Source organism: Thiothrix winogradskyi (assembly GCF_021650935.1).
GTDB classification, from domain to species: Bacteria; Pseudomonadota; Gammaproteobacteria; order Thiotrichales; family Thiotrichaceae; genus Thiothrix; species Thiothrix winogradskyi.
Genome location: NZ_CP091244.1, coordinates 2,157,844 through 3,080,589 on the forward strand (window position 1 = coordinate 2,157,844; position 922,746 = coordinate 3,080,589).

Below are 922,746 nucleotides of genomic sequence, written 5' to 3' on the forward strand. Positions count from 1 at the left end.
AATTCCCCGCTGCTGAAGCCGAAAACAAATGGCTGGGTTACGCCTTCGACGCTTATTACCGCGCTGATGTCGGTGTCGCTAAAGGCATCCAGCAAGAGGAGCGTAATGGTCATAAACTCGCCTGTGCGAAAGGCTGTTCCAATTGTTGCAAGAGCCACACCACTATTCCGATTTTTCCGCTGGAATTGCTGGGGCTGTATTGGTATGTCACTAAAATCATGCCCGCTGAAACACGTACCCGTTTGAAGCCGCAACTGGCGAATCATGTGGCAGGGCAACCTTGCCCGTTTTTGCTGGAGGGCGCTTGCAGCGTGCACCCGATGCGCCCGCTGGCGTGCCGCCATTTCAATGTGTTTGGCAAAACGTGTGTGGAAGGCGAGGATGCTTTCTATACGCGCCGCGAGGATGTGTTGACCCCGCTCAAAGTGCATCAGGATGCGGCTTATGAGGCGATGTTGCCGTTTCATGGCATGGTCACGCCGGAGCAGAAACAGGCAGCGATGCAGCATGGTTACGTGCAACAACAAGCGCGGGTCTTGCAGGAAATTGATTGGGCGCATTTAGCCGCACGGATTACCGAGTAAAAAACATGACAAAAACACCTGAAACCAAGGGCTTCGACGAATCCCTGTTGTGGGATACGCGGGAAATTTGGGGGAAGTGTCTGCCGATACCTTTTTCAAGGAATTGACCAGCGCGGATATTGCCGATACCTATCACCGTTGGCGTATGGCTGATACGTGTGAGGATGGTGGGTGTAAGGGCGGTTCGCGAACCGCCCCTACGGGGTATGTGGATATTGCGGGGTTTTGTAAAGCGGCGACATTGGCTGACATCAAAGCCAACGATTATGTGCTGACGCCGGGGCGCTATGTCGGCGCAGCAGAAATCGCCGACGACGGCATCGCGTTTGAAACCAAGATTCGCAAGAATTTGGCGGTGTTGGGGTATGGGGAATAAGCAATGGCTTTTATGCTATGTTTGGAACTGGTAAAACCATGCGGAGAAACGGAAAAATGAGTGCAGCACAACAGTTACAGGAACTGTACACCTACGCTGATTACGCAAAATGGCCGGAAGGTGAACATTGGGAACTGATTGACGGTGTGGCGTATGCAATGGCAGCACCGTCAAGGCAACATCAGGATGTGGTATTGGAATTAGGCTCGCAAATTTTGCAACATCTACGCGGTAAACCTTGCCGCCCTTATGTCGCCCCGTTTGATGTCCGTCTGCCACGCCAACAGGAAGCTGACGACAAGGTGGATACCACCGTGCAGCCTGATATTTCGGTGATTTGTGAGCGTAGCAAGCTTGATGATAAAGGCTGTCGCGGTGCGCCGGACTGGATTATTGAGGTCGTGTCGCCGTCTTCCGCGATTATGGACATGGAAAAAAAGCGCAGGCTTTACGAACGGCACGGGGTCAAAGAATACTGGATTGTTCACCCGTCTGACCGCTGGTTGATGGTGTATACCTTGGGCGAAGACGGCAAATACGGGCAGTTCCAACTGTTTGGGTTGGATGAGCCTGCGACCGTTGGCTTGTTCCCAGAATTGAGCATTGACTGGGCGTTTTTGAATGATGATCAAATAGGGTAATAGCTATGTCACGCAACACTGCAAAGACTACAAGCTCATGGCGAAACGGCATAAAGATATGGAGAAAGTACAAACCGTCATTGGGCTGCTGGCGAATGACGATGAGTCGCTGGAATTGCACGATTTAACCCTCGCCAGGACGGGTACGCACGCTGACCTGTTTAAGAAATAATGGCAAATAATGATGACTGAATCCAGCCGTATCGAATACAAACAAACCGCTGTTTTAAAGAAACCTCTCCCCAACCCTCCCCTTATCAGGGAAGCAAGAAAGACACAGCACCCTCTTGTTCCTCCCCTGACAAGAGGAGGTTAGGAGGGGTTTCTTCAGCTATCGCAAATTTTGCGACAACTCAACCACTAACACATTTACTGGCGAAGGAGTCGTTATGAACAATAACCCCGACTTTCACACCCTGATCAACGCCATCCAAAACATCAACACCGAGCTGACCAAACAAGCCAGCCATGCGGTCAATCTTTCCCCGACTTTGCGCAATTGGTGCATCGGTACCAAGCAGTTACCAACCCCGTTACTGATGAGCCGTGCAAGAGTGCCTACAGTGTCGGCACAATCTTCTCTCCCGCCTGATATGCTTGCGGATTCCAGAGGCGGAGCGGTTAGTGGAGGAGGCAGTAACATGATCTTCCAGCAGTTGTATGAACCGTTGTGCGGAAAAGGGCAGACACATAGGTCTGCCCCTACAGATGATCGTGCCGTTGTAGGGGCGAACCTGCGTGTTTGCCCTCTTAATGACCCTGATTCCGAAAAGGTGGTGCTTGCATGAACCTAACCTTCATCTCCGACACCCATTCCCTGCACGACCGCTTACCCGCTATCGACGCAGGCGACGTGCTGATCCATTGCGGCGATTTCACCGGACGCGGCACACTGGACGACACGCTGAATTTCGCCGAATTCATCGCAGCGCAGCCTTTCACCCATAAGATCGTGATTGCCGGAAACCACGACTGGTGCTTTGAAGACAAACGCCGCAAAATCGCCGAACACATCCTCAAAGAATACGGTCTCATCTACCTCAACGACTCCGGCATCGAAATTGATAGCGTGAAATTCTGGGGTTCGCCTGTGCAACCCGAATTCTGTGACTGGGCATTCAACCGCGAACGCGGCGCAGACATTCGCCAACACTGGGACAAAATCCCCACCGACACCGATGTACTGATTACCCACGGCCCCGCGTCCGGCATCCTCGACCAGTGTTACAACGGTTTCAACGCCGGGTGCGAAGACCTATTGCACGCTATCAAACGCATCAAACCGCGCATCCACGCCAGCGGGCACATCCACGAAGGCTACGGCAAAAAGAAAGTCGGCAAGACCGTGTTCATCAACGCCTGTGTTCTGGATGAACGCTATCAGGTGCGGAATCCACCGATTGTGGTGAAGTTATGAGCCGTTTTACCGAACAACGCTTAGAGCAAGCCATCATCACCCTGCTGGGCGAACAAGGCTACCCGCACGTTCCCGGTGAATCCATTGCCCGTAGCCCGCAAGAAGTCCTGCTCAAAGACGACCTTCGCGCCTACCTTGCCAGCCAATACCCTACATTCTGGGATAACCGTGACGACATCAAAGCGGAACTCAAAGTGGATTTGATTATCCTGCTGGCGCAGCACGGCTATCCGCCGGTTGACTGCGATGAGGTGTACAAGGAAATCTTTGAGCAGGCGACGAATTTCAAGAAATACCGGGGGCAGGCGTAGTGGTGGCGCAACGCATTCGTATCACTGGTTTGGTGCAAGGCGTCGGTTTCCGCCCCAACGTTTGGCGCTTGGCGCAGGCGTGCGGCATTGCAGGCACGGTGCGCAATGACAGCAGCGGCGTGCTAATCGAAGCGTGGGGCAGTGATGCTGCACTGGCTGATTTTCAACAGCAATTACGCACGGATATTCCCCCGCTGGCACGCTTGGATAGCCTGCAAGTGATGTTGTTGGATGCGCCTTGTCCGCATGACGATTTCCGCATTATCGCCAGCGAATCCGGCGAGATTCATACCGGGGTGGTGGCGGATGCAGCCATGTGTCCGGCTTGTCGCGTCGATATTTTCGAGGCGAGCAATCGTCGTTACCGTTATCCCTTCACCAATTGCACGCATTGTGGGCCGCGTCTGAGCATTGTGCGCACCATTCCCTACGACCGTGCGAATACTAGCATGGCGGAGTTTGCGCAATGTCCCGACTGCTTGCGCGAATACACTGATCCTGCCGATCGGCGTTTTCATGCGCAACCGAATGCTTGTCCGACGTGTGGCCCCAGCGTTTGGTTGGAAGACATGGCGGGGCAGGGGATTGAACCAACTGCTGCGGAGCGTGATTGCATCGACACTGCCAGCCGCTTGCTACGTGAAGGTTGTATTATCGCGCTGATGGGTTTGGGGGGCGTGCATCTCGTTTGCGATGCGATCAATGAAACTGCTGTAGCAACCTTGCGTCAGCGTAAACACCGTTATCAGAAACCGTTGGCGTTGATGGCACGGGATATAGAGGTTATTCGCCAATATTGCTACGTAAGCGATGCAGAAGCAGCATTATTGCAAGGTAGGCACGCGCCGATTGTGTTGTTGGAACGCAAGATCCCCCCCATCCCCAGCCCTTCCCCCGCAAGGGGTGAAGGGAGTAAGAGGCAAGAATCTGGCGGTCTTTCTTGTTCCCTCACCCCTTGCGGGGGAGGGTTAGGGTGGGGGGTATCTTCTGCACTCAATACCCTCGGCTTCATGCTCCCCTACACCCCCCTCCATGCCCTGCTACTCGAATCGTGGGACACGCCGCTGATCATGACCAGCGCCAATCTCAGCGAAGAACCGCAATGCATCACAGTTGACGAAACCCGTCAGCGAATGCAGGGCATCGCCGATTACCTGCTATTACACAATCGCCCCATCGTAAACCGCGTCGATGATTCCGTTGCACGGATTCTTGCAGGCAAACCGCGCCTATTGCGCCGTGCGCGTGGCTATGCCCCCGAACCCCTCACTTTGCCAGCAGGCTTTGCGAATGCACCGCCACTCCTCGCTATGGGGGGCGAACTCAAAAACACGTTTGCACTGCTACGCGATGGGCAAGCCATTCTTTCACAACACTTAGGCGACCTCGAAGATGCTCGTACTGGGCGTGAATATACCCACACCTTGCGGCTCTACCGCGACCTATTCCAGCATCAACCGCAAGCCATTGTTGTCGATAAACACCCCGGCTACCGCTCCACTCAACTGGGGCAACAATGGGCGCGGGAACAAGGCTTGCCACTGATTGACGTGCAACATCACCACGCCCATGTTGCGGCTTGCATGGCAGAAAATGGCTGGTCGGTGGAGGGTGGCAAAGTGCTAGGCATCGTGTTGGATGGCTTGGGCTACGGCGATGATGGCACACTCTGGGGCGGTGAATTTTTGCTGGCAGATTACAGCAATTATGAGCGGATAGGGCATTTCAAACCCGTTGCCATGCCCGGCGGTACGCAAGCCATTTTGCAACCTTGGCGCAATACCTGGGCGCATTTGCACGCACTCGGTTGGTCAGAAGTCAGCACCTGTTTTGCCAATCTGGAGCTGATTCAATACCTGCAACAACAACCGTTGGCAACGCTGGAAACCATGTTGACGCGGGGGCTGAATTCCCCGTTGAGCAGTTCTTGTGGGCGGTTGTTTGATGCGGTGGCAGCAGCATTGAATTGCAGCCGCGACGGCATTAGCTACGAAGGGCAAGCGGCGCTTGAACTCGAAGCGCTTACGCCCGTGTGTTTGCTGAATATCGTACCTGCTTATCCCTTTGGTCTGGAAAAGAATGCGGCGGGTTGTTGGGAAATCGACCCCGCGCCGCTGTGGTATGAATTGCTCAAAGACCTGCAAACTGGCTATTGCCGCGAGGCGATTGCGGCACAATTCCATCAAGGTTTGATTCACGTTATTAGCGAGTTGGCACAACGTTTGTGGGTGGAATACCCGGAGATTCAAGCTGTCGCGTTGTCGGGTGGCGTGTTCCAAAATGCCATTCTGTTTAACGGCATCAGCCAGCGCCTGCAAGGGCTTGGGCAACAGGTACTTACCCACCAATACGTACCCACTAATGACGGTGGCATTGCCTTGGGTCAGGCTGTGATTGGCGCAATGCGTCAGAAGCAGGCATACTATGCGCCCTGAACCCCCTGCTGCCTGAGGAATTGCATGTTTGCGCGAATCCGTGAAGACATTTACTGCATTTTTGACCGTGACCCGGCTGCTCGCAATGTATTTGAAATCGTCACCACTTACCCCGGTTTGCACGCTATTTTCATTCACCATATCAGCCATTGGTTGTGGCGACGTGGCTTCAAATGGTTAGCGCGGGTATTGTCGAATGTGGCGCGTTTATTTACCGGCATTGAAATTCACCCCGGCGCAACCATCGGGCGGCGCTTCTTCATCGACCACGGCATGGGCGTGGTCATCGGCGAAACCGCTGAAATCGGCGACGATTGCACCCTTTACCACGGTGTGACCTTGGGCGGAACCAGTTGGCAGAAAGGCAAACGCCACCCGACTTTGGGTAATGATGTAGTCATTGGTGCGGGCGCAAAAATTCTCGGCCCGATTACGCTAGCTAACGGTGCGCGGGTTGGTTCCAATGCAGTCGTCGTGAAAGACGTACCGGAAGGCGCAACCGTGACGGGCATTCCTGGGCGTATCGTTACCCCACGTAAACAGCAAGAAAAACGCCGCGAGGAAATCGCCCAGAAAATGGGTTTCGATGCTTACGGTGCAACCCAAGACATGCCCGACCCAGTGGCGAATGCCGTCAACCGCGTACTCGATCACATTCACCTTATGGATGAGCGCATGGACAAGCTGTGCGAAGAAGTACACCGCCTCGGCGGGCAATTGGAAATGGTGCCGTTGCCAGAATTAAAAACAGAAGGCTTTGGTGGTATGGAGGGTGGTCGTGAAAACTCTGCCAAAAGGGATACATAAAACCTTAATACTTGACTAGTTTTGTCGGGTATTGGTAGGATGCACTTAGCTTGAATGGAGAGCATCAATATGAAACTGACTACCAAGGGTCGCTATGCAGTGACAGCTATGTTGGATTTGGCCTTGCACAATGGCGGAGAGCCAGTATCGCTGGCGGAAATTTCTGAACGGCAGGATATATCACTTTCCTATTTGGAACAACTGTTTGCCAAATTGCGGAAAGCCGGTCTGGTGGTTAGTATGCGTGGCCCCGGTGGTGGCTACCAACTGAATGGCTCTGCCGCTGACATCGTGATTGCGGATATTATCAGCGCTGTCGATGAAAACGTGGATGCTACCCGCTGTGGTGGTTTAGGCGATTGCCAAGACAATAAACGGTGCCTTACCCACGATTTGTGGATGGACTTGAGTAACCAGATTCGCGTTTTCCTGTCAGACATAACCCTCGCTGACATGACCGCCAAAATGGAAGTACAGGAAACCGCCGCGCGTCAACATAATAAGCGCATTGACTTTATCCATTCACATTCCCATTAATGCTAGTGCAGGACAAGCCCCATGAGTGAAATGAAAATGCCCATTTACTTCGATTACGCCGCAACGACTCCCGTTGACCCGCGTGTTGCCGAAAGAATGATGCAATACCTGACCCCTACCGGCATGTTCGGCAACCCTGCATCCAAAAGCCATGCATTTGGTTGGGCAGCAGAAGAGGCGGTGGAACAGGCACGCCATGATGTTGCAGCCCTGATCAATGCGGATGCTAAAGAAATCGTCTGGACAAGCGGTGCAACCGAATCCAACAACCTAGCGATCAAAGGTGCAGCGCATTTCAATGAACGTCGCGGCAAACACATCATTACGTGCAAAACGGAACACAAAGCGGTGCTGGATACGTGCCGCCAACTGGAGCGCGAAGGTTTTGACGTCACCTACCTTGACCCTGAATCTAATGGTCTGATCGACTTGGATAAGCTTAAAGCAGCCATGCGTGCAGACACCACCGTGGTTTCCATTATGCAGGTGAATAATGAAACCGGCGTGATTCAGGACATCGCCGCGATTGGTGAAATGTGCCGCGCCAACAAAACAGTTTTCCACGTGGATGCCGCGCAAAGTGCCGGTAAAGTGCCGATTGACATGGAAGCTTTGAAAGTGGACATGATGAGCTTTTCGGCTCACAAGATTTACGGCCCAAAAGGTATTGGTGCCTTGTATGTACGTCGCAAGCCGCGTGTGCGTATCGAAGCGCAAATGCACGGTGGCGGTCATGAGCGTGGAATGCGCTCCGGTACCTTACCTACCCACCAAATCGTGGGCATGGGTGAAGCTTTCCGCATTGCCAAGTTGGAGATGGATACCGAGAAAGACCGTATCCTAATGTTGCGTAATCGCCTGTACAATGGTCTAAAAGACATTGAAGAAGTGTACGTCAACGGTGATTTGGAACGGCGGGTTGCTGGGATTCTGAACATTAGCTTCAACTATGTCGAAGGCGAAAGTCTGATGATGTCGTTGAAAGATTTGGCGATGTCTTCCGGTTCGGCTTGTACCAGTGCCAGTCTCGAACCCAGTTATGTGTTACGTGCCTTGGGGCGTAGCGATGAATTGGCGCACAGTTCTTTGCGCTTGTCGATGGGACGTTTTAGCACCGTCGAAGACGTGGATTACGCCATCGGACGTATTCGCACAGCGGTCGAAAAACTGCGCGAACTTTCCCCGTTGTGGGAAATGTTCCAAGAAGGCATCGACATTAGTAAGGTCGAATGGGTTTCGCATTAAGATTTCTACGAGGAATAGATCATGGCATACGGTGAAAAGGTCATTGACCATTACGAAAATCCCCGCAACGTGGGCAGTTTCAACAAGGCAGATGTGAATATCGGTACGGGCATGGTCGGTGCTCCGGCTTGCGGCGACGTAATGAAGCTGCAAATCAAGGTAAACGACCAAGGCATTATTGAAGATGCCAAGTTTAAAACCTACGGTTGTGGTTCGGCGATTGCGTCTTCCAGCTTGCTGACCGAATGGGTCAAAGGCAAAACATTGGAAGAAGCCAAGCTGATCAAGAACACTGACATCGCGGCAGAACTGGATTTGCCACCCGTGAAAATCCACTGTTCGGTATTGGCAGAAGATGCGATCCGTACCGCGATTGAAGACTACCAAAAGAAACAGCAAGAACAAGTAGGTGCATAAGATGATTACCTTGACTGAATCCGCTGCTACCCGCGTTAACAAGTTCATTACCAACCGTGGTAAGGGCTTGGGTTTGCGCTTGGGAGTGAAAACTAACGGTTGCTCTGGCATGGCTTACGTGATGGAGTTCGTGGATGATCTGCAAGCAGAAGACACAGTGTTTGAAAGTCTGGGTGTCAAGGTAATTGTTGATCCAAAAGCCTTGGTGTACTTGGATGGCACCGAGGTCGATTATGCTCGCGAAGGCTTGAACGAAGGCTTCAAATTCACTAACCCCAACGAGAAAGCGCGTTGTGGTTGTGGTGAGAGCTTCACCGTCTGATGGCAATGTCAGCACTGCAACAGGATTATTTTGCCCTGTTCGGTTTGCCGCAGCAATTCGAGGTGAATAGGGCGACGCTGAGTCAGCGTTTCCGTGAATTACAATCGCAATACCATCCTGATCGGTTTGCCAGTGGCAGCGATCAGGAGCGGCGCTTGGCAATGCAGATTACATCGTTGTTAAATGAAGCACATGACACTTTGCGGCAACCGCGTCTGCGTGCACGTTATTTGTTAGTGCTGGCAGGTGTCGCGATTAACGATGACCGCGATACTTCTTCCGACCCTGAGTTCCTGATGGAGCAGATGGAGTTGCGCGAGGCGATTGAAGACGCTGAAACAGCGGAAGAGCCGTTTGAAGTGCTGGATGCGTTAGCCACACAAGTACGCCAAGCCATGCACGATTTGGAAGGCGATTTCACCTCAGCATGGGCGCAGCAACACCTGCCTGCCGCCAAAGATGCTATGCTTAAAATGCGCTTTTTCGAGCGCCTGCTGGAAGACATTCGCCAGCGCGAAGAACGTCTTGAAGAAAGCTTCTAGGATTACTCATGGCATTACTGCAAATTTCCGAACCCGGCATGTCCACGACCGCGCATCAGCATCGGCTCGCGGTGGGCATTGACCTTGGGACAACCAATTCATTAGTCGCTGCCGTGCGCAGTGGGCAAGCCGATACGTTGGCGGATGCGCACGGTAGACATTTATTGCCTTCCGTGGTGCGTTATCAAGCCGCTGCTGCCCCACTGGTGGGGTACGATGCCAAAGCTGCGATTAGCCAAGATCCTTACAACACCATTGCTTCTGCCAAACGCTTGATGGGGCGCGGGGTGGAGGATGTGACACAGCTTGGTGGACATTTGCCGTATCACTTTGTGAGTGGCGAATCGACAGTGCCGCGCATTCATACCGTGGGCGGTGATGTGTCTTCGGTAGAGGTGTCGGCAGAAATTTTGCGTGTCCTCAAGCAACGCGCGGAAGATACCCTCGGTGGTGATTTGACCGGTGTGGTGATTACCGTTCCGGCATATTTCGATGATGCGCAACGTCAAGCCACCCGTGATGCCGCGACGTTGGCGGGTTTGAATGTATATCGCTTGTTGAATGAGCCAACCGCAGCAGCCGTTGCTTATGGTTTGGATCAGGATGCTGAGGGCGTGATCGCGGTCTACGATTTGGGCGGTGGCACGTTTGATATTTCGATTTTGCGTTTGCATAAAGGCGTGTTTGAAGTATTGGCAACGGGTGGCGATTCAGCACTCGGTGGCGATGATTTCGATCATGTAATTGCGGAATGGCTGTTGCAAGCTTCTGGTTTGCAAGGCAGTGCCGAGCAAACCGTGTTGCGTGGTGCGTTGGTGGTGGCGCGTGATGCCAAAGAAGCGCTGACGACGGTAGAAACCACGGTGGTAACGTTAGGCGAGTGGCAGGGCGAATTCACGCGCAGCCAGATGAATGACTTGATTGCGCCCTTGATTAAAAAGACTTTGATGGCGTGCCGCCGTACTTTGCGTGATGCAAATCTGAGCAAAGACGAAGTGAAAGATGTGGTCATGGTCGGTGGTTCGACCCGTGTATTGGCGGTGCGCGAACAAGTCAGCGAATTCTTCGGTAAGCCGCCGTTGGTGAATATCGACCCTGATCGGGTGGTGGCACTTGGGGCAGCGATTCAAGCCGATATATTGGCGGGCAATAAACCCGATTCCGATATGCTGTTGTTGGACGTGATTCCCTTGTCCTTGGGGTTGGAAACCATGGGCGGTTTGGTGGAAAAAGTGATTCCCCGCAATACCACGATTCCTGTGGCTCGCGCTCAGGAGTTCACCACGTTTAAAGATGGGCAAACAGCGATGTTTATCCATGTGCTGCAAGGCGAGCGGGATACGGTGGAAGCTTGCCGCTCGTTGGCGCGGTTTTCACTGCGCGGTATTCCGCCGATGGTAGCGGGCGCGGCGCGTATCCGCGTGACTTTCCAAGTGGATGCGGACGGTTTGCTGAATGTGACCGCGCAAGAGCAAACCACGGGGATTACATCGGGTGTCGAGGTGAAGCCGTCCTACGGTTTGAGCGATACTGAAATCGAAACCATGTTGCGCGATTCCATGACGTATGCCCGTGATGACATGGAGGCGCGGCGTTTGCGGGAACAGCAAGTGGAAGCAGATCGGGCTATCGAAGCGCTGGATGCGGCGCTGCAAGCCGATGGTGCGGTATTGTTGAGTGCAGCCGAACGTGAACATATTCTCGGTTTTCGCACGAAATTAGCTGAGTTGCGCCCCAGTAATGATTACCAAGCGATTGAAGCGGGAATCAAGGCGTTGGAAAAAGCCGCTGAAGCCTATGTAGAACGCCGTATGAATGCGAGTATTCGTGCCGCGATGACCGGTCACAGTGTTGATGAATTCAAAGGATAAGCGAAACCTATGCCAAAACTGATCTTTTTACCGCACGAAGACATTTGCCCTGAGGGTGCAGTGTTGGATGTAGAAGCGGGGACGACCATTTGCGATGCGGCGTTAGCGCATGGCATTGCCATTGAACACGCTTGTGAGAAGTCGTGTGCGTGCACGACGTGCCACGTTTACATTCGCGAAGGCTTTGATTCACTGGCAGATGCCACGGATCTGGAAGAAGATTATCTGGATAAGGCGTGGGGTGTCGACCCCGATTCACGCTTGAGTTGCCAAGCGAAAGTCGCCGCTGAAGATTTGGTGATCGAAATTCCCAAATACACCATCAATATGGTCTCTGAAAATCATTAAAGGGGAGTAGGAAATGGATGAACTTAAATGGATAGACACCTTGGAAATTGCCATCCAGTTAAATGATGCTTACCCTGATGTTGATCCACGCTATATTCGCTTTACCGATTTACATGCGTGGGTGCAAGCATTGGATGGGTTTAATGATGACCCGGAAAAGTCCAACGAAAAAATCCTAGAAGCCATTCAAATGGCGTGGATTGAAGAGGCTGAGTAGGTGAACTTGGCTTGTTGCTGCTTGCAACAAGCCATCTTGTGGAATTTACCCGCCGTTTTGTTGGCGATCAGCTTGGTCGGCTGAAGCCAATTTGCGCAAGTCCGTCAGGTCTCGCACCATTGCGGTCGCGATACTTTTAAACGTTTGCATTTCCTCGGCAGTCATAATGCCGACTTGTGGGAGTTCAACTGCCATTGGATTCTGCGGCTCACCACTGACCCGAAATTCGTAATGCACATGGTTGCCGGTGGATGTGCCGGTTGAGCCGACATACCCGATGACATCGCCACGTTTGACTTTTTGACCGGATTTTAAGTCGTCTTTGAAAGCCGACATATGCCCGTACAGGGTGGTGATGCCATTAATGTGGCTCAATTCAATGACGTTACCGTAGCCACCTTGGCGACCGATGGATTTTACGCTACCGTCGGCGGTGGCATAAATCGGTGTGCCACGGGGTGCAGCGAAATCCGTACCGGCATGATTTTTACGTAAACCGAAGACGGGGTGACGACGCATTCCAAAGCCAGAACTCATGCGTCCATCTGCCAGCGGCTTGCGGTCAAAGGCAGCCCGTTTGAGTTCAGTGTCGCCATCGGGGCGGAAGTAATCCGTTCTGCCTTCAGCTAAGGTGAAACGCACCCGCTGATAAGACTTTTTGCCGGTGTCGTATTCGGCTGCCAACACTTTATCCGTGTAGATACTTTCGCCTTGGTAGCGGAAATCTTCAAAGATAACCCCAACTTTATGACCAACCTTGACACCTTTCTTGAAATCGACATCTTTCTGGAACACTTGACTGAGCTGGCGGATGACGGAGTTACTCAAACCGGCGGTTTTGCCATCCTTTTGTATTGAGTGCTTGACCGTAAAAGCGATTTTGGCATTGCGGGTTTCTAATGCACCGGTTTCCCATTTGCCGACGTAGCCGTCATCAGTGACGGAGACGATGTAAACGTCTGTTTTGTTTTTGGCGTAAATGAGTTGCTGGAGGCTGTCATCAACCACTTGGGTAAACAGGCGGGCATCTGCTTTTAGGTTGCCAAGCGCCTGCTTGATGGTGGTATTTTCCAACAGCTTTTGCGATGTTTTGGTGAGTTCGAGCCTGCCTAAGATAGATTCCAAGGTGTCGTCAGTTTCTACCGTGTGTGCTGACCAGTTACCTTGCGTGGCATCTGGCAGGATGTCGATAGCGTACCCTGAGAATGACTCAACCGCGACTGCCGGTAAATTCAAATCTTTGACGACTTGTGCGGGGGATGCGCTATCCAGCAATGGCTCTGTTAAATGAATGAGCTTGCCATCTTCCGTGCTGCTGATCATCGAGTAAACGGGGACGTTACCCAGCGTGGCAAGCCCGCAGGCAAGTAACAGTGAGCGGGTTGCCAGATAACGCAGCGGTTTTTTTGCAGACAGGGAAGGCGATGCAGGCGGAGCTTTGGGTTCTGCTCTATTTTCTGTTTTGTGCTCTACTCTGTTTTTCGCCGGTTTCACTCTAGCGTTGACAGGGGCGGGCTTGAGAAGGCTGTCCAACAGTTTAGAGGAGGAAGTCTTTGCTGACCCAGATTTGTGATCCACAGGTATGTAACATCCTGGGAAATCAAAGCCTTTCATAGTCTCATCCCAGCTTTTTTTGGGCTGCGACTTTCGTGTAAACGATGACAAGGGTTTTTACTCCATACTTGTTATCAAATGATGTATTTCTGTATGTTTTTAATACAAAAAACTGCAATTGAAGCAGAGGTTAGCGAGTATGTACTGAATCATTCCTGAACTCAATAGTGGTTGACTCACTACGCTTATCAGCCAAGAATTACGACACTCTCTATGCTTGTTTAACCTTGCATCTGAGAAAACTGATAAACTTGTCTTTCTATGTAGATCAAAACTAAAGAATTGTCAATTCTGGAGCATGTTAAATGGATGATGTTGCTGACCTGATGCAAGAGCTGGTACGCGGGTGTGAAGAAGTATTGGTCGAAGCCGAATTGGTGGCGAAACTTAAAAAAGGTAAGCCACTCAGGATAAAAGCGGGCTTTGACCCGACCGCGCCTGATCTGCATCTGGGGCACACTGTGCTCATTAATAAGATGAGACAGTTTCAGGACGCCGGACACCAGATTTTATTTCTAATCGGTGACTTTACTGGGATGATCGGTGATCCGACTGGCAAATCCGCCACGCGACCTGCTTTGACAGCCGAACAAGTACAACAAAATGCGGTGACGTATCAGGAGCAAATTTTCAAGATTCTTGATCCTGATAAAACAGAGGTTATGTTTAATTCAACGTGGATGAATCAGTTGGGAAGTGCAGGGCTGATTCAGTTGGCGGCAAAGCATACCGTGGCACGGATGTTAGAGCGCGATGATTTCACAAAACGCTATAAGTCAGGGCAGCCAATTGCCATCCATGAGTTTTTGTATCCTTTGGTGCAAGGTTACGATTCCGTGGCGATGAAGGCCGATGTGGAATTGGGTGGCACAGATCAAAAATTTAACTTGCTAGTCGGGCGTGAATTACAGCGTCAATACGGGCAAGAGCAGCAGGTGGTGATGACCATGCCGTTGCTGGAGGGCTTGGACGGCGTTAATAAGATGTCAAAGTCATTGGGTAACTACATTGGTATTACTGACGCGCCTAACGAGATGTTTGGCAAGATCATGTCGATTTCGGATGAATTGATGTGGCGTTACTTTGAGTTATTGAGTTTCCGCCCACTGACTGAGCTGAAACGTTTTAAGCAGGATGTGGGGCAGGGTGCGAATCCGCGTGACCTAAAGTTCCTGTTGGCGGAAGAGCTTATTGCTCGCTTCCACAGTCAGGCTGCTGCGGTAGGGGCGCGTGAAGACTTCATTGCACGTTTTCAAAAAGGTGCAATGCCGGATGAAATGGATGAAATTAGCCTCGTTGCCGAAGGATCGGGGATGCCTATTGCCTCATTATTGAAAGCCGCAGGCTTGATCGGTAGTACCTCGGATGCGTTGCGCATGATTCAACAAGGTGGCGTAAAAATCGATGGAATCAAAGTCGAAGACCGTAATCTTTTGATTGAAAAGGGAATCACGGCTGTCTTCCAGGTAGGTAAGCGTAAGTTCGCTAAAATAACCTTGGGGTAATGCAAAAAACAGGTTGACGGGCTTAATCCAGCCTGTATAATGCGCCGCTCACTCAGGGCAAAAACGCTCTGAAACAAAAGCAGAATCAATAACTTAGGGAGTTGCATTTTGCTTTTGGAGTCGACAAGATTTTTGAAAAAGTGTTTGACACGAAGTTCATAAATCTTTAAGATTCGCCCCTCTCTGCTTACGGAGCAGAGCGCAGATTAACAAAAGAAGCCAGAAAACTTGTGTGGGGGCTTGTGATTGTGTCGAGAGGCACAGAAGCAAGCAACCATTGAGTTCACGTTAATGTAATATATACGTAATTTCGATGGATTTGCTCTTCAATTTCAAAAGATAAAGATTGAACTGAAGAGTTTGATCCTGGCTCAGATTGAACGCTGGCGGTATGCTTAAGACATGCAAGTCGAACGGAATCTTCGGATTCAGTGGCGGACGGGTGAGTAACACGTGGGAATCTACTGAGTAGTGGGGGACAGCCCGGCGAAAGCCGGATTAATACCGCATACGCCCTACGGGGGAAAGGCGCAAGCCGCTATTTAATGAGCCCGCGTAAGATTAGCTAGTTGGTAAGGTAAAGGCTTACCAAGGCGACGATCTTTAGCTGGTCTGAGAGGATGGCCAGCCACATCGGGACTGAGACACGGCCCGGACTCCTACGGGAGGCAGCAGTCGGGAATATTGGACAATGGGCGCAAGCCTGATCCAGCAATACCGCGTGTGTGAAGAAGGCCTGCGGGTTGTAAAGCACTTTCAGTTGGGAAGATAATGACGTTACCAACAGAAGAAGCACCGGCTAACTCCGTGCCAGCAGCCGCGGTAATACGGAGGGTGCAAGCGTTAATCGGAATTACTGGGCGTAAAGCGTGCGTAGGCGGTTTTTTAAGTCAGATGTGAAATCCCCGGGCTCAACCTGGGAACTGCATCTGATACTGGAAGACTAGAGTGTGGGAGAGGAGAGTGGAATTTCCGGTGTAGCGGTGAAATGCATAGAGATCGGAAGGAACATCAGTGGCGAAGGCGACTCTCTGGACCAACACTGACGCTGAGGCACGAAAGCGTGGGTAGCAAACAGGATTAGATACCCTGGTAGTCCACGCCGTAAACGATGTCAACTAGCCGTCAGGCTCGCTTTAGAGTTTGGTGGTGGAGCTAACGTATTAAGTTGACCGCCTGGGAGTACGCTCGCAAGAGTAAAACTCAAAGGAGCTGACGGCCCGCACAAGCGGTGGAGCATGTGGTTTAATTCGATGCAACGCGAAGAACCTTACCTGGTCTTGACATGTAGTGAACTTAGCAGAAATGTTTTGGTGCCTTCGGGAACACTAACACAGGTGCTGCACGGCTGTCGTCAGCTCGTGTCGTGAGATGTTGGGTTAAGTCCCGCAACGAGCGCAACCCCTATCCCTAGTTGCCAGCACGTAATGGTGGGAACTCTAAGGAGACTGCCGGTGACAAACCGGAGGAAGGTGGGGATGACGTCAAGTCATCATGGCCTTATGACCAGGGCTACACACGTGCTACAATGGGTGGTACAGAGGGAAGCAAGACCGCGAGGTGGAGCAAATCCCAGAAAGCCATCCGTAGTCCGGATCGGAGTCTGCAACTCGACTCCGTGAAGTCGGAATCGCTAGTAATCGCGAATCAGCATGTCGCGGTGAATACGTTCCCGGGCCTTGTACACACCGCCCGTCACACCATGGGAGTTTGTTGCACCAGAAGCAGGTAGTCTAACCGCAAGGAGGGCGCTGCCACGGCGTGGCCGACTGACTGGGGTGAAGTCGTAACAAGGTAGCCGTAGGGGAACCTGCGGCTGGATCACCTCCTTTACGAGAAACGTCGCTCACACGATCACAAGTTCCCACACAAGTAGTCTGGCAGACCGCATTTATTGCAAGCGCTCTAGTACCGAACACGGGTCTATAGCTCAGTTGGTTAGAGCGCACCCCTGATAAGGGTGAGGCCGGTGGTTCGAGTCCACCTAGACCCACCACTCTTGCATCGCAAAAGGTTTTCAGGGGCCATAGCTCAGCTGGGAGAGCGCCTGCCTTGCACGCAGGAGGTCGTCGGTTCGATCCCGTCTGGCTCCACCACTTTCTGGTCAATGTCACAGTAACATTAGTCATAATGACACTAAGCACATAACACCAAAAAGGCATTGCAATAAATGCACACACCACGGTAACTCCAAAAGTCACCGCAAAGCGAACTGGCTTCCCCAAAGGACACAGTTTATTTTGCACTGGCTTTTGTCGGTTCAACCTAAGTCGATAGGTCGTTCTTTAACAACATGGAAAAATATCAAGGCGAAATGTATAACTGAGAAGATTATATATCTCAAGATTGATCGTTACGAGATTATAGACACTCTGTAACCCGAGTCTACCAGCACAAAAGGAAGTAGACTGTTTCGGGTTATAGGATCAAGTGACTAAGCGTACACGGTGGATGCCTTGGCAGTCAGAGGCGATGAAGGACGTTATAGCATGCGATAAGCTACGGTTAGCCTGCAAATAGGCATTGACCCGTAGATTTCCGAATGGGGAAACCCACCACTTTTGTGGTATTCCGAAAGGAAGGCGAACGCAGGGAACTGAAACATCTAAGTACCTGTAGGAAAAGAAATCAACCGAGATTCCCCCAGTAGCGGCGAGCGAACGGGGAACAGCCGAATCTTTTAGTGTTAGTGGAATGGTATGGAAAGGCCAGCGATACCGGGTGATAGCCCCGTACACGAAAATGCTTCAAGGACATATTAAGCAGGCGGGACACGAGAAATCCTGTCTGAAGATGGGGGGACCATCCTCCAAGGCTAAATACTCCTGACTGACCGATAGTGAACCAGTACCGTGAGGGAAAGGCGAAAAGAACCCTGGTGAAGGGAGTGAAATAGAACCTGAAACCGTGTACGTACAAGCAGTGGGAGCCCTTTGGGGTGACTGCGTACCTTTTGTATAATGGGTCAGCGACTTACTTTCAGTGGCAAGCTTAACCGATAGGGGAGGCGTAGCGAAAGCGAGTCTGAACAGGGCGTTCAGTCGCTGGGAGTAGACCCGAAACCGAGCGATCTATCCATGGCCAGGTTGAAGGTGCCGTAACAGGTACTGGAGGACCGAACCCACTCCCGTTGAAAAGGTAGGGGATGAGCTGTGGATAGGAGTGAAAGGCTAATCAAGCTCGGAGATAGCTGGTTCTCCTCGAAAGCTATTTAGGTAGCGCCTCGTGTATCACTCCTAGGGGTAGAGCACTGTTATGGCTAGGGGGCCCTGACCGGCTTACCAACCCATTGCAAACTCCGAATACTAGGAAGTGCGAGCACGGGAGACAGACAGCGGGTGCTAACGTCCGTTGTCAAAAGGGAAACAACCCAGACCGCCAGCTAAGGTCCCCAAGTTGTGGCTCAGTGGGAAACGATGTGGGAAGGCACAGACAGCCAGGAGGTTGGCTTAGAAGCAGCCATCCTTTAAAGAAAGCGTAATAGCTCACTGGTCGAGTCGGCCTGCGCGGAAGATTCAACGGGGCTTAAGCCACACACCGAAGCTGCGGACTTGCATTTTATGCAAGTGGTAGAGGAGCGTTCTGTACGCCTGTGAAGGTGAACTGGAAAGTTTGCTGGAGGTATCAGAAGTGCGAATGCTGACATAAGTAACGACAAGACGGGTGAAAAACCCGTCCGCCGAAAGCCCAAGGTTTCCTGCGCAACGTTAATCGGCGCAGGGTTAGTCGGCCCCTAAGGCGAGGCAGAAATGCGTAGTCGATGGGAAACAGGTCAATATTCCTGTACCGGCACTAACTGCGATGGGAGGACGGAGAAGGCTAGGACAGCAACCTATTGGATGGTTGTTTAAGCGTTTAGGTGGGATTCTTAGGCAAATCCGGGAATCTATTAACACTGAGGCGTGATGACGAGGTACTACGGTACTGAAGTGTTTGATGCCCTGCTTCCAAGAAAAGTCCCTAAGCTTCAGGTTAGTGCTGACCGTACCCCAAACCGACACAGGTGGGCTGGATGAGAATTCCAAGGCGCTTGAGAGAACTCGGATGAAGGAACTAGGCAAAATGGTACCGTAACTTCGGGAGAAGGTACGCCCACGCAAGTGGGCCGCAGAGACCAGGCCGCTGCGACTGTTTATCAAAAACACAGCACTCTGCAAACTCGAAAGAGGACGTATAGGGTGTGACGCCTGCCCGGTGCCGGAAGGTTAATTGATGGGGTTAGCGCAAGCGAAGCTCTTGATCGAAGCCCCGGTAAACGGCGGCCGTAACTATAACGGTCCTAAGGTAGCGAAATTCCTTGTCGGGTAAGTTCCGACCTGCACGAATGGCGTAACGATGGCGGCACTGTCTCCATCCGAGACTCAGTGAAATTGAAATCGCTGTGAAGATGCAGTGTACCCGCGGCTAGACGGAAAGACCCCGTGAACCTTTACTATAGCTTTGTATTGAACTTTGAACCTACTTGTGTAGGATAGGTGGGAGACTATGAAACCGGAACGCCAGTTCAGGTGGAGTCGTCCTTGAAATACCACCCTGGTATGTTCGGAGTTCTAACCCAGATATCACAATATCGGGGACAATACATGGTGGGTAGTTTGACTGGGGCGGTCTCCTCCTAAAGAGTAACGGAGGAGCGCGAAGGTGTGCTAATCACGGTCGGAAATCGTGAGGTTTGTGTAAAGGCATAAGCACGCTTGACTGCGAGACAGACAAGTCGAGCAGGTACGAAAGTAGGTCTTAGTGATCCGGTGGCTCTGCATGGAAGGGCCATCGCTCAACGGATAAAAGGTACTCCGGGGATAACAGGCTGATTCCTCCCAAGAGTCCATATCGACGGGGGAGTTTGGCACCTCGATGTCGGCTCATCACATCCTGGGGCTGAAGCAGGTCCCAAGGGTATGGCTGTTCGCCATTTAAAGTGGTACGCGAGCTGGGTTCAGAACGTCGTGAGACAGTTCGGTCCCTATCTGCCGTGGGCGTTGGAGATTTGAGGGAAGCTGACCTTAGTACGAGAGGACCGGGTTGGACGAACCTCTGGTGTTCCTGTTGTCACGCCAGTGGCATTGCAGGGTAGCTATGTTCGGACGGGATAACCGCTGAAAGCATCTAAGCGGGAAGCCCCTCCCAAGATGAGATCTCCCTGACCCCTTGGGGCCTGGAGGCTGTTGGAGACTACGACGTTGATAGGCTGGGTGTGGAAGTGCAGTAATGTATGCAGCTAACCAGTACTAATTGCCCGTGAGGCTTGATCCTATAACCCCAAACGGTCTACTAGAGATGTATGAATCGAAGACAGGCAACTGTCAGACCTCAGTTATTAAGTATCCCTGATATTTTTCCAGATTAGGTCGAGAAGACTACGGCAGAAGAGAGCATACCCGCCCTCACTGACCAACAAACCTTCCCAACCTTGCCAGTTTGCTTGGTGTCCATAGAGCTGTGGAACCACCTGATCCCATCCCGAACTCAGAAGTGAAACGCAGCATCGCCGATGGTAGTGTGGGGTCTCCCCATGTGAGAGTAGGTCAACGCCAAGCACTATTCCAAAAGCCCTGTATTAGTTCACTAATTACAGGGCTTTTATTTCCTCGCAGCATTAGGTTTTCTTAGTGTTTCGAGCAAATAAAAACTGAAACTTAAATGTCTTGACAGCTAGTCCTGATTCATTTAAGATTCGCCCCTCTCTGCTTACGGAGTAGAGCGCAGATTAACAAAAGAAGCCAGAAAACTTGTGTGGGGGCTTGTGATTGTGTCGAGAGGCACAGAAGCAAGCAACCATTGAGTTCACGTTAATGTAATATATACGTAATTTCGATGGATTTGCTCTTCAATTTCAAAAGATAAAGATTGAACTGAAGAGTTTGATCCTGGCTCAGATTGAACGCTGGCGGTATGCTTAAGACATGCAAGTCGAACGGAATCTTCGGATTCAGTGGCGGACGGGTGAGTAACACGTGGGAATCTACTGAGTAGTGGGGGACAGCCCGGCGAAAGCCGGATTAATACCGCATACGCCCTACGGGGGAAAGGCGCAAGCCGCTATTTAACGGCTCCGCGTAAGATTAGCTAGTTGGTAAGGTAAAGGCTTACCAAGGCGACGATCTTTAGCTGGTCTGAGAGGATGGCCAGCCACATCGGGACTGAGACACGGCCGGACTCCTACGGGAGGCAGCAGTCGGGAATATTGGACAATGGGCGCAAGCCTGATCCAGCAATACCGCGTGTGTGAAGAAGGCCTGCGGGTTGTAAAGCACTTTCAGTTGGGAAGATAATGACGTTACCAACAGAAGAAGCACCGGCTAACTCCGTGCCAGCAGCCGCGGTAATACGGAGGGTGCAAGCGTTAATCGGAATTACTGGGCGTAAAGCGTGCGTAGGCGGTTTTTTAAGTCAGATGTGAAATCCCCGGGCTCAACCTGGGAACTGCATCTGATACTGGAAGACTAGAGTGTGGGAGAGGAGAGTGGAATTTCCGGTGTAGCGGTGAAATGCATAGAGATCGGAAGGAACATCAGTGGCGAAGGCGACTCTCTGGACCAACACTGACGCTGAGGCACGAAAGCGTGGGTAGCAAACAGGATTAGATACCCTGGTAGTCCACGCCGTAAACGATGTCAACTAGCCGTCAGGCTCGCTTTAGAGTTTGGTGGTGGAGCTAACGTATTAAGTTGACCGCCTGGGGAGTACGCTCGCAAGAGTAAAACTCAAAGGAATTGACGGGGGCCCGCACAAGCGGTGGAGCATGTGGTTTAATTCGATGCAACGCGAAGAACCTTACCTGGTCTTGACATGTAGTGAACTTAGCAGAAATGTTTTGGTGCCTTCGGGAACACTAACACAGGTGCTGCACGGCTGTCGTCAGCTCGTGTCGTGAGATGTTGGGTTAAGTCCCGCAACGAGCGCAACCCCTATCCCTAGTTGCCAGCACGTAATGGTGGGAACTCTAAGGAGACTGCCGGTGACAAACCGGAGGAAGGTGGGGATGACGTCAAGTCATCATGGCCCTTATGACCAGGGCTACACACGTGCTACAATGGGTGGTACAGAGGGAAGCAAGACCGCGAGGTGGAGCAAATCCCAGAAAGCCATCCGTAGTCCGGATCGGAGTCTGCAACTCGACTCCGTGAAGTCGGAATCGCTAGTAATCGCGAATCAGCATGTCGCGGTGAATACGTTCCCGGGCCTTGTACACACCGCCCGTCACACCATGGGAGTTTGTTGCACCAGAAGCAGGTAGTCTAACCGCAAGGAGGGCGCTTGCCACGGTGTGGCCGATGACTGGGGTGAAGTCGTAACAAGGTAGCCGTAGGGGAACCTGCGGCTGGATCACCTCCTTTACGAGAAACGTCGCTCACACGATCACAAGTTCCCACACAAGTAGTCTGGCAGACCGCATTTATTGCAAGCGCTCTAGTACCGAACACGGGTCTATAGCTCAGTTGGTTAGAGCGCACCCCTGATAAGGGTGAGGCCGGTGGTTCGAGTCCACCTAGACCCACCACTCTTGCATCGCAAAAGGTTTTCAGGGGCCATAGCTCAGCTGGGAGAGCGCCTGCCTTGCACGCAGGAGGTCGTCGGTTCGATCCCGTCTGGCTCCACCACTTTCTGGTCAATGTCACAGTAACATTAGTCATAATGACACTAAGCACATAACACCAAAAAGGCATTGCAATAAATGCACACACCACGGTAACTCCAAAAGTCACCGCAAAGCGAACTGGCTTCCCCAAAGGACACAGTTTATTTTGCACTGGCTTTTGTCGGTTCAACCTAAGTCGATAGGTCGTTCTTTAACAACATGGAAAAATATCAAGGCGAAATGTATAACTGAGAAGATTATATATCTCAAGATTGATCGTTACGAGATTATAGACACTCTGTAACCCGAGTCTACCAGCACAAAAGGAAGTAGACTGTTTCGGGTTATAGGATCAAGTGACTAAGCGTACACGGTGGATGCCTTGGCAGTCAGAGGCGATGAAGGACGTTATAGCATGCGATAAGCTACGGTTAGCCTGCAAATAGGCATTGACCCGTAGATTTCCGAATGGGGAAACCCACCACTTTTGTGGTATTCCGAAAGGAAGGCGAACGCAGGGAACTGAAACATCTAAGTACCTGTAGGAAAAGAAATCAACCGAGATTCCCCCAGTAGCGGCGAGCGAACGGGGAACAGCCGAATCTTTTAGTGTTAGTGGAATGGTATGGAAAGGCCAGCGATACCGGGTGATAGCCCCGTACACGAAAATGCTTCAAGGACATATTAAGTAGGGCGGGACACGAGAAATCCTGTCTGAAGATGGGGGGACCATCCTCCAAGGCTAAATACTCCTGACTGACCGATAGTGAACCAGTACCGTGAGGGAAAGGCGAAAAGAACCCTGGTGAAGGGAGTGAAATAGAACCTGAAACCGTGTACGTACAAGCAGTGGGAGCCCTTTGGGGTGACTGCGTACCTTTTGTATAATGGGTCAGCGACTTACTTTCAGTGGCAAGCTTAACCGATAGGGGAGGCGTAGCGAAAGCGAGTCTGAACAGGGCGTTCAGTCGCTGGGAGTAGACCCGAAACCGAGCGATCTATCCATGGCCAGGTTGAAGGTGCCGTAACAGGTACTGGAGGACCGAACCCACTCCCGTTGAAAAGGTAGGGGATGAGCTGTGGATAGGAGTGAAAGGCTAATCAAGCTCGGAGATAGCTGGTTCTCCTCGAAAGCTATTTAGGTAGCGCCTCGTGTATCACTCCTAGGGGTAGAGCACTGTTATGGCTGGCGGCTGACCGGCTTACCAACCCATTGCAAACTCCGAATACTAGGAAGTGCGAGCACGGGAGACAGACAGCGGGTGCTAACGTCCGTTGTCAAAAGGGAAACAACCCAGACCGCCAGCCGAGGTCCCCAAGTTGTGGCTCAGTGGGAAACGATGTGGGAAGGCACAGACAGCCAGGAGGTTGGCTTAGAAGCAGCCATCCTTTAAAGAAAGCGTAATAGCTCACTGGTCGAGTCGGCCTGCGCGGAAGATTCAACGGGGCTTAAGCCACACACCGAAGCTGCGGACTTGCATTTTATGCAAGTGGTAGAGGAGCGTTCTGTACGCCTGTGAAGGTGAACTGGAAAGTTTGCTGGAGGTATCAGAAGTGCGAATGCTGACATAAGTAACGACAAGACGGGTGAAAAACCCGTCCGCCGAAAGCCCAAGGTTTCCTGCGCAACGTTAATCGGCGCAGGTTAGTTGCCGCTAAGGCGAGGCAGAAATGCGTAGTCGATGGGAAACAGGTCAATATTCCTGTACCGGCACTAACTGCGATGGGAGGACGGAGAAGGCTAGGACAGCAACCTATTGGATGGTTGTTTAAGCGTTTAGGTGGGATTCTTAGGCAAATCCGGGAATCTATTAACACTGAGGCGTGATGACGAGGTACTACGGTACTGAAGTGTTTGATGCCCTGCTTCCAAGAAAAGTCCCTAAGCTTCAGGTTAGTGCTGACCGTACCCCAAACCGACACAGGTGGGCTGGATGAGAATTCCAAGGCGCTTGAGAGAACTCGGATGAAGGAACTAGGCAAAATGGTACCGTAACTTCGGGAGAAGGTACGCCCACGCAAGTGGGCCGCAGAGACCAGGCCGCTGCGACTGTTTATCAAAAACACAGCACTCTGCAAACTCGAAAGAGGACGTATAGGGTGTGACGCCTGCCCGGTGCCGGAAGGTTAATTGATGGGGTTAGCGCAAGCGAAGCTCTTGATCGAAGCCCCGGTAAACGGCGGCCGTAACTATAACGGTCCTAAGGTAGCGAAATTCCTTGTCGGGTAAGTTCCGACCTGCACGAATGGCGTAACGATGGCGGCACTGTCTCCATCCGAGACTCAGTGAAATTGAAATCGCTGTGAAGATGCAGTGTACCCGCGGCTAGACGGAAAGACCCCGTGAACCTTTACTATAGCTTTGTATTGAACTTTGAACCTACTTGTGTAGGATAGGTGGGAGACTATGAAACCGGAACGCCAGTTCAGGTGGAGTCGTCCTTGAAATACCACCCTGGTATGTTCGGAGTTCTAACCCAGATATCACAATATCGGGGACAATACATGGTGGGTAGTTTGACTGGGGCGGTCTCCTCCTAAAGAGTAACGGAGGAGCGCGAAGGTGTGCTAATCACGGTCGGAAATCGTGAGGTTTGTGTAAAGGCATAAGCACGCTTGACTGCGAGACAGACAAGTCGAGCAGGTACGAAAGTAGGTCTTAGTGATCCGGTGGCTCTGCATGGAAGGGCCATCGCTCAACGGATAAAAGGTACTCCGGGGATAACAGGCTGATTCCTCCCAAGAGTCCATATCGACGGGGGAGTTTGGCACCTCGATGTCGGCTCATCACATCCTGGGGCTGAAGCAGGTCCCAAGGGTATGGCTGTTCGCCATTTAAAGTGGTACGCGAGCTGGGTTCAGAACGTCGTGAGACAGTTCGGTCCCTATCTGCCGTGGGCGTTGGAGATTTGAGGGAAGCTGACCTTAGTACGAGAGGACCGGATTGGACGAACCTCTGGTGTTCCTGTTGTCACGCCAGTGGCATTGCAGGGTAGCTATGTTCGGACGGGATAACCGCTGAAAGCATCTAAGCGGGAAGCCCCTCCCAAGATGAGATCTCCCTGACCCCTTGAGGCCTGGAGCCGTTGGAGACTACGACGTTGATAGGCTGGGTGTGGAAGTGCAGTAATGTATGCAGCTAACCAGTACTAATTGCCCGTGAGGCTTGATCCTATAACCCCAAACGGTCTACTAGAGATGTATGAATCGAAGACAGGCAACTGTCAGACCTCAGTTATTAAGTATCCCTGATATTTTTCCAGATTAGGTCGAGAAGACTACGGCAGAAGAGAGCATACCCGCCCTCACTGACCAACAAACCTTCCCAACCTTGCCAGTTTGCTTGGTGTCCATAGAGCTGTGGAACCACCTGATCCCATCCCGAACTCAGAAGTGAAACGCAGCATCGCCGATGGTAGTGTGGGGTCTCCCCATGTGAGAGTAGGTCAACGCCAAGCACTATTCCTAAAAGCCCCGTTAACGGTTTCCGTTGCGGGGCTTTTTTTTGCCTGTTGTTTTTACTTAACCTTTATGAAAATGCTCACCTTAGTGAGCAAAGTTTGTGAGCCATTTAGATACCCGTTTTAATGTCTGTTGAAACTGTTCATGTTGAACGGGTTTGGTCAAATACGTAGATGCGCCAGCAATAACGCCTTGGACTTCATCGAGGGGGGAGGTTTTACCACTTAGCATAATGATTGGGGTTTTTTTCATGGTTTTGCTAGAGCGCATTTTGCGGCAGACTTCGTAGCCATCAATGCCGGGCATAATGACATCTAGGAAGATCAAATCGTATTGCTTTTGTGCTGATTTTTCTAAGGCTTCTTCACCTGTTTCGGCAAAATCGGCTGCAATATGGGCGTGGCGTAACTCAATCTCTAATTGTTTACGAATAGCAGCGCTGTCATCGACGACAAGTGCGGTATAGCGATAGGACTCTGGCTGTTCAGTCGTGTTTTCTGGCACAGCCACCGTCGCAATAGGTGTTTCCGGTGCAACTGGTAGGGTTGTTTCGGTAATCGCCGGGCGTGATCTGAGTAATTGTGCAGCGTCGTCAATAGCTCGCATAACACGAGTTACTAATAGTGGTCGTTGCAATAGTATGTCATACGGCAGATCAGATTCACCAATGCGAATATTGATAGCAGTATTGTCGGGTATTTCAATTTCATCCAATGTAATAACAATGTCAGCATAAGTTATATCGGTTTGCAGGCTGTAATGTTTTCCTTGCGATGCACCAAAGGTAACGACACGTTGAATAACTGCCTGATCTTTTTCGGGAAGCTCGAATAAACAAATGCCAATTGTTTCTTTTGTTGTGGTAAGCATGTGATTTCTCTCTTTGTCAGGCTGCAAGTTGTGTTTTCAGCCAGCGTTGTAATTGTTTGTTTAGGGTGTCATGGTCAACAGGTTTGGTGAGGTATGCATCGACCCCAGCTTGTTGTGCCATATTGCGGTGTTTTTGTGTGCCGCGTGACGTGATCATAATGATCGGTAAGTGGCTTTTCTCCGGCCAGATGCGGATGGCTTGGGTCATTTCCAAGCCATTCATGCGCGGCATTTCTAAGTCGGTTAACACCAGTTCTATCGTATGTTCGTGCAATTGTTGTAGCGCTTCAAGACCGTCAATAGCAGTCAGGGGTTGATACCCCATTTGTTCGACCATAAGGCTGAGCGATTTACGGTTGCTGAGTGAATCGTCAACGATGAGGATGCGTGGGCGTTGTGTCGTTTTGTCGGTGTGGTGTGTTTGGTTGCTCTTTAAGGTGAGCTGACCATTTTCCAGATGGCGCAAGATACGCAATACGTCTAATACTGGCGCAACTGCGCCATTGGCGAGGATACAGGCACCACTGACGCCGTGGGCTAAATTGAGCCAAGGGGCGAGGCTTTTGACTACGATGTCACGCGGTTGTTGGATTTCATCGACATACATGGCATAGCTTTTCTGCTCACTGGCAATGATCAAGAGTGAATGACCTTTGTGCAAATCGGGTGATGGCGCTTGCCAGTCCAACAATTGTGCCAACGGCAGCACTTCCAAGGATTGTTCTTGGTGTTGAATAAACCAGTGTTCACCTTCAAACCGGTATTGATCGGGGGCAACATAGAGCAATTGTTGGATGGTGTTGCTGGGAATGGCGACTAAATTGCCGCCTGCACGTACTAATAACGCATGAGTTGCAATCAGGGTGAGCGGGACTTGAATGTGAATGGTTGTGCCTTGCCCCACTTGGCTGCTGATATGGAGTAATCCTTGCAGGTCTTCAACAGCGGTTTGCACTACGTCCATGCCCACGCCACGCCCGGAAATATCGCTGACTTGATCGCGAGTGGTAAAGCCTGGCTGTAGGATCAGGCGTAAGGTGTCGGCTTCACTGAGTTTACTATCAGATTTGATCATGCCGCGTTCGATAGCACGCGCTCGAATTTGCTCAGAGTTTAACCCTTGACCATCGTCGCTCAAGGTGAGATGAATTTGGTTGCCTTTTTGTTCAAAACGCAGCTCAATTTGACCTTCTGGGGGTTTGCCTGCGGCTTGACGGGCTTCAAGTGTTTCAATGCCGTGGTCAACTGCATTGCGCAACATGTGCAACAGAGGCGCGTTTAACCCTTGCAAGATGTCGGTATCCACTTGCAGGTTTTGCCCGATGATGCTGATGTTGGCTTGCTTGTCGGTACGGCGGCAAGTTTCCCTCACGGTGCGTTCCAAGCGCGTGACGATGGATTGCACCGGAATGAGACGGGTACGCAAAATGGTTTCACTGAGTTGCCGCTGCAATCGTTGTTGCTGATAAACCTGTTCGGAAATTTGGCGAATTTGTTGTTGTAGATTGCGCGTCAATTCACGGTTGTCCGCAATGGATTCGGTTAGCAAATTCGAGGTGCTGTGTAAGTCGTTATAGGCTTCCAATTCCAGTTGGTCAAAACCATCTGCCTGACTCAGGGTTGCAAAAGACTGATAGGTGGATGGTGAATGTAGGTTGATGGATTGCTGGTCGATGGTTTCACTGAGTTCCTCCAGCATCTGGCGAATGTGTTCGTCTTGCTGTTGGAGTTGTTTGCCAAACGCCAAGGTATGCTGGGCTTGTTCGGCAATTTGGCTGGTGGAGGTGATTAGTTCCCCAGCTAGGTTTAGTAAACGTTGTACGGTTTCCAGCGGAACACTTAAATGGGTGGAGGTGCTGCGCGGTACTTCGGTATTGGGGGGGCTGTCAGTGTTATTGGTGTTATCATCGGCGGCCAAACCCGATTGAGTGATGAAGTCAGGCAGAATCAGGGGTGTTGACGGCAATAGTTCGGAAATATCCGGCTTGGCAGATTCTGCTGGCGTTGCTTCTGCAAGGCGTAATTCCCAAGCATCCATCTCTGCCAGCAAACCATCGTACTCGTCTGGTAGTGGTTTGTGTTCTTGCAAATGGTCAAACAGGGTTTCTAGGCAATCGGCACATGCGGCGAGGGTTTGACCTAAACCATTGGGTAAGTGCGGGTTGATATCGAGTTCGAGAATATCTTCCAGCCGGTGAGTGAAGGCAGCAAGAGCCTTTACACCGACGACCCCACTGGCCCCTTTAACCGTATGCGCTAGGCGGGCGGCATGGCGTTTTTGTTCTGGGGTGTTGTCACCTTGAGAAATCAGGTGAATCAAACGGGCGGCCTCGGCGATTTGCCTAGGGGTTTCTTGTAAATAAGCTTCCAATAGTTCGGGGTGAATGTCTGCATCCCAAGCCAGTGGGTTGGGTGCTATGGCGGTGGTGCTTTGTATCGGTGACTCAATAGCTTCAACGGTTTCAATGGTTGTGCTGGCTTCTGCTTCAGTCGGTGCTACTTGCAGTGTGTTAACGCGCAGGTTAAGCAGCAAGTTTTCCATGATGTCGGCAGGAATTGGTTCTGGCCAAGCTTCATTCATCAATTCTGCGGCAATGGCTGGCAGATGCGAGTGGTCTTCCGGTTCGCGCAGTGCAAAGGCGGCGAGTTCGATCCAGCCGAATAGTTGCCCGCCTTGTAGCAGTTCGAGAATGGCTTCCGGTAGCATCTCCTGAAAGCTGAGGAGTTGGTGGTGTATCCACTCGGCGGTTTGGGCGATGCCAGTCATGCCGTATTGATGGGCGGTTTCAGACAGGCGCTGGCATTCGGTAACTACAGTGGAGGCAGTCGCCGCAATGTCTTCTGGCTCTTCAGTAAGCGGGTTGAGGCTGGAGAGTTGCAGGGCAACATCTTCCAGTACTTCGGCAAAGGCGCTGACATCATCCATAGCTTACGCATCCAGTTTGAAAACGTTAACCGATTTCACCAGACGTTGACCGTATTCCGCCATGTTTTTGGTCAATCCGGTGAGGGACAACAATTCTTTACCGGTGGATTGGGTGGCTTCCACGATGCGTTCGGCGCGGATTTGCAGCGATTTACTGATAGCAACCTGTTCGGCTGAGGATTCGGCAATTTTCTCTACCGAAGCAACCAGTTGGTTGGTGGCTTCGAGTGTGGCTTGCATTTGCTGCGAGGCTTCGCTGGCAAGCGTCGAGCCGTTGACTACTTGTGCGATGGTGTTATCCATCGTGGCGATGGTGGTGTTGGCTTCTTGCTGGATGTTGCGTACTAAGGTGGAAATCTGGTTGGTGGAATCACGCGAGCTTTCCGCCAAACGTTGGATTTCTTCGGCGATCATCGAGAACCCGCGTCCGGCATCACCGGCAGCCGTGGCCTGCATACTGGCGTTGAGTGCGAGTACGGTGGTGCGTTCGGAGAGGTTGTTGATGAAGTCGATGATCTGGCTGATTTCTTGGGAACGTTCACCGAGGCGTTTCAAGCGTTTGCCGGTTTCTTGTACGGTATCACGGATATTGGTGATGTTTTCCATACTACGCGATACGGCTTGCTGCGCGTGACGGGTGGTGTTTGATGTGGTGTCCGCAACCTGATTGGCGTGTTGTGCAAAAGCGGCAATGCTATCCAAACGTTGTAGGATATTGCCTAATTGCGCGGTGGTTTCTTCTGCTTCAGATTGTTCCAATTGTGCCAGTTTGTTGACTGCCAAGGCGTAATGGTTAACGTCTTGTGACGTGGTTTCAACGGAAGTGGCAACGTCGCGTACTTGTTTGAGTACGTCAGCGGTATCTTCAGCAAGCTGGTTAATCGCATCAGCTAACGGGCCAGTCGCATCTTCGGTAACTTTGGCACGAACAGTCAGATCGCGTTCGCTCAGGTCGAATACCGCATTCAGCAATGCGCTGACCGATTGGTTGAGTTGTTGGTTTTCTTCATCGATACGCGCTTGAGTGGTAATACGGTCTTCGATCATTTGGTCAAAGTTTTGTCCGAGTTCGGCTAATTCATTTTTGCCTTCAAGTTCTACACGGGCATTCAAATCACCGTCCGAAATTTTACGCATTGTGCTAATGAGTTGCTCGATAGAATCCGCAATGGATTTGTAAATAAAGAAGCCTAAGGCTGCGGCAATCAGTGTGCCTAATAAAATCAAGGCAATGCTGGTAATCAGGAAGGTGCCAACATTCTTTTGCGCCCCGACGAAAGCGTCTTCTGCTTGTTTAATGTCACGTTCCACTTCCTGATGGATGCTGTCACGCAATGGTTTGGTGTCGGCATCGAGGTCGTTTTGCAGGTACAACTCAAGTTTGCCACGGTCTTCTGTTTTGAGCAGTTCGTCAGCGCTACGGATCGTGCTTAGCAGGTTATCGACTTCTTTAAATGCTGTTTGGGTTTGCTCATCCTGCATTTGTGCCGTTTTTGCGGCTTGATAACTGGGTAAGATGCTGCTGCTGAGGTCAGCTTCGAGCTTTTCAAGAGTTTTTCGCCCATCCTCCCAAGTGCGGCTGCCGATCTGCACTTCGTGCAGCAATGCCACGTAATCACGTTGCATCCGGCGGATAACTTTGTTGCCTTTGTCGATGGCGACAACGCGCAAGTTAATGTCTTCCAGCGCTAAACGGTTTTGGTTTAATGCAATAATCGCGAAAATACCCGTGATGAATAGGATGGCTAGTGGAACCAGAATGAGTGCATAAATGCGGCGAGCAACGGATAAGTTGCCCAGAAAACCGGTGCGTTTCTTTGCCTGAGTGGTCATGATGATTTCCCTCGCTTAATCTTTCGTTGGTGTTTTTTGTTGTTGGTCGAGCCAGTCACTCCAGGTGCTATCTTGCATGGCTAGCCATTTATCGTTGGTATGGCGTGTCATCACGACCAGATCCGAGCCTTGATTGTCATTGCTAAAGTCCATCGTTAAACCGTCGAGGTCAAATTGTTGGCCTTTGAACGTGGCAAGTAAATTGGTACGGGTGATGGTTTTTGCCTCTGTTTCCAGTTGCTGTAAGCCGTGCAAGAGTAATTTGCCCACAATATAACCTTCTTGCGACACATAACCGTAGTCTTTGCCGAGCGCGGTGCGGGCTTCTTGCACAATAGGCAGGTCACTGTCCGGTAGTGGTACTACTTGAGTCATGATTACTCGATCAATTATGTTAAATTTATTCAAGGTCTTGCGGAAATCATCAGCACCAGTGAAGGAGACGGCGCTGAAGACCCATGGTTCATTTTTGCTGTGTGCATACGCAATAAAGCGGGCAATCGCTTCATACGTGCCAACAGTTACCACGAGTTTGCAGGTACTGCCTTGCTGTTGCTCCCACGCTTTTAGCGAGTCGTAACCGTCACGGGCGATGAAGGTATTACGGGTATAAACGCCTACCGGGCCTTGGTTATTACGTTCCGGTTCCGCACCACTTGCTGCGATGATCTTATCTAACGCGGCGATGATAGTATCAACTTCTGAACTTTTTTGCAGGGCTGAACGAATACCGCTGACACCTGCCATGCCGTATGCATCATTTTGTACATAGGCACACACTTCGTTAGGCTTAACCCCATGTTGCAGTGCCGCATCAATAACCGCTTTCGTTTCCTGCACATAGCTGGCACGGAAGTTGATGATGTCACCTTGTCCGGGTCGCAGCAAACCTGCACCGGTGAAAAAGCCGAGTGCCGGGATTTTTTGTTGTTCTAACAGGGGTAACACGACCTGAGCGGTAGGCGTGCCGACATTGCCAGCGAACAATAGGACTTTTTGTGCAATGAGCTTTTCGGTGGCAGCGACGGCTTTATCGGGCGTGTAAGAGTCATTTTCGGTGATGAAACGGAGTTTGCGTCCCGCAATGGTTTGGTTGGCTAAGGCTGCTTCGATACCCGCTTTCATTCCCAAGCCTAAGCCGCTGGAATGTCCTTCTAAATCCATAACACCACCGATGGTAATTTCAGTGGCGCTTACGCCGTCTTCCGCGTGCACAGCAATGGGCATACTGAGTGACAGGCTTAATAATATTGCGGTTAATAGGCTTTTGTTGTTGTTTTTCATGCTTAACGACTCCTTGTTGGGGGTTAACTTCCTTGTGTGCGTTGAATATGACGCAGTAATTTACCGTGGTCTGCGGCTAGTAAGCGAATGCCTTGATGGTGCAGGGTATGCGGAATCCAGCTTGGTAGATTGTCTTCTGCCTGCGGGGTCAAATCGGCTGCCGTTAATTTCAGTGAGCGCGGGTAGCCGTCACAGGTTAAGGCAATAGGGGGAAATTGGGGGTGTTGTATCAACAACAATTGAGGTTTGCCTTGATAGCTCTGACCTTGCACAACCTGATGCATGTTAATGATGGGAAGCAAATCCCCACGCAGACTAATGAGTCCCGCACACCATGCTGGTGCAAACGGCACGGGGTAGTTGGTCTGGTCAGTTAACACTTCTGCCCTGATAGCGCTTTCGAGTAACAGGGTGTGTGTGCCTACGCAATAACAGAATCGGTTTTCGACCACATCAGATGGTGTTGTCACCTGTTTCCTCCTTATTTATTGTTGACTATTTTTATGGCTAGAACCGCTATTTATTATGGGCTGTCGTTACAACTGGGCTATTTGGGCGAGTACATCCGCATCCGTATAGGGCTTGACGATGTAATTGGTTGCGCCTAGTTTTTGCGCCCATTGCTTATCCACGGGATTGGATTTGCTGGATACCATTATTACGGGAATTGCTTGGGTCGCAGGGTTGCGTTTGATCGCACGGCACGCCTGATAACCATCGCCGTCATCCATGATAATGTCCAACAGGATCAAGTCCGGTTGTTGGGTTTCGGCTAAGGCTTTCGCTTCATTGCCAGATTGCGCTGCTATCACTTGATAACCAGCGGATTCAAGGATATGGGTAAGGTTCAGGCGTTCAGTATTGGAATCGTCAGCGATCAATATCTTGCGGATCGTCATGGGTATTTCTCTATAAGTACACTCAACAGGGGGCAACGGCTGCCAGCATTGTTTATAGTCAATCATCACCTATTAAGCAATCAAATTTCTATGAATGGAGCGGGTTTGCTGACGCTTGCGTAAATGCCTTGTTGTTGGCGTGTAATTCAGTCATAATTCCGCGTTCTTCGCAATGGTGGCCTGCATCGGTTCTCCCGCGACGGTAGGTAGTGAACCTTGTCAGGCCCGGAAGGGAGCAGCAACAGCTACTGATTCGGGTGCCGGGATGTGGCTGGTGCAGGCTGCCACCACTCTAAAATTCTACGAATACCTCATGAGTTATCAAGTACTTGCTCGAAAATGGCGGCCTCAGGACTTCCAGCAAATGGTCGGTCAGGCACACGTATTGCGAGCCTTGATGAATGCCTTGGAAGGTGATGATGGTCAGCAACGGCTGCATCATGCCTATTTGTTCACCGGCACTCGCGGGGTAGGTAAAACCACTCTTGCCCGAATCTTTGCCAAATGCCTCAACTGCGAAACCGGTGTTACCGCCAAACCGTGTGGGGAATGCCGCAGTTGCCGCGAAATTGCCGAGGGTCGTCACGTTGACCTGATCGAAGTCGATGCGGCTTCACGCACCAAGGTCGAAGATACCCGCGATTTGTTGGACAATGTGCAATACGCGCCGACCCGTGGGCGTTTCAAGATTTACCTGATCGACGAAGTACACATGCTCTCTGGTCACAGTTTCAACGCGCTGTTGAAAACACTGGAAGAGCCACCGCCGCACGTCAAATTCCTGTTTGCCACCACTGACCCGCAGAAATTGCCGGTCACGATTTTGTCACGTTGCCTGCAATTTAATCTGAAACGAATGCCGGTGGATATGATCAGTGGGCATTTGGCAAATGTGTTGGAGCAGGAAAATATCCCCTTCAGCGAGAGTGCTTTACGGTTATTGGCGCGGGCGGCAGATGGCAGTATGCGCGATGCGCTGAGCTTGACCGATCAGGCAATTGTTGCCGGTGGCGGGGCAGTGAGCGAAGACGAAGTGCAGGATATGCTGGGCTTGTTGCCCCACGAGCATTTACTCGCCTTGTTGCAAGCCATCGCGGATGACGACGGGGCAGGGATGCTGGCAACGGTTGAGCAAATGGCACAACTCACCACCGATTTTACGGCGGCGGCGGATGGTTTCATTGCCTTGTTGCATAGCATAGCAGTGCAGCAAGTCGTGCCAGCCGATGAGGCAGATGCCGATATTGCGCAGATGGCGAAATTACTGTCACCAGCAGATGTGCAACTGTATTACCAAATGGCATTGTATGGGCGGCGCGATTTGCCCCTAGCGCCTGATCCGCGTGGCGGGTTTGAGATGTTGCTGTTGCGAATGTTGGCGTTTCGGTTAGATGATGGCAAATCTCAGGCACACTCGACGCAGGTTGAGAAAAAAAAAATTGTAGTTGAAGTACAAAGAACCTCACCCCCCGCCCCCCTCTCCTTGACAGGAGAGGGGGAGGAAGAGGAAGAAAAGACTCCCTCTCGTCCCCCCTCTCCTGTCAAGGAGAGGGGGCTAGGGGGTGAGGTTCTTTCCACGTCCGTTTCCACTAACGACTGGCACACCATCTACCCCCAACTCAACCTTTCCGGTATGGCGCTGCCTCTGGCGCAACATTGCCTGTTGGAAAGCGTGACAGATGATCAGATTACGCTATTGCTGGATGAAAGCGGCGCAACCCTGCAAAGTGAATCTGCCGAAGCACAATTGGCGGCGGCACTGGCAAAGCATTACGGGCGTTCGCTTAAACTGAATTTTCAAGTTGGTGTCGTAACCGAAGAAACCCCTGAAAAGCGTACCTTGCGCGAAGCGGCGGAACAGCAACAGGCAGCCGAAGCAGCCATTAACAACGACCCGTTTGTGCAGCAATTGCAAGAGGCTTTTGGCGCAGTTATCGTACCGGGCAGCATCCGCCCGCGCACAAATGCCAGTTAGTGTAGTAAACTGCCAGCTATTGAACACAATGAGGATACACATACCATGATGGGTAAAGCCGGACTTGGCGGCCTGATGAAGCAGGCGCAAAAAATGCAAGAAAATATGCAAAAGGCGCAAGAAGAAATTGCGGCGATGGAAGTGCCGGGGCAATCCGGTGGCGGTTTGGTGTCAGTCGTGATTAACGGCAAGCACGAATGCAAGCGTGTCACCATCGACCCCAGCCTGTTTGAAGACGATAAAGACATGGTGGAAGACTTGGTAACAGCCGCGTTCAATGATGCCGTGCATAAGCTGGAAGAAGCCTCGAAGGAGCGCATGGCAGGCGTAACCGCAGGAATGCCGATGCCGCCCGGCTTCAAGATGCCGTTTTAAGATGAGCGAATCCTCGCTGCTGAAAGAATTGGTGGATGCGTTGCGCTGCCTGCCCGGTATCGGTTCGCGTACCGCGCAGCGTATGGCGTTCCACTTGCTGGAAAACGACCGGCGAAGCGGTGAACGGCTTGCTGATGTCATGGGGCGGGCAATGCGTGACATTAAGCGCTGTTCGCGTTGCCGCACCTTGACCGAACACGATACCTGCCGCATTTGCGCGAATCCGGCACGGCAACCGCAATTGCTGTGCGTGGTCGAACACCCTTCCGATGTGGTTGCGATTGAGCAGGCGACCGGGTATCGTGGCTATTATTTCGTCTTGGGTGGGCGGCTGTCACCACTGGATGGTATTGGCCCCGAAGACATTGGGCTGGACATGCTGGAAGTCCGTTTGGATGAAGGCGAGGTTAAGGAGCTGATCCTTGCTACCAACCCGACTGTGGAAGGCGAAGTCACCGCGCATTACATCAGCGAACTTGCCGCCAAACGTGGCATTCCGGCGTCACGGATTGCGCACGGCGTACCAATGGGTAGCGAACTCGAATACGTCGATAGCGGAACCCTTTCCCACGCCTTTGAAGGACGGAGAAAATACTGATGAGCAACTGTTTATTCTGCCGCATTGTGGCAGGTGAGATCCCGGCAAAAATTGCCTATGAAGACGAGGATGTGCTGGCTTTCCACGACATTAATCCGCAAGCACCGCTGCATGTACTGATTATTCCACGCAAGCACATTGCTTCCATCAATGACATTCAGCCGGAAGATGCTGCGTTGGTGGGCAAGCTATTTCTGGCAGCACAAAAAATTGCGGCGGATGCTGGGTATGCTGAAAACGGCTATCGCGTCACCATGAATTGTGGCGCGGATGCGGGGCAAACGGTGTTCCATATTCATTTGCATTTGTTGGCGGGGCGTGAGTTGGGGTGGCCACCGGGCTAGATGCGAGAGAAGGTGTCGGGCTGAAGCCCGACCTACTAAAGGGCTGAATATGAAAATCCATTTAGGCATTGTTTTGTGCCTCTTTTCGCTGTGGCTTGGGGGCTGCGGCGAAGATAAACCGCAATCGGTGACGTTACCGACTGTTGATAAATTCACCGATACCAGCCAGTTGGCTGCGCAAGTGCCGCGTGAGCAGTTGCAGGCGCAAATCCCGGAATTGGCGGCGTATTTCCAGCGGGTGCAGGCAGCTTTGCAGGCTGATCCACCGATTTTGCAGCTTGATACTACCCAATTGCCGGATGCCAAGGCACAAACGGCGCAACAATTGGCGGTCGCTAACCCCGAATTTCGTAAATTTACTCGTGATGACAAGAGCGGTGCGGCGTTGCGCAATGAAATCATGAATGTGCGCAAAGCATTGCCGGGAGATTTCAACGGCGGTAATGCCGGACCGTGTGCGCAAGCAGAGTGTTGGCGAGTGGAGATGTACAGCCATTTCCATAATGCTTCGACGATTGCGTTTGTGGATGTTAGCAAGCAGCAAGTGTTGGGGGTGAGCCGCCAGAACTTTGCCCAGCCGGATTTGCCGCAACATTTGATCGATCTGGCAGCAAAAATCGCCGGAGCAGCACCGGAAATCCAAGCCATTTTGCAGGATCGCAAGCGTGAGCCGGACAAGAAAGAATTCAAGACCGCGTTGCAGAATTCCATGTGCGAACGTTCGCATCACTTGTGTGTTGCCCCAACCTATGTGTTTGAAAACGATGCATTGTGGGCAATTGTGGATTTAACCGAGGGCAAGCTGGTGGGTTCGCGCTGGACGGATTTGGGTAGCAGTGGCCCGAAAACCGTGGTGACGGAACGCAGTCTGGAAAATGAAACCACCTTCCGTAATTTCTGTGAAAAGGTGAATTCGCTGGCGCAAGATGGCTGGAACATGGATTACGTGATTACGGGGTCGGATGGTTTACAGCTTACCAATGTCAAATTCAACGATAAACCGGTGTTAAAAAATGCCAAATTGCTGGATTGGCACGTGAGTTATTCGACGCGGGAAGGCTTTGGGTATAGCGATGCGATTGGTTGCCCGTTGTTCAGTGCGGCGGTGGTGATTGCGTATGATGGCCCTAAAGTGGAGCCGATTGTCAATGATGGGCAAGAAGTGGGTTTTGCGGTGGTGCAGGATTTTCGTCAACCGCCTTGGCCTACGCCGTGCAATTACCGTTACGTGCAACGCTTTGAGTTTTACAAAGACGGGCGGTTTCGGGTAGCGCAAGCCGATTTCGGGCGTGGTTGCGGGACGGATGGCATGTATCGCCCAGTGGTGCGGATTGATCTGGAAACCGGCGCGGAACAAACGGTAGCAGAATGGAATGGCAGCGATTGGCAAACCTGGGACAAGGAACAATGGCGCTTACAAGATGATGACAAGCTGACCTCGGAAGGTTATCAGTACAGGGTAACGGGCAAGGATGGCATGGGCTTTTTTGTTGAACCGGGGCGCGGGCAATTTGGTGATGGCGGGCGCGGTGACAAGGCGTTTACGTATTTCAGTGCCTATAAACCTGAAGAGGGTGAGCAGGATACGGTGACAATTGGTTCGTGCTGCAATAGCGATTACCGTCAAGGTCCTGAACAATTCATCGAACCTGCCGAGCCGTTGCAGGGCAAGGATGTGGTGTTGTGGTATGTACCGCAGATGAAAAACGACGGTAATCCGGGCAGTGAGTATTGCTGGGCAGATACGAGGGTGAAAGATGGGGTGGCAAATATCGAGGTTTGGCCTTGCTGGTCGGGGCCGATGTTTACGCCAGTGAAGTGATACAGCAATATATTGCGGAGATAGCCGTTATCTTTCTATCAATATTGCTACTATAATGCAGAAATGGATAACGAAATCACTTTTGAAATTTTTCAGGCAGGGCAATGGCGCACGGCTGGCAGCATGAGCTTGCTGGATGCGCCGGATGCTGGCTGGAAGAGCCGCGCTTACCTCGGCTATGTGGTGGATTACGCGCTGGAGCAGGCGGGCAGGCGTGATGCCGCCGCGTTGTCTTGGACATTTCCGGTGGGTTTTCAGCCTTTGCAGGCTAACACTTGGCCTGGTTTCATTATGGATTTGTTGCCACAAGGCTATGGGCGGCAGGAATTGTTACGCCAATTGGGGTTGCCAGCCCATGTAGAAGCAACGGCAGATTGGCGATTATTGCGCAGTGGGGCGGCGAATCCGGTGGGCAATTGCCGGGTGCGGGAGGCGTTTGACTGGTTACAGGAACGCAGCCCGCTACAACAGCAAGGTTTCAGTTTTACGGAAGTGGCGCATCGAGGTGAAGCCTTTGCCGAATATCTCGCACAACACGGTCTGTTTGTGGCTGGTTCGTCGGCGGTACAGGGTGAATGGCCCAAAATCCTGTTGACCGAAGATGCCAACGGCAAGCTGTTCCTTGACCATGCCTTGCCGGATGCGTTGGCACGGCGGCATTGGCTGGTGAAATTTGCCCGTGGGCAGGATGCCGCATTGAACCGCATCCTGTCGCTGGAGGCGGTATGGATGGAATTGGCGCGTTTTTTAGGTTTGCGGGTATACGATCGCTTGTTGTTGGAACAACGCGCATTGTTTGTACCGCGTTTTGACCGCGAATGCCATGCTGGTCAGGTGGTACGCCATGCGCAGGAGAGCCTGTATGCCTTGTGTGGATGCAGTGGTTTTGGGAGGAAACTGAGCCATAACACCGCCTGCTATTGGCTGGGCAATGCTGTTACCGATCCGCTAACAGAAATACTGGAATACCTACAGCGTGATGTTGCCAATGTGGTGTTAGGCAACAAGGATAACCACGGGCGCAACACGGCGCTTCAACGGCGGGCAGATGGCTGGGTGGGGTTGACCCCGGTATTTGATTTTGCACCGATGCTGTTTCACCCAGATGGCATTGCCCGCAACATGCGCTGGGAACAGCAGGATGACGGTCATCCCGATTGGCGGGCAGCCGCCTGTCAGGCAGCGGAGGCTGGCAAGGTTGCATTGCCTTCACTCTTGGCAGGTTTACGAGCAATGGCGGATAAGGTATTGCAGTTGCCGGAGCAGATGCTGGCATTGGGGGTGGATGAAGCAACTATCCAGACCTTTGCGCCCAGCATCCGGCAGGCAGGGCGCAAGTTGCGGGAATGTACTGATGGATAAGCGTTATAAACCCCTGTCAGCGGCCGAACAATTGCGCCAACGGGTAGCCTTGTTGGACAGTATTACCATGCAGCCTAGAATGGTATTGCCGCAGGCGGTGCGGACATTGCGCACGGGAATGCGCTTAACCGTGCCGGAATACGCCCGCTTGACCGGTGTGGCAGTGCGGACTATCCATGAAATTGAGGCGGGCAAGGCGAACCCGTCCCTCTCGACAGCGAATAAGCTCTTGTCACCATTTGGCTTGGTGTTGGGGGTGGTACAACAAGGGGAACAACATGAAGGCTAAAGGGTTAAGTGGGTTGGTGGTGCTATTGCTGCTGAGTGCTTGCAACGAACCGGACATGGGCAATTTCAAACCCGGTGTGGCAAACGCGTGTCAGGCAATGCCCGCGTTCATCAGTCAAACCGGGATTGGGCAGGCGGTGGCGATTGATACCCAGCAGCGCGGTTACACCGGCTTGCGTTTGCTGAATCCGCAAACCCGTAAAACTTGGCAGCATCCGACGTGGGACGATGCGGGGCATGTGGGGGCATTTACTCGCGATAAGGATGGCAATATTTACGTTGCGCCGACACCCGAAGTGAGTCTGGCAGATAATCCGCCCGCTTTGCAAAACCGCATTTACCGGATTGATGCCAAAAGCGGGGAAATGGCGTTGTGGTTGGAATTGCCAGCGGTTGCACTGCCTTCACCCGCGAATCCGTTTGGGACGATGGGGCTGTTTTACGATTGCGATACCCATAGTTTGTATGTCAGTTCGCTGGCGGGGTCGGAGCCGCGTCAGGCACACGGGCGCATTTACCGCATTGAAATTGCTAGCCAACAAGTGAAAGCGCAGTTGGAAGCAACCGATGCCATTGGCGTTGCGGTGTTCAACGGAGTGCAGCACAAGCGCTTGTATTTTGGTTCGGCGCGTTCTTCGGATGTGTATTCGGTGGCATTGGATGCTAAGGGTAATTTTACCGCTGATGTGCGTCACGAAACCGCACTGGCAACACTGCCTGACGGTAACAGTACCAGTGTGCGCAAAATCCAGTTCGGACAGGATCGGCAAGGGCAATTCCTGATGCAATTGAAAGAAACTGAGTTCGGCTTTCGGCTCTTGGCAGAAAACAATCTGCGCAAACGGACATATAACTTTGTTTACCAAGCTGATAAGGATCAGTGGCAGTTTCGTGGGGCTACTCCAGAGTCCGGGGAATAAAACGACCGCTCTTCGGGTTTAAGTTGCCGTTGTTCTGGTGCTAACCGTAGAATCCCAGATAATAACGAAAAATTACGCTAACCACTCAGGGGCATTCCATGCAGAACAACAAACAACTGTGGCTAGGAGTTTTAGGGGCAACGCTACTCATCCCGAACGCCGCATTTGCGGATATTTCCGGTAAGGTCTTCCGCGATTTCAATGCCAATGGTGTGTTTGATACCGATGCAAACCTCAACGAAGTGGGCTTCGCAGGTGCGACTGTCAAAGCATTTGATGCCACGGGTACACAGGTAACAACGACGACTTCAGGAGTAGATGGGTCGTATACCCTGACAGGCTTAACCAGTGGTGCGGATTACCGCATAGAGTTTTCTTGGGCAGAAAGTTGGTTAAAACCGGGAACTGCCGGTGGTACGGTGGCTCAGTTTGTTAAAGATAGCTCTACCAATATCAACGTCGCAGTCAATAACCCTGCGGATTACTGCCAAGCTAACCCCAAACTGGCTAGCCCAGTTTACGTCAATGGTAATGCTACCAGTGCCACTGCTGCCATGTTCTCACTGGATTACGATGGCGCTGCTAAAGCAACGATTGCCAAACAATCCGACATTGGTTCGACTTGGGGGTTGGCTTATCAGCGTGAAACCGGGAAGCTGTATGCGGCGGGTGTGATCAAGCGTCATGCTGGGCTGGGTTCGCTGGGTCTGGGCGGGATTTACGTATTCAATAGTCCTAACGGTGCAGGCGATGCCGTTCCTTTTGTCGATCTTGACGTTGCCCCGTTCAACCTCAATTTTGGTACGTTGGGCGATAATGCCGCGCGGGGTTTGCCTGCTGGTCTAACCACCATGAATCATGACGCAAGTGCTTACAGTGCGGTAGGGATGCAGGGTATCGGGGATATTGACCTCAGCGAAGACGGTAAAACCTTGTGGGTAACGAACCTGAATGCGGTTAAAAACAACCTCGGTTAACTGGTCAAATTGGATGTAACCAAGGGTGTCGCGCCGACCAGTGCAACAGAATACCCGTTGGCGGATATGAGTGGCTTGCCAACCTGTACGGGTGGGGTGTTGCGTCCGTGGGCGTTGAAGTTTTATCAAGGAAAAGGGTATCTCGGTGCGGTGTGTTCGGCGGAGACCAGTAAAAGCCGCGCCGATTTGCAGGCGTTTGTGTTGTCCTTTGACCCGAATGCGCCGACCAGCGTGGCGGTTGAACTGAATGTTCCCTTGAATTACGCCAAAGGTGCGGTGAATACGACCACGTTTGCGCCTGTCGGTAATCAGTGGAATCCTTGGTCAAATAATCCGGCAGATTTCTTTGTGGGCAGCAACTTTTACGGTAAACCTGTTCCTGTATTGACCGACTTGGATTTTGACGAGAGCGGGTCAATGGTACTGGGGTTCATGGATCGTCATGGTATGCAATTAGGTGCTTACAACCTGATGCTTACCGGATCTGACCTAATCGTTTACCAACAAGGCGGGGATTTGTTGCGGGCTTGCCCAGATGCAGCGGGGATTTTCCAATTGGAAAGTGCGGGCAAGTGTGGTGGTGCGACTGGTTTTAGCACCAACAATAATAAAGGCCCTGGTGGTGGTGAATTCTATAACGATAACATTCCTATCGCCCCGATTAACCACGAGGAAATGCCCTACGGTGGTTTGGCGATTAAGCCCGGTTCTGGCGAAGTGGTATGGGCGGGGATGGATCCGGTCGCTTATAACAGCGGTGGTCTCTTCTGGTCGAAAAATGCCAATGGGTCGCGTGTTCGCGTGACTGAGTTGTGGCGCGGGATGCAGGGCGGCACAGATGGCATTGGTACGCCCAATGGTTTCTCTGGCAAAACTGTCGGTATGGGGGATCTCGAAGTCTTGTGTGACCCTGCGCCGATCGAAGTAGGCGACCGTGTGTGGCTGGATAAAGACGGCGATGGTCTTCAGGATGCCGACGAATCTGGCATTGATGGTGTCGCTGTGAAGCTGGTTTGCGGGGCGGATGAGGCGACTGTGACGACTAGCAATGGTGGGCAGTTTCTGTTTACCAATAAAGCCGGTGGCAATGCCGCGTTCATGGAGTATGGCGAAAGCTGTGTCCTCAAAGTAGACAGCACCCAAACTCCGGTTAAGGATTATAAATTGACTGCTGCCAATGCTGATGGTGTTACCAGTAATAATGCCCTCACCGATTTGCGTGACGCGGATGCGGTGGACAATGCAGGCACGGCAGAAATTGCCTTTACCGCAGGCGGGATAGGGGAAAACAACCACTCTTTGGATATTGGTTACAAAAGTGCGCCGGTGATTACCTTTGACCCACCGCCAGGTCCTGATGCTTTCAGTTGTGCTGCCAATGTGCGTTTAGCCACTTCCGTGCAAGTCAATGGCGACAGCCAAGCCGCAGGCAGCACGGGCGCGGGTGTCAATGGTTTAATTTTCAATCACAAGGTTTAAACCACCGGCTTTAGCCGGTCAGCTTTAGCTGCGATAATGCGCTGTATGAACGAAGCGAGGTGCAGCATGGATTACCGCTATGGCAGTCACACGGTCTATCAGATTGAGTATCACTTTGTTTGGGTGACGAAATACCGTTACAAGGTGTTGACGGGAGAAGTAGCGCAGCGTGTGCGTGAGCTTGTTCGGCAGACTTGCGAGGCATTTGAGATCAGGATAGTCAAAGGCGTGGTGAGCAAAGACCATGTGCATATCTTGGTGAGTTGCCCGCCGGAACTAGCACCGAGTGAAATCATGCGTCGGATCAAGGGAAGGACATCCAGTCGGCTGTTTGAGGAGTTCCCCCATGTGAAGAAACGTTACTGGGGAAGGCATTTTTGGGCACGCGGGTATTTCTGCGCCACCGTGGGTCAAATGACGGAAGAGATGATCAAACAGTATTTGGAGCATCACTTTGAGCCAAATCCAAACGACCATTTCAAGATGGAACCGGAGTAAGCGTACCGACACGTCGTTTAGCCGACGTGTATCCGGGACTTTCAGTCCGTAGCAAAAAAACCCACCAGCTTTAGCTGGTGGTTGTTTAGTACCTTCGATTATGCAGCAACGGGGGAGTTGGCTGCTCCGTTCAGTAAAGCAACAGCAGGTCAGGTTGGTTCCGTCTGGGGTTTGTCTTATGACGTGTCCAGTAAGAAACTGTATGCCGCTGCTTTCCTCAAGCGCCATGCGAGCTTTGGTCCAAATGGCATAGGCGCGATTTACCAAATGGATGGCACATCCGCCACTCCAACGCCTAGCTTGCTGATTGATTTAGTCGCTAATGGTGTCGATGTCGGTACGAGTTCACGGGTTGCTTCCAGCGGCGCGGTGGATGACCCTAACGAATTGCCTGCTGATGCGTCGCAACCTTCATGGGACAGGGATGCGTTTGCCCAAATTGGTAAAATCTCCCTTGGTGACATCGACATCAGCGCGGATGGTAAAACCCTGTGGGCGGTCAACCTCAAGCAACGCGAATTGGTGGAAATCAATCTGACCAACACTACTGTCACTGCCAAACACGCAATTACTGACCCCGGCTGTAGCAATGGCGAATTCCGCCCTTGGGCAGTCAAAGTGCACGATGGCAAAGTGTGGGTCGGTACAGTCTGTTCCGCCGAAACTTCACAACAGGCAGCGGATTTGAAAGCCTATGTGCAAGCCTTCGATGGCACAACCTTCACTACTGCGACCAGTTTTGCGCTCAACTATTCCAAAGGCAGTATCGGGAATGGTCCCGGTGATGAAAAATGGCAGCCTTGGAAGGATACTTTTACAACGTTGGCAAGTGGCGATTTTGCGATTTACCCACAACCGATCTTGTCTGACATTGAGTTTGACATGGATGGTAGCTTGATTCTCGGTTTTATGGATCGCATGGGGCATCAGGTGGGTGGCGTGAATTACACACCGAATTACCCCGATGATGACACCATGATTCAAGGGCAAACCGGCGGCGATATTATCCGCGTGTGCAATAACGGCGGCAAATACGAACTGGAAAACAATGCTACTTGTAGCAGCGGCAGCACGACAGGCAAGGATAACGGGCAAGGTCCCGGCAATGGCGAATATTACTGGGGTGAGATGTGGGACTTTAACCCCTTTAACGCCGATGGTGGTTATCACCAAGAAACCAGCTTTGGCGGTTTGGCATTCAAAGCCGGTTCGGGTGAAATTGCGGTTACGGCGATGAATCCGCTAAACCCGAATGCCAATGCTGGCGGGGTCATCTGGTTGGATAATGCCACGGGCGGACGTGCTGCCAATGCCGGTGTGCAAGTTTACCGCCAACAAGACGGCACTAGCCCGTACTTTGGGAAAGCCTCTGGGATGGGCGATGTGGAATTGTTCTGTGCCGAAGCCGCGTTGCAACCCGACGTGAGCTTGACCAAAGTGGTCGATAAGCCGACGGCGAAACGTGGGGAAACCGTGATTTATACCCTGACACTGAGCAATACCGGCACGGGCGCTGCTACCGGCGTGAGCGTGACCGACTCGTTACCGGCTGGAGTCGTGTATGTCAGTGATGATGGCAGCGGCGCTTACGTAGCATCGAGCGGGGTTTGGTCAGTGGGCAGTTTGGCAGCAAATACCGCCAAGACGCTAAAGATTACCGTCACCGTGAAATAAGCTGCTTGGCAGGATTAACTACCGCTCTTCGGGGATTGATGGAGAACCACCACGATGAGCGGTATGCTTGACTAGATAAGATTGGGGCAGTTAACAATAACAACGAGCTGAATAATGAAAACTAGAAAAATACCCTATTATGCGCGATATGCAGGTGTTGGGCTGCTGCTATCTGCCGCTGTTGTACAAGCCGATATTTCCGGCAAAGTTTTTCGCGATTTCAATGCGAATGGCACGTTTGATACCGGTGCAAGCTTCAATGAAGTCGGCGCGGCAGGCGTCACTGTGAAAGCATTCGATGTTACCGGCGCAGAGACAGCCGTTGCGACGTCGGGTGCAGATGGTGCTTATACGCTCACTGGTTTAACGGCTGCGGCTGATTACAGGGTAGAGTTTTCTTGGGCTGAAAGCTGGTTGAAGCCGGGTGTTGCTGGCGGTACGTCGGTACAATTTGTTAAGGATGGAGCGACGGGTATTAATGTTGCTTTGCAAGCGCCCGATGAGTACTCATCTTCTGCTGATCCGCGTATGGCCATTTCCACTTACCGCAATGGTTCGGGTGTTGGTTCCACTGATGGCGCTATCCAATCTTTTCAGCGTTCGAGTTCGGGGCTGAATTCCCAGTTTACTGCCAGTGACGGAAATCAGGGTACAGGGCCGCAACCCGATGATGAAGCTACGTTAGGCGAGGTGGGTAGTACTTGGGGAATTGCTTGGCAAGCGAACAAGAAGCGGATTTATGCTGCCAGTTTCCTGAAGCGCCATGTGGGGCTTGCGAAAGGGCTTGGCTCTGTTTATGTAGTCGATGCGAGTACTCAACCTGGAAGCCTAGTCAAGGATTTTAACTTACAAGGTATTACCCCTGCCAATGGTGGCGCAGCAATTGATCTTGGTAACGTTTGTCGGGATTCTACGTGTGCATCTGAAGCAGGCAAGACGGGAATTGTCGCAGATTATGAGCTGCCAGCCTCCAAAACTTCACCCAATGTTGATATGGATGCTTTCTATAAGGTAGGCAAAGTAGGCTTTGGCGATATTGATATGCAGCCCAATAGTGATTGGCTATGGCTGGTAAATGCTAACCAGCAGGCATTGATCTCCGTTAATGTGGGAATATCTGATGTTGCTGCATTACCGGGGGAAGTTAAACAGTACCCTATTGCCAGTTTGCCGGGTGCGCCCGTTTGTGAGGGTGGTGCATTACGCCCCTGGGCTTTAGGTTTTGCTCACGGCAAAGGTTATTTGGGGGTGACATGTGATGCGTTTGATAGTCGACAAGCCACAGACTTAAAAGCAATAGTATTGTCTTTCGAGCCGAATAATATAAGCACGGGTTTTACCACACTATTGAATTTTCCATTGGCATATTCTCGTGATACAGGCAAACCTTTTCAACCTTGGCTGAATGAAACTGAGGTAACGACAGGTTATTTGAGCCAAAGCAGTACTCAGGGTCAAGTTGATATTCCTCAGCCTCTTCTGTCAGATATTGAGTTTGATGATAATGGCAATCTGTATCTCAATATTGTCGATATTTTTACACATCAGACCGGAAGTAATAATTTCAAACCTATTTCTGGTGGCAGTGCCGAGCTGATTAATGGTATCGCTAACGGTGATTTTCTGAAGGCTTGTAAAGTACCCGCAGGATTTGTATTGGAGGGTCATGCAGATTGTCCGGTGAATTTCGCTAACGGTGTAGGGCCTCATGCAAATGGTGAGTTTTTTGAGGATAGCGCAGGAGATGGTCGACAAGAAAGTGCTAGTGGTGCAATGGCGGTGTTGCATGGTACTGGGCAGATTGATGCTATTTTAATGGATCCGCATCCTACCGGGCAGGTGGGGCAAACATGGTGGACGACTCAAGGTATAAATAGCTATAACTTGAGTGATGGCAAAATCTCTAATTGGTATGCGATTCACCATGCAGGTGATGCAAGTTTATTTGGTAAGGGTACTGGTTTTGGCGATATTGAGTTATTGACCGATCCCGCGCCTATTGAAGTCGGCAACCGCGTGTGGAATGACACCGATGCAGACGGTATTCAGGACGCGGATGAAGCCGGGATTGACGGCGTAGACGTTATCCTAACCTGTGGTGCTGAGACTGCTACAGTGACAACTGGAAATGGCGGGCAATTCCTCTTTTCCAGTGCAACTAATGCAACTTTCATGGGGGGCGGTGAAAGCTGCAAAGTAACCGTTAGCAGCGCGGGGCAAACAGAACTCGATGGTTTGAGTGTCACCCAACAAAACGCCGATAATGCCAGCGATAACAATCCTGTGACCGATGTACGCGACTCTGATGCGAATACCGACGGAGAAATCGGTTTCACCGTCGGTGGGGTCGGTGAAAACAACCATGCGTTGGATATTGGTTACAAATCAACACCGGTGGTAACGCTGGATTTCGGTGATGCCCCCGATTCTTATAAAACGTTAGCAGCCACTACGGGTGCACAACACACGATTGTTGCCGGATTGAATTTGGGTGCAGTCGTCGACGCGGAAACCGACGGGCAACCCAATGCAGCAGCGGATGGCGATGGTGCGGATGAAGATGGCGTGAATTTCATGACGCCACTTGCACCGGGCAAACGCGCCATTATCGGTGTGGCAACTACGCAGCCGCGTACCAGCGATGCGAAATTGGATGCTTGGATCGACTTCAACGGTGACGGTGATTTTGAGGATGCAGGCGAACAAATTGCCACCAACCTGAATATCAAGGGGATTACGCTATACGATCAAGGCAGTGCCGTGTTGGATATTGAAGTACCAGCCACTGCGAAACCGGGCGTTACTTATGCGCGTTTCCGTCTGAGCAGTGCGGGTGGCTTGTTGCCTAACGGTGCAGCACCTGATGGTGAGGTGGAAGATTACGCGATTACGATTGTTTCGGGCGCAACCTTAGGCAATTTCGTGTGGCAAGATACGAACAAGGACGGTATTCAAGATGCGGGAGAACCCCCCGTTGCCGGTGTGCAGGTCAATTTGATTCGGGTTAGTGATGGCGCAGCGGTTGACTCGTTATTTACCGATAGCAATGGCGAATATTTGTTTACTCATGTCGCACCGGATACTTACCAAGTGGCGTTTGTTGCGCCGACAGGCTATAGCTTCACGACTGCAATGCAAGGCAGTGATGATGCCAAAGATAGTAATGCCGATGTGTCTGGACTTACGTCTAGCATTACCCTTGCGGATGGCGATGATCAACGCCAGTGGGATGCGGGGTTAGTATTGGCTGACAATACGCTGGTGTATTGCGCGGCAGTGCCAAGACAGCCGACAGAAGTGAATACTACGTTTACCTTGCCGAAATTTGATAGCACACTGGGCACGTTGCAAACCGTGAATGTGTCGGCTTATGCCTCGACACAGCAATTTGTGGCGCTGGAAAACTATGCGGCTCAAACCCAAAAAATCAAGATTACGACTAGCGTTGATGGGGTGCTGATTTTGCCGGATGCGAATATTGTCGATACGACATATGCCTATAATTCTGGCTTTAAAGACCTGACGGTAGCAGATGGTATTCTTGATTATCAGGGGACTTCTGCCTTGGCATTTGCAGATTGGCAGTATGCCGTTGATAGCAGCAATGTGACTTATGCTACCCCTGCGGATTTCACCACGGCAACCGCAGGTGAGACGATTGCCCTGCCTTATGAAACCATGTCTGGTTACTCTATCACGGGGGGCGGTGGCAATAATCAATCGTTCCAGCGGACTTTTGCGAATGCCGGTGCTTGTGTTGCGTATGTTTATGAAAAGAAAGCGCTAGCCGTCGATGTAAGTCTCACTAAAGTGGCTAATAAAACCGAAGTTAAGCGCGGTGACACGGTGGTGTATACCCTGACCGTCACCAACGAAAGCGATGTTGCAGCAACGGGTGTAGAAGTCACCGACGAGTTGCCAGCAGGTGTCCAGTACGTCAGCGATGACAGTGCGGGTGCTTATGCCAGTGCCACCGGAATTTGGACTGTCGGCGAGTTAACAGCAAAGGCAAGCAAAACCATTGCCATTTCCGTGCTGGTTAAATAGTTTGGTTTTAGATCATGATGTTAGTGTGAGGAGCCGTTGATGAATGTAACGGCTTCTTACCTAAATTTTTATATTGTGATCATTTATACCTTTCTTCGGGTTTGATTTGTCTGTTGTGAGTAACTGGAAGTACAATGTTCGATTATTAAATATAATAAATATTAATTATTGGTGTGGTATCTATATGAATAATAACAAGTCGCTTTTTCCGCAGTTTTCCCCTAAGCAGCGTAAGTTACAGCAGACCGCTCAACGTACAGCATTAACCCTCTCGATTATGGCTGTTTCTGTGTTGGCGGGTGTCAATCCTGCATGGGCTGATTTGCCGCTATTGCAAGGGCAAGCCATTACCACCCATTTTTCAGGCACAAATAACAATACATGGTCTCCCTTATTGGGCGGCAAGGTATTGACCGTACTGGACATCCGCGATCCGGTTGCCAATGGCGCACCCTTTGCCCTGCCTGGGCCAACTAACTGGACTGTTCCGCGTTACCAACATGCGTCTTGGGATGCCGCTACCTTAGGGGAAGTCTTCGGTCTGGCACTGGATACCAGTAAAGCCCAGCCCGACATCTATGTGGTCAGTAGCTCTAGTACATACTTTGGTATTACCGCTTTTAACATGACACCCGGCTCATTGGCCAGCGGCTATGGTGCTGTATTTAAAATTGACGGTATCAGCGGGGCAGCCACGCTCTTGGCGAACCTACCTAGTACCTCATTCTCAGCATATGGCTATACCCGTTATGCAGGCTTGGCACAAATTGCTGCCAACCCAACGTCCAGAATGCTGTACGTAGCGAACTATGAGGATGGCAATATTTACGTCCTCAACATGGATACGGGCGCAACCGTAGAAACCTTTGACCACGGTACACAAGCAGCCAGCCCCACGATCACTGATGATGGCACGGCTGGGTTTACCCAGTTAGGTCGACGAATCTCTGCGGTTCAATACAATGCGGTTGAGCAACGTTTGTATTATTCCGTATGGGCATCTGATGGCAACAAAATCTGGTCAGTTCCAGTCGCTAGCAATGGTGCCACCAACGGTGCGGCACGTTTTGAATTATCTTATGCATCAACCAGTTGGTCAGGGTCAAACCACGCGGTTATTACCGATATTGCTTTCAGTAAAGACGGGCAACGGATGCTGGCAGCAGAAATGCCTATCATGGATGGAAGCTACGCACGTAACTCCCATTATACGACAGGTATTGAATGGGTCGGATCAGGTGGGAGTTGGGCATTAAACAACAGCTTGGAAAGTGGAAACGGCACTATTCCTGTCGGATTATACGGTGGCAAAATTAATGCGGCTGGTTCAGTCGCCTACGGTCACAACAACTATGCTACCAATGCCGGGGCTAGTGAACCGTGTGAAGATTCCTTCGTCCTGATGGGTGATGCCCTGCACTTTCCCTCACCATTCATTTACGGCTTACAGATTACGCCGTTGACAGGCTCGACAACAGCCACTTTAGGACAAGATGATCACGTCGTAGACTTGGAAAACAATGTTGGTCCTAATGAAAATATGGACAAGACAGGTTTGGGTGACGTAGAAGTTTTAAGTGGTTGTTCTGCACCTCCTCCACCTACCCAAAGCATCGGCAACCGCGTCTGGTTTGACTCCAATAACAACGGTAAAACTGATGTAGGCGAACAGCACGCCGGAACCGGTATCAAGCTGACGTTGAAAGACGACAAGGGTGCAGTGTTGCAAGACACTACCACGGATGCGAACGGACGTTACTTGTTCCACGGTTTATCCGCTGGTAGCTATCAGGTGTGTGTGACGGCTGACAATTTTGCGTCGGGTGGCAAGCTGGATAAATACCGCTCCAGTACCGGGCAAGCCAACACGGAAGTTTCCAGTGAAGATGGCGCAGACCGTGGCGATGATGATCTTGCGGATGGCAGTTGCTCAACCATTATGGTGCTGAATGACCAAGAACCCACAGAGGAATCCGGCATTACTGACCAGCAAGATGGTGACGATGGTCAAAGCACGCCAGATGCCAACTCCAACCTGACGGTAGACTTTGGCTTTGTGCCACCGGCTGACCTAAAACTTACCAAAGTCGCTGATAAGACCACGGCTAAGCCCGGTGAGACCGTGGTGTATACCCTGACCGTCACCAATGAAAGCGATGTTGCAGCAACGGGTGTAGAAGTCACGGAGCAATTGCCAGCAGGTGTCCAGTACGTCAGCGATGACAGCGCGGGTGCTTATGCCAATGCCACCGGAATTTGGACTGTCGGTAGTCTTGCAAAAGATGAATCGAAAATCTTGAAAATTACTGTAACCGTTCAGTAACGACCAATAATAAACAACAAGTTAAACAAAGAGAGCGATAACAATGAGAAAACTTACCCATACAAAAACCTTGCTGATGTCTTTTTGTGCCATTGGCGTGTTGATGGCAGCCAACCAGTCTTGGGCAGACACAACAGTCACTAACTGTGCGCAAGTATCGGCGACTGTTGAGCAAGACACGGACTCTTCACCCGCTAACAAAGCCAGTCAAGCGGATTTGTTGGATGCTTTTAGCAAAGGGACATTGGAAGATGATGAAGCGTGCGCCCCCTTAACCGTGCAATCCATTTTCGATTTCGGTGATGCACCTACGTCTTACGGTACAGATGGCGCAACCGCAGCCAAGCACGAAATCATTCCAGGCTTGATGTTAGGCGGCACGGTTGATGAAGAAGCCGACGGTCAGCCAACCCCAGCGGCTGATGGTGACGGTGGCGATGAAGACAGTTACAGCGTTCCAGTCCTGACCGATGGTCAGGCAGTAACCTTGAAAGTGACTGCGACCAATACTACCGACAAAGCCGCTACGTTGGGTTGCTGGATTGACTACGACGGTAATGGTACGTTTGATAGCGCTGAGTACGGTGGTGCGCCGGTCGCGATTGGTGCAGCGGGTTCGATCATTGATGTGGTAATGCCTGCGGCTCCTGCCGATGCCAGTACCAATGCGAACACTAAAGACGGTACGTATGCCCGTTGCCGTTTGAGCACTGATACCATTGACGGCACGAAAGCCACGGGTGCGCTGGTGGACGGTGAAGTTGAAGACACCAAAGTGACCTTCACTTCTAAACCTGTCTTTGACTTGGCTCTGATCAAACGTCTGGCAGTCGATCAGGCAGCGAGCGTTAAAGCGGGCGACACCGTGAAGTTCACGATTGAAATCACCAACCAAGGCAACGTTGATGCGAAAGATGTTACAGTAACTGACTACATTCCAGCCGGTTTGACCTTGGCAGATGCGAACTGGACAGCAGCAGCCGGTGTGGCAACCTTGAATACACCGATTGCTGCATTGGCAGCGGGCGGTAAAACAACCGTAGACATTAGCTTTACGGTAGATGAGGGGGCAACCGCAGGTAAGGTTCAGAACGCGGCTGAAATCAGCGGCGCAACCGATAAAGACGGCCAGCCAGTGACAGATACAGACTCTACGCCGGATACCAATAAAGCGAATGAAACCGGTATCGTTGATGATGTGATCGACAATACCGATGGTGACGAAGACGACCACGACATTGCTGAAATCACTATCACAGTTGACCCGAAAGTGGATATTGAACTGATCAAAGCGGTGACTGATGACGCTGGTGCAGCGGTAACGACAGCACGTCGTGGCGATACCGTTGTCTATGTACTGACGGCAACCAACAAAGGCCCGGACAATGCAACCGGTGTAACCGTTACTGACCAGTTACCTGCCACGTTGATTTATGTCAGTGATGACAGTACCGGCAACTATGTGTCAGCAACCGGTCTGTGGACAGTGGGTGATTTGGCAAATGGCGCTAATAAGGTGCTAAAAATCACTGCAACCGTGAAGTAAATAAATCATTTGGTAATACGGTGCATGGGGATGATTCCTCATGCACCAGTAGTGCCATTCGGCGGCTTATTGCTGACGTTTGGCGAATAAGCCGTTATCCTTGGATAATTAATAAAAAACATCCATCAAAACTTAATTGATCAGGGCACTATAGATGAAAATAATAAAGCTCTCCTTGTGCATCTCTATGGTTGGGGCATTTGCGACTTTGCCTACAGCCTATGCTAACGAGGTTGTCACCAACTGCACGCAAGTTGTCGAAAGTGGTGGCAGCGATAGCGATGCAACTAATAATGAATCTTGTGCGGCGGTTTCGATTCCGTTCGACTACGGTGACGCACCAGACCCTACTTTCCCGGTACTGCTCGCTAACGAGGGTGCACGTCACCAGCTTGGCACAGATGTGTATCTGGGCAAGTGTGTGGATGGTGATTCCGGTGCATTGCAGGGGGGCGGTAGTGCTGATGATGCTGATGAAGGTCAGTCTGTTTACGGCGTATGTGCAACCGATGAATTCGGTAAAAAAGATGATGAAGATGGCGTCGCGATTGAACCGCTGCATGTGGGTGATACCAAGAGTGTGGTACAAGTAACGGCGAGTGCCGCTTGTAAATTAAACGCTTGGGTCGACTGGAATCAAGATGGCAGTTGGGGTGGTGCAGGCGAGCAAGTTTTCATTGATCAGGTGCTCTCGGCTGGCGTCAATGACCTGACGATGGATGTTCCCGCCTTTGCAGCAGAAGGCACGATTTATACTCGCTTCCGTTGCTCTACAGCAGGTGCTGATGGCATCGGTGGCGAAGCGGCTGACGGCGAGGTCGAAGACTACGCTCTGAATATTTTGCCAGCCGTTCCAAAAACGCCGGTTTCTGTCGGTGACATTATTTGGGACGATACCGATAAAGACGGCAAGCAAACCGCTGGTGAAAACCCATTGGCAGGCGCAACTGTTAGCTTGCTGGATAGCACTGGCGCTCCTGCTAAAGATTTGACTGGCACGATCGTTGCCGAAATTACTACTGATGCGACCGGCAAATACCTGTTTGATAATCTGCCAGAAGGTGATTACAGCGTTAAAGTTACTCCACCGAAAGATTATATTCCTAGCCCAAGTGCGGGTGATGTGGATACCGTTCCGGCGAATGATGACAGCAACTGTGCGGTGCGAGGCGATGGCAGCATTACCACGGAATTGTTTACTCTGACGGCGGGTGGCGAACCGGTTGACGATGGTGATACGGATGCGAACAGCAACCTGAGCGTTGACTGTGGTTTCTATAAGCCGACCGAACCCGTGTACAGCTTGGGTAACAAGGTCTGGATCGACGATGGCGCGGATACCCCAGCGAATGTCAACAACGGCACACTGGATGAAGGCGAAGCCGCCGTAGCCGATGGTGTTGTGATTGAGTTGCGTAATGCCGAGGGTGCGCTGCTGACCACGACCACCACCAGCAAAGGTTTCTATTTGTTCAGCGGTCTGGCCGCTGGCGATTACAAAGTGTGTGTTGCCGCCAGCAATTTTGCAACAGGCTCAACGCTCGATGGTTTCAGCGCCAGCACGGGTGGTAATGAAACGGATGCGAATGCAGGTGTGGATAGCAACGACAATGGCAGTGATGTCATTGCCGAGGGCTTGTGTTCCAACGTGATCACCTTGGATGGCAATGCGCCAACCGGTGAGTTGGATACTGCTAGTGGTGTTGCGGGTGAAGACGGTGTTAATACCCCGGATGCCCTGTCTGACCTGACGGTGGACTTTGCGGTGATCCCACCAAAACCGGCAATCCCTGTTTCTGTGGGTGATACGGTTTGGATTGATGCCAATGAAAACGGCAAGCAAGATGAGGGCGAAGCTCCACTGGTTGGCGCAGTCGTGACCTTGCTGGATAAAGATGGCAACCCTGTGAAAGATTTGGATGGCAACAATGTTGACTACATCCAAACGGGCGTAGACGGTAAATACCTGTTCAGTGATTTGCCGGAAGGTGAGTACATTGTGCGGGTGAAAGCACCGGATGGCTACGTGGTGACGCAAGGGGGCGCGGCAGTCGATACGGATTCCGCTAATGACGACAGTAACTGTGCGGTAGTAGGCGGTAATGTGCAAACGCTGCCATTCATGCTGACCGCCGGTGCTGAACCTGTCAATGATGGCGATACCGATGCGAACAGCGATCTGAGTGTGGATTGCGGTTTCTATCAACCTAAAGAACCGACCCACAGTATCGGCAACCGCGTCTGGATTGATACCAACAACAACGGTTTGGCGGATGGGGGCGAAATGCCAGCCAGCGCAGGTGTCAGCCTAGATCTGAAGGATGCCAACGGTACAGTCATTAAATCCACCACTACCGATGCAACCGGTCGCTACTTGTTCAGCGGTTTGGCGGCAGGCAGTTATCAAGTGTGCGTTGTCGCTGACAATTTTGCGGCGGGCAATATTTTGGAAGGCTTCACCGCCAGCACGGGTGGAAATGTCGCTGATGCCAACACCGATATTGACGGTGACGACAATGGTACGGACGACATTGCCAGCGGCTTGTGTTCCAACCTCGTGGTGCTGGATGACCAGGAACCCACGGGTGAAAACGGTGTTAATGATCTACCCGGTGTTGACGGTGTAAACACAGACGACAACCGTTCCAACCTGAGCGTTGACTTCGGTATCGTAGCACCTGTTGTCGCACCAAAAGTGGTTGCTGTTGGTGATTACCTCTGGATTGATGCCAACCAAGATGGCAAACAGAATGCAGGTGAGCTGCCACTGGCAGGCGCTACTGTCACCTTGCTGGATAAAGACGGCAACCCTGCGAAAGACGTGGATGGCAATGCCATTGCGCCATTTACGACGGGCGCAGACGGTTTGTATGGCTTTACTAAATTGCCGGAAGGTGATTACAGCATTCGTGTACAAGCCCCTGAAGGCTATATGCCTACCACCAATGCGGGTGATGTGGATGAGGTTGTTGCCAACGATGACAGCAACTGTGCAGTGATGGGCGACCATGTACAAAGCGCACCGTTCACCTTGATGGCAGGTACAGAACCGGCTTCCGGCGTTGATGGTGATGGCGACAATAGCAACCTGACGGTTGACTGCGGTTTCTACCAGCCAAGCACAGCGGTGCACAGCATTGGTAATATGGTCTGGGTCGATGATGGCGCGGGCGATAACACCAAGGCAGACAACGGTCAGTTTGATGAAGGCGAAACCTTGCTTAACGGCATTAAATTGGAATTGCGTGATACCACAGGTGCAGTTCTTGACAGCACCATGACCGCCGGTGGTTACTACTTGTTCAGCGGCTTAAGTGCGGGCGAGTACCAAGTCTGTGTGTCAGCGAACAACTTCAGCGGCATGGGCAAACTGGTGGGTTACACTGCTGGCGTGAATGGCAAAGAAGCCGACGCTAACACTAATGGCGATAGCAATGATAACGCCGGTGCAATGACCGAAAATGGTCTCTGTTCCAACGTGATCGTGTTGGATGACCAAGAGCCAACCGGTGAATTGCCAACTGCCAGCGGCACTGCTGGCGATGATAGCATGGGTACGGAAGACAGCCGTTCCAACCTCACGGTTGACTTCGCGGTATTGCCACCAGCCGTAGCGCCGAAAGCCGTTTCCGTGGGTGACAGAATCTGGATTGACACCAACGAAGACGGTCAGCAGGACGAAGGCGAAACCGGTTTGGAAGGCGCAGTTGTTACCTTGCTGGATAAAGAAGGCAACCCTGTCACCGATCTGGATGGCAAACCGGTTGCACCGAAGACTACGGCAACTGACGGCATGTATTTGTTTGAGAATTTGCCACAAGGCGAATACTTTGTCCGTGTGGTAGCGCCAGAAGGTTATATCACCACTAAAGGCGGCGCAGCGGTTAACGATGACCCCTCCAACACGGACAGTAACTGCCAAGTGGTTGATGGTCAGACCCAAACCGGCGCATTCAACCTCACGACGGACATTCTGACCGTAGACTGTGGTTTCTACCTGCCAAAAGCCCCGATGCATAGCCTCGGTAACGCGGTGTGGGTCGATGCCAACAACAACGGTTTATTCGATAAGGATGAGCAGCCAGTCGTTGACGGCGTAGTAATGGAATTGCTGGACAAAGATGGCAAAGTCATGAAGTACACCGAAACCAAAAACGGTTACTACTTGTTCAGCGGTCTGGAAGCTGGTGAATACCAGGTTTGTGTGGCACACGGCAACTTCGACGAAGGTCTGCTGAAAGGCTATACACCAAGCACCGGCGGCGATGAGGCTGACGTTAACACCGGAACCGACAATGCTGACAATGGTGATAACAACACCCAAGACGGCTTGTGTTCTGAAGTCATTATTCTGGATGATAAGAGCCCAACGGGTGAATTGCCAACCGCCAGCGGCACTGCCGGTGAAGATGGCATGGGTACGGACGATAACCGTTCCAACCTGACCATCGACTTTGGTGTGATTGCGCCGGTAGCGCCAAAAGCCGTTTCCGTGGGTGACAGAATCTGGATTGACACCAACGAAGACGGTCAGCAGGACGAAGGCGAAACCGGTTTGGAAGGCGCAGTTGTTACCTTGCTGGATAAAGAAGGCAACCCTGTCACCGATCTGGATGGCAAACCGGTTGCACCGAAGACTACGGCAACTGACGGCATGTATTTGTTTGAGAATCTGCCACAAGGCGAATACTTTGTCCGTGTGGCAGCGCCAGAAGGTTATATCACCACTAAAGGCGGCACAGCGGTTAACGATGACCCCTCCAACACGGACAGTAACTGCCAAGTGGTTGATGGTCAGACGCAAACCGGCGCATTCAACCTCACGACGGACATTCTGACCGTAGACTGTGGTTTCTACCTGCCAAAAGCCCCGATGCACAGCCTCGGTAACGCGGTGTGGGTCGATGCCAACAACAACGGTTTATTCGATAAGGATGAGCAGCCAGTCGTTGACGGCGTAGTAATGGAATTGCTGGACAAATCCGGCAACGTCATGAAGTACACCGAAACCAAAAACGGTTACTACTTGTTCAGCGGTCTGGAAGCTGGTGAGTACCAGGTTTGTGTGGCACACGGCAACTTCGACGAAGGTCTGTTGAAAGGCTATACACCAAGCACCGGCGGCGATGAGGCTGACGTTAACACCGGAACCGACAATGCTGACAATGGCGACAACGATACCCAAGACGGCTTGTGTTCTGAAGTCATTATTCTGGATGACAAGAGCCCAACGGGTGAATTGCCAACCGCCAGCGGCACTGCCGGTGAAGATGGCATGGGTACGGACGATAACCGTTCCAACCTGACCATCGACTTTGGTGTGATTGCGCCAGTAGCGGCGAAAGCCACTGTCAGTGGTACGGTTTCGGTCGATACCACTGGGGATAGCGTCGGCGAAACCCCACTGGAAGGCATCCTCCTGTCGCTGTTGAACAAAGACGGCACACCGGTATTGGATAAAGATGGCAAGCCAGTGACGACGCTGACTAATGCTAACGGCGAGTACGTGTTTACCGATGTAGAGCCGGGTGATTATCTGGTCGTGGAAACTCAGCCAGAGGGTTACGATTCAGTCATTGATGGCGACACCACATTGCCAGAAGACGACGCTGCTAACACCAACACCACCGATGACAGCATTCCTGTCAGTGTGACAGCGGGCGAAACGGATGACGGCAACAACTTCGTAGAGCGTGCGCCAGTGAAACCTAACACGGTATCCGTGGGGGATTACGTCTGGATCGATGCGAATGAAAACGGTCAGCAAGATACGGGCGAAGCGCCGTTGGCGGGCGCAACCGTGACCTTGATGGATAAAGACGGTAAGCCAGTGGTATTGAGTGGCGACATGGCGATTGCGCCGATTGTCACGGGTGCAGACGGCAAATACCTGTTCAGCAATCTGCCAGAAGGTGAGTACAGCATCAGTGTGGCTGCGCCAAAAGACAGTGGTTATCTGCCTACCAAAGGTGGAGCCAAGGTTGACAGCGATCCATCCAACACCGACAGCAACTGCTCAGTGGATACGGGCAAAACCAGCCTGTTCACCTTAACAGCGGGCGCTGAGCCAGATGTGGAGGCAGACGGTGATGGCAAAGATGGCAATATGACCGTGGATTGCGGTTTCTACTTGCCTAAAACACCAACCCACAGCCTTGGTAATATGGTTTGGGTCGATAACGGTGAGGGTGGAAACGCAGGTAATGGTCGTTTTGATGCGGGCGAAACCTTGCCGAGCAACGTGGTGATGGAACTGCGTGATAGCACGGGTGCGTTGGTCAATACCACACAAACAGCAAGCGGTTATTACTTGTTCAGTGGCTTGACCGCTGGTGAGTACAAAGTCTGTGTGGCTGGCAGCAACTTTAATGAAGGTGCAGCACTGGATGGTTACACCGCCAGCACAGCAGCGAAAGAAGCTGATGCTAACGCGAATGGTGATAATAACGACAATGGCGACAGCACCGCTTCGGATGGCTTGTGTTCTAACCTGATTGTGTTGGATGACAAGGAACCAACCGGCGAGCAGCCAGTTGCCAGTGGTATTCCAGGTGATGACGGCATGGATACGGAAGATAACCGTTCCAACCTCACGGTTGACTTTGCGGTCGTGCCGGTTGAGCCAGTTGATCCGGGTACGCCGGTCTCCGTGGGCAACCAAATCTGGATTGACAGCAATGCCAATGGTCAGCGTGAAGAGGGCGAAGGCTTCCTTGAAAATGCAGTGGTGACACTCACTGATGCTTCCGGTCGTCCGGTGACAGATGTGGATGGCAATACCGTTGCGCCGCACACCACGGGTGCTGATGGTCTTTACCTGTTCGATAACTTGCCGGAAGGTGAGTATATTGTGACGGTTGAACCACCAGAAGGGTTCTTCCCTACCATTGGCGGGATTGATGTCGATGCTGATGCCAGTGATATTGACAGCAACTGCCGCGTGAATCCGGTCAATACCACGATTGAAACCCATCCGTTCACCTTAACAGCAGGTGCTGAACCTGATGCTGACGGTGACGATGCTAACGGCAATATGACCGTTGACTGTGGTTTCTACGGCTCCGTGTCTTTGGGTGACAAAGTATGGCTGGATAGCAATGCCGATGGTCAGCAAAACAATGCTGAGCCGGGTATCGGTGGCGTGAGCGTCAGCTTGTGGGAGGAAGATGGTATTACCCCGGCAACCGATGCCACTGGTAAGCCAGTCGCAGCGGTCATGACGGATGCTAGCGGTAATTATCTGTTCCAGAACTTGAAACCAGGTAATTACATCGTGGTCATGAATCCGGGTAAGGATTCAGGTTATAGCCTCACGAAAGGTGGTGCTGACCCGGATACTGATCCATCCAATACCGACAGCAACTGTAAGGTTGTCGAAGGGCGCTTCCAAACCCCAGCGGTCACGTTGACACCGGGAACGGAGCCTAACGCTAACGGTTTCAGTAACTTGACGGTTGACTGTGGTCTGTTCCGTCCTGTCAATCTGGGTAGCCGCCTCTGGTTAGACTTGGATGGCAACGGCAAACAGGATGGCGGCGAACCGGGTATTCCAGGCGCAACAGTGACCTTGTTGACAGTCGATGGCAAGCCAGTCACGGACGTCTTTGGCGATGTGCTGAAACCACAAACCACTGACGCTGATGGTAAGTACTTCTTCGGCAACCTGCGTGAAGGTGATTACATCGTTAAAGTTGTGCCACCGGTTGGCTATTTGCCGACTCTTGGTGGTAATGACCCGAACGATGATAATGCGACCGATAGCAACGGTGTGTTGGCACCAGATGGTAGCATTGTCAGCAAGCCGATCAGCCTCAAGTGGGGTGATGAGCCAGCAGATGGTGGTGCAACCAATACCACGGTTGGTTTCGGTTTGGTGGCGAACTTGCATGTTCCAACCCTGAGCCAATGGGGTGTGATGATTATGAGCATGTTGCTGGCAACGGCTGCATTCTTCCGCCGCCGTCGCGAAGACTAAGAGACCGGGGATTCCCCCCCTCCCTAACCCTCCCCCCGCAAGGGGTGGAGGGAACAAGAACAAAGGTCAGCTTTATGCTGGCCTTTTTTTGTGGATGATGCATAGCAAAAAAGTGTAGTATGTTCCCCTTTTCCAACGGCAGTTTTGGGGATTTATGGCAGGCAAAACGCTCTACGATAAGGTTTGGGATGCGCATGTGGTACGGCAAGAAGCCGACGGCACGGGCTTACTCTACATCGACCGGCACTTGGTTCACGAAGTCACCTCACCGCAAGCCTTTGAAGGGCTGCGTCTGGCTAACCGCCAACCTTGGCGCGTCAATTCAATGGTGGCAGTCCCCGACCATAACGTTCCCACTATCGGGCTGGAACACGGCATTACCGACCCCGTAGCACGTTTGCAAGTCGAAACATTGGATGCGAATTGCCGCACGTTTGGCATTACTGAGTTCAATATCGGCGACATTCGTCAAGGCATCGTCCACGTTATTGGCCCTGAGCAAGGCGCAACTTTACCCGGTATGACCGTGGTTTGTGGCGATTCGCATACATCTACGCACGGCGCATTTGGCGCACTCGCGCACGGCATCGGCACCTCCGAAGTCGAACACGTCATGGCAACCCAATGCCTGATCCAGAAAAAAATGAAAAACATGCTGATCAGTGTGGATGGCAAAGTTGGTGCAGGCGTGACCGCCAAAGACATTGTGCTGGCGATCATCGGTGAAATCGGCACGGCAGGTGGCACAGGTTACGCGATCGAATTCGGCGGTGAAGCCATCCGCGATTTGTCGATGGAAGGGCGCATGACGGTGTGCAATATGGCAATCGAAGGCGGCGCACGCGCTGGCATGATTGCCGTGGATGACACCACCATTAACTACGTCAAAGGCCGTCCGTACTCGCCTAAAGCAGAAGATTGGGAAGCAGCCGTTGCTGCATGGCAAGATCTACACTCTGATGCGGACGCAGTATTTGACCGGGTGATTCGTCTGGATGCTGCGAGTATCCAGCCGCAAGTGACGTGGGGAACGTCGCCTGAAATGGTGTTGCCTGTCGATGGTAAAACTCCAGACCCGGCGAACGAAATTGATCCCGTCAAAGCCAGTGGCATCCGTGCCGCGCTCAAATACATGGGCTTGGAAGCGAATATGCCGATTACTGACGTGCAAATCGACAAAGTATTCATTGGCTCATGCACCAATTCGCGCATCGAAGATTTACGCGCTGCGGCGGAAGTCGCCAAAGGCCGCAAAGTCGCGGCGAATGTAAAACTGGCAATGGTTGTCCCCGGCTCTGGTTTGGTCAAACAGCAGGCGGAAAACGAAGGCTTGGACAAAATTTTCATCGAAGCAGGGTTTGAATGGCGTGCGCCGGGCTGTTCCATGTGCCTTGCGATGAATGCCGATCGCCTCGAACCGGGCGAACGTTGCGCCTCCACCTCCAATCGCAATTTTGAAGGGCGGCAAGGGCAGGGCGGGCGTACCCATTTGGTTAGTCCAGCAATGGCGGCAGCAGCGGCTGTTACCGGCCATTTTGTCGATGTCCGTACCCTTTAAGGAGATGATCTCATGCAAAAGTTACTAAGTGTTTTATCCCTGATGGCATTATTGCTGCTGGTTGGTTGTAGCACAATTGAAGGTGTCGGCAAGGATTTAAAATCGCTGGGCGGTACGATTGAAAAAGAAGCAGCGACAGACAAGGCTAAATAACTGATGGAAAAATTTACTGTACACACGGGTTTGGTGATTCCTCTTGATCGTTCTAACGTCGATACGGATGCCATTATTCCCAAGCAATATTTGAAATCTATCCAGCGCACCGGTTTTGGTCCCACGTTGTTTGACGACTGGCGTTACCTTGAACCGGGCGAACCGGGCATGGATCACAGCAAACGTACCCCGAACCCCGATTTCGTGCTGAATGCGCCGCGTTATGCCGGTGCGTCTGTGCTATTGGCGCGTGAAAACTTTGGCTGTGGTTCGTCGCGGGAACACGCGGTATGGGCGTTGACCGATTACGGCATTCGGGCGGTGATTGCGCCGAGTTACGCGGATATTTTCTTCAACAACAGCTTCAAGAATGGCTTGTTGCCGTTGACCTTGCCTGCTGAGGTGGTTGATCAGTTATTCGTTGAGGCACAAGCCACCGAAGGCTATCAGCTCACCGTGAACTTGGAAGAGCAGCAAGTGGTTACGCCGAGTGGCACAACATTCGCGTTTAGCATTGACGAGTTCCGCAAGTATTGTTTGTTGAACGGGCTGGATGATATTGGGCTGACGTTGCAACATGCCGATGATATTCGGGCGTATGAAGCAAAGCGTAAGCAAGTCGCGCCTTGGTTATTTTAAGATTTGATTTGGGTTAGATGGTTATGACACACAAAATTTTGGTATTGCCCGGTGATGGCATTGGCCCGGAAATCGTGGCAGAAGCAGTTAAAGTCCTCAACGTGTTCACCGCTGAAGGCAATTTGTCGGTAGAGCTGGAATACGCCAACATCGGCGGCATCGCTTACGACAAAGAAGGGCAGCCGTACCCTGAAACCACCAAGGCACTGGCAAATAAGGCAGATGCTATCTTGTTAGGTGCAGTCGGTGGCCCGCAATACGACGCGCTGGATCGCCCGTTACGCCCCGAACGCGGTTTACTGGCAATTCGTGCTGACTTAGGTTTATTTGCCAACCTGCGCCCCGCAATTCTGTACGAAGAACTCGCATCGGCTTCCACCCTGAAACCCGAAGTGGTGGCAGGTCTGGACATTATGATCGTGCGCGAATTAACTGGCGGCATCTACTTCGGTCAACCGCGTGGTATTCGGGTGTTGGAAAACGGTGAACGCCAAGGCTTCAACTCTGCCACTTACACCGAATCCGAAATCGAACGCATTGCCCGCGTCGGCTTTGAAACCGCGATGAAGCGCAACAAACGTTTGTGTTCCGTCGATAAAGCCAACGTGCTGGAAGTGTGCGAACTGTGGCGCGAAATCGTCGAAAAGGTCGGCAAGGAATACCCCGAAGTCGAACTCAGCCACATGTACGTCGATAACGCCGCGATGCAATTGGTACGTGCGCCGAAGCAATTTGATGTGATTGTAACCAGCAACCTGTTCGGTGACGTGCTGTCTGACGCGGCGGCGATGCTGACCGGCTCTATCGGCATGTTGCCATCTGCTTCCCTGAATTCCTCTGCGTGCGGCTTGTACGAACCAATCCACGGTTCTGCCCCCGACATCGCAGGCAAAGGCATTGCCAATCCGTTGGCAACCATTCTGTCCGTGGCAATGTTGCTGCGTTACAGCCTCAATCGTCCAGAACTGGCTGAGCGCATCGAAGCGGCAGTGAAAACAGTACTGGCATCAGGCGTGCGCACCGGCGACATTTATACCGAGGGCGACCGTAAGGTCGGCACGGCAGAAATGGGCGATGCGGTTGTGGCAGCTTTACAAGGGTAATCATGACTAAGACTTACAATGTAGCAGTCGTTGGTACGGGCAGTCTGGTTGGCGAAGCCATACTGGACTTGCTGGCTAAACGTAAATTTCCAATCGGCAAGATTTATGCGCTGGAATTTGCAACCGATGGCGAACAATACGTCGATTTTGGCAATAAAACGCTGGATATTGAAGCGGTCGAAGATTTCGATTTTTCCAGCGTGCAATTGGCTTTATTTGCCAGCACGGAAAGCGTAGCGGCGGATTATGTGCCAAAAGCGGTAGCGGCTGGTTGCATTGTTATTGATGACAGCGCCTGTTTCCGTTTCGAGGCGGATGTACCGTTAGTCGTACCGGAGGTGAATCCAGACGCCATTGCGGGGTATAAGCAGCGTGGGATTATTGCCAACCCCGGCAGCATGGTGAGCCAGATGCTGGTGGCATTAAAACCCTTGCATGATGCTGCTGAAATTACCCGCATTAATGTGGCGACGTATCAGGCAGTTTCTGGCACGGGGCGGGTAGGTATCAATGAGTTGGCGCGTCAGACGGCGCAATTGCTCAATGCACGACCGGTCGAGCCGGAACTGTATGCCAAACAGATTGCGTTCAATCTTTTTCCGCATATTGGCGCGTTTCAGGAAAATGGCTATACGTGGGAAGAAATGAAAATGGTGCAGGAAACCCGTAAAATCATGGGCTTGCCTGAGCTTGGGGTGAATCCAACAGCGGTGCGTGTACCCGTGTTTTTTGGACATGCGGCAGCTCTCCACATAGAAACGCAACGCAAGCTGACGGCTGCTGAGGCGACCGGGTTGTTGCAGCAAACGGCTGGTGTGGTGGTGTTGGATGAGCGGGTAGACGGTGGTTATCCAACCCCTGTCACCGAAGCGGTCAATACGGATGCAGTGTATGTTAGTCGTATTCGTGAAGATATTTCTTGTATGTCTGGCTTAGATTTATGGGTGGTTGCTGATAATGTCCGTAAAGGTGCTGCATTAAATAGCGTACAAATTGCCGAAATATTAGTGCGTGATTATCTGTAGGTGTGGTTAAGCGGGAATTAATTCATTCTTGTCCACAATGAGCCACAGATAGAATGGGTGTAAGCACCTGTTCAATAGCTAATATTCGGGGCAGCATTGCTTGGCATAATGTACTAATATATATTCCAGCGCTAAGAAGCAATAACTAGAATCGCTATTCATCATAATAATTAAGGGCGGAATAATGCTTACACAGGTGATGAATCGGGAATGCCACAATCTTATACAGATAAAGAATCAATTGAAGGGGAATTGCAGTGAATAAACAAGCCTTGAGCTTAGCTATATTCATCGCCGGAGCATATCCAGCGGCTTCCAGCGCTTTGGGGCTTGGAGACATTGAATCCAACTCTCACCTGAACCAGCCGTTACGCGCAAAAATTGACTTATTGTCTGCTGCCCCGGCAGATGCCAGTAAAATTCAGGTTCGTTTAGCACCACCCGAAGTATTTAACCGGGTCGGTGTGGCACGTCCTGAGTTTCTGGGAAGTTTGCGTTTTACACCAACAGTGCAGGGCGGCAAGCCAGTCATTCTGGTGTCGTCCGATGCGCCGATTCAGGAACCCTTTGTTAATTTCCTGCTGGAAGTAAGCTGGCCCCAAGGTCAGTTGCTCAAAGAATATACGGTAATGTTAGACCCGCCAGTGCTGATGCAACCTGGCAATACGGTTGCGGGCGAGGCTGCCGTGCGGGCAGAGCCTAAAGCAGCGGGTAATGTACGCCGTCAGACATCTCCAGCACCCGTGGCTAATCAAGCAGCACCACAGCAGCAACAGGCGGAAGCTCCGGCGCGGAACCGTACTTACCGTGTCAAATCGGGCGATACCCTATTCTCGGTCGCTTCACGTCTCCAGCGTTCCGGTGTTAGTAATGATCAGATGATGATGGCCTTGTTCCGTGCAAATCCGGGGGCATTTGTTGATAAAAACATCAACAACCTCCGTGCCGGTGCGGTGATGAAAGCGCCAAGTAGTGGCGATATTAAAGCGGTGTCGCGTGCTGAAGCTCGGCGTCAGATTCGCCAGCAAAATGCGGAGTGGCGCGAATTAAGAAAGTCACTGGCAGGTAATACTGTACCGCAACAAACGTCTGCTAAGTCCGCCGCAAAGCAGCCAGACCAGAAAACCGCAGCACCTGAAACCCCAAGCCAAGCAGCGAATAACGCTACCGATAAAGCGCGTCTGGAAGTATTGGGTGCAAAAACAGGTCAATCAGCAGCCAACGATGCCGCAGTAGCGGCAGGTACGGCGAAACTGGCGGAAATTGAAAAGCAATTGGCGCTGGCGAATGAGTCATTAGCAGCCCGTCAAAATGAAAACAATGAACTCAAGTCACGTGTTACTGACCTTGAGTCCATGCTGAGCAAGAAAAATCGCTTATTGGCATTGCGTGATACCCAACTTGCGGATTTGCAAAAACAGTTATCCGCTAATGGTGTGCAGGTAGCGCCGCTGACTGATACGACTGATGCTACTGATGCTGACGGGCAGCCTGGGCAACCAGTTGCTGTTACGCCTGATCAAGGCAAAGACATTCAAACACACATGGCGAATGTTGCAGGTCAAGACAACAACACGGTTATCAGAACAGAGCCACCAGCGGCGCAGCCTGACGCACCACCTGCAACCGATAGCCGTCCTACTCCGGCAGGCATGTCGACGGGCAATGCGAATGCAGTGCCGTTAAAACCGCCAGCCATTGTACCCGTTACCCCAGCACCAGAGGCTCAAGCGGCACCTAAAGCACCGCCGGTATTTGCTGATCAGACCGGTGAGGGTAATGACCTGCTGAGTTTGCTGACCTCACCATTGGCACTGAAAATTGGCGCGGGTTCATTGGCGTTGTTATTGTTACTGTGGTTGCTGGGGCGTCGGCGTAAACCGGATGAGGCAAGCCAGGCAAACAACCGTGTTGCCAATTTGGATGATGATTTCGACACACCTATTGAGAAGGAAGCCGAAGCCTTAACGCTGGGTTCTTTGGAACGTGAGTTGGAGCGTGCAGAGAAAACCTCTGGTGTCCGGGCAGGTAATGCCGGTACGCAGTATTCGCGAGACCCGTTTGGGCTTGATGTGGACGATGAGAATGAGGAGACTCGCGGTGTGGCGGTTGCTTCATCTGCTGCCGCCGATCCAGCTGAGGATGATTGCCTGACCGAGGCGAATGTTTACATCGCTTATGGTCTGTATCAACAAGCCGAGAGTGAGCTAAAGAAATGCATTGAGCGCTCCCCTGAAAAGCTGGAGTACCGCCACAAGTTATTGGAATGCTATTTCGTGGCGAATAATCGCGATTCCTTTGATAATCACGCACAACAGTTCGCGATGATGCAGGGTGCAGGTCGGGATGCGTTGTGGCAATCGGTTGCTGAGTGGGGTCGTAAGATCAGCCCTGATAACCGTTTGTATCAGGGGAATGGGCATTCGGCAGTGCCGTCTGCGGCTACCGCACCTTCTGTTGCAGCCACGGTGGCGACGGCGCTGGGTGGTGTTGCGGCGGCAACGGCTGGGGTGGCTTTAGCGAAGTCCCCTGAGGTGGCTAAAGCGTCTGTGGCTGAGCAGCCCCAAGCGCTTCATCATGCGACACCACCGGAGTTGCCTGAAGATGATTTCAGCGATTTGGATTTGGGTGAATTGGATTTCGATGATATTGATCTCGATAAACTGTTGCAAGACGGTAATGATGCAGAGTCGCAGGCACAGCTAGCATCCGTCCCTGAATTGCCGGAACTGGCTACCGATTTGTCGCATAAGGCTAAAGAGGCGATGCCTGAACAAGATGACTTCGAGCTGGACGATTTAGACGATAACTTCGATCTGGATTTCGATTTGGAGCCGGAGGGTGCGCCACAAGCTCAGATCCAGCCGCAACCTGTTATGGTAGCTGCTGCGCAGCCGCGCCAACAAGACGATGAGTTTGACGATCTGTTGGATTTTGATCTTGATGATTTTGATAGCAACACGGCAGTTGCCGCTCCTCCAGCAGTGGCGGCTGTGCCTGAAACGGCAGCAGTGGCGGCTTCGAGTGCAACGCATCTGAACCTGCATTTGGATAATGAAACCGGCATCAAGCGTATTTTGCCGAAAGACACATTCTACGCGCCTATTAGCGACGAAGATAAAGATTGGTTGGGCGATATTGATGATGCGCTGTCATTCCTCGATTTCCCGGATGAGGAAATCGACTTGCACGAAGCGCACATCAGCACCAAGCTGGATCTTGCCCGTGCTTATCTGGATATGGGCGACATCGAAGGCGCTCGGAGTACCTTGGAAGAGGTCATGGTCGAAGGCAACGACGATCAGCGCCGTGAAGCCGAAGTATTGCTGCACCAGACAGGTTGAGGAATCCTCACTTTCACGTTATAAAGGTCGGTTAACCCGACCTTTTGTGTTTTTACTGCCCTGAGATTAAGTGTCATGAAGTTTGCAGCCTGCATCGAATACGACGGAAGCCCTTTTTTCGGCTGGCAGCGTTTGAGCCACGGGCCGACGGTGCAGGGCAGTGTGGAACACGCGCTGTCCACCGTAGCGGCGGAACCGATCGCGGTAGTCTGTGCAGGGCGTACTGATTCGGGTGTCCACGGCATTGGGCAAATTATTCATTTTGAAACCCATGCGCAGCGCCCCTTGCGTGGTTGGGTGTTTGGCAGCAATGCGCATTTGCCGGATGGCGTGGCAATGCGTTGGATTCAGCCGGTGTCGGATGATTTTCATGCACGGTTTTCGGCACGCTCCCGGCGTTACCGGTACGTTATCCTCAATCGGCAGGCGCGTCCGGCCTTGTTACAGAAACGGGTGTGTTGGCAACATGGCGCGTTGGATGCGGATGCAATGCACCAAGCCGCTCAAGCATTGCTGGGTGAACAGGATTTCTCCAGTTTTCGGGCGGCGGGTTGTCAGGCGAATCATGCCATGCGGGAAATGCTGGCAATCAGCGTGCAGCGCGAAGGTGAATTTATTTACCTCGATTTGGTGGCGAATGCGTTTTTGCATCACATGGTGCGCAATATCGCCGGTTCCTTGCTGATGGTGGGGGCGGGGGAGCGTCCAATGGCATGGATTGGGGAATTATTAGCGCAGCGGGATCGTACTTTGGCAGGGATGACAGCCCCGGCATCGGGTTTGTATTTTGTGCATGTGGATTACCCTGAACGTTTTGGCTTGTCGTCAGACTACACCTTGCCCAGTTTCATCTTTTAAACAAATTGATTAACGGATTAGCATTTTTGTCAGCATTTTGAAATCCAGCCGCTATACTTAATGGTCAGAGTGTTGCGAGGTGACAAGGAGTGTCATTTATGAAAGTTAATCATCAACTTACCCCACCTGCCAAAGGTTATTTCATGTCGCATGTGCGCCAACCCGGTTATCAACATCTGGGAATGCGGGCGTTGGCATTGGCGTTTGATTTGCTAATGATCAGCTTATTGCTGGTGATGGTGCTGTTGTTTGTGTTTGGGCAGACTTGGCTGCTGTATCACGCTTCGTATGAAAGCACGGCGTTGCATGGCGTATTGGTGCTTGTGCCGCTGGTGTATTTCCTTGGGTTTTGGAGTCTGTTGGGGGCAACCCCCGGCAAATTGTTGTTGTGGCCTTGGTTAGTGGAATAACCGCGAATAACCTGCCAATTTGACCTGCATCTGTATTTCCTGCGCTGGCTTTGCTGTAGTCTTGCTGCTGAATGAATCTGAAAAAGGATGAAAGCGATGCAGGTGCAATACGATGTCATCATTGCGGGCGGCGGCATGGTCGGTGCAACATTAGCTTGCTTATTAGGCAAGTTGGGTAAGCGCGTCGCAGTGCTGGAAGCCTATCAACCCACGGTATTTTCCCCGAATGACCCCTATGATTTGCGGGTGTCGGCACTCAGCCGCGCATCGCAGCGGGCGCTGCTTGACACAGGCGCATGGGATGGCATCGCGGCGCGTCGCGCTTTTCCTTACGAAGCCATGCAAGTCTGGGATGCCACGGGGTCGGGCGAGATTCGTTTCGATGCAGCGGATTTGGGTGAACCAGACCTTGGGCATATCGTCGAAAACCGTGTGATTCAACTGGCGTTGTTGGATACCTTGCAGGCATTGGATACCGTGGATTGGTACTGCCCCGACAAACTCGCGGCATTGGTGGTGAATGAACAGCACGTCACCGTCACCTTGCACAGCGGGCAAACGCTGCAAGCACAATTGCTGGTGGGGGCGGATGGGGCGCAATCCAAAGTCCGTGAGCTTGCGGGTATTGGCATGGCAATTCAGGATTACGGGCAAAAAGGCTTGGTGTGTGTGGTGCAAACCGAATTCCCGCATCAATTTACTGCTTGGCAACGTTTTATGCCGGGTGGTCCGCTCGCATTCCTACCGTTAGCGGAAGGCTTTTGTTCCATTGTGTGGACTTTACCGGCGGATCAGGCTGATGCGATGTTGCGTCTGTCAGACAGTGATTTTTGCCGTGAATTGAGCCAAGCGCTGGATTACCGTTTGGGAGAAGTGACGGCGGTGGGGGAGCGTGCTGCGGTGTCATTACGGGGTCGCCACGCCGATAGTTACAGTCAGGAGCGGGTGGTGTTGGTGGGTGATGCTGCCCACACGATTCATCCGCTGGCGGGGCAGGGGGTGAATTTGGGGATCAAAGATGCGCTGGAATTAGTGGCGCAAATTCGCCAAAGCAGCGGTGATTGCGGCAGCACTAAGGTTTTGCGGGCCTACGAACGGGCGCGGCGCGGTGACAATATTCTCACGCAAAAAGCGATGGACGGCTTCCGGCTGTTGTTTGGCAATACGCTGACTCCTTGGAAAATCCTGCGAAATTCTGGGTTGACTATCGTCAATCGCATGGGCTTTCTAAAATACGAAATGGCAAAACGTGCCATGGGCATTTGAAACTATTACCTGACCTTGGAGGATGACATGAACTTATTGACCCGCGTTACCAGTACGCTAGCCTTTTCACTGTTGGCTGCGGTTGCAACGCTGCAAGCGGATGAAGTGACCGTTAAGCAGGGTGATCTTGAATTGCGTGCTGATCTGACCTTGGCAGAGGGCAAAACCGCAAAAGACGGCGTAATCATGCTGCTGCATGGCACACTGGCGCACAATAAAATGGAAATCATGCAGGCGCTAGGCGACTTGCTGAAAGAGAGAGGTTACAACACGCTCAATGTGAACCTGAGTTATGCGTTGGATAAACGCCCTTCCGAAATGTTGGATTGCACCATCGAACACCAGCACAAACACGAAGATGCCGTGGCAGAACTCGATACTTGGATGAATTGGTTGAAAGCGCAAGGCGCAAGCAAAGTGGCGATTTTGGGGCATTCACGCGGCGGCAATCAGGTGGCGTGGTATGCGTCTGAAAAAGATTCCGATTTGCTGGAAAAAGTGATTGCGGTTGCACCTGCTACTTGGGATGCCGCTGAGTCTGCCAAGGGATACGAAGAGCGCTATCAAAAGCCGTTGGCTGACATTATGGCTGAAGCGACTAAGCTAATTGACGAGAGTAAGGGCGCAACCGCAATGGACGTTCCCGGCTTTGTGTATTGCGAAAAAACCAAGGCAACCGCCGATAGTCTGGTGTCGTATTACAAGGATGATGAGCGTAAGGATACCCCTAAGTTGTTACCCAAGATCAAGAAGCCCGTGCTGATTGTGGTGGGGTCGGCGGATGAGGTGGTGGCAGATTTGCCCGCGAAACTGGAAGGCGTCAAGCAGGATAACCTGACCGTGGAAACGGTCGACGGAGCCGACCATTTCTTCATGGATTTGTACGCCGATGAAGTGGCGGATAAGGTTGCCACCTTCGTCGACTGGAAGTAATTATTTGTGGTTTTCCAACATGCCTAAGCGGGTGAGGACTTTTTTGTAGGTGGTGAGCATTTCGGGCATCAGTACCCGCTGGATATAGTCTAAAACCCATTTGCGGTCACGCGGTCCCAAGGCTTCGGCAATGAAGTTGCCGAATGCCAAGCTCATCGAAAAGCCCGGCTCTTGCCCGACTTTTCCCCATGTGGTGTCGGCGTAATCTGCCATGCGTTGGTTGAGTTTGTTGATGAAAGGGTTGCGGTAATCGCCGGGGCCGCCAAAGTCACGGGCATTGTCTTGTACATGGTCGGCAATTTTCAGCGCAAAGGTCGTAATGAGGGCGGCACGGTCTTCGTCATTCAGCACATCGTGGGCAATGCGGTCGAGGACGTGAATCATGAATGCCATGATTTCTTCCATGATCATCACGCGCTGCATCTGGGTATCGGTCTGGAAATTCTCGTTTTCAATTTCCAACAGCGTCTTCATGCCGATTTTCCAGGCGTTGAAGGCGAGGACACTGACAGTTTCTTCTAATGAAACTTCACGTTCCTGTTTGTTCCATTTGGTGTTTAGGCGAATGCGCACGGGGTTTCCTCTCTCAAAGCTAAAACAGTGCGGCATTATAGTGGCAGGGGATGCGGGAATGCGAATTATCGGGGAGATTGAGGGGATGGCATCTTGCGTGGACTACACTGGATCAAATACCTTAGGAATGCTGCTATGTACGCTACCAATGTCCGTGAACTCAAAAAAAATCCTTCACTGGCATTACGCCACGCCCGTGAAGCCCCCGTGTTGGTGCTAAAAGGGGATGAGCCTGACGCACTGTTGATACATCTGGATAAAACCCTCAGTGACACTACGACCGGTTTGCGCCCGGCACTCGCTGCCAGTTTGTTTCGTGATGGTTTGATGTCATTAGGCAAAGCAACTCGGATCAGCGGCTTAAGCATGAGTGCTTTCATCAAGCATTTGGGAAGCTTGGGCATTGAGATTGCTCGACCTGACGAAACTACCGCACACGAAATCCAAGACCTTTCTGCATGGCTGTCATAATCAGTGACACTGGTCCGCTATTGGCATTTGCGGGCATCAATCAGTTAACGATTCTGCAACAACTGTTTAAAACGGTGTGGATACCGCAGGCTGTTTGGCTGGAATCCCAAGTACACAGCGACTCAGCCGCCCAACACATTGCTGCCGCCCTGCAACAGGGTTGGTTGCAAGTAGTGACAGTACCTACGCCGCAGGATTTTCCAGTGAGTTTGGGTGATGGGGAACAAGAAGCTATGCAGCTTGCTATCTCTAACCCTAGTGCCTTACTTATCATGGATGATCGGTTGGCACGACGTGAAGCCTTGCACCGCAATTTGAGTTTTGTTGGTACGGTGAAAGTGTTATGGATAGCAGAGCAGCGGCATTTGATAAGTGATGCAGCCGTGCTGTTAGATGCGATGGCGGCAAATGGTTATTACTTGTCTCGCCAATTGTTACAGCAAATCAGCGAGTGAGGTTAGTGAGATTCTTGCCAACTGCAACTAACGTAGTCGGGCAGTGTCATTGGGTATCTGTTGTGATACGGCGCGGTGGTGCTTCGAATTGTGGTTCTGAACCTCCCGATAAAGCGAGGCGATGGGTACTCTCACGTTCGATCAGCGCTTTGAGACTTTCGTTCAGTAGGCTGGTTGTTTCGGTGATGCCGGTCAGTTCAACGGCTTGGTGTAGTAAGTCATCATCAAGGTTGAGTGTGGCGTGCATGACAAATTCCTTGCCTCAATATGGTGGGAATAGTCTATGTGGTGTTTGCTGTTTTTAACAAGTTGATAGTGTGTAATTGCTGATTTTTTGTGTGCAATCAGGTATACATAAGCCACGATAATTTTGGGCTATACCTTATGATGACTCCTACCCCGCTTTTTTCTCATGCCATCCATCTGTCTTGCTGGACGGTAGATATTGTGCAGGAGTACTGATAGCTTGTGTGAAGACAATGCTGAACTGATTGTTGTGCAGTGAAAATACGTGATTTGCTCCACTAACATTACATTGAGCGTAACTGCTGAAAATGGGATTGAGGCGCAAGAACGGAAAATTAATATGTTGGTTTATGGGATGTTTGGGTTGATGCGGAAAGAAAACTTACAGATGGAGTGGGGGTAAATATGAACTCAGAAGAGCAAGAGAATAATCAGTCGCTACTCATATTTGAACAATGGTTGAAAGATCATTGGTTAATATTTTTTATGATGGGCTTGTTAATAATTGCAATCGTAGTTGTCGGAACAGTTGCCTTTTTTTATTTTCAACAACAATCCAGTATTTTTCCTATAAATAATAATCGTGCTGACTGGGGAGTCACTGGCGATTTTTTTGGTGGAATTCTCAATCCAGTTTTTGCATTTCTAGGGTTGATAATGTTGCTTGCTACGCTTTATCAATCTCAGAGGGAACTGGCTTTGACTCGTGAGGAATTGACAAGATCAACTGAAGCATTAAAAGATCAAGCACTAACACAACAGCAGCAGAGATTTGAAAATACATTTTTTTCATTATTAGCTCATCATAACACTTTGTTAGATGTTGTTCGTAGAAGTAATTACGAATTTGATTGGAGCGCAGTTAACTCTCCAGAATGTGCAAGAAAAAAACTTTGGGACGATGTGCATGAAAAGAATTATGAGGTGAAAGTATATTTTCGCTTTATTTACCAAATACTAAAGTTTATAGATGCTAGTGGGATTGAGGATAAAAAAACATACTCTAGTTTGGTGCGTTCTTTTATTGATAGTTATGTTGGCGAGCTTATATTAATCAATGCTTTGTGTTTCGATGATCATGATAACTGTAAAAAATTTAAGCTTCTTATTGAAAATTATGCTTTTTTGGAACATGTTCAAATTGATACGCAGGAAGAAAAGATGTGTACAACACCGGATTATCTCAAGTCTGCCCATGACTACGACGAGATTCAAGGAAAAAGAAGAAGTGATCCTAATCGTGAAAATCTTCGTAATCAAATACAAAATAGATTTTCTTTTTATTCTGAAATAACCAAAGATGATAGAGGTGGAAGATACTATAGTAAGGATGCATATGGGGATCGTCACTATTATGATCGTGTTCGAGGGCTTGTCAAAAAGGGGTTAATCTTAGTACGACCAAATTGATGGCAATTAAGTAACGCTGCATCCACCAACCAAACCCAGCACCTGTCGGTGATTTTTGCCTAGATTTAAGGAATTACCGCTTTGATCGGGAGGAAGCCAATGCCCGCTAACCAACGCACGTTAAGCATCCCTGAACTCCGCGCTCTGCTGTCTGCTTTCAAACAACAGCACGGCGCGGAATACAGCGCACTGCTTTTAGTTCAGACATAACCTATTGGTGATGTGCTGCACCCGCGCTGCACAGAATGCTATACTTCCCGCATGGGAAACAAAGACATCATCAGTAAATCAGTGCTAGGTCATTTGGCAGCAGACATCGCCAATCTGCTGTTAGGCTTAGGCGTGGATATGGATGCGGTGGAACTGCTCGACACCGAACAGCAACGGGTAGAGCAACGCCGTGCCGACTTAGTAGCACGGATGCGCCGCCAAGCCGACGGTGAACACTTCATCCTGCACATCGAAATCCAAAACCAGAATGACAGCACCATGCCGTTGCGGATGCTGCGTTATTTCACCGACATCCAGCTTGCCTACCCGAAAGAAGCAGTGCATCAGCACCTGATCTACATCGGCAAGGAACGCCTGACCATGCCGGACTATTTTGCCGCTCCAGCGTTCACTTACCGCTATGCCCTGCTCGATATGCATACCGTCGATTGCAGCATCCTGCTGGCACAAGATACGCCCGACGCGCTGGTCTTGGCGATTTTATGTGATTTCCGTGGTAAACCTGTGCAGGAAGTGGTTAACCACATCGTGCTGCGCCTGCGTGAACTCATGGGCGACGACGAAAGCGGCTTTCGCAACTACTTCGAGATGCTCGAAACCCTTGCTGAAAACCGCGATTTGCAACCCAACATCAAAGAGGCTGAAGAAATGTTGACACAAGTAGACGTAACCAAATTTGCCTCCTATAGCTGGGGCATGAGGGATGGTATCGAAAAGGGTATCGAGAAAGGTATCGAGAAAGGCAGATTGGAGGGTGAGTTAAAGAAAGCCCAAGAGGTTGCCCGTGGTCTGTTGCAGTTGGGGGTTATCGCTGAGGCAGATATTGCCCGCATTGCTGGTTTGTCTGTGGAAGAAGTCCAGAAGCTGCGGGTTCAGCACTAGGCTTATTCTTTTCTTACCATCCAGCAACTTGTGGGGGATTTTTTGACGGATGTAGAAGAACAACGGCGGCAATCGGCAAAACCAGCATCGATTTTTGCCTAGACTTAAGGAATTACCGCTTTGATCGGGAGGAAGCCAATGCCCGCTAACCAACGCACATTAAGCATCCCTGAACTCCGCGCTCTGCTGTCTGCTTTCAAACAACAGCACGGCGCGGAATACAGCCTACGCGCTTTAGGCTATTTCGGCTCTTACGCCCACAATACCGCCACCCCAGACAGTGACGTGGACATCGTATTCGAGACCGACAACCCCAACCTGTTCCTGACCGCCATGATGAAACAAGACTTGGAAGCCGTGTTGGAAAAACCCGTGGATGTATTGCACCTGCGCGGACTCACCAATTCACGCCTGAAAGCCCGTATCGAACAGGAAGCCGTTTATGTATGACCGTGAACTGCTGATTGAAAAGCTGCAAACCTTGCTGGCAGCACTGCGCCGCATCCCTCGCCGTTTTGCTTCAATCACTGAACCTTCCGATTTCTATCTGACGGAAGACGGCGAGGATAAGCTGGATGCCATTTGCATGATTTTAATTGCAGCAGGTGAAGAGCTGAAAAATATCGACCGTAAAACCGAAGGCAAACTTTTCCCGCAATACCCAGCGGTAAGATGGCGCGGCGCAATGGGAATGCGGGATGTGCTGGCACACACCTATTTTCATGTTGACGCAGAACAGTTGTTCAATATCTGTAAAAATGACATTCCCACCATGATTGCCACATTGGAAACTATGCTCGGTGATCTTCAGCAGGCTGAACGCAATTGAGGACGGTGAATATTATGGGCGACGACTTGCAACCAAACATCGAAGAGGCTGAAGAAATGTTGACACAAGTAGACGTAACTAAATTTGCCTCCTATAGCTGGGGCATGAGGGATGGTATTGAGAAGGGTATCGAGAAGGGCAGATTAGAGGGTGAACTCAAGAAAGCCCAAGAAGTTGCCCGTAGCCTGTTGCAGTTGGGGGTAATTCCTGAGGTAGATATTGCCCGCATTGCCGGTTTGTCTTTGGAAGAAGTCCAGAAGCTGCGCGTCCAGCACTAGTATGATACGAATTCGCCTACCGTAAACTATCTGAAAGCGCGTGCGGGAATGCGCGTCGTGCTGCGAACCTTGTTATGATCGGGCAAAACGCACGAGGTAGGTTTATGCACACACAGCACCACGATCTGATCCAAACCATCCAACGCAATTGCCACATTGCCGACGCCCGCCACGCGGGTGATTACACTTTATGCGTATACCTCCTGAAAATGCGCGAATTTTACCGTTGGGAGAAAGGCATCCGCCTCAGCGAAGTCGTGACCAGCGACGATGTAGGTGAATGGCTCACCCAACGTGAAGCGATATGGGATGCGCTGGATGAGCAAGATTACGCCCCGTTACCGCTCAATGGCAGCGGTGAACACGACCCGTTTGCCAATGAAGCCATCAATGCCGCGTTGAATAGCGCAGGCTTGGTTTACAGTGCGGGCTACGGTCGCCGTTGCCGTCCGCTGTTTTTTCTGGCGGAATTGGAACAGGTGATCGAGCAAGACGATTACACCATTTTGGTTGCAGGGCGCGAATTAGCGCGGGATGTCGAAGCCCCACCCGCCATGAACCAAGGCAAACAGGTCTTCATCCGCCGCGAATCCTTGCGCCGCATGGTATGGGAAAAAGTCGACGAATGGCGTTGGAGTGGATTGGATAACCCAATGGGGCGTGCCTTGGCTTGCTACGATTTCGACGCTGATATGGAGACAGCATTGGATGAGCTGGCAGCGGCTGAAACCCAAACGGTGGTGGCGCACGAAATTGGCGAGGTGAAAGCAGGTCAGGCTTTGGGGGATGCCGAGTGGCAAGCGATGCTGTTTGCGTTGCCACCGTCGCACGCCGACATTATGTTACGGGCGGTGCGTGATTTGCTGGCGGATTGTTTGCATACCCTGCCGGAATTGCTGGCGCGAGGGAATGCCGCTTCTATCCATTTTTATTTCGGCAATCTGTCAGCAATGCGCAAGAAACTCGCGCCGCAGTTGGTGGCTGCATACCAGCATTGGCACGAAACGGGCGATGCGGGGAAAATTACAGCGTATGCGGCGTGGGGGCGTGAGCATTGGGCAACGGTTGGGCGAAAAGCCTTGGCGTTATTCCAAGTCAAGGGTGCTGGCGCTTTGCAAGAAATCGAGGGGATGATTCAGAAGCCTTGAGAGTGGTATGAATCGAACGAATCGTTTAATATGAGCGCCAAGTGAGAACCTAATACGAGGCATTCCATGCAAACCATGACTGCGAATGAAGCCAAAACCCATTTCGGTGAATTTATCGACAAGGCACAAAGAACACCCGTCGGCGTAATGCGGCGCGGGCGCTTGGTGGGTGTTATGGTGTCGGTGGAGGATTACGAACAAATGCGCAAGTTCTATGCCGATCGTTTGCGCCAAACGGTACGCGAAGTCGGCGCATACGCCAGCAGCCAAGGCTTGACTGACGATAAACTGGAAGCGTTGTTGGCTGATGAAAGTTGAACTAGTCGTCATTGATACCAATGTGTTGATCAGTTACGCGCTTAAGCCCGATGGTCTTGCGGGTAGGGTGGCGGATTTTTTTATTGAAAACAGCCGACTCCTGTTTTGCCAAGAAACCTTTACCGAATTGGAAACCCGTTTGTGGCGACCCAAGTTCGATCGTTACATCACCTTGGAACAACGCAAACAAGTCTTGCACGATGTCGGTATGAGTGCTGTGTGGGTTGAAATCACCGGAAAACCCAGCTATTCCCGCGATCCTGATGATGATAAGTTCGTGGAAACGGCGTTGCTGGGGCAAGCGGATTTGCTCGTCAGTGGCGACAGTGACCTGCTGGATCTGGAATCCGTCGATGGTTTGCCTATCCTGTCGCCACGTGCTTGCTGGGAGCAATTTCAACATTAACGAAACGGCGGGAAGTCCCCAAAAAACGGATCAAAATCCGGTTCTGGAATCCGATAGCTTTTTAACCATGCCTTGAGCTGTTTCACATCCTGAAACAGCCGTAGATCTCTCTGGATGCGCGTAATCCCATCCTGCATGGTGCGCACATCTTCCTTAATCATCATTACCAAACGCTTGGGCGAAAGTGGTTCAAACGGTGCAAGGTGCAACATCATGCGGATTTGGTCTTCCTTGAGAAATACTTCTTCCTGCAATTCGCATAGCTGGTCGCTGAGGATTTTGTTGTAATGCTTGAGGCGGTCAGCCGCGATATTGTTGAGCTTGGTCTGGTCGATTTGCTCAACAGCAAGCTGCAATTCCAGCAGTTTCAGCAAGTCTTTATTGCCGTAAGCGACAGTCACTTGCTGCATCAATTCGGTTTTGCGTTCACGTTCTACGGGGTCTTGTTCGCGGTCAGGGTGTAAGGCGCTGGTGAGTTGGCGGTAAACAGCTTGGATGGATTTGCTGACATTGGCGGCTTCTTCTGCCTCTTTCGCTTCTTTGGCGAGTTGTTTGGCGGTTTTTTTGCGTTGCGGGCGGGGTGGTGCTGCGGCTTCTGCCTGTTCCTGTTGTTGTTTGAATTTGGCAAATAAACGTTCAGCACTGGCTTCGGGTTCGTTGGGGTCGAAGTCGCCATCCTCTAGCGTAATACCTAGCTCGCGTTCCATCATCTGCTTGAGGAAATCCGCAGCCATGTCCTGCTCTTCTTGTGCCTCGGCATCGTAATCGCCGCCGCTGTATTTGTTGTACAGCGTTTTTAGCTCATCACTGTCATCGCGTTGCAGCAAGTCTTCGCACGTATCGGTAATCAGGTGGCTGAGCTTTTCCTGCTGGTTGGCGGTGAATTTGTGGCTGGTGAACTGTTGGTCGAGTAGCTTGATCATCGCCAATTGCTGTTCTTCTAACGTCTTTTTCAACGGTTCTAATTTGGTCACGGCATCTTGTTGGCAGCGCGAGAACGTTTCTTGCCATTCCGCCAGCAATTTCTTTTGCGCGTCGATCTTTTTGATCAAGTTGTTGAATTGCTTTTGGGTGGCGGAAAGCGGCGCTTGTGCGGGCGCGGTTTTGATGTGGACAACTTTTTTAGCGGACATGGGGTCTTCCTGACAGGGTTTTGCGCTTAGTGTGGCATTAGGCGCGGCTTTGTTCCAGCAGGAAATCGACGAAAGCGCGGTTCGCACGTGACAAGTAGCCTTCTCGCCGCCAAGCGATGCACAAATCCAGCCACAGCGGTTGTTCAAACGGTAAATCGACCAGTTCAGGGTCTTCCTTTACCACCATCGTCAGCAGGGTGGAAATGCCGAAACCTTGTTTGATAATCGACTTAATCAGCGGCAACAGGTTGGTTTCAAAACCGATATTCGGGGTAACACCTGCCTCTTGTGCGAGTCGGTCGATGATTTTGCGGTGAAAATAGCCGGGACGGAACATCACCAGTTCTTCAGCGAAAAATTCTGGCAGACTGACGCTGGTTTGGTGGGCGAAAGGGTGTTCTTGTGGCACGATGACGCGCATTTCTTCACGTTGAATCGTGACTGCTTCGAGTTCTGGCGGAACAAAATCGCGCACGATCACCGCTAAATCGAGTTCGCCGCCTTCTAGCATTTGTTGCAATTGCCATGTGCCGCCCTCGACCACTTGCAGGCTTAAATGCGGGAAACGGTGACGAAACGCCATCAAAAGCGGTGGAAAATAATACGAACCCAACATGCCCGGAATGCCGACACGCACCATGCCTTGCGTTAGTCCTTTGAGCTCCTGCATTTCCAATTGTGCATCGCTGACGGCTTGCAGGATGCGTTGCGCGTGAAGCAATAGGCGTGCGCCTTCATCGGTTAGGGTCACTTTGCGGTCGTTGCGGTGGAACAGGGTTAAATCGAGTTCGGCTTCGAGTTTGCGGATGGCGACGCTGACGGCGGGTTGTGCGACGTATAGGGCTTCTGCCGCGCGGGTGAAGCTGCCTAAGCGGACAATTTCGTGAAAATAGCGTAGTTGTTTGAAGTCCATACCAGCCTCATCGGTAAACAAACGTTATCGAAACCATTCTTAGTATATATTTTATCAATTGTTGCAGTGCAATTATGCTGTGGGGAAATTCAGGAGATTGCCATGATTGAAGCGAATACCCGTGCTTTTCGTGCTGCGACGTTGGCCTTGTGCCTTGGTTCGGCGATGATTTTTGCTAATTTGCATGTGGTGCAGTCGTTGTTGCCGACGTTTGCGCAGCAATTTCAGTTGACGGAATTGGAAGCAAGCTGGAGTTTGACGATTACCATTTTGACGCTGGGCTTATCGTTGTTGGTGTATGGGCCATTGTCGGATGCGATTGGGCGCAAGCCGATCATGGTGGTGACTATGGCGGGGGCGGTATTGACGACCTTGGCGTTGTCGCAGGTGGAAAGTTACACGAGTTTGTTGGTGTTGCGCGGGTTGCAGGGGTTGTTTTTGGGCGGGCTACCTGCGATTGCCATTGCTTACATGGGTGATGAGTTTACCCGCAAGGCGGTGGTGTTGGCGGTGGGGGTGTACATCAGTGCTAACAGTCTCGGCGGGGTGACGGGGCGGATTTTGGGCGGTTTCGTGGGGGAACATTTCGGTTGGGCGGCGGCGTTTGGGGCAATGGGTGTGTTGAGTGCGGTATTGCTGGCGGTGTTTGTGTGGCTGTTGCCGAAGTCGCAGAATTTCCACCCGAAACCCTTGAATCCGGTACACATTGCGCGGGACATGGGCGGGCATTTGCGTAATCCGGTGCTGCTGGCGGCGTTTTTGATTGCGGGTGGTAACTTTATGATTTTCTTGAATCAGTACAGTTACATTACGTTTGTGTTGGCGGCTGAACCGTATCATTTGTCGCCTCATGCGCTGGGTTTGCTGTTTTTGACGTATTTGAGCGGTACCTTGGCAGCGGCGTTGTCGGGGCGGGTGACGCAGTATTTTTCTGCGCCTGTGGGAATGGGCTTGGGGATTGTATTGTTGATGGGCGGCACGTTGTTGACGTTGATTCCGCACCTGTATGCGATTGTGTGGGGGTTTATGGTGAGCAGTTTGGGCTTTTTCCTGACGCATTCACTGGCGAGTAGTTGGGTCAGTCATCATGCGTTGCAGGCGCGGGCGAGTGCGTCGTCGTTGTATTTGGTGTTTTATTACATGGGAGCGAGTGTGGGCGGGTTTGTGCTTGCGCCATTTTGGGCATGGGAAGGTTGGTTAGGTGTGGTGGTGGGGTCGTTGTTGGTTTATGGCCTGACGTTAGGGGGGAGTGTGTGGTTATACCGGTGGCAGGTGCGGGCAGAGTCGCGTAAAGTTTGGGTATGATTCCTAAGTGTACGGATAGGTTGTGTTATGCGTGAATTAGTGCCGAATTCATTTATTTTTGAACAGCGCGATGCGTTGCCGGGTTTTTTGTGTGACAACATGGTGGCGCGTTTCGAGCAGAATTTGGCGGATCAATACGCGGGGCGTATTGGTCAGGATATGGGCAGTAACCAAAGTGTGAAAAAAACCACCGATATTTTCGTCAGCGGCGATGACAAGCCGCATTGGAAAGATGTGGATAATAATTTGCACCGTTCGCTGGCGTTGGCATTGCGGGAGTTCCGCGAAATGTTTCCGTATTTCAAAGGCTCGTTTAAAGACATGGGCTATAACTTGCAACGTTATCAGCCGGGCGAGTATTACCATTGGCACATTGACGGCGGCAGTCATCAGTTTGCAATGCGTCAATTGGTGGCGTTGTGGTATTTGAACGATGTGCCGGTGGAGGCTGGCGGTACGACCGATTTCCTGTTTCAGAACCTCAGTGTGCAGCCGGAAAAGGGTAAGTTGGTGTTATTTCCACCATTTTGGACGCACGAACACCGTGCGGGTGTGGTGAATACCGGGGCGAAATACATTGCCACGACGTGGGTGATTTTTGCGTAATTGACGACTTTTGCATTAGATTAATGCTTCATGATTTATATCAATTTGCAGCGCCGGATATTGCCTAGAATGGGCGCATGAAAACTGTAACCACCCTGATATTCCTGCTATTTGTTAGTACTTCTGCGTCGGCGGCGGAGCCAGAAGGTGTCCCGCCACCGCCGGAAGCGTACTGCAAATGGGAGATGACCAATTATTCCATTCCATCCCCCCTGTGTGGGCTGAAAGGCGAGGTTCCGCGTGGCGAAAAGCTCGTCTCGGATGCCGCCAAGGGGAATTGTCTGGCCTGTCACGAATTGCCCATTAAAGGTGTGGAAGCCTATGGCACGGTTGCCCCACCATTGTCGGGTATTGCCAACCGGTTGTCGGAAGCGCAATTACGGCTACGGGTGGTGGATTCGCGCCATCTCAATCCCAATTCGATCATGCCGGGTTTCTACCGTGACCCCAGCCTGATTAATCGCCCCGGCAAAGGCTACGAAGGTCGGACATTCCTTGCCGCGCAGGATGTGGAAGATGTTATCGCTTACCTGGGGACACTGAAATGAAATACTACCTCGCCCTCAGCTTGCTGATTACCGCTGGGATGGCATGGGCAGATGCCCCCAGTCCTGCCAAGTCCGGTTACGAATTCGTCAAGGAGGAAACCCGTGCCATGCAGGACGACGAATTCCAGAACCCCGGTTTTATTGCGGTGGAAGAAGGGCGTGGGTTGTTCAACAGCCAGCCTGCTTCCGGCAAATCCTGCGGTAGTTGTCACGGTGATGACGGTGCCAAGCTGGAGGCAAAAAATCTGGCTCGTTACCCCATCTACGACAAGGAATTGGGGGGTATTGTGCGTCTGGATGACCGTATCAATGTCTGCCGTGAAAAACAGTCGGGTGAAAAACCGTTCCCGGCGTATTCCAAAGAATTGCTGGCATTGGAAACCTTTGTGCGCCATCTGGCGATTGGTGAGCCGGTCAATGTGCAAACCGACGGCGAAATGGCAGATTTGCTGAAAAAAGGCGAAGATCTGTACAAAATCCGCTTTGGCTTGATTGATATGTCGTGCGCCCATTGCCATGACAGCTATCCGGGGCAATTTATTCGCGGGCAGAAAATCAGTCAGGGGCAGGGCAATGGTTTCCCTGCTTACCGGTTAGATACCGGTGAAATGGCAAACCTTGATTTGCGTATCAAGCAGTGTCTGGTGTTAATGCGGGCAGAACCGTTTGCCCCTGATGCCGAAGAAAGCAAACTGCTGGGCGCTTACATCATGTCGCGTTCCAATGGGCTGAAGATCGAAACGCCAGCACTGCGGTATTGATCATTTCAGACTAAATCATGCCCTAGCATATCGCCTTCCGTATTCATGTGGATTTCGCGTACTTGCGGCATCCGCTTGAGGATGTAAGCTGCCATTAGTGTGCCGCTTTTTTGGTTGCCGTTGGAAAGTGCAGTCAGAATTTTATCCGCTACAATTTGGCAGCGTTGTTCTTGATCCGGCTTGTCGACCCACTTGCGGCTCATTTGATAGCCTTTGCTCATGTCCTGATCCATCTGTGCGAAAAAGTCTTCGCCTTCTGCCAGCATAAAATCCGGTACGTCAATATCGCGTGTGGTGTCGTTGATTTGTATCCGTAATTGCATCACTCTTTAACCTATGCTTCTGTTTGGTGGGCAGATTACCCGATTCCGGCTTTGAAAGGAAATGCCATGCTCTTACTGATTAAAAATGTCCTTGATGCGCAACGTGTGAAAGAAGTGCAGGAATTGCTTGCCACGGGTGAATTCGTGGATGGGCGCTTTTCGGCAGGTATGGAGGCGGCAAAGGTAAAATACAACCAAGAGCTTTCCCCGAACAGCCCCTTGCATCGGCGTTTGAATGCGATGGTGATGTCACCGCTGGTGCAACACCCGGAATATCAGGTAGCGGTGATGCCACTACGGGTTGCTACGGCGTTTTATGCGCGTTATTTACCGGGAATGACGTATGGTTTCCATGTGGACGATCCGGTCATGGGGCCAATGTCAGGGCGTTACCGTACCGATGTGTCCACGACGGTGTTTCTTAACGATGATTATGACGGTGGAGAAATCGTCATCCGTACCGCTTATGGGGAAGAAAAAATACGCGGGGAAGCGGGTGATGCGGTGGTGTATGATTCTGGCAGTTGGCACAAAGTCGCGGAAGTGACCAAGGGTATCCGTTTAGTGGCGGTGACATGGGCGCAAAGTTTGGTGAAAGACCCGCAGCAACGCGAGTTACTCTACCAATTAGCCAAAGCCCGTGAAGGCGTCATTGCAAAGTTACCCCAGTCCGAAGAGGCTGCCAGCGTCAGCACCGTGCACATTAATTTGCTGCGGATGTGGAGTGAAGTGTAGTTACTCATGCAAATTCACCACTAAGCTGAAAATTCCTGTTCTTTATCTGGAATGTAGTTTGCATCCCCCCATTTTTAGTGGAAAAAGGAGGGATAGTGTAGATGCAACTACAAGGAGTTTTGCATGGGGCAACTGGTAATTAAAAAAGCGTCATGGCTGGAAAGCCATGCCAAGCAGCTTGTGATTTGGGGGCCGATCGCCGCCGTACAAGCCAGTACCTTGGTCGGTTTAGGTTATTTTTATCAACGTCTTAATGCATTGGAAACCAATGAGACACCGCAGCAGTCGCCATCTGTCTTGGCAGTCAGTACTTTGCAAGATGTGAAGCCGCCCACGCTGGTGCGAACCAGTCGTATCCCTCTGCCGCCGCCACCTGCTGCGCCAGCCGTTGTTAGCATTCCCGTTGCAATGAATAGCCCTGCCGTGATCAACTTCATGCGTGTGGGGCAAGATTTTTCTGCGGTAACAGCAACCAAGCCGGTCGCCGTAACGAAAAATGTTACGCAAAAACCGGCATCGGTAGCAAAGCCAGTGGTGACACCGGTTGCTGTTGCTAAACCCAGCGATGAAGAGCGGGTGGCACAAGCTAACCTTGCAAAAATTCCCAGTAAACCGGAAGCGAATGAGATTGGCTTTGAGGTTGCAGATACGAGAGTTATTGATCCTGTGGTGATTCCTGAGGAAATGCCGCGTGGCAAACCACTGCCTGTCGGTATTGTTGCATGGGTTTATTTGGGTGAGTTACGTGAACAAGGCTGGCATGGGCAGCGTTTACATATTGCGTCGGATAGTGGTTTGCCCGCTGTAGGCGAGCAATACCGTACTCAAAAAATCCACGGGATTTATGATCAGCCTTATGGTAGCCGCACGATGGGCGGTTTCCAAAAGGGTGATATGGTCAAGATTTTAGACGTGCGCCATGAGGCGAATTTTGGTGTCTGGGCTCAGGTGCGTAAAGTGAGTGCGGTGGGGAAGCCGGGATGTGTAACGTGTACTCAGTAAGAGCATTGAGCCGTCATTGGCACTGAAAAAGCCGCTATGTAGCGGCCTTTTACGCATTTGAAGCTTTGCAGCTTACTTCCAGAAATTCGCTTCTTTGGAGGCAAGTTCACGGACTTCGTTAGTCAGTTCCTGATAACGCTCACGGTAAGCTTTCCACTCACCTACGTAGTATTCTTCTGCGTTGAATTGACCAGATTGTTCGTATGCGATGAATTTCTTCTGCATTTCCAGCATTTCGCTAATCAGCTCTTGCTTAGTGCTCATGTTCGGTGCCTCTTCAAATTTAACCAAATCCTGAAAGTAGGATAAACGGATTCAGGTAAAAGGGGGAATACCCCCTTTCGGGTAGAAATCAATAGCCGCCTTTGCGGTTAGTCGCTGGCAGACCTGCGACTTTCAGACCTTGCTTGCTCGGTGCGCGTGGGAACAGGGTGTACATGTCTTTACTGGACAGCTTTTTGTCGCCCCACTGATCAGCCATGGCTTTCTGGATAATACGTTCCATTGGCTGTGTGCCGCCGTTGTTGATGTACTGGTCGCGCAGGTAGTTAATGACATCCCAGTGACGTTCAGTCAACTCACCAATGCCTTCTTCAACAGCAATAACTTTAGCAACTTCTTCGTTCCAGTCGTTCAGGTCTACCAAGTAGCCTGCTTCGGTGGTTTCGATGGTTGTGCCGTTTACTTCGTAAGCCATGTTTAATTCCTCATGCAAAAGTGAATGTTGCCATCCGATGAAATTCTTGACCGCAAAATTATACGAAAAAGTAGTAAACCGCCCATTCCTCCAAAGGGATACGCCATTCTCGCTCCCCTCTACCCTTGAGGGAGAGGATCTGGGGGTGAGGGGTTCTTTACTCGGTGGGCTTCAAGGTTTTGATGCCCTTGTGAGGCATAAAAAGCCCGCAACCGAGTTTGCGCCCGTCACCCAGCCCGTATTGCTGTAAGCGGATTGACGGTTCGCTGTCTAAGTCCGCAATCATTAAATGACGGGTATGCAATACGCCTGTCGGGGTGAGTAAGGTGTGGCTCTTGCCGCACAGCATTTTTTTTACTTTGAAATCAGCGACCCGTTTTACTTCTGCCGCCATGCGTTGCAGAAAGCTGTTTTCGTCTTCTGCTGCGTCAGAGAGCACGTAGCGGGCGAACACCACCGAGGTGTGGATGAACGGTTTTTCCTTCATGTCCCGCAAGCCGACAGCATAGCCATTCACATCCAGCGTTGTGCCGGAGAGAGTCTTGGTCTCAGGGATGCGGATTTTGGGAATGCGTAAGAACAGCCGTGTGCGTCGCGAAGGTAGCAGGAATTGATTAGCCGCATCATCGGGGCGTTCCCAGCCATTGCCACTTTCAGCAACGTGAATGGGGTGGACACCCGCGACGTTTTCACCAGCAAACCAAGGCAGGGCGCGTTGGACGGCTTGTGCCAAATCCCAGGCATGATCCAGCGGCAACTGCTTGCAGTCGATGGCGAAACTAACATCCAGCACCTCATCGGGTGCTTGATAGGGGAGGGTTTTATCCTCGTCTTCCTGCCAAAACATCGTGTTTACCTCGCCGACGAAAACGTGATTTCCAATTGGTCGTACCAGTCTTCCGGGCGGTCTTTGTAGCCGGGCGGCTCAATGTCAATCTGGAAGAAAATCGCGCCGGTTTCCAAGGCGCGTTGTTGCACGATTTGTTTCAACTCCTCGAAGTTGCTGATATTGTGACCATCTGCCATCAAAATTTGACTTAAACTGAGCATATTCTCTCCTCTGTCTTGTTCCCCTCACCCCTTGCGGGGGAGGGGTTAGGGGTGGGGGGTATCCGTGACCCGATCAAAATAACGCCCGCGATATAGCAAGCGGGTTTGTGCCGGGTCTTCACTGTCTCTAAATGCGGTGCGACAGTGCAGAACGTTATTGCACAACAAGCCTTCGCCTGCCTGCAATGTGTACCTTATTTTGTAAGGTGAGTCCTGTTGCCATAAATTCAATAGGAAATCGGCGGCTTCCCGTGTCATCGGGTCATCGCGCCAGATTACATTGCGCTGGCGGGCGGAATAGCGCATGTGCAAATGCCCCGCCGCAGTGACGCTAAACACGGGGCCAGATTGTTCGGGGCGAATGATTTCCCCGTTCAAGACATTGGCAGGAATGGTGAAAGCATTCGGGTGCATCAGGGCGTGAATGTAATCAGGGTTAGTATCGCGTAATAAAATGTAGGCAATTTCATGATCCATCAACCAGCTTTCACCACCTTCGAGTGCGGGTTGGGCACAATGCAACAACATGCCATGAATTTGCTCTTCTGGTCGGTTGTAGTATCCGTCAGTATGCCAACTTAGCGGTTTATTGGTGTAGGGAATGTAATCGTGCTGCCCCGCGTGCGAGGTAACGTGCAAGGAGGTGAGGCTGTCTTCATCAGCACACAGATTGCTATCCAGCCGAAACAAACCGACTTTTTGTCCTAAACGATGGACATGGCGTTTGCTGCGCACGTCGCCTTGCGCAAAATGATACAACGCGAGATTGTGTTCACGGCAAATGTGCTGGAGTTGCGCTATTTCGGTCTCACTGGGATTTTCAGGGTCTGCAATCGTGGTGAGCAAGGCTTCTGGTGCTAATGGGTAGGCGGATAATTTTTTGTTGCGCCACGTTTGATACGTTACTAACGCATTGAAATTAAAAGGTGAGTCGTCCATTTTGTAGGTCTCGATAAAAATCAATGATTACTATAGTTATTTGCAATATTAAAAAATCCGAATATGCTATTGTACCGCTGCAAGTGGACTATTTTTGATTATGTTGAGCGTATATCTCCTTCGGGATATGCGCCGGTTTCAAGCAACACCCCATGGGTGAGATTCTTTGTTAGGGATATGACGCATACACTTAGCCCACTCGCAAATAGCAGCGAACACAGTTACGTGACCCGTTTTTGATTTGATATTTCCCTTGGCTTTTGATTTGTAGAGCAGGTCAAGAGGAATCGCCATTGCAATCGTTTTACTGAGGAGGCAGGTATGGCAACGAATAATTATCCAACACCTATGCTGGATGTGCTGGAAGAAGGCCCATGGCCTAGCTTCATCACTGGTTTCAAGAAACTGCGCGATGAGCATCCAGATGAGCGCATTCGCAATGTAATCAATGGCCTGATGGGTCAGTTGGAGCATTCTTACGAAACCAAAATGGGCTACTGGAAAGGTGGCACCATTTCTGTCTTCGGTTACGGCGGCGGCATTATCCCGCGCTTCTCTGAAGTCGGTCACATGTTCCCTGAATCCAAAGAATTCCACACGCTGCGTGTACAGCCGCCTGCTGGCAACTACTACACCACTGATATGCTGCGCCAATTGGCTGATAGCTGGGAGAAATGGGGTTCTGGTTTGCAAACCTTCCACGGTCAAACCGGTAACATCATGTTCATCGGTGCGAACAGCGTTAACTTCCAACACTTCTTTGATGAAATCAACGAATACGGTTGGGACTTGGGTGGTGCAGGCCCTTGCGTGCGTACCGGTATGTCTTGCGTCGGTGCAGCACGTTGCGAAATGTCTAACTGTAACGAACACGCGATCCATCGCCGTCTGATGAATAACTTCACGGATGACGTGCATCGCCCGGCTCTGCCTTACAAGTTCAAATTCAAGGTTTCTGGTTGCCCTAACGATTGCCAGAACGCGATTGAGCGTGCGGACTTTGCTGTTATTGGTACTTGGCGTGATGAGATGAAGGTCAACCAAGAAGCCGTTAAAGAAATGATCATGAAGAAAGCCAAGGAAATTGGCAAAGAAGGTGATCGTTCTGCGGGTCGTCAATACATGTTCGATAACGTCATTAGCCGTTGCCCAACGCAGGCTATCAAGCTGAACGACGACGACACCATTACCGTTGATAACAGCAACTGTGTACGTTGTATGCACTGCCTGAACGTTATGCCAAAAGCCCTGCAAGTCGGCGACGACAAAGGCGTAACCATCCTGATCGGCGGTAAGCGTACCCTGAAAATCGGTGACTTGATGGGTACAGTCGTTATCCCATTCATGAAACTGGATAACGAAGAAGATTATGAGCGCATTGTTGAGTTGGCTGCTTCCATCATCGACTTCTGGGCTGAAAATGGTCTGGAACACGAGCGTTGCGGTGAAATGATCGAACGTATCGGTCTGGTGAACTTCTTGGAAGGCATCGGTATCGACCCGGATCCAAACATGATCAAACAGCCGCGTAACGTTTCTTACGTGCGTACTGATGGCTGGGACGAAGCTGCTGAAGCTTGGTTCAACCGCAAGCGTGAAGAAAAAGCAGCGGCGTAATACCGCACTTCCAACTGGGGCAGGCTGGCTTGCCTCAGTTGTCTGATACTTAACGAATTTTGAGTTTACTCTGACGGAGGCTTCACAATGGCCGCACCAGAAATGCGCGATCCTATTGAATCTGGATGCCCGGACGGTTTCCAGTACATGCACCCTGTTATGCGCCGCAACTACGGTTTGTGGGCATATCATGAAGACCCACGCCCAGGCGTTTTGGTTCACGTTTCCAAAACTGGCGAAAAGATTTGGACAGTTCGTGCCGGTACTCAACGTATCCTCGACGTGTTCACGCTGCGCAAGCTGATGGACATCGGTGATACTTATGGTGATGGTTATGTCCATTTCACCATTCGTTCCAACATCGAATTCCAGATTGCTGACGGCGCGAAAGTAGAGCCACTGGTAAAAGCATTGGAAGATGCGGGTTTCCCAGTCGGTGGTACACGTAACTCCGTGACTTCACTGTCTCATACTCAAGGCTGGTTGCACTGCGACATTCCGGGTACTGACGCATCCGGTGTGGTTAAGTCCATGATGGATGAGTTGCTGCCTGAGTTTAAAGCATGGAACATGCCTAACCGCGTTCATATCACCACGTCTTGCTGCCAGATCAACTGCGGCGGTCAAGGTGACATCGCGATCAACGTCCAGCACGTTAAGCCACCAAAAATCAACCACTCGCTGGTTGGTAATGTGTGCGAACGTCCTACCGTTGTAGCCCGTTGCCCGGTTGCGGCGATTCGCCCTGCTATGGTTGACGGCAAGCCTTCCCTGGAAGTTGATGAGAAGAAGTGCATTTGCTGTGGTGCTTGCTATCCGCCATGCCCACCTATGCAAATTAATGATCACCAGTACACCCAATTGGCTATCTGGATCGGAGGTAATCACTCCAACGCACGTGGCAAGCCTACTTTCCAACGTTTGGTGGCAGCGGGTATCCCGAACAACCCACCACGTTGGCCTGAAGCGACCGCGATCGTTAAGAAGATTCTGGAATGCTACAAAGCAGGTGCGAAAGACTGGGAGCGTATCAATGAGTGGGTTGAGCGTATCGGCTGGCCGCGTTTCTTTGAAGTGACTGGTTTGCCATTCACGAAGTACCACATCGACAACTGGCGTGGTGCGCGTGCGAACCTGAACTCTTCAACGCACATCCGCTTCTGATCGACCACGATACGAGGAATAGCACGGAATGAAATACACAATCCTGGTTAACGAAGGTCCGTATCAGCACCAGTCTGCTGATACTGCCTTGCAGTTCACCCGTGCCGCGCTGGAGAAGGGACACGAGATTTTCCGTGTGTTCTTCTACCACGACGGCGTAAATAACGGCACACGTCTGAGTGTTCCACCGGCTGATGACCGTCTGATCCAGAAGTCTTGGTCAGAATTGGCTGAAAAGCACGGCTTGGATTTGGTTATCTGTATTGCAGCGGCACAACGCCGTGGCTTGATGGATGCCGATGAAGCCAAGCGTCAAGGTCTGGACGCTAACAACATTGCCCCTGGTTTCCGTATTTCGGGCTTGGGTCAGTTGGTTGAAGGCGGTATCCAGTCTGATCGTTTAGTCGTGTTTGGCGATTAAGGAGCTGAAGAAAATGTCTACAAAGAATTTTTTGTTTGTCAATCGTAAAACTCCTTACGGCACAGTCTACGCACTGGAGGCGTTGGAAGTCGTGCTGATTTCCGCTGCGTTTGAGCAAAACGTTAGTTTGGCATTCATCGACGACGGTGTTTACCAGATTACCAAAGGTCAAAACAGCAAAGAAACCGGCATGAAGAATTTCTCGCCGACTTTCCGCGCATTGGGCGACTACGACATTACCAAGTTGTATGTCTCTACCGAGTCTTTGGCAGAACGTGGTCTGACGGTTGATGACCTGATGGAACTCACTTACGAAGACGCTGACGACGATTACGCTGAAAAGCCTTCCATTATTCTGGTCAACCGCGAGGAAATGGCTGCAATGATGGCAGAGCAAGAAGTGATTTTGAGCTTCTAACGGAGGATTTGAACATGTCTATGTTACATATTGTCAACAAGTCCCCGTTTGAACGTGTGGCTTTTGAGAGCTGCTTGGCTCATGCCAAGGCAGGTGATTCGATCCTGATGATTGAAGATGCCGTGGTTGGTGCAGTCGACGGGTCAATCTTTTCTGGTAAAGTAAAGGCTGCGATGTCTGATAAGACGGTGTATGTGTTGGGTGCAGACCTAGCCGCACGCGGTTTGGAAGGCAAAGCAATAGACGGGATTGTGAGCGTTGATTACGCGGGTTTTGTAGACCTGACGGCAAATAACGACACCACCCAAAGCTGGCTGTAAGTTTTAACATTTTTTGACAGGAGGCCACACAATGGCATCAATTAACGTTGGCGGTAAAGACATTCCGTTAGATGAAGAAGGCTATCTGGAAAACCTGAGCGACTGGACTCCAGAAGTGGCAGAAGTTTTGGCTAGCGGCGAAGATGTGACGCTGACTTCTGAGCACTGGGAAATCCTGAATTTCCTGCGTGAATACTATGAAGAGTACCAAATCGCTCCAGCGGTGCGCGTTCTGACTAAAGCAGTTGGTAAGCGTTTGGGTGCTGACAAAGGTAACTCCAAGTACCTGTACAGCCTGTTCCCATACGGCCCTGGCAAGCAAGCTTGTAAATACGGCGGTCTGCCTAAGCCAACTGGTTGCGTATAATTTAATTATATGTCGCTAGTTAGGTCGTAAGACACGAAGATTGCTCCGGCTCGCCGGAGCCTCTTCTTAAGCCCTGTTGTTGACAGGTTTTCAGAAGAGAGACTAATGACTTCAGGAGTACGCAGTGACATTCGTAAGTATTCTTTACGGACTGTTGTTTTGGGCGGCAACGTTGATTTTGATTGGCGGTGTGGCTATGAAGATCCGCCAATACTGGAACACCCCAGCCCCATTGAAGATTCCGACCACACCCGCGCCGGTTACGCAGGGCGGTGTTGTATGGCGCATGTTCCGTGAAGTGGTGTTTTTCCAGAGTTTGTTCCGTTCCAACAAAACCTTGTGGTTGTTTGCGTTCCTGTTCCACATTTCCTTGTGGTTGGTGCTGATTCGCCATACCCGTTATTTCATGGAAATGGGGGCAGTGCTGACGTTCCTGCAACCGTTTGGGAAGTATGCCGGTTTCACGATGGTGTTGGGTCTGGCAGGTTTGTGGGCGCGTCGCTTCCTTGTGGATCGTGTGCGTTACATTTCCGCGCCTTCTGACCATTTGATGTTGGCATTGCTGATTGCCATTGGTGGCAGCGGTTTACTAATGACGTTTGTAACCCACACGGATGTCACTCAGGTGAAGGCATTCTTCGGTGGTTTATTGACCTTCGGTTTCTTTGGTGACGCAGGCGGCTTGCCAGCCGATCCGATTGTATTGGTGCATTTGTTGTTGGTGGCATTGCTAATGATCATTTTCCCGATCAGTAAGTTAATGCACGCTCCGGGTATCTTTTTCAGCCCGACCCGTAACCAAGTGGATAACCCGCGTGAAAAACGCCATGTATCCGGCTGGGCATTGGAATTGGAACGTCAAGGTAAAAACTACCTCGACGAACTGAAGAAATAATGAGGTAAGCACCGTGGCTGATTACGAAGTTCCAAAATTGACGGGTGAAGGGTATTGCGAGATTCCCGCAGTACGCGAAGGCGTGATGGAGAGCAAAGGCCCTTTTATCGCCAAGCCAGACTTTCAGAAGGCACTGCATTTCCCGAATGATTTTGATGCAGCAGGGTCATTAGTCCCTAACTGGAAAGAACGCGCACTCGACAAAATGGCTGATTTGAAAGGTCGTTACCGTTCGTTGCAAGTGTTCTTGGATATTTGTGTCAAATGTGGCGCGTGTACTGACAAGTGCCACTACTTCATCGGAACATCTGACGCGAAAAACATGCCAGTGGCACGTCAGGACTTGTTGCGTAAAGTTTATCGCCGTTACTTCACGTTTGCGGGTAAGTATTTCCCCAAACTGGTCGGTGCAACCGATCTGACCGAAGAGGTATTGGCGGACTGGTATAACTATTATCACCAGTGTTCACAGTGTCGCCGTTGCTCCGTATTCTGCCCATACGGCATTGATACGGCTGAAATTTCAATGGCAGCGCGTGAAATTCTTGACCACGTGGGTTACGGTCAAAAGTATTGCAACGAGATTATCGGCAAGGTCTTTAAGATCGGTAATAACCTCGGTTTACCGGGTCCGGCACTGTTCGACACAGTGGAAGGTTTGGAAGAAGACGTTGAGATGGATACCGGCATTAAAGTCCGTTTCCCGCTCGACGAAGACGGCGCGGAAGTGTTGTTGGTAACGCCATCAGCGGACTTTTTCGCCGAACCGCATATCGACGGTTTGATTGGTTACGCGAAAGTATTCCACGAAACCGGCGTGACCTGGACGATGAGTACCATCGCGTCAGAAGCAGGTAACTTCGGTATGTTCATTGGCTCTTATGAGACCATGCGCCGGGTTTCTTTGCGGGTTCGTGAAGCCGCGATCAAGCACAAAGTTAAGCGCATTGTGTTTGGGGAATGTGGACACGCATGGCGCGTTGCGTACAGCTTCCTGAATACCTTGGCTGGGCCGTTTGATTTCTTGGATCAGCGTTACCCTGTGCCACAACACATTCTGGAGTTCACTTGGAGCCAGATCCAAGCTGGTAACTTGCAGATTGATAAGACTGAGAATGACGACAAAGTCTTGACCTTCCACGACTCGTGCAACGTAGCGCGTGGTAGCCGGATGGGTGATTACCCCGGTGGTCAGTTCGACATTCCGCGTCACGTTATTCGTGCCGTGTGTAACAATTTTGTGGACATGCCAGCCGATACCATCCATGACGCGACTTTCTGTTGCGGTGGTGGCGGCGGTTTGCTGACCGACGACTTGATGGAAATTCGTGTGAAAGGTATTCAGCCGCGTGCGGAAGCCCTCAAGCACGTCACCACGCACAATGGTGTGACGCACATGGCTGCGATTTGCGCGATTTGCAAATCACAATTTACGAAAGTGTTGCCGTATTATGGTTTCACGATGGATCAAATTGTTAGTGTTCACCAGTTGGTGAGTAACGCGCTTGTCCTGCAACGGCAAGTGTCCGTGCAGGCACGTCCCGACGATGAAGACGGCGACGAAGACTAATTACGACATTTATTTCCGCGTGGCATAGCCGCGAGTGGACTGAAATTAACAGGAGATAGGCATGGCAACCGCAGCTCACGACAGCAAGCTTAAAGGTAATGGTCACACGTACCGCCGTTTTAAAGATGGCGATAACGAATGGGGCAGTATGCACGATAGTATTTTCGTGCAGGATACAACCCATAAATGCCCTACCTACATTCACAAAACGCCGCCTTGCCAAGGTAGCTGCCCGTCGGGTGAAGACATTCGTGGCTGGTTGCAGATCGTGCGCGGCATTGAAAAGCCCCCCGTTGGCATGACCATGCAAGAATATGCATTCCGTCGCTCCACCGATGCTAACCCGTTCCCGTCGATGATGGGTCGTGTTTGCCCGGCTCCTTGCCAGACAGGTTGTAACCGTAACGACGTTGACGATTTCGTCGGCATTAACGCGGTCGAGCAATACATCGGTGATAGCGCGATTGCGGCTGGTTTCAAGTTTGATGCACCTAGCGAGCTGAGTGGTAAGAAAGTGGCTATCGTTGGCGGTGGGCCAGCGGGTATGGCGGCTGCTTACCAATTGCGTCGTATGGGTCATGCGTCTACCGTATTTGAACAGCACCCTGAATTGGGCGGCATGATGCGTTACGGTATTCCGGGTTATCGTGTACCACGCGACAAGCTGGGTGCGGAAATGCAACGTATCATCGACATGGGTGAGATCACGATTAAGTGCAACACCACCGTCGGTAAAGACGTAAGCATCGAGCAACTGGAAAGCGATTTCGACGCAATTCTTTGGACGGTTGGTTGCTGGAATGGTCGTGGTCTGTTCGTTGATAAGTTTGCAGAAACGCCAAACTGCGTGTCTGCGGTTGACTTCCTCGAAGCCTATAATAAAGGCACGATGAAATACACCGCGCCTCGCGTCGTGTGTGTGGGTGGTGGTGATACTTCCATCGACGTGGTTTCCGTGTCGCGTCGTATCGGCACATTGGCGAACTACGCAGAAAATGCGGAAGATTCCGCGACTGGCAAACTGACTCACGGTGATGTAGGCGAGAAAGTACCTGCAACTGTTACCTTGACCACTTTGTTCCCGTTGGATCAAATGACGGCTGCGGAACACGAAGTACAGGATGCGCTGAAAGAAGGCGTGACTATCCTGACGCAAGTGATGCCAAAGGAAATCATTTTCGGTGCTGACGGTCGTGCGATTGGCCTGAAAGTGGTCGAGTGCGCGATGAAAGGCAATATGCCGCAAGCGTGCGAAGGCGGCAAAGAAACCATTATCGAAGCGGACATTATTGTTTCTGCTATCGGTCAGTTCGGCAAACTGGATGGTATCGAAGCCCTGAACAATGGTCGTAACCAGATCAATGCTGACGCACTGTACCAAGTACCGGGCAAGAAAGGTCATTTTGCAGCGGGTGACGCAGTACGTCCTCACTTGTTGACGACGGCTATCGGTCAAGCGTCTATCGCATCTGAAACGATCAATCGTTATTTGCTGGCGGCAGAACAAACCAAGCGTCCGAAAGTGGATAAGCACCACTTTGACCTGATGGCAAAACTGCAAGAGGCAGGTTTGGAACCAGCAGGTTATGAGTCAAGCCGTGCAGAAGACATGCGCGGTACAGACGGTGCGAAATACGCGGTACATAACTACGATGACCGTTCTAAAAACGTGATTGTGCCTTCCAAAGATTTGTTCTTGGGTCACTTCAACAACGTAGCACGTAACCTGCGTACTGAAGACGTACCAACGGCTGAAGAAGTATTGGGTCACTTTGCAGAGCGCATGAATCCGCTGCCAGAAACCGACGCGGTTAACGAAGCCAAGCGTTGCATGAGTTGCGGTATGTGCTTCGAGTGTGACAACTGCGTTATTTACTGCCCGCAAACTGCCGTTTACCGCGTGCCTAAGAAGCAGGCGACGCTGGGTCGTTATGTTGCAACCGACTACTCCAAATGTATCGGCTGCCATATCTGCGCAGACGTTTGCCCAACTGGGTACATCGAAATGGGTCTGGGCGAATAATCGCCCTTTCCATGAGTGCAGGCTCGACAGGAATCAGCATGACTAGCAAGTTTTCTAACATCTTTTTGGCTTCAGTGTTGGCATTAGCCACGCTGTTGTCGGGTTGTGATTCAGCACCAGCAGCGGGGACTAACCTCGAAACAGCTAAGCAAAAAGCTGATCAGTGTGTTGAACCAACCGACAAAATGCGTAGTAATCACATGAGCATGTTGGATCACCAGCGTGATGCTACGATGATTGAAGGTATTCGTACCAAGCAACACAGCTTGAACGAGTGTATCAATTGTCACGTTGCGCCGACTAAAGATGACGGTACGCCGTTGCGCTACGGTGATGATCAGCATTTTTGTACCACTTGCCATGCGGCGGTGGGACAGAAGATTGATTGTTTCCAATGTCATGCTGACCGCCCGGCAGGTGATGAAAATTACCAGCATAAAGTAGGCAGTGCGGATGCACATCACTTTACCCAAGGTGTTGTCAATGCTGCTATGCCTACGGCTGCTGAAGTGCAAATGGTAGCTCAACCACAACAAGGAGCTGCGCAATGAATCAGAACCGTGTTGATGAATACCGCCGCAATTTTATGACAGCCTTGGGTGGTGTCGCGGCAGTCGCTGCGGTTGCGCCTAGTTTTGTGTTGCAGACAGCACACGCTGCTGGTGAAGTCGCTGCGAAACCTGCGGATCAAGCTGTTACCGATGCGAAGCGTTGGGGCATGTTGATTGACGTGACTAAGCTGACCGATGGTGGTGCAGCTATGGTCGCCGCGTGTAAAAAAGAACACGGATGGGGTGATGAGATACATTCTGACGCTACCCAAAAAGCGCATTGGGCGCGGGTGGTGAAAGTCACGGATAAGCTGACCCAGAATAGTTTCAGCCTGCCAGTCATGTGCCAGCATTGCGAAAATCCACCGTGTGTTGATGTTTGCCCAACGGGTGCATCCATGAAGCGTGCGGATGGGATTGTGCAAGTTAACAAACATACTTGTATCGGTTGCCGTTATTGCATGATGGCTTGCCCGTACAAAGCACGTAGCTTTGTGCATGAGCATTTGATTGATCAAAAAGCACATTCACCGCGTGGTATTGGCACGGTTGAATCCTGCAATATGTGCGTACACCGCGTGGATAATGGTCAGTTACCAGCCTGTGTGGAAGCAGCACCGGATGCAGTGACCTTCGGTGATTTGAATGACCCTAACAGCACGCTGAGCCAAACGCTGAAAGCTATCGGTGGGAAGCAAATCCGTGCTGATCTTGGTTTAAATACTGGCGTGCGCTACCACGGCATCTAACGGAAAGGACGAACAGCAATGGCTAGTCAAGCAATCATTTTCCGCGAAACCAAAGACGGCAAGGGTTTTTATATCCTGTTGGCGGTTTTGGGTGCATTCCTCGCACTGGGTGCGCTGGCATTTTTCAATGCTGAACATCATGGTCATCATGTAACAGGCATGAACAACCAAATTGTTTGGGGTTTGCCGCACGTTTTTGCGATTGGTTTGATCGTCGCAGCTTCCGGCGCATTGAACGTCGGTTCAATCGGTACTGTATTCGGTAAGAAAATCTATCAACCCATGGGGCGTTTGTCGGCATTACTGGCGATTTCTTTACTGATTGGTGGTTTGATCGTGTTGGTGCTGGATTTAGGTCGACCTGACCGTTTGATCGTGGCGATGACCACCTTTAACTTTAAGTCGATCTTTGCGTGGAACATTATCCTCTATAACGGTTTCTTGGCGTTATCAGCGGTATATATCTGGACGATGATGGATCGCCAGGTGAAGGGCTATTACAAGATGGCGGGTATTGCGGCATTTACTTGGCGTTTGATCCTGACTGCTGGTACTGGCTCGATCTTCGGCTTCTTGGTGGCGCGTGATTTTTACAATTCAGCGGTCATGGCTCCGTTATTTATCGTCATGTCATTTGCAATGGGCTTGGCAGTTTTCATTCTGGTCTTGCACTTTGCGTATTCTTGGACAGGTCGCCAATTGGGTAATGCGGTGATGAACCGCTTGCGTTATTTGTTGGCAGTGTTCATCGGTGGCGTATTGTTGCTGGAAGCTGCGCGTCATTTCACCGGTTTGTACATTGCACAGAAGGCTGGTGTGGAAAATTTCATTTTGTTTGAAGGTGGTGTTTACACGCAGTTATTCTGGGTTGGGCAAATTCTGCTGGGTAGTTTGCTGCCTTTGTCGCTGATTTTCTGCCGTAAGCTGGTAGATAATCGTGTGGCATTGCTGTTGGCGGCGGCGTTTACTATTGTGGGTGGCTTTGCGCAATTGTATGTAATTTTGATTGGTGGGCAGGCTTACCCGTTGACCTTGTTCCCCGGTGCTGAAGTTTCCAGCGATTACTTTGATGGTGTGATTAATAGCTACGTGCCAAGCATCTGGGAGTTGATGTTAGGTTTGGGCGGTGTGGCACTCACCTTAGTGATGGTGACTATCGGGGTGAAAGTGCTGCGTTTCCTCCCGGATTCTTTGTCGGATGCGGTAGCTGATCCGCACAGCAAGTAAGTAGCAACATTTACGTACTTGAATCTTAATAGAACCGGCTTTTTGCCGGTTTTCTATTTTTGTGGTTAAAAACGCATACGCAATGGCAATGCGTTGCCGATGTTACGGTTTCAATGCTTCCAGTAGCTTAGTAATGCCTTGGTTTGTTCCAGTAAGTACTGTTTGCGCCAGTGATCTTCCGCTGTTGTTTTGAGAGTGGATTCCAGTTGGTGTAGGCAGGCACTTTGGCGTTTATTATGATGCTTAGACCAGTCTTTCAGTAAGGCGAGTAAGTGACTGTCCAGGTCCAAATCGAGATAACTCGGTTTGGCATATTCGAGTAAAATTCGCTCAAAAAGTGCTTGCTGGCGTTCGTTGGGTAATACGCTGTAACACTCCCACAACGTGGTACAGGATGTCTGCATCAGGCGATAAAGGTGTTCATCCGGGTCTTCCATTTTGTCTGCTAACAAAGGTAGCCAGCCAATCACGGCTAAACATAAGTCCAGTGTTTCGCGGGTTGGGGTGGTGGCCTTACGTGCAACATTGAGTAAGTGATGGATTGCTGTGGTCAGATGAGTGGCACTGGCAACATGAATATACCCATCCGCATTGGCATGGCGTTGCGTCATATCTGCCAGCATTTGCCGGTATTTTGGCTCACTTGGCTCGTCGCTACCCAATAGATCGGCAAAACAGATTAGCAGGGTGTCGCGGAAGTCAGCATCCTGCAAGGCTTTTTCTCGGACAAACGTTTGCAGTTCCTGATGGGAAAGTTGTTCGAGGATATAGTCAATTTGCCCAATGCGGGTGGTCGGTTTCACTCAAAAAGCCTGTTCTTTGAGAATGTCGGGGCGATCAGGGTTGCGGCGATACAATACAGCGACATTTCCTACCCGTTGAATCAATTGGGACTGTGCGTGTTGGGTAATTTGCTCAATCATTTCATCGCGCAAGTCCCGATCACCGACACTTAATTTAATTTTAATCAGTTGATGGTAGTCAAGTGCACCCGTGATTTCTTCCAGTACAGTGGGTTTTAAGCCATGCTGACCGATTAAGACGACAGGATTAAGAGCGTGAGCACGGCTCCGCAGGCGTTTTTTCTGAGTTTCTGTCAATGTTCCGGTCATTTCCATGATACGCTTCCCTAAATTGACGAAGTGTAATGAGTGATAACACGGCATGGCAAGAAGCAAAAGCAGTCAAAGGTGGCTGGGCGAACATTTTAGTGACGAATACGTCAAAAAAGCACAGCAGGAAGGATACCGTTCCCGTGCAGTGTACAAGTTGCAGGAAATTCAAGAGAAAGATCGTATTCTCCAACCGGGCATGAAGGTGGTGGATTTGGGCGCTGCTCCCGGTGGGTGGAGTCAGTATGCTACCAAGTTCGTCGGGCAAAAGGGGCGGATTGTGGCAAGTGATATTTTGCCATTGGATCCCTTGCCTTTTGTCGAGTTTGTGTTAGGGGATTTTCGCGAGGAATCTGTCCTGATGGAAATGCTGAATTTACTCGGTGGCGATAAAGCTGACCTTGTTATTTCAGATATGGCACCCAATATGAGTGGTGTCGATGCCGTTGATCAGCCGCGCTCCATTCATCTGTGTGAACTTGCATTGGATATGGCGCGTCAGGTATTAAAGCCTGGTGGCACTTTTCTGGTGAAACTGTTTCAAGGCGATGGCTCAGAAAACTTTCTCCGCGAGGTGCGCAGTAGCTTTAAAACAGTAAAAGTAAGGAAACCGGCTGCATCAAGACCACGTAGTCGGGAGGTTTATGTATTAGCGCAAGGTTTTGTGTTGTAATATCTCGGTAATAGGTGTTACACGTGGATAACACCAGTTGATAGTGGAGAAGTCACTTGAACGATTTAACCAAAAATTTGCTGATTTGGGCTGTCATTGCTTTCGTGTTGATTGCAGTGTTCAGCAAATTCAGCGTGCCAGCCCAACCAATGACCACAGTGCCGTACTCGGACTTTTTAAGCAATGTGCGTAGCGGTGGGGTCAAGGATGTTGAAATCAGAGGCCAAAAGATCATTGGTACAGACGGTAGCAATGCGCGATTTGTGACGTATAGTCCGCCGAATGATGCGAAGTTGGTGGACGATTTGGTCGCCAATAAAGTTAAATTCCAGGCATCACCGCCAGAAGAGCGCTCGGTGTTGTGGGATATTATCATTAGCTGGGTACCGTTCCTGCTGATCATTGGTTTGTGGATTTACATTATGCGCCAAATGCAAGGAGGCGGTGGCGGTCGTGGGGCAATGTCCTTCGGCAAGAGTCGCGCCCGCATGATGACCGAAGATCAAGTCAAAATTAACTTCAACGATGTGGCTGGTTGCGAAGAAGCCAAAGATGAAGTAGCTGAACTGGTTGAGTTTTTGCGTGATCCCGGCAAATTCCAGAAGCTGGGCGGTAAGATTCCGCGCGGCGTATTGATGGTGGGTTCACCGGGTACGGGTAAAACCTTGCTGGCTAAAGCCATTGCGGGTGAAGCTAAAGTACCATTCTTCAGCATTTCCGGTTCCGATTTCGTGGAAATGTTTGTTGGTGTGGGCGCTTCTCGTGTACGTGACATGTTTGAGCAGGCCAAGAAACACGCGCCGTGCATTATTTTCATTGACGAAATTGATGCGGTAGGCCGTCAACGTGGTGCGGGCGTAGGCGGCGGTCACGATGAACGTGAGCAAACCCTTAACCAATTACTGGTTGAGATGGACGGTTTTGAAGGCAGTGAAGGCATTATCGTGATTGCTGCGACTAACCGTCCTGACGTGTTAGATGCTGCTTTGTTGCGCCCCGGTCGTTTCGACCGTCAAGTGGTCGTGCCATTGCCTGATGTACGGGGTCGTGAGCAAATCCTTAAGGTTCACATGCGTAAAGTCCCGTTGGGCGATGATGTTAGACCATCCCTGATTGCACGCGGTACGCCGGGTTTCTCAGGTGCTGATTTGGCGAACTTGGTGAATGAAGCGGCATTGTTTGCGGCGCGTGGTAACAAGCGCACCGTCGATATGAACGAGTTTGAGAAAGCCAAAGACAAGATCATGATGGGTGCTGAGCGTAAGTCAATGGTCATGAAGGAAGATGAAAAATTAGCAACGGCTTACCACGAAGCGGGTCATGCCATTGTGGGTTTGAGTGTTCCTGAACATGATCCGGTCTACAAAGTCAGCATTATTCCACGTGGTCGTGCGTTGGGTGTCACCATGTATTTGCCGGAAGAAGACCGTTACAGCGCCAGTAAGCAGCGCTTGGAAAGTCAGATTTCTAGCTTGTACGGTGGTCGTATTGCTGAAGAGCTGATCTACGGTTTAGAAGGCGTTACCACGGGTGCTTCTAACGACATCGAACGTGCGACCAGTATTGCGCGTAACATGGTCACTAAGTGGGGCTTATCCAGTCGTATGGGGCCACTGGCTTATTCAGAAGACGAAGGCGAAGTATTCTTAGGGCGTTCAGTCACACAGCATAAGCATGTTTCTGATGAAACGGCTTTCGCGATTGACGGTGAAATCCGTGAGGTGATTGACCGTAACTATAACCGTGCCAAGCAGATTCTTACGGACAAAATGAGTGTGTTGCACGCAATGGCTCAAGCGCTGATGAAGTATGAAACCATTGATCGTGGGCAGGTGGATGCATTGATGCGTGGCGAAACGCCACCACCACCAGCCGATTGGACAGATGATGATTCTTCTGGTGGTAAAGGTACGCCAACTAAACCACATTCCGTTAGTGGTAACAAAACCGATGATAGCGTGATTGGTGGAACTGCCAGTTCGCATTAAGGTTCGTTAGAACATTATTTAGTTGGTTAAGGCGCGAGCATTTTACTCGCGCCTTTTGTTTATCAGGAATAACGTAATGGCATGGCAGGTTCCTCAATTTTCTGTGCAGGTAATGGGCATTCTGAATATCACCCCGGATTCGTTTTCTGACGGTGGTCGGTTTCACTCGCGTGACCAAGCTTTGCGGCATGTTGAGCAAATGCTGTCAGAAGGCGTCGATATTATTGATGTGGGGGGGGAGTCCACTCGTCCTGGTGCTGCTTCTGTTCCTGTTGCGGAAGAGCTGGAGCGGGTTATTCCGGTGATAGCGGCGATTCGTGAGCGTTTTGCTGTACCGTTGTCGGTAGATACCAGCAAGCCTGAGGTTATGCTGGCGGCAGTCAGTGCGGGCGTTGATTTAATCAATGATGTGTGTGCCTTACAGCAACCCGGTGCATTGATAGCTTGTGCGCAGCTTACCGTGCCAGTGTGCTTGATGCATATGCAGGGACAGCCACGTACCATGCAGCAATCCCCTCACTATGAGGATGTGGTGCAGGATATTGCGCAGTTTTTTCAGGAACGTATTGCGGCTTGTGAAACGGCTGGAATAGTGCGGGAGCGTTTGATTCTCGATCCGGGGTTTGGATTTGGTAAAACTTTGTCGCATAATGTGGACTTATTACGTAAATTGGCGGCATTTTCTGATTTGGGTTTGCCTATACTCGTGGGGCTTTCACGCAAATCCATGATTGGTGCTTTGCTAGATAATCGCCCAGTGGAGGGGCGTTTGTATGGCAGTGTGGCTGGCGCGGTAATCGCTGCCATGCAAGGTGCCAATATTGTGCGGGTACATGACGTGGGTGCAACGGTTGATGCACTGAAAATCGTCAATGCAGTCATGAATAGATAATATTTTGAGGTAGATGGGCGAATGGCAAGAAAATATTTCGGTACAGATGGGATTCGCGGCAAAATCGGGCGTTATCCGATGACCCCTGACTTTGTATTAAAATTAGGTTGGGCGGCAGGAAAAGTGCTGGCAAGTAACGGGCATCCCCTAGTGTTGATTGGTAAGGATACCCGGATTTCCGGTTACATGCTGGAGTCTGCATTACAAGCCGGTTTAGTGGCAGCAGGGGTCAATATCCGTTTATTGGGGCCGATGCCTACACCGGCGGTAGCGTATTTGACCCGTGCGTTCCGCGCTTCTGCGGGCATTGTGATCAGTGCTTCGCACAATCCGTATGATGATAATGGACTGAAGTTTTTCTCTGGTGACGGCACAAAATTACCCGATGAAGTAGAAGAAGAAATCGAGCGTTGGCTGGATATGGATTTTAAAACCGTGTCTTCTGATGAGCTGGGTAAAGTCGAACGTGCTAAAGACGCGGCTGGGCGTTACATTGAATTTTGTAAACGTGCATTGCCGAATAGTGTTTCACTCAAGGGTTTGCGGATTGTCGTCGATTGCGCCAATGGCGCGACTTATCACGTAGCACCCGATGTGTTCGGGGAGCTGGGCGCAGAAGTCATTGCAATAGGCAACACGCCTGATGGCATCAATATCAATGAAGCGTGCGGCGCAACCCATGTGGATGGTTTGTGCGATGCCGTTTTACGTTATCGTGCTGATCTTGGCATTGCCTTGGATGGTGATGGTGATCGTTTGATCATGGTGGATCAGCGCGGCGATACGGTCGATGGCGATGAAATTCTCGCGATTATTGCGCACCACCGTCATGCTGAAGGCAAATTGCACGGCGGAGTGGTTGGCACGCTGATGAGCAATCTTGGTTTGGAAAAATCCATTCAGGCGTTGGGCGTACCGTTTTACCGCGCTAAAGTCGGCGACCGCTACGTGATTGAGCAAATGACCCAGCACGATTGCGATTTGGGTGGCGAATCATCCGGGCATATTATCGTGCGCAATTTCATCACTACGGGTGACGGCATCATTGCCGCGCTGCAAGTGTTACGGGCGATGCGCATGAGCGGCAAGCCCTTACATGAGCTGAAAAGCGTGATGGCAAAATACCCGCAAACCCTGATTAATGTGCCGACCAAGCACAAGATTAATCTGGATGAATCCGTTGCGATTCAGGATGCAGTGCGTCAGGTTGAGCAACAATTGGGTAATCGCGGACGGGTATTGTTGCGTGCCTCCGGCACTGAGCCATTGATTCGGGTAATGGTGGAGGGTGAAGATCCTCACGAAACCGCTGAATTGGCAGAGCAAATCGCCAGTGCGGTGCGGGCTGCCGCCTGACCTACCCGGAATGAAGATTGATTTCCAACGCTTATGCAGGTAATCTTTCGCCCTTGCTTGAAAGAGAGGTGGAGTTATGCGTCAGAAATTGGTTGCAGGTAACTGGAAACTAAACGGGTCAAAGGCGAGTATCGAGTCTTTGATGGGTGGCATTCTAGCCGGGCTGGAAGGCATGGATAATGTGGCGGTGGCAGTTTGCCCACCTTACGTCTACATTCCCATGACTCAAACGCTGGTGGCCGGAAGCCGTATCGGTCTGGGTTCTCAGGATATTGCTGATCAAGACGCAGGGGCTTTCACTGGCGAAGTTTCCGGGGCAATGCTCAAGGAATTTGGCTGTGACTACGCGATTGTCGGTCATTCTGAACGCCGTGCGATTTACGGCGAGCAGGACGCTGATACTGCACGTAAGTTTGCTGCTGCACGTAAGTACGGTCTGAAACCAATTCTGTGTGTGGGCGAAACGCTGGAAGAGCGTGAAGCAGGCATTACCGAAGCGGTTGTGGCACGTCAACTGGATGCAGTGATTGCGCTGGAAGGCGTGGAAGCACTGACTGACGGTGTGATTGCTTACGAACCGGTGTGGGCGATTGGTACGGGTAAAACCGCTAGTCCGCAACAGGCGCAGGATGTCCATGCTTTTATTCGCGGTAAATTAGCGACGCTGAATGCAGTGGTCGCGGCGAAGGTACAAATTTTATACGGTGGCAGCGTCAAAGGTGCGAATGCTGCTGAATTGTTTGCAATGCCGGATATTGACGGTGGCTTGATTGGTGGTGCATCTCTGGATGCCAACGAATTTCTGGCTATTTGCAAAGCCGGTAACTAAGGTTAATAAAAACGCTATGTTATACAATGTCTTGTTGATCATGTTGATCGTTGTTTCTGTTGCCATGATTGTGTTAATTCTGATGCAGCAGGGTAAGGGTGCGGATGCGGGTGCTGCGTTTGGCAGTGGGGCGTCAGGTACGGTATTTGGGTCGCAAGGTTCTGCCAACTTTTTGAGTCGCACGACGGCGATTTTGGCAACGCTTTTCTTTTTACTGGCATTGGCATTAGCGTTTCTGGCTTCAGGGCGTACTATTCAATCGGGCAGTATTATGGAAGCGGTTACGCCAAGTGGTCAAGCGGTGGAAACCGCAGCACCGGTGCCAAACAGTGACGTACCGCCTACACCTGCTGCGCAAGAAGCTGCCACGAGTGACGTGCCGCCTGCACCAGCCGCTAAGACTGAAGAAAAATCAGAAGAAGTGCCTAAGGACGCAGAAAAACCCGTGCAAGAGTCGAAGTAATAGCATAGAATATGCGCCTGCTTTGCCGACGTGGTGGAATTGGTAGACACGCTATCTTGAGGGGGTAGTGGCGCAAGCTGTACCGGTTCGAGTCCGGTCGTCGGTACCATACATAAAAAGCCTGTCATCGTAAGATGATGGGCTTTTTGCTTTTATGCCTAATTCTTGCTAAAACCTGACAATACCCACTTTGGGGAATTAATCTGTGGTTCATGCGCCGTTATATTCGACTGCATAAAGAAATAATGATACAAACAGTAAGTGTTTGGAATCATGCATCACAGACGACCGGGTGGTTTGGAGAGAACGCCACGGTTTGCACCAGGAGTTAGTATGCTAGGAGAATACCTTCCCATTCTCGTTTTTCTGGCAGTCGGTTTTGGCTTAGCAGTGGTATTGCTAGGTTTGGGGTTGCTTGCAGGCCCGCGCCGACCAGACGCAGAAAAAGATTCACCGTTCGAGTGCGGCTTCCCCGCGTTTGAAGACTCTCGTATCAAATTTGACGTGCGCTACTACCTCGTCGCCATCCTTTTCATCATTTTCGATCTTGAAATCGCCTTTTTGTTCCCTTGGGCCATTGTGCTCGACTCCATTGGGGTGTTCGGCATCGTGGCGATGGGTATTTTCCTGACTATCCTGATTGTTGGTTTCATCTACGAGTGGAAAAAAGGGGCATTGGAATGGGAGTAGAAGGGGTTCTGGAGAAAGGCTTCGTCACCACGACAGCCGATGCCTTGATCAACTGGGCGCGTACTGGCTCGTTGTGGCCGATGACCTTTGGTCTGGCGTGCTGCGCGGTCGAAATGATGCACGCGGGGGCTTCACGTTACGATTTGGACCGTTTCGGTATTGTGTTCCGCCCCAGTCCGCGCCAATCGGATGTGATGATCGTGGCAGGAACGCTGACCAACAAGATGGCTCCGGCGTTGCGCAAGGTCTATGATCAAATGGCGGAACCGCGTTGGGTGATTTCGATGGGGTCTTGCGCCAATGGTGGCGGTTACTACCATTATTCCTACGCGGTGGTGCGCGGATGTGACCGGATTGTGCCGGTGGATATTTACGTACCCGGTTGCCCGCCAACCGCTGAAGCCCTGCTGTATGGCATTATCCAGTTGCAGAATAAAATTCGTCGAACCAACACGATAGCGCGGTAATTCATGGCTGTATCACTCGAATTTGTTAAGGATTACGTTCAGGAAGGACTCGGCGATAAGCTGTCAAGCAGCGTTCTGGCGCACGGCGAGTTGACCTTGGAAGTGGCCGCTGAACATTGGCTGGAAGTGGCGCGTTTCCTGCGGCACGATTCCATGTTGGATTTTGCGCAACTGACCGATTTGTGTGGGGTCGACTACCTCACGTATGGTGATGTCGAATGGGATGTGACCATTGCTTCGCGCAGTGGCTTTAGCCGTGCGGCACAAGCCACCGAAGCGGATCCGTTTGATTTTGATGCGCAGGAAGAGAGTGCTCAGTTCGCGGGTAAACGTTTCGCGGTGGTAATCCACTTGTTATCGGTGAGCCGTAATCTGCGTATCCGGGTGCGCACACGCTGCGATGACAACAATTTTCCGGTAGTGGCATCGTTGGTGGACATCTGGAGTTCGGTGAATTGGTACGAGCGTGAAGCGTTTGATCTGTTTGGGATTATGTTCAGTGGACACCCGGATTTGCGCCGCATCCTCACCGACTACGGTTTTGTCGGACACCCCTTCCGTAAAGATTTTCCGCTCATCGGGCAGGTTGAAATGCGTTACGATGCTGAGCAAAAGCGCGTCATTTATGAGCCTGTATCCATTGAAGCGCGGGTGTTGGTGCCGCGCACTATCCGCGCTGACCAGCGTTTTTCCCCAGCCGTGGAGCGTGATGACTAATGCCTGAAATCCGCAATTTTACGCTGAACTTTGGCCCAGCTCACCCTGCCGCGCACGGTGTGTTGCGTCTGGTGCTGGAAATGGACGGTGAAACTATCGTCCGTGCTGACCCACACATTGGCTTGCTGCACCGTGGTACCGAAAAGCTGGCAGAAAGCAAACCGTATAACCAAAGCATCGGCTACATGGATCGCCTCGATTACGTGTCAATGATGTGCAATGAACACGGTTACGTGCTGGCGATTGAAAAGCTGTTGGGAATTACCCCGCCAGAACGTGCGCTCTACATTCGTACCATGTTCGACGAAATTACCCGTATTCTCAATCACTTGCTGTGGATTGGCGCACACGCGCTGGACGTGGGTGCAATGACCATGTTCCTGTACGCTTTCCGCGAACGTGAAGATTTGATGGATGCGTATGAAGCGGTGTCTGGTGCACGTTTGCACGCCACGTATTACCGTCCGGGCGGGGTTTACCGCGATTTGCCGGATTCCATGCCGCAATTTTTACCCAACCGTTTCCGCACTGAAGCCGAAGCCAAGCGTTTGAATGCCAATCGCGGCGGTTCGTTGCTGGATTTCTTGGAAGATTTCACCAACCGTTTTCCCGGTTATGTGGATGAATACGAAACCCTGCTGACCGATAATCGCATCTGGAAACAGCGTCTGGTCGGGATTGGCGTGGTGTCACCGGAACGTGCGCTGCAACTCGGTTTCAGTGGCGCAATGCTACGCGGTTCGGGCGTGGAATGGGATTTGCGCAAGAAGCAACCGTATGCCGCCTACGACAAAATGGATTTCGATATTCCGGTGGGAACACACGGCGACAGTTATGACCGTTACTTGGTGCGGGTCGAGGAACTGCGCCAGTCCAACCGCATTATCAAGCAGTGCATTGACTGGCTGCGCGTGAATCCCGGCGAGGTGATGCTGGAAGACAGCAAAGTTGCCCCGCCAAAACGCGCTGAGATGAAGCAAGACATGGAAGCGTTGATTCAGCACTTCAAGCTGATGACCGAAGGCTATTGTTTGCCGGAAGGCGAATCGTATGCAGCGGTGGAACATCCGAAGGGTGAATTTGGTTGCTACATTGTGTCGGACGGCGCGAATAAGCCGTATCGCTTAAAAGTTCGTGCGCCAGGGTTCGCGCATTTATCGGCTCTGGATGAAATGACCAAAGGTCACATGCTGGCTGACGTGGTGGCGATTATCGGCACCCAAGATATTGTTTTCGGGGAGGTTGACCGTTGATGACTGAACATCCTATCACGATGCTCAAGCGCAAAAGCGACTTGCTCAGCCATCACGAGCGTGAAGACATTGATAGCTGGTTGGCACGCTATCCGGCGGATAAAAAGCAATCGGCATTGCTGGCGGCGTTACGTGCGGTGATGCACGAAGATCACTATTTATCCCGTGAAAAAATGGATGCGGTGGCAGATTATTTAGGCTTGCCCGAAATTGCAGTGTATGAAGTTGCCAGCTTTTACTCCATGTATGAAATGGATGCAAAAGCAGCGGCGAAGTACAGCATCTCAGTTTGTACCAATGTCTCCTGCATGTTGTGCGGTTCGGATGTGATTCTCGATCATGTTGAGAAAAAGCTGGGCATTAAGCTGGGCGAATCCACGCCAGATGGTAAATTCTTCCTCAAAGTCGAAGAAGAGTGCCTCGCCGCGTGCAGCAGTGCGCCAATGATGCAGGTCAACCACGTATACCACACCCATCTCACCCCTGAAAAAGTGGATGAGATTTTGGACGGACTGGAGTAAGCACATGGCAAATCAAGTCTGTTTCATTACGACCCAATTTGGCGACCAAGCTCACACGCTGGAAAGCTACCTCAAAGTAGGCGGTTATCAGGCATGGCGTAAAATTCTGGCTGAAAAAACACCTGCTGAAGAAATTATTGATACGATTAAAGATTCTGGTTTACGCGGGCGCGGTGGTGCGGGTTTCCCCACCGGCATGAAGTGGAGCTTTATGCCGCGCACTATGCCGGGGCAAAAATACATCGTGTGCAACTCGGATGAATCCGAACCGGGTACGTGCAAAGACCGCGACATCTTGCGTTTCAACCCGCACGCGCTGGTCGAAGGCATGGCGATTGCGGGTTACAGCATTGGCGCGACAGTGGGTTACAACTACATGCGCGGCGAGTTTATGGATGAACCGTTCATCCATTTCGAGCAGGCTGTGAAAGAAGCCTACGAACTCGGTTTGCTTGGCAAAAATATTCAAGGCAGTGGCGTTGATTTTGACCTGTACGGCACGCTCGGTGCGGGTGCCTATGTGTGTGGCGAAGAAACCGCTTTGCTGGAGTCGCTGGAAGGCAAAAAAGGTCAGCCGCGTTTCAAGCCGCCATTCCCTGCCAGTTTCGGTTTGTACGGTCGCCCGACCACGATTAATAACACTGAAACGCTGTCTTCCATTCCGGTGATTATGCGCAATGGCGGCAAGTGGTTTGCCGATTTGGGTGTGAAGAATTCCGGCGGCGAAAAGCTGTTTTCGATGTCTGGGCATTTGAACAATCCGGGCAATTTCGAGATTCCAATGGGAATGCCGTTCCCTGAACTGCTGGCGCTGGCTGGCGGGGTGCGCAACGGACGCAAGTTGAAAGCGGTGATTCCGGGTGGTTCGTCCGTTCCGGTGTTGCCGGGTGAGGTGATGATGGGTTTGACGATGGACTACGACACCATTGCCAAAGCGGGTTCGTACCTCGGTTCGGGCGCAGTCATCGTGATGGATGACACCACCGATATGGTCAAAGTGTTGCAACGGATTTCACGTTTCTACTTCTCCGAATCCTGCGGGCAATGCACACCTTGCCGCGAAGGCACAGGTTGGTTGTACCGGATGTTGACCCGCATTGTGGAAGGCAAGGGCAAGATGGAAGACGTTACGCGGCTCGAAGAGATTTCCCACAATATCGAAGGCCGTTCCATTTGTGCCTTGGGTGAAGCGGCAGCGATGCCGGTGTGGAGTTTCGTCAAGCATTTCCGTGAGGAATTTGAATACTACGTCAAGCACGGTCGTAGCATGGTGGGACAGGGGTAACACATGGCAGAAGAATTCGTCACCATCGAAATTAATGACCAGCCGGTTCAGGCTCGCAGAGGTGCGATGCTGATTGAAGTGGCTGATAATAATGGAATTTCCATCCCGCGTTTTTGCTACCACAAAAAGCTCTCGATTGCTGCCAACTGCCGCATGTGCTTGGTGGAAATGGAAAAATCGTGGAAGCCGGTTCCCGCTTGTGCCACGCCCGTGAATGCAGGCATGAAATTCTGGACGCGCTCCGACAAAGCCAAGAACGCGCAGAAAGGCATTATGGAATTCCTGCTGATCAACCATCCGCTGGATTGCCCGATTTGCGACCAAGGTGGCGAATGCGAATTGCAGGATGTCTCAGTCGGTTACGGTAGCAATAAATCGCAATACGCCGAAATCAAGCGCGTCGTGCAAGACAAAGACATTGGCCCTTTGATCGAAACCGAAATGACCCGCTGTATCCAATGTACTCGCTGTGTGCGTTTCGGTGATGAAATCGCCGGAATGCGCGAAATGGGCGGGGTAGGGCGCGGTGATCGGCTCGAAATCGGCACGTATATTGAGAAATCGCTCAAATCGGAACTTTCCGGCAATGTGATTGACCTCTGCCCTGTGGGTGCGCTGACTGCGAAACCGTCACGCTACAAAGCACGGGCGTGGGAAATGGTGGCGCATGATGCGATTGCCCCGCACGATTCGGTTGGCTCACACCTTCAGGTACACACTTTCCGCAAAGAAGTGGTGCGTGCAGTGCCGCGTGAAAGTGATGTCATCAACGAGTGTTGGATTTCTGACCGTGATCGTTTCAGCTATCAAGGTATTGCCAGTGCTGACCGTATTACCAAGCCAATGCTCAAACGCGACGGGCATTGGTATGAAGTCAGTTGGCAGCAAGCGTTGGATGCGACGGCGGAAATTTTGCGGGCGGCTGACCCAGCGCGTACCGGTGCATTGGCAAGTGCGACTTCCACTGTGGAAGAACTGTATTTGTTCCAGCGTTTAATGCGCGGTTTGAACATTCGCAATATTGATCACCGTGTACGCCAGACTGATTTCAGCGACCAAAGTGCTGCACCGCTTTGCCCTTCCTTGGGAATGCCTATTGCGCAATTGGAACAGCAAAATGCGGTATTTTTGATTGGCTCTAATGTGCGCCAAGAGCAGCCGTTACTGAATCACCGCATCCGCAAAGCGGCACTCAAAGGCGCGGCGGTGATGGCATTGAATCCGCGTGCATTCGATTTCAACTACGACGTGGCGCAACAAGCGGTTGCTCCGGCAGATATGTTGCAAGCCTTACAAGCGATTGCGAATGATCCTGATAATGCGGTGATGGCAACGCTTAAAAATGCGGAACACGCCACGGTATTGCTGGGCAATGTCGCCGTTCAGCATCCCGATTTTGCGGCATTACGCGGCTTGGCTTACACGATTGCGGAACAAACGGGCGCAACCTTTGGCTATTTGGCGGAAAGTGCCAACAGTGTGGGTGCGTGGGTTGCGGGTGTTGTGCCGCACCGTTTATCGGCGGGACGCGAACTTAAACAAGCAGGCGTGCCGGTTGGTGAGTTCCTCAGTGAAAATACTCGCACGTTTGTCTTGCTGAATACCGAGTTGGCAGATTTCGCGAATCCGCAACAAGCAATGAAAGCCTTGAGTGCAGCGGAGAACGTGATTGTGATTGCGCCGTTTGCGGATGATACGACACGCAAATACGCGACGGTGTTATTGCCTAGTTCGACGTTTGCCGAAACTTCCGGTACGTTCATTAATGCAGCAGGACAGTGGCAAAGCTTTAAGGGCGCGACTGTGCCACCGGGTGAAGCGCGACCTACTTGGAAAGTGCTGCGGGTGTTGGGTAATACGGCGGGTGTACCTGAATTTGATTGGGTTGCCACCGAAGAAATTGTTGCCGAGTTGCACCTTGAACTCGACGGTGTAGAGGTTTGTAACAACCGTTATGCTGGCACTGTGGGTAGAGACGCAAAATCTTGCGTCTCTACGACGGCAGATGGGGCGTTTCAGCGCATCGGCGACGTAGAAATGTACCGTGTTGACTCGCTAGTACGCCGTGCGAAAGCCTTGCAAGCCATGATTCCTCCGGCGGCGGTGCAGTTGAATCCGCAAGATGCGGCGAATATGGGTGTCGCGGCTGGCGATACGCTTAAAGTGTCGCAAGGTGCGGTGACGATCACGCTGCCAGCACAACTGGACGCGGGTATTCCAGCAGGTTGCGCCGGTTTGCAGTCGGGCATTGAAGTATCCAACGTGTTGGGCGCGGCTTTCGGTGCGCTCCAAATAGCAAAGGCAGGTTAGGGGAATGATGGAAGTACTCGCAAATTTCTTCGGTGCCTTCCTCCCTGAGTGGATGGTGACGCTGCTAATCATTCTGATCAAAGTCGTGGCAATTGTGCTGCCGCTGATTTTGTTGGTGGCTTACGCGACTTACGCAGAACGCAAAATCATCGGTTTTATGCAGGTGCGTGTGGGGCCGAACCGGGTTGGGTTCAAAGGCTTGTTGCAGCCGTTTGCGGATATGTTCAAGCTGATTTTTAAGGAAATTGTTATTCCTGCGAAGTCTAACCGTTTTCTGTTTTTGATTGCACCCTTGTTGGCAATGGGGCCTGCGTTTGCGGCTTGGGCGGTGATTCCGTTCAGTGACGGCATGGTGTTGGCGGATGTGAACGCGGGGTTGTTGTTCCTGTTGGCACTGACTTCCTTGGGAATTTACGGAGTCATTATTGCGGGTTGGGCATCGAATTCTAAGTATGCGCAACTGAGTGCAATGCGTCTTGGGGCGCAAATGGTGTCGTATGAAATTGCAATGGGATTCGCGCTGGTCGGGGTGCTGATGGCAGCCGGTAGCTTGAATCTGGGCGATATTGTGCGGGCGCAATCCGGTAGTATTTTTAGCTGGTTTGTGTGGCCGTTGTTTGGCTTGTTCTTGGTGTATTTCATTTCGGGTGTGGCAGAAACCAACCGTGCGCCGTTCGACGTGGCAGAAGGTGAGTCCGAGATCGTGGCGGGTTTCCATGTGGAATATTCCGGCATGGCGTTCTCGATTTTCTTCCTCGCGGAATACGCCAATATGTGGCTGATTGCCGCACTGACTTCGTTGATGTTCTTGGGTGGGTGGTTGTCGCCGTTCCAAGGGCTGACTTTCTTGACGGATATGCCGGTATTGGGCTGGGTGTTTGGTGATGGTATCCATTGGTTACTGTTGAAAGCCTCGTTCTTTATGCTGCTGTTCTTTTGGTTTCGCGCCACGTTCCCGCGTTACCGTTATGACCAAATCATGCGCTTGGGATGGAAGGTTCTGATCCCGATAACCTTGGTGTGGATTTTTGCGGAAGGGCTGGCGATCGCGCTGGGCTGGAAACCGTGGCTGTAAGGAGACTGATATGAGTTTCAACTGGAAACATTATTTCAAGACGTTCAGCCTGAAAGAATTAATGCAGGGCATGGGCGTGACGGGGAAGTATTTCTTCGAGCGTAAGATCACGATTCAGTACCCGGAAGAGAAAACGCCGATTTCTAACCGTTTTCGTGGGCATCACGCGCTGCGGCGTTACCCGAACGGCGAGGAGCGTTGCATTGCCTGCAAATTGTGCGAAGCGGTTTGCCCCGCGCTGGCAATCACGATTGATTTGGAAGAACGCCCGGATGGTACACGCCGTACCACGCGCTATGACATAGATATGTTTAAGTGCATTTACTGCGGTTTCTGTGAAGAAGCCTGCCCGGTGGATGCGATTGTGGAAACCAATATTTTCGAGTATCACTTTGAAAATCGTGGTGAAAATATTCAAACCAAAGACAAATTGCTGGCAATCGGTGACAAGCACGAAGCTGAGATTGCCAAGATGAAAGCCGCTGATGCGCCGTACCGTTAAGGGGATGACATGACATTTGAGCAGATTATCTTTTACCTGTTTTCCGCTGTATTACTGGCAGCGGCAGTGGGGATGGTGACGGTACGCAACCCGGTGTATGCGGCGTTGTGCCTGATTTTGAGCTTTTTCACCAGTGCCGCGTTGTGGTTGCTGTTGGAAGCGGAATTCCTCGGCTTGGTGCTGGTATTGGTGTACGTCGGGGCGGTAATGGTGCTGTTCCTGTTCGTGATTATGATGCTGGACTTGAACACAGACCCGGTGAAAGAGGGACTGGTGAAATACGCGCCTGCTGGATTTTTAGTGGCGGCAGTGATTGCGGTGGAAATGATTATGGTGCTGCAAAGTGCGCCGTTTCAGATTGCGACACCGCTGAACCCGCCTCCGGCGAATAATACCGAAGCCTTGGGTTTAATTTTATACACTGATTATGTTTATCCGTTTGAAATTGCAGCGGTAATTTTGTTGGTGGCAATTATTGCGGCGATTACTTTGACGCTGCGCCGCCGCCCGGATTCGCGTAAACAAGACATTAGCCAACAGGTGCAGGTGAAGCGGGAAGACCGTGTACGTATGGTGAAGATGAAATCCGAAACCAAGGAGCAAGCATGATCCCTTTGTCGCATTTCCTGATTGTGGCGGCCTTGCTGTTTGCGATCAGCATCGCAGGCATGATTCTTAACCGTAAGAATGTGCTGATTTTGTTGATGTGCATCGAGATGATGTTGCTAGCGGTGAACCTGAATTTTATCGCGTTTTCCCATTATTTGGGGGATATGGCAGGGCAGGTGTTCGTGTTCTTTATCCTCACGGTGGCGGCAGCGGAAGCGGCGATTGGTTTGGCGATTTTGGTGGTTTTGTTCCGTAACCGGCGCACGATCAATGTTGAACAACTTGATGCGATGAAGGGGTAAGCGATGGAGGCAATTTATCTGGCTATTCCGCTTGCACCGTTGTTCGGGGCGATTGTTGCGGGGCTATTTGGGAAAAAGATTGGACGCGCAGGGGCGCATTGGGTCACGATTTTGGGCGTGGCGGTGGCATTTTTGCTGTCGGTTTACGTTGCCTATGATGTGATGGGTAATGGCAATACGTATAACGGTACGGTGTATACGTGGGCAGTGATTGCGGATATTCGGTTTGAAATCGGTTTCATGCTGGATAACCTCAGTACGATGATGATGTTGGTGGTTACGTTTGTGTCGTTGATGGTGCATATTTATACGATTGGCTATATGCACGAAGATCCCGGTTATCAGCGTTTCTTCAGTTATATTTCGTTGTTTACCTTTTCGATGCTGATGCTGGTGATGAGTAACAACTTTTTGCAGTTGTTCTTCGGCTGGGAAGCGGTCGGCTTGGTGTCGTATTTGTTGATTGGTTTCTGGTATAAAAAAGACACCGCGATTTACGCGAATATGAAGGCGTTTTTGGTGAATCGGGTGGGAGATTTCGGGTTTTTGCTGGGGATTGCCGTGGTGTTGATGCACTTTGGCACGTTAAATTATGTGGAAGTCTTCGCGGGCGTACCCGGTTTGGTGGGAGCGGAGATAGCGATTGTTGGGGATACTAAGTGGAGTGTGCTGACACTCGCTGCTATTTTATTATTCATCGGGGCAATGGGTAAATCGGCGCAAGTACCTTTGCATGTGTGGCTGCCCGATTCGATGGAAGGCCCCACACCTATTTCAGCATTGATTCATGCGGCAACGATGGTAACGGCAGGTATTTTCATGGTGGCACGGATGTCACCGATTTTTGAAATGTCGGATACTGCGCTGAATCTCATTCTGATTATTGGCGCAACCACTGCGTTCTTTATGGGGCTGATTGGGATTGTGCAGAATGACATTAAGCGGGTGGTGGCGTATTCCACCTTGTCGCAGCTTGGTTATATGACGGTCGCTTTGGGGGCGTCTGCCTATTCAGCGGCAGTATTCCATTTGATGACCCATGCCTTCTTTAAGGCATTGTTATTCTTGGCGGCTGGTTCGGTGATTATAGCGATGCACCATCAGCAGGATATTCGCAAAATGGGTGGCCTGAAAAAGTATATGCCGATTACGTATTGGACGGCTTTAATTGGTTCCTTGGCATTAATTGGCTTCCCTGGTTTCTCTGGTTTCTTCTCTAAAGATTTAATCATTGAAGCGGTGCATGAATCACAGTTGTGGGCGGCTGGTTACGCTTATACGCTGGTATTGTTGGGTGTGTTTGTCACGGCTTTTTACAGTTTCCGTATGTTCTTCTTGGTGTTCCACGGTAAAGAGCGTTTTGACACGCATGATCATGGACACGGTCATGATGATCACGGGCATCATGGGCACGGTGGTAAGCCGCATGAGTCACCGTGGGTGGTGACGATTCCTTTGATTGCTTTAGCGATTCCGTCGATATTTGCGGGGTATCTGTTGGATCCAATGGTAGTTGGTACATTTTTTAAAGATGCAATCTTTGTCAACGATGCGGCACATAACTTTGATCCGGGTTTGAAGAGTTTGCTGTCAGCGCATTTGGCGATTGAGCATATCAGTGCTGCGTACCATGGGGTGATCGGTTTCATTGTACATGGTTTGATGATGCCGCCTTTCTGGTTGGCAATGGCAGGTTTGGCTGCCGCTTGGTTTATTTACCTGAAAGATGATTCACTGGCACGCTGGGCTTATGACAAGTTCCGTTGGCTGCATACCTTGTTGGATCGTAAATATTATTTGGATGATTTTAATCAGAGTGTGTTTGCGAAAGGCTCTGTCAGTCTGGGGAACGGGCTGTGGGCTTTCGGCGAGCGTGTGATGATTGATGGTTTTGTGGTGAATGGCGCAGCAAAAGCAGTCGGATGGCTTTCGGGTTTGATGCGTCATCTTCAGACCGGGTATTTGTATCACTACGCCTTTTCGATGGTGGCAGGCATTCTGTTGATGCTTACTTGGTTTTTGTTTTTCTAATCCCGTTCTGTTGGCTTTAACTGGAATTGCACATGCTTGATTTGCCAATACTGAGTTTGTTGATCTGGTTGCCGATTATCGGTGGCTTGGGTGTATTAATTGTGGGCGATCGTTCTGGCGCTAAACAGTTTGCACTGGGAATTGCGTTACTGACGTTTGTGATCAGCTTGCCCTTGTATACACACTTTACCCCCGGTACTGCTGAGATGCAGTTTGTGGAGCTTATCCCTTGGGTTGAGGCGTTTAACATTAATTACCATCTGGGGGTGGATGGCATTTCCATGCCATTGATTCTGCTGAATACCTTTATTACGGTGATGGTGGTGGTTGCGGGCTGGGAAGTGATTACGTATCGAATTTCCCAATACATGGCAGCTTTTTTGATTATGGCGGGGATTGTCAACGGGGTATTTGCGGCGCTGGATGCGATGCTGTTCTATATCCTGTTTGAGGCAATGCTGATTCCGCTGTTCCTGATCATTGGGATTTGGGGTGGTGCACGTCGGGTGTACGCCACGATTAAGTTTTTCTTGTATACCTTCTTGGGTTCAGTATTTTTGCTGATTAGTTTGATCTACCTGTATCAATTGGGCGGCAGTTTCGCGGTGGCGGATTTGCATAAATTGCCGATTGATATTGTGCCGCAAACTTTAATTTTCTTGTCATTCCTATTGGCTTTCGGGGTGAAGGTACCAATGTGGCCGGTACATACCTGGTTGCCGGATGCGCACGTGGAAGCACCAACGGGTGGTTCAGTAATTTTGGCAGCAATTACGCTGAAAGTAGGTGGTTATGCCTTCTTGCGATTTGCCTTGCCAATCGTGCCTGATGCGGCAGCGCAATTGGATTGGCTGGTGATTTTCATGTCATTGACAGCGGTGGTGTACATCGGCTTTGTGGCATTGGTGCAGCAGGACATGAAAAAGCTGGTGGCTTACTCGTCTATCGCGCACATGGGGTTTGTGACGTTAGGCTTTTTTACGATTTATGGCATTGCCAAGAGCCAGAATGTTGAAGGTGCGATGAGTAGCGCGATCTTGGCGATCCAGGGCGGTATGGTGCAAATGGTTTCGCACGGTTTTATTTCCGGCGCGATGTTCTTGTGTATCGGGGTTTTGTATGACCGGATGCATACCCGTGACATCAATGCCTACGGTGGGGTTGCTAATCAAATGCCGACGTTCGCGGCTTTCTATGTGCTGTTTGCGATGGCGAATACCGGCTTGCCGGGTACGTCGGGGTTTGTGGGTGAATTCATGGTGATTTTGGCAAGTTTCCGCGCGAATCCGTGGATTGCGTTTGCGGCAGCAACGACCTTGATTGTGGGGGCTGCTTATACGCTGTGGCTGGTCAAACGGGTAATGTTTGGTGAAGTGAAAAACGCGGAAGTGGCTGCTTTGCAGGATATTGGGCGACGTGAGTTTTGGATGTTGGCAGTATTGGCGGGTGCGGTATTGTTACTGGGCTTATGGCCTCAACCTTTGACGGATGTGATGGAAGTGTCAATTGAAAATCTGTTGTCTCAGGCGTTGCAGAGTAAGTTGTGCGCTGGGCTTGCGGGGGGGTGCTAATCATGAATATTGCAATTGCACTGCCGGAAATTTTTCTGCTGAGTACGATCTGCCTGATTTTGCTGCTTGGCGTGTTTCTGAGCAAAGATTGTCGCATGGTGACGTATCTATTGACTCAGGTAGCGTTGTTGGCGACTGCCTTATTGGCTTACGGCGCAATGGATGGTCAGAAAGTAACTGGCCTGAATGGTATGTATGTGCGTGATGATTTAGGTGGTGTCCTGAAAGTCAGCATTTTGCTGCTAACGTTTGCAGTATTTGTGTATGCCCGCAAGTATCTGAAAGACACTAATACGTGGATTGGGGAGTTTTTCTTCTTGGCGTTATTTGCCGTGCTTGGCATGTTGGTGATGGTTTCTGCCAATCATTTGCTGGTGATGTATTTGGGATTGGAGTTGCTGGCGTTGTCGATGTATGCCTTGGTGGCATTTAATCGTGATGATGGGCGTTCCTCTGAGGCGGCAATGAAGTATTTTGTGCTGGGGGCGGTTGCTTCTGGTTTGTTGTTGTATGGGATTTCCATGCTGTATGGCTTGAGCGGAAAGCTGGAGTTTGCTGAGGTAATGGTTTACGTCAGTGCGCAAAATGTGCTGGAAAATATTCCGTTGTTGTTTGCGCTGGTCTTTATTGTGGCGGGTATTGCCTTTAAGTTTGGTGCAGTGCCTTTCCATATGTGGGTTCCCGATGTGTATCAGGGAGCGCCGACTGCTGTAACCATGTTTTTGGGGAGTGTGCCGAAACTGGCAGCGTTGGCAATGTTATTGCGGGTACTGGCGGAGTCTATGGGTGCTGCCCAGCCCGGTTGGGCGCAACTGCTCTTGGTGTTTGGGTTGTTGTCGGTATTTTTGGGTAATCTGATCGCGATTGCGCAGTTTAACCTTAAGCGGATGTTGGCTTATTCTACGATTGCGCACATGGGGTTCATTCTGTTGGCGGCGCTGACAGGGACATCGGAAGGTTATTCTGCCGCACTGTTTTACACCATTACTTACGCGATGATGGCTGCGGGTGGTTTTGCTATCCTGATTTTGCTGGGGCGTGAAGGCTTTGAGGCGGAAACGCTGGATGACTTGAAGGGTTTGAACGAGCGCAATCCGTGGTATGCCTTTCTCATGATGGTCTTCTTGTTTTCGATGGCGGGGATTCCGCCAACAGTGGGCTTTTATGCGAAATTGTTCGTCATTGAGTCTGTGATGCAGGCGGGTTATTTGTGGGCTGCGGTGTTCATGGTGTTGATGTCGGTGATCGGGGCGTATTACTACTTACGCGCGATTAAAATGATGTACTTTGATAAGCCGGAACAAACCGCACCGATTCAGGCTGAACTTGATTTTAATGTGCTGATCAGTCTAAATGGCGTACTCATGGTGTTGCTGGGAGTGTTCCCTGGAACGCTAATGGGAATTTGTTCAGCAGCAATGGTCGCTAGTCGTTTATGAGTTTATCCGTTTTGCAGTGGGGCTTTCTAGGTCTCGCGTTGTTATTGGCTAATTTGCCGTGGTTAAGTCAGCGTTGTTTTCTCATTTTGCAATGTGAACGCAAGTCAGCTTGGTTACGTTTGTTGGAATGGTTTGTATTGTACTTCGTCGTGGGTGCTTTGGCATTGTTGCTGGAGCAGCGTGCGATGGGAACCATACACGCTCAGGATTGGGAATTTTACGCCGTTACCTTGTCTTTGTTTTTGGTATTCGCGTTTCCTGGCTTCATTTATCGCCATGTACGTTAATTTCAGGTTTTGTTTCGATAAGGCTTGCAAGGGTTAATCCTTTGCTTTATAGTTCGCTCCTCTGATGCGGGGTGGAGCAGTCTGGCAGCTCGTCGGGCTCATAACCCGAAGGTCGCAGGTTCAAATCCTGCCCCCGCTACCAATTATAAGAAGGCCCCTATCAGGGCCTTTTTTATTATGTGCTACCCAAGAAGGTACCCAAGACGTAATGCAAGAAAGATTAGATACGCTGATTCATACCACTGTCACCGGCCTCGGTTATGATTTGTGGGGTTATGAGTACCGTCCACAAACGGAAAGTGCGTTGTTACGTATCTTCATCGACTCTGAGCAAGGTATTACGGTAGATGACTGCGGACGTGTCAGCAACCAGTTGAGTGCCGCACTCGATGTGGATGACCTGATTCCCGTTGCCTATATTCTTGAAGTATCTTCGCCCGGAATTGACCGGGTGTTATTCATCCCCGCACACTATGCTCTGTATGTAGGCAAGCACATTAAAGTGCGTACCCGTCTGCCGGTGGAAAAACGCCGCAACTTCGTCGGGAAGTTGAAGGATGCGAACGACACCCACATTTCCATGGAAGTGGAAGGCACAGTCTTTGAGATTCCTTACGATGTTATTGATCGTGGGCGAGTTGTTCTGGATATTCGACCTCAGCGCAAGGGCGGTAAACACGCATGAATAAAGAAATTCTCTACGTTGTTGATGCAGTCTCCAATGAAAAAAATGTCAGCAAGGAATTAATTTTCCAGGCAGTAGAAACAGCGTTGGCAATGGCTACCCGTAAACGTTACGGCATGAACATCGATGCACGTGTCTCGGTAAACCGTCAAACCGGGGATTATGAAACCTTCCGCCGCTGGAAAGTGGTGGATGATGAAGCCCCCGATTTTGAAAGCCCTGAACGCCAAATTTTGGAAAGCTATGCCAAAGATCGTGGCTTGAGTGTGGCTATCGGCGATTACGTTGAAGAAGCCATCCCCTCGGTTGAGTTTGGTCGTATTGCGGCACAAACAGCCAAGCAAGTCATTGTTGCCAAGGTGCGTGAGGCTGAGCGTGAGAAAGTGGTTTCCGCGTATCGGGATAAAGTCGGGCATTTGATCATGGGTGTGGTCAAACGTGCTGACCGTAAAGGTATCGTGCTGGACATGGGGGAAAACGCGGAAGCCTTTATTCCCCGTGAAGAAATGATTCCCGGTGAAATGCTGCACGTTGGCGCACGGGTTCGAGGTTATCTGAAGGAAATTCATCAGGACATGCGCGGCCCGCAGATTATTGTCAGCCGTTCGGATGTGAATTTCCTGATTGAGTTGATGAAACTTGAAGTTCCTGAAGTCAGTCAGGAAATGATTGATATAATGGGTGCTGCCCGTGATGCGGGTTCCCGCGCTAAAGTTGCCGTTCGTGCTAACTTGCCGAACATTGATCCGATTGGGGCTTGCGTGGGGATGCGTGGTTCACGTATTCAAACCGTCACTAACGAACTCGGTGGTAAAGAGCGCGTGGACATCGTGCTCTGGAACGAAGACATCGCGACCTACGTGATGAACGCGATGGCTCCTGCTGAAGTACTCTCCATTGTGGTGGATGAGGACAGTAAAAGCATGGACATTGGTGTGGATGGCGAAAAGCTGTCACAAGCCATTGGGCGTGGCGGGCAAAATGTACGCCTTGCCAGCGAACTGACTGGCTGGACACTGAATGTCATGAGCGTGGAAGAAGCCGAAGCCAAGACCCAAGCGGAGCAACAATCCATCATCAACCTGTTCATGGAAAAACTGGATGTTGATGAGGAAGTGGCGGTAATTTTGGTGGAAGAAGGTTTCTCTACACTGGAAGAAGTGGCTTACGTGCCAATTGAAGAATTCATGGCCATTGAAAGCTTTGACGAAACGATTATTAATGAATTGCGTGACCGTGCCCAAACAGCGTTGTTATCGCAAGCCATTTCTCAGGATACCCACTTGCCAGCAGCAGATCTCCTGCACATGGAAGGCATGGATGATACCTTGGCCTTTAAGTTGGCAACCCAGGGCATTTGCACGATGGAAGATCTGGCAGAACAATCCGTGGATGAACTCACGGAATTGGCTGGCATTGATGAGGCGCGTGCTGCCAGTTTGATTATGAAAGCCCGTGAGCCTTGGTTTACGGACGATAAAGCAGAAGCTTAATTCTGCGGGAGGAAGAAATAGATGTCGGACATAGCAGTCAAAAAACTTGCCGAGATAGTCAATGCTCCCGTTGAAGTTCTGCTCAAGCAGTTACAGGACGCAGGTATTCATGTGAATGGCCCTGATGCTTGGATTACTGATGCACAGAAACTGAAATTGTTGGCACATATCCGTCAAGGCACCGCCCCAGTCAGTAGTGGTGGCAACAAAATTACCATTAAACGGCGCTCAACCAGTGAAATGAGCGTGGGTGCAGGTGGTGCGCGTAATAAAACGGTGAACGTTGAAGTTAGGCATAAGAAAACCTTTGCTCCCGGTTCCGTTGCCAAGCCGACCGAGCAGCAGCACGGTGCGGTTGAAGTGCCGCCCAGTAATGGCGCACCTGCTACTGGCGGAGCGCGTTTGAGCCGAACCGAAGAATTGGCGCGTCAGTTATCGGCTGAGCGTCAGGCTCGTGAGTCTGCCGTGCACAAATCCGGGCAGGAGCGTCGCCAAATGGACAGCAAGCGCATGGAGCAACGTCAGGCAGCGCCAACACCATCATCAGCGCCAACACCATCATCAGCGCCAGTACCCCCTGCGTCAGCAGCACCAACACCATCAGCGCCAGTACCCCCAGCGTCAGCAGCACCAACGCCGCCAGCACCAGTCCCTACAACAATGGTCGGTGACACGGTTGTTACGCCAGTGAAACCCGTCACGCCACCTGCTCCAGTTGTTAAGGCTGAGGTGCTTACCCCAAAACCTGAGGTGGTCACTCCAAAACCTGAGGCTATTGTACCTGTTGTCAAGCCGGTAGCGGCATCCCCCGTTAAAGTAGCTGCACCACCTGCAATACCGGTCGCTGCCAACCCTTCCGGTGCTGAATTAACGGAAAATTTAAGTGCGCGTGAGCAACGTGACGTTGTTGCTGCTGCTGCACGTGAAGAAGCAGCAACAGCGCTGAAGCGCCGCCCTTCAAAGTTGAAGCCTAAGCCAACGCTTGCGCCGCGAGAAGTGGCTGATGTTAGCGAGCCTGAAGCAGAAAAACCGATTGTTGCCGATGTCGTTGTTGAGAAATACACAGAGACGGTAACGCCTGATGATAAGCGTATTGACAAAAAACCCTCCAAAACTAAAGTGGCAGGGCGTGGCGGACGTGAAGAGTTGCATGTTCCCGCAGCAGGTGGCGGTCGTCCCGGTAAAAAGAAAGGCGGCGGCGGGCGGCGTGATGCTTTCAAGCCTGATCCACGGCAGCAGCAAAGTAACGCCAAACACGGTTTTGAAAAACCAACCGCGCCGGTTGTCAAGGAAATCGAGATTCCAACGACTATCGTTGTATCTGACTTGGCGCAAAAGTTAGCTATTCGTGCCACCGACATCATCAAGGCGATGATGAAAATGGGCATGATGATGACCATCAACCAGGCCATCGACCAAGATACCGCGATTCTGGTGACAGAAGAGTTAGGCCACAAAGCCAAGCCGATGCAGGAAATGGATGATGCGGCATTGTTGGCGGCGATGATCGGGCAGGATGCCACCGAATACAAAGCAGAGCCGCGCCCACCTGTCGTTACCATCATGGGTCACGTTGACCATGGTAAGACATCCTTGCTCGACTATATCCGTAAAACACGGGTAGCAGCCGGTGAAGCGGGGGGGATTACCCAGCATATTGGCGCTTACCACGTCGACACGGATCATGGCACGGTCACTTTCCTTGATACACCGGGGCATCAGGCGTTTACCCAAATGCGTGAACGTGGTGCAAAAGTCACCGATATTATTATCCTGATCGTTGCCGCCGATGACGGTGTAATGCCACAGACCAAAGAAGCCATCAAGCACGCGAAAGCGGCAGGTGTGCCAATGGTGGTGGCGATTAACAAAATCGACAAACAAGGTGCAGACATTGACCGGGTACTGAGCGAGCTTTCCCAGCATGAGGTGAATACCGAAGCGTGGGGTGGTGATGTACCGGTTGTGCAAATTTCTGCAAAAACCGGGCAGGGCATTGACGCTTTGTTGGAAACCTTGTTGTTAGTTGCCGAAGTGCAGGAATTGACTGCGCCTGTGGATGCGCCTGCTACCGGTCACGTGATCGAAGCCAGTATCGAGAAAGGTCGCGGTGCGGTTGCTACCGTTTTAGTGCGTAGTGGTACTTTGCGTCGCGGTGATTTGCTGCTGTGCGGTTCCGAATACGGCAAAGTTCGGGCGATGTTCGACGAAAACGGTCGTCCGGTGAAAGAGGCTGGACCATCCATTCCGGTTGCGGTACTTGGTCTTTCCGCTGCACCTGAAGCGGGCGATGAAGTCGTGGTGCTGAACGATGAGCGCAAGGCGCGTGAAATTGCGGAATTGCGCCGTGAAAAACAACGTGATACCCGTTTTGCTGCCCAGCATGTGAGCAAGTCAGAAGACTTCTTCACGCAAGTGAAGGCGAGTGAACGTGCGCAGGTTAACGTGTTGATCAAAGCGGATGTACAGGGCAGTGTGGAAGCATTGCGTAATGAATTGCTCAATCTTTCAACCGATGAGGTCGAAGTACGGGTGGTGGCTGCTGGCGTGGGTGGCATTAGTGCCAGCGACGTTGATTTGGCGATGGCATCCAAAGCGACCATGATTGCGTTCAATGTGCGTACCGATGCTACCGCGCGTAAAACCGCTGCGGACAACGGTGTTACGATTCGTTATTACAGCATCATTTACGAAGTCATCGACGACATTAAGTCGGTCATGAGTGGTCTGTTGTCGCCGGAAGTGCGTGAAGTCTTTGTCGGTTTGGCAGAAGTGCGCGATGTCTTCCGTTCTTCGGCATTGGGTCAGGTTGCCGGTTGCTTGGTGGTCGATGGTGCCATGCGCCGTAGCCTGCCGATTCGCGTGTTGCGTGATAATGTGGTGATTTTCAACGGCGAGTTGGAATCCTTACGCCGCCACCGTGATGACGTGAAAGAAGTCCACATGGGGACAGAGTGCGGTATCGCGGTCAAAGACTACAACGATGTGCGCAAAGGCGATAACATCGAATGTTACGAACGTGTCGAAGTGGCGCGGAAGATTTAAGCTATGCCCAGTCATCATTCACGCCCTCAAGGTTTTGCCCGTGCTGATCGGGTCGGCGAACAAATCCGCCGCGATTTGGCTATCCTGATTCGCGATCGGGTGAAAGATCCGCGCGTTGGGATGATAACGTTGCTGGATGTGGAGGTTTCCAAAGATTTCGCCCACGCTAAAATCTGGTTCGATGCTTTGCAAGCCGACCAGGGTTTAGAGGCGCAGGAAGCCCTGAACCATGCCGCCGGTTTCTTGCGGCGTGAATTGGGGCATTTGCTGAAATTGAGGATGACCCCGGCATTGCACTTCTTTTACGACGATACCCAAACCAAGGGTAATGCCTTGTCGGCGCTGATTGCTAAAGCCGTTGCTTCTGACCGTCATGATGATGACGCGGCTGATGCGAATAATGGCACGGCTACCCCTTGAGTAAGCGGCGTTTTCGCAAACTGAATGGCATTTTATTGCTGGATAAGGGCTTAGGCGTATCCAGCAATAAAGCGTTACAAGATGCACGTTTCCTGTTTCAGGCGGAAAAAGCTGGGCATACCGGCAGTCTCGATCCGCTGGCTTCCGGTATGTTACCGGTGTGTTTTGGTGAAGCCACCAAAGTGTCTGCTTTTCTGCTCGATTCTGATAAGCGTTATCTCACCACAGCAACCTTGGGGTATGTGAGTACCACGGGTGATGCGGAAGGTGAAAAGCTCAATCCGCGCCCCATTCCTGAGATTACCGATGCGTTGCTGGAAACGGTGCTGGCGCAATTCCGTGGTGAGATTAGCCAAATTCCACCGATGTATTCCGCGCTGAAAAAAGACGGGCAACCGCTTTATAAGCTGGCGCGTCAAGGTGTGGAAGTGGAACGTGCCGCACGTGCCGTGACGATTCATGCCTTGCAAGTGCTGTCACGTACCCCCGATTCGCTGACGTTGGATGTGACGTGCAGCAAAGGCACGTATATCCGCACACTGGTGGAAGACATCGGTGAAAAGCTGGGGTGTGGGGCGTATGTTTCGATGTTGCGGCGTGAAGCGGTTGAGCCGTTTGGGGCATTGCGCATGTACACGTTGGAAGAATTACGGGCATTGGCGGAACCTGACCCTGAGGCTTTGGATGCGTTGCTGTTGCCGTTGGATGCTGCCTTGCCGCACATACCCGCTCTTACCTTGGCTGAAGCCGTGATTGTGCGCTTACGTCAGGGACAAAAGGTGCGTACCGACGATGCTGATGCCGAACTGCTGCGTTTGTACAGCGAATCCGGCGAATTCATCGGCTTGGGTGAAGCCAGCAATGGGGTGATTATTCCCCGGCGTTTATTGGCGTACACGCCTGCCTCACCTGTTGCTTAAGGTTGTCACGCTCATCACTTTTTGCGAATATTGACGATGGTTTTGCAATGCGGGAAGCCACTGCATCCCCAAAATATTCCGTATTTACCTTCACGTTTGACCATGTGCTTGCCACAAGCAGGGCAGATCTGGCTTGCGCTAACGGTTTCCTGTGCAGGCGTAGCTTGAGGCGATGGCGTTTCCGGTGAGGTTTCCGGTAATGTGCCCACGCTGGCTTTGGCACGTGCCAGCACTTTGTGCAGCCAGTTTTGCTGCTTTTCCATGAATTGTTCCAGCAACATCTCGCCGCTGGCGACGGCTTCGAGCGCTTGTTCCCAGGCGGCAGTCAGGGCGGGGTCTTTCACCGCATTGGGTAACATGCCGATCAGGGAAATGCCTTTGGGCGTGGCGCGTAGGTTTTTCTTTTTGCCTTCGCGCTCCAGCAATTTGCGTTGTAACAGCGTTTCGATAATCCCAGCACGAGTGGCTTCGGTGCCAATTCCGGCGTTTTCTTTGAGAATCGCTTTGAGTTTGGGGTTCTCAACGTGTTTGGCAATGCCTTTCATGGCTTGAATAAGTGTGCCTTCGGTGTAGGGCGCGGGCGGTTTGGTTTGGCGTTTGAGGCATTCGGTGTCTTGAATCAACACCGTATCCCCCACGTTCAATTGGGGTAAGGCTTGCGTGTCGGCATTAGCGGTTACGTTGCTGGTGTCACCGGGTTCTTGGTAGGCAATTTTCCAGCCTGCTACACGGTCAACCCGCCCCGATGCGCGGAATTTATAGCCTAAGCATTCCAGTTCGATCACGCTTTGGTCGTATTCGTAAGCAGGGAAAAATTGCGCCAAATAACGTTTGCGAATCAAGTCGTAGATAAAGAATTCAGTTTCTGACAGGCGTTCAATGCTGCCTTTGGCGGCGGTGGGAATGATGCCGTGGTGTGCGGTAATTTTGCTGTCATCCCACGCTTTGCTTTTGCGGTCAGGGTTGGCTTGCGCGACTAATTCGGAAAAATTGCGGTCTGTTTGGGTCAGTGCTTGGAAGACTGCTACGGCATCCGCGTGTTGGGACACGGGTAAATAGCCGCAATCGGTACGTGGGTAGGTGGTGAGTTTGTGGGTTTCGTATAAGGCTTGTGCCACATCCAGCACTTGTTTGGCGCTCATGCCCCAGCGTCGTGACGCTTCCACTTGTAAGCCGGAAAGCTCGTAGGGCAACGGTGCATTCTGGCGTTTGCGTTCAGTGTCGCAGCACAGCACCTTGGCATCCTGCCCCTTACAGCTTGTTGCCACCTGTTCGGCTAACTGGCTGTCTAGGCAGCGTCCTTCCTCGTCAATGCTTTGCTGCCCTTTTTGCGGAAGCCAGTTGGCTTTGAAGGTTTGTTCAGCAGCATCGGGCAGGCACGCGGCAGTCACATCCCAGTAATCCAGTGGCACGAAATGTTTAATCTGGGCATCGCGATCCACCACCAACCGTAGCGTGGGGGTTTGCACACGCCCGACACTCAACGCCCCGCTTTTTCCAGTCAGTTGCCCGTTGTATTGCGCGGCTAAGGTATAGGCACGGCTCAAATTCATGCCCACTAGCCAGTCTGCCCGGCTGCGTGCCAAGCCTGCTTGATACAGGGATGCAGTTGCCTCGCCGGGTTTGAGTTGCGCTAAGGCTTTGCGAATGCTGGCATCATCCAGAGCGGATAACCACAGGCGCGAAATTTGACCGTAATAACGGCACATTTCGAGCACTTCACGCGCAATCATTTCCCCTTCGCGATCCGCATCCGTGGCAATGACGACGTGTTGGGTTTTGGTGAGCAGGGTCTTGATGACTTTGAACTGTTTTGCACCGGATTTTTTTACATCCAGTTTCCACTGTTGCGGCAAAATGGGCAGGGAGGCAAAATTCCAGCGCTTGTATTGCTCACCATAAGCATCCGGTTCTGCTTGTTCCAATAAATGACCAAAGCACCAAGTGACGATAATCCCCTGACCTTGTAAAAAGCCATCACCACGCCCACTTGCACCCAACACGCGGGCAATATCCCGCGCTTGGCTAGGTTTTTCACACAAGTACAGCATGGTTATTAATAGTTAAGTGGTTCATCGCCTGCATCATAGGCATTTCCGGGGACTGCGGCAAACGTGTTGTTAAATTATTGTTAAATGAATTTTCTGTGAAGACTTTTATTTTGTGGTTATGCCTGTTATCCTGTCAGCACATCCCGCTGATCCGGCTACGTCCATTAATCCGTATAGTTTCCGACGATTTTTGGATTAAATGCATCCAATAATATCAAAAGCTGAATTCAGCTAAGCGCAATCATGAATAAGTCGCAATATAGCGTCCCTGTTTAAATATGTCAGTTGAGGCAATGAATGAGTAAGAAACCTGCTTCAGGAAGTTTCGATATTATCCTGGATATGGAGCACGTGGGCGGTAGAGATAATCTGTGTTTGTCCTTTGGATCTGGGCTGTTCAGAAAGTTAGGCTGGGGATCGGGGGACTGGCTGGCGTTTGATACCAGTGAAACCGGGCAGATTTCTTTTAAGCAAGTGGCGGAACCATCGGAAACCGCTTTCAATCTGAGAAAAATCAAACTTCAATCAGGCTTTTATAAAATCTGCTTTTATTCACCCTTATATACCTTTCCTAAAGCAGTCGAATTATCCAAAGAAAAAGCCTCATTTAATGCCAATACCTGGACACTAACCCTGCATATTCCAGATGACTATCACGTTTCTCAAGTTCCAGAGATTCCGCCGGTGCGTACTTTAAGTGTTGCTGATATAGCGGCTGCTTTTAGTAAGTTATAATACGCGGGATTATGCGCAATAAATCAACGTCGTTTCAGAATGACGAGATGTTGCATATCCAGCTCGAAACACACCGTTTCCCCAATGGCGTATTCTTGATGACTGGGTGCCAGTGCGAGAATTTGGCTGTTATCGGCTAAACCCAACACATACAGGTATTCTGCGCCGCGAAATACACGTGAAACCACCTTGGCTTTACGGGGTGCATCGGCAACCAATTTCAGGTCATCAGGGCGAATCAGGACATCAACCGGACAATTAGGCACACAGTCGAATGGCACTTCACCCTTGACAGCACCCAGTAAGGTGGAAACGGTGTCATGATTCAACACTGTGCCGGTAATCAACGCCCCCTGCCCAATAAATCCCGCCACAAATTGATTCACAGGGGTATGGTATAAATTATAACCTGTATCCCATTGCTGCAAACGCCCGCTTTGCAACACGCCAATTTCATCTGCCATTGCAAACGCTTCGTGCTGGTCGTGCGTGACCAGAATCGCCGTCATGCCTTCGCGCTTGAGAATATCGCGCACTTCCCGTGCTAACATTTCGCGCAATTCCACGTCTTGGCTACCAAACGGTTCATCTAGTAACAGTAAGCGTGGTTGTGGCGCAAGGGCGCGTGCCAAGGCAATTCGTTGCTGCTGTCCGCCAGAAAGTTCGTGTGGGTAACGCTTTTCATATCCCGGCAAGTTCACCAACTCCAGCAATTCCGCCACACGCCGCACTTTATCTTTGCCCGACTGTTTGCGAATCCCGAAGGTGATATTGTCAGCAATGCTCAGGTGCGGAAACAGCGCGTAATCCTGAAACACCATGCCGATATTGCGTTTTTCCGGCGGCAAATGTACATCGGGCGCACTGATTACCTGATCTTTGAGCGTGATCGTGCCACGAGTAACAGGCTCGAAACCGGCAATTGCCCGCAGCAAGGTCGTCTTGCCACAGCCACTTGGCCCTAGCAAACAACCGATTTGCCCGTCTTCCACCGTCAGATTGACATCGTGTACCACCGCATTGCTACCGTATTCGATGTGAATGTTTTGTAGGATTAACTTGCTCATCAATGTTCCCCAGCCCGCGATTTGCTAATCGAACGACTCAATAAAATCACCGGAATAATCCCCGCCGCCACAATCATTAGCGACGGCAAACCCGCATCCGCCAGCCGTTCATCCGAAGCCAATTCATACGCCCGCACTGCCAGCGTATTGAAATTGAACGGGCGCAAAATCAGCGTGGCAGGCAATTCTTTCAGTACATCCACAAACACCAGCAAAATCGCGGTGAGTAACGAGCCTTTCATCAACGGCAAATGCAGCCGCCGCAACACACCCAAGGGACTCAAGCCCAGCGAACGCCCCGCATTATCCAGCGTCGGTTTGATCTTGCCCAAACCCGCTTCCACCGTTTGCAGCGACACCGCTAAAAAGCGCACGTTGTAGGCAAATAGCAGCGTAAACAGCGTGCCACTCAGCAACAATCCCACGTTGCTGTCGAAAAATTGCTTGCTCAGATGGTTGAGTTGCGTATCCGCCCACGCAAACGGAATCAGCACCCCAATCGCAATCACCGTCCCCGGAATTGCATAACCCATTGCCGCAATCCGCGACGCAATGCTGACCAGCGGATCATTATTCAGCCGTTTGCCATAACCCAGAATCAATGCCAGCAATAGCGCGAATACCGCCGCCAAACTCGCCAGCATCAAGCTGTGCCATACCAGATTAATGAAATCGCTATCCAGCCCCTTGCTGGCAACTTTAATGCTCCAATGCAGCAATTGCCCCACCGGAATCACAAACCCCAGCAGCAAGGGCAGGGCGCACACCAACACCGCCGCCACTGCCGTCCAGCCGCGCAAACGGAATTTCGGAATGCGCGAATATTTGCTGGAGGTATGGTGATACCGCGCCCGACTCCGCGACCAACGTTCCAACAGAATCAGCACAAACACAAACCCCATCAGCAACGCTGCCAATTGCGAAGCCGCCGCGTGATCGCCCAAGCCAAACCAAGTACGGAAAATGCCTGTAGTAAAGGTCGATACGCCGAAATATTGCACCGTGCCAAAATCTGCCAACGTTTCCATCAACGCCAACGACAAGCCGGTAATAATCGCCGGACGCGCCAAGGGCAACGCCACCCGAAAGAAACTTTGCCATTGGTTTGAACCCAAGGTGCGGCTTACTTCCAGCACACAAATTGACTGTTCCAGAAACGCTGCCCGCGCCAACAAATACACATACGGGAACAGCACGAGTGAAAGCATGGTGATTGCGCCACCAAGGGAACGCACATTCGGGAAGTAATAATCGCCGTAACCCCAACCCGTGAGGTCGCGCAATAAGGTTTGTACCGGGCCGGAAAAATCCAGCATCCCGGTGTAGGTGTAGGCAATAATGTAAGCGGGCATTGCCATTGGTAATAGCAATGCCCATTCAAACAGCCGCCGTCCCGGAAATTCGCACATGCTGTTTAGCCACGCCACTGGAAGCCCTAGCAGCAATACACCAAACCCCACGCCCAATACCAGCCACAGCGTATTTAGCAAATAATCGGTGAGGACTGTTTCGCGCAAATGCTGCCAAACGTCGGGCGCAGGCACGAACACATAGCCGAATACCGCGAGGATCGGCAAAGCAGTAAGGAGTGCCATGCTTAGCAGCACGGCACGCCATAACAGAGGTTTTATTTCCAACCAGCTTTATCCAAAATTTTGACCGCTTCTGCGTTGTTTTTTCCAAGTTCGGACAAGTTTACGCTATCCGCTTTGAATTCGCCCCAGCCTTTGAGCATTTCGCTAGGCGCTATATTCGCTTTCACAGGGTATTCCTGATTGGCTTCTGCGTACCATTTTTGTGACTCGTCATTAACCAAAAATTCCATCAGTTTGATCGCGTTGTCCTTATTTTTGGCCGTTTTAGTCACTGCTGCACCGCTGATATTGATGTGTACGCCACGATCACCTTCGGCTTGATTGGGCCAGAAGATCGCGACTTTTTCCGCAGCAGCTTTTTCTTCTGCTTCGTCACTGACCAGCATTTGCCCGTAATAATACGTGTTAGCAAGGGCGATGTCACATTGTCCTGATGCTGCCGCTTTGATCTGATCACGATCACCGCCTTCGGGGGGGCGTGCGAAGTTTTTCACGATGCCGTCTGCCCATGCCTGTGCTTTTTCTGTTCCTACAGTGGTAATCATGGAACCGATCATGGATTGGTTATAGATATTGTCGGAAGAACGTACACAAATACGACCTTTCCATTTAGGGTCAGCTAAATCTTCGTAGGTGGAAAGTTCTTCTGGTTTTATGTTGTCTTTTGCATAGAAAATCGGGCGAGCGCGAGAGGTTAAACCAAACCATTGATTGTCAGGGTCACGCAAGGCTGCGGGAATATCTTGTTGCAGTATAGCCGATTCCACAGGCTGCGTTAGTTGCATTGCGACTGCACGGTGGAGGCGTCCGGCATCAGCGGTCATGAGTAAATCAGCGGGAGTATTTTCACCTTCGAGTTTGAGGCGTTCCAAGAGCGCATCGTCTTTGCCGGTAACGAGATTGACGTTGATGCCGGTTTGTTCGGTAAATTTGTCAAACAGCGGCTTGATCAGTTGTTCCTTGCGAGCGGAATAGACATTGACTTCACCACCAGCCAGCACGGGAGTAGCAATGCTGGCAACCAGTAATGACAGGGCGATTTGCTTGAACATGGGGTCTGCCTTCGATTTGAATAAGAAAGATTCGCATTATCCACAATGCACATGATAATGCAAGCAGTTCTCATTTTATTGTGTACTTGGGTGTTGTATTATGAAGTTGGCTTCTTAGTGTTATGAAAGAGGAAAAACAATATGATTTTCAGACAGCTTTTTGAGCAAGACTCCAGCACTTACACCTACCTACTGGCTTGTGAACAGTCGGGCGAGTGCGTGCTGATTGACCCGGTGATCGACACGGTTGAGCGCGATCTGGCGGTATTGCAGGCATTGGGCTTGAAGCTGACCTACACGTTGGAAACCCATATGCACGCCGACCACCTGACCGGGGCGCGTAAATTTCGGGCTTACACCGGCAGTAAAATCGTCGTTCCAGCGATGGATAAACTGGCTTGCGCAGACTTGGGGGTAGAGGAAAATCAGGTGTTCCGGGTGGGGCAAATTGAGTTGCACCCGCTGTTTACACCGGGGCATACGGGGCATCACCACGCTTACCTGCTGGATAATGGGATGCAAAAAATCCTGTTTTCAGGTGATGCGCTGTTGATTGAAGCCTGCGGGCGCACGGATTTCCAATCGGGTGATCCCGTCAGCTTGTACCAGAGCATTACCGAGAAATTTTTTACCTTGCCCAATGAAACCTTGGTCTACCCAGCGCATGATTATGAAGGTCGGCAGATTACTACCATCGGACAGGAAAAAAATCGTAATCCGCGTGTGGGTAACAACACCTCGCAGGAAGCGTTTGTCGCCATCATGAACGGGCTGAATTTACCCTACCCACGCAAGATTGATTTCGCCGTGCCGGGTAATGAGTTGTGTGGGGAATGCCCTGACAATGTGCCGGAGCAGTATCGTGGTGCTTGTGAGATTGTGCAGTTGCCGCCGGAATTGCGTCGGGCGGTGAAAGCGGGCGATCAGGGGTAATGCTACGATATGATGCATTATTCATCTGATTCATCCTGAATATGTTCCGTGATGCGATGAAATATTTTGCTAGAATGGCTGGACATTGATGGAAATAAGGATGTAACACCCAATGAAAATAGAAATTGGAGAGTCGTTAGTTTTATCGTGGCTCAGGCATACGAAAAAATGCCAACTTGTGCAAATGAATTGGAAGCCATCAGTTGAGTCTTGGGACTTGATGAATAAAAGCGTAATCGAACAAGTAATGCGTGAGTCTGATGATTATTTTAAGCATGAGCATGATTACGGAATATATAAGAAAAACACCTCGCTTAGTCAATTAATCAAGCAGGCGGAAATTGATGTTATGGGTGTTTCATATGCAGGGGGGCTTCGGAGTATTTACGCTGTAGATGTTGCTTTTCATGAGTACGGGCTTAACTATGGCTCTAAAGATGAAACTATCATGAAAATAGTAAAAAAACTATTAAGGACAGCAATGTGTGTTCATGGTTATTTTGATTGTTCCGAAGGCGATATAATTTTTGCGTCCCCTAAAATAAATTATAATATAATTGAAAGTCTTGATTCTTGTTTGATTCAGGTTGAAAAAATTCTCAGAAAAAATGATCTTAATTTTAACATTAAGTTGATTGCAAATAATTCTTTTAATAGGGAAATACTTCAGCCTGTCCTCGAGGCTACATCCTCTGTTGCGGATACTTCAGAGTTATTCATGCGTAGCATACAAATGTATCAAATGTTTTCAGAAAGCAACAATTCTAATAAATCTTCAATGAAAGTTTCTGTTAAAAATGATGATGTGTTGCAAAGTCAAACAAAAATTGGTGAGTGGGTGCGAAAAAATTTGATCCAGATGTTTGAGGAAAATAAAATATCAGTAGAAGAAGTTGAGTTAATGGAATCAATTGAGTATTCTAAAAAAACATTCGGCATTCAAATGCCTTTGTTAAAAAAGAAGTTGCTGCTTGATGAAGGAAAACCTTTAAGGTATTGGGCTAAGCCTATTATTAATGCATATGGTTCTGAATATTTTATGTGTTCCGAATGGTATGAAAAAAGAAATAAAAGCTATTTTGAGAAATGGGTTGGACTGAAAAATCAATCGACTCATTAATCTATTGATAGATGTGCTATAATACTTCCTTTAATACAATACATGTTTGTTATTATGATTAATACTATCCAACAACTGATCACCCAAGGTGAAAACGCCCAGCTTGAATTCAAGTCGGCTGACGTTCGCCCCGATTCTGTGGCACGGGAAATCGTGGCGTTTGCCAATACTTTGGGTGGAACGTTACTGATCGGTGTTGAGGATGATGGGGCAATTTCAGGTATCCACGCGGACAATCTTGATACGTGGATTGCCAATATCAGCCGTAACAACATCATTCCCGCCTTGCGTGTGGACGTTACGCACGTCGCTATCGAAGGGAAAGTCGTGTGTGCTGTGACCATCCCCAAAGGCAAGGATAAGCCCTACCAAACGTTGGATGGCAAGTATTGGCTGCGGGTCGGTTCAACCAATCGCACCGCTACCAAGGAAGAATTGAGCCGTTTATTTCAGCAAGCAGGGTTAGTACATTTCGATACAGCACCCGTTGCCGATACCGGTATCGAAGGCATCGACTTCCGCTTAGTTGATCATTACTACCGCACCTACTACGACACAGCCTTTATTGATTTGCCAAACGACGAACAGCAAAGCCTGTTGTTGAATGCGGACATCCTGACCGAACTCGAAGGTAAACAGGTGGCAACCGTCGGTGGACTGCTGATGTTCGGTAAACAGCCCCAGCGCCGTCTGCCACACGCTTCCATCATGTTCGCCGTCTTTAAAGGCGATGACCTCACCGATGACCTGTTGGACAAAAAGGAAGTGCTGGGCACATTGCCGGAACTGATCGACAAAACGGTGGCTTTGCTCCAGCTTTTCCTGCCAAACCCATCCACCATTGAAGGTACACGCCGCACTGAAACCGTGCTGATTCCGCTCAAAGTCTTGCGTGAGGCGATGGTGAATGCCGTTGCTCACCGCGATTATTCCCTCAGCCAGCGAAAAATACAGGTGCATGTCTATAGTGATCGGATCGAAATTACCTCCCCCGGCAAGTTGGCGAATACCCTGACGTTGAATAAAATCCGCTATGGCAACTCTGCCCCGCGTAATATTTTCTTGATGAAATTCCTCGATAACCTGCGTTACTTCGACGGTTTGGGCAGGGGAATTCCAATGATGCTGAAGCTAATGCAGGAACGGATCACGTTTGATGAAATCGGTGAATTGTTCCGTGTAACCCTGCGGTTTGCCTGAATTCTCAGCTTTGTCACTACCTTTTATCAGTTGGGGATTGCATTTCATCGGTTATCTGTCAATATTGCTCATATATAAAAATAATAATTAGTGAATAGGGCATACAATAAAATGAGATAAAAAACCGATGTTAACCCCCAAGCATCTCCATCTATGCGCCATCGTATTGGCTATTTCTACTGCTGTATCTGCTCAAACTGTATTGGCGAACGTGCCAGATGCGCCCCCTGCCAACAAAAAAACGGTTATGTTGCCTGCCCCCGCTCAGCCTGATACCGATCAGTTGATTATTCGTTTCCGTGATAATGCCAGCTCGGTTGCTATCGATAAGGCGTTGTCACGTCTGCGTACTGAGAAGGGTGAAAAATTCACTTACACCAAAACCACGCATGATAAAGCCGATGTTTTTCGTTTTGAAAAGCGCAAAAAGAAAGCGGATTGGGATAAATTGTCTGTTTGGCTGAAGCAGTTGCCGGAAGTGGAATACGTCGAGCCGGATTTCATTATGAACCGCATGGAAGTGCCAGCACCGGTTACACCGAATGATCCTTACCTGAGTTATCAATGGCCATTGTTGGATGCGATTAGTGGTATTCGCGCCGATCAGGCATGGGGTTATACCGCTGGTCAGGGTAGCGTGGTGGCTGTCGTTGATACGGGGGTCTTGCCGCATGTGGACTTGTTGCCGAATTTGTTAGCAGGTTATGACATGATTGCCGATGCTGCTGTCGGTAATGACGGCAACGGGCGTGACAGTGACGCGACGGATGCGGGCGACTACGTGCTGGCTGGTGAATGTGGCAGTAGCACGGCAATCAATAGCAGTTGGCACGGCACACACGTAGCTGGCACGATTGCAGCGGCTGGGAATAATGCCGAAGGCATTGCTGGGGTTGCTTATGCTGCCAAAGCCTTGCCGGTGCGCGTCTTAGGCAAGTGCGGCGGTTATACTTCGGACATTGCGGCGGGTGTTATTTGGGCAGCAGGCGGCACAGTATCCGGTGCGCCAGTGAACCCGAATCCGGCGCGAGTCATTAACCTGAGTTTGGGCGGCGCATCCGCGTGCGGTTCAACCATGCAAAGTGCCATCAATGCAGCGCGTAGCAAAAATGCCGTGGTCGTGGTGGCAGCGGGCAATAGCAATACCGATGCCAGCCAATTTTCACCCGCCAACTGTGCAGGTGTTGTGACCGTGGCGGCGACCGGCAAAAACGGCGGACGTGCTTATTATTCCAACTACGGTACGGTCGTTGATTTAGCCGCGCCGGGCGGTTCGATGAATACGGGTATCGCCGCCGATGGCATCGTTTCCACCCTGAATACGGGGACACAAACCGCGCTTGCTGACACCTACAAATATTACCAAGGCACGAGCATGGCAACGCCGCATGTGTCCGGCGTAGTCGCATTGATGTTAGCTGCCAAACCCACCCTGACACCGGATCAAGTCGAAAGTCTGCTGAAGTCGAGTGCGCGAGCCTTCCCGCAACCTTGCGCCAGTTGTGGCACAGGTTTGTTGGATGCCGCCGCCGCTGTGCAAGCAGCCATCAATTTAGCCGCACCCGTTGATCCTTACGCCGTCTTACTGAGTGATTTGAAGAAAAACCGCGACCTGTGGCGTGCGCAAAATCTGTTGAATTACACCTATGTATTGGAGCAAAAAACCGGTACGAGTGCAGCCTTGCGTTTGAAGCTGACGGTGAAAGCGGGTGTGTTGACGGCAGGCGTGAATCTGGCAACCAATAAAGCCTTGTCTTCCAAAGATTTGAAAGCCAAAGGTAAAACCATTGAACAGTTGTTTACGCAAATCGAAACCGCCCTCAACAGCAAGTACGCCATCGTTAAAACGGCGTATGACACTGCACTCGGCTACCCGCTGGACAGTTTCTTGGATAAAAGCACCAGCATCACCAGTGATAATGTGAGCTTGAAAGCCTCCAGTCTCACCAAGCTATAAGCCACTACTAAACCGTAAGAGAGGGATTTCTCATGAAAAATACTAGGCAGTGGACGCTACTCGGCGTAGCTATCGCTGGGCTTCTCTCAGTGAGTGCGGCACAGTCCGCCACCATGCTGGGAGCGTATATTGACAATGATGGTTGGAATACTGCGCCAATTGATCAATTCAATACCGATGCCGCCAAGCCATTGGCGGTGGTCAATTTGTTTTCCAGCTTTGGGCAAGATTGGGGGAGCTTGAATGTGCAGGCATCCAATATTGTGTCACGTAAAGCCACGCCGCTGATTACGTGGATGCCGAGTATCAGTAGTCGCCCTGATGCTAATTTGCTGGGTGAAATCAGCAACGGGCAATGGAATGGTTACATCGACGGTTGGATCAATAGCCTGAAACTGTGGCAAGCATCGTACCCCGCCGATCAAAAACCCACGGTGTTATTACGCTTTGCGCACGAATTCAACGGCAATTGGTATCCGTGGAGCAATGACCCCGACGGTTTGAAAACCGCATGGCGTTACCTACACAATCGCTTTGCTCAAGCGGGTGTGACTGGCGTGGAATGGGTGTGGTGTGCGAACAATGTCAGTGTTGATAATTACAACGACATTACCCGCTATTACCCCGGCAATGACGTAGTGAATTGGACAGCTTTGGATGGCTACAATTGGGGCAGCAATTACAGCTTTACCCAGTGGAAAGGCTTTGCTCAAGTGTTTAGTTCGCCTTACACAACGCTCGTGACGAATTACCCCGACAAGCCGGTATTGCTGGCAGAAGTCGCCTCCGCTGAACCGCAGGATTTACCGAATGCCGACTATGGCATGACCGGCAATGACAGCGATGCAGGGCAAAGCAAAGCCGTGTGGGTGCAGGATATGTATACCCGTATGCTGGCAGAATACCCCGCTATCCGCGCTGTGGCATGGTTCAATACCAATAAGGAATTGAGCTGGGCATTGAATGGTGCAGGCAATACCGGCTTGGCTGCGTATAACACCGTTATCGCTGACAGTCGTTACACGGGAACATTTACCCCGTTGGTTGCACCGTCCACAGTGACTGAACCCACCAGGACCAAACCGACTAAAGGTGGTGGCGGCAAGCGTTCCACCACAACCAGTACCACCCTGATGACGGCAGAAAGCATGGCATTGGAAAGTATTCAACAGGAGCGTGAAGTAGGCATACAGCGTGCTTTAGCCGTGAGCAAAATGCCAGAGGTAGTCGGTACAGCACTGTTAGCGCGTGAAGCACAAGGTTTCCGCAGTTTGCCCCCGGCGGCGCGTGCGGTGTTACGCAAGGATATGGCTGACTAAATTACCGAACAGCAGGCGTGAGTGGTAGATGGATTTCCACCCGCAAACCACCACTGTTGAGGTTTTTGGCGCGAATTGTCCCGCCGTGACTTTCAATCGCCCGCCGCGCAATCGCTAAGCCCAGCCCGTAACCGTTACGGCTGGGGTTGACGTTACTGCTACGCTGGAACGGCTCGAAAATACTCCCCAATTCCGCTTCCGGCACACCCGACCCTTGATCATCCACCGTCAGATGCAGGCGCGACGCGGTAACATCGTGGTGAATCGCCAGCGTTACCGCCGTGTTTTCGGGCGTGTGGTGGATGGCATTGCGCACCACGTTTTCCAACGCGCGATAAAGCAATTCACCATGCCCTTGAATGATCGGATTACCCTCAACATCGCATTGAAACATGACTTGGCGTGACAGCGCATTTGCCTCAAACCGCGCATCATCAATCACGGCATCGGCTAATTCCAGAATGTCGATGTATTCATCCAACGGCTGCGGTACGCCGGATTCGAGGCGCGAAAGCGTTAGCACTTCGCCCACCAGCGTATCTAGCCGTCCGGCTTCGTGTTCGATGCGGGCAAGGCTGCTCGCCACTTTTTCCGGCTGCTGATGCGCTAGACCGATGCTGGCTTGCAAGCGTGCCAACGGCGAGCGCAGTTCGTGTGAAACGTCGTGTAACAAGCGGCGTTGCGAAGCCATCAGGATTTGCAGTTTGGTTGCCATGTCATCGAAATCGCGCCCCAAATCAGCGATTTCATCACGCCGTGACCCAATTGTTGCGGTGACACGCTGGCTCAAATCGCCTTTGGCAGCGGCACGAAAGGCTTTACGCAAAATGCCGATGGGTTGCGAGAAATACCAGGCCAGCAGGAAGCTGGATAAAAAGCTGACGGCAATGCCGGAGACAATCAGGGTTGGAGTAGAAATCCGGTGCGGTGGCGGCAGCCGTCGTTCTTGCTGGAATTGCGGGTATTGCCCCGCCAGTGGTGCGAACAGCAAATAACTGTCTGCGCCAGTTTGGACTTGGCGGACAATAGGCAATTTGAGGTTTTTCCCAAGGCTGGCGCGAACACGCTGGAGGGTGTCATCCGATACGGTGCGCTCCAGCAACTCTTTGCCGTTGGTATCGACGGCGTAAATTTGCAAGTCTTGGAGGGCATCATCGCGTTGTTCCTGCAACATATTGCGCATCGCTTCCTTCCCGCCATAAAGGAAAGTATTGGCGACGGCTTTGACGGCAATGATGGAACTGGGGCGAATCACCACATCTTTTTCCATATCCTGTAAATCGTTATGGTGTAACCAGACGGCAATGCCGGTAACTCCGCCCGCCACCAGCAGCGTCAGCCAAAACGTGAGGAGGATTTTCCAGAACAGTCTGCCCATGTTTATTCCCCAATCAATTGGTAGCCAATGCCGCGCACGGTTTGGATACAGGAGCGCCCATCCGCAAGATTGCCGAGTTTGTGGCGGATGCTGCTCATGTGTACGTCGATGCTGCGGTCGTAACGGGTCAGCGCTCGCCCCAAACCGTGGGTGGAAAGATCGGCTTTGCTGACGGGTTGACCGGCTTGGCGAGCCAATACTTCCAGCAGGTTGAATTCGGTGCTGGTGAGTTCTAACGGTTGCCCGTGCCAGAGGGTTTGGCGTTTTTCGGGGTAAAGCGTGAGTGCGCCGGTTTGCAGCGGTTCGTGATTCGTGGTGGCAGTGTCGTTGCTGGTGCGGCGTAGGATGGCGCGGATGCGGGCAACCAATTCACGCGGCATACACGGTTTGGGGACGTAATCATCCGCGCCGAGTTCCAAGCCGATAATGCGGTCGATGTCGTCGCCACGGGCGGTGAGCATGAGCACGGGCATTTTGCTGTGGGTGCGGATGCGGCTGAGGGCTTCGATACCGCTCATGCCGGGCATCATCACATCCAACACCACTAGCGCGTAATCGCCGTTGAGGGCTTCGCGCACCGCCGTGTCACCGTTATGCACAGCGGTGATGTCGAAACCTTCGCGTTCCAAGTATTCGGTCAGCATGGTGGTGAGTTCGATGTCGTCGTCGACCAGTAATAGCTTGCTCATGGTTGTCTTCTGAGTGGTGTCATACCTTGAATCATACGGTGATTGAAATGCAAGGGCAGGGGGTTTTACATTTCTTTACACGGCTTTACACGCCCAGTGCTTAGGCACAAGTTCCGGTATGCTTCTGCCCAATGTGTAGCGGCGCAATTGTCGGGGCAACCTTCGCGCTGCCACAGGTAATACGCCGTTTCGCGGATCAGGGCTTCGGTCGGTTCATTGCTGTGGAAATAGTCGCACGTTCCGCTGACGGCATCGTAGGGCAGGGCAGCGAATCTGTCCCGCCCCGGTGTCGGTTGGGTATGCCGATAGCAGTCGGCGCGTAGTGGGCATAAGTCGCCGTAGCAATACAACATGATTCAATTCCTGACGGGTCAATAGTGCGCAGAGTGTATACTGACGGCGCGATGGACGTACAAGGAGAACAAGAATGACGAAGGTAAAACCGTGGTGCTGGCAACTCGCCGCGAATGGCAATGGGCCTGATTGGTTGCTGTTGGCGCACGTTACCTCTGACAGTGTTGCAGCATTGGCGGCAGCACTCGCAAACACTACCCTCGACGGCTACCGCCTGTGTGCCGATACCCCCTACACTTTGATGGATAGCGCGAATGCAGTTACCTATTTGGGCAATTTGACGGGCAACGAACCGCGCAATATTTGGGTGTACAACCTTGTCGAAATCCAAGGTGATTTGATCAAAATTGAGAGCGGTTACGGGGGGCGTGGTAGTGTTAATAGTCAGGTGGAAACCGACTTTTTGCTGCATTTGTTCGCCCTGCCAAACATCACCTTACAATCTTGGCAAGTGCTGGCTGGGGGCGAGGGTTACGATTACGTGGTCAGTGCGGCGGGGACGGATGTGGGGAGTTTTATGGCGTATCTCTCCCCGGATTAAGTTATTTCGCGGCAATCACGCTATTCAACACTTCCACCGGATTGCGCTGATTCTGCTTAGCCACTTCATCGAGCGACACCATTGTTGCGTCCAGTTTTAAGCCTTGCGCCTGCAATTTCGCCTGCAAACCTTCCAAGGTATTGCCCGTGATACCCGCCAGTTTATCCAGCGGTGCATTCATCAGCACGTTGCTGGCTTGCGCACCCGGCGGCCCTCGACGTTCTTCTTCACCCGGAATCAGCATGGAAGCAACCGTCAATATCGCAAATAAGCCGATCACCCCAAGCGCTGCTTTTTGCGAAAAATAACGTGCAAACATCTTCCAGTTCGTTACCAGGTGCAAGCCCACACCGATGACCATCGCCCAACTCAGCCATTCGTGTGCCACTTTGCTAATGCCCGGATTGATGTGGAAAAACATTAAAATGCCGGTAATCGACATCAGCATAAACGCGCCAATTGTCAACGGGGTCGCCCAGCGGCGTAGGGTAGCGATGTCCATGTTTAAATCTCCTGTAGTCGTAAAAAACGCATCGATGATGCAATGATTACGGACATTGCCACACGGAAACAGCGGTTTTACATATCTTTACATGGCGTTTACCCACCTTTACTCGCCGCTAGGCCACACTTGTACTATGCAAAAACGCTAAGGACAAAATTCGGCATGATCGTTTATAAACCATTTACCGTGTTCGCCAGTGTGGCAGTCAGCCTATCGCTGTTTGCCTGCACACCCGCCAGCAATGTGCGTGATGTTGCAGCAGCAAGTACAACCGCTACACACCAGTCAGCAGCCAGCAACCCCCGCAAACCCGTGCAAGCCGCATGGTGGCAAACCTTCAACGACCCGCTCATGACCGCGCTGATCCAAGAAGCGCTGCAAGCCAGCCCCGACATCAAAACCGCCCAAGCCAGCCTGCGAGCCGCCCGTGCGCAACGTGCGATTGCCGGAGCAAGCCTGTTGCCCAGCCTTTCCAGCGGCGCATCTGCCCGCCGCAGCGGTGGTAATGACAGCTACGGCGCAAACCTCGATGCCAGTTGGGAAGCCGACATCTTCGGCGGCAACCGTTTAGCCGATAAAGCCGCTGCGGTCGACTTGCAAGCCACCCAAGCTAGTCTTGAAGACGTAAAAGCCTCACTCGCCGCCGAAGTCGCCAGCAGCTACGTCAACCTGCGGCTGGCACAAGCCCGCCTCGCCGTTTCGCGCCAAAGCCTTGCCTCGCGTGACGAAACCGTGCGCCTGATCGGTCTGAAACAGCAAGCAGGGCTTGCCAGCGGCTTAGAAGCCGATCAAGCCAACCTGAGTTTGGGGCAAACCCAAGCACAAATTCCGGCGTTGGCAAACAGCGTGACCCAATCGCAACACGCCCTCGCAATCCTCACTGGCAAAGAACCGGGCGCACTCAATACCCGCCTCGCCGCTGCCAAACCCATTCCCACGGCGGGCGGGCAACTGCTGAATAACATTCCGGCAAATGCCATCCGTCAACGCCCCGACATCCGCGCTGCCGAATACAAAATCACCGCCGCCGGATTACGAGTCGGCGAAGCCAAGGCCAACCTATACCCCAGCTTCAACCTCGGCGGTTCACTCAGTCTCAGCAGCCTGAGTTTGGCGGATTTGCTGGATACCGGCAGTATCGCCCGTTCCCTCGCTGCTTCCATCAGCGCACCCTTGTTTGACGGTGGCAGGCTGAAACAGCAAGTCGAAGCCAAAGATGCCGCCCGCGAACAAGCCGTTGCCAGCTACCAAAAAGCCGTGTTAGGGGCGTTACAGGACGTAGCAAACAGCTTTTCCACCCTGCAATCTCTACGCGAACGCCAACCGTTATTGGCGCAAAACGTCGCATTGGCACGCAGCGCCGAACATCTGGCGCAACTTAGTTATGACGCAGGCACTGCCGATTTCCAAAATGTGCTGGATGCGCAACGCAGCGTATTAAGCGCACAAGAAAGCCAGTTGTCCGCACAAGCAGAAAACACTCAGGCAATGATCAGCCTTTACAAAGCCATCGGCGGCGCGTGGTAGGAGAACCTTATGAGCAACCCAATCAATTCAACCACCAACGATTCCGTCAAAGCGGTATTGGCAGCAGGCGGCAAAAAGAAATCCCAAGGCAACAAGGGCAAGTGGCTATTAGCATTACTGGTCGCGGGGCTAGTGTCAGGCGGCGCGGGCTATTACTTTATGGGGCAATCTCAAACCAAAAGCCAAGCCAGCTACAAAACCACCCCCGCCAAAACCGGCAACCTCAGCGTCACGGTGACGGCGACGGGCAATTTGCAACCCAAAAATCAGGTGGACATTGGCACAGAACTCTCCGGCACAGTCGATGACGTGCTGGTGGATGCCAACGAAGTGGTGACAAAAGGGCAGAAGTTGGCAAGTCTCAATACCACGCAATTGCAAGATACCATTACCAAAGGCAAAGCCTCGCTGGCTTCCGCGCAAGCCAAGGTCAAACAATCTGCCGCCAGCGTCAAAGAAGCGCGTACCAAGCTCAACCGTTTGCGCGAGTTATACAGCGCCTCCGGCGGCAAATTGCCCGCTAAATCCGAGTTGGATACCGCCGAAGCCACGTTGGAACGTTCCCAAGCCGATGCCGAAGTCGCCAAAACCACCGTGACATCAGCCACTGCCGAATTGCGTTCCTCTGAAACCAATCTCGGCAAAGCCACGATCACCTCACCAATTAACGGCGTAGTGCTAACCCGCACCGTCGAACCGGGGCAAACCGTCGCCTCGTCCTTGTCCGCGCCGACCTTATTCACACTGGCGGAAGATTTGGCACAAATGGAAGTCGAAGTCGGCGTGGATGAAGCTGATGTCGGGCAAGTCAAAGCCGGACAAAAAGCCGAATTCAGCGTGGACGCATGGCCGGGGCGCAAATACCCCGCCGAAATTACCCGCGTCAGTTTGGGGGCGGATACTTCCGAAAACGTGGTGTCTTACCTCACGGTGCTGGCGGTGCAAAACACCGACCTGACCTTGCGCCCCGGCATGACCGCCACCGCCACCATCAAGACCGAATCGCGGGAAAATGTGTTGCTCATTCCCAATACCGCCCTGCGCTTTGCTCCTGTGGTGGCTGCTGCACCTGCGGCGGCGAGTGCCAATAGCAGCTTCATTTCACAATTGATGCCCCGTCCGCCGGGTATGGGAACAGCCAAAAAACGCCCCAACGGCACGCCACCCGTCGCCAGCCCCGACGGAATGCAAAAAATCTGGGTATTGGAAAACAATGCGCCCCTAGCAGTCGCAGTCAAAACCGGCATTAGCGATGGCAAGCAAACCGAAATCGTCAGCGGCGACTTGAAAGAAGGAATGGCGGTGATCACCGAAAGCACCGGCGGCACAACAGGTGGCAAGCCATGAGTGCGTTAATCGAATTACGCGGCATCACCAAAATCTACGGGCAAGGGCAGGCGAGTTTCAAGGCGCTGGATGGGGTCAATATGACCATTGAGCAAGGTGATTTTGTGGCCATCATGGGGCCGAGCGGTTCAGGCAAATCCACCGCCATGAATATTCTGGGCTGCTTAGATGTACCCAGCGGCGGCGAATACTTGTTCCGCGATGTGCATGTGGAACAGTTGTCGCGCAACGAACGCGCCCTGTTGCGGCGGCATTATCTGGGCTTCGTGTTCCAAGGCTTTAACCTGTTGGCGCGGACTTCCGCACAGGAAAATGTGGAATTGCCACTGCTGTATCGGGGCGAATCCACCGAAGCGCGTCATACCGCCGCCCAAGCCGCGCTGAAACAGGTAGGGTTGGAAGGCTGGGGGCATCATACTCCGGCGGAACTGTCTGGCGGGCAGCAGCAACGGGTAGCCATTGCACGGGCGTTAGTCACTAACCCGACCATTTTGCTGGCGGATGAGCCGACCGGCAACCTCGACACCAAAACCAGCAACGAAATCATGGCGTTGCTCACCGACCTGAACGAAAACAAGGGCATTACCGTGCTAATGGTGACGCACGAACCGGATATGGCGGAATACGCCAAACGCATCATCCACTTCGTTGACGGCAATATCGACAGCGACGTGCGCAAACGGGAGAGCACCTGATGTTATGGAGCAGCTTTTTACTCGCCCTGCGCGAAATCCGCCGCAATTTATTGCGTTCCTTCCTGACGATTCTGGGGATTGTGATTGGCGTATCGGCAGTCATCACAATGGTGACGCTGGGCAATGGCGCAACCCAAGCGGTGAAAAATCAGGTATCCAGCCTTGGCAGCAACCTACTACAAATCCGTAACGGGCAACGCATGATGGGGCCAAGCAGTGGCGGGGGCGGTTCACCACCGTTTTCGCTGGAAGATGTCGCCGCTATTCGCAGTCAGATTACCGGGCTTGCAGCGGTTGCGCCGGAGGTGAGCAAGAGTGCCACGGTCGTTTCCATGTCAAACAACTGGTCAACCAGCGTCACAGGTTCGACCACCGATTTCTTTATTGCCGGAAGCTGGAAACTGGCATCTGGGCGCAACTTCAGCGAGGCAGAAGAAAAAGCAGGGCAAACGGTGTGTTTGATCGGGGAAACCATCCGCCGTGAATTGTTCGGCACGCAACAGCCGGTGGGCGAAAGTTTGCGGGTCAACAACTTTTCCTGCGAAATCATCGGCATTTTGGTATCCAAAGGGCAAGCGTCGATGGGGCGTGATCAGGATGATACGGTGATTATGCCGATCAAAGCGGTGCAACGGCGTTTGACGGGTAATCAGAACGTGTCCAGCATCCAAGTATCGGTCGCGGACGAAAACGACATTACCAGCGTCAAAGAGCAATTGACCAACCTGATGCGCGAACGCCGCAGGTTGGGGGATGATAAGGACGACAATTTCAATGTGCAGGATACGCGCCAGATTGCCGAAGCCTTGTCCGGTACGACGCAAGTCATGACCACCTTACTGGCAGCGGTGGCGTCGGTCAGCTTGCTGGTCGGTGGGATTGGCATTATGAATATTATGCTGGTGTCCGTGACCGAACGTACCCGCGAAATCGGTATCCGGCTGGCAATTGGGGCGTTGGAACGTGAAGTGTTGCTGCAATTTTTGATCGAAGCAGTGGTACTGGCGTCCCTTGGCGGCTTGGTTGGGATTGGGTTGGCAACATTGGCATCCATCGGTTTGTCGCAGGTGATGAATGTGCCGTATGTTTTCAACGTGGGGATTAACTTGCTGTCGTTTGTGTTTTCGGCGGGGATTGGTGTGCTGTTTGGGTATATGCCTGCGAAACGTGCGGCACGGCTAGACCCGATTGAGGCGTTGCGCCACGAGTGAGGCAACGCCTGCGGTGCTTAGAATTCGTAAGCCACTTGCAGCGTGATTACATCTTCTTTGCTGCCATCGTAGGCTTCGTTGTTCATGTATTCAGCCGCGAAACTGGCTTTTTCGTAGACGGGCATACTGTAGGCAATACCCGCTGCTTTTTCGGGCAGTTCCAGCGACTCAGCCGCGTCGGTTTGCTGGTAAGCAACTGCGACGGTGCGATCATTGCCCATGTCGAAACCGACTTCGAGGTTGGTAGCGCTGGGTTCGACGCTGCTGTCATCTTCCAGTGTGATGGCATCGACTTGAATGTGTTCGGCAATCACGCTGGCTTTGCCGACAGTAGCGGAGGCATGGATACCTAGCCCTGCCGCTGCTTTATCATTCACGTCAGAAATGTAGCTCACACCCGCGCTGACGTTATCCGTGCTGTAATCGAGATTCACGCCGTAATCATCAATTTTGTCGCCGCCATCTTCGTCATCTTTGAACAGGTAAGCAGAGCCGGAAATATCGCCGGAACTGACGCCCAGTTGCACGGCTTCTTCTTGTGTTTCTGCCATTTCCAGCGTCAGTGGGTCGGACACCATATTGCTATCGAATTTACCGAAAGGCACGTACATGCGCCCAGCGGTGACATCCAGACCTTCACGCGGTTTGAAGGTGAGGGTGGCTTCATCCACCGCAATGTTGTCGTCGTTTTCGCCTTGTTCGTAGAGGAATAAGACGTGGCCATCGAGTTTGTCATTGATCTGGTTGTCGATACCGAGTTCGATAGTGGGGACACTGAGGTCGCTGCTATCGCCGTCAGCATTGCTGACAAAACCGGCTTCGACTTCCACCATACCGCTGAGGGTAGTGGTGGCAAAGGCAGGGTTAGCTAAGGCTGCACCAATCAAGATGCTTAATAGGGTCTTTTTCATGTGAAAGCTCCAGATAGTTCATAAGGAGCAGTGGCTTGTCTGTGATCATGCTATCACCAGATGGTTATCCCAGCGCTGGTCGGGGAACTGGTGCAACAGACTGGCTGGTGCGGGTTGAAGGGTTGAGGGAAAACGGTGAATGCCGCCGGTCGCATCCGAGACTAAAAATTGCTGCTGTTGTGGCAAAAACGCGATGCCGCTGGGTTCCGGCAGGGAATGCGCGTGCAGAAAACGGCGTTCGCGGGTACTCCAAAAACTGGTGTGATTGCCGCGTGGTGAGGATACCGCCAGAATCTGTTGCTGCGGGTCATAGGCTAAATCCGCCATGTAACCGTTGAACCGCGCCACGTCAGCGGTGCTAATGTCGAGCAATTGCAACTCACCGCCGTGCGGCTGCCAAGCGACTAAGGAGGCGGGTTGTTGGCGGTATAAATCGCCTTCGTATTGCAAGGCGACGCCAACACTGCCATCCGCAGTGGCTATCAGGTGGCGAATGCTTAAATGGTGATCGGGCAGGCGGTATTCGTCGATTTTTTTGCCGGTTTGCGTATCAAGATAGACCAGCGAGGGCTGCATGGTGTCAATGTTGAGTTTACGCCGCCCGAAATCGGGGTGCTGTTCGATCCCGCCGTTAGCGACTACCAAGGTTTTGCCGTCGGGCATGAGTTGTATATCGTGCGGATCGAGTCCGAAGGTGTCGTATTCGCCGAGGTGTTGGAAGGTTTTGCTGTCGCGGATACCGAGTACGCCGCGTTTTTCATCGTAAGCGTTTTCGGTGGTGAACAGCACATCACCCGCAGAGGATAAACAGCCGTGACCGTTGAAGTGTCGTCCGGCTGTTGCGGGGATACCCCTCACCCCCAGCCCCTCTCCCGCAAGGGGCGAGGGGAGAAAATCTACCAAGGCGCATTCAAAGGCGGGGCGGCGTCCGAACAGTAGGGCGGTGTCGTTTGCTAAGGGCAGCACCGCATGACCGCGCATGGGTACGGCGCAGGATTGCAGTTGCCCGCTTGCTATGTCTAAGCGGGTTAGAAAGTGTCCGCCGTGTGGGTTGTCGCTGGCGGAATATAAATGGGTGAGGTTGGTATCTGCTTCAACAGGTGTTCCTGCGGCGCGTTTCATGAGGGCGTTGACGCCTAATGCCGCACCGAAGGTTCCGGCAGTGGCAAGTAACAAAAACTGGCGGCGATTCATGGCTTAATCCCCATCGTTGTCGTTGAAACCGAGTTGCACGCCTAGCACTTTGGCAAGCTGGCGTCTGATTCCCATTTGGATGTCGTTACCGAGGTAGTAATAACCATCGAGTTCTTTACCTTTACCCGTCTTGATTAGCTCGAAAGGGTCAGCACTGGGCAGCGGTAACTTGAGGTAATTGTCGAGGCGTTGCTGCATGGCATCGGCGACGAACTTTTCAACTTCGCGTTCGTTGTGGTCGCGTAGCCATTGCAATACACCGCCTTCCCGCAGAATACGTTGCATCCCCTCAACATTGGCGCGAATGATTTGGATGGAATAGCCACTGCGCCAAGCTTCCAGTTGGTAGGCGTTGGAGGTATTCAGCACTTCCTGCTTGCCTTCGGTATTGAGGTCAATGCCTTTGCCCAAGGGGTTGCCGATGCGGTTTTTGGAAAACTTTTCGGCGGACTGATACAGCTTGCCCACCAGCAAATCCACCGCTTGGCGGGCGCTGGCGAAGGTGGCATTGCCCTTATGTGCATCGCGGAAAGCGCTGGCGTAACCGTTGCTGTCTTGCAGCCAGCCATTCGCGATGGTTTGCACTTGGGTATGCAGCAAGGTGCTGGCAGCTTGCACGTAATCACAGCGGCGTTTGCCCGTATCGCCTTGGAAGCTTGCCAGTTGTTCGGCTTCGCTTTTGTCACGATCAAACAGCAAGAATTCCAGCGTACTTAAGCCTTGCCCGCCCACTCCGGCTTTCGCGATGATGTCGGGTGTCAGGGGAATTTCATCGGTTAGCAAGCGGCTGATGATCATTTTTTTCGGTGGCGTGAAATTGATGGTGAAATCGATCTGATCGGCAATCGCGGGGCCAAACATGAGCGCGTCGGTGCGATGCCATGCGAGCAAAGTTTCGCCCCAGCCTTCGCGCAATACTTTGAAGGATTCGGCGGTGGGGGCGCTGCAAAACGCCGTGCTGCGCTGTGCCAAGGTGTTGGCAGTGACTTGCAATTCGCGATACAGCGGGATGATTGCGCCATCCACAATTTGCACCAGCAATTTATCGGCATCCGGTAACGGTGTGGCTGGGGCGACGTTGGGAGTGGCTGCAAATAACAGCGAAGGCAGCAGGAGCAAGCAGCAAAAAATCTGTTTAAACATCAGCGTTCTCATTACAGTGAGTTGAGGAAACGTAACAGCGCTTCCCGTTCGGATTTGTGCATCGACAATACGTGTTGCTTGGCGGATTCGGCTTCACCACCGTGCCAGAGAATCGCTTCCAGCGGATTGCGGGCGCGTCCGTCATGCAGAAAACGGGTGTGTCCGCTGAGTTTTGCGGTTAAACCGATACCCCACAGTGGCGGGGTGCGCCATTCGTTGCCGGATGCCGCAAAGTCGGGGCGCTTATCTGCCAGCCCGTCGCCCATATCGTGTAGCAACAGATCGGAATAGGGCTGGTGCGGCTGGTTTGCCAAGGCTGGAAATGTTGAGATGTGGCAGGCGACACAACCCGCTTGATTAAACAGTTTCTGCCCTTGAATGACTTGCGGATTGTCGGTATCACGGCGTGGAGGAACGGGTTGGTGGGTAACATGAAACACGACTTTTTCCAGCAAATTATCTGGGATTTCCGGTTTGCCGCCCTCTGGCAGGGTGTGGCAATCTGTTTGCGCTGCGGTACAGGGTTGTTCTGGGAAGAGGGTGGAGGTAATGCCAATGTCATTGCGGAAGGCATCCGCCGTTTGCTGGAGAATACTCGGTTGATTGGCTTTCCAGCTAAAGCGTCCTAGTGTGGTTTGCTGGGTGGCAATGTCCCAGACCTGATTAGGTTTGCCGGAAATGCCGTCAGCATTGTGGTCATCAGGATCGGCATTGGCGAGGATTTCTGCATCGGGGATGCTTTCCAGCAAACCCATGCCAAACAGCGGCGGTGCAACCCGTGCGGAGAATTGGGTGTCAGGGTGCAATGCGCCGTAGTTCAGCCCGTCAATGTGCAACTGCGGTTGTAACAGCGTGTAGGTTTCGCCATCTTTGAATTGCCCGTGGACTTCGGTGTAGGTGAAGCGCGGCGTGCCTTCACCGGGTAAACCTTTGATACCTAAGGTTTGCAAATGATCACCGTAAGTCGGTTCAGGGGCAATGCCTAAGGTTTTGGCGACCGCTAATTGTTCGGTTGTGGTGGCGGGGACGCTGAGTTTCACCAGTGTAGACAGGAACGGCTCGGTGTCCGTCAACGGCGGATGCCCGCGCCCATGTTGCACATGACAAGCAATGCAGCTATTGGCTTTGAACAGCGGCCCCAGCCCATCACGCGCAGTGGTGGATGCGGGGGAACTGACCCACGGTTGTTGGAAGAATGCGCCACCGATGGCGAAGTCTTCGTGTTGTTGGGGTGTCCCTTCGGCTACGCTCAGGGAACTGCTGTTGGCTATCCCTGATGTCAGTAACACGCAAAGGGTAATGGCTAGAGTTGCTTGCATAGTTATCCTTTAAGAACCCCTCACCCCAACCCCGCACCCAGCCGCTTGCAGCGTCGTCCCTCAAGGGGAGAGGGGCTAAGAGGTCATCTTTCTTGTTCACCCTCGCCCCTTGAGGGAGAGGGGGCTAGGGGGTGAGGGGTAATCTTGCATTTACCCACCAAAAGAGTCGCTGTTCTCCGGTTTCAAGTTGTCGATACCCACGGCTTTTGCCGCCGCTTCGATGTCGCCGGTTTGGCTGCGTAGGGCAGCAATCGCAGCTTTGATGCGCTTATTGCCGTCCTTATTGTCGGGCAGAATTTGCTGGTCGAAATTTTCGCCGTTTTTCGCCGCTTCCACAATGGTTTCGACTTTTTGTTGGGTATCGGCGAGTTTGCTGACCAAGGTTGCGCTGATTGTCGCGTCCTTGCTGGCAACCAATTGCGCGAGGCTTGCACCTGTTACCGTTGTGCCATCGGTGCGGGTGTACGTGCCGTTGAAAATGTTTTGGATGCTGCGGGCATTTTCAGCGATGTCGTTGTGGGTGTTGTCGCTGAAACAGGAGTGTTCGTCTTCCTGCGAATGCGCCAGTAATGCCACGTTCATGCGTTCGCCTGCGAGTTCGCCCAGGCTTAGGCTGCCCATGCCGAATAACATGCGGCGCAACGCTTCTTTTTCATCGAGTGCGAGGAAACCGCTGCGGTAGTTACCGGTTTTGCCATCCGCCCAGTCGTCTGCCATGTATTGCAGGTCAGCGACCAGTAAATCGGTGGCGGCTTTCAAGTAGGCGGCGCGGCGTTCACAGTTGCCATTGGTACAAGTCTCACCTTTGGCGTAATCGGTGTGGGGGCGCTTTCCAGCATCTTTGGGATCTTCGTTGAAATCTTGCCCCCACAGTAGGAATTCGATGGCATGGTAGCCAGTGGCAACGTTGGCTTCGGAGCTGCCTTTTTCATGCAGCGATTTCAGCAATTCCACTGTGATCGGGTCTTTGCCTGCAATGATATTGGCGTTGGCAAACTGATTGCCTTCCTCATGATCGTAAGCGTCAGTTTTGACGTAATCAATCAAGCCTTCGTCGAGCGGCCAAGCGTTGACTTGACCTTCCCAGTCATCCACGTTTTTATTGCTGAAGCGGAAGGCTTCGGTTTGGTTGTAAGGTTTACGTGCGGCTAACCAAGCGTCTTTCGCGGCTTGCTGGGTTTCGGCGGTGGGGTTGGCAATAAAGGCATCGACTTTTTCTTGTAAGATTTTGGCGGTGGTGAATGCGTCACTGAAACCAGCATGGGCAAGATTCACGTAGGTTTCCATCACCGCTTTGGCAGTAACGGTTTCAGCGCTGACTAACAGGGGTGTGGTGCATAATACGCCACCGAGTAGGGCGGCTGAGACGATGTGGGAAAGGGATTTCATGGGTAGTCTCCGAAAAAACAGGTCTGGCTGGGGCAGTGGCACTGACTGGCTTGACTGTTAAAGGTGTTGATGAATCGTTATCGGTCAGATTCTTCAGACGAACGGTCAAGAGAGAGTGGCTTGTCTGCGTCATCATCTGCCGAGGTGAGGATCAAATTGCCCCGGCGGGTAATGGTCAAACAATAAGGACGCTTGCCGTGCTGAAGAATGATTTTTTTGCAGCCGCGCATCAATTCTTCCAGATTGATACGGTGTGGTTCTACATCCGTCATTCTCAAAGCTCCAGACATCATGCGAATGCACCTTGCATTAGGTTAAAGGAAAAGGTATCAGGGTTGAGGGTTTCTTCGATGACTTCACAGGCATGACCTTTGCAGCGCCCACAACACGTACCCACTTTCAGCTCCTGCTGAATGGCTTCTAGCGTTTCATGACCTTGGTTAACGGCTTTCTTGATCGCTTTGTCGGTCACAGAGTGGCAAATACAAACGTACATGGCATCACCTAAACAGTAATCATTCTTAAACGTTTGGAGATGATAATCATGATCAACTGCAAATACAAGTGGTTCTCAGTTATTTTTTGAAATGAGAAAAGTTCTCAAAAAGTGCGTAATTTTATGGAATCAGTATGCCAATCGCGCCAATTCTTTGGTGAATACTGCGCTTTGCATGGCTGCTTCTGCGGGTTTTTCAACCAGATTGAACACGCCACATACTTCATGCCAGCCAATGCCTTGCAGCCAATCCGGTAAACTTACTGTGCCTTGCCCTTTGCGTGGCAAGATGTAACAACTTTCACCCCGATACAACAGATTGTAAGGTTGGTTAGCCTGATGCAATGCGACAATGACTTCCCACGCCGCTGACGCAGAATCCGCCCGCCAGCAGTGCAGCGGGTAGGTTTGTGTGCCGCCGTTATGCTGCCATTGCGCTGCTTCCACCGGAAAGCGTGATGGGCGAATAAATCCCTGAAAATGCAGTTGATTGACCGAGGCATACGCACCGACACTATTGAATGCTATCCCAAATCCCGGTAGGTAGGTGGCGGTGCTGGCAGCCAGCGCCATGATGCGTTCATGGTAGGGTTGCGTCAGGAATTGCGGCAGGGTGGCTTGCGGTTCTGGCACGATCAGCGTATGCCAAGGTGCAAACGGGAACTTGTTATAAAACACCCGCAAATTCATGCCTTCCGCCGTGCCTTCCCACAAGATTTCGGGGCGCAGGAAGGGTTTGTTGAAGTGAAATTTGTCCGCTGCAAATGCTTGGTGCAATTCGCTGAAGACTTCGCCCGATACTCTTGCAGGGCGCAACCCCCGTAATGGGTTGATCACCAATTCCCACGGTTCAGCGCGTGCGTGTTCCCAGCCGGAAAAAATTTCGATGCCGGTTTTTAGCAGTGCTGCAAAGGTGGCGACATCATCGACAGGGCCGTCAGGCTGGCGTTGTTGCAGTTGTGCAAAGGTCTCGCGCAAAGGTGTGGCGAGTTGTTGGCGCAATGTTGCGTCTTGCATACTGTTGGCGAGTACCAAGATAAATGCACCCAAGCCGTCGGGCGTGAGCATGTTTTGCAAACCGTCGGTAAAGCGGGTTTTGAAAGCGTCGGGGGAGGTGGTGAAGAGCATAGTAATTTGCCTAAATTCTGGATGTTATAACGTTTGCCACACGACTCGATCAAACCCTAATGCCACCACTGCGAGGCAATGCAAGCGCTGCGGTTCTTGGTATTTTTCTGTCAATACCGCACGGTAATGCTGCAATTGTTGCAATGCATCGTTTAAGGCGGTTTGCACGGCAGGCAGTTGCGCCAGACTTTCGCGGGATTGTTCACGTATCTGTTCGCCGCTCAGTTTTAGGTCGCTCAGTGATAGGTATTTGAATTCCAACACAATGTCTTTCAGGGTGGGGTACTGGCGCATACTGGGGCGAATGATCAGCACCAGATCGGCGTAACGGCGTTGTAGCGCGGTTTCCGAATCGACCACGTAATAAATGTCATTGAACAGCAAGGTTAGGAATGCCGTTTTGATGGTAAGTTCATTGCTCCACGCATAATCACGGTTGCTGAAGGCGGCGAAGTATTTTTGCTCCAGATAATCAGCCAAAGGTTGCAGATCGGCGGATTGGTAAAATTTTTCCGCCATATTGGCAACGGCAATGCGATCTTTGGGGGCGGGGAGGATGCGCTGGCGCAATTCGTCCACATACAAAGCGCGGGTCACGAGGTTGGGGATGCCCAGTGTCAGTTTGCCCAAAATATCCGTATCAACAATGGTCAGCACGCCGAAGTAATACAGCAGGGATAACAAGTAGCTTTCATCCTGCTGTAAATCAGTGAGTTTTTCCACGCCGAAACGGTTTTCCAGTACATCAAGGGTGATGGTGCTTTCTTCATCAAGAATGCGTTCCACCACACCTGTGCCACTGGGTTGGCTGGCGAGGTAACGGATACGCGCCGCGTCCATCATCAGGTTGCCGTCGAGCATTTGGCGTGGGGCAGTGCATTCATCCTGATAGTGACGCAGGAAATAAAAACACAGAATGGGGTTGTATAACAGCGGCTTGTCTAGTTGGTCACAGAAACGGTAGCCGTTGTAAAATTGTTTCAAAGTTTGCAGCAAGCCATCGCGTTGATTTTCATCCTGCCAACAGTGTTGCAAAACACCTGTTACCAGTTCGCCCAGCTCCGGTTGGGTAATGCCGCATAGGGTATTGAAACGTGGCATCAGGGAAATGTCGGTGGCGACGTTATAACCGCTAGTCATATCCGCCAGCACCAACGGTGAGACACCCGTGATAAACACGCGCCCGATACTGCCTTCGGCGACGCTGCCCTTAACAATCTTGAATAACGACTTGAGAATGCCTTCGCCTTCGAGCAAATCCTGATAACGGCGGCTGTTGTGCGGGTCACGCACTAGCACTTCGTTGGCGAAGTTGTCGTATTCGTCGATCAGCAGGTAAATTTGCTGCCCGCTGCTGCTGACGATATTGCACAGCGATTGGAACGACGCTAAGGCATCGTCATCTTGTATCCGAACCTGAAAGCGCAGCATATCCTGATAAGTTTGGATAAAGCCTTCTATGCTGGCATTCAAGTGATTGAACAAACTGCTTTTAATATCATCAATACAGCCTTGTGCCGATACTTTGGAAAAATCCCAGCGCAGGATCAAGTAACGGTTACGCTCCGGGGTTGGGTTACGTCCCACTTCCAGCCCACCAAACAAGGTTTCAAACTGATTCGTCGTTTTAACATCGTAATAATTGACGAGTGTGGAAAGCAGTAGGGATTTACCGAAGCGGCGCGGGCGCAGGAATACGAGTTGCTTACCCGCTTCTTCCAGCAGAGGAATGTGTTGAGTACGGTCAAGGTACAAATAGCCCTCCGTGCGGATGGCAGGGAAATTACTAATGCCGTAGGGAAACCGAATCATACTGATAAATACCGGAGTTTGGATTTCTACAGAATAGCATAATTGGGTTGTGGGTCGCTGCATGGCGTGTTATTTGACCGCGATAAAGTGGCACGTTAGCATGACCACTCGCCCATCAATATCAACAATATGACAAGGAGATCCGATGAAAGGCAACCCCGACATTAACCGTGCGTTGAATCTGGCACTACGCAGCCAGTTGACCGCGATTAACCAATACTTCCTGCACGCCCGCATGTGTAAAAACTGGGGCTTGGAAGGTTTTAACAAGCACGAATACAAGCGTTCCATTAACGCCATGAAACAGGCGGACGAGCTGATCGAACGCATTCTGTTTCTGGAAGCACTGCCCAATCTGCAAGACCTCGGCAAGCTTTACATTGGCGAAGACGTGCCGGAAATCATCGCTAACGATTTACGCCTTGCCGGAGAAGTGGTGGCGGAATTGCGCAGCGTGATTGCGGCGTGTGAACAAGCGCAGGATTACGTGAGCCGCGACATGCTGCAAGAAATCCTTGAAGAGGAAGAAGAGCAAATCGACTGGTTGGAATCTCAGCAATGGGCAATCCAGAATGCCGGTTTGCCCAATTATTTACAATCCATGATGAACGCATAAGGAGACGACATTATGAAAGGCAATGACCGCGTTATCAACGTGCTGAAAACCCTGCTGGCGGGGGAGTTGGCAGCACGCGACCAATATTTCATCCATTCGCGCATGTGTGATGATTGGGGTTTAACCAAATTGTTTGCGCATTACGAGCATGAACGTCAGGAAGAAAGTGCTCATGCCGATGCCATTATTCGCCGTATCCTCTTCCTCGAAGGTGTGCCGGATCTGAACAATCAAGACAGCCTGAATGTGGGTTTCGATGTGCCCAGCATGTTTAAGAATGACCTTGCGCTGGAATACCACGTGGTGGGTGCGCTGAAGGCGGCGATGAAAATCTGCGAAGAAGAGCAAGATTACGTCACTCGCGAAATGCTGCGTAGCCAACTGGATGACACCGAGCAAGATCACGCCTATTATCTGGAAAAGCAACTGGGTTTGATTGACAAAATCGGCTTGCAGAACTATTTACAGTCACAGATGTAAGTTCCCTCCGATCTCTGTTGAGGCACACGCGGTCTTCGGATGCGGCGCATTACCCAAACAGGGATTTTCCATATTGTGATGTAAAGCATTCTCATTTATATTGCAGGCTTTGCAATCACTGAAAGCCACACCATGCGCCTTCTTTTTTTCTGCTTATTGTGCTTGGCATCAACTGCCATTGCCGCTAATCCTCCCTTTAATACCAAAGCCGCCTTGGGCGAAAAGCTGTTTTCTGACGTGAATCTGTCGAAAAACCGCACGCAATCTTGCGCCACTTGCCACAATCCTGAACACGGTTTTGTGGATAATCGCAGCACAGCGGTGGGCAAAGCGGTTTCCTTGGGCGATGACGGCAAATCCTTGGGGGATCGCAATGCACCGACGGCAACTTACGCCAAATTCAGCCCGGATTTTCACCAGAACAAAGCGGGTAACTATATCGGTGGGCAATTTCTGGATGGGCGCGAGGACGATTTAGCCGGGCAAGCCGGTGGCCCGCCACTGAATCCGGTGGAAATGGGGATGCCGGATAAAGCCGCCCTGGTGGCGCGTTTGCAAGAAAATCAGGATTACGTCAGCGCCTTCAAGCAGCTTTTTGGCGCAAGTGTTTTTGATACGCCAGAAACGGCTTACGCGGCAATGGCGGAAAGTTTGGGTGAGTTTGAAAAAACCGAGCTGTTCGCGCCGTTTGATTCCAAATATGACCGCTATTTGAAGGGTGAGGTCGAACTGACGGATCAGGAATCGTTGGGTGAATCCTTGTTCTTTTCCCAGCAGTTCACCAATTGCAATCGCTGCCATCAGGTGAAAGCCTTTCCCGGTAGTGAGGGCGAAACCTTCAGCAATTACGAGTACCACAACTTGGGAGTGCCGACCAATCACGCAGTGAGGGCGGCGAATGGCAAGGCTAAGGATTTTGTCGATCAAGGTTTGTTGGCACACCCCGATATTAGCGACCCCACAGCGGCGGGCAAATTCAAAGTGCCAACCTTGCGCAATGTCGCGGTGACTGCGCCGTATATGCACAATGGCGTGTTTGCCGATTTGCGTACAGTTGTATTGTTTTACGACAAGTTTAATAATGCGCAGCGCACTCTCAACCCGGAAACTAGCAAACCGTGGGATGTGCCGGAAGTCGATAGTCATCTGGCTTTGGATGAAGAGGAATTTCAAGCGCCCGCTCTGAAGGATGCGGAGGTGGATGCGTTAGTGGCGTTTATGCGAACACTGACAGATCAGCGCTATGAGGCGTTGTTGAGCCGTCCGTGAAATAGTTCCTTTTCTCTTGCTGTTTATCCACCCCACAATTACAATTCACCCCGTCATTGGGGAGTAGCCTCCTTTCACTGAAAAGGGTCTGTATCAACATAATTGACCGCCCGGTCATGGTGCAGACAACTCCGGTTTGGCAAGACCTTTGACCATATGCCCTCGGTAAAGCCGGGAGGGTGTGTGGTCATTGGAAAACGCCCGGCTTTGGAGTTCTACATGGAAGCTTTTCTGGTTTCAACCGGTATTGTTGCTCTCGCTGAAATCGGCGATAAAACCCAACTGCTGTCACTGGTGTTGGCGGCAAAATTCCGCCGCCCGGTTCCTATTATCCTAGGGATTTTAGTTGCAACCTTGCTGAATCATGCGTTGGCGGGTGCGGTCGGTGCATGGGTCACGACGGTGCTGGGGGCAGAGGCATTGCGCTGGATTTTGGGTTTGTCGTTTCTGGCAATGGCGGTGTGGATTATGATCCCCGATAAGCTGGATGACGATGATGTGAAGGTGGATGCGACGCACTACGGGATTTTTGGTGCGACGGTGGTGGCGTTTTTCCTCGCGGAAATGGGCGATAAAACCCAGATTGCGACCGTGGCGTTAGCGGCGCAATACGCTTCTTTGTTCTGGGTGGTAGCTGGTACAACCTTAGGGATGATGCTGGCGAATGCTCCGGCAGTGTTGCTGGGCGATAAAATGGGCAGCAATTTGCCGTTGAAGCTGGTGCATGGAATTGCAGCGGCGATTTTTGCTGCCTTGGGTATTGCGACGTTGTTGGGCATCGGGTAATGGCGTAATACTGAAAAAAGCAAGGGAGTCACATGACTCCCTTGCTTTTTGATTACTGATTTATTTGTTAAATGGATTATTTGGCATGATTCGTTCGGTTTTCTGGTTTTTTCGGGTGAGTCGTATTTTATTGGATAGTCACATGACCTAAGTATCTTGCGTGGATACATGCCGTGGACTACACTGACTAAAATATTTTAGGAGCACTGCGATGTATGCTACCAATGTCCGTGAACTCAAAAAAAATCCTTCATTGGCACTGCGCCACGCTCGTGAGGCTCCCGTGTTGGTGTTAAAAGGCGATGAACCTGACGCATTGTTGATACATTTGGATAAAACGCTCAGTGACACCATGACAGGTTTGCGCCCAGCACTCGCCGCGAATTTGTTCCGCGATGGTTTGATGTCTTTAGGCAAAGCAACCCGAATCAGCGGATTAAGCATGAGTGCTTTCATCAAGCATTTGGGAAGTCTGGGTATTGAGATTGCTCGACCGGATGAAACTACCGCCCACGAAACCCAAGATTTGTCTGCATGGCTGTCATAATTAGCGATACCGGTCCGCTATTGGCATTTGCGGGCATTCATCAGCTAACGATTCTGCAACAACTGTTTAAAACTGTGTATATACCGCAGGCTGTCTGGCAAGAATCTCAAGCGCACAGCGATGACGCTGCTCAACAAATTGCTACAGCTTTGCAACAAGGATGGCTGCAAGTGGTGACAGTATCCCCGCCACATGATTTTCCGGTGAGTCTCGGTGATGGGGAGCAAGAAGCTATGCAGTTTGCTATGGCTAATCCCAGTGCCTTGCTTGTTATGGATGATCGGCTGGCACGACGCGAAGCTTTGCAACGCAAGCTGGCATTTGTCGGTACGGTGAAAGTGCTATGGATAGCAGAGCAGCGGCATTTGATCAGTGATGCCGCCGTGCTGTTGGAGGCAATGGCGGCAAATGGTTATTACTTGTCCCGCCAATTGTTGCAGCAAATCAGCGAGTGAGATTCTTGTTACCCTGATGGTAGTAGCGGCAGCGTAACGGTTTCAGGCGGTACGCTGCTCGCCACTAATGCACTATTTCCAACCCACCTTATCCATGATCATCACCGCTTGCGCGTATGTATTCCAGCAATTTAATGGCTTTGATTTGGTCACGGTCGCCGCCGCTGGGTGGTTTTGCCAGATTGGCTACCAAGCCTTGCGCCCATTGTTCGGCTTGCGCCGCGCCTTTGGCGGCAATCATTGACGCCAGCAACGACTGGTTATAAATGCTGCTGGAAGAACGCACACACACGCGCCCTTGCCATTTCGGATCAGCCAAATCTTCGTAGGTGGAAAGCTCATTCGCCTGCACTTTGGCGGGATTGTAGAACAGCACCCGTGCGCGGTAAGTCAGCCCAAACCACTGGTTGGCAGGGTCACGCAAATTCGCCGGAATTGCCTGATTCAGCTTGGCGGACTGTATCGGTTGCAAGGTGCCAGCCTCCACCGCACGGTGGAAACGCCCCGCATCGGCGGTAATCAGCACATCAGCGGGTGAATTCGCACCTTCGCGTTTCAAACGTTCCAGCAATGGGTCATCATCGCCGGTAATCAGATTGACCTTTACGCCATTGTCTTTGCTGAACGCATCCAATAGCGGCTTGATCAATTGTTATTCGCGGGCGAAATACACATTCACTTCATTAGCCAGCACTTGTGTGCTGCACAGCAGCAGTAAACTGGCAGTCAATTTTTTCAACATAATGATCTCCTTCTTACTCCCCTCGCCCCTTGAGGGAGAGGGGGTGAGGGGTAAAACTACGTATCCGCCCAACGGCGAACCAAATTGTGGTAAATCCCGGCGAGTTTGACGGTTTGCGGATGCCCCACGCCGAGTTCCATGGTCAACTCTTGGATACTCTGGTCGAGGTCGTAGAGCAGGGTGCGTTGCCCGTCATCACGGATCATGCTTTGCATCCAGAAGAACGAGGCGATGCGTGCGCCGCTCGTAACGGGAAGTACTTGATGCAAACTGGTGGCGGGGTACAGCACCATATCGCCTGCCGCGAGTTTGACTTCCTGTGCGCCGAAATTGTCTTCGATCACCAGTTCGCCACCTTCGTACTCTTCCGGTTCGGCGAGAAACAACGTGGCGGAAACGTCGGTGCGTACTCTGACAATCGTACCCGGCACGTAGCGGATGGAATTATCGACATGGACACCGAAATTACCGCCGCCTTCGTAACGGTTGAACAGCGGCGGGTAAATTTTCAGTGGCAGCGCGGCGGAAATGAACTGAGAATTGTTGGCGAGTGCATCAAGGATAAAATCGCCTAGCTCTTGCGCCAGTGGCGAAGTCTGCGTCAGTTGCAGGTTGTTTTTGGCGGTGGCGGCTTGTTGACCTGCCGTCACTTTGCCATCGACCCATTCTGCCGCATCCAGTTGAGCGCGACATTGGGCAATTTGTTGTTTGGTCAGGACATTGGGTATACACAGCAGCATAATTAAAAGTCGTAGGTTAGGCTAAGGTTAGTGGTGCGACCCGGTGCAACGTAAGTAAATGGCGCACCGCTGCGGTATAACGCTTCGTAGATGGTTTCATCGGTAGCGTTTTTCATATTCAACTGCGCTGACATTTTGTTGTTGATTTTGTATTCACCCATTAAATCGAGGCGGTTGGAGGCTTTAATGATGTTACCCGTGGTTGCCGCAAATGCACCGCCGCCCACTTCGCCCGTATGGATCACGCTGCCACCGACGGCGATTTTCGGTGTGATCTGGTACTTCGTTTGCACACTGGCGCTCTTTTCGGCAATGTTGGCTAACGGTTTGCCGAGGTTCGCCGGTGTTGCTGAGCCGGTGATTTCGCTATCCATGTAGACCGCGCCACCGGCAAGGCTGAGTTTTTCGGTTACATTGCCGGAAACGCCCAGTTCCATACCCTTGATGCGTACTTCACCCTGATTGCTGGTGTTGGATTCGATTTTGTTGCTCTTATCCAACTGGAATACTGCCGCACTGACCGCGAGGTTATCGTTGGCTAGGTTCCATTTGGTGCCGAGTTCCACGCTCTTATTGCGCTCAGGCTCAAATGCAGCGACTGAGGCATTCAAACCACCGTAGGCAACATCGCCCACGCCATCGTACATTTCGCCCGGTACGTTGGATGAGGTACTGACCGAGGCATAAACGCTGCCGTTTTCCTTTGGCTTGTACACGACACCGGCATGACCGTTGGTAAAGCCTTCGTTGTATTTGACCGGTGGCGCAACCCCATTCACCGCGCCACTGGTTGTACCCGCACCGTAAGTAAGCGATTCGCTGGTAATATCAAAGGTGTCGTGACGGATACCGCCGAAGACTTCCCACTTGGGATTGAGTTTGACGGTATCCATGACATAGACCGAGTTCACATCGGCACTAATGTTCGAGGTGCGGCTCACACCATTGATGCTCGGTGCGGCAACGTTATTGTTCGGGTTGATAATGTTCAGTACGGGAGCGGGAACGCCGCTTGGATTGGTCGTCGCGTTAAACGCATTCAAGCGCGGTATATCGTTCTTGATTTTTTCCTTACTCACCTCAAAACCGCCGACCACAATATGCTCAACATCACCTTGATAAAACTCGTGGGTGATTTGGGTGCTATTGCCGGTGAATTCATTGGTGAAATCGGCGGTGTTCACGCTGTTAGTGATGGTCGCATCCGGGGTTAAACCCGTTGCTGGTACGCTCCCCGGTTTGGAAACGATGTACTTATTGGTGGTTTCGCCCACACGGGTTTTGCTGTTGATCGTGGTGTTTGGAGAGACTTTGTAGTCCACCGTACCCGTTAAAATATCCGCCCCCGTGTCGTGGAAGTCACGCCCGACAATCACGTAAGAATTGCTACGATCAACCGCTGCCGGTGCGCCGGTTGTCCGATCCCACGGATGCCCACGGTCTGGCATGGCTTCGTTGCGCAGGTGGTAATAATCCAAGGAAACGTCCATTTTCTCGCTGGCTTGGATGTCAGCCGCGATGGCGGCACCGTGACCCTTTTTGTACAGGTGATCCCGTCCGGCAATTTCGGAATCTTGAATCATCAGGTTGCTGCGTACTTTCACTTTGTCGTTGACCACGCGGTTAGCGTCTAGGGTCGCACGGTTGTCATCGCCCACGGTCAAGGTGCCGCGTGCAAAGTTAGCATCCTGCGGTTTTTTGGAAACGCTGTTGACTGCGCCGCCTGTCGTACCACGCCCTGCGAAGGTAGAGCTTGGGCCTTTGGCAATTTCGATTTGCTCAGAGGCGAACACATCACGGGTAGTGGAACCGGGGTCACGCATTCCGTCGACGAAAATATCGTTACGTGTGTCGAAACCACGGATCAGGAAACGGTCGCCTTCCGCATTACCGCCTTCGCCGGTTCCCATTGTCACACTCGGTTGGGTACGCATCAGGTCTTTTAGCGCCATGACACCCGCGTCTTCCATCTGTTCTTTGCCGACCACGGTGATGGTTTTGGAAACGTTCAAGAGAGGTTCGGTGAATTTGGTGTTGGCGGATTTGTCGACTTTGTATGGGGCTTCCGGGTCAGCGTTCGGGTTGGAACCGGGGGCGGCTTGTTTGGCTTCTGCGGTCACGCCTTCGAGTTGGGTAATGTCAGCTTTCGCATCTTTGGTTTTTTTGGTGTCATCCGCCGCTTGGCTAGGGACAGCAATAGTTGCCATCATCACAAATGCAGCGGAGGCAAGGGCAATAGCGGGGGATTCGGCACGGTTAACACTGCTACGGATAGCAAGGGGTTTTTTCTGACAGCTCACGGGATACTCCTGATAAAAATGGTACGGGAAGAAGCATCTGTGGCTGTCAGGTCGTTGGCTATACGATGCGTACTCTTTGGGTTGCAGATGATAATCATTCTATTTCACAGGTCAAGACTTTTGTGGTAAAAATGCGAATAATTTCTATTTGAGCCGCAAAAAATGTCACAGCAAGCTTATTTAACGCAAATCCCCCCCGAAATTGCAGCCGTTAGTGATTACGAAGTGTTTGCCCGTGCGCGGCTGGATGACAATGCTTGGGCGTATGTACACAGCGGTGCGGCGGATGAAATAACCTTTCATAACAATCGCTTGGCATTCGATATGTGCAGTTTGCGGAATCGGGCATTGGTCGATGTGCGGGGTGGGCATACGCGCTTGGAGCTGTTTGGGCAAACCTTGCAGCACCCGATATTACTAGCACCTGTGGCTTATCAACGCTTGTTTCACCCCGAAGGTGAATTAGCCAGCGTGCGGGCAGCGGCAGCGATGGATGCTCCAATGGTGGTGAGTACCTTGGCAAACCATACGCTGGAAGACATTGCGCGTCATGCACACGCACCCTTGTGGTTTCAGCTTTATTTCCAAGCGGATAGAGAGTTTACATTGGGGTTAGTACGGCGGGCGGAAGCGGCGGGTTATCAAGCATTGGTGGTAACGGTGGATGCGTCGCTTGCTGGGGTGCGCAATCGCGAGCAACGTGCCGGTTTCCATTTGCCAGCGGAAATTAATGCGGTGAATTTGCAGGGAATGCCGCAAGCGTCGCTGGCATTGGCGCAAGGGCAAAGTCAGGTATTTGACGGTTTGATGGCACATGCGCCGACATGGCGCGATATTGAACGCTTGCGCCAATTGACGGATTTACCCTTGCTGTTGAAAGGGATTACCCACCCAGAGGATGCCAAACTGGCGCTGTCGCTGGGAGTAGATGGTTTGATTGTGTCGAATCACGGCGGGCGCACCTTGGACACCGTACCCGCATCCCTGCATCTGTTGCCAGCGATTGCCGAGGTGGTACAGGGACAAATTCCCTTGCTGTTGGATGGGGGCATTCGGCGCGGCACGGATATTGTCAAAGCGCTGGCATTGGGGGCAAGTGCGGTGCTGATTGGTCGCCCGCTGATTTACGGTTTGGCAACGGCGGGGGCGCTGGGCGTGGCGCATGTATTGCGCGTGTTGTGGGAAGAATTGGAGGTGGCGATGGCATTGACAGGTTGCCGTACTTTGACAGACATTCAGCAGTGCACGGTATTAACTGAGATTAATGCTTGAAAATGTAAATAGTAACAATTACCATCTTGTGCAGATTTACTTGACATCATTAGCCATCCGCCCCAACAGCCACGGTAGCCAAGGTTCAGTAAAACCCTGCGCTTAACTTTACGAGGTTTTACTAACACAATGGAATTTCTCAAACTGTATCTGGATCACATGGTGCTAGGCACGTTGGGCTTTATGAGCTTTATTATGCTGGCGTTCGCGGTGGAGCGTTACATTTACTTCTGGCGCATTAAACTGACGGATTTCAAGCACATTGAGCTGTTGAAAGTCGCGCTGACCCGCAATCTGACCACCATTTCCAGCGTGGGCGCGAATGCGCCATATGTGGGGCTGTTAGGCACAGTCTTGGGGATTTTGATTACCTTCCACGAAATGGGGCAAGGCAACAAACTGGATGTGAATAGCATTATGCTAGGGCTGGCAATGGCACTGAAAGCCACCGCTGCCGGGCTACTGGTCGCGATTCCCGCTATCTTGTTTTATAACGGTTTAATGCGCAAAGTGGACGTGCTGGTATCACGTTGGACTGCTTTGCAGGATGGGCATTCATGAAACGCTTTGACCAGATTAACATGATCCCCTTCATCGACATTATGCTGGTGTTGCTGGCGATCGTGCTGACCACGGCAAGTTTTGTGTCGCAAGGGCTGATTCCGGTCAATTTACCCACTGCCGAACAAGTCAGCGAGCCATCGAAAGATGAGGAGCCCTTGGAAATTGCCATCAATGAGCACAATGAGTTTTTCCTTGGTGAAGAAAAAGTCACGCTGGAACAAATGGCTGCAAAGCTCAAGGTGCAAGCCAAGCCAGAAACCTTGATTGTATTGCGCATTGATAAAGCCGCTGTGTTTGAGCATTTCGTCAAATTGATTGATTTGCTGAAAGCACAGGAGTTGAGCAACCTTTCGATACAGGCACAACAAGAGCCATGAAAACCAATCATATCAGCGGCTTTGGTATTTCCACGGCTGTGCATATTGGGTTGGCATTGTTCCTGATGCCGCTCCTGTTTGCCGCAGAAACCAAGCCGGAAGAACCCCCCATTCTGCCGGTGGAATTGAGCATGTTCGAGCCGCAAGCTCCCGAACCTGCCCCCGAACCCGTGCCGCAGGTAGCGCCGGAACCACCGCCGCCGCCACCCCCACCACCGCCGCAACCTAAGCCCAAGCCAAAGGAAAAGCCGAAACCGGAAAAACCCAAGCCGGAAAAGAAGGTGGAAAAACCCTTACCCAAACCGGAAAAGGATTTGCGCCAAGAGCAGGAGCAACGCGAACGCAGTGAAGCAGAACGTCGTGAGCGTGAGGAACAGCAACAGCGTGAGGTCGCCGAGCGTCAAGCACGCCAACGAGCGCAACAGGAAACTGCTGCGCGTGCGGCTGCCCAAGCCCAAAACGCAGTGCCGGTGATTACCAACCCGCGTTACCGCCGCCCACCGCGCCCACCGGAGTATCCACGCCGTGCGCTGGAATCGGGTATGGAAGGCACTACCATTGTGCGTGCTAACGTTAGCCCCAGCGGTAGCGTGCTAGCCGCTAAAGTCCAGAAATCTTCTGGGAATGCATCACTGGATTCTGCTGCTGTCAAAGCGGTACGCGGTTGGAGCTTTGTACCCGCGACCCGTGGCGGGCAAAATATTGAGTCGATTGTGCAAGTGCCAGTCAATTTCAAAATCAATTGAGGAAAACTAGCGTTAGTGAGCGTGTAGTGTTATTTGTATCTGTTACTCGCTTCCGGCATCCTGTTAATTCTATTGATTATCAGGAACTGAGCAATGGACACCATCAACAGCCAGCGCCGCCGGGTATTACTGTCAATGGGCGCAGGCGGGGTTGCTTGGCTGGCATGGCGTGCCACATGGCAACCTGCCAGCGCTGCCACTTCCCCCGCCTGTGTCATTACCCCCGAACAAATGGAAGGCCCGTATTTCGTCGATGAAATGCTCAACCGTGCCGACATCCGCACCGATCCCGCCGATGGCACAACCGTATCCGGCATTCCCTTGCAACTGCAATTACGGATCCATGCCGTCAATGGCACAACTTGCACGCCGTTGCCCAAAGCATTGGTAGACATCTGGCACTGCGATGCCAACGGTGTGTATTCCGGGGTGCAGGATTCCAGCTTTGACACGGTTGGCAAAAAATTCCTACGGGGGCATCAAATCACGGATTCGGAGGGCAATGTCACCTTTACCACCATTTATCCCGGTTGGTATCCGGGGCGCACCGTGCATATTCACGTCAAAGTCCGAGTAGACACTGCCGATGGTAAGGCGCAGGAATTCACCTCGCAATTGTATTTTGATGATGCTTTTACCGATGAAGTGTACAAGCTTGCCCCGTATAACAGCCGCGAAGCCCGTTTTCCACGTAACGATGGCGATGGTATTTTTCGGCGTGCTAATGGGGATAAGTTGTTGCTGCAACTGGCTGGGGATGCATCAGGTTATATCGCAAGTTTGGATATAGGCATGGCAGTCGGCTAAACACTGTCGCTATTTTTGATAAAAAATAGAATGATACGTTCGTTTTAATCATCTGGATAGATCAAAGCTAAAGGACTATAACGATAAGTATGAGTGAACAATGTAACTATCAAGAGGAGAAACGCCATGAGTGACGTAAGCAAATGTCCTGTCATGGGACACGCCAATACACCCGCCGCCAACAACGCTGGGCGTGGCACATCCAACCGCGACTGGTGGCCTAACCAGTTGAAACTCAATATCCTGCACCAGCACACGGCCAAATCTAACCCACTGGGTGCGAATTTCAATTACGCTGATGAATTCAAAAAGCTCGATCTGGTAGCCATTAAACAAGACCTATACGCGCTAATGACCGATTCGCAAGACTGGTGGCCTGCCGATTACGGTCACTACGGGCCAATGTTCATCCGCATGGCCTGGCATAGTGCAGGCACGTACCGCATCAGCGACGGGCGCGGTGGGGCTGGGCATGGTAATCAGCGTTTCGCCCCGCTCAATAGCTGGCCGGATAACGTTAACCTCGACAAGGCACGGCGTTTGCTGTGGCCGATCAAGCAGAAATACGGCAACCAGATTTCGTGGGCTGACCTGATGATCCTCACCGGCAACTGTGCGCTGGAGTCGATGGGCTTCAAGACCTTCGGTTTTGCGGGTGGGCGCGAAGACATCTGGGAACCTGAAGAAGATGTGTATTGGGGTTCTGAGGCCGAGTGGCTGGGAGGTGACAAGCGTTACAGCGGTGAACGCGATTTGGAAAACCCCTTAGCAGCAGTGCAGATGGGGCTGATTTACGTGAACCCCGAAGGCCCCAACGGCAAGCCTGACATAGTGGGTTCGGGTCGTGATGTGCGTGAAACCTTTGCTCGCATGGCGATGGACGATTACGAAACCGTTGCCCTTACTGCTGGCGGACACACTTTCGGCAAATGCCACGGCGCAGCGAGTGCTACCCACGTTGGTGCTAAGCCAGAAGCTGCTGCTATCGAACAAATGGGTTTGGGTTGGAAAAGCAGCTTCGGCAGCGGCAAAGGTGGCGACCAAATCGGCAGCGGCTTGGAAGGTTCGTGGACACCAACGCCGACTCAGTGGGACAACAGCTATCTGGATATGCTCTTCAATAACGAATGGGAACTGACCAAAAGCCCCGCCGGTGCATGGCAATGGACACCCAAAACCGCCACCGAAAGCAATCTTGCCCCAGCAGCGGATGACCCAGCTAAACGTGTGCCGATCATTATGACCACGGCTGACATGGCAATGCGTTTTGACCCGATTTACGAACCGATTGCGCGGCATTTTCAGCAGAATCCTGATGAATTCGCGGATGCATTTGCACGGGCATGGTTCAAACTGACCCACCGTGATTTGGGGCCGCGTTCACGCTATCTTGGCGTTGAAGTTCCAGCCGAAGATCTGATTTGGCAAGACCCAGTTCCGGCGGTTGATTATACCTTGATCGACGCGCAGGACATTGCTGACCTCAAAGGTAAATTGTTGGCATCAGGACTTTCCATTGCTGATCTGGTGACAACGGCGTGGGCTTCGGCATCCACCTTCCGAGGGTCGGATAAGCGCGGGGGCGCGAACGGTGCGCGGATTCGCCTTGCTCCGCAAAAGGATTGGGCAGTGAATAAACCTGCGCAACTCGCCAAGGTATTGCAGGTTCTCGAAGGTATTCAAAGCGCGTTCAATGCAGCACAGTCAGGTGGCAAACAGGTGTCGCTGGCGGATTTGATCGTATTGGGTGGGTGTGCAGCAGTGGAGCAGGCGGCGGCGAATGCCGGATTCGCGGTTGAAGTACCGTTCACAGCAGGGCGCACCGATGCCACACAAGAGCAGACCGATGTCGAAGCCTTCGCTGTGCTTGAGCCAGTGGCAGACGGTTTCCGCAATTACCTCAAAGGCAAATACGCCGTGACAGCCGAGGAAATGCTGCTTGACAAGGCGCAATTGCTGACCTTGACTGCACCAGAAATGACCGTGCTAGTCGGTGGGATGCGGGTGTTGAATGCTGCCTTTACCCAACGGTCTGAAGCACTTACCACCGATTTCTTCGTGAATCTGGTCGATATGAGCACAGACTGGCAGGCTACCGCCGATGAGAATGTGTTTGAGGGACGCGACCGTGCCACGGGTGCGGTAAAGTGGACAGGCTCACGGGTTGACTTGGTGTTTGGCTCGAATTCCCAGCTTCGTGCGGTGGCAGAAGTGTATGCGCAGAATGATAGCAAGGAAAAATTCGTCCGCGACTTTGTGGCGGCATGGTGCAAGGTGATGAACCTCGATCGGTTTGATACCGATTAACGAAAATATTATCTTTTTTATCATCATTCTTTAAGATTTTTCTGCAATTAATGCTACTACACTATCTATTGGATATTTCATGAATGATAACCAAAGGATAGTGTTATGGAAAAAAATAGCTCGTGCTGTTGTGGTGGACTCCCAGCAATGTGGTGGTGGTTACTGACATTGCTGGGGTTGCCCCTGTTATTTTTCCTGATGACGGGTTCGCGTCAGGGAGCCGTTGAATCGGATTTAACGACGCGCAGTACTGCGGCATTAAAAGCGGCAGGTATGGACTGGGCGACGGTGAATCTTGATCAGCGTGGGCGTGACGTCTTGCTTAACGGGATGGCTGCCTCAAAGCAGGAAAGTGACGCTGCCCTCAAAGTTGTCCAAGGTGTGTATGGGGTACGGGAGGTGCAGAATAAGGTGGAAGTGGCAACAGCCAAAGCCCCGGAACCTGCTTCTGCTGCTGCGTCAATGCAAATGCCTGATGCTGCCCCGGCGTCCCCGCCTGCCACCCCTGTTGAGCAAACAGCGCAAACAGCTCAAGCATCTCCGCAAAACCCTGCTGAGCAAACAGCGCAAGCATCTCCGCAAAACCCTGCTGAGCAAACAGCGCAAGCACCAGCACCCGCCGAGCAAGCTGCCCCACCTGCTGAGCAAACAGCACAAGCAGCGCAAGCATCTCCGCAAAACCCTGTTGAGCAAACAGCGCAAGCACCTGCCGGGCAAACGGCTCAAGCTCCCGCTGAAGCCGAGCCTACGCAGGAACAGCAAGCCGTCATGAATTGCCAGCAGCAGTTAAACGATGCCATGACCGGCAAAACCATTCTGTTTGAAACCAATAAATCTGCCATCAAGCGGGATAGTTTGGCATTGCTGGATTCCCTCGGCGGGATTATTGCCAATTGCAGGGATGTGATCGCCGGTCGGGGAATTCAGGTGAGTGGGCATACCGATAATGTTGGTAATGATGCTTATAACCAGAAGTTGAGCACACAGCGTGCCGATGCGGTGAAAGGTTACCTCGTCAAAAAAGGTGTTGATAGTGCTTTGATCAATAGCGCCGGGTTTGGTGAAAGCCAGCCGATTGCCTCAAACGATACGGAAGCAGGGCGCTCGCAGAATCGTCGAATTACCTTTGATATCAACCCTGAGTAAAGGAGAACGTTATGATGTATTTATTTTCAGAATTATTCATGTGGCTCTTGCTGACGTTTGTCTTCGGCTTGGTGATGGGTTGGTTTTCACGCTCAGGGAAAGAGGATTAAATCATGACAATGTTTTTGTTACAGGCATTGCTCTGGCTGCTGGTTGCGTTTTTGCTGGGGTACGGTATTAGTCGTTTTCTGAAATCATTATTCTGCCGTCCTGATGAGGATGCAGAGGTCTATCATTATAAAGACCCTAATGCGCGGGTGAATGTGCCAGCGGCTGCGACGGTGTTGGGTGGTGCTGCCGCAGCGGCTGGCGCTGTAGCCGTGGCTCGCAATCAGTTTGATACCAAGGTGGATGCGCCCGATGTGTCATTGAAGATGCCAAAAGTAGATGCGCCGAATGTGTCGCTGCACGCCCCGAAGGTTGATTTACCTGATATGTCGTGGAAGATGCCGAAAGTAGATGCGCCAGATGTGTCGCTGCACGCCCCGAAGGTTGATTTACCTGATATGTCGTGGAAGATGCCGAAGGTAGATGTGCCAGAAGTGTCGCTGAAAATGCCCGACGTTGATTTGCCAGACCTGCCGTCGCTTGATGTTGACCTTCCAACGATGGAAGTGAAGGCTCCGGGCATGAATTGGAGCGGCATTGACCCTCACAAACCAATTATTGACCCGCCGGACATGGATATAAGCCTCCCAACGGTTGATGTTGACCTGCCGGAAATGTCGCTGAAAATGCCGGATGTTGATTTGCCGGATATGTCACTGCAAGCGCCGGATGTCAGTGTGGATACGGGTAGTGGTTTCTTGGATGCAGCGAAAGTGGCAGTGATTGCCGCCGGAACCGGTTTGGCAGCTAAGGCTGCATCAGCCCTGAGCATCGACGACAAGGAATTGCCCAAGGTTGATATTGACCGGCCGGAAGTGTCACTGAAAATGCCTGATGTTGATTTACCCGACGTGCCGTCGCTTGATGTTGAACTTCCAACGCTGGAAGTGAAGGCTCTTGGCATGGATTGGAGCGGCATTGATCCTCACAAGCCAATTATTGACCTGCCGGACATGGATATAAACCTCCCAACGGTTGATGTTGACCTGCCGGAAATGTCGCTGAAAATGCCGGATGTTGATTTGCCGGATATGTCACTGCAAGCGCCGGATGTCAGTGTGGATACGGGTAGTGGTTTCCTAGATGCGGCGAAAGTGGCAGTGATTGCCGCCGGAACCGGTTTGGCAGCTAAGGCTGCATCAGCCCTGAGCATCGACGACAAGGAATTGCCCAAGGTTGATATTGACCTGCCGGAAGTGTCGCTGCAAGCGCCTGATGTTGACCTGCCGGAAGTGTCGCTGAAAATGCCCGACGTTGATTTACCCGACGTGCCGTCGCTTGATGTTGAACTTCCAACGCTGGAAGTGAAGGCTCTTGGCATGGATTGGAGCGGCATTGATCCTCACAAACCGATTATTGACCTGCCGGACATGGATATAAACCTCCCAACGGTTGATGTTGACCTGCCGGAAATTTCGTTGAAAATGCCCGAAGTTGATTTGCCAGATATATCACTGCAAGCGCCGGATGTCAGTGTGGATACGGGTAGTGGTTTTCTGGATGCGGCGAAAGTGGCAGTCATTGCCGCTGGAACCGGTTTGGCAGCTAATGCACTCGCTGCCGATGATGTTTCCCCTGATGTATCCACCGACGCTGATTGGCTATTGCAGTTGGTACAGCAAACCAAGGAAGCTTACCGTGGGCGGAATGCGCGGGCAGTCAGCCGCTTATGGGGCAGTGACAGCCACTATGATTGTTCAACCTTGGCTGACTACGAGTCCATCAGTTTGGAACCCGCGACGTATGACAAACTAGGCTCAAGCCATTGTGGTGTGCCACGGGCAGGGTTTGTCGCGGTTGGTGGTGATGTTGGCAATGTCGAAAGGGGTAGTGGCATCCTGTTCCATTATTGCAATATCGTGGTATGCCGTGGCGCTGATAACACCCATCATTTTATCCGTGTCTTGGCTGATTAAGCCGCCTTAACGCGCCCGCGTTGCCCCTCTCTGTTAGTGTAAATCTCCCGCTTTTGCGGGAGATTTCCGTTGAGGCTCTTCTAAAAAACCGATCATGATGACCTAAAAACCCTATGATGTTGCAGGGAATTCCTTGACCTGTATCAAGTAGCTGAACCAGCATGAGGCTAACATGACCCCTACAAGATTTACTCATAAAGGTAGGAGATACTCATGAAAGCACAAGCCTTAGTGATTTCATTGCTGACACTTAGCGTTGCAAGCGCGGTGTGGGCAGAAAAAGCCGAAAAAGCCGAGCCAGCAAAAGCGGTTGAAGCCAGCGTTGTTAAAGATGAACCGATCAAACCCATTGCCACTTACGTGCCGAAAGAAGCCGTCGTGGAATTGGGTAAGAAACTGTTTTTTGACCCACGTTTGTCCAAGTCCGGTTTCATTTCCTGCAATTCTTGCCATAACTTGAGCATGGGCGGCACGGATAACCTCACCACGTCCATTGGCGATAAGTGGCAACAAGGCCCGATCAATTCGCCGACCGTGCTGAATTCCAGCATGAATGTGGCGCAGTTCTGGGACGGTCGTGCCAAAGACTTGAAAGCCCAAGCCGGTGGCCCGATTGCTAACCCCGGTGAAATGGCATTCACTCACGAATTAGCCATTGGTGTGCTCGACTCTATTCCAGCTTACAAGGAAGAGTTCAAGATGGCGTTTGGTAAAGACACCATCGACATTGATATGGTGACGGATGCGATTGCCGCGTTTGAAGAAACCTTGGTCACACCTGATTCCAAATTTGACCGTTGGTTGAAAGGTGATGAGACTGCGATGAATGACAAAGAACTGAATGGTTACAAGTTGTTCAAGGACAGTGGTTGCGTGGCTTGTCACAATGGTCCCGCTGTCGGTGGCTCAAGCTTCCAGAAGATGGGCGCGGTTGAACCGTACAAAACCGATAACCCAGCGGAAGGTTTATCAGCAGTTACCGGCAAAGACGCTGACCGTTTCAAATTCAAAGTGCCTACTTTGCGTAATGTTGAGTTAACTTACCCGTATTTCCACGATGGCGCTGCTAAGACCTTGGAGGAGGCGGTCAATATCATGGGTCAAATTCAGTTGGGTAAGAAATTCTCTGATACTGAAACGGCTGACATTGTAGCCTTCCTGAAAACCCTGACCGGTAAGCAGCCCGACATTAAATTGCCTATTTTGCCACCTTCCACCAATGAAACCCCACGCCCTGATCCGTTCGGCAAGGGTGATACTGCCAAGGCAGATGAGGCTGACAAGAAATCTTGATTAGCACCTGCTGAGTGACTGATGCCCAGCGCTGTGGCGGCGGTGGGCATTTGTTATGATGCGCGATTCGTTGGCATTTCAGGAAATCGCGTGAACCCTAACCCTTGCATGACTTGCGGCGCGTGTTGCGCCAGTTTCCGCGTCTCGTTTTACTGGGGCGAAACCGACGCAGCCCCCACAGGCTCTGTACCTGCCTACCTGACCGAGGCGATTGCCCCGCACCACGTTGCTATGTTGGGCACGAACCAAGCTAAACCCCATTGCATCGCACTCGAAGGCGTGGTTGGTGAATGTGTCAGTTGCACTATTTACTCGCTACGCTCTTCGACGTGCCGAGAATTTACCGCTTCGTGGGAATACGGTGAACATAATCCTACCTGTGACCGCGCCCGCGCTAAGTACGGTTTAGCACCGCTGCTGCCGACTGTTGGCTGATTTGTATGCTAAGCGGGAATTAAATCACTAATTTTCAGGTCAATAGCATCTGAGGGCATGGAATTATAGTATATGTCAATAACAGCGTATTCCAGCAGGCACTTTGCTTAGCCTGTGCCTGCGGAACACCGGAGGAGTGAGCTATGCGTTTCACCGACTGGTTATGGAAAAAGGGTATTGGCTGGCTCAATACCGTCCCCCGCGCAGAAGATTTCAGCGCCCTGTGTAATTTTGAATTCCTTGAACGCGAAATCCGTCCTGCCGATGTAATCCTGTTTGCGGGTCAATCCCGTGTCAGCAAAGTCATCCAAACCGTGGTGTTGTCGCCTTGGACTCATGCCGCTTTGTACGTTGGGCGATTGAACGATATTCGTGATCCGAAAGTCCGTTCCCGCCTTGCTGCTTATTACGATGGGGATTTGAGTGAACCCTTGGTGATCGAATCCCTGCTTGGCAAAGGCACGATTGTCACCCCCTTACGTCAGTACCGCAAAGAACACCTGCGCATTTGCCGCCCTGCCACGCTGACTTGGCAGGATGCGGATAAGGTGGTGAATTTCGGGATCGAACACCTCGGCATGGGGTATGACGTGCGTCAATTATTGGATTTGGCACGTTTTATTTTCCCCTATGCGATTTTACCGCGTTGCTGGCGCTCAAGCTTGTTTCAACACAATGCAGGGCAACCGACGCACATTGTGTGTTCCAGCATGATTGCGCGGTGTTTTCAGCAAGTGCATTACCCGATTTTGCCGATTGTGCATAACGCGCAACAGGATGAAGTGCGTTTTTACGAACGCAACTTCCGCCTGATTACCCCTAGCGATTTTGATTACTCACCCTACTTTTCGGTCATTAAATACCCGGCATGGAACACGGGGCGCGAACCCGCGTACCGGACCTTGCCTTGGCATCAAGATAAGGAGGCTTCCCATGAGTTGGTTAACAAAATACCGGCAGCACTACCTGAGCCGCCCGATCATGCGTCTGATGAAACAGCAATTACCACCGATCTCGCAGACGGAACAGGACGCACTGGACAGCGGCAACGTCTGGTGGGACTCCGAACTCTTTTCCGGCAAGCCGGATTGGGGACGTTTGCACGCTCTCTCCATTAGCAAGCTGACGGCGGAAGAACAGGCGTTTCTCGATGGCCCGGTGGAAGAGTTGTGCCGCCGTTTGGATGACTGGCAGATTACCCACGAACTTCTTGATTTGCCACCGGATATTTGGGAGTTCCTCAAGCAGCAGCGTTTTTTTGGCATGATTATCCCCAAAGCATACGGTGGTTTGGGCTTTTCTGCTTTGGCGCATTCGCAAGTGGTGATGAAGGTTTCCAGCCGCAGTGCAACTGCTGCTGTCACGGTGATGGTGCCGAATTCACTTGGTCCCGGCGAATTACTGATGAAATACGGTACAACCGCGCAAAAGGATTATTACCTGCCACGTTTGGTGGATGGGCGCGAAATTCCGTGCTTTGCGCTGACCGGCCCTGAAGCGGGTAGCGATGCCAGTTCGATTCCCGATAGCGGCGTGGTGTGCCGTCAGGATTTCAACGGGGAAACGGCGGTGTTGGGGATTCGTCTGAATTGGGAAAAGCGTTACATCACCTTAGCGCCAGTCGCAACCTTGCTGGGGCTGGCGTTCCAGCTTTATGACCCGGAACATTTGCTGGGGGATAAGGAGGAACTGGGGATTAGTGTGGCGCTGATTCCGACCACTCACCCCGGTGTGGAAATCGGTACGCGGCATTTTCCGTTGAATATTCCGTTTCAAAATGGCCCCAATTACGGGCGCGATGTGTTCATTCCCATCGACTGGCTGATTGGTGGGCAAGCGCAGGCAGGCAAAGGTTGGCGGATGTTGGTGGAATGTTTGGGTGAAGGGCGCGGTATTTCCCTGCCTGCGTTGTCGACAGGCGCGGCGAAAGTGGCAGCGTGTTATACCGGCGCGTATGCACGGGTGCGCCAGCAATTCGGAATGCCGATTGGCTATTTTGAGGGCGTGGAAGAACCCTTGGCACGGATTCTCGGCAATACTTACCTTATGGATGCGGGGCGCATTCTCACCGCCACCGCGATTGATCAGGGGCAACGCCCGGCAGTGATTACCGCGCTGTTGAAATACCAGTTGACTGAGCGGATGCGGCGACTGATCAATGATGCAATGGATATTTCCGGTGGGGCAGGGATTTGCATGGGGCCTTCCAACTATTTAGCACGGGCGTATCAGTCGATTCCGATTGGGATTACGGTGGAAGGCGCGAATATTCTTACCCGTTCGCTGATTGTGTTTGGGCAGGGGGCGATGCGTTGCCACCCCTGGTTGCTGAAAGAAATACAGGCAGCCAAGGCGGATGATTTGGCGGCGTTTGATAGTGCTTTCATGGGGCATATTAAGCACATTGTAAGCAATCTGGGGCGCAGCGTGTGGTATGGGTTGAGCAATGCACGGTTTGTGGTGTCGGGTTCGCCGTTGACACGCGAGTATTACCGGCATTTGAGCCGCTTGAGCAGCCAGTTTGCGCTATTAGCCGATTACGCGGCGCTGTCATTGGGCGGTAATTTAAAACGACGCGAACGTTTATCGGGGCGCATGGCGGATATTCTTGCCAATCTGTACCTGTGTTCGGCAGTCCTCAAGCATTTTGAGGAGCAGGGCGAACCGGAAGCCGATGTGCCATTGATGGAATACGCTTGCAAACTGACGATTCACCGAGCGCAACAGGCGATGTTGGCAGCGTTTCACAATTTGCCGCATCCGTGGCTGGCAAAGACGTTGCGTACTTTGATGTTCCCGTATGGCAAGCCGTTTAGCCCGCCGGATGACCACTTGATTCATCAGGTGGCACGCTTGGCACTCGAACCTTCTGCAACGCGGGATCGTTTGACGGCGGGGATTTACATTACCAACGACCCGGCGGATCGGATGGGGCGGATTGAGGATGCGTTGCACAAAACACTGGCAGTCGCCGAGTTGGAAAAGCAGTTACGCAAGCTGATGAAATCGGGGCAGTTAGTGGCGCATACGGTGACGGAAGCGATTGTCGAGGTGGGGAGCAAAGGCTTGCTGGATAAATTTAGCGTGGAAAAATTGCTGGCAGCGCGGCGGGCGACGGCGAATGCGGTGCGGGTGGATGATTTTCCGGCGGAGTATTTTCGGCAGGCGCAAGTAGCGCCGCTCCTGAATGCTTCCTCAGCAAGGATTAAGGCATAAGCGGGAGTAAACCCAGGACATTGGGGTAGAGACGCAAGATTTTGCGTCTCTACGGGATGCCCAACAATTTGTGGGTTTGCACACTCAGTTTCCATTGCGGGTATTGCATACAATACGCAATCGCCGCTTTGGTATTTTTTGCTTGTGCCGCGCCATCCATTGCTTGCAGGTAGAAGTGCTGGAAATCCAGCCCTGCAAAGCGTTCGGGCATGGCGAGCGGTTGCGGGTATACCAACTTCAGTTCATTGCCATGCGTTAGCACGATCTCGCTGTCGGCTTTGGGGCTGACGCAGAGCCAGTCGATGCCTGCGGGGGCGGGTTTTGTGCCGTTGGTTTCTACGGCAATCTCGAAGTTTTCTTGGTGTAAAGCGTCGATCAGGGCTTTATCCAATTGCAACAGCGGTTCGCCGCCGGTGAAGACGATGAAGCGATTCATGTCTTTTTTTACGCCGATCCACCATTCTTGAATGATTGCCGCGACCAGTGCTTTGGCATCGCGGAATTTGCCGCCGTTGATGCCATCCACGCCCACAAAGTCGGTGTCGCAGAAGTTGCACACGGCTTTGGCACGGTCGGCCTCAACCCCCGACCACAGGTTGCAGCCAGCAAAGCGGCAAAAGATGGCGGGGCGTCCGGCGTGGAAGCCTTCGCCTTGCAGGGTGTAGAAAATTTCTTTGACGGAATAAGTCATACAGGCAACCCCGGTTCGTGTGCGCCCCATGATAATACCACGCCACAGCCCGGTGTTTCGTAGAGGTCGATGCGGTCGAGTTGTGGCAAGCCTGCGGCGGCTTGGGTGCGTATCCAACGGGCAACGCTGGCGGGGTCGGGTTCGTCTAGCCCGGTTAGGTCGTTGAGGTTGTGGTGGTCGAGCTGTTGGTAGATCGGCTTGAATTGGGCTTTTACGTCGCCGTAATCGACTGTCCAGCCCATCACGGTGTCGAGCGGGGCTGTTAGGTGCAGGCGCAGTAAGTAGCTGTGTCCGTGCAGGCGGCGCACGCTGTCAGAGGAGTCGGCGCGGTTGAGGGTTAGGGCGCTTTCAAAGCGTTGGTCTTTCCAGATGCGGTAATATTGCCCGTCGTAGTGGCAGCCTGCGGTGACGGTTTCGTAGACGCTGACCCATGAGAGCGCGTCGAGTTCGGGCTTGAGGCGTTCCCACAGCCATGCGGCGAGGGTTTCGCTGGTGGGGTTGTCTAAGCCTTGGATGTCGTTGAGGCAACGGTGGTGCAATTGGTCGTGCAAGGGTTGCCAGACGGCGGCGAGGCGGTCGAAGTCTACGCCCATGTCTTGCGCTTGCAGGTTTTGGTTGGCGTGGAGGATGACCTCGAAACCGTGACCGTGCATCCGTCCGCATTGGTGTCCGGGGGCGACGTTGGGGAGGCGGTGCGCGGCTTCAAAGCGGAAACGCCGCCAAATGTGGGCGTTGTCGGCAAGGTCGAGGTCTGCGCCTTGGTGCAAGGTGCTTTGTACGCCGACCGAGGCGACGCTGGGCAGGGCGAGGCGGGCGCGTATCCAACGGGCGAGGTTTTCATCCGTGGGCATTGGCAGGAATTGGTTGAGGTCGTTGTAGTCGAGGGGCGCAACGCTGTGGGCGAGTTGTTGGCGTAGGGCTTCGACGGAGCTTGCACCGATGGCGCGGACTTTGGCGAGAAAGCTGTGTCCGTGCAGGCGACGGGCGGGGTGTGCGGCGGAAAGCGGCGATTGCCCTAGGGCATTTTCGACGCGGCAGGCGGCTTCAAAGGGGGCGGCGGCGACGTAAAACAGGGTTTCGTTCATGGGGTGGAGGGGGCTTGCTGGGAATCAAGCGGGAATTATGGCGTAGGCGGGGGCGTTGCGCTATGTTTTCGGTATATTTGTCAGGCTGCCATCTTTATAGGAATGACGGGATAAAGCCCTTTGTTGGCTCAAAATCATTATCACCAAATAATTTGGACAGGATAATGCTTGAAAACCCCATCACCACTCAGAAACACCATTTCCTCAACATTGGCTTGGGCAATCAGAAGACGGTCAAACGGGTCTTTATGAACATCAGGTAAAGCAGCAACCCCTAACACATGGGCTGTCTGTATCGGTAAAATCTGAATGGCATTTTTTTGCACTTGTTCGGAGATCAGCCTATCCAACGGCAAATGAAGCTCCAATTTGCCTAATTGATGCTTTATCTGCATCTCCCAAATGCTGGCAACGCTCAAAAATATCTCATTTTGAGTATCTTCACACAGTGCCAACACCTTGGCTGGAAGTTTGTTTGGTTGACTGTCCCACCATAAAAATGTGTGGGTATCTAACAGCAGCCTCATTCTGTACCCAGCCAGAAATCGTCTGATAAGGGCGCATCAAAATCAGCAGCCATCACCGCACAACCAGCGTGTAAGCCAGCCTGACGTGTTGTTGGCACAGCAGATCGGGCAAGGGGCGCACTGTATTTATTGAACAGAAACTCAACAAAATTAAGTATTTCTCGTTGAACACTCTCCGGCAAGCGGCGGGTGTGTTCAGTGATTAGCTCTACTGTACCCATAATGGTATCACTCCAGTTATTTCTCTTGGGTCAGTATAGCTAAGGATGCCGCTGTTGACTATTTTCGGTGTAGCACGAACCTTCCCGCGTATCAGTGCGGCGCACGAATCCAACGGCGGGCGAGGTTTTCATCCGTGGGCATCGGCAGGAATTGGTTGAGGTCGTTGTAGTCGAGCGGGGCAACGCTGTGGGCGAGTTGTTGGCGTAGGGCTTCGACGGAGCTTGCACCGATGGCGCGGACTTTGGCGAGGAAGCTGTGTCCGTGCAGGCGACGGGCGGGGTGTGCGGCGGAAAGGGGCGATTGCCCTAGGGCATTTTCGACGCGGCAGGCGGCTTCAAAGGGGGCGGCGGCGACGTAAAACAGGGTTTCGTTCATGGGATGGAGGGGGCTTGCTGGGAATCAAGCGGGAATTATGGCGTAGGCGGGGGCGTTGCGCTATGTTTTCGGTATACTCGACAGACTTGCATAAAATTAACTGTAACCTGTTGTGTTACATTGCTTGGCGGATTATAGTAGCTAAAAGGAAGCAAGATGATCATTAGCTTTATTCATAAAGGTTTAGAACGCTTTTACCTGACAGGTAGTAAAGCAGGTATTCAACCTGAACACGCTCCGAAATTGCGTCGAATTCTGACCGTTTTGGAAACAGCCCAGATACCAGATGATATGGATTTGCCCGGCTACCGACTTCATCCCCTGCAAGGCAATAGACAAGGAACATGGTCTGTTAGGGTCAGCGGTAACTGGCTTATTACGTTTCAATTTACTGAGCAGAATGTTGAACTTGTCGATTATGAAGACTATCACTGAGGAAATACGATATGCCGATGTATGATCCTGCCCATCCGGGTGAAATCCTTGGAGAAGATATTCTCAAAGAGTTAAATATAACCATTACCGCAGCCGCTGAAAAACTTGGCATTAGCCGGAAAACACTTTCTGCTATCGTTAATGGTCATGCCCCCATTACAGCAGAAACCGCTATCAAATTGGAGAAAGTATTTGGCAAGCCTGATGCTGAGCATTGGCTACGTATGCAAATGACTTATGATTTGTATCATGCTCGTCAGAAAATGGCGGCATAATGTCAAATCTGGCGGGTGCGGTGGTGGGTAATATCAGTATATTCGACAGGCTTGCAAAGCTGATCTATCGGCACGGGTGTGCCTGTATATTGCAAGAAACCGCGCAATGATTTTGCTGGATAAAGTCCCTTTTCTTTGGCTTCGAGTATGACAATCTGGACGATATTGCCGTCTTTATCGTAGCTGATATTGATATTCCAGCTCTGCGAGACTTCACGGACAATCGGGTTATTGTTGAACCGTTGAACAAGGATGTCATCATCTTCGTAGTATTTAATGTTCATCGTTTAACTCCCAGTTGATCATAACTGTCTTAATAATCAGGTTATTACGCTTAATCGCTGCTGCACACAGCATATTGTCCTGACGGGCAGGGTATGTTTTGTAAATCCACAGATGCTGCTCGTCTCTGTACTTGATATCACCGGATTCTATCAGGTCAGTATTAGTCCCTACTATAGGCTATTATTACCATTGGGAATTTACGCTCTGGGTGCTTAACTTTCCATTGAAAATTATTATTTAAGTATCGTGGTTTTTATAGATGATATCTGTTTATTGAGATAATTTTTGATAAATCCAATTTCTTATGGAATATTTATCGTCTGACTCTTCGTAGCTCCCTCCGTTCTTTTCAATTAGTGTTTTTTTATCTACTAACTTTACTGTTACTTTCTTTTGTTTATGGTCGTGAGATAATAAACGAAATAATTCATTGCAATTAAAGTCAAAAAATACAGGCGTGGAAGAGTTAGCCCATCGTTCAAATAATTTACTGGAATCCCAAGCAAAAGTTATTATTAATGGCTTTAGTGATTCAACTATAGGGCCGAGCATGACAATGCTTATGTTGAAATTGGCTCCATCCAAAGTTCCTTTTCTATCACCATTGACAATCCAAAACATATTTTTATAAAAGATTTCGCGTGAAGCGACTTCTTCTGGAGTTATTGATGAGTTTTGAAACTCTATTACCATGTTGTTTTGAGTTTTTATATCAGCAATGTGTTTTTCATTCGTTCGTGAGTCGATATGTATTATCTCTTGAAATGCTGGTGGGAAATAATTCTTCCACTTTCTATGCCATTCGGTTTCATTTTCCCACCATGGATCGCATTTTGCTTTTGATTTATGTGCCCAGTGCCATATTTTATATTTTCCGCACTTTGCTATAGTCAATTCGCCACAAAAAATGCAATTCCCTTTAATGCTAGGGCTTGGCTTTGATTTAACTCCTTTAACTAAAGAAAATTGCATGTTGACTGTGCCTTTATTAAGCCTAGCGTTTTGTGTGACGGACGGGGTGTGGAATAAGCTGTGTACATTTGCGAGTTATCGGCGCGTTTGTCATCGATTTAATTGCGAGGTAATTAATTGCAAGATTTTTGATCTATAATGATAAGAGAATTTCTTTAAAGCTTACTTGTTATTTTCTTGAGCACCATGTGATATTAAGAAGTCTTTAATTGTGTTGTTTTTACATATATTTGCAATATCTAATGCTGTTCTTCCATCATTGTCGAGTTTGTTAATGTTTTCTCCATTCTCTAATATGTTTTTGATCATGTCGTAATCTTGAAGCCAAACTGCATTGTGTAATCGCTCAATTTTATCAGCATTGTTTTGTTTTTCAATTGATATGAAAGTCTCTTTTTTATGCATAGATTCCTCTGGGCTGTCCCCATAGTATGTATTTTTAACTCTTTTTGATTTTTTTAGATATGCAATCCATATTAATGTGCTAATGGTCGAAATTAACATTGGAGTGACTGAGGTTGATAAGGTATTGCTCAAAGAAATTTTATCAAATGAAGTTATTGGTAAAATTATGCTCAGTATGAATGAGGCAATTGGTCCAGATACCCATAAATATGATATAGCATTCTCAACGGCGGTAGGTTTTTTCTCTTTAGCTAGAAATATTCCAGATGCAATACCATATATACTAATACAGATGACTATAAACCAATATATTTTTTTAAATGTAATCCATTCTTCTGAGTTTGATAAAAGAGGATTTTGTGCTTCTACAAGAATGAAATCACTAGTCGTACTACCTATGTTTCCTAGTGGTGCAATTACAGTTATTGCGATAATGAAAAATAAAAGCCAACCACCGATACCCTTTGGGGAGCAGCAATTCCCGCCGATCTTAAAATGACTGTATAATCATGGTCTTGTAAAACGAGTCACTGTGCAACGAAATGCCTGCAAAACCACCTCCCCTGCCTCTTGTTGGTAGCCTGAAGCTACGCAAGACCCTCTCAGTCCCCGGATTGCTGGAACGTGTGCGCGGCTGTTTCAGTGAAGTCACTGACCACCGCAAAACCAAACCCGACTATCCCTTGGTTGACGTGCTGATGTCAGGGCTTGCCCTATTTTCGTTGAAAGACGGCTCACTGTTGCAGTTTGACAAACAGCGCGGGGACAAGGCACGACGGCACAACCTGAAAACCCTGTTTGGCATCCCCGATGCTCCTGTGACAGCCAAATGCGCACGGTATTGGACGGGTAAAACCGCAGCGTCTGCGCCCGGTGTTCCGCGCCATCCATCAGGAACTGCAACGGCAAGGCATACTGGAAGGCTACCGTTTTCTCAGGAAAGTATTTAGTCAGTATTGATGGAACAGGTATTTTTAGCTCTGGGGCTATCTCTTGCCCGGATTGTTGCATTAAGACACACAAGGACGGACGTGAGGAGTATTACCACCAGATGCTGGCGGCAGTGCTGGTTCACCCTGACAAGAATACCGTATTACCCTTTTTCCAGAGGCCATCACCAAGCAGGATGGCAGCAAGAAAAATGATTGCGAACACAATGCCTCTAAACGGCTCATCCCCCAGTTGCGCCAAGACTTCCCGCGCATGGAGATGATCCTGCTGCAAGATGCCCTTTCCTGCAATGCACCGCACATCCGTCTTCTGAAGTCAAACGGTTACAGCTTTATCATTACCGCCAAAGCCCGTAGTGGCAGCCTATTACTGAAGACGGTATTGGACGGGTTAGCCAATGGCAGTACCCAAGAATTGGCAGGCACGACGAGCAAAAAGTTACGGTGTGGCTACCGTTATGCCAACGACATCCCGCTCAACCATGCCAACCAAGACGTGCGGGTCAACTACATCGACTATTGGGAGGAACGCCCCGACGGTACAACCTTTATCTATGACTGCGTGACTGACATCCCCTCACCGCCGACAACGTGGCGGATGTGGTACGCGGCAGCCGTTCCCGCTGGAAGGTGGAGAACGAAACCTTTAACACCCTTAAAAACCTCGGTTACAACCTCGAACATAATTACGGTCATGGCAAGCAACATCTTTCCACTGTGTTCGCCACCCTGATGATGTTGGCCTTCCTGATCGACCAGATTCAGGAAGCTTGCTGCCAGTACTTCCAAGCCGCCCGCACCCGCTTACAGAGCCGTACCGCATTGTGGGAGAAGATGCGTGGGATGTTCCGTGAGCATCTGATTAGCGATTGGGAGTCCTTCTATGCTGCCATCATTTGGGGTTATGAACATGCTGACCTGACACCCAAAGGCATTCGCAGCGGATGAAAATCAGGCTTGAGGGTACGCTGGGGTTTTCCAACAGGGTGTTGGGTTATGCAAAAGTCAGGCGGTATTCGGGCAGGCTTTCAGGGCTTGGAGGGTATGGTTGTGCCCGTAAAAATCAAAGCCCTCGCAGGTCTGCGAAGCTCTGATTACCGATGGATAGCGGGAATTGCTGTTTGGGGAGTCTTTTTTTAGTTGTTTTGTAGCAGAACTCTCAGTAAGAAATGAAATTTTCTCTAAAGGATAACCACAATGAATACACTGATTAGACAGATTACTAATGTTGCGATGACATTCGGGACATTTTATGATTGACATAAGTATTATATTTAATGTTGATTGGTTAAGTTAGTTAGTATGAAATATTCTAAAAATTTATTAATTGGCGTTCTGGAATGTCGGGTTATACCGCTTTTGACTAATTGCTGCGCACACGTAGCATGTCGGATCGCTGACACGCTACCGCCCTGCCACGTTGAAACCAGCATAGGGTCGGTTGCGTGTTTTTATGATTGGTATGGCATAAGTTAAGTTATCGGCAGTATTTGACGAATTGCCCGAAACTCTATCATAAACTGACGAAAAATACCCACTTAATAATGCGCTGACCCAATCACGCGGACATTCGCCTCAAGAAAGCCCTTGGCGCATTCTAGCGGGCGTTACGCTTCCGGTTCAGCAGGCTGGGTGAAATCAACGCCTTCGTAGATGTCCGCGAGAGTCAGGGTGGCTTCCGGGCAAGGCAGCGTAATCGTTTGTTCCAATGAGTCAAACCGTGCCACATCCCAAGCGCCTTCTGCATCGCGGTAAAACAGCGTTACTTGCGGCTGATCTTGCGCCACGATCAGGTAGACCTGCAACGATGCCAGCTTTTGGTAAGCGATCAGCTTTTCGGTGAAATCCTTCCACTCCGTGGATTTGGAGGTGACTTCCACGATCAGACACGGTTTTTCCAGATAATACTCATCGGCTTCATCGCGTTGGCAACCGACGATCACATCGGGGTAGTAATACGCCTTGGAACGTTGCGCCCGCACTTTGACATCGGAAGTATTGACCTTGCAGGGTGTGCCACGTGTTGCGGCGCGTAATGCAAAGGCTATATGTAAGGCAATATCATTGTGCCTGATGGATGTACCCGCCATCGCGTATATCTGTCCATCCACGTATTCATGGCGAAATTCGGCGGTTTTCTCGCCTTCCAGATAATCCTGTTCGGTAATGTACGCAGTGTTTTCGGCGGTATTTTTTATTGCCAGCATGGTATCGTTCCGATGGCTACTTTAGGTTAGATGGTTCGATCATAGTGTAGCAAGAAATGACACGTACACGGGGATGCCATGCTGGAATTCTGGAACACTGTCCTGTTTTCCTTTGCGGTGACGGGGCCGATTTTTTTATTGCTGGGCTTGGGCGCATGGCTGGCGCATCTGCGGGCGGTGAATGACAATTTCGTGGAAGTCGGCTCGCGCTTGGTGTTTACCTGGGCGTTGCCTGCCTTGTTGTTTGTGAGTATCGCGAAAACCTCGATCAGCGCCACCACGAATCTGGAACTGATTGCCTACGGTTTGGTGGCAATGTTGGTGCTGTTCGTGTTGACGGAATGGGCAGTAACAGCCTTGGTGCAGCCGCCAGAAGATCGCGGCGTGGTGGTGCAGGGTATTTTTCGTTCCAATATGGCGATTATTGGGCTGGCGTATTGCGTGAATGCTTACGGTGAGGTGGCGTTGGCGGCAGCGTCGTTATACGTGGGGATTTTGAGCATTTTGTTCAATATTCTGGGGGTGATTACCTTGAGCCGTTCTCTGCATAAACACCAAGGCGTGGGGCGGATGTTGCGTAATATTGTCACCAATCCCTTGATTATCGGCATTGTATTGGCATTGCCGTTTGCATGGTGGGATGTGCGCCCGCCTGCGCTGGTGATGAAAGCCGGTGAAACTTTGGCGGATATGACCTTGCCGTTGGCGTTGCTGTGTACCGGCGCATCCTTGGATTTTCATACCCTGAAACAGGAATTCAGCAACACCATGCTGGCGAGTCTGAGCAAGTTGATGGCGATTCCGTTCTTGTTTACGCTGGGTGGCTGGTGGTGGGGCTTTCGCGGCATGGATTTGGGCATTTTATTACTGATGTCGTCCGCACCCACGGCGGCAGCGAGTTACGTGATGGCTCGCGCCATGGGCGGCAATGCCACATTGGCAGCGAATACGGTGGCGTTGACGACCTTGGGTTCATTGCTGACCACGAGTGTGGGGATCATGGTGTTGCAAGGGCGCGGCTTGATGTGAGAGGCAACGGGCGTTACGCAACCGAACGTTGATGCAGCAGCAATAACGGGTCAGCCAGGTCCGCCTCAACAAAGCCTTTGGCGCGGAGCAGGCAGGAATCGCATTGCCCGCAGGGTTTGCCGTCATCACCGGGATCGTAGCAACTGCTGGTGAGGCTGTAATCCACGCCGAGTTCCATGCCCTTGATGATAATGTCGGCTTTGCTCATCTGGATTAACGGGGCGTGGATGGTGAGTTTATTGCCCTCAACCCCGCTTTTGGTGGCAAGGTTTGCCAGCGTCTCAAACGCGCTGATGAATTCCGGGCGGCAGTCGGGGTAGCCGGAATAGTCGAGCGCGTTGACTCCCACGAAGATGTGGTTGGCTTGCAGCACTTCCGCCCAGCCGAGCGCAAACGAGAGGAAAATGGTATTGCGGGCGGGGACGTAGGTGATCGGGATGTCAGTTTCCATCACGGCAGTGTCGCGCCCCTTGGGAACCTCAATGTCAGCCGTCAACGCCGAGCCGCCAAAAGCACGCAGGTTGATGTCGGCAATGACGTGTTCCTTGACCTGCATCGCGGCTGCAACGCGCTGTGCGGAGGCGAGTTCGACGCTGTGGCGTTGCCCGTAGCGAAATGAGAGTGCGTAGGGTTCATAGCCTTGCGCTTTGGCAATGGCGAGGACAGTGGTGGAATCGAGTCCGCCACTGAGAAGGATGACTGCTTTATTCATGGGCTGGTGGGGCTTGGTTTGGAATCAAGCGGGAATTATGGCGCAGGCGCGGGCGAGGCGCTATGTTTACGTGATATAGGTCAGACAAGCTGACGCTCTGCGGCGTAGAATGTTGGGAAAACCTATACTAAAAGGAGTCAGCGTGCATACTATCCAAGACATCCGCAATATTGTCTTCACCGGACATACAGGCGCAGGCAAAACCAGCCTGATTGAAGCCCTGCTGTTTCAGGCAGGCGAAACCACCCAACAAGGCGTGATTGAAAAAGGCAATACCGTCACTGACTGTGACCCGCTCGAACAACAACACCAACATTCCCTGTATATTTCTGTCGCTACTGCCCACCATGCCGGTTGCCATATTAACCTGATCGACACACCGGGATACCCTGACTTTCAGGGGCAGGTGCTGAACGCTTTGTCAGCCGCTGATACCGTCGTGGTAGTGATCAATGCCGTAGCCGGTATCGAACCCATGAGCCGCAAAGTGATGGAATGGGCAAGCCAGCAGCATTTGCCGTGCATGGTCGTGGTCAACCGCATTGATGCTGCACCCGACAAGCTGGAACAGTGCCTTCAGGAAATTACTGAGGTGTTTGGGCGCGAATGCCTGCCGCTGGAATTGCCCGTCAACCAGGCGGCGCAAGTGGTGGAAGTGTATGAACACGAATCCGGCACGGCGGATTTTTCCTCGGTAGCGGCAGCCCATACCGCGTTGATCGAGCAGGTGGTGGAGGCGAATGAAGCGGCGATGGAACATTATCTGGAGGAGGGTACTGTCCCAGCGGCTGAATTGCATGAAGCGTTTGAACAAGCGTTGCGTGAAAACCATCTGGTTCCCGTTTGCTTCACGTCAGCTAGGACTGGTGCGGGCATTCCTGAATTGCTGGATATTATCGCCAAACTGGCACCCAACCCGTTGGAGGCGACGCCGCACCCGTTTATCCGTCACCAAGGTCAGAAAACCGTGGAAGCATGGGCGGTTCCCGACCCGGATAAGCCATTGCTGGCACACGTTTTCCATATCGAATTCGACCCGTTTGTGGGCAAGTTGGCGTTGCTGCGGGTACATCAGGGCAGTCTGAAACTGGGCAGTAAGGTATTGGTGGGTGCGGAAGGCAAGCCCGTCAAAATTGCGCATTTGTATCGCTTGCAGGGTAAGGAACGTATTCCTGTTCAGCAGGCGGTCGCGGGCGATATTTGTGCCGTTGCCAAAATCAACGAGATTGAACCGGATACCATTTTGCACGAACGCCATGAAGATGATGGCATTGAAATGGTTGGGATGACCTTGCCTACGCCATTGGTGGGTTTTGCCTTGCGAGCCAAAAAACGCGGTGACGAACAGAAACTGTCGGAAGTGTTACACAAACTGGTCGCGGAAGACCCTTGTTTGCGCATTGAATACGATACGGCAGCCAATGAAACAGTGCTGCGTGGTCTGGGTGATTTGCATCTGCGCATTGCGCTGGAACGCATGGACAAGCAGTATCACGTCGAAGTGGATGCTGCCCCGCCCCGGATTCCATATCGGGAAACCATTACCAAGTCGGTGCAAGCGCAATACCGCCACAAAAAGCAAAGTGGTGGGGCAGGGCAGTTCGGTGAGGTGCAACTTGAAGTCGAACCGCTGGAACGTGGTGCGGGCTTTGAATTCGTCAACCGCATTGTGGGTGGGGCAATTTCTGGCTCATTGATCCCGGCAGTGGAAAAAGGCGTGCGGCAATTATTGGCATCGGGGGTAGTTAGTGGGCATCCGCTGATGGATCTGCGGGTTACGCTGCTGGATGGCAAAATGCACTCGGTGGATTCCAAGGAAATTGCCTTCGTGGTGGCAGGGCGCAAAGCTTTTATGCAAGCCGTTGCCGACGCCAGCCCCATTATTCTGGAGCCGCTGGTGGATTTGGAAGTAACGGTTCCCGCCAGCGCAATGGGTGACATTTCCGGCGATTTGGCGACTCGGCGGGCGCAGATTCGTGACGCGCAAGCCGATGCAGCGGGCAATATGGTCATTCAAGCCAAAGTCCCGTTGGCAGAACTCGACGATTACGCCTCACGCTTGAATTCACTGACGGGCGGCGAAGGGAGCTGGGCTATCCAGTTCAGCCACTATGAGCCGACCACGGAAAAGACCCAGCAGGCATTGATGGCGCAGTACAAGGCTGCTGACGACTGAACAACTACCCTCAAAGCTCGGCAATGTAGGACAAGGTTTCAGGATGCCGTTGTACCAAACGTAATGGCGTTACCGCTTGACCGCCCCTGTTCCCAACTTTCGAGCGTTCGGGCAGAGGTGTGTAAGTGACGAGCAAACACGCCTCGTGACATGACATGGGTGCGCGAGGTGAGTTTCTCAAACAAATGCGTCTTGCTGCGGCTATCCATTGGTATACGGCGGGTAAGGTGTCGCAGGAAAAAGCCGCCTTGATCGCAGGGCTGGACCGCGTGGATTTTCTGGCGGCATTGGCGGCGGAACAGGTGGAAGTGTTCGCCGTGGATATGGATAGCCTCAAGTATGAATCCTAGTTCAAGACAGTCATCCCCAACACTTTGGCAGATTCATTCAAATGCTTGTCAAAACAGGCAAACATCAACGGCTGCGGCATGATTTGCAAGCTAATCGCTTCCGCCGCCGCCAAATGAATGCTGTCGTAACCCCGCAAGCCAAACTGATCCGCCAGATTGCCCGCCCGTTTGACCAGCATTTCAGTGGGCAAAATCACATTCAGCGTTTGCCAATCGTTGTCGATGACGGGCAACAGTTGGGCTTTTTGGGGGGCATTCAGACGTTGCATACGCTGCGCTTTTGCCAAGGCTGCGCGTAATTCGGCATAGGCAATCAGGTGGGTGCAAGTTTGTTCCGCTTGTTCAACCGCTGTATGGACTGCTTCTGAACCGTCTTCTTCCACATACAGTTTCAGCCATGCGGAGGTGTCGAGATAGAGTAGGGGGATGTTCATGCCCGGTCTTCCAGCAGCAAATCACTCAACGACGCACCTTCGGTTAAGCGGATACGCTGCGCAGCAGGTAAGCCCAGTTTTTTGCCAGCTTGCCCACGCCGTACCCATGCTAATTTATCCAGCGGTTGTGAGACGCGAAGTTGCAAGTTGGGTGCTAGGCGCGTCAAACGTGCTACCGGATTGCCGTGGGTGGTGACGATGATTTCTTCACCTGCTTGGGCGTATTTCAGGTATTCAGAAAAGCGGTTTTTGAGTTCGCGGACAGCAACGTGCATAACGGTTATCTCATTTGTGGCTATATTTTAAAATTGTAGCCACAAGTGAGAGTGTTTACAAGTGCGGAGAATCGCTGTAGTTCAGACTGATTTGCGGCAAGGTCTTCGACGATTATTGTGGCTGGATGCGTGGTTTACGCGGCATACGGGTGACGGATTTGCGGCCTGCCTGTGTTTGACGCTGGCGCATTTCTTCACAGATTTTGTGCAGGTCGTAGTCTAACCGTTTGGCGTATTCTTCACGGATGTGGTGCATTTCTTCCACAATTGTGTCTTGTAACATGGTTAGTCCCTCATCAAACCGTATCCAAACTGATTCCCAAAAAGCGGAAGTCTTTCAGATTGAATGTGAACAGCGTCAGGTTGTGGCGTTGGGCTGTAGCGGCAATGAGTGCATCGGCCAGCAATTTTTGGTGTTGCTGGAGTTCGCGCTTGTTGCGTACCTCGTAGGCAATTTCCATATCCGTGACGGCAGAAATGCACATTCAGGATCATAGGGTGTAACGCGGTTTTCTGGCGTTGCGCAGGTATTCCTCAGTGCGGGGCATATCCTGACGGTTTGCCCACATACCGAAACCGGGCAGGGGTTTTTCTTCTTTGCTTGGGGTTTCCTCAGCGGTAGCAGCCAGTTTTTTCAGTTTGGCTTGCAGGTATTCAAGAAAATCCAGCACTTCCCGCGCTTGTTCTTCCGGCAAGGTTTTGGCGCGTTCGTAGATGAGGTCGGCGGTGGTTATGGTGTTCATGGTTGCCTCCTTGGGTATCTTGTTGCCATTGTAGCGGTTTTGAATGCTGCCGATGTAGACATATTAGGTTACTTTGGGCTGTGAAATGTATTTGTGGAGGCATAACCCTTCAACAACTTCAAAGTGTTTGGCATTTCCCGTTGCCAACGCCAGCCCGTATTCCAACGCGGTTGCTGCAATCAGTGCGTCGGCAAGTTGCATGGAATGGCTATGGAAATAGCGGCGAACCAAGGCTACGGCGCGTTCTGAAATACTGTCATTGATAGACAGGCGCGATACCGCCATGTTTTTGAGTGTTTTGTCGATGGCTTGTGCTTCACGCTTGTTTTTCGCACCCTGAATCAGTTCCATGTAGGTCACATCAGAAATGGCGAGGTCATCGAAGCTGTCCAGAAATGCGCTGGCGTGCGGGTTTTTGCGTGTTACCCAAATCAGTACATCGGTATCAACCAAAATCAAAAGCGTGACCTCCGCAGATGGCGGACGTAGGCGGCGGGGTCTGCCATTTCTGCGCGGTCTTGCCATAAGCCGTAGAGTGGCGTATCGCTCCAACTGGTTTTGCGTTTCCCAGCAGTTTTGGTGGCTGGTTTGACAGGGTAGCGGCTGCGAATAAATTCGATGTAGTGCAATACTTCGCGTTGAGCACTTTCAGGCAAGCCGCGAGTCTGCTGGGCGATTTGTTGCTCCAAGGTTTGCATGGTGTCGTCGTCCCGAAAACTGTGTTGACAGTTAGTATAAGGGGCTTTTTAGGAATTGCCAAAAGCTAAAGGATTTAGGCAACTTCGCTGGAAATGTCCAGTTCCGGTAAACTTTTGGATGGCGGCAAGCCTGCGTTCGGCTGCATTTTCAAAAAATGTAAATTTTTATGGCAAATTGCTGGACTTTACATCAAATCTTTTCGTAATATTCACCATTCATTCATTTTATTGAAGCTGCCTTGTTGGGCTAAACAGGTAAGCGGCTGACTCTACCAGTTTTTCAGTAGATTTTTGTTTTTAGGGGCTTTCATGTCATTTGCTGATTCGTTTGAACGCAAGTTTTTGTTCGTGCTTACCCGTGGGCTGGCATTGCTGTTTATCTTTGGCTTATTGGCAGCGATCGTGATTGGGGGAATCATCGTTAGCGATAAGTTGATGCCGAAAGAGTCAACAAGCGTTTCAGCGCAAGAAGTCGTGGATGCTATTGCGCCGCCTCTGCCAGAGACACCTGTCACTTCTGATGCTTCTTCGGCTGTGGCTTCACCCCCGCCAGACCCCATGATCTTACCCGGTATCAAGCTGCCATTTGTTTTGCAGAAACATTTCAGTGCGCCCGAACGTATCAAGGTGTTACGTGACTGGTTATCAGGGTTGGATACCAGTCAACGGCAAGTTTTTCTGGAGGAAATGGCAGCAGCCGTTACGGAAGCGGAAAGCCGGGGTGTTGATGCGCTGGAAGCGGTCAACAAATACAAGGAAATCAAGTTTGACAAGCTGAAGCAGGAAGAATTGGCAGCGGCTAAATTGGCAACGCAACGGATGACTTATGCGGGTGTAGCGTTTGGTGCCATTTTGTTGATTGCCTTGTTTAGCCTGATTCTGGTGTTGCTGGCGATTGAGCGTAATACCCGTCGGGGGCAAGCATGAAACGGATCGTGATAGGCTTGTTGTTGGGCACGGTATTGGTTGCCTGCAACGAATCAGCCGAAAACAAGCAGGCAAATTCAACCGAGCGTTTCCCCGGTTTTACCCAAGTTGGCACGGATGGGGCGAGTGCTCGTTTGTATATCGACCTGAGCAGCATCAAGCAATCCGACAATCTGGTGCAACTCAAACTGGTGAAGGCACTGGATGCTGGGTATGTGATTCAGGATGCGATCACCAACTGTAACGACAGTTTCAAGGCGTTGGAAGGTGTGCAGTATCGGGATGACGGTACAAGCGACAAGCAATATCCGGGCGATGAGCAGCCGTTACCGTTTGCGAGTAAACCGGATATTGCCGCTTTGGTAAAAAAGGCGTGTGACAAGGCGGGTGTAGCGCAGCAGGTGGCTACGCCTGCGGTTGAAAAACCAAGGTCTGAGGACAAGCCAAAGACTGCGGAAAGTGCTTTGCCCGAAGAAACACCCGATAAGCTGAAAACCCGTGCCGGGTTGCTGGAAATAGCGCGTAGTGACTTCAATTCACCGCCTGATTCGTTGGCGTTGAACGGGAAGGTGATCTTCAAAGACGAAGGCTCTTATCTGTCGTTATACCGAGTATTTAGTTTCGCCGACCATGATGCGGTGTTGTTTGCATCCAACTGTGGTGGTTCGGGATGTCCAATGAATGATTTTGCTTTTCTGGTGGTGAAGCAAGGGGCTGAACCAACGGTCATCAAGGCAGATGATTTTTATGCGTATCCGAGTGCGGTTAAAACGGCGCAGGACGGTAATACGGTCAAGTTGGATTTGGGTTTTTCCGGGGGGAAACGCAAGCGGGCTACGCTGGAAGGGGAGCAAGTGACGGTTCGGTTGGAAGACGTTCCCCCGCAGCCGTTGGAGGAAGCGCAATGCAAGTGGTTGTATACCGATATTATGCCCGCCTGTGTGGAGGCGCGAAGCAGTAATTCTGATTGTACTGAGCCGCAGGGGAATTTTGGCGGGTTTGCAATGCGGGGCGTGGCGGCAGTCTCCGATTATCCGGGCTTTGTGCAAAGCGGGTTTGATCAGCAGTGCCAACAGATCTGTCGGGATGGCAAAGCCAGTGATTACGCCGTGTTTGGCGGCGAAGTGTGTTCCAAGCCTAAACCAGCAGGCGCAATGCCTGCACCCTCTACCAGCCCAGCTTCAGCCGATAAGGTCGATGCTTTAAAAGGTTGTGAAAACCTGATGAATACAGCAGGGCAGGCGTTGGAGTGCATCAAAGGCAATTTGCAGCCGGAAAAAGATCGGCTGAATGCGGCGTATAAAACCCTGTTTGATGCGCTCCCCGTGGAAAAACAGGCGCAACTCGAAGCCGAGCAAAAAGCATGGTTGGCAAAGCGTGATAGTGAATGCGGCAAGCTGACCGATGAAACACCCGCCTCCGATGGCATGGGTATGGCGGAATGTATTTTCAAATTCGTCAGTACACGGGCGGATGAACTGGCAAAGATGCCTGTACCTGCGGCTAGTGCTGTCAAGAATGACGGATTGCCTCGTGTTAAAGAAGGTGATGATTATGCCAACGTCCGCAAAGCCTTATTGGCGGATGGCTGGCAACCGTATCACGCGCCTAATGCTGATACTTGTATGGAGGGTGATACACGTTGCCAAGGCAGACCTGAAATGGAAGCCTGTGCGGGAACGGGTATGGCTAATTGCAACTTCCTCTGGAAAAAAGACGGCAAAACCATTGCGGTTCACACCATTGGCGAAGGCGAACCCGGTGTGACGGGTTTATCCCTTGTGCCATCTGAAGAAAAACCAACGGCTGCCAATACGCAAGGCGAGTGGTATGTCAGCACTGCTAAGCCTGTTTTGGTGGTGCGTAGTACTCCCGATGTCACGGGCGAAAAGATTGGGACTGTGCCAGAAGGTGGCAAAGTCAAAGTGCTGGAAAAGAATATCAAGGCGGATTCTATCAGTGGTCGTTCGGGTTCGTGGGTGAAGATCGAATGGCAGGATACAGTTGGATATGTTTTTGATGGCTTTTTAGTTCATATTTTGTGAAACAATATTTAAGATTGAGTTTGTTTTTTTAAAGGATTATTTATATGAGTGTGAAGGTTTTGTTGGATGATCAGATTGATAAGTTATTTGAAGATAATCCTGAATTAAAAATCGTTAATAAAAACCAATTTGAAGTTGCCGTTGCTTTTTTCTCAAACTTAAAATATTTACACGGACTTGATAGTGATGATTTGATTGATGGTATAATGGGAGATGGTGGTGATGAGGGCATCGACCATTGTTATGTATTCTGTAATGGTTTTTTGATTTCGGATGAAAATTTTCCAATTAATAAAGAAAGTCATGTTAAGGTTAAATTTTTTCAAACAAAAAAAGAAAATGGATTTAAGACAGACGGGTTTAGAAAGTTAAAAGAAGGCATTGAAGAAATTTTTGATCTTGAGTTAAGCTTGGATCACTTAGAAAATATAGGTGCTAATAGAGATTTTTTAGAAAAAGCTGAATTGATCAGGAAGATTTTTAGAAAAGCCAGTCGAGAGAGGGCAAAATTTAGTTGCGAGGTTTTCTATGTGACTGCTGCATCTGATAAAAACATATCGGAAAAAATAGAGCAAATGAAAAAGCAGTTGCAAGCTCCCTATGTGTCAAGCTACCCTGAGACCACCCCGATAGCGAAATGAATGTATAATCGGGTCAAGACACAGGAAGCAAGACGATGCCGAAACCAACCAGTGAATTACCGGACAACCACGTGATGCCAAACCCACGCCATGAAAAGCGCACCTACCGCTATTTCAGTGCAGCAGACAAGAAACGCATCCTTGCCGAAGCTGATGCCTGCGCTCACGGTGAATTGGGTGAACTGCTACGCAGAGAGAAGATTTACAGCACTCAACTGCAAACATGGCGCAATCAATTGGCAACCGCAGGCGAAACGGGCTTGGAGAACGCCACGGTGGGACGTAAACCGTCAAAAGACAGCAAAGATAAAGCGATAGATGCCCTCCAACGCGAAAACGCCAAGCTGGAACAACGTCTACAGGTGGCGGAAGGCTTATTGGAACTCCAAAAAAAAGCCTTCACGCTATTGGATCACCTGAACAACGTGAGCCGCTCATGAGTATCCTACTGGAAAGCCGTCCCCCCGGATGTCTCCGTGCGTGCAGGTTGTGCCGCCTTGGCGCTATCACGTGCCAGCTATTACCGCTACAGTAGCAACCAGACGGTCATTGACGTGGTGGCAAACGACGCAGTATCTGACGCTGTGCCGGTGTCTGATGAACCGGCACCGATGGCGGAAACCACCGCAGCGGTTGAAGCCATTGCTATCGTTGAAACCGTTGCTGCCGTCCGCCCGATCCCGGACAATGCTCTAAGTGCCGCCGAACAGGAACAGGTACTGACGGTACTCAACAGTGAACGCTTTGCTGACCAACCACCCGCCGAAGTGTATGCCACCTTGCTGAGCGAAGGCATCTATTACTGCTCCGTCAGCACCATGTACCGCCTGCTGCGCAAAGCTCGGCAAATCGGGGAACGCCGTCCCCAACGTCAACCTCAGACGCACGCCATGCCGCGCCTGCGAGCCACGCGCCCCAACGAAGTGTGGACGTGGGACCGGAACGTGTCAAGCAAATTGAGACCGGTCTGTTAAAAAATAAAACTACAAACAGGCTTTTTTGGCAGCCGATAATGTAGGGAAATTCACTGCTATGTTTTCATCCGCTTCGTCAGGATGTGCCGGATTAATCCACACTTCCTTGGGCGGCAACTTAACGACGGGCGCACCGTTGATGAACCGTTTTGGGTTGGTTTCATAGGCGGTTTGCAATGCCGTTTGGCGGCAAATAGCCACGTCGCCCACCCGATTCGTGAACACTTGTTCGGGGGTGAAGAAAGCCAAGCCACTGTGTTGGTGGTCGAAGTTGTACCATTCCACGTAGTCGGCAAACCATTCCCGCGCATGGCTGACACTGGCGAAGCGTCCGGGGTAATCGGGTTGTTGCTTGCAGGTCTTGAACTGGCTTTCGCTGAACGGGTTGTCGTTGCTGACTCGTGGGCGGCTGTGGCTACAGGTGATCTCCAGTTCTGCCATCAGGTCGAGGTAGCCGTGAGCCGTCATGGGTGCGCCCCGGTCTTGGTGCAGGGTGAGTTCCCCCAAGCCAATGCGGTAACGGGTGCTGGCTTCTTGCATCAGTTGTTTGGCTAGGTGGCTGTTCTCCTTGCGGGAGACCATCCAGGCGACGATGAAACGGCTGTACAAGTCCAGCACCACGTACAGTGACAGGTAAACACCGCGTTGTTCAGTCGCTAACTTCGTGATGTCCCACGTCCACACTTCGTTGGGGCGCGTGGCTCGCAGGCGCGGCATGGCGTGCGTCTGAGGTTGACGTTGGGGACGGCGTTCCCGATTTGCCGAGCTTTGCGCAGCAGGCGGTACATGGTGCTGACGGAGCAGTAATAGATGCCTTCGCTCAGCAAGGTGGCATACACTTCGGCGGGTGGTTGGTCAGCAAAGCGTTCACTGTTGAGTACCGTCAGTACCTGTTCCTGTTCGGCGGCACTTAGAGCATTGTCCGGGATCGGGCGGACGGCAGCAACGGTTTCAACGATAGCAATGGCTTCAACCGCTGCGGTGGTTTCCGCCATCGGTGCCGGTTCATCAGACACCGGCACAGCGTCAGATACTGCGTCGTTTGCCACCACGTCAATGACCGTCTGGTTGCTACTGTAGCGGTAATAGCTGGCACGTGATAGCGCCAAGGCGGCACAACCTGCACGCACGGAGACATCCGGGGGACGGCTTTCCAGTAGGATACTCATGAGCGGCTCACGTTGTTCAGGTGATCCAATAGCGTGAAGGCTTTTTTTGGAGTTCCAATAAGCCTTCCGCCACCTGTAGACGTTGTTCCAGCTTGGCGTTTTCGCGTTGGAGGGCATCTATCGCTTTATCTTTGCTGTCTTTTGACGGTTTACGTCCCACCGTGGCGTTCTCCAAGCCCGTTTCGCCTGCGGTTGCCAATTGATTGCGCCATGTTTGCAGTTGAGTGCTGTAAATCTTCTCTCTGCGTAGCAGTTCACCCAATTCACCGTGAGCGCAGGCATCAGCTTCGGCAAGGATGCGTTTCTTGTCTGCTGCACTGAAATAGCGGTAGGTGCGCTTTTCATGGCGTGGGTTTGGCATCACGTGGTTGTCCGGTAATTCACTGGTTGGTTTCGGCATCGTCTTGCTTCCTGTGTCTTGACCCGATTATACATTCATTTCGCTATCGGGGTGGTCTCAGGGTAGCTTGACACATAGGGCATCAAGCGTGCTACCGGATTGCCGTGGGTGGTGACAATGATTTCTTCACCTGCTTGTGCGTATTTCAGGTATTCGGAAAAGCGGTTTTTGAGTTCGCGGACAGCAACGTGCATAACGGTTATCTCATTTGTGGCTACATTTCTCTATTGTAGACACAGTTTGAGGTATTTGCACGATCAAGAAACGGGAAGATGTTACCCCCCAATCTCCCCCATCAACTTAACCACCCACTCCTCCCGTTCCTCCACCGTCGGCAATTCCACCTCAAACCGCAATTTATCCTGCCCATCCAGCTTAAACACCCACGGGCGTTTCTGGATCAGGGTAATCACCTTCATCGGGTCAATATTCGGCTTGTCGTCGAAGATAATCCGCCCGCCCTTGATGTGCATATCCAGCTTGCGGATGCCCAGTTCCTGCGCCAGCAACTTGATCCGCGTGACGCTGAACAGCGTCTTGGTCGGCTCTGGCAGCAGCCCGAAGCGGTCGATCATTTCCACCCGCAATTCGTCCAGTGCCGCCTGCGATTCCGCGCTGGCAATGCGTTTGTAGAGGATCAGCCGCGCATGGACATCCTGCAAATAGTCGTCCGGGATCAGCGCAGGCGCACCTAATTCCACGGTAGTATGGTTACGATGCCACCGTAAGGGCGGTTCGCGAACCGCCCCTACATCACCGGATTTCAACGCCTTCACCGCCCGTTCTAGCAGGTCGTTGTAGAGGTTGAAACCGATCTCCTGAATCTGCCCGCTTTGCCCTTCGCCGAGCAATTCGCCCGCGCCGCGAATCTCCAGATCGTGCGTCGCCAGCGTGAAACCGACCCCCAGTTCTTCCAGCGATTCAATCGCTTCCAACCGCTTGACTGCATCCGGCGTGAGCGCGGATTTCGGCGGCGCAATCAAATAGGCGTAAGCGCGGTGGTGCGAACGCCCGACCCGCCCGCGCAACTGGTGCAATTGTGCCAGCCCCAGCTTGTCGGCACGGTTGATCAGGATCGTGTTGGCGGTCGGCACGTCGATGCCGCTTTCAATGATGGTGGTGGCAATCAGAATCTGGAAACGCTGGTGGTAAAAGTCGCTCATGATGCTTTCCAGATCGTGCGCCCGCATCTGCCCGTGGGCATGGCGCACCGTCACACCGGGCAACATCGCGCTCAGTTCCTGCTCCACTTTGTCGATGGTTTTGACCTCATTGTGCAGCACGTACACCTGCCCGCCGCGTGACAACTCCCGCGCACACGCCTCCTGAATAATGGTCTTGTTCCACTCGCACACAAAGGTTTTGATCGCGTGGCGTTGGGTCGGCGGGGTAGCAATGATCGACAAATCGCGCAAGCCCGACAGCGACATGTTCAGCGTGCGCGGAATCGGCGTGGCGGTCATGGTCAACATATCGACATTGGCACGCAGCTTTTTCATCTGCTCCTTGTCGCGCACCCCGAAGCGGTGTTCCTCGTCGATAATCACCAGCCCCAGTTGCTTGAAATGTACATCGTCCTGCAACAGCTTGTGCGTGCCGATCACGATGTCGATCTTGCCGGACGCGAGTGCCTCCAGTGCCTTGCTGGTTTCCTTGCCGGTCTTGAAGCGTGACAGCGATTCGATATTGAACGGCCAATCGGCAAAACGGTCACGGAAATTGTTCAAATGCTGCTGCGCTAGCAAGGTGGTCGGCGCAATCATCGCCACCTGCTTGCCCGCATTTGCCGCCACGAACGCTGCCCGCATCGCCACTTCGGTCTTGCCGAAACCCACATCACCGCACACCACCCGATCCATCGGTTGCGCGGAACGCATGTCCTTGATCACGTTTTCAATCGCCAATGCCTGATCCGGCGTTTCCTCAAACGGGAACGCGCCTGCAAACAGGCGGTAATCGTTGTCGTCAAACGGGAAGCTGTGCCCCTGTTGCGCGGCACGCCGGGCGTGGATGTCGAGCAATTCCGCAGCCACATCCCGCGCCTTTTCCGCCGCTTTTTGCCGCGCTTTGTCCCACTGCTCATTGCCGAGGCGGTGCAAGGGCGCGTGTTCGGGGTCAGCCCCGGTGTAACGGCTGACCAGATGCAGCGCGGCAACGGGGACGTACAGCTTGTCGTGGTTGGCGTATTCGATCAGCAAATATTCCGCCGTCACCCCGCCCGCCGTGACCGTTTCCAACCCCAGATACCGCCCGACCCCGTGTTCCTCATGGACTACGGGTGCGCCTTCGTTGAGGTCGGTGAGGTTGCGGATAATGGCATCGGCATCGCGGGTGGCTTTGCGGCGACGGCGTTGCTGCTGGATTTGCACGCCGTGCAGCAGGTTTTCGGGGATGATCGCTATCTTCGCATCGGGCAGCCAGAAACCATTTTCCAGCGGCGCGACCGTGACCGCCATTTCCGCTTTGCTACCGAGGAAATCCTGCCAGGTTTCTAGGACTTTGAGAGGGGATGTCGGACTAAAGTCCGACCTACGGGAAGCGTCATCTTGTAGGTCGGACTTTAGTCCGACAAACTGCTCCCGCAATAACGTCATCAAGGCTTCTCGTCGCCCGGCAGATTCGGCGGTGAATAATACGCGCCCTTGCAGGTCTTTGAGGAAGTTGAACAGCAGGAACAGGGGCTGTTCTTGGCGGGCGTGGATGAGGAGCGAGGGCAGAGCAGCGATGGGGTAGTTGATCGAAGAAACCCCTCCTAACCTCCCCTTATCAGGGGAGGGACTGGAGAGGGGAGCTTCTTTCTCCTCCCCTGATAAGGGGAGGCCGGGAGGGGTTTCTTTAAATCTTTGAACCTCAATCCGTGGATAATCCCCCACCCAGCTTTGCAGCATCGCCGCCGTCAAAAACAACTTCTCCGGCGCAAGCAACGGTCTTTCCACATCATGCCGCCGCTGCTCATAGCGATACTCCACCGTCTCCCAGAACGTTTTGACGGCAGCATCCACACCCTCAGCGAGTACCAGCAGCGTCTTCTTCGGCAAGTAATCAAATAACGTCGCGGTATGCTCAAAGAACAGCGGCAAGTAATATTCAATCCCCGCTGGTGGCTTGCCCTGACTCACGCCTTCGTAAATGCGGCTACGGCTCAGATCGCCTTCAACTTGCGCCCGATAATTCTGGCGGAAGGTGCGAATCCCCGCCTCATCCAGCGGAAATTCCCGCGCTGGTAGCAGTTCAATACTGTTTACCACATCTTCAGTACGCTGCGTTTCCGGGTTGAACGTGCGGATCGAGTCAATTTCCTCGTCAAACAAATCAATCCGGTAGGGCGTATGGCTGCCCATCGGGAACAAGTCGACCAGCGAACCCCGCGTTGCGTATTCGCCATGTGCCATTACCTGACTGACGTTGCGGTAGCCTGCTTCTTCGAGTTGCTTGCGTAGCTTGTCGATATTGAGCGGCGAACCTTTGCGCACCACGAAGGTATGCCCGTGTACATAACTGGTCGGTGCAACCCGGTGTAACAGCGTGGTGGCTGGCACGAGCAAGATGCCGCGTTTCAAGTTTTGCAGCGTTGCCAGCGTTTTCAGGCGTTCGGAAATAATGTCTTCGTGCGGCGAAAACACATCGTAGGGCAGGGTTTCCCAATCCGGGAAAATGTGGCGCGGAATTTCCGGGGCGAAGAAGTGCAATGCGGAATCCATCTGGTAGGCGGTATGCACATCCGGCACTGCCAGCAGCAGCAAACCATCAAAGCCTTGCGCGGCTTGGGCAATCAGCCAGTCGAGGGATGCGCCGTACAACTGCCTCCAGCGGACGTGACCGTTAGAGGATGTGGGGAAGTGGGGCTTGAGCAATGCAGGCATGAATTCGGGCTTTTATTCTGGAAAGTCCCGGATTCTAGCGGATGGCGGCGTGTTTGTCCTGAACCTGTATAGCTTCTGTGGCAGTTTTGAGGCGATGGGCTAATTCGTCACGCTCCTGTTGGGTGAGGTGTTGCAAGACGTAATCACGGTTAGCCATTGCCCCTTTGTGCCCTTGTGCGGCAGCACGCGATAGCCAAAATGCAGCGGTTGGAAGGTCTTTGGCAGTGCCAATGCCGTGTGCTATATGCGTCCCTAAATTAAATTGGGCGCTGGCATTACCGGCTTCAGCGGCTTTATGAAACCATTGATACGCTTCAGCGAGGTCGGTTTTGACGCCTTGACCGTGGGTAAACATAATCGCCAAGCCCAGTTGTGCATCGGTATAGCCTTGCGCGGCGGCTTGGCGATACCAATGCAGTGCCATGTCGGTGTCTTTGGGGATGCCTGAACCTTGCTCATACATAAATCCTAAGGTGTATTGCGCTGCCGGATTGCTACCCTGAGCGGCTTTGCGTATCCAGTCAATGCCGGTATCACGGTTTTGGGTGATACCCTGTCCGGTCAGGTATTTGATGCCGAGATTATATTGTGCGCCTGCTTCACCTTGTTTGGCGGCTTTGCGATACCAGTGAATCGCGTCACTGAGGCTCTGGGTTAAGCCTTTGCCTTCTTCGTACATCAGCCCCAGATTAAACGCAGCGGCTGCATCGTCTTGTTCAGCGGCTTGGCGAAACCAATGCGCGGCTTGTGCGAGATTTTGGGGTAGAGCCGTGCCTTGCAGGTAACGCACCCCCAGATCGAACTGGGCATTGATGTGTTGATTTTGCGCGGCTTTTTGATACCAGTAAGTGGCTTCTTCTGGGTCGGCGTATTCGCTAGTGGTGAAATCGTGCAACAGGGCGAGATTGTATTGCGCTTCTGCATCCTGTTGCTGGGCGGCGCGTTCCAGCCAATCACGTGCTTTGCTGATGTCTTTGAGGGTGCGTAAGTACAGCAGCCCTAGGTTATATTGCGCGTCAACATAACCGAGTTTTGCCGCTTGTTCGTAAAAACTCACCGCTTTGGCAGTATCTGGCTTTACATGGATGCCGTTTTCGTAAAGATTAGCAAGTTCAAAGAGTGCGGGTGAATAATCCAACGCTGCTGCACTTTCGAGTGATTTCAGCCCATTGGCAATATCGGGTTGTTTGCCGTTGTTTGGCGCTAACAATGCTTGCGCAGTAGCAAAGTGCTCAACCGCTTCTGCGGATGTTGGTTTCGCGATAACAGTGCCCGGCAAAGCCAATGCGAGTAATATCGAGGCAACTATACCCAGACGTAAAAAAGCCGTACTCACGTACATGATAATGTAGCCCCCACAGTAAGAAATCAGGAAAAATCTTGAATTTTGTTCTAAATATAGTTTGATTATAGATTGGCGAGACTTTCAGATAAACAGTTTTTATGGAAAATCGTGCGTACAATGTTGTACCTTGTGTCGGTTAAGGTTAGTGTCAGGTTCAAATGTTTTTTAGTCAGGAGTTAGGGTTGTGGCGGAAGAACCAGTTGAGATAAAGGGTGAAATGACCCTGCTTAGTGTGTTGCGGCTGGCATCTGTCGATCTGAAGCTTATTCAGGAAACGGTCAAAAATAAACAGAACAGTTTGCCGCAGTTGTTTGATAATAGCCCTTTATTGGTCGATTGCAGTCGCTTGGGTGAAGCCTGTGCAGCGTTGGATTTTACCGCGTTACGCGACCTATTGCTGGAATTGGGCTTCATTCCGGTGGGGATACGCAATATTGCTGAAGAATGCCGTGAATTAGCGCTTCAGGCTGGCTGGGCGGTATTGCGATCGGGGAGAGCCACGGGAGCACCGAGTCGTAGCGAGCGTCCGGTTGAGCCAGCATTGGAAGAAGTGCCAACAGAAGATGCACCTTGTCATCCCATGACGAGTGTGAGAGTGGTGAATCAGCCGTTGCGTTCCGGTCAGCAAGTGTATTTTCCTGAAGGTAATCTGGTTATTTTAAAGCAGACCAGTGCAGGTTCAGAAATTCTTGCTGGCGGTTCAGTGCACGTTTACGGCTCATTACGTGGGCGGGTGCTGGCAGGCATTGGTGGCGATACCAGTGCGCGAATTTTTTGCCAGAAGCTGGAGGCTGAACTGGTGTCGATTGCCGGGCATTACCGTTTGTTGGATGATATTGACACTAATTTGAAAGGTTCACCGGCAATGGTGTGGTTGGATGGTGAAAAATTGAAAATCACCGCAATGTTCTGAAAACTTCCCATTTCTATACTAAATAATAGCGGTCGCATCTGTTAATATCATTAAGGTGTTATAAGGTCGATACTCGTCACGCGATGTTAATAAAAAGGAGCATCTTTTGAGCAGAATAGTTGTCGTTACCTCCGGTAAAGGTGGGGTTGGCAAAACCACAACCAGTGCGGCATTTGCGACCGGGCTTGCTATACATGGTTATAAGACCGCTGTGATTGATTTCGATGTCGGGTTGCGTAATCTTGACCTGATTATGGGGTGCGAGCGCCGCGTGGTGTACGATTTCGTCAATGTTATCAATGGTGAAGCGTCACTGAATCAAGCCTTGATTCGTGATAAACATGTGCAGAATTTGTATGTTTTGCCCGCTTCCCAAACCCGCGATAAGGACGCTTTGACCCCCGAAGGCGTGGGTAAAGTGATGGATGAGTTGCACGCGCTCGGTTTTGATTTCATTGTGTGCGATTCCCCCGCCGGTATTGAGCGTGGTGCACACATGGCGATGTATTATGCTGATGATGCGATTGTCGTGACTAACCCCGAAGTTTCCTCAGTGCGTGATTCCGATCGCATCCTCGGCTTGCTGCAAAGTAAAACGCATCGGGCGGAACGCGGCGAAGGCGTGCGTGAACATTTGCTAATTACCCGTTACTCCCCAGCACGGGTGAAGGCAGGCGAAATGTTGGGCATGGAGGATATTCTGGAAATTCTTGCCGTGCCCTTGATCGGCGTGATTCCTGAATCACAAAGTGTCTTGCAGGCATCCAACAGCGGTGCACCCGTTATTCTCGACAAAGCCAGTGATGCCGGTCAGGCATACGATGATTTTGTACGCCGCTTTTTGGGGGAAATGGTGCCGCACCGCTTCCTAGAAGTGGAGAAAAAGGGTTTCTTTAAAAAGCTGTTTGGGTGATCTATGGGATGGTTTAATTATTTTACGCAAACGAAACAAACCAGTGCCAAGGTTGCCAAAGAGCGTTTGCAAATCGTTATCGCGCATGAACGGCTTGACCGCAATGGCCCGGAATATTTGCCACAATTGCGCCGCGATATTATGGAAGTGATTCGTAAATACGTATTGATTACGGAAGATCAAGTGACGGTTCAGTTCGAGAAAGGCGCTGATTTTGATGTGTTGGAGCTAAATATCGCCTTGCCTGAACGCGACCATCCGTGAAGTATCTGTGGGGCAAGTCATGCTTCCCCACAGATAAATCCCTTATGACGCCGGTTGCGCGGGTTGTTCCGCTGCTGATTGTTGTTTCTGGATGAAGGCACTCAAGGCTTCAGCAGTGACAACCCCCGGCTGTACCGCCAGTAATTTGCCTTGTGGGTTGTACACCATGAATGTGGGTGTGCCGATGAAGCTTTCTTTGGCGGTGGTGTACAGGTACTTGTCGACTTCTGAGGGGTTGCTCAATAAGTTGCTAAAGGTTAAGCCCTGTTCGTCGATGAATTTTTCTGCATCAGCTTTGCCGCTGGTGTCATCCAGTGAAATGCCGATCACGTCAACTTCGGGGTTGGTCGCCTCAAAATCCACGGTATGGTGAGCACTGGCGCGGCAAGCGCGGCAATCGGATGCCCATACCTTCATTACCGTCCATTTGCCTTTGCCGACGAGTTCTTCAAAGGTAACGGTTTTGCCGTCCAGCTCGCTCAAGGCGGATGCGGTCGTGGAAAATAGCGCCCCGTGTGCGAATAGTGCGATAATCAGCGCTTGTTTGATTGGTGACATAAAATCATCTCCTGAAATTAGTTGATTGCTGGTTTTGTTTTACGTAACCGCTGATTGTATGGATGCATCTGATGCCGACAAGTTCTTTTTTACCGATAAAGTGTGTGTTATTCGATTTGGATGGCACGCTGCTGGATACGGCTCCTGATTTATTAGCCGCATTAAACGCGGTATTGGTTGCCGAGGGGCGCGAACATTTTACTCTTTCTCAAGCACGTCACACCGTTTCCCACGGCAGCATTGGGATGTTGGAATTGGCGTTTGGAATCGAACAAAGTGCCGCCGACTTACAGCGTCGCCGCGAGATTTTTCTCGATTATTATCAGGCGAATATCAGTCGCCATTCGTGCTTGTTTGAGGCAATGCCTGCCGTGTTGGAAACCTTAGAGTCGGGTGGAATTCCGTGGGGTATTGTTACCAATAAGCCGGAATACCTGACGTTTCCCTTATTGACCGCCTTGGATTTGGATACCCGTCCGGCGTGCATTATTGGCGGGGATACTTTGCCCGTGGCGAAGCCGCACCCGGAACCCTTGCTGTTGGCGGCGCAACGCTGCGGCATTCCACCCGCGCAATGCCTGTATGTGGGCGATGCGGAACGTGACATCTTGGCAGGGCGCAATGCCGGGATGCAAACGCTGATTGCCGAGTGGGGCTATTTGAATGCAAACAATGAGCATCGTGCTTGGCCTGCGGATGGCAGCGTGACGCATCCGGCTGAATTATTGGCGTGGTTGACTTGATGGAGAGTGCTTCGTTTCAATTGGGCGGGTTCATTGACGACAATATTGTGGTATTCACGGCGCTGATTATGTTTGCGTTGGGGGTGTTGCTTGCTCATTTTATTTACAGCGCACCGTTGCGGCAGGCGCAGCGTGAAGTCGAGCGTCTGCAACTGTTGCGGCAAACCGAAGAGCAAATCAATGAAGAACGTTTGCGGATGTTGGATGATGCGCAAGACCGCTTGCATCATACTTTTGCCTCGTTGTCGCAGCGGGCATTGCGCGATAATAATACCCAGTTTCTGCAATTAGCACATGAAACGCTGGGGCGGTTTCAGGTGGAATCGCGCACGGATTTAGAGCAGCGTCAGTTGTCGATTCAGCATTTGGTTGACCCGATCCGGGATGCACTGGCAAAAACTGAGGCGCAAATTCAGCAGATTGAAAAAGATCGGCTCACCAGTTTTGGGGTTTTGAGTCAACAGATTCGCGGCATGATGCATGACCAAACCGCCTTGCGCGATGAAACCGGGCGATTAGCATCAGCGTTGCGTACTCCGGGGATTCGTGGGCAATGGGGCGAGTTGAGTTTGCGGCGCATTGCCGAATTGTCTGGCATGGTCGAACACTGCGATTTCGTTGAGCAAACCCAGCGCAGTAATAGTGACCGCACCATTCGCCCGGATATGGTGATCCGAATGCCGGATGCACGCGAAATGATCGTGGATGCGAAAGCGCCGATGGATGCTTACCTTGACGCGGTGAATGCTGATAACGAAGACAGCCGCAAGCGCCATTTGCAACGCCATGCCCGCCATGTGCGTGATCATGTTAAAGTGCTGGCAGGGAAACGTTACTGGGAGCAGTTTGAGCAATCGCCGGATTTCGTGGTGCTATTCATCCCCGGTGAACAATTTCTCGGCGCGGCGTTGGAGCAGGATAAAACCTTATTGCACGACTCCCTGAATGACAAGGTGATTCTTGCCACGCCCTCGACCTTGGTGGCACTGTTGCGGGCAGTTGCCTTTGGTTGGAAACAGACGGTTCTGGCCGAAAATGCAAGTAAAGTCCGCGATTTGGGTGAAGAATTACACAAGCGCTTGACGGTTTTTCTTGACCATCTGGAGCGTTTGGGGCGTAATCTCGGCAGCAGCGTGGATACCTACAATAAGGCGTTAGGTTCGCTGGAACGCAGTGTGTTGCCGGGGGTGCGCAAACTGTCGGAGCTGGGGATTTCTTCGGGGCGGAACATTACCGAGCCGGTGCCGGTCGAAGCTGTGCCACGCCATCCGTATATCAAGGATACTGAAACTGATGCTGAAACCGATTAAAACGCGCTATTACCTGACTTTGTTACAGATGTTGGTGATCCTGTTCCTATTGGGTTTAGTCGTGCTGCTGAACAAAGAACAAGTGGCACAATTTTTCTATTCGACGCAAGCAGGACAGTTGGGGCTGGTGCTCAACGGGATTATTTTGCTGATTTTCCTCGCCGGATTGGTGCGCATGATTTTTATGTTCCTAGGGTTTACCCGCGAGCAGGATGTATTGCAACGCTTTTTGAAGCGCGTGGAGGAAAATGCACCGAATCCCGCTTACGGTTTGCCGGAATCCGCGATCATTGTCGATCGTTATCATGCCATACACACGATTGCCCGCCAGCACGCAGCGGTGAATCAGGCAGCATTGGCTTCTACCTTGGCAGCGGGCATGTCGACGCAATTTACCTTGGTAAGATTCGTGCATAACATTTTGATTTTAGCGGGCGTGTTTGGCACGGTGGTGTCGTTGTCGATTGCCTTGATGGGGGCAGCAGGCTTGCTGGATTCGCCGGAAAACATGCAGCAAATGGGGACGATTATCGGCGGTATGTCGAATGCTTTGAGTACCACCATTACGGCGATTGTGTGTTATGTATTCTTTGCGTATTTCCACTTGCGCCTGCAAGATGCGCGGACGCAATTGCTGGCAAACGTTGAAAACGTGACCACGCTCTATATTCTGCCGCGCTTTAAACATGCCGAAAATAGCTTGATGCATGATGTGGCAGTATTAACAGCGGAATTGCGCAAAGCCGCTGAAGCTATCCATGTGATTCAGGATCGTTTCTTACACGCGGGCGAACGCCTGCAATTGGCTGCCGATGATTTGCAGGTGGCAGTGAGCCAGAGTGGGGACAATATTCGGGTAATCCGCGATTCAGTTCGGGAAGGTTTCCGCCTTGACGATAAACCGAAGGGGTAAGGCATGAGTGACGGGCATTTTTCCTTCGCCTCGCTGATCAGTTCGCGGGATGAATACGAGGAAAGTTTCTGGCCATCCTTCACCGACATTATGATGGTCATTACCATGATTTTCCTGATTATCACGGTAGCGGTGGTGCTGACCAATACGCGCTTGCTGGACAATTTGCGCAATAGCGTATTGGCTGAACAGGCGGCGCAAGTCGACGCCCAAAAATCCGCACTCGAAGCGCAGCGTGCCGCCCAAGAAGCGCAACGTGCGGCGTTTGAAGCACAAAAAGCTACCCAACAAGCCGAATTCCAACTTCAGGCGAACGCCACCCTAGAAGAGCAGCTTGAGTATTTGCAACAGCGTTCCTCCAGTTTGGAAATGGAATTATTGCGCAGTCGGGCAGAAACCGAAGCTGCCCACAGTACCAGCACCGAGAAAGATGCGGAGCTGGCACGTTTGCAAACCCTCAGCCGTGAACAGGCGGATACGCTGGGCTTGCGCGACAAAGCGATCATTGAATTGCAAACCAATTTAGACGAGAAAAGCTCACAAGTGGTTGGTTTGCAGACCAAAGTGGATGAAAGCGAGAAGAAGTTGCTGAGCCTGCAAGGTGAATTCACCGAACTCGATCAGAAATACCAAAAATTGCTCAAACCCGCCCGTTCTGCCAAAGGCAAACAAGTGGTGGAAGTGGTGTACAGCAAAAACGGTTACAGCATCCGCAAGCCGGGGGAAGCGGCGGTGCGTGGCGTCAACCGTTCCGCTTTGGACAGCGAGTTAAGTGCGCTGAAAGCCCAGCATGGCACGGAGTTGTATGTGAAGGTCATTATTCCTGACAATAGCGGCTTGTCGTACAACGAGGCATGGCGGTTTACCAGCGAAATGCTGAAGAAATACGACTACTATTCTGAACCATGAGTTACGACATTTTCCGCTGCCGCAAGGCTTCGTACAGGCACACGCCTGTGGCCACCGACACGTTCAAGCTCGACACTTGCCCCGCCATCGGGATTGAAATCAAGTAGTCGCACGCTTCTTCGGTCAAACGGCGGATACCAGCCCCTTCCGCGCCCATGACCAGTGCCATTGGCCCTTTTAGATCGGCTTGATACAAGGTTTGCTTGGCTTTGTCGCTTGTTCCCGTCAGCCAAATACCGCGACTTTTCAGTGTTTCCAGCGTGCGAGCAAGGTTGGTGACGGGGATAAACGGAATGATCTCTGCCGCACCGGAGGCGACTTTACGCACGGTTGGGGTGATGCTGGCAGCATTATCCTTCGGGGCAATGACTGCGTGCACGCCAGCACCTTCGGCGGTACGCAAACACGCGCCCAGATTGTGCGGGTCTGTGACACCATCCAATACCAGCAGAAACGGCGGTTCGCTCATGCCGTCGAGCATGTCGTAGAAGTCATTTTCTGTCCACGCTTTGAGTTTGTAATACTCGGCAACAATGCCTTGGTGGCGGTTATTGCCTGCCAGCTTGTCGAGCTTGTCAGCTTCGGTCAGCAGGATACGCATTCCGCTTTCTTCCGCCATCTTTTCCAGTTTTTTCAGGCGGTCATTGCGGCTGCGTTTGTCCAGCCAGATTTGTCCGAGGTTTTCGGTATCGTTGCGCAAGGCGCTTTCAACGGCATGTACGCCGCAAATAATCGATTTTGACATTAGGCGATCGGTTTCTTCTTACGGGGTTTTTTGCTTGCCGGTTTTTTAGGGCTGGCTGGTTTCTGGCTGGTGGTCGGGTCAGACTTTGACGCGCGTTCCGCTTTGCTTTTGCCGGTGGGTTTGCGGCTTTTGCTGCTGGGCTTTTTGGTGCGTGTTGCCGCAGTTTCACCATCGGCTTTGGCGAGTACGAAGTCGATTTTGCGTTCGTCCAAATCGACCCGTGCCACGGTGACGTTGATGGTATCGCCAAGGCGGTAAATGCGCCCGGAGTTTTCACCCGTCAATTGGTGATGCGCGGCATCAAAGTGGTAGTAGTCGCTGGTCAGGGCGGTGATGTGAATCAAACCTTCCACGAAGATGTCTTTGAGTTCGACAAATAAGCCAAAGCCCATGACGCTGGTAATGACACCGCTAAAGGTTTCACCAATGTGTTCTTGCATGTATTCGCATTTGAGCCAAGCGGTCACGTCGCGAGTGGCATCATCGGCACGGCGTTCGGTCATGGAACAGTGTTCGCCAAGGGCTACCATGTCTTTGTGCGAATAGTGGTAGTCTTTGACCTTGCCACCGCGCACTAAATGGCGAATCGCACGGTGTACCAGCAAATCGGGGTAACGCCGGATCGGTGAGGTGAAATGCGCGTAATACGGTTGCGCCAAGCCGAAATGTCCCTCTGAATCAGGGCTGTAGACCGCTTGCGACATGGAGCGCAGCAATACGGTCTGGATCATGTGCCGGTCAGGGCGGTCGCCGAGGCTATTCAGCAACGCGGTGTAATCGTTTGGCTTGGGTTCGTCGCCGCCACCCAAACTTAAGGCGAGACTGGCGAGGAATTGACGCAAATCCGCGAGCTTTTCCGGTGTGGGGCCTTTGTGGGCGCGGTGAAGTGCAGGGATTTTGTATTTGCTGAGGTAAGTTGCCGCGCACACATTGGCGAGAATCATGCACTCTTCGATCAGTTTGTGCGCGTCGTTGCGTTCGGTCGGGACAATCGCTTCGATTTTGCGCTCGGCATCAAACACGATGCGGGTTTCGGCGGTTTCAAAGTCGATAGCACCCCGACGGTCACGCGCTTTGCGCAGGACTTTGTACAGGGAATAGAGGTCGTCGAGGTGTTCGCAGAGTTCTGGCGAATGGTTGCGACGTGCATCCATGTCGCGGTCGACCACGATTTTTGCCATCTCGGTGTAGGTGAGACGGGCAGCGGAATGCATAATGCCTTCCACGAATTGATAGCTGATCAGCTTGCCGCGTGCGCCGATTTGGATGTCGCAAATCATGCACAGCCGGTCAACGTGCGGGTTAAGGGAGCACAAGCCGTTAGACAATATTTCTGGCAACATCGGGATGACTTTGCCGGGGAAATACACCGATGTGCCGCGTTCGGTGGCTTCGCGCCCAATCGCGGAATCGGCTTGCACGTAATGCGATACGTCCGCAATCGCTACCAGTAAGCGCCAGCCGTTGCCGTCACGTTCGCAGTAAACCGCGTCGTCGAAGTCTTTGGCGTCTTCGCCGTCGATGGTGACGAAAGGCGTATCGCGCAGGTCTTCGCGGCGCGAGTCGGCTTTATCAGCTTCGGGTACTTCGTAGCCGAATTTGTCGGCTTCTTCGGTGATGTCGCTTGACCAGCCATGCGGCAGTTGGTGGCTGCGGATGGCGACGTCGATTTCCATGCCGGGAGCCATGTGGTCGCCGAGTACTTCGACGATTTTGCCGGTGGGCTGGGCGCGTTTGGAAGGTTGTTCGACAATCGCAGCGACGACGATTTGACCGGGTTTGGCGTTGCCTGCGGCATCCTGCGGAATCATGATGTCTTGGCTGATGCGTGAATTGTCAGGGGTGACAAAGCCGATATTGCCTTCCATGAAATAGCGCCCGACGACTTGGGTGGTGCCACGTTCCAGTACTTCGACCACAGCACCCTCACGGCGACCTTTGGGGTCGAGACCGCGCACGCTGCACAGGGCGCGGTCGCCGTGCATCAGGAGTTGCATTTGCTTGGCGTGGAGGAAGAGGTCGGGTGTGCCATCATCCGGTTTCAGAAAGCCGAAGCCGTCGGGGTGCCCGATGACGCGCCCGGCAATCAGGTCGGTGCGTTCAATGGGGACGTATTGGCGGCGGCGGTTATAGAGTAATTGCCCGTCACGTTCCATCGCACGCAGGCGTTTTTTCAGGGCATCGACATCACGTTCGTCGTGCAGGTGCAACGCTTCGGTGAGGGTGGCAAAGTCCAGCGGCTGCCCTTGTTCCGTCAGCAGTTGCAGGATGACCTCGCGGCTGGGGATGGGGTTTTCATACTTTTCGGCTTCGCGCTGACTATGGGGATCGTTGAACTTCAAATTGTGTCCTTGTGTGGTTTGTCTTTTCGTATGGGTGCAGTGTACCAAAAAAATGTAATAAAAACGCGGTTTGGTGTTTGACAAGATGCGGTGAGCGCTATATATTTCGCGTCTCGCAAAGCATTACTGTTTTGTGAATTGCCGAGATGGCGGAATTGGTAGACGCGCTAGTTTCAGGTATTAGTGGGGGCAACCCCGTGGAGGTTCGAGTCCTCTTCCCGGCACCAAATTGAAAGGCTAGTCAGAAATGACTGGCCTTTTTTATTTCTAAGCTCAGATCCACAACGCTGTCAGCGAAATTTCTATCGCATCGAACGGTGGAATACGCGCCGTATCGTCATTGCCCCATGCACCCAGCAAAATCCAGTGACCGCCAGATGATTGGTAGGCTTCTAGGGTTTTGTGTTCGGGGTCTACTATCCAGAACCATTCTACGCCTTCGGCGCGGTAGATCGGCATCTTCAGGATTCTGTCTTTGCTGGCAGTGGAAGGGGATAGCACTTCACACACCCAGTCGGGGGCAAGTTCCAGCCATGCGGTATCCGGTAGCGTTGGCAGGCGTTCACGTCGCCAGCCTGCCAAATCGGGAACAAGGATGTGCGGTTTGCTCCCCAGATGAAGTTCAGGTTCAAACAAGATTAGCCAGCCGTCAGTGTCCTTATTTCCTGAGTCGAAAGAGCTGCCGACTTGGCGATCAAGTATGGAGGATGCGCGTGCATGGCGAATGGCAGGGCGGGGCATGGTGTGCAGTTCGCCGTTGAGGATTTCACCCGTTAAGTGTTCGGGCAGTTGCAAAATATCTGCATAGGTTGCAGGTGGGGTGCCACGCTTTGCTGCTTGAGCCATTGCCGGATGTCCTGTTGTCGTGTGCCGTCAGTATCTTGAGGATAGCACTCACGTCTGTGTTTTCAAATAGGGCTTGCCGTGCCAGAATTGCTGCCGATACCCCTCCATCGGAATATGATTTGATCACTTATAACCCTCCCGCTCACGCCGGTTTGCACATCCTCTACCTCGATGATTCCATTATCGTGGTCGATAAGCCTGCTGGTTTGCTCTCGGTTCCTGGTCGTGGTGACGGCAAGCAAGATTGCATGGTTGCTCGTGTACAAGCCGAATTCGCTGATGCACTCATCGTGCACCGTCTGGATATGGGAACGTCAGGCATTATGGTGATGGCGCGTGGCAAGGCGATGGAACGTGCCTTGAGCATCCTGTTTCAAACGCGGCAAGTGCATAAACGTTATGAAGCAGTGGTGGCAGGGCAGGTTACACCGACCCGTGGTGAAATCCATTTACCGTTGTTGACGGATTGGCCGAACCGACCGCGCCAAATGGTGAGTTTTGCGTTAGGCAAGCCGTCGTGTACGCGGTATCAGGTGCTGGTTTACTATGCGGAAACCGATACCAGTCGGGTGGCACTTGAGCCAATTACGGGGCGTACTCACCAGTTGCGGGTGCATTTGCAGGCGTTGGGGCATCCGATCTTGGGTGATGAGTTATACGCGAGTGCGGAGGTATGTGCCAAAGCGCAGCGTTTGCTGTTACATGCGGCGTGGATTAGCTTCCCCCACCCCTTGACCGCAGAGGTTTTGAGTATTAACAGCCCAATTCCTTTCTAAATGCTGGTATCCTCCACGGGATTGCGTCAAAATCTGCGCAACCGTCAGCGGGAACTCTGTGGGCTAACCGTGTTCTAACCCGTGACGGTATATTATAAATTATTGAGGTGCTTATTATGAAAACTTCCATGCGTACTTTGTTGATTGGTGCTGTGTCTGCTGCATTACTGGCTGGTTGCAGTCCTTCTGGTGAAATGACCCGTGCACAACAGGGTGCGATAATCGGTGCGTTGGGTGGTGCGGTGATCGGTAAAAATACCGCGAACAAAGACGACAAACGTGCCGTAGCAGGCGCTATTATCGGTGGTGTGGCAGGTGCTGCTATCGGTAATTACATGGATCAGCAAGAAGCGGCATTGCGTCAGCAAATGCAAGGCACGGGTGTCGAGGTAACTCGTCAGGATAATAATATTGTCCTCACCATGCCGGATGCGATTACCTTTGACTTCGGTCAGGCTGGGGTCAAGCCACAGTTCTATGGCGTGTTGAATAATTTGGCGACCACCTTGAACCAATTCCCTGAAACCCGTGTGCAGATTGCCGGGCATACCGATAATGTCGGTAGTGATGCCGCCAACCTGCAATTGTCACAGCAACGGGCTAACAGTGTGCGTTCTTACATGGCGAGTAATGGCGTGAATGCACAACGTATGCAGGCGGTGGGTTACGGTGAAAGCCGTCCTCTGGCGGATAACAGCACTGATTATGGTCGTGCGCAAAACCGCCGTGTTGAAATTACGTTGATCCCTGTTCAACAGTAATTCAACCACAATAGTCGGAAATCCGGCACATAGACTATAATCCGTTATATTATGAAGGCTCCATAGGGAGCCTTCTTTGTATAAAAAAATGGACTTAACGTGCGGGAACAAATTCCAAACATCATCACAGTGATTCGTATCCTTTCTATTGCGCCGATTTGTTGGTTGCTATGGAAGGGTTCTTATGGTCTTGCCCTGACATTATTGGTGCTGGCGGGTTTGTCGGATGCCTTAGATGGGTTTTTGGCACGGCGCTATGGCTGGTTTACGCGCTTAGGGGCGATTCTTGATCCGGTGGCAGACAAGCTATTTGTGGTTTCCGTGTTTATCGTGTTTGGCTTGAAGGGCAGTTTGCCTTGGTGGTTAATAGCGTTGGTGATCGGGCGCGATGTGGTGATTGTGTTAGGTGCCATTGCGTATCGCTTAGTCATGGGTGCGTTGGATATGCGCCCGCTGGTGATCAGCAAGCTCAACACCGGGTTGCAGATTTTTCTGTTGGCAACCACGCTGTTGCACGTGGCAATCTATGCATTGCCGGATTGGTTTAATTTGGGCTTGCAGTGGGCAGTGGGCGTGACAACGGTGTTGAGTGGGTTTGCCTATGTGTTGCTGTGGAGCCGTTATGCGTGGAGGAAACGTCGAGTATGATACTCAGTGGACGCTGGTTTTGGTTAGTGACAGGGAGTATTGCCGTCGCATTGCTGTATGTGCTTGCTCCGATTTTAACACCTTTTTTGGCTGCGGCATTTTTGGCTTATTTGGGCGACCCGCTGGTTGACCGCTTGGAGTCGTGGAAGTTGTCACGTACCTTCTCGGTGGTGGTGGTCTTTTTAAGTATCTTTCTGTTGCTACTGCTATTTTTCTTGTTTTTAGTGCCCGTGCTGGAAACGCAGATGAAGTTGTTTATCAATAAAGTCCCCGCTTATCTTGATTGGGTGGTGACTGTTTTGGGACCTTATCTGCACCAAAAGTTTGGGGTTGATACCACTGTTTTGGAAGTCGACCATATTAAAAACGTGATTGCGACACATTGGAAAGAAACGGGCGGGTTTATTCGTAATGCGATTCAAACCATTTCTAAATCTGGTTTTGTGGTATTGGGTTGGGTGGCAAATCTGGCGTTAATTCCGATTATTACGTTTTATTTGTTACGCGACTGGGATCACATGGTGGCGTATATCGACGATTTATTACCGCGTGCGGTCGAGCCATTGGTGGCTAAATTGGCGCGTGAATCCGATGATGTCTTGGGGGCATTTTTGCGCGGGCAGTTGTTGGTGATGCTGGCGTTGGCGGTGATTTATTCCATTGGATTGTCGCTGGTGGGCTTGGAGTTCGCTTTGCTGATTGGTTTGATTGCTGGGGTGGTGAGTTTTGTTCCTTACCTCGGTTTGATTGTCGGTGTGGCGATTGCAGGCATTGCTGTCCTGTTCCAAACTCAGGATGTCTTTGATCTGTTTTGGGTATTCGCCGTATTTGGGGTTGCACAGATGATTGAAGGCACTATCCTAACCCCGTTATTGGTGGGGGAACGGATTGGTTTGCATCCCGTGACCGTGATTTTCGCCGTGTTGGCAGGCGGGCAATTGTTTGGCTTTTTTGGGGTGTTGTTGGCATTGCCGGTGGCTGCGGTATTGGCGGTGATCATGCGGCATCTCCACGATTCTTACAAACAGAGTCAGATTTACAGCATTAATCATCCTGAGCCATTGGGCGTGATTGATTTGGACGATGGCAGTAATGAGGTGAAAGAACAGGCATGACGCAACAACTGACCTTGAATGTGGGAATGCGCGAAGGTCATCGTTTCAGTTCATTTTTTGTGACGCCTGAAAATGCTGAGTTGCTGGGGATTTTGAAAAACGGTTTTGAACGTGAATTCCCACAAATTTTTTTGTGGGGCGATACCGAAGCTGGGAAATCGCATTTACTGCAAGCTTATTGTGAGCGCTATTATCAGCGCGGTTTAATGGCAGCTTATGTGCCGCTGGGCAGTTGCGCCCAATACGGTCCCCGCGTGTTAGCCGGTGTCGAGGGCAAACATCTGGTCGCGGTGGATGAACTCGATGCGGTAATTGGGCAACGTGATTGGGAAGTGGCGTTGATGAACCTGATCAATACTTGCCGCGCTAATTATCAGCCGCTGATGATGGCAGCACGCCTTAATCCCCGTGAAATGGCTTGTGTGTTACCCGATTTTTCCTCACGTTTGCTGTGGGGCGCGGATTATCGGGTGCATCCGGTGCAGGGCGGGCAATGTTTGCAAGCGATGGCATGGCGTGCCCATCATCGTGGCTTTGAATTATCAGAACACGTCATGAAATATATTGAGCGGCATTATCCACAAAATATGACTACCCTCATGGCAATGCTGGATCAGTTGGATGTTGCCAGCTTAACGAGAGGGCGTAAAATTACGCGCGAATTTATCCGTGAAGTGATGCAAAAAAATGCCAATGCATTACCGTTAAAACCAGGAGATTGATATGGATATGAAAATTTTCTTAGATCAAATGCTGCAATCCGGCAAAGAACTGGCGCAAAAAGGTCAGAATGTGGCGGAACAAAAACTCGGTGTTCCGGCTGAAGGTGAACAGCGTGAACAGATGTTGTCTGGCATGAAAACGGGGGCAGCTGCCGCTGGGGTATTGGCCTTATTGCTGGGCACCAGTGCGGGGCGGCGGGTCACGGGGGCGGCGGTGAAAGTTGGTAGCTTGGCTGCTTTAGGTGGCCTGGCTTATCAGATGTATCGTCAGTGGGAAACCAATGCGGGCAATGCCAGCACGGCGACGCCAAGTGACCCCGCGTTACTGGAAGCACCTGCCCCTAAGGCAACCGTCGAGATTCTGCTAAAAGCCATGATTGCTGCGGCTAAAGCCGATGGGCATGTGGATTCTGCTGAATTGGCGAGTATTCGTCAGCAATTAGCCGGTATTGAGACTGAAGCGGATGTCAATGATATGATTCTGCATGAGTTGGCTCAGCCTTTGGATGCCAAGCAAATTGCAGCGTTGGCGAATAACGACTTGGCGGTGGCGACGGAAATTTATTTGGTCTCAGCAGCTATTATTGATGGCGCTAATGAAGCAGAAAAAGCCTATTTAGAAGACTTGCGTGGTGCTTTGCGATTACCTGAAGAAGTTTCCGCGCAGTAAGTTGGCACTGTTGTAGAGACGCAAAATTTTGCGTCTCTACAGAGGCTGTGTGCCTTTCAGGATTTGTCATCATCCTCAAACACGTCTTTCAGACGGCGCTCCAGCGCTTTGCGCTCTAAGTAGTCTTCGAGATTACGCCGTACCACGTGAGGTTTAATTTTCTTGCCATCTGTGTGTACGGCTGTTTTTTCTAACTGGAAAAGTTCGTCTTCTTGTTCCGTGTAATAGTCTTTGTTATCACGCATGAAATAACTCCTTTTGTCGTTATTTATTTGATTTTCATCAGTTTTATATGGGTGACAATTGTATGCAGCATTAACTTAACTCATGCTGATTATTTTACCGCTTGTTGCCTGAAAGTCGCTGCTTGTGCGCGTAATTGCTCTGGTGTTATATCACCAACAAGGCGCAATGCCCGTAACTCTTCTCCGGCATTGTTGAAAAATACAATAGCAGGAGGGGCTACGACATCGAAGCGTTTTTGCAGTGCCAAGTCATGGTCATTCTGGTCAGTGACATCGACTTTCAAAAAGAGCGTATTACCCAAGATTTTGATGGATTCTGGATCTCTGAAAGTGGTTTTTTCCATCGTATGGCAATAGCTGCACCAATCAGCATAGAAGTCCAGCATCACAGGGCGTTGTTGCGCTTTCGCTTGTTGCAGTGCAGTTTCTAGCGCGGCAACGTTTTGAATGCGTTGAAACGAGATGGCGACCTCAGCGGCTTGACCAGACGCTATGCCCACGGAAAAAACACCTTTTAGTGGTTGCAGCAAGTTTGTGCTACCGGCAGCTAAACCGAGCAAGATTAATGCGCCGTAGAATAATTGCAGCATACCCGTGCTTTTCCAAAAGCGCCCCCAGCCTCCGGCATCTTCGTCAACTTTTTCCAATGCGCCCATGTAAACGCCGGATGAAACTAACAGAATGCCGGTAAGTGCCATCGTGATTTCGATAGAAACAATACGGCTGAGCATGTAAATCGCCACACCCAGCATAATAATGCCAAAGAGTGCTTTGACGGTATCCATCCAAATGCCAGCGCGTGGTAACAGATGCCCGGCAGACGTGCCAATGAGAATTAAGGGTACACCGATGCCCATTCCCAGTGAGAATAAAGCAGCCGCGCCTAACCATGCATTATGGCTTTGGGTAATAAACGTTAAAATACCGGCAATCGCTGGACCAGCACAGGGACCAACAATCAAGGTCGAGAGGAAGCCCATAATGGCAGCGCCAACAAAGCTACCGCTTTCTTGTTTATTACTGAGGTCATTTAAACGACTTTGCAGGCTATTAGGTAATTGTAAGTCGTAAAAGCCAAACATGGAGAGGGCAAGAGCGACAAAGAGTGCGCTCATTAAACCGATGGCAATGGGGTGTTGCAGCACCGCTTGGAGGTTTTGCCCAAAATATCCAAAGACAAAACCAACAATCGCATAAGCGACGGCACCTGAAACAACATAAGTGACGGAAAGCCATAAGGCTTTACTGGAGGAGGTGTTGCCAGACCCTGCAATGATGCCAGAAAGAATAGGAACCATCGGGAAAATACACGGGGTAAAAGCCAGTAATAAGCCTAACCCAAAAGTAATTGCCATGATTTGCAGAAACGAGCTATCTTCAAGGCGTTGCGTTAATGCATCTTGTTGATTAAGCGGGGCTTGAGTAGCGGAATTGCTTTCAGTGCCAGTGAGTGGTTTTGCATCTGCCAAGCCAGTCAGCGTCAATTCACGGCTATGTTTGACTGGGGGGTAGCAAATACCTGTGCTATCGGAACAACCTTGGTATTCGGTTTCCACCACCAGCTTTTGCAGACCAGTCGATTGCAGTATCGGGATTTTGACATCAATATCTTCACCGTAGACTTCTATCTTGCCAAAGTATTCATCGTCAACGATTTTACCTGTCGGAAAAATAGGTGAGCCAAGCGTGACACCTTGTGGTTCTTTAACAGTGAATTGAATTTTAGGACGGTATAAATGATGGTCTGGCTGGATAGTCCAATGTGCATTTAACATGCCTTTATCGAGTGCAGTGAGTTCAAATACGAATGCCTGCTCGACGGGAATGGCACTGCCAGCTTTGGGTTTCTGAGCCTGTTTAATAATGTTGGTCAGTGCTGTATCGGAAGCCGGTGTTTCTGTCTTGGCTACCGGTGCTGCGGTTTTATCAGTGGTATTATCTAGCGCAGCTAATTGTAATTTAGCGGTTTTTTTCTGAGGGGCATAACATAAACCCGCATCGGCACACCCCTGATATTTGACTTTGAGTGCCAGTTCCAGCGCTTGTGAAGCGGTTTGACCGCGCTCGACCGGAATCTCAATTGCTACCTGATTATGGTAAACCTCGGTCTGACCAAAATTAGGGTCGTTTTTACTTTCGCCAGTGGGAAATGCTGGGGCAGACAAGCTTAAGTTTGGCGTTTCCGCCTCAAACGTAAAGCGTTCACGATAAAGGTAATAGCCTTGGGCAATATCCCAGGTCGCTTTGATTTTATCAGGTGCAATGACTTCAGCCTTGAATTTGAAGGCTTGGTCTGGTGGCAGCAGGTCTTCCTGCTTGAGTGCATGAGCTTGCATTGAAGCTACCAGCAATAGCAGGAAGCAGAGTAGTTTTCTCATTGTTGGTCGCTCTCTAACCTGCACACGAGGGATGGGCTGTTAGCCTGATCCGGCAGGAATCTCATTACAAGTATGCAATCCGTTATGCAATCCGTCATCTTTCAGTGTGGTGTAATTGAATTCGGGTAATAGTAGAGTAAATGTCAGAGATCGGCAAAATATCTTCGCACCATTTTGCATCATATTGAGTGTTTTTGTGGGTCGACAGGGATGTGAGCCTAAAGTGGTCGCCTGAAGTTGTGCTTTGTGCAACAGGATGTGGTTTGAATGCAACAGGATGTGTGTGGATAAAACGAAAGCCTAAGGCACTCAGGCTTTCGTCATGGTTTGCGCTATTGGCAATTATTCAGGAATCAAGCAGTCGTTTAAGTCACGACCGCCAGAGATCCATTCTTCAACCCAACCTGGTTTTCTACCGCGCCCGCTCCACGTTTGTTCTGGGTTATTGGGGTTGCTGTATTTTGCTTTAACAATGCGTTTTTTAGCGGGGCGTGATTGCATGACTTCTATAACTTCTTCAAGTGTAAAGCCTGAACGCTCAACCATGTCTTCAATCGCTTCGCGTAAACTTAATAGCTCACCGTCACGGCGATTGGCAATAGCACTCTCAATACTGCCTTTGAGTTTTTCAAGTTCTAAAACACTGAGGTTGGAAATATCAACATTAGACATGAATAACACCTTTCCTTTTGCATTATGTTTAAAAAATATATTTTTATATATTCCCGTTATTTAATGAGTTTGTCAAGCAAGGTTTTTTATGAAAATAGACGTTAGTGTTTTAAATTGTACGGAGATGCCCGATGGTGGTTTGTTCTGTCAAAACGTAGTGCGATTGGGATGGCTATTTTTTATCAGACAGGCGGCGTGGCAATTGTCAAGTAAATTGGCTATAATTAAGGGCATTATTTAATCATAATTATTATAGAAAGACCTGTTATTAGGGGAATTTGATGCGATTTGTCGTTCCAATCCTGTCATTGGTTGCGTTGGCAGTCGTTTTTGTCTGGGTAGTGTCCAGCGGCCAGCTAAACAAGACGTCAATGGCAGATAAGTTGTCTGTTTTAACCAATCTTGTGCCTTATTTATTGTTCGGCATGTTTGTTGCGCAAGTCGCAGCCGTTTATCTGTTGGTGCGATTTAGTCGGCGTGCTCCTGTGGTAACGGCATTGGCAGTACATGATGCGGTAGATGAGGTTAAAACTCCCCAAGAGCAGGTAAATACCGAGTGGGTATTGGATGCTTTGGCTGGTGGGGTGATTGTTGCTAACCAACAAGGCATCATTACTTATATGAACACCAGTGCAGAAAAGTTAACGCTGTGGCAGCGTGATAAAGTATTGGGTGAACATGTTAGCCATGTATTGAAGTTAGAAGACTTACAAGGCAATCCATTGGGTGAAAAAGCCTTTGAAACCAATATGTTTCATCCTAATTATCCGCTGCAATTTGGGCAGGTGAAGCTGTACCCGCGTATTGGTGAAGAGCGTTTCGTCGAATTAAACACGACCTGTATACTCGAAAATTGTAAAGCGATTGTATTTATTTTTCGCGATGTTACCGCTGATCGGAAAGTCATTAACCGTTTGTACCGTCAGGCGTCGCGTGATGCATTAACGGATTTGATGAATCGCACCAGTTTTGAACAGTATGTGGAACAACTGGCGCATGATACCTCTGCGTTGACGCGCAGCCATGTGTTAGCCAGCGTGGATTTGGATAATTTCAAAATTATCAATGATACCTGTGGGCATTTAGCCGGGGATGAATTGCTTAAGCAGGTTGCGCAGATCTTCAGGCGCTCAGTGCGGGTTTCCGATAAGGTGGGGAACCTCTAAAAACCCGGCGTATTGCAACGGTTAGCGTTGGCCTATCGGCATTTTGTTAAAAAAACACCAACCCATCTCAATTTTTAGCACACCAAGCCACAATCAGGTTGTTTTTCCGCATTTTTGCTGTTTTTTCGGGAATTTCTCCATCAAATGGGCACAACTCCGCCCTCTCTGAGCGAACAGAGCCGACGCAGGTTATACACGGTTGCTTTGATGCTGAGGCCGAATACTGCCCGTGCCAACCCAATGCTGCGGATGGCTTTGCCACCCATCGCACAGATTGACCCAAACACATGCTCAACCCGTGCGCGGGGTCTGGCGATGCGGGTGTTGCGGCGTTTCTGGCAGTCGGATTGCGGCTTGCCTTTCTTGGCTTTGTGCTGGATGTGTAACCGCCAGCTACCTTGGTTGAGGCGTTGTTCACGGGATTGGTCTTCATAACCTTTGTCCGCCCATACGTCACGGCTGGTGTTGGCTCGGTCAAGCACCGCTTCAAAATGGTTGGTGTCATGCTCTTTGGCGGTGCTGATGTGGCGTTTGCGGATGAGTTTGTATTTCCGATCGGCACTGATACTGAGTTTGTAGCCGTGGTAGCTTTTGCCGTGTTTTTTCGTCCAGCTTGCTTCCGTATCCTTTTGGCGACGTTGGCAGGTGTCCAGCCAGCGGGTGTTGCCGCTTGTTCCAACAGCGCTTTTTCTTCTTTGTGGAAATGTTGTTTAGGGGCTTCCACCAGCGTGGCATCGACGATTTGACCACCACGGGCAATAAAACCGTGTTGTTGTAATTGCCGTTGGACGGCATCAAACAGGGCATCCGCACCACCTGCCGCACTGATCCGTTCACGGAATACCCACAAGGTATTGGCATCCGGGATCGTGCTGGAATGACGCAGGCCACAAAACCGTTGGAACGACAGCCGGTCAAGCAATTGGTATTCCAATGCCTCGTCCGACAGGTTGTACAGGTGTTGCAACACCAAGACCCGTACCATCAGTTCCGTTGGGTAGGGTGGACGGCCTCCTCGCTTGTCACTTGGGCGTGGGGCGATGTGGTCGATTTCTGCTGCCAAGGCGACAAAGTTGACGTGCTGGTTCAGCGTGGACAGCAGGTCGCCCTTGCGGTCGAGTTTCTGTTCACGCTCTTCGGCGGCAAACAGACTGGTTTTGATGGCACTTTTCTTGGGCATGGCTAGTAACGGGGCGGTGGCTCAGATGAGCATTTTCTCACATTTGTGTGGGTATCAGTGGGTTTTTAGAGGTTCCCGGTGGCGCGTATTGGCGGGGATGAATTTGCTGTATTTTTAGAGGGTTGCGGCTTGGAAAAAGGTCGTAGCATTATGGAGTCCATTTTAACGGAATTGCGCAATTTCCGCTTTAGTTGGGAAGGTAAGGTATTTTCTATTGGTGCGAGTGTTGGCTTACTTGAGTTTATGCCAGCTTCCAATCTTCAGATTAAGCAGTTGTTTTCAGATGCAGATAAGGCTTGCTATACCGCTAAAGCCTTGGGGCGTAACCAAGTCTTTGTCCATGCAGAAGAGAAGCGTGAACAAATGTCTAACCAACGGGTGCATGACTGGAGTAAGTTATTAAAAGATGCCTTGCGTGAAGACCGTTTCATTCTGTTTGCTCAGCCAGTAGTGCCGTTGCATTCGGAGCGTCATCAAAGTTTCCGCCAATACGAAATCTTGTTGCGTTTACCGTTTCGACAAGCATTGTTGAATCCCGGTAGCTTTTTGCCGGTGGCTGACCGTCTGGATTTGATGACGAGTATCGACCGTTGGATTATTCGTAAGGCGTTGGAAATGTTAGCGGGCTGTCGCCGTGATAACGCTAACGGCTCCCCCTGTCTGGAAACGCGCTTGATGATCAATTTGTCTGGTCAGTCGGTGCAGGATGCACGCCTATTTCCGTATGTGGAGGAGCAGATCAAACAGTTTGGGATTGATCCCGGCATGATTTGTTTTGAGATTTCGGAATCAGTGGCAATCAGTAACTTTGTCCATGCGAAACGGGTGATGAATGCCTTGCACAGCTTGGGTTGCCATTTGGTGCTCGATGATTTTGGCAGCGGTTTTTCGTCACTCAGTTATTTGCGTGAATTGCCGCTTAGTTACCTCAAAATCGACGGCAATTTCGTGCATAACTTGGTTTCCAGCCCGGTGGATGCGGCAATGGTCAAAGCCGTACACGAAGTGGGGCAGGTCATGAACTTGTTAACCATTGCGGAACTCGTGGAAGATGGTGAAACTTTGCAGCGTTTGCGTAAAATCGGCGTGGATTTCGCTCAAGGTTATTATTGCGGGCGACCTATTCCGTTGCTGCAATTGCGTGAACGTATCCACGGTGAGCAGGCGCTCAACACAAAAGCTGCCTGAATTGGTCTGATTTGGTGGGGTTGCCTTGAAAACACTACCTTCAGACCGATATAGTGATCATTATCGATTTGAATGGAATTTTGTGTGATGCGTCGTTTTCCCGTGTTTTCTGTGCTGCTTTTGGTAATTCCATTCTTTGAGCTGTGGTTGCTCATTAAAGTTGGCAGTGCCATTGGTGCACTGACGACGATTCTGCTGTTAATTCTCTCTGGTTTCTTTGGGATGTATTTATTGCGTCACCAAGGGCTATCTTCGCTGGCAAAATTCCAACACGATATGCAGGCAGGGCAGCGTCCGGCGAAGTCTTTGCTGGAAGGTAGCATGATATTGCTCAGCGGTTTGCTCTTCATCATCCCCGGTTTCTTCACTGATATATTGGGGTTGATCTTGCTGTTTCCGCCAACCCGTTACCTATTAGTCAAAGCGGTGCTCAAGAATGGTGTGGTGTCCGCTTCGGGTTTTCAATACACCCAAACGTCGCGTACTTCCGGCTCTGACATTGAAGGCGAAGTCATTCACCGTACCGATGATACAAAAAATTCACTCGACCGCCCTTGACTTTACTTTGCCCGCCCCTATTATTAGCACTCACTAGCCTTGAGTGCTAACAACAACCCTAATGTCCTAATCCTATTGGTTTGAGGAGAATACTGACCATGAATATCCGTCCATTGCATGACCGCGTTGTAGTACGCCGTATGGAAGAAGAGCGCAAAACTGCCAGCGGCATCATCATCCCTGACAATGCTACTGAAAAGCCTGATCGCGGCGAAGTCCTTGCGGTAGGCCCTGGCAAAGTTGGCGATGACAATGAGCGTATCGCGCTGCAAGTAAAAGTCGGTGACAAAGTTTTGTTCGGTAAATACGCCGGTACAGCAGTAAAAATGGATGGTCAAGAAGTCTTGATCATGCGCGAAGAAGATCTGCTGGCGATTATCGAAGGCTAATTTTAAGAGGATTATGAAATGAGTGCTAAAGAAGTACGTTTTGGTGATGACGCTCGCGTTCGCATGGTTCGCGGCATTAATGTTCTGGCAAACGCTGTAAAAGTTACCTTGGGCCCTAAGGGTCGTAACGTTGTGCTGGAAAAATCTTTCGGCGCACCGACTGTGACCAAAGACGGCGTTTCCGTTGCCAAAGAAATCGAACTGGAAGACAAGTTCGAGAACATGGGCGCACAGTTGGTTAAAGAAGTTTCAAGCAAAACTTCTGATGCTGCTGGTGACGGCACAACGACTGCAACCGTTCTGGCACAAGCGATTGTGCGTGAAGGCATGAAGTCTGTTACCGCTGGAATGAACCCAATGGATCTGAAGCGCGGTATCGACAAAGCAGTCATCGCTGCGGTTGCTGAACTGCACAAGATGTCCAAGCCTTGCGCAGATACCAATGCCATTGCCCAAGTCGGTAGCATTTCTGCTAACTCTGACGACGCTATCGGCAACATCATTGCTACCGCAATGGACAAAGTTGGCAAAGAAGGCGTCATCACCGTTGAAGAAGGCTCAGGTCTGGACAACGAATTGGACGTGGTTGAAGGTATGCAGTTCGATCGTGGCTACCTGTCCCCATACTTTGTGAACAACCAACAAAGCATGTCGGCTGAACTGGAAAGCCCGTTTGTACTGCTGTACGACAAGAAAATTTCCAACATCCGTGAACTACTGCCAGCCCTCGAAGGCGCTGCTAAAGCAGGCAAACCACTGATGATCATCGCGGAAGACATCGAAGGCGAAGCACTGGCGACGCTGGTTGTTAACAACATCCGTGGTATCGTTAAAGTGGCAGCGGTTAAAGCACCGGGCTTCGGCGACCGTCGTAAAGCCATGTTGCAAGACATCGCTATCCTGACTGGCGGCACTGTGATTTCTGAAGAAGTCGGTTTGGCGTTGGATAAAGTCACGCTGGACGATCTGGGTCAAGCGAAACGCATCAACGTTACCAAAGACAACACCACCATCATTGATGGCGCGGGTTCTCCTGATGACATCAAGGCGCGTGTTGACCAAGTGCGTTCACAAATCGAAACCACTTCATCTGATTATGACCGTGAAAAACTGCAAGAACGCGTTGCCAAACTGGCTGGCGGCGTTGCGGTCATCAAGGTCGGTGCTGCTACTGAAATCGAGATGAAAGAGAAGAAAGCTCGCGTTGAAGATGCCCTGCACGCTACCCGTGCTGCGGTTGAAGAAGGCGTTGTTCCTGGCGGTGGTGTTGCACTGGTACGTGCGCTGCAAGCGATTGCAGACCTGAAAGGTGACAACCACGAGCAAGACGTAGGCATCCAAATTGCTATGCGTGCGATGGAAGAGCCACTGCGCCAAATCTGCGCTAACGCTGGTGATGAGCCATCCGTTATCCTGAACGCGGTAAAAGCAGGCGAAGGTAACTACGGTTACAACGCACGTACTTCCGAGTACGGCGATATGATCGCGATGGGTATCCTTGACCCAACTAAAGTTACCCGTACTGCTTTGCAGAACGCGGCATCTGTTTCTGGCTTGATTATCACGACCGAAGCAATGGTTGCTGAGATGCCGAAGAAAGATGGCGGCGGTGCAATGCCTGATATGGGCGGCATGGGTGGTATGGGCGGCATGATGTAATCCTGCGGGAATACATTACCCCCATCCCCGACCCTTCCCCGCAAGGGGTGAAGGGAGCAAGATAAAAAGAAAGCCCCGCTGGTCGGGGTTTTCTTTTGTCTGTTATTTGTCTAAACCATGATTTACAAGATTAAAGGATTAACAGGATAAAAGATCCACCTACCGGCGCAAGTGTTCATTTCAGCCGTTACGGTGTTTGAATTGTATTATGGCGTTGAAAATAGTCAGGCTCACAAACGCAACTTGGCGGTGTTGGAAAAATTCCTGCGTCCGATGACTGTCCTCGATTTTACCTCTGAGGATGCAAAACAGGCTGCACGGATTCGTGCCGATCTCAAGCAAAAAGGTACGCCGATTGGGGCTTATGATCTGCAAATTGCCGCGACAGCGTTAGCCAATGGCTTGACGGTAGTGACTAACAACGCCGATGAGTTTAAGCGGGTTGTTGGGTTGAAGTTGGAGAATTGGGTTTAGGGGGGCTGTTGAATCCATTCGGTTGTCGGCTAACGCCTTGCTCACCGGTGAAGTAAATTGGCGCGTGTTTTTGTGTCTTTTTGCAAAAACCGAGACAGTTTAAGGCGCTCGTGTGCAGCAACTTGTTATGTGCTGACCTCATGCGGTTAAATATTCCAATCTGCATATATCTCTCACATATAGTTAAACTCCGTCAAACAGGCATAAAACTGGAACTTATGCTTGTTTGTTATCTTTGATAATTACCACGCGCCCCATTCACCACAACTTGGGCACTTGATATTAAATGGCTCGATGGCTCTAGTTGATTGATAAGTCCAGTAAGAGCCATTTTTGATTAACCGCGTGTCTGTACTTCTACAGTGATTAAAACTAATGAACTGTTCACAGTCGTTGCATTGCATCCATACCGAACGAGGGGTTCGGGTAACCAGCAATTCCCGCTATCCATCGGTAATCAGAGCTTCGCAGACCTGCGAGGGCTTTGATTTTTACGGGCACAACCATACCCTCCAAGCCCTGAAAGCCTGCCCGAATACCGCCTGACTTTTGCATAACCCAACACCCTGTTGGAAAACCCCAGCGTACCCTCAAGCCTGATTTTCATCCGCTGCGAATGCCTTTGGGTGTCAGGTCAGCATGTTCATAACCCCAAATGATGGCAGCATAGAAGGACTCCCAATCGCTAATCAGATGCTCACGGAACATCCCACGCATCTTCTCCCACAATGCGGTACGGCTCTGTAAGCGGGTGCGGGCGGCTTGGAAGTACTGGCAGCAAGCTTCCTGAATCTGGTCGATCAGGAAGGCCAACATCATCAGGGTGGCGAACACAGTGGAAAGATGTTGCTTGCCATGACCGTAATTATGTTCGAGGTTGTAACCGAGGTTTTTAAGGGTGTTAAAGGTTTCGTTCTCCACCTTCCAGCGGGAACGGCCTGCGCGTACCACATCCGCCACGTTGTCGGCGGTGAGGGGGATGTCAGTCACGCAGTCATAGATAAAGGTTGTACCGTCGGGGCGTTCCTCCCAATAGTCGATGTAGTTGACCCGCACGTCTTGGTTGGCATGGTTGAGCGGGATGTCGTTGGCATAACGGTAGCCACACCGTAACTTTTTGCTCGTCGTGCCTGCCAATTCTTGGGTACTGCCATTGGCTAACCCGTCCAATACCGTCTTCAGTAATAGGCTGCCACTACGGGCTTTGGCGGTAATGATAAAGCTGTAACCGTTTGACTTCAGAAGACGGATGTGCGGTGCATTGCAGGAAAGGGCATCTTGCAGCAGGATCATCTCCATGCGCGGGAAGTCTTGGCGCAACTGGGGGATGAGCCGTTTAGAGGCATTGTGTTCGCAATCATTTTTCTTGCTGCCATCCTGCTTGGTGATGGCCTCTGGGAAAAAGGGTAATACGGTATTCTTGTCAGGGTGAACCAGCACTGCCGCCAGCATCTGGTGGTAATACTCCTCACGTCCGTCCTTGTGTGTCTTAATGCAACAATCCGGGCAAGAGATAGCCCCAGAGCTAAAAATACCTGTTCCATCAATACTGACTAAATACTTTCCTAGAAAACGGTAGCCTTCCAGTATGCCTTGCCGTTGCAGTTCCTGATGGATGGCGCGGAACACCGGGCGCAGACGCTGCGGTTTTACCCCGTCCAATACCGTGCGCATTTGGCTGTCACAGGGAGCATCGGGGATGCCAAACAGGGTTTTCAGGTTGTGCCGTCGTGCCTTGTCCCCGCGCTGTTTGTCAAACTGCAACAGTGAGCCGTCTTTCAACGAAAATAGGGCAAGCCCTGACATCAGCACGTCAACCAAGGGATAGTCGGGTTTGGTTTTGCGGTGGTCAGTGACTTCACTGAAACAGCCGCGCACACGTTCCAGCAATCCGGGGACTGAGAGGGTCTTGCGTAGCTTCAGGCTACCAACAAGAGGCAGGGGAGGTGGTTTTGCAGGCATTTCGTTGCACAGTGACTCGTTTTACAAGACCATGATTATACAGTCATTTTAAGATCGGCGGGAATTGCTGTCGGGTAACCCATTTGCGTTGCTTGTCGTAATAACCTGAAGACTTTTCAATTTTGCGAAGATTTGAGGATCCACAACGGATACAAAATGGTTTTGATACTGTGCGATCATCAGAGCGTTCATTATCTATTGTGCTAGAGTTTTCAAGTTTATATTGTAAAAATAAACCGAGTAATCTTTGTAGTTCATCTGTATATAACTGCCTATCAATCGGGCTTAGAAATATTCCTCCATATTGATGCTTTATGGGGTCACCTCCTCCTATCGGTAACTCGCCTAGAAAGCTATATTTCCCCCAATCTTGAGATGTAACCCGTTCAGGAAGGGCTGTTTTACAAGGGTGAACAATAAATACTGGGTTATCAGTCGATTCTCTATAGTTCTTTTTGTTATAAAGCTGATCAGCAATCCCTATCAAGCCACCAAACCTTTCAAAGGTAGCTTTATTGTAAAACTTTGCATCCAAAACAAAGCGTTTTTTATGAGGCTGGTGATTTTGGGTATCACTTTCTGCATACCACTCAAGATCAATAACAAAATCCGGTCTTTTGCCACTATCCAAAGTTTTCTCATAAGTTAAGGTAATAAAACGCTTTGAATCAGCGTTAGAAAAATTGAATTCAATGTCACGTTCATTGGTTTTAATCGCATTGATTAATTGGTATTTCCAACTATCTTGCAATAAAAACCGAAATGACTCTTTCAGTACTTTAGGGAACCTCTAAAAACCCACTGATACCCACACAAATGTGAGAAAATGCTCATCTGAGCCACCGCCCCGTTACTAGCCATGCCCAAGAAAAGTGCCATCAAAACCAGTCTGTTTGCCGCCGAAGAGCGTGAACAGAAACTCGACCGCAAGGGCGACCTGCTGTCCACGCTGAACCAGCACGTCAACTTTGTCGCCTTGGCAGCAGAAATCGACCACATCGCCCCACGCCCAAGTGACAAGCGAGGAGGCCGTCCACCCTACCCAACGGAACTGATGGTACGGGTCTTGGTGTTGCAACACCTGTACAACCTGTCGGACGAGGCATTGGAATACCAATTGCTTGACCGGCTGTCGTTCCAACGGTTTTGTGGCCTGCGTCATTCCAGCACGATCCCGGATGCCAATACCTTGTGGGTATTCCGTGAACGGATCAGTGCGGCAGGTGGTGCGGATGCCCTGTTTGATGCCGTCCAACGGCAATTACAACAACACGGTTTTATTGCCCGTGGTGGTCAAATCGTTGATGCCACGCTGGTGGAAGCCCCTAAACAACATTTCCACAAAGAAGAAAAAGCGCTGTTGGAACAAGCGGCAACACCTGCTGACTGGACACCTGCCCAACGTCGCCAAAAGGATACGGAAGCAAGCTGGACGAAAAAACACGGTAAAAGTTACCACGGCTACAAACTCAGTATCAGTGCCGATCGGAAATACAAACTCATCCGCAAACACCACATCAGCACCGCCAAAGAACATGACACCAACCATTTTGAAGCGGTGCTTGACCGAGCCAACACCAGCCGTGACGTATGGGCGGACAAAGGTTACGAAGACCAATCCCGTGAACAACGCCTCAACCAAGGTAGCTGGCGGTTACACATCCAGCACAAAGCCAAGAAAGGCAAGCCGCAATCCGACTGCCAGAAGCGCCGCAACACCCGCATCGCCAGACCCCGCGCACGGGTTGAGCATGTGTTTGGGTCAATCTGTGCGATGGGAGGCAAAGCCATCCGCAGCATCGGGTTGGCACGGGCAGTATTCGGCCTCAGCATTAAGGCAACCGTGTATAACTTGCGGCGGCTTTGTTCACTCAAAGAGGGCGGAGTTGTGCCCATTTGATGGAGAAATTCCCGAAAAAACAGCAAAAATGCGGAAAAACCACCTGATTGTGGCTTGGTGTGCTAAAAATTGAGATGGGTTGGTGTTTTTTTAACAAAATGTCGATAGACCAACGCTAACCGTTGCAATACGCCGGGTTTTTAGAGGTTCCCTTTAATAATTTGAAGTAGACACCATCGTTCGTACAAGAGTGGCATATTGACAAGACCAATAGAGTCAATCTCTTCAAGGCTGACTAATAGCTCTTCATCAGCAAGGTTTGTAATTTCCCTCAAAATTTTATAGCCATTATGTATCCCTTGGTAATGGGGGTTCCCTATGTGTCAAGCTACCCTGAGACCACCCCGATAGCGAAATGAATGTATAATCGGGTCAAGACACAGGAAGCAAGACGATGCCGAAACCAACCAGTGAATTACCGGACAACCACGTGATGCCAAACCCACGCCATGAAAAGCGCACCTACCGCTATTTCAGTGCAGCAGACAAGAAACGCATCCTTGCCGAAGCTGATGCCTGCGCTCACGGTGAATTGGGTGAACTGCTACGCAGAGAGAAGATTTACAGCACTCAACTGCAAACATGGCGCAATCAATTGGCAACCGCAGGCGAAACGGGCTTGGAGAACGCCACGGTGGGACGTAAACCGTCAAAAGACAGCAAAGATAAAGCGATAGATGCCCTCCAACGCGAAAACGCCAAGCTGGAACAACGTCTACAGGTGGCGGAAGGCTTATTGGAACTCCAAAAAAAGCCTTCACGCTATTGGATCACCTGAACAACGTGAGCCGCTCATGAGTATCCTACTGGAAAGCCGTCCCCCGGATGTCTCCGTGCGTGCAGGTTGTGCCGCCTTGGCGCTATCACGTGCCAGCTATTACCGCTACAGTAGCAACCAGACGGTCATTGACGTGGTGGCAAACGACGCAGTATCTGACGCTGTGCCGGTGTCTGATGAACCGGCACCGATGGCGGAAACCACCGCAGCGGTTGAAGCCATTGCTATCGTTGAAACCGTTGCTGCCGTCCGCCCGATCCCGGACAATGCTCTAAGTGCCGCCGAACAGGAACAGGTACTGACGGTACTCAACAGTGAACGCTTTGCTGACCAACCACCCGCCGAAGTGTATGCCACCTTGCTGAGCGAAGGCATCTATTACTGCTCCGTCAGCACCATGTACCGCCTGCTGCGCAAAGCTCGGCAAATCGGGGAACGCCGTCCCCAACGTCAACCTCAGACGCACGCCATGCCGCGCCTGCGAGCCACGCGCCCCAACGAAGTGTGGACGTGGGACATCACGAAGTTAGCGACTGAACAACGCGGTGTTTACCTGTCACTGTACGTGGTGCTGGACTTGTACAGCCGTTTCATCGTCGCCTGGATGGTCTCCCGCAAGGAGAACAGCCACCTAGCCAAACAACTGATGCAAGAAGCCAGCACCCGTTACCGCATTGGCTTGGGGGAACTCACCCTGCACCAAGACCGGGGCGCACCCATGACGGCTCACGGCTACCTCGACCTGATGGCAGAACTGGAGATCACCTGTAGCCACAGCCGCCCACGAGTCAGCAACGACAACCCGTTCAGCGAAAGCCAGTTCAAGACCTGCAAGCAACAACCCGATTACCCCGGACGCTTCGCCAGTGTCAGCCATGCGCGGGAATGGTTTGCCGACTACGTGGAATGGTACAACTTCGACCACCAACACAGTGGCTTGGCTTTCTTCACCCCCGAACAAGTGTTCACGAATCGGGTGGGCGACGTGGCTATTTGCCGCCAAACGGCATTGCAAACCGCCTATGAAACCAACCCAAAACGGTTCATCAACGGTGCGCCCGTCGTTAAGTTGCCGCCCAAGGAAGTGTGGATTAATCCGGCACATCCTGACGAAGCGGATGAAAACATAGCAGTGAATTTCCCTACATTATCGGCTGCCAAAAAAGCCTGTTTGTAGTTTTATTTTTTAACAGACCGGTCTCAATTTGCTTGACACGTTCCGTACATAACGATTTTCAGAAACATTATATGAAGGTGTCGTAGCTCGGCTGGTTAAAAATCTTTGGTTGGTTTTACTGGCAAGCTCCATAAATGTGCGATTAACTGGTTTAACCGCTTTGCGGGGCTTTAAATTTTGTATTTCTCGAAGCTCCACTTTAGGAGTGTCTAGAACCTTTTCAGCATGTGAAATAAGGTGGTTAATACACTCAATTACCGTCTCATTAATACCAATGCCACCGCTGGGCTTATCCGTTTGAATAGCACTTGAGTCATCTAATATAAGTTCCCACAAATCATCCTTAAAACTAGACAGGTACGTTTCTAATTGGTCGCGGGTGAAATCCACTGAACCAATAAGTACATGACACGTTTGCTCTTGCAAAATAAGCTTTAGTGTACCAGCAGTGTTTATGTCGGTATGTCGCCAAAATTTATTCTGTTTTTCCCATGAATCTTTTACAATCCACCAGGTTTTACCAGTATCAATATCTTGAATTGGACTAAGATGCTGCGCCTCACCACTAGGTAGCTCAATGTATGGATTTACCTGCTTGCTATCTAAAAAGCGTATTCCAAGTTGTCCACGTAACCCTTCCGTATTGGGATAAATAGTGGTTTCGCATTCGAAAATTTTAATTTTATCATTATATTCAAGGGATAAACTGTTCAAAGACTCCGTTACTTTGGTAACAGTTTCTTTATCGTACCACTGCACTTCAATGTATTTGATTTCAAACTTTGGTTTCATGGTTATGACCAAAAATTCACAACGCCATCATTTGCCTTTGCATCACTAACTACACGTTCTAATGCGGCGACCGCAGAGAAAATCTCAGGCATTTCCTTATAAATTGGTAATAGTTGTTTAATACGCTCTGCAAATACCTTCTCAATTAAATCTAACTTTGTTTGCTGTCCTACTGTTTTGTTCCCATCAAAAGTAAATTTCGGCAGAACTTTATGAAGTAAAAAATTATTGATGGGTTGGAGTGAGTCATTATTTACATCTTTAAAAAGAGCTAAGTAATGGAGTCCCTGACGAATAGTACGCATCCCAAACTCTACACCTAATTTATGGAAAAACTCTCTAGGGCAGCACCAGAAACCATCGCCGCCGGAATTGAACAAGCCATTGAACGTAAACGTGATGTGGCTTACTTGCCGGGCTGGTGGTGGCTGATCATGACAGTGATCCGCGCCATTCCTGAAACCATCTTCAAACGCTTGGCGCTGTAATGCCATGAAACTGTTGTTATGGTTTGAACATTTCATTTTCCACACAGCGGTATGGAAGCTGGTGACGGTCATTCTATTGGTGATGCTGTTCAAAACCGGCATCTGGTACATCCCCAATCTGGAGATGTCGCTGGCACTGGCCTTGAACCCGTTTGCCAACCCATTCACCGACCCGAATGCACATTATCTGGTGTGGAACTGGCTTAGCCCCTTCATAGCGTGGTTATTGGGCATCAAGGCGTTCTGGGCATTTTTCCTGCTGCATCTGGGTTTTGTGGTGGCCTTTACGGCACTATTCATCCGGCAGATATTTGTCCGCTTGCCGGAACGCGAAGCGCGGGTAGCACTGATCGTGTTCGCACTGCTGCCGGTATCGGCAACAGCATATTTCTGGACAGGGCCAGATGCGCTGACACTGTTGTTGCTGTTGCTGGCGGTGGGAGAAATCCCCCCTAGCCCCCCTTTTGCAAAGGGGGGAACAGGAAACTGGCCTATTCTAGCCTCCCCCTTTGCAAAAGGGGGATTGAGGGGGATTTTCTTCCTCTGCATTGGCATCCTGTTGGGAATGCAGCATTTTGAGCAGGCATTATTCGCCATAGGAGGCTTGCTGTTTGCACTGCTACTCGACAAAAAATCACCTGTTTTCCCGTTATTTCTGCTGGCGGGGATTGTGGCAGGCAAACTGACACTGATTGGTGTCTTCAACCATGCGGATATGCAGGTGAACAGCGGCAGGACATTCTGGCTACAGGAACACCTCGACCTGTTGTTAGGTTCGTTCTTTTTCCACTTGCATCACATTCTGTGGTCGGTGCTGGGGCTGGGCTGGTTGGTGGCACTGAAATATGCGGATCAGGGCAGGCAGTCGTTGGCGTTTTTTCTCACGCTGGCGGGTTTGCTGCTGCTGTTACTGGTGTCGGCTGACCAGACACGGGTATTGGCAATTGTCACCTTCCCGTTACTGGCGGTTTACTGGCTGTTAAACCGGGAGTTCCTGACGCAATTCACTGACCGACAAGTAGCGGGGCTATTCCTGCTATGGCTACTGATACCGTGGAGCTGGGTGTGGATCGGAGAACCGCGCACCTCTGCCCTGCCTTACGACCTTGCCTGGCTACTGAACAACATGTTTGGCTGGTTTGACGTGCCTGCCAACCCTGCCTTATGGCCGTTTGCCGATGAGTTGCATAAGTGGTGAAACAACAATGAAAACAGAGAACTCCTATAACAATAGTTCATGTTTTTCTGCTGGATACGCCACAATATCCATGCAAATGGAACAGCCTTCCTGAAAGCGACGGATCACAGCCTCAATATCACATCCACAAAACTCCAGCTCATCCACACCCCGGATAATCGCCAGTTGCCAGCTATCATCCGGCAACAAGGCTTGCAGATAGTCTCGCATGGTAACGCCAGAAACACTTTGCAAAAAACCTTCCGACAATTCGCTGATCATGATGGGGCGATCCTGCTGGATAATACGCTTCATCCCTTGGATTGCCAGGTATTCTGCACCTTCAATATCCATCTTGATCAGATCAATAGGCTTATCGGATACCAGTACATCATCCAGCCGCACCGCATATACCAGCACTGATTCCAGTATGGCTTCGAGGTTTGCGTCCAATGCAAACACATTGCCGCTATTGCCCGCACTGTCATCGTAATTCAGGAAACCTTTTTTCTCCGCCAGCGCAAACGGCAATACCTCCACGTTATGGCAAGCGTTCAGCATCAGATTGAGGTTCAGTAGCTTGAGGTTGTAAGGGTAGGGTTCGACCGCAAACACCTTGCCGATTTCACCCACCAGACGCGACGCCAGCAGGCTGAAATAACCGATATTTGCACCAATATCGACAAAGTTCATACCCGGCGAGAGCACCTTTTTAACAATGGACGTGACCGCAGCCTCATAATCCCGGCTATCCCGCAGACTACCGCACACCTTATCATCCCGGCTGATGCAAATACGGAAACCTTCCAGCGTGTCGATGATGTCATGCCCGCTTTCCGCCAGCGAACTACTGCTCAACTTGCGGCTTTTGAACTCGTTGCTATGCAGGAATTTACTGACAATCTCAACCAGTGGTATACCAGCAGTCTGGCGATGCCCATGCCATTCCTTTTCCCCTGGATTACGGTTCAGCAGCAGACGGAAACAGGCAGCAATATCTTCCTCACTGGCTGTCAATAGAAAAGGACGAGAATAAACCTCCGCCTTTTTCACAACATCCTGTTGCCCAAACAACCTATTTAGCAGTTTCACTTTTTCACTTCCTCATTAATAAGTTTCTTGGCACAGTTACCTTTCAATACCGCGAGATGATGAAACCCGACACCCAACTTACGCAAATCTGTGTTGCCCTGATCCCAGTCTGCCGGGTATCCCGGTGCAGTTGGTTCAACTTCAATAATCGAAACTGGTTCTGGCAATATAAAATCAAACTGGTAGGTTCTTACTGCTTCTGTTTCAGGTAGCCATGACTGCGTTACGCCCCCCATGCGCACCCATATATCCCTACCTACTTGCTTAGGCGTAGTATGTGCTTTTATCACTAAGCAGACGTCCCCCAGGAGTGGTTCACGCATGGTGACCCTGACAGTTGGACTAAGAACAGCATCACTCCAACGCCCCCAATCCTCAACTACCGACAACCCCGTCGTGAATGCCACAAATTCTGGTATCCCCGGTCTAGAAAAAGTAAACCCATCCTCCAAAGTTGCAGGGTAATGCTTCGGACGCCAGGGAACCTCTAAAAACCCACTGATACCCACACAAATGTGAGAAAATGCTCATCTGAGCCACCGCCCCGTTACTAGCCATGCCCAAGAAAAGTGCCATCAAAACCAGTCTGTTTGCCGCCGAAGAGCGTGAACAGAAACTCGACCGCAAGGGCGACCTGCTGTCCACGCTGAACCAGCACGTCAACTTTGTCGCCTTGGCAGCAGAAATCGACCACATCGCCCCACGCCCAAGTGACAAGCGAGGAGGCCGTCCACCCTACCCAACGGAACTGATGGTACGGGTCTTGGTGTTGCAACACCTGTACAACCTGTCGGACGAGGCATTGGAATACCAATTGCTTGACCGGCTGTCGTTCCAACGGTTTTGTGGCCTGCGTCATTCCAGCACGATCCCGGATGCCAATACCTTGTGGGTATTCCGTGAACGGATCAGTGCGGCAGGTGGTGCGGATGCCCTGTTTGATGCCGTCCAACGGCAATTACAACAACACGGTTTTATTGCCCGTGGTGGTCAAATCGTCGATGCCACGCTGGTGGAAGCCCCTAAACAACATTTCCACAAAGAAGAAAAAGCGCTGTTGGAACAAGCGGCAACACCCGCTGGCTGGACACCTGCCAACGTCGCCAAAAGGATACGGAAGCAAGCTGGACGAAAAAACACGGCAAAAGCTACCACGGCTACAAACTCAGTATCAGTGCCGATCGGAAATACAAACTCATCCGCAAACGCCACATCAGCACCGCCAAAGAGCATGACACCAACCATTTTGAAGCGGTGCTTGACCGAGCCAACACCAGCCGTGACGTATGGGCGGACAAAGGTTATGAAGACCAATCCCGTGAACAACGCCTCAACCAAGGTAGCTGGCGGTTACACATCCAGCACAAAGCCAAGAAAGGCAAGCCGCAATCCGACTGCCAGAAACGCCGCAACACCCGCATCGCCAGACCCCGCGCACGGGTTGAGCATGTGTTTGGGTCAATCTGTGCGATGGGTGGCAAAGCCATCCGCAGCATTGGGTTGGCACGGGCAGTATTCGGCCTCAGCATCAAAGCAACCGTGTATAACCTGCGTCGGCTCTGTTCGCTCAGAGAGGGCGGAGTTGTGCCCATTTGATGGAGAAATTCCCGAAAAAACAGCAAAAATGCGGAAAAACAACCTGATTGTGGCTTGGTGTGCTAAAAATTGAGATGGGTTGGTGTTTTTTTAACAAAATGCCGATAGGCCAACGCTAACCGTTGCAATACGCCGGGTTTTTAGAGGTTCCCTCTATTAAGCTCAACAAAGAGCTGACAAAACTCATTTTCACGCTCAAATTTTGGATAATTCTCTCGAACACCTAGAGCTTGTATATCAATAAGCAATGGCTTTGATACATCGCTAAAGCCATACGTCTCTATTTCCAATAGAATTTGGCTCCAATCAGATAAAAGTGGTGATTCGAAACGCATTATATGAGCACGATCAAGAATCTTTGGCGAAAGGTAGTGTGTGGTTTCATCAATATTAATTGCGCCAATAATATGCACATTTGCAGGCATTTTTATTCGTGATGGCATTGTCATTACAGCAGACAGCATACGGCGAATTTCGCTGTGATACTTAATAAGTGAATTTTTATCACTAAATCCAAATGCTTGCCTTAAGTGATTGTTAAGTTCTTCATCTTTCAAGAGTTCAATAAAGTTAATAATGCCATCTTGGCTGTACTTCTCTTTACCCGCTTGAATGATTTCAACCACTGCCTTTAACTCTGAAAGCACATGGGCAGATTCATCCTCCGAATAAAGAGTGATTTCTGGCTCTTCATCTCGCGATTCTAAAAGAGATAAAAAGTCAGCAAAATAATACTCTACTCGAGCAAGGTTCATTTCATCAAGGCAGATAAAATATAAAATTTCTGGATTCTGTTGTGCTTCTAGTAATGCCTCTAAAAATGGAGTGGCAAGGTATTTTTTTTCAAGCGGATTGTAATAGCCAAGTAAATCTTCAGAACTTGTCAAGTTTGGTTTTACAGGGATAATAACAGACTTGCCACCGACCGCTTTTGCAAAGGACTTGATTAAGTTGGTTTTACCAGAACCTGAATCTCCTGCCAGCACGATCAAATCTTTAGTACGAAGTAATGTAATATAGTTTTCAATAATATGGCGAGGGTACAAAATATCTTTTTCAACTAAGTGCGCATGAATGTAAGACACCGCTTGCTGGTAATCGCTATCTAATTCGTCTTTAAAAGAAATGCCATCCATTCTCTCAGCTTGAGGCTTTGGCTCAAGTAAAAAGTGTTCAAGGTCTTCTTCATCTAAAAACTCAAAGGTTTTCAAAAATGAAGCTTTGTCGGATATATAGTTTTTAAGACGTTTCATTTTACGATTCATTTCTGCCTCTAACTGAAAAAATTGTGCTGTTAATTGAGCTATGCTTTCTTGTTTTTTCTGCTCTTGGTTCGTTAGAGACTTGATGGTCTCATTAAGTATTTTCTTATTAGAGACTAGAAGTTTATTAACCTCTATTGCGGCGTCTCGTTTTTCTAAATTTGATGAGGTCTCATTCTGAATATATTCGAGATGTTTTTCAGCATGATCGCGAGCATCAGATAGCTCTTTTTCTTGCTTTGTTTTTATGGTTTCAAACTCTTGCTTGATTTTTTCATCAGCTTGACGGTGGTAAAATTCGTAAATACTTTTAGAGATAAATAATCTTTTTTCATTATATGTCAAGAGCTCATGCAGACTTTCTTCTGGTAGTTCTTCAAGCAATGAGCAACTGCCAGGCAACACATTCATTTCAAAAGGAATATTGTGTTTTTCGCGCTCTGAGAGTGGAGATAACCCTAATTTACAGCGAATAAGACGGGGTGAATTCCGATCACCAAATTTTTGAGCATCATTGGGATTAATAAAGAACGCACAAATACTGCTAATGCCTCTTAATGGATAAGTTAGTAATTTATTATCACTTATAGTACGTGGGTTCATTAAATATCCCTAGGCTGTATCTTTTAATAGCGTTATCTCTCCCCAGACATCAAACTGACCATTTTTTATGTTCCAACTATCTTCTAAACATGCTTTGAGTTCTTGCTCAGATAAAGTTTCAAGTTCTTCAAGTTCATAAACTTTTTCTTCCATTATCACCCCGATGAGCTAGCCCTTAACAATCAGGCGGTGCTAGTGTTCTAACTTTTAGTGGAAGCACCAATTATCCCTAGCACCTAACTACTATTAGGCGAATTAATGTCGCCGTTAAAAACGACATCCTGTCGCATATACCTGACTGGATGCCAACGATTTCAAGGGATTGTAGCGTATTATTCCAACTAATACGACCTAAACGGAATGGGAAACGACATGATAAACCCGCCAGAAAAAAAACCACCCAAGCTACTCGACCAAGTGCGTGACCGTATCCACGTGAAGCATTACAGTCTGCGTACCGAAGATACGTATGTCGACTAGATCAAGCATTTCACCTTTCCCTCTGCCTGCCAGAATCGCATACTTGGCTAATCAGGAATTGAGGTTGTGATTAGCCATGGTTAAGCGTAACGCTGCGGATTTGTTGAAGAAATTGGCTGTGGGTTTCCCCCTGGTGTCAATTACCCGGCCACGCCAGAGCGGTAAAACGACCTTGGCGCAGCATTGTTTTGCGGAAAAACCTTACGTCACGCTGGAAGACCCCGATACCCGCGATTTCGCTTTGCACGATCCGCGTAGCTTTTTGGCGCAATTTCCTGGCGGCGTAGACCGTCCGCTGCAACCGATTGTTATACGACGCTCTCAACAATATAACGCTCTTGGACAAACCCGTTATCGGATGCCGTCACATGCGCCAGTTTTAACTTCTGCTCAGGGCCAGCACCCCCAAAGAGAGGGAGACCCGCCCCAAGCAGCACGGGAATGCGGGTGATTGTGAGTTCATTAATCAATTTGTCTTTCAGAAACCGCTGGATCGTAACCCCGCCGTCAATGTAGAGATGACGCATGTTCGCTTTGGCGAGCCGTTCAACAATTTCATTTGGTTCTCCTGACTCATGCCTGACCGCATCTCTCAAGTGTTCCGGGATTGCCAAATCAGTGCTGGAAAGAACCACCACCGGCATTCCTTCGTAAGGCCAAGCTTCAAAGGTGAGTACCTTTTCGAAGGTGTTTCTACCCATCACAAGCGCATCTACGGTTGAGATGAACTCGTCATAGCTCAGCCCTTCCATGGGCGCTGAAGAGTACTCAGGCTTTTCGAGCCACTCGATGCCGCCGTCGAGAGTAGCAATAAATCCGTCGACGCTTGCCGCAATGTAAACAGAGCACTTGATAGTCATCAGGTCTCCCCGGTCGTATAACTACTATTAGGTAGGGACTTAGCGTCGCCGTTAAAAACGACATTCTGTCGCATATCTCCGACTGGATGCCAATGATTTCAAAGGATTGTAGCGTATCCTTCCGTGGAATACGACCTAAGCATAAAGTGGGAGCGGGTATGTTTAACCCTTGAGTCGGGGTTTTCTTTTGCTTGCCGGAACTGCATACCTAGCTAATCAGGAATTGAGGTTGTGATTAGCCATGATTAAGCGTAACGCTGCGGATTTATTGAAGAAATTGGCTGTGGGTTTCCCCGTGGTGTCGATTACCGGACCACGCCAGAGCGGTAAAACCCCTTTGATTGTCTGAACCATGATTTTTAGGATTTAAGGATGAACAGGATGGAAGAGAAGAACCCATCTTCATCCTATTAATCCTTAAATCCTGCAAATCCCAGTTCAAGACATTTCCGGCAAACAAAGCTGCCAAGTCGGTAGCAAGCGCGTAAATCTTTCCATTCCCTCCAGTTCGCCGCGCAAGATTTCCCAACGTACCAAATCAAACGAATCCCGATACAAGTACGCCACCCAATCCGCAAGCCGCACGGCTGCATAGGTTTCTGCATCGTGAGAATGACTGCCATCCAATCCAGCACTGTACTGGTAGCCGCTCACAATGGTTGCCGCGTCATAGCCCCAACGATGCAGCGCAATCGCCGTCGTACCTGCGCGATATGTCACCTCTTCCGGCAAACTTGCTTCAGCAGCGGCGGCAATCGGGTCAAGTGCTGCGGGTAATTCTGAGAAATGCAGGTTGGCAAACAAGGCTTTAATGTGCGCTTCAAGTTCGGGCGTATTGGCGACATGCCAGAAATTGAAGACCACGGTTTGGCGCGGCTGGGTCACTTCGGTGACACCATGATAAGACTTCGGGTGCAGTAAAAAGCCAAAGGCTTTGTTGTGTTCTGGGTTAACCTTGAAGACGGCTTCGCTTTCTGGTGAGGCAAATAATTCCAGTACCCCGCCATGTTCAGCTTGCCAGTGCTTATTGAGTTGCAAGACCAATCGCGCAATTTCATAGCCCAAGAACGGGCGGTCGCTGTGGATACCAATGACGTGTCCGGGCAGCATCCGTTGCGCCGTGACCATAAAACGTTCCACGAGTGGCAATCCCGTAATCTCACGCATTCGAGCAAGTATGTCGGCATGAAACGTTGCCGGAATCTCCTCAGTAACATCGCGCAGTGAACAACGGTAAAACGCGCCATCGCGATGTTGCCACCCACTGTCTTGCACAAATAGCTGCTCAAGCGCCGCACACTGTTCTTCAGAAAAGGCGGCATCCACAGCAAAAAAAGGGAAGGGGTTTTGATGGTGGGTGGGTTGCAAGAGCAACGGCTAAACTCCTAAACCTTGAGGAATAATATCGGCGTAGGCAAACCCATCCCGCTCAATAACCGCACCAACACTCACCGGAATGGGTTTATTGAACATCGGGCCAGCCACAACTACGGTGTGAATTTCACCGTTTTCGCCGCAAGGGTGGCAGCCATCCGGGAAGCCTGCAATCACGTCTTTAGACCAGCGTTTGCCTGCCAAGTGTGCGGGAAGTTTATTCAGGTCAACGCTGCTAATGTGGGCGTGTAACCCCGCAGCCAGCATGGTTTCAACCAAATATCGGGTGCACATACCCCACAGTGGGAACAGCGGGCTGATGCCGCTGCCTTGTAATTGCCGTTCGCGGTATTGACGAATTTCACTCACAAACAAATCGCCAAACGCCATGCATTCCACCCGATTGCGGGCAGCGCTCGCGATGTATGCCTGCATAATCGCATCGTATTGCTCATTGCTGCATTCGTCGGGTAGCACGACCAATTCCAGTGGTAAACCGGCGGCATCCGCTTGATGTTGCAACATTTCAATGCGGGTGTCGTGCATCGAAGCGCGGTTGTGTTTCTGCTCAATCAAGGTAAACAGCCCAACCAGTTCAATGCTGGGGTCTTGTTGCAGCAGATGCAGCGCCCAAGCGCTATCTTTACCGCTGCTCCAACTGAGCAGGGTTTTGCGTTTGGTAAGCCGTTTGCGCTTGAGCATTAACGGTACTGGCGCAAATACCACCATTCAAACCCGCGTTTCGCCCAATGGAACACGCGGGAGTTCGGCAACATTAGGTTCTTTTGTTCGGTACGCGACACCAGCATTCCCTTGTTATTGGAATCGACGATACACATCAATTCAATCTTGAACGTCGCATCCGCAGTGCTGCCATTAAGTTCTGCCAGCACGTTTTTGGCGGCAGCTTCGGCTTGCAAGTCTGCCATGTGCGCTTGTTTCGGCATCCAGTCGGGGCCGGGGAAACTGCCAGAATCGCCCGCGACATACACCTTGTCGAAACCTTCCACTTTGCAATGTTGGTTGGCTTTGAGCAAACCGCCCGCAGAACGGGGCAGGGTGGTGTTATCAAACCACAGATTGCCCGTCATTCCCGGCATAAACAGAATCAAATCAGCCGCAAATTCGCCGCCCTCTGTCTTCACCTTGTCGGCTTCAAAGCCTTTCATTTTGTGACCGAGATGGGTTTCAATGCCGCGTTTTTGCATTTCATCCAGCAAGCCTTTCACCGCTTTTTCGCCCAAGCGGTTGCCGGGTTTGTCAGCAGGGCTGAAAAATACCAGTTTGAATTTGTCACGACGACCTTGTTGACGCAGCAAAGTATCCGTGCCGAATAGGAACTCGGGAACCTCTAAAAACCCGGCGTATTGCAACGGTTAGCGTTGGCCTATCGGCATTTTGTTAAAAAAACACCAACCCATCTCAATTTTTAGCACACCAAGCCACAATCAGGTTGTTTTTCCGCATTTTTGCTGTTTTTTCGGGAATTTCTCCATCAAATGGGCACAACTCCGCCCTCTCTGAGCGAACAGAGCCGACGCAGGTTATACACGGTTGCTTTGATGCTGAGGCCGAATACTGCCCGTGCCAACCCAATGCTGCGGATGGCTTTGCCACCCATCGCACAGATTGACCCAAACACATGCTCAACCCGTGCGCGGGGTCTGGCGATGCGGGTGTTGCGGCGTTTCTGGCAGTCGGATTGCGGCTTGCCTTTCTTGGCTTTGTGCTGGATGTGTAACCGCCAGCTACCTTGGTTGAGGCGTTGTTCACGGGATTGGTCTTCATAACCTTTGTCCGCCCATACGTCACGGCTGGTGTTGGCTCGGTCAAGCACCGCTTCAAAATGGTTGGTGTCATGCTCTTTGGCGGTGCTGATGTGGCGTTTGCGGATGAGTTTGTATTTCCGATCGGCACTGATACTGAGTTTGTAGCCGTGGTAGCTTTTGCCGTGTTTTTTCGTCCAGCTTGCTTCCGTATCCTTTTGGCGACGTTGGCAGGTGTCCAGCCAGCGGGTGTTGCCGCTTGTTCCAACAGCGCTTTTTCTTCTTTGTGGAAATGTTGTTTAGGGGCTTCCACCAGCGTGGCATCGACGATTTGACCACCACGGGCAATAAAACCGTGTTGTTGTAATTGCCGTTGGACGGCATCAAACAGGGCATCCGCACCACCTGCCGCACTGATCCGTTCACGGAATACCCACAAGGTATTGGCATCCGGGATCGTGCTGGAATGACGCAGGCCACAAAACCGTTGGAACGACAGCCGGTCAAGCAATTGGTATTCCAATGCCTCGTCCGACAGGTTGTACAGGTGTTGCAACACCAAGACCCGTACCATCAGTTCCGTTGGGTAGGGTGGACGGCCTCCTCGCTTGTCACTTGGGCGTGGGGCGATGTGGTCGATTTCTGCTGCCAAGGCGACAAAGTTGACGTGCTGGTTCAGCGTGGACAGCAGGTCGCCCTTGCGGTCGAGTTTCTGTTCACGCTCTTCGGCGGCAAACAGACTGGTTTTGATGGCACTTTTCTTGGGCATGGCTAGTAACGGGGCGGTGGCTCAGATGAGCATTTTCTCACATTTGTGTGGGTATCAGTGGGTTTTTAGAGGTTCCCACTCGAACATCGGTCCACCACGCATGGCACTTGGCTCATTCGGGTTGCCTGCAAAACCAATCGCAATCGTGCCGCCTTGCAAGGCATTCAAACGGTCGCGGATTTGTTCGGCAGCAGCAATGCCTTCACACGGTGTGATGGAATGTTCGATACCAGGGAGTTTTTTGATAAAACGCCCGCCAGAAGCAATGATTAGCGCATCATTGGCAACGTCGCCGTTATCGGTTTCGACAATACGCCCGCCATCGCGCAAACCAGTGACATTGCCCTTGTGAAAGGTCACATTCATGCGGCTGAAGAAATTGCCAAGGGGTACAATCAAGTCTTCGCGTTTGCGGATGCCGCTGGGAATCCAGATAATCCCCGGCAAATAGTGCAACTCAGCACGCGGCGCAATCACCGTGATTGCCACGTCTTTGTTATGTTTGCGCAATTCACGTACTGAACTCAGAGCAGCAAAACCCGCCCCAATAATCGTAATCTTATTCACAGCATCTATTCCATAGTTATCTTTACTCCCCTCGCCCCTTGAGGGAGAGGGGCTGGGGGTGAGGGGTTCTTATGCTCGTTTCCAAGTAGTGCCGCCTGCGTTATCTTCCAGAATCACGCCTTGGGCTTTGAGTTCGTCACGGATACGGTCAGATTCCGCCCATTGTTTGGCTTTGCGGGCATCCAAGCGTTGTTGAATGAGGGCTTCGATGCTGGCAGCGTCCAAACCGTCAGCATTGCTGCTACCTTGGAACCAGCTTTCAGGGTCATCTTGTAATAAACCGAGAATATTACCCAGCCGTTGCAATAAGGCTCCCAAACTGGCGGCAGTCGCATCACTTTGGGTTTTGCGAATGCGGTTAATATCGCTGGCTAATTCAAACAACACCGCAATGGCTTCTGGGGTATTGAAATCGTCATCCATTGCCGCGACGAAGCGATTTTCGTAGTCGGTATATGCCGCCGGAAACGCTTCCGGCAAACCACGAATCGCGGTATACAAACGTGACAGCGAGGCGTGTGCCGCATCTAACTGATCCGTGCCGTAATTCAACTGGCTGCGGTAATGGCTGTTGAGGATGAAAAAGCGAATATCCGCCGCTTTGTATTCGCGCAACACTTCGCGGATGGTGAAAAAATTGTTCAATGACTTAGACATTTTTTCATCATTGACGCGGATAAAGCCGTTATGCATCCAGTAATTGACGTGTTTGTGACCGATACAGCCTTCGCTTTGCGCAATCTCATTTTCATGGTGCGGGAATTGCAAATCGCTGCCGCCGCCGTGAATGTCGAAATGATCCCCCAGCAATTTCTGCGACATGGCAGAACATTCGATGTGCCAGCCAGGGCGACCTTGTCCCCACGGTGCATCCCATGCCGGTTCGCCGGGTTTCACGGCTTTCCACAGCACGAAATCGAGCGGATCGTCCTTTACCTCGTCGACCGCGACCCGTTCGCCTGCACGTAATTCGTCCAGCTTGCGCCCGGAAAGTTTGCCGTAGCCGTCAAATTTGGAGACATCGTAATACACGTCACCGTTTTTGCCTTGATACGCCATGCCTTTGTCGAGCAAGGTTTGAATCATTGCCAGCATTTCGGGGACATTGCCGGTGGCTCGCGGTTCTGAAGTGGGGCGGCGTACATTGAGCGCGTCTTCGTCTTCGTGCATCGCGTCGATGAAACGTTGGGTCAACGCATCCATTGGCTCATTATTTTCAGCGGCACGTTTGATGATCTTGTCATCAATGTCGGTAATATTGCGCACATAATCAACCGCGTAACCACTAGCTTTGAGGTAGCGGTATACCGTGTCGAACACTACCATGACCCGTGCATGACCGAGGTGACAATAGTCATACACCGTCATGCCGCACACGTACATACGTACTTGCTGTGGTTCGATGGGTTTGAAGACTTCTTTCTGGCGGGTCAGGCTATTGTAAATGTGCAACATTGAGGGTTCTTCAGCAAGTTAATCAATCAATTTAGTCAGGATACTAACACCATTGCTCAGGGTTTTGTGAACCGGGCAGCGGTCAGCAATATCCAGCAAACGTTCGCGCTGGTCGTCGGTTAACTCCCCCACCAATTGAATGTCGCGCACAAACACGCTTTGTTTGTTGGCATCGCGGCTGTGGCGCAGGGTGACGATAACGTTTTCGACGGGCCATTTTTTGCGTTCGGCATACATGCGAATAGTCATCGCGGTGCAAGCACCAAGCGCGGCTTTGAGGTATTGATAGGGCGCTGCACCAAGGTCATCACCGCCGAGAGGCACAGGTTCGTCCGCAACCATTTGGTGCTTGCCTGCATTAATGTCACAGGTGTAAGTACCTTCGGTGTCACGTAAGCTAACAATGACGGTATGGGGGTCTTTAGGTTGTGCGTCCATGTGTTTCCTTGTTCTGAGGTTATGGGGGGAATGGTAGCGGAAAGGTAGGCGGGCTGCCAGCCTGTCGCGTTATACTTAAGTTATCAAACAAAGCGATAGGGGATTTATACCATGAATAAAGCAATGCGTGGGATGGTGGGTTTGCTGCTGTGCTTAGGCGGTACGCCGTTAGTGTCGGCCAATGATTCGACGGCAGCGCTGGGTGCAGGTGGTTTGGTTTTCACCAAAACGGATGCGATTGCGATGGAACAGGAAGATTTATTCATCAGCGAAGACAAAATCCGCGTGGCTTATGTGTTTCGCAACACGACGAAGCAAGACATCAACACGCGGGTAGCGTTTCCCGTGCCTGCATTCCCTGAAGAGCCGGATATGGATATTGGGCTGGATGTGAAGTCAAGTAACCCGATGGGTTTTTCCGTGCAGGTGGATGGCAAGAAAAAGGCGTTTGACACCGAGATCAAAAAGCACGATGGCACGGTGAACATGACTCACCATTGGATGCAAACCTTTCCGGCAGGCAAACCGTTGAGGGTAGTACATGAATACCGACCAGCCACGGGGGGCGAGGCGATGCTGTGGTTTCAGGATGAGGAACGCGCCGCAAAAATTAGCAAATATTGCATCGAACCGGATTTTGAGAAGTGGTTGGATAAAACCAATCAGCCGGATAAAGGTATGGTTTTGTCGCCACGTTATGTCGATTATATCCTCACTACCGGGGCAAATTGGAAGGGGGCGATTGGCAAGTTTCGTTTGACGGTGCAAAAGGCAAAAGCAGAAGACAAAATTAGCTTTTGCGGCACGGGTGTGAAGAAAGTCGATGCGCGGACGTTTGTGCTGGAAAAGACAGATTTTACGCCGGAAGAGGATTTGGCGGTGATGTTTGTGCATCAGTACAAATTGAGTGAATAAGCAGGCTAGGTATGTCACGTTCATCAGATCGACATAAAACCCCATTGGCACTTACCCCCGAATTGCTTTACTATGATTGCTGCAATGCACAAAATTAGCGGAAGGGGTAACATTCGTGTTTCACAGCATCTACATAGCCGGGGCAGAGCCTCGCAGCGGTAAATCCATCATCGTCTTAGGCATGATGGAAATGCTTCGCGCCATGACGCCGAAAGTGGGTTTCTTTCGCCCCGTGATTCCCGAAAACAACGGTAATGACCCGCTGATTCACCTGATTTCCAAGCGTTACGGGCTGGATATGGTTGGCAGCGAACTCTACGGTTGCACCGAAGACGTGGCTCGCAAAATGGTGGCGGAAGGCAATCACGACGAACTGCTCAAGCTAATCCTCGCCAAATACCGCGCTGTACAAGAAAAAATGGACATCGTGGTGTGTGCTGGAACAGATTTTTCCGGGGCAAACACGGCGCTGGAGCTGGATTTCAACGCCAGTCTCGCCAATCACTTCGGCTGTTTGTTTATGCCGATTGTCAAAGGTCAAGGGCGCACGGCGGGGGAAATTGCCGATGCGGTACGCATGTTGGAAGAGCATCTGGAGGCTGGGCAGCATTGCGAATTGCTGGCAGCCTTCGCCAACCGTGTGCCACCGGCTGAAGTGGATGAATTGTCAGCGTTATTGAAAAATTCACGTTTCCCATTCTACGTCCTGCCAGAAAAGAGTTCGCTGGAACGCCCAACCGTGGGTGAAATTGCCCGCGCTTTGCATTTCGATTGCCTTTACGGTACGCCGCAGTCGATGAATCACGAAGTCTCGCGTTACAAAGTGGCGGCGATGCAAGTGCAAGATTTCCTCGGACATCTGGAAAATTGCACGCTGATTATTACTCCCGGCGACCGTTCTGACATTATTCTCGGCAGTTTGGCGGCGGATGCGTCCAGCAATTATCCGCTGATTGCGGGGCTGGTGTTGACGGGTGGTCAACAACCCGCGCCGCAAGTCAGCAAGCTGCTGGAAGGCATGAATCCGTTGCGCTTGCCGATTCTGTCTTCACCGCTGGATACTTTCGAGACAGCCCTCAAAGTGAACGAAGTGGAGGGCAGCATTCTACCCTCTGACGAGCGCAAGATCGCGGTGGCGTTGGGTTTGATGGAATCGTGCGTTGATATGCACCAATTACGCCAATTGATCATCCAGAATGTGGGGCAGCGCATGACCCCGCTAATGTTTGAATACGAACTGATCCAGCGTGCCAAGAGGCAGCGCAAGCACATTGTGTTGCCAGAAAGCAATGACGAGCGGGTGTTACGGGCGGCAGAAATTCTGTCATTGCGTGATGTGGTGAAAGTGAGCTTGCTGGGGGTTGAAGCCGATGTCCGCGCTAAAGCCTCGCATCTGGGGCTGAAATTGCGTGATGTGGATATTATCGACCCACGCCGGTCGCCGTTGCGTCAGGAATTTGCCGATGCTTACTTCGAGCTGCGCAAGCACAAGTGTCTTGCCCCGGAATTCTCGTGGGATACGATGGCGGATGTGAGTTATTTCGGCACGATGATGGTGCAGTTGGGCTATGCCGACGGGATGGTTTCCGGTGCGGCGCATACCACTCAGCACACGATTCGCCCTGCGTTTGAAATCATTAAGACCAAACCGGGTTGTTCATTGGTTTCCAGCGTATTTTTCATGTGTTTGGAAGATCGGGTATTGGTGTATGGCGATTGCGCGGTTAACCCTAATCCGAATGCTGAACAATTGGCGGATATTGCGGTAACGTCTGCTGATACTGCGCGGATGTTTGGGATTGAGCCGCGCACGGCGTTACTGTCGTATTCGTCGGGCGAATCTGGCAAGGGCGATGATGTGGAAATGGTGCGCACGGCGGTGCAGATTGCTCATGCGCGTCGCCCGGATCTGAAACTGGATGGTCCAATCCAATACGATGCGGCGGTTGACCCTGACGTGGCGAGTTCCAAAATGCCGAATAGTGAAGTGGCAGGCAAGGCAACGGTGTTTATTTTCCCCGACCTTAACACTGGCAATAACACCTATAAAGCGGTGCAACGTTCTGCCAATGCTGTGGCGATTGGTCCGGTTTTGCAGGGTTTGAACAAGCCAGTTAACGATCTCAGCCGGGGTTGTACCGTGACGGATATTGTGAATACCGTGGTGATTACCGCGATTCAGGCGCAGCAGCAGGAGACGGCAGCATGAAAATATTGGTGCTGAATGCGGGCAGTTCGTCGCTTAAATACCAAGTGTTCGATATGGAAACCCAGCAAGTGCTGGTCGGCGGCTTGCTGGATCGCATTGGTGAGGCGGGCGGTGAGATTGCCTCACATCAGGAGGCACTGGCGCGGATTGTGCAACATTTGCAATTCGCTGGCATTGCGCAGATTGATGCGATTGGACATCGCGTGGTGCATGGCGGTGAATATTTCAAGCAACCGGCGCTGATTGACGCGGAAGTGATGGCGGCGATTCGGGCAATGATTCCCTTGGCTCCGCTGCATAATCCGGCAAATTTGGCGGGGATTGAGGTGTCACAAGCGCTATTTCCGGGTGTGCCGCAAGTGGCAGTGTTTGATACGGCGTTTCATCAGACCATGCCTCCTGTGGCGTTTCGTTATGCAGTGCCTGCTGAATTGTATACGCAACATAAGGTGCGGCGTTACGGCTTTCATGGCACGTCCCACCATTACGTGGCGCAACAGGCAGCAGCGTATTTGCAACGCGAGTTAGCTGACCTCAACCTGATTACCCTGCATTTGGGGAATGGGTGTAGTGCGACGGCGATTGCTAAAGGCAAAAGCGTTGATACATCAATGGGCATGACCCCGATGGAAGGCTTGGTGATGGGGACGCGCTGCGGTGATATTGACCCGGCACTGCATTTTTACTTGCAACGCGAAACCGGCTTATCACCAGATGATGTAGAAAGCCTGTTCAATAAGAAAAGCGGTTTGAAAGGGCTGTGTGGTGTCGGTGATATGCGCGAAGTGCAGGCATTGGCGGATGCGGGCGATACCGATGCGCAACTGGCTGAGGCGATGTTTGCGTATCGGGTGAAAAAATACATTGGTGCGTACAGTGCGGCATTAGGTCAGGTCGATGCGGTGATTTTCACGGGCGGTATTGGCGAACATTCGGCACGCATTCGGGCGCAAGTGTGTGCCAATTTGCAGGCATTCGGTGTATACCCTGATCTTGCTAAAAATGCGACACACGCGACAGGCATTCTGGAATTTCAGCAGGAAACTGCTACCCTCAAGCTTTTGGTTATTCCAACCAATGAGGAGCTTGAAATTGCCCGTAGCACTGCCCAGCAATTGTTATTACGCCGGTCTTGATTTAGGCACATCTGGTTGCCGCTTGATGGTGATTGACGGCAATCGGGTGGTGCGAGCGGAGGCGCGGGTGGTTTATCCAGAAGAACCCTCACCCCCGTCCCCTCTCCCAGAGGTAGAGGGGGGAAAGACGGCGTTGTGGTGGGATGCGGTGCAGCAAGTCATGGCTGAAATTCCTGAAACTATCCGTGCTAATCTGCAAGGGATTGCAGTGGATGGTACGTCTGGCACGATTTTGTTGGCGGATGCAGAGGGCAACCCGACTACGCCTGCGTTGATGTATAACGATGCGCGTGCGCTGGAACAAGCCCGACGGATTGCCGCGATTGCGCCGCGAGACAGCGGGGCGCATGGCGCAACCAGCAGCCTCGCCAAACTGCTATGGTTACTGGAACACTACCCGGACCAAGCTCATGCTTATGCCCTGCATCAAGCCGATTGGATTGCCGGAAAACTACGTAGGGGCGGTTCACGAACCGCCCCTACACCCTCCCCTACGTGTGCGTCATTCGGTTTCAGCGACGAAAACAATTGCCTGAAATTGGGCTATGACCCGGTAAAGCGCGAATGGCCTGCTTGGGTGAAAAATCTAGTACCTGCCCATTTGTTACTGACAGTGTATGCGCCGGGACAGAAGGTAGGGGAGAATATTATTCATGCCGGAACCACGGACAGCATCGCTGCTTTCATCGCCACAGGTGCCAGTGAGTTAGGTGATGCTGTCACCTCGCTAGGCAGTACCATTGCTCTTAAAATCATCAGTGACAAGCCTGTCTTTGCGCCAGAATTTGGTATTTACAGCCACCGTTTAGGCGATAAATGGTTAGCCGGGGGCGCATCTAACAGCGGTGGAGCGGTATTGTTGCAGCACTTTTCCCGCGATGATTTGCAGCGTTTGACGCCGCAACTTCAGCCAGATAAGCCGATGGGATTGGATTACTACCCGTTGAGCAAACCGGGTGAACGTTTTCCTCATGCCGATCCGCAATGGCAGCCGCGCTTGACCCCACGTCCGGTGGATGATGTGCAGTTTCTGCAAGCGATGCTCGAAGGCATGAGCCGTATCGAACACGCAGGCTGGCAACGTTTGCATGAGCTGGGTGCGCCTTATCCGCGTACTTTGCGGACGGTTGGGGGCGGCAGTCGCAATCCGGCATGGATGCAAATGCGGGCAAAGCTAATGGGTGTGCCGCTTGTGCCGTCCTTGCATGATGAGGCAGCGTTTGGGGCAGCATTATTGGTTTTGCGTGCTAATTATGTCTAATTCATTAACTACCGTGCATTATAGATAGAAAAAATTGAATATGGTTTTGATTATTCAGTCCTCATTAAGGTTTAGAGTCATGCTATAACAGTCGCTGCGAGGTTTTTTAGTAAAGGACAAGTTTATGAACAAGAAAAGTGACGTGCTAGGACGCGCAGTGTTCTCGCCTAAATGCTTAAGTTATGCCATTGTAATATGTTCCAGTTTACTAACAGGTTGTTCAAATCTACCCTTATTGGGGATGGCAGATGATAGTGTAGAAATTAATCCCAGCAATCTCGATGATTATGTCCGCAATCAGGATGATGTTTATAAAGGGTTGCTACAGTTGGCTAGTCTTGCAGGTGAGCCTGCTTCTCCAGCAGAGTGGAACCAATTCATCATGGCGGGTGTACAATATTCCAACCAGAAGTGTGAGATATATTTAAATAGTGCGATGAAAGGTGATGCAGATATTGCTGCCCGTTATGTCATTCATAATCTACAACGTCAATACGTTGAAAAGCTAGTCGCTAATCAGTATAGCAATCGAGTTGCGGCATTTAGTGCTTTACAAGGCTACGGCAAACTTTGTTCACCAAACAATGTACAAGCCCTGAAAACAGGCAATGCCAGAATAGCTCAACCGGGCAAGGCAACGGATGGTGGTGTTAATTTGGTACCTTACGTGCGTATTGAACCGTAGTTTTTGCAGTGATGCGAGTGGGTTTGCTAGTTCAACTGCACCCGCGTCCCCCACGGCACGGGTGACTTGCCTTTCACCAACCAAATCACCGGATAATTCGGTTGCACCTTGGGGAAATACCCCTGCGCATCGGTGAAATACACCAAAATATCCGGCTGTCGGTCTTGGGTTTGCACCCACTCAAACACGGGGCGGAAATCGGTCGAGCCGCCACCGGGCATGGCTTGCGGTAAGGTTGCTTCTTCCCACGGCTCAAAGCGGCGCGGGAAACCTTCTACCACTTCGGAATCACACGCGAGCAAGGTGACGGCAGCGCGAACTTGCCCTTTGATCGCGTTGATTTCGGTGAGGCAATCCAGCAATTCTTTGTCGTTGACCGAACCGCTCACGTCCAGTGCTACTACCGCATTGATTTGGTAGCTTTTGAGTGTTGGGAAAATCGCCGGATCGCCACGGCGTGATGAAGGGCGAGCGTAGCTGTAATCGTCGCGTGCCACCGCCGTCATGTAGTGCGCCAGTAAGGTGCGCCAAGGTAGGCGCGGTTGTAGCAATTCTTCCACCAAGCGTTTCATGATGCCGCTGAGTTTTCCGGCTTGTTGCGCTTGTTGGGCGGCTCCGGCGAGGCGTTGTTGCCATTGCACGCTGAGATCTTCGGCTTCTTGCTGGTTCAGCGGGGGCGGGGGTGGTTCGCCATCTTCGCTGGGTTCATCGGGGGATTGTTGTTGGGTGTTGCCGTCGCCTTCATTGGCATCTTGGGGTTGGGATTCGGCTTCGCCGGATTCGCCCGCGTCTTGTTCGTCAGGCTGTTGCGGTGGGGTGTCGTTATCGGGTTCGGTATCCGTATTGGATTCTTCGGGTTTGTCGTCAGCATTGGTCGGGTTGTCTTGTTTGTCACGGTTATCCAGCGGGTTTTCGCTTTTGTCGCTGCTGCCTTCGTTGGGCTTGGTTTCCTTGTCGTACAGATGCTGATCCATCGTTTCGGTCATGTCGTTATCGTCGAGGAGTGGGTAAATCTCCTCGGCACTCATACCGACGTATTCGCGCATCATGATCATGCCGGGTGGCGGTTTTAGCCCATCCGCAATCAGGATGGGGTTGATGGCGTAATCGCAAGCCAGATCCCAGCGGTGTTTGACACGGTGGGCGCGGCGGGCGAAATGCGACAGGGCGCAATGCAGGGCTTCGTGGGCGAGGACGAATTGCGCTTCGTCGGTGCGTAATTCCTGCACGTATTCGGGGTTGTAGTAGAACTTACGGGCATCCGTACCGGTCGTCGGACACCATGCCGGATTTGCAACTTCTAACGGCAGACGCAGCACGAGTGCACCCAGAAACGGCTTATCCAGAATCAGTTTGGTGCGGGCGGCGACCAGTTTGTCTTCAATGGCTTTGATGTCGATGTCAGGCATGTTGGGCAGTTGTTGGGGAAAAATGCCATGGTAGGGGGAGCAGGGGTAATGTGCAAATGGGCATACACAAAGCCAATAAAAAGCCTCTTCCGAGTGGAAGAGGCTCGTGGGGCACTACACTGCTTTGTCAGTGACCGCTTTTTCCTTGCCCAGCAGTATTTGCGCATGAGCCGCAGCCAAGCGTGCAATCGGCACTCGCGGCCCGGAACAGGACACGTAGTTCAGCCCGATTTCATCGCAGAAACGGATGGAAGCCGGATGCCCGCCGTGTTCGCCGCAGATACCAACCTTGAGGGTGGGGTGTGTGCTGCGCCCCCAGCCGACTGCTAGCCCCATCAGCCGCCCCACGCCTTTCACGTCTAGCACCTCGAAGGGGTTGTCCTGCAAAATTTCGCGTTCGTTGTACATCGGCAGGAACTTGTTCTCGGCATCTTCACGCGAGAACGAGAACGTGGCTTGGGTCAGGTCATTCGTGCCGAAGGAGAAAAATTCAGCTTCTGCCGCCAAGCTTTCCGCCCGCATACAGGCACGCACCACTTCCATCATGCTGCCAAACTGGTAGCTGACTTTGACGCCGAAAGTGGCTTCGACCTGCTGATGTACCGATTGCACCAGCTTTTTGACGTGCTTCAGCTCTTCGGCGGTACAGACTTGCGGAACCATGATTTCGGGGGAAACCGGGATGCCCGCCTTGGTGCAGTCAGCCGCCGCTTCCAGCACCGCACGGATTTGCATGGTGTAGATTTCCGGGAAGGTGATACCCAGACGCACGCCGCGATGCCCCAGCATGGGGTTGACTTCACGTAGCGCCCGCACTTTTTTCAGGATTTGTTCCTTGCGGGTGATTACGCTGTCAACTAGACGGGTGTCGCCCAGTTCATGCACGCTGGAAGGCAGTGGTTCGCCATTGCTGCCAGCCAGCAGTTTAGCGGTTTCCACCAGCACTTCCATGCCTTGCACCGATAAACGCAGGTGGCGCAATTGCTCCAGCTCGTCGACCAGTTGCTGTTCGGAGGGCAGGAATTCGTGGATTGGTGGGTCTAGCAGGCGCACCGTGACCGGGCGTGGCGACATGGTTTTGAACACTTCCTTGAAATCGGCGCGTTGGATTGGCAACAGCTTGTCGAGGGCTGCTTGGCGCTGTTCGGCAGTGTCTGCCACGATCATGTCGATGACAATGGGCAAGCGTTCGGCAGCGTTGAACATGCGTTCGGTGCGGCACAAGCCAATGCCCATTGCACCGTATTTGAGGGCGCGGGCGGCGTCATTGGGGGTGTCGGCGTTTGCCATCACTTTGAGGCGGGCGGCCTTGTCTGCCCAGCCGAGCAGGGTGATGAGTTCGTCGGAAAAATCCGCTTCGACTTTGGGCACAGCGCCAAGGTAAATGCTGCCGCTAGTGCCATCGAGGGTAATGACATCGCCTTCCTTGATGACCGTGCCGCCGACGAATGCCTTGCGCAACTGCACTTCAACGTGGATGCCTTCTGCCCCGGCGACGCAAGGTTTGCCCATGCCGCGTGCCACTACCGCCGCGTGCGAAGTCTTGCCGCCACGGCTGGTGAGGATGCCTTGGGCTGCAAAGAAGCCGTGGATGTCTTCGGGCTTGGTTTCTTCGCGCACCAGAATGACCTTGAGACCCTGTTTGCCCAGAGCTTCGGCACGGTCAGCGTCGAACACCACTTGCCCGCTGGCAGCACCGGGAGAAGCAGGCAGCCCAGTAGCAAGCGGCGTACCCTTGAATTTGGGATCAAGCCGAGGGTAAAGCATTTGTTCCAGATGTTGCGGGTTGACGCGCAGCAAGGCCTGTTCTTCGCTGATCAGCCCTTCGTGCGCCATTTCCACCGAAGTGCGTACCATTGCGCTGGCGTTCATTTTGCCGTTGCGGGTTTGCAGGCAGTACAGCACGCCTTTTTCGATGGTGAATTCAAAGTCTTGGATTTCGCAGTAATGGCGCTCTAATTTGTTGCGCAGATCCAGTAACTGAGTGTAAAGGCTGGGCATTTCCTGCGCCATTTCTTGCAGCGGCTTGGGGGTGCGGATACCGGCAACCACGTCTTCGCCTTGGGCGTTGGTGAGGTATTCGCCGTACAGCATGTTTTCGCCGGTTGCCGGGTTGCGGGTGAAGCCGACACCAGTGGCGCAGTCATTGCCCATATTACCGAATACCATCGTGACCACGTTGACCGCAGTGCCGTTCGCCATGTCTGAGGTGATGTGGAATTCGCGCCGGTAATCGACGGCTCGCTTGCCAGACCAACTGTTGAACACTGCTTTGATGGCGATTTCAAGCTGTTCGTAAGGGTCTTCCGGGAACGGTCTGCCGGTATGATGGCGGACTACGGCGAGGAAGCGTTCGCTGATGTCCTTCAGGTCAGCAGCTTGTAAGCCAACATCGGATTCCGCGCCGACATTCTTTTTCACGGCATCAAACTGTTCGTCGAACAGTTCATCCGGCACGCCCAAGGCGACTTTGCCGAATAACTGGATGAAGCGGCGGTAGGAATCGTAGCCGAAGCGTTCGTTACGGGTGTGGGCAATCAGCCCCATCAGGGTTTGTGAATTCAGCCCAAGGTTGAGGATGGTATCCATCATGCCGGGCATTGACATGGCGGAGCCGGAACGTACTGAAACCAGCAAGGGGTCAGTGGCACTGCCAAAACGTTTGCCAGTGGCGGTTTCCAGCATTGCCATCTGTTCACGGGTTTGTGCCATGACGCCTTCAGGCAATTGGTGTTCAGGTTGGGCGAGATAATTCAGACAAGCATCGGTGCTGATGACAAAACCGGGTGGGACATTGAGACCGATCTGTGTGATTTCGCACAGATTTGCGCCTTTGCCACCCAGCAGTTGTTTGTTTTTGCCATCGCCTTCCTGATAAGAATATGCCCATTTGTTGTTCATGTGTTGTCACCCTGTAAGAATTAGTATTAGGGGTTAATCAATAAACACTACCCCCAGTTCTTCGGTGGAAAATGAAATTTCCCACCTCGGCTGATTCTATAGAATTTGGGCAGACCGTTTATTGCTATATGGCAAGAAGAGTGCAGGTAGGGGTGTGATTCATCACGCCCTTACGCTCAGTTCAACGGTGCTTGCACAATGCCCGTGCCTACATCGTCTTCTTCGCTATTCGGGGCAAGCGTTGCGTAAGTGCCGCTGGCGACCAGTTGTGCCATCAGGCTTTGGTTTTCGACACGCCCGGTCATTTCCAGTTGGCGTTGCGCCCATAACGCGGCAATTCCGGCAGCGTGTGGCGTTGCCATGCTCGTGCCATCCATGCTGGTGAGTTTATTACTTCCGGCTTCAGCGGAGAGGATACCGACTCCAGGCGCAGCAATATCGGCTTGATTATTAGAAAATTCGGCAACGATCAGCCCCTTGTCTGATTCACCGAGAGCGCCGACGGCAATAATGCCCGTGCCTGCGGCAGGAGGCGCAACGGAAATTTCATACTTGGGGCGCATACTTTCGTTACCGGAAGCCGCCACGATGATAGCGCCTTGCCCGAAGCTGCTGAATGCCTGCACAAAGCTGGCAAGTTCAGTGAAAAGATTGACGTTAGCGCGGTATTCTTCCAATGCCATCGAGGTGGCAGGGTTAACGTGCATCCCTTCGGTTTTGACCAGCCAATCAACGTAACCGGGAAAGTCGATCCCCACCGACATGGAAATGACGTGCGCACCTTCGTGCAACGCCCATTGAATGGCTTTGGCAAGCGTGGCCGAAGTGCCGCCACCTTCACCTAATACTTTACCGATGAGGGCGCGTTCGATGTGGCGGGCGATACCAATGCGCGTGCCATTAACATCCTGACCGAAAATGGTTCCAGCACAATGGGTACCATGACCATCAAGGTCGTTGGGGTCTTCAGTGGTGAAGTTTTGTTGTAGTAAGTTCACGCCTGCAAAGGCGGGATGATGAGGGTCGATACCGCTATCCAGCACGGCGACGGTTACACCCGTGCCATCAAAACGTGATTCGTGGGCGCGTACCGCTTTCACGCCCCAAGTAGCAGTGGTGTCTGCGGGGGGAGGTGTTACGCTATCTGCCGTTTGTCGTCTGACCGGGGTGATGAGTTTCAGTGGCATTGGCAGGGCAATTGCGCGGGTGCGTGGATCACGCCGTAAGTCATTGCGCTCCCGTTTGGTCAGGTCAGCTTCTTCCAGCCTGACCGTCGCGGGTTGACGTGCAAAGGGATTCATCCCCGCGCCGCGCGTTCCCATATCGCCCCGCGTGGGTGAAGACACTTCCCGGCTACGCAACACAATGTATTTTTCTGTGCTCATTTTGATCTCCCCAGTTATTTTCAATTGATCATAACTATAATCGCCTCGCAGGTTGCCCGTCTGTAATTTTTCTGTCGCTCGGATAACTTCAACAGCAACTTCATGCTTGCTGTGGCAAAATAGCCACTATGCAAACCGACCCCGTGAAATTTGACCCCCAAGACTTCCTCAAGACCGCCCCGCACAAGCCGGGCGTGTACCGGATGCTGGGCAATGACGGCACGGTGCTCTACGTTGGCAAAGCCAAAGACCTGAAAAACCGCTTGTCTAGTTACTTTCGTGGCACGTTGACCAATTCGCGTATTTTTGTGATGGTCAAGCAAATTTGTAACGTAGAAATTGCCATCACCAATACCGAAGCCGAAGCGCTGTTGTTGGAAAGCAATCTGATTAAACAACACTCGCCGCGTTACAATATTTTGCTGAAAGACGGCAAAGGTTATCCCTATATCCACATCACAGCGGGCGAATACCCACGCATTGAATTTTATCGTGGTTCGCGCAAGCAACCGGGGCAGTATTTTGGCCCTTATCCCAGCGTGGGGGCAGTGCGCCAGACCATGCATTTGATGAAAAAATTGTTCAAAGCACGCCAGTGCGAAGACAGTTATTTCGCCAACCGTTCGCGCCCATGTCTGGAATACCAAATCAAGCGCTGTAGTGCGCCTTGTGTGGGGTTGATCGACCAACAAGAGTACGCGCAAAGCATTCGCCATGCGGTTCAGTTCCTGCAAGGGCGTACCCAAGAGGTCATTGATGAGCTGGTGCAAAAAATGGAAAGTGCCGCGCTGACGCTGAATTTCGAGAAGGCTGCCGAATACCGTGACTTGATCGAAAGTCTGCGGCATATTTCCCAGCAACAATACGTTAGTGGCAGCAATGGCAATGTGGATGTGGTGTCAATTTGCCTAGGGTCGGGGGTTGCCAGCGTGCAGGTATTCACGGTACGTAATGGTAATAATCTCGGCAACCGCAACTTTTTCCCCAAACTGCCCGATGATGAGGCAAATAGTGCCGAAATTCTCAGTTCATTCTTGGCGCAGTATTACTTGGATCATGATGTGCCGGGCGAAATTCTGGTCTCGGAATTGCCCAGTGATGCGGATGTCTTAGCGGATATGTTGACCCTCAAACAAGGGCGCAAAGTGCTGATTCGCCAACCTCAACGCGGTGAACGCAGCAAATGGGTGGAATTGGCACAGCGTAATGCCGAACAAGCCCTGCAAATGCAAGTACTCTCACGGGCAGGGATGCAGCAGCGTTTATTTGCACTGCAAGAAGCGCTCGGCATGAGTGAATTGCCTGCCCGTATGGAATGTTTCGACATTAGCCACACCATGGGGGAAGCGACCGTCGCCTCTTGTGTCGTATTTGACCTGAATGGGCCGGTAAAATCCGAATATCGACGGTATAATATCGAAGGTATCCAGCCTGGCGATGATTACGCGGCGATGCATCAGGCGCTGACACGCGGGTTTCGTCGAGCTGTTGAGCAGGCAGGCAAATTACCTGATATTCTCTTTATCGACGGCGGCAAAGGTCAGGTCGCACAGGCATTGGCGGTGTTGCATGAATTAAACGTGACCGGTGTAGATGTCGTCGGTGTGGCGAAAGGCGAGGGACGCAAACGGGGGTTAGAAACCCTGATTATTGAGCAAGGCAGTGAACGTTTGGCATTACCTGAGCATTCGGCAGCCTTGCACCTGATCCAGCAAATTCGGGATGAAGCTCACCGTTTTGCCATTACCGGGCATCGGGCGCGGCGGCAAAAAGCGCGGACGCAATCGCCCTTGGAGCAAATTGAAGGTTTGGGCGCGAAGCGTCGGCAAGTATTACTGCAACAGTTTGGTGGCTTGAAAGCCATTGAGCGTGCCAGTGCGGAAGAATTAGCAAAAGTGTCCGGGATTAGCCTGTCATTGGCACGCAAAATTTATGATTTCTTTAACGGAGAAGAGAGTTGATATGGTGTTCAACCTGCCGGTGTTGCTGACGTGGATGCGGATTGCGTTTATTCCGCTGCTGGTCTTCCTGTTTTATCTGGAAGCGCCTTGGGCACCCTTGGCGGCGGCTATCTTGTTCGGTATTGCCGGTTTGACCGATTGGGCCGATGGTTATCTGGCGCGTTTGTGGCAACAGGAATCGCGTTTCGGGGCATTTCTTGACCCGGTTGCGGATAAGTTAATTGTGGCAGTCGCGTTGATTTTGCTGGTGGAACGCGAGGTAAATGTTTGGATTACCTTGGCAACGGTCATTATTATCGGGCGGGAAATCGTGATTTCAGCCTTGCGTGAATGGATGGCAGAATCCGGCAACCGTTCCAAAGTGGCAGTGGCTTTTATTGGTAAGCTGAAAACCACCGCGCAAATTATCGCCTTGATTTGTTTGTTGTATAACCAAGATTTGTTCGGGGTGTTGCCACTACGGGAAATCGGTTTGGTGGCATTGGCGGTTGCGACGGTACTGACCGTTTGGTCAATGGTACAGTACCTTCGCAGTGCGTTTAGTTCATAAGTTGTCTTGGTAGGCTTTGAGTTGTTCCCATTCACTTTGCGCGGCGAGTGCTGCTTGCTTCGGCCAGCTTGAGGTGTCGTGTTTGCTGAATTGTTCGTCTTCCACGATCAGCAGTGCTTGCAGTTTTTGAGGGGATGTTTCTGCCAATTGCTGATAGGTGTGGATGCCCGCGCGGTGTAAAACCGAAGCGAATGTGGGGCCAATGCCGGTGAGCTTTTGTAGATCGTCGTGTTTGATCGACAAGTTGCTGGCGAGCTTTTCAGTAAGTTCTTTGGCGCTGGCAGCGAGGCTGGCGAGTGTTGAGCTGCCTTTTACCAAGGTTTCAGAGCCGAGGGAACTGCCTTTTGAACTGAAACCGCTGCCGATTTCTTTGGCTTTGTGTAGCCATTCACCGCTGACCGGCGCGGCTTTTTCTTTGAGATGCTCTACGCTGTCTTTGGCTTTGTGCAGCCAGTCGCTGCTGACCGGCGCGGCTTTTTCTTTGAGGTGTTCTACGCTGTCTTTGGCTTTGTGTAGCCAGTCGTTAGCCGCTGGAGTGGCTTTTTCGGTCAGGTGTTCCACACTGTCTTTGGCTTTGTGCAGCCAGTCGTTCAAAATGTTGAGCGTGGCATCTTTGCCGGATTGAGCGCTGCTTGTTTCTGGCATATCAGGTGGATCAATAATCGGTTTGTGCGGGTCGATAGCATCGAGTAATGGATCCGTTTTCATGGTTATTTCTGGCATATCAGGTAGATCAATAATTGGTTTGTGCGGGTCGATAGCATCGAGTAATGAATCCGTTTTCATGCTTATTTCTGGCATGTCAGGTAGATCAATAATCGGTTTGTGCGGGTCGATAGTATCGAGTAATGAATCCGTTTTCATGCTTATTTCTGGCATGTCAGGTAGATCAATAATCGGTTTGTGCGGGTCGATAGTATCGAGTAATGAATCCGTTTTCATGCTTATTTCTGGCATGTCAGGTAGATCAATAATCGGTTTGTGCGGGTCGATAGTATCGAGTAATGGATCGGTTGTTATGGTTGTTAATTGATCGGGTAAGTCAATAATGGGTTTATGCGGATCAATCCCGGCTAACAATGGGTCAAGCTCCCATGATGCGGTTGGTATTGGTTCGTTATGCATGGTGATGATCTCCAGTGTGCTCTCTGGTTCTGGCACTTCTAGGTCAAGAATGGGTTTGTGCGGATCGATAGCAGCCAGCAGCGGGTCAATTTCTGGCAAAGGGGGCAGCTCGCTATGCAGCACAGGTATTCCCACGGTGGTTTCATGGGATATTTCAGGTGGCTGTGGTGGTAGTTTCGGTGTCACTTCCGGCACAGTAAGGATAGGTTTGGCGGTTACTTTGGGCACATAAACATCATCGGTGGATGGTTTCGAGGTGTATATGTTGACGTCACGGGTGTGGTATTTGCCCGCTGGAACAGGGGTAATGCCAAGCGGAACCATTTTTTTCCTGGGGCGGCAACAAATGCCCATTTGACGAAATAAGCGGCAGAGTAAGATGCCGATAACAAAGCTCAGTAACAGCAGTGAGATAATTTCCCCTGTTGCCATGCCGAATGTATAAGGGGTGTTGGCGGTATTCATGATTGTCATTCCTTATTCAATGCATGAGAAGTGTTGGCTAAACTAGCATCCTGCTAGCAAAAACCGGCGATTTGCCGGTTTTTGAAGGGCTGGATTTAGACGCGCCCGTTGATTAGCAGATTTTGGTATTCCTTGAGACGTTCCCACTCACCTTTATTAGCTAATTCTGCTTGGTAAGGCCAGCTTTTCGGATCGTGCATCTTGAATTGATTGCCCGCAGCTTCCAGTATCGGCTTGATTTCGTCCGGGGTCATGGAGGCGAGTTGTGCGAAATTACGTACTCCCGCAGCATTGAGCACTTGCTCCAGTTTGGGGCCGATGCCTTCCAGTTTTTTCAGGTCGTCTTTGTGACCTTGCCCGGTATTGGTAAAGCTGGGGGGGATGCTACTAACGCGGGCAGTACCTACATCGCTGACGTCATGGTGAGATGACGGGGATGGTGTGCTTGGCACGCTAGGCTCAGGGGTGCGTAATAAGCTGTTAATGTCAGCCGTATAGCCGCCACCTTTCAGATCCTTGCCCGGAAACTCGCGAGGGGGACGTTGACCTTCGCGTGTGGTGTTGACATGACTGGTATGACCCAAGGAAGGCTCTTTGGTGTTAATTACATGGTTGGCACAGCATATACCTAATTTACGCAATAGCCAGCACAGCAGCATACCCAGCAAGAATGCGCCCAGCAGCAATAAGACGATTTCCAGACTGGCAGTGCCAAAGGTGTAGTCGGGACTTGTTTGCTTCATGAATTACTCCTCATGACCTGAGCGGTTGCGGAAATAACAGAACAGGAAACCCAACAGGAATGCACCAGCGAGCATGAGGATGACATCCAGACTGGCGCTGGTCATGTCGTAACGGCTTGTAATGTCTTTAAACATGGTAACAACTCCAGTCGTTTATTTTACAGGGGTGATTTCAACACGGCGGTTTTTCTTGCGACCTTCTTCCGTATTGTTATCAGCAATCGGTTTATCAGCACCTTCAGAGGCGGCTGATACCCGGTCTTTGGGAGCGCCGAGGTCGATCAAGGTTTTTTGGAGCATTTCGGCACGTTTCAAACCGAGGGCTTTATTTTTTGCTGGATCGCCTTTGTTATCGGTATGGCCGACAATGGTGACTTTGGCATTGCTATTGTCTTTCAGGAATTGCGCGACTTTTTCAAAATAGGCTTTGGTACTCGCGGCTAACTGTGGATTAGCAGAGCCAGTTGGGAAGGTGAGGGTGGCAGGACCAATATCACCATTTTGATTGGTGCTAGTGGTTTCCATAGTGACTTTATCAGCATCAGCTTTTGCCTCAGCAGCGGCTTTGTCGGCGTCGGCTTTGGCTTGTGCATCAGCAGTGGCTTTGTCGGCATCAGCTTTAGCTTTTTCATCAGCAGCGGCTTTATCGGCATCAGCTTTAGCTTTTTCATCAGCAGCGGCTTTATCGGCATCAGCTTTAGCTTTTTCATCAGCAGCGGCTTTATCGGCGCCGGGTTTGGCTTGTGCATCAGCAGCGGCTTTATCGGTGTCGGGTTTGGCTTGTGCATCAGCAGCGGCTTTATCGGCGTCGGCTTTGGCTTTTTCATCAGCAGCGGCTTTGTCGGCATCAGCTTTGGCTTGTGCATCAGCAGCGACTTTATCAGCATTAGCTTTGTCATTCTTGGCGGCATCAGACGCCGAGCCAGACAGCGCCGCAGCACCTGTTGCTGCTGTACCCGCCGCGATTTGTGCTGAGCTTATATCAGCACCACAGAAGCCTTTCACTTTGCAGGTATACCACCACCAGCTACCCACTCCCCAGATACCGGCTAACAGTAGCACAATTAATGATTTTGCTTTCATGCAGGTGAAACTCCTTTTCTGGAACATTTTTGAATAACATTACGGGACACACTTTTTATAGTATGCAACACCGTGAATTACAACAGGGTTATTGTCCGCATGAAAATAGCATGAACGGTGGAATTTTGCTGACTTTAGCATTGCTCCCACGGTAAACCGTGAAAACGCCAGCCACCTAGCGTACCCCGGTGATGGTTGGCATCACGTTCACCCTCAAAGCCTTCGTCGATGTGCATGACGTGCTGGAAACCCGCTTCCAGCAAGGCACTAGCGGCTTCGCGTGAACGTTTGCCACTGCGGCAAATTAAAACTACCTGCGCTTCTTTAGGAGGCGTTTCTTTAAAACGGGTCGTGAGTACTTGTTCGATTTCGTCAGCAAAATTAGGATTAACATCCCAATCGGGTTCGTCGATCCACGCAATATGCACGGATCCAACCGGATGACCTACAAACAGGTATTCCATTGCGGAACGGATGTCGATCAAAATGCTGTGAGATGTGGTTTGCAATAAGTCGTAGGCGGCGATAGGGGAAAGGTCGTGTAATTCAGGCATGGGCTATCCTCTGGCGGTGTTATCATGGTGTTGACGTATCCTCTCAATGATAGCGCACATACCCGTGTCTCTGGGCTGACGATTGCCAATTAGCCAATCAAGAATTTCCTGATCCTTGGATTTTAATAAACGCTCGAAAGCAAATTGCTCACCCATATCGAGAGTGTGGAAACAATTCTGTAAGAAATTCCCTAAAGGCTGATCTAACACCTGCAAAGTACGGCGGCAAGCCCAGCGCAGGCGTACCAGCCGTTCAGCTTGTTGCTGTTCAGTCATGGACGACTCGCAGCTTGGCAATCAGCTCGGCGTATTCGTCGGGGAAGGGTATGGCGTCTAGCAACATGTCCCAGATGATTGGGTCTTGCATTGCCAGTAATTCGTCTAAGCGTTGCAATTCAGTGGGGCTGGCGCTGGTATAATGGCGTTCTAAATAGTGCTGGAAAATCACATCCAGCTCTTTCAAGCCGCGCCGACAGCGCATTTTTACGCGGGAAAGTTCACTCATGGTTATATCCTTGTACCCCTCACCCTAACCCCTCTCCCTCAAGGGGAGAGGGGCTAAGAAAAGGGAAAATATTATTTCTTGTCCCCCTCGCCCCTTGAGGGAGAGGGGGTGAGGGGTTCTTACCGCCGTTCGATCATCTTTTTCTTCAGTTCTGCAATGGATTTCGCCGGGTTCAAACCCTTGGGGCAAGTGTTGGTACAGTTCATGATGGTGTGGCAACGGTACAAACGGAATGGGTCTTCCAGATTGTCCAGACGTTCACCCGTGGCTTCATCGCGGCTATCCACCACCCAGCGGTTGGCTTGCAAGAGGATCGCAGGCCCTAAATAACGGTCGCTATTCCACCAGTAGCTAGGGCAAGACGTTGAGCAACACGCGCACAGGATGCATTCGTAGTGGTTGTCCAGCTTCTTACGGTCTTCTGGGGATTGCAGGCGTTCGCGATCCGGTGGTGCTGGGGTCTGGGTCTGCATCCACGGTTTGATCGACGCATATTGTGCGTAGAAATGCGTCAAATCCGGGATCAAGTCTTTGACCACTTCCATATGTGGCAAGGGGCTGATTTGCACATCGCCATCACAAGCTTCAATCGCCTTGATACACGCCAGCGTATTGGTACCGTCGATATTCATCGAACACGACCCGCAAATCCCTTCACGGCAGGAACGGCGGAAGGTCAAGGTCGGGTCAATTTCGTTCTTGATCTTCAGCAAGGCATCCAACACCATCGGCCCGCATTGGTCGAGGTCGATTTCGTAAGTATCCCAGCGCGGGTTTTCACCGCTGTCCGGGTCGTAACGGTAAATGCGGAAGTTTTTTACACGGGTTGCACCAGCAGGAGCAGCCCAGGTTTTGCCACTCTTAACAACCGAGTTGGCAGGTAAAGTAAATTCAGCCATGACAATGCTCCCTCTTAGTAAACCCGTTTCTTCGGTGCGATGTATTCAATTTCATCCGTCAACGTGTAAGTGTGGACGGGGCGATAGTCGATTTTGACTTTGCCGGACTCCTCTATCCACGCGATTGAGTGCTTCATCCATTCATCATCGTTACGATCCGGGAAGTCTTCACGGGCATGTGCACCACGGCTTTCTTCACGGTTTAAGGCGCATTGAATCGAGGTTTGGGCGCAATCCAGCAGGTTCGCTAACTCAAAGGTTTCCATCAGGTCAGAGTTCCACACCAAGCTGCGGTCGGTTACTGCGACATCATTGAAGCTGGCGTAAATCTCATTCATTTTGTCGACACCTTCCTGCAAGGTTTGCGCAGTACGGAATACCGCTGCGTGTTTTTGCATGGTGTGTTGCATGGCTTCACGGATTTGCGCGGTGCTGGTCTTGCCATTGCCCTGATGGATGCGCTTGAAACGATCCAGTGCTTTTGCCAAACCAGCCGCCGGGAGTTCGGGTTGGGTAAGACCGGGGGTCAGGATTTCAGCGCAACGGTTAGCTGTTGCCCGCCCGAACACCACGATGTCCAACAAGGAGTTAGAACCGAGGCGGTTCGCACCATGCACCGATACGCAGGCACATTCGCCAATCGCCATCAAGCCCGGTACCACGCTATCAGGATCACCGTCTTTCAGCGTGACCACTTCGCCGTGGTAGTTGGTGGGGATGCCGCCCATGTTGTAATGCACGGTTGGCAGCACTGGAATTGGCTGTTTGGTTACATCCACACCCGCAAAGATACGTGCGCTTTCCGCGATACCCGGCAGACGCTCATGGATCACTTCAGGACCTAAATGTTCCAGATGCAGGTGAATGTGGTCTTTTTTCGGACCAACACCACGACCCTCGTTGATTTCAACGGTCATGGAACGGCTTACCACGTCACGCGAAGCAAGGTCTTTGGCATTCGGGGCGTAACGTTCCATAAAACGTTCACCGTTGGCATTCGTCAGGTAGCCGCCTTCGCCGCGTACCCCTTCGGTAATCAGGCAGCCAGCACCGTAAATGCCAGTTGGATGGAATTGGGTGAATTCCATGTCTTGCAATGGCAAGCCAGCCCGCGCCACCATGCCATTACCGTCACCGGTACAGGTGTGTGCAGAGGTTGCCGAGAAGTAAGCCCGCCCGTAACCGCCAGTTGCCAGCACCACGGTTTGCGCACGGAAAATACGCAAAATGCCGTTAGCTAAATCCCACGCCAGCACCCCACGGCACACGCCTTCCTCATCCATAATCAGGTCGGTAGCGAAATGCTCAATGAAAAACACCGCATCGTGACGCAAGGATTGCTGGTACAGCGTGTGCAAAATCGCATGACCGGTGCGGTCAGCCGCTGCACAAGTACGGTGCGCAATGCCCTTGCCGAATTCGGTGGTCATCCCGCCAAACGGACGCTGATAAATGCGACCTTCTTCCGTGCGTGAAAACGGTACACCTTGGTGTTCCAGTTCAATGACCGCTGGAATCGCTTCGCGGCACATGTATTCAATCGCGTCTTGGTCGCCCAGCCAGTCCGACCCTTTTACGGTGTCGTACATGTGCCATTGCCATTTATCCGGCCCCATATTACCGAGCGCGGCGGACATGCCACCTTGTGCAGCCACAGTATGGCTACGGGTTGGGAAAACCTTGGTAATACACGCAGTGGATAAGCCTTTTACTGCCATCCCGAAAGTGGCACGCAAACCCGCACCGCCCGCGCCCACGACCACGACATCGTAGGTATGATGTTCAATTTTGTATTCAGTCATTGTGTAATCAACCTCTGTGTCATTAGCCCGCGAAAGCGACCCGTAAAATACTCAAAATGCTGCTGGTTCCCAACAACACCAGTACCAGTTTCATCCCGATCAGCGCGGCAACTTTATAGCCGTCATGATGGATATAATCTTCGATGATCACGGTCAATCCCTGCATCGCATGGAGAAAGGTGGTGAAGACGAATAGCGTCAGCATGGTGGTGGTAAAGGGCTGTGCAAACCATGCCGTCACTGTGGCGTAGTCCTCCCCGCTATGCGCAGCCACAGCAAATACAAGCCACAATGTCAGGGGGATGAGTGCAACCGCTGTGACGCGCTGCATCCACCAGTGCTTTACCCCATCGCTGGTAGTCCCCAGACCGCTGGCACGTTTGAAAGGTGTCAATAAACTCATGTGTAGCAATTCCTCAACAGGGTTCAGGCAATAAGCCAAAGCAGGATAGTGAGAGCCAACGACGCACCCACCGCGATTTTGCCGCTCAGGTAAACGCTGGGCAGATCGAAACCGTGTCCGCTATCCCACACCAGATGGCGGATACCATTAGACAGGTGATAAAACAGCGCCCAAGACCAACCAAACAACACCAGTTTGCCGAACCATGAGCCAAGAATGGCATTGGCATTGGCAAAAGATTCCTCACCCCCGGCAATCGCAGCCAGCCAATACGTCACTAACAATGTGCCGATAGCCAACACAACCCCTGTGCCTCGGTGCAGGATCGACAGTGCCGAGGTGAGTTGCGGCTTATACACCTGCAAGTGGGGTGAAAGTGGTCGTTTGTTCGCGGTCTTCATACAGTATCCCCGTTGATAAAAAGCTAGAAAGCGTGTGTGCGGTTAAGTGTCTGATGGCGGCATCTGTTCCAGCAGCTTGCAGGCATAATCCCGCGACGCTCGAATATGATGGCGCATCAGCGTTTCCGCCATTTCCCCGTCGCGCCGCTCAATGGCTGACACGATCAGGTTGTGTTCCTGAAAAGCCTGTTCGCTGCGGCTAAACCCGGACTTGAGGCGGAAACGGTAGAACCGTACCAAGTCATACAAGTCCTGACATAACATGCGAATCAGGCGTTTGTTCTTGCTGCCTTGGATAATCGAAAAGTGAAAATCCAGGTCAACGTCATGTTGTGAATAGCTTTGGTGCTGGGCAATTTCGGCGTGATGACGCTCCAGAATCTTGCGCAGGTGTACCAATTCCTCTGCTGTCATGTGTTCAGCGGCGAGCCGTGCCGCCATACCTTCCGCAGCCTCGCGTATTTGGTAAATTTCCAACAATTGTTCTGTGGAAAAGTCAATGATGCGTGCACCAATATTGGGCTTGCGTGTTACCAAATTGCAGTTTTCCAGTTTACCAATGGCTTCGCGTAGCGAACCCCTGCTTACGCCATAGGCTGCTGCCAGCTCTGGCTCACTAATTTTTTTCCCAGCGGGGATCTCACCCACCAAAATGGCACGCCGCAAATCAAGAAATAACTTGTCTGCAATCGTTACCGGATCCTGCAATTTGCAGGCAGTCAGAAAGGCCATGGTGCTACCTCATTTTGTCGACATCTTGTCTGTTGTGTTGACAATAATACCGCGAAATAGCGTTTTTTCAAGAAAAACATCCTGACATTGTTGACACTTTGAAGTTATAATGTCGACACTATAACCAAGAAATGACAGTGTTTACCCTGAATATGTGGGTAGCAGCGCACCTTAAGACACCAAGATGTCGACAATGCACTAGTTTGCTGCACTGCGTCAAGTCAGAAATGTTTGATATTTACCATCAATGTAGGTTGGAAACATGAACAAAGGAGAAGGACAGGCTGCGGCCTGGAATGCGGATACACAATTAGACGGTAACAGCCTGCTGTATCTGGAAGAAATGTATGAGCGTTATTTGCAAGAACCGGCATCCATACCCGCGAGTTGGCAGCACTATTTTGATGCATTGCCACAGGTTAACGGGCAGGAGCGTGACACGCGCCACTCACTGGTAAAAGACTATTTCCGCGCTTATGCGGCAAAGCCCCAAGCCTATGCTGCGCCCGCCGCTAATAGCGGTGTTGATCTGGAACATGAGCGCAAGCAAGTTAAAGTATTACAGCTTATCAACGCTTACCGTTTCCAGGGGCATTTCCATGCTCAAACAAATCCATTGGAGGAGAATGCCCCCGCGTTTGTTAAAGAACTGACATTGGCGTATCACTCCTTGAGTGAAGCCGATTTAGGGACGACGTTTAACACGGGTTCATTGTTTTCACGGGATCAGATGACGTTGCGCGACATCATTACCCAATTGGAGCAAACCTATTGTGCGCATATTGGGGTGCAGTACATGCACACCACGAATACCGAACAAAAGCGCTGGATTCAGCAGCGCCTTGAAACGGTGCGTTCTACAGCGACTTACAGCAATGAACAAAAACTCGAAATCCTTGATCGCCTCATTGCAGCGGAAGGTTTAGAGCGTTATTTGCATACCAACTACGTCGGTCAAAAGCGTTTCTCGCTGGAAGGTGGTGAAAGCCTGATCCCGATGCTCAATGGCTTGATTCAACATGCAGGCGCACTTGGCACGCAAGAAATGGTTATCGGCATGGCGCATCGTGGGCGTTTGAATGTGCTGGTGAATGTATTGGGTAAAGCGCCCGGTTTGTTGTTTGGTGAGTTTGAAGGCAAGTATTCCTACAGCGGTCGTACCGGCGATGTGAAATACCACATGGGTTACGCCTCTGACATGATGACGCCGGGCGGCCCGTTACACGTGGCGATGGCATTTAACCCGTCGCATCTGGAAATCGTCGGGCCGGTGGTGGAAGGTGCAGTACGTGCGCGTCAAGACCGTTGGCCAGAAGGTGGTGACGATAAAATTGTGCCAGTGGTATTGCACGGTGATGCAGCATTCGCAGGGCAAGGCGTTAACATGGAAATGCTGCAAATGGCAGATACCCGTGGCTATCGTACTGCCGGTACGGTGCATATTGTCATTAACAATCAGGTGGGTTTCACCACCAGTGCGGCGGCGGATGCACGTTCCACCTTCTATTGCACTGACATCGCTAAGATGGTTGATTCGCCGGTATTCCACGTCAACGGTGATGACCCGGAAGCAGTGTTGCTGGTTACGCAAGTCGCGATGGATTACCGCGCTACCTTCAAGAAAGATGTGGTGATTGATCTGGTGTGCTACCGCCGCCACGGTCATAACGAAGCGGATGAGCCATCGGCGACCCAGCCGGTGATGTACCGCAAGATCCGTGCGATGCCCACTACGCGCGAACGTTACGCCCAGCAATTGATTGCAGCAGGCGTTATCAGTGCGGAAGAGGCGCAGGCACGGGTGCAACGTTGCCGCCAGCAACTCACGGAAGGTGCGCCAACCGTGCCACATTTGCTTGAAAAAGGGCAAGTCGAAAATCCGCATCCGGTTAATTGGAAGCGTTTTGTTGGTGGCAAATGGGATATGCCGACCGATACCACCATCGACGCGGCAACCGTGCGTAACTTGGGTGAAAAACTCACGATTTACCCGGAAGGTTTCAAACTGAACTCCCGCGTGGCGCGTATTGTGGCTGACCGTAAGAAAATGGCGGCTGGCGAACAGTTAATGGACTGGGGCTTCTGTGAAAATCTGGCTTACGCAAGCTTGATTGAAGAAGGCTACCCGGTGCGTTTGTCGGGTGAAGATTGTGGGCGTGGTACCTTCTTCCACCGTCATGCGGTCTTCCATGAGCAGGAAACCGGCGAAACTTACGTGCCATTGCAACACCTCTCCCCAGCGCAAAAGCCGTTTGTGGTCATCGACTCACTGTTATCAGAAGAGGCAGTACTGGGCTTTGAATACGGTTACGCCACGACTGAGGCCAATACCCTGACCATTTGGGAGGCGCAATTCGGTGACTTTGCGAACTGTGCGCAAGTCGTTATCGACCAGTTCATCAGTTCCGGTGAACAGAAGTGGGGTTTGCTATGTGGTTTGGTAATGTTGTTGCCGCACGGCTTTGAAGGTCAGGGACCGGAACACTCTTCCGCTCGTTTGGAACGTTATTTGCAGTTGTGTGCACAAGACAATATGCAGGTGTGTGTGCCGAGTACGCCCGCACAAGCATTCCATATGTTGCGTCGGCAGATGGTGCGTGATTACCGTACCCCGCTGATCGTCATGACCCCGAAAAGCCTGCTCCGTCACCCGCTGGCAGTGAACAGCATGGAAGACATTACCGAGCGTGGTTTCCAGAATGTCATCGACGAAATCGACGCGATCGACCCGCTGAAGGTAACACGCTTGGTCATGTGCAGTGGTAAGGTTTACTACGATCTGTTGGAACAGCGTCGTAAAGCGGGTTTGGAACATGTTGCCATTGTGCGGGTTGAGCAATTGTACCCATTCCCGGAAGCGGATATGAATGCCATGCTGGATCGTTACCCGAACGTCGCGGTGAATGTGTGGTGTCAGGAAGAGCCATTGAATCAAGGTGCATGGTTGAGCATCCAACCCTCCTTGCGCACAGTATTAGGTGGGACGGCACGTTTGGATGTGTCGAGTCGACCGGCATCGGCTTCACCAGCAGTGGGTAGCGCTAAAGTTCATGCTGCACAGCAGCAAGAATTGGTGGATAATGCGCTGGGAATTACTATGTCGTAAAGGAAGGAAACGTTATGCCGCTGTTGAAGCATTACCATGATGCCATCAAAGAGGGTGTGATCCAGCAGGATCCTGCCCAAATGGAAGGTCTCAAGGTTTTGCAGGAAGTCTGGAATGGCTTGCTCAAACCACGAGAAAATGCGCCCGTGGCACGTTCGCGGGGCTTGTTGTCGGTGTTTTCCAAGCGGCATAACGTGATTGCGATTGAGCCGGTGCGCGGCGCTTACCTGTGGGGTGGCGTCGGGCGCGGCAAGACTTGGCTAATGGATATGTTTTACTCGCGCATTCCGCTGACGGAAAAGCGGCGAATGCATTACCACCATTTCATGTTCTTCATCCATGAAGAGCTAAAAAAACTTGCCCACCATCGTAGCCCCTTGGAGGCGATGGCGGCGCAATTGGCACAAGAAGTACACTTATTGTGCATCGACGAATTCCACGTCATGGACATTGTGGATGCCATGCTGTTGCACGGCTTGTTGGATGCGATGTGCAAACACGGCATTACTTTGGTGACAACTTCTAACCGTCCGCCCGATGATTTGTATTTGAATGGTTTACAGCGCGAACGTTTCTTGCCTGCGATTGCGTTACTCAAGAAGCATACACATGTGGTGGAACTGGATAACCAGATTGACTACCGCATGTTAAAGCATGTCAGCCAGGATAGCTTTTTGGAAGACGACGATGCGGTGTTGGTGGAACACGAGCTGGAAAAATGTTTCGCGGAACTCGCCAGCGGTGCGATTGAAGTGGGGCAGGATATTGAGGTGCAAGGGCGTTGCCTGCCAACGCATCGCTTGTCTGAAAACATTGTGTGGTTTGATTTCAAGACCTTGTGCGAAACCGCACGCTCTACCCGTGATTATATCGAGTTAGCAGAACGCTTTGATTACATTGTGTTATCAGGTCTGCATGTGTTGACTGAGGAACACGAATCAGCGGCACGGCGCTTTCTTAATCTGATTGACGAATTGTATGACCGACATGTGCAGTTTATTTTTTCCACGACGATTGCACCGGATAGTTTGTATCAGGGTGAGAAATTGCGCTTTGAGTTTCAACGTGCCTTAAGTCGCTTGAATGAGATGAAAGGGGACGATTATCAATCGGTGCGTTTGAACGGGCAAGGAACGCATTAACTGATGATACCGATGGTGTGAATAAAAAATAGCCATTTTGGTTTGTCACGGGTAAAATACCTCGAAATGCGAGGTGTTTATGATGAAGACTATAACGAAAGCGACAGCAGTAAAGGGCTTACTGATGTTGGGGATGCTGTTGAATCTCACTGCTTGTGGCACGGCATCTGCGCCGCTGTCTTATGATTCTATCCATTCGATTACCCAACCGCTTGCGTTGCGCACCAATGATATGCAGTTGCAGCAACGCCAGTGCACCAATAGCTATTTGCTGATGCAGGATTGTGACACGGTGGTGCGGCGTGATGTCCGCCTCAGTGAGAACGTCCGCGAGAATGTGTTCGATAACTTGTCTGATCGCTTGTTTGCGAATGGTCGTTCTAACGCTAAAGCACGTTGGCGGCTGAAGCGGGATCGGGTGGAGTGGCAATACCGCTTTTAAGCGCGTTAGGTGGGTTGAATTAAACGACGTATGGCACATTAACCTCGCAAGATTGGCGTAATCAGCACTTCATGGTTTTGTTAGGGTAGAATCAAGGCACCGCCGGAAGCGACCCGGCTTTGTTGCAATGGTGCTGAATGGATGTTTCAACGATTAATCTGCCGTTAACGGTATTGCTGCCTTTTGTGGGGGCGGCGGTAGTGGCATGGGCTGCCCGTTTTCATCGAGTGGCGGCGGCATGGCTTGCGGGAATCACGACGTTATTGGCGTTGGGGTTGCTGTACCCTGCATTGATTGCCGTGTTTGCCGGTGAGACGGTCATTCAATCTTGGGTGTGGATGCCTGCTATCGGCTTGGATTTCGCTTTCCGTTTGGATGGTCTGGGCGCATTGTTTGCCTTGCTGATCCTTGTCATTGGTCTGCTGATCATCCTCTACGCCCGTTATTATTTGTCAGCGAAAGATTCAATGGGGCGGTTTTTTGCCTACCTGCTGATGTTCATGGGGTCAATGCTGGGCGTGGTATTGTCAGAAAACCTGCTGCAATTGGTGGTGTTCTGGGAGCTGACCTCATTAAGTTCCTTCCTGCTGATCAGTTATTGGCAACACCGTGAGGATGCGCGGCAAGGAGCGCGAATGGCGTTGGCAATCACTGGCGGTGGCGGATTGGCATTGCTGGCGGGTATTTTGTTGCTGGGGCAGATGGCGGGCAGTTACAACTTGTCAGACGTATTGCTGGCGGGTGAGCAAATCCGTGCCCATGCGCTGTATTTGCCGACACTCGTGTTGATTGCGATTGGGGTATTTACCAAATCGGCACAATTCCCGTTTCATTTCTGGCTGCCGAATGCGATGTCAGCACCGACTCCCGTTTCCGCGTATTTGCACTCCGCCACCATGGTGAAAGCGGGGATTTTCCTATTGGCGCGGTTTTTCCCAGTGTTGTCGGGTACACCGGAATGGTTCTGGCTGATTGGTACGGTGGGGATGGCGACTTTGCTGGTGGGGGCGTTTGTGGCGTTGTTCCAGCACGATTTGAAAGGCTTGTTGGCGTATTCGACCATTAGCCATCTGGGGCTGATTACCTTGCTGTTTGGGCTGGGAACGGAACTGGCGGCGGTGGCAGCATTGTTCCACATTATTAACCATGCCACGTTTAAAGCTTCGCTGTTTATGGTGGCGGGGATTATTGACCATGAAACCGGGTCGCGGGATATGCGCCGGATTAATGGTTTGCTGAAATACATGCCGCATACGGCGGTGCTGGCAATGATTGCGGCGGCGGCAATGGCGGGTGTGCCATTGTTGAACGGTTTTTTGAGCAAGGAGATGTTCTTTGATCAGGCGGTGGTGGCTTCCAGTACGTCGGTTTGGGCATTGACTATTCCGGTGTTAGCAACACTTGCCGGGATATTTTCGGTGGCGTATTCCTTGCGCTTTATCCATGACGTGTTTTTCAATGGTGAACCGATTGATTTGCCGAAAACGCCGCATGAGCCGCCGCCGTTTATGCGGATTCCGGTCGATGTGCTGGTGGTATTGTGCATTGCGGTGGGAATGTTGCCGATGTTTACGGTCGCGCCGTTGCTGGCAGTGGCGGTGCAGGGAACATTGCAGGGCGTTCCACCCGAATACAGTCTGGCGATTTGGCACGGGTTTAATGAGCCATTGCTGATGAGTTTTATCGCGCTGGTGGGCGGGATTGCGTTGTATACGGTACGCAAGCCGCTGTTTGCTTGGTATGAATCGCGAGTGAGAGGCCAGCAGTTGCGGCGCTTGTATGACTGGAAAATCGACAAGTTGTTACAGGTGGCGCGTGGCGTGACCCGTGGGTTTGACCGGGGTTCGTTGCAGGATATGTTGTTCTGGGTGCTGGGTTTCACCTTGCTGATGGGGGCTGCGGGGTTCTTGTCGAGTACTGCGCCCTTGTTGGGTGAGCGGGCATTGTTGCCGCTGGATGCGGTGAGTCTGGCGGTGGGAGCAACGTTGATTCTTGCGAGCCTGTTGAGTGTGGTATTGCACCGCGAACGCTTGATCGCGCTGGTAATCTTGGGTGCGGTTGGCTTGGTGGTGTCGCTGGCATTTGTGAAATTTTCCGCGCCGGATTTGGCCTTGACGCAATTGTCGGTGGAAATTGTCACGATTGTATTGCTGATGCTGGCCTTGTATTTCCTGCCGCAATATACCCCACGTATCAGTGCAGTGTGGCGTAAGTGGCGTGACGGTGTGCTGGCGGGATTGTTGGGGTTGGGATCAGCGGCGTTGGCGTTGGCGGTGATGACCCGTGAGACGGCGAACTTGGCGGATTATTTCGTGACGCAAAGTGTGCCGGGCGGTGGCGGTACGAATGTGGTGAATGTGATTCTGGTGGATTTCCGGGGCTTTGATACCTTGGGGGAAATCGCGGTACTGGCCTTGGCGGGCTTGGGCATTTTTGCCTTGTTGCAGCAAATTAAATTGTATGCACCTGCGGAAGATAGCAGTGGACGCGCTTGGGCGTTGGAGGCGAATCCGTTCATTTTACAAACCTTTAGCCGGGTGTTGTTCCCGATGATGTTGATGGTGGCGGTGTTTGTGTTCCTGCGCGGGCATAACTTGCCGGGCGGTGGATTTATTGCTGGGTTGATTGCGGCCTTGGCGATTGTGTTGCAGAACTTGGCGAATGGGATTGGCTGGACGGCGCAACGGCTGCGTACTGACATGCATTCCTGGCTGGCGGCGGGTTTGCTGTTGGCTGCGGGCACGGGGATGGTGGCGATGGCGTTGGGGTATCCGTTCCTCACTTCGGCACACACGCATGTGCATTGGCCGGTGGTCGGTGGCTTTGAGCTGGCGAGTGCCATGTTCTTTGACGCGGGTGTTTTCTTGGTGGTCGTGGGAGCAACGGTAATGATTCTGGTGGAACTGGGCAAGCTTAACCGAGTGGATGCGCCCGCGCCTGTGCTGCAAGGAGAGGTGTAATGGAGTTATTGATTGCCTTGAGTATCGGGGTGCTGGTGGCTTGCGGGGTGTATTTGGTGTTGCGTGCCAGTACCTTTCCGGTGGTGATGGGGCTGACCTTGTTGTCGTATGCGACCAATTTGTTTTTGTTTGCGATGGGGCGGCTGGCCATTGGTGTGCCTGCGATTGTGAGCCAGGATGCCGCAGGGTATACCGACCCGTTGCCGCAGGCATTGGTATTGACCGCGATTGTGATTGCCTTTGGGATGACCGCGTTTGCCATTGTGTTGGCGTTGAAAGTCCGCAGTGAAACCGGCAGTGATCATGTGGATGGGAAAGGGGGTGAGGTGTGATGATGCACTTGCCGATTCTTCCGATTCTGTTGCCGTTGTTGGCGGGAATTCTCTTGCTGTTATTGCGTCCGCTGGGTTTGCAAGTACAGCGCATGGTGGGTTTTGCCGTTACGTTTGCCTTGCTAATGCTGGCGGTGTGGCTGTTTGATGGCGCACTGGTTGGGCAGCGGCAGGTGTATGCGCTGGGTCACTGGCCTGCGCCCTTCGGTATTACCTTGGTGTTTGACCAGCTTGCGGCCTTGATGTTGTTGCTAACGGCAATACTGGCAGTCGGGGCGTTGTGGTATGCGATTGTCACGGAGATTGACGCGCAAGGTAGCCATTTCCATGTGTTGTTCCAGATGCAATTGTTTGGCTTGAATGGGGCATTCCTGACTGGGGATGCGTTTAACCTGTTTGTGTTCTTTGAGGTGTTGCTGCTGGCTTCTTACAGCTTGTTGCTGCACGGCGGTGGCAAGGAACGCACGGTAGCGGGGCTGCATTATGTGGTGGTGAACCTGGTCGGTTCGACGGTGTTTCTGTTTGCGCTGGGAGCGTTGTACGGCGCATTGGGGACGCTGAATATCGCGGATATGGCGGCAAAAGTGGCGGAATTACCGGCAGAGCGTGAAGGGCTGGTGATGGCGGCAGGTTTGTTGCTATTGCTGGTATTCGGGCTGAAAGCGGCGATGTTCCCGTTGTATTTGTGGTTGCCTGCGGCGTATGCCAATACCTCCGCACCCGTGGCGGCACTGTTTGCGATTATGACCAAGGTGGGGGTGTACGCGATTATTCGGGTACATGGCACGGTGTTTGGTGAAGATGCGGGCAGTTTGGCGTATTTCTACGCGCCTTGGTTGCTGGGGCTGGGGCTGATTACCTTGGTGCTGGCGGCGTTGGGCGTGCTGGCGGCGTTTCGCTTGCGCATTCAGGTGGCGTATCTGGTGTTGGCTTCGGTGGCAATGTTGCTGATTGCGGTGGGCTTGCATTCTGAAACGGGGCTGGCGGCGGCGTTGTATTATTTGGTGCATTCGACCTTGCTGGCGGGCGGTTTGTTTTTGCTGGCGGATGTGATTGTGCGCGGACGTGGGGCGTATGCTGATCGTTTTGACCCCGGTATGCGCTTGCCGCACCATGCCTTATTGGGTGGTTTGTTTATGTTTGCGGCAGTAGCAGCCTTGGGTTTGCCGCCATTGTCGGGGTTTTTTGGCAAGTTGTGGATTTTGCAGGCGGCATTGGAACATCCTTGGCGTTGGGCGGTGTTGGCAACGGTATTGATTAGCAGTGCTATATTGCTGATTGCGTTGGCGCGTAGTGGTTCGGTATTGTTTTACAAGGTGAAAGATCGCCCTGATGCGGCTGATCCGGTATTGCCAGCGCAGATTTCGGCGTTTGCGCCCAGTTTGATGGCGGTGCTGTGGTTACTGGCTGCTGTGCCGTTGTTGGTGTTATTGGCGCAGCCGGTTGCAGAGATAATGCAGCAAATCGCCGCGCAAACCTTGGATACGGCAGGGTATCGGGCGGCAGTGTTTGACCCTGCGGTGGGAGGTAAATGAGTATGTTGAAACGATTGTTGCCGCATCCGCTGTTGAGCGTGTTTTTGTTGCTGATCTGGTTGTTGTTGAACAATACCGTCGCAATGGGGCATGTGGTGCTGGGTGCGGGTTTGGCGGTACTGATTCCGTTTTTGACGGTGGGATTTTGGCCGGAACGGGTGTGTGTGCAGCGTCCGTGGGTGTTGCTGAAATTTCTGGCGGTGGTGCTGTGGGATATTGTGGTCGCGAACCTGAATGTGGCAGCGTTGATTCTGGGTTCTACTCGCAAGCTTCAGCCTGCCTTTATGGTGTTGGAATTGGATATTCGTTCGCCGTTAGGGGTGAGTTTGCTGGCGAATACGATTTCGCTGACACCGGGGACGGTTTCGTGTGAGGTGTCGGCTGACCGGCGGCAATTGCTGGTTCACGCGCTGCATGTGACGGATGTGGAGGCGAGCATTCGGGAAATGAAGCAGCGTTACGAACAACCATTGATAGAGGTGTTACGCGAATGTTGAGTATGGTGTTGCCTTGGGCATTCGGTATGGTGTCGTTGGCGTTGTTATTGAGTTTGTACCGCTTGCTGGTGGGGCCGGATGTGCCTGACCGGATTCTGGCGTTGGATACCTTGTACCTGAATACGATTGCCTTGCTGGTGTTGTTTGGGTTGCTGCAAGGCAGTGCGTTGTATTTCGAGGCGGCGTTGCTGATTGCGGTCATGGGTTTTGTGGGCACGATTGCGTTGAGCAAGTATTTGCTGCGCGGCGATATTATGGAGTAGGGCGATGTTGGATGTAATCTTGGCAGTATTGGTGTTGGTTGGGGCGTTTTTTACGCTGGTGGGTTCATGGGGTTTGGCGAAAATGCCGGACTTTTTCATGCGCCTGCACGGGCCGACCAAGGCGACGACCATTGGCGTGGGGTCAGTGCTGGTGGCTTCGGCATTGTACTTTTCGTTCAATACCGATGGGGTAAGCTTGCATGAAGTGCTGGTGACGTTGTTTTTGTTCATGACCGCGCCCGTGAGTGCGCACATGATGGCGAAGGCGGCGTTGCATTTGCGGGTGAAGCAGGTGGAGCAGACACGTCAACCCTAATGCGATTCTGTTGATGCAAGTTGAATAGGGGGTGGCGAATTCGTATGATGCAGCCTACTTAAGGAGGAAATGATAATTATGCAATCCATCAGCACCGAACAGCCGTTTACTGAGTACGCCGTGCGTCAGGTCGAATTTGCCGATATTCCCAAGTGGTTACGCCAAGGGGGGCAAGACATTGCTGCTAACCCTTGGTCTAGCCTGTTGTATGGCATTATCTTCGCGCTGGTGGGGGCGGGGATGAGCCTCCTGTCAGCCAACAACCCCGGTTTTTTCATGGCAACCGCAGCGGGTTTCATGTTGTGGGGGCCGTTTCTTGCGTTGGGTTTGTATGACTTGAGCCTGCGGCGTGAACACGGTGATCCGGTCAATTTTTTGAAATCAACGCTGGCGTTAAAGCGTAATCCGGTCAATTTGCTGTTGTATTCGGCGATGCTGGGGGTACTGGTGTTGTTGTGGCTGCGGATGTCTAGCATTGTGCTGGATATTTTCCTGCAAGATACGGCAGCGGCAGAGCAGCACAGTTACATTGGCTTTATGGCGGCGTTACTGGGTTCAAAAATGGGCTGGTTATTCACGCTGTCATTCATGTCGGTGGGGCTGTTGTTTGCGGTGGTGTCCTTCGTGACGGGCGTGGCGACTGTGCCAATGTTGCTGGAGCGCAAGGTGAGTTTGGTGACGGCGTTGAATACCAGCATTCGCGCCATCCTCACCAACTGGAAAGTCATGTTGGTGTGGGCGGCGACCATTGCGGTGATTATTGGCGCGGGGTTGTTGCCGTTCAGCCTTGGGCTGATCATTGCCATGCCGCTGATTTCGTATGCCAGTTGGCACGCTTACCGCGATATGGTTGAGCTGGTATGACCCTTGAGGAACTCACCACCCAGATTGCCCTCGGCGAAGACAGTCGCCGTCAGTTTAAGCAAGATATTAGCAATACCGATGCGTTAGCCGCCGAAATGGCAGCCTTTGCCAATACGGATGGGGGGGTGATTTTGTTGGGTGTTGCGGATGATGGTGCATTGCCGGGTTTGAGTTTGACGGATGTGGCACGTTTAAACCAGATGATCAGCAATGCTGCCTCCCAGCATATCCGCAGCCCGTTGGCGGTACAGACTGAAAATATTGCGCTGGGTGATGATGGGCGTTTGTTGATAGTACTCAACATTCCCAAGGGTTTGGATAAGCCCTATTTTGACCGTAATGGCGTGATTTGGCTAAAAAGTGGGGCAGACAAGCGCCGGGTGAATTCTAAAGAAGAATTGCGCCGCTTGTTCCAAAGTGTGGATTTGTTACACGCTGATGAAGTGCCGTGCAAGGTAGGTGTTGAGGCGATTGACCGCCACAGTTTGGCAGAATTTTTGCATACAACTTATGGTTTGGAAATTCCCGAGCAGAACACGGATTTGTTACGTTTGTTGCAAAACATGAACCTTGCAACCGTTGAGGGATATGTAAACCTCGCCGGAGTATTGTTGTTTGGCAAGCGCCCTGAATGGGTAAAACCGGCTTTTATTGTCAAAGTGGTGGCATTTCCTGGTAATGTCATTGAATCCAGCAGCTATGTGGATAGTGAAGACATCGGTGGCAGGCTGCGGGATGTGTTCGATGATACTTTGCGTTTCATTATGCGTAACTTGCATAAGCGGCAAGGGCAACAAAGTTTCAATTCGGTGGGGGAACCTGAAGTGCCGCGTTTGGTATTTGAGGAGCTGCTGGTTAATGCCTTGATTCATCGGGATTATTTTATCAGTGCGCCGATTCGGGTGTTGATTTACGCTAATCGCATTGAGATTATCAGCCCCGGTCATTTGCCTAATAATCTGACCGTTGAAAAAGTGAAGGCGGGTAACTCGAATTTGCGCAACCCCATTCTGGCATCGTTCATTGCTAAAAAACTTTTACCTTACCGTGGCTTAGGTTCAGGTATTCTCCGAGCTTTGGAAGCGTGGCGGCAGATTGATTTCAAGGATGACCGCGAGGCGTGCTTGTTTACCGTCACGGTTTGGCGACCTGCGGATTGATCATTCCGCCCCGTGCATGACTTCCGTCAGCGTCAACCCTGCTAGTGAGCGGATGCTGCGGGCAAGAAAGTAAAACACTGCCAGCATCATCAGCATGGAGGGAATCGCAATCATTGGGTAACTCATCAGCGTCAGTTGCCCTAATTCCTCATTGAAAGCCGCCGTGCCGCTGGGGCTGGTGACGATGTAGGTGGCGAGGAAATAGTTCATGGTGGCGGAAAAAGCGAACGTGCCACCAAACAGCCAGTTCGCGGTTTGCAAACGCTGGTCGAATTCGCGCTGAGTTCCCCGAATCGCCAGTTGTTCCTGTATTTTTTCGACGTGCAGCAGGCGTTGGTTGAACAGCACGGTGCGGATCAACGGGTATTTGGTGTAAGTCGAGCCAATTACCGCAAGACCCAAAATGGCAGGAATAGCTGCTTCCTTGACTGCCAGCCATTGCGTATCCAGCTCCAGCACGCCAATACCGCCGGTCAGTAATACACTCACTAGACCCAATGCCGCGAATAGGTTGATTTTGCGGTTGCGTATCCAATCAAAGATTCCCCAGCCTAGTGGGAATGACAATGCCAATATTAGTGCATTCGTTGTGCCCAGTTGTTCCGGGGCGCTGAGTTTCATCAGGATGAGCGCAGGAATCACCAAAGTGAGAGCGATTTCGAGTAATGGGTTGGATTTGTGTGTGTTATTCATAGCAAGATCTTAAGCGTTTCAATTCAGCCGTTATTAGTGGGTGCTATTAGAACAGGAATGTTTGGCTGAGGGAATAAAACCGTTCAACTACCCCCGGACACCGTATCCGGGTCTTGCGCCCATTCATCGCTGATAATGGTTTCCCGATACCCGCGCCAGCTTGCATAACCAATCACCGGCAGCGTCACCAAAAACGCCACAAACAGCGTCAGGAAACCAACCACCACCGATGCAAGCAGTACCCCAGCCCATAGCAGCATTGCCGGTTTGTTTTTCAACACCGCATTGAAACTGGTCAGCATCGCGGTAATCGCATCGACATCCCGATCCATCATCATCGGCAGGGAAAACACCCCAGCGCAAAAGATAATCATGGCAAACACCGCCCCGACCAAGGAACCAACCCCCAGAAACATCAGCCATTCCACCGCCGTCGGCTCTGTTCCCATTGGCAGGAAAATATTGATGGCAGTGGCAGAACGCGCCCACACCAAAAACACGATCAGCAAAGCAAAGGCGAAAATCATCTGGTTGCCAAGGCGTTTCTTGCCTTGTTGCAGGCAAAAACCAATCTGCGGTTTCCTGCCCCGGTCAAGCTGGCAACTGACCGAATACAGCCCCATTGCCAGCGCAGGCCCCATAAAGATAAACGCGGCAAACAGCACGATAACCATCGTAAAACTTCCCACTTGCCAAGCCCAAGCAACGATCAGCCAACTGATAAGCATGAACAGCGCACCGTACAACACACTGAGTAACGGAGCCTGACGGAAATCCTGCCACCCCAGTTGGAGCCAGCGCAGCGGAGCTGTCGTATCCAGTTGGCGGCAGGGGGCAACGAATGGGCGGGTGTCTTCTGTCGTGGACATGGCGAAACCTCCTTCTCACAGTGCATCTACGAAGATTACATCAAAAATCAGGGGTTTGCCGTTTTCCTTGCTGCGGGTATCTGATAGGTTTTGCGGAACTTTTTCATGCATTATCGACCAATTGTTTAGTAGCACCATTTTAAGGAGTGAAGCATGGTCTTTGGGGTTAGAAACAAACTGCTGCTTGTCTGTTTGTTGTCGCTGGTGACGCTTGCCACATCCGGCAGCTTAGTCACCGCTCATGCTGCCACGGCACAAACGGACATTCTCCAAGCTGCTGATAAGGAAAAAAGCGGGGAATATGTGCGGCAACGCTTTCTTCAGCAACTGGAAAAGCCGTTTAATCCCAGTGATCAGCGTAAAAAAATGCTGGTCATCGGCGATAGCCATGCACAGGATTTTTACAATGCCTTATTGGAAAATAATCTTGATCAACGTTATCAAATCAGTACCAGACGTATCCCCGCTATTTGCGGACTGTATTTGGGGCCAGAAGACATTAGCCGTCTGATCGACAAAAAGCACATCCCCATTTGCGAAAAAGCTGACACATTGGCAGCCGCGAAGCCGCACATTGCGCAGGCTGATGTGGTAATTATTGCCGCCAATTGGGAATTGTGGTCTGCACAACGGTTGCCAACGACTATCCAACAATTGTCAATCAAGGAACCACAAAAACTGTTCATCGTCGGGCGGAAGGATTTCGGCAAGCTCAATCTGCGGCAATACCTTGGCATGTCAGACGAGGAGCTAATCCAACTCCGCAATCCGGTCTATGGCGCACAACACGAGATCAACCAAACGATGAAACAGTCGTTGCCAGCCGGAATGTTTGTCAATATTCAAGCCTTGGTTTGCCAGACTGAAGACAGTTGCCCACTTTTTACGCCACAAGCACGGCTAATCAGCTTCGATGGTGGTCACTTGACACCCGCAGGTGCTAGCCATGTGGGCAATATTTTGTTGCGTAACTCACCGTTGCATCAGCTTTGAAAAATGAACCACTGTCGTCAGCATTTCGCGTTTTGTGGCGTTAATTTGTAGCGTTAACGGTGGTGTCCGACGCGGTAGGTGATTTTGACCCCCGTATTCTATTTGCCCTATACTCAAAGTAGCACAAGCGATGGAGAGGTCAGATGCTAAAACGACTGCGTATCGCAATTATCCTATTATCGTTATTGCCTATAGAGAGCGTTTTCGCTAATTGGTCTGTGACTAAGGTCATCAGCTTGAATCATGTTTTCTCGCCTTCCGACAATGACGGCTGGCGACCAGAAAGCGTGGTGCTGGAAAAATCCATCAATGAACGCAGCTATTATTCCATCGGTATTTTGGAAAATTCCGAAGAACGTTTAGGGCTAATCCTCGGCTATTCCACTGTTTTTTACCAACGCGAAAAGTTTAACCTGCACCGCAGCCTTTACCTCTCCAGCAATTACGAACGCCTGCCTCCGGTGATGCCTGTACCGATGGTGGGCATCCGCTACCATCTAACCCCAAAGATTGATTTAGTGGCGCAAGCCACACCTGTCCCTGACCCTAAGGATGCGTATGTGATTGTTATGACAGGGGTTAATATTGACTTTTAGACAAATCACTGACTAAAAAGGATAAAATATGAAAATGACACTACAAATTCTTGGCGCGGCTGATGAGGTGACCGGTTCGTGCCACCTAGTAACGGTCGGTGACTACAAACTCTTGTTGGATTGCGGTCTGATTCAGGGTTCGTGGCGGGATGAGGCACGCAACAGTGACCCGTTTCCGTTTGACCCTGCCAGCATTGATGCCGTTATCCTCAGTCATGCCCATATTGACCATTCCGGGCGCTTGCCATTGCTGGTGAAACAGGGTTTTCGTGGTCCCATTTACACACATAAAGCCACGGCGGATTTGTGCCGCATTATGTTGCGGGATGCGGCTTACCTGAATGAAAAAGATGCCAAGCTGGAAAACCGTAAGCGCGAACGCAAAGGCTTGCGCCCGGTTGAGCCGCTGTACACCCTCCAAGATGCTGAAGCGGTGTTCCGCCATTTCCAGACATTGGACTATGCCGAACGCTTGGAGACCCTGCCACTGGCGGCGCTCCGGCTGATGGATGCCGGGCATATTCTCGGCTCAGCAATTGTGGAATTGTGGTTACACAGCGGCAAACACGACCGCAAGCTGGTGTACAGCGGCGACTTGGGGCGTTCCGGGATGCCGGTGTTGCAAGACCCCGCCATCATCAAACAAGCCGACATGGTATTGCTGGAAAGCACCTACGGCGACCGCCTGCACCGCGACTGGGATGCTACCCGCCAAGAGTTGGCAGACCTGTTCCGGGAAGTAACCGCCAAACAGGGCAATATCCTGATCCCTGCCTTTGCGGTGGGGCGCACCCAGGAAATTTTTTACCTGTTTGCCAAATACTTTGATGAATGGGGCTTGGGGCGGTGGCAAATTTTCCTCGACAGCCCGCTGGCGATCGAAGCCACGCACGCCTACGCCCAGAATTGTGACCTATTTGATGATGAGTCCTCGCAATTGTGGCGGCAACACCGCGATAGCCCGTTGTTGCCGAACCTGCGGTTTACCCGCACGCCCGAAGAATCCATGCGCATCAACCAGCTACACAGTGGTGCCATCATTATCGCCGGAAGCGGCATGTGTAACGGTGGGCGTATCCGCCATCACCTCAAGCACAACGTATGGCGGCGTGATTGCCACGTTCTCATTTCCGGCTTTCAGGCACGCGGCACACTGGGGCGGGCGTTGGTAGATGGTGCAAAGCATATCCGCTTGTGGGGGGAAACCATCCGCGTTGCTGCACAAGTTCACACCATTGGCGGGCTATCGGCGCACGCCGACCAAGCGGCTCTGACCCATTGGTATGCGCAATTTGACCCACAACCGCCAGTGGTGTTGGTGCATGGCGAACCGGCTGCCAAAGCAGTCTTGGCGGAACGCTTGCGCAACACCTTGGCTGCGCCAGTGCGCTTGCCGCGCTTCGGTGAAACCTTTGATCTGATTTGCACAAATGAGAACCCACATGGATAAGCAAGCTTGGCACGCACTTCCCCTAGACGACACGCTAAGTCGTTTAGACAGTCAGGCTGCGGGTCTTGACACCCACACCGCCCAAGAACGCCACCACACCCACGGTGCAAACCGCCTGCCCGCACCGCCTAAACGCAACCCCGTGATCCGTTTCCTACTGCATTTCCACAATATCCTGATTTACGTGCTGATTGCGGCAGCGGCGGTTACAGCCTTGTTAGGTCATTGGGTCGATACCAGCGTGATTTTGGCGGTGGTCGTGGTCAATGCAATTATTGGTTTCCTGCAAGAGGGCAAAGCGGAACAGGCAATGGAGGCCATTCGGCAGATGCTTGCCCCCCAGGCAGCGGTATTGCGTGATGGCAAACGCACGACGGTGGCGGGGGAAATGCTCGTCCCCGGTGACATTGTATTGCTGGAAGCGGGTGATAAAGTGCCAGCCGACTTGCGCCTGTTGCAGGCTTACGGCTTGCAGGTGCAGGAAGCTATTCTGACTGGCGAATCCGTCCCCGTGGATAAGCAGGTGGAAATTGTTCCTGCTGAGGCGGCGTTGGGTGATCGCACCAATCTGGCATTCAGCGGTACGAATGTGACCAGTGGACAAGGACAAGGCGTGGTAGTCGCGATTGGCGGGCAGACTGAAATCGGGCGCATTAGTGGCTTGCTGGCTAAGGTTGATAGCCTCACCACGCCGTTGGTGGAACAAATGGATATGTTCGCCAAGTGGCTGACGCTGTTCATTTTGACCGTGGCAGTGCTGATTTTTGCGTTCGGCTATTTTGTGCAACATCAGGATTTCAGCGACTTATTCATGGCAGTGGTGGGCTTGTCGGTAGCTGCGATTCCTGCCGGATTACCAGCGGTATTGACCATTACACTGGCGGTTGGGGTGCAAGCAATGGCACGGCGCAATGCAATTGTACGCCGCTTGCCTGCGATTGAAACCATTGGTGCGGTTTCGGTGATTTGTTCTGACAAAACCGGCACGTTGACCCGCAATGAAATGATGGTCGCGGCACTGGCTGGTGGCGCAGGTTTGTTTCGGATAGCGGGCGAAGGTTACGCCCCACAAGGCACGATTGCGCCCGACACTGCCCCACATAACCCCCAGCCCGTAGCGGATACGCAGCCGCTATTGCAGCTTATGGGGCTAACTGCCTTGCTGTGTAACGATGCCGAACTTAAACAGCACGAAACATTGTGGCGGGTGGAAGGCGATCCGATGGAAGGCGCGTTACTCGCATTTGCGGCGAAAACTGGGCTGGATGTCACGCAACAACGCCAGCAATGGGCGCGTGTCGCGGTGATTCCGTTTGATTCGCGGCATAAATTCATGGCAAGTCTGCATCACCATGCACAGACGCAAACCACGCGGGTATTTCTCAAAGGTGCGCCCGAACATTTGCTGGCAATGTGTCACCACCAGCATAACGCTAGGGGTGAGACTGTGCCGCTGGATGCCGATTTCTGGCACGCTCAGGCAGAAGACATTGCCGCACAGGGACAGCGCGTATTGGCACTGGCAGTCCGTACCATGCCTACCAAGCAAACCACCTTGGAACACGCCGATGTACAAACCGATGTGGTGTTTTTAGGGTTGGTCGGTTTGATTGACCCGCCGCGCCCGGAAGCGATTGCTGCCGTGGCTGATTGCCATCGTGCTGGAATTCGCGTCAAAATGATTACCGGCGACCATGCTGCCACCGCTGCGGCGATTGGCAAGCAAATCGGTTTGCAACACAGTGAGCGTGTCCTCACAGGCAGTGAACTCGACCTGCAAAACGATGCCGAGCTATCCGCTAGCGTACTGCACACTGACATCTTTGCCCGCACCACCCCGGAACATAAATTACGTCTGGTCACGGCTTTGCAAGAACACGGCATGACGGTGGCAATGACCGGGGATGGCGTGAATGACGCACCCGCGCTCAAACGTGCCGATGCCGGTATTGCAATGGGGCAAAAAGGCAGTGAAGCCGCCAAGGAAGCCGCTGAATTGGTGTTGGCGGATGATAATTTTGCCTCGATTGCCGCAGCGGTGCGCGAAGGGCGTACCGTGTACGACAATATCCGCAAGGTGATTAGTTGGACATTGCCAACCAATGCGGGGGAGGCTGCGGTGATTATCCTTGCCTTGCTGTTTGGGATGATGTTGCCGATTACCCCGATTCAAATCTTGTGGGTGAATATGATTACGGCCGTGACCTTGGGTATTGCGTTGGCATTTGAGCCAACCGAGGCAAACACCATGCAACGTCCGCCACGACCGCGCCATGAGCCGTTATTGGGCGGGGCATTGGTGTGGCAGATTTCACTGGTATCATTGCTGTTCGTTGCCGGGGTTTTTGGTATTTATTTGTATGCACAAGATCAGGGCTATAGCGTGGAACTTGCCCGCACGATGGCGATGAATACGCTGGTGGTGATGGAAATCGCGTATTTGTTTTTCATCCGCAATATGTACAGCACCTCACTGAGTTGGGAAGCAGTACGCGGCACTAAAGTGGTGTGGATTTCGATTATCGTGGTGGTGGTTGCTCAGTTAGTGATTACCTATGTGCCACTGTTCCAAAGCATCTTCGCCACGCAAGCGGTTAGTTTTGCCGATAATGTATTGATTTTCGGCGTTGGGGTGGCGTTGTTTGTGTTAATCGAGCTGGAAAAACAGATGCGTTTACGCTTGAGTCTTTGATTTCTCGCGTTCTTTGAGCAATTCGTGTAGCAGTGGATAGTCCGCTTTCCACTGGCGTTGCAGGCGCTTGAGCACTTGCGGCATGGGCATTCCCAGTAAAATCAAGGTGTGTACCGCTATCATCAGGCTGTTTTCCAGATTTTCGGGGATAACCTCATTAGCCCCGGCTGCTTTATAGCTGTTGATATGGTGCTCATCAGAAGTGCATACCATCACCATAATATCCGGGCATAAGGCTTGGATGTGATGCAAAGTTCGGAACACCGTATCCACATCATTGTATGTGATCACGACAAGACGGGCGGTGTTGATCCCAACGGCTTCTAAGATGTCGCGTTCTGAAGCATCACCATAGAACACTTGTTTACCACGTAGCGGGCAGGCATCAATTGTGGCGGAATCAATGTCCAACGCGACATACGGGATGCGGTCTTCCTGTAAAAATCGCCCGATAGCTTGTCCACGCTGCCCGTAACCGCACAAGATAACGTGTTTTTCCAGTGAAAGGTTGGCAGGTTCAGGCAGTGTTGGCTCAGATGTGGCGGTCGTTGCTTTAGGTTGCCTAAACAAGGTGCATAAGCGGGCTAAACCGTGGTTATAGCGGATCAGAAAAGGGGCTAAGATCATGGCAAACAACACCGCCGTCAGTGCAATCTGGCTGGTGTTGCTGTCAATTACTCCCTCGGATAAGGCAATCGCCAATAACGCAAATCCGAATTCGCCGCCGACTGCTAACAGCCAACCCGTGCGCCATGCACTCAGGGTCGCTGTACCTGACCAGCGCAGAATCAGCATGACCAAAACTGCTTTGACAAGCATTAACAATGCCGCACCCGCTAGTGCTAGATGCCAGATTTCCGGTATTTTGGCGGGGTTGACCAGCATACCGATAGCCACAAAAAACATTCCGAGCAGTACATCACGAAACGGGCGGATGGTGGATTCCACCTGATGACGAAACTCGGTTTCCCCCAATACCATGCCCGCAAGAAACGCACCGAATGCCATTGACAAGCCCAGTGAATTGGTCAGCCAAGCCGCTACTAACGAAACAAATAAAACGGTAAGGGTGAATAATTCCGGGGAATGCCGAAGTGTTACCAATTGGAAGAGTGGGCGTAATACCCAGCGTCCGATTACGAATACCAGCAAGAAAGCCAGCAAGGCTTTGGCAAACGCTACGCCAATGGCACCTGAGATTGCCCCAAACCCAACGGCTGTCGTCGCTAAAACCGGAATAATGACCACAATGGGAACAGCGGTTACATCCTGAAACACTGACATGGCAATGCCGGTACGCCCGTGAGGGGTGTTTTCCTCACGTTGTTCAGCCAGTTGTTTGCTAATGATCGTGGTAGAGGACTGCGCAAAGACCGCACCGACAATAAAAGCCGCTGCTGGGTCTAAACCGAATAGCCATAAAATGCCTGCAATCACTGCCGTGGTGAGCACGACTTGCCCCGTGCCTGCCCCTAAAAGCACATGGCGCAAGGCATACAGTTGCGGCAATGAAAAGTTTAAGCCGATGGTGAATAGCAAAAACACAATGCCGAATTCTGCTAAGGATTTAAGCGGCTGTTCGTCAATCACCGGCCCTGGGGTGTATGTCCCCAATACAACTCCAACCAATAAATATCCCAAACTGGAGGGGATATGTAAGCGCTGAAATGCAATAATGACAATGACAGAGCTAGAAAGCAGGAGTAGTAATTGGTGAAAATATTGGTCAAACATGAAATTGCCTTTAACATTCGCAAATTGGGCTGTGTGTAGCGATAGCCCTTCATTATAACCATGTTGCAGTGCATAGTACAAAAGCCGTTGGCTACTGTGCTTTTCAGGTTTTGCATAGAAGTTCTATTATAATCATTGACTTAAATTCAGGGGGATATATGCCGGATATTCATTTGATTCAACTAATCCATTCATCGCCATTCTATGAGTTAACCGCGTTAGTGGTGTTAGCGGCTGTTATCGGCTTTGTCGGGCTATTGCTGCGTCAGCCGATGATTGTGAGTTTCATTGCGGTGGGGGTGCTGGCAGGGCCTTCGGCATTGGATATTGTGCAGTCCAAAGAAAATATCGAGGTATTGTCAGAGCTGGGAATTGCCTTGCTGCTGTTTCTGGTCGGTTTGAAGCTGGATTTGAAGTTGGTGCGCTCTTTGGGGATGGTGTCGTTGGCAACTGGCTTGGGGCAAGTGTTGTTCACGTCAGTGATTGGCTTTCTGATTGGGTTGGCGTTGGGGCTGGATACCATTACCTCGCTGTATGTGGCGGTGGCACTGACCTTTTCTAGCACCATTATTGTCGTCAAGCTGCTGTCGGATAAGAAGGAAGTGGATTCGTTGCACGGACGCATTGCCATCGGTTTTCTGATTGTGCAGGACTTGGTGGTGGTGTTGGCAATGATGGTGCTGTCGGCATTTGGTATTGGGGCGCAAGGTGGGGCGGATGCTAATGTGTGGCTGCACATCGGCACGGTATTGCTCTACGGGCTGGCAATGTTGGTGTTTGTGGGCTTGTTTATCCGTTATCTGGCAACGCCGTTGGTAGGGAGGGTGGTGCATTCGCCGGAATTACTGGTGACGTTTGCGATTGGCTGGGCGGCATTGCTGGCGGCATTGGGCAGCCATTTGGGGTTCAGCAAGGAGCTGGGCGGCTTGCTGGCGGGGGTGGCATTGGCTTCGACCCCGTACCGTGAGGCGATTGTGTCGCGGTTGGCATCGTTGCGGGATTTTCTGCTGCTGTTTTTCTTTATCGCACTGGGGATGCATCTGGATCTGAGCCTGTTGGGGGCGCAAGTGTTCCCGGCATTGCTGTTCTCGGTGTTTGTATTGATTGGTAATCCGCTGATTGTTTTGGCGATTATGGGGGCAATGGGCTACCGCAAACGCACTGGCTTTTTGGCAGGGCTGACGGTGGCGCAAATCAGCGAGTTTTCCCTGATTTTCATGGCAATGGGGATGACGCTGGGGCATGTGAATGCGGAAGCCTTGGGGTTGGTAACGTTGGTAGGGTTGGTGACGATTGCGCTGTCGGTGTACATGATTACCTATTCCCATACCCTGTATGCATGGTTGGAACCGCTGCTAGGGGTATTTGAAAAACGCATTCCAGTGCGGGAACTGGCACATCATCAAGGGGAGCAAACCTTGCAACCTCATGATATTTTGCTGTTTGGGCTGGGGCGTTACGGCAATGTGCTGGCAGAAACGCTGCAACAACACGGCTTTCGAGTATTGGGCGTGGACTTTAACCCCGATGAAGTGCGCCAATGGCAGGAACACGGGTACGAGGCAATTTACGGTGATGCCTGTGACCCTGAATTTGTCGGGCATTTGCCATTGCAGGGGATAAAATGTGTGATTTCAGCGTTGCCACAACACGCGCTGAGCCTCACCCACGAAAATGCGCACCTGATGTTGTTGGATGCGCTGCGCCGTCAGCATTACACTGGCAAGGTAGCGATTGCGTTACAACGGTCTGCTGATGCAAGTGATGTTGAGGGCTTGAGAAAACGTGGGGCTGATGTCATTTTCCAGCCCTTCCACGATGCTGCTACTCAAGCAGCGGAACAACTTAAGGCACTATTAGCCACAAAGGAGTAAACCATGCGCCACTTTCATCATATTCTGTACGCCAGCACGCATTTGGATGACGCTACCTTGGATGGCTTAAAGCAAGCCCTGAGCATGGCTCGTGAAAATCAGGCGGCACTGAAGTTCTTATTGTTACACCCGGAATTGCCCTCAAACCAATGGGAATACCGTGACATGTACCACAACTTTTTTCACACGCAAGTGCAGGAATTACTCGAAACGGCGCGTGCTGCGCTGAGTACTTCCGTCGCTGAAATTCCGGCGGTGCAGGTGGAACTGGAAGCGATTAGTGAGCCGCCTGCGATTAGCATGATTCGCCATGTGTTGCGTGATGGGCATGATTTATTGATTAAGGAAGCGGAAGTTAAAGGCAATCACAAGGGTTTCAAGGCATTGGACATGACCTTGCTGCGTAAATGCCCCTGCCCAGTGTGGCTGGCACGCCCGATCAGTGCTTCCCGTGCGGACATGCGGGTGGCAGTTGCAATTAACCCGGAAAGTCGCGATGACCAAGAGCGGGTGCTAAGCTTGCGTTTGTTGGAACTTGCCAACTCACTAGCGGCGACGACCAGTGGTAAATTGGCGGTTGTGTCGTGCTGGGATTATCCGTTTGAAGATTTCTTGCGCCACAATGGGCGGGCAGAAGTGGCGGAGGCAACCATCTTGCAAACAGTGCTGGATGCACAAACCGAACATCGCGCTGCCCTCCAGCATTTGCTCCAACAGGCTGGATTAACACCAGAGCGTTATCGCGTTTATCACTTACGCGGGCAAGCCGATGACCTGATTCCCGATTTTGTTGAGGCGCATCAGGTGGATGTGTTGGTAATGGGCAGTGTGGCGCGTACCGGCATTAGAGGTTTCCTGATTGGCAATACCGCCGAAAACATTGCCGAGGAATTGGGTGGCAGCTTGGTGGCACTCAAACCCCACGGCTTTGTGTCGCCGATTGAACCTTATTGAGGCAATACCACGCTACTGACTTGCTGAGGCCAGGCATTGATCACCGCATTGATCAGGGTTGCCAGCGGAATCGCGAAAAACACGCCCCAAATGCCCCAAATCGAGCCAAAAAACAACACCGCCGTAATAATCGCGGCGGGGTGTAAATTAACCATTTCTGCGAACAGCAACGGTACTAGCAGGTTGCCATCCAGAAATTGGATAATCCCGTAGGCGATCATGACGTAGGCAAAATCGGCGTTAAATCCCCATTGGAAATACGCCACAATCGCCACCGGCAATGTCGCCACCGCAGCCCCCACGTAGGGAACTAATACTGAAATGCCCACCAAAAACGACAACAGCATTGAATAACGCAAATCAAACGCCACAAATACGACGAAAGAAACCGCCCACACCATCAGAATTTCCAGAAACTTACCGCGTACATAACCGGCGATTTTGGCATTCACTTCGCGCCAGACCTGCATCACCAATTCGCGGTCACTGGGTAGGAAATTACCGAACCATGCCAACACCATGTCTTTGTCTTTCAAAAAGAAAAACACCAGCAACGGTACGACCACCAAATACACAATAAAGGCGATCAGGTTAAAGACCGATGATAAGGAAAAACTCAATACATGCCGGGATAATTGAGTTAACTCATTGCGCAGGCTATTGAGCAATTCCACGATGGCTTGTTCGGAAATCAAGGTCGGGTACTTTTCTGGCAGTGTCAATAGGACATCTTGCCCGGCGGCGATCATGCCCGGAATTTCCAAGGCAAATTGTGTCGCTTGTTTGAACATGAGCGGGGCGAGTATCACCATTACCAATAACAGCATCATCACAAACAGACTGAAGACCAGCAGAATCGCGGCAAAGCGTGGCAACTTACAGCGATGTAACAAATGTACAGCACCATCCAATAGGTAAGCTATAATGACGGCTGCCAACATCGGTGCAAGTATCTTTCCCGCAAAAACAATGACACTTAAGCCCATTAGCAGCAACAGTGCCAAAATGGCGACTTGGGGGTTGGAGAAGTGGCGGGTATACCAGTTATTAAGCAGTTTAAGCATAGGGTTATTATCGTGGCATTTGCTGGTTAGAGGTAAGGGATACTAGCAGACACGCCTTAAAAATGGCATAAACCGTTCCATACTCATCAAATTCAAAGGAAATCGTTATTATGTTGTTATCGCTGGCCGCTATTGTCGTGGGGCTTACTATATTGGTTTGGAGTGCCGATAAATTTGTCGATGGTGCTGCTGCCACGGCAAAACATTTGGGAATGCCATCCCTCCTGATCGGGATGGTGATTATCGGGTTTGGTACATCCGCACCAGAAATGACCGTATCAGCCTTTGCCGCGTGGGAAGGCAACCCCGCCTTGGCTTTGGGCAATGCTTATGGCTCAAACATACTGAATATTGCATTGATCTTGGGGATAACCGCCATGATTGCGGTGATTGCGGTGCATTCCGATATTGTCCGCAAGGAAATGCCGATTTTGCTGGCGGTGACGCTGCTGTCAGGTTTGCTGTTATGGGACAGGGAAATCAGCCGCTGGGATGCTGTGATCTTGCTGGTAGTCTTTTTCGGGATTATGGGTTGGTCTATTTACTCGGCGATGCGTGGGCGGCAGGATGCTTTATCCGCAGATGTAGAAGAGGAAATGGCAAGCCATCCGATGACCTTGAAAACGGCATTGGTATGGTTGGCTATCGGTTTAGTGTTGTTGATCATTAGTTCACGAATTCTTGTGTGGGGTGCGGTGGATATTGCCCATGCCTTGGGGGTTAGCGATTTGATTATCGGTCTGACGATTGTGGCACTGGGTACTTCGCTACCGGAATTGGCTTCCTCCGTTGCGGCTGCTCGCAAAGGTGAATCCGATTTGGCAATAGGCAATATTATCGGCTCTAACTTGTTTAATACCTTGGCAGTGGTAGGTATTGCCGGGGCAATTGCACCGATGGCAGTTGCCGATGAAGTGTTAACCCGCGACTTCCCGGTTATGCTGGCAGTCACCGTGGGCTTGTTCATTATGGCCTATGGTTTCAGGAAGCCGGGGCATCTAACCCGTTGGGAAGGCATCCTGTTGTTGAGTGTGTATTTCGGGTACACCGGCTGGTTGATTTACACCGTGGTCGCATAAGTAACAGGTAGGGCAGGGGCATGGTGAAACGGTTTGCATGAGATTAAATCGCGTCCAGTTCGGTCAATGGCCAACGCGGACGCGCATTAATCACTGCCGCTTCGCTTACCCCTGCCAGTAACCTTAACGCGCCCGCATACGCAATCATCGCGCCGTTATCGGTGCAAAATGCCAAACGCGGGAAATAGACTTCCCCCGGCAATTCTGCCAATCGCGCCCGTAAGCGGCGATTCGCGCCGACCCCACCCGCCACAATCAGCCGCTTGCGACCCGCTTGTTCCAACGCCCGCCGACATTTGATAAACAGCGTGTCTACTACTGCGTCTTCAAACGCTCGTGCAATATCCGCTTTATCCTGCTCTGTTTGCCCAGACTTTTGCCAAGTCGTCAGCGAAAACGTCTTCAAACCGCTAAAGCTGAAATCACAGCCCGGTCGATCCACCATTGGGCGTGGAAATTTGTACATCCCCTCACGCCCTTGTTCCGCCAGTTTTGCCAACAACGGGCCACCCGGATAATCCAAGCCCATCAATTTGGCGGTCTTGTCAAACGCTTCACCTGCCGCATCATCCACGCTTTCGCCCAGAATGTGGTATTCGCCAATGCGCGGCACATCCACCAGCATGGTATGCCCACCCGACACCAGCAACGCCACAAACGGCAATTCCGGTGGATTTTCTTCCAACATCGGCGCGAGCAAATGCCCCTCCATGTGATGCACGCCCACGGCGGGAACATTCAAGCCCCATGCCATCGACCGTGCAATCGCAGCCCCCGTCAGCAATGCGCCGATCAGCCCCGGCCCTGCGGTGTAGGCAATGCCATCAATATCCGCCATTGTCATATCAGCATCCACCAACGCCTCGCGCAGCAATGGCAACACACGGCGAATATGATCCCGCGATGCCAATTCCGGTACTACGCCACCGTATTCGGCGTGCATCGCAATCTGGCTGAACAAGCGATGCGCCAACAAGCCTTTATCGGTGTCGTACAACGCCACGCCGGTTTCATCACAAGAGCTTTCAATTCCAAGTACACGCATGAGGGTCTTCTGGGGTTAAACAAGATGAAGAGAAGTATATATGCTAAAGTTGCGTGATGACAAAACAAGGTATAGGAAACATGCGATTCTTCTGGATGCCCTTGCTGGCACTCGTGCTGCTGGCGCAAACTCCCACCGTGTGGGCGAAAGATCGACTGATCGTATTGGCTGGACAGTCCAATATGATGGGGCGCGGCAAGGTACATGAGTTACCTGCTACTTATAAGACCACCCCCGCGAATGTGAAATATTTCTACCAAGGGCGCGAACACCCGCTGGCAAAATTTGCGTGGTTTGGCCCCGAAGTTAGCTTTGCGCACGATGTCGCCCGCGCTTTTCCCAACGATACTATTATTCTCGTGAAACAAGCCGCATCGGGCAGCCTGATTCAGCAATGGCAACCGGAGCAAGCGCTCTATAAAGCTTTGCTACGCCAAGTGGGTTTTGCCACCCCCAAAGACACGACCTTGCAGGCAGACGCGATTTTGTGGATGCAGGGGGAAAGCGATGCGCAAGAATCCATCGGTGTTGCCCAGCAATACGGCAAGCGCTTGACCACCTTGGTGACACAATTGCGCACTGATTTGGCTTCCCCCGACAGTTTATTCATTTACGGGCAGGTCAATCTGGATCACGAGAAACATGCCGAATCCATCGCGTCGGTACGCAATCAGCAGCAAGCCGCCCAGCAGCAATTGCCAGGGGCTTTGATGGTATCCACTGACGGTTTGGGTAAGCAGAGTGATGGCATCCACTACGATGCGGCAGGACAAATGGAATTAGGCAAACGCTTTGCAAAAGCCTACATTGAGCAGATGAAATAGCGCACGAAATAATGGTATTCACGCGCATTTTCACCTACGATTGTGCGCCACAACAAAAACAGTCGCCGCCCGCAGTTGATTAACCACCAAGGGAGTTGAGCCATGACCATTATTAAGCAAGACGACGTAATCGCCAGTGTGGCGGATGCGTTGCAATTCATTTCGTATTATCACCCCGTCGATTTCATCGAGGCGATGCATAAGGCGTGGGAACGTGAAGAATCCCCTGCCGCGAAGGATTCCATTGCACAAATCCTCGTCAATTCGCGCATGTGTGCCGAAGGGCATCGCCCGATTTGCCAAGATACCGGCATCGTTACCGTCTTCGTCAAAGTCGGCATGAATGTGCAGTGGGAAGGCGACATGAGCCTGTCCGACATGATCAACGAAGGCGTGCGCCGTGCGTACATGAACCCCGATAACGTGTTGCGTGCGTCCATCCTCGCCGACCCAGCGGGGGCGCGGAAAAATACCAAAGACAACACGCCAGCGGTGATCCATTACGAAATCGTCCCTGGCGACACTGTGTCGTTTGACGTTGCGGCCAAGGGCGGTGGTTCTGAAAACAAATCCAAAATGGTCATGCTCAACCCTTCCGATAGCATTGTGGATTGGGTGTTGAAAACCGTGCCAACGATGGGAGCAGGCTGGTGTCCACCGGGAATGCTCGGCATTGGCATTGGCGGTACGGCGGAAAAAGCCGCTGTATTGGCGAAAGAAGTGCTGATGGAACCCATCGACATTCAAGAATTGCAAGCGCGTGGCGCACAAAACCGCGTCGAAGAATTGCGGTTGGAACTTTACGAAAAGGTCAACAACCTCGGCTTAGGCGCACAAGGTTTGGGCGGTTTGACCACAGTGCTGGATGTCAAAATCAAAGACTACCCAACTCACGCCGCATCCTTGCCCGTGTGCATGATTCCCAATTGTGCTGCAACTCGCCACACCCATTTCGTGCTGGACGGTTCCGGCGCGTCGTTGCAAACCCCTCCAGACTTATCCAACTGGCCGCAAATCTCACTGGAAGGCGGCGCGTCAGCCACCCGCGTTAATCTCGACACCATCACCCCCGAACAAGTGCGTAACCTGAAACCGGGCGAAACCGTATTACTGTCAGGCAAAATGCTGACGGGGCGTGACGCCGCGCACAAGCGCATGATCGACATGCTCAACAAGGGCGAAACGCTGCCGGTTGATTTGAAAGGGCGTTTCATTTATTACGTTGGCCCGGTTGACCCTGTGCGTGATGAAGTTGTCGGCCCTGCTGGCCCTACTACGTCCACCCGTATGGATAAATTCACCCGCCAAATCCTGCAACAAACCGGCTTACTGGGCATGATCGGCAAATCCGAACGTGGCCCGATTGCGATTGAAGCGATCAAGGAATTCGGTGCTGTTTACTTGATGGCAGTCGGTGGGGCGGCGTATTTGGTATCCAAAGCGATTACGGGCGCGAAAGTGTTAGCGTTCCCCGAACTCGGCATGGAAGCCATTTACGAATTCGAGGTCAAGGATATGCCGGTCACGGTTGCGGTGGATAGCAACGGTGAGTCCGTGCATACCACCGGACCTGCGAAGTGGAAGCAAATTATTGATGCGCGTTTAGGAAAATAATCGTCTTGAACTGGGATTTTTAGGATTATAGGATTACCAAGATGAAGAGGTGCTCTCTATCTTTCTTCATCCTAGTCATCTTTTAATCCCATGAATCCTAGTTCAAGACAAAAAGCAAAAAAGTCAACTCAGTGACTTTCCGCCCGTTTTCTGCTACAACTAGCCCATTTTTCCCCTGATAATTATTCTTTGAGGCAAAACCGTTGAGCAGCGACCGCAGCATCTACCGCATTTCTTTTGTTAACCAAGACAAGATTTACGAAATTTTTGCCCGTCAGGTCTACGAGTCGGACCTGTACGGCTTTGTCGTGGTGGAAGAAATTGTTTTCGGTACGCAAAGCAGCGTGGTGATCGACCCCGCTGAAGAGCGCCTCAAAACGGAGTTTGAAGCGGTCAAGCGCAGCTTCATCCCCATCCATTCCGTGATCCGTATTGACGAAGTGGAACACACGGGTGTCAGCAAAATTCTGGCACTAGACGGTTCGGGGGCTGTGGGTAATGTCAGCCCGTTTGCCCGTCCGGTGGGTAAGAAAAAAGACTAAAGTTTGTTCTTCACCCAACCTTTCCGAATATCTCTGCTATTATACGTCGATGATTTTTCGAGTGTATGGAACGGCTGAATGAACCAGAAGTGGTTACATGGGTTGCCGGTAGTGTTATTGCTTGTTGTGCTGTTGTTCGGGTACGGAACCAGGACTGACAGTGCGTTTGATGCATGGAAGCAGCAATTTCGTCAGGTCGCCATTAACAAAGGCATCCACGCGGACAACGTGGATAGGGCTTTGCGGGGCTTGTCGCCCGATAAAAAAGTCCTGCGTCTGGAAGCACATCAGCCCGAATTTACCAAAAGTGTTTGGGAATACCTCGAAACCGCCGCATCCCCCGAACGTATCGCCAAAGGGCAAGCCTTTTTACACGATTACGCACCGCTATTAAGCCGTATCCACGCGCAATACGGCGTACAACCCGAATACCTATTATCGGTCTGGGGGCTGGAAAGCAATTTCGGCAACCATACCGGGCGTTATAGCATTGTACGTTCACTGGCAACGCTGGCGTATGCAGGGGAACCAGCCCGCCGTGAATTCTGGCAGGCACAACTCATTTCAGCCTTACGCATTGTGCAAAATGGCGATATGCCGCCCATTTCCATGCAGGGTTCATGGGCAGGTGCTATCGGACACACGCAATTTATCCCCACGACGTTTGAAGCCTACGCAGTTGATTTTGACGGCGATGGCAAGCGCGATTTGGTGAACAGCATTCCCGATGCATTGGCGTCCACCGCGAATTATCTGGCAAATTCTGGTTGGGAACGCGATCAGCCGTGGGGCTTTGAAGTGCGTTTGCCAGCGAATTTCGACTGGTCGCAAGCGGATGTGGATTTCTGGTTGCCGCTGAATATCTGGGGCAAGATTGCGGGCGTGACGGCTGTTCATGGACAGGTGTTGGATAGCAGCACTAGCAATGCCTTTGTGTTGTTACCTGCGGGGCATCGAGGCCCGGCGTTTTTGGCATTACGCAATTTCGATGCAATTCTCAAGTACAACAATGCGCAGAATTACGCACTCGCCGTCGGTTATTTGGGGGATCGTATTCAAGGCAAACCGCCATTATCGGCAACTTGGCCGACCGAAGAATTACCATTGAGCCATGCTCAGAAATCCGAATTGCAGTCCTTGCTGACGATGGCGGGTTATAGCACCGAGGGGGTAGATGGCAAATTGGGGCCAAATACCCGTTCCGCCTTGCGGCGTTGGCAACAAGAGGCGGGTTTCCCAGCGGATGGTTACGCTACCTTGCAACAGTTGGACGTGTTACGCCAGCGTGTCGCTGCAAAGACAGCCAATTAAGTTGCCTTAATGTGCTTCAGGTACGCCTTGCCATAACATTTCATAGCCGACTTCATAGGTGTCATCACAAAATGCCGCTAATTGTGAGAATTTCTCTTTAAACAATTTATCAGCATGAGATTTTTCGTGTTGTTCAAACGACTTCCAATAAGTCACGATGACAATATCGCCCATATTTTGCTTAACGCGCTTATTTTTGTGACTGTCATCGCTACCGACGCTGCCTTCTTCGGAAATAAAACCGGCATTGCGGTAGACTTGTCCGCCAATAAATCCGCCATTATCATCGCCGTAGTTATTTTTGACGACATTACACATTTCGCCCAGTAATAACTCGACATCTTCAACGGTGACGCCTTCTTTCAAATCGACAACGTTGAATAACATCGTAGCACCGAAGGGAATTTCAATGGGATTAAACATAACAGTTTCCTTTTGCTACCAATATTACAATCATTGGATTGTAGAAGTTCTCGGTTACAATTACCCATAAACCTTAGCTTTTTACTAGGAATTGGCGTTATTGGTTTCCAAGCGCACCGCTAACATATGTTCACACGGCCCTTGATTCAGCTTGTTCTGAATGTAGAAGTGGCAAGAACATTTGGCTTCCACCAGTCGCATATCCGCATCCAGCGTAATCTCCGGTTGATACGTGTGTGCATTGTCGATCACTTCGCCGCGCACCAACTGCCGTCCATTCTGCTGCGCTTCTCGCGCAATCACCGTCACCAAACCCGCTTTACGGAAATTATCTGCCTTGGCTTCGCGCTCATTGCTGAAACGCAGTTTATCCATTGGCAATGGGTCTTTGCTAAGTTCGCGGAGGCGGTATACATCCTTATCCATGTCATACAATACGCGCCCGTATTGTGAGTAAATCCCCAGTGCGGATTTTACGGTTAGCTCGTCTAATCCTAAGCGCAATGCCAGCGATGTAGCACTTTCCTGCCAAGTAGTCTGCAACGCTGCAAACACGCGCTCGGCGGTGACGCTATCGACTTCACCCCGTGGAGCCATCAAATCGAAATTGCCCATGCGCGAAAAGTCATTGGCACTCCAACCCGACAAGCCCAGCGTGAAGGTCATGTGCTCCATTTCCGCTACCCAAAAGCTCGGCAAACCCGAACCCAGCAAGCTCACGCGGAAATGCTTCACGATGGGCAACAAACGTTCCAGTATGAACAAACGCCGCCGCCCCCAAATCCGCACTTCCTGCGCCGTATTGCCCGTGTAAATACTGCGCGGACAAGTCAAGGTTTCGCCCCACGGATCAAACTTCACCTGAATCGGCTGATCCGGTGTCAGGCAAAACCGCAATGAACGGGGGCCTGTCTTTTCCTTGTGCCGCTTTAAAAACAGCAAGATATTGTACATATCCATCGGGTGCAGGTTGAAGGTCGTAAACGGTAAACTCATCGCCGAACTGACTTGCAGGAAACCGCGTACCCAACTGTCGGGCAGGTCGATTTTCTCTTCCTTGAAGTCATCACTCAGGTCGGTTTTCACCTCAAAGCCAGACGGATCAATCACAAATTCGGTGCGCTTGTAATCACGAATTTTCTGGAATTCCTGATACAACTCGTGCGAATAGTCGATATTGGTCGTGCCGTAAGCGTGTTCGCGCACATTCTCAAACACTTCGTAGCGGCAGCTCAATTTGCCGTAACTCGACTCGTCCTGCGAAAAGCATTCAAAGAAAATACTGTCGGGGTGAACGGTAATCACCGGGTCAAGCACATACCACGCATCAATATCGTTCTTGTACAAATACTGGAAATACTCAGAACGCGCTTTATAAAACGGTGACAACACTGCCGTTTCTGCTTGCTGCACTTCGCGCATTTGCTGGCGTAATTCGTCCAGTTGCGCTTTGATTTGCCCCTGTTTTGCCATTGCTTCCGCCAAGAACACATCCTCTTGCGCTTTCAGCCACGCTTTGTAATCGGATTTGTCTTTAGGCTGGAAGCTCATATCTGACACCACTACTTGATGCAGCGCGGACATGGCTTCGCGGAACGGGATATGTTGCCCCAAATCCGCTGCAAAAAACGTCGGGTTACGCAACGCATCCGGCACGAAGGACATATTCGTTTCACGGCTAGTGTTCGAGACTTGCGAGTTGCCTTGGTATTTGCGGGAAAATTCCATCAGTAAGCCCTCACTGCGGGTGCGATGACGTGAACCGGTGTTTGTTGGATGCCGTAGCGGTTTTGCAATTCAAACAAGGTCTTGATGTAACGTGCTTTATCGGCAATCACGCGGCTCAACGATTGCTCGCTAAATAGGGAGGCAACCATGCGGGCGACTTGCTCATCCTTGCCAGATTCGGTGAACAGGAATGCAATCACCCGATCTTTCACCAAACGCCCGCGATTGACTTGCGATAAGACGGTACTGAAATAGCCTTGCAGTTTGAGGATGGTATCGGGCTTGCCGCTGGCGTATTGCTGCAAGAAATTCGACACGAACAATTGCACGTTATTGGCAGGGTGCTGGCTCAATTGCAGCAAATAGGTTTCACCTTCGCCCTGTTCAAAGCCGCGCAAGACCAGTTCGCGTCCGAATTGTTGCACATCGTGATAGACCTGATCACACACTGCCACCACGCGCTCGCTTGTCCAAAAGTCCGCCGCAAACGCCGCAAACAACGCAATCGCTTGAGTGCGGGTATCGTCCCAACGGTTGTCTAAAATCCGCACCGCTTCGGCGAATTGCTCAGTTACCCGCGCAGGATCGGCTTGCAATGCTGCCATTGCCCACGCCCGTACTTGCAAAGTGGGAATTTTGGTCAACATTGCCAACTGCTTGACTGAAAACGCGCCAGCAGGGTGAGCAGGCAAGATCAGTGCGCCCGCCCGTTCCGCCAATTTGCTTTTCGCGGTCAGCAAACGCCACAGTAAGTTCTGATCAATATCGGCGTGAATCGCTGCAACCGCTTGCACAATCGCCAGCATATCGTCGCTGTAACCTTCAACAGGCTCGGCTTTGAACAGCACCGGTAGAATGTGCGCGAAAATGTCTTTCTGAAAGTCGGCATCGTTGACCGACAACACCGCCAGCCGCGCACCACGGCGCAATTCAGCATTTTCATCGGTCAGCGCATTGAACAGCAGCACACGGTATTCGCGTTTTTCGGCATCACTCAATTTGCCAATCAGCGCAATGCCCAAGGCTTGCAGCGCAGGTTCGGGGCGAGCCAATAATAGCGGCAACAGCGTGTGGTTGTTGGGCATTGCATACACGTAATTCTTGGCGAACAACTGCACATCATCGTGTAGCGATAGCAGTAGATTCAGCAATAAATCGGGGTGTTGCGCAAAATGCTCCGGTGTCAGATTCGCCAAACCATGATGGCGGATAGCGGCAAACTGCGCATTCAACAGCGCGAATACCACCTCAGTTTGCTGCAAGTTGTCGCGCAAATGTTCCAACGCCAGCAACGCGGTATTTTCGTAAGGGCGCACCACCAGTTCCAACCAGGTTGCTTGCGTTTGTTCCTGCAAGAAGGCGGTTTGTGGTTGCAGGCGACGGAAAGCAAAATCATTCACCATCGCGGCTTGGCAGTGGCGCAAAATGTAGAGCAAATCTTGCCCTGCATATGCCCACAGTGTGGCAAACGCTTCCGGCTGATTGGCTTCGCTGGAACGGTTTTCGTGCAGCACCCATTCACCTTTATAGCTCTCTTCGTACAGATGGCTGTGGCGATGCAAGATGAAATTCATACCGGCTAATGCTGGGAAATAAATAAGCTGTTTCTTCGGGGTACGTTGTGCCAGCGGCGAAGCATCGTCCGCCAATACCAGTATTTCTCGCGCCAGTTGCACATAATCGTTGGGGGCAAATTTGCCGAGATTGCGTAAATGACGCATGGTACGGCGGCGCAAATAGCGTTTGCTTTGCTGGGTGAAACTGGGATTTTCTTCGCGCCAGCTTTGCCGTCTGCCATCGTCGGGGGTAGTTTCTAGCCGATGATTCAAGATTGCCAGCGCGGCGTGGTCATCCAAAAACTCCGCCATTTTGTAGAGTTTGCGGAAGGATGCTGTGAATGAGTGATTCACGGGCGCATTCTGAATCGTGGTGAATGCCACCGCACGTTTTTCCGGCTGGATGCTGGCAAGCGCGTACAAATTCACCACATGCTGGCTGTAATGTTCCAGCAATTGTTCTTTGGGTTGGAGGGCTTCTTGGCGCAAATCGGCAAAGCGGTCTTGGAACAAGCGGCGCACATGGTAAGCCAGCGAGGTATCGTATTTGCTGCGGATGGCGGCATCAACCTCATGCTGGTAGCCATAAAACCAGCGGTCAGCGCTGATCTTGCGCACCACGCGGTTCACCACATCGTGGTATGCATCATGAGTTTTCAGGATGGCATAGCATTGCTGCAAACGGTCAGAGGAAACGTCTTGCTGGCGTTTGCTTTGCAGGTCGTAGTAGTTGGTAACGCGTTGCCACAAGCTGCTGATATTTTTGACTTTGCCGGTGGCTTTCAGAGCATTTTGCAGGTTGCGTTTGGTGTCACCCCACAAGTATTGCACATTGCCTTCGTTGGCGCGGTCAATGCTCCAAGTGTCGTTTGCCAGCACGGTTTGCAGATTCATGCCTGCCAATAGTTGGGTGTAAAGGTCGAAATCGGCTTGGTATTCGTGCTTTTTCTGATCCAGCAAGGCGTTATAGTGGTAACGCAATACGTCCATAATCGCGGGTTCAAGTTCCGGCACGGCGGCTTTGTTGGCTTGAATTGTGGCATAACTGGCAGCATCGACGCGCAGTGGCATGAAATCCTGATCGGCATCTGTCAATACGGTTTGGCTTAAGGCTTGCTCAATGGCGGCAGTCAACCCTTGCCAATGCAGCACTTGCTGGATGTACGCCCGATCTTCCTTGTTCACACGATCAAACGACATCGCGGCGTAATGGTCGAAGGCTTGGATGGCTTCAATGGCTTGCACCGCATCCAGAGTTTGGTCTAACTCCGGCAAAACGCTTTCCGGGCTTTGCCCGACTTGCAAACACGCAAACTGGTACAGGTGTGCGGGGATTTTGTCTTGGAGTTGCTGCAATACGGCGAACGCGGCGGAATCATGAGTACGCCCCGCTGCCCATGCGATGCTGTAATACGTCATCGCATCGTCTTTGGCTTTTGTAGGCAAGTTGGCAAGCAAGGTTTGCAGAGCTGGGGCGAGTTCAGGAATGCGCAATTCGCCCGCTTTCCATACGCTGCGGCTCAAACTGTAGCCGTCAATCAAGCCAGTGCTATCGGCATGTTTGTCACCTTCAGCGAACTTGTGCAGGCGTTCGAGGATTTGCTGATCACGGCTTTGGGCTTTTTTGCCTTTGCGGGGCGCGGCGGCAGGTTGTGCGGCGGCACTAGCCCCGATGGTTTCGCCCGTCACGGGGTTGTAGCCCATTAGCACTTGGTAGCCCTTGTTCATCTTGCTGACCAGCAAGCTATCCGCGACTTTTTTGGCTTTGGCAGAATCCACGGGCGCGGCGGTTTTGCTGCCTTCGGTCAACGGTTTGCCGGAACGTCCGTAGCGGAAATTGACCAAATAGCTGTCATCAGCGGCTTCCACGATGTCGACTTCGTACACTTTGTCGGACGTGCCGTCCTGAAAGCGTAGGGTAGTACGGCGAATCAGTTTCATGATTTACCTCTCAGCAGGGACATTAGCGTGGATACCAAGCCTTGCGGCTGGTCGGGTGTAGGTGGTGGTGTAACAGGCAAGAGGACATCTGCCGGAAACGGTATCCCCAATGCTTGTTGCACTTCAATCAGGACATCGCGGTGTTGAATCGTGTCATCCAGCGTCGGGGCTGGCTTGACGGGCGCAACCTGCATGTATTCCAGAGGTAACTTACCTTGCGCGGCGCGTTCGCGGAATTGCGTATTGCTGAACTTCATCGCTACATTCGGTTTGCCGTGTTTTTGCTGGATGACGGCAATCTGTTGCAGAAATTGGCTGCCTTTTTCCGGGTTCACCATGCGCACGTAATGCGCGTAACTTTTGATGCTTGCCAAAATGTTGTAACCGTTGCCCCAGCTTTTATCGGCGTAACCGTCTTTGTCGATCTGGAACAGCAGGGCGCGGAATTGCTTAAGCTTTTTATTATCGACCGACAGGTGTTGATTGACCACAATGCCAGTGACTTCCTGCTTGCTGCCCTGTTTCATGATGCGGGTTTTGTCAGGGTGGACGTTGAAACCTTCCGCTGTCACCGTGGCTTTTGCGCCGTACAACAGGGCGGGAACGGCGGCAGTATCCGAGCCGGAAAAGGTCAAATCATCAGCGTAACGGGTGTAGGCAAAACCGTGTTTGGTCGCCAAGCCTTGCAAGCGTTTATCCAGCGTGCGGCAAATCACGTTGCTCAAGGCAGGGCTGGTCGGTGCGCCTTGTGGCAAGCGGCGGCTGGTGCTGTTGAGGTAATAACGTTGCCCGTCCATTTCCACGGTTTGCGTATCGGCTTCGGAACACAGCAGCGCGAGCAGGGACGCGATTTCGTTATTGTAGCCGAGTTGCGCAAACGTGCCTTTGATGCGCGGGTAAGTAACGGTGGGGAAAAAGTCTTTCAGATCCATATTGATCACGACTTTTTGCGCCAAATGCGGCTGGGCATTGCTGACAATGCTGCGCCCTCTGACGAAACCGTGCGCTTGTTCGGTGAGTTCCAGCGGTTGCAGAATATTGTCCAACACCCAGTATTGCAGGCGTTTCAGGCGTGGCATCGGCGCGGAAATCAGGCGTGTGCCGCCGGACTTTTTCTGCATCGCAAAATGTTGGTAGTGGCACACCCGCGACACTTGATTGCTATAGGTCAGAAAACGCAATTCATTGAGGGTAATGCCCATGCCTGCGGCGAGTTCTGCGGCGTTGGAATAGACGGGTAAGCCAAGGCTGTTAAGGCGTTCTGCGTCGGATACATCGTCAGTGGCGGAGGGTTTGAATCCGGCAGCGTCACCGAGGTAATGGATGTGGTTTTGCTGCTTTTCGTGCCAAGCCTGTGCGCGTTGGTAGCGGTCGACTTCGCGTTTGACCTTGGTATCAATGCGTTGCTGGCGGGCTGCTGCCATGCGTTCTTGGTGGATGGCTTTGAGCGCGGCTTTCGGGTCGGTAATTTGCGACGATAAGGCATTGATTTGGCGTTGCAAATCGCCCCGGCGTTTGATCAGGGATTCGGCCAGCGTCGGCTGTGCGTCTTCCTTCCAATAGCCCAAGCGTTGCATCTCACTGAGGATATATTCATCCTTGGAGGTTTCTTTAATCTTGTCGTAGAGTTGCTGGCGGGTGAGTTGGCTCATGCAAATCCCTGATTTTTCGTTATTTTTAATGAAATAGCCGACACGAAGTCGGCTATTGGGCAGTAAATACCTTCGTTCATCCAGAAGATCAGCTTGCTACACTCGATGCGGGGACGACTAGTAGTGCGATATTGGTTTCCTAGAAACGCAATGCAATTCGCACTACTAGTCAGTCCCCGCCCTAGTAAAGAGCAAGCTGATGTCGCTTTGACAGGCTTTATGCGCGAACAGCGATCCACTGTTCAACAGGCAAGGGTTCATTTACTGTGGGATTAATATAATTAAATTAATTTATTTGGTCAAATCTGGGCGGATGAACGGGCATTGCGCATATCCCTGACATTTTGTTCTGCCTCTTGCTGTAATGCGCTGGATAATTCAGGGTTTTCCGCCAACCATGCTTCCGGCCATTGGATTTTATCGGATGTGAAACGCATCGGGTCGGGTGTAGTCGGGGTGAGTACATCTTCTGCAAACAGGTCAAAAATACCATTGTCGAACGGTAAACCACTGGCGGCTTTGCGTAAGGCGAAACGTTCGCGCACGCCATTCGCGGCATTGACCAGTGAGCGGTGGTAGCAATAGGGATTGTTACCGCGCCGATCAAAGAATACGTGTGCTGTCCAATTACACGCGCCCCGGCACAATGCCGCGAAATCACAGGTTTTGCAGAAGCCCCACAAGTGATCCGTGGCGGCAGGTGTTCCGGCACTTAGGTTGAAGGTGAGTTCGTCGCGTTCGGTGAGAATAGTCGCCAGTGAAGCATCGCGAATAGTTCCGCCCGAATAAGCAGCGGTCGGCAGCGACGGGCAACCTTTGATTGTGCCATCCGCTTCAATGCCAATCGTGCGCAAGCCTGCAAAACAGCCCTGCCAGAATGACCATTCGGTAGGTTTGCCAAAGCCGCGCAACATGCGGTCATACGGGCCGTAATAGCCGTAATTATTGCCGGGTTGCACATAAAAGCCTTGCGGGTAGCCACGTTTGGCGAGGTTTGCCAGCAGGGGATGGAATAATAGCAATTCATCGGGTTGCAACAGGATGTCGGAATTATCTGCTGCGTTACCCATCGGCACGGTCATTTGGATTTGCCATGCCTTTGCTCCGGCATCAATTAATGCCTGAAACAACAACGGAAACTCAGGTGCGGAGTGGCGGTTAACCTGAGTATTGGCACCAAACGGAATGCCTGCTTCACGTAAATGCCCCATCGTTTCAAAGGCGTATTTCCATGAGCCGATTTTGCCACGCAAACGGTCGTGGGTGTGGCGCATTCCATCGACGGAAACGGATACCTGATTGATACCCACCGCTTTCATGCGTTGGGCAGTGACCAAATTGATGCCATAACCACCCGTGGTCATGGAACAAATCATGCCGCATTTAACGATTTCAGCCGCTATTTCTAGCCAGTCGCTGCGCAAGAAAGCTTCGCCACCAATCAGCGTGACTTCGGTGATGCCGACATCCGCCATTTGATGCACCAAATCCAGTGCTTCAGCCGTGGATAATTCATTGACCCGCGCATCACCCGCCCGTGAACCGCAGTGACTACAGGCGAGATTACATTTCAGGGTAATCTCCCAGACGGCGTAGCAACTGCGTTCGCCGGGGGTATATTGTGTGGTTGTTTGGGTGTCGGTCATGTGGTGCTGGCCTTAGATTGTTTTCGGTTCACCGGGAAGGATTACGCCGTAAACCGGCTGCACGGACGGTTCATCAGGAATAATTGCGCCGTAAACCGGTTGCACGGGTGGTTTGTCGGGAATGATCGCGCCGTAAACCGGCTGTACGTTCGGCGGCGTGGGTTCTTTGTTAAATTGTGCCAGCAGGCGCTGAATCAGGTTCATAATGCTTTGCAACAGATCCTTGTGTCCGTTACCGCCTTGCTGTGCGTGTGGTGGGTTTTTTGTCCCGTTGGAAAAGTTGTTCAGGTGTTCGGCAGCATTGCGCACCTGTTGGTTTTGATTGCCGCCACTTCTGGGGAGTACCGGCGAGGTGTGGGGCTTGTTGCGGCTCTGAATATCCATATCAAAGAATCTCCGTGATGTTCGTGGTTAAGTGGAGATTTTTAGGCTGGATGCGGCTGTGGTTTCTAGGTTATTCAGATTGGCGGTTATGAAAACGAGATTAGCTAGGAGGTGCGTACAAGCGTTGCTGAAATTCGACAAACAGCTTCTTCACATCAGCGGCTTTGCCCAACTCTTCGGGTATATCGCGGATGCCTTGGTATTTCAAGTCGATGAAGGTTTTCAACTTGGTCGGGGCTAATTCGGTGATGCCATCATCGACATAATGCCCCAGCACAAACTCGATAAATTCGCGTTGTTTGTAGTTGTAGCCTTGGTAAATCCGCGTCTTGTGCGTAGCAACACGCTCTTCACGGGTTTTAGCAGGTAATGAAAACGCGATATGCGCCAGCACATCAAACAAATCACTGCGTTCGGCATTCACCGCACGGCTGATCACTTGTAATTGTGCTGTCGCGTAACCTTTTGCCTGCAAGCCATCCAGCAAGCCTTGGCGCGTTTCCGGCTGACTCCACAAGGCGCGTAATTCTTCTTCGTCCTTAAAAAATTCGGGTAGGGCAGTGTAAAACTGTTGCAGATAATCCTGCACGCTCATCGGCTTGCCGTCCTCGCCCAAGAATTCGGTAGAAATCAGGTTTTGAATGTTGTCGGCTTTGCCTGCTGCCAATTTTACTTTGGCGCGTTTGGGTGGTTGTAGGCAGTTGCAGGGCGTTGCGCCGCACACTTCACATTGCTCCGGTTCGCACACACATGGCGATTGTTCGCACTTTTTGCACGGTTTGGGTGGGCAAACACACGGGCGTTGCTGACATTGGGAGCAAGGTTCTGCTTCACAGATACAAACACGTTCATTGCAGACTTTGCACACTTCCGGCTCGCCGTCCCACTCTGGGTCTTTGAAGTGTTCGTAGGCTTTCACGAAGTCGTAGAGGGTGAAGTAGTCTTTGAAATCGAATAGGCGCGTGCCACGCCCGACGATTTGCTTGAATTCGATCATGCTGGTGACGGGGCGCATCAGGATGATATTACGCACATTCCGCGCATCCACGCCGGTGGAGAGTTTGCGGGAAGTGGTCAAAATCGTGGGGATGTTTTTTTCGTTGTCCTGAAACGCACTCAGCAGGCGTTCGCCTTCTTTGCCATCATCCGCCGTGACGCGCACGCAGTAATTGGGTTGTGTGCTGTGTTTCATCTGGTTAATCAGGTTGCGCACCGCTAAGGCGTGTTGCTGGGTGGCGCAAAACACCAAGGTTTTTTCGCTTTGGTCGATCAGGTTCATGAAGGTTTTGACCCGATGGCGTTCGCGGTCTTCGATTTCCAGCACTCGATTCATTTCGGCTTCGGTGTAAGTTCTGCCCTCTTCCACTTCGCCTTCCAGCACTTCGTCGTCGGCGACATGAGTGTATTCGTCGAGGGTGCTGACAATGCGCTTGATCCGAAACGGGGTCAGGAAGCCGTCATTAATGCCTTCCTTGAGCGAGTAGGTGTAGACCGCTTCGCCAAAGTATTTGTAAGTATCAACATTGCCGTCGCGTTTGGGCGTAGCGGTCAAACCGATTTGTACCGCTGTGTTGAAATAGTCCATGATGCCGCGCCAACTGCCTTCGTCGTTCGCGCCGCCACGGTGGCATTCGTCAATCATGATCAGGTCGAAAAAGTCGGGTGGGTAATCGCCAAAACTGGGAGTCGGGTTGCCCGCCGCGTCCTTGGTGTCGGTCATGAAGGTTTGGAAAATCGTGAAAAACAGGTTGCCGTTTTTGGGAACAGCTTTTTTCTTGCGGATCGCGTTGGGCGAAATTCGCACCATTGCATCTTCGGGAAAGGCGGAAAAGGCGTTGTAGGCTTGATTGGCGAGGATATTGCGATCCGCCAGAAACAGGATGCGCGGTTGGCGGTCAACGCTGGTATCTCCGCGCCATGCTTTGACATTCCAGCGGCTGTGGAACAATTTCCACGCAATTTGAAACGCTATCGCGGTTTTGCCTGTGCCGGTTGCCAGTGTCAGCAGAATGCGGTCTTTGCCATTGATGAGGGCTTCGAGGGCAGCTTCAATGGCGTTGTGTTGGTAGTAGCGCGGCTTCCAAGTACCACTTTTGGTTTCAAAGCCAATTTTGGCAAATTTATTACGCCAGTCGCTTTCTTGCGCATAAACCATGTGCCAAAGTTCGTCGGGGGTTGGGTAACAATCGACGTAGCCTTCCTGTCCGGTTTTCATGTTGATACGGTAGATTTCTTTGCCGTTGGTGGCGTAGGCAAAGGGTGTATTCAACATTGCGGCGTAATCTTTGGCTTGTTGCACGCCTTCGGTGGGGTCACGGCGTACCCGTTTGGCTTCGATGACTGCCAGCTTTTTACCTTTGTAAACGAGAACGTAATCTGCTTTGCGCGGTGTGCCGTGTTGACCACCACCAATCAATGGCCCCGGCGTTATGACATATTCATCGTCTATATCCGACGTTGGGATTTCTTCCCATTGCGCGGCATACAATTTTTTATCTATCAGCTTGCGGCGCGTTTTGGCTTCGTTGTGGTCGAGTTCTGGAGTCATGGATTAGCCCTGTGTTTGCGCCAATATCGCGCAAGATGGTTTGAATAGTAGCACTATCAACCTTTTTTATCCTAGAAGTGAAGAGATGATTTTATTGAGAATACTGAGTTCGTATGCCAGACTTGATCTTGTTTCCATACGAAAACCGAGGATTGAAAACATGGATAGCCGTAAAAGTTTGAAAGGTATCTGGAAAGATAAAGGCTTTGAGCGTGTTGATAATCTTGAAACGGCAGTACAGGAATCCCGTAATGAGCTATATGGCTCAATGCTAAAATTGACCGAAGAACAACAAGCTACCAAAAAAAGCAGTCTATTAGCGTTTGCGGGGGTAGGACATGGCGGCTGGGGGGAAACTCCAGATGTAATCAGCGAGTCTATTCATAACTTACGCAATTCATGGATACGGTGAGTATTTCACCGAAGACCCTCACCCCAACCCCTCTCCCAGAGGTAGAGGGGCTAAGAAAAACAAGCTCTTACTCCCCCTCTACCTCTGGGAGAGGGGGGTGAGGGTTCTTCAATTAGCAGTCAACTCACCCGTAAACGCCTTCTGCAATAACGCCTGCTTCAACTCTGCCAACGCCGCCAACTTCCGCCGATAAATATCCTCAAGCTCTTCTTTTTGTGCCCAAAATAAGTCCAGTTTTTCAACTGCTGAAACTTGTTCTGATTCGCTCATCATCGGTACTTCAATATTGCGTAGCACATTCAAAGATACTGTTTTTTGCGCTGTACCTGTTGCGCCGCTTGATGCTTGTTCATAAACAGAGGGTGATAATAACGCATAGTATAACCAAGAACTGTTTATGTTTTTCTTTGGGCGTAGCAAGCCGATATGTCGTTGAAAACAAAACTCTACGCCATGTGGAACTTTAATCGGAATTCCATAAGAGCCTGTCACCGTGTAGAGAACATCACCGAAAAATGGCTTTCTAGTGTCTTTAAGAGCATCGAAATAGCTTTGTGGGACTTTAAACGTATCCGAAAAATCAATCAATCTTGTGTTTTTATTGACGTTTGAAATGGTAATAAATGGAATGCCTTCTTGTGCCTTGGGTGGTGGTGAATGATCACCATCAGAGATAACCGTTGTTATTTCAGATAGCTTCACTCGTTCATCACTTGATGCGAAAACTTTATTCAAATAGCTATCGAACAACTCGCGGGTATTGGCAAGGTTTTTTTCAGCATTGGCAACCGCTTGGCTGATGTTGGCAAAGGCTTCATCGAGAATGGCGACAATGCGGGTTTGTTCGGGGAGAGGGGGAAGTGGAATGGAAATTTCCAGCAGTTCACTTTTCACCAAACTGGGTATTGTTGTTCCGCGATTCAGTGCAGCAAAATCATAGCTCAAGCAGTAATAGTATAAAAACTTGTTATTCAATCCTGCTTTTGGTGAAAGCCCGAAAGCAGTATCAACATTCCAGAATTTTGTTTCTACATAAATAGGGGTGCTGATATTGCCTTTTCGCCCAATAATCGTTGTGCCAGCTTCACAAATATAATCGGTAGCGTATCCCATAACATTGCCAGCACTCCCCAAAACAGGGTAAGTACCGCTTTCAGACTCAACCGCTTTTTGATTTCTTCCGTTGCGAATATCAAGCACGTCGCTAAATTTTTTAGTTTGCCATCCTGCTTTAAGCATCGCCGTTTCTCCCGTTTAGCATCATCCGTTGGCGGGCGCGGGCGGAAGAAGCGTATCGACATAAGTTTGAGGGAATATTCACCGCCTCACTCCGAACGCTCCCCCATCCCCAACCCCTTCCCCCGCAAGGGGTGAAGGGGCTAAGAGAGCATATTCTTCTTGTTCCCTTCACCCCTTGCGGGGGAAGGGTTAGGGATGGGGGGAACGGCGAAGCCGTAACGAGGGGGTTCTTATCACTCAATTCTCTCCACAGTGTGGCGAGTTTTTCACTGGCGCTGGCGGAAGAAACCCCTCCTAACCTCCCCTTATCAGGGGAGGAACAAGAGGCGGCACATTGTCTTAGCCCCTCTACCTCTGGGAGAGGGGTTGGGGTGAGGGTCTTTCTCATCACAACAACCCCCGAATCACATCCAAAATCGCCTGACTCTCCGCATCCAACCCCGCAATCTCGTCAAGAATAGCCTGCGGATCACGCAGCGCCGCCGCTTCCTGCTTATTGGGATTTTTCACGGAAAGGTCGAAGCTGTCTTTGTCGACATCGGCAATCTTCACCGACCACGATTTATCCGAGTCAGCAAACGTGCTTTGCAGCGCGATAAACTCTTTCAGATCGTTGTCGTTGAGCGGGTTGGTTTTGCCCATATTACGACCGGGATCAAGCTGGTAATACCAAACCTGTTGCGTCGGCTCACCTTTGGTGAAAAACAGCACCACCGTTTTCACACCCGCGCCAATGAACGTCCCGCTAGGGCAATCCAACACCGTATGCAAATTGCAATTTTCCAGCAATTCCTGCCGCAAGGCTTTGGAGGCGTTATCCGAATTCGACAGGAAGGTGTTCTTAATCACCACCGCCGCCCGACCCTTCGCCTTGAGGTATTTGATGAAATGTTGCAGGAACAAAAACGCGGTTTCGCCGGTTTTGATCGGGAAATTCTGCTGGATTTCCGGGCGTTCCTTACCCCCAAACGGCGGATTGGCAAGGATGACGTGATAGCGGTCTTTTTCCTGCACATCCGCCAGATTTTCCGCCAGCGTATTGGTGTGGATAATGTTCGGCGCATCCACCCCGTGCAAAATCAGGTTCATAATCGCAATCACATACGCAAGACTTTTCTTTTCCTTGCCGTACAGCGTTTTGGTTTCCAATTGCTGCAATTGGGCGGTACTCAGCTTGGCACTGTTGCCCGCCGCGTCATAGCGCAAATAGTTGAACGCCTCGCACAAAAACCCCGCCGAACCACACGCCCCGTCATAAATGCGTTCGCCAATGCGCGGCTGCACCACCTGAATCATCGCCCGAATCAACGGACGCGGCGTGTAATATTCACCGCCATTGCGCCCCGCATTCCCCATGTTTTTGATCTTGGATTCATACAACGCCGAAAGCTCGTGCTTTTCCGCCTGTGAACCAAACGTGAGTTGATCCACCAACTCCAGCGCATCGCGCAAGGAATAACCGCTGGCAAACTTGTTCTTGATCTCGCTGAAAATCTCGCCGATTTTGTACTCAATCGTCTCCGGTGACGACGCGGATTCCTTGAAGCTCTGCAAATACGGAAACAGCTTGTTATCCACGAAGCGGATCAGGTCAGGCCCCGTTTTGGCATTATCGCGGTCAGGTTTACCGTCTTTTTTGGGCGCTGCCCACGTCGACCAGCGATATTCGGCATCAATAATGTATTCGTAAGGAATGTCGCCGAGTTCGGCTTCCTGCTCGTATTCCTGTTCCAAATCATCGAGGTATTTTAAAAACAGAATCCACGACGATTGCTCGGTGTAATCGAGTTCCGAGGAGCAACCCGCCTCTTTCCACAATACGTCATCGAGATTTTTGAAGGTTTGTTCAAACATGCGTGGGGCTTTGTCAGCAGTAGGGGCGGCTATTTTCGCAGTAACGCAGGGGAATAGCCATTGGCACAGAGTAAAAGTAATTATTAATAAAAATTATCATAAATTTATTCCAGTTTAATTATTTTATGGCGATGGGGTTTTTGATAATTATCATCCTTATAAGTGGATAAATCCTTTATAAATAAAGTCATAAATCCAGTGAAATAAAATTTCCCTCTGGGGGCGTTTTAGGAATGATTGGTTTTATTAATCTAAATTCAAAATTTGTCTATTATTCGTGATGGGAGGTTTTTTATGGCCTTGTCATACGTATCAATGCAGCCTAAACGTTTTGCAGCGCTGCCTTCAGTCGTTCTGATGTGTTCCCTTTTCCTATTGAGTGCGTGCGGTGGCGGTGGCGGGGGTACGGTGAGTCCCGAACCAGTAACACCTGTTGCTGGAGGGGGCGATGTTGTTCCCGTATCGGTAAAAACAGCCGTGTTAGCCAAGTCAACTGGCAAGCTTAATGACACGGGTATTACCTTGTGTGCCGATTTTGCCGCTGACGGCAGTAAGCGCCACAATCTTGATTTGTCCTGCACTTTGCTTACCGATAGTGACGGCGACCCCATACCGCCCGCCAATTCTCTTGCCCGTATCGACTGTCAGGGCAAGTCGACTGGTCAGGATGGGCATGTCGGGCGTGATGTCACGGCCAATGACGTTAGTGATGGTCATGCTGGTTTCAGTTTTACCAAAGTTGCCGCCGATGGAACGGCGTTATCTGCCAGTGCCAGCGCATGGCCTTGCGTCAAGGATAATGTCACTGGCCTGATTTGGGAGGTTAAGACAGATGACGGCGGCTTGCATGACAAGGACTGGACTTATTCATGGTACAGCACTGATTCTACCCAGAATGGCGGTAGCCCCGGTACACCAACGGCTGGTGTCTGTGGTGCAACCAGTGGCTGCGATACCGAAGCATACGTAAAAGCAGTGAATGCAGCAGGCTGGTGCGGCGCTAGTGATTGGCGGATGCCAAGCCAGAATGAGTTGCTGTCGCTTATTGATTTGTCGCGTATCGACCCGGCGATTGATACGGCGTATTTCCCGAATACGCTTGCATCTTGGTACTGGTCAGGAACATCGGCTACCGAGTTCGATCTGGCAGGAGGTGGGGCTACAGGCTCCGGCGGGCTGAGTATTGTAGCGACTCATGCATGGTATATCGGCTTCGACTACGGTTATGACGATATAGATAGCCGCAACATTGACAAGCATGTGCGTCTGGTTCGTTCCGGTAAATGAGCTGTTGAAGGGAGATAGGATTATGAATAGGCAATATTTAAGCAAATTTCTCGTGGCTGGGTTGCTGATGTGTGGTGTGGCTGATGCCCAGATGTGCTCTAACTTTAATATAATGGAAACAACTCCCACCAGTGATTTTACTTTCCATATTGACGGCACTGTGACCCATAACACCACGGGTCTGGTGTGGAAACGTTGTTTGGAAGGGGAGGTCTTTTCAGATAATGCTACACCGGATAATTTTTTGGATGATAAATGTACAGGTGCAGCGGCAACCATGAATTGGCAGGCAGCTATGGATCAGGCGAAACTTGCCAATGACAGCAATTTTGGTGGGCATTGTGACTGGCGAGTTCCTAATCTGAAAGAGCTGAAAAGTACCGTCGAGTACTGCAAAGGGCTTCGCAACAGTTCGAGATTTGTCGCCGCCAATACGGTTGTTTTTCCAAGTCTTGTCGGGTTTCCCGTTGTCTGGAGCAGCAGCCCTGCAATTTCAGATAATGTGATTGTTACGTCTGATGTACCAGCCAATTCTGCTGCTTGGGCAGTTTACTTTAACTTGGGTGATGCTGGTCGTTTCTTCCGCAAAGCGAATCTTGCAACGCGGTTAGTCCGTTCCAGTGAGTAAGTTCTTGAGCCTCCCCTGATAAAGGGGAGGCTGGGAGGATTTTTCAAACGTTTACTGCGCGAATGCCTGCTTCGCCGCACGAACCGCGACACCGCTATTAATCTGCGCATTCATCCCCGACAGCACCGCATCCAACGCGCCCAAGCAGTTCAGCACGTTTTTCTCATTGCTGGCAAAGCCCATCAAGCCAATGCGCCAGATTTTGCCTGCCAATGCGCCCAAGCCTGCGCCGATTTCCAGACTATAATCGTTGAGCAACGCGCTACGCACCGCCGCTTCATCCACGCCTTCAGGCAGCGTGACCGAGTTCAGTTGTGGCAAGCGGTAAGCTTCATCCACCACGAAACGCAAGCCCATTGCTTCGATACCCGCTTTCAATGCTTGATGGTTACGTGCATGACGCGCCCATGAATTTTCCAAGCCTTCCTCTTGCAACATCACCAGCGATTCGTGCAGCGCGTACAGCGTGTTGACCGCAGCGGTGTGGTGGTAAGCACGTTTGCCTGCGCCGCCCCAGTAAGCCATGACCAAGTTCATATCCATGAACCAGCTTTGCACGGGGGTTTTGCGGTTTTTGATGCGTTCAATGGCACGTTCACCGAAGCTGACAGGGGAAATGCCGGGGACGCATGACAAGCATTTTTGCGTACCGGAATAAATCGCGTCGATTTCCCACTCGTCCACTTTCAGCGGTGTACCTGCCAATGAAGTCACCGCATCCACGATGGTCAAGCAACCGTAATCGTGCGCCAGCTTCACCAGCGTTTGTGCGTCGGATTGCGCACCCGTGGAAGTTTCGGCGTGAACAAACGCCACCACTTTCGCATCAGGATTCGCCTTGAGTGCAGCTTCGACTTTGTTTGGGTCAACTGGCTTGCCCCAGTCATCCATCACCATGATCGCGGTTGCGCCGCAACGCTCGACGTTTTCCTTCATGCGTCCGCCGAATACACCGTTTTGGCAAACGATTACTTTGTCACCCGGCTCGACCAGATTCACAAAGCAAGTTTCCATGCCCGCAGAACCGGGGGCAGACACCGCCATTGTCAGCTCGTTTTTGGTTTGGAAAGCGTATTGCAACATCGCTTTCACTTCGTCCATCATGCCGACGAATACGGGGTCAAGATGCCCCAGCGTCGGGCGAGCCATTGCGCCCAATACACGCGGGCTAACGTCGGAAGGGCCAGGCCCCATGAGGGTGCGAACGGGTGGGTGGAAAGATTTTACAGTCATGCGTCAAAGTTCTCTGTCGTTGGCTAAAACCGGAATCATACTATGGAATAATAACAGGGCAAATGTAAGGTAATAAGAACCTCACCCCCCAACCCCCTCTCCTTAACAGGCGAGGGGGAGCAATAGTTGCATTGTTTATTAGCCCCTCTCCTGTCAAGGAGAGGGGTTGGGGTGAGGTTCTTCTAAGGCAACTCTAGCAAATCATACACCTCCGCCAATGCCTCATCCCCCCCCACATTGCCGGGGAAAATCACCACCGGCAGTTGAGGAAAACGCGGATGATCATCAGGGCAAATCACCACCGAACACCCCGCCCGAATTTGCCCCAACACCCGCGCAGTACGCAATGCCAGCCCTTTGCTCAAGGTATCGTTCGAGGTAATCCCGCCCTTGCTGATTAAAAAGCCAATGTCCGCAGGCAAGTGTTGCACCAACCGCACCAAAAACGCGGCGACTTGATCCCCAAACGCCAGCCGTTCCGCTTTGCTGGCAAACTGCTTTTCGCCACGACTGGTGTACAACACCACGCCACGATTCTGCTGATTCGCCGCCTGCAACTGCGCTTGCAAATCCGCAAACAATCCCTCTTCATCTACCACCAATTGCTCAAGGTCGATATGCAGCGGCAATACATCGCTATGTGCCAGCAAATACTGCAATTGCAGGGTGGACTTGCCGACGTGCGACCCCATCAGCACCACGCCCGCCTTGCCATTGCGTACAAATTGCGCCATTGCTGCCGGAGCAACGGGTTGCGGGGGCAGGGCGGCAAACGCGGTCAGCAAACTCGCGGCACTGCGAAACAGAAATCGCTTGCCCGTCTGTGCCGCCGCCAACACTTGCTGCGCAAACTGATCCAAGTCGCTTTGCTGTTCCGCATCCACCACGCAACACACATTATCGTGTAACGCTTGCAACCGTTCCCCCAATGCACCGCGCACGTCTTGCAAACTGAAACGTTGCACCACGCTGGCGGGAATGCGTCCACCGGTTTTTTCCGCGACATAATCCGGCAAAAAGGCGGTGCTGAACCCAAACACCGAATCCTTGGCAAACTCGGTGTCATGCACGGGAACAGGTTCGCCATCCACCAGCAAATAATGCGTGCCGTCGCGGGTAATGCGTCCGCCTTCAAAAAACGCAGGAACTAGGAAGTGTGCATCAAACGGCCCCAGTTCCGCCGCGATCACATCGGTTTCCACCGGATAATGCCCGCGCAAGGTCGAATCCGAACGGCTGACTACCAGGGGTTGAATCATCACACCCGCATCCGCTGCTTGCGCCAAGGCTTCCCGCAAGTTGACGCAAATTTCCCGCGTCACGTTTGCCGCACTCGCTGCATCCATCCCGCGTGTATTGCTCAACACGAAAAACAGCGGTGCGTCATAGTGCAAGGCTTCCAGCAAAGTGGCGACATCCCAGCGGGTGAGCAGCAGGCAACTGTGTACCGTTTGCGAACCCGTTGGGTCATCGTCGATGGCAATGATTTTGGTGAGCGGCGCGTTATTCATGTGCCTCACCTACCATGCCGAGCGCACACGCGGTCAAGTTATCCGCCGTAATGCCGTTGTAAGCCATGAGTTCGTTGGCGCTGGCGGTGGTTTCGCCGCGTTGCCAGCCGAACAAGTCACGCTTGTTAGCACGGCTGCGTAACAACACGGATTCGAGCGCAATCGTGCCGCCGCCGCTAACCCCGATTAGTGCATCGCCATCAAACAGCCCGTGGAAATCGGTATCGCTCATGAATGCGCCATCCGCCTCGGAACTGTGTTGCCAAGCGACATCGGCAGCCCGGTACAAGCGGCGTGGATTCGCAACGCATACAATGCGTACCCGATAGCCCGCTGCTTCCAGCTTGTCTTTCGCCTCAAACACCGGCTGGTAAATCATGTCGCCCGTGACCGCAAACACGATGGTTTCCCAACTGCTGTCGCGCGATTCGTACAGCGTGACCGCGCCTTGCTCAATCGCGGCGTTGGCTTGCGAAGGCGTGGTGTAAACCGTCAGCGGCGACTTGGAGGCAATAATGCTGATGTTTTTATTGACCTGTTCCACCGCCCAGCCGTAAGCGGCTTGGATCATATTCGCATCCGCCGGATACAGCAGGTAAACATTGCCGTTGCGCATTTGTCCGCCGATGTAGTTTTCGATTTCGGGGCGTTGATGCGTCCAGCCGTTGCGCCCTTGCTCCAACGCACCAGCGGTAAACATGGTCACGACGGCGGGGGTTTTGCGGCGCAATTCTGCCATTGCCTGACCGACGGTTTGCACGATCGGCCAGCCGTTGATGGCGAAACTTTCATACGACAACCACAGCGAACGCCCACCAAACAATGCCAAGGCAGCGGCGAATCCGGCACAAGCGTCTTCGTTGAGCGGTTCGTACACTTGACCCGTCGGGCTTTGGTTGTAGAGCGGGTCAACGGTCGGGTGACGGATTTTCAACACATCGTTGATCACTTTCATGTTCGAGGCTTCGTTGCCATCGGCATTGGTGACGACGAACAACGGGTCACGCTTGCCCAGTTCTGCCACCATCTGCCCCATTGCGGTTGCGGGCACGGCTTTATCACCAACCGCGAAATCTTGCCGTGGCAAGTGGCTGGCATCCGGCAGGGCGCGTTCAAATTCGGTCACGACCGTGCGGCTGGCAGAACCGCCACCGGCACGTTGCATCGTGGTGCGTACCAATTCCCATGCGGCGGGGGTGAGTGCGCCTTTTTCCAAGGCGGCTGCAATCGCGGGTTTCTGCACCGTGTCACCGGGGTAAAGGTTGTGTGATTTTGCGCCGTGGATGTGAATCCCGGAACCTTTGATTTGCTTGATAATCAGCACCGACATCGTGCCACTCATCGCGCTATCAGCGGCGGCTTTTGCGCCTTCCAAGACTGCACGGGTGAAGGCAGTCCGCGCCGCATCGCTGAACAGGGTGCTATCCACATACGCGCCTTCTTGCCCTGCGTCGTCGAAATCTTTGGCGTCGATCAGCACTACGTTGCCGAAATCGTGCGCTTTCCAGTAGTCTCGCATTTGCGCATTGCTCATCAGCGACACCATCGAATGGTGTTCCTGACTGAAGCCGTTCCACACCAAGACCGGCAAGAAATTGGTGACATCGGGGTAGCTGGTGTGGAAGTGCTTGAATGCCGACAAAATGTACGGTTCGCCCAAACCACCGTCGCCGATGGTGCAGGGGAACAGCTTGTCACGGTTCAAATACGCGCCTGCCATTGCAAAATGCTGTCCTTGACCCAAGGGGCCAGCAGGCGCAAGTAAGCCCGGAATTGCGCCGGATAAATGCCCCAGCAAACCATCGCGTTCGCGGAAACGTGCCTGTAAATCGCTCATGGTGCGAATGCCCATGTCTTCCAGCGAGCCGTCGAGGAACATTGCGCTGTAGAAACCGGGCGCGTGATGCCCCACTTCCGTCACGATATTGGTATGCCCCAACAGCACCAACGCCGCGTAAGCATCGGCAGAACTGGCAAAGCCACCGGGATGCCCGGATTCTTTCGAGGCGCACAATTGCAGGGTGGTATAGCGCAAGGCATCAACGATTAAACGGCATTGGTAAACGGCTTGGTCGTTGATTTCGGTGATCGCGGTTTGATCGGCAGCAATCGCGGAACTCGCGCCGTATTGCGTGAACGCGCTCGACGGTGCGCCGAAATGCAAGATGCCTTCGCAGAAAGTGGGGTGAGTGTTGGGTGCGGTCATGGTCGTGTCTCCTGATTTGTGTGTATGCAGCCACAGTAAGGGATACGATTTTTTACCGCAATACAGGATAAATCCCGCACTGTGGGAAATTATGGGCGATAAGGTTGGCAGTTGCAGTAAATGCTTGTTCTGTTGCGGTTTTTTGTGATGTGGGATTATTTATTATAAATTCCCACATTGTGGGAATTTAATTGAAAGTCCCGATAAATCGTCACTTTCCAGATGTTGGTTGTTCTTCACTGTTTTTCATGCAAGGTTTATCAGTAGCCGCATCGGCAAGGTCGCGTGCTTGTTGGTTGGCATCTGCACTGGGTTTGACCACATCGGTAACGCATATTTCGTTAGCGGTGATCTTGCTGACGGTCAGGTAGGAGGTAGTTTTTTCGGGCTGATCCGGGTTTTCGCTAACGTTGAAGCGCACGATCAAGGCGATAGGCGTGGTTTTTTTGCCTGCTTTTTGCACCCGCCACTCGGCTTTGTCCCCCAGTGCAGAAAAGCCGCTGGAAACGGTAGACCACAGTTCCAGCGGAAATTCCTTAGCATCCGGGGCAATCACGTTAAGGCTCTGGCGCAGATCGCCTTCCATCCAGTCGAGTTTGTAACCGGCGATGCCATCGCAGCGACCTTTCGCCCAGCCCTCTTCGGCATTTTCTTCTATGGGTTTACAGGAGGAACCCTCCAAAGGGGTGTAGATACTGTCTATTGGAGTGCTTGCAGCGTAGGCTGGCAAAGCCAAGCTGCAAACGACAGTTGTAAGCAGGCGCAAAACAAAGTGATGCATGTTCTTTCTCCCTCGCATTGGTTGATGTTATAAATAGATTAGTCTGATTTCATATAAAAATCATTAGGTAATTAAGATAAGTTATATCATAATGCAAAAATATAAGGATTATTTCCCACATTGTGGTATTTGATGCTATGCTTTTTTCCATGAAAGCAGAAACCGATACCACCCGCATCCAAGTCATCGACCGCGCCGCCGCGTTGCTTGATGCCATCGCCCGTTACCCTGAACCCATCAGCTTGAAAGTGTTGAGCGCGGAAACCGGGTTGCACACTTCCACCGCACACCGCATCCTCAGTTCCCTGATCGACAACCGTTTTGTGGAACGTGATCCGGCGGGGCGTTACCGGCTGGGAATTCACCTGCTGCAATTGGGGGTGCGCTTACACAATAAGATCGACTTGCGTTCGGTGGCGTTGCCCTACATGGAAGCCTTGCGCGATCAATTGAACGAGTCGGTCAACCTCACTTTGCGCGAAGGTGACGTGGTGGTGTACATCGAAAAAGCCACGCCAAACCGCATGATGCATGTGCAACAAGTGGTCGGCAGCCGTGCGCCGCTGCACGTTACCGCCGTCGGCAAGCTGATGTTGGGGGCGGGCAGTGATGATGATATTCGCAGCTACGCACAGCGCACCAATTTACCCGCGTATACTCGCAACACGTTGTCGACCTTGCCGCAATTACTGAACGTTTGCCAGCAAGCCGCGCAACAGGGCTACGCGCTGGATAATGAAGAGGCGGAAATTGGGGTAGGGTGTATCGGCGTGCTGATTTATGACAGCACCGGTAGGGCAGTGGCGGGCTTGTCGGTATCTGCTCCGATGGAACGGCGGCAGATGGCGTGGGTGGAGGCTGTGCAAGCAGCGGGCAAGGCGATTTCGGCACAGTTGGGTGGCGGGTAAAACATCCTGCGGTCTTGGCGATTACCAAGAGTACGCAGGATTGGCTAAAACCTAAAAAGCTTAATTAACCTGAGTTCGGGATAAGCCATCCCTCAATTTAGATCACAACCAATGCTGATGTTTTTAAATCCAGTGCTGGTTTTTTATCTTGATAGGCATATGACACCAAGCCAGCAATGATGTTAATCATATAGTTAGTGAGTGAACGGTGGCGTGAATGCTCAATTTGTGAAATATTTTTCAACTGATCATTGATGGTTTCGATGATGCTCCGTTTACGCAACATCAGTGTATCGAACGTGTCACGCGCCACGGGTTTCATGTTTTTCTTCAGCGAGGTAATCCATTCAACCCCTTGCTCTGCCAACGATTCTGTCAATGCCTTGGAAATGTAGCCACGATCACCAAAGACTTTGCCGACCACTTTTTTCAGCAACGTGGGAACGGGCTTACGGTCATCGGTATTACCCGAAGTAATGGCAAACGATAAAATATTGCCGCAGTCATCCACGACCAAATGAAGTTTGAACCCATAAAACCAGCCTGTTGACGATTTACCCCGCCCTGCGTCTTTGCGAAAGGTGTGATGACGTGGAATACGCAAATTTTCACAGACTTTCAAGGGGGTAGAGTCTATGAAGGCAATACCTCGCCCCGTTTCACAGCGTTGCTGCATAAACAGGGTTAGTGGCAAAAGAACACGCGGCATTAACTCAATAAAACGTTGATAACTAGGGAGTTGCGGGAAATGACCCTTAAGAAATACTTTGACATGACGCTCATAATACCACTTGAAAGTACGATACCCCACTTGGTGGTAATGCACCAAAATCGTCATGATTTCACTATCGCCAAGACCACTGTGGCGACGACGATGCCCGCCTTTCGGGGTCAATAACGTTTTGTTCCATTCGGGATGAAAGTCCTGACAAAAATCGTCAATGGCACAGAATAACCGTGTTAGCATCTCAGTAGCAGCCTTTGGTGGGGTCAATGTTGTGTGTGGTTACTCACATTCTCCCATGAAAGGCTGCGCCTTACCTTATCCCGAACTCAGGTTAATTACAAACCGAAATCGTCCGCTGGAACGCCTAAATCACGGCAAATTTCGCGCACGACTTGCTTTTCCTTGTCATCAAACGAGCCATCAGCACTGCCGATAGCCATGCAAACCCGTACCATTAAACGGGCAGCTTCGGGTTTGCTACGCAGCTTACCGATCATTTTCAGGGCTTCGGCTTTACCGATTTCATTGTCAAACTCAAAGTTTTCGGTGACTTTGTTGAAAACGGCAATGACATCTTTGGTGTCAAAGACTTTCAATTCATTCGATTGCTGCATGAATTTCATCATCTTCTGCTTTTCAGACGAATCAATACTGCCATCCGCAGCCGCAACTAAACCGCAACCCGCCACACAGGCTTCCATGAATTCGCGGTTTTTGAATTTACCAACTTCAGTCGCCAATTTGGCACGGGCTTCCCCGGCTTTTTCCTTCAACGTATCAAAAAATGACATACATAATCTCCTTAATAATTATAGCATTATGCTAATAATTTCTTTTTGTGATTCAACGAAGAAACAATCGACAATGCAATAAAGGCAACACCGATTAAACCTGTAATAATTTCTGGGGTATGGAAGTGAATACTAAACAACATAATCACTGCCAATGCACCAATCGCGTAATGTGCGCCATGTTCCAAGAAAATATATTCATCTAACGTGCCTTTATGCACTAAATAAACGGTCATGGAACGTACAAACATCGCGCCGATTGCCAAACCCAACATAATAATAACCACGTCATTGGTAATCGCAAACGCACCGATGACACCATCAAATGAGAAAGAAGCGTCTAACACTTCCAGATACAGAAAGCCCGCCAAACCATTACGTTTTACCGTAGTGACTACCGCGTCACCTTCTGCGTCATTCTCGAAAAACACATCCAAGCTGCTTACCGCAATGTAAAGCACCACCCCAGCCAAACCGGCAATCAGAATGGTCAAACGCTTTTCATCGGAAATCGGCATGAATTCTTGCAACGCAAACAACACTACCAAAGCAATCAGTACACTAATGACTTCCAGCTTACCTAAAGCTCCCATTTTTTCTTCAAAAGCACCGAGCCAATGCACTTCTTTTTCATGGTCAAACATGAAGCTTAGAAATACCAACAGCAAGAACATGCCACCGAAAGCAGCAATGCCCGCATGGCTTTCATGCAAGTGACGTGAGTATTCATCAGGATTATTCAGTGCCATATCAATGACTTCAAAACTGCCTAGCCCGGTTGCCACTGCCACTATCACAATAGGGAACACCAAACGCATTCCAAATACCGCTATCAAGATTCCCACGGTCAAAAACATCTTTTGCCAATACTCATCCATTTCTTTGAGGACAGATGCATTAACAACCGCATTATCAAATGATAGGCTGATTTCCAGAATCCCTAAAACCAGCACTAAGAAAAGAGCGGTCATAATTCCCATCGAACTGGATGCACCCCACCAAACGGCTAGGGCAACACACACGGCGGTGAACCATAATGAAAATTTAAAATGTTCGAGCATAAAGGTTAATCACTTCACTAAAGACATATAAAAACAGGCATCTTACACAAGATGCCTGTCAAAATGTGAGTATATGTGATTGTTTAATGATCGCTTGCTACATTATTTAGCCAAGGTTAACGCCCATTGAGGCCGCCATCGGGCCTAAACCACCGGCAAAACCTTGACCGACTGCCTTAAATTTCCAGTCAGCATTATGGCGATACACTTCACCAAACAGCATAGCCGTTTCCACGCTGGCATCTTCTGACAGGTCATAACGCGCAATTTCGGTATTATCCGCAGCGTTCACCAAACGGATGTAAGCATTGCTGACTTGCCCAAAGTTTTGACCACGTGCTTCTGCATCATGGATAGTCACGGCAAATACTAATTTCTTAACATTTTCGCCCATGCTTGCAAGGTTCAATTTCACCTGTTCATCATCGCCAGCACCTTCGCCGGTTTTGTTATCGCCCAGATGTTCGACATTGCCGCACGCAGATTTCTTGTTATTGTAAAAAATGAACGAGTCATCCGATAACACTTTACCGTTTTCGCCCAACATAAACGCGGAGGCATCCAAGTCAAAGCCAGCGCCATCGGTCGCACGGGTATCCCAACCCAAACCCACCAATACGCCGGTTAAACCCGGTGCTTCTTTAGTTAAAGAAACGTTGCCACCTTTTTGTAAACTAACAGCCATTGTAAAACTCCATTATATTAATCGTTGAGTAAAAAACTTAACCAATTTGAATGCCAAATTGATCACACATTGCTTTTAAACCACCAGAATAGCCTTGTCCCACGGCGCGGAACTTCCACTCACCATTGTGGCGGTATAACTCACCAAACACCATCGCGGTTTCTGTGGAATAATCTTCTGCTAAATCGTAGCGCACGATTTCCGTGCCGCTCAGGTCATTGACCACGCGAATGAACGCATTCGCCACTTGCCCAAAATTCTGCCGCCGTGCATCCGCATCGTGAATAGTGACAGTAAACGCAATTTTTTCAATTTCGAGCGGGACTTTGCCCAAATCCACCTTCATGGATTCGTCATCACCGTCACCTTGTCCAGTACGGTTATCGCCCGCGTGTTCGACTGAGCCGTCAGTGGATTTCAGTTGATTGTAGAAAATGAAATCCGCATCACCACGCACTTTACCACTCGCGGTCAACAAAAATGCACTGGCATCCAAGTCAAACGCAGAACCATCGGTACTGCGCTCATCCCAACCTAAACCGATCAGAATTTTAGTTAAACTAGGGTCGGCTTTACTGAGTGAAAGATTGCCACCTTTTTGTAAACTTAATGCCATGATTTATCCTCCTTGGTGAATATTTTTATATAATATCAATACACTATTTAGAACCCGCCCGCCAATTTAAACCCCAGTGGTAGGCTTCGTCCATCTCCTTATGTCCTCGGAAATAGCGTACTTCACGGTTGACTTGCAACGCGCCATTGACGTTTTCCAATAGCACAACTGCACACATGCCTAATGAATTACCACCTTCAGTCAAACGAATTTCCACAGGCGGTTCATTCGGCACGTAAATTGTGACCACACCATCGGTTTTTGCCCAGTTCGGCGCACCTTCGTAGATAAAAGCATACACCAGAATCCGCTTGAAAGTTTGCCACTGCTGCCCATTGATGTGCAGCCATTCGCCTTCCGAAATCGCCCCCGTGCGGTCATCGCCTTTAAGTTCGATATACGGGTCACTGCGGAACGAACCAAAACGGTCGCCAAGGGCTTGAATCGCACTGATGGTGCCGTCACGCTGTTCGTACAGGCAACCGATATCCAAATCCACCTGAGCATTGCCACCGCCGCCGAACATACCACCCAAAAAGCCACCGCTTTTGGCGGCTGGCTGATTTTCACGATTCCAGTTTAGATTGATGCGGATTTCGCCAAAACCTTCGCTTTTCTTTTCCAGACTAACACGCGGTTTGGTTTTATCCAGCGTTACTTTGCTGAGTGAAATCGGCTTTCTAGCGGGCGCAGGTGGTGGTGCTGGTGTTGGAGGTGCTGCGGCTGGCGCAGGTGCATCGCTAATGTCCACCCCAAAATGTTCGGCTAACGGTTTTAAGCCACCGGCAAAACCTTGCCCCACAGCGCGGAATTTCCACGCGCCTTGACGCAAATATAACTCGCCCAAAATCAGCGCGGATTCGACCCTGCCAGTCGCGGGTAAGGTGGCTTGCAACACCGTCTGCCCCGCCGCGTTTTTCACGGTGACTTGCAAACTGGTGAATGCGCCGAAATTGGTGCGGTTTTCGTGAATGGTGGCGGTGAACGCTATTTTTTCTGTGCCTGTCAATACAGTCGGCAGGTCAACGGCGAATTCAGCACGACCGGCACTGTTGCCGACAAACGCCACACTGCCATTGCCGGGGCGCGGTTGCCCGTAAAACACCATGTCATCATCACCGCGTACTTTGCCGGTAGCAGTCAGGACAAAGGCGGAAATATCCACCTCTGCCCCACTGACTTGGGCAGGCGATAGCAGGACTTCAACGTGCAGTTTTTCACGCGGTACAGGGCAATTTGCCCCAGCTACCAGTTGGGTCACTGACATCGCGTTACTCCTAGATAGCCGCTAATATCGCAGGCATCATGTCGTTGGCAACTGCGCCCGCCGTGGGTGCGCCAACCGCTTTCATTTCCCAACCTGCGCCGTTACGGCTCACAATAGCCATGACCACGCCCGTGTGTGCGCCTTTGTCGGACAGGTTGAATTTCGCCATTTCGGTATTGTTGCTGTCATCCACCAAACGGCAGAATGCGCCGCCGACTTCATTGAAGGTTTGCCCACGGAATGAGCAGACGGTGAACGCCAGATACGCAACATTCCCCGGCAAACGGGTCAAATCAACGGAAATGACTTCATCATCGCCAGCACCGTCGCCGGTCAGGTTATCACCGGAATGGCTAATGGAACCGTCGCGGCTTTCCAATTGACGGAACCATACTACGTCAAGCAGGTTCTTTTGCGCATCTAGCAACAGGCAGGAAGCGTCCAAGTCAATGTCTGCCGCAGCCCCACCGCCGAACATGCTACCGAAGAAACCGCTTTTTTTCGGTGCTTCTGCCGGATCCCAGCCCAAGCCCATGCGTACTTTACTCAAGCCACCACCGCCGGTTTTTTCCAGCGAAATGCGTTGACCTTTGCTTAAACTTACAGCCATGAGAATCTCCATCCCTTTGTATTGTTGAGTGACAACATCTTAGAGAGTCGCCCCAGTGCAAGCAACACTCACCCAGAATTGTCAGGTTATTTCAGTCTAACGGTTGCAATACCACGGGCGTACTGACTTCGCTAATCCGCAAGCCGTAACGCAGCGGGGCAATGCTTAGGGTTTCCCCTTGCAAACTTTGCAGGAAAACCTCAGCTAGATTCACGCCCGCCAGACACGCCATGCCAAAGCCACCGGAAGGACGCGGGTTGATTTCCAGCAAGCGCGGCTCGCCTGCCGCATTCGCTTTGAATTGAATATTGAACAAACCATTTAAGCGATAATACGTCGTCAAACGCTCGACCATGCCTTGAATATCGGCATTATTGTCGATTGCCTGCCCGTATCCTGCTTGCGGATGCTTTTTGCGTTGAATAGCACACAGCAATTGCCCGTCACGCCCCGCACAATCCACACTCCATTCGTCACCGGGCAAGTGTTCCATCACCAGCAATTCGGGGAATGTCGGCGTGTGTACCATGCCTGCGCGTAATTCTGCCAGCGGAATTTCGTATTCCACCCCGTCCAGCAAATGTGTAATGCTGTCACGCTGTGTATCCAGAATGCGGAAGCCTAAGCCAAACACGGATACTGCTGGTTTCACGCACAAGGCTGTGTAGTGTGGTGAGAGTTCCGCTATAGCCTGATCAAAACCGTTGCTATCCGTTACCGCGATACAAGCCATCGCGGATGCCACACTGGGCGGCAAGGTGCGGTAAAACTCGCCTTTATTGTGCAATAACTTCAACATTTCTGGGGATGTCACCGCAATGACCTGCGTTCCCACTTGCGCAAAATCGGCTTGATGACTCACCAGCAAGACCGCCTCTTTTGCAGGCCAGAAATAATCAATGCGATGCTCTTGGCAAAAGCTCAAACACCAATCCAGATAAGCTGCCCCGATCAAACCGGGCGGTTCATGCATCGCTTCGTCTGCTGCTAATAAGGCAACTGCCGCTGGATTCGTGTGGGTGGCGATGACGGTGACACCCAGCCCCACACGGGCTTGGCGAAGGTTATTAAATACCGAGGTAATGCTGGAAAATGTCTTATTGAACCAAATGCGCATGGTATGCCCTGTCTAAAAATTTTAATAATGATGGCAGATGCTAGTATGCCCGATCTGCGGCAATAATTTCAGGCATTTTTGCCAAAATTCTTGCTATCATGCGGTGCATAACCATACAGCTCGGTAACAATAATTATGATGAACTTACCCGTAGGAGCAAACCTGCCACTCACCGGCAATCGCTGGACAGTCGCCATCACGTTTCCGCACGACATCCGCCATGATTTGGGGCTGGCTGTTTTGCCTGTCAATGAAGCAAAACAATTAGTTACTGCCCCGCAATTAGCTCATGCCAATGCCACCGAATGGGCAAGTGCAAAACTGAATGACGCAGGCACGAGTTACACCCTGACACTGGATACCAACGTGTTATCCAATCCCAACATTACGCGCTTGTGCGTGGTGTTGTACCGCTACGGCGCACGCGGGCCGGTGAATGTCGGCAACACCGTAACCGTGCAAATGGATGATGCCTTCAGCCATCAGATTCTTTTGGGGGAAATGCAGGCATCTGCACTGATTGTTGCCGAGTTTTACCAGCGAGCAGGGCAATGGAAAGTGCGTGCCTTAGCCGAAACCTCCGCCTACGGGCTTGCCGCTTTGGGGCGCAGAATGGGCATGGAGGTGGATGAACGTTCACCCTTCAACACCCCGAATCACCCCGAACGCCAGCCCGGTAATTGGACAGGCACAGCGTTTCTGGTTGCCCCGAATGTCTTCATGACCAACGCACATGTAGCAGACGGCGCAAGCCGCATTCGCTTGAGTTCGCTGCAAGGCAATCTCGATGCCGAACCGATTATCAGCGACAGCACCAATGACTTGGCATTATTGCGAGTAGCCACACCCAGCCATCTGCAACCGCTCCCGTTTCGCAGCAGCGGCGTAGGTTTGGCGCAAAGCATCACCACGCTAGGCTATCCGCTGGCAGGTTTGATGGGCAGCGGCATTCAAGTCACGCAAGGCGTCATTTCCGGCTTGTTCGGGGCGCACAATGACATTCGCCTGCTGCAATTCACCGCACCGATCCAACCCGGTTCCAGTGGCAGCCCCTTGCTGGATGAAACCGGCGCGGTGTCCGGCGTGGTATCGTCTACGTTTACCCATGCGCAGAACATGAATTTTGCCATCCGTCACAGTTTGGCGATTGCATTAATGGAAGCGGCTAATATCCAATACAACCTACAAAACAGTGCGCAAACGCTGTCAGCCGCGCAAATGGTGACGCAAACCCAAAACGCCATCTGGCGAGTAGAATGCGCCAGCTAAATAAACTATCAACGGATTTTTCATGCAAATCAATGTCGCCCTCGAACAGGGCACGCTCAACCTGACCATCGAATCCGGCACACATTCGCCGGATGAACTCTTCGGCTTTGCGCAACGCCGCAACCCGAAACGCGCTTTCCTGTTTGTTTCCAAAGTGTTGGGCAGGCACATTCCGGTATCGCCAGCGGTCATGCGCAATGCCACGGATACCCTTGCCGCGCAAATCCCCGCTGACTTGCCGGGGCCGGTTGTGGTCATCGGCATGGCAGAAACCGCGATTGCATTGGGGGCAGGGGTGCAACAAGCCCTCAGCCGCAGCCGTGACGACACGCTGTACCTTTGCACCACCCGCCACCCGCTGGACTTGCCGATTCTGGTCGAATTCCGCGAAGAACACAGCCACGCCACCCAACAAGTACTGCACCTGCCGCAACACGCCGCCGATGTCGAATTGCTACGCACGGCACGTAGCTTGGTGTTGGTCGATGACGAAGCCTCCACCGGCAAAACCTTTGCCAACTTGCTGGAAGCGTTGCAACGTGCCGGATTGGATCAGTTTGAACACATCGTTGCTGCCACTCTCACCGACTGGTCGGGCGGTGCTGCTGCCGAACGGTTGGGCGAACGCGCTATTGCCGTTTCACTGCTGTCAGGGCGTTGGGACTGGCAAGCCAATGACGCGCCGCCGCCGGAAATGCCGCAAGTCGATGTTTTAGGTACTGGTGAATGGCACGCCAACCCTGCCAATGATTGGGGACGGTTGGGGGTGCGGGAACATCCAACGCCAGAGAAGAAACCCCTCCCCAACCCTCCCCTTATCAGGGAAGGGAGCAAGAAAGACATCGCCACCACCTCTTGTCCCTCCCCTGATAAGGGGAGGTTAGGAGGGGTTTCTTTCTTCAACAACATCAACGTCGCCCCCGGCGAACGCATCCTAGTTCTCGGTACAGGCGAATTCGTCTGGCCACCTTTCTTACTGGCGGAATATCTGGAACAGCAAGGCGCAACCGTCCATTTCAGCGCGACAACCCGTTCCCCCATTGCATTGGGTCACAGCATCCAGCACCGCTATTGCTTGCACGACAATTACGGGCAAGGCATCCCCAATTTCCTCTACAACGTCGTGCCTGAAAATTACGACCGCATCCTATTGTGCAGCGAGCCACCCGCACATTTGCTGGATAAAGAACTGATCACAGCCTTGAACCCAACGTGTCTGGAGTTCTACCCGTGAAGCCCTTATTACTCACTGATCTGGATGACACGCTGTTTCAGACTGCCCGCAAAATGCCAGCGGATGCGGATAAAATCCCCGCCGCGCAAGGCAAAACCAGCGACAGCGGGAGCTTTATGCACCCTTGGCAACACGACTTCATCCACTGGGCGCTGGACTGCATGACCGTGATTCCGGTCACTGCACGGGGGATTGCCTCCTTCAAGCGCGTTCACCTGCCATTCCAACATGGCGCGGTGTGCGTTCACGGCGCGGCGATTCTGCAAGCGGATGGCACGCTTGACCCCGACTGGCATTCACACATCCAACCGCAGCTTGCCGCTTACCAAGACCGCTTACCAGAAATGTTGGCAACCGCGCTGCAAATCGGTGAAACGCTGGGGTTATCTTTACGCGGCTGGCTGGAATCGGTAGAAGACAGCGCGGCGTATCTGGTGGTCAAAAGCAATACCGCCAACGCGGCAGACCTCCAACAACTGCTGCACAGCTTACGTGAAACCCTTAACTTGCAAGGCTTCTACACCCACATGAATGGCAACAACCTCGCACTGCTGCCCGATTTCGTCAATAAACGCGCAGCGGCGGCAGAAATTCTGCGGCGGCATACGGCTGAACACGGGCGCACCCCGGTATTCGGCATGGGCGATAGCGTGTCTGATTTAGGCTTTATGCGCTTGTGTGATTTCGCTGCATTCCCACCGAACACGCAAATTTGCAGGCAGTTACCATGAGCGCAACCCAAGGCTTTCACGGCTCATATGCTGCCCGCGATGTCACGTTTTTGTTGCGGCAAATCGTGATGGAAACCACGCCAGTGGAGGAAAAGGAACGCCTGATTCAAAGCGGGCAACGCCATTATTCCGAAATGCTGACGCTGGAATCGCCGCCCTCCGACGCACATCAAGCCTTGTTCGAGCAAGCACTGGACGATGGGCTGGAACGCCTTGCCCGCGAAGTGCAAGCCTTGGCACTGGCTTTGCAGCAACGTCGCCCAAACCGCCCGATTGTGCTGGTCAGTTTTGTGCGGGCGGGTGTGCCGTTAGGCGTATTGCTGCTACGTGCCTTGCGCGAGTTGGGGGTAGAAAGTGAGCATTACGGCATCAGCATTGTGCGCGACAAGGGCATCGACCAAGCGGCGGTGGACTGGATTGAGCAACGCCATGCGTTCGCTGATCTGGTGTGGGTGGATGGCTGGGTCGGCAAAGGGGCGATTCATGGCGAATTGCAACGTTCGCTGGGGAAACGTTACCCTGATGGCGACATTCCCTTGGTGGTGTTGGCTGATCCGACCGGCAAAGCATGGCTATCCGCTTCCGGGGAGGATTGGCTGATTCCGTTTGGCGTTTTAGGCTCGACCGTTTCCGGCTTGGTGTCGCGCTCGATTTTACGCGAGGATGGCGGCTGGCACGCTTGCGTCAATTACGCGCATTTGGCGCAATACGATGTTAGCCAGTGGTTTGTCGATACCGTGGATGCTTGCCGTTGCCGTCAGCAAGGTGTCACGGCGGCAGATTGGGCGGATGCGTTGCGCCATACGCTGCTGGCGCAATCACAAGCCTCGATTGAGCAACTGGTTGAGACTTATGACATTACCAACCTTAATCGCTTGAAACCGGGGATTGCGGAAGCCACCCGTGCGGTCATGCGGCGCGTGCCAGAACACATTCTGGTGCAGCGCCTCGATGACCCGAATATCCGCTTATTACGCCATCTTGCCGAATCGCGGGGGATTCCCCTGCAAGCGGTTGGGGATGGGCTTGCGCCATACCGTGCGATAACCATAATCAAGAAGACCACATGACCACACGAATTTCTCCTTATCAGTTAGGCGCAACGTTGTACATGCCAGCAACGCGCCCCGATTTGTTGGATGTGATTTTGCGGCAAAAAATCTCCGATCTGCGCTCGATGGTGATTTGCCTCGAAGACGCGGTGCGTGAAGATGAAGTCGCCGAAAGCCTAAGCAATCTGCAACACTGTTTGTACGAACTGCGCGGACAAGAACGTAGCGTACCGCTGGTGTTTATTCGTCCCCGTCATCCGCAGATGGCGCATCAATTATTGGCGATGCAAGGCATTGAGTGTGTTGACGGCTTTGTGCTGCCCAAGTTTGATAACCACTCGTTTGCGGCGTGGTATGCGGTGGTGCAAGCCGCACCCGCACATTTGCTGTTTATGCCTACGCTGGAAACGGCACAAGTATTGGATGCGCTGGCAGTACGCGAATTGTGCGAACGTTTGCAAGATGACGGGATTAAGTCGCGAATATTGGCGTTGCGAATTGGTGGTAACGATTTGCTGTCGTGTTTACGCTTGCGCACTCATCATGCCCACACCTTGTACGATGGCCCCTTGGGGTATGTGGTGGCAATGCTGGTGACGCATTTTGCTCCGGCAGGTTTTCACTTGACTGCGCCTGTGTTTGAATATTTTCAGGATCACACCGTCTTGCAAGCCGAATTCCAGCGCGATTTGCTGCACGGTTTGGTGGGTAAAACCGTGATTCACCCCAGCCAGATTGCGGTGATTCATCAGGCATTGAAAGTCGATAGCCGTGATTATGAAGCGGCATTGCGGATTTTGGATGATGCCATGCCTGCGGTGTTCCAGTTTGAGGGGGCAATGTGCGAACCGGCGACGCATCACCATTGGGCGGTGCAAGTGATGGAACGCGCCCGGCATTTTGGCTGTCATTTGCACGCGGTGGCGGTGGATGAGGGGCTGGAGAAAGAGTGTGCCGCGTTGTATTAATGTTGCGTGTATTCAAGTGAAGTGCATCTGGTATCGCAATGAAATGTGGTGGCATTGAGGCTTGTATTGTCGCCATGCATGAATTACTATTTTTATAATTAAGTAATTCAAGGAGTGCCGCTATGCGCAGCACCATCACCTCTCGTGGACAAACCGTCATCCCCGCCGAAGTGCGGCGTTTTTTCCACCTGTCCGCTGCTGATCGTCTCGAATGGATGATTGAAAACAACACCATCCGTGTCATTCCAGTGCGGGAAAATCCTATCGACGCTTTCCGGGGCAGCAGCAAGCGTAAAGGCTCTACTGCCCAATTGCTGGCAGATCGTGCTTTGGATCGGGAGCGCGAATGAAACGTTATTTGCTGGACACTTCCGCACTCCTGACCTTGCGTGATGACGAGGAGGGAGCGGATGTTGTCGCTGACATTCTTCAACAATGCCAATATGGGCGGGTGAAATGCTTTGCCTGTTTCATGAGCCAGATGGAAATTCTGTACCGTGTCTGGAAAAACGAGGGGGAACAAGTGGGGCGGTTGGCGTATGAACAGTGCAAATCCCTGCCTATCGAGTGGGTTCACGAGTCATCGGAGTTGCTGGAAAAGGCGGCGCAACTGAAAGCCACCTGCCGGGTGTCACTGGCAGATGCGTGGATTGCTGCGAGTGCTTTGCTGCACGGTGCGACGCTGGTGCACAAAGACCCGGAATTTGAAACAGTCCAGTGCCAGCAGTTAGCGTTGCCTTATAAACAGACCAAGATTCACGAAAATCAGGGTGAATATCAGCTACCCACGTAAAATCAAATAGATGTGTTCTTATAATATGGCGTTGGTGATGGAACGTTTGGAGAAGCTCCGCTCGCTTAATTAAGTTGTCATCAAAATGCTGTATATCGTAAGCCACCAATAACGATCTGGAGGCTTATGATGAAGTTTCAATATTTCCTGCTAGTCGGCTTATGTGTTTCCACTTTAGTGCTAATGAGCGGCTGTAATGATAATAACACCCCAGCGGCGGCGGATACCACGACGCCTGCGACCAGTCTGCGCATTTTGCACATCAATGACCACCATTCACACTTGCAACCCAACAGCGCCACGTTGACGCTGGCGGGCAAAGCCACTGCCGTCAAAACCGGCGGCTTCCCGCGTGTGGTCACTAAAATCAACGAATTGGCAGCCAGCGGCGGCAATGTATTGAAACTGCACGCGGGTGATGCGACTACCGGCGATTTGTATTTCACCCTGTTCAAAGGCAAAGCCGACGCAGAGCAGATGAATCAAGTCTGTTTTGATGCCTTCGCGCTGGGGAATCACGAATTCGACTCTGGCGATGCCGGTTTGAAGACCTTCCTCGACTTCCTCAATAGCAGTGCAGCGTGTAACACTGAAGTGGTGTCGGCGAATGTGCAGCCTAAAGTCGGTACGTCGCCACTGACGCTGAATTCCGCTACCGATTACATCAAGCCTTACACCGTCAAGGAAATCAATGGGCAAAAGTTCGGCATTATCGGTCTGACGATTGCGGGCAAAACCAAAAATTCCTCCAGCCCGGATGCAACCACCACGTTTGCGAATGAAGCCACTACCGCACAAAAGTACATTGACGAATTGGCAGGTAAAGGGGTCAATAAGATCATTTTGCTGACCCATCAGGGTTACGCGAATGATCAAACCATCGCCAAGCAACTCAAAGGCGTGGACGTGATTGTAGGCGGCGATTCGCATACCTTATTAGGTGATGGTTTCAAAGCTTTTGGCTTGACCCCAGCAGGCGCTTACCCGACCAAAACCACCGACGCGAATGGTAAGCAAGTGTGCATCGCGCAAGCGTCGCAATACAGCGACATCGTGGGTGAATTAAATATTGAGTTCAGTGTCAGCGGTGACGTGACAACGTGTTCAGGCACACCGCACCTATTGTTAAGCGATACCTTCCAAGTGAATAAGTTGGAACTGACGGGTGCAGACCGCGATGCCGCCTTGAAAGCAGTGGCTGATGCGCCAGAGCTGTCTATTGTTAAGCCTGATGCAATTGCTCAAGCCAACCTCGATGGCTATTCTCAACAAGTCGATGTGTTAAAACAAACCAAGATTGGCGTGGCTGCTGAAACGTTATGCCATGAGCGCGTCCCTAATCAAGGCTTGAGCAAGACCGCAGGTTGTACCGTTGCTACCCAGTCACGCGGTAGCGACATTGCCAATATCGTTTCCAAAGCGTTTTTGGAAATGAGCCTGACCTCTGACATTTGCTTGCAGAATGGCGGTGGTGTGCGTGTTGACGTACCTGCTGGCGACATTACCCTCGGCACGGCTTACACCTTGCTGCCGTTTGCGAATACCCTGACCGAAATGGATATGACCGGGAAAGAAATCATCGACTCGTTGGAAGATGGCATTGATTTTGCGCTGAATCCACAAGGTTCTACCGGTTCATACCCGTATGCAGCCGGGTTACGTTGGGATGCCGACTTGTCTAAAGCCAAGGGTGAGCGTGTCACCAACGTGCAAGTTAACCCGCGTGTGACGGGGACATGGGCAGCGATTGATCCGTCGAAAACCTACAAAGTCGTCACCAACAGTTTCCTAGCTACCGGCGGCGATGGCTACACCACCTTCAAGAATCTGGCGGCGGCTAAAAAGCTGAACACTTATCTGGATTATGCGCAATCTTTCGCCGATTACGTGACCCGCGAAACCGCCGCAGGGCGTAGCGTGGTGAAACTGCCGGTAGAGGAATACAGCACCCAGATGTTCATCGACAAGGATGGCATCTGGCGTTAATCAATGCCCGCCCCACTGTAGAGACGCAAGATTTTGCGTCTCTACTTCTATGACATCATCTCTTAATCTGGTTGAAACACAAACGTCATAACTAAGCGTTAGGCTTTCGCCCGTACACGTACATCCCCTTTACCAATACCTGTTGAGGATATAGGCATGAGCGACTTACGCACGGTTAACCACCCAGTGGTTGATCCAGATGACATCGGTTACAACACTTCTAATAATCCTTCCTTTGAACAAATCCTTGAAGCTCGCATGACCCGTCGTGGCTTGCTGCGCGGCAGTTTTGCCTTGATGGCAGCATCCGTACTCGGTGCAGGCTTGGCAGGTTGTGGCAATGACGATAATACAGCAGTTGCTGCAAATGATACCGGTGCTACCGGCGCTAATGGTCTGACCCTGAGCTTCAACCCTGTTGCTAAAGGTGTTGCCGACGCATTGGTTGTGCCAGCTGGTTATACCGCTACAGTTTTGATGGCAACAGGCGACCCGATCAACAATGCTACGTCTGCTTACAGCAATGTGGGTACAGATGATGCTGCCAGCTTTGTATCCCGTGTTGGCGACCATCACGATGGTATGCACTATTTCGGTTTGAATGCTGCCGGAACAGCTATTGAATCCAACAACGCCACGAAAGGTGTGCTGTGTTCTAACCACGAAGTAGCCGAAGACCTCGGTTTCGTTCACGAGGCTGGTCCTACCGAGTACGGTGATAAAAGTACAGTTGCTCGTCCGACCACCGAAATTGACAAGGAAGTGGCACTGCACGGTGTGACCATCGTTGAAGTGGCTAAGAGTGGTACTACGTACCAGATTAACCGTGGTTCTGCTTTGAACCGCCGTATTACGGCTGCAACTGACATGGAAATTACTGGTCCAGCACGTGGCACCATGATGGTAACAGCTTATTCAACAGCAGGTACTAACACACGCGGTACGATCAACAACTGCGGTAATGGTTATACCCCTTGGGGTACTTACCTGACTTGTGAAGAAAACTGGGCAGGTTATTTCCATCGTCGTGAAGCGGATACCGCACGTACTGCCAAAGAAGTGGCAGCATTTAAGCGTTATGGCATGAGCAACGCAACTTCAGGGCGTTATAACTGGTCACGGCCGGGCGCAACTGATGGCACTGATTTATACAGCCGTTGGAATGCGGGTGTCACTGGTGCATCGGCTGCGGCTGACTTCCGCAACGTTGGGAATACCTTTGGTTGGATTGTCGAAATCGACCCAGTTAACGCCACTTCTACTCCTAAAAAGCGCACTGCATTAGGGCGTTTCGCGCATGAAGGCGCATGGCCTGCGAAGCCTGTTGTGGGCAAGCCTGTTGTGTTCTACATGGGTGATGACTCCCGTAACGAATACATCTACAAATTCGTTTCTACCGCACTGTGGAGTGCATCCGATGCGAATGCAGGTGTAGCCGCAGGCGATAAGTACATGGATTCCGGTAAGTTATATGCTGCTAAGTTCAACGCGGATGGCACGGGTACGTGGGAATTGCTGAGCATGAGCAATAGCAAGGTGGCGACTTATGCGGCTTATGCGTTTGCGGATGAATCGGATGTGGTGGTGAATGCACGTATCGCTGGTGATGCCGTCGGTGCGACCAAAATGGATCGCCCTGAGTGGGGTGCTGTGAACCCTGTTAATGGCGAAGTCTACATGACGCTGACCAATAACGTTTCCAGCAGTGGTCGTGGCTCAACAGCCGTGCCGTTAGATGCAGCTAACCCACGTTATTATGCCGATACTAAGGGAACGGCAACCAACCGTGGTAACGTTAACGGTCACATTATCCGCTGGAAAGAAGCCGGTGGTGATCATGCCGCGACGACCTTTAACTGGGATATTTACCTGTTCGGTGCGCAATCTGACGCCGATGCTAATGTCAACCTGTCAGGTCTGACCGCTGAAAACGACTTCTCCAGCCCGGATGGTTTGTGGTTCAGCTATGCAACCCCTGGTTTGCTGTGGGTACAGACTGATGATGGTTACTACACCGATGTTACCAACTGCATGATGCTGGCAGCACTGCCGGGTACAGTAAATGATGGTGCAGAAACGACTGTTACCAATGCCGGTGTACCTTCCGGTCAAACCGCAGTGAAGACTCGTGTTGGCAAGAAAACTAGCTCAACGGTATTGCGCCGTTTCTTGGTAGGACCAAAAGATTGCGAGATCACCGGTATCGCCGAAACGCCAGACGGTAAAGCGATTTTCGTCAATATCCAGCATCCTGGTGAAAACAGTACTTCTGTGACTGACCCTACTCAATTCACCAGCCATTGGCCGAAAGGGGGCAGTGCGCGTCCACAGTCTGCTACGGTTGTCATCACGCGCAATGATGGTGGCAAAGTCGCCGTTTAGGGGAAATGCATAAAATAATTTGAGGTTTTTATCAGCTTTAGCCCGGTAGTGATACCGGGCTTTTTTATGAAGGTCATTCAGGAGTCTCGATGCACATATTAATGGTTTCCGACGTGTATTTTCCGCGTGTTAACGGTGTTTCCACCTCGATACAGGCATTCCGGCAGGCATTGGAAGCGGCAGGGCATCACGTCACCCTGATAGCGCCGGATTACGGGCAAACGGTGGCGGACGAAGCGGGCATTATCCGCATCAGTTCACGCAAGGTGATTGTTGACCCAGAAGACCGCATGATGCGCATACGCCATATCCACCGCCTGACCGAAGAGCTGCGGACGGAGGATTACGACATCATCCACATCCACACCCCGTTCGTGGCGCACTATGCCGGGCTGAAACTGGCACGCAAGCTAAAACTGCCGGTGGTGGCGACCTACCATACCTTTTTTGAGGAATACCTCTACAACTATGTCAAGTGGTTGCCGAAGGAATGGCTGCGCTATGTGGCGCGGCGTTTTTCGCGTACCCAGTGTGCGGATCTGGATGCGCTGGTCGTGCCTTCGACCGCCATGCAGCAAGTGTTGGTCGATTACGGGGTAACAACGCCGTTGACGGTGTTGCCGACGGGGCTGGATATGCGGGTGTTTGAGCCGGGTGACGGTGCGGCATTCCGGGAAAAGCACAGCATCCCCGCTGAGCGTCCGGTGATCCTGTTTGTAGGCAGGGTGGCGTTCGAGAAAAATATCGGCTTCCTGCTGGATGTGACCGAACGGCTGCGCGGTTCCATTTCTGACATCCTGTTCGTGATTGCTGGTGAAGGCCCGGCGGAAAAGTCCCTGCATTCACAGGTCAAGCGGCGCGGGTTGGAAAGCAATGTCAGTTTCGTCGGCTATCTGCGCCGCGATGGTGAGTTGCAGGCGTGCTACAAGGCAGCGGATGTGTTCGTGTTTGCTTCGCGCACCGAAACCCAAGGCTTGGTGCTGATTGAGGCAATGGCGTGCGGCACGCCCGTGGTTTCGACTGCTGTGTTGGGGACGAAGGATGTGATCGGTTCGGGGCAGGGCGGGCTGGTTGCGCCTGAAGAGGTAGAAGGCTTTGCCAAACAGGTGGAGCGCCTATTGCAGGGTAAGACCTTGCACGCACAGAAGACCAAAGAGGCATTGGCGTATGCGGCTACGTGGTCACATACTGCACAAGCGGAAAAGCTGGTTGGCTTTTATCAGCAGGTTCAAGCGCGGATGAACGGTTAGCATAGCGCCACATCCGCATTTCCAGCCCTTGTTTGACCATGCCCCATTCGGTATCGAGGATGCTGTACACCGCCGTATCGCGTACCAGCCCGTCCGGCATAATGGCACTGCGGCGCAACACACCTTCTTGCACCGCACCGAGCTTCTCCAGTGATTGGCGCGAACGGGCGTTGCGGATGTCGGTCTTGAATTGCACCCGCAGCGTGCCAAAGGTCTCGAACGCATGGCGCATCAGCAGGTATTTGCATTCCAGATTCACACCGCTCCGCTGGTATTCGCTGGCGTACCAAGTGCCGCCGATTTCCAGCTTCATGTGTTTCAGGCAAATGTCGCGGAAGCGGGTGCTGCCAATGGCTTTGCCCGTGGTGTTGTGGATGACCGCGAACGGCAAGTCAGTGCCCAAATCACGCTGGCGGATGGCGTTGCTGATGAAGGCTTCCATCGGTTCACGTTCTGCTAAATTGCCGTAGAACATGTAATGCCAGATGCGTTCATCGCGGGCAGCGTGTAATAAATCGGGGATGTGGTCGGCGGTTAGGGGTTCAAGGCGTATCAAACGGCCTTGCAAGATGACAGGTTGCAATGTCATGGTGGTTACTCCTCATCACAATAGGCAAGACAACACGCAGAAACTGCCTTGTGCCAAACCCGCGCCCAAGAATGCGCCGATCAGCACATCACTGGGGTAGTGCAGCCCCAAAATTACCCGCGATAACGCCACCAAAATAGTGAATGGTACAACCAGAATAAACCATTCCGGGTAATAGTTAAGCAAGACCCAGCTAAACCCGACCGCGTGCAAGGTGTGTCCCGATGGAAAACTGAATTGATCAAGTGCCGCTACATTCTGGAAAATGGTGTCATTGTGGCTGTACGGGCGTACCCGTTCGGTGGAGGTTTTCAGCCACTTGTAAATCAGCAAGGCTGTCAAACCAACCAAAGCCATGTGTGCAGAGACGTGTAGCGCTTCCAGCCCGTAAATCAGCGGCAGCATCAGCATTAGCACATACCAAAATACCCCGTTGCCCAAGCGACTAATGACTGCAAAAAACAGACTGATGGGTTTGAGGTGATTGATCCGGTTGAACAACAGGCACAACGGAATTTCACGGTCATTAAGTCGATGCAAGTGCTTCATGCTCATGGTGTACCTCGCGGAGTACGGTTTGAATGGTGTGATGCAGGCGTTCCACCACCTTTTCCCAGCTCAGGCCGAGGGCAGTTTGGTGAGCGGCTTGACCTTGGACGCGGCGTAAGTCGGGGTTGAGTGCCAGTGTGATACTGGCTTCGATAAAGGCAGCGTTGTCGTCCAGCGGGGCGCTCATGCCGTTAATCCCGCTGCGCAAGTGTTCGCGGGCGGCGGCATAATCGAAGGTCACGACCGGTAAGCCGCTTGCCATTGCTTCCAGCACCACATTGCCGAAGGTTTCGCTGGTGCTGGGGTAAAGGAACAAATCGCCACTGGCATAGTGTTCCGCCAAGGCAATGCCGGTTTGCATCCCGACGAATAAGCAATCGGGGTGTGCGTCTTGCAGGCGTTTGCGTTCGGGGCCATCGCCGACCAGCAGGAAATGCGCATCGGGGAGGTGTTGTTGGATGGCTCGAAACGCGCTGAAGGCCAGATCAAGGTTTTTTTCCGGCGACATGCGCGATACCAGCGTGACCAGCAATTGTTCCGGGCGAATGCCGAGTTGGGTGCGCAAGGTGTTGCAGCGGCGTTGCGGGTTGAAGCGTTCCACGTCAATGCCGCGATCCAGAATGCCGAGTTTGGTGTAACCGTTGGCACTGAGTTGTTGCTGCAATTCGCGGGTCGGCACGAGTGTGACCAGCGTTTGATTATGGACGTGGCGCAAATAACGTTTCGCCAGATTGAAAAACCCACTCAGGCGGTAATAGCGGCTGTACTGGTCAAAATTGGTGTGAAAGTCGCTGATGACCGGAATACCGAGTTTTTTTGCGGCCTTCATGGCGGAATAACCCAACGGGCCTTCGGTAACGATTTGCACGATGTCAGGGCGCTGCTTTTTCCACAGGCGTTTGAGGGCGTGGTATTGCGGGAAGCCTAAGCGGACTTCTTTGTAAAAGGGGAGTGTCAGTCCATTGACGAGGTGTTCCTGAAACAAGGCTTCGCGTTGCGGTTTTTCATGTGCCATTTGGCGGGGGCGCACCAACTGGATGTGGTAGCCACCGCGTGTGCGCAAGCCAGCCACCATACGGCTAATGGAGTGTGCCACGCCGTTGATTTCTGGCGGCCACGTTTCCGTGACGACGCTCAGACGGGTGTGGTTGCTGACAAGTTGAGGGCGGGCATTTGACACAAAAATATACGTCTCATAGTGGATACCCTAATGATTTTGCAGGTTTAATGCTGCAAGACAGTGACGTTTTTGTGACGGTTATATGTCATCTGGCAAGGTTTATACCGTGGGCGTAAACCGATAGCCTGCCCCGCGCACGGTTTGGATGTAATGTTCAAAACCGTGTGTCGCCAGTGTTTTGCGCAAGCGCAGAATGTGTACGTCTACGGTGCGTTCTTCCACGTACACATTGCGTCCCCAAGCGTTGTCCAGCAATTGTTCGCGGCTGTATACGCGGTCAGGGTGTTGCATGAAAAATTTCAGCAAGCGGAATTCGGTGGGGCCAAATTCGAGTTCTTGACCACCAGCGGTGACACGGTGGCTGAGTGGGTCGAGGGTTAACCCAGCAAATTCGAGCATTTCCACTGGTTGGGAATGGCGGGTGCGGCGCAATACGGCTTGAATTCGCACCACTAATTCGGCTGGTGAAAACGGTTTGCTGATGTAGTCGTCGATACCCGCCTGAAAGCCGGAAATGCGGTCGGTTTCTTCGTTACGGGCGGTCAGCATAATGACCGGAATGTCTTGGGTATTGCCGTCGCGTTGCAGGCGTTTGACCAGTTCTATGCCACTCATGCCGGGCAGCATCCAGTCCATCAGAATCAGTTCGGGGCGCTGGCGATGAATGGCGGTGTAGGCTTGTTCGGCAGTTTCGGCTTCGTGTAAGGTGAAACCGGCACGCCCTAACGCAAAGCCAACCATTTTGCGGATCGGCTGCTCGTCTTCAACAATCAATATGTTGCTCATGTGAAACCTGTATGAATTTCCTTTTACAGGCGCATTTAACCGTAGGAGTGTGTCAATTCTGTGACAGGTCACTTATTTTGTTGGGTGTTTGTGGCTCCGTGCGGGTAATTTCTAGCGGATGGGACACATCGGCGTAATCGTGATAACCGCGCAGGCTTTGGTTATGGTTGTTGTCTTCGTCGAGAATCAGGTAGAGGCGGTGTTCCTGTTGAGCGTCTTGCAAATACAGGAAAGGGGCGGTGGCGAGTTGCCCGTAAAAATATTCAGGCGTGGTGTCGGTGTAGGTTTTACCGTCGATGGTGAATTCGGCAGCTTGTGGTGTGATCGTGAGGGATAAGTCAGGGCTGTGCCATTCGCCACCATACGCCGTTTTATCGGCAGCAAATGCCAGAGGGGATAAGCTGGCAGTGAGTAAGCAGGCGCACGCAAGCGCCACGGACTTGAACCGTTGTTCCTTTTTCATGATGTTCTCCTAGCGATTTGGGTATTATTCGTTTAAAACTAGTGTAGTCGAGTTATGCCCATAAAGGGAAATCGGGAACCATGAAAACATGACAATGATCACAACCTTCTTGCCTTAGCAAAACCCATCCATCTATGGTAGGATGCGCCCGCATAATTGTGACTCACACGGATGCGTATTACCTCCTATGGCTCGATATATTTTCATCACTGGTGGCGTGGTTTCCTCTTTAGGGAAAGGCATTGCTGCCGCATCACTCGGTGCAATCCTCGAAGCACGCGGCTTAAAAGTCACCATGCTCAAACTTGACCCCTACATCAACGTCGACCCCGGCACGATGAGTCCGTTTCAACACGGCGAAGTCTTCGTCACGGAAGATGGCGCGGAAACCGACCTCGACCTTGGGCATTACGAGCGTTTTGTCGGCTTCCGAGCCAGCAAGCTCAACAATTTCACGACGGGGCGCATTTACCAAACCGTTATCAGCAAAGAGCGGCGCGGAGAATACCTCGGCGCAACCGTGCAAGTGATTCCACACATTACCGACGAAATCAAACGCAGTGTGCGTGCCGGTGCAGGTGATGCTGACATTGCGATGGTCGAAATCGGCGGCACGGTCGGTGACATCGAAGCCATGCCCTTCATGGAAGCCATTCGCCAAATGGGTGTGGAAGAGGGCAGAAGTAATGCCCTGTTCATTCACCTAACCCTATTGCCTTACGTTGCGGCGGCTGGCGAATTGAAAACCAAGCCCACCCAACACTCGGTCAAGGAACTGCGTTCTATCGGCATCCAGCCCGACATCTTGCTGTGCCGTAGCGAACGCCCGTTCCCCGAAAACGAGCGCAAAAAGATTTCCCTGTTCACCAATGTGGAAGAACGCGCCGTTATTTCTGCGGTAGATTTGGACAATATCTACAAAATCCCCTTGTGGCTGCACGCGCAAAAATTGGATCGCATCGTTGCCGAAAAATTTGGGCTAACCAATTTGCCAGAGGCTGACCTTTCCGATTGGAAAGATGTGGTCAGCTCAATGGAATTCCCCGAAGCGGAAATTACCGTGGCAATGGTCGGCAAATACGTCGATTTGACCGAATCGTACAAATCCCTGAACGAAGCCTTGACCCACGCGGGCATCCAAACGCATACCAAGGTCAAGATTCACTACCTCGATTCCGAACGCCTCGAATCCGACGACGAACAAGCCTTTGAAGTGTTGGGCAAAGTGGATGCGATTCTCGTCCCCGGCGGTTTTGGTAATCGCGGTGTCGAAGGCAAAATCCGTGCAGCCCAGTATGCGCGTGAAAACAAAATCCCGTACCTCGGCATTTGCTTGGGGATGCAGGTCGCGGTGATCGAATTCTCACGCCATTGCGCAGGCTTGGCTGGTGCACACAGCACCGAATTCGCGCCCGATTCGCCGCATCCGGTCATCGGTCTGATCACCGAATGGCAAGCCGAAGATGGCACGATTGAAAAACGCTCCCACGATTCCGATCTGGGCGGAACGATGCGCCTTGGCGGGCAGCCGTGCGTGTTGCAAGAAGGCTCGTTGGCACGAACCACCTACGGCGCGGCGCAAATTGTGGAACGCCATCGCCACCGTTACGAATTCAATAACCATTACCGCGAGACGTTGGCAAAGCACGGGCTGATTTTGTCTGGCACATCCATTGACGGCAATCTGATCGAAATGGTCGAATTGAAAGATCATCCGTGGTTCTTGGCTTGCCAATTCCACCCGGAATTCACCTCGCGTCCACGCCAAGGGCATCCGCTATTTAGCGGTTTTGTCAGCGCGGCACGCCGTTATCACGAAACCAAAACGAGCAGCAAACGATCATGAAACTGTGCGGATTTGACGTCGGGCTGGATCAGCCGTTTTTCTTGATTTCAGGCCCTTGCGCGATTGAAACCGAAAAACTGGCGCTGGAAACGGCGAGTAAGCTGAAGGACATGACCACCCGTTTGGGCATTCCCTTCATCTACAAGTCGTCGTTCGATAAAGCTAACCGTTCGTCGCACAACAGCGCACGCGGTGTGGGCTTGGAAGCGGGTTTGCGGATTCTGGAGCGCGTCAAAACCGAGATTGGCGTACCCGTGCTCACCGATGTGCACGAAGATACGCCGATGGATGAAGTCGCGAGCGTCGTGGATGTATTGCAAACGCCTGCGTTCCTGTGCCGCCAGACCAATTTTATCCAAAGCGTGGCGCGTACTGGCAAGCCGGTGAACATCAAAAAAGGGCAGTTCCTCGCGCCGTGGGATATGGGTAACGTGGTCGAAAAAGCCCGTGCTACGGGCAATCAACAGATTATGGTGTGCGAACGCGGTTACAGCTTTGGCTACAATAACCTAGTTTCCGATATGCGGAGTCTTGCCATCATGCGTGATACTCAATGCCCCGTGGTGTTTGATGCCACGCATTCGGTACAATTACCGGGTGGGCAGGGCAATGTATCCGGCGGGCAGCGTGAACACGTACCCGTACTGGCACGCGCTGCCGTCGCGGTGGGTATTGCGGGCTTGTTCATGGAATCGCACCCTGACCCCGCCAATGCGCTGAGTGATGGGCCAAATTCATGGCCGATGGATCGCATGGAAGAATTACTGATCACGCTGGTCGAGCTGGATCGCGTTATCAAAGCACAGAAATTGCTAGAAAATACTTTGTAACGTTTTATTGGGAAATAACGAAATGTCTGAAATTAAATTCGTAAAGGCACGCGAAATCATTGACTCACGCGGCAATCCTACTGTTGAAGCCGATGTAATCCTCAGCAATGGCGTGATGGGGCGTGCGGCTGTGCCATCCGGCGCATCCACCGGTTCGCGTGAAGCCATTGAATTGCGTGACGGTGGCGCACGTTATCTGGGCAAAGGCGTACAAACGGCGGTTGCCAACGTGAACGGTGAAATTGCTAAAGCCATTGCTGGCATGGATGTTACCGATCAAGGCGGCATCGACCGTGCGATGATCGCGTTGGATGGCACTGATAACAAAGCCCGTCTGGGTGCAAACGCGCTGCTGGCAGTGTCAATGGCAACTGCACACGCAGCGGCTAACGACCAAGGTTTGCCACTGTACCAATACCTCGGCAAAGCGGATTCCTACAAACTGCCTGTGCCGATGATGAACATCATCAACGGTGGCGCACACGCGGACAACAGTGTGGATATGCAGGAGTTCATGATTCTGCCGGTCACTGCACCAAGCATGGCTGAATCCATCCGTTACGGTGCAGAAGTATTCCACAGCCTCAAGTCTGTACTGAAAAAGCGTGGTTTGAATACCGCAGTGGGCGACGAAGGCGGTTTTGCACCCGATTTGTCTTCCAACGAACAAGCCATCGAAGTCATTCTCGAAGCCATTGACAAAGCCGGTTTCAAAGTCGGTCAGGACATCTGGTTGGGTCTGGACGTTGCCAGTTCCGAGTTCTACAAAGACGGCAAGTACCTGTTGGAATCCGAAGGCAAGAGTTTCAGTGCGGAACAATTCACGGCTTACCTCGAAAACTGGGTTAACCAATACCCGATCCTGAGCATTGAAGATGCGATGGCGGAAGGTGACTGGGCGGGTTGGGCGCATTTGACCAAGGTCTTGGGCAATCGCGTACAATTGGTGGGCGATGATTTGTTCGTGACCAATACCAAGATCCTGCAAGAAGGCATCGACAAGGGGATTGCGAATTCTATCCTGATCAAGGTTAACCAAATCGGTACCTTGACTGAAACACTGGAAGCGATTGGCATGGCGCATAAAGCCGGTTACACCACCGTCATGTCACACCGTTCGGGCGAAACCGAAGACTCCACCATTGCGGATTTAGCGGTGGCAACCAATGCTTGCCAGATCAAGACGGGTTCATTGTCACGTTCTGATCGGATTGCGAAGTACAACCAATTGTTGCGCATTGCCGAGCAGTTAGGTAGCAACGGTATCTACGCTGGTAAATCTGCGTTTAAGCAATTTGGCTAATTTTAGCCGCTGAATGCCTGAATGGAAAAAGCCCCAGTCTAGCGATAGACTGGGGCTTTGTTATTAGGCTAGGCAATAAGTATTAATCTTTGCCTTTGCCGCTGCCTTTGTTGGAGCTGCCAACAGTAGTGGCTGAATCACCTTTGCCACCGCCGTAGCTACCGATTGAATCACCTTTGCTGCCGCTGCTGTGGCTGCTGCTAGAAGGTGAATCGCCTTTGCTACCGATGTTGTGACTGCCAGCGGCTGCATCGCCTTTGCCGCCGAAGCTAGAGTCACCCTTATCGCCTTTGCTGCCGCCGAAGTCGAAGTTAGAGTCGCCCTTATCACCTTTGCTGCCGCCGAAGCCGAAGTTAGAGTCGCCCTTATCACCCTTGTCGCCTTTGCTGCCGCCGCCGACAGAAGAATCACCTTTGTCGCCTTTGCTGCCGCCGCCGACAGAAGAATCACCCTTGTCGCCTTTGCTGCCGCCGCCGACAGAAGAATCACCTTTGTCGCCTTTGCTGCCGCCGCCGACAGAACCAGCATTATCGCTACCGCCAGTAGACGTTGAGCTGGATTCGTTACCTACACCGCCGCCACCGCCCTGACCGTTGCCACCATTACCACCACCAACGTTGTTAGAAGAACCGCTTTGTCCACCACCAGGCGCATCGCCTTTGCTGCTACTGCTAGTGTTACTAATTGTACCGCCGCCGTTGCCTTCTTTGCCGCCAAGAGAACCAGCTCCGCCTGCGCTACCTTCATTCCTGCTACTAGAGCCAGTCTTCTTGCCTTCGTTACCATCGCATCCACAACCTGCGCTATTGCCACCGGAAGAACCACCGCCTTGGTCACCTTCGGTTTGGCTACCACCTTCCATGCCGCCGGATTTCAGCATTTTCAGAAATTGTTCGATCAGGGGAAGCAACTTGGCAAGATCCATGCCTCCACTTGCATCTTGCCCTGAACCTTGCATACTTTTATTAAAGCTTTCAGTTGCCCTAGCGTTAGGTTTACTGCTGGAAATATCTTGCGCACCAGTATTATTGACGCTATTGCTGTAATTATTTGCCCCGTATCCACTATTAATAAATGTCATGACTAATCTCCTTGTCATTGTGGGATAGAAGTTGCTATTTGGGTGGCAACCTGTTTGGATGGTGTGTAAGCAGCGTTTTGCTTTCTGCTAGCAATACTCTGCACCATGCATTTTTATAGTAATTAATAATTGGTAAAAGCTGGGGAGGTAAAATCTTAACGTGGCTGATTTGCTGATGAATGGTATGATTTGCAGATTCAAAGGAAAGTTTTTACGGGGGCGTTGATGTTTTTTGTCAGCGCTTCGGTATCATCTGCTATCCTTTTGCCATGAATAGCTTTTACGATTGTTGACACCTTAATTTATGAATATGACACGCACTTTATTTTGGGTTCTCAGTTTGCTGGCATTTGTTCTGTTTGTACGTTTGTGGGCAGGGCCTGCGAGTTACCCCGACATTGGACGTTTAGAACAAAAAATTGAGCAGCAAAATGCTGCGAACGATGAGCAAGCTGAAATCAAACGCCTGTTACAAATGGATGTGGTGGGCTTATCCAAAGACGACGAAGCGGTTGAGGAACACGCCCGCAGTGAGTTGGGGATGGTACGCGAGGGCGAAACCTTTTATCAGGTGATTTTGAAATCTGACCCAGAAGCCACCGCGCCAGTGCCACAAGTTAAGGCTGCCCCCCGTGTCGAATAAGGTATGGGTAGTGATTCCTGCTGCCGGAGTCGGGGCGCGGATGCAAGCTGATCGACCGAAACAATACCTGCCATTGGTGGGTAAAACGGTGATTGAGCATACCTTGGATTGCTTTCTAACCCATCCGGCGGTCACGGGAATTGTGGTGGCGGTGAGTGAGGGCGATCCGTTTTGGGCGGAACTCATGGCAACCACACTTAACCAGTATCCGCAATTGCATACCGCTCCCGGTGGGCGTGAGCGCTCAGATTCTGTGCTCAATGCCTTGGATTATCTGGTGAATACCTTGCAGGTTGCGCCGGATACTGTGGTGCTGGTGCATGATGCTGCCCGCCCATGCTTAAGCCGTACTGACTTGGATAAATTGTTAACCCTGGGTGCTAACGAAGCGGCTGGAGCAATTCTTGCCATACCAGTACGTGATACCATGAAACGCGCCCAGACCGGCACTACACGCATTTCACGCACCGAAGACCGCAATGGTTTATGGCACGCGCTTACCCCGCAAATGGCAAGCCTAGGGCTGTTACGCACAGCGCTGGCGGATGCCTTGGAAAAGGGTGTCGCGGTGACGGATGAAGCCTCTGCGCTGGAACACGCAGGGCTAAACCCGTTGCTGGTGGAAGGCGATGCCCGCAATCTGAAAATCACTCGCCCTGCTGATTTGGCGTTAGCGACTTTCTTTTTGAGCGCAACCCCTTAGCCAGATTTATCCAGCAAATGAATCCAGTGCATCACCGGTAAATCACTGCCTTCCTGCAAATGCGTCTGGCAGCCGATATTGGCAGTAACAATCGCTTCGGGCGCGTTTGCCGTCAGGTTGGCTAATTTATTGCGCCGCAATTGCTGGGAAAGTTCCGGCTGCAAAATCGAATACGTACCCGCTGAACCGCAACACAAGTGTTCGTCCGCCACGGGGACGAGTACATAGCCGCAGTCTGTGAGGATATTTTCCACCACACCGCGAATCTTTTGCCCGTGTTGCAAGGTGCAGGGTGGATGCCATGCAACTTTAGTGGCTTGGGCAGGGGCGAGTTGCTGGTAATTTTCTTTGGCAATGATTTCGGCAATGTCTTTGCACAAGTTGGAAATGCGCTCGGCTTTAATGCCGTATTCGGGGTCGTGACGCAGGTGGTGAGCGTACTCTTTCACCATCACCCCACACCCGCTGGCAGTGGTAACAATCGCTTCAACACCGCCGCCTTGTTTGGACAGGTAAGGCCACCATGCGTCGATATTGCGCTTCATGTATTCCAACGCATCGTCTGGCGCACCCAAGTGCTGGCTGACCGCGCCACAGCAACCGGCTTTGGGGGCAACCACTAAACTGATACCCAGTTTGTCTAATACTCGTGCGGTGGCGGCATTGATGTCAGGGGAAAGGGCGGGTTGCACGCAACCTTCCAACACCAAAATCCAGCGATCATGACGAGCTTTGGGCCAGTCACCCGCAGGGCGTGGGGCGGTAATTTTGTGGGCGAGTTTCTTAGGCAGCAGGGGTTTGAAGGTACGCCCCAGTGTTAAGCCCAAACTGAATAGGTTGGTTTTAGGCAAAAACGTGCGTAACCGTTTGCGCAAGGTGCTATCAGCGCGGTCACGCCCGACGTGCTCTTCGGCGAGATGCCGCCCAATATCCAGTAACTTGCCGTATTCCACGCCAGAGGGGCAGGTGGTTTCGCAACTGCGGCACAGCAAGCAACGGTCAAGGTGTTGCAGGGTTTTGCGCCCGCTGTCTGGGGTATTTTCCAGATTGCCTTCCATCAGTTGTTTGATGAGGTAAATACGCCCGCGTGGGCCGTCGTTTTCATCGCCAAGCAATTGATACGTGGGGCAGGTGGCATTGCAAAAGCCGCAGTGTACGCAGCGGCGCAAAATGTCTTCGGCAACTTTGCCTGCCGAGGTGTGCCGCAGTGCGGAGAGTATCTGGGTTTGCATTACCAGTCCTTGTACATTCGACCAGGGTTGAAAATACCGTGCGGATCCATCGCCTGTTTCAAGCGTTGTTGCACATTGCGTAAATTATCAGGCAGTGGATGGAAGGGGTTAACCCCCGGCAAACTGCCGCGATATACCGTGGCGTGACCGCTGCCCTTATGCGCAATATTGCGGATCAAATTGACCGGAATATTGGTGTAGACCCAACGCTGTGAGCCGCCCCATTCCACCAAAGAATTACCTTCCAAACGGCTGATAACGCTGGTGGCTGGCGGGAACGATAAGCGCCACAGTGGGCGGTCGTATTGCTGGAAAAATTCGTGGGTTTGGTTACGCAAGGCTAACCAGAATTCGTCGGCATTATTAATCGCTTCGCCGCCAATTTTCCGGTGCGAGGCAAACACATGGCTGGGTACGCCACTCAGCCGCAGGTAGAGGCAACCGTCAAAATAACAGGTAGCGCTCAAGGGAAAAGTGGAGCGGCGCATGGTGGTGGTGAGTTCAAACGCCTCTTCGCTGGGCATATCCAACGCTAGGGTCAGCTCGGTAACGGGACGCGGCATGACTTTCAGCGAGACTTCCAGAATGATTCCGAGTGTTCCCATTGAGCCGGTAATCAGCCGTGAAATGTCGTAACCGGCAACGTTTTTCATGACTTGCCCGCCAAAGCTTGCCACTTTGCCGTAGCCGGTGATCAGTTTCACGCCGAGTACATGGTCACGCACCGAGCCTGCCCAAGGGCGGGCGGGGCCGGATAAACCCGCTGCGACCACGCCGCCGATGGTGGAGGTTGCGCTGAAACAGGGCGGTTCAAATGCCAGTTTCTGCCCATTGGCGGCCAGCAAGACTTCAATGTCTTGCAGGCGTGTCCCGGCACGGGCGGTGATGCACAACTCCGAGGGTTCGTAAGCAATCACCCCGGTGTGCGGGGAAACTTGCAACGCTGTGCCGTTGGTTTCATTGCCGTAAAAGGCTTTGCTGCCACCGCCGATAATGGTTAACGGTTGGTTTGCAGCAATCCCTGCTACGACCTGTTCTTGCAATGTTGAGGTTATATCGTTATCAGCAATCATATCAGGCCCGAATCAAAATCTTGGCAGTTCAGGATGGGAAAGCTGCCCGTGATGGACATGCATTGCACCCAGTTCTGCGCAACGGTGCAAGGTAGGGACAGCTTTTCCGGGGTTCAGTAATTCGTCAGGGTCGAATGCACGTTTGACGGCATGGAAGACTTCGAGTTCGGCTTCGCCAAATTGCACACACATCGAGTCCAGCTTTTCATGCCCAACGCCGTGTTCGCCCGTAATAGAGCCTCCGACTTTAACACATAATTCCAGAATATCGGCACCGAAACGTTCGGCTTTTTCCAATTCACCAGCACGATTGGCATCATAAAGAATCAGTGGGTGTAAATTGCCATCACCCGCGTGGAACACATTCGCAACCCCTAAGCCGTATTGCTGGGAATAGTCATTAATTTTGTTCAATACGTGCGCTAGATGTTTGCGGGGAATCGTGCCATCCATGCAGTAATAATCCGGGGAGATGCGCCCCACTGCGGGGAATGCGGCTTTGCGCCCTGCCCACAAACGGGCGCGTTCGGCGGCGGTTTTGGCAATGTGAATCGTGCCAGCGCGGTGATTTTTGAGAATGGCACTGACGCGGGCAACTTGTTCGCTGACTTCATCTTCGGTGCCATCGAGTTCACACAGCAAGATAGCGTTCGCGTCAATCGGGTAGCCTGCGTGGATGAAATCTTCGGCGGCACGAATCGCGGGGTTATCCATCATCTCCAAACCAGCCGGGATAATGCCCTTGCTGATAATCGCGGCTACTGCATCACCGGCATCATTCACCGCTGCGAAATCTGCCATTAACACTTGCACGGTATCGGGTTTGACGGTGAGTTTGACCAATACTTCGACGACCACGCCCAACATGCCTTCCGAACCGGTCAGCAATGCGAGTAAATCGTAGCCGGGGGTGTCTTGGCGGTCATTGCCGATGGTCATGAGTTCGCCATCAATGGTGACGAGTTTGATTTCGAGAACATTGTGTACCGTTAAACCGTATTTCAGGCAATGTACTCCGCCGGAATTTTCCGCGACATTTCCGCCAATCGAGCAGGCAATTTGTGACGACGGGTCGGGGGCGTAAAACAGCCCTAAGTGATCCACCGCTTGGCTGATCGCGAGGTTGCGTACCCCCGGTTGCACACGGGCGTGCAAATTGGCAGTGTCAATTTCCAAGATTTGTTTGAAACGCGCCAGACTCAACACAATGCCGTTTTCGTGAGGCAGCGCCCCGCCGGAAAGCCCCGTACCCGCCCCGCGTGCTACCACCGGCACTTTCAGGCGCGAGCACGTTTTGAGGATCAATTGAACTTGCTCAGTGGTGGTAGGCAAGACCACGGCGAGGGGCAAATGCCGGTAAGCGGTCAAACCATCGCACTCATAAGGGTGCAGATCTTCCTTCGCGCTGAGGATCGCATCCTCCGGCAAAATGTCTTTGAGTTGCTGTAGCAACGTTTGCTTGGGGGCTGTGGCAGTGTTCACTGAAATAATCTGACCTTGGCTAATTGTGTTATGCAACCACTACTGTAGCGTATTTCCAACAGAAAATTAATATCTGTGGCTAAACGGCAGCAACCTGCGCAAACAACTCACCCACGTCCACCCGCGCCCGCAGCTTCGCCGCCAGCAAATACAGGCCGCCCAGCTTGCGGTGCAAAAACAACGCATCCGCAGGCGGCGTGTGCCAATAATCCTGTTCCATGCTCAATGCCATACCCCCATCGCGGATACGGCTGGCGAGATTCGAGGTGCCAAAATCATACGCACCTTGCCAGCGTAACGGTTCGCAGGCTTGGGCAAATAAATCCAGTACCGCTTCGCGTTGTTCGGGTTTGATGTATTCCTGAAAGAAACCGATTTGCACCGCCCCCGCCTCTATCATGGCAAGATCCCGTTGCACCGCGCCTTGCATCAGTTGCCGATAACCTTCAGCAATGGTGGCGGGGTATGCACGGGTTGCACCAAAGTCCAGCAAAATCAATTGCCGGGTGTCACGGTCGTAACGGTAATTGGCGAAATTCGGGTCGGTCTGCACCAGCCGGAACTGGAAAATTTCGCGGAATAACAAATCCATTAGCAAAGTTATCAAACGATCCCGTTCTTCCTGTGGCGCATTGCTCAGCGATTCAATCGGCACACCGCCAATGTGCGTCATTGCCAGAATATTCACGGTGGTGAAATCGTCATGCACGGCAGCCAGGGTGAATTCGGGGCTATCCGCCAGCAGGGTTTGGTAATGCTGCATGTGCGCGGCTTCCTGCAAATAATCGGCTTCCTGATGCAATTGCTGCTTGGCTTCTTCCAATAGGTGTTGGTAGTCCACGCCTTTGGGGATCAAGCCGGAAATCCGTAGCAGGGTGGCGACATTATCCACGTCACTGCTGATGCTTTCGCGCACACCGGGGTACTGAATTTTCAGTGCCAGATGCCGCCCGTCTTTGGTGTGCGCCGAATGCACTTGCCCAATCGAAGCCGCTGCTAAGGGTTGAAACGAGAACTGTTGGAAGCGGGCGTTCCAGCCCTTGCCCCAGTTGTCATCCAGCACTTTTGCCAACTGGCTCAGGGGCATGGGTTTGGCGTCGGAGCGCAATTGCGCGAGTATCTCGGTAAGTTCGGCGGGCAACATATCGCCTGCATCCATCGACAGCAATTGCCCTACTTTCATGGCAGCACCGCGCAGCCGTGAGAGTTCGGCAGCAACGCGCTTGGCATTGGCAGGAGTCAGCAGCAAATCGCTGACTGTGGGGCGATTGCCTTGCGCGAGTTGCCGCGCACCTTCGGCGATCATACCGCCTGCAACCCCCGTGGCGAGTGAACCGAGACGCGCCATGCGGGCAAAACGTCCGGCAGGGACGCTGGCATTGTGTTTTTCGTCGATAGTGCTCATGGCAGTTTCACCAGTTCTAGGTGTTCAGGATTTCCGTTGTCCTGAATCATAATACACCCGCGCCCGCTATTGGAAATTTGCCCTTGCCCAGAAGGTCGAAAAGTAGCTGGCTATATAGCGGCAACAATCCCCTGGTGTGCAGCGGTCTTTTCCTACTAAATTACTCGGAATAGTTGTACAACTTACGAGTCTATTTGCGCCTCAGTGGCAGCCTGTTTATATTGTTGATGAAATCAGTCAACTATTAGAGGTGGTGAGCGATGGATGCCGCACAACGACACGTCGAGCAAATGCGCCAGACAGGTTATGACGCTGGATTTATTACCGCAATTGAATCCGATACCGTCGCACCGGGATTGGATGAGGGCGTTATCCGTTTCATTTCTCAAAAGAAAAACGAACCGGAATACATGTTGGAGTGGCGTCTACAAGCCTATCGCAAATGGTTGATGATGGAGGAGCCGCAATGGGCGCACTTGAATTACCCCAAGATTGATTATCAGCGAATCTCCTATTTTTCAGCCCCGAAGTCTGTCAAAGATGCCCCTAAAAGTTTGGATGAGATTGACCCGGAATTATTACGCACCTACGAAAAACTCGGCATTCCGTTGCAGGAACAGAAAATGTTGGTGGGCATTGCCGTAGATGCTGTGTTTGATAGCGTGTCGGTTGCCACGACTTTCCGCAAGCAATTAGCTGATGCCGGGGTTATTTTCTGTTCGATTTCGGAAGCGATGCGTGAGTATCCCGATTTAGTGCGCCAATACCTCGGTACGGTTGTACCGCAAATGGATAACTATTTTGCGGCATTAAATGCGGCAGTGTTTACCGACGGCACGTTTGTTTACATACCGCCGGGGGTGCGCTGCCCAATGGAGCTTTCCACGTATTTTCGCATCAATGAGCGTAATACCGGTCAGTTTGAACGCACGTTGATCATTGCGGATAAAGGCAGTTACGTCAGCTATCTGGAAGGTTGTACAGCGCCGCAACGCGATGAAAATCAGCTTCATGCTGCGGTGGTTGAATTGGTGGCACTGGAAGATGCTCAGATTAAATATTCTACCGTACAAAATTGGTATCCCGGTGATGAAACCGGCAAGGGCGGTATTTACAATTTCGTCACCAAGCGCGGGGTGTGTGCGGGGGCGCGAGCCAAGATTTCGTGGACACAAGTCGAAACCGGTTCAGCCATTACGTGGAAATACCCCAGTTGCATTCTCAAAGGTGACGATTCAGTGGGTGAGTTTTATTCGGTAGCTGTTACCCGTGGCGCACAGCAAGCTGATACCGGCACGAAAATGTTCCATATTGGTAAAAATACGCGCAGCACAATTGTCTCCAAAGGCATTTCTGCTGACCGTGGGCAAAATACTTACCGTGGATTGGTTCGCATGAATAGAGGCGCGGAAAATGCTCGTAACCACACGCAGTGCGATTCATTGCTGATCGGTGATAAATGCGGGGCGCACACCTTCCCGTATATCGAAGTGGTTAACCCCACCGCCAAAGTGGAACACGAAGCGACGACCTCCAAAATTGGTGAGGATCAATTGTTTTACTGCCGCCAACGCGGTTTATCCCAAGAAGACGCTGTGTCGATGATTATCAATGGCTTCTGCAAGGAAGTCTTTAAAGAGTTGCCGATGGAATTTGCGGTAGAAGCACGCAAATTGTTGGAGATTAGTCTGGAAGGCGCAGTAGGTTAAACAGGAGAAAATACCATGTTAAAAGTCAATGATTTACACGCCAGTATCAATGGCAAGCCTATTTTGCAGGGTTTGAATCTCACCATTAACCCCGGTGAAATCCACGCCATTATGGGACCAAACGGTTCGGGAAAAAGCACGTTGTCGAAAGTGTTGGCAGGGCGTGAAGAGTACGTTGTTACTAGCGGTAGCATTACTTACAAGGGGCAAGATTTGCTGGCACTTGCGCCAGAAGAACGTGCTCATCAAGGTATTTTCATGGCATTTCAGTATCCCGTGGAAATCCCCGGCGTTAACAACACCTATTTTATGCACCAATCGCTGAATGCGATTCGTACCGCACGCGGTGAGCCGGAACTGAATTCGGTGGATTTTATGCGTTTAGTGCGCAGTAAGCTCAAATTGCTGAACATGGACGAGGGTTTGCTTAAGCGTTACGTCAATACCGGCTTTTCCGGTGGCGAGATGAAGCGCAACGAAATCTTACAAATGAGCTTGTTGGAACCTACTTTGGCGATTTTAGATGAAACCGATTCGGGTTTGGATATTGACGCGCTCAAGATTGTAGCACAAGGCGTGAATAATCTGCGTAGCCCAGAACGTTCCCTGTTGGTGATTACCCATTACCAACGCTTGCTCGACTACATCCAGCCTGACGTAGTACACGTATTGAGCGGTGGGAAAATTGTCCGTAGTGGCGATAAATCGTTGGCGCTGGAACTTGAAGACAAAGGCTATGGCTGGATTCAGGACTATCGGGAGGCGGCATGAACACTTCAGACATCCTGCAACATTATCGGCAATTGGCAGCCGCCCAAACCACTGTTGCGCACGATTGGCATAATCGCAGGCAGTTGCAAGCGGTGATGCAAGTACAAGAATTGCCATTACCGCAACGCCGTCAGGAAAGCTGGCGTTACACGCAACTGCCGCCGTTATTGGATAAAGCGTTTCGACCTGCCAATTTAGAGGAAGATTTGTTGTTTGCCGATGATATTCAGCAGCTACGTTTAACCTCTGATGAAAGTTTGCGTATTGTCTTGCATAACGGCTTTTTCCTGCCGGAGCTTTCCCAGTTACCTGAAGATGGCAGTGTACGTATTGAAGCATTGCGTAGTGCCCTCGCAAACGGTGATAAAACCGTACACATGCATCTGGGTGAACTCAGTGGTGAACAGCCGCATCTCTTCAATGCGCTGAATACAGCCATGCTGGATGAAGGTGTATACCTGCACATTAGTGCTGGCACACGCCTGTCACAGCCGATTGAAATTATCCATGTCAGCCTTAGCTTTGACAGTGAATACTTGGCGCAGCCGCGTTTATTGGTGGTGGTTGGTGAGGGGGCGCAAGCCAGTCTTGTTGAGCAATATGTGTCCTTGTCGGATGTGTTTTGCCTGAATAACACCGTTACTGAAATTTTCCTGCAAGCAGATGCCCAGTTGACGCATTCGCGGTTGCAAAATGAAAGCCTGCGCACGCGCCACCTTGCCAGCCTTTACGTGCAACAAGCACAGGGTAGCCAATACCGTAATACCACGCTGGCATTCGGTGGCGCATGGTCACGCAGCGAGTTTCACGTCAATTTTAGTGGCAGCGGCGCGACGTGTAACCTCAATGGTTTTTATTTGGCGGGTAACAAACAATCGCACGATATGCATTTAAATGTGGTGCATAACCTCCCCGGATGTAATAGCAGCAGTCAGTTTAAAGGCATTTTGTTAGGCAACGGCAAAGCGGTGTTTGATGGCAATATTGAAGTGAAACCGGATGCGCAAAAGACGGATGCGCGTCTGAGTAATGCTAATTTGTTGCTGTCGCGTGATGCCGAAATCGACACGAAACCTCGGTTAGAAATCTATGCCGATGATGTGCAATGCAGTCATGGCACGACTGTCGGGCAAATTGATGCGGAAATGTTGTTTTACCTGCGTTCACGCGGAATTCCGTATTTGCAAGCGATGAGCATGATTTGTGACGGATTTGCGAGTGAAGTTATCGCCACTTGCGAGCAACCTGATCTCGAAGCACGTGCGCAGCTCTTGCTAACCCAACAACTGGCAACGATGGAGTAGTGTGGCTATGTTTAAATTATCCCGCTTAGCACGCGCTAACATTGCCGAGCAGCACACAGACGAACAGCAAGCACGGCAGGCGTGGTTGAAACAGGAAGTGATTACCCGCTTGCAACAGGTCTATGACCCGGAAATTCCTGTCAATATTTACGACCTTGGCTTGATTTATGCGCTGGATGTCGATGCAAATAATAACGTCCAGATTCAGATGACCTTAACCAGCCCCGGCTGCCCGGTGGCGGGTAGTTTGCCTGGCAGTGTGGAAGCCGCCGCTCGGTCGGTGGTGCAAGTCAATGAAGTAACAGTGGATTTGGTATGGCAACCGCCGTGGGATAACTCACGGATGAGCGAAGCAGCTCGCTTACAACTGGATATGTTTTGAGGTAAGACAATGCTAACCGTAAACAATGATTCGATTGACGATATTATCGGTGACTTTGAGTATTTGGATGACTGGGAGCAACGTTACCAGTATTTGACCGAGCTGGGCGAAGCCTTGGATGATATGCCCGAAGCTGAAAAAACGGATGCTACGCGCGTAAAAGCTTGCATGAGTAAGGTATGGGTAAAGGCATTTCCCGACCCTGACAGGTTCGGCAAAGTATTTTTCCAAGGCGACTGTGATACGGCAATTATCAAAGGTTTATTGGCGTTGTTGATCAGTCTTTTCAACGGCAAAAGTCCGCAGCAAATTGCCGAAATGGACATTGATGCGCTGTTTGATAGCATTGCGCTGGCTGAAAACTTAAGCCCTACCCGTCATGTGGGGGTTTATGGGATTGTGGCGAAGATGAAAGAGCAGGCTCAAGCATTAGCTTAAATTTCTGGCGATAAGCCCATTAATGCTTGCATGTGCCATTCACCTTTCAATAGGTTCAGGAACAGTACGGAAGGTTGATAAATACCCGCCAGATCGAGCGTTTCCCGTCGTCGTTGTTCCTGAAAAGTATGTATCCAAGGTTTCAATAATGCGGCTTGGGCCCATTGCGTAAAACATTTCGGCAATGCGCGGATTTTGATGCGCCTCACTAATGACCACACGCATCATGGCAACCGCTTCCGCATCCAGCAACAGGCTCAGGAATAACTTCCCTAAAGCGTGTAAATCGTGCTGCAAATCCCATGTCAGGGTACGCCCGATGGCGGCTAAATCGTAGTGGTCGACTTTGTTGGCAACCACGTGTTTAAACAAATCGTCTTTGCCGCCGAAGTGCGAATACAGCGTTTGTTTGGAAACGCCCGCCCGTTGCGCCACCGCTTCCATTGAGGTTGCTCCGAAGCCTTTTTCCAGAAACAACTGCCCTGCCGCTTCTAAAACGACCGGGTTGGTTATCGGTGTTATTAGAAGGTTCACTGACGGGATTGCCGCGTAACTTACGTTCGCGCATCTTGGGTAAAGTGATGCAGGGAATGACCAAACATCAAGCGGCGTAACGTTGTTGAGGAGCTTGCATTCAAAGATCTAATTTACTACAAACGTTTTTTGCCGGTTAGTGGTAAACGGTAATAGGCGAATAAGCGATACCCTGCCTCCATTACCGGAATCAAAAACGGCAGGCGTTCGACAAATCCCGCGATGCGTCGGTAGTAGGGCAGTTGCTTCCATACTTGAATGAAACCGCGCACACCGGTTTGCATTTGCTGATCAGCACCGATGACGTGGATACGATCCATCGCTTGTTTATAGGTAATCCCTGCCGCTGCCAAGGCTTGCGGGTCTTGGTTGATGTCAATCCACTGAATATTGCCCGCTTTGTCTAGCTTTTTCATGCCGTTGATTTCGAGGTTGCAGATGGGGCATTCGCCATCGTGAAAGCAGGTCACTTTTGAACTTGTCATGAGCGGATTAACCAAATTAACACAGTAAGCATAAATATAAGATTTTTCTAATGTATTTCAAGAGACCTTAGTGGCGTCTTGGCTTTTTGCACTGTGGCTGCTGACAAGCTATGAATAGGTTTGACGGATACACACCGGATAAGGAATAACGCATGATTACCCCTAATGACATTCTCGATTTTTGGTATACCCCGCCGATGCCGGAACATTGGTTTGCCTCAACGCCCGCGATTGATGCTGACATTCATGAGCGTTTCGGTACACTGTGGGAGCAGGCAGCGGCTGGCGGGTTGGACGCTTGGCGCGAAACGCCGGAAGGCTGCCTTGCCCTGTGTATCGTGCTGGATCAGTTCCCGTTGAATATGTTCCGGGGCGAAGCCCGGAGCTTTTCCACTGAACAGCAGGCGGTTGCGGTGACGAAATACGCGGTAGCGCGTGGTTTTGAGCAGTCGTTACCGCATGAACGCCGCAGTTTCCTGTATATGCCGTTGATGCACAGTGAGCATTTGGCAGATCAGGATGAGTCGGTGCGTTTGTTTGAAGCGGCTGGTTTAGACGCGAATGTACGATTTGCCCGCCATCACCGTGAAATTGTGCGGCGTTTTGAGCGTTTTCCGCATCGTAATGCCGCCTTGGGGCGTGAGAGTACAGCGGATGAGTTGGCGTATTTGGCTTCCAAAGAGGCATTTACGGGTTAAGTTTGAGCGTCATGATACTTACAAGGAGTATGTTAATGAAACGTTGGTATTTATTGGTATTAGCACTGCTGCTGTCTGGCTGTGTTGGGATTCCAGATGGCATAACGCCAGTGAAAGATTTCCAAGTCGAACGTTATCTGGGTAAATGGTATGAGGTGGCGCGGCTGGATCATTCCTTCGAGCGTGGTTTGGAGCAGGTGACGGCGGAATACAGCCCGCGTGACGATGGTGATATTCGCGTCATCAATCGGGGTTACAATACCGCTAAGCAGCAATGGGAAGAGGCGGAAGGTCGCGCTAAATTTGTCGGTGCACAAGATGTCGGGCAACTGAAAGTGTCGTTCTTTGGCCCGTTCTACGGCGGTTATAACATTGTGGAACTCGATCCGAATTACCAATACGTGCTGATTGTGGGCAATGACCGCGAGTACTTGTGGATTTTGTCCCGCACGCCGCAATTGGATGCAGCGGTGCAACAGCGCTTGGTGGATAAGGCGAAAAGCCTTGGTTTCGCCACCGACAAGCTGATTTTTGTGAAACAGTGATACCAGATAACAGGAGGATTCCATGCAACCCAAACGTGCTTTGCCCAAAGTGATGTGGTGGCTAGGTTATGGTGGCTTAGTGCCGTTTTTTGCTCTGACGGTGGCGTTATTGCTGGGGTCTGGTCTGCCGCTGTTGGAAAGTGTGCGATTGGATTGGTGGCTGGCGGCGTATGCGGCGATTATTTTGAGTTTCCTCGGCGCGGTGCATTGGGGCGTGGCGTTGGGGATGCAGGATACGCTGAATGAGAGTGAACTGGGTAAGTTGCTGCTGTTTAGCGTAGTGCCAAGTGTGTTGGCGTGGTTTGCGCTGTTATTGCCGATTCAATGGGCGTTATTTGTGTTGGCGGGTTTGGTGGTGTTTGCTTATGTGGTCGATGCACTGCTGTTATTTGATAAATTATCATCGAGTTATGGAAAAATGCGCCTGCATTTGACCGTGATTGTCGCCTTGTTATTGGTCGCAGCGGGCGTGGCGGTGCAATAGTTTGAAAATTCGTTGACAACACCCGTGAGGGTCGCTATTATCGCGACCTCTTGGCTACATAGCTCAGTTGGTTAGAGCACATCACTCATAATGATGGGGTCCCTAGTTCGAATCTAGGTGTAGCCACCAAGAATTCCAAAAGCCACATCACACCATGTGGCTTTTTTTATGCCCGCCGTTTTCAGCCTGAAAAAATCAATACTCACACGCTTTTTGGGGTGTAATCCCCCATGCATTCGTATTATGATGCGAGTCTTTTCCTTCGCCCACGCGATTTACGGAGTTAACTGTGGAACTGACTGGTGCCGAGATATTCGTCGAGTGTCTTAAGGAAGAAGGGGTTGATACCATCTTCGGTTATCCTGGTGGAGCGGTGTTGTTTTTGTACGATGAACTGTACAAGCAACACGACAAAATCAACCATATTCTGGTAAGACACGAACAGGGGGCTGTCCATGCAGCCGAAGGCTATGCCAAAGCAAGTAATAAGCCCGGAGTGGCGCTGGTAACATCCGGCCCTGGGGCGACCAATGCTGTCACGGGCATTGCGGATGCGTACATGGATTCTGTGCCTCTGGTGGTTTTCACCGGGCAAGTGCCGCGCCACTTGATTGGGAATGATGCGTTTCAGGAAGTCGACATCGTGGGCATTACTCGCCCCTGTGTTAAACACAACTTCTTGGTGACGGACGTTAAAGAATTGGCAACGACCATTAAAAAAGCCTTTTATATTGCCAGCACGGGGCGTCCCGGCCCAGTGTTAGTGGATATTCCGAAGGATATTACTACGGCACGTTGTGAGTTTCATTACCCGAAAGAAATCACCATGCGTTCCTACAACCCCACGGTGAAAGGCAATAAGCGTCAGGTACGCCGTGCCATTGACCTGATGTTGGAAGCCAAAAAACCAGTACTCTATACTGGCGGTGGCGTAGTGTTGTCAGGTGCGGCGCACCAATTGACCGAGTTGACCCGTGAGTTGGGTTTCCCGATTACCAACACTCTGATGGGTCTGGGTGGCTTTCCGTCAATGGACAAGCAATTCATCGGTATGTTGGGGATGCACGGTACGTATGAAGCCAATAACGCGATGCACCATGCTGATTTGGTGATTGCAATTGGTGCGCGTTTCGATGACCGCGTTACCGGCAATATTGAAAAATTCTGCCCTTATGCCAAGATTATCCACGTTGATATTGACCCCGCGTCGATTTCCAAAAACGTTAAGGTGGATGTACCTATCGTTGGTGACGTCAAAAACGTCATTGTGGATATGCTGGAAGAATACCGCAGCCGTGCTGAACGCCCTGACGCGGCGGCACTCGCTGACTGGTGGAGGCAAATTGCCGAATGGCAGAGTGCGGATTGCCTGAAATACAATCAGGATATGAATGCCGCGATCAAAGCACAGTTTGTGGTGGAAAAGTTCTGGGAAGCAACCAATGGCGACGCTTACGTGTGTTCTGACGTGGGTCAGCACCAAATGTGGGCAGCGCAATACTACCGCTTCAGCCAGCCGAACCGTTGGATTAACTCCGGTGGCTTGGGTACGATGGGCTTTGGTTTGCCAGCCGCGATGGGTGTGCAAATGGCATTCCCTGAGGAAACCGTTGGCTGTATTACCGGCGATGGCAGTATCCAGATGTGTATTCAGGAATTGGCGACGTGCTTGCAATATCACTTGCCGATCAAGATCATTTCGTTGAACAACGGCTACCTTGGTATGGTGCGGCAGTGGCAGGAATTCTTCTATCAGAAGCGTTACGCCATGTCCTATATGGAAGCCTTGCCAGATTTTGTGAAGCTTGCGGAAGCTTACGGTCATGTCGGGATGCGCATTGAAAAGGTGAGCGACGTGGAAGGTGCATTGAAAGAAGCGCTGGCGATGAAAGACCGCTTGGTCTTTATGGACTTCATCACTGAGCGTGAGAATAATGTATTCCCGATGATTCCTGCTGGTGCAGGTCAAAATGAAATGATTCTGGTATAGGTGACAAGATGCGGCATGTAATTTCCATTTTGATGGAGAATGAAGCGGGCGCGTTGTCGCGTGTTGCCGGGTTATTCTCTGCGCGTGGCTACAATATTGAATCCCTAACGGTTGCGCCGACTGATGATGCTACCCTGTCGCGTTTGACGCTGGTGACGCGCGGTAGCGAAGAAATTGTGGAACAAATCATTAAGCAACTCAACAAGTTGATTGATGTGGTCAAGGTCATGGATCTGGCGCAGTATTCCCACATTGAACGCGAGATAATGTTCGTCAAAGTCGCCGTGGATAAACACGTTGCGTGTGAAGCGGTCAAGCGTTTGTCGGATATTTTCCGGGGTAACATCATTGATGTCAGCGACAAGACTTACACGATTGAACTGACAGGCGACCGCAGTAAGTTGGATGCGTTTGTGAATGCGTTGAAAGATTACCGCATTATTGAAGTGGTGCGCTCCGGCGGCATGGGCATTGCCCGTGGCGAAGCGTCCCTACACGTTTAATTGACTTATGATATTTTGGATTTAAGGTAAAAGGCTTTATGGCACTGAACATTTATTACGATAAAGACGCTGATCTTTCTATCATTCGCGGCAAGAAAGTCGCCATCATCGGTTACGGTTCACAGGGTCACGCCCATGCTTGCAACCTGAAAGATTCTGGCGTGGATGTCACCGTGGGTTTGCGTAGCAATTCCCCAACGGTAGCCAAAGCGCAAAACGCTGGTCTGAAAGTAGCACCAGTTGCGGAAGCTGTGGCTGCTGCTGACATTATTATGATCCTGACTCCGGACGAGTTCCAAAGCCAGTTGTACCGCGACGAAATCCAGCCGAACTTGAAGCAAGGCGCAACGTTGGCGTTCGCGCACGGTTTTGCGATTCACTACAACCAAATCGTGCCACGTGCGGATTTGGACGTGATTATGATTGCGCCAAAAGCACCTGGTCACACGGTTCGCAACGAATTCGTCAAAGGCGGCGGCATCCCTGACCTGATCGCTATTCAGCAAGATGCTTCTGGTCAAGCCAAAGCAGTCGCGCTGTCTTACGCATCTGCTATCGGCGGCGGTCGTACTGGCATCATCGAAACCACGTTCAAAGACGAAACCGAAACTGACTTGTTCGGCGAACAAGCGGTATTGTGCGGTGGTGCGGTTGAATTGGTGAAAATGGGCTTTGAAACCCTGACTGAAGCGGGTTACGCGCCAGAAATGGCTTATTTCGAGTGCTTGCACGAACTGAAGTTGATTGTTGACCTGATGTACGAAGGCGGCATTGCCAACATGAACTATTCCATCTCCAACAATGCGGAGTATGGCGAGTACGTAACTGGCCCGAAAGTTATCAATGAGCAATCGCGTGCAGCCATGCGCCAAGCGCTGAAAGACATTCAGAACGGTGAGTACGCGAAGAACTTCATTCTGGAAGGGGCTTCTAACTACCCATCCATGACGGCTTACCGCCGCAACAACGCAGCGCACCCGATTGAACAAACCGGTGGCAAACTGCGTGCGATGATGCCTTGGATTCAGAAGATCGTGGACAAGTCGAAGAACTAAGGTTCAAGACTATCGTTCCGCCAATCAGTAGGGGTGAAAGTGCTTTCGCCCCTACGATTTCCCGCCTTGAGCTACCCGATGCCTTACGGGGTTTAGCTGTCCTCTTGATGTTGGTCTTCCACAGTGCGTATGACCTGAATCATTTCAATTTTCTCTCACTGGATTTATTACATAGCACCTTCTGGCCTGCTTTTCAGAAAGTTATTGTGACGCTGTTTGTGGGCGTTGCGGGTATCAGCTTGGCATTATCCGCGCGGCGCGGTTTGAACCTGTCACGTTTTTGGCGACGTGAAGCGCTGTTGGTGGTAAGCGCTGGATTGGTCAGTGCGGGCAGTTATTGGCTGTTTCCCACGAGTTGGATATTTTTTGGTGTATTGCACTTTATGGCGCTTGCCAGTGTGCTGGCATTGCCGTTTTTGCGCTTGGGTGGCTGGAATGTCTTGCTGGGAAGTGTGGCATTGTTGCTGCCTTGGTGGATTAATACACCACTTTTTAATGCAGCCGGTTTGCAATGGGTGGGGTTAGGAACAGAAATTGCGAATACCAAAGACTATGCGCCGTTTTTGCCTTGGTTTGGGGTAATGCTATTCGGGATTTATATTGGCAGCAAGCTTGAGCGGTGTTCATTGTGTTTACGCCCTTTACCTCGCTGGCGCAGTTTTGCTGGGCTAATGTGGTTGGGAAAGCACAGTTTGGTGATTTATTTAGCGCATCAGCCACTGTTGATGGCATTTTTCTGGATGATAGCGACGTTTACTGGCGTAGCTGAAAAATGAAATCGCCGTTTGAAGTGAGTAAGCCATGTTGTATCAACCATGCACGGGCATCGTCGGCATCTTCCTGAAACCAGCGTTGTGCTGAGCCGAGACGGAAGGTGTAGCCCCATGCATCCATATCCTGCCACATGCGTTCCAGCCCGAAACCGGGGATGAGGTTGGCTAATAGGATTTGCAGGTAACAAACGGCATCTTCCTCGGCATACTCGCCACCGGCATCGGTATGCAACACGGCGCGACGGGTTTCATCCATGCAGATAATGTGACAACTTTCATGCAGGATGGAGTGCAGCGGGGTGTCGTGTCGCGCTAATACCGTCAAACCGATAATGCCTGCCTCGTCTTCGTGCCAATAGCTGCCGGGGATGCTGTCATTATCCGCTACCTGTTCTAATTGCAGGCCATAGCGTGCTAGGAGCACGATGACGGCTTCCTTGTCGACATCGCCCAGCCGGAGTACTGCATTCACGGCAGGTATTTTCCACCTGCTGCAATCAGAATGGTGAGCACGCCAATCAGCGTGTTAATGCCGATCATTACTCGGATTTGCGCTAACGCTTTGCCACCGTCAGACCAGCTTTGGGCGGCGACGGCTTTTCGCAATTTTTGATAAGGGGCGAAATAGACATGGAAGAAGATCAGCATCATCACCAGTCCCAGCCCATTCATGAGGTGTACGAATACTGGCGCATTCGCAAAACCACCGTATGGTCCAAGCAGCATCCAGTAACCAGAACCGAGAATGATGATAATGGCAGCCCAGACCCAAGGGAAAAAGCGCCCAAACACGCCATTCCATAAGGTTAGACGTTGTGGTGGTTCCAATACGGTTGCTGCCACTGGGCGTAATGCCATGTAAGCGAAAAACATGCCGCCTACCCAGATGACGACGGCGAGAACGTGTAAAGCTAATGCGATGGACATGAAATGTCTCCTGATTACAGTTTTTTCAAGGCGGTTAGCCATTTGCTCATGGCGCTGGGTTTGGCTCGCTGTTCTTCTGCCTGGTAAACGTAACCACCGTAGTCGTCACCGTAACCGCTGTGCAAATCCACGCGATTCAGCAATATTCCTGCCAGTGGCGCTTGTGCACGGCGTAAACGGATCAGTGCATTTTCCAGCATTACCATGCGGGTATGTTCGGCACGAACCGTGAGTAAGGTGGCGGAAGCTTGCGAGGCAAGAATTAACGCATCCGCTAACCCTAACACAGGTGGACCATCCAAGATAATCTGATCGAAGTTTTGTTTGGCACTTTCCAGCAAGGCACGCATGTGCGGTGAAGACAGCAGTTCAGCCGGGTCGTCGGGTAAACTTCCTGCCGTTAACAGGTATAAGTTCGGAATATCTGTGGTTTGAATCAGTTCACGACTATCTAATGCACCCGCTAGGTAATTGGCTAAACCGTGTTGTGCATGGATTCCCAGCGTTTTGTGCAGTGAGGGGTTACGCAAATCGGCATCCACTAGCAGGACGCGATTACCTGCTGAGGCATAAGCACAGGCTAAGTTGCTGGCAGTGGTGGTTTTGCCTTCATTGGGGCTGGCACTGGTGATGAAAATGATCGGGGTGTCATCACCTTGGTGCGTAAACCGTAAACTGGTACGCAGCGAACGGAATGCTTCGGCAATAGCTGAACGCGGTTTGCTAATGGTGGCGGTTGCCAACTGGCGGCTGTTAGCGTCGCTGGTTTCTGCCATGACACCGAGAACCGGTAGTTGGGTGGCGCGTTCTAAGGCGTTAATATCTTTGACCATATCATCCAGAAACTCACGCATGAATGCTGCCGATATGCCCAGTAACAGCCCCAATAAACCACCAAACAGCAGGTTTGTGGATAGATTCGGTTTGAATTTTTTCAGCGGAATTTGTGCCTGGTCGATAATGGCAATGTTATTGGCGACGACACCACCGGCGATATTGATTTCTTTGAGGCGTTGTTGCAGATTTTGGTAGAGTTCCTGATTGGTCGTAACCTCACGTTTGAGGGTGCTGTAAGCAATGGTGGTGTCTTGTTCCTGCATCGCTTCGGTTTTGGCTTTGGTGATGCCGTCGCGAATCATGCTTTCTTTGCGTTTAGTGGTTTCGAGTTCGCCTTTAAGGGAATCACGTTTGGCAGTGACTTCAATTTCAATGTCGTTTTCGAGTTTAGTGATTTCTCTGGCTAAATTCGCAATTGATTGCTTTTGTTGCTGCGCTTTAAGCTTGTCGAGGCGTTGTTCCATCGTTTGGAAGTAAGCTGCGTCTTTTTTTTCCAATACGTTGATACGGTCGCTTAAGGAGCGGTTTTTATCGGTGAGGATTTCATAGCGGCTTTCTTGCTCGATGCGTTGTTTTTGGATTTTGATAAGTTCTTCAGAAAGCTGTTTCAATGCCAATGCTGAGGTGGTGGATTCCTCACCATCGAGTTGGAATATGCCATGGTCGCGGGCATATTGATTCAAGCGTTGTTCGGATTCATCCAGCAGCGCTTTGGTTTCCTGCACGGTTTTCGTAAGGTATTCGGAAGCATCGGTGGTGGCGGACAAACGTCGCCCGGTATTCATGTCTTTGAACGTGTCGACTACCGCATTGGCAATTTCGGCAGCTTGTGCAGGGTCTGATGAGGTGTAGCTGATGGCGACTAAGCGTGAGTTTTTAACCGGCTCTACTGTCAGATTGTCCAACAGCAAATCTTCCAGTGCGGTTTGTTGGCTGTTGGTATCAGGTGTGCTAAACCATGCTTTGATTTGACCCATGATTGAGGTGCTGGCAAGCTTTTCTTCGAGTTTTAGCTTGGTGATCACTTGTGAGGCTAATGCACGGCTACGAATCAGTTCAAACTGTGTTTGATAGAAGTCGCGGGTATCGCGGATGTCACCAGAACCCAGAATATTGTCGATATTCACCACTTTGCTGGATTCGCGTTCGATTTGCAGGGTGGCAGTGGCGCGATACACGGGTTTACTCAAGAGCGTAATCAGCAGTGCCAATAGCATAATGATGGCAGTGATCAGCATTATCATGCGCCTGCGCCGCAGCAAGGTACGCCCGAACTCACGTAAATCAAGTGTGTCTGGTTTTTTTAGAAGATCGTTTTGCATGATATGGGTGGTCTATAGGCCAAGTTGAAATATAGCGCCCGATTGTAGCAATTCTCAGGGCGTGCGGTTAACAAAGTTGTTGATCCAGCGGCGTGCGGGTGCTTCAAAAAACCAATAGGAACATAAAGCACTGAAGGTCAATAGCACGACAAATAAGTAAAAATGCAAGGCTCCGTTGGGATCTATTCCCGCAGGCATGAGTTTTTCGTAGATGCCATGCAGCGGTTTTTGCAGAATATACAGTGAAAAACTCGCTTCACCGAGTAATACCAGCCATTTGTGCTGCAATAATTGACTGATCTTGCCGGTATTAAGTGCCAGTAACACAATGAACAGCAAAAACAACGGGGCAATGAGTCCATTGGTGTAGTCAAAGGCAATACCACTGGCATCAATCAGCGTTTGGCGGGTAATCAGCAAGACAATGATGAGCGCAGAAACCAGTAACAACCCACTGATATTGATACGTGGCGCACTAAAACGGTCAAGGCTGCCCTTTTGCAGCCATGCACCCGCGATAAAACCTATCACAAACGTATTCAGGTGCATTAACGGGTTGTAAAAAATAAAGTCGTGTAACAGTCCACGCGGCACGTAGGCTGTGGTGTTGAGCAAGAAGCCATGCCCAAGTTGCGTGACCAGCCATAATATTCCGGCTGCTAGGGTAAGGTTGACCAAATGGTAGCGTTTTACCAACAGAAGCAACAGCGGGAAGCACAAGTAGAAAAAAGCTTCTACGGATAATGACCAGCCGGGCGCATTCAGGGTGAGGGGATAGCCCGGAACCCATGCCTGCAACATGCTGACACTGAGGGCAACCGTCAACGGCTCACTGCCAGCCGTTTGGTATTTCGCCGCTATCATGAGCAATAGAGCTAGTAGGTAGACAGGGTAAATACGTGCGATTCGTGCCCACCAGTAACGCCGCGTCGCAAAGGCTTTCTGCGGTTGCTCAGGTTGATAATAGGCAATCGCCATAATAAAGCCGGAAAGCACGTAAAAGTAACTGACCGCAATTGGTCCAGCCGCTAACACCGGGTTCACCCACGGCAAATTCGCAGGAAACACCGTCATGCCATAATGAAAAAACACCACCGTTAGTGCGGCGACATAACGGGTGAAGGTCAGTTGTTCGATTCTCACGGGTGTGCAGGGGCGCTAGTAAGCATTTTTGTCATGCAAGGTTTTGAATGCAGTGACGAAAATGATTCTGAGATCCAGTGTCAGGCTCCAGCTACGGATGTATTCCATATCGAGTTCTACCCGTTTTTCCATTTTGAACAGGGTGTCAGTTTCGCCGCGCCAGCCGTTTACTTGTGCCCAGCCGGTAATGCCGGGTTTCATCAAATGACGACGCATATAGCCGGGAATGAGTTGGCGGTATTCTTCATTATGCGCAACGGCGTGCGGGCGTGGGCCAACAATTGACATATGACCTTGCAGTACATTGAAGAATTGCGGCAGTTCATCCAGTGATGTTTTACGCAGGAATGCGCCAACACGGGTAATCCGGCAATCGTTACGGGTGGCTTGCTTAATATGTTTACCATTTTCACAAACCGTCATGGTGCGAAACTTGAGTACTTGGAACGTTTCCCCGCGTAAGCCATGCCGGGTTTGCTTGAATAAAATCGGGCCGCGTGAAGTCAGTTTGATCGCCAGTGCGATTCCGAGCATCAAAGGGGATACCAATAACAGAATCAACATGCCTAACAATAAATCTTCAATGCGTTTAATGAAGGCGTGATGCACCGACATCGGTGCGTCGTAAATGCGTAGGATGGGGGTTTCAGCAATTTCCATGTAACGACTGTGTAGCAAGGTGTTGGTGAAGTCGTCGGGAATTAAACGGATTGGCGTGATGGTATCAGCCAGTTCATTAATCAGACGTTTGGATAACAGGGATTGTTCGGAGGAGGGCGCAAGGTAAATTTGATCCCACTCGCCAGTGCGAGCGGCTTCTTTCATGGCGCTTGCATCACCCAGTCGGGCATAGTGCCGGGGGAGTTCCAGCTCAGTGCCATCATCTTCCAAATGGTAAAATCCCGCGATTTGAAAGCCAGAGTGAGGTTGGCTATCAATCATTTGGGCAAAGTGCAAGCCTTGTTTGGTAATGCCCGCAATCGCAATGCTATGGTTGTTGAGACCGATGCGTTTGAGCGAGGCTTGCAAGATACGCAGGGCATAACGGCTGCTGATTAATAAGACTGGGGTGATGAATAACCAGCCTATCAATACAAAGCGTGAAAATTCTTCGGAAGTTTTTGCCGCAAAAATGATAAAAATGAGGAACAAAAAGGTGACTAACCAAGTCACAATAAGGCGGATGACTTCATCACGGAAGAATGGGCGTCCACTCCATGAAGTGTAAATGTCGGTAAACCGACCAATCAGACCAAACAGCAAGGAAGCGCCCAAGCCGATGATGAGATAACCTTGAATGTTATAGGTACTGGAATGCAAAGAAGCGAGCAGCAGAATGCCCAAAATGATCAGCGTATCGGTGCTGCGGTAGACCAATTCAGCACTGATTCTATTGTTTACCTTCAAATTTTCCATGCAACCGTTATCCTCTGACAATGGCTGCGCCAACAAGCCATCATGGAGTTTATTGTCAATAAGTAAACTTGTATTAACTTTGCTGAGGTCTGATGTAGAAAAACAACAGGTCAGCTTGTTGTTACAAGTAGTGTAATATAATGACAGCAAGCACTATCTATCTGTTATACAAACAAATACGCTGTCATTGTGCAACTATTTAAGACACTCGGTAGTTGCTAAAACTGCTCCCTAATATAGCCTATGTTTGGGTTTTTTGTCGTAAAAAAAATACAAACGGCATTGGCCAAAATATTATGCATCTGCCTGATAAGTATTTCAGCGCGAAGACTGATCTTTCTCCCAAGTATAGGTTTGTAAGTGACGATATTGCCGTGCAGCCCGCCAGCGAATGACACTTGCAATCAACAGGTAGATCATGGCGGGTACAGCATTCCGGCTGAAAAGTTTATCGAGTAAGATGCTAGAGTAAGCTTTTTTGTCTACTTTAGTGCAAAGTCTAGCCGCAGCCAGTTGCATATTCCCCAAACGTGCCCGCGTTTTAATCTTGATCAAAGAACTCAGGTTACGGGGGGCGCTAATAAATATTTGTGTGCCTGTAATGTTATGACGCTCATGTGCCTCAAATTGACAACGCACAAAACCATCATCGTTAATGATGTCTGGAAACACCTGAAAACGCTGTCGCCCCGCCTGACTGATGACATAACTACAGGTAGCCACTACCCCTTCGCGAATATAGGGGAGTTGTAACCACAGCCGGTAATACTGTTTGACTAGCCAAGAAGATTGCGATGTATCGATCACCGGTTCGGGCGCTGCTAATAAGGGGCTGCCGCTTGCCATTGTGGCGGTAATGGCTTGAATCGCGTTAGGCGATAAGCGCGTATCGGCATCAAGGTAAAACACCGGCCAGCTTGTGACGTGTTTTTCGGCTTCATTTAGGGCATTGACCTTGGACGGTTTGGCTATATCAAGGCAGATGGCATGGGGATATTCATTGCGCACAATCTCCGCCGTATTATCCGTGCAGCCATTACACGCCACAATCAGCGTGTTGAGGTCGGCTTGATCCTTGAGGCTATCCAAACAGCGGCGGATCACGCTGGCTTCATTGTGTGCGGGTACAATCACACTCGCCATCAACGATACCCCTGCAACCAATCAGCACGGTTGGCGAACACGGTTTGCCATTCACGCCGTTGCGCCGATTTCGGTTTGAAGAGGGTATGCACAAGGTATTTGTTCAGCACGTACCAATACAGCAGCGCTTTGTAAACGGGGCGCTGCCATGCCACTACGTGGCGGTTAACCAGCTCCACTTTGCCTTTGAGCAACTTGATTTGCTTGCCTGAAAAATGGCTGTGGCTCACACCGCCATGATGGATGATGCGGGCATCAGGCGTTACGATGGGTTGATGGCCTAAAGCTTTGGCACGTAAGCAATAATCGGCTTCTTCGGCATACATGAAAAAAGTGGCATCGAGACCGCCGAGCTTATCCCACAATTCTCGCGTGGTAAGGAAAAAACAGCCGGATACAATATCCACATCCTTAATGGTGTCGCGCTCCCAGCAACCGTAATTGGCATTATTGAAGAAACACGTTTTGCTGAACAGCTTGCTCAAGCCCACGGCGCTGTAAAACAGGTCGCGTAGATTCGGTTTGCTCCAGGCGTGCTGGGTATTCAAGCTCATGTCATTGTTGAGGGTAACGCCGCTCCAGATGCCGCTGTCAGGGTACTGTTTGGCGAAACGTAACAAGCGATCCACCGCCGCATTCACGATCACGGTATCCGGGTTCAGCAATAGCAAATATTTACCTTGCGCCTGTGCTGCACCCAATTGCACGCCGCCTGCAAATCCCAAATTTGCACCCGATTCAATCAGCGTTACTTGCGGAAAAAACTGACGAATCATGCTCACTGAGTCATCACTGGAGGCATTGTCTACCACAATGACTTCAAACGTACTCAGTTGGGTTTCGCGAAACAGCGATTCCAGTGCGCGGCGTGTGTAACTGGACGTATTGTAAGAAACCAGAATGACGCTGATTTCTGTGCTTGCCGTCATGCTAATCTCCCGTAAGCAATGGTTTGAATACCTGAACGCACAACTTTTGCCGGATTACCTGCCACAATCGAATGCGCAGGCACGTCTTTGGTGACAACGCTGCCAGCACCGACGATCACCTGATCACCGATAGTCACGCCGGGTAAAATAATAGCACCACAGCCGATGAAACAGTTAGCCCCAATGCGTGTTTTTTGTTCAAATTGACCGCCATGCCGCCGGGTCGCGTAATCGTGTGCGAGGATAATGCTATCAAACGCGATGTAAGTTTTTTCCCCGATCTCGATGCAACGTGGATTGGTCTTATCCAAGCGAGCTTTAAACGAAATTCGTACATCTGGAGCAATATTCATGCCATAAAGCTTGCGGAAATACCCGGTTCGCAACCACAGCAGGCTGTCACGGAACCACACCAGCCACATGAACATTCTTTGATTGATAAAACGCAGTCTCATGTTTTGTCGTTGTTTCTAAGGTTATTGGTGGGGGCATTATTGGTGGAATCGTTTGCGGATACCAATTCTTCTGCCTGACGGTTCCATAAAGGATAGTATTGCGCCCAGCTAATTGCCCCTAACATGAAGAAAAACATCGGTTGCAACTTGCCGAAATAGTCCACCGTAAAGCCAATTAAAATCAGCGACATGAATGACAGAATCCATGCAGACACCATCCACCGGAATTGGTCGTTATGTTGGTGCGCCAGGTTCAAGGCATGGAATACCGCATACAAACAAGCGAGTAATAAAACGACCAAGGCAAAGATACCGTGTTGCAGAATCAGCAATAACCAGAAACTGTCAATGCTGTTACCCATCCATTCCATCCAATAAGGGCGCGTCCAGTCATGGTGGGCAATCCCAAGAATTAGATTCTCGCGGATGTCATCGGCAGTGTATTCCCATTGCAGGATACGGAAATAACCGGTATTGGGGTTGAATGTCAGGTACGAAATCAAAATGCCAAAAAATCCCCGGTTGGAAGATGCTTCGATTAACAGCGCCGCCGCCAAGCCACCAAAAAACAGTGAAATCCAGAATTGCCGGGCGTTATACCAAAACTTGACTAAAACAGCCGTAAATCCCTGAAAAATCAACGCCAGCAGCGGTGCTGACGATAATGTCAGTAGCATGGAAAACATGATCCCGACCAGTTTGCTCACATAACTCAGGGTACGGAAACGCAAGACCAACAAGAGCGCAAACGGGAAGAACAATGCCAGCAACGTGCCATACAGAATAGGGTGTTCAAACAAGCTGGTAGCCCGCATAATGTCAGCGCGAATGTAATGATACGTGTAAAGACGTGGGTCTAAGGCATGGTTTCCCGTCAGTTTTTCGGCGATTTCATGCAAGATGCGGTGTTGGTTTAAGGCTTCGTAAAGCGTGAATACCGTGAGCAGGGCGAGTACCGTGATGAAGGTTTGGTTGACCCGGTAAAACCGCTGCGGGTTCGTAATAAATAACCGCGCCAGATAAAACGCACCCATGACTTCAATCGCAAAAATTCCCGTTGATTCAATGGCTTTTTGCAAACCATGATTGTGCCAGAAACTGGCGAACACAATGCCTACCAAACACAATAGCAAAATATCGACGAGATCCGCTTGTTGCAGCACTTCGCGCAAATTAAATAGCGCGTATAACAGCGCCAAACCCAGCACAATACGGTAAGTTTCGACCCGGATCGAACCCACCATGACATAAAACTCCAGCGGGATAAAAATCGAGACAATGAATAGGATAGCGATAATTCTTAACATTGCACCTCCTATCCTTGTTTGCCAGATGTGTTTAGTAGACGCTTTGTGAAAAACAGCGTGATGACCCCCAGCGTTAGCACCAGATTGGCGACGAGTGTTGCACCCGCTGCCCCTTCAATGCCGTACTTTGGAATAAACATCAAATTAGCGATTACATTAATGACCAGCGCCAGCCCCAGTAAGCTGTTCAGGTAGCGCACTTGTCCCTGCACAATAAACATAAACGAAAAGGTCAGGCTTAACGCCCGCACCCACTGCGCTACCAACAAGATAGCCAGTGCCGTGCCAGCTTGCACATATTCCGGTTTAAACACACTGAGTAAGTGATCACCCAGCAACAACAATAATAGCGTGACAGCCCCCAAAATTCCCGCTACCAAAGCGGTGGCTTGCCAGAAAAACCGTGTTAGTTGTTCCGGCTGGTGTTGGTGAATGCGGAGTAAGCGTGGGTATATCGTGGCATCCAACGCCCCAAGAAAAAACAGGCTGACAAACGATAAACGCGCCGCGACGGTGAATAGCGCCACATCCTCATTCGACAACAATATGCCGGTCAGCAGCGTATCCGCCCACAACATCAAAAAGGAAAAAAATGACACGGGTGCGAGTGGCAACGACTGCTGCAACACTGCTTTAACGCTAAACCGGGTTGGCTTGGCGGGGTGTAAACTGTTCCACCAAGGGCGTATCCAGTAAAACGATGCCAACCCCGCCACTGCCAGTGATGCCACATACAGCAACAGATAATGCTGATTGTCGCTAAAGCTCCACCAGAATAGCCCGATCAGCAGCATATAAGCCACCGCAGGCAAGGAGTTCTGCACCAGAATTGACTCGGAGGTATGCTGGATGGCTTTCAAAAATGACGAATTTAACATCACCAGATTGAAAAACAGAATGCCGCTTCCCGCCAGCAATAACGGCAGCATTTGAATCGCATCATCAAACAACCAGTGCTTGGATAGCGGGGCAAATACCAGCCAGCCCAGCATGAAAATACCGCTACTGATCAACACCATGCGGTAAGCATCGCGTAAATGTACACCTTGCTGCTGCGTATCCGTGTCATGAATTCGCGCCACATCGCGCACCAGCCACTGTTCCACCCCCAAACGGCTGAATAGCGAAATGCCAGTCACGAGTGTCATGAGCATGAATACCATGCCCGCTTCTGCTATCGGTAGGGTGCGTGTCAGTACAATTGCCACCGCAAAATTCAACCCAACCCCGGCAAAGCGGGCAATCGTCGAAAGTAAGCTGGTCAGCAGCAGGGAAGAATTACTCATGTTCGGTTGCTGAGCGAAGTCGAAGCACGAATCGCTTGATCAATGAAATCAACCAGCGTTTGCCGCCGGGAATCATTGTCCAGTGGTGCAGCTTGCAAGGTGTGTTGCCGTGCCAACAGTTCATACAATTCGTCTTGAGTCGAGGCGGTGTACACCCCCGGCAATTGACCCATCCAAGCTAAACCGTCCAGTTGGTGATCGTTGCGGTGTTCGCCGAGAGCGTGTTGACGGTTCATCACAATAATGGGTTTGCGGTGTTCCAGCGCGGTAATGATATTGCCCATGCCTGCATGTGAAATGATCAAATCGGCGTTTTGCAAGTGTTGGTTAAACACCGCTGTGGTCATAAAGCGTTCCCATTGCAGGGTTTGCGGCAAATATTCCCCGCCTGCAATTTGTGCCATACCCGTGAGCGCGTGTTGGCTTGCCCATTCATCCACGGCGCGAATCAGGCGATCAAACGGAAATTGCGTGCCAACTGCTACAAAAATCACAAGACCGCCCCTTTGTATTGGATAGTCTGCCCGTCGCTCAAATGTTCCCATTGCGTCAAGAAGACATCGGCGCGTTTTTGTGCCAGTTTACCCGCCCGTGAAATCTGTTTGACGTTGGCAATGCTGTCTACCCAAATGGTACGGATGCCGAGAAAACTACCCAGCCAAATCGCCACCGCACCCGGTGCCGCACCGGTGGACAGAATCGCTTTCGGGCGTTCTTTCAATAAGATATACAATACTTGTAAAGCACAAGGTATTAAGCGCCACTTATCATCCGCACTCACATCCACGACCGAATACACTTTGCGTTCACTGAGCGAAGTCGAAGTGAACAACGCCGCAGGCATCGCATACACAATCTGGTAACGGTCTTCCAGCCCCGCACTCAGCCGATTAAGCTGAATCCAATGCCCGCCGGGAGAGGAAATTGCCAACAGTTTCGGCTTAACACTCATGCGGGTTTTCTCAAGTAAAACGCCGCCTGATCGCCTTGATTCAGCGCGTTCAATTCCCGTGAGCGTTGTTCAAACTCACGAATTTGTTTGGTGGTGAACAGCGAGTTTTCCGGTGATTCTGCCCAGGAACGCGGGTCGCGTAGCGGAATATCCTGTTCGTACTGTTTGCTCCCCCAGAATTGCAGGGCATTGGAATCGTATACTACTTGTTCGCACAAAAAGCCTGCCTGTTCTGCCAGTGCCTGCATACTCTTGACCGAATGCAGGTACAAATGACGTGGCGCATCCAGTTGCACCCAGTTTACGCCGTATTCCTGCCACACATACGAGGACACGGTTGGCACGCGCACCAAGGCGACTCCGCCCGGTTTCAGGATATTGAAGGCTTGCCCCAAATTAGTCCGTTGATTCGGCAAATGTTCAAAGGAGTGGTGGAACATCACCACATCCCATTCGCCGGTTTCGCTGAAAATATCACGTTTTTCAATGCACAAGCCGTTGGGGTAAACGATGTCCGTCTGGTTAAACGGGTCGATGCCCAACAGGTTTTGAAAACCAAGTTCGCGCAGGGAATGCAATAAATGTCCTGCCCCACAGCCCACATCCAGAATGCGCGTTGCTTGTTTTAGCTTGAGCGGGCGCAGCGTAGCGAGTTTTGCATTCGGCATCCACAAGTGCATTACCCGCCCAATCAGGCAGTTACCGCTGACTTCGTAACGATCCCGCCACTTGGTTAAGGTTTGTTTAACCTTGCCACCTGCTTTGGTTGCGTCGCTGTAGGAATAATAATTTTCCGGGTAATAGTCCGCGATATTTGCCGGAACCTGTTCGATTTGCAGACAGTCACAATCCGCACACTGGAAATAACGGTGTTCATCCCGCAAGCCGAGCATCATTTCCTTGGCGACATACGTGCGGTGTGCGCCGTTACTGCCACAAATACGGCACTGCATCAAACTTGCTCCCTGAGCGTAGCCGAAGGGGCGTGTGTGCCAAACAGCTTGACATCGCCTTGCCAAAAATCGGGGTGACTCAAATACCAATCCAGCGTTTTCGCCAAGCCGCTCTGGAAAGTTTCTGCTGGCACATAACCCAATTCGCTGCAAATCTTGCTGTTATCAATGGCGTAACGGCGGTCATGCCCCGGTCGGTCGGTCACGTACACAATGTGCTGATTGTGCGGTACGTGTGACGAATCAGGGAAACGCGCATCCAGCAACGCACACAGTTCATGAATCAAACTCAGGTTTGCCTGCTCGTTATTGCCGCCGATATTGTAGGTTTCGCCGATACGTCCGGTACGAATAATCAGGTCAATGCCACGGTTATGGTCATCTACATACAACCAGTCGCGAATTTGCTGACCATCGCCATAAATCGGCACGGGTTTGCCTTGCAACAGGTTGGAAATCGCCAGCGGAATCAACTTTTCAGGGTACTGATACGGCCCGTAATTGTTGGAGCAATTGCTGGTCGTGGTCTGCAAACCGTAGGTGTGCTGGTAGGCGCGTACTACGTGATCAGACGCGGCTTTGCTGGCGGCATACGGCGAATTCGGTGCGTATGGCGTGATTTCGGTGAATGCAGGATCGGTGGCAGACAACGTACCGTACACTTCATCCGTAGAAACGTGGTGGAAGCGGTGTACAAAACCCGGTTTCTCATCCAACCACACGGTTTTTGCCGCTTTCAACAAGCTGTGTGTGCCGTCGATATTGGTTTTCAGGAACGCATCCGGCCCGTAAATCGAGCGGTCAACGTGCGATTCGGCGGCAAAATGCACAATCGTGTCGATGGTTTCCTCGCGCAGCAATTGCTCTACCAGCGGCTGATCAAGGATGTCGCCATGCACGAAACGGAAATTGGTTTGACCTTCCAACGGTTGCAGATTTTCGTAGCGTCCGGCGTAGGTCAACGCATCCAGAATCACCAAACGGGTGTCTGGGTATTGTTGCAACCAAAAATGCACGAAATTTGTGCCGATAAAGCCTGCGCCGCCAGTGACGAGCACGTTATGAGGTGTGTATGTCGTTGTCATGCTGTTACGTTTTGTTGTTTCAATTGAGTAAGCATCTGCCGCAAGCTGGTGCGCCAGTGCGGTAGAGTGTAGCCCAGTAATGCCTCACTTGCGCGTCTATCCATCACGCTAAAGGCGGGGCGACGTGCTGGCGTTGGGTATTCGTCGGTGCGCAGTAGCTTGATGGGGATGGCTTTGTCGAGCAACCCAAGTGCCAATGCTTCTTCCTGAATAGCCACAGCGAAATCGTACCAGCTTGCCACGCCATTATCGGCGCAGTGCAAGATACCCTGCGGTTTTTGGGCGATGAATGACCACAGCGTTGCCGCGAGTGTGCCTGTCCACGTCGGTGTGCCGATTTGATCGGCGACCACGCCAAGGGAATCGCGTTCGCGCATCAGACGCAACATGGTTTTGACGAAATTATTGCCGTAAGCCGAATACAGCCATGACGTGCGCACAATAGCCGCGCTGGGGCAGGCAGATTGTACCGCTTGTTCGCCTGCCAATTTGCTCGCGCCGTAAACACCAAGTGGTTTCGCCACAGCATTCGGCAGGTACGGGGTGGATTGCAGCCCGTCAAACACAAAATCGGTCGATATTTGCAGCAAGTAATAGTCAAACAAGGCAGCTTGTGCCGCGAAGACATGCGCGGCGGCGTGGTTGATCAGGTAAGCGTTGGCACTGTCGGTTTCCGCTTTGTCGACGGCGGTATAAGCCGCACCGTTAATGACGACATCCGGGCGATATTGTTCCAGCGCATTGATGACTTGTTGCGGATCGGTAATATCCAGCGTGTCCCGATCCGTCGCAATCAGGGTGATACCCGCAGGGCAGGTGGCTTGCAATTCCGAGCCGAGTTGCCCGTGTGCGCCAGTGAGTAATATTTTCATGCGAATTTATCTGCCTCTTGCCAGTTTTTACCCGTTTCATCTTTGGTGGAAATCGTAGGTTGTGCGCCATTGATCAACGGCCATTCGATGCCCACAGTCGGGTCATCCCAACGCAAACTACGATCGTAGGCGGGGGCGTAAAAGTCGGTGCATTTGTACAAAAAATCTGCCGATTCGCTCATGACATAAAAGCCGTGCGCAAAACCGGGCGGAACCCACAACATACGGTGGTTTTCAGCGGAAAGTTCTGCGCCTGTCCATTGTCCAAACGTTGCTGAGGATTGGCGTAAATCCACCGCGACATCAAACACCTTACCGCTGGTAACACGCACGAGTTTGCCTTGCGGGTTTTGGATTTGGTAGTGCATTCCGCGCAAAATGCCTTGACCCGAACGGCTGTGATTGTCTTGCACGAAATTCAGCTCTAAGCCTGCATCCGCAAACGTTTTACTATTCCACGTTTCCAGAAAAAAACCGCGTGCATCGCCGAACACCTGCGGTTCGAGGATGAGTACGTCGGGAATGTTGGTGGGGATAATCTTCATTTCAGCAATTCCGTGAGGTATACGCCGTAACCACTTTTCTTCAACGGTTCAGCGAGTTGTAATAATTGTTCGTCACCGATATAACCCATGCGCCAGGCGACTTCTTCGGGGCAGGCAATTTTCAGCCCTTGGCGTTCTTCAATGACACGGATGTAGTTGGATGCATCCAGTAAGGAGGCGTGCGTGCCGGTATCTAGCCATGCCGTGCCGCGTTTCAGCATTTCCACCTGCAATTGCCCGCGTTCCAGATACATTTGGTTGACGGTGGTGATTTCCAACTCGCCACGCGGGGAGGGGCGGACTTCACGTGCTACATCCACAATCTGATTGTCGTAGAAATACAAGCCCGTTACCGCGTAATTAGAACGGGGTTTTGTAGGCTTTTCTTCAATACTGAGTGCTTTGCCGTTAGCATCGAATTCGGCAACACCGTAGCGTTCAGGGTCTTTGACGTAGTAAGCGAAAACGGTCGCGCCAGTGGTTTGTTGCGCAACGGTTTGCAAACGGCTGGATAAACCTTCGCCGTAGTAAATGTTGTCACCCAGAATTAGCGTGGCAGGTGAATTGCCAAGGAAATCAGCACCGATGATGAAAGCTTGGGCTAAACCATCCGGTGACGGTTGTTCGGCGTATTCAATATTCAGCCCCCATTGTGCACCATCGCCCAGCAAGTGCTGGAATTGTGCGGAATCTTCGGGGGTGGTGATGATGAGAATATCGCGGATCCCGGCGAGCATTAACACGGTCAGTGGGTAATAAATCATCGGTTTGTCGTAGACCGGCATCAGTTGTTTGCTGACAGCACGAGTGAGGGGGTAGAGGCGTGTGCCACTTCCACCAGCGAGGATAATGCCCTTGCGATGACGGTTGTTGTGTTGCATGTATAAAGCCTACCAGCGTGCTGACTCAATAAAGCCGCCTATTGTAGACAAACCCACAGAAATTTCAGCTAATTCCGGTAATCGGATACACTCTAGGTTCTCAGAAAATTTAATTAGGAGGAAATTAATCTATGAAACACCCCATGTTACTGTGGCTTGCTGGCATTACCTTGACGACGTTCAGTCTGAATGCGGCAGCAGCGGAGAAAGCCATTCATCAAGGCATCGTTGATAACTACAAGGCCGAAAAGGTATCGGATCATGTCTATGTGATTCATGGCCCTGCCGGTCAGCCTGACAAAGAGAACCAAGGTTTCATTAATAATCCCGGTTTCATTGTCGGCGATAGTGAAGTCGCGGTGGTTGACCCCGGTTCGAGTGCAGCGATTGGGCGTGCAGTATTGGCGCATATCCGCAAAGTCACGGATAAGCCAGTGACGAAGGTATTCATTACCCATATTCATGGCGATCACTGGCTCGGCAATCAGGCGTTTAAGGAAGACAATGCCGACGCCAAGTTTTATGCCAGTGCGGGCATGATTGAGGAGGCGAAGCAAGGAGCTGGTGATTCGTGGATTGAAACTATGGATACGATGACTGAAAAAGCCACAGCAGGTACTGAGCTAGTCATCCCTACCGAAGTTTTGGCACAAGATCAGGAAATCAAGGTGGGTAATGTCACGGTCAAAGCCCATTTGGTGGAAGGTAAGGCGCATACCTCCAACGAAGTCATGTTTGAAGTGGTCGAAGACAAACTCCTGTTTACGGGTGACACCATCAGCAATGCCCGTTTAATCTTAATGGATGAAGGCAGTTTTCCCGGCAGTGTTAAAAACGCTGAGCGCATTGTTGCGATGAACTTGAGCAAAATCGTGCCGGGGCACGGTGCAACCGGCGATAACACCATCGTTACCGCTTATGGTGACTACATGAGCAAGTTGTATGCGGGTGTCAAAGAACTCCGCGACGACATGGAGGCACACGAAATGAAGCCGAAAATTGCTGAAAAGATCGTTGCTTACAAGGATTGGCATGGCATGGAGGATACCCTCGGCAAGCACATTAGCTTGGCGATTCTGGAAGCCGAACAAGAAGACTTTTAAGTTGCCTTACTCTTCCAGCATTTCCTGAATATCCAAACTGAAATTTTCCAGAACCGCAGCACTGTCCTCAGGGCTGCGTTTCTGGACTTCTGCATAGAAAAATCGCACGGCACTTTCTAGGCTGATGCCTTGTTGTAACAATTCCAACGTTTCCATGCCAATCTTCAGCAAACTAATGTTTGCATCCAACGACTGCACGGTATGAATGTAGAAATCGTGTACTTCCTTACAAATCAGCTCGCTACGAATTTCCAGAAACACATCTCCCTTATCCGGTTGCATTACCGGTGCCAGCATAATCAGTGTTGATTTTTTTGGTAGCAAAATCAGGCTGGGAAATAGGCTGGTGCTTGAAAATTCTGCCCGTGAAAAAAAGTGTAAGTGCTTGGGTTTCTGGCGGAAATGCTCCAAATACTGCTGCAAAATCTTACCGCGTACCGCACAACTATAGCGGCTGACGGGTGAGAAAATAAAGTTCAATAGCGAATCCAGCGTATGAATATGCGTTTCTACATAGTCAGGGTGTGCGATTTGCTGAAAGCGCTGACTGTTTTGATGTGGGTTCACAAAAAAAGCGGAAGGAAACTGGCTGTAAGCAAGCATTCGCCCTTCGTTTTCAAGCTGACAAAGGTGCTGATCTGCTTGTTGATCGGTGTCAAAGTGACGCAGCCGGAACTCACTTTGGCAAAAAGTCTGAAAATGCGGCTTCAACAGCATACTGATGTCAACACCGAACAAGTGTGCATAGGCAAGCAGTTTTGGCACATCCAGCGCCGTGTCTTCACATTCGAGGCGTGAAATATCAGGTTGCAGGATTGAAAAGCCTTTTTTCATGTGTGGCTTTAAAAAGGTTTCCAACTGTGTGGCGATGCTGGACTGGCGTTGATTCATGCTTTTGCGTAAAGCAATCAGTTTTGCCCCCTCTTGTGGGATATGCCCTTCTTGATTAATTTTGTTGCACATTGTATTTGCTTATTATTAATACGGATTAGGTTGAACACTATGCATTATTTTTATGCATTATGCAAATTCTCAATAAATCATTTCCTGAACGATAAATGAACAAATTCATTAGTTTTTATTATTGGTTGTGGCTACTATTGATCGCGCTGATAAACAACACAATATGGAGCAAACCCCATGAAATCAATGAAAACCCTTCTTTGTGCCGCTTTGTTCGCTGCCTCACTTCAGGGCTGTGTGACCTTGGCAGCGCCAGAACTCAAACAAGATGAAAAAATTCAAGTGCCTGCAGTGGCTTATCAAGAGGATGTTGTTGAGCAAACCCCTGAACAGGTTTCTACTGAAGTGCTGGTAGAGGTGATGCGGGATGTGCTTGTCCCGATTATTACGGCTTTGATTGCCAGAGGCTAATAGTTATCTTGATTATCCCGCGTGTCATCATCAGTGGCACACGGGATACGCTTGCATGATAAACTGCACCGCAACATTTTAACCGATTTTGGGAGCTACCCCACATGAGTAAACCAACCGCCCGCGTGACTGTTACCACCCTGCGCAAGATGAAACGTGATGGTGAAAAGATCGTCATGTTGACCGCTTACGATGCCAGTTTTGCCAAGGTTTTGGATGAGCAAGGGGTCGATGTGATTCTGGTCGGGGACTCATTAGGCATGGTAATCCAAGGGCATGAAACCACCGTTCCTGTGACGATGGATGACATGGTTTACCACACCCGTGCTGTCACTAAAATGAGCCAACGCGCTTTAGTGATCGGCGATTTACCTTTTATGAGTTACACCTCACCCGAACTTGCCCTGCGTAATAGCGCCCGCTTGATGCAGGAAAGTGGCGCTCACATGGTGAAATTAGAAGGCGGTGCGCCGCAAGTGGCTACTGTCAGACAGCTTGCCCATCACGGCGTGCCGGTGTGTGCGCACTTGGGTTTGCAACCACAGTCGGTTCACAAACTCGGCGGCTATCGGGTGCAAGGTCGTGATGAGGCTGTTGCCAAACAAATGCTGGATGATGCCAAGGCCTTGCAGGATGCAGGGGCTGATATGCTGGTGCTGGAATGTGTCCCTGTCACGCTGGCGGCACAAATTACCCAAGCGCTGGATATTCCGACCATTGGCATTGGTGCGGGGCGTGAATGTGACGGGCAAGTGCTGGTCTTGCACGACATGCTTGGCATTTCACCGCGTGCACCGAAGTTTTCCCAAGACTTTATTGGCACAGGCGCAACCATTCCGCAAGCCGTGGCTGCGTATGTGCAGGCAGTAAAAACGGGTGCATTCCCCGCCGATCAACACTGTTTTTTCTAAAGAGCACCCTCATGATTATTGTTCAAGCCATTGACGCCTTGCGTGAAGAACTCAAAAGCTGGCGCAAAACGGGTGAAACCATCGCTTTTGTACCCACAATGGGGAATTTGCACGCCGGGCATATTGCCTTGGTGAAACGGGCGCAGGAACTCGGCAGCAAAGTGGTGGTATCCATTTTCGTCAACCCGACCCAATTTGACCGCAAGGAAGATTTGGCGGCATACCCACGCACTCTTGCTGAAGATTGTGCCAAATTGCAAGCGGGAGGGGCGGATTTGGTGTTTACGCCAACGCCTGCACTCATGTACCCAGGCGGCGGGCTGGCAACCAAAGTCGAAGTGCCGGGTGTCAGTGAATTATTAGAAGGTGCATCCCGTCCCGGTCACTTCACCGGCGTTTCTACCGTGGTGTGCAAGTTGTTTCACTTAGTGCAACCGGATGTCGCGGTGTTTGGCGAGAAGGATTTTCAGCAATTGATGCTGATCCGTCAGATGGTACGTGATCTGGATATGGATATTCTTATTGAAGGTTTACCCACCGTGCGTGAGGCTGATGGTTTAGCCATGAGTTCCCGCAATGGCTATCTGACAACCGCTGAGCGTAAAATCGCGCCCGGTTTTCATTTGACCCTCGGTGAAGTGGTTGACGCGCTGCACAAAGGCAGGCAGGATTACGCTGCTTTGCAGGCAGAGGCAGCTCAGACGCTGGTGGCACTTGGATTTCGCCCCGATTATGTCGAAATCCGGCGTGCGCTGGATTTGTTGCCACCTGCGGCAAATGATACCGATTTGGTGATATTGGGTTCGGCGTGGCTGGGTAAAGCACGTTTGATAGATAATATCCCCTTAACATTGAAAAAATTAACAGAAACATCATAATAGCATTGAGCAGAGTCGCTGCTTGATTGTTACCGGAGGAATCGCTAATGGAGCTGACGCTTCTCAAATCCAAACTGCACCGTGTTACCGTCACTCATGCTGAGTTGGACTACGAGGGTTCCTGTGCGATTGACGATAATTTGTTACGTATTGGCAATATTCGTGAATATGAGCAACTGCATATTTACAATATTACCAATGGCGAACGGTTTTCCACGTATGCCATTCGTGCGGAAGCGGGGAGCGGGATTATTTCAATCAATGGTGCGGCGGCACACAAGGCAAGCACTGGGGATCTGATTATTATTTGCACGTATGCAAGTTTTGCCGAGGCGGAAGCTAATCTACATAAACCACAATTAGTGTATGTGGATAGTCAAAACCGGGTAACGCATACAGCGGGGCAAATTGCGGTGCAAGCCGCTTAAGAGTTGTATTAAAATAATACACTTCGTCGGGAAAAAAGAAAAACCGAGCATTTGTTGTTATTCTTATTGCTCGGCACACATTGCAAAAAACGCTTTATTGTTATGATTCTCATCTGTTAAGGGTCTGCTCACCCGCGCTCAGATGGTTAAGGTAGTGGTCGGCTGTACGTACTTAACGTGCAGACCGACTGGCTTTCTCATAACAGTTCCATCGTTAGCCAAGGCTTCTTGTTGTTATTGTGCGCCCGTCATCCATGCCGTGCATCTTACGGGTTTGGGCTGAATCAGTACTTAATTCATTAATTTTATTAATCGCTATATTTTGTTGATTTATAAAAGCTATGGGGCTTAATTTAAGGTTCAGCTTTGACTGGTGTTTACCCTAGATCATCGAAGCCAGCGAGTTTATAGAGGCGTTTGGCTTCTGCTGCGTCTTGCGGAACACCGTTGCCTTGTTGGTACATGAGTGCCAATGTTGTTAGTGAACCTTGCAGCCCTTGTGCACCGGCTTGGCGAAACCACTTGGCAGCTTCTTCGCCATTTTTTTCCGCACATTCCCCTTCTAAATACATAAAACCCATGCCGTGTTGCGCTAAACCATAACCTTGTTCTGCTGATGCTTTCATCAATGCAAACGCTTTCGCATCATTGCGCACTGTACCGAGACCGTTTTGGTACATAATGGCACATAGGTGTTGTGCTACCTTGTCGCCTTGATCCGCGAATGGGGACAACATTTGCATGGCACGGGAAAAATGCTTGGCTTCAAATGCTGCCATGCCGCTGGCAAAATCCATAGACTCATTATCGATTTGTGACACGGGAATCTCCTTGAACGTAAAATCGGGTCTCAATCTTAGCGCATTCTGGTCTGTGTTCTGAAATAGCCCGCCGGGGTGTCAGTGTTACCCCTAGAGGGATATTCAGAAACAGGGACGCGCTTCTTAAACTTCCGCGATATGGAAAATGCCACGATGACTGATACAAATACCGAACGCAATTTAAAATTGCACATGCGCCAATGCATTCAAAAAGTAGCCACAGGTCCTGAATACAGTAAGGACTTGAGTTATGAGGATGCCTATTATGCGATGCGCCACATTTTAAGTGGTGACGCTGATCCGGTGCAGGTGGCGGTTTACTTTATTGCTTTGCGCATGAAGCGGGAAACCGATGAAGAAAATCGGGGAACCTTGCAGGCGTTGGTGGATACTTCCGTGATTCAGACCGCCGCAGTGGATGAAATCCTCGATGTGTCTGACCCGTATGACGGTTATACACGTGGTGTGCCAGCGTCTACGTTCGTGCCGGTGGTATTGGCAAGCATGGGTGTACACGCGGTATTGCATGGCTTAGAGCAAGTAGGTCCGAAATTCGGGGCGACTCACCACAAGGTATTGCAAGCGGCGGGTATCAATGTGAATCTGACCCCAGCAGAAGCCTTGGCGCAATTGGAACGGATCGGTTGGACTTACCTCGATCAACGCCAATTTGCTCCACGGTTGCATGATTTGATTCCTATCCGCCAGCGCATGATTAAACGTCAGGTGCTGACCACGGTAGAAACCATGTTAGGGCCGATTCGCGGGCGGGTGAAAACGCATTGCATGGGCGGGTATGTACATAAAGCTTACCCACCAATTTATGCGTCATTGGCACGGCAAGCAGGGTTTGATAGTGCTATGTTTGTGCGCGGTGTTGAGGGCGGGGTGATTCCTTCGCTGCAACAAGCGGGCAAGCTGTTCTATTACTACGACAAGGGTGACGTGCAACAGCGTGACCTTGACCCTAAAGAGTTTGGCTTGCAAGCCGACGTGCGTGCAGTACCGTTACCGGATGATTTGCCCGCCGCCCCAATGATAGGGGATGAGATTGCGACCACGGTTGACAGCGATGCCTTGGCAGCCAGAGCCGCTGCAATGGGTATCGCGGCACTGGGTGGCGAAACAGGTTTGATGTACGACAGTCTGGTATACTCCGCCTCGATCTGTCTGGCGCATTTGGGCCGTTACGGTTCGATACAGGAGGCCGCTGCTGCGGTACGTGCAACGCTGAACAGCGGTAAAGCACTGGAAACATTGCGTGCTGCGGCGTAAGAGGCATCACGTTTGGTTTATTTTCATTTTTGATTAGAGAGGACATGACAATGAATATGCAGTACTACAACGCTGTCGTAGAAATGGAAAAAGCAGGCGTTGACGCTGAATTCCTGCAAGGCTGGCAAGGTGGCTACCTGCTCAACCCAATGCGTGAAGAGCAGCGTCTGACTGAAGCCTATGAAGCGGGCTATGCTGCTGGTCAGGAAAAAGACATGGAAGCTTACAAAGAGTGGCTTGCTGCTTAAGCAATACACTGCATTGTCAGGATATAAAAAGCGGGCTACGTCCCGCTTTTTGTTGTCGCTCATATTGCTACGTTTGTCGGGTATTTGCTTAAGCTTATTGGCTCATTAGGAACACAATGGTGCGCATACAGTGATTCAATAACGATAAACGGGTATCCACTTTGATTACGCAACTAGTAACCGCCATACGTGAATTGCGTGATATTGTCCCGGCTTGGGACTTGCTCACACGCCAGGCACTTGAACCCAATGTGTTTTATGAAAGCTGGGCGTTATTGCCTGCCTTAGACGCGCTCGTGTCACCAGAACTGCCGGTTGTCGTGTTATTGGTGTGGGCGGATACTGCGCATTCACACCTAACGGGTTTATTGCCGCTGGTCAGAACCCAAACCTATCAGAAATTTCCTGCCTGTCATTGGATGAATTGGTTGCATCCGCATTGCCCGCTTGGTACACCCTTGGTGCATCAGGATTATGCGGAAGAAACCCTCCAAGCAATATTTGCTTGGTTGCATGAGCATTCGGGGGCTATGGCGTTTTCGCTGAATAAAGTCCCCACCGACGGTAAGTTTGCGCAGCAATTACGCTTGTTTACGCAGCAACAGGGTGGTTGGGTGAATGAGCGCGATACATGGGAACGTGCGGTATTGACCGCAGGGCTTTCCGGTGATGCGTATGTCAGTACCCATCAGCGTAAAAAGAAGCTTAAGGAATACAGTCGGTTGCGGCGGCGTTTGGAGGCGTTGGGGGAGTTGGAATGTCAGGCATTGCTGCCGGGGCAAAGTCACGGTTTGAGTGATTGGATCAAGGATTTCCTCAATCTGGAGCAACAAGGCTGGAAAGGGCGGGCGCTCTCAGCAATGGGATGCCATTCTGGCGAGCGTCAGTTTGCCGAAAACTTAATCCGCAATGCGGCAGCACAGGGGCAATTGATGATGCTGAAACTGTCCCTAGATGGTGAAGTGATTGCTATCAAGCTGAATTTGACCAGTGCGACCCAAGGCGGGTACGCACTTAAAATTGCCTACAACGAGGCTTACGCGGCGTATTCGCCCGGTGTGTTGTTAGAATTGGAAAATATTTATTGCACGCTGGATAACACGCCGTTGCTTTGGCTGGATTCGTGCGCCATTCCCAATCACCCGATGATTGACCATTTGTGGGCAGAGCGCCGTAAAATGGCCAATTTCCATATTAGTACGCATCGGGTGTTGAGCAAGCCTTTGTTACATACCATGCAACTCGTGAAAACGGCTTATCAGTATTACAAAGGGGCGCGTGCCTGAGCGTGCGTTAACCAACGCTGGCTGAACCTTTTTGCCCCAGCATTTCCGGTGTGACCAAGGTAATGCCCTTGGGGGTGACGCGGAAACGTTGGGCATCCGCTACCGGGTCTTCGCCAATCACCGTGCCTTCTGGTAAATCACAGCCACGGTCAATCACGGCGCGGCTGATCCGGCAATGCCGCCCGACCCGCACTTCGGGGAGTAACACCGAATCTTGCACGGTGCTATAGGAATGCACTTTGACATTCGAGAACAGCAGCGAGTTGATGACGGCAGCACCGGAAATGACGCAACCTGCGGATACCACGGAATCCAGTGCTTTACCTTCGCGGCCTGGATCACGAAACACGAATTTCGCCGAGGGTAGCTGGCGGTGATAAGTAAGGATAGGCCAAGTCTCATCGTACAAATTCAGTTCCGGTTCGACCGAGACCAATTCCATATTGGCTTCCCAGAAGGCATCAATCGTTCCCACATCGCGCCAGTAGGGTTGTTTGCCGGTTATTGGGTCACGGAAGGGGTAAGCGTATACCGCATGTTCCGCAATCAGTGAGGGGATGATGTCTTTGCCGAAATCGCGGCTGGATTCAGGGTTGGCAGCGTCTTTGTGCAATTGCTCAAACAAAAAATCGGTGTTGAAAATGTAATTCCCCATCGACGCTAAGGCAGTGTCGCTCGAACCGGGCATTGGGCAGGGTTCAGCCGGTTTTTCGTCAAACCCCACCACGCGGTGATGTTCATCGACCGTCATGACCCCAAAGCCTTTGGCATCTTCCAAGGGAACACCCACGCACGCTACCGTCATATCTGCGCCTTTTTCGACGTGATAAGCCAGCATTTCACCGTAGTCCATTTTGTAAATGTGATCCCCAGCGAGAACTAAGACATATTTGGGGCGTAAGGTTTCGACAATATCAAGGTTTTGGTAAATCGCATCGGCAGTACCCGCATACCAGTTGCCCGTGGTGCGTTGCGAGGCCGGTAACACTTCCACAAACTCGCCTAATTCCGTGCGGAAGTTTGACCAGCCGTGTACCAAATGCCGGATGAGGGAGTGAGCTTTGTATTGGGTGAGTACACCGATTTTGCGAATCCCAGAATTCACGCAGTTGGACAGGGGGAAGTCGATGATGCGGAATTTTCCACCGAAGTAAACCGCTGGTTTGGCGCGGCGATCGGTCAGTTCATATAAACGCGAGCCGCGCCCACCTGCAAGTACCAAGGCAAGGGTTTCACGTGTCAGCAGGCTGACGAAGCGCGGATTATTGGTTGTCATATTATGGTGCTCCCAGAGTCAGTTACGTATACCTGAGTGTAAGTTTACCTTAGGTTGATGTACTGACGCTGATGAGTCTGTTAAATTTTTGATAAATAGCAATGCATATTTATCAGTGCTCTCTAATACTGAAAACTGGTAAAGGAAGAGTAATTGTCATGGAATTACAGGTAAGCGGTGGGCAATTAAAGCGGTGTCCGGTGCATGAGTTCGCTTTTTTCAATGAGTTGGCGGAAGACATCCATCACATGCTGAGATGTGTCGAGAGTGACGCGCTTGACTACACTGCCGCTGAAACCATTTACCATGCAGGCGTCAGTGCCCAGCACCTGTATCTGCTGCATGATGGATACGTAAAATTATTTAAAACCAGTGAGAACGGTAAAAATCAAATTATCCGCATTGTGAGAGCCGGTGAAATTTTTGGTTTTGATGGTTTAGTCGATGTACGTTACAACCACAGTGCAGTGCCGTTGAAAGAGGCGAGTGTGTGCCGTATTGCCGTCGTTAACCTGAATGCCTTAGGTGTTTTCCGCCCCGAAGTTGAACGTTTGATCATGGCGCGTTGTATCCGGGAATTGCAGCACGCTGATGAGCGTTTGCTGGAACTGGGGGCAAAACGTTCTCAGGAACGCCTCGCCGGTTTCCTACTGTCATGGTGCGAAGCCACGCAGGTGAATAAATGGACGCCGTTGGTGCTTTCTCGTCTTGAAATTGCGCAATTTCTGGGCTTAACCATCGAAACGGTTAGCCGTTTGTTTGCACAGTGGAAGCGTGACGGTTTGGTGGTGGAGAAGCGCCAAGCTATCCAGATTCTTGACCGTAGCAAAATGGCGCTGTTAGCCAATAATTGATGGTGACAGGGGTAGGGCGTATTAAACGCCAAACCCGCCGCCGCCCGGTGTAGCCACTGTCAGCACATCGCCCGCTTCCACCTCCACCTGCGCAATCCCTTCCAGTGTTTGCAAATAGCCATCGGCACGTAATACACGATTCACGCCGCATTGCCCATTTCTGCCATCTGCCATGCCATACGGCGCAACCTTGCGATGCCCCGACACAATGCTCACGGTCATCGGTTCCAGAAACCGGGTTTTACGCACCACGCCATCACCACCGCGCTGTTTGCCGTTGCCACCCGAATGCGGGCGAATGTGAAACGCTTCCAACCGCACCGGAAATCGTGTTTCCAGAATTTCGGGATCAGTCAAACGCGAATTGGTCATGTGAGTATGCACCGCACTCGCGCCGTCCGCCTTCGCGGTTGCACCCGCGCCGCCGCACAGGGTTTCGTAATACTGGTGTTGTGCATTGCCCCACGTCACGTTGTTCATCGTGCCTTGCGCCGCGCCCATCATGCCGAGTGCGCCAAACAGCGCGTCGACCACGTATTGCGAGGTTTCCACATTGCCCGCCACCACTGCCGCCGGGTATTGCGGGTTCAGCATTGAGCCGGGGGGAATGATAATGTGCAACGGTTTCAAGCAGCCTTCGTTGAGCGGGATATTGTCTTGCACCAGACAGCGGAATACGTATAGCACCGCCGCGCGGGTAATCGCAGTTGGCGCATTCAGGTTGCCGGGGTGTTGCGGGCTGGTTCCAGTGAAATCCAGCGTGGCGGAACGGCTGGTTGCATCCACGGTAATCTGCACGCAAATGCGGCTGCCATCGTCCATGTCATATTGGAAACTGCCATCTTTGAGGCTGCCAATCACGCGCCGCACTGAGGCTTCCGCATTGTCCTGCACATGACGCATGTAGGCTTGCACCGTCGCCAAACCCATTTGCGCAATCATGCGGGTAAGTTCGGTTTCGCCACGGGTACACGCAGCAAGTTGTGCCTTCAAATCGGCGATGTTGTAGTCGATATTCCGTGCGGGGTACGCGCCGGATGCCAGCAATGCACGGATTTCAGCTTCGCGGAAATACCCACGCTCTACCAGTTTGACATTGGTTAGGAGGATGCCTTCTTCCTCAATCGTGCGGCTTTGCGGCGGAATCGAACCGGGGGTAATGCCGCCCACATCCGCATGATGCCCACGGGTGGCGACGTAGAAAATGATGGTGTTGCCACTTGCTTCAAACACAGGTTTGACGACGGTGATGTCGGGCAAGTGCGTGCCGCCGTGATACGGGTCGTTGAGAACGTAGGTATCGCCTGCTTGCATTTGCCCCATGTTGGCATGAATCACCGCCTTGATGCTTTCGCTCATGCTGCCCAAGTGAACGGGCATGTGCGGCGCGTTTGCCACCAGATTGCCGGACGGGTCGAAGATCGCGCAGGAAAAGTCTAGGCGTTCCTTGATGTTGACTGATACTGCCGTTTGTTCCAGCACGAAGCCCATTTGTTCGGCGATGGACATGAACAGGTTGTTGAAGATTTCTAGGCGGATGGGGTTGGGGGAGGCTTCCGCCTCCTTACCCCCCATCCCCAACCCTTCCCCCGCAAGGGGGGCAGGGCGTGAAGAGGAAGAGGGGAGTTGTTCCATTACCAGATTGCCCTGATGGGTCAGTTGGACTTTCCAACCCGGTTCAATCACCACCGTCCCGGTACTTTCCAAAATGACTGCGGGGCCGGTTATGGCTTGTCCGATTTGTAACGAATCCCTCTGGTAAAACGGCGTATCCCGCCATTCCCCACGCATAAACACCCGATGCGAAGTGATGTGCTCTTTGCTCCCTTCACCCCTTGCGGGGGAAGGGCTGGGGAAGGGGGGAAGTCGGGCTTCAGCCCGACCCGCAGCAATCCCCTCCACCTCAACACTCGCCACCATCAACGCCTTTTCCGCAGCCATAAACCCAAACCGCTGCCGATGCCCCCCCTCAAACGCAGCCCGAATCCCTGCCGCATCTTCTCCATCCCACGCTACCAGCAAACTCGAATCCGACCCCGCATAACGGCAATACAGCCGCGTTTCATGCCGTATATGCGCTGTGCTGACACCTTGGCTACGAATATGCGCCGTCGTTTCCGCCACCAATTCCGCCTGCCGTTGCTGCAAACCTACCAGCAGCACATCATCCAACACCGCTTCCACACTGCGCGTCACAATATGGCGCACATCCGCCAACCCCATGCCATACGCCGACAACACGCCCGCAAACGGATGCAAAAATACCTTACGCATTCCCAACGCTTCCGCCACCAAACACGCATGTTGCCCACTCGCCCCGCCAAAGCAACACAGCGCGTATTCGCTCACGTCATAGCCGCGCTGCACCGAAATTTTCTTAATCGCATTTGCCATATTCTCAACGGCAACGCTCACAAAACCTTCCGCCACTGATTCCGGCGACCACGCTCTTGCCTCCCCCTTTGCAAAAGGGGGATTGAGGGGGATTTTCTTCGTCAGTTCCGCAAATTTCTCTCGCACGACTGCCACATCCAGCGGCTCATTGCCTTCGCGCCCGAAGATGTGCGGGAAATAATCCGCCTGCAATTTGCCCAGCAACACATTGCAATCGGTGATGGTCAGTTCGCCACCGCGCCGATACGCCGCAGGCCCCGGATTGGCTCCCGCTGAATCGGGGCCAACGCGGAAACGTTGCCCATCGAAATGCAGGATGGAGCCACCACCCGCAGCGACGGTATGGATCAGCATCATCGGCGCACGAATCCGCGCCCCGGCAATGTGGCTTTCCAGCGTGCGTTCGTATTCGCCCGCAAAGTGGCACACATCGGTGGACGTGCCGCCCATGTCAAAGCCTATCAATTTGTCGAAACCCGCCGCCTGTGCGGTTTGCACCATGCCGACCACGCCACCCGCAGGCCCCGACAGAATCGCATCCTTGCCCGCAAAGTGATTCGCGTGGGTCAAGCCGCCGTTGGATTGCATGAAAAACAGCTTCGTCTTTGGCAATTCCCGCGCCACTTGCTCGACATAACGGCGCAACACCGGGGAGAGATACGCATCCACCACCGTGGTATCGCCGCGCCCCACGAATTTGATCAGCGGGCTAACCGCCTGGCTGGTGGAAATCTGGGTGAAACCGATTTCGTGGGCAATCGCCGCTACCAGTGTTTCATGCTGCGGGTAGCGGTAGGCGTGCATGAACAAAATCGCCACCGAACGCAAACCCTTGGCGTAAGCGGCTTGCAGGGCAGGGCGAATTTGCGCCGCATCCGGGGCTTGCAGGATTTCACCGTTGGCAGTGATGCGTTCGTCGACTTCCAACACGTCGGTGTAAAGCATTTGTGGCAATTCGATGTCGAGTGCGAACAGGTGGGGGCGTTGCTGATAACCAATCCGCAAAGCATCGCCGAAACCGCGAGTCGTCACCAGCAGCACGGGTTCGCCTTGGTGTTCCAGCAGGGCGTTGGTGGCAACGGTTGTACCCATCCGCACCGTGTCGATGTGTGCGGTGGGGATTGCTTGCCCAGCCTCCAACCCCAGCAAATCGCGAATGCCTTGAATCGCTGCATCGGGGTAGCGTTCCGGGTTTTCGGATAGCAGCTTGTGGGTGCGTAATGTGCCGTCCGGGGTTTGCGCCACGATGTCGGTGAATGTGCCGCCACGGTCGATCCAGAATTGCCAGCGGGCTTGCGTCATGGGGATGCTCCGATTGGTGTGATGGCGCATTTTACAAAAATTTGGCGAGACTGTCGGTAGAAATATCAGCGCTCAGGGTATTCCTGTATTTGTCCTGAGAATATTTTCCACTAGCCGGTAAACCGTGGTCATGCCAATCGCTCGTGGCCAGTCTGCACAGACCGGGTTATCACGTTGTTTGGCGCGTTGTATCGCCGCAGTAACACTATCCGGCGAAATTCTGCGCGTATCAATCCCTTTGTTGTAACCGGGTAAGTATTTCTCCAGACGTTCAGAACATTCGCGTGAACTGGCAATCGCATTGCCATCCTCAAAATGTAGCAGCAACCAGTACTCAAATTTCGGGTTACTCAAGGCAAATCCGTAATTCGTGCGTTGTAATGCCCACGCATGAAGCTGTTGCAACTGGCTATCTGTCCACTGATCTTTGTCAACGACCAGCCATGCTTCATCCGACGATTGCAGGCTTTCTTTGTTGAGATAGTCTGTCATCCGCTTCAACACTTGTGGGGGCGAACTATCGTGATTGCCTTTTATGCAATTCACCCTGATGACGGATTGTTTGTCATTAAATAACGCAAAGTATTGTGGTTCGGTTTTTGCTCCTTCCACTGCAATGACAAACAGTTTGCGGTAACGCCGTTCGCCAAGGGGGCGAGAAAAGGTTCTTCTTTTTGCCATCGTGTTTTACCGACCTTATAGGGCTGAACAGGGTGCAAGTAACGTCGCACCGGAAATGCGTGGCACACCACCCAGCCGCCCTTGCAGGTAGCTTTTGCGGATGTCCTTGTCGTAGCGGATGTCACGGTATTCGCTGAAGGAAACCAGTGTGGAACAACCAGCGGCATCGCGTTCTGCCACCCACATTTCATCGCGCCGTAACAAGTCTTGCTCCATCAACAGCACATCATGAGTAGTAAACAGCAACTGCGCCCGGCTGTCAGTGGTGCAATTGGCAAGGTAGTATTCTAGCAACTGCCGGGTCAGGACAGTGTGGAGGCTGCGGTCAAGCTCGTCGATGATGTAAACCTTGCGGCTGGCGGGAGCGGACAAGTCCAGAAAAGCGGGCAGCAAGTCAATGACCCGCTGGGAACCGTCTGATTCCTGACTGATTTCAAAGCGGGCGTCGGTTTCGCCTTGCCGGGTGTGGAATGTCACCAGCTTTTTGGCCGTCAGTTCGCCATCTTTCATGGAAATAAGGAAACGTTCATTGTCTGCCGCGTCCAGCAGGCGCACGGTTTCGGTTTCTTTGACCTCTTCCAGCAGTTTGTTTCTGAGTGTTTCGGACAGGGAAAGGGTTTCAAACGGAATTTCCACTTCGCCCAGCCGGGCAATGCCAGTATCTAGCTTGGGGAGCAAGGCATTCATGGTGGCAAAATACGGGTGGCTTTCATCCAGATATTGCTCGAAGGCTGCAAAGCGCGTGTCGGGGGCAACCAGTTCCAGCGTGTCTTTGAACCAGTCATACACTGGGCGAAAGGTGTCTACTTTTTGCGATACCGCATTGGTGAGGAAGAGCTGGTTATCCCGCGTTCCCTGAAAGGCAAACTGGAGAAACGGGTCTTTTTTGAGTGATTCATCAAAATTGGGTTTGCCGTCGCGGCGCTCGTACAGCACTTTTTCGCTGGTGCTGCTGATTTGCACCAGTTTTTCTTCCAGCACGGCTTTGCGGTTCACGGCAAAGCTGAAGGCGTAAATGGTTTCATCCACCAGCAATTCAAACGCAAAACGGGTGGGTTGGGTGGCTGCCGCCTTGTCCAGCCGGAATGGTTCAACTGGGATCAGGCTGTCAGGTTGCGTGCCTTTGACTATTAGCCATTGGGCAAAGCGCAGTGCCTTGAAAAAGTTGGTTTTACCGGACGCATTCCCGCCGTAGATGGCAGCAATGGGTAGAACGCGGGTCTGGTATTTGGCGAGTTTCGGCACTCGTTCACCGTGCTGGCGTTCGCGACTGGCAACCATCGAAAAGGTGGTCGGGTGGCGGAAAGACATCCAGTTTTCGACTGTGGCGGTGATGATCATGGCTACACCTTGCGTTAAAAAATCGTATTACCTAGGGTAATCTTAGCAAGGTTAGGAATATATTGCTTAGTTAAAGAGAAAAAATCTCTTTTGTGATTAGAGAGATCACTAAATTACGCCGGGATCACATACACCGCAATCGCCACGCAATGGCAAGCAGCCCCGCCCAGCACGAACAGATGCCAAATAGCATGGGTGTAGTGGTATTGCTTCGCCGCATAAAACAGCGCCCCAACCGTATAGGCAAGCCCGCCCGCCACCAGCAGCGCAAAACCGGGGGTTGGCAACGCCACATACAGCTCATACACCACCAGCAACGACAACCAGCCCATCAGCAGGTAAATCACCAAGGATGCGCGTTTCAAGCGGTGGATAAAAAACACCTTGAACAACACCCCAGCCACTGCCATTCCCCAGATCACAAACAGCAGTACCCGTGCCAATGGGGAATGCAGGGTAATCATCAAAAACGGCGTATAAGTTCCCGCAATCAGCACAAAGATGGCGCTGTGATCCAGCCGCTTCAACACCGCCTTGACGGTCGGGTGATAAAAACTGTGGTACAGGGTGGAACACAGGAACAAAATGATCAAGCTCGCGCCATACACAGCTACCCCGGCTATATTGGCGGCGTCTAGTGTCCCTGACGCTTTCACCATCATTAAGGTCAATGCCACAATCGCTGCTGCGGTACCCAAGCCATGCGTGACGGCATTGGCAATTTCTTCACCTAGACTGTAATGGGTAATGTTTTTGGCTTGCATCGAAATTTCCTCAGATGGTCGATGAATCATCAATATACCACGGAGATCCACTCCGTGCTTAACAGCACTCGTCGCGCTATCATCTACCAATAGAATAGCCAACAGGACGCCCGCAACGTATGTTAAAAACACTTTGGCTCGGTATTTTTGCTGCCACGCTGCTGTGGTCAGGTATTCACCCGAAAGACTACTTCACGTGGTTTTTGGAAGTTGTGCCTGCACTGATTGGGCTTGTAGTGCTGGCGTTTACCTACAGGTCATTTCCACTCACGCCGCTGGTGTACGTGCTGATCCTGTTTCACTCAGCAATTCCCGCCGATCTTAAAATGACTGTATAATCATGGTCTTGTAAAACGAGTCACTGTGCAACGAAATGCCTGCAAAACCACCTCCCCTGCCTCTTGTCGGTAGCCTGAAGCTACGCAAGACTCTCTCAGCCCCCGGATTGCTGGAACGTGTGCGTGGCTGTTTCAGCGAAGTCACTGAACACCGCAAAACCAAACCCGACTATCCCTTGGTTGACGTGTTGATGTCAGGGCTTGCCCTATTTTCGTTGAAAGACGGCTCACTGTTGCAGTTTGACAAACAGCGCGGGGACAAGGCACGACGGCACAACCTGAAAACCCTGTTTGGCATCCCCGATGCTCCCTGTGACAGCCAAATGCGTACGGTATTAGACGGGGTAAAACCGCAGCGTCTGCGCCCGGTGTTCCGCGCCATCCATCAGGAACTGCAACGGCAAGGCATACTGGAAGGCTACCGTTTTCTAGGAAAGTATTTAGTCAGTATTGATGGAACAGGTATTTTTAGCTCTGGGGCTATCTCTTGCCCGGATTGTTGCATTAAGACACACAAGGACGGACGTGAGGAGTATTACCACCAGATGCTGGCGGCAGTGCTGGTTCACCCTGACAAGAATACCGTATTACCCTTTTTCCCAGAGGCTATCACCAAGCAGGATGGCAGCAAGAAAAATGATTGCGAACACAATGCCTCTAAACGGCTCATCCCCCAATTGCGCCAAGACTTCCCGCGCATGGAGATGATCCTGCTGCAAGATGCCCTGTCCTGCAATGCGCCGCACATCCGTCTTCTGAAGTCAAACGGTTACAGCTTTATCATTACCGCCAAAGCCCGTAGTGGCAGCCTATTACTGAAGACGGTATTGGACGGGTTAGCCAATGGCAGTACCCAAGAATTGGCAGGCACGACAAGCAAAAAGTTACGGTGTGGCTACCGTTATGCCAACGACATCCCGCTCAATCATGCCAACCAAGACGTGCGGGTCAACTACATCGACTACTGGGAGGAACGCCCCGACGGTACAACCTTTATCTATGACTGCGTGACTGACATCCCCCTCACCGCCGACAACGTGGCGGATGTGGTACGCGCAGGCCGTTCCCGCTGGAAGGTGGAGAACGAAACCTTTAACACCCTTAAAAACCTCGGTTACAACCTCGAACATAATTACGGTCATGGCAAGCAACACCTTTCCACCGTGTTCGCCACCCTGATGATGTTGACCTTCCTGATCGACCAGATACAGGAAGCTTGCTGCCAGTACTTCCAAGCCGCCCGCACCCGCTTACAGAGCCGTACCGCATTGTGGGAGAAGATGCGCGGGATGTTCCGTGAGCATCTGATTAGCGATTGGGAGTCCTTCTATGCTGCCATCATTTGGGGTTACGAACATGCCGACCTGACACCCAAAGGCATTCGCAGCGGATGAAAATCAGGCTTGAGGGTACACTGGGGTTTTCCAACAGGGTGTTGGGTTATGCAAAAGTCAGGCGGTATTCGGGCAGGCTTTCAGGGCTTGGAGGGTATGGTTGTGCCCGTAAAAATCAAAGCCCTCGCAGGTCTGCGAAGCTCTGATTACCGATGGATAGCGGGAATTGCTGTGTTTCACTGCATCATCTTGATGGTGGGTGGACACTACACCTACGCGGAAGTGCCGCTGTTTGACTGGTTCAAGGAATGGTTCGGCTTTGAGCGCAACAATTACGACAAAGTGGGGCATTTTGTGCAGGGTTTTGTGCCTGCGCTGATTGCCCGCGAAATCCTCATCCGCAAAGCCATCATTAACGGGCGCGGCTGGATGAATTTCTTCATTGTGAGTTTCTGTCTGGCATTCAGTGCGCTCTACGAGCTGATTGAATGGGCGGTCGCGGAATTTTCGGGCGAATCGGCTGAAGCGTTTTTGGGTACGCAAGGTTATGTGTGGGATACGCAATCGGATATGGCGCTGGCGTTACTGGGGGCTGTGGTTGCGCTGGCGGTGTTGGGGCGGTGGCATGATCGACAGATAGCATCAATCAGAAATACCCAGAAAATGCTATCCTAGCTCCATCGCCACTGAAAACAGAACATCGCCATGTTGCAACCCCTACCTGTCGGTATCCAAACCTTTTCCGAGCTTCGCAGCCGTGACTGCCTGTATGTGGACAAAACGGAAACCATCCACCGCTTACTCACGACGGGGAAATACTTCTTCCTGTCGCGCCCGCGCCGCTTCGGAAAATCGTTATTGCTCTGTCATCAAAGACAGCGACACGTATCTGGAATTTTTGCTGATCACGGGCGTATCGAAATTCAGCCGCGTGTCGATTTTTTCCGACCTGAATAATCTGGCGGATTTGACCATGCACCGCCGTTTTGCCACCTTGACGGGTTACACCCAACAAGAATTGGAGCATTATTTCGCGCCGTACATGCCTGAATTGGAGCAGCATTGCCAACTCAACCGCGCTGAATTGCTGGAAAAAATCCGTTATTGGTACAACGGCTATACGTGGGATTTACAAATCTCCCTGTACAACCCATTTTCGGTGCTAAACCTGTTTGCGAACGGTGATTTCCGCAATTTTTGGTTTGAATCCGGTACACCGACGTTTTTACCCAAGTTGATGCACCGCGATAAGGTGTATCGGCTGGATAAGTTCAAAGTGGATGAGTTAATGCTGGGTAATTACGATCTGGAAACTTTGCAACTGATTCCGGTGATGTTCCAGACGGGTTATTTGACGTTGCAAAGCAAAGACAAGCGCGGCATGTATTGGCTGGACTACCCTAACCGCGAAGTGCGTAATTCCATGCTGATTTTCCTGATGTCAGAATGGGCGCATGTCGAGCCATCCTATACCACCCCGATGGTGGTACAACTCAGTGATGCCTTCGATGACAACGATGTGCCTGCGATCATTGAGGTCATCAAAACGGTGTTCAAGAAAGTCCCTTACCAAATTTTCCTGCAAGACCGCGAAGCCTATTACCACAGCCTGATTTACCTGACATTTTTCTATCTGGGGCAATACGCCGAGGCAGAAGTCAACGACAGCAATGGGCGTATCGACTGCGTGGTGAAGACCCCGACCCACATTTTCATCCTCGAATTCAAATTGGATAAGACTGCGAAGGCGGCAATGGATCAGATTAAAAACCGGGGGTATGCGGGTGGGTACGCCACTGACCCGCGCCCAAAAGTGCTGATCGGCATCAATTTCAGCAGCGAGACCAAAAGCGTGGATGATTGGGTGGTCGAAGAAGGATGAGCATCCCGCCCATCCTTCCATCCTGAATCCCAGTTCAGACCCGCCGTAAATCCAGCGTATACGGATAATCCGCATTCACCTCTTCCGGCGGCGGACTCACCGGCTGCGGCTTCGCCCCATGTTCATAGAACGCCCGCGTCGCTTCCGACAAGAACTTCGGCTCAATCACACCCGGCGTATGCTTCTCACGGAAGCAAGAGACAATTTTTTACGAAGAAAATGTGAGCATGATCACAGCATCTTATTTAATTTTTATGTTAAAATTTGCACAATTAACGGGCTTATTGGAAGAAAACCAATGCATGTTTCTGGCTATGCGGAAAATGACACGAACGGAACAGATATTATTCACTTCACTGGGTTTACTTCATGCTGATTGAAAAATTAAAAGAAATAATTAACCCAACTCCTGAGTTTTCGTCAGCAACTACAGATGTTTTCTTTTGGGTGATTTTATCTGTCTTCATCGTTGCACTGATATTTAGACTACGTGGAAAAAAACCAGTTTTCACCGATTATGCCCCAACTTTATTATCATCACTGGGTATTTTAGGAACCTTCGCTGGAATTGTGATTGGTCTATTGGCCTTTGATCCAACACCCGAAAAGATGAATGCCTCCATTACCAATCTGCTTTGGGGTCTACAAACAGCTTTCTTTACCAGTATTATTGGCGTTTTCTTGTCGATTACCTTTAAGGCATTTGAGAGCTTTTTGGTCAAGCAAGAACAAGCATCAGAAAACAGTGATGGCTTAGTTCCAACTGACGACTCGATCGAAAGCATCTTAATCACGCAAAATCAATATCTGGCTCAGATCGTCAAATCCATTGGTGATGAAAATACTGACTCAAGTCTAGTCAATATCTTAAAATTACACCGCAGTGATGCTGCCGATCAACGTAAACAAGTCATCAGTGCCTTACAAACGCTGAACGATGCCATGAATCAACAAAATCAGGTTCACATTCAAACGAAAGAGTTAGTGCAACAACTGATGCAACAACAAAGTGCTTTTGCGGCACAGTTGTGGATTGAAATGGCTAAAGTATCGGAAGCCTTGTCTAAATCGGCGACAGAACAGGTAATAACAGCACTCAAACAAGTCATTGTTGACTTCAATCACAACTTAACGGAGCAGTTTGGTGAAAACTTCAAACAGCTCAATGCCGCTGTTGGAGCCTTGGTGCAATGGCAAGAGAACTATCGTCAGCAATTAGAACACATGACTGAACAATATGCGCAAGGTGTTCAGGCTATCACTCAAACAGAAACGTCCGTAGCAAACATTAGTCATGAGACGGCACAGATTCCTGTTGTCATGGAAAAACTCAAATCAGTTTTAGATATTAACCAACACCAAATCGATGGCTTAAACAATCATTTGCAAGTCTTTACTGATATGCGTGACAAGGCCGTGCAAGCTGTACCACAAATACAACAACGCATTGATGAAACCATCACCGCCGTACAGCAGGCTTCATCGCAATTGGTCGAAGGCATCAATGAAAGTGCAGCGAACTTATCCAATGCTATTATCAAAACTGCTACTGAATTTGATGACAGCTCATCCCGTGTTAATGGTGCATTGCAAACGACATCAGATAACCTAACTAGAGAGTCAGAAGTCATCAAAACAACTTTGATTGATTCGGTTACACAAATCCGTGAAGACTTCTATGGCTTTATTAATCAATTGCAAGATAGTCAGCAAACGCAATTAAAGGCATTTGAAACAGCCATCGCACAGATGATGGATGGCTATAAAGAATCAGAAGCTCAAATCAAAAACTTCGCACATACAACCATCAATAGCACTGCGGAGTCTGTCTTAAAGCAAACAGGGGCAATAGATCAAGCTTTAGAACAGGAACTTAACCGAACAATGACCGAGCTAGGTTCAGCACTCACGACGATCACACGCAAGTTTACCGAAGACTACCAAATATTGGTTAATGAGATGAACAAAGTTGTTCGCGCACGATAAGGATGATGGGTGATGCAGCGGAAGAAAAAATCACATTCAGATGAATCACAATGGCTATCCGTATCTGACCTCATGTCGGGTTTGATGATGGTATTTCTATTTATTTCGATTGCAATGATGCAAATTGTCAATAAAGATAAAGACGCAGCCGTTGATGAGAAGAAGCGCATTGAGCAAATCGTCAAAGCCTATCAAGAGAATAAAACAGCTATTTATGATGCATTGCAACAAGAGTTCGCCCAAGACTTGAAAAAATGGGATGCTGAAATTGATCGAAATAGCCTTACCTTTACTTTTAAATCACCCGATATATTATTTGCGATAGGCAAAGACCAGCTAACACCAAAATTTAAAGAAGTTTTAGATGATTTTTTCCCACGCTATCTCACGGTGCTTACGGGTGCGGGTGGAACAATAGAACAGGATGGGATAAAAAGCTTTAAAAACTCAATCACTGAAATTCGTATTGAAGGCCATACTGACTCGACATGGGCTACAACGGGATCGACGCTGACCGACAAAGACATCTACTACAACAATATGGACTTATCTCAAGGAAGAACGCGATCCGTACTGACTTATATCTACGATATGTCGGTCATTGCTGAACAACGCCCGTGGATGAAGGCACACATTGCGGCTGTTGGCTTGTCATCATCGCACCCCGTATTCAAAGAATCAGCCTGCAATAGCCCAGAGGGAAGTAAACCCCAGACACAATCAGTCTGCACCGAGGATCTCGAAAAATCACGGCGCGTGTCATTTCGCATTTTGACCAACGCGGAACAGCAAGTGCAGAAAATATTGGCGACCTTCTGATGAAAATTGACACGGCATTTATCCTAGACCTCAAGGCATGTGTGACACAAATGGGCGCAGCGCTTCAGAAGTTAGATTTAACTTCGCAGTCGGGTATCAAGGTCAAACTTAGTGAGATTAAGAGCAAGGGGGGACTGCTGAGTTATGATGATCATCAGGTCGTCGTGTTTATTCCCGATCACAGCTATAAAGGCGTGCCAGTCGTTGAAAAAAATCCCGCTCAAGGCAACAGGTATCATTTTGCAGAATGTGCGACTTTGGATGATATGCGTGCTTCAGGTAAATTTGAGCATCGTTATCGTGCTAACCATAATCCAGACGGTCATTTTGAAATCTTCGATAATCAGAATAACAAGGCCAAAGATATTGCTTTAATGCCCTGTCAGAACTGTCTCAAGCATATTAATTACCAAGGTTTTGCTGATGCGCAATCCACTGAGAAGAATCGAATACTAAATCATTTTTCGGTCATTGATTTACTCTCGACCTATAGCACTTGGTTTAGAAACATGCCAAGCATTCGACCAAAAACAGCAGGCTATACTGCTGATTGGCAACAGATCTCCCTAGATTTTCGTCAGAAAAAGACATTCACTTGCGAATGCTGTGGCGTAAACCTCAATAACAATCATCATTTGTTACACACGCATCACATCAATGGCGATAAGCAAAACAATTATGAGCATAATCTCAAAGCACTTTGGGAACCTCTAAAAACCCGGCGTATTGCAACGGTTAGCGTTGGTCTATCGACATTTTGTTAAAAAAACACCAACCCATCTCAATTTTTAGCACACCAAGCCACAATCAGGTGGTTTTTCCGCATTTTTGCTGTTTTTTCGGGAATTTCTCCATCAAATGGGCACAACTCCGCCCTCTTTGAGTGAACAAAGCCGCCGCAAGTTATACACGGTTGCCTTAATGCTGAGGCCGAATACTGCCCGTGCCAACCCGATGCTGCGGATGGCTTTGCCTCCCATCGCACAGATTGACCCAAACACATGCTCAACCCGTGCGCGGGGTCTGGCGATGCGGGTGTTGCGGCGCTTCTGGCAGTCGGATTGCGGCTTGCCTTTCTTGGCTTTGTGCTGGATGTGTAACCGCCAGCTACCTTGGTTGAGGCGTTGTTCACGGGATTGGTCTTCGTAACCTTTGTCCGCCCATACGTCACGGCTGGTGTTGGCTCGGTCAAGCACCGCTTCAAAATGGTTGGTGTCATGTTCTTTGGCGGTGCTGATGTGGTGTTTGCGGATGAGTTTGTATTTCCGATCGGCACTGATACTGAGTTTGTAGCCGTGGTAACTTTTACCGTGTTTTTTCGTCCAGCTTGCTTCCGTATCCTTTTGGCGACGTTGGCAGGTGTCCAGTCAGCAGGTGTTGCCGCTTGTTCCAACAGCGCTTTTCTTCTTTGTGGAAATGTTGTTTAGGGGCTTCCACCAGCGTGGCATCAACGATTTGACCACCACGGGCAATAAAACCGTGTTGTTGTAATTGCCGTTGGACGGCATCAAACAGGGCATCCGCACCACCTGCCGCACTGATCCGTTCACGGAATACCCACAAGGTATTGGCATCCGGGATCGTGCTGGAATGACGCAGGCCACAAAACCGTTGGAACGACAGCCGGTCAAGCAATTGGTATTCCAATGCCTCGTCCGACAGGTTGTACAGGTGTTGCAACACCAAGACCCGTACCATCAGTTCCGTTGGGTAGGGTGGACGGCCTCCTCGCTTGTCACTGGGGCGTGGGGCGATGTGGTCGATTTCTCCTGCCAAGGCGACAAAGTTGACGTGCTGGTTCAGGGTGGACAGCAGGTCGCCCTTGCGGTCGAGTTTCTGTTCACGCTCTTCGGCGGCAAACAGACTGGTTTTGATGGCACTTTTCTTGGGCATGGCTAGTAACGGGGCGGTGGCTCAGATGAGCATTTTCTCACATTTGTGTGGGTATCAGTGGGTTTTTAGAGGTTCCCTAATGAATACCGCGAAGTTGGAATTCATGGGCGCTGCTTCTCTGACCGCTAGCCATGCGCGTACTCTACTGCCTAACAAGGTCAAGGCGTTGCTGAAAGAGGTCGGTGATCGCAATACTCAAGAGTTATTTTTGGATGTTTACCTCAATTCTAGTTTCAGAAGTGACATTTATACGCGCGGCGTTAATGGGTATTTGGATGAAAAAACCAAACTACGCCGCTTTGAAAACACGCGCTGGATGTTAGCAAAACCTGCACAGCTTGACGATGCGGCGCTGGAATTTACCTTGTCAACAGGAAAATACACCCTCAAGAAAGCTGTTTATATGCACTTGATAGAACGTTTGGCTGAAAATGGCGTTGTCGGTTTTCGTGATCTTATCAATGGCTTATCTTCTCAAGAGGATGCAATTCGCGCCCTGATGCTGATGTACAATGCGCATATGATTGCCCCCCATTATGCGTCAACCGATACCCAGCCTGCACGGCGTTTGAATCAAGTGTTACTGGCGCAACAGGGTTATCAAATTGCGCTACCTTATACTCGCAGCCAAATGCGCCTGAAACTGTTCGATGCTCAGTTTTATTATGCAGCGTTGGTGTCGGGGACAACGGATGCCAAACAATTAGTCAGCTTTGTCTATGAGCAATTCCAGCGTGACAATATGGCGATTACGCATGAGGGTAAAACGTTGCGCGGTGATGCCATGCAAGCACATTTAGTCAAACTGGAAGCTAAATGGCGGGAAAATATTTTGCCAATCTTAAGCTGTGGTGGGGCACTGGATCTTGCGCTGTTCTCTCGGTCAGGAAGTCAGGTGTTACCGACTGAGCAATCATCAACCGTTAGCGCATCACAAGAAGTGGAGTTGGCATTGTAGCCTAGGCGCGTGTAACATCCGGTGGATTTGACTTGGTAGCGTTTGTTGATGACACCTAACTTACTATCGGACTGTTACGCCGTATTCGGCAACCCCATCGCCCACAGCAAATCCCCGCGCATCCACACCCTCTTCGGCGCACAAACCGGCGAAGCGGTGGAATACGGCGCAATCTGTGCCGAGCCGGAAGAATTCGCCCAAGATGTAATGATGTTCCTCATCGCAGGCGGCAAAGGTTGCAATATCACCGTTCCCTTCAAGCAAGAAGCGTGGGAACTGGCAGACGAACTCAGCGATTACGCCGCCCGTGCCAAAGCCGTGAATACGCTGGCTTTCCGTGACGATGGCACGATGATCGGGCATAACACCGACGGCATCGGCATCGTGCGTGATTTGCAGCAAAACCACGATATTAGCTTACAGGGTAAGCGCATTCTGCTGTTAGGCGCAGGCGGGGCAGTGCGTGGTGTTTTGCAACCGTTGCTGGAAATGCAGCCCGCGAGCCTGTTCATTGCCAACCGTACTGCCGAGAAAGCGGTGGAATTGGCGCAGGATTTTGCGGAGTTCGGGAAAGTGTCCGGCGGTGGCTTTGCGGACATCAGCGGGCAGTTTGATCTGATTATCAATGGCACGGCTGCCAGCTTGCAGGGCGAGTTACCACCGCTGCCTGATGGTTGTTTAGCAGAGAATGGCTGCACTTATGACATGATGTATAGCGCCAAGCCCACCGCATTTGTGGCATGGGGCAGGGCGCAAGGTGCTGCTCAAGCCTTGGATGGTTTGGGGATGTTGGTTGAGCAAGCGGCTGAAGCGTTCTTTATCTGGCGCGGTGTGCGCCCTGATACCGCACCGGTATTGGCACAATTGCGTGACGAATTAAGCCGCCAATAAATCCACGCACGCCTGTTTAAGCATTTGACTCAAGCGAATCAGTGGCAACCCCATTAAAGCACTGGGGTCGTCGCCATGCATACGTTTAAACAAGGTAATTCCCAAACTTTCCGAGCGGAAACTGCCTGAACAGTTATACGGCTGGTCTTTGCGCAGGTAGGCATCAATTTCCGCATCGGTCAACTCCCGGAAATCCACCGCAAACGGTACGACATCCAATTGATACGACCCATCGAGACTGTCATACAAGCACAAACCGGTCAGGAAGGCGACGGTTTGCCCAGAGGAGTTTTGCAATTGCTGCACTGCATTGTCATGGCTACCCGGTTTGCCAATGACTTGCTCATGCAATACCGCGCATTGATCCGAGCCAATAATCAGCGCGTCGGGGTATTGTGCCGCGACCGCTTGGGCTTTTTGCAAGGATAAGCGTAATACCATGTCAAGGGCGCTTTCGCCATCAAAGCGGGTTTCGTCAATATCCGGTGCGGCAGTTTCAAAGGGAATCGCCAAGCGCTGCATCAATTCGCGCCGATACGGGGAGGTCGAGCCAAGGATCAGTCGTCGGGTCATGATTAAGCCTGCTATCGCCTATCTGGTAGGAAAGTAGCGCATGATACGCAAGATATACGTATTACCCAAGTAAAAAGGCTAGAAATTCCTTTACACATCATAGGCTGGATTCATATAATCCCGCGCTTATGTTGAACAGACTACCCGTAGACGTTAATCCCTTCAAACTGGTTGAGCAAGGAAGATGCTTAGCCGGTGTTGTGCCGTTGCAGCAATTGCCGCGCTTAGCGGAAGTTGCCTTGGCTGGTACGGAGGATATGGCGGTTACATTGGACTTCACCCGCAGTGTGGGTGGTCGCCCGATGATCAAGGGGCATATCCGTGGCAATATTGTGTTGGAATGCCAGCGCTGTATGCAGCCGGTGACGTTTCCCCTTGATGTGCCACTGCAAGTAGCACTGACAACGTTTGAGTCGGATGAACGCCCCGAACAAGAAGGCTTAGAGGCTTGGTTGATCGAGGACGAACGGCTATTTATACAGGATTTCGTTGAAGATGAAATTCTTCTGGCTCTGCCCTTAGTGGCGAAGCACGAACAGTGTGAACCGTTGCGCAAGTTGATTGAAGCGTTGCCATCGGATGAGCCTGTTACAGAAAATGAGCAAGCGGATGTTGCGGCCAGTGCCAAGAAAAATCCGTTTGCAGTGTTAAAAAATTGGAAAAAACCGGAGTAACAGACTATGGCAGTCGGTCAAGCTCGAATGACTCGTTCAAAACGCGGTATGCGCCGTTCACACGACGCGCTCTCTAACCCTACTTTGTCAGTGGATGCCACTTCAGGTGAAACTCACCTGCGTCATCACATGACCAAAGACGGTTTCTACCGTGGTCGTCAGATCATCAAAACAGCGGTTGCAGTGGAAGACGAAGCGTAAGTGGTAACACATTACGCTGGTTCTCAACACACTCAACAAAAATCGCGGGCATGACCCGCGATTTTTTTTCAAGCGAGCAATAAAGGGGATAGCATGGCAGAACAGTATCGCATTGCGCTGGATGCGATGGGTGGCGATCACGGTTTATCGGTAGTGGTTCCGGCCGCTCTGAATGCATTGAAACAATACCAAGATCTTGAGCTGATTCTGGTGGGCGATGAAACCCAAATTAACGCCGCACTTGAACAGCATAAGGCGCTATCGACACCTAATTTGCGTATTCATCATGCCTCACAAGTGGTGCAAATGGATGAATCCCCTGCTGTTGCCTTGAAAAACAAAAAAGATTCTTCCATGCGGGTAGCCATTAATCTGGTTAAAGCGGGTGAAGCGAATGCGGCTGTCAGTGCCGGTAATACGGGGGCGCTGATGGCAACCGCCCGGTTTGTCTTGAAAACCTTACCCGGTATTGATCGCCCGGCTATTTGTACCGTGTTGCCTGCGATGAAGGGGCATACCCACATGCTGGATTTGGGCGCGAATGTTGATTCTGAAGCCGAGCATCTGTACCAATTTGCGCTGATGGGGTCAGAATTGGTCAAAGCCATCGACAATAATCCCAACCCTAAAGTGGGTTTGCTCAATGTTGGTCAAGAAGCGATTAAAGGCAATGAGCAGGTAAAAGCCGCGAATGCATTACTGCAAGGTAGCGCGTTGAATTACATTGGCTATGTGGAAGGCGATGACATTTACCAAGGTGATGTGGATGTGGTGGTTTGTGACGGGTTTGTCGGCAATGTGGCACTGAAAACCAGCGAAGGTTTGGCGAAAATGGTTTCAGCGCAGCTCAAAGCCGGTTACAGCGCCAATCTGTTTACCAAATTAGCCGCCTTAATTTCCATGCCTGTGTTGAAATCATTCCGGCGCAAATTCGACCCTAGGCGCTATAATGGGGCAAGTTTGCTAGGTTTGCAGGGTATTGTGGTGAAAAGTCACGGTGGTGCGGATAGTTTAGCGTTTGCTAACGCTATTGGCATTGCCCGCAGTGCCGTTATTAGCAATGTTCCACAACGTATTCATAAACAACTAGAAAGTTTGCATACACAGAGGCAGAGCGCATGATCTATTCTCGCATTACTGGTACTGGCAGTTACTTGCCGGAAAAAATCCTGACCAACCACGATCTGGAAAAGATAGTGGATACCACTGATGAGTGGATTTTTGAACGTACCGGTATCCGTGAACGTCACGTTGTCGAAACGGAAAGCGCCTCCGATTTGGCAGAACACGCTGCTCGCCGTGCCTTAGAAATGGCGGGAAAGCGCCCTGAAGATGTTGATTTAATTATTGTCGGCACATCCACTCCCGATTTGGTGTTTCCCAGCACGGCGTGTTTGCTGCAAAGTAAGCTCGGTATTCGCAACGGTGCGGCAGCGTTTGATGTGAATGCCGCGTGTGCCGGTTTTGTGTTTGCTTTAAGCGTTGCCGATAAATTTGTGCGTACTGGCACCAGCAAATGTGCCTTGGTCGTTGGTGCAGAAGCCATGTCGAAAATCATGAACTGGGAAGATCGCGGTACGTGCATTTTGTTCGGCGATGGCGCAGGCGCTATGGTGATTGAAGCCAGTGAAGAACCGGGCATCCTTTCCACACACGTTCATGCCGATGGCGCTTACGACCAGCTCTTAAACGTTAACGGCGGTATTTCACGCGATTTAGACGTATTGCAACGCGATGGCCCGCAACTGCAAATGCGTGGCAACGAAGTATTTAAGGTTGCCGTCAATACCTTAGGGCGCATTGTGGATGAAACCCTTGAAGCCAATGGTATGACCAAAGCTGATGTGAATTGGTTAGTGCCACATCAAGCCAATATCCGCATTATTCAAGCCACTGCGAAAAAGCTGGATATGTCGATGGATCACGTTGTGGTCACGGTCGAATCACACGGCAATACCTCCTCCGCCTCCGTGCCATTGGCATTGGATACCGCAGTGCGTGATGGACGCATTAAACGCGGCGAAATTATCCTGCTGGAGGCCTTTGGTGGCGGCTTTACCTGGGGTTCGGCGTTAGTGAAGTTCTAATGGCTACCGAAATCGAGCGCAAATTTTTACTGGTATCGGATGCCTGGCGAGCCTTAATCAGCCGCTCCGAAGCCTTCCGCCAAGGTTATTTGAGTAGCAGCAAACGTGCTTCGGTGCGGGTACGTATTGCGGATGACACTGCCACGCTCAATATCAAAGGCATGACCTTAGGCATCCAACGCCCTGAATACGAATACAAAATTCCGTTGCCTGAAGCAACGGAATTGTTAGATCAGTTGTGCGAACGCCCACTGATTGAAAAGACCCGCCATTTCATCGAGTTTGGCGGCAAACTGTGGGAAATAGATGAATTCCACGGTGACAACGCAGGCTTAATTGTCGCGGAAGTCGAACTCGATGCACCGGATGACGTAATCCCCATGCCCGCTTGGGCAGGTGCAGATGTTTCACATTTGGAACGCTATTACAACGTCCGTCTTACGCAATATCCCTACAGCCAATGGTCGGCTGAGGAACGAGGTTAATTAAACAATGCTATTTTCTGAACTCGGCTTGTCCGAGCCGCTGTTGCGTGCCATCAGCGAACAGGGTTATGACACCCCAACCCCTATCCAAGCACAAGGCATTCCTGCCGTCCTTTCTGGGCGCGACATTATGGCAGCGGCGCAAACGGGCACGGGTAAAACCGCTGGTTTCACGTTGCCGATGCTGCACCGTTTATCGGCGAATGGTAATCAGCCAAAATCTAACCACATTCGTGCCTTAGTGCTGACCCCGACCCGCGAATTGGCGGCTCAGGTCGGCGAAAGTGTGCGCGATTACGGTAAACATTTGCCGTTAACCTCTACCGTCGTGTTCGGGGGCGTGAGTGCTAACCCGCAAATGATGGCGTTACGCCGTGGTTTGGACATTCTGGTGGCAACACCGGGGCGTTTACTGGACTTATACGACCAGAACGCCGTGAAATTTTCTCAAGTGGAAATGCTGGTGCTAGACGAAGCGGATCGCATGTTGGACATGGGGTTCATCCGCGACATTCGCAAAATTCTGGCGTTGTTGCCGAAACGTCGCCAAACCTTGATGTTTTCCGCGACGTTTTCTGACGACATCGTGGCACTGACCAAAGGTCTGCTGGTTGACCCGGTGCAAATCTCGGTTAGCCCACGCAATGCAGCGGCGGCTACCGTGACGCAATCGGTTTATTTGGTGGATAAAGCGCGTAAAACTGCCTTGCTGAGCCATTTGATCCGTGAAAATCAGTGGGAACAGGTGTTGGTATTTTCGCGCACCAAACACGGTGCTAACCGTTTGGCGGAAAAGCTGGAACGTGATGGTGTAACCGCTGCGGCAATCCACGGCAACAAAAGCCAAGGTGCACGCACCAAAGCATTGGCAGATTTCAAGCAAGGCAATATTCGCGTGCTGGTAGCGACTGACATCGCCGCTCGTGGCTTGGATATTGAGCAATTGCCACACGTTATCAATTTCGAGTTGCCGAACGTGTCGGAAGATTACGTGCATCGCATTGGACGTACCGGGCGGGCAGGGGCGACGGGTGAAGCGATTTCCTTGGTCGAACCGGAAGAATACGGTTTCCTCAAAGGCATTGAAAAGCTCATTAAGCAGCAATTGCCGCGTGAACCGCTGCCAACGATCAGTGTTGCGCCGACCCGTGCGTTGACGGCTGCCGAGATTGCCAACGATGCGGAAGCGGATCGTCCGCGCCCTGCCCAGCATCGCCCCGCGAATCGCCGTACCAAGTCGCAAAAAACGGAAACACGCAAAGTCGCTGGTTTGCCACCGGTGAAAAAACCGGAAGGTGCAGCAGCGAGCAAGCCGCGTCGGCGTCGCCCGAATAAGCCGCAAGCGGTGGCGTAAGGGATTAAAACCCCCACCGTAGGGGCAATTCATGAATTGCCCCTACAAGATTTCACCCACTTCCTGCCTATCCTTGATTCTTCCTTTGTTACTCTTGGCAAGCGCGGCTGGCTGTGATTGAATGCCTGACTGATTTTTTGCTTATTCAGGTCAATCATGCAAACGACTGTTGATTTCAAAGCACTGGCGGTAACGGGGGTGCAAGCCTTGCAGCCCTACCAGCCGGGAAAACCCATCGAAGAGCTGGAACGCGAACTGGGGATTAGCAATATCCTCAAACTGGCATCCAACGAAAATCCCCTCGGCGCAAGCCCCAAAGCGCAAGCAGCGCTGGCTGGTGCACTCACTTCGCTGGAACTCTATCCCGACGGCAGCGGCTACCAGTTGAAGGCAGCAATTGCTGATAAATTTGGTCTGCAAAGCTCACAAATTACGTTAGGCAACGGCTCTAACGACGTGCTGGATATTATTGCCCGTGCGTTCTTGGATAATAGCCGTGCCGCTGTGTTTTCCGAATATGCGTTTGCGGTTTACCCGATTGTGATTCAAGCCGTCGGTGCAGAATTGCAGGCAGCTAAAGCTAACCCACCCAGCCATGACACCATGCCTTACGGGCATAATCTGGCAAATCTTGCTGCGAAAGTTACCGATAAAACCCGCGTGGTCTTCATCGCCAATCCGAATAACCCGACTGGGACGTGGTTGGGTAAGGATGAGTTGCACCGTTTCCTTAGCCGCGTGCCGGAAGATGTGCTTGTGGTGATTGACGAAGCCTACACCGAATACGTCACTGACCCGACTTTTCCGAATGCGCTGGCTTGGCTGGAAGAATTTCCGAATCTGATTGTGACGCGCACGTTTTCCAAGATTTACGGTTTAGCAGGGGTGCGTGTGGGTTATGCCGCGTCTAGTCCGGCGATTGCGGATATGTTGAATCGGGTACGTCAGCCATTCAACGTGAACTCATTGGCATTGGCCGCAGCACAGGCGGCGTTGGGGGATGATGATTTCCTTGAGCGTAGCGTGGCGACGAATACAGCGGGTTTGCAGCAATGGTTTGCGGCGTGTGCTGACAATGGCTGGGAATACATGCCGACGGTGGGTAACTTTATCACCATTAATATGCAACGTCCGGCAGCGCCGCTGTATGACGCTTTATTGCGTGAAGGCGTGATTGTGCGCCCGATTGGCGGCTATGGTTTGCCGCAACATTTGCGGATTACGGTTGGCACGGCAGCGCAGAATACGCGCTGTATCAAGGCGTTGCAGAAGGTTCTTACAGCGTGATTAGAAAACTGGTTATCTTTGGCGTCGGCCTGATTGGCGGGTCGCTGGCCTTGGCTTTGCGTCAAGCAAATGCTTGTCAAACTATTGTCGGTTGCAGCCGTAATGCGGAACACCTGCAAAAAGCGGTGGATTTGGGCGTGATCGACAGCTTCAGCCTTGACCCAGCGGAGGCGGTACGCGATGCCGATATGGTGCTGTTGGCAGTGCCGATGGGGGCAATGCGGCATTTATTGCAACAGATCAAACCCGTATTGCCTGCTGATGCGATTCTGACCGATGCAGGCAGCACCAAAGGCAGTATTGTGGCGGAAGTGGCGCAGGTGTTTGGGGCAGATTTCAGTCGTTTTGTGCCGGGGCATCCGATTGCTGGGCGCGAGAAAAGTGGGGTGGAAGCGGCTATTCCTGATTTGTACGTCAACCGCCGTGTCATTTTGACGCCGCAGGCGCATACCGATGCCGATGCGATTGCCAAGGTGGAGGCGATGTGGCGCGTGACAGGGGCATTGCTGGAACAAATGCCGGTGGAATTGCACGATCAGGTATTGGCAGCGACCAGCCATTTGCCGCATGTACTGGCATTTTCGTTGGTGGATACGCTGCTGAATATGCCGCAACGCGAAGATATTTTGCGTTATGCAGCGGGCGGATTCCGGGATTTTACCCGCATTGCGTCGAGCGATCCGGTGATGTGGCGAGATATTTGCCTGACGAATAAGGCAGCGATTCTTGCGGTGATTGCGGCTTTTCAACAGAATCTGGGTGAATTTGCCGAGTTGATTGATGCGCAAGATGGCGAAGCCTTGCATAATCGCATGGAAAAAGCCAAATACGCCCGCGACAATTACGTTGCCCAATTTGAGAAGCAGGAAAAATAACGTGAGCCATTCTAGCACCAATCTACAATTCAACGTCCAGCCCGGTGGCAACTTGCAAGGCAAGGTGCGTGTCCCCGGCGACAAATCCATTTCGCACCGCTCCATTATGCTGGGGTCACTGGCAGAAGGTACAACCCACGTCAGCGGCTTTTTGCAAGGCGAAGATTGCCTTTGCACCCTGAATGCGTTTCGCAGCATGGGCGTGAGCATCGAAGGCCCTACCGATGATGGCAAAGTAACCATCCACGGGGTAGGGCTGCATGGCTTGCAAGCGCCTGCACACGACTTAGATATGGGCAATTCCGGCACATCCATGCGCCTGATGTCTGGCTTAATGAGTGGGCAAGCGTTTGATGTGCGGATGACGGGCGATGCTTCTTTGTCGAAGCGTCCCATGAAGCGCGTGACTGTGCCGTTAGCCAGCATGGGGGCGAAGATTGATGCGACCGAATCCGGCACGCCGCCGTTATTGGTACACGGTGGTAGCCCGTTGCACGGCATCCATTACGACATGCCGATGGCAAGTGCACAGGTGAAATCCTCGCTATTGCTGGCAGGGTTGTATGCACAAGGCGAAACCTCCGTGACCGAACCCGCGCCAACCCGCGACCACACTGAGCGCATGTTGCGCGGTTTCGGTTACGCGGTGAAAACCGACGGCAATCACATCAGTCTGCACGGTGGCGGCAAGTTGACTGCAACCGATATTGATGTGCCGTCAGACATTTCTTCCGCTGCATTCTTCATGGTAGGGGCAAGCATTGCGCAAGGTTCTGACCTGACGATTGAACATGTGGGCATGAACCCGACCCGCACCGGCGTGATCGACATTTTGCGCTTGATGGGTGCAAACCTCGAAATCTTGAATGAACGCGAAGTTGGCGGCGAACCTGTGGCAGATATTCGGGTACGTTCCGCACAATTGCACGGTATTCAGATTCCTGAAGCCTTAGTACCGCTGGCAATCGACGAGTTTCCATCGTTGTTTATTGCCGCTGCGTTTGCAGAAGGGCAGACCGTGTTAACCGGTGCGGAAGAATTGCGCGTTAAGGAAAGTGACCGAATTCAGGTCATGGCGGATAGCTTGATTGCGTGTGGCGTGGATGCGCAACCCACTCCAGACGGTATTATCATTAACCCCGGTAACTTTAGCGGCGGCACGATTGACAGTCACGGCGATCACCGCATTGCCATGTCGTTTGCAATGGCTGCACTGCGGGCAACGCAGCCGATTACGATTAATGATTGCGCGAATGTGAATACCTCGTTCCCCGGTTTTGTGGAACTGGCGGCAAACGCGGGCGTGAGGATTACCACTGCATGAGCACAACGATCCCTGTAATTACTATTGATGGCCCGGCTGGCGCTGGCAAAGGCACGATTGCCTGTATGCTCGCGGATAAACTCGGCTGGCACATGCTTGATAGCGGTGCAATTTATCGCGTGGCGGCGGTGGCGGCTTTGCGGCACAAAATCAATTTGCAAGATGAAACCGCGTTAGCAGCGATGATTCCCACTTTGAATATCGAATTCAAAAATGGTGAAGCCTGGCTGGATGGTGATATTATTACCGGTGAAATTCGCAACGAAACCTGCGCCAGTGCGACGTCGCAAATTGCTGCATTGCCTGCGGTGCGGGCAGCATTATTGGAACTGCAACGCCGTTTTTGCCAGCTTCCGGGGTTAGTCGCCGATGGGCGGGATATGGGGACAGTAGTGTTTCCCGATGCTACCCACAAATTTTATCTTACTGCCAGTGCAGAAATCCGTGCAGAACGTCGCCTGAAACAGTTGAGCCAACAAGGACTTAGTGCTAAACTCTGCGACCTAATTCAAGAGATCAATGCTCGCGACGAACGCGATACCAACCGCCCGGTAGCTCCCTTAAAACCTGCCGCTGATGCGTTGGTCATCGATACCAGTTCGTTGGATCAAGCCGAAGTGTTCGCCACCGTGTTGCACTACATCGCTTAAGCATTTCATTGGATACGTTATTTTCTAGGGAGCCCTGACAGGAAGTCTGGGCTTTTTGCGTTTTAACCCGTCAATGCAGGATGCGTGTGACGAAAATCATTGTTATTAACAGGTATTTTTATTCATGACTGAAAGTTTTGCTGAACTGTTTGAAGAGAGCCTTTCTTATACCCAAATGCAGCCGGGCGCTCTGCTGAATGCAACAGTTCTCGAAGTCCGCTCCGATTTCATTATCGTTAGTGCTGGCTTGAAATCCGAAGGCGTTATCCCTGCTGAACAGTTCAAAAATGAACGCGGCGAAATTAACGTCAAAGTTGGCGATCTGGTTGAAGTAGCGCTGGATACCGTCGAAGACGGTTTCGGTGAGACGCGCCTTTCCCGTGAAAAAGCTCGCCGCCTGCGTGCTTGGGAAATTCTGGAAGAAGCCTTTACCAACGAAGAAATCATCACCGGTATTATCACCGGCAAAGTTAAGGGTGGTTTCGTGGTTGAGTTGGGTGATATTCGTGCATTCTTGCCGGGTTCACTGGTTGATGTACGTCCAGTCCGCGACACTTCCTATCTGGAAAACAAGGAACTGGAATTCAAGCTCATCAAGCTGGATCAGAAGCGCAACAACGTCGTGGTTTCACGCCGTGCAGTCGTTGAAGAAGAATACAGTGCAGAACGCGATGCGCTGATGGAAAACCTGCAAGAAGGTCAAGTCATCAAAGGCGTGGTCAAGAACCTCACCGATTACGGTGCGTTCCTCGACCTTGGCGGCATCGACGGTCTGTTGCACATTACCGATATGGCTTGGAAGCGTGTTAAGCATCCTTCTGAAGTGGTTAATATCGGTGACGAAATCGACGTTAAAGTCCTCAAGTTCGACCGCGATAAGAACCGCGTTTCACTGGGTCTGAAGCAATTGGGTGAAGACCCTTGGCAAGATCTGGTTCGTCGTTACCCGGCTGGCACGCGCATCTTTGGTAAGGTCAGCAACTTGACCGACTACGGCTGCTTCGTGGAAATCGAAGACGGTGTTGAAGGTCTGGTTCACGTTTCTGAAATGGATTGGACTAACAAGAACGTCAACCCAGCTAAGGTTGTGACCTTGGGTGACGAGACTGAAGTCATGATCCTCGACATCGACGCAGAACGCCGCCGTATCTCCTTGGGTATGAAGCAATGCCAAGCGAACCCTTGGGATGAATTCGCCGGTACTCGCAACAAGGGCGACCGCGTTTCCGGTAAGATCAAGTCTATCACTGACTTCGGTATCTTTATCGGTTTGGATGGCGGCATCGACGGCCTGGTTCACTTGTCTGACATTTCTTGGAACGTTCCCGGCGAAGAAGCCGTGCGCAGCTACAAGAAAGGCGACGAAGTGGAAGCTGTTGTATTGGCAGTTGACCCTGAGCGTGAGCGTATTTCCCTCGGCATCAAGCAGATGGAACAAGACCCGTTCTCCAATTTCGTGGCAGCCCATTCTAAAGGCAGCGTCGTAAAAGGGACTGTGGTTGAAGTCACTCCTAAAGCCGCGAAAATCGACTTGGGCGAAGGCATCGAAGGCATTTTGCGTGCATCTGAGTTGTCACGCGACCGCGTTGAAGATGCTCGCACCTTGCTGAAGGAAGGCGACACCGTTGAAGCGAAATTCATGGGTGTTGACCGTAAGACACGTTCCATCAACCTGTCTATCAAGGCGAAGGATGATGAAGATGAATCACGTTTGATGCGTGAGTACACCGGGCGTTCTAGCAGCACGGGTACGTCATTGGGCGACATCTTCAAGGAACAGATGGGCGAATAATTTTCGCCATCAGGATGGCACGCAGGTCAGGGATGACCTATAGTTCAGGCGGTGCAGGTACACTATCTGCACTGTTTTCCAAGACTGGAAAGCTGCAACAACGATTATGATAACCCCGTCGTTTGTTCAGGAGTGGAATGGATGACCAAATCTGAAATCATTGATATTTTGTCACGTAAGCAAAGCCATCTTAGCAGCCGCGATGTGGAAGAGTCTGTTAAGAAGTTGCTCGAAAAAATGAGTGAATCACTGTCTGGCGGCGGGCGTATTGAAGTCCGGGGCTTTGGCAGTTTTTCCCTGCATCATCGTGCAGCACGTAAAGGCCGTAACCCTAAAACGGGTGATCAGGTGGCTTTACCGCCGAAGCATGTGCCTCATTTTAAGCCGGGCAAGGAATTGCGTGAGCGCGTAAATGAATCGCGTGTCAGTTACCCTGTTCAGGATTAAGCTGCCTGTTACGTGGTAATGAAGGGGAGGCATACAGCCTCCTTTTTTACATCTAAGGCATTATGCAAGAAATTCTATTTTTACTCCTGCCCATCGCGTTTTATTCCGGTTGGCACGCGGCGCGTAAGCGTTACAAAGAACACCGGGAACAACAGCGCCAAGATGTTCCGCAACGTTTTGTGCAAGGCATTAACTACCTATTGAGCGAAGAACCCGACAAAGCGTTGGACGTATTCCTCAATTACGCTGAAGTTGATGAACACACCGCCAATACGTTTTTATTGCTGGGTAATTTGTTCCGCAATCGGGGGGAAATTAACCGCGCATTACGCATCCACCAGAATCTTGTCGCCCGTTCTGATTTAAGCAAACCGCAACGCACAGCGGCGATGTTAGCGCTTGGTGAAGATTTTTTCGCCGCTGGCTTGTTGGATCGTGCTGAAAGTGTATTCACTGAATTACTCAAAGATGACCCGAAACATGCCGATGCGTGTGAACCATTGCGCAATATTTACGAACAATTGCACGAGTGGAACAAAGCGATTGAGATTGCCCAACTAGCCCAGCAGCGCAGTAAAGCCGATCATAGTCGTTTGATCGCCCATTATTATTGCGAACTCGCCGTGCTGGAATTGCAGAAGCAGAACTTGTTCCGTGCGGAAGAAACCATTAAAAAGGCGGTGAAAAGCCACCCTACATCAGCACGGGTCTTGGCGCTCAACGGTGATCTTGCTTACGCGCGTAATCAGCGGGAGGAGGCGTTGGGCTTTTACCGTCAGGCGATTAAGAAAGATACGCGCCTAATTGGCATGTTATTCAATCAGTTGGTCAATAATTTTAATCAAAAAGATGAGCTGAAAAGCTTGTATCAGTTTATTCAGCAAACCTTTGCTAACACGCAAGACGCTAAGTTGTTTGGTTATTTGCTGCAATTAGCTCGTAAGCTGGGGAAATTATCCGATATGCAGCTTCAGGTTGAAGAATACCTAACCAAAGGTAAACCCAGCCTCAATACCTTAACTCATGCTACCGATGTTTTGTCGTCGTTATGGCAAGAGGAAAAGGTGTGCGATATTGCCCAATTACAAACGGCTTTGCAGCGCTTGGCTGCCAGCCAACCGGATTTCCAGTGCGCCCAATGCGGGTATAAAATGCACGGTTACTTATGGCGTTGTCCCGCGTGTCACCATTGGGATACTGTCAGCAATGTTTAACTTGGTTTAACTTGTCAGGATGATTGCATGTCTAGCCGTTTGATTATTGCCCTTGATTTTGCCACTGCGGAACAAGCACTGGCGTTTGTTGCCCCACTCAGCCCCTCACAATGCAAGCTCAAAGTCGGTTTTGAGTTGTTTGTCGCCGCAGGCCCTGAGTTTGTGCGTCAGTTAACCGCGCGTGGTTTTGAGGTGTTTCTGGATTTGAAATTTCACGATATTCCCAATACGGTGGCGTCGGCGTGTAAAGCTGCGGCTGGTTTGGGGGTGTGGATGCTCAATGTTCATGCGTCCGGTGGAGCCAAAATGATGCAAGCTGCGCGTGAAGCTTTGCAAGAGTTCGCTAACCCACCCAAGCTGATTGCGGTGACGGTGCTAACGTCGATGGATAAGGCGCAACTTTCCGGCACAGGCATTGCCGCCGAACCTGCACAGCAAGTGCAACATTTGGCGCAATTGACAGCCGACAGTGGTTTGGATGGCGTGGTGTGTTCGGCACAGGAAGCGGCTATGTTACGCCAACGCTTAGGGAATGACTTCCTGCTAGTGACACCCGGTATCCGCCCGGCTGGCAGTGATCAGGGTGATCAATCCCGCGTGATGACACCCGCACAAGCGCGGGAAGCCGGAGTCAGTTACGTGGTAGTAGGGCGACCGATTACCCAAGCGACTGACCCGCAATCGGTGATTGCGGCGATCAATCTTGAACTGGGCTTTAATTCCTAGCCAAAAACTGTTGCGCTTCTTTTTGCATCGCGCTCCGCGAGAATATGAGTTTCCAGCGACTTCCGCCCGCTTGCCGCCACAATAAGGCGGCACGGATGCCTGCCAGCAATAAAGCCCGGATTTTTGCCGCATTTTCGGGGTTGGCAAGGTGATTTTGGTCGCCTTTGATCATAATGCGCGGTCCCAGTTTGCTGACGGTGGTGGTGTAGATTTCAGCGAGCCGTGCAATCATATTGGGGTGGGTCATGGCGAAAAAGTCCAGTTGTTGTTGGGCGTTTTCGATATTTTTGAGTAATGACTGGAACATATCCGGGTCATTGGCGAGTTTCTTTTCCAGATACAGCAAATTGACTGCGTAACGGGTGGCTTCGATGTCTTTGGGTTTGCCATCGGGGTTCAAGGTGCTAGCGCCGAGTTGGTACATCAGTACCCGAAAGCCGGTTCTGAGTTTGTTAGCACCACCGTAAAGAGCTTCGGGGCTAGAGTGGTCTTCTGTCAAGATGCTGTTGATGCAGGCTTCAAACAGTTCGCTATCAACATTGCCACGCGCGGCAATTTGCGTGACACCTTCTACACACTGAAACAGTGCGGCAAGGGCTAGGGTTCGATTACGGTTATTGGCTTCCACAGGTTTTTAGTAAATCCGCGTTGAATATGTGTTGTGAGGATAAGGGTTTATACAAATAATTCAAGTTATCCCTAGGGATGTGGGCACGTGCTTGCCATTGCGTCAATGATACCACCGCCTAAACAGGTGTCATCTTGATAAAACACAATGGATTGTCCGGGGGTAATGGCGCGTTGTGCCTGGGGAAAGCACACCGCGCTGTGACCATCGGGTTTGAGGGTGACTTGGCAGGTTTCCTCTGTCTGACGGTAGCGGATTTTGGCTTTGCATTCAAACTGTTCACCAGGGGCTTGACCCGCCACCCAATGCAATTGCGAGGCTAACAAGAAGTGCTTCATCAGCAATTCGTGTTGATGCCCTTGGGTCACGATCAGGTGATTGTTTGCCATGTCTTTGTCGACCACGAACCAAGGGGATTCATCCGCGTCTTTGCGTCCGCCAATGCCTAAGCCTTGGCGCTGACCGAGGGTGTAGTACATTAAACCGTGGTGTTTGCCGATGATCTCATTGTCAGGGGTTACGATATTGCCGGGTTGAGCGGGCAGAAAGCGTTGTAGGAAATCGCGGAATTTACGTTCGCCAATGAAGCAAATGCCAGTACTGTCTTTTTTGCGGGCGGTGGTGAATCCGGCGGTTTCTGCCAATTCGCGCACCTTGCTTTTTTGCAATTCCCCAACCGGAAACAGGCTGCGTTGCAATTGGTGCTGTTGCAGGGTGTAGAGGAAATAGGTTTGGTCTTTGTTAGCATCCACGCCCTTGAGCATTCGCACTGTGCCGTCTGGGTCACGCGCAATGCGGGCATAGTGTCCGGTGGCGATATAGTCCGCGCCCAACTCCAGCGCAAGCTCCAAGAAAGCTTTGAACTTGATTTCCTTATTGCACATGATGTCGGGGTTAGGGGTACGCCCGGCGCGGTATTCTTCCAGGAAGTAGGTGAAGACGCGCTCCCAGTATTCGCTGGCGAAATTGCGGGTATGCAGGGTGATGCCTAACTGGTCGGCAACGGCTTGCGCATCGGCAAGGTCAACCGCTGCGGAGCAATAGTCTTCGGTGTCGTCTTCTTCCCAATTTTTCATGAACAAGCCTTCCACTTGGTAGCCTTGTTCCAGCAGCAACAATGCAGCAACCGAGGAGTCGACCCCCCCGGACATGCCGACAATGACTTTTTGCGTGGCGTGTTGCGTAACGTTAGTCATTGGCGATGAAATAGTGCAGGCTGTCAAGCGAATGGCGTACCCCCGATTCATACATGTCGAGTGAACGCCCGACCAAATCGCTGCGCCAGACACAAGGTTGCTGCTGGCGGATTTGCTCACGGGTCAGCCAGTGAACGGCGCTAATATCCGGGTCGATTTGGTAGCCGGGGACAGGTTCAAGCAGCGTGCCGGTGAATGTGAAACGCAGGTAAACACGGTCAGGGTCGTCGCGTTGCATGTGAAAAATACCGAGTAGGGCGGTTGGCTCAAAGTTCCAGCCGGTTTCTTCCAGCGTTTCGCGCCGTACCGCATCCAGCAGGCTTTCGCCGTGTTCCATGTGTCCGGCAGGCTGATTGATGGTGAGTTGCCCGCCATGCATTTCTTCGACCATTAGAAAGCGGTTATTGTGTTCAATGACACTGGCGACGGTGACGCGGGGTTTCCAAACCATAATGAGCATCCTTCAGCGGGAAAGCGGAGTATTCTACACACAATTTCCCTGCATTGGTCTATAATGCACTCGTTAAAATAAACCGATAATCAGGGTATGGGTATGATGGATGAATCTTTCCTCGATGGTGAACACGCGCTTTTTTTAGAACAACTGTATGAGCGCTATCAGCAAGACCCACATAGCATAGATCCGCAATGGCAAGCCTACTTTAAGCGCTTGGATACCGAGCCTGTTACCCGCAGCCCTGTGCCTAATGCGCACAATGGTAATGGCAAAGTGTTGGAACAGCGTAGTGAACAATTGCATGTTTCGCGCTTAATCAATGCCTACCGTTACTTGGGGCATTTGGAAGCCAACACCAACCCACTCGGTGATTACGCTTACAAAGTGGGTGTGCCGCAGTTGATGCTGGAACACCACGGGCTGGAAAATGTTGACCTTGATACCGTATTTGACCCCGGTTCGTTCAATATCACCGCCAAGCCAACCTTGGGCAATATTGTCAACGCACTGCGTGAAACCTACCTACGCACGATCGGTTTTGAATACATGCATATCTTGGATGTGCAAGAAAAACGTTGGCTGCAAAAGCGCATCGAACCGAATATGGGGCACGGCAAACTGACCCACCCCGAACGCCGTAAAATCCTCGAACAACTCACCGCAGCAGAAGGTTTTGAACAATACTTGCATCGCCGTTACGTCGGGCAAAAGCGTTTCGGGCTGGAAGGTGGCGAAAGTCTGATTCCGTTATTGCAAACCCTGATCCACGAAGGCGGCAAACAGGGTTTGCAGGAAATGGTGATCGGTATGGCGCATCGGGGACGTTTAAATGTCCTCACCAATGTGCTGTGTAAGCCTGCGGGCGAGCTGTTCAGTGAGTTTGAAGGCAAAATCGACGAAACCTATACGGGTGACGTGAAATACCACAAAGGCTTTTCCTGTGATGTCAGCACCGAAGGCGGCCCTATGCATTTGGTATTGGCGTTTAACCCCTCGCATCTGGAAATTGTCAGCCCGGTGATGGAAGGTTCAGTCCGCGCCCGTCAAGACCGGCGCGAAGACAAAGACGGTGACCAAGTGTTGGGCATTTCGATCCACGGCGATGCGGCATTTGCAGGGCAGGGCGTGGTGATGGAAACTTTCAATATGGCGCAAACCCGTGGCTACCGTACTCGCGGCACGATCCATGTCGTTATCAATAACCAGATTGGGTTTACCACCAGCACAGTGTCGGACAGCCGTTCGACCTATTACCCGACGGACGTGGCGAAAATGATCAACGCGCCGATTTTCCACGTCAACGGCGATGACCCCGAAGCGGTGGTGTATGCCACGCAAGTGGCGCTCGAATACCGTCAGCTATTCCAAAAAGACGTGGTAATCGACTTGGTGTGTTATCGCCGCTTAGGGCATAACGAAGCCGATGAACCGAACATGACTCAACCGGTGATGTACAGCACCATTCGCAGTTTGCCCACGACCCGCGCCAAATACGCGCAGCGGCTTGCCGAAGCGGGTGTGGTCAGCGAAGGTGGCGCAAAAGGCTTGATCGACGCTTACCGCACCAAGCTGTCTAACGGCGGTGTGACCTGTTGTAATAGCCAGACGCGCTCTGGTTTGCCTGCCGAATTGCAAACGCATTGGAAAGCGTATCTTGGGCAACCTTGGCGGCAGCACATTGACACGACGTGTTCCGCAGAACACATTCAAAGCATTAGCGCCCGCTGGATCAGCAATATCCCCGCTGATTTCGTGGTGCATCCGCGTGTGTTCAAGGTGCTGGAAGCGCGGGCGGCGATGGGGCGCGGTGAAATCGCGGCGGACTGGGGCTTTGGTGAAAACCTTGCTTATGCCACTTTGGTGGAGGAGGGTTTTGATGTGCGCTTATCGGGGCAGGATTGTGGTCGCGGCACATTTTCACACCGTCACTCGGTATTGCATCACCAGCAGCGGCGTGAACAGTGGATTCCGTTGCAACACACCGCCGATTTTCAAGCCAGATTTACGGTGATTGACTCGGTGTTGTCGGAAGAGGCGGTGTTGGCGTTTGAATACGGTTACGCTACGGCAGAACCGGATACACTGGTGATTTGGGAGGCGCAATTTGGCGACTTCGTGAACGGGGCGCAGGTGGTGATTGACCAGTTTATCAGTTCCGGCGAACAGAAATGGCAGCGTTTGTGCGGGCTAGTGATGTTCCTGCCACACGGCTTGGAAGGGCAGGGGCCGGAACACTCATCAGCGCGTCTGGAACGTTTTGTGCAAATGGCGGCACAGGAAAACATGCATATTTGCATTCCATCCAACCCCGCGCAGGTATTCCACATGTTGCGGCGGCAAATGCTGCGTAAATACCGCAAGCCCTTGATTGTGTTTACGCCGAAAAGTTTGTTGCGGCATCCGTTGGCGGTTAGCCCGCTGGAAGACTTTACGCTGGGGCAATTTGAAGTCGTGCTGGATGATGTGGATATCACCGATGTGGATGCGAAAGAGCAGGTGACACGGGTGATTCTGTGCAGCGGCAAGGTGTTCTACGATTTGCTGGAAGAACGGCGCAAACACACGCTGACCAATACGGCGATTATCCGTTTGGAACAGCTTTACCCATTCCCCGGACAAGAATTGGTGGATGTAATGGAGTATTACCCCAACGTTAAAACCGTGATTTGGTGTCAGGAAGAACCCGTGAATCAGGGCGCGTGGAATGGCATTAAACACCGTTTCGATGCGTATGATTATACCGAAGTGGTGTGTGTAAGCCGCCCGGCGATGGCAGCACCTGCGGTAGGGTCATTGTATATGCACCAGCGGCAGCAACAGGCGTTGGTGCGTGAAGCGTTGGGGTTGGATGGGGATTAAACACCTAGTTAAAGCGACAAACGCCCCAATTCATCCGTTGGCACTTGCACCAATAAGGGGTTGGTATTCGGTTGCAACCAGCGCAATACCTCCAGCAGGTGCTCCCGATCCATTCCGGTGCAACCGGAAGTTGGGGTTTGCGGGTCTAGCCACACATGCAGGAAAATTGCGCTCCCATACCCAGGTGTAACCGGCTGGGTGTTATGCTCCACTATCATGCCGTATTCGTACTGATGATCAGCGCGACGCATCAACTCAAACGACGCCCAATGCTGTTTCGGGGTATTGGGCTGATCCGCACGGATACTGCGCCACTGGTTGTAATCGGCGGAATCCACCGCATCCACAAAATAATCGCGCTCAGTCGCAGTGCGGTAGGGCATTTGCAAACCTTGCGGGGCATCAGCGGCATAGCCAAACGCGGTTCCTAAACGAAACACACCGGCGGGTGCTTTACCATCACCCTCGCGTTTTTGCACTCCATCTGACGGATTCGTGTGCAAACCCGCACCCCAGCCCAAACCGTTGCGCCCCAGCTTAACGGGGATTGCATCACCTACCGGATACCAAGCCGCAGTGCGTTTTTCCATGCGCTTTAAGGTTGCATCTGTTGTTTTCCAATCTGAAGTCGTCACCAACAACACTTGCGTGGTAGTATTCGGCAGGTTGATTTCAAGCAATTGCTGTTCCAGGCGTGGGGAGCAAGCTGACAATACACCAAGCAAAATCATCAGCGGCAATAACTGCCACCAATAGAAACGTTTCATTCAATAATCCATGCCATAGGTGGAAAGAAAGGGTACTCAAGGAAACTGCCATTTTATCACCCTTTACGTTAGTTCCATATTTCGCATAATACATATTATGTCAAATTGACATAATATAAGTGTTATGTAGATGTGTGTTATACATGAACTGTAGAGACGCAAAATCTTGCATAATGAAAATCAGCGTTTGCAGATGGGTGAATCATCCGGTGTTTCGACACTGCGTACAATCGTATCCACAAAGGTATTCAATTCTTCAGTCGAGATGACGGTCAGCATTCGACTCATCACATCAGGGTTTACTTGTGCAATGGTTTGATGCCCACCGGCTAATTGCAAGTAAATGCCTGCGGTGCTTTTGCTGTCATCATCCTCAAGTCCTGCCTCTACCAGTGCCTGATCCGCTTCACTAAGCTCATCGTAGAGGTCGTCCAGCATGTCCCATAAGTCATCGTCTACCCCTTCAGCAATTTTCAGGACAATAGCCCCCTGGACTGGCTCGATTTCGCGTTCAAAGTGCAATTCATGCTCATGTAATGCTTCAATAAACCGGTCGGCAATGCTTTGGGTGAAAAACAAATATTCGAGTGTTTCATTCATGATAACTGACAACCTATTGATTTTCTTTGCTGGAAATGCGTAGTAAAATGCTGTCTAACCAGCGTGTAGGCAATACCCGCCGTAAAACCCAAAAAAGATGCGCAGGTACAGTCACTTGATAACGTGCTTTAGGATTCGGGCTTTCCAAGGCATGAATGACCTTCTCTAACACAGCTTCTGGTGGCAAGGTAAAGGGAGCAGCAGGCCCTTCCTTCTCAAGGCGGCGAATTGCGCCTTGGTACTTTTGCCGATGCACGCTTTGATCAATACTGACATGCGTCTTCAATGACTGCAAAGCATTCGCCCTGAAACGGCTCTCAATGGGCCCAGGTTCAATCAGGCACACTTTGATGTCGGTATCTGCCAGCTCCAAACGTAAGGTGTCTGCCATGCCTTCTATGGCGTATTTGCTGGCATTGTACGCGCCACGAAATGGCAATGCCACGTAACCCAACAACGAACTGTTATAAATAATGCGACCTTCATTGCGTTGTCGTAACAGCGGCATAACCATTGTCGTCAACTGATGCCAGCCAAAGACATTGGTCGCGAATTGCTGTTCCAGTGCGGTGCGGGACAGGTCTTCCAACGCCCCTGCCTGCCCGTAAGCGCCATTATGAAACACGGCGTACAATTCGCTATTGGTGCGCAACATCAGCTCGTATACCGCATCCTGCACGCTTTCAGGATCGGCAAGATCCAGTTGCAAGGTCTTAAAGCCTTCTGCTTCCAAACGTTCGACATCTTCCTGTTTGCGTGCAGAAGCAAACACTTGATAACCCCGTTCCCGCAAGCCTTTTGCCACGCAGTAGCCAATGCCGCTGGAACAGCCGGTAATCAACACATTACGCATGTTTTTTCATTCCTTTGCACATTGTGAGATGAGAATGTAGCCTGATTCATTGAATTCATGCAAGTACGCCCCTATTATCACGACCTGCTAATATACACGGACTGGAGTCTCAATATGCCTATTTATGCTTATCAATGCAGTGCTTGTGGTCATGAAATGGAAGCGCTGCAAAAAATGTCAGATGCACCCCTGACGGATTGCCCTGCTTGTCATGCCTCCACATTGGCGAAAACGGTAACAGCCGCTGCATTTCGCCTGGGTGGCGGTGGTTGGTACGAAACCGACTTCAAAAGCGGCAACAAAAAGAATCTCGCCAATAATGATGCACCTTCTGCTGCTTGTGGAACAGGCGCGTGTCCGGCTTGTAAATAAGCATGAGCGCAGGAAACTCCCTTTAAAGCCACTCATCGGAAACCATATAGCACGCATTGCTTATTACCTAGCGACCAGAATAAAATGGCTACGGTTGCTTAATTACAACAATAAAAGGTTACGAGCATTATGAAAAAATCTATTCTGGTAGCAGCAGCTATTGCTGCGCTTTCAAGTTCTTCGGTGTTTGCTGGTGGTTCTGTCTTTGGCGGTAGTTCTTCTGAAGACAGTACCGGTGCTATTTACGGTGGTGCGAGCATTGGTCAGTCCAGTGATGGAAGCTGTGAGGCAGCTAACAGCATGTTGGATGAGCTAAATGACTTAGCTGGAAGCGAGCTCTTAGCAACAAGTGATTGCGCAAATGCCAGTGCGTGGAAAGTATTTGGTGGCTACAAAGTCACCCCGAACCTTGCAGTTGAAGGATCATATAATAATTTAGGTAAATATACTGATAGTGCTGAAATTCAAGCCATTCCTGGGGTTAATGTTGATCCAAATTTAGTATCGACTGTCTCAGAAATGACTGCGATCGGCGTATCCGGTGTGGCAAGTACTCCTATAACTAATGAATTTAATGTATTTGGCAAAATGGGTGTTGCTTCTTGGAGCAAAGAAACAGAACTTTCCAACACCAATACTAGAACGGGAGTACAAGATCCACCATTGTCAGCTAAAACTGACGGGGTTGACTTAACTTTAGGCGCAGGTGCTGAATATAAAATTAATGACAACTGGGGTGTCCGTGGTGAGGTTGAGCGCTTCGATGGTCTCAACGCCAACCTCTACTCAGTTGGTGCGAGTTTCTCAACGTTCTGATAATCCAAAAAATCTCAGAGTAGCCCCTTTCTTTTTCAAGAGAGGGGCTTTTTACCAAGGAAACCCCCCATGAAACTTTCCTATTTGATTGGTCTGATCAGCTTGAGTGTTGCCCCCTCCATCACTTTTGCTAACGATATATTTTCTGCTACTGAAGCAGATTCAGGAATGCCCGGTCAATTCTACGCTGGTTTTAGCTTACTCAAATCAGATGCTGAATGTAATTATGAAGGTGTTGCTTGTGACAGTACCGGCTATAAAATAGCAACTGGCTACAAATTTAATGATAATTTTGCTGTTGAAGGTGGGTATTACGACCTGTTTACCAATGACGGCACGAATGCCACCACAGGTGAAAAATCCACGGTTAATGGTTCCGGGTTAGCACTCTCTACCATCGGTACATACTCTATTGATGGCAAAAGCTCCCTGTCCGGTAAAGTGGGCTTCATGGCATGGGATGCCGAAGCCAATAAAGCCGGTGTACCCGTCGTCGGCATGAGCGGTACGGATATATTGCTAGGTGTTGGTGCTGGTTATCGGTTGAATGATCATTGGCAACTTCGTGGCGAATATGAACAAATTGGTGGTGATTTGGAGGCGAAAGTCTATTCTTTAGGTACGACACTTTCCACTTTGTAACACGCTATACCCGCTTTCCTGTATCTCGCTTGCGTATCAGGCTGTCAGGGCTTAACATTCCCGCCTTTACAGTGCAACGTTCCCGGCTTAAATAACAAATCGGGGCAGATTGAAACCAACAGGAATAAGCAATGCGTAGCCATTATTGTGGGCAGGTGGATGAAACCCTGCTAGATCAGCAAGTAACTTTGTGTGGATGGGTCAACCGTCGCCGTGACCACGGTGGGGTTATTTTTATCGACTTGCGTGACCGTGAAGGCTTAGTGCAGGTTGTCTTTGACCCAGACAGAGCCGATGTTTTCCAAACTGCTGAAAGAGCGCGTAATGAATATGTGTTGCAAGTTGTAGGCAAAGTGCGTCAGCGCCCGGCTGGCACCGAAAACGCTAATTTGCGTAGTGGGCAAATTGAGATCCTCGGTCTTGAGCTAAATGTGTTGAATGCGGCTGAAACGCCACCATTCCAGTTAGATGAAGATAACGTTGGTGAGGAAACCCGTTTAACTTACCGTTACATTGACCTACGCCGCCCTGAAATGCAAAAGCGGATGCAAACCCGTGCCAAAGTAACCGGTTTCTTACGGCGCTTCCTCGAAGATAACGGCTTCCTCGACATCGAAACCCCGATGCTGACCAAAGCAACCCCTGAAGGTGCGCGTGACTATCTCGTGCCTAGCCGTACCCATCCGGGGTCGTTCTTCGCCCTGCCCCAATCACCGCAATTGTTCAAACAGTTGCTGATGATGTCGGGGATGGATCGTTATTACCAATTTGCCCGTTGCTTCCGTGACGAAGACTTACGCGCAGACCGTCAGCCTGAATTCACTCAGTTGGACATTGAAACCTCCTTTATGGATGACAATGCCATTATGAGTATGATGGAAACCATGATGCGGGCGACCTTCAAGGAAACCTTGGGCGTAGAGTTGCCGAATCCGTTCCCGCGTATGCCCTACTCCGAAGCCATGCATCGCTTTGGTTCTGACAAACCGGATATGCGGATTCCACTGGAATTCATCGAAGTCAGTGACTTAATGGAAAGCGTGGAATTCAAAGTTTTCTCTGCCCCTGCTAAAGACCCTAACAGCCGTGTCGTAGCGATGCGTCTACCAAAAGGCGGTGATTTATCACGTAAAGAGATTGATGACTACACCACCTTTGTCGGGCGTTACGGCGCAAAGGGCTTGGCATATATCAAAGTCAATGACGCGGCTGCTGGGCGTGATGGCTTGCAATCCCCTATTCTGAAGTTCCTGCCAGATGAAACAGTTAGCGGCATTATGGAACGCACTGGCGCACAAACCGGCGATTTGATCTTCTTTGGCGCTGACAAATCCCGTGTGGTTAACGACGCTTTAGGCGCGTTGCGCGTAAAGCTGGGACATGATCGCGGTTTGGTTGAAGGCGCTTGGGCGGCATTGTGGGTTGTGGATTTCCCCATGTTTGAATGGGATGACAAAGACAACCGTTGGGTTGCCTTGCATCACCCCTTCACCGCACCGAAAGGCTCACCGGAAGAATTGCTGGCAAATCCGGGGCAAGCGCTGTCTATCGCTTACGATATGGTATTGAATGGTACGGAAGTCGGCGGTGGTTCTGTGCGTATCCACAATATGGAAATGCAGAAGTCGGTGTTTAAACTGCTGGGGATTTCTGATGAAGAAGCTCAAGAGAAGTTTGGCTTCTTATTAAATGCCCTGAAATACGGTTGCCCTCCACACGGTGGTTTGGCATTTGGCTTGGATCGGTTGATCATGCTGATGACTGGCAGTCAGTCGATTCGTGATGTCATGGCATTCCCGAAAACGCAAACGGCTGCTTGCCCATTGACGGATGCACCGGCTGAAGTGAATGCTAAGCAATTACGTGAATTGAATATTCGTGTGCAATTACCACAAAAATAATAGTTGTACAAATCAACTATAATGCGTTTAGTTGCTTCTTTCTTTTTGTGAGAAAGAAGCAACTTCCTCACAAAAAGCTATTGCCTGCATGATTTTTAAAGAGCTCAGCGTTTCTCACATAGCCTTGTACAGTCTGTACAGATTTATGTCGCGATATATCCATTATCTTAAATAAATTAGCGCCAGCTTCAGCAGCGGTAGTAATGAATCCCGACCGTAAGCTATGCCCACTAAAGTCTTCTGCATTCAAGCCTGCTGCTTTTGCGTAACGTTTTACAATGTCAGCCACGGAACGATCACTCAAGGTTTGTTTGCGAATCTTACCGTATTTGGTAATCGGTCTGAAAATGGTACCTTCGGTAAGATTAGCTGCTTTTAGATAGTCTTTGAGGACACCAACAACATTTAAGCGTCCATTTAAAATGGCAATGGTGTGACCCTCTCCTTCTTGGTCTGTTTTCGATTTTTGTATCAAAATCTTCAAACCATCCGGTACTTCTTCAATATCTGCCACGGTTAACGCCACCAATTCAGACCGACGAAATGCACCCGCAAATCCTAAAATCAGGATTAACTTGTCCCGCTTGCCCTGCAAGGTTTGCGTATTACAATGCGCCATCATCTGGTAAATCTTATCCACGGTAGCTGCTGCTTTCTTACGTGTACGTACCCTGTTTGCGCGGCGAATACCTTTTAAAGTAACACTAACCAATTTGTTGGTTGTCGGTGTTTCGTACCCTGCTGCTTCATGGGCGTAACGAATAGCCCCAACACGACGATTTAATGTTGATGGCGAAATACCCGCTTGCGCTTGATCTGCTAAAAAGTCAGCAATCGTTGTTGCGGTAGCGGGAATCGCCACCAGCCCTCTTTCTTGACACCATGCTGCAAAGATCTTGACATCGGCACGATAGGCGCGTCGTGTCGAAGCACTCGTCGCTTCAACAACAAAACGCTGAACATTTTCACTAAGTTCGTTCGAGACTGAACCTATTGCCTGAAAATCACTCATTTATTACCTTTTTTCTTAACTTCTGAGAATATCAGTTATCAGAAGTTAAAGCATTTAGTTAAATTTTAATAAACATAAACGTATTTACGTAAATTTTATTAAAATTGTTTAAAAACAAAAGCTTAAATTCTAAAGTTGTTATTTTATTTTTAAGTAGTTTACTTATTTAGTATCTGATGAGCTCAAAAATGGTGGCAGGCTTGCCACTCCGACCATCAGAACGGTGCTTAACTGTACGTTTGATGCGTCCTTGCGTTTCCAATGACTTCAACAAGGTATTCATCGCTGCTGATTTAATATTTTGCTGAAAAACGTTGACACGGATCTGTGTTGTGGTTAAGCCCCCGTGTTTGCGCAACGCCGCGATGATTTTGCCTTCATCTTCGTTCTGCTCACCTTCAAAGATGTAGGCGACGCTGCCAAGGCAGTAATCCCAAATATGTGTGGCGGCGTGTAAATGTTTTGGCATGACTTGATCGGTGCAATCCAGCAAGGCAAAAATGCAAGCGATGCGTAACACTTGCACCCGTGAGCGTTCCGACATCGGTGAATTCACTTTCGCTAATGACAGTGCCAAGGTTGACCATAACTCCAAGGATTCAGGGGAAAGCGATAATTCATTCAAGTCGCTGGAAAACTGAATCGCTTTGGCGACCTCATCCGCGTAATGCAGCATTTTGACAACGGGAATGCTTTCAGGAATCGCTACAATTTTCGGGCGACGCACACAGATCCATAAAATGCGGCTGGCTAAGGCGGTGGCGTACTCGCTTTGCTCCAAACGTTTTACCAACTCTTCATAAGTAATGTGACCGACGAAACACACATGCGCATCCGTAACCGTTACGCGATTATTTTTGGTCAAGGGGGAAAAGTTACCCGTGTCCCAAAAGCGGCGAATCGCGGCTGAAACCGTATTGCCTTCACGTCGCGCCGCTTGCAGAACAGCCGCGAATTCCTCTTCGAGTATCATCAAGCGTTTGTCGGGAACGCCTTTGTCGGTGGGGTTGCCATCTTCATCGTCCGTATCCGCTGGGTCGCGCACTGCCCATGCTAACCCTTCCCCGCTCGACATTGGTCCGTCTCGGTATAACGCCAATGGCAAACCCAATTTACGGAGTTGCACGTTGACGTAATCCTGCATGAGTTTTCTGACGGGGGAAGCCGCTGTACCTTTACCACCACCGGCAGAACTCGCTGTCACACTGAATAGGCGCGGTGGCGCTTCTACATCGCCCAAACGCAATACGGCTTTGTTGCCAAAATAAGCACCTGCCCAAGTTAATAAGTGAATCAACACGCCAATCGGATCCGCCTCTGACTGTTGACAGGCATCAAAAGCAAAGCGCCCTGCTATTCCGTAGTAACAGCCTTCGTGGGGAATCGGAAACTCTGACGGCGCGTCTTCTATCTCTATCGCATTGTTTGAGCCTGTTTCAGGCAGCTTGACAACATTGCTCATGGTACTTTCCTTTTCGCGGCTTAACTAAGTACGTGATTATATACAATAAAAAATGAGTTAATTTTTACTATATATTACTGTTTTATAGCATATTTTTTATATTTACGTAAATACGTTTTTAAAAATTTATGTGGCTGAGACAAACTTATTGAACCGGTACAAAGAAAATCCCCCTCAATCCCCCTTTTGCAAAGGGGGAAGCTGAATAGTACTCTTTAAAATCAAGTAGATAACGTAGGTCGGACTTTAGTCCGACATTATTTAGGTTTTATTGAGGAGATTGTCGGGCTGAAGCCCGACCTACTACACGTAACATGGGCGATGGCTTGGGGGATTGGTATTGCCCCTCTCTCATAACCCCTCATGGGGATTCGTAACTAGGGCTAGGCGGCGTTCGCGGATGCGTTTGCCAATCTCATAACCCCTCATGGGGATTCGTAACATTAGCCTCGCCGTGCAATCACCATCGCCAGATAACCTCATAACCCCTCATGGGGATTCGTAACCGACAATTACAGCGCAAACCTGCACGCTGGTGAGGCCTCATAACCCCTCATGGGGATTCGTAACAATCTGCAAATCGCTGATTGCTGAGAAGCTGGAAGACTCATAACCCCTCATGGGGATTCGTAACGTGGGCATCGCGGGTGAGGAACGGGAATAGCGGCATCTCATAACCCCTCATGGGGATTCGTAACCGACAATTACAGCGCAAACCTGCACGCTGGTGAGGCCTCATAACCCCTCATGGGGATTCGTAACGGGGGCTGACCTCTAGCTTTTTGGCTAACGCAATAACTCATAACCCCTCATGGGGATTCGTAACGTGGAGCAGCAAGCCATGAGCCTAGTCAGTTACGCCTCATAACCCCTCATGGGGATTCGTAACGCAGCAGCACCTGCTGATGTACTGTAATCGCGGGTAATCTCATAACCCCTCATGGGGATTCGTAACCTGCTTGCACAAAATGCTGGAAGAGCTCGATTTCACGCTCATAACCCCTCATGGGGATTCGTAACTCCGGCTTGGCTGGTGTTAAATTCCCAGCCTGCACTCTCATAACCCCTCATGGGGATTCGTAACGCTGGGCTACCGCACCAATCGCAGACTGGAAGGAGTCTCATAACCCCTCATGGGGATTCGTAACATAGGATGAGGATGTTTTTCATTTTGCACCCCGCATCTCATAACCCCTCATGGGGATTCGTAACATAATGTTGGATGTAGAGCACATATAACGATAAAAAACTCATAACCCCTCATGGGGATTCGTAACCTCATTCATCAGCGCCCAAGAATTCAAGCCTTAGTTCTCATAACCCCTCATGGGGATTCGTAACATTGGTTTGATACAACATGGCAAGAGACGGTAGCGGCTCATAACCCCTCATGGGGATTCGTAACGCTCGTATGCATCAGGTCGTGGTAATTCATGATCAACTCATAACCCCTCATGGGGATTCGTAACACGGCTAAAAACCTGACTGGTGGTGTGTGATGGAACTCATAACCCCTCATGGGGATTCGTAACAGAAAACGTGGCACCGCCGCGAGGTGAATAACGCATCTCATAACCCCTCATGGGGATTCGTAACCTTAATGGGTACAATCCATCTAGCACGTATATTTTTCTCATAACCCCTCATGGGGATTCGTAACCTTGCAGGCAACCTTAGAGGCAGGTCAAATTGATAACTCATAACCCCTCATGGGGATTCGTAACGCCCGATTTCAAGCGGATTTTGGGTGTTTCTGCTTGAAACAGACGGCTTAAACATAGCATGAAAACGTGGTGGGAAGTCATCAAACATCAGGGGATTTTGCTTCAGTGGCGGGTGAAGTTGCTACAAAACCGTGAAATCGCGGCGGTGGTCATCCACAGGTGTCTGTTTCAGCTCACCCTTGCCAGAGCTGTTTTTGGACAAATGATTCACCTCGACATTTTGGCGATTGGCAGCACTGATTTGTGTCACGCGGTCGCCGGGGATCATCAACTTGCTCAATTCACGCCGTAACTTGATCGCCTGCGCATCGGTAATATCACCCGTAAACACCGAATACTGCTCGTGATTCAAATAACGCCGCAACAACTTCTTGAATTTTTCGGTACGCTTGGCTTCGACATCGTAAGTCATCAACATGAACATTCATACCCTCCTCTTAAACGCTTCATACTCCCCTACCCCCAACACTTCGCGTTCCAACCCCAGCGCCTCACGGTAGATCCACTGCCGGAAACTGCGCCCCTGATACTGCTCTTCCAAACGCAAGGAAAACTGTTCAGCGACATTGCGTCGCCCCGTTTCTGTCAGTAAACACACCGCATCATGTTGCTCGAACCAACTGTCATCCAACATCCGCCGCTGCACCATGCGGAAAATCAGCATATCCGTTAACACCGGCTTGAACGGTTCCGCCAGATCAAGGCTCAATGAAGCACGCCCATAACCCGGCGAATGCAACACGCTAAACGTCTCTTCCAAATGCGTTTTACTGATTTCATGACGCACCACCGTGTAAACCAACTGATTGAGGAAGGACAATAAGCAATTGATCGGATTATTCGGCGGACGACGTACCCGCTTGCCAAAATCCAGTTCCGCATGAATAGCAGGCCATGCCGCGTAATAATACTGGTGTAACTGCCCCTCAATCCCCATCAAAGTATTCGTATCCAACGCTTTGGGCAGCGTCGTCACCAGCTTTTGCATATCGGCAATGGGCTGCTTTACTGCCTCATTGCCGCGATACTGGTGATAACGCAAATTTGCCAGCATATTATGCGCGGCTCCTCGTACCACCTCACGCGCTACACTCATCCGCCGCTCCGTGTTGAGCAACAATTCCGCCTGTTTCAGTTTCACCTTACCTGCCGGATTGTGATCGTAAGGCTCGAATGCCCCCTTGAAATAACCGTAGTAATCAAACACCGACAAGCGCACCCCATGCTTGCCGCACAAACCCAACAAACGTGAATTGAGGCGACTTTCCGCTAACAACACCACATGCGACAACTTTTCAATCGGCAACGAGCGGACTTGATCGCCGACTTTAATTTGCAGCGTATTTTCATGCTGCCTAAGCTGTGCTTCCCGCGAAATAAACAAGGTTTCCATAACGTACTCAGTCAAAACCACAGAAAGCAGCCAACGAACAACTGCTACACAAGCCAATTTTTTTCGCAGCAGGCACTGCGTCTTGCTCCCCCAATTGCGCCAAACGCACCGATGCATCCCACAATGTTTGTAAACGTGCGGCATCCAACACCACTTCGCGCCGCCGCCGCGAACTCAACACATGCGTAAACGCCCGCCACTGTTTGCCCGTACTGATCGACAACATCAACGCATAAAATGCCGTTTGATTGCTGGAAGCCTCGACCGCACCGCCCGTTCCCTTATTTTCGTACACAATGCATTCATCCCACTCAATCCGATCCGGTGCTAATCCAAACAAACCACGTACCGAATGATCACGCTGATAACTGGCATCGTGTAACGCGGCTCCCGTTTGTACCCGCGTGTACCATTGCGCAAAATTCACCTTGTGCAAATACATCCACGCCCGCCGTTCGCACAATTCCACATGCTGGAAGTGCAAACCGTGCAAGTTGAGGTTGTCGACTCGTGCGAGAAAAGCAGGAGCATGTTCCCAGATGAAGGCTTCAGGCATTACCGACCTCTCAAATCAGCAAACTGGTGGTGGAAGCTGATAAATCCGCATCATTGCCCGGTATTAATCCGGTTAGACTCACCAGTAATTCAGCGGCTTTCATGGCTTCAGGGTGATCATCCCACGCCGCTTCTGCATCCATATCGCGCTGGTTTTGTAAATGGCGTACCCATTCACGTAGCAATCCTGTGCCCGCCTCCAATTCCACGGTGCGTTTGGTATAGGGGAAATACACCGTCAGACGACGACTGGCGCGATTCTTCTCATCCAACAAATAATATTCCAGCTCAAAATGCAGTTGGAAATATAAAGCATCATTAACGCCGTATTGCCCGGTAATGCGCGTCATAATGTCGGTTTCACGCTCTAACCAAACCCTATCCACCTGTAAACGCCGTCCATCACCTTCGATAACCAATACCCGTGTGCCAATATCGCGTAAGTTCAGGGCTTGGGCAAACAAGCGTTCCCGCCATTGCACAGCGGCTTCACGGTAATAATCATCGGTTTCCAACGCAGCAAACTGTTTCAGCAAAGCATAAAGGTGCTTACTACTGGATGGTTGGTGCTGTAACAAATGCACCCGCCGATGTTTATGGCTGCTTTTATGACTCAACAGGACTTGCCAATACAAACCACTCGTATAAATCGCCTGCTGCGGCAATGAACCAAAATACAACGTTTCGCTGGTTTTACCCATTTCAGCGCTGTCGCCATTGAATGACTGTTGGGCTTCTCGACTTAATACTTCGGTCAATTCTCGGATGGAAACGTGTTGGTTTTGGTGGGTGCTTATCCAGCGATTCAGTTCCCGTAACCACGGGTTACGATCCTCCAAAGCCGTATCCGTGCGTACTACCACGGCTCCATCTTCCCCACGACGCGCTGCTCGCCCATAACGTTGCAGGAAATTCATCGGCGCAAACCCCGGCTCCATTAACATCACATTGGCAGCACGGAAAGTCACCCCCATTTCCACACTGGCGGTAGCAATCAGGACATTGAAATCATCAGGATTTTGTCGCCGCCCAGTATGGAAACCGTAACCTGACCGGCTATTTTCCCCACTATCGTCAATACTATTAATGACCAGCACCTTATCAGCCGCAATACCCGCACTTTTCAGTAAACGTACTAACGTGGGCATATCCCGCTTCAACGCAGCCAGTGCATTGTAAATCAGTACCACCTGACGATTATGCGTTACCTCTTCCTTCACCAAAGCAAGCTGTTGTTCCAGTACCGCTGGCATATCCGATAATGCTGCCAAACGCAAACACACATCGCCATGCAATGCCCGCCCGCTCGTCGTAATCACCTCGTGTAATTCCGCTATTTCCGTGTCAGGCACACCCAATTTCAACAAGGTCGGTTTAATATCCAATGGCGTAGCAGACAGTAAACTGACTTTAGCCACACCATACCCGGTTGTGCCATGCTCCGTGGGTACGCTGGCAAGTTTGGCGAACAAAGCTGCCAATCCAAACCCTCGTGCTTCAATGGTGTGAAATTCATCGAAGACAATGTGATCAAAATCGTCTAACACATCGAATACGCTCGTACCCGCTTGCCCTTTGTCCAGCCGGTAACGATGTAAAAGCTGGCTGACCACTTCAGGCACGGCAATAATCATTTCTCCACCGGAACGGGTAGCGTCCAATGCCTGCATCTGCCTGATTCGATAACCACGGATATTGTCGATACCTTGTTCACGCAATACCGCTGTTTGGTCTGAACTCCAAACCTGCACCTTTTTCTCGGCAACCGCTACTTGCCAATGCGCGGTTTTCACCAAATCGTCAATCAAGCTGGCAGCAATGTTCTGCGCCAAGCGACGGGTTGGCACAATAAACAAAATACGTTGCTGCTGTAACAGTGCTTTTTGGAAAGCGTAAGTCTTCCCCGCGCCTGTGGGTGCATCCACAATCCGCACCCGTCTCGGTTCATGCAGCAAGGCTTGCTGCAACGGCGACAAGCCATTGTCCAGTTGTGAGACACAATGGCGCGTGATGGTTAGTTCCATTGTTGTACCGCCTGAAGTGCATCTTTAACCGGCATTCGTTCAGTCAGTTGCAATCCGTACAGCAAGTAACGCTCGACGGATAACTCATGCCCAAACAACGCAGCCGTGGCAGCATTCAAGCGCACTTGTTCTACTTTGACCGGACGTAAACGCAACATGCCATTGCGATGCAAACCAATGCGGATCACCAGTTCATCCTGACCGCTATACGCGAATGGATCAAAGCCAAACAATGCTCCGGTAAATACCACGCCAAGTGGTACTTCTTGGGTAGTGAAAAAATCTTTCAGGTTCCCTTTTTTCACCACATCCTGAATCCGACGTTTATAACCCGCCTCTTCGGTGAGATTCAGCCGACGAACCACAGGCGATAGCAAACGGGGTTGTTCAGTCATAAGAACAGAGGCTCGCCAAGGCATTGCCTCCATGTCACGGCGGTAATCTTTCGTTGGCAAGCACACACTGGAACGCATCATGCCCAGTGTTGCGGCTAATCCAAACATTAGTGCCTGATCACTCACCAATTCCGGCAATGTCGCCGTACCGCCTTGTACCATCAGCGAGTGGTAAGCAAAGGGAGTCAGGGTTTCCGCCTGAATGCCGGTGATAATGGCTTTCATGGCAAGCTCCTATTGAAACCATTGATCAAACAGCTCTGCGACGTGAGGTTGTGCCTGCCGGTACTCTTGCTCCAACGCACTACCACTTTGATTAAACGCGGCGATCAAATCAGTCTGCCATGCCGCCACTTCATCACCTTGAATGACCAGCTCATGGGCAGCTTGCAACAACTCATGCAAGCTGGCTTTCGCTGCAAGCACATCATTAGCGTCACGACCTTGCAGTCCACGCAATAGCTCGTAAGGCGAGGTGATTGCCTGTTCAAACTTACCACCATACAGACCTACGACATGAGTACGGATATTGATGCCCGTAACGGAAGTTTGCCCGCCATAACTACCCGCCATCCCGACACTCAATAACAAGTGTTTTAAGCCGATTTCGGGCAATACCTGACCACGGGTACTTAATACCTGCACCATGAGCGTTCCCGGTTTAATGAAATGGCGAGTAAACAGGTTGTCACTGTTCTTTTTACTTTCTGCATCAAAAAGCGTGCCATCTTCCATAGCGCGATTATGAAAGGTTTCATCCACGCACTTATCTTTAGGCAACAAACTCAATGCATCGGAATAATTGACAGCGGCACGTACTGGCAACACGCGATTGTCGTAGTTGGCAGAGTCACCAAATACCAGCGTATTCAGATCAAACGCAGCGGATGGATTTTGCCCCTTGTACAAGACGGTTTTGTTTTGCGGCAAACGCCCACCGATGCCCAGTGCTCGCAGAATTTGCAACCCACGGTTGCGCTCAATGTATTTAAATTTATTGGGCACAGCACGAACGTACAAATCATCTAACCATTCAATATCGGTAATTTCCTGCTCCGCATTACGGAATACCACAGGCGCGACCGCTTCGCGGATGAGGACTAAACTGATCGACCCCAGATTTTTTAGCTTAGGGTGAATATAGGTTTTCTTGTCGTCAATCGGGCTTTCGGTGGTTAATGCACTGATGTTTGCTAAATACGGGGCGAGTGCTTTCATAACAAATCTCCTTGTGTCGGTTCGAGGTTGGTAGTGTCTTCAATCAGTGGGGTGGTTTCGTTAATGGCGGTATTACGGAATGCTTGTAAAAAAGCCATACGATAAACACTGCCCAATAAGCGCCGGGTTTTCTGAGCGGGTGGTTTTCCATGCAAAACCCCCAGCCAAACCTCGTGAACAAATTGGTGGGCAAAGTCCATACACGCCGCTTCTAGGGATTGTTCCTCACGATGCTTCTTGGCTGCGGCTTCATCCTTACGTACCAAATTGGTTTCCAATTCACCGGCTATCCCGTGAATCAATGAAGCCGGATCAGATTGCCCAGCACTGCGCAACGCTAACGCACTGTCGAGACAAATTTTAAACACGCGCATTTCTACATTGGTAGAGACTTGCCCTATTGGGCGACGTTGAATACGGGTAGCGGCTTGCCCCAGCCGTACTAATGCCCCATCGGAATCTGACATAGCATGTTGCTCCTCTAATTGCTGAAACTCTTTGAAAAGGCGTGCAGCCAATGGCTTCATTGCAGCCGTTTTTGCATTTTGATGTTGCTTTAGCGCATCGTGGGCATGACACCACGCCAAACAAATGGCACTAAAGCGAGTACGCGGGAAGGCATAAAGACCGAGTATGTCGTAACCTAAACCCGGTGTGGAAATCAGTGTTTGTGCCATATTCAAGGTGGCCATAGCGTCGGGGATTTGCTCCAAGCGCAACGCTTGATAGCCAATTAATGCCTTTAACACCGGTGGCATGGCATCAAAATAGAAAAAAGCTTTTTGGGCTGTCGGTAAACCACGAAATACATGAATCGGGCGACCAATACGCAAACAAGCCGAGAGTAGTAAGCGCAACATATTAATCTGATCTTCAGTTTTTTCTGGAATGCGCTCCAAGCGTGCCATGCGGTAACGCTGCCGATAGACTTCCAAGCCTTTGTAATGTGCTTTACCCGGTTCAACTTTTTGACGGCTTAAGTCATATACCGATAAAGCAGCGAAAGTCTGCTCATTATTCAGAATCAAAGCACCAAACAAACCCGTCGTGACAGGCGAAGATAACATGCTGGGGACACCAGAAGGCTTACCACCTTGAATGCTATACACATCGCTTCTCAATTTGTGTTCTGCCAGTGATACATGCCCAATGGGTACTTGCCCGTTTGCGGGAGCAGTAATGGAATCGGGTTTGCCATCACGCCCGCTAAAAGCAGAAACCTTGACTTCGTACAAACCAAGATTACTGGCTATTAAGGTACTGGCGGGTTCATCCGTAAACAAACAGCGACCGACAACCCCTTCATCATTGGGAAAAGCGCGTTGTTTTCCGAGTAACTGTCCAAAATGCCGCTCGACCGCTTGTTGGACAGCAACACCTTCGCCCTCAAAGAATTGGCTAAACCCGACCGTTTCTTCCGTGCCTTCCAACCATTGTTGCAACAAGCCGGTTTCACCCCAAATGCGTTGATTTAAGGTTGTTTCAACCTGACTCACTGCTGTAACCCACAATGCAACTAATACATAACGTGATTGCTTGTCACCCATGTTTTGCAACCATTCCGGTAGCGTTGTATCAACAAGCTCCAATAACTGGCGTTCACGTTCCGCATAATCCGGTAAGCCATTTTTCTTGCTGACGGGCAATTTCAAGTTAATCAACAAGGTAAGATGCGCCGCTTTCAACAAGTACTGTTGCGCTGAAAATTCCAAAACATCAGGATCTGGATAAGGTGTACTGGTTTGTCCGCTTACTTTAGGCCAGTGGGGTGCTAAACCAATAATCTTCAGGCAGTCATCCAGCGGCTGTTTAATGGATTCAATCAAACTGTTACTGATACGAAACAGTTGCCCGATGGTACGGCGTGGTTCTTTTTCCAGAAACGCCTGCAACCCTGCATGATCGGGTTTGCCATTTAATAGCTCAGGCAAACCACGGTTAGAAATGCTGATTTCCAGTTTGAAAGGCAAATGACTGATCAAACGTTTCAGTCCATCTGCCTTAATCTTCTCGGCTTGTGCTTTGGGTAGCAGCATGAACAAACGCCCATCCTGATGCACTTCTAACAAAGGAGGAATGCCCGCAATCCGTTGACAAGCAAAGGATAAACGGCGTTGCAATTCATCCAGTAAAAACGGGTGGTGCGGGTCAAACACATCCAGCGTTTCCCACTGCGACAACAGGGCGGAACTAAAACTTTGCTCTTGTTGTAAACGTTGAATAATGGCTTCTAAACCACCTTGCGCCCCATGCTCTTGCCACAAGCCATCCAACTTATCGGCTAATTTGACGTAGCGTTCGACTGCATATTTGTAAGGACGTGGAGGAGAAACCACCGCAGGATGGCGATAACGCTGGGAATCTTCCGCCTGTTCAATCAAAAAGCGAATTTGATCAGGCGTAAGTACAACCTCCTCACTTGCCAAAAATTCAGTGATGCCGTAACGCTTGACCGCCATTTCAACGTGCTCCACCGTCAATTCCGCATCACGTGATAGTTGCAACATCTTGTCGAGATCGTGCAGGAATGCGATGGTCGCCAATACGGTTAAACGTTGACGCAACTCGCGTTCATCCATCTCCGGGTTTTCTAACAACCAATCCAAGGCTGCCAGCATTAATGCCCCGCGCACCACCGATAACAGGTGATCCAGCAGCGTAATATTCTGATTTTTCAGGTAACGCTCGCGTTTGCTTGCGTCATCATCCCAACCGCCTTTACCGCTAATGCTCATCAGGTAGATGACACGTGGGTCGATAGACTTTTCAGCGTGAATGGCTTTCTTTAGCTCTTCACCCAAAGGTGCTCCGGCGCGTTCCTTCAGCACATGCTTTTCTAAAATGTCCTGCATGAAACGGCTGTAAATCTCACCCGCCAGCGCATTGGCGCGTTGCATTGCAGTACTCATCGTCCCACTCCTTCTTCCAACAAGCCCAAACACCCAAACCCGCTACGGGTCTTTTCCCCAATTCCCGCATACCATGCCAGTCGTAGATCGTCTTCACTGCCTTGCAGCAGTAACGGGGCTTGCATCCCAATCACAAAGCTCTTACGTCCATCCTGAAAAATTCTCAGATTGACCAGCACCGAATGCTTAGGGGTAGCTCGTAAATACAGCGAGTCAGGGTGCAGTTCCAAGTTCACTTCACGCCCAGCAAGAAACGACAATTTACGGTTAATCGTGGCACTCAAGCCCAGTGTCGGTGCATCCAAGCGGTCATGCCAACGCTTGCCCTTGCCTTGATGCGCTTCATCGCTAAGCACCAAAGGTGAATAGCAAATACACCCTAATTGTGTTTGCTGCGGTAAGATCGGGTCAGGTTCTATCTGCACCCGCGCCGCCGCAAAATTGACAAACTCTGCATCCCAACGCCGTTTGGTGATATGTTCGGGTTTGAGGCGTGATAAAATTCGTGCGAGTGCTGGATCAGGCGTGGAAACAACCAAACTGTGAGCAAAACCCTGATGTCCACGATGCCAGCCGAGAGCAGCGAAATTCCACGGTTTGGCTTGATGCCCAATGATGTCACTGCTGTTTGCACCGGCTTCTACCCAAGCATTAACCAACGCATCATGGATTAAGTCTTGATGAGAATAGACCTGTACAGGTTCGCCCTTGGGAATTTGTAGTCGGATTCGTAACATTGCTTTGTCCTGCCGCTATGATTTTGTACAATCATTATCACACCATTTTTACGACCATAGCAAACTTGAATGAGTCATGAATCGCGACATATACAGACGTTTCGTCTACATTGAAACCTGCTTATACTGGGGAGCCGGTATTACCGCCAAAAAACTGGGGGAAACGTTTGAAATTGCCCGCCAGAATGCCCAAGCCAGCATCAGTGCTTACCGCGAATTACACCCCAGTAATATGCATTACAACCCCTCACTGAAACGTCACGAAGCCAGCACAACTTTCGAGCCGCATTACATCAGTGATAAACCCGAACTGTATTTGAATTATTTACGTGGCAACTACCTCACCAGCCGTTTCTGGAAAGATGAAGACTGGAGCGAACTCTCGATTCACGATGTCGATACCTTATTTCGCCCACATCTGCACACCGATATTACCCGCACCGTAGTGAGTGCTATCCAGAAACAACAAGTCTTGCACTTGTATTACCACGCCAAACGGCAAACCCATTACTTAACCATTGCCCCTAACCAACTGGTCTATGCCAGCCGTCGTTACCATATCCGTGCTTACCATTACGAAGCCAATAAGTTCATTGATCTAGTATTGTCACGTATTCTTGAAGCCAGTTTGTCTGAGGAAGATTGGGTGTCGTCGGCGGAAGATAATGAGTGGAATACCTATGTGGATTTGCACTTTAAACCCAACCCCGACTTACCGGAGCAACTGCGCAACACCTTGCTGGTTGACTTCCGCTTAGAACAAAATATTTACACCATTACTGCCCGCAAAGCCTTACAAGCTTACGTTCTACGCGAAATGGAACGATTGGATTGGCAATATAAAATCCCTCTGTGGTTACGTTACGAAGGTGTATGATTCACTCCAACGTTCCTGTCTTTCTTCAGACACTTAGCGAGGGAATATCACGATGTCAACCACGACTAACGTCAGTCGGCGCAAGTTTCTATGCGATGCATTAACGCTTGCCGCCAGCATCCCCGCTTTTTACTTCCCACTGACGGCTAGTGCGGATAGCCGTGCTCCAGTTTCAAACGCTAATGTGCGTTTTTTATTACGCAATGACGCCGATTACGCCAAACACCGCCAGATATTCAACAAGCGCATTACTGCCATGCCCAAAATCATTGCGGTGTGTGCCAATGAAACAGGTGTGCAAGCCGCGATTGCTTACGCGCAACAAGCCAAACTGCCGATTGCGGTCAAAAGCGGCGGACACAGTTTTGAAGGGTTTTCAACCAATGATGGCGGCTTAATGCTGGATTTGTCGAGTATGAATAAGCCGAAATACGATAAAGCGACTAAGCTTCTGACCATTCAACCGGGCGCAAAACTTGGCGGGGTGTATGAATATTTGCACCAATACGGGCGCATGATTCCTGCTGGTTCTTGTGCTGGCGTTGGCGTGGCGGGTCTAACACTGGGCGGCGGCTACGGCTTTTTTGCACGGCAATTGGGCTTAACCTGCGACAGCTTACAACGTGTGCGCATGGTGGATGGCAAAGGCAAACTGCACGATTCCAGCACTAACCCCGAACTGTTATGGGCGTGCAAAGGTGGCGGCAATGGCAATTTCGGCATTATTACCGAGCTGGAGTTTAAAACCCACCCTGCCCCAACCCATTTTAGTAGCTACCGTTATAAATACCGCAATCTGACACCCGCGAGCGCTACCCAATTAGCGGAACGCTGGTTTGAATGGATGAAAACCTTACCCAACACCGCCTATTCCTCATGGGTATTGAATGGCAAGCACGTGACAGTGATTGTGACCGATACCAGCAGCACCCCATCAGCCGCCCTGAAAACCATTCTCGCCAAACTCAAAGCGGGCGCAACCGAAGTCATGACACCCCGTAAGGATGCATTTCTACGCGGCATCCAACGCTACAAAGGCGGTGTTGAGCCAATGTATTTTAAGAATGTTTCCGCTGGCTATTACAACGGGTTCAGTGACATAAAAGCACTGTTACCCACCATTTGCCAGCAAATCGGTGCAGCTAAACTCACCACTATTTTGCAAATCAACACCTTGGGCGGCGCGATTAACAACCCCGCGCTAGAAACGACGGCAGCTTACCCCCACCGCGCCTTTGGCTATCTCGGTGAATTGCAAACCTATTACGACAAAGCCACGCAAACCAAATTAGCGGAGCAAATTGTACGTGATATTCAAGGAAAGCTAACGGCAAGCGGCATCAAAGCCCATTACCGCAATTACCCGGATGCCGAATTGCCTAATTGGGAAACCGCGTATTATGGCAAGTCCTACCCGCGCTTACAGGCATTAAAGCGCCAATTCGACCCGGATAACCTGATCCGTCACCCGCAAAGCGTCAAACTTTGAGGATGTCTGCCAACTGCCAGATACACGCATCCGCATTGCGTTGCTGAATTTCGAGCCGTAAACCATTTTCCTGCGCTGCGAGTAAACCTTCCAGCAAACGAATATGGCGAACCCGCAATTTGAGCAGTTCCATGCTTTGGGTCATTGGTGATAACAGTTCTTCAGCTTCATGGATATTGTCGTACACATGCCGCCGGACTTGTTCGGCGTAAGCGATAATGCTGCCACAATCGTCGTATTGCGCGGCAACTTTGCTGGTGTGCAAGCCGTGACTATCCGCATCGTCTTCCACACGCGGGTCACGTTTGCTGGCTGCCGAAAGCTCACGAATTTGCTGGCGAACTTGCGCAAGTTCATGACGATTATCCCGAATGATTTGCTTATTGGTTTCGAGTTGCGCCAGCATTTGCTGGTAAACATTTAGCGCTGATGCTAACACCACATCGTTTGTGGGAGCTGGGGGAATCGGCGGCGGTTCAGAGACCACTTCAGGTTCAGGTGCTGCTTCAGTTGTTTCTGTTTCTGGTGCAACATATTCGTCATCAGGTGCGGTATAGGTTTTGTTATTATCCGACATTAGGCAGATCCTCTGTGATTAATCACCGCATAATCCTGAATTCGGGCTTTATTGTCTGTAGCGGGGTTTATAGACCACCGTGATCTTCAGATAATCGGCAAGTTGACCAAGAATCGACAAAAAAATCCCCGCCAAGGTGCGTATCCATTGGCGGGGAAAGTGCTTGGAGTGTGCCAAGTGAAAGAAAAGTATCTACGGTTTATTGACCGCCACAAAGCGGGTTTGTTCACCCTGCATAATCAACATTGCAATGGGTTTACCGGCAGGCGCGGCTTGTACCGCCGTTTTAAGGTCAGCCGCTGATGTCACCGGCTGATTGTTGACGGAAACAATCACATCCCCCACGCTCAACCCGGCCTGTTCAGCAGGACCATCAGCCATGACTTGCTCGACTACCACGCCATGGCTTAACTTACTGGATTTCAGCTCCTCACTGCTTAATGTTGACACCATTAAGCCCAGCATCCCGCTTTCACCTTGCGTTTTAGCGACTGGCGAGGTTTCTTCCTTGTCATCGCCGAGTTTGGCAATGGTGACATTTAAGGTTTTCTCTGCCCCTGCCCGCAGGAGTTTGAGCGGCACTTGCGTACCCACTGGGGTATTGCCTACCAATAAAGGTAAATCAGAGGACGATTTCACCTTGCCCTCACCAAAACCCACGATAACATCACCGGCTTGCACGCCCGCTTTATCGGCAGGGCTACCCGCTTGGACACTGGAAACCAGTGCGCCATCCGGCTGATTCAAGTTGAAAGAGCTGGCTAAATCCTGGCTCATATCCTGAATCGCCACACCCAACCAACCCCGGTCAACCTTACCTTTGCTCTTGAGTTGCTCGATGACGGTTTTTGCCACGTTTATCGGAATCGCAAACGAGATGCCCATATAGCCACCGCTGCGGCTATAAATTTGCGAGTTGACCCCGATTACCCGTCCACTGAGATCAAACAACGGGCCGCCAGAGTTACCGGGGTTCACGGCCACATCGGTCTGAATAAACGGCACATACGTGCCATCCGGTAGACTCCGTGACAAAGCACTGACAATGCCTTGGGTCGCGGTAAGATCCAAGCCAAACGGCGCACCAATTGCCACTACCCACTGCCCTACTTCCAAGGCATTGGAATCACCGAGTTGCACCGTCGGCAAGTTTTCCGCTTTGACTTTCAGCACGGCAATATCACTGAGGATGTCGATGCCAATGACTTCAGCAGGCAACTCGCGACGGTCATTCAAGCCCACCAAAATGGATTTCGCGTCTTCCACCACGTGTGCATTGGTAACAACGTAGCCATCCGCTGAAATAATAAACCCTGAACCGGAAGCTCTGGCGCGGCGTGATTCTGGCTCTTCACCACCGGGTAAGCCCCGGAAAAAACGTTCCAACTCTGGTGGCAAGTCATCTGGCAAACCGCCCATGCGTTTAGATGCTGCCGACGCTTCCACGCTGATATTGACCACTGCCGGGCTATTTTGTTTGATCAGTGTGGTCAATTCCGGTAACGCACCTGCACTGGGGGCTGGTGCTGGGGCGGTAACAGGTGCGGCAACTAACGGCGCTGCTGCCGGGGCTTGCTGCAAGGGAAAGGTGCTGGCGGTTTCTGCCAACACTGGCACGATCCCACCCAATACCAATGCTGAACTCATCAGCAAACCTGCGCCTACTACCCGCTGTTTACGTGTGAACATGAATCACTTACTCCTGTGCAATATGCTGTGTTATAGCCAATATAGTGACAGAAACAACATTACCAAGGGTTTGCGGGAAGGTTACGGAATTGTCATGTTCAGATGTCAGGAAGTGTTTTATGCTTGCGCTATGAATATCCTAATCGTTGAAGATGACCGCCAAACCGCCAGTTTCATCCAGAAAGGCTTGATAGAAAGTGGCTACATTGTTGATCACGCTGCTGATGGCGAGGATGGTCTGCACCTTGCCCGGCAAGGTAACTACGACGTACTGATTGTCGACCGGATGTTGCCAAAACGCGATGGTCTTTCCTTAATCCAGACCCTGCGTGCGCAAGGGATGCAAACGCCCGTGCTGATCTTGAGCGCCTTAGGCGATGTCGATCACCGCGTCGAAGGCTTGCGTGCCGGTGGCGATGATTATCTGGTGAAACCTTACGCTTTCAGCGAGTTGCTGGCACGCTTGCAAGCCTTATTGCGTCGCACCCAGCCCGCGCAAGAATACACCACGCTCAAGGTTCGGGATTTGGAAATGGACTTGCTCAAACGCCGCGTTACCCGTGGCGGCACAGTGATTCCCCTGCAACCGCGCGAATTCAATCTGCTCGAATACCTGATGCGCCACGCTGGGCAAGTCGTCACCCGCACCATGTTGCTGGAAAAAGTCTGGGACTACCATTTCGACCCGCAAACCAATGTGATTGATGTCCATATCAGCCGGTTGCGGAGCAAAGTAGACAAGGATTTCGACACACCATTGCTACACACCATCCGGGGTGCGGGGTATTTGTTGCATGACCCGCAAACTGCTTAACACCTCGGTTTTCCGGCTATCGCTGGTATACGCCTTACTGTTTAGCGCCGTGGCAGCGGGCGCACTGGGCTACATTTACTGGATGGCAAAGGGGCAAATGGAACAGCAAACCGATGCCCGCTTACAACTCGAAACCGATGCCCTGCTCAACCTGTACCGCCGCCTTGCCTTTGAAGGTTTGAGCGGGGCAATCACCATGCGTAACAGTGAAAATGGCTCACGCTACCTGATTTCCCGCCTGATTCACCGCAGCGAGCAGGATTTGACCCGCGACCTCGAATTTGAAGATTTTACCCAAAGCTCCAAACAGATCGTCGCCAGCTTACCGTTTAGTTTGATTAGCGGCGAAAAACGCCATTCCGAACCTGCCCGGATGATGCTGACGCTGTTACCGGGGGGCTATCAATTATTGGTGGTCACTGACCTAAAAGAACAGCAGACCCTGCAAGCCCGTTTATTGCAAACCGTCTTAGCCGCTATCGGCATTATTGTGGCATTAGCCTTAGCGGGCGGGATATTCATGAGCCACAATGTGCAACGCCGTCTCAATGCGGTGGGACACACTGCCAATGAGATTATGAGCGGCGACCTCACACGGCGGATGCCCGTGACCCGACGTAATGATGAATTCGACAGCCTCAGCCGTGTCCTCAACACCATGTTGGCAAGGATCGAACACCTGATGCAAAGTATGCGGGATGTCACCGACAACCTCGCGCACGATTTACGTAACCCGCTCAACCGCTTGCGAAATCGTCTGGAAACCAGCCAATTTCAGCCTTCCGCGCAAACCGATTACCCGCAACTGATTCAAGACACCATCGTCGAAGTTGACGAACTCATTAAAACCTTCAACGCGCTGTTGAGCATTGCACAAATCGAATCCAGCGCCCAACGTCAAGATTGGGCGGAAGTTGATTTAACCTTGCTGATCGAAGAACTTGCCGACCTCTACACGGCGGTTGCCGAAGAACAAAACCTCACCCTGAGTTATCACGCCGCGCCGGGCTTGCAGATACACGGCAATCGCCAATTGTTAGCGCAAGCCATCACCAATTTGCTGGATAATGCGGTGAAATACATCCCTGCCGGTGGCGAAATCCATCTGGCAGCAACACAACAAGCCGGTAATATCACCATTACGGTAGCGGATAACGGCCCGGGTATTCCTAAAGCACAACGCGAACAAGTCTTCCAACGCTTTACCCGTCTGGATAATGCCCGCAGCACACCCGGCAACGGGTTGGGTTTGAGTCTGGTGAAAGCCGTGGCGGAATTGCATGGGGCGACCGTGCAACTGGATGACAATCACCCCGGCTTGAAAGCTAGTATCCTGATTTCTCGTTGATTTTATCGACCGCTTTCTGACCAATGTCTTTGGCAGTATCGGCAGTGGCGCGATTGATGGCTTGCACCAAATCACCGGCAGGAATCGCCATGCCATTAATCATCATTTGCGTTGGCGTGTTGGCGTATTCACCCATTGCATTGCGGTAATCCGTATCCGGGCTACTTAAACCGTAAATGCACACCGCCTGCGACACTTCATTACCCTGCCCTTCCAAGGCAAATTCCAAGGTAATTTGTAACTGCACGCCTTTTTGTTCGGTTTGCTGCTCACTGTGCCACACCACACCTTTATCACCGGCTAAGGCAACAGTGACGGCTTTGCAAGTTTTCAGGGGTGAATCCAGATTATGCCCACCAGTACAAGCACTTAAGATCCCGGTGATAGCGACGACCATCCATTTGCGCATTTATTAACTCCTTTACTGCACTACATCATGCCGGAAACCCGACAATGCGTTATCATCATTCCTTTAAGCCCTAATGAGAACAGAAAACATGTACGAAGAAAAGCATAAGCATCTCAAAGAACTAGAAAAAGTGCTGGTATCCCGTATCGAGAACGTCAGCCATGATCTGAATAGCGAACACAGTGCCGATTCTGCTGAACAAGTCACCGAACGCGAAAATGAGGACGTCTTGCGTCATTTAAAAGAAGAATCGCGCCTTGAACTAAAACAAGTACGCAGCGCCCTAAAACGCATTGAAAGCGGCGAATACGGTAGCTGTACCCAATGCGGGGAAACCATTAGCTCTGCAAGATTGGATGCGTTACCTTACGCCACACTTTGTATCCGTTGCGCCAGTTAACCAAGAGGGAATGTCATGAAGTTGAGAATGGGCTTTATCATCAGCCTGATGGTAACACTCTACGCCTGTAGCAGCGCTCCAGCGCCAATAAACGCTACACCGCAAGCGGCACGTGCTGCCAACCCTGCGTCACTCAATTGCCTCCAGAATCACGGCAGGCTCGAAACACACCGAACGCCGGAAGGCGAAAGAACCGACTGTGTATTGCCCAGCGGCAAACGTTGCGATGAATGGGAAATGTTCCGGGGCAACTGCCCAGTCCGCACCGTTAACGCCGATGGTATTTATCGTCTTTTTGGTCTCTAAGCCAGACCGATGTCTTGTAGCAATTGCGCAATCAGGGTTTCCCTATCCGCTGCTAATGCTGCTAACTCACTCGCATCGTATGCCGACAACCGTTCCTGCATATTTCTCAGAGCGGTTGTCACTTGCTCAGCTCCCAACCTAGCAACATCCTGATTAGTAATCACATTACGGTTCACTAATGCAGACACCGCATCGTAAGCAATCTCATTTTTTTCCGCCAGCAAGGCTTGATCGGCAGCCCCTGCCCCGGTCATTAATGCACCGATGATGGTTAACAAGGTAACACTGCCTTGGCTTAGTTCAGCAGTCCAATACGCCTTACCTTCTGCATCAGCAACGCGCCCAAATACATTGTCATACAAATGATCGGTTAAGCGCCCGAACAAATCCCGTTGAAGCGCCGGATCAAGGGTACGGAGGTGTGTTTCAATGGCTTGCCCGGTATTCAAATCCCGCAGTGCGGGTTGATCGCCCAACACCGTTTTCAACATGCCAACGTATTCAGGGGATGCATTGATCACTGAATTCAATACCACGAAAGGGTCAGCCGTTTGCTGAAATACCATGTTCAGTGTCCAAAATGCCAAGCCTTCCGGGTCGCCCAAGCGTTCAAACGCGCTCATGTACAAGGATTGCAAGGCTTCTACGTGATCGGGGAAAACTTCCAGAATAGCGGCAACAAAACCATCCTTATCTTGTTCCGGCATGTATTGCCAGCCGCTATCCAATAACCAACCGCTGCTGGCAGGGTCAACACCAAAGGCGTTTACCACACTTAAATACGGGTCAGCGACCGGATTGCGCTCTGCTCTCACAGGCTCCTCCCAACTGCTTAACTCAGGGGCGTAAACCTCTGACATTGGGTCAATATAGTATTCAGATGGAACCGGAAAGAATAGATCATCCATCGCATTAGCCCTTCGCAAATGTTGAATTATTAAACAAACCGTAGTCTAGCAAAATAAATATTATAATAGAACTATTTTTTATGACCAAACAGTATAAACTATCAACTTTTATGCTCATAAAATATTATGATTGATAAATTTAATTTATAAATATCATTGATAGGGAATTTTGCGGCATACTCGCTTTCTAAACATCGCAATCCGATAAAAACCTGATAAGAACTCAACACAAGGCTACTTTTATGAAAACAGGAACTCACTGGGCTAACAGCATACGTTTAAACGGTCTGCTTACTGTTATGTTGCTGCTACTGACGGCGTGTGGCGGCGGTACGGACAGTGGCACGACGGGCAACAACAATAATGGTGGCGGTATTGCCACCAGCAGCGGGCGTTTGCTGTTGCTCGACCCAACCCGCAATAATGCCGAAACGCCGATCAGTGGGTTGCAATACCTCCGCGCTGGCAATGTGAGTGGCGCAGATGGCAGTTTTAGTGCGCCCTCCAATAACCTGGTGCTGCACTTAGGCAGCAACACTCAACTGCCGGTACTCGGCAAAGCCAACCTGACGCAACACGATATAGCTGCCGCACTGTGCAGTGGCAATGCCGATGTTAATGCCTGCACCTACCAGGCACGTAAAAACTTAGAACGTTTTTTCCTGAGTCTGGATAACGACCGTAACCCCGCCAATGGCATCCAACTAGGCGTAAACGCCAGCAGCCTGAATTTGGCATGGACGATTTCCCCCGACCAATTTGAAACGGCGTTAGCCCAACAACTCAGTGTCTACGGACAAACCCCGGCTGCCCTGTTCCAACCATCGCTGGGCATTAACAGCGAAGCCCCGCAAGCTGAACAAAACAGCATCTCGTCACCCGTACCCTTTGCGGATATTTTCCGGGTTGCCCGCCCTATGCGTGAATATTTCTGTAAAGACGCCTCTTATGACGAAAACGGCTGGGTAACGACACCGCCAAGTACTTCTTGCATTATCCGCACCTTCCTGCTGGATAGCGCCTTGCAGGGGCAAGTCCCGAATGGGCGTTACAGCGTGTTGTATGAGGGCAATGGCAAGCTGGAATATTCAGGTTATGCCAAAATAGTCAGCAGCGCTCCGGGGCGGGATGAAATCGACATTACCCTGCCCGCCAAACTGGACAGTGTTGCGACCAATAACCGCATTGGTTTGCGAATTGTCAGCGGCACGGTCAAGAATATCCGTATTGTGATGCCCGGTGGTATCTGCGAAGGCAAACCCTACACACGAGTAGACAGTGCTGCCAACTGCCCTGCGGGTCAATACCGCAGCTTTGAAGACACCTTGCGGAATGACCGCAATGCGATTGTCTTCAACCCCGATTATTTGAATTTCCTCAAAGATTTCCGCGTGGTACGCATGATGAACCTGATGGAAGCCAGCCCCAGCTACCTCACCTGTGCGCAAACCGAACCCGGTAAACCCAATAGCTTCATCCGCGATGCCAATGGCAACCTGATCTTTGACCAGACCTGCATGACCCAGGAATTCCGTTGGGATCAACGCAGCAAACTCACGGATGCGGTGTGGGGCGCTTCCGGCAATATCGCACGGCTGGAACGTTACGGGCGGGGCGTACCGCTGGAAGTGCAAGTCGAACTAGCAAACCAATTAAACGCGCACCCTTGGTTCAACATTCCGCATAATGCGTCGGAAACGTACATCAGGGAATTTGCCCGCTACGTCGAAGCGCACCTCAAAACGGGGTTGAAAGCGCACGTCGAATACAGCAATGAAACCTGGAATGGCATTTTCTGGGCATATTACTACGTGCTCAAAAAAGGTGAAGAGCTGGCTAGCCCGACGGATGAACAGGCATGGAACTGGCGCGGGGTTAATTTCTATGCCAAGCAAGCCAGCAAAGTCTTCCAGATTTGGGAAGATGAATTCGGTGGCACACAACGCCTGATCCGCATTTTGGCAACTTACCAAAATGACGCTAACCGCACCGAAAGAATGCTCGCCTACAGTGACACGCGGCAATACGTGGATGCGATTGCCACAGGCGGCTATTTCTATGCCTGCTGGCGGAATGACGATGCTAAATTACCAGCCTGCAATGACAGTAACAAAATCCCCCAACCGCTGGTGAATGCCACGTCTGTGGATGATATTTTTGCAGCGCTTGATAACCCTAGCGACCCGTTTGGGCTGGAAGGTCTCAAAAACCAATTCACCAAACAAGCGGCAGTCGCGCAAAAGTATGGCAAAGCCTTGTACGCTTACGAAGGCGGGCAACACTTAACGATTGGCGGCGAAATTGCTACCGACCGCAGGCAAAACATGATGGATTTACTCCATGCCGCCAACCGTGACCCGCGCATGGGTGAACGTTACCAACGCCTGTTGGAAATGTGGAAAGCGGCAGGTGGGCAAACGTTTGTGCTATTTAGCGTGCCACACACCTTCAGCCAGTACGGCAGTTTCGGGATAAAGGAAAGCCTGAACCAACCGCGTAGCAGTGCGCCGAAATACGATGCCGCCATGAAGTTTCAGGAGAGTCAGGGGAAATGTTGGTGGAGTGGGTGTTAATACTTATTTACAAATCCACATGGAATAAATAATAATCACCCTTGGGTCAGGTAGCAGGGCTGTTACCTGCCTTTTCCAAACAAGGGGCGATTAATGGGCAAATCACGTCCGATAGCACATGTACGTTTTGACGCAAACAACCAGCCGATTGAACATTGGCTGGATGAGCATTTGCGGGATGTGGCAAAACTGGCATCACATTATGCCACTCAATTTGGCAGCATTGACTGGGCGCATGTCGCCGGAATCTGGCACGACCTCGGCAAATACAATCCTGAATTTCAACGCTACATCGGCGACAAGACAGGTTATGTTGCCGCCAATGCCCACATTGAAGATTCTGCTCCCGGTAAAGTCAATCACTCCGCCGCTGGTGCGTTGTATGCCGTACAGAAACATCCCGCCTTGGGCAGGATTCTTGCTTACCTGATTGCGGGTCATCACTCCGGTTTGCCCGATTGGGTGAAAGATGATGCTGATGGGCGTTCATTGGAAGAAATTCTGCAAGATGGTATCCATTTAGATAAAGCTCTACAAGTTCCTGTTCCTGATGACATCCTGCAAACCAAAATGCCTACGTCTGCCCCTGTGGGGGGCATTGATAATGCAGCGTTGTGGATACGAATGCTTTTTTCTTGCCTAGTTGATGCGGATTTTCTGGATACCGAAGCTTTCATGCAGCCGGAAAAGCAAGACTTACGCAGTCAATACCCTGACTTAAATAGCTTGTTGGCTGGATTCAACGACCACATGGCAGGCTTTGCAGCAAAAGCAGCAGATACCCCAGTCAACCGCTTGCGTACACAAATCTTGCGTGATTGCCGGAAAGCAGCAGAAAAACTACCTGGTATATTTTCCCTGACCGTACCAACCGGCGGTGGTAAAACACTTTCTGGCATGGCATTCGCGCTTGAACATGCGATCCGGCACGGTAAGCAGCGCGTCATTTACGCCATCCCCTACACTAGCATCATTGAGCAAACCGCCAATATCTACCGCCATATCTTTGGTAATTGCGTGGTGGAACATCACAGCAATCTTGACCCCGACAAGGAAGACGCGCAAAGCCGCTTGGCAGCGGAAAACTGGGATGCGCCCATTATCGTGACTACCAATGTGCAGTTATTTGAATCGCTGTTTGCCAGCCGTACTAGCCGTTGCCGCAAGCTGCACAACTTGGCAAACAGCGTGATCGTGTTGGATGAAGCGCAATTGTTACCACCGGAATTCCTGAACCCGATTTTGGGCGTGATGAAAGCTCTGGTAGAGCATTACGGTGTGACCTTCGTTCTTTCTACAGCTACTCAACCAGCGTTACACACTTACCACGATACATTTGGTAGTGCAGTAGTGAAAGGCTTTGAAGCCGAGCAAATCACCGAAATCATGCCTGATCCTGAAGCATTGTTTGCTGCGCTGGAACGGGTAAAAGTCGAATTGCCAGACGATTTGATAACAGAACGTTCGTGGGAGGATGTGGCAGAGGAAATTGCTGAACTGGATTCTGTGCTGGTTATCGTCAATACCAAACAGCAGGCTGCGGAACTGTGTCGTTTGTTGCCTCCTGAGACTTACTACCTGACGACCAATTTGTGTGGGGAACACCGTTCCGAGAAGTTAAAAGAAATCCGCCAGCGTTTGCAAGACGGTGAGCCGGTTCGTGTGGTCAGTACGCAGTTGATTGAAGCCGGAGTTGATGTGGATTTCCCCGTGGTTTACCGGGCGTTAGCTGGGCTTGATTCCATTGCGCAAGCCGCCGGACGTTGCAACCGTGAGGGCAAGCTGTCGGAAAAAGGGCGCGTGGTTGTGTTCGTGCCGCCACTCAATGCCAAACTACCGGGGCATCTGGGACGGTCGGTGACGGTGTGCCGTTCCTTGTTGCCAACTTTCACCCAAGCACCGCTACACCATTCGCATTTTCAGATTTACTTTGAACACTTTTATGCGCGAGCAGAATCACGGGATAAGCATGGTATTGTCGATTTGCTTGCTCAGAATGCGCGTGAATTAAAAATCCAGTTCCGCACGGCAGCCCAACGTTTTCGGCTAATTGATGATGAGGGGTCAGCGGTGTTGGTGACATACGGTGATGGTGCAAAACTGATTGAACAACTGAAAATCATCGGGCCGAAACGTAACCTGATGCGGAAGCTACAACGCCACACCGTAACCGTGCGTGAGCAGGTGAAAAAGCGCTTGCTACAGGCGGGCGATATTCGGGAGCTTGCCAATCTGCCTGGCATTTACGAGCAAATTACCCCCGGCTTGTATGACCAAAAACTTGGTTTATTGGTGGATGGTGTGTCACTATCTGCTGAATCCTTATACATTTGAGGCTTTGCGACTATGCAAACTTTTTGTTTGGAAGTAACGGGTGATTTTGCCTGCTTCACCCGCCCAGAAATGAAGGTGGAACGGGTGTCTTATGATGTCATCACGCCATCTGCTGCACGCGCCGTATTCGAGGCTATTCTTTGGAAGCCTGCGATTCGCTGGCATATCCGCAAAATTGAAGTGTTGAAGCCCATTCGCTGGATCAATTTGCGCCGCAACGAAGTATCAGGGGTTGTACCTGCCGGGGCAGTCAAGTCAGCGATGAAACAGGGCAAGGGCAACCTCGGTATGTATATCGAAGAAGACCGCCAGCAACGGGCAGGTTTGTTCCTGCGTGATGTGCGTTACCGCCTCCACGCTGAGTTTGAAATGCTAGACAACAACCCGGAGAACAATTCGGTCAAGTTTGCTGAAATGTTCAAACGCCGCGCCAGCAAAGGGCAATGTTTCAATCAGCCTTATCTGGGGACACGCGAATTTTCCTGTGATTTCCGTTTGGTTGAAGCTGATACCACGCCCGTACAGCCCTTGCCCGAAACACGGGAACTCGGCTGGATGTTGTACGACATGGATTTTGCGGATACCGCTAACCCGATGCCGCGCTTCTTTCAAGCCAAAATGCAAGACGGTGTGATTCACATCCCCGCGTGGGATAGCGAGGAGATACGCGGATGATTCTGCAAGCACTCTACGATTACTACCAACGCAAATCAGCCAACGCAGATTCTGCTTTAGCGCCCGCCGGATTTGAGTACAAAGAAATCCCTTTCATTTTGGAAATCACGGCTGATGGAAAACTGGCACAGATTGCAGATACCCGCACGGGTGATGGCAAAAAGAAGCGGGCAAAATCAGAACGTGTGCCGCAAGGTGTGAAGAAAACCTCCGGTGTTGCTGCCAACCTGCTATGGGATAACGCCGAATACGTGTTGGGTATTGATACCAAAGGCAAGCCAGAGCGGGTAAAGGAACAGCAAGCCGCTTTTGCCGAACGTATCCGCCAATTGGCTATTGCAGAACAGGATGAGGGCATCGCGGCGGTACTGGCTTTTCTGGAAAATCTGGGTACCGAAACCTTGCAGCAACAACCGCAATGGGAAGAAATTGCTGCCACCAATCCTAACCTGACTTTTCGTTTGCAAGGGCAACTGCATTTGGTTTGCCAAAGCCGCAAAGTTCAAGCGGCATTGATGAGTGCAGGCGGTGACGATAACGCTAAAGCCACTTGTCTGTTAACAGGTGAACAAGCCGAGATTGAACGCCTGCATCCCTCCATCAAGGGTGTCTGGGGAGCGCAAAGTTCTGGGGCGAACATCATTTCCTTTAACCTTGATGCGTTCACTTCTTACGGTAAGAGTCAGAGTTTTAATGCGCCTGTCAGTAAAGAAGCGGCGTTTGCCTATACCACAGCGTTGAATCACTTGCTGAGCAAGGATTCTGCGCAACGGATGCAGGTGGGCGATGCGTCCACGGTTTTCTGGGCAGAGAAAGAACATCCGCTGGTGGATGATTTCACCGCGCTGTGGGGGGCAGCGGATAACAATAAAGATGATCCCGACCGCAACACCAACGCGGTGAAAGCCTTGTACAAAGCCGTGCAGGAATACGGGCGCAACCCTGCATTGGACGAAGAAACCCGATTTTTTATTCTGGGGCTTGCACCCAATGCAGCGCGTATCAGCATCCGCTTCTGGCATGTGGGAACAGTACGGGAAGTCAGTCAGCGCATCGTCGATCATTTTGAGTATTTGCGGATTGACCGCAGTGAACGCGATGTGGAATTTCTGCCGCTGTGGTTGTTGTTACGCTCAACCGCGTTGCTGGGTAAAACGGAAAACGTTCCGCCAAATCTGGCAGGCGATGTGATCCGCTGCATTCTGGAAGGCTTGCCTTACCCACAAACATTATTGGCTTCGGCTGTACGGCGTATCCGTGCAGAACAGGAAATCACTTACCCACGGGCGGCTTTGATCAAAGCCTATTTGAACCGACTTAATCCAACGGAGAATCTTGCCGTGTCACTTGATCTTGAAAATTCAAATACCGGCTACCGTTTAGGTCGCCTGTTTGCGGTGCTGGAAAAAATACAGGAAGAAGCCCAACCGGGTATTAATGCCACCATCCGTGACCGTTATTACGGGGCTGCTTCTGCCACACCTGTCACTGTGTTTTCCACGCTGTTGAAATTGAAAAACCATCATTTGAGCAAGCTGGATAACAAGGGGCGAGTCAGCAATTTTGAAAAGCTGTTGGGCGAGATTATGGGCGGCATTGTCGATTTCCCTGCCCATTTGCCATTGGCTGATCAAGGGCGTTTTGCGATTGGTTACTACCACCAGCGCCAAGATTTTTTCAAGAAACGTGAAATCAAAGATTCCAACCAAGGAGACTCCGAATGAGCCTGCAAAATCGTTATGACTTCGTACTGCTGTTTGATGTGAAAGACGGCAACCCTAATGGCGACCCGGATGCAGGCAATTTGCCGCGTGTCGATGCGGAAACCGGGCAAGGCTTGGTGACTGATGTCAGCCTGAAACGCAAAGTCCGTAATTTCATTGGGTTGCTGAAAGAAGAACAGCCCCCGTATGAAATCTACGTCAAGGAAAAAGCCATTCTGAATAAGCAGCACGAACGCGCTTACCAAGCCATTCCCGGCGGTGCGGAACTGTTGGCGGGCGATGACAAGAAACGTAAAGGCGGCGACAAGGTGGAAGAAGCGCGGCAGTGGATGTGCCATAACTTCTTTGACGTGCGGACTTTTGGTGCAGTGATGTCTACAGGCGTGAACTGTGGTCAAGTTCGCGGGCCGGTACAAATCACCTTTGCCCGTTCGGTTGATCCGGTCATTGCCAGCGAGCATTCGATTACCCGCATGGCAGTAGCGACGGAGAAAGAAGCGGAAAAGCAGGATGGTGACAACCGCACAATGGGGCGCAAATTCACCGTGCCTTATGGTTTGTACGTTGCGCATGGTTTTGTTTCCGCGCATTTGGCTGACCAAACAGGTTTTTCAGAGGGCGATTTAGAACTGTTGTGGCAAGCACTCGGCAATATGTTTGAGCATGACCGTTCCGCCGCGCGTGGTGAAATGGCTACCCGTGGTTTGTATGTGTTTAAACATGAAGGCAAGTTGGGCAATGCGCCCGCCTATAACTTGTTCGAGCGTATCAATGCGGAGTTGAAGGACAAGAATGCAGTACCGCGTCAGTTCAGTGATTATGTCGTAACGGTAGACACAGAAAATTTACCAAACGGTGTGGAACTGTTGAAATTGGTAGGTTAAGCAGATGCATTGCAATATTTGCAAAATGGGTGAAACCGCTGAAGGCAGGGTTACTGTGACCTTGCAACGCGGTGATTTGAGCGTGTTGATCAAGAACGTTCCCGCGCAAATCTGTGAAAACTGCGGTGAGTATTATTTGTCGGATGAGATTACCGATCAGGTATTGAAGCAGGCTGAATTGTCAGCAGCACGTAATGCCGAGGTAGAAATCTTGCGGTTTGCTGCATGACTGAACTCCTCCCCATCATGCTTTCGGCTCTGCAACATTACAGCTATTGCCCACGTCAGTGTGCGCTGATCCATCAGGAACAGACATTTGATGACAATGTGCATACGGTGCGTGGCAATTTGGCGCATGAGCGCGTGGATAGCGGTGAAAGTGGCACGGAATACGGGGTGCGAGTGGAACGTTCCTTGCCGTTGTACAGTGAACGTTATGGGCTGACGGGGCGGGCGGATGCGGTGGAGTTTTTGGAGGATGGCACGCCCTACCCTATCGAATACAAGCAGGGGTCGCGCCAGAAAAAGATGCATGACGATGTGCAGTTGGTGGGTCAGGCGTTGTGTTTGGAGGAAATGACGGGCAAAGCTGTGCCAGAAGGTGCCGTTTTTCATCATAAAAGCCGTCGCCGCCGCGCTGTGCCGATTACGCCGGAATTGCGTGAAGTTACCATCGGTTTGATTGCGCAGGTGCGGGCGTTGTTGGAGTCGGGGCAGATGCCGCCGCCAGTGGATGAGCGTGCTTTGTGTAAGGAATGTTCGTTGCAGGCGAGTTGCCAGCCGGATTTGGTGGGTAGCCGCAGCCGTATCCACCGTTTGCAGCAGTCGCTATTTGATGTGGATGATGAGGGGGACGTGTGAAGCAATTGCTCAATACCTTGTACGTGTCGACTGACGGGGCGTATCTGCGGTTGGAGGGGGAAACGTTGGTGCTGTCGGTGGAAAAGGTGAAAAAGCATCAAGTGCCGCTGCATCATTTGGGCGCGATTGTGTGCTTGGGGCGGGTAGCGATTAGCCCAGCGTTGATGGCGCGAAGTATGGAGGATGGGCGCAGCATCGTGTGGTTGAGTGAACACGGGCGCTTTCAGGCACGGGTGGAAGGCCCGGTGAATGGCAATATTTTGTTGCGGCAGGCGCAGTTTCGGGCGGCGGATAAAATGGACGTTGCGCTGGAGATCAGCAAGGCGTTTATTGCGGGTAAGTTGCGCAATAGCCGTAATGTGTTGTTGCGCAGTGCGCGTGATAGCAAGGATGAAGAGGCGAAAACGCAATTGGTGCGGGCGGCGAAATCGCTGGCGATTAATTTGCGCAATTTGGCTCATGCGGAATCCGCAGCGTCGGTGTTGGGTTTGGAAGGCGATGCGGCGCGGGTGTATTTCGAGCAGTTTAATACGATGATCAAGCCGCAGATGCGTGAGGAGTTTGAGTATAAGGGGCGCAGTCGCCGTCCGCCGAAGGATACGGTGAATGCGTTGATTTCGTTTTTGTATGCGTTGTTGCTGAATGATTGCCGCAGCGCGTTGGAGACGGTGGGGCTTGATCCGCAGTTGGGGTTTTTCCATGTGGTGCGCCCCGGTCGCCCTGCGTTGGCGTTAGATTTGTTGGAGGAGTTTCGGGCGGTGCTGGGTGATCGGTTGGCATTGACGCTGATTAATCGCGGGCAGTTGCGTTTGAAGGATTTTGATTTTCGTCCCGGTGGAGCGGTGATGCTGAATGATAGTGGGCGTAAGACGGTGATTATGGCGTATCAGGAGCGTAAGAAAGAGACTTTGCAGCATCCGGTGTTGGAGTCGCCAGTAGAGATTGGTTTGTTGCCGTTGCTTCAGGCGCGAATGTTGGCGCGGTATTTGCGCGGGGATGTAGAGGCATACGTCCCGTTCCTTAACAAATGAGTAAGAAAGAAAATCCTCCCCCTACCCCTCCTTTTTCAAAGGAGGGGCGTCGATCTTTTCTCGCCTCCCCCTTTGAAAAAGGGGGATTGAGGGGGATTTAAACTGGAGTGAGCGATGTTGATTTTGGTGAGTTATGATGTTTCGACGTTGGAGGCGGCGGGGCGGAAGCGGTTGCGGCGGGTGGCGAAGGTTTGCCAGAATTATGGGCAGCGGGTGCAGAAGTCGGTGTTTGAGTGCAAGGTGGATGCGATGACGCTGGAAATTTTGCAGGATGCGTTGCTGAAGGAGATCAGTTTGACGGAGGATAATTTGCGAATTTACCGTTTGACTGAGCCGCTGACCAAGAACGTGAAGGAGTTTGGAAAGTTTCGGGCGACGGACTTTGATGCGCCGTTGATTTTGTGATTGGCATTCAACCAAATGCTTTATATATCATAATTCTACGGGAATTTTTCTGCGTTTATGGTATAATTATGCAGTGAAATTGTACTGCGCGAACCCGTAGCAATGGCGAATTTTCTGGGGGTTTCGCGGAGTCGTAACCCGTTGATTTTACTTGGAACGAAATTATGAACCCTCGCCGTGAACCATTGCTCTCATCCCCGCCTTTTTGGTTCGCGAAAGCACGTCAAAAATCTCTTGTATTTTATGCCCTTACACACGGGCCATTCTCCCGGCTTTATTAGTCGGGAGTGGATTGAAACAGACAAAGGTCTAATAGAGTTACATGCTAAGGCTATTCTCCCGGCTTTATTAGTCGGGAGTGGATTGAAACTTGACAACGGGAAAAAAGGCGCGGTGGTAATCGCATTCTCCCGGCTTTATTAGTCGGGAGTGGATTGAAACTTGTGGTGCTAGTCTTGTTCCTTTGGTTGCTAGATTCTCCCGGCTTTATTAGTCGGGAGTGGATTGAAACTATAAGTGGAAATCAATCTTTCGTTTTTACGATCATTCTCCCGGCTTTATTAGTCGGGAGTGGATTGAAACAGATATGGATGAAGAAAGCATTGACGCGCTAGAAGATTCTCCCGGCTTTATTAGTCGGGAGTGGATTGAAACCCATCTCCAGAACAGATTGGTATAAGAATTGGGATTCTCCCGGCTTTATTAGTCGGGAGTGGATTGAAACAAACACTCAACTAACACTATCGCCCTTGTTTGGGTATTCTCCCGGCTTTATTAGTCGGGAGTGGATTGAAACAAAAAACCTACTACTACTACTACCAAACAAACTGAATTCTCCCGGCTTTATTAGTCGGGAGTGGATTGAAACAGGAGGTGTTTTGGTTATTGCATGTCCATCACAAGATTCTCCCGGCTTTATTAGTCGGGAGTGGATTGAAACATACAGTGCCGCCAATAGCAAACATAAGCAGCGTAATTCTCCCGGCTTTATTAGTCGGGAGTGGATTGAAACCATGAATCCTGAAAAATTGTTAATCGCGTTTGTAATTCTCCCGGCTTTATTAGTCGGGAGTGGATTGAAACGCGTTATCTAGCCAAATCAGCGCAGAAGATCATGATTCTCCCGGCTTTATTAGTCGGGAGTGGATTGAAACGCGCATTAATCAGAAAGCAGGAATTAAAAACCAATATTCTCCCGGCTTTATTAGTCGGGAGTGGATTGAAACTCAAGTTTCCTATACCTGTCTCCTTTCTCTAGGTCATTCTCCCGGCTTTATTAGTCGGGAGTGGATTGAAACACGATCATGCAGAAAAAGAGCGCAGAAATAACTGATTCTCCCGGCTTTATTAGTCGGGAGTGGATTGAAACCTCATTAATCATATCCGATAAACGCAATCATTAAATTCTCCCGGCTTTATTAGTCGGGAGTGGATTGAAACTGATTAAGCTAATATCTGTTTTTACGGTTTACAGTATTCTCCCGGCTTTATTAGTCGGGAGTGGATTGAAACAGGGGTTAAATCTATATTAGACATTGTAATGTTCCTCATTCTCCCGGCTTTATTAGTCGGGAGTGGATTGAAACATTTATTCCGGTCGGTGAGCGTCAAGCGTTTGTAAATTCTCCCGGCTTTATTAGTCGGGAGTGGATTGAAACAAGCAGGGCAACCGCGTCATGATCTTGTGTTGTATTCTCCCGGCTTTATTAGTCGGGAGTGGATTGAAACAAAACGTCCTAAAGTAAGGATGTACGCACATAATGCATTCTCCCGGCTTTATTAGTCGGGAGTGGATTGAAACCGATCTTGTCAACACCCCTAACTATTTTGTGTCATTCTCCCGGCTTTATTAGTCGGGAGTGGATTGAAACATTTGTCTTTACTCCCGTATGGTGTGAATTGAAATTCTCCCGGCTTTATTAGTCGGGAGTGGATTGAAACATGTAATACACGGCGGGCGGAATACCCGATCTCAGTATTCTCCCGGCTTTATTAGTCGGGAGTGGATTGAAACTAGTCTTGCAACCTGCTTTTCGGATACTGCCATAATTCTCCCGGCTTTATTAGTCGGGAGTGGATTGAAACCGCATTGTCCGCTGGATCTGATAACAAGTTTGCATTCTCCCGGCTTTATTAGTCGGGAGTGGATTGAAACCCTGATAGCGACTCTTTCGACAGAATCGACACAATATTCTCCCGGCTTTATTAGTCGGGAGTGGATTGAAACGCCAGCCACCCAAGCGTTAATTAATCTCGGGTTTGATTCTCCCGGCTTTATTAGTCGGGAGTGGATTGAAACATAGCCTGTATCACAAAAAACCCCTGTTAGTTTACATTCTCCCGGCTTTATTAGTCGGGAGTGGATTGAAACAGGCTTGGCAAAGTTTGAGCACATTAACGGTATCATTCTCCCGGCTTTATTAGTCGGGAGTGGATTGAAACGCGCGTTACAACTGATGTCGTTATACTGTTATCAATTCTCCCGGCTTTATTAGTCGGGAGTGGATTGAAACGCTTTTACGTGGACTGCTATACCAGACAACATACCATTCTCCCGGCTTTATTAGTCGGGAGTGGATTGAAACTACCGGTTATTAAGGCTATTATGCCGACGTTGCATTCTCCCGGCTTTATTAGTCGGGAGTGGATTGAAACCTGATACTTGAATCTATTGGCGCTTGCGTTTGGAAATTCTCCCGGCTTTATTAGTCGGGAGTGGATTGAAACATGTAATACACCGCCGGTGGGATGCCCGACCTCAACATTCTCCCGGCTTTATTAGTCGGGAGTGGATTGAAACCTCACACAAGATACTAAGCACGACATCATAGAATCATTCTCCCGGCTTTATTAGTCGGGAGTGGATTGAAACACAATCATGCAGAAAAAGAGCGCAGAAATAACTGGGATTCTCCCGGCTTTATTAGTCGGGAGTGGATTGAAACCATGACGTTCATCGGGTCACTGCGGAAATTTAGGTATTCTCCCGGCTTTATTAGTCGGGAGTGGATTGAAACGCTTTCACTACTGTTTGGTGGATCGCAGGATGCATTCTCCCGGCTTTATTAGTCGGGAGTGGATTGAAACCGCGTTGTCCGCTGGATCTGATAACAAGTTTGCCTTTATTCTCCCGGCTTTATTAGTCGGGAGTGGATTGAAACGTTGATGTAGCGTTGGCTGCTGATGTATTTGATTGATTCTCCCGGCTTTATTAGTCGGGAGTGGATTGAAACCCGCTCATTATTACCTATCGACGGTGAATACCCTAATTCTCCCGGCTTTATTAGTCGGGAGTGGATTGAAACCTGATGATGCGGGTCAAAATACATGCCCGCTGGCGGATTCTCCCGGCTTTATTAGTCGGGAGTGGATTGAAACACACAATCACCCCTCTCCACCCCTCCCCCCCCGCATTCTCCCGGCTTTATTAGTCGGGAGTGGATTGAAACCCTTTGTGGGGTTAGCAGTCTTATATAAACTCATAAATTCTCCCGGCTTTATTAGTCGGGAGTGGATTGAAACGTGTATGGTAGTTTTAAACGTGCCTTGTAAAGCTGTATTCTCCCGGCTTTATTAGTCGGGAGTGGATTGAAACGTTGAATGGAGCGGAAAAAACCACGGGGCGGTTTATTCTCCCGGCTTTATTAGTCGGGAGTGGATTGAAACCTATAGCCTTAAAAAACGTGGTGATGATGCTAACATTCTCCCGGCTTTATTAGTCGGGAGTGGATTGAAACACCATAACAGTTAAAACTGATAACAGTGTAACGTCAATTCTCCCGGCTTTATTAGTCGGGAGTGGATTGAAACAAAAAACGGGGACGTATCAACCGATACACAGTCTAGATTCTCCCGGCTTTATTAGTCGGGAGTGGATTGAAACGGCAAAAAGTTTGAGCGTCCAGCGATAGTTGAGGAATATTCTCCCGGCTTTATTAGTCGGGAGTGGATTGAAACAGTCTATACCCTTTTGTTTTTGATGATGTAGAGGTGAATTCTCCCGGCTTTATTAGTCGGGAGTGGATTGAAACATCAGTTTCATACTTACCGTTACGGGTTACTCTAAATTCTCCCGGCTTTATTAGTCGGGAGTGGATTGAAACCACAGCAGAAAGCCGCCTAATGCTATTAATACCTTATTCTCCCGGCTTTATTAGTCGGGAGTGGATTGAAACAGCTTGCTGGAATGAACATAAACGCGCAATTAGAACATTCTCCCGGCTTTATTAGTCGGGAGTGGATTGAAACACGCCATCCCCGCAAACGCAAGCATTAATAGGGTATTCTCCCGGCTTTATTAGTCGGGAGTGGATTGAAACTACAACCTTAAAAAACGTGGTGATGATGCTAACAATTCTCCCGGCTTTATTAGTCGGGAGTGGATTGAAACTACAACCTTAAAAAACGTGGTGATGATGCTAACAATTCTCCCGGCTTTATTAGTCGGGAGTGGATTGAAACATTTCAACTCCTCTAATAGTTGCAATTGTTTTTCATTCTCCCGGCTTTATTAGTCGGGAGTGGATTGAAACACCCCATATGGAGAGTAAAGACAAATGAACGAAAATTCTCCCGGCTTTATTAGTCGGGAGTGGATTGAAACAATAAAAAGCTAACAAAGATCAAAGATGAAGGAATTCTCCCGGCTTTATTAGTCGGGAGTGGATTGAAACCTGAACATATTGTGTGCGATATTGAACAGGGTGAAATTCTCCCGGCTTTATTAGTCGGGAGTGGATTGAAACACCGGCTAAATATGCGAATACGTCTCCAGTACTCCATTCTCCCGGCTTTATTAGTCGGGAGTGGATTGAAACATGTTATCTTCATTTTGTTTTCCTCGCGGTTAATAAATTCTCCCGGCTTTATTAGTCGGGAGTGGATTGAAACATCAATATGGTATGAAGAATAAGCATGTATCATCTGATTCTCCCGGCTTTATTAGTCGGGAGTGGATTGAAACGCCGTTGTTTGTGCGTTATTCGCGGTTGTTTGTGCATTCTCCCGGCTTTATTAGTCGGGAGTGGATTGAAACTTTGTTGTTCGCTGGCTCACAGGATGCGTTCCGATTCTCCCGGCTTTATTAGTCGGGAGTGGATTGAAACCAAAATATGAGTAATGAAGCACAAAATAGCGCAATTCTCCCGGCTTTATTAGTCGGGAGTGGATTGAAACACCAGTACCCTGCCCCGCAAGGACACTAGTACCCTATTCTCCCGGCTTTATTAGTCGGGAGTGGATTGAAACAGCAATATGCCCCTAAGTCAACATGGGGCGGGAAATTCTCCCGGCTTTATTAGTCGGGAGTGGATTGAAACGCTCGATTGTCGCCAGTCCTTCGGACGTGGCTCATTCTCCCGGCTTTATTAGTCGGGAGTGGATTGAAACAAACTATATACATCTTTCATAATCAGACCCCTAAATTCTCCCGGCTTTATTAGTCGGGAGTGGATTGAAACTAGTCTCGCAACCGGCTTTTCGTATGCTACCATAAATTCTCCCGGCTTTATTAGTCGGGAGTGGATTGAAACCGCATAGCCCCTAAGTCGCTTGACGAATTCAGTAAATTCTCCCGGCTTTATTAGTCGGGAGTGGATTGAAACTACCTGAGCATATTGTGTGCGATATTGAACAAGGATTCTCCCGGCTTTATTAGTCGGGAGTGGATTGAAACAGCCTGTCCTAAACTATGCGCAACACCTAATTCGGCGATTCTCCCGGCTTTATTAGTCGGGAGTGGATTGAAACCTTTTACTGATGAATCGTTATGGTGGGAACTCGGTTGGATTCTCCCGGCTTTATTAGTCGGGAGTGGATTGAAACAATATCTTTGCCATGTTTTTTTGTCCTCAAATCATTCTCCCGGCTTTATTAGTCGGGAGTGGATTGAAACATGCATGGATGGATTCATGCAGATTTAAATCAGATTCTCCCGGCTTTATTAGTCGGGAGTGGATTGAAACATCAGATCTGACACCTAAATAATTTATTATTGAATATTCTCCCGGCTTTATTAGTCGGGAGTGGATTGAAACCTCTAATTTATTAATGTTTAAGCCGGTTGAGACTGATTCTCCCGGCTTTATTAGTCGGGAGTGGATTGAAACTCTTCGTAAACGATCAATGAGGGAGACATATAAAATTCTCCCGGCTTTATTAGTCGGGAGTGGATTGAAACGAGTATTTTATCCTTAGCGCCGATTATATTAACCATTCTCCCGGCTTTATTAGTCGGGAGTGGATTGAAACTGATAACGATCATAACCAAAATTACTTTCAGCCTTATTCTCCCGGCTTTATTAGTCGGGAGTGGATTGAAACGCAGTGGTTTGTGCATTGTTAGCTGTGGTTTTTGATTCTCCCGGCTTTATTAGTCGGGAGTGGATTGAAACCCAGTGGAGGAAATCCATTTGTTCTTCAGGCGTGGATTCTCCCGGCTTTATTAGTCGGGAGTGGATTGAAACCCGCGAAACTCCCAGCCATGCGCCTTTATAATGTCATTCTCCCGGCTTTATTAGTCGGGAGTGGATTGAAACAGGTCTGGTGCTGTCGACATAGGTCACTCCGGTTATATTCTCCCGGCTTTATTAGTCGGGAGTGGATTGAAACATCTACATGGACAAGCCTACCATCGGGGGCTGAAAAATTCTCCCGGCTTTATTAGTCGGGAGTGGATTGAAACCTTTGCCATTTATACGCCGCGTATACTTGCCATTAATTCTCCCGGCTTTATTAGTCGGGAGTGGATTGAAACCGACCGGAACTCCATTGGCGAAATCTGGCGGTACGATTCTCCCGGCTTTATTAGTCGGGAGTGGATTGAAACCTTAATGCTCAGGCCGAGCTTTTCAAACATGTCCATTCTCCCGGCTTTATTAGTCGGGAGTGGATTGAAACGCCGATCATCTCCGTTGCCAGTTCCGCCGCCCAATTCTCCCGGCTTTATTAGTCGGGAGTGGATTGAAACATCCATCAATTCATTGCTCTGTTTACTTTGGATTTATTCTCCCGGCTTTATTAGTCGGGAGTGGATTGAAACACGGGGTATTGTGGATGTGGAGCGGGTGCAGGTGATTCTCCCGGCTTTATTAGTCGGGAGTGGATTGAAACAGACAAATGGCTGAAAAAATAGTTTTTACGCTCCTTATTCTCCCGGCTTTATTAGTCGGGAGTGGATTGAAACATCTCTAGCCTCATAAATTTGAATACGGTTTGTAATTCTCCCGGCTTTATTAGTCGGGAGTGGATTGAAACCAGAGGGGATGTCGCCCGCTCCGGTCAGCGTGACCATTCTCCCGGCTTTATTAGTCGGGAGTGGATTGAAACAGTTTCACAATCGCTACGTATGCCATTTATTTCAGATTCTCCCGGCTTTATTAGTCGGGAGTGGATTGAAACGGCTGCATCGGTGATGCCGTAACCCAACAAAGTGGATTCTCCCGGCTTTATTAGTCGGGAGTGGATTGAAACATGGTTTCGAGCTGTTCCGGTGACTGGATAGCCCCATTCTCCCGGCTTTATTAGTCGGGAGTGGATTGAAACACGCTGTCTCAAAAATAATTAAGAATTTATTTAAATTCTCCCGGCTTTATTAGTCGGGAGTGGATTGAAACTCATAAACGCCTTGCCCCATCCCTGTCGTGTCGAATTCTCCCGGCTTTATTAGTCGGGAGTGGATTGAAACAGGACGTTGAACACCGCGCCCATTGCACCTAGCGCCATTCTCCCGGCTTTATTAGTCGGGAGTGGATTGAAACCCACGTCTGTTGATGCGGGTAGAGGCGTTCGCGGTATTCTCCCGGCTTTATTAGTCGGGAGTGGATTGAAACGTCGTTGATCGTGTCACCGTGTGGCCCTTGTGCCGAGATTCTCCCGGCTTTATTAGTCGGGAGTGGATTGAAACCAGATCAGCCAGCAATACGCCCTCTTGCACCAGTCATTCTCCCGGCTTTATTAGTCGGGAGTGGATTGAAACACGCTTGAAGCTGATTTGCCGCTGTAACAGCCCGTATTCTCCCGGCTTTATTAGTCGGGAGTGGATTGAAACTGTTGGCGGTGACATCGAGCACCCCCGCACCGCGATTCTCCCGGCTTTATTAGTCGGGAGTGGATTGAAACATCCGGCGGTTGCGAAGCCACCGGGCGTTTGTCCATTCTCCCGGCTTTATTAGTCGGGAGTGGATTGAAACAAGCACACCCGTATCATTCACCCGCGCATTATCAGATTCTCCCGGCTTTATTAGTCGGGAGTGGATTGAAACCCAAAGGTTTTACCCTGTACTGATTGACCATCGAATTCTCCCGGCTTTATTAGTCGGGAGTGGATTGAAACGGTTTTGAGCAGCATGGCATTCAGCAATGCCTAGGGCATTCTCCCGGCTTTATTAGTCGGGAGTGGATTGAAACCTGAAAGAATTTCCCGGTGGAATTTTAATAATTATTCTCCCGGCTTTATTAGTCGGGAGTGGATTGAAACCGGGTCAGGTTATCCCTTATCAGTTGGGTGTGGGATTCTCCCGGCTTTATTAGTCGGGAGTGGATTGAAACATCCAGTGTTGGTAGACGGTCACGGTTATCGGGCATTCTCCCGGCTTTATTAGTCGGGAGTGGATTGAAACCCAGCATGAGTTTGTGAACTTGATAGCCGATACTGAATTCTCCCGGCTTTATTAGTCGGGAGTGGATTGAAACTCTGCCAGTTCGGCTATGGTGTAGTCTACGGTCTTATTCTCCCGGCTTTATTAGTCGGGAGTGGATTGAAACTGTACAACTCTGCGAGAGTCAGCGTGTTTCCATCATTCTCCCGGCTTTATTAGTCGGGAGTGGATTGAAACGCCCCAATGCGCCGCGTGATGGATAGCAACGTCGCATTCTCCCGGCTTTATTAGTCGGGAGTGGATTGAAACCGCCACCTGAGCAATGTGGATACGCCGGATGCTGGCATTCTCCCGGCTTTATTAGTCGGGAGTGGATTGAAACGCTGCTGGATATTGGTCAAAGCCTATCCGCAGCCATTCTCCCGGCTTTATTAGTCGGGAGTGGATTGAAACATTGGCAAACGCAGCGGCAGCCAACGCCGCCAGATTCTCCCGGCTTTATTAGTCGGGAGTGGATTGAAACAATGCCACGTTGCCTGCTCCTCCATCCGGTGTCCATTCTCCCGGCTTTATTAGTCGGGAGTGGATTGAAACACGACATAAATTCCCTAAAGAGGTCTTTACATGGATTCTCCCGGCTTTATTAGTCGGGAGTGGATTGAAACAGGCGTTGGCAATCATGCCTGCTTTCCACTTAGAGATTCTCCCGGCTTTATTAGTCGGGAGTGGATTGAAACTAATTGTGGCGTTATGCTCGATTTATCTGGTCAATTCATTCTCCCGGCTTTATTAGTCGGGAGTGGATTGAAACACGGTTGTCGAAGGTTTGAGAAGTGTCGGTCGTCATTCTCCCGGCTTTATTAGTCGGGAGTGGATTGAAACACCGTGATTTGGATATTGCCCATCTTCGCCGCATTGCATTCTCCCGGCTTTATTAGTCGGGAGTGGATTGAAACACGATCGCAACCGCACCAAGGATGGCAGAGCCGACATTCTCCCGGCTTTATTAGTCGGGAGTGGATTGAAACCTGGCATTGAAGCAGAGAAAGAGCGGCAATTGCCGATTCTCCCGGCTTTATTAGTCGGGAGTGGATTGAAACACCACTGATAATTTTAGGAGTCCCCATACTAAAGAATTCTCCCGGCTTTATTAGTCGGGAGTGGATTGAAACTCCCTGGAATTGATCTAGCACCCACGAAAGCGCGATTCTCCCGGCTTTATTAGTCGGGAGTGGATTGAAACTTGTCAATCATCTAATGGTGATGGTGATGGTGATGGTGATATTCTCCCGGCTTTATTAGTCGGGAGTGGATTGAAACTCGGTAGTACGATGCAAGTAACTGCGGTGATTGAGATTCACCCAGCTTTATACACACGATGTCCATCACGTCAGATTACGCAAATCCTCAAGGTCTTTCGGTCTGCCACTTGCTGCCTTATTCTTCTTGAAATCCTCAAGACTGATGACGTGAACAGTCAAGCCCCCATACTCCACATCCAAACGATGGGAGTAGCTGCTGGGGAAATCCACGCCATCTGGTTGGGTAAGCAAATCAATGCGCAAGGGTGGGTAGCCAAGCTGAATCACATTACCCAGTTTGGTGAAATCATCGGTACTCAAATCAAGTTCGCCAAAGCCAAACGCCTCCAGCACTGCCATGACTTTTTCGGCGTTGACCTGTTCAGGCTTGACCCAAATATCCATATCGCCGGTATAGCGCGGATAGCCGTGAATACCGAGCGCGTAGCCGCCAACCAACAGGTATTCAACCCCGTGATTGTTCAGTAACTCGATAAACTCTTTGAAGTCGCGGTGGAACATCTTTACGGAAACTCAAATAAGATTGGCGGAGCATTTCAATGGCATCAATGCGTTCTGCAATCGGGCGCGTGACCCAATACTGGTAGTCAGAGGGTTGGTCTTTATTGGTGGTGATGCATACCACCTTCCTAATCATGCGCGGAGCGGGTGCGGCTTGTTCCATACTGATCCCGGTTGCCTGTGAACTGAACGTTGATTATAGCATTGGCATTCTCCAGCAGTTTGCTATTAATGCGGCAATGTCCCTGATAGATGAAGAACACTACACAATCGCGGTCGCCTTAATCTGCGCAAACACCGCCATCCCCACCTTCAAGCCCATCACACTCGCGGATTTATGGGTAATGTGCGCCAGCAATGGCACGCCGCCCAGATTCAAGCGCACCATCACCTGCCCCGCCACCGGTTGCGCCATGCCGGTAATACTCGCAGGCAACACATTGAGGATGCTAGTTTGCGCCGGTTGTTGCAGCGTCAAACTGACATCGCGGGCATACACCCGTAAACGCACACTCGCACCCACTGCCGCCGCCTGCTGATAAGGCAAGCTCAACACACCGCCCGCAAACTGCACTTGACTGAGATGAAATTCCGGCTCGTGCCCACACACCTGCGCCTGTAACACGGTGGATGCCTGCTTGCTCTGTGCCATCGGCGAATCCAACTGTGTCAACGTTTCCGCCAGCGCCCCCGAAGCCACCACCCTACCCGCTTCCAGCACCACCAGATGATCCGCAAGCCGAGTCACTTCCTGCGGTGAATGCGTCACGTACAAAATCGGAATATCGAGTTCACGGTGCAAGCGTTCCAAAAACGGCAAAATCTCCTGTTTACGCTTGAGGTCGAGCGCAGCAAGCGGTTCATCCATCAGCAACACTTGCGGCTTGAGGGCAAGGGCGCGGGCAATGCCGACCCGCTGGCGTTCGCCGCCGGAGAGTTGCGCGGGGATTTTATTCAGCAAATGCTCAATCCCCAACATCGCCACAATCGCCGCCAGTTCCGCGTCATTGGCGGATTGCGCGGCACGTTTGCGCCCGTAATCAATATTCTTGCGGGCGCTCAAATGCGGGAACAAGCTGGCTTCCTGAAACACATACCCCAAGGGGCGTTGGTGCGTCGGCAAAAACACCCCGTTCGCGCTGTCTTGCCACACTTGCCCGCGCACTTGCAAAAAACCGCTGTCCGGGCGTTGCAACCCCGCAATGCAACGCAGCAACGTGGTTTTGCCAGAACCGGAATGCCCGAATAATGCCGTTACCCCGCTCCCCGGCAATTGCAAATCCACCGCCAACTGAAAGCCATCAAACGCCAATTGAAAGCGAGCGTCTACGTGTGCAGGTGCGGTATGCGTCATATTTTCGGCATCCTAATTCCCCGATTGAGGGTATACATCAGCAATAACACCACAAAGGAAAACACCAACATGCCACCAGCCAACCAATGGGCTTGTGCGTATTCCATCGCCTCGACATGATCGTAAATTTGCACCGATACCACGCGGGTTTTGTCGGGAATATTACCACCGATCATCAACACCACGCCGAATTCACCCACGGTATGCGCAAATCCCAAAATAGAAGCCGTGAGAAAACCGGGACGCGCCATCGGTATCGCCACGCTGAAAAACGCATCCAGCGGTGTTGCCCGCAACGTGCTTGCCGCCTCCATCAGGCGCATATCCAGCGTTTCAAACGCATTCTGAATCGGTTGCACCACAAACGGCAGCGAATAAAACACCGATGCCACCAGCAAACCGGTAAAGGTAAACGGCAACGTCCCCCAACCCAAGGAATCGGTCAATTGCCCAATCGGGCCTTTTGGTCCCAAGGTAATCAACAAATAAAACCCAATCACCGTCGGTGGCAATACAATCGGCAACGCCACCACCGCACTCAACGGGGCTTTCCACCAACGGCGAGTACGCGCCAGATGCCATGCCAGTGGCGTACCGATTACCAACAAAATCAAGGTGGTCAATCCGGCTAATTTCACCGTAAGCCAAATGGCCGACCAGTCACTAGGGGACAACATCACCTACTCCCGCATTGCTCCCTTCACCCATTGCGGGGGAAGGGCTGGGGATGGGGGGGATGGAATTTCGTAGCCGTAACTGCTAATAATAGTTTGCACCTCTTCCCCTTTTAGGAATTCCAGCAAGGCTTGAGCAGCGGCGTTATCCTTGCCCTTGGTTAACAATACCGCGTCTTGCGCCATCGGTTGATACATTTCTGCTGGCACAATCCACGCCGAACCGCTTTTGAGTTTGCCATCTTGTTGCACTTGCGACAAAGCCACAAAGCCGAGTTCGGCATTGCCCGTCGACACAAAATCAAAGGTCTGGGTAATGTTTTCACCTGTCACCAGTTTGGGCGTGATAGCGGCAGTCAACCCTAATTTTTCCATCACTGCCATCCCCGCTTCGCCATAAGGTGCGGTTTTGGGGTTGGCAATCGCCAGATGCTTGAAAGTGCCTTTGCTCAATACCTCGCCTTTGTCATCCACATAGCCCTCGGTACTGCTCCATAACACCAGCTTGCCGAAAGCGTAGGTAAACTGGGAGTCGGCTTCTGCCAACTTTTCCTCAACCAGCTTTTTCGGGGTCTTGCTATCGGCTGAGAGAAATACTTCAAAGGGTGCGCCGTTAGCGATCTGGGCATACAACTTACCGGTTGCACCTGCGGATATTTTCAACTCATGCCCGCTGGCAGCTTTGAATGTTTCCGCAATCGCTTGCAGCGGTTTGGAGAAGTTGGACGCAACTGCCACATACACCGTATCTGCCCACGCATTGGTGGTGCTGAAAATGATGGCTGCGGTAAGCAGGGTTTGTTTAAACCGTTTCATGTCAGATTCCTTACACTGTTAGTCAGGTTGAATGCATGACGCAAATGATGTTCCAATACGCGCTGATAGCCAAGGCATACCACCATGCAATTTGAACTGTTCATTCAGCTTTTAACCATACTCGCCATTATCACGTTGGCAGCCAGTGGCGTTTTGCAAGCCGCACGGCAGCAATTATTTGGCGGCTCAAAGCGGAAAGTGCCGATGCTTAAATTTCGGGAGTAACGCCCTCTTCCGTGCCGTCATACTGAATCCAGATTTCACCGTCGAAAACGGGTACGGACAAAACTGTTGGAACGTTTAATGCATGTTTCTATTCACCGCAAGACAGCAATCCTTGGCGGCAAACGAAAATAATATATAGATTAATGAGTTAATTCTAATGAGGCGACTCAATAGAGTGCAATCAGGGAGCACAGAGGCACAATGAAGGTGCATACTGGGTTGCATAAGGAGGTTTCTATGCTGAGTTTAAAAGAATGTACTGACTTTTGTGGTTTGACCGATGACGAAGTGCAAGCTATCGAACATGGCGCACACGTCACCCCGGTTGGTGCGTGTGCGCTGGCACAATCCGCTGAGGAAAAACCCAAGGAATGCCGCCAACTGCTCAAATACATGCACGAATACCTTGAATACGTGGAAAGTCACGAAGACACGCGCCGTTCGCACGAAGTCCACGAAGCTATCCAGCATTTCGTGTCTACCCACCATTTTGTCTAAGGGCAAGCGCTATTCCGCGCATTCGCTGATCCATTTGTACCGTTGGAGCGTGGAGCGTGGAGCGTGGCGGGTGGCGCGGAGGTGGTTGGGCAATGACCTACTGAGGGTTATACCTTCAAGCAATCGCCTGTTGACGAGATTGATTGGGTATCGCTTGTGCTCCTCACGCCCTACCCCTACACTGACGTTATTACATTCGTACTAACTCAACCCTGTTCGAGCTTGCCGCTTCCTACAGTTTCGGCATTGCCAAAAACCATCCGTTCATTGACGGCAACAAGCGGGTAGCCTTGGCAGTCGGTGCAGTTTTTCTGGAACTCAACGGTTTTGAGTTGGATGCTCCCGAACCCGAAGCGGTCATTATGTTTGAGCAATTAGCGGCGGGAAATATTGCAGAGGCAGAACTTGCCGACTGGTTTAAAAAGTCCTGCCTACAGATACCGTGAGGGTCGTAGGAATCACAACGATGGAAACTGGCTAATTGCAGATTGTGCGTATTTTGCATGGGCGTGCAATGCGCCCTCTCTTGCAATCCCCGCCAAACGTACCATAATGCACTGCATCAATCCTGCAAACTGCCTATCACAGCAATCATTTAATACGCAGCAGTTTGGCAACACCGCCCCCCATTCTCACTACCCGGAGATTTCCCATGCAAACGTTCACCGATTACGGACAAAATGCCATCAACGACCTAGCGCAACGCTACGGCGTATCGAACGATGCCGTTACCCACATGCTTTACGCCGTGATGAATGGCAACGGCACGATGGCGCAATTCAACCACTACGAACTCGGCGGCGGCGGGCAATGGATGCAAGGCGGCATGACGATGGTCGGCGACATGTTCAACTACAATTTGAAATCCAAAGTCGACGGCTTGTGTTCGGCATTATCCAACCTGCTGGCAGGTCAGCAAGCGATCTTCATGCCGGTCAGCAACCCGACCTCATTCCAAGGCAACCGCAACTGGTGGCCAGATGAGCTGGGCATTGCCTCCACCACGGGCGGGCAAAACAACACCCGTTACGCTTATTTCCCTGCCACTTGCCGTCTGGCTGTGGACATCAACGGGCAAGTCACCGTTTACGACACACTCGACCATCAAATCGGTGGCGTATCGCAACAGCAAGGCGGCAACAATTCCATGACCTTCAGCAGCCAATACGGCACGGTGCAAGTTGAGCAACTGCCAGTGGTTTCCGTGAATGGTGTTGCCCCCTCTGCGCCGATGCAGCCTGCACCCGCACCGTTTTACCCCAACAACCTTGCCAGTAACCCCGCGCCCGCCGATAATGGTGACATTTTCGCCCTAATCGAACGGCTGGCAGATTTGAAACAGAAAGGCATCCTTAGTGACGAGGAATTTGCCAGCAAAAAGGGCGAATTGTTGCAACGTTTGTAAACCCTTAAAAATCACAAGCACGGCGGAAACCATGAGTGTTGTTGATGAAAAATCCATCTTTATTGCCATGAAACAGGATGGACCATTCACCATCCAACAACACACCAATTGCACGCATCCGTTCTCACCACAAAACCGCCAGTGGGTCAAAACCTTCCAGCAGGACAGGCAAATGACCACCAAGTACCGCGCCGTGCGTGACCAGTTATTCGACCTGTTACAGATCAAACGTTTTGACGAGATTCCCGCCCTGCTCCACAACCCGGTATTACGCGAGCAACGCAGCGAACAGGCATACCGCTTATTAGGCAATTTGTTTGGTATCAGCGGAAATTTAAGCGCGATTCGCAGCAAAATTCACGAATACATGAATACTGCCGATGCGGTGATCGGCATGTTACGGGGCAAAGTGCTGGCGGCTTACAACTCACACATCGAAATCAGCAACGAGATCGAAACGGCTAAAAACCCGATTGACTTGTTGCTGATGATTTTTGACGACCGCTACCACCAGAAAATCCGTTTCGAGGCCAAGCGCAAACTGGTGTTGATGGGGCTGGCAGGTTCCATCGACCAGCGTGAACGTGAAACCGACATCGAAAACAAGTTTGCGACCTTCCTGAATTTCCTCAATCAATACGTGTGGAGTCCGCAACTCAAAATCGGCGAGTTGGACATTGCCTACCTGCACAGCCGCCACGATGCCAACGATTTCAGTTGCAGCGAAGTCGCCGTGATTGACGCGGAAACCGCCCGTGACCTGCACACTTTTGCCGAAAATGAAAAACTCACTTTGGTTAAACGCCGTCTCTTCCAAGCCAATGGGCAGGAAGTGCCGGTGTACGTGACCGTGCGCAAAAAGGATTCCGCAGCCAAGGTATTGAAACTGTTACGCAAAAACGAGAAAAATCCCGCCGTCGCGGTGGATGATGAGTTGGGGCTAATGGCAGTGCTGGATAACGTTAACCACGTCAAACGCTTCGTGCGCCACCTGACCCGCTCCGCCGTCAAAGCCGGTTCGATCATGATGCTCGAAGACATTTCTGACACACTCGCGGGCAGCCACTACACCGCCACCTCAATCGGCAGCAGCAGTAAAACCCAAATGCTGAAATTCTTTGCCCGCATGGGGGGAATGCGCGTCGAATTCATCATCCACACCAACCAAAGCTACCTCAACTACCGCTACCAGCGCGGCACGTCCCACGATGAATACGAAGTCCGGCGCTTATTCGACTCTGGTGTAACCGATTTTTTATTTCCCTACGACATTTATCGGCTGGATATGCAGCAAGTGCGTGAAAAACAGTTGCTGCGCTTCAGGAAGAATATTGAGGAACAGGGTTAAGGTACGCCAGATTGGGAAGAAGTTAATTGCTTTAATAGGAACACGCAAAATGGACAGCCAAACCTTGCAACAACGCATCCGCTTGGGGGAAGACTCCACGCTGGAACTCAAGCAAATCGTGTTTCGTGGCGCACAGAAAGTGATTGAGCCGCATCCTGACGGTTTGTCTGACGAACTCGCGGCGTTCGCCAATGCTAACGGCGGTACGCTGGTGTTAGGCGTGGATGACAAAACACTGACGGCTACGGGCATTCCGGCGGAACAAATGGAAACGCTGAAATCGTGGTTGCGGGGCATTGTTAACGACCGCATTACCCCGCCGCTGGAAATCCTCACCGAGAACGTTGAACTGCCCAATGCGGCGGGTGAAAGGGTTACGGTTATTGTCGTGAGTGTGCCGCGCAGTTTGTGGATACATGAAAGTGCAAATGGGTATTTTCGTCGGGTTGCTGATAGCAAACGCAAGCTGACCCCGGATGTATTGGCGCGTCTGTTCCAACAACGTAGCCAAGCACGCTTAATCCGCTTTGAAGAACAGGGTGTTGCTGATACGTCGCTGGATGATGCGGATGCATTGTTGTTGCGGCGTTTTCTGCGCCAGCATGAAGGCGATGAGCGCAAACAATTACGCCGCTTGCACTTGTTGGCTGATTTGGAAGGGCAAGAATGCCTGTCTATTGCGGGTGTGTTGTTGTGTACCGAAAAGCCGGTGAATTGGTTGCCATCGGCATACATTCAGGCGGTGGCTTACAGCGGTGTTAACAATGACCCCAACGAACAACTGGATGCCAAGGATTTTGATGGTCCATTGGATCGGCAACTGTGGGATGCGTTCGACTTTGTGCGCCTGAATATGAAAGTGCCAGCGCGTAAAGAATTCGGGCGGGTCGATTATCCGCAATACAGCCTGCGTGCAGTGTTTGAAGCACTCGTTAATGCTATCGTTCACCGTGATTACTCCATTTGGGGCGGGCGCATCCGCTTGCACATGTTCGCAGACCGGCTGGAGTTGTATTCACCGGGCGCATTGCCCAATTCCATGACGGTGGAATCCATGCAGGCTATGTCTTTGCCGCGCAATGACGTACTTTCCAGCCTGTTTTCCCGTTACTATCCTGTGCGCGATAGCGGGCTGGGACGCGAATACCTGATGGATCGGCGCGGTTCTGGCGTGGATGTGATATTGGCAGAAAGTGAGAAGTTATCCGGGAAAAAACCGCTGATTGAAATGATTGCGGATATGGAGTTGCGGGTAAAGATTTATGCAGCGTGTTATAAAAAGTCATGAAAAATCAAAATAATTCAAATCATATATCTACACTGCAAGATATTATTACAAGTGATGCTATTTTTGATTATGCAAGAGCATCAATTGAAATGTCGGATTATCTTCGTACTTTATTTATGGAGGGATATGACTCAATCGTTATTCCAAGCAGAGGAGCACTTCCAATATACAATTTGGCTCAAACCGCTTGGGATCTTGCCAATAAACAGCATAATTCATTAGAGGATAGGATAAAGGGAAAGTTTGATGCATTAAACTCCCCTATTAATCGCGAACTTATATTACCATTTTCTGCTGACCCCGTTGACGAATCACAAACAAGTTTATCTATTAGGAGATTTTGGACAAATGTTTTATCTGCAATAGTCAGAAGAGATACAAAAAGCCCACATCTGGTTTTTTATAGATTTTTAATTGAAAAAGTGGCTAAATTAAGTTGGGCACATGTGATGCCACGCACGCTACCAAGTGAAAAATTTATTTTTATTGATACGGTTATTTCAGGACGTGCTATTTCTGAAATAGAAACCTCTTTTAAAATGGAAGGATTAAACAAGTGTTATTTCTTGCTTATAGTAGATCAAGATGGAAATAAGCTCTCTGGTAAAAGCAAGGCTATGATTGAAAAATTAAAAGCTGAAGATAGGTGCAGCATTATTACTGTTGGTAATTTATTTACAGAAGATAGAGGTCCATCTGTAAGTGGTCTATGGAGTACTGTTTATCCCGAAATAATGTCTTCAATAAAGGATAGGTATGATTGGTCTAGTAATTGCTATGGGGCAGGTTCTTTTTATTGGAAAGTTTCTAGCTCTTTAGGTTTAAATACTTACTTTAAAAGAAAAGACTCAGATTACAACCTCCCTTTCACAATAACATACTCCACACTTTCTACAGCTTATTATGCTGCAATACACCACATATTAGAAAAGGAAGAAATTCTGAGAGGAAAATCATCTCTATTGAATCAGCTAATCAATGATCAGAATAATTCACAAGATATACGGCAAAAAATGACATTAAAAAAAGAAGCAAAAACAGCAGATACTATTGATTTTCTTTTGTTAAGTTATTTTGATCGTATTTCTGAGTTTTCCTCATCGCCACTTGACAAAGAGACAACACGAATGCTGTCCATGCCAAGAATGATAGAATTATGGCCAGAATCAGAGGTTTCCGTATCTAGTTCACACTTGGTAAGAGTTATGCTCGGCAATGATTCTATTAAAAAATTGATTGAATCTTTTGAAAATAATTATTTAAATAAAATGGATGTTTTCTCTGATCATTCTTGGTGGTTTAGAAACATTTAAGCTGGATTTTTACCATCCCCTTAAACCCCTTCATCACCGGGCGGGAAATCATCGTTTCCGCCAGCACCCGTTTTTCATACACAAATTCCCGAATCTCGTCATACTCATGGGAATATCGGGCAGTTTCGATCAACGCATAAATATCCGCCCCCAAAATCACACCGGGGCAGCCTTTCACCGCGTCGTACAGCAACGCCATGACGACTTTTTCCTCCGCATCCATCTTGCACTTGCCGTCGAGGATTTTGAGCATGACGGCGGTGGCGCAATCGACATGGGCGGGCGAGAGCGGATGTTCCAGCACCCACTGGCGCACATGCACGGCATACCCGCAAACTATGGATTTGCCCTAAGCTTTCAGCGATGCCATGTCGATCACGAAGCGGTATTTCACATCGCTTTTCAACATGCGCTCGTAGGCTGCATTGATTTCCTGCATCTGAATAATTTCGATGTCGGAAGTAATGCCATGTTTACCACAGAAATCCAGCATCTCTTGGGTTTCGGCAATACCACCAATCAGGGAACCCGCCACCGACTTGCGCCCCAACACCAGCGACGCGGAATTCAGGAAAGGTTCCAGCGGCCCCAGATAACCGACCAGTACCAATGTACCGCTGATATTCAAGGTCGGCATATAGGGGTTGATGTCATGCACGTAAGGCACGGTGTCAATGATCAGGTCAAAGCGACTTTTGACCGCAGCCATTTGACTGTCATCCCTGGAAAGCACGATGTTGTCAGCCCCCAAACGACGAGCATCTTGCTCCTTGCCCGGCGAACGGGTAAACAACGTGACTTCCGCACCCAGCGCCTTGGCAAGTTTCAGCGCCATATGACCGAGACCGCCCAGACCCACAACCGCGACTTTACTGCCCTTGCCCACGTTCCAGTGGCGCAGCGGTGAATAAGTCGTGATACCTGCACACAGTAACGGTGCAGCACCTGCCAAATCCAAACCATCCGGCACTTTCAGCACAAACTTGTCGGATACGACGATCTTCTCGGAATAGCCGCCGTAAGTGGTCGTGTGATCGTGCCGGTCAGTGCCGTTGTAAGTCAGGGTTGGGAACTCTTCGCAATACTGCTCCAGCCCATGCTGACAAGGTTCGCAATGCTGACAGGAATCGACCATGCAACCGTAACCGCCCGAGGAATATTTATAACGCTCAATATGCTAGGCTATGCGCCTTGAACCCTGCGTCACGTGGATGCCGTCAATGGCAACGTTTCAAAAATATTGAGCAACAACACTAAGGTAACATTTTAATGAGTACGATCCCTCCCTGCCCTCAATGCGGTTCCGAATACAGCTACGAAGACGGCGCAATGTTTGTCTGCCCCGAATGCGCCCACGAATGGCCTCAAGTCGCGACCGCCACTGAAGCAGAAGGCGAGCGCGTTATTAAAGATTCCAACGGAACCGTATTGCAAAACGGCGATACCGTCACCGTCATCAAAGATCTGAAGCTGAAAGGCTCATCGCTGGTTGTCAAAGTCGGCACCAAAGTGAAAAATATTCGTCTGGTCGATGGCGACCACGATATTGACTGCAAAATTGACGGCATTGGCGCAATGAGCCTGAAATCGGAATTCGTCAGGAAAGTCTAATGACCTTGCACCCCAACCCAGCCTTGCTGCAAAACCTTTATTGGATCACCCTGATTGCGGTGGTCGTATCCTCCGCTTCTGCCGTGCTCAAAGCCGGTTTTAAGCAGTTTGACTTGTTTGGGGTGATTATTATCGCCATTGTCACCGGACTAGGCGGTGGTTCGCTACGGGATATGCTGCTGGATCGGGAAGTGTTCTGGATTCGTGATCAGATGTTTTTCATCGCATCACTGGGCAGCGCCATCGCGATTTTTTTGCTGGCGCGGGTCCTGGTCATTCCACAACGCTTTTTCTTGATACCCGATGCAGCGGGATTGGCGACCTTCGGCGTGGCAGGAACACTGGTATCGCTGATGGTTGGTGCACCTTGGCTGGTCGCCAGCTTCATGGGCGTCATGACCGGCACGATGGGCGGCATTTTCCGCGATATATTGTGTAATACCCCGCCCGTGGTATTTCAAAGCCCGCTGTACGCCACCGTTTCGTGGGCGGGTTCGTTACTGTTCATTGGGCTGTTGTACCTGCACATGGATGTCACGCTGGCGGCGATTATCGCGGGTTTGGCGATTTTCATTGCGCGGCTACTGGCGATACGTTTCAACATCAAGCTGCCGGTCTTCAAATTCAAGGAATAGCGGTCACGCTAAGTAAGCCAAATTCTCCAGCGCAAAGCGTTTCGGCACAATCCCAAACGTTTGCCAAGCGGCACTGTCGCTACACGTATTCCCTTCCAACAACATCACAATCTGGTCGCGAGTAATCGGAAACCACGCTTGTTTATCCAACACGCCTGCCACCACTTTGAGAATTTCAGCCGGAGCAGGCACTGCCAATTTGCCGCTACGCCCTGATGCTTGCGCCAAGGTTTGGATAATAGCTTTCCAACTCACCACATCCGGTCCACACAGCGCGAAGGTTTTGCCCAATGTCGCCGGATTATCCACCGCTGCGGCAAACGCTTCCGCCACGTCTTCCACGTGTACCGGCTGCATCTGGAATTTGCCCGCTTGCAGAATATTCACCCCACCAAAAAACAGCGGCGCAGGAATCGGCGGCAACACCAACTCTTTTTGCAATTGCGTACAGAACTCCGCTTTGCCACGCGGATCGCCGAAAATCACCGAAGGCCGGAAAATCGTCCAGACCAACCCCGACGCTTGCACGCATTGTTCCGCCCGAAACTTGGTGTCTTGGTATTTGGTGCCGCCCGCTTTCACGCCATTCGCACTCATTAAGATGAAATGTTTCACACCCTGACGTTGCGCCGCCGCCACCGTGCGCTCGACCCCGTTGAACTGGCTTTCTTCGTAAGTGATACCCTTCGCCGGAAATTCGCGCAAAATACCGATCAAGTAAATCACCGCATCCGTGCCTTGCAAACACGCATCCAATGCCGCCGTGTCGCGAATATCACCGGAAACCGTTTCGCATTGCGCGGCGGCTGCCAATTTACCCGCACTACCGGAGCGCACCAGCACACGCGGCGTATGCCCTGCCTGCAACAAAGCGTCGATGACATAGGTGCCAACGAAGCCTGTTCCACCAATTATGCTGACTTTCATAACGCAATCCTTGTATTGACGAATGTAACTATTGTCTTAGTTTAGTGCGATACGGCGCAAATACCCCCGTTAGCATTGTTATATGCACCCGTCATGTCGCCTTCTGCCTCTTGAAAAAATTAAGACTTGTCACAATCTTGTCTAACAAGAGTACTTGATAGCCAAACTAGGTTATTCGCCACCCAACGAGGTAACAGCATGAACGAAGCTCTCATTTTAATCCCCATGCGCGATGTCGTCTTATTTCCCGGCATGGCAATTCCCATCACCATTGGGCGCGAACAATCCATCGCGGCAGCGCAACAAGCCGTCAAAAATGGGCAAAAAGTCGGGTTGATCTTGCAAACCCAAGCCAGCCTCAGCAATCCCGATGGCAACCAATTACACCCGATCGGCACGATTGCCAGCATTTTGCGCTATGTCACCACCTCCAGCGGCACGCACCATCTGGTGGTGCAAGGTGAAGAACGCTTTCGCGTAGTCGATTATGTTGAAGGTTTGCCCTACATGGCGGCACACGTCGAAATCCTTCCCGAAATCGAAGCCGCCGAGGATGACGCCGACATTAAAGCGCGGATGCGTCACTTGCAGGAAAAAGCCATTGAAACCGTGCAATTGCTGCCGCAAGCCCCGCCTGAAGTCGTCAGCGCCATCCAAAGCATCGAATACGCGGGCGCACTCGCCGATTTGATCAGCAATTTCCTCGACATCACCCCGCCAGAAAAGCAGGTGATTTTGGAAACCATCAATCTGCGCGAACGCCTCGATAAAGTCGCCGAACACGTGCGCCACCAGCTCGAAGTGTTGAAACTTACCCGTGAAATCGACCAACAAACCCAACAGTCGATGGACGCCCGCCAGCGCGAATTCATGCTACGTGAACGCCTCAAAGCCATCAAAAAAGAACTAGGCGAAGACGACGATGACAGCAACCCATCCGAAATTGAAGAGCTAAAGCAAGCGATTGCCGACGCCAACATGTCCGCCGAAGCCGCCGACCAAGCCCGCAAGGAACTCAAACGCCTGCAAAAAATGCCGGAATCGTCCGGTGAATATTCCATGATCCGCACCTACCTCGACTGGCTCACCAGCCTGCCTTGGAACCAACTGGCAGCCGAAACCATCGACATCGCCAAAGCCCGCGAAGTGCTGGACGAAGACCATTACGGCTTGGAAAAGATCAAAAAACGCATCCTCGAATACCTCGCGGTACGCAAACTCAACCCGCAAGGTCGCAGCCCGATCCTGTGTTTCGTGGGGCCGCCCGGTGTCGGCAAAACCTCGCTCGGCAAAAGCATTGCCCGTTCATTAGGCTTACCGTTTGTGCGTTCCAGCCTCGGCGGGGTGCATGACGAAGCCGAAATCCGTGGGCATCGCCGCACTTACATGGGCGCATTACCCGGCAATATCATTCAGGAAATGCGCAAAGCAGGCAATCGCAATCCCGTGTTTATGCTCGACGAAATCGACAAACTCGGCGGCGGCGGTTTCCACGGCGACCCCGCCGCTGCCTTGCTGGAAGTGCTTGACCCCGCGCAAAACGAAACCTTCCGCGATAACTATTTGGCGTTACCGTTTGACCTGAGCAAAGTGGTCTTCATCGCCACCGCCAATGTACTGGACGCGATTCCAGGGCCATTGCGCGACCGCATGGAAATCATCAGCCTGCCCGGTTACACCGAAGACGAAAAGGTCGAAATTGCCAAACGTTACTTGCTATCACGCCAACTTACAGCGCACGGTTTGACTCCAGAACAAGCGCACGTCAACGAAGCCGCGTTACACACGATTGTGAGCGATTACACTCGCGAAGCCGGTTGCCGCAATTTAGAGCGTGAAATCGCGGCGGTATTGCGCAATGCCGCTATTCAAATCGCGGAAGGCAAGACCGAGCGGGTCGCGATTACCCCCGCTGAGTTGCCCGCCATTCTTGGTTCACAACGCTTTGAAAGTGAAGTGGCGATGCGCACCAGCGTCCCCGGTGTGGCAACCGGCTTGGCATGGACACCGGTTGGCGGCGATATTCTGTTCATCGAAACCACCAAAATGCCGGGGCATGGCAAGCTGATCATTACCGGGCAACTCGGCGATGTAATGAAAGAAAGCGCTCAAGCTGCCTTAAGTCTGATCAAAGCCAACGCTAAACGCTTTGGGGTTGACCCGCAGGTATTCGAGAAGCATGATATTCACTTGCACGTTCCGGCGGGCGCAATCCCGAAAGACGGGCCTAGCGCGGGGGTGTCGATTTTCACCTCGCTGGTATCCTTGCTTAGTGATTGCAAAGTGCGCAGTGATGTCGCCATGACCGGCGAAATCAGCTTGCGTGGTTTGGTGTTACCGATTGGCGGGGTTAAGGAAAAATGCCTTGCCGCCTTACGCGCAGGCATCCACACCGTGATGTTGCCCGCGCGTAACCGTAAGGATTTGGATGACGTGCCGGAAAATGCCCGTAAACAGCTCAATTTTGTGTGGCTGGAGCGGGTAGACGATGCAATTAACGCAGCACTAGAAGTGCCGGAGTTAGCTTTACAAACCGCCGCGTGAGAGAACCCCAATGCATAAGCCCTACCTCAAACTCATCAATTCCTATTCTGTGGTAGGCAGCCTTGGCATTACCATTCTTGCCAGTCTACAAGGGTGCGGGGGTGATCAGCCCCCTGCCCCGCCACCCAACACAGGCGCTGGCACGATTTCCGAAGCCGCGAAAAGCGAAGCCATGTTTCTGGTGATCCAGCAAACTGGCGCAAATCCTGACACCTATGAACTGGTGGAAAAATATCCCGCCAGCCAAACCCGCGCCATCCTCAAGGACATGAAAGGCAACGAACGCATCCTCACCGAAGCCGAACTCAAAGCAATGGCAGAAGCCGAAGCCAAAAGGGTCGAAGACGGCACATCTGCCCTCACCCAACCCGTGGCACAAAATCAAGGTTTAAGCTTAGGTGAAACGGTTCTCGCCGCCGCAGCCGGGGCGCTAATTGGCGGAATGCTTGCCAACAGACTCATGGGCAACGCGAATTACCAACAGCACCAGCAACAACAAGCCAGCAAAGCGCAAAGCAGCATCAGCCGCCCCGCCGCACGCACCGATACCCGCGCGGTAAACCCCAATCAAGCGCAACAACCCAAATCCGGCTTTTTCGGCAACAATAATAACGCCAACCCCAGCAACCGCTCTGGCAGCAGCGGCGGCAGTTCCTTTGGCGGCGGCTCGGTAGGGGGCTAAATCATGATTCAACTCGAAACCGTTAACCCCATCAGCCCTGCGCTCATGGAAGAAGTTGGCATGACTTGGCACACCGACCCCGACGGTCAACCCTATGTTGCCGCTGAAATCGTCGTCGTTACCGAAGCGGAAGCCGAAGCTTATTACAGCGCTGCCAACCAACTCTACGATATGTACGTCGCCGCTGCCCAACACGTCATCGACCATGACCGTTTTCTGGAACTCGACATTCCTTACAATCTGGTCGACCACATCCGTCGCAGTTGGGAAAACGACCATCGTCACCTCTACGGGCGTTTCGATTTCGCAGGCGGTGTCGACGGCTTGCCGATTAAACTGATCGAATTCAATGCCGATACCCCCACTAGCCTGTTTGAAACCGCCATCGTGCAATGGGCGCTGCTCAAAGCCAATGGCATGAACGAAGCCGCACAATTCAACACTGTCTACGCCAGCCTCGTGAAAAACTTTCGCCGCTTAGTGACTGGCGAGAACGATCCCGACCGTTTTGGCGAGTATTACCGCTATCAAAACATCTTATTTTCCAGCATTCGCGGCTTACCGGAAGACGAACAAACTGTGCGTTTTTTACAACACCTTGCGAATGACGCTGGGTTTCAGACCGATTTTTGCTACCTGGATGAAGTCGGCTTTCTCGAAGAACAAGGTATTTTCAACCCGCAACAAACCCGTTTCGACTACTGGTTTAAGCTTTACCCGTGGGAAGACATTGCGCTGCAAACAGACGGCATCAACGGCATTCTCGACGACATCACCCGCAATACCGCAACCGTCATCCTCAACCCTGCGTACACCCTGTTATTCCAAAGCAAGGGCATTCTGAAAGTGTTGTACGAACTATTCCCCGACTCCCCTTATTTGCTGGAAACCCGCAGTGAAAGGCTGCACGGCAAACAGCAAGTGGCGAAAAAACTGTTCGGGCGCGAAGGTGCGAATGTCAGCATTTACGATGCAGCAGGCAAACTCCTCACGCAAACCTCTGGCGAATACGACCGCTACCAAACCGTTTACCAAGCATTCGCCGAATACCCCAAAGACGCACAAGGGCGCAGTTATCAGGCAGGGGTATTTTTTGCGTGGGAAGGCTGTGGTCTAGGTTTTCGACGTGGCGGTGAAATCCTTGATAATCTCAGCAAGTTTGTGGCACATCGCGTCAAATAAGTGCCATATTAAGTATCATATAAAATGATTTGCCTTGCTATCCCCAACAATAAAGCGCTTAATAGAGATGACCTTTATTAATACGTTATTTTACTACACGTCATACGCCTTAATACAAACCCCTATTAAGTCAGTAAAGGTTTTAATAATGTTGTTTCTTTCTGCAAAGGAATTCGCTCTCTCATTGTCTGAAAAACCAATTCCGATGAAGCTTCAGACCACCTGAGTATTGGCGCGTGAATTATTTTACGTTAAGCAGCATTATATTTTAATTCGACATTTGCCAAATCATGGCGAAGTGAGGATTTATATGCTCGAAACACTTGCAATCGTCTTAGTTATCCTCTGGCTATTGGGTCTTGTTACCTCGTACACAATGGGCGGATTTATTCATATCTTATTAGTTGTTGCGATTGTGGTCATTTTGATGCGCATCATTCAAGGTCGTCGTTTATAAACCACAACAACGCTATATTAATCTTTAATAAGGAAAACATCATGCAACACAGCAAAACCACCGAAACAGAAATTGACTTCCGCGCAGAATTTGACACTCTTCGTGATCAAGTCAATGAGCTACTAAAGTCCTTGAAAAACAAAACCGAAGCGACCGCCTCCAGCTTGGGTGAAAATGTTGAAAGTAAGATGGAGCACTATCAAGATCAAGCCGGTCAAAAATTGCATGACGCATACGCAGCCGGTAATGCTGGCCTGAATGACGTGGGTGAGCACATTCGTAAAAACCCAGTTGCCAGTATGCTGATTGCTTTTGGCGTCGGTTATGCTATTTTCAAGGTGTTAGGACAAGGCAAGTAAAGTCGTGAAAGCCTTGACCGACATCATTATTAGCCTGTTTGAACTGGCTGAAGCCGAAGGTCGGGTGCTGCAAAGCCAAGTGTTACAGACAACCAGTCGTATTTTACTGCTGATCGTTGCCGCCTTGTTTTTCAGCCTAGCAGCCGGTCTTTTGCTGACTGCCAGCTATCAAGTGTTAAGCCTTTATTTACCGCCAGCGGGTGCTTTATTTATTGTAGGAATAATGTGCCTGCTGGTGGCAGGAGTATTGATATGGTTCGTGAAGTATACCAGCCGCCGACAGTAACCGAAGCCAAACAACAATTACGCACCGCCTTTGCCAATACTGAATATTTTGGATTCATTAAAAAGCATCCCCTTGAATCAGCGGGAGCATCATTGCTGGCTGGCATTTTATTTGGGAGGTTTAATAAAGGTCAGTTATCACCCGGTTTATTGGGATTGGCTGCGCAGTTATTAAAGCGCGTTTAAACATTGGATAAATACTATGAAAGGCAATGCTGTCAACGCCCTGAAAATTCCCGCATGGGGAATGTTCATCATCAGCATGGGCGTGGTTCTCTACCTCGCTAAATCCATTTTTATCCCGATTGTATTGGCAATCATTGCCTCATTCTTGTTAGCGCCTGCCGTCAACTACCTGAAAAAATTTCGTATCCCCAGCACGGTTGGCAGTTTTCTGATATTGCTGTTGTTCTCCACTGTGATGGTCACGGCAGCCAATTATCTTGCCGATCCTGTTAGTGTTTGGGTAGAGCGTTTACCTGCCGAGCTTAGGCACATTGAAGATAAATTACTCACATTCAAAAGCTCCATCGCCAATATGCGGGAGACGACGGATAAATTTGGGGAAATAGCGGCTACCGGGAGTAACACTCCGGCACGTGAAGTCGTGGTACGTGGGCCGAACCTGCTGTACGTCCTGCTGGATAATACCCAATCCTTTTTGGTTTCAGTCGCTTCCTTTGTGATGCTGCCGTACTTCCTGTTGGCATTTGGTGATTCAACCATCAACAGCGCCAACCAGTATTGGGGCAGCAAGGAATCCAGCGCCACGGTTATCCGTATTATTCAGGCAGCCCAACATCAGGTCGGTCGCTACTTGTTGCTGATCACTGCCATCAATATCAGCCTTGGCGTGCTGGTAGCCTTGACCATGTGGGCATTGGGTATGCCCAATCCGATTGTTTGGGGAGCATCAGCCACCATCCTCAATTACATCCCCTATGTGGGGGCAGCCATTAACCTCGTGATTATCACGCTGGTTTCCTTACTGACATTCAACCATTTTGGCCAGATATTGCTACCGCCCCTAGCACTGGTGCTGCTGAACCTGCTCGAAGAATTTGTACTGCCCCTGTTCGTGGGCAAGCTGTTTATCATCGACCCAATCCTGATTTTTCTGTTTATCCTGTTGCTGGGATGGTTGTGGGGCATGGCGGGTATTTTCATGGCTGTGCCGTTGTTAATGATCATGAAAATCGTATTTGACCAAACCCAAGCAAGAGAGAGCGCATGAAAGAAAATCCCAAAACCTTATTAAACAATATCCGTGCATGGGGAACGCTCTCTTTCCGGGTCAATGCGGTACACGATCTTACCCAAGAAGTGCAACCCTTACGCGCAGAACTCTTCAGCGCCGACCAAATGGAACGCCACGGCAGAACGCTGGCGGATACGCACCAACTTAGCCAAACATTTCCGCGTGATCAGCTTCTCGACCGCCTCTCCGACAACGAAGCCGTACTGGTGGAATGCGCCCGCGTATTAACCGCCACGATCAGTTCCAACCACCGCCTCACTCCAGCGGGCGAATGGTTGCTGGACAATTTCTACCTGATTGATGAGCAAATCCGCACTGCCAAACGCCATTTACCGCAAGGTTACAGCCGCGAATTGCCGCGCCTGTCGGATGGCGCGTCCAGCGGCTTACCGCGTGTGTATGACATTGCGTTAGAAAACATTGCGCATGGCGATGGGCGCGTTGACCCCGACAGCCTCAGCCGTTTCGTCACCGCTTACCAGACCGTCACACCGTTGAAACTGGGCGAATTGTGGGCAATCCCCATTATGTTGCGCTTGGCCTTGATCGAAAACCTGCGGCGCATTGCGGCACGGATTACCACCGACAAAATTGACCAAGACCTTGCCGATACCTGGGCAAACCGGATGGTCGAAACCGCTGAAAAAGACCCCAAAAGCCTGATTCTAGTGATTGCCGACATGGCACGCTCCAACCCGCCGATGACTACGCCGTTTGTGGCGGAACTGGTGCGCCGCCTGCAATGGCAGAGTGCCGCGCTGGGCTTACCGTTGAGTTGGATCGAGCAATTGCTGGCAGAATCACACCTGACCATTGAACACTTGGTGCAAATCGAAAGCCAGCAACAGGCGGCTGATCAAGTGTCGATTGGCAACAGCATCGGCAGCCTGCGCTTCCTTGGCTCGATGGATTGGGAAGAATTCGTCGAAAATATGAGCGTGGTCGAACGAGCCCTGTGCAACGATCCGGCTAGTGCATACGGCGAGATGACTTTTGCTACCCGCGACCGTTACCGCCACGTCGTAGAAAAAACTGCCAAATACACAGACTATTCTGAAGGCGAAGTCGCACAATTAGCGGTGCAACTGGCACAAACGAGCGCGGAACAGCATGGCAGTGACGACCGTACCGCACACGTTGGCTTTTACCTGATTGACGCAGGTTTGCCGCAACTCGAACAAGCGGCGCAAGTGCGGCTGCCACTGCTTACACGAGCGCATCGCTTGGTGTGCAGTTTACCCCTTCTCTCCTTTGTGGGCGGTATTACGTTGCTAACCTTGCTGTTTACCGGCGGCTTATTGTTGCAAGCCCGTGCTGAAGGCTTGCAAGGCTGGGGGCTGATATTGCTGGGCATTCTGTTCGTAGTGGGCACAAGCTATTTGTCGGTGGCACTGGTGAATTGGCTGGCAACCTTGTTGAATACACCGTATGCACTGCCGCGCATGGATTTTTCTGAAGGCATTCCCGCGCCATCACGTACTTTGGTCATCGTACCGACCATGCTCAGCAACGCCCCCGGCATTGAGAGCATGATGGAAGCGTTGGAAGTACGTTTCCTCGCCAATCGGGATGCACACCTGCATTTCGGTTTATTGACCGATTTTTTGGATGCACCGCTAGAAACGCAGCCAGGGGATGACGCGCTATTGCACCTCGCACAAGCAGGCATCGACCATCTAAATACCAAATATCCGGGCGAATCGGGGGACATTTTTTTCCTGTTTCACCGCCCGCGTCGCTGGAATCCGCAAGCACAAGTGTGGATGGGCTACGAACGCAAGCGCGGCAAACTGGCGGATTTGAATGCGCTGCTACGCGGTGGTGCAAAGGACGCTTTCGCGCTGATCGTGGGCGACATCACGCCGCTTGCCGAGGTGAAATACGTGATTACGTTGGACACTGATACCCAGCTTCCACGTGACGCTGCCCGCCAGTTCGTCGGCACGTTGGCGCATCCGCTCAACCACGCGGTCTACGACCCTGCCAAGCAGCGGGTTACACAAGGTTACGGCATCCTGCAACCTCGTGTCAGCGTGAGCCTTTCCGCCCCCAACCTGTCACGCTATGCACGCTTGTACGGCGGGGAATCAGGCATTGACCCGTACACCCGCGCCGTCTCCGACGTGTATCAGGATGTGTTCAACGAAGGCTCGTTCATCGGCAAAGGCATTTACGACGTGGATGCGTTCGAGCAAGCATTGGGTGAGCGGTTGCCGGAAAACTGCATTCTCAGTCATGACTTGCTGGAAGGCTGTTATGCGCGGGCGGGTTTGATTAGTGATGTGCAATTGTATGAAGAATACCCCGTGCGTTACAGCGCGGATGTCAGCCGTCGGCATCGCTGGATTCGCGGCGACTGGCAATTGCTGGGCTGGTTGTTGCCCTCCGTGCCGGGAGCTGGGAAAGAACGCCAGAAAAACCCATTGTCGTGGCTGTCACGCTGGAAGATTTTCGACAATCTACGGCGCAGTCTTACCGCTGCGGCATTGACGCTGTTACTGCTGTTGGGCTGGATAGTGTTGCCAATGGCGGGTTTCTGGACGCTGGCAGTGTTGGCGATTTTGCTGATTCCGTCGGTCAGTGCGTCCTTGTTGAGTTTGGTGCGTAAACCTACCGATTTGCTGTTAAGCCAACATCTGGCGGCAGAAATGCGGGCGGCAGAAGGGCATTTTACCCAAGCCGCATTGACGCTGATTTGCTTGCCTTACGAGGCGTATTTCAGTCTGGATGCGATTATCCGCACGCTCTGGCGGATGGCGGTTTCCAAGCAACGTCTATTGGAATGGAAGCCGTCGAGTGAAACCAGCCGTCATAGCCCGAATCTTTCTGACGCTTATCGGGCGATGTGGATTGCGCCAGTTATTGCCCTGGTCACGGGGTTGTATCTGGTATTGGTGCGCCCTGAAGCTTTGTTGATCGCCGCACCCATCCTGTTGTTGTGGTGGTTAGCACCTGCGATTATTTGGTGGGTGAGTGAGCCGCTGGCACGACGTACCAGCAAGCTAACGCCTGACCAAACCGTGTTTCTAAGCAAGACTGCTCGTAAGACGTGGGCTTATTTTGAGAATTTGGTCGGGGTGCAAGATAACTGGTTGCCGCCGGATAACTATCAGGTCTACCGTGACGTAGGCGTGGCGCATCGGACTTCGCCGACCAATATGGGGATGGCGTTGCTGGCGAATTTGGCGGCTTATGATTTTGGTTACTTGCCGCTGGGCGAGCTGATTGAACGGACGGCGAATACTTTACGCACGATGGAGCGTCTGGAACGTTACCACGGGCATTTTTACAACTGGTATGACACGCTGTCGCTGAAGCCATTGTTGCCGATGTATGTGTCTACGGTGGATAGCGGCAATCTGGGTGGGCATTTGCTGACCTTGCAGCCGGGGTTGCTGGCGTTGCCGGATCAGCCGATTTTGGCGGCGCGTTGGCTGGAAGGGTTGCAGGATACGTTTGGGATTGTGTTGGAAAGTACGGCGGATAAGACGCATTGGATTGCGTTGCAAACGGCGTTGAATGTTGCGGCTACCACACGCCCTACGACGTTGGTAGCGGTGAAACATTGCCTCGAACATTTGATTGCACTTGCATCTGTCGATAACAGCGAATGGGGAGTTGCGTTGGTGCGGCAATGTCGGGCGCATTTGGATGAATTGCGTTTCCTTGTGCCGGATGGAACAGAGAATCACGTTGAAGGCATCCCGACCTTACGGGAACTGTTGTTGATTCCGGCAAGTAGTCGGTGGGCGCAGGAGCGGATTACGGCGCTCGAACAACTAGCCTTGCAAGCCAGCGAACTCGCCTGTATGCAATACGATTTCCTCTACGACAAGCCGCGCCGCTTGTTTGCGATTGGCTACAACGTGACTGAACGTCACCGCGATGCGAGTTACTACGACTTGCTGGCATCCGAAGCGCGGTTGTGCAATTTCGTGACGATTGCGCAGGAACAAGTGCCGCAGGAAAGCTGGTTTGCCTTAGGAAGGCTGCTGATTACCACCGATGGCGAACCCACGCTGCTGTCCTGGAGCGGCTCGATGTTTGAATACCTGATGCCCTTGCTGGTCATGCCGACCTACACCAATACCCTGATCGACCAGACTTACCATGCGGTGGTGCAACGCCAGATTGCGTATGGCAAACAGCGCGGCGTGCCGTGGGGTACGTCGGAATCGGGTTATAACACCGTCGATGTGCATCTCAATTACCAATACCGTGCGTTTGGCGTGCCGGGTTTAGGGCTGAAACGCGGGTTGGCGGAAGATTTGGTGATTGCCCCGTATGCTTCGGCACTGGCGCTGATGGTTGACCCTGAAGCCGCCTGCCAAAACCTGCAACGTCTCGCCGCTGATGGTGTGGTGGGCAAGTTTGGCTTTTATGAGGCGGTTGATTACACCCCGTCACGGCAACGGCGAGGGGAAGCGCGGGTCGTTATCCAATCCTTCATGGCGTACCATCAGGGCATGAGTTTGCTGGCGTTGGCGTATTTGCTGCTGGATCGCCCGATGCAACGGCGTTTTGCTGCCAACCCACAGTTTCAGGCGACGCTATTGCTGCTGCAAGAACGCATTCCCAAAGCCACCGCGTTCTACACGCAAGCGGCGGAAGTGGCGGAAGTATTGCTGGCTTCCAGCGAACCGCAAATCCCGATCCGCGTCCTCAAAAACCCGAATACGCTCATCCCCGAAGTGCAGTTGCTCTCCAACGGGCGTTACAACGTGATGATAACGAATGCCGGTGGCGGTTACAGCCGCTGCAAGGATTTTGCCGTGACACGCTGGCAGGAAGACAGTACCCGTGACCATTGGGGCACATTCTGCTACATCCGCGACGTAGCCAGTGGCGAGTTCTGGTCAACCGCGCATCAACCGACGCTTGCTCCGGCAGACCATTACGAAGCGATTTTCTCGGAAGGTCGTGCCGAATTCCGCCGCCGTGACCACAATTTTGATACGCACATCGACATCGTGGTATCGCCGGAAGACGACATCGAATTGCGCCGCGTGCGTATCACCAACGATTCACCGCTGCAACGTACCATCGAAGTCACCAGTTACGCCGAAGTCGTGCTGGCCTCGCCTGCTTCTGACACCTTGCACCCCGCGTTCAGCAAGCTGTTTGTGCAAACCGAAATCATCGACCCGCTGCAAGCCATCCTGTGTACCCGTCGCCCTCACGCCCTCGATGAACACAGCCCCTGGCTGTTCCATTTAATGGCGGTGCATGAAGGCGATTCCAGCGGTATTTCGTATGAAACCGACCGGGCGCAATTCATCGGGCGCGGCAATACCCTCGTTGCCCCGCACGCCATGACCACCGCCGATCACCTGTCCAACAGCGTCGGCGCAGTGCTTGACCCCATCGTTGCCATCCGCCACCGCATTACGCTCGAACCCGAAGCCTCGGTGACGCTCGATATGGTCATGGGCATCGCCGATACCCGCGAAGCCAGCCTGCAATTGGTGGAAAAATACCGTGACCGCCGCCTCGCTGACCGCGTATTCGACCTAGCCTGGACGCACAGCCAAGTGGTATTACGCCAGCTCAATGCCAGCGAAGCCGAAGCACAACTCTACGGGCGGCTTGCCAATTCGGTGATTTATTCCCACGCTTTGCTGCGGGCAGATGCCAGCACTTTGATCAGCAATCATCGCGGGCAATCCGGCCTGTGGGCGCACGCCATTTCCGGCGACCTGCCGATTGTGTTGTTGCAAATCAAGGATCTGGACAATATCGAACTGGTGCGCCAAATGGTCAAAGCCCATGCCTACTGGCGTTTGAAAGGCTTGACGGTGGATCTGGTGATCTGGAACGAAGACCGCGAAGGCTACCGCCAATTGCTGCAAGAACAAATCATGGGGCTGATTGCGTGGGGCGTGGAAGCGCACGTCATTGACCGCCCCGGTGGTATTTTTGTACGCCATGCCGACCAGATTTCCAGCGAAGACCGCATCCTGATCCAGTCCGTTGCCCGCGTCATTATCACCGACAGTAAAGGTTCGCTGACCGACCAAGTGAATCGGCGCGGCTTGTTGGAGGTGCGTGTACCGCGCTTCAAACCCAGCCACTTCCCTGCCCCAACAGCCGTGGGCAGTTTGTTGCCGCGTGATGACCTGATCCTGTTCAACGGCTTGGGCGGGTTTACGGCTGACGGGCGCGAATACGTGATTACCCCGACCAACGACCAGACCACGCCTGCGCCGTGGGTCAATGTGCTGGCCAATCCCCACTTTGGCACTGTTATTTCCGAAAGCGGGCAAGCCTATACGTGGGGCGAAAATGCCCACGAATACCGATTAACCCCCTGGCATAACGATCCGGTCAGCGATTTAAGCGGCGAAGCCCTGTATTTGCGCGACGAAGACAGCGGCGAGTTCTGGTCGCCCACGCCGCTGCCATGTCCGGGAACGGGCGCGACCATCAGCCGCCACGGTTTCGGTTACAGTGTGTTTGAACACAATGAAAACGGCATTTACTCGGAACTCACCGTGTTTGTGGCGTTGGATGCGTCGGTCAAATTCTCGGTGCTGAAAGTACGCAACGCCTCCGGGCGCACCCGCCAGCTTTCCGCCACAGGTTACGTGGAATGGGTACTGGGCGATTTGACCCCGAAATCCGCCCCACATGTGATTACCGAATGCACTGCCCCGCAAGGCGCAGTATTCGCCCGCAACGCCTACAGCATGGAGTTTGCGGAGCGGGTAGCATTCTTCGCGGTGGATGATGCGAATCGTACTGTCACGGGCGACCGTGCCGAATTCATCGGGCGCAATGGTTCATTACGTAACCCAGCGGCACTGCAACGGGCGTACCTGTCCGGCAAAGTGGGCGCAGCACTTGACCCGTGCGCCGCTATCCAAGTGCCGTTTGAACTGGCAGCAGGACGTGAGCGGGTGATTGTCTTCAAGCTGGGTGCAGGGCGTGATATGCACGATGCGCAAGCCTTGGTGCAACGTTTCCGTGGCGTAGCGGCGACACTCGACGCGCTCAAACAGGTACAAAATTATTGGGTGCAAACCTTGAGCACAGTGCAGGTGGAAACGCCTGATCCTGCTGTGAATATGCTCACCAACGGCTGGCTGCTATACCAGACGCTGGGTTGCCGCTTGTGGGGACGCAGCGGTTATTACCAATCGGGCGGCGCATTCGGTTTCCGCGACCAGTTGCAGGATGTGATGGCGTTGGTTCATGCCGAACCGCACAAAGTCCGCGAACATTTGCTGCTGTGTGCGGGGCATCAGTTTGCGGAAGGCGATGTGCAACACTGGTGGCATCCGCCATCCGACCGGGGAGTGCGCACGCAATGTTCCGATGATTATTTGTGGTTGCCGCTGGTGACGTGCCGCTACATCCTGACCACGGGCGACATGGCGGTGCTGGATGAGCAACGCGGTTTCCTGAGCGGGCGAGCGGTGAGCGTCGGGGAAGATTCCTACTACGACTTGCCGGGGCATTCGGCCGAAGTTGCCAGCCTGTACCAGCATTGTGTCCGCGCCATCCTGCACGGCTTGCGCTTTGGCGAACACGGTTTGCCGCTGATGGGTTCGGGCGACTGGAATGACGGCATGAATCTGGTCGGTATCGAGGGCAAGGGCGAAAGCATCTGGCTGGGCTTTTTCCTGTGTGAAGTGCTAGGGCAATTTGCCGAGCTGGCAAAACAGCGCAATGACATCCCCTTTGCCGAACGCTGCCAGCAGGAACGTTACCAATTGCACCAGAATCTGGAACGCCACGGCTGGGATGGCGCGTGGTATCGCCGCGCCTACTTCGACGATGGCACGCCGCTGGGTTCAAGCAGCAACCCGGAATGCCAGATTGATTCGATTGCGCAAAGCTGGTCGGTACTTTCTGGCGTGGGTGCGCCCGAACGCACCGCGCAAGCAATGCAATCGCTGAATACGCATTTGGTGCGCCGCGATCATGCGCTGGTGCAGTTGTTAGACCCGCCGTTCAATACTTCCGATTTGAACCCCGGTTATATCCGGGGCTATGTGCCAGGTGTGCGCGAAAACGGTGGGCAATACACCCATGCAGCAATTTGGGCAGCGATGGCATTTGCCCGTTTGGGCGACAGCGCACATGCGTGGGAATTGCTGGGCATGATTAACCCGATCAACCACGCCACTTCCCCGCAAACCGTGGCAACGTACAAGGTTGAACCGTATGTGATTGCCGCCGACGTGTATGGCGTTGCCCCGCATACCGGACGCGGCGGCTGGACGTGGTACACCGGCTCGGCAAGCTGGATGTACCGGCTAATTACCGAATCGTTGCTGGGCTTACGGCGCGAAGGCGATAGTTTGCGCTTTGAACCGTGTTTACCGCCAGAGTGGACGGGATTCAAAATGCTGTATCGTTATCAGGAAACGCTTTATCACATTGTGATTACGCAATTAAACACGCAGGAAGGTGACAATACCGTGACATTGGATGGCATTAATCAGCCTAACGGTGTTATTCGCTTGCTGGATGATCACATTGAACATCACGTTACATTTAAAATAATTTAAAATTATTAAGTCACTTATGGATTTAAACAATCAGAGTTAATTTTGTTTTTTAATTGGCTCCACCATTTATATCTATTTTTGTGATTTACCTTGCCATATTAATAAATATAGCGTCTAATGAACCTATGGAGTTTTTCAGAAAAAAGCGCCTCATCACAAATAAAGGAGATATATTATGACCACTAAAGAAGATTATAAACAAAAAATCGAAGGCGAGTTAGCGTTAGCCCAAGCCAAATTGGCCGAGTTTCAAGCACGTGCGAAAATGGCTTCAGCCGATACCCGCATTAGCTACAACGAACACATGCATGACATGGAACAAAAGTTCGAAGCGACTAAGGTAAAGTTAAAAGAGTTTGGTGAAGCCAGCGATGGTGCGTGGGAAAATTTGAAGGATGGCGTGGAAACCGCATGGCATTCACTGAGTGATTCCGTTAAAGATGCTGCTGCTAAATTCAAAGCCTGACACTACGCCCCTCCCTCTTTCCGACAAGTTTTGCTAACACACTAGCATTTTAAGGTAGCCCATTGACCTTGCCCCCCCCAAAAGGCGGGCTGCCTTACTTTTTAATTCCCTTTAATTAAAGCCAACATGCGCTTTAAAGGATCAATCTAATGGATACGAATTATTTGTCAGCTCACTGGCATCAGATGAAAGGTAGCGTGCGCGAGCAATTTGGCAAATTGACCGACGATGATCTACTGGAAATCGGCGGCAAAGTCGAGCTTCTCGTAGGTAAATTACAAGAGCGTTACGATCTGAGCCTTGCAGAAGCGGAAGCCGCTGTCACTGGCTTAAAAATTGATGCCGAAGGCATGAAACTAGAAACCAATCTTTAACGAATACCGGAGTTTTTATGAAAATTAATCTTATGCTATTACCCCTCGTGATTGCTGTGAGCTTGCTTGGCTGTGACAACACGACCGAACAAAAGGCTGCGGATACTGCCAATGCTGCTAAGGAAAACATGAAAGACGCAGCGCATGAAGCCAATGAAAAAATGAAAGAGGCGGCTGATGACGTGAAGGAAAAAGCGGGTGATGCCGCCGATGCCATGCGAGAGCAGGTTGAGAAAGCTAGATTGGAACGGGAAAAGCAAGAAGCTGAAGATGCATTGAAGAAAGAAGAAGCTTTGAAAAAATAAGACCCTATGGAATTTTCCTTAGTGCGTTTTAACAATTTTTGATGGATTATGAATACAATGAAAATACAAATGCTAGCTTTCGCCGTTACGTCTGCGCTGTTGGGTGCGACTGCACCTGCGATGGCAGAAGACGTAACGCTGTTTGATTACGAACAACCGACCAGTGCGTATGAAGATGCGTATGTTTCTGGGCGTTTAAACATAAATAGCGGCAATCAAGATCAAACCAGCCATGATTTGAACTTGGATATGAATTACGAACGGGTTTTCAGTTCCCCTGACCGTGATATTAAATTCAACGGGGATCTGCAAGGCTCCTCCAAACGCGGTCCGAGTGCCGGTGATGCAACTCAAGATAATTACATCGGCACTGGCTCAGTGGGCATGAATAAATATTTCCAACCGAATAGCAAAGGTGCTTTTTGGTACGGTGATGGTGAAATTGGCATTAAAAAAGGTGCTGATGACCCACGTATAAAAGCGGGAGTCGGCGTAGGTTATGGTCGCGTTGTCAATGTTACCCCAATGGCGCAAGCGATTCGTCTAGTAGAAGCCCTAACTGAGAAGCAACGCCTGACGGGTAGTTTAACCAAAGCGGAATACAATCAGGTTGCCAATATTATTGCTAAAGAAAGTGAATACCGGACTAAATACGGTTCAGCAGATTACCAGCAAAATTGGATGGCTGACATTGAAAAAGTTTTACAAGCTACTGGCAAAACTGCGGGGGAACTTGGCGCTATTGGCATTCTCAGAGCGCGTGATGTTTTAGTGAATGAACGAATTTCTACCCGCAAACACGGTTGGTTAGCCAAAGTGGGTGTGAGCGAAGTTCTCAAAGATTACGATGGCAGTGATACCAAACCTGCCTTAGACATTGGCGCGGAATATCACCGTCCGCTGAATAATCAAACCCAGTTTTCTAATGAAGCGTCGGCTTCTGCCATTTTGCAAGATAGCGACAAAAGCTACACCGCTAAAAATGCCATGAGTTTGACGCATGAATTAACTGACCGCGTGGATTGGTTAAACAGTTGGGCGATGAATTACGACCATAATGATGTCACCGATGCAGATACGACTACCAATGCGGTGAGTTCCACTTACCGTTATTACATTAGCAATAAACTGGCGTTTGATACGGTAGCAACGTTATCCAAAGTTGATGATGATATTGCTGACAACGGTAATGACGAAATCGACAATTCATTATTCATGGGCGTTACTTATCGCCTGAAATAATGCCACCTGCCCGATCGAATAAATGGTTGCCCTTTCAATAAGGGCACGGAGTATTGATATGAAAACCTTACATCCATTAACTGCTAATGCAGTGATTCTTGCTGTTTTACTGAGTTTGACAGCGTGTTCTGGCATGACAGCCCGTGAGAAAAACACTGCGGTAGGCGCAGGTGTTGGTGCAGTTACCGGTAGCGCGGTAACGGGTGGCTCAACTGCCGGAACCATCGGTGGTGCAGCGGTCGGTGGGATTATTGGCAGTGGTATTCGTTAAACCATACAACGGTTTAAGCAAGGAGAAATGAACGATGCGTAGCAAAGAAAAAGGCAAAATAGGCTGGGTATTGCTTTGGCTTGTGGGAATCCCGATTCCGATCTTGCTGGCGCTGTATTTCTTACGTGGATGCACTTGAGTAACCACTATGCGCTTATATACAAGTTGTGATCTGGCGTTCGAGATTCCTGCTCCCACGCCATTTGTGCTGATGTTGCGCCCGCGCAGTGGGGCGCAACAATGGATTACCCGCGAGGAATACCGCCTCGTGCCGAGCGTGCCAGTGCTTGAATTCACCGACAATTACGGCAATCTCTGTCAGCGGCTGGTTGCGCCACCGGGAATTTTCACCGTGTACACCTCTGCCGAAGTGATGACCGCAGACCATGTGGATCAGGCACCGGGAGCGCCGTTCGTGGCAGTTCAAGAGCTGCCCGATGTGGAACTCAGTTACTTGTTGCCTAGCCGTTACTGTGAATCCGACCGCTTTGGTAAAATGGCAACCGAGATTACCGCAGAGCAGCCAGCGGGTTACGATCAGGTCGCAGCGATTGTGGCTTGGCTGCGTGCCAATATCCGCTTTGCACCGGGTAGCAGTAACGTTCCAGTGTCGGCAATCGAAGTCAACCTCAAGCAATCGGGTGTGTGCCGTGACTTTGCGCACCTTGGCATTGCCTTATGCCGCAGCCTGAGCATCCCCGCACGCATGGTAGTAGGTTATCTCTACCGACTCGATCCAATGGATTTGCACGCTTGGTTTGAAGCCTACGTCGGCGGACGCTGGTACACATTTGATGCCACGCAAGCCGAACTCAACGGCGGCTATGTAGTGCTTGGTTATGGGCGAGATGCGGCAGATGTCGCGGTTTACAATCAATTTGGCCCTGCGGTACACCCCACCGCCCAAACCGTTTGCGTACAGTGCCTCAAAGAAAATTAGGTTTTTACATGAAAATGTCACACACATTGACTGCACGGGTTGCCATTTTAACGGCTATATTATTCGGTATTAGTGCTTGTTCCACACTGCCTGAGCCAGCAGCAAACGAGAGCTGGAAGCCTGCATCTGTTTGCCCCCTCAATTCTGGTTTCTTTGGGAATCAAGCCGATAGTGAGTGCCTACTCAAGGAGCAACAAAATACTGTGCATGGATATATTACTTAATGAAACGCTTCTATCGCCCCGCCATTGTGATCGTGCTTGTCCTGCTTATTAGCGGCTATTTCGCACGCAACCTACTCTTCGGCACTCCCGTTGAAGCGCACGCTGTCGTTCAGGGCGAATTACGCCAAACCGTTGTTGCCAGCGGGCGCATCACTTGGCCGCAACGTGTCTCAGTAGCAGCGGAAATCACGGGGCGCGTCACTCACATTCCCGTTAAAGAAGGTCAAGCGGTCAAACGCGGTGATTTGTTAATCCAGCTTGCCGACAGTACCGACCGCGCCAGCCTCGCCCAAGCCACCACCGCCGTGGCACTCGCCGAGGTCAAACTGCGCCAGCAACGCGAAGTCGGGTTGCCCACCGCGCAAGAAGCACTGCGCCAAGCCCAAGCCGATGTCGAACAAACCGGTCAGCAACTCAGCCGCATCCGCTCGCTCAACAACCAAAAATACATTAGCAAAGCCGAACTGGACACCGCCCAGCGTAATCTGGATGTTGCCAACAGCAAACTGGAAGCCGCCCAATTACAAGTGCAAAGCAACCAGTCCAAAGGCAGCGACGCACTACTTGCCACCACTGCCCTGAGCCAAGCCCGTGCCTCCTTGCAACTCGCACAGGTCAAACTGGCACAAACCGCGATCCTCGCCCCCGCTGACGGCACATTGATCAGTCGCAGCATTGAACCGGGCGATATTGCCACCGCAGGCAAAGCCCTCATGGTGTTGGCAGCGCAAGGCGAAACCCAAATCGAAGTGCAAATCGACGAAAAAAACCTCGGTAAACTTGCGATCGGGCAAGTCGCGCTGAGTTCCGCCGATGCCTTCCCCCAACAGCGTTTTAACGCCGAAGTCGCCTACATCAACCCCGGTGTGGATGCCACACGCGGCGCGGTAGCGGTGAAATTGCGGGTCAAAGAGCCGCCGGATTATTTGCGCCAAGACATGACCGTTTCCGTCGATATAGAAACTGCCCAAAAGCCGGATGCCTTGGTAATCCCCACGGGGGCATTACACGAACCCAGCAGCGCTGCGCCGTGGGTACTGGTGGTGCGCAACAATCACACGGTAAAACAAACCGTCACGCTCGGTTTGCGCGGCGATGAAAACGTAGAAGTGTTAAACGGTCTCACCGCCGGTGAAGCGGTGATTCCGGCGAATTTAGCCCTGATCAAAGCCGATCAGCGGGTGCGGGTGACATTGCCGCCATGAATTCAGCCATGCCGTTTGAATGGATTTTAGCGATTCGCTTCATGCGCCAAGCACGGATGCAAACCTTGCTGATTATGTCCGGTGTTGCACTGGGCGTATCGGTGATTGTGTTTATTTCTGCCCTGATCAGCGGGCTGCAAACCAATTTGTTCAAACGCACGTTGGATTTTCAGGCGCAAATCATTATTCTGCCGCCCAAAGAAGTGTCGCGCCCACTGCATCAAGCGGGAGATGGGACGATGCTTGCCACGCTGGTACAACCACGGGCGCAACGCTTGCAATCAGTTGATCAATGGCAAACCGTTCTCGCGCAAGTGGCGAAAATGGACGGCATTAGCGTCGTTGCTCCGGTGGTATCAGGCGCGGGGTTTATCGTGCGCGGCGAAGCTAACAAAGCCGTCGGCTTAACCGGTATTGAGCCAGAAACCTACCTACAACTCATCGCGCTCAACAGCAAAATCATCGCTGGCACAGCCAATATCACCGGCACGGATATGTTGGTCGGCTTGGATTTGGCAAAAGATTTAGGCGTGTGGACAGGCGACAAACTCAATCTGCAAACCGCATCCGGCGGCACGGCAACCTTGAGCATTCGCGGCATTTTCGATTACGGCAATAGCGGGATGAATTCGCGCTCGGTGTACATTGCGTTACGCACTGCGCAAAGCCTGCTCGATTTGGCGGGCGGTGTCACCAGCGTCGAAGTGAATCTGGATGAGCCGTTTACTGCCGAAACCGTGGCACAAACCATTCAGGCGCAAACCGGTTTGAAGGTCGACAGTTGGATTGCCACCAATGCGCAATTTTTTAGTGCATTGGAAGCGCAAGGTATGTCAAATAATGTGATTCGCTTTTTCGTGGGGCTGACTGCTGCCTTGGGGATTGCCAACGTGTTGGTGGTGTCGGTGGTGCAAAAATCCAAAGCGATTGGCATTTTGCGGGCGACGGGTACATCACGACAACAGATTCTGCGGCTGTTTTTGCTGCAAGGTGCGTTGACGGGTTTAATCGGTTCGCTGTTGGGTGCGTTCGTCGGTTGGTTGTTTTTAATCGTGTGGCGCAATATCGCCATTAATGCGGATGGCACACAACTTTTCCCGATTACGTTTGACCCGATGCTGTTTGTGTACGCAGCCGTGGGCGCAACGCTAGTGGGAATACTCGCCGCCTTGTTCCCTGCTCTGCAAGCAGCGCGGCTTGACCCGGCGGTGGCAATTCGTGGCTGACTTCAACGCCATTACCCTGCAACTCAAGGGCATCCGCAAAGCCTACAATGTGGGTTTGCCTGCGGAAACCGAAGTGCTGCACGGGCTGGATTTAACCATTGAACGCGGCGAATTTGTGGCGCTGATCGGCCCGTCGGGGTCGGGCAAAAGTACCTTGCTGAACCTGATTGGCTTGCTCGACAAACCCACAGCGGGTGAACTGTTCATTACCGGGCAACCCACCACGCAATTGCAGGATCGGGAGCTGACGTTGTTACGTGCCAAAGCTATCGGCTTTGTGTTCCAGTTCCACAACCTGTTGCCCGAATTTACCGCGTTGGAAAACGTGATGTTGCCGTTGCTGGCGGCACGGGGTCGACCCGATGAGGCGATGCGTTTACGTGCTGCCGAATTGATTGAGCAAGTGGGGCTGACCGACGTGGGCAAACACATGAGCAATGATTTATCCGGTGGTCAACAACAGCGCGTCGCCATTGCCCGTGCGCTGGTGATGCAGCCTGCACTGGTGCTGGCAGACGAACCTACCGGCAACCTCGATACCAAAGCTGCCGACAATGTGTTTGATTTGTTGCGCCGCGTGAATGAAGATAGCGATACCAGCTTTTTAATCGTCACCCACGACCCGCGTTTAGCACAGCGTTGCGACCGCATTATTGAACTGGTGGACGGACGCATTGATTCGGATAAAGCCAACCGAGTGTCTCCCCCATGATGAAAACTAATCACACTGGCCTTAGCCAAGCCGAAGCCGCCCGCCGTTTGGCAAGCGACGGCGAAAACATGCTTCCCGGCAGCGTCCCCAAATCCCTGTTTGCCATCGCCTTGAGCGTGTTTACCGAACCCATGTTCCTGATGCTCTTGGGTGCAGGCGGCATCTACCTCGCCTTGGGGGATCGTGCCGAAGCCTCATTCCTGCTCGGTTTCGTGTTCGTCGTGATCGGCATTACCTTGGCGCAAGAACGCAAAACGCAACGTGCGCTGGAATCCTTGCGTGACCTGTCTGCGCCGCGTGCCTTGGTGGTGCGTGACGGTCAGGAAATACGCATTCCGGGGCGTGAAGTGGTACGCGGCGATGTGCTGGTATTGCACGAAGGCGACCGCATTCCCGCCGATGCTTTGCTGCTGGACGGGCAGTTGAGCGTGGATGAATCCCTGCTCACGGGTGAAGCCGTGCCGGTCAACAAATCGCCTACGGCTGGCGCAACCTTTGCCCCACCAGAGGGCGAAAGCAGCGCGTCCCTATATGCCAGCACCGTCGTCACCAAAGGCGTAGGAATGGCGGAAGTCAGCACCATTGGCGTGAATACTGCTGTCGGGCGCATCGGGCAAGCCTTAGCCTCGACGCAGGAAGCTCCCTCCGGTCTGCAACAAGCCTCGCGCAAACTGATTATCGTCCTAACCATCGTGGGTTTGACCTTCGCCACGCTGCTAGTATTGCTGGGCTGGCTGTGGGACGGACGGGCGTTTCTGGACAGTTTATTGTCGGGCATTGCGCTGGCAATGGCGATTTTGCCGGAAGAAATCCCCGTCATCCTGACCGTGTTTCTGGCGTTAGGTGCATGGCGTATTTCCAAGCAAAAAGTCTTGACGCGGCGCGTGTCAGCCGTCGAAGCCTTGGGCGCAATCACGGTACTGGCAGTGGATAAAACCGGCACGCTCACCCAAAACCGCATGAAGATGGAAGAACTGGTGGCGGTGGGTGAAACTTTCCGCAATGAAGGCGCAAACGCCCTGCCAGAGACATTTCATGAACTCGCCGAATTCACCCTGTTAGCCACGCCGCTCGACCCTTTCGACCCGATGGAAAAAGCCATTCAGACCTTCGCCCAGCAATGGTTGAAGGACACGGAACATTGGCATTCACAAGTACCCGAATTTCAGTACGATTTGTCGGCGGAAATACTGGCAATGACGCAGGTATTTTCCAGCAATGACCCCAACACGCATTTGCTGGCGTGCAAAGGTGCGCCCGAAGCAGTGGCGGATTTGTGCCATTTGCCCACCGCTGAACGCGACATTATCCACCAGCAAGTATTAAGTATGGCAGAGCGCGGCTTGCGTGTGTTGGGTGTCGCGAAAGGTCAATGGCAAAGCAAGGAATTGCCGCCCAGCCAACACGATTTCAGCTTTACGTTTCTGGGATTAGTAGGGTTTGTTGATCCGCCACGACCCGAAGTACCCGCCGCGATTGCCGAATGCCGTGCCGCTGGAGTACGCATTATTATGATGACGGGCGACCACCCCGCCACCGCGCGGGCGATTGCGCAACAAGTCAACCTGAGTACCCGCACGGCGGTGATGACGGGCGCGGAAGTGGCGGCACTTAGCGATGCCGAATTGCACGAACAGTTGCAGCAAGTGGATATGTTCACCCGCTTGCAACCCGAACAAAAACTGCGGCTGGTGCAGATACTGCAACAAAACGGTGAAGTGGTCGCCATGACCGGCGATGGGGTCAACGATGCGCCCGCTCTCAAAGCCGCCAATATTGGCATTGCGATGGGCGAACGCGGCACGGATGTTGCCCGCGAAGCCGCCGCCCTGGTGCTGCTGGATGACAGTTTTGCCAGCATCGTCGCGGCAATTCGGCAAGGGCGGCGCATTTACGACAATATCACCAAGGCCACCGCGTTCACCTTCGCGGTACACATGCCGATTATTGTGTTGGCACTGATTCCGGCGTTGCTGCATTGGCCGGTGCTGTTGCTGCCTGTGCATATTGTGTTGCTGGAATTGCTGATCGACCCCGCCTGTTCGATTGTGTTCGAGGCCGAACCGGAAGCCAGCGACATCATGACGCGCCCGCCGCGTAAACTAACGGATTCGCCGTTTGCGTTTAGTGCTCTGCTTTACCCGCTGCTACAAGGCATTGCAGTGGCGGAAGTGTTGCTGCTGGGGTATTGGCAGCTGGATGGGCAAGGTTTTCAGGCAGCGGACATACGCGGGGCAATGTTCATGGGCTTGGTACTGGGTTTGTGCTTGCTCATTCTTGCCAATCGTGATGCGGCGCGGTCGCTGCTGCATGGATTGACGGCAAGCAATCCGTGGATTTGGCGCATGTTTGGCGCGGTCATCTTGCTGCTTGTTGTGGTATTTAGCGTACCCGTGCTGCGCGACATTATGGGGTTTAGCGTCATGGGCATCCCCCAATTGGTGGCAGGCATGGCTTTGGTGCTGGGGATTGGGGTGAGTCTGGAGATTTTGCGGTGGGTCAGTGGTCATGTCAGGGGGAATTAATCCCTGACATTCCGTCACTTAAAGCTGCGCGATAGGTTTTTCAGTGAACAAATAATCTTTGAGTTCTTTGGAAAACCTTGCGTCTTTACGCCGAGTCCATTCCAGCAACATCGCGGCATGTTCTTTTTCCTCGTCACGGTTGTGTTCCAGAATGGCTTTGAGTTCTTGATCCTTACACACATCCGCCCGCTGGTTATACCAATCCACGGCTTCCAGCTCTTCCATGAGCGACACGATGGCGCGGTGCATATCGCGGGTTTCAGCGGAGAGTTTTTCAGCAGGTTCGTGATAACCAACACTAGACATTTTCTACTCCTTAATCGTTAACCAAATCACGGTAAGCGTGCCAACTAGCATGAGCGATTAATGGCATCGCTATAATCAAACCGATATAAAACGTCGCAATACCCAAGCCAATAATCGCCACAATGGTCATTGCCCACAGCAGCATAGTTTTAGGGTTTTGCTTGACAACACGAATACTGGTAACACTAGCCGTCATAATGTCGATTTTCCTGTGCAACAATAACGGCACAGTCACCACACCCGTCGTAAAAGCGATGCTGGCAAATAACAAGCCTACGCCCATAAAACCGAGAATGAATAGCCAACCGTTATCCATCGTTAGCAAACTTGTAAATAAGTGACCATAACCTTCGCCCGTGACGGTTGTGCTCGTCATCATCAAACCGGTCAATACTGTTGCAGTACGCACCCAGAATAACATGACAAAACTCAGTGCGACGGCATAAATACCTAAACCGTAGACATTGTGGCTAATAACAGACAAAGAATGCTTAAAGGTAGCTGGCTCACCATGTTCAATACGCCTGCTTAAATCATAAAGACCTACCGCAACAAACGAACCAACCAATAAAAAACCGGTGGACAACGTAACAACAAAAACAGGATTACTCCGAAATACCAGCGTAAGCAAAATACCTGCTAACGCGAAAATAATCCCATAGGACAAACTTGCCGTAGGGGTTTTCCAAATATCTTGCCAGCCTGCGGCAAGCCAGCAATTCCCGCCGATCTTAAAATGACTGTATAATCATGGTCTTGTAAAACGAGTCACTGTGCAACGAAATGCCTGCAAAACCACCTCCCCTGCCTCTTGTTGGTAGCCTGAAGCTACGCAAGACCCTCTCAGTCCCCGGATTGCTGGAACGTGTGCGCGGCTGTTTCAGTGAAGTCACTGACCACCGCAAAACCAAACCCGACTATCCCTTGGTTGACGTGCTGATGTCAGGGCTTGCCCTATTTTCGTTGAAAGACGGCTCACTGTTGCAGTTTGACAAACAGCGCGGGGACAAGGCACGACGGCACAACCTGAAAACCCTGTTTGGCATCCCCGATGCTCCCTGTGACAGCCAAATGCGCACGGTATTGGACGGGGTAAAACCGCAGCGTCTGCGCCGGTGTTCCGCGCCATCCATCAGGAACTGCAACGGCAAGGCATACTGGAAGGCTACCGTTTTCTAGGAAAGTATTTAGTCAGTATTGATGGAACAGGTATTTTTAGCTCTGGGGCTATCTCTTGCCCGGATTGTTGCATTAAGACACACAAGGACGGACGTGAGGAGTATTACCACCAGATGCTGGCGGCAGTGCTGGTTCACCCTGACAAGAATACCGTATTACCCTTTTTCCCAGAGGCCATCACCAAGCAGGATGGCAGCAAGAAAAATGATTGCGAACACAATGCCTCTAAACGGCTCATCCCCCAGTTGCGCCAAGACTTCCCGCGCATGGAGATGATCCTGCTGCAAGATGCCCTTTCCTGCAATGCACCGCACATCCGTCTTCTGAAGTCAAACGGTTACAGCTTTATCATTACCGCCAAAGCCCGTAGTGGCAGCCTATTACTGAAGACGGTATTGGACGGGTTAGCCAATGGCAGTACCCAAGAATTGGCAGGCACGACGAGCAAAAAGTTACGGTGTGGCTACCGTTATGCCAACGACATCCCGCTCAACCATGCCAACCAAGACGTGCGGGTCAACTACATCGACTATTGGGAGGAACGCCCCGACGGTACAACCTTTATCTATGACTGCGTGACTGACATCCCCCTCACCGCCGACAACGTGGCGGATGTGGTACGCGCAGGCCGTTCCCGCTGGAAGGTGGAGAACGAAACCTTTAACACCCTTAAAAACCTCGGTTACAACCTCGAACATAATTACGGTCATGGCAAGCAACATCTTTCCACTGTGTTCGCCACCCTGATGATGTTGGCCTTCCTGATCGACCAGATTCAGGAAGCTTGCTGCCAGTACTTCCAAGCCGCCCGCACCCGCTTACAGAGCCGTACCGCATTGTGGGAGAAGATGCGTGGGATGTTCCGTGAGCATCTGATTAGCGATTGGGAGTCCTTCTATGCTGCCATCATTTGGGGTTATGAACATGCTGACCTGACACCCAAAGGCATTCGCAGCGGATGAAAATCAGGCTTGAGGGTACGCTGGGGTTTTCCAACAGGGTGTTGGGTTATGCAAAAGTCAGGCGGTATTCGGGCAGGCTTTCAGGGCTTGGAGGGTATGGTTGTGCCCGTAAAAATCAAAGCCCTCGCAGGTCTGCGAAGCTCTGATTACCGATGGATAGCGGGAATTGCTGGCGGCAAGCCACTGCTTAATAGCGCTTGGATTGACGTGATTAACGGCTAATCCTGTAAATAACTTCTCGGTGGGACGGGATTCGTCCGCCATTGGTTGTTTTGCAACAAAAGGTTCCATTTTGAATTTCTCCTGAATTAAAATTATTGAATTAAGTATTCAATTCCAGAGTAGTCCGATAAAAAACAAATAGCTAGCACTCTTTTGTTATTGAGAATTAAAGCTTAGCGTTTAATAACCCTATTGGGGCTATTTCGCAAAACTTTAATTTCATCAAGCAATTCTATTGCCAAAGCAGCACCTGCCAAATTAACACCTAAATCGCGCTGAAGCCGGATTACAGTACGCACCCGCACTACGCTATTACCTGCAAACAGCCAACTCGTGGTGGTTTGCTGGTAATCAATGGGTTCAATAATCCCCTCGTCCACCATTTCCAAAAGCTGTTCGGGTAGCAGGCTGCAAGAACGGCACAATTCCTCTAGCGAAAACAGTGCATCGTCTTCCAGAATCCTGCCGATTATTTCATTCAAAGCGGTTTGCATCACTCACACTCCCATTCCGGCACGCGGATTAAAGGTTTGTTCCAGCGCCAATTCACTGTACAGGGCTTTGGCCTTGTCGCTGAGGGTATCCGGCATCACCACTTTGAGGGTGACGTAAAAATCGCCCGGTGTTTGCGCGGGAATGCCGCGCCCTTTCAAGCGCAACTTGCGCCCTGTGGATGAATTGGGCGGAATCTTCATATCCACCGCGCCGTCTGGGGTTGGTACTTTGACACTGCCACCCAACGCGGCTTCCCACGGGGCAATCGGCAATTCCAGATAAACATCCAGTTCCTCGGCGCGGTACAGTGGATGCGGGTTGAAAGCGATTTCCAGATACAAATCGCCCGCACTGCCACCACCGATACCGGGGCTGCCCTGCCCTTGCAGGCGAATATGCTGACCTTGTTTGACCCCTTTGGGGATTTTGATATTGAGGGTGCGTTCTTGCTGGGAAGAGCGCAAATTCAAGCTGCGCGTCGCCCCTCGATAAGCATCTTCCAGATCAATCGACACCTTGAAGTGGCTATCCTCACCCTGCATGGATTGTGTCCGCCCCGCATTAGCACGCCCACGTTGACCAAACAGGTTAGCAAGGAAATCATCAAAATCAGCTGACTGCCCCGTTCCCGCAGTACCACTGGGTGGCGGACGGAAATCACGTGGGGCTTTCAAGTCTTCGCCCAACTGATCATAGGCAGCGCGTTTTTCCGGGTCTTTCAAAACTTCGTAGGCTTCGCCCACTTCTTTGAACTGTTCCTCAGCATTGTCTTCCTTGCTGATGTCGGGGTGGTATTTACGTGCCAATTTGCGGTAGACACGCTTGATGTCATCCTGCGTGGCTTCTTTGGTCAAACCCAGAACTTTGTAATAATCCTTGTATTCCATCGTATTCCCCCTGCATTGCGTTACATAAAATCAGGCAGATGGGCGCGGATTTCTTCCACCGAATGGCGAGTCAGGTCTTTATCCACGGTTTCAGCCAGCAAATCTGTCACGCCTTGCCTGAAATGCCCGCGCAATAAGCCAAGGAAATGCGGTGAAGCCATGACATACAACTTGTCATAACGGTTGGCACTGCGCATTTCTTCCAGATAGTTGCTCAATTCAAGCGCAAACGCTTCGGCTTGCTGCTCTTTTATATCGGTGGGTGGCTCTACCGCATGACGACCAGCCCCCTGCGAATCAAAGACACGCGACGGTGAATCGGTTTCCAAATCACGCCCATGCAAACGGGAACTCGGATGCACCTTATCTTCCAATTCAATAAGCGTAGCATTTGCATTTAATGGCGCGGCACTAAAAAAACGCGCCAGTGTCGCATTCGCAACAACAATCAAAATTGTCATGACATTAACTCCTTCTGTTGTTAAACATGACGAATCCTATACGGTGAGTATAGTTCATATTAATAAGAACGTATTTTCCATACCACAAAAATCAAAACCAGTGCGATTAATACCACAGCGGCTAATAAAATGATCCACAGAAACTGCCCAACGTAAGCTGCCATTAATAACGTTAACAATAATAGCACACCTACCACATACAATTTCCACGACACCAGCATTCCGTCAACGAAGGTAGCGAAAGTCAGCATCAATAACACCAATAAACCAGTCGTATCCACATTAATACGCCCTGCCTCGAGCAGTCGGTAAATTACTGCCACAGCGACCAATGCCGACCCCCACAAAATAGCTTGCTGATACAATAACTTGCCGCCATGCAACAGCCCCAGCTTTTTAGAACGCCAGCTTCCCCACGCTGTCGTCATCAACGCTAGAAATACCAGCATATAGCTCCAATAACTGTAGGCATTGTCTACGCGGTAATTGGTAATACCCACGCCCAACAAAGCCAGAAAAATGATGCCGATAAACAGCACAGCATCCACTTTTTAAAACTTGTTTAAACGTAGCACCCGGTTCTGCTACGGGCAGATTAGCGCGAGGCTCAGAAACAGCAGTGTCCATCACTTTCTCCTTGTAATGCTTATTATGTTACGGAAATATTTATTTGATTAGAATAGACAAATCTTGTATTAATAATGACAGAAGCTTGCAACATAAGCAAATTTAGCGCCTAATGAAACTGAGTTAAATACTGATATTTATCTAAAAACTAGCTAATCTTAAGCGTAAAACACCCATGCGCTTTTATCGTAAATCATAGAGTCGTATTATGCTCAAGAAGTGCCTTTATGCAAAATAATCCCCTGAACCAATTAGCAACTTTCGGTCAATCCATTTGGCTGGATTACATCCGCCGCGACTTAATCACCAGCGGCGAATTGCAACGTTTGATTGAAGAAGATGACTTGCGCGGCATCACCTCCAATCCCGCGATTTTCGAGAAAGCGATTAGTGATAGCCAAGCTTATGACACTGCCATTCGTGAGCTGGCACTTCAGGGCAACAGTGCCGAAGCTATCTACGAAACCCTTAGTCAGCAAGACGTACAAAGTGCCGCCGATACCTTCCGCCCACTTTACGACATCACCAACGGCAAGGATGGCTATGTCAGTTTAGAAGTCAATCCGCACCTTGCGCACAATACCGACGGCACATTGCAGGAAGCACGCCGCTTGTGGGCTGCCCTGAACCGCCCGAATGTCTTCATCAAAATCCCCGCGACTACTGCCGGATTACCCGCCATCCAGCAACTCATTAGCGAAGGCATTAACGTCAACGTCACCCTGCTGTTTGGCTTACCGCGCTATCGGCAGGTAGCAGAAGCTTACATCGCTGGCATTGAAGCCCGCCTCGCGCAAGGCGAACCCGTGCAGCACGTCGCCTCCGTCGCCAGTTTCTTTGTTAGCCGCATTGATGCGCTGCTAGATCCGCTGTTAGAAACCCCAGCGGCACAAGCATTACGCGGGCAAGTCGCGATTGCCAGCGCGAAAATAGCCTATCAAATCTACCAAGAAATCTTTAATAGCGATCACTTTGGTGTATTGGAAGCGCAAGGTGCGAACGTCCAACGGCTGTTATGGGCAAGCACCAGCAGCAAAAATCCAGCGTTCAGCGATATAAAATACGTCGAAGCCTTGATCGGCGCAGATACCGTCAACACCCTGCCAATGGAAACCCTGAATACCTACCGCGGCCACGGCAAACCGCAAGCGCGGCTCGAACAAGATGCTGCGGAAGCCCGCCAATTGCTGGAACAACTGCCCGCGCTGGGCATCAACCTCGACCAACTGACGCAACAGCTTGAAGACGAAGGTGTAACAAAATTCGACCAGCCGTTCGATGCGCTGCTGACGGTCTTGGCGCAACGTTAAGCAGGTAAAAGGTGTTTTGGATTGATGAATGAAGCCATCATTAAACGTTACTTGCCGTGGGTAGTCGCTATTGCGCTATTCATGGAGCAGCTTGATTCCACCATCGTCAACACAGCAATACCCGCGATGGCAGTCAGTCTGGACGTAACGCCCCTCAGTTTGAAAGCGGTTGGCCTATGCCTGGCACGCGGCACGCATACCCTATCCTTTGCTACGCTTGGCACTGTTTCGGATACGTACCTTTCGGGTATCCGTGGTGGGTGGTTTCATCACCCGCATGAGCATGGGCGGCCTGCCGTTTTTGCTGCCTTTGCTCTATCAAGTGGGTCTGGGGATGCCTGCTTGGCAATCCGGTTTATTGATGATGCCGATGGCGTTGGCGGCGATGGGCATGAAAGTCATTTCAACGCGGGTACTCAAACATTTTGGTTATCGACAGGTGTTGGTGGTGAATACATTGGCGATTGGTGTGACCGTCAGCCTGTATGCACTGGTGACACCGACGACACCACTCTTCGTTATCGTCCTGATCGGTCTGGCTAGCGGACTTTTCAATGCCTTGCAATTCACCAGCATGAATTCGATAGCCTATGCCGACATCGACAGCAAGGATTCCAGCATGGCGAGCACCATGACCAGCACTTTCCAACAAATGTCGATGAGTTTTGGTCTGGCTAGTGGCACGCTGATTACGGCTTGGTATCTGGGGAATGTCCCCCAAAGCAATCAGATAGCAGTGACTAGCGCTCTTCATCATGCCTTTCTGACCATCGGTGTCTTGACGCTCCTGTCATCCTTAACGTTCTGGACATTACGGCCTGACGATGGCGCGAGTGTCAGCGGGAAAGAATGAACACAACCAAGAAAACAAAAACATTGAAAAGATTAAATTTTTAACCACAACCATCAAGGTGATTTTATGTATTACATCGTTGCAACCAACAAATCCTTCAGCCAAGCAGCCACAGACCTTGAAGCAGCCGTTATCCATCATGGCTTCGGGGTGCTGCATGTACACGATCTGGGCAACACGCTACGCAGCAAAGGCATTGCCTTTGAGAAAGAATGCAAGGTGTTTGAAGTCTGTAATCCGAAACAGGCAGCAACCGTGCTGTCCATCGACATGCGCCTGAACATGGCCTTGCCTTGCCGTATTTCGGTGTTTACGGATAAAGGCAAAACGCAGATCGGCCTGATCAAGCCCGCGCCAATGCTAGCGTCACTGTCCCAAGATGCAGCGTTGGTTCAAGTAGCCAAAGAGGTTGAGGAAAAAACCATCCAGATGGTTGACGAGGCAAAATAAAATGACAAATACAACACTTTCCCCCGAACTGCTAGGTCGGATGGATGCTTACTGGCGTGCCACTAACTACCTCTCTGTCGGGCAGATTTACCTGTTCGACAACCCGCTGCTAAAACGTCCGCTCACGCTGGCGGATGTGAAGCACACTCTGCTGGGACACTGGGGCACAACGCCCGGACAAAACTTCATCTACGTACACCTAAACCGCATTATCAAACAATACGACCTCGACATGATCTACATCTCCGGCCCCGGACACGGCGGGCCTGCGGTGGTGAGCAATACCTACCTTGAAGGCACGTACAGCGAAATCTACCCCGACATCAGCCAAGACGAAGCGGGGTTGCAAAAGCTCTTTTTGCAATTTTCGTTTCCCAGCGGCATTCCCAGCCATGCATCGCCGGAATGCCCCGGCTCGATCCACGAAGGCGGTGAACTGGGCTATTCGCTAAGTCATGCGTTCGGCGCAGTATTCGACAATCCCGATCTGGTGGTGGCGTGCGTAGTCGGCGATGGCGAAGCGGAAACCGGGCCGCTGGCGACTTCGTGGCATTCCAACAAGTTCCTTGATCCGGTGACGGATGGCGTGGTACTGCCGATCCTGCACCTCAACGGCTACAAGATTGCCAACCCGACCGTGCTTGCACGTATCAGCCGCGAGGAACTTGAACAGTTATTGCGCGGCTACGGCTGGACACCGTATTTCGTGGAAGGTGACGAACCGACGTTGATGCACGCAGCAATGGCAGCAACGCTCGACACAGTGACAGCGCAAATTAAAGCTATCCAACAAGCAGCTCGTGTTGACGGTGATTTAACCCGCCCCCGCTGGCCGATGATTGTGCTAGTTTCCCCCAAAGGCTGGACAGGGCCGAAAGTGGTCAATGGGGTGCAAATCGAAGGCACATTCCGAGCGCATCAAGTGCCACTTTCCAACCCCGCTGCGCACCCCGAACACCTCCAGTTGCTGGAAGATTGGCTAAAAAGCTACCGACCGGAAGAGCTGTTCGACGAAAACGGACGTTTGCAGCCGGAATTGGCAGAACTTGCCCCCACGGGTGAACGGCGCATGGGAGCAAATCCCCACGCCAACGGCGGTATCTTACTGCGCGATTTACGGATGCCCAATTTCCAAGATTATGCGGTGGATGTACCCACGCCTGGTATGCGCGGCATCGGCGATACGCATGTACTAGGACGTTTCCTGCGCGATGTGGCAACGCTAAACGATGAACAACGCAATTTCCGCGTATTCGCCCCCGACGAAACGCTCTCCAATGGTCTCGAAGCCCTGTTTGAAGTGACCCAACGCCAGTGGAATGCCAGTACGCTACCGAACGACCAATTCCTTGCCCCTTCCGGGCGAGTGCTGGATTCGATGCTCAGTGAACACCAGTGTGAAGGCTGGCTGGAAGGCTATTTACTGACCGGACGGCACGGGCTGTTCAATTGCTACGAAGCCTTCATCCACATCATTGATTCGATGTTCAACCAGCACGCCAAGTGGCTGAAAGTCACTGCGCACCTGCCTTGGCGGCGCAAAATTGCCTCGCTGAATTACCTGCTGGCATCGCACGTCTGGCGGCAAGACCACAACGGTTTTACCCACCAAGACCCCGGTTTCATCGACCACGTAGTGAACAAGAAAGCCGAAGTCGTGCGGGTGTATTTTCCGCCGGATGCCAACTGCTTGCTGTCGGTAATGGATCATTGCCTACGTAGCCGCCATTACGTCAATGTGGTGATTGCGGGCAAACATCCCGCCCCACAATGGTTGTCGATGGATGCCGCCGTCAAGCATTGCACCCAAGGTATTAGCATCTGGCAATGGGCGAGCAACGACCAAACGGACGAAACTGATGTGGTAATGGCGTGCTGTGGCGACGTACCAACGCTGGAAACGTTGGCAGCGGTGTCGATCCTGCGCGAACACTTACCTGACTTAAAAGTTCGCGTGGTTAACGTCGTCAATCTGATGAAATTGCAACCGCAGAATGAACACCCGCACGGTTTGAGTGATGCCGATTTCGATACGATTTTCACCAAGGATAAACCGGTGATTTTCGCGTTTCATGCCTACCCGTGGTTAATTCATCGGCTGACGTACCGCCGTACCAACCATGATAATTTCCATGTGCGCGGCTACAAGGAAGAAGGCACGATCAGTACGCCGTTTGATATGACCGTGGTGAATGATCTTGACCGCTTCCATTTGGTGATGGATGCCATTGACCGATTGCCGCAAACGGCTGATCAAGGTAGCTACTTGAAGCAGCAACTCAAAGATAAATTGGTGGAGCATCGGCAATACATTAACCAGTACGGGCAGGATATGCCGGAAATTCGGGATTGGACATGGGAATCGACACCGGTACGCTAGGGGTTCAGCCATCGACAGGATCATCGGTCACTTCCTCTACATCAAAATCCTCGTCATCATCCCACATCGGGTACTGCTTCGGGTTTTCCCCTTCTCCTCCAACCACTCGCGGATACTCCACCCCCTCCGCTGCAAACTGCTGCTTACGGTTGGTTTTCCTGATTTTGAAACGCCAGCTATCACCGTAGTCGAACAGGTAAAACAGGAAGTTGCCTGCGGGTAAAGGAAAAACCTGATTCAGCGGTGTACCCAGCGGCTCTTCGCGTATCCACGGCTCCTTGATCCAGGGTGCTGTACCGTATTCCTTGTCGGGAAAATGCTCCTGCCAGAATGCCCGGTTGTCCTCTTCGGTTGTGCCTTCGCAGGTGAACTGACGTGCTTTTTTCGAGCGGGATTTTTTGGCAATGTAGAATTCATACAGATGATCATCGTCAAAATCGACTTCCTGCTGGATGAAATTGTGCAACATATTCAATGTCGTGTCGGCGTTAAACTCGACAGTGCGCTTCCAGACAATGGGGAAAGAGGCATCACTACGGAATACGCCATCTTCAAGCTCAATCAGTAACGTATAAATTTCATTCATGTGGATAATTTTTCCATACAATATTTGTGATTCAAGCCATTCATCGTAAACCATCATGGTAGCTTGATCACATATGTTATTATGCTACCATGAAACAGAAACAATCCAAAGCAGAGCGGCTCAGCTACTTCAAAATGCGTTATCCCGATTTTCTTGCGGACGTACAGGCACACAGAGCCAAAGAGGTATCCGATGACGAATAATACGCTGATCATTACCGTGCTAGACCCCGAAGCCGCCATGCAGCAAATGTTGGCGGATGCCCAACAACTTGACCAAGGCAAGGCATTGGCTGAACCCAACAAACTTGTCTTCAGCAGCGTGGAGCAATTGCTTGCCAACCTGACCCCCAAACGCTGGGAACTGGTTAACCGGCTGGCAAAAGAAGGGATGCTTTCCATCAAAAAACTGGCTGAATTGCTCAAGCGTGACTACAGCAATGTCCACAGTGATGTGCAGCGTTTGCGGGAAAATGGCTTGATTGAACTCAGTGACGAAGGCAGTGTTTTTGTGCCTTGGGATGATTTGGACATCAAGCTGCATCTTAAGCGTGCCGCTTAATCCCAAAAACAGCGGGACATTCAACACAAGCCCCACCTGCAACATCCCTGTCTATCTATGTCGCAACCACCGTAGGAGCTTGCCCCGCAAGCGATTCTCCTAAATCAATAGGAATTGAAAGAATCGCCAGCAAGGCTGGCTCCTACAAGAATTCTGATTCCTATCTGACGGCAGCAGGAGTGCTGTCCCTGCACACCGAAGAGTGATACCGCCTAAGCACCTAATGACCCAAGGCGAGGCGGAACCCGTTTGAGTCGTTCCGACTAACCGACTCGCCACCAATTCGGTAAGTAGGATGCATATCCCAAGACCCATAGTCCCACGAACCTCCGCGAATCACACGGAAAGCACTATCAGACGAAGTTGCTGGAGAATATTCCGGGTTCCTAACCGACTCTGCTGAATAATCTCCATATGCATCCTGACACCATTCCCGTACATTACCGAGCATGTCATGCACCCCAAATGGGTTAGCAGGAAAAATGCCGACCGGAGCAGTCTTCGTATAACCATCCTTACAGCCAGGGGCAATGCCTGAATCATTGCAGTTGGCATTCCCTTCACCAACGGTATCCCCCCACGAATAATTTGTATCTGTCCCACCACGTGCAGCGTATTCCCATTCGGCTTCGGTCGGCAGTCGATAAGATTTTCCTGTTCGCACCTGTAACCAAGTGGTATAAACCTCTACATCCTCCCAGCTAACATTAATGACCGGCTTATTGTAACGTCCGAAACCAGCATCAGATGGATAATCTACCATTACCCCCTTGCGTCGCTGATCCCAAACATAATAGTCATACTCCATAAAGGTAACTTCGTATTTGCCAAGCTGAAACGGTCTGGTCAACGTAACTAAGTGGGCGGGTGTTGATTCATCATAATAACTTTTACACTCATCGCCTCCATCAACATCATTGTTCCTATCCACACACCCCATCATAAAATTGATTTCTTGACCCTGCGCGATAATTTCGATCATTTCAGGTAAGGGTGGTGAATAACCCAAAGTCCACAGCGGCTTAAGCAGGGCATAGCCAAACGGCAATTTGTACTGATCCGCCCACCACGCCGATTCCGCCAACACACCCAGCAACCCCGCCAGCAGCAGCGTTTGCCCCCACGCCACCCACCGGCTATGCCGCAAATATCGCCCCTCCACACTCTCAGGTCGTGGGCGCTGATGCTTGAAAACCCGCAAATCACGCCACCCCGCCAACCCAAACCAACGCCCCAACCGCTTGCGTTCCTGCCAGCGTTGCGCATCCACCTGCAACTGCTGACGCTGGTAATCGCGGTCACGGTTATCAAACACGTAGTTGAACAACGTCGGCCAATAACCGATGGCACGACCTTGCGCATCCTTGCGGTCACTGGGGCGCACCAGCATTTCATGCACCAACTCAACGAAGCCCCCCTCTTGCTCCCCTCTACCTCCGGGAGAGGGGCTGGGGGTGAGGGTCTCCCCATCCGTCACAATCAAGCGCAACGGCCCCACCTGCCCGCCACCCTGCCGTACCCGTTCCCCCGCCAGCACCTGCACCACCTTTTCGCCCTGCTTCCCGCCGCCAGCCTCATGCACCGCATCCGCCCGCAACAAGCGCCGCCGCGTATGCCGCCCGCCTTCGTTGATGCGCGTCAATGCCAGCAACAAATCCAGTGCCTGCTTGCGCCCACGCTCACCCAGACTGCCAATCAGTGCATCCGCCCGCTGCGCCAGCATCCCCACCACACCGTTATTCTGCTCGTAATACGCCCGGCTCAAGCGTTGGCTACCGTGCGTTTGCGCCTCGCTCCACAACTCGGCAAGCGCACTTTCCACCAGAGGCAACGCCCCCGGTTCGCCCCGCGCATCGCGCACCATCGCTTCCACCAACCCCTCATCCACCTGCAAACCCGCCAGCCGCGCCGGATGCACAATCAGTTCGCGCAAACCCGCTTCGGTCATGGTCGGCAACAGGTAATCGCCCTTGAGGGTGTTGTACAGCTTGAGCAGTTCCGGCAGGTATTCAAAGCGGTCAAGGAAATCCGAACGGATGGTGCTGATCAGGAACAGCGGACAGTCCGGGTCAGCCAGCGCCGTTGCCAACAGGCGGTCAAACTGGCGGCGTTCTGACTCTTCAGTCAGAGTGAACAGTTCCTCAAACTGGTCAACCACCAACAACACCGCACTGCCAGCGGGCAGCAACGGACGCAGCGCATGTGCCAAAGCCGCTGGTTTGTCCGCCTGATGTAGCTTGCCCAACCAGCCATCCATGTCTTGCTGCGGGAATGCCTTCGCCAGCTTTTCTGCCAACATCTCCACCGGCTTTTCGCCCGGTATCAGCGGTTCGAGGATTTTCCAGCCAGCATAGCCAGTACGCCGCCACAACAAGCCTTGCTCAATCTTCGGCAACATCCCGGCACGCACCAGCGACGACTTGCCCGCCCCACTGGCAGCGTGGATTTGCAGCCAGCGATAGTAACGCGAATGCGGTTGGGTGGAAGATTCCGGCGCAATGTCTTCGACATAGCCCAAGCCATGTAGGGCTTGCAACACTTCCTCATGCCGCCCAAAAAAACGGTCGGCGTCTTCACGGCGGAAATAGCTCAAGCCACGGTAGGGTTCGCCTTTCAACAGCGGCGATGCAGTTTGCAGGGATGCGCTTGCCTGCAATGCCTCGCGCAAACCGTGCGGCAAATCACTGCTGTCAGGATGCCAAACCAACGACTGAATTTGTTGCAGGAATACCGGCAAATCGGCAAACACCGCTTCTGCCAACAACACCGGGAAAATTGGCAAGCGCTCGCGGTCATCGTGCGGCGACAGCTTGCGACTGAGGGCAACTTCGACTTCCGCCCCCACCCAACGTTGTTGTTGCACACCATCGCGCCCGACCAACAGCACGAAAGCGGCACAGCCTTGCACCGCATCCTGCAAACTTTTCAGCCAGTTGTCACCAATGCGGATAGATTCTTCGTCGCGGAACACGCTAAAACCCGCTTGTTCTAGCCGTTCGCGCAAGGTTTTCGCCGCCTCTTTGTCGGTGCGGCTGTAACTGAGAAAAATTTGTGCTGTTTGCGGGGACTCTGCCATCCCGATGCTCCAATCTCATGCGGATGGCTGAATTATGGCACAGACTCATCCAGTGTGCGTTCCATTTCCCACTGCCTGCTGCTTCACCAAAACGTCACATACCTGTCAAACAACCTTCATCCAAACCGCCAACAATCATCCATTTCTATCATCCCAGCTACGGAGTCTTTCATGCGCCTACCTGTCTCCCTAAAACTGTGCGCCCTCGCGCTCGCGGTCACACTCGGCTTAAGTGCCTGCAACGATAACAATAACAACAGCGAAATCAGCACTGGCACGGATAACACCACCCCGGCAACCAGCACCACCAAAAATTTCAATCGTGTTGCCTCATTTCCGGTGTGCCTGCAACTGGATGCTGATTGCAATGTTGCTGACACAACCGCCGCTGAAATCGTCACCGCCAGCACCGATGGTATGACGCTGATTTACAGCGACAGCCCAAGCAAATCCATCGGTTTCGTCGACATCACCGACCCGACCAAGCCCAAAGCCGCAGAGTGCCTGCAACGATAACAATAACAACAGCGAAATCAGCACTGGCACGGATAACACCACCCCGGCAACCAGCACCACCAAAAATTTCAATCGTGTTGCCTCATTTCCGGTGTGCCTGCAACTGGATGCTGATTGCAATGTTGCTGACACAACCGCCGCTGAAATCGTCACCGCCAGCACCGATGGTATGACGCTGATTTACAGCGACAGCCCAAGCAAATCCATCGGTTTCGTCGACATCACCGACCCGACCAAGCCCAAAGCCGCAGGCAAGCTGAAAATGAGCGGCGAACCGACCTCCGTTGCCGTCAAAGGCAATTACGCGCTGGTCGGTGTCAACACCTCCACCGACTTCATCAATGCCAGCGGCAAACTGGATGTGGTCAGCCTGAGCAGCAAAACCGTGATTGCCTCCATTGACCTTGGCGGTCAACCGGATTCCGTAGCAGTTAGCCCTGATGGTAATTACGCCGCGATTGCCATCGAAAATGAGCGCGATGAGAGCGTAAACAGTGGCGCAATTCCCCAATCACCCGCCGGTTATCTAATGATCATCGACCTCAAGGGCGAACCTGCGACGTGGACAAGCCGCAAAGTGGACATGAGTGGCTTAGCCGCCGTTGCCCCCGGCGACCCAGAGCCGGAATACGTCGACATTAACAGCAATAACATCGCTGTTGTGACCTTACAAGAAAACAACCACATCGCCTTGGTGAACTTGGTCGATGGCAAAATCACTAACCATTTCAATGCAGGCTCAGTAGACCTCGATAAAATCGACACCAAAGAAGAAGCCCCAGCCCTGATTACCACCGATGGCGCATTGAGTGCCATCGCACGTGAACCGGATGGCGTAACCTGGTTATCGACTGACCTAGGCGAAGTGGTGTTTGCCGCAGGCAATAGCATGGATCACCAAGCCATCCGCATGGGTCACTACCCCGATGACCGCTCCAAAAACAAAGGTAACGAACCGGAAAATGCCGAATCTGGCACGTTTGGCGCTGACAAATTCCTGTTCATCGCCTCCGAACGTTCCAATAGTGTGTTTGTTTACGATGCCGCAACACCTAGCAAGCCAGTGCTGAAACAAGTGCTGCCAGCAGGCACAGGCCCCGAAGGCGTACTCGCCATTCCCTCACGTAACCTGTTAATTGCTGCCAGTGAAGTCGATGCACGTGCTGATATTATCCGCTCATCACTGAACATTTACCGTTACGAAGAAAAAGCCGCTGCTTACCCAACCGTCATTTCCGGCAATGACAGCAATGGCAACCCGGTTGCGTGGAGTGCTATGTCTGGTCTTGCGGCTGCCCCAAATGACAGCAACACGGTTTACGCTATCGAAGACAGCTTCTATCAGCAAAACCGCATTTTCAAACTTGATGTTGCCAGCAAGCCAGCAAAACTGAGCGTTGCTGCACGAATCACAGATATGAACAATGTACTGGCAAGCATACCCGTTGCCACAGTTGATGCGGCAGCCAAAGCCACTGACGACAGCCGCAAGGACGTGTTTGATTCAGTCGACCTGAAAGCCATGATCAACGCCAACAAGAGCGTTAACCTTGACCCCGAAGGCATTGCCGTTGCCAGTGATGGCGGTTTCTGGATTGCTTCCGAAGGTGCTGGCACGGTCGGCGAAGCGGCTCGCCCGGTCAATAGCGCCAACCTGCTGCTGAAAACCGATGCGAATGGCGTGATTCAGCAAGCCATTACCCTGCCAGCCGAGGTTAATGCGCTGCAATTGCGCTTTGGTTTTGAAGGTGTTGCCGAATACAACGGGCGGGCGTATGTCGCGTTCCAACGCGCTTGGAAGGGTGAAACCAACCCACGTATTGGCATTTACGACACCGTAACCAAAACCTGGAGCTTTGTGTTCTACCCGCTGGATGCCGTCGCTTCCAAAAACGGTGGCTGGGTTGGCTTGTCGGATCTGACCTCACTCGGCAATGGTCAATTCCTCCTGGTGGAACGTGACAATCAAGGCGGGCCAGATGCCGCAGTCAAACGCCTATACCGCATCGACACTAACGGTGTAGCGGCTGGTGCAACCCTTAGCAAGACATTGGTGCGTGACATCCTGCCAGACCTGAAAGCCACTGGCAGCCCAGTCATGGAAAAGATCGAAGGTTCAGCCGTCTTAGCCAATGGCAATGTACTGATCATCAATGATAACGATGGCGTGAAAGACAATAACGGTGAAACCCAGTTGATCAACTTGGGCAATATCATCAAGTAAGAAAATCCTCCCCCAACCCCTCCTTTTCAAAGGAAGGATGCAGGATGGCACATCTATTTGATTTTGAAATATTTCTCTTGCATCCCCCTTTGAAAAAGGGGGACTGAGGGGGATTTTCTTCAATAAATCTTCGGCACGTACAGCTCATCCGGCAAGGTATGGCGCTCGTAATCGGGGTTGAATACCCGCTCAGGTAAGGCGATTTTCTCGGTCACAACTTCCTCATACGGAATTTTTGACAAAATATGCTCAATGCAATTGAGGCGCTCACGCTTCTTGTCATTGCCTTCGACGATATACCAAGGTGCTTCCGGGATGTTGGTACGCTCGAACATCTCTTCCTTGGCTTTGGTGTAACTTTCCCAGCGCACACGGGATTGCAGATCCATCGGGCTGAGTTTCCACTGCTTCATCGGGTCGTGGATGCGCGTCAGGAAACGCAATTGCTGTTCCTCATCTGTGATCGAGAACCAATATTTCAGCACAATAATGCCGGAACGTACCAGCATCCGCTCAAATTCCGGCACATCTTGGAAGAACTGCTCGACCTGATCTTCGCTGGCAAACCCCATGACGCGCTCAACCCCAGCACGGTTATACCAAGAGCGGTCAAACAACACGATCTCGCCACCCGCTGGCAGGTGTGGCACATAACGCTGAAAATACCACTGGGTCAGTTCACGGTCACTTGGCTTTTGCAACGCCACCACACGGGCAACACGCGGATTCAAACGCTGGGTAATGCGCTTGATGACACCGCCCTTGCCTGCTGCATCACGCCCTTCGCAGATAATCAACACTTTGGACTTGGTATGTTCCACCCAGTATTGCAGCTTGATCAGCTCGGACTGTAGGCGCAACAAGTTAGTATAATAAACGCGGTTATCCAGCATGTCGGGATGATGACGCTTGTAAATCTTGCGGATTTCCTGACTGAGCATCGGTTCATTGAATTCCATCTCGAACAGGTCATCCAAGGTTTCATCCAGTTCTGCTTGCAGCCAGTCACGGCTAAGGTCTTCCGTTGTGTTTTCGTAATCCATTCATATTCCTCATGTTTTCAAAGGTGGGAATTAACGTCATCCTTGGTCAAAGCGGGATACTAACGTTTTTATATGACAAGATTATGTCGGCTGGCATTACAGATACAACGGAGCCATGCGCCGCCAGTAATAACCGCGATGCGCCCGTTCATGCCATTCATGCAATTGATGGTGGATACCCTTGCTGTGCAAGATATGGCTCAAATAATGGTTATTGCCCAGAAACGGATCTTCCTTGCCGACCACCAGCACAATATCCATCTGTCGCAAATGCTGTAGCCGCCATTCACACGCCAAATTCGGCAAGAAATGCGTCGGAGTATGGAAATAAATATTCTCGTCATAATAGCCGTTGAACAGATCGGAAAAGCTTTCCGCCCGTATCGTCAAATCATAACGCCCAGAAAACGCGCTCAATTTCTGGAACAAATGCGGGTGACGAAACGCAATATTCGCCGCATGAAACGCCCCCAAACTGCACCCATGTGAAATCGTACAAGGGTGCTGGTTCTTATGCCGCATGAAGGGCAAGACCTCATGCAGGATGTAATCCTCAAACTGCATGTGACGGCGAATACGCTCAGCGGGATGCTTCCAAAAGCAATACAGCGCATCGTGATCCACACTGTCCACACAAAATAATTGCAACTGCCCTGCATTAATTTTGGGCGCAAGCTGCTGCACAATGCGCAAGTTTTCGTATTCGTAAAAACGCCCGTCGCGGGTAGGAAATACCAATACCTTCGCCCCCGCGTGTCCAAAGACCAGCAATTCCATCGTGCGCCCCATGCGGGGGCTGTGCCAGCGGTGATATTCGCGTTGCATTGACCTGACCTGCTTACTGTTTGCGACAATCATTGTTCGATGGGCGCATCATAAGCGTGCGATATTGCAAGCGTTTTACAATAGCGCGAAAAACCCTTCCAATTCTTGCAATAGCGTCTGTTCTTGTTCTGCCCGCTTAGGGTAATCAAAATGCCCGGCTTCCAGCACAAACAGCGTTTTCTCCCCCGGCAAAGCGTTGTACACCGCAAACTGCCCCGGTGGTGCAACGGCGGGGTCAAACAAAGCTGCTGCAACATGCATGGGCTGCTGAATCCATTGCGCGGCATTCGCGGCATCATAATATTGCAAAGTATCCAACACATTCCCGTGTTGCTGCTGGTAACGCTGCACCGCCGCGCCACTGCCAATCGTCGGCAATTGCAAGCGCAAGGGCTGATTACCAAACGTCGGCACATTCACATGCGCCCGCTGAATCCGCGCATCCCACGGCATTGCCAATGCCCCAATCCCGCCCCCGAAACTGATGCCAGAATAGCCAATATGCCCCGTCGCCGCAGGAAAAAGCATCTGAGTTGCCGACACCGCCAGCCACACATCATCCACACAACCGCCAATCACATAGCGGTCTGGCTTGTCGATGTCATGCAACACATGAAACGCCGGATTCGCCGAAATTGGTGGATGTTGGCTGCGCGACAACCCCCGCAAACACGGAAACACCAACGCCGTGCCTTCTGGTCGCAACCGAAAATCCGCGCCGTCACAACCGCCGTAACCGTGTCCAAATACCAGTGCCCGCGTCACTGCTTGGTGTTGTGGAATTAACACCCACCCGCGAATCATGAAATGGTCAGTGGAACAATAACGCAAATCGTACACTTCATAACCGTGTTGTGCGGTTCCCGTATGCGTAATGCGCGGGCGTGGATGCACCTGCAAAGCACGGGCATAACGCGCTTGCCAAAAATCCGCAAAATCAGCCGGTGCAGGCGGCACATCAACCGCCAGAAAATCATCCAGCGAATACCCGTAACTGGGGTCAAAAGCAAAACCATGAGTAAAACTGGCAGGCATCGGCGCTCCTTCATCACGCGATGGAAATCTGCGTTTATACCCTATTTTGCGTTACCGCCGTAAGAATCCAATGCCATAACACACGCATTCCGTTTATGATTGCAGCCCTTGTTGTGTAAAACCAAAATCCTAGCTTATGTCTTATTTTTATCTTGCGCTTGCCATCATTGCTGAAGTCATTGCGACTAGTTCGCTACGGGCGACTGAAGAATTCACCAAGCCTATTCCCACCCTGATCATGGTCGTGGGTTACGGGTTCGCGTTTTATTTCATGACCCTCGCCCTGCGCACCTTACCGCTGGGTTTTACCTATGCGGTATGGTCAGGGTTGGGAATTGTGCTGATCAGCATCATTGGCATTATTGTGTACGACGAACGTTTGGATTTGCCTGCGGTCATTGGCATGGGCATGATCATTGCGGGTGTCACTATCATCCAGATCTTTTCAAAAATCGTGAAACACTGACCGGCAAAGCCTGTTTAAAACCGACTCAAAGCCCGGTGTGCAGGCATACATTCAAGGGGCGCATCATCAGACGGCGTTTGTGGTAGTGGCTTTCCATGCGTTGCAAGATACCATCCAGAAAGCGCACCGTTTCCACAATATTAGGGCCTTTATTGAGCATGGCGCATTCAGCGCGAATACTCATTGCGGCATCGGTCACTTCCGCACGGGATGGCGCACCTTTTTTCGCCATGCCTTCCAGAATCTGGGTTGCCCAAATCACCGGAATATGCGCGGCTTCACACAGCCAGAGGATTTCCTCCTGCACTTCAGACAAGCGCTCAAAACCGACTTCCACCGCGAGATCACCCCGCGCAATCATGACCCCAACCGTGGAGGAACGCAGCGCAGTTAACAAAATGGCAGGCAAATTTTCAAACGCAGCACGATTTTCAATCTTGAGAACAATGCCGGTATCAGGAATGCTGAGACGTTGCAGGTGGGCTTGCAGATCTGTCACATCCTGCGGGGTTCGCACAAATGACAGGGCAACCATATCCACCTTGCCCGCCATTGCTTCTAGGTCGGTAATATCCTTATCCGTCAACGCCAGGGTGTGAAACACGGTATCGGGGAAGTTAATGCCTTTTTCTGCGCGTAACTTAGCGCCACCGGGTGGAGTATGGGTAATTCTCAACCCAAGCGTATCGCCATCACTGGTTTCTACCGTGCCACCGATTTTGCCGTCATCCAACCACACTTGCTGACCTGTTTGTACCGCATCAAACGCATCCGCCAGCGTGCAATGGATGCGGGCAGGCTGTATTTGCACCCCATCTGCATCACGTTCGGCAGGTATCCCCGGCGCAGCATCACGAGTCAGCAACAATTGTTCCCCTACTTGCAGGACAAGAGGCGGAACCACTTCATGCACATTAACCAGTGAACCTTTGCCGAGTTTTTTTCCATGACGTTCAAACCGTAATGAAGTGTTTTCCTGCAAATAGATGGTTTCCTCCGTCGTCACCAGACGGGCGTGCTGGTGTTTGGCAATAATACGCAATTCACGGCTGGCGTCGCGGGCATCAGTAAGCAGAATGCCATCACCCGGCTGTGTTTCCGCCAGCACCTTGCCGCTCACTTCCAGCGTGGGGAAATCCTCAGTCACTGAATCCTCACCTTCAGGAACCAACCAGAAACGCCCCGGCATGTATACATGACCGAACAAGTCACGCACTGGCTTCAGCTTAATCACACGACCAACAGAACGGATAGTGCCTGTACGCAATTTAGGACCCGCGAGATCAAGCTGGATTTTGCAGGTCTTACCGGTGCTGGCTTCTGCCAAACGCAAGTTGCCAATCATTTGCTGCCAAATATCCGCATTGTCATGGGCGCAGTTGATGCGCATCACATTCATCCCAGCTTCCAATAAGCGGCTAAGAAACTCATGACTATTTGCCGCTTCAGTCGGCATTGTTACCATAATGCGGACATCGCGGTGTGCTGGGCTATGACCAAATAAGGCATTGCTGGCGCGTTCCGAGCGTGCGGTGCTATCCGCCACACTCACCGGGGCAAACGGTGCAGGTGTCGGTGTTTGCCCTTGCAAGCATTCTAACGCTGCTATCACGCTATTCAGGGTCGCCAGCGTGTGCGACTCCAAAATCCCTAAAGAACTCAAGCCACGCTCAATTAAACCAAGCTGGACTTCGCGCAACTCATGACGGCGCAACGCTAGGTAGTGTAATAAATTATGTGCGGATGCCCGATGCATGGGTTTAACCAATTCAGCGTCAGAATGTCGTGCGGCAAACGCTACCGCCTGCTCACGTAAATCACGCAACTGTGTCAATAAAGTCTGGTCATCCATTGTGCTCACTCCGAATCCTTGGGTTTAAGCGATGCGATGCTACGCTGCGGTTATTGCAGCTTGATGACAGCATTCAAGTGAGCACCGTCATCATTTCTTAATATATCTGCCATAAAACTTTCATTGAAACGCTCTACGATTCGCGCAAATCCATCCCGGATTCTTTTAAGGAGCTTTTGAATGAAACAACTCACTCTAGCAGTTGCATTGGGTCTGGTAGCTGCTACCGGCGTTGCACAAGCACGCGACAATATCGAAATCGTTGGTTCTTCCACCGTATTCCCATTCAGCACTGCTGTTGCTGAACAATTTGCCAAGAAAAACGGCGGTTCAGCCCCTAAAGTAGAATCCACTGGTACTGGTGGTGGCATGAAGCTGTTCTGCGCAGGCGCAGGCGTTGAAACACCCGACATCACCAACGCTTCACGTCGCATGAAAAAGAGTGAGCTGGAAGGCTGTATCAAAAATGGCGTTAATGACGTTACTGAAATCAAAATCGGTTATGACGGTTTAGCTATCGCACAATCCAAAACAGGCGAACCTATCCAACTGTCTGCCCGTGAATTGTACTTGGCAGTTGCCAAAGAAATCCCAATGGAAGACGGCACATTCGTGCCTAACACGTATAACACTTGGAAAGACCTCAACCCTAATTTGCCAGCCAATCAAATCGAAGTTATCGGGCCACCACCCACTTCTGGTACTCGTGACTCTTTCGTAGAATTGGGTATTGAAAAGGGTTGCATGCTGTTCAAAGGCATCCCTGAACTGAAAAAGAAAGACGAGAAAGCGTTCAAAGAAAAGTGCCACACCTTGCGTGAAGACGGTCGCTTTGTTGAAGCCGGTGAAAACGACAACCTGATCGTGCAAAAGCTGCAAGCCAACCCTAAAGCCGTTGGTGTATTTGGTTACAGCTTCTTGGAACAAAACGCAGATGCCCTGAAAGCTGTTGCGATTGCTGGCGTTGAACCAACCCCAGAAACGGTGATGAGCGGCAAATACCCAATGGCGCGTTCCATGTTCATCTACGCTAAAAACAACCATGTTGGTCAGGTAGCTGGCTTGAAAGAGTTTTTGGTTGAATTTACCAGCGATGCAGCAATGGGTGCAGACGGCTATTTGGCTGCCAAAGGCTTGATTGCGCTGTCTGCTAGTGAGTTGAAAGCCTCGCAAGATGCAGCAGCTAACCTGAAAACAGTTTCAGTAAGCTCTCTAAAATAAAGTAATCAATAACAAAGATTTACTAAACAATTAAGGGAGCACGGATGCTCCCTTTTTTTAATCATCTTTTTGTCTGAACTAAGATTTTCAGGATTAAAGGATTACCATGATAAGACCCCGCATTATCCTGCCCATCCTTTAATCCTAAAAATCCTAGTTCAAAACGGGGATTAAGCTTTTACTTTCTACCCAGCGCACCACATGCAGGCTGCCATCCCACTCTTCCACCAGCGCGGTGCAACTTTCCACCCAATCGCCATCGTTGCAATACAACACCCCGTCAATATCGCGGATTTCAGCATGGTGAATATGCCCGCAAATAATCCCATCCAACTGACGCTTCTTCGCCTCTTTTGCCAGCGTTTCCTCGAATGCCGAGATGAAATTCACCGCTGACTTGGTTTTGTGCTTGAGATAAGCCGAAAGTGACCAATACGGATAACCCATGCGCCGCCGCAAACGGTTGTAGACATTGTTCACCACCAGCAAACGCTCGTAAATCCAATCCCCCAAGATTGCCAGCCACCGCGCAAATTGCATCACGCCATCAAATTGGTCGCCGTGCAGCACCAAAAATTTACGCCCATCTGCCGTGGTATGCACCACTTCGTCTTCCAAACTGATCGCCGTAACGCGGTGATGGATAAACGGACGCAAAAATTCATCGTGGTTGCCGCTGACGTAGGTCACTTGCGTGCCGCGTTGCGCCCGTTCAAACAGCAAGTGCAAAATCTGATCGTGGAACGTATCCCAATACCAGCGTTTGCGTAATGCCCAGCCGTCGATAATATCGCCAACCAAATACAAATGATCGGCATGATTGTGTTGCAGGAAATCGAGCAAAAACTCGGCTTTGCACCCGCGTGAACCGAGGTGCGTATCAGAAATCCAGATACTGCGATATTTGCGGAAGTTCTGGTTGATGGTCATTGGGAATCCCCCCTTTCTGGTAATGCGCAAGCATCGCGTAACGCCCACTCAGGTGGCGGATACGCAATTGGTCGTGATGACGGGCTGCCATTTGCTCCAAATACGCCGGGACTGCCGGATCAGGGTGGACATTGAACCAATCCAGCCACCGCAACAGCAGCTTGCGAAACCATGCGGGCATGGTTTGCTGGTCGGAAAAATCCACCACATGCAAACAACCACCGGGTTTGAGGATGCTCAAGGCATGTTCCAGCGCATCCTGCCAACCGGGGATCATCGACAGCACATACGAAAACAGAATGTGATCAAACGGTTTCTCCAGCCCGAAGGTGGTGTGATCGACCTGCCCCGCCAAGCCTTGCTGCAAGGTAATTTGTTGCGCATACAAGGTGTTACGCAAATTGTCACGGGCAGTATCCAGCATCATTGCGGACGCATCCATGCCGTAGAGTTTGGCTTGCGGTTGCCGGTAAGCCAGCTTGGTTAAATTACGCCCCGTGCCGCAGCCGATTTCCAGCACAGTTTCGCCCGGCTGCAACGGAATTTCCGCCAGCAAGGCATCGCGCCCCAGTAAATAATACTTGCGCGACCAGTCGTAAACGTACCGCTGGTAACGGTACTGCTGATCCATTTTTTGTGCGGCATCCATCGTCAATCGACCTTGCGGTAGAGGTGGAAACCACCGTAAATCGCCGAACGGTCTTGCTGAAACAGCTCTGCGGAAAGCTCAGCCTCGTACACAAACTGGCTACGTAATTCGGCGGGCAACGCAGTTTCCAACGGTGATTCGGCGGCGGCGGTACGGAAGATAATCCGCGTCCCCGGCTTACCCACACGGGCAACTTGCGTCCACAACTGGGTGAGGACTTCATCCGTCATCCAGTCTTGCGCATCGAGGAACACGAAACGGTCGTAACTGTGCGGAGCTTGCTGTTCGAGGAAGTCGATCATGGAACCGAGGTGCGTATCGACCTTGCCCAATTGCTGGCGGATGGTGTCGTAGTTTTCGGCTTTCAGGTAATCGGGAATCGCTTGACGCTTTTCATGGTCATAGCTATGGCTGAAGCCCTGCCATGCGAAATAATTGTTCTGAATCTGGGTATCACACGCCAAGCGTTCGACGCGCTCGCGGTATTGCTCAATCAGATTGCCCTGCTCTTTCATCGCCTTGTATTGCTGTGGCGGAATGCCAAGGCTGAACACCGACATCGGCAATTTGCCCAAAAACTTCACCAGTTTATTGTCGAAAAACGGCGCGATGTGCTGGCTAAAAATTGCTTTCTGTTCGTACAAACTGGTGGCAGTGAGGAGCTTTTCGGGGTGGTAATTGGTGCGGCGGGCAATCCAGTGCAAGAAGCGCATGAAATAGCCAAAGCGCGTTTGCCGATACAGCCCGTCACGGAACATATGAATGCGCTTTTGCCCCAAAATGCTGCGACCTTGCCAGAATCTATCCAACTCATCATCCAAATGCGGGCGGATGTGCTGTTCGTAATGCGCCGGATTGGTGGCGCGGTCAGCGTAACCAAAGAAATCGTAGAAGGTGGCGTGATCTGGCAAATATTTCATCGCTACCAGCTTCAAGCGCGTCAGGGACAAATGGTAGGGGTTCAGGTCAATCGCGGTGATATGCGCAGGGCTTGCGGTCAGGTAATTCAACACGTTACAACCGCCCGAAGCAATCGTCAGTACGCGGCTTTCTGAGGTCAATTCCAAGGCTTGCATGTCAACTGTGGGATCTTCCCAAATCTGGTTGTAGATGAAGCTGTTGAACCAAAAGCTGAACAAACGTTGCTGCATCCCCATCAAAGACGTGGGGGCATGTTGATGCACAGCATCGCGCATTGCGTCGGAAATACCTGCCATGAAACTCTCGCTAACAAAATCTAATCGTGGGCTTGAGGCTAAGGCTTGGGAATGACGGCAAAATGACGGTTATATGATGGTTACGTTAATGTGCTTGTCTGAACTGGGATTTACAGGATTTAAGGATTTTCAGGATGAAGAGATGTACCACTTGGCAGCACCCTCTTCAATCATGGCAATCTTTGAATCCTGAAAATCCCAGTTCAAGACATTTAACCTCCCTGCAAAATAACCGTCATTCCCCTGTCACACACCTTTCATAAGCTGGCGCGATATTATGAAAGGAGTGCAACCTATGACCGCAGCTATTCACCACGACACCCACCAAAACTTACGCCCGCATCTGCCGCAATTGCGGGTAGAACTCGCTGCCACCCCCGCTGATGTGTACGCATCGCAACGCCTGCGCTATGAAATTTTCGCCAAAGAACAAGGCGCACAATTGGAAAGTGCAGCGGAAGGCATCGACCGTGACCATTACGACGACTACTGCCATCACTTGCTGGTGCGTCGCACGGATAATAATGAAGTGGTTGGCTCCACCCGTATCCTCACCACCCCGAACGCTCGTAAAGCGGGCAGTTTTTACTCCGAAAACGAATTCGACCTGCGCGGTCTGTTCCCGCAACTCAAGGGTAACGCGATTGAAATCGGGCGCACCTGCATCCACCCCGACTTCCGCAATGGCGCAGGCATCGGCATGTTGTGGCTGGGTTTGGCGCAATTCATGGAAATGCACCGTGTTGATTTCATGTTCGGTTGCGCCAGCATCAGCATGAATGACGGCGGCGCACAAACGTCTGCGATTATGCAGGAAGCCCGCGCCAACAACCTCGCCCCTGCCGAACTGCGCGTCAAACCGTTGATGCACTTACTGCCAGCGCAACCTGCCGCCAAAGTGAATATGCCGCCACTGCTGAAAGCCTACCTGAAACTCGGCGCGTGGGTAGCAGGCGAACCGTGCCTCGACCCCGATTTCAACGTCGCCGACATTTTCATCTTGCTGGACGTAAACAAGCTCAATACCCGCTATCACCGCCATTTTGTACAGGGTAGTTTGCAACGCCGCCCGGTCAGCGACGTAGGTTTATTGCAGGCTGCATAAAACCATTAACTGTCTGTAACATTAGTGTCATATTACGCGCCTACAATTCGAGCCGCGATCTTTCAACCTGACCGAACAGTCCCAATCAGGAGTTTTCATGAGTACCTTGGGTATCTTGCTGACGCTAACGGTGTTAGCGGCATTCAGCTATTACATCGGCCGCAAACGCTCACTCGCACTCGCTACCCCGGTGAAGCGTGGCGGTAACGACCTGCATTCCTTGCCCAGTTACTACGGGTATCTGGTGGTGGTCTGGGCGATTATTCCGGCGTTGCTGGTATTTGCCTTGTGGTCAATGGCAGAAAAGCCGCTGTTAACCTCCAACATGATGTCGAACCTGCCAGCGGAATATCAGGGTAAATCGGCGGATGAGCTGAGCCTTACCACTAACCGCATCCATAATCTGGCAAACGACCCAGCACAACTGGCAACGGCTGAACCCGTTTTGAAAGCGGCAGCAGAGGAATACCAGCAAATGCAGTCCCTGAGCAATACCATCAAAACGGTGTTGGTGTTGGCGCTGGCAATTGCAGGGATATTCATTGGTTTGCGTCATGTGAAACCCAAAACCCGTGCGCGTAATCAGGTGGAACGGGTGGTGCAGTACATTATGATTGGCTGCGCTTCCATCGCGATTTTGACCACGGTGGGGATTGTGTTTTCGGTCTTGTTTGAGTCTTACCGCTTCTTTGGGCATGTACCAGCGACTGACTTTCTGTTTGGGACACACTGGAGTCCGCAAACCGCGATGCGGGCAGATCAGGCGGGCAGCTCCGGCGCATTCGGTGCAGTCCCCTTATTTGTCGGTACACTGTTGATCTCGTTTATTGCTTTGCTGGTTGCCGTGCCTTTGGGGTTGATGTCAGCCATTTACCTATCTGAATACGCCAGCCCTACCTTGCGTGCTTATGCAAAACCTGCAATGGAAGTGTTGGCGGGCATCCCTACCGTGGTTTACGGGTTCTTCGCCGCACTCACGGTGGCTCCGTTTATTCGTGATTTGGGCGAATCACTGGGGTTGAGCGTGGCATCTGAGAGTGCGCTGGCAGCAGGCTTGGTCATGGGCATTATGATTATTCCGTTTATGTCGTCGTTATCCGATGACGTTATCAACGCTGTGCCACAGTCGATGCGTGACGGTTCTTACGGCATGGGGGCTACCAAGTCGGAAACCATCAAACAGGTTATTTTACCAGCGGCACTGCCGGGGATTGTCGGCGCATTTCTGTTGGCTGCTTCGCGGGCAATCGGTGAAACCATGATCGTGGTCATGGCAGCAGGTCTGGCTGCCAACCTAACGGTTAACCCGCTGGATTCCGTCACTACCGTCACGGTATACATTGTGAAATTGCTTACAGGTGACCAGGAATTTGACAGTGCCAAAACCTTGGCGGCATTCGCCCTTGGCTTAAGCCTGTTTGTTGTTACTTTGATTCTGAACGTGGTGGCACTGCATATCGTGCGCAAATACCGCGAACAATACGATTAACCGGGAGCCATTGTCATGAGTACCACGACTGAGAAAATTAAAGCGACCCTAGGGAAACGCTACGCACGCGAAAAACGCTTTCGCTTCTATGGCATAACAGCCATTGCCTTGAGCATTTTGTTCTTGATGACTTTACTGAGTGATATTATTGGTAAAGGCTACCCTGCCTTTACTAGTACCCACATCAAACTCGATGTGCAATTGGACGCGCAAACCCTTGGGGTCACTGCCGATTCCACACCTGAACAATTACGCACTGCTAATTACAATGCGGTAATACAAAAAAGTCTGAATGCCCTAGTTCCCGGCGTGGAAGAACGCAAGGAAAAGAAGGCTTTGAAAGGTTTAGTGAGTGGCGATGCGCAGTACGAACTGCAACGTCAGGTCATGGCTGACCCCACGTTGATTGGTACGAACCAATCCGTATGGGTATTGGCGGATGACGATATTGACACCTATTACAAAGGCAATGTTGATCGCACACTGCCTGAAAGTAATCGCCGCATCAAAGACTTCCAATTGGCTTGGCTGGATAAACTGGAAGCAGACGGACGTATCGACAGCCAGTTTAACACCGTGTTCTTCACGCGAGGCGATTCACGCGAACCGGAAGAGGCGGGGATTTTGAGTGCCTTGATTGGTTCGTTCTACACCTTGTTGGTGACACTCTCATTAGCCTTCCCGATTGGGGTGGCTGCGGCGATTTATTTGGAAGAGTTTGCCCCCAAGAACAATTTCTGGGTGGATTTGATTGAGGTCAATATCAATAACCTCGCTGCCGTGCCATCCATCGTGTTTGGTTTATTGGGCTTGGCGGTATTTATCCAGTTATTTGGAATGCCACGTTCTGCACCGTTGGTGGGCGGATTAGTACTGACATTAATGACATTACCGACCATTATTATTGCCACCCGTTCGGCATTACGGGCTGTACCGCCTTCCATCAGAGAAGGTGCCTTGGGTGTCGGCGCATCCAAAACCCAAACCGTGTTCCAGAATGTATTACCACTGGCAATGCCGGGTATCCTCACCGGCACGATTATCGGCATGGCTCACGCGTTAGGTGAAACCGCCCCGTTGCTGATGATCGGTATGGTTGCCTTCATTATGGATGTCCCCAGTAGCGTAACTTCACCATCAACCGTGTTGCCGGTACAGATATTCCTGTGGTCTGACAGCCCGGAACGTGCATTTATTGAACGCACCTCAGCCGCGATTATGGTGCTGCTGGCATTCTTGGTGTCGATGAACCTGCTCGCCGTCATTCTGCGTCAACGCTTTGAGCGTCGCTGGTGATCCCGGCTCATCATAGTGTGTGACTCTTAACCTAAATTCCCTTACCCTTTAGCATATGAAGGTGAACCCGATGACTGAAGCGACAATTGATATGACAACGAAAGCCCTACCCAAATTTAGCACCGCTGCCAGCGGCGGACGTGAAGAATTTGCCCACACCATTGACGGCACGATCGGCAAGCCGTATCTGGATGGCAAAGACACCAAATTCTTCTGCCGGGGCGTGAACGTATTTTACGGTGATACCAAGCAAGCGATTTTCGATGTCAATATGGACATCGGCAAGAACGAAGTCATTTCCATGATTGGTCCATCCGGTTGTGGCAAATCCACTTTCCTGCGCTGCCTGAACCGCATGAATGACACCATTGCAGGCTGCCGCGTGACCGGCGACATTAAGCTCGACAGCGAAGACATCCACGGCAAAGAACAAGACCCGGTACTGCTTCGTGCTCGTGTTGGCATGGTATTCCAGAAGCCAAACCCGTTCCCGAAATCCATTTACGACAACGTAGCCTATGGCCCGCGCCTGCACGGTCTGGCTGCTAACCGCGCCGAGCTGGATGATATTGTGGAAAGCAGCTTAACCAAAGCCGGTTTATTCAAGGAAGTCAAAGACCGTCTGCAATCCCCCGGCACAGGGCTTTCCGGTGGTCAGCAACAACGTCTGTGCATTGCTCGCACGATTGCGGTCAGCCCGGAAGTGATCCTGATGGATGAACCCACTTCCGCACTTGACCCGATTGCCACCGCGACTATCGAGGAATTGATTGACGAATTGCGGGCAAGTTTTACCATTTGCATTGTGACCCACTCAATGCAACAAGCAGCGCGTATTTCGCAACGCACCGCTTATTTCCATCTGGGTTATCTGGTTGAATTGAACGACACCAAAACTGTCTTCACCAACCCACAACACCAATTAACTGAAAATTACATTACAGGCCGCTTCGGCTAAGGCGGTACGGGGTATGGAAAGCATGAACACAACACAGCATACATCTCAGAAATACAATCACGAGCTGGAAGAAGCCCGCAGCAAACTGATGACAATGGGCGGCTTGGTCGAAACCCAAGTCACCAATGCCATCAAGGCGTTGCTGGAACGTGACAGTGCTTTGGGTGAAAAGGTCGCGTATTCCGACCATGAAATTAACGCAATGGAAGTCGCCCTCGACGAACATTGCGCCGAAATCATTGCGCGTCGCCAGCCTGCCGCCAGCGATTTGCGCTTGCTAATCACCATTATCAAAGTCATTACCGACCTTGAGCGCATTGGTGACGAAGCCGAAAAAGTCGGGCGTTACGCGGTGGAAATGACCGAATCCGCCACCTACGGCGACTTGCACAATTCCCTGCGTCACTTAGGCGAACACGTCAAAATCATGTTGAGCGACACCTTGGACGCACTGGCGCGTTTGGACGTTGCTCAAGCCATGCAAGTGGTGAAAAACGACCAGCAAGTGGATGACGAATTCGATTCCATTACGCGCCAGCTTTACACCCGCATGTTGGAAGACCCGCGCTATATCAAAGACAGCCTGAATGTCACTTGGTGTGCGCGTTCACTGGAACGGGTCGGTGATCACTGCAAAAACATTTGCGAATACGTGATTTATCTGGTGAAAGGCAAGGACGTGCGCCACACCAATTTAGAAAGCATCCGTGAAACGATTTTGGGTGAGTAAGTTGATGTACCCGGCGGGGTTCTTCGCGCCATGAAAAAACACATTCTGTGTATTGAGGACGAAGCCGCTATCCGTTCCATGATCCGCTTTTCGCTGGAGCGCGAAGGCTATGTGGTGACGGAAGCAGCGGATGCCCGTGCCGCCCGTGATGCCGCCGCATCCAGCCCACCGGATTTAATGCTGGTGGACTGGATGTTGCCGGACGTTTCCGGGCCGGAACTGATCCGGCGTTTCCGCCATGACCCGTTGACCCGCGACATTCCCATTATCATGCTCACCGCCAAAAGCGAAGAAGACGACATGATTCACGGGCTGGATGCGGGTGCAGATGATTACCTCATGAAACCTGTGTCACTCAAAGCCCTGAGTGCGCGGATCAAAGCCCTATTACGCCGTTCCGAGGGTTTCGACGAACAGCGGGTGATCAATGCCGGGCGTTTGCAACTCAACCAAAATGCGCACCAATTGCGCATCGACGGTACGCCTGTGCATCTCGGCACGACCGAATACCGCCTGCTGGAATTTTTCATGCAGCACCCCGAAAAAGTCTATTCCCGCGCTCAATTGCTGGACTTTGTATGGGGTCAAAATACCTATATCGAAGAACGCACTGTTGATGTGCATGTGCTACGCTTGCGCAAAACCTTGAAGACCCACGCTGCCGAGAATGTGATTCAAACCATCCGGGGTGCTGGCTATTTATTCAGTGCAATCGAATCAACAGGTGATTGATGCCGAACAACTATTGGAGTGTGGAACGCTATCGTTTTGGTTTGGTCATGGGCTGCGGTTTACTGGTAGCGTGGTTCACCCCTTATCCGTTGATGGTAATGCTACTGGTGTTATTGGGCTACATCGTCTGGATGCTGCACAAACTGTACCAGTTACAGCATTGGCTCACCAACGGGCATAAAGCCGAAGATATGCCGGACAATGATGGTGCTTGGGAACAAATCGCTTACCTGTTCCACAAATCGCAACAAATACTCGCAGAAGGTAAACGCAAGCAACAAGATATTTTAGTGCGCTTCAATAACATTTTGTCGGTGTTGCCCGATGCAGCCATTTTACTGGATGCTGACAATCACATTGAATGGGCAAACAAATCCGCTGGCAAGATGCTAGGCATCGACAGCAACAATGACAAGGGTCAACGCCTTGATAATTTGTTGCGCAACCCTGATCTGCACAAGCTGTTGGCAGAAAATGGCACATACAAGGTGAAGTTTCCCTCGCCACGTAATTCCCATCTAACGTTACGAGCAAAACTGCTACCCTTGCAAGCCGGTTCACGGGTTTTGAGTGTGCGGGACATTAGTGAGGGCATCCAGCTCCAGAAAACTCGTAAGGCCTTTATTGCCAATGCCTCTCATGAATTGCGCACCCCATTAACGGTACTCTTGGGTTATATCGAACTGTTTGAACACGACCCCGATCTGCCGAAACACCTTCACGGGCCGTTACAACAATCCCACGAGCAAGCCATCAGGATGCAGCAAATCATCAGCGATATGCTTGCCCTATCACGGCTAGAAAGTCAGGAAACCACGCCATTAATGGGCAACCGTGTTGATATTCCAGCCATACTGACCAGCAATATCCGAGCTATTCGCGATACACTAGCCAGTGGTACGCATACACTGGAAACTGACATTGAGCCAGATTTGTGCGTTTGCGGCTCAGAAAAAGACATTACCAGCGTCATTACCAACCTGCTGACAAATGCGGTTAAACATACCCCAGCAGGCACGACTATCCGAGTGGAATGGCGTAGTAACGAGCAGGGCGTTGCTTGCCTGAGTGTGAACGACAATGGTTCCGGCATTGATGCTAGGCATTTGCCGCACCTGACTGAGCGTTTCTACCGGGTAGATGAAGGACGCTCTCGCGCCAGTGGTGGTACAGGTTTAGGGCTGGCAATTGTAAAACACATTATGCAATGGCATAACGGCAAGCTGACAATTGAAAGCAAGCCGGGAAAGACTGTGTTCCGGGCTTGCTTTCCGGCAGGGCGGGTGTTGGATTAAACGAAAATACCGCGCAACAGATAGAAGAACATTACGGACAGTAACGCACCTGCCGGTAAAGTGACCACCCACGACATAAAGATACCACCCACGACACGCAAATCAATCGCTGCAATACCGCGTGCAAAGCCAACCCCAAGGATTGCCCCAACGAGGGTATGCGTGGTCGACACCGGAATACCCGCGTAAGAGGCGGAAACCACGGTCATCGCTGTGGCAATTTCAGCCGAAAAACCACGAGTCGGGGTAAGTTCGGTGATCTTACTCCCAACCGTCAAAATAACCCGATAACCTAAGGTGGCTAAACCAATGACGATACCCACTGCACCCACCAATAAAACCCATGAAGGCACGGTGGCCTTGGCAGTCATCACCCCGGTTTGAGCAATACCGATGACGGCAGCCATCGGCCCTACCGCATTGGCAACATCGTTAGAGCCGTGCGCAAAAGCCATTGCCGCAGCGGTAAACAGCATCATGACAGCAAAGATTTTTTCCACATTCGCGTAATGGAAGCGTTTTTCGGCCTGTTGGTCATAACGGACTTTGCTGATGAGAATACGCCCAGCTATTGCCACAACTACGCCAATCAATACCGATATAATCAACTCCATAGCACCGTCTAAGCTTAAGCCAACGTGTTTTAAACCTTTTTGAATGGTCAGCAGTGAAAGGAAAAAACCCACCATAAAGAGGTAAAATGGCCCATATTTGATGGCATTTTGCAGCGGATTTTTGGTATCCAAGATGAGAATTTGCAAGCTCATAAACACCAAAAAGGCAATCACCCCAGAAATCAGCGGTGAAAATACCCAACTGATCGCGGTGGTACCGACCGTTCCCCAATTAACGGCTTCCACACCAACACCAACGGCAGCAAACCCGACGATAGCACCAACAATGGTATGGGTGGTGGAAACAGGCCAACCACGTAGTGTTGCGATGAGTAACCACGTCGCTGCTGCCAAGAGTGACCCCAGCATTCCCCATGCCAGCATCTCCGGGTTAGCATCAAATATTTCATTATCAATAAAGCCTTGACGTATCGTATTAGCGACTTCCCCACCCGCAAGGTAAGCACCTGCGAACTCGAAAATAGCCGCAATAATAAGTGCCTGTTTAATGGTAACGGCTTTAGACCCGACGGAGGTCGCCATAGCATTAGCAACATCATTCGCACCAATCCCCCAGGCCATAAATAAGCCAAAGGCAACCGCCAAGATGAGGTAAATCATCATGGTATCGGACAAAAATTCCATAGCTTATCTCCCTTAACGTGCCAGCATCAGTTGTAAACGGCTACCCACACGTTGGGCATCATCGGCAACTCGTCCCATCCACTCAATCAAGCGGTAGGTGAACATCACATCGGTAGCTCTCAAGCCATCTTCTAGGGTAAACAGAATATTGCGTAATTCGACTTGGCATTTATCGGTTTGGCGTTCAATACGGCTAAGTTCCGTTAACATTTCCTCAACATGCTCAACCTCCAAACCCCGGAAACCGGTTTCCAACAATTCATCTAGCTCATTAATCACTTCCAGTGCCTGCTTGACCGCAGCCACACAGCGTTCGGTGTATTGCTGGAACAGTGGACGCATACTCTCATGCAGACGCATTTTTCGCCCGACCACCATACCCGCAATGTCTTTGGCTTGATTGATAATTTGGTCTTGCATCCACAACACATCCAGCAAGTCACGGCGATCAACCGGCATAAAGAAACCGCGTGGCAGGTTGTGGCGCAAATCCTTTTTCATATCATCAGCAAGGTGCTCACTTTCCACGATAGCTTGATGAGCAGCACTAATTTGCTGTTCATCATCATTATTCATTCCCTCCACGAGCATGATGAGATGCTTGATCCCTTTGTAGACACAATACATGTGCTCCTGAAGGGGGCGTATGGGCGACTTGCCGAACAGTCCCGCGATATGGCTCTTGGGCATAATACTCACCTTAATCAAAGCTTAAAAACCGCGATAGTATGAACAGCTTGCTGGCTGAATCAAAGCGAAATGTTAAGGCTACGTTAAAAGTCTAGGCTTGGCGATTGTGAAGCACGTCACGCAGTGGTCTAACAACAAAGCAGGGAATAAGTTTACGATAAATTGCCTGCAAGGGTTGTTCACGCCATTGATGGGTGTTGCTTTGCTGGCTGAATATGAGGATATATTGGGTCGGGATGACTTGTTCACAAAGTGGCGCCTGAACCAGCAGGAACGCGAGGAATGGGGGATTAAGCCGACATTCGACCCGCCAGCCACCGTACCAAGATCGCCCGTAATTGCGCGACATCAAACGGTTTCGCAAGGTAATCGCTCATCCCACTCGCGAGGCAATGTTCGCGGATCGTCGCCGAAGCATGAGCGCTCATTGCAATAATCGGCAAGGTTTGCCAACGCGGCTCGGTACGCAATTCACGGGTCAAGGCATCGCCCATCATCCCCGGCATCTCAAGATCCATCAACACCAGATCGAAAGTATCTGCTATCAGTGCCGCCCGCGCTTCCGTGGCACTTTCCGCCCGCTCGGTGACGCAACCGAACAGGTGCAACAGCTCAAGGCTAATCATCAGATTCAATGGATCATCATCCACCACCAAAATCCGCGCCCCCGTCAACAACGCCTGCGCGGTATCAGCAGCGGGCGGTGGTGTATCAGGCAACAGCGTAGACGCGGCTTCACCCCCAAAATCCGCACAAAACGTAAACTCGCTACCCACCCCAGGAATGCTTTCCACCGTAATCGCGCCGCCCATCAATTCCACCAAATGACGGCTAATGGATAAGCCCAAACCCGCGCCTTTCACCGCTTCATGTTCGCCAGAATCAATCCGCACGAAGGGTTCAAACAAACTCTCGCGCTGATTCGCCGGAATCCCGATCCCCGTGTCACGCACACTGAATTGCAACCTGATTGTAGCCGCTGTGTGCGCTTGCAAACTCACATGCAAAGAAACGCTGCCCTTATTGGTAAATTTAACCGCATTAATCAGCAAATTATTCAATACTTGGCTTAAGCGCAACGGGTCGCCCACCAACACGGTTGGAATATCGTCTTGCACTTCCAGACGAAACGCCAAGCCCTTCTCTTGGATAGAATCCTGCACAATGTGCTGAACACTTTGCAGAATTCCCTGCACATTGAATGGCACAGGGCGTAACACCACCTCCCCCGCCTCAATGCAAGAAAAATCCATCACATCTTCCACAATCCCCAACAATAAGCGCGAGGAGCTATGCAGTTTTTCCGCGTAATCCCGCTGCTTGCCCTGCAAATCCTCCCGTTGCAGCAATTGCGCCAAACCCGTGACGGCATTCAACGGTGTACGGATTTCATGGCTAATATTCGCTAGGAAAATGGATTTAGCACGGGTCGCTGCATCGGCTTGTTCTTTGGCTTGCTGCAATTTCTGCTGAACATCGACCTGCGAGGTAATGTCCATAATCAAGCCTTCTAACATCAACGGTTCACCCGCCGCATTGTAGGCGACGCAATGCCCTTGTTCCCACACCCAACACCATTCCCCCGAACGGTGTTTAATCCGATAACTCAACTGGAACGGATGCCCTGCGTTACTCGCGTTAACCACCGTCGCCACCACCGCGTCACGATCATCAGGGTGAATCAAACTCGTCCAAGTCAACCGCTGTGAACCAATCAACCATTCAGCGGGATAACCCGTCAAGCTTTCACACCCCTCACTGACAAACTCCATCGCCCAATCGGCATCGTTATGGCAACGGTAAGCCATCCCCGGTAAGTTGCCGATCAAGCTTTGCAAGGAACGTTGGCTTTCCTGCAACAAACGTTCGCTTTCTTCTTGGGCTTGCATGGTCTGTTGTAACAGGGTGTTTTTTTCCTGCAAACGCCCATTCACCCACGCCACCAAACCACTGCCGATAAAGCCCAGCAGCGCAACCAGCCCAAACCCGCCGAGTACCCACCACACCCAGCGGTAATCCGGTTTCTGGTCGGAGTCGTACCAAAAACCATCCAGCTTGCTGGTGTCGTTGACCATCCCCAACTTGACGAAGGTATCCGCCATGCGCCGCCAGCGTTCCACATTCATGTGACCGATCTGGACAATATCCGGCTTTACCAGCTCGTGGATATGTGAAGCTTCAAACTGCAACGCCTCACGGTTCAAGTGCGGGTAACGTTTCAGTAAAACCGTGATTATGTCATTGGGATTTTCCATCGCGTATAGCCAACCGCGCACCACCGCACGGCGTAACGCCGCCACTTGCGCGGGATGTTCCTCTAGGTGGCGTTCACTGGTAAACAACGTATCGCCGTAAAAATCCACCCCGTAAGTGATCGGCTGAATGTAATGGATGTCGCGCCCCGCCTGTGTATTGAAGAAAGGCTCACTGGTCATATAACCGTAATCCGCATCCACCTGCCCAGACAGCAATGCGTCCATGCCCGGTCGATTCGGTTGCAATGCCAGCGCATCCAACGTCACCCCTTCGTTCACAAACATCGCCGCGATTTCCACAATCGGCTGCCCGCCGACCTGCATTCCAATGCGTTTGTGGGCTAAATCGTGCGGGGTACGTAAACCCGCCTTACCCTCGGTCATTAACATCGCGGGCGAATGCTGGAAAATACTCGCCAACGCCACCACTGGCTTGCCTTGCAAACGGTAGAAAACCAATTCCCCCGCCTCAATCGCATAGTCTGCCCGTCCCTCCAACACCTCAATCAAAGGCGCAATATCAGTACCACCGGGCAGTAAGGTGACATCCAGCCCTTCCTCTTGGAAAAAGCCGTATTCCAGCGCAGCGTAATACCCCGCAAACTGGAACTGCGGCTGCCACTTCAATTGCACGGTAACAGGTTCTAACGGCGGCGCAGCGCTTGCCAGCTTGCCCAACAGACAACACAGCAATCCTAACCAAATAAGGCGACGTATCATTAACACTCCAACGTCATAGTGTCGGCATCCACACGCAAAAAACTCCCTTTGGTCTCGTGCCAATCACCCAATACTACCCGCTGTACTCGCAAGTCATCCAGCAGGAAATCATGCACAGCAGGGCGGTGCGTATGCCCGTGAATCATGCACGTTACGCCCGCTGCCCGCAAGGTTGCTTCTACTGCTTGCTGATTCACATCCAGAATCGCTTCGGGTTTACCCTGCATACTCATCCGGCTTTGCGCCCGCATTGCTTCCGCCTGACGAATGCGTTCCTCCAGCGGCAAGGCAAGAAACTGCTGCTGCCATTGCGGATTGCGGAACAGCTTGCGCACCTGCTGGTATTCCACGTCATCGGTACACAGCGTATCACCGTGCAACAACAAGGTCGGCGTGCCGTACAAGTCGATCACCTGTTGTTCTGGCAACAAGGTACAGCCCGTCGCCTCAGCAAACTGCTTTCCCACTAAAAAATCGCGGTTGCCGTGCTGAAAATACAGCTTCACCCCACGCTCACTCAGTTGCTGTAAGCGTGTCACCAGCGGCAGAAATACGGCGGCATAAGGCGAATCGAGGGCGTCATCCCCCACCCAATATTCAAACAGATCACCCAGAATATAGAGCGCATCCGCCCTCTCCCCGATTTGCTCCAGCAATTCCAATAAGCACTGCATTGCACCGGGGCGGCTCGAATCCAAATGCAAATCTGCTATAAACCAGCTTGACATACGCATCTTTTATCCTAAAAACCGTTATTATCATCGTAAAGTGGCAAACAATCTCAATGGAACATTGACCTATCCCAAAGAGTCTAATAACTTATCTTCACCTTAACCACCCCGCAAACTGACATGACATATTGTATCGGCATTTCTCTCGACGATGGGCTTGTTTTAACCTCTGACTCACGTACTAACGCGGGCATTGATCATGTTAGCACTTACAGCAAGATGCACCGCTGCGTCACCAACCCCGACCGCTGCTTGGTGATTATGAGTGCGGGCAATCTCGCCACCACTCAAGGCGTGATCCAACAAATCCGCCGCGATGTATTGGAAGGCTTGCCTCGCAACATCAATACCTTAAACTATCTGGCAGACGTTGCCGAATACTTAGGCGATGTGCTAGTCAACCGGATTCGCAAGCACACCGAACAAACCGGCTTTGTACCGGATGCCACCTTGATCCTCGGCGGGCAGATTCAAGGGCGCAACCCCAACATCTACATGATTTACCCGCAAGGTAACTACATTACCTCCTCAGATGACACCCCTTACCTGCAAATCGGCGAAAGCAAATACGGCAAACCCGTGCTGGATCGCTTCATCACCCGCAGTGCTTCGCTGGAAGATGCCGCCATTTGCTCGCTGATCTCGATGGATTCCACCATGAAAAGCAACGCCAGCGTCGGACCACCGATTGAGGTCTTGATTTACCCACGCGACCAGTTCAACGCCCCCAAACACTACAAGTTTGACGCGGAAGACCCGTATTTACTCGACATCCGTCACGAATGGGCGAATCAGTTGAACCAGGCATTCCGTTCCATGCCCCGGTTGGAAGTCCACGCCAAACCCGATGGCAACTTACATACCTTCTGAGCCTGTCACCAGTTGGTGAATAAAGCGCAGTTTCACAATAACCTGCCGTGACAGCGTAAAGGGGTAAGCATCCGGCTGCCCCATGCTGCGGTTGAGCGCATTCATTGTGCGCGAGAGTTGCCGCCATTCCTGCATCAGCAAATGGAAGTCGTCGGGGTTAACAGCCTCACGGTGGATTAAGCCAAAGCTGGTCGCTGTCTCCAGCGTATCCATAATGTGCAGGTAATGCGCCCAAGTTTCCGCCCAATCTTCCCACGGATGAGCGCTGGCGTAAGCGCTAATGTGGCGTTTTTCCCATTGCGGGATTGCGCCATAAGCGTAGTAGCAGTCCAACGATTCGCGGTAATTTTCCTCGCCACCAAACAAATTGCGAAAACGCGGATACCATGCCGAATCACGCACCAATTTGTCCCAATAATAATGCCCGCTTTCATGGCGCAAATGCCCCAGCACCGTGCGGTAGCGCTCCTTCAATTGTTCACGCGCTGTGACCCGATGCGATTCATCCGCTTCCACCGCGTGTAAGGTAATCACCCCATTTTTATGGCCGGTGTACACCACCCTTTTTTTCACCAACGGGTTAGTACGTTGATCTTCCAAAAAATCAAACACCATACCGGAACACGGGTCTTGTTCGCGCCCCACCAACGGCAAGCCTAAAGTAATCAACGAATACACCAAGCGCCTCTTTGAGCGTTCCAATACCGTCCAACGCTGCACATTGATAGGAATATCTTGTGCCGGAACCGTGCGTGTCAACCGGCACGAATAGCACTGCTTGTGCTTATCGGTATGCGACAATAACCAATTACACCCCACCGAATGCTCCCGCAGCGAGCATACCCGCAGATGCGGCGCACGGCTCAGCACCAACATTTCCAAGGTATCCGGGTTAAACCCTAATGATCTGCCACAGCACGGGCATTCCTTATCCTCAAACAATACTTCCTGACCGCAAATACAATGGAAACGTTTCATTAATCGTAACTCAGTGATTATCCCAAATCTAACCCACGTTATAGTAAACTTGGCTGGCAAGCTAGCGCTTAGCAGCTATGCTTAGAACTGATATTGTTATAGAGACGGTTATGAACTCAGAAAAAGTGGTTTTTGGTTTTTTTATCCTGTTGGCGTTGACGTTGAACTTCGGTTTTTTCATTGGCGACATTGACAACATTGCCCATCACAATGTCTACGAATTGTTTGCCGCACTGGTCGTCAGCCTGATTGCCACGGTGTTGAAGTTTGGTGACAGAACCCATCTGGGGGCAATTTTTCTGGCAACCAGTTTGGTGGCAGATTTGCAATTGCTGATGGCTGCCCTGATCTGGGGTTATGCTGCTCACATAAGCCCAACCGGACTCGATACAGAAGCGACTGTGGCGATTGTTTCTTTCTCTGGCGGAGCTTTGTTGGCGAACATAGTTTCAGTCATTCTGTTATTGGCGGAAACCATGACCGTGCGCCGCTAGGCAGGAGAAAGCCATGCCTGACATTTTTTATGTGCTATTACGGCGGATGCGTACCCCACTGATTGTGCTAATTGTGGTGTATTCGGTGGCGGTGTTGGGTTTTACCCTGATTCCGGGGCAAGATGCGGAAGGTCAGCCTTGGCATATGTCGTTTTTCCACGCACTTTATGTCGTCAGTTACACCGCATCCACCATTGGCTTTGGGGAAATTCCCTACGCCTTTACCGATGCGCAACGCTTATGGATGATGTTCGTTATCCATCTCACGGTAATTGGCTGGTTGTACAGTATCGGTTCATTACTGACCGTGTTGCAAGACCCTGCGTTTCGGCGGTTGCGTACTGAATACGTGTTTCAGCGCAGTGTAAAACGTTTGCGCACTCCGTTTTATCTGGTGTGTGGTTACGGCGATACCGGCGGTATTTTGATCAAGGCATTGGCTGATGAAGGCATTAAGGCGGTGGTGGTTGACCGTGATGAAAATCGCCTTAACGCCTTGGAATTGAATGATTACATCCGCCGTCCGTTGGGGTTGTTAGCGGATGCTGCCAAGCCAGCGGTTTTGGAAATGGCGGGCATTACCAACAGTTATTGCATTGGCGTGATTGCGCTGACCGATTCCGACCAAACCAATGTGATGGTGGCATTGAGTGCGCACTTGCTCAACCCAAATCTCCGGGTATTGGCGCGAGTCGAATCCGCAGAAGCGGCGGCAAGTATCCGTTCTTTTGGCAAAAATGAGGTCATCAACCCGTTCGAGACGTTCGCGGGGCGGTTGGCAATGGCGATTCATTCACCCGGCATGTATACCTTGTTTACTTGGATGACCGGGGTTCCGCACGAGCCATTGCGTGAGCCGTTATTCCCTGACCGGGGTTTATGGGTAATTTGTGGGTTTGGGCGGTTTGGCACAGCTTTGCACCGGCATTTGGAAGCGGCGGGCATCCCCATGCAAGTGATTGACCCAGACCCTATTACCAACCAAACTCCGGCGGGGGCAATTATTGGCTCAGGGGTAGAGGCAACCACCTTGCAACAAGCCGGGATTAAACAGGCGGTAGGCGTAGTAGCTGGGACAAACGATGACGTGAGCAACTTGTCAATTTTGATGACCGCCCGCGAATTACGCCGGGATATTTTCATGGTTGCACGGCAGAACCAGCGTGATAACAGCGTGGTGTTTGATCGCGCCGACATTGATCTGCTGATGAAACGCGGTGATGTGATTGCCCACAAAATTTTTGCCTTGCTGCGAACACCTCTAATCAGCGATTTTCTGGAGACTGCCCGTGAGCACGATAATGATTGGGCAAACCAAATGGTTAGCCGGATTTTGGGCGTGGTCAGTGATGAAGTACCCTACTTATGGGAAATCAAAATCAATAAGGTGCGCACTCCCGCGTTGTACAAAGCGTGTTTGATGGAGCAAGTGCAGTTACGTGATTTGCTACGTGACCCACGCGAGCGGGTTAAAAGTTTGCCTGCCATTCCGCTGTTATTGAAACGGGATGGGAAAGCCACGATGTTGCCAGAATTGGACAAGCCGCTGGAAGTGAGCGACCGTTTGCTAATGTGTGCGGCGTGGCCGATTAGTGATGAGATGCGTTGGGCAACGCAAAATGAAAATGTTTTGCATTATTTACTGACAGGACAAGAGACTTCAGGGGGCGACTTATGGGGAAGATTATTACAAAACCGTTAATTGATTAAAAAATAGTCGTTTTTGTCATCATTTTCAGACGGTGCTAATGTTAAGCTTTTATGACAAGGAATTTATCCAAGCAACAAAACCATAAGGAAAGTCAAAATGGAACTAGAAGTCGTAGCCATCAAGTACGTAGGTCTTGCCACCGTCAAGCGCTTAGCCGAACATGGCATTACCACCGTCGAACAACTCGCCGCCCTGTCAGTGGAAGCCTTAACTGCTCTGCCCGGTATCGGTGAAAACACCGCGCCACTCATTATTGCCAATGCACAAGAAATTCTCGCTCCGCCAATCATCGAAGCTGAAGTCGAAACCCCAGAACCGATGGAAGAAGTAGAAAGCGTTGAAGTTGTGACGGAAGTAGCGCCGGAAACCTCTCCAGAACCCGAACTCTCTGTAAAAGCCCAAAAGAAACTGGCAAAACAAGCCAAAAAGCTGAAAAAGGCTCAAAAAGCGGAGAAAAAAGCTGCCCGCAAAGCGGAAAAGAAAGCCGAGAAAAAGGCTGAAAAACAACTAAAAGCCGAGAAAAAAGCCGCCGAAAAAGCAGAAAAGAAAGCCGCAAAACAAGCCAAGAAAGAAAAGAAAGCCGAGAAAAAGGCAGCCAAACAAAAAGGGTAAGGCAGAACCTCACCCCCCGCCCCCTCTCCTTGACAGGCGAGGGGGAGCAAGAGTTGCATTGTTTATTAGCCCCTCTCCTGTCAAGGAGAGGGGTTGGGGTGAGGTTCTTTTAAGCCGCTAATGCCAACAAATCAGAACGCACATCCGGCGTAATCGGTTGTTGGTTATGGTCTTTCAACACCCCATTCAGCGACTGCGCCAAACGCTCAGCGGTACGCAAAAAGTCATTGATTGCTTCGTTGTCGTCAATCGGGCTGGGCAAATTCAGAATCATGGAAAGCCCAGGTGTGGCTTGCATCACTAATTCATTCGGTACTAATGTCCAAGGTTTAACCCCGTTCGCCACGCTGAACAAACTGGTTTCGCCCTGTTCAGTCAGAATATAGCGGTGAAAAATATCCATCTCGCCAAACCCCAAGCCTGCATCGTCCAACGCTTGCAGTACCTCTTCACCCCCAAAGCCCGCCTCAATATCTGCCGCAATGAACAAAACCAATTGCGGCGGCAAGATCGCAGTAGGCGCAGCACTCGGCGCGACGGCTGGCTCTTGTGATTTGCCGGAAACATTCGACATCATCACATCCGACATATCGCGGGCATTGGCAGCAGGGCGTTTACCATCGCGGGCGGGCACATCATCGGCAACACTGGAAAGCTCGTTGCCATCGGCATCACGCAGCACGGGAACGGTTTCATCCCGCTTAGTGGGGGAATTTTGCCGGGAAATACGGCTAATCACGTAAATACCCACCAGAGCCGCTAGACCCAGCACCATGATAATCAGACTTACCAGTTCCATTTAAAATCCTTTAATCCTTGTTTATTTCCAGCATTAGCTATTAGCCAGCTTGACAGCTTCCGCCATGTCTACCGTCACCAGCCGTGACACCCCCGCTTCACGCATGGTAACACCGATAAGATTTTCGGCAAGTTCCATCGTGGTCTTATTGTGGGTAATAAATATGAATTGTACCTGTTCTGACATGTGCCTGACCAGTTCACAGAAACGCCCGACATTAGCCTCATCAAGGGGCGCATCCACCTCATCCAACAGGCAAAACGGGGCTGGATTCAGTTCAAAAATCGCAAATACCAAGGCTACCGCTGTTAACGCCTTTTCGCCACCTGACATCAGGTAAATGGTCGAAATTCGCTTGCCCGGCGGGCGTGCCATAATCGCCACCCCGGTGGTGAGCAGGTCATCGCCGGTCATTTCCAGATAACATTCCCCCCCACCAAACAAGCGCGGGAACATTTCCCCCAAACGGCTGTTTACTTTGTCGAAGGTTTCTTTGAAACGCGCACGGGTTTCACGGTCAATTTTACGGATGGCGGTTTCCAAGGTCTCTAATGCGGCGACTAAATCCGCATTTTGTTGATCCAAGTAATGTTTGCGTTCTTGTTGTTCACGGAATTCGTCGATAGCGGCAAGGTTGATTGCCCCTAAACGCTGGATACTGCGTTGCACACTGTCCAATGCCTGTAAAAAGGTCTCGGCACTGGCATCTGCCGGAAATTCAGCCTGCAAAATCGCCGCGTCACACTCGGTTTTGGCAAATTGTTCGGCAAGCGTTTGTTCACGTACCTGCACGCTTTGCCATTCCAGCTTACGGTTTTCCAAGGCAGTGCGTGAGGTTTCGGCAAAGCGTTCGGCTTGAATGCGGGCGCTGTCTTGCTGACGAATATCGGCTTCGAGCGCTTGCAACTGCTGGCGGGCTTGGGTCAAACGTTGCTCCACGTCAGCACGTTGGGTGAGCGCTTGCTCACGCTCTTCTTCCAGTTCAGCCAGCGGATCGTCTTGTAATTGCAGTTGTTCCAACAAGGTATCGCGCTGTTGCTCCAGCAATTCAAGGCGGCTGTGGATGCGTTCGAGTTGGCGCTGGCTATTGTCGCGTTGGGTACGGTGGGTTTCGATCTGCAAGCGCACGTCTTGCACCGTATCTTGCAGGTCACGCTGAGTACGACGTGCTTCACCGACGGCGTGTTGCCAGTCTTCGCGGGTGGTCGCAAGCTGGTCGCGTTCGGTTTGCAAGGTTTCGAGCAAGGCCAGGGCTGCGTTGCGTTGAGTCGTCGCGAGTTCGTGTTCGGCAGTTTGCTGCTGTTGCTGGCTGGCGAGTTCGGTGCATTCACTGTCAATTTGCTGGCGGCGCTGGCTGAGCTGGTCGATGCGCTGTTGCAGGGTATGCAAACGGTTACGCTGTTCGGATTCGCTGCGGTGCAAGCGGTTAACATCGGCTTGCGCTTGCTGGCGCTGTTGTTCGAGCGTACTAATGCGGGTGCGCAAAGTGTCGGCGTTGGTTTGCCAGTCATTGAGTTCGGTTTCTAGCCGTTCGAGTTGTTCGCGCAGGCTGTCAATCTCTTGCTGGCGTTGCAAGATACTACCGTTGGCTTCGTCTTGGCGGCGACTCCGCAACCAGTTTGTGCCTAACCACAGGCCGTCGCGGGTGATAATGCTTTCACCGGGGGCAAGGCTGTGACGCTGGGATAAGGCTTCGTGCAAGGTCTCGGCACAATGAATGCCAGTGACGAGGCTACGCGCGGCTTCGGGCACGTGAAGTTTGTGGGCAAGAGACCCCTCACCCCAGCCATCTCCCTCAAGGGGCGAGGGGGCAAGAGGGGCTGCGATGTTTAGTAACGTTATTCCGGCTTTTGGGAATGCCTCTGTTCCCCTCGCCCCTTGAATGCATATAGCATCCAAATCCTCCCCTAACACGGTTTCAAACGCGGTTTCCCAACCGGCTTCGACTTTGAGGATTTCAGCCAAGCGGGGAGCGGTGTCCAAAGCGTGTTCTTTGAGCCATTGTTGGCGTGCCTTATTGGTTTTGTCTAAGCCGGATTGTTGCAACGTTTCCAGCGAAGCTAAGCGCCCTTGCAGGGATTGGCGGCGGGAACGTTGCGCGTCGAGCTGGCTATTAAGGTCGCGTTGCACTTGCTGTTGCTGGCTGAGCGTCACGCTAAGGTTAGCAAGCTGGTCTTCAGCAAGCGTGAGTTCTTCGGTGGCGGCTTCGCGTTGTGCTTCCAGCAATTGCACGTCATCGGCAACGTTGGCGGGGGCAAGGTTGTTGGCTTCTTGCTGCAAGCGCTCTAGGCGTTGGCTGGTTTGGCTCAGTTGGCGTTCGAGTTGTTCAATGCGGACTTTTTCAACTTGTGCCTGACGAGTAGGGTCGGCAATGTGTTGTTGCAGCGTGTGCCAGTGTTCTTGCCAGTCATTCAGTTGGTCTTCGGCTTCGGCAAGGCGTTCTTCGGCGAAGGCCAGTTGCGTACTGAGATCGTCTTCACGCGGGATAAGGTCGGCAAGCGCCGCTTCACTCACGCTAAGTTTGGTGCGGTCTTCGGCAGCGTGACGCAAGGTTTCGGCAATGCTTTGTTCGGCAGTGCGCAAGGCATCTTGCTGGCGGCGTTCAATGTCGCGCTGGTGTTGAATGCTTTGTTCAATGCGGGCGATTTCTGATCCGGCTTGGTAATACTCGCCCTGTACCGCATTCAAGGTTTCGTTAGCATCGGCATAACCTTCGCGCAATTCGGTGACAACCGCTTCCAGATGGTGCATCTCGGTGAGATGCGCCTGATAGGTATTGGAAAGCTGGCTCAGCTCACGCAGTCGTTGCGCCCCATCCGCTTGCAGGTGTTGCCATTGCAATAACAACGCGCTGGCTTCGAGTTGGCGTTCTTGGTCGCGTAATTCGCGGAAACGTTGCGCGGCTTTGGCTTGTTTGTCGAGGCGTTCCAGTTGTTTTTCGAGTTCGTCGCGCAAGTCGCTCAGGCGTTCGAGGTTTTCGCGGGTATGCGCCATGCGGGTTTCGGTTTCGCGGCGGCGTTCTTTGTAACGCGAAATTCCGGCGGCTTCTTCGAGGGTATGGCGCAATTCTTCGGGTTTGGCTTCAATCAAGCGCGAAATCATACCCTGTTCAATAATCGCGTAACTGCGTGGCCCTAAACCTGTACCGAGGAAAATATCGGTAATATCGCGGCGGCGGCATTTCGCGCCATTGAGGAAATATTTGGAATCCCCGTCGCGGCTGACTTGGCGTTTGATTGAAATTTCCGCGTAATTGGCGTATTCGCCGCCCAACTTGCCGTCGCTATTATCGAACACCAGCTCGACTGAGGCTAAACCAATGGGTTTGCGTGAAGAAGAACCGTTGAAAATGACATCTTCCATTGACGCACCACGCAAGTGCTTGGCAGACGATTCACCCATGACCCAGCGCACGGCATCAATGGTGTTGGACTTGCCACACCCATTGGGGCCGAGAATACCGGTGAGATTGCTGCGTAAATCCAGCGTCACGGGGTCTACGAAACTTTTGAATCCGGCGATGCGGATTTTGCTAAGGCGCACTTCTTTTCCTAATTTATGGGCGTGGTAATGGACAAACGCGCAAGCATGATATAAAACCAGCGCGTTTTCAACATCCACCCGACTGTTCATCGGGACACATTAGGAGCAACCATGTCTACACGCCCCAGCAAAGAACTCGACACCTTCCCCAACCCTAACCCGCAACGCGATTACACCATTCGCATTGATTTACCCGAATTTACCTGCATTTGCCCCAAAACCGGGCAGCCGGATTTCGCGCAGTTCAAAATCGAATACGTCCCTGATGCAAAGTGCGTTGAGCTGAAATCCCTCAAATTGTACATGTGGAGCTACCGTGAAGAAGGCGCGTTCCACGAAGCCGTCACGAATAAAATTTTGGAAGATTTGGTTGCCGCCACTGAACCGCGCTTTATGCGCCTGACCGGGGTGTGGAATGTACGCGGCGGCGTTTACACCACCGTAATCGTCGAACACCGTCAGGCAGGCTGGCAACCTGCCCCCAAAGTTGAACTGCCGTAATACGTTGGAAAAATCAGGCGGTGCGCGGTATTATGCGCATCGCTTGATTATCAACAACAACACGGGGCATACCGCATGAAACGTTTTTTTATTACTATTTTTGCCATGTTACTGAGCTTTGCCACTTTGGGCTGTAATGCCGAGGAAAAAGCCGCAGCAACACCCACTTCTGGAGATAAAATGTCTACTATTCTGATTGAAACCACCAAAGGCAACATCAAAATCGAACTGGATGCCGCCGCTGCACCCAAAACGGTTGAAAACATTCTGGCTTACGTCAAGGAAGGTTTTTACGAAGGGACTATTTTCCACCGCGTCATTCCCGGCTTCATGGTGCAAGGCGGTGGCATGAACGAAACCATGAAAGAAAAAGCGGACAAGCGCCCACCTGTCAAAAACGAAGCCAACAACGGCTTGAAAAATGACCGTGGCACGGTAGCAATGGCGCGTACTAACGACCCGCATTCCGCTTCTTCACAATTCTTCATCAACGTCAGCAACAACGATTTCCTGAACTTCCGTTCTGAAACCGCACAAGGCTGGGGCTACGCGGTCTTCGGTAAAGTCGTCGAAGGCATGGATGTAGTTGACGCGATTGTTGGCGTAAAAACGGGCAATTTCGGCCCGCACGGTGACGTGCCGGTACAACCGATCCTGATGAACAAAGTTACTATCGTCGAATAATTCCACTTCTCCGCTTGAAGAAACCCCTCCTAACCTCCCCTTATCAGGGAAGGGAGCAAGAAAAAATCAGTATGTTCTTGTTCCTCCCCTGATAAGGGGAGGTTAGGAGGGGTTTCTTTATCCGTTGGCACGCTACTTGCTGTTAGTTTGACATTTTCATGACGCTTAGCAGACAAATGACGTACACCCGGCTTTCTGTGGTACAGTTTGTTTTGCACTGCAACAAAAAGGATAAACGACAATGGTAGATACCGACTTCATCGCGTCACTCAAACGCGCACGCACTTACGGGCTGGGCGAGTTTTTGGAAATTATTAGCGAGCTTTCTCAAGAGAGCACCAAAAAAGGCGCACTGGATCGCAAGCATAAGGAGCTAATAACGTTAGGGATTGCCCTCGCGAAAGGCTGCCACCGCTGCATCGACATTCACACCGAAGCCGCCATTAAACTCGGCGCAACCGATACGGAAATGCTGCAAGTACGCCGCGTTGCGCTTTACGTGCAAGCCAGCCCTGAACATCACCACACCGAATTGTGGAAAGCCTGGACGGATTCATGGCGCGAATTTTCCCTCAGCAAAGGCTGTATTGACCGCCGTTGCCGCGAACTGGTCGGTTTGGGCATCGCTTTGGTGCAACAAGACGCGCGGCTGATTGAGATGCATGTCAAAGCTGCCCGCGAATTTGGCGCAAGCCCGGAAGAAATCTTCGAGGTGATGCCGATTGCCCTGCTGATGGATGGCGCACCCGCGCTTTCACAAATTCCGCAATTGGTCCATGCCCTTGAACAGTATGACGCCCTTGAGGTCGCCGCCTGAGCAAACACCAACGCATTTATGCCGTTGTCAGGCAAATTCCCCCCGGTTACGTCGCCACTTACGGCGATGTAGCCGCACTGGCAGGTTTGCCGGGTCATGCACGTTTAGTCGGCTATGCCCTGCACGCCCTGCCGGAATTTTCCGATGTGCCTTGGCAACGGGTCATCAACGCGCAAGGCAAAATCAGTTTAGGGCGAGCTTACCCCGGTGGGGATTTGCACCAACGCCACTTGCTCGAAGCCGAAGGTGTGGAATTTGATGCCAATGGCAAAATTGCGCTAAAACGTTTCCGCTGGCAACCCTCATGCTGAAATGCTGCACTATACTTAGCAGATAGGGCAACAACACGAGGGAAAAATTTATGTCACGACTCGCCGACCAAACTTTGGCACAAGCGAATGCTTGGTATGCTCAAAATCCGCAAGCCCGTTACGACCGCCCCCTACCCACTTCCGCCTACACCATCAACCCCGCGACTGCGCAAACCTTGTGGAAGGATCCCACCTTAAAAACCGAGCGTAGCCTCGTCACCAAACTCATCGAAGTCGGTGGCAAATGGGAAGAAGTCCCCACCCACATCCACAGCGATAAGGACTTGCGCCTGATTGCCTACCAGAATGTCTGGAAAACCAAGCAACGCGACCTGTTGCGTTTTATCCAGCCCGGCGAATGGTATTTAGGCTCCTCACACCATAACCCCGGCAATCGCCACATTGTGCAATCCGTGTTCCACGATGAGGAAAAGGGTCTGGAAATGCTCAAATTCAGCATTACCCACATCCGCAATTACATCGGGGTTGCCAGCGGCATGGTGGGGACCGACAGCCCGCGCAGCTACGCCAACCAACATTCAGCGGGGCATGTTAACCCGAAAGATTACCCTGCCCTGTTGTGGCGCATCCGCTTTCTGGGCGATATTTCCCCGGCGGAACAACGCGCTTACGTCAATAATGTGCGTACTTGGTCAATGCTGTTGCAGAAAGTGACTAAATTCCCGCCCGATTACAATGGCAATGACAACCTAATGACCAATAGCTATGCCAAGGTGATGGAATTTGGCAGCAATGTGCTGAATGCCGTGCTGGGCAGCCGTAACGCACTGGCCACCTTGCACAGCCAAGCCGAACAAGTGTATTGCTCCGAAGCGGGAATGCACCTTGCCCTGAATCTCGGTTTAAATGCCCCGCTCAACCAAGCCAGCGTCAGCGCCTTGTTTGGGGCAGATAAATGGGCAAAAGTCAGCACCATGCTCAATGAAGGGGAAGCGTTTTGGCGCAATGGCAAATATTTAGACTACTACGGCAATGGCACGGATGGCTTTATGCAAAATGCCGAACAAAACCGTTTGGTTGAGCTGGAACCTGCCCCCGCTTGGCTCGCAGCACTCAAAGACCGCCTTCCCGGCAGACCCTTGGCTGGTGATGGGCTGGTCTTTCGCCCGTGGGATGTAGCAGACATGATCGAACATTTCATCAAAACCGCTATCCCGCGTAAAGGACGTGAAACCTGGGAAGTCTCCAACGCGCAAGCCGAATTGCTGTTGTGGTTAAAACCGGGCATTTTCCACTCAATGGGTTTTAGCCGCAGTAATCCGCCGCCACCGCCGCTGGTGATGCTGTTTGATACGCTGGTGGCTAAAGTGCGGCGCAATTATGAATCGTATGAAGCCTTGCGGGCTGCGATTGCCCCAGAGTTACAAGCGGCGCAACAAATCGTTGCCCCCAAAGCGCTGGGCGCGGGTGCATTCGTGCCGCCGCACATGGTGACAAGCATCACCGGGGACGCCGATGAACTGATTGCGTTGGAAGCCGTTGGGCAGTTATTCCATGAAGATGTGCTCAAAGCGAAGTAATCCTTTATAATCGCCGGATTTCTGGAATAACCGGCGGTGATTCGCGGGAGCTTTTGCATTATGCCATTTTCAAACCAACCCTCTGTGGATGCCAATACCACGCAATCTTTGCCCATCCTTCAGGAGCGTTATGCCCTGCGGCGGTGCATGGCGGATACGGCGCTAGGCAAACTGTATTGGGCGCAAGACCTCAAACAACTGCAAGGCAATGGTGAACAAGCCAATGTATTAGCGTTCACCCTATTGCCTGCATTGGCACAAGACCCGGTGTTTGAACAAGTTTTCGGGCATGTATTACCCTCGTATCAAAAACCTGCCCTCGGTATGCCACACATCACCGACGATGGCAAAAGTGCTGATGGCACGCGCTGGCTGGTGATGCGCAATGTTGGCGGCATGTTGTTATCCGAACGCCTCGTCGAACTGGATGACCGGGGAATGCCTTTACCCGAAGTGCTCGAATTACTGGACGGCATCAGCCACCTGCTTGCCAGCCAACGCCCCGACGGGGTATTTGGGTACTTGGAACCGAATGCGATCTTGCTCAATGACAAATCCCCCTGTTTACTGACCGCACCGGTCGCAGCAGCCCTACGGATGAGTTACAAAAACACTGCCAGCGAACGCACCCGCCAAACCCTGCATTCGGGTTACATCAGCCCCGAAGTGTTACTCGGCGACACCCCAACCCCCGAAGACGATACCTTCTCAATCGCGTGTTTGGCTTACCACCTCCTGCAAGGCAGCGCCCCTTTTGGCAAACACAGCACCTTGGAAGCCACCGTGCGCAACTCAGCCCCCGGCAGCATCCGTAAACTACGCCCCGATACCTGGGCAGTGTTGCAACAAGGGTTAAACCTGAAACGTGGCGCACGGCAAAAATCCCCCACAGCCTTCCTGAATACCCTGCAACGCAAGCAACAAAAAAAGCTGTTGCTACCACTCGCGGGCTTAGTGGCTGCCAGTGCGGTTGCCCTGACCACCTACCAGCTACTTTCCAGTTGGGGCAATGCGCCGGAAGAATCCCCCACCCCGCGCACCACTGAGCTGGAATTAACCCAGCCTAACAGCAGCAGAATAGCGCCGCCTGACACTGGCGATGCTTCATTGGTTAATGAACCAGCCGTTCCCACTGCGCCTGCTCAAGAAAGCGTGACAGCTACAACCGAACGCCTCCCGGATAACACTGCCAATGAGGCAGCGTCTGCCCCAGCCAACGTCACTGCATCCAATAACCTGCGTAACTTACAAGCGCAAGCCGCTGATGCCATCCTGCAAGGCAAGCTGCTCAGTGACAACCCCAACACCCCAGCCGCGTTAGACTATTTGCGCAAAGCCACCGCGCTAGACCCCGACAACACCCAAACCCAAAGCCTGTTAACACAACTCATCAATCAGCAACACGCCGAAGCGGAAACCCTGTTAAACACCGACAAACTCGATGAAGCCAGCAAACTGTTGAGCACCGCTGACCGCCTGATCACCGAATTCACCCTCGCTGACAGCCTGAAACGCCAAGTCAGTCTGGAAGCTGCCGTCAGCCAAGCCCAACGCAAACAAGCCTTGGCAGCAGCGTCAGAACCCAACGCCGCTATTGCCACGCCGCCTGATAATGCTGAACCGGCTGCACCTGCCGCCGATACCGACAATGATACGGGCAATGACCAGCAATATTTAGCACGCGCCCAACAAGCCATTGACTATGGCAACTTAAGTCGCGGCGATGACCGCAGCGAAAGCGCGATTGCCTACCTAAACCCGCTGCTGGAAAAAGATCCCGACCACCCCGCCGCACGAACCCTATTGCAAAAAATCGTGGATGCCCAGCAGGAAGCCGCCAGCACCCACTTGCGCAAACGTGACACCGAAAAAGCACGCGAAGTGCTGAATGACAGCCAGGTGCTCATTGGCAAATACCAACTCGACAACCGTGTCGAAGCCCAAATTGCGCTGGAAAAACGTTACCGCGAAACCTTAGCGATGGGTGTTTTTACCCCCGGCACTGAACCCGCAGCCCCCGCCGTCGCGGTCAAACCAGAAAAACCGGCGGCAAAACCGGCTGAACCGACACCCGCTACGCCTGAAGCTGCCGCAACGCCTGTTGCTGTTGTCCCCCCAGAACAGGAGGGTGAAAACCCGGAAGCCGCTGAAGCCGCTGAAGCCGCTGCCGCTGCTGCCGCGAACTCAGCCCCCTTGGAAGTGCGGGTTTCCCCCGATATTCCGGTAAGCACGGGGGTAGACATTCCCGCAGACTTGGCGGTGACACCAGCGCCGATACCGGCAACCGAGCTGCCGCCGGTACAGCTTGATAACCCAGTGGCAGCCCCACAACCCGCGCCAGCCCCCAGCGTTACCTTTGAAGTGCCGGTCACTGATCCTGACAATACGGGCAACACCTTCACGTTGGATGTGCCGAATCTGATCGAAGTACCGTTGGATACGATTAGGGACAGCCTGCCACCTGCCGACAGATAAACGCTGACACTGGGCGACCATCGTCCAGTGTTTCCACCGTATCCAGCAGGATGTCCGTGTGCGCAAACACCTGTGCCAACTCCCCCGGTTTCAACAGGAAATTGGGGTTACGCGGGCTGCCGAACTGTTCTGCACCTTGCATAAAGGTCTGGTAAATCAGAATGCCGCCGGGTTTGAGCAAGCGTTGCAACCAAGGGAAGAGCGGGCGGTGTAAATAACGTGCCACCGTGATCAGCGCAAATTGCCCGTCAGCAAACTCACTAAACGGGTCTTGCCCGGTTTCCAAATCGCGTTGCAGGGTTGTCACCGTGACGTGTTGGCTGCTTGCCAGTTGTTGCGCCCGTTGCAATGCGCCGGGAATGTAGTCGATGCCGGTCATCTGCCAGCCATGCATGGTAAGGTACACCATATCCCGCCCTGCCCCACAGCCAATATCCAAGCCCTGCCCCGGCTGAATCTGGTAGGCGGGCATGAACTCCGTGACGAAACGCGCGATCAAGGGTGCGGGTTGCCACAAACGTTGTGATTGCGCACCGTTTTGCCATAAACCGGCGGCTTGTAAGCTTGCCGCTAGGGGCAACGTCCATTCGATGGCTTGCACCACTTGATAGCCTTTGCTGGTCAGGAATGCGTTGGCTGTTTGCAATGTGTCAGCGTTGGCGTACACGGTCAATGGTTCGCTGGTTTTGGGGAGTTCGTGCATCCGGCTGGGCAATTCATCCACGGGTATCGAACAGGCATGAGCATGATGCCCCTGACAAAACGCGGCGAATGGGCGGCAATCAAGATGTGCCAGTGGCATTATGTTCCCCACACATTACGAATAAAGTTCAGATGCAATGAGTTTAGCGCATTGCGTTAGTGTGGCGCGATTTATCGGGGCGGAGCCGGATATATCGAGCGCGTAAAATAATCGCACTTTGTGCGACTTAAGGTGCGATTAATTTTTGTAATCCGGCACAATAAAGTGTAAATTACGCCCTGTTGTCGCAAAATTAACGCAAAGCATCGGCTGGGTCATGACAGATCAGGGCGGTAGCGTGTCTCAGGCTCACTACATCATATCGGCGGGACTACGTACACTGATACCGGGCGTATTCAGCACATGGGTATAAATCATCGTCGTCGACACATCCGAATGCCCCAACAACTCCTGCACCGTGCGAATGTCATAACCGGATTCGAGCAAATGGGTCGCAAACGAATGGCGGAAGGTGTGACTGGTAGCGTGTTTGGTGATCCCCGCTTGTTTCACCGCCCGCCGAATGATTTTCTGCAAACTGGTTTCATGCACATGATGGCGACGCACCACCCCAGAACGCGGGTCAGCAGCAACACCACTGGAAGGAAACACATATTGCCAACGTAATTCTTTCGCCGCATTTTGATACTTACGACCCAAGGCATCAGGCAAATACACCTCGCCAAACCCGTTCTTTAAATCCATTTGGTGTTGACGCTCAACAAACGCGATTTGTTGTTTGAGGGCTTCTTTAAAACGTTCGGGCAATGGCACAATTCGATCTTTAAAACCTTTGGCGTTGCGGATCAGCAGTTGGTTGTAATCAAAATCCACATCCAGAATCCGCAGGGTCACGCATTCCATGAGGCGCAAACCGCCCCCGTAGAGCAAGCCCGTCATTAAGTGATGTGTCCCTTTCAGGTGTTGGAATACGCGGCGCACTTCATCGCGGGACAGCACCACCGGCAATTTACGCGGGCGTTTTGAACCGATAAAGTCGCCCAAATCATCCAGCGGCTTTTTCCAGACTTGGTTAAACAGGAACGCAAGCGCATTTAATGCCTGCTTTTGGGTGGAAACTGAAACATTGCGTTTAAGCACAAGGTATTCGAGGTATTGTTTGACTTCTTTACCCCCTAAATCATGCACGTCATTGGGTTTGTGGAAGTAGAAAAAGCGGGAAATCCAACCCCGATAGGTTTGCTCGGTGCGTATCGCGTAGTTTTTGAGGCGTACCACTTTGACCACTTCCGCTAATGCAGGCTGGTAACGTTGGTAAAGTTCGTTAGAACAACGCTCTTCACCTTCGAGCATTTCCAACCCTTCCAGACCATCGAGAGCATCGGTGTAATCGCGAGCGACAGTAGCGTGATTGGCATCTAACTTTTTCGCGGACGCTGACCAGTATTCCCAATCGAAATCATTTGCCCAACTTTTTTTCAATGCCAGACAAAACAGAATCCGTATAGCATCGACGACTTGACCAAATTGCCAGGCTTTCAAGTTGACTTCACGCCCTACTTTGTTGAGAAATTCCTCTACTTGTTGGGCTGTATGGGTGCGGATGTGATCGTCGGGAAAATAGGCGATGTACTGCTTGGTACGCAACACATACCACGTCACATATTTTTGACCAACACCCTGTTTAACAAGAAAAAGTGTGTAATTTTCCCAGAACTCATGGGAATACGTAGTTGCCGGTTCTACGGGGCTTCGTGTATGCTTCTTATCCATTAACATTAACTGAATTTTGGGGACACGATTTATGATAATGCCAGACTATGCGGAATTCTCGACGAACCAGATAGGCGGCGTGTGTTCAGCGATTGAGCGCAGGCTTCCTATCCTGATATTCCAGAACGCTGCCTAATAAACTGTTAGCAAAATACATTACGCAAAAAGCGTAAGCGTCGTAAATAATACGAACCCAAATTTCAAATCAATAATGTGATCCAAGGAAAAAAAGAACGGATCGACAATTACGCCCGTAACTAAATTTTGTATGTGATTTTTAAGTTAATTGGTTTGAAATAGCGTAAGTTGTTGATTTTGAAGGGATTTTTCAATTTTCGCAAAATTGAACATGCAAAGTTTAGTTACGGGCGTAAAAATTTAATAACCAAGCCACAAATAACAAGAAATATCGAGGCCTGGCACGTAAAATAATCGTCATAGAAAATGTGGAAGTTTTCAGAGGAAGATAAGATAAAAATAACGCAATTTAGGTGCCCTACTCTGTTTTTTTACAAAAGGTCATTTAAATTCGAAGAATTTAAATGAGCAGCCGCCGGCAGGGCACGGTTCAAGAAAAATAGAGATTGATTCCGGAACCCCTAAATCGAACGTTTTGTTACACGCATAAATTTGAACGGAGGAAAGAAGTAGAAACCGAGAACTTGAGTCAAGCCGGCCTGGGGCCGGCTTGACTCAAGTTCATGATTTCGTTGGAAGAAAAGGGATCGTGCGCGGAAAGTTTTGGAGTTTTTGAAAGGAAATGAAAATAACGACTTATATTTAGGTTGTTGTTTGTTGAATATGATGTTTGAATTGAATTCGGAAAAAAGAAGGCACTGCGAGCTTTGAGAGAATTGGAAGATTGGAGTTGCGTGGGGCAAGAAGATTTGGGATACTGCTTCTGCCGGTTGGAGCTTCGTGAAGTGCTAACTGGGCGGTCAAACTGACGTCGCACAAACCCGCCGCTTCGCTTTGGGTTTGTGCGCCGCAGTTTACCTTTACGTTGGGCATCAAAGGAAACTTAATGGTAATCCGATTCTTCACTATACTGCTATCTACCTTTTTTCTTACCTCATTCGTGTATGCGCAAGAACACGTGGTAGTCCGTTCGGACTGGAAGAAGTTCTTCAGTGACCTCCGGGCCGAAGGTGCAATCGTTATTGCAGACGAACGTCAACCGAAGCATACTTTATCGGTTTTTGGTCAAGAGCGAGCGGCAAAGCGTTACTCGCCTGCTTCAACCTTCAAGATACCACACACACTTTTTGCACTCGATGCAGATGCCGTTCGTGATGAGTTCCAGGTTTTTCGATGGGACGGCGTTAAACGGAGCTTTGCAGGTCACAATCAAGACCAAGACTTACGATCAGCGATGCGAAATTCTGCGGTTTGGGTTTATGAGCTATTTGCAAAAGAGGTCGGAGAGGACAAAGCAAGACGCTATTTAAAGCAAATTGATTATGGCAACGCCGACCCTTCGACAATCAAGGGTGATTACTGGATAGATGGTAATCTTGAAATCTCAGCGCACGAACAGATTTCGTTTCTCAGAAAACTCTATCGAAATCAGCTGCCATTTAAGGTGGAGCATCAGCGATTGGTCAAAGATCTCATGATTACGGAAGCCGGGCGCAACTGGATACTACGCGCAAAGACCGGCTGGGAAGGCAGGTTTGGCTGGTGGGTAGGGTGGGTTGAATGGCCAACCGGCCCCGTATTCTTCGCGCTGAATATTGATACGCCAAACAGAACGGATGATCTTTTCAAAAGAGAGGCAATCGCACGGGCAATCCTTCGCTCTATCGACGCATTGCCGCCCAACTAATCAATCCAGCGGACGCTTTCGGCACCGCTGATTTCAACGTTAAACATCATGAGGGAAGCGGTGATCGCCGAAGTATCGACTCAACTATCAGAGGTAGTTGGCGTCATCGAGCGCCATCTCGAACCGACGTTGCTGGCCGTACATTTGTACGGCTCCGCAGTGGATGGCGGCCTGAAGCCACACAGTGATATTGATTTGCTGGTTACGGTGACCGTAAGGCTTGATGAAACAACGCGGCGAGCTTTGATCAACGACCTTTTGGAAACTTCGGCTTCCCCTGGAGAGAGCGAGATTCTCCGCGCTGTAGAAGTCACCATTGTTGTGCACGACGACATCATTCCGTGGCGTTATCCAGCTAAGCGCGAACTGCAATTTGGAGAATGGCAGCGCAATGACATTCTTGCAGGTATCTTCGAGCCAGCCACGATCGACATTGATCTGGCTATCTTGCTGACAAAAGCAAGAGAACATAGCGTTGCCTTGGTAGGTCCAGCGGCGGAGGAACTCTTTGATCCGGTTCCTGAACAGGATCTATTTGAGGCGCTAAATGAAACCTTAACGCTATGGAACTCGCCGCCCGACTGGGCTGGCGATGAGCGAAATGTAGTGCTTACGTTGTCCCGCATTTGGTACAGCGCAGTAACCGGCAGAATCGCGCCGAAGGATGTCGCTGCCGACTGGGCAATGGAGCGCCTGCCGGCCCAGTATCAGCCCGTCATACTTGAAGCTAGACAGGCTTATCTTGGACAAGAAGAAGATCGCTTGGCCTCGCGCGCAGATCAGTTGGAAGAATTTGTTCACTACGTGAAAGGCGAGATCACCAAGGTAGTCGGCAAATAATGTCTAACAATTCGTTCAAGCCGACGCCGCTTCGCGGCGCGGCTTAACTCAAGCGTTGGGTGTCTCTAAAGTAGGATCAGTATGAAACGACTTGAAGGAAAGATTACATTGGTTACTGGCGCAGCCAGAGGCATAGGTGCAGCGATATCGCAAGCCTTCATTGATGAGGGCGCTTTTGTCTATTTGACAGATATTAACGATGAGCTTGGTATCGAAACTGCGAAGAGACTCGGTGCCTCGACCGAATACATCCACTTGGACGTTCGGGAGGAAAGCGACTGGATAGCTGTTACCAAAATGATAGGCGAAAAGCACGGTCGCCTTGATGTGCTTGTAAACAATGCCGGGATTACAGGGTTTGAAGCAGGCGATCTTACTCACGATCCAGAGAACGCCAGCTTGGAGGCTTGGCGGGACGTTCATCGGACGAACCTGGATGGCGTTTTTCTCGGATGCAAGTACGCAATTAAATCAATGCGCAACGGAATGTCGGGCTCCATTATCAACATTTCCTCTCGGTCGGATCTTGTTGGAATACCTGGCGCAGCGGCATATGCGTCATCCAAAGCTGCCGTAAGGAATCACACAAAGACCGTTGCTCTTTATTGCGCTGATCAAGGACTAAACGTGCGCTGCAACTCGATACATCCAGCGGCAATTCTCACACCTATGTGGGAGCCAATGCTTGGTACGGGCCCAGATCGAGAGGTCAATATGGCACAAATCGTCAGTGATACGCCGTTGCGGCGCTTCGGGCTTCCCGAAGAGGTATCTGCAGTAGCTGTTTTGCTTGCGTCGGATGAGGCCGCCTATATGACGGGTTCAGAGCTTAATATCGATGGTGGGATTTTGGCGGGATCAGCGGCAAGCCCAAAAGTGGAATGACGCCCAACAATTCGTTGCGGCGGACGGCCCTGACAGGCCGCCGCTGAACTCAAACGTTAGGCTACAATCATTCCTAGTGCAAATTTATTTACAACATATTGAGAGTGAAAATGAACACAAGACCAGAAATAACTATCTCTTCTTTAGATGCAGATAGACTAAATAACTTAATTGAATCTTTGCCAAAAAATAGCTTTGCTGGAAAAGCTGAGCTTGAGTCGGAACTTGCACGAGCAAATATCGTAGCTCCAGAATTAATTCCGCCTACAATAGTTACTATGAATTCTAAGGTTAAATTTTTTATCGAATCTACCAAAGAAGAATTTGAATTAACACTTGTGTATCCAAAAGATATTGATTCTAGCGGAAATAAAATATCAATATTGGCGCCAGTAGGTAGCGCTCTGCTTGGCCTATCTCAGGGAGATCAAATCGAATGGCCGAAACCGGGCGGAGGCTTTTTCAAGGTAAAAATTATAGAAGTTGTCTATCAGCCAGAGAGGGCTGGCGAGCTATATCGATAAAATAAAATATGAATAATGGCCTAACAAGTCGCTCAAGGACGTGGCTTCGCCACTGGACAGCCCCAACCGGCGCATGCTTCGCATTGTATGCGCCGCTTGTGTCTGCCCCTTAGCTCTGCGTTAGGCTACAATCATTCCTAGTGCAAATTTATTTACAACATATTGAGAGTGAAAATGAACACAAGACCAGAAATAACTATCTCTTCTTTAGATGCAGATAGACTAAATAACTTAATTGAATCTTTGCCAAAAAATAGCTTTGCTGGAAAAGCTGAGCTTGAGTCGGAACTTGCACGAGCAAATATCGTAGCTCCAGAATTAATTCCGCCTACAATAGTTACTATGAATTCTAAGGTTAAATTTTTTATCGAATCTACCAAAGAAGAATTTGAATTAACACTTGTGTATCCAAAAGATATTGATTCTAGCGGAAATAAAATATCAATATTGGCGCCAGTAGGTAGCGCTCTGCTTGGCCTATCTCAGGGAGATCAAATCGAATGGCCGAAACCGGGCGGAGGCTTTTTCAAGGTAAAAATTATAGAAGTTGTCTATCAGCCAGAGAGGGCTGGCGAGCTATATCGATAAAATAAAATATGAATAATGGCCTAACAAGTCGCTCAAGGACGTGGCTTCGCCACTGGACAGCCCCAACCGGCGCATGCTTCGCATTGTATGCGCCGCTTGTGTCTGCCCCTTAGCTCTGCGTTAGGCTCTAATACAGATGGAATTTACATGACTGCACAAACTCACGAGATATTGATTTTAGAGGGTCAAAAAACTTCAATGGCGTGTTGCCCCCCATTGCCAGAGAATGAGCCGCGCATTACAAAGTCTGCACAAACCATGCTTAGTTCAGCCTGCTGGCGTGGATACATTGGAACTTGGGAAATAAAGCAAGGCCGACTTTTTCTCGTGGGACTTAGCGGGAATTACAATCTAGGTGAAGGTGAACCTATTTTTGCAGATTGGCTTTCTGGGGAAATTACTATCCCTGAAGGTGAAATTCTAAACTACATTCACGGAGGGTTTGCTACCGTCTACGAACGGGAGCAGCGCATACATATAGAAAGAGGAGTGGTTGTAAAAGCTATCGAGGTTAGTAACCGCCCAACACATCAAGATGCATCGGAGATCAAAAAATTTGTAGAAAGTCGCGGCATAATGTCGTTACTTCATTTCACAAGGGTGGCAAACGTCCCCGAGATTCTAAAGCACGGCTTGCTTGGACGAGAAAGCATAGTAACAAGGGGGCTGAGTGCAAGCTTTAATGACCAATATCGTTACGACAATGCAGCTGACTCCGTGTGTGCATCAATATCATTCCCTAACTATAAAATGTTCTATAGCCTTCAGCAGAGAAGCTTAGATGATGATTGGGTTGTGCTCAGGCTGAATCCGAAGATATTGTGGGAAATTCCTTGCGCGTACTGCTTTTCAAATGCTGCCTCAAGCAAGGTTACAAAAATTCCCATTGAGGAAAGAATGAGATTTAAAGCTTTGGCATCAATGTTCGAGGATATCCCCCAAGCATCATGAGAAGTAGTCTTGGAATCCCTGATGAATATACCACCGATCCACAAGCGGAAGTTCTCATTCTGGCGCCTGTTGATCCTAGTTATATTCTAGACATAAACGTAAACCAGAAGAATAAGATAAAAGATATGGAAACAATGCAGAACTTATTCAAGCCATTCTCTAATAGATTTAAATTTCAGCATGACGGTTCGTTATTTACTTATCGAAAAGATTATGAATATTGGAGAAGAGATCAATTTTCATCCGATGATTTAAGCATCGATTTCGAAGACATTTTTGACATATAGAATTGCATTATGGCTACTAGACCGATTTTTTTGCCGCAAAAAGTAGGTGATCTACTAGTTCGTACGGAATTTGTTGATTTTGTCTGGAGTCCCGGAATGGCGGTGACTCAAAAGCAAAAATCCATTTCATCGCTCCATGCGGCCGCGATTAATAATAACCTTTGCACTCATCCACTCGAAATTTCTAGTAAATCAGAAATTCCTCTTGGTGTCAGTCTAAGCGCTTTTAATCTAAAAGGGTCAACAAGAAAGCGTAACCAAGTTTTTACAGTCGAAACATTGTATCAATCCAGCAAGGTATTTGAACGTGGTGGCCCCTATCGCGATCTTTTAAGCGCAAGCTCAAGAGATGCAAAGAAAGACGATCGAATAAAAGAATCTGGAAGGCTTATAGCTTTTGATTTGTTTGGAGAAAAGTGGCCCCTTGAACCGAAAACCGCGTTCTATGACTGGGTTTATCTAAATACTCTCGCAAAAAATGACCACCTCGCAGAGGAGCTCGGTCGGTATGACGCATTTACGGATATTGAGTTCAATCCAAAAAAATCAATAAACTGCCAAGCATACTCTGTGGCGCTTTTTAGAGCATTGACGATGCGTAGCCTAATTGGTGACATTCTTGGTGATAGAGCGGCCTACTTTGACATTATTGGGGATAGGCCAGTGAGCAATGCCGTTGAGAATACACAGAGCCAAAGTAGGTTACTCTAAGCCTAACAAGGCGCTGCTGTCGGACAAATTTTCCGCTGCGCTCCAAATTTTCCGCAGAGCGCGGCGTTAAGTTTATATAAACCCCACATTCAAAGAGATACAATGCATGTTGATATGGATAGAAGAAAATAAAGAATGGTTTTTATCAGGTGCTGGAATATTCTTAATTTCCAGCATAGTCAGTTTTACATCAATCCTTTTGACTTTATGGTTCAAGTCACGCAGTGAGAAAAAACGACTTAAAAAACTTCTAATTTTATCAAGCACAACAAAAATCTCTGCCCCAATACCCAATCAATTTCATGACGTATCTTTTGAGGATATGAAAATTTCCTACAAAGGGCAAGAATATGAGAACTTATCTGTTTTCGCATCTCAAATAAAAAACATAGGCATACCTGCAATACCTAATCAAAAAGTACATTTGACAATTCCTTTAGATGCTCAAATAATTGAATCTGACGAAGAAAAAAGCATGGAATCAATTAACGTAACTAAGGAAGAAATTTCAGGAAAAAACAAGAAAGAAATAATCTATGAAATTGATCGCTTAGAAAACAATGATGTCTTCAGTATACTATATTTAATTAATATAAAAAACGAAGAAGAAATATACTGTGAGGCTCGTGGAGTTGATGATATTGAATATCATCACAAAGATGAATTTGACCGACCCGAAATAGAAAAACTTTTAATATACATTGCCGCATTTATATTCTTAGGAATGATTCCAGTGCTTAGCAACCTATTTCAAGCAGTAATAGTATTAATGGCTTCTCCACTTATTATTAACTTATATAGGAGTCATATAAACCGCAAAGAAAACAGCGGTAACTCTGTAATTGTGCATGGAGGTATAAGAGTAGATGAGAGTGGGAACTTTGCAGTAAATCAAATATCAAAAGAAACTTAACAATTACATCGACGACGGACGCGGTGACAGCCCACGACTCCGTTTTGATTACTCCCCGCCGCGCCCGTCAGCTATGACGTTGGCTTCATAAAATGACGATAAGCAGCACCAGATTCAAACACCGAAAAGATTGGATTCGCACACCACGTTGATACGCTGGACAGATCAAAAACAATACCAGATACATAGTTGTGTGTTACTCCCACAAGTAATACCATTAAGGTCTTACCTGCATAAAGAGAGTATGTACCATGAGAGTAACCATCAAAGGACAAGTCACTATTCCTAGAAATATCAGAGAGATACTAGGGATTTCTCCTGAAACTGAAATCGACTTCAGAGAAGAAAATGGACGATTCTACATAGTCAGAGTTGATGCACCCACAATCACAAGAAAATTTCACAAATTTAGAGGTATAGCGACGGCTAAAATGTCGACAGATCAGATCATGGGTCTTACAAGGGAGTCATAATGAACGGTGTTTTTGTAGACTCATGCGTATTGCTTGATTTGTTTACAAATGATCCTAATTGGGCGGATTGGTCAGAGAATGTTCTTGAGAAGTACAGCAAGACAAATACGTTATATATCAACTCAATTGTTTACACAGAAGTCTCGATTGGATTTGATAAAATTGAAGAGGTAGAGGCGGCTATATCCGAGCTTGGTATCAAAGTATTAGAAATTCCGAGAGAAGCGTTGTTTTTGACTGGAAAAGTATTCCTACAATACAGAAGAAATAAAGGCACAAAAAAATCACCTCTGCCGGATTTCTTCATTGGCGCACACGCGACTGTCTCTCAATTTGAATTAATAACCAGAGACCCCGCTAAATATAATACTTACTATCCGCAACTAAAACTCATTGACCCAAAAAGTGAAGATCACTAATTCAATAACCAACCAGCAATTCCCGCTATCCATCGGTAATCAGAGCTTCGCAGACCTGCGAGGGCTTTGATTTTTACGGGCACAACCATACCCTCCAAGCCCTGAAAGCCTGCCCGAATACCGCCTGACTTTTGCATAACCCAACACCCTGTTGGAAAACCCCAGCGTACCCTCAAGCCTGATTTTCATCCGCTGCGAATGCCTTTGGGTGTCAGGTCAGCATGTTCATAACCCCAAATGATGGCAGCATAGAAGGACTCCCAATCGCTAATCAGATGCTCACGGAACATCCCACGCATCTTCTCCCACAATGCGGTACGGCTCTGTAAGCGGGTGCGGGCGGCTTGGAAGTACTGGCAGCAAGCTTCCTGAATCTGGTCGATCAGGAAGGCCAACATCATCAGGGTGGCGAACACAGTGGAAAGATGTTGCTTGCCATGACCGTAATTATGTTCGAGGTTGTAACCGAGGTTTTTAAGGGTGTTAAAGGTTTCGTTCTCCACCTTCCAGCGGGAACGGCTGCGCGTACCACATCCGCCACGTTGTCGGCGGTGAGGGGGATGTCAGTCACGCAGTCATAGATAAAGGTTGTACCGTCGGGGCGTTCCTCCCAATAGTCGATGTAGTTGACCCGCACGTCTTGGTTGGCATGGTTGAGCGGGATGTCGTTGGCATAACGGTAGCCACACCGTAACTTTTTGCTCGTCGTGCCTGCCAATTCTTGGGTACTGCCATTGGCTAACCCGTCCAATACCGTCTTCAGTAATAGGCTGCCACTACGGGCTTTGGCGGTAATGATAAAGCTGTAACCGTTTGACTTCAGAAGACGGATGTGCGGTGCATTGCAGGAAAGGGCATCTTGCAGCAGGATCATCTCCATGCGCGGGAAGTCTTGGCGCAACTGGGGGATGAGCCGTTTAGAGGCATTGTGTTCGCAATCATTTTTCTTGCTGCCATCCTGCTTGGTGATGGCCTCTGGGAAAAAGGGTAATACGGTATTCTTGTCAGGGTGAACCAGCACTGCCGCCAGCATCTGGTGGTAATACTCCTCACGTCCGTCCTTGTGTGTCTTAATGCAACAATCCGGGCAAGAGATAGCCCCAGAGCTAAAAATACCTGTTCCATCAATACTGACTAAATACTTTCCTAGAAAACGGTAGCCTTCCAGTATGCCTTGCCGTTGCAGTTCCTGATGGATGGCGCGGAACACCGGGCGCAGACGCTGCGGTTTTACCCCGTCCAATACCGTGCGCATTTGGCTGTCACAGGGAGCATCGGGGATGCCAAACAGGGTTTTCAGGTTGTGCCGTCGTGCCTTGTCCCCGCGCTGTTTGTCAAACTGCAACAGTGAGCCGTCTTTCAACGAAAATAGGGCAAGCCCTGACATCAGCACGTCAACCAAGGGATAGTCGGGTTTGGTTTTGCGGTGGTCAGTGACTTCACTGAAACAGCCGCGCACACGTTCCAGCAATCCGGGGACTGAGAGGGTCTTGCGTAGCTTCAGGCTACCAACAAGAGGCAGGGGAGGTGGTTTTGCAGGCATTTCGTTGCACAGTGACTCGTTTTACAAGACCATGATTATACAGTCATTTTAAGATCGGCGGGAATTGCTGATAACCAACAAGATATCCATTGACGAATACGCATACTTAGTACCATACATCGAGAATGATGAAGAAATATTTTTAAAGACCATCATCCCAAGTAGGAAGGCAACTAAACATTACCTTGGAGATAAAAATGAAAGAATATAAATTAGATACAGAAGAACAAGACATCTTGGATGCCTTTGATGCTAATGAATTTCAGTCAGATATATCACCATCCCGCCGGGATTTCATTAAAAAATCTGCACTCCAAGCATCAAAGAAAGACAAAATAATAAACATAAGAATATCAAGTCGCGATCTTGTCGTTCTTCAGCGGAGGGCTTTAGCAGAGGGTATGCCCTACCAAACGCTTTTATCAAGCATCTTACATAAATATGCTTCGGGTACTCTTCAAGATATTATTGCAGCAAATAAATAGCCAAGCCCCCACACCACCCTGCGTGCGGCTCCGCACAGGGCGGTTCATCGACACCTCAACCCCGCAACGCTGCCAACTTATCACGAATCTTAATCTCCAGCCCCCGTTCAACCGGCTCGTAATAACGCCGCCCTTGCAACGCATCCGGGAAATAGTTTTCCCCCGCCGCATACGCATTCTGCTCATCATGGGCATAGCGGTAATCTTTGCCATAATCCAGCGCCTTCATCAGCTTGGTCGGCGCATTACGCAAATGCAACGGCACATCCAACGAACCCGACTGTTGCGCATCCGCCCGCGCCAGTTTGTAAGCCGTGTACACCGCATTGCTTTTCGGCGCACACGCCAAATACACCACCGCTTGCGCAATCATCAACTCCCCTTCCGGGCTGCCCAAACGCTCGTAAGCATCCCACGCATTCAATGCCAACTGCAAACTGCGCGGGTCGGCATTGCCAATATCCTCACTCGCCATACGCACCACCCGCCGCGCAATGTACAAAGGGTCACAACCGCCATCCAACATCCGGCACAGCCAATACAACGCCGCATCCGGGTCAGTGCCACGCACCGACTTGTGCAAGGCTGAAATCTGCTCGTAAAACAAATCACCGCCCTTATCGAAACGCCGCAACGATTCCGCCACCACTTCCTGCACCGTGGCAGCCGTAATCCGCGCTCCCTCCGGCGTGTCTTCCGCCAAATCCGCCGCAATTTCCAACCAATTCAACGCCCGTCGTGCATCGCCATCGGCTGCGGCGGCTAATGCCTCCAACACCCCCTCACTGGCTTGCACGTGCAGCGCCCCCAAACCTTTGTCACTGTCCTGCAAGGCACGTTGCAACACCCGCTGAATATCATCCGGCAACAGGGAACGCAACACGTAGGTACGCACCCGTGACAGCAACGCATTATTCAGTTCAAAAGAAGGGTTTTCCGTGGTTGCACCAATAAACAACAAAGTGCCATCTTCAATATGCGGCAAAAACGCATCTTGCTGCGCCTTATTGAAACGGTGAACTTCATCCACAAACAACACGGTGGCACGCCCGAATTGCACCCGGTTGTGCCGCGCCACCTCGACCGCCGCACGAATCTCTTTCACCCCCGCCAATACCGCCGACAAGGTGAGGAATTCTGCATTCCAATAATGGGTGATTAAGCGTGCTAAGGTGGTTTTGCCGGTTCCGGGTGGTCCCCAGAAGAGCATCGAGTGCGGGCGGGATTCTTCGATAGCTCGCCGCAGCGGTTTACCAACGGCAAGCAAGTGAAGCTGCCCAGCGTACTCATCGAGAGTCGCCGGGCGCATACGTTCAGCTAAGGGAATCAGGAAGCTTTCCCAATCACGTCAGCCCCTTTGGGTGGCGTGAAACTGAAACGGCTCTTGTCGATGTCAATATCAGTGCGCAAGCCTTGGAATTTAATGTAGGTTTGCTGCCCGAATTTGTCACCCAAGATCATTTCTTCCACGCCGGTAGCACTAATGCCCAAATCCATCGTGGTGAAATCAGAATCCTGCTTCTTCGGGGTCAGGCGGAACCATTCCAGCGTGCTGCCTTCGGCTTCCATTTCCTGCACATTGAATTGTTTGTCAACGGCTTGCTTTTGAGTCAGCATTCCGACCGGCGCAGAAGACAAGGCTTGCGTCATCGGCTTGACCGTAACTTGATCCAATTCCACGTCGTAAATCCACACGTTTTTGCCATCAGCCACGATTTCGTGCTTGTCCGGTGCGGCGTATTCCCAACGGAATTTACCGGGGCGTGACAGGAATACATTACCACTGGATGACTGGCGTACTGCCCCTTTTTCATCAATCACTTGCTGGGTAAAAGCCGATTGCATCGTGTTGATTTTCGTAAAAAACTCATCGAGCTTTGCGCGACCGTCAGCCCATGCACTGCTGCTCATCAAGCCCGTCGCCAACAGTACTGCCAGGGTTTTAGTAAACGTTGTTTTCATCATTAACCTCATGTTATTCAATCTTTTGGCGGTGCGGCAACCAACACATCGCGTGAGCCATTGCTCAACACCGGGCTGACCACACCTGCGCTTTCCATGTCTTCTATCATGCGTGCCGCCCGGTTATAACCCACCTTGAGGCGACGTTGCAGATAAGAAATCGACGCACGCCGGGATTCGATCACCACTGCCACTGCTTCATCATACAGCGGGTCGGATTCGCCCTCCCGTTCCGTCAGCGGCTCCAATCCCGGTACGGCATCAGACGCAGACGTGTTATCAGCTAAGACATCATCAATGTAATCTGGTTCCCCTTGCAGCTTGAGGTAGTTGGCAACATCTTCCACTTCGCGGTCAGTCACCAGTGCGCCGTGTACCCGTTGCGGCAAGGAAGTCCCCGGTGGCATGTACAACATATCGCCGTAACCCAGCAATTGTTCCGCGCCGCCCTGATCCAAAATCGTGCGCGAGTCGATCTTGGTGGACACTTGGAACGCAATCCGTGTGGGGATATTCGCCTTGATCAAACCAGTAATGACATCAACGGAAGGACGTTGCGTCGCCAAAATCAAATGGATACCGGATGCCCGCGCCTTCTGTGCCAGCCGCGCAATCAGCTCTTCGACTTTTTTGCCCACCACCATCATCATGTCGGCGAATTCGTCCACGATCACCACGATGTAAGGCAAGGTTTCTAAGGGTTGCGGGTGTCCGTCCACCGATTTCAGCGGGTCAAACAAGGGGTCGAGAATCACCTCACCTCTGGCGCGGGCATCAATAATCTTTTCGTTAAAACCGGCGATATTACGCACCTTGAGTTTCGACATCAGCAAATAACGCCGTTCCATTTCCGCCACGCACCAACGCAAGGCATTGGCAGCGTGTTTCATGTCCGTCACCACCGGGGCAAGCAAATGCGGAATGTCTTCGTAGCTGCTCAATTCCAGCATTTTCGGGTCGATCATAATCATGCGCACTTCAGCAGGCGTGGCTTTGTAGAGCAAGCTCATCAGCACGGCGTTGATGAATACCGATTTACCCGAACCTGTCGTCCCCGCGACCAGCAAATGCGGCATCCGCCCCAGATCGGCGACAATCGGGTGTCCCGCAATATCCTTGCCCAGTGCCAAGGTCAAGGGCGAAGGGTTTTTCTTGTAGACCGCTGAAGCCAGCATTTCGCTCATCGTCACCACGTCACGGCGGTCATTGGGAATTTCGATCCCAATCGTCGGTCGCCCCGGAATAACTTCCACCACGCGCACACTGGAAACGCACATATTTCGCGCCAAATCCGATGCCAAACCAGAAATTTTGGAGGCTTTGGTTCCCTCTGGCAGTTCCAGTTCAAACCGGGTAATCACCGGGCCCGGATCAGTGCTGACCACCTTCGGTAGTTTCTTGGTATCATCTTTAATACCGTAATGACCTAAGGCTTCGATTAGCTTGGTCGCCAGCTCATTCAGGCGTTCTTTGGGCTGCGTGACACGTTCGCGGGGTGGCGGATTCAACAAGGTCAGGCGCGGTAAAATCAAACTATGACCCTTACCTGCTTTCAGGGGGGGCAGACTTGCCGCCACATCACGAATCCCCCCCGCGTCGCCCGTTTTGGCTTTGGCTGGCGTTGTCTCAGATTCACTAACGACTGCGGCAGGTGCTGCAACAGACACATCAGCAGCAGCAGCGCTTTGCTTATCGCGGCCGAGATTGGAAAAGTCCGGCACATCCAAACGGGGTTCGTCACGGAAAGGCGCATGAATGTCGCTTAAATCAACACCATCCCCCAAATTGGGTTCGCCACGTTTCGGGGATAGTACATCACCGACACCGCCTACCGTGCGGTTCATCCAGCCACTGGCTTTATCCAATGCGCCAGAACCGCCTTGCAAATAGCCTTTGCTGCGGTTCATTACTTCGGAAAACCGCCCCAACACCCCGCCTTTATTCGCGGCAGCCGCGTCACCATCGGCTTTAGCCTGTTCCATGCCTTGCAACTTATCGAAGACTTGCAACATCCAGTCGCCGACTTTTTCAGTCACTTGCGCCCAGGAAATATCGGCCACGACCGTAATACTGCCCAGAAACAATGACAGCAGAAATAAAATTGACCCGAAAAAGCCTAAAAACGTGCCTGTAAACACTTTAGCGACTGCCTGCCCCAACATGCCACCACCGATGCCTTCAGGAGGAGCCAAAAACAACAAATGCGCCAAACCCGCCCCCGATAGCAACGCGAATAAAGCACCGGCACTGGTGATAATGTCGTTGATACCGCCCACAGGATTGTTCGGGTTTTTCATGTGCGGGCCGATACGGAATGCCGTCAAGCCCATGACCACCAATACCAGCGGCAAGGCATACGCCAAGTAGCCCAGCAAGCCCAGCAGGAAATCCGCCATCCACGCCCCTTTGCAACCGGCTAAATTGTCACACGGGCCAATACGGGTGTTATGATGGAACGGACCGGGGTCGAGCGGGCTGTACGATAACAACGCCAGCAAAATCACGGCGGCAATGCCCATGAAAATAATGACACTTGCCTGTTGTAGACCCAGACGCTTTTTTTGATTGAGAATAACCTTAGCCAAACCAATATCCCTGTTCGTTTGATTCCCTGATTATAGGGCCTGTTTTTCCGATTACTACTTTACCCGACACGGTATGTCACATAGGATTACCCGATTCGGAAAATGGAGAATTATATCATGAATACCGCAAAACACTGCCGTTTACTCATTCTTGGCTCAGGGCCTGCGGGCTACACCGCTGCCGTTTACGCCGCACGCGCCAACCTCAACCCTGTATTGATCACCGGCATGGCGCAAGGCGGGCAATTGATGACCACCACCGAAGTGGATAACTGGCCGGGCGATGATGCTGGCGTCATGGGACCACAACTCATGGAACGGATGCAAAAACACGCCGAACGTTTTGATACCGAAATCATTTTCGACCACATCAATAGTGTAGACCTGCAAAACCGTCCTTTCACGCTCAACGGTGATAATGGGCAATACACCTGTGATGCTTTGATTATAGCGACTGGCGCATCAGCCATGTACCTTGGTTTAGAATCCGAAGAAAAATTCAAAGGCAAAGGGGTATCCGCCTGCGCCACGTGTGACGGTTTCTTCTACCGCAATCAAAAAGTCGCGGTGATTGGCGGTGGCAATACGGCTGTGGAAGAAGCCCTTTACCTTGCGAATATCGCCTCCGAAGTCACGTTAGTACACCGCCGTGATGAATTGCGTTCCGAAAAAATTCTGCAAAAACACCTGTTTGAAAAGGCAGAGCAAGGCAAAGTCAAAATCTTATGGAATACCACACTCGATGAAGTGCTAGGCGACAAAACCGGTGTCACCGGAATGCGTGTCAAGGATGTAAAAAGCGGTGCAACCCAAGACATCGAGTTAATGGGGATTTTCGTTGCCATCGGTCACAAACCCAATACCGCCATTTTCGAGGGGCAACTGGAGATGCAAGGCGGCTACCTCAAAGTCAAAAGCGGTTCGGAAGGCAACGCCACCCAAACCAGTATCGAAGGGGTATTTGCAGCCGGTGATGTTATGGATCATGTTTACCGCCAAGCCATCACTTCAGCGGGTACAGGTTGCATGGCAGCCTTGGATGCGGAAAAATACCTAGATCATCTGGCGAAAACTCACTAAAGGAACGGCGTGCTACCACGATCACTCAGCCTCACCTTACTCAACCCCACTTGGTCGGAAGAACCCTTCCCGCCGGTGGAAATGGCGTGGGAAGAACCCAACGGCTTGCTGGCAGTCGGCGGCGATTTAAGCATTGCCCGCCTGAAAAATGCCTACCGTGCTGGGATCTTCCCCTGGTTTGGGCCGCGTGAACCGATCTACTGGTGGTCGCCTGACCCGCGCACCGTGCTATTCCCGCATAAGATCCGCATGACCCGCAGTTTGCGCAAATCGTTGCGTAACAAAGGTTATCGGATCAGCTTTGATACTTGCTTTTCCGACGTGGTGGAAGCTTGTGCTGCCCCGCGTGCTTACACCGCTGAGACTTGGATTACGCACGAAATGCACACTGCGTATTGCATGTTGCACGCGCATGACATTGCGCACTCGGTGGAAGTGTGGAACCCGGCGGGCGAGTTGGTTGGCGGTTTATACGGGGTCGCTACTGGCGGGGTATTCAGCGGCGAATCCATGTTCAGCCGCGAACCGGATACCTCCAAAATCGCCATGGTGGCACTGGCTTGGCATGTGCAGCATTGGGGCTTTGCGGTAATCGACTGCCAGATCGAAAACCCGCACTTAATGAGCATGGGTGCGGAAAATATTTCACGCCATGAGTATTTAAAAATCTTGCACGCCAACTTACACGTTCCACCACCGCGCTATTGGCTGGCCAATAACAACGTCGACTTATCGCGCTGGCAAACCGATACCGATAACCATTAATTCACTCCACAGGGCTATTCACCATGTTTGACGACGAACAACCCCGACCACCGTTTAGTGCCGAGGAACTGCGTATCCTTGGCAGCCTAATGGAAAAACAACTCACCACACCTGCCAGCTACCCGCTCACCTTTAACTCACTGACAGTGGCGTGCAACCAAAAAAGCAGCCGTGAACCCGTGATGAATTTGACCGAAGGCATGGTCGGGCATACCGCCAAAGTGCTGGTCGAAGGCGGCTGGACTAACATTCAATACAGCGAACGCGCCCAACGGGTAGAGCACAAAGTCGAACGCAAACTTAAGCTGAATCGCCAACAGCAAGCGGTGCTGTGCGTATTATTACTGCGCCGCCCGCAAACCTTGAACGAAATCAAAACCCGCACCGAACGCATGGCAGATTTTGCCAGCACCGATGAAATCCGCGAGATTTTGGAAGCGTGGATGGCACTCGATAAGCCCTTGGCAGTGCGTTTGCCTGCGGGTGGCGGACGGCGCGAAGACCGCTATTTCCACGCCCTTGGCACCGAAACGCTGGATGAATTGCACACCACCGAAGCCGCCAGCCCCGGCACTACCAGCCACCACAGCAGCCCCCGCCAAGACCATTACACGCAATTAGAAGCACGGGTGGCAGAATTAGAAAAACGCCTCGCCGTTTTAGAAGCACAATTGTACTAATACCCCACTCCCTCTAAAAGAACCTCACCCCAACCCCTCTCCTTGACAGGAGAGGGGCTAAGAATGCGAGTCTATCTCCCCCTCTCCTGTCAAGGAGAGGGGGCGGGGGGTGAGGTTCTTCATGAAGATTCAAATCTCGGCAAGACCGAGTATAGTGAACCGCTTATTTTTTCTCAGGTGCAGGCACAGCCGCTTCGCCCACTGCTGGCGTGGCTTCGATTTTCACTTTCTCGACTTCGCCATCACAATAGCTCCACTGTGCTTCCCAACGCGAGGGGAAACTCTTGTCGAGGAATTTAATCTCGTAACGCCCCCAATAACGGGTCATATTGCCGTAAATGCCGGGGCGTTCGGTGGTGCATTCCACTTTGGATTTGTTTTTTGCCCAATAACCGTCATACGTACCACGGTTTTGGTAAACCTTGGCTAAACCCAAAATGTATACCACACCCGGATCTTCCGCAGGGCCGTAAGCGAATACCGCAGTCGGCCCGATTTCATCCGCGTACACAATACGCCCAACGTTGCTGTTCCACACTTCGTCTGCCAGCGCATTACCACCCGTGGTGATCAGTGCCGCGACGCCCAGCGCTTTCAATACACTTACCTTCATTCCATGCCCTCTCTATGATTGATCAATCGTCGCCGCATCATACCAGACTCTTGCTCACGATTTCATACACATCGCCTGACAAACCGCTGTGTGCTTTAAGCTGTTCCAGTTGGGCTTTCATTGCGGCGCTGCGGGTCAGCTCGTACTGCCGCCAGTTCATGAGTGGGCGCACCATGCGTGAGGCGATTTGCGGGTTCATCGCATCCAATTCCAAGACACGCTCTTTGAGGAATGCGTAGCCACTGCCGTCTTGTGCATGGAAATGTAATGGGTTGCGCATGGCGAAACTGCCTACCAACGCACGGACTTTGTTGGGGTTGCGGATGTCGAACAGCGGATGTTGCATCAAGTTTTGCACTTGTTGCAGCGTATCGGGTAACGACGAAGTGGCTTGCAACCCAAACCATTTGTCCATCACCAACGAGTCGTGTTGCCAACGGTCATGGAAATGTTGTAACGCTTCTTCACGTTGCGGGCAGTCGATTTTGCTAAGCACTGCCAGTGCTGCCATTGCATCGGTCATATTGCCCGCGTTACGGTATTGCTGGAGGCAGGTGTCGTCGTAAATACCGTCATCCTGAATCCGCCCCAAATACGCCAAACAGACATTTTTCAAGCTGCGCCGCCCAATGCTCACTGCATCGGGGGAATAGTCGCCCTGCCCTTGCGCGTGCAAGTCGGCATACAGCGCATCCAGATCCAAACGCAAAGCCTTCGCCAAGGTCGCGTGGATGAATTCGCGCACGGTGTGAATCGCTTCGGGGTCAGAGGGACGTGCCACTTCTGCGATGTCCGCCTCAGAGGGTAGCGTCATGGCTTCGGCACGCAAGGCATGATCCAAGGTGTTATCGGTGAGAATCGCCTGATACGCGCTGATGAATTCGTGTTCTAACCCAAAAGCGGCTTGCTGTTGCTGCGCATCCAGTAAACTCAGAATGGTTTGCATCGCCAAGCGTTGCCCCGCATCCCAACGGTTAAAAGCATCGCTGTCATGCTTCATCAGAAACACCAACTCGGCGGTGGTGTACGGGTAGCTCAAGCGTACCGGAGCAGAAAAACCGCGCAACAACGAAGGCACGGGGCGCTCTGGTATATTGCTAAAAGTAAATGATTGCTCAGCTTCAGTGAAGCGCAACACTTGGCTCACTTCGACTTCGCTCAATGAGCGCTCATCATCCCGTTCCTCGTGTGAATCGCTGCTCCGTTCCCTGAGCGAAGCCGAAGGGAACAAAAACCCAACTTCCACCGGAATCAAAAACGGCAATTTCTCCGCCGCTTCCGGTGTCGCCGGACAAGACTGACGCAAGTGCAAGCTACACGTTTGCGCGGCAGCATCGTAATCCATCGTCACCGCCACCCGTGGCGTACCCGCCTGATCATACCAACGCTGGAACTGGCTCAAATCGACACCATTGGCATCCGCCATTGCCGCCAAAAAGTTTTCGGTCGCCACCGCTTGCCCGTCATGGCGCTGAAAATACAAATCCATGCCTTTGCGGAAACCGTCGCGCCCCAGCAAGGTCTGGTACATGCGCACCACTTCCGCACCTTTTTCATAAACGGTCACGGTGTAGAAGTTATTGATTTCCATGTAAGACGCGGGGCGAATCGGGTGTGCCATTGGGCTGGCATCTTCGGCAAACTGATTGGTACGCAATAAACGCACGTCTTCAATGCGTTTCACCGGGCGCGAATGCAAATCAGAGGTGAATTCCTGATCACGGAATACGGTCAAACCTTCCTTCAGCGACAATTGGAACCAATCGCGGCAAGTCACGCGGTTGCCCGTCCAGTTGTGAAAATATTCGTGTCCGATCACCGCTTCAATGCTGACGTAATCCATATCCGTCGCGGTGGCAGGGCTGGCAAACACCAACTTGGAGTTGAACACGTTCAAGCCCTTGTTTTCCATCGCGCCCATATTGAAATCATCGACCGCCACGATCATGTAAATGTCGAGGTCGTATTCCAGCCCAAAACGCTGTTCATCCCAGAGCATCGCCCGTTTCAGCGACTGCATGGCGTGGTCGCATTTGTCGATATTGTGCGCTTCGGTATAGATGCGCAAAGTCACATCGCGCCCAGAACCCGTGGTGTAATGGTCTTCCACATGCTGCAAATCGCCCGCCACCAGCGCGAATAAATACGCGGGTTTGTGAAACGGGTCTTCCCAACGCGCCCAATGCCGACCATCCGCCAACTCGCCGCTGCCGGTCAGATTACCGTTGGAAAGCAGCACTGGGTATTTCTGTTTATCCGCCAGAATCTGCGTGGTAAACACCGTCATTACATCCGGGCGGTCGGGGTAATAGGTAATTTTGCGAAAACCTTGCGCTTCGCATTGCGTGCAGAAATTACCGCTGGTTTGGTACAAGCCTTCCAACGAGGTGTTTTTCTGCGGGTAAATGCGCGTCACGATTTCCAGCGTACACAATGCCGACACATTGTAAATGCTCATGCCGGTATCCGTGACGTGATAATCACTGGCTTGCAGCGGCAAACCATTCAAGCGGATTTCTAGCAATTCCAACGCTTCGCCATAAAGTTCCAGCGGGATATTTGCCGCAACGCCTGCTTCACGGCGATAATTTGCCACACTGGTAACGCGGGTAGCTGTTTCGCCCAATTCAAAGACCAGTGACAACGCATCCACACGGTAGCTAGGTGCGGTATAGTCTTGTAAATAAACCGTTTTAGGTTGACCTTCTCTCATTTTTTTGTCTCTTTTGAATGACTAGCAGTGTATAACACATTGAGAATAGTAGCATATTCAGGATGTTGTGGTGAAATCATCCCCATGCGCAATAAAAGATCAATATTTACCAAATTGCAATTGTCTTTGAATTCTGTGGTGGTTTCCGTCAGCCGCGCAATTTCGGCTAGGGGCATCCGTTCAAACGCAATCACTTCACCATCGGTATTTTCCGGCACAAAATCTTCTGGCAACCACAAGTCATACACATAAATCGTGGAATTGTCCAAGCCGCGCCAACCTTCCTGCCGGTAGGGAATCGTGCCAATCGCTTGCGCTTGCCGAGCCAGTTCTGCGGGAATATTGGCTTCTTCTTGTGACTCTTTAATGACGTTTTCCAGCAAACCCAAGCCCACGGGTTGCCCGCCTGCGACTATTTGATCCAGCTTGCCCGGCCAGAAGGGTTTATCCAGTGAACGTGTGCCGACCCAAACCTCAATGCCCTGAGCGGTTTTCACCAAACCGTTGACGTGAATGCCGAACGTTTTCACCCCGAAAAAATTGGTTGCGGCACGTTCGATTTCCAACTCGGCATGACCGCCAAAATGGTGAGTGATCGGGTAGGCTTCGGCAACCCACGTATCAATCACGCCTTGTTGATGCAAGCTCCGCAACACTGGCGCAACGGCTTCGGTGCGCACGGCATAATCGGTCAATTCGGGATTAAGCACCACCTGCGTATCCGTGACACTGAAAATCTCCGACCAGTGCGCCAAGTGTTCCCCAAAGTCGGGTTGCACTTGCCCATACACCTTGTCGTCAATCAGCAGTTCACGGTAATGGGTCGATTCAAAATTATTGCAGGCACGAATGCGTTCAACGTAGCTCATGTTTGTGTATCAGTGGTTGTTGTTCGGCAAATTTGGTCATGCTGGTATTCAGCATCCAGCCTAACGAGAGTACAACCAGAATCGCCACCACAGCAAGAACTCGCCATAATCGACTCACCATGCAGGACAGTTTTTCGCATTTCTGCATATTGGCGTACATTTCGCGGTTAATGTAGCCCTGTGCTTGGTTGAAGCCGGTAAAGTCAATACTAAACGTATCACCTTCATGATACAGCAACAGCTCATCAACCAGCGGCGCTTCCCGCGCGTAGATTGAGCGTACCGATTCAATTAACCCCTGTTTATCCAAGGTGCTGATGCCGTTGACTCTACGCACCCGCTGATCACCGGCATCGCGTAATTGCCAAACCATTGAGCCTTTGCCGGGTGAAATTTCCGTGCAAACGAGAGATTGGATGGTATACGTTTTTTTCATTGTTATTCGCCAAATACACAGATAATTGGCGTGACTTTAGCATACCTCTATCCGGCATTAATCCAAATTACGATGCGTGGCATCACAGAATGGTGCTTTCTGGGTATGCTTGCACGCACATAACCCGTACTTCTTGCTTTCCGGCACGGTAAATTCCATTGGGGTAAAATCCGTCCCCTTGTGCGAGCCGTCGCAGAATGGCTGATTAGCCGAACGTCCGCAGGTACACCACCAATAGCTTTTGTCAGCTTCCAGCTCCACCACACACGGTTTTTTCTGCGCAATAACGGGGTCACTCATGACTTACTCCTCATAATCGGAATGAATTTTTCGGGTAGTTTGCTGGGCAACAACGTCGGTGCCCAAGCGTGACCATACACCACTTCGTAGGTGGCAGGATAAAGCCCATTTTCCTGACGAAAGTATTCGTAAGCCTGCAAAAAAGCCTGTAAATGTGCTTTGCCCGTCAAGCCGTGATTGCGCCCCTGAGTGGCATTGTTTGCGCCGATGCCTTTCAAGTCACGCAATAAACCGCGCACATCGGTGTAGGTCAGCGTGATGGTTTCCATATCCACCACCGGATCGCGAAAACCGGCCTGCAACAGCGCATCGCCCACGTCGTGCATATCCACAAATTGGCTGGCATGGGTGAAGCCATCCACCCTGCCCCAACTGGCGCGTAATTCTTTCAGGGTATCGGGGCCGAAGGTGGCAAACATCAGCAAACCGTTCGGTTTCAGCACTTGCACCCATTCGCCGAATACCGCTGGCAAGTCGTTGCACCATTGCAGCATGAGGTTGGAGAGCAACATATCCGCGCATTGCGGCTGGAATGGCAGGTGATTGGCATCGGCACACACGCCTTGTGGCTTGCGAAACCAACCGCCGCGTTGCCGGGTTTTTTGCACCATATTAACGGCGAGATCGACGCCGATAATGCGAGCTTTTTTGTAACGCTTGAGTAAATGTTCGCTGATTGCCCCCGTGCCGCAACCGAGGTCGAGGACGGTTTCCGGCTGCATTTTGATGAAATCCAAACGTTCCAACAGACGCTCACCGATTTCACGCTGCAACACCGCATTCGCGTCGTAAGTGTGCGCGGCGCGTTCAAAACCTTGGCGGGTTTTACGCTTATCCAGCAAATGGGGGTTCGTATCAGAGCGCATCCAGCAATGCCCCGCTATGTTCCATGAAAGTCTCCGGGTGGGTAAGAGCGAGAATGCCTAATCAGTTAGCATAAGCATCGGCGATAAATATATGGCAGCCTTCAACGCTGTTATCACAAGGGATGCTGTCCATAAAATTTTGAACAGTGGATGGCTTTTGCCTTATTTGTGACAGGTATTTAAGTTGATCAATATAGCCTTGGAGTATTTTATTTCTAGCAATAATTTTCCGTGAAACCTCAAGGTTTAACTTCTCTTCAGTGTCTACACCCTTGAGCTTAGACCATCCGAAACTTCTTTTCTGCGGCTGTCCGCGCAAGTGATCGAGAATACTTATGCCTGATGAGGAAGATTCAGCAAAATCAACCCACTCGATCACTTCTGCGGAATTGATGTGCTGGACGTAATCTTTTGTCAGAAAACGTTGCGCGTTATCATTAATGACATGATTTTTAACGAACGCTCTGGATGAGCTTTGCCATGTATTTTGTGCATCATGCAAATCGTTCAGTGCTTGATCGTACATATCCAGTTCTGCGGAACACAACGAATGCCCAATGGCTGTAATGGTGAAGTACTCTTCTGCCGCCATGAAGGAATATTCATTGCTACTGTCTGTCAGTAACATTTTATATTTTTCGTGAATTTCCCCGATCGTCTGCCTGCTACTGATTAACATCTGAAGCCTAGCGGCATGGTCTTCTACTTTATTTAATTCCCTGATGACTTTTAGTGCTGCGATTAACCTAGATCTTTCTTGTAGCTCAAGAAACGACTTGATGTATTTCACATCAGAGGCTACTTGTTGTAATTTTTCATCAATTTTATTGATTTTATTGCTTAAAAACAGGAATCCGGCAGAGCTAACAGCCAATGTCAAACCTGACAACAGCATGGATGCTTGCGCTAACTGAAGCAATTGGGTGACATTAGCTCCAATATGACTAACCTCAGTACTGATAGCGCCAACCTCAGCACCTATGCGACCAACTTCAGCACCAATAACACCAACATCCCCGCCGATGCGATGGAGTTGATAGGTATTAACGCCTGAAAGGAGTGTATTCAGCGGCGAAGTGAAGGCGGATAAAATGTTGCTAGGCGTGGTGCTATTGACAAGATGCGCCAAAATTTGACCTTGTTCATTACGAACCACACCGCCGTAAACTTTATTTACACCAGCGAGTACCCCAAGCATCAGATTGTCTGGAATGGAACGGCTTAATACAAAACCTGCGAGTTCTGAGATCATGATGCTTCCTCAAAAAATTAATCCTAACGTTCTCTTGCGTTATATGGACGGAGCGCAAGATTACTCATTTATTAGGCTATTGCAAACCACTTAAGTTTTGCTACCCAAAATGTTATCAGTCTCCCGACTAGGAATGCGATACAAAGTGGGACGACAAACTGATTCAGCACGAATGCATCACTTTGTTCCAACACTAAGCTAGGGAGATCACTACGCACAGCAACATAGATTAAAACCACCAAAAATCCTATCGAATCAAGCAATACGGCAAGAATTATTCCCCACATTGAGAACCCGATAGAGAGAGCTAAGACCAACCCTGTCACCACCGCACTTAAGATCATACTGATGACAGCTACAGGTTTATTGCCCGTGTACCAGTAATACCAGTAGCTTTTTGGAATTTTCACGATCTTAATCCCTGTGATAGATTAATTTAATAAACAGGAAGATTCTATCTTTTTGCCAATGGTAATATGCTTAAGATTAATGCTTCTAATATTTTTTTGACGTGACCATCATCACTCTTTGATTGTTTTTCAACAAATTTTGGATTAAAGCCCACCTAGAAATGCCTCAACACGTTCCATGAAAAGCTCAGGGTGGGTCACGAAGGGTACATGCGCAGCACTACCTAACACGGCGATGTGCTGATAACTCATTTCAGGCAGTGCATCAGCAAGAGAAGCGGGTATCAGCTTGTCGAGCTTGCCCAGCATCCACAGCGCGGGCTGGGTCACGGGCGCTTGCGAAAAGTCGGCAGTTTGCAGGATGGTTAAGCCCTCTTCCAGCGCGGTAATGTTGGCGGGGTATTCCATAATACGCTCACGCAAAGCATTCACCACGCGGGTATCGGTTTTGGTGCTGAGGAATTGCAACGCGAAAAAACGTTTCACCGTGCCAAGGTAATCGGTTTGCAAACTTCTACCAAACAGCGCCAATAGGTCGGGGGAAACGCCGTGCGCCCAATCATTTTCTGCGACGAATTTGGGCGTGCTGGCAATCAAAATCAGCGCCGCAATCCGCTCAGGCAAAGCGTGCGCCAAACCTTGGGCAATGAGTCCGCCGAGTGACCAACCCATAACGATCGCATCTTGCGGAATGTGTGGGGCAAGTTGCGCCACCGCTTCCGCCAATGTTCCCAGCGGTAAATGGCTGTTTGCGCCATGCCCCGGTAGGTCAATGCAGGTAACTTGGGCATGTTGCACCAAGCTCGGCAATAGTGGTTGCCAGACGTGGCTATTCATGCCCCAGCCGTGGAGCAGGACTAACGGTTTGCCCTGCCCTGAATATTCAATAATGTTTAGCTTCAAGGCTTCTTACCACTGTTCTGCATACCTTGTACGTTTTGCGTCATCACTGCCATATTGCCGCTCATCCCACTTCCCCCTGCGCAAGTCGTGTGGTGTTAAAAGTTGGGTACTTTAGCATAGATAGATTGAGGCACAATCAACTTGCTATCCATCGTTTCACCCACAATAATACACATAAGGAGGTGTATGCTTATGCGCACAAATATTGTTCTTGATGATACACTGGTGATGGAAGCCTTTCGTCTGACTGGTCTCAAAACTAAGCGGGAATTGATCCTGCAAGCCCTGAAAGAAATGGTAGAAAATCGCCAACGCTTAGATTTACGTGAACTGAGAGGCATTGGTGGTTTCCGGCATGATTACGACCACAAAGCATTACGTGCTGGCGAGGGTAAGCCCTGATCTGACAGCAATAATTCCGCACACTCCGCCACGTCATACCGCACTAAACCAACGTCACTTTCTCCCCGACAAGCCGACAATCTGATAGCATTGCGACTTTACATAACAACGTTACACGGATCTTCACTATGGTCTATTTGCTGATTGCACTGGCTTACCTGCTCGGTTCCATTTCTGCCGCCATCATTACCTGCAAACTGATGGGCTTACCTGACCCGCGCACGGTCGGTTCCAATAACCCCGGCGCGACCAATGTGTTGCGTCACGGCGGTAAAAAAGCCGCTGCAATTACCTTGCTCGGTGATGGTTTAAAAGGTTTGATTCCGGTTTTGGTCGGCAAAGCCTTGGGCGTGGAGGAGACGGGGTTAATCTTGATCGGTATCGCCGCGTTCTTGGGGCATCTATACCCCGTCTTTTATGGCTTTAAAGGCGGTAAAGGTGTTGCCACCGCTATCGGCGTATTCCTTGGCGTGAATATTTGGGGTGGCATAGCCTTCGTCGCCACATGGTTGGTCATGGCGAAAGGTTTCAAAATTTCCTCACTCGCCGCGCTGATTGCCACCGCACTCTCGCCGATCTACTTCTGGGTATTAAGTGATGGCAATGGCTGGTTGACCTTGGGCGTGTTATTCATGGCGATTATGATTTTCTGGCGGCACGAATCGAATATCCGCAACCTGCTATCGGGCAAGGAAGACAAGATTCAGTCCAAAGAAGGCGCGGAATCGGTGACAAATGAAGAGTGAATGAGAATGTACCCTGCAAGCGCTTCCTTAACAAAAGAATCGCCAGCAGGGCTGACTCCTACAACGCAGGATTTTAATGTGCCGGGCTGTAAGGCAATGACGAATGCAAGCCGATTGTCCACAGACTGTGTTTCATCATCATGTAACATCTCCTCTTCCAGTAAAAATATAAGCCCCTAGCCGCGCTTGTAACTGTGACGCGGGCGGCGTTACCTGCCGTAATGCCCGCCCCAACGTCGCCCGACTCGCCAGAATATGAATCCCCTGCTTGGCACGAGTCACTGCGGTATACAGCAATTCGCGCCCTAACAAGGGCAAATCATCCATCTCCGGCAAGACCAGCAACACCCGCGTAAATTCCGAACCTTGGCTTTTGTGAATGGTCATCGCCCACGCGGTTTCATGCGCAGGCAAACGGATCGGTGCAATTGCACGGTAATTCCCCGCCTCCCCCATCGGAAACCACACCCGTAAATCACCGTTGACATCCGGCAAGGCAATCCCAATATCACCGTTGAACAAATTCTGGCGGTAATCGTTTTGCGTCACCATAACAGGCCGCCCCACGTACCAAGGGCGTTGTGCTCCCGCTTGGGTAGGCAATACCCGCTGCATCACCCCATCGACCCAACCATTCAGGGTTTCAACACCCTGCCGCCCTTGCCGCAACGGTGTCAGAATACGCAGCGCATTAAATGCGTTGAAAATCGCCTCGACCGCGCCGCCGTTAACCGCTGCGATATAATCCTGCCAGCCATCACGTAACCACGCCGCATCCAATCCCGCTGACGATTCATCCAAGGTCACGTCAGCAAACTCGGTGGAAGCCAACACCGCCAACAACCGCGCTTCATCCGCCTCACGAATCGCCTGCGCCAATTGCCCCACGCCATCCGCCTCGTTGAAACGGTAGCTGGTTTGCAACAGCGTCATCTGCGCGGCTAACGCCTCCCCACTGCACAAATCGCGGAAAATCGACCCCGTTTCCACCGACGCCAATTGATCCTTATCGCCCAGCAAAATCAGCTTGGCTGACGGCGGCACGGCTTCAAACAAATGTGTCATTAAGGAAATGTCGATCATCGACGCTTCATCCACAATTACCACATCGGCTGCCAAGGGGTTATGCACCCCGTGCCGAAACCCGACCCGATTGGGGATGAAACCCAGCAAACGGTGCAAGGTGCTGGATTGCTCCGGCATTGCGCACGTAATGTTTTCGCGCTGACGGGTGTGGCGAATCGACTCCTGCATTCGCATGGCGGCTTTGCCCGTCGGTGCTGCCAGCAAAATCCGCGCTGGTGTCACCCCACTGCTAATGAAATCTGCCAGAAGGCGCGTCACTCTGGTGGTTTTACCTGTCCCCGGTCCCCCGGAAATAATCATCAGCGTGTCATCACGCATCCGCGTTTGAATGCATTCCGCCAAGCGCTGTTCATAATGCCAATAGCGATACAGCCAGACATGGGTATCGCTCACAATCAAGGGTTTGTAATCGCCCTCCCGCCCTACGACGGGAGAGTGCAGCAAGGCTTCCCAATCCACTTCCGGCAACGCGACACGCGGCACGGCAATCACGCCATCGCGAGTATGCGCACTCACTTGCCGCACCACCGCTGCTAGGTCACGCGCCTGAGTGCTGCCGTCCAAGCGTTTCAGCAAACTGGCAAGCTGCTCATCGAGTGGGTGCGAAACCGGTGGCGCTAACAGCATTACAGCGTTTTCACATGCTCTTTGAGGAACGCATTGAAACGCTTGCCGATTTCCGTGTGACGTGAAGCGTATTCAATATTCGCCATCATGTAGCCCATTTTGGAACCGCAGTCGTGGCTTTTGCCGGTGATATGGAAAGCATTGACCTGATATTCACGCATCAATAAGCCGATGGTGTCCGTGAGCTGAATTTCATCCCCGGCACCCAACGGCGTGCGCTTCAGCCAACCCCAGGTATGTGGTGACAATACATAACGCCCAACCACCGCCAAATTCGATGGCGCGTCATTCACCGCAGGCTTTTCGACAATCGCATTCATTGCCACCGACTCGCCCGCCGCGAGGGTATGCCCGTTAATATCGACAATACCGTAAGATGACACTTTGCTCATGGGTACAGGTTCGACCATGATTTGGCTGTAGCCAGTTTCATCGTACAAATCCAGCATCGCCGCAAGGTTATCCTTGCTCAAATCGCTCGCTGCATCGTCAATAATCACATCCGGCAACACCACCGCACACGGTTCGTTACCCACAATCGGGTGGGCGCACATAATCGCGTGTCCCAGACCTTTCGCCTGCCCCTGACGGACATGCATGATGGTCACATCACGCGGGCAAATCGAACGCACTTCATCCAATAGCTGACGCTTGACACGCTTTTCCAGCATGGTTTCCAACTCAAAACTGGTGTCGAAATGGTTTTCGATGGAATTTTTACTGGAATGTGTGACCAGCACGATTTCCTTGATACCCGCCGCCACGCATTCATTCACGACGTATTGGATCAAGGGTTTGTCAACAATCGGCAACATTTCTTTGGGAATGGCTTTGGTGGCAGGCAACATACGTGTACCCAAACCAGCTACTGGAATCACAGCCTTGCGGACTTTATGTTTATTCATGAACAAGGTTCCTTTGCATTATCTTAATCTATTAATGATAAATCTATTAATACCCACTGTCGTCATTTTATCACGCATCACTTCAGGCAGAAGGCAAAAGTTATCATGCCAGAACCACACAATGATTAAATGCGCAATAAATGATCAATTTTCATATTTTGTCTACAAAAATCAAATAAAACTTCACTTTTTTACGCTAAATGGTATTATTACCCGAAAGATTGTCAACAATCGCCGAGAAAAATACCATGTTAGCACTACACACACCAGAAGGGACACTTGCCGATGTAGCGTCAACCAAATTAACGCAAGCCATCATCACGGGTGAACTCCTTCAAGGACAAAAATTGAACGAATCCGATCTGGCGGAACGTTACGGCATCGGGCGCGGTCCGTTGCGCGAAGCCTTACGCCAGCTCGAAGGGATGCGCCTAGTCAAACGTATACCACATGCCGGGGCGCGTGTCGTTACGCTTGACCGCGAGATGATGGCGGATTTGTACGCCGTGCGTGAAGCACTTGAAGGCATGGCGTGCCGCACGGCAGCGTTACGCATGACGGACGCGGAAATTGAAACGCTGCGGGTACTGCTCGAAAAGCACGCCGAGCAAATCGAAGCCACCGACGGGCAGATTTACATCCAAAGCGAAGGCGATTTCGACTTTCATTACCAGATCGCACTGGGTAGCCGTAACCAGATGTTGATCGACCTGCTGGCAGGCGAGTTGTACCAATTGTTGCGCATGTGCCGTTACCGCACTAGCCGACTTTCAAGCCGTACTCGCCCTGCCCTGCAACAGCACCGCCATATCGTCGATGCGCTAACGGCGCGTGACGGCGAATTGGCGGAAATCCTCATGCGTCGTCATATCAGCGGCGCATGGAAAAGTATTAGTCAAATGATGGATGAGGAAAATGACAGCAAATCAAAATTTATCGCCCGGTCAAAAACTGCGTCAGGCAGTTAAAGATCACGCTCCCCTGCAAGTTGTTGGGGCGGTTACTGCCAACAGTGCCATCATTGCGGAAAAGGTTGGGCACAAAGCCCTGTACCTGTCCGGTGGCGGTGTGGCTGCTTCCTCATTAGGTATTCCTGACCTTGGTATCACTACTCTGCACGACGTGCTGGAAGATGCCAAGCGTATTACTGCCGTGACTTCTGCACCGCTGTTGGTCGACGTTGATACGGGCTGGGGCGGCACCTTTAACATTGCCCGCGCTACCCGTGAAATGATTCAAGCAGGTGTGGCGGGTTTCCACATCGAAGACCAAGTAATGCAAAAGCGTTGCGGTCATCGCCCCAACAAAGCGATTGTTAGCCTCTCCGAAATGGTGGATCGCGTGAAATCCGCCGTTGACGCACGTACCGATGCCAGCTTCGTCATTATGGCACGTACTGACGCATTGGCTGTTGAAGGGATGCAATCCGCGATCGACCGCGCGATGGCTTGCGTCGAAGCCGGTGCCGACATGATCTTCCCTGAAGCGATGAACAAACTGGAACAGTACGCAGAATTCACCAGCGTGATTAAAGTGCCGGTACTGGCAAACATCACCGAATTCGGTGCAACTCCACTGTATACCACGGCTGAACTGTCAGCGGTTGGCGTGCAATTGGTGCTGTACCCACTCAGCGCATTCCGCGCCATGTGCAAAGCGGCTGAAAACGTTTACACCCACCTGCTGACCGAAGGCACGCAAAAGAATGTGATCGACACCATGCAAACGCGCATGGAACTGTACGACACCATCGGCTATCACGCTTTTGAACAGAAGTTAGACCAGTTGTTTGCCGAAAAAGGCGCAGAGTAAGGATTGAGGAAGAGCATCCATGTCAGAACAAGTTTTACCTAAAGCGAAAAAGTCCGTCGCGCTGTCCGGCACTGCCGCAGGCAACACGGCCATTTGCACTGTAGGCCGTACTGGTAACGACCTGCACTACCGTGGCTACGACATTCTTGACTTCGCCGAACAAGCCGAGTTTGAGGAAATCGCTCACCTGATTATCCACGGCACTCTGCCGAATGCTGCTGAGCTGAAAGTTTACAAAGCGAAACTAAAGTCCCTGCGTGGCTTACCCATGCCGGTGAAATTGGCTTTGGAAGCGCTGCCACCGTCGGCACATCCAATGGATGTCATGCGTACTGCCTGTTCCGTGCTCGGCACTTGCTTGCCAGAGCAGGAAGAACATCCTGAAGCAGAAGCTCGTAATATCCTTGATCGCTTGATGGCGAGCTTCGGCTCCATGCTGCTGTACTGGTATCACTTTGCCATTAACGGCAAGCGCATCGACGTAGAAACGGATGATGAAACCATCGGTGGTCACTTCCTGCACCTGCTGCACGGCAAACCAGCACCCGAATCGTGGGTACGTGCAATGCACACTTCCCTGATCCTGTATGCAGAGCACGAGTTTAATGCATCCACGTTTACTAGCCGTGTGATCGCCGGGACTAACTCTGACATTTACTCTTGCATTACTGGCTCTATCGGTGCATTGCGCGGCTCTAAACACGGTGGTGCAAACGAAGTCGCTTTCCGCATTCAAAGCCGTTACAACACGGCTGACCAAGCGGAAGCAGACATCCGGGCACGGGTCGAACGCAAAGAAATCGTCATCGGTTTCGGGCATCCGGTGTACACCATTGCTGACCCACGTAACGTGGTTATCAAGCGTGTCGCGAAACAGCTTTCCGAAGAAAATGGCGACATGAAAATGTACACTGTGGCTGACCGTTTGGAATCTGTCATGTGGGAAATGAAGAAAATGTTCCCGAACCTCGACTGGTTCTCGGCGGTTTCTTACAACCAAATGGGCGTACCGACTGACATGTTCACACCGCTGTTCGTCATTGCACGCACGACCGGTTGGGGCGCACACGTCATCGAACAACGCCAAGACGGCAAAATCATCCGCCCAAGTGCGAACTATACTGGGCCTGAAAACCTGACGTTCGTACCATTGGCAGACCGTGGCTAAGGAGGAATAACAGACTAATGAATACTGAATACCGTAAACCGTTACCCGGCACTCAACTGGACTACTTCGACACCCGCGCAGCGATCGAAGCCATCCAAGCGGGCAGCTACGAAACCCTGCCTTACACGTCTCGCGTATTGGCAGAACAACTGGTACGCCGCTGCGAACCGGAAGCCCTGACCGCTTCCCTGAAACAGCTCATTGAAGGCAAGCAAGACCTCGACTTCCCTTGGTATCCCGCTCGCGTCGTCTGCCATGACATCCTCGGTCAAACCGCACTGGTTGACCTCGCAGGCTTGCGCGATGCGATTGCTGACCAAGGCGGCGACCCGGCGAAAGTCAATCCCGTCGTACCAACCCAATTGATCGTTGACCACTCGCTGGCAGTGGAATGCGGTGGTTACGACCCCGATGCCTTCGCCAAAAACCGCGCCATCGAAGACCGCCGCAACGAAGACCGTTTCCACTTCATCGAGTGGACGAAAACTGCGTTCAAAAACGTTGACGTAATCCCCGCAGGCAACGGCATTATGCACCAGATCAATCTGGAGAAAATGTCCCCAGTGATTCAATCACGTGACGGCGTTGCTTTCCCTGATACTTGCGTCGGCACGGACTCCCACACCCCACACGTTGACGCATTGGGCGTTATCGCGATTGGTGTAGGTGGTTTGGAAGCCGAAACCGTCATGCTGGGCCTGCCTTCCATGATGCGCCTGCCTGACATCGTTGGGGTAAAACTGACTGGCAAACGTCAACCCGGCATTACCGCGACCGACATCGTATTGGCTCTGACCGAGTACCTGCGTAAAGAACGTGTGGTCGGTGCATACGTGGAATTCTTCGGTGACGGTGCAGACAGCCTGTCGATCGGCGACCGTGCGACCATTTCCAATATGTGCCCAGAATACGGCGCGACCGCTGCCATGTTCTACATCGACGGTCAAACCATCGACTACCTGAAACTGACCGGGCGTGAACCTGAGCAAGTGGCACTGGTTGAGAATTACGCTAAAACCACCGGCTTGTGGGCGGATGCACTGGTGAACGCCAAGTACCCGCGTGTGCTGGAATTCGACCTGTCTACCGTCGTGCGTAACATGGCTGGACCTTCCAACCCACACCGCCGTTTACCGACTTCTGCCTTGGCAGAACGTGGTATTGCGGTGAACTTGGCAGCGGCACAAGCCGAAGAAGCGCAAGGTTTGATGCCGGATGGCGCGGTCATCATTGCCGCGATTACCTCTTGCACCAACACCTCCAACCCCCGCAACGTGGTAGCCGCAGCCTTGCTGGCACGCAAAGCCAACGAACTGGGCTTGGTACGCAAACCGTGGGTGAAATCCTCGTTCGCACCGGGTTCCAAAGTTGCTGAGCTGTACCTGAAAGAAGCCGGTTTGCTGACCGAACTGGAAAAGCTCGGTTTCGGTATCGTCGCGTTCGCTTGCACCACTTGTAACGGTATGTCGGGCGCACTCGACCCGAAAATCCAGCAAGAAATCATCGACCGCGACCTGTACGCGACCGCCGTCCTGTCGGGCAACCGTAACTTTGACGGACGTATCCACCCGTATGCCAAGCAAGCATTCCTCGCGTCTCCACCGCTGGTGGTAGCTTACGCGATTGCCGGAACCATGCGTTTCGACATTGAAAAAGACGCGCTGGGTACGGACAAAAACGGCGACCCGATTACGCTGAAAGACATCTGGCCTGCTGACGAAGAAATCGACGCTATCGTTGCTGCCAGCGTTAAGCCAGAACAATTCAAACAAATCTACATTCCGATGTTTGATTTGGGTGTAATTGAACAAGCGAAAAGCCCGCTGTATGACTGGCGGCCAATGTCCACCTACATCCGCCGCCCGCCTTACTGGGAAGGTGCATTGGCTGGTGAGCGCACCCTGAAAGGAATGCTGCCGTTAGCGGTGTTGCCAGACAACATCACCACTGACCACCTGTCGCCTTCCAACGCGATCATGATGAACAGTGCGGCAGGTGAATACCTGCACAAAATGGGCTTGCCGGAAGAAGACTTCAACTCTTACGCCACTCACCGTGGCGACCACTTAACCGCGCAACGCGCCACTTTCGCCAACCCGCAGTTGGTCAACGAAATGGCAGTCGTCGATGGCCAGGTGAAAAAAGGTTCACTGGCACGGGTTGAACCGGAAGGCAAGGTCATGCGCATGTGGGAAGCCATCGAAACCTACATGGAACGCAAGCAACCGCTGATCATCGTCGCGGGCGCGGATTACGGTCAGGGTTCCAGCCGTGACTGGGCTGCGAAAGGCGTGCGTCTGGCAGGTGTGGAAGCGATTGTGGCGGAAGGTTTCGAGCGCATCCACCGTACCAACCTGGTCGGCATGGGCGTATTGCCGCTGGAGTTCAAAGCGGGCGAAACGCGCAAGACTTACGCTATCGACGGCACAGAAAGCTATGATGTGGAAGGCACAATTGCCCCGCGTGCTGACCTGACTGTGGTCATGCAGCGTCGTAACGGCGAAACCGTGCGCATTCCTGTCACTTGCCGTCTGGATACTGCCGCCGAAGTGCGCGTGTACAACGCGGGCGGTGTATTGCAACGCTTTGCGCAAGACTTCCTCGAAGGAGCAGCAGCGTAATGTCCCAAGTCGCACAAATCAAAGTCCCCGCCACGTATATGCGTGGCGGCACATCCAAGGGTGTGTTCTTCCGTTTGGAAGACTTGCCGACGGCGGCTCAAGTACCCGGTGCAGCGCGTGATAAGCTGTTCCAACGGGTGATTGGTAGCCCTGACGCTTATGCGGCGCATATTGATGGTATGGGTGGCGCGACCTCCAGTACCAGCAAGTGTGTGATTTTATCCAAGAGCACGCGCCCTGATCATGATGTCGATTACTTGTACGGGCAGATTGCCATTGACAAGGATTTTGTCGATTGGAGCGGTAATTGCGGCAATTTGTCTACCGGTGCAGGGGCATTTGCGATTCATGCGGGCTATGTGGATGCCGCACGGATTCCAGAAAATGGCATGTGTACCGTGCGCATTTGGCAAGCAAATATCAATAAAACGATTATTGCGCATGTGCCAGTGAGCAACTTTCAGGTACAGGAAACCGGTGACTTTGAACTCGACGGCGTAACCTTTCCGGCAGCGGAAATTGTGCTGGAGTTCCTTGATCCATCCGATGAAGGTGAGGACGGCGGTAGCATGTTCCCGACCGGCAATCTGATCGATCAGCTTGACGTTCCCGGTGTGGGCACTTTCCCGGCGACCATGATCACGGCGGGCATCCCGACCGTATTCGTGAATGCGGTGGATATTGGCTATACCGGTACAGAATTGCGGGAAGCGATCAATAGCGATCCGCAAGCACTGGCACGTTTCGAGAAAATCCGCGTGGCAGGTGCGTTGCGCATGGGGCTGATCAAAACCCCGGAAGAAGCGCTTACCCGCCAACATACGCCCAAAATTGCCTTTGTTGCCGCGCCGCAAGACTATACGTCATCCAGCGGTAAAACCGTGCAAGCGGGTGATGTGGATTTATTGGTACGCGCCTTGTCGATGGGCAAACTGCACCACGCCATGATGGGTACGGCGGCGGTTGCTATCGGTACGGCAGCGGCTGTGCCGGGAACATTGGTCAATCTTGCTGCCGGTGGTGGCGAACCCCAAGCCGTGCGTTTTGGGCATCCTTCGGGTGTCTTGCGCGTTGGGGCAGAAGCCAAACAAGTCAATGGCGAATGGACAGTGACCAAGGCGATTATGAGCCGCAGTGCGCGGGTGTTGATGGAAGGCTGGGTACGCATTCCCGGTGATTGTTTTTAAATTTTAGAAGAAACCCCTCACCCCCTAACCCCCACACCCAGCCCCTTACAGGGTCGTCCCTCAAGGGGCGAGGGGGAACAAGAAAAAAGCCTCTTAGCCCCTCTCCCCTTGAGGGAGAGGGGTTGGGGTGAGGGGTTTCTTCGCTACGGAGGAGAGAAAAGATGAGTTACCAAGCAGAATACGACCGCTCGATGAACGATCCAGAAGGTTTCTGGAAAGAGAAAGCTGACAATCTGAAGTGGTTCAAAGCCCCTGAGAAAATCCTGTCGCAAGACGAACACGGCATTTTCCATTGGTTTGCCGATGGTGAAATGAACACTGCGTACATGGCACTGGATTACCACATTGAAAACGGGCGTGGCGATCAAGTCGCGATCATTTACGACTCGCCAGTTACTGACACCAAGAAAACCTACACCTACAGCGAATTGCGCGATGAAGTAGCGCTCGCAGCCGGGATGTTGGCTGGTTTGGGTGTAGAAAAAGGCGACCGCGTTATTATCTACATGCCGATGATCCCCGAAGCGGTGATCAGCATGTTGGCAACGGCGCGTTTGGGCGCAATCCATTCCGTGGTGTTTGGTGGGTTTGCTGCCCCTGAATTGGCACAGCGGATCGAAGACGCGCAACCGAAAGTGATGATTTCTGCCTCTTGCGGGATCGAAATCAAGCGCGTGATTGAGTACAAACCGTTGCTCGACAAAGCGATTGATTTGTCGGCACACAAGCCGCAAAGCTGCATTATTTTTCAACGTCCGCAAGCCATTTCACCCTTGATTGCAGGGCGTGACTACGAGTGGGATGCGTTGATGGCAACGGCGACTCCGGCGGATTGCGTACCGGTGAAAGGCACTGACCCGCTGTACATTCTTTACACGTCTGGCACGACTGGCAAGCCTAAGGGCGTGGTGCGTGAGAATGGCGGTCATGCTGTCGCGCTGAACTACAGTATGCAGGCGATTTACAATATGAATCCCGGCGATGTGTTCTGGGCTGCGTCTGACGTGGGCTGGGTAGTGGGGCACTCCTACATCGTGTACGCACCGCTGCTGCGCGGTTGCACCACGATTGTGTACGAAGGCAAGCCGGTTATGACACCGGATGCGGGTGCATTCTGGCGCATTACCGAAGAGTATGGCGTGAAAGGCTTGTTCTCTGCGCCAACTGCGTTCCGTGCCATCAAGAAAGATGACCCGAATGCGGATATGATCAAGCAATACGATACCAGCAGCTTGCTGACCATCTTCTCGGCGGGCGAACGCCTTGACCCACCGACCCAAGAGTGGATGATGGAAAAAACCGGCAAGCCAGTGATCGACCATTGGTGGCAAACTGAAACGGGTTGGGGCATTACTGCCAACCTGCAAGGTGTCGAGCCAATGCCGGTTAAGCTGGGTTCTTCCACCATGCCGACCCCCGGTTTCAACGTGCAGATTCTGGACGAAAACGGGCAGGTATTGGGCAGAAATGAACAGGGTTTCATTGCGCTGAAATTGCCATTGCCACCAAGCTGTTTGGCAACGATTTGGGGCGATGTCGAGAAGTTCAAATCCAGCTATCTGCAAACCTTTGATGGTTATTATGCCAGCGGCGACGGCGGTTACATCGACGAAGACGGCTATGTATTCGTCATGGGTCGTGTCGATGACGTGATGAACGTGGCAGGGCATCGTTTGTCTACTGGCGAGATGGAAGAAGTCGTGGGCGGGCATCCGTCTGTTGCTGAATGCGCGGTTATTGCACGCGATGATGACCTGAAAGGGCAAGTGCCAATGGGTCTGGTCGTGCTGAAAACGGGTGCGGACATCGACGAGGAAACCTTGTCGAAGGAACTGACGCAGATGATCCGCAGCGCGATTGGCGCGATTGCTTGCTACAAAGAAACGCACATCGTGAAGCGTTTGCCGAAAACCCGTTCGGGTAAGACTTTGCGGAAGAGCTTGCGGCAGATGGTGAATGGGCAGCCGTATGTGGTGCCTTCCACTATTGATGACGTGACAATTATGCCGGAGATTGAGGCGTTGTTGCGTGAGAAGGGTGTGATTGGGTAGGAAGAAACATCTGTAGGGGTAGACCCCCGTGTCTACCCTCTTTGCTTGAAGAAGGGCAGACACGGGGGTCTGCCCCTACAAATCACTGATCAGTTGCATTTTTCTGCCTTCTTGTTGTCTGAACCTTGATTTTCAGGATTTAAGGATGACCAAGATAAGAATCCCGGCACATCCTGCTAATCCTTAAGTCCCAGTTCAAGACTTAATAATCAATCTTCCCCAAGTTATACAACGCCAGCTTCCCCGACGTGAGCGGCACGGCAATCCAGCAACCCGTCGGCGTACAACGGAAGTCGACGTCCCAGAGGGGATTACCGTTCCACTCCATCGGCAAACGCAAACGGAACAGTTCGCTTTGCGTGTCCAAGTCCCACAGCCGCACGGTCATGTCCCAACTCACCGTTGCCAGTTGGCGGCTGTCCGGGCTGAAAATGGCTTTGTACACCGTCTGTTCATGCCCGTTCAGGCGCAGGGGTGTACCAGTGCCGCTGGTGGGGTAGACGCTGACGGTTTGTTCGCGTCCCACACTGGCGAGTTGCTGACCATCCGGGCTGAGGCTTGCCCACATCAATACATCTGATGCCTGAAATTCAGTTTCATTTCTTTCCAGCGATTGTCCATTGACACTCCAGAACTTGAGTTTCCCATCTGCGCCAGAACTAATCAGCAATTTACCCGTAACCTGAGTTCGGGATAAGCCATCCCTCAATTTAGATCACAACCAATGCTGATGTTTTTAAATCCAGTGCTGGTTTTTTATCTTGATAGGCATATGACACCAAGCCAGCAATGATGTTAATCATATAGTTAGTGAGTGAACGGTGGCGTGAATGCTCAATTTGTGAAATATTTTTCAACTGATCATTGATGGTTTCGATGATGCTCCGTTTACGCAACATCAGTGTATCGAACGTGTCACGCGCCACGGGTTTCATGTTTTTCTTCAGCGAGGTAATCCATTCAACCCCTTGCTCTGCCAACGATTCTGTCAATGCCTTGGAAATGTAGCCACGATCACCAAAGACTTTGCCGACCACTTTTTTCAGCAACGTGGGAACGGGCTTACGGTCATCGGTATTACCCGAAGTAATGGCAAACGATAAAATATTGCCGCAGTCATCCACGACCAAATGAAGTTTGAACCCATAAAACCAGCCTGTTGACGATTTACCCCGCCTGCGTCTTTGCGAAAGGTGTGATGACGTGGAATACGCAAATTTTCACAGACTTTCAAGGGGGTAGAGTCTATGAAGGCAATACCTCGCCCCGTTTCACAGCGTTGCTGCATAAACAGGGTTAGTGGCAAAAGAACACGCGGCATTAACTCAATAAAACGTTGATAACTAGGGAGTTGCGGGAAATGACCCTTAAGAAATACTTTGACATGACGCTCATAATACCACTTGAAAGTACGATACCCCACTTGGTGGTAATGCACCAAAATCGTCATGATTTCACTATCGCCAAGACCACTGTGGCGACGACGATGCCCGCCTTTCGGGGTCAATAACGTTTTGTTCCATTCGGGATGAAAGTCCTGACAAAAATCGTCAATGGCACAGAATAACCGTGTTAGCATCTCAGTAGCAGCCTTTGGTGGGGTCAATGTTGTGTGTGGTTACTCACATTCTCCCATGAAAGGCTGCGCCTTACCTTATCCCGAACTCAGGTTACCCGTAGAATCGAATCCAACAGCACTAACTTGCGAATCATGCGCATCAAACAACTGCGGTTTCCCCTCACCCACCAGATCAAACAAGCCGATATGCCCGTCAAAGCTGGCAGTGGCGAGTTGGGAATCGTCGGGGGAGAAGGCGACGGCATGAACAGAGTTGCTATGGTCATCAATGGTACGCTCCAGCGTTAATTGACCATCAGCACCTACTTTCCAGATTTTGGCTTTATTGTCATGGCTACCGGAAGCCAGCAAAGAGCCATCATGATTGAATGCTAAACGCAACACTTGATCATCATGTGCATCTTTGATTTCCTGCTGTGGGTCGGGCTTCAGCCCAACATCAGGCAACAAATAAACCTGTATCGAACCATCTTTTAACCCCACCACAACGTGTTTGCCATTGGGTGACACAACGGCGGATATGCCCGCTTTCGACTCCGGCAAATCAACCAACCATTGCCCCGGCAACTCCCCACCCCAGCGTTTCACCGAGCCATCATTGCTGGCACTGTACAGCAGCACGCTTTCTTGTTCCTGCCACAATGCCAAACCTAAAACTCCCGCCGTATGCCCTTGCAGGATGCGCTGGGTAATGCCGGTTGCCACATCCCACAGGCGGATGGTGTTGTCGCTACTGGCAGAAGCCAGCAGCCCATTCTCCAGAAACTGTATTCCCCATACAGTGTTTTGATGACCTTTTAATTCACGAATGAACCAATATTTGCCATCTTTTATCCCCCAAAGGGAGACTGTATTACCGCTCGCTGTTGCAAAAGCACTTCCATCAAGATTAACTGCCGTCGCTATTCCAGAATAAGAGCCTGAGTCCAGACTTTTCCCAGTAGCCCAGTCCCACATATCTATTCGGCCACCACTTCCAGCAATCAATATTTTTCCATTCGAAGTAAAAGCCAACCCATGATAAGAAATAGCACTTTTATCCCCCTCCATTACTCGCAACAACTTCGGCGAACCCTCTTTCTCTTCCCCCTCTCCGTTTTCCCACAGCCGAATCTTGCCATCATCATGCCCACTCGCCAGCACCTTGCCATCCGGGGTCAACGCCAGTGCCCGCACCTTGCTGTCTGTCTGCCACTGCTGCAACACCTTGGCGGCTTGCCCCGCCTGCGGCAATGCCCAGCGGATAATCTGCCCATCGTCACCGCCGGAAAACAGCCACTGCCCGTTCGGGTGGAAAACAATATCCCTTGCATCTCCTGTACTGCCTGCGGTTGGATCATGCCCCTCCAGCTTCTGCATCAGCTTGCTGCTGGCACGTTCAAACAGTGCCACCGTGCCGCGCTCGCCGGAGGCTGCCAGCCAATGCCCGTCCGGGCTGATGGCAACATCGCCAGTCAATGGCGGCAAAGGCTTGTCGCCATCCTGCAAGGTGGCTTGCGCTGCCCCGCCCATGATGGCGGTATAGCCCGCCAGCAGGTCGCGGGCATGGCGGCGCGGTGCGGGGATGTCCGCATCCAGCGGGCGGGTGCTGTCCAGCTTGGTGGCAGTCGCCGCGAAATCTTCCACCTTGGTCAGCAGTGAGGCATGGGTAACAGTCGAATTGAACAAACCATTGACCGCCTTTTGCTCGGCAGATTCCGCTTTGTTGCGCTGAATCATGCCAAACACAGCCAAACCCACCGCAATCAGGAAACCAACCAACGCAAACCCGAACTGCCGCCGCACTCGCGCCAATTCTGCCTTGCGCCGCGCTTCCTCCGCCTCGCGGATACGCTGCTCCTCTGCCTCACTCTCACTGAGAAACCGCATCGCCAAGCTGAAGTCGCCCTCTTTCTCCCCTCTTCCTCCCTTCACCCCTTGCGGGGGAAGGGTCGGGGATGGGGGGTAATCCGCCGCAGGCGCATACCGCCCCGCCCAAGCCCCATTCGGCTGCGTCTTCTCCCGCCACTCCCGCGCCACCGCCAAATCCGTGCCGCGCCACAATTCGCCACGCCCATCCGCATGACGCTGCGCCCCCTCCAGCAGCCGCAAATACATCGCCGCCTTGTCGCCTTCCGCCGCCACCCAGCCTTGCAAGCGTTGCCACTGGCGGATCAGGCTTTCATGGCTAATATCCAGCACCGTATCCGCCGTCAACGCCACTTGCGGTGGCGGCATCAGAAAATTGCGCCCCGACTGGCGGAAGGTATCGACAATGTGCGTCAGGGTCGGCAAATCCGCCCCTGTCATATCCAGCAACGCCTGCACCTTGAGCGGACGGCGGATGTCCTGCCCATCCTTGCTACGTTCGGTGAGTGCGCGGAACATCACTTCGGCAACCGTTTGCCCGTCAGCATCCAGTTCCTGCCAAGCCTGTTCCGCGTGGTCATTCAACGCCCCGCGCAACCCCCTCAAGCCCCGGTATTCAGCGAGCGTGAGGATTTTATCCGCGTCATTTTCCCACAGCCGCATCAGTGCGTGCTGCAACAACGGCAACTGGTCGGGGTCATTGCCCGCCTCATTCAACAGGTGGTTTGCCAGCGCGTCTTCCACCGACCCGCCAAACAATTGCGCAGGCAAGCTAATCGCATCACGCAACTGCTCCCGCGACAAACGCGGCGTGAGGTACAGCCCGTCATTGATCGCCTCCGGCAAGCCGTGGAATTCCGCCGCCGCCCCCAAAAAATCGGAACGCATGGTGATAACCACGTACACATCCGGGTGGGTGCAAGCCTCCAGCAACAACGCGACGAATGCCGCCGCCTGATTTTCCTCCTGCTCACGGAATCGGAACATTTCCTCGAATTGGTCAACCATCAGCAACAAGCGAGTCCCTGCGGGTAGCGGCGCGTGGGTGAGGATTTCGTGCAGGCTGCGGGAGCCACGGCGTAATTCTGCCGCTAAAGAACCCTCACCCCCAACCCCTCTCCCAGAGGTAGAGGGGCGCAAGATAAGTGCCGTATTCTCTTTCTCCCCCTCTACCTCCGGGAGAGGGGGTCGGGGGGTGAGGGTATTCCAGCTTCCCTCAAACACCTTATCCGCCAACAACCCTTCCGCCAGCCGCACAAACGGTTGATCACCGGGGCGCATTTCGGCAATCGCCCAACGCGAACCGACCTCGCCCATGTAACCTTTTTCCAGCCCCGGCAATAACCCCGCTTTCACCAGCGACGATTTGCCGCTGCCGGATGCGCCCAGCACGGCGAGGAAATGGTGTTGCTTAAGCCGTGCCAGCAAATCATCGACCTGTTGCTGCCGCCCAAAGAAAATGCGCGATTCGTAGCGTTCAAACGCCCGCAAACCGGGGTATGGCTGGAGTTTCGGGCGGCTCATGCTTCCACCTCCGCCAGAAACTGCTCAAGACAGTGCTCGTCAAAGTTGTTATGGCACACCCATGTTTTCATACCGTGCAAACGCACGGACAAACCTTCTGCTTGGGCATCCTGACAAATCAGAATTCTAGGCTTACTCTCCCGCCTCACGATTGCCGCCTGCGCATCATATAAAAACTCATCCACGATCTCCGGGGATGCTTGCAGATACAACATCAACAACACATCGCAACGCTGATAACCACGTTCAATGCTTGTGCGGATACGTTCGGGCTTACCTTGATAAACGGGTAAAACCACTGAAAACCCCTTGTCGCACAATTTGTTCGCCAAACTATCTGCCCGACCATAATCCTCTTGCGCCGCATGGACAAACACCATCTGCGCCCCGTTCACTTTGGGCGTTTCGTCATCGGGCTGTTTGGGTTTGGGCAACACCGCTTCGCGCACCATGCGGATAAAATCGGATAAGGGCGCAGCAATCACGGTCTTGCCTCCCAGCAACTGCCGCTGTTCATCCGGCACATGCCCGCCGGAATAATCGAGTTTGGGGTCACGCCATTGCAGGATGGGCTTTTTCGCCGCATCGGCAATGAAATGCTGATCATAAGGAACGCCCATCGTGTAGTTTGCATCCAGCAATTGCACAAAATGCGAACATTGCGTTAACAGTGTTTCCATGTCGGCAACTTTGTGCGAATTAGCACGGGGTAGAGATTCAATACCGAACTGGCGCAATTCACTGATCACACTTTGACGCTGGCTGTAGAGTGAATCATTCACTGGCGCGACATACACCGTGGCTTTGGGCGCTTCGATGGGTTCGGCTGTACTGGCTCGCAGCGATTTTATCGCATTGGCAAGATCATGCGACAAATCCACCAGCCGCTCGTAATAAGCACTGTCAGTGGCTTGCGGCACGGGGAAACCCAATTGCCGCACCCGGTCTTTATCGGTCACACGCCAAAACGGGTAGTTGAGCAAATCCCGGATAATGACGGGTTTATCTAGCATCGCTACACGCTCCAACTCAATCACGAAGATGCGCTTACTAAGGTCGGGATGACTGCTTTGAAACAGTTCCAGTTCCCTTTGACACCACGGCGAAGCCATCCAGCCCGTGGAAAACAGAATCACCAACGTATTTGCTTGCGTCACCTGCTGCTCGATTTCCGGCGTGACCGCATCATTACCCTTCAAGCGGAAATCCTTCCAGAAATGGTAATTGTCTTTACGCCCCATCCGACGGTTTAATTCGCCACGCAAATCGTTGGTGAAATGCGTAATCCAGCCCTGTTGCTGATTGGCAACCGGCTGATCATCCACATGAGCAAAACTAACGAAAATATCTGCGACATCCGACACGAGCAAGGCTTCCCATTATTTAGTTGTCAACACCCGTCAGGAATATAGCCCGAATCCGCCAAAATGTTAATCGGTTTGGACAGCACCCATTAATCGCTTACGCCCCAAACACATACCAGATACATCACGCATTCCCATAAGACAGCTTATGTTCTGTGCGTCAATTCTGGTAGGATACGCGCCTTAACTGAATTGCTGATGGCTTAACCATGAACCGCACAACCCAACTACAAAACGCCCTTGCTGATCGCATCCTCATCCTTGATGGGGCGATGGGCACGATGATCCAACGCTACAAGCTGGAAGAAGCCGATTATCGCGGCACGCGCTTTGCCGACTGGCACAAGGACATCAAGGGCAATAACGACCTGTTGGTGCTGACCAAACCGGAAGTCATCCGCACGATTCACGGGGAATACCTCGCCGCTGGCGCAGATATTCTCGAAACCAATACCTTCAACGCCACCACAATTTCGATGCACGACTACGACATGCAAGACCTGTCGTATGAAATCAACGTGGAAGCGGCAAAGCTGGCGCGTTCCGTCGCTGACGAATACAGCACGCCCGACAAACCGCGCTTCGTCGCAGGCGTACTCGGTCCCACCAGCCGCACTTGCAGCATTTCCCCCGACGTGAACGACCCCGGTTTCCGCAACGTCACCTTCGATGCGCTGGTCACAGCCTACATGGAATCCACCCGTGGTCTGATCGAAGGCGGCGCGGATATTATCCTGATCGAAACCATTTTCGACACGCTCAATGCCAAAGCTGCCGTGTTTGCGGTCAAGCAGGTGTTCGACGAAGACAATATCGAACTGCCGATTATGATTTCCGGCACGATTACCGATGCGTCAGGGCGTACATTGTCCGGGCAAACCACCGAAGCGTTCTACAACGCGCTGGCACACGCTGACGCAATTTCGTTTGGGTTGAACTGCGCACTGGGGCCGGATTTGCTGCGTCAATATGTCGAAGAAATGTCCCGCGTGTGCGCTTCCCACGTTTCCGCCCACCCCAACGCGGGTTTGCCGAATGAAATGGGCGAATACGACATGGATGGCGCGGAAATGGCAGTCCACATCCGTGAATGGGCGCAAAGCGGTTTCCTGAATATCGTCGGCGGCTGCTGCGGCACATCGCCTGCACACATCAAAGCCATTGCCGACGCAGTGGCAGGGATTGCACCACGCCAATTGCCAACGCTTGCCAAAGAATGCCGCCTTTCCGGTCTTGAACCGTTCAATATCGGTGCAAACAGCCTGTTTGTGAATGTGGGCGAACGCACCAATGTAACGGGTTCCATCAAATTCAAGCGTTTGATCAAAGAAGGCAATTACACCGAAGCCCTCGAAGTTGCGTTAGAACAAGTCGAAAGTGGCGCACAAATCATCGACGTGAACATGGACGAAGGCTTGTTGGATGCCGAAAAGGAAATGACGCGCTTCCTTAACTTGATTGCGTCTGAGCCGGACATTGCGCGTGTGCCGGTGATGGTCGATTCTTCTAAGTGGGAAGTCATCGAAGCGGGTTTGAAATGCATCCAAGGCAAGGGCATTGTTAACTCGATTTCGATGAAAGAAGGCGAAGAGAAATTCATCGCACAAGCCAAGCTGGTACGCCGCTACGGGGCAGCAGTGATCGTGATGGCATTCGACGAACAAGGGCAAGCGGATACGCAAGCGCGGAAAATCGAGATTTGCACCCGCGCTTACAAGATTTTGACCGAACAAGTCGGCTTCCCGCCCGAAGACATTATTTTTGACCCGAACATCTTCGCGGTCGCCACGGGGATCGACGAACACAATAATTACGCGGTGGACTTTATCGAAGCCACGCGCTGGATTCGCCAGAACCTGCCACACGCGCACATTTCCGGCGGGGTTTCCAACGTATCGTTCTCGTTCCGAGGCAATAATCCGGTGCGCGAAGCCATCCACAGCGTGTTCCTTTACCATGCGATCAAAGCAGGCATGGATATGGGGATTGTGAATGCGGGGCAAATGGCGATTTACGACGATATTCCTGCCGAATTGCGCGATGCGGTTGAGGACGTAATCCAGAACAAGGACGCGGCTGCGACCGAACGCTTGCTGGATATTGCCGCGAAATACAAAGGCGATGGCTCGGCTGAAGTGAAGAAGGAAGACCTCGAATGGCGTTCATGGCCGGTTGAAAAACGCCTTGAACACGCGCTGGTGAAAGGCATTGATGCCTTCGTCAACGAAGACACCGAAGAGGCACGGGTGAAACTCGGTCGTCCGCTGCTGGTGATCGAAGGCCCGTTGATGGATGGCATGAACGTGGTCGGCGACTTGTTCGGCGCGGGCAAAATGTTCCTGCCGCAAGTGGTTAAGTCCGCCCGCGTGATGAAGAAATCGGTGGCGTACCTCGACCCCTTCATGGAAGCCGAAAAGGCCGGTTACGAAGTGCAAGCCAACGGCAAAATCCTGATGGCAACCGTGAAAGGCGACGTGCATGACATCGGCAAAAACATTGTCGGCGTGGTGTTGCAGTGCAATAGCTACGAAGTGATCGACCTTGGCGTGATGGTTTCGGCGGAAAAAATCCTGCAAGTGGCGCGTGAGCAGAAGGTGGATATTATCGGCTTGTCCGGTCTGATTACGCCGTCGCTGGATGAAATGGTGCATGTTGCCAAGGAAATGCAGCGGCAGGATTTCCATGTGCCGTTGCTGATTGGTGGGGCTACTACGTCCAAAATTCATACGGCGGTGAAGATTGAGCCGCAGTTTAAGAACGACATTGTGGTGTATGTGCCGGATGCGTCGCGGGCGGTTGGTGTGGCGAGTGCATTGCTTTCCAAAGAGCAAAAGCCGGATTATGTGGCGAGCATTCGGGCGGAATATGAGCAGGTGCGCGTGAAGCGGGCGGCGAATCAGACTGAGCGTAAGTTGGTGAGCATTGCGGCGGCACGGGCGAATAAGTTTCAGGTGGATTGGGCGGGGTATACGCCGCCGAAGCCGAAGACCCTCACCCCCCAACCCCCTCTCCCAGAGGTAGAGGGGGGGAAGAATATCATTGTGTTTGGGGATTATCCGCTGGATGAACTGGTGGAGCGGATTGATTGGACGCCGTTTTTCCGTAGTTGGGAATTGGCGGGGCGTTTCCCGGATATTCTGACGGATGAGGTGGTGGGCGAGGAATGCACTAAGTTGTATGCGGATGCGCAGGCGATGTTACAGCAGATGGTGGCGGAAAAGTGGGTGCAGGCTAAAGCGGTGGTTGGGTTCTTCCCGGCGAATGCGCAAGGCGATGATGTGGTGTTGTATACCGATGAGAGCCGTACACAAACCTTGAGCGTGTTGCATAATTTGCGGATGCAGATGGAGCGTAATGGGCAGCAGCCGAATTTCTGTTTGGGGGATTTTGTTGCGCCTGTGGAATCGGGTAAGGCGGACTGGATGGGCGTGTTTGCGGTGAGTACCGGCTTTGGCATTGAAGCGCACTTGAAAGCCTTCCGCGAAAAGCACGACGATTACAGCGCGATTATGCTGGAAGCTTTGTGTGACCGTTTGGCGGAAGCCTTGGCAGAGCGGATGCACGAGCGCGTGCGTAAGGAATTCTGGGGTTATGCGGCGGATGAAACGCTGGATAATAACGCGATGATTGCCGAGAAATATCAGGGGATTCGCCCTGCCCCCGGCTATCCAGCTTGCCCTGATCACACCGAAAAAGGCACGTTGTGGACGTTGCTGGATGTTGAGGCGAATACGGGGATGATCATTACCGAATCGTTTGCGATGTATCCGGCGGCTTCAGTGTCGGGCTGGTATTTCAGCCACCCGGATTCACGGTACTTCGGGATTGGGCGGATTGCGCGGGATCAGGTCGAGGATTATGCCAAGCGTAAGGGGATGACGTTGGCGGAAGCGGAACGGTGGTTGGCTCCGGTGTTGGGGTATGAGGCTTAAAGCATAGTAGTTCAGGCTGCTTGTTCAACTACGACAACCCTAATGCACGAAGTTTGTATCCATGTTAGGCTTTCAATATGAAAATTTACCTTGATGTTTGTTGCCTGAACCGTCCGTTTGATGATCAATCTCAAGACCGTATCCATCTTGAGGCTGAGGCTGTCTTGGCTATTATTAAGCAGGTTGAGCAGGGCGATTGGCATTGGGTGAGCAGCGATGTCGTCGCTTATGAAATCAACAATACGCCGAGTGACGAACGTAAAGAACGCTTGTGGTCGATGGAGTGTCGTGCGTCAGAACGGTTGGAACTTACGGATGCTATCTTTCAACAATCCGAGGCAATCCAACAACTGGGGTTTTCAACGTATGATGCATTGCACCTTGCGTTTGCTGAAATCGCTGAAGTTGATATTTTTCTCAGTACAGACGACAAGCTACTGAAGCGAGCGCAACGATGTGTTGGGCAAATCAAGGTTAAAGTCGCAAATCCGTTAGCATGGCTACAAGAGGTGATTTGATGAACGCACAAGTAATGACTCCTAATGAAATTCGTCGGGCGGGCATCCAAGTTCTCATTCAGGGCTTGGGCGCGGTTGGCATGGTGCGCTTTCTCCAGCAAAGCGAAACAGGTTGGGGTAACTACACTAAAGAACGCAGTCAATGGTTGGGCAATCCGACACTAGCAGAAGTCAGGGCGGATATTCTCCGGTTGAAGCAAGACCCAAGCAATCCGTTGCGGCAGCGAGTTAAACCATGATGCCGAGAACAACTTGGCATGAATGTCAAACCCCTACCCCCGCCGCCACACCAACGTGCGGTTATTCACCGGCATCGTGTAATCGTGTTGAAACTGCATCCCCGCTTGTTCCGCTAAGCGGTTGAGATCGGCGAAATCCCGGATTCCACTGCGCGGATCGCGCTGCTTCAGCCACTGGTCAAAGCGTGCATTGCTCGCGCTGGTGTATTGCCCCTCGTAATTGAAAGGGCCGTACAGCACTAGCAAACCACCAGAGGGCAACAATGTGCCAACCCCGGCGAAAAATGCCTCCACCTCCGACCACCCCATGATGTGAACGGTGTTGGCGGAATACACCGCATCCACTGCCAACGCAGGCCACGCATCGCGTACTACATCCAACGCCAGCGGTACACGGGTGTTCGGCAAACCCGCTTCATCCAACCACATCTGGATACCGGCATGATGCGCCGCCACATCGCTGGTATGCCACACCAAATGCGGCATCGCGGCGGCGAAATGCACCGCGTGTTGCCCCGTGCCACTGCCAATTTCCAGTACCGCACGGCAATCCTGCAATAACGGCGCAAGCACCGCCAGAATGGGGGCTTTATTCTCTTCGCACGCTTCAGAAAACGGTTTAGTTAACATCATTTGCTCTCCCGGTTTTGTAAAAAAGTAGCTCGATTGGCGTCAAATTGCTATGTTGCGCCAACAGTATCAGGAGAATGCCACATGCAACAATCACCACACCAACCGCCTATTCACTATTTGCCCGCTGTTGAAGTTGAACCCACCTCCCCCGCCACTGCTGCGGTCATCTGGCTGCACGGTTTGGGCGCGGATGGACACGATTTTGTGCCGATCATTCCCGAACTGGGTTTGCCGCCTGACCACGGAATTCGGTTTATTTTTCCCCATGCGCCAGCGTTGCCAGTAACCGTCAACGGCGGTTATGTCATGCCCGCTTGGTATGATATTTTGGAAATCGACCTCGACCGCAAGGTGGATGTGGCGCAATTGCAAACCTCCGCCCACGAAGTGGGCAAGCTGATTGAGCGCGAAATCGCACGCGGCATTCCCAGCGAGCGCATTGTCATTGCGGGCTTTTCGCAAGGCGGCGCGGTGGCGTATCAATCCGCACTGAGCTACCCCAAACCACTGGCGGGCTTGCTGGCGCTATCGACGTATTTTGCTACGACCGATACGGTTGACTTGAATGCGGCGAATGCGCAATTGCCAATCCACATTTTCCACGGCAAGCAAGACACGATTGTGCCGGATTTGCTGGCACTCAAGGCGTGTCGCTGGCTGCGTGAACGCGGGTATGCTCCGGCGTATTCAGAATACCCGTTGGGGCATAATGTGTTTGCGGAAGAGATTGCGGAAGTGGGTCGGTGTTTGCGGAAATGGTTAAATTGAGAGAATTAATTAATCAATTAATCTGACTTTCTCCAAAATTTTTTCTCGCAATCATGGCAATAACAAAGCTTTTTCTTGGGGTACAAGAGCCTTTGCCACCATGAGCGATGCCGAAATAATATAAATGTGCTTCCGCAATAAGGACAGCGAACAGGTACGTCCGTTTGCTTATTGGTATTGGTTTGTGAGGAATTCATAGCCTGCCCCTCGCAAGGACAAGTTTAACTGGTAATTGCCATTGTATATTAATAATTACACAAGATCCAATAACCAATACATAAGATTAACTAATTGACAATAACAAACAGAATGTCATTGATACGTTTGGGGGGTTCATGCTTGATGATAGAAAGCTATTTTATAGCGCGGTTTAGTATATATCGGCGTGAAAATCTGTTTACATCACCGACAGGAATCGGAAGACATTCCTAATTTTTATTCAGATGCAATGGGTTCGACTGACGGGATTACACGCATCAAATAACTCACTTTATTATCTGCGCTGATTTTGATGAGCTTGAGCTGCTCCAATTGTTCCACTAAAGCAATCACCTCATTATCAGTTAGCTTTTTGGCAAATATAGAATGAATGTGCGACATCAAGCTATTACGTGTTGCTGGACGGTTGGCAACATGCTTAGTCAGACGCTCAGTCAGCAGTGTTATTTTGTCAGCAACAGGCAACGCTGGAAGATCCACAAACACCGGAATCTGGGCAAATTCATCATGCCGCGCCGCTGATACTTTCAATTGCTTCAAATGCGTGATCAGCGGGTCAAAACCTTTGTCTTTAGAAACAATGTGAAAATAACCCGTTGGGTCTTGCTTTGCCCATTGCCCAACGTGGAAGGAAAGCACGAAATCCAGCGCATTTTTCCCCGCGCAATTCGCCTCGATCAAACCCACTTGATCGGCGTGCGCCAATAGCTGCTTGATCAACGAGATCGGTAACTGCTTTTGCTTATCGCCAATCACTAACAACAAGATGACAGGCTTGCCGCTAATCAACCCAATATCATGCACTTGAGTATTTTCAAAATCGACGAAGATGTAGTTGGTACGTTTGGGGTTTTCCATGCCTTTGCCTTGTGGGTGACGCTCAGAGGCATGGTTGGGGAGAACCGCAAGTAGGTCAATTATTTCCGACAAATCGCCTTATTCACCAGTATCAAGTTAAACTGATTGTATTCAAACCGGATCAAGAGGTTATCTCACAATGGATAAGTTAATGCTGTACCGCCAAGCCATCAAGAATCTGCTGAAGGAGTACGCTGACCTCTCTGCTGCTGACAAAGATGTGGATACGCAACTGCTGTTTGATGAACAGCATGATCATTACCAACTGATGCACGTTGGTTGGAAAAATGGGCGGCGTATTTACGGCTCAGTCATCCATCTGGATTTGATCAATGGGAAAGTGTGGTTGCAACACAACGGTACTGAGGGCGATATTGCCCAAGAATTGATGGCTCTCGGTGTGGCGCGGGAGCATATTGTGTTGGGTTTTCGTTCGCCTGCGGTGCGGGTGCATACAGGGTATGCGGTGGCTTAACGCTTTATGGGGCAATCATCGAATATCGACTTGAGTTGTTGCGCGTGGGCTTTAAACAAGCGCATCTGGTGTTCCAATTTCATGCAGTAATCCAGTTCCATTTGTTCTTCGGGCGCAAGGCTCGTGTTTCTGAGCTTTTGGATTAAGTCGCCGACTCTCTGTCCCAACATGGCGGCTTCTTCGGCATCTTGTTCGTCATACCAGCGTTGCAACTGCGCACGTTCTTCGTCTGATAGCGGTAAACCGCGTGTGGCTCTATCATGTAGTGCCTTTCCCAGATCATCCGCGACACGTTGCCCGGCTACAGTTTGCAAATCTTCAAGCACCGAGTCATCCGATACCTGAAAACCTACGCCGAAATGCTCTCGTAGGCGGTACAAGAATTCATTGAAACTCAGATCGGCAAGCGCGGCAGCAGCGGCAAAGCTGACTTTGTGCGCGAAGTACAAACCAGCAGCGAGAAAGAAAGCGGCTGCATTCTCGCCTAGCGGTTCGAGTATCTCTTCAAAATCTGGCTTCAGTTGTAGTTGCATAAGTGTGTCCTCAAAACCCCCAATTCCTCGTGAAAAATTTACACCGACACCGCAATCCGTTCAAACAAGGCTTGTAATGGCTGCAAATCAGGTAGCTATCACATCGTTTTGAATAACTGTGCATGGCTTCCAAGCCGTGTCAGGTAGACAAATTGCTCATCGGTTTGGTAGATCAGCAGAGTATCTCCACCTAAATGGAACTCCCGAAAATCAGCCCACTCGCCTTGCAGTGCATGATCGCGGGATTCTGGCGGAAGGGGTTGATCATCCAGCAGTTTGGCAACATACAGAAATAATTTAGTCGCTTGGGTATCAGTCAGGCGAACGTTACGCATGTCTTTGATGAACGCTTTGTGGCGTATGAGTTGTCTCATGGGTTCTGCAATTCACGTTGCAAATCTGTCAGGGTAACAGGCGTAAGATTTTTACGCTCCCTGACATCGCGCATAGCTGCGATTGTTTCATCGTTGGGCAGGCGCACATCAAATGGCAAGCCTTTGGTTGCAACAATCATATTGGTGAAAATATTCACAGCTTCGCTGAAGTTTAAGCCGAGGCGTTCTAAGATGGCTTTAGCTTCTATCAGTTTATCGGTGTCTAGGCGAAGGCTGGTTTGTGTTTTGCTCGTCATCATCAGCATCCTGTATTTATCTTGGTTTTAGCATACCATTTGGGATGCAAAATGCTAGTAAAACCCTTTTTCATGCGTAACATTGAACAGTTTACACAGACACGGCAATCCGCCCAAACAAGGCTTGCAACGGCTGCAAGTCACCCGCATAACCCGCGATATTCGCCGCTACCCATTCGCTACGCTCGACCTTTGCCCAATCCAGCCCGAATCCTGCGTTGATTGCCAGCAAATCGAAAAACAAGCGTTGCGCCCGTCCGTTACCTTCGCGGAAGGGGTGAATCACGTTCAGTTCGCAGTAGTAATGTGCCAGCCGTTCCACAAAGGCGGGTAGTGGCAAACCAACCAGCCAGTTTTCCTGTGCCAGTTTGCCCAGCAGCTTGTTGGCTTCGGTTGCAATGTAAGCGGCGGCACAAAAGCGGGTATTGCCCTTGCTGAGGTCAGTGGAACGCAACTCGCCTGCCCACGGGTACAGGTCTTGAAACAGGTGGTGGTGAATGGCTTGCAAGGCTGGCAAATCAAATACCTGTAAGCGCGTATCGAAGGATTCAGCGCGTAGGTAGCTCAACACCGCTTCCGCCTCTGCCAAGGTGCGGCTGTCCTGCAAGCCCAGCTTGTTGACCAGCGTGCTTGTGCCGCTGTAACAGGCGGGGTCTTCGGCTATCTCATGCTTGCTGTGCATAGTGGTCTTTGGTTTGCTGGATCAGGGTTGCCATGCCTTGCGCCGTTGCTGGCAAGGACAAAGCGGCAATGTCATCTGGTAAGGATAGCCCTTCCAGCCGCAAACTGGCGCGGTAATTGTGGTTGCGGGTTGCCTGATAATAACGCTGTTTGCGCTCATCCGGCGATGGTGGGGCAAAGCTGAGGGTGTTTTGTGCCATGCCATCCAATGTTTGCAAGGTGGCGGTCAGTTTGATCTTTTTGTCTATTTCCGCTACGGCTGCCGGGTCGCATTTGTCCAATAAGGTGCGGGCATCGTCTACGCTGGAAACGGGATAAAATGCGGTATCCGGGGCGAAATAGACCAAGGCTTTTTTGTGCTGTTTCAAAAACGCCAGCACATTATTGAATGAACCGGGGCTTTTGCCATCCCACAGCACAAAACCGTAATCGGCAAGCTGCGCCATTGCTTTATCTTTTTGGGTGTAAAAGGCGCGTCCGGTTATAGTGGCATCCACACTGATGTGTTTGACAGACCAGTTACCCAGATTATTGCGGCAAACATTTCCGGCACAAAATACCGTGACGTGCGGGTATTGCAAGGTCGTCAGGTGTTTTTGCAATGCCTTGTCTGCGCCGTTGGCATCGCCCACCACAATCGCAAACTGTTTATTAATGATGTTTTGCAAACGTGCCAGTATGACGTTGTTCAAACGGGTAATGGTGATTGAGCCTGACAGGAATACCGTGGTCATCGTTTACTCCGGGTTTTGGTCATTACCAGCACAAAGACATTTTTCACCTTGGCTTGCTGATACAGAATATCGGTGGCAACAGTCAGGGTTGAACCAGAACGGTAAAGATCATCGAGCAGCAAGATATTCTTTCCAGCCAGATTAGCGTTGGGATTTAATGTCAGGGAGGTTTTCAGCAAAGCTTGGCGTGCTTGCGGGTCATCAACGTTTTTCAGTTCTTGTCCGCCCGTTTGCTTTTGCAGGACATTATCCAGCACTGGCACATTGATCCGCTGGGCTAAGGCTTGGGCGATTGCGAGCACGGGTTGAATCTTGCGCTGCTTGTTGGTGGATGGCACAGGAATAATAGCATCCATCGTTTCCAGCCCCTTGTACTTGCCGAGCCTATCGACAATCTGCCCCACGACTGACGCATCACCCTGATACTTCAGGCGATACAGCAACTCACCCATCTCACTGCGGGTGGTTTGCCAAGAATCATGACCATGTTCATCCACGCCCATGTACACGCTGTCCAGCGTATGCACATCGTAGGCAAAGCCGCGTTTCCAATTACCTTTCAGTTCGATGGTCATGTGTCTTCTTTCTAAGAAAAATCAATGGTATACCCAACAAATTTCAGCTTAACCCAAAGGCACGCCACAATGCAAATTAGAAATTAAATTATATATAAATCAATAATTTAAAATATTAATAGATCACTAATTAAATAAATTACGCAAAACCATTGACCGACTCTTAAATATTGGTAGAATAGCCACATAAACAATATGAATGGTGATTCAACTATGCAACGACGACATCAAAATGAACTTTTATCACGATTAGAAGCGGTTGTGGATATTGGTTATGCGGTTGTTTATTGGGCTGAGGTTTATCGTTGGTTTGGAGTACAGCGCTTATCTAAAAATGCCTATAGGGAAGTGTTGCGAATGTGGGAGGAAGTCTCAAACCCAGAAGAATTATCTGACAATCCTCATGGGGAATTACAAAAAGTAAATACTCCTGGCGGATTTTTACTTTTAGCTGAAAATTCTATTGAATGCTTTTTCGATGAAAACTAAACAGGAGTATTAATATGTATGCACCAATCATTAATTTATACCTGAACAGCAACTGTAGTTCAGAACGAGCCAAAATATTAGCCAATTTAGTTCGCGGCTTATTAAATTATTCAGAAGGCTTTAATTCCATTTCTGGATTGAGTGACGATAAATTCATTAGAGCAGCACAAAACAACAAAAAAATAAGATTGAAATTCAGCAATGTAAAAAAAGCTCACAATTTCAAAAAGAATGCAGATCAGTTCTTACCAGATGGAATAATAACACGCAGAGTCAAATATCCTTAAAAATAAAATATTTCTAAAAATAAAGGGTGCAAGACGTTGCACCCTTTGCTAGAACTAATTTCTACCGATACGAATCAACCGAAGGACAAGAACACACCAAATTCCGATCCCCATACACATTATCAATCCGGTTCACGGTAGGCCAATACTTCGCCGTCGGGCTAACACCCTGCGGGAACACCGCCTCGGTCTGGCTGTAAGGGCGTTCCCAAGCATTCACCAAATCATCCAGCGTATGCGGCGCATTCACCAGCGGATTATTGTCCGCAGGCCACACGCCCTCCTGCACCTTGCGAATCTCTTCCCGAATCGCGATCATCGCATCGCAGAAACGGTCAAGCTCCTCTTTCGGCTCGGATTCGGTCGGCTCGATCATCAGCGTACCCGCCACCGGGAACGACATGGTAGGCGCGTGGAAACCGTAATCCATCAAGCGTTTAGCAATGTCCGACTCATCAATCCCCGAAGCCGCCTTCAACGGACGAATGTCGATGATGCACTCATGCGCCACCCGCCCATTCGCCCCCCGGAACAGCACCGGATAATGCTCAGCCAAGCGTTGCATGATGTAATTGGCGTTCAATATCGCCATCTCCGTCGCCCGCTGCAAACCCGCCGCGCCCATCAACTTAATGTACGCCCACGAAATCGGCAGAATCGCCCCACTCCCATACGGAGCAGCCGACACCGCACTATTTCCCGGCGCAACCCCATCCGGCGGAGTCACCGCATGGCTGGACAAAAACGGTGCAAGATGCGCCTTCACCCCAATCGGCCCCATGCCAGGGCCACCGCCACCATGCGGAATCGCAAAGGTCTTATGCAAGTTCAAATGCGACACATCCGACCCCATCTTGCCCGGTTTCGACAAGCCCACTTGCGCATTCATGTTCGCGCCATCCATGTACACCTGCCCGCCGAACTGATGCACAATGTCGCAAATTTCCACGATGTCCTGCTCAAACACCCCGTGCGTAGACGGATAAGTCACCATCAAGCACGATAAATTCGCCGCGTGTTTTTCCGCCTTGGCACGCAAATCCGCCACATCCACGTTACCGTTCGCGTCGCACTCGACCACCACCACCTTCAGGCTCACCATCGCCGCCGAAGCCGGATTCGTACCATGCGCCGAACTCGGAATCAAACACACATCCCGATGCGCCTGCCCAATGCTCGCCTGATAACGACGGATCGCCACCAGCCCAGCGTATTCGCCCTGCGCCCCCGAATTTGGCTGCATCGAAATCGCATCATAGCCAGTGATTTCCACCAACCAATCCTCCAACTCCTTGATCATGGCGCGATAACCCACGGTCTGCTCCTGCGGCGCAAACGGGTGAATATCCGCAAACTCTGACCAAGTAACCGGCATCATTTCCGTGGTCGCATTCAACTTCATGGTGCAAGAACCCAACGGAATCATCCCATGCGCCAACGAGAAATCCTTATTCTCCAAGCGCTTCAAATAACGCAACATTTCCGATTCCGAATGGTGCGAATTGAATACCGGATGCGTCAGGAAATCGCTGGTACGCTGATAGCCGGATGGAATCCCGCTGAAACCTTCCGCAACAACCGCCGCATCCAGCGCATCCACATCCAAACCATGCCCTGCACCTAGCAGCACATCGAACAGCTCGGCAATGTCAGCGCGGGTCTTGCGCTCATCAATACTGATACCGATATTGCCATCAGGGAAATGGCGGAAATTGATGCAGGCATGAAGAACCTCACCCCCCGCCCCCCTCTCCTTAACAGGAGAGGGGGAGGAAGAATGCACTCGCTCTTGTCCCCCCTCTCCTGTCAAGGAGAGGGGGTTAGGGGGTGAGGTTCTTTCAACCACCACCGTATCAAACCACGTATCATTCAGCAGCGTCACCCCCTTCTGCTGCAAGCCCTTCGCCAGAATATTCGTCAGCCGATGAATCCGCCCCGCAATCGTCTTCAAGCCTTCCGCGCCGTGATACACCGCATAAAACCCCGCCATATTCGCCAGCAACGCCTGCGCCGTACAAATATTGGAAGTCGCCTTCTCACGACGGATATGCTGTTCACGGGTCTGCATCGCCATGCGCAACGCTTGCTTGCCGTGGCTATCAATCGAAACGCCAATTACCCGACCCGGCATGGTGCGCTTAAACGCATCTTTCGTGGCAAAAAACGCCGCGTGAGGGCCACCGAACGCCATCGGCACACCGAAACGCTGTGAGTTGCCAACCACCACATCCGCGCCCATTTCGCCGGGAGCTTTCAACATCACCAACGCCATCAGATCGGAAGCCACACATACCAACGCTTTTTGCGCGTGCGCCTGCTTAATCAAGGCTTCAATATCGCCAACTTCGCCGGTAGTGCCAGGGTATTGCAGCAACACACCAAACACTTCCTGCCCCGCCAACTCGCTATACGGGTTGCCGATAATGAGTTCAAAGCCGAAGTGTTCCGCACGGGTTTTCAGCACGTCGATGGTTTGCGGATGCACATCCGCACCCACAAAAAACTTGTCCGATTTGAGCTTATTGGAACGCTTGCACAGCGTCATTGCTTCCGCTGCCGCCGTTGCTTCGTCCAACAAGGAGGCATTGGCAATGTCCATGCCCGTCAAATCCGTGACCATTTGCTGGTAATTGAGCAAGCCTTCCAGCCGCCCTTGGGAAATTTCCGGCTGATACGGCGTATACGCGGTGTACCAACCGGGGTTTTCCAAGACATTACGCAAAATGACCGGTGGCACAACCGTGTCGTAATAGCCCATACCGATGTACGACTTGGCAACAACATTTTGCCGCGCCAATTGCTTCAAATAAGCCAACGTTTCGGCTTCGGAACGGCTGCCGTCGATTGCCAACGGTGCTGGCAGGCGGATGCTCGCAGGCACAGTGCTATCAATCAGCGCATCCAGCGATTCCGCGCCCACGGTTTGCAGCATCGCGGCAGTATCCGCCGCGTTGGGGCCGATGTGGCGGGCAATAAAATCGTCGTGTTGTTCAAGTTCGTACAAAGTTGTCATTCGGTATCTGCCTTTAATTACTCGTCACATTCCGCTTTGTATGCGTCTGCATCCATCAATTCACCCAGCGCGTCTTCGTCATCCACACGCATCACGAACAGCCAGCCGTCACCGTAAGGGTCAGAATTGATCAGTTCCGGTGAGTCTTGCACCGCCTCATTCGCTTCAACGATGATACCGGGGACTGGCGCGTAAATATCAGAAGCTGCCTTCACCGATTCCGCTATCGCACAACCGTCTTCTGCACCGAATTCTGTGCCAACTTCTGGTAAATCAACGTGTACCAAGTCACCCAGCAACTCTTGCGCATGGTCAGTAATGCCGACGGTAACAGTGCCGTCGCCATTGTCACGTACCCACTCGTGGGATTTGGTGTATTTCAAATCGGATGGAACATTGCTCATAAATAACTCCTAAAAACTTAATTTAAAACAGATTTGCCATTGCGTGCGAAAACCGGCTTCACCACTTTTGCCGGGTGCAATTTGCCGCGAATATCCACCTCACAGGTGTCGCCACAGCTTGCTGGAACCCGCGCCAACGCAATTGCTACGCCGAGTGTAGGCGAAAAAGTACCGCTGGTTGTTTCACCATCACCACCATTGCATACCACTTTCATATGACTGCGCAATACGCCTTTGCCTTCCAGCACCAGCCCGACGAATTTTTGCGGCACACCTGCGGCTTTCTGTGCTTCCAACGCACTGCGCCCAATAAAGTTACGGTCTTCCGGCTGCCAGCCGATTGTCCAGCCTAAACCTGACACTAATGGAGAGGTGGTTTCGTCCATGTCCGTGCCGTAGAGGTTCATGCCCGCTTCCAGACGCAGGGTATCGCGTGCGCCCAAGCCAATCGGCTTAATGCCAGCGGCTAACAGCGCATCCCACACTTTGTGGGCTTGTGCATTGGGGAACATCATTTCAAAGCCGTCTTCGCCGGTGTAACCCGTGCGGGCAATGAACCAGTCGTTGACGAATGCGCCGTAAAAGGTTTTCAGTGGTTCAACGATAGCCACTTCATCCGCAGGCATAATGCCCAGCACTTTGGCACGCGCATTGGGGCCTTGTGCCGCGATCATGGAAAGGTCGTCACGTTCGGTCAGGGTTACATCAAAGTTGGCGATTTGCTGTTGCATCCACGCAATATCTTTGTCGCGTGTGCCAGCGTTAACCACGATGCGCCATTGGGTTTCGGTGATGAAATACACGATCAAATCGTCAATCACCGTGCCTTCGGGGGTCAACATGCAGCTATACAATGCCTTGCCGGACTCTTTCAGTTTATCAACGTTATTGGCGAGCAGGTATTGCAAAAAGGCTTTGGATTGCGCCCCCACGAGGTCGAGGATGACCATGTGTGATACGTCAAACATGCCCGCGTCGTTGCGGACTTGGTGGTGTTCTTGCAGTTGGGAGCCATAGTGAATGGGCATTTCCCAGCCCGCGAAATCGACCATTTTCGCACCGGATTCAAGGTGCTTGGCGTAAAGTGCAGTACGTTGCATTAGGATTCTTCCAGTTTAACAGGCACAAAAAAAGGGCGGCAAGCCGCTAAGCTTGCCGCCCCTCTGTCCGTTTACCTGAGAGATTCCTTGTTCAGGGAACAAGTTACTACCCTTCGGTGAGTGCGTCCGCACTGCTCTCCAGAGTCAGATCTAGTACTGCCAGTCCTTTTGCCTGAGCGTTTCCGGGCGGAATTGCGCCTTCGGCGGTTGCGGCAACCTTGCGGTGTGCAACACTCTCCTGCCAGTGTTTACTGAATGCGGGGGATTGTAGCGGATGCGGTGCAGCAACTAAAGCACCATTTACGCCTGTGTGGTGAAAAGGGGATACAGTAGCAACCTAGTGCTGCACCATCGGCGTAATGCCGGTCTGCCGCCCATGCTTGTCATAGCTATACAGCAGTGAGCCTTTTTGCACACTAATGCTCTGCGAGTTAAACGCCTTCAAACCATCGGTGGGTAAACGGCTGGGCGCTGAAATGGAAGTGACTGCTTCGCCGTTTTGGTCGTAAATGTAAATTAATGTCCCGCGTTGCACAGCTTTGCTGATTGCCATATGTTATCTCCCTATGTGGTGTAAGTATTTTGTTAAAATTTTCGATCATTCTATCTCTACTGGTAGGGTATCATATAACCCTTGTTAACAATTGACTTAAGTCAAGTAGGGTTCACCCTATCGCGAATGCCCTTGTGATTACCGCATTATATCCGACCAGCGGTATAGTTCAGTTAAGTTACCGTGAAACCAATATTAACCATTATGGGGAAAAATAAATCATGCAACGTACCTTACCATTAATTTGCAAAACTGCACTCAGCTTCGCCCTGCTCTCCGGCACGGCAATGGCGGATTGGGTGCTGGATAATACCCAATCTGCGCTGTATTTCGTTTCCATCAAATCAGACCACATGGCCGAAATCCATACGTTCAAAACGCTCTCTGGTGCGATTACCAAGGCGGGTCAAGGTTCGTTGAATATTGATTTGGCAAGCGTCAGCACCAATATCGACATCCGCGACCAACGGATGCGCGAACAATTGTTTGATACCCAAAAGTTTGCGACGGCAAGCGTCAGCGTCGATTTGAGCAAAACCGGCGTGAAACCCGGCATCCAGACCGTTAATGTCACGCTGGATTTGCATGGCGTGAAAAAAGAAATTCCCGCCACCGTTACCCTCACCGAAGTCGGCAACACCGTGCAAGTGAGCACCGTTGCCCCGATTATGTTGAATGCGGCAGATTTTGACCTAGCGGCTGGCATCACCGCCTTGCGTGAAATCGCGGAATTGCCCAGCATCAGCAATGCCGTGCCAGTCACTTTTTTCCTGAGTTTTGTGAAACAGGCTGAAGCTAACGCGCCGCCAAACCCCGCGTGATCTGATTAGCCAAATCCGCCAGCAAACTGCTTTGCGCTTTCACCAACCCTGTCACCCCCGCCTGTGGGGTTTGACGGGCAAGCGCCACTGGCTCAGTGGTGAGAATTTTCCCATCACTGCCTGCCTGAAGTTGCCATACCCCACGCAACCACGCTTTACCCCCCGGTATGCCATCAAACTGATCCAGTTTCACCACCACCTGATATTGCGGGGTTTGGCTGAGTTCCCACGGCACGATTTGCACCCGCGTGGCAGGCAAACGCATTTGCAAGTGTTGGGCTAAGGTGCGCAGGAATTCGTCTTCCAACTGCCCGCCCCATAAGTGCGTATCGGATATTTCCAAGGTTGTCGCATCTTTACGGATTACCATCCCCTCGCGATCCAGCAAGGTGGGTAAGGTAATCGGACCAACGCCAACGCTGTTAATGGGTTTTGTTATGACCACTGCCGCCGCACTGCCAACATCCGCCGACAAGGTGTGGTATTGCGTGGGCGTGCTGGAACACCCACTCAACAACGCCAAGCATAAAAACACGCTGATTTTATTAGGCATTGCTCACTCTCCAACCACGTAATACCACTTGCTGCCCTCTTTCACAAAGCCGCTGGTTTCATGCAATCTGCTGATTTGTTCGCCGTCACGGTAGCTGGCAATGAATTCAACAATACCCTGTAAATCCTGTTCCCCGCCCAACTCCGTGCGCACAATTTCCAGGCCTAACCACTCCGTCGCAGGCAATTGCAGCAAACCCTTTTTATTGGGGCGGGTGCTGCTGTGCCAACTGCGGTGCAAATACGCGCCATTACGCAACACATACGCACTGTAACGCGAACGCATCAGGGCTTCCGCCGTGGGCGCGGACTTGCCATCGTGATACGGGCGACAACACTGGTTATAGGTTTTATCGGAACCACACGGGCAGTTATTCATCATCACTCCTGTTTGTTGTCAGCAGGGCGTATGCCACAATACACCCTTCACTCACTGTAACGTTACCCTATCATGCCCATGCAAATCCAGAACCTCACCGCCACCACCCGTTGCAACGAACTTGACCTCATTGCCAAACACCTGCCGCTGGAAAACGCCACCGTGCTGGAACTTGGCTGCGGCAAAGCGCAAATGACGCGCCGCATCGCCGAACGCTTCCCCTCGGCACGTATCACTGCCACCGAAGTCGATCAAATCCAACACGCCCATAACGTCGCCCAACAACGCTCCCTGAGCGAAGTCGAAGGGATACACAATATCGAATTCAAGTCAGGCGGCGCACAAGCCATCGACGCGCCCGACAACAGCATTGACGTGGTATTCATGTTCAAATCGCTGCACCACGTTCCCCGCGAACTCATGGCGCAATCCCTGCAAGAAATTGCCCGCGTGCTCAAACCAAGCGGCATGGCATGGATTTCCGAACCCGTGTATGCAGGCGACTTCAACGAAATTTTACGCCTGTTCCACGACGAAAAAGTGGTGCGCGAACTCGCCTTCCAAGCCGTGAGCGATGCCGTCACCACTGGTACGCTGGAACTGGTGGAACAAATCTTCTGCAACACCGAATCGCGTTTTGCCGATTTCAACGAATTCGACGAACGCATTATTCAAGTCACGCACACCAATCATCAGTTGGATGATGCGCTGTACCAAACCGTCAAAGCCCGTTTTAACGCGCATGTGGATGCAGACGGAGCACGCTTTGATAACCCTGCCCGTTTCGATGTATTGCGCAAACCGCCCAATACCCGCGCTTTATTGTGATTTAGCAAACGTCGTGTAAACTGCTGTGCAAGGCAACACCAACATAAGGATAACGCATGAACTACCATTTTGATTCTTCCGCCAATGCCGCTGAACTGCACACCGATTGCGTCGTGGTAGGTGTTTATAAACACGCCAAACTCTCGGCTGCTGCGGCACAAATTGATGCTGCCAGCGCGGGCGCGATCAGCCAACACTTGGATTTCGGCGACTTTACCGGCGATAAAAATCGCACCAGTATACTTTACAATCTGCCCGGCGTCACCGCCAAACGGGTGCTGCTAATCGGCATGGGCGAAAAAGACAAACTCACGCTGGAAACCCTAACCCTGATGACGCAAGCAGCGGTCAACCTACTAAAAACCGCCAAAGTGAACAACGCCGTGTCATTCCTGACCGACGAAATCGCCAGCGAGTATATTGAAGCCGCCGTGCGCCAATCAGTCATCGCCGTGGCGGATACCTTGTACACTTTTGACACTTACAAAAGCAAAAAAGACGATGCGCCGCGCACCACCTTAGAAGGTTGGACAGTCGCGCACACGATTGCCGGTGAATTCACCACTGCGCTGTTGCAAGGCAATGCCATTGCCGAAGGAATGCGCGTCAGCCGTGACCTTGCCAATAGCCCAGGTAATGTTTGCACCCCCACGTATCTGGCGGATATTGCGCAAGAACTGGCGAATTCCTCCAATAAAGTCGACATCAATATCCTCGAAGAAGCCGATATGGAAGCCCTCGGCATGGGTTCATTCCTTTCCGTTTCCAAAGGCAGCGCCGAAGACGGCAAAATGATCATCCTGCAATACCACGGCGGTAATTCGGGCGATGCGCCATTTGTCCTTGTTGGCAAAGGCATTACCTTCGACACTGGCGGCATTTCACTCAAACCCGGCAATGCGATGGATGAAATGAAATTCGACATGAGCGGTGCTGCCAGCGTGATCGGAACATTGACCGCGTGTGTTGGGATGCAATTACCCATGAACATCGTCGGCGTGATTGCCGCTGCCGAAAACATGCCCAGCAGCAAAGCCAGTAAACCCGGCGACATTGTTACCAGCATGTCGGGCAAAACCATTGAAATCCTCAACACCGACGCGGAAGGTCGCTTGGTGCTGTGCGACGCGCTGACGTATGTGGAACGCTTTAACCCCGTTGCCGTGGTCGATATTGCGACGCTGACCGGCGCGTGTATTACCGCTTTGGGCTACCATATCAGTGGCTTACTGAGCAATAACGAGGCACTCGCGGACGAAGTACTCGCGGCGGGCAAACAAGCCAATGACGAAGCGTGGCGCTTGCCGATGGGTGAGAAATACCACGATCAACTCAAAAGCAACTTCGCCGATCTTGCCAATATCGGCGGGCCACCGGGCGGCACAATTACCGCCGCGTGCTTTTTGTCACGTTTCACCGAAAGCTACCCTTGGGCGCATCTCGACATTGCCGGTACAGCTTGGAAAAGCGGTGCAGCCAAAGGCGCAACCGGTCGCCCTGTTCCACTGCTGTGCCAACTGCTGATTAATCGCGCCAAAGCATGACCAAAATAGATTTTTACGTCGGAAAAACCAACAGCTTGCAGGCGCGGTTATTACTCGCCTGCAAGGTGGTGATGAAAGCGCACCAGCAACAATTGCACACCTACATCCACACGGATGCGCCGACAACCAGCGGGAAATTGGATGAATTATTGTGGACGTTTAACGAACTCGCCTTCATTCCACACGCGCTTGCGCCAGCACAAGCGCAAAACGTGCGCATTTTGATCGGTCACGACCATGAACCGATGGAAAATTGCGGGCTACTCATCAATCTTTCCAACGAAATACCTACTTTTTTCTCACGTTTTGAGCGTTTAGCCGAAATGTTAGATCAAGAAGAGGCCGTACTACACGCTGGTCGTAAACGCTACCAGTTTTACCGTGACCGGGGCTATAATCTGGATTACCATCAACTTAAGATTTAATAACCCGGAATAATGATGCGCGAAGACTTCGATAAAACCATTCGTATTCCCGTCGTTACTGATCTGGTGCGTGCAGGCGATGCCGCGATTGTCGAGCAAGTGAAAAATCCTCATGCTCGCCAGCAACGCCGTCAGGTATTTGAGCAACGCCTCAAAGAACGCATCGACGAACTCAAATCCGCCACCGGACAAGACGAATATTCGGGTTTAGCCCGCGCTCACGCCATCCGCTCAGAAGGCAATCAGCAAACCACAACGCAATCTCAACCTTCCCGCCTTGATCCCACCGTGGAAAAACGCATTGACAAAGCCCGTGACGACCTCATCCGTGAGCTTTCTACTTTGTTGAAATAAGACCCTCACCCCCCAACCCCCTCTCCCGCCAAGCGGTAGAGGGGGAGCAAGAAACCCGCTATAATGCCGCTCTTTTCCGACTTCAAAAAGTAGCGGCACATGGACAAGACCTACCAACCTCAAGACATCGAACAACGCTGGTATCAGCATTGGGAACAAAGCGGCTATTTCGCACCGAAAGGCGAGGGCAAGCCGTATTGCATCATGATCCCGCCGCCGAACGTCACCGGCACGCTGCACATGGGGCACGGTTTCAACCAGATGGTGATCGACACCCTGATCCGCTACCACCGCATGAAGGGCGACAAAACCCTCTATCAACCCGGCACTGACCACGCAGGCATCGCCACGCAAATGGTGGTCGAACGCCAATTGCTGGCGCAAGGTGTGACCCGCCACGACTTAGGCCGCGACGCTTTCCTCGAAAAAGTCTGGGAGTGGAAAGGGCAATCGGGCGACACCATCAACCGCCAATTGCGCCGTTTAGGGACGACCCCTGACTGGTCACGCGAACGCTTTACGATGGACGAAGGCTTGTCGGAAGCGGTGCGCGAAGTGTTCGTGCGCCTGCATGAAGAAGGCTTGATCTATCGCGGCAAACGCTTGGTGAACTGGGATACCGTGCTGCACACCGCCGTTTCCGACCTTGAAGTCGTGTCCGAAGAAGAAAACGGCAATATGTGGCACTTCCGCTACCCGCTGGCGGATGCGGCGGGCAATGCCACCGACGAATTCCTGATTGTTGCGACTACGCGCCCGGAAACCATGCTGGGTGACTCCGCCGTTGCCGTGAATCCGAAAGACGAGCGTTACCAGCATTTGATCGGCAAAAACGTGGTGCTGCCGCTGGTAGGACGTTTGATTCCGGTGGTAGGCGACGATTACGCTGACCCGGAAAAAGGCACGGGTTGCGTGAAGATTACCCCAGCGCACGATTTCAACGACTATCAGGTAGGCAAGCGTCACAACCTGCCGCTGATCAATATTTTCACCATTGATGCCTGCATCAACGATGTTTCACCGGAAAAATACCAAGGGCTGGAACGCTTTGCAGCGCGTAAGCAAATCGTCGCGGACATAGACGCACTCGGCTTGCTGGATAAAATCGAAGACCACAAGCTGATGGTTCCGCGTGGCGACCGTTCCGGCACGGTGATTGAACCGTACCTGACCGATCAGTGGTACGTGGATTTGACCCGTGAAACATTAGACGACGGACGACCCGGCGGCAAAACCGCGATTGCGCAACCCGCGATTGACGTGGTGGCGAGCGGCGAAGTGCGCTTCATTCCGGGCAACTGGGTGAACACTTACAACCACTGGATGAACAACCTCGACGACTGGTGTATTTCACGCCAATTGTGGTGGGGACATCGCATTCCGGCGTGGTATGACGAGGCGGGCAATGTGTACGTGGCGCGTTCCGAAGATGACGTGCGCAGCAAATACAACCTGCCTGCCGACCTTGCGTTGCGTCAGGATGAGGACGTGCTGGATACGTGGTTCTCCTCCGCGCTGTGGCCGTTTTCTACGCTCGGCTGGCCGAATGTTGACGATGAGGCATTAAAAGCCTTCTACCCCACGCAGATGCTGATGACCGGCTTCGACATCATCTTCTTCTGGGTGGCGCGGATGATCATGTTCGGCAAGAAATTCATGGGCGATGTGCCGTTTCGTGACGTGTACATCCACGGGCTGGTGAAGGATGCGGACGGGCAGAAAATGTCCAAATCCAAGGGCAACGTGCTTGACCCGCTCGACATTATCGACGGCATCGACCTCGAAGCACTGGTAGCCAAGCGCACCAGCGGCATGATGCAGCCGCAACTCGCCGCCAAAATCGACAAAGCCACCCGCAAGCAATTCCCCGACGGCATTACCCCGCACGGCACGGATGCGCTGCGCATGACGTTTGCCTCGTTCGCCACCGCTGGGCGCGACATCCGCTTCGACATGCAGCGACTGGAAGGCTACCGCAATTTCTGCAACAAGCTGTGGAACGCGGCGCGGTATGTGCTGATGCAGTGCGAAGAGCAGGATACCGGGCTGGACGACGCTTTGCCGGTGGAATTGTCGGCAGCGGATCGCTGGATCATTTCCTTGCTGCAACAGACCGAGGCTGAAGTCGCTGACCACATCGACAACTACCGCTTCGACCTTGCCGCCAAAGCGATGTACGAATTTGCGTGGCACGAATACTGCGACTGGTATCTGGAGCTGACCAAGCCGATTTTGGGCAAAGCCAACGACAACCAAGCCGCCAAACGTGGTACTCGCCGTACCTTGGTGCGTGTGCTGGAAGCGGCGTTGCGCCTGATGCACCCGATCATGCCGTTCATTACCGAAGAAATTTGGCAGAACATCAAAGGCTTGGCGGGTGTATCCGGCGATTCCATCATGCTGCAACCCTACCCCGTTGCCGATACCGCGCTGGTTGATCAGGCAGCACTGGCGGAAATCGAATGGGTGAAAGCCTTCATTATGGGCATCCGCCGCATCCGCTCCGAAATGGACATCAAGCCGGGGCAAGTGCTGGATGTGCTGCTGCAAAACTGGAGCGACACCGACAAGGCACTGTTCACCACCAGCGAAGCGTTTGCGCGGACGCTGGCGAAAGTCGGCAACGTAACGTGGCTGGATGCTGGTGCGGATGCGCCGGAATCGGCTACTGCGCTGGTTGGCGAGATGCAAATCCTCATCCCGCTGGCTGGACTGATCGACAAAGACGCAGAAATTGCGCGTCTGAGCAAGGAAATCGAGAAGCTGCAAAAGAACCTCGGCGGGCTGGAAGGTCGGCTGAATAATCCGGCGTTTGCGGACAAAGCTCCGGCGGCAGTGCTGGAACAAACGCGCAAGCAGGCGGATGAACAGCGAGTAGCATTGGGGCAGTTGGTGGGGCAGTTGGAGAAGATAAGGGCGTTGTGATTATGATTGGGGCATATTGAATGCCCCAATTTTACCCTAGAAAAGAAAAAAGTTGCCCAATATCAAGACGACTAGATGACAACGCTTTTGTATCGAGAATGAGCAAACTCTAAATTGATATTCCGTTCAGATAGCCATGAATATGCGATGTTACTGAGTGGTCCAACGGCAGAAATAAATAATTTAGCTACAGGATTTCCCTCGGAGATAGCATCAAGTACAAGTTGTGTTGCACTTCGTATGCTCACTTTATCAGTATCACTAAATTTATGTAATGCAACAGTAGCCAAAGGTGCATTAGTTTTTACCGCAGAAGTTAGTGCTTTTGCATATGCTTGTAAGCACCGCTCTACTTCTCCAGCATATTTATCGGGTTCTTCATGCCAAGCCTTTATTGAGGCAAAGTAGCCTCTTCCGAGATCATTTCTGATTTTCAAAAGTTCGCCCCATGGAACTACACGCAGTTGTGAAACACTTGGAATTGAAACGGTAATAGCTAACTTTTCATTTTTCGCCTCCGTAGATGTTAAGCTCCTTTCCATAGGAATATCTCTTGCTACGCATGTCGCTGTTACAAGTGCAGGCTGCGCCCAAGGAGCATAAATTCTACCCGGCATATAAGAACCAACCCCAAATGAATCAGCCATATTTATATGATATGTCGCATTCGCAAGTGCAACAAGATTGTGAGCAGCAATACGCGCATTTGGGTTAAATACACAAGCAGGATGCTCAAAAATATCTCTTGCTGAATCATGAACAATCCTCTTACCTGAATCAGAAATCTTATTCAATGCGCTTAGAAGAATATTATAAAAAGTACCTCGTCTTAGTTCTCCATGTTCATTTTCAATGGCGGCAATAACTTCGTTTTTCATTCCATATTTATTGATGAAATCTGCCGTAATAACAACCTCCTCAACAATTGGCTGACTACTTGCCCTCATTGTAAAACTTTTCAATCCATTTAAAAGACGAACCGCAAAAACTTGTGAGATTTCATTAGCACCATTAATTAATTTTCTAGTTTTGTTTTTTTCAAAAGCGTTATCCAACCTATGTGCTATAATCCTCGGAACTTCTTGGACACCTTGAATTCCTTGTTCTTCAATTAATGCCAAGCTTTCTGAGAAACTCGTACAATTATAACGAAAAGCAGGAATAACAAGACCTTCCTCCACCGCAAGTTCTAAATGCATTAAGCCTGCATCTGATTGTTTAGATGCTATTGCTGATGAAATAAAAGTAAATATATCAGGAAGAACCGCACCCTCATGAAAGAAAATCGCTTCAAACAAGGAATCTTCAAATGAAGTGACGGGATCAGTACCATGAGTGAATCCTTCTATCTGTCGATCTGCTGTGGTCAGAAGCATATAAGATTTAGCTTCAACAGAGGAAATATTTTTCATACGGATCACCACCCAATTAATCAAAAATTCACAAAATAACGAGCATTAGAATAACGCCCGACAATAAAAATACGCAAAACGCAAAAAACACTGAAGCCTGCTGATTTCTAACACATTCCACATATTGTAAACCCCGGAATTAGCTCCATTGCTTATTCACCTGCTGCTCAAACCATAGCAAATCCCGTATATTGCCTCACCGAAGGATGCCGAAACCCCAACACAATATTCAACTTGGGAATTCCGGCATCTGTCAACTCATTAGCTATGCCCTCTTCCGTACCATCATACTGAACCCAAATTTTACCATCAATCAACTGGATATGAATAACCGCACCTTGCAGATAATCATCCCCACGCCAACCCGCTTGCAATAAAACGTAATTGCCGTGTTCATCATCAAAACTCACACTGGATTTGATGACATCATCTGCGGAATCGTACTTGAGGTATTCCAGCAGGATTTTCTTGATAATTTCAGGGTAATTCAATTCGGTAGCCATTGCGTAATGACCTCGCTTTCAGGATCAAACACCAAAACTTTAACAATATTGCCATCCAGTAATATCTGACCGATTTCAACAGAGAAAATGGTATTCGCTACTTTTGTGGTGACAGCCAGAAACAATTCCCGATCAGGCTCGGTTTGCAGCATGATTTGTTTATACAGGACATATTGACCAATAGCCTGTTCCAAATCGTTAACATCGGATACACCCGTAAAGCTCTTGATCTCAACCACAATCCGGCGCATACCTTTTTCTGCACTGAGGAGCATTTCCGCGCCAAGATCAGCAAACAGGCGTTTTTTGCCAATGGTCAGTTTGTATGGGTCATGCGTGATCGTCCAGCCATCCTTGACCAAAGCATGTTTGACCGTTTCGTGGTAAATATCCAAGCGGGGCATGACTATCCTTTGCTGCAACCGTGATTACGCTGAACATAGCACGACTGACAAACCGTCGCCATCCCGATTGAAACGCTCTGGGGCGAACATGCTACGCTTACCTAATTGCTTCATGCTGGAACACACCATGCAAATCACGTTAGATATTCCCGATCAACACCTTATCGACCAATCCCCCGAAGAATTCGGCAAACGCATCAAATTGTACGCCGCGCTGATGATGTTTCAAGAGGGGAGTTTGTCGGCGGGTGCTGCATCCGAATTTGCAGGTATAGACCGCTTTACCTTCATCGCCGAATGCCAGGAACACAACATCCCGCTGGTTGATTTCGCACCGGAAGAGCTGGATGCGGAACTGGAAGATTTACGGCGAATACAGTAATGTGAGGAGAATCGCTACTGCACCCACTCCACAGGAGCAACAGCCATGTACACCTTATACAAACTCAATCCGGCTGACTTGAACGAAAATTTCCTGCAAGCCTTGCAACTGCTTTTCAGCGGAAAAACCATTGAAGTCTCTGTACGAGAGGTGGATGCCGCCAATGAATCTACCGATATATGGCAAGCGATCCAGCGTTTCCGCCAGAGCATGAATCAGGCAGACTACCCTGATAATACAGACATTTTTGCCAACATCCGTGATCATTCGGCAGGGCGAGAGGTAGTGTTGTGAGGTAAGCGTTTATGCAAACAACCCAACACCAAACGGAATTTCCCATGAAAAATAATATGTTCGCGAATATCCCCGCGACTATTCCCACAGAAATCTTTGAGTCGCTCATTCAAACTGATACCATCAAAATCGAACGGATTATTTCCAAAGGTCAACAATCAGCCGAAGGCTATTGGTATGACCAAGAGCAAGCGGAATTCGTGTTGGTGCTTCAAGGCCAAGCGCGTATTCAATTTGAAACACATACTGTTGACCTAAACGCAGGTGATTACCTCAACATCGCCGCTCACCAAAAGCACCGCGTCGCGTGGACAACCCCTACCGAAGAAACTCTCTGGTTAGCCGTATTTTATTGATATGCCCAACTACTACTTTCATACCGACAATGCCAAACAAGCGTTGGATGCTATCGCCAACGGGCTTTCCAGCGTCCGGCTTTCCACCGACCTGAATCTTTCGGAACAAGATTTTGCCCTAAGTGACCAGTGCCTAGTGCTCGACGCAGACAATCGACTCTCCATCGACACCCTCAAAAGCATCGTCAAAAAGACCCAGCGAATCTACCTCTGTCGCGATGGCGCAATGACTCCTTTGGAGGATCGTAGCACAGGCTACTACAAGCTCGCTCCCACCGCTGGCGCACCGTTGCTAGAAATTAGCGGTGTCAAAATGCACATCTCCAAAGGAACAGACCCTTTTACGAGTGCTTCCGAGATGGCTCAACAAGCCGTGCGCAAGGGTGACAAAGTACTCGACTGCTGTAGCGGATTAGGCTATGCCGCCATCGCCGCTCACCGCCTAGGCGCAAGCGAAGTCCTCAGCATCGAACTAAGCCCAGAAGTCATGGGGCTACGTGCGCTAAACCCCTGGTCAAACGACTTGAAGCAAGCGGGAATCGTGCAACGTCAAGGCAGCAGCTATGAGCTAATAAGCACCCTGCCTGCGGCTTCGTTCGATTCGGTCATTCACGACCCCCCGCGTTTTTCCCTCGCCGGAGAGCTATACAGCGAAGAATTCTACCGCGAAATCTTCCGAGTGCTACGCCGGGATGGACGGCTGTTTCATTACACTGGCAACCCACACGTAGTCAAAAAAGGCAGCAGCTTTGTCGATGGCGTTATCCACCGCCTCAAAGCAGCAGGCTTCAAAAACGTCCAAAAAGTCGAACACCTGATGGGAGTCAGTGCACAAAAATAACCGCAAAATGATCTTCACTTCGACATCATGCTACGATTACCCCCTAACCACAGACCTTGCTATTTTACAGGAAAACATAATATGGACCGACAAAGTGACGAAATGCGGATGCAGGCACGTCAGCAACACTTAGCAGGCGACACTATCGCGGCGGTCAACCTGCTAACCCAGGCCATTCAGCAAGACCCTTCCAATACCCGCGTGGCGATGGACATGGTGCAAATCATGCTCGACATCGGGCAACTGGAACCTGCCAAATCGCTGTTCAACCGCCTGCCGGACAGTGCCAAGCAAACGGATACCGGACGCTCACTGATCGGGCAACTGACATTCCAAGATTTTGCCAGCAAAACCGACGGGAAAGACACGCTGCTACAACGTATTACCGTCAATCCAGCGGATTATGACGCCCATTTTGACCTCGCCATCTGTCTGGTTGCCGAACACCAGTACCATGAAGCGATGGAACACCTGTTCAACATTTTCAATACCGCACCAGACTATAAGGGTGGTGCTGTCAAAGAAATGATCATCAACCTGATCAACATGCTGATGCCCAATGAACCAGAAATGGCAAAAGCATTTCGCCGCCGCTTGGGCGGGGCACTTTCATAAGGGCAACGCCCGTGTGCCTAAAACCACGCAGCAATTGCCTTAACGCCCAAACCCAACTACTCTCCCACCATGCAGATATTACTTTATAACGAACTCAACCCTGACAAAATCAATGGCTTCAGCAAATGGCGCTCATTGATAGAAGCTGACGACCTCAAATCCGCTGATGTCAAAAAAATCGGTGACAACTTATACCGTGCGCGGCTCAACCGCAGCGACCGCTTACTGCTGGCTTTTTACCAGCACCAACAGCAACGGTATGCGCTGGTGCTGGAATATCTCAAAAGCCACGACTACGCTGGTTCGCGCTTCCTCAGCCACGGTGCGGTCATCGACGAAGACAAAATCCCTGCACTCGAACACATCCCGGAAGACACGCCCAACCTTGCCTACGTCAACACCCAGCACGGGCGTTTCAATTTGCTGGATAAAATCATCTCGTTTGACGACACCCAGCAAGCCGTGTTCGAGCTGCCGCCACCACTGGTAATCATCGGTTCAGCAGGCAGCGGCAAAACGGCTTTGACACTGGAAAAGCTCAAAGCCTGCCCCGGCGATGTCCTCTACGTCACGCTATCGCCGTATCTGGTGAAAAATTCCCGTGACCTGTATTACGCCCACGGCTACGAAAACCCCCAGCAGCACGTCGATTTCCTCTCCTTCCAGGAGTTTCTCGAAAGCATCCAAGTCCCCAACGGTAAACCGCTTCACTTCCGCGAATTTGCGCAATGGTTCAGCCGTTTACCGCGCACGTCCATTAAAGATGCGCATAAACTGTTTGAGGAATTCAAAGGGGTCATAACCGGCCCCTCCGTTGACAGCGCTTACCTTAGCCGTGACGAATACCTCAATCTCGGCATTAAGCAATCCATTTTTTTGGAAGAGGAACGTCCGGTTGTTTACGATATTTTCAGCCGTTATCTGAGTTTTTTGCGGGAAAACCAGCGTTATGACAGCAATATCCTCAGCCACCAATACCTAGCGCGGGTCGAGCAACGCTACGATTTCGTGGTGGTTGACGAAGTGCAGGATTTAACCAATATCCAGCTTTTCCTGATTCTCAAAACCTTGCGTGACCCCACGGGATTTTTGCTGTGCGGCGATTCCAACCAAATCGTGCATCCCAATTTTTTCTCGTGGAGCAAACTCAAAAGCCTGTTTTACACCCACGGCGAATTGCAGGCAGATGTTGATTTAATCCGCATCCTTAGCACCAATTACCGCAATTCCCCGCAAGTTACCGCGCTGGCAAACCGGATTTTGCTGCTTAAAAATGCCCGCTTCGGTTCGATTGACCGTGAAAGCAATTATCTGGTGCACAGTAACGGGCATGTGCAAGGCGATGTGGTATTCCTGCAAGACCGCGATAATATCCGCCGCGAACTCGATGCCAAAACCCGCAGTTCCACCCGTTTCGCCGTGGTGGTCATGCACCCCGAACAAAAAGCCGAAGCACAACAACATTTCAACACGCCGCTGGTATTCTCGATCCAAGAAGCCAAGGGGCTTGAATACGACAATATCATCCTCTACAACTTCCTAAGTGCCGAAAACAAGCGCTTCCGCGAGATCAGCGCGGGTGTCACACACGCCGATCTGCAACAAGACTTAACTTACGCAAGGGCTAAAAATAAAACCGATAAGTCACTAGAAACCTACAAGTTTTACATTAATGCACTCTACGTTGCCCTGACCCGTGCGGTGCGTAATTTGTACTGGATCGAAGCCGATTCCAAACAAAACCTCTTGGATTTACTCGGCTTGCACAATGCGCAAGAGACGCTCAATCTCGCTAACCAAAATTCCAGCCGCGAAGAGTGGCAGCGCGAAGCCCACAAACTCGAATTGCAAGGCAAGCAAGAACAAGCTGACCGTATCCGCCAAGAAATTCTCCAGCAACAAACCCCAGAATGGGCAGTTTACAGCGGCGAAACCTTGCAGCAACTGCACACCCAAGCTATCCAGCAGGGCGACAAAAAAGCCAGGTTGGCACTATTTGAAGTAGCGCTGGTTTATGAAGACCGGCAATGCCTGCGTGATTTACTCAAGGTTGACTTCAAACCAGCACGGCATCCTGCCAATGGTATCAAGCAGTTACAGCAGAAATATTACCTGCCTTATCAGCTTAAAAATCCAGTGGCTTTGCGGAATCAACTCAATAAATTCGGCGTGGATTTTCGCAACCCCTTCAACCAAACCCCGCTCATGGTGGCGGCGTGGTTGGGCAACGCCAGCCTAATTAATGAGCTGGCAGGACTCGGCGCCAACCCCGAATACGTGGACAATAACCACTTCACCGCGTTTCAGATTGCCTTGCAACAAGCCAGCAAAGACGAGAAATACTCCAAACACCACCTTGCCAGCATTTACCGGCAACTGACCCCTGGCAGTTTAAGCATTCAAATTGACGGGAAATTACTAAAACTCGACCAGCACAGCATGGAGTTTTTCCTGCTCAATATGATGATTGCGCTGTTCTACCGCGCCCTGCCGACCAAAATCGGTAGTCGCGGTGGCTTTGGTACGCAAGACATTATTGATGCGGTGGCACATTTCCCGCTCCCTGTGTTAAGCCCACAACGCAAACAACGCGCCTACATTTCCAGCATCTTCTCGAAAAATGAGATGTACCGCGACGACCGTTACAATCGCAAATTATTTTATCGGGTACGCCAAGGGCATTACTTATTCAACCCTAGCCTCATGCTGAAAGTGGAAGGCGAGTGGGTCAATATTTACGATCTGCTGGATCTCGACAAACTGGCTTATCATCCCGCCGATACCCCCGACTGGTGGAGTGAGCACGATCAAGCCCGCTGGGATAATTGGCTAGAGGCAGGGCGCAACCACATCAAATACCAACTCCAGCAAGTACGCACTGCCATGCTAAATGATGCATTGGCCATGTTAAAATCCCTGTGCGAACAAGAGTTACGTAAGATTCAGGATAGTTAACGTGATCAATTTCAAACACTTATATTACTTTCGTGAAGTCGCCACACTCGGCAGCATTGTACGTGCCTGCGAAAGCCTGAACCTGACCCCGCAAACCATCAGCGGGCAATTGCAATTGCTGGAAGATTCCCTCGGCGTCAAACTCTTCCGCAAACAAGGCCGTAATCTGGAACTCACCGATGCAGGGCATACCGCCCGGCGTTATGCCGATGAAATATTCCAACTGGGCATTGCCTTGGAACAAGCTTTGCAGACGCATCCTTCCGGGCAGGCACGCTTGTTTAGGGTGGGTATCGTCGATGTTGTACCCAAAACCATTGCCTATAAATTGCTGGAACCGGCAATGCAACTCAGCCCGCAAATTCACATTGTATGCAATGAAGGCCCCCTCGACGACCTGCTGGGAGAACTCGCCATGCACCGCATGGAACTGGTGATTGCGGATAAGCCCCTCCCCAATACCATGTCAATCAAAGGCTTTTCGCACCGTTTAGGTTTCAGCGGCATTAGCTTTTTTGCACATACCACGCTGAAAACACGGTTGCAGGGCGAATTCCCGCAATGCTTACACAATGCACCCTTGCTGATTCCGAGCGAAGGCACCTCAGTGCGTAATGAACTGATGAATTGGTTTCATCAGCAAAAAGTACAGCCAACTATTATTGGGGAGTTTGATGACAGTGCGCTGATGCGGGCATTTGGCTTTGGTGGGGCAGGGATTTTTGTCGCCCCATCAGTACAGGAAGATACCTTTACCCAAGAACCGGATATTCATTGCATTGGGCGGGCAGACGGGGTAATGGAACAATTTTTTGCCATTTCGGTGGAACGGCGGATTAGCCATCCTGCGGTCTTGGCGATTACCAAGAGTGCACAGGACTGGCTACAACCGAAAGCCAAAGTGTAAAACATTCACGCCTTCCATCAGGCATTCCAAATTGGAGCATCACTTATGCAACGCTATAAAATCCTACACCGCACTTACTACAACTTCCCCGGCATTGTGCGCCTAGAACCGCACACCTTGCGCCTGCGCCCCCGCGAAGGCTACGAATTACGCATCGAATCCTCCAGCTTAAACATCACGCCTGCCGCCACCTTGCGCTGGCATCGTGACGTGGAAGACAATTCAGTCGCCATCGCCACGTTCAAAACCCCGACCACGCAACTGGTGATCGAAAGCACCATCATCATCCAGCAATATAACGAAGCCCCGCTGGATTTTCTGGTCGCCGATTACGCCACCTATTACCCGTTCACCTACCTGCCGGATGATCAAGCGGTATTGTCGCCTTACCGACAAGCAGGCGATCCACCTAGTGCTTTGCTGGAACACTGGGTCGCAAGCCTCTGGCAACCGGGCGAAAAAATCCAGACCTACAGCTTGCTGCAACGCCTTGCCGAACGCATCCAGCAAACCTTGAAGTATCAATTACGTGAAGAGCCGGGCGTGCAATCCGTGACCGACACGCTCACACGTGGCACAGGGTCGTGCCGTGATTCGGCGTATCTGTTCATGGAAACGGCACGGCGTTTAGGTTTCGCCGCCCGTTTTGTGAGCGGCTACCTGCACGCACAACTTGCCCCGACCGATTTCGGCGCAACCCATGCTTGGGCAGAAGTATTCCTCCCCGGTGCAGGCTGGAAAGGCTTTGACCCGACCATCGGCACGATCGTCGGGACCGACCACATTGCCGTCGCCGTCGCCCGTCAACCCGAATCCGTACCACCCGTGGCAGGCGCATTCATCGGGCCTGCGGGTGCAACGCTGACGGTAGGCGTTTGGGTGACGGAAATATGAGGCTGCCACAAACCACCATGATTAATGGCAGTCCAGCCCCACCGCAACCACCCCAGCAAGGCAACAGCTAACCACAACGCCCAAGCCAACATTAGCAAGCGGTAATACAAAATCGGCACACTGATCACGCCTGCCTGTGGCAATACCCCTGCTACACGATCTTGATACCATTGCAATTGTTGCGCCCACGAACCGTTGCCGGTGATTTGCATATCCGGCGACCCCAGCAAGCCATTGGCAACCGCTCCCACCAAAGTTGCTAACGCCACCAAGGTCAAGCCTGCCAAACCCACTTGCATCAGATTAAATTGCCAGTACGGTCGCTCCCAGTCAGCGCGTGACACTTTGCTCCGCAACGCCAAAGCAATCAGCCAAAACGCCATTAACACCATTAAAAACGGCGTACTCTGGCTCAAGCCAATGCCGAGCAAGAACCATTGCCAGCTTTTCAACGGGGTGATTTTGGAACGCCCCAACACCAGCGCAAACACCAGCAACACCACTAACATGCCCCAGAACAGCACCGCAGGGCCTAACAAAGGCCCATGCGTCCACAATACCCAACGGTCTTGCGGCACTTGCAAGCGTGATTCGCTATTAACACTCGGCAAACCCAAATCGACCGCCGGGAAGGTGTAATGCAAAGGCAATGCGCCGTTTTCCTGCCATTCCAGCACCGCCTCTTGTTTGCGCGGCAATAACGGCAAGATCACCTTGCCCGCTTGCTGTTGAATCGCTTGTTTGGTGCCATCAATCGTCAAGCTTTGCACCACCGCGTCTTCCGACAGGCTAATGCTGTGTTGCGAACCCCGGCTACTGTGCAAATTCAGGCGCAAGCTGACATCACGGGCGCGTTTGCCAATCTCGACCTGCATCTGGCTGGCAAGCAGCGTCACGGTTTGTCCCGCCGTGCCTTGCGGACGGTTAATCGCCAACGTCAGGGTTTCGCCTGCCCAGGGTTTCCACAATAAGGTGCCTTGTGCATCGGCTTCTTCATAAGCATTGGCAGGCAAGCCGGTGGCATCGACGTGCCATACCGGGCTGGCAGCAATGCGCCATTCTTCCAACCAAGCATTGTTTTGACTGGCGGTAAGCTGCAACTCTGCGGTCTGTGGCAGCCGCGATGTCCATTCCAGCGTGTTTTGCTGCGGTTTGAGATTGATTTGCAGCGCCTGATCTTTGAGGGTGAATTGCTCACTCAACGGTTGTTCGCCCGCCAGCAACGGAATCGCCAAGCTGATCGGCGCGGCACTGTCAGACACGCGGCTGACGGTGGTAGTGACATACCAATCCAGCCCCAAATCCAAGCGCCGCGAAATTTTGACGAACGCGGGCAAGGTTGGCATGTCTTGCACGGTGTTATCGCTGCTGGCGGTGGTGCGGTTAAGTTGAAGCTGGGCTTCGGGTACACCATTGTCGCGGATACCGTCCACCTGCCAACCTTCGCCCTGCCAAGTCACGCGATGCGGTTTCAGCGGTAAAGGCAAGGCGATACTGCTGCGGGTGGGAATAGCGCCTTGCAAGACCACCTCGTGCTGACCTTGCGCCAAGACCACCCACAATTGTTGCTCAGCATCACGGCGCAAGGCTTGCGTGGGTTGCGCGTCCACCAAGACGGTTTGTGGCAACCACGTGCTTTGGCTGCCAGGCAATGGTACGGCAACAGTGGTAGCCGTGTGTACCCGCAGCCGGATTTGCAAGCCATCATTCCCCACATTCAGGTACATTTGCTCGATTTGCGCACAGTTCGGCAAACACTCCGGCGCACGCAGCAAACGTTCTTGCAAGGTTTCCAGCAGGCTGGGATCGGGTGTATTGCTGGCGGGTGCAACGGGCATGGCGGCAACAGCAGGCGATTCTGCCAAGGCAGTTTGCGGCAGCGCTACTAGCCACGGCACGGTCATCGCCAGTAACAACGCCACGGGCAAACCGCGTTTGGCAGATTGTGCCGCTTGCCACAACGCCGTCAATTTGCCGGAAACCAGAGCCAAACGTGCCGCCAAAATCAGCATAATCATCACCCCCAACACTTTGAGCAGCGAATGTGCCAGCGGCGAAATCAGCCACAAGCCCATGCGTTCGTCGGGTTGAATCACCCCTGACCATTCCAGACGCACTTGATTCCATTGCCATGTGGGCAAACCGGGGCCGGTTTGAATCATGCTGTTCGGGTCGATTTCACGCAGATTTGCCTGCTGTTTGGCGGGTCGTGCCTCAGGATACGCGCTGATGTTTGCCAAGCTACTCATTTTCTCACGCGCATAATTCTCCGATTTCATCATGGGAGCAGGTGCTGGCGCGTCAGGCATGGCTGCTTGATCTGCCATCATTACCGCATCTGCATCCATCGCCTCCTCAGCGGCGGGTGCTGCGGCTGAGGAATAGACCACGCCATTCATGCCACCACTGGTGCTGTATTCCAACTGCGGGTACAGCGCCAAACGCACCGTATCAATGGTGTATGGCAAAATCACCAGCACTAATCCCAGCAAGCTCAGCCAGCGGTAACGCCCCAACCAACGTTGAATCGCTCCTTCCGGCACGGAACGCAGCAAGGCCGTGACCGCCAACAGATTCAACCACAGCAAGCGCGGCGCATCCGGTTGATGCCAAGTCAGCAACAAAGCAAGCCCTGCCACCGCACCCCATTGCCAGCCAAATAAATAGCCAGTTGCCACCGTGGTCAGCAATACCAGAAACAAATCCAGCAAGCTCCACTGCTGCAACCAAGTCAGCGGCAAATTGTCCGTGCCACTCGCCGCAAACAGCAACCAGCCCGGCGGCAAGTGCAAGGTGGTGGTCACTTGCTGCAATTCCTGTTGCCAACCGCTGACAGGCGGGCTGGAACGTGCGGCGACGTAACGGCTGTCGGCTTCGAGTGCCAGATTACGCTGGCGCACTTCCACGCCAGCAGCTTGATCGGCGGCTTGTTGGGTAATTAATTGCGGTGTGCCGTCAATGCTGACCCTGCCGAGGTGAATATCAGGCAACACTTCCAGCCGTGACTGCTGCGCCAGTGTTCCCGTCAACTGGTCTTGCAAGGTGTAACCGTTACCGTCGAAATCCAGCCACAGTTGGCGGGTTAAATTGAGTTGCGCGGGGCTGTCTGCCATGCCGCGATGTTGTTCTGCCAAGGTCATTTTGCCGCCACTGGTGAGCAGATAGGCAGGCAAACTTGCCCAGGTATCCGGCAAGCGGGTTTGGCTAGGGTCAACGCTATTCACACCTTCGACCTGCACTTGGCGCATCGTCGGGTCGGCTTCAAATACCCAGACTTCTTCGCTAGGCCAGGGGGTGGTACTCGCGGGCAAGGCTAATTCGGTAACATTGGCGAGGGCGCGTCCGGTCAGTTTGAGCGTCCATTCGCCGGGGCGCAGTTGCACTTGCAGCTTACCATCCTGCCCCATGCGCGTGGGTAAAGGGCTGTCGAGATGCAGCGGGATAAAACCGTCCAGCAACACCGGGGTGAATTCGGCATAGCGTTGCTTGCCTGCGACACGCAATTGGATGTGGGTGGCAACTTCGAGCGGGTGCGAATCCAACACTTTGCGGAATACTTGCACTTCGAGGTTGTCTTCGCTGGCTTCTTGGTTGGTTTGGCTGAGCCATAAACTGCCAGCGGCGTTGAATTCGGGAGTGGCGATGTTTGCACTATTGACGCTGAGTTGCACCAAGCCGCTGGTCGGGGCAACGAAGAGCGCTTCGGGGAGTTTATCCCAGACGAATTGCCCGCTGAGATCGTGGCTGCCTGCGGGGAGGGTGACAACGGGATAGCCGTCTTTTTCCAGTACTGCCAAGGGGGTGTTGGTGCTGTTTTGCACTTGTTGCGGCCAGTGTTGCGCATCACCGGGGAGGCGGATTTGGGTTTCGCCGTAGACTTCCCAGTGTTGGGTGAACATGCCGCCGGTGGTGGTGAGTTGCAAATCTAAGCGCCCCGGCCAAGCGCATTGGCGTTCTTCGGCATTGAAAAGGTAGGGGCATTGCAGGTCTTTTTGTCCATCCAACACCCAGCCTATCCACGGTTTGAGCGGGTCGGGGACGTTTTCGGGGGCAAGCGGGTTGGCGTGTGCGTTGGTGAGCAGTAACAGCCACAAGGGCAGGAAGCGCAGAAAATGTAACATGGCAGTGCCTTTGGATTTTTATTGTTGTTAACTATACCCATATCATTTTAATTTCACCACCTCCACACGCACGCCATCGCCGCTCCCAATAACACCCTGTAGGTCGGACTTTAGTCCGACAATCACAAGCGTGCCTTATTAATCATGCCGCATTTTTGAAAGATGTCGGGCTGAAGCCCGACCTACAACAACATCAACCCTGTAGGTCGGACTTTAGTCCGACAATCACAATCATGCCTTGTTAATCATGCCGCATTTTTGAAAGATGTCGGGCTGAAGCCCGACCTACAACAACATCCACAATGACACCTATATGCCAATTGTCGGACTAAAGTCCGACCTACGTGGGAATCCGGGTAGGATTTTACAATTAGTTCTACTAGCAGAAAAATTAGCTTGGGTTACAATGAATTACGTAAAGGGCGCTATAGCTCGCCATCACAAGAATACTTCGTCACAACGGTAGTGCATGAACGTTACCCTGTATTTGAAGATTTTACAGCAGCGCGGATGCTGGTGAGCCATTTGCCAAAACTTGAACGGGAAATCAACGTAAAATGGCTGGCATGGGTAGTAATGCCCGACCACTTTCATGCTTTGTTACGGCTGGAAGGTAATATTGGCTTATCCGAAACCCTGCGTCGTCTAAAAGGCGGCACTGCCCGACAGTTGGATCAGCATCTCAATCATGCAGGTCGTTTCTGGCAACCCGGATTTTATGATCGTGCTTTGCGTACAGAAGATGACTGTCTTCAAATTGCCCGTTACATCGTTGCAAATCCATTGCGTGCAGGGTTGGTAAAACATATTGGCGACTATCCGCATTGGGACTCCATTTGGCTGTAGCGACCACACGTAGGTCGGACTTTAGTCCGACAATCACAAGCGTGTATTGTTAGTCATACATCATTTTTGGAAGATGTCGGGCTGAAGCCCGACCTACAACAACATCAATCCCGTAGGTCGGACTTTAGTCCGACAATCACAAGCGTGTATTGTTAGTCATACATCATTTTTGGAAGATGTCGGGCTGAAGCCCGACCTACAACAACATCAATCCCGTAGGTCGGACTTTAGTCCGACAATCACAATCATGCCGTGTTAATCATGCCGCATTTTTGAAAGATGTCGGGCTGAAGCCCGACCTACAACAACATCCACCCCGTAGGTCGGATTTTAGTCCGACAATCACATCATGCCTTGTTAATCATGCAGCATTTTTGAAAGATGTCGGGCTGAAGCCCGACCTACAACGGTGTCTTACGCTCCCCGCACTGCCACGGTCTGTCGCGGCGTCCCGCCACGCCTGCCCGCGTCAGAGCCGTGCGCTTACTTTTTCCCTTGGGGCGCACCGCGCCCTGCGGCTCCGCCGCCCTGCTGGGCTGGCTGTAGCTCAAGACCTAGGGCAAGCCGGAAGCCTACGTCGTCGTAACGGAAAGCGGGAACGTCCCTGCGACGGATAGCAGAACGCACGCCCCCGCCGTAGCTGTTCCACGAACCGCCGCGAACGACGCGCTCGACGCCTGCTTTCGATCTGTCACCCAGCCTGATTATAGCGATAGGGGTGGGTGGCGGCGCAAGTTTTCCCGTCGCCATGCGAGGCTATCCGTTCCGGCGGCGATGGCTTGCACAGCGGCATGGGCAAGCTGTAGCTGGTTGGCGTCGATCATGCCGTTCAGATAAAGCTGTTCCCAGTATTGCCGCCGTTGCTGGTAACGGCGTTTGCGCCGACGGCTGAGGCGGATAGTGCCTTGCAGAATGCGGAAACCGCAGTAACTCACGCCGTGTTTGCTGGGCTGGATTTGCACCGTGGGTTTGACCTGCAAACCGCGCTCTTGCTGTAGCCAGCGGGTGACTGTTTGCAGGGTTGCCGTTACCGCCTGCCTGCTATCGCACCACCAAAGGATGTCATCCATGTAACGGATGTGCGCCCGCACCGCTGGCAGGCTTGCCAACAGCCTATCCAGCCCGTCCAGATAGTAGTTGGCGAAATATTGCGAGGTCAGCGAACCGATCGGCAAGCCGCATTGTGGGGTGGATGCGTGACTGGCGATGATGCGCTGCAATTGCGCGGTGCATTCCGCCCCCTTGAAACGGCGCAGCAGGACTTGCAACAGGCGGGCGTGGTCGATGGCGGCGAAATAGCCGCTGATGTAGATCTTGGCGTAATACGCATACTGGCGCAGGTGTTGCTGCACGTGTTGCGCGGCTTTGTGAACACCCATGTTCGGGCGGCAGGCGTAGCTGGTGGGCATCATGGCGCGTTCCAACACGCCCCCAGCAAGGTTCATCAGGGCGTGGTGAAAGATGCGGTCTTCAAAACAGGCGGCGTGAATCAGGCGCTTTTTGGGGTCGTGGATTTGGAAGGCGCGGAATTTGCCGTAAGGCAGGCGGGCAGCGCGGATGTCGTCGCCGAGGCGGTTGAGGTTGGTGTCGAAGTGTTGCAGGAAGGCTTGTACGTCGCGGCGGTGGCGTTTGCCTTTGGCGGCTTTGTGGAAGGCGGCAACGAGGTTTTTGCGTTCGGCGATGGCTTCAAGGGTGATCAGGGTGCGTTTCATCGGCGGGGTTCGGCACAACAAGCGTTTGCAGGCATTCAATGAAGGCATCACCGTATTTGTCGGCGCGGGTTTGCCCGATACCATCCGCTTCCATCAAGGCGGTTTTGCTGCTGATGCGGCGTTGGACGATGGCGGCGAGTTGTTCGTTAGTGAAAACGTTGTAGGCGGCGATGCCGTCACGCTCGGCGATGGTTTTGCGCAATTCACGCAGGCGCGAAAACACAATGAAATCGTCGTCGTTCAGCACTTCCTTGTAGTCGATCTTACCGGTTTTGGGGTTGGTGGTGCGTTTGAAGCTGTTGCCTGCGAGGGAACCTTCGTTGTCTGACCAAGTGACGCAGACAGCCCAGAAGCTGTTGGCTGCATCAGCGACAAACTGTTTATCGACATTGGAAACACGGTGCTGGTCACAGAAGGCGTTGAGGTCGGCTTCGGTGTCATCCGGGTTAGCTACCGGAATCCTGAAAAATTTTTGTTTCATGATTTGCCTCCTTGCAAAATTGTTGGGCTGAAGCCCAACCTACTTCCCGAAAAGATTCTTCAATCCTTTGACAAATTTTCCTGCTTTGTCCACCGCTCCCGGCGCTGACCCAGCCTGTCGCGGCGTCCCGCTCGCGCCTGTCTGTGTCCCCGCCGTCCGCTCCTCTTGTTTTGCGGTTCCACCGCCCTGCTGGGCTGGCTGTAGCTCAAGACCTAGGACAAGCCGGAAACCAAGGGAGCTGAAACGCTCAGCGGGATCGTACCTGTAACGGAAGGCAGAACGCACGAGCCTGCCGTTGATGTACCACGAACCGCCGCGAACGACGCGCTTGACGCCCGCTTGGTCGCCTCCGGCGACACCCTCCGGATCTTTAACCGGCGAAGCCGGTAATTTTTCTTGCCACACATCCTGACACCATTCCCACACGTTGCCGTGCATTTCATACAACCCCCACGGGTTGGCTGGAAGGGATTTGACGGGAACAGTCTTTTCTCTATATAGACCTTTTTCACCATTGGCGTAGGGGTAATTTCCGTCGTAATTAACTTGTTCTGGGGTGATGTTATTGCCGAACGAAAACGGCGTGGTGGTTCCGGCACGGCAAGCGTATTCCCACTGGGCTTCAGTCGGAAGTTTGGCCTGAAGACCGGGAAGCAGGCCATTCAGTTTTTTAATAAATTCCTGACTGTCATTCCAGCTTACCTGTTCTACCGGGTTATTGTGACTGTCGGTGAAGCTGCTGGGATTTTTACCCATGACAGCTTGCCATAGCGATTGGGTGACAGTGGTATCTGCCAGCCAGAAGCCTTGGGTTAGGGTGACTGGGTGTTGGGTTTCACTGCCATTTATCCACGGTTCACGGTCTGTTTCGGATTCGGGCGAACCCATGAGGAATGTGCCGGGTTCGATCCAGCGGAAGCGTTGGGTGATGCCTTTTATGTCAAGGTCAGCGTAAAGACCTAAACCATCCTGATAGCTATTAATATCACTCAGTACCTCTTGCCCAAAAGGTTTAGGCCATTCCCAATAACTGATAACTGCATCGGTTGCCTCCCTCCATAGGACGGTATATACCTTACCCGCAAAAACAACTTCAGCCTGCAAGCCTTTTTTGTCACGCCAGATCTGGCTTGCCCAACTAGGTTTGGTAATAGCCTGCAATTCTACCCGATGGGTAGCTGATTCGATTCCAACCAATCCCTGTTCGGCTTGATAAACAGCTCCTTCCACTGCGATAGAATGCTGACCACCATCAATGGGAGCAAACAATACCGTCGGTGGCAAACCACGCAACGCACTGAATTCCGCAACAGGTGTTATTGCCAACCCATCTGCCCGTTGTGCTTGTTGTAGCTTAAATTGCCCCTGATCACCGACTTGCACTACCTGCCACTGAACCCATTCCTCCCGCGCCTTTGCATCCAGCACCCACTGCAATCGTGCCGGATCAAAGTCTTTTTCCAATTGCTCAGGCCACTTACCCGCCCGAATGTCTTCTGCGTAAGCCACCCCAAACAAGTGATACGCCAGCTCATTATGCTCACTACTCCAAATGCTTTCTGGTTTAGAAGCCAGAATAGTGCGGCATTGCATTACCAAGATTTTATGCCGTGCCGAACCTTGTCCCTCTTGGGTAACAGTGGCACACAAGCGTTGCAGATAGTCCCGTAACGCGGCATCATCACGCTGTTCCAACACACACTGATTCAGTTTTTCCAGTTGCCGCAACCCCTCAAAAGCAGAGGCGTGATGCGCTTGCACAAGCTGCCACAATGTTTCGGCTTGCTGCGAACCGGCGAAATGCGCTTGATAGTCTTGGCGGTAATGTTCTGCTACCCGCTCATCCAAACGGATACCTAATCCAATGCGGCGGATGTCAGGGTGATTCCAGATTTCGCCTTCCCGTTCACTACCGCCCCAATGCAATGCCAGCCGCAAACGCCGCAATAACCCCGTATCCACCACCGGCAAACACGACAATAAAGCCAGAATCTCACTCATGGGAACAGATAAAACTGCCGTCAACGCAAAGCCATTTTGCCCCGGATGACGTGGCAACCGATAAGCATCATTTAAAGGGTGTGGCTTGAATGTGCGGCATAGCCACCGCTGACGCGGGGAGCGCATCACGGGGCTGAGAGTCAGTAGTGGTGCAGGATGCGAACGCAATACCTTGAGCAAACGCGACCACTGAGCACTTGCACTAACATTATCGGCTGTTACCCCCAAATCCCCCAAGACCAAAATCGGTACATCCGCTGGTGGGAGTTGCCACTGTTGCCACTCGTCATCCGCCTGCCCCGGCCACGGGATACAATCAGGTATTTCCCCAGACCAAGCCGTATCCTCAAAACGGATAGCTTCAACAGCATCCTCACCCAACAACGCCTTGAATTGTTGGATGACACGCGCAAAATCGCCCCAATACGGTTCTAAATGCAGCCCTGCATCCACAATAATATGCAAACGTTGCGCCCAATGTTGGCGCGACATCTGCGGTAAACGCTGCAACGCTTTACCCAATGCCACTTGGCGTGCCAGTTGTTGCTGATCCAAACGTTTGCTGGTGCGAGATACCCCAAGGCTATTCAACAAAAACGGAATAAGGCGTGAGAGCGGCAATAAGGGTGGTGGCGGTGCAAAATGGTATGAATCCGTGCTGTTTGCATTAGGCAATAAACGCATGGCGGGGTCATGCAGATAGTCCGACGCTTGTTTGTCCGGCTCTGTTGAACGGATGATTTTATTGACCCGTAAAAAACGGGCAGGTGGGCGTTGTGGAATGGCTACGTCTGGTGTCGTTTCAAACGGTATCAGCGTTGAAGTGGTGTGGTGTGAAGCGGTATCGGCATCATCAACGATAAGCGGTTCTGGCGCAGACTGTTTGACATAACCAAACACAGTCGCCATTTTTTGCAGCTTGGCATCCTCTTCTCCCGCCACTTGTAACAGTGCCAACCGCCCCCATGTCATTGTTTAACCGTCCACTTCTTTTTTCAGGGCATAACGGGCTATTTTATCAAGCCGGGTTTGTTGTTCTGTTTTATCTAACGATTGCAGTGCACTCAGCAAGTCGATGTATTCCGCTAATCCCGGTGGATAACGGTTTGGGGTATCCCCTTCCCTATCTGCCCATAGCTGTTTAGCCGCCTGCAAATAGACAGCATCCGCAATACGGCTACCAAAATGCAATTTACCGCGTTCCACTAACCACACATGGCGTTTTTCAACAGGCTCATCATGCCATGTCACCGTTATTTTTTCGGGGGACTCTTCCATTTTCAAGGTGTGTACAAAACAGCGGCGCACGAAGGCAGAGGGCAATTCACGCTCCTCATTCGTGGTAATCACCACCAACACCCGCAAAGGATCAGCCTGCACAGGGTTATTCAATACACTGTTCGCATCCGCCTGCTGGTGGGTATCATGCAGGTAAGGAACACTAAAACGGTATTGCCCTAAAGTTTCCAATAAACCATTAGGCAAATCAGGCTCGGCTTTATCAATTTCATCCAAGAGCAACACAACACCGCCTGTTTGTGGCTGCCATGTTTTACCTTGCGGGGTTGTGCTGTCGGGCTTTAACGGTTCAGGGCGTAAGCGGGTATAACAGGCTTGATACTGATACGCGGCTGCCTGCCAATCATAAGCCCACCAGAATACACCGGGCGAAAGGAAGTTCAGCGGATTAAGCCGATCTTGGATCGCGCTGCAACCTGATGCTGGGGGTGAATCGTTACCCATACTACGTGCTTACGCTTCACCTAAACGCCCTATCGCATCAAAGTGGCAATGCAAATCGCTAAGTTCGGTACTACCGTGTATGACTTCACTGACAAACGCCCAGCCCAATTGTTCGGCTATCGCTTTTGCCATCTGGCTCTTACCTGTCCCCGGTTTTCCTCTCACCAACAACGGTCGCCCTGCGGAATACGCCGCCCAGAGTGCGTAGCAATCCTCTTCGTTGAAAACGTGGTGCAACTTCCGCCCCAGATTGGAAACGGTAAAATTGGGAGGGATAAAATCCTTGAGCTTAGGCACTTCTTGTTTAGACATGGGCAGCTACTCGCTTGGGGTTCTTGAGTCGGAGTATAACGGCTAGATCTTCCAGCAACGAACTTTGATCTTCACGACAAGGCGACAACTCATCAAGACTCGTTTGCACACAACAGATGAACTGTACACATCCTGCTAGTTTTTCTTTCAGCTTCGGGTAACAAGCCAAATCCTTTAACATCTCCAAATAAGTATTAGAAACGATGTAATAGATCGGTTTACCACCTTGACGTTTCGATAAGGCACGGGCAGTTTTTTGTATATCAGCCAGAAGCCTATCAACATCTTGCGGTGCGCTGTCGACTCGTCGCAATTGCTTAAAAATCTCACTCAATATCTGAATATCGGATGCACCCGCCGTATGCCCATCAAACACCATCGGGTCATGAATGCTGCTGGCGGGTATGGGATCACCGTATTCATCAAGATCATAGCGGGCTTGCTGTAATAAACTGCGCGAAATGATGACTTCCACATAGGCTTGTGTATCCAGCGATAAACTGCGGGTAACGCTATCTTGGGCAATGCTTTGCAAACTTGCCTCATGTTGAAGCCACCAGTCAGGATCAACGCTATTGATCAACAACCAGCCGCACAATTGCTCAACATGGGTTAGATAATCTTCCCAGCGCTCCTTGAGTGACTCCGGCTTTTTCTTATCTAGCTCCAACGAGATTTGAGCGAGTACTCCAACTGCCTGACTAACCTCTTGCTTTTCAACAAGGTGTGCTGCGATGTCAGCCGCGATAGCACAGGAATCCAGCTTCAAGGCGGCTTTCAATTTCTCACGCAGCACCGCTTGTCCATCCAGAATGCGTGTCGCTTCGGCTTTTACCTTGGCGTGCAATTGGGCTGTTACCTGCTTAGCAGGCTTAACGATTTCACGAAATAATTCTTCATTGTGCAATAGCCACGGAATTGAAACGGCTACTAACCGTTGTTTCATCCATAAGTTATGCACGATGATCACGGCTTGTAACTGCCCACTGTCAAGACTAAATACAGGTGCGCCAGACATTCCGCCCCAACCCGTTTCAATTAACTCTTTTGGAACACTGACATGATCGTAAGTATCAGTTAATGTTAGATTTAAGGTGGGTTCATCCAAATCAACACCAAATTCTCCCGTAGCATCTTCAAGTTGAAACTGCTTAATTTTGGGATAACCTGCACTTTCCCAATGCTTACGACTAACGACTTTGCTTATTGCCAGCTTTGGTAAATTCACCGAATGTGCCTTTACCAAAGCTGGCATAACACACTCCAAAATAGCCACATCATGCTTAGCCCAAATTACTTTGGTCATTTGTGCCGTGCATGGATCATCCTTGTTGGATAGCTTTGTCCATTCCAACTGAATGGGCTGCATCTTATCCCGCTCTGCAAACTCAACCACATGATGGGCAGTAAGAACTAGCCCATCAGCAATAACATATCCAGTTCCTGTCCTTGTCCGCGTTTTCCCATGCTTGTCCTGATCAGTGCGAAGCACTGTGATTTTGACGATCAGATGCGGGTTCATCAGCTATCGCCACCTACCTGAGCCAATGGTGACTTACCATCTATTGCTGGTTTACTGGTATCAACCACTTTCAAAGTGAGTTTGATCTTCTGTGTGACAGCATCCTTGTACTCACCACTGGCTTTGGTATCAGCATCCAATACCCAAAACCTAACTTTTCCCCCCGCCTCACCCGCCACTTTTTTTTCAACGACGGTTTGCAGCTCCACTTCCAGATTATCAATGTTAAAACGCAGGTCATGCCCATCGCCTTCACGCTTAGCAATATTCAGCTCTTCACGTAATGCTTCAAGTACTGCCGCCAGTTCGAGTTTTTGTCCCATTTTGATTTCTCCAGCCCGTAAAAATTATTTTTCTTTATAGCGGCTGAACAAAGGATGCGCAAGGAAAGAATCGCTTGCAGGGCAAGCTCCTACAACAGAAGCTCGCCACCACATTCTTACTCCCCCTCTACCTCCGGGAGAGGGGGATGGGGGGTGAGGGTCTTCACTCCCACTCAATCGTAGCCGGAGGTTTCCCCGAAATATCATAAACCACCCGCGAAACCCCACGTATTTCATTGATAATCCGCCGCGACAATAGATCCAACAACTCATACGGCAAATGCGCCCAACGCGCCGTCATGAAGTCAATCGTCTCCACCGCCCGCAACGCAATCACATAATCGTAACGCCGCCCATCGCCGGTCACACCCACCGATTTCACCGGCAAAAACACCGCAAACGCCTGCGAAGTCTTGTCATACAAATCATGCTTGCGCAGTTCTTCAATGAAAATATGGTCAGCCAGCCGCAGCAAATCCGCGTATTCCTTCTTCACCTCACCCAGAATCCGCACGCCCAAACCAGGGCCGGGGAACGGATGGCGATACACCATTTCCGGCGGCAAACCGAGTTCCACGCCCATCACGCGCACTTCGTCCTTAAACAATTCACGTAACGGCTCGACCAGCCCCAGCTTCATGTTTTCCGGCAAACCACCGACGTTATGGTGCGACTTAATCAAATGCGCCTTACCGGTTTTCGCCCCCGCAGACTCGATCACATCGGGGTAAATCGTGCCTTGCGCCAACCATTTCGCCGAAGTCAGCTTGGAAGACTCCTCATCGAAAATATCAATGAACAACCCGCCAATAATCTTGCGCTTTTTCTCCGGGTCAGTGACACCCGCGAGAGCTGACAGGAAACGTTCCTCCGCATCCACCCGGATCACTTTCACGCCCATGTGTTCGGCGAACATCGCCATCACTTGATCGCCTTCGCGGTAACGCAGCAAACCCGTATCCACGAATACGCAAGTCAATTGCGTACCAATCGCCTTGTGCAATAACGCCGCAACCACCGACGAATCCACCCCGCCAGACAAGCCAAGGATGACTTCATCCGATCCGACTTTCTCACGCACCGTGCGGATGTTTTCGTCGATGATATTCGCCGTCGTCCACAACCCCGCACAACCGCAAATGCCCTGCACAAAGCGTTGCAAAATACGCTTGCCCTGCTTGGTATGAGTCACTTCCGGGTGGAATTGCAGCGCGTAGAAATGCCGCGATTCATCCGCCATCCCCGCAATCGGCGCGGAATCGGTGCTGGCCATCAGCTTAAAGCCTTCCGGCATCGCGGTGACTTTATCGCCATGCGACATCCACACATCCAGCAAACCAAAACCGTCAGCGGTCACATGATCTTCGATTTCACGCAATAATTCGGTATGCCCACGCGCCCGCACTTGCGCATAACCAAACTCGCAATGGCTGGACGATTCCACCGCACCACCGAGTTGCACCGCCATCGTCTGCATCCCGTAGCAAATGCCCAACACCGGCACACCCAGCGTAAACACATTCTCCGGTGCTTTCGGCGGTTCAGCATCCGTCACCGACTCAGGGCCACCCGAAAGGATAATGCCCTTCGCACCAAAATCAGCGACGGCTTGCGCCTCCACATCCCACGGGTAAATCTCACAATAAACCCCAACCTCGCGCACGCGCCGCGCAATCAACTGCGTATATTGCGAACCGAAATCGAGGATCAGTACACGATCCGCATGAATATTCTGTGTCATCAATTACACCCGGTAGTTTGGCGATTCTTTAGTAATAGTCACGTCATGAACGTGCGATTCACGCATACCCGCGCTGGAAATCCGCACGAATTGCGGCTTGGTACGCATTTCTTCCAAATCCTTGCAGCCCACATACCCCATGCTGGAACGCAAACCGCCCATCATCTGGTGAATAATCGGTGCAAGCGGCCCTTTGTACGGCACACGCCCTTCAATACCTTCCGGCACGAGCTTATCCGCCGCATTTTCCGAACCGTCCTGGAAGTAACGGTCGCTAGAACCCTTCGCCATCGCCCCCAGTGAACCCATGCCACGGTAAGACTTATACGAACGCCCTTGGAACAATTCCACCTCACCCGGTGCTTCTTCCGTCCCCGCGAACATCCCACCCAACATCACGGTATGCGCCCCCGCCGCCAAGGCTTTGGCAATGTCGCCGGAATAGCGAATACCGCCATCAGCAATCAATGGCACACCCGTGCCTTCCAGTGCTTTCGCCACATTCATTACCGCAGACACTTGTGGCACGCCGACACCCGCAACGATTCGAGTGGTGCAAATGGAACCGGGGCCAATGCCGACTTTCACCGCATCCGCACCCGCTGCCACCAGCGCTAACGCTGCCTCACCCGTGGCAATATTGCCGCCGATGACTTGAACTTGCGGGAAGTTGTCCTTGACCCACTTCACCCGATCCAACACGCCTTGGGAATGCCCGTGCGCGGTGTCGACGATAATCACATCTACACCGGCCTCGACCAGCGCACGCACCCGATCTTCCGTGCCGTAACCCACGCCAACCGCTGCACCGACCAACAGTTGACCTTGGTCGTCTTTGCACGCATTCGGGAAATCGGTGGATTTTTGAATGTCTTTCACGGTAATCAAACCGCGTAATTGGAATTGGTCATTGATGACCAGTACTTTTTCAATACGGTGGGTGTGCAGCAACTTGCGGATTTGCCCTTTACTTGCGCCCTCTTCCACCGTTACCAAGCGCTCTTTCGGGGTCATGATGGTGCTGACCGGCTCATCGAGTTGGGTTTCAAAGCGCAGGTCACGTCCGGTCACGATACCGACCAAATCTTCACCCTGCACTACCGGTACGCCGGAAATATTATTCGCACGGGTCAACGCCAATACTTCACGGATCGTGACATCAGGCGAAACCGTAATCGGGTTTTTAATAATACCGCTTTCGTATTTTTTCACGGTCCGAACTTGATCAGCTTGCGCCTGAATACTCATGTTTTTGTGGAGAATGCCCATACCACCCTCTTGGGCAAGGGCAATCGCCAACCGCGCTTCGGTGACCGTATCCATTGCAGCCGACAGCAAGGGTATATTCAACATAATGTCGCGGGTCAGCGGAGTTCGTAAATTGGCATCGGCAGGCAACACCGTAGAATGGGCAGGTACTAAGAGAACGTCGTCGAAAGTAAGGGCTTCCTGAAGGATACGCATGGGGCTTATGTCCATCTGTGAGAAAGAAGCAACTCATTATAGGGTTTGACCTTGAGTCGGTAAACTGCTATCAATACGCACCAGAGTATTTCAAGTAATTTGATTTATCTCATTGACGTAACTTTCAGGAGAGGAGGATCCCATTGATGAACTTTAAAGCACTATTTGCAGCACTCGCATTGTCCCTGATGACATCCGTGGCTTTTGCCGCTGAGGAAAAGAAAGCCGAAGCGACGGAAGCAAAAGCCGACAAACCAGCAGAAACAAAGAAAGAAGAAACGGTTGAACTGAAAGCCGATGTTGACGCTGAAGTAAAAGCAGCTATCGAAGCTGCCAAAACTGCCAATGATGCGGCGAAAAAAGCCGGTTTTGAATGGTACTGGGGTGGTAAACCTGCTGGCAAGCAATTGGAAGACGCAATCAAAGCGGCTAATGATGGCAAGAAAGACAATGCCATTAAAATCGCCAAAATGGTTGAAATTGCAGGTGTACAAGGTCAGGAACAAGCTGCAAAAGCTAAAACTGCTGGCCCTGTAGCCAAATAAGCTGATCTCTACTCTTATTTGAGCACGAAAAAGCCGGGCAATGTCCCGGCTTTTTTTTACCCCAGCTTTTTTATAAAGTTAGCCCATGCAAACCGAACGAGTCATTTTCAGCATTTCCCAACTCAACGCCGAAGTCGGGCAACTCCTATCCCAAGGCTTGCCTGCCCTGTGGGTGGAAGGTGAAATATCCAACTTTATCCGTGCGAGTTCCGGGCATTTGTACCTCGGCCTGAAAGATGCCGGGGCGCAAGTGCGCTGTGCCATGTTCAAAGGGCGAGCCTCCAGCCTGAAGCTTATCCCTAAAAACGGTTTGAAAGTGCTGGTGCGCGGCAAGGTCGGCTTGTACGAGCCTCGCGGCGAATACCAGTTCATTATCGAACACATGGAAGATGCCGGAGTTGGCGCATTGCAACGCCAGTTTGAAGAACTCAAACGCAGCTTGCAGGCACAAGGCTTATTTGCCCCCGAACACAAGCAAACCCTGCCCGCGTTTCCGCGCTGTATCGGGGTCATTACCTCGCCCACAGGTGCTGCAATCCGCGACATTATCAATGTCTTGAAACGGCGTTGCCCACAAATTCCGGTAATGGTTTACCCCGTATTGGTGCAAGGTGAAGGTTCTAAGGAACAAATCGTCAATGCGATTCGCCAAGCTGACCGCGAACAACGTTGCGACGTGCTGATTTTGGCACGCGGTGGCGGTTCCATCGAAGACTTGTGGTCGTTTAACGAGGAAGTGGTTGCACACGCCATTTACGCCTGTTCCTTACCCATTATCAGTGGGGTCGGGCATGAAATTGATTTCACCATTGCCGATTTCGTCGCAGATGTCCGCGCACCGACGCCATCCGCAGCCGCTGAATTGGTCAGCCCCGATATGGCAGCACTGCAAACTCAGGTGCAACGGTTGTTTTTTCAACTGCAACGCACTCAGCAACGGCGCTTACAAACCGCCAGCGAACACCTGCAACGTTTGCAGCAACGCTTGGAAAATCAGCGCCCTACCAATCGCTTACAACAAAAAGTGCAACGGCTGGATGAATTGGACATGCGCCTCCGGGCTGCCCTGCAACGTTACCTGCAAAGCCAGCAACAGCGTGTGATGAACCTATCCTCACGCTTACACCTGCAATCCCCGCAACGCCAGATCCCAAGGCAACAGGCGCAACTGCTACGCTGGCAACAGTATCTGCACGTGTTAATCCAACAACGGTTGGCTAAAGCGCGGGACAAGTTGCAAATGCAAGCCGGGCAATTACACGCTCTTAGCCCCTTGGCAACGCTGGAACGCGGCTATGGCATTGTGCGCCATCAGGAAACCGGAACAGTTATCCGCAGCACCACCGCTTTACGTCTGGGGCAAACCGTTACCACGCAACTGCAAGACGGCAGTTTTGAAAGTATCGTTACCCGCGTTCCCTAAGCTGTTCCCACGTAGCACTGCGGGTTTGCCAAAACTTCCATGCAGGGGTCTGCTGGCAATACAAAGTGCGCCCATCGCAAGCCGTCAGGCTGACCGTGAACTTACCGGACTGCATCCCTGCCGATGCCGGTGCGAACCAATGCTGATCCATTAAATCAAGCGCTTGTTGCCAGCTTTGCATGTCATCACTCACACTCGGTACATGCAAGGCATCGAGAACCAGCGCGTAAGTTTTGCCGGTTTCCAAGTTAGCTTCAGACAATGTTGTGAGCGCTTGATGTGGCGTATTGCTTGCCAATGTCATTACCTGACTGGTCAGCGTTGTGCCAATAAAGCCGCCGAATGCATTTGCTGGCAAGGGAGTAATGGAAGCCGGATTTGCCGCCCCCCACAGCCACAAGGCATTCACCGCTGGGCTTTCGCACGTGTGCAATAACATCTGGATCTCATTGAGCAAGCGATGCCAGTAACGTTTATCGCCTTGTGGCAGCAACGCAAAAATGCTTTGCCCCAAGGCTTGCGACAACGGCACAGTGCGCAAGCTGGCATCCGTTTGTATTCGTTCCCCCAACAAGTACCAACGCTGTGGATGCTTCGCGACCAGTTGCAAACCGTCTTCTTGCAAATGCCGATTCAGCACCGCTAACAAGCGCGTCACTTCATCCAGCGTCAGTGATGGCAATTCCGCTTGCATGACCACGCTATCCAAGCCACTTTTTAGCCATACCGGATCCGCACACAACAACGCTGTTGGCGGCGGCACACCAAAATCGGCGCAATAACGGTAATAAGCGAACGGGATTTCACTGCCCGCCGATTGCCCATAATCATGAAACAGCGTCGCTTCCAAGCCCTGCACGGGTGCGGTGATAACACTGGTGTTGGCACACAAACGCAATAGATTGCTGGCGGCGGGTTGAAAGGCAAAGTCTTTGCACCATAAATCCAGTGGCTGGAATAAACCGGGCAAGTAAAAGCGGAGATCAATCACTGATTTTGTTTTCATAATCGAGATATTAGCGCACTATTTGAATACCTGACATTAATATTTTGGCGGTAAATTCGACTTCGGTTTATCCCGAAATTCCAGCATTTGCCCGCTCCCCACTGGCGCACCCGCGCCACCTGCCCCGCCATCGCTGAGCAAACCCACTTGGGTACGCCCCTGCGCCACGCGCTCTTTGGTATCAAACAATGCCTGATGCAATTTTCGGCTGTATGGCAAGGCATACACCCGTGGCTCGCCATCATCGGTTTCGCGCACCCACATACGGATCGCGCCGTCCTTGCCTTGGCTTGGCTCGAACACATCCGCCGCAATCAGCTCGAATTTTTCCGGCAAGGGCTGCGGTGCAGGCCACCCCTTGGTATCTTGCAAACCTTGCCAATGCAGCCAGTAAAACAGCGGCAAACACACCGTGAGCAGCAACTTACAGCGCCAGCCGGGTTTGCCCAACCACAGCCACACCACAAACGCCAGCGGAATCACATAGGCAAACACGAGAGTTAACGATTCCATACATCCACCGGAATGTGATCTAAGCCATAAGGGGTTAATTTCAGTGGTAACTTATTGAAACTAGACACCGTGCCATCTTCCGCAATGCTGAAACGCACCGCTGTGACTTCCGCATCCTGTGCTGTCAGCTCCACGGTTTCGGCGAATACGGTTTGGAAACGCGGGTTAATCTGGTCAACTTTTACCTGCACTTTTAACGGTGGCGGCGAGGCGGCTTGGTAATAATACAGATTGACAATGTATTCCCCCGCGTAACGTTTGCGAATCGTGACGATTTCCTGATTGATGGAATGCACCACTTCGCGCCCATCCACGCTAATCGTGTCATTGATTTTGCCGCGATCATCCCGATCCAGATGCAAAAAACCGGCTTCGGCTTTGAGGTAAGACACCGTGTCACCCGATGGCGCGTGTACCCACAAATCCACGTCATCCGCCACATCAGGCTGCCAAGTGGCTGAAATCACGTATTCCGCCTGCATATCCACCTTGGCTTTATCCGCTTCGGGATTAATAAACACCAGACTCACCAAAAACAAAAAGCTAAACCCCAGCAAGGTGTTAAACAGCAAGTCGATAAACGGGTCAGTTGGCACTTGTCTGCCCGTGCGGCGGTATAAACTCATGCAGGCAATTCCGCCGCGCTCATCGCGATAATCCGACTAATCAGCCGATCCGCACAACGATCCAACCAATGGCATTGAATGCTGACCAGCATTGCCCCGCCTAAACCCGCCAGCGTGGTATACAGTGCCACCTGCATTCCGCCGCCCATGCTGGTGAGCAATTGTTTGAGTGCGTTAATGCCTTCCGCCTGCAATTCATACACCGAACCCAACATCAGCATAAAGCCAATTACCGTGCCGAGCAGACCTAAGCGCAACATTAAATCGGATAAAAACCAACCCGAACTGTGCCCGCTATGCACGCGCTCAATCAAACGTGCCTGCAAGCTATCGGCAGGTGCGCCTTTACCTTGCACCTGCATTTGCCGCAACACCAGCATCAAATGTTCCTGCGCCCAACTGGCCGGATGTGTTTCCAGCCAACGCGCCCCCTCCCACTGTTGCGGTATCAGTTTCAGCAAACCAGCACTCAAGGTTTCAGCAGCAGCGGCTTGCTGCGACAACTGCCAAGCGCAACGCCCCAAATACAAACTCACCAACACCAGCAACAATACAATGATGGCGGATAAATGCGTCTGGTCTTTCGCCCATAATTCCGCCCACAAGCCGTATTGCCACAGCAAAAACCCACCAAACAGCATCAACCCAAACCACAGCAACCAGCCGTAAAATGGCATGTAAGAATCACGGCTCATGGTTTCTCCTGGGTAGCGTGTTGGACGAGTGCAGCAATGTGGGTAGCATGGAAAAAAGCATTATCGCGCAAAGCATTCGGCAAAATTGCGCTGATTTCTTCGGCAATTTTGCGTAATACCGGGTCTTGATCGGCGACTTGCCAAACCGTGACCAACCATAACGCGGAAGGCGACGGCAATTGTGAATCAGCAATCACCGGCACGGCAATTTCCCCCAGTAGCGGGTTCGCTTCACTTTGCACCCAGCCCTTGCCTTGGTAATAACGCTGGTAAGTGTCGTGCAATAACTGACGTGCCGCGTCGGTAAACGCGCTTTGTTCGTTGGCTTTGCCCCACGCTGCCAAACCGTAAGCCAGATACACCCGATCCGCGAATTGCGCTTCCCCCGCTGCCGGTTCACCAATCAGGCGCGGCAACGTGTCTTGTTTGGTGAGAGCCAGTAATTGTGCGGCAAGCTTTTCACCGGCTTGTTGCAGTTCGGGGTCAAGCCCCTTGGCGGCAGCAAAGGCATTCAAGGCTAACCCGTTCCAACCCAGCAAGGCTTTATCATCACTGCTTAGGGGACGCACACGCCGTTCGCTCAGTAATTTTTCCCGCAAGGCTTTGCCCGCATCGCCTTGGACTTTTACGAAAGGCAATACCTTATCGGCTTCCTCACCCAACAGGTTATGCACGCTGTTTTGCCAATCCTTGCCGACGGTGGCACTGAGCTGTTCCGGTTTCCACAGGTAATAACCGCCTGCTGTGCCATCCCCACCCACGGCGGATAATCCGGCACGCAATAAGCCATCATCGCGCCGGAATGCCGTGAGGGTATGTAACAATGCCTCGCGTCCGGCTTGCAGGTATGCCGGTTGTTTAAATTCCACGCCTGCCCGAATCAACAAGGGTGCTGCCAATACTTGGGTGTATAACATCTGCTCATAATGTGGGTGTGTCCAGCGGCGGTCATCGGTATAACGGAAAAATCCACCGCCCAGATGATCGCGCAAACCGCCGCCAATCAACGCTGCCAAACTGGTTTGCAAAAAAGCATACAAGTCTTTATCCGGCTTCAGTTGATGCAGGGTAAACAGTGCGCTTAGCTGCGGCAAGTTCGGGAATTTTTCCTGATCACCAAACCCGCCGTATTCTTCATCGCCCGCGCCACTGACGTGTTGCAGAAACGCTTGCAATACATCGACGGGCATAGTGGTATCAGCCACCGTTGTCGCCGCATCGCGTTGTTGTGTCAGCGTATTGGCTTTCGCTTGGGCTTTTTCTTGAATGCTGGTTTTATTGGTCGCCCACTCGTTGAGGAAACGTTGCAGGGTTGCGTTAAACTCATCCGCTTTGGTGTAGTTAAAGCCACCGATGGGTAGCGCGTCCGGTGTGAGCATCACCGTCAGCGGCCAGCCCCCGAAACCGCGTTGCTGTTCCATAATGGTTTGCAAATAGGCATCGACCTCCGGCTCTAGCTCGCGATCCACAATGATCGGGATGAAACCGGCATTCACGGTTTCCCCCACCGCTTTGTCGCTGAAGGTGTCTTGTTTCATTTTGTGACACCAGTAACAACTCGAATAGCCGCTGGAAATCAAGATAGGTTTGCCACTGGCTTTTGCCTGTTCAAAAGCGGTGGCACTGAAGGTGTTCCAATGAATGCTATCATCGGCGTGGGAGCGGAAATACGGGGAGGGGTGGTCGCGTAATACGGTGTTGTGTGCCGCATGGCTCAGCAATGGTAATAAGCACAGACACAATAACGTCAATAAACGCATGGGCTTCCTCGAATGAGTAGATGCACCATAATAGACGTTTAAACCATTAAGCATCAAGCAAGTACAGGAATCGTGTGCTTACCCGTGATAAATATGGGAAAATTCACCGCCTCATCCCAATCTCTCAGTGTGGAGTCTATTTTGAAAAAATGTCTGCTGATTGCATTAAGCGTTCTCCTATTAGGTGGCTGTCTCGACCGTTTCGAGGTGCAACCGGATAATAAACTGCAAGCGCAACTGCCACCGGGCGCACGCATTACCGACGCTGGCACCATGTTGGCGCAAGGGCGCGTGGTCGGGGTTAGCGATGGCGACACCTTGACCGTGTTAGCCAGCAACAAACGCACTTACAAAATCCGCCTACAAGGGATTGACGCGCCTGAAACCAAACAAGCACACGGGCAAAAATGCAAAGAAATGCTCATGACCCGCGCCGTCAACCTCACTGCCGAGGTCGAAGCGTACAAACTCGACCGTTACGGGCGCGTGATTGGCAAAGTCACGGTAGAGAGCAAGGATGTCGCGCTGGAACAAATCAAAGCCGGTTGCGGCTGGCATTATGACGCATACGCCAAAGAGCAAAGCGCTGACGATCAAGCCGCGTATGCCGCTGCGGAAAAACAAGCGCGTAAAGCCAAGCGCGGCTTATGGCGCGACAAACAACCGCAAGCCCCGTGGGATTTCCGCAAGCAACAGTAAGCGCAGCTAGAAAATCGGCGTTTTGGCTTTTTCCCCTGCCACTTCGCGTACCAATTTTGGCACAAGGAAACCGGGCAACTGTTGGCGCATTCCATCCACCATGTGCACTGCCTCGGTTTCCGCCACTTCAAAATGTGCCGCCCCCGCCACCCGATCGAGCACATGCAGGTAATACGGCAAGACACGTTCCGCAAATAACGCTTCGCTCAAATTCACTTGCGCCTGCACACTGTTATTCACCCCACGTAACAGCACCGCCTGATTCAACAAAGTCACACCCGCCGAATGCAAAGCAGCCAACGCTTGGCGCACATCGTCCGCCGCCAACTCTTGCGCGTGATTGGCGTGAATCACCATCACCACTTGCTGACGAATAGTTGCCAGCATCTGCAAAAATCCCGCATCAATCCGCGACGGCAACACCACCGGCAAACGGGTATGAAAACGTACTCGTTTTACATGAGAAATACCGTTCAACTGCTTGAAAAACAATGCCAAACGCTCATCAGCAAGCGTTAGCGGATCACCGCCACTCAAAATCACTTCGCACACATCAGGATTAGCACGGATATAAGCCAATGCCCCTTCCCACTCGCCCTTCACCGGATTCGACTCGCTGTAAGGAAAATGCCGACGGAAACAATAACGGCAATGCACCGCACACGCGCCCGTCGTCACCAATAACACCCGCCCGTGATACTTGTGCAATACACCATCCGCCACCAGCGCCTGATTATCACCCACAGGGTCAGCGTGGAAACCTTCAACCACTTGCAACTCGGCATCTAACGGCAACACTTGGCGTAACAGCGGATCGTTCCAATCGCCTTTCCGCATCCGCGCAATGTAACTATGCGGCACAAGCAAACGAAATTGCCGAGCAGCCTCTTCCGCTCCCTTCACCCCTTGCGGGGGAAGGGCTGGGGATGGGGGGTATTCTTCCAACCCCAAGACCTGCATCAACGCCAACGGATCGCGCACCGCCGCCGCTAATTCACGCTGCCAAACAGCTACTTTTGCAGACACAACATTTTCTACCTGATTTTTTATCTGGATTCCGGTTATCATAGCGGGCTATTTTACGTTTAGATGATTTTGGAGACGGACTAATGGCCACCTATGGTAGCAATGATTTAAGAGTTGGTGTGAAGATTATCCTCAATGGCGACCCTTACACCGTCGTAGACAGCGACTTTGTAAAACCCGGCAAAGGTCAAGCCTTCACCCGCGCCCGCGTCCGCAACCTCAAAACCGGGCGTACCATTGAACAAACCTTCAAATCCACAGAAACCCACGAAGGGGCTGACGTGGAAGACCGCGATATGGAATACCTCTATACCGACGGCGAAAACTGGACATTCATGGACAGCAGCTCTTTTGAACAGCTAGAAGCAGGCGCAACCGCCATGGCTGATGCCGTCAAATGGCTAAAAGGCAATGAAAAATGCGTCGTCACCTTATGGAACGGCGTACCGCTGCAAGTCACCACGCCCAACTTTGCCGAATTGAAAATCACCCAAACCGACCCCGGCGTCCGTGGTGATACGGCGACCGGCGGCACTAAGCCTGCCACGCTGGAAACCGGCGCAGTCGTGAAAGTGCCGCTTTACATGGAAGAAGGCGAAATCCTCAAAATCGACACCCGCACTGGCGAATACGTTTCCCGCGTTAAAGCGTGAATCTAGCTGCTTTGCACGAACGCGCATCCCTGAACCAGCAGGTGCGCGTTTTTTTTGCCGAACGCAAGGTGCTGGAAGTCGAAACCCCAGCACTTTCGCAAGCGGGCAACACCGACCCGTTCATTGACAGTTTCAGCGTCAATACGCCGCAAGGTTTGCGTTATTTGCACACCTCGCCGGAATACCCGATGAAACGCTTGCTGGTGGAGGGTGCGGGTGACATTTACCAACTCTGCAAAGTGTGGCGACGTGATGAAAGCGGCAAACGCCATAACCCCGAATTCACAATGCTGGAATGGTATCGGCTCGGTTTTACTTGGCAGCAATTAATGCACGAAGTCGCCGATTTATTGCATATACTCATTCCGCACCTGCAAAAACCCCCGCGTTTTTGCAGTTATCGTGAGGCATTCCTTGAAACCGTGCAGCTTGATCCCCATCTTGCCACAGAAGCTGAATTATCGGCTTGTGCGCAGGCACACGGTATCGGCTTTAGCGGTGACATGCCGGTGCAGGCGTGGCGGGATTTGCTATTAACCCATTGTGTGGAACCGCACTTCCCCACTGACCAACTGACGTTTCTGTACCATTACCCCGCCACTCAAAGTGCGCTGGCAACGGTACAGCAGGTAGACGGGCAGGCGGTTGCGGAACGTTTTGAGGTGTATTTAGGTGCAGTGGAACTCGGCAATGGTTATCAGGAACAAACCGATTCAGCGCAGAATCGCTTAATTCTGGTACAAGATGCCAATACTCGCGGGCATGACATACCCGTCGATGAACGGTTTCTTGCGGCACTCGAAGATGGCTTGCCAGAATGTGCGGGCGTTGCCCTTGGCATCGACCGGATTTTGATGTGCAGGATGCAACTGGATGACCTGAAACAGGTTATCGCTTTTTCATGGGAGGTGGCATAATAGCCGCCGACACTAATATTCAAGGAGATTGAACGTGGACTTTCTGATATCTAACGCTCATGCCGAAGGTGCAGCCGCACCAGCGGGTGGTGGCATCGAAATGTTGCTGATGATGGGCGTATTTTTCGCCATTATGTATTTCATGATTATCCGCCCGCAGCAAAAGCGTGCCAAAGAACATAAAATGATGATCGAATCCCTCAGCAAAGGCGATGAAATCGTTACCGGTGGTGGTGTGATGGGTAAAATTGCAGGCTTAGGTGATAACTTCGTCGACCTGACAATTGCTGATAACGTCACTATCAAAGTACAAAAACATGCTGTTGCTTCTGTCCTGCCTAAAGGCACGATGAAAGGCGCGTAAACGGTAAGTGGGGGGATTTTCCCCCTCACCTCCAACCCCACACGGAATCCTATAACAATGAATCGCTATCCACTCTGGAAGTACCTCATGATCGCAGTCGTACTGCTGATCGGGGTGATCTACTCTGTCCCCAACTTTTTTCCGTCTGAACCGGCGGTGCAGTTAAGCCCTAAAGTCGAACAGGCTATCGACCCGGCAACCATGCAACGCTTCGAGCAAGCATTACAGGCGCAAGGCTTAACCATTCGCGCCAGTGAGAACAACGGTCAACAAGCCTTGTTCCGCTTTGAAGACACCGATGTGCAACTCAAAGCGTCTGAAGCCTTGAAAGCAGCGGTCGGTGATCAGTTTGTGGTGGCGCTGAACCTTGCACCTTCCACCCCCAGTTGGTTACGCGCTTTGAATGCTAACCCCATGTTCTTAGGGTTGGACTTGCGCGGCGGGGTACATTTCCTCATGGAAGTGGACATGAAAGCGGCATTGGATAAGCAGATTAACCGCTACGAAGACGAATTCCGTGATTTCCTGCGCGAACAAGACATCAAATATCTGGGCATTGCCCGCGAAGGTGATACGGTACTGGCAAAATTCCGCGATGCCGCCAGCCGCGATGCCGCTATGGCAGCATTTGGCAAGGAATACCAGAATAGCCTGCAATTCACCGCACTGCCTGATACTAACGATTTGCAAGCCAGTATTTCGCAAACCGCGATGCTGGACATTCAAAAGTTTGCCCTGCAACAAAACATTACCACCCTGCGCAAACGGGTGAACGAACTGGGAGTAGCCGAGCCGGTTATCCAGCAACAAGGCGCTAACCGCATCGTGGTACAGCTCCCCGGTGTACAAGATACCGCCCGCGCTAAAGAAATTCTGGGTGCAACCGCCACCCTCGAATTCCGTTTGGTCGATGAGCAAAATGACCCGACACAAGCGCAACAAAGCGGGCGTGCACCCATTGGCTCACAGCTTTACAAAGAGCGTAGCGGCGACCCGATTCTGCTTAAACGCCAAGTGATGCTGACCGGCGATTTCATTATTGATGCCTCTTCTGGCTTTGATGAGAATAGCCGTCCGGCAGTACACATTACGCTTGATGGAAAAGGTGCTACCCGGTTCAACAAAGTAACCGGCGAAAACGTTCAAAAACTGATGGGCGTGGTCTTCATCGAAAACAAGATCGAGACCCAAGAAGTCGACGGGCAAATGGTTAAAACCAGCAAGACTACCCAAGAAGTTATCAACGTTGCCCGTATTCAGGAGCAATTGGGTAAACGTTTCCAGATCACTGGGCTAGATTCGCCGAAAGAAGCACGTGACCTTGCCTTATTGCTGCGGGCAGGTGCATTAGCCGCGCCGGTTTATATCGTGGAAGAACGCACCGTCGGCCCTAGCATGGGTAAAGAGAACATCGAAAAGGGCTTTAACTCCAATATTTGGGGGTTTGCTGCGGTGGTGTTGTTCATGGTGATTTACTACCGTGTTTTCGGCGTTATTTCCAGCTTAGCATTGGCTATTAACGGTTTCTTCCTGTTTGCGCTGCTTTCCATGATTCAAGCGACCCTGACCTTGCCGGGTTTGGCAGGTATCGCCTTGACGCTGGGTATGGCGATTGATGCCAACGTCTTGATTAACGAACGTATCCGCGAAGAACTGCGTGCAGGTGCCTCGCCACAAGCTGCTATTAATGTCGGCTATGAACGTGCCTGGGGTACGATTATCGACTCTAACTTGACCACATTGATTGCAGGTATTGCACTGTTTTTATTGGGTTCCGGCCCTGTCAAAGGCTTTGCCGTGGTGCTGTGCTTGGGGATTTTAACTTCCATGTTCAGCGCGGTAACGGTGTCACGGGCGATAGTTAATCTCGTCTACGGTTACAAACCACGTCTGCAAAAACTGGCGATTTAAGGGGCTATACCATGATTGAGTTTTTTTCACTTAAAAAAGTCATTCCGTTTATGCGGTATGGCAAAACCACGACGGCTATCTCGCTGGGAACGTTCTTGTTCTCGGTATTCTCGCTGTTTTTCTACGGTCTGAATCTGGGGGTTGACTTCACCGGCGGTACGGTGATGGAGGTGCGCTACGCGCAGGCTGCGCCTATCGACACCATTCGTGAAGCCATCAAAGCCACTGGCTATCATGAGGTAGCGGTGCAAAACTTTGGTTCGACCCAGGATGTATTGATCCGTTTGCCATTGAAAGAAGGCGTTTCCAGCGCTCAAGTCAGTGAGCAAATCATGGGGGTGCTGAAAACCAGCACACCGGATGTCACCCTTAGCAAAGTCGATTTCGTCGGCGGGCAAGTTGGGCAGGAGTTGTATGAAAACGGTGGTTTAGCCCTGATTTTAGTAGCGGCAGGCATCATTATTTACCTCGCATTTCGCTTTGAATGGCGTTTTGCGGTTTCCGCCACCGTTGCCAATATGCATGACGTGGTAATCATCCTTGGGTTATTTGCGTTCTTCCAATGGCAGTTTGACTTGACCGTATTGGCGGGTATTTTGGCAATACTGGGCTATTCCGTGAACGAATCGGTAGTGGTATTTGACCGGATTCGGGAAAATATCCGCACCATGCGTGATGAAACCATCTCGAACATTATCGACAGTGCGATTACCAGCACCATGTCGCGTACCATTATTACCCACTTGTCGACCCAAATCATGGTGTTTGCGATGTTGTGGTTTGGTGGCGAAGCCCTGCATAACTTCGCACTGGCACTGACTATCGGGATTATGTTTGGGATTTACTCATCAGTATTGGTAGCTTCGCCCTTACTGCTGATGTTAGGTCTTAAACGGGAACACATGATTCCCAAAGAGGACGAGAAAATGGAAGGGATGAATGCCGATGGTTCAATCGTCTAAATCCTAACCTGATGCAACCATGAAGCCCCCAACTTGGGGGCTTTTTTATGGCTATGGTTTAAATGACCAGTTTTTCCTCGATCTCCAATAACGCCATCACTACTGGGCGCAATGGCGGCTTAGCATCCTGAAACTCACCCAACATGGTGCGCAAGAAATCCAGATGTTCACGCACAAACCGTAATTGCCGAGGTGCTGCCCCGCGCCACACGGCTTGCACATAATCCGCCACCACTTTTTGCACCTGAGTGGTTTCGTGCAAACGGGCGCTGACCAAATAATGCAGCAGGCTGTATTCGGCTTGCGTAATCCCCGAACAAAACGACGCTGCCCCACGATTGCCTGACGTGACACATTGCCGCGCTTGCTCCAGCCAGTGCTTGAGTTCCTCCCGATCCAACTGTTGCACATGACCGCGCAAATAACGTACCACTTTGCACGTCAGCCAATTGATCAGCGGATACCCCGCCACCGTGTTGGTTTCCTGCAAGGCAAACTCATGCGCCCGCTGATAGGCTAACTCCATCTCACGCAAGGCATTCGCACGTTTGACGCCCGTTACCATTAATGCGCCACGTTTCCAGAATTTACCCACCTCTTCAAAACGTTGCAGGCTATTGCCCAAGCCATCCAGCAACTGGAGGGTTTTGAAACTGTCCGCCATCAATGCCGTGGGGGATACCGCCAGCCGCGATTCCGGTGGTGCTACCCTGCCCTGCACCCATGCCAATGCCAGCGAGGTTTGCAAACTCACTTTGTCTTCCAGCAAGATCACCGGGTAATCGGCTTGCGGCGAATCCAGTGCTGCCTGATACGCCTCCAGTGCCGGAATAAACATATCCAACTTGCCGTAAGCCCTGCCTAGGGCATACAAAATATCCGCGTGCGACAACCATTCTGCCGGAATCGCCCGGTGCAATTGCGGCAAGCGTTCCTGCAACCATTCAATGTCCCCCGCTTGTGCGGTGTCGGCGGCATGAATCAGGTTTTGCAACTCCGCCACCACTTCGACTTCTGCCACGAAGCGCCAGCTATCCAGCGTCTTGTCATCAATATGGCTATCAGGCTGGCGGCTCAACAATTTGTAATCCGGGTCGCCGTAACACTGATAAGCGCCCCACGTATTGCTTTGCGGGTATTGCTGCCAAGTTTCGCGCCGTGCCAACAAGGTCGCCATGCCAAACGTATGCCCTTGCAAGAGTGCTTGGTAACACTGCTCGGCAAACACTTGCGCCGCACTGTCATTAATCGCCCAGCCTGCCGCAATGACCGCCCGCACCCCCATGCGAATTAATTCCTGCGCCAAACTCGCCGCCAACTTGCTGCGGTCGCTGCTCACAGCGGTTTGTATCTCGGCACTCATGAAGTCCATTTGCGCGAGATGACAGCAATTGATGAACGCCAATTCTGGTACTTTGCGCATCTGCCCGATTTCGACCGGCGTGAGGAAAATGCCATCGCCCAACACCATGCCACTGACTTCAACATCGCTGTCAGGGTTAGAGCGGTAGCGGTACACCCCATGCCCTGCCAGGTGCAGCACCCGATAATCGCCGGTGTGCAGGGCTTTTAAAATGGCTTGCGAATCCGTGCCAATTTCGCGGGTCACGCTGCTGAAACCACTGGATTCCAGCAGGTTTGCCACGGTTTCAGCCTCCTGCCGGGCAGCAGGCAGGCGCACAAATTCGCCATTCACCGGCGGATCGCCAATCACCAATGCCGAACGTTCCAAAGGGTTGATCACGTGCTGGCGGTATTGCCCCACTTGTAGCTGACGTACCAACCCGAACCGCACCGCCAGCGGCTGGGATTCGTGGTCAAACCGGTTGTACAGCAATTCCCACGGGTAGGCAGACGCGGCACTATCCAACACCATCACCAAATTTTCAGCATTCGGCGCTTGCTCTTTCATTGCAGCGGGCAGCAATAACTCAAACAAAATCTTACCGGTATCCGGGTCATCCGCGCTGGAAGTAATCGCCTTGTCGATAAACTGATCCACCAACTTGCGCTGCGTGGCTTGCAATACCAACTCGGCACGCGCCTTATCGGTCAGCGCGGTATATTTCAAGCCCTCGGCATTCGCTTCCACTTGAATCCGCCGCCACCAACCGGGCGGATCGTTATACATCACCCGCCGCCGTTTCCCCGGCAAGCATTGCATCAGGCTCTTAACATTGAAATCGTTACAGAATTCCGGCGACAATACGAAATCTTGCACCAAACGCGCCGCTTCCACTGCCCGGTCTTCGTACAATTCGATGAATTCCACTACTTGTAAGCGCAGACGCAAGCCGCGTTCGCTCTTATCCAACGCCTGATTGGCACGCGCAATCGCCCGCAAAATCGCCGTAATCGAATCCGCCAAAGTCACACTGCCGCCGCCCACCGTTCCGATCAGCAAGGTCGCCACATGCACCGGCACGGTTTCCGTTTCTGCCTGCGAATTACTCGACAGGGTTTGCTCCAAAGCTTCGCGGATTTTCAGGGAATAAGCCATCATCGCACGGGTGAAACTGGCGGTTAACTCCCCAGCGGTCAGCTTGCCGACTTCACCCAAGCCCACAATTACCGCGCCCCCCGGTTTTTTCCCCGGATTCAGGAACACGTGTGACGTACCCAATTCGCCCGGATACAAGCCCATGCGATGCAGTTCCCCCAACCGCCCCTGCAAACGCTTATCCAGCAACGCTTCAGCACTGAGGATAGTATCCCCCGCGTAATGCCCGACCACCACCGGATACGCCACCTGTTCCAGATTGCCATGCACCACGCGCACTTCCACCGGCGGGCGCACTTCTTCCTGCGTCATGCGCGTATGGTAGCCCAAAGCAGCCGCCAGCAATTCCTGTTCATCGGGAAACAATTCGCGGCGAATCGTCGGCAACCACTCCCCCGTTGCCTTGCCAATGGCAGGTGGCTGGGTTGCCAATTGCCGCGACACCCCATCGTCCAGCAAATATTGCAAGGTCTGAAAATGCTCGCTGTGGCTGGCCATGCGCCCGTGTTCGACCGGCAAATACCAGGTTGGCAATTTCGCGGGCAATTCCGCCCACAAGCTCACCCCATCCCCCGCACCACTGGCATGAAAACGCCAGCCACCTTGGTATTCCGCCACATCATCCGGCGTCAGGCTGGATTTACCGTACAGATACAGCAGGCGTTGCGTATCCAGTTCCACCGCACGTAACTGTTCACGCACCCGCCGCGCATCCGCCAGCAAATGGCGGGCAGGCCAGTTGTGAAACGCATCCCCCAGCAAGGTTTGCCAACGTGCTTCGTGCAAATACGCCGCAGGCAACAATTCCAGCACGCCGGGGTAACGCGCAAACTGCTGTGCCAAAGCCTTGGCTTCGCGCTCATCCACTTGCCCATCGAGCAGATTCAACAGGCTCAGCAAGCGGTGTTGCCCCAGCAATAATTGCACCGCCGCATACGTCCCCTGCAAGGGCGTACCCAGCATCACCACACGGCAATCCGCCTCTTCGCGCAAGCGTTGCCACAGTTTGGGCGCTTCGCTCATCAACGCCAGCGCCACCAAGCCCCCGCCGGAATGCGCCAGCAAGCGCACGACCAGTTTGCTATTGCTGGCTTTGGCTTGATCCAGCTCCTGTTCCAGTGCATCCGCCAGCCGCCGCCCCGCTTCCGCAAACGAACGCCGCCAGTCGTAGGCAAATTCCACCAGCGTATGACTAGCCGCTAACATCGTGAGCAGCGGGCGATACGGCGCTTCCAACACGCCGTCGGCTTGCACCCCAGCACTGTCAATTTGCAGGCGCGAAAAATCCCCCCAACTCAATGCCGACATATCCAGCCAGATGGGTGTACCGTTGATTTGCAGCGTAGACCCCATGAAACCGGGCAGAAAATACACGGTGCTGCGCTTGGCTTTTTGCGCATGACGACCAGACCGCGCCGCCGGACGCGCCACCGGGGTATCGGTCAGCAGCGGACGCAAGCGCAAATCGGTATCCGGGTGTTGCAAGGCACTGAGCAAACGGTCGCGCACTTCACCTTTACGAAAATAATTGAAGTGGCTACTGTCATCGCCCTGATCCAGATAAAAGCGCATCCCCCGCAAGCGCCGCACCCCACCGTACATTCCGGCAGTATTCACCACGAAATCATTTTCTTCGCCGAAAAAGCGTTGCGTCACCCATTCCTTAAAATGCCCTAGGATAGTCGACGCCCGCATTTCCCCCGAAATCACGGTGATGTCAGAATCGAGTTGCACATCCGGGCGATTCAGCAAGCGCACTAAGGGGGAGGCGGGCATCATCGCTTCCAAGCCCGGCAGTTCTTGCGGGTCGGTACGTTTGCGGGCTGTTGCCATCAACACCATGCGCACAAATTCCGCTATCATCTGCAAACGCGGGGAAGGAATAAAGCTCAATACATTGAAGATCACTGACAGATTGTCTTCAAGCCGTTCCGACGCTAACACCGTGCCACGCCCCGGACACGCGACCCGTGCAAAGCGCTCCACCTTAATGTGTTTTTCACTCAGCAAAGTGGCAATTTCCTGCAAGCCTTGCAGATCATGCTGTCGCGCCTGATGCGCGAATGGCTGGAGTTCTGCCTTGGAGAAAATTTCTTCGCTTTCCAGAAATTTATCAGCGGAATCACGAGTTTTACGCTGCAACACGCCTTGACACAGCAATTCCCCCACCAAGCCACCGCGTGAATGGCTAATCAAGTGCAAGCGCGTGTGCGGTGGCAATAAGCGCAACACTTGCAACGCATTGTGCACCGGGCTGACGGTGAGGGTGTGGTGTTCCAGCGTGAACACTTGCTGACCATACGGCGCGAACAAACGTTGTAACCAAGCGGTGGCGTTGTAGCCTTGGCGTGATTCCCACAATTCGCCGAAACTGCCATCGGTGCTGGAAAATGTGCCGTGCAAAAACAGCAATACCGGCTTGCTAGTATCAATGTCTCCGGCTTGCGTGACCAATTCCAGCGTCAATTGATCGGTGTTATGGCAGCGATACACACCCGGTTGCGGAATTTTGCGAGTTTCCAGCTTGTCGATTAACACCTCAGATAAAGCATCGCTCATATCGCTGACTGGATCGACGTTCAGTACCCGCAGAAATTTCAATACCAACCCGACCACACCGCGCTGGTTACTCACGTCAAAACTGGCGGGCGTCAGCATGAATTCATTGCCGGTCGAGCGGCTGGTTTCCTCGCGGGCTTGCGCCCGTAATTCACCCGCCCGCACCCAGCGTTTGAACCCGCCTTCAAATTCGAGTTCGACTAAGGTGTCAGCGTCAAGGTTATTGAGTGCGACACTGTTACCGCCACTGCGCAAAGCTTCCAGCGACACTTCTTGCTGGCAGGTAATGGTCAGAATATCGGCAAAATCGCCATGTGTTTTGAGTGGAAAGTCTTGCCCGGTTAACTTGCCACTGATCTTGATGGATTCCATGCGTCCCCCGCATTATTTTTCGGCCTGCCTATTGTTTAGTACAAAACGGGGGGTTATACAATAGGAAACGCCATGCGGGGATGACGTCGATAATGCCAGCGTCAAGCACGATGCGTTCCTCTTCATGGCGCGTCACGATAATACCCCTGGGCAAATTCAATTCCACCATTGCCTCTTCCAGTGCCGCGATTTCACGCTTGCGGGTGGTCGGGCTTGCCAGTGATTCACACACTTGCACCAATAGCCGAGGATGGTCTTGCCACTGGGCAATGAAATCCACTTCGCGCCCGCCTTTGGTTTTGTAGTAGAAAATAGCGGGGGTCAGGCGGCGCAGAGTGATGAACACCAGATTTTCGAGCAAATGCCCCGCATTAACCAAAATCCCCGATGCGACCGACGTGACCATGGCATGGTCGATACAATAAATCTTTTTCGGGTTAGCGTTCGCCCGGCTCAGCGAAGCATCAAACAGGCGCACGGTAAACAGAAAATAAGCATCTTCAAACCATTCCAAGTAATCAGCCACTGCTGACTGAGGGGCTTTATGCCCTAAGGATTTCAAATACCCTGTTAGCTTGTTCAAGGAATACAGGGAGGCGGTATTGTCGATCAGCCAATGCGCCAAATCCGTCACCGCTTTGGGGTGAGAAATATTATGGCGTTCCACCAGATCACGGAACAGCACCGCATGGAAATATTCCTGATGAATCTTGATCCGCAAGCGCCGCTCCAAACCCGCGACTTCGGGGAAACCACCCGCTGCCCAATATTGTTCGAAAGCATTTTGTACGAACAAGCGCTGTTTGGTGGAAAGCAGCCCATCGCCCGCATCCACCCTCAGATAATCCAGATATTCGCGGAAGGAAAACGGGAATACCTCCCATGACAACGCCCTGCCACGCATTTGGGTAGCGATTTCCTTGGAAAGCATTCGCGCTGACGAACCCGTGATGTACACCTCACAGTTTTCGGTACGCATCAGCCGATCCACAAACGGTTCCCAGCCTTCAATCGCCTGAATTTCGTCGAAAAAACAGTACACCTTTTCGCTGTTTTTCTTGGCAGGATAGAGCGCGTAATACGCATCCAAAATCACGCCCAAGCCGCTTTGCTGAAGTCCGTGCAGACGGTCATCGAAAAAGTTCAGGTAGAGGATATTTTGGCGCGAGACACCGCTATCTAGCAGCTTTTGTATCAGTTGCGACATGAAGGTTGATTTGCCGCTGCGACGCACGCCGATGCAGACCGTAGCCTTGCCTTGAACGGGTGTGACATCCAAACGGCGCGGTATGCCGGAGAACAACTCAAGATCTTGAAAGTCTAAGAGTATTTCTTGAAGGATTGTAATCATGTTGTGGTTCTCCCGCCCGAATGCCTGTCAGCTATCGCAAAATCATTCATAATTATGAGTGATTTCATGAAAAAGTGTTAATTTATTTTAGCACTTTCGCCATATATCAATACCGTGCTAGATTTGATGGAAATCACCAACAGGAAACCCCCCGCAGTGGAAGCCCTAAAACTCAAAACCGTCGATGACTTGCTTGCTGCCAGTGTAGAACGCATCGAATTGATGAACGGGGAGCTGATTAAACGCCCAATGGCACGCTCGGAACATGCGCTGGTGCAATCGGGTTTGTCAGATGAAACCCTTCCCTTCAAACGCAAAAGTAGCAGCGGCGGCTGGTGGATCATGACTGAAATCAGTGTTCGCTATACTGAAAATCATTGCCCTACACACGATTTGGCGGGGTGGCGTAAAGAGCGCGTCCCAGCCCGTCCAACCGGTATCATGGAAACCTTGCCCGATTGGGTGTGCGAAATCACTTCACCGGGGCATGAGCGCAAAGACCTGTTCACCAACTTCATGGCACTGCAACGCTACCAAGTACCGTTTTACTGGGTCATCTCGCCGGAAGACCGCACCCTGATCGCTTATCAATTGGTGGGGGAACATTACCATGTGGTGTTTTCGGTGGAATGTGCCACGGCAGAACAGGTTAAGGCAGCGCGGATACCGCCGTTTGAGGAAAGTGGAATTGACTTGGGGTATGTGTTCTTTGGAAACCATGAATAAATCCAGTATTTTGCCGTTACTGGCCTGCTGCTTTCTGGTCGCTTGCCAGACGCTTGGCACGGGAACGGGGATGGCAGGCAAGGCTTCGTACTATGCGCAGCAATACCACGGTCGCCCGACTGCCAGCGGTGAACCGTACAATATGTATGCGATGACTGCCGCTCACCCCAGCTTGCCTTTCGGCACGTTGCTGCGTGTGACTAACTTGCAAAACGGACGTTCTGTTGTTGTGCGGGTGAATGATCGAGGGCCTTACAAAGCGGGGCGGGTTGTTGATGTGTCGTTGGCGGCGGCGGAACAGCTTGGGCTGATACTGCCGGGTACGGCGGAGGTGCGCTTGGAAGTGGTGCGATAACGATATTTAGCCAATAATCACGCAATTATTGCCAATAGTTGCCAATAATCCTAAAATTCATGAAAACCTTGATGGAGTTTCGGCAATGGCAACCTTGAATATTTCTCTTCCTGACCAGTTGCGTGACTGGATAAGCACACAAATCACCTCCGGGCGTTATTCCAGCGCCAGCGATTACCTACGGGATTTAATCCGCAATGACCAGCGTGTGCTAATGCAGGATTCGCAATGGCTTGCCAACCATTTACAGGCTCGGATGGCAACACCGGATGAGGCGTTTGTGGAAATCAACGCTGCGGATGTGAAAGCGCGGGTACGCAAGCAACTGGACAACCCGGCATGACGTTGCTGTATACCTTTCACCCGCTGGCAGATGCCAAACAGGATGAGATCTGGCACTACACCTACCAGCAATGGGGAATGCAGCAGGCGGACAAGTACATTGATGGTCTGCACGCAATCTTGCAAACCGTTGCCGAGAACATCAAACATCCCAAGGTTCGGGCATTACCGCCAGAAGTGGTTACGGGTGTCTTTTTCGCGCATTACGGCAAGCATTACGTGTGGTGAATTCCAGCAAGTCGGAAACCATAAAAAACCATTTACCGCCCCCCCCCCATTCCAATAGAATGTGTATCATCACAAACAACCATACACATGAAGCTATGCGAACCAATATCGTCATTGATGAAACGCTGATGCGTGATGTCCTCCAAGCAACGGGGCTGCAAACCAAGCGTGAAGCCGTGGAACGCGGTCTGCAACTGCTGTTACGCCTTGCGCGGCAAGCTCGTATCCGTGAATTTCGCGGAAAACTGCACTGGGAAGGCAACTTGGATGAAATGCGCGTGGATAAGCCATGATCTTTGTCGATTCCAGCGTATGGATTGATTATTTCAACGGAAAATCAACCCCGCAAAGTGACTGGCTCGACTACTTGCTCGGCACACAACCCATTGCAACTGGAGAACTTGTCTTAACCGAAGTGTTGCAAGGTTTCAAACAAGACAAAGAGTACGCCCAAGCCAAAGAACTGCTGTTGACACTGGATTATTTCACCATGCTCGACCAGTCCATCGCCCTAAAAAGTGCCGACAACTTTCGGGCTTTGCGCAAGCGCGGTATTACCGTGCGTAAAACCATTGATGTGCTAATCGCCACCTTCTGCATCGAGAAAAACCTGCCACTGCTACAATCTGATGGTGATTTCACCCCGTTTCACGAACACTTTTCGTTAAGAAATGCCCTACCGGGTCACTAACCTTGATGGTTTGCCAAGCAACTGGATTAAATCATTCCCCCCACACCTTTAAATCTCTCAACAAAAGCAGCAATTTTTTGGAAAACACTTTGTTTTTTCGTTAAATATTTCGGATTAAGCGGACTCATTTTGGGAAGGATTGCATTTAGTTCCGTGCCATTTTCACTGGCATATTCTCGTTTTAACGATACCGTGATGTAACGCTTGGCGGCTTCCACATTCAGATTTTCCGAACTAATCAATTCATCTGCCTCACGTTGTTGTTCGGCCTGAGCAAAAGTAAAGAAAGCTTCAATAATACTAGGTTTGTCAAGAATGCTGTCCAAGTTGGTTTGATTAATAAAATCAACCAGCAAACTTTCTTTGGCACGATTACCAAGACTGGCACGAATTAAACGGCGTACTTCTTCGACCAATGCCGCCTTATCTTTTATTTTTTTATTATGTTCAAAAATTAACTCCAGAATATAATCAAGATTAATCTCTTGCGACTTAAGCAAATCCACCTCAAAAACCACATCATCCCAATCAAGGGTGGATGCTTCTTTTTCTTTGGTAGATTTTTCCCGTCGTAGCCAGTCGCGAATATCGTTATAGGTTGAACGGTAATCTTGAATAGCTCGCTCACTTGGAGTCGTAATCGCTTGCATTGCAGCTAAGTCGTCATCGTTTAAGTAATACTTAGCTTTAAATGCCTCCACCCTAGCAGGGTCGGTCATATCCACATTCTGCAAGGCTTTTAAGCCCGCAAACTCATCGTAGTTTTGCAAAACATTCTCGACACGTAAATATTCACCAAATAATTTAGCAAAATCTTTTTTATCTTTTTCTTTAACAATCTCATCAGGGTTTGGAAAGCGTTGTTGTAACTCTTCTACCACATCCAGAAAACCGCGACGAGCTTCACCAGTTGTCATATCAGTGAAGCCTTCCATGTATTCTTTATAGCTTTTCTCCAGAACCACGTTTTTGGTATTCTTGTCACCAAAGAGAGTAATAGCATCAACAGTAGCTTGTTCTAAATCACGGAAGGTAACGATATTGCCAAATGTTTTGGTCGCATCAAAAATACGATTAGTACGTGAGTAGGCTTGTATCAAGCCGTGGTAACGTAGCGTTTTATCCACGAATAAGGTGTTTAATGCAGGTGCGTCAAAGCCTGTCAGAAACATACCCACTACAATGATTAAATCAACCTCTTGGTTTTTTACTCGTTTTGCCAAATCACGGTAATAATTTTGAAACGCCTTGCTATCAACACCGTAATTGGTTTTAAAAATTGCGTTATAATCAGCAATTGCCGCACTTAAAAACTCCTTAGCACTGCTATCCATCGCGCTAGGTTCAAAGCTTTCATCCACAATATCGCCTACCGCATCTTGTTCTTCATTGGCGGCAAAAGAAAATATAGTGGCAATCTTAAGCGGTTTGTGACTGTCTTTCTGTAAATCCTTAAAGGCTTCATAATACGATTTGGCGGCATCCACACTGCTTACCGCAAACATAGCGTTAAAGCCTTTGCCGTTAGCCTGTAAGCGGTGGGTTTTTTGCTTGAAATTATTCAAAATGTATTGCGCAATTTCCCGGATGCGCTCAGGATGCAATAATGCGTGTTTATTTTCTGCTGCCGTGAGCTTTTTCTCGTCTTGTTCAGTTTCAATTGCCTTAAACTGTGGGCGTACATCATTGTAGTCCACTTTAAACTTCAATACTTTTTCATCACGAATGGCATCGGTAATCACATAAGAATGCAACTCACGCCCAAACACGCTGGCAGTTGTTTCTGCTCCCAAGGCATTTTGCGGAAAAATCGGCGTGCCTGTAAATCCGAACTGATAAAACTTCTTAAATTTTTTCTTTAAGTTCTTTTGGGCTTCACCGAATTGTGACCGGTGCGCTTCATCAAAAATAAACACCACTTGCTTGGTATAAATAGGCAAGTCGTTTTCATTTTTCATCAAGTTGTTCAGTTTTTGAATCGTGGTAACGATAATTTTATTATCATCTTTATCAAGATTTCGTTTTAGCCCTGCGGTACTCTCTGAACCATTGACACTATCGGGTGAAAAGCGTTGGTATTCCTTCATGGTTTGATAGTCGAGGTCTTTACGGTCAACCACAAAAAATACTTTATCAATAAACTCACGCTGAGTCGCTAACCTCGCTGCTTTAAAGCTGGTTAAAGTCTTACCCGAACCTGTTGTATGCCAAATGTAACCACCACTCTCTATATTGCTCCAGTTCTTTGCTTGATAACTGCTTTCTATTTTCCATAAAATACGTTCAGTCGCGGCAATTTGATAAGGGCGCATCACTAACAAAGTATCGCTTACATCAAAAACCGAATAATTTATCAGCACATTCAACAAGGTATTTTGTTGAAAAAAGGTAGTGGTGAAGTCTTTTAAGTCTTTTATCAGGGTATTGTCCGATCTTGCCCAGTTCATGGTGAAATCGAAACTGTTTTTATCGCGTTTAGTCGTATTGGAAAAATAACGGGTATCCGTGCCATTTGAAATCACAAAAAGCTGTAAATACTTAAATAGTGATTGTTCGGCATTAAAACTTTCTTTACTGTAGCGATGGACTTGATTAAATGCTTCTCGAATCGCCACACCACGTTTTTTTAGTTCAACTTGTACTAATGGCAAACCATTCACCAAAACAGTAACATCATAGCGATTAATATGCGTACCTTTTTGCTCAAACTGCCTAATAACTTGCACTTTGTTTCTGGCGATAGTTTTTTTATCCAATAGGTAAATATTTTGAATGTGCCCATCATCAAACACAAAATCATAAATGTAGTCATTATGAATTTTGCGGGTTTTGTCGATGCCATTATCACTAGGCTTGTCTAGGAACTCAATCACGAAGCGTTGCCATTCGCTGTCTAAAAACTGCATATTATTGAGGATTTGCAACTGTACTCGCACATTAGCCAGCATTTTTTCGTGAGTATTGAGATCACGCAGATACTCATAACCTTGGCTTTCCAAATCTTCGATAAACTCGCGCTCTAAGTCATATTCGCTTTGATAGCCTTCATTGACCTGTGAACACTTGGTGTACTTATCTAGCACGATGAAGCTATTCGACTCTGCAATGGTTTTATATTCTTTCATTTACTCATCCTCGAATAATACTTTTTCATTTAGCTAACAATCGACTTGAAACGATACGTTTCATTAAGTTGTCTCACCAAATATCCCAAAACACGCTTATCATCTTCCGTAAGCCCCGTAACTTCCTCACCAGCATGTTTAGAGTGACTGGAGATATTAATAACTCGCGCCTCATAAGGGTTGGGTCTTCCATCGTCGGTTTTAGGCAATAAGTCACCCCATTTTTCATAACCAAGAAAAGTGGATGTTTTTTCTAAAATATTTCTAATAAAATTGAAATGATATTTATGTAGCCGCCCTGTATTTATTGCTTTTTCAAGCTCAGACATTAAATAAAGATGATAAGAAAAAGGAGAGTCACTAGTTTGAATTACCAACTGATAACTTCCATCTTCTTGTTTTCCCAACCTATATTTCTCAAAAATTTTCTTTTTATAAGCTTTCGCCTTATCATCACTATTTAGTTCGTTATGTAATACGTTATAAAAAAGTGGGCTATGCGTAGTAACAATAAACTTAAGCCCAGAAGCATTTGACTTAATCAATTGCGCCAAATCTACTGCTAACTGAATCAAATGACCTTCATCCAGAGAACTCACTGGATCATCAATAAATATGTATTCCAGTTGATTAAATTGATCAGTCTCGCGCTCGTCAAGTTCAGCGACATTCAATACACTAATAACCTGCTCTAGCAGGCTATAAAATATACTCCAGATAAAGTTACTTTCTTCACCTTTTGAAATTTTGACATTCTCAGATCGTGCTTCATTACCGCGCTCGAAAGAAAATGTCACTTCAGAATAAGCAGGTACTTTAGATTCCTTGCCATCCTTATCTTTAATAACATATTCTTCGTTAAAACGTGGCGTTAATTTATCACTAGTGTAGCGTTGAAAATTAGTCGCAATATTGCGATCTTGACCTTGCTCTTCTAACACCCATCGAGTAAATGCATTAGGCTGAATTATCAATTTTGGCTCAACATCATGCTCTAAATCATTGTTCCAATAGAATAAATCCTCCGTAAACGCATTGTAGTAGAGAATTTTCTTTCGTGCTAATTCTGATGATTGCACATCTTCTTCACTATCAGTTTTCGGTGCTATTAACTGCTTAAACTCACGTGACAAGCGAGTTTTACCTGTGCCATTGAACGCATAAATCAAATGAACTTTTTTATCGGAAGCATTTAGCTCCTGTGCAACTTCTATTAATGATTTCCCCATACTATGCCCCTACCTCTGCCTTCGGAAAGCTCAACAACTTATCACGATAATACTCATATTGCTTCTGGCGCAACTCAATTTCACGCGGTAAACCCTCGGTAATCGAACTCGTGAGCGCATCAAACTTATCCAAAATCCCAACAATCCGCTCTTGTTCGATGATAGGTGGTATTGGAATTTTCATCTTTCTTAAATTATCATTATAAAGACGTTGTATCGTCCCGCCTTCAGCTATATTCCAATTTGCAATTGAATAAAAATAAAACAAGTATTTATTCAATGCTAATGTTTCATTGTTTTCAATCCAAATAATATTACTGTCTTGGAAATAAGACTCTCCGCCATCAAATATAACAGTTCTGCCAATCGTGCCACTGGCTGAAATTAAAACCTCCCCAATTTTCGGATAACTATACTTTGACCTATATTCCTCAAATAATTTTCTTGGGATGAATGCATCTGGCTCCTTACCAAATGTGCCAATCTTATAAAATGGAATATCTCCTTTAGATGACGTTTGTTCTTTTAAAATTCTTTTACACATGCGAACTTCGCCAATTTCCGCTAATGTCTTCCACTCCGCATCGCCTTCTTCAAAACTCAACAACTGATCACGATAGTAGTTGTATTGTTTTTTCCGCATATTAAGCTCGGCGGTAAGCTCGGTGGTAACAGCGGTAAATGCGTCCAAAATACGCACTATTTCGGTCTGAATGTGAAGGGGGGGGATGGGGATTTCTTTTTTTGAAAAATTGCTAATCCATTGACGTTTGTGATCACCGTCAACTAATTCACTAGGTAATGTGTTCAACCAATAAAAAATGTATTTTGATAAGGTTTCAGACTCATTTACTGATTTAATCATCTTCATTGCTGAAGATTTAGCCTTGAAATCAAAATCAACCCACTTATTTGCTGTTGTAAAATCATCAAAAATAATGACTGGCGATTCTGATGCTTTGTAAATTCCATCAGTTTCATCTGTGTAGCCAAGTATGAAGGTTTTGCCAGCAGTCAATACTGGGATTTCAAAATCCTCAAAATAATTAGTTGATTTAACGAGATATTTTGTCGGCTGCTCATATTCCGATACACTCCCCAATGCTTTCCATTCCACATCAATGCCTTTGAGCAGGTCTAGGATATTACTCATATTGCGTCCCCTGCATTTCTTGTAATTCGCGCTCGATAGCTTCGATGCTAGGCAATTGACTTTGCAGATCGGTAGGCAAGGATTCCAATAGTTTGTATTCGGCAATGCCCATTGGTTGGGACTTGTCCCCCAATGCGTATTCAGCAACTACTTTGTCCTTGCTTTTACATAATAGCAAGCCAATCGTCGCGCTGTCTTGTTCAGCTTTGACTTGTCTATCTACCGCTGTCATGTAAAAACCCAATTGCCCCAAGTGTTCCGGTTTGAACTTTCCCGCCTTAAGCTCAATCACCACATAGCAACGCAATTTGAGGTGATAAAACAATAGGTCGATAAAAAACTCCTCCTCACCGACTTGCAATAAGACTTGTCGACCCACAAAAGCAAAGCCCGCACCGAGTTCTAACAAAAATTGCGTCACATGCTGAACCAATGCACCTTCAATTTCCCGCTCTTGTGCGGCATCGGTTAAACCTAAAAAATCGAACCGATAAGGGTCTTTGATGGATTCACGTGCAAGGTCAGAATCTGGTTTTGGCAGGCTTTGCTCAAAATTGGTAATGGCTTTGCCTTGGCGTTCGATTAAGCGTGTTTCGATGTGCATCACCATCACATTACGTGACCAGTTGTATTCTATGGCTTTACGCACATACCAGTAACGCGCCTCCCTGTCGTCTAGCTTGTCTAACAGCGTGAGGTGATGATACCAAGGTAATTGTGCAAGCACCTCTTGCACAATTGTTGGATCTTGCCATGCTCCGGCAAACGCCCGCATGTACTTTAAGTTACGTGGTGAAAATCCCTTCATGTTTGGGAATGCAATACGCAGGTCGTGAGCCAGCCGCTCGATGACCTTTGCACCCCAGCCTTGTGCTGACTGCCGCGTCAGGATGTCATGACCAATCTGCCAGTAAAGCAGCACCAATTCCCGATTTACCGACAGCGTAGCCCGTTGTTGAGCGGTGTGAATGCGTTGCTTTAGTTCATTTAGCCACTCAGTATATTGCTGTGGCATCAACTCTAAGGCTATATTTTTCTCATTCATGCTGCCCCCTCAATCTCTGCAACAATGGCATCAATATCAGCACGTAAACGGTCAATCTTCGCCACCGTGATTTTCAACTTGGCATTGATATAGGCAATATCAATCACATCGCGGGTGTCTTTGGCTTCCACGTAAGAGCTGACTGATAGGTTATAGTCATTAGCGACTACTGCGCCATAGTCCACGGATTTGGCAAAATGGGCGACTTCATCCTTGCTATCGAATGCCTGCATGATTTGCTCAATATGTTCATGGGTGAGCGTATTGTTATTAGTTTCTTTTTTAAACAGACTGCTGGCATCAATAAACTGGGTTTTGGTGTCGGTTTTGTGTTTGGAAAGCACCAAGATATTGACGGCAATGGACGTGCCAAAAAATAAATTGGCGGCTAAAGCAATCACGGTTTCAACGTAGTTATTATCCACCAAATATTGGCGAATTTTCTGCTCCGCGCCACCTCGGTAAAAAATACCGGGGAAGCAAACAATCGCCGCCCGCCCTTTGCCGGATAAATAACTTAAGCAATGCAATACAAAGGCAAAGTCAGCTTTGGATTTGGGGGCTAACACACCAGCAGGGGCAAAGCGTTCATCATTGATTAGAGTTGGGTCGTCGCTGCCAATCCAGTTCACCGAATATGGCGGGTTAGACACAATCGCGTCAAAGGGTTTTTCATCACCAAAATGAGGGTCTAACAGCGTGTTACCCAACGCCACATGGAACTTGTCGTAATTGATGTTGTGCAAAAACATATTCATACGCGCAAGGTTATAGGTGGTGTGGTTGATTTCCTGCCCGAAGAAACCCTCTTCGATGATATGAGCATCAAAGTGTTTTTTAGCCTGCAACAACAACGAGCCTGAACCAGCAGCGGGGTCGTAAATTTTATTGACGGTCTTTTGCCCGTGCATCGCCAGTTGTGCAATAAGCTTGGATACGTGTTGCGGGGTGAAAAACTCACCGCCTGATTTGCCAGCATTGGCGGCATAATTGGAGATCAAGAACTCGTAGGCATCACCGAACAAGTCGATCTGATTATCCTGAAAATGACCAAAACGCAGTCCTGCCACCCCCTTCAAGACAGAGGCTAAACGGCTGTTTTTTTCGGTAACGGTGTTGCCTAGGCGGTTGCTGGTGGTATCAAAATCGGCAAACAAGCCTTTAATATCATCTTCGGATGGGTAGCCATTCGCCGAACTTTCAATGGCGGAAAAGATAGCAGCTAAATCGGTATTCAGGTTGGGATTATTGTTGGCATTGGTGGCAACGTTTACGAACAACTGGCTAGGGTAGATGAAATACCCTTTGGTTTTAATGGCATCGTCTTTGATTTCTAAGGTAATGACATCATCTGCGAGTGCGGCATAATTCACACTTTCATCATCGCCCTCAAGGTAACTGGCAAAGTTTTCACTAATGAACCGATAGAACAACGTGCCTAACACATACTGTTTAAAGTCCCAGCCATCGACGGAGCCACGCACCTCGTTGGCAATTTGCCAAATTTGGCGTTGCAGTTCGGCGCGTTGTTGGGTACTTGTCATCGTAAAATCCTTTTTAGTAGGCTTTGAAAAGTCATCAGCTCATAAGCAGTTAGCATTATAACGATCACAGCCACGCTAATCTAATCACTTGTTCACACCCGAAACCACCAACACACCAACGCAATCTTTATCCGCCGACAACCCCATTTCCTCGGAAGCTTCTCGCTAAACCACACAGTACGGCGTAGAGTCATGATCATAATCACAAAACTTTTATGACTGGAGGGAATTCCGCGTGAACCCAATACCATCCTTTCCCATGACCTCGCGACCACGCTTGCCACGCTTCAAGCTAATGGGCATTGCCCCTGTGATCATTATCCTGCTCGGCATCACCGCTTGGTCATCTTGGTACACCGTCCCCAGCGATTCCGTCGCTATCGTGCAACGCTTCGGAAAATTTCAGGCGGAAGTCCAACCCGGTTTACATTTTAAAATTCCCTTGGGTGTGGATGTCGCCACCATTTTGCCGGTCAAACGCCAGTTAAAACAGGAATTCGGCTTTTATACCGAAGGTGCAAGCAATGTCGACCAATACTCCGACAACCCAGCGGCAGAATCACCGATGGTCACAGGCGATTTGAATGTGGCACTGGTGGAATGGGTGGTGCAATACCGCATTGCTGAACCCACCAACTACTTGTTTGCGGTGCGCGAACCGGGCATCACCTTGCGCAATGCCTCGGAATCGGTGATGCGCGAAGTCGTGGGTGATCGCACCGTCGATGAAGTTCTCACCATTGGGCGGCAAGAAATCGAAGCCGAAGCATTGGTCAAACTCCAGCAACTCGCCACCCGTTACCTCATGGGCGTGAGCATCGACCAAGTGCAATTAAAGAACATTAACCCGCCGCGCCCAGTGCAAGAATCCTTCAACGAAGTCAACCAAGCGCAACAGGAAAAAGAAAAGCTCATTAACGAAGCCCGCCGCGATTACAACAAAGTCATCCCCTTGGCGGAAGGTGAAAAAGACCAGCGCATCCGCGAAGCCGAAGGCTACCGCGTCAAGCGCGTCAACGAAGCCGAAGGCGACGTAGCACGTTTCAACGCGGTATTCACCGAGTACCAAAAAGCCCCCGACATTACCCAACGGCGTTTGTATCTGGAAACCATGCAAGCCATTTTACCGGGCATTCAAAACAAAATCGTGGTGGATGAAGGCATGAAAAACCTGTTACCCCTGCTCAACCTCAACACCTCACAGAAAACCCCAGCGGAGGCAACACCATGAACCGTTTACTCCTAGTGCTTGCCGGTTTGCTGGCATTTGTGTTGTTCAATGCGTTCTATACCGTGGGTGAAGCGCAGCAAGTGATCTTGACGCAATTCGGCAAACCGGTGAAAGAACCCGTGACCGAAGCAGGCTTAAAAATGAAAATCCCGTTCATTCAAGAGGTGAACCGCATCGACAAACGGGTGTTGCCGTGGGATGGCAGCCCTTCGGATATGCCGACCAAAGACAAGCTCTACATCTCGGTGGATTTGTTTGCCCGCTGGCGCATTGTGGAACCACTCCCCTATTTCCTGCGCTTACGCGACGAACGCAGCGCCTTATCACGTTTGGATGACATCCTCGGCAGCGAAACCCGTAACGCGGTTGCCAAACACGAATTGATTGAAATTGTACGCACCACCAAAGGGCGTGTTCCTCTCAAAGACCCGACTTTAGTGGAAGGTGCGGCTGATGGCGCAGACACCAACAATGTGGTGGGTTCACTCGTGCCCATCCAAAAAGGGCGAGTGTTGGTAGAACAAGAAATCTACAAAGCCGCTGCGGAAAAGCTCAAAGTGTTCGGGGTGGAATTGCTGGATATTCGTTTCAAGCGCATCAATTACAACGCCAGTGTCGAACCCAAAATCTACGAACGCATGATCAGTGAACGCCGCCAGATTGCCGAACGTTTTCGCTCCGAAGGCAATGGCGAAGCGGCACGGATTCGCGGCAATATGACCCGCGACCTGAACCGTATTCAATCCGAAGCTTATCGCCAAGTGGAAGACATTCGCGGCAAAGGCGATTCGGAAGCGACCGCAATCTACGCCAAGGCTTATAACCAGAGTCAGGCGGCGGCTGACTTTTATGCATTCACCCGCACATTGGATGCTTATCAGGCGGTGATGACACCGGATACCAGCCTGATTTTGTCGACCGATAGCGATATTTTCCGCTTGCTCAAAGGCACGTCGGCATTGCCGGAAACGTATACCGCGCCACCGTCAGGGGATTAGCGTTTGCCTAATAGCAGGCTATCGTCAATCGGCACGTAACGGGTCGCGGCATTGATGAGGGAATTGGCAGTTAAACCGGGGACACCATACACCTCGGTTTCCACCCCGTAGCGTTGGTATGCCCGCAGCAGCAGCATATCGAAATCGCCATCGCCGGATGCCAACACGATCATGTCGGTGTTGGCAGCGGCTTCGATCACATCCAGCGTGATACCTACATCCCAATCGCCTTTGGCGGAACCGTCGCTGCGCTGGATATAAGGTTTGAGTTTTACCTCAAACCCAATCGCCCGCAGGATGTTTTGAAACTGCATCTGCTTTTCGTCGCCGCGCCCAATCGCATAGGCACAGGCTTGCACCACTTCACGCCCGGCGGTGGCTTGCGCCCAAAAACGGTTGTAGTCGAAACTGCACCCGTAAGCAGCGCGGGTAGTGTAGTAGATGTTTTGTACATCGACGAAGAGACTGACTTTTTTCATTCAACCTGAGCAACCATTACTTCGACATGGCCGCTTGTACTGCCCGCACAGTGGGGTAGAGATGTTCCACTTCGTCTTCGATCCGGTTGAATACCAGTTGGAACATTTCACGGGTATCTTTCACGAACTGATCATGGTCATTGATGCGCAATTCCTTATTCTTGCTCCAGCGTTTGAGGTACTGCCCAAATACCCGCTTGATTTCACCCGAACCAGAGAGGAATTTATTCGCTGTATTGCGGATGTTCTGATCACTATGCAATAACATGGACTGGTACAGTTCTCGCTCTTCCAGATCCAGATGTTCTTTCACCTGGTCAACGTAAGAGAAAAACAGGTCACAGGTAACTTTCAAGTCGCAAACGGAACGCTCGTCAATCAAATGGCAGAGTACGTTGGAAAGCTCGGTGATTGTGTCATTCTGCTGATTAAGTTCGGTAAATGAAACCATGGTATTGCCTTTCGTTATTTGCTAGGAGTGGGAGAGCGCCAATATGGTTTGGCTTTTGCCACCTGTTGGTGGATATGCGATACGAATTTAGCGCATAGACGTAGATTTCACAACATGCGTTTCAGGAACTGCTCGGTAAGCCATACTTCAGTTTTCGCAACCTGTTCTGGCATACTTCACTATCCATCACCAGTACATGGTCAGCAAGCAAATTTAAGCTCCATATTTTGTCCCGTTAAATATCCATCTTCCTGATGCACACCGCTACGTTCCAATACGCGGTATACAACCTCAGCCACCACTTGAGCCAACCGACAAGGCACTGCGTTACCAATTTGCGAAAAAACCTTACTTTGCGAGCCACAAAATCGGTAATCCATTGGAAAACCTTGCAACAACGCAGCTTCATCAACGGTTAACCGCCGTAGGGACATCGGGGCATCATTCGTTCCATGCGGCTTTCCTCCTTTCATCAGATGACGGTGATAGTCCTCAACCCACGGTTTAGCAGCGTCGAATAAATGAGCTTCATCAATAATAGGAGTCCTATTCCCTCCCATACTAGCCGGTAGGGTACTTGCCCAACCATCGGGGTTAAGCGGGCGACCCTGACCATTAAATAACATACCCGCATAAGGTGACTGCCTTAATACAGGCTTTAATGCCAAGGTGATTTTCGCTTTGCATACCTTATTGTTTGTTTGTGTCCCTGCTTTTCCCAATGGGGATAAAACTTCGCGTAGCGTCGGGGGTGTTGCCTGATATTTTCTGAAAGAAGCGGCATTAATTGGATTAACGCCCTGTTTAAAACCAATGAAAAATACACGTTCGCGTGATTGCGGAATCCCCAAATCTTTTGCGTTCAAGGTAGTCACTGTCACCGCGTAACCCGCATTGGAGAAACGTGCCATTAGCTTCCTTCTGACTTCGGCGAACTTTTCCAAACTGCCTAATGCCTTGACGTTTTCCATCACAAAAGCACGCGGCTTGATGAGGTCAACCACATCAGCAAAACTGAAGATTAATTGGCTTCTAGGATCGTCGGCATCCATTTTTCCTGCCACCGAGAAACCTTGGCAAGGCGGACCACCGAACACAACATCAATATTTTTAAAACTGCCTAATGCCTGTAAGTTGGAAGTAATATTTCCCTCGTAAAGCGTTGTCCCAGCGTGATTCGCCCTGAATGTCTGGCAGGCATAAGTATCTATTTCATTCGCGGCCATGACCTCAAAACCTGCCCGTTTGAAACCGACATCCATGCCACCTGCACCCGAAAACAAGGAAACAGCTTTCATATTGAAATATTCCATTTACGAATAATTTGTGAATCATAGCATTATCCACTCTATGAAGAAAGACAAGTCCATCCATGACCTACGGTATCACTCGCTGGTTGAAGCCCTCACCAGCGAGCGCAAGCGTTTGAATATTTCTCAAGCTGAACTTGCCAACAAAGTAGGCATGAATCAGTCAGATATATCCAAAATCGAGCAACTTGAACGACGGTTGGATGTCTTGGAATTTGTGCGTATTCTGGAAGCCTTCCGAATCAGTGAAAACAAAAATTTTTCTGAAAAAATAACCGCTTTACTAGGCATGGAAATTTAATGAACGTATCGGAACGCAACGAAGATGCCAAATACTACGTCAACGCCAAACTACTCCGGGCAGAAACATTACAGGAATCTGAATTTCATGATTTACTCACTGGAACTCCAGAAGTCCGTAACCTGCTCACAAACCTAATAGAAATCCATGCCAAGGGCTTTCGTGGCGTTGTTTTGACCGCTTTAGTGGGCATACACATTAACCCAGAATACGACCCACTCAACGATTTTTACGGATGTAATCCACGAGCCATTTTTGAGGAAGGCATTTGGTATGCTTTGACTGAAAAAGGTATTCCTTGCGGCAAGTCAGACCCACTCAATGTGGCAAAAAACATTAGTCAACTGAATGAAGCGTGGGCAAAAGGCAAACGTCCTGAAGCGGCAGCTTTAGCCGCTGTCCATTTTTTGCGGATAGTCATGGAGAGCAAAGGCAAGCAACAAGCCACTCTGATTGATTATTTCTTTTTCAGATTGCTCCGCTACACACAGCAGCTAAACCAGCAAGTAGTTGTCACAACCAGCATGGACAGGGAAAGCACGCGGCAAATAGCGGGGAAACTCGCAACATTCTGCGTTGAATACCCGGAAGCCGGAAACGTGCCACAGTTTGTGATTGCCAAGTTATTGGCATTGTTGTATGCAGATTCCACCATCACTGTTCATGGCGGGGATGAAAGCGTCTTCGGTACAAATACCACATCGAAGAAACCCGCCGATATTTGGACAAGTCAAAGTGGGGAAATCCTGAATCTGTATGAAGTCACCGTCAAAAAGATCAATCTGAAAAGGCTTGATGACTGCATTGATGCGCTACAGGGACTTGGCAGCTTGGGTAAGCCCGTCACCTTCATCTGTCGCATTCCCGAAGACACCACAGAACTCGCCCTAGACGGAAACACACGTCAATATAAAGGAAAAACCTTTGATTTTATTGATATAAGAGAGTTCATCTTTGTGATTTCAACATTACTAACACCTGCACAAATGCTGGATTTCTTGGAAGAACTTCAGGCATTTGTGACCGACATCAATATTTCCACCAAGACGAAACAAGGCTGGAACAGCATCTTCCAACAAAAGGACTAACCACCGAAGTAAAGTTCATTCGCCCCGAAAAACGGGGCAGTTTTGGTGTATCACAACATCCGTTTCAGGAACTCCCCCGTAAACGAGCTCTCAGTTTCCGCCACCTGCTCCGGCGTACCCACCGCAATAATATGCCCCCCACGACTCCCGCCTTCCGGCCCCAAATCCACCACCCAGTCCGCCGTCTTGATCACGTCCAGATTATGCTCGATCACCACCACGGTATTGCCGCCATCGCGCAAGCGGTGCAGCACTTGCAGCAATTGGTCAACGTCGTGGAAATGCAGCCCCGTGGTCGGCTCATCCAGAATATAAATCGTCTTGCCCGTGCCGCGTTTGGACAGCTCTTTCGCCAGCTTGACGCGCTGCGCTTCGCCGCCGGACAGTGTGGTGGCATTTTGCCCCAGCGTGATGTACGACAGCCCCACGTCCATCAGGGTTTGCAGCTTGGTGTGGATCGACGGCACGGCGGCGAAAAATTCGCAGGCATCTTCCACCGTCATCGCCAGCACTTCGCTGATGTTCTTGCCCTTGTAGCGGATGTCGAGGGTTTCGCGGTTGTAACGCTTGCCGTCGCACACTTCGCAGGTCACGTACACGTCCGGCAAAAAGTGCATTTCGACCTTGATCAAGCCGTCGCCGGAGCAGGCTTCGCAGCGTCCGCCCTTGACGTTGAACGAAAATCTTCCGGGCAAATAACCGCGTGACCGTGCCTCTTGCGTCGCCGCAAACATATCGCGGATTGCGGTAAACACACCCGTGTAGGTCGCGGGGTTGGAACGCGGGGTGCGCCCAATCGGGCTTTGGTCGATGTCGATGATTTTGTCGATTTGCTCCACGCCCAGCACTTCGCGCACCGGGGCAACTTCCACGCTGCTGTCGTGCAAATGCCGCGCCAGAAACGGGTACAGTGTGCGGTTGATCAGCGTCGATTTGCCCGACCCCGACACGCCGGTGATGCAGGTCAGCAGCCCCAGCGGAATTTCCAGCGACACGTCATTGAGGTTATTGCCGGTCGCGCCGATCAGTTTGATGGTGCGTTCCGGGTTGAACGGGGTGCGTTGCGCGGGCATGGTGATTTTGCGCCGCCCGGACATGAATTGCCCCGTCACCGAATCCGGCGTGGCAAACACTTCTTCCGGTGTGCCTTGCGCAATAATGTAACCGCCATGCACGCCCGCACCGGGGCCAATATCCAACACATGGTCGGCGGAACGGATCGCGTCTTCGTCATGCTCGACCACAATCACGGTATTGCCAAGGTCGCGCAGGCGGAATAGCGTTTTCAGCAAGCGGGCATTGTCGCGCTGGTGCAAACCGATGGACGGCTCATCCAGCACGTACATCACCCCGACCAGCCCCGCGCCAATTTGCGAGGCGAGGCGGATGCGTTGCGCTTCGCCGCCGGAGAGCGTTTCCGCGCTGCGGCTCAGGGTCAAATAATCCAGCCCGACGTTGACCAAAAATTCCAGGCGCAAGGCAATTTCGCGCAAAATCTTGTCGGCAATTTGCCCCTGCGTCCCCGGTAAATTCAGGCTGCGGAAAAACGCATGGCTTTCGCCAATCGGCAAATGCGTGATCGCAGGCAAATTGCGCCCCGCGATGAACACGTTCCGCGCCTGTTCGTTCAAGCGTGTGCCGCCGCAATCGGGGCAAGCGCGGCTGGCGAGGTATTTCGCCAATTCTTCGCGCACCGCACTCGAATCGGTTTCGCGGTAACGGCGTTTGAGGTTGTTGAGTACGCCTTCAAAGGTGTGCGAACGGGTGTAAATTTGCCCTTTTTGCCCGACGTAGGTGAATTCCACCTCCTCCAAACCACTGCCGTGCAAGATCAGTTTGTGGACAGACGCGGGCAATTCCTCCCACGGCTGTTCCACGTCAAAGCTGAAATGGTCGGCAAGCGAGGTGAGCATTTGGAAGTAGTAGGCGTTGCGCCGATCCCAGCCGCGCACCGCGCCACCCGCAAGGCTCATCGACGGATTTGCCACCACCCGTTGCGGGTCGAAAAATTGTTCCACGCCCAAACCGTCGCAGGTCTGGCACGCGCCAGCGGGTGCGTTGAACGAGAACAAGCGCGGTTCGAGTTCGGTCAGCGACCAGCCGCAATGCGGGCAGGCGTAGTTGGCGGAAAACACCAGTTCTTCTATGTTCCCTTCGGCTTCGCTCAGGGAACGATCCCCCTCCCGTTGGCTGAGCGAAGTCGAAGCCCCATCCATCGGCGCAACAATTGCCAGCCCGTTGGCGAGTTTTAGCGCGGTTTCAAACGATTCGGCGAGGCGCAATTGCATGTCGTCGCGCACTTTGAAACGGTCAATCACCACTTCGATGGTGTGTTTCTTGCGCAATTCCAGCGTCGGCGGCACGTCCAGTTCGTAGACCACGCCATTCACCCGCGCCCGCAAATAGCCTTGCGCCCGCAACGAATCAAACAGTTGCACATGCTCGCCCTTGCGTTCGCGCACCATGGGAGCAAGCAACATCAGCTTGCTGCCTTCGGGCAAACTCAACACCTGATCGACCATCTGGCTGACGGTTTGCACTTGCAAATCAACGTGATGCGTCGGGCAACGTGGCACACCCGCCCGCGCATACAGCAGGCGCAGGTAGTCGTAAATTTCGGTGATCGTGCCGACGGTGGAACGCGGGTTGTGCGAGGTGGTTTTCTGCTCGATGGAAATCGCCGGGGAAAGCCCTTCGATGTGGTCAATATCCGGCTTTTCCATCATCGACAAGAACTGGCGGGCGTAGGCGGACAGCGACTCGACGTAACGCCGCTGCCCTTCCGCAAAGATCGTGTCGAACGCCAGCGACGACTTGCCCGAACCCGACAAGCCCGTGATCACGATCAGCTTGTCACGCGGCAGGTCAAGGTCGATGTTTTTCAGGTTGTGAGTGCGTGCGCCACGAATTCGGATGAATTTTTCCATGAGGTTTGCAAGCTCGTTCCGAACAAAAAGCGAAGTTTAGCAGGTTTTGGCAGAAAGGGAGATTTCCCTACTAATGGCAAACAGGTTTACAAACGATCTTCGCGTACCGCGTCGGATAAGCTGGTTTTCAGCCTAGACAATGCTTGCCGTGCGTGTGCAGCCCCGTTGCCGCGTCGGTTTGCTACGGTCTTTTTGGCTTTTTTCAATGCCATCAACATGGGCTGCAAGGCCAACAGTTCCCTGACATCCAGCAGAGCAACCTCTTGCAACACTTGGCTTCTCAGTGCATTCATAATTCACCGTCCTGTCAATCAAGATAAGCATAAAAAACACGAAGTTTAGCAGGTTTTGTTTGGTATTCGTTGCTCGCTTAACCCATTGCCGATTGAATCAAAGAAATATCTTTGCGTAACAAGTCGTTAACCAATTGTTGTACGTCAATACCTTTGGCTTTGGCGCGTTCCACAAACCATGTTTCTACATCCTGATCTAAATAGACGGGGATGTTGAGATGGGTATCAGGGTGGAAAAATTGACCCCGCACTCCTTTAGAAAAATCGTATTCGTCTTTCATCCTAAATCCTCATACTGTCGTTGTTCATGGCGTGTAGCAGGTCTAGCAGAAATGATTCGTATCGTGACCTGATCGTCGTAATACGTTAGAAAAGTATGCACCACCAAATGAACTTTGTGTGCTTTGGTATTACCCAACGTAACCCAACGTTCTTCCGTCATTTGGGGGTCGTATTCAAAATATATCGAAGGCATGAAAAAAAAGAACAACAAAGTTGTAGTCCCCCGTCATTTGGGGGTGGTATTCAAACGAAAAACTGAGCGCTAAACCTCGCCCTATTCGCTGTTGTAGTCCCCCGTCATTTGGGGGTGGTATTCAACCACACAAGTGTCTGACATCAGTCCCCTTCAGGGAGTTGTAGTCCCCCGTCATTTGGGGGTGGTATTCAAACAGCTCATAAAATGGATTGAGCAGGCTCAAAAGGACTGTTGTAGTCCCCCGTCATTTGGGGGTGGTATTCAAAAGATTTTTGGTGAGCAAGCGCACACTGAGCGGTTGTTGTAGTCCCCCGTCATTTGGGGGTGGTATTCAAACCTCTAAAGGAGCAAAAGTGAAAATTACTCTTCAGTTGTAGTCCCCCGTCATTTGGGGGTGGTATTCAAACCCACTGTTCGTCAGAAACGTTATAGTTTCAACAGCTTGGGGTGTATAAATTTTAACATCAAAATGGCATTTAGAAGTTAGCATTAGCAATGGTACTTTTTGTGCAAAAAACAATCTGCATGTTGCTTAAAAAGCCACCTCCGCATCTGACATGCAAGCCGCACTCTACAGCAAATGCCATTCACTGACTACCCGCCCATCCTTCCCAATTCACCGTTTGCAAATCCAGTGTGCCGATGTCTTGATTCGGATGTGCCGCACCGCCAAACGCGGCTGCTAACATCTTGACAAATGCATCAGAGTGTAAACTTTCGGTGATGCGACAAAACGCTCTCTTGTCTTCTTTCAGTGGAAATTTTTTATCGCCCAAATGATGGACAACACGCGATTCAAAGGTGGCATTACACAATTGGTGGCGGCTATTCATTTCCCACGTGAGGATGAACCCCTCGCGTTCCAGCAATTCCATGATGGATTGGCTCACGGCATTTTTAAGTTTGCGGTCGTAGGACATAAGATCACGCGCACAATTCACCCAACACGTTAAATTCAGCCCCATCGCAACCGGACACCGCAGCGTCTTGTTAGAAAGGCTTTCCGTGGTACGTTGTTTGCCATACAACATATTGAAGTGGGCAAAATCATTACGGATGGAACGGTACAGATCAAGATTGACTCGACCAACAATAGCCTGTTTTACGGCATTCTGACTAACCTGTACTTTCCCCATCGCTTCGATAATTTGCCCTTTCTTGAACAAGGTCAAACCGTCGTCTTCCATTTTGCCTTTTTTGTTGTACTTAGGTGGGTTGTCAGTGACAAAAAAATCTTCCGGTTTTAACTGATGCTCATGCAATGTAGCCAACGTTACAAACGTCAAATCACGCTCAAACAAACCGGAAAAATCCGCCAACCGTGCCAACACTTTCATAACAATCCGGTGAGCTGCCACATGATCCACCAATCGAATGTGGTTGGAGTCTTGTCGATGTGCCACCACCTTTTTTAACGCCGCAGCATAACCCTGATACCCTTCAAACTGCTTGCGTTCCTTCACCCATTGCGCGTGTAATGCCTCGCGTTGAGATTGCGCCTCTGCCACGACTGAAAATATGCCATTCTTGAGAGGTGCTTCCATCGTCAGACAACGGCTTACGTCTTCCGCTGTGATTTTTTTCTTCACCAATGCCTGTAACACGGGGATATGCCCAAAACGGCGGATTTCCCGCAAACCCCGCTGCGGCAAATATTGCGCCCGCTCGCGCCCATTGCCTTGATTCTCAAAAACTTGAGCAAAAACACGCGGGTTCTCATAGAAACTGCTAAAAGCCGTCAATACGTCGCGTTCCACCGTGGGCATGGCATTATCGCCCGTGTATTGGCTGTCGTGCATATCCAAATACAACTTGAGCGTATGCTGCAATGCTTTGATGCGTGTTTCTTCTTTGTCATTCCGTGCCTGTTCGGGTTTGGCAAGAATTTCCCACTTTGCCAATTGGTGCAGTAATTGTGACACTTCGCCAACAGGCATCAAATGCAGCAAGAAATACAGCACGGGTTGCCAGTTAACGGTCTGCAAAGCTCTTGCAGGCAGTTGAATATTCTCTGTCGGACAGCAACGGATTGGCTGCAATGCTTGCTTGGGATCAATGTCCAATAGCCAACACAAACCCTTTCCATCCAAAAAGTCCTTAAATGCCAACGCCACTACGTCACGCAACAACTCATCAATGTATTCCGCCTGCTCTCGTGCTTTTTCAGCATCGCTGGCATAACCACGCTGGACACGCATCTCACTGGCTGTCGCTGCGGACAAATCGTGGAAGAACTGACGGATGCTTTTATCCTTACCCTGTCCGTCTTTACCACCAATAGCAATCGGCAGTTTGGCAGCGCGTGCCGTGACCAGCTCACGTTCAGCTTCCGACTTTCTGCTCACATCTGGGTTATTACGAGCCGCCGTGGTGCTGCGATTCAGTGCTGTCGCTAACCACGTACTAAGCATTGCATCGGTAGCTCCCTCCAACCAAACACGGAAAGGACGTTCGTATAACATTTTCAGCACCACGTATTGGCATTTCTGTGCAGGATTTTGCTCCATTGCCTGACGATTGACCCGTGATGGTAAACCTGTTTTCAGCCCAGCATTGTGGTTACGTTCGATAACACGCCCAAAACGCGGCAGCGGCAAATCTCCTGTTGGTATTGCACATATACTATTGACCAACTGCTGTACCTGCGCTTGTGTGCAGACTTGAAAGACATGCGCCCCTTCCAGTGTTGCCAGCAAACGTTCATCCTGCTTTTCTTGTGCCGTGGCTAACAATTTATTCAATGGCAGTAGTAAGCCACTGGCTTGCCCTTTATCCGATAAATCTTTATCCAACACCTCCAGAAATTTATCACGACCTTTGAAATGAAAAGCAGCATGACGCAGTGCGCTTCCCACATCATATGCCAGTCTGATTGCGGCTTGACGGGAATCGTCATCTGCCATAAACGCGCTCGCACCGTCTCCTAACAACAGATTCAGGTTTTGATCGAACTCCTGACGACGCTTATCAAGCCCGTTATCCTTAGCAAATAATTTCTCCACATGATCAAGGAATTTACTGTCAAAACTGTCTTTTTCCCATAACTCATCAGGGGACGCTAACGAAGCCCAATTTGCCAAAGTCAGATTTGCCTGTCCCAAGACATGCCGCCAAACGCGCACAAAAGCTTCGGCTCGTTTAATTTCTGCCTGCCCGTCACTACCCCAAAAACGGCTATTAGCCAATGGCACAGTTTCGCTTTCCGCTTCACGGTAATACAAGATTTTTCCCAAGCGGATAGATGCCGCCAAATCGGTGTTTTTGGACTTCTGCTCCAACTTTTCCCGTAACGCTTTTTTCTTGCGGGGTAACAGAAATTCCACCAAGGTTTCATCTCTTCTATCGCTGTCAAACAAGCGGGTATAAAAGTCCTTGACCGCCATGTGGAGGTGAAACAAGCCCGGTTTCTCCTGCTTTGCCTCAGTGATGCGTGATTTACCATCTGTGCCGGAGTAAACCTTCGCCCAATGTTCAAACAGCATTTTGCCCGCCAGACTGCTGTCAATACGCCATTCAGGTTGCATAGGCTGTTTGTTTTTACGGGCTTCTTGTTTTTGTTCTAGGCGGAATTTAGCTTCCAGATAAATACGCTCTGCGACATCATGACGGTTATAGGCTGTCCAATCGGCATCACACCACGGTGCAGATAGCTTTGGCTGATGCAGGGTGTTCTTTTCGATGCTTTCCGCTTGCGCTTGGATTTTACCTTTACCACGCGGCTCGGCTTCTGGACTCAAGCGCAACTCTGCCTCATACAAATGGCTGGCAATGCGTTCGGCGATGATTTGGGCAACATTTTCTGTGATGGCGGTAGGTTCAATATCGCCGACAAAACGCTGATACCAACGCCCTTGGAGTAACGGTGCTGGTTCTTGTACTTGTGTCTCGTGACCATAGGGGTGAATCTTTGAACGCCAAAATACGGCATGATCCGAACAGGGCAAACGTTTGTTGAGTTCTAGCCATGCCGCTTTACCCAAGGTTTCCCGCAATTGATATTGTTGTGGTGTTGGCAGGCTGATTTTGGCTTTTGGGTTGGGTTTGCGAATAATTTTGTCGATGACAGAAACCCACTGCGCAATTACCAGCTTTTCATGACTTACAGCAAATGGGGGAATATCGTGTTTATCCCGATGCTTGTCTAGCAATACACGTTGGTTAGTTTCGGTAAAACTGCGCCCATAGGGTTTAATGATCTGCATGATGGCATCCTAGGAATCGGTGGGGGTCAATTATCAAGCAAAACAAAGAACCATGCACGAAGAATCAATAGGCTTTATTAACGCATTCATTCCCCACTCAACAAACGCCCAACATCCTCATTCCGCACCCGCTCATAAATATTTTCCACACTCAAACTCAACCCAACCGATTCCAGCACCACCATATCCCCCCAATAATAATACGAAGGTCGCCAGCTATCGCTACGGCGGAAAACTTCCACCTCTACCGTATCCTGCTCAATCAGCATGTATTCCTGCAAACTGGGCAATTGCAAATACTCCAGCCGTTTAACTTGCCGGTCACGCTGGCGGGTAGCTTTGGATAGCACTTCCACAATCAACACCGGGGATTCGGTCGAATAGTCATCCAGAAATTGCTCATCGCACACCACCACAACATCGGGGTAGCGGTAGCGGTCTTTGCCCGTCCTCACCAGCAAATCGCTGCTGAATGGGCGGCAATCCACACCCGTTTGCTTGAAATGCATCCGCAACTCGGTCAGGACATTAGCCGTAATCTGGTTATGGTTCACGCTTGCGCCCGCCATCGCAGAAGCAACCCCCTCCACGTATTCGTGGCGAATTTCGCTCTCACGTTCCCCCGCGAGATACGCCTCAACGCTCAGGTAAGCCAGTTGTCTTGCCAATGCCATCTGCATCACTCCCGTTTGTTGTATATCGGTGATAGGCACTTAGGATAACATCGTCAGCAAACGTTTGGCAGAATCCAAACCCGCGTTTACCAACCACCCTTTGGAAACCACCGCAATGTCACTACCCGCTCCAACCACCAGCATTCCATTCAGTGACCTGACCAGCTTGCTCCCGCTGCGTGACCACCGTGCTTACGCCACGCAATTGCAGGCGTTGGCGCAACAATTACCTTACCCCATCAGCCGCTGGCCTGCTTTTGGTGAATACGCCGAGGATTGGTTGTCGGTGGAAATCAGCGAATTTAAGCGGCAGTTGTTTTACTGCGAACGTGGTGGATACACCCTGCAAGCCAGCAGCGAAAACCTGATTGACCTGAGCTATCAGATATTCAGGGCAATCATTCCCGCCATGACCCCAACCGCGCAGCAAACCGCCGCCACCCTTGACCGCATCAAAGACCAACGCCAGTTAATCTGGTTACGGATGAGTTCCGAAATCTACCGGATGTTCCAAATCAACCCACAATTTGGAATGCGCACCGCCTACGCAAATGTGGCGTGGATGTGCGAAGAGCTGGTACGCGCCGGAACTTTCCCAACGCCCCAAGCAGCATTCAACAACCGGGAAGCCATCTTGCACGGCTTGACCCTGAGCGGTTTGCCACACGCTTATGCGGCAAACGTGTATCAGCAATTACACTAGCTGTTCCCACGACCAGCAGTGATTTGCCGAAGCGACCTTGTAAATCCGTTGTCGACTTACTTAATAAGCAGGATTCGATGCGGGTTGTTTCAAAAGATCACCCAACATTTCTTCAATGAATTGTTTGACGCGGAAGCGGTGTTCCCCGGTAAATTGCAAACCAACGCCAGGGCTTGTGCCACGCTGCCCAATCCCCGGTGAAATCCACACAACTCGCCCCGGAATCAGCAACTTTTTACCATCCTCGACCAAGCGCAGGTGCAACACCACTTCATCGTGCAATCCGAACTTTTCGGTGGTCGGCACAAACAGTCCACCATCTTTGATAAACGGCATATAGCTGGCGTGTAATGCTGATTTTTCGGCAATAGCCATGGATAGGCTGGCTGGATTGCCTTCCCCTCTGGGATGCTTGTGGTGCGCCTGCTGGGTATCGTCCATTTAACGTAAACTTTAACTTTCTCTACAAATGACTAATGTTATGTGCGCCACAATATTAGCATGGATTCGATGAATAAACGGGGGTTAAGAGGATGAGTGGATAATTTCTTAAGTTCAAGTAATTTATCATATATGCTCAATAAGCGACGGGGTTTCAGCAAGCTATGCAAGTGATGCAGTTCACCGGTTATTATTGCATCTTTACCGTTAGCCTTTTGTTTTAACAGTGTTTGCAACCAAGTAAACTGCCAGTCTAACAACTGCACTTTGTCAAATTTTTCCCAATATGCCGAAATCTCGGTAATGTTACCCTGCCCCTGTAGGCATTGGGTTAAATGCACCAACCATTGACTCCGATGACTCAACGTATCCGTAGCATCCAAAGCCAATGCGATTAATGGTCTGCCCAAAGCCGTTTCCAATAATGACTCGATGGGGTGTTGCAAAGTTTGCGGTTGCAACCATGCCAGCGCCTGTTGATGCGTCGGCAACGGTAAACGCACCGCTTGGCAACGGCTGCGAATCGTCGGCAATAATAATCCGGGGTGTGCAGTCAGTAGCAAAATATGGGTATCAGGAGCGGGTTCTTCCAATGATTTCAATAGGCTATTAGCTGCATTGACATTCATGCGCTCAGCAGGTTGAATAATGACAAGCCGACGCGGGCTATAACTGCGGCTCAACCCCAAAAAATAGTTCAGTTCACGAATCTGCTCAATCAGGATAGATTGCTTATCTTCTAATAGCTTCACCGCCATGAAATCCGGGTGTGCCTTTGCTGCCTGCACCTGACAACTACGGCACTGACCACAAGCACCGCCGTCACTGTCGGGATTTAAACACAATAAACTGTTAGCCAAAGCAGCAAGGAATTCCTCGTTACCACAGCCATCTTCCCCGCTAAACAATAAGGCATGATGCAAGTGATTATCCGCTTTCGCTTGTTGCAAACGCTGCCATACCGGTATTTGCCAAGGGTATGCGTTCACGCGCCATTCCCAGCAATAATACGCCCCAATACCTGCTGCAATTGCTCCCGGACGTTTACACGCGCTTGTGCGGCTTGAATGACAGGGTAACGAGCTGGCATCTCCGCTGCCCTTTGCAGATAACCATCACGGATACGCTCGAAAAATGCCGCATGTTCCTGCTCAAAACGGTCAGCACGACCACGCGCTTGTGCCCTTGCCATCCCAGTTGCCACATCAATATCAAACAAAATCACGTAATCAGGGCGTACATCGCCTTGCACCCACTGTTCTAACGCCGCAATGCGCGATAAAGCAATACCACGCCCATAGCCTTGATAAGCGTAAGTTGCATCGGTAAAACGGTCGCAAATCACCCATTCACCCCGTGCCAAGGCAGGTAAAATCTTGGTTTGCAAGTGTTCATTACGAGCGGCAAACATGAGTAACAATTCGGTATCCGCATTCATTCCCGGCAACTCAGGGGATAGCAATACCTCACGGATCGCTTCTGCGACTTCTGTACCACCGGGTTCGCGGGTCACTAACACGGTCTTGCCTTGGGAGCGCAAATAGTCCGCTATCCACGGCACGTTGGTGCTTTTACCGGCACCTTCGCCGCCTTCCAGCGTAATAAAAACACCGCGCTTCATGGTTGTGATTCCTTGGTTTTATTTCGATTGAGGATGTATTGACGCACGGCTTGATTATGTTCATCGAGGGTTTCTGAGAAATGGGATGCGCCACCGGGGGTCGTCGCCACAAAATACAACACCTTGCGATTGTCAGCCGGGTGCATCACCGCATCAATCGCCGCCTTACTGGGGGTAGCAATCGGTGTCGGTGTCAAACCAGCTCGTGTGTAAGTGTTGTAGGGAGTATCGGTTTGCAGGTCAGTTTTGCGAATATTGCCGTCATATTTCTCGCCAATGCCATAAATCACCGTAGGGTCAGTTTGCAGCAACATCCCTAGATCAAGGCGATTTAAAAATACTTTTGCCACTAAGGGGCGCTCTTCAGGCAAACCCGTTTCTTTTTCCACAATAGATGCCAAAATCAAGGCTTCGTAAGGGGTTTTAATATGCGGGTGTGGTTCGCGCCCTTCCCAAGCTTTCTGCAAATAGGTTTGCATGGCTTTATAACTGCGCTGTAAAAAAGCTAAATCGGTGGTTTTGCGCGGAAAACTGTAGGTGTCTGGATAAAACCAACCTTCTGGAGACATGCCTTCCGGTGCGCCCAATTGACGCATAATCGCTTGCTCATCCGCATCACCTAAGGTTTGCTCAATATTAGGGTGTTTGCGTATGTCTGCCAAAATATCCTTAAAGGTTTTGCCTTCCAAAATCGTTAGTTGGTATTGCAGTACCTGACCGGACACAAATTTCTGCAAGACATCATCTGGCGTCATGCCGGGTTCAAGTTGGTACTCCCCTGCTTTGATTTGCGTCGCTTTGCCAGTGATACGTGCATGAGCAAAAAATAGCAATTCATGTTCGATGAGCTTTTTTTCTGCTAACTGTTTGGCGACTTGACGGATATTGCTGCCCGGTTTGATTTCAAATAGGGCATTGTCCGGCGTTACCGCAATAGGGGTTTCCTGAAAATGCTGGTACTGATACCACGCTAAAAATCCAACGGTGGCTATCGCGGCAATGATTAAAAGGCTGATTAATTTGAATAACAGTTTCATGCTAGTGTGTGTATTGCCGCCTGCAAATCCCTAAGCAATGGCGGTATGGTGTACTGTTTGCCGGAAAACTCGCGTACAGGCCATAAACCAATCAGGGAATTGGTCATGAAGAGTGCGTGCGCCTGTTCAACGTCCTTCAGCGTTAAGGTGTGAATGTGGCATTGACTGCCGAATTTCTCAAGCGTTTGAATAATATATCGCCGCATTACGCCCGCAATGCCGCATTGTGTTAAATCAGGCGTACAGATTGCACCATCGGTACGTATCAAAAACAGGTTACTCATCGTCCCCTCGATGACGTTGCCGTCATAATCGCAGACCAGCCCTTCCTGATAATCACCCCCGAATTCAGCCCTTGCTAAGACTTGTTCCAAGCGGTTCAGGTGTTTGAAACCGGCTAAACGCGGTTGATGTGCTAAGCGGGTTTCACACAAAGTTAAACGGATACCCTGTTCGGTGTAATTGTCTGGGTAGTTTGCCCAAGGGGATAATTGCAGAATGCGGGTTGGTTCAGTCGTGGTTGCTGGGCTGTAACCCCGTTGCCCACTGCCGCGCGTGACGATTAATTTGAGGGTCGCACGTTCTTGCGCAACACAAGCAGCCAGTATTTCCGCACGGAATGCTTCAAGATTGGGAAAACTGATATTCAACGCTTGCAAACCGGCACTGAGGCGTTGCAAATGCCAATCGAGTAATTGTGGCTTGCCTTGTTGCACACCGATGGTTTCCCACACGCCATCACCGTACAGCAAACCCCGATCCGTGACCGGTAAATGCGTCGCGATGTCGCCGTTAACCCATATCATGACCGAGCGCCCGCAGCAAACCTCGCGCTTTATGGCGGGTTTCCTTGAGTTCGTTGGGGGCAACCGAATCCATGACGATGCCCGCACCCGTGCGAAATTGTAACTGTTTGCCTTGCAGCGTCATGGTGCGAATCAGGATATTCAAATCCATATCGCCGTTGTGATTCAGATAGCCGACCGAGCCGGTGTAAGCGCCTCTGCCGGTTTGTTCCAGTTCGGCAATGATTTCCATGCAGCGCACTTTTGGGCAGCCAGTAATCGTGCCACCGGGGAAGACAGCGCGGATTATTTGCCCCGGCGTAATGCCTTCCCGCAATGTTCCCTGAATATTGGAAACAATGTGGTGGACGTGTTGATAGCTTTCCACCACCATTAATTCGTCGACATTGACTGTGCCGTATTCACAAATACGCCCCAAATCGTTGCGCTCTAAGTCAATCAACATAATGTGTTCAGCGCGTTCTTTGGGGTGTGCAATCAGCTCTTCCAACAAAGCTTGATCACGTTCAGGGTCAGCACCGCGTGGGCGTGTACCCGCAATCGGGCGTGTATCCACCCTACCCGCTTGCACCCTGACCAAACGTTCAGGGGAAGAACTAATGATCGCAAATTCGCCAAAATCTGCCAGACAGGCAAATGGAGCGGGGTTGGTTTTACGCAGTAAGCGGTAAACGTCAGCCGCAGAATGTTCCGACCGTATGTCGCCACGCCATGCCCGCGATAAATTCACCTGAAACACATCCCCCGCCGCGATGTACTCGCGGATACGCTCAACCCCAGCGGTAAATTGCTCCAGCAGATCTTCGGCAATTTGCACCTGTAGCGACGCAAAATTTTGCGTCTCTACGTTCGTTGCTGCCATATCTGTCTGTATTTCAGCAAAAGCTTCAGCAAACCCCTCTTCAGCGACAACGATCGTCTCACCACGTAAATGATCCACGATCACCGCCGCTGGAATACGTACCGCTAACGCAATCGGCAAACCCACTGGTGTATCCGGCAATTGCAAAGTAGGCTCCAATTGCCCAACCAATTCATAACCAAGATAAAGAAACCACCCCCCCCGGAACGGCATCTCTTGTCCCTCCCCTGATAAGGGGAGGCTAGGAGGGGTTTCTTCCTTCTTGCTCCACGCTCCATCCAAGCATTCACAAAAACTGCTCTCCGCCAAATGATCCAGACGAATACATTCCTGCGGAAACGCAAACAGCAAGCTGTAACGGGATAATGGGGATGTAGCGACACTTTCCAGCAGGAAAGGATAACGGGCGGGATTTTGTGAATGCAGGGCGAGTAAATCGTACTCGCCCTTGAAGGTTTGCGTGTGCAATTAGATTTTCTTGAAAATCAAGGTTCCGTTCGTGCCACCAAAGCCAAACGAATTGCTCATGGCAACCGTGACAGCGGTTTCGCGGGCAACGTTTGGCACATAGTCCAAATCGCACTCAGGATCTTGGTTATCCATATTGATCGTCGGCGGCAGAATCTGATCACGGATAGCCAATACGCTAAATACCGCTTCAATACCACCCGCAGCACCCAATAGGTGCCCAGTCATCGACTTGGTGGAACTAACTGCCACTTTGTAAGCATGATCACCCAACGCACGTTTTACCGCCATTGTTTCCGCTTTATCGCCAGCGGGGGTCGATGTGCCGTGTGCATTGACATAATCAACATCCGTCGTATTCAAGCCCGCATCTTTCATGGCATTCACCATGCAACGTGCTGCACCTTCACCGCCTTCGGATGGCGTGGTCATGTGGTAAGCATCACTGCTCATACCGTAACCGACCAGTTCGCAGTAAATCCGAGCGCCGCGTTTTTTCGCAAATTCGTACTCTTCCAGCACTAAAACGCCAGCGCCATCGCCAAGGACGAAACCGTCACGATCCTTATCCCACGGGCGACTTGCCGCTTCGGGATCATCATTGCGGGTAGACAAGGCGCGAGCGGCGGCAAAACCACCGATGCCTAACGGGGTAGACCCCATTTCTGCGCCACCGGCAATCATGACATCGGCATCGCCATAGGAAATCATGCGGGCGGCATCACCGATACTGTGAGTAGCGGTAGCGCAAGCCGACACAATCGACATATTCGGGCCTTTCAAGCCAAACATGATGGAAAGATTACCCGCCACCATATTGATAATACTGGCAGGCACGAAGAAAGGGGAAATCTTCCGCGCCCCGCCATTGAGGAATGTCGCATAATTGCGCTCAATGGTATCCAAACCACCAATCCCTGACCCCATCAGTACACCAATGCGCTCTGCATTTTCTTCGGTGACTTCCAGACCGGCATCGCGAATCGCTTCAACGCCTGCACCGATGCCGTAATGGATAAATTTATCCATTTTTTTCTGGTCTTTGGGCTTGATGTAATCATCGGCATTAAAACCTTTGACGTTACCAGCAATCTGCACACTGAAGGCACTGGCATCGAACAGGTCAGGACTAATACGGTTAATCCCGCTGCGGCCAGCTTTGATATTGTCCCAAGCTGTTTCCAACTGAGAACCAACAGGTGAAACAATACCCAGACCTGTTACTACTACACGTCGCTTAGACAAACTTATGCCCCTATCTAATCGTGACAAACAGACAAGCAGACAAACCGCAACCCATCGCAATGGATCGCGGCTTATCAGCAGAACTTAACCTTTTTGTGGCTGAGCTTTGATATAATCAATAGCTGCTTGCACAGTGGTGATCTTTTCTGCGTCTTCATCAGGGATTTCAGCACCGAATTCTTCTTCCAGTGCCATAACCAGTTCAACGGTGTCCAGAGAATCCGCGCCCAGATCGTCAATGAAAGAAGATGAATTTTTTACTTCAGCTTCATCAACGCCTAATTGTTCAACAACGATTTTCTTGACGCGTTCTTCTATATCGCTCATGGTCTTGTGTTCCTCGTAAATAAAAAGTATTGGTAGCGGTAGACTATTGTATTTAAAACCCGTGCATCATACCAGCAGGTTTAAGCCATATACATACCACCGTTGACATGAATTGTCTCGCCTGTGATGTATGCACCCAAAGAGGACGCTAAAAACAACACAGCTCCGGCAATTTCATTGGGTTGCCCTAAGCGGCTTAGTGGGATATTTTGCAGCAAATGACTGCGCTGCTCTTCGGACAATTCGCGGGTCATATCCGTATCAATGAACCCCGGCGCAACCACATTCACCGTAATGTTGCGTGAACCGATTTCGCGAGCCAGTGATTTGGAAAACCCGACCAAACCAGCTTTGGCGGCGGCGTAGTTGGTTTGCCCCGGATTCCCGGACGCACCCACCACGGATGAAATCGAGATAATGCGCCCTTTTTTGGCTTTGGTCATGCCGCGCATACACACCTTGCTCATGCGGTACACCGATGTCAGGTTGGTAGCAATAATGTCATCCCATTCCTCATCCTTCATGCGCATCAACAAGTTATCGCGGGTAATGCCAGCATTATTCACCAGCACACTGATACCACCGAATTCCCCAGTTACCGCTTTAGTGACGGATTCGATGGAATCTTTGTCGGCAACATTCAACACCATTCCTTTGCCCACAATACCCGCAGCGGCTAAATAGGCGGAAATGGCTTCAGCACCTTTTTCACTGGTCGCCGTGCCGACAACGGTTGCGCCCGCTTTGCCTAACATTTCTGCAATGCTACGCCCGATACCTCGGCTTGCGCCGGTCACTAGGGCGATTTCACCCTGTAAACTGATGAGTGAATCCATTACGCTCCCGCCTCCTCACAAAGTTTTAATGCTTCTTCCAATGTTTTGCTATCTAGGATGCATACCGCACCAAGTTTACGGTCGATCCGTTTATTCAGACCCGTCAACACCTTACCGGGACCAAACTCAATCGCCGCCGTCGCGCCATAGGTATGCTGCAATGCTTGGATCGTATCAACCCAGCGCACCGGGCGATAGAGTTGTTGTGCTAAAGCGCTGCGCATCTCATCCGCAGTGGTGCGGGTTTGCGCATCGACGTTATGCAGCACGGGAATTTGCGCCGCATTAACCGTGGTAGCCGCTAATTGAGTCGCCAACTGCGTTGCAGCAGGCAGCATCAGTGCACAATGAGAAGGCACACTCACGGACAATTTGATGGCTTTTTTCGCACCCATTTCCGTTGCCACTTGAATGGCTCGCTCAATCGCAGTCGCATTCCCCGCAATCACAACCTGTCCCGGTGAGTTGAAATTCACCGCCTCGACGACTTCGCCTTGAGCTGCTTGCGCACAAGCTGCCACAATTTGCGCATCATCCAACCCCAGAACCGCAGCCATTGCCCCTTCGCCGTCTGCCACTGCCGATTGCATCAGGCGGGCACGTTCTGCGACTAACGCCACCGCATCTGTAAAATTCAATACACCCGCTGCTACCAGCGCGGAATATTCACCCAAACTATGCCCAGCTAAGGCAACTGGCTGACATCCCCCTTGTTTCAGCCAAACACGCCAGACGGCGACACCAGCAGCCAACATTAACGGCTGGGTATTTTCAGTGCTATTGAGTGCGGCTTCAGGCCCTTCCTGAGTCAATTGCCACAAATCACGCCCCAACACGTCAGAAGCTTCTTGGAAAGTGTCACGCACTTCCGCAAAGTCTGCGCTCAAGGTCGCCAGCATACCGAGTGACTGCGAACCCTGCCCCGGAAAAATACCCGCAATAGTCATGTGTTTTACTGCTCCCGCGTGAAAAATCGTTCTATCCTAATAAAATTATGTTGCCATGAAAACTGTCAAAGCGAGAAATCTAAAAAAGAACTTGTCATCTGGCGTGTGGCAAGGATAATACGCCGTTTAGTATACTTTAGTATTTAGCGAGATTATGGCGAAAGAAGATTACATTGAAATGGAAGGCATTGTGCAGGAAACCCTGCCTAATACGACTTTCCGCGTTCAGCTAGACAATGGTCACGTGGTTAATGCCCACATTTCCGGGCGTATGCGTAAGAACTACATCCGCATTTTGACCGGCGACCGCGTTACCGTACAGCTCACCCCTTACGATCTTACCAAAGGTCGCATTAGCTACCGCAACAAATAAAAATGCGCCCCGCAGGGCGCATGGTGTGTCAGTTTCCCGATTATGCTTAGGCTGGTACAGCTTCTGTACCGTGCATTTCAATTACCAGCCCGTCATCATCTGCCGATACTTCCACTCGACCACCCTGGCTGAGTTCGCCAAACAGAATGGCATCTGCCAGTGGTTTTTTGATGTGTTCCTGAATCACCCGTTCCATCGGACGTGCACCCATCAAACGGTCATAACCTTTCTCAGCTAACCAATGACGCGCTGCTTCGTCGACAACCAGCACCACTTTTTTCGGCTCCAGTTGCGCCTCCAGCTTGATAATGAACTTGTCCACTACTGAAGACACCACTTCAGCCGTCAGCGGGTTAAACTGAATCACGGCATCCAAACGGTTACGGAACTCTGGTGAGAAGGTGCGGTTAACCGCTTCGGTCGCATCCAGCGTGTGATCTTGCACGGTGAAACCGAGCGATTTGCGGCTGATATTCTCCGCCCCCGCATTACTGGTCATGATCAGAATCACATTGCGGAAGTCGATCTTGCGCCCGTTTGCATCCGTCAGCGTACCGTGATCCATCACTTGCAGCAGAATATTGAAAATATCCGGGTGGGCTTTTTCAATTTCATCCAGCAACAAGACCGCGTGCGGGTGTTTGTTAATCGCATCGGTAAGCAAACCACCTTCGTCATACCCGACATAGCCCGGCGGCGCACCAATCAGGCGCGAAACCGTATGGCGTTCCATGTATTCGGACATATCAAAGCGCAGTAACTCGATTCCCAACCGTAAAGCCAACTGCTTAGAGACTTCGGTCTTACCTACCCCGGTTGGCCCTGCAAACATAAACGAGCCAATCGGTTTGGTATCATCACGCAAGCCAGAACGCGCCATTTTGATCGCGGCAGTTAACTGCTCAACGGCTTTGTCTTGCCCGAAGATCACCATTTTCAAATCACGTTCCAGATTACGCAGGGTTTGCATATCCGAGGTGGAGACCGATTTGGGTGGAATTCGCGCGATTTTTGCCACAATGTCTTCAATATCGGTGACATTGATGGTTTTCTTGCGGGAAGCCGCCGGTTGCAATTGACGGTTTGCGCCTGCTTCGTCAATCACATCAATGGCTTTGTCAGGCAAATGCCGGTCATTGATATATTTAGCCGCCAATTCTGCTGCCGCTTTGAGCGCAGGCTGGGTATAGCGCACATTGTGGTGTGCCTCGAAACGCGATTTCAAGCCTTTGAGGATTTCAATGGTTTCTTCTACCGACGGCTCATTGATGTCGATCTTCTGGAAACGTCGCGCCAAAGCACGGTCTTTCTCGAAAATGGTATGGTATTCCTGAAAGGTGGTCGAACCGATGCATTTGAGTTCGCCCGTCGACAATACCGGCTTGATGAGATTGGAAGCATCCATTGTACCGCCGGAGGTTGCCCCAGCACCGATAATGGTGTGAATCTCATCTATGAACAACACCGCGTGTGGTTCATTCTTGATTTGCTTCAGCACAGCTTTCAGGCGCTTTTCAAAGTCACCCCGGTATTTAGTGCCAGCCAGTAATGATCCCATATCCAAGGAATAAATCACGGCATCGGCGAGAATTTCCGGCACCTCTCCATCCACAATACGTTTTGCCAAGCCTTCGGCAATCGCGGTTTTACCAACGCCTGCTTCACCCACCAGCAAAGGATTGTTTTTGCGGCGGCGGCACAAGACTTGAATGGTGCGTTCAATTTCGAGATCACGCCCAATCAGGGGGTCAATTTTGCCTTCCAGCGCCATATCGTTCAGATTGCTGGCGTATTTTTCCAAAGGCTTCCCATTGTCATTGGTTTCAGCATCGGTTTCAGACGGGTTGCCGGATGACTGCGGCGTATCGTCATCAGATCCCTTGCCCTGAGACGCCTCTGGCTGGTGATCCTTGCGGATGCCGTGGGAGATAAAGTTAATAATATCCAAACGGGTCACACGGTGCCGTGACAGGAAATACACCGCATGGGAATCCGGCTCGCCAAAAATAGCCACCAGAATCGCATCCCCCGTCACCTCACCCTTGCGCGAAGTTTGGGCGCTGTAAATGGCCCGGTGGATGACACGCTGAAACCCTAACGTGGGTTGCACATCGCGGTGTGGGTCATTTTCAGGAACCAAAGGCGTGTTTTCATCCACGAACATATCAAGTTCACGGCGTAACTGTGGAATATCCACTGAACAGGCACGCAATGCCTCTGCCTCACTGGGGTTATCCAGCATAATCAATAGCAAATGCTCAACGGTGACAAACTCGTAACGGCGGTTACGGGCATCGCTGTACAGCGTATTGATCGAGTATTCTACTTCAGCGCTCAACATAAGACTTATGCCTCTTCCATTGTACACAGCAAAGGATGTTGATGTTCCCGCGCAAACCGGCTGACTTGAGCCACCTTGGTTTCCGCTATGTCACGAGTATAGACGCCACAAACACCTTTGCCACGGGTATGTACGTGTAACATGATGCGAGTCGCATTCTCGTGATCCATATCGAAGAACGTTTGCAGTACTTCGACTACAAAGTCCATCGGAGTGAAATCATCGTTTAATAGTATAACTTTAAAGCGGGGTGGTTCTTTTACCTCTGGGCGGGATTCCTGTACCGCTACACCGGAATCCTGGCCGTTACCATGATCTTCTTTGTGTTTTTGCGCCATTTCTACTTTACCTTGCCCCAAGCTTACGGGTTGTCATGCTAATGTTATAAACGGTTTGACCGTTCGCTGTCACTATTCCTTGCATAGATTGGTGTAACTTCCCGAAATACAAGTGTCCCAATAAAAAAACAGGCGACACTCAGGCCGCCCGTTGTCACACAGTAACGCTAACGTGCCATGCCTTACATGTGAGCGATTACATTATCGCCGAATTCTGAGCAGGCAATTTCCTCTGCCCCATCAATCATGCGGGCAAAGTCAAAGGTCACGCGCTTGGAGGAAATCGCCCCCGCTGTGCCTTTGTTAATCAAATCAGCCGCTTCCAACCAGCCCATGTGACGTAACATCATTTCGGCTGATAATACGATGGAACTGGGGTTAACCTGATCCAAACCCGCAAACTTCGGTGCCGTACCGTGGGTTGCTTCAAACATTGCGATGGTATCAGACAAGTTTGCACCGGGAGCAATGCCAATCCCGCCTACTTGAGCCGCTAATGCGTCAGATACGAAATCGCCATTCAGGTTCAAGGTTGCCACCACGGAATAATCTTCTGGGCGCAGCAAAATCTGTTGCAGGAAATTATCCGCAATCACGTCTTTGATCGTGATGTCTTTGCCATTCAACGGATTCTTCATGGAACACCACGGACCGCCGTCAACTTCCACTGCACCAAACTCTTCTTTCGCGAGTTCATAGCCCCAGTTTTTGAACGCACCTTCGGTAAACTTCATAATGTTACCTTTGTGCACCAAGGTCACGGAGTCACGGTCGTTATCAATCGCGTATTGAATGGCCTTGCGTACTAAACGCTTCGTACCATCACGAGAAACTGGCTTAATACCAATTCCAGAGGTTTCCGGGAAACGGATTTTGTTTACGCCCATTTCCTTCATCAAAAACTCAATGACTTTTTTGGCTTCGGGGGATTCCGCTGCCCATTCAATTCCCGCGTAAATGTCTTCGGAGTTTTCACGGAAAATCACCATATTGGTTTTTTCCGGCTCTTTCACCGGGCTTGGCACACCATCGTAGTAACGAATGGGGCGCAGGCACAGGTACAAATCCAAATCCTGACGTAATTTCACATTCAGGGAACGAATCCCACCACCGACCGGCGTAGTCAAAGGCCCCTTGATAGAAACCACGAATTCCTTGACGGCATCGACGGTTTCATCCGGCAACCATACGTCTTCACCGTAAATTTGCGTGGCTTTTTCACCGGCATACACCTCCATCCAAGCAATTTTACGCTCACCGCCGTAAGCTTTTTCTACAGCAGCATCGACTACCTTCATCATGACCGGGCTGATGTCAACGCCAATGCCGTCTCCCTCAATGTACGGAATAATCGGGTTGTTCGGCACATTCAGGGAATAATCAGCGTTAGTCGTGATTTTCTCGCCTTGTGCGGGAACTTTGATATGTTGGTACATCTACTCTCTCCAATTTTCGATGGTTGTTTCTCTGCGCGTGGGAAGCATTATAAACAATTCCCTAACGCTTGGCATACACTCCTGAAACGTGTGAGGATAGTGACTGCAAGAAGGAGACCAAAAAGCATGAAACTTGCCACCTTTAACCTCTACCAGTTTGCCGCGCACGGGTATTACTGGCATGAGCAAACGGAACATAACACCTTTACTGCTGCCGAGTGGGAACAGAAACAACACTGGGTTAGCGCCCGCCTGCACCAAATGGATGCAGACATCGTGGGCTTTCAGGAAGTTTTCAGCATTCCCGAACTTCAGCAATTGTGCCTAGCGGCGGGGTATCCGCATTTTATCCACGTTGACGCCTCAGGGGTACGTGAAGATGCTCCCTTGGTATACCACAAGTCCGTGGTGGCTTTAGCCTCGCGTTTCCCGATTGTGGCAGTTCATCCGGTTGACATTGCCGCAGCGGTGCGCGATGAATTACCACTTCCTGACCATTTCAAGTTTAGTCGCGCCCCTATCTGTGCGGATGTGCAAGTACCCGACTTTGGAATTCTGACCGTCTACGTGCTGCACCTTAAATCCAAACGCCCTGCCTCGCTGGATATGAAGTATGCAGATAAGGTCGAATGGCAACACCGTATCGCAGACACCTTGCAACGCTTATCACGCGGTACGGTTGCCTCTTTGCTGCAACGTAGCTTGGAAGCCACCCTGCTCTATCACCATATTGTGCGCTGGCTAGAACAGGATGCCGCCCACCCGATCGTCGTATTGGGTGATATGAATGATAGTGAAAACTCCATTCCACTCGCCACACTGACCATGCAGGATCGGATTTACGCGATTGGCGGGATAGAAGCAGAGCAATGGCCGGAAGGCATTACCCCGTGGTTATACACTTACCGCCTAGCTGACACGTTCCGGCTTGCACCCAATATGCGCCAACGGGTACGCCCTTTCACCAAGATTCATCGGGGTACGGGTGGGGTACTCGATTACATCCTCGTTTCCAATGCGCTTAACCCCAAAAATACCGATGCCAAAGCGGAAGTGGCGCACTACGAAGTCTGGAATCAGCATTTGGAATCCGATGGGATTGCCGAACGTTTGCAGTCAGATCACGGGCAAGTCTGCGTGGAACTACTCCCCTGCGACGCCCCGCTTGACTACGCGAATAGCATTCACCAACGCCCCGCACACAGCATTAAACACGTTGCCGACATTCTGACACGTCAGGATTTTGTGGCATACGCCGGTGGTATCTTCCAATCACGCAAACATTTCAAACAATGGGACGGCACAGATAAGTGGAAAAACTTCTGGTCATTTTTCTTCGACAACGAATACGGTTGGGTCACGTCGATCTACGGCACTCTTCCCATCAATGAACTGTATCAGAAACAACATCACAGTATTGAACACATTATCCCGCGTGATTTCTTAGACCGTTACCTTGCACACAAAGGTGTACCACGCAATGTACGCAACGGCGCAAGCGTTAACCCCTTCAATTTTGCCCCGTCAGAACGCGGCTTGAATGCCAAACGCTCCAACTTCAATTTCGATATGGATGGCGATACGATTGTGCGCCCTTACAATCTGACACTGCACCCGGATAGTTTCAGCGCAAGCACCGGTTTCGATGCGGATCACGAATGGGTAATCCCCTCACATAACCGGGGTGACATTGCCCGTGCACTCTTGTATATGTTGCTGGTATACGAAATTGACGAACTTTATAATCGCCACATTGCGACTCTGGTACACTGGGCAAAGCTAGATAGCCCCAGTGCGTGGGAAGTGGCTTACAATAATTGGGTCTATTCCCGGCTGGGAATCCGAAATCCGTTTATTGATACGCCTGAAAATGCATTACAATTGCTGGATAATCGCGGCTTGCTGGCATCCATTGAATACCGGCAGTAACGCAAGACCATGCTAACATGCCATAATTTGTTGAATTGCCCGCTTTGAGGATAAAGAATCACATGACTATACGCAAAAAAGCGTCGGTATTGTTAATCGCTGGTTTGTTTGCCAGCACATTTGCCGTACAAGCCGCTGAAATCATCCAGGTCGAAACCACAGGCGCTCGCTCGCAATCGGTCTTGGGTAGCACCGTTATTCCGTACAAAGAAGTGACCTTAAGCGCCCAGATTCCCGGTGTGGTGAAATACGTGGCGGGCGCGGTGGGCACTAATCTTACCGAAGGCGCGGTTGTATTCAAGGTTGACGAAGCCCAACTCATTGCAAAACGGAATGCCGTGGTTGCGCAGATTTCCATTGCCCAAGCGGGCGTACAAAACGCGCAAGCCCAATATTACCGTGAACTGACTTCCCCGCGCAGCAAGGACGTGGGCGCTATGCCCGGTTTTGGGATGCCCTCCATGTTTGACCGCATGGCAGTGCGCCCGTTTGCGGAATCATTCATGGGGGGTTATGACTCTGACACTATCCGTCAGGGCGATTTAACCAATGCCATGTCCGCCGTTTCACAAGCACAAGGTCAGCTCCAACAAGCGATGTCACAGTTACAGGAAATTGACTCTGCCTTACGCGATGCCAGCGCTATTGCCCCGTTTGAAGGCATTATCCTCGAAAAGATGGTAGAAGTCGGCGATACCGTACAGCCTGGTCAGCCGCTGGTCAAATTCGGCTACATCAAATACAAACGTTTGCAAGCCGACGTGCCTTCCGGTCTGGTTGGCAACTTGAGTAAGGATATGTTGTTACCGGCACGGATTGATGGCAGTACCGACACCTCCGTGCGGGTTTCCGAAATTTATCCGATCGCTGACCCCAGCCGCCACACGGTTACGGTGAAGTTTGATATTCCGATGGAAATCACCACTGCACCGGGTATGTATGCAGAAATTTATGTGCCTGAAAACAAAAAAGGCGCAAATCAAACGATCGTCATTCCACGCACCGCCCTGATGAAAGGCAGCAGTTTACCGGGTGTTTTAGTGGTGAAAGACAACAACACCTCGGAACTGCGCATGGTACGCTTGGGCGCTGAACAAAATGGCGGCGGCAAAGTAGCGGTTATTTCGGGCTTGAATCCGGGTGAAAAGATTATTGACAACCCACCAGCAGGTGTTACATCGGGATGGATGCCGACGACTGTTAACCCGGATCCGGCTCCGGCTGCACAATAATTATAAGAAGAAACCTTTCCCACCCTCCCCAGATAAGGGGAGGTACTGGGATAAACTGTGGCTTACATGAGATTAGACACCACCTATACGGTCAACACGCCTGAAGGCATTGCCTTACAACTATCACCCGCAGGGCCTGCCCCACGTTTGTTGGCATGGTTACTGGATCTATTGATACGTGGCTTAATCAGCACCCTATTATTTGCCGCACTTGCCATTTTCGGCAAAATGGGGATCGGCATCGCGCTCATCCTCGCGTTTTTATTGGAATGGTTTTACCCCGTCTATTTTGAATTGCGCCATCAGGGACAAACACCCGGCAAAAAAATGCTCGATATTTACGTCGCCCAAGCCGATGCCAGCCCAATTACCTTTTCTGCCTCTTTAGTGCGCAACTTATTGCGGGTTGTGGATTTTCTGCCTTTCCTTTACGGGTTTGGGTTTGCCAGTATGTTGCTGAACCAACGCTTTCAACGCCTTGGGGATTTAGCTGCCAATACGGTAGTGCTACACAAAACCCATCCAAACGGACACAGCACAACAGTGGATGTGGAAGCAATACGCCCCGAAGTCACGCTGACCTTACCCGAACAACAAGCCATTATGCTGTTTGCCCAACGTAGTCATACCCTCACCTCAGCACGTTTGGATGAACTCGCGCAAATGACCGGCACACTGGTCGCCCAACAACCCAAACCAACCCACTACTTGCAAGGCATTGCCCGCTGGATCACAGGCGGAGGCAGAACATGAAGCAAGAACAATTCATCAGCCAATACCAAGCGCAGTGGGAACAAATACGTGCATGGCTGGATTACCAGCAAATCCCGAAACGGCAGCGTAAACGGGATGCGATCCCGGAACCCACACTGGATTTCCCCGCTGCCTACCGCCAACTGTGTCACCATTTAGCGCTGGCACAATCGCGTATGTATAGTCCCTTATTGATTGCGCAACTCAACGATTTAGTAACACGCGGACATCACCGTTTGTATACCTCACGGCTGCATTTCGCCCATCGTTTCATCCAATTCTATTTACAGGATTTACCGCAATTGGTGCGGCGCGAATGGCAAGCCCTATTACTGGCGGGTATGCTATTTTTCGGTAGTTTTTTTGCCATGTTGATTGCGATTCAAGTTGAACCCGAACTGGTGTATTCGGTGATGGATGGCACAACCGTCGCCAATATGGAAGACATGTATGACCCGCAACGGGATTCACGCTTTGGGCGCGAACGGGAAGCCGATAGCGATGTGTACATGTTCGGGTTTTACATTAAAAATAATACCGGAATTGGCTTTCAGGTGTTTGCGGGCGGCTTGCTCTACGGCTTGGGTAGCGTGTTCTTTTTGCTATTCAATGGCTTATACATTGGCGCAGCAGCGGGACATTTGACGCAAATTGGTTATATCGAAACCTTCTGGGGGTTTGTCGCGGGACACAGTGCCTTTGAGCTAACCGCGATTGTGTTATCCGGTGCGGCAGGGTTTAAGTTGGCAGCCGCTTTGATTATGCCGGGGCGCAAATCACGGGCATTGGCATTACGCGACAATGCGCAAGAAGCAATTCTGATCGTTTACGGCGCAGCAACGCTATTCATTATGGCGGCATTTGTGGAAGCCTTTTGGTCGTCGCAAACTTGGATCCCGGTGCTGGTCAAATACGCGGTGGGCATTGCCTTGTGGTTGCTGGTCATCGCTTATTTTGTGTTATTGGGGCGTGAGGCAGTAGCCGATGAAACTTGACGAGCTGACCGCCAATATCCGCCTGCGCTCCCCTTGGGAAGCGGTTGATTTGGGCTTTGCGCTGGTGCAGCACCATGCGCGTTGGATTTTTCCGGCATGGGCATTGTTGCTGGGAAGTTTTGCCCTGATTTTGTGGGTGCTAACACCGGATGCTTACAAGGCTTATATCCCCATCGTCTTGTGGTGGTTCAAACCCTTGTATGACCGGGTGTTGCTGCACATCCTCAGCCATCAGATGTTTAACCAGCGTTTGTCTAGCGCAGCAATATTCAGCGCATTGCCCGCGCTCATCCGCCAGACGGGATTATTGAGTGCGTTAACTTGGCGGCGCTTATCCTTATCGCGTGGTTTTAATTTACCCATCTGGCAACTGGAACAATTACGCGGCAAACCCCGTGCCGAACGGCAAGATCTGCTGCACTTGCAGGCACATTCGCACGCTATCGGGGTAACGGTTGCCTGTGTGCACCTCGAATATGTGGTACTTGCCAGCCTGTATGTGCTGATTTTGTTGCTCGACCCAACGGATGGTTCGTGGGACTACATCATGGCTGCGTTCACGGAAACCTTAGACACTGATGCACAATATTGGGGCAACTTATTGTATTTGCTGCTGTACGGTCTGACCATATTGCTCATTGAACCGTTCTACGTCGCTGCCAGTTTCAGCTTGTACCTCAATCGACGCACGCAATTAGAGGCGTGGGATATTGAACTCGCTTTCCGCAATCTGGGAACGCGCCTGAGCCAATTGGCACGTGCTCCCCTAAGCCTGTTGCTGGCGGGTTTATTGCTCATCAGTTTGCCGTTCATGACCCCACAGACGGCTTGGGCAAACGCCAACACAAAAGGTGAATACCTCGCGCCGGAACGCTTGCTCCCGCAAGAATCTGCTGCGCAAATCCACGAAGTGATGCAACGCGAAGAACTCGTGGGAATGCGTACCCAGAAGCAATGGGTATTGCGCAACCCAGAGGAGGAAACGGCAGAAGACCCGACCGAAATCGCCGAATCCCTGCAAATACTGTTTGCCACCATCACCAAAATGGCACTATGGATCGCGGTTATCGTCTTGCTGATCATGGCATTTGTGTACCGCAAACGCATTCTGGCTTTGCTGAAACCCCCGAAACGCAAAGTGCCAGCAACACCACCCCCGGATGTGCTATTTGGCATGGATATTCGCCCTGAATCCTTACCCGATGATATTGCGGCTGCCAGCCAGCGCTTGTGGGAATCTGGGCAGCACCGTGAAGCACTTAGCCTGCTATATCGCGGTGCGTTAATGCGCCTCACCCGCCATGATCACCTCAATGTGCAAGCCAGCCATACCGAAGGCGACATTTTACGCTTGGCACAGCCGCACCTGAATACCGAACGGCTGGCATGGTTACAAGCGACCACCCAAGCTTGGCAAGCCATTGCTTACGCACACCGCCCGCCCGACACGCATACTCTCATCCCTCTTTGGGCAGGCTGGCGCACGTTTAACGCCATACAGGAGCGCGTATGAGGCTCCAATCCATCCTAATCGGTTTGTTTGTCGCTTTAGTCACCACCACGGGTGTGCTGTGGTTTCTGAACACTTACGAATACAAAGAAGTGGACGAATACAGCGGTTTTCGGGGGGAAGCCCGTGAAAATCCGCTATTCGCTGCCCGCTTATTCCTCAAGCGCATGGGCATTCCCAGCGAACGCCAAACCAGCCTGCAAACGCTGCCATCTACCAATACCGTGCTCGTGATTGATACCGACCGTTACACACTGTCACGCCAAAAAAGTGAGGCACTGCTGGCATGGGTAGCCAAGGGCGGACACTTAATTACCCGCACCCGCTACGTCAACACTGACCCAGACGCTGAAGATACTGAGCAAACCAGCGACCGTGACCCGCTGCAACTCGCTTTAGGCATCACCACGGGGGAACACATCATCCCCGAAGACGATGACTTACCGCTGGAAGCCGAACTCTCCAATATGAGTCACCCGTTGCAAGTTGACCCCGAATTTTTCTACGCGCTGCAAACCACTGCCGCGCAAGCCTACCCGCAGACCTATAACGATGCGGCTTGGCTGCTGGAAATGGAACATGGCAATGGCTTAATCACATGGGCTGCCAACCTCGACTTTATCCAAAATCCGGCAATTGACGATTACGATCATGCCGAATTTTTCTGGCATATGCTGCACAGTTTACACGATGAACCACAAGCAGTCTGGCTGGTGCATAACGATGAGATGCCAGGATTAGCAAGCTTATTGTGGGAATATGCTTGGGCATTGGTGCTGAGTTTGGCGGTATTTATTCCACTGACCATTCTTGCCCTCAGCCCCCGTTTTGGGCCAATGATTCCTAAACCTGCCCCTGAACGCCGCCGCATTTTGGAACACATCCACGCCAGCGGTTTGTTTATGTGGCAACGTCACCGCAAACACGCTGACACCCAATACAGCGGGTTCGTCGCCCGTGTTACTCAACTTTTGCCGAGCACAAGGAAACAACATGACAACAGCAACCCTGACGCTTGAACAAGCCAGCCATTTAGCCGAAGCTATCCGCAGTGAAATCAGCAAAGCCGTGATCGGGCAAAAGTCAGTCGTGCGTGAAACCCTCATCGCCTTGCTGGCAGGCGGGCATGTCTTGATTGAAGGTGTCCCCGGTCTTGGCAAAACCTTGCTGGTTCGCGCCCTTGCCCGCACCATTTCCGGTCAATTTGCCCGCATTCAATTCACCCCCGACTTGATGCCCGCCGACATCAGTGGGCATGTGCTGTTTGATATGCAAAACCAAAGTTTCAATGTACGCAAAGGCCCGGTATTTACCAACCTGCTGCTGGCAGACGAAATCAACCGCGCCCCCGCCAAAACCCAATCGGCATTGCTGGAAGTGATGCAGGAACAGCAAGTCACCATCGAAGGCAAAGCATTACCCGTGCCGCTGCCGTTCATGACACTTGCCACCCAAAACCCGCTGGAACAGGAAGGCACCTACCCCCTGCCCGAAGCGCAACTCGACCGTTTCCTGCTGAAAGTTTTCATCGACTACCCAGAATTAGCCGAAGAAGCCGAAATGGTCATGGTGGTGACGGACAAACAAATCGGCGACCGCTTCAATCTCAATAATTTGCAGGCGATTGCCACCCCCGCACAGGTCATGGCGATGCAAACCGTCACGGCAGAGATCGCGGTGGATGTGACAGTATTGGATTACGCCGTGCGCATTACCCGTGCAACCCGTCACTGGCAAGGCTTGCGCTTTGGAGCAGGACCACGCGGTAGCATTGCGCTGATTCGGGCGGCACGGGCGAATGCCTTACTCGCAGGGCGTGACTTTGTACACCCGGATGACATTAAGCAGGTGTGTTTGCCGGTGTTACGCCACCGGGTTTCACTGTCGCCGGAAATGGAACTGGAAGGCTATCATGCCGACCACTTGCTACGCGCCATTCTCGACAAAACCGAAGCCCCGCGCTCATGATCTTACCCGCCCGCCGCAGCTTTTATTTGGCTGGCGTGAATGCCGCCGTCGCTTTACTGGCCAGCCTGTTCCCGGAACTCATTGGCATGTGGTATGTCACGGTTGGGGTCAGCCTGTTGCTGGCGTTTACCGATTTACTGCTGGTGGTGACAGAACCTGCGCCGCGTGGTGAACGTTTCGTGCCACATTCGTTACCATTAGGGGTGAAGCGCACGGTGCGCCTGCGCTTGCATAACACGGGCAAACGTCCGCTCACGGTGGAGATTTTCGATCATTTTCCCTTGCAAGTGCAAACCACTGGCTTTCCGCTGCGCTTGGGGCTGGATGTTGGCAAATTCGCCGAACCGCTGTATGAAGTGACGGCGATTGAACGCGGCAAACTGCATTTTCCCTGTTTGCAGGTACGCATCCTGTCGCCGCTGCAATTATGGTGGCATGACCTGAAACTGCCAGTCGTATCCGAAACCAAGGTTTACCCCAATTTTGCTGCGGTCGCGCAATACGCGCTAATGGCGACCGATAACCACCTCAGCCACATGGGGATTATGAAAAAACGCCGTCGCGGCGACGGTCAGGATTTCCACCAATTACGCGAATACCGCGCCGGGGATAGCCTGCGCCAAATCGACTGGAAAGCCAGTTCGCGGATGCGCAAACCCATTTCCCGCGAATACCAGGATGAACGTGATCAGGAAATCATTTTCCTGCTGGATTGCGGGCATCGGATGCTGGCACAAGATGACGCGCTATCGCACTTTGATCACACCTTGAATGCTATTTTGCTGCTGACGTATGTAGCGCTGCGGCAGGGTGATTCGGTGGGTTTGGGCAGTTTTGCGGGGCAAAACCGCTGGTTGCCCGCACACAAGGGGCAACACCAAGTGCAACAGATGTTGAATGCCTTGTACGATTTACAACCAACCACCCACGCACCGGATTATGCGCAAGCCGCCACCGAATTGCTGGTACGCCAGAAAAAACGGGCGCTGATTGTGTTGCTTACCAATCTGCGGGATGAGGATTTGGCTGACCTGTTGCCAGCGGTGCATATCCTGCGCAAACGCCACTTGGTATTGCTGGCCAGTATGCGGGAACAGGCAATTGATCAGGCATTAGATGCGCCGGTGGATAATCTGGAAGATGCCCTGCATACGGCAGCCGTGCAACATTATCTGGCGACCCGCGAAGCAACCTTGGAACGGATACGGGCGGCTGGCATCCGTTGCATGGATGTACCGCCCCCGGAATTATCCGTAAACCTGATCAATCATTATCTGGATATTAAACGCAGCGGCGTGTTGTAAACTCAACGTTGATCACTGACTAAACGGGTGTAACAAATCCAGTTAGTGTTAGGGACACTCTTGCCGTCCTGCACTTCCCCGGAATGTCTCAGTGCCACCATGCTGTCACCCCGTGGATTTTCCGCCCTGACCGTCACGCCGAAATCAACCCCTTGATAATTGCACTCAATACGCCCATCGGCATTGTAGTAAAAGGGCGTACCGGGTTCATAACCGCAATCTGCCGGATTAGTAATCGTATTTTCAGTGCAATAAGGCCCTTTCACCGTATCAGCGAAATAAGTACGGTCAATATTGAATGGTTTTCCATCGTCATGGTATTTAATCAAACCGAATAACTCACCCATTACCGGCAAACGCCAGTCGTTTCTGCCACAAAGACCAGAACCTTTTAAGGCATTGACGTAGCTATAAGCATCACAGGAAGCAGAACCCAAATTGGCGCACAAAGTCTTCCCGTTATAGTCAACTGAAGCGGCGTAACCCCCGTAATTATGCGCGTGACGGTAACGCCAATCTCGATCACGCAAACCACCGTCATCGGTTTTTGCCTCCCAAATCAAGCCGGTATCTTTATCTTTTACGCAACTCCAGTCGGTAGCATTAGCCGGTAACTCATTGCCACCCGCATCCAGTTTCAAATAACGGGACGGTGGTGGCGGCGGCGGTGGCGGTGGCGGTGGCTCTACCACAACAGAAGCCGGAGCCGGAACAGCGGCTGGCACAACCGGTGCAGACACTACCGGTGTAACACCTGCTGTAGATGCCGGGTTGCTTGAACTGCCACCGCCACAAGCGCTTAGCGATGACAACAAGGTAAAGCCCGTTACAATTAGAAGCGGGTGATTGCGCGTTACACTCATAAAAAACCCTAATACATTGATTTGTTTAAAAAGATTAATTGGGCTAAGTATAAAGAACATTGTAACGCTGTCACATATTTATTATATAAAGAGCAATATTTAGTCGATATTCGGTTTATTTGTGCCGAATCAACCAGCAACCATGAATTTTAGGGTCACGTTCAAAATCCAGTGGCAATGACTGTTTGCGGTAATCTTGTACGGCGTATTGGCTTTCGACTTCAGCATCCAACTTAAACTTACGGAAATTGTTGGAAAAAATCAGCGTACCATCCGGCGACAACACGCGCATGGCATCGTTAATCAGCGCGATATGATCACGTTGCACATCAAACGTATCCTGCATCCGCTTGGAATTGCTGAAAGTGGGCGGATCAAGAAAAATCAGGTCGTAATATTCATCACAGTCATACAACCAGTCCAGCACATTAGCCTGAATAAAGCGGTAACGGCGATACGGATCGTGCTGCAAACCGTTCAATTCAAAATTGTCTTTCGCCCATTCCAAGTAAGTCGCCGACATATCCACGCTGTCAACGCGATTTGCGCCACCGATTGCCGCATGGACACTTGCCGTACCGGTATAACAAAACAGATTCAATACTTTCTTACCCTTGGAATGCTGCTGTAACCAATAGCGCATCGGGCGATGATCAAGGAATAATCCCGTATCCAAATAATCACTCAGATTCACTTTAAAGCGTGCACCATGCTCAGTAACGATAAGGGACTGTTCCGCCCTGCCCTGTTTTTGGTATTGGCTTTTGCCCTTTTGCTGCCGCCGTTGTTTCAGGACAATCTTTTTCGGGTCAACCCCCAATGCCTCAGGCAAGGTTAGCAAGGCTTGCTGCAAACGTTGTTCCGCTGCTTTTTCATCAATGGTTTTCGGTGGCGCGTATTCCTGCACATGCAACCAGTCCGCGTAACGGTCGACGGCAATCGCGTATTCGGGAATATCCATATCATAGACACGGTAGGCGTCGGTATGCCCTTGTTTAATGAAACTTTTCAGTTTACGTAGATTTTTGTTCAGCCGATTAGCCAAATCATCGGCAATCCAAGCCGTTGGGCGTTCTTTTTGCACCAACTTATCAAAGGTATAGAGCTTGGACTCGGTTTCACTGTTCAGAAAACGGTATTCTTTGCTGTAAAACAGGTTGGTTAACGCAAGCGGCGCTTCGTTTTCAACGAACAATGCGCCCCGGTAAGTATCCGGCATACTCGCCATCCACTGCCCCAAGGCATCGTAAACCGGGCGTAGCGCGACAACATTGGTGTCTTCAGAAAATGGCGGGCTACTGATCACCAAACCTGCCGCTGCCAATGTGGGTGCTGGCATCGCTTTCAAATCGCACTGTGTCCAACGCGCGGCGGGTAAGTCGATCGAACGCCAATCCGCGCGTGCCGCCATGACAGCAGCAGGATTACTGTCATTGCCCCAAAACTCAAAACGCTCAGCATTCGCCAAACCAGCGTTACGGCGTTGCTCCGCTTCGGCATAGAGTTCACCCCACACGGTCGGCTCATGTCCCAACCAACGTTCCGCAACCGTGTGTTCACGCAATAAACCGGGAGCAATATCCAGCGCCATCAATGCGCCTTCGATCAGAAACGTGCCAGCACCACACAGCGGATCAAGCAATGCTACGGTTGCCGCATCGCTGACTAGCATGTCTAACCACCCTGCCCGTATCAATACCGCCGCCGCTAGGTTTTCACGCATCGGCGCATGGGTATCCACATCGCGGTAGCCGCGTTGGTGCAAACTGTGCAGATTGAGTTCAATACCAATACTGGCATTGCCTTTGTGCAAATTCACCACGACAACCAGATCGGGGGAATTACTGACGCTGGGGCGTATTCCGTGCTGACTGCGGAATTGATCACCAATTTGATCCTTAACCCATTGCGCCCCAAATTGGGTGTTGCGAATATCGTCATTCAGACCAAAGAAGCGTACTTTCAGCGTACCTTCCGGGCGCAGGTGTTGTTGCCAGTCAATGCTGTCAATCAGCGTTTGTAACTCGGCTTGATCCTTGCCGAAACCGTGCGCCAGTTGCAACGTTGCCCGCGAAGCCAGACGGCTCCACAACATTGCCCGGTAGCCGAACCGCAAATCCCCTGTGGCTTGCACACCGGCATGACCGATTTTGACCGATTCTGCCCCATAACGGGTGAGTTCATCTGCCAGCAATGGCTCGATAAATTGAGGACAGGCAAAAAACCATTGCAAAGGGGCTAAAGCGTCTGCTGGCATCGTATTGACCGGGGTTAAAAGCAAAGCGGAATTCTACCATCAAAACCCGTTGGGTTTTGCAGTTGTGCTAACATCTGGTGAATTTTACCCGCTGAAGGAATCCTCATGACTACGCTAACGCAACCTAAAATCGGCTGGATTGGCCCTGGTATTATGGGACTACCGATGTGTAGAAACCTGATGAAAGCCGGTTTCACCCTCGCTGTTTATGCGCGTCGCCCAGAATCCGCGCAAGAACTCGTCAACCAAGGCGCGGAATATTACCCGACCCCTGCTGCACTCGCTGCAAACGTCGACATGATAATTTCTATCGTATCCGACACACCCGATGTGGAAGCGGTATTATTAGGCGAAACCGGTGTCATTGCAGGAGGCAAACCGGGTTTGCTGGTGGTTGACATGAGCACCATTTCTCCGGTTGCCACCCGTGAAATCGCGGCAAAACTGGCAACAAAAGGTATCAGAATGCTCGATGCCCCCGTCTCTGGCGGCGATGTTGGCGCAATCGCTGGCACATTAACCATTATGGTGGGCGGCAATGCTGACGATTTGGAGTATGCCCGCCCTGCGCTTGCCGCAATGAGCAAAACCATCACGCATATCGGTGAGCATGGCGCGGGGCAATTAGCCAAAGCCTGTAATCAATTGATTGCAGCACAAAGCATTATTGCGGTTACTGAAGCGTTTGAAATGGCAAAAGCGGCTGGGGTTGATCCCGCCAAAGTACGTGCAGCCCTGCTCGGTGGTTTCGCTTATTCAAAGGTGTTGGAATTGCACGGACAACGCATCTTGGATGAAAACTTCCAGCCCGGTTTCAAAGCGCACTTGCACAATAAAGACATGCATATTGTGACCGATACTGCCACCACGTTTGGCTTGAATTTACCGGGGACACAACGCGCTGCGGATTATATGCAGGCGTTGGTGGATGCCGGTCTTGGGGAGCTGGATTCGTCGGCGTTGGCGAAAATTGTGCAGCAAAACGCGCTTATTGGATGATTACTATGCCGACTCACTGAATAACACTCAAGCCGCAGCTTGTAGCATAAAATCAACGTGAATACCGTCATAAGGGAACGACACGCCATCACCTGATTTTTTCAACAACCCTGAGTTAAGCAAAGCATGAACGTCGCCGTGTACGGCTTTCACATCACGGTTTACGCGCCGCGCTACTTCACGGATAGAGAGAACGCCACAGCCCGTCATGGCTTTGAGGATTTCCCAACGCTTGATGGTCAGGGTTTGCCATAACAGTTCAGGGGTTTCAAAGCTGATGCGGGGCGTGGAGTTTTCCCCCGTTTTTAATGCGTTAGTGAAGTCTGCCAGTGAGTCTTGCAACGTGCGGACATCAAGTACGACTGTGTTCATCGCGCCACCTCATTACGTCTGTATAAAAGTCCGATACCAGTTGATCAATGCTCGTAAAAGTACAGGCTATTTCTTGTATGCCAATATGCTTGTGGTCGCCTTTGCCTGCTTCATTGTCATAGCGCACCACACAAATACCATCGACTACGAATGCAAGGCGATATTTGTAGTGATGCAAACTGCCACGCACTGGTGAGGACAACTCCCACGCCACCAATTCTGCAAAACTATTGGCAGATAAAACAATGCGGCGTTGGAATATTTCAGTGGCACTCATGTTGGAGAAGATAACAACACTGGCAATGGCAGTCAACAATATTGATTAGGCGTGTTTTTGGAAGAATCGAACATCGTAACTGTAGCTTGGCAACTTACCCCCTCCCTCATTCTCTTCTCGTCAAGTGAAAAATACTTATGATCTTGTGCTGGTTATGTGGTTATAATTATGGTCTTATTTTTCAGCGTTCGTCAAAAAATGCAGTCAACTAATTTCCAGCCCTTGAAATCTCGCTGGCCATATTTGTATGAATATGCCCGTTTTGCCGAAGAGTATGTTTACTCAGATCCTCATACAACTACAATCAAGCTGCGCTGCTTTGCAGAAAACTTAGTAGGCATTCTATACCGAGAACTAAATCTACCTTGTGAGTCTTCTGATGATTTTTTCGGGAAACTAAAGGCTACGGCTTTCCAAGAAATTGTTGATGAGGCTGTTCTCCACAAACTCCATGCTATTCGTGTGCTGGGTAACAAAGCAGCTCATGGTCGCAGCATAGATAAAGATGATGCTCTTTCTCTGATCAAAGAAGCTTACTTGATCGGTCAATGGTTCTATAAAACCTACAGTGCCGACATTTACGATGAATACCCCGCGTATATTATTCCTGTTAAGCCTCCAGATCGTCTAAACGAACTCAATCAGGTAAAGGAGAATCTAGCTCGACAGTTGGTAGCTGCCAAAGACGAATTAGATAGACTGAAAAAGTCGGAGAAAGCTGCGCTGGCAGAAGTGGCGGTACTCAACCAGTCACTGGATCAGGTCAAACTTCAAACTTTCAAGAACTCGGCTGCCCAAGCAGCCAGTACGATAGATTTTCAAGTCGAAACCACCCGCAAGCTGATCAATATGCATGATATTTTTGCAGAATATACCCTTAATGATGGGCAGACAGAGTTGATTAACCGACTCAATCAGTTTATTAATAGCAAAGAATATAATATTTTTCTACTCAAAGGTTACGCAGGTACAGGTAAAACCTTTATCACTAAGGGATTGACAGAATATTTTCGTGCTATTGGTCGTAACTATATATTAGCGGCTCCAACTGGTAAAGCTTCCAAAGTTATTGCCCTTAAAACGAATTCACCCGCTTATACGATTCATAAAACTATTTATTCATTTCATGATATTGTTGAGTATCGTGATGATGATATTGATGGTACAGAAACATTCAAATTCTATGCAAAAATAGCAGTAAATGAACACTCTGTTGACACGGTTTATATTGTGGACGAAGCATCTATGATTTCTGATGTTTATCAGGAGGCAGAATTCTTTCGTTTTGGTACTGGCTATTTACTCTCTGATTTTCTCAAATTTGTTAATCTGGATCACAACGATCATCGTAAGAAAGTAATTTTTATCGGTGACAATGCACAATTACCGCCTGTTGGAATGAATGCTTCACCGGCTCTGAATGCAGAATACCTACTTAATAAACATCATGTGCATTCTACAGACTTCGAGTTGACGGAGGTAGTACGTCAGAAAGCTGAAAGCGGTGTCATTAAGAACTCAATACCGCTTCGCAAGGCATTACAGGAAAATGTGTTTAATCAGTTAGATATTGACTTCAAGTACTCTGACGTGAAACAGGTAGAATATCAGGACTTAATATCTCATTACCTAGAGTCTTGCGATAATAAAATTAATGGGGAATCTATCATTATTGCACACTCTAATGCAGATGTTGCTGACTACAATCATATGATTCGAGAGCATTTCTTTCCAAATTGCCCAGAAATAGCGCGTGGCGACAAGGTGATGGCACTGGCAAACAGTGACGCTCATGGCATTTTTATATCCAATGGCGATTTTGGCTTAATTAGCAAAGTACTGGGAAATTCAGAAAAACGCAGAATTACACTCAAAAGAAAAAACCAAGATTCAAAGGAAATTGAAGAAACCCAGGTTGAATTGGTATTTAGAGAAGTGAAAATTGGTTTTAAAAATCTGGATGGCACTCCATGCTTTTTCCAAGCAAAAATTATTGAAAATTTACTTTATGATAAAGAGCCTGGGCTATCCTCTGATCAGAACAAGGCACTGTATCTCGACTTTTGCATACGTAACAAGAACATACCAAGGAAAAGCAAGGAGTTTAAGCAGTTGCTGAAAATTGATCCTTACTTCAATGCATTGCGTCTTAAATTTGGCTATGCTATTACTTGTCACAAAGCACAAGGCAGCGAATGGAATAATGTTTTTGTGAAATGTAAAAGCCATCAAAACCAACTGACATCTGATTACTTTCGTTGGCTCTATACAGCAATTACTCGAACGACGCAAAAATTGTATCTACTTGATCCACCTCATCTTAAACTGGGAGCAGGAATTAAGTCTGTTCCAAATATAGGTATTAATCTAGGGCAACAGCTCATAGACGAAGAAAGTAATTTGCAAAAAACCTCATCTATTGATGTGTCCGATGCTTTGGATACATTTGGTATCCCACAAAATGCACCATTCCTATTAACCATTTTGAAAGAATTACGCAGATTGATCGATGGTAAAGGGATTGTAATTGATAGTATCACTCACCACCAATACCAAGAGGCTTATCTTTTTAAGCGTGGTGACGAATTCTCCCATATTGATGTGCGCTACAACGGCAAAGGTAAAATCACTCGTATAACGACATCACAATCAACGGAAATGAGTAATGAAATAGTCAATTTACTTTCACCACTTCAAGGATTGCCGATAGTTATAAGCACTATAAAATCGATTCATGATTTTAACTTTGAGAAGTCTTTTTTGAATGATTTTCACCAAAGAATTCTAGTTTTGACAACTGAAAACAGTATTACTGTTCAGGATGTAGTAGAACAACAATGGTCTCAGCGATACACTTTTATCAAAGATGAGGAACGTGCCGTATACGATATTTGGTATAACGGGAAAAGCCAATTTACCCGTTGTCAGGCAGTCATTACACAATGTTCGCGAGGAACGTTAGTCGGTAAGATTGAAGAGCTATTAACTAAGGGTATGAATTTATGATTACCAGCAAAGAAGTATTCGCAAAACGCAAAGAAGGTGCGCTGGATGATGCCTACCAAATGGCTTTGCAGTTGACGAATCAATCGAGTGTTGATGACTGGGATTTCAAAGCATTAGCTTGGTGTTTGATTGATTTAATCAAACGAGAGGTAAAGGCTGAAAATCAGCAAAACTTGATTCTATATCGCCAACAATTGGAAGGCATTAAAGCGTTTCCAGCCGATGATGTGTTGCAGAGAGGAATACGGAATGTATTGTCACTTTGTAATCCACATGGTCAATTAATCAGTCAGGCGAAGGCATTAAGCAAAGAAAACAAACATGAGGAAGCTGCAAATCTTTATCGTAAGGTTTGGATGGCAAGTTCAGCCGATCGGGAGACTCAAACCAGCTTTGGCTGGGAATTATACAAAATTTCTAAAGAATTGGTAGCTAAAGAAAACTCAAACCTTGGTATTATTAAGAGAAACATGAATGACTATCTCAAGCTAGATGTTGAGAAACCTTCACTACTTCATTCCTGTTTTCTTCAGCTTGCGGCAAAAATTACATCACAAGATCAATTTAATATGATGGTTTTCTCATATCAATGGAATCTGGAATATCTACGTCCAGAAGATTTTGAACGTTATCGCGATAATAACGGCAAGGATTTCCCATCGTTGGCGGAAAAAGTGATTCAGCAGGCTAGTAAAAAAGCGGCAAGTTCAGATAATCTTGAGTATTTGAACTATATTTTGCCTTATGTTGACTCTGCTATTAATCAATATCCCGATAATATCTGGTTAAAGCTTAATAAAGCTAAGCTTTTGTTGGCATTAGATAAATATGACAATGCTTTTATATTTGGGCTGGATGTCGTAAAGTCAAAGATTAATGATTACTGGGCTTGGGAATTATTGGGTGATATTTGTGCTGGCACTAATCTTAGTAATGCACTTAGCTGTTATTGTAAGGCTTTATTATGTTCAACTGATGATAAGTTTACAGGAAAAGTTAGACTGAAACTTGCTCAGTGTCTAATAAGTATTGGTGAATTAACCAGAGCCAAATACGAAGTTGAGAGAGTCTTAGCTTTTAGAGAAAAAGAATCACAGCACATTCCCGAAGATGCCATGAGAATCATCTCGCAAGAATGGTATGCAGCAACTCAGGAAAATACATCTAATTTAGACTACTATAGAGCACATACTTCGGTTGCGGAATCACTATTATTTAGTACACTGCAATGGATTAACGCAAATGTCGGCGGAAAATTTACGATTCCAGGCAAAGAAGATAAACCAAAGCGAAAAATATTTTTAAAAATTTCTGCCGATCCGATAGAAATAAGTATCTCAGAATCGAAATTCCCATATAAAAAACTAATAGATGGAGCAGGGCTTCGTATAAAAGGAGAATTTGATAGCAATCAACGATTTCAAGTATATGTTATCGAGGAAAGGCATAGTATAAAACCATGGGATATTTTTACAGTGGAAATTGGAGTAATTGATCATGTAAATATGGAAAGAGGCGTTATTCATTTTATTGTCAACAGAAATATAGATGGCGTTGTGCCGATCAGAGATTTAGAGGAGGAATGTAAAGAAGGCGATGCTATAGCTGTTAAGTTATTTAAACATACATCAAAAAAAGGGATTGAACATCGTGTTATTCACGCTGCCATAACGAATCTAACCCCTAGTGAATTGATAAGAAGAGAATTTTTTGAAGAGGTTCATGTGACGAATGGCATGGGTTTTACCAAAAGTAATATTTTTATATCACCACCTTTAATCACTGAATACCAAGTTATTGATGGACAAAAAATTTCAGGTGTTGCCATATTAAATTACAACAGAAAAAAATCCAGTTGGGGTTGGAGAGCAATTTCAATTTAAAAGTAAGCAGTCATTTTGGTAGTGATTCCAGATATTCGCCCAGAATTTGAGATTAACAAATTCGCTTGGACTTTGATTTTTGCAGGTAACAACATCTCTAAATACCGTCTAATTCTTGCATAACTCAGCCGGTGCACAGTCGAGATTGTTGATACCCCCGAACCAAACTCACTTAAGCGCCTGAAGCCTCAGCAAAATAAGGCGCACCGCTTCACGGCGTAACTCCTCCTTGATGACGGCTTCCTCTTCTGCTGTGCCTAAGACGTATTTGCCATCATACACTTGGGAACGGGTGGCGCTGACCGAACGTGCCACGCTTTCCGCCATCGCAGGCGTTTTGACCGTGAAATCAACCGTGACGGAATGGTTGAACTCACGCACTTGCCGCGTCGAGGAATACCCTGACACCGAACGGTGTTCCCGCACATTACTGATACTTAAGGTGGTCGCGGCATCTTGCGGATTTTCTTTCAGGTTCACTCCCGCATCCTCCAAACCATCACGCAACGCCAAGGCAAAATCACTTTGCGGGTCAAGCCCTTGCAAATAAATCCCTTGGAGCATCAGTTCCGGCAACGGCTTACTGCCACGCAGGTGGAACGGTTCCCCCCCACACGCGGGCAGCAATAACAGTAAACTCAACGCTAAAATGAACGCTTTCATTAGTTCGCCACAATGTTTACCAAACGGCCTTTGACGACGATGACTTTTTGCACAGTCAAGCCGTCAAGGAATTTTTGAACATTCTCATTGGCTAATGCCGTGGCTTTAATGGCATCTTCAGCCGTACTAGCGCTGACCTGAATCTTGCCACGCACCTTGCCATTTACCTGCACGATCAATTCCAGCGTGTTTTGCACTAAGGCACTTTCATCCACCGCAGGCCAGCGCGTATTCACTACCGCCTCATCATGTCCCAACGCCTGCCAGAGTGCATGAGAAATGTGTGGCGTAATCGGCGCAAGCATCAACACCACGGTTTCCAAGGCTTCGTGACGCACCGACCGACCAATAACACTTTCATCGCTAAAGCGCGAAATTTCATTGAGCAATTCCATATTCGCCGCCACAGCCGTGTTGAACGTATGGCGACGTGACATATCATCCCCCACCTTCTGTATCATCTGATGCACTTTGCGGCGCAATGCTTGCTGCACATCATCCAACACTGTGGTATCCAGTGGTTCGACCGCACCTAAAGCCACGTGATCAAACACTTGTTTCCACAACCGTCTGAGAAAGCGTTGCGCTCCTTCTACCCCAGAATCCGACCATTCCATGCTTTGATCCGGTGGTGCAGCGAACATCGAGAACAAGCGCAAGGTATCCGCGCCGTATTTCTCAATCATTTCCTGCGGGTCAGCGCCGTTATTCTTGGATTTAGACATTTTGGTAATGCCACCGGATTGCACCGGCAAGCCGTCGGCAAGCAGCGTTGCACCCACCACACGCGCCTTATCATCACGCTCGATAGCTACCGCAGCGGGTTGGAACCAATCCTGACCGCCATTCTCTTTCTCGCGGTAGAAGGTTTCTGCCAACACCATGCCTTGCGTTAACAAGTTAGTAAAAGGTTCATCTGAGTCCACTAACTTACTGTCACGCATCATTTTATGGAAAAAGCGTGAATACAGTAAATGCAAAATCGCGTGCTCAATCCCGCCAATATACTGATCAACGGGCAACCAATAATTGGCGCGAGAATCCAGCATTGCCTCATGACTATCCGGGCAGGTATAGCGGGCGTAATACCAAGAAGACTCAAAAAACGTGTCGAACGTATCGGTTTCTCGCGTCGCCGGTTTTCCGCAAGACGGGCAGGTTGTCTGGTAAAATTCCGGCATCCGCTTAATCGGTGAGCCGCCGGTTTCATCAAACGTCACGTCTTCGGGCAAAATCACCGGCAAATCTTTTTCCGGCACAGGCACAGCCCCGCAATCATCGCAATAAATGATCGGAATCGGGCAACCCCAATAACGTTGGCGGGAAACACCCCAGTCACGCAACCGGAAATTAATCCGTCGCCGTCCTTTACCTTTTTTCACCAAATAATCAGCGATTGCCTCAAACGCAGCAGCAGAGGTCAGTCCGCTAAATTCACCCGAATCAACCAACACGCCTTTTTCGGTAAACGCGGCGGTATTCAGATCAATTTCACGCTCATCACTTGGCACAATCACTTGTTTAATGGGCAAACCGTACACTTTGGCAAATTCCCAGTCACGCTGATCATGTGCCGGAACCGCCATCACTGCCCCAGAACCATAAGACATCAGCACGAAATTGGCGACCATGACCGGCACGCTTGCACCCGTCACCGGATGCACCGCCATGATTTTCGTCGCCATGCCCTTCTTTTCCATCGTTGCCATATCGGCTTCGGCAACTTTGACCAGTTTGCATTCTTCGATGAAAGCCGCTAATGCTGGGTTAGTTTGTGCCGCTTTCAACGCCAGTGGGTGTTGCGCAGCAACGGCTACATAAGTTACGCCCATCAAGGTATCAGGGCGGGTGGTAAACACGCTTAACTTGCTGTCAGAACCCGTCAAACCAAATTCCAGTTCCACCCCTTCTGAGCGCCCAATCCAGTTTTCCTGCATGGTACGCACTTGTTGCGGCCAACCGGGCATCTTGCCAATTTCTTCCAACAATTCATCGGCATAGGCAGTAATCTTTAAAAACCACTGGTCAATTTCACGCTGTTCGATCAACGCACCAGAACGCCAGCCGCGTCCGTCAATCACCTGCTCATTGGCTAATACGGTCTGGTCAACCGGATCCCAATTCACCGTGGATTTTTTGCGGTACACCAAGCCTTTTTCATACAACTGGGTAAAAAACCATTGTTCCCAGCGGTAGTACTCAGGCGTGCAGGTGGCAATTTCTCGTGACCAATCAATGCCCAAACCCATCGACTTGAGTTGGCTGCGCATGTAACCAATGTTTTTGTACGTCCAGGCAGCGGGCGCGGTATTGTTTTTGATGGCGGCATTTTCAGCGGGCAAACCAAACGCATCCCACCCCATCGGTTGCAAAACGTTTTTGCCCTGCATCCGCTGGAAACGTGCAATCACATCACCGATGGTGTAATTGCGAACATGCCCCATGTGCAGCACACCGCTGGGATAGGGAAACATGGAGAGGCAGTAATATTTTTCCTTGTTGGGGTCTTCGGTGACTTCAAAAGTACGTTGTTGTTCCCAGAATTGCTGAATTTCCGGTTCCAAGGATTGCGGTTGATACTGTTCCTGCATATTACTCATAGCCTAGGCTTGCTTTTCACTGGTGATCAAAGGGGCGAAGCATACAAAGGCTGCTAACAATACGCCAGCAGCTTTGCGGGTAAGCGCGGGATTATAGCGGATTATTTGGGGCAATTCTCCACGCAAAACTGATAAGGCTTCACTGCCCCGCCACAACTGGTATAACACTGGCGGTATTGCGCGTCACATTGGCATTCATTGCTACAGCTTAGGTCGCGAATCCGGGCGGTTTCGCCAGTTAGCGTCGGCTTTTCAGGCATCTTATCTGGGCGACGCGGCTCACTGAGCAACGGTAGCCCATTGAGCAAAGTGTGGTGATGTAAGCAACTCGCCGACTCTTTACCATCCCGGTTACAGGTAAGCCGCCGCAGGTCATGTTGCAATTCGCGCTGGCGTAATTCCATTTCGTAAAAGCGCAAATCGGTTTCATAACGCTCCATTTCGCGCTGCCAGACAGCCAAGCGCGTGTCGTATTCGCTGAGCTTGGCGGGAAGTTCGACTTTAGCCTGTTGCTCGGCTTTGGCACTGCATTGACCGTATTGCAGATTGCATTGCAGGTTGCAGGTGCGCGATTGGGTTTCACAGCTGTTGAGACAACTCAAACCAGCGGTGCTCGCCGGTGGAGTGAACGCATAGCGGGTTTCGTATTGCGGCGCACAGCCGGATAACAGCCAAAGGCTGAATAAGAATCCCCACCATTTGTTCATCACTCACCTCATTGTTTATTTACGCATTTTTGCCAAGGCTGCCGCTAAGGCATCACCCATTGCTGAGTTTGCGGCAGGCGCTGGCTCTTTCATAGGTTTTTTCGCGTTGGGCTGACGAGTATCCGCTTTACGGTCATGACGTGCGTTACGATCATTACGCTCATGACTACGTTCCGGCTGCGGGTGTGCCGCCGCTGGTCGACGCTCTTCACGACTGGCTGCCGCCTTAGCAACGGGGTTTTGGACAGCTTTCGGCTGGGTAGGTTCCAAACGCATGGTTAAGCTGATCCGCTTGCGTTGCACATCGACCTCTTCGACGCGCACTTTCACCACATCGCCGGTACGCACCACTTCACGCGGGTCTTTGATGAATTTGTCGGTCAATTGGGAAATGTGTACCAAGCCATCTTGATGCACACCAATATCGACAAATGCCCCAAAATTCGCCACGTTCGTGACCACCCCTTCGAGAATCATGCCCGTTTGCAAATCTTTCAACTCATTGACGCCTTCGCGGAAGGTAGCAGTCACAAATTCCGGGCGCGGGTCACGTCCCGGCTTTTCCAGTTCCGCCAAAATATCGCGGATAGTGGGCAAACCGAACTGTTCAGTCACGTAATCGGCTGGGGTAAGCGTGCCGACAAACGCGCCATTTCCCACCAATTCTTGCAAAGGCTGACGGTTGACAGCGGCAATCTGCTCCACCAGCGTGTAGGCTTCTGGGTGAACGGCGGAGGCATCCAATGGGTATTCCCCATCACGAATCCGCAAGAAACCGGCGGCTTGTTCAAACGTTTTCGCCCCCAGCCGTGACACTTTTTTCAATTGGTTGCGATTGCGGAATGCGCCATTGTCATTGCGGAAATCCACAATATTGTCGGCAATGCCACTGTTTAAACCGGATACCCGTGCCAATAACGCCGCAGAAGCGGTATTCACATCGACCCCGACGGCGTTTACACAGTCTTCGACCACCGCATCCAGGGAGCGTGCCAATTCTGGTTGATTCAAATCGTGCTGGTATTGACCAACCCCGATGGATTTCGGGTCAATTTTCACCAATTCTGCCAGCGGATCTTGCAAGCGGCGGGCAATGGATACAGCACCACGGATGGAAACATCCAAACCAGGGAATTCGCGGGCAGCCAATTCGGAAGCGGAATACACCGATGCACCCGCTTCTGACACCACAATTTTAGACAGCTTGAGGTCGGGGTGACGGCTAATCAAATCGCCCGCCAACTGATCGGTTTCGCGGGATGCCGTGCCATTGCCAATGCTGATCAGTTCCACGCTGTGTTTGGCGCATAAATCAGCCAAGATCGCAATTGACTGATCCCACTGCTTTTTCGGCACATGCGGGTAGATCGTGGCAAAGTCCAACAGCTTGCCGGTGGTATCCACAACAGCAACTTTCACCCCCGTGCGCAAACCGGGATCAAGCCCCAGCGTATTACGCGCCCCGGCAGGAGCTGCCAGCAATAAATCTTTCAAATTCGCCGCAAACACGCGGATGGCTTCTGCCTCCGCCTGTTCACGCAAACGTTGATTCAGATCGGTACTTAAGCGGCTGTGCAACTTTACTTTCCAAGTCCAGCGCACTGTATCCAGCAACCACCGATCCGCAGCCCTGCCTTGATCATAAATATTAAACGCTTGGGCAATTTTGTCTTCACACGGGTGGCTCATGCCGTCTGCTACGGCGACATCCAGTTTCAAATCCAGAATGCCTTCGTTGCGCCCCCGGAATAATGCCAAGGCGCGGTGGGAAGGAATCTTGTTTAACGCTTCACTATACGCAAAGTAATCAGCAAACTTCTGCCCCTCTTCTTCCTTGCCCGCAATCACGCCGGACTCGAAACCGCCCTGTTCCCACAAATATTCACGCAATGTGCCGCTCAGTTCAGGGTTTTCCGCGAAATCTTCCATGAGGATTTGCCGCGCACCATCCAGTACCGCTTTGGTGTCGGCGAACTCCAGCGCCGGGTTGAGGTACTTGGCAGCTTCGGTTTCAGGGTCAAGTTGCGGATTACTCAGCAAAGCTTCTGCCAGTGGCTGGATACCGGCTTCACGGGCAATCATGGCTTTGGTGCGGCGTTTGGGCTTGTAAGGCAGGTAAATGTCTTCGAGTTCAGTACGGGTTTGCGCTTGCAATACTTGCTGTTCTAACTCGGCACTCAACTTACCTTGTTCACGGATAGAGTTCAGTACGGTTTCACGACGCTTTTCCAGTTCACGTAAGCTGCCCAAGCGGGTTTCGAGGTAACGCAGTTGGGTATCATCCAGCCCACCGGTTTTTTCCTTACGGTAACGGGCAATGAAAGGAACGGTTGAACCTTCGTCCAATAAGGCGACAGCACTAGCCACTTGCTGTTCCTGAACCGCCAATTCGGTAGCGATACGTGAAAGAATACTTTGCATACGAAACTCGTTGTTGTGATCAATGCGACGCATCATAACAAAGTCAGGGGAAGCCGCAAAACAAAGCGAATTAAATGTGATTGGTGATGATTATCACAGCAAAAGCACTAGACCACTGCGATAATCCGCTCACTAAGTAAGCAATAGAATGCGCCTACCTCCCTTCAAGCGGCTGAACTTATAAAAAGGGGATAGGGATGCGCCTTCACAACTAAACAACGTTTATACATTTTTTGGCTTTGCCAGTTCTCAAAAAGGGTCTAATTATCATGGGTGTACATTTACATCTTGCTGCAATTTCTGATTTTAATATCAGCCGTCTGATGGCAAATCCCAAGCTCATCTGGACAGTCGCGTTTGCAGAACAAGTCAACGCCATACAAGCCGAGCCAGCATTTCCGGCATCGCGCTACGCACTTGAACCGGAAACGGTCAATCTGCGCGAAACCTTGGGTGAATACTGGCATGGCATTCATTATTTGATGTGCGGGCAAGTATGGAGCGGCGAATTTCCCGACGCATTTCTGATTGATGGCGGCAGCTACGTGGGTGATGTGGATTTGGGGTATGGTCCGGCGCGTGCGTTTGAATCTTGTGAAGTCAAACATATCGCTCAAGCATTACTGAACAAAACGCCTGAAACCTTAGCGCAGCATTTTAATGCCAACCAAATGCTGGATGATGATATTTACCCGCAAATTTGGGACGGTAACGACCAAGCATTGGATAATTGCCTGAACCGTTTCAAAGCCATGCAGCATTTCATGCGCCATGTGGCTGAAAACAATCTGGGTTTAACGGTTTATCTGCAAGCGACACACTGATAAAAGAACCTCACCCCCCGCCCCCTCTCCTTGACAGGAGAGAGGGAGAAAGAGTCGCGTTTCTTAGCCCCTAAGCGACCACGCCTTTAATGGTGGCGAGGCGATTGCGTGCGTACATGTAGTACATCAACGGAATCAATACCAAGGTCAGCACGGTGGAAACCAAGATCCCGAAAATCAACGATACGGCTAAACCACCAAAGATTGGGTCATCAATAATAAAGAATGCACCGACCATTGCCGCCAACGCGGTTAAGGCAATCGGTTTCGCCCGCACCGCGCTGGAATTAATGACAGCCTCTTTCAAATCCATGCCGCCACGTACCTGCTCGTTGATAAAGTCCACCAGCAAAATTGAATTACGTACAATAATCCCTGCCAACGCAATCATGCCGATCATGGAAGTCGCGGTAAACTGCATCCCCAATAAGGCATGACCCGGCATAACCCCGATAATGGTCAGCGGAATGGGCGACATAATAACCAGCGGCACCATGTACGAGCGGAATTGCACCACGATCAATAAGAAGATCAGAATCATCCCAACCCCGTAAGCAATCCCCATATCGCGGAAGGTTTCGTAAGTCACTTGCCATTCGCCATCCCACTTCATGCCGTACAAATACGGGTCATCGGGCTGGGCGATAAAGAATTGATTGACTGGGTTATCGTATACCGATAATTCCTTGATACCGCTGAAGATTTCAAACATGCCATACAGCGGGCTATCGGTGGTACCTGCCATATCGCCCGTCACGTAAACAACCGGCAATAAGTCTTTGTGGTAAATAGAATGTTCGCGGGTGGTTTCCTGCACGCTCACCAATTCAGACATCGGCACTAATTCACCCGCTTGGCTACGTACTCGTAACGCCAGCACCGAATCCATTTTGTCTTTGAGCGCTACCGGGAATTCAATGCGAATCGGTACGGCGTATTTAATCCCCTTACCGTGCAAAAACACCACGTCCTCACCACTTAATACCGTATCAATTGCCGAGGCAATCGCATCTTGCGATACCCCCAACAAAGCGGCTTTACTGCGGTCAACTTGCACCACCAAACGTTTTTGCGGCGCTTCTACGCTGTCATCAATATCGACAATATCCGGCGTTTGCTCAAATACCTCACGAATTTGCTTGGCAACCGCAATCTGCCCCGGATAATCCAAACCGTACACCTCTGCCACAATCGGCGACATGACAGGTGGCCCCGGTGGTACTTCCACCACTTTCACATTCGCGTTGTATTTCTTGGCAATTTCTTGCAACGGCGGGCGCACAGCCAAGGCAATCTCGTGGCTTTGGCGTTCACGTCCGTGGGAATCGGTCAAATTAACCTGAATATCCCCAACGTTAGCCCCTTCACGCAAATAGTATTGACGTACTAAGCCATTGAAATTAATAGGTGCCGCCGTTCCCGCATAAATCTGGTAATCGGTGACTTCATCCACTTTACCCAAGTATTCCGACATTTCATTGAGTACCCGCGAGGTTTGCTCCAATGAAGTGCCTTCCGGCATATCCAGAATCACCTGAAATTCAGACTTATTATCGAAAGGCAACATTTTAAGCACAACCAGCTTGAATACCGCCAACGAAGCCGACAATACGATCAGCAAAGTAATCACCGCAAACAAGGTTACGCGCCGCTTGCCGCCTTTCTTGTCATCCAAAAACGGCGACATAATGCGGCTGAAAAAGCCGTGCAGCTTATTGTTATCGTGTTGATGATGCATGAAATCGACATTTGCCAACATTTTACCCGTCATCCAAGGCGTTACCACGTAAGCCACTGCCAAGGAAATCAACATCCCCATACTCGCATTGATCGGAATCGGCGACATATAAGGTCCCATTAACCCCGATACAAACGCCATTGGCAATAACGCCGCGATCACCGTAAAGGTCGCCAAAATCGTTGGCCCCCCCACCTCATCAACCGCTAGCGGAATGACTTCCAGCAGTTTTTTACCGCCCTGCTGCATGTGCCGGTGAATATTTTCCACCACCACAATCGCATCATCCACCAGAATCCCGATGGAAAAAATCAACGCAAACAATGACACCCGATTCAGCGTAAACCCATACGCCCACGACGCAAACAACGTCACCGCCAGGGTAATCACCACCGCAGCACCCACGATTAAGGCTTCACGCCACCCCAAAGCAAACCAAATCAGCAAGGCGACCGCAATCGTTTCAATAATCAACTTGTGAATCAGCTTTTCAGATTTAGCTTGCGCGGTTTCGCCATAGTTGCGCGTCACCGTAACATTCACGCCCTCTGGCACAAATGTGCCACGCAATTTCTCGAAACGGTCAATGACATTATCGGCAATATCCACCGCATTCGTGCCGGGTTGTTTAGCGACTGCAATCGTTACCGCAGGCGTATGAATGCCAGCGGGCAAGCCTTTGTGTACCGCCGCCGCACCCGTGCCAAAGCTCACATACGCTTCCGGCGAGTCTGAGGTACGCTTCACTTCCGCCACATCGCTGAGGAATACGGGTTTGCCATCCATTACCCCAACCATCAGCTCGCCGACTTCAGACGCATCCATGAGGAAAGTACCGGCTTGCACTTGGATTTCCTCATTATTGTTCACGAGGGAAACCGCATCACGTGCCGAATTACTTGCCTGCAAAGCATTACGCAAATCGGCTAAGGAGATCCCATGCCCCGCCAGTTTTTCCGCATCCAATAACACATGCACCACTTGCTGCGGACCACCGATGGTATAAATGTCACGCGAACCGGGGACACGCTTGAGTTCAGATTCAATCGCGTGCGCCACTTGATTTAACTCATACGCCCCACGTTTCTCATCCTCTGTCCACAACGTTAGTGCCACAATCGGCACATCATCAATGCCTTTAGGTTTAATCAGTGGTGTACCCACCCCTAGATTTTGTGGCAACCAGTCTTGATTAGACTCAACTTTATTGTATAAACGTACCAAGGCATCAGTACGATTCTGCCCCACTTTGTATTGCACCGTCAGCACCGACATCCCCGGCATTGAGGTGGAATAAATATGTTCCAAACCCTCAATTTCGGACAAGACCTGTTCAGCAGGCGTACTCACCAAACTTTCCACCTGCTCAGCACTTGCCCCCGGAAACGGGATAAACACATTCGCAAAGGTCACGTTAATCTGCGGGTCTTCTTCACGCGGTGTCACCATGACAGCAAACAGCCCCAACAGCAACCCCACCAATGCCAATAACGGCGTGATTTCCGTCAACAAGAATTTTTTGGCAATCCCACCGGATATGCCTAGCTTTGGCTCATTCATCGTGCGTTGCCTCCGCCGCTTGTTGCTTCAGGGAAATCGCCGCGTGCACAGGGTCAAGCGCAATGGTTTCCCCGGCTGATAAACCCGCCAGCACGCTGATGGTATTGTCATCCAATTTTTTGCCTAAACGGATTTGGCGTAACGCCGGTTTGCCTTCCGCATTGAGAACATAAACCCCAATCACCTCGCTACGCACCACAACGGCGCTTTCAGGAATACTGACCACACCCTCCTGCTGCCCCATAACAAATGCCACTTTCACGAACATGCCGGGGAATAAGTCCTGCACACCAGCTTTCAAATCAATCCTGACCTTAAAAGCGTTGGTTTTGGGGTCGGCATACGGGAAAAATATTAATGAATCAACAGCTAACGACTTATTAGAGCCATCCTGAAACACAAATACTTTCTTTTCTTGGCGCACTTTAGCAATTAAACGCTGCGGCACATCGACCACCACACGCAGCTTATCCAATGAAATCCCCGTCATCACCGGTGTACCGGGGTTGACCGCCTCACCTAATTGCACATGACGTTTGGTCACAATGCCGCCGTAAGGTGCAATCAAAGTGGTATAGCCCAACTGCTCACCGGCTTGCGTCACTTGTGCCCTCGCTGCCGCCAAACGTGCTTCCGCTGCTTTCAATCCAGCTTGAGCCGCATCCAAATCCGCCTTGGGCACAAGACGCTTGGTGTAAATTTCACTAATGCGTTTGAAATCGGCTTGCGCTTCGGTGTAACGGGCTTGTGCCTCATCTAAGGAAGCTTGGGCTTGTTCGACACCAGCCTGTTGATTTTTGGATTTGATCCGCGCAATTACCTGACCCGGCTCTACGTAATCATCCACATCGTAAAACAGTTTTTCGATAACCCCACTGGTTTGCGCAGAAATCGTACTTTCATTGACGGCTTCCACATGCCCGTCGAGATAATGTAATTCAGGTGTACCGACGGCATTCACCGTGGCCGTCTGCAAAGCTGACTGCACCGATGTTTTCACTGCATCTGAAGTCGCTGCTTGCTCGGCGTTTCCGCAAGCAGACAATGCAGACAATCCGACAATCAGTAACCACTTTGGTAACATTTTCATGGCATACTTACCTTAAATAAAATGAGAAGTTGACGCATCCTAACAGAGAATATTAGAAAACACTAATATGTGGTCAAACACTAACATTACAAGGTGATCCATGAAAACAGCAATCTTTATGCCAGTCATACTCCTGACCGCCGCGATGGCAGCTAACAATGCAGTCGCTGACATGTACAAATGGACCGATAAAAACGGCGTAACCCATTACACCCAAACCCCGCCACCACCTGAGGTCAAAGGTGAAAACATTGAAGATGACATCCGTCTGTCCACTGGCAAGTTAGGCAACACCATCCCTAGCGCACCGGAGGCAGAACCCCAAGATGAGCTGGAAAAAGCCCGCAAGGAAGGCGAAAAAAGCGACCAAAAACACCGCGATTTTTGCGCCCAACAAAACGATGCGCTGCAAAAAATGGCGGCGAATGCACTCATTAAGTGGAAAGATGCCCAAGGCGAACGCTTCCTAACGGCTGAAGAAAAAACCGCCAAGACAAAAGAAATTCAAGGCAATATTGACAGTTTATGCAAACCAGAAATGTTCAATAAAACCGAGAAAACCACCAGCCAAACCGAAAAAGCGGTTGATGCACGCCTAAATACTGACAATCAGACCACCTCAGAAGTCAGTCAAAGCACCGGCACATCAAGCGCCAGTAATGAGGCAACGGGTTCAGGCAGCAATACCACGAATCAAGCAGCCGCAGCCATGCTACCGGCAACTGATTGACATAGGTCAAGAAAATCAAATGCAACCTAGTGCGAACCCTTAAAGCCCCCACTGTTTTCCCACAGCTTTGCACATTGGTTTATTAGTAAATACTAATTACAATCCACTCCAGTACTTGCAGTAACCGTGTTAACCGCTAAGCTAGGAGCGAAAGTAAGTACTAACAAAACAAAATAGACCGAACGAAACGATAATAATCTTAATGTGGGGAGCCAGAGTTATCTGGCTCCCCAATTTTTTGGGGATTTTCGGCACCGTAAAATTATCTGCTACTATAAGTTTGTTGCAACAGGGATGACATTATGACGACCGATATTGATAGCGAAACAATCGACAAAAAAGAAGAAGACAATCGCACGATCATCGTTGGCATTGGCGCATCAGCCGGAGGTCTAGAGGCACTAAGAGCCTTGGTTCCCAACCTCCCCATTGATGACCGCGTTGTCTACATTCTGGCGCAGCATCTGGACCCAAAACACAGCAGCATGATGGTGCCCATTCTGGCACGCGAAACCAAGCTACCTATTGCTGAGCTGCAACATAATCAAGCCATCATTCCTGGAACGTTCTACATTATTCCACCTGCGATGGATGCTTTTTATGCCAATGGGCGCTTTCATCTGGAAAAAGCCACTGGCATCGGTCCTAAACCCTCAGTCGATCGCCTGTTTGCCTCATTAGCAGAAAATCATGGCAGACACTCTGTCGGCATTATCCTTTCTGGAACCGGCACAGACGGCACACACGGTATCCGGGCTATCAAGGCAGAAGGCGGCATTACCATTGCGCAACTCGAATCCACTGCCCGCTTTGACAGTATGCCGCATTCCGCTATCGGCACCGGGCATGTTGACCTTGCCCTGCCCCCCGAAGATATTGCCCAACAAATCCACGATATGCTGGCGCAACCGGATATTTCATTCTTATTTGCCAGCAAACCTGAGCCGAGTGAAGATGAGATTCAAAACATTCTGAGAATGCTGCTGGATCAAACAGGTACTGATTTCCGCGATTACAAACGCAATACCTTGCTGCGCCGTATCGAACGCCGCATGACCGTACACAAATGCAAGCAATTGAATGAGTACGCTGAGTACCTGAAACAGAAACCTGAAGAATTGTACGAACTGCACAACGATATTCTGATTTCTGTGACCAGCTTTTTCCGCGATACGGATGCTTATCAAGCCTTGCGGCGGGTGATCGAAGATGTTGTTCCTGAGGGTGGGCATGAAATACGCGTGTGGGTAGCGGGTTGTGCCACGGGTGAAGAGGCTTATTCCATCGCTATCATGCTCTCCGAATACCTCGGCAACCGCATTGCCCGCTATAAAATACAAATTTTTGGTACTGATTTATACGATGGCGTATTAACGATTGCGCGTCAGGCACGTTATTCTAAAGCCTCGGTAGCCGGAATTGACCAACGTATTCTCGATAAATATTTCATCCAGAAAGACGGCGAATACCAACTGACTCAAAGCATTCGCAATATGGTGTTGTTTGCGCGGCATGACTTGGTACGCGACCCGCCCTTCTCACATTTGAATTTAGTATCCTGTCGCAACGTATTGATTTACTTCAACCAGACCTTACAACGTAATGTGTTAGAATCATTCCATTACGGTTTAGAGCCTGATGGCATTATGTTTCTCGGCAAATCTGAAACCATTGGCGGCAGCGACCGTTTATTCGTTACCGTGGATCGTAAATCACGCATTTACCGCCGTCGTAGCGATATTAAAGGACACTTACCGTATTTATTGCAAAATCGTTCACTCCGTGAACAACGTAACCAACAATACAGCAATAATCTTCGCGATAAACCCCGTGCCAAATTGCAAGATTCCATCGACAAGCTCTTGGTTAATATTTACCAACCTGCCTGCATTATGCTGGATGACCGTCAGGAAATTGTGTATGTACGCGGCAACGTTGACCCCTATCTCGGTTTTGGTGAAGGTCGTGCTGCCTTAGGGGTTCTGGATTTAATCCGAACCGAATTGCGCCAAGATTTACGCGGTCTAATTTACAAAGCCCGGCGCACCGATGAAACGGTGAGCAGTCGCCGCATTAATTTCACCTTGAATGGCGAACCCGTGCGTATCGTCATGCGTACCCGTCATTTCCCAGCGGGCAAACTCACCGACACCGAAGTCAGCGTCGTCATTTTTGAAGTACTGCCCCCCAACGACTATCCAGTCACCCCAGAGCAAGAAGCATTGAGTGTCAGTGATGCTTTGCGTATCAAAGAGCTGGAAGAGGAACTGCGTGAAGTTCGTGAAAGCTTGCAAACCACAATCGAAGAGTTGGAAACCTCGAACGAAGAGTTGCAATCCACCTACGAGGAAGCCCAATCCACCAACGAAGAACTGTATACCTCCAGCGAAGAATTGCAGACGTCTAATGAGGAATTGCAATCCACCAATGAAGAATTGCGCACGGTTAACCAAGAAGTTAGCGTTAAAAGCAGTGAACTCGAAACGGCTAACTTGCAATTAAAAAATACTAACGAACAGTTATTGCACGAAATCGAAGAGCGCAAATGGGCTGAAGCTCGTCTGGAAATTGAACGCGCTAAGCTGGATACCATTTTCCAAAGCCAACCTAACTGGATTAACATTTGTGCACTGGACGGCACTATTCAAGAGGTCAATCCTGCGGGGCCGCTGATTATGGAAGCGAAAAATCCAGAACAATTGATCGGACATTCGCTAAAAGATTTCGTTTTTCCTGAATACCAAGCAGACGTAGATGCCTGCATCACCCAAATCAGCAAAGCCGGTGAATTTCACGTGCGTGAAGTCAAGGTAAGAACCTTCAAAGGCAATATCCGTTGGCTGGAAATACGCCCGGTGTTGATTCATCTGGATAATGATGAATTACGCATTATGTCGATTATTGTGGATCACACTGACCGCATGATTGCCCAACAATTGCTGGCGGATCGCCAACAGGAACTTGCGCATATTATGCGCCTGAATACCTTGGGCGAAATGGCATCGGGAATTGCGCATGAACTTAACCAGCCATTGTCTGCCATTGCCAATTACATTCGCGGCTGTGAATTACGCATGAAAAGCAACGAATGCAGCATGAAAGATATTGCCGATGTGATGCAATTAGTGAGCACCCAAGTACGCCGGGCTGGGGAAATCTTACGTTATGCCAAAGACTTTACCCGCAAAGATCAGGATGTCGAATGGCAGGAACATGATATTAACCAGATTATTGAAGAAACGCTACACCTACTGGATACCACAGAACAATTTAAACAAGTTAAATTAAACAAAGCGCTTCACCCCCATTTACGTTTGGTAAATGTCAACAAAATTCAAATAGAACAGGTATTGGTCAATATGATTCTAAATGCCTTAGATGCAATGGAAGAATTTTCCCAAGAAACCATCGGTAAATTGGATATTGTCACGGAACCCGTCGGCACACATGCGGTACGGGTTTCCGTGATTGATGAAGGCACTGGCTTGCCTGATGACTTTGCTAATAAGATTTTCCGCCCCTTCTATACCAGTAAAAAAAGCGGCATGGGAATGGGATTGCCAATCAGCAGTTCCATCATTGAGGCTCACGGTGGTAAACTTGAGGCCATTAATAATACCACTAAAGGCGCTACTTTTAGTTTCACTTTACCGCTAACAGGAACTACCCGTAAATGAATTATGAACCCACCGTATTTATTGTGGATGATGACCCAGCCGTGCGTGATTCCTTACGCTGGCTATTAGAATCCATGCGCTTAAAAGTGGCGACATTCGGTTCGGCTGAAGATTTTCTTAAGTTTTATACCATGCACATGGTGGGCTGCTTAATCTTAGATGTGCGGATGCCAGGAATGAGCGGTCTGCAATTACAGCAATTTCTGACTAAGCAAAAATACGCGCTCCCTATCCTGTTTATTACCGGACACGGTGATATTCCAATGGCAGTTCGCGCCATGCAAGCCGGAGCGATGTATTTCCTAGAAAAACCATTTGAAGACCAAGTATTACTGGATTACGTCCACGAGGCGTTAGCCTTGGATGTTGAAAACCAGCAATCACGCATTCGTTTAACCATGATTCAGGCACGTATCGCCAATCTGACCGAGCGTGAACGCGAAGTGATGGAATTCGTGATCGACAACCATTCCAACAAAGAAATTGCCACCAAACTGGGCGTTAGTATCAAAACAGTCGAGTTTCACCGCAGCCACATGATGGATAAAATGCACGCCACGTCACTGATTGAATTGGTAAACATGGCGCGGGAAGCAAGCGACAACGAAAAGCTTTAATGGTGTTCGCCGACCAAATGGAAACTACGCACAGTACGTCCGTCAGGTTCAACCGAATGCAAATTAACATCGTAACCCCATAACTGGTGCACATGGCGTAACATTTCATTCACGTCACTATTCAACGGGCGGCGGTCGTTCAACACATGCTGCAAAGTCAGTGAACGATCACCGCGCACATTGACTTTGTAGATCTGAATATCCGGCTCCTGCTGACTAAGATTATATTGCAGGGATAACATTTCCCGCACCCGCCGATACCCTTCATCATTATGAATTGCGGCGACATCAATGGTATTTTTACGGTCGTCATCTTCCAGTGCAAACAAATGAAAATCGCGAATCACTTTGGGCGATAAAAATTGCAAAATAAAACTTTCGTCGCGGTAATTGCGCATCACGTGATCTAAAGTGCTTAACCAATCACTACCCGCAATATCAGGAAACCAGTGCTTATCTTCATCCGTCGGATGTTCACAAATACGCCGAATATCCGTCATCATCGCAAAACCCAGCGCATAAGGATTAATCCCACTGTAATACGGGCTATCAAAACCGGGTTGCATCACCACATTGGTGTGTGAAGTCAGAAACTCCATCATGAAGCCTTCATTCACCAGCCCTTCATCATACATTTCATTCAGGATGGTGTAATGCCAGAAGGTCGCCCAGCCCTCATTCATCACTTGGGTTTGGCGTTGAGGGTAGAAATATTGCGCTACTTTGCGCACAATACGGATAATTTCACGCTGCCAAATATCCAACGCAGGGGAATTCTTTTCAATAAAATACAGGAGGTTTTCTTGCGGGTCTGGCGGAAAATTCCTGACGGTTTTCTCTTCTTCACGTTCCCGCCCACGATGCGGTAACGTGCGCCACAAATCATTGAGGTGTTGCTGAATATACAATTCACGCTCTTTCTGACGGTTCTGCTCTTCTGCTGCTGAAATCGGTGCAGGGCGCTTGTAGCGGTCTACCCCATAATTCATCAAGGCATGACAAGAATCCAGCAACATCTCGACTTGCTCGACACCGTGACGCTCTTCGCATTCACTGATGTATTTTTTCGCGAACATCAGGTAGTCGATGATTGCTTCCGCATCCGTCCACGTGCGAAACAAATAATTGCCTTTGAAGAAAGAATTATGCCCATAACAAGCGTGCGCAATCACTAGCGCCTGCATCGTCATGGTATTTTCTTCCATTAAATACGCAATACACGGGTTGGAATTAATGACGATTTCATACGCCAAGCCCATGCGCCCCCGGCTGTAGTTTTGCTCCACATTGACGAAATGCTTACCATACGACCAATGGTTGTAGAAAACCGGCATCCCAATAGACGCATACGCATCCATCATCTGGTCCGAGCGAATCATTTCAATCTGATTCGGGTACGTATCCAGTTTGAATTTATCGCGGGCAATGCGAGCAATTTCGCGGTCATAGGCTTCGATGGCCGCGAATGTCCACTCTGAACTGGTGGAAATATAACGGTCAGTCATCAATCAACCTCCTCACCCGCGTGTTTGCGGAACAACTCACGGAATACTGGGTAAATTTCAGCATTATTGCGCACCCGTTGAATCGCAAATCGATCCAGAAAATCACGCTGCAAATGTTCGTACAAATACCACAAGCCTTGCGGATCACGGTCGCCGATTTCGATATAGGTGTAATACTGCACGAACGGCAAAATATCCTTAATCAAGGCATCGTGACAGCGTTGATTATCTTCGTGCCAGTTATCCCCGTCAGACGCTTGCGCAACATAGATATTCCACTGACTGGGTGAGTAACGTTCTTCAATAATCTCGCCCATCAAATTCAGGGCGCTGGACACCACTGTACCGCCGGTTTCACGGGCGTAAAAAAAAGTGTTTTCGTCGACTTCTTGCGCTTGGGTATGGTGGCGGATAAACACCACTTCGATCTTTTCGTAGTTCTTTTTCAGGAATAAATACAGCAAGAAAAAGAAACGTTTCGCAGTGTCCTTTATGTCCTGCGTCATCGAACCCGATACATCCATCACACAAAACATCACGGCCTTAGGCGATGGTCTGGGTATCTTGACCCTGAGATTGTATTTCAGATCAAAGTCATCCAACCAAGGAATCGCGTGAATCTTCACATTCAAGCGTGCTAATTCAGCCTGCAATAACGCCTGTTGCGCAGTAGTTTCAGCAGTGGTATCGACCTGCTCCAGTAATGCTAACTCAGCCAAAATTTCACGCCGCCGCCGCCGCTCTTTGCCACGGAGTGCGATGCGCCGCGCATGGGCACTGCGCATTGAACGCACCACATTAATTTGCGCCGGATTGCCGACTTCACTAACCCCAGCACGGTGATAATCAAACGAATCGCTACTCAATAACTGGCGTTTCACCATATTGGGCAAGGCGAGATCTTCAAACAAGTATTCGAGAAATTCCTCCTGCGAAATCTGGAATACAAAGTCTTCCATGCCTTCGCCATCAGCGGACGCTTGCCCTGACCCACTACCGCCGCCCGCGCCACCGGGTGGACGCTGGATACGGTCGCCTTGCACAAACTCCTTATTGCCGGGATGCACAATGCTGCGTTTACCCCCCTGCCCGTGCCGAAATACCGGTTCAGAAATATCACGCTTGGGGATCGTAATACTTTCCCCTTGTTCCATATCCGTGATGTTGCGACGGCTCACCGCATCCGACACAGCACGGCGAATCTGCTTCTGGTAACGCTTTAAAAAGCGCTCGCGATTCACCAGACTTTTGTTCTTGCTGTTTAACCGACGATCAACAATATAGGCCATACGGCACTCCTCTTTTTCTCCCTTCACCCCTTGCGGGGGAAGGGTCGGGGATGGGGGGTAAAAAACATTACTGCGATTTACGTACCCGTAAATACCACTCAGCCAACAAGCGCACTTGTTTTTCGGTATAGCCACGCTTCATCATGCGCTCCACGAAATTGTCATGCTTGCGCTGTTCATCCGCTGACGATTTCGCGCCATACGAAATGACTGGCAGCAAATCTTCAGTGCTGGAGAACATTTTCATCTCAATCACGCGGCGCAACTTTTCGTAACTCGTCCAAGCAGGATTGCGCCCGTTATTGCTATTGGCACGCGCCCGCAACACAAAGTTAACGATTTCATTACGGAAATCTTTCGGATTGCTGATACCAGCCGGTTTCTCGATTTTTTCCAAATCGGAATTGAGGGCAGCACGATCCAAAAACTCGCCGGTTTCAGGGTCACGGAACTCCTGATCCTGAATCCAGAAATCGGCATAGGTCACGTAACGGTCGAACAGGTTCTGACCGTATTCTGAATACGATTCAAGGTAAGCCGTCTGAATTTCCTTGCCGATGAAATCCACATAACGCGGTGACAAATACTCTTTAATGAAGCGAATATAACGGTCTTGCAATTCGCGTTGGTACTGCTCTTTCTCAATCTGACGTTCCAGCACATACATCAGGTGTACGGGATCAGCCGCCACTTCGGTGGCATCGTAGTTGAAAACTTTGGACAAAATCTTGAAAGCGAAACGGGTAGACAAGCCATTCATGCCCTCATCGACACCGGCAGCATCCTGATACTCTTGGATAGTCTTGGCTTTTGGATCAATATCCTTAAGATTTTCACCATCGTAAATACGCATCTTGGAATACATGCTGGAATTTTCCGGTTCTTTCAGGCGTGACAGCACAATAAACTGTGCCAACATCTTCAAGGTATCCGGTGCGCATGGCGAAGCTGCCAACGAGCTATTGACCAGTAACTTTTCGTAAATCTTGATTTCTTCGGTAACACGCAAGCAATACGGTACTTTGACAATCGAAACCCGGTCAATAAATGCTTCGTTGTTGCGGTTATTTTTGAAGGTCTGCCATTCAGATTCGTTGGAATGCGCCAGAATTACCCCGCTGAATGGAATCGCACCGATACTTTCCGTACCGTTGAAATTGCCTTCCTGTGTTGCGGTCAACAGCGGATGCAGCACTTTGATCGGCGCTTTGAACATCTCCACGAATTCCATCAGCCCTTGGTTCGACAAACACAAACCGCCGGAATAGCTGTAAGCATCGGTATCGTTTTGCGGGAAATCTTCCAGCTTGCGAATGTCGACCTTGCCCACCAGTGACGAAATATCCTGATTATTTTCATCACCCGGTTCGGTTTTAGACACCGCAATTTGGTTGAGGCGTGAAGGATAACGTTTCACCACGCGGAACTTGGTAATGTCGCCACCGTATTCGTGCAAGCGCTTGACTGCCCAAGGCGACATCACGGTTTTCAGGTAACGGGTCGGAATTCCGAAATCTTCTTCCAGAATTGCGCCGTCTTCTTCCACATTGAACAAGCCCAGCGGGGATTCGTTAATCGGTGAATCTTTAATGCAGTAAATCGGGGCTTTTTCAATCAGCGCTTTGAGGCGTTCAGCGAGGGAGGATTTACCACCGCCCACCGGCCCCAACAGATACAGCACTTGCTTGCTCTCTTCCAAGCCTTGCGCTGCGTGACGGAAGAAGGACACGATTTGCTCGATGCACTCTTCCATCCCATAAAATTCAGAAAATGCAGGATAGCGCCGGATCACTTTATTGGAAAACATCCGGCTCATGCGAGGGTCGCGGGAAGTATCGACCAGTTCCGCTTCACCGATGGCGTACAACATACGTTCAGCGGCAGTGGCGTAAGCCATGCGGTCGCGCTTGCACAGATCAAGATACTCTTGCAGCGAGTACTCTTCTTCTTGCAAGGCTTCATAGCGCGATTGATAGTGATTGAAAATGCTACTCATTGTGTACCCCTTTCACGGTAAATACGGGGGCAGCTAACTGCCCTGCGGTGTATATACAGACAACTATCTGCTGTCGATAGTGACAGTTTGCAAGTGAAATGCCAAGTGACTGCAAACTGGCTAATGTTGAATTCCTGCCTACTTATTATTTTAGACTACTGATCCGCTCAAAAGTGTGATCAGCCGACCGTTAATGTCTACAATTTAAACCGAAATTACCACTATCAACACAAATAGCTGATGAACGGGAGGAATCCTCAAGCCCAACTGAAAAGAACCTTTCCTCACTAAAGTTTATCTGCTATACCACTGTGGCTGAATCTATCAATGATAGCCATTGGTAAATTCAATGCTGACTAATGAGAGAAATTGAGGAGGAGATTTTCTATGTTAAAACAAACAACTTTGGCAACCTGCCTACTGATGCTGGCGGTAGCGCCTGTCCAAGCGGCGGAATTTATGGATGCGGCATGGGCGAAACAAGCCTGTGATGCTTGGAATGCTGATACCACCTTAACCACGGGTTTAAAAGAGACCGACGGCTATTCATGGATTCAAAATGACAACAGCCGAGGCTACAAGTTGGTGCAAATGTACCGTACTGATTGCGGCGAAAGCACCAAAGTGCAGCTCAACATCAGTTTGCAAAATGACAAAGCCATGTGCAATTACGGCGGCGTACCGGATGGTAAAAAAATGGATGCCAGCTACGACTACCTCATGCACGCTACTGATGCAGATTGGGCGTGCATGGGTGAAGGCAAGTTCGGTTGTGGTGCAATGGGTGCAATGGGTACGGGCAAGCTCAAATTCAACGGCCCCAAAATGGAAGCGATGAAAGTCATGGGGCCATTCGAGAATTTCCTTAAACTCACCGGCAAAGTCGCGGGTACAAAAACGGAATGCAAAGCTAAGTAAGCCGTTTGGGGTGAGGTTGCTCCCGCGCAAAACATGCTATTATCCGCCCGGTCAACCCTAGGATAAGAACCATGTCGGAGCATCTTCCCCCTCAACTACCCAAATCCGCGCTATATCAGTTATCGCAATCGCTCAGTTTACGCACCCTCATCGTCATTTTGCTGGGGCTATTGATGTTAATCCCCTTGTTTTTTGCCGAACAAGCGGTGAAAGAGCGCCAAACCCATTACCAAAATGCCCTGAACAGTGTGGCGGAACGTTGGGGTGGCAAACAAACCCTCATCGGTCCAGTCTTGGTCGTGCCATATGTTGAGCACTTCACCAGCGTTGACACCATCAGCGATGAAAACGGCGAAACTCGCGTCGTCAGCAAAGATATTTTCAACGACCGTACCGCTATCCTGCTGCCGGAGTCCCTAGAAATCCGCGCTAATCTCAACGAAGAACACCGTCAGCAAGGGATTTACGATGCCTTGGTTTACAACGCAACCATTAATCTGAGTGGTAAATTCAACCATGCACAAGTCCTGCAATCCAGTGAAGGTGAACGCCGCATTCTGTGGAATAAAGCCTTCATCGCCCTAGGGTTAAGCGACCAACGCGCCATTGATACCGCCTCCAGCTTTTTCTGGAATGATGGGCGTATCGACATGCAACCCGGTACTCGTTTAAGCAAATTGCTGCCTTCTGGTTTTCATATTCCCTTGAGCGTGAATGCCGATAGCACCACCAGCAATGAATTCAAACTGACCCTCAACCTGCGCGGTAGTGATGGATTATTTTTCGCACCGTTGGGGCAAACCACCGCCATTCGCATGACCTCGGCATGGACTCACCCCAACTTTCAGGGCGATTTATTACCCAATGAACACGCCGTCACCGAAGCAGGCTTTAATGCCGCATGGGACATCCCCCACCTCGTGCGCAGCTACCCGCAATATTGGGTGCTCGAAGATCAGCAAACCTACGACTTACACAGCTTTAGTGCCGGGGTAAACTTGCACGAACCCGCCTCGCTCTACACCCTGATTGAGCGTGCGGTGCAATACGGCGCACTGTTTATTGGCATGACCTTCTTGGTATTTCTCGCCTTTGAAATCAGCCTGAAACAACGCCTGCATGTCTTGCAGTACGGCTTGGTTGGGGTGGCGTTATCGCTGTTTTACCTGATTTTACTGGCAGCAGCCGAACACATTGGCTTCCTGTACGCCTATATCGCCGCATCAGCCACCACCATTCTCTGCATTACGGTTTATACCGGGATGGTATTGCGTAACGGACGGCGGACTTTCCTGCTGTTTTTGCTGCTCGCGCTATTGTACGGCTTGCTGTATTTACTGCTACAAAGGGAAGATTACGCCCTAGCGATTGGTGTGGGGTTATTGTTGTTTGCCACCATGATTATGATGTACGTGACTCGTCACCTGCTTTCCACACCCAAATAACATCATTGCGCGGGTCACGGTAATCGGCTTCCAGTTTGCTGATGGGTAGGTCAGCAAACAGTGTAGCAATGCGGCGCGGTGGCAACATCGGATGACCAATTTTGAAACCCGTGGTCGCATTCAGCCAAGTACGCCATTGCGCTGCTGTTGACAGCTTATCCCCGTGAAACTGGCTATTCGGCGCATGAATGTAGAGCAAACCACCGGGCGCTAATAAACCGCAAAGCTGCTGGGCAAACGTCTGGTCATGTTGGCAGTAATACCAGCAAATCCGATTAAAAATCAGGTCAAAACTCGCCGGTTCCAGCGCTTGGGTATCTTCCAGATAGCCTAACGACCACTGCAAATTCACCTTGGCAGTCGCCGCTTTTTCTTGCGCAATACGCTGATAAGTATGCGAAATATCGTGCCAAGTCACATCCGCCCCCCGCTGTGCCAAGGCAACGCTGTATTGCCCCGCTCCCGCGCCCATATCCAGAATGCGTTTGCCTTGCAAACCACCCAATTGCGCATCGAGCTTATCCAGCAAGGCGTGATCGACCATTTGCCATTCGGCAGCGGCGTATTCCTGCGCCCATGCGGGATCAACCGGATCCCAACCTTTTTCTGGGCGATGCAGCTTGCTATGCAACCAATTGATCACCGTAACCACCTTTATTGAAATACATTTTTTAATCGGTAAAGCCTAACGATTGAAGTTGGTATGGTGCTGCGAAATACAGGTTAAACGGTAATTTTTCTGGATAACTGGCAAGGTCTATACTGGAACAGTCTTGTTTGCTTTTTGTATAGCTTTTGAGGGGATAGGTATGATGAAGCTGGAATGGCAGAGCAGCGTTGCCAAACACTGCGATTGTTGGTTTACCCAAGCGTCTGCCAGCAGCGGCACTGGCGTAACGGCAACACCCTTTGCAGCCGGTGAACGGTTAACGCCAACTCAGATAGCCCCAGTTACCTTTCCCCGTGCGCAATTCATGACCCGGCAGCGTCAACTCACGGTTGAACCACGCAGCGGACGCTTTTACCCGCAAGCGTATGCGTGGGAAGCACTGGATTGCAGCCGCAGTGAATTTCGCCCCTTCCGTTTGATCGCTGCCACGCCGGATACCTTGACCGCCGACCTCAATCACCCGCTTGCCGCTTACCCACTGACGATTATTGCAGCGGAACACGCTCTCATCACACCGGAAATTTTCAAGGCACTCACCGAAACCGGCGCGGGGATGCAAGTACCCTACCCCGGCGTATCCACCGATTACTACGCCACCACTTACCCATTCACCCGCCCGGATGAACGTGAGGATGCGCAGTTTTACACAGCACCACGTTTCGTCAATCATTTGGATACCACCGCGCTGGCGCAAGTCACCGCTTTGTATGGGCGTTTGTTGCAACCCGGTATGCATATCCTCGATCTCATGACCAGCCATGTCTCGCACCTACCCGACACGTTGACAGACCTGCACGTTACCGGACTCGGCATGAACGCTGCGGAATTGTCCGCCAATCCGCGATTGCATCACCGTGTCGTCCACGATCTCAACCAAACCACACCATTACCCTTTGCCGACAATAGCTTTGATGCGGTTATTTGCACGGTTTCCATCGAATATTTAACCCAGCCATTAGCGGTTATGCAGGAATTAGCACGGGTAACGCGCAGCGGTGGCAAGGTGATTATGACGTTTTCAACCCGTTGGTTTCCGCCTAAAGCCATTACGGTTTGGACAGAAATGCACCCGTTTGAACGCCAAGGCTTGGTGTTGGATTATTTTCTGAAAACGGTGCAGTTCCGCGACTTGCATACCGAATCGGTACGGGGATTACCGCGCCCGATGAATGATCCGCATCGGCGCGAAACGGCGCTGTCTGATCCGATTTTTGCGGTGTGGGGGACGGTTGCCTGAGCGTAGTCGAAGTCCGTAACGATAAACCCCACAAAAAATTTGTTTTTTAGCATTTTCCTGCATCCATAACGCATACTCGACCGTATAAGTAAGGTATAGGTTTTGACAAAGGAAGTGCGTTATATGTACAAGAAAAATGTGGCAATTATTGGCTCAGGCATTACAGGGCTTGCATCAGCTTGGCTGCTCCACAAACAATACAACGTCACCCTGTTTGAAAAAAACGCCTACATCGGCGGGCATACCCACACCATCGACGTACCTGAAGCAGACCGCCAGATCCCCGTCGACACCGGCTTTATCGTCTACAACGACCGCAACTACCCCAACCTCATTGGGCTATTCGCGCAACTCGGCATCCCCACCCGCGACACCGATATGTCATTCGGCTTCTCGCTAAACCAAGGCGAATTGGAATATTCCGGCTCTAGCCTCAATACCCTGTTTGCACAACGTAAAAACCTGTTCCGCCTGAGCCACTGGCATTTGCTCAAAGAAATCATGCGTTTCAACAAAGTGGCGCACCGCTTGCTTGAAAACCCCGTTGCCGCCCCTGACATGAGTTTGGGTGAAATGCTCGACGCACATCAGTTTTCCAGCGATATGCGCGAACATTACCTGTTGCCAATGGGTGCGGCGATTTGGTCATGCCCCGTTGACACCATGCTCGCATTTCCCGCGCTCAGTTTCCTCCGCTTCTTCGCCAACCACGGCTTGATCGACATTCAAAACCGTCCCCAATGGCGCACCGTTTGCGGAGGAAGTTCTTTTTACGTGCGTAAACTCCTCGCGGAAATGGGCGACAAAATCACCATTCAATCCGGCGCAATACGTGTCGAACGCAGCGCCACGCAAGCCAGCATCTTCACCGCCACCGCCCAACACGACTTTGATGCGGTAATTTTTGCCTGCCACGCCGATGAAGCGTTGGCACTACTCGCACAACCCAGCGTGGAAGAACAACGCATCCTCGGCTGCTTCCGCTACGAAAAAAACCAAACCTATTTGCACACCGACACCAACCTCATGCCCGTCAATCGCAAAGTCTGGTCGTCCTGGAATTACCTTGCCACCAGCCAGCCAGAATACGTCAATGCTCGCCAACAAATGACCGCGACCTATTGGATGAATAACCTGCAAGGGCTGGACACCAGCACCGATTATTTCGTCACCCTCAACCCGTATCAGTTGCCGCGTGACTCGCACATCATTGCTGAAATGACCTACGAACACCCGATCTTCGACCAAGCCGCCGTCGCCGCGCAGCCGCAACTTGCCAGCCTGCAAGGGCAACAGCAGTCGTGGTTCTGTGGCAGTTACCACCGCTACGGCTTCCACGAAGATGCCATCGCCTCGGCAGTGAAGATTTGTGCAGATTTTGGCGTTACCCCGGTTTGGGTCAAAGCACAGGAAGAATCGAAGACTCCTCAGCCTGTGCTTCCGTTGTCGATAGCTGGGGCGGTCACACCATGAAAACGCTTGCATCTGCATCTGTCTTTCCCTCAACAGTCATGCACAGCAGGCGTTTTCCGGTGAGTTACCGTTTCAGCTATCGCGTTTTTAGTTTGTTAGTGGACATCGACCGGCTGGATGAAGTCGGGCGTAACCCACTGTTTTCCATCAACCGTTTCAACCTGTTCAGCCTTTACCAACGTGATCATGGCGCACGCGATGGCAGTGCTTGGCGCGGCTGGGCAGAAACCTTGTTGCGCGACAATGGCATTGACGCTGCCATTGGCAACATTCAATTGCTGTGTTTCCCGCGTATCTTGGGTTATGGCTTTAACCCGTTAAGTTTGTGGTTCTGCCATGACGCGGCGGGAAAATTGCTCGCGGTGATTTGCGAAGTGCGCAATACCTTTGGTGAACACCACCATTATTTACTGCCAGTAGCCGCTAACGCCCCCATCGTCACCGGCAGCAAGCAAAAAGTGTTTCATGTATCCCCGCTTATGGCGATGGATGCGCGGTATGAGTTTTTTATTCACCCGCCCGGCGACACCCTGAATATTCTGATTCACGAATACGTAGGCAATGAATTAATGCTGATTGCCAGCCAACGCGGGAAACGCCAGCCGTTTACCACTGCCGTTTTGCTGCGGCAATTTGCACTCATCCCCTTCATGACGCTGAAAGTCATGATCTTGATTCACTGGCAAGCCCTGAAAATATGGCTAAAAGGCGGCAAGTTTTATCGCAAGCCTGCGCCCCCAACGGAGACCGTAACCTAATGCCCTTAGAAACCACCCTGAACCCGCCATTAGTACCCCGTTTTGATCACCTGCCCACCCTGAAACGCTGGTTATTAGCAACGTTTGCCCGCATTCAATACGGGCGGCTCAGCATTCATTTGGATGGCGAATATTACGTGCTGGGGCATTCCGACGAATTGCACGCCAGCATTCACATTCACCGCCCCTTACGCCTCGCGCTGAAATGTTTGACCAAAGGCGATTTAGGGTTTGGTGAAGCCTACATCGCAGGCGATTGGTCAAGCGATCATCCAGCGGATTTGCTAACCCTGTTATTACGCAATTGGGAACAATTCGGCAACACACTGGATAGTCGCAAGCTGCTACGCAAACCCGCCAACTGGTTTCACCAACTGCGCCGCAACAGTGTCCGCAATAGCCGCAAGAACATTGCCCACCATTACGACATGGGCAACAATTTCTACCGCGAATGGCTGGACAGCACCATGACGTATTCGTCAGCGTTGTACACCACCCCAGACTTAAGCCTAGAACAAGCGCAACGTGCCAAATACCAACGCATTTTGGATGAATTGCAGGTGCAAGCGGGGCAAACCGTGCTGGAAATCGGTTGCGGGTGGGGCGGTTTCGCGGAAATGGCAGCCGAACAGGGTTGCAAAGTTCATGGCATTACCCTTTCCAGCGAACAATTGGCCTGGGCGCAACAGCGTTTGGAACGTTTTGGCGAACAAACCGTACTGGAATTGCGCGATTACCGCCACCTAGAAGGCACTTACGACCACATTGTTTCGATTGAAATGTTCGAGGCGGTGGGCGAACAGTATTGGGAAACCTATTTCCAAACATTGCAACGTCACCTCAAACCGGGCGGGCGTGCCGTGCTGCAAATCATCACCATTGGCGATGACTGGTTTGAAACCTACCGGTCGCGGGCAGATTACATCCAACGCTATATCTTCCCCGGTGGGATGTTGCCGAACCCTGCCAGCCTCGAAAAACTGGTGGCGGGTAGTCACCTCAAGCAGATTAATCAGGTTAGTTTTGGCAAGGATTATGCGCGGACGCTGCGGGAGTGGGATGAACGTTTCATCGCTGCCCTGCCAACATTGCGCCCGCTGGGGTATGACCAACGCTTTGAACGCTTGTGGCGTTATTACCTCGCGTATTGCGAAGCGGGTTTCAACGAAGAACGCATTGATGTGATTCAGGTAACGCTGGAGAAACCCTTGTCATGAAAGCCGCCCATTATCGCCAGTTGCTGTTTTACGGCTTACCGGGGCTACCGCTGGCGATGTTGGGCTTACCGTTGTATGTGTATTTGCCGTCGTTTTATGCGCAAGAATGGCATCTGTCACTGACGGTGATTGGCATTGCGCTACTGGCAGCACGCGGTTTTGATGTGCTGACTGACCCGCTGATTGGCTGGGCAAACGACAAGGTGAACAGCCGTATTGGGCGGCGCAAATTGTTCATCTTATTGGGAACACCGTTATTGCTGGTGGGGCTGGATTATTTGTTGCGCCCTGTGGGTAATGTCGATGGGCTGTATTTGTTTACTTGGTCTATGGTCACGTATTTGGGTTGGACGTTGATCAGCATCCCCTGGCAAGCATGGGGGTCGGAAATGACCCACGATTACCACGGCAAAAGTGCCTTATCCGCCAGTCGCGAAGTGTTTGCTATCCTCGGCACGGTGGTGGTGATTAGCTTGCCGTTTTTGATCGGCGCAATGGATAACATTGCACTCACGCTGGATACCCTTGCCAAGTTGTTGTGGGTGTTATTGCCCTTGAGCCTTTTACCCGCGTTGCTGTGGTTGGTGGAACGCCGCCAAGTGCGTCGGTTCGCGCCGTTGCGCAAGGTGGGCAGCATTCTCTCAGCACATCCCGCGATACGCCAGTTGCTGCCCGCTTATTTTGTTAACAGTTTAGCCAATGCCCTGCCCGCTACCTTGTTCATTTTGTTTGTGACCCATGTATTGCAAGCCCCTGAACAGGTCGGCATGGTGCTAATGGTGTACTTCCTCAGCGGTATTGTTGGTCTCCCGCTGTGGTTGTGGCTCGCTCGGCGCATCGACAAAAGTCGGGCATGGGTATTGGCTCTTGTATTGTCGGTGGCAGCGTTTGTGTGGGTTCCGTTTTTGGGCGCAGGCGATGTGTACGGGTTTCTTGCGGTTTGTGTCATCAGCGGTTTGGCATTGGGGGCTGATGTGGCATTGCCTGCGTCAATGCAAGCGGATATTGCCCAGCAAATGGAACATCAGGGCAATCCGCAGACCGGTTTGCTATTTGGTTTGTGGGGATTGCTGACGAAATTGGCACTCGCGTTGGCGGTGGGGATTGCGTTTCCGTTGTTGGATTGGGCGGGGTTTGCGCAAGAGGCAGCACCGCAAAGCGATACAACTTTATTAACGATGGCTTTATTGTATGCCGGGCTGCCTGTATTGCTGAAAAGCTGGGTAATTTGGCGCATGTGGCGATTTCCATTCAGTGAAGTCGATTTTCGGGATTATTGGGAGATGAGTTATGCGAATGCGCTCTATTCTGTTCACCCTTCTGCTATTCATGATAAGCGGGTGCAGCAACATGAAGATTGAAGATTACGCCGCGTTTGAACCAAAACTTGACCTATTTGCCTATTTTCAGGGCAATACCCGTGGTTGGGGCGTGTTTCAGGATCGCAGCGGCGCATTGAAACGCCAGTTCGTGGTCGACATCAAAGGCGAGGTCAACAAGGATGGCGAATTGGTGATGACCGAAGATTTCGTGTGGAACGACGGCGAAATCTCCCAACGCATTTGGTACATCCGCAAACAAGACGCACACCGTTACAGCGGGCGGGCGGCGGATGTAGTCGGTGAAGCGCAAGGCGCGGCTTACGGCAATGCACTCAATTGGCAATACGATTTGAATTTGCCGGTGGATGGCAAAGTCTGGCAGGTGCATTTCGATGACTGGATGTATTTGCAGCCGGATGGCGTATTACTGAACCGCGCAAAAATGAGCAAGTTTGGTTTCACCTTGGGCGAAGTGACGATTGCATTTCAGAAAAAGTAAGGGGTAGCGAGATGTTACGGAAAAGTTTATTGCTGGCATTGTGCTGTTTACCGCTGACAGTAGCGGCGGCTGTTCCCGCTGGCTTGCAAACCGCAGGCAAAGGCGAAGCACTTTACCTTGGCGTGATCAAAGTGTACGACGCGGAATTGTCGGTTAGCCCTGATGCGAGTCGCGCTACGGTGCTGGATGCAGGGGTTTCGCGCTGTTTAAAACTGGATTACGCGGTGGAATTGACTGCCGACAAATTCACGCTTGCCGCCGAAACCGTACTGAAACGCCAACATGACGCGGCAACCTTGGCGCAAGTTCAAGCACAACTGGATCAGCTTCATGCGGCGTATGCCGATGTAAAAGTGGGCGATGTTTACCAGATGTGCTATGACGCAAAAGCGCAAACCACCAGCTTGCTGTTGAATGGCAAGGTGATGACGCGGGTGAAATCCGCTGAATTCGCTGAAGTGTATTTCGGGATTTGGTTAGCGGAAAAGAAACCGATTGCGCAGGAGTTGCGGGAGCAGTTGCTCAAGGGCTTGGATTCATGATGCCGTCAACTTCCCCCGCAACCAGCGCATCACCCACCCCAACACCGGCAACTTGCTGTAAATATGCTCCGCCGGATCCCAATAATCCACATGCTCCACCGCCAAACCAGCATCATTAAACCGCACCACGCTCGTGCCGGGGATTTCCCAACGCTCGCCTTTCAAGGTCTGAAAATGGTAATCCCAGCGAATAAACAGCGTATTCCCCACCAGCGCGTGATCCACAATCATAAAGCGTGAATGCTGGTTGGTCGCAAACATGTGCGCAAAAATCCGCGTAATCGCCGCCAACCCGCGCACATCATTAAACGGGTCTTTGAACCGCGCATCCGCCGCAAAAATTCCCGCCAAACGCTCCAAGCTATCTGCCTGCAAGGTCGTAAATGTACGCAAATAACGTTCCACATGCTCCATTACGCCGCCCCCTTCGTCAGTTTGAAATACAACCAATATGGCAAGATACGCAGCAGTTTCATCAAATACGCAAAGCGTTTCGGAAACGCAATCTCGAAATTCTGACGCGGCAAATCACGCATAATCGCTTGCGCCGCGTCCTCCACTTCCATCAGAAACGGCATTTTGAAGTCGTTTTTATCGGTCAGCGGCGAACGCACAAAACCGGGGTTAACCACCCGCAACAATACGCCCCGCGCTTTCAACTCCAGATGCAAGGATTCCGCCAAGCTAATCACCGCCGCTTTGCTGGCACTGTAGGGCGCAGATTTTGGCAAACCGCGATACCCCGCAATACTCGCCGTCAGCAAGATTTGCCCACGCCCTCGCGCCAACATCAACGGTAAAATCGCATCCAGCCCGTTAACCATGCCCAAATAATTCACCTCGCATAACTTACGAAATAACGCCGGATCAAAAGCATCCAACGGCATCGGTGTGTAATCGCCCGCATTCAGCACACACAAGTCAATTTCACCGAGTTCGCGGGTAATCGCCGCCGCTGCCGCGTGTAAGCTTTGCGCATCGGTCACATCCAACGGGTAAGGTGTTAAGGAAGGATGGCGCGTTTGCATCGCTTGCAACGGCTCGCTACGCCGCGCACTGATCGCAACTTGCCAGCCCGCTTCCGCCAACGCAAACGCAAGCGCTTGCCCAATACCGGAACTTGCGCCGACTAACCAAGCGACTGAAGGTGTTGTCATAATTGTTGCACTCTGGGGCTGGGGGGTGAGGGGTAACAATGCCTCTCGAACGAAAGATCATTGTAACGGGCTGGAACTGAAAGCCCTAATGCCCAGTCAAACTCCAGTATAATCATGAGTGTAAGGAGTATTTTATGAGCGCGATGCGTTTTGGCAGTCTAGCCGTGCTGGCGAGCAGCGTATTGTTGAGTGCGTGTGTGCCGAATGGGATGTATATCGACCCGTTCAACCCGTGGGGTGCGCCAACCTACCCGCCCGCGACACCCATGCCCGTCACCTATGTTGATGTTTACAAATACCAAGGTTCGCGCCAATGTGAAGGCGGTGGCATACCCTTAGAGGAAATGCAGCGCCAATTGCAAAGCGGTGGCGCAGTTGTCACCCATAGCAGTTGTGGCATGGACGGGCGCATGTACCCTGCATTTTGTGGCGGAGCGGATGGCAAAATCAATATTTTCACCATCACCAGCAACTCCATGAATGCCGCGTTAGCACAAGGGTTTACCCCACTGAATACTCTACCGGAAGCACAAAAAACCAATTGCTACGGTTCCGCCCCCAGCACCGGCACGAGCACTACGTACCCGTATGCAGGCACGGGTGGCGATACATCCTACTACACGTATCGCCTGAAACCTTAAGCAGCCAACTCACGTACCTGATCGGCGGTGAGCAGGAATACACCGTCACCGCCGCGTTCAAACTCCAACCAATGGAATAGCACATCGGGGTAAGCCGCTTGCAGTGCATACTGGCTATTGCCCACTTCCACCACCAAAATCCCATTCGGGGTAAGGTGACGGGCGGCGTCACGCAAAATACGGCGGGTGTGTTCCAGACCGTCTTCACCGGAAGCTAACGCCAAAGCTGCCGGTTCATGCAAAAACTCCGGGGTCAAGGTCGCCATATCTTCCGCATCCACATACGGCGGGTTGCTCACAATAATGTCGTACTGCCGACCTTGCAGGTTATCAAACAAGTCCGATTCAATGGCTTCGACCTGACCTGCCAATTGATGGCGTTCAATATTAATCTGCGCCACTTCCAGCGCCCAAGGGGAAATATCGCTCAAATCCACCCGCACATGAGGGAAGGCATAGGCACAGGCGATCCCGATACAACCACTACCGGTGCAAAGATCCAAAACGCGATGGACTTGTGGGGGTTCAATCCACGGCGCGAATTGCTTTTCAATGTATTCGGCAATCGGCGAACGCGGAATCAGCACATTTTCATCCACATAAAACGGCAAGCCCAAAAACCAGCCCTCGTTGGTCAGGTAAGCTGCCGGTTTGCGCGTTTCCACCCGCTGTTGCACAATGTCCGCGACGGCTTGGCGCTCATGGCTGGTCAGGCGACCGTCAAAATACAAATCGGGCGTATCCACCGGCAAATGCAAGGTATGCAGCACCAAATACGCTGCCTCATCAAACGGCGACGCCATGCCGTGGGAAAAACTCAATTCCGCTTCGGCAAACCGACTTGCGCCCCAACGAATATAATCCTTAATCGTTAACAATTCAGCGTGGTTGAAATCCATAATCTCCATCATCGCATCAGTCCAAAGGGAGTCTATCATCCCGTATTTTGCGGAATGCTACCATGTTTATTGCCAGCACCCACGCTACCCCCTATGATTGCGCCCATTCTTAACCTAGCAAAAAAAGCAAACATCGCCATGAAACAAATCGAAAGTCTTTTTGAACGCTTCCTGTTCACCAGCCGCTGGCTACTGGCTCCCGTCTACTTAGCGTTAGTGGTCGCCCTAGGCGTATTATTGGTCAAAGCTGGGAAAATCACCTGGGGGTTATTGGCTAACATTATGACTGCCACCGATGATGACATTATCATTGGCGTATTATCCCTCGTAGACGTTTCCCTAATTATGAACTTACTGATCATTATCATTTTTAGCGGCTATGAAACCTTTGTGTCCAAAATGGAAGATCTACACGGTCACGCAGATCGCCCAGATTGGATGGGGCACATCGGTTTCAGCGACTTGAAACTCAAACTCATCGGCTCTATCGTCGCCATTTCCGGGGTTGACTTGCTCAAGTCTTACATGGCATTGGGTACGCCCTACGCCCCCACCAACCAAGAAATGGCGTGGATGGTGGGCATACACGTGACATTTGTAATATCCGGTGTGTTGTATGCCCTCACTGATCGTTTAACCCACGGTGTCAAACCGCCCAAAAACGCCAAGTAATGGCTTAACGCTTAACCGAAACGGTTGGTCAGCTCGCCGATACCCGCGATGCTGACCACCACGGCATCCCCGTCATTCATCCCGCACACCCCCACTGACGTACCGCAGGCAATAATATCACCCGCTTCTAGGGTCATATCGTGCGAAATCTTGCTGACAATCTCATACGGTGAAAAGAACATATCCGCCACCGGGTAGTTTTGCTTTTCCTCACTATTCAACTCAACCCGTACTCGCAACGCTGCCGGATCAAGCCCGGTGGCAATACTAGGGCCAAACACGCCAAACTGATCGAAACTTTTCGCCCGCGTCCAATGCACGAACACCGGGTCTTGTTTCAGCAAATCGCGGGCGGTGACATCATTCACGCAGGTATAACCGAAGATATAATCGGGCGCTTGTTCCAGCGAAACCCCTTTACAACGTTTACCGATGACAATGCCCAATTCGCCCTCGAACACCACCATGCCGTTGTAACCACTGGGGCGCGGTATGACATCACCCTGCCCCGCAAAACTGTTCGCCGCTTTGAGGAAATACAGCGGGTGCGCGGGCTTATGCAGATTTTCCACCACTGCCCGTTCCTGAAAATTATTCCACAAGCCAATCAGCTTGGAAGGTTCACACGGGCGCAACAATTGCACCGCTGCCAAGGCAAACTCACGCCCGCTCAGCGCATGTTCGGCAAACATATCACCTTGATATTCCGTGATAATGCCATGTGCCAACGTCCCAAAACGGGTTTCACCCTCGGTGGAAAAACGTACCCATAGTGCCATCAGTCTGCTCCTGTTAAAACAATGCCTAAAGCTTACGGTTGCAACGCACAAAAAGCACGGATTTGTTGCTCGCAAGCCGCCGCCAGCGCTTTACGGTCGGTACCTGTTGTTGTCATTGGGGGTAGAAAATGAATTTCCGCCTGAACACCGGATTCTGCCAGCAATGCTTTCAAATTATCCCACAAGGATTGCTGATCCACATACGGCACGGCGGGATGCGTCAAACCATCACGCCCCGGATAACGCAACGCCACGGGTTGTACCGCAACACCCGCATCAAACGCCGGAGCAAACAAACGCGCATGAAAGGTACGCACATCATTCCCCGTGGTGGTGGTGCCTTCCGGGAATAGCAGTACCGAATCCCCCGCCTGCAATGCCTGCAAAATCGTCGTCGCGGCTTGTGCTGCCGCGCCCACTTTACCGCGCGTAATGAATAATGTGCCGGATTTTTCTGCCAGCCAACCGATCACCGGCCATTGACGCACTTCTTGCTTCGACAGAAAACGCGGGTTAGCGACACCACCCAGCAGAGCAATATCCAGCCATGAAATATGATTAGCCACCATCAATACCGCCTCATCAGCGGGCTTGCCCACCACCTTGAGTTGTACCCCAATGATTCGCCCTGCTTTGCCTAGCCACCAACGTACCAAGCGCGGATAAAAAGCAGCTTGCCACACCCCGGCAAACACTACTGTCATTAACACACCGACACCTGTGTGTATCACTAACCGAATCAACCGTACTGTTCTGCGTAATTGCTTCATCTTATTTTCCTAGTTTCCGATGACCTGAGGTTATTGGGTTGTATTCCTTCGCGAAAGAGCATAACCGTATTTTTTTGTGTTTGTCACAAAGCTGTCATATTCACCGCCTATAGTTCGCAGCAGTTCAACACTGACACTGCTTGAAAACGATTGATTTAAAACTTTGGAGATTTTCAAATGAAGAAACTTGCTCTGGCGATTGCTGCTGCTCTGGCGCTGTCTGCTACCGCTGCTCACGCACGTGACAACATCGAAATCGTGGGTTCTTCCACTGTTTATCCTTTCACCACAGCAGTTGCTGAAACATTTTCTAAAAAGACTGGCAACCCAGCCCCTAAAGTTGAGGCAACTGGTACTGGCGGCGGCATGAAATTGTTCTGCGCGGGTGCTGGCGTTGAAACCCCAGACCTGACTAACGCTTCACGCCGCATGAAAAAAAGCGAATTTGAAGACTGCAAAAAGAACGGCGTTGATGCTATCACTGAAATCAAAATGGGCTACGACGGTCTGACTATCGCGCAATCCAAAAGCAGTGATGAATTCAAAAACTTCACCCTGAAAGATTTGTACATGGGCTTGGCGAAAGACGTGCCTAACGAAAAAGGCGAGTTAGTTCCTAACACCGCCAAAACTTGGAAAGAAGTTAACGCTGAACTGCCAGACGTGAAAATCGAAGTGCTCGGGCCGCCACCTACCTCTGGTACTCGTGACTCTTTCAACGAGCTGGGTATGGAAGGTGGCTGTAAGCAAGTAGAATCCCTGAAAGCCCTCAAAGAAAAAGACGAAAAAGCTTACAAAGCGGCTTGTCAAACCATCCGTGAAGACGGTGCGTATATTGAAGCGGGTGAAAACGACAACCTGATCGTGCAAAAACTGGAAGCAAACCCTAAAGCCTTGGGCGCATTCGGTTTCAGCTTCCTTGAGCAAAACGAAGACAAACTGCGCGGTTTGGCTATCGGCGGCGTTGCACCTTCAGCAGAAGCGGTTATTGATGGCAGCTACCCCATGTCACGTTCCATGTTCGTTTACGTGAAAAACAGCCACGTTGACCAAGTAAAAGGCATCAAGGAATTTGTTGCTGAATACGTGAGTGAAGCAGCAATGGGTGCTGATGGTTACTTGGCAGACAAAGGTTTAGTGCCTGTTGATGCTAAGGAACTGCCAGAAATCGCCAAGAATGCAACGTCATTGACCGCAATGACCGGCGACGACTTGAAATAATAACATCCTCCTCCGAAGATAATATTTCTAACAACGGAATTGAAGGGAGTGCCTCGGCACTCCCTTTTTTCGTGGCTAACCAGCGCACAGTAAATTCGCTTAGACACCCCTAAAGAAACAACTTGCATACTGTTAAATTCAATAAAAAACAGCTAGTATGATGTTTAAACTTCAGGGATTCACCATGAACATCCAGCAACAAATCCGCGCCCGCCGCCGCGCCTTAGGCTTTACCCAAGCCGCCATGAAAACCCGCATCGGCATGGGTCAACAACAATACCAACGCATCGAGGCCGGGGGTAACGCCAACCTTGACACTATCCAGCTTATTGCCGACGGGCTAAATGCCGACTTGATGCTGATCCCCCGCAATCGGGTACAGGCAGTACTGAATTTACTCAATGGCATAGAGCCGACACCTGCCCCAACAACTTCAGCCGACCTTGAAGACCCTTGGAAAGAGTTACTGGCTGATTTATACGAGGAAGAAGCGTGACGGCTAAAACGCAAGCCAGCGTATTGGCGCTTCAACTGCACGGTTGCCACCTTGCCTACCTGACAGGGTTTGCAGGTGGGCGTAATACCATCACCTTCACCCCTGACTACCTGAACGCCACCGAACGCCCGACCTTCACCCTGTCCCAACTCGGCAACCCCAAACTGTTCGATAAACCGTGGACAACGCAATTGAGGCTCCATCCGGCACTATCCAACCTATTACCGGAAGGTGCATTGCGGGAATGGGTAGCCCGCAACCTGAAAATCCACCCTGACAATGAGTTTCCCCTGCTGGCATGGTTAGGCAACGACCTACCCGGCGCACTCATTGCTACACCAGTTGACCCGTTGCAAGTACCTGACTGGGTATTGTCAGGGCATTCGCGAACCGCTCGCCTGCTGATTCCCATCAACCATGACGGACAACGTTTTTCCCTCGCCGGGGTGCAAATGAAATTTTCCGGCAGGCACAAAGACGGGCGCTACCACATCAGCCAAGCAGGTGAACTGGGCAACTGGATCATCAAAACACCTTCCACTCTTTACCCAGGCGTACCCGCCAACGAATACACCTGCATGACACTGGCACAACTTGCTGGGGTGGAAATCCCCGACATCCGCCTACTGCCATTGGCTGATTTGGAAGGTTTACCCGCTATCCAGTTACCGGCGGAAACCCATGCTTATGCTATCCGCCGTTTTGACCGTGATGCGGATGACGGGCGTATCCATACCGAAGATTTCGCCCAAATCCTGCAAAAATACCCGCACGAAAAATACCACAGCAGCAACTACGAAATGCTGGGGCGCATCCTCCAGCAATTCAGCGCCGACGGCACGGCTGACCTGCAACAACTGGCACGCCGCCTGCTGGTTAATATTTTGCTCGGCAACGGCGATGCCCACCTGAAAAACTGGACGGTTATCTACCCAGACCAAATAAATCCACAACTTGCCCCCGCCTATGACATTCTCTATACCCAAGCCTACATCACGGGCGAAACCCAAGCTGCCCTGAACATGGGAGGTAGCAAAGACTGGTACAAACTGGAATGGCAACACTTCCAGCGTTGGGCAAAAAAAGTCGGTATTTCATGGGCATTGATTGAAACCAGCTTGTATGACACGCTAGAACGCGCCCGTAATTTGTGGCCTGCTGCCCTACAAGAACTGCCGATGCTGGATGTTCATAAAGCAGCCTTACACACCCACTGGCAACGCCTGAACCCAGCGTGGCGAATGACCTGAGCAATCCACCCCGCCCATTGCGGCTTCTCGACACGCTCCTCTTCATCTGGTTTGCTTGGCAGCATTCCACCAACAGGATCCCCCATGCGTCCTTTAAACTTTGACAACCGCTTTGTACGCGAACTCCCCGGCGATACCGACGGGCTTAATGTACCGCGCCAAGTACACAACGCACTGTGGTCAAGCGTGCAACCCACGCCAGTAGCCAATCCACAATTACTGGCGTATTCGCCCGAAGTAGCTGCACTGCTGGGCTGGACAGATGCCGACATTCAACACCCCGATTTCGCGCAAGTCTTCGGCGGCAACCAATTGCTCACGGGAATGCAACCCTATGCGGCTTGCTACGGCGGACACCAATTCGGCGGCTGGGCAGGACAATTGGGTGACGGACGCGCCATGAGCCTCGGCGAAACCCTCAATAGCGCAGGCGAACGTTGGGAATTGCAACTCAAAGGCGCAGGTTCCACTCCTTATTCACGCCGTGCGGATGGGCGAGCGGTATTGCGCTCCTCAGTGCGCGAATTCCTGTGTAGCGAAGCCATGCACCATCTCGGTATTCCCACCACCCGTGCCTTGAGTCTGGTTGCGACGGGTGATGGCGTGTTACGCGATATGTTTTACGATGGCAACGCGCAAATTGAACCGGGGGCAATCGTGTGCCGGGTTGCGCCCTCGTTCACCCGCGTTGGCAACTTTGAACTACCTGCCTCGCGTGGCGACCTCCGCTTGCTGGAACAATTGGTGGATTTCACCATCGCCCGCGATTACTCCGAACTGCAAGGCGATACGCAAGAAAAACGCGGGCAATGGTTCTTGGAAATCTGCCGTCGCACAGCGGTGATGATTGCGCACTGGATGCGAGTTGGCTTCGTGCACGGGGTAATGAACACCGACAATATGTCGATCCTGGGTCTGACCATCGACTACGGACCTTACGGTTGGCTGGAAGATTACGACCCCATGTGGACACCTAACACCACCGACGCCCAAGGCAAACGTTACAGCTACGGGCAACAACCCTATATCGGTCACTGGAATCTGGCACGTTTGAAAGATGCCCTGAAACCCGTGATCAGTGATACCAATGTGCTGCAAGCCGGTTCGCAATTGTATGCGGATACTTACAGCGAAACCTTCGGCACGATGCTGGCGGCGAAATTCGGGATTCGGGAACTCTCTGATGAGGATGCGCCCTGGATCAATGGCGCATTTGAATTGTTGCACAAAGCGGAAGTGGATATGACGCTGTTCTTCCGTAATCTGGCATTATTAGATGTGCAGCAACCAACGCTTACCCCGCTCTATCCCGCATTCTACCGCGATGATTTATTGCAGCAATACCATGCCGAATGGGAGCAGTGGTTACAGCTTTATTGCCAACGGTTGCAGCGTGATGGTATGTCTGACCAAGAACGTCAGCAGCGTATGAATACCGTTAACCCGCGTTTTGTGTTACGCAATTACCTCGCGCAACAAGCCATCGACCAAGCCAGTGCGGGCGACAATAGTATGATTACAGAATTGTTGGACGTGTTGCGTCACCCTTATGCTGAGCAAGCGCACTATGCAAAATTTGCCGAAAAACGCCCCGAATGGGCAAGGCACAAAGCGGGATGTTCGATGCTGTCTTGCAGCTCCTAATTCACTAGCGGCTTACGAGTCGGTAAAGCACAAAAAGTGGTGCATTGCTTATTGTTGCCAAGATTGATCTCAACATCCTGCTGCCGCTTGGGCTGCGGAGGCTTAGCCTCCACCCGAATGCTGGCTGGTGAGGTATTCAAGGGCACGCCTTCATTTGCCGGAGCGGGTTCTGATGCCCCTGTCTCTGTCTGTTGCTGAAACGGATTAATGGAAGAAGCCGCGCCCGACACGGCTTCTGAGACATTAGTGAGCGTGGAACAAGCGGATACCGAAAAACCACTCAATAATACCACCATACACGCCAAGGTTCGTGGGCTGGTCATTTTCATTTGCTAGTCTCCTTACATTGCCCAATAACAGGGCTGTTTTTACACAACAAGCCTAGTGTAGCAGTAAAGAGACAAAAATTCTGTTGATTTTATTGATATGTTGTGAATTGCATACAAAAAATATATTTCAAATACCCGCTTTACCCCTTGGGCTGCATTTGTTCCGGGCGCGTGGGCGGGTCTAATTCGGTTTCCGCCCAATCCACATCCACTGGCTCACCCGCTTTATTGAACAAGGGCAATTCATAATCATTCCAGCCGCGTATCCCGGTTTTCATGGAATACACCTGCTGATAACCCAGTAACTGCAAGGTCAGTGCAGCCAGTGCAGTACGGTTTCCCGAACGACACACCAGCACCACCGGCTTATCACGTGCCATCACTAACTCAGGAATGGTGTCGGAATAACCCCAATCACAAGAGGTTTCCAAAATACCACGCGGCACATGCAGGGAATCTTTCAGGTGCGCCGCGTCATATTCATCGGCTTCGCGAATATCGACAATCAGCACATCAGGGTTGCTGGCTTGCAGCGCTTCCACATCCCACGGCATCAATTCCTGAATATGGGGCAACGCATCGGCAACCAGTGCCGCAAAGGTTTTAGGCTTATTCACGCTTAATGCTCTGCATTAGCCGCTTCGACACGGATACCGTGTTCCACCGCCATTACCGCTGCGGTAATACGGGAGCTGACATTTAATTTACGTAAAATGGCTTTAACATGCAGTTTTACCGTGCCATCGGAGATGCCTAGGTTGCGGGCAATGACTTTGTTACTCTGACCTTCTGCCAACAAGGTAAGGATTTCGTATTCACGCGGCGTCAATTCAGAGAATGGGTTGGCAATCTTGTCTTCATGCGCCCGCGCATCACCGCCTTGCACCACTCTTGCCAATACCGGCGCGAGTTCCGGGGCAACCACGGTTTTGCCTGCGACGATTTCGCGCAAAGCCACCACTAATTCATCGGGTTCAATGTCTTTGAGCAAGTAACCGCGTGCACCACTGCGCAAAGCTTCCACTAAATCGTTTTCATTGCTGCTGGTGGTGAGCATGACGACACGCAGATTCGGGGTATTTTTGCGTAACTGGCGTAATACCGTGAGACCGTCCATTTGCGGCATCCGCATATCCAGCAAGACAATATCCGGTTCGAGGTTGAGGGCAGCGGCTAAGCCTTCGTCACCACTGCCAACCGCAGCGACCACTCGGATACCCCGCCGGGTCAGTAAATCTTCCAAACCTGCACGAAACAGGGTGTGGTCATCAATCAACAATACTTTTTCGTTCATGTGGGGTCGCTTGTTACTGTGGTCATCAGAGCAGGTTACATGCCAAACAAGTCAGAAAGCTTCTTAGTTGGCGGTGCATCGAAATTTAATTGTATCAGTGTACCCTCACCCGGTTCACTTTCAAACTGTATCTCACCACCGATCTTGTCCGCCCGCTCCTGCATAATGCGTAAACCGATGTGTTCACCCGTGGTAGGGTTAGGTTCGGGCAAAGGGTCAGGCAAGCCAATACCGTCGTCTTCCACTAAAATGCTGCACCGACCTTCTTCATTGCTGTACAGTAACAAGCGCACGGTAGCGGCTTGGCTGTGCTTGCGAATATTGGTCAGTGATTCTTGCACAATGCGAATCACCTCCAACTCAACTTCGCGTGATAAATCTTTCAGTGCCCAATTATGGTAGAAAAAAACTTCCATACCGGTTTCTTGGCGGAAACGCTCGGTCAGACGTTCAACTGCCCGTAAAATTCCCTTGCCATCAATCGGCGCACGAAAATCGGTAATCAAGCTGCGTAACTCGGCGTAAGCTTCGTCGATGGTGTTTTCCAGCACCTCCAACTCATGCCACATATCCGCTTCCGCCCCACGATTGAAGGAGTCATCCAGCAAACGTACTTTAAAACGCAAACTGGCAAGGGTTTGTGCCAGTGAATCATGCAACTCGTGCGCCATACGGGTACGCTCTTCCATGATCGACAGGGTGCGCATGTCTTCATCGCTATTGGCTTTCTCAATCGCCATACCCAAATGCTGACCGATGCTGAGCAACAACTCGTCATCTTCCACCTTATCGTAACGCCCTTGCCGAATGAAGAGATTGTAAATGCCCAGAATTTTATCGCGATATTGCAGCGGAATCGCCAGCATTTCCAAATCTTGCTGCCCCGCACATAAGGGCTTGCCTAAAATCACATTGCATTGTGCAACATCGCCACGCACTTTAATTCCACGCTCACTGGCAGCTTTACCGCATAAACAATCAGGTCGAGGCAAAGTTTCTTCAGCTTTTAGGGCGGCTGTATTCAAACCAATGCTGGATACCAAGCGCATATTGCCCTCACGATCCAGCAAACGCACGGTCGCCGCTTCCGCGTGTACCACATCGGTCAGGGTATGCAGAAACCGCTTGAGTAAATCCTCCAAACTATCGGCACGATTAACACAGGTTGCCACCTCGTAAAGAACGCTAAGGTGACGCTTTTTCTGGGCAAGGTATTTTTCCTGCCGACTCATGCGTTTTTGCTGCACCCGTGACAGTGCCTGATAATCTTCGGTAATCGCGTTGATTTGCTCGCGAATTTTGCGCGACGGACAGCTTTTTCCTGAAATTGGCATCCGCGCACTGAAATCACCTTTACGCAAGCGAATCGCCCAGCGGGATAATTCCGCACCAAACCGTGAAAATTCCCGCCACATCCAATACAGCAATGACAAAACACCCGCACCCGCGATAAGCCACAAACCGGTCATCACAGGCGCAATCCACTGATACTCCGCTTTGCTGCTGGTAGCCCAAAAATAGACAGCACCAATGACAGTAAACGTAAAAACCAACACCATCAGGCTAACTTGTGCCTGCCAGGGCAGATCAATAACCGGGCGACCTTCCTGACTCGCCCAGTAGCTCTCGCGTGAAATCGTCTCCGCAACATCGTCAACGTCTGGCTGAGGCAATGTGGTGGGAATGGGGAGTTTGACGACGCTTTCTTGCATGAAATTATGCCTGTGGTGGACGGTAATTAGGGTCATTCGGATTGATGAAAACAAACTCCAGTTTACCGTCGATTTCCACATAGTCCAGAGTCATACCTGCCACTAAAGGCTGGGAAACCTCATCTACCACCAGCGCCACACCTTCGGATTCGATCTTTTGGTCACCTGCTTTGTCCTGATCATCAAAGCCCATCAGGTAATGAAACGCGCCATCAGGCTTTCTTTGGATAGCAATGCGTAACGGTAAACCAATGGCATTACCCTGTACCGAAGCGGTACGAACTTGAGTAGCAGCGGTGGCAGTAACTGTGATCATGCAGTAGGATTCCTTTGGGTTTGACGGATAAACTCAACAAAACGCTGCGCCCACCTAAACTGGGCGGTATCGCGCATGTGCGTGTAAGAGGCTAACAAATTGCGGTAAATCCAGCCATCGTGTTGACCATCAATGCCGGTTCCGCGTTGCATACGGTAGGCGAATTTACCCGTTGCGGTCAAATTCTCAAGTCGCGAATAGTGGAACTCGTGCGCATTAATGGTATGCAACGTGTCGCCACCCGGCCAAGGCATATCGGCGGTTTCCTGCAATTTCACGTAACCCCTGCCCTGCGGCTTGGTATGCATTACCGCATCGCCAGGAATCACCCCCACCATTGGCGCTTGCTGCCCGTTCCAAATTAGGCTGCGGGAAAGGTACATCAAGCCGCCGCATTCCGCATACGTCGGCAAACCGTTGTCGATGGCATCGCGGATGGATTCGCGCATCGACGTATTCGCCGCCAGTTGCTGCATGTGGGTTTCGGGGAAACCACCGCCGATGAACAAACCGTTGATGTTAGGCAAGGCAGCATCTTTCAGGGTATTGATGGGGACAAGCTGCGCACCGGCTTGTTGCAGGGCATCAAGGTCGCCGGGGTAATAAAAACCGAAAGCGGGGTCTTGGCAGATACCGATGCGCAGAAACCCCTCACCCCAACCCCTCTCCCTCAAGGGGAGAGGGGCTAAGATATTCTTTTCTTCCTCCCCCTCTCCCCTTGAGGGAGAGGGGGCTGGGGGGGTGAGGGGTTCTTCCGCAATCCCCAACAACGTCGCCAAATCCACTTGTTCAGCCACCAAATCCCGAATCCGCCCAATCTGTTGTTCTGCTTCACCACTCTCATTGCTCGGCATCAAGCCCAGATGACGCTCTTCGATCTCCATTTCGGGATTGTTTTGTACTGCACCCAATACTTTGATGTCAGTGTAATGCTCAACAGATTCGCGTAACTTAGTCGCATGGCGAGCACCCCCCACGCGGTTAAAAATAATTCCGGCAATGTTTACTTCGCGGTCAAATGCCTGATAACCGAGCAATAACGGGGCAATACCGCGCGTCATACCGCGTGAATCCACCACTAAGATAACTGGGGATTGGGTCAGTTTAGCCACCGCCGCATTGCTATCCGCACCATCCAGCGCCATACCGTCGTACAGCCCTTTGTTGGCTTCGATCAACGCGATGTCCGCATTTTTCGAATAATGCTGCACCATCTGAATGATTTCATCCGGCGTCATGGTATTAAAATCAAGATTGTGGCAAGGACGCTGACTGGCAGCCCCCAACCACAAAGGGTCGATATAATCCGGCCCTTTTTTGAAAGGCTGGACACGTAAACCCTGGGCGTACAAAGCCGCACACAGACCAATGGAAAGTGTCGTCTTGCCAGAAGATTTGTGGGTTGCGGAGATAAAGATTCTTGCCATGAATCCATTCTACCGCAATTTTCTTATATTATTAAATCTTAATATTGTCGTGACGTTGCCAGACAAACACAATCCAATAGAAGACAGCGGCGATCACCACAAAGCTGACCAGACTCGCCACCGGATCAATTTCACTAGCGGTAAACAAGGACGGCGCAGGCAATGCTGAACCCTCATAATTCATAACCAATACCGCGAACAGATTATTCGCGGCATGAACCCCAATCGCCAACTCCAGGGAATTACTTTTGACCGTAATAATGGCTAAAAACAAGCCCATTAACAAATACAATAACGGAATCAGGTAGGCATTCGCCCCGACTTCTGGATTTGCTAAATGTGCCGCCATGAAAAGCAACGAAGACCCCAACACCGGTACGACTGCACTGCGCCCCCACAACCCCAACCATTGCATTACATAACCCCGAAACAGCAATTCTTCAGCCGCTGCCTGAAGCGGGGTAATCACCAGCGCAATCGGCAGGAAAATCAGGAATTGTGTTGCATCAAACGTCATCTGGTATTCATCAGGCTTGAATAACACCTCCAGTAAGGTTGCCAAGGCAATCAAACCCAAAAAGACAGCAAAGCCCTTAAACATGAGTTTCCAGTCAATGCGCATAAACGGCGTAATGAGGCTAGTGAAGTAACGTTGGTGTAAAAAACGCACCGTAATGAACACCCCCAGCAGCATTGCCAGCAAGGTGAAGTTGATCCCCAGATAAGGCCACAGGCTACTGACCCCCTCAAACTGCAAGGTACTCAGGTCAACATTAGTGGCAGGATCATCGTCACCCAACAGCATAACCACCATGATTCCTAACGGAATCGCACCCAACACCTGCCAGAAAACCGCAATGACCAATAAGCCAAGTACGTACCGCCACCAATGATTTTTACCCAGACTGGCCAGGCTCAGATAACTTGTGTTCACCTATTTTCCTTAATTATGTAATTCACATCATACAACTGTAAGTTATTGTAGCGCATATTTTGAATTGCACATGCAATAAGAGACAACCATAATCAAGATCAATAGACTCAGTAAACCGACCTGCTGGTCATTTCAGACCAACGGAGAGAAGCACACGCTTGTAGCACGGCGAAACGAGTTAAATCTCACCACGATAAGGTTTGTATGTTGCAGTATGTCGTTAAACGCTTGCTAGGTGCGCTGCCCACCTTGCTGGTGATCATTACCTTGGCGTTCTTTTTAATCCGTTTAGCACCGGGCGGGCCGTTTGATACCGAACGCCCCATGCCGCCAGAAATTGCGGCGAATATGGAACGTGCTTACCACTTGGATAAGCCTTTGCCGGTGCAATACGGGTATTACTTGCTCAATGTGTTGCAAGGGGATTTGGGGCCGTCGTTTAAGTACAAGGATCACAGTGTCAGCAGCTTGATTGCGGAAGGGTTTCCGGTGTCTTTGCAATTGGGGGTGTTTGCCATGCTGCTCGCCTTGCTGGTTGGGATACCGGCAGGAATGTTGGCGGCGTTGCATCACAACCGCCCGCTGGATCACGCGGTAATGGCGGTTTCCATGACGGGTATTACGATACCCAATTTTGTCATGGCACCGTTATTGGCGTTGGTGTTTGGGGTATTTTTGCATTGGCTGCCGGTAGCCGGTTGGGATCAGGGCTGGAAATCAGCAGTGTTACCAGTGATTGCGTTGGCATTGCCGCAAATTGCGTATGCGGCGCGGCTAATGCGTGCCAGTGTGCTGGAAACCTTGTCTAGCCCGCATATTCGTACTGCGGTTGCCAAAGGCTTACCGATGCGGCTGATTGTGTGGCGGCATGTATTGAAAGGAGCATTGCTGCCAGTATTGTCTTGGCTGGGGCCTGCGACAGCGGCGATTATTACCGGTTCGGTGGTGATTGAGCAGATTTTCGGAATTCCGGGCATCGGGCGACATTTTGTGCAGGGGGCATTGAATCGGGATTACACGTTGGTCATGGGCGTGGTGATCTTTTACGGCGCGTTAATTATTTTGATGAATTTGCTGGTGGATGTAATTTACGGCTGGATGGATCCGAGGGTGCGTTATGATTAAACACAAAGCATTACAGCGCTTATTGCGTAACAAAATGGCGGTCGGCAGCGCCATCGTCTTGCTGTTGATTGCCGTCTTGTGTGTGTTGGGGCCGTTGTTTAGCCCGTACCCTTACGACGAAATTTATTGGGATGCCATGGGAATTCCGCCCGATGCCGCGCAAGGTTTCTGGTTTGGGACGGATGCGAATGGACGGGATTTATTCGTGCGTACCCTGATTGGCGGGCAGATTTCGTTAATGGTGGGCTTGGCGGCAACCTCGGTCAGTTTGCTTATCGGCGTTTTGTATGGGGCAACGGCGGGGTATTTGGGCGGGCGTACTGATGCGCTGATGATGCGCTTGGTGGATGTATTGTATGCCCTGCCCTTTATGTTTTTCGTGATTTTGCTAATGGTATATTTCGGGCGCAGTATTTTCCTGATCTTCGTAGCAATCGGTGCGGTGGAATGGTTAACAATGGCGCGGATTGTCCGTGGGCAAGCCTTATCCTTGAAAGGTCGCGCCTTTGTGGAAGCCGCACGGGTCAGCGGCGTGAGTCATTTCGGAATTATCCGCCGTCATATCGTCCCCAATACCTTGGGGTCAGTGATTGTGTATGCCACCTTGACTGTGCCACAAGTTATCTTGTTTGAATCGTTTTTGAGCTTTTTAGGCTTAGGGGTGCAAGAACCGCTGACCAGTTGGGGCGTGTTGATTGCAGAAGGTGCTGCGCAAATGGAAACTGCACCGTGGATGTTATTATTTCCCGCCGGATTTTTAGCGGTGACGTTGTTCTGCCTCAATTTTTTGGGCGATGGTTTACGGGATGCGTTGGATCCAAAGTCAGGATGAAACAGGGGTAACAAACCATGCTAAACTGTTCAAGTAATCCGTCACACTAGGGCATCACAATGGAATGGTCAGAAGTTATCGACAACCCATTACTGCAAAACTTACCGTTCAAAATTGAGCTGAATAAGTTTGGCAAGCTCTTGATGAGTCCCGCTTCCAATAGCCACGGCAGGTTTCAGGGGCGAATTGCGGGGGCATTGTGGCAACGCCAACCCGAAGGTGAAGTCATTACCGAATGCTCCATTCAAACCTCAGAAGGTGTGAAAGTGGCAGATGTCGCGTGGGCTTCAGCGGCTTTCATTACCGAATTCGGCTATGTCACCCCGTATCCCAAAGCCCCAGAACTGTGCGTTGAAATCGTATCACCGTCCAATTCCAAAATAGAAATTGCGGAAAAAGTGGAGCTATACCTCGCCAAAGGGGCGCAAGAAGTGTGGGTAGTGTACGAGAATAATCACATGGAAATATTCACTCACGTTGGGCAGATTGAACAGAGTAAGTTTGCACCGGACATCAAAACCCAAATTTTCCGTTAAGAGAAGAAACCCCTCCTAACTTCCGAGGGGTTTCTTCAACGCTTCGTAACGCTGCATCACTCGAATTCGACGACCAAATCGCCCTGCTCGACCAACTCGCCCGCGTGCAAGTGAACTTTCTTCACCTTACCCGCTTCTGGCGCAGTAATCGTGGTTTCCATTTTCATCGCCTCAATCACAAACAGCGGCGCATTCTGCTCCACCTCATCGCCCGCTTTGACCATAATGGTGGACAGTTTGCCCTGCAACGACGTACCCACTTCATTAGGATCAACCGCTTTGCGGTTAGTGGCACGGGTCGGCTTCACCGACAAATCACGGATTTGCACCGCACGGATTTGCCCGTTGAAATCAAACGTCACGCCACACATGCCGTTCTCATCCGTCGGTGAACGGTACAGCAAACGGATAATTAGCACCTTGCCGCGCCCCAACTCAACCAGCACTTCCTCATTCAGTTTCAAACCGTAGAAGAATAGCGAAGTCGGCAAATGGCTAATGTCACCGTATTCCTGCTGATGCTTATAAAACTCGCGGAATACCGCCGGATACATCGTGAATGACAAGAAATCGAGGAACGTCTGTTCGGGATCAAACTCCTGCTTAAACGCCTCAAATGCCGCATCCAAATCAATCGGCTTCAAGTGATCATTAGGACGACCCGTGTATGGCTTCTCACCTTTAAGAATAATGTCGCTCAAAGTTTTCGGGAAACCGCCTGGCACTTGCCCCAAGCCGCCTTTGAAGAGGTCGATCACGGAATCAGGGAATGCCAGCGTGCGCCCACGTTCCATTACATCCTGTTCAGTTAAGCCGTTGGAAGTCATGTAAATCGCCATATCGCCAACGACTTTGGACGACGGGGTAACTTTCACAATGTCACCGAACATACGATTGACGACTGCGTAGTTTTCCTTCACCTCCTCGAACTTGTGTTCCAAGCCCAGCGCAATCGCTTGCGGACGCAGGTTGGAATACTGACCGCCCGGAATTTCGTGGTTGTACACTTCCGCCGTGCCTGCTTTCAAACCAGACTCAAACGGGTAGTACATTTCGCGCACATCTTCCCAATAATTGGCATAAGCATTCAATGACTTGAGATTGTACGGCTGTTCACGCGGCTGACCTTCCATCGCTGCAATCAGCGAGTTCAAGTTGACCTGCGAAGTCAAACCTGACATGGAACTCATGCAACCATCCACAATATCCACACCCGCTTCAATCGCTTTCAGCAAAGTGGCGGATTGAATCGACGCGGTGTCATGCGTATGCAAATGAATTGGAATGCTCACCGTATCTTTCAACGCGGTAATCAACGTCGTCGCCGCATACGGCTTCAACACACCTGCCATATCCTTGACCGCCAGCATGTGCGCACCCGCGTCTTCCAACTGCTTCGCCAAATCCAGGTAATATTGCAAGTTGAATTTATTGGACGGATCTTTGTTCAGCACATCGCCGGTATAGCAAATCGTACCTTCCGCAATCCCGCCAGTACGCTCACGCACGCACTGAATGGATTTGCGCATCCCTTCAATCCAGTTCAAGGAATCGAAAATACGGAACACGTCAATCCCGTTTTCCCACGACTTTTCAATGAAGGCTTCCACCACATTGTCGGGGTAGGCGGTATAACCCACCGCATTCGAGCCACGGAACAGCATTTGGAACAAAATGTTCGGAATCGCTTCCCGCAATTGGCGCAAACGATCCCACGGGCATTCGTGCAAGAAACGCATTGCCACGTCAAACGTTGCCCCACCCCACAGTTCCAACGAGAACAACTGCGGATGGTTTTTCGCCAAACCTTCGGCGATTTTCATCATGTCGTCGGTACGCACACGGGTTGCCAGCAAAGACTGGTGCGCATCACGTAAGGTGGTATCGGTGTAGAAAATGTTCGGCTGCTCTTTCACCCACTGACAGAATTTCTCCGCGCCCATCTCATCCAGCAAGTTTTTGCTGCCCTTCGGGTATGCACCTAACTTGTCGAAAGCAGGAATGATCGGCTTGCGGAAATGTTTGTGCGGGTCGACGTATTTCACGTCCGGGTTGCCGTTGACCGTCACATTACCGATGAATTTCAGCGTTTTGGTACCACGGTCAAAACGCATTGTCGTGTGGAACAATTCCGGGTGGTTGTCGATGAACGTGACCGCGCATTTGCCCGTGGTAAAAACTTCATGTTGCAGCACGTTTTCGAGGAAACCGATATTGGTTTTCACCCCACGGATACGGAATTCCTGCAAGGCACGCAAATTACGGTTGGCAGCACCTTCCAGTGAACGCCCCCATGTCGTGACTTTGACCAACATGGAATCGAAAAACGGCGATACTTTCGCACCGGGATAAGCCGCGCCTGCATCCAAACGCACCCCGAAACCGCCACTGCTGCGGTAAGCAATGATCGTGCCGTAATCCGGCTTGAAACCATTTTCAGGGTCTTCGGTGGTGATGCGGCACTGCACCGCGTAACCGTTGCATTCCACCGATTCTTGGTTGGGAATGCCAATTTCGGGGTCATCCAGCCGTGCGCCGCCTGCAATCAAAATCTGACTGCGCACAATGTCAATGCCGGTGATTTCTTCGGTGATGGTGTGTTCGACCTGCACACGCGGATTCACTTCGATGAAATAAATGCGCTCGTCTTTGTCGACTAGGAATTCGACTGTACCGGCACAGGAATAGTCAACGTGGCGGGTAATTGCCAGCGCGTATTTGTACAGATTTTCGCGGGTTTCGTCTTTCAAGCTGGTGCTAGGCGCGACTTCCACGACTTTCTGGAAGCGGCGTTGCACGGAACAATCGCGTTCGTACAAATGCACCAGATTGCCGTGGGTATCACCCAAAATCTGGATTTCGATGTGTTTGGGCGAGTCGATGTATTTTTCGAGGAAGACAGTGGCATCGCCGAAGGCTTTAAGGGCTTCGTTACGCGCATCGTTATACGCGCCTTCCAACTGTGACGGGTCACGCAAGACGCGCATACCGCGTCCACCACCGCCCGACGCAGCTTTCAACATCAGCGGGTAGCCAATACGGTCAGCTTCACGACGCGCAATCTCCAGCGTATCTAACGGTTCGCGGCTGTCTTCGATAACGGGCAAACCGGCAGTGATGGCGTTTTCTTTGGCGGCAACTTTGTCGCCTAAACGCTGCATCGCTTCCGGTGTCGGCCCCACAAAAATAATGCCTTCTTCGCGACAACGCCGTGCGAATTGCACATTCTCAGAGAGAAAGCCGTAACCGGGGTGAATCGCATCCACATGATGACGCTTAGCGGTTTCAATAATGGCTTCAATATCGAGGTAAGGCTTGAGCGGTTCGTCGTCTTTGCCGATCTGATAGGCTTCATCAGCTTTGTAACGGTGCGGTGAAAAACGGTCTTCATAGGTGTAGATGGAAACCGTACACAGCTTGAGTTCGGCTGCTGCACGCAGAATACGGATTGCGATTTCGCCACGATTGGCGACCAGGAGCTTCTTGATTGACCGGGTCATTGGACTACCTTCGATAAGAGTGGAACGGACTGCCTTAACGGTGGGCTGTGTGTGGAACTTGAGCGTATCCACACTATTATTATGCCAATAGTTTGCGTGACTGAGCGGCGCTAGTCAAACCGCTATTGGTGCTTTAATCAGCGGATGGTGTGCGTAATCAACTAATTCAAAGTCATCATACGTAAATGCGAACAAATCGGTCACTGCGGGGTTCAACTTCATCTGCGGCAGTGGGTACGGTTCACGGCTCAATTGTAGCTCCACCTGTTCCAAATGATTGGAATACAAATGTGCATCCCCCAGCGTGTGAATAAATTCACCGGGTTGCAGCCCAGTGACCTGCGCTACCATCAGCGTCAGCAATGCGTAGGAGGCAATATTGAACGGCACGCCGAGGAAAATATCCGCACTGCGCTGGTACAACTGACACGACAGCTTGCTTTCCGCCACATAAAACTGGAAAAAAGCGTGGCACGGCGGCAATGCCATATTGTCCACATCCGCCACGTTCCAAGCGCTGACAATAATACGGCGCGAATCGGGGTTGTGTTTCAATTGGGCAATGACTTGAGCAATCTGGTCAATATGCCGCCCATCAGGTGTCGGCCAGTTGCGCCACTGATAGCCATAGACCGGCCCCAGTTCACCGTTTTGATCTGCCCATTCATCCCAAATACTGACACCATTTTCTTTCAAATAACGGATATTGGTGTCGCCTTTCAGAAACCACAGCAATTCATGAATGATTGAGCGCAAATGTAACTTCTTGGTGGTGACGAGTGGAAACCCAGCACTCAAATCAAAGCGCATCTGATAACCGAATACCGATACTGTACCCGTACCCGTGCGGTCGGCTTTGACGACACCGTGATCACGCACATGGCGCATTAAATCGAGGTATTGCTTCATGCCTTCGCCTTTTTATACGCAAACCACATAAACAACACGCCGAGCAGAATCATCGGCACACTCAACACTTGCCCTTGCGTGACCCAACCCCATGCCACGTAACCAAGCGCCGCATCCGGTTCACGCACAAACTCCACAATAACCCGCGCAATGCCATAACCGACGAGGAATAAGCCGGAAATTGCCCCCACGGGTGGCGAACGCTTTCTAAACCAATTCAGCACGAGGAACAGCACCAAGCCTTCCAAAAACGCCTGATAAAGTTGTGAGGGATGCCGCACGATATTATCCACTTGCGGGAACACCATGCCCCATGGCACATCCGTCGCCCTGCCCCACAATTCGCCGTTGATGAAATTACCGATACGCCCCACCCCTAAACCGATCGGTACAAGTGGTGCAACAAAATCACTGACCTGAAAGAAATTCAGTTTCCAACGCCGTGCCAGCAAGAACATCGCCAGAATCACCCCCAGCAAACCGCCGTGGAAACTCATGCCGCCATCCCAAATCTGAAACAAAGACACTGGGTCAGACAAAAAGCCTTTCAGGTTATAAAACAGCATGTAGCCAATGCGCCCACCGGCAACCACACCAATCGCGCCCCAGAACATCATGTCATCTACCCGATCCGGGTTCATGACACTGTTTGGCTCTTTGGAACGCATCTTGCCAATAATCAGAAAACCGAGGAAACCAATCACATACATCAGCCCGTACCAATGCACTTGCAAAGGGCCAAGTGCTATCGCCACGGGGTCAAATTGAGGGTGTACCAACATGGGTTATCTCTACTTGCTTGCTAGAAAAATAGGTTATGGAGTGCAGTGCCGGGGTCATCTGCCCGCATCAAGGCTTCGCCGACCAAAAAGGCATTAACGCCATGATCACGCATCAGCCTGACATCAGCAGGGGTGTGAATGCTGCTCTCTGTCACCAGCAACACGTTTTCCGGCACGTCGGGCAACAGATCAATAGTGGTTTGCAGGGAAGTCTCGAAGGTACGCAAATTGCGGTTATTGATGCCGATCAGTGGGGCATTGAGACGCAAGGCACGCCCAAGTTCATCCTTGTCATGCACTTCAATCAGCGCATCCATGCCCAGTTCCGTTGCCAGCGCGTACAGATCCGTCATCTGTGCGTCAGCCAATGCCGCCACGATCAGCAGGATGCAATCTGCACCAATAGCACGCGCTTCGTAAACCTGATACCGATCAACGATGAAGTCTTTACGAATAACGGGCAGTTGGCAGGCGGCACGCGCTGCTTGCAAATAACTTTCGCTGCCCTGAAAGTATTGCGCATCGGTCAGCACCGACAAACACGCAGCCCCACCACGTTCGTAACTCGCCGCAATCGCAGGCGGATCGAAATCCGCACGAATCAGCCCTTTGCTCGGAGATGCCTTTTTAATTTCCGCAATCACCGCCGATTCACCTGCTGCCAGACGCTTGCGCATGGCTTGCTCGAAACCACGCACGGATGAGGCACTGGCTGCCTCTTCCTGCAATTGCGCCAGACTACGCACCGCAGAACGTGCCGCGATTTCTTCCTGCTTGGTGCGCAGGATTTTTTGCAAAATATCAGGAGTACTCATCAGGCATCAAAACTGTTGGTTAGGTCAATCAATTGCTGCAAACGCACGGCGGCTGCACCGGAATCCAGCACTTGCTGGGCTTTGGCAACGCCAGCCGCATGGCTATCCGCCAGCCCTGCCACGTAAATTGCCGCACCCGCATTCAAGCACACAATGTCACGCGCCGTGCCTTGTTCACCGGCAAACACGCGCTGAATCAGTTGCAAACTGGCTTGCGCCGTTTCCACTCGCACACTGTCGAGGCTGGACTGCTGCAAACCCACATCTTCGGGTTGGATGGTGTATTCGGTGATCACACCGTCTTTCAACTCTGCGACGAAGGTCAGCGCGGCGGTGCTGATTTCATCCAAACCGTCAGCGGCGTGTACCACCATGACATGTTTGCTGCCTAAGTTTTTCAACACTTCCGCCATTGGGCGTACCCAATGTTGATCGAATACGCCCAGCACTTGATTGGGCGCATTCGCCGGATTCGACATCGGCCCCAAGAGGTTAAAAATAGTGCGCACGCCCAACTCGCGCCGTGGCGCACTCGCATGACCCATTGCACTGTGGTGCTTTTGCGCAAACAAGAAACCCACGCCCAAGGTGTTAATGCACTCAGCCACCTGTTCAGGGGTAATATTCAAATTCACGCCCGCTGCTTCCAACACATCCGCACTGCCGGACTTGCTGGAAATCGAACGGTTGCCGTGTTTAGCGACTCGCGCTCCCGCTGCTGCGGCAACAAAGGCACTCGCGGTGGAAATATTGAACGTGCCAGACGAATCCCCACCCGTACCGCAGGTATCCACCAAATGCTCCGGCGACACCTCAACACGAGTTGCTAATTCGCGCATCACGCTGGCAGCCGCGCTGATTTCCGTGACGGTTTCACCGCGCATCCGCAAGCCAATCAGAAACCCGCCGATTTGCGCGGGAGTCGCCTGACCTGTCATGATGGTACGCATCGCATCCGTCATTTCTTCGGTGGAAAATGAGCCGTTTTCAGTGATTTTACGTATAAAGTTTTGCAATTCCATGAAATCCGCTTAATTCTTGCTAAGATAGATATGGACGAATGCTAACATGATTTGGTCTTTTGTGTTCACTACTGAAAGAGGTGTCTTATGGAAAAGAACGTTGGCAGCATGGATAGAAATATCCGCTTCGGTGCAGGCGCTGTCCTGCTGATTTGGGGCTTGGTGTTCAAGGGCGGCTTCCTGTTGATTCTGCTTGGGATCGCGCTACTCGCCACTGGCTACCTGAACTTTTGCCCAGCCTACAAACTGATTGGCAAGAATACTAACAAAAGCTAAGCGGATTTCTACTGCGCTGGCTACCGTCATTTGCCGGTAGCCAGTCAGTGTGCGATATTCACTACCATTTTTAGAATGGATAGTTTGCACCATGATCATCAAACCCAGTGAACAGCCCGGTTCACACGAGCGTCATTTACTCCGCAAAGCCAGCAACCCGCTGTTCCCCAATGCTCCCACATTAGACGATGACAATCTCATCGACGCGCAACGCCTTGACCACGAAGCCCTGCAAACCTTCAACACCGAATTCCGCGCTTTGCTGGAAGAAACGACTTCGCTCACTGGCAATGTTGAGAGCGAGGTGATTTTGCAGCTCAAAGACCGGCTGGATCGGGCGTATGAAAGTGCCTCCAGCGTTGGTGGTGATCTCAGCAAAACCAAAGATGCGATTCGCAAATTGCTGGGCTTTATGATGGCAAGCGTGCGCCGTGGTGCAGGCGCAGATGAACACGCCCACATGGAACTCGATCAGGAAGAAGCCGCCCGCAATGCACACTTTACCCTGCTGGATGCGCCATTGGTGGCGGATTTATTGCACCCCGAATCCCCGATTCACCCCGATGAACTCGTTCCCACCCTGCTGTCCGCCGACAAGGATGAGCTGCAATTAGCCCTGCAAATGTTCGACGAAGTACAACTGCTGGCAATTTTAAGCCAAGGTGCGGCACTGCTGGAACAGTTACAGGGCGAAGGCGTGAATGTCAGTATTCCACAGGAAAAACTGGCGTTTATGCAGGGTTATGCGGAATTCGCGGGCGGCTTATCGACTTAAGCAAGCGCTTCCATCACCATCCGCCCAACCTCGCTTTCCACCGCGACGATTTCACCGCGCAGGGAATTGGGTTGGGCTTCGGTAATACGGACATCGACGAACCGACCAATCAAACGTGGATGCCCGTCGAAATTCACCACGCGATTATTCTCAGTACGTCCAGCCATTTGCTCATGCTTGCGGGACGGACGTTCCACCAAAACCCGTTGCACCGTCCCCACCATTGCCGCGCTAATCGCGTTGGCTTGCGCCAGAATGCGGGTCTGCAAGTGTTGCAAGCGGTCTTTTTTCACCGATTGCGGCACATCATCCGGCAAGCTTGCAGCAGGTGTGCCGGGGCGTTGGCTGTAGATAAAGCTGAAACTCAGGTCGAAATTCATCTCTTCAATCAGCTTCATGGTATCGGCAAAATCCTGCTCGGTTTCACCGGGAAAGCCGATAATGAAGTCGGATGACAAGCTCAAATCGGGGCGAATCTTGCGCAATTTGCGGATTTTAGCTTTGTACTCAATCGCCATGTGATTGCGCTTCATCGCCATCAAAATCCGGTCAGAACCGCTTTGCACGGGCAAATGCAAATGGCTGACCAATTCCGGCACATCCGCGTACACCTCAATCAAGCTGTCGTTGAACTCGTTAGGGTGCGAGGTTGTGTAACGGATACGATCAATCCCATCCACCGCTGCCACCAAGGTGATCAGCATGGCAAGGTCGGCAATCGAACCATCGTGCATTTTGCCGCGATACGCATTCACATTTTGCCCCAGCAAATTGACTTCGCGCACGCCTTGCGCCGCGAGTTGCGCCACTTCGGTAATCACGTCATCAAAGGGGCGCGAAATTTCTTCGCCACGGGTGTAAGGCACCACGCAGAAGGTGCAATATTTGCTACAACCTTCCATCACCGATACAAACGCCGTGGGGCCTTCGGCACGCGGTTCGGGCAAATTGTCGAACTTTTCGATTTCGGGGAAGGAAATATCCACCACCGCGTGGTGTTCGGTGCGCACTTGGCGAATCATATCCGGCAAACGGTGCAAGGTTTGCGGGCCAAACACCACATCCACCACCGGTGCGCGTTGCCGCAAGGCTTCGCCTTCTTGGCTGGCAACACAACCACCCACGCCGATCACAATATTAGGATTTTTATCTTTAAGTTTTTTCCAACGCCCCAACTGCGAGAATACTTTTTCCTGCGCTTTTTCGCGGATCGAACAGGTATTCATCAGTAACACATCCGCTTCCGCCGGATTGTCGGTGAGTTCCATGCCCTGCGCGTGATGCAGCACGTCCAGCATCTTGGCTGAATCGTATTCGTTCATTTGACATCCGTGGGTTTCGATAAAAATTTTGCCTGCCATTGTGTCCGTTCTATCCGTCGTGAAAGCGTGGGGAAACGCGCTATTATCCGCGCTCTACTGAATACAGACAACTTTTCACAAAAAACGCGCTAAAATTGTGGGTGTAATGCCCGCGAGGGGCGCTTTAATGAATAGAAATCGTAGGAATACACCATGAAAACAGCTTCATTTTTTTCAGCACTCGCTTTAGCGTTGGCACTAAGCGTTTCCAGCGTGCAGGCTGCCAGCGATGTATATGTGATCACTGGCGTGACAACAGGCGAATTCTTAAACATGCGAGCCAATGCAGGCACGGGTAGCAGCGTTGTCGGTAGAATCCCACACAATGGTCAGGGCATTGTGACCACGGGTGAAGAGAAAAAAGTCGGTAGCACCGTCTGGGCAAAAATTTACTGGAACGGTGTCGGCGGCTGGGTCAGCAAACGTTACTTATTGCCGGAAGACCAAGCAGCAAACGCACCACCCACGCCAACGCCAGCACCTGCTGCACCACCTGCGGTTGTTGTACCACCGATCAAAGTTCCGTCTAATGTCACGCCACCGCCAGCCAAGGCCGCCAGCAATAGCTTGGTGTGCAGCGGCACTGAACCTTTTTGGAGCATTGAAATTACCGATGCCAATTTAAACGTGAATATGATGGATGGCCCTCGCTACAGCGTACCCGTCACGTTCCGCCAAACATCGGCAAATAACGCCACCATCGCGGTCATTGCCGGAGTCGCTGGTACAAATAATACTCAAGCGTTCATGCAAAAAGTCAGCAGTTGCAGCGACGGCATGTCGGATACCAATTATCCGTACAGCGTTACAGCGGTGTTGAATAACCAGCGAGTCGTGTCAGGGTGCTGCCAAGTGCGGTAACAGCATAGAAAAACAGGGAGATCATGGGTACACTCTGCCCTTTTCTCCTCTGTGCAAGGAACCCCCATGTCCCACATGCAGTTCGATCTGCTCACCACCGATGGCAATGCGCGGCGCGGTCGCCTTACCTTTCCGCGTGGCACGGTAGAAACCCCCGCCTTTATGCCCGTCGGCACGTATGGCACGGTCAAAGCCATGACCCCCGAAGAACTGCAAGGCATTGGTGCTGAAATTATCCTCGGCAACACCTTCCACCTAATGCTGCGCCCTGGCACAGAAATTGTGCAATTGCACGGCGATTTGCACGGTTTTATGCACTGGGAAAAACCGATTCTCACCGATTCCGGCGGTTTCCAAGTATTCTCACTGGCAGAAATGCGCAAGATTTCCGAAGAGGGTGTGCGCTTCCAATCCCCCGTGAATGGCGCAAAAGTGCTGATGACCCCGGAATCGTCGATGCAAGTGCAGCGTGAACTCGGCTCGGACATCGTAATGATTTTCGACGAATGCACCCCCTTCCCCGCCACACCCGACGAAGCCCGCCATTCGATGGAGCTTTCCTTGCGCTGGGCAAAACGCAGCAAAGACGCACACGAGGGCAATCCCTCCGCCCTGTTTGGCATTGTGCAAGGCGGCATGTACGAAGATTTGCGCAAAATTTCCGCCCATGGCTTGCTCGACATCGGTTTCGACGGCTATGCAATCGGTGGTTTGTCGGTCGGTGAACCCAAAGACGAACGCGACAAAGTGCTGGAATGCACCCTGCCCGAACTCCCCACTGACCGCCCGCGTTACCTCATGGGTGTCGGCAAACCCGAAGACATTGTGGAAGGTGTTCGGCGCGGGGTGGATATGTTCGATTGCGTCATCCCCACCCGCAATGCGCGTAACGGCTTTCTGTTTACCCGCTACGGCACGTTGAAAATCCGCAACAGCCAATACCAGCACGATACCCGCCCGATTGACGAGCAGTGTGGCTGTTACACCTGCCAGCATTATTCCCGTGCCTACCTGCGCCATTTGGACAAATGCACCGAAATTTTAGGTGCGCGGCTGAACACCATCCACAACCTGTATTACTACCAAGAATTGATGCGCGGTATCCGTGACGCGATTGCAGCGGGAACGTTTGAAACCTTCGTGCGCGATTTTTACGCCTTACGCACCAAGGCTGAGGATAGCTGACTACCACAACAGGGTTATTGGCATCCCGACCGCCTACCCCGATAATCTTGACATATTCCCTAGGATAATCGGTACAACCCTTGCAGCTTTCCAACGAAGACAACCTGCGGCTCAATGTCCTGCTTGCCCAACCGCTGCAAGCCGTGCGTATTAACGAGTCCACCATGACCGTCCACGCCCTCACCGAGCGCGGCGAAGCGAAAGTGCGCCTCAACCCCACCGCGCGGGATGAGCAATACCTGCGCTGGGTACGCGAATTGCTCTCCATGAAAGTGACCGGCTCACCCGGCGGCTACCCGATTTTCCTGAAACGCTGGACGCGCATGAGTCACGCCCGCAACAACCTCGACCAAATGCTGCTCCTTGGCGAACCCGAAGCCGTCGCCGCCGTGGTCTACACCCCCGGTCTAACCCACGACATCGCCAAACGCGCATGGTGGGCAAGCCCCAGCGCCACCAATGCCCGTTGCCTCCTAGAAAACCCCGAAGTTGTCGCGGGCGAACTCGGCAAAGAACTCACCGCCTACCTGCTCGAATTCCTGCCCTTCGAGGAAATCCAACTCGACGTAGTAGACACCGTGCGCCTCTGCCTGCAAGGTGAACTCATTACCCCCAGTGAGCGCAGCAAACTGTGGGAGCGCGCCAAACGCAAAAACCCATTCTACATCGGCTTCCTGCACGCTGACCCCACCTACATTCCCTTGCCCGCCAAGCCGCATCGTCACCACGCTGACCTCATCGCACAACTGGCAACGCAACTCGACGCAAACAACCCCTACGCCCAAGCCTTCAGCCAAACGCTTGATAGCGCAGGGCAAAATTGGTTACGCGCCCTGCAACTCGCACTCGAAAAGCCCGTCGATCAAGAAGTCGTCATCTCCTTATTCATCGCCATCGACAAACGTTTCCCGCTACCCTTGCCGGAATCGCGTGGAGTACGCGACCTGAATACCGCCCTGCAACGCGCCGAACAATTTTGCCACACGGATGATGATTGCCCAGCCGACGTAAAAACCGTGCGTGACACCTTGAATCCCGACACATTGCCCCTATTTAAGGCTATGTTAATACTCGCGCAAATGGGGGAAGATTCCCTCATTCCGTATTTTGGCGGCAACGATTCGGTCGGTTCAGTGATGCGCAAACGCCTCGAACCCTTGATCAAACCCTTGCTGGCGCAAACCACCCTTTTACTCAAATAGGTACACCCATGCCCTACTACGTGTTCAAAATCACCCAACCCAACCCGATGATCAAAAATCTGGACATGCAGCAAGCCTGTGAAGTTTACAAAGACGCGCGAGAACTGGCGCGTGACTTACGAGCCAAGCAAGAACCCGGCGACAAAGCCATCGTCAAAATCGTCTTCGCCGCCAGCCAATTGGAAGCCGAAGAAAACCTGCACGAAACACGCGAAAAACCCATCCTGATGGAATGGGAAAAGTAAACCGCGCATGGATGAAGACCAATACCGCACGGTTTACCGCGAAGTTAACGCCAACCGCTGCGTATTCGAGAAGGCATTAAATAATCGCCGTTGCGATTGCAGCCGCCATGAGCGTTTCCTGCTGGCAACTCGCGAAGCCGTCGGCTGTAAATCAGAAGCCAGCCTCGCCAATTGCACGGTTTTTTTAGACACCTTGCGTGAAAAATCCCGCTTTGCGCTGCGTGAAACCCTGATTGATGGCCCATTGCCACACAATAAGGAACTCAAAGTGCAAGCAGGCGGCACATTAGCCCTGCAACAGCACCTTTTTCCTGAGCAAATAGCGGCAAAAACCACGCAAGACATCTACGCATTGGTCAACATTGCGCTGTCAAAATACGCTAACATTGCCGATTTCCCGTATGGCGAACTCGTTAGAGGTGTCGTCCACTACGAAAGCCGCCCCAAACGCGGCAAATAACCCAGTTTTTAGGTGACAAATGGATCGTTTTCCCGTTTTTCTCGACCTGCATAACCGTCAGTGCCTCGTGGTTGGCGGTGGCAAAGTAGCCGAACGTAAAGTCGATAGCCTGCTCAAAGCGGGAGCTGTCGTCACGTTGATTGCCCCCGACATCACCACGGAAATGGGCATTATCATTAGCGGGCAACGTGTCCAACACCATGCACGTCCGTTTGCGGATAGCGACATTGACAGGCAATTCCTCGTGATCGCCGCGACCAATAACCCCAGCGTCAATGCGCACATTGCGAGCCTTGCCGATGCGCGGAATATTCCGGTGAATGTGGTCGATGATGCTTCGGTTGGCAATTTCATTATTCCCTCCGTCGTGGATCGTTCCCCCGTCATGATTGCCGTATCAACAGGCGGCGCGTCCCCCGTATTAGCGCGGCAATTGCGCATGAAGCTGGAAACCATGATTCCCCCGCAATGCGGCGAACTGGCGGGTATCACCGAAGAATACCGCGACATTGTAAAAAAACACCTACCCGAAGCACAGCGTAAAACCTTCTGGGAACAAGCCCTGAAAGGCCCCTTTGCCGAACTGGTGTACGCAGGTCACGTCGAGGATGCCCGCCGTTTGCTGGATGAAATGCTGGCAAGCTACCCCAACGGTCAAACGATGGGCGAAGTGTATTTGGTCGGTGCAGGCCCCGGCGACCCGGATTTGCTGACCTTCAAAGCCTTACGCCTAATGCAGCAAGCCGACGTGATGGTGTACGACCGCCTCGTCTCCAAGTCGATTCTGGACATGGCAAACCAACGCGCCGAACGCATTTACGTTGGCAAAGAAAAAGCCAGCCACGCCGTGCCGCAAGACCAAATCAACGACTTGCTGGTGAAACTCGCCAAGCAAGGCAAGCGCGTGTTGCGTCTGAAAGGCGGCGACCCGTTCATCTTCGGGCGCGGTGGCGAAGAAATCGAAACGTTGGCGGAAAACGGTGTACCGTTCCAAGTCGTTCCCGGCATTACCGCCGCCTCCGGCTGTTCGTCTTACGCGGGGATTCCGCTGACCCACCGCGATTATGCGCAATCCTGCACCTTTGCTACCGGGCATCTGAAAGACGGCAGCATCGACCTGAACTGGGCGCAATTGTCACAACCCAATCAAACCGTGGTGTTCTACATGGGCTTGACCGGCATCGAAGTGATCAGCCAGCAATTGCAAGCCTTCGGGCGTTCCGGCGACACCCCGGCGGCACTGGTCGAGCAAGGCACAACCCGCAACCAGCGCGTCCACATCGGCACGATTGCCACCTTACCGCAATTGGTGAAAGACAGCGGGGTTCGCGCCCCCACCCTCACTATTGTCGGCGAAGTGGTTAATTTGCATAGCAAATTGCACTGGTACGAACCGCAACGCCACGTTATTGCCAGCGAATTCAGCCTCGACCACCCTGTTGCTCCCGTGGAGGTATAAGCCATGTCCGAAACCCGTATCAACGTTGAAACCTTCAAGCAAAATCTCAATGCCACTGGGCAAGATTTCAAACACAATATGAGTTCCGAAGGCAGTTGCTCCGAAAACGAACCCTACGCCATGCAAGTCATCGACGACAGCATGGAGCCGGAATTCGCCAAAGGTTGCGTGATTGTGATCGACCCGACCGGCATTGTGCGCGATGGCGCGTATGTATTCGCCATCGACGACAAAGACGAATACATTTTCCGCCAATTGCGCATTGTCGAAGGCAAATACATCCTTGTTGCCCTCAATGACGACTACGAAGCCATCGAAATCAGCGGCATGAAGCGCATCGAAGGCGTGATTACCCAACGTTCGGCGGGCAGTTACCGACCACCCAATGGCAAACGCCGCACTTACCACAAGTGGTACGACAAATGACGATTATGTACGGCATCCCCAACTGCGACACCGTGAAAAAAGCCCGTGCTTGGCTGGGTGAACGCGGTATCGAATACACCTTCCACGATTTTCGTAAGGATGGCGTAAATCCAGTATGGTTACGTGCTTGGGTGGATGAATTCGGCTGGGAAACGCTGGTTAACCGCAAAGGCACGACTTGGCGCAAATTGCCGGAAGAAACCCGCGAAAACATGGATGAAGCGATTGCGTTAGTGGTGATGGAAGAGCAGCCTTCCATTATCAAACGTCCGCTGCTCGATATGGGAACGCGGCATGTGGTGGGCTTTTCACCGGATTCTTACCGCGAGCTTTTTCAAAACTAAAACACGAGATTTTTTGATGTCCGCTACTCTCGATCTTGCTATCGACCTAATTTCACGCCCCTCCGTCACCCCGTTAGACGAAGGTTGTCAGCAATTGCTGGCTGATCGCCTTGCGCCGCTGGGCTTTGTTGCTGAACACCTGCGTTTTGGCGATGTGGATAATATCTGGCTACGCCGTGGCACGACTTCACCCGTATTTTGCTTTGCGGGGCACACCGATGTTGTCCCCACCGGCCCGCTGGATGCGTGGGATAGCCACCCGTTTCAGCCAGAAATCCGTGATGGAATGCTCTACGGGCGTGGCGCGGCGGATATGAAAGGCAGCATTGCCGCGTTCACGATTGCTTGCGAAACCTTCGTGCGCGAAAATCCTGATCATCAAGGGTCGATTGCATTTTTGATCACCAGCGACGAAGAAGGCCCATCCATCAATGGCACGGTCAAGGTCGTGGAAGTGCTAGAACAGCGTAACGAGAAGATTGACTGGTGTTTGGTCGGCGAACCATCGAGTACTTGCTGCGTGGGCGATGTGGTGAAAAACGGGCGGCGCGGTTCACTCAATGGCGTACTCACCGTAATTGGGCAGCAAGGGCATGTGGCTTATCCGCATTTGGCGGACAACCCCATCCACCGCGCCGCGCCTGCGTTGGCGGAACTGGTGAGCATCGAATGGGATAAGGGTAACGAGTTTTTCCCGCCGACCAGCTTCCAAATTTCCAATATCAAGGGCGGGACGGGTGCGAACAATGTTATTCCGGGAACGCTGCACGTGGAATTCAACTTCCGCTTTTCGACGCAACAGACTGAAATGAGTTTGCGCGAACAGGTGGAAGCGATCTTCAACCGCCACGGGCTGAAGTATGAGCTGAAATGGACGCTTTCGGGAAATCCGTTTTTGACACCACGCGGGGATTTGGTCGATGCAAGTGTCGCCGCGATTCAAGCGGTCAGCGGACAAACCACCGAATTGTCTACCGCAGGCGGTACATCAGACGGACGCTTTATTGCACCCACGGGTGCGCAGGTGATGGAATTGGGACCAGTCAACAAAACCATCCACAAGGTCAACGAATGTGTTGCCGTGGATGATTTAAACGCGCTCACAATCATTTACCAAAAAATATTGGAGCGATTGCTAACCTAAAGATGTGCCGGGCTAACACCCGACATCATCTTATCCAGCGTGTTTTACACTGAACTTATTTGAAGGTTTTGCGCGGTCGCCCACGTTTCCGTTGGGTGATCTGCCCTTCTTCCAGTTCAGCATTTGCCCAATCGGTTAAGCTCTTATGGATATGCTCAGCCACCACCTGTAAGCGATCTTCCAACGCTGCCCTGAAAAAGGCTTCCCGTTGCTCACTAGCACGGAGAGCTTCACGTAGCTCCCGAACTTCTTCTTTGTAGTTAGCGTCAAGCTCTTCAAGCTGATTACGCAACTGATTGATCTTGTGTGTCAATTCTTCCCGAATTTTGCGCTTCTCATCCGCTGCCTGTGTTCTCACATCAGCAAGCGTACTGGAAGTTGCACCTTTGGGGCGTCCTCTGCCACGTTTATTCATCGCATCGTCTGTCTGCATGGATGTATGACCTGTTTCATTGTCTTGGCTGTTGCTTTGTAAAGTCGTCATGCCGGGCATTCCGCTCATATAATCCGCAGTTCTCACTTTTTTCCCTCACAAGAACGCATTAAAAGGGTTTTTTGATTCTGACCTTTAGAGTCACCATTATCTGAATAAATATTCTACATTTCAAGATGATATTTGAAATTTATTCAAAAATAAATAATTTTATGGTTCAAAACAAAATTGTGACACCATGTGCAACACAAGTTGCTGTTGCTTTCATAAATTGACTTGTCGCAAGTTTGGCTAGGTTACACTTTTTTTTGTTACGGTTTCAATTAAAAAGCAGCAATGTGCAAGATATTTCTCATTGAGTCTCTGCCCAGAGTGTGCGATGTTAGGGCGCTTTAAATGCTGCATGGAAAGCATGAGAACCAGATTACAACAGCATTTCTTGTTGAGCACCCTGTTAACAGTGGCGTGCAGCCCCGCCGTGGCACTAGCGCAAACTGGGTGGATGGCGTGTCCTGTGCCCGCTACCGACAAGACAAGCGGGGTTCAGCGCCCCGGCAACCTCTCCCCACAAGCCGTTTACATTGAAGCTGATACTGCCTTATTTCGTAGCCAAGGCATTTCAACCATGAGCGGCAACGTGTATATTTCCCAAGAAAACAATAAATTGGCAGCAGACCGAGCCAGCTATGAACAACCGGCAGGTATTGTTACTGCCTCCGGTGGCGTCAGTTTTAGCAGTAATGACATGCAAGTGCGCAGCCGTGAACTTCGCTATAACCTTCCGCAAAATACCGGCGAAATGCTGGAAGCGGAATACGATCTGTCACAAGCCAATGGCCAAGGTTTCAGCAAGCGTGTCATCCAAGAATCCCCGGATTTAACCCGTCTGGAAGATTCCACCTACACGACCTGTCCTGTGGATAAACCAGACTGGAGCTTGAATGCCAGCACCATCTATCTGGATCATCACAACCAACGCGGCAGCGCCCGCAATGCCACCCTGAAAATACGCAATGTCCCCATCGGGTATTTGCCGTATTTTTCGTTTCCACTCACCGATGCGCGTAAATCTGGCTTGCTGTGGCCGACCATGAGCACGAGTGAACGCTTTGGCTTACAGCTTAGTGTGCCCTACTATTGGAACCTTGCGCCTAACTACGACCTGACTTTAACCCCGTCCTTACTGACCAATCGCGGCTTGCAACTAGGCACGGAATTCCGTTACCTGACAGAAAAACACCGGGGAGAAGCCTCTTATGTGTTGCTTCCCAATGATAGTGAGAGTGACAGGGATAATCGCTATTACTTCAATGTAAAAAATGACACCCACTTCGGCTCAAAATCCAGCCTGCAATTAAAAGCCGAGGGGGTATCAGATGATCAATATTTCGTGGATCTGGGCAACTCCCTCGAAGCAACCAGCGTGGTGAACTTGGAACGGCGTTTGGAATACCGGACAAGTGGTCAATATTGGTCATTTTCAACCCTGTTACAGGACTATCAAGTACTGGATGGCGGTATCGCCCCCCACGCCCGCTCACCGCAATTACTGGTGCGCTACGATCCGCCACAAACCTACAATGGCTTGAATCTTGATGCGGAAACCGAATACACCAACTTTACCGGCAGCACCACGGAAACCAACGGCACGCGCTTGGATTTCACCACCCGTGCCAGCAAGCGCTTTAGCAACGAAGCGGCTTATGTCAAACCCTCACTGACACTGCGTCACACGCAATACCAGCTTGATGACGCTGACAATACGCAAATTGACCGCACGGTTCCCAGTGCCAGCGTCGATGCAGGCTTGTTTTTTGAGCGCAACATCAAGCAAGGGCGTTATATCCAAACCTTAGAGCCGCGTTTGTTCTACACCTACACGCCTTATCGTGACCAAAGCAACATCCCGGTATTTGACTCTTCAGCGCGTAGTTTGAATTACAACCAATTATTTGCTGAAAACCGCTTCACCGGCAAAGACCGGATCGAGGATGCCAATCATCTCACCGCTTCGGTATCGACCCGCGTTCAATCACCCGAAGACGGGCGTGAATTATTCCGTGCCAGCATTGGGCAGGTATATCACTTTGATGAACGCAAAGTGACCCTCCCCGATGAAGCTCCCTTGCAAGGCGACCGTTCCGAACTCATTCTGGAAGCAGCCGGGGAAATCAACCCCCGAACCCGCCTAAGCACCACCGCTTACTGGGATAGCAAAGAAAATTCGGTTAACGCAGGGGAAGTGCGGGTAAACTACAAAGACGATAAAAAACGGATTCTCAACGTCGGTTATGCACAACGCAAAGACAACTTTGAGTCGGCGAACCTGTCGCTTTACGTACCGGTTAACGAGCATTGGAAAGCCGTCGGCGCATGGGAACGTGATTTACAAAATGACCGTAACCTCGAAACCGTTATCGGTGCCGAGTACGAAAGTTGCTGCTGGAAAACCCGCGTCGCCAGCCGCAATTACTTACTTCCCGACAATAACACGCGCGAAAACGCGGTGTTTGTTGAGTTTGAGCTAAAAGGACTGGGCAACTTTGGCAGTGGCACTCGTGACCTGCTGCAAAACCGTGTGTATGGATATGAATAAAGTAACACTCCCCCCCTTACTCAGCGCTGCGGTCTTAGCGGTGCTACTGACTGTGCAGCCCGTACAGGCTGACACCAATGCCACGCCATTGGATCAAATTGCTGCCGTGGTCAACAGTGATGTGGTGATGATGAGCGAAGCACAGCAACGCGCCCAACTGTTGCGTTCTGCCAGCCCTGCGGCAGCACAACTTGCAGCCCCCGCCCTGCTAAAACAAGCCGTGGACAACTTGATTCTGGAAAAACTGCAACTCCAACAGGCAGAAGAACTCGGTATCCAGATTGATGATGTCACCCTGAACAAAACGATTGCGATGATTGCTCAGCGCAATAAACTGAGCCTGCCCGCGTTCCAGCAAGCCTTGCAGCAGGAAGGTATTGATTACGCTGACTTCCGCGAACAAACCCGGCGCAAACTCATGGCGGATGCCTTACGCAAGCGTGAAGTCCAACGGCGGGTACAAGCCAGCACCGCTGAAGCAACTGAAGCACAAGCAGAGGAGCAGTTTCAGGCATGGTTACAAGAATTACGCAATGACGCTTACGTGGAATACCGTATTCCGGTAGAACGTAGCGGTCTGACACTGCAATAAGCGACTCAACACAATGACAACAAACAAGCTACGTATCGCGATTACGGCAGGCGAACCTGCCGGTATTGGCCCTGACATTATCCTGACACTATTGCAGCAACAGCAATGGGCAGCAGACTTGGTGGTAATTGCAGACCCTGCCGTATTGCACGCACGTGCCCAACAATTGGGAATTAACCTGCGCTTACGCCCCTACACCGCTGATGCAGAACAGCGCCCGTGCGTGGCTGGAGAATGTTTCATTTTACCGATTGCATGTGCTGCGCCGGTTACAACGGGGGTTCTCAACCCTGCGAATGCTGACTACGTGTTGCAAACCTTGCGGCGTGCTGTGACAGGCTGCCTGAGTGGTGAGTTTGCGGCGATGGTGACAGCGCCGTTACACAAGGGGGTGATTAATGATGCAGGCATTCCGTTTACCGGGCATACCGAATTTCTGGCAGAACTGACTGGCGCATCCTTGCCGGTGATGATGCTCACAGCGGGTACGCTGCGGGTAGCGCTCGCCACCACCCATGTCCCCTTACACCGGGTCAGTGGTTTGATTACGCAGCCATTGTTGGAAGAGGTGCTGACCATCTTGCATCACGACTTGCAAACCCAGTTTGGCATTGCTGAACCACATATTCTGGTGTGCGGCTTAAACCCTCATGCGGGCGAAGGCGGGCATTTAGGGATGGAAGAAATTGACGTGATCACGCCGGTTATCCAACGCTTATGCCAACAGGGAATGCGACTGACTGGGCCATTACCGGCAGATACCTTGTTCACCCCTCGCCATTTACACGGTGCGGATGCGGTGCTGGCAATGTATCACGATCAGGGTTTACCGGTGCTCAAGTACGCCGGTTTCGGTAAAGCCATCAACATTACGCTGGGTTTACCGATTATTCGTACTTCCGTTGATCATGGCACGGCCTTGGATTTAGCCGGAACAGGCAAAGCTGAAACCGGCAGTTTGCGTGAAGCCATTGCGCTTGCAGTACAGTTGAGCATGAACCGCGCATAAAAAAGGGCATCCCGAAGGATGCCCAACCGCTAGGAGGATACAACCACCACCTGATGGAAATGAAGTGTTGCTTATATCATTCTGGCAAGATGAGCTGTTAGTCACCATTGAATAGACATTGGTTCACAATAATATTCATATATAATAATAATTAGAATATAACAAAATACTAATACATCTAAAACAACAAAGCAAGTTTCTTGTCAAGAGCTTTATTGTTCACGCCCACTCAATAACAGCGCCAAATCCAACATTTCGTCCCAAAGCCGCTGCGGGTAGCGTGAAACGTCTTGACCCACGCCTTTGCTGTGCTGATCCAACAGTGCTGCCATCGCAAACAAGCGCCGCCAATCGGCATTCAATAGCCGCCGTAATGCCGTTTGAAACGAGCCTTGACGCGCTTTAGGCATCCGCATCAACAAGGCTTGGTTAGACAAGTTATTGCGTATATTTTCACACCCCGTGTAAAGCTGGCGCAGTAAATCCGCCAGCGCCCACACCACTAAAGGTGTTGCGGTCTCCTCCTCTTGCAATATCCGCATAATGTGGCGAATCCGGCGGGCATCCTGCGCCAGTATCGCGTCAGCAAGGTCAAACACCGTAAAACGCGAATTGTCTTCCACCACTGCCATAATATTCGCGGCAGTCATCGGGCGGCTACCGTACAGCAACACTAACTTGCCGATTTCCTGTACCGCCGCCAGCAAATTTCCCTCTACCCGTTCGGTTAAATAGCGCACGGCTTCATTATCCGGCTGCAAACCCGCTTGTTTCATACGCCGTGCAATCCACGCCAAGGTTTGCGCGGGGGACAAATCCCATACTTGTACCGAAACGCCCAGTTGTTCGACCTTCTTCACCCAAGCTGCACTTTTACAAGCTTTATCCAAACGCCCGGTCTGAAGCAGTAAAATTTTATCCGTCGGTAAATGCTCAAGGTAATGCTGTAAGGCTTTCGTCCCTGATTGCCCAGCTTTACAGGTCGACAAGCGCACATCGAGTAATTTTTTATCTGCAAACAACGACAATGCTCCGGCTGCGTCATACAACGCTCCCCAGTCAAACTGTGCATCCACGGTCATCACGTCACGCTCACTGAACCCCTTTAGCGCCGCCGCTTTGCGAATCGCATCAGCAGTTTCCATGACTTGCAATGGCTCATCCCCACTAATCAGGTAAACCGGGGACAGGGTATGGCGGAGATGCTCTTCAATCTGTTCAGCACGGACTTGCATAGGCGTTATTTAAGTAGTACAAAAAAGAAAATACTAGCATATCAGGCTTTTTACGCGGTTTTTGTTTAGAATCCACGCCTGAATTAATCCCAGTTGCTGATTACCCCGAAATAAACCATGAAAATCATCTACTTTTCCATCCCGTTATTAAGCAGTATCGTATTCATCAGTGCGCCAGTCACGGCAGAACCCGTTCCTCAAGACGCGGTTTGCCAGTCACAAGTGTTAGCACCTGCGTTGTTTCGCCCTGGTACAGAAGCCGTTACCGTTTACGAATCCAGCACCCGCTACAACACTACGCCTGCTCAGATGGGCTACGGCGAGCGTAAAGTAAAAATAGCCGATGCTTACGTTGAGTACGAGATCATTCCCGCCAAATTCGGCGAAGTGACCGAAACGAAACCGTCGAAGTCGAACGCGAACGGGTGGAAATCGAAACATTACCAGCCACTTACCGCACCGAAACCAAACGCATCAAAGTCAAAGCTGCCACCCAGCGCTGGAATCCCAATTGCGCGGCGGTATTGGCAACAGACAATAAGCCAGCGGAAAATTGCTTACTGACCGTACCGGCAGAATACACCACGGTCACTCGCGAAGTGATTGACAGCCCTGCCCGCACTGTCAAGCGCGTGATCCCCGCCCGCACGGAAACCATCACCCGTAAAGTGCTGCTCGAACCAGCCAAAGTAGTGCGCAAAGAAATCCCCGCTGTTTACACCAACGTCAAATTAGCCAAGGTAGAACAGCCCGCAACCGTCACCACCACGCAACAAGCTGCCAAAACCCAGAACATCCCCGTGCAACAAACCGTGCGCCCGGAGCAAATAGTATCCATGCCAGCCCTCTGTGAAGCCTCTGTCAGCGCTGAAACCATCCAACAATTGCAACACCGCTTGCAACAACAAGGCTATTACCAAGGCACACCGGATGGCGCACTAGGTCAAAAAACCCGCAGCGCACTGACGCAGTACCAAGAAGCACAGGGTCTTGCCAGTGGTGCCATTACCCTTGAAAGCTTACGTAAATTGCAGCTTCAATAGAGACTTGCGAGCGTTTCCTGTTAAACTCAACGCAATCTAAAAATAGCAGAACCAAGGAGTCATCATGTCACAACCGAGCGGAATCCTAATCGGCAAGGGCGAAGAAAAAGTGTATTTGAACCCACGCTTTGCCAACCGCCACGGCCTGATTGCAGGCGCAACCGGTACGGGAAAAACCATTTCCCTGCAAGTCTTGGCGGAAGGGTTATCCCGCATTGGCGTGCCCGTGTTCATGGCGGACATCAAAGGCGACCTCACCGGCATTAGCAAACCCGGCAACCCGCATCCCAAAGTGGATGAGCGCGTTGCAAAAATCGGCATTGATGACTTCCGCTTTGAAGGCTGCCCCACCGTCATTTGGGATTTATCCGGTGAACGCGGGCATCCGGTACGCGCCACCATTTCCGACATGGGACCATTGTTACTGTCACAGCTCCTCGAATTAAACGACACCCAAGAAGGTGTGCTGAACATTGCTTTCAAGGTCGCTGACGAGCAAGGCTTGTTGCTGCTGGATCTGAAAGATTTACGCGCCATGTTGCAATACCTCGGCGAAAACAGCAAAACCCTGAGCAATACTTACGGCAATGTCAGCTCTGCTTCCATCGGTGCGATTCAACGCCAATTGCTGGTGCTGGAACAGCAAGGTGCTGACCAATTCTTCGGCGAACCTGCCTTGGATTTGTGGGATTTCATGCGCACTGGGGCAAACGGTTACGGCAATATCAATATCCTCGCCGCTGATCGCCTGATCAATACCCCGCGCTTGTACGCCACCTTCCTGCTGTGGTTGCTGTCTGAACTGTTTGAAAATCTACCCGAAGTCGGCGATATGGAAAAGCCACGCCTCGTGTTCTTCTTTGACGAAGCACACTTACTGTTTAACGGCGCATCCAAATCACTGGTGCAAAAAGTCGAGCAAGTTGTCAAGCTGATCCGTTCCAAAGGTGTGGGGATTTACTTCATTACGCAAACGCCGTTGGACGTGCCCGAATCGGTGCTGGGGCAACTCGGTAATCGCGTGCAACACGCACTGCGGGCATTCACGCCGCGTGACCAAAAAGCGGTGCGGACTGCTGCCGAAACCTTCCGCCAAAACCCAAATATCGACACTGCCGAAACCATTATGCAAATGGGGGTTGGTGAAGCCTTAGTCTCCGTACTCGATGACAAAGGCACGCCCACTATTGTGCAGCACACCATTATCCGCCCGCCGCAATCCCGGATTGGCCCACTAACAGACACAGAACGTAACGATATTTTGCGTACCAGCCCGTTTGCAGGGCGCTACGACACGATGGTAGATCGTGAGTCTGCTTACGAACTCTTGCAAAAACGCGCCGAAACCGCCGAGATCGAAGCGGCTGAACAGGAAGCGGAAGCAGCAGCACAAAAAGCCGAACGGCGCACTAACGGCAGCACCCGCCGCGTTGCTGATCGTGAACCCGATAGTCTGCTGGGCAGTATCGGCGAAACCTTCGTGAAAAACGCCGTGAAAGCCGCAACGTCGAGTGCAGGGCGACGCATCGGCACGCAAATCGTGCGCGGTTTACTCGGTTCCCTGTTCAAAGGGCGCTAGGCACTACCCTTAGCAATTGGGCGTGATAAATCTCGCATTTTCGCGTCCAATTGCTGCATATCGCCGCCGTTCGGTGTAGAATCTCACGTTTTTACGGTTATTCGAGAGCGAAGGCACATTTCAATGGCAAGCATTCTTCTGCTCAACGGCCCTAACCTGAACTTGCTCGGCAAGCGCGAACCGGGGCATTACGGCAATATGACACTGGCTGATATTGAAGCGCGTCTGACAGCGTTAGCAGATCAGCAACAACAAACGCTACATTGCTATCAGCACAATTCCGAAGGTGCTTTGGTCGATCGCATTCATCAAGCGCTAACGGAACAAGTCGATTTCATCCTCATCAATCCCGGTGCTTACACGCATACCAGCATTGCGCTGCGGGATGCCCTGCTGGGTGTCGCGATACCGTTTATCGAAATTCATCTGTCCAATGTGCACCGGCGCGAACCTTTCCGTCATCACTCGTATCTGTCTGATATAGCTGAAGGCGTGATTTTGGGGCTTGGTACAATGGGCTATGAACTCGCACTGTATGCCGCTATACAGAAACTCAACAAACACGACAGAGCATTAACTTATGATGGACGTTCGTAAAATACAAAAATTAATTCAATTGCTCGAAGGCAGTGATGTCGCCGAAATCGAAATCAAAGAAGGCGAAGATTCGGTGCGCATCAGCCGCATCAACTCTGGCATGACGTTAGCCGCAGTACCACAGCCATACTATGCCCCGCAACAGCCACAAGCGATGATGTCCGCTCCCGTTGCTGCTGAGCCTGTCGCTGCTGCTACCCCTTCAGGCCATATTGTCGAATCCCCGATGGTCGGCACGTTCTACCGCGCATCCTCCCCGACTGCTAAAGCATTTGTGGAAGTGGGGCAAAGCGTTAAAGTTGGCGATACCCTGTGCATTATCGAAGCGATGAAAATGCTCAACCAAATTCAGTCTGATGCTACCGGTATTGTCAAAGCCATTTTGGTTGAAAATGAGCAGCCTGTGGAATTCGGGCAACCGCTGTTCATCGTTGAATGATGTTTGTGATTCGGTAAACACCGCAGGGGTGACAACATGTTGAAAAAAGTACTGATCGCAAACCGGGGCGAAATTGCCTTGCGTATCTTGCGTGGCTGCCGCGAACTCGGCATTAAAACCGTGGCGGTACACTCCACCGCTGACCGTGACCTCAAGCACGTGCGTCTTGCCGACGAATCCGTGTGCATCGGCCCGCCACGTTCCACGGATAGTTACCTGAATGTTCCCGCCCTGATCAGCGCGGCGGAAGTCACCGGTGCGGATGCGATTCACCCCGGCTACGGCTTTTTGTCGGAAAATGCTGACTTTGCGGAGCGCGTCGAGTCCAGTGGTTTCGTCTTCATTGGTCCGCGTGCCGAAACCATTCGCCTGATGGGTGACAAAATTTCGGCAAAAGATGCCATGCTTGCCGCAGGTGTCCCGTGCGTCCCCGGTTCAGAAGGCGGCACACCGGAAGACCCCGAAGAAATCCTTAAAATGGGTACGCGCATTGGCTACCCCTTGATTGTCAAAGCCACTGGCGGTGGCGGCGGTCGCGGGATGCGCGTGGTGCATTCCCCCGATGAGCTGGTAGCAGCCGTTACCCTCACCCGTGCTGAAGCAAAAGCCGCTTTCGGCAACGACGTGGTGTTCATGGAAAAATTCCTACAACGCCCGCGCCATATCGAACTGCAAGTATTGGCGGATTCCCACGGTAACGCAATTCACTTATGCGAACGCGATTGCTCGATGCAACGCCGCAATCAAAAAGTGGTGGAAGAAGCCCCTGCCCCCTTCATTACCGCAGAGCAACGCGCCCGCATTGGCAACCGTGTTGCCGAAGCTTGCCGTAAAATCGGCTACCGGGGCGCAGGCACGTTTGAATTCCTCTACGAAGACGGCGAATTCTATTTCATCGAAATGAATACCCGTTTGCAGGTCGAACACCCGGTCACGGAAATGATTACCGGCGTGGATTTGGTGAAACAACAATTGCTGATTGCCTCCGGCGAAGTGTTGAGCTTGCGTCAGGAAGACATCAAGGTCAACGGTCATGCGATTGAATGCCGCATCAATGCCGAAGACCCGCAAACCTTTGCGCCTTCCCCGGGCAAGATTACCCGTTACCACGTACCGGGCGGTTTAGGGGTGCGGGTGGATTCGCACATTTACACCGATTACAGCGTACCACCGTACTACGACTCCATGATCGGCAAGCTGATTGTCCACGGGCAAGACCGCGAAACCGCGATCAACCGGATGCACGGCGCACTCAGCGAAATGGTCATCGAAGGCATTAAAACCAATATCCCGCTGCAAACTCGCATTATGGAAGACCCCGCCTTCCGTGCCGGTGGTGCTGATATTCACTACCTCGAAAAAATGTTGGGAATGCATAAATAATGAGCTGGCAGCAATTGGTTTGTCATACCACCTCCAAACATCAGGAAATGGTCGTCGACACAATGGAAGCCGTGGGAGCGGTTTCCATTACTTGGCAGGATGCGGAAGATGACCCCATCCTCGAACCCCGTCCCGGTGAAATGCGCTTGTGGAATAATCTGGTAGTCACGGCATTGTACGAGGAAGATACCGACCTCAATGCCTTGCAGTTACTGCTGGAAACGCGCAAAGCCGACTGGCAAATCGAATCCGTGCTTTATGAAATCGTCGAAGACCAGCCGTGGGAACGCGCTTGGATGGATAGTTTCCAACCCATGTGCTTCGGTAAACGCTTGTGGATTTACCCCAGTTGGTTTGAAACCCCTGACGATGACAGCGTAAAACTGCTGCTTGACCCCGGTCTGGCGTTTGGCACAGGCACGCATCCAACCACCGCGCTGTGCCTTGAGTGGTTGGATGGGCAGGATATGACGGGTCAAGAAGTGCTGGATTACGGTTGCGGCTCCGGTGTGCTTGCCATTGCTGCGCTGAAGCTGGGCGCGAAACACGCAGTAGGCACGGACATTGACCCGCAAGCATTGCTGGCAACCCAAGACAACGCCGAACGCAACAGCATTGACCCTGCGCTGTTGCATACCTGTTACCCCGAACAATTGCCCAAGCAAACGTGGGATGTGGTCATGGCAAACATCTTGGCAGGGCCATTAGTGGAACTCGCCCCCGCATTATTAGCGGCATTACGCCCCGGTGGAAAATTGGTATTGTCGGGTATTTTGGCAGAACAAGCTGCCGCCATTACCGCTGCTTACCAAGCATCATTAGATGAGTTTTCGCTGGTACAAAAAGAAGATTGGCTGCGGGTCACTGGTGTACGCCGCTAATCTGTATTGTTTGTGCAACTGCGCTACTGGTGATATTTTCTCTCGCCTAAACTAAGCATTTTTGCCAAACAACAACTAGAATAAAGCGATTACTCAAATGGCGCGGAGTCATGTATACACAGTGTAACCACTGCAACGCGATTTTTCGCGTTACCATGAAAGAATTAACAGCAGCCCAAGGGTTGTTGCGCTGTGGTGAATGTGACAACATTTTCGACGCGATGAAAAGCTTAAGCCAAACACTGCCCGAAGAGCGCCGCTTTGCCAAATTAGGGGCAGTGGCTGCGGCGGATGTTGCCGACATTCTTCCTCCCCCACTCAAATCCACCCAAGCGGTTCCACGCCCGCGACGCCAGTGGTCGTGGCCACAAAAAATCTCAACAGTTTGGTTATGGGTAATCCTCGGCATACTGGCTTTATTGTTGCTATTGCAAGTGCTTTACAGCAGCCGTCACTGGTTAGCACAACACCCTCTCACCGCAACGTTTACCCAGCAAACATGTGATCTCATTGGGTGCAGCGTCACCCAAGCACGCGATATAGCTAAAATCAACCTCTTAAGCCGCAATATTTATTCACACCCTAATACCCCTAACGTTCTGACGATTAGCGCATCCATCCAGAATGATGCGGCGTTCCCTCAGCCCTACCCCCTGATTGAAGTCAGCTTTTTGGATCAAAACAATAAAGTCATCGCTTTACGGCGCTTTCCACCTGAAGAATACCTTCCTAATTTTAGCGGGCAACTCATGCCAACGGGTACGCCAGATGAGTTATTGCTCAACATTACCGATCCCGGTGAAATAGCCGTGCGTTTCCAGTTTCATTTTATATGAATAAAGAAATATGACAATTGACATAAAAAATTTGATAAATATCTCGATAGAACACGAAAACTCTGTTTATTCTGAACAATTCAGCTATAATCCGCCCCGCGTAAATTGCTGGTCAGTGTTAAAACGAAAAACGTTTCCACAACAAAATAACTGACCATCGCCACTCACTGTTGGAGATAACAATGGCAACTGATAATGTAACCTACCTGAAAAGAAAATCTGCTTTACCTGTCGAAGGTATCGAACCCTACATCCCCGAACCCGGCGAAGAGTACATGAACGAAAAGCAACTGGCGCATTTTCGTCAAATACTGGTTGCTTGGAAAAAATCCCTGATGGAAGAAGTGGATCGCACCGTCGATCACATGAAAGAAGACGCCACCAACTTTTCTGACCCGGCTGACCGCGCCACTCAGGAAGAAGAATTCGCCTTGGAACTTCGCGCCCGTGACCGTGAACGCAAACTGATCCGCAAAATCGAGAAAACCATTGCGCGAGTCGATGACGATGACTACGGCTATTGCGATGCGTGCGGGGTCGAAATTGGTTTGCAGCGTCTGGAAGTTCGCCCCACGGCAGAGCTTTGCATCGACTGCAAAACCACGCAGGAAATCAAGGAAAAGCAAATGGCGGTCTAAAGGCGCTAAGCCTTGCTAACCATTGGCAGATTCGCCCCCTCCCCCACGGGGCCATTGCATTTTGGCTCACTGGTTGCTGCCACCGCCAGTTATCTGGCGGCGCGGCAAGCACAAGGTCGCTGGTTACTGCGCATTGAAGATCTCGATAAACCGCGTGAACAAGCCGGTGCGGCGAATGCTATTATCCAAACCTTAGCCGACTACGGTTTTGAATGGGATGGTGACATCCTTTACCAAAGTCAGCGCCAAGATGCTTATCACGCCGCACTGACTGCCCTGCACGAACACACTTATGCCTGCACCCGCTCACGCAAAGGCTTACCAACCTTACCCTCGATTCGGGTACGCGCACCTGACCATCCCATTGGTTTCATCGACAGCATCCAAGGCAATTATTGTCAGGTTTTGAGCCGCGATGTGGGCGATTTTGTGTTGCTACGCGCCGATGGTTTGTTTGCTTACCAACTGGCGGTTGTGGTGGATGATGCATTTCAAGGGGTAAATCAAGTGGTACGTGGTGCGGACTTGTTGGACAACACACCGCGTCAAATCTGGCTGCAACAATTGCTGGGTTTACCACAACCGGATTACGCGCATGTGCCGTTGGTGTTAAACGAATTCGGGCAAAAGCTGAGTAAGCAAAACCTTGCCCCTGCCCTCAATACCAGCGAACGGTTGCAAACTTTGGTGACTGCCCTGCGATTTCTCAAGCAACCTTGCCCCGATGCTTGCGAATTTTCCAGCCTCAGCGCCTGTTGGGATTGGGCAATCGCGCACTGGGATATGCCTCAACTAAAACCTGGCAACACTCACGCCGGATAGCCCGCTAAACGGTTGATGGTTTGCGCCAATTCAATATCGCGGTGGGTAATGCCGCCTGCATCGTGAGTGGTCAGGCTGATGGCTAAGGTTTTGTACACATTGCACCATTCCGGGTGATGGTTCATGCGTTCCGCCACTAATGCCACTTGCGACATAAAGCCGAACGCTTCCACAAAATCAGCAAAGGTCAGCACACGGTGCAATTTATTATCGCGTAACACCCAACCCGGCAAACCTTCCAGAATAACTGCCAGCGCTTCATCGGTTAATTTTTCAATCATGGTTTGCTCCTAATAACACCACGGCATGGGCGGCAATGCCCTCTTTACGCCCGGTGAAACCTAATTTTTCAGTTGTCGTTGCTTTCACATTGACCTGCCCCAGCTCACAGCTCAAATCAGCCGCAAGGTGTTCGCGCATGGTCAAAATATGCGGTGCCATTTTAGGGGATTGCGCAATGATAGTGCTATCCAGATTGATGACACCATAACCTTTGCTGCGCACCAACCCGACCACGTGACGCAACAAAATCCGGCTATCAATATTGGCGTATTCTGCTGCGGTATCGGGAAAATGTTGCCCAATGTCACCCAATGCCAGCGCACCAAGCAACGCATCGCAAATCGCGTGCAACAACACATCGCCATCCGAATGTGCCTTAAACGCATGAGTATGCGGAATGCTTACCCCGCCCAAGACCAGATTATCACCTGTGGTAAAAGCGTGTACGTCGTAACCATGCCCAATACGCATCATGCGGCATCCCCTGTGTTGCGTTTGCCAAGGATTTTAGCGCTCATGAATGCCCCCGCGTATAGACCCACACTGAGGAAAATCAGTGCGTAACCGTACAAACGTTCCTGCGGATCGAGCACCACCCAAATCCCCAGCATCAGATAAAGCAAGGACATTAACACCGCAAACACATGGGTTTGCGCATTTCCCTGCCAAATGCCGCGCACCAGTAACACCAAGGGGGCAATCAATAACGGAATTTCCAGCCACAGCGGCACGTGTTGCACACTGGCAAGCAAACTATTCCAGACAATAATCAGACCAATCAACCCCAATAGGCTAAATAAGGTCAGGTTACGCCACAGCGCGAGTTTATTCATAGTTGCTGTGCCAGTTGTGCCAAGCGCTTGCCGAGGGCAAAACACAGGCGTTTTTCTTCATCCGTCAGCGGGCGGTTGCTGTCACTGCCAGAAACGTGGGTCGGACCATACGGCGTGCCGCCGCTTTGGGTACTGATCAAATCCGCTTCCGCATACGGCAAACCGGTGATAAGCATTCCGTGATGCAACAGCGGCAACATCATCGAGAGTAGCGTGCTTTCCTGACCACCGTGCAAACTGGAGGTAGAGGTGAAAACGCCTGCAGGCTTGCCCGTGAGTGTGCCAGACAACCACAAGCTGCTGGTTTTTTCGAGGAAATATTTCAGCGGGGCAGCCATATTGCCGAAACGACCGGGGCTGCCAAGCGCGAGGGCATCGCATAGCTTCAAATCATCCAGCGTCACATAGGGTGCACCACTAGCGGGGATGGTGTCCGCAACGGCTTCGCACACTTCGGACACTTCCGGCACAGTGCGTAACATCGCTTGGGTATCGGTGACACTTTCCACGCCACGAGCAAGCTGCTGCGCCATGCTGGCAACGCCGCCGTGACGGCTGTAATACAAAATCAGGACAGTTTTCATAAGAGGTCAAGTACCTTTTCGGGGGGGCGACCGATAATGGCTTGCCCGTCTTTGATCATAATTGGGCGCTCAATCAGGCGCGGGTGTGTCACCATAGCCTGTATCAACTGCTCGCGACTCAAGTCAGGGTTAGCAAGATTCAGCTCAGTATACTCTGCCTCACCTTTACGCATCAGACCGCGCGGATCCATGCCCAACATATCGAGTAAATCGTTCAACGCTGCTGCGGTGGGTGGCTTTTCTAAATATTTCACCAAGGTCGGGATAATCCCTTCGGCTTCTAATATCTCCAATGCCTGGCGTGATTTGGAACAGCGGGGATTGTGGTAAAGGGTAACGGTGTCACTCATGAATGCCTCCTGATCGGGTTTGCCGTGCAATCTAACGGTATAAAGTTCGTACTGCAAGTGGACTGTTATTTTATAGATGACCAATGGCAATTGAATCTACTTATATCCCTGTTATACTTGTCGTAAAATAATACCAATATTTATTGCCAAGATAATAAACAAAATAAGTGTGTGACAAATATGAAAAGCCCTTTCCCTGTATCCCGCCTGCATTCCCTGTTGACGCTTGTGTTGCTGTATGGTCTGAGCGGACAGGCATGGGCAGCCAGTTGCACCGCCTCTTACACGCATACCAGTAATGGTGGCAGCAGCAATTACACGTTAGGTTCGGGGCAATCGCTCAAAATCGCCAGCGGCACGTATACCGGGGCGCTGGATGGGTTTGCCAGCGGTTCCAGCGTTTGTGTGGAAACGGGGGCAACGTTCGCGCCCTCCAACATCAATGTGATAGCCGGGACGCTGACCAACTATGGTACAACTACCCTGCAAACCTTTGTGTATAACGCAGGGGCGGTCATCGACAACTACGGGACGCTGCACTTTCCGGGCGGCCTGAACACCAATGGGGCAACCACCTTCCGCAACCGCAGTGGTGCTACCATGAATATGGATTACAGCTTCCAGTTGGGTAAAAACTCCACCTTCACTAATGATGGACTGCTGATTGCTGGAGAAGACTTCAACACCGAAAATGGCACAACCCTGACCAATAACCACCGGCTGGAACTGGAAGGCAATTTCAACCCGGATGGCAAGTTTGACAACTACGGGCGTGTGTATGCCAAAGCCTTCATGAATATCAACATGAACTCCGATGTCAGCAACTATTGCACACTGGTATCGTGGGGTGGCTTCAATAACAACAGCCCGCTGATGGATAATCAGGGAACCATCCTGATTACCACCGCTACTGGCACTTCCGGCGGGTTGTGGCAAAACAACAAGCCATTCAAGAACGGTTCCAATGCCAAAATTGCCGGGGGTGATTTCACCAATAACGACAGTTTTACTGGTGGTGGTCAGATGATTTTTGCCGGTTTCACCCGCAATAATGGTGCATTCACCGGCAATAGTGCCGCTGACAAGATCACCTTCTACGACGAAACCCAAACAGCGACACAGATTTTTGATGTGATTGGTGTCGCCCCGACCAATACTGTCCGCACTGCTTTTGCCCGCCCGACCGAACTGGATGCCCCCAGTAATTGTTCGACCAATTACAAGAATTTTGCCAACCCGGTAGTGAACGATTACGGCGATGCGCCTGCCACGTATGGGGATGCCAGCCATACCATCGTTGCAGGCATTCACCTCGGAGTAAGCCCACCAGACGCAGAAAGTGCCAGCCAATACAGCTTCAATGCACTGGGTGATGGGGCAGACGAAGACAGCGCACCACGTTCTGCCACTACGCCTCCTACCGCCGCCCGTTTCCCGGTACTGAAAATGACGGATAGCAGCTACAGCGCACCAATCACCGTCACCAATACCAGTGGAGTTGCTGGCAAGCTGTATGGCTGGATCGACTTCGACAAGAACGGCATGTTTGAAGCTGACGAGGGTGTTTCTGCCAACGTTGCCAGCGGCAGCAATGGTGTGGCTGTCACCTTGACATGGAACAGTATCCCGACCGACATCAAGCTGGGAACTACGTTTATTCGCCTACGCCTGACCACAGACACTGCCATAAGCACCAGTACGCCAACCGGTTTTGTTAGCAACGGTGAAGTAGAAGATTACCCAATTGCTATTTACCAACCTATTCCAGTTGATAGCCCCAGCCTGAAGGTGATCAGCAGTGCCGACCCTGATGCTTGTACCACGACCGTGTTTACAGATGACTTCAACGATCTCACAACTGATATTGGCTTGGGTGCTAATGTACTAGGTCACACTGGAATCCGTGACTGGCTCCTTGCAGGTGGAGGCACTGATACGTATGCACGTACAGTCAACGTCATGGCTCCCCAACAAACCTCTGTTTACTTGGGCAATGGCTCGGTACGTAGCGTATCGCCTAACTTCCCCAATGGCTTTACCTTTGATGCAGATGGTCACTTGACCTCACCCTTGGAGGCGATTGCTTTACGCGATATACCGGATGATTTAGATAAATCACACTGGGGACCACAAGCTGTCACATTATCGCGCACGTTTCCAACGGTAGCCGGTAAACAATACCGTTTATATTTCAAAGCCATTCCTGAACAAGGCACGTACACTTCCGGCATTATGCGGGTTAACGCACCGGGTGGATCAATTCACTTCAAAGCGCCTGGCAGTGCCGAAGGCGTCCAAAGCTATGCGATTGAGTTTACGGCTACTACTGATAGCTCGACGATCAGCTTCGTCAATTATGGGCATATTTTTAGTGACTGGTGTGACACACAAATCAACGGGTGGTGCACTGAAGGTGGTCTAACCAACGGTACAGCTCCCAATGAGCTGATTATTGATGACGTAATGGTCGCAGCCGTTGATGCGTGTGAGCCACCGTTCCCTGTTAATATTTGCGGTAAAAGCATTGATAACCCACTGGAACTGGACTTTTCTGGCACGGCGACACTCGTTTCCGGTACTGCCAAGCAGGTAGGCTCAGTCTACCGTTTCAGTAATGTCAGCAGCGGTGTGGACGCGTTGGTGACGTTGAATGCGCTACAGGCTAACAGCCTGCCTCGCTGGCTGGAGGGCGATTTGGGTGGTCAGCTACAAGGTGCACAGACCAACAAATATTTCGATATGACGGTCAATCTGGTGCAAACTGGCACAGCCACCGCCATCAGCCCGGTCGATCTGGTACTGACCAGTTTTGACGTGGACGGCTCAGCAGGTGAACCGTATTCCGATGGGATCGAGTATTTCAGCCCTGCCGCCACCTTTACCGGCACTGGCAGCCAACTGCAAGCTTCCGACATGGGCGGCAGTGTACGCTATGCCTTGCCCTTGTCAGCACGCGGCGTGGACGATGCCACCGCCGTTGACCCAGCCTATGCCGCTGGTGCGGTGTACACCGATGTCAGCAGTTTCCGCACCAAGGGGCTGGTGGTGGATGATGATGGTTCCAGCACCCGCAGTATTTTCATCTACGCCAATGGTGATGCCTTCAAGCAATTTGGCGCACTCACCTGCGATTCCAGCATTGCGGTCAGTACAGTCAACGGCACTATTTTTGAAGATGTCAATTACGGCGGGGGTGTTGGACGCGCCTTCGGCACGGCAGGTACGGTTGGCATTAGTGGAGTACGTGTAGAACTCTATGATGCAACAGGTAAATTCCTGACCAGCACCACCACCACCGCAGGCGGCAGTTACAGTTTCACCACCTTACCAACCGGTAATTACTATGTACGGGTCGTGAATGACAGCGTATCTTCCAGCCGTCTTGGTACAAATGGCTCGGAATTAGCGATCCAAACCTACCGTAGCAATGACGGCAGTGCCGTTAACAACGAAGTGGGTGGGCGTAACCCCGCATCCCCTGATGCCCCCGCCAATACGGGTGCTCAAGCACTGAATACCACGAACTTTACGTTATCCGCCAGCAGCGCCCAAGCGCAATCCGTGCAGCCAGTGTCAGTGGGAAGCGGCAATGTCAATGGTGTCAGTTTCGGTTTCAACTTTAACACCGTCGTCAATACGAATGATGCTGGGCAAGGCTCCTTACGTCAGGTCTTGTTGAATGCTGGTATTTTGTCGGGTGACGCTGCCTTGGAACAAGCTAACGGTTACGTGAAAGGCACCGAAAACGCCATTTTCATATTGCCCACGACTGATCCGCAGCATGTCGCAGGCACATGGACGGTCAAACTCAACAGCGCCCTACCCAACATTACCGCACCACTGGCATTGGATGGACGCAAGCAAGCCGGTTTCAGCAATCAGCCGGTCATCATCCTCGACGGCAGTAGCGCAGGCACAAGTAACGGCATTACGCTGGATACAGGAAGCAATGGCCAGCAATTCCCGCTATCCATCGGTAATCAGAGCTTCGCAGGCTTGCGAGGGCTTTGATTTTTACGGGCACAACCATACCCTCCAAGCCCTGAAAGCCTGCCCGAATACCGCCTGACTTTTGCATAACCCAACACCCTGTTGGAAAACTCCAGCGTACCCTCAAGCCTGATTTTCATCCGCTGCGAATGCCTTTGGGTGTCAGGTCGGCATGTTCGTAACCCCAAATGATGGCAGCATAGAAGGACTCCCAATCGCTAATCAGATGCTCACGGAACATCCCGCGCATCTTCTCCCACAATGCGGTACGGCTCTGTAAGCGGGTGCGGGCGGCTTGGAAGTACTGGCAGCAAGCTTCCTGTATCTGGTCGATCAGGAAGGTCAACATCATCAGGGTGGCGAACACGGTGGAAAGGTGTTGCTTGCCATGACCGTAATTATGTTCGAGGTTGTAACCGAGGTTTTTAAGGGTGTTAAAGGTTTCGTTCTCCACCTTCCAGCGGGAACGGCCTGCGCGTACCACATCCGCCACGTTGTCGGCGGTGAGGGGGATGTCAGTCACGCAGTCATAGATAAAGGTTGTACCGTCGGGGCGTTCCTCCCAATAGTCGATGTAGTTGACCCGCACGTCTTGGTTGGCATGGTTGAGCGGGATGTCGTTGGCATAACGGTAGCCACACCGTAACTTTTTGCTCGTCGTGCCTGCCAATTCTTGGGTACTGCCATTGGCTAACCCGTCCAATACCGTCTTCAGTAATAGGCTGCCACTACGGGCTTTGGCGGTAATGATAAAGCTGTAACCGTTTGACTTCAGAAGACGGATGTGCGGCGCATTGCAGGACAGGGCATCTTGCAGCAGGATCATCTCCATGCGCGGGAAGTCTTGGCGCAACTGGGGGATGAGCCGTTTAGAGGCATTGTGTTCGCAATCATTTTTCTTGCTGCCATCCTGCTTGGTGATGGCCTCTGGGAAAAAGGGTAATACGGTATTCTTGTCAGGGTGAACCAGCACTGCCGCCAGCATCTGGTGGTAATACTCCTCGCGTCCGTCTTTGTGTGTCTTAATGCAACAATCCGGGCAAGAGATAGCCCCAGAGCTAAAAATACCTGTTCCATCAATACTGACTAAATACTTTCCTAGAAAACGGTAGCCTTCCAGTATGCCTTGCCGTTGCAGTTCCTGATGGATGGCGCGGAATACCGGGCGCAGACGCTGCGGTTTTACCCCGTCCAATACCGTACGCATTTGGCTGTCACAGGGAGCATCGGGGATGCCAAACAGGGTTTTCAGGTTGTGCCGTCGTGCCTTGTCCCCGCGCTGTTTGTCAAACTGCAACAGTGAGCCGTCTTTCAACGAAAATAGGGCAAGCCCTGACATCAACACGTCAACCAAGGGATAGTCGGGTTTGGTTTTGCGGTGTTCAGTGACTTCGCTGAAACAGCCACGCACACGTTCCAGCAATCCGGGGACTGAGAGGGTCTTGCGTAGCTTCAGGCTACCAACAAGAGGCAGGGGAGGTGGTTTTGCAGGCATTTCGTTGCACAGTGACTCGTTTTACAAGACCATGATTATACAGTCATTTTAAGATCGGCGGGAATTGCTGAGCAATGGCAGTATTATTCAAGCCCTAGCCATTAAAAACTTTAACGGCGCTGGCATTCGTCTTAACGAAACAGCCAATAACCAAATTGGCGGCGCTCTGAGCGGGCACGGCAATATTATTACCGCCAACGGCGGGGCAGGTATTGCGGTTACTGCTGCCACCGCTGTCAATAACAGCATCCTCGGCAACAGCATTCACGGCAATGGTGGCTTAGGCATCGACTTGAATAACGATGGCGTGACTGCCAACGATGCAGGTGATACCGATACCGGTGCCAATCACTTACTGAACTACCCAGCGGTCACAGCCGCCTCGTTTGGTAGCAATGGCTCCAAAATCGTCACTTATGATTTCAGTTTGGATGTGCCAGCCAATACACATGGCTACCGTCTCGAATTTTTCAAAAATGCCACGAAGGATGCTTCCGGTCATGGTGAAGGTCAGTTCTATCTCGGCAGCAAAGACTTCACGCATACCGGTGGCGCACTCAAATTCAAAGGCAGTTTCAATGCGAATCAAACGGTTGCAACCAGTGAATTCATTAGCGTGACTGTCACCGAAAAAACCAGCCCAACTGCATTTGGCAGTACCTCGGAATTTTCTGGTGCAATCAACGGGAATACCGCCATTGTTTGTACCAGCCTCCTTGATAACCCCAGTGCCGCATTGCCCGATATGGTGATTGATGAAAATGCACTGACCATTACCTACCTCCAAGCTAAAGACAGCAATGGCAACCCTGTCACTTATGTCATCAGCGGCGGGGCGGATGCGGCAATGTTCAGTGTGGGCCCTGTCACCAATGGCACGATTGATTGCGCCCAAATCCACTTCATTAAAACCCTGATCGTTAAGAATACACTGGCGGATACCCGTGCCATTGTTCCCGGTTTTGTTGACCCCGGTAACTTTGAAATACCCATGGATAAGGACAAAGACAACGTTTACGACCTTGAAATTACTGCGACCGATGTGCACGGCAATAAGTATGTACGCACCCTTTCACTCAAGGTAATGGATGTGAATGAAGCCCCTGCCATCACTTCCGGGACTGCTTTCAGCATCGAAGAAGATGGCAATACCAAGGTAGCCGACATTCAGGCACAAGACCCTGACAAAGGCGATACCCTGCGTTATGACATCAGCGGCGGAACCGACAAAGCAGTCTTTACGGTGAATAACAGCACTGGCGCACTGAGTTTCAAAGCCACCCCGGATTATGACGCGCCAACCGATGGCAACCGGGATAATATCTATGAAGTCACCGTGACAGTCACTGACAGTGGCGGGCTGACGGCGAGTAAAACCTTCACTATCAAGGTATTAAATCGCGTAGCAGATGACGGCGTAAAACTGCAAATGCGTGCATTCTTACAGGGCGCTTATGATGACAAAGCAGGACTCATGTCCACCGACCTGAACCTGCTCAACTTATTGCCAATAAACCAACCCTACCAAGCCGCACCGTTCAATTACGCGGGTACAGAAACGCTTAGCACATTGGTCAAAGAGAATACCGATCACCGCGCTGCCGTCGATTGGGTATTGGTCGAGTTGCGCCTCAGCCCCACGACAATCGCCAGCAGCCGTGCGGTAATCGTGCAACGGGACGGCAATTTAGTGGATGCGCAAACAGGTTCAAGCACCCTGCACTTCGCTAACGTTAAAGCGGGCAATTATTACGTGAGCGTGCGCCATCGCAATCACCTTGGGGTAATGAGTGCCCGCCCGCTTGGTTTGAGCAATACCGATAAATTGGTGGATTTCACCCTAAGCAGCACTGCCGTCAAAGGCACTGAAACCCGTTATATTGATGGCGCACTGGCGCTGCTATGGGTCGGTGATATTAATGGCAGCAACACGCTGACTGGCAGCGGCCCCGGCAACGACATCACCAGCTTGTTAAGCAGTGTTATTACCAGCCCGGAAAACTCACAGGCACAAACCAACTACATTTTGCGCGGTTATTTCAATACCGATCTGAATATGGATGGAAAAACGCTGTTCAGCGGACCGGTTAATGATGTGAGTATTTTGATCGGCAATGTTGTTTTACATCCATTGAATGACAACTTTGCCGCGAACTACATTGTGCGTGGCGGGTTGTAATAGACGCTACCAAAGATCAAAAACACCACAAACCCACCATCATCATTGATTAAAATGATGATGGTGTTACAATAAACGCAGATAATAATAAAAAATTATGCAGTAAAGACCAATAAAGCCGAAAAATCATAAGGATAACGGAATAATGACAATGAACTCATTACGCTCTGGAAACCAGCCAAGTGTCGGCTTGTTGTTGCGGACACTAATTATCCCCTCCAGCTTTCGCAGTTTTGCACATGCATTGATATTATTCTTTAGCCTGTTCGTTACCCTCACGTTAAGTATGAGTGCTCATGCCAACCCTGTGTGGCAAACAGGTGCAAGCAACCAAACCACAGGCAATGGCTCTTCAGCTACCACCTCGGCCACACTATCCATCAACAAGCCAGCCAATGTACAAGCAGGCGATCTTGTTATCGTGACACTACACTACAACAGGACTAGCCTGACCATCAGCAATGCCCAAGGTTTTACCCAAATACGTAACGAAACGTCTGGGGCTGATGGTAATAGCCGCGCTACTGTCGCGGCGTTCTACAAAATTGCCAGCGCATCTGAACCTGCCAGCTATACATTCACTTATTCCGGCATTACCAGCACAACAACAAGCTGGCGTGCTGTCGCCCAGCGAGTAACAGGGCATCACCCCACTACGCCAATAGGCAACTACACAAGTGGTAACTCCGCCACCACCACGCAAACCACCCGCACACTTTCCAGCATTAACACAACGGCGAATAACTCGCTTCTGGTTGCAGCTATTACTATGCAAGCCAGCAGCGGCACTATTAGCGCCACACCTGGCACCAGCGCTCTTTCTAGCACCTCTACAGGTCCCAGCTTCAACGTAGCTTACCAAACCCTTGCCACCGCAGGCGCAACCGGTAACAAAACATGGACGTGGACAACTGCACGAGCCAATGCGGCGCTGATGTTTATCATCAATCCTGCCCCTACCGTTGACTACGGTGATGCGCCTGCTACTTACGGCAATGCCAGCCATACCATTGTTACAGGCATCAAATTAGGTGCGAATGCGCCAGATTCAGAGAGTGCGAGCCAACCCACCCATAATGCGACTGGTGACGGTGATGATGAAGACGGCGCACCTAAATCACCAAGCAATAGCAGTATCACGTTATTTCCGTTGCTAAAAATGACCGACACCAGCTATAGCAGCACGTTCACTGTTACCAATACGGCTGGGACAGCAGGCAAGCTCTACGGCTGGATCGACTTTGACAAAAGCGGCATGTTTGAAGCCGATGAAGCCACCTCGGTCAACGTACCGACCGGAACCAATGGCGGTACGGTAACACTCGCATGGAACAGCATTCCCACCGATATTCAACCCGGCACAACCTTCATCCGCCTACGCATGACCACAGATGCAGCGGTAACAACCAGCACCCCAACCGGCAGTGCCAGCAATGATGAAGTGGAAGATTTTCCGATGGCCATCGCGTTAACCCTACCACCCAATAGTGCAAGCGTCAGTGTCACCAGAGGCGTAACACCGACCTCATGCACCAGCACTGTCTTCAGCGAGAACTTTAATGATCTAACCGGTGGGCAATATTTCGGGGCTAACCGCCCAGGCTCCAGTGCTATCCGTAACTGGGTTGCCAGCGGTGGCGGAACAGATACCCGCATCCGCACCGATGGGATGTACGCATCCACCCACGGAACATCTATTTACATGGATAGCGGGGCAATCCGCCGCATTTTCCCAACGACTGCTAATACCCCAGTTGCCGATGCTAACGGGCTTATTACTTCCCCGCCGACGGCGATTGAGTTACGCGATATTGCAGATGATCAAACACCGGGCGTTGTTGCTGGCGACTCGCATTGGGGGCCACAACCACCTCGACTGTCGCGCACACTCAATACCATTGCCGGTCAGCGCTACCGTCTGTATTTCGAGCTTTTGCCTGAAAATAATGGTAATGAGTGGCGTAAAGGGATGTTACGAGTGGACACACCGAGTGGCTCGGTGCATCTACAAACACCCAGCTCCACTGACAGCACCTTTCAGTACCAAGTGGATTTCACCGCCAATGCAACTTCTTCCACCATCAGCTTTGTCAACTACAGCCGGATTTCTGTCGATGGTAATTGGTGCATTCCAGCAAGCGATGCGTGGTGTACCATCGGTGGCTTGAGTGCTGCGCCAAAGACCAGCGAGCCAGTGATTGACAATGTTACGGTTGCGCTGGAATCTGCCTGTCTGCCGATAACCAACCAAGATTACGGTGATGCACCAGCTTCATACGGCAATCCTAGCCACACCATTACCCCCAATCTTGCCATCGGTAACAATATTGATGCCGACAATGGTACGCAGCAAAACGCCAATGCTGACGCAGACGACACCAATGGCAGTCCAGATGATGAAGATGGCTTACAAAACCCCGCCATTATCCCTACAACCGTCGGGCAAACGTATACACTCACAACCTACGTCAAAAACGAGACAGGCTCAACTGCATACCTCACCGCTTACATCGACTTTAACCGCGATGGGGATTTCTCGGATCCCGGTGAACGCGCCGATACCCAACACGTTTATTGGAACGGTTCTTTCCACTCGACCTTCACCATACCGGCAGGCACAACGGCGGGTACAACCTACGCCCGGTTGCGTTTAAGCCAAACCAAAGCAGAGGCAGAATCACCGCTTGGCGCTGCGACCAGCGGCGAAGTCGAAGACCACAAACTGACGATTTCCGCAGGACCTTTTTACGATTTCGGGGATGCACCTGTCAGCTACGGCAACCCTCGTCATACGATTGTGAATAGTATTTTCTTGGGAACAAATCGCCCTGATAGTGAAACCGGCAGTCAGCATAGCTACAACGCCAGCGGCGATGGTGTGGATGAAGATGGCGCACCCAAACAATACGGCAATGCCAACATCACACTGTTCCCCATCCTGAAAATGACCGCGACCAGCTACAGTGTTGACATTAAAGCAACCAATACCACCGGCTCAGCGGGCAAACTGTATGGCTGGATCGACTTAGACCAGAACGGCACATTTGATGCGGATGAAGCAGCTTCCGCCAACGTCGCTAATAACACCAATGGCACGGTGACACTAACCTGGAACAGTATTCCAACGGATATTAAGCTGGGTACAACGTTCATTCGCTTGCGCCTGACAACTGATGCAGCCGTTACCACCAGCACACCAGCCAATAATGCCAACGACGGTGAAGTGGAAGACTTCCCGATCGCCGTTGCCATTGACGTGCCGCCGGATAGCCCCAATGTCACTATCGTGCGCGGTGAAGACCAGACATGTAGCAGCACGATTTTCACCGATAACTTCGATGACTTAGCCAGCGAACAATATTTCGGCGCGAATATTTCTGCGACACCGTTTGTGATCCGCAACTGGACAGCAACCGGTGGTGGTAGCGATACCTATGCACGTACCGTGGAAGTTTCCCCGTTTGCTGCCACCCAAGGGCGTTCAATTTACTTTGGTAACGGCATGATGCGCCGGTTTTACCCCGATACTGGCGCGGCATTGGCGTTTGACGGTAACGGCAGGATGCGAAACCCGCCGGATGCTGTAGAACTGCGTGATGACGTTGATGATATTAGCCCTAGCGTCAATACTCATGAATCTCATTGGGGGCCTGAGCCCGTCACGCTATCGCGCACCTTTGCCTCCACTGCCGGGCAACGTTACCGCTTGTACTTCTCTGCCGTTCCTGAAGGCGGTGAGTGGAACCCCGGCATTATGCGGGTGGATACACCGAGTGGTTCGATACATTTCAAAGCACCGGGCAAGGATGAGGGTATCCAGAAATACCGTATCGAATTTACTGCTATTGGCACATCCTCAACTATTCGCTTTGTGAATTACGGGCATATTGGTACCGATAACGGTTACTGCGACCCCAATTCCATCATTTCCGGACCATGGTGTACGGTGGGTGGTTTCCCGACTGACAAGAAAGGCAATGAACTGATTATTGATGATGTGGCTGTGGCATTGGCATCTGCCTGCCCCAGTAGCAGTATTTCTGGCTCCGTTTATACCGACACTAACGGCAACAATGCTTTCGACACGGCAACAGAAACGGGTTTGGCAAATATCAGTGTTTCGCTGTATGACAATAATGGCACAACCGCCACGACCAACGATGACAGCTTGATCGCAACCACGAGTACCGCCGCCAATGGCGCTTATAGTTTCACCAGTATCAGCTCAACACCACGCTATCGGGTTGAAGTCGATATCCGTGATACGGACTTGCCCGCGAGTGCGCGTATCGGCACCACGAATCCATTGGCAGACATGACTGTTGCCGCTGGCAGCGCACTCACCAACCAGAATTTCGGGTTTGATTTGGCGTGTAATGCCAGTGCAGGGCAGTTCGGCGGGATCGCCTTCCGCGATTACAACCAGAACGGGATGCGCGAGCCTCAGGAAGAAGGGATTGCGGGTATCACGGTGACGGCTTACAACAGTGCGAATGCGGTAGCCGCTACTGGCACCACCGATGCACGCGGCTGGTATACCTTGAGCGGGCTGACCAATGGCACACAATACCGGCTGGAATACACCAACTTACCCAACGGGCTTTACCCCGGTGCAGCAGGCACCGATACCGCGAGTACGGTACGTTTTGTCACTGCCAGTGGCAATTGTGCTACGAACTTAGGCGTAAGTGACCCCATCGAATATTGCGAAATTGACCCATCGGTCGCCGCCTCCAACTTTGTCAATGGCAACCCCAGTGTGGCTGATGTTGGCAACTATGCCAGCCTATTTACCTTCCCTTACAATGCAACGGGTGATGCTTATAACCAAACGCCAGCCCCTGTCACCAAAGCCAATACCAGTCAAACGGGTGCGTTGTGGGGTATGGCTTATCAAAAAACTACCAGAACGTTATTTGCCTCCGCCGCCATGCGTCGCTTTGCCGGATTCGGTACCTTAGGCACGGGTGGTATCTACAAAGTCGATATGACTGACCCGAACGCGGCGTATACCGGCGCAACGCCTTACGTTGACCTGCGCACCATCGGGATTGATACCGGCAATGATGTGCGTGTCGCCGGGGATAGCTGTAATAATCTGGCAAGCGGCCCGTGGTCGCCTTCCCGTGACGTGGCTGCTTGGGATAAAGTCGGTAAAGTCGGTGTGGGTGATATTGACTATGACGAACGCGATAACCGTTTGTGGCTAGTCAACCTCAACGACCGCAAACTCTATGGCATTAACAACGTCAGTCCGACCACAACACCCACCGCTGGCAGTGTGTTAGGGGGTTATGCGATTAACCTGCCCTCTCCTTACACCTGTGCCTCTGGGACATTCCGCCCTTGGGCAGTCAAATACCATCGGGGTTATGTCTATGTGGGTGGTGTGTGTGATGCCGCCAGTGACCCTTACAACCTGAGCAAGGTGCGTGGTTATGTTTTGCGCTTCGACCCTGCTAACACAGCGGCTGGGTTTAGCCATGTGAAAGATTTTGCGCTCAACCAGCCACGTCAAGGCTTCGGATATAGCAACGTTAGTGAATGGTCAGGTTGGTTGCCGCAAGCCGATGCCGTGAACGTGCGCCCGCAATTCCACTCACCTATTGTTGGCAATCTCGAATTCGATACCGACGGCTCGATCATTGTGGGCATTATTGACCGCGCTGGCTTACAAAAAGGCACAAACGCTTATGACGAGCCGGTATGCGATGACCCAACTCAGGACTATAGCGACACCATGGGTGATGTGTTACGCCTGTGTAAAACCGATACTGGCTACCTGAGCAATGCAGAACCGGGTTGCACAACGGTCATTCCTACCAATAGCAAAACCACCGATGAATATTACTGGGGTGATCTTGGTCCATCCAATAACGCGTGGGAAGGCATGAATGACATTGCTGCTGGGGGTTTAGCACTCGCACCGGGTAAAGAGCATGTCTTGGCATCCTCTTACGACGCCAATAGCTGGGGAACCAACGGCGTGGTATGGTTAAACAACCGTACCGGCGCAAAAGACAACGCTTACTCCTTATCTTGGACAACCCTCGGTAAAAGTACCGGCATGGGTGAGCTGGAAGTGCTGTGTGACCCTGCGCCGACTGAGGTTGGCAACCGCGTGTGGCTCGACACGGATAAAGACGGTCTGCAAGATGCAGGGGAAGCGGGTATCAACAATGTCAACGTTACCCTCACCTGCGGCAGCGACAGTGCAACCACCATCACAAATACCAACGGTGAATACTATTTCAGTAATGCACCGGGTAAAAATGCCACCTTCATGGGCAGTGGGGAAAGTTGCAGTTTAAGCATTGCTAACGCCCAAGCCAGCCTCAGTGGTTACACCCTCACCACACAAAACGCTGACAGCAAAACCGACAACAATAGCCAAACCGACATCCGCGATTCGGATGCAGCAGTCAGTGGCAGCAATGCCGTTATCAATTTCACCGTTGGCAGTGGCGGGCAAAATAACCACGGGTTGGATTTCGGATATAAATCCAACGCAGTTCCCGGCACGATTACGGGTACTGTCTATACCGACAGCAACACCAACGACACATTCGACGCTGGTACAGAGTCCGGTATTAGCTCTATCACCGTCACGCTGCTGAATGCTGCGAATAATGCTACCGTCGCCACCACCAGCACAGCGGCAGATGGTACTTACAATTTCAGCGCTGTAGACCCTGCCTTGACCTACAACATTCAAGTGGATACAGCGGATACTGATTTACCCACAGGCTCGACCATTGGGACGCTCAACCCGCTGACTAACAAAACAGTAACAGCAGGCGGCACGCTGACAAACCAGAACTTTGGGTTTGATCTTGCGGGCAATAGAAGCATTTCCGGTAAAGTGTTTGAAGACAAGAACTACGGCGGCAGCGCTGGGCGTCCACTCAGTACCTCCGGCACTGCTGGTATTCTTGGCGTTCGCGTAGAACTCTACAATTCAACCGGGGGATTTGTTACCAGCACCACCACGGCTGATGGTGGTCCGTACAGTTTTACTAATGTTGCCGCCGGTAATTACTACGTGCGTGTGGTCAATGACACCATTCGCTCTACCCGCGCTGGTTCCAATGCAAGCGAGCGCGGTATCCAGACCTTCCGCAGTGATGGCACAAGCGCCGCCACCAATGAGGTCGGCGGACGTAATCCCGCTGTCGTTGATAGTGGTGCAAACACGACAAACCAAACCCTGAACACAGCCACGTTCATGTTGTCCGGTGGCGGGCAAGCTCAGTCTGTCCAGCCCATCACGGTAACAAGTAGCGACATTGCCAACGCGAACTTCGGTTTCAACTTCAGTACCGTAGTCAACACCAATGACAGCGGACAAGGGTCATTGCGCCAAGGCATACTCAATATCAACTTGCTGGCAAATACTGGCTTGGCACAGGCAGGTCAAGACAACACCTATGGCGTCAACCCCGGCGTCATTAAGGAAGTATTGCTCTTCAACATTCCGGCAGCCAGCGATCCATTAGGTCGTACTGACATCTGCGGCGGCTCAACCTGTAAAATCACCATTAACACCCAGTTACCCGCTGTTGCCTTGGAACCCGCGATTATCGACGCCACCACCCAACCGGGTTATGTCGCCGGGACACCGGGTGTGCCACGTATTCATATCGTTCCGACTGCTGGGTTGGATGCACGCGGTTTCACCATGGGCTATGACGCACCTGATAGTACCCTGCGTGGGTTTGCCATTACCGGTTTCAGGAACCTCCTGACCAATCGTGGTATTACTGTTGACAGTGAACGTACCCTAATCGAATCCAACTACATCGGCGTCAAACCCGATGGCACGGCAGATGGCAACGGTAACGGGATCGAACTGCAATATACCCAAAGTGCGGTCATCGGTGGTACAACCGCAGCCAAACGCAACATTATTTCTGCCAACAAGCGCTTGGGGATCTTCTTCAACACGGGTGCATCCGGTAGCGTCATCCAGAACAACTTCATTGGTACTAACCCAGCAGGCACAGCGGCAATGGGCAATGAAACCACCGGGATCGACACCGAGGGCGGTTCCGGTACGAAGATTCTGGATAACGTCATTGCAGGCAACCCCTACCAAGGGATTGAACTGGGCTTTACCAGCGGTGGCCCCGGCACTGCCAACGCCATTATTCAAGGCAACCGTATTGGCGTAGGCATCAATGGCGAAGCCATCGGTAATGGCACAGGTATCATCAACTACGGCGTGTCTAACGGACATACCATCGGTGGCACAGGCGCAGGTCAAGCCAACATCATTGCACACAACCTGTCCAATGGTATCAGCTTCTACAACAATAACAGTTCCGGTATCACCATCAGTGCCAACAGCATTTATGCCAATGGTGGGTTGGGGATTGACCTTGGCTTTAACGGCATTACCGTCAATGACGCCAACGATGCGGATGCAGGTGCTAACAACCTGCTCAACTTCCCGCTCCTGTCGAATATCTCCATTTCCGGCAGCAATCTGGTCATCACGGGCTGTGCCCCTGCCGGTGCTACTGTGGAACTGTTTGAAGCCGATGTCAGCACTGGTGGCAAAGCCACGCCCGGAACCAACAAATTCAGCAAGAGCAAGGATTACGGCGAAGGCCAGACCTACCTCACCAGCTTTGTGGAAGGCAGCGCAGCCGATACCGACAGCAGCAACTGTGTGCTGGCAACTGATGCCGACGGCAACAACCAGACAGGTATGAAAGCCTTCAGCGTCACGATTCCAGCACCTCCCAGTTTTGTGATCGGTGACACCATGACCGCAACCGCAACCGTTGCAACGGTGGGTACATCAGAGTTCTCACCCGTTATTTCACTAACAGTCACACCGCCCATCGGTTGTAGCGTGCTGGATAATTTTGATAGCACCAGTGTGGAAACCATTAACCTCACCACTGCTGTGCCGGGACCCATTACGCAAACATGGAACGCCAATATTGATGCGCTGATCGGTGGCTCGCGAACCCTAACCCTTGGCCCTGCGCAACGCGGCACAGCCACCAACGGTTATGGGGTACTCGAAATTGCCAATAATTCTAGCACTGCTGCCCCCATGAAGCTGTGTTACAACGCCAATGGGGCTGGGTTAAATGTCAACCTCAGTCAAATCGAGAATATTCTGTTTAATGTCTGGGAAGATGAGCATCACAACCCGAATGCCGCAACCCGCGCCAACATTCCGATGACGATCACCTTATCGGATGGATTCAACAGCGCCTCACTCACCCAAGACATGGTTAACCTTGTCTATCAACAACTGGGCGTTACCGTTGGTTGGGCGAATATCCGTTTTCCATTAGCCAACTTTAGCAACATCAATAACCTCAATCGCACCAATGTTCAAAGTGTCTGCATTGAAGTCGCTGGTAAGAATGGGCACGACTACTCTTTCCAAAAAGTCATGCTAGAAGACACTGCAACGTGTAAAAGTGTCTCAGGTAAAGTCTTTGAAGACGTGAATTACGGCGGTGGCGTAGGTCGAGCCATCAGTGCATCGGGTACTAAAGGCACACTCTCCACGCTACTGGAGTTGTATGACCATAACGGGCGGTTCATTGAAAATACCGCCACGGATAGCACGGGTAGTTATACTTTCCCAGCACTACTACCCGGCAATTACTACACCCGTGTGGTCAGCTCCAGCGTCAATAGTACCCGTAGCGGCACTAATGGGACTGAATTGGGTATCACCACCTACCGTACCGATGGTGTAACGCCAACAGTCAATCAAGTAGGTGGGCGCAATCCAAGCACCCCTGATGCTGATACACACGACATGGAAGCCACCCTAAACACGAGCACCTTCCAATTCATCGGCGGGGCGCTGAACGGCAAACAGGCACAAGTGGTGCAACCCATCACGCTAGCCGCCACCAACCTCAGCGGTGTGGATTTCGGATTCAACTTTAGCACCGTGGTCAATGCCAATGACACCGGGCAAGGCTCCTTGCGTCAGGTCATCGCCAACGCCAACTTGCTGGCAAACACTGGTATGGCACAACCCGGCAGCAATTACGGTGTGAATACGGCACTGAATAAGGAAGTGCTGACTTTCAACATTCCTGCCAGTGGCGACCCGTTAGGGCGTACCGACATCTGCGGCAGTACAACCTGCAACATTACGGTTAATAGCCAACTCCCGGATATTACCGCCCCCCTGATTATTGACGGTACAACCCAACCCGGTTATGCCGCAGGCACACCGGGAATACCTCGCATCCGTATTTCGCCCGTTACCGGACTGGATGCACTTGGGATTTCCATTGCCTACAACGCACCGGACAGCACGGTACGCGGCTTGTCCATCACCGGCTTCCGCACACACAATATGAACCGCGCCATCAATGTGGCAGCGGCGCGTACCGTGGTGGAATCCAACTATATTGGGGTAAAACCGGATGGTACTGCCGATGCCAACGGTCAGGGCATCATGCTGGAATACGCCGATTCCGCCACCAGCATTATCGGCGGGACGACACCTGCAAAACGCAATATCATTTCCGGCAACTTGCGCTGGGGTATCGCCTACAATACCGGCGCAACCGCTGGCACGATTCAAAACAACTTCATCGGCACTAATGTCGCCGGTACTGCGGCACTAGGCAACCAAGCCGGAGGTATTGATCTGGAAAGCGCCAACGACAGTGTGGTGCTGGATAACGTCATTGCAGGCAACGCAGGCGATGGCATTCAAATCGGCTTTACTAATGGATCTATCCTCACCAGTGGCTACACCATCCGAGGCAACCGTATCGGTGTAGGCATCAATGGCGAAGCTATCGGCAATACCGGCCCTGGCATCATGAACTATGGCGGCTCCAGCAATCACCAGATTGGTGGCACAGCAGCCGGTCAGGCCAACATCATTGCCAACAATACCGGCGGTGGTATCAAACTGGCGGCTAATACTGCAAATATTAGCAACGTCATCAGCGGTAACAGCATTTACGCCAATGGCGGGCTAGGGATCGACCTCGGCAACAACGGCGTTACCGTCAATGACGCCAGTGACGCTGATGCTGGTGCAAATGATTTACTCAATTTCCCGACGCTCTCTGAAGCCAGTATGATTGGTGGCAACCTGACCGTGAAAGGCTGCGCCCCTACGGGTACAACCGTGGAATTGTTTGAAGCCGATGTGAGTGTTGGCGGCAAAGCGACACCGGGCGACAACAAGTTTGGTAAAAGCAAGGATTACGGCGAAGGTCAGACTTACCTTGCCAGCTTCGTGGAAGGCAGCGCCTCAGACACGGATTCCGCCAACTGTACCTTGCCAACTGATGCCGATGGCAACAACCAGACCGGCATGAAAGCCTTCAGCGTCACGATTCCAGCACCTCCCGGTTTTGTGATCGGTGACACCATGACCGCAACCGCCACTATCAGCACCGCTGGCACATCAGAGTTCTCACCGACGATCCTATTACTGGAAGTGCGTGATATTGCCGGAAAAGTCTACGAAGACGTGAATTACGGCGGTGGCAACGGGCGTGCATTTAACGCCGGTCAAAGCATGGCAGGTATTAACGCTGCAACCATTGAGCTGCGCGATACCAGCAATAACCTACTCGCCTCGACCACAACGGCAGCCGATGGCAACTATACGTTCACCAGCGTTCCTGTAGGGACATACAACGTGCAAGTGGTAAATAGCAGCGTGCGCTCTACCCGCCCCGGCTCCAACGGCTCAGAACGCGGGGTTATTACCTACCGTACTGACGGTGCAGGAAATACTGTCAATGTAGCAGGCACGACGTTCAGCCAAACCATTACCCTGAGTACTACCAATCTCAGCAATGTCAATTTCGGCTTCAATTTCGACACCGTGACCAATACCAATGACAGCGGTGCTGGTTCACTGCGTCAGTTCCTGATCAATGCGAATCTATTGGGTGGCGATGCTACACTGGCACAAGTCGGGCGTACTGCTGGCAAAGAAAATGCGATTTTGGAACTCTCCACCAGCGACCCGAATTACACCACGGGTTATTGGAGTATCCCGTTGCAAAGTGCCCTACCCAGCATTACTGCGCCTATTGTATTAGATGCCTCACTACCACCCGGCTCTAACAGTAATCCAATATTGGAATTGAAAGGCACCAACGCAGGCAGCGGCGCTAACGGCCTAACCTTGGGCGCTGGCAGCAACGCCAGCACCATCCGCAAATTGGCGATCACGGGCTTTGCTGGTTCAGGTATTTACATTGATAGCAGTAACCACAATAGTTTGCTGGCTAACCATATTGGCATTACCCCATCCGGCATTACGCGGGCTAACACCGGCTCAGGCATTCGCATCAACGCCGCCAGCAGCAATAAAATCGGTGGTGTTAACGATGGTGAAGGCAACCTGATTACCAATAATGGCGGCAGTGGTATTGCCATTACCGATTCAGGGTCAATGTTCAACAGCATTCTTGGCAACAGCATTTACGCCAATGCTGAGTTAGGTATTGATTTGATTGGTGGCATTGAAAACAGTTTCGGTGTAACCGCTAATGATGAGGGTGATGTTGATTCTGGTCCGAACAGCCTCATCAATTACCCAGACGTGAAAGTTAACTCCTTCGGTGCCAATGGCACGAAGATTGTGACGCATGACTTCAATCTGGATTTGGCAGCAGGCGATTACCGTCTCGAATTCTTTGTTAGCACGGCTAAAGACGCATCTGGCAATGGTGAAGGTCAAACCTTCATCGGCAGCAAAGACCTTAGCCACCCCGGCACAGGGAGCCTCAATTTCAAAGGTACACTCAATGCCAAAATAGCCGTGGCTAAAGGTGCCCACATCAGTGCGACCTTGACCCAGAAAACCGGTCCAACGACTTATGGCTCCACCTCCGAGTTTTCGGGTATCCGCGATGGCATTACCACGCAAGTCTGTGACAGCTTGATTGATGACACCACTAGCGGCTCAAACATGGTGATTGATGAAACTGACCTGACGACCGTGATCAAACTATTGGAAGCCAAAGACTCCAATGGTAATCCGATTACTTACGTCATTAGTGGCGGGGCAGACGGTAACTTCTTTACCATTACCAACCCGGCTCCCGGTGCGACCTTGGATTGCGCCACCATCAAGTTCTTGGTCAGTAACATCATTATCACCAAATCTGCCTTGGCAGATAACGAGGCTGAAACCCGTGCTATTGTCACACCGGGCGTCTTACCGCTCCCCGGTAACTATGAGCTGCCAATGGATAAGGACAAAGATAACGTCTATGACCTGCAAATCACCGCGACCACGGTTGATGGCAAGAAATACGTGCGCAACATGAATGTAAGGGTAATGGATACCAACGAAGCACCCAACATCACGTCGGCAACAGCGCTCACTTTGACAGAAGACAGCAATGCCGAGGTGCTCAGCGTCAAAGCGCAAGATGCCGATGCTAACGAGAAACTAAGCTACCGCATTAGTGCGGGCGCGGATAGCAGCCACTTCGAGATCAATGCAACCACTGGTTTACTGCGTTTCCGTGCCATTCCCGACTACGACGCACCAATGGATACTAACCGCGACAACCTATACGAAGTGGAAGTCACCGTGACGGACAAAGGTGGCTTGACTAACAGTAAACTCTTCAAAATCAGCATTGTGAACAACACGGCTGATGACGGTGTAGTCGTTAATGTACGGGCGCTCTTGCAAGGTGCTTATAACAGCAACACAGCACTCATGTCTGCTGATCTGAACACCTTGGGTTTATTGCCCAATAAACAGCCTTACCAATATGCGCCATTCAACCATGCAGGTACTGAAACCCTCAGCACCATGCTCAAGGAAACCACTGGCAACAATGCGGTAGTGGACTGGGCATTGGTTGATTTGCGCACCAGCGTTAACACCATCGTAGCCAGCCGTGCTGTTATGTTACAACGCGACGGCGATTTAGTGGATTCGCAAACCGGCTCAGCCAACTTGCACTTTGCCAACATTAAGGCAGGCAATTACTACATCAGTGTGCGCCACCGTAACCATTTGGGTGTCATGAGTGCCAGCCCGGTCAGCTTGGATAACAATGCAAAATTGATCAACTTTGCAGCCAGCTCAACAGCGGTGAAAGGCGAAGAAACCCGTGTATTGAACGGTAAAGCAGCGCTAATATGGGCAGGCGACATCAATGGCAGCAATACCCTGACCGCAAATGGCCCAAGCAACGATGTGACTAGTTTACTGAGTGGCGTAATTACCAGCATGGATAATCTCCAGGGCAACACTAACCACATATTATCGGGTTATCTCACGACCGACCTAAACTTCGATGGCAAAACCTTGTTTACCGGCCCGGGCAATGATACCAGCCTGTTGGTAGGCAATATTCTGCTGCATCCGCTCAACACCGGCTTTGCCGCGAACTACATCGTGCGCGGTGGGTTGCAGTAATACTGCCCGCCATAAAAAAGGGCGTCCCGTGCAAAACAGGACGCCCCCACTTAGATGAAGCCGAATATCTGTTAGTAACTACTGATCAAGCGGGTATAACAAATCCAGTTATGTGTCGGATAAGTCGGTTTCCCATCTTGTACTTCACCGTAATAACGCAATGGAACCATGCTACCCCCGCGCGGATTATCCGCACTGATCGGCAGGCCATAATCCACACCTTGGTAATTGCACTCGATGCGCCCGTCAGATCCTTGGTTAACAGGTGTTCCCGCTGCATAACCACAATCCGTTGCCGTTCTCGCCAGATTCTCGGAACAATAAGCTGCCTCATTGGGTTTGTTAACCGTATCAGGGAAAACCGCCAAGTCAATGTTAGGACGCTGCCCATTGTTATTCACTTGCACGAGATTCAACAGTTCTTCCATTGTTGGCAAACGCCATTGGGATCTGCCACATAAACCAGTGCCATTAACGGCATTCACATAACTATAAGCATCGCAATTACCAAGCCCCTCACACAACGTTCTGCCATTGCTATCCCTGGTACTGGCATAACCGGCATAGTTGTGGAAATGCCGGTAGCGCCAATCGCTGTCACGCAACCCAGTACTAGTTTTAGATTCCCATACCTTTCCGGTAGCATTTTCTTTGATACATGCCCACGACGTGGCAGAAGAAGGCAAAGCATTGCCCGCACTGTCGAGTTTGGTATAGCGACGTGCTGCATTTGCCGCTGCCACTTCCGATGCTACTTGGTTAGCAGCGGTACGAGTCGATTGCAGCGCCTTTTCAGCCGCTTCACGGGCAGTCTTAGCCGCCTGTCCTGCGGCTTTTGCCTGTGTCACCAACGTTTGAATGTCGGCTACGGTTTCTATACCAGCAGCATCCGTCTGGATTTTTTCAACCTGCGTTTTTTCCGCTGCTGCTTTCTCAGCTTCTGTCGCTGCCTGCGCCGCATAGGTTTTAGCTTGGTTGAGAGCTTCGGCAACTTCTGGATAAGATGCTGCCTGTTGTTCGGCCTGTAGTGCTGCGTAACCAGCACTTGCACGTGCTGACTGTGCAGCTTGCACTTCCCTGCTGATAGCGGTTGCAGCCGTGCTAATCTCTTCGCGTGCGGTTGCAATAGCACCAGCTTTGTCCGCCGCTGCTTGTGCCGCCAAAACAGCCGAAGCTGCCGCTTTGTCTGCTGATGCTTGTGCCGCTGCTGCCGCTGATTTTGCCTGGTCTGCTTCATCAGTAGCAGATTTATCAATAGCCGCTTTCGCCGCTGCCTGCGTCGATGCTTGCGCTGCTGTTTTTGCCGCTGCTGCTGCATCAGCAGCAGCCTTGTCCGCTGCGGTTTTGTCCGCAATCTCTGCCGCTGCTGCTGCTACCTGTGCGGCAGATGCTGCTGCGGTGGCTGCCGATTGCGCGGCAGTCACCGCTGCTCGCGCGGCAGTTTCTTCTGCGGAGGGTCCACTACTGCCACCACAAGCGGTGAGCAGTGATGACATCAAAACGCCCGCCAGTAGTAATTGCCCTTGCTTAGCGATAGAGGCTTTATTGAACGTATGAACCTTGACACTGTTCATATTCATGATTTATTACCTATAAGTGATTAATTTGGATTTATGGTCTCAATCGGATATTATATGACAACCATTACCAAAATATTAATCGAATTTACTAATGGTAGTTTTCTTATGCCAAACAGCACCCAAAAGTTGCATGGCATTCTGACCTCAGCAGTGGCACAAACCCCCACAACCTGCTACTTTATCGCGTCCCTATCAGCACACTTTTAAAGACAGCCATGCAGCCAAGAAAAATACTCATTACCAGCGCACTGCCCTACGCCAATGGCCCGATTCACATTGGTCACATGGTCGAATACATCCAGACGGATATTTGGGCGCGTTTTCAGCGTTTGCGTGGCAATGAATGTTACTACGTGTGTGCGGATGACACGCACGGCACACCGATCATGCTGCGAGCGCAACAAGAAGGTATTACCCCAGAACAATTGATTGCTCGCATTGGCGCGGAACATCAGCGCGATTTTGCCGGTTTTCGGGTCGGTTTCGACAATTACTACACCACGCACTCCGACGAAAACCGCCATTTCGCCGAATTCATCTACAAAGCGGCGCGTGACAACGGGCATATTGAAAAGCGCACCATTCGCCAAGCTTACGATGCGCAGGCAAAAATGTTCCTGCCCGACCGTTTCATTAAAGGTGAATGCCCACGTTGTGGCGCGGCGGATCAATACGGCGATAACTGCGAAGCTTGCGGTGCGACTTACTCCCCCACTGATTTGAAAAATGCGGTGTCAGCAATTTCCGGCACGACTCCGATTGAAAAAGAAACCGACCACTATTTCTTTAAGCTGGGGCATTTTGAAACCTTCCTGCGTGAATTCCTTGCCAGCGGCGCGGTACAAAAAGAAATCGCCAATAAGCAAATGGAGTGGTTTGAGTCGGATCAAGGCTTGAGCGATTGGGATGTGTCCCGCGACGCACCTTACTGGGGCTTTAAAATTCCCGATACTGACGACAAATATTTTTACGTGTGGCTGGATGCGCCGATTGGTTATTTAGCCAGCTTCAAAAACCTGTGTGACCGTACCGGGCTGGATTTTGATAGCTTCTGGAAACCCGATTCCACTGCCGAGGTATACCACTTCATCGGCAAAGACATCGCTTATTTCCACACATTATTTTGGCCTGCCCTCTTGCATGGCGCGGGTTTCCGCACCCCCAGCGCGGTACATTGCCACGGATTTTTGACGGTAAACGGCGCGAAAATGTCCAAATCACGCGGCACATTTATTCAAGCTGAAAGCTACCTCAAGCATTTGAACCCGGAATGGTTACGCTATTATTTCGCCAGTAAACTCAGCAATGGCGTGGATGACATCGACCTTAACCTCGAAGATTTCGTGGCGCGGGTCAACAGCGATTTAGTCGGCAAAGTGGTTAATATTGCCTCGCGCTGCGCTGGTTTCATCAACAAGCGATTTGACAACAAACTGGCTGATACGCTGCCTGATCCCACGTTATATCAAGAATTTAGCGACGCCTCTGAACGCATTGCCGAACTGTACGAAACCCGCCGCTACGGTCAAGCCATGCGCGAAATCATGGGCTTGGCTGACAAGGCCAACCAATACGTTGACGAACAAAAGCCGTGGGTACTCGCCAAAGACCCAGATCGCCTTGCCGAGGTACAAAACGTTTGCACCCAAGGCATCAATATGTTTCGTGCGATTGTGAGCTACCTCAAGCCGGTTCTACCACAATTGGCGGTGGACGCAGAAAGCTTCCTCAATGCGGGTGAATTAACCTGGGCAAGTGTTGCGACACCGCTGATTAGCAGCGAAATTGCTACGTTCAAAGCCCTGATGACTCGTGTTGAACCGGCAATGATCGAAGCCATGCTCGAAGACAATGCTTCGGCTACGCTCAGCAACCAAACAGATAACCGCTCCCTGAGCGAAGTCGAAGGGAACAGTACTCAACACCTGACCGACGACCCGATCAGCCCCACGATTGACTACGACGATTTCGCCAAAATCGACTTACGCATTGCTAAAATCGTCAAAGCCGAACACGTCAAAGGCGCAGATAAGCTGGTACAATTGACCCTTGATCTGGGCGGCGAAACCCGCAATGTGTTTGCTGGGATAAAATCCGCTTACGACCCCGTCGATCTGGAAGGTCGCTATACCGTGATGGTTGCCAACCTTGCCCCCCGTAAAATGCGCTTTGGTGTATCCGAAGGCATGGTGTTGGCAGCGGGACCTGGCGGTAAAGATTTATTCATCCTGACACCTGATAAGGGTGCAGAACCCGGAATGCGCGTAAAGTAACGCCAACAATAAGACGAAGAATAGTATGTTAGGGAAGTTCTTTAAACCAAAATGGCAACATACCGATGCCAGTGTCCGCCTGAAATCACTAGCTACCCTTGCCGGTGACAGTGTGGAATTAATCAAGATTGCCCAAAGCGATCCTGATAGCGATGTGCGCATGGAAGCGATTACCCGTTTGCACCACATCCCGACCTTGGTGCAATTGGGTCACACCGCAGGTTCCATTGGTGAACGCGCCCGCCAGCGGGTCATCGGTTTAGCAGCAACTGAGCACCGCCATGACCATTTGCTGGCAGAAGTTTTTGCCTGGCTACAAAACCCCGCATTACTCCGCAGTATTGCGCGGGACTCGCTCCGTGGTGCTAAATTGCGCCACCAAGCCATCGCCAAACTGGACGACCAAGAATTATTGTTTAGCATTGCCAGTAACGATACCTCCAAAGAAATCCAATACATCGCCGCCACGAACATTGACGATTTAGAAAAACTGCAAGCCCTAGAGAAAACACACGGCAAACAAAACAAACGCTTGCGCCAGTTGCTCAAAGAACGCGAAGACCTTGTGCAACATCAGCACCAACAACAAGCCGAGATTGACGCACTCTGCGCCGAAGCCGAAACCCTCGGCAACAACCAACGCTGGGCGCAAGAGAAAACCCGTGCGAAAGTACTGGAGCAACGTTGGCAAAAAATCAGCAAAGTCACCAACGAAACCCAACAGCAGCGCTTCCAACAAGCACTGACCGATTTTCAGCAGCGCCTGCAAACATGGGAAAGCGAACACACCCAGCAACAACAATTGCTCGCCCAACAAGCCGCTGAGCAAGCCCGTCTGGCTGCCGAAGCCCAACAACAAGCCGAAGCCGCCGCGCAAGCCGAACAAGAGCGCCTCGAACAGGCACAACAGCGTGAAGCCGCCGCCCGCAAACACCACCAGCAACAACAAGCCCAACAAGAACAAACCTTAAAAGATTTACACAACAGTTTAAAAACGCTGGAGTCTCACCTAGAAGCCGAACAATACGGCGAAGCCATTGAGGTACACAAAACCCTCAGGGAAAATCTCAAAAATGCCACGCACCTGCCCGGCAAAGAACAAGCCTTCTTCCAACGCCGTCTGCAAGCACTCGCCCCCTTCCTACGCGAAATCCAAGACTGGCGGCGCTGGGGTACCGATCAAGTACGCAAACAACTGATCGAGACGGCTGAACACCTGCGCACCGATGAGGAGCTTGACCCACAAGAACGTGCCAAGAAAATCCACACACTGCGGGAAGAATGGCGCAAATTGTCCCAGCTTGAACCGGGGCAACAACACACCATGTGGAAAGCCTTTGATGCCAATGCCACGGCTGCTTACGAACCCAGCAAACAATATTTTGCCGAACAAGCGCAACAACGTGCCACGCATCTCGAACAACGCAACAGCATTTGCGCCCAACTCGAAGCCTTACACGCGGACACTGACTGGGAAACCCCCGACTGGCGGGCGCTACAAGTCGCCCTCAACGGATCCCGCAAACACTGGAAAGCCGCCGGAACCGTCAGCCACAAAGACTGGAAAAGCATCAACGAGCGTTTCAACACTGCGATGGATGCGTTAGAAACCCACTTCAAAGCCGAACGCGCCCGCAACTGGCACGAACGTAGCCAACTGGTCGAACAAGCCAAAGCCCTGTTAGATTCCCCCGACACGGCACAAGCCATTGAGCAAGCCAAAGTGTTACAAACCCAGTGGCAAATTAGCCTCAGTTCACGCCCTTCTGATGAACAACGCTTGTGGAAACAATTCCGCGAACCGATAGATGCCCTGTTTGCCCGTGCGCGTGAAGAACGCCAGCAACAACAGCACGAACGCAATGCGCAACAAGCGGAAGCCGCCCGTCAGACTGAAGAACAACGCCAACGCGAACGGGAACGCCAGCAGCAGCAACTCGCTGATTTGGAAGCCCTTGCCACCCAATCCACGCAACGCAAACAAGCAGACACCAACGCTGACGAGCAAGTTGCCAACCGCCATACGGGTGAATTACTGTGCCTGCAACTGGAAATCCTGCTAGAGCTAGAAAGCCCTGTCGAGTTCCAAGCTACCCGCCTCAAGTATCAAGTGGCACAACTCTCAGAAACCATGCGCAGCCGCAAAGAAACCACGCAACCCAGTGCTCATGCCTTGCCGGTTTTAAAACAGTGGTATGCTTTGGGGGGAATGCCCGCGACTGCCCTTGCCAGCCAGACAGCGCGGATCGAGAAAATTAAGCAGGCTCTGCTTCAGGCGCTGCCGTAAAACATTGCATCAAATCGGCTAACATCAGCGTCACTTCACCCGTCATCAGGGTGAATTCGATGTCCAGCTTTTCGGCATGAGATTGCGGGTCGGCTTCCTTAAGGTTGTCGGCCAGCACATCCAAGAAACGCACCTGACGCACCCCTAAATCCTCGGTCAAGACGAAACTGATCTTGTCTGCCCAGATTAAAGCGAGTTTAGATACCGTTTTACCCGCTGCCAGATTCGCTTGCACTTCTTCCGCCATCAGTTCATGGCGCTTAAACGTCGCCACACTTTTTGCTTCGCCCTGCCCTTTTAATTCGCACGCTTCGCCCAAGGTAAAGGGCGCGGGCAAGGTGTGGTCATCTGCCAGCCATTGCGTCATGAGCACCGCCGGACTCATGTCGGTTTTCGGGGGAGTCACGGGCAAACTGCCTAAGCTATTACGCAGCAAATGGGTTAAGCGTTCCGCTGGCGTATTCGACGAGCTGTTAATAATCATCCAGCCATTGGCGGGATCCAACCAAGCGTCCATTTTCTTGGTGCGGGTGAATGCCTTAGGCAGTAGTTCAAATTCGATCTCGTCACGCAAATCTTGCTTTTCGCGTTTACCGATCTTGCGGGCTTCTTTTTCTTCGATCTCGGCAACCAAGTTATCGAGTTCTTCACGCACCACCGAAGCCGGGAGCATTTTTTCCTGGTGTGCCAGTGTCAGCAGCAGACAGCCATTAGTTGCCAGCACCAATTGCTCACTATTGCGCCCAAACGGTGATACCCAGCCGCTGGCTTCACGCAATTCATTGCCGCAACCCAAAAAGGGTTTGCTTTCAAGGGCTTCGTGTAGTGCTTCCGGCGTGAGGGCGAAATCACTGCTCAAACGCAGCAGGTACAGATTCTTGAACCACATGGCAATGCCTTTCTATGCTAATGAGAAAGGCGCGATTATGCCGGAAAGCGCTTCAGACTTAAACAAACGGCAGTGTACCAAACTTAGCCCAAGGGTTAGGCTGCCCCAGCCAGCGTTGGGATACTGTGCCATAAACTGCACGGAAATCGACGGTATGTTGCACATTGCCATCGCCATCCAAATGGCTTAAATCAGGTGCGTCGCCGTAAATGCCACCGCGCACCTTGCCCCCCATCACCAATTGCACCGAAGCCGTGCCGTGGTCAGTGCCTTTGCCGTGGTTTTCCTGTACACGCCGCCCGAATTCTGAATACGTCATCAGCATGACATCATTCCAGCGCCCGCCACGTTGCATGGCTTGTGCAAATGAATCGAGCGCCCCTGCCAGTTGATGCAATAAATTGCTTTGCACCGCACTTTGGTTGCTGTGGGTATCGAAACCGTCCAGCGTGACCATATACACGGCTGCATCCACCCCCGTCAGGATCATTTTGGCAACGGCTTCCAATTCCCGCCCAAATTGACTGGTGGAGAAGTTGACACCTAAAGGCACGGGGCGCTGCAATTTAGTGCTTAACTGTTCACCCGCCGCATACAATTGATGATGCACATTGGTGACGTGCGCCAGTACAGAATTCGTGGTAACAGGCTGAATATCTTCCAGCAAATTAATCTGACTGAGGAAAGACTGAGGGCTTTGCATCGCAATGGTGTTACAGCCTTTTCCGCTTATCGGCCCGCTGTCATCGCCAATCGCAATACCATGCAAACCGGGCTTACAACCAGGCAATAATGAACCCAGCCAGCCCGCGTCGGCGTATTGGTTTGCAGCGACGCCGGTTTCCCAAATGTCACTGGAACGAAAATGCGACAAGGTACTGTGCGGATAACCAACCCCTTGCACCCACGCAATATTGCCTTTGTCCCACCAAGGCTTGAGCGCTTTCAGGTAAGGGTTTAGGCTATGCGTTTCACCAATGTCGATTATTTGATGTTTACGCAGCGCAATCGTGGGGCGATGTTGGTAATACAAGGGGTCATTATGAGGAATCAGGGTATTCAGCCCATCATTCCCCCCTGCCAGTTTGACCAACACGACAATACGTTGTGGTGGGCGGGTGGGCGCTGCCAAGACTTCCGCAGGCAAAGCCCCCAACCAAGGCAGCAAGGCTGCCATTCCCATAAATTCTCGACGGTTCATGTAAGCAATATCCGCATAAAGGGTATCAGGACACTTGAAACGCTGGGTCAAGCAGCAAAGCACGCACTAAGCGGCGGGATCCCGGTATTTCTGGCAAGGGTTTTAACGGCTTAACCGGCAATAACCATTCGACCAATTGTTCAGCGGCTGCATCGGGAAATGTTATCCCACTGGCAACTTTTTCATTTAAATTACCGCGTGACAATTTGGACAGGTAAGCATTGCGTACCAGCAAGGTTTGGGTGCTGATCCAATGTTCACCGCCAGCCCAGCCTTTGACGTTCGGTGGGTCAAATAACTCCTGCCCCAACAAACGGCACAGGTTCAGCATTTCTTGGGTGGATTCGCGGGGATACGGCAACATGCGTACTGTGCCAATCACCAATTCCACGGGGGATTTCACCAACGTGCCACGGTTTGCCGTTGCCCAGAACGCTTCACTGTTCAAGACCGTGCGCATTAAACCTTTGATGTCATAGTTCGACTGCCGCAACTGTTGCGCCCAAGTGCGAATCAGCGCCGGGTCAGGGCGATTACTCACGAATGCCAACCAAAACTTTTCCGTCACGCTTTCAGCCGTGCGGGGATGCGCCAACAAGATCTTAATAATGTCATCACCAGTGAAATCCCCGGTTTTGCCTAAGAAAGTCAGTTGTCCAGTTGCATGTTCATCAGTACGGATCACAAATTTGCCGGTTTGATGATCGACACGCCACCCCGTAAACGCTTGCGTTGCCGCTTTCACATCGGTTTCACGGTAATGCCCGCGTCCGATGGTAAATAACTCTAGCAACTCGCGGGCAAAATTTTCATTCGGTTGCTCTTTGTTATTTTGATGCCCATCCAAATACATCAGCATGGCAGGGTCACGCGCAATCGCGTGCAATAATTCCCCAAAATTTCCCAGTGCGTAGCGGCGTAATAACAGGTTTTGTTGGTGTAACAGGCTGGGTTGCAGAGTTTTTTGAATTGAGGAGGTAAAGTGATTGTGCCAAAACAAAGTCATGCGTTCGAGAAACGGCGTTCGGGTAGTCAACATCTGTTCTACCCACCAAGCCTGCAAGCTTTTGCCCTCACGTTGTGAGATAGACCAAGCGGAATTACGGCTTTTCATGTCAGTCAAACGCATTGGCTCTAACTTCAACCAAGGTGTCATGGCTGGAGCAGGTTTCAATGCATGAGGTTTTGGATGCAACACTAATTCGACGGCATCTTGTGTAGAGCGGCCTTCCAACTGTTTGATGGCATCCCACTCTGCGCCTAAGCCAGTGCGTGATACCAGATGTGCTGCATCTTTAAAAGCAAGTAATCCCATAACCTTACTGCGCTAGAAATAATATTAATAGTAACGTAACTGGATAGTAAGTTTAGACCAAATTTTAATCTTAACGGCAGATTAATAAGATTATTTTGCAAGCTTTATGCCGCTAAGTGAAACAAAAAAAGCGATAAGCGATACTAGTGATGCCAAAATGCTGATGAATAACTCTGTCGTTTTACGCAGCACCCGCACTGTACCCAGCGCACTTTTCCCCAGAAACTTCATGATACCCTTGGTCTGCGTGCCGTATTTTAGGCTAATTTTCTCCAATCGGATTAAATCTTCACCATTTTCTACGTATTTCAATACATGTACGACATCAGCAGTAGAACTGGCTTTGCGAATACTATTCACCTGTTCTGCCGTTTGTTTAAGCGCCCGCGTTGCTTGCGGGTTGTAAGCTTTTAATGCGGCTTTACTGATGCCATCCAGATTTTTTTCGGCACGCGCTGCCAATAGAAATCCTTTATAATTGAACACGTCTGAACCCTGCCTGAGCAGAAAACGCTGGAAACCCGGTGTCAGCTTGCCTGCGCGTGCCGCCAATTTTGTGGTAGAAATACCACCTTTCGCGGGCGAAGCCGTACCCGCACTCGCCACCGTCGCAGCAGTCAACCCAACGCCTACGCCTGCCAAGGTGACAATCAGTTCGTTGACTGGCTCACCCTTGGCATACAATTGATATTGCTCCCACAAATCGCGGGCATCCCCGACCACGGTAAAATCGGCGGTAATTGCGCCCGCAACACCAGCACCACTGCTGGCTTCACCGTCTAAAAAACCACTGGCAAAATCATTGACGGTACGGCGGGCGGTATTGAGTGGGGATTCCAAGCGCTGCAATTCTGCCTCAAATTCAGTGGGGTCAACCGCGTAACCAAAGGTGCTGGCAAGGCTTAGGTACATTCGTGCATCGGCGGGGTTATTGTTAGCGATGGATTCCCGCACTTGTTGGCGCACATCTTCCGCACTCACCTGATGCAACATCAATTGCACCACGTCTGCCGCCATTTCGTCGTATTGCCAATAATCGAGCAATGCCTTCAGACTGCCGACTAATAGCACTAATGACACCAATAAAACAGTAAAATTCCAGATTTTCATGCTCTTAGTCTAGCGCATTCCCAGTGCTTGACGTAAGCCTAGGGGGTCATTAGGGTCGACACCTTCCATAAATGGCTTGCGGCGGTCGTTATTGGTGATCTGGTAAACCTTGCCGATCCAATTGCTGTAAAACACTTTCGCCGTATCGCGCCAGGTATTGTGCAACATCGGCAACAGCAAGGTTTCTGGAAAGTCCGGCAAGGGTTTGCCTTGGCGTTTGGCAGCGTGTTGTGCCAGCCGGTATTCAGTGAGAATCGCTTTAGCTTTAGGGCGCAAATAATTTTCGGGAAATGGCGGATAATCCTCCCGCGCCCCGTCAAACCACCGCATGGTTTCGCGGCGGTATTCTTTCAGCAAACTCACCTGATCGTATTCGGGGTGAGCTTGCAAAAAAATCATGCGGAACAAATCAGGGCTGACCGCCATGTGAACACCAGCCTCCTGACTTTCCACCAATATTTGCACGCCGACGGCTTCTAATTCTGCGCGATCAATTTGATTGAAACGCGAGTGCGGCACGTCAAAGCGCGTATTCAGATCATTGACCAATGGGTGTTCCGGCAGCGTCACTGCATGGCTGTACACGCCCCAACGCTTGAAGCCCAGCGGGCGGCGGCGGATTCCCCACAAATGTTGCACCAGTGCATGACTTGCGAGACACGAACACAAGGTAGAGGTGACATTTTCCTGCGCCCAGGCCACCACTTCACACAAGCCATCCCAAAAAGGCTCGTCTTCCAGATGTTGCGCGGCGGGGTTTGCGCCGGTAATGATCAGCGCATCCAGCCCTTGTTCCTGCAAATCCGCAAACTTTTCGTAGTAATGCTCAATATAGGCTTGCGCCTTGTCACTGCGCGGCAAACTGTCTAGGGTAAACGGGTGGATATGAAATTGCGCAATCAGATTAGATTCACCCACTAGCCGGAAAAATTGGCGCTCGGTCGCTGCCAACGCCGCATCCGGCATCATGTTCAGAAAACCGATATGCAGCTCACGAATATCCTGATTAAAAGCGTAATCTTCGCTCAGAATCGTTTGACCTTCCTGACGCAACCGGTCAAAGGTCGGTAATGCGGTATGTGCAACTAATGGCATAAAGAACCCCTCACCCCTAACCCCTCTCCCTCAAGGGACGAGGGGAATAAGACATCAAGTATGGCGGGCAATGGCTTTTTCAATCAGTGCATTGAAATCCGCTTCGTTACGCACCTGCGCGGCTTCTTCTGAGGTAACAGTGTAGCCGTAGTCGTGCGCAATTGCCTCGTAACGCGGCAAGCGCGAATGGAACAAACGCGGGAATACCCAACGGGTGAAATCATCCGGGATCATTTCTGCGGCGTATTGCAGCCCTTGTTCTTGCAAGTAAACCGCTAAATGTTCGCGCAGGAAATTCGGACGGTAATAGAGCGGTTTCGGGTCGCTACGGGCGCGGTCGATGAGCTTTTGCTCTTCGTCTTTCGTGGTGACTTTGATGTACAGAATCAGGGTATTTTCTGCCAATAAATCAAATACGCCCGGCTCTTCCAATTCACACAAACTGCCGCCTGCGTCATTGACGAAATGCGAATAGCCGTAAATCGTTTGAGCTTTGCGGATGAATTCCGGCACATCACGCATGGCGGCAATTTCAGCTTCGCGGTATTGCGCTTGGCGTTGGATAAAGGCATCCAGCGGCACACCACCGAGTTCGGGATTGCCCAATTTGCCGACGAATGACAGCACCGGGCCAAGATCATTCACGCGGATATTGTTGCGGATATAGATCCAATCATTACGCAATAACTCACGCAGGAACGGCACTTTCATCGCCTGTTCCTTAATCAAATCAAGAATGTCTTCATCCAGATAACACGTACCAATCCGATAATCGCCGGAATAATGGAACCAGTTATGGTTACGCAACATACTGGAAATATGGGTTTTGCCAACACCAGACATGCCCAGCAGCGTGACTTTTTTGTGTTCCCATTGGCGGTATTGTTCTACGGTTAAACGCACACTAAATCTCCGTACAGGTGGCTTTTCACAGGGCAGATACTTTAGCACAACTGGCGGGGTTTGCCGTGTTAAACTGCACACCCACGATACGTTTCTGAACACGATGAAAATTGGCTCTTACACCCTCGATAACAACCTGATTGTTGCCCCGATGGCAGGCGTGACCGACCGCCCATTCCGCACCCTGTGCAAACATTTTGGTGCAGGTCATGCCGTCAGTGAAATGATGTCGGTAGATGCCACCTTGTATGCGCAGAAAAAATCCTTGTACCGCGCCAATTTTGACGGGGAACTTGCCCCCATTTCAGCACAGATTGCGGGTTCTGAACCGGAAATGCTGGCGGAAGCGGCACGGTATCAGGTGGCAAATGGGGCGCAAATCGTCGACATCAATATGGGTTGCCCGGTGCGCAAAGTTTGCCGCAAACTGGCGGGTTCGGCGTTGTTGCAAGATGAGGATTTGGTTAAGCGGATTCTGGAGGCGGTGGTGTCGGCGGTGGATGTGCCGGTGACGTTGAAAACCCGTTTGGGTTATGTGGATGGCGCGGAAAATATTCTGCGGGTTGCCGCAATGGCAGAACAGGCAGGCATTGCGGCACTGGCGATTCATGGGCGTACCCGCGAGCAACTGTACACGGGTACAGCGCGTTATGAGCTGATCCGCGACGTCAAACGCCAAGCCAAGATTCCCATCATTGCCAATGGCGACATTGACAGCCCGCAAAAAGCCAAAGCCGTGCTGGAAGCCACGGGAGCGGATGCATTGATGATCGGACGGGCGGCACAGGGGCGACCGTGGATTTTTCGGGAAATCGCGCATTACCTGCAAACCGGCGAGCTATTACCGCCGCCGACGGTTGCCGAAGTCCACGCGGTATTGCTGGGGCATCTGGACGAGCTGTATCAGTTTTACGGGGAATATTCGGGGTGTCGCATCGCCCGCAAACATATTGCTTGGTACACCAACGGGTTACATGACAGCAATGCGTTTCGGCAGGCGATGTATGCGCAAGATAGTACGGCAGGGCAAGCGCGGGCGGTGGATACTTACTTTCAGGCGTTGTTGGAACGTGACGAACGCTTGCGCTATGAACCCATGCTTGATGCGCATCACCAATACGCATAAAATAGCTTGAAAACGGAGGTTCATTATGCAAAACCTATTGATTTACGACCAAAATGCCCCCAAACGTGCATCCAACCTAAGCATCAATAGCTCCTTGCTAGAACAAGCTCGCCATTACAAAATCAACCTCTCCAAGCTATTGGAAAAGACGCTTATTGACACGCTCCAGCAAAAAAAGCGTGAAGAATGGCTAAAACAAAACCGTGGCGCACTCGATGCTTACAATGAACGCATCGAGCAACGTGGCGTATTCAGTGACGGATTAAGGCGATTTTAATGGCGCAATTTGACGTTTACCGCAATACCAATAGCGCAACAGCGGGCGAGATTCCCTACCTGTTGGATGTGCAAACCGACTTGCTGGACATACTCAAAACGCGGGTAATTGTGCCGTTAGAAGTCTGTGGCAATGCCAAACCCGCCCAAACGCTAACGCCCGTTTTCGACATTGAAAATACGCTGGTGATGATGTCCACACCGGAATTAGCGGGTATTCCTGCGCATTATTTGGGCGAATACGTCACCTCGCTTGCCTGCGAACGCCAAAAAATCATGGCTGCGCTGGATTTGTTATTTTCGGGGATATAGCTACTAGTTTTGCACTGTCCCCTAACCTAAATTAAGAAAAAACCAATGACCAACAACACTTACAACGCCTCTTCCATCGAAGTCCTCACCGGACTCGACCCCGTGCGCAAACGCCCCGGCATGTACACCGACACCACGCGCCCCAACCACCTTGCGCAAGAAGTCATCGACAATAGCGTGGACGAAGCCCTCGCCGGACACGCCAACCAAATCGACGTAACCCTGCACGCCGACGGCTCAGTCTCCGTCACCGACAACGGGCGCGGAATGCCGGTCGACATCCACCCCGAACAAGGCAAACCGGGGATCGAAGTCATCCTCTGCACCCTGCACGCAGGCGGCAAGTTTTCCGACCAGAATTACCAATTCTCCGGCGGCTTACACGGCGTGGGCGTATCCGTGGTCAATGCCCTCTCGCGCAAACTCGAAGTCACCATCAAGCGCAACAGCCAGCTTTACCGCATGAGCTTTGCCGACGGCAACAAAGCCAGCGAACTCGAAGTCATCGGCAAAGCTGGCAAACGCGAAACCGGCACAACTGTGCATTTCTGGCCGGATGGCAAATACTTCGACACCGTAAAATTCGGCGTTAAAGCCCTCAAGCACAATTTACGCGCAAAAGCGGTACTCTGCCCCGGCTTACGCATCCGCTTTACCGACGCTTCGACCGCCGAACCCGAAGTCACCGAATGGTATTACCAAAGCGGGTTGCGCGATTACCTCAACGAAGCGGTCAGCGAATTCATCACCCTGCCCGAAGACCCGTTCACTGGCTCACTCACCGCGCCGCGTGAAACGCTCGATTGGGCATTGCTGTGGTTGCCCGAAGGCGGCACAGCCATTCAAGAAAGTTACGTCAATCTGATTCCGACCGTGCAAGGCGGCACGCACGTCAACGGCTTGCGTACCGGCGTGACTGATGCGTTGCGCGAATACTGCGAATTCCGCAACCTGTTGCCACGCGGTATGAAACTCACCCCCGATGACGTGTGGGAAAATATCGCCTTCGTGCTGTCATTCAAAATGCAAGACCCGCAATTTGCAGGGCAAACCAAGGAACGCCTGTCCTCCCGCGAAGCGGCGAGTTTTATCAGCGGCGCAATCAAAGATGCCTTCAGCCTCTACCTCAATAACAACACCGTGATCGGCGAACAACTCGCGCAACTGGCGATCAACAACGCCACCAAACGCCAGAAAGCCAGCAAAAAAGTCATCCGCAAGCGCGTGACCGCAGGCCCCGCTCTCCCCGGCAAACTCGCGGACTGTTCCTCGCAAGACACCACCCGCACCGAACTGTTTCTGGTGGAAGGCGATTCCGCAGGCGGTTCCGCCAAGCAAGCGCGTGACCGCGAATTCCAAGCCATCATGCCGTTGCGCGGTAAAATCCTGAATACGTGGGAAGTCGATTCCGAACAAGTGCTGGGTTCGCAAGAGGTACACGACATTTCCGTAGCGATTGGCGTAGAACCGGGTAATGTCGATTTGAGCCAATTGCGTTACGGCAAAGTGTGCATTCTCGCCGACGCGGATTCAGACGGGGCGCACATTGCCACCCTACTTTGTGCCTTATTTGTCAAACACTTCCGCCCCTTAGTGAAAGCAGGTCATGTGTTTGTGGCGATGCCGCCGCTGTACCGCATCGACATTGGCAAGGAAGTGTATTACGCGCTGGATGAAGCTGAAAAACAGGCACGCCTCGACATTATCGCCGCCGAAAAAAAGCGCGGCACGGTCGCCGTCACCCGCTTCAAAGGCTTGGGCGAAATGAATCCGTTACAATTGCGCGAAACCACCATTTCCCCCGACACCCGCCGTCTGGTGAAACTCAGCCTCGACGACACCGATGCCGCCGACCTGATGATGGACATGTTGCTGGCAAAGAAACGCGCTGGCGACCGCAAGCAGTGGCTCGAAACCAAAGGCAATCTGGCAAGCGTATGATGGATACCGCCCAACTCACCGCGCATTTGCACCTGCTGCATTCCAGCTTCCGCCATTACCTTCGGCGTGACCTTGCTGACCTCAGTTGGCAAGGTGAAAACACCGCACACGCGCTGGATACTGCACCGTTTGTGCTGTTATCGCACAACACTGACCCTGACCCCATTTTTACTTACGGCAATAAGAAAGCCTTGGAACTCTTTGAAATGGAATGGGAAACCCTGACGCAACTGCCATCGCGCTATTCTGCCGAAGCCCTGTTACGTGAAGAGCGTGAACACTTGCTGCAAACCGTCAACCGCCAAGGTTATATCGACAATTACGCCGGGGTGCGTGTTTCCAGCAGCGGGCGGCGTTTCCTGATCCGTCAGGCGATTGTGTGGAACTTGCGGGATGCGCAAGGCAGCTACGCAGGGCAAGCTGCTTATTTTGATCACTGGGAATATCTACCCGGAAATCACTAGGACAGGCTATAGTCAAAGACACGGATAATCATCTAAGCTTAAGTAATCCAGATTGATTAGGGCAACCCGCCAAGCGGACAAGGAGATGTTTCACATGACGATGACCATTGAACAGCAAATGAATGCTGACCTCGCGGCTTTTGCACAAGATCCCAAAGCCTTCATGAACCGTCAACCACCGAAAAGAGATGCCGACGGCAACCCTGTTATTGGCGCAACGCTGTTTTCACGCACGGCGATCGAAAATCAGGACTACATTGAAGCCCGTGATGGGCAACGCTTGGAAATCCTGCAACAGACTGATGGCGTACCCGGCGGCGTCTCCAGCCGTGCAGCAATTGCCTCTAACGATAAACCGGTCAACTTGGTCGATGCACTGACCTATACCAAACTCAGCGGTATGGAAACGGCTGGGCTAAAAAAAGCCAAACTCGCGGAATCGCCTTGGTCAGATGATTACTGGGCCATTTACAAAGGGATTCTCGGCGCACGCTATGCTGATTCCAGCTTCCCCAAAGATTCTGACTGGAAGAAAAATTACGATTACATCCGCGCCACACCTGCGGCTACCATTCTTGCCAGCGGCAATACCAGCAAAATCAATAAGCTATCCCCCTCTGAAAAATACGACGCCCTGGTCGGTGACACTAACGAAACCCTCACCAAAAAAATGTGGGCAGAAGGCAAATCCTACTACGACCGAACCGGTTCAGTCGAAAGCTGGATGGGTATCTGCCACGGCTGGGCACCGGTTGCTTACATGCTGCCACGCCCGACCAAAAGCGTGACGCTCAAAACCCCCAATAATGTCGCCATCACGTTTTATCCCTCCGATATTAAAGCGCTGGCCTCGTTATTATGGGCAAATGCCATGCCAGCCACCCGCTTTATTGGCGGACGTTGCAATGACAAGGCTCCCGAAGCTGACCCCGTAACCGGACGGGTCAAATCAGCAGCCTGTTTTGACACCAACCCTGGTGCTTGGCATTTAGCCATCGTCAATCAGCTTGGGGCAGGCAAGCGCAGCATGGTGCTGGATGTTACCTACGACTATGAAGTGTGGAACCAACCGCTGTACGCTTACGAATACCGCTACTACAACCCGCAAGTCATGCAATACACCGATACGTTAGCTGCTGCCACCGTCACCAAGGCGGCGTTTACCAACGACAAATTCAAAACGTACCGCAGCGCCCAGAGCCATTCCATCGTCGGCGTGCGCATGGATGTGTCTTACGTGGTCGAAACCAACCCCACCCACGAAACCACCGACAGCCCAGCCAAAGACGCTATCCAGCAAGTGACCTACTACTACGATTTGGAACTGGATGCAGCGGGTACTATCATCGGCGGGGAATGGTATACCAATAAACACCCCGATTTCTTATGGACACCGGCCAAGGGCATCAAAGCCCAAACCGCGCATGAAGCGCAAGCTACCGGCGCATGGGCAGCGGGGACATCGGTTCCGGCTACTTGGCGAGCAGCAGCGAAATCCGCCAGCGCCAAGGGGCAACCACTGGCAGCACTTGTCGAGCAAATCATCAAATTCGCCAATGGTGCGCAATTGACACCGAGTGCAGCGCCAGCAACCACACCACCAGCAACCCCTACTCCGACGACACCCGTAACACCGCCAGCACCCAGCGTTACCACTCCGCCGACACCAACGCCTGCGCCCACTACACAGCCACCACCAGCTACCCCCACAACGCCGCCGCCAGCTTCTGGTTCGTGGTTGAGTCGCTTATTACGGCGCTGGTTTGGCTAAAGCTGCCGCTGCCCGCCGTTCGCGGAAGAATGCCTGCAACAGTGCAGCGCATTCTTCCTGCAACACCCCGCCTTGCACGGCTGTTATCTTGTGGTAATGGCGCGGGTGTTGCAGCAGGTCGAAAGCACTGCCCGCTGCGCCGGTTTTTGGGTCATAAGCCCCGAAAACGACTCGCTCTACTCGTGCGTGTAACATCGCGCCAACACACATTAGGCAGGGTTCGAGCGTTACGTAGAGGGTGGTGTTGGGTAGGCGGTAATTGCCTGCTATTTGACCTGCCAAACGCAACGCCAGCATTTCGGCGTGAGCGGAAGGGTCGTGGCGGGTGATGGGTTGATTCCAGCCTTCGGCGAGGATTTCACCATCGCGCACGATGACTGCACCGACGGGGACTTCGCCTTGCTGCCATGCGTTGCGGGCAAGGGTTAGGGCGTGGCGCATCCAGTGTTCGTCGTCTAGTGCCATAAACTCAATACTCCCGGAATACACACCAACCGCTCCCCCACATACACCAACGGCAACCGCTCCCGCTCCCACGGCGGCACACCCCACTCTTGCAACAAATGCTTAAGGCTGTGATGCCCACCCCGCTGCTGCAAATACACACTTTCCCCACCCTGCCGAAACCGCACTATCACCGTTTCAGGATACCTAGCCTCCGCCACCAAGGTGCGCCCCAACGACGCAATCACCAACGGCTCTCGCGTATCCCACATCAACACCTGCTTAGGATCATGGGAGGACAACGGCAACATTGCATACACATCATCCCGATACCGGCGAATTTCGCAGCCATCCCAACGCACACATGGCGTAGCATCCGCCCGCGCTTGCAACACATCACGCAACATTTGCCGCAGCTTTTTCTCTTCCGGCAAACGAAAACCACGCTGTGCCAACCATTCGCGCAACACCGCTTTTTGCATCGCCTCATCCAGCACCAACAAGCGGCTAACGGATAAGGTATCCGGCTGTGTACCTTGCAAACTCGGCAGTTTCTCACGCAAAAAACCTGCCAACAACTGACGGCTTTCACCTTGTAACCGCGCCGCCCGCGCCAAGGTCTTACCCGCCGCAGACCAACGCTGTTCCAACAACGGCATCACCTGATTGCGCAAAAAATTACGGTCAAAGCGGTCGTCCTGATTGCTGGGGTCGTCTATGACATTCAACCTATGCTGATTGGCATACGCCGCCAATTCCGCTCGGCTGCACACTAATAACGGTCGCCCTAACGCCCCGGATACAAATGGGCGAATTTCCGGCATCGCCGCCAACCCATCCACCCCACTCCCGCGCAGCAAATGCAGTAGCAACGTTTCCGCCTGATCATTCTGATGGTGCGCGGTCAACACAATTTCCCCCGCTTGCAAGTGTTTGCTGAAGGCAGCATACCGCGCCGTCCGCGCTACCGCTTCCACACTCGCACCCGGCGGAATCACCAATTGCAAGATTTCCACCACCAGTGGTATTTCCAAACCGGCACACACCGCACGGCAATGTGCCGCCCATGCCGCAGACAACGCCTGCAAACCGTGATCAATATGCAAGGCACGAAACGTAAGATTAGGGTATTGCCCGTGCAGACTGGCACAGGCATGAAGCAAGACATGCGAATCCAGCCCCCCACTGAAACCAATCAGATAACTAGGTGCTGGATGTTGTTGAAAAAACTCTAATAAATGCTCAGCAGGGGCGCAGGGCATACGCCTTCCCTATTCCTCAAACTGTCCAAAGCCCATAATACGCTGGTAACGTTTATCCAGCAGCTTATCCAAGGGCATGGCTTTCAAATTGCGCAGATTAGCATCCAACGCCTCACCGATATGCTGCGCCGCCGCCTCCATATCACGGTGCGCCCCACCCAATGGCTCAGGGATAATCTGCTCAATCAAACCCAGAGACTTCAGACGATCCGCCGTAATGCCCATTGCATCCGCCGCATCAGCCGCTTTTTCCGCGCTTTTCCACAAGATCGACGCGCAACCTTCCGGTGAAATGACCGAGTACGTCGCGTATTGCAACATCATCACCCGGTCGCCTACCCCAATGGCTAATGCACCACCCGAACCGCCTTCACCCACCACGGTACAAATAATCGGGGTACGCAATTTCGCCATCTCGTACAAATTGCGGGCAATCGCTTCACTTTGACCGCGCTCTTCCGCGCCAATACCAGGGTATGCACCAGGTGTATCGATAAAGGTAATGATCGGCAGTTGGAATTTTTCCGCCATCCGCATCAAACGCAAGGCTTTGCGATACCCTTCCGGGCGCGGCATACCAAAATTGCGCTTGATATTTTCATTGGTATCGCGCCCTTTCTGATGCCCAATGACCATGACGGACTGACCACGAAACCGTGCCATGCCGCCAATAATCGCCTTATCATCCGCAAAAGCACGATCACCGTGCAACTCTTTGAAATCGGTGAATAAATAACGGATTAAATCCAGCGTGTACGGGCGTTTAGGATGCCGCGCAAGCTGCGAAATCTGACGCGGGGTCAGTTTGGAAAAAATGGAACGGGTCAACGAGGCAGCTTTTTCTTCCAGCTTGCCGATTTCTTCGCTCAAGTTAATTTCAGCGTCACCGACGTAACGCAACTCTTCGATCTTCGCCTGTAATTCAGCGATAGGTTGTTCAAAATCCAGAAAATCCGGGTTCATGCCTGTTGTTTATCCGTTGACCCATGTAATCAAGCGATCAATTTTACAGTGCTTGCGCCCAGATTACGACTTTAAAAATACTGTTCTGTCGTGATATGCCCCGGCTTGTGGCGCAAATGGCGCTGCATCCCGCGTTGGGCAAGCAAGGCTTTCATATCATTGAGCATATTATGGTTGCCACACAGCATGACGTGGGTATCGTCGGCGGTAATCTGAGTGCCAGCGGTTTGTTCCAGCGTACCGGCTTCTAAATGGGTAGTGCTCCGCCCTTCCAACCCGTGCGGATTGGCTTCGCGGGTCACACAGCTAATAAAACGGAATTGCTCAGGATATTGCGTAACAAACGTTTGGATCAACTCGGCATACGCCAACTCATTCACCAGCGGCACACCGTGTACCAATACAATTTTCTGGAAACGCTGCCAAGGCTGCGAGGTTTTGAGAATCGACAAATAAGGTCCCAAGCCTGTACCGGTGGCAATCATCCACAGATTCGGCACGGCGGGGATTTCGTCCAACACGAAAAAGCCTTTGGCAGGCTGCGAAATTTCCAGATTATCACCCGGCTGCAATTGCGCTAAAGCATTGGAGAGTTTGCCGTTGGGGACAATATTGTAGAAAATTTCCAACGCTTCTTCGTCAGGTGCATTGATTAGCGAATAGGATTTCGCCACCAGTTCCGTGCCGTCTGCGGTAGGGATAGGCAAGCGTAAGGTGACGAATTGACCCGCTGTAAACGGCAGCGGTTCGGTGCGAATACGCAAGGTTAACAAACCCTCCGTCCAACGCTGATTGCTCAGTACTTCAGCGTTGTGCCAGGTGGTGCGAATGATTCCGGTCATGGTGAGCCTCCAGCATTTGAGTCGCTAATGCCTCAGCGACGCGGATACCGTCCACGCCTGCCGAGAGAATTCCGCCAGCATAACCCGCGCCTTCGCCAGCCGGAAAAAGCCCTTTAACGTTTAGGCTTTGCAAATCTTCACCGCGCGTCATCCGCAGTGGCGAAGACGTGCGCGTTTCCACCCCGGTCAATACCGCGTCATACATCGAAAAGCCTTTGATTTGCCGTTCAAAGGCAGGTAAGGCTTCCCGAATCGCTTCAATCGCGTAATCCGGCAAACTGGTCGCCAAATCGGTCAAATGCACACCCGGCTGATACGATGGCTCGACTGAACCCAATTGCGTCGATGCTCTGCCTTTAAGGAAATCGCCCACCAACTGCCCCGGTGCAGAATAATCACTGCCACCTAATTCGTAAGCACGAGATTCCCACTGACGCTGGAATTCCATCCCCGCCAGCGGATTGCCGGGGTAATCGCTAGGCGTAATGCCGACCACAATCCCTGCATTGGCATTGCGTTCTGCCCGCGAATACTGACTCATGCCATTGGTGACAACCCGCCCAACTTCAGAGGTAGCCGCCACCACTTGCCCGCCCGGACACATGCAAAAACTGTACACCGAGCGCCCATTTTTGGCGTGATGCACCAGCTTATAATCCGCAGCCCCCAGCAATGCATTGCCTGCGTGTTTACCAAACCGCGCCTGATCAATCAGCGTTTGCGGGTGTTCAATCCGAAAACCGAGGGAAAACGGCTTCTGCTCCATAAACACACCGCGCTCGTGCAACATCGCAAACGTATCCCGCGCACTGTGCCCCAACGCCATAATCACCTGATCAGCACGCAATTGTTCGCCACTCGCCAGCGTCAAGCCACGCACCTGACCGGCTTCGATCAAAATATCGGTTACTTGCTGCTGAAAACGGATTTCACCGCCCAAGGCTTCGATCTGCGCCCGCATGTTTTCCACCATTTTCACGAGGCGAAAGGTGCCAATGTGCGGTTTGCTAACATAGAGGATTTCTTCGGGAGCGCCCGCCTTGACAAATTCCGTCAAAACTTTGCGCCCGTAGTGCTTGGGGTCTTTGATCTGGCTGTAGAGCTTGCCATCGGAAAATGTACCAGCACCACCCTCGCCGAATTGCACATTCGATTCAGGATCAAGCTGATTTTTTCGCCATAATGCCCAGGTATCTTTGGTGCGTTCGCGGACTTTTTTGCCGCGTTCCAGAATAATCGGGCGCAACCCCATTTGTGCCAGCACCAAGCCTGCCATCAAACCACACGGGCCAAAACCGACCACAACAGGGCGAATATCGGGTGCTTCTTGCACATGCGCCACAAAACGGTAAGTCGTATCAGGGGCAATTTTAACGTGAGGGTCATCGGCAAACTTAGCCAGTAGCGTAGCTTCATCAGGCAGCACAGCGTCTATGGTGTAAACCAACACAATCGCGTCACGTTTGCGAGCATCGTAACCGCGTTTGAAAACGCTAAAACTTAGTAAATCAGCCGTCGCAATGCCTAAACGTTCGGCAATAGCCACAGGCAAAGCATCGGCGGGGGATTCCAGCGGCAGGCGCAATTCAGTGATACGTATCATGGGGCTTGGTCGGTGCGCTAATAACGTTAATACAAAAAAGCCCTTACAGACAATAACCTGCAAGGGCTTTTGATACAATCATGTCAAAAACATGACGTATGAATATGGCGGAGAGGGCGGGATTCGAACCCGCGATGGGCTTTTGGCCCATACTCCCTTAGCAGGGGAGCGCCTTCGGCCTCTCGGCCACCTCTCCGGTACTGATTGAAGGCGGCAAGGATACCTTCAAATAGGATTAACGTAAAGCCCTAATTTGCATTTTCTTCAATCGCCAACGGCTCAAGGTGTTCGTGCCGAATGCGTTCAAAGATTTCTTCGCGGTGTACGGCAACATCCTTCGGTGCATTGATCCCCAAGCGAACTTGATTACCTTTTACCCCTAAGACCGTAACGCTGATATTATCCCCAATCATGAGGGTTTCCCCTACCCTCCGTGTTAAAATCAACATATCGCATAATCTCCATATTGCTGCATTTATGTATCCCAAAAGCCCCGTGATACCCCTAAAGCATCATCACAGTCGTTGGTAGCGTCAACCATCCCATATTAGCACTTAACTGAGGCTTAACTATTTGCGCAAAAGTTGCATTTTTACCAATGTGTTATTTATACAACAAACATTAATTAAATCATCTAATGCATTCATTTTAATGCAAAAAAAACCCACTGAGGCAGACTCTGCCCAGTGGGTTTTTTCAGCAATTTATTCAGAAATTAAGCTGTGGTTTGCGCTAAGCCAAACGCTTGGTGCAATACCCGCACCGCTAATTCCAAATATTTTTCATCGACAACTACCGCGACTTTAATTTCCGACGTAGAAATCATACGAATATTAATACCATCATCAGCCAATGTTTTGAACATCTTACTGGCAACACCCGCATGAGAACGCATCCCCGCCCCGACAATGGACACCTTAGCAATGTGTTCATCCCCTTTACAATGTTTCGCTCCCAGGGCAGCAGCGGTTTGTTCCAAAATCGCCTTAGCTTTAATGTAATCATTTTTGTGGACGGTGAAAGTAAAATCCGTCGTACCATCAGAACCCGTGTTTTGCACAATCATATCGACTTCGATATTGGCATCCGAAATCGGCCCCAGAATCTGGTAAGCAACCCCTGGGCGATCCGGTACACCCGTTACCGTCAATTGAGCTTCATCACGATTAAACGCAATCCCACGGACTGAGACTTCTTCCATTACTTCTTCCTCACGAGTGACCAGTGTGCTTTTGCCTTGACCAAATTCATCAAAGCTGGACAGCACACGGATAGGCATATCATATTTGTAGGCAAATTCAACCGAACGGATTTGCAGCACCTTGGAGCCTTGGCTGGCCATTTCCAGCATTTCCTCCAAAGTCAGGCGCGGAATGTGACGCGCATTGGGTTCAACACGCGGGTCGGTGGTATAAACGCCATCCACGTCGGTGTAAATCTGGCATTCGTCGGCTTTTAACGCCACTGCCAACGCCACGCCCGTGGTATCCGAACCGCCACGCCCTAAGGTGGTAATGCTGCCGGATTCGGTCACACCTTGGAAACCTGCTACTACCACCACTTTGCCTTCCGCCAAATCCTTGCGGATCGGGTCGGCATCAATATCGCGGATACGCGCTTTGGTGTGCGCATCATCGGTCAAAATGCGGACTTGCGCCCCGGTGTAGGAACGCGCCGGTTGACCTTTCTTTTCCAACGCCATCGCCAGCAAGCCAATCGTGACTTGTTCGCCGGTGGACAGAATCGCGTCTTTTTCGCGCTCCGAACCTTGTGGGTTAATGGCGTTGATGAGCGCGACCAGTTTATTGGTTTCGCCCGACATCGCGGAAACCACCACGATGACATCATTGCCCTGTTGTTTCCAGCGGATTACCCGGTCAGCCACAGCCTCGATACGCTCAGGTGTGCCAACCGATGTACCGCCGTATTTCTGTACGATCAGTGCCATTGTTTACTGTTTACCTTCAAAACACTTCTAAATTAAACCCGCTCGGCAACCCAGCCCTGTACGCTGGCTAACGCGGCGGGCAATGCTACCACATCCGTGCCGCCGCCTTGTGCCATGTCCGGGCGACCGCCGCCTTTGCCACCCAGTTGCGCAGCCACAAAGCCCAGCAAATCACCGGCTTTGACTTTGGCGGTTTCGTCTTTGGTGACACCTGCCACCAGACTGACTTTACCGTCCGCTACCGTGGCGAGAATCACCACCGCTTTGCCCAGTTTGTTTTTCAACTGGTCAACGGTGTCGCGCAAGGATTTGGGATCAGCCCCTTCCAGATGTGCTGCGAGGACGCGCATTCCGCCCACTTCCACCGCTTGATCGGCAAGGTTGGAACCGGCTTGGGAAGCCATTTTGCCTTTAAGCTGCTCCAGTTCCTTTTCGATAGCGCGGCTTTTTTGCAGCATCGCATCGAGCTTGTCCGTCACTTCCACTGGATTGGATTTGAGCAAACGTGCCACATTATCCAAACGGCTGGTCACTTCCGCAAGCCATGCCAGCGCATTCGCGCCAGTCACAGCTTCGATACGACGCACCCCGGCGGCAACCCCGCCTTCGCTGACGATTTTAAACAAGCCAATGTCGCCAGTACGGTTAACGTGACAACCGCCGCATAATTCCGTGGAGAAACCGATTTTCAAAACACGCACTTCATCGCCGTACTTTTCGCCGAACAATGCCATTGCACCGGCTTGCTTAGCAGCTTCCATGTTCATGACTTGCGCAGAAGTCGCAGCATTGGCACGAATTTCACGGTTGACGATGGCTTCTACCTCCGCAATTTGCTCGGCGGAAACCGGGTCAGGCTGCGAGAAGTCAAAGCGCAAACGGTCGGGTGTCACCAATGAGCCTTTTTGCTCAACGTGCGTACCCAACACTTGGCGCAGTGCGGCGTGCATCAAATGCGTGGCGGAATGGTTGAGAATGATGGCTTGACGGCGTTCGGCATCCACTTCGGCGGCAACGTTTGCACCGACGGACAAGATGCCGGATTCTAGCGTGCCGATATGAATAAACGTTGCGCCCTGCTTGCGGGTGTCAGTAACGCGGAATACCGCATCACCCGTGTGCAACACGCCAGTATCGCCCACCTGACCACCGGATTCGGCATAGAATGGGGTGTGATCCAGCACGATACGCCCTTCATCACCGGCTTGCAGGCTCGTCACCGCGTCGCTACCACGGTTACTGAGCGTAGCCGAAGTACGGAATAACGCGGTAATGGTGGACGTTTCCGCCAATTGCTCGTAACCGTGGAATGCCGTTGCGCCACTCACATCCAGCTTGTCGCCGTAATCCGCGCCGAATTTACCGGCAGCGCGGGCGCGTTCGCGTTGCGCATTCATTGCCGCTTCAAACCCGGTTTCGTCCAGCTTGAGATTGCGTTCGCGGGCAATATCACCCGTCAAGTCCACCGGAAAACCGTAAGTGTCGTACAACTTGAACACGGTTTCGCCGTCAATGGTGTCGCCGGACATGCCCGCAATCGCCTCTTCCAGAATCTTCATGCCCTGTTCGAGGGTTTCGGCAAAGCGGCGTTCTTCTTTTTCCAACGCCTGTTCGACCAATGGCTGGGCAGCGGCAAGTTCAGGGTAAGCTTTGCCCATTTGATCCACCAAGGGCTGTACCAGCTTGTGGAAAAACGGTGCTTCCATGCCCAGTTTGTAACCGTGACGGATAGCACGGCGAATAATCCGGCGCAATACATAACCACGCCCTTCATTCGACGGCAACACCCCATCCACAATCAGGAAAGAGCAAGAACGGATGTGGTCAGCAATGACCTTCAATGATGGGCTATTCGGATCGGCATTTTTCGCCAGCTCCGTACCTTTTTTGAGCAGCGTTTGGAATAAGTCGATTTCGTAGTTGCTGTGAACGCCTTGCATCACCGCCGCCAGACGCTCCATGCCCATACCGGTATCAACGGAAGGCTTCGGCAGCGGACGCATTTCGCCATCCTTGGTGCGCTCGTACTGCATGAACACCAAGTTCCAAATCTCGATGTAACGGTCGCCATCTTCTTCAGGCGTTCCCGGTGGCCCGCCCCAAATATGTTCGCCGTGATCGTAGAAAATTTCGGTGCAAGGCCCGCACGGCCCGGTATCACCCATCTGCCAGAAATTGTCGGAAGCGTAACGTGCTCCCTTATTATCGCCGATGCGGGTAATGCGATCAGTTGGCACACCGATTTGCTGCGCCCAAATGTTATAGGCTTCGTCGTCTTCCGCGTAGACCGTCACCCACAGCTTGCCTTTGGGCAATTTCAGCACTTCGGTGAGGAATTCCCACGCATACTGAATCGCATCGTGTTTGAAATAATCGCCAAAACTGAAGTTGCCGAGCATTTCAAAAAAAGTGTGATGCCGTGCGGTGTAACCGACGTTTTCCAAGTCATTGTGCTTGCCACCTGCCCGCACACAGCGCTGCGAAGTCGTCGCACGGTTGTAGGCGCGTTTATCCTCGCCCAAAAACACGTCCTTGAATTGCACCATGCCTGCGTTGGTGAACAGCAAGGTCGGGTCATTGCCCGGTATCAACGAGCTGGACGGGAGGATTTCATGGCCTTTGCTGGCGAAAAAATCGAGAAAATGTTGTCTGAGTTCAGCAGTATTCATTGGAAAGCAGCTTTAATCGCATCGGTATAAAAACCGCGCCCGGCAAGAAATCGAGATTGCCGGGCGCGTTCCTTGTAATCAGCCGGGATTTCCCCGCCAAATTTCTTGATCCGTTGTTCACAGGCCAGATCGTGCCAGTCGACATCGGCTTCTGCCAATGCCTGAGCCGCCGTGGTGTCATCCACGCCATGCTCACGTAATTCATAGTTAATCCGCTGCGGGCCACGCCCCCGCGAGATTGACGAACGGACAAAAGCAGCCGCGTAACGGGCATCATTCAGATAACCCAGCGACTGCAATTTATCCAAGAGCGCGTTCAGGCTGATAGTATCGCACTCGCAACGCTGACGCACTTTTTGCGCAAGTTCTTGGCGGGAATGCTCACGCTGCGCCAACAAGCGCACCGCTACCGTTTCGCATTCCCGCCCATTAGCCATTGTTAACTATTACACCACGTCGTCAAGACCGGCATCGCTGTCGGCTTCTTCGGTAACAGTGGCAGCAAAACCGGGCGCATTCATGCAAGCTTCGCGGATAGCTTTTTCAATTTCAGCCGCCGCAGCCGGATGCTCTTTCAGGTAATTGCGGGCATTGTCCTTGCCTTGACCGATTTTGTCGCCTTTGTAGCTGTACCATGCGCCAGCTTTGCCGACCAGCCCTTGCTTGACACCGAGGTCAACCAATTCGCCTTCGCGGGAAATACCTTCGCCATACAGAATTTCAAATTCGGCTTGTTTAAACGGTGGCGCAACCTTGTTCTTGACCACTTTGACGCGAGTTTCAGAGCCGGTAATTTCCTCGCCCTTCTTAATCGCACCAATGCGGCGAATATCGAGACGCACGGAAGCGTAGAATTTCAGCGCGTTACCGCCCGTAGTCGTTTCTGGGTTGCCGAACATCACACCGATTTTCATCCGAATCTGGTTGATGAAAATAACCAATGTGTTGGAACGCTTGATATTGCCGGTAAGTTTGCGCAGGGCTTGTGACATTAACCGTGCTTGCAAGCCGACGTGGGAATCGCCCATATCGCCTTCGATTTCCGCTTTGGGGGTCAACGCTGCTACCGAGTCGACCACCACGATGTCGACCGCATTGGAACGCACCAGCATATCGGCGATTTCCAAGGCTTGTTCGCCATTGTCTGGCTGGGAAACCAGCAAGTCATCGACGTTAACGCCGATTTTTTGCGCGTAAATCGGGTCAAGCGCGTGTTCCGCATCAATGAACGCCGCTGTGCCGCCCATTTTTTGGCATTCGGCGATCACTTGCAGCGTCAGGGTAGTTTTACCGGAAGATTCCGGGCCGTAAATTTCGACGACACGTCCTTTGGGCAGACCGCCGATACCAAGGGCAATGTCCAGCCCCAGAGAGCCGGTGGAAATCACGTCGATGTCACGGGCAGCACTGGAGTCGCCCATGCGCATCACAGTGCCTTTGCCAAACTGACGTTCAATCTGGCCTAGGGCGGCGGCGAGGGCTTTCTTTTTGTTCTCGTCCATGCGGACACTCCTTTTAAGGGTAAATTCTGTGTGGGTGGTATGAAAGCGGGGATTATTTCATAACGAGTCGCTGCAAGCCAATGCCGAAAGATGAACGTCGGGCATTTATGGTATAATCAGCGGCTTGAAGCAGCAGCAAACCGCCTCATCACTCGATCGGGAGAACAGCCTATGTCAGTTGCCTATCAATTAGACACACAACAGCGTTACACCTATCAGGATCACCTGCGTTGGCCTGATGAAGTGCGTTATGTGGTGCAACCTGACATCAGCGTGATTTGTGATGGCAACAAAATCCATGACAAAGGGTGCAAAGGTGCGCCCGACTGGATTATCGAAGTGCTGTCGCCTTCCACTGCCTCCAAAGACCTGATCCATAAGTTGCGGTTGTATGAACGCTACGGGGGGCGGGAATATTGGGTGGTGCATCCGATAGACAGGGTGGTGATGATGTGGCAGTTGTGCGCCGATAGCGGGCGTTATGGCACGGTGCTGATCGAAGAAACGCAGGGTACGCAAACGTCTGCGCTGTTTCCCGATTTTTTGCTGGAATGGGATGTGCTGTTTCCTCCGCCAGAACCGCCGATTTATATGAAAGAGCCACCGCCGGGGGTTTATTATTCGCGACCGTAGGCTTTTTTACGCCACCGCCATCCCCACAAACCCGCGCACATCCTCCAGCAACTGCTCCAGCAAACTTGTGGGTAACTCCAGTGCCTGCGCCAGCGCGATTGAACGCATCACTAAAGCCGCTTCCTCGTGTGCCAGCCAGCCGTTTGGTACGGCTTCGGCATACACCCACACACCCGCCTGTGACGCTTTGGGCGCACGCTCCAGATTGCCCCGTGCTGCTGCGGTATTCAACACCGTCTCCAGCAGCAATTCCAGCGGCACATTGGTCATGCCCTGCTCCAACAGCAATTCAGCCGCACGAAACTTTTCTTGTGCCTTCAACAGCAAACGCGGCACGGGTGGCTCCTCTGCTTCCACCGTTGTTGCCGAATCATAATACGGCTGGGCATCTTTCAACGGGGAAGCAGCCCCCAACCGTTGCAAACTGCGCAAGGTACGCGGGTCAAGCAAAGCCACCGGAATGTCACCACCCAGTTGCGCCGCTTGCTGGTCGTCAGCATCGGATACCTGATCAAGTACCACCAACAAGCCACCGCCACTGCCAAGAATCCGTTCCACCCGCAGCCCAAAATGCCGCTGGATAGCGAGGATGCAGGTGCGCAAGCTGTCTTCCACCGCTGCACCCGTATCATCTTCACCCACATCACGCCGGATAGCAGGCGACACAGCGGTATCCGTGACAGCAACTTCCGGCATTTCCAACGCGACTGCCTCTGCCGTTTCCGGCATCACCTCGGCGCATTCCTCCGCTGGTGCGGCTTCCCCGGCAAGCTCATCCGACAGCACTTCCAGCAGCTTGCGACTGACACCAACCACATCTTCGTTGGCATCTGGGTCGATCACATTGTCGAACAAGTGACGTTTGCCTTTGACCAGTGAAGTCACCCGCTCTTCATAGGAATCGCTTGCTACCATCAGGATAATCTGCACGCTTTGCTTCTGCCCCAAACGATGGATTCGGGCAATGCGCTGATCCAGCACCGCTGGATTCCAAGGCATATCGAGGTTAATAAGTACCGCTGCATTTTGCAGGTTCAAACCCGTGCCACCTGCATCGGTGGAAATGAACACTTGGATAGCGTCATCATCATGGAACTTATCCATCAATTCACCACGCTTGTCGGTCGGCACACCACCATGCAGGCGCACACAACCCACGCCCATGCGACGCAAACGCTGCTCCACCATTTCAGTCATCAATGCCCACTGCGAAAACACCACCGCCTTGAGACCGGATTGGACACACAATTCTTGGATAAGATTTTCTAGCTCATCCAGCTTGGGCGAACCTTCGGTTTCCTTGTCCACCAGCCCGGCTGCGTTGCAGGCCATGCGTGCCTGTTGCAGGGCAGACATAAAACGATTTTGTTCGCTGGGGGTAAGTGGGCGGCGTTTCATCAGCCGTGCAAGCTGACCGGCAGCCTGTACCGCCGCATCGTGCAAGCCGCGTTGCGCATCGGTCATCGCCACATCCAGCCGCTGTTCGATACGGCGCGGCAACTGGTCACTGACTAGCCGCCGGTCACGCCGCAGCATCACCGAAGCAAGCCGTTGACGCAAAGCAGAAAGGTTACGGTAGCCCAACACCTTGCCGCGCTCGTCAGTGATGTGGAAATCGGCAAAATAACGCCACAATGGCCCCAACACATGCGGGTCAACCACCTGCATCAGGCTGTAAAGGTCTTCGAGGCGATTTTCCAGCGGCGTACCGGACAGCACAAAAGCGTAGCGTGATTCCACCCGTTTGACCGCCGTGGCGATTTTGGTCTGCCAGTTCTTGATACGTTGCGCCTCATCCAGAATCAACAAATCACGCAACACTAGTTCGTAGTTGAGGATGTAAAAGCCATCGCCACGCCGGTATTGCACACTGCGAGCTTCCGGCCCACCCTGCACAATCTGCACAGGCAACCCAGCAAACTTCTCGATTTCCCGCGCCCATTGCTGTTTGAGGGAGGCAGGGCAAACCACCAGCACCTTTTTCGCCTGCGCGGTGCGGTACAGCCAACCGGCGGCAGCAATCGCCTGCAAAGTTTTACCCAAACCGCATGTCATCCGCCAGCAAGGCACGTCCATTAGCGGCAAGAAATGCCACTCCGGCAACCTGATACGGGTACAGTTTGGCTTTGATTCCCGGCAAATGCCCGCTGGAAGCTTCAATCTGGGCACGAATATCTTGGGCCCGTAGCTGCTGACTGGCACGTTCGGCAAGACGGCGGGCATAGCCTTGTGCATCTTCGCCCACATCAAGGTCAACACGATCTTGCACAACAGCGGCAAAGCGGAAAAAACCGTCCGGCAATGGCTGTTTGAAAAGCCCTGCCTCATCAAAATACCCGACACACAAACTGCGCAAACCCTCATCCATTTCGGAAGTACGCTGCAAGGTGATCACGGGTGGCTGCGGCGCATCCCAATTGAGGTAAACGTAAGACAATGGCGCGGACTGCTTTTTCAGCTTGCTGTAATCACGGCGTTTACTGATTTTGTGCAACACACCCTCGATGTGCTTGCACGTCCCCAACTGGTTGGTGGCGAAATCGGGGCAGGTGCAATGGTTACTGCGCTGGGTAAGGGAGCGGATATTGACCCGGTAGCTGTGGGTAAAATGCTTGTCAGTGGTGATCGAACCGGCTTTCCATGCACCGAACCAGACAGTATCGCCAACTGGCTCGACTTTGACTTCGGTACGCCCACGTTTGACCCGCCATTCGATCGCCGTTTCTGTCGCTCCCAAGAGTGCCTGTTCGCCGCTATGGCTGGCGTGGGCGTAGAGCGCGGCAATCACATGGGCGCAAACGTGTTGGGTGTCAGCACCGCAGGCACATTGGATGTGCATTTCACCGTCAGCATCAAACCACACTTCGTTGCCGAAAAGCTCGCCATTGGCATCTTCCACCTCCGCCCACAGATGGGACTCCTCCTGGCTTACCCCGGTAACACGGTTTTCCTTAAACCAAGCCAAGCCTTGGCGCACGGTATCGGCGGCGGCGAGGGCGTGGAGTTGTTCGCTGTCAAACAAGAAAAGTTCGCGAGGGCTGCTCATGGTGGGACATCTTCCTTGGCTGGGGATCTGGTTGGGTAAAGCGTAGCCGTGCCGTTACAGATACGCAAGCCTCAAACCTACCAATAAAAAATTGTCGACAATCCCCCTATAAACTGGTTATTGTGACACACCTGATAAACACCCTAGCCCACACAAGCGGAATCCCTGAACCATGCAAAATCTGGCGCAAAAACCAACACACTCAACTGACCCTGTGCTGCTGCAAACTAACGTCACAACTGCATTGCTGCTGTGGCAACAATTCATCGCCCGGTTTCTGGTGGCAACCAGTCAAAACGCGCAGAGTGCCCAGCAAAGTGACAACAGCTTCAACACAGCACTGACCAAATGGGGCATAAACCTGTTCCTGCACCCCAATGCTGTCATGCAAGCCAATATGGAACTCCTCCAAACCCAAACCAAGCTGTGGCAACACACCACCGCACGCCTGTTCGGATTCCGGCATCTATCGCCGGAGATACCGGCAATCACCGACAAACGCTTCAAACACCCCGCTTGGCAAGAACACCAGTTCACCGAAGTCCTGCTTCAGTCTTACCTCAATCTGTCGACATATTGGCGGACACTGGCGCAAACCGCCAACGGCTTGTCAGAAGAGGATGCGAAAAAAGCCGAGTTCTTCATCAACAGCATGATTGATGCACTCGCACCGAACAATTACTCGCACACCAACCCGCAAGTCTGGCAAACCATTCTCGACACCAATGGTGAAAACCTCGTCAAAGGAATGCGCAACCTGCTGGATGATTTCCAAGATGGTCAATTGCGGGTACGCATGACCGATATGAAAGCGTTTGAATTGGGGCGCGATATTGCCACCACACCTGGCAAAGTCGTGTTCAAAAACGAACTGCTGGAACTGCTCCAATACACGCCGACTACCGCCAAAGTTCACCAACGCCCGGTCTTGATCGTACCACCCTGGATCAACAAGTATTACATCCTCGACCTGCGCGAAAAGAACTCGTTTGTGAAATGGGCAGTCGACCAAGGCAACACCGTCTTCATGATTTCGTGGGTCAACCCTGACAGCCAGCACCGTGATTTAAACTTTGAAGACTACATGCAGGCAGCGATTGCGGCGATGGATGCGGTTGAAGCGGCGACCGGCGAACGTGACCTGAACCTGATCGGTTACTGTTTAGGCGGTACGCTGACAGCAGCGACCCTTGCTCATCTGAAAGCCAAAGGTGATGACCGAGTAAAAAGTGCTACCTTCTTCACCACCCTGCTAGACTTTGCCGAACCCGGTGAAATCGGCGTATTCCTGAGTGAACAACAAGTCGGTTCACTGGAACAGCGCATGGATAAAAATGGCTACCTCGATGGCAAGGACATGGGCACGGCTTTCAATATGCTCCGCGCCAATGACCTGATCTGGTCGTTCTTTGTAAACTTGTATTTGCTCGGCAATGACCCGATGCCTTTCGACCTGCTGTATTGGAACTCAGACAGCACGCGGATGCCAGCGGCAATGCACAGCTATTACCTGCGCAATATGTACCTGAACAACTGCCTGAGCCAAGCGAATTGCCTCACGCTCTCCGGTACGCCGATTGATTTGCGTACCATCGACACCCCAGCTTACTTTGTTTCCACCCACGACGACCATATTGCGCCTTGGCGCAGCACCTATACAGGCGCGAAACTGTTCGCAGGTCCAGTACGCTTTGTATTAGGGCAATCCGGTCACATTGCAGGCATTGTCAACCCCGCCGCCGCCAACAAATACGGCCACTGGGTCAATGAAACCCTAGACGACAATGCGGATGATTGGCTGTTTGATGCCACCAAAGTGGATTTGTCTTGGTGGCATGATTGGAATCGCTGGGTAGCAACGTTCTCCAGCGAAGAAGTCGATGCGCGTATTCCCGGTGCAGGCAAACTGGAAGTACTGGGTGATGCACCCGGCACTTACGTGCGCCAGAAAATCTAATCCGCGAGCATCTGCAATACGCCTTGTAGCGCGTATTGCACCGCCTGATAGCGTACCGCTTCCCGATCACCGTCAAAGTATTGGGTGGCGGTACGCACTTTTCCATCCTGCGCTGCCCAGCCGAAACAGACCATGCCCACCGGTTTGGTGGTTGTGCCGCCACCGGGTCCGGCAATGCCACTGACAGATACCGCCACTTGCGCCCGCGAATGCAGTAACGCACCGGTTGCCATTGCAGCAGTCACGGCTTCGCTCACCGCACCGTACTCAGCCAAGGTTGCCGCTGGCACACCCAGCATATCTTGCTTGGCTTCATTACTGTAGGTGACAAAACCGCGCTCAAACCACGCCGAACTGCCCGTCAGGTCGGTACACAGCTTGGCAATCCAACCGCCCGTGCAAGATTCTGCGGTTGTCATCATCCAGCCTTTGGCTTGCAATCCTGCTGCCACTTGCGCAAGCAACGCTGCCATTAACGCAATACTGTGCGCGGGGTAGCATCCAGCGACATCAACGACTGCACGGAGGTTTCAACGCGCTCACTCAAACGCTGAATCAAATCCTTTTCTGTCGTAAAATCAACCATTTCCTCGGCTTTTATCAACTCGCGTGCAACGTAAGCATCGCTGCCCAAGCCATCAATCAAGCCAAGTTTAACGGCATCCTCACCCGTCCAGAACAAACCAGAGAAAATATCCGGATTGTTTTGCAAACGCTCACCACGCCCCTCTTTCACCACATTGATGAACTGCTGGTGAGTCGTAGTTAACATATTGTTGACGTGCGCCACCTGTGTTTCGTTTTCAGGCAAAAATGGATCAAGCATCCCTTTATTCGCCCCCGCAGTGTACAAACGGCGCTCAACCCCCAGCTTTTCCATCAGCTCAACCGCACCGAAGTTATCCATGCGCACCCCAATAGAACCGACGATACTGGCTTTGTCCGCATAAATTTCATCGGCTGCCACGGCAATGTAATAGCCACCGGATGCGCATAAATCAGACACGACCGCATAGACAGGAATGTCCTTATATTTCGCTTTCAAACGTTTGATTTCATCATTAATAATGCCCGACTGTACCGGACTACCACCGGGGCTATTAATGCGCAAAATCACGCCTTTGGTCTTTTCATGCTCGAACGCTTCCTTCAGCGCCGGGATAACCAATTCACCGCTGGCTTCCGCGCCCTCCATAATCACGCCGTTAATGTCGACCACTGCCGTGATTTTGTCAGCCACCGCCAATTTACTATCCGATGCGCCGCTACCGATCAGGGCAATCAAAGCAATCAGCAAGTACGCCACAAAAAATAGCTTGAAAAATATCCCCCAACGCCGCGCACGGCGCTGCTCTTTGATGGACTCCATTGCCACCTCTTTGAGGGCTTGCAGTGCTTGTGTATTTTCTTCGTTCATTCTGTAACCTTTTGTTTTTGTAACCAATCAGGGATATGTGCTACATTGTCGACATGCCCACGCGGCTGAGCTTGCCGTAACCGTGCCAAATCATGCACGCCATAACTGACCGCCAGTGAATCCATCCCGATAGCCAATGCCATGTGCAAATCGTATTCGCTGTCACCGATCATCAAGGCATCATGCGGCGCTGCATCATAGTCTGTCAAAATCTCTTCCAGCATTTGAGGATGCGGCTTGGAACGGGTTTCATCCGCACAGCGTGTAATCGGAAACAGTTCGCGCAACCCAGTTTCATCTAAAACCTTATCCAAACCACGTCGTGATTTTCCCGTCGCCACCGCCAAGTCGTAACCTTGTGCGGCGAGTGTGTACAATGTTTCACGCGCTCCGGCAAACAATTCGCTACCATGCGTGGTGCGCACCAAAAATTCCTGGCGATATTCATCCGCAATCGTCCGAATCAAGCTGGCAGGTTCGTCAGGGTATAAGACTCGAATCGCCTCATCCAAGCCCAAGCCGATAATATGGCGAATCTCCTGATCAGTGCGCGGTTCTGCCCCCACCAACTGAATCGCATTGCGCATACACCGGGTAATATGCGCCGCTGAATCCATCAGCGTGCCATCCCAATCAAAAATCAATAGGGAATAAGGCTTCATTCGGTACGCTCAACTGCGTTAATTTTTATATTGATCAATACATCTTTTAAATCATCAGGTAACGGTGCTTCCACCACATAACGCCGCCCGGTGGCTCGCAAGGTAAAATCCACGCTGGCAGAATGCAAAAACAAACGTTTTAAGCCCATTTCACGAAACTTGCGATTCAAGGCGAAATCACCATAACGGTCATCACCCAAAATTGGATGTCCCAAATTTTGCAATTGCACGCGGATTTGGTGCATCCGCCCGGTCAGAATTTGTGCTTCCAGCAACGATGCGCCGTGCAAATTTTTCAGCGACGAGAAAATCGTTTCCGATACTTTGCCTTCACCCTCGTCCACGCGCTGCACTTTCTGACGGGTGCCTTCCTCCTGACTCAAATCCATCGTTACGTGTTGGCGACCGTGTTTCCAACGCCCGGCAACCAAGGCTTTGTAACGCTTGTCGATCTTGCCGTCACGAAACAAACCGTGCAATTCGGTCAACGCTTGGCGCGATTTCGCCAGAATCACCACGCCGCTGGTGTCGCGGTCAATGCGATGCGCCAATTCCACATACGGTAAATTTTCGCGTAACTGGCGAAATGCTTCAATCAAGCCCAGTTTATAGCCGCTACCGCTATGTACCGGCAAACCGGATGGCTTATTGATAAAAATCAGTTGCTCATCTTCGTGTAACACGGCATCTGCCAACACTGCCAGCAAGGATTCGGATGCCAGTGCGGGCTTATCCGGCGGATTCACCTCGGTTTCCAACTTGATCGGGGGAATCCGAATAATTTCACCTAATTCAAGCTTTTTTTCCGGCTTTACCCGTTTTTTATCAACACGCACCTCGCCCTTGCGCACAATCCGATATAAGGCGCTTTTGGGCAGTTGCTTCAAATGCCTAATCAGGAAATTATCGATGCGTTGCCCGACTTCGTTTTCAGTAACTGTGTAATATTCGACTGCCATAGTAAAAAAACATACCAACTAAATTTAAATGCAAATTGAATATAATTAACCGAATTGATATATTCGCAACAGGCAAACGTTAAGGTGCAAACCTGACACAATGGGTTCGATCAAATCAGAACACGATGATATGACCCATGCCTGATTGATTCAATCACAAATTCTAGCGGTCAGTACATTCCCCCAGAATTTGTGCTGGGGTAAACAGGATAACAAGCATCCTTACCCCGATAACTCAACGCCTGTTATGCAGTTTAAAAAGTAAGCAAACAGGTGTGACATTAACAGCAGAACTTGTTGCTGATGTCTGTTGCAAGAATGCGCCAGCGGTTTACAATTTTCATGCGCCCTTATGAGGCAGTTCCATGACCCGTAACAACCGAACGATTCTTTCTGAAGGTAGGTCCGATTAAGGTTAATCCATAGCTTGGCGAAGAGAACATTTCTAACGCTTTGATAGTAAACGAAATAAACTAATCGACTCCACCTGAAACAAACAGGTAACAGGTGCTGCATAACCAAGGCTTATGTAGTACATGAAACGTATTTTAATTAATGCAACCCAACCCGAAGAAATTCGCGTTGCCATGGTTGATGGGCAACGCCTATACGACCTCGACATCGAACACTCCCTACGCGCTCAGAAAAAGGCCAATATTTACAAAGGGGTAATTACCCGCGTCGAACCCAGCTTAGAAGCAGTTTTTGTTAACTATGGCGCACAACGCCACGGTTTCCTCTCCTTCCGCGAAGTTGCGCCCGAATTTTACAATCCGAATGCCAAGTACACCGGGCGTCCTAACGTCAAAGACGTGATGCGCGAAGGCATGGAAATTCTGGTGCAAGTCGATAAGGAAGAGCGTGGCAACAAGGGCGCAGCTCTGACCACCTACCTCAGCCTTGCCGGGCGTTATTTGGTGTTGATGCCCAATAACCCTAAGGCTGGTGGGGTTTCTCGGCGTATTGAAGGTGATGACCGCCAGCAAATCAAGCAAACCCTGAGCGAATTAGACATTCCTGACAGCATGGGCGTGATCGTGCGCACCGCCGGTATCGAGCGCGATGCCGAAGAACTCTCATGGGATTTGGACTACCTCAAAACCTTGTGGAATGCCATCCAACAAGCCTACAGCCAGCACAAAGGCCCGACGCTGCTGTATCAGGAAAGCAATGTCATTATCCGCGCCTTGCGTGATTATTTCCGCCGTGACATCGGTGAAATTGTTATCGACAATGACAAGGTATTCAACCAAGCGCGTGATTTCATGCAGGCAGTCATGCCGCACAATATCCGCAAGCTCAAGCTTTACACCGACGGCACACCGCTATTCAGCCGCTTTCAGGTGGAAAACCAGATCGAAACGGCGTATCAGCGCACCGTTGCCCTGCCGTCTGGCGGTGCTATCGTCATTGACCATACCGAAGCGCTGATTTCCATCGACATCAACTCGGCACGTGCCACCAAAGGGCATGACATCGAAGAAACCGCGCTCAATACCAACCTCGAAGCGGCTGACGAAATTGCGCGTCAATTGCGCTTGCGTGACTTGGGCGGCTTGGTGGTGATTGACTTTATCGACATGCTGCCCAGCAAACACCAACGCGAAGTCGAAAAACGCTTGCGTGATGCCATGAAACTTGACCGTGCGCGGGTACAAGTCGGGCGCATTTCCCGCTTTGGCTTGCTGGAAATGTCACGTCAACGCTTACGCCCCTCACTGGGCGAATCCAGCCAGATCGTTTGCCCACGTTGCACCGGTCAAGGTCACATCCGCAGCACCGACTCGATGGCGCTTTCCATCTTGCGCTTGGTCGAAGAAGAAGCCATGAAGGAAATGACCGGCAAAGTCATTGCCCGCCTACCAGTTTCCGTTGCGACCTTCTTGCTGAACGAAAAGCGCCAAGCGATCACCGACATTCAACAGCGCCGCAATGTGGATTTGACCATTATTCCCAACCCGTACATGGAAACGCCGCATTACGACATCAGCCGTATCCGTAATGACAACCTCGAAGACGAGGAAACCCAAAGCAGTTACCAATACATCCCAGCGCCGCCAGCCGCTGAAGAAACGGTTCGGCAAGATGCTAACCAGCAGCAAGCCCCTGCGGAAGCGGCTGTCACCAATGTCATGCCCAGCACACCTGCCCCACAAAGTGTGCGCAACCAGCCAAGCGAAACAAAAGTCACGGCAGCAACGCCAGTGATACCAACCGTTACGCCCATCAAAGGCCCTGGGTTAATGCGGCGTATTTTCAGCAGCCTGTTTGGTAGCAGCCCTAGCGTCGACCAAGCGGCTGAAGCGGCTGAAAGCCAAACAGAAGCTGCCGCGCCCGCAGTCACCCAGCGCAATGACCAACCACAGCGTGACCGTCGCAACAACGAACGTGGCGGCGAACGCAACGACCAGCGCAACCGTAACCGCAGCAATGGCAAAAGCGAAACCGCAGGTGATGCCGAACGCCCAGGCAACGACGACACCCGCAACCGCAATGCTCAGGAAAATCGCCAGAATCGCCAAAATCGCCCCAGCGAACGCGGTAACGAGCGCAATAACGAGCGCAATAACGAGCGCAATGCCGAACCACGGAACAATGAACGCGGTACAGAACGCACTGCCGAACCACGCGGCAACGAACGCAGCAACGAACGCAGCAACGAACGTTCCCCGGATCGCAACAACGGCAACGAACGTAATAACGACCGCCGTAATAACCGCAATCGTAACGAACGTGAGGAAGCCGCAGGTGACAACAACCGTCGCCCGCCACACGAACCACGCCAGCCGCGTGTACAAGCTCAGGAGGCACCAACAGTAGCCACACCGGTCGATGAGCAAGTGCCGGTAGAAATCGTACTGCCTGCGACACCACGCGAAACACGCGATGGCAACCGTGAACACGGTCAAGCGCAACACTCCCGCCGTGACCGTTCACGGCGTGAATCACGCAACCGCAACGCGGCAACGCCTGAACTTACCGCGCAAGACCAAGACACTGGCACAGCCCTCATGGATGATGCCGCACCTGCAAAACCGCAGCAGCCGCGTCAAGCAGCCGCCAGCGATAGCGCAGCGGAAACACCACTCGCAGAGGTTGTCATCACTGCCGCACGTACATTGGCACCACCGCCAACAGCAGATGCCAACAGCGACACCGATGACTTAAGCGACGCGCCAGACTCTGAAGAAGGTGATGATGCGCCGGAAGAAACAGCAGGCAATCAAGCTCGCGGCCCCCGTGAACGCCGTGGCAGAACACGTCGCCCCCGTGGCAATCAAAACCGCCAGCAACGCCCGCCGCGCCCAGCAGGAGCCGAGATCGAACAAGTGTTCGCCCCGGAAAACATGGAACCGTTCATCATCGATCTGACCGCCACGCAGCCCATGCATCAACCGCGTTACGAGCGTCAACCTGCAAAAGCAGAGGTCAAACCGGAACCTGTCCCTGCACCCTTGGTGATCGTGGAAACTGTATCCGTACCAGAACCAGTGCAAATGCCAGAACCCGTCGTGGTGAAAACCGCACCGGAACCAGCACCAGAAACGATCGTGGTGAAAACTGCACCGGAACCAGTGCCAGAACCAATCGTGGTGAAAGCTGCGCCTCAACCAGTACCTGAGCCAGTCCCCGAACCACAACCAATCATTGTGGAAACCGCGCCTCAACCAGAACAGGAACAGAAACCAGAAGCTGCTCCTGTCATGGCAGAAGCAAGCGCACCGGAAGAACCTGCGCCTGCAATTGAACCACCGAAAGCACCACCCCCCATGAAAAAACGCCCTTCATGGATGCACACTGACCCGGAATAACGCCAGTCAGCTCATGCAGTCTACGAATGATGGCGGCGGATATGGTCTAACAAACCTGCCGCCGCATCTTCCACCATATCCAACACCCGTTCAAAACCACTGTCCCCACCGTAATACGGGTCAGGCACTTCATCGACATTCCAGCGCTCCGCAAACGTCATGAACAAGCGCACCCGTTCACGTTGCGATGCAGCAACCAGATCGCACAAATCTTCCAAATTGGTGCGATCCATCGCCAGCACGTAATCAAATTCCTCAAAATCTGCCACCGTCACTTTACGCGCCCGCTGCCCCGACAAATCCAGCCCACGATTTTTTGCGGCTGCCTGAGAACGCTTATCGGGAGGATTGCCGATGTGGTAAGCATGTGTACCTGCCGAATCAATCAGAATCCGCTCCGCCAACCCCTGTGACTGCACTAAGCGTTCAAACACGCCCTGCGCCGTGGGTGAACGGCAGATATTCCCCATGCACACAAAAAGAACCTTCACTTGCTCCATAAATCTTTCCAAATTATGATGTTACATCATGGTTTTATTCAAAAATGCCGCCGGATTTTCTGATACAACCCAGACAACTCCTCACCTAACTCATGTAACTCCTCAACGACTTCCACGCGAATATCATCCACTTTATCGCTGATTTTATGCTGGAGTTTATCCACATCTTCACCCAAGTCGTGAATTTCCTCTTTTGCTTTCAGATTCAACTCCCAACCCGCATCACGCAAGCGTACTTGCATAGCATCCCACTTAGTTTCCAGATGCTCCCATTCCTCACGCGCCTCCAAACCCAATACATGCAGACGCACCCGTAACTCTTCGCGCTCACTGGTTAGGGCTTGTACTAATTGCTGTAGTTTTTCTTTCATGACATCAACCTCCTGTATTGTTTACACTGATAACTATACGCTTTCAGCCAAATTAAGCACTGGCATTGCTCAAAGAATGGAACTTTTCAGCCGACTCACGGCTCTATGAATTTGATTTTGTTTTACACCGACGCAAGGGCTTGTTATGAAAAAAATAGTATTATCACTGGCAGTGATTGCTGGCTTAGGGTTATCGGCGTGTGCTCCGATGAATCAGCAAACCCCACCCACACCAACTGTCGTTCCCGCCAAAGACTTAAACTGGATTGCTGACAAAGTATACCGCAATGAAACCAGCGGCAACCCCACCTTACTGGTGGTGTGGAATGACCGCGAAGAATTCGCCTCCCTCGGTATCGGGCATTTCATTTGGTATCCGGCAGGGCATCGCGGTCCTTATACTGAAACCTTCCCCGGTCTGATCGACTACACCAAAGCGCAAGGCGTACCCGTGCCGCAATGGCTGACCAACCGCAATGTGCGCACCGCGCCTTGGGCAAACAAAGCCGCGTTTGAACGCGCCCGCAATGACCCGGAAATGCAGCAATTGCGCACCTTCCTGCAACAAACCATGAATATTCAGGCCAATTACATGTCTGAACGCCTCACCCGTGCGTTACCCACTATGCTGGAACAAGTTGCCCCGCAAGACCGTGACCGCGTACTGCAAAACTACCAAGCGGTCGAAAAAACCCAACGCGGCTTATACCCATTACTGGATTACGTCAACTTCAAAGGCGAAGGCACCAGCCCCACCGAACGCTACAACGGTCAAGGCTGGGGCTTGCTGCAAGTACTCTTGACCATGCGCCCGGTTCAAGCAGGCCCGCAAGCCTTGGATGAGTTTGCACGTGCCGCAGAAGAAGTCCTCGTGCGCCGTATTGCCAACTCCTCTCCTGCACGCGGCGAAGCCAAATGGCTCCCCGGCTGGCGCATCCGCCTGAACACTTATCGCGCACAATCATTGTTAAGCGCTTATTGAGTTCCGTATCAGTAACCGCTTATCTTTAAAATCTTAGCGGTTAGAACTGTCATCCTTGCTACGCCAGCCTTGTCTGGCGTATTTTTTTGCAAAAATCACAACGCAACTGGATTTTTTTCAAAGGATTGATCAACACAAGGACTCATGACATGCAAACTATTAACAACAATTCCCGTTTACCATCCCAAGGATACGGGCAAACTTCCGCATCAGGCAATGCCAGCAGCACCCTGCAAGCCACACCGCAAGCCATTACTGCGTTACTTCAGTTACCCAGCTATAACGGCGGTAATAAGAATGCTCTGCAAAACATCGCCAATTTGATTAAACAACTGCTGGCGCAATTAGAAAACAAACACAGTCCCAAGCCTCAGCCACAACCTACCGAATACCGCAGCATCGATGGCACTGGCAATAACAAGAAAAACCCAACCTGGGGTTCGGCGGGGATAGAACATAAACGCAGTATTCCTCAAGACAGCAGCCGCGAACCCGGCGGCGCTACAGAACAAAGCCTGCCCAACCCACGTACCATCAGCAATGCAGTCATTGCACAAGACGGTGCAAATACCGTCAACCAAAAAGGCTTAAGCGATCTATTCTGGATGTGGGGGCAATTCCTTGACCATGATTTAACCTCAACACCCACCAGCACCACAGAAAAAGCGCCGATTGCGATACCTAAAGGCGACCCACAGTTTGATCCCAATGGTACCGGCACCGTGTCTATCCCCCTAGCCCGCAGCAGTGCCACCGTCGATGCCAAGGGACAACGCCAACAAAGCAACAGTCTCACCGCTTTTGTTGACGGCTCCAGTGTTTACGGTTCGGATGCAGCCTATGCTGATTCATTGCGCAGCCACGAAGGCGGCAAAATGAAAGTTTCTGCTGGTGACCTAATGCCAATTGATGATAAGGGGCAATTTCTTGCCGGGGATAAGCGTTCCAACGAAAATATTGGCTTAGCTTCGATGCACACGTTATGGGTACGCGAACACAATCGCTTAGCCGATGAAATTGCGCAAAAAAATCCCAAAATGACGGATGAGCAAATCTATCAAGAAGCGCGTAAGATCAACGTTGCGCAAATACAGGCGATTACGTACAACGAATTCCTGCCCGAATTGATTGGTAAAAACGCCATTCCGAAATATACAGGCTACAAGCCTAACGTTGACCCCTCAATTGATAACGCTTTTGCCACGGCTGCATTCCGCATGGGGCATACCATGCTATCCTCCAACCTGTTGCGTTTGGATGAAAATGGTCAAACCATTCAGCAAGGCAATGTCTCGCTAAAAGATGCGTTCTTCCGCCCGGATAAAGTGGTCGAAGCGGGCATTGACCCCATTTTGCGTGGTGCAGCGTCGCAAACCGCGCAAGCCGTTGACCCCATGATTGTGGATGATGTGCGTAACTTCCTGTTCCCACAAGGTGGTTTAGACCTCGCCGCCGTCAACATCCAACGCGGGCGTGACCACGGTTTGGCAGGCTACGGCGATACTCGCAAAGCTTTGGGATTGCGCCCGGTTAACAGCTTCGACTCCAATGTCTGGCGCGAAGGCTTTGGCGAAAAGCTGGCGAGTGTGTACGATAAACCCGCCGACGTTGACCTGTGGGTCGCCGGTTTAGCAGAAAAGCCGGTTGGTGATTCCTTATTCGGGCAAACGTTCACTAAAATCATGGGTGATCAGTTCACTCGTTTACGTGATGGCGACCGTTTCTGGTATGAAAACCAGTTCTCCGGTAAAGAGCTGCAAGCCATCAAAAACACCAAACTTTCTGACATTATCGAGCGCAATACCGACTTCGATAATGTGCAGAAAAATGCGTTTGTTGCTTCCAATAGTCACTTAAGTGAACAACCCCAGCCCACCACACCAGCACAGCAATCACCTGCGACGCAAAGTTACAGTGTCACCCGCTCACTGGGCGTGGACACTAGTAACAACAACCGTTCACAGATGAACACCATGCTTCAGCAAATGATGCAGTTACGCCAACCGCTGACACCGCAGCAAGTGCGTGATTTCATGCAATCCTTCAGGAACGGTTTCCTTGGTTAAACACGTGCTGCAATAGCGCAAGGGTGGCGTAGGACTGAGAGCCTGCGTCACCTTGTAATACCGTAAACGACGCATCCGGCTCACCAAACTGATCGACTACCAATGCTGCTTTGCTGAAATCATGTTCACGGGTGTAATCATTCACGGTTACAATGGTTTTCAGGTGGGCTGCCGTGGACGAACGGATGCCGTTATCCGAATCTTCAAACGCCAAGCATTCTTCAGGCTGCAAACCCATTTGCTGCATGGCATACACATAAATATCGGGCGCAGGCTTTTTCTTAGGCACAATGTCGCCCGCCGCAATGCACTCAAACCAAGCGATAGACTCCTCTCCCAAAGTGGCTTTCAGCAAATAGGTGACGTTTTCCGGGGTCGTGGTCGTGGCAATTCCTAAACGTAACCCTGCCGCCCGCGCTTCGCGAATCAAGCGTTCCGCCCCGACGCGCAACGGAATTTCACCCGCTTGCAACATTGCCAGGTAGAAATGGGTTTTGCGCTTATGCATCCGCGCGGCAAACTCAGCGATGCCTTCGGCTGGCGCAAAGTCTGGTAGGTATTTTTCCACGAAATAACGGATACGCTCTTTGCCGCCGGTCACTGTCAGCAAGTCGGCGTACAAATCCACGCTCCAATCCCAATCGAGACCGGCTTCGGCAAAGGCTTTATTGAAGGCGGGGCGATGTCCGTCACGTTCGGTATCGGCAAGCGTGCCGTCCACATCGAAGAGCAAGGCGGTAAGCTGTGGCATAATGTTTATCCTGATAATATAGTGCGCCGGATTCTAGCCCATTATGTTACAGCGCTTCAAACTGAATCGAAGTGCGCAATTCACCTTCAAACAACGCATCAAAACCCACCGAACCGGGTTGTTGCTTGACGGTAAAACCGGCTTGTGCGGCTGGGGTGACAGCGGCTACTTTCAACAAATCCGCCGGGTATTCAATTTGCATGGAAACCTGCATCGGGTAGTAACCGTCCAAAAACTTGCGCATATACGGCCCGTTCAATAACGCATAGGAACCGTCATCCTGAAAACGTAAAGCGCGAGTACTGGCTTGCAAACAAATACGTGCATCCGCCCCGACTTTGCTGAGTTGCAGGCTGGAACCTTCCACCCATGCCTTACCAATATTGCGCTGCTCGGTGATTTTCATATCGCGGATATAGCCATCGCGAAAGGTAATTTGCATCGCGGCTGCCTGATCCAGATTATCGTGGCATTGTTCGAGGTGCGCCCAGCCTTCCAGCAAGGATTCAGGCGTAATTTTGACTTTGTTTTGATGATGATGCAGCGCCTCACCCGCAGGTGCGGTTGCCAGAAAATCGAGTTGCCCTTCGTTAATCACTACCGGCGGTTCAGAGGTATCCGCTTCAAACCATTTTTCAAGGGCTTCACGCTCGGCATCAGCGGCAGGTGATTCTGCCCAGACAGGCAATCCCATTAAGGGCAAACACAGTAAGAATCCATAGGAACGCATACCCGCTAACCTCCTTCTGCAACCAAAGCCTGACTATGGCGAAACCACCAACACTGGTCAATTACCCCAACAATTCTAATTGCAACTTATCCACGTCCAGCGTTTTCATTTCCGCCAAACTCGGTAATTCATCCAGTGACTTGAGGTTGAAATAATCCAGAAAATGGCGGGTAGTGCCCAACATTTCAGGTCTGCCTGGGACTTCTTTATGCCCGATGACCCGCACCCAATCACGCTCCAACAAGGTCTTGATCACATTGGTATTCACCGCCACGCCGCGCACTTCTTCAATTTCGGCACGGGTAATCGGTTGCCGCCAAGCAATCAAGGCGAGTGTTTCCAAAAATGCACGGGAATATTTTTGCGGGCGCTCGTCGTCGTGACGCTGCACCCAAGGCTGGAATTCCGCACGGGTTTGTAATCGAAACCCGCTGGCGGTTTCCTTGAGTTCAAAGCTTTGGTTGGCACACCCGGTTTGCAATGTTTGTAAGGCGCTACGAATAGCCCCCCGCGAAATGCCTTCTTCCGGCAGGAAATAACTTTCCAATTGCTCCAGCGACAATGGCTTGTCGGCTGTCAGTAAAATGGCTTGCAGGATAGTCGTTAATTCCATTTAACTCTCCGCCGTGGCCGCACGGATATACAGCGGGGCATACGCCGCATCGCTTTGCGTCACGTCAATTAAATGCGCCTTGAGCAACTCCAACACCGCCATCAATGTCACCACCACGCCGCGTCTGCCCTCTTCCACCCGAAACAAACTTTCAAACGGTACAAACTGCTGTGCCTGCAAAGCCGCTAATATTAAGGTCATGCGCTCACGGATCGACAAATGTTCTCGCCGAATTTCGTGATGGCTGAACATATCCGCACGTTTCAAAACGCCCTGAAACGCCAGCAATAACTCACGCAACGAGGCTTCGGGCTGCGGACGCGGCAATTTCGGAAAATCCGCTGCGGTGTGCACCACCCAATGGTCACGATCCAAGCGCGGCAAGGTATCCAAATCTGCTGCTGCCTGTTTACACTGTTCGTATTCCTGCAACTGGCGCATTAATTGCGCACGTGGATCATTCTCTTCCTCAACCACTGCCTGACGAGGCAATAATAAACGCGACTTGATTTCTGCCAACATCGCTGCCATCAGCAAGTATTCAGCCGCAAGATCGAGTTTGAACTCTTTCATCAACTCGACATAAGCGATGTATTGCTCAGTAATGTGCGCAATCGGAATGTCGCAGATGTCAAAATGCTGCCGCCGAATCAAGTACAGCAATAAATCCAACGGCCCTTCAAACGCCTCCAGAAAGACTTCCAGCGCATCGGGGGGAATATACAAATCCTCTGGCATGGCAATAATCTGCTCGCCACGCACCACCGCTAACGGCATTTCCCGCTGAATGGCACTCATCAGAGGTGATGGGTGAAATGCATCGCTTCCATCACATCAGCAAGGGTTTCACGCGCCACTTGACGTGCCGACTCTGCGCCTTCCCGCAAAATATCACGGACACGCCCGCGATCCTGCTCAAATTCGGCAGCGCGGCGCTGAATCGGGGCAAGCTCGGTTTGCACCGCCGCAATCACCGGCTGCTTGCATTCGAGACAGCCGATCCCCGCACTGCGACACCCTTCCTGCACCCATTGCTTGGTGGCTTCATCCGAATACACCTCATGGAACTGCCATACCGGACACTTTGCCGGATCACCAGGGTCAGTCCGCCGCCCGCGTGCCGGATCGGTCGGCATGGTGCGGATTTTCTTGTCTACACTCTCTGGGGATTCACGCAAGGCAATCGTATTGTTGTACGACTTCGACATTTTTTGACCATCCAGCCCCGGCATTTTGGAGGCTTTGGTCAACGCTGCCTGCGGTTCAGGCAGGATGATTTTGCCAGAGCCTTCCAAGTAACCAAATAAGCGCTCACGATCACCTAGGGACAAATTTTGCTGCGACTCCAACAATGCACGTCCGACATTCAGGGCTTCCCCGTCGCCTTGTTCCTGATACTGACGGCGCAAATCACGGTACATTTTCGCCTGTTTCTTACCCATTTTATTGGCGGCTTGTTCGGCTTTTTGCTCAAAATCGGGTTCACGCCCATACAAATGGTTGAAACGGCGTGCAACTTCGCGCGTCAATTCAATGTGTGCGACCTGATCCTCACCCACCGGCACGCGGTCGGCTTTGTAAACAAGGATGTCAGCCGATTGCAACAACGGGTAACCAAGGAAACCGTAAGTAGCGAGATCACGCTCCTTGAGCTTTTCCTGCTGATCTTTGTAGGTTGGAACCCGTTCCAACCAACCCAGCGGGGTAATCATTGACAATAATAGGTGTAATTCGGCGTGTTCAGGCACATGCGATTGAGTGAAAATCGTGGCAGAACTGGGGCTGATACCCGCTGCCAACCAGTCAATCGCCATGTCTTCCACATGCTGGGCAATGCCGCCTGGCGTTTCATAGTGGGTGGTCAGTGCGTGCCAATCTGCCACAAAAAAGAAGCACTCGTAATTGAGTTGCATCTCTACCCAGTTTTTCAAAACACCGTGGTAATGCCCCAGATGTAACAAGCCTGTCGGACGCATCCCGGAAACGACACGCTGATTTTGCGAAGGTGTAGTACTCACATCAAACCTTTGTTGATCAAATAATGGTGGTAAGCAAACGGTAAAGTGTACCAATAATTGGCCCAATAATCTGGTCTAGCACTCCCAGAAGCAGCAAAACAATCAAAATTGGAAAGCCATAGGGTTCAATTTTATCCAGCACATCTGCCACATTACGCGGCACTAAGCCTGCTAAAACCCGCCCACCGTCTAAAGGCGGTAACGGCAATAGATTCAGCACCAGCAATACCAAATTAAACACCAAACCAATCTGTGCCATGGTGACAAAACCATCGGCAATATTGGCATCCGGTATCACTGTCAAAAACACAGGTATCATCAACACCCAAAACAGTGCCATCAGCAAATTAGCCAGAGGGCCTGCGACTGCCACAATCGCCATATCACGGCGCGGATGGCTTAAATTGCGCGTATTCACCGGAATGGGTTTTGCCCAACCAAACGCAAACGGTTGCCCCACTGTCAACATCGACATCAGCAACATACCCAGCGGCAGTGCCACCGTGCCAATAGGATCAATATGCTTGAGGGGATTAATCGTCAAACGCCCCAACATTTTCGCGGTGCTATCGCCGAGCTTATTGGCAACCCAACCGTGTGCCACTTCATGCAGAGTAATCGCAAATAATACCGGGATAGCCCCCGCCACAATCAGGCGAATGACGTAACCTATATCCATACCTTCCATGCTTAATGCTCCACCAACCAGTCAATATTACCCTTGCCTTCGCGCAAGATCACGGGGCGGGCTTCCATTAAATCTACCACTGTCGTGGGTTCATGCCCGCAGAAACCGCCATCAATGATCAAATCAACCTGATGTTCCAAGGACAAGCGAATTTGGTAAGGATCAACCATTGGCAAGTCATCCCCCGGTAAAATCAAGGTGCTGGACATCAGCGGCTCATTCAGTTCCTGTAACAATGTCTGGGTGACAATATGATCAGGTAAGCGTACCCCAATGGTTTTGCGTTTGGGGTTCTGCAAGCGCCGAGGCACTTCGCGGGTTGCCTGTAGAATGAAGGTGTACGGCCCCGGTGTCAAAGACTTAATCAAGCGGTAATTCATATTATCCACTTGACCATAGAGGGAAACTTCTGACAAATCCCGGCAAACCAAGGTGAAATTGTGTTTATTATCCAGCTTACGAATGCGTTGAATACGCTCCATCGCCGCTTTGTCGCCCAAATGGCAACCAATCGCATAACTGGAATCTGTGGGAAAAACCACTACACCACCGTCGCGGATGATCGTCGCCGCCTGACGGATTAAGCGTATCTGAGGGTTTTCTGGGTGAATTTGAAAATACTGACTCATTGTACAATTATCGTTTAGAATGGTTAACTTTGATGGATTATACCAATACGCATGAAGTTTCTGTTTGACTTTTTCCCGGTTGTGCTCTTCTTTGTGGTGTACCAGTTCTTTGCAGACCTGCCACCCGCATGGATTGCCGCCGCCAATCAGTTACCGCTGATGTCACTTAACCAGAACGAGCCGAAAGATGCCATCTTATTGGCGACGTTGGTGATCATTTTGGCGACGATTGTGCAAAACGTGCTGTATTTTGCCATGCACCGCCGCTTTGAGCGGATGCATCTGATCACCTTAGCCATTCTCATCGTATTTGGTACACTCACCCTACTCCTCAAAGATCCCAAGTTTATTGTATGGAAAGTCACCATTGTCAACTGGGCTTTTGCGCTGGCTTTCCTTATCAGCCAATATATTGGCTCACGCAAGACGCTGACGGAACGCATGATGTCCAGCGCCATTCAAGTTCCCCCACGTATCTGGATTACGACCAATCTGATGTGGGTAGGCTTTTTTGTATTCATTGGTGTGCTGAACCTGATAGTGGCTGAGCTATTCAGTGAAGCAATTTGGGTAGATTTCAAACTGTTTGGCGTACTCGGTTTGACCTTTGCATTCATTATTGCGCAAGTGTTCTACCTGCAAAAACACGCCCTTGAAACCCCTGAAAACACCACCAAATAGTTAACAAACGTTAAGGATACGATACCCATGTTATATGTCATTATTGGCGAAGATGTTGAAAACAGTCTGGCACAACGGCTTGCAGCACGCCCGGCACACTTGGAACGCCTCCATGCTTTGCGGGATGCAGGTCATCTGCTACTGGCGGGTCCCAACCCCGCGATTGACAGCAATGACCCCGGTGAAGCAGGCTTCAGTGGCAGTGTTATCATTGCTGAATTCGACTCATTAGACGCAGCACAACGCTGGGCAGAAGCTGACCCTTATGTGGCAGCAGGCGTTTACCAGCGTGTCACCGTCAAACCGTTCAAAAAAGTTTTACCGTAAATTAACGAAATCAACGACGACAGAGGACAATACTCAAAATGCGTTTTAACAAAACTACAATGATCGCAACCGGGCTGGTTGGGTTAACACTGATGGCAACAAGCTTGTATGCGGATGACAAAAAAGTTGTCGCAACCGTTAACGGCACTGACATTACTCAGGAAACCCTGAATACCGTCATGGGCATGGTGGGCGGAATGCCAGGCGCACAGGTTGATCCCAAATCCATCCTTGATGACCTGATTATCACCGAATTGGCACGTCAGGAAGCTAACAAAGCCGGACTAACTGAACGCCAGGAAATCAAAGACAAAATCAAAGATGCTACTGATCGAATCATTCTGAATACTTGGACACAGGAAAAAGCGGCGTCTTTCAAACCCAGCGAAGATGAACTGAAAAAAGCCTACGAAGAGCGCACCAGTGGTGAAAAAGTTGAGTACAAAGCCCGCCACATTCTGATGAAAACCAAGGAAGAAGCCCAAGGCATCATCAAAGAACTGGAAAACAAAGTCGATTTTGCTGACCTTGCCAAGAAATCTTCCGATGGTCCATCTGCCAACCAGGGCGGTGACTTGGGCTGGTTCAAAGCCAGCACGATGGTCAAAGCGTTTTCAGAGGCAGTCGCCAAAATGGAACCCGGCACGATTACCAAAGAACCCGTACAAACCGAATTCGGCTGGCACGTCATCAAACTGGAAGAACGCCGCGATGTCAAACCACCGGAAATGGAAGCCATGAAACCGCAAATCGAACGTGAATACCAGCAGAAGAAAATGCTGGCTTACATGGACGAGTTGAAAGTCAAAGCAGACATCAAAGTGATGCTGCCAGAAGAAGCCGCTAAGCCAGCCGCCGATGCACCAAAAGCAGAAGAAAAACCGGCTGAAGCCAAACCCGAAGAAAAGAAATAAGGGAAAACCCCTCCTAACCTCCCCTTATCAGGGGAGGGACAAGAGGATGCGCTATACCAACTAAAGGAGCCGTCATGAAAGCAGACTGGAAAAATTTTCTTATTGATCACGGTGCAGAATTCAACGGTGACTCACTCGTTTCTTTTGGCAACCCTGAACGTGAACGCCGCATTCCCCCGCAGGGCGCAATCCTCTGCGATCTGTCACATTTCGGGCTGATCAGTGTCAGCGGTGAAGATGCCACGACTTTTTTGCAAGGTCAGTTGACTAACGACATTAACCAAGTCAGCGATACCCAATCCCAGCTCAGCGCTTACTGCACCCCCAAAGGGCGGGCATTAGCGACCTTTTTTATTACCAAGCGCCAAGGGGTTTACTACCTCAGCGTATCACGCGATTTACTTGAACCGATTTTGAAACGCCTGCGCATGTATGTGATGCGCTCTAAAGTCGCCTTGGAAGATGCTAGTGCCAGCTTGGTACATTTTGGTTACGCAGCTCCCGATGGTGATAAGCGCTTGCAAGAAACCCTCGGCAAAGCACCCGCTCAAGCCTATGAAACTTTGCAAATCAATAGCTTGACAATTATGCGTCAACCCGCGCCCATTCCGCGCTTCAAGATTTTAGGCGAATTGGACGAAGCCAGAAAACTATGGGAACGCCTCAACGTTAACGCCGCTTGCGTCGGGCGCAGCAGTTGGGAATATTTCAACGTCATGTCCGGTGTACCGATGGTAACAAAAGCCAGCAGCGAAGCGTGGGTTCCGCAAATGTTGAACATGCACCTGATCAACGGTGTCAGCTTCACCAAGGGCTGTTTCCCCGGTCAGGAAATCGTCGCCCGCCTCAAATACTTGGGTAAAAGCAAGCGCCAGATGTACCGGGTTGGCATTCCACATTGCGTCAATGTCCCCGTCGTTGGCACCAACTTTGCCAGCGACACCGATGCGGAAGCAGGCACCATTCTCAATGCCACCCTGAACCCCGATGGTTACGTCGAGGCATTAGCCGTAATGAAAATTGCCGAAGCAAACAAACCCTTGCACCTCGGCGAATACAGCATCAAGGTGTTAGAACTACCCTACGCATTGGAAACCGAATAGGTAGCAACCTTACCCAACATCTGCTGATATGCCTGAATAACAGCATTCAGGCTATAGCGTGCGGCAACCCGTTGTCGTGCTTGTTCCCCTAAAGATTCACGCACTTTCGGCGCTTGGTTCAATAAACCAGACAAAGCGTTTGCCAACGCTGCGGCATCCGCCACCGGCACAATCGTTCCCGTATCTGCCACAAATTCGGCAATATCCCCTACATCGGTCGCCACACAAGGCACACCAGCCGCCATCGCCTCTGCCAAAAATAGCGGAAATGCCTCACGCTGGGAGGATAAGGTGGCAATATCCAGCGCCGCAATCAAGCGTTGCGCATCAGTACGTACCCCTAGCAAATGCACCTTTATGGCATCAGGTAAGGCACTCAGCAATGGTTGCAGCGCCGGGTTATGCGCATTCATCCCCTCACCTGCCAGCAGAAAATGTGCATCCTCACCACCTTCTTGATACAGGCGAATGGCATTCAACAGGTTAGGAATATCTTTTTCCGGCACGTAACGGGTCAAACTACCAATCAGTCGCGCATTCGCCGGAATGCCTAATTCCTGACGCACACTCGCATAATGCGCCGCCTGCTCACGGTTATTACCCAAGGGAATCCCATTCGCAATCACTTGCGCGTGCTGCATGGCATAACCCAATTCCGCGTGGCGCTGCATACTGCGGCGCGATACGTACACAATCTGTTGTGGAAAACGTGACAGCCAGCGTCCGACTTTGAGTACCAAGGCATGTTGCTTCCGCTCCAGTGTGGCTTTTTCCGGGGTATGGTGCATTCCCCACAGCAATACCGGGCGGCAACCCGCCAACCACCAGGTCAGCGTTGCAAATAAATTACCGTGGTGCATCCAGCCGTGAATCACTTGCGGCTTGATTTTGCGCACTAAACCAAACAAACGGGGCAACACCCACGGTAACTGCGTCAGCCGGTTTATTCCGAGAACATGCACCGGAATCCCCGCCTCGGCAAACTGCTTCTGGACACCATCGACTTCCACCAAGGCAATCACCACCGGCGGATAGTCGCGACTGAAATCGGAACTCGCCAAATTCAACAAGGCTTTTTGTGCCCCGCCGACACTTAGGGAGGTGATGACGTAGAGCATAGTGTTGCCCATGCAAACCTCGCTTTGATTAATTGCCGCACCTGACCAATATCCAATAACCACACCAATACCGCGTAGCTTCCCATCCCCAACAGAATTTTTAGCGCCACCACATACGCATCATGCACGGCTAACACCGGCACTTGCTGCATCAAGGCATACATACCTAAAGCCGCCAACAGAATTTTTCCCATGTCCAACACGGGAATCGTTAACGCGAAATATTGCCTGCCAAGATAATAGCCATACACCACACAAAGCAGATACGCCGCAATGGATGCCAACACCGCCCCAAACACACCGTATGCAGGAATCAGTATCAAGTTCAGCAACACATTCACGACGGCAGCAACGCCCACCACTTTCACCGAGCCAGCCGTGTATTCCGCCAACTGAAACGCCAGCGACACATAAAATAAGTACGTGCAATTAGCCAGAATAGCCAAACTAATCCAAGGTAATAAATGCAAGGAAGTGGGTACAAACTCAGCCCCAACCAACAACGGGATAAACAGATCAGCAATTCCCATCAAACCCAATATAGCCGGAATCGACACCCCCATCAGCAGCACAAAATACTGTTGAAGCCGTGCTTCTGCTTGTTTCCTACCTGCTTGTTCCAGACTGCGAATCACCAAGGGATACGCCGCCAAATTCAGCGAACTGGTCAGCATCATTAAAATCTGAAACGGCAAGTTATACGCCACAGCATACTCACCCGCCTGCGCATAGCCCAGCAACCAGCCCACCATCACTCGATCAGATGCATGGATAATTTCCAATAACACAAACGATAAACTTAACGGCAAACCGTAGACCAACAAGGTTTTCAGCACACCGCGATCTGCCTCACGCCAAGCCGGTTGAAAATGCCGCCACAACGCTCCCGACAACACCAAAACCAGCAAAACTCCCAGCACCACACCACCAATTGCCCCCAACCACGCATACCCCAGCCACACCAATAGCAAACCGCTACCCATCGTCAGCACAGTGCGCCCCACCTCTGCCCACAAATAGTGATTTACTTTCAAGGTAATCGAATTAATGCGCTGATATGCCTCGTAAAATGCTGAACTCAAAAACACCAGAAAAAAGCCTGCTGCCACCGCCACTTGTCCAGTCAGCCACGCAAACAGCGCCGCCAGCACTCCTACCACTAACGCAATCACCAATACCGATACGCTGATTAAACGTTCCACTGCCCCGGCACTCAGCTCCTGCTTATCCCAAAAACGCATAATCCCCACGTACAACCAGCCAAATGCAAACAGGCTAACACTCGACGCGACCACTAAAATGGTGGTAAAAATCCCGTATTCCTCAGCCGACATCCAGCGCGTATACGCCGCCAATACCACAAAACTCGCCAATGCCGGGGCAAGTTTTGCCAACAAATAAATCAGGCTGTGTTTAAGGTACATGGCGTAGCACTCTCATGCGGCTAACCACGCATCAGCCACGGCGACAATATCATTCGTCCGTACCGATTCCTGTGCTTGTTGCCGCAAACGCTCACGCTTATCCGCATCAAAAAACAGCTCATCAATTCCCGCAGCCAGCGCCATCACATTGCCTTTTTCCACCAACAAACCGTTCTCGCCTTGACGAATAATTTCGCGCGGCCCCGTCGGGCAATCAGTAGACACAATCGGGCAGCCCAAGGACAATGCCTCAATCAATACCAGCGGATAGCCTTCATAATCGCTGCTCATTACCTGAAACTCGGCTTTCGCCATGTACTTGTAGGGGTTCGCATCGAAACCCACTAGGATCACCCGTGCCTCCATACCCAGCGTTTTAATTTTCTGCTCCAGCAACGCTTGTTGCGAACCACGCCCAACAATCAACAGCTTACATTCATGTTGGGCTTTGCTACGTGCGAAGGCTTCAATCAGCAAATCAAACCGCTTTTGCTTTTCCAAACGCCCAACAGCAAGGATAAAACGCCCCTCAAACCCAAGCGCTTCCTGTGATTTTTCACGAATCAACCGCGTATTCACCGGGTTATAAATGCAATTCACATTGCGTAAATGCGCCTGTTTTTCGAGTAAACTCTGCATTTGCCGTGACACCGCAATCACCCGTTTCGCACGCGGATACAACCAGCGAAACGCCAGCCATTCGCTGCGGGTCATCGTGCCAGGGTCAAGGTGGATGGAAAGCACTGCATCTGGGCAAGCCAAGACGCACGGCACATTTGCCGCTTCCAAAAATGAGAAAATATGATCAAATTTTTCACGTTGAAACAACTGGCGGAACTGCCAAGCACGTTGCAGTAACAGGCTAATTTGGGTAAATAAACCACCTTGACGTTCGGGAATATCCAGATTAATCATCCGCACAGGCAAATCGTAGCGGGTAATATCCGGTGGCAAACGTGCAAACTTAATAACTGTAACGTCATAATCGCGTTGACGAAATTCCTCGGCAAGATCCGCCGCGACCTTTTCTGCACCACCCGGAGCAGCGAGTTCAGCAATCACAATAGCGATCTTTTTCATGTCGTCACGGATACCTTGTTAAAATATTTCGCATTAACTGCGTTATTTTTAATATAAAAATTCAGTGCGGTCAGCGCATAGGCAAACCAAACATACATCCGATCTTGCAGGGTCAGGGACATCTGCCCGATCACTACCACCAGTAACATCAGCAATAACAGCCAACGCTCATCACCCGGCAAACGCCAAGCCAAACTCAATGCAATGCCGATTACCGTCAGGTACAACACTACCCCGACAATGCCTTGCTCGGCGGTAATCGCCACAAAACTGTTATGCGCCGTATAGTCGACATTGTACGGGTTGATAATGCGCCGGAAAGACCCTAAGCCATGACCATAAAGCGGGCTTTCTTCCCATTCCTCATACGCATTCGCCCATATTACGCTGCGCTCATTCAAAGTACCGCTGGAAATCTCCTTTCCGGTCGAAAAGATGCGCTCAATGGTTTTTTGCGGAATCACATTCGCTGCCGCAATCAATGCCACCACCATCACCAACACACTAGCGGCTTTCCCCAACAAACCCGAACGCAGAATAGTAGGCAAAAATCCGGCAAGCCCCAACACCATTACCACTGCCCCCGTGCGCGAACCCGTGATCAAAATCGTAAACGCTGCCGCTGGCAAATAAGCCCCGCCCAACAAACGCCACCACCAAGGTTTCACCTGTGTCAGCAAATAAATCGCCAAGGGCATCACCATCGCTAATTTGACCGAGACTTCATTGGCATCGAATTGCTTAATGTGATGACGCACCGTAGTCGTGGTCACTTGGTAATCTTTGACCATTAAATACACCAGCCAAAACGATCCCAACACCAAAGCAATATACAGCTTATTAATATCTTGCACCGTTGTAACCAATTGAAACAGCAACAAGCTGATCACCAAAATATACAGATTACTTTTTAGTGCTTGATCACTACTCACCGCTTGCGTGGTTTCATAGGGAACCGGCATTGCCGACCAGGTATACGACAACATCACCCACGCCACATACAACAAAACCGCTGTATGAAACGCCCGCAGCGCATGAATGCCATTGCCCATAATTAACAATAGCGCTGTCAAACCAAACGCCATCAAGCCCGCAATTTTCACCAGCGACATCCCTGCCACTTCCACCGCGCCATCAGTAGGCAAGGCAAATACCAACACCATTATGAAAAATATTGCCGCTTGGCGTAAGTGATTCATAAACTTGCCAGACGTTCGCCCAACGCCTGCCGGACTTGCATTAATAAGGTGGGTTGGTTATCCCAATCGCCGAAATCACGCGCAATCCGCCCCAGTTGCTGGTTGACGAATTCGGTTTCACCCGCCTGCAACAACAGGTCGATGTACATATAATCTTCCACCGACTCGCGTATCCATTTCAGGCGCAACGATGCCAAGGGTGCATCAAATCCGGTTTGCGCCCGTTTCGCGGGGTACACCAATAAACCATCACCATTGAATACGATTCCCGGCGGATTAGTGCTGATAAAACTCGCCGCATCCTGCCAAATATCGGTATTTTCCGCCCATGCCAAGGTATCCCAATAGCCCAAACCGGTCACGCCATAACGGTGAAACAACCAAGTCGGAATCCGGTAATTAAGCGCAGGAAAATCTAATTGCCATACGGGAGGATAATTGCCCTTTAACACATCGGCACGCGGATTCACTTGCTGATACGCTTTGAAATCCAGT

General features: G+C 51.2%; 845 protein-coding genes, 9 tRNA genes, 6 rRNA genes, 1 other RNA gene, 10 pseudogenes, 3 CRISPR repeat arrays and 2 riboswitches (2 of these 876 cut by a window edge). Of the genes and pseudogenes, 491 read left to right on the forward strand and 380 right to left on the reverse strand.

The window, feature by feature from the left end; all coding sequences use genetic code 11:
- The 17 genes from L2Y54_RS11050 to iscX form a co-directional block, all read left to right on the forward strand.
- Positions 1-584 carry the 3' portion of a YkgJ family cysteine cluster protein gene (locus L2Y54_RS11050; protein ID WP_236501955.1) on the forward strand. Its footprint begins 40 nt before the window's first position, so only the last 584 of its 624 coding nucleotides appear in the window; the start codon falls outside the window, past its left edge; its stop codon occupies positions 582-584.
- Positions 585-633: 49 nt separating this feature from the next.
- Positions 634-960 carry an N-6 DNA methylase gene (locus L2Y54_RS11055; RefSeq protein WP_236501956.1) on the forward strand — a complete coding sequence of 109 codons (327 nt, stop codon included), beginning with the start codon at positions 634-636 and terminating at the stop codon, positions 958-960.
- 56 nt (positions 961-1,016) lie between these two features.
- Positions 1,017-1,601, forward strand: coding sequence for a Uma2 family endonuclease (locus L2Y54_RS11060; protein ID WP_236501957.1), 585 nt, complete (start codon positions 1,017-1,019; stop codon positions 1,599-1,601).
- A 37-nt stretch (positions 1,602-1,638) separates the two neighbouring features.
- A complete protein-coding gene (locus tag L2Y54_RS11065) occupies positions 1,639-1,773 on the forward strand; it encodes a type II toxin-antitoxin system YafQ family toxin (protein WP_236501958.1) in 135 nt (44 codons plus the stop codon).
- A 217-nt stretch (positions 1,774-1,990) separates the two neighbouring features.
- The gene (locus tag L2Y54_RS11070) at positions 1,991-2,389 is read left to right on the forward strand and encodes a hypothetical protein (protein WP_236501959.1); all 399 of its coding nucleotides are present in this window, start codon (positions 1,991-1,993) and stop codon (positions 2,387-2,389) included.
- Complete coding sequence (locus L2Y54_RS11075; RefSeq protein ID WP_236501961.1) at positions 2,386-3,018, forward strand: metallophosphatase domain-containing protein; 633 nt, start codon at positions 2,386-2,388, stop codon at positions 3,016-3,018. Before L2Y54_RS11070 ends, L2Y54_RS11075 begins: the two co-directional genes overlap by 4 nt.
- A complete protein-coding gene (locus tag L2Y54_RS11080) occupies positions 3,015-3,329 on the forward strand; it encodes a type I restriction enzyme endonuclease domain-containing protein (RefSeq protein ID WP_236501962.1) in 315 nt (104 codons plus the stop codon). The genes L2Y54_RS11075 and L2Y54_RS11080 overlap by 4 nt, the downstream gene beginning before the upstream one ends.
- Before the next feature lie 2 nt (positions 3,330-3,331).
- Positions 3,332-5,764 (forward strand): carbamoyltransferase HypF, encoded by a 2,433-nt coding sequence (locus L2Y54_RS11085; protein WP_236501963.1) that lies wholly within the window; start codon positions 3,332-3,334, stop codon positions 5,762-5,764.
- A 24-nt stretch (positions 5,765-5,788) separates the two neighbouring features.
- A complete protein-coding gene (gene cysE, locus L2Y54_RS11090; RefSeq protein WP_236501964.1) occupies positions 5,789-6,571 on the forward strand; it encodes a serine O-acetyltransferase in 783 nt (260 codons plus the stop codon).
- Between the two features lie 69 nt (positions 6,572-6,640).
- On the forward strand, positions 6,641-7,108 hold the full coding sequence (iscR, locus tag L2Y54_RS11095; protein ID WP_236501965.1) for a Fe-S cluster assembly transcriptional regulator IscR: 468 nt from the start codon (positions 6,641-6,643) through the stop codon (positions 7,106-7,108).
- A gap of 21 nt (positions 7,109-7,129) precedes the next feature.
- Positions 7,130-8,353 (forward strand): IscS subfamily cysteine desulfurase, encoded by a 1,224-nt coding sequence (locus L2Y54_RS11100; protein ID WP_479688096.1) that lies wholly within the window; start codon positions 7,130-7,132, stop codon positions 8,351-8,353.
- Positions 8,354-8,374: 21 nt separating this feature from the next.
- Entirely contained in the window at positions 8,375-8,770 is a 396-nt protein-coding gene (gene iscU / locus L2Y54_RS11105; protein WP_202718030.1) for a Fe-S cluster assembly scaffold IscU, read from the forward strand.
- Between the two features lies 1 nt (position 8,771).
- Positions 8,772-9,092, forward strand: a complete 321-nt coding sequence (iscA, locus tag L2Y54_RS11110; protein ID WP_236501966.1) for an iron-sulfur cluster assembly protein IscA — start codon at positions 8,772-8,774, stop codon at positions 9,090-9,092.
- Positions 9,092-9,634: a Fe-S protein assembly co-chaperone HscB gene (hscB, locus tag L2Y54_RS11115; protein WP_236501967.1), complete on the forward strand. Its 543-nt coding sequence runs from the start codon at positions 9,092-9,094 to the stop codon at positions 9,632-9,634. The genes iscA and hscB overlap by 1 nt, the downstream gene beginning before the upstream one ends.
- Before the next feature lie 8 nt (positions 9,635-9,642).
- On the forward strand, positions 9,643-11,505 hold the full coding sequence (gene hscA / locus L2Y54_RS11120; RefSeq protein ID WP_236501968.1) for a Fe-S protein assembly chaperone HscA: 1,863 nt from the start codon (positions 9,643-9,645) through the stop codon (positions 11,503-11,505).
- Between the two features lie 9 nt (positions 11,506-11,514).
- The gene (gene fdx, locus L2Y54_RS11125) at positions 11,515-11,853 is read left to right on the forward strand and encodes an ISC system 2Fe-2S type ferredoxin (RefSeq protein WP_236501969.1); all 339 of its coding nucleotides are present in this window, start codon (positions 11,515-11,517) and stop codon (positions 11,851-11,853) included.
- Between the two features lie 13 nt (positions 11,854-11,866).
- Complete coding sequence (gene iscX, locus L2Y54_RS11130) at positions 11,867-12,070, forward strand: Fe-S cluster assembly protein IscX (protein WP_236501971.1); 204 nt, start codon at positions 11,867-11,869, stop codon at positions 12,068-12,070.
- A 45-nt stretch (positions 12,071-12,115) separates the two neighbouring features.
- Here iscX and L2Y54_RS11135 read toward each other — a convergent pair whose 3' ends face one another.
- Positions 12,116-13,648 (reverse strand): M23 family metallopeptidase, encoded by a 1,533-nt coding sequence (locus L2Y54_RS11135; RefSeq protein WP_236501972.1) that lies wholly within the window; start codon positions 13,646-13,648, stop codon positions 12,116-12,118.
- 341 nt (positions 13,649-13,989) lie between these two features.
- Between L2Y54_RS11135 and tyrS the strand changes: the two genes are divergently transcribed.
- The 11 genes from tyrS (at position 13,990) to rrf (L2Y54_RS11190) (ending at position 26,226) form a co-directional block, all read left to right on the forward strand.
- Positions 13,990-15,189 carry a tyrosine--tRNA ligase gene (gene tyrS, locus L2Y54_RS11140; protein WP_236501973.1) on the forward strand — a complete coding sequence of 400 codons (1,200 nt, stop codon included), beginning with the start codon at positions 13,990-13,992 and terminating at the stop codon, positions 15,187-15,189.
- Positions 15,190-15,537: 348 nt separating this feature from the next.
- Positions 15,538-17,021: ribosomal RNA gene (locus tag L2Y54_RS11145) — 16S ribosomal RNA — on the forward strand.
- 87 nt (positions 17,022-17,108) lie between these two features.
- Positions 17,109-17,185: transfer RNA gene (locus L2Y54_RS11150), tRNA-Ile, on the forward strand.
- Between the two features lie 24 nt (positions 17,186-17,209).
- A tRNA-Ala gene (locus L2Y54_RS11155) sits at positions 17,210-17,285 on the forward strand.
- Positions 17,286-17,613: 328 nt separating this feature from the next.
- Positions 17,614-20,442: ribosomal RNA gene (locus L2Y54_RS11160) — 23S ribosomal RNA — on the forward strand.
- Between the two features lie 168 nt (positions 20,443-20,610).
- Positions 20,611-20,726: ribosomal RNA gene (rrf, locus tag L2Y54_RS11165) — 5S ribosomal RNA — on the forward strand.
- Positions 20,727-21,038: 312 nt separating this feature from the next.
- Positions 21,039-22,526: ribosomal RNA gene (locus tag L2Y54_RS11170) — 16S ribosomal RNA — on the forward strand.
- An 87-nt stretch (positions 22,527-22,613) separates the two neighbouring features.
- Positions 22,614-22,690: transfer RNA gene (locus L2Y54_RS11175), tRNA-Ile, on the forward strand.
- A 24-nt stretch (positions 22,691-22,714) separates the two neighbouring features.
- Positions 22,715-22,790 (forward strand) — tRNA-Ala (locus L2Y54_RS11180).
- 328 nt (positions 22,791-23,118) lie between these two features.
- Positions 23,119-25,942 (forward strand): 23S ribosomal RNA (locus tag L2Y54_RS11185).
- Between the two features lie 168 nt (positions 25,943-26,110).
- A 5S ribosomal RNA gene (rrf, locus tag L2Y54_RS11190) occupies positions 26,111-26,226 on the forward strand.
- Together the 16S, 23S and 5S rRNA genes with 4 tRNA genes alongside form the textbook arrangement of a ribosomal RNA operon.
- Before the next feature lie 88 nt (positions 26,227-26,314).
- Here rrf (L2Y54_RS11190) and L2Y54_RS11195 read toward each other — a convergent pair.
- The 6 genes from L2Y54_RS11195 to L2Y54_RS11220 all read right to left on the reverse strand — a co-directional run bounded on the left by L2Y54_RS11195 (position 26,315) and on the right by L2Y54_RS11220 (position 34,042).
- Positions 26,315-27,100, reverse strand: coding sequence for a response regulator (locus L2Y54_RS11195; protein ID WP_236496198.1), 786 nt, complete (start codon positions 27,098-27,100; stop codon positions 26,315-26,317).
- A 16-nt stretch (positions 27,101-27,116) separates the two neighbouring features.
- Entirely contained in the window at positions 27,117-30,026 is a 2,910-nt protein-coding gene (locus tag L2Y54_RS11200) for a hybrid sensor histidine kinase/response regulator (RefSeq protein ID WP_236496199.1), read from the reverse strand.
- Positions 30,027-30,029: 3 nt separating this feature from the next.
- A complete protein-coding gene (locus L2Y54_RS11205) occupies positions 30,030-31,859 on the reverse strand; it encodes a methyl-accepting chemotaxis protein (RefSeq protein WP_236496200.1) in 1,830 nt (609 codons plus the stop codon).
- Positions 31,860-31,874: 15 nt separating this feature from the next.
- Positions 31,875-33,143, reverse strand: a complete 1,269-nt coding sequence (locus L2Y54_RS11210) for an ABC transporter substrate-binding protein (protein ID WP_236496201.1) — start codon at positions 33,141-33,143, stop codon at positions 31,875-31,877.
- 23 nt (positions 33,144-33,166) lie between these two features.
- Positions 33,167-33,613, reverse strand: coding sequence for a chemotaxis protein CheW (locus tag L2Y54_RS11215; RefSeq protein WP_236496202.1), 447 nt, complete (start codon positions 33,611-33,613; stop codon positions 33,167-33,169).
- Between the two features lie 66 nt (positions 33,614-33,679).
- The gene (locus L2Y54_RS11220; protein ID WP_236496203.1) at positions 33,680-34,042 is read right to left on the reverse strand and encodes a response regulator; all 363 of its coding nucleotides are present in this window, start codon (positions 34,040-34,042) and stop codon (positions 33,680-33,682) included.
- 183 nt (positions 34,043-34,225) lie between these two features.
- On the opposite strand from L2Y54_RS11220, the gene ffs reads away from it, so the two are divergent.
- From ffs to L2Y54_RS11355, 28 genes and pseudogenes are all read left to right on the forward strand, one after another.
- Positions 34,226-34,322, forward strand: an RNA gene (gene ffs, locus L2Y54_RS11225) — signal recognition particle sRNA small type.
- Between the two features lie 33 nt (positions 34,323-34,355).
- Positions 34,356-36,017 carry a DNA polymerase III subunit gamma/tau gene (gene dnaX, locus L2Y54_RS11230; protein ID WP_236496204.1) on the forward strand — a complete coding sequence of 554 codons (1,662 nt, stop codon included), beginning with the start codon at positions 34,356-34,358 and terminating at the stop codon, positions 36,015-36,017.
- Between the two features lie 45 nt (positions 36,018-36,062).
- Entirely contained in the window at positions 36,063-36,392 is a 330-nt protein-coding gene (locus L2Y54_RS11235) for a YbaB/EbfC family nucleoid-associated protein (protein ID WP_425441584.1), read from the forward strand.
- A 1-nt stretch (position 36,393) separates the two neighbouring features.
- Positions 36,394-36,990, forward strand: a complete 597-nt coding sequence (recR, locus tag L2Y54_RS11240) for a recombination mediator RecR (RefSeq protein ID WP_236496205.1) — start codon at positions 36,394-36,396, stop codon at positions 36,988-36,990.
- Positions 36,990-37,334, forward strand: coding sequence for a histidine triad nucleotide-binding protein (locus L2Y54_RS11245; protein ID WP_236496206.1), 345 nt, complete (start codon positions 36,990-36,992; stop codon positions 37,332-37,334). Before recR ends, L2Y54_RS11245 begins: the two co-directional genes overlap by 1 nt.
- 49 nt (positions 37,335-37,383) lie before the next feature.
- A complete protein-coding gene (locus tag L2Y54_RS11250; RefSeq protein WP_236496207.1) occupies positions 37,384-39,156 on the forward strand; it encodes a hypothetical protein in 1,773 nt (590 codons plus the stop codon).
- Positions 39,157-39,219: 63 nt separating this feature from the next.
- The gene (locus L2Y54_RS11255; protein ID WP_236496208.1) at positions 39,220-40,518 is read left to right on the forward strand and encodes a type II toxin-antitoxin system HipA family toxin; all 1,299 of its coding nucleotides are present in this window, start codon (positions 39,220-39,222) and stop codon (positions 40,516-40,518) included.
- The gene (locus L2Y54_RS11260; protein WP_236496209.1) at positions 40,511-40,807 is read left to right on the forward strand and encodes a helix-turn-helix transcriptional regulator; all 297 of its coding nucleotides are present in this window, start codon (positions 40,511-40,513) and stop codon (positions 40,805-40,807) included. Before L2Y54_RS11255 ends, L2Y54_RS11260 begins: the two co-directional genes overlap by 8 nt.
- Positions 40,797-41,726, forward strand: a complete 930-nt coding sequence (locus L2Y54_RS11265; RefSeq protein WP_236496210.1) for an SMP-30/gluconolactonase/LRE family protein — start codon at positions 40,797-40,799, stop codon at positions 41,724-41,726. Before L2Y54_RS11260 ends, L2Y54_RS11265 begins: the two co-directional genes overlap by 11 nt.
- 98 nt (positions 41,727-41,824) lie before the next feature.
- The gene (locus L2Y54_RS11270) at positions 41,825-42,703 is read left to right on the forward strand and encodes an SdrD B-like domain-containing protein (RefSeq protein WP_236496211.1); all 879 of its coding nucleotides are present in this window, start codon (positions 41,825-41,827) and stop codon (positions 42,701-42,703) included.
- Positions 42,704-42,712: 9 nt separating this feature from the next.
- Positions 42,713-44,182 (forward strand): SdrD B-like domain-containing protein, encoded by a 1,470-nt coding sequence (locus L2Y54_RS11275; protein ID WP_236496212.1) that lies wholly within the window; start codon positions 42,713-42,715, stop codon positions 44,180-44,182.
- A gap of 66 nt (positions 44,183-44,248) precedes the next feature.
- The gene (tnpA, locus tag L2Y54_RS11280) at positions 44,249-44,680 is read left to right on the forward strand and encodes an IS200/IS605 family transposase (protein ID WP_236501979.1); all 432 of its coding nucleotides are present in this window, start codon (positions 44,249-44,251) and stop codon (positions 44,678-44,680) included.
- Between the two features lie 81 nt (positions 44,681-44,761).
- Positions 44,762-46,354, forward strand: a complete 1,593-nt coding sequence (locus L2Y54_RS11285; RefSeq protein ID WP_236496213.1) for a DUF11 domain-containing protein — start codon at positions 44,762-44,764, stop codon at positions 46,352-46,354.
- A 114-nt stretch (positions 46,355-46,468) separates the two neighbouring features.
- Positions 46,469-50,401 (forward strand): SdrD B-like domain-containing protein, encoded by a 3,933-nt coding sequence (locus tag L2Y54_RS11290; RefSeq protein ID WP_236496214.1) that lies wholly within the window; start codon positions 46,469-46,471, stop codon positions 50,399-50,401.
- Positions 50,402-50,585: 184 nt separating this feature from the next.
- A complete protein-coding gene (locus tag L2Y54_RS11295; protein WP_236496215.1) occupies positions 50,586-52,724 on the forward strand; it encodes an SdrD B-like domain-containing protein in 2,139 nt (712 codons plus the stop codon).
- Between the two features lie 43 nt (positions 52,725-52,767).
- Positions 52,768-54,270: a DUF7507 domain-containing protein gene (locus tag L2Y54_RS11300; protein ID WP_236496216.1), complete on the forward strand. Its 1,503-nt coding sequence runs from the start codon at positions 52,768-52,770 to the stop codon at positions 54,268-54,270.
- A gap of 154 nt (positions 54,271-54,424) precedes the next feature.
- On the forward strand, positions 54,425-62,245 hold the full coding sequence (locus tag L2Y54_RS11305; RefSeq protein ID WP_236496217.1) for an IPTL-CTERM sorting domain-containing protein: 7,821 nt from the start codon (positions 54,425-54,427) through the stop codon (positions 62,243-62,245).
- A gap of 154 nt (positions 62,246-62,399) precedes the next feature.
- Positions 62,400-63,803, forward strand: coding sequence for a 3-isopropylmalate dehydratase large subunit (gene leuC / locus L2Y54_RS11310; protein ID WP_236496218.1), 1,404 nt, complete (start codon positions 62,400-62,402; stop codon positions 63,801-63,803).
- 12 nt (positions 63,804-63,815) lie between these two features.
- On the forward strand, positions 63,816-63,956 hold the full coding sequence (locus L2Y54_RS11315) for an entericidin A/B family lipoprotein (protein WP_236496219.1): 141 nt from the start codon (positions 63,816-63,818) through the stop codon (positions 63,954-63,956).
- A 3-nt stretch (positions 63,957-63,959) separates the two neighbouring features.
- Positions 63,960-64,595, forward strand: a complete 636-nt coding sequence (gene leuD / locus L2Y54_RS11320) for a 3-isopropylmalate dehydratase small subunit (RefSeq protein ID WP_236496220.1) — start codon at positions 63,960-63,962, stop codon at positions 64,593-64,595.
- A 23-nt stretch (positions 64,596-64,618) separates the two neighbouring features.
- Entirely contained in the window at positions 64,619-65,698 is a 1,080-nt protein-coding gene (leuB, locus tag L2Y54_RS11325; protein ID WP_236496221.1) for a 3-isopropylmalate dehydrogenase, read from the forward strand.
- 2 nt (positions 65,699-65,700) lie between these two features.
- On the forward strand, positions 65,701-66,723 hold the full coding sequence (locus tag L2Y54_RS11330) for an aspartate-semialdehyde dehydrogenase (protein ID WP_236496222.1): 1,023 nt from the start codon (positions 65,701-65,703) through the stop codon (positions 66,721-66,723).
- A 257-nt stretch (positions 66,724-66,980) separates the two neighbouring features.
- Positions 66,981-67,703: pseudogene (locus L2Y54_RS21995) on the forward strand (type IV pilus assembly protein FimV); the annotation flags it as partial.
- 2,259 nt (positions 67,704-69,962) lie between these two features.
- The gene (locus L2Y54_RS21880) at positions 69,963-70,067 is read left to right on the forward strand and encodes a FimV/HubP family polar landmark protein (RefSeq protein ID WP_414718473.1); all 105 of its coding nucleotides are present in this window, start codon (positions 69,963-69,965) and stop codon (positions 70,065-70,067) included.
- 75 nt (positions 70,068-70,142) lie between these two features.
- The gene (truA, locus tag L2Y54_RS11340; RefSeq protein WP_236496224.1) at positions 70,143-70,925 is read left to right on the forward strand and encodes a tRNA pseudouridine(38-40) synthase TruA; all 783 of its coding nucleotides are present in this window, start codon (positions 70,143-70,145) and stop codon (positions 70,923-70,925) included.
- Between the two features lie 98 nt (positions 70,926-71,023).
- Positions 71,024-71,335: an RDD family protein gene (locus L2Y54_RS11345; protein WP_236496225.1), complete on the forward strand. Its 312-nt coding sequence runs from the start codon at positions 71,024-71,026 to the stop codon at positions 71,333-71,335.
- Positions 71,336-71,422: 87 nt separating this feature from the next.
- Positions 71,423-72,601: a UbiH/UbiF/VisC/COQ6 family ubiquinone biosynthesis hydroxylase gene (locus L2Y54_RS11350; protein ID WP_236496226.1), complete on the forward strand. Its 1,179-nt coding sequence runs from the start codon at positions 71,423-71,425 to the stop codon at positions 72,599-72,601.
- 27 nt (positions 72,602-72,628) lie between these two features.
- A complete protein-coding gene (locus L2Y54_RS11355) occupies positions 72,629-73,534 on the forward strand; it encodes an alpha/beta hydrolase (protein ID WP_236496227.1) in 906 nt (301 codons plus the stop codon).
- Here L2Y54_RS11355 and L2Y54_RS11360 read toward each other — a convergent pair whose 3' ends face one another.
- Complete coding sequence (locus tag L2Y54_RS11360) at positions 73,535-74,107, reverse strand: hypothetical protein (RefSeq protein ID WP_236496228.1); 573 nt, start codon at positions 74,105-74,107, stop codon at positions 73,535-73,537.
- A 135-nt stretch (positions 74,108-74,242) separates the two neighbouring features.
- On the opposite strand from L2Y54_RS11360, the gene L2Y54_RS11365 reads away from it, so the two are divergent.
- Both L2Y54_RS11365 and L2Y54_RS11370 read left to right on the forward strand, forming a co-directional pair.
- Positions 74,243-74,578, forward strand: a complete 336-nt coding sequence (locus tag L2Y54_RS11365) for a UPF0175 family protein (protein WP_236496229.1) — start codon at positions 74,243-74,245, stop codon at positions 74,576-74,578.
- Positions 74,566-75,033 (forward strand): PIN domain-containing protein, encoded by a 468-nt coding sequence (locus L2Y54_RS11370; RefSeq protein WP_236496230.1) that lies wholly within the window; start codon positions 74,566-74,568, stop codon positions 75,031-75,033. The genes L2Y54_RS11365 and L2Y54_RS11370 overlap by 13 nt, the downstream gene beginning before the upstream one ends.
- Before the next feature lie 46 nt (positions 75,034-75,079).
- Here the strand turns inward: L2Y54_RS11370 and L2Y54_RS11375 are convergent, their stop codons facing one another.
- Positions 75,080-75,280 (reverse strand): type II toxin-antitoxin system VapB family antitoxin, encoded by a 201-nt coding sequence (locus L2Y54_RS11375; protein ID WP_236496231.1) that lies wholly within the window; start codon positions 75,278-75,280, stop codon positions 75,080-75,082.
- 404 nt (positions 75,281-75,684) lie between these two features.
- Here L2Y54_RS11375 and L2Y54_RS11380 point away from each other — a divergent pair, with 404 nt between their 5' ends.
- The 8 genes from L2Y54_RS11380 (at position 75,685) to L2Y54_RS11415 (ending at position 80,781) form a co-directional block, all read left to right on the forward strand.
- A complete protein-coding gene (locus tag L2Y54_RS11380) occupies positions 75,685-76,689 on the forward strand; it encodes a putative phage abortive infection protein (protein WP_236496232.1) in 1,005 nt (334 codons plus the stop codon).
- Between the two features lie 261 nt (positions 76,690-76,950).
- Positions 76,951-77,802: an RpnC/YadD family protein gene (locus L2Y54_RS11385; RefSeq protein WP_236496233.1), complete on the forward strand. Its 852-nt coding sequence runs from the start codon at positions 76,951-76,953 to the stop codon at positions 77,800-77,802.
- A 138-nt stretch (positions 77,803-77,940) separates the two neighbouring features.
- Positions 77,941-78,252 (forward strand): nucleotidyltransferase family protein, encoded by a 312-nt coding sequence (locus L2Y54_RS11390; protein WP_236496234.1) that lies wholly within the window; start codon positions 77,941-77,943, stop codon positions 78,250-78,252.
- Entirely contained in the window at positions 78,245-78,631 is a 387-nt protein-coding gene (locus tag L2Y54_RS11395) for a HepT-like ribonuclease domain-containing protein (RefSeq protein ID WP_236496235.1), read from the forward strand. Before L2Y54_RS11390 ends, L2Y54_RS11395 begins: the two co-directional genes overlap by 8 nt.
- Positions 78,632-78,645: 14 nt before the next feature.
- Positions 78,646-78,909 carry a hypothetical protein gene (locus tag L2Y54_RS11400; protein WP_236496236.1) on the forward strand — a complete coding sequence of 88 codons (264 nt, stop codon included), beginning with the start codon at positions 78,646-78,648 and terminating at the stop codon, positions 78,907-78,909.
- A gap of 104 nt (positions 78,910-79,013) precedes the next feature.
- Entirely contained in the window at positions 79,014-80,057 is a 1,044-nt protein-coding gene (locus L2Y54_RS11405) for an Sfum_1244 family protein (protein WP_236496237.1), read from the forward strand.
- A 66-nt stretch (positions 80,058-80,123) separates the two neighbouring features.
- Positions 80,124-80,375 carry a type II toxin-antitoxin system Phd/YefM family antitoxin gene (locus L2Y54_RS11410; RefSeq protein WP_236496238.1) on the forward strand — a complete coding sequence of 84 codons (252 nt, stop codon included), beginning with the start codon at positions 80,124-80,126 and terminating at the stop codon, positions 80,373-80,375.
- The gene (locus L2Y54_RS11415; RefSeq protein ID WP_236496239.1) at positions 80,365-80,781 is read left to right on the forward strand and encodes a putative toxin-antitoxin system toxin component, PIN family; all 417 of its coding nucleotides are present in this window, start codon (positions 80,365-80,367) and stop codon (positions 80,779-80,781) included. Before L2Y54_RS11410 ends, L2Y54_RS11415 begins: the two co-directional genes overlap by 11 nt.
- On the opposite strand, the gene L2Y54_RS11420 is transcribed toward L2Y54_RS11415, so the two are convergent.
- Together L2Y54_RS11420 and L2Y54_RS11425 are read right to left on the reverse strand one after the other, a co-directional pair.
- Positions 80,778-81,914 carry a molecular chaperone DnaJ gene (locus L2Y54_RS11420; RefSeq protein WP_236496240.1) on the reverse strand — a complete coding sequence of 379 codons (1,137 nt, stop codon included), beginning with the start codon at positions 81,912-81,914 and terminating at the stop codon, positions 80,778-80,780. The genes L2Y54_RS11415 and L2Y54_RS11420 overlap by 4 nt on opposite strands.
- A gap of 37 nt (positions 81,915-81,951) precedes the next feature.
- Positions 81,952-82,827 carry a LysR family transcriptional regulator gene (locus L2Y54_RS11425; RefSeq protein ID WP_236496241.1) on the reverse strand — a complete coding sequence of 292 codons (876 nt, stop codon included), beginning with the start codon at positions 82,825-82,827 and terminating at the stop codon, positions 81,952-81,954.
- Between the two features lie 102 nt (positions 82,828-82,929).
- Between L2Y54_RS11425 and L2Y54_RS11430 the strand changes: the two genes are divergently transcribed.
- The 4 genes from L2Y54_RS11430 to soxA all read left to right on the forward strand — a co-directional run bounded on the left by L2Y54_RS11430 (position 82,930) and on the right by soxA (position 86,047).
- Complete coding sequence (locus L2Y54_RS11430; protein WP_236496242.1) at positions 82,930-84,132, forward strand: MFS transporter; 1,203 nt, start codon at positions 82,930-82,932, stop codon at positions 84,130-84,132.
- A gap of 27 nt (positions 84,133-84,159) precedes the next feature.
- Positions 84,160-84,738, forward strand: coding sequence for a 2OG-Fe(II) oxygenase family protein (locus tag L2Y54_RS11435; protein WP_236496243.1), 579 nt, complete (start codon positions 84,160-84,162; stop codon positions 84,736-84,738).
- 77 nt (positions 84,739-84,815) lie between these two features.
- Positions 84,816-85,286 (forward strand): sulfur oxidation c-type cytochrome SoxX, encoded by a 471-nt coding sequence (soxX, locus tag L2Y54_RS11440; protein WP_236496244.1) that lies wholly within the window; start codon positions 84,816-84,818, stop codon positions 85,284-85,286.
- Positions 85,283-86,047 carry a sulfur oxidation c-type cytochrome SoxA gene (gene soxA / locus L2Y54_RS11445; protein WP_236496245.1) on the forward strand — a complete coding sequence of 255 codons (765 nt, stop codon included), beginning with the start codon at positions 85,283-85,285 and terminating at the stop codon, positions 86,045-86,047. The genes soxX and soxA overlap by 4 nt, the downstream gene beginning before the upstream one ends.
- Positions 86,048-86,052: 5 nt before the next feature.
- On the opposite strand, the gene L2Y54_RS11450 is transcribed toward soxA, so the two are convergent.
- Positions 86,053-86,370: a hypothetical protein gene (locus tag L2Y54_RS11450; protein ID WP_236496246.1), complete on the reverse strand. Its 318-nt coding sequence runs from the start codon at positions 86,368-86,370 to the stop codon at positions 86,053-86,055.
- A 66-nt stretch (positions 86,371-86,436) separates the two neighbouring features.
- Here L2Y54_RS11450 and L2Y54_RS11455 point away from each other — a divergent pair, with 66 nt between their 5' ends.
- Positions 86,437-87,105, forward strand: a complete 669-nt coding sequence (locus L2Y54_RS11455) for a Fe2+-dependent dioxygenase (RefSeq protein WP_236496247.1) — start codon at positions 86,437-86,439, stop codon at positions 87,103-87,105.
- Positions 87,106-87,228: 123 nt separating this feature from the next.
- Complete coding sequence (locus tag L2Y54_RS11460; protein ID WP_236496248.1) at positions 87,229-88,107, forward strand: hypothetical protein; 879 nt, start codon at positions 87,229-87,231, stop codon at positions 88,105-88,107.
- Positions 88,108-88,179: 72 nt separating this feature from the next.
- Here the strand turns inward: L2Y54_RS11460 and L2Y54_RS11465 are convergent, their stop codons facing one another.
- From L2Y54_RS11465 to L2Y54_RS11485, 5 genes are all read right to left on the reverse strand, one after another.
- Entirely contained in the window at positions 88,180-88,371 is a 192-nt protein-coding gene (locus tag L2Y54_RS11465; RefSeq protein ID WP_236496249.1) for a hypothetical protein, read from the reverse strand.
- Between the two features lie 88 nt (positions 88,372-88,459).
- Positions 88,460-88,804, reverse strand: coding sequence for a TusE/DsrC/DsvC family sulfur relay protein (locus L2Y54_RS11470; RefSeq protein ID WP_236496250.1), 345 nt, complete (start codon positions 88,802-88,804; stop codon positions 88,460-88,462).
- 157 nt (positions 88,805-88,961) lie between these two features.
- Positions 88,962-89,651, reverse strand: a complete 690-nt coding sequence (locus tag L2Y54_RS11475; RefSeq protein WP_236496251.1) for a type I-MYXAN CRISPR-associated protein Cas6/Cmx6 — start codon at positions 89,649-89,651, stop codon at positions 88,962-88,964.
- Positions 89,652-89,656: 5 nt separating this feature from the next.
- Positions 89,657-89,854, reverse strand: coding sequence for a hypothetical protein (locus L2Y54_RS11480; protein WP_236496252.1), 198 nt, complete (start codon positions 89,852-89,854; stop codon positions 89,657-89,659).
- 45 nt (positions 89,855-89,899) lie between these two features.
- Positions 89,900-90,793 (reverse strand): TauD/TfdA family dioxygenase, encoded by an 894-nt coding sequence (locus L2Y54_RS11485; protein WP_236496253.1) that lies wholly within the window; start codon positions 90,791-90,793, stop codon positions 89,900-89,902.
- A 321-nt stretch (positions 90,794-91,114) separates the two neighbouring features.
- Here L2Y54_RS11485 and dsrA point away from each other — a divergent pair, with 321 nt between their 5' ends.
- The 12 genes from dsrA to nrfD all read left to right on the forward strand — a co-directional run bounded on the left by dsrA (position 91,115) and on the right by nrfD (position 102,115).
- Positions 91,115-92,410: a dissimilatory-type sulfite reductase subunit alpha gene (dsrA, locus tag L2Y54_RS11490; RefSeq protein WP_236496254.1), complete on the forward strand. Its 1,296-nt coding sequence runs from the start codon at positions 91,115-91,117 to the stop codon at positions 92,408-92,410.
- Positions 92,411-92,497: 87 nt separating this feature from the next.
- On the forward strand, positions 92,498-93,574 hold the full coding sequence (dsrB, locus tag L2Y54_RS11495; protein WP_236496255.1) for a dissimilatory-type sulfite reductase subunit beta: 1,077 nt from the start codon (positions 92,498-92,500) through the stop codon (positions 93,572-93,574).
- 28 nt (positions 93,575-93,602) lie between these two features.
- Entirely contained in the window at positions 93,603-93,995 is a 393-nt protein-coding gene (gene tusD, locus L2Y54_RS11500) for a sulfurtransferase complex subunit TusD (protein ID WP_236496256.1), read from the forward strand.
- A 13-nt stretch (positions 93,996-94,008) separates the two neighbouring features.
- Positions 94,009-94,413, forward strand: coding sequence for a sulfurtransferase complex subunit TusC (tusC, locus tag L2Y54_RS11505; protein ID WP_236496257.1), 405 nt, complete (start codon positions 94,009-94,011; stop codon positions 94,411-94,413).
- A 14-nt stretch (positions 94,414-94,427) separates the two neighbouring features.
- Positions 94,428-94,733 carry a sulfurtransferase complex subunit TusB gene (tusB, locus tag L2Y54_RS11510; RefSeq protein WP_236496258.1) on the forward strand — a complete coding sequence of 102 codons (306 nt, stop codon included), beginning with the start codon at positions 94,428-94,430 and terminating at the stop codon, positions 94,731-94,733.
- 31 nt (positions 94,734-94,764) lie between these two features.
- Positions 94,765-95,100 carry a TusE/DsrC/DsvC family sulfur relay protein gene (locus L2Y54_RS11515; protein WP_236496259.1) on the forward strand — a complete coding sequence of 112 codons (336 nt, stop codon included), beginning with the start codon at positions 94,765-94,767 and terminating at the stop codon, positions 95,098-95,100.
- Between the two features lie 124 nt (positions 95,101-95,224).
- Positions 95,225-95,995 (forward strand): respiratory nitrate reductase subunit gamma, encoded by a 771-nt coding sequence (locus L2Y54_RS11520; RefSeq protein WP_236496260.1) that lies wholly within the window; start codon positions 95,225-95,227, stop codon positions 95,993-95,995.
- A 13-nt stretch (positions 95,996-96,008) separates the two neighbouring features.
- Entirely contained in the window at positions 96,009-97,565 is a 1,557-nt protein-coding gene (gene dsrK / locus L2Y54_RS11525; protein WP_236496261.1) for a sulfate reduction electron transfer complex DsrMKJOP subunit DsrK, read from the forward strand.
- 61 nt (positions 97,566-97,626) lie between these two features.
- On the forward strand, positions 97,627-99,588 hold the full coding sequence (locus L2Y54_RS11530; protein WP_236496262.1) for an NAD(P)-binding protein: 1,962 nt from the start codon (positions 97,627-97,629) through the stop codon (positions 99,586-99,588).
- Positions 99,589-99,626: 38 nt separating this feature from the next.
- The gene (locus L2Y54_RS11535) at positions 99,627-100,139 is read left to right on the forward strand and encodes a hypothetical protein (protein WP_210227046.1); all 513 of its coding nucleotides are present in this window, start codon (positions 99,627-99,629) and stop codon (positions 100,137-100,139) included.
- Positions 100,136-100,888, forward strand: coding sequence for a sulfate reduction electron transfer complex DsrMKJOP subunit DsrO (gene dsrO / locus L2Y54_RS11540; RefSeq protein ID WP_236496263.1), 753 nt, complete (start codon positions 100,136-100,138; stop codon positions 100,886-100,888). Before L2Y54_RS11535 ends, dsrO begins: the two co-directional genes overlap by 4 nt.
- 18 nt (positions 100,889-100,906) lie before the next feature.
- On the forward strand, positions 100,907-102,115 hold the full coding sequence (nrfD, locus tag L2Y54_RS11545; protein ID WP_236496264.1) for an NrfD/PsrC family molybdoenzyme membrane anchor subunit: 1,209 nt from the start codon (positions 100,907-100,909) through the stop codon (positions 102,113-102,115).
- 110 nt (positions 102,116-102,225) lie between these two features.
- On the opposite strand, the gene L2Y54_RS11550 is transcribed toward nrfD, so the two are convergent.
- Together L2Y54_RS11550 and L2Y54_RS11555 are read right to left on the reverse strand one after the other, a co-directional pair.
- The gene (locus tag L2Y54_RS11550) at positions 102,226-102,918 is read right to left on the reverse strand and encodes a hypothetical protein (RefSeq protein ID WP_236496265.1); all 693 of its coding nucleotides are present in this window, start codon (positions 102,916-102,918) and stop codon (positions 102,226-102,228) included.
- Positions 102,919-103,233 (reverse strand): YhbY family RNA-binding protein, encoded by a 315-nt coding sequence (locus L2Y54_RS11555; protein WP_236496266.1) that lies wholly within the window; start codon positions 103,231-103,233, stop codon positions 102,919-102,921. It lies immediately after the preceding gene.
- Between the two features lie 46 nt (positions 103,234-103,279).
- Between L2Y54_RS11555 and rlmE the strand changes: the two genes are divergently transcribed.
- The 28 genes from rlmE (at position 103,280) to truB (ending at position 131,050) form a co-directional block, all read left to right on the forward strand.
- A complete protein-coding gene (gene rlmE / locus L2Y54_RS11560; RefSeq protein ID WP_236496267.1) occupies positions 103,280-103,900 on the forward strand; it encodes a 23S rRNA (uridine(2552)-2'-O)-methyltransferase RlmE in 621 nt (206 codons plus the stop codon).
- A 56-nt stretch (positions 103,901-103,956) separates the two neighbouring features.
- A complete protein-coding gene (gene ftsH / locus L2Y54_RS11565) occupies positions 103,957-105,888 on the forward strand; it encodes an ATP-dependent zinc metalloprotease FtsH (RefSeq protein ID WP_236496268.1) in 1,932 nt (643 codons plus the stop codon).
- A 76-nt stretch (positions 105,889-105,964) separates the two neighbouring features.
- Positions 105,965-106,780 (forward strand): dihydropteroate synthase, encoded by an 816-nt coding sequence (folP, locus tag L2Y54_RS11570; protein WP_236496269.1) that lies wholly within the window; start codon positions 105,965-105,967, stop codon positions 106,778-106,780.
- Positions 106,781-106,801: 21 nt separating this feature from the next.
- A complete protein-coding gene (glmM, locus tag L2Y54_RS11575; protein WP_236496270.1) occupies positions 106,802-108,136 on the forward strand; it encodes a phosphoglucosamine mutase in 1,335 nt (444 codons plus the stop codon).
- Between the two features lie 76 nt (positions 108,137-108,212).
- The gene (gene tpiA / locus L2Y54_RS11580) at positions 108,213-108,965 is read left to right on the forward strand and encodes a triose-phosphate isomerase (RefSeq protein ID WP_236496271.1); all 753 of its coding nucleotides are present in this window, start codon (positions 108,213-108,215) and stop codon (positions 108,963-108,965) included.
- Positions 108,966-108,981: 16 nt separating this feature from the next.
- Positions 108,982-109,428, forward strand: a complete 447-nt coding sequence (secG, locus tag L2Y54_RS11585; RefSeq protein ID WP_236496272.1) for a preprotein translocase subunit SecG — start codon at positions 108,982-108,984, stop codon at positions 109,426-109,428.
- Between the two features lie 24 nt (positions 109,429-109,452).
- Positions 109,453-109,537: transfer RNA gene (locus L2Y54_RS11590), tRNA-Leu, on the forward strand.
- Positions 109,538-109,761: 224 nt separating this feature from the next.
- Entirely contained in the window at positions 109,762-110,118 is a 357-nt protein-coding gene (gene ndhC, locus L2Y54_RS11595; RefSeq protein WP_236496273.1) for an NADH-quinone oxidoreductase subunit A, read from the forward strand.
- On the forward strand, positions 110,109-110,585 hold the full coding sequence (locus tag L2Y54_RS11600; protein ID WP_028490378.1) for a NuoB/complex I 20 kDa subunit family protein: 477 nt from the start codon (positions 110,109-110,111) through the stop codon (positions 110,583-110,585). The genes ndhC and L2Y54_RS11600 overlap by 10 nt, the downstream gene beginning before the upstream one ends.
- Before the next feature lie 3 nt (positions 110,586-110,588).
- A complete protein-coding gene (locus L2Y54_RS11605; protein WP_236496274.1) occupies positions 110,589-111,302 on the forward strand; it encodes an NADH-quinone oxidoreductase subunit C in 714 nt (237 codons plus the stop codon).
- Complete coding sequence (locus L2Y54_RS11610) at positions 111,302-112,555, forward strand: NADH-quinone oxidoreductase subunit D (RefSeq protein WP_236496275.1); 1,254 nt, start codon at positions 111,302-111,304, stop codon at positions 112,553-112,555. Before L2Y54_RS11605 ends, L2Y54_RS11610 begins: the two co-directional genes overlap by 1 nt.
- On the forward strand, positions 112,555-113,076 hold the full coding sequence (locus tag L2Y54_RS11615; RefSeq protein WP_228292183.1) for an NADH-quinone oxidoreductase subunit NuoE family protein: 522 nt from the start codon (positions 112,555-112,557) through the stop codon (positions 113,074-113,076). Before L2Y54_RS11610 ends, L2Y54_RS11615 begins: the two co-directional genes overlap by 1 nt.
- 4 nt (positions 113,077-113,080) lie before the next feature.
- Positions 113,081-114,361 (forward strand): NADH-quinone oxidoreductase subunit NuoF, encoded by a 1,281-nt coding sequence (gene nuoF / locus L2Y54_RS11620; RefSeq protein WP_236496276.1) that lies wholly within the window; start codon positions 113,081-113,083, stop codon positions 114,359-114,361.
- A 3-nt stretch (positions 114,362-114,364) separates the two neighbouring features.
- Complete coding sequence (nuoG, locus tag L2Y54_RS11625; protein ID WP_236496277.1) at positions 114,365-116,671, forward strand: NADH-quinone oxidoreductase subunit NuoG; 2,307 nt, start codon at positions 114,365-114,367, stop codon at positions 116,669-116,671.
- A gap of 4 nt (positions 116,672-116,675) precedes the next feature.
- Complete coding sequence (nuoH, locus tag L2Y54_RS11630) at positions 116,676-117,746, forward strand: NADH-quinone oxidoreductase subunit NuoH (RefSeq protein WP_236496278.1); 1,071 nt, start codon at positions 116,676-116,678, stop codon at positions 117,744-117,746.
- A 10-nt stretch (positions 117,747-117,756) separates the two neighbouring features.
- Positions 117,757-118,248: an NADH-quinone oxidoreductase subunit NuoI gene (gene nuoI / locus L2Y54_RS11635; protein ID WP_093069530.1), complete on the forward strand. Its 492-nt coding sequence runs from the start codon at positions 117,757-117,759 to the stop codon at positions 118,246-118,248.
- A 9-nt stretch (positions 118,249-118,257) separates the two neighbouring features.
- A complete protein-coding gene (locus L2Y54_RS11640; protein ID WP_236496279.1) occupies positions 118,258-118,857 on the forward strand; it encodes an NADH-quinone oxidoreductase subunit J in 600 nt (199 codons plus the stop codon).
- On the forward strand, positions 118,854-119,159 hold the full coding sequence (gene nuoK / locus L2Y54_RS11645) for an NADH-quinone oxidoreductase subunit NuoK (protein WP_093069533.1): 306 nt from the start codon (positions 118,854-118,856) through the stop codon (positions 119,157-119,159). The genes L2Y54_RS11640 and nuoK overlap by 4 nt, the downstream gene beginning before the upstream one ends.
- 3 nt (positions 119,160-119,162) lie before the next feature.
- Entirely contained in the window at positions 119,163-121,190 is a 2,028-nt protein-coding gene (gene nuoL, locus L2Y54_RS11650) for an NADH-quinone oxidoreductase subunit L (protein WP_236496280.1), read from the forward strand.
- 32 nt (positions 121,191-121,222) lie between these two features.
- Positions 121,223-122,761 carry an NADH-quinone oxidoreductase subunit M gene (locus L2Y54_RS11655; protein WP_236496281.1) on the forward strand — a complete coding sequence of 513 codons (1,539 nt, stop codon included), beginning with the start codon at positions 121,223-121,225 and terminating at the stop codon, positions 122,759-122,761.
- Between the two features lie 2 nt (positions 122,762-122,763).
- Positions 122,764-124,200 (forward strand): NADH-quinone oxidoreductase subunit NuoN, encoded by a 1,437-nt coding sequence (nuoN, locus tag L2Y54_RS11660; RefSeq protein WP_236496282.1) that lies wholly within the window; start codon positions 122,764-122,766, stop codon positions 124,198-124,200.
- Positions 124,197-124,487, forward strand: coding sequence for a DUF2818 family protein (locus L2Y54_RS11665; protein ID WP_236496283.1), 291 nt, complete (start codon positions 124,197-124,199; stop codon positions 124,485-124,487). The genes nuoN and L2Y54_RS11665 overlap by 4 nt, the downstream gene beginning before the upstream one ends.
- Before the next feature lie 65 nt (positions 124,488-124,552).
- Positions 124,553-124,629: transfer RNA gene (locus L2Y54_RS11670), tRNA-Met, on the forward strand.
- Positions 124,630-124,695: 66 nt separating this feature from the next.
- Positions 124,696-125,172 (forward strand): ribosome maturation factor RimP, encoded by a 477-nt coding sequence (gene rimP / locus L2Y54_RS11675; RefSeq protein WP_236496284.1) that lies wholly within the window; start codon positions 124,696-124,698, stop codon positions 125,170-125,172.
- The gene (gene nusA / locus L2Y54_RS11680; RefSeq protein WP_236496285.1) at positions 125,169-126,665 is read left to right on the forward strand and encodes a transcription termination factor NusA; all 1,497 of its coding nucleotides are present in this window, start codon (positions 125,169-125,171) and stop codon (positions 126,663-126,665) included. Before rimP ends, nusA begins: the two co-directional genes overlap by 4 nt.
- 21 nt (positions 126,666-126,686) lie before the next feature.
- Positions 126,687-129,710, forward strand: a complete 3,024-nt coding sequence (infB, locus tag L2Y54_RS11685; protein ID WP_236496286.1) for a translation initiation factor IF-2 — start codon at positions 126,687-126,689, stop codon at positions 129,708-129,710.
- Positions 129,711-129,713: 3 nt separating this feature from the next.
- Complete coding sequence (gene rbfA, locus L2Y54_RS11690; protein WP_236496287.1) at positions 129,714-130,130, forward strand: 30S ribosome-binding factor RbfA; 417 nt, start codon at positions 129,714-129,716, stop codon at positions 130,128-130,130.
- Positions 130,127-131,050 (forward strand): tRNA pseudouridine(55) synthase TruB, encoded by a 924-nt coding sequence (gene truB / locus L2Y54_RS11695; protein WP_236496288.1) that lies wholly within the window; start codon positions 130,127-130,129, stop codon positions 131,048-131,050. Before rbfA ends, truB begins: the two co-directional genes overlap by 4 nt.
- Positions 131,051-131,064: 14 nt before the next feature.
- On the opposite strand, the gene L2Y54_RS11700 is transcribed toward truB, so the two are convergent.
- Positions 131,065-133,101, reverse strand: coding sequence for a DNA topoisomerase III (locus L2Y54_RS11700; protein WP_236496289.1), 2,037 nt, complete (start codon positions 133,099-133,101; stop codon positions 131,065-131,067).
- 297 nt (positions 133,102-133,398) lie between these two features.
- On the opposite strand from L2Y54_RS11700, the gene L2Y54_RS11705 reads away from it, so the two are divergent.
- The gene (locus tag L2Y54_RS11705) at positions 133,399-133,836 is read left to right on the forward strand and encodes a hypothetical protein (RefSeq protein WP_236496290.1); all 438 of its coding nucleotides are present in this window, start codon (positions 133,399-133,401) and stop codon (positions 133,834-133,836) included.
- Between the two features lie 23 nt (positions 133,837-133,859).
- Here L2Y54_RS11705 and L2Y54_RS11710 read toward each other — a convergent pair whose 3' ends face one another.
- The 3 genes from L2Y54_RS11710 to L2Y54_RS11720 are packed head-to-tail and all read right to left on the reverse strand — an operon-like array spanning position 133,860 to position 137,550.
- On the reverse strand, positions 133,860-134,903 hold the full coding sequence (locus L2Y54_RS11710; protein ID WP_236496291.1) for an ABC transporter ATP-binding protein: 1,044 nt from the start codon (positions 134,901-134,903) through the stop codon (positions 133,860-133,862).
- On the reverse strand, positions 134,903-136,498 hold the full coding sequence (locus tag L2Y54_RS11715) for an ABC transporter permease (protein ID WP_236502028.1): 1,596 nt from the start codon (positions 136,496-136,498) through the stop codon (positions 134,903-134,905). The genes L2Y54_RS11710 and L2Y54_RS11715 overlap by 1 nt, the downstream gene beginning before the upstream one ends.
- 32 nt (positions 136,499-136,530) lie before the next feature.
- The gene (locus L2Y54_RS11720; RefSeq protein WP_236496292.1) at positions 136,531-137,550 is read right to left on the reverse strand and encodes a Fe(3+) ABC transporter substrate-binding protein; all 1,020 of its coding nucleotides are present in this window, start codon (positions 137,548-137,550) and stop codon (positions 136,531-136,533) included.
- A 141-nt stretch (positions 137,551-137,691) separates the two neighbouring features.
- Here L2Y54_RS11720 and L2Y54_RS11725 point away from each other — a divergent pair, with 141 nt between their 5' ends.
- From L2Y54_RS11725 to L2Y54_RS11745, 5 genes are all read left to right on the forward strand, one after another.
- Positions 137,692-138,483 carry an MBL fold metallo-hydrolase gene (locus tag L2Y54_RS11725; protein ID WP_236496293.1) on the forward strand — a complete coding sequence of 264 codons (792 nt, stop codon included), beginning with the start codon at positions 137,692-137,694 and terminating at the stop codon, positions 138,481-138,483.
- 112 nt (positions 138,484-138,595) lie between these two features.
- Positions 138,596-139,603, forward strand: coding sequence for a hypothetical protein (locus L2Y54_RS11730; RefSeq protein ID WP_236496294.1), 1,008 nt, complete (start codon positions 138,596-138,598; stop codon positions 139,601-139,603).
- A gap of 54 nt (positions 139,604-139,657) precedes the next feature.
- Entirely contained in the window at positions 139,658-140,803 is a 1,146-nt protein-coding gene (locus L2Y54_RS11735; protein ID WP_236496295.1) for an RNA-binding domain-containing protein, read from the forward strand.
- Positions 140,804-140,930: 127 nt separating this feature from the next.
- Positions 140,931-142,760, forward strand: a complete 1,830-nt coding sequence (locus L2Y54_RS11740; RefSeq protein ID WP_236496296.1) for a S8 family serine peptidase — start codon at positions 140,931-140,933, stop codon at positions 142,758-142,760.
- Between the two features lie 32 nt (positions 142,761-142,792).
- Positions 142,793-144,079 carry a glycoside hydrolase family 26 protein gene (locus L2Y54_RS11745; protein WP_236496297.1) on the forward strand — a complete coding sequence of 429 codons (1,287 nt, stop codon included), beginning with the start codon at positions 142,793-142,795 and terminating at the stop codon, positions 144,077-144,079.
- Position 144,080: 1 nt separating this feature from the next.
- On the opposite strand, the gene L2Y54_RS11750 is transcribed toward L2Y54_RS11745, so the two are convergent.
- From L2Y54_RS11750 to L2Y54_RS11760, 3 genes are all read right to left on the reverse strand, one after another.
- Complete coding sequence (locus tag L2Y54_RS11750) at positions 144,081-145,457, reverse strand: ATP-binding protein (RefSeq protein WP_236496298.1); 1,377 nt, start codon at positions 145,455-145,457, stop codon at positions 144,081-144,083.
- Positions 145,458-145,459: 2 nt separating this feature from the next.
- On the reverse strand, positions 145,460-146,146 hold the full coding sequence (locus tag L2Y54_RS11755) for a response regulator transcription factor (protein ID WP_236496299.1): 687 nt from the start codon (positions 146,144-146,146) through the stop codon (positions 145,460-145,462).
- A 65-nt stretch (positions 146,147-146,211) separates the two neighbouring features.
- Positions 146,212-146,499, reverse strand: a complete 288-nt coding sequence (locus tag L2Y54_RS11760; protein ID WP_236496300.1) for a DUF2934 domain-containing protein — start codon at positions 146,497-146,499, stop codon at positions 146,212-146,214.
- Between the two features lie 74 nt (positions 146,500-146,573).
- Here L2Y54_RS11760 and L2Y54_RS11765 point away from each other — a divergent pair, with 74 nt between their 5' ends.
- Complete coding sequence (locus L2Y54_RS11765; protein WP_236496301.1) at positions 146,574-147,041, forward strand: hypothetical protein; 468 nt, start codon at positions 146,574-146,576, stop codon at positions 147,039-147,041.
- A gap of 1 nt (position 147,042) precedes the next feature.
- On the opposite strand, the gene L2Y54_RS11770 is transcribed toward L2Y54_RS11765, so the two are convergent.
- Complete coding sequence (locus tag L2Y54_RS11770) at positions 147,043-147,543, reverse strand: DUF4405 domain-containing protein (protein ID WP_236496302.1); 501 nt, start codon at positions 147,541-147,543, stop codon at positions 147,043-147,045.
- A 165-nt stretch (positions 147,544-147,708) separates the two neighbouring features.
- Between L2Y54_RS11770 and L2Y54_RS11775 the strand changes: the two genes are divergently transcribed.
- The 4 genes from L2Y54_RS11775 to L2Y54_RS11790 are packed head-to-tail and all read left to right on the forward strand — an operon-like array spanning position 147,709 to position 152,326.
- Complete coding sequence (locus tag L2Y54_RS11775) at positions 147,709-149,073, forward strand: efflux transporter outer membrane subunit (RefSeq protein ID WP_236496303.1); 1,365 nt, start codon at positions 147,709-147,711, stop codon at positions 149,071-149,073.
- Between the two features lie 9 nt (positions 149,074-149,082).
- Positions 149,083-150,420: an efflux RND transporter periplasmic adaptor subunit gene (locus L2Y54_RS11780; protein ID WP_236496304.1), complete on the forward strand. Its 1,338-nt coding sequence runs from the start codon at positions 149,083-149,085 to the stop codon at positions 150,418-150,420.
- On the forward strand, positions 150,417-151,115 hold the full coding sequence (locus L2Y54_RS11785; protein ID WP_236496305.1) for an ABC transporter ATP-binding protein: 699 nt from the start codon (positions 150,417-150,419) through the stop codon (positions 151,113-151,115). The genes L2Y54_RS11780 and L2Y54_RS11785 overlap by 4 nt, the downstream gene beginning before the upstream one ends.
- Positions 151,115-152,326, forward strand: coding sequence for an ABC transporter permease (locus L2Y54_RS11790; protein ID WP_236496306.1), 1,212 nt, complete (start codon positions 151,115-151,117; stop codon positions 152,324-152,326). Before L2Y54_RS11785 ends, L2Y54_RS11790 begins: the two co-directional genes overlap by 1 nt.
- A 17-nt stretch (positions 152,327-152,343) precedes the next feature.
- Here L2Y54_RS11790 and L2Y54_RS11795 read toward each other — a convergent pair whose 3' ends face one another.
- The 9 genes from L2Y54_RS11795 to L2Y54_RS11835 form a co-directional block, all read right to left on the reverse strand.
- Positions 152,344-153,237, reverse strand: coding sequence for an LbtU family siderophore porin (locus L2Y54_RS11795; protein ID WP_236496307.1), 894 nt, complete (start codon positions 153,235-153,237; stop codon positions 152,344-152,346).
- Positions 153,238-153,282: 45 nt separating this feature from the next.
- Positions 153,283-154,431 carry a DUF1513 domain-containing protein gene (locus tag L2Y54_RS11800; protein WP_236496308.1) on the reverse strand — a complete coding sequence of 383 codons (1,149 nt, stop codon included), beginning with the start codon at positions 154,429-154,431 and terminating at the stop codon, positions 153,283-153,285.
- A gap of 3 nt (positions 154,432-154,434) precedes the next feature.
- The gene (locus L2Y54_RS11805; RefSeq protein WP_236496309.1) at positions 154,435-155,574 is read right to left on the reverse strand and encodes an imelysin family protein; all 1,140 of its coding nucleotides are present in this window, start codon (positions 155,572-155,574) and stop codon (positions 154,435-154,437) included.
- Positions 155,575-155,585: 11 nt separating this feature from the next.
- Positions 155,586-156,893, reverse strand: a complete 1,308-nt coding sequence (locus L2Y54_RS11810) for a di-heme oxidoreductase family protein (protein WP_236496310.1) — start codon at positions 156,891-156,893, stop codon at positions 155,586-155,588.
- A gap of 150 nt (positions 156,894-157,043) precedes the next feature.
- A complete protein-coding gene (locus tag L2Y54_RS11815) occupies positions 157,044-158,282 on the reverse strand; it encodes an imelysin family protein (RefSeq protein WP_236496311.1) in 1,239 nt (412 codons plus the stop codon).
- A 77-nt stretch (positions 158,283-158,359) separates the two neighbouring features.
- Complete coding sequence (gene hemP / locus L2Y54_RS11820) at positions 158,360-158,554, reverse strand: hemin uptake protein HemP (protein WP_236496312.1); 195 nt, start codon at positions 158,552-158,554, stop codon at positions 158,360-158,362.
- Positions 158,555-158,571: 17 nt separating this feature from the next.
- Entirely contained in the window at positions 158,572-158,778 is a 207-nt protein-coding gene (locus L2Y54_RS11825; RefSeq protein ID WP_236496313.1) for a bacterioferritin-associated ferredoxin, read from the reverse strand.
- Positions 158,779-158,907: 129 nt separating this feature from the next.
- Positions 158,908-159,906 (reverse strand): GDP-D-glucose phosphorylase 1 family protein, encoded by a 999-nt coding sequence (locus L2Y54_RS11830; RefSeq protein WP_236496314.1) that lies wholly within the window; start codon positions 159,904-159,906, stop codon positions 158,908-158,910.
- Between the two features lie 24 nt (positions 159,907-159,930).
- On the reverse strand, positions 159,931-161,718 hold the full coding sequence (locus tag L2Y54_RS11835; protein WP_236496315.1) for an AAA family ATPase: 1,788 nt from the start codon (positions 161,716-161,718) through the stop codon (positions 159,931-159,933).
- 145 nt (positions 161,719-161,863) lie between these two features.
- On the opposite strand from L2Y54_RS11835, the gene bfr (L2Y54_RS11840) reads away from it, so the two are divergent.
- From bfr (L2Y54_RS11840) to L2Y54_RS11865, 6 genes are all read left to right on the forward strand, one after another.
- Entirely contained in the window at positions 161,864-162,334 is a 471-nt protein-coding gene (gene bfr / locus L2Y54_RS11840; RefSeq protein WP_236496316.1) for a bacterioferritin, read from the forward strand.
- A 12-nt stretch (positions 162,335-162,346) separates the two neighbouring features.
- On the forward strand, positions 162,347-162,814 hold the full coding sequence (bfr, locus tag L2Y54_RS11845; RefSeq protein ID WP_236496317.1) for a bacterioferritin: 468 nt from the start codon (positions 162,347-162,349) through the stop codon (positions 162,812-162,814).
- A gap of 132 nt (positions 162,815-162,946) precedes the next feature.
- Positions 162,947-164,083 carry a cytochrome-c peroxidase gene (locus tag L2Y54_RS11850; protein ID WP_236496318.1) on the forward strand — a complete coding sequence of 379 codons (1,137 nt, stop codon included), beginning with the start codon at positions 162,947-162,949 and terminating at the stop codon, positions 164,081-164,083.
- Between the two features lie 46 nt (positions 164,084-164,129).
- A riboswitch (yybP-ykoY riboswitch) is annotated at positions 164,130-164,299 on the forward strand.
- A gap of 3 nt (positions 164,300-164,302) precedes the next feature.
- Complete coding sequence (locus tag L2Y54_RS11855) at positions 164,303-164,869, forward strand: TMEM165/GDT1 family protein (RefSeq protein ID WP_236496319.1); 567 nt, start codon at positions 164,303-164,305, stop codon at positions 164,867-164,869.
- 211 nt (positions 164,870-165,080) lie between these two features.
- A complete protein-coding gene (locus L2Y54_RS11860; protein WP_236496320.1) occupies positions 165,081-165,416 on the forward strand; it encodes a UPF0175 family protein in 336 nt (111 codons plus the stop codon).
- Positions 165,404-165,871 (forward strand): PIN domain-containing protein, encoded by a 468-nt coding sequence (locus L2Y54_RS11865; protein WP_236496321.1) that lies wholly within the window; start codon positions 165,404-165,406, stop codon positions 165,869-165,871. The genes L2Y54_RS11860 and L2Y54_RS11865 overlap by 13 nt, the downstream gene beginning before the upstream one ends.
- An 88-nt stretch (positions 165,872-165,959) precedes the next feature.
- On the opposite strand, the gene L2Y54_RS11870 is transcribed toward L2Y54_RS11865, so the two are convergent.
- From L2Y54_RS11870 to L2Y54_RS11880, 3 genes are all read right to left on the reverse strand, one after another.
- On the reverse strand, positions 165,960-166,520 hold the full coding sequence (locus L2Y54_RS11870; protein ID WP_236496322.1) for an extracellular solute-binding protein: 561 nt from the start codon (positions 166,518-166,520) through the stop codon (positions 165,960-165,962).
- A gap of 149 nt (positions 166,521-166,669) precedes the next feature.
- Complete coding sequence (locus L2Y54_RS11875; RefSeq protein WP_236496323.1) at positions 166,670-167,353, reverse strand: Fe2+-dependent dioxygenase; 684 nt, start codon at positions 167,351-167,353, stop codon at positions 166,670-166,672.
- Between the two features lie 2 nt (positions 167,354-167,355).
- On the reverse strand, positions 167,356-169,653 hold the full coding sequence (locus L2Y54_RS11880) for a TonB-dependent receptor (protein WP_236496324.1): 2,298 nt from the start codon (positions 169,651-169,653) through the stop codon (positions 167,356-167,358).
- Between the two features lie 162 nt (positions 169,654-169,815).
- Here L2Y54_RS11880 and L2Y54_RS11885 point away from each other — a divergent pair, with 162 nt between their 5' ends.
- The 12 genes and pseudogenes from L2Y54_RS11885 to L2Y54_RS11940 all read left to right on the forward strand — a co-directional run.
- On the forward strand, positions 169,816-170,925 hold the full coding sequence (locus L2Y54_RS11885) for an alpha-hydroxy acid oxidase (RefSeq protein ID WP_236496325.1): 1,110 nt from the start codon (positions 169,816-169,818) through the stop codon (positions 170,923-170,925).
- Between the two features lie 129 nt (positions 170,926-171,054).
- Positions 171,055-171,486 carry a TonB-system energizer ExbB gene (exbB, locus tag L2Y54_RS11890; protein WP_236496326.1) on the forward strand — a complete coding sequence of 144 codons (432 nt, stop codon included), beginning with the start codon at positions 171,055-171,057 and terminating at the stop codon, positions 171,484-171,486.
- Positions 171,483-171,866 carry a TonB system transport protein ExbD gene (gene exbD, locus L2Y54_RS11895; protein WP_236496327.1) on the forward strand — a complete coding sequence of 128 codons (384 nt, stop codon included), beginning with the start codon at positions 171,483-171,485 and terminating at the stop codon, positions 171,864-171,866. Before exbB ends, exbD begins: the two co-directional genes overlap by 4 nt.
- Positions 171,863-172,612, forward strand: coding sequence for an energy transducer TonB (locus L2Y54_RS11900; protein WP_236496328.1), 750 nt, complete (start codon positions 171,863-171,865; stop codon positions 172,610-172,612). The genes exbD and L2Y54_RS11900 overlap by 4 nt, the downstream gene beginning before the upstream one ends.
- Before the next feature lie 93 nt (positions 172,613-172,705).
- Positions 172,706-173,419, forward strand: a complete 714-nt coding sequence (locus L2Y54_RS11905) for an intradiol ring-cleavage dioxygenase (RefSeq protein ID WP_236496329.1) — start codon at positions 172,706-172,708, stop codon at positions 173,417-173,419.
- Positions 173,420-173,545: 126 nt separating this feature from the next.
- Positions 173,546-175,726, forward strand: coding sequence for a catalase/peroxidase HPI (gene katG, locus L2Y54_RS11910; protein WP_236496330.1), 2,181 nt, complete (start codon positions 173,546-173,548; stop codon positions 175,724-175,726).
- 105 nt (positions 175,727-175,831) lie between these two features.
- A complete protein-coding gene (locus L2Y54_RS11915) occupies positions 175,832-176,872 on the forward strand; it encodes an OmpA family protein (RefSeq protein WP_236496331.1) in 1,041 nt (346 codons plus the stop codon).
- Between the two features lie 113 nt (positions 176,873-176,985).
- A complete protein-coding gene (locus tag L2Y54_RS11920) occupies positions 176,986-178,896 on the forward strand; it encodes a hypothetical protein (protein ID WP_236496332.1) in 1,911 nt (636 codons plus the stop codon).
- Between the two features lie 213 nt (positions 178,897-179,109).
- Positions 179,110-180,189, forward strand: a complete 1,080-nt coding sequence (locus tag L2Y54_RS11925; RefSeq protein WP_236496333.1) for a cytochrome-c peroxidase — start codon at positions 179,110-179,112, stop codon at positions 180,187-180,189.
- Positions 180,190-180,210: 21 nt separating this feature from the next.
- Positions 180,211-180,624: a YkgJ family cysteine cluster protein gene (locus L2Y54_RS11930; RefSeq protein ID WP_236496334.1), complete on the forward strand. Its 414-nt coding sequence runs from the start codon at positions 180,211-180,213 to the stop codon at positions 180,622-180,624.
- 143 nt (positions 180,625-180,767) lie between these two features.
- Positions 180,768-181,742, forward strand: coding sequence for a YiiX/YebB-like N1pC/P60 family cysteine hydrolase (locus L2Y54_RS11935; RefSeq protein ID WP_236496335.1), 975 nt, complete (start codon positions 180,768-180,770; stop codon positions 181,740-181,742).
- Positions 181,627-183,840, forward strand: a pseudogene (locus tag L2Y54_RS11940) (acyl-CoA dehydrogenase); the annotation flags it as partial. The gene L2Y54_RS11935 and the pseudogene L2Y54_RS11940, both read left to right, overlap by 116 nt.
- 49 nt (positions 183,841-183,889) lie before the next feature.
- Here L2Y54_RS11940 and queE read toward each other — a convergent pair.
- From queE to L2Y54_RS11965, 5 genes are all read right to left on the reverse strand, one after another.
- Entirely contained in the window at positions 183,890-184,531 is a 642-nt protein-coding gene (queE, locus tag L2Y54_RS11945; protein WP_236496336.1) for a 7-carboxy-7-deazaguanine synthase, read from the reverse strand.
- Complete coding sequence (locus L2Y54_RS11950) at positions 184,528-185,616, reverse strand: 6-carboxytetrahydropterin synthase (protein WP_236496337.1); 1,089 nt, start codon at positions 185,614-185,616, stop codon at positions 184,528-184,530. Before L2Y54_RS11950 ends, queE begins: the two co-directional genes overlap by 4 nt.
- 140 nt (positions 185,617-185,756) lie before the next feature.
- Positions 185,757-186,143 carry a type II toxin-antitoxin system VapC family toxin gene (locus L2Y54_RS11955; protein WP_236496338.1) on the reverse strand — a complete coding sequence of 129 codons (387 nt, stop codon included), beginning with the start codon at positions 186,141-186,143 and terminating at the stop codon, positions 185,757-185,759.
- Positions 186,140-186,364, reverse strand: coding sequence for a DUF2281 domain-containing protein (locus L2Y54_RS11960; RefSeq protein WP_210225821.1), 225 nt, complete (start codon positions 186,362-186,364; stop codon positions 186,140-186,142). The genes L2Y54_RS11955 and L2Y54_RS11960 overlap by 4 nt, the downstream gene beginning before the upstream one ends.
- 91 nt (positions 186,365-186,455) lie before the next feature.
- Positions 186,456-186,740 (reverse strand): 6-carboxytetrahydropterin synthase, encoded by a 285-nt coding sequence (locus L2Y54_RS11965; RefSeq protein WP_236496339.1) that lies wholly within the window; start codon positions 186,738-186,740, stop codon positions 186,456-186,458.
- A 156-nt stretch (positions 186,741-186,896) separates the two neighbouring features.
- Here L2Y54_RS11965 and L2Y54_RS11970 point away from each other — a divergent pair, with 156 nt between their 5' ends.
- Both L2Y54_RS11970 and L2Y54_RS11975 read left to right on the forward strand, forming a co-directional pair.
- Positions 186,897-187,175 (forward strand): type II toxin-antitoxin system RelE/ParE family toxin, encoded by a 279-nt coding sequence (locus tag L2Y54_RS11970; protein ID WP_236496340.1) that lies wholly within the window; start codon positions 186,897-186,899, stop codon positions 187,173-187,175.
- A gap of 11 nt (positions 187,176-187,186) precedes the next feature.
- Positions 187,187-187,450, forward strand: a complete 264-nt coding sequence (locus L2Y54_RS11975; protein WP_236496341.1) for a HigA family addiction module antitoxin — start codon at positions 187,187-187,189, stop codon at positions 187,448-187,450.
- 2 nt (positions 187,451-187,452) lie between these two features.
- Here L2Y54_RS11975 and L2Y54_RS11980 read toward each other — a convergent pair whose 3' ends face one another.
- The 4 genes and pseudogenes from L2Y54_RS11980 to L2Y54_RS21885 all read right to left on the reverse strand — a co-directional run.
- Complete coding sequence (locus L2Y54_RS11980; RefSeq protein WP_236496342.1) at positions 187,453-187,734, reverse strand: DUF2283 domain-containing protein; 282 nt, start codon at positions 187,732-187,734, stop codon at positions 187,453-187,455.
- A gap of 271 nt (positions 187,735-188,005) precedes the next feature.
- Positions 188,006-188,707, reverse strand: a complete 702-nt coding sequence (locus L2Y54_RS11985; RefSeq protein WP_236496343.1) for a competence protein CoiA — start codon at positions 188,705-188,707, stop codon at positions 188,006-188,008.
- 162 nt (positions 188,708-188,869) lie between these two features.
- Complete coding sequence (locus L2Y54_RS11990) at positions 188,870-189,112, reverse strand: ankyrin repeat domain-containing protein (RefSeq protein ID WP_236496344.1); 243 nt, start codon at positions 189,110-189,112, stop codon at positions 188,870-188,872.
- A gap of 84 nt (positions 189,113-189,196) precedes the next feature.
- Positions 189,197-189,601: pseudogene (locus L2Y54_RS21885) on the reverse strand (DUF2569 family protein); the annotation flags it as partial.
- Between the two features lie 53 nt (positions 189,602-189,654).
- Here L2Y54_RS21885 and L2Y54_RS12000 point away from each other — a divergent pair.
- Entirely contained in the window at positions 189,655-190,062 is a 408-nt protein-coding gene (locus L2Y54_RS12000; RefSeq protein WP_236496346.1) for a hypothetical protein, read from the forward strand.
- 121 nt (positions 190,063-190,183) lie between these two features.
- On the opposite strand, the gene L2Y54_RS12005 is transcribed toward L2Y54_RS12000, so the two are convergent.
- Positions 190,184-190,336, reverse strand: coding sequence for a hypothetical protein (locus L2Y54_RS12005; protein WP_236496347.1), 153 nt, complete (start codon positions 190,334-190,336; stop codon positions 190,184-190,186).
- Between L2Y54_RS12005 and L2Y54_RS12010 the strand changes: the two genes are divergently transcribed.
- Together L2Y54_RS12010 and L2Y54_RS12015 are read left to right on the forward strand one after the other, a co-directional pair.
- Positions 190,316-190,795 carry a hypothetical protein gene (locus L2Y54_RS12010; RefSeq protein ID WP_236496348.1) on the forward strand — a complete coding sequence of 160 codons (480 nt, stop codon included), beginning with the start codon at positions 190,316-190,318 and terminating at the stop codon, positions 190,793-190,795. The two genes, L2Y54_RS12005 and L2Y54_RS12010, sit on opposite strands and share 21 nt — an antisense overlap.
- A complete protein-coding gene (locus tag L2Y54_RS12015) occupies positions 190,795-191,010 on the forward strand; it encodes a hypothetical protein (protein WP_236496349.1) in 216 nt (71 codons plus the stop codon). The genes L2Y54_RS12010 and L2Y54_RS12015 overlap by 1 nt, the downstream gene beginning before the upstream one ends.
- Before the next feature lie 659 nt (positions 191,011-191,669).
- Here the strand turns inward: L2Y54_RS12015 and L2Y54_RS12020 are convergent.
- Complete coding sequence (locus L2Y54_RS12020) at positions 191,670-192,269, reverse strand: Uma2 family endonuclease (protein ID WP_236496350.1); 600 nt, start codon at positions 192,267-192,269, stop codon at positions 191,670-191,672.
- Positions 192,270-192,347: 78 nt separating this feature from the next.
- On the opposite strand from L2Y54_RS12020, the gene L2Y54_RS12025 reads away from it, so the two are divergent.
- On the forward strand, positions 192,348-193,298 hold the full coding sequence (locus L2Y54_RS12025) for an AEC family transporter (RefSeq protein WP_236496351.1): 951 nt from the start codon (positions 192,348-192,350) through the stop codon (positions 193,296-193,298).
- Between the two features lie 13 nt (positions 193,299-193,311).
- On the opposite strand, the gene queC is transcribed toward L2Y54_RS12025, so the two are convergent.
- Positions 193,312-194,010: a 7-cyano-7-deazaguanine synthase QueC gene (gene queC / locus L2Y54_RS12030; RefSeq protein ID WP_236496352.1), complete on the reverse strand. Its 699-nt coding sequence runs from the start codon at positions 194,008-194,010 to the stop codon at positions 193,312-193,314.
- 142 nt (positions 194,011-194,152) lie between these two features.
- On the opposite strand from queC, the gene fusA reads away from it, so the two are divergent.
- Positions 194,153-196,186, forward strand: coding sequence for an elongation factor G (gene fusA, locus L2Y54_RS12035; RefSeq protein ID WP_236496353.1), 2,034 nt, complete (start codon positions 194,153-194,155; stop codon positions 196,184-196,186).
- A gap of 155 nt (positions 196,187-196,341) precedes the next feature.
- On the forward strand, positions 196,342-196,536 hold the full coding sequence (locus L2Y54_RS12040) for a UPF0175 family protein (protein WP_236496354.1): 195 nt from the start codon (positions 196,342-196,344) through the stop codon (positions 196,534-196,536).
- Here the strand turns inward: L2Y54_RS12040 and L2Y54_RS12045 are convergent.
- From L2Y54_RS12045 to L2Y54_RS12075, 7 genes are all read right to left on the reverse strand, one after another.
- Positions 196,533-196,970: a type II toxin-antitoxin system VapC family toxin gene (locus L2Y54_RS12045; protein ID WP_236496355.1), complete on the reverse strand. Its 438-nt coding sequence runs from the start codon at positions 196,968-196,970 to the stop codon at positions 196,533-196,535. The genes L2Y54_RS12040 and L2Y54_RS12045 overlap by 4 nt on opposite strands.
- Positions 196,967-197,245 carry a type II toxin-antitoxin system Phd/YefM family antitoxin gene (locus L2Y54_RS12050; protein ID WP_236496356.1) on the reverse strand — a complete coding sequence of 93 codons (279 nt, stop codon included), beginning with the start codon at positions 197,243-197,245 and terminating at the stop codon, positions 196,967-196,969. Before L2Y54_RS12050 ends, L2Y54_RS12045 begins: the two co-directional genes overlap by 4 nt.
- 112 nt (positions 197,246-197,357) lie before the next feature.
- On the reverse strand, positions 197,358-197,528 hold the full coding sequence (locus L2Y54_RS12055; RefSeq protein WP_236496357.1) for a hypothetical protein: 171 nt from the start codon (positions 197,526-197,528) through the stop codon (positions 197,358-197,360).
- 13 nt (positions 197,529-197,541) lie between these two features.
- Positions 197,542-197,730, reverse strand: coding sequence for a PIN domain-containing protein (locus tag L2Y54_RS12060; RefSeq protein WP_236496358.1), 189 nt, complete (start codon positions 197,728-197,730; stop codon positions 197,542-197,544).
- A gap of 6 nt (positions 197,731-197,736) precedes the next feature.
- Positions 197,737-197,988 carry a DUF2281 domain-containing protein gene (locus tag L2Y54_RS12065; RefSeq protein WP_236496359.1) on the reverse strand — a complete coding sequence of 84 codons (252 nt, stop codon included), beginning with the start codon at positions 197,986-197,988 and terminating at the stop codon, positions 197,737-197,739.
- 63 nt (positions 197,989-198,051) lie between these two features.
- Positions 198,052-198,447: a type II toxin-antitoxin system VapC family toxin gene (locus tag L2Y54_RS12070; protein WP_236496360.1), complete on the reverse strand. Its 396-nt coding sequence runs from the start codon at positions 198,445-198,447 to the stop codon at positions 198,052-198,054.
- A complete protein-coding gene (locus L2Y54_RS12075) occupies positions 198,444-198,686 on the reverse strand; it encodes a DUF2281 domain-containing protein (protein ID WP_236496361.1) in 243 nt (80 codons plus the stop codon). Before L2Y54_RS12075 ends, L2Y54_RS12070 begins: the two co-directional genes overlap by 4 nt.
- A gap of 309 nt (positions 198,687-198,995) precedes the next feature.
- Here L2Y54_RS12075 and L2Y54_RS12080 point away from each other — a divergent pair, with 309 nt between their 5' ends.
- The 5 genes from L2Y54_RS12080 to L2Y54_RS12100 are packed head-to-tail and all read left to right on the forward strand — an operon-like array spanning position 198,996 to position 203,273.
- Positions 198,996-199,613, forward strand: coding sequence for a hypothetical protein (locus L2Y54_RS12080; protein WP_236496362.1), 618 nt, complete (start codon positions 198,996-198,998; stop codon positions 199,611-199,613).
- A complete protein-coding gene (locus L2Y54_RS12085) occupies positions 199,610-201,658 on the forward strand; it encodes a lysozyme inhibitor LprI family protein (protein ID WP_236496363.1) in 2,049 nt (682 codons plus the stop codon). The genes L2Y54_RS12080 and L2Y54_RS12085 overlap by 4 nt, the downstream gene beginning before the upstream one ends.
- 44 nt (positions 201,659-201,702) lie before the next feature.
- On the forward strand, positions 201,703-202,299 hold the full coding sequence (locus tag L2Y54_RS12090; protein WP_236496364.1) for a hypothetical protein: 597 nt from the start codon (positions 201,703-201,705) through the stop codon (positions 202,297-202,299).
- A gap of 35 nt (positions 202,300-202,334) precedes the next feature.
- Positions 202,335-202,739 carry a hypothetical protein gene (locus tag L2Y54_RS12095; protein WP_236496365.1) on the forward strand — a complete coding sequence of 135 codons (405 nt, stop codon included), beginning with the start codon at positions 202,335-202,337 and terminating at the stop codon, positions 202,737-202,739.
- Between the two features lie 36 nt (positions 202,740-202,775).
- Complete coding sequence (locus L2Y54_RS12100; protein WP_236496366.1) at positions 202,776-203,273, forward strand: hypothetical protein; 498 nt, start codon at positions 202,776-202,778, stop codon at positions 203,271-203,273.
- Positions 203,274-203,282: 9 nt separating this feature from the next.
- Here L2Y54_RS12100 and L2Y54_RS12105 read toward each other — a convergent pair whose 3' ends face one another.
- The 6 genes from L2Y54_RS12105 to L2Y54_RS12130 form a co-directional block, all read right to left on the reverse strand.
- Complete coding sequence (locus L2Y54_RS12105) at positions 203,283-203,990, reverse strand: DDE-type integrase/transposase/recombinase (protein WP_236496367.1); 708 nt, start codon at positions 203,988-203,990, stop codon at positions 203,283-203,285.
- The gene (locus L2Y54_RS12110; RefSeq protein WP_236496368.1) at positions 203,930-204,442 is read right to left on the reverse strand and encodes a hypothetical protein; all 513 of its coding nucleotides are present in this window, start codon (positions 204,440-204,442) and stop codon (positions 203,930-203,932) included. Before L2Y54_RS12110 ends, L2Y54_RS12105 begins: the two co-directional genes overlap by 61 nt.
- A 16-nt stretch (positions 204,443-204,458) precedes the next feature.
- On the reverse strand, positions 204,459-204,842 hold the full coding sequence (locus tag L2Y54_RS12115; RefSeq protein ID WP_236496369.1) for a hypothetical protein: 384 nt from the start codon (positions 204,840-204,842) through the stop codon (positions 204,459-204,461).
- Positions 204,843-204,877: 35 nt separating this feature from the next.
- Positions 204,878-205,036, reverse strand: coding sequence for a type II toxin-antitoxin system Phd/YefM family antitoxin (locus tag L2Y54_RS12120; RefSeq protein WP_236496370.1), 159 nt, complete (start codon positions 205,034-205,036; stop codon positions 204,878-204,880).
- An 81-nt stretch (positions 205,037-205,117) separates the two neighbouring features.
- Entirely contained in the window at positions 205,118-208,705 is a 3,588-nt protein-coding gene (gene mfd / locus L2Y54_RS12125) for a transcription-repair coupling factor (RefSeq protein ID WP_236496371.1), read from the reverse strand.
- A 34-nt stretch (positions 208,706-208,739) separates the two neighbouring features.
- Entirely contained in the window at positions 208,740-210,047 is a 1,308-nt protein-coding gene (locus L2Y54_RS12130) for a tetratricopeptide repeat protein (RefSeq protein ID WP_236496372.1), read from the reverse strand.
- Between the two features lie 187 nt (positions 210,048-210,234).
- On the opposite strand from L2Y54_RS12130, the gene minC reads away from it, so the two are divergent.
- From minC to minE, 3 genes are all read left to right on the forward strand, one after another.
- Positions 210,235-210,963 (forward strand): septum site-determining protein MinC, encoded by a 729-nt coding sequence (minC, locus tag L2Y54_RS12135; protein WP_236496373.1) that lies wholly within the window; start codon positions 210,235-210,237, stop codon positions 210,961-210,963.
- Positions 210,964-211,069: 106 nt separating this feature from the next.
- On the forward strand, positions 211,070-211,876 hold the full coding sequence (minD, locus tag L2Y54_RS12140) for a septum site-determining protein MinD (RefSeq protein WP_236496374.1): 807 nt from the start codon (positions 211,070-211,072) through the stop codon (positions 211,874-211,876).
- Between the two features lie 3 nt (positions 211,877-211,879).
- Positions 211,880-212,140, forward strand: coding sequence for a cell division topological specificity factor MinE (gene minE / locus L2Y54_RS12145; RefSeq protein ID WP_236496375.1), 261 nt, complete (start codon positions 211,880-211,882; stop codon positions 212,138-212,140).
- A 42-nt stretch (positions 212,141-212,182) separates the two neighbouring features.
- Here minE and L2Y54_RS12150 read toward each other — a convergent pair whose 3' ends face one another.
- Positions 212,183-212,698: a TlpA family protein disulfide reductase gene (locus L2Y54_RS12150; protein ID WP_236496376.1), complete on the reverse strand. Its 516-nt coding sequence runs from the start codon at positions 212,696-212,698 to the stop codon at positions 212,183-212,185.
- A gap of 71 nt (positions 212,699-212,769) precedes the next feature.
- On the opposite strand from L2Y54_RS12150, the gene gph reads away from it, so the two are divergent.
- Genes gph through L2Y54_RS12170 form a run of 4 tightly spaced genes read left to right on the forward strand, consistent with a single transcriptional unit; the run spans position 212,770 to position 216,573 of the window.
- Complete coding sequence (gene gph, locus L2Y54_RS12155) at positions 212,770-213,441, forward strand: phosphoglycolate phosphatase (RefSeq protein WP_236496377.1); 672 nt, start codon at positions 212,770-212,772, stop codon at positions 213,439-213,441.
- Positions 213,441-214,751 (forward strand): DNA recombination protein RmuC, encoded by a 1,311-nt coding sequence (locus L2Y54_RS12160; protein ID WP_236502029.1) that lies wholly within the window; start codon positions 213,441-213,443, stop codon positions 214,749-214,751. Before gph ends, L2Y54_RS12160 begins: the two co-directional genes overlap by 1 nt.
- On the forward strand, positions 214,735-215,664 hold the full coding sequence (locus tag L2Y54_RS12165; RefSeq protein ID WP_236496378.1) for a hypothetical protein: 930 nt from the start codon (positions 214,735-214,737) through the stop codon (positions 215,662-215,664). The genes L2Y54_RS12160 and L2Y54_RS12165 overlap by 17 nt, the downstream gene beginning before the upstream one ends.
- Positions 215,665-215,667: 3 nt before the next feature.
- Complete coding sequence (locus tag L2Y54_RS12170; protein ID WP_236496379.1) at positions 215,668-216,573, forward strand: hypothetical protein; 906 nt, start codon at positions 215,668-215,670, stop codon at positions 216,571-216,573.
- 1 nt (position 216,574) lies between these two features.
- Here the strand turns inward: L2Y54_RS12170 and rlmB are convergent, their stop codons facing one another.
- Both rlmB and rnr read right to left on the reverse strand, forming a co-directional pair.
- Positions 216,575-217,318: a 23S rRNA (guanosine(2251)-2'-O)-methyltransferase RlmB gene (gene rlmB / locus L2Y54_RS12175; RefSeq protein ID WP_236496380.1), complete on the reverse strand. Its 744-nt coding sequence runs from the start codon at positions 217,316-217,318 to the stop codon at positions 216,575-216,577.
- Complete coding sequence (rnr, locus tag L2Y54_RS12180) at positions 217,318-219,660, reverse strand: ribonuclease R (protein ID WP_236496381.1); 2,343 nt, start codon at positions 219,658-219,660, stop codon at positions 217,318-217,320. The genes rlmB and rnr overlap by 1 nt, the downstream gene beginning before the upstream one ends.
- Positions 219,661-219,800: 140 nt before the next feature.
- Here rnr and L2Y54_RS12185 point away from each other — a divergent pair.
- Positions 219,801-219,887: transfer RNA gene (locus L2Y54_RS12185), tRNA-Leu, on the forward strand.
- Between the two features lie 46 nt (positions 219,888-219,933).
- Here L2Y54_RS12185 and L2Y54_RS12190 read toward each other — a convergent pair.
- Complete coding sequence (locus tag L2Y54_RS12190; protein WP_236496382.1) at positions 219,934-220,506, reverse strand: Uma2 family endonuclease; 573 nt, start codon at positions 220,504-220,506, stop codon at positions 219,934-219,936.
- Positions 220,507-220,625: 119 nt separating this feature from the next.
- On the opposite strand from L2Y54_RS12190, the gene L2Y54_RS12195 reads away from it, so the two are divergent.
- The 6 genes from L2Y54_RS12195 to L2Y54_RS12220 all read left to right on the forward strand — a co-directional run bounded on the left by L2Y54_RS12195 (position 220,626) and on the right by L2Y54_RS12220 (position 225,198).
- Positions 220,626-221,282, forward strand: coding sequence for a pseudouridine synthase (locus tag L2Y54_RS12195; RefSeq protein WP_236496383.1), 657 nt, complete (start codon positions 220,626-220,628; stop codon positions 221,280-221,282).
- A gap of 116 nt (positions 221,283-221,398) precedes the next feature.
- The gene (locus tag L2Y54_RS12200) at positions 221,399-222,043 is read left to right on the forward strand and encodes a YiaD family glycine zipper/OmpA-like lipoprotein (protein ID WP_236496384.1); all 645 of its coding nucleotides are present in this window, start codon (positions 221,399-221,401) and stop codon (positions 222,041-222,043) included.
- A 99-nt stretch (positions 222,044-222,142) separates the two neighbouring features.
- Positions 222,143-222,691: a CDP-alcohol phosphatidyltransferase family protein gene (locus L2Y54_RS12205; RefSeq protein WP_236496385.1), complete on the forward strand. Its 549-nt coding sequence runs from the start codon at positions 222,143-222,145 to the stop codon at positions 222,689-222,691.
- A complete protein-coding gene (locus L2Y54_RS12210) occupies positions 222,688-223,806 on the forward strand; it encodes an AI-2E family transporter (RefSeq protein WP_236496386.1) in 1,119 nt (372 codons plus the stop codon). Before L2Y54_RS12205 ends, L2Y54_RS12210 begins: the two co-directional genes overlap by 4 nt.
- Positions 223,803-224,528, forward strand: a complete 726-nt coding sequence (hda, locus tag L2Y54_RS12215; protein ID WP_236496387.1) for a DnaA regulatory inactivator Hda — start codon at positions 223,803-223,805, stop codon at positions 224,526-224,528. Before L2Y54_RS12210 ends, hda begins: the two co-directional genes overlap by 4 nt.
- Position 224,529: 1 nt before the next feature.
- Complete coding sequence (locus tag L2Y54_RS12220) at positions 224,530-225,198, forward strand: tellurite resistance TerB family protein (RefSeq protein WP_236496388.1); 669 nt, start codon at positions 224,530-224,532, stop codon at positions 225,196-225,198.
- Positions 225,199-225,254: 56 nt separating this feature from the next.
- Here L2Y54_RS12220 and L2Y54_RS12225 read toward each other — a convergent pair whose 3' ends face one another.
- From L2Y54_RS12225 to L2Y54_RS12235, 3 genes are all read right to left on the reverse strand, one after another.
- Entirely contained in the window at positions 225,255-225,443 is a 189-nt protein-coding gene (locus L2Y54_RS12225) for a PA3496 family putative envelope integrity protein (protein WP_236496389.1), read from the reverse strand.
- Between the two features lie 89 nt (positions 225,444-225,532).
- Positions 225,533-227,821, reverse strand: coding sequence for a protein-disulfide reductase DsbD (locus tag L2Y54_RS12230; protein WP_236496390.1), 2,289 nt, complete (start codon positions 227,819-227,821; stop codon positions 225,533-225,535).
- Positions 227,822-228,163: 342 nt separating this feature from the next.
- Entirely contained in the window at positions 228,164-228,493 is a 330-nt protein-coding gene (locus tag L2Y54_RS12235; RefSeq protein WP_236496391.1) for an H-NS histone family protein, read from the reverse strand.
- A gap of 281 nt (positions 228,494-228,774) precedes the next feature.
- Here L2Y54_RS12235 and L2Y54_RS12240 point away from each other — a divergent pair, with 281 nt between their 5' ends.
- A complete protein-coding gene (locus L2Y54_RS12240) occupies positions 228,775-229,659 on the forward strand; it encodes a diguanylate cyclase (protein ID WP_236496392.1) in 885 nt (294 codons plus the stop codon).
- 140 nt (positions 229,660-229,799) lie between these two features.
- Here L2Y54_RS12240 and L2Y54_RS12245 read toward each other — a convergent pair.
- Positions 229,800-230,839, reverse strand: a pseudogene (locus tag L2Y54_RS12245) (IS5 family transposase).
- A gap of 78 nt (positions 230,840-230,917) precedes the next feature.
- Here L2Y54_RS12245 and L2Y54_RS12250 point away from each other — a divergent pair.
- From L2Y54_RS12250 to L2Y54_RS12270, 5 genes are all read left to right on the forward strand, one after another.
- Positions 230,918-232,027, forward strand: coding sequence for an EAL domain-containing protein (locus L2Y54_RS12250; RefSeq protein ID WP_236496393.1), 1,110 nt, complete (start codon positions 230,918-230,920; stop codon positions 232,025-232,027).
- Between the two features lie 87 nt (positions 232,028-232,114).
- A complete protein-coding gene (locus L2Y54_RS12255; protein WP_236496394.1) occupies positions 232,115-232,585 on the forward strand; it encodes an FxsA family protein in 471 nt (156 codons plus the stop codon).
- Positions 232,586-232,683: 98 nt separating this feature from the next.
- Positions 232,684-232,974, forward strand: coding sequence for a co-chaperone GroES (gene groES, locus L2Y54_RS12260; protein WP_093069816.1), 291 nt, complete (start codon positions 232,684-232,686; stop codon positions 232,972-232,974).
- Positions 232,975-232,992: 18 nt separating this feature from the next.
- Positions 232,993-234,633: a chaperonin GroEL gene (gene groL / locus L2Y54_RS12265; RefSeq protein ID WP_236496395.1), complete on the forward strand. Its 1,641-nt coding sequence runs from the start codon at positions 232,993-232,995 to the stop codon at positions 234,631-234,633.
- A gap of 192 nt (positions 234,634-234,825) precedes the next feature.
- Positions 234,826-235,107 carry a PIN domain-containing protein gene (locus L2Y54_RS12270; protein ID WP_236496397.1) on the forward strand — a complete coding sequence of 94 codons (282 nt, stop codon included), beginning with the start codon at positions 234,826-234,828 and terminating at the stop codon, positions 235,105-235,107.
- Between the two features lie 603 nt (positions 235,108-235,710).
- On the opposite strand, the gene L2Y54_RS12275 is transcribed toward L2Y54_RS12270, so the two are convergent.
- Both L2Y54_RS12275 and L2Y54_RS12280 read right to left on the reverse strand, forming a co-directional pair.
- Entirely contained in the window at positions 235,711-237,069 is a 1,359-nt protein-coding gene (locus L2Y54_RS12275) for a transposase (RefSeq protein WP_236496398.1), read from the reverse strand.
- A 43-nt stretch (positions 237,070-237,112) separates the two neighbouring features.
- The gene (locus L2Y54_RS12280; protein WP_236496400.1) at positions 237,113-237,820 is read right to left on the reverse strand and encodes a hypothetical protein; all 708 of its coding nucleotides are present in this window, start codon (positions 237,818-237,820) and stop codon (positions 237,113-237,115) included.
- 108 nt (positions 237,821-237,928) lie between these two features.
- On the opposite strand from L2Y54_RS12280, the gene L2Y54_RS12285 reads away from it, so the two are divergent.
- The 3 genes from L2Y54_RS12285 (at position 237,929) to L2Y54_RS12295 (ending at position 240,924) form a co-directional block, all read left to right on the forward strand.
- On the forward strand, positions 237,929-238,969 hold the full coding sequence (locus L2Y54_RS12285; protein WP_236496401.1) for an IS5 family transposase: 1,041 nt from the start codon (positions 237,929-237,931) through the stop codon (positions 238,967-238,969).
- Positions 238,970-239,363: 394 nt separating this feature from the next.
- Complete coding sequence (locus tag L2Y54_RS12290; RefSeq protein ID WP_236496369.1) at positions 239,364-239,747, forward strand: hypothetical protein; 384 nt, start codon at positions 239,364-239,366, stop codon at positions 239,745-239,747.
- A gap of 16 nt (positions 239,748-239,763) precedes the next feature.
- Complete coding sequence (locus L2Y54_RS12295; protein WP_236496403.1) at positions 239,764-240,924, forward strand: IS3 family transposase; 1,161 nt, start codon at positions 239,764-239,766, stop codon at positions 240,922-240,924.
- 9 nt (positions 240,925-240,933) lie between these two features.
- On the opposite strand, the gene L2Y54_RS12300 is transcribed toward L2Y54_RS12295, so the two are convergent.
- The gene (locus L2Y54_RS12300) at positions 240,934-241,716 is read right to left on the reverse strand and encodes a hypothetical protein (protein ID WP_236496404.1); all 783 of its coding nucleotides are present in this window, start codon (positions 241,714-241,716) and stop codon (positions 240,934-240,936) included.
- 2 nt (positions 241,717-241,718) lie between these two features.
- Complete coding sequence (locus L2Y54_RS12305) at positions 241,719-242,021, reverse strand: hypothetical protein (protein ID WP_236496405.1); 303 nt, start codon at positions 242,019-242,021, stop codon at positions 241,719-241,721.
- 21 nt (positions 242,022-242,042) lie between these two features.
- On the opposite strand from L2Y54_RS12305, the gene L2Y54_RS12310 reads away from it, so the two are divergent.
- Together L2Y54_RS12310 and L2Y54_RS12315 are read left to right on the forward strand one after the other, a co-directional pair.
- Positions 242,043-242,204, forward strand: coding sequence for a hypothetical protein (locus L2Y54_RS12310; protein WP_236496407.1), 162 nt, complete (start codon positions 242,043-242,045; stop codon positions 242,202-242,204).
- A gap of 4 nt (positions 242,205-242,208) precedes the next feature.
- Positions 242,209-243,402: a hypothetical protein gene (locus tag L2Y54_RS12315; RefSeq protein ID WP_236496408.1), complete on the forward strand. Its 1,194-nt coding sequence runs from the start codon at positions 242,209-242,211 to the stop codon at positions 243,400-243,402.
- A gap of 24 nt (positions 243,403-243,426) precedes the next feature.
- On the opposite strand, the gene L2Y54_RS12320 is transcribed toward L2Y54_RS12315, so the two are convergent.
- A complete protein-coding gene (locus L2Y54_RS12320; RefSeq protein ID WP_236496410.1) occupies positions 243,427-244,473 on the reverse strand; it encodes an FkbM family methyltransferase in 1,047 nt (348 codons plus the stop codon).
- Positions 244,470-244,982: a DUF7024 domain-containing protein gene (locus tag L2Y54_RS21890; protein ID WP_414718425.1), complete on the reverse strand. Its 513-nt coding sequence runs from the start codon at positions 244,980-244,982 to the stop codon at positions 244,470-244,472. Before L2Y54_RS21890 ends, L2Y54_RS12320 begins: the two co-directional genes overlap by 4 nt.
- A 47-nt stretch (positions 244,983-245,029) precedes the next feature.
- Here L2Y54_RS21890 and L2Y54_RS12330 point away from each other — a divergent pair.
- Positions 245,030-246,069 (forward strand): annotated as a pseudogene (locus L2Y54_RS12330) (IS5 family transposase).
- Positions 246,070-246,209: 140 nt separating this feature from the next.
- On the opposite strand, the gene L2Y54_RS12335 reads toward L2Y54_RS12330, so the two are convergent.
- The 10 genes and pseudogenes from L2Y54_RS12335 to L2Y54_RS12380 all read right to left on the reverse strand — a co-directional run bounded on the left by L2Y54_RS12335 (position 246,210) and on the right by L2Y54_RS12380 (position 255,643).
- Positions 246,210-247,934 carry an McrB family protein gene (locus L2Y54_RS12335; RefSeq protein ID WP_236496413.1) on the reverse strand — a complete coding sequence of 575 codons (1,725 nt, stop codon included), beginning with the start codon at positions 247,932-247,934 and terminating at the stop codon, positions 246,210-246,212.
- 9 nt (positions 247,935-247,943) lie between these two features.
- On the reverse strand, positions 247,944-248,087 hold the full coding sequence (locus L2Y54_RS12340) for a hypothetical protein (protein WP_236496414.1): 144 nt from the start codon (positions 248,085-248,087) through the stop codon (positions 247,944-247,946).
- Positions 248,088-248,722: 635 nt separating this feature from the next.
- Positions 248,723-249,274, reverse strand: coding sequence for a dihydrofolate reductase family protein (locus L2Y54_RS12345; RefSeq protein ID WP_236496416.1), 552 nt, complete (start codon positions 249,272-249,274; stop codon positions 248,723-248,725).
- A 438-nt stretch (positions 249,275-249,712) separates the two neighbouring features.
- Positions 249,713-250,648 (reverse strand): 2OG-Fe(II) oxygenase, encoded by a 936-nt coding sequence (locus tag L2Y54_RS12350; protein WP_236496417.1) that lies wholly within the window; start codon positions 250,646-250,648, stop codon positions 249,713-249,715.
- A 3-nt stretch (positions 250,649-250,651) separates the two neighbouring features.
- Positions 250,652-251,377, reverse strand: a complete 726-nt coding sequence (locus tag L2Y54_RS12355) for a Dph6-related ATP pyrophosphatase (RefSeq protein WP_236496419.1) — start codon at positions 251,375-251,377, stop codon at positions 250,652-250,654.
- The gene (locus L2Y54_RS12360) at positions 251,350-251,967 is read right to left on the reverse strand and encodes an NAD(P)/FAD-dependent oxidoreductase (protein WP_311196187.1); all 618 of its coding nucleotides are present in this window, start codon (positions 251,965-251,967) and stop codon (positions 251,350-251,352) included. Before L2Y54_RS12360 ends, L2Y54_RS12355 begins: the two co-directional genes overlap by 28 nt.
- Before the next feature lie 176 nt (positions 251,968-252,143).
- A pseudogene (locus L2Y54_RS12365) lies at positions 252,144-253,183 on the reverse strand (IS5 family transposase).
- A gap of 54 nt (positions 253,184-253,237) precedes the next feature.
- Positions 253,238-253,750, reverse strand: coding sequence for an FAD-dependent oxidoreductase (locus L2Y54_RS12370; protein WP_236496420.1), 513 nt, complete (start codon positions 253,748-253,750; stop codon positions 253,238-253,240).
- A 69-nt stretch (positions 253,751-253,819) separates the two neighbouring features.
- A complete protein-coding gene (gene cysS / locus L2Y54_RS12375) occupies positions 253,820-255,205 on the reverse strand; it encodes a cysteine--tRNA ligase (RefSeq protein ID WP_236496421.1) in 1,386 nt (461 codons plus the stop codon).
- Positions 255,206-255,223: 18 nt separating this feature from the next.
- Positions 255,224-255,643: an OsmC family protein gene (locus tag L2Y54_RS12380; RefSeq protein WP_236496423.1), complete on the reverse strand. Its 420-nt coding sequence runs from the start codon at positions 255,641-255,643 to the stop codon at positions 255,224-255,226.
- Between the two features lie 111 nt (positions 255,644-255,754).
- Here L2Y54_RS12380 and L2Y54_RS12385 point away from each other — a divergent pair, with 111 nt between their 5' ends.
- From L2Y54_RS12385 to L2Y54_RS12405, 5 genes are all read left to right on the forward strand, one after another.
- Entirely contained in the window at positions 255,755-256,558 is an 804-nt protein-coding gene (locus tag L2Y54_RS12385) for a DUF4424 family protein (RefSeq protein WP_236496424.1), read from the forward strand.
- Between the two features lie 115 nt (positions 256,559-256,673).
- Positions 256,674-258,767: a phosphate acetyltransferase gene (pta, locus tag L2Y54_RS12390; protein WP_236496426.1), complete on the forward strand. Its 2,094-nt coding sequence runs from the start codon at positions 256,674-256,676 to the stop codon at positions 258,765-258,767.
- Positions 258,764-259,903, forward strand: a complete 1,140-nt coding sequence (locus tag L2Y54_RS12395) for an acetate/propionate family kinase (RefSeq protein WP_236496427.1) — start codon at positions 258,764-258,766, stop codon at positions 259,901-259,903. The genes pta and L2Y54_RS12395 overlap by 4 nt, the downstream gene beginning before the upstream one ends.
- Positions 259,860-261,164: an FGGY-family carbohydrate kinase gene (locus L2Y54_RS12400; RefSeq protein WP_236496429.1), complete on the forward strand. Its 1,305-nt coding sequence runs from the start codon at positions 259,860-259,862 to the stop codon at positions 261,162-261,164. The genes L2Y54_RS12395 and L2Y54_RS12400 overlap by 44 nt, the downstream gene beginning before the upstream one ends.
- A gap of 124 nt (positions 261,165-261,288) precedes the next feature.
- Positions 261,289-261,849, forward strand: coding sequence for a hypothetical protein (locus L2Y54_RS12405; protein WP_236496431.1), 561 nt, complete (start codon positions 261,289-261,291; stop codon positions 261,847-261,849).
- A 26-nt stretch (positions 261,850-261,875) separates the two neighbouring features.
- Here L2Y54_RS12405 and L2Y54_RS12410 read toward each other — a convergent pair whose 3' ends face one another.
- The 3 genes from L2Y54_RS12410 to L2Y54_RS12420 all read right to left on the reverse strand — a co-directional run bounded on the left by L2Y54_RS12410 (position 261,876) and on the right by L2Y54_RS12420 (position 267,544).
- Positions 261,876-263,258: a vWA domain-containing protein gene (locus tag L2Y54_RS12410; protein WP_236496432.1), complete on the reverse strand. Its 1,383-nt coding sequence runs from the start codon at positions 263,256-263,258 to the stop codon at positions 261,876-261,878.
- A 114-nt stretch (positions 263,259-263,372) separates the two neighbouring features.
- A complete protein-coding gene (gene ppdK / locus L2Y54_RS12415) occupies positions 263,373-266,159 on the reverse strand; it encodes a pyruvate, phosphate dikinase (RefSeq protein WP_236496434.1) in 2,787 nt (928 codons plus the stop codon).
- A gap of 176 nt (positions 266,160-266,335) precedes the next feature.
- Positions 266,336-267,544, reverse strand: a complete 1,209-nt coding sequence (locus tag L2Y54_RS12420; protein ID WP_236496435.1) for a S8 family peptidase — start codon at positions 267,542-267,544, stop codon at positions 266,336-266,338.
- 128 nt (positions 267,545-267,672) lie between these two features.
- On the opposite strand from L2Y54_RS12420, the gene uvrC reads away from it, so the two are divergent.
- Both uvrC and pgsA read left to right on the forward strand, forming a co-directional pair.
- A complete protein-coding gene (gene uvrC, locus L2Y54_RS12425; protein WP_236496437.1) occupies positions 267,673-269,505 on the forward strand; it encodes an excinuclease ABC subunit UvrC in 1,833 nt (610 codons plus the stop codon).
- A 1-nt stretch (position 269,506) separates the two neighbouring features.
- On the forward strand, positions 269,507-270,055 hold the full coding sequence (pgsA, locus tag L2Y54_RS12430; protein WP_236496439.1) for a CDP-diacylglycerol--glycerol-3-phosphate 3-phosphatidyltransferase: 549 nt from the start codon (positions 269,507-269,509) through the stop codon (positions 270,053-270,055).
- Here pgsA and L2Y54_RS12435 read toward each other — a convergent pair.
- From L2Y54_RS12435 to L2Y54_RS12485, 12 genes are all read right to left on the reverse strand, one after another.
- Entirely contained in the window at positions 270,050-271,645 is a 1,596-nt protein-coding gene (locus L2Y54_RS12435) for a hypothetical protein (RefSeq protein WP_236496441.1), read from the reverse strand. The genes pgsA and L2Y54_RS12435 overlap by 6 nt on opposite strands.
- A gap of 95 nt (positions 271,646-271,740) precedes the next feature.
- Entirely contained in the window at positions 271,741-272,388 is a 648-nt protein-coding gene (locus L2Y54_RS12440; protein ID WP_236496442.1) for a hypothetical protein, read from the reverse strand.
- Between the two features lie 3 nt (positions 272,389-272,391).
- Positions 272,392-272,523 (reverse strand): hypothetical protein, encoded by a 132-nt coding sequence (locus tag L2Y54_RS21710; protein WP_255697746.1) that lies wholly within the window; start codon positions 272,521-272,523, stop codon positions 272,392-272,394.
- Positions 272,524-272,541: 18 nt separating this feature from the next.
- On the reverse strand, positions 272,542-273,471 hold the full coding sequence (locus L2Y54_RS12445) for an OmpA family protein (RefSeq protein WP_236496443.1): 930 nt from the start codon (positions 273,469-273,471) through the stop codon (positions 272,542-272,544).
- A 134-nt stretch (positions 273,472-273,605) separates the two neighbouring features.
- Complete coding sequence (locus tag L2Y54_RS12450; protein ID WP_236496445.1) at positions 273,606-274,025, reverse strand: rhodanese-like domain-containing protein; 420 nt, start codon at positions 274,023-274,025, stop codon at positions 273,606-273,608.
- A 3-nt stretch (positions 274,026-274,028) separates the two neighbouring features.
- Positions 274,029-274,301: an FAD assembly factor SdhE gene (locus L2Y54_RS12455; RefSeq protein ID WP_236496447.1), complete on the reverse strand. Its 273-nt coding sequence runs from the start codon at positions 274,299-274,301 to the stop codon at positions 274,029-274,031.
- Positions 274,294-274,530, reverse strand: coding sequence for an FAD assembly factor SdhE (locus tag L2Y54_RS12460; protein ID WP_236496449.1), 237 nt, complete (start codon positions 274,528-274,530; stop codon positions 274,294-274,296). Before L2Y54_RS12460 ends, L2Y54_RS12455 begins: the two co-directional genes overlap by 8 nt.
- A gap of 119 nt (positions 274,531-274,649) precedes the next feature.
- On the reverse strand, positions 274,650-275,429 hold the full coding sequence (locus L2Y54_RS12465) for a succinate dehydrogenase iron-sulfur subunit (protein WP_236496450.1): 780 nt from the start codon (positions 275,427-275,429) through the stop codon (positions 274,650-274,652).
- 14 nt (positions 275,430-275,443) lie between these two features.
- Positions 275,444-277,231, reverse strand: a complete 1,788-nt coding sequence (sdhA, locus tag L2Y54_RS12470) for a succinate dehydrogenase flavoprotein subunit (protein ID WP_236496452.1) — start codon at positions 277,229-277,231, stop codon at positions 275,444-275,446.
- Between the two features lie 22 nt (positions 277,232-277,253).
- The gene (gene sdhD / locus L2Y54_RS12475) at positions 277,254-277,634 is read right to left on the reverse strand and encodes a succinate dehydrogenase, hydrophobic membrane anchor protein (protein ID WP_236496454.1); all 381 of its coding nucleotides are present in this window, start codon (positions 277,632-277,634) and stop codon (positions 277,254-277,256) included.
- Positions 277,635-277,657: 23 nt separating this feature from the next.
- Positions 277,658-278,035: a succinate dehydrogenase, cytochrome b556 subunit gene (gene sdhC, locus L2Y54_RS12480; RefSeq protein ID WP_236496456.1), complete on the reverse strand. Its 378-nt coding sequence runs from the start codon at positions 278,033-278,035 to the stop codon at positions 277,658-277,660.
- 42 nt (positions 278,036-278,077) lie between these two features.
- On the reverse strand, positions 278,078-278,767 hold the full coding sequence (locus L2Y54_RS12485) for a GntR family transcriptional regulator (protein ID WP_236496457.1): 690 nt from the start codon (positions 278,765-278,767) through the stop codon (positions 278,078-278,080).
- Between the two features lie 262 nt (positions 278,768-279,029).
- On the opposite strand from L2Y54_RS12485, the gene L2Y54_RS12490 reads away from it, so the two are divergent.
- From L2Y54_RS12490 to L2Y54_RS12540, 11 genes are all read left to right on the forward strand, one after another.
- Entirely contained in the window at positions 279,030-281,873 is a 2,844-nt protein-coding gene (locus L2Y54_RS12490) for a 2-oxoglutarate dehydrogenase E1 component (protein WP_236496459.1), read from the forward strand.
- A 14-nt stretch (positions 281,874-281,887) separates the two neighbouring features.
- The gene (gene zapE / locus L2Y54_RS12495) at positions 281,888-283,015 is read left to right on the forward strand and encodes a cell division protein ZapE (protein WP_236496460.1); all 1,128 of its coding nucleotides are present in this window, start codon (positions 281,888-281,890) and stop codon (positions 283,013-283,015) included.
- A gap of 79 nt (positions 283,016-283,094) precedes the next feature.
- Positions 283,095-283,457 (forward strand): hypothetical protein, encoded by a 363-nt coding sequence (locus tag L2Y54_RS12500; protein ID WP_236496462.1) that lies wholly within the window; start codon positions 283,095-283,097, stop codon positions 283,455-283,457.
- Between the two features lie 137 nt (positions 283,458-283,594).
- Positions 283,595-286,417, forward strand: coding sequence for a monovalent cation/H+ antiporter subunit A (locus L2Y54_RS12505; RefSeq protein ID WP_236496463.1), 2,823 nt, complete (start codon positions 283,595-283,597; stop codon positions 286,415-286,417).
- Entirely contained in the window at positions 286,417-286,749 is a 333-nt protein-coding gene (locus L2Y54_RS12510) for a Na+/H+ antiporter subunit C (protein ID WP_236496465.1), read from the forward strand. Before L2Y54_RS12505 ends, L2Y54_RS12510 begins: the two co-directional genes overlap by 1 nt.
- The gene (locus tag L2Y54_RS12515) at positions 286,749-288,284 is read left to right on the forward strand and encodes a monovalent cation/H+ antiporter subunit D (RefSeq protein ID WP_236496467.1); all 1,536 of its coding nucleotides are present in this window, start codon (positions 286,749-286,751) and stop codon (positions 288,282-288,284) included. The genes L2Y54_RS12510 and L2Y54_RS12515 overlap by 1 nt, the downstream gene beginning before the upstream one ends.
- Positions 288,285-288,286: 2 nt before the next feature.
- A complete protein-coding gene (locus tag L2Y54_RS12520) occupies positions 288,287-288,781 on the forward strand; it encodes a Na+/H+ antiporter subunit E (protein ID WP_236496468.1) in 495 nt (164 codons plus the stop codon).
- Positions 288,775-289,044 (forward strand): K+/H+ antiporter subunit F, encoded by a 270-nt coding sequence (locus L2Y54_RS12525; protein WP_210225657.1) that lies wholly within the window; start codon positions 288,775-288,777, stop codon positions 289,042-289,044. The genes L2Y54_RS12520 and L2Y54_RS12525 overlap by 7 nt, the downstream gene beginning before the upstream one ends.
- A 4-nt stretch (positions 289,045-289,048) precedes the next feature.
- Positions 289,049-289,360 (forward strand): Na+/H+ antiporter subunit G, encoded by a 312-nt coding sequence (locus L2Y54_RS12530; protein WP_236496470.1) that lies wholly within the window; start codon positions 289,049-289,051, stop codon positions 289,358-289,360.
- A 78-nt stretch (positions 289,361-289,438) separates the two neighbouring features.
- Positions 289,439-290,224 (forward strand): DUF2189 domain-containing protein, encoded by a 786-nt coding sequence (locus tag L2Y54_RS12535; protein ID WP_236496472.1) that lies wholly within the window; start codon positions 289,439-289,441, stop codon positions 290,222-290,224.
- Entirely contained in the window at positions 290,221-291,384 is a 1,164-nt protein-coding gene (locus L2Y54_RS12540; protein ID WP_236496473.1) for an RNA-binding domain-containing protein, read from the forward strand. Before L2Y54_RS12535 ends, L2Y54_RS12540 begins: the two co-directional genes overlap by 4 nt.
- On the opposite strand, the gene L2Y54_RS12545 is transcribed toward L2Y54_RS12540, so the two are convergent.
- Both L2Y54_RS12545 and L2Y54_RS12550 read right to left on the reverse strand, forming a co-directional pair.
- Entirely contained in the window at positions 291,385-292,077 is a 693-nt protein-coding gene (locus tag L2Y54_RS12545) for a VC0807 family protein (RefSeq protein WP_236496475.1), read from the reverse strand.
- Between the two features lie 83 nt (positions 292,078-292,160).
- A complete protein-coding gene (locus L2Y54_RS12550; RefSeq protein ID WP_236496477.1) occupies positions 292,161-292,946 on the reverse strand; it encodes a DUF2189 domain-containing protein in 786 nt (261 codons plus the stop codon).
- A 153-nt stretch (positions 292,947-293,099) separates the two neighbouring features.
- Between L2Y54_RS12550 and L2Y54_RS12555 the strand changes: the two genes are divergently transcribed.
- The 4 genes from L2Y54_RS12555 (at position 293,100) to L2Y54_RS12570 (ending at position 298,677) form a co-directional block, all read left to right on the forward strand.
- On the forward strand, positions 293,100-293,939 hold the full coding sequence (locus L2Y54_RS12555; protein WP_236496478.1) for an SGNH hydrolase domain-containing protein: 840 nt from the start codon (positions 293,100-293,102) through the stop codon (positions 293,937-293,939).
- Positions 293,940-294,175: 236 nt separating this feature from the next.
- Entirely contained in the window at positions 294,176-294,535 is a 360-nt protein-coding gene (locus tag L2Y54_RS12560) for a hypothetical protein (RefSeq protein ID WP_236496479.1), read from the forward strand.
- A gap of 28 nt (positions 294,536-294,563) precedes the next feature.
- Positions 294,564-295,985 carry an MBL fold metallo-hydrolase RNA specificity domain-containing protein gene (locus L2Y54_RS12565; protein WP_236496481.1) on the forward strand — a complete coding sequence of 474 codons (1,422 nt, stop codon included), beginning with the start codon at positions 294,564-294,566 and terminating at the stop codon, positions 295,983-295,985.
- On the forward strand, positions 295,978-298,677 hold the full coding sequence (locus tag L2Y54_RS12570) for a cation-transporting P-type ATPase (RefSeq protein ID WP_236496483.1): 2,700 nt from the start codon (positions 295,978-295,980) through the stop codon (positions 298,675-298,677). The genes L2Y54_RS12565 and L2Y54_RS12570 overlap by 8 nt, the downstream gene beginning before the upstream one ends.
- On the opposite strand, the gene L2Y54_RS12575 is transcribed toward L2Y54_RS12570, so the two are convergent.
- Positions 298,660-300,411, reverse strand: a complete 1,752-nt coding sequence (locus L2Y54_RS12575; RefSeq protein WP_236496485.1) for a cation:proton antiporter — start codon at positions 300,409-300,411, stop codon at positions 298,660-298,662. The genes L2Y54_RS12570 and L2Y54_RS12575 overlap by 18 nt on opposite strands.
- 158 nt (positions 300,412-300,569) lie before the next feature.
- On the opposite strand from L2Y54_RS12575, the gene L2Y54_RS12580 reads away from it, so the two are divergent.
- Positions 300,570-302,285, forward strand: a complete 1,716-nt coding sequence (locus L2Y54_RS12580; RefSeq protein ID WP_236496486.1) for a cation:proton antiporter — start codon at positions 300,570-300,572, stop codon at positions 302,283-302,285.
- A 3-nt stretch (positions 302,286-302,288) separates the two neighbouring features.
- Positions 302,289-303,239, forward strand: coding sequence for a universal stress protein (locus L2Y54_RS12585; RefSeq protein WP_236496487.1), 951 nt, complete (start codon positions 302,289-302,291; stop codon positions 303,237-303,239).
- Here the strand turns inward: L2Y54_RS12585 and L2Y54_RS12590 are convergent.
- Complete coding sequence (locus tag L2Y54_RS12590; RefSeq protein WP_236496489.1) at positions 303,233-304,303, reverse strand: AI-2E family transporter; 1,071 nt, start codon at positions 304,301-304,303, stop codon at positions 303,233-303,235. The genes L2Y54_RS12585 and L2Y54_RS12590 overlap by 7 nt on opposite strands.
- 110 nt (positions 304,304-304,413) lie before the next feature.
- Between L2Y54_RS12590 and L2Y54_RS12595 the strand changes: the two genes are divergently transcribed.
- Positions 304,414-305,382: a calcium/sodium antiporter gene (locus tag L2Y54_RS12595; protein WP_236496490.1), complete on the forward strand. Its 969-nt coding sequence runs from the start codon at positions 304,414-304,416 to the stop codon at positions 305,380-305,382.
- 43 nt (positions 305,383-305,425) lie between these two features.
- On the opposite strand, the gene tsaD is transcribed toward L2Y54_RS12595, so the two are convergent.
- Complete coding sequence (gene tsaD / locus L2Y54_RS12600) at positions 305,426-306,427, reverse strand: tRNA (adenosine(37)-N6)-threonylcarbamoyltransferase complex transferase subunit TsaD (RefSeq protein WP_236496492.1); 1,002 nt, start codon at positions 306,425-306,427, stop codon at positions 305,426-305,428.
- Positions 306,428-306,507: 80 nt separating this feature from the next.
- On the opposite strand from tsaD, the gene L2Y54_RS12605 reads away from it, so the two are divergent.
- The 4 genes from L2Y54_RS12605 to L2Y54_RS12620 all read left to right on the forward strand — a co-directional run bounded on the left by L2Y54_RS12605 (position 306,508) and on the right by L2Y54_RS12620 (position 310,718).
- Positions 306,508-307,251, forward strand: coding sequence for a sialate O-acetylesterase (locus tag L2Y54_RS12605; RefSeq protein WP_236496494.1), 744 nt, complete (start codon positions 306,508-306,510; stop codon positions 307,249-307,251).
- 102 nt (positions 307,252-307,353) lie between these two features.
- Positions 307,354-308,865 (forward strand): fumarate hydratase, encoded by a 1,512-nt coding sequence (locus tag L2Y54_RS12610; RefSeq protein ID WP_236496496.1) that lies wholly within the window; start codon positions 307,354-307,356, stop codon positions 308,863-308,865.
- 203 nt (positions 308,866-309,068) lie between these two features.
- The gene (locus tag L2Y54_RS12615; protein ID WP_236496497.1) at positions 309,069-309,407 is read left to right on the forward strand and encodes a DUF1820 family protein; all 339 of its coding nucleotides are present in this window, start codon (positions 309,069-309,071) and stop codon (positions 309,405-309,407) included.
- Positions 309,408-309,485: 78 nt separating this feature from the next.
- Positions 309,486-310,718, forward strand: coding sequence for a lytic murein transglycosylase (locus tag L2Y54_RS12620; RefSeq protein ID WP_236496499.1), 1,233 nt, complete (start codon positions 309,486-309,488; stop codon positions 310,716-310,718).
- A gap of 6 nt (positions 310,719-310,724) precedes the next feature.
- On the opposite strand, the gene L2Y54_RS12625 is transcribed toward L2Y54_RS12620, so the two are convergent.
- The 7 genes from L2Y54_RS12625 to hsdR all read right to left on the reverse strand — a co-directional run bounded on the left by L2Y54_RS12625 (position 310,725) and on the right by hsdR (position 322,596).
- Entirely contained in the window at positions 310,725-311,141 is a 417-nt protein-coding gene (locus L2Y54_RS12625) for a hypothetical protein (RefSeq protein ID WP_236496501.1), read from the reverse strand.
- Between the two features lie 84 nt (positions 311,142-311,225).
- Positions 311,226-312,869 (reverse strand): SWIM zinc finger family protein, encoded by a 1,644-nt coding sequence (locus L2Y54_RS12630; protein WP_236496503.1) that lies wholly within the window; start codon positions 312,867-312,869, stop codon positions 311,226-311,228.
- Entirely contained in the window at positions 312,869-316,366 is a 3,498-nt protein-coding gene (locus L2Y54_RS12635) for a hypothetical protein (protein WP_236496504.1), read from the reverse strand. Before L2Y54_RS12635 ends, L2Y54_RS12630 begins: the two co-directional genes overlap by 1 nt.
- The gene (locus L2Y54_RS12640) at positions 316,363-318,018 is read right to left on the reverse strand and encodes a reverse transcriptase family protein (RefSeq protein WP_236496506.1); all 1,656 of its coding nucleotides are present in this window, start codon (positions 318,016-318,018) and stop codon (positions 316,363-316,365) included. The genes L2Y54_RS12635 and L2Y54_RS12640 overlap by 4 nt, the downstream gene beginning before the upstream one ends.
- 299 nt (positions 318,019-318,317) lie before the next feature.
- Positions 318,318-319,664, reverse strand: coding sequence for a radical SAM/SPASM domain-containing protein (locus tag L2Y54_RS12645; protein WP_236496507.1), 1,347 nt, complete (start codon positions 319,662-319,664; stop codon positions 318,318-318,320).
- 12 nt (positions 319,665-319,676) lie between these two features.
- Positions 319,677-320,048, reverse strand: coding sequence for a hypothetical protein (locus L2Y54_RS12650; RefSeq protein ID WP_236496509.1), 372 nt, complete (start codon positions 320,046-320,048; stop codon positions 319,677-319,679).
- A 100-nt stretch (positions 320,049-320,148) separates the two neighbouring features.
- Positions 320,149-322,596 (reverse strand): EcoAI/FtnUII family type I restriction enzme subunit R, encoded by a 2,448-nt coding sequence (gene hsdR, locus L2Y54_RS12655; RefSeq protein WP_236496511.1) that lies wholly within the window; start codon positions 322,594-322,596, stop codon positions 320,149-320,151.
- 160 nt (positions 322,597-322,756) lie between these two features.
- Here hsdR and L2Y54_RS12660 point away from each other — a divergent pair, with 160 nt between their 5' ends.
- Complete coding sequence (locus L2Y54_RS12660) at positions 322,757-323,008, forward strand: hypothetical protein (protein ID WP_236496512.1); 252 nt, start codon at positions 322,757-322,759, stop codon at positions 323,006-323,008.
- Positions 323,009-323,116: 108 nt separating this feature from the next.
- Here the strand turns inward: L2Y54_RS12660 and L2Y54_RS12665 are convergent, their stop codons facing one another.
- Both L2Y54_RS12665 and L2Y54_RS12670 read right to left on the reverse strand, forming a co-directional pair.
- A complete protein-coding gene (locus L2Y54_RS12665) occupies positions 323,117-324,247 on the reverse strand; it encodes a restriction endonuclease subunit S (RefSeq protein ID WP_236496514.1) in 1,131 nt (376 codons plus the stop codon).
- 387 nt (positions 324,248-324,634) lie between these two features.
- On the reverse strand, positions 324,635-326,101 hold the full coding sequence (locus L2Y54_RS12670; RefSeq protein WP_236496516.1) for a class I SAM-dependent DNA methyltransferase: 1,467 nt from the start codon (positions 326,099-326,101) through the stop codon (positions 324,635-324,637).
- A gap of 294 nt (positions 326,102-326,395) precedes the next feature.
- Here L2Y54_RS12670 and L2Y54_RS12675 point away from each other — a divergent pair, with 294 nt between their 5' ends.
- Positions 326,396-327,388 (forward strand): Lcl C-terminal domain-containing protein, encoded by a 993-nt coding sequence (locus tag L2Y54_RS12675; protein ID WP_236496518.1) that lies wholly within the window; start codon positions 326,396-326,398, stop codon positions 327,386-327,388.
- Between the two features lie 22 nt (positions 327,389-327,410).
- Complete coding sequence (locus L2Y54_RS12680; RefSeq protein WP_236496520.1) at positions 327,411-328,016, forward strand: Lcl C-terminal domain-containing protein; 606 nt, start codon at positions 327,411-327,413, stop codon at positions 328,014-328,016.
- Positions 328,017-328,067: 51 nt separating this feature from the next.
- Here the strand turns inward: L2Y54_RS12680 and L2Y54_RS12685 are convergent, their stop codons facing one another.
- From L2Y54_RS12685 to L2Y54_RS12700, 4 genes are all read right to left on the reverse strand, one after another.
- Positions 328,068-329,249 carry a pyridoxal-phosphate-dependent aminotransferase family protein gene (locus L2Y54_RS12685; RefSeq protein ID WP_236496522.1) on the reverse strand — a complete coding sequence of 394 codons (1,182 nt, stop codon included), beginning with the start codon at positions 329,247-329,249 and terminating at the stop codon, positions 328,068-328,070.
- A gap of 182 nt (positions 329,250-329,431) precedes the next feature.
- Entirely contained in the window at positions 329,432-330,760 is a 1,329-nt protein-coding gene (locus tag L2Y54_RS12690; protein WP_236496523.1) for a four-carbon acid sugar kinase family protein, read from the reverse strand.
- The gene (locus L2Y54_RS12695; protein ID WP_236496525.1) at positions 330,753-332,966 is read right to left on the reverse strand and encodes a phosphoketolase family protein; all 2,214 of its coding nucleotides are present in this window, start codon (positions 332,964-332,966) and stop codon (positions 330,753-330,755) included. Before L2Y54_RS12695 ends, L2Y54_RS12690 begins: the two co-directional genes overlap by 8 nt.
- A gap of 211 nt (positions 332,967-333,177) precedes the next feature.
- Positions 333,178-333,747, reverse strand: coding sequence for a hypothetical protein (locus L2Y54_RS12700; protein WP_236496526.1), 570 nt, complete (start codon positions 333,745-333,747; stop codon positions 333,178-333,180).
- A 149-nt stretch (positions 333,748-333,896) separates the two neighbouring features.
- On the opposite strand from L2Y54_RS12700, the gene L2Y54_RS12705 reads away from it, so the two are divergent.
- Positions 333,897-334,655 carry an IclR family transcriptional regulator gene (locus tag L2Y54_RS12705; protein WP_236496528.1) on the forward strand — a complete coding sequence of 253 codons (759 nt, stop codon included), beginning with the start codon at positions 333,897-333,899 and terminating at the stop codon, positions 334,653-334,655.
- Between the two features lie 97 nt (positions 334,656-334,752).
- Here the strand turns inward: L2Y54_RS12705 and L2Y54_RS12710 are convergent, their stop codons facing one another.
- The 8 genes from L2Y54_RS12710 to L2Y54_RS12745 form a co-directional block, all read right to left on the reverse strand.
- Positions 334,753-335,622, reverse strand: a complete 870-nt coding sequence (locus L2Y54_RS12710) for an IS982 family transposase (protein ID WP_236496529.1) — start codon at positions 335,620-335,622, stop codon at positions 334,753-334,755.
- A 95-nt stretch (positions 335,623-335,717) separates the two neighbouring features.
- A complete protein-coding gene (locus L2Y54_RS12715; RefSeq protein ID WP_236496531.1) occupies positions 335,718-336,173 on the reverse strand; it encodes a tellurite resistance TerB family protein in 456 nt (151 codons plus the stop codon).
- 26 nt (positions 336,174-336,199) lie between these two features.
- Positions 336,200-337,234, reverse strand: a complete 1,035-nt coding sequence (locus L2Y54_RS12720; RefSeq protein WP_236496532.1) for a DUF475 domain-containing protein — start codon at positions 337,232-337,234, stop codon at positions 336,200-336,202.
- A 106-nt stretch (positions 337,235-337,340) separates the two neighbouring features.
- Complete coding sequence (locus L2Y54_RS12725; RefSeq protein ID WP_236496534.1) at positions 337,341-337,919, reverse strand: TerD family protein; 579 nt, start codon at positions 337,917-337,919, stop codon at positions 337,341-337,343.
- A 37-nt stretch (positions 337,920-337,956) separates the two neighbouring features.
- Complete coding sequence (locus tag L2Y54_RS12730; RefSeq protein WP_236496536.1) at positions 337,957-338,535, reverse strand: TerD family protein; 579 nt, start codon at positions 338,533-338,535, stop codon at positions 337,957-337,959.
- Between the two features lie 43 nt (positions 338,536-338,578).
- Complete coding sequence (locus tag L2Y54_RS12735) at positions 338,579-339,802, reverse strand: TerD family protein (protein ID WP_236496537.1); 1,224 nt, start codon at positions 339,800-339,802, stop codon at positions 338,579-338,581.
- A 10-nt stretch (positions 339,803-339,812) separates the two neighbouring features.
- Positions 339,813-340,412 (reverse strand): TerD family protein, encoded by a 600-nt coding sequence (locus tag L2Y54_RS12740; protein ID WP_236496539.1) that lies wholly within the window; start codon positions 340,410-340,412, stop codon positions 339,813-339,815.
- A 91-nt stretch (positions 340,413-340,503) separates the two neighbouring features.
- Entirely contained in the window at positions 340,504-341,529 is a 1,026-nt protein-coding gene (locus L2Y54_RS12745; RefSeq protein WP_236496540.1) for an ATP-grasp domain-containing protein, read from the reverse strand.
- A 135-nt stretch (positions 341,530-341,664) separates the two neighbouring features.
- On the opposite strand from L2Y54_RS12745, the gene L2Y54_RS12750 reads away from it, so the two are divergent.
- From L2Y54_RS12750 to L2Y54_RS12795, 10 genes are all read left to right on the forward strand, one after another.
- Entirely contained in the window at positions 341,665-342,798 is a 1,134-nt protein-coding gene (locus tag L2Y54_RS12750; RefSeq protein ID WP_236496542.1) for a trypsin-like peptidase domain-containing protein, read from the forward strand.
- Positions 342,799-342,820: 22 nt separating this feature from the next.
- Positions 342,821-344,032, forward strand: coding sequence for a phosphoribosyltransferase domain-containing protein (locus tag L2Y54_RS12755; protein WP_236496544.1), 1,212 nt, complete (start codon positions 342,821-342,823; stop codon positions 344,030-344,032).
- Positions 344,029-344,763 carry an HAD family hydrolase gene (locus L2Y54_RS12760; protein ID WP_236496545.1) on the forward strand — a complete coding sequence of 245 codons (735 nt, stop codon included), beginning with the start codon at positions 344,029-344,031 and terminating at the stop codon, positions 344,761-344,763. The genes L2Y54_RS12755 and L2Y54_RS12760 overlap by 4 nt, the downstream gene beginning before the upstream one ends.
- A complete protein-coding gene (locus L2Y54_RS12765) occupies positions 344,760-345,833 on the forward strand; it encodes a cysteine protease StiP family protein (protein ID WP_236496546.1) in 1,074 nt (357 codons plus the stop codon). Before L2Y54_RS12760 ends, L2Y54_RS12765 begins: the two co-directional genes overlap by 4 nt.
- Positions 345,830-346,783 carry an HpcH/HpaI aldolase/citrate lyase family protein gene (locus tag L2Y54_RS12770; protein ID WP_236496548.1) on the forward strand — a complete coding sequence of 318 codons (954 nt, stop codon included), beginning with the start codon at positions 345,830-345,832 and terminating at the stop codon, positions 346,781-346,783. Before L2Y54_RS12765 ends, L2Y54_RS12770 begins: the two co-directional genes overlap by 4 nt.
- Before the next feature lie 122 nt (positions 346,784-346,905).
- Positions 346,906-347,133, forward strand: a complete 228-nt coding sequence (locus tag L2Y54_RS12775) for an AbrB/MazE/SpoVT family DNA-binding domain-containing protein (RefSeq protein ID WP_236496549.1) — start codon at positions 346,906-346,908, stop codon at positions 347,131-347,133.
- Positions 347,130-347,576, forward strand: coding sequence for a PIN domain-containing protein (locus tag L2Y54_RS12780; protein WP_236496551.1), 447 nt, complete (start codon positions 347,130-347,132; stop codon positions 347,574-347,576). The genes L2Y54_RS12775 and L2Y54_RS12780 overlap by 4 nt, the downstream gene beginning before the upstream one ends.
- A 126-nt stretch (positions 347,577-347,702) precedes the next feature.
- A complete protein-coding gene (locus tag L2Y54_RS12785; protein ID WP_236496553.1) occupies positions 347,703-349,562 on the forward strand; it encodes a bifunctional metallophosphatase/5'-nucleotidase in 1,860 nt (619 codons plus the stop codon).
- Positions 349,563-349,718: 156 nt separating this feature from the next.
- Positions 349,719-351,944, forward strand: coding sequence for a PhoX family protein (locus L2Y54_RS12790; RefSeq protein ID WP_236496554.1), 2,226 nt, complete (start codon positions 349,719-349,721; stop codon positions 351,942-351,944).
- A gap of 89 nt (positions 351,945-352,033) precedes the next feature.
- Positions 352,034-353,194 (forward strand): glycosyltransferase, encoded by a 1,161-nt coding sequence (locus L2Y54_RS12795; protein WP_236496556.1) that lies wholly within the window; start codon positions 352,034-352,036, stop codon positions 353,192-353,194.
- Here the strand turns inward: L2Y54_RS12795 and L2Y54_RS12800 are convergent.
- The 5 genes from L2Y54_RS12800 to L2Y54_RS12820 form a co-directional block, all read right to left on the reverse strand.
- Positions 353,118-353,783, reverse strand: coding sequence for a GNAT family N-acetyltransferase (locus tag L2Y54_RS12800; RefSeq protein ID WP_236496557.1), 666 nt, complete (start codon positions 353,781-353,783; stop codon positions 353,118-353,120). The genes L2Y54_RS12795 and L2Y54_RS12800 overlap by 77 nt on opposite strands.
- A 15-nt stretch (positions 353,784-353,798) precedes the next feature.
- The gene (locus L2Y54_RS12805; RefSeq protein ID WP_236496559.1) at positions 353,799-354,338 is read right to left on the reverse strand and encodes a phosphatase PAP2 family protein; all 540 of its coding nucleotides are present in this window, start codon (positions 354,336-354,338) and stop codon (positions 353,799-353,801) included.
- Positions 354,310-355,512 carry a glycosyltransferase family 4 protein gene (locus L2Y54_RS12810; RefSeq protein ID WP_236496561.1) on the reverse strand — a complete coding sequence of 401 codons (1,203 nt, stop codon included), beginning with the start codon at positions 355,510-355,512 and terminating at the stop codon, positions 354,310-354,312. The genes L2Y54_RS12805 and L2Y54_RS12810 overlap by 29 nt, the downstream gene beginning before the upstream one ends.
- A gap of 99 nt (positions 355,513-355,611) precedes the next feature.
- On the reverse strand, positions 355,612-356,298 hold the full coding sequence (gene phoB, locus L2Y54_RS12815; protein WP_236496562.1) for a phosphate regulon transcriptional regulator PhoB: 687 nt from the start codon (positions 356,296-356,298) through the stop codon (positions 355,612-355,614).
- A 52-nt stretch (positions 356,299-356,350) separates the two neighbouring features.
- Positions 356,351-356,761: a hypothetical protein gene (locus L2Y54_RS12820; protein WP_236496564.1), complete on the reverse strand. Its 411-nt coding sequence runs from the start codon at positions 356,759-356,761 to the stop codon at positions 356,351-356,353.
- A gap of 187 nt (positions 356,762-356,948) precedes the next feature.
- Between L2Y54_RS12820 and L2Y54_RS12825 the strand changes: the two genes are divergently transcribed.
- From L2Y54_RS12825 to eno, 3 genes are read left to right on the forward strand one after another with little or no spacing between them, the layout of a single operon-like run.
- The gene (locus tag L2Y54_RS12825; protein ID WP_236496565.1) at positions 356,949-358,607 is read left to right on the forward strand and encodes a CTP synthase; all 1,659 of its coding nucleotides are present in this window, start codon (positions 356,949-356,951) and stop codon (positions 358,605-358,607) included.
- Positions 358,604-359,437 (forward strand): 3-deoxy-8-phosphooctulonate synthase, encoded by an 834-nt coding sequence (kdsA, locus tag L2Y54_RS12830; protein ID WP_236496567.1) that lies wholly within the window; start codon positions 358,604-358,606, stop codon positions 359,435-359,437. The genes L2Y54_RS12825 and kdsA overlap by 4 nt, the downstream gene beginning before the upstream one ends.
- A 22-nt stretch (positions 359,438-359,459) precedes the next feature.
- A complete protein-coding gene (gene eno / locus L2Y54_RS12835; RefSeq protein WP_236496568.1) occupies positions 359,460-360,740 on the forward strand; it encodes a phosphopyruvate hydratase in 1,281 nt (426 codons plus the stop codon).
- Between the two features lie 82 nt (positions 360,741-360,822).
- On the opposite strand, the gene L2Y54_RS12840 is transcribed toward eno, so the two are convergent.
- On the reverse strand, positions 360,823-361,821 hold the full coding sequence (locus L2Y54_RS12840) for a hypothetical protein (protein WP_236496570.1): 999 nt from the start codon (positions 361,819-361,821) through the stop codon (positions 360,823-360,825).
- Between the two features lie 310 nt (positions 361,822-362,131).
- On the opposite strand from L2Y54_RS12840, the gene L2Y54_RS12845 reads away from it, so the two are divergent.
- Together L2Y54_RS12845 and ispD are read left to right on the forward strand one after the other, a co-directional pair.
- The gene (locus L2Y54_RS12845; RefSeq protein WP_236496572.1) at positions 362,132-362,464 is read left to right on the forward strand and encodes an FtsB family cell division protein; all 333 of its coding nucleotides are present in this window, start codon (positions 362,132-362,134) and stop codon (positions 362,462-362,464) included.
- Positions 362,454-363,167 carry a 2-C-methyl-D-erythritol 4-phosphate cytidylyltransferase gene (ispD, locus tag L2Y54_RS12850; RefSeq protein ID WP_255697748.1) on the forward strand — a complete coding sequence of 238 codons (714 nt, stop codon included), beginning with the start codon at positions 362,454-362,456 and terminating at the stop codon, positions 363,165-363,167. The genes L2Y54_RS12845 and ispD overlap by 11 nt, the downstream gene beginning before the upstream one ends.
- Here ispD and glcF read toward each other — a convergent pair.
- From glcF to L2Y54_RS12870, 4 genes and pseudogenes are all read right to left on the reverse strand, one after another.
- Complete coding sequence (gene glcF, locus L2Y54_RS12855) at positions 363,164-364,399, reverse strand: glycolate oxidase subunit GlcF (protein ID WP_236496573.1); 1,236 nt, start codon at positions 364,397-364,399, stop codon at positions 363,164-363,166. The two genes, ispD and glcF, sit on opposite strands and share 4 nt — an antisense overlap.
- A 65-nt stretch (positions 364,400-364,464) precedes the next feature.
- Positions 364,465-365,472: pseudogene (gene glcE, locus L2Y54_RS12860) on the reverse strand (glycolate oxidase subunit GlcE); the annotation flags it as partial.
- 12 nt (positions 365,473-365,484) lie between these two features.
- Complete coding sequence (locus L2Y54_RS12865) at positions 365,485-366,954, reverse strand: FAD-linked oxidase C-terminal domain-containing protein (RefSeq protein ID WP_236496576.1); 1,470 nt, start codon at positions 366,952-366,954, stop codon at positions 365,485-365,487.
- Positions 366,955-367,033: 79 nt separating this feature from the next.
- A complete protein-coding gene (locus tag L2Y54_RS12870; RefSeq protein WP_236496578.1) occupies positions 367,034-368,359 on the reverse strand; it encodes an ABC1 kinase family protein in 1,326 nt (441 codons plus the stop codon).
- Positions 368,360-368,619: 260 nt separating this feature from the next.
- On the opposite strand from L2Y54_RS12870, the gene sufB reads away from it, so the two are divergent.
- The 5 genes from sufB to L2Y54_RS12895 are packed head-to-tail and all read left to right on the forward strand — an operon-like array spanning position 368,620 to position 372,963.
- Complete coding sequence (gene sufB / locus L2Y54_RS12875; RefSeq protein ID WP_236496580.1) at positions 368,620-370,068, forward strand: Fe-S cluster assembly protein SufB; 1,449 nt, start codon at positions 368,620-368,622, stop codon at positions 370,066-370,068.
- A 15-nt stretch (positions 370,069-370,083) separates the two neighbouring features.
- Positions 370,084-370,839, forward strand: coding sequence for a Fe-S cluster assembly ATPase SufC (gene sufC, locus L2Y54_RS12880; protein ID WP_236496581.1), 756 nt, complete (start codon positions 370,084-370,086; stop codon positions 370,837-370,839).
- Entirely contained in the window at positions 370,836-372,143 is a 1,308-nt protein-coding gene (sufD, locus tag L2Y54_RS12885; protein ID WP_236496583.1) for a Fe-S cluster assembly protein SufD, read from the forward strand. The genes sufC and sufD overlap by 4 nt, the downstream gene beginning before the upstream one ends.
- 7 nt (positions 372,144-372,150) lie before the next feature.
- Positions 372,151-372,525, forward strand: coding sequence for an SUF system Fe-S cluster assembly protein (locus tag L2Y54_RS12890; protein WP_236496584.1), 375 nt, complete (start codon positions 372,151-372,153; stop codon positions 372,523-372,525).
- Between the two features lie 9 nt (positions 372,526-372,534).
- Complete coding sequence (locus L2Y54_RS12895) at positions 372,535-372,963, forward strand: SufE family protein (RefSeq protein WP_236496586.1); 429 nt, start codon at positions 372,535-372,537, stop codon at positions 372,961-372,963.
- 39 nt (positions 372,964-373,002) lie between these two features.
- On the opposite strand, the gene L2Y54_RS12900 is transcribed toward L2Y54_RS12895, so the two are convergent.
- A complete protein-coding gene (locus L2Y54_RS12900; RefSeq protein WP_236496588.1) occupies positions 373,003-373,497 on the reverse strand; it encodes a TetR/AcrR family transcriptional regulator in 495 nt (164 codons plus the stop codon).
- Positions 373,498-373,613: 116 nt separating this feature from the next.
- Positions 373,614-373,982 carry a thiol-disulfide oxidoreductase DCC family protein gene (locus tag L2Y54_RS12905; protein ID WP_236496590.1) on the reverse strand — a complete coding sequence of 123 codons (369 nt, stop codon included), beginning with the start codon at positions 373,980-373,982 and terminating at the stop codon, positions 373,614-373,616.
- A 152-nt stretch (positions 373,983-374,134) separates the two neighbouring features.
- Between L2Y54_RS12905 and L2Y54_RS12910 the strand changes: the two genes are divergently transcribed.
- The 8 genes from L2Y54_RS12910 to L2Y54_RS12945 all read left to right on the forward strand — a co-directional run bounded on the left by L2Y54_RS12910 (position 374,135) and on the right by L2Y54_RS12945 (position 380,033).
- Entirely contained in the window at positions 374,135-374,680 is a 546-nt protein-coding gene (locus tag L2Y54_RS12910) for a DUF924 family protein (RefSeq protein ID WP_236496591.1), read from the forward strand.
- A 35-nt stretch (positions 374,681-374,715) separates the two neighbouring features.
- Complete coding sequence (locus tag L2Y54_RS12915; protein ID WP_236496593.1) at positions 374,716-375,225, forward strand: lipocalin family protein; 510 nt, start codon at positions 374,716-374,718, stop codon at positions 375,223-375,225.
- Between the two features lie 22 nt (positions 375,226-375,247).
- Positions 375,248-375,709: a DUF3429 domain-containing protein gene (locus L2Y54_RS12920; protein WP_236496594.1), complete on the forward strand. Its 462-nt coding sequence runs from the start codon at positions 375,248-375,250 to the stop codon at positions 375,707-375,709.
- A gap of 52 nt (positions 375,710-375,761) precedes the next feature.
- Positions 375,762-375,838, forward strand: a tRNA-Met gene (locus tag L2Y54_RS12925).
- A 160-nt stretch (positions 375,839-375,998) separates the two neighbouring features.
- Entirely contained in the window at positions 375,999-377,699 is a 1,701-nt protein-coding gene (ilvB, locus tag L2Y54_RS12930) for a biosynthetic-type acetolactate synthase large subunit (protein ID WP_236496596.1), read from the forward strand.
- Positions 377,700-377,707: 8 nt separating this feature from the next.
- The gene (ilvN, locus tag L2Y54_RS12935; RefSeq protein WP_236496598.1) at positions 377,708-378,202 is read left to right on the forward strand and encodes an acetolactate synthase small subunit; all 495 of its coding nucleotides are present in this window, start codon (positions 377,708-377,710) and stop codon (positions 378,200-378,202) included.
- Positions 378,203-378,246: 44 nt separating this feature from the next.
- On the forward strand, positions 378,247-379,257 hold the full coding sequence (gene ilvC / locus L2Y54_RS12940) for a ketol-acid reductoisomerase (protein WP_236502031.1): 1,011 nt from the start codon (positions 378,247-378,249) through the stop codon (positions 379,255-379,257).
- 107 nt (positions 379,258-379,364) lie between these two features.
- A complete protein-coding gene (locus L2Y54_RS12945) occupies positions 379,365-380,033 on the forward strand; it encodes a heparan-alpha-glucosaminide N-acetyltransferase (RefSeq protein WP_236496599.1) in 669 nt (222 codons plus the stop codon).
- On the opposite strand, the gene L2Y54_RS12950 is transcribed toward L2Y54_RS12945, so the two are convergent.
- The 17 genes from L2Y54_RS12950 to rfbA form a co-directional block, all read right to left on the reverse strand.
- Positions 380,011-380,502, reverse strand: a complete 492-nt coding sequence (locus tag L2Y54_RS12950) for a hypothetical protein (RefSeq protein WP_311196188.1) — start codon at positions 380,500-380,502, stop codon at positions 380,011-380,013. The genes L2Y54_RS12945 and L2Y54_RS12950 overlap by 23 nt on opposite strands.
- Positions 380,499-380,957: a CopD family protein gene (locus L2Y54_RS12955; protein ID WP_236496601.1), complete on the reverse strand. Its 459-nt coding sequence runs from the start codon at positions 380,955-380,957 to the stop codon at positions 380,499-380,501. The genes L2Y54_RS12950 and L2Y54_RS12955 overlap by 4 nt, the downstream gene beginning before the upstream one ends.
- Before the next feature lie 14 nt (positions 380,958-380,971).
- Entirely contained in the window at positions 380,972-383,032 is a 2,061-nt protein-coding gene (locus L2Y54_RS12960) for a GumC family protein (RefSeq protein ID WP_236496602.1), read from the reverse strand.
- A 138-nt stretch (positions 383,033-383,170) separates the two neighbouring features.
- Positions 383,171-384,259 carry an acyltransferase family protein gene (locus L2Y54_RS12965; RefSeq protein ID WP_236496603.1) on the reverse strand — a complete coding sequence of 363 codons (1,089 nt, stop codon included), beginning with the start codon at positions 384,257-384,259 and terminating at the stop codon, positions 383,171-383,173.
- A 15-nt stretch (positions 384,260-384,274) separates the two neighbouring features.
- A complete protein-coding gene (locus tag L2Y54_RS12970) occupies positions 384,275-385,675 on the reverse strand; it encodes an undecaprenyl-phosphate glucose phosphotransferase (protein WP_236496605.1) in 1,401 nt (466 codons plus the stop codon).
- Between the two features lie 318 nt (positions 385,676-385,993).
- Positions 385,994-386,818, reverse strand: a complete 825-nt coding sequence (locus L2Y54_RS12975) for a glycosyltransferase (protein WP_236496606.1) — start codon at positions 386,816-386,818, stop codon at positions 385,994-385,996.
- Positions 386,818-387,747 carry a glycosyltransferase family 2 protein gene (locus L2Y54_RS12980; protein ID WP_236496608.1) on the reverse strand — a complete coding sequence of 310 codons (930 nt, stop codon included), beginning with the start codon at positions 387,745-387,747 and terminating at the stop codon, positions 386,818-386,820. The genes L2Y54_RS12975 and L2Y54_RS12980 overlap by 1 nt, the downstream gene beginning before the upstream one ends.
- Positions 387,744-388,169 (reverse strand): acyltransferase, encoded by a 426-nt coding sequence (locus L2Y54_RS12985; RefSeq protein WP_236496610.1) that lies wholly within the window; start codon positions 388,167-388,169, stop codon positions 387,744-387,746. The genes L2Y54_RS12980 and L2Y54_RS12985 overlap by 4 nt, the downstream gene beginning before the upstream one ends.
- 29 nt (positions 388,170-388,198) lie before the next feature.
- Positions 388,199-389,509, reverse strand: a complete 1,311-nt coding sequence (locus L2Y54_RS12990; RefSeq protein WP_236496611.1) for a hypothetical protein — start codon at positions 389,507-389,509, stop codon at positions 388,199-388,201.
- A gap of 8 nt (positions 389,510-389,517) precedes the next feature.
- Positions 389,518-390,795 (reverse strand): oligosaccharide flippase family protein, encoded by a 1,278-nt coding sequence (locus L2Y54_RS12995; protein ID WP_236496613.1) that lies wholly within the window; start codon positions 390,793-390,795, stop codon positions 389,518-389,520.
- Positions 390,792-391,289 (reverse strand): glycosyltransferase, encoded by a 498-nt coding sequence (locus L2Y54_RS13000; RefSeq protein WP_236496615.1) that lies wholly within the window; start codon positions 391,287-391,289, stop codon positions 390,792-390,794. Before L2Y54_RS13000 ends, L2Y54_RS12995 begins: the two co-directional genes overlap by 4 nt.
- Positions 391,286-391,747, reverse strand: a complete 462-nt coding sequence (locus tag L2Y54_RS13005) for a glycosyltransferase family protein (protein WP_236496616.1) — start codon at positions 391,745-391,747, stop codon at positions 391,286-391,288. Before L2Y54_RS13005 ends, L2Y54_RS13000 begins: the two co-directional genes overlap by 4 nt.
- Positions 391,744-392,700 (reverse strand): class I SAM-dependent methyltransferase, encoded by a 957-nt coding sequence (locus L2Y54_RS13010; protein ID WP_236496617.1) that lies wholly within the window; start codon positions 392,698-392,700, stop codon positions 391,744-391,746. The genes L2Y54_RS13005 and L2Y54_RS13010 overlap by 4 nt, the downstream gene beginning before the upstream one ends.
- Complete coding sequence (gene rfbB / locus L2Y54_RS13015; protein ID WP_236496619.1) at positions 392,700-393,785, reverse strand: dTDP-glucose 4,6-dehydratase; 1,086 nt, start codon at positions 393,783-393,785, stop codon at positions 392,700-392,702. The genes L2Y54_RS13010 and rfbB overlap by 1 nt, the downstream gene beginning before the upstream one ends.
- Positions 393,782-394,657, reverse strand: coding sequence for a dTDP-4-dehydrorhamnose reductase (gene rfbD, locus L2Y54_RS13020; protein WP_236496620.1), 876 nt, complete (start codon positions 394,655-394,657; stop codon positions 393,782-393,784). The genes rfbB and rfbD overlap by 4 nt, the downstream gene beginning before the upstream one ends.
- The gene (gene rfbC, locus L2Y54_RS13025) at positions 394,654-395,202 is read right to left on the reverse strand and encodes a dTDP-4-dehydrorhamnose 3,5-epimerase (protein ID WP_236496622.1); all 549 of its coding nucleotides are present in this window, start codon (positions 395,200-395,202) and stop codon (positions 394,654-394,656) included. The genes rfbD and rfbC overlap by 4 nt, the downstream gene beginning before the upstream one ends.
- Entirely contained in the window at positions 395,199-396,083 is an 885-nt protein-coding gene (gene rfbA / locus L2Y54_RS13030) for a glucose-1-phosphate thymidylyltransferase RfbA (RefSeq protein ID WP_236496624.1), read from the reverse strand. The genes rfbC and rfbA overlap by 4 nt, the downstream gene beginning before the upstream one ends.
- 131 nt (positions 396,084-396,214) lie before the next feature.
- Here rfbA and L2Y54_RS13035 point away from each other — a divergent pair, with 131 nt between their 5' ends.
- Positions 396,215-397,186 carry an MBL fold metallo-hydrolase gene (locus L2Y54_RS13035; protein WP_236496626.1) on the forward strand — a complete coding sequence of 324 codons (972 nt, stop codon included), beginning with the start codon at positions 396,215-396,217 and terminating at the stop codon, positions 397,184-397,186.
- Positions 397,187-397,192: 6 nt separating this feature from the next.
- On the opposite strand, the gene L2Y54_RS13040 is transcribed toward L2Y54_RS13035, so the two are convergent.
- Complete coding sequence (locus tag L2Y54_RS13040) at positions 397,193-398,149, reverse strand: hypothetical protein (protein WP_236496627.1); 957 nt, start codon at positions 398,147-398,149, stop codon at positions 397,193-397,195.
- 177 nt (positions 398,150-398,326) lie between these two features.
- Here L2Y54_RS13040 and L2Y54_RS13045 point away from each other — a divergent pair, with 177 nt between their 5' ends.
- From L2Y54_RS13045 to panD, 4 genes are all read left to right on the forward strand, one after another.
- Entirely contained in the window at positions 398,327-398,560 is a 234-nt protein-coding gene (locus L2Y54_RS13045) for a hypothetical protein (RefSeq protein ID WP_236496629.1), read from the forward strand.
- A gap of 104 nt (positions 398,561-398,664) precedes the next feature.
- Positions 398,665-399,471 carry a 3-methyl-2-oxobutanoate hydroxymethyltransferase gene (gene panB / locus L2Y54_RS13050; RefSeq protein ID WP_236496630.1) on the forward strand — a complete coding sequence of 269 codons (807 nt, stop codon included), beginning with the start codon at positions 398,665-398,667 and terminating at the stop codon, positions 399,469-399,471.
- Positions 399,472-399,482: 11 nt separating this feature from the next.
- On the forward strand, positions 399,483-400,349 hold the full coding sequence (panC, locus tag L2Y54_RS13055) for a pantoate--beta-alanine ligase (protein ID WP_236496632.1): 867 nt from the start codon (positions 399,483-399,485) through the stop codon (positions 400,347-400,349).
- Positions 400,350-400,396: 47 nt separating this feature from the next.
- Positions 400,397-400,777, forward strand: a complete 381-nt coding sequence (gene panD, locus L2Y54_RS13060; RefSeq protein ID WP_236496633.1) for an aspartate 1-decarboxylase — start codon at positions 400,397-400,399, stop codon at positions 400,775-400,777.
- Between the two features lie 377 nt (positions 400,778-401,154).
- Here panD and L2Y54_RS13065 read toward each other — a convergent pair whose 3' ends face one another.
- Positions 401,155-401,598 (reverse strand): tetratricopeptide repeat protein, encoded by a 444-nt coding sequence (locus tag L2Y54_RS13065; RefSeq protein WP_236496635.1) that lies wholly within the window; start codon positions 401,596-401,598, stop codon positions 401,155-401,157.
- A 153-nt stretch (positions 401,599-401,751) separates the two neighbouring features.
- On the opposite strand from L2Y54_RS13065, the gene L2Y54_RS13070 reads away from it, so the two are divergent.
- From L2Y54_RS13070 to L2Y54_RS13080, 3 genes are all read left to right on the forward strand, one after another.
- On the forward strand, positions 401,752-402,873 hold the full coding sequence (locus L2Y54_RS13070; RefSeq protein ID WP_236496637.1) for an anthranilate phosphoribosyltransferase: 1,122 nt from the start codon (positions 401,752-401,754) through the stop codon (positions 402,871-402,873).
- A 50-nt stretch (positions 402,874-402,923) separates the two neighbouring features.
- Entirely contained in the window at positions 402,924-403,121 is a 198-nt protein-coding gene (locus L2Y54_RS13075) for an Alvin_2107 family globule sulfur oxidation protein (protein ID WP_028487893.1), read from the forward strand.
- 161 nt (positions 403,122-403,282) lie between these two features.
- Positions 403,283-404,407, forward strand: a complete 1,125-nt coding sequence (locus L2Y54_RS13080; protein ID WP_236496638.1) for a GNAT family N-acetyltransferase — start codon at positions 403,283-403,285, stop codon at positions 404,405-404,407.
- 7 nt (positions 404,408-404,414) lie between these two features.
- On the opposite strand, the gene glgC is transcribed toward L2Y54_RS13080, so the two are convergent.
- On the reverse strand, positions 404,415-405,683 hold the full coding sequence (glgC, locus tag L2Y54_RS13085) for a glucose-1-phosphate adenylyltransferase (protein WP_236496640.1): 1,269 nt from the start codon (positions 405,681-405,683) through the stop codon (positions 404,415-404,417).
- Positions 405,684-405,841: 158 nt separating this feature from the next.
- Here glgC and L2Y54_RS13090 point away from each other — a divergent pair, with 158 nt between their 5' ends.
- On the forward strand, positions 405,842-406,537 hold the full coding sequence (locus tag L2Y54_RS13090) for a Crp/Fnr family transcriptional regulator (RefSeq protein ID WP_236496641.1): 696 nt from the start codon (positions 405,842-405,844) through the stop codon (positions 406,535-406,537).
- 21 nt (positions 406,538-406,558) lie between these two features.
- Here L2Y54_RS13090 and L2Y54_RS13095 read toward each other — a convergent pair whose 3' ends face one another.
- The 4 genes from L2Y54_RS13095 to trhA form a co-directional block, all read right to left on the reverse strand.
- Complete coding sequence (locus L2Y54_RS13095; protein ID WP_236496643.1) at positions 406,559-410,233, reverse strand: hydantoinase B/oxoprolinase family protein; 3,675 nt, start codon at positions 410,231-410,233, stop codon at positions 406,559-406,561.
- Between the two features lie 72 nt (positions 410,234-410,305).
- On the reverse strand, positions 410,306-410,914 hold the full coding sequence (locus L2Y54_RS13100; protein ID WP_236496645.1) for an RloB family protein: 609 nt from the start codon (positions 410,912-410,914) through the stop codon (positions 410,306-410,308).
- 15 nt (positions 410,915-410,929) lie between these two features.
- Positions 410,930-412,255, reverse strand: coding sequence for an AAA family ATPase (locus L2Y54_RS13105; protein ID WP_236496647.1), 1,326 nt, complete (start codon positions 412,253-412,255; stop codon positions 410,930-410,932).
- Between the two features lie 113 nt (positions 412,256-412,368).
- The gene (gene trhA / locus L2Y54_RS13110; protein WP_236496649.1) at positions 412,369-413,019 is read right to left on the reverse strand and encodes a PAQR family membrane homeostasis protein TrhA; all 651 of its coding nucleotides are present in this window, start codon (positions 413,017-413,019) and stop codon (positions 412,369-412,371) included.
- A gap of 119 nt (positions 413,020-413,138) precedes the next feature.
- On the opposite strand from trhA, the gene L2Y54_RS13115 reads away from it, so the two are divergent.
- The 5 genes from L2Y54_RS13115 (at position 413,139) to L2Y54_RS22000 (ending at position 416,573) form a co-directional block, all read left to right on the forward strand.
- The gene (locus L2Y54_RS13115) at positions 413,139-413,357 is read left to right on the forward strand and encodes a DUF2238 domain-containing protein (RefSeq protein ID WP_236496651.1); all 219 of its coding nucleotides are present in this window, start codon (positions 413,139-413,141) and stop codon (positions 413,355-413,357) included.
- Between the two features lie 545 nt (positions 413,358-413,902).
- The gene (locus L2Y54_RS21895) at positions 413,903-414,751 is read left to right on the forward strand and encodes a transposase (RefSeq protein ID WP_414718475.1); all 849 of its coding nucleotides are present in this window, start codon (positions 413,903-413,905) and stop codon (positions 414,749-414,751) included.
- A gap of 48 nt (positions 414,752-414,799) precedes the next feature.
- Entirely contained in the window at positions 414,800-415,366 is a 567-nt protein-coding gene (locus L2Y54_RS13125; protein ID WP_236496655.1) for a DUF2238 domain-containing protein, read from the forward strand.
- Positions 415,367-415,396: 30 nt separating this feature from the next.
- The gene (locus tag L2Y54_RS21900) at positions 415,397-415,648 is read left to right on the forward strand and encodes an AAA family ATPase (RefSeq protein ID WP_414718428.1); all 252 of its coding nucleotides are present in this window, start codon (positions 415,397-415,399) and stop codon (positions 415,646-415,648) included.
- 523 nt (positions 415,649-416,171) lie between these two features.
- On the forward strand, positions 416,172-416,573 hold the full coding sequence (locus L2Y54_RS22000; RefSeq protein WP_479688098.1) for a PD-(D/E)XK nuclease domain-containing protein: 402 nt from the start codon (positions 416,172-416,174) through the stop codon (positions 416,571-416,573).
- 34 nt (positions 416,574-416,607) lie between these two features.
- Here L2Y54_RS22000 and L2Y54_RS21715 read toward each other — a convergent pair whose 3' ends face one another.
- The gene (locus L2Y54_RS21715) at positions 416,608-416,742 is read right to left on the reverse strand and encodes a hypothetical protein (protein ID WP_255697749.1); all 135 of its coding nucleotides are present in this window, start codon (positions 416,740-416,742) and stop codon (positions 416,608-416,610) included.
- A 200-nt stretch (positions 416,743-416,942) separates the two neighbouring features.
- Here L2Y54_RS21715 and L2Y54_RS13135 point away from each other — a divergent pair, with 200 nt between their 5' ends.
- The 3 genes from L2Y54_RS13135 to L2Y54_RS13145 are packed head-to-tail and all read left to right on the forward strand — an operon-like array spanning position 416,943 to position 420,142.
- On the forward strand, positions 416,943-418,559 hold the full coding sequence (locus L2Y54_RS13135; protein WP_236496659.1) for a hypothetical protein: 1,617 nt from the start codon (positions 416,943-416,945) through the stop codon (positions 418,557-418,559).
- A gap of 12 nt (positions 418,560-418,571) precedes the next feature.
- Positions 418,572-419,378: an OmpA/MotB family protein gene (locus tag L2Y54_RS13140; protein WP_236496660.1), complete on the forward strand. Its 807-nt coding sequence runs from the start codon at positions 418,572-418,574 to the stop codon at positions 419,376-419,378.
- On the forward strand, positions 419,378-420,142 hold the full coding sequence (locus L2Y54_RS13145; RefSeq protein WP_236496661.1) for a hypothetical protein: 765 nt from the start codon (positions 419,378-419,380) through the stop codon (positions 420,140-420,142). The genes L2Y54_RS13140 and L2Y54_RS13145 overlap by 1 nt, the downstream gene beginning before the upstream one ends.
- 90 nt (positions 420,143-420,232) lie before the next feature.
- On the opposite strand, the pseudogene L2Y54_RS13150 reads toward L2Y54_RS13145, so the two are convergent.
- Positions 420,233-421,271: pseudogene (locus L2Y54_RS13150) on the reverse strand (IS5 family transposase).
- Between the two features lie 79 nt (positions 421,272-421,350).
- Between L2Y54_RS13150 and L2Y54_RS13155 the strand changes: the two are divergent.
- Both L2Y54_RS13155 and aroE read left to right on the forward strand, forming a co-directional pair.
- On the forward strand, positions 421,351-422,229 hold the full coding sequence (locus L2Y54_RS13155) for a methyltransferase regulatory domain-containing protein (RefSeq protein WP_236496662.1): 879 nt from the start codon (positions 421,351-421,353) through the stop codon (positions 422,227-422,229).
- Positions 422,230-422,277: 48 nt separating this feature from the next.
- Positions 422,278-423,120 carry a shikimate dehydrogenase gene (gene aroE, locus L2Y54_RS13160; protein ID WP_236496664.1) on the forward strand — a complete coding sequence of 281 codons (843 nt, stop codon included), beginning with the start codon at positions 422,278-422,280 and terminating at the stop codon, positions 423,118-423,120.
- Here aroE and L2Y54_RS13165 read toward each other — a convergent pair.
- Positions 423,106-423,693 carry a Maf family protein gene (locus L2Y54_RS13165; protein WP_236496665.1) on the reverse strand — a complete coding sequence of 196 codons (588 nt, stop codon included), beginning with the start codon at positions 423,691-423,693 and terminating at the stop codon, positions 423,106-423,108. The genes aroE and L2Y54_RS13165 overlap by 15 nt on opposite strands.
- Positions 423,694-423,821: 128 nt before the next feature.
- Between L2Y54_RS13165 and L2Y54_RS13170 the strand changes: the two genes are divergently transcribed.
- The 14 genes from L2Y54_RS13170 to pyrF all read left to right on the forward strand — a co-directional run bounded on the left by L2Y54_RS13170 (position 423,822) and on the right by pyrF (position 436,809).
- Entirely contained in the window at positions 423,822-424,367 is a 546-nt protein-coding gene (locus tag L2Y54_RS13170) for a YceD family protein (protein ID WP_236496667.1), read from the forward strand.
- Between the two features lie 6 nt (positions 424,368-424,373).
- On the forward strand, positions 424,374-424,568 hold the full coding sequence (gene rpmF / locus L2Y54_RS13175; protein WP_093066588.1) for a 50S ribosomal protein L32: 195 nt from the start codon (positions 424,374-424,376) through the stop codon (positions 424,566-424,568).
- Positions 424,569-424,661: 93 nt separating this feature from the next.
- Positions 424,662-425,690: a phosphate acyltransferase PlsX gene (gene plsX / locus L2Y54_RS13180; RefSeq protein ID WP_236496668.1), complete on the forward strand. Its 1,029-nt coding sequence runs from the start codon at positions 424,662-424,664 to the stop codon at positions 425,688-425,690.
- Positions 425,687-426,655, forward strand: coding sequence for a beta-ketoacyl-ACP synthase III (locus L2Y54_RS13185; RefSeq protein ID WP_311196189.1), 969 nt, complete (start codon positions 425,687-425,689; stop codon positions 426,653-426,655). The genes plsX and L2Y54_RS13185 overlap by 4 nt, the downstream gene beginning before the upstream one ends.
- On the forward strand, positions 426,655-427,140 hold the full coding sequence (locus L2Y54_RS13190; RefSeq protein ID WP_236496669.1) for a CYTH domain-containing protein: 486 nt from the start codon (positions 426,655-426,657) through the stop codon (positions 427,138-427,140). Before L2Y54_RS13185 ends, L2Y54_RS13190 begins: the two co-directional genes overlap by 1 nt.
- A gap of 7 nt (positions 427,141-427,147) precedes the next feature.
- Entirely contained in the window at positions 427,148-428,494 is a 1,347-nt protein-coding gene (locus L2Y54_RS13195; RefSeq protein ID WP_236496670.1) for a DEAD/DEAH box helicase, read from the forward strand.
- 156 nt (positions 428,495-428,650) lie between these two features.
- Positions 428,651-429,781 carry a histidinol-phosphate transaminase gene (gene hisC, locus L2Y54_RS13200; RefSeq protein ID WP_236496671.1) on the forward strand — a complete coding sequence of 377 codons (1,131 nt, stop codon included), beginning with the start codon at positions 428,651-428,653 and terminating at the stop codon, positions 429,779-429,781.
- Complete coding sequence (locus L2Y54_RS13205) at positions 429,778-430,656, forward strand: prephenate dehydrogenase (RefSeq protein WP_236496672.1); 879 nt, start codon at positions 429,778-429,780, stop codon at positions 430,654-430,656. The genes hisC and L2Y54_RS13205 overlap by 4 nt, the downstream gene beginning before the upstream one ends.
- A 1-nt stretch (position 430,657) precedes the next feature.
- Positions 430,658-431,980, forward strand: coding sequence for a 3-phosphoshikimate 1-carboxyvinyltransferase (gene aroA / locus L2Y54_RS13210; RefSeq protein ID WP_236496673.1), 1,323 nt, complete (start codon positions 430,658-430,660; stop codon positions 431,978-431,980).
- Positions 431,977-432,630, forward strand: a complete 654-nt coding sequence (cmk, locus tag L2Y54_RS13215; RefSeq protein ID WP_236496674.1) for a (d)CMP kinase — start codon at positions 431,977-431,979, stop codon at positions 432,628-432,630. Before aroA ends, cmk begins: the two co-directional genes overlap by 4 nt.
- Before the next feature lie 124 nt (positions 432,631-432,754).
- The gene (rpsA, locus tag L2Y54_RS13220; RefSeq protein WP_236496675.1) at positions 432,755-434,422 is read left to right on the forward strand and encodes a 30S ribosomal protein S1; all 1,668 of its coding nucleotides are present in this window, start codon (positions 432,755-432,757) and stop codon (positions 434,420-434,422) included.
- 141 nt (positions 434,423-434,563) lie between these two features.
- Positions 434,564-434,869: an integration host factor subunit beta gene (locus L2Y54_RS13225; protein ID WP_236496676.1), complete on the forward strand. Its 306-nt coding sequence runs from the start codon at positions 434,564-434,566 to the stop codon at positions 434,867-434,869.
- Positions 434,870-434,931: 62 nt separating this feature from the next.
- Complete coding sequence (locus L2Y54_RS13230; RefSeq protein WP_236496677.1) at positions 434,932-436,083, forward strand: tetratricopeptide repeat protein; 1,152 nt, start codon at positions 434,932-434,934, stop codon at positions 436,081-436,083.
- 27 nt (positions 436,084-436,110) lie between these two features.
- Positions 436,111-436,809: an orotidine-5'-phosphate decarboxylase gene (pyrF, locus tag L2Y54_RS13235; RefSeq protein ID WP_236496678.1), complete on the forward strand. Its 699-nt coding sequence runs from the start codon at positions 436,111-436,113 to the stop codon at positions 436,807-436,809.
- Here pyrF and hflD read toward each other — a convergent pair.
- The 3 genes from hflD to L2Y54_RS13250 all read right to left on the reverse strand — a co-directional run bounded on the left by hflD (position 436,799) and on the right by L2Y54_RS13250 (position 439,084).
- A complete protein-coding gene (hflD, locus tag L2Y54_RS13240; RefSeq protein ID WP_236496679.1) occupies positions 436,799-437,437 on the reverse strand; it encodes a high frequency lysogenization protein HflD in 639 nt (212 codons plus the stop codon). The genes pyrF and hflD overlap by 11 nt on opposite strands.
- 71 nt (positions 437,438-437,508) lie before the next feature.
- Entirely contained in the window at positions 437,509-438,633 is a 1,125-nt protein-coding gene (gene mnmA, locus L2Y54_RS13245; protein WP_236496680.1) for a tRNA 2-thiouridine(34) synthase MnmA, read from the reverse strand.
- Positions 438,626-439,084, reverse strand: coding sequence for an NUDIX hydrolase (locus L2Y54_RS13250; protein ID WP_236496681.1), 459 nt, complete (start codon positions 439,082-439,084; stop codon positions 438,626-438,628). Before L2Y54_RS13250 ends, mnmA begins: the two co-directional genes overlap by 8 nt.
- Positions 439,085-439,186: 102 nt before the next feature.
- Between L2Y54_RS13250 and L2Y54_RS13255 the strand changes: the two genes are divergently transcribed.
- Positions 439,187-441,949 (forward strand): 2-oxoglutarate dehydrogenase E1 component, encoded by a 2,763-nt coding sequence (locus L2Y54_RS13255; protein WP_236496682.1) that lies wholly within the window; start codon positions 439,187-439,189, stop codon positions 441,947-441,949.
- Positions 441,950-441,957: 8 nt separating this feature from the next.
- Here L2Y54_RS13255 and L2Y54_RS13260 read toward each other — a convergent pair whose 3' ends face one another.
- From L2Y54_RS13260 to L2Y54_RS13270, 3 genes are all read right to left on the reverse strand, one after another.
- Positions 441,958-442,716: a L,D-transpeptidase family protein gene (locus tag L2Y54_RS13260; protein WP_236496683.1), complete on the reverse strand. Its 759-nt coding sequence runs from the start codon at positions 442,714-442,716 to the stop codon at positions 441,958-441,960.
- A gap of 180 nt (positions 442,717-442,896) precedes the next feature.
- Positions 442,897-443,316, reverse strand: a complete 420-nt coding sequence (locus L2Y54_RS13265) for a hypothetical protein (protein ID WP_236496684.1) — start codon at positions 443,314-443,316, stop codon at positions 442,897-442,899.
- 13 nt (positions 443,317-443,329) lie between these two features.
- Entirely contained in the window at positions 443,330-444,169 is an 840-nt protein-coding gene (locus L2Y54_RS13270) for an SDR family oxidoreductase (RefSeq protein ID WP_236496685.1), read from the reverse strand.
- Between the two features lie 114 nt (positions 444,170-444,283).
- Between L2Y54_RS13270 and L2Y54_RS13275 the strand changes: the two genes are divergently transcribed.
- The 4 genes from L2Y54_RS13275 to aspS all read left to right on the forward strand — a co-directional run bounded on the left by L2Y54_RS13275 (position 444,284) and on the right by aspS (position 447,900).
- Complete coding sequence (locus L2Y54_RS13275) at positions 444,284-444,541, forward strand: FmdB family zinc ribbon protein (protein WP_236496686.1); 258 nt, start codon at positions 444,284-444,286, stop codon at positions 444,539-444,541.
- Between the two features lie 129 nt (positions 444,542-444,670).
- Positions 444,671-445,357: an outer membrane beta-barrel protein gene (locus tag L2Y54_RS13280; protein WP_236496687.1), complete on the forward strand. Its 687-nt coding sequence runs from the start codon at positions 444,671-444,673 to the stop codon at positions 445,355-445,357.
- A 69-nt stretch (positions 445,358-445,426) separates the two neighbouring features.
- A complete protein-coding gene (locus L2Y54_RS13285; protein WP_236496688.1) occupies positions 445,427-445,999 on the forward strand; it encodes an outer membrane beta-barrel protein in 573 nt (190 codons plus the stop codon).
- Between the two features lie 131 nt (positions 446,000-446,130).
- Positions 446,131-447,900 (forward strand): aspartate--tRNA ligase, encoded by a 1,770-nt coding sequence (gene aspS / locus L2Y54_RS13290; protein WP_236496689.1) that lies wholly within the window; start codon positions 446,131-446,133, stop codon positions 447,898-447,900.
- 67 nt (positions 447,901-447,967) lie between these two features.
- Here the strand turns inward: aspS and L2Y54_RS13295 are convergent, their stop codons facing one another.
- The 10 genes from L2Y54_RS13295 to L2Y54_RS13340 form a co-directional block, all read right to left on the reverse strand.
- Positions 447,968-448,912 carry a site-specific integrase gene (locus tag L2Y54_RS13295; protein ID WP_236496690.1) on the reverse strand — a complete coding sequence of 315 codons (945 nt, stop codon included), beginning with the start codon at positions 448,910-448,912 and terminating at the stop codon, positions 447,968-447,970.
- 166 nt (positions 448,913-449,078) lie between these two features.
- Positions 449,079-450,374 (reverse strand): helix-turn-helix domain-containing protein, encoded by a 1,296-nt coding sequence (locus tag L2Y54_RS13300; protein ID WP_236496691.1) that lies wholly within the window; start codon positions 450,372-450,374, stop codon positions 449,079-449,081.
- Positions 450,375-450,724: 350 nt separating this feature from the next.
- Positions 450,725-452,098: direct repeats of the CRISPR family, unit length 28 nt; unit sequence CTCATAACCCCTCATGGGGATTCGTAAC.
- A 121-nt stretch (positions 452,099-452,219) separates the two neighbouring features.
- Positions 452,220-452,522 carry a CRISPR-associated endonuclease Cas2 gene (gene cas2 / locus L2Y54_RS13305; protein WP_236496692.1) on the reverse strand — a complete coding sequence of 101 codons (303 nt, stop codon included), beginning with the start codon at positions 452,520-452,522 and terminating at the stop codon, positions 452,220-452,222.
- Entirely contained in the window at positions 452,523-453,491 is a 969-nt protein-coding gene (gene cas1 / locus L2Y54_RS13310; protein WP_236496694.1) for a CRISPR-associated endonuclease Cas1, read from the reverse strand.
- A 7-nt stretch (positions 453,492-453,498) separates the two neighbouring features.
- Positions 453,499-454,047: a Dna2/Cas4 domain-containing protein gene (locus L2Y54_RS13315; protein ID WP_236496695.1), complete on the reverse strand. Its 549-nt coding sequence runs from the start codon at positions 454,045-454,047 to the stop codon at positions 453,499-453,501.
- A 10-nt stretch (positions 454,048-454,057) separates the two neighbouring features.
- Positions 454,058-456,070, reverse strand: coding sequence for a DEAD/DEAH box helicase (locus L2Y54_RS13320; protein WP_236496697.1), 2,013 nt, complete (start codon positions 456,068-456,070; stop codon positions 454,058-454,060).
- Positions 456,061-456,690 carry a hypothetical protein gene (locus tag L2Y54_RS13325; RefSeq protein WP_236496698.1) on the reverse strand — a complete coding sequence of 210 codons (630 nt, stop codon included), beginning with the start codon at positions 456,688-456,690 and terminating at the stop codon, positions 456,061-456,063. Before L2Y54_RS13325 ends, L2Y54_RS13320 begins: the two co-directional genes overlap by 10 nt.
- A 9-nt stretch (positions 456,691-456,699) precedes the next feature.
- Positions 456,700-457,683 carry a type I-D CRISPR-associated protein Cas7/Csc2 gene (gene cas7d, locus L2Y54_RS13330; protein WP_236496700.1) on the reverse strand — a complete coding sequence of 328 codons (984 nt, stop codon included), beginning with the start codon at positions 457,681-457,683 and terminating at the stop codon, positions 456,700-456,702.
- Positions 457,680-460,592 (reverse strand): hypothetical protein, encoded by a 2,913-nt coding sequence (locus tag L2Y54_RS13335; RefSeq protein WP_236496702.1) that lies wholly within the window; start codon positions 460,590-460,592, stop codon positions 457,680-457,682. The genes cas7d and L2Y54_RS13335 overlap by 4 nt, the downstream gene beginning before the upstream one ends.
- Entirely contained in the window at positions 460,589-461,329 is a 741-nt protein-coding gene (locus tag L2Y54_RS13340; protein WP_236496704.1) for a CRISPR-associated endoribonuclease Cas6, read from the reverse strand. Before L2Y54_RS13340 ends, L2Y54_RS13335 begins: the two co-directional genes overlap by 4 nt.
- Positions 461,330-461,405: 76 nt before the next feature.
- On the opposite strand from L2Y54_RS13340, the gene L2Y54_RS13345 reads away from it, so the two are divergent.
- Both L2Y54_RS13345 and L2Y54_RS13350 read left to right on the forward strand, forming a co-directional pair.
- Entirely contained in the window at positions 461,406-462,206 is an 801-nt protein-coding gene (locus tag L2Y54_RS13345; protein WP_236496706.1) for a BrxR family helix-turn-helix transcriptional regulator, read from the forward strand.
- A gap of 52 nt (positions 462,207-462,258) precedes the next feature.
- On the forward strand, positions 462,259-463,695 hold the full coding sequence (locus L2Y54_RS13350; protein WP_236496707.1) for an FAD-binding oxidoreductase: 1,437 nt from the start codon (positions 462,259-462,261) through the stop codon (positions 463,693-463,695).
- Here L2Y54_RS13350 and L2Y54_RS13355 read toward each other — a convergent pair.
- Both L2Y54_RS13355 and L2Y54_RS13360 read right to left on the reverse strand, forming a co-directional pair.
- Positions 463,685-464,272, reverse strand: a complete 588-nt coding sequence (locus tag L2Y54_RS13355; protein ID WP_236496709.1) for a hypothetical protein — start codon at positions 464,270-464,272, stop codon at positions 463,685-463,687. The genes L2Y54_RS13350 and L2Y54_RS13355 overlap by 11 nt on opposite strands.
- A 192-nt stretch (positions 464,273-464,464) precedes the next feature.
- Complete coding sequence (locus L2Y54_RS13360) at positions 464,465-465,961, reverse strand: DegQ family serine endoprotease (RefSeq protein ID WP_236496710.1); 1,497 nt, start codon at positions 465,959-465,961, stop codon at positions 464,465-464,467.
- Between the two features lie 130 nt (positions 465,962-466,091).
- Between L2Y54_RS13360 and L2Y54_RS13365 the strand changes: the two genes are divergently transcribed.
- Positions 466,092-466,775 (forward strand): response regulator transcription factor, encoded by a 684-nt coding sequence (locus L2Y54_RS13365; RefSeq protein ID WP_236496712.1) that lies wholly within the window; start codon positions 466,092-466,094, stop codon positions 466,773-466,775.
- Complete coding sequence (locus tag L2Y54_RS13370; protein ID WP_236496713.1) at positions 466,756-468,123, forward strand: sensor histidine kinase; 1,368 nt, start codon at positions 466,756-466,758, stop codon at positions 468,121-468,123. Before L2Y54_RS13365 ends, L2Y54_RS13370 begins: the two co-directional genes overlap by 20 nt.
- Here L2Y54_RS13370 and L2Y54_RS13375 read toward each other — a convergent pair.
- Positions 468,101-468,532: a hypothetical protein gene (locus tag L2Y54_RS13375; protein ID WP_236496714.1), complete on the reverse strand. Its 432-nt coding sequence runs from the start codon at positions 468,530-468,532 to the stop codon at positions 468,101-468,103. The genes L2Y54_RS13370 and L2Y54_RS13375 overlap by 23 nt on opposite strands.
- 88 nt (positions 468,533-468,620) lie before the next feature.
- Between L2Y54_RS13375 and L2Y54_RS13380 the strand changes: the two genes are divergently transcribed.
- Positions 468,621-468,932, forward strand: coding sequence for a TraR/DksA family transcriptional regulator (locus L2Y54_RS13380; RefSeq protein WP_236496716.1), 312 nt, complete (start codon positions 468,621-468,623; stop codon positions 468,930-468,932).
- Between the two features lie 15 nt (positions 468,933-468,947).
- The gene (locus tag L2Y54_RS13385) at positions 468,948-469,238 is read left to right on the forward strand and encodes a putative hemolysin (protein WP_236496717.1); all 291 of its coding nucleotides are present in this window, start codon (positions 468,948-468,950) and stop codon (positions 469,236-469,238) included.
- Here the strand turns inward: L2Y54_RS13385 and L2Y54_RS13390 are convergent.
- Positions 469,235-470,146 (reverse strand): DUF4214 domain-containing protein, encoded by a 912-nt coding sequence (locus L2Y54_RS13390; protein ID WP_236496719.1) that lies wholly within the window; start codon positions 470,144-470,146, stop codon positions 469,235-469,237. The genes L2Y54_RS13385 and L2Y54_RS13390 overlap by 4 nt on opposite strands.
- Positions 470,147-470,388: 242 nt before the next feature.
- Here L2Y54_RS13390 and L2Y54_RS13395 point away from each other — a divergent pair, with 242 nt between their 5' ends.
- The 9 genes from L2Y54_RS13395 to cas2 (L2Y54_RS13435) all read left to right on the forward strand — a co-directional run bounded on the left by L2Y54_RS13395 (position 470,389) and on the right by cas2 (L2Y54_RS13435) (position 480,633).
- Complete coding sequence (locus L2Y54_RS13395; RefSeq protein WP_236496721.1) at positions 470,389-472,719, forward strand: hypothetical protein; 2,331 nt, start codon at positions 470,389-470,391, stop codon at positions 472,717-472,719.
- A 93-nt stretch (positions 472,720-472,812) separates the two neighbouring features.
- Positions 472,813-475,053, forward strand: coding sequence for a CRISPR-associated helicase Cas3' (gene cas3 / locus L2Y54_RS13400; RefSeq protein WP_236496722.1), 2,241 nt, complete (start codon positions 472,813-472,815; stop codon positions 475,051-475,053).
- A gap of 12 nt (positions 475,054-475,065) precedes the next feature.
- Positions 475,066-475,728, forward strand: coding sequence for a type I-C CRISPR-associated protein Cas5c (gene cas5c, locus L2Y54_RS13405; protein ID WP_236496723.1), 663 nt, complete (start codon positions 475,066-475,068; stop codon positions 475,726-475,728).
- Complete coding sequence (cas8c, locus tag L2Y54_RS13410) at positions 475,725-477,452, forward strand: type I-C CRISPR-associated protein Cas8c/Csd1 (protein WP_236496725.1); 1,728 nt, start codon at positions 475,725-475,727, stop codon at positions 477,450-477,452. Before cas5c ends, cas8c begins: the two co-directional genes overlap by 4 nt.
- Positions 477,449-478,336, forward strand: a complete 888-nt coding sequence (cas7c, locus tag L2Y54_RS13415) for a type I-C CRISPR-associated protein Cas7/Csd2 (RefSeq protein ID WP_236496726.1) — start codon at positions 477,449-477,451, stop codon at positions 478,334-478,336. Before cas8c ends, cas7c begins: the two co-directional genes overlap by 4 nt.
- A 4-nt stretch (positions 478,337-478,340) precedes the next feature.
- Positions 478,341-478,565 (forward strand): type II toxin-antitoxin system MqsA family antitoxin, encoded by a 225-nt coding sequence (locus L2Y54_RS13420; RefSeq protein WP_236496728.1) that lies wholly within the window; start codon positions 478,341-478,343, stop codon positions 478,563-478,565.
- Entirely contained in the window at positions 478,562-479,197 is a 636-nt protein-coding gene (gene cas4, locus L2Y54_RS13425; RefSeq protein WP_236496730.1) for a CRISPR-associated protein Cas4, read from the forward strand. The genes L2Y54_RS13420 and cas4 overlap by 4 nt, the downstream gene beginning before the upstream one ends.
- Positions 479,194-480,228, forward strand: coding sequence for a type I-C CRISPR-associated endonuclease Cas1c (gene cas1c, locus L2Y54_RS13430; protein ID WP_236496732.1), 1,035 nt, complete (start codon positions 479,194-479,196; stop codon positions 480,226-480,228). Before cas4 ends, cas1c begins: the two co-directional genes overlap by 4 nt.
- Positions 480,229-480,342: 114 nt before the next feature.
- Positions 480,343-480,633, forward strand: a complete 291-nt coding sequence (gene cas2, locus L2Y54_RS13435) for a CRISPR-associated endonuclease Cas2 (protein WP_236496733.1) — start codon at positions 480,343-480,345, stop codon at positions 480,631-480,633.
- Between the two features lie 262 nt (positions 480,634-480,895).
- Positions 480,896-490,550: direct repeats of the CRISPR family, unit length 37 nt; unit sequence ATTCTCCCGGCTTTATTAGTCGGGAGTGGATTGAAAC.
- Positions 490,551-490,615: 65 nt separating this feature from the next.
- Here the strand turns inward: cas2 (L2Y54_RS13435) and L2Y54_RS13440 are convergent.
- From L2Y54_RS13440 to modA, 4 genes are all read right to left on the reverse strand, one after another.
- Complete coding sequence (locus L2Y54_RS13440) at positions 490,616-491,053, reverse strand: nucleotidyltransferase (protein ID WP_236496735.1); 438 nt, start codon at positions 491,051-491,053, stop codon at positions 490,616-490,618.
- A gap of 262 nt (positions 491,054-491,315) precedes the next feature.
- Positions 491,316-492,407, reverse strand: coding sequence for a molybdenum ABC transporter ATP-binding protein (gene modC, locus L2Y54_RS13445; protein ID WP_236496737.1), 1,092 nt, complete (start codon positions 492,405-492,407; stop codon positions 491,316-491,318).
- Entirely contained in the window at positions 492,404-493,084 is a 681-nt protein-coding gene (modB, locus tag L2Y54_RS13450) for a molybdate ABC transporter permease subunit (protein WP_236496739.1), read from the reverse strand. Before modB ends, modC begins: the two co-directional genes overlap by 4 nt.
- Positions 493,085-493,087: 3 nt before the next feature.
- Positions 493,088-493,897: a molybdate ABC transporter substrate-binding protein gene (gene modA, locus L2Y54_RS13455; RefSeq protein WP_236496741.1), complete on the reverse strand. Its 810-nt coding sequence runs from the start codon at positions 493,895-493,897 to the stop codon at positions 493,088-493,090.
- 84 nt (positions 493,898-493,981) lie between these two features.
- Here modA and L2Y54_RS13460 point away from each other — a divergent pair, with 84 nt between their 5' ends.
- From L2Y54_RS13460 to L2Y54_RS13490, 7 genes are all read left to right on the forward strand, one after another.
- A complete protein-coding gene (locus tag L2Y54_RS13460; RefSeq protein WP_236496743.1) occupies positions 493,982-494,122 on the forward strand; it encodes a hypothetical protein in 141 nt (46 codons plus the stop codon).
- A 237-nt stretch (positions 494,123-494,359) separates the two neighbouring features.
- Positions 494,360-494,620: a hypothetical protein gene (locus L2Y54_RS13465; RefSeq protein ID WP_236496744.1), complete on the forward strand. Its 261-nt coding sequence runs from the start codon at positions 494,360-494,362 to the stop codon at positions 494,618-494,620.
- 245 nt (positions 494,621-494,865) lie between these two features.
- Positions 494,866-495,066 carry a type II toxin-antitoxin system death-on-curing family toxin gene (locus L2Y54_RS13470; RefSeq protein ID WP_236502034.1) on the forward strand — a complete coding sequence of 67 codons (201 nt, stop codon included), beginning with the start codon at positions 494,866-494,868 and terminating at the stop codon, positions 495,064-495,066.
- A gap of 206 nt (positions 495,067-495,272) precedes the next feature.
- A complete protein-coding gene (locus L2Y54_RS13475) occupies positions 495,273-496,025 on the forward strand; it encodes an SHOCT domain-containing protein (RefSeq protein WP_236496746.1) in 753 nt (250 codons plus the stop codon).
- A 31-nt stretch (positions 496,026-496,056) separates the two neighbouring features.
- Positions 496,057-497,373, forward strand: coding sequence for a hypothetical protein (locus L2Y54_RS13480; protein ID WP_236496747.1), 1,317 nt, complete (start codon positions 496,057-496,059; stop codon positions 497,371-497,373).
- Positions 497,374-497,422: 49 nt separating this feature from the next.
- Positions 497,423-498,661, forward strand: a complete 1,239-nt coding sequence (locus L2Y54_RS13485; RefSeq protein WP_236496749.1) for an ATP-binding protein — start codon at positions 497,423-497,425, stop codon at positions 498,659-498,661.
- Positions 498,658-499,974: a hypothetical protein gene (locus L2Y54_RS13490; RefSeq protein WP_236496751.1), complete on the forward strand. Its 1,317-nt coding sequence runs from the start codon at positions 498,658-498,660 to the stop codon at positions 499,972-499,974. The genes L2Y54_RS13485 and L2Y54_RS13490 overlap by 4 nt, the downstream gene beginning before the upstream one ends.
- Here the strand turns inward: L2Y54_RS13490 and L2Y54_RS13495 are convergent.
- Both L2Y54_RS13495 and L2Y54_RS13500 read right to left on the reverse strand, forming a co-directional pair.
- Positions 499,961-500,296 (reverse strand): hypothetical protein, encoded by a 336-nt coding sequence (locus tag L2Y54_RS13495; RefSeq protein WP_236496753.1) that lies wholly within the window; start codon positions 500,294-500,296, stop codon positions 499,961-499,963. The genes L2Y54_RS13490 and L2Y54_RS13495 overlap by 14 nt on opposite strands.
- A gap of 27 nt (positions 500,297-500,323) precedes the next feature.
- Complete coding sequence (locus L2Y54_RS13500) at positions 500,324-501,109, reverse strand: NAD(P)-dependent alcohol dehydrogenase (RefSeq protein WP_236496755.1); 786 nt, start codon at positions 501,107-501,109, stop codon at positions 500,324-500,326.
- Positions 501,110-501,243: 134 nt separating this feature from the next.
- Here L2Y54_RS13500 and L2Y54_RS13505 point away from each other — a divergent pair, with 134 nt between their 5' ends.
- Positions 501,244-501,585 (forward strand): zinc ribbon domain-containing protein YjdM, encoded by a 342-nt coding sequence (locus tag L2Y54_RS13505; protein ID WP_236496756.1) that lies wholly within the window; start codon positions 501,244-501,246, stop codon positions 501,583-501,585.
- Positions 501,585-502,220, forward strand: coding sequence for a trimeric intracellular cation channel family protein (locus tag L2Y54_RS13510; protein ID WP_236496757.1), 636 nt, complete (start codon positions 501,585-501,587; stop codon positions 502,218-502,220). The genes L2Y54_RS13505 and L2Y54_RS13510 overlap by 1 nt, the downstream gene beginning before the upstream one ends.
- Positions 502,221-502,223: 3 nt before the next feature.
- On the opposite strand, the gene L2Y54_RS13515 is transcribed toward L2Y54_RS13510, so the two are convergent.
- On the reverse strand, positions 502,224-503,147 hold the full coding sequence (locus tag L2Y54_RS13515; protein ID WP_236496759.1) for an NAD(P)H-binding protein: 924 nt from the start codon (positions 503,145-503,147) through the stop codon (positions 502,224-502,226).
- Positions 503,148-503,345: 198 nt separating this feature from the next.
- Here L2Y54_RS13515 and lon point away from each other — a divergent pair, with 198 nt between their 5' ends.
- The 19 genes from lon to L2Y54_RS13610 all read left to right on the forward strand — a co-directional run bounded on the left by lon (position 503,346) and on the right by L2Y54_RS13610 (position 527,917).
- A complete protein-coding gene (gene lon, locus L2Y54_RS13520; protein ID WP_236496760.1) occupies positions 503,346-505,691 on the forward strand; it encodes an endopeptidase La in 2,346 nt (781 codons plus the stop codon).
- A 10-nt stretch (positions 505,692-505,701) separates the two neighbouring features.
- Positions 505,702-506,373, forward strand: a complete 672-nt coding sequence (locus L2Y54_RS13525) for a Cj0371 family chemotaxis-regulating polar lipoprotein (protein ID WP_236496762.1) — start codon at positions 505,702-505,704, stop codon at positions 506,371-506,373.
- 3 nt (positions 506,374-506,376) lie between these two features.
- Positions 506,377-507,555: a glutathionylspermidine synthase family protein gene (locus L2Y54_RS13530; protein ID WP_236496764.1), complete on the forward strand. Its 1,179-nt coding sequence runs from the start codon at positions 506,377-506,379 to the stop codon at positions 507,553-507,555.
- A 310-nt stretch (positions 507,556-507,865) separates the two neighbouring features.
- On the forward strand, positions 507,866-508,012 hold the full coding sequence (locus L2Y54_RS21905; protein ID WP_236496766.1) for a lmo0937 family membrane protein: 147 nt from the start codon (positions 507,866-507,868) through the stop codon (positions 508,010-508,012).
- A gap of 41 nt (positions 508,013-508,053) precedes the next feature.
- A complete protein-coding gene (locus L2Y54_RS13540; protein ID WP_236496768.1) occupies positions 508,054-508,371 on the forward strand; it encodes an ElaB/YgaM/YqjD family protein in 318 nt (105 codons plus the stop codon).
- A 4-nt stretch (positions 508,372-508,375) separates the two neighbouring features.
- The gene (locus L2Y54_RS13545) at positions 508,376-508,657 is read left to right on the forward strand and encodes a hypothetical protein (protein WP_236496769.1); all 282 of its coding nucleotides are present in this window, start codon (positions 508,376-508,378) and stop codon (positions 508,655-508,657) included.
- A complete protein-coding gene (locus L2Y54_RS13550) occupies positions 508,624-508,842 on the forward strand; it encodes a hypothetical protein (protein ID WP_236496770.1) in 219 nt (72 codons plus the stop codon). Before L2Y54_RS13545 ends, L2Y54_RS13550 begins: the two co-directional genes overlap by 34 nt.
- A gap of 16 nt (positions 508,843-508,858) precedes the next feature.
- Positions 508,859-509,890, forward strand: a complete 1,032-nt coding sequence (locus L2Y54_RS13555) for an AI-2E family transporter (protein ID WP_236496771.1) — start codon at positions 508,859-508,861, stop codon at positions 509,888-509,890.
- The gene (locus L2Y54_RS13560; protein WP_236496772.1) at positions 509,887-518,427 is read left to right on the forward strand and encodes a glycoside hydrolase family 94 protein; all 8,541 of its coding nucleotides are present in this window, start codon (positions 509,887-509,889) and stop codon (positions 518,425-518,427) included. The genes L2Y54_RS13555 and L2Y54_RS13560 overlap by 4 nt, the downstream gene beginning before the upstream one ends.
- Before the next feature lie 175 nt (positions 518,428-518,602).
- Positions 518,603-518,893: a sll1863 family stress response protein gene (locus L2Y54_RS13565; RefSeq protein ID WP_236496773.1), complete on the forward strand. Its 291-nt coding sequence runs from the start codon at positions 518,603-518,605 to the stop codon at positions 518,891-518,893.
- A gap of 149 nt (positions 518,894-519,042) precedes the next feature.
- On the forward strand, positions 519,043-519,267 hold the full coding sequence (locus L2Y54_RS13570) for a CsbD family protein (RefSeq protein ID WP_236496775.1): 225 nt from the start codon (positions 519,043-519,045) through the stop codon (positions 519,265-519,267).
- A gap of 17 nt (positions 519,268-519,284) precedes the next feature.
- Entirely contained in the window at positions 519,285-519,572 is a 288-nt protein-coding gene (locus tag L2Y54_RS13575) for a hypothetical protein (RefSeq protein ID WP_236496776.1), read from the forward strand.
- Between the two features lie 57 nt (positions 519,573-519,629).
- Positions 519,630-520,814, forward strand: a complete 1,185-nt coding sequence (locus tag L2Y54_RS13580; RefSeq protein WP_236496778.1) for a DUF481 domain-containing protein — start codon at positions 519,630-519,632, stop codon at positions 520,812-520,814.
- Positions 520,815-520,872: 58 nt separating this feature from the next.
- Entirely contained in the window at positions 520,873-521,085 is a 213-nt protein-coding gene (locus L2Y54_RS13585) for a glycine zipper 2TM domain-containing protein (RefSeq protein ID WP_236496779.1), read from the forward strand.
- A gap of 148 nt (positions 521,086-521,233) precedes the next feature.
- Positions 521,234-522,025 (forward strand): transglutaminase-like domain-containing protein, encoded by a 792-nt coding sequence (locus L2Y54_RS13590; RefSeq protein ID WP_236496781.1) that lies wholly within the window; start codon positions 521,234-521,236, stop codon positions 522,023-522,025.
- Between the two features lie 223 nt (positions 522,026-522,248).
- On the forward strand, positions 522,249-523,454 hold the full coding sequence (locus L2Y54_RS13595; protein ID WP_236496782.1) for an efflux RND transporter periplasmic adaptor subunit: 1,206 nt from the start codon (positions 522,249-522,251) through the stop codon (positions 523,452-523,454).
- Complete coding sequence (locus tag L2Y54_RS13600) at positions 523,451-524,680, forward strand: ABC transporter permease (RefSeq protein ID WP_236496784.1); 1,230 nt, start codon at positions 523,451-523,453, stop codon at positions 524,678-524,680. The genes L2Y54_RS13595 and L2Y54_RS13600 overlap by 4 nt, the downstream gene beginning before the upstream one ends.
- On the forward strand, positions 524,673-525,392 hold the full coding sequence (locus L2Y54_RS13605; RefSeq protein ID WP_236496785.1) for an ABC transporter ATP-binding protein: 720 nt from the start codon (positions 524,673-524,675) through the stop codon (positions 525,390-525,392). The genes L2Y54_RS13600 and L2Y54_RS13605 overlap by 8 nt, the downstream gene beginning before the upstream one ends.
- Entirely contained in the window at positions 525,389-527,917 is a 2,529-nt protein-coding gene (locus L2Y54_RS13610) for a cation-translocating P-type ATPase (protein WP_236496787.1), read from the forward strand. The genes L2Y54_RS13605 and L2Y54_RS13610 overlap by 4 nt, the downstream gene beginning before the upstream one ends.
- A gap of 18 nt (positions 527,918-527,935) precedes the next feature.
- Here the strand turns inward: L2Y54_RS13610 and L2Y54_RS13615 are convergent, their stop codons facing one another.
- Together L2Y54_RS13615 and L2Y54_RS13620 are read right to left on the reverse strand one after the other, a co-directional pair.
- Positions 527,936-528,223, reverse strand: a complete 288-nt coding sequence (locus L2Y54_RS13615; RefSeq protein WP_236496788.1) for an encapsulin-associated ferritin-like protein — start codon at positions 528,221-528,223, stop codon at positions 527,936-527,938.
- A gap of 10 nt (positions 528,224-528,233) precedes the next feature.
- The gene (locus L2Y54_RS13620; RefSeq protein ID WP_311196191.1) at positions 528,234-528,890 is read right to left on the reverse strand and encodes a DUF2189 domain-containing protein; all 657 of its coding nucleotides are present in this window, start codon (positions 528,888-528,890) and stop codon (positions 528,234-528,236) included.
- Between the two features lie 116 nt (positions 528,891-529,006).
- Between L2Y54_RS13620 and L2Y54_RS13625 the strand changes: the two genes are divergently transcribed.
- Together L2Y54_RS13625 and L2Y54_RS13630 are read left to right on the forward strand one after the other, a co-directional pair.
- On the forward strand, positions 529,007-529,402 hold the full coding sequence (locus L2Y54_RS13625) for a transposase family protein (protein WP_236496789.1): 396 nt from the start codon (positions 529,007-529,009) through the stop codon (positions 529,400-529,402).
- Positions 529,403-529,515: 113 nt separating this feature from the next.
- The gene (locus L2Y54_RS13630) at positions 529,516-530,364 is read left to right on the forward strand and encodes a transposase (protein WP_414718476.1); all 849 of its coding nucleotides are present in this window, start codon (positions 529,516-529,518) and stop codon (positions 530,362-530,364) included.
- Between the two features lie 57 nt (positions 530,365-530,421).
- On the opposite strand, the gene L2Y54_RS13635 is transcribed toward L2Y54_RS13630, so the two are convergent.
- From L2Y54_RS13635 to L2Y54_RS13655, 5 genes are all read right to left on the reverse strand, one after another.
- Positions 530,422-530,655: a hypothetical protein gene (locus L2Y54_RS13635; protein ID WP_236496792.1), complete on the reverse strand. Its 234-nt coding sequence runs from the start codon at positions 530,653-530,655 to the stop codon at positions 530,422-530,424.
- Between the two features lie 104 nt (positions 530,656-530,759).
- A complete protein-coding gene (locus L2Y54_RS13640; protein WP_228287937.1) occupies positions 530,760-531,080 on the reverse strand; it encodes a chaperone modulator CbpM in 321 nt (106 codons plus the stop codon).
- 3 nt (positions 531,081-531,083) lie between these two features.
- Entirely contained in the window at positions 531,084-531,968 is an 885-nt protein-coding gene (locus tag L2Y54_RS13645) for a DnaJ C-terminal domain-containing protein (RefSeq protein ID WP_236496794.1), read from the reverse strand.
- A gap of 20 nt (positions 531,969-531,988) precedes the next feature.
- Positions 531,989-532,429, reverse strand: a complete 441-nt coding sequence (locus L2Y54_RS13650) for a host attachment protein (protein ID WP_236496796.1) — start codon at positions 532,427-532,429, stop codon at positions 531,989-531,991.
- Positions 532,430-532,488: 59 nt separating this feature from the next.
- Positions 532,489-532,977 (reverse strand): hypothetical protein, encoded by a 489-nt coding sequence (locus tag L2Y54_RS13655; protein WP_236496797.1) that lies wholly within the window; start codon positions 532,975-532,977, stop codon positions 532,489-532,491.
- A gap of 306 nt (positions 532,978-533,283) precedes the next feature.
- Here L2Y54_RS13655 and tal point away from each other — a divergent pair, with 306 nt between their 5' ends.
- The 4 genes from tal (at position 533,284) to L2Y54_RS13675 (ending at position 538,049) form a co-directional block, all read left to right on the forward strand.
- The gene (gene tal / locus L2Y54_RS13660) at positions 533,284-534,366 is read left to right on the forward strand and encodes a transaldolase (RefSeq protein ID WP_236496799.1); all 1,083 of its coding nucleotides are present in this window, start codon (positions 533,284-533,286) and stop codon (positions 534,364-534,366) included.
- Positions 534,367-534,574: 208 nt separating this feature from the next.
- Positions 534,575-535,219, forward strand: coding sequence for an MFS transporter (locus L2Y54_RS13665; RefSeq protein WP_236496800.1), 645 nt, complete (start codon positions 534,575-534,577; stop codon positions 535,217-535,219).
- A 66-nt stretch (positions 535,220-535,285) separates the two neighbouring features.
- Positions 535,286-535,669 (forward strand): DUF302 domain-containing protein, encoded by a 384-nt coding sequence (locus L2Y54_RS13670; protein WP_236496801.1) that lies wholly within the window; start codon positions 535,286-535,288, stop codon positions 535,667-535,669.
- A 1-nt stretch (position 535,670) separates the two neighbouring features.
- The gene (locus L2Y54_RS13675; protein WP_236496803.1) at positions 535,671-538,049 is read left to right on the forward strand and encodes a phosphoketolase family protein; all 2,379 of its coding nucleotides are present in this window, start codon (positions 535,671-535,673) and stop codon (positions 538,047-538,049) included.
- Between the two features lie 4 nt (positions 538,050-538,053).
- Here the strand turns inward: L2Y54_RS13675 and L2Y54_RS13680 are convergent, their stop codons facing one another.
- Positions 538,054-538,635 carry a plasmid pRiA4b ORF-3 family protein gene (locus L2Y54_RS13680; RefSeq protein ID WP_236496805.1) on the reverse strand — a complete coding sequence of 194 codons (582 nt, stop codon included), beginning with the start codon at positions 538,633-538,635 and terminating at the stop codon, positions 538,054-538,056.
- A 192-nt stretch (positions 538,636-538,827) separates the two neighbouring features.
- Here L2Y54_RS13680 and L2Y54_RS13685 point away from each other — a divergent pair, with 192 nt between their 5' ends.
- Positions 538,828-539,196: an HVO_A0114 family putative DNA-binding protein gene (locus L2Y54_RS13685; RefSeq protein WP_236496806.1), complete on the forward strand. Its 369-nt coding sequence runs from the start codon at positions 538,828-538,830 to the stop codon at positions 539,194-539,196.
- 220 nt (positions 539,197-539,416) lie between these two features.
- Here the strand turns inward: L2Y54_RS13685 and L2Y54_RS13690 are convergent, their stop codons facing one another.
- A complete protein-coding gene (locus L2Y54_RS13690; RefSeq protein WP_236496808.1) occupies positions 539,417-542,272 on the reverse strand; it encodes an nSTAND1 domain-containing NTPase in 2,856 nt (951 codons plus the stop codon).
- Between the two features lie 171 nt (positions 542,273-542,443).
- On the opposite strand from L2Y54_RS13690, the gene L2Y54_RS13695 reads away from it, so the two are divergent.
- Both L2Y54_RS13695 and L2Y54_RS13700 read left to right on the forward strand, forming a co-directional pair.
- Positions 542,444-542,788, forward strand: coding sequence for a hypothetical protein (locus tag L2Y54_RS13695; RefSeq protein ID WP_236496810.1), 345 nt, complete (start codon positions 542,444-542,446; stop codon positions 542,786-542,788).
- A 91-nt stretch (positions 542,789-542,879) separates the two neighbouring features.
- Positions 542,880-545,012, forward strand: a complete 2,133-nt coding sequence (locus tag L2Y54_RS13700; protein WP_236496811.1) for an esterase-like activity of phytase family protein — start codon at positions 542,880-542,882, stop codon at positions 545,010-545,012.
- 119 nt (positions 545,013-545,131) lie between these two features.
- Here L2Y54_RS13700 and ppk2 read toward each other — a convergent pair whose 3' ends face one another.
- The 3 genes from ppk2 to L2Y54_RS13715 form a co-directional block, all read right to left on the reverse strand.
- Positions 545,132-545,953, reverse strand: coding sequence for a polyphosphate kinase 2 (gene ppk2, locus L2Y54_RS13705; protein WP_414718477.1), 822 nt, complete (start codon positions 545,951-545,953; stop codon positions 545,132-545,134).
- Positions 545,954-546,151: 198 nt separating this feature from the next.
- Positions 546,152-546,880: an esterase family protein gene (locus L2Y54_RS13710; RefSeq protein ID WP_236496814.1), complete on the reverse strand. Its 729-nt coding sequence runs from the start codon at positions 546,878-546,880 to the stop codon at positions 546,152-546,154.
- A gap of 75 nt (positions 546,881-546,955) precedes the next feature.
- Complete coding sequence (locus tag L2Y54_RS13715) at positions 546,956-547,915, reverse strand: acetylxylan esterase (RefSeq protein ID WP_236496816.1); 960 nt, start codon at positions 547,913-547,915, stop codon at positions 546,956-546,958.
- Between the two features lie 136 nt (positions 547,916-548,051).
- Between L2Y54_RS13715 and L2Y54_RS13720 the strand changes: the two genes are divergently transcribed.
- On the forward strand, positions 548,052-548,381 hold the full coding sequence (locus tag L2Y54_RS13720) for a DMT family transporter (protein ID WP_236496818.1): 330 nt from the start codon (positions 548,052-548,054) through the stop codon (positions 548,379-548,381).
- A gap of 25 nt (positions 548,382-548,406) precedes the next feature.
- On the opposite strand, the gene L2Y54_RS13725 is transcribed toward L2Y54_RS13720, so the two are convergent.
- A complete protein-coding gene (locus L2Y54_RS13725) occupies positions 548,407-550,233 on the reverse strand; it encodes a pyruvate kinase (protein WP_236496819.1) in 1,827 nt (608 codons plus the stop codon).
- Between the two features lie 180 nt (positions 550,234-550,413).
- Here L2Y54_RS13725 and L2Y54_RS13730 point away from each other — a divergent pair, with 180 nt between their 5' ends.
- Entirely contained in the window at positions 550,414-551,454 is a 1,041-nt protein-coding gene (locus L2Y54_RS13730; RefSeq protein WP_236496821.1) for a substrate-binding domain-containing protein, read from the forward strand.
- A gap of 153 nt (positions 551,455-551,607) precedes the next feature.
- On the opposite strand, the gene L2Y54_RS13735 is transcribed toward L2Y54_RS13730, so the two are convergent.
- From L2Y54_RS13735 to L2Y54_RS13745, 3 genes are read right to left on the reverse strand one after another with little or no spacing between them, the layout of a single operon-like run.
- Positions 551,608-552,384 carry a UDP-2,3-diacylglucosamine diphosphatase gene (locus L2Y54_RS13735; RefSeq protein ID WP_236496822.1) on the reverse strand — a complete coding sequence of 259 codons (777 nt, stop codon included), beginning with the start codon at positions 552,382-552,384 and terminating at the stop codon, positions 551,608-551,610.
- Positions 552,335-553,033 (reverse strand): class I SAM-dependent methyltransferase, encoded by a 699-nt coding sequence (locus L2Y54_RS13740; RefSeq protein WP_236496824.1) that lies wholly within the window; start codon positions 553,031-553,033, stop codon positions 552,335-552,337. The genes L2Y54_RS13735 and L2Y54_RS13740 overlap by 50 nt, the downstream gene beginning before the upstream one ends.
- 2 nt (positions 553,034-553,035) lie before the next feature.
- Positions 553,036-554,250, reverse strand: a complete 1,215-nt coding sequence (locus tag L2Y54_RS13745; RefSeq protein ID WP_236496825.1) for a BtaA family protein — start codon at positions 554,248-554,250, stop codon at positions 553,036-553,038.
- 295 nt (positions 554,251-554,545) lie between these two features.
- Here L2Y54_RS13745 and L2Y54_RS13750 point away from each other — a divergent pair, with 295 nt between their 5' ends.
- The 7 genes from L2Y54_RS13750 (at position 554,546) to phoR (ending at position 561,855) form a co-directional block, all read left to right on the forward strand.
- Complete coding sequence (locus L2Y54_RS13750; protein WP_236496827.1) at positions 554,546-555,355, forward strand: GNAT family N-acetyltransferase; 810 nt, start codon at positions 554,546-554,548, stop codon at positions 555,353-555,355.
- Positions 555,356-555,452: 97 nt separating this feature from the next.
- On the forward strand, positions 555,453-556,844 hold the full coding sequence (gene pstC / locus L2Y54_RS13755; protein WP_236496828.1) for a phosphate ABC transporter permease subunit PstC: 1,392 nt from the start codon (positions 555,453-555,455) through the stop codon (positions 556,842-556,844).
- A 15-nt stretch (positions 556,845-556,859) separates the two neighbouring features.
- Positions 556,860-558,140, forward strand: coding sequence for a phosphate ABC transporter permease PstA (gene pstA, locus L2Y54_RS13760; protein ID WP_236496830.1), 1,281 nt, complete (start codon positions 556,860-556,862; stop codon positions 558,138-558,140).
- Positions 558,141-558,210: 70 nt separating this feature from the next.
- Positions 558,211-559,098: a phosphate ABC transporter ATP-binding protein PstB gene (gene pstB, locus L2Y54_RS13765; protein ID WP_236496831.1), complete on the forward strand. Its 888-nt coding sequence runs from the start codon at positions 558,211-558,213 to the stop codon at positions 559,096-559,098.
- A gap of 22 nt (positions 559,099-559,120) precedes the next feature.
- Positions 559,121-559,828: a phosphate signaling complex protein PhoU gene (gene phoU, locus L2Y54_RS13770; protein WP_236496833.1), complete on the forward strand. Its 708-nt coding sequence runs from the start codon at positions 559,121-559,123 to the stop codon at positions 559,826-559,828.
- A gap of 30 nt (positions 559,829-559,858) precedes the next feature.
- Complete coding sequence (gene phoB, locus L2Y54_RS13775; RefSeq protein WP_236496834.1) at positions 559,859-560,560, forward strand: phosphate regulon transcriptional regulator PhoB; 702 nt, start codon at positions 559,859-559,861, stop codon at positions 560,558-560,560.
- On the forward strand, positions 560,560-561,855 hold the full coding sequence (phoR, locus tag L2Y54_RS13780) for a phosphate regulon sensor histidine kinase PhoR (protein WP_236496836.1): 1,296 nt from the start codon (positions 560,560-560,562) through the stop codon (positions 561,853-561,855). Before phoB (L2Y54_RS13775) ends, phoR begins: the two co-directional genes overlap by 1 nt.
- On the opposite strand, the gene L2Y54_RS13785 is transcribed toward phoR, so the two are convergent.
- From L2Y54_RS13785 to L2Y54_RS13800, 4 genes are all read right to left on the reverse strand, one after another.
- Entirely contained in the window at positions 561,852-563,114 is a 1,263-nt protein-coding gene (locus L2Y54_RS13785) for an inorganic phosphate transporter (RefSeq protein WP_236496837.1), read from the reverse strand. The genes phoR and L2Y54_RS13785 overlap by 4 nt on opposite strands.
- Positions 563,115-563,126: 12 nt before the next feature.
- Positions 563,127-563,804 (reverse strand): TIGR00153 family protein, encoded by a 678-nt coding sequence (locus L2Y54_RS13790; RefSeq protein ID WP_236496839.1) that lies wholly within the window; start codon positions 563,802-563,804, stop codon positions 563,127-563,129.
- 290 nt (positions 563,805-564,094) lie between these two features.
- On the reverse strand, positions 564,095-566,779 hold the full coding sequence (locus L2Y54_RS13795; RefSeq protein WP_236496841.1) for an ABC transporter substrate-binding protein: 2,685 nt from the start codon (positions 566,777-566,779) through the stop codon (positions 564,095-564,097).
- On the reverse strand, positions 566,779-567,507 hold the full coding sequence (locus tag L2Y54_RS13800; RefSeq protein WP_236496842.1) for a UDP-2,3-diacylglucosamine diphosphatase: 729 nt from the start codon (positions 567,505-567,507) through the stop codon (positions 566,779-566,781). The genes L2Y54_RS13795 and L2Y54_RS13800 overlap by 1 nt, the downstream gene beginning before the upstream one ends.
- A 123-nt stretch (positions 567,508-567,630) precedes the next feature.
- Between L2Y54_RS13800 and L2Y54_RS13805 the strand changes: the two genes are divergently transcribed.
- Positions 567,631-568,380, forward strand: a complete 750-nt coding sequence (locus tag L2Y54_RS13805; protein WP_236496844.1) for a proteasome-type protease — start codon at positions 567,631-567,633, stop codon at positions 568,378-568,380.
- On the opposite strand, the gene L2Y54_RS13810 is transcribed toward L2Y54_RS13805, so the two are convergent.
- Positions 568,366-569,358: a zinc-binding metallopeptidase family protein gene (locus L2Y54_RS13810; RefSeq protein WP_236496845.1), complete on the reverse strand. Its 993-nt coding sequence runs from the start codon at positions 569,356-569,358 to the stop codon at positions 568,366-568,368. The two genes, L2Y54_RS13805 and L2Y54_RS13810, sit on opposite strands and share 15 nt — an antisense overlap.
- A 110-nt stretch (positions 569,359-569,468) precedes the next feature.
- Between L2Y54_RS13810 and L2Y54_RS13815 the strand changes: the two genes are divergently transcribed.
- From L2Y54_RS13815 to L2Y54_RS13825, 3 genes are all read left to right on the forward strand, one after another.
- The gene (locus L2Y54_RS13815) at positions 569,469-569,852 is read left to right on the forward strand and encodes a DUF6394 family protein (protein WP_236496847.1); all 384 of its coding nucleotides are present in this window, start codon (positions 569,469-569,471) and stop codon (positions 569,850-569,852) included.
- A gap of 13 nt (positions 569,853-569,865) precedes the next feature.
- Positions 569,866-571,554, forward strand: coding sequence for a potassium channel family protein (locus tag L2Y54_RS13820; protein WP_236496849.1), 1,689 nt, complete (start codon positions 569,866-569,868; stop codon positions 571,552-571,554).
- 105 nt (positions 571,555-571,659) lie between these two features.
- Positions 571,660-572,175, forward strand: coding sequence for a helix-hairpin-helix domain-containing protein (locus L2Y54_RS13825; protein ID WP_236496850.1), 516 nt, complete (start codon positions 571,660-571,662; stop codon positions 572,173-572,175).
- Between the two features lie 109 nt (positions 572,176-572,284).
- Here the strand turns inward: L2Y54_RS13825 and L2Y54_RS13830 are convergent, their stop codons facing one another.
- Together L2Y54_RS13830 and smc are read right to left on the reverse strand one after the other, a co-directional pair.
- A complete protein-coding gene (locus L2Y54_RS13830) occupies positions 572,285-572,974 on the reverse strand; it encodes a cell division protein ZipA (protein ID WP_236496852.1) in 690 nt (229 codons plus the stop codon).
- A 33-nt stretch (positions 572,975-573,007) separates the two neighbouring features.
- Positions 573,008-576,607 (reverse strand): chromosome segregation protein SMC, encoded by a 3,600-nt coding sequence (gene smc, locus L2Y54_RS13835; protein WP_236496853.1) that lies wholly within the window; start codon positions 576,605-576,607, stop codon positions 573,008-573,010.
- A 21-nt stretch (positions 576,608-576,628) separates the two neighbouring features.
- On the opposite strand from smc, the gene queF reads away from it, so the two are divergent.
- The 6 genes from queF (at position 576,629) to L2Y54_RS13865 (ending at position 582,846) form a co-directional block, all read left to right on the forward strand.
- Positions 576,629-577,018, forward strand: a complete 390-nt coding sequence (gene queF / locus L2Y54_RS13840) for a preQ(1) synthase (protein ID WP_236496855.1) — start codon at positions 576,629-576,631, stop codon at positions 577,016-577,018.
- A gap of 75 nt (positions 577,019-577,093) precedes the next feature.
- Positions 577,094-577,702 carry a peptidylprolyl isomerase gene (locus L2Y54_RS13845; RefSeq protein ID WP_311196193.1) on the forward strand — a complete coding sequence of 203 codons (609 nt, stop codon included), beginning with the start codon at positions 577,094-577,096 and terminating at the stop codon, positions 577,700-577,702.
- Between the two features lie 241 nt (positions 577,703-577,943).
- Positions 577,944-578,519: a carboxymuconolactone decarboxylase family protein gene (locus L2Y54_RS13850; protein WP_236496857.1), complete on the forward strand. Its 576-nt coding sequence runs from the start codon at positions 577,944-577,946 to the stop codon at positions 578,517-578,519.
- A gap of 35 nt (positions 578,520-578,554) precedes the next feature.
- Entirely contained in the window at positions 578,555-578,830 is a 276-nt protein-coding gene (locus L2Y54_RS13855; RefSeq protein WP_311196243.1) for an MGMT family protein, read from the forward strand.
- Positions 578,831-578,880: 50 nt separating this feature from the next.
- Positions 578,881-580,371, forward strand: coding sequence for a hypothetical protein (locus tag L2Y54_RS13860; RefSeq protein WP_236496859.1), 1,491 nt, complete (start codon positions 578,881-578,883; stop codon positions 580,369-580,371).
- Positions 580,372-580,431: 60 nt separating this feature from the next.
- Positions 580,432-582,846, forward strand: coding sequence for a hypothetical protein (locus L2Y54_RS13865; RefSeq protein ID WP_236496861.1), 2,415 nt, complete (start codon positions 580,432-580,434; stop codon positions 582,844-582,846).
- On the opposite strand, the gene L2Y54_RS13870 is transcribed toward L2Y54_RS13865, so the two are convergent.
- Positions 582,815-583,648: a methyltransferase domain-containing protein gene (locus L2Y54_RS13870; RefSeq protein WP_236496862.1), complete on the reverse strand. Its 834-nt coding sequence runs from the start codon at positions 583,646-583,648 to the stop codon at positions 582,815-582,817. The genes L2Y54_RS13865 and L2Y54_RS13870 overlap by 32 nt on opposite strands.
- Positions 583,649-583,900: 252 nt before the next feature.
- Entirely contained in the window at positions 583,901-585,322 is a 1,422-nt protein-coding gene (locus L2Y54_RS13875; RefSeq protein WP_236496864.1) for an integron integrase, read from the reverse strand.
- A gap of 1,024 nt (positions 585,323-586,346) precedes the next feature.
- Between L2Y54_RS13875 and blaOXA the strand changes: the two genes are divergently transcribed.
- The 10 genes from blaOXA (at position 586,347) to L2Y54_RS13925 (ending at position 593,738) form a co-directional block, all read left to right on the forward strand.
- Positions 586,347-587,147, forward strand: coding sequence for an OXA-46 family oxacillin-hydrolyzing class D beta-lactamase (blaOXA, locus tag L2Y54_RS13880; protein WP_236496866.1), 801 nt, complete (start codon positions 586,347-586,349; stop codon positions 587,145-587,147).
- A 48-nt stretch (positions 587,148-587,195) separates the two neighbouring features.
- Positions 587,196-587,987 carry an ANT(3'')-Ia family aminoglycoside nucleotidyltransferase AadA1 gene (aadA1, locus tag L2Y54_RS13885; protein WP_001206317.1) on the forward strand — a complete coding sequence of 264 codons (792 nt, stop codon included), beginning with the start codon at positions 587,196-587,198 and terminating at the stop codon, positions 587,985-587,987.
- A gap of 81 nt (positions 587,988-588,068) precedes the next feature.
- A complete protein-coding gene (locus tag L2Y54_RS13890) occupies positions 588,069-588,872 on the forward strand; it encodes an SDR family oxidoreductase (RefSeq protein WP_236496867.1) in 804 nt (267 codons plus the stop codon).
- A 110-nt stretch (positions 588,873-588,982) separates the two neighbouring features.
- Positions 588,983-589,396, forward strand: coding sequence for a nucleoside diphosphate kinase regulator (rnk, locus tag L2Y54_RS13895; protein WP_236496869.1), 414 nt, complete (start codon positions 588,983-588,985; stop codon positions 589,394-589,396).
- A 174-nt stretch (positions 589,397-589,570) separates the two neighbouring features.
- Positions 589,571-589,984, forward strand: coding sequence for a nucleoside diphosphate kinase regulator (gene rnk, locus L2Y54_RS13900; protein WP_236496869.1), 414 nt, complete (start codon positions 589,571-589,573; stop codon positions 589,982-589,984).
- 147 nt (positions 589,985-590,131) lie between these two features.
- Positions 590,132-590,935, forward strand: a complete 804-nt coding sequence (locus L2Y54_RS13905) for a DarT ssDNA thymidine ADP-ribosyltransferase family protein (protein WP_236496871.1) — start codon at positions 590,132-590,134, stop codon at positions 590,933-590,935.
- Positions 590,936-591,231: 296 nt separating this feature from the next.
- The gene (locus tag L2Y54_RS13910) at positions 591,232-591,933 is read left to right on the forward strand and encodes a DarT1-associated NADAR antitoxin family protein (protein ID WP_236496872.1); all 702 of its coding nucleotides are present in this window, start codon (positions 591,232-591,234) and stop codon (positions 591,931-591,933) included.
- 106 nt (positions 591,934-592,039) lie between these two features.
- Entirely contained in the window at positions 592,040-592,846 is an 807-nt protein-coding gene (locus L2Y54_RS13915; RefSeq protein WP_236496874.1) for a hypothetical protein, read from the forward strand.
- 251 nt (positions 592,847-593,097) lie between these two features.
- On the forward strand, positions 593,098-593,319 hold the full coding sequence (locus tag L2Y54_RS13920) for an AbrB/MazE/SpoVT family DNA-binding domain-containing protein (RefSeq protein ID WP_236496876.1): 222 nt from the start codon (positions 593,098-593,100) through the stop codon (positions 593,317-593,319).
- Positions 593,319-593,738 (forward strand): type II toxin-antitoxin system VapC family toxin, encoded by a 420-nt coding sequence (locus L2Y54_RS13925; protein ID WP_236496877.1) that lies wholly within the window; start codon positions 593,319-593,321, stop codon positions 593,736-593,738. The genes L2Y54_RS13920 and L2Y54_RS13925 overlap by 1 nt, the downstream gene beginning before the upstream one ends.
- A 185-nt stretch (positions 593,739-593,923) precedes the next feature.
- On the opposite strand, the gene L2Y54_RS13930 is transcribed toward L2Y54_RS13925, so the two are convergent.
- Both L2Y54_RS13930 and L2Y54_RS21910 read right to left on the reverse strand, forming a co-directional pair.
- On the reverse strand, positions 593,924-594,139 hold the full coding sequence (locus L2Y54_RS13930; protein ID WP_236496349.1) for a hypothetical protein: 216 nt from the start codon (positions 594,137-594,139) through the stop codon (positions 593,924-593,926).
- Positions 594,130-594,297: pseudogene (locus L2Y54_RS21910) on the reverse strand (ISNCY-like element ISAtsp9 family transposase); the annotation flags it as partial. The gene L2Y54_RS13930 and the pseudogene L2Y54_RS21910, both read right to left, overlap by 10 nt.
- Before the next feature lie 1,181 nt (positions 594,298-595,478).
- Here L2Y54_RS21910 and L2Y54_RS13940 point away from each other — a divergent pair.
- Complete coding sequence (locus L2Y54_RS13940; RefSeq protein WP_236496880.1) at positions 595,479-595,766, forward strand: hypothetical protein; 288 nt, start codon at positions 595,479-595,481, stop codon at positions 595,764-595,766.
- A 55-nt stretch (positions 595,767-595,821) separates the two neighbouring features.
- On the opposite strand, the gene L2Y54_RS13945 is transcribed toward L2Y54_RS13940, so the two are convergent.
- Genes L2Y54_RS13945 through L2Y54_RS13955 form a run of 3 tightly spaced genes read right to left on the reverse strand, consistent with a single transcriptional unit; the run spans position 595,822 to position 600,313 of the window.
- Positions 595,822-597,075, reverse strand: a complete 1,254-nt coding sequence (locus L2Y54_RS13945) for a replication-associated recombination protein A (RefSeq protein WP_236496882.1) — start codon at positions 597,073-597,075, stop codon at positions 595,822-595,824.
- Positions 597,076-597,092: 17 nt separating this feature from the next.
- On the reverse strand, positions 597,093-597,731 hold the full coding sequence (gene lolA, locus L2Y54_RS13950; protein WP_236496883.1) for an outer membrane lipoprotein periplasmic chaperone LolA: 639 nt from the start codon (positions 597,729-597,731) through the stop codon (positions 597,093-597,095).
- 14 nt (positions 597,732-597,745) lie between these two features.
- Positions 597,746-600,313: an FtsK/SpoIIIE family DNA translocase gene (locus tag L2Y54_RS13955; protein WP_236496885.1), complete on the reverse strand. Its 2,568-nt coding sequence runs from the start codon at positions 600,311-600,313 to the stop codon at positions 597,746-597,748.
- 117 nt (positions 600,314-600,430) lie between these two features.
- On the opposite strand from L2Y54_RS13955, the gene trxB reads away from it, so the two are divergent.
- The 3 genes from trxB to L2Y54_RS13970 are packed head-to-tail and all read left to right on the forward strand — an operon-like array spanning position 600,431 to position 602,838.
- Positions 600,431-601,393 (forward strand): thioredoxin-disulfide reductase, encoded by a 963-nt coding sequence (gene trxB / locus L2Y54_RS13960; protein ID WP_236496887.1) that lies wholly within the window; start codon positions 600,431-600,433, stop codon positions 601,391-601,393.
- Positions 601,394-601,402: 9 nt separating this feature from the next.
- Positions 601,403-602,158: a leucyl/phenylalanyl-tRNA--protein transferase gene (gene aat, locus L2Y54_RS13965; RefSeq protein WP_236496888.1), complete on the forward strand. Its 756-nt coding sequence runs from the start codon at positions 601,403-601,405 to the stop codon at positions 602,156-602,158.
- A 23-nt stretch (positions 602,159-602,181) separates the two neighbouring features.
- A complete protein-coding gene (locus L2Y54_RS13970) occupies positions 602,182-602,838 on the forward strand; it encodes a YceH family protein (RefSeq protein ID WP_236496890.1) in 657 nt (218 codons plus the stop codon).
- Between the two features lie 163 nt (positions 602,839-603,001).
- On the opposite strand, the gene L2Y54_RS13975 is transcribed toward L2Y54_RS13970, so the two are convergent.
- From L2Y54_RS13975 to bioH, 9 genes are all read right to left on the reverse strand, one after another.
- Complete coding sequence (locus tag L2Y54_RS13975) at positions 603,002-603,451, reverse strand: hypothetical protein (RefSeq protein ID WP_236496891.1); 450 nt, start codon at positions 603,449-603,451, stop codon at positions 603,002-603,004.
- Positions 603,452-603,488: 37 nt separating this feature from the next.
- Positions 603,489-606,164 carry an aminopeptidase N gene (gene pepN / locus L2Y54_RS13980; RefSeq protein ID WP_236496893.1) on the reverse strand — a complete coding sequence of 892 codons (2,676 nt, stop codon included), beginning with the start codon at positions 606,162-606,164 and terminating at the stop codon, positions 603,489-603,491.
- Complete coding sequence (locus tag L2Y54_RS13985; RefSeq protein WP_236496895.1) at positions 606,161-607,033, reverse strand: NUDIX hydrolase; 873 nt, start codon at positions 607,031-607,033, stop codon at positions 606,161-606,163. The genes pepN and L2Y54_RS13985 overlap by 4 nt, the downstream gene beginning before the upstream one ends.
- Entirely contained in the window at positions 607,020-607,469 is a 450-nt protein-coding gene (locus L2Y54_RS13990; protein ID WP_236496896.1) for a hypothetical protein, read from the reverse strand. Before L2Y54_RS13990 ends, L2Y54_RS13985 begins: the two co-directional genes overlap by 14 nt.
- Positions 607,470-607,526: 57 nt before the next feature.
- Positions 607,527-607,769, reverse strand: coding sequence for a CDGSH iron-sulfur domain-containing protein (locus L2Y54_RS13995; RefSeq protein ID WP_236496898.1), 243 nt, complete (start codon positions 607,767-607,769; stop codon positions 607,527-607,529).
- Positions 607,766-608,635 carry a malonyl-ACP O-methyltransferase BioC gene (bioC, locus tag L2Y54_RS14000; RefSeq protein WP_236496900.1) on the reverse strand — a complete coding sequence of 290 codons (870 nt, stop codon included), beginning with the start codon at positions 608,633-608,635 and terminating at the stop codon, positions 607,766-607,768. Before bioC ends, L2Y54_RS13995 begins: the two co-directional genes overlap by 4 nt.
- Before the next feature lie 61 nt (positions 608,636-608,696).
- On the reverse strand, positions 608,697-609,887 hold the full coding sequence (locus L2Y54_RS14005; RefSeq protein WP_236496902.1) for a hypothetical protein: 1,191 nt from the start codon (positions 609,885-609,887) through the stop codon (positions 608,697-608,699).
- Positions 609,888-609,958: 71 nt separating this feature from the next.
- Complete coding sequence (locus L2Y54_RS14010) at positions 609,959-610,297, reverse strand: hypothetical protein (protein WP_236496904.1); 339 nt, start codon at positions 610,295-610,297, stop codon at positions 609,959-609,961.
- A 144-nt stretch (positions 610,298-610,441) separates the two neighbouring features.
- Positions 610,442-611,200 (reverse strand): pimeloyl-ACP methyl ester esterase BioH, encoded by a 759-nt coding sequence (bioH, locus tag L2Y54_RS14015; RefSeq protein WP_236496906.1) that lies wholly within the window; start codon positions 611,198-611,200, stop codon positions 610,442-610,444.
- A gap of 192 nt (positions 611,201-611,392) precedes the next feature.
- Between bioH and L2Y54_RS14020 the strand changes: the two genes are divergently transcribed.
- Together L2Y54_RS14020 and plsY are read left to right on the forward strand one after the other, a co-directional pair.
- Positions 611,393-611,602: a type II toxin-antitoxin system VapB family antitoxin gene (locus tag L2Y54_RS14020; protein WP_202717242.1), complete on the forward strand. Its 210-nt coding sequence runs from the start codon at positions 611,393-611,395 to the stop codon at positions 611,600-611,602.
- A gap of 128 nt (positions 611,603-611,730) precedes the next feature.
- On the forward strand, positions 611,731-612,348 hold the full coding sequence (gene plsY / locus L2Y54_RS14025) for a glycerol-3-phosphate 1-O-acyltransferase PlsY (protein ID WP_236496908.1): 618 nt from the start codon (positions 611,731-611,733) through the stop codon (positions 612,346-612,348).
- Between the two features lie 138 nt (positions 612,349-612,486).
- Here plsY and recD read toward each other — a convergent pair whose 3' ends face one another.
- Entirely contained in the window at positions 612,487-614,061 is a 1,575-nt protein-coding gene (gene recD, locus L2Y54_RS14030) for an exodeoxyribonuclease V subunit alpha (protein ID WP_236496909.1), read from the reverse strand.
- A complete protein-coding gene (galU, locus tag L2Y54_RS14035) occupies positions 614,061-614,966 on the reverse strand; it encodes a UTP--glucose-1-phosphate uridylyltransferase GalU (RefSeq protein ID WP_236496911.1) in 906 nt (301 codons plus the stop codon). The genes recD and galU overlap by 1 nt, the downstream gene beginning before the upstream one ends.
- Before the next feature lie 248 nt (positions 614,967-615,214).
- Here galU and L2Y54_RS14040 point away from each other — a divergent pair, with 248 nt between their 5' ends.
- The 6 genes from L2Y54_RS14040 to L2Y54_RS14065 all read left to right on the forward strand — a co-directional run bounded on the left by L2Y54_RS14040 (position 615,215) and on the right by L2Y54_RS14065 (position 623,805).
- Positions 615,215-615,934, forward strand: coding sequence for a GntR family transcriptional regulator (locus L2Y54_RS14040; RefSeq protein ID WP_236496913.1), 720 nt, complete (start codon positions 615,215-615,217; stop codon positions 615,932-615,934).
- Complete coding sequence (gene prpB, locus L2Y54_RS14045) at positions 615,882-616,778, forward strand: methylisocitrate lyase (RefSeq protein ID WP_236496915.1); 897 nt, start codon at positions 615,882-615,884, stop codon at positions 616,776-616,778. Before L2Y54_RS14040 ends, prpB begins: the two co-directional genes overlap by 53 nt.
- 19 nt (positions 616,779-616,797) lie before the next feature.
- Positions 616,798-617,946 carry a bifunctional 2-methylcitrate synthase/citrate synthase gene (gene prpC, locus L2Y54_RS14050; RefSeq protein ID WP_236496916.1) on the forward strand — a complete coding sequence of 383 codons (1,149 nt, stop codon included), beginning with the start codon at positions 616,798-616,800 and terminating at the stop codon, positions 617,944-617,946.
- A 17-nt stretch (positions 617,947-617,963) separates the two neighbouring features.
- Positions 617,964-620,567 carry a Fe/S-dependent 2-methylisocitrate dehydratase AcnD gene (gene acnD / locus L2Y54_RS14055; protein ID WP_236496917.1) on the forward strand — a complete coding sequence of 868 codons (2,604 nt, stop codon included), beginning with the start codon at positions 617,964-617,966 and terminating at the stop codon, positions 620,565-620,567.
- The gene (prpF, locus tag L2Y54_RS14060; RefSeq protein ID WP_236496919.1) at positions 620,567-621,754 is read left to right on the forward strand and encodes a 2-methylaconitate cis-trans isomerase PrpF; all 1,188 of its coding nucleotides are present in this window, start codon (positions 620,567-620,569) and stop codon (positions 621,752-621,754) included. Before acnD ends, prpF begins: the two co-directional genes overlap by 1 nt.
- 161 nt (positions 621,755-621,915) lie before the next feature.
- On the forward strand, positions 621,916-623,805 hold the full coding sequence (locus L2Y54_RS14065) for a propionyl-CoA synthetase (protein ID WP_236496920.1): 1,890 nt from the start codon (positions 621,916-621,918) through the stop codon (positions 623,803-623,805).
- A gap of 202 nt (positions 623,806-624,007) precedes the next feature.
- Here the strand turns inward: L2Y54_RS14065 and L2Y54_RS14070 are convergent, their stop codons facing one another.
- The 4 genes and pseudogenes from L2Y54_RS14070 to L2Y54_RS14090 all read right to left on the reverse strand — a co-directional run bounded on the left by L2Y54_RS14070 (position 624,008) and on the right by L2Y54_RS14090 (position 630,120).
- Entirely contained in the window at positions 624,008-624,475 is a 468-nt protein-coding gene (locus L2Y54_RS14070) for a WD40 repeat domain-containing protein (protein WP_236496922.1), read from the reverse strand.
- 40 nt (positions 624,476-624,515) lie between these two features.
- A pseudogene (locus L2Y54_RS21915) lies at positions 624,516-625,384 on the reverse strand (IS982 family transposase).
- A gap of 75 nt (positions 625,385-625,459) precedes the next feature.
- Positions 625,460-628,756: an NACHT and WD repeat domain-containing protein gene (locus L2Y54_RS14085; RefSeq protein WP_236496924.1), complete on the reverse strand. Its 3,297-nt coding sequence runs from the start codon at positions 628,754-628,756 to the stop codon at positions 625,460-625,462.
- Positions 628,753-630,120, reverse strand: coding sequence for a TIR domain-containing protein (locus L2Y54_RS14090; RefSeq protein WP_236496925.1), 1,368 nt, complete (start codon positions 630,118-630,120; stop codon positions 628,753-628,755). The genes L2Y54_RS14085 and L2Y54_RS14090 overlap by 4 nt, the downstream gene beginning before the upstream one ends.
- Before the next feature lie 209 nt (positions 630,121-630,329).
- On the opposite strand from L2Y54_RS14090, the gene metH reads away from it, so the two are divergent.
- The 3 genes from metH (at position 630,330) to L2Y54_RS14105 (ending at position 634,809) form a co-directional block, all read left to right on the forward strand.
- Positions 630,330-634,052, forward strand: coding sequence for a methionine synthase (gene metH, locus L2Y54_RS14095; RefSeq protein WP_236496927.1), 3,723 nt, complete (start codon positions 630,330-630,332; stop codon positions 634,050-634,052).
- A gap of 77 nt (positions 634,053-634,129) precedes the next feature.
- A complete protein-coding gene (locus L2Y54_RS14100; RefSeq protein WP_236496929.1) occupies positions 634,130-634,570 on the forward strand; it encodes a type II toxin-antitoxin system VapC family toxin in 441 nt (146 codons plus the stop codon).
- Positions 634,570-634,809 (forward strand): hypothetical protein, encoded by a 240-nt coding sequence (locus L2Y54_RS14105; RefSeq protein WP_236496930.1) that lies wholly within the window; start codon positions 634,570-634,572, stop codon positions 634,807-634,809. Before L2Y54_RS14100 ends, L2Y54_RS14105 begins: the two co-directional genes overlap by 1 nt.
- A gap of 33 nt (positions 634,810-634,842) precedes the next feature.
- Here L2Y54_RS14105 and L2Y54_RS14110 read toward each other — a convergent pair whose 3' ends face one another.
- Complete coding sequence (locus L2Y54_RS14110; RefSeq protein ID WP_236496932.1) at positions 634,843-635,442, reverse strand: DUF938 domain-containing protein; 600 nt, start codon at positions 635,440-635,442, stop codon at positions 634,843-634,845.
- 81 nt (positions 635,443-635,523) lie between these two features.
- On the opposite strand from L2Y54_RS14110, the gene L2Y54_RS14115 reads away from it, so the two are divergent.
- Positions 635,524-636,210: an alpha/beta hydrolase gene (locus L2Y54_RS14115; protein WP_236496933.1), complete on the forward strand. Its 687-nt coding sequence runs from the start codon at positions 635,524-635,526 to the stop codon at positions 636,208-636,210.
- 435 nt (positions 636,211-636,645) lie between these two features.
- Here L2Y54_RS14115 and L2Y54_RS14120 read toward each other — a convergent pair whose 3' ends face one another.
- Entirely contained in the window at positions 636,646-637,287 is a 642-nt protein-coding gene (locus L2Y54_RS14120) for a PIN domain-containing protein (protein WP_236496934.1), read from the reverse strand.
- Between the two features lie 139 nt (positions 637,288-637,426).
- Here L2Y54_RS14120 and L2Y54_RS14125 point away from each other — a divergent pair, with 139 nt between their 5' ends.
- Complete coding sequence (locus L2Y54_RS14125; protein ID WP_236496936.1) at positions 637,427-637,762, forward strand: XisI protein; 336 nt, start codon at positions 637,427-637,429, stop codon at positions 637,760-637,762.
- Here the strand turns inward: L2Y54_RS14125 and L2Y54_RS14130 are convergent.
- The 6 genes from L2Y54_RS14130 to L2Y54_RS14155 all read right to left on the reverse strand — a co-directional run bounded on the left by L2Y54_RS14130 (position 637,759) and on the right by L2Y54_RS14155 (position 640,916).
- Positions 637,759-638,295, reverse strand: coding sequence for a hypothetical protein (locus L2Y54_RS14130; protein ID WP_236496937.1), 537 nt, complete (start codon positions 638,293-638,295; stop codon positions 637,759-637,761). The genes L2Y54_RS14125 and L2Y54_RS14130 overlap by 4 nt on opposite strands.
- Before the next feature lie 98 nt (positions 638,296-638,393).
- Positions 638,394-638,669: a type II toxin-antitoxin system YafQ family toxin gene (locus L2Y54_RS14135; protein WP_236496939.1), complete on the reverse strand. Its 276-nt coding sequence runs from the start codon at positions 638,667-638,669 to the stop codon at positions 638,394-638,396.
- Complete coding sequence (locus tag L2Y54_RS14140) at positions 638,666-638,929, reverse strand: type II toxin-antitoxin system RelB/DinJ family antitoxin (RefSeq protein WP_236496940.1); 264 nt, start codon at positions 638,927-638,929, stop codon at positions 638,666-638,668. The genes L2Y54_RS14135 and L2Y54_RS14140 overlap by 4 nt, the downstream gene beginning before the upstream one ends.
- 88 nt (positions 638,930-639,017) lie before the next feature.
- Complete coding sequence (locus L2Y54_RS14145) at positions 639,018-639,608, reverse strand: putative adenosine monophosphate-protein transferase Fic (RefSeq protein ID WP_236496942.1); 591 nt, start codon at positions 639,606-639,608, stop codon at positions 639,018-639,020.
- Positions 639,592-640,341 carry a YhfG family protein gene (locus L2Y54_RS14150; protein ID WP_236496944.1) on the reverse strand — a complete coding sequence of 250 codons (750 nt, stop codon included), beginning with the start codon at positions 640,339-640,341 and terminating at the stop codon, positions 639,592-639,594. The genes L2Y54_RS14145 and L2Y54_RS14150 overlap by 17 nt, the downstream gene beginning before the upstream one ends.
- Positions 640,338-640,916 (reverse strand): ComF family protein, encoded by a 579-nt coding sequence (locus tag L2Y54_RS14155; protein WP_236496946.1) that lies wholly within the window; start codon positions 640,914-640,916, stop codon positions 640,338-640,340. Before L2Y54_RS14155 ends, L2Y54_RS14150 begins: the two co-directional genes overlap by 4 nt.
- Before the next feature lie 213 nt (positions 640,917-641,129).
- Between L2Y54_RS14155 and L2Y54_RS14160 the strand changes: the two genes are divergently transcribed.
- Together L2Y54_RS14160 and L2Y54_RS14165 are read left to right on the forward strand one after the other, a co-directional pair.
- Positions 641,130-641,405 (forward strand): hypothetical protein, encoded by a 276-nt coding sequence (locus tag L2Y54_RS14160; RefSeq protein ID WP_236496947.1) that lies wholly within the window; start codon positions 641,130-641,132, stop codon positions 641,403-641,405.
- 14 nt (positions 641,406-641,419) lie between these two features.
- A complete protein-coding gene (locus L2Y54_RS14165; RefSeq protein WP_236496949.1) occupies positions 641,420-641,692 on the forward strand; it encodes a hypothetical protein in 273 nt (90 codons plus the stop codon).
- Positions 641,693-641,753: 61 nt separating this feature from the next.
- Here the strand turns inward: L2Y54_RS14165 and gcvP are convergent, their stop codons facing one another.
- From gcvP to L2Y54_RS14185, 4 genes are all read right to left on the reverse strand, one after another.
- Positions 641,754-644,705, reverse strand: coding sequence for an aminomethyl-transferring glycine dehydrogenase (gene gcvP, locus L2Y54_RS14170; protein ID WP_236496950.1), 2,952 nt, complete (start codon positions 644,703-644,705; stop codon positions 641,754-641,756).
- A 17-nt stretch (positions 644,706-644,722) separates the two neighbouring features.
- Complete coding sequence (gene gcvH, locus L2Y54_RS14175; protein WP_236496951.1) at positions 644,723-645,109, reverse strand: glycine cleavage system protein GcvH; 387 nt, start codon at positions 645,107-645,109, stop codon at positions 644,723-644,725.
- Between the two features lie 17 nt (positions 645,110-645,126).
- Entirely contained in the window at positions 645,127-646,209 is a 1,083-nt protein-coding gene (gene gcvT, locus L2Y54_RS14180) for a glycine cleavage system aminomethyltransferase GcvT (protein ID WP_236496953.1), read from the reverse strand.
- 150 nt (positions 646,210-646,359) lie between these two features.
- Positions 646,360-646,460, reverse strand: a riboswitch (glycine riboswitch).
- Between the two features lie 86 nt (positions 646,461-646,546).
- Positions 646,547-646,762 carry a hypothetical protein gene (locus L2Y54_RS14185; protein ID WP_236496955.1) on the reverse strand — a complete coding sequence of 72 codons (216 nt, stop codon included), beginning with the start codon at positions 646,760-646,762 and terminating at the stop codon, positions 646,547-646,549.
- 221 nt (positions 646,763-646,983) lie between these two features.
- Here L2Y54_RS14185 and L2Y54_RS14190 point away from each other — a divergent pair, with 221 nt between their 5' ends.
- Positions 646,984-647,583, forward strand: coding sequence for a YceI family protein (locus L2Y54_RS14190; RefSeq protein WP_236496957.1), 600 nt, complete (start codon positions 646,984-646,986; stop codon positions 647,581-647,583).
- Here the strand turns inward: L2Y54_RS14190 and L2Y54_RS14195 are convergent.
- Positions 647,558-648,136 (reverse strand): PqiC family protein, encoded by a 579-nt coding sequence (locus L2Y54_RS14195; RefSeq protein WP_236496959.1) that lies wholly within the window; start codon positions 648,134-648,136, stop codon positions 647,558-647,560. The two genes, L2Y54_RS14190 and L2Y54_RS14195, sit on opposite strands and share 26 nt — an antisense overlap.
- A 3-nt stretch (positions 648,137-648,139) precedes the next feature.
- Complete coding sequence (locus L2Y54_RS14200) at positions 648,140-648,517, reverse strand: YchJ family protein (protein WP_236496961.1); 378 nt, start codon at positions 648,515-648,517, stop codon at positions 648,140-648,142.
- 69 nt (positions 648,518-648,586) lie between these two features.
- Between L2Y54_RS14200 and L2Y54_RS14205 the strand changes: the two genes are divergently transcribed.
- From L2Y54_RS14205 to L2Y54_RS14225, 5 genes are all read left to right on the forward strand, one after another.
- Positions 648,587-649,342, forward strand: a complete 756-nt coding sequence (locus L2Y54_RS14205) for a class I SAM-dependent methyltransferase (RefSeq protein ID WP_236496962.1) — start codon at positions 648,587-648,589, stop codon at positions 649,340-649,342.
- A gap of 56 nt (positions 649,343-649,398) precedes the next feature.
- On the forward strand, positions 649,399-650,886 hold the full coding sequence (locus L2Y54_RS14210) for a leucyl aminopeptidase (protein WP_236496963.1): 1,488 nt from the start codon (positions 649,399-649,401) through the stop codon (positions 650,884-650,886).
- The gene (locus L2Y54_RS14215) at positions 650,883-651,311 is read left to right on the forward strand and encodes a DNA polymerase III subunit chi (protein ID WP_236496965.1); all 429 of its coding nucleotides are present in this window, start codon (positions 650,883-650,885) and stop codon (positions 651,309-651,311) included. The genes L2Y54_RS14210 and L2Y54_RS14215 overlap by 4 nt, the downstream gene beginning before the upstream one ends.
- A gap of 12 nt (positions 651,312-651,323) precedes the next feature.
- Positions 651,324-651,665 carry a hypothetical protein gene (locus L2Y54_RS14220; RefSeq protein ID WP_236496967.1) on the forward strand — a complete coding sequence of 114 codons (342 nt, stop codon included), beginning with the start codon at positions 651,324-651,326 and terminating at the stop codon, positions 651,663-651,665.
- Positions 651,666-651,764: 99 nt separating this feature from the next.
- Positions 651,765-654,590: a valine--tRNA ligase gene (locus tag L2Y54_RS14225; RefSeq protein ID WP_236496968.1), complete on the forward strand. Its 2,826-nt coding sequence runs from the start codon at positions 651,765-651,767 to the stop codon at positions 654,588-654,590.
- 71 nt (positions 654,591-654,661) lie between these two features.
- Here L2Y54_RS14225 and L2Y54_RS14230 read toward each other — a convergent pair whose 3' ends face one another.
- The 3 genes from L2Y54_RS14230 to L2Y54_RS14240 all read right to left on the reverse strand — a co-directional run bounded on the left by L2Y54_RS14230 (position 654,662) and on the right by L2Y54_RS14240 (position 656,909).
- Positions 654,662-656,002 (reverse strand): hypothetical protein, encoded by a 1,341-nt coding sequence (locus tag L2Y54_RS14230; protein ID WP_236496969.1) that lies wholly within the window; start codon positions 656,000-656,002, stop codon positions 654,662-654,664.
- 167 nt (positions 656,003-656,169) lie between these two features.
- Complete coding sequence (locus L2Y54_RS14235; RefSeq protein ID WP_236496970.1) at positions 656,170-656,505, reverse strand: XisI protein; 336 nt, start codon at positions 656,503-656,505, stop codon at positions 656,170-656,172.
- Positions 656,490-656,909 (reverse strand): element excision factor XisH family protein, encoded by a 420-nt coding sequence (locus L2Y54_RS14240; RefSeq protein ID WP_236496972.1) that lies wholly within the window; start codon positions 656,907-656,909, stop codon positions 656,490-656,492. Before L2Y54_RS14240 ends, L2Y54_RS14235 begins: the two co-directional genes overlap by 16 nt.
- A gap of 88 nt (positions 656,910-656,997) precedes the next feature.
- Here L2Y54_RS14240 and L2Y54_RS14245 point away from each other — a divergent pair, with 88 nt between their 5' ends.
- From L2Y54_RS14245 to L2Y54_RS14280, 8 genes are all read left to right on the forward strand, one after another.
- The gene (locus L2Y54_RS14245; RefSeq protein ID WP_236496974.1) at positions 656,998-657,291 is read left to right on the forward strand and encodes a UPF0175 family protein; all 294 of its coding nucleotides are present in this window, start codon (positions 656,998-657,000) and stop codon (positions 657,289-657,291) included.
- A 45-nt stretch (positions 657,292-657,336) separates the two neighbouring features.
- A complete protein-coding gene (locus L2Y54_RS14250) occupies positions 657,337-657,585 on the forward strand; it encodes a hypothetical protein (RefSeq protein WP_236496975.1) in 249 nt (82 codons plus the stop codon).
- 44 nt (positions 657,586-657,629) lie between these two features.
- Positions 657,630-657,941: a cupin domain-containing protein gene (locus L2Y54_RS14255; protein WP_236496976.1), complete on the forward strand. Its 312-nt coding sequence runs from the start codon at positions 657,630-657,632 to the stop codon at positions 657,939-657,941.
- A gap of 1 nt (position 657,942) precedes the next feature.
- On the forward strand, positions 657,943-658,782 hold the full coding sequence (locus tag L2Y54_RS14260; protein ID WP_236496978.1) for a class I SAM-dependent methyltransferase: 840 nt from the start codon (positions 657,943-657,945) through the stop codon (positions 658,780-658,782).
- Between the two features lie 81 nt (positions 658,783-658,863).
- Complete coding sequence (locus tag L2Y54_RS14265) at positions 658,864-659,397, forward strand: tetratricopeptide repeat protein (RefSeq protein ID WP_236496980.1); 534 nt, start codon at positions 658,864-658,866, stop codon at positions 659,395-659,397.
- Between the two features lie 69 nt (positions 659,398-659,466).
- Positions 659,467-662,352 (forward strand): UvrD-helicase domain-containing protein, encoded by a 2,886-nt coding sequence (locus L2Y54_RS14270; RefSeq protein WP_236496981.1) that lies wholly within the window; start codon positions 659,467-659,469, stop codon positions 662,350-662,352.
- Position 662,353: 1 nt separating this feature from the next.
- On the forward strand, positions 662,354-663,259 hold the full coding sequence (gene nhaR, locus L2Y54_RS14275) for a transcriptional activator NhaR (protein WP_236496983.1): 906 nt from the start codon (positions 662,354-662,356) through the stop codon (positions 663,257-663,259).
- A 45-nt stretch (positions 663,260-663,304) separates the two neighbouring features.
- Complete coding sequence (locus L2Y54_RS14280; RefSeq protein ID WP_236496985.1) at positions 663,305-664,153, forward strand: transglutaminase family protein; 849 nt, start codon at positions 663,305-663,307, stop codon at positions 664,151-664,153.
- Here L2Y54_RS14280 and L2Y54_RS14285 read toward each other — a convergent pair.
- Complete coding sequence (locus tag L2Y54_RS14285) at positions 664,063-668,274, reverse strand: hypothetical protein (protein WP_236496986.1); 4,212 nt, start codon at positions 668,272-668,274, stop codon at positions 664,063-664,065. The genes L2Y54_RS14280 and L2Y54_RS14285 overlap by 91 nt on opposite strands.
- Before the next feature lie 396 nt (positions 668,275-668,670).
- Between L2Y54_RS14285 and L2Y54_RS14290 the strand changes: the two genes are divergently transcribed.
- Positions 668,671-669,120 (forward strand): REP-associated tyrosine transposase, encoded by a 450-nt coding sequence (locus tag L2Y54_RS14290; RefSeq protein WP_236496988.1) that lies wholly within the window; start codon positions 668,671-668,673, stop codon positions 669,118-669,120.
- A 704-nt stretch (positions 669,121-669,824) separates the two neighbouring features.
- On the opposite strand, the gene L2Y54_RS14295 is transcribed toward L2Y54_RS14290, so the two are convergent.
- The 9 genes from L2Y54_RS14295 to guaB all read right to left on the reverse strand — a co-directional run bounded on the left by L2Y54_RS14295 (position 669,825) and on the right by guaB (position 680,419).
- The gene (locus L2Y54_RS14295; protein ID WP_236496990.1) at positions 669,825-670,832 is read right to left on the reverse strand and encodes a reverse transcriptase domain-containing protein; all 1,008 of its coding nucleotides are present in this window, start codon (positions 670,830-670,832) and stop codon (positions 669,825-669,827) included.
- A complete protein-coding gene (locus tag L2Y54_RS14300; protein WP_236496992.1) occupies positions 670,807-671,313 on the reverse strand; it encodes an HRDC domain-containing protein in 507 nt (168 codons plus the stop codon). The genes L2Y54_RS14295 and L2Y54_RS14300 overlap by 26 nt, the downstream gene beginning before the upstream one ends.
- Positions 671,314-671,352: 39 nt before the next feature.
- Entirely contained in the window at positions 671,353-674,286 is a 2,934-nt protein-coding gene (locus L2Y54_RS14305) for a formylglycine-generating enzyme family protein (protein WP_236496993.1), read from the reverse strand.
- Positions 674,287-674,289: 3 nt separating this feature from the next.
- Positions 674,290-675,057: a MoxR family ATPase gene (locus L2Y54_RS14310; RefSeq protein ID WP_236496994.1), complete on the reverse strand. Its 768-nt coding sequence runs from the start codon at positions 675,055-675,057 to the stop codon at positions 674,290-674,292.
- A 9-nt stretch (positions 675,058-675,066) separates the two neighbouring features.
- A complete protein-coding gene (locus L2Y54_RS14315; protein ID WP_236496996.1) occupies positions 675,067-675,369 on the reverse strand; it encodes an AAA family ATPase in 303 nt (100 codons plus the stop codon).
- Positions 675,362-676,891: a trypsin-like peptidase domain-containing protein gene (locus tag L2Y54_RS14320; RefSeq protein WP_236496998.1), complete on the reverse strand. Its 1,530-nt coding sequence runs from the start codon at positions 676,889-676,891 to the stop codon at positions 675,362-675,364. The genes L2Y54_RS14315 and L2Y54_RS14320 overlap by 8 nt, the downstream gene beginning before the upstream one ends.
- The gene (locus L2Y54_RS14325) at positions 676,891-677,214 is read right to left on the reverse strand and encodes a trypco2 family protein (RefSeq protein ID WP_236496999.1); all 324 of its coding nucleotides are present in this window, start codon (positions 677,212-677,214) and stop codon (positions 676,891-676,893) included. Before L2Y54_RS14325 ends, L2Y54_RS14320 begins: the two co-directional genes overlap by 1 nt.
- Before the next feature lie 163 nt (positions 677,215-677,377).
- Positions 677,378-678,955 (reverse strand): glutamine-hydrolyzing GMP synthase, encoded by a 1,578-nt coding sequence (gene guaA / locus L2Y54_RS14330; protein ID WP_236497001.1) that lies wholly within the window; start codon positions 678,953-678,955, stop codon positions 677,378-677,380.
- 3 nt (positions 678,956-678,958) lie between these two features.
- Positions 678,959-680,419 carry an IMP dehydrogenase gene (gene guaB, locus L2Y54_RS14335; RefSeq protein ID WP_236497003.1) on the reverse strand — a complete coding sequence of 487 codons (1,461 nt, stop codon included), beginning with the start codon at positions 680,417-680,419 and terminating at the stop codon, positions 678,959-678,961.
- Positions 680,420-680,565: 146 nt separating this feature from the next.
- On the opposite strand from guaB, the gene L2Y54_RS14340 reads away from it, so the two are divergent.
- Positions 680,566-680,964, forward strand: a complete 399-nt coding sequence (locus tag L2Y54_RS14340; protein ID WP_236497004.1) for a hypothetical protein — start codon at positions 680,566-680,568, stop codon at positions 680,962-680,964.
- Positions 680,965-681,049: 85 nt separating this feature from the next.
- Positions 681,050-682,387, forward strand: a complete 1,338-nt coding sequence (xseA, locus tag L2Y54_RS14345) for an exodeoxyribonuclease VII large subunit (RefSeq protein WP_236497006.1) — start codon at positions 681,050-681,052, stop codon at positions 682,385-682,387.
- Here the strand turns inward: xseA and L2Y54_RS14350 are convergent.
- The 5 genes from L2Y54_RS14350 to L2Y54_RS14370 are packed head-to-tail and all read right to left on the reverse strand — an operon-like array spanning position 682,371 to position 686,987.
- Positions 682,371-683,393 (reverse strand): hypothetical protein, encoded by a 1,023-nt coding sequence (locus L2Y54_RS14350; protein ID WP_236497007.1) that lies wholly within the window; start codon positions 683,391-683,393, stop codon positions 682,371-682,373. The two genes, xseA and L2Y54_RS14350, sit on opposite strands and share 17 nt — an antisense overlap.
- Positions 683,394-683,429: 36 nt before the next feature.
- Positions 683,430-683,906, reverse strand: a complete 477-nt coding sequence (locus tag L2Y54_RS14355) for a hypothetical protein (RefSeq protein ID WP_236497009.1) — start codon at positions 683,904-683,906, stop codon at positions 683,430-683,432.
- Positions 683,894-684,532: a hypothetical protein gene (locus L2Y54_RS14360; RefSeq protein ID WP_236497011.1), complete on the reverse strand. Its 639-nt coding sequence runs from the start codon at positions 684,530-684,532 to the stop codon at positions 683,894-683,896. The genes L2Y54_RS14355 and L2Y54_RS14360 overlap by 13 nt, the downstream gene beginning before the upstream one ends.
- Positions 684,529-685,227 carry a MotA/TolQ/ExbB proton channel family protein gene (locus tag L2Y54_RS14365; RefSeq protein WP_236497012.1) on the reverse strand — a complete coding sequence of 233 codons (699 nt, stop codon included), beginning with the start codon at positions 685,225-685,227 and terminating at the stop codon, positions 684,529-684,531. Before L2Y54_RS14365 ends, L2Y54_RS14360 begins: the two co-directional genes overlap by 4 nt.
- Entirely contained in the window at positions 685,224-686,987 is a 1,764-nt protein-coding gene (locus L2Y54_RS14370; RefSeq protein WP_236497013.1) for a thioredoxin domain-containing protein, read from the reverse strand. The genes L2Y54_RS14365 and L2Y54_RS14370 overlap by 4 nt, the downstream gene beginning before the upstream one ends.
- Before the next feature lie 141 nt (positions 686,988-687,128).
- Here L2Y54_RS14370 and L2Y54_RS14375 point away from each other — a divergent pair, with 141 nt between their 5' ends.
- Complete coding sequence (locus L2Y54_RS14375; RefSeq protein ID WP_236497015.1) at positions 687,129-687,686, forward strand: thermonuclease family protein; 558 nt, start codon at positions 687,129-687,131, stop codon at positions 687,684-687,686.
- Between the two features lie 6 nt (positions 687,687-687,692).
- Here L2Y54_RS14375 and epmB read toward each other — a convergent pair whose 3' ends face one another.
- Positions 687,693-688,712, reverse strand: coding sequence for an EF-P beta-lysylation protein EpmB (gene epmB, locus L2Y54_RS14380; protein WP_311196195.1), 1,020 nt, complete (start codon positions 688,710-688,712; stop codon positions 687,693-687,695).
- A gap of 83 nt (positions 688,713-688,795) precedes the next feature.
- On the opposite strand from epmB, the gene efp reads away from it, so the two are divergent.
- The 5 genes from efp to secF are packed head-to-tail and all read left to right on the forward strand — an operon-like array spanning position 688,796 to position 693,519.
- Positions 688,796-689,365 carry an elongation factor P gene (gene efp, locus L2Y54_RS14385; RefSeq protein ID WP_202717214.1) on the forward strand — a complete coding sequence of 190 codons (570 nt, stop codon included), beginning with the start codon at positions 688,796-688,798 and terminating at the stop codon, positions 689,363-689,365.
- A complete protein-coding gene (epmA, locus tag L2Y54_RS14390) occupies positions 689,362-690,282 on the forward strand; it encodes an EF-P lysine aminoacylase EpmA (RefSeq protein ID WP_236497018.1) in 921 nt (306 codons plus the stop codon). The genes efp and epmA overlap by 4 nt, the downstream gene beginning before the upstream one ends.
- A gap of 34 nt (positions 690,283-690,316) precedes the next feature.
- Positions 690,317-690,646 carry a preprotein translocase subunit YajC gene (gene yajC, locus L2Y54_RS14395; protein ID WP_236497020.1) on the forward strand — a complete coding sequence of 110 codons (330 nt, stop codon included), beginning with the start codon at positions 690,317-690,319 and terminating at the stop codon, positions 690,644-690,646.
- A 57-nt stretch (positions 690,647-690,703) separates the two neighbouring features.
- On the forward strand, positions 690,704-692,557 hold the full coding sequence (gene secD, locus L2Y54_RS14400; RefSeq protein WP_236497021.1) for a protein translocase subunit SecD: 1,854 nt from the start codon (positions 690,704-690,706) through the stop codon (positions 692,555-692,557).
- A gap of 11 nt (positions 692,558-692,568) precedes the next feature.
- Entirely contained in the window at positions 692,569-693,519 is a 951-nt protein-coding gene (gene secF / locus L2Y54_RS14405) for a protein translocase subunit SecF (protein WP_236497022.1), read from the forward strand.
- 58 nt (positions 693,520-693,577) lie between these two features.
- Here secF and L2Y54_RS14410 read toward each other — a convergent pair whose 3' ends face one another.
- The gene (locus L2Y54_RS14410) at positions 693,578-698,950 is read right to left on the reverse strand and encodes a DUF7379 domain-containing protein (protein WP_236497024.1); all 5,373 of its coding nucleotides are present in this window, start codon (positions 698,948-698,950) and stop codon (positions 693,578-693,580) included.
- 28 nt (positions 698,951-698,978) lie between these two features.
- The gene (locus tag L2Y54_RS14415; protein WP_236497025.1) at positions 698,979-700,301 is read right to left on the reverse strand and encodes an ATP-binding protein; all 1,323 of its coding nucleotides are present in this window, start codon (positions 700,299-700,301) and stop codon (positions 698,979-698,981) included.
- A gap of 156 nt (positions 700,302-700,457) precedes the next feature.
- On the opposite strand from L2Y54_RS14415, the gene L2Y54_RS14420 reads away from it, so the two are divergent.
- The 6 genes from L2Y54_RS14420 to vapC all read left to right on the forward strand — a co-directional run bounded on the left by L2Y54_RS14420 (position 700,458) and on the right by vapC (position 702,643).
- Positions 700,458-701,027 (forward strand): Uma2 family endonuclease, encoded by a 570-nt coding sequence (locus L2Y54_RS14420; protein WP_236497027.1) that lies wholly within the window; start codon positions 700,458-700,460, stop codon positions 701,025-701,027.
- Positions 701,020-701,382 (forward strand): septal ring lytic transglycosylase RlpA family protein, encoded by a 363-nt coding sequence (locus L2Y54_RS14425; protein WP_236497028.1) that lies wholly within the window; start codon positions 701,020-701,022, stop codon positions 701,380-701,382. The genes L2Y54_RS14420 and L2Y54_RS14425 overlap by 8 nt, the downstream gene beginning before the upstream one ends.
- A gap of 85 nt (positions 701,383-701,467) precedes the next feature.
- On the forward strand, positions 701,468-701,725 hold the full coding sequence (locus tag L2Y54_RS14430; protein ID WP_236497030.1) for a type II toxin-antitoxin system ParD family antitoxin: 258 nt from the start codon (positions 701,468-701,470) through the stop codon (positions 701,723-701,725).
- The gene (locus L2Y54_RS14435) at positions 701,722-701,952 is read left to right on the forward strand and encodes a type II toxin-antitoxin system RelE/ParE family toxin (RefSeq protein WP_236497031.1); all 231 of its coding nucleotides are present in this window, start codon (positions 701,722-701,724) and stop codon (positions 701,950-701,952) included. Before L2Y54_RS14430 ends, L2Y54_RS14435 begins: the two co-directional genes overlap by 4 nt.
- A 95-nt stretch (positions 701,953-702,047) precedes the next feature.
- Positions 702,048-702,245: a type II toxin-antitoxin system VapB family antitoxin gene (locus tag L2Y54_RS14440; protein ID WP_236497033.1), complete on the forward strand. Its 198-nt coding sequence runs from the start codon at positions 702,048-702,050 to the stop codon at positions 702,243-702,245.
- Positions 702,242-702,643, forward strand: a complete 402-nt coding sequence (vapC, locus tag L2Y54_RS14445; protein WP_236497035.1) for a type II toxin-antitoxin system VapC family toxin — start codon at positions 702,242-702,244, stop codon at positions 702,641-702,643. Before L2Y54_RS14440 ends, vapC begins: the two co-directional genes overlap by 4 nt.
- Before the next feature lie 26 nt (positions 702,644-702,669).
- On the opposite strand, the gene L2Y54_RS14450 is transcribed toward vapC, so the two are convergent.
- The 5 genes from L2Y54_RS14450 to L2Y54_RS14470 are packed head-to-tail and all read right to left on the reverse strand — an operon-like array spanning position 702,670 to position 710,739.
- The gene (locus L2Y54_RS14450) at positions 702,670-705,768 is read right to left on the reverse strand and encodes an HsdR family type I site-specific deoxyribonuclease (protein ID WP_236497036.1); all 3,099 of its coding nucleotides are present in this window, start codon (positions 705,766-705,768) and stop codon (positions 702,670-702,672) included.
- A gap of 29 nt (positions 705,769-705,797) precedes the next feature.
- A complete protein-coding gene (locus tag L2Y54_RS14455; protein WP_236497038.1) occupies positions 705,798-706,997 on the reverse strand; it encodes an AAA family ATPase in 1,200 nt (399 codons plus the stop codon).
- A gap of 1 nt (position 706,998) precedes the next feature.
- Positions 706,999-708,150, reverse strand: a complete 1,152-nt coding sequence (locus L2Y54_RS14460) for a restriction endonuclease subunit S (protein WP_236497039.1) — start codon at positions 708,148-708,150, stop codon at positions 706,999-707,001.
- Positions 708,143-709,195, reverse strand: coding sequence for a PDDEXK nuclease domain-containing protein (locus L2Y54_RS14465; RefSeq protein WP_236497041.1), 1,053 nt, complete (start codon positions 709,193-709,195; stop codon positions 708,143-708,145). The genes L2Y54_RS14460 and L2Y54_RS14465 overlap by 8 nt, the downstream gene beginning before the upstream one ends.
- Positions 709,192-710,739, reverse strand: coding sequence for a type I restriction-modification system subunit M (locus L2Y54_RS14470; protein WP_236497043.1), 1,548 nt, complete (start codon positions 710,737-710,739; stop codon positions 709,192-709,194). The genes L2Y54_RS14465 and L2Y54_RS14470 overlap by 4 nt, the downstream gene beginning before the upstream one ends.
- Before the next feature lie 235 nt (positions 710,740-710,974).
- Here L2Y54_RS14470 and hflK point away from each other — a divergent pair, with 235 nt between their 5' ends.
- Both hflK and hflC read left to right on the forward strand, forming a co-directional pair.
- Complete coding sequence (hflK, locus tag L2Y54_RS14475; protein WP_236497044.1) at positions 710,975-711,970, forward strand: FtsH protease activity modulator HflK; 996 nt, start codon at positions 710,975-710,977, stop codon at positions 711,968-711,970.
- On the forward strand, positions 711,967-712,968 hold the full coding sequence (gene hflC, locus L2Y54_RS14480) for a protease modulator HflC (RefSeq protein WP_236497046.1): 1,002 nt from the start codon (positions 711,967-711,969) through the stop codon (positions 712,966-712,968). Before hflK ends, hflC begins: the two co-directional genes overlap by 4 nt.
- Here hflC and L2Y54_RS14485 read toward each other — a convergent pair.
- From L2Y54_RS14485 to L2Y54_RS14495, 3 genes are all read right to left on the reverse strand, one after another.
- Positions 712,965-713,447: a LabA-like NYN domain-containing protein gene (locus tag L2Y54_RS14485; protein ID WP_236497048.1), complete on the reverse strand. Its 483-nt coding sequence runs from the start codon at positions 713,445-713,447 to the stop codon at positions 712,965-712,967. The two genes, hflC and L2Y54_RS14485, sit on opposite strands and share 4 nt — an antisense overlap.
- Positions 713,448-713,463: 16 nt before the next feature.
- A complete protein-coding gene (locus L2Y54_RS14490) occupies positions 713,464-713,898 on the reverse strand; it encodes a hemerythrin domain-containing protein (RefSeq protein WP_202716875.1) in 435 nt (144 codons plus the stop codon).
- Between the two features lie 200 nt (positions 713,899-714,098).
- Positions 714,099-715,196 (reverse strand): DNA cytosine methyltransferase, encoded by a 1,098-nt coding sequence (locus L2Y54_RS14495; protein ID WP_236497049.1) that lies wholly within the window; start codon positions 715,194-715,196, stop codon positions 714,099-714,101.
- Positions 715,197-715,248: 52 nt separating this feature from the next.
- On the opposite strand from L2Y54_RS14495, the gene L2Y54_RS14500 reads away from it, so the two are divergent.
- On the forward strand, positions 715,249-715,509 hold the full coding sequence (locus tag L2Y54_RS14500) for a helix-turn-helix domain-containing protein (protein ID WP_236497051.1): 261 nt from the start codon (positions 715,249-715,251) through the stop codon (positions 715,507-715,509).
- The gene (locus L2Y54_RS14505; protein WP_236497053.1) at positions 715,509-716,597 is read left to right on the forward strand and encodes a hypothetical protein; all 1,089 of its coding nucleotides are present in this window, start codon (positions 715,509-715,511) and stop codon (positions 716,595-716,597) included. Before L2Y54_RS14500 ends, L2Y54_RS14505 begins: the two co-directional genes overlap by 1 nt.
- 50 nt (positions 716,598-716,647) lie before the next feature.
- On the opposite strand, the gene uvrA is transcribed toward L2Y54_RS14505, so the two are convergent.
- The 6 genes from uvrA to L2Y54_RS14530 all read right to left on the reverse strand — a co-directional run bounded on the left by uvrA (position 716,648) and on the right by L2Y54_RS14530 (position 725,171).
- Positions 716,648-719,524, reverse strand: coding sequence for an excinuclease ABC subunit UvrA (gene uvrA / locus L2Y54_RS14510; RefSeq protein WP_236497054.1), 2,877 nt, complete (start codon positions 719,522-719,524; stop codon positions 716,648-716,650).
- Between the two features lie 86 nt (positions 719,525-719,610).
- Positions 719,611-719,817: a hypothetical protein gene (locus L2Y54_RS14515; RefSeq protein ID WP_236497056.1), complete on the reverse strand. Its 207-nt coding sequence runs from the start codon at positions 719,815-719,817 to the stop codon at positions 719,611-719,613.
- Between the two features lie 77 nt (positions 719,818-719,894).
- Positions 719,895-720,098, reverse strand: a complete 204-nt coding sequence (locus tag L2Y54_RS14520) for a BrnA antitoxin family protein (protein WP_236497057.1) — start codon at positions 720,096-720,098, stop codon at positions 719,895-719,897.
- On the reverse strand, positions 720,095-720,292 hold the full coding sequence (locus L2Y54_RS21920) for a BrnT family toxin (protein WP_414718430.1): 198 nt from the start codon (positions 720,290-720,292) through the stop codon (positions 720,095-720,097). The genes L2Y54_RS14520 and L2Y54_RS21920 overlap by 4 nt, the downstream gene beginning before the upstream one ends.
- 19 nt (positions 720,293-720,311) lie before the next feature.
- Positions 720,312-720,700: a CRISPR direct-repeat array (repeat unit 35 nt; unit sequence GTTGTAGTCCCCCGTCATTTGGGGGTGGTATTCAA).
- 182 nt (positions 720,701-720,882) lie between these two features.
- Positions 720,883-724,497, reverse strand: coding sequence for a type VI-A CRISPR-associated RNA-guided ribonuclease Cas13a (gene cas13a / locus L2Y54_RS14525; RefSeq protein WP_236497059.1), 3,615 nt, complete (start codon positions 724,495-724,497; stop codon positions 720,883-720,885).
- A gap of 86 nt (positions 724,498-724,583) precedes the next feature.
- Positions 724,584-725,171: a Uma2 family endonuclease gene (locus L2Y54_RS14530; protein WP_236497061.1), complete on the reverse strand. Its 588-nt coding sequence runs from the start codon at positions 725,169-725,171 to the stop codon at positions 724,584-724,586.
- A gap of 64 nt (positions 725,172-725,235) precedes the next feature.
- Between L2Y54_RS14530 and L2Y54_RS14535 the strand changes: the two genes are divergently transcribed.
- Positions 725,236-725,874: a hypothetical protein gene (locus tag L2Y54_RS14535; protein ID WP_236497063.1), complete on the forward strand. Its 639-nt coding sequence runs from the start codon at positions 725,236-725,238 to the stop codon at positions 725,872-725,874.
- Between the two features lie 60 nt (positions 725,875-725,934).
- Here L2Y54_RS14535 and L2Y54_RS14540 read toward each other — a convergent pair whose 3' ends face one another.
- The 10 genes from L2Y54_RS14540 to fabD form a co-directional block, all read right to left on the reverse strand.
- The gene (locus L2Y54_RS14540; protein WP_236497064.1) at positions 725,935-726,315 is read right to left on the reverse strand and encodes a PilZ domain-containing protein; all 381 of its coding nucleotides are present in this window, start codon (positions 726,313-726,315) and stop codon (positions 725,935-725,937) included.
- Between the two features lie 38 nt (positions 726,316-726,353).
- On the reverse strand, positions 726,354-727,304 hold the full coding sequence (gene holB / locus L2Y54_RS14545) for a DNA polymerase III subunit delta' (RefSeq protein ID WP_236497066.1): 951 nt from the start codon (positions 727,302-727,304) through the stop codon (positions 726,354-726,356).
- A complete protein-coding gene (gene tmk, locus L2Y54_RS14550) occupies positions 727,301-727,936 on the reverse strand; it encodes a dTMP kinase (protein ID WP_236497068.1) in 636 nt (211 codons plus the stop codon). The genes holB and tmk overlap by 4 nt, the downstream gene beginning before the upstream one ends.
- The gene (mltG, locus tag L2Y54_RS14555; protein WP_236497069.1) at positions 727,933-728,973 is read right to left on the reverse strand and encodes an endolytic transglycosylase MltG; all 1,041 of its coding nucleotides are present in this window, start codon (positions 728,971-728,973) and stop codon (positions 727,933-727,935) included. The genes tmk and mltG overlap by 4 nt, the downstream gene beginning before the upstream one ends.
- Complete coding sequence (gene pabC / locus L2Y54_RS14560) at positions 728,970-729,779, reverse strand: aminodeoxychorismate lyase (protein ID WP_236497071.1); 810 nt, start codon at positions 729,777-729,779, stop codon at positions 728,970-728,972. Before pabC ends, mltG begins: the two co-directional genes overlap by 4 nt.
- On the reverse strand, positions 729,766-731,109 hold the full coding sequence (locus tag L2Y54_RS14565) for an aminodeoxychorismate synthase component I (RefSeq protein ID WP_236497073.1): 1,344 nt from the start codon (positions 731,107-731,109) through the stop codon (positions 729,766-729,768). Before L2Y54_RS14565 ends, pabC begins: the two co-directional genes overlap by 14 nt.
- A complete protein-coding gene (fabF, locus tag L2Y54_RS14570) occupies positions 731,110-732,354 on the reverse strand; it encodes a beta-ketoacyl-ACP synthase II (protein ID WP_236497074.1) in 1,245 nt (414 codons plus the stop codon).
- 84 nt (positions 732,355-732,438) lie between these two features.
- Positions 732,439-732,681 (reverse strand): acyl carrier protein, encoded by a 243-nt coding sequence (gene acpP / locus L2Y54_RS14575; protein WP_236497076.1) that lies wholly within the window; start codon positions 732,679-732,681, stop codon positions 732,439-732,441.
- An 80-nt stretch (positions 732,682-732,761) separates the two neighbouring features.
- Positions 732,762-733,517 carry a 3-oxoacyl-ACP reductase FabG gene (fabG, locus tag L2Y54_RS14580; protein WP_236497077.1) on the reverse strand — a complete coding sequence of 252 codons (756 nt, stop codon included), beginning with the start codon at positions 733,515-733,517 and terminating at the stop codon, positions 732,762-732,764.
- On the reverse strand, positions 733,517-734,464 hold the full coding sequence (gene fabD, locus L2Y54_RS14585) for an ACP S-malonyltransferase (protein ID WP_236497079.1): 948 nt from the start codon (positions 734,462-734,464) through the stop codon (positions 733,517-733,519). The genes fabG and fabD overlap by 1 nt, the downstream gene beginning before the upstream one ends.
- A gap of 154 nt (positions 734,465-734,618) precedes the next feature.
- Here fabD and infA point away from each other — a divergent pair, with 154 nt between their 5' ends.
- Positions 734,619-734,837: a translation initiation factor IF-1 gene (infA, locus tag L2Y54_RS14590; RefSeq protein ID WP_028489898.1), complete on the forward strand. Its 219-nt coding sequence runs from the start codon at positions 734,619-734,621 to the stop codon at positions 734,835-734,837.
- 46 nt (positions 734,838-734,883) lie between these two features.
- Here the strand turns inward: infA and clpA are convergent, their stop codons facing one another.
- From clpA to icd, 3 genes are all read right to left on the reverse strand, one after another.
- Positions 734,884-737,178: an ATP-dependent Clp protease ATP-binding subunit ClpA gene (clpA, locus tag L2Y54_RS14595; RefSeq protein ID WP_236497080.1), complete on the reverse strand. Its 2,295-nt coding sequence runs from the start codon at positions 737,176-737,178 to the stop codon at positions 734,884-734,886.
- Positions 737,179-737,183: 5 nt separating this feature from the next.
- Positions 737,184-737,516, reverse strand: a complete 333-nt coding sequence (clpS, locus tag L2Y54_RS14600) for an ATP-dependent Clp protease adapter ClpS (protein WP_093066558.1) — start codon at positions 737,514-737,516, stop codon at positions 737,184-737,186.
- A gap of 182 nt (positions 737,517-737,698) precedes the next feature.
- Positions 737,699-738,952: an NADP-dependent isocitrate dehydrogenase gene (gene icd / locus L2Y54_RS14605; RefSeq protein WP_236497082.1), complete on the reverse strand. Its 1,254-nt coding sequence runs from the start codon at positions 738,950-738,952 to the stop codon at positions 737,699-737,701.
- 126 nt (positions 738,953-739,078) lie between these two features.
- Between icd and L2Y54_RS14610 the strand changes: the two genes are divergently transcribed.
- From L2Y54_RS14610 to L2Y54_RS14645, 8 genes are all read left to right on the forward strand, one after another.
- Positions 739,079-740,881: an endonuclease gene (locus tag L2Y54_RS14610; protein WP_236497084.1), complete on the forward strand. Its 1,803-nt coding sequence runs from the start codon at positions 739,079-739,081 to the stop codon at positions 740,879-740,881.
- Positions 740,882-740,943: 62 nt separating this feature from the next.
- The gene (locus L2Y54_RS14615; protein ID WP_236497086.1) at positions 740,944-742,113 is read left to right on the forward strand and encodes an efflux RND transporter periplasmic adaptor subunit; all 1,170 of its coding nucleotides are present in this window, start codon (positions 740,944-740,946) and stop codon (positions 742,111-742,113) included.
- A 66-nt stretch (positions 742,114-742,179) separates the two neighbouring features.
- Entirely contained in the window at positions 742,180-742,866 is a 687-nt protein-coding gene (locus L2Y54_RS14620) for an RDD family protein (RefSeq protein WP_236497087.1), read from the forward strand.
- Positions 742,863-743,861: a stage II sporulation protein M gene (locus tag L2Y54_RS14625; RefSeq protein WP_236497089.1), complete on the forward strand. Its 999-nt coding sequence runs from the start codon at positions 742,863-742,865 to the stop codon at positions 743,859-743,861. Before L2Y54_RS14620 ends, L2Y54_RS14625 begins: the two co-directional genes overlap by 4 nt.
- The gene (locus L2Y54_RS14630) at positions 743,851-745,374 is read left to right on the forward strand and encodes a hypothetical protein (RefSeq protein WP_236497091.1); all 1,524 of its coding nucleotides are present in this window, start codon (positions 743,851-743,853) and stop codon (positions 745,372-745,374) included. The genes L2Y54_RS14625 and L2Y54_RS14630 overlap by 11 nt, the downstream gene beginning before the upstream one ends.
- Positions 745,371-746,390 (forward strand): DUF4350 domain-containing protein, encoded by a 1,020-nt coding sequence (locus L2Y54_RS14635; RefSeq protein WP_236497093.1) that lies wholly within the window; start codon positions 745,371-745,373, stop codon positions 746,388-746,390. Before L2Y54_RS14630 ends, L2Y54_RS14635 begins: the two co-directional genes overlap by 4 nt.
- Entirely contained in the window at positions 746,365-747,339 is a 975-nt protein-coding gene (locus L2Y54_RS14640; protein ID WP_236497095.1) for an AAA family ATPase, read from the forward strand. Before L2Y54_RS14635 ends, L2Y54_RS14640 begins: the two co-directional genes overlap by 26 nt.
- Positions 747,336-748,643, forward strand: a complete 1,308-nt coding sequence (locus L2Y54_RS14645; protein ID WP_236497096.1) for a DUF58 domain-containing protein — start codon at positions 747,336-747,338, stop codon at positions 748,641-748,643. The genes L2Y54_RS14640 and L2Y54_RS14645 overlap by 4 nt, the downstream gene beginning before the upstream one ends.
- A 2-nt stretch (positions 748,644-748,645) precedes the next feature.
- Here the strand turns inward: L2Y54_RS14645 and L2Y54_RS14650 are convergent, their stop codons facing one another.
- Positions 748,646-749,383 (reverse strand): Lcl domain-containing protein, encoded by a 738-nt coding sequence (locus L2Y54_RS14650; RefSeq protein WP_236497098.1) that lies wholly within the window; start codon positions 749,381-749,383, stop codon positions 748,646-748,648.
- Positions 749,384-749,621: 238 nt separating this feature from the next.
- Positions 749,622-751,763 carry a bifunctional 23S rRNA (guanine(2069)-N(7))-methyltransferase RlmK/23S rRNA (guanine(2445)-N(2))-methyltransferase RlmL gene (gene rlmKL / locus L2Y54_RS14655; RefSeq protein WP_236497100.1) on the reverse strand — a complete coding sequence of 714 codons (2,142 nt, stop codon included), beginning with the start codon at positions 751,761-751,763 and terminating at the stop codon, positions 749,622-749,624.
- A gap of 105 nt (positions 751,764-751,868) precedes the next feature.
- Between rlmKL and L2Y54_RS14660 the strand changes: the two genes are divergently transcribed.
- The gene (locus tag L2Y54_RS14660) at positions 751,869-752,762 is read left to right on the forward strand and encodes an NAD(P)-dependent oxidoreductase (RefSeq protein ID WP_236497101.1); all 894 of its coding nucleotides are present in this window, start codon (positions 751,869-751,871) and stop codon (positions 752,760-752,762) included.
- A gap of 27 nt (positions 752,763-752,789) precedes the next feature.
- Here the strand turns inward: L2Y54_RS14660 and L2Y54_RS14665 are convergent, their stop codons facing one another.
- A complete protein-coding gene (locus L2Y54_RS14665) occupies positions 752,790-753,134 on the reverse strand; it encodes an HVO_A0114 family putative DNA-binding protein (RefSeq protein ID WP_236497103.1) in 345 nt (114 codons plus the stop codon).
- Positions 753,115-753,411 (reverse strand): toxin-antitoxin system TumE family protein, encoded by a 297-nt coding sequence (locus tag L2Y54_RS14670; RefSeq protein ID WP_236497104.1) that lies wholly within the window; start codon positions 753,409-753,411, stop codon positions 753,115-753,117. Before L2Y54_RS14670 ends, L2Y54_RS14665 begins: the two co-directional genes overlap by 20 nt.
- A gap of 168 nt (positions 753,412-753,579) precedes the next feature.
- Here L2Y54_RS14670 and L2Y54_RS14675 point away from each other — a divergent pair, with 168 nt between their 5' ends.
- Together L2Y54_RS14675 and L2Y54_RS14680 are read left to right on the forward strand one after the other, a co-directional pair.
- Positions 753,580-756,417, forward strand: a complete 2,838-nt coding sequence (locus L2Y54_RS14675) for an ATP-dependent DNA helicase (RefSeq protein WP_236497106.1) — start codon at positions 753,580-753,582, stop codon at positions 756,415-756,417.
- Positions 756,414-758,300 (forward strand): DUF7017 domain-containing protein, encoded by a 1,887-nt coding sequence (locus L2Y54_RS14680; protein WP_236497107.1) that lies wholly within the window; start codon positions 756,414-756,416, stop codon positions 758,298-758,300. The genes L2Y54_RS14675 and L2Y54_RS14680 overlap by 4 nt, the downstream gene beginning before the upstream one ends.
- A 168-nt stretch (positions 758,301-758,468) precedes the next feature.
- Here L2Y54_RS14680 and L2Y54_RS14685 read toward each other — a convergent pair whose 3' ends face one another.
- The 4 genes from L2Y54_RS14685 to L2Y54_RS14700 form a co-directional block, all read right to left on the reverse strand.
- Complete coding sequence (locus L2Y54_RS14685; protein ID WP_236497109.1) at positions 758,469-758,963, reverse strand: LPS-assembly lipoprotein LptE; 495 nt, start codon at positions 758,961-758,963, stop codon at positions 758,469-758,471.
- Entirely contained in the window at positions 758,963-761,554 is a 2,592-nt protein-coding gene (gene leuS / locus L2Y54_RS14690) for a leucine--tRNA ligase (protein WP_236502038.1), read from the reverse strand. Before leuS ends, L2Y54_RS14685 begins: the two co-directional genes overlap by 1 nt.
- A 110-nt stretch (positions 761,555-761,664) precedes the next feature.
- On the reverse strand, positions 761,665-762,270 hold the full coding sequence (locus L2Y54_RS14695; protein WP_236497111.1) for a hypothetical protein: 606 nt from the start codon (positions 762,268-762,270) through the stop codon (positions 761,665-761,667).
- Positions 762,271-762,285: 15 nt separating this feature from the next.
- Positions 762,286-764,691, reverse strand: coding sequence for a Tex family protein (locus L2Y54_RS14700; RefSeq protein ID WP_311196196.1), 2,406 nt, complete (start codon positions 764,689-764,691; stop codon positions 762,286-762,288).
- A gap of 269 nt (positions 764,692-764,960) precedes the next feature.
- On the opposite strand from L2Y54_RS14700, the gene L2Y54_RS14705 reads away from it, so the two are divergent.
- Positions 764,961-765,515 carry a YfbM family protein gene (locus L2Y54_RS14705; protein ID WP_236497113.1) on the forward strand — a complete coding sequence of 185 codons (555 nt, stop codon included), beginning with the start codon at positions 764,961-764,963 and terminating at the stop codon, positions 765,513-765,515.
- Between the two features lie 70 nt (positions 765,516-765,585).
- Here the strand turns inward: L2Y54_RS14705 and L2Y54_RS14710 are convergent, their stop codons facing one another.
- On the reverse strand, positions 765,586-768,813 hold the full coding sequence (locus tag L2Y54_RS14710; protein ID WP_236497114.1) for an efflux RND transporter permease subunit: 3,228 nt from the start codon (positions 768,811-768,813) through the stop codon (positions 765,586-765,588).
- On the reverse strand, positions 768,806-769,903 hold the full coding sequence (locus tag L2Y54_RS14715) for an efflux RND transporter periplasmic adaptor subunit (RefSeq protein ID WP_236497115.1): 1,098 nt from the start codon (positions 769,901-769,903) through the stop codon (positions 768,806-768,808). Before L2Y54_RS14715 ends, L2Y54_RS14710 begins: the two co-directional genes overlap by 8 nt.
- A gap of 100 nt (positions 769,904-770,003) precedes the next feature.
- Here L2Y54_RS14715 and L2Y54_RS14720 point away from each other — a divergent pair, with 100 nt between their 5' ends.
- The 3 genes from L2Y54_RS14720 (at position 770,004) to L2Y54_RS14730 (ending at position 774,927) form a co-directional block, all read left to right on the forward strand.
- The gene (locus L2Y54_RS14720) at positions 770,004-770,633 is read left to right on the forward strand and encodes a DUF4124 domain-containing protein (RefSeq protein WP_236497117.1); all 630 of its coding nucleotides are present in this window, start codon (positions 770,004-770,006) and stop codon (positions 770,631-770,633) included.
- Positions 770,634-770,935: 302 nt separating this feature from the next.
- A complete protein-coding gene (locus L2Y54_RS14725) occupies positions 770,936-774,310 on the forward strand; it encodes a chemotaxis protein CheB (protein ID WP_236497118.1) in 3,375 nt (1,124 codons plus the stop codon).
- Complete coding sequence (locus L2Y54_RS14730; protein WP_236497120.1) at positions 774,307-774,927, forward strand: response regulator transcription factor; 621 nt, start codon at positions 774,307-774,309, stop codon at positions 774,925-774,927. Before L2Y54_RS14725 ends, L2Y54_RS14730 begins: the two co-directional genes overlap by 4 nt.
- On the opposite strand, the gene L2Y54_RS14735 is transcribed toward L2Y54_RS14730, so the two are convergent.
- The 3 genes from L2Y54_RS14735 to L2Y54_RS14745 form a co-directional block, all read right to left on the reverse strand.
- The gene (locus L2Y54_RS14735; protein WP_236497122.1) at positions 774,924-776,432 is read right to left on the reverse strand and encodes a SpoVR family protein; all 1,509 of its coding nucleotides are present in this window, start codon (positions 776,430-776,432) and stop codon (positions 774,924-774,926) included. The two genes, L2Y54_RS14730 and L2Y54_RS14735, sit on opposite strands and share 4 nt — an antisense overlap.
- On the reverse strand, positions 776,432-777,721 hold the full coding sequence (locus L2Y54_RS14740; protein ID WP_236497123.1) for a YeaH/YhbH family protein: 1,290 nt from the start codon (positions 777,719-777,721) through the stop codon (positions 776,432-776,434). Before L2Y54_RS14740 ends, L2Y54_RS14735 begins: the two co-directional genes overlap by 1 nt.
- Positions 777,722-777,788: 67 nt before the next feature.
- Positions 777,789-779,717: a PrkA family serine protein kinase gene (locus tag L2Y54_RS14745; protein WP_236497125.1), complete on the reverse strand. Its 1,929-nt coding sequence runs from the start codon at positions 779,715-779,717 to the stop codon at positions 777,789-777,791.
- Between the two features lie 387 nt (positions 779,718-780,104).
- Between L2Y54_RS14745 and L2Y54_RS14750 the strand changes: the two genes are divergently transcribed.
- Complete coding sequence (locus L2Y54_RS14750) at positions 780,105-780,635, forward strand: SCP2 sterol-binding domain-containing protein (protein ID WP_236497127.1); 531 nt, start codon at positions 780,105-780,107, stop codon at positions 780,633-780,635.
- 71 nt (positions 780,636-780,706) lie between these two features.
- Entirely contained in the window at positions 780,707-782,080 is a 1,374-nt protein-coding gene (gene creD / locus L2Y54_RS14755) for a cell envelope integrity protein CreD (protein ID WP_236497128.1), read from the forward strand.
- On the opposite strand, the gene L2Y54_RS14760 is transcribed toward creD, so the two are convergent.
- Positions 782,037-782,723: a class I SAM-dependent methyltransferase gene (locus L2Y54_RS14760; RefSeq protein WP_236497130.1), complete on the reverse strand. Its 687-nt coding sequence runs from the start codon at positions 782,721-782,723 to the stop codon at positions 782,037-782,039. The two genes, creD and L2Y54_RS14760, sit on opposite strands and share 44 nt — an antisense overlap.
- 166 nt (positions 782,724-782,889) lie before the next feature.
- Here L2Y54_RS14760 and L2Y54_RS14765 point away from each other — a divergent pair, with 166 nt between their 5' ends.
- The 7 genes from L2Y54_RS14765 (at position 782,890) to L2Y54_RS14795 (ending at position 789,798) form a co-directional block, all read left to right on the forward strand.
- Positions 782,890-783,987 carry a class I SAM-dependent methyltransferase gene (locus L2Y54_RS14765; RefSeq protein WP_236497131.1) on the forward strand — a complete coding sequence of 366 codons (1,098 nt, stop codon included), beginning with the start codon at positions 782,890-782,892 and terminating at the stop codon, positions 783,985-783,987.
- Positions 783,988-784,110: 123 nt separating this feature from the next.
- A complete protein-coding gene (locus L2Y54_RS14770) occupies positions 784,111-785,460 on the forward strand; it encodes an NAD(P)/FAD-dependent oxidoreductase (protein ID WP_236497133.1) in 1,350 nt (449 codons plus the stop codon).
- Positions 785,457-786,218, forward strand: coding sequence for a DUF1365 domain-containing protein (locus L2Y54_RS14775; RefSeq protein ID WP_236497135.1), 762 nt, complete (start codon positions 785,457-785,459; stop codon positions 786,216-786,218). Before L2Y54_RS14770 ends, L2Y54_RS14775 begins: the two co-directional genes overlap by 4 nt.
- Positions 786,218-787,435: an SAM-dependent methyltransferase gene (locus L2Y54_RS14780; protein WP_236497137.1), complete on the forward strand. Its 1,218-nt coding sequence runs from the start codon at positions 786,218-786,220 to the stop codon at positions 787,433-787,435. Before L2Y54_RS14775 ends, L2Y54_RS14780 begins: the two co-directional genes overlap by 1 nt.
- Positions 787,432-788,796 carry an MFS transporter gene (locus tag L2Y54_RS14785; protein WP_236497138.1) on the forward strand — a complete coding sequence of 455 codons (1,365 nt, stop codon included), beginning with the start codon at positions 787,432-787,434 and terminating at the stop codon, positions 788,794-788,796. The genes L2Y54_RS14780 and L2Y54_RS14785 overlap by 4 nt, the downstream gene beginning before the upstream one ends.
- On the forward strand, positions 788,786-789,256 hold the full coding sequence (locus L2Y54_RS14790; protein ID WP_236497140.1) for a DUF3833 domain-containing protein: 471 nt from the start codon (positions 788,786-788,788) through the stop codon (positions 789,254-789,256). The genes L2Y54_RS14785 and L2Y54_RS14790 overlap by 11 nt, the downstream gene beginning before the upstream one ends.
- An 11-nt stretch (positions 789,257-789,267) precedes the next feature.
- A complete protein-coding gene (locus L2Y54_RS14795) occupies positions 789,268-789,798 on the forward strand; it encodes a chalcone isomerase family protein (protein ID WP_236497142.1) in 531 nt (176 codons plus the stop codon).
- Here the strand turns inward: L2Y54_RS14795 and L2Y54_RS14800 are convergent.
- Positions 789,793-790,212 carry a nuclear transport factor 2 family protein gene (locus tag L2Y54_RS14800; protein ID WP_236497144.1) on the reverse strand — a complete coding sequence of 140 codons (420 nt, stop codon included), beginning with the start codon at positions 790,210-790,212 and terminating at the stop codon, positions 789,793-789,795. The two genes, L2Y54_RS14795 and L2Y54_RS14800, sit on opposite strands and share 6 nt — an antisense overlap.
- Positions 790,212-790,955 carry an SDR family NAD(P)-dependent oxidoreductase gene (locus L2Y54_RS14805; RefSeq protein ID WP_236497146.1) on the reverse strand — a complete coding sequence of 248 codons (744 nt, stop codon included), beginning with the start codon at positions 790,953-790,955 and terminating at the stop codon, positions 790,212-790,214. The genes L2Y54_RS14800 and L2Y54_RS14805 overlap by 1 nt, the downstream gene beginning before the upstream one ends.
- Before the next feature lie 134 nt (positions 790,956-791,089).
- Here L2Y54_RS14805 and L2Y54_RS14810 point away from each other — a divergent pair, with 134 nt between their 5' ends.
- A complete protein-coding gene (locus L2Y54_RS14810; protein ID WP_236497148.1) occupies positions 791,090-791,596 on the forward strand; it encodes an HU family DNA-binding protein in 507 nt (168 codons plus the stop codon).
- Here the strand turns inward: L2Y54_RS14810 and prmB are convergent.
- Complete coding sequence (gene prmB / locus L2Y54_RS14815) at positions 791,593-792,504, reverse strand: 50S ribosomal protein L3 N(5)-glutamine methyltransferase (protein ID WP_414718478.1); 912 nt, start codon at positions 792,502-792,504, stop codon at positions 791,593-791,595. The genes L2Y54_RS14810 and prmB overlap by 4 nt on opposite strands.
- A 129-nt stretch (positions 792,505-792,633) precedes the next feature.
- On the opposite strand from prmB, the gene L2Y54_RS14820 reads away from it, so the two are divergent.
- Entirely contained in the window at positions 792,634-793,167 is a 534-nt protein-coding gene (locus L2Y54_RS14820; protein WP_236497151.1) for a TIGR00645 family protein, read from the forward strand.
- Positions 793,168-793,178: 11 nt separating this feature from the next.
- On the opposite strand, the gene L2Y54_RS14825 is transcribed toward L2Y54_RS14820, so the two are convergent.
- Positions 793,179-793,946 (reverse strand): fumarylacetoacetate hydrolase family protein, encoded by a 768-nt coding sequence (locus tag L2Y54_RS14825; protein ID WP_236497152.1) that lies wholly within the window; start codon positions 793,944-793,946, stop codon positions 793,179-793,181.
- Positions 793,947-793,978: 32 nt separating this feature from the next.
- The gene (locus tag L2Y54_RS14830) at positions 793,979-794,650 is read right to left on the reverse strand and encodes a lysophospholipid acyltransferase family protein (RefSeq protein ID WP_236502040.1); all 672 of its coding nucleotides are present in this window, start codon (positions 794,648-794,650) and stop codon (positions 793,979-793,981) included.
- A 243-nt stretch (positions 794,651-794,893) separates the two neighbouring features.
- Here L2Y54_RS14830 and L2Y54_RS14835 point away from each other — a divergent pair, with 243 nt between their 5' ends.
- From L2Y54_RS14835 to L2Y54_RS14850, 4 genes are all read left to right on the forward strand, one after another.
- The gene (locus L2Y54_RS14835) at positions 794,894-795,937 is read left to right on the forward strand and encodes a substrate-binding domain-containing protein (protein ID WP_236497154.1); all 1,044 of its coding nucleotides are present in this window, start codon (positions 794,894-794,896) and stop codon (positions 795,935-795,937) included.
- A gap of 184 nt (positions 795,938-796,121) precedes the next feature.
- Positions 796,122-796,433 (forward strand): helix-turn-helix domain-containing protein, encoded by a 312-nt coding sequence (locus tag L2Y54_RS14840; protein ID WP_236497155.1) that lies wholly within the window; start codon positions 796,122-796,124, stop codon positions 796,431-796,433.
- Entirely contained in the window at positions 796,430-797,683 is a 1,254-nt protein-coding gene (locus L2Y54_RS14845) for a type II toxin-antitoxin system HipA family toxin (protein ID WP_236497157.1), read from the forward strand. The genes L2Y54_RS14840 and L2Y54_RS14845 overlap by 4 nt, the downstream gene beginning before the upstream one ends.
- An 84-nt stretch (positions 797,684-797,767) precedes the next feature.
- The gene (locus L2Y54_RS14850; RefSeq protein ID WP_236497158.1) at positions 797,768-799,327 is read left to right on the forward strand and encodes a protein adenylyltransferase SelO; all 1,560 of its coding nucleotides are present in this window, start codon (positions 797,768-797,770) and stop codon (positions 799,325-799,327) included.
- On the opposite strand, the gene L2Y54_RS14855 is transcribed toward L2Y54_RS14850, so the two are convergent.
- From L2Y54_RS14855 to L2Y54_RS14885, 7 genes are all read right to left on the reverse strand, one after another.
- Positions 799,324-799,656, reverse strand: a complete 333-nt coding sequence (locus L2Y54_RS14855; RefSeq protein ID WP_236497160.1) for a hypothetical protein — start codon at positions 799,654-799,656, stop codon at positions 799,324-799,326. The two genes, L2Y54_RS14850 and L2Y54_RS14855, sit on opposite strands and share 4 nt — an antisense overlap.
- Positions 799,657-799,796: 140 nt before the next feature.
- On the reverse strand, positions 799,797-800,273 hold the full coding sequence (locus L2Y54_RS14860; protein ID WP_236497162.1) for a rhodanese-like domain-containing protein: 477 nt from the start codon (positions 800,271-800,273) through the stop codon (positions 799,797-799,799).
- 2 nt (positions 800,274-800,275) lie between these two features.
- Positions 800,276-800,950: a response regulator gene (locus tag L2Y54_RS14865; RefSeq protein WP_236497164.1), complete on the reverse strand. Its 675-nt coding sequence runs from the start codon at positions 800,948-800,950 to the stop codon at positions 800,276-800,278.
- A gap of 35 nt (positions 800,951-800,985) precedes the next feature.
- Positions 800,986-802,662, reverse strand: coding sequence for an ATP-binding protein (locus tag L2Y54_RS14870; RefSeq protein WP_236497165.1), 1,677 nt, complete (start codon positions 802,660-802,662; stop codon positions 800,986-800,988).
- A gap of 4 nt (positions 802,663-802,666) precedes the next feature.
- Positions 802,667-802,978, reverse strand: a complete 312-nt coding sequence (locus tag L2Y54_RS14875) for a HesB/IscA family protein (protein WP_236497166.1) — start codon at positions 802,976-802,978, stop codon at positions 802,667-802,669.
- Positions 802,975-804,405, reverse strand: coding sequence for a cobyrinic acid a,c-diamide synthase CobB (locus tag L2Y54_RS14880; protein WP_236497168.1), 1,431 nt, complete (start codon positions 804,403-804,405; stop codon positions 802,975-802,977). Before L2Y54_RS14880 ends, L2Y54_RS14875 begins: the two co-directional genes overlap by 4 nt.
- A 31-nt stretch (positions 804,406-804,436) precedes the next feature.
- On the reverse strand, positions 804,437-805,339 hold the full coding sequence (locus tag L2Y54_RS14885; RefSeq protein ID WP_236497169.1) for a CPBP family intramembrane glutamic endopeptidase: 903 nt from the start codon (positions 805,337-805,339) through the stop codon (positions 804,437-804,439).
- Between the two features lie 204 nt (positions 805,340-805,543).
- On the opposite strand from L2Y54_RS14885, the gene oppB reads away from it, so the two are divergent.
- The 3 genes from oppB to L2Y54_RS14900 are packed head-to-tail and all read left to right on the forward strand — an operon-like array spanning position 805,544 to position 807,832.
- Positions 805,544-806,464: an oligopeptide ABC transporter permease OppB gene (oppB, locus tag L2Y54_RS14890; protein ID WP_236497171.1), complete on the forward strand. Its 921-nt coding sequence runs from the start codon at positions 805,544-805,546 to the stop codon at positions 806,462-806,464.
- On the forward strand, positions 806,457-807,296 hold the full coding sequence (locus tag L2Y54_RS14895) for an ABC transporter permease subunit (protein ID WP_236497173.1): 840 nt from the start codon (positions 806,457-806,459) through the stop codon (positions 807,294-807,296). Before oppB ends, L2Y54_RS14895 begins: the two co-directional genes overlap by 8 nt.
- Before the next feature lie 59 nt (positions 807,297-807,355).
- The gene (locus tag L2Y54_RS14900) at positions 807,356-807,832 is read left to right on the forward strand and encodes a Uma2 family endonuclease (RefSeq protein WP_236497174.1); all 477 of its coding nucleotides are present in this window, start codon (positions 807,356-807,358) and stop codon (positions 807,830-807,832) included.
- A 56-nt stretch (positions 807,833-807,888) separates the two neighbouring features.
- On the opposite strand, the gene L2Y54_RS14905 is transcribed toward L2Y54_RS14900, so the two are convergent.
- From L2Y54_RS14905 to trpD, 5 genes are all read right to left on the reverse strand, one after another.
- Positions 807,889-811,332, reverse strand: coding sequence for a pyruvate carboxylase (locus L2Y54_RS14905; RefSeq protein ID WP_236497176.1), 3,444 nt, complete (start codon positions 811,330-811,332; stop codon positions 807,889-807,891).
- A gap of 114 nt (positions 811,333-811,446) precedes the next feature.
- Positions 811,447-812,241, reverse strand: coding sequence for a thymidylate synthase (locus L2Y54_RS14910; protein ID WP_236497177.1), 795 nt, complete (start codon positions 812,239-812,241; stop codon positions 811,447-811,449).
- A complete protein-coding gene (gene lgt / locus L2Y54_RS14915) occupies positions 812,238-813,023 on the reverse strand; it encodes a prolipoprotein diacylglyceryl transferase (RefSeq protein WP_236497179.1) in 786 nt (261 codons plus the stop codon). Before lgt ends, L2Y54_RS14910 begins: the two co-directional genes overlap by 4 nt.
- Before the next feature lie 20 nt (positions 813,024-813,043).
- A complete protein-coding gene (trpC, locus tag L2Y54_RS14920; RefSeq protein WP_236497181.1) occupies positions 813,044-813,838 on the reverse strand; it encodes an indole-3-glycerol phosphate synthase TrpC in 795 nt (264 codons plus the stop codon).
- Positions 813,838-814,860: an anthranilate phosphoribosyltransferase gene (gene trpD / locus L2Y54_RS14925; protein WP_236497183.1), complete on the reverse strand. Its 1,023-nt coding sequence runs from the start codon at positions 814,858-814,860 to the stop codon at positions 813,838-813,840. Before trpD ends, trpC begins: the two co-directional genes overlap by 1 nt.
- Before the next feature lie 87 nt (positions 814,861-814,947).
- Between trpD and L2Y54_RS14930 the strand changes: the two genes are divergently transcribed.
- Positions 814,948-815,136 (forward strand): YgaP family membrane protein, encoded by a 189-nt coding sequence (locus L2Y54_RS14930; RefSeq protein ID WP_236497184.1) that lies wholly within the window; start codon positions 814,948-814,950, stop codon positions 815,134-815,136.
- 91 nt (positions 815,137-815,227) lie between these two features.
- Positions 815,228-815,911, forward strand: a complete 684-nt coding sequence (locus L2Y54_RS14935; RefSeq protein WP_236497186.1) for a hypothetical protein — start codon at positions 815,228-815,230, stop codon at positions 815,909-815,911.
- Here the strand turns inward: L2Y54_RS14935 and miaB are convergent.
- Entirely contained in the window at positions 815,908-817,272 is a 1,365-nt protein-coding gene (gene miaB / locus L2Y54_RS14940) for a tRNA (N6-isopentenyl adenosine(37)-C2)-methylthiotransferase MiaB (RefSeq protein WP_236497187.1), read from the reverse strand. The genes L2Y54_RS14935 and miaB overlap by 4 nt on opposite strands.
- 153 nt (positions 817,273-817,425) lie before the next feature.
- Between miaB and L2Y54_RS14945 the strand changes: the two genes are divergently transcribed.
- The 9 genes from L2Y54_RS14945 (at position 817,426) to dapE (ending at position 824,598) form a co-directional block, all read left to right on the forward strand.
- A complete protein-coding gene (locus L2Y54_RS14945; protein ID WP_236497189.1) occupies positions 817,426-818,133 on the forward strand; it encodes an SH3 domain-containing protein in 708 nt (235 codons plus the stop codon).
- Between the two features lie 75 nt (positions 818,134-818,208).
- Positions 818,209-819,318: a tRNA guanosine(34) transglycosylase Tgt gene (tgt, locus tag L2Y54_RS14950; protein WP_236502041.1), complete on the forward strand. Its 1,110-nt coding sequence runs from the start codon at positions 818,209-818,211 to the stop codon at positions 819,316-819,318.
- An 80-nt stretch (positions 819,319-819,398) separates the two neighbouring features.
- Positions 819,399-820,520, forward strand: a complete 1,122-nt coding sequence (locus tag L2Y54_RS14955; RefSeq protein ID WP_236497190.1) for a hypothetical protein — start codon at positions 819,399-819,401, stop codon at positions 820,518-820,520.
- Positions 820,521-820,528: 8 nt separating this feature from the next.
- Positions 820,529-820,765, forward strand: coding sequence for a hypothetical protein (locus tag L2Y54_RS14960; protein WP_202717030.1), 237 nt, complete (start codon positions 820,529-820,531; stop codon positions 820,763-820,765).
- Positions 820,766-820,772: 7 nt separating this feature from the next.
- On the forward strand, positions 820,773-821,225 hold the full coding sequence (locus L2Y54_RS14965; RefSeq protein ID WP_236497192.1) for a hypothetical protein: 453 nt from the start codon (positions 820,773-820,775) through the stop codon (positions 821,223-821,225).
- Positions 821,226-821,244: 19 nt separating this feature from the next.
- The gene (cysG, locus tag L2Y54_RS14970) at positions 821,245-822,684 is read left to right on the forward strand and encodes a siroheme synthase CysG (protein WP_236497194.1); all 1,440 of its coding nucleotides are present in this window, start codon (positions 821,245-821,247) and stop codon (positions 822,682-822,684) included.
- A gap of 3 nt (positions 822,685-822,687) precedes the next feature.
- Positions 822,688-823,110 carry a S24 family peptidase gene (locus L2Y54_RS14975; protein ID WP_236497195.1) on the forward strand — a complete coding sequence of 141 codons (423 nt, stop codon included), beginning with the start codon at positions 822,688-822,690 and terminating at the stop codon, positions 823,108-823,110.
- Positions 823,107-823,454: an ArsC family reductase gene (locus L2Y54_RS14980; RefSeq protein ID WP_236497197.1), complete on the forward strand. Its 348-nt coding sequence runs from the start codon at positions 823,107-823,109 to the stop codon at positions 823,452-823,454. The genes L2Y54_RS14975 and L2Y54_RS14980 overlap by 4 nt, the downstream gene beginning before the upstream one ends.
- Before the next feature lie 16 nt (positions 823,455-823,470).
- Positions 823,471-824,598, forward strand: a complete 1,128-nt coding sequence (gene dapE / locus L2Y54_RS14985) for a succinyl-diaminopimelate desuccinylase (RefSeq protein WP_236497198.1) — start codon at positions 823,471-823,473, stop codon at positions 824,596-824,598.
- Positions 824,599-824,653: 55 nt separating this feature from the next.
- Here dapE and L2Y54_RS14990 read toward each other — a convergent pair whose 3' ends face one another.
- Complete coding sequence (locus tag L2Y54_RS14990) at positions 824,654-825,082, reverse strand: DNA-binding protein (RefSeq protein WP_236497200.1); 429 nt, start codon at positions 825,080-825,082, stop codon at positions 824,654-824,656.
- 361 nt (positions 825,083-825,443) lie between these two features.
- On the opposite strand from L2Y54_RS14990, the gene L2Y54_RS14995 reads away from it, so the two are divergent.
- From L2Y54_RS14995 to pdxA, 3 genes are read left to right on the forward strand one after another with little or no spacing between them, the layout of a single operon-like run.
- Entirely contained in the window at positions 825,444-827,627 is a 2,184-nt protein-coding gene (locus tag L2Y54_RS14995) for an LPS-assembly protein LptD (RefSeq protein ID WP_236497201.1), read from the forward strand.
- On the forward strand, positions 827,620-828,219 hold the full coding sequence (locus L2Y54_RS15000) for a SurA N-terminal domain-containing protein (RefSeq protein WP_236497203.1): 600 nt from the start codon (positions 827,620-827,622) through the stop codon (positions 828,217-828,219). The genes L2Y54_RS14995 and L2Y54_RS15000 overlap by 8 nt, the downstream gene beginning before the upstream one ends.
- A gap of 13 nt (positions 828,220-828,232) precedes the next feature.
- A complete protein-coding gene (pdxA, locus tag L2Y54_RS15005) occupies positions 828,233-829,228 on the forward strand; it encodes a 4-hydroxythreonine-4-phosphate dehydrogenase PdxA (RefSeq protein WP_236497205.1) in 996 nt (331 codons plus the stop codon).
- Between the two features lie 212 nt (positions 829,229-829,440).
- Here the strand turns inward: pdxA and holA are convergent, their stop codons facing one another.
- The gene (holA, locus tag L2Y54_RS15010; RefSeq protein ID WP_236497207.1) at positions 829,441-830,463 is read right to left on the reverse strand and encodes a DNA polymerase III subunit delta; all 1,023 of its coding nucleotides are present in this window, start codon (positions 830,461-830,463) and stop codon (positions 829,441-829,443) included.
- A 117-nt stretch (positions 830,464-830,580) separates the two neighbouring features.
- Between holA and L2Y54_RS15015 the strand changes: the two genes are divergently transcribed.
- From L2Y54_RS15015 to L2Y54_RS15060, 10 genes are all read left to right on the forward strand, one after another.
- Complete coding sequence (locus tag L2Y54_RS15015) at positions 830,581-831,027, forward strand: hypothetical protein (RefSeq protein WP_236497208.1); 447 nt, start codon at positions 830,581-830,583, stop codon at positions 831,025-831,027.
- A gap of 272 nt (positions 831,028-831,299) precedes the next feature.
- Positions 831,300-831,506 (forward strand): peptidoglycan-binding domain-containing protein, encoded by a 207-nt coding sequence (locus L2Y54_RS15020; protein WP_236502042.1) that lies wholly within the window; start codon positions 831,300-831,302, stop codon positions 831,504-831,506.
- 64 nt (positions 831,507-831,570) lie between these two features.
- A complete protein-coding gene (locus L2Y54_RS15025) occupies positions 831,571-833,085 on the forward strand; it encodes a helicase HerA-like domain-containing protein (protein WP_236497210.1) in 1,515 nt (504 codons plus the stop codon).
- A gap of 123 nt (positions 833,086-833,208) precedes the next feature.
- Positions 833,209-833,682, forward strand: a complete 474-nt coding sequence (gene aroQ, locus L2Y54_RS15030) for a type II 3-dehydroquinate dehydratase (protein WP_236497211.1) — start codon at positions 833,209-833,211, stop codon at positions 833,680-833,682.
- Entirely contained in the window at positions 833,666-834,121 is a 456-nt protein-coding gene (gene accB / locus L2Y54_RS15035) for an acetyl-CoA carboxylase biotin carboxyl carrier protein (protein ID WP_479688081.1), read from the forward strand. The genes aroQ and accB overlap by 17 nt, the downstream gene beginning before the upstream one ends.
- Before the next feature lie 36 nt (positions 834,122-834,157).
- Positions 834,158-835,504, forward strand: coding sequence for an acetyl-CoA carboxylase biotin carboxylase subunit (gene accC, locus L2Y54_RS15040; protein WP_236497212.1), 1,347 nt, complete (start codon positions 834,158-834,160; stop codon positions 835,502-835,504).
- Positions 835,504-836,385, forward strand: a complete 882-nt coding sequence (gene prmA / locus L2Y54_RS15045; RefSeq protein WP_236497214.1) for a 50S ribosomal protein L11 methyltransferase — start codon at positions 835,504-835,506, stop codon at positions 836,383-836,385. The genes accC and prmA overlap by 1 nt, the downstream gene beginning before the upstream one ends.
- A gap of 155 nt (positions 836,386-836,540) precedes the next feature.
- Positions 836,541-837,221, forward strand: a complete 681-nt coding sequence (locus L2Y54_RS15050) for a DUF3426 domain-containing protein (protein WP_236497216.1) — start codon at positions 836,541-836,543, stop codon at positions 837,219-837,221.
- Positions 837,222-837,403: 182 nt separating this feature from the next.
- Positions 837,404-837,859 (forward strand): RNA polymerase-binding protein DksA, encoded by a 456-nt coding sequence (dksA, locus tag L2Y54_RS15055; RefSeq protein ID WP_236497217.1) that lies wholly within the window; start codon positions 837,404-837,406, stop codon positions 837,857-837,859.
- 12 nt (positions 837,860-837,871) lie between these two features.
- The gene (locus tag L2Y54_RS15060) at positions 837,872-838,681 is read left to right on the forward strand and encodes a glutamyl-Q tRNA(Asp) synthetase (RefSeq protein ID WP_236497219.1); all 810 of its coding nucleotides are present in this window, start codon (positions 837,872-837,874) and stop codon (positions 838,679-838,681) included.
- On the opposite strand, the gene L2Y54_RS15065 is transcribed toward L2Y54_RS15060, so the two are convergent.
- From L2Y54_RS15065 to arsC, 5 genes are read right to left on the reverse strand one after another with little or no spacing between them, the layout of a single operon-like run.
- Positions 838,669-838,962, reverse strand: coding sequence for a 4a-hydroxytetrahydrobiopterin dehydratase (locus tag L2Y54_RS15065; RefSeq protein WP_236497220.1), 294 nt, complete (start codon positions 838,960-838,962; stop codon positions 838,669-838,671). The two genes, L2Y54_RS15060 and L2Y54_RS15065, sit on opposite strands and share 13 nt — an antisense overlap.
- On the reverse strand, positions 838,955-839,434 hold the full coding sequence (ispF, locus tag L2Y54_RS15070) for a 2-C-methyl-D-erythritol 2,4-cyclodiphosphate synthase (protein WP_311196244.1): 480 nt from the start codon (positions 839,432-839,434) through the stop codon (positions 838,955-838,957). Before ispF ends, L2Y54_RS15065 begins: the two co-directional genes overlap by 8 nt.
- Positions 839,434-839,796, reverse strand: a complete 363-nt coding sequence (locus L2Y54_RS15075; protein WP_236497223.1) for a DUF2069 domain-containing protein — start codon at positions 839,794-839,796, stop codon at positions 839,434-839,436. Before L2Y54_RS15075 ends, ispF begins: the two co-directional genes overlap by 1 nt.
- Positions 839,793-840,380 (reverse strand): NAD(P)H:quinone oxidoreductase, encoded by a 588-nt coding sequence (wrbA, locus tag L2Y54_RS15080; protein ID WP_236497225.1) that lies wholly within the window; start codon positions 840,378-840,380, stop codon positions 839,793-839,795. Before wrbA ends, L2Y54_RS15075 begins: the two co-directional genes overlap by 4 nt.
- On the reverse strand, positions 840,377-840,730 hold the full coding sequence (gene arsC, locus L2Y54_RS15085; RefSeq protein ID WP_236497227.1) for an arsenate reductase (glutaredoxin): 354 nt from the start codon (positions 840,728-840,730) through the stop codon (positions 840,377-840,379). The genes wrbA and arsC overlap by 4 nt, the downstream gene beginning before the upstream one ends.
- A gap of 180 nt (positions 840,731-840,910) precedes the next feature.
- Here arsC and L2Y54_RS15090 point away from each other — a divergent pair, with 180 nt between their 5' ends.
- Positions 840,911-844,741, forward strand: coding sequence for a GEVED domain-containing protein (locus tag L2Y54_RS15090; RefSeq protein WP_236497229.1), 3,831 nt, complete (start codon positions 840,911-840,913; stop codon positions 844,739-844,741).
- Between the two features lie 115 nt (positions 844,742-844,856).
- Here the strand turns inward: L2Y54_RS15090 and L2Y54_RS15095 are convergent, their stop codons facing one another.
- Positions 844,857-846,215 carry a transposase gene (locus tag L2Y54_RS15095; protein ID WP_236497230.1) on the reverse strand — a complete coding sequence of 453 codons (1,359 nt, stop codon included), beginning with the start codon at positions 846,213-846,215 and terminating at the stop codon, positions 844,857-844,859.
- Positions 846,216-846,279: 64 nt separating this feature from the next.
- Here L2Y54_RS15095 and L2Y54_RS15100 point away from each other — a divergent pair, with 64 nt between their 5' ends.
- Entirely contained in the window at positions 846,280-848,394 is a 2,115-nt protein-coding gene (locus L2Y54_RS15100; RefSeq protein WP_236497231.1) for a cadherin domain-containing protein, read from the forward strand.
- Between the two features lie 145 nt (positions 848,395-848,539).
- Positions 848,540-862,795, forward strand: a complete 14,256-nt coding sequence (locus tag L2Y54_RS15105) for an SdrD B-like domain-containing protein (RefSeq protein ID WP_236497233.1) — start codon at positions 848,540-848,542, stop codon at positions 862,793-862,795.
- Positions 862,796-862,866: 71 nt separating this feature from the next.
- Here L2Y54_RS15105 and L2Y54_RS15110 read toward each other — a convergent pair whose 3' ends face one another.
- A complete protein-coding gene (locus L2Y54_RS15110; RefSeq protein WP_236497235.1) occupies positions 862,867-864,375 on the reverse strand; it encodes an Lcl C-terminal domain-containing protein in 1,509 nt (502 codons plus the stop codon).
- Between the two features lie 215 nt (positions 864,376-864,590).
- Between L2Y54_RS15110 and metG the strand changes: the two genes are divergently transcribed.
- On the forward strand, positions 864,591-866,648 hold the full coding sequence (gene metG / locus L2Y54_RS15115; RefSeq protein WP_236497237.1) for a methionine--tRNA ligase: 2,058 nt from the start codon (positions 864,591-864,593) through the stop codon (positions 866,646-866,648).
- A gap of 25 nt (positions 866,649-866,673) precedes the next feature.
- On the forward strand, positions 866,674-868,935 hold the full coding sequence (locus tag L2Y54_RS15120; protein ID WP_236497239.1) for a DUF349 domain-containing protein: 2,262 nt from the start codon (positions 866,674-866,676) through the stop codon (positions 868,933-868,935).
- Here L2Y54_RS15120 and L2Y54_RS15125 read toward each other — a convergent pair.
- The 6 genes from L2Y54_RS15125 to L2Y54_RS15150 all read right to left on the reverse strand — a co-directional run bounded on the left by L2Y54_RS15125 (position 868,904) and on the right by L2Y54_RS15150 (position 875,448).
- On the reverse strand, positions 868,904-869,824 hold the full coding sequence (locus tag L2Y54_RS15125; RefSeq protein ID WP_236497240.1) for a recombination-associated protein RdgC: 921 nt from the start codon (positions 869,822-869,824) through the stop codon (positions 868,904-868,906). The two genes, L2Y54_RS15120 and L2Y54_RS15125, sit on opposite strands and share 32 nt — an antisense overlap.
- 58 nt (positions 869,825-869,882) lie before the next feature.
- Positions 869,883-871,025, reverse strand: coding sequence for a DUF1501 domain-containing protein (locus tag L2Y54_RS15130; protein ID WP_236497242.1), 1,143 nt, complete (start codon positions 871,023-871,025; stop codon positions 869,883-869,885).
- A 25-nt stretch (positions 871,026-871,050) separates the two neighbouring features.
- Positions 871,051-872,340: a DUF1800 domain-containing protein gene (locus L2Y54_RS15135; protein ID WP_236497244.1), complete on the reverse strand. Its 1,290-nt coding sequence runs from the start codon at positions 872,338-872,340 to the stop codon at positions 871,051-871,053.
- Positions 872,341-872,430: 90 nt separating this feature from the next.
- Complete coding sequence (locus L2Y54_RS15140; protein WP_236497245.1) at positions 872,431-873,450, reverse strand: hypothetical protein; 1,020 nt, start codon at positions 873,448-873,450, stop codon at positions 872,431-872,433.
- A gap of 9 nt (positions 873,451-873,459) precedes the next feature.
- Positions 873,460-874,545 (reverse strand): homoserine O-succinyltransferase MetA, encoded by a 1,086-nt coding sequence (metA, locus tag L2Y54_RS15145; protein WP_236497247.1) that lies wholly within the window; start codon positions 874,543-874,545, stop codon positions 873,460-873,462.
- A 54-nt stretch (positions 874,546-874,599) separates the two neighbouring features.
- Positions 874,600-875,448 carry an ATPase gene (locus L2Y54_RS15150; protein WP_236497248.1) on the reverse strand — a complete coding sequence of 283 codons (849 nt, stop codon included), beginning with the start codon at positions 875,446-875,448 and terminating at the stop codon, positions 874,600-874,602.
- Between the two features lie 103 nt (positions 875,449-875,551).
- Here L2Y54_RS15150 and dusB point away from each other — a divergent pair, with 103 nt between their 5' ends.
- The 6 genes from dusB (at position 875,552) to L2Y54_RS15180 (ending at position 881,338) form a co-directional block, all read left to right on the forward strand.
- Positions 875,552-876,574, forward strand: a complete 1,023-nt coding sequence (gene dusB / locus L2Y54_RS15155; RefSeq protein ID WP_236497250.1) for a tRNA dihydrouridine synthase DusB — start codon at positions 875,552-875,554, stop codon at positions 876,572-876,574.
- A 25-nt stretch (positions 876,575-876,599) separates the two neighbouring features.
- A complete protein-coding gene (locus L2Y54_RS15160) occupies positions 876,600-876,851 on the forward strand; it encodes a type II toxin-antitoxin system CcdA family antitoxin (RefSeq protein WP_236497252.1) in 252 nt (83 codons plus the stop codon).
- A complete protein-coding gene (locus tag L2Y54_RS15165) occupies positions 876,851-877,162 on the forward strand; it encodes a CcdB family protein (protein ID WP_236497254.1) in 312 nt (103 codons plus the stop codon). The genes L2Y54_RS15160 and L2Y54_RS15165 overlap by 1 nt, the downstream gene beginning before the upstream one ends.
- A gap of 45 nt (positions 877,163-877,207) precedes the next feature.
- Positions 877,208-879,103 (forward strand): DNA topoisomerase IV subunit B, encoded by a 1,896-nt coding sequence (parE, locus tag L2Y54_RS15170; protein WP_236497255.1) that lies wholly within the window; start codon positions 877,208-877,210, stop codon positions 879,101-879,103.
- Complete coding sequence (locus tag L2Y54_RS15175) at positions 879,100-879,567, forward strand: MEKHLA domain-containing protein (protein WP_236497257.1); 468 nt, start codon at positions 879,100-879,102, stop codon at positions 879,565-879,567. The genes parE and L2Y54_RS15175 overlap by 4 nt, the downstream gene beginning before the upstream one ends.
- 94 nt (positions 879,568-879,661) lie before the next feature.
- The gene (locus tag L2Y54_RS15180) at positions 879,662-881,338 is read left to right on the forward strand and encodes a hypothetical protein (RefSeq protein WP_236497259.1); all 1,677 of its coding nucleotides are present in this window, start codon (positions 879,662-879,664) and stop codon (positions 881,336-881,338) included.
- Here L2Y54_RS15180 and tadA read toward each other — a convergent pair.
- The 11 genes from tadA to recA form a co-directional block, all read right to left on the reverse strand.
- A complete protein-coding gene (tadA, locus tag L2Y54_RS15185; RefSeq protein WP_236497261.1) occupies positions 881,318-881,803 on the reverse strand; it encodes a tRNA adenosine(34) deaminase TadA in 486 nt (161 codons plus the stop codon). The genes L2Y54_RS15180 and tadA overlap by 21 nt on opposite strands.
- Positions 881,794-883,044 (reverse strand): tRNA lysidine(34) synthetase TilS, encoded by a 1,251-nt coding sequence (gene tilS, locus L2Y54_RS15190; protein ID WP_236497262.1) that lies wholly within the window; start codon positions 883,042-883,044, stop codon positions 881,794-881,796. The genes tadA and tilS overlap by 10 nt, the downstream gene beginning before the upstream one ends.
- 9 nt (positions 883,045-883,053) lie before the next feature.
- Positions 883,054-884,007, reverse strand: coding sequence for an acetyl-CoA carboxylase carboxyltransferase subunit alpha (locus tag L2Y54_RS15195; RefSeq protein ID WP_236497264.1), 954 nt, complete (start codon positions 884,005-884,007; stop codon positions 883,054-883,056).
- A 71-nt stretch (positions 884,008-884,078) separates the two neighbouring features.
- On the reverse strand, positions 884,079-884,849 hold the full coding sequence (locus L2Y54_RS15200; RefSeq protein WP_236497266.1) for a ferredoxin--NADP reductase: 771 nt from the start codon (positions 884,847-884,849) through the stop codon (positions 884,079-884,081).
- The gene (locus tag L2Y54_RS15205) at positions 884,812-886,452 is read right to left on the reverse strand and encodes an NAD(P)/FAD-dependent oxidoreductase (RefSeq protein WP_236497268.1); all 1,641 of its coding nucleotides are present in this window, start codon (positions 886,450-886,452) and stop codon (positions 884,812-884,814) included. Before L2Y54_RS15205 ends, L2Y54_RS15200 begins: the two co-directional genes overlap by 38 nt.
- A 105-nt stretch (positions 886,453-886,557) precedes the next feature.
- Positions 886,558-886,648, reverse strand: a tRNA-Ser gene (locus L2Y54_RS15210).
- A 52-nt stretch (positions 886,649-886,700) separates the two neighbouring features.
- Positions 886,701-886,901, reverse strand: a complete 201-nt coding sequence (gene csrA / locus L2Y54_RS15215) for a carbon storage regulator CsrA (protein ID WP_093065793.1) — start codon at positions 886,899-886,901, stop codon at positions 886,701-886,703.
- A gap of 266 nt (positions 886,902-887,167) precedes the next feature.
- Positions 887,168-888,400 carry an aspartate kinase gene (locus L2Y54_RS15220; protein WP_236497269.1) on the reverse strand — a complete coding sequence of 411 codons (1,233 nt, stop codon included), beginning with the start codon at positions 888,398-888,400 and terminating at the stop codon, positions 887,168-887,170.
- A 32-nt stretch (positions 888,401-888,432) separates the two neighbouring features.
- Positions 888,433-891,069, reverse strand: coding sequence for an alanine--tRNA ligase (alaS, locus tag L2Y54_RS15225; protein ID WP_236497271.1), 2,637 nt, complete (start codon positions 891,067-891,069; stop codon positions 888,433-888,435).
- The gene (locus L2Y54_RS15230; protein ID WP_236497273.1) at positions 891,066-891,506 is read right to left on the reverse strand and encodes a regulatory protein RecX; all 441 of its coding nucleotides are present in this window, start codon (positions 891,504-891,506) and stop codon (positions 891,066-891,068) included. The genes alaS and L2Y54_RS15230 overlap by 4 nt, the downstream gene beginning before the upstream one ends.
- Before the next feature lie 9 nt (positions 891,507-891,515).
- The gene (gene recA / locus L2Y54_RS15235; RefSeq protein ID WP_236497274.1) at positions 891,516-892,571 is read right to left on the reverse strand and encodes a recombinase RecA; all 1,056 of its coding nucleotides are present in this window, start codon (positions 892,569-892,571) and stop codon (positions 891,516-891,518) included.
- Positions 892,572-892,742: 171 nt separating this feature from the next.
- Here recA and L2Y54_RS15240 point away from each other — a divergent pair, with 171 nt between their 5' ends.
- A complete protein-coding gene (locus L2Y54_RS15240) occupies positions 892,743-893,204 on the forward strand; it encodes a Uma2 family endonuclease (protein WP_236497276.1) in 462 nt (153 codons plus the stop codon).
- 6 nt (positions 893,205-893,210) lie between these two features.
- On the opposite strand, the gene L2Y54_RS15245 is transcribed toward L2Y54_RS15240, so the two are convergent.
- Together L2Y54_RS15245 and L2Y54_RS15250 are read right to left on the reverse strand one after the other, a co-directional pair.
- Positions 893,211-895,280 carry a DEAD/DEAH box helicase gene (locus tag L2Y54_RS15245; protein ID WP_236502044.1) on the reverse strand — a complete coding sequence of 690 codons (2,070 nt, stop codon included), beginning with the start codon at positions 895,278-895,280 and terminating at the stop codon, positions 893,211-893,213.
- The gene (locus L2Y54_RS15250; protein ID WP_236497277.1) at positions 895,240-896,250 is read right to left on the reverse strand and encodes an SWIM zinc finger family protein; all 1,011 of its coding nucleotides are present in this window, start codon (positions 896,248-896,250) and stop codon (positions 895,240-895,242) included. Before L2Y54_RS15250 ends, L2Y54_RS15245 begins: the two co-directional genes overlap by 41 nt.
- A 172-nt stretch (positions 896,251-896,422) precedes the next feature.
- Here L2Y54_RS15250 and L2Y54_RS15255 point away from each other — a divergent pair, with 172 nt between their 5' ends.
- Positions 896,423-898,207: a PHA/PHB synthase family protein gene (locus tag L2Y54_RS15255; RefSeq protein ID WP_236497279.1), complete on the forward strand. Its 1,785-nt coding sequence runs from the start codon at positions 896,423-896,425 to the stop codon at positions 898,205-898,207.
- Here L2Y54_RS15255 and pncC read toward each other — a convergent pair.
- Genes pncC through L2Y54_RS15275 form a run of 4 tightly spaced genes read right to left on the reverse strand, consistent with a single transcriptional unit; the run spans position 898,204 to position 901,245 of the window.
- The gene (pncC, locus tag L2Y54_RS15260; protein ID WP_236497281.1) at positions 898,204-898,680 is read right to left on the reverse strand and encodes a nicotinamide-nucleotide amidase; all 477 of its coding nucleotides are present in this window, start codon (positions 898,678-898,680) and stop codon (positions 898,204-898,206) included. The two genes, L2Y54_RS15255 and pncC, sit on opposite strands and share 4 nt — an antisense overlap.
- The gene (locus tag L2Y54_RS15265) at positions 898,680-899,624 is read right to left on the reverse strand and encodes a S49 family peptidase (RefSeq protein WP_236497283.1); all 945 of its coding nucleotides are present in this window, start codon (positions 899,622-899,624) and stop codon (positions 898,680-898,682) included. The genes pncC and L2Y54_RS15265 overlap by 1 nt, the downstream gene beginning before the upstream one ends.
- Positions 899,621-900,286 carry an HAD family hydrolase gene (locus L2Y54_RS15270; RefSeq protein WP_236497284.1) on the reverse strand — a complete coding sequence of 222 codons (666 nt, stop codon included), beginning with the start codon at positions 900,284-900,286 and terminating at the stop codon, positions 899,621-899,623. Before L2Y54_RS15270 ends, L2Y54_RS15265 begins: the two co-directional genes overlap by 4 nt.
- Entirely contained in the window at positions 900,283-901,245 is a 963-nt protein-coding gene (locus L2Y54_RS15275; protein ID WP_236497286.1) for an RluA family pseudouridine synthase, read from the reverse strand. Before L2Y54_RS15275 ends, L2Y54_RS15270 begins: the two co-directional genes overlap by 4 nt.
- A gap of 536 nt (positions 901,246-901,781) precedes the next feature.
- On the opposite strand from L2Y54_RS15275, the gene L2Y54_RS15280 reads away from it, so the two are divergent.
- Complete coding sequence (locus tag L2Y54_RS15280) at positions 901,782-905,057, forward strand: Rne/Rng family ribonuclease (protein WP_236497288.1); 3,276 nt, start codon at positions 901,782-901,784, stop codon at positions 905,055-905,057.
- 20 nt (positions 905,058-905,077) lie between these two features.
- Here the strand turns inward: L2Y54_RS15280 and L2Y54_RS15285 are convergent, their stop codons facing one another.
- Together L2Y54_RS15285 and L2Y54_RS15290 are read right to left on the reverse strand one after the other, a co-directional pair.
- Positions 905,078-905,557 (reverse strand): low molecular weight protein-tyrosine-phosphatase, encoded by a 480-nt coding sequence (locus L2Y54_RS15285; RefSeq protein WP_236497289.1) that lies wholly within the window; start codon positions 905,555-905,557, stop codon positions 905,078-905,080.
- 38 nt (positions 905,558-905,595) lie between these two features.
- Positions 905,596-905,928 (reverse strand): hypothetical protein, encoded by a 333-nt coding sequence (locus L2Y54_RS15290; protein ID WP_236497290.1) that lies wholly within the window; start codon positions 905,926-905,928, stop codon positions 905,596-905,598.
- A 145-nt stretch (positions 905,929-906,073) separates the two neighbouring features.
- Here L2Y54_RS15290 and L2Y54_RS15295 point away from each other — a divergent pair, with 145 nt between their 5' ends.
- A complete protein-coding gene (locus L2Y54_RS15295) occupies positions 906,074-906,910 on the forward strand; it encodes a hypothetical protein (RefSeq protein ID WP_236497292.1) in 837 nt (278 codons plus the stop codon).
- 149 nt (positions 906,911-907,059) lie between these two features.
- Complete coding sequence (locus tag L2Y54_RS15300) at positions 907,060-908,976, forward strand: peroxidase family protein (protein ID WP_236497293.1); 1,917 nt, start codon at positions 907,060-907,062, stop codon at positions 908,974-908,976.
- On the opposite strand, the gene L2Y54_RS15305 is transcribed toward L2Y54_RS15300, so the two are convergent.
- The 7 genes from L2Y54_RS15305 to L2Y54_RS15335 all read right to left on the reverse strand — a co-directional run bounded on the left by L2Y54_RS15305 (position 908,954) and on the right by L2Y54_RS15335 (position 914,405).
- Positions 908,954-909,727 (reverse strand): HAD family hydrolase, encoded by a 774-nt coding sequence (locus tag L2Y54_RS15305; protein ID WP_236497295.1) that lies wholly within the window; start codon positions 909,725-909,727, stop codon positions 908,954-908,956. The two genes, L2Y54_RS15300 and L2Y54_RS15305, sit on opposite strands and share 23 nt — an antisense overlap.
- Positions 909,728-909,773: 46 nt before the next feature.
- Positions 909,774-910,457: a hypothetical protein gene (locus tag L2Y54_RS15310; protein ID WP_236497297.1), complete on the reverse strand. Its 684-nt coding sequence runs from the start codon at positions 910,455-910,457 to the stop codon at positions 909,774-909,776.
- A 61-nt stretch (positions 910,458-910,518) separates the two neighbouring features.
- Positions 910,519-911,070, reverse strand: a complete 552-nt coding sequence (gene scpB, locus L2Y54_RS15315) for an SMC-Scp complex subunit ScpB (protein ID WP_236497298.1) — start codon at positions 911,068-911,070, stop codon at positions 910,519-910,521.
- Positions 911,071-911,868, reverse strand: a complete 798-nt coding sequence (locus L2Y54_RS15320; RefSeq protein ID WP_236497300.1) for a segregation and condensation protein A — start codon at positions 911,866-911,868, stop codon at positions 911,071-911,073.
- Positions 911,868-913,088, reverse strand: coding sequence for a tryptophan--tRNA ligase (locus L2Y54_RS15325; protein WP_414718431.1), 1,221 nt, complete (start codon positions 913,086-913,088; stop codon positions 911,868-911,870). Before L2Y54_RS15325 ends, L2Y54_RS15320 begins: the two co-directional genes overlap by 1 nt.
- Before the next feature lie 16 nt (positions 913,089-913,104).
- The gene (locus tag L2Y54_RS15330) at positions 913,105-913,776 is read right to left on the reverse strand and encodes a site-2 protease family protein (protein ID WP_236497301.1); all 672 of its coding nucleotides are present in this window, start codon (positions 913,774-913,776) and stop codon (positions 913,105-913,107) included.
- 2 nt (positions 913,777-913,778) lie between these two features.
- Positions 913,779-914,405: an L-threonylcarbamoyladenylate synthase gene (locus tag L2Y54_RS15335; RefSeq protein WP_236497303.1), complete on the reverse strand. Its 627-nt coding sequence runs from the start codon at positions 914,403-914,405 to the stop codon at positions 913,779-913,781.
- A gap of 51 nt (positions 914,406-914,456) precedes the next feature.
- Here L2Y54_RS15335 and L2Y54_RS15340 point away from each other — a divergent pair, with 51 nt between their 5' ends.
- The 4 genes from L2Y54_RS15340 to ygfZ all read left to right on the forward strand — a co-directional run bounded on the left by L2Y54_RS15340 (position 914,457) and on the right by ygfZ (position 917,430).
- Positions 914,457-915,086 (forward strand): septation protein A, encoded by a 630-nt coding sequence (locus L2Y54_RS15340; protein ID WP_236497304.1) that lies wholly within the window; start codon positions 914,457-914,459, stop codon positions 915,084-915,086.
- A gap of 27 nt (positions 915,087-915,113) precedes the next feature.
- On the forward strand, positions 915,114-915,413 hold the full coding sequence (locus L2Y54_RS15345) for a YciI family protein (protein WP_236497306.1): 300 nt from the start codon (positions 915,114-915,116) through the stop codon (positions 915,411-915,413).
- 92 nt (positions 915,414-915,505) lie between these two features.
- Positions 915,506-916,327 (forward strand): peptidylprolyl isomerase, encoded by an 822-nt coding sequence (locus tag L2Y54_RS15350; RefSeq protein WP_236497308.1) that lies wholly within the window; start codon positions 915,506-915,508, stop codon positions 916,325-916,327.
- 74 nt (positions 916,328-916,401) lie between these two features.
- Entirely contained in the window at positions 916,402-917,430 is a 1,029-nt protein-coding gene (gene ygfZ, locus L2Y54_RS15355; protein WP_236497310.1) for a CAF17-like 4Fe-4S cluster assembly/insertion protein YgfZ, read from the forward strand.
- Here ygfZ and L2Y54_RS15360 read toward each other — a convergent pair.
- The 5 genes in view from L2Y54_RS15360 to L2Y54_RS15380 are tightly spaced (at most 12 nt apart) and all read right to left on the reverse strand, a layout consistent with a single transcriptional unit that may run on beyond the window.
- On the reverse strand, positions 917,409-918,560 hold the full coding sequence (locus L2Y54_RS15360) for a glycosyltransferase (protein WP_236497314.1): 1,152 nt from the start codon (positions 918,558-918,560) through the stop codon (positions 917,409-917,411). The genes ygfZ and L2Y54_RS15360 overlap by 22 nt on opposite strands.
- Positions 918,524-919,972 (reverse strand): oligosaccharide flippase family protein, encoded by a 1,449-nt coding sequence (locus L2Y54_RS15365; RefSeq protein ID WP_236497316.1) that lies wholly within the window; start codon positions 919,970-919,972, stop codon positions 918,524-918,526. Before L2Y54_RS15365 ends, L2Y54_RS15360 begins: the two co-directional genes overlap by 37 nt.
- Before the next feature lie 12 nt (positions 919,973-919,984).
- On the reverse strand, positions 919,985-921,052 hold the full coding sequence (locus L2Y54_RS15370) for a glycosyltransferase (protein ID WP_236497318.1): 1,068 nt from the start codon (positions 921,050-921,052) through the stop codon (positions 919,985-919,987).
- A complete protein-coding gene (locus L2Y54_RS15375; RefSeq protein ID WP_236497321.1) occupies positions 921,049-922,251 on the reverse strand; it encodes an O-antigen ligase family protein in 1,203 nt (400 codons plus the stop codon). Before L2Y54_RS15375 ends, L2Y54_RS15370 begins: the two co-directional genes overlap by 4 nt.
- Positions 922,248-922,746: the end of a DUF4091 domain-containing protein gene (locus tag L2Y54_RS15380; RefSeq protein ID WP_236497322.1), read on the reverse strand. 1,286 nt of this gene lie beyond the right edge of the window; only the last 499 of its 1,785 coding nucleotides appear in the window; its start codon lies off the right edge, out of view — the gene reads right to left on this strand; the stop codon is at positions 922,248-922,250. Before L2Y54_RS15380 ends, L2Y54_RS15375 begins: the two co-directional genes overlap by 4 nt.

What these genes read in the sequence shown, in the direction of transcription:
- L2Y54_RS14040 (WP_236496913.1), top strand. Translation starts at nt 615,215, where the DNA reads ATGTTAGCACTACACACACCAGAAGGGACACTTGCCGATGTAGCGTCA.
- accB (WP_479688081.1), top strand. Translation starts at nt 833,666, where the DNA reads ATGATGGACGTTCGTAAAATACAAAAATTAATTCAATTGCTCGAAGGC.
- aadA1 (WP_001206317.1), top strand. Translation starts at nt 587,196, where the DNA reads ATGAGGGAAGCGGTGATCGCCGAAGTATCGACTCAACTATCAGAGGTA.
- mnmA (WP_236496680.1), bottom strand. Translation starts at nt 438,633, where the DNA reads ATGACTAACGTTACGCAACACGCCACGCAAAAAGTCATTGTCGGCATG.
- L2Y54_RS11270 (WP_236496211.1), top strand. Translation starts at nt 41,825, where the DNA reads ATGCAGAACAACAAACAACTGTGGCTAGGAGTTTTAGGGGCAACGCTA.
- L2Y54_RS13275 (WP_236496686.1), top strand. Translation starts at nt 444,284, where the DNA reads ATGCCTATTTATGCTTATCAATGCAGTGCTTGTGGTCATGAAATGGAA.
- L2Y54_RS14410 (WP_236497024.1), bottom strand. Translation starts at nt 698,950, where the DNA reads ATGGAATCCATCAAGATCAGTGGCAAGTTAACCGGGCAAGACTTTCCA.
- L2Y54_RS13510 (WP_236496757.1), top strand. Translation starts at nt 501,585, where the DNA reads ATGACCTTGCACCCCAACCCAGCCTTGCTGCAAAACCTTTATTGGATC.
- katG (WP_236496330.1), top strand. Translation starts at nt 173,546, where the DNA reads ATGAGTGACGTAAGCAAATGTCCTGTCATGGGACACGCCAATACACCC.
- L2Y54_RS14775 (WP_236497135.1), top strand. Translation starts at nt 785,457, where the DNA reads ATGAAAACGCTTGCATCTGCATCTGTCTTTCCCTCAACAGTCATGCAC.
- L2Y54_RS12300 (WP_236496404.1), bottom strand. Translation starts at nt 241,716, where the DNA reads ATGAAACCAAAGTTTGAAATCAAATACATTGAAGTGCAGTGGTACGAT.
- L2Y54_RS13805 (WP_236496844.1), top strand. Translation starts at nt 567,631, where the DNA reads ATGACATATTGTATCGGCATTTCTCTCGACGATGGGCTTGTTTTAACC.
- L2Y54_RS11810 (WP_236496310.1), bottom strand. Translation starts at nt 156,893, where the DNA reads ATGCAAGCAACTCTAGCCATTACCCTTTGCGTGTTACTGACATCAGGG.
- L2Y54_RS12105 (WP_236496367.1), bottom strand. Translation starts at nt 203,990, where the DNA reads ATGCCGCGCCTGCGAGCCACGCGCCCCAACGAAGTGTGGACGTGGGAC.
- xseA (WP_236497006.1), top strand. Translation starts at nt 681,050, where the DNA reads ATGCAAACCGAACGAGTCATTTTCAGCATTTCCCAACTCAACGCCGAA.
- L2Y54_RS14930 (WP_236497184.1), top strand. Translation starts at nt 814,948, where the DNA reads ATGGAAAAGAACGTTGGCAGCATGGATAGAAATATCCGCTTCGGTGCA.
- L2Y54_RS13800 (WP_236496842.1), bottom strand. Translation starts at nt 567,507, where the DNA reads ATGTCAAGCTGGTTTATAGCAGATTTGCATTTGGATTCGAGCCGCCCC.
- L2Y54_RS12505 (WP_236496463.1), top strand. Translation starts at nt 283,595, where the DNA reads ATGGATGTTTCAACGATTAATCTGCCGTTAACGGTATTGCTGCCTTTT.
- L2Y54_RS11720 (WP_236496292.1), bottom strand. Translation starts at nt 137,550, where the DNA reads ATGTTCAAGCAAATCGCCCTGTCATTACTGGTTGCCAGCATTGCTACT.
- L2Y54_RS14725 (WP_236497118.1), top strand. Translation starts at nt 770,936, where the DNA reads ATGACGACCGATATTGATAGCGAAACAATCGACAAAAAAGAAGAAGAC.
- L2Y54_RS14235 (WP_236496970.1), bottom strand. Translation starts at nt 656,505, where the DNA reads ATGGCTACCGAATTGAATTACCCTGAAATTATCAAGAAAATCCTGCTG.
- L2Y54_RS13940 (WP_236496880.1), top strand. Translation starts at nt 595,479, where the DNA reads ATGAAAGAATATAAATTAGATACAGAAGAACAAGACATCTTGGATGCC.
- parE (WP_236497255.1), top strand. Translation starts at nt 877,208, where the DNA reads ATGACCAACAACACTTACAACGCCTCTTCCATCGAAGTCCTCACCGGA.
- L2Y54_RS12775 (WP_236496549.1), top strand. Translation starts at nt 346,906, where the DNA reads ATGCGCAGCACCATCACCTCTCGTGGACAAACCGTCATCCCCGCCGAA.
- L2Y54_RS15340 (WP_236497304.1), top strand. Translation starts at nt 914,457, where the DNA reads ATGAAGTTTCTGTTTGACTTTTTCCCGGTTGTGCTCTTCTTTGTGGTG.
- L2Y54_RS15140 (WP_236497245.1), bottom strand. Translation starts at nt 873,450, where the DNA reads ATGAAAATCTGGAATTTTACTGTTTTATTGGTGTCATTAGTGCTATTA.
- L2Y54_RS11955 (WP_236496338.1), bottom strand. Translation starts at nt 186,143, where the DNA reads ATGAGGCTGCTGTTAGATACCCACACATTTTTATGGTGGGACAGTCAA.
- prmA (WP_236497214.1), top strand. Translation starts at nt 835,504, where the DNA reads ATGAGCTGGCAGCAATTGGTTTGTCATACCACCTCCAAACATCAGGAA.
- pdxA (WP_236497205.1), top strand. Translation starts at nt 828,233, where the DNA reads ATGACAACAAACAAGCTACGTATCGCGATTACGGCAGGCGAACCTGCC.
- L2Y54_RS14685 (WP_236497109.1), bottom strand. Translation starts at nt 758,963, where the DNA reads ATGAAAGCGTTCATTTTAGCGTTGAGTTTACTGTTATTGCTGCCCGCG.
- L2Y54_RS11900 (WP_236496328.1), top strand. Translation starts at nt 171,863, where the DNA reads ATGAAAACCAATCATATCAGCGGCTTTGGTATTTCCACGGCTGTGCAT.
- leuC (WP_236496218.1), top strand. Translation starts at nt 62,400, where the DNA reads ATGGCAGGCAAAACGCTCTACGATAAGGTTTGGGATGCGCATGTGGTA.
- L2Y54_RS13035 (WP_236496626.1), top strand. Translation starts at nt 396,215, where the DNA reads ATGAAACACCCCATGTTACTGTGGCTTGCTGGCATTACCTTGACGACG.
- L2Y54_RS14905 (WP_236497176.1), bottom strand. Translation starts at nt 811,332, where the DNA reads ATGACCCGGTCAATCAAGAAGCTCCTGGTCGCCAATCGTGGCGAAATC.
- L2Y54_RS13325 (WP_236496698.1), bottom strand. Translation starts at nt 456,690, where the DNA reads ATGAAAGCCATTATCACCGGCATTCAGGCGGAAACCCTGACTCCCTTT.
- modC (WP_236496737.1), bottom strand. Translation starts at nt 492,407, where the DNA reads ATGACGCATACCGCACCTGCACACGTAGACGCTCGCTTTCAATTGGCG.
- L2Y54_RS12785 (WP_236496553.1), top strand. Translation starts at nt 347,703, where the DNA reads ATGATGAAGTTTCAATATTTCCTGCTAGTCGGCTTATGTGTTTCCACT.
- rlmB (WP_236496380.1), bottom strand. Translation starts at nt 217,318, where the DNA reads ATGTCAAAATCGATTATTTGCGGCGTACATGCCGTTGAAAGCGCCTTG.
- L2Y54_RS12565 (WP_236496481.1), top strand. Translation starts at nt 294,564, where the DNA reads ATGAAAATGACACTACAAATTCTTGGCGCGGCTGATGAGGTGACCGGT.
- L2Y54_RS11315 (WP_236496219.1), top strand. Translation starts at nt 63,816, where the DNA reads ATGCAAAAGTTACTAAGTGTTTTATCCCTGATGGCATTATTGCTGCTG.
- L2Y54_RS12780 (WP_236496551.1), top strand. Translation starts at nt 347,130, where the DNA reads ATGAAACGTTATTTGCTGGACACTTCCGCACTCCTGACCTTGCGTGAT.
- L2Y54_RS11730 (WP_236496294.1), top strand. Translation starts at nt 138,596, where the DNA reads ATGAAAATAGAAATTGGAGAGTCGTTAGTTTTATCGTGGCTCAGGCAT.
- cysE (WP_236501964.1), top strand. Translation starts at nt 5,789, where the DNA reads ATGTTTGCGCGAATCCGTGAAGACATTTACTGCATTTTTGACCGTGAC.
- L2Y54_RS11485 (WP_236496253.1), bottom strand. Translation starts at nt 90,793, where the DNA reads ATGGACGACTCACCTTTTAATTTCAATGCGTTAGTAACGTATCAAACG.
- L2Y54_RS11930 (WP_236496334.1), top strand. Translation starts at nt 180,211, where the DNA reads ATGCCCAGCGCTGTGGCGGCGGTGGGCATTTGTTATGATGCGCGATTC.
- csrA (WP_093065793.1), bottom strand. Translation starts at nt 886,901, where the DNA reads ATGTTGATTTTAACACGGAGGGTAGGGGAAACCCTCATGATTGGGGAT.
- L2Y54_RS13725 (WP_236496819.1), bottom strand. Translation starts at nt 550,233, where the DNA reads ATGGATGACCAGACTTTATTGACACAGTTGCGTGATTTACGTGAGCAG.
- ppdK (WP_236496434.1), bottom strand. Translation starts at nt 266,159, where the DNA reads ATGAACAACAAATGGGCATATTCTTATCAGGAAGGCGATGGCAAAAAC.
- bioC (WP_236496900.1), bottom strand. Translation starts at nt 608,635, where the DNA reads ATGCGCTCTGATACGAACCCCCATTTGCTGGATAAGCGTAAAACCCGC.
- L2Y54_RS12520 (WP_236496468.1), top strand. Translation starts at nt 288,287, where the DNA reads ATGTTGAAACGATTGTTGCCGCATCCGCTGTTGAGCGTGTTTTTGTTG.
- L2Y54_RS15305 (WP_236497295.1), bottom strand. Translation starts at nt 909,727, where the DNA reads ATGCCACAGCTTACCGCCTTGCTCTTCGATGTGGACGGCACGCTTGCC.
- L2Y54_RS13280 (WP_236496687.1), top strand. Translation starts at nt 444,671, where the DNA reads ATGAAAAAATCTATTCTGGTAGCAGCAGCTATTGCTGCGCTTTCAAGT.
- L2Y54_RS11665 (WP_236496283.1), top strand. Translation starts at nt 124,197, where the DNA reads ATGAGTTTATCCGTTTTGCAGTGGGGCTTTCTAGGTCTCGCGTTGTTA.
- L2Y54_RS14630 (WP_236497091.1), top strand. Translation starts at nt 743,851, where the DNA reads ATGAAACTTGACGAGCTGACCGCCAATATCCGCCTGCGCTCCCCTTGG.
- vapC (WP_236497035.1), top strand. Translation starts at nt 702,242, where the DNA reads ATGATCTTTGTCGATTCCAGCGTATGGATTGATTATTTCAACGGAAAA.
- L2Y54_RS11450 (WP_236496246.1), bottom strand. Translation starts at nt 86,370, where the DNA reads ATGCAATTACGGATACAAATCAACGACACCACACGCGATATTGACGTA.
- phoB (WP_236496834.1), top strand. Translation starts at nt 559,859, where the DNA reads ATGAAAAAACACATTCTGTGTATTGAGGACGAAGCCGCTATCCGTTCC.
- L2Y54_RS11985 (WP_236496343.1), bottom strand. Translation starts at nt 188,707, where the DNA reads ATGCAATTTTCTTTAGTTAAAGGAGTTAAATCAAAGCCAAGCCCTAGC.
- L2Y54_RS13865 (WP_236496861.1), top strand. Translation starts at nt 580,432, where the DNA reads ATGCCATTTTCAAACCAACCCTCTGTGGATGCCAATACCACGCAATCT.
- L2Y54_RS12745 (WP_236496540.1), bottom strand. Translation starts at nt 341,529, where the DNA reads ATGCGCATTTGGTTCAATAAGACATTTTCCAGCATTACCTCGGTATTT.
- accC (WP_236497212.1), top strand. Translation starts at nt 834,158, where the DNA reads ATGTTGAAAAAAGTACTGATCGCAAACCGGGGCGAAATTGCCTTGCGT.
- L2Y54_RS13490 (WP_236496751.1), top strand. Translation starts at nt 498,658, where the DNA reads ATGAAAAATCAAAATAATTCAAATCATATATCTACACTGCAAGATATT.
- L2Y54_RS14505 (WP_236497053.1), top strand. Translation starts at nt 715,509, where the DNA reads ATGAACGTATCGGAACGCAACGAAGATGCCAAATACTACGTCAACGCC.
- L2Y54_RS14115 (WP_236496933.1), top strand. Translation starts at nt 635,524, where the DNA reads ATGCAACAATCACCACACCAACCGCCTATTCACTATTTGCCCGCTGTT.
- L2Y54_RS15285 (WP_236497289.1), bottom strand. Translation starts at nt 905,557, where the DNA reads ATGGAGCAAGTGAAGGTTCTTTTTGTGTGCATGGGGAATATCTGCCGT.
- L2Y54_RS13090 (WP_236496641.1), top strand. Translation starts at nt 405,842, where the DNA reads ATGGAATTACAGGTAAGCGGTGGGCAATTAAAGCGGTGTCCGGTGCAT.
- oppB (WP_236497171.1), top strand. Translation starts at nt 805,544, where the DNA reads ATGTTGCAGTATGTCGTTAAACGCTTGCTAGGTGCGCTGCCCACCTTG.
- L2Y54_RS13145 (WP_236496661.1), top strand. Translation starts at nt 419,378, where the DNA reads ATGAAAATTGACACGGCATTTATCCTAGACCTCAAGGCATGTGTGACA.
- L2Y54_RS13930 (WP_236496349.1), bottom strand. Translation starts at nt 594,139, where the DNA reads ATGATGTTGGCCTTCCTGATCGACCAGATTCAGGAAGCTTGCTGCCAG.
- L2Y54_RS11350 (WP_236496226.1), top strand. Translation starts at nt 71,423, where the DNA reads ATGAAAGCGATGCAGGTGCAATACGATGTCATCATTGCGGGCGGCGGC.
- icd (WP_236497082.1), bottom strand. Translation starts at nt 738,952, where the DNA reads ATGTACCAACATATCAAAGTTCCCGCACAAGGCGAGAAAATCACGACT.
- folP (WP_236496269.1), top strand. Translation starts at nt 105,965, where the DNA reads ATGGCATGGCAGGTTCCTCAATTTTCTGTGCAGGTAATGGGCATTCTG.
- L2Y54_RS14670 (WP_236497104.1), bottom strand. Translation starts at nt 753,411, where the DNA reads ATGAGTGCCACTGAAATATTCCAACGCCGCATTGTTTTATCTGCCAAT.
- galU (WP_236496911.1), bottom strand. Translation starts at nt 614,966, where the DNA reads ATGAATAAACATAAAGTCCGCAAGGCTGTGATTCCAGTAGCTGGTTTG.
- L2Y54_RS12580 (WP_236496486.1), top strand. Translation starts at nt 300,570, where the DNA reads ATGCCGGATATTCATTTGATTCAACTAATCCATTCATCGCCATTCTAT.
- L2Y54_RS14285 (WP_236496986.1), bottom strand. Translation starts at nt 668,274, where the DNA reads ATGTTACATTTTCTGCGCTTCCTGCCCTTGTGGCTGTTACTGCTCACC.
- L2Y54_RS14785 (WP_236497138.1), top strand. Translation starts at nt 787,432, where the DNA reads ATGAAAGCCGCCCATTATCGCCAGTTGCTGTTTTACGGCTTACCGGGG.
- gph (WP_236496377.1), top strand. Translation starts at nt 212,770, where the DNA reads ATGCCGACAAGTTCTTTTTTACCGATAAAGTGTGTGTTATTCGATTTG.
- blaOXA (WP_236496866.1), top strand. Translation starts at nt 586,347, where the DNA reads ATGGTAATCCGATTCTTCACTATACTGCTATCTACCTTTTTTCTTACC.
- L2Y54_RS13645 (WP_236496794.1), bottom strand. Translation starts at nt 531,968, where the DNA reads ATGGAATACAAGGATTATTACAAAGTTCTGGGTTTGACCAAAGAAGCC.
- L2Y54_RS11860 (WP_236496320.1), top strand. Translation starts at nt 165,081, where the DNA reads ATGTATGCTACCAATGTCCGTGAACTCAAAAAAAATCCTTCATTGGCA.
- L2Y54_RS14150 (WP_236496944.1), bottom strand. Translation starts at nt 640,341, where the DNA reads ATGACCACGGTATTCCTGTCAGGCTCAATCACCATTACCCGTTTGAAC.
- L2Y54_RS12710 (WP_236496529.1), bottom strand. Translation starts at nt 335,622, where the DNA reads ATGCTAACACGGTTATTCTGTGCCATTGACGATTTTTGTCAGGACTTT.
- L2Y54_RS12720 (WP_236496532.1), bottom strand. Translation starts at nt 337,234, where the DNA reads ATGCTCGAACATTTTAAATTTTCATTATGGTTCACCGCCGTGTGTGTT.
- L2Y54_RS14515 (WP_236497056.1), bottom strand. Translation starts at nt 719,817, where the DNA reads ATGAATGCACTGAGAAGCCAAGTGTTGCAAGAGGTTGCTCTGCTGGAT.
- L2Y54_RS13635 (WP_236496792.1), bottom strand. Translation starts at nt 530,655, where the DNA reads ATGGAACCTTTTGTTGCAAAACAACCAATGGCGGACGAATCCCGTCCC.
- wrbA (WP_236497225.1), bottom strand. Translation starts at nt 840,380, where the DNA reads ATGAAAACTGTCCTGATTTTGTATTACAGCCGTCACGGCGGCGTTGCC.
- L2Y54_RS14265 (WP_236496980.1), top strand. Translation starts at nt 658,864, where the DNA reads ATGGACCGACAAAGTGACGAAATGCGGATGCAGGCACGTCAGCAACAC.
- L2Y54_RS12485 (WP_236496457.1), bottom strand. Translation starts at nt 278,767, where the DNA reads ATGGCCTTTCTGACTGCCTGCAAATTGCAGGATCCGGTAACGATTGCA.
- L2Y54_RS12385 (WP_236496424.1), top strand. Translation starts at nt 255,755, where the DNA reads ATGAATAAAGCAATGCGTGGGATGGTGGGTTTGCTGCTGTGCTTAGGC.
- L2Y54_RS15135 (WP_236497244.1), bottom strand. Translation starts at nt 872,340, where the DNA reads ATGGGATTACTTGCTTTTAAAGATGCAGCACATCTGGTATCACGCACT.
- L2Y54_RS12620 (WP_236496499.1), top strand. Translation starts at nt 309,486, where the DNA reads ATGAACCAGAAGTGGTTACATGGGTTGCCGGTAGTGTTATTGCTTGTT.
- L2Y54_RS12450 (WP_236496445.1), bottom strand. Translation starts at nt 274,025, where the DNA reads ATGCCTGAATTACACGACCTTTCCCCTATCGCCGCCTACGACTTATTG.
- L2Y54_RS11475 (WP_236496251.1), bottom strand. Translation starts at nt 89,651, where the DNA reads ATGTTTTGGCAGGAAGACGAGGATAAAACCCTCCCCTATCAAGCACCC.
- L2Y54_RS14695 (WP_236497111.1), bottom strand. Translation starts at nt 762,270, where the DNA reads ATGAACAAATGGTGGGGATTCTTATTCAGCCTTTGGCTGTTATCCGGC.
- L2Y54_RS15020 (WP_236502042.1), top strand. Translation starts at nt 831,300, where the DNA reads ATGCCAGCCCTCTGTGAAGCCTCTGTCAGCGCTGAAACCATCCAACAA.
- L2Y54_RS13095 (WP_236496643.1), bottom strand. Translation starts at nt 410,233, where the DNA reads ATGACGCAAGCCCGCTGGCAATTCTGGATCGACCGTGGCGGCACATTC.
- L2Y54_RS21710 (WP_255697746.1), bottom strand. Translation starts at nt 272,523, where the DNA reads ATGTTTAAAGACATTACAAGCCGTTACGACATGACCAGCGCCAGTCTG.
- hemP (WP_236496312.1), bottom strand. Translation starts at nt 158,554, where the DNA reads ATGACGGATGTAGAACCACACCGTATCAATCTGGAAGAATTGATGCGC.
- L2Y54_RS14795 (WP_236497142.1), top strand. Translation starts at nt 789,268, where the DNA reads ATGTTACGGAAAAGTTTATTGCTGGCATTGTGCTGTTTACCGCTGACA.
- L2Y54_RS12895 (WP_236496586.1), top strand. Translation starts at nt 372,535, where the DNA reads ATGCTAACCGTAAACAATGATTCGATTGACGATATTATCGGTGACTTT.
- bfr (WP_236496316.1), top strand. Translation starts at nt 161,864, where the DNA reads ATGAAAGGCAACCCCGACATTAACCGTGCGTTGAATCTGGCACTACGC.
- L2Y54_RS12540 (WP_236496473.1), top strand. Translation starts at nt 290,221, where the DNA reads ATGACCCTTGAGGAACTCACCACCCAGATTGCCCTCGGCGAAGACAGT.
- clpS (WP_093066558.1), bottom strand. Translation starts at nt 737,516, where the DNA reads ATGGCGCAAAAACACAAAGAAGATCATGGTAACGGCCAGGATTCCGGT.
- recR (WP_236496205.1), top strand. Translation starts at nt 36,394, where the DNA reads ATGAGCGAATCCTCGCTGCTGAAAGAATTGGTGGATGCGTTGCGCTGC.
- L2Y54_RS14020 (WP_202717242.1), top strand. Translation starts at nt 611,393, where the DNA reads ATGCGCACAAATATTGTTCTTGATGATACACTGGTGATGGAAGCCTTT.
- L2Y54_RS12840 (WP_236496570.1), bottom strand. Translation starts at nt 361,821, where the DNA reads ATGACATTTATTAATAGTGGATACGGGGCAAATAATTACAGCAATAGC.
- L2Y54_RS11780 (WP_236496304.1), top strand. Translation starts at nt 149,083, where the DNA reads ATGAGCAACCCAATCAATTCAACCACCAACGATTCCGTCAAAGCGGTA.
- L2Y54_RS11555 (WP_236496266.1), bottom strand. Translation starts at nt 103,233, where the DNA reads ATGGAAATGACCGGAACATTGACAGAAACTCAGAAAAAACGCCTGCGG.
- L2Y54_RS12080 (WP_236496362.1), top strand. Translation starts at nt 198,996, where the DNA reads ATGTCATTTGCTGATTCGTTTGAACGCAAGTTTTTGTTCGTGCTTACC.
- L2Y54_RS14145 (WP_236496942.1), bottom strand. Translation starts at nt 639,608, where the DNA reads ATGCACAGCAAGCATGAGATAGCCGAAGACCCCGCCTGTTACAGCGGC.
- L2Y54_RS13530 (WP_236496764.1), top strand. Translation starts at nt 506,377, where the DNA reads ATGATTCAACTCGAAACCGTTAACCCCATCAGCCCTGCGCTCATGGAA.
- L2Y54_RS12630 (WP_236496503.1), bottom strand. Translation starts at nt 312,869, where the DNA reads ATGGAATTTTCCCGCAAATACCAAGGCAACTCGCAAGTCTCGAACACT.
- L2Y54_RS14245 (WP_236496974.1), top strand. Translation starts at nt 656,998, where the DNA reads ATGCTACGCTTACCTAATTGCTTCATGCTGGAACACACCATGCAAATC.
- L2Y54_RS13720 (WP_236496818.1), top strand. Translation starts at nt 548,052, where the DNA reads ATGTCTTATTTTTATCTTGCGCTTGCCATCATTGCTGAAGTCATTGCG.
- L2Y54_RS13045 (WP_236496629.1), top strand. Translation starts at nt 398,327, where the DNA reads ATGAAATCAATGAAAACCCTTCTTTGTGCCGCTTTGTTCGCTGCCTCA.
- hflC (WP_236497046.1), top strand. Translation starts at nt 711,967, where the DNA reads ATGAACCGTTTACTCCTAGTGCTTGCCGGTTTGCTGGCATTTGTGTTG.
- L2Y54_RS14520 (WP_236497057.1), bottom strand. Translation starts at nt 720,098, where the DNA reads ATGAAAGACGAATACGATTTTTCTAAAGGAGTGCGGGGTCAATTTTTC.
- L2Y54_RS14645 (WP_236497096.1), top strand. Translation starts at nt 747,336, where the DNA reads ATGATCTTACCCGCCCGCCGCAGCTTTTATTTGGCTGGCGTGAATGCC.
- phoU (WP_236496833.1), top strand. Translation starts at nt 559,121, where the DNA reads ATGAACACAACACAGCATACATCTCAGAAATACAATCACGAGCTGGAA.
- L2Y54_RS12800 (WP_236496557.1), bottom strand. Translation starts at nt 353,783, where the DNA reads ATGACATTGCAACCTGTCATCTTGCAAGGCCGTTTGATACGCCTTGAA.
- L2Y54_RS11655 (WP_236496281.1), top strand. Translation starts at nt 121,223, where the DNA reads ATGCTTGATTTGCCAATACTGAGTTTGTTGATCTGGTTGCCGATTATC.
- pabC (WP_236497071.1), bottom strand. Translation starts at nt 729,779, where the DNA reads ATGATATGGGTTAACGGCGACATCGCGACGCATTTACCGGTCACGGAT.
- L2Y54_RS14740 (WP_236497123.1), bottom strand. Translation starts at nt 777,721, where the DNA reads ATGGCCTATATTGTTGATCGTCGGTTAAACAGCAAGAACAAAAGTCTG.
- L2Y54_RS14230 (WP_236496969.1), bottom strand. Translation starts at nt 656,002, where the DNA reads ATGAAAAATATTTCCTCTGTTGAAGCTAAATCTTATATGCTTCTGACC.
- clpA (WP_236497080.1), bottom strand. Translation starts at nt 737,178, where the DNA reads ATGTTGAGCGCTGAAGTAGAATACTCGATCAATACGCTGTACAGCGAT.
- cas7d (WP_236496700.1), bottom strand. Translation starts at nt 457,683, where the DNA reads ATGAAAGCACTCGCCCCGTATTTAGCAAACATCAGTGCATTAACCACC.
- lon (WP_236496760.1), top strand. Translation starts at nt 503,346, where the DNA reads ATGAACGAAGCTCTCATTTTAATCCCCATGCGCGATGTCGTCTTATTT.
- L2Y54_RS11885 (WP_236496325.1), top strand. Translation starts at nt 169,816, where the DNA reads ATGTCACAGCAAGCTTATTTAACGCAAATCCCCCCCGAAATTGCAGCC.
- L2Y54_RS12530 (WP_236496470.1), top strand. Translation starts at nt 289,049, where the DNA reads ATGTTGGATGTAATCTTGGCAGTATTGGTGTTGGTTGGGGCGTTTTTT.
- rlmKL (WP_236497100.1), bottom strand. Translation starts at nt 751,763, where the DNA reads ATGCCAGCAGACGCTTTAGCCCCTTTGCAATGGTTTTTTGCCTGTCCT.
- L2Y54_RS13285 (WP_236496688.1), top strand. Translation starts at nt 445,427, where the DNA reads ATGAAACTTTCCTATTTGATTGGTCTGATCAGCTTGAGTGTTGCCCCC.
- L2Y54_RS15000 (WP_236497203.1), top strand. Translation starts at nt 827,620, where the DNA reads ATGAATAAAGTAACACTCCCCCCCTTACTCAGCGCTGCGGTCTTAGCG.
- rimP (WP_236496284.1), top strand. Translation starts at nt 124,696, where the DNA reads ATGCAAGAAAGATTAGATACGCTGATTCATACCACTGTCACCGGCCTC.
- L2Y54_RS14485 (WP_236497048.1), bottom strand. Translation starts at nt 713,447, where the DNA reads ATGAAAAAAGTCAGTCTCTTCGTCGATGTACAAAACATCTACTACACT.
- L2Y54_RS12920 (WP_236496594.1), top strand. Translation starts at nt 375,248, where the DNA reads ATGCAACCCAAACGTGCTTTGCCCAAAGTGATGTGGTGGCTAGGTTAT.
- bfr (WP_236496317.1), top strand. Translation starts at nt 162,347, where the DNA reads ATGAAAGGCAATGACCGCGTTATCAACGTGCTGAAAACCCTGCTGGCG.
- L2Y54_RS15120 (WP_236497239.1), top strand. Translation starts at nt 866,674, where the DNA reads ATGTTAGGGAAGTTCTTTAAACCAAAATGGCAACATACCGATGCCAGT.
- L2Y54_RS12680 (WP_236496520.1), top strand. Translation starts at nt 327,411, where the DNA reads ATGAATAGGCAATATTTAAGCAAATTTCTCGTGGCTGGGTTGCTGATG.
- L2Y54_RS12890 (WP_236496584.1), top strand. Translation starts at nt 372,151, where the DNA reads ATGTTTAAATTATCCCGCTTAGCACGCGCTAACATTGCCGAGCAGCAC.
- L2Y54_RS13640 (WP_228287937.1), bottom strand. Translation starts at nt 531,080, where the DNA reads ATGCAAACCGCTTTGAATGAAATAATCGGCAGGATTCTGGAAGACGAT.
- L2Y54_RS14165 (WP_236496949.1), top strand. Translation starts at nt 641,420, where the DNA reads ATGTATGCACCAATCATTAATTTATACCTGAACAGCAACTGTAGTTCA.
- tpiA (WP_236496271.1), top strand. Translation starts at nt 108,213, where the DNA reads ATGCGTCAGAAATTGGTTGCAGGTAACTGGAAACTAAACGGGTCAAAG.
- L2Y54_RS13395 (WP_236496721.1), top strand. Translation starts at nt 470,389, where the DNA reads ATGAAAACAGGAACTCACTGGGCTAACAGCATACGTTTAAACGGTCTG.
- hscB (WP_236501967.1), top strand. Translation starts at nt 9,092, where the DNA reads ATGGCAATGTCAGCACTGCAACAGGATTATTTTGCCCTGTTCGGTTTG.
- L2Y54_RS14975 (WP_236497195.1), top strand. Translation starts at nt 822,688, where the DNA reads ATGTCCGAAACCCGTATCAACGTTGAAACCTTCAAGCAAAATCTCAAT.
- L2Y54_RS12110 (WP_236496368.1), bottom strand. Translation starts at nt 204,442, where the DNA reads ATGAGTATCCTACTGGAAAGCCGTCCCCCGGATGTCTCCGTGCGTGCA.
- L2Y54_RS15280 (WP_236497288.1), top strand. Translation starts at nt 901,782, where the DNA reads ATGAAACGTATTTTAATTAATGCAACCCAACCCGAAGAAATTCGCGTT.
- L2Y54_RS13845 (WP_311196193.1), top strand. Translation starts at nt 577,094, where the DNA reads ATGAAACGTTTTTTTATTACTATTTTTGCCATGTTACTGAGCTTTGCC.
- L2Y54_RS11400 (WP_236496236.1), top strand. Translation starts at nt 78,646, where the DNA reads ATGGGCGACGACTTGCAACCAAACATCGAAGAGGCTGAAGAAATGTTG.
- tadA (WP_236497261.1), bottom strand. Translation starts at nt 881,803, where the DNA reads ATGGCACTAGACGACGAACACTGGATGCGCCACGCCCTAACCCTTGCC.
- mfd (WP_236496371.1), bottom strand. Translation starts at nt 208,705, where the DNA reads ATGCCTGCATTGCTCAAGCCCCACTTCCCCACATCCTCTAACGGTCAC.
- dusB (WP_236497250.1), top strand. Translation starts at nt 875,552, where the DNA reads ATGAAAATTGGCTCTTACACCCTCGATAACAACCTGATTGTTGCCCCG.
- L2Y54_RS11970 (WP_236496340.1), top strand. Translation starts at nt 186,897, where the DNA reads ATGATCATTAGCTTTATTCATAAAGGTTTAGAACGCTTTTACCTGACA.
- L2Y54_RS11390 (WP_236496234.1), top strand. Translation starts at nt 77,941, where the DNA reads ATGCCCGCTAACCAACGCACATTAAGCATCCCTGAACTCCGCGCTCTG.
- L2Y54_RS11080 (WP_236501962.1), top strand. Translation starts at nt 3,015, where the DNA reads ATGAGCCGTTTTACCGAACAACGCTTAGAGCAAGCCATCATCACCCTG.
- sufD (WP_236496583.1), top strand. Translation starts at nt 370,836, where the DNA reads ATGAACACTTCAGACATCCTGCAACATTATCGGCAATTGGCAGCCGCC.
- nuoK (WP_093069533.1), top strand. Translation starts at nt 118,854, where the DNA reads ATGATCCCTTTGTCGCATTTCCTGATTGTGGCGGCCTTGCTGTTTGCG.
- L2Y54_RS12735 (WP_236496537.1), bottom strand. Translation starts at nt 339,802, where the DNA reads ATGTCAGTGACCCAACTGGTAGCTGGGGCAAATTGCCCTGTACCGCGT.
- L2Y54_RS12355 (WP_236496419.1), bottom strand. Translation starts at nt 251,377, where the DNA reads ATGGTGGTATTTGCGCCAGTACCGTTAATGCTCAAGCGCAAACGGCTT.
- L2Y54_RS12275 (WP_236496398.1), bottom strand. Translation starts at nt 237,069, where the DNA reads ATGCCTGCAAAACCACCTCCCCTGCCTCTTGTTGGTAGCCTGAAGCTA.
- L2Y54_RS13670 (WP_236496801.1), top strand. Translation starts at nt 535,286, where the DNA reads ATGTATTACATCGTTGCAACCAACAAATCCTTCAGCCAAGCAGCCACA.
- L2Y54_RS12675 (WP_236496518.1), top strand. Translation starts at nt 326,396, where the DNA reads ATGGCCTTGTCATACGTATCAATGCAGCCTAAACGTTTTGCAGCGCTG.
- L2Y54_RS12980 (WP_236496608.1), bottom strand. Translation starts at nt 387,747, where the DNA reads ATGACGGCAAGCACAGAAATCAGCGTCATTCTGGTTTCTTACAATACG.
- L2Y54_RS12870 (WP_236496578.1), bottom strand. Translation starts at nt 368,359, where the DNA reads ATGAGCACTATCGACGAAAAACACAATGCCAGCGTCCCTGCCGGACGT.
- L2Y54_RS14900 (WP_236497174.1), top strand. Translation starts at nt 807,356, where the DNA reads ATGGAATGGTCAGAAGTTATCGACAACCCATTACTGCAAAACTTACCG.
- L2Y54_RS12240 (WP_236496392.1), top strand. Translation starts at nt 228,775, where the DNA reads ATGCGATTTGTCGTTCCAATCCTGTCATTGGTTGCGTTGGCAGTCGTT.
- scpB (WP_236497298.1), bottom strand. Translation starts at nt 911,070, where the DNA reads ATGGAATTAACGACTATCCTGCAAGCCATTTTACTGACAGCCGACAAG.
- L2Y54_RS11065 (WP_236501958.1), top strand. Translation starts at nt 1,639, where the DNA reads ATGGCGAAACGGCATAAAGATATGGAGAAAGTACAAACCGTCATTGGG.
- glcF (WP_236496573.1), bottom strand. Translation starts at nt 364,399, where the DNA reads ATGCAAACCCAGATACTCTCCGCACTGCGGCACACCTCGGCAGGCAAA.
- L2Y54_RS14415 (WP_236497025.1), bottom strand. Translation starts at nt 700,301, where the DNA reads ATGATTACAATCCTTCAAGAAATACTCTTAGACTTTCAAGATCTTGAG.
- iscX (WP_236501971.1), top strand. Translation starts at nt 11,867, where the DNA reads ATGGATGAACTTAAATGGATAGACACCTTGGAAATTGCCATCCAGTTA.
- L2Y54_RS13525 (WP_236496762.1), top strand. Translation starts at nt 505,702, where the DNA reads ATGCATAAGCCCTACCTCAAACTCATCAATTCCTATTCTGTGGTAGGC.
- L2Y54_RS14270 (WP_236496981.1), top strand. Translation starts at nt 659,467, where the DNA reads ATGCAGATATTACTTTATAACGAACTCAACCCTGACAAAATCAATGGC.
- ilvN (WP_236496598.1), top strand. Translation starts at nt 377,708, where the DNA reads ATGCGGCATGTAATTTCCATTTTGATGGAGAATGAAGCGGGCGCGTTG.
- guaB (WP_236497003.1), bottom strand. Translation starts at nt 680,419, where the DNA reads ATGCGTATCCTTCAGGAAGCCCTTACTTTCGACGACGTTCTCTTAGTA.
- L2Y54_RS12515 (WP_236496467.1), top strand. Translation starts at nt 286,749, where the DNA reads ATGATGCACTTGCCGATTCTTCCGATTCTGTTGCCGTTGTTGGCGGGA.
- L2Y54_RS15265 (WP_236497283.1), bottom strand. Translation starts at nt 899,624, where the DNA reads ATGAACGAAGAAAATACACAAGCACTGCAAGCCCTCAAAGAGGTGGCA.
- rnk (WP_236496869.1), top strand. Translation starts at nt 589,571, where the DNA reads ATGAACACAAGACCAGAAATAACTATCTCTTCTTTAGATGCAGATAGA.
- uvrC (WP_236496437.1), top strand. Translation starts at nt 267,673, where the DNA reads ATGCAAACCGACCCCGTGAAATTTGACCCCCAAGACTTCCTCAAGACC.
- L2Y54_RS11370 (WP_236496230.1), top strand. Translation starts at nt 74,566, where the DNA reads ATGGCTGTCATAATCAGTGACACTGGTCCGCTATTGGCATTTGCGGGC.
- nuoI (WP_093069530.1), top strand. Translation starts at nt 117,757, where the DNA reads ATGAGTTTCAACTGGAAACATTATTTCAAGACGTTCAGCCTGAAAGAA.
- fdx (WP_236501969.1), top strand. Translation starts at nt 11,515, where the DNA reads ATGCCAAAACTGATCTTTTTACCGCACGAAGACATTTGCCCTGAGGGT.
- L2Y54_RS12535 (WP_236496472.1), top strand. Translation starts at nt 289,439, where the DNA reads ATGCAATCCATCAGCACCGAACAGCCGTTTACTGAGTACGCCGTGCGT.
- L2Y54_RS11205 (WP_236496200.1), bottom strand. Translation starts at nt 31,859, where the DNA reads ATGACCACTCAGGCAAAGAAACGCACCGGTTTTCTGGGCAACTTATCC.
- L2Y54_RS12025 (WP_236496351.1), top strand. Translation starts at nt 192,348, where the DNA reads ATGCTGGAATTCTGGAACACTGTCCTGTTTTCCTTTGCGGTGACGGGG.
- L2Y54_RS11480 (WP_236496252.1), bottom strand. Translation starts at nt 89,854, where the DNA reads ATGCTCAGTTTAAGTCAAATTTTGATGGCAGATGGTCACAATATCAGC.
- L2Y54_RS12435 (WP_236496441.1), bottom strand. Translation starts at nt 271,645, where the DNA reads ATGAATACCGCCAACACCCCTTATACATTCGGCATGGCAACAGGGGAA.
- L2Y54_RS13270 (WP_236496685.1), bottom strand. Translation starts at nt 444,169, where the DNA reads ATGCGTAATGTGTTGATTACCGGCTGTTCCAGCGGCATTGGCTACTGC.
- L2Y54_RS13370 (WP_236496713.1), top strand. Translation starts at nt 466,756, where the DNA reads ATGACCCGCAAACTGCTTAACACCTCGGTTTTCCGGCTATCGCTGGTA.
- metH (WP_236496927.1), top strand. Translation starts at nt 630,330, where the DNA reads ATGAACCGCACAACCCAACTACAAAACGCCCTTGCTGATCGCATCCTC.
- L2Y54_RS15310 (WP_236497297.1), bottom strand. Translation starts at nt 910,457, where the DNA reads ATGCGTTCCTATGGATTCTTACTGTGTTTGCCCTTAATGGGATTGCCT.
- L2Y54_RS13460 (WP_236496743.1), top strand. Translation starts at nt 493,982, where the DNA reads ATGCAATTTGAACTGTTCATTCAGCTTTTAACCATACTCGCCATTATC.
- L2Y54_RS13990 (WP_236496896.1), bottom strand. Translation starts at nt 607,469, where the DNA reads ATGAAAAAAACGTATACCATCCAATCTCTCGTTTGCACGGAAATTTCA.
- L2Y54_RS12115 (WP_236496369.1), bottom strand. Translation starts at nt 204,842, where the DNA reads ATGCCGAAACCAACCAGTGAATTACCGGACAACCACGTGATGCCAAAC.
- L2Y54_RS14780 (WP_236497137.1), top strand. Translation starts at nt 786,218, where the DNA reads ATGCCCTTAGAAACCACCCTGAACCCGCCATTAGTACCCCGTTTTGAT.
- L2Y54_RS15220 (WP_236497269.1), bottom strand. Translation starts at nt 888,400, where the DNA reads ATGGCACTGATCGTACAGAAATACGGCGGTACATCGGTTGGCACACCT.
- L2Y54_RS14215 (WP_236496965.1), top strand. Translation starts at nt 650,883, where the DNA reads ATGACCAAAATAGATTTTTACGTCGGAAAAACCAACAGCTTGCAGGCG.
- L2Y54_RS12715 (WP_236496531.1), bottom strand. Translation starts at nt 336,173, where the DNA reads ATGTCATTTTTTGATACGTTGAAGGAAAAAGCCGGGGAAGCCCGTGCC.
- L2Y54_RS21920 (WP_414718430.1), bottom strand. Translation starts at nt 720,292, where the DNA reads ATGCCTTCGATATATTTTGAATACGACCCCCAAATGACGGAAGAACGT.
- L2Y54_RS11375 (WP_236496231.1), bottom strand. Translation starts at nt 75,280, where the DNA reads ATGCACGCCACACTCAACCTTGATGATGACTTACTACACCAAGCCGTT.
- L2Y54_RS11790 (WP_236496306.1), top strand. Translation starts at nt 151,115, where the DNA reads ATGTTATGGAGCAGCTTTTTACTCGCCCTGCGCGAAATCCGCCGCAAT.
- L2Y54_RS12045 (WP_236496355.1), bottom strand. Translation starts at nt 196,970, where the DNA reads ATGAACATCCCCCTACTCTATCTCGACACCTCCGCATGGCTGAAACTG.
- cas1 (WP_236496694.1), bottom strand. Translation starts at nt 453,491, where the DNA reads ATGGAAACCTTGTTTATTTCGCGGGAAGCACAGCTTAGGCAGCATGAA.
- L2Y54_RS12650 (WP_236496509.1), bottom strand. Translation starts at nt 320,048, where the DNA reads ATGGATATTCAGAGCCGCAACAAGCCCCACACCTCGCCGGTACTCCCC.
- L2Y54_RS11250 (WP_236496207.1), top strand. Translation starts at nt 37,384, where the DNA reads ATGAAAATCCATTTAGGCATTGTTTTGTGCCTCTTTTCGCTGTGGCTT.
- L2Y54_RS12305 (WP_236496405.1), bottom strand. Translation starts at nt 242,021, where the DNA reads ATGCGTACTATTCGTCAGGGACTCCATTACTTAGCTCTTTTTAAAGAT.
- L2Y54_RS14355 (WP_236497009.1), bottom strand. Translation starts at nt 683,906, where the DNA reads ATGGAATCGTTAACTCTCGTGTTTGCCTATGTGATTCCGCTGGCGTTT.
- L2Y54_RS12420 (WP_236496435.1), bottom strand. Translation starts at nt 267,544, where the DNA reads ATGAGCACAGAAAAATACATTGTGTTGCGTAGCCGGGAAGTGTCTTCA.
- L2Y54_RS14160 (WP_236496947.1), top strand. Translation starts at nt 641,130, where the DNA reads ATGCAACGACGACATCAAAATGAACTTTTATCACGATTAGAAGCGGTT.
- L2Y54_RS13375 (WP_236496714.1), bottom strand. Translation starts at nt 468,532, where the DNA reads ATGCGCAAATGGATGGTCGTCGCTATCACCGGGATCTTAAGTGCTTGT.
- L2Y54_RS11535 (WP_210227046.1), top strand. Translation starts at nt 99,627, where the DNA reads ATGACTAGCAAGTTTTCTAACATCTTTTTGGCTTCAGTGTTGGCATTA.
- arsC (WP_236497227.1), bottom strand. Translation starts at nt 840,730, where the DNA reads ATGAGTGACACCGTTACCCTTTACCACAATCCCCGCTGTTCCAAATCA.
- L2Y54_RS13810 (WP_236496845.1), bottom strand. Translation starts at nt 569,358, where the DNA reads ATGAAACGTTTCCATTGTATTTGCGGTCAGGAAGTATTGTTTGAGGAT.
- L2Y54_RS13040 (WP_236496627.1), bottom strand. Translation starts at nt 398,149, where the DNA reads ATGTGCAACAAAATTAATCAAGAAGGGCATATCCCACAAGAGGGGGCA.
- L2Y54_RS15335 (WP_236497303.1), bottom strand. Translation starts at nt 914,405, where the DNA reads ATGAGTCAGTATTTTCAAATTCACCCAGAAAACCCTCAGATACGCTTA.
- L2Y54_RS14700 (WP_311196196.1), bottom strand. Translation starts at nt 764,691, where the DNA reads ATGCAAAGTATTCTTTCACGTATCGCTACCGAATTGGCGGTTCAGGAA.
- L2Y54_RS15125 (WP_236497240.1), bottom strand. Translation starts at nt 869,824, where the DNA reads ATGTGGTTCAAGAATCTGTACCTGCTGCGTTTGAGCAGTGATTTCGCC.
- L2Y54_RS12120 (WP_236496370.1), bottom strand. Translation starts at nt 205,036, where the DNA reads ATGCACGTTGCTGTCCGCGAACTCAAAAACCGCTTTTCCGAATACCTG.
- L2Y54_RS12395 (WP_236496427.1), top strand. Translation starts at nt 258,764, where the DNA reads ATGAAAATATTGGTGCTGAATGCGGGCAGTTCGTCGCTTAAATACCAA.
- L2Y54_RS15015 (WP_236497208.1), top strand. Translation starts at nt 830,581, where the DNA reads ATGAAAATCATCTACTTTTCCATCCCGTTATTAAGCAGTATCGTATTC.
- L2Y54_RS13475 (WP_236496746.1), top strand. Translation starts at nt 495,273, where the DNA reads ATGCAAACGTTCACCGATTACGGACAAAATGCCATCAACGACCTAGCG.
- L2Y54_RS11980 (WP_236496342.1), bottom strand. Translation starts at nt 187,734, where the DNA reads ATGAACATTAAATACTACGAAGATGATGACATCCTTGTTCAACGGTTC.
- L2Y54_RS12665 (WP_236496514.1), bottom strand. Translation starts at nt 324,247, where the DNA reads ATGCTTAAAGCAGGATGGCAAACTAAAAAATTTAGCGACGTGCTTGAT.
- L2Y54_RS11605 (WP_236496274.1), top strand. Translation starts at nt 110,589, where the DNA reads ATGGCTGTATCACTCGAATTTGTTAAGGATTACGTTCAGGAAGGACTC.
- L2Y54_RS11330 (WP_236496222.1), top strand. Translation starts at nt 65,701, where the DNA reads ATGACTAAGACTTACAATGTAGCAGTCGTTGGTACGGGCAGTCTGGTT.
- secG (WP_236496272.1), top strand. Translation starts at nt 108,982, where the DNA reads ATGTTATACAATGTCTTGTTGATCATGTTGATCGTTGTTTCTGTTGCC.
- L2Y54_RS14895 (WP_236497173.1), top strand. Translation starts at nt 806,457, where the DNA reads ATGATTAAACACAAAGCATTACAGCGCTTATTGCGTAACAAAATGGCG.
- L2Y54_RS13355 (WP_236496709.1), bottom strand. Translation starts at nt 464,272, where the DNA reads ATGTCGGATAATAACAAAACCTATACCGCACCTGATGACGAATATGTT.
- smc (WP_236496853.1), bottom strand. Translation starts at nt 576,607, where the DNA reads ATGAACAGTCGGGTGGATGTTGAAAACGCGCTGGTTTTATATCATGCT.
- L2Y54_RS11830 (WP_236496314.1), bottom strand. Translation starts at nt 159,906, where the DNA reads ATGCTCTTCACCACCTCCCCCGACGCTTTCAAAACCCGCTTTACCGAC.
- recD (WP_236496909.1), bottom strand. Translation starts at nt 614,061, where the DNA reads ATGCTGTTAGCGCCACCGGTTTCGCACCCACTCGATGAGCAGCTTGCC.
- ygfZ (WP_236497310.1), top strand. Translation starts at nt 916,402, where the DNA reads ATGAAAGCAGACTGGAAAAATTTTCTTATTGATCACGGTGCAGAATTC.
- L2Y54_RS13335 (WP_236496702.1), bottom strand. Translation starts at nt 460,592, where the DNA reads ATGAGTACTGCAATGCAACGCGCCAATGCGCTGGCGGGTGAGATTTAC.
- L2Y54_RS22000 (WP_479688098.1), top strand. Translation starts at nt 416,172, where the DNA reads ATGGTGGTACAACTCAGTGATGCCTTCGATGACAACGATGTGCCTGCG.
- L2Y54_RS14660 (WP_236497101.1), top strand. Translation starts at nt 751,869, where the DNA reads ATGACTACGCTAACGCAACCTAAAATCGGCTGGATTGGCCCTGGTATT.
- L2Y54_RS13850 (WP_236496857.1), top strand. Translation starts at nt 577,944, where the DNA reads ATGGTAGATACCGACTTCATCGCGTCACTCAAACGCGCACGCACTTAC.
- L2Y54_RS11265 (WP_236496210.1), top strand. Translation starts at nt 40,797, where the DNA reads ATGAAGGCTAAAGGGTTAAGTGGGTTGGTGGTGCTATTGCTGCTGAGT.
- L2Y54_RS14430 (WP_236497030.1), top strand. Translation starts at nt 701,468, where the DNA reads ATGGCAACCTTGAATATTTCTCTTCCTGACCAGTTGCGTGACTGGATA.
- pstC (WP_236496828.1), top strand. Translation starts at nt 555,453, where the DNA reads ATGAGTACCTTGGGTATCTTGCTGACGCTAACGGTGTTAGCGGCATTC.
- L2Y54_RS14835 (WP_236497154.1), top strand. Translation starts at nt 794,894, where the DNA reads ATGAAGAAACTTGCTCTGGCGATTGCTGCTGCTCTGGCGCTGTCTGCT.
- L2Y54_RS11245 (WP_236496206.1), top strand. Translation starts at nt 36,990, where the DNA reads ATGAGCAACTGTTTATTCTGCCGCATTGTGGCAGGTGAGATCCCGGCA.
- L2Y54_RS15295 (WP_236497292.1), top strand. Translation starts at nt 906,074, where the DNA reads ATGAAAAAAATAGTATTATCACTGGCAGTGATTGCTGGCTTAGGGTTA.
- trpC (WP_236497181.1), bottom strand. Translation starts at nt 813,838, where the DNA reads ATGAGTACTCCTGATATTTTGCAAAAAATCCTGCGCACCAAGCAGGAA.
- aroQ (WP_236497211.1), top strand. Translation starts at nt 833,209, where the DNA reads ATGGCAAGCATTCTTCTGCTCAACGGCCCTAACCTGAACTTGCTCGGC.
- L2Y54_RS13650 (WP_236496796.1), bottom strand. Translation starts at nt 532,429, where the DNA reads ATGACAATTTTGATTGTTGTTGCGAATGCGACACTGGCGCGTTTTTTT.
- L2Y54_RS14935 (WP_236497186.1), top strand. Translation starts at nt 815,228, where the DNA reads ATGATCATCAAACCCAGTGAACAGCCCGGTTCACACGAGCGTCATTTA.
- L2Y54_RS12165 (WP_236496378.1), top strand. Translation starts at nt 214,735, where the DNA reads ATGCTGAAACCGATTAAAACGCGCTATTACCTGACTTTGTTACAGATG.
- gcvP (WP_236496950.1), bottom strand. Translation starts at nt 644,705, where the DNA reads ATGACAACTTTGTACGAACTTGAACAACACGACGATTTTATTGCCCGC.
- L2Y54_RS11745 (WP_236496297.1), top strand. Translation starts at nt 142,793, where the DNA reads ATGAAAAATACTAGGCAGTGGACGCTACTCGGCGTAGCTATCGCTGGG.
- L2Y54_RS15075 (WP_236497223.1), bottom strand. Translation starts at nt 839,796, where the DNA reads ATGAATAAACTCGCGCTGTGGCGTAACCTGACCTTATTTAGCCTATTG.
- lolA (WP_236496883.1), bottom strand. Translation starts at nt 597,731, where the DNA reads ATGATGAAAACAACGTTTACTAAAACCCTGGCAGTACTGTTGGCGACG.
- L2Y54_RS13385 (WP_236496717.1), top strand. Translation starts at nt 468,948, where the DNA reads ATGAAGTTGAGAATGGGCTTTATCATCAGCCTGATGGTAACACTCTAC.
- L2Y54_RS12975 (WP_236496606.1), bottom strand. Translation starts at nt 386,818, where the DNA reads ATGGCGAGTGTGATTGTACCCGCACACAATGAAGCCAGCGTGATCCGC.
- L2Y54_RS11210 (WP_236496201.1), bottom strand. Translation starts at nt 33,143, where the DNA reads ATGAAAAACAACAACAAAAGCCTATTAACCGCAATATTATTAAGCCTG.
- L2Y54_RS11965 (WP_236496339.1), bottom strand. Translation starts at nt 186,740, where the DNA reads ATGAACGAAACCCTGTTTTACGTCGCCGCCGCCCCCTTTGAAGCCGCC.
- L2Y54_RS11765 (WP_236496301.1), top strand. Translation starts at nt 146,574, where the DNA reads ATGACGAAGGTAAAACCGTGGTGCTGGCAACTCGCCGCGAATGGCAAT.
- L2Y54_RS14225 (WP_236496968.1), top strand. Translation starts at nt 651,765, where the DNA reads ATGGACAAGACCTACCAACCTCAAGACATCGAACAACGCTGGTATCAG.
- nusA (WP_236496285.1), top strand. Translation starts at nt 125,169, where the DNA reads ATGAATAAAGAAATTCTCTACGTTGTTGATGCAGTCTCCAATGAAAAA.
- L2Y54_RS11470 (WP_236496250.1), bottom strand. Translation starts at nt 88,804, where the DNA reads ATGGCTTACGAAGTAAACGGCACAACCATCGAAACCACCGAAGCAGGC.
- L2Y54_RS14615 (WP_236497086.1), top strand. Translation starts at nt 740,944, where the DNA reads ATGACTATACGCAAAAAAGCGTCGGTATTGTTAATCGCTGGTTTGTTT.
- L2Y54_RS13790 (WP_236496839.1), bottom strand. Translation starts at nt 563,804, where the DNA reads ATGCCCAAGAGCCATATCGCGGGACTGTTCGGCAAGTCGCCCATACGC.
- L2Y54_RS14255 (WP_236496976.1), top strand. Translation starts at nt 657,630, where the DNA reads ATGAAAAATAATATGTTCGCGAATATCCCCGCGACTATTCCCACAGAA.
- L2Y54_RS14640 (WP_236497095.1), top strand. Translation starts at nt 746,365, where the DNA reads ATGACAACAGCAACCCTGACGCTTGAACAAGCCAGCCATTTAGCCGAA.
- L2Y54_RS13695 (WP_236496810.1), top strand. Translation starts at nt 542,444, where the DNA reads ATGCGCCTACCTGTCTCCCTAAAACTGTGCGCCCTCGCGCTCGCGGTC.
- L2Y54_RS12790 (WP_236496554.1), top strand. Translation starts at nt 349,719, where the DNA reads ATGAGCGACTTACGCACGGTTAACCACCCAGTGGTTGATCCAGATGAC.
- tusD (WP_236496256.1), top strand. Translation starts at nt 93,603, where the DNA reads ATGAAATACACAATCCTGGTTAACGAAGGTCCGTATCAGCACCAGTCT.
- L2Y54_RS12020 (WP_236496350.1), bottom strand. Translation starts at nt 192,269, where the DNA reads ATGCTGGCAATAAAAAATACCGCCGAAAACACTGCGTACATTACCGAA.
- L2Y54_RS14765 (WP_236497131.1), top strand. Translation starts at nt 782,890, where the DNA reads ATGATGAAGCTGGAATGGCAGAGCAGCGTTGCCAAACACTGCGATTGT.
- L2Y54_RS14240 (WP_236496972.1), bottom strand. Translation starts at nt 656,909, where the DNA reads ATGCCCCGCTTGGATATTTACCACGAAACGGTCAAACATGCTTTGGTC.
- L2Y54_RS12820 (WP_236496564.1), bottom strand. Translation starts at nt 356,761, where the DNA reads ATGAAAAAGGAACAACGGTTCAAGTCCGTGGCGCTTGCGTGCGCCTGC.
- L2Y54_RS13595 (WP_236496782.1), top strand. Translation starts at nt 522,249, where the DNA reads ATGAAACGCTTCTATCGCCCCGCCATTGTGATCGTGCTTGTCCTGCTT.
- L2Y54_RS12490 (WP_236496459.1), top strand. Translation starts at nt 279,030, where the DNA reads ATGAACAAAGGAGAAGGACAGGCTGCGGCCTGGAATGCGGATACACAA.
- aroE (WP_236496664.1), top strand. Translation starts at nt 422,278, where the DNA reads ATGACACCTAACTTACTATCGGACTGTTACGCCGTATTCGGCAACCCC.
- L2Y54_RS14205 (WP_236496962.1), top strand. Translation starts at nt 648,587, where the DNA reads ATGCCCATGCAAATCCAGAACCTCACCGCCACCACCCGTTGCAACGAA.
- L2Y54_RS13500 (WP_236496755.1), bottom strand. Translation starts at nt 501,109, where the DNA reads ATGGTCGATTCCTGTCAGCATTGCGAACCTTGTCAGCATGGGCTGGAG.
- L2Y54_RS12945 (WP_236496599.1), top strand. Translation starts at nt 379,365, where the DNA reads ATGTTGGTCTTCCACAGTGCGTATGACCTGAATCATTTCAATTTTCTC.
- lgt (WP_236497179.1), bottom strand. Translation starts at nt 813,023, where the DNA reads ATGTTGGTACACCCTCAATTTGACCCCGTGGCGATAGCACTTGGCCCT.
- prpC (WP_236496916.1), top strand. Translation starts at nt 616,798, where the DNA reads ATGTCAGAACAAGTTTTACCTAAAGCGAAAAAGTCCGTCGCGCTGTCC.
- L2Y54_RS13260 (WP_236496683.1), bottom strand. Translation starts at nt 442,716, where the DNA reads ATGAAACGTTTCTATTGGTGGCAGTTATTGCCGCTGATGATTTTGCTT.
- L2Y54_RS14620 (WP_236497087.1), top strand. Translation starts at nt 742,180, where the DNA reads ATGAGATTAGACACCACCTATACGGTCAACACGCCTGAAGGCATTGCC.
- L2Y54_RS12095 (WP_236496365.1), top strand. Translation starts at nt 202,335, where the DNA reads ATGCCGAAACCAACCAGTGAATTACCGGACAACCACGTGATGCCAAAC.
- prpF (WP_236496919.1), top strand. Translation starts at nt 620,567, where the DNA reads ATGTCCCAAGTCGCACAAATCAAAGTCCCCGCCACGTATATGCGTGGC.
- L2Y54_RS14190 (WP_236496957.1), top strand. Translation starts at nt 646,984, where the DNA reads ATGCAACGTACCTTACCATTAATTTGCAAAACTGCACTCAGCTTCGCC.
- L2Y54_RS12605 (WP_236496494.1), top strand. Translation starts at nt 306,508, where the DNA reads ATGCGATTCTTCTGGATGCCCTTGCTGGCACTCGTGCTGCTGGCGCAA.
- L2Y54_RS14140 (WP_236496940.1), bottom strand. Translation starts at nt 638,929, where the DNA reads ATGATGACGAGCAAAACACAAACCAGCCTTCGCCTAGACACCGATAAA.
- L2Y54_RS12255 (WP_236496394.1), top strand. Translation starts at nt 232,115, where the DNA reads ATGCGTCGTTTTCCCGTGTTTTCTGTGCTGCTTTTGGTAATTCCATTC.
- queC (WP_236496352.1), bottom strand. Translation starts at nt 194,010, where the DNA reads ATGAATAAAGCAGTCATCCTTCTCAGTGGCGGACTCGATTCCACCACT.
- L2Y54_RS13100 (WP_236496645.1), bottom strand. Translation starts at nt 410,914, where the DNA reads ATGGCAAAAAGAAGAACCTTTTCTCGCCCCCTTGGCGAACGGCGTTAC.
- L2Y54_RS14450 (WP_236497036.1), bottom strand. Translation starts at nt 705,768, where the DNA reads ATGAAAGAATATAAAACCATTGCAGAGTCGAATAGCTTCATCGTGCTA.
- L2Y54_RS13560 (WP_236496772.1), top strand. Translation starts at nt 509,887, where the DNA reads ATGAAAGAAAATCCCAAAACCTTATTAAACAATATCCGTGCATGGGGA.
- groL (WP_236496395.1), top strand. Translation starts at nt 232,993, where the DNA reads ATGAGTGCTAAAGAAGTACGTTTTGGTGATGACGCTCGCGTTCGCATG.
- L2Y54_RS12700 (WP_236496526.1), bottom strand. Translation starts at nt 333,747, where the DNA reads ATGCATCACTTTGTTTTGCGCCTGCTTACAACTGTCGTTTGCAGCTTG.
- L2Y54_RS12610 (WP_236496496.1), top strand. Translation starts at nt 307,354, where the DNA reads ATGACCATTATTAAGCAAGACGACGTAATCGCCAGTGTGGCGGATGCG.
- L2Y54_RS13315 (WP_236496695.1), bottom strand. Translation starts at nt 454,047, where the DNA reads ATGCCTGAAGCCTTCATCTGGGAACATGCTCCTGCTTTTCTCGCACGA.
- L2Y54_RS11785 (WP_236496305.1), top strand. Translation starts at nt 150,417, where the DNA reads ATGAGTGCGTTAATCGAATTACGCGGCATCACCAAAATCTACGGGCAA.
- L2Y54_RS14440 (WP_236497033.1), top strand. Translation starts at nt 702,048, where the DNA reads ATGCGAACCAATATCGTCATTGATGAAACGCTGATGCGTGATGTCCTC.
- L2Y54_RS12550 (WP_236496477.1), bottom strand. Translation starts at nt 292,946, where the DNA reads ATGTCCACGACAGAAGACACCCGCCCATTCGTTGCCCCCTGCCGCCAA.
- glgC (WP_236496640.1), bottom strand. Translation starts at nt 405,683, where the DNA reads ATGACAACCAATAATCCGCGCTTCGTCAGCCTGCTGACACGTGAAACC.
- L2Y54_RS12340 (WP_236496414.1), bottom strand. Translation starts at nt 248,087, where the DNA reads ATGGAAGAAAAAGTTTATGAACTTGAAGAACTTGAAACTTTATCTGAG.
- L2Y54_RS12690 (WP_236496523.1), bottom strand. Translation starts at nt 330,760, where the DNA reads ATGAATAACGCGCCGCTCACCAAAATCATTGCCATCGACGATGACCCA.
- L2Y54_RS11200 (WP_236496199.1), bottom strand. Translation starts at nt 30,026, where the DNA reads ATGGATGATGTCAGCGCCTTTGCCGAAGTACTGGAAGATGTTGCCCTG.
- L2Y54_RS12190 (WP_236496382.1), bottom strand. Translation starts at nt 220,506, where the DNA reads ATGGCTCAAGCAGCAAAGCGTGGCACCCCACCTGCAACCTATGCAGAT.
- L2Y54_RS11775 (WP_236496303.1), top strand. Translation starts at nt 147,709, where the DNA reads ATGATCGTTTATAAACCATTTACCGTGTTCGCCAGTGTGGCAGTCAGC.
- L2Y54_RS13115 (WP_236496651.1), top strand. Translation starts at nt 413,139, where the DNA reads ATGTTAAAAACACTTTGGCTCGGTATTTTTGCTGCCACGCTGCTGTGG.
- L2Y54_RS13820 (WP_236496849.1), top strand. Translation starts at nt 569,866, where the DNA reads ATGCCTGACATTTTTTATGTGCTATTACGGCGGATGCGTACCCCACTG.
- tilS (WP_236497262.1), bottom strand. Translation starts at nt 883,044, where the DNA reads ATGCCCTGCGCCCCTGCTGAGCATTTATTAGAGTTTTTTCAACAACAT.
- L2Y54_RS11850 (WP_236496318.1), top strand. Translation starts at nt 162,947, where the DNA reads ATGCGCCTTCTTTTTTTCTGCTTATTGTGCTTGGCATCAACTGCCATT.
- L2Y54_RS12955 (WP_236496601.1), bottom strand. Translation starts at nt 380,957, where the DNA reads ATGTCCATCGCATTAGCTTTACACGTTCTCGCCGTCGTCATCTGGGTA.
- L2Y54_RS11465 (WP_236496249.1), bottom strand. Translation starts at nt 88,371, where the DNA reads ATGAGCACTAAGCAAGAGCTGATTAGCGAAATGCTGGAAATGCAGAAG.
- eno (WP_236496568.1), top strand. Translation starts at nt 359,460, where the DNA reads ATGTCTGAAATTAAATTCGTAAAGGCACGCGAAATCATTGACTCACGC.
- L2Y54_RS11235 (WP_425441584.1), top strand. Translation starts at nt 36,063, where the DNA reads ATGATGGGTAAAGCCGGACTTGGCGGCCTGATGAAGCAGGCGCAAAAA.
- L2Y54_RS11915 (WP_236496331.1), top strand. Translation starts at nt 175,832, where the DNA reads ATGGAAAAAAATAGCTCGTGCTGTTGTGGTGGACTCCCAGCAATGTGG.
- L2Y54_RS13580 (WP_236496778.1), top strand. Translation starts at nt 519,630, where the DNA reads ATGAAAATACAAATGCTAGCTTTCGCCGTTACGTCTGCGCTGTTGGGT.
- aspS (WP_236496689.1), top strand. Translation starts at nt 446,131, where the DNA reads ATGCGTAGCCATTATTGTGGGCAGGTGGATGAAACCCTGCTAGATCAG.
- L2Y54_RS11710 (WP_236496291.1), bottom strand. Translation starts at nt 134,903, where the DNA reads ATGAGCAAGTTAATCCTACAAAACATTCACATCGAATACGGTAGCAAT.
- L2Y54_RS12915 (WP_236496593.1), top strand. Translation starts at nt 374,716, where the DNA reads ATGAAACGTTGGTATTTATTGGTATTAGCACTGCTGCTGTCTGGCTGT.
- L2Y54_RS12625 (WP_236496501.1), bottom strand. Translation starts at nt 311,141, where the DNA reads ATGTTTAATCCCATTGAAATTCCCTTCGGTGCTACGATGTTATTCAAC.
- minE (WP_236496375.1), top strand. Translation starts at nt 211,880, where the DNA reads ATGGGATGGTTTAATTATTTTACGCAAACGAAACAAACCAGTGCCAAG.
- L2Y54_RS13250 (WP_236496681.1), bottom strand. Translation starts at nt 439,084, where the DNA reads ATGGTTTGGAAACCCCGCGTCACCGTCGCCAGTGTCATTGAACACAAT.
- L2Y54_RS14280 (WP_236496985.1), top strand. Translation starts at nt 663,305, where the DNA reads ATGCAACGCTATAAAATCCTACACCGCACTTACTACAACTTCCCCGGC.
- L2Y54_RS14960 (WP_202717030.1), top strand. Translation starts at nt 820,529, where the DNA reads ATGCCCTACTACGTGTTCAAAATCACCCAACCCAACCCGATGATCAAA.
- tmk (WP_236497068.1), bottom strand. Translation starts at nt 727,936, where the DNA reads ATGAAGCGCGGTGTTTTTATTACGCTGGAAGGCGGCGAAGGTGCCGGT.
- L2Y54_RS13600 (WP_236496784.1), top strand. Translation starts at nt 523,451, where the DNA reads ATGAATTCAGCCATGCCGTTTGAATGGATTTTAGCGATTCGCTTCATG.
- L2Y54_RS14710 (WP_236497114.1), bottom strand. Translation starts at nt 768,813, where the DNA reads ATGAATGAGCCAAAGCTAGGCATATCCGGTGGGATTGCCAAAAAATTC.
- fabD (WP_236497079.1), bottom strand. Translation starts at nt 734,464, where the DNA reads ATGACTATTGCGGGTATTTTTCCGGGGCAGGGTTCGCAGTCACTCGGT.
- L2Y54_RS13185 (WP_311196189.1), top strand. Translation starts at nt 425,687, where the DNA reads ATGATCTATTCTCGCATTACTGGTACTGGCAGTTACTTGCCGGAAAAA.
- L2Y54_RS15025 (WP_236497210.1), top strand. Translation starts at nt 831,571, where the DNA reads ATGTCACAACCGAGCGGAATCCTAATCGGCAAGGGCGAAGAAAAAGTG.
- L2Y54_RS14995 (WP_236497201.1), top strand. Translation starts at nt 825,444, where the DNA reads ATGAGAACCAGATTACAACAGCATTTCTTGTTGAGCACCCTGTTAACA.
- L2Y54_RS13715 (WP_236496816.1), bottom strand. Translation starts at nt 547,915, where the DNA reads ATGCCTGCCAGTTTTACTCATGGTTTTGCTTTTGACCCCAGTTACGGG.
- L2Y54_RS15290 (WP_236497290.1), bottom strand. Translation starts at nt 905,928, where the DNA reads ATGAAAGAAAAACTACAGCAATTAGTACAAGCCCTAACCAGTGAGCGC.
- L2Y54_RS13195 (WP_236496670.1), top strand. Translation starts at nt 427,148, where the DNA reads ATGCTATTTTCTGAACTCGGCTTGTCCGAGCCGCTGTTGCGTGCCATC.
- L2Y54_RS11700 (WP_236496289.1), bottom strand. Translation starts at nt 133,101, where the DNA reads ATGCTGTACTTGTGTGAAAAACCTAGCCAAGCGCGGGATATTGCCCGC.
- mltG (WP_236497069.1), bottom strand. Translation starts at nt 728,973, where the DNA reads ATGAAACTGTTATTCAAATTAATCAGCCTTTTAATCATTGCCGCGATA.
- L2Y54_RS12010 (WP_236496348.1), top strand. Translation starts at nt 190,316, where the DNA reads ATGGAGATGATCCTGCTGCAAGATGCCCTTTCCTGCAATGCACCGCAC.
- L2Y54_RS12060 (WP_236496358.1), bottom strand. Translation starts at nt 197,730, where the DNA reads ATGTGCATTTCTGCCGTCACGGATATGGAAATTGCCTACGAGGTACGC.
- L2Y54_RS21895 (WP_414718475.1), top strand. Translation starts at nt 413,903, where the DNA reads ATGCTGGCGGCAGTGCTGGTTCACCCTGACAAGAATACCGTATTACCC.
- L2Y54_RS14830 (WP_236502040.1), bottom strand. Translation starts at nt 794,650, where the DNA reads ATGACAGTAGTGTTTGCCGGGGTGTGGCAAGCTGCTTTTTATCCGCGC.
- pyrF (WP_236496678.1), top strand. Translation starts at nt 436,111, where the DNA reads ATGTCTAGCCGTTTGATTATTGCCCTTGATTTTGCCACTGCGGAACAA.
- L2Y54_RS12345 (WP_236496416.1), bottom strand. Translation starts at nt 249,274, where the DNA reads ATGACTATCAAGTGCTCTGTTTACATTGCGGCAAGCGTCGACGGATTT.
- tusB (WP_236496258.1), top strand. Translation starts at nt 94,428, where the DNA reads ATGTCTATGTTACATATTGTCAACAAGTCCCCGTTTGAACGTGTGGCT.
- L2Y54_RS12170 (WP_236496379.1), top strand. Translation starts at nt 215,668, where the DNA reads ATGAGTGACGGGCATTTTTCCTTCGCCTCGCTGATCAGTTCGCGGGAT.
- L2Y54_RS14495 (WP_236497049.1), bottom strand. Translation starts at nt 715,196, where the DNA reads ATGAAAGCTGTTTCCTTGTTTTCGGGTGCAGGTGGCATGGATGTCGGT.
- L2Y54_RS13975 (WP_236496891.1), bottom strand. Translation starts at nt 603,451, where the DNA reads ATGAAGGTAAGTGTATTGAAAGCGCTGGGCGTCGCGGCACTGATCACC.
- cas8c (WP_236496725.1), top strand. Translation starts at nt 475,725, where the DNA reads ATGATTCTGCAAGCACTCTACGATTACTACCAACGCAAATCAGCCAAC.
- ndhC (WP_236496273.1), top strand. Translation starts at nt 109,762, where the DNA reads ATGCTAGGAGAATACCTTCCCATTCTCGTTTTTCTGGCAGTCGGTTTT.
- L2Y54_RS13675 (WP_236496803.1), top strand. Translation starts at nt 535,671, where the DNA reads ATGACAAATACAACACTTTCCCCCGAACTGCTAGGTCGGATGGATGCT.
- L2Y54_RS11410 (WP_236496238.1), top strand. Translation starts at nt 80,124, where the DNA reads ATGCAAACCATGACTGCGAATGAAGCCAAAACCCATTTCGGTGAATTT.
- creD (WP_236497128.1), top strand. Translation starts at nt 780,707, where the DNA reads ATGTCGGAGCATCTTCCCCCTCAACTACCCAAATCCGCGCTATATCAG.
- L2Y54_RS12160 (WP_236502029.1), top strand. Translation starts at nt 213,441, where the DNA reads ATGGAGAGTGCTTCGTTTCAATTGGGCGGGTTCATTGACGACAATATT.
- dsrA (WP_236496254.1), top strand. Translation starts at nt 91,115, where the DNA reads ATGGCAACGAATAATTATCCAACACCTATGCTGGATGTGCTGGAAGAA.
- L2Y54_RS21880 (WP_414718473.1), top strand. Translation starts at nt 69,963, where the DNA reads ATGGGCGACATCGAAGGCGCTCGGAGTACCTTGGAAGAGGTCATGGTC.
- L2Y54_RS14105 (WP_236496930.1), top strand. Translation starts at nt 634,570, where the DNA reads ATGAACGCACAAGTAATGACTCCTAATGAAATTCGTCGGGCGGGCATC.
- L2Y54_RS15110 (WP_236497235.1), bottom strand. Translation starts at nt 864,375, where the DNA reads ATGAATATGAACAGTGTCAAGGTTCATACGTTCAATAAAGCCTCTATC.
- L2Y54_RS12750 (WP_236496542.1), top strand. Translation starts at nt 341,665, where the DNA reads ATGATGAACTTACCCGTAGGAGCAAACCTGCCACTCACCGGCAATCGC.
- rlmE (WP_236496267.1), top strand. Translation starts at nt 103,280, where the DNA reads ATGGCAAGAAGCAAAAGCAGTCAAAGGTGGCTGGGCGAACATTTTAGT.
- L2Y54_RS14805 (WP_236497146.1), bottom strand. Translation starts at nt 790,955, where the DNA reads ATGACAACACCTTCAGTCGCTTGGTTAGTCGGCGCAAGTTCCGGTATT.
- L2Y54_RS13740 (WP_236496824.1), bottom strand. Translation starts at nt 553,033, where the DNA reads ATGGATGCCGCACAAAAAATGGATCAGCAGTACCGTTACCAGCGGTAC.
- L2Y54_RS14120 (WP_236496934.1), bottom strand. Translation starts at nt 637,287, where the DNA reads ATGGAAAACCCCAAACGTACCAACTACATCTTCGTCGATTTTGAAAAT.
- L2Y54_RS13750 (WP_236496827.1), top strand. Translation starts at nt 554,546, where the DNA reads ATGACCGCAGCTATTCACCACGACACCCACCAAAACTTACGCCCGCAT.
- L2Y54_RS14305 (WP_236496993.1), bottom strand. Translation starts at nt 674,286, where the DNA reads ATGACATGGGGGCGGTTGGCACTGTTACAAGTGGCGGGAGAAGAGGAT.
- L2Y54_RS11290 (WP_236496214.1), top strand. Translation starts at nt 46,469, where the DNA reads ATGAAAACTAGAAAAATACCCTATTATGCGCGATATGCAGGTGTTGGG.
- L2Y54_RS15300 (WP_236497293.1), top strand. Translation starts at nt 907,060, where the DNA reads ATGCAAACTATTAACAACAATTCCCGTTTACCATCCCAAGGATACGGG.
- rbfA (WP_236496287.1), top strand. Translation starts at nt 129,714, where the DNA reads ATGCCCAGTCATCATTCACGCCCTCAAGGTTTTGCCCGTGCTGATCGG.
- L2Y54_RS15375 (WP_236497321.1), bottom strand. Translation starts at nt 922,251, where the DNA reads ATGAATCACTTACGCCAAGCGGCAATATTTTTCATAATGGTGTTGGTA.
- L2Y54_RS15160 (WP_236497252.1), top strand. Translation starts at nt 876,600, where the DNA reads ATGCAAAACCTATTGATTTACGACCAAAATGCCCCCAAACGTGCATCC.
- L2Y54_RS14325 (WP_236496999.1), bottom strand. Translation starts at nt 677,214, where the DNA reads ATGGGACAAAAACTCGAACTGGCGGCAGTACTTGAAGCATTACGTGAA.
- L2Y54_RS13505 (WP_236496756.1), top strand. Translation starts at nt 501,244, where the DNA reads ATGAGTACGATCCCTCCCTGCCCTCAATGCGGTTCCGAATACAGCTAC.
- rfbC (WP_236496622.1), bottom strand. Translation starts at nt 395,202, where the DNA reads ATGAAGATTATCCCCACCAACATTCCCGACGTACTCATCCTCGAACCG.
- L2Y54_RS13920 (WP_236496876.1), top strand. Translation starts at nt 593,098, where the DNA reads ATGAGAGTAACCATCAAAGGACAAGTCACTATTCCTAGAAATATCAGA.
- L2Y54_RS12575 (WP_236496485.1), bottom strand. Translation starts at nt 300,411, where the DNA reads ATGTTTGACCAATATTTTCACCAATTACTACTCCTGCTTTCTAGCTCT.
- L2Y54_RS13630 (WP_414718476.1), top strand. Translation starts at nt 529,516, where the DNA reads ATGCTGGCGGCAGTGCTGGTTCACCCTGACAAGAATACCGTATTACCC.
- L2Y54_RS14185 (WP_236496955.1), bottom strand. Translation starts at nt 646,762, where the DNA reads ATGGCAATCAGCAAAGCTGTGCAACGCGGGACATTAATTTACATTTAC.
- L2Y54_RS11610 (WP_236496275.1), top strand. Translation starts at nt 111,302, where the DNA reads ATGCCTGAAATCCGCAATTTTACGCTGAACTTTGGCCCAGCTCACCCT.
- L2Y54_RS12660 (WP_236496512.1), top strand. Translation starts at nt 322,757, where the DNA reads ATGGATAGCCGTAAAAGTTTGAAAGGTATCTGGAAAGATAAAGGCTTT.
- L2Y54_RS12805 (WP_236496559.1), bottom strand. Translation starts at nt 354,338, where the DNA reads ATGAGCATGAAGCACTTGCATCGACTTAATGACCGTGAAATTCCGTTG.
- rpmF (WP_093066588.1), top strand. Translation starts at nt 424,374, where the DNA reads ATGGCAGTCGGTCAAGCTCGAATGACTCGTTCAAAACGCGGTATGCGC.
- L2Y54_RS14675 (WP_236497106.1), top strand. Translation starts at nt 753,580, where the DNA reads ATGGTCTTATTTTTCAGCGTTCGTCAAAAAATGCAGTCAACTAATTTC.
- L2Y54_RS12085 (WP_236496363.1), top strand. Translation starts at nt 199,610, where the DNA reads ATGAAACGGATCGTGATAGGCTTGTTGTTGGGCACGGTATTGGTTGCC.
- L2Y54_RS14945 (WP_236497189.1), top strand. Translation starts at nt 817,426, where the DNA reads ATGAAAACAGCTTCATTTTTTTCAGCACTCGCTTTAGCGTTGGCACTA.
- L2Y54_RS12555 (WP_236496478.1), top strand. Translation starts at nt 293,100, where the DNA reads ATGGTCTTTGGGGTTAGAAACAAACTGCTGCTTGTCTGTTTGTTGTCG.
- dapE (WP_236497198.1), top strand. Translation starts at nt 823,471, where the DNA reads ATGTCCGCTACTCTCGATCTTGCTATCGACCTAATTTCACGCCCCTCC.
- pstA (WP_236496830.1), top strand. Translation starts at nt 556,860, where the DNA reads ATGAGTACCACGACTGAGAAAATTAAAGCGACCCTAGGGAAACGCTAC.
- L2Y54_RS12995 (WP_236496613.1), bottom strand. Translation starts at nt 390,795, where the DNA reads ATGAGTAATTCTTCCCTGCTGCTGACCAGCTTACTTTCGACGATTGCC.
- L2Y54_RS13745 (WP_236496825.1), bottom strand. Translation starts at nt 554,250, where the DNA reads ATGGCAGGTATTTCCGACGCAATGCGCGATGCTGTGCATCAACATGCC.
- L2Y54_RS13390 (WP_236496719.1), bottom strand. Translation starts at nt 470,146, where the DNA reads ATGGATGATCTATTCTTTCCGGTTCCATCTGAATACTATATTGACCCA.
- L2Y54_RS15165 (WP_236497254.1), top strand. Translation starts at nt 876,851, where the DNA reads ATGGCGCAATTTGACGTTTACCGCAATACCAATAGCGCAACAGCGGGC.
- L2Y54_RS12730 (WP_236496536.1), bottom strand. Translation starts at nt 338,535, where the DNA reads ATGGCATTAAGTTTACAAAAAGGTGGCAATCTTTCACTCAGTAAAGCC.
- L2Y54_RS14490 (WP_202716875.1), bottom strand. Translation starts at nt 713,898, where the DNA reads ATGGTTTCATTTACCGAACTTAATCAGCAGAATGACACAATCACCGAG.
- L2Y54_RS13825 (WP_236496850.1), top strand. Translation starts at nt 571,660, where the DNA reads ATGGAACTAGAAGTCGTAGCCATCAAGTACGTAGGTCTTGCCACCGTC.
- modA (WP_236496741.1), bottom strand. Translation starts at nt 493,897, where the DNA reads ATGAAACGGTTTAAACAAACCCTGCTTACCGCAGCCATCATTTTCAGC.
- nrfD (WP_236496264.1), top strand. Translation starts at nt 100,907, where the DNA reads ATGGCTAGTCAAGCAATCATTTTCCGCGAAACCAAAGACGGCAAGGGT.
- L2Y54_RS11070 (WP_236501959.1), top strand. Translation starts at nt 1,991, where the DNA reads ATGAACAATAACCCCGACTTTCACACCCTGATCAACGCCATCCAAAAC.
- L2Y54_RS14820 (WP_236497151.1), top strand. Translation starts at nt 792,634, where the DNA reads ATGAAACAAATCGAAAGTCTTTTTGAACGCTTCCTGTTCACCAGCCGC.
- L2Y54_RS11750 (WP_236496298.1), bottom strand. Translation starts at nt 145,457, where the DNA reads ATGGGCAGACTGTTCTGGAAAATCCTCCTCACGTTTTGGCTGACGCTG.
- rfbD (WP_236496620.1), bottom strand. Translation starts at nt 394,657, where the DNA reads ATGAAAATATTACTCACTGGCGCACACGGGCAACTCGGCTCGGAATTG.
- L2Y54_RS14850 (WP_236497158.1), top strand. Translation starts at nt 797,768, where the DNA reads ATGCGTCCTTTAAACTTTGACAACCGCTTTGTACGCGAACTCCCCGGC.
- L2Y54_RS13165 (WP_236496665.1), bottom strand. Translation starts at nt 423,693, where the DNA reads ATGACCCGACGACTGATCCTTGGCTCGACCTCCCCGTATCGGCGCGAA.
- L2Y54_RS11300 (WP_236496216.1), top strand. Translation starts at nt 52,768, where the DNA reads ATGAGAAAACTTACCCATACAAAAACCTTGCTGATGTCTTTTTGTGCC.
- rpsA (WP_236496675.1), top strand. Translation starts at nt 432,755, where the DNA reads ATGACTGAAAGTTTTGCTGAACTGTTTGAAGAGAGCCTTTCTTATACC.
- L2Y54_RS14705 (WP_236497113.1), top strand. Translation starts at nt 764,961, where the DNA reads ATGGGTGTACATTTACATCTTGCTGCAATTTCTGATTTTAATATCAGC.
- secF (WP_236497022.1), top strand. Translation starts at nt 692,569, where the DNA reads ATGATTGAGTTTTTTTCACTTAAAAAAGTCATTCCGTTTATGCGGTAT.
- prpB (WP_236496915.1), top strand. Translation starts at nt 615,882, where the DNA reads ATGACAGCAAATCAAAATTTATCGCCCGGTCAAAAACTGCGTCAGGCA.
- L2Y54_RS13875 (WP_236496864.1), bottom strand. Translation starts at nt 585,322, where the DNA reads ATGGATAAGAAGCATACACGAAGCCCCGTAGAACCGGCAACTACGTAT.
- L2Y54_RS12545 (WP_236496475.1), bottom strand. Translation starts at nt 292,077, where the DNA reads ATGAATAACACACACAAATCCAACCCATTACTCGAAATCGCTCTCACT.
- cas3 (WP_236496722.1), top strand. Translation starts at nt 472,813, where the DNA reads ATGGGCAAATCACGTCCGATAGCACATGTACGTTTTGACGCAAACAAC.
- L2Y54_RS11760 (WP_236496300.1), bottom strand. Translation starts at nt 146,499, where the DNA reads ATGTTGTATTGCTACGGCGACTTATGCCCACTACGCGCCGACTGCTAT.
- L2Y54_RS12335 (WP_236496413.1), bottom strand. Translation starts at nt 247,934, where the DNA reads ATGAACCCACGTACTATAAGTGATAATAAATTACTAACTTATCCATTA.
- cas7c (WP_236496726.1), top strand. Translation starts at nt 477,449, where the DNA reads ATGAGCCTGCAAAATCGTTATGACTTCGTACTGCTGTTTGATGTGAAA.
- L2Y54_RS13380 (WP_236496716.1), top strand. Translation starts at nt 468,621, where the DNA reads ATGTACGAAGAAAAGCATAAGCATCTCAAAGAACTAGAAAAAGTGCTG.
- L2Y54_RS11295 (WP_236496215.1), top strand. Translation starts at nt 50,586, where the DNA reads ATGAATAATAACAAGTCGCTTTTTCCGCAGTTTTCCCCTAAGCAGCGT.
- L2Y54_RS12645 (WP_236496507.1), bottom strand. Translation starts at nt 319,664, where the DNA reads ATGACCGACACCCAAACAACCACACAATATACCCCCGGCGAACGCAGT.
- panC (WP_236496632.1), top strand. Translation starts at nt 399,483, where the DNA reads ATGATTATTGTTCAAGCCATTGACGCCTTGCGTGAAGAACTCAAAAGC.
- L2Y54_RS15370 (WP_236497318.1), bottom strand. Translation starts at nt 921,052, where the DNA reads ATGAAAAAGATCGCTATTGTGATTGCTGAACTCGCTGCTCCGGGTGGT.
- L2Y54_RS14770 (WP_236497133.1), top strand. Translation starts at nt 784,111, where the DNA reads ATGTACAAGAAAAATGTGGCAATTATTGGCTCAGGCATTACAGGGCTT.
- L2Y54_RS14855 (WP_236497160.1), bottom strand. Translation starts at nt 799,656, where the DNA reads ATGAAAATGACCAGCCCACGAACCTTGGCGTGTATGGTGGTATTATTG.
- L2Y54_RS14910 (WP_236497177.1), bottom strand. Translation starts at nt 812,241, where the DNA reads ATGAAGCAATACCTCGATTTAATGCGCCATGTGCGTGATCACGGTGTC.
- plsX (WP_236496668.1), top strand. Translation starts at nt 424,662, where the DNA reads ATGGCAGAACAGTATCGCATTGCGCTGGATGCGATGGGTGGCGATCAC.
- L2Y54_RS12795 (WP_236496556.1), top strand. Translation starts at nt 352,034, where the DNA reads ATGCACATATTAATGGTTTCCGACGTGTATTTTCCGCGTGTTAACGGT.
- L2Y54_RS14455 (WP_236497038.1), bottom strand. Translation starts at nt 706,997, where the DNA reads ATGGGGAAATCATTAATAGAAGTTGCACAGGAGCTAAATGCTTCCGAT.
- L2Y54_RS14210 (WP_236496963.1), top strand. Translation starts at nt 649,399, where the DNA reads ATGAACTACCATTTTGATTCTTCCGCCAATGCCGCTGAACTGCACACC.
- L2Y54_RS11805 (WP_236496309.1), bottom strand. Translation starts at nt 155,574, where the DNA reads ATGTTTAAACAGATTTTTTGCTGCTTGCTCCTGCTGCCTTCGCTGTTA.
- L2Y54_RS13265 (WP_236496684.1), bottom strand. Translation starts at nt 443,316, where the DNA reads ATGAATGAAACACTCGAATATTTGTTTTTCACCCAAAGCATTGCCGAC.
- dnaX (WP_236496204.1), top strand. Translation starts at nt 34,356, where the DNA reads ATGAGTTATCAAGTACTTGCTCGAAAATGGCGGCCTCAGGACTTCCAG.
- tyrS (WP_236501973.1), top strand. Translation starts at nt 13,990, where the DNA reads ATGGATGATGTTGCTGACCTGATGCAAGAGCTGGTACGCGGGTGTGAA.
- ispF (WP_311196244.1), bottom strand. Translation starts at nt 839,434, where the DNA reads ATGCGTATTGGGCATGGTTACGACGTACACGCTTTTACCACAGGTGAT.
- L2Y54_RS12040 (WP_236496354.1), top strand. Translation starts at nt 196,342, where the DNA reads ATGGGTGCGCGAGGTGAGTTTCTCAAACAAATGCGTCTTGCTGCGGCT.
- infA (WP_028489898.1), top strand. Translation starts at nt 734,619, where the DNA reads ATGGCGAAAGAAGATTACATTGAAATGGAAGGCATTGTGCAGGAAACC.
- L2Y54_RS13350 (WP_236496707.1), top strand. Translation starts at nt 462,259, where the DNA reads ATGTCAACCACGACTAACGTCAGTCGGCGCAAGTTTCTATGCGATGCA.
- L2Y54_RS14435 (WP_236497031.1), top strand. Translation starts at nt 701,722, where the DNA reads ATGACGTTGCTGTATACCTTTCACCCGCTGGCAGATGCCAAACAGGAT.
- iscU (WP_202718030.1), top strand. Translation starts at nt 8,375, where the DNA reads ATGGCATACGGTGAAAAGGTCATTGACCATTACGAAAATCCCCGCAAC.
- L2Y54_RS14800 (WP_236497144.1), bottom strand. Translation starts at nt 790,212, where the DNA reads ATGGAGCATGTGGAACGTTATTTGCGTACATTTACGACCTTGCAGGCA.
- L2Y54_RS15090 (WP_236497229.1), top strand. Translation starts at nt 840,911, where the DNA reads ATGAAAAGCCCTTTCCCTGTATCCCGCCTGCATTCCCTGTTGACGCTT.
- L2Y54_RS11600 (WP_028490378.1), top strand. Translation starts at nt 110,109, where the DNA reads ATGGGAGTAGAAGGGGTTCTGGAGAAAGGCTTCGTCACCACGACAGCC.
- L2Y54_RS15180 (WP_236497259.1), top strand. Translation starts at nt 879,662, where the DNA reads ATGACGATGACCATTGAACAGCAAATGAATGCTGACCTCGCGGCTTTT.
- trpD (WP_236497183.1), bottom strand. Translation starts at nt 814,860, where the DNA reads ATGGAATTGCAAAACTTTATACGTAAAATCACTGAAAACGGCTCATTT.
- L2Y54_RS13345 (WP_236496706.1), top strand. Translation starts at nt 461,406, where the DNA reads ATGAATCGCGACATATACAGACGTTTCGTCTACATTGAAACCTGCTTA.
- L2Y54_RS12570 (WP_236496483.1), top strand. Translation starts at nt 295,978, where the DNA reads ATGGATAAGCAAGCTTGGCACGCACTTCCCCTAGACGACACGCTAAGT.
- L2Y54_RS11935 (WP_236496335.1), top strand. Translation starts at nt 180,768, where the DNA reads ATGCGTTTCACCGACTGGTTATGGAAAAAGGGTATTGGCTGGCTCAAT.
- L2Y54_RS14065 (WP_236496920.1), top strand. Translation starts at nt 621,916, where the DNA reads ATGAGTTACCAAGCAGAATACGACCGCTCGATGAACGATCCAGAAGGT.
- L2Y54_RS12640 (WP_236496506.1), bottom strand. Translation starts at nt 318,018, where the DNA reads ATGAGCCAACTCACCCGCCAGCAACTCTACGACAAGATTAAAGAAACC.
- cysS (WP_236496421.1), bottom strand. Translation starts at nt 255,205, where the DNA reads ATGTTGCACATTTACAATAGCCTGACCCGCCAGAAAGAAGTCTTCAAA.
- L2Y54_RS14625 (WP_236497089.1), top strand. Translation starts at nt 742,863, where the DNA reads ATGAAGCAAGAACAATTCATCAGCCAATACCAAGCGCAGTGGGAACAA.
- L2Y54_RS12285 (WP_236496401.1), top strand. Translation starts at nt 237,929, where the DNA reads ATGCCCAAGAAAAGTGCCATCAAAACCAGTCTGTTTGCCGCCGAAGAG.
- L2Y54_RS11640 (WP_236496279.1), top strand. Translation starts at nt 118,258, where the DNA reads ATGACATTTGAGCAGATTATCTTTTACCTGTTTTCCGCTGTATTACTG.
- L2Y54_RS13585 (WP_236496779.1), top strand. Translation starts at nt 520,873, where the DNA reads ATGAAAACCTTACATCCATTAACTGCTAATGCAGTGATTCTTGCTGTT.
- L2Y54_RS14310 (WP_236496994.1), bottom strand. Translation starts at nt 675,057, where the DNA reads ATGGGTAACGATTCACCCCCAGCATCAGGTTGCAGCGCGATCCAAGAT.
- L2Y54_RS13300 (WP_236496691.1), bottom strand. Translation starts at nt 450,374, where the DNA reads ATGAGCAATGTTGTCAAGCTGCCTGAAACAGGCTCAAACAATGCGATA.
- L2Y54_RS14750 (WP_236497127.1), top strand. Translation starts at nt 780,105, where the DNA reads ATGTTAAAACAAACAACTTTGGCAACCTGCCTACTGATGCTGGCGGTA.
- L2Y54_RS13225 (WP_236496676.1), top strand. Translation starts at nt 434,564, where the DNA reads ATGACCAAATCTGAAATCATTGATATTTTGTCACGTAAGCAAAGCCAT.
- L2Y54_RS12635 (WP_236496504.1), bottom strand. Translation starts at nt 316,366, where the DNA reads ATGAAACTGATTCGCCGTACTACCCTACGCTTTCAGGACGGCACGTCC.
- L2Y54_RS15245 (WP_236502044.1), bottom strand. Translation starts at nt 895,280, where the DNA reads ATGGACGTGCCTTGCTGGCGGATGACATGCGGTTTGGGTAAAACTTTG.
- L2Y54_RS14735 (WP_236497122.1), bottom strand. Translation starts at nt 776,432, where the DNA reads ATGACTGACCGTTATATTTCCACCAGTTCAGAGTGGACATTCGCGGCC.
- L2Y54_RS11455 (WP_236496247.1), top strand. Translation starts at nt 86,437, where the DNA reads ATGCTCTTACTGATTAAAAATGTCCTTGATGCGCAACGTGTGAAAGAA.
- L2Y54_RS11755 (WP_236496299.1), bottom strand. Translation starts at nt 146,146, where the DNA reads ATGAGCAAGCTATTACTGGTCGACGACGACATCGAACTCACCACCATG.
- zapE (WP_236496460.1), top strand. Translation starts at nt 281,888, where the DNA reads ATGCCGCTGTTGAAGCATTACCATGATGCCATCAAAGAGGGTGTGATC.
- L2Y54_RS14465 (WP_236497041.1), bottom strand. Translation starts at nt 709,195, where the DNA reads ATGAATGAGAAAAATATAGCCTTAGAGTTGATGCCACAGCAATATACT.
- L2Y54_RS13190 (WP_236496669.1), top strand. Translation starts at nt 426,655, where the DNA reads ATGGCTACCGAAATCGAGCGCAAATTTTTACTGGTATCGGATGCCTGG.
- L2Y54_RS12015 (WP_236496349.1), top strand. Translation starts at nt 190,795, where the DNA reads ATGATGTTGGCCTTCCTGATCGACCAGATTCAGGAAGCTTGCTGCCAG.
- L2Y54_RS11380 (WP_236496232.1), top strand. Translation starts at nt 75,685, where the DNA reads ATGAACTCAGAAGAGCAAGAGAATAATCAGTCGCTACTCATATTTGAA.
- L2Y54_RS13360 (WP_236496710.1), bottom strand. Translation starts at nt 465,961, where the DNA reads ATGTTCACACGTAAACAGCGGGTAGTAGGCGCAGGTTTGCTGATGAGT.
- L2Y54_RS14870 (WP_236497165.1), bottom strand. Translation starts at nt 802,662, where the DNA reads ATGCAAGAAAGCGTCGTCAAACTCCCCATTCCCACCACATTGCCTCAG.
- L2Y54_RS12150 (WP_236496376.1), bottom strand. Translation starts at nt 212,698, where the DNA reads ATGTCACCAATCAAACAAGCGCTGATTATCGCACTATTCGCACACGGG.
- L2Y54_RS11260 (WP_236496209.1), top strand. Translation starts at nt 40,511, where the DNA reads ATGGATAAGCGTTATAAACCCCTGTCAGCGGCCGAACAATTGCGCCAA.
- L2Y54_RS14085 (WP_236496924.1), bottom strand. Translation starts at nt 628,756, where the DNA reads ATGAGCCGCCCGAAACTCCAGCCATACCCCGGTTTGCGGGCGTTTGAA.
- panD (WP_236496633.1), top strand. Translation starts at nt 400,397, where the DNA reads ATGGAGCTGACGCTTCTCAAATCCAAACTGCACCGTGTTACCGTCACT.
- L2Y54_RS12910 (WP_236496591.1), top strand. Translation starts at nt 374,135, where the DNA reads ATGATTACCCCTAATGACATTCTCGATTTTTGGTATACCCCGCCGATG.
- L2Y54_RS12380 (WP_236496423.1), bottom strand. Translation starts at nt 255,643, where the DNA reads ATGGACGCACAACCTAAAGACCCCCATACCGTCATTGTTAGCTTACGT.
- cas2 (WP_236496692.1), bottom strand. Translation starts at nt 452,522, where the DNA reads ATGTTCATGTTGATGACTTACGATGTCGAAGCCAAGCGTACCGAAAAA.
- L2Y54_RS14980 (WP_236497197.1), top strand. Translation starts at nt 823,107, where the DNA reads ATGACGATTATGTACGGCATCCCCAACTGCGACACCGTGAAAAAAGCC.
- L2Y54_RS11460 (WP_236496248.1), top strand. Translation starts at nt 87,229, where the DNA reads ATGGGGCAACTGGTAATTAAAAAAGCGTCATGGCTGGAAAGCCATGCC.
- L2Y54_RS11735 (WP_236496295.1), top strand. Translation starts at nt 139,658, where the DNA reads ATGATTAATACTATCCAACAACTGATCACCCAAGGTGAAAACGCCCAG.
- L2Y54_RS11950 (WP_236496337.1), bottom strand. Translation starts at nt 185,616, where the DNA reads ATGAACGAAACCCTGTTTTACGTCGCCGCCGCCCCCTTTGAAGCCGCC.
- L2Y54_RS14125 (WP_236496936.1), top strand. Translation starts at nt 637,427, where the DNA reads ATGGATAAGTTAATGCTGTACCGCCAAGCCATCAAGAATCTGCTGAAG.
- L2Y54_RS15195 (WP_236497264.1), bottom strand. Translation starts at nt 884,007, where the DNA reads ATGAACCCGGATTTTCTGGATTTTGAACAACCTATCGCTGAATTACAG.
- L2Y54_RS11405 (WP_236496237.1), top strand. Translation starts at nt 79,014, where the DNA reads ATGCACACACAGCACCACGATCTGATCCAAACCATCCAACGCAATTGC.
- tusC (WP_236496257.1), top strand. Translation starts at nt 94,009, where the DNA reads ATGTCTACAAAGAATTTTTTGTTTGTCAATCGTAAAACTCCTTACGGC.
- L2Y54_RS12065 (WP_236496359.1), bottom strand. Translation starts at nt 197,988, where the DNA reads ATGAACACCATAACCACCGCCGACCTCATCTACGAACGCGCCAAAACC.
- nuoG (WP_236496277.1), top strand. Translation starts at nt 114,365, where the DNA reads ATGGCAGAAGAATTCGTCACCATCGAAATTAATGACCAGCCGGTTCAG.
- L2Y54_RS13890 (WP_236496867.1), top strand. Translation starts at nt 588,069, where the DNA reads ATGAAACGACTTGAAGGAAAGATTACATTGGTTACTGGCGCAGCCAGA.
- L2Y54_RS15270 (WP_236497284.1), bottom strand. Translation starts at nt 900,286, where the DNA reads ATGAAGCCTTATTCCCTATTGATTTTTGATTGGGATGGCACGCTGATG.
- L2Y54_RS14990 (WP_236497200.1), bottom strand. Translation starts at nt 825,082, where the DNA reads ATGACGACTTTACAAAGCAACAGCCAAGACAATGAAACAGGTCATACA.
- L2Y54_RS15175 (WP_236497257.1), top strand. Translation starts at nt 879,100, where the DNA reads ATGATGGATACCGCCCAACTCACCGCGCATTTGCACCTGCTGCATTCC.
- L2Y54_RS21900 (WP_414718428.1), top strand. Translation starts at nt 415,397, where the DNA reads ATGTTGCAACCCCTACCTGTCGGTATCCAAACCTTTTCCGAGCTTCGC.
- soxA (WP_236496245.1), top strand. Translation starts at nt 85,283, where the DNA reads ATGAAATACTACCTCGCCCTCAGCTTGCTGATTACCGCTGGGATGGCA.
- L2Y54_RS13815 (WP_236496847.1), top strand. Translation starts at nt 569,469, where the DNA reads ATGAACTCAGAAAAAGTGGTTTTTGGTTTTTTTATCCTGTTGGCGTTG.
- L2Y54_RS13570 (WP_236496775.1), top strand. Translation starts at nt 519,043, where the DNA reads ATGGATACGAATTATTTGTCAGCTCACTGGCATCAGATGAAAGGTAGC.
- L2Y54_RS11435 (WP_236496243.1), top strand. Translation starts at nt 84,160, where the DNA reads ATGCGTGAATTAGTGCCGAATTCATTTATTTTTGAACAGCGCGATGCG.
- modB (WP_236496739.1), bottom strand. Translation starts at nt 493,084, where the DNA reads ATGTTGTCCCCTAGTGACTGGTCGGCCATTTGGCTTACGGTGAAATTA.
- L2Y54_RS12465 (WP_236496450.1), bottom strand. Translation starts at nt 275,429, where the DNA reads ATGGCTGAATTTACTTTACCTGCCAACTCGGTTGTTAAGAGTGGCAAA.
- leuB (WP_236496221.1), top strand. Translation starts at nt 64,619, where the DNA reads ATGACACACAAAATTTTGGTATTGCCCGGTGATGGCATTGGCCCGGAA.
- iscR (WP_236501965.1), top strand. Translation starts at nt 6,641, where the DNA reads ATGAAACTGACTACCAAGGGTCGCTATGCAGTGACAGCTATGTTGGAT.
- L2Y54_RS11835 (WP_236496315.1), bottom strand. Translation starts at nt 161,718, where the DNA reads ATGATTCGGTTTCCCTACGGCATTAGTAATTTCCCTGCCATCCGCACG.
- L2Y54_RS11960 (WP_210225821.1), bottom strand. Translation starts at nt 186,364, where the DNA reads ATGGGTACAGTAGAGCTAATCACTGAACACACCCGCCGCTTGCCGGAG.
- L2Y54_RS15275 (WP_236497286.1), bottom strand. Translation starts at nt 901,245, where the DNA reads ATGGCAGTCGAATATTACACAGTTACTGAAAACGAAGTCGGGCAACGC.
- exbB (WP_236496326.1), top strand. Translation starts at nt 171,055, where the DNA reads ATGGAATTTCTCAAACTGTATCTGGATCACATGGTGCTAGGCACGTTG.
- L2Y54_RS11345 (WP_236496225.1), top strand. Translation starts at nt 71,024, where the DNA reads ATGAAAGTTAATCATCAACTTACCCCACCTGCCAAAGGTTATTTCATG.
- L2Y54_RS11815 (WP_236496311.1), bottom strand. Translation starts at nt 158,282, where the DNA reads ATGAAATCCCTTTCCCACATCGTCTCAGCCGCCCTACTCGGTGGCGTA.
- L2Y54_RS14320 (WP_236496998.1), bottom strand. Translation starts at nt 676,891, where the DNA reads ATGAACCCGCATCTGATCGTCAAAATCACAGTGCTTCGCACTGATCAG.
- groES (WP_093069816.1), top strand. Translation starts at nt 232,684, where the DNA reads ATGAATATCCGTCCATTGCATGACCGCGTTGTAGTACGCCGTATGGAA.
- L2Y54_RS12055 (WP_236496357.1), bottom strand. Translation starts at nt 197,528, where the DNA reads ATGTTACAAGACACAATTGTGGAAGAAATGCACCACATCCGTGAAGAA.
- L2Y54_RS15130 (WP_236497242.1), bottom strand. Translation starts at nt 871,025, where the DNA reads ATGAACCGTCGAGAATTTATGGGAATGGCAGCCTTGCTGCCTTGGTTG.
- L2Y54_RS11255 (WP_236496208.1), top strand. Translation starts at nt 39,220, where the DNA reads ATGGATAACGAAATCACTTTTGAAATTTTTCAGGCAGGGCAATGGCGC.
- queE (WP_236496336.1), bottom strand. Translation starts at nt 184,531, where the DNA reads ATGACTTATTCCGTCAAAGAAATTTTCTACACCCTGCAAGGCGAAGGC.
- L2Y54_RS13985 (WP_236496895.1), bottom strand. Translation starts at nt 607,033, where the DNA reads ATGAGCTACGTTGAACGCATTCGTGCCTGCAATAATTTTGAATCGACC.
- L2Y54_RS12230 (WP_236496390.1), bottom strand. Translation starts at nt 227,821, where the DNA reads ATGAGAAAACTACTCTGCTTCCTGCTATTGCTGGTAGCTTCAATGCAA.
- L2Y54_RS11875 (WP_236496323.1), bottom strand. Translation starts at nt 167,353, where the DNA reads ATGCTGCTGTGTATACCCAATGTCCTGACCAAACAACAAATTGCCCAA.
- L2Y54_RS11420 (WP_236496240.1), bottom strand. Translation starts at nt 81,914, where the DNA reads ATGTCCGCTAAAAAAGTTGTCCACATCAAAACCGCGCCCGCACAAGCG.
- L2Y54_RS13730 (WP_236496821.1), top strand. Translation starts at nt 550,414, where the DNA reads ATGAAACAACTCACTCTAGCAGTTGCATTGGGTCTGGTAGCTGCTACC.
- hda (WP_236496387.1), top strand. Translation starts at nt 223,803, where the DNA reads ATGACGCAACAACTGACCTTGAATGTGGGAATGCGCGAAGGTCATCGT.
- L2Y54_RS14730 (WP_236497120.1), top strand. Translation starts at nt 774,307, where the DNA reads ATGAATTATGAACCCACCGTATTTATTGTGGATGATGACCCAGCCGTG.
- L2Y54_RS12050 (WP_236496356.1), bottom strand. Translation starts at nt 197,245, where the DNA reads ATGCACGTTGCTGTCCGCGAACTCAAAAACCGCTTTTCTGAATACCTG.
- L2Y54_RS11825 (WP_236496313.1), bottom strand. Translation starts at nt 158,778, where the DNA reads ATGTACGTTTGTATTTGCCACTCTGTGACCGACAAAGCGATCAAGAAA.
- L2Y54_RS13860 (WP_236496859.1), top strand. Translation starts at nt 578,881, where the DNA reads ATGTCACGACTCGCCGACCAAACTTTGGCACAAGCGAATGCTTGGTAT.
- truA (WP_236496224.1), top strand. Translation starts at nt 70,143, where the DNA reads ATGAAGTTTGCAGCCTGCATCGAATACGACGGAAGCCCTTTTTTCGGC.
- L2Y54_RS11415 (WP_236496239.1), top strand. Translation starts at nt 80,365, where the DNA reads ATGAAAGTTGAACTAGTCGTCATTGATACCAATGTGTTGATCAGTTAC.
- L2Y54_RS14155 (WP_236496946.1), bottom strand. Translation starts at nt 640,916, where the DNA reads ATGACCATCGAACTGAAAGGTAATTGGAAACGCGGCTTTGCCTACGAT.
- L2Y54_RS14715 (WP_236497115.1), bottom strand. Translation starts at nt 769,903, where the DNA reads ATGAAAATGTTACCAAAGTGGTTACTGATTGTCGGATTGTCTGCATTG.
- L2Y54_RS12210 (WP_236496386.1), top strand. Translation starts at nt 222,688, where the DNA reads ATGATACTCAGTGGACGCTGGTTTTGGTTAGTGACAGGGAGTATTGCC.
- cas13a (WP_236497059.1), bottom strand. Translation starts at nt 724,497, where the DNA reads ATGCAGATCATTAAACCCTATGGGCGCAGTTTTACCGAAACTAACCAA.
- L2Y54_RS14810 (WP_236497148.1), top strand. Translation starts at nt 791,090, where the DNA reads ATGAGCGCGATGCGTTTTGGCAGTCTAGCCGTGCTGGCGAGCAGCGTA.
- L2Y54_RS14100 (WP_236496929.1), top strand. Translation starts at nt 634,130, where the DNA reads ATGAAAATTTACCTTGATGTTTGTTGCCTGAACCGTCCGTTTGATGAT.
- L2Y54_RS11740 (WP_236496296.1), top strand. Translation starts at nt 140,931, where the DNA reads ATGTTAACCCCCAAGCATCTCCATCTATGCGCCATCGTATTGGCTATT.
- L2Y54_RS14220 (WP_236496967.1), top strand. Translation starts at nt 651,324, where the DNA reads ATGATGCGCGAAGACTTCGATAAAACCATTCGTATTCCCGTCGTTACT.
- L2Y54_RS11705 (WP_236496290.1), top strand. Translation starts at nt 133,399, where the DNA reads ATGAGTAAGAAACCTGCTTCAGGAAGTTTCGATATTATCCTGGATATG.
- L2Y54_RS12075 (WP_236496361.1), bottom strand. Translation starts at nt 198,686, where the DNA reads ATGCAAACCTTGGAGCAACAAATCGCCCAGCAGACTCGCGGCTTGCCT.
- L2Y54_RS12315 (WP_236496408.1), top strand. Translation starts at nt 242,209, where the DNA reads ATGAAACTGTTGTTATGGTTTGAACATTTCATTTTCCACACAGCGGTA.
- L2Y54_RS14720 (WP_236497117.1), top strand. Translation starts at nt 770,004, where the DNA reads ATGAAAACAGCAATCTTTATGCCAGTCATACTCCTGACCGCCGCGATG.
- L2Y54_RS13010 (WP_236496617.1), bottom strand. Translation starts at nt 392,700, where the DNA reads ATGCAGTGCCGTATTTGTGGCAGTAACGGCGCACACCGCACGTATGTC.
- L2Y54_RS14745 (WP_236497125.1), bottom strand. Translation starts at nt 779,717, where the DNA reads ATGAGTAGCATTTTCAATCACTATCAATCGCGCTATGAAGCCTTGCAA.
- L2Y54_RS13340 (WP_236496704.1), bottom strand. Translation starts at nt 461,329, where the DNA reads ATGTTACGAATCCGACTACAAATTCCCAAGGGCGAACCTGTACAGGTC.
- L2Y54_RS13685 (WP_236496806.1), top strand. Translation starts at nt 538,828, where the DNA reads ATGACGAATAATACGCTGATCATTACCGTGCTAGACCCCGAAGCCGCC.
- L2Y54_RS12970 (WP_236496605.1), bottom strand. Translation starts at nt 385,675, where the DNA reads ATGGAAAATTTGAAGGTAAACAATAGAATCAGTGCTGAATTGGTCTAC.
- L2Y54_RS12460 (WP_236496449.1), bottom strand. Translation starts at nt 274,530, where the DNA reads ATGAGTGAACTTTCCCGCGTAAAAATGCGCTGTCGGCGCGGCTTGAAA.
- L2Y54_RS14965 (WP_236497192.1), top strand. Translation starts at nt 820,773, where the DNA reads ATGGATGAAGACCAATACCGCACGGTTTACCGCGAAGTTAACGCCAAC.
- L2Y54_RS13320 (WP_236496697.1), bottom strand. Translation starts at nt 456,070, where the DNA reads ATGGAACTAACCATCACGCGCCATTGTGTCTCACAACTGGACAATGGC.
- cas2 (WP_236496733.1), top strand. Translation starts at nt 480,343, where the DNA reads ATGTTGATTTTGGTGAGTTATGATGTTTCGACGTTGGAGGCGGCGGGG.
- L2Y54_RS13970 (WP_236496890.1), top strand. Translation starts at nt 602,182, where the DNA reads ATGTTTGACGACGAACAACCCCGACCACCGTTTAGTGCCGAGGAACTG.
- L2Y54_RS13550 (WP_236496770.1), top strand. Translation starts at nt 508,624, where the DNA reads ATGGTTCGTGAAGTATACCAGCCGCCGACAGTAACCGAAGCCAAACAA.
- dsrO (WP_236496263.1), top strand. Translation starts at nt 100,136, where the DNA reads ATGAATCAGAACCGTGTTGATGAATACCGCCGCAATTTTATGACAGCC.
- L2Y54_RS13230 (WP_236496677.1), top strand. Translation starts at nt 434,932, where the DNA reads ATGCAAGAAATTCTATTTTTACTCCTGCCCATCGCGTTTTATTCCGGT.
- L2Y54_RS13075 (WP_028487893.1), top strand. Translation starts at nt 402,924, where the DNA reads ATGAATATGCAGTACTACAACGCTGTCGTAGAAATGGAAAAAGCAGGC.
- L2Y54_RS14665 (WP_236497103.1), bottom strand. Translation starts at nt 753,134, where the DNA reads ATGAACACAGTCGTACTTGATGTCCGCACGTTGCAAGACTCACTGGCA.
- L2Y54_RS14110 (WP_236496932.1), bottom strand. Translation starts at nt 635,442, where the DNA reads ATGATGTTAACTAAACCGTTTTCTGAAGCGTGCGAAGAGAATAAAGCC.
- L2Y54_RS12225 (WP_236496389.1), bottom strand. Translation starts at nt 225,443, where the DNA reads ATGCGTGATAACAAAGACTATTACACGGAACAAGAAGACGAACTTTTC.
- L2Y54_RS11305 (WP_236496217.1), top strand. Translation starts at nt 54,425, where the DNA reads ATGAAAATAATAAAGCTCTCCTTGTGCATCTCTATGGTTGGGGCATTT.
- L2Y54_RS15230 (WP_236497273.1), bottom strand. Translation starts at nt 891,506, where the DNA reads ATGGCTAATGGGCGGGAATGCGAAACGGTAGCGGTGCGCTTGTTGGCG.
- L2Y54_RS14315 (WP_236496996.1), bottom strand. Translation starts at nt 675,369, where the DNA reads ATGTCTAAACAAGAAGTGCCTAAGCTCAAGGATTTTATCCCTCCCAAT.
- L2Y54_RS15365 (WP_236497316.1), bottom strand. Translation starts at nt 919,972, where the DNA reads ATGTACCTTAAACACAGCCTGATTTATTTGTTGGCAAAACTTGCCCCG.
- uvrA (WP_236497054.1), bottom strand. Translation starts at nt 719,524, where the DNA reads ATGGAAAAATTCATCCGAATTCGTGGCGCACGCACTCACAACCTGAAA.
- plsY (WP_236496908.1), top strand. Translation starts at nt 611,731, where the DNA reads ATGGTCTATTTGCTGATTGCACTGGCTTACCTGCTCGGTTCCATTTCT.
- dksA (WP_236497217.1), top strand. Translation starts at nt 837,404, where the DNA reads ATGGCAACTGATAATGTAACCTACCTGAAAAGAAAATCTGCTTTACCT.
- leuD (WP_236496220.1), top strand. Translation starts at nt 63,960, where the DNA reads ATGGAAAAATTTACTGTACACACGGGTTTGGTGATTCCTCTTGATCGT.
- pgsA (WP_236496439.1), top strand. Translation starts at nt 269,507, where the DNA reads ATGGTGTTCAACCTGCCGGTGTTGCTGACGTGGATGCGGATTGCGTTT.
- sufB (WP_236496580.1), top strand. Translation starts at nt 368,620, where the DNA reads ATGGATGCCGCACAACGACACGTCGAGCAAATGCGCCAGACAGGTTAT.
- L2Y54_RS14635 (WP_236497093.1), top strand. Translation starts at nt 745,371, where the DNA reads ATGAGGCTCCAATCCATCCTAATCGGTTTGTTTGTCGCTTTAGTCACC.
- L2Y54_RS14260 (WP_236496978.1), top strand. Translation starts at nt 657,943, where the DNA reads ATGCCCAACTACTACTTTCATACCGACAATGCCAAACAAGCGTTGGAT.
- L2Y54_RS12765 (WP_236496546.1), top strand. Translation starts at nt 344,760, where the DNA reads ATGAGCGCAACCCAAGGCTTTCACGGCTCATATGCTGCCCGCGATGTC.
- L2Y54_RS12445 (WP_236496443.1), bottom strand. Translation starts at nt 273,471, where the DNA reads ATGAAAGCAAAATCATTAATTGTGCTACTGTTAGCCGGTATCTGGGGA.
- L2Y54_RS12755 (WP_236496544.1), top strand. Translation starts at nt 342,821, where the DNA reads ATGCAAATCAATGTCGCCCTCGAACAGGGCACGCTCAACCTGACCATC.
- L2Y54_RS13610 (WP_236496787.1), top strand. Translation starts at nt 525,389, where the DNA reads ATGATGAAAACTAATCACACTGGCCTTAGCCAAGCCGAAGCCGCCCGC.
- L2Y54_RS11100 (WP_479688096.1), top strand. Translation starts at nt 7,130, where the DNA reads ATGAGTGAAATGAAAATGCCCATTTACTTCGATTACGCCGCAACGACT.
- L2Y54_RS11515 (WP_236496259.1), top strand. Translation starts at nt 94,765, where the DNA reads ATGGCATCAATTAACGTTGGCGGTAAAGACATTCCGTTAGATGAAGAA.
- guaA (WP_236497001.1), bottom strand. Translation starts at nt 678,955, where the DNA reads ATGACACAGAATATTCATGCGGATCGTGTACTGATCCTCGATTTCGGT.
- L2Y54_RS13910 (WP_236496872.1), top strand. Translation starts at nt 591,232, where the DNA reads ATGGCTACTAGACCGATTTTTTTGCCGCAAAAAGTAGGTGATCTACTA.
- L2Y54_RS15345 (WP_236497306.1), top strand. Translation starts at nt 915,114, where the DNA reads ATGTTATATGTCATTATTGGCGAAGATGTTGAAAACAGTCTGGCACAA.
- L2Y54_RS11385 (WP_236496233.1), top strand. Translation starts at nt 76,951, where the DNA reads ATGGGAAACAAAGACATCATCAGTAAATCAGTGCTAGGTCATTTGGCA.
- kdsA (WP_236496567.1), top strand. Translation starts at nt 358,604, where the DNA reads ATGAAACTGTGCGGATTTGACGTCGGGCTGGATCAGCCGTTTTTCTTG.
- dsrB (WP_236496255.1), top strand. Translation starts at nt 92,498, where the DNA reads ATGGCCGCACCAGAAATGCGCGATCCTATTGAATCTGGATGCCCGGAC.
- L2Y54_RS15065 (WP_236497220.1), bottom strand. Translation starts at nt 838,962, where the DNA reads ATGATTGAAAAATTAACCGATGAAGCGCTGGCAGTTATTCTGGAAGGT.
- L2Y54_RS11725 (WP_236496293.1), top strand. Translation starts at nt 137,692, where the DNA reads ATGATTTTCAGACAGCTTTTTGAGCAAGACTCCAGCACTTACACCTAC.
- L2Y54_RS12770 (WP_236496548.1), top strand. Translation starts at nt 345,830, where the DNA reads ATGACCACACGAATTTCTCCTTATCAGTTAGGCGCAACGTTGTACATG.
- L2Y54_RS13590 (WP_236496781.1), top strand. Translation starts at nt 521,234, where the DNA reads ATGCGCTTATATACAAGTTGTGATCTGGCGTTCGAGATTCCTGCTCCC.
- L2Y54_RS15050 (WP_236497216.1), top strand. Translation starts at nt 836,541, where the DNA reads ATGAAAGAATTAACAGCAGCCCAAGGGTTGTTGCGCTGTGGTGAATGT.
- L2Y54_RS12960 (WP_236496602.1), bottom strand. Translation starts at nt 383,032, where the DNA reads ATGCTGATCACTGCCATCATTATGCTATTGGCACTGCTGATTACGCTC.
- L2Y54_RS12510 (WP_236496465.1), top strand. Translation starts at nt 286,417, where the DNA reads ATGGAGTTATTGATTGCCTTGAGTATCGGGGTGCTGGTGGCTTGCGGG.
- prmB (WP_414718478.1), bottom strand. Translation starts at nt 792,504, where the DNA reads ATGGAGATTATGGATTTCAACCACGCTGAATTGTTAACGATTAAGGAT.
- L2Y54_RS14470 (WP_236497043.1), bottom strand. Translation starts at nt 710,739, where the DNA reads ATGACAAGTACCCAACAACGCGCCGAACTGCAACGCCAAATTTGGCAA.
- tsaD (WP_236496492.1), bottom strand. Translation starts at nt 306,427, where the DNA reads ATGCGTGTACTTGGAATTGAAAGCTCTTGTGATGAAACCGGCGTGGCG.
- L2Y54_RS15105 (WP_236497233.1), top strand. Translation starts at nt 848,540, where the DNA reads ATGACAATGAACTCATTACGCTCTGGAAACCAGCCAAGTGTCGGCTTG.
- L2Y54_RS13485 (WP_236496749.1), top strand. Translation starts at nt 497,423, where the DNA reads ATGGACAGCCAAACCTTGCAACAACGCATCCGCTTGGGGGAAGACTCC.
- L2Y54_RS13785 (WP_236496837.1), bottom strand. Translation starts at nt 563,114, where the DNA reads ATGGAATTTTTGTCCGATACCATGATGATTTACCTCATCTTGGCGGTT.
- ppk2 (WP_414718477.1), bottom strand. Translation starts at nt 545,953, where the DNA reads ATGCTCAGTCAGGAAATCCGCAAGATTTACAAGCGTCATCATCCCGAC.
- L2Y54_RS13555 (WP_236496771.1), top strand. Translation starts at nt 508,859, where the DNA reads ATGAAAGGCAATGCTGTCAACGCCCTGAAAATTCCCGCATGGGGAATG.
- L2Y54_RS13005 (WP_236496616.1), bottom strand. Translation starts at nt 391,747, where the DNA reads ATGAGTGTTAAGCCGAAACTGTTGGCAATTTCCTCTCCCGGCGGGCAT.
- L2Y54_RS13995 (WP_236496898.1), bottom strand. Translation starts at nt 607,769, where the DNA reads ATGAGTGACCCCGTTATTGCGCAGAAAAAACCGTGTGTGGTGGAGCTG.
- L2Y54_RS15095 (WP_236497230.1), bottom strand. Translation starts at nt 846,215, where the DNA reads ATGCCTGCAAAACCACCTCCCCTGCCTCTTGTTGGTAGCCTGAAGCTA.
- L2Y54_RS13255 (WP_236496682.1), top strand. Translation starts at nt 439,187, where the DNA reads ATGATGGATGAATCTTTCCTCGATGGTGAACACGCGCTTTTTTTAGAA.
- L2Y54_RS12090 (WP_236496364.1), top strand. Translation starts at nt 201,703, where the DNA reads ATGAGTGTGAAGGTTTTGTTGGATGATCAGATTGATAAGTTATTTGAA.
- L2Y54_RS14300 (WP_236496992.1), bottom strand. Translation starts at nt 671,313, where the DNA reads ATGAAACAAAAATTTTTCAGGATTCCGGTAGCTAACCCGGATGACACC.
- L2Y54_RS12990 (WP_236496611.1), bottom strand. Translation starts at nt 389,509, where the DNA reads ATGTTAAGAATTATCGCTATCCTATTCATTGTCTCGATTTTTATCCCG.
- L2Y54_RS14460 (WP_236497039.1), bottom strand. Translation starts at nt 708,150, where the DNA reads ATGAGTAATATCCTAGACCTGCTCAAAGGCATTGATGTGGAATGGAAA.
- L2Y54_RS15205 (WP_236497268.1), bottom strand. Translation starts at nt 886,452, where the DNA reads ATGATACGTATCACTGAATTGCGCCTGCCGCTGGAATCCCCCGCCGAT.
- L2Y54_RS11075 (WP_236501961.1), top strand. Translation starts at nt 2,386, where the DNA reads ATGAACCTAACCTTCATCTCCGACACCCATTCCCTGCACGACCGCTTA.
- L2Y54_RS21905 (WP_236496766.1), top strand. Translation starts at nt 507,866, where the DNA reads ATGCTCGAAACACTTGCAATCGTCTTAGTTATCCTCTGGCTATTGGGT.
- L2Y54_RS14875 (WP_236497166.1), bottom strand. Translation starts at nt 802,978, where the DNA reads ATGATCACAGTTACTGCCACCGCTGCTACTCAAGTTCGTACCGCTTCG.
- L2Y54_RS15240 (WP_236497276.1), top strand. Translation starts at nt 892,743, where the DNA reads ATGTCAGTTGCCTATCAATTAGACACACAACAGCGTTACACCTATCAG.
- L2Y54_RS14135 (WP_236496939.1), bottom strand. Translation starts at nt 638,669, where the DNA reads ATGAGACAACTCATACGCCACAAAGCGTTCATCAAAGACATGCGTAAC.
- L2Y54_RS11865 (WP_236496321.1), top strand. Translation starts at nt 165,404, where the DNA reads ATGGCTGTCATAATTAGCGATACCGGTCCGCTATTGGCATTTGCGGGC.
- L2Y54_RS12985 (WP_236496610.1), bottom strand. Translation starts at nt 388,169, where the DNA reads ATGTGGCTGGTGTGGTTCCGTGACAGCCTGCTGTGGTTGCGAACCGGG.
- L2Y54_RS13365 (WP_236496712.1), top strand. Translation starts at nt 466,092, where the DNA reads ATGAATATCCTAATCGTTGAAGATGACCGCCAAACCGCCAGTTTCATC.
- L2Y54_RS12130 (WP_236496372.1), bottom strand. Translation starts at nt 210,047, where the DNA reads ATGTACGTGAGTACGGCTTTTTTACGTCTGGGTATAGTTGCCTCGATA.
- L2Y54_RS11975 (WP_236496341.1), top strand. Translation starts at nt 187,187, where the DNA reads ATGCCGATGTATGATCCTGCCCATCCGGGTGAAATCCTTGGAGAAGAT.
- miaB (WP_236497187.1), bottom strand. Translation starts at nt 817,272, where the DNA reads ATGGCAGGCAAAATTTTTATCGAAACCCACGGATGTCAAATGAACGAA.
- L2Y54_RS14530 (WP_236497061.1), bottom strand. Translation starts at nt 725,171, where the DNA reads ATGGCATTGGCAAGACAACTGGCTTACCTGAGCGTTGAGGCGTATCTC.
- L2Y54_RS13625 (WP_236496789.1), top strand. Translation starts at nt 529,007, where the DNA reads ATGCCTGCAAAACCACCTCCCCTGCCTCTTGTTGGTAGCCTGAAGCTA.
- L2Y54_RS14130 (WP_236496937.1), bottom strand. Translation starts at nt 638,295, where the DNA reads ATGCAACTACAACTGAAGCCAGATTTTGAAGAGATACTCGAACCGCTA.
- L2Y54_RS14195 (WP_236496959.1), bottom strand. Translation starts at nt 648,136, where the DNA reads ATGCCTAATAAAATCAGCGTGTTTTTATGCTTGGCGTTGTTGAGTGGG.
- gcvH (WP_236496951.1), bottom strand. Translation starts at nt 645,109, where the DNA reads ATGAGCAATGTTCCATCCGATTTGAAATACACCAAATCCCACGAGTGG.
- L2Y54_RS11365 (WP_236496229.1), top strand. Translation starts at nt 74,243, where the DNA reads ATGTACGCTACCAATGTCCGTGAACTCAAAAAAAATCCTTCACTGGCA.
- L2Y54_RS13905 (WP_236496871.1), top strand. Translation starts at nt 590,132, where the DNA reads ATGACTGCACAAACTCACGAGATATTGATTTTAGAGGGTCAAAAAACT.
- L2Y54_RS11195 (WP_236496198.1), bottom strand. Translation starts at nt 27,100, where the DNA reads ATGCTTACCACAACAAAAGAAACAATTGGCATTTGTTTATTCGAGCTT.
- L2Y54_RS12235 (WP_236496391.1), bottom strand. Translation starts at nt 228,493, where the DNA reads ATGTCTAATGTTGATATTTCCAACCTCAGTGTTTTAGAACTTGAAAAA.
- L2Y54_RS13420 (WP_236496728.1), top strand. Translation starts at nt 478,341, where the DNA reads ATGCATTGCAATATTTGCAAAATGGGTGAAACCGCTGAAGGCAGGGTT.
- L2Y54_RS15255 (WP_236497279.1), top strand. Translation starts at nt 896,423, where the DNA reads ATGCAAAATCTGGCGCAAAAACCAACACACTCAACTGACCCTGTGCTG.
- L2Y54_RS15330 (WP_236497301.1), bottom strand. Translation starts at nt 913,776, where the DNA reads ATGGAAGGTATGGATATAGGTTACGTCATTCGCCTGATTGTGGCGGGG.
- L2Y54_RS11795 (WP_236496307.1), bottom strand. Translation starts at nt 153,237, where the DNA reads ATGAAAAAGACCCTATTAAGCATCTTGATTGGTGCAGCCTTAGCTAAC.
- L2Y54_RS12000 (WP_236496346.1), top strand. Translation starts at nt 189,655, where the DNA reads ATGCCTGCAAAACCACCTCCCCTGCCTCTTGTTGGTAGCCTGAAGCTA.
- L2Y54_RS13915 (WP_236496874.1), top strand. Translation starts at nt 592,040, where the DNA reads ATGTTGATATGGATAGAAGAAAATAAAGAATGGTTTTTATCAGGTGCT.
- L2Y54_RS13170 (WP_236496667.1), top strand. Translation starts at nt 423,822, where the DNA reads ATGTTGAACAGACTACCCGTAGACGTTAATCCCTTCAAACTGGTTGAG.
- L2Y54_RS12825 (WP_236496565.1), top strand. Translation starts at nt 356,949, where the DNA reads ATGGCTCGATATATTTTCATCACTGGTGGCGTGGTTTCCTCTTTAGGG.
- L2Y54_RS13565 (WP_236496773.1), top strand. Translation starts at nt 518,603, where the DNA reads ATGACCACTAAAGAAGATTATAAACAAAAAATCGAAGGCGAGTTAGCG.
- L2Y54_RS13925 (WP_236496877.1), top strand. Translation starts at nt 593,319, where the DNA reads ATGAACGGTGTTTTTGTAGACTCATGCGTATTGCTTGATTTGTTTACA.
- L2Y54_RS11990 (WP_236496344.1), bottom strand. Translation starts at nt 189,112, where the DNA reads ATGCATAAAAAAGAGACTTTCATATCAATTGAAAAACAAAACAATGCT.
- L2Y54_RS12590 (WP_236496489.1), bottom strand. Translation starts at nt 304,303, where the DNA reads ATGCTTAAACTGCTTAATAACTGGTATACCCGCCACTTCTCCAACCCC.
- L2Y54_RS12455 (WP_236496447.1), bottom strand. Translation starts at nt 274,301, where the DNA reads ATGACTGAACAGCAACAAGCTGAACGGCTGGTACGCCTGCGCTGGGCT.
- L2Y54_RS12905 (WP_236496590.1), bottom strand. Translation starts at nt 373,982, where the DNA reads ATGACAAGTTCAAAAGTGACCTGCTTTCACGATGGCGAATGCCCCATC.
- acpP (WP_236497076.1), bottom strand. Translation starts at nt 732,681, where the DNA reads ATGAGCGATATAGAAGAACGCGTCAAGAAAATCGTTGTTGAACAATTA.
- trhA (WP_236496649.1), bottom strand. Translation starts at nt 413,019, where the DNA reads ATGCAAGCCAAAAACATTACCCATTACAGTCTAGGTGAAGAAATTGCC.
- metA (WP_236497247.1), bottom strand. Translation starts at nt 874,545, where the DNA reads ATGCCATTAGTTGCACATACCGCATTACCGACCTTTGACCGGTTGCGT.
- L2Y54_RS15250 (WP_236497277.1), bottom strand. Translation starts at nt 896,250, where the DNA reads ATGAGCAGCCCTCGCGAACTTTTCTTGTTTGACAGCGAACAACTCCAC.
- rfbB (WP_236496619.1), bottom strand. Translation starts at nt 393,785, where the DNA reads ATGACAACGACATACACACCTCATAACGTGCTCGTCACTGGCGGCGCA.
- L2Y54_RS11920 (WP_236496332.1), top strand. Translation starts at nt 176,986, where the DNA reads ATGACAATGTTTTTGTTACAGGCATTGCTCTGGCTGCTGGTTGCGTTT.
- nuoL (WP_236496280.1), top strand. Translation starts at nt 119,163, where the DNA reads ATGGAGGCAATTTATCTGGCTATTCCGCTTGCACCGTTGTTCGGGGCG.
- L2Y54_RS11770 (WP_236496302.1), bottom strand. Translation starts at nt 147,543, where the DNA reads ATGGACATCGCTACCCTACGCCGCTGGGCGACCCCGTTGACAATTGGC.
- L2Y54_RS11925 (WP_236496333.1), top strand. Translation starts at nt 179,110, where the DNA reads ATGAAAGCACAAGCCTTAGTGATTTCATTGCTGACACTTAGCGTTGCA.
- nuoH (WP_236496278.1), top strand. Translation starts at nt 116,676, where the DNA reads ATGATGGAAGTACTCGCAAATTTCTTCGGTGCCTTCCTCCCTGAGTGG.
- L2Y54_RS14790 (WP_236497140.1), top strand. Translation starts at nt 788,786, where the DNA reads ATGAAGATTGAAGATTACGCCGCGTTTGAACCAAAACTTGACCTATTT.
- L2Y54_RS12500 (WP_236496462.1), top strand. Translation starts at nt 283,095, where the DNA reads ATGATGAAGACTATAACGAAAGCGACAGCAGTAAAGGGCTTACTGATG.
- L2Y54_RS14365 (WP_236497012.1), bottom strand. Translation starts at nt 685,227, where the DNA reads ATGAGCCGTGATTCTTACATGCCATTTTACGGCTGGTTGCTGTGGTTT.
- L2Y54_RS11530 (WP_236496262.1), top strand. Translation starts at nt 97,627, where the DNA reads ATGGCAACCGCAGCTCACGACAGCAAGCTTAAAGGTAATGGTCACACG.
- L2Y54_RS14825 (WP_236497152.1), bottom strand. Translation starts at nt 793,946, where the DNA reads ATGGCACTATGGGTACGTTTTTCCACCGAGGGTGAAACCCGTTTTGGG.
- L2Y54_RS11220 (WP_236496203.1), bottom strand. Translation starts at nt 34,042, where the DNA reads ATGACGATCCGCAAGATATTGATCGCTGACGATTCCAATACTGAACGC.
- sdhD (WP_236496454.1), bottom strand. Translation starts at nt 277,634, where the DNA reads ATGAGTTTATTGACACCTTTCAAACGTGCCAGCGGTCTGGGGACTACC.
- L2Y54_RS12685 (WP_236496522.1), bottom strand. Translation starts at nt 329,249, where the DNA reads ATGACTGTAAAATCTTTCCACCCACCCGTTCGCACCCTCATGGGGCCT.
- L2Y54_RS13735 (WP_236496822.1), bottom strand. Translation starts at nt 552,384, where the DNA reads ATGACCATCAACCAGAACTTCCGCAAATATCGCAGTATCTGGATTTCT.
- L2Y54_RS15320 (WP_236497300.1), bottom strand. Translation starts at nt 911,868, where the DNA reads ATGAGTGCCATTCAGCGGGAAATGCCGTTAGCGGTGGTGCGTGGCGAG.
- tal (WP_236496799.1), top strand. Translation starts at nt 533,284, where the DNA reads ATGCAAAATAATCCCCTGAACCAATTAGCAACTTTCGGTCAATCCATT.
- L2Y54_RS13440 (WP_236496735.1), bottom strand. Translation starts at nt 491,053, where the DNA reads ATGTTCCACCGCGACTTCAAAGAGTTTATCGAGTTACTGAACAATCAC.
- L2Y54_RS13945 (WP_236496882.1), bottom strand. Translation starts at nt 597,075, where the DNA reads ATGCGCCCGGCGACTCTCGATGAGTACGCTGGGCAGCTTCACTTGCTT.
- rfbA (WP_236496624.1), bottom strand. Translation starts at nt 396,083, where the DNA reads ATGCAACACAACAACCGTCATCGCAAGGGCATTATCCTCGCTGGTGGA.
- nuoF (WP_236496276.1), top strand. Translation starts at nt 113,081, where the DNA reads ATGGCAAATCAAGTCTGTTTCATTACGACCCAATTTGGCGACCAAGCT.
- L2Y54_RS12410 (WP_236496432.1), bottom strand. Translation starts at nt 263,258, where the DNA reads ATGCCTGACATCGACATCAAAGCCATTGAAGACAAACTGGTCGCCGCC.
- L2Y54_RS13830 (WP_236496852.1), bottom strand. Translation starts at nt 572,974, where the DNA reads ATGGAACTGGTAAGTCTGATTATCATGGTGCTGGGTCTAGCGGCTCTG.
- phoR (WP_236496836.1), top strand. Translation starts at nt 560,560, where the DNA reads ATGCCGAACAACTATTGGAGTGTGGAACGCTATCGTTTTGGTTTGGTC.
- L2Y54_RS15350 (WP_236497308.1), top strand. Translation starts at nt 915,506, where the DNA reads ATGGCAACAAGCTTGTATGCGGATGACAAAAAAGTTGTCGCAACCGTT.
- L2Y54_RS13465 (WP_236496744.1), top strand. Translation starts at nt 494,360, where the DNA reads ATGCTGAGTTTAAAAGAATGTACTGACTTTTGTGGTTTGACCGATGAC.
- L2Y54_RS14370 (WP_236497013.1), bottom strand. Translation starts at nt 686,987, where the DNA reads ATGCGTTTATTGACGTTATTGTGTCTGTGCTTATTACCATTGCTGAGC.
- L2Y54_RS12440 (WP_236496442.1), bottom strand. Translation starts at nt 272,388, where the DNA reads ATGAAGCAAACAAGTCCCGACTACACCTTTGGCACTGCCAGTCTGGAA.
- hsdR (WP_236496511.1), bottom strand. Translation starts at nt 322,596, where the DNA reads ATGACTCCAGAACTCGACCACAACGAAGCCAAAACGCGCCGCAAGCTG.
- L2Y54_RS13070 (WP_236496637.1), top strand. Translation starts at nt 401,752, where the DNA reads ATGACTGATACAAATACCGAACGCAATTTAAAATTGCACATGCGCCAA.
- metG (WP_236497237.1), top strand. Translation starts at nt 864,591, where the DNA reads ATGCAGCCAAGAAAAATACTCATTACCAGCGCACTGCCCTACGCCAAT.
- L2Y54_RS11060 (WP_236501957.1), top strand. Translation starts at nt 1,017, where the DNA reads ATGAGTGCAGCACAACAGTTACAGGAACTGTACACCTACGCTGATTAC.
- L2Y54_RS13795 (WP_236496841.1), bottom strand. Translation starts at nt 566,779, where the DNA reads ATGATACGTCGCCTTATTTGGTTAGGATTGCTGTGTTGTCTGTTGGGC.
- L2Y54_RS13575 (WP_236496776.1), top strand. Translation starts at nt 519,285, where the DNA reads ATGAAAATTAATCTTATGCTATTACCCCTCGTGATTGCTGTGAGCTTG.
- L2Y54_RS14295 (WP_236496990.1), bottom strand. Translation starts at nt 670,832, where the DNA reads ATGAAACGCACCCTGATCACCCTTGAAGCCATCGCCGAACGCAAAAAC.
- panB (WP_236496630.1), top strand. Translation starts at nt 398,665, where the DNA reads ATGAGTAAACCAACCGCCCGCGTGACTGTTACCACCCTGCGCAAGATG.
- L2Y54_RS13125 (WP_236496655.1), top strand. Translation starts at nt 414,800, where the DNA reads ATGCAAAAGTCAGGCGGTATTCGGGCAGGCTTTCAGGGCTTGGAGGGT.
- cysG (WP_236497194.1), top strand. Translation starts at nt 821,245, where the DNA reads ATGGATCGTTTTCCCGTTTTTCTCGACCTGCATAACCGTCAGTGCCTC.
- cas4 (WP_236496730.1), top strand. Translation starts at nt 478,562, where the DNA reads ATGACTGAACTCCTCCCCATCATGCTTTCGGCTCTGCAACATTACAGC.
- L2Y54_RS14250 (WP_236496975.1), top strand. Translation starts at nt 657,337, where the DNA reads ATGTACACCTTATACAAACTCAATCCGGCTGACTTGAACGAAAATTTC.
- L2Y54_RS14840 (WP_236497155.1), top strand. Translation starts at nt 796,122, where the DNA reads ATGAACATCCAGCAACAAATCCGCGCCCGCCGCCGCGCCTTAGGCTTT.
- L2Y54_RS13680 (WP_236496805.1), bottom strand. Translation starts at nt 538,635, where the DNA reads ATGAATGAAATTTATACGTTACTGATTGAGCTTGAAGATGGCGTATTC.
- L2Y54_RS12405 (WP_236496431.1), top strand. Translation starts at nt 261,289, where the DNA reads ATGAACAAGAAAAGTGACGTGCTAGGACGCGCAGTGTTCTCGCCTAAA.
- L2Y54_RS15360 (WP_236497314.1), bottom strand. Translation starts at nt 918,560, where the DNA reads ATGGGCAACACTATGCTCTACGTCATCACCTCCCTAAGTGTCGGCGGG.
- acnD (WP_236496917.1), top strand. Translation starts at nt 617,964, where the DNA reads ATGAATACTGAATACCGTAAACCGTTACCCGGCACTCAACTGGACTAC.
- L2Y54_RS13690 (WP_236496808.1), bottom strand. Translation starts at nt 542,272, where the DNA reads ATGGCAGAGTCCCCGCAAACAGCACAAATTTTTCTCAGTTACAGCCGC.
- iscA (WP_236501966.1), top strand. Translation starts at nt 8,772, where the DNA reads ATGATTACCTTGACTGAATCCGCTGCTACCCGCGTTAACAAGTTCATT.
- L2Y54_RS12740 (WP_236496539.1), bottom strand. Translation starts at nt 340,412, where the DNA reads ATGGCTGTAAGTTTAAGCAAAGGTCAACGCATTTCGCTGGAAAAAACC.
- L2Y54_RS14865 (WP_236497164.1), bottom strand. Translation starts at nt 800,950, where the DNA reads ATGAACGAAAAAGTATTGTTGATTGATGACCACACCCTGTTTCGTGCA.
- hisC (WP_236496671.1), top strand. Translation starts at nt 428,651, where the DNA reads ATGCAAACGACTGTTGATTTCAAAGCACTGGCGGTAACGGGGGTGCAA.
- rnk (WP_236496869.1), top strand. Translation starts at nt 588,983, where the DNA reads ATGAACACAAGACCAGAAATAACTATCTCTTCTTTAGATGCAGATAGA.
- L2Y54_RS11715 (WP_236502028.1), bottom strand. Translation starts at nt 136,498, where the DNA reads ATGGCACTCCTTACTGCTTTGCCGATCCTCGCGGTATTCGGCTATGTG.
- L2Y54_RS11355 (WP_236496227.1), top strand. Translation starts at nt 72,629, where the DNA reads ATGAACTTATTGACCCGCGTTACCAGTACGCTAGCCTTTTCACTGTTG.
- cas5c (WP_236496723.1), top strand. Translation starts at nt 475,066, where the DNA reads ATGCAAACTTTTTGTTTGGAAGTAACGGGTGATTTTGCCTGCTTCACC.
- glmM (WP_236496270.1), top strand. Translation starts at nt 106,802, where the DNA reads ATGGCAAGAAAATATTTCGGTACAGATGGGATTCGCGGCAAAATCGGG.
- L2Y54_RS14610 (WP_236497084.1), top strand. Translation starts at nt 739,079, where the DNA reads ATGAAACTTGCCACCTTTAACCTCTACCAGTTTGCCGCGCACGGGTAT.
- L2Y54_RS12705 (WP_236496528.1), top strand. Translation starts at nt 333,897, where the DNA reads ATGAAAGCAGAAACCGATACCACCCGCATCCAAGTCATCGACCGCGCC.
- queF (WP_236496855.1), top strand. Translation starts at nt 576,629, where the DNA reads ATGTCTACACGCCCCAGCAAAGAACTCGACACCTTCCCCAACCCTAAC.
- L2Y54_RS12310 (WP_236496407.1), top strand. Translation starts at nt 242,043, where the DNA reads ATGGAAAAACTCTCTAGGGCAGCACCAGAAACCATCGCCGCCGGAATT.
- L2Y54_RS12695 (WP_236496525.1), bottom strand. Translation starts at nt 332,966, where the DNA reads ATGACCGCACCCAACACTCACCCCACTTTCTGCGAAGGCATCTTGCAT.
- pepN (WP_236496893.1), bottom strand. Translation starts at nt 606,164, where the DNA reads ATGAGAGAAGGTCAACCTAAAACGGTTTATTTACAAGACTATACCGCA.
- L2Y54_RS12845 (WP_236496572.1), top strand. Translation starts at nt 362,132, where the DNA reads ATGACACGCACTTTATTTTGGGTTCTCAGTTTGCTGGCATTTGTTCTG.
- L2Y54_RS12670 (WP_236496516.1), bottom strand. Translation starts at nt 326,101, where the DNA reads ATGTTTGAACAAACCTTCAAAAATCTCGATGACGTATTGTGGAAAGAG.
- L2Y54_RS11615 (WP_228292183.1), top strand. Translation starts at nt 112,555, where the DNA reads ATGACTGAACATCCTATCACGATGCTCAAGCGCAAAAGCGACTTGCTC.
- phoB (WP_236496562.1), bottom strand. Translation starts at nt 356,298, where the DNA reads ATGAGCAACATATTGATTGTTGAAGACGAGCAGCCGATCCGCAAAATG.
- holA (WP_236497207.1), bottom strand. Translation starts at nt 830,463, where the DNA reads ATGCAAGTCCGTGCTGAACAGATTGAAGAGCATCTCCGCCATACCCTG.
- L2Y54_RS12595 (WP_236496490.1), top strand. Translation starts at nt 304,414, where the DNA reads ATGTTGTTATCGCTGGCCGCTATTGTCGTGGGGCTTACTATATTGGTT.
- L2Y54_RS13540 (WP_236496768.1), top strand. Translation starts at nt 508,054, where the DNA reads ATGCAACACAGCAAAACCACCGAAACAGAAATTGACTTCCGCGCAGAA.
- nuoN (WP_236496282.1), top strand. Translation starts at nt 122,764, where the DNA reads ATGAATATTGCAATTGCACTGCCGGAAATTTTTCTGCTGAGTACGATC.
- fabG (WP_236497077.1), bottom strand. Translation starts at nt 733,517, where the DNA reads ATGGATTCACTCATCAGTTTACAGGGTGAAATCGCCCTAGTGACCGGC.
- L2Y54_RS15200 (WP_236497266.1), bottom strand. Translation starts at nt 884,849, where the DNA reads ATGACCGGAATCATTCGCACCACCTGGCACAACGCTGAAGTACTGAGC.
- tgt (WP_236502041.1), top strand. Translation starts at nt 818,209, where the DNA reads ATGCAGTTCGATCTGCTCACCACCGATGGCAATGCGCGGCGCGGTCGC.
- tnpA (WP_236501979.1), top strand. Translation starts at nt 44,249, where the DNA reads ATGGATTACCGCTATGGCAGTCACACGGTCTATCAGATTGAGTATCAC.
- L2Y54_RS13295 (WP_236496690.1), bottom strand. Translation starts at nt 448,912, where the DNA reads ATGAGTGATTTTCAGGCAATAGGTTCAGTCTCGAACGAACTTAGTGAA.
- pncC (WP_236497281.1), bottom strand. Translation starts at nt 898,680, where the DNA reads ATGGCAGCGTTGCTTGCGCAAGTGGCAGCAGGATTGCAAGCCAAAGGC.
- L2Y54_RS14340 (WP_236497004.1), top strand. Translation starts at nt 680,566, where the DNA reads ATGAACTTTAAAGCACTATTTGCAGCACTCGCATTGTCCCTGATGACA.
- L2Y54_RS11430 (WP_236496242.1), top strand. Translation starts at nt 82,930, where the DNA reads ATGATTGAAGCGAATACCCGTGCTTTTCGTGCTGCGACGTTGGCCTTG.
- L2Y54_RS12290 (WP_236496369.1), top strand. Translation starts at nt 239,364, where the DNA reads ATGCCGAAACCAACCAGTGAATTACCGGACAACCACGTGATGCCAAAC.
- exbD (WP_236496327.1), top strand. Translation starts at nt 171,483, where the DNA reads ATGAAACGCTTTGACCAGATTAACATGATCCCCTTCATCGACATTATG.
- L2Y54_RS14880 (WP_236497168.1), bottom strand. Translation starts at nt 804,405, where the DNA reads ATGGCAAGAATCTTTATCTCCGCAACCCACAAATCTTCTGGCAAGACG.
- L2Y54_RS12200 (WP_236496384.1), top strand. Translation starts at nt 221,399, where the DNA reads ATGAAAACTTCCATGCGTACTTTGTTGATTGGTGCTGTGTCTGCTGCA.
- L2Y54_RS14540 (WP_236497064.1), bottom strand. Translation starts at nt 726,315, where the DNA reads ATGGACGATACCCAGCAGGCGCACCACAAGCATCCCAGAGGGGAAGGC.
- L2Y54_RS13515 (WP_236496759.1), bottom strand. Translation starts at nt 503,147, where the DNA reads ATGAAAGTCAGCATAATTGGTGGAACAGGCTTCGTTGGCACCTATGTC.
- L2Y54_RS12295 (WP_236496403.1), top strand. Translation starts at nt 239,764, where the DNA reads ATGAGTATCCTACTGGAAAGCCGTCCCCCGGATGTCTCCGTGCGTGCA.
- L2Y54_RS13105 (WP_236496647.1), bottom strand. Translation starts at nt 412,255, where the DNA reads ATGATCATCACCGCCACAGTCGAAAACTGGATGTCTTTCCGCCACCCG.
- L2Y54_RS13135 (WP_236496659.1), top strand. Translation starts at nt 416,943, where the DNA reads ATGCTGATTGAAAAATTAAAAGAAATAATTAACCCAACTCCTGAGTTT.
- secD (WP_236497021.1), top strand. Translation starts at nt 690,704, where the DNA reads ATGAATCGCTATCCACTCTGGAAGTACCTCATGATCGCAGTCGTACTG.
- L2Y54_RS13615 (WP_236496788.1), bottom strand. Translation starts at nt 528,223, where the DNA reads ATGTCTAGTGTTGGTTATCACGAACCTGCTGAAAAACTCTCCGCTGAA.
- L2Y54_RS14425 (WP_236497028.1), top strand. Translation starts at nt 701,020, where the DNA reads ATGAATAAATCCAGTATTTTGCCGTTACTGGCCTGCTGCTTTCTGGTC.
- infB (WP_236496286.1), top strand. Translation starts at nt 126,687, where the DNA reads ATGTCGGACATAGCAGTCAAAAAACTTGCCGAGATAGTCAATGCTCCC.
- hscA (WP_236501968.1), top strand. Translation starts at nt 9,643, where the DNA reads ATGGCATTACTGCAAATTTCCGAACCCGGCATGTCCACGACCGCGCAT.
- L2Y54_RS13140 (WP_236496660.1), top strand. Translation starts at nt 418,572, where the DNA reads ATGCAGCGGAAGAAAAAATCACATTCAGATGAATCACAATGGCTATCC.
- L2Y54_RS11395 (WP_236496235.1), top strand. Translation starts at nt 78,245, where the DNA reads ATGTATGACCGTGAACTGCTGATTGAAAAGCTGCAAACCTTGCTGGCA.
- L2Y54_RS11800 (WP_236496308.1), bottom strand. Translation starts at nt 154,431, where the DNA reads ATGAATCGCCGCCAGTTTTTGTTACTTGCCACTGCCGGAACCTTCGGT.
- sdhC (WP_236496456.1), bottom strand. Translation starts at nt 278,035, where the DNA reads ATGAAGACCGCGAACAAACGACCACTTTCACCCCACTTGCAGGTGTAT.
- L2Y54_RS13710 (WP_236496814.1), bottom strand. Translation starts at nt 546,880, where the DNA reads ATGCAACGCGAATATCACCGCTGGCACAGCCCCCGCATGGGGCGCACG.
- L2Y54_RS12525 (WP_210225657.1), top strand. Translation starts at nt 288,775, where the DNA reads ATGTTGAGTATGGTGTTGCCTTGGGCATTCGGTATGGTGTCGTTGGCG.
- L2Y54_RS14005 (WP_236496902.1), bottom strand. Translation starts at nt 609,887, where the DNA reads ATGATCTCAGAACTCGCAGGTTTTGTATTAAGCCGTTCCATTCCAGAC.
- efp (WP_202717214.1), top strand. Translation starts at nt 688,796, where the DNA reads ATGGCCACCTATGGTAGCAATGATTTAAGAGTTGGTGTGAAGATTATC.
- recA (WP_236497274.1), bottom strand. Translation starts at nt 892,571, where the DNA reads ATGGACGAGAACAAAAAGAAAGCCCTCGCCGCCGCCCTAGGCCAGATT.
- alaS (WP_236497271.1), bottom strand. Translation starts at nt 891,069, where the DNA reads ATGAATACTGCTGAACTCAGACAACATTTTCTCGATTTTTTCGCCAGC.
- L2Y54_RS13155 (WP_236496662.1), top strand. Translation starts at nt 421,351, where the DNA reads ATGAATACCGCGAAGTTGGAATTCATGGGCGCTGCTTCTCTGACCGCT.
- L2Y54_RS12585 (WP_236496487.1), top strand. Translation starts at nt 302,289, where the DNA reads ATGCGCCACTTTCATCATATTCTGTACGCCAGCACGCATTTGGATGAC.
- L2Y54_RS11425 (WP_236496241.1), bottom strand. Translation starts at nt 82,827, where the DNA reads ATGGACTTCAAACAACTACGCTATTTTCACGAAATTGTCCGCTTAGGC.
- L2Y54_RS14680 (WP_236497107.1), top strand. Translation starts at nt 756,414, where the DNA reads ATGATTACCAGCAAAGAAGTATTCGCAAAACGCAAAGAAGGTGCGCTG.
- L2Y54_RS12725 (WP_236496534.1), bottom strand. Translation starts at nt 337,919, where the DNA reads ATGGCTGTTAGTTTACAAAAAGGTGGCAACGTTTCTTTAACTAAAGAA.
- pstB (WP_236496831.1), top strand. Translation starts at nt 558,211, where the DNA reads ATGACTGAAGCGACAATTGATATGACAACGAAAGCCCTACCCAAATTT.
- leuS (WP_236502038.1), bottom strand. Translation starts at nt 761,554, where the DNA reads ATGCAGGAACAGTATCAACCGCAATCCTTGGAACCGGAAATTCAGCAA.
- trxB (WP_236496887.1), top strand. Translation starts at nt 600,431, where the DNA reads ATGAATACCGCAAAACACTGCCGTTTACTCATTCTTGGCTCAGGGCCT.
- L2Y54_RS13480 (WP_236496747.1), top strand. Translation starts at nt 496,057, where the DNA reads ATGAGTGTTGTTGATGAAAAATCCATCTTTATTGCCATGAAACAGGAT.
- L2Y54_RS13870 (WP_236496862.1), bottom strand. Translation starts at nt 583,648, where the DNA reads ATGCCACTGGCACATCTTGATTGCCGCCCATTCGCCGCGTTTTGTCAG.
- L2Y54_RS14360 (WP_236497011.1), bottom strand. Translation starts at nt 684,532, where the DNA reads ATGAGTTTATACCGCCGCACGGGCAGACAAGTGCCAACTGACCCGTTT.
- L2Y54_RS11855 (WP_236496319.1), top strand. Translation starts at nt 164,303, where the DNA reads ATGGAAGCTTTTCTGGTTTCAACCGGTATTGTTGCTCTCGCTGAAATC.
- L2Y54_RS14350 (WP_236497007.1), bottom strand. Translation starts at nt 683,393, where the DNA reads ATGAAAACAAAATCAGTGATTGATCTCCGCTTTTACTTGCCCGGTTTA.
- sdhA (WP_236496452.1), bottom strand. Translation starts at nt 277,231, where the DNA reads ATGACTGAATACAAAATTGAACATCATACCTACGATGTCGTGGTCGTG.
- L2Y54_RS14500 (WP_236497051.1), top strand. Translation starts at nt 715,249, where the DNA reads ATGAAGAAAGACAAGTCCATCCATGACCTACGGTATCACTCGCTGGTT.
- L2Y54_RS14200 (WP_236496961.1), bottom strand. Translation starts at nt 648,517, where the DNA reads ATGATGAATAACTGCCCGTGTGGTTCCGATAAAACCTATAACCAGTGT.
- soxX (WP_236496244.1), top strand. Translation starts at nt 84,816, where the DNA reads ATGAAAACTGTAACCACCCTGATATTCCTGCTATTTGTTAGTACTTCT.
- cmk (WP_236496674.1), top strand. Translation starts at nt 431,977, where the DNA reads ATGAGCACAACGATCCCTGTAATTACTATTGATGGCCCGGCTGGCGCT.
- sufC (WP_236496581.1), top strand. Translation starts at nt 370,084, where the DNA reads ATGTTAAAAGTCAATGATTTACACGCCAGTATCAATGGCAAGCCTATT.
- gcvT (WP_236496953.1), bottom strand. Translation starts at nt 646,209, where the DNA reads ATGCAACGTACTGCACTTTACGCCAAGCACCTTGAATCCGGTGCGAAA.
- L2Y54_RS11905 (WP_236496329.1), top strand. Translation starts at nt 172,706, where the DNA reads ATGGACACCATCAACAGCCAGCGCCGCCGGGTATTACTGTCAATGGGC.
- L2Y54_RS12220 (WP_236496388.1), top strand. Translation starts at nt 224,530, where the DNA reads ATGGATATGAAAATTTTCTTAGATCAAATGCTGCAATCCGGCAAAGAA.